726 protein-coding genes, 8 tRNA genes, 5 pseudogenes and 1 riboswitch are annotated in these 714,029 nt (G+C 64.2%); of the genes and pseudogenes, 417 read left to right on the plus strand and 322 right to left on the minus strand.

Annotation, left to right across the window (positions count from 1 at the left end):
• The 9 genes from IVA75_RS00775 to IVA75_RS00815 form a co-directional block, all read left to right on the plus strand.
• Positions 1-112, plus strand: a 112-nt coding sequence (locus tag IVA75_RS00775; RefSeq protein ID WP_247358623.1) for a hypothetical protein, incomplete at its 5' end; no start/stop codon positions are given.
• Between the two features lie 184 nt (positions 113-296).
• Complete coding sequence (locus IVA75_RS00780) at positions 297-1,301, plus strand: Gfo/Idh/MocA family oxidoreductase (RefSeq protein ID WP_247287417.1); 1,005 nt, start codon at positions 297-299, stop codon at positions 1,299-1,301.
• A 10-nt stretch (positions 1,302-1,311) separates the two neighbouring features.
• Positions 1,312-2,499: a DegT/DnrJ/EryC1/StrS family aminotransferase gene (locus IVA75_RS00785; protein ID WP_276577091.1), complete on the plus strand. Its 1,188-nt coding sequence runs from the start codon at positions 1,312-1,314 to the stop codon at positions 2,497-2,499.
• Between the two features lie 43 nt (positions 2,500-2,542).
• Complete coding sequence (gene murJ, locus IVA75_RS00790; RefSeq protein ID WP_247287416.1) at positions 2,543-4,069, plus strand: murein biosynthesis integral membrane protein MurJ; 1,527 nt, start codon at positions 2,543-2,545, stop codon at positions 4,067-4,069.
• A gap of 163 nt (positions 4,070-4,232) precedes the next feature.
• The gene (locus tag IVA75_RS00795) at positions 4,233-4,649 is read left to right on the plus strand and encodes an SRPBCC family protein (RefSeq protein ID WP_247287415.1); all 417 of its coding nucleotides are present in this window, start codon (positions 4,233-4,235) and stop codon (positions 4,647-4,649) included.
• A 307-nt stretch (positions 4,650-4,956) separates the two neighbouring features.
• Positions 4,957-5,214 (plus strand): DUF1127 domain-containing protein, encoded by a 258-nt coding sequence (locus IVA75_RS00800; protein ID WP_247358383.1) that lies wholly within the window; start codon positions 4,957-4,959, stop codon positions 5,212-5,214.
• 277 nt (positions 5,215-5,491) lie between these two features.
• The gene (locus tag IVA75_RS00805) at positions 5,492-7,801 is read left to right on the plus strand and encodes a xanthine dehydrogenase family protein molybdopterin-binding subunit (RefSeq protein WP_247287414.1); all 2,310 of its coding nucleotides are present in this window, start codon (positions 5,492-5,494) and stop codon (positions 7,799-7,801) included.
• Between the two features lie 121 nt (positions 7,802-7,922).
• Complete coding sequence (locus tag IVA75_RS00810; RefSeq protein ID WP_007602016.1) at positions 7,923-8,369, plus strand: cytochrome c; 447 nt, start codon at positions 7,923-7,925, stop codon at positions 8,367-8,369.
• A 286-nt stretch (positions 8,370-8,655) separates the two neighbouring features.
• Positions 8,656-9,951, plus strand: coding sequence for a cystathionine gamma-synthase family protein (locus tag IVA75_RS00815; RefSeq protein ID WP_247287413.1), 1,296 nt, complete (start codon positions 8,656-8,658; stop codon positions 9,949-9,951).
• 77 nt (positions 9,952-10,028) lie between these two features.
• Here the strand turns inward: IVA75_RS00815 and IVA75_RS00820 are convergent, their stop codons facing one another.
• Positions 10,029-10,445 (minus strand): CHRD domain-containing protein, encoded by a 417-nt coding sequence (locus tag IVA75_RS00820; RefSeq protein ID WP_027566840.1) that lies wholly within the window; start codon positions 10,443-10,445, stop codon positions 10,029-10,031.
• Positions 10,446-10,600: 155 nt separating this feature from the next.
• Between IVA75_RS00820 and IVA75_RS00825 the strand changes: the two genes are divergently transcribed.
• Complete coding sequence (locus tag IVA75_RS00825) at positions 10,601-11,530, plus strand: cytochrome c (RefSeq protein WP_247287412.1); 930 nt, start codon at positions 10,601-10,603, stop codon at positions 11,528-11,530.
• Between the two features lie 24 nt (positions 11,531-11,554).
• Here IVA75_RS00825 and IVA75_RS00830 read toward each other — a convergent pair whose 3' ends face one another.
• Positions 11,555-11,800, minus strand: a complete 246-nt coding sequence (locus IVA75_RS00830) for an Lrp/AsnC family transcriptional regulator (protein ID WP_007602021.1) — start codon at positions 11,798-11,800, stop codon at positions 11,555-11,557.
• Between the two features lie 129 nt (positions 11,801-11,929).
• On the opposite strand from IVA75_RS00830, the gene thiD reads away from it, so the two are divergent.
• The 4 genes from thiD (at position 11,930) to IVA75_RS00850 (ending at position 15,831) form a co-directional block, all read left to right on the plus strand.
• Positions 11,930-12,730 carry a bifunctional hydroxymethylpyrimidine kinase/phosphomethylpyrimidine kinase gene (thiD, locus tag IVA75_RS00835; protein WP_247287411.1) on the plus strand — a complete coding sequence of 267 codons (801 nt, stop codon included), beginning with the start codon at positions 11,930-11,932 and terminating at the stop codon, positions 12,728-12,730.
• 184 nt (positions 12,731-12,914) lie between these two features.
• Entirely contained in the window at positions 12,915-13,727 is an 813-nt protein-coding gene (locus IVA75_RS00840) for a UDP-2,3-diacylglucosamine diphosphatase (protein WP_247287409.1), read from the plus strand.
• Between the two features lie 13 nt (positions 13,728-13,740).
• Entirely contained in the window at positions 13,741-14,784 is a 1,044-nt protein-coding gene (locus IVA75_RS00845; protein WP_247287408.1) for a glycosyltransferase family 1 protein, read from the plus strand.
• A gap of 63 nt (positions 14,785-14,847) precedes the next feature.
• Positions 14,848-15,831, plus strand: coding sequence for a threonine/serine dehydratase (locus IVA75_RS00850; protein WP_247287406.1), 984 nt, complete (start codon positions 14,848-14,850; stop codon positions 15,829-15,831).
• A 73-nt stretch (positions 15,832-15,904) separates the two neighbouring features.
• Here the strand turns inward: IVA75_RS00850 and IVA75_RS00855 are convergent, their stop codons facing one another.
• The gene (locus IVA75_RS00855; protein ID WP_247287404.1) at positions 15,905-17,725 is read right to left on the minus strand and encodes a caspase family protein; all 1,821 of its coding nucleotides are present in this window, start codon (positions 17,723-17,725) and stop codon (positions 15,905-15,907) included.
• A gap of 163 nt (positions 17,726-17,888) precedes the next feature.
• Between IVA75_RS00855 and IVA75_RS00860 the strand changes: the two genes are divergently transcribed.
• Positions 17,889-18,332: an RbsD/FucU domain-containing protein gene (locus tag IVA75_RS00860; protein WP_247287402.1), complete on the plus strand. Its 444-nt coding sequence runs from the start codon at positions 17,889-17,891 to the stop codon at positions 18,330-18,332.
• A 30-nt stretch (positions 18,333-18,362) separates the two neighbouring features.
• Here the strand turns inward: IVA75_RS00860 and IVA75_RS00865 are convergent, their stop codons facing one another.
• Positions 18,363-18,680, minus strand: coding sequence for an antibiotic biosynthesis monooxygenase (locus IVA75_RS00865; RefSeq protein WP_247287401.1), 318 nt, complete (start codon positions 18,678-18,680; stop codon positions 18,363-18,365).
• 122 nt (positions 18,681-18,802) lie between these two features.
• Between IVA75_RS00865 and IVA75_RS00870 the strand changes: the two genes are divergently transcribed.
• Positions 18,803-19,162, plus strand: coding sequence for a hypothetical protein (locus tag IVA75_RS00870; RefSeq protein ID WP_007612410.1), 360 nt, complete (start codon positions 18,803-18,805; stop codon positions 19,160-19,162).
• 258 nt (positions 19,163-19,420) lie between these two features.
• On the opposite strand, the gene IVA75_RS00875 is transcribed toward IVA75_RS00870, so the two are convergent.
• Entirely contained in the window at positions 19,421-20,800 is a 1,380-nt protein-coding gene (locus IVA75_RS00875; RefSeq protein ID WP_247287400.1) for a hypothetical protein, read from the minus strand.
• Between the two features lie 75 nt (positions 20,801-20,875).
• Here IVA75_RS00875 and IVA75_RS00880 point away from each other — a divergent pair, with 75 nt between their 5' ends.
• On the plus strand, positions 20,876-22,072 hold the full coding sequence (locus IVA75_RS00880; RefSeq protein ID WP_247287399.1) for an MFS transporter: 1,197 nt from the start codon (positions 20,876-20,878) through the stop codon (positions 22,070-22,072).
• Here IVA75_RS00880 and dgcA read toward each other — a convergent pair.
• Entirely contained in the window at positions 22,042-23,037 is a 996-nt protein-coding gene (gene dgcA, locus IVA75_RS00885; protein WP_247287398.1) for an N-acetyl-D-Glu racemase DgcA, read from the minus strand. The two genes, IVA75_RS00880 and dgcA, sit on opposite strands and share 31 nt — an antisense overlap.
• 143 nt (positions 23,038-23,180) lie before the next feature.
• On the opposite strand from dgcA, the gene IVA75_RS00890 reads away from it, so the two are divergent.
• The 3 genes from IVA75_RS00890 to IVA75_RS00900 are packed head-to-tail and all read left to right on the plus strand — an operon-like array spanning position 23,181 to position 25,982.
• A complete protein-coding gene (locus IVA75_RS00890) occupies positions 23,181-24,314 on the plus strand; it encodes an ABC transporter permease (RefSeq protein ID WP_247287397.1) in 1,134 nt (377 codons plus the stop codon).
• 2 nt (positions 24,315-24,316) lie between these two features.
• Complete coding sequence (locus IVA75_RS00895) at positions 24,317-25,087, plus strand: ABC transporter ATP-binding protein (RefSeq protein ID WP_027518968.1); 771 nt, start codon at positions 24,317-24,319, stop codon at positions 25,085-25,087.
• 16 nt (positions 25,088-25,103) lie between these two features.
• Positions 25,104-25,982, plus strand: coding sequence for an MlaD family protein (locus IVA75_RS00900; protein ID WP_027566853.1), 879 nt, complete (start codon positions 25,104-25,106; stop codon positions 25,980-25,982).
• 202 nt (positions 25,983-26,184) lie between these two features.
• Here IVA75_RS00900 and IVA75_RS00905 read toward each other — a convergent pair whose 3' ends face one another.
• The gene (locus tag IVA75_RS00905) at positions 26,185-31,893 is read right to left on the minus strand and encodes a negative regulator of septation ring formation (RefSeq protein ID WP_247287396.1); all 5,709 of its coding nucleotides are present in this window, start codon (positions 31,891-31,893) and stop codon (positions 26,185-26,187) included.
• 396 nt (positions 31,894-32,289) lie between these two features.
• Between IVA75_RS00905 and IVA75_RS00910 the strand changes: the two genes are divergently transcribed.
• Positions 32,290-32,664, plus strand: a complete 375-nt coding sequence (locus IVA75_RS00910; RefSeq protein WP_247287395.1) for an Hpt domain-containing protein — start codon at positions 32,290-32,292, stop codon at positions 32,662-32,664.
• Positions 32,665-32,830: 166 nt separating this feature from the next.
• The gene (locus tag IVA75_RS00915) at positions 32,831-33,151 is read left to right on the plus strand and encodes a 2Fe-2S iron-sulfur cluster-binding protein (protein WP_007602043.1); all 321 of its coding nucleotides are present in this window, start codon (positions 32,831-32,833) and stop codon (positions 33,149-33,151) included.
• 13 nt (positions 33,152-33,164) lie between these two features.
• Here the strand turns inward: IVA75_RS00915 and IVA75_RS00920 are convergent, their stop codons facing one another.
• Positions 33,165-33,632 (minus strand): thioesterase family protein, encoded by a 468-nt coding sequence (locus tag IVA75_RS00920; RefSeq protein WP_007602045.1) that lies wholly within the window; start codon positions 33,630-33,632, stop codon positions 33,165-33,167.
• A gap of 182 nt (positions 33,633-33,814) precedes the next feature.
• Between IVA75_RS00920 and IVA75_RS00925 the strand changes: the two genes are divergently transcribed.
• The 3 genes from IVA75_RS00925 (at position 33,815) to IVA75_RS00935 (ending at position 36,293) form a co-directional block, all read left to right on the plus strand.
• Entirely contained in the window at positions 33,815-34,843 is a 1,029-nt protein-coding gene (locus IVA75_RS00925; RefSeq protein WP_247287394.1) for an NAD(P)/FAD-dependent oxidoreductase, read from the plus strand.
• A gap of 116 nt (positions 34,844-34,959) precedes the next feature.
• Entirely contained in the window at positions 34,960-35,562 is a 603-nt protein-coding gene (locus IVA75_RS00930; protein WP_247287392.1) for a DUF2147 domain-containing protein, read from the plus strand.
• A 401-nt stretch (positions 35,563-35,963) separates the two neighbouring features.
• Positions 35,964-36,293: a hypothetical protein gene (locus IVA75_RS00935; protein WP_197031123.1), complete on the plus strand. Its 330-nt coding sequence runs from the start codon at positions 35,964-35,966 to the stop codon at positions 36,291-36,293.
• 91 nt (positions 36,294-36,384) lie between these two features.
• On the opposite strand, the gene garD is transcribed toward IVA75_RS00935, so the two are convergent.
• The 10 genes from garD to IVA75_RS00985 all read right to left on the minus strand — a co-directional run bounded on the left by garD (position 36,385) and on the right by IVA75_RS00985 (position 50,892).
• The gene (gene garD, locus IVA75_RS00940) at positions 36,385-37,926 is read right to left on the minus strand and encodes a galactarate dehydratase (protein WP_247287390.1); all 1,542 of its coding nucleotides are present in this window, start codon (positions 37,924-37,926) and stop codon (positions 36,385-36,387) included.
• A 124-nt stretch (positions 37,927-38,050) separates the two neighbouring features.
• Positions 38,051-39,499 (minus strand): aldehyde dehydrogenase family protein, encoded by a 1,449-nt coding sequence (locus IVA75_RS00945; protein ID WP_247287388.1) that lies wholly within the window; start codon positions 39,497-39,499, stop codon positions 38,051-38,053.
• 19 nt (positions 39,500-39,518) lie between these two features.
• Positions 39,519-40,862 (minus strand): glucarate dehydratase, encoded by a 1,344-nt coding sequence (gene gudD, locus IVA75_RS00950; protein ID WP_247287386.1) that lies wholly within the window; start codon positions 40,860-40,862, stop codon positions 39,519-39,521.
• Between the two features lie 26 nt (positions 40,863-40,888).
• Positions 40,889-41,833 carry a 5-dehydro-4-deoxyglucarate dehydratase gene (kdgD, locus tag IVA75_RS00955; RefSeq protein ID WP_027518956.1) on the minus strand — a complete coding sequence of 315 codons (945 nt, stop codon included), beginning with the start codon at positions 41,831-41,833 and terminating at the stop codon, positions 40,889-40,891.
• 124 nt (positions 41,834-41,957) lie between these two features.
• Positions 41,958-42,863, minus strand: coding sequence for a LysR substrate-binding domain-containing protein (locus IVA75_RS00960; RefSeq protein WP_027518955.1), 906 nt, complete (start codon positions 42,861-42,863; stop codon positions 41,958-41,960).
• 122 nt (positions 42,864-42,985) lie between these two features.
• Positions 42,986-44,338 (minus strand): MFS transporter, encoded by a 1,353-nt coding sequence (locus tag IVA75_RS00965; RefSeq protein ID WP_247287384.1) that lies wholly within the window; start codon positions 44,336-44,338, stop codon positions 42,986-42,988.
• A gap of 126 nt (positions 44,339-44,464) precedes the next feature.
• Positions 44,465-45,583 (minus strand): hypothetical protein, encoded by a 1,119-nt coding sequence (locus IVA75_RS00970; protein WP_247287382.1) that lies wholly within the window; start codon positions 45,581-45,583, stop codon positions 44,465-44,467.
• 8 nt (positions 45,584-45,591) lie between these two features.
• Positions 45,592-47,562 (minus strand): S8 family serine peptidase, encoded by a 1,971-nt coding sequence (locus tag IVA75_RS00975; protein ID WP_247287380.1) that lies wholly within the window; start codon positions 47,560-47,562, stop codon positions 45,592-45,594.
• A 143-nt stretch (positions 47,563-47,705) separates the two neighbouring features.
• A complete protein-coding gene (locus tag IVA75_RS00980) occupies positions 47,706-49,655 on the minus strand; it encodes a hypothetical protein (protein WP_247287377.1) in 1,950 nt (649 codons plus the stop codon).
• Between the two features lie 154 nt (positions 49,656-49,809).
• Entirely contained in the window at positions 49,810-50,892 is a 1,083-nt protein-coding gene (locus tag IVA75_RS00985) for a YbhN family protein (RefSeq protein ID WP_106946823.1), read from the minus strand.
• Between the two features lie 426 nt (positions 50,893-51,318).
• Between IVA75_RS00985 and IVA75_RS00990 the strand changes: the two genes are divergently transcribed.
• The 3 genes from IVA75_RS00990 to IVA75_RS01000 all read left to right on the plus strand — a co-directional run bounded on the left by IVA75_RS00990 (position 51,319) and on the right by IVA75_RS01000 (position 55,900).
• Entirely contained in the window at positions 51,319-51,825 is a 507-nt protein-coding gene (locus tag IVA75_RS00990; RefSeq protein ID WP_247287374.1) for a ferritin-like domain-containing protein, read from the plus strand.
• 159 nt (positions 51,826-51,984) lie between these two features.
• Positions 51,985-53,388, plus strand: a complete 1,404-nt coding sequence (locus IVA75_RS00995; RefSeq protein WP_247287373.1) for an MFS transporter — start codon at positions 51,985-51,987, stop codon at positions 53,386-53,388.
• Positions 53,389-53,500: 112 nt separating this feature from the next.
• Complete coding sequence (locus IVA75_RS01000) at positions 53,501-55,900, plus strand: EAL domain-containing protein (RefSeq protein WP_027566870.1); 2,400 nt, start codon at positions 53,501-53,503, stop codon at positions 55,898-55,900.
• A gap of 2 nt (positions 55,901-55,902) precedes the next feature.
• Here the strand turns inward: IVA75_RS01000 and IVA75_RS01005 are convergent, their stop codons facing one another.
• A complete protein-coding gene (locus tag IVA75_RS01005) occupies positions 55,903-56,337 on the minus strand; it encodes a hypothetical protein (RefSeq protein ID WP_027566871.1) in 435 nt (144 codons plus the stop codon).
• Between the two features lie 79 nt (positions 56,338-56,416).
• On the opposite strand from IVA75_RS01005, the gene IVA75_RS01010 reads away from it, so the two are divergent.
• Both IVA75_RS01010 and IVA75_RS01015 read left to right on the plus strand, forming a co-directional pair.
• Entirely contained in the window at positions 56,417-57,004 is a 588-nt protein-coding gene (locus tag IVA75_RS01010) for a hypothetical protein (RefSeq protein ID WP_247287371.1), read from the plus strand.
• An 80-nt stretch (positions 57,005-57,084) separates the two neighbouring features.
• Positions 57,085-57,684, plus strand: coding sequence for a YdcF family protein (locus tag IVA75_RS01015; RefSeq protein ID WP_247287369.1), 600 nt, complete (start codon positions 57,085-57,087; stop codon positions 57,682-57,684).
• An 80-nt stretch (positions 57,685-57,764) separates the two neighbouring features.
• Here the strand turns inward: IVA75_RS01015 and IVA75_RS01020 are convergent, their stop codons facing one another.
• The gene (locus tag IVA75_RS01020; protein ID WP_247287368.1) at positions 57,765-59,108 is read right to left on the minus strand and encodes a PLP-dependent aminotransferase family protein; all 1,344 of its coding nucleotides are present in this window, start codon (positions 59,106-59,108) and stop codon (positions 57,765-57,767) included.
• A gap of 183 nt (positions 59,109-59,291) precedes the next feature.
• On the opposite strand from IVA75_RS01020, the gene IVA75_RS01025 reads away from it, so the two are divergent.
• Complete coding sequence (locus tag IVA75_RS01025) at positions 59,292-59,528, plus strand: DUF1127 domain-containing protein (protein ID WP_027566875.1); 237 nt, start codon at positions 59,292-59,294, stop codon at positions 59,526-59,528.
• Between the two features lie 937 nt (positions 59,529-60,465).
• Here IVA75_RS01025 and IVA75_RS01030 read toward each other — a convergent pair.
• Entirely contained in the window at positions 60,466-60,891 is a 426-nt protein-coding gene (locus IVA75_RS01030; RefSeq protein ID WP_007602088.1) for a universal stress protein, read from the minus strand.
• 70 nt (positions 60,892-60,961) lie between these two features.
• On the minus strand, positions 60,962-61,495 hold the full coding sequence (locus tag IVA75_RS01035) for a histidine phosphatase family protein (protein ID WP_247287367.1): 534 nt from the start codon (positions 61,493-61,495) through the stop codon (positions 60,962-60,964).
• Positions 61,496-61,587: 92 nt separating this feature from the next.
• Between IVA75_RS01035 and IVA75_RS01040 the strand changes: the two genes are divergently transcribed.
• The 9 genes from IVA75_RS01040 (at position 61,588) to IVA75_RS01080 (ending at position 75,655) form a co-directional block, all read left to right on the plus strand.
• The gene (locus IVA75_RS01040; RefSeq protein ID WP_247287366.1) at positions 61,588-63,099 is read left to right on the plus strand and encodes an FAD-binding oxidoreductase; all 1,512 of its coding nucleotides are present in this window, start codon (positions 61,588-61,590) and stop codon (positions 63,097-63,099) included.
• 56 nt (positions 63,100-63,155) lie between these two features.
• Positions 63,156-63,668 carry a peptide-methionine (R)-S-oxide reductase MsrB gene (gene msrB / locus IVA75_RS01045; protein WP_247287365.1) on the plus strand — a complete coding sequence of 171 codons (513 nt, stop codon included), beginning with the start codon at positions 63,156-63,158 and terminating at the stop codon, positions 63,666-63,668.
• Positions 63,669-63,845: 177 nt separating this feature from the next.
• A complete protein-coding gene (locus IVA75_RS01050) occupies positions 63,846-66,098 on the plus strand; it encodes a flagellar hook-basal body complex protein (RefSeq protein ID WP_027566879.1) in 2,253 nt (750 codons plus the stop codon).
• A 35-nt stretch (positions 66,099-66,133) separates the two neighbouring features.
• The gene (gene flgK, locus IVA75_RS01055) at positions 66,134-68,014 is read left to right on the plus strand and encodes a flagellar hook-associated protein FlgK (protein ID WP_247287364.1); all 1,881 of its coding nucleotides are present in this window, start codon (positions 66,134-66,136) and stop codon (positions 68,012-68,014) included.
• A 21-nt stretch (positions 68,015-68,035) separates the two neighbouring features.
• The gene (locus tag IVA75_RS01060; RefSeq protein ID WP_247287363.1) at positions 68,036-70,414 is read left to right on the plus strand and encodes a flagellar hook associated protein; all 2,379 of its coding nucleotides are present in this window, start codon (positions 68,036-68,038) and stop codon (positions 70,412-70,414) included.
• Positions 70,415-70,485: 71 nt separating this feature from the next.
• Positions 70,486-71,268 (plus strand): hypothetical protein, encoded by a 783-nt coding sequence (locus IVA75_RS01065; RefSeq protein WP_027566882.1) that lies wholly within the window; start codon positions 70,486-70,488, stop codon positions 71,266-71,268.
• Positions 71,258-72,907: a hypothetical protein gene (locus tag IVA75_RS01070; RefSeq protein WP_247287361.1), complete on the plus strand. Its 1,650-nt coding sequence runs from the start codon at positions 71,258-71,260 to the stop codon at positions 72,905-72,907. The genes IVA75_RS01065 and IVA75_RS01070 overlap by 11 nt, the downstream gene beginning before the upstream one ends.
• 1 nt (position 72,908) lies before the next feature.
• On the plus strand, positions 72,909-74,162 hold the full coding sequence (locus IVA75_RS01075; protein WP_247287359.1) for a hypothetical protein: 1,254 nt from the start codon (positions 72,909-72,911) through the stop codon (positions 74,160-74,162).
• Positions 74,159-75,655, plus strand: coding sequence for an aspartate aminotransferase family protein (locus IVA75_RS01080; RefSeq protein ID WP_247287357.1), 1,497 nt, complete (start codon positions 74,159-74,161; stop codon positions 75,653-75,655). The genes IVA75_RS01075 and IVA75_RS01080 overlap by 4 nt, the downstream gene beginning before the upstream one ends.
• 101 nt (positions 75,656-75,756) lie before the next feature.
• Here the strand turns inward: IVA75_RS01080 and flbT are convergent, their stop codons facing one another.
• Positions 75,757-76,197, minus strand: a complete 441-nt coding sequence (gene flbT / locus IVA75_RS01085) for a flagellar biosynthesis repressor FlbT (protein ID WP_027566886.1) — start codon at positions 76,195-76,197, stop codon at positions 75,757-75,759.
• Positions 76,198-76,516: 319 nt separating this feature from the next.
• On the opposite strand from flbT, the gene IVA75_RS01090 reads away from it, so the two are divergent.
• The 5 genes from IVA75_RS01090 (at position 76,517) to IVA75_RS01110 (ending at position 84,698) form a co-directional block, all read left to right on the plus strand.
• Entirely contained in the window at positions 76,517-78,790 is a 2,274-nt protein-coding gene (locus tag IVA75_RS01090; protein ID WP_247358398.1) for a DUF1522 domain-containing protein, read from the plus strand.
• A 325-nt stretch (positions 78,791-79,115) separates the two neighbouring features.
• On the plus strand, positions 79,116-81,395 hold the full coding sequence (locus IVA75_RS01095; RefSeq protein WP_247287353.1) for a DUF1522 domain-containing protein: 2,280 nt from the start codon (positions 79,116-79,118) through the stop codon (positions 81,393-81,395).
• 215 nt (positions 81,396-81,610) lie between these two features.
• Positions 81,611-83,899, plus strand: a complete 2,289-nt coding sequence (locus IVA75_RS01100) for a DUF1522 domain-containing protein (RefSeq protein WP_247287351.1) — start codon at positions 81,611-81,613, stop codon at positions 83,897-83,899.
• 290 nt (positions 83,900-84,189) lie between these two features.
• The gene (gene flaF / locus IVA75_RS01105) at positions 84,190-84,558 is read left to right on the plus strand and encodes a flagellar biosynthesis regulator FlaF (RefSeq protein ID WP_007612319.1); all 369 of its coding nucleotides are present in this window, start codon (positions 84,190-84,192) and stop codon (positions 84,556-84,558) included.
• A complete protein-coding gene (locus tag IVA75_RS01110; RefSeq protein ID WP_155809706.1) occupies positions 84,555-84,698 on the plus strand; it encodes a hypothetical protein in 144 nt (47 codons plus the stop codon). Before flaF ends, IVA75_RS01110 begins: the two co-directional genes overlap by 4 nt.
• 3 nt (positions 84,699-84,701) lie before the next feature.
• Here the strand turns inward: IVA75_RS01110 and IVA75_RS01115 are convergent, their stop codons facing one another.
• The 4 genes from IVA75_RS01115 to IVA75_RS01130 form a co-directional block, all read right to left on the minus strand.
• Positions 84,702-85,061 carry a hypothetical protein gene (locus tag IVA75_RS01115; RefSeq protein WP_027567591.1) on the minus strand — a complete coding sequence of 120 codons (360 nt, stop codon included), beginning with the start codon at positions 85,059-85,061 and terminating at the stop codon, positions 84,702-84,704.
• A gap of 159 nt (positions 85,062-85,220) precedes the next feature.
• The gene (locus tag IVA75_RS01120; RefSeq protein ID WP_247287349.1) at positions 85,221-85,718 is read right to left on the minus strand and encodes a hypothetical protein; all 498 of its coding nucleotides are present in this window, start codon (positions 85,716-85,718) and stop codon (positions 85,221-85,223) included.
• Between the two features lie 11 nt (positions 85,719-85,729).
• Complete coding sequence (gene flgJ / locus IVA75_RS01125; protein WP_063995718.1) at positions 85,730-86,095, minus strand: flagellar assembly peptidoglycan hydrolase FlgJ; 366 nt, start codon at positions 86,093-86,095, stop codon at positions 85,730-85,732.
• Entirely contained in the window at positions 86,095-87,219 is a 1,125-nt protein-coding gene (locus IVA75_RS01130) for a flagellar basal body P-ring protein FlgI (protein ID WP_007602120.1), read from the minus strand. The genes flgJ and IVA75_RS01130 overlap by 1 nt, the downstream gene beginning before the upstream one ends.
• Before the next feature lie 270 nt (positions 87,220-87,489).
• On the opposite strand from IVA75_RS01130, the gene IVA75_RS01135 reads away from it, so the two are divergent.
• Positions 87,490-87,903 (plus strand): flagellar assembly protein FliX, encoded by a 414-nt coding sequence (locus IVA75_RS01135; protein ID WP_247287347.1) that lies wholly within the window; start codon positions 87,490-87,492, stop codon positions 87,901-87,903.
• A 4-nt stretch (positions 87,904-87,907) separates the two neighbouring features.
• Here IVA75_RS01135 and IVA75_RS01140 read toward each other — a convergent pair whose 3' ends face one another.
• Complete coding sequence (locus IVA75_RS01140) at positions 87,908-88,279, minus strand: helix-turn-helix domain-containing protein (protein WP_247287345.1); 372 nt, start codon at positions 88,277-88,279, stop codon at positions 87,908-87,910.
• A 148-nt stretch (positions 88,280-88,427) separates the two neighbouring features.
• On the opposite strand from IVA75_RS01140, the gene IVA75_RS01145 reads away from it, so the two are divergent.
• The 3 genes from IVA75_RS01145 (at position 88,428) to IVA75_RS01155 (ending at position 90,921) form a co-directional block, all read left to right on the plus strand.
• Entirely contained in the window at positions 88,428-89,039 is a 612-nt protein-coding gene (locus IVA75_RS01145; protein ID WP_247287343.1) for an NAD(P)-dependent oxidoreductase, read from the plus strand.
• Positions 89,040-89,255: 216 nt separating this feature from the next.
• The gene (gene dksA / locus IVA75_RS01150) at positions 89,256-89,621 is read left to right on the plus strand and encodes an RNA polymerase-binding protein DksA (protein WP_008554760.1); all 366 of its coding nucleotides are present in this window, start codon (positions 89,256-89,258) and stop codon (positions 89,619-89,621) included.
• A gap of 520 nt (positions 89,622-90,141) precedes the next feature.
• Positions 90,142-90,921: a fumarylacetoacetate hydrolase family protein gene (locus IVA75_RS01155; protein WP_247287342.1), complete on the plus strand. Its 780-nt coding sequence runs from the start codon at positions 90,142-90,144 to the stop codon at positions 90,919-90,921.
• Between the two features lie 255 nt (positions 90,922-91,176).
• On the opposite strand, the gene flgH is transcribed toward IVA75_RS01155, so the two are convergent.
• From flgH to flgF, 4 genes are read right to left on the minus strand one after another with little or no spacing between them, the layout of a single operon-like run.
• Positions 91,177-91,944 carry a flagellar basal body L-ring protein FlgH gene (flgH, locus tag IVA75_RS01160; RefSeq protein ID WP_027567596.1) on the minus strand — a complete coding sequence of 256 codons (768 nt, stop codon included), beginning with the start codon at positions 91,942-91,944 and terminating at the stop codon, positions 91,177-91,179.
• A 3-nt stretch (positions 91,945-91,947) separates the two neighbouring features.
• Positions 91,948-93,087: a flagellar basal body P-ring formation chaperone FlgA gene (gene flgA, locus IVA75_RS01165; protein ID WP_247287341.1), complete on the minus strand. Its 1,140-nt coding sequence runs from the start codon at positions 93,085-93,087 to the stop codon at positions 91,948-91,950.
• A 10-nt stretch (positions 93,088-93,097) separates the two neighbouring features.
• Positions 93,098-93,886, minus strand: a complete 789-nt coding sequence (flgG, locus tag IVA75_RS01170) for a flagellar basal-body rod protein FlgG (protein ID WP_007602131.1) — start codon at positions 93,884-93,886, stop codon at positions 93,098-93,100.
• A 16-nt stretch (positions 93,887-93,902) separates the two neighbouring features.
• Positions 93,903-94,664 carry a flagellar basal-body rod protein FlgF gene (gene flgF / locus IVA75_RS01175; protein ID WP_247287340.1) on the minus strand — a complete coding sequence of 254 codons (762 nt, stop codon included), beginning with the start codon at positions 94,662-94,664 and terminating at the stop codon, positions 93,903-93,905.
• 379 nt (positions 94,665-95,043) lie between these two features.
• On the opposite strand from flgF, the gene fliL reads away from it, so the two are divergent.
• The 5 genes from fliL (at position 95,044) to IVA75_RS01200 (ending at position 101,850) form a co-directional block, all read left to right on the plus strand.
• Positions 95,044-95,544, plus strand: coding sequence for a flagellar basal body-associated protein FliL (gene fliL / locus IVA75_RS01180; RefSeq protein ID WP_247287339.1), 501 nt, complete (start codon positions 95,044-95,046; stop codon positions 95,542-95,544).
• Positions 95,545-95,563: 19 nt separating this feature from the next.
• Positions 95,564-96,766 (plus strand): flagellar motor switch protein FliM, encoded by a 1,203-nt coding sequence (gene fliM, locus IVA75_RS01185; RefSeq protein ID WP_027567600.1) that lies wholly within the window; start codon positions 95,564-95,566, stop codon positions 96,764-96,766.
• Positions 96,763-97,209, plus strand: coding sequence for a DUF6468 domain-containing protein (locus IVA75_RS01190; protein ID WP_027567601.1), 447 nt, complete (start codon positions 96,763-96,765; stop codon positions 97,207-97,209). The genes fliM and IVA75_RS01190 overlap by 4 nt, the downstream gene beginning before the upstream one ends.
• A gap of 9 nt (positions 97,210-97,218) precedes the next feature.
• Positions 97,219-97,977, plus strand: coding sequence for a flagellar protein FlbB (locus IVA75_RS01195; RefSeq protein WP_247287338.1), 759 nt, complete (start codon positions 97,219-97,221; stop codon positions 97,975-97,977).
• 102 nt (positions 97,978-98,079) lie between these two features.
• The gene (locus IVA75_RS01200) at positions 98,080-101,850 is read left to right on the plus strand and encodes a tetratricopeptide repeat protein (protein ID WP_247287337.1); all 3,771 of its coding nucleotides are present in this window, start codon (positions 98,080-98,082) and stop codon (positions 101,848-101,850) included.
• 92 nt (positions 101,851-101,942) lie between these two features.
• On the opposite strand, the gene IVA75_RS01205 is transcribed toward IVA75_RS01200, so the two are convergent.
• The 3 genes from IVA75_RS01205 to IVA75_RS01215 all read right to left on the minus strand — a co-directional run bounded on the left by IVA75_RS01205 (position 101,943) and on the right by IVA75_RS01215 (position 105,076).
• A complete protein-coding gene (locus tag IVA75_RS01205; protein ID WP_247287336.1) occupies positions 101,943-103,148 on the minus strand; it encodes a multidrug effflux MFS transporter in 1,206 nt (401 codons plus the stop codon).
• Positions 103,149-103,346: 198 nt separating this feature from the next.
• Positions 103,347-104,108 (minus strand): flagellar type III secretion system pore protein FliP, encoded by a 762-nt coding sequence (gene fliP / locus IVA75_RS01210; RefSeq protein WP_027567605.1) that lies wholly within the window; start codon positions 104,106-104,108, stop codon positions 103,347-103,349.
• Complete coding sequence (locus IVA75_RS01215) at positions 104,105-105,076, minus strand: flagellar biosynthetic protein FliO (RefSeq protein WP_247287334.1); 972 nt, start codon at positions 105,074-105,076, stop codon at positions 104,105-104,107. The genes fliP and IVA75_RS01215 overlap by 4 nt, the downstream gene beginning before the upstream one ends.
• A 351-nt stretch (positions 105,077-105,427) precedes the next feature.
• On the opposite strand from IVA75_RS01215, the gene flgB reads away from it, so the two are divergent.
• From flgB to IVA75_RS01265, 10 genes are all read left to right on the plus strand, one after another.
• Positions 105,428-105,832: a flagellar basal body rod protein FlgB gene (gene flgB / locus IVA75_RS01220; protein ID WP_027518914.1), complete on the plus strand. Its 405-nt coding sequence runs from the start codon at positions 105,428-105,430 to the stop codon at positions 105,830-105,832.
• 18 nt (positions 105,833-105,850) lie between these two features.
• Positions 105,851-106,276 carry a flagellar basal body rod protein FlgC gene (gene flgC / locus IVA75_RS01225; RefSeq protein WP_027567607.1) on the plus strand — a complete coding sequence of 142 codons (426 nt, stop codon included), beginning with the start codon at positions 105,851-105,853 and terminating at the stop codon, positions 106,274-106,276.
• A 16-nt stretch (positions 106,277-106,292) separates the two neighbouring features.
• The gene (gene fliE / locus IVA75_RS01230; RefSeq protein WP_007612285.1) at positions 106,293-106,601 is read left to right on the plus strand and encodes a flagellar hook-basal body complex protein FliE; all 309 of its coding nucleotides are present in this window, start codon (positions 106,293-106,295) and stop codon (positions 106,599-106,601) included.
• Positions 106,602-106,771: 170 nt separating this feature from the next.
• Positions 106,772-107,035, plus strand: a complete 264-nt coding sequence (gene fliQ / locus IVA75_RS01235) for a flagellar biosynthesis protein FliQ (protein ID WP_007612284.1) — start codon at positions 106,772-106,774, stop codon at positions 107,033-107,035.
• Positions 107,036-107,052: 17 nt separating this feature from the next.
• Entirely contained in the window at positions 107,053-107,823 is a 771-nt protein-coding gene (gene fliR, locus IVA75_RS01240; protein ID WP_007602155.1) for a flagellar biosynthetic protein FliR, read from the plus strand.
• 11 nt (positions 107,824-107,834) lie between these two features.
• Entirely contained in the window at positions 107,835-108,914 is a 1,080-nt protein-coding gene (gene flhB / locus IVA75_RS01245; RefSeq protein ID WP_018456412.1) for a flagellar biosynthesis protein FlhB, read from the plus strand.
• 154 nt (positions 108,915-109,068) lie between these two features.
• On the plus strand, positions 109,069-111,651 hold the full coding sequence (locus IVA75_RS01250; RefSeq protein WP_247287332.1) for a PAS domain-containing protein: 2,583 nt from the start codon (positions 109,069-109,071) through the stop codon (positions 111,649-111,651).
• A 292-nt stretch (positions 111,652-111,943) separates the two neighbouring features.
• Entirely contained in the window at positions 111,944-112,936 is a 993-nt protein-coding gene (locus IVA75_RS01255; RefSeq protein WP_027567609.1) for a Tim44 domain-containing protein, read from the plus strand.
• Between the two features lie 144 nt (positions 112,937-113,080).
• Complete coding sequence (locus IVA75_RS01260; protein WP_247287330.1) at positions 113,081-113,761, plus strand: lectin; 681 nt, start codon at positions 113,081-113,083, stop codon at positions 113,759-113,761.
• Between the two features lie 78 nt (positions 113,762-113,839).
• Positions 113,840-114,547, plus strand: a complete 708-nt coding sequence (locus IVA75_RS01265; RefSeq protein WP_247287328.1) for a glutathione S-transferase — start codon at positions 113,840-113,842, stop codon at positions 114,545-114,547.
• Positions 114,548-114,580: 33 nt separating this feature from the next.
• Here IVA75_RS01265 and IVA75_RS01270 read toward each other — a convergent pair whose 3' ends face one another.
• From IVA75_RS01270 to IVA75_RS01280, 3 genes are all read right to left on the minus strand, one after another.
• Positions 114,581-115,255 (minus strand): isoprenylcysteine carboxylmethyltransferase family protein, encoded by a 675-nt coding sequence (locus tag IVA75_RS01270; RefSeq protein ID WP_247287325.1) that lies wholly within the window; start codon positions 115,253-115,255, stop codon positions 114,581-114,583.
• Positions 115,256-115,371: 116 nt separating this feature from the next.
• A complete protein-coding gene (locus IVA75_RS01275) occupies positions 115,372-115,545 on the minus strand; it encodes a hypothetical protein (RefSeq protein WP_007612258.1) in 174 nt (57 codons plus the stop codon).
• A gap of 250 nt (positions 115,546-115,795) precedes the next feature.
• Positions 115,796-116,269, minus strand: a complete 474-nt coding sequence (locus IVA75_RS01280; RefSeq protein ID WP_027567612.1) for a hypothetical protein — start codon at positions 116,267-116,269, stop codon at positions 115,796-115,798.
• Between the two features lie 225 nt (positions 116,270-116,494).
• On the opposite strand from IVA75_RS01280, the gene IVA75_RS01285 reads away from it, so the two are divergent.
• On the plus strand, positions 116,495-118,150 hold the full coding sequence (locus IVA75_RS01285; RefSeq protein ID WP_247287324.1) for a fumarate hydratase: 1,656 nt from the start codon (positions 116,495-116,497) through the stop codon (positions 118,148-118,150).
• Positions 118,151-118,306: 156 nt separating this feature from the next.
• Here IVA75_RS01285 and IVA75_RS01290 read toward each other — a convergent pair whose 3' ends face one another.
• From IVA75_RS01290 to IVA75_RS01315, 6 genes are all read right to left on the minus strand, one after another.
• Positions 118,307-119,227 carry an SH3 domain-containing protein gene (locus IVA75_RS01290; RefSeq protein ID WP_247287322.1) on the minus strand — a complete coding sequence of 307 codons (921 nt, stop codon included), beginning with the start codon at positions 119,225-119,227 and terminating at the stop codon, positions 118,307-118,309.
• Positions 119,228-119,241: 14 nt separating this feature from the next.
• Complete coding sequence (locus IVA75_RS01295) at positions 119,242-119,538, minus strand: hypothetical protein (RefSeq protein WP_007602176.1); 297 nt, start codon at positions 119,536-119,538, stop codon at positions 119,242-119,244.
• Positions 119,539-119,642: 104 nt separating this feature from the next.
• Positions 119,643-120,197: a septation protein IspZ gene (locus tag IVA75_RS01300; protein WP_247287321.1), complete on the minus strand. Its 555-nt coding sequence runs from the start codon at positions 120,195-120,197 to the stop codon at positions 119,643-119,645.
• Between the two features lie 12 nt (positions 120,198-120,209).
• On the minus strand, positions 120,210-120,785 hold the full coding sequence (locus IVA75_RS01305) for a hypothetical protein (protein WP_247287320.1): 576 nt from the start codon (positions 120,783-120,785) through the stop codon (positions 120,210-120,212).
• Between the two features lie 77 nt (positions 120,786-120,862).
• Entirely contained in the window at positions 120,863-121,132 is a 270-nt protein-coding gene (locus IVA75_RS01310; protein WP_247287456.1) for a hypothetical protein, read from the minus strand.
• 41 nt (positions 121,133-121,173) lie between these two features.
• Positions 121,174-122,571 carry a carotenoid oxygenase family protein gene (locus tag IVA75_RS01315; RefSeq protein ID WP_247287319.1) on the minus strand — a complete coding sequence of 466 codons (1,398 nt, stop codon included), beginning with the start codon at positions 122,569-122,571 and terminating at the stop codon, positions 121,174-121,176.
• A gap of 106 nt (positions 122,572-122,677) precedes the next feature.
• Between IVA75_RS01315 and IVA75_RS01320 the strand changes: the two genes are divergently transcribed.
• Both IVA75_RS01320 and IVA75_RS01325 read left to right on the plus strand, forming a co-directional pair.
• The gene (locus tag IVA75_RS01320) at positions 122,678-123,403 is read left to right on the plus strand and encodes a TetR-like C-terminal domain-containing protein (protein WP_247287454.1); all 726 of its coding nucleotides are present in this window, start codon (positions 122,678-122,680) and stop codon (positions 123,401-123,403) included.
• A gap of 49 nt (positions 123,404-123,452) precedes the next feature.
• A complete protein-coding gene (locus IVA75_RS01325) occupies positions 123,453-124,103 on the plus strand; it encodes a DUF6321 domain-containing protein (protein ID WP_247287318.1) in 651 nt (216 codons plus the stop codon).
• Here IVA75_RS01325 and IVA75_RS01330 read toward each other — a convergent pair.
• Positions 124,100-124,720: a hypothetical protein gene (locus IVA75_RS01330; RefSeq protein WP_247287452.1), complete on the minus strand. Its 621-nt coding sequence runs from the start codon at positions 124,718-124,720 to the stop codon at positions 124,100-124,102. The two genes, IVA75_RS01325 and IVA75_RS01330, sit on opposite strands and share 4 nt — an antisense overlap.
• A gap of 165 nt (positions 124,721-124,885) precedes the next feature.
• On the opposite strand from IVA75_RS01330, the gene IVA75_RS01335 reads away from it, so the two are divergent.
• Positions 124,886-125,446 carry an SET domain-containing protein gene (locus tag IVA75_RS01335; protein WP_027567622.1) on the plus strand — a complete coding sequence of 187 codons (561 nt, stop codon included), beginning with the start codon at positions 124,886-124,888 and terminating at the stop codon, positions 125,444-125,446.
• 143 nt (positions 125,447-125,589) lie between these two features.
• On the opposite strand, the gene IVA75_RS01340 is transcribed toward IVA75_RS01335, so the two are convergent.
• Together IVA75_RS01340 and IVA75_RS01345 are read right to left on the minus strand one after the other, a co-directional pair.
• A complete protein-coding gene (locus IVA75_RS01340) occupies positions 125,590-125,988 on the minus strand; it encodes a hypothetical protein (RefSeq protein ID WP_247287317.1) in 399 nt (132 codons plus the stop codon).
• 38 nt (positions 125,989-126,026) lie between these two features.
• A complete protein-coding gene (locus IVA75_RS01345; RefSeq protein WP_247287316.1) occupies positions 126,027-126,257 on the minus strand; it encodes a hypothetical protein in 231 nt (76 codons plus the stop codon).
• A 101-nt stretch (positions 126,258-126,358) separates the two neighbouring features.
• On the opposite strand from IVA75_RS01345, the gene IVA75_RS01350 reads away from it, so the two are divergent.
• Together IVA75_RS01350 and IVA75_RS01355 are read left to right on the plus strand one after the other, a co-directional pair.
• Complete coding sequence (locus IVA75_RS01350) at positions 126,359-127,180, plus strand: helix-turn-helix transcriptional regulator (RefSeq protein ID WP_027567624.1); 822 nt, start codon at positions 126,359-126,361, stop codon at positions 127,178-127,180.
• 67 nt (positions 127,181-127,247) lie between these two features.
• Positions 127,248-127,913, plus strand: coding sequence for a DsbA family oxidoreductase (locus tag IVA75_RS01355; protein ID WP_247287315.1), 666 nt, complete (start codon positions 127,248-127,250; stop codon positions 127,911-127,913).
• Between the two features lie 8 nt (positions 127,914-127,921).
• Here the strand turns inward: IVA75_RS01355 and IVA75_RS01360 are convergent, their stop codons facing one another.
• Positions 127,922-129,085 carry a GNAT family N-acetyltransferase gene (locus tag IVA75_RS01360; RefSeq protein ID WP_247287314.1) on the minus strand — a complete coding sequence of 388 codons (1,164 nt, stop codon included), beginning with the start codon at positions 129,083-129,085 and terminating at the stop codon, positions 127,922-127,924.
• A gap of 170 nt (positions 129,086-129,255) precedes the next feature.
• On the opposite strand from IVA75_RS01360, the gene IVA75_RS01365 reads away from it, so the two are divergent.
• A complete protein-coding gene (locus tag IVA75_RS01365) occupies positions 129,256-129,684 on the plus strand; it encodes a YeeE/YedE family protein (protein ID WP_247287450.1) in 429 nt (142 codons plus the stop codon).
• Between the two features lie 5 nt (positions 129,685-129,689).
• Positions 129,690-130,157, plus strand: coding sequence for a DUF6691 family protein (locus IVA75_RS01370; protein ID WP_247287312.1), 468 nt, complete (start codon positions 129,690-129,692; stop codon positions 130,155-130,157).
• A gap of 57 nt (positions 130,158-130,214) precedes the next feature.
• Here the strand turns inward: IVA75_RS01370 and IVA75_RS01375 are convergent, their stop codons facing one another.
• Positions 130,215-130,544: a hypothetical protein gene (locus tag IVA75_RS01375; RefSeq protein ID WP_035961409.1), complete on the minus strand. Its 330-nt coding sequence runs from the start codon at positions 130,542-130,544 to the stop codon at positions 130,215-130,217.
• Positions 130,545-130,653: 109 nt separating this feature from the next.
• The gene (locus IVA75_RS01380; RefSeq protein WP_027567630.1) at positions 130,654-131,058 is read right to left on the minus strand and encodes a hypothetical protein; all 405 of its coding nucleotides are present in this window, start codon (positions 131,056-131,058) and stop codon (positions 130,654-130,656) included.
• Positions 131,059-131,241: 183 nt separating this feature from the next.
• Here IVA75_RS01380 and IVA75_RS01385 point away from each other — a divergent pair, with 183 nt between their 5' ends.
• On the plus strand, positions 131,242-131,475 hold the full coding sequence (locus tag IVA75_RS01385; protein WP_247287311.1) for a hypothetical protein: 234 nt from the start codon (positions 131,242-131,244) through the stop codon (positions 131,473-131,475).
• A gap of 252 nt (positions 131,476-131,727) precedes the next feature.
• Here IVA75_RS01385 and IVA75_RS01390 read toward each other — a convergent pair whose 3' ends face one another.
• Entirely contained in the window at positions 131,728-131,970 is a 243-nt protein-coding gene (locus IVA75_RS01390) for a PilZ domain-containing protein (RefSeq protein WP_247287310.1), read from the minus strand.
• 180 nt (positions 131,971-132,150) lie between these two features.
• On the opposite strand from IVA75_RS01390, the pseudogene IVA75_RS01395 reads away from it, so the two are divergent.
• Positions 132,151-132,442 (plus strand): annotated as a pseudogene (locus IVA75_RS01395) (HdeA/HdeB family chaperone).
• A gap of 99 nt (positions 132,443-132,541) precedes the next feature.
• Here the strand turns inward: IVA75_RS01395 and IVA75_RS01400 are convergent.
• Entirely contained in the window at positions 132,542-133,006 is a 465-nt protein-coding gene (locus tag IVA75_RS01400) for a PaaI family thioesterase (RefSeq protein WP_007612196.1), read from the minus strand.
• 360 nt (positions 133,007-133,366) lie between these two features.
• Here IVA75_RS01400 and IVA75_RS01405 point away from each other — a divergent pair, with 360 nt between their 5' ends.
• Positions 133,367-133,678 carry a hypothetical protein gene (locus IVA75_RS01405; protein WP_027567635.1) on the plus strand — a complete coding sequence of 104 codons (312 nt, stop codon included), beginning with the start codon at positions 133,367-133,369 and terminating at the stop codon, positions 133,676-133,678.
• 104 nt (positions 133,679-133,782) lie between these two features.
• Positions 133,783-134,037 carry a hypothetical protein gene (locus IVA75_RS01410; protein ID WP_027567636.1) on the plus strand — a complete coding sequence of 85 codons (255 nt, stop codon included), beginning with the start codon at positions 133,783-133,785 and terminating at the stop codon, positions 134,035-134,037.
• Between the two features lie 9 nt (positions 134,038-134,046).
• On the opposite strand, the gene IVA75_RS01415 is transcribed toward IVA75_RS01410, so the two are convergent.
• Both IVA75_RS01415 and IVA75_RS01420 read right to left on the minus strand, forming a co-directional pair.
• On the minus strand, positions 134,047-134,280 hold the full coding sequence (locus IVA75_RS01415; protein ID WP_247287309.1) for a hypothetical protein: 234 nt from the start codon (positions 134,278-134,280) through the stop codon (positions 134,047-134,049).
• 204 nt (positions 134,281-134,484) lie between these two features.
• Positions 134,485-134,673 carry a hypothetical protein gene (locus tag IVA75_RS01420; protein ID WP_027567637.1) on the minus strand — a complete coding sequence of 63 codons (189 nt, stop codon included), beginning with the start codon at positions 134,671-134,673 and terminating at the stop codon, positions 134,485-134,487.
• Between the two features lie 297 nt (positions 134,674-134,970).
• Between IVA75_RS01420 and IVA75_RS01425 the strand changes: the two genes are divergently transcribed.
• Positions 134,971-135,252: a DUF2798 domain-containing protein gene (locus IVA75_RS01425; RefSeq protein ID WP_247287308.1), complete on the plus strand. Its 282-nt coding sequence runs from the start codon at positions 134,971-134,973 to the stop codon at positions 135,250-135,252.
• Positions 135,253-135,951: 699 nt separating this feature from the next.
• Here the strand turns inward: IVA75_RS01425 and IVA75_RS01430 are convergent.
• Positions 135,952-136,119, minus strand: coding sequence for a hypothetical protein (locus IVA75_RS01430; RefSeq protein ID WP_197031139.1), 168 nt, complete (start codon positions 136,117-136,119; stop codon positions 135,952-135,954).
• 252 nt (positions 136,120-136,371) lie between these two features.
• On the opposite strand from IVA75_RS01430, the gene recA reads away from it, so the two are divergent.
• The 3 genes from recA to IVA75_RS01445 all read left to right on the plus strand — a co-directional run bounded on the left by recA (position 136,372) and on the right by IVA75_RS01445 (position 139,548).
• Complete coding sequence (gene recA / locus IVA75_RS01435; protein WP_027567639.1) at positions 136,372-137,460, plus strand: recombinase RecA; 1,089 nt, start codon at positions 136,372-136,374, stop codon at positions 137,458-137,460.
• Between the two features lie 98 nt (positions 137,461-137,558).
• Positions 137,559-138,542 (plus strand): hypothetical protein, encoded by a 984-nt coding sequence (locus IVA75_RS01440; RefSeq protein WP_247287307.1) that lies wholly within the window; start codon positions 137,559-137,561, stop codon positions 138,540-138,542.
• 10 nt (positions 138,543-138,552) lie between these two features.
• Positions 138,553-139,548, plus strand: a complete 996-nt coding sequence (locus IVA75_RS01445; protein WP_247287306.1) for a hypothetical protein — start codon at positions 138,553-138,555, stop codon at positions 139,546-139,548.
• A gap of 175 nt (positions 139,549-139,723) precedes the next feature.
• Here the strand turns inward: IVA75_RS01445 and gcvP are convergent, their stop codons facing one another.
• The 3 genes from gcvP to gcvT form a co-directional block, all read right to left on the minus strand.
• On the minus strand, positions 139,724-142,588 hold the full coding sequence (gene gcvP, locus IVA75_RS01450; protein WP_247287449.1) for an aminomethyl-transferring glycine dehydrogenase: 2,865 nt from the start codon (positions 142,586-142,588) through the stop codon (positions 139,724-139,726).
• Positions 142,589-142,768: 180 nt separating this feature from the next.
• Positions 142,769-143,137 carry a glycine cleavage system protein GcvH gene (gene gcvH / locus IVA75_RS01455; protein ID WP_027567642.1) on the minus strand — a complete coding sequence of 123 codons (369 nt, stop codon included), beginning with the start codon at positions 143,135-143,137 and terminating at the stop codon, positions 142,769-142,771.
• Between the two features lie 11 nt (positions 143,138-143,148).
• The gene (gene gcvT / locus IVA75_RS01460) at positions 143,149-144,297 is read right to left on the minus strand and encodes a glycine cleavage system aminomethyltransferase GcvT (protein ID WP_027567643.1); all 1,149 of its coding nucleotides are present in this window, start codon (positions 144,295-144,297) and stop codon (positions 143,149-143,151) included.
• A 143-nt stretch (positions 144,298-144,440) separates the two neighbouring features.
• Positions 144,441-144,529: riboswitch (glycine riboswitch) on the minus strand.
• Between the two features lie 222 nt (positions 144,530-144,751).
• On the opposite strand from gcvT, the gene alaS reads away from it, so the two are divergent.
• Positions 144,752-147,445 carry an alanine--tRNA ligase gene (alaS, locus tag IVA75_RS01465; protein ID WP_247287305.1) on the plus strand — a complete coding sequence of 898 codons (2,694 nt, stop codon included), beginning with the start codon at positions 144,752-144,754 and terminating at the stop codon, positions 147,443-147,445.
• 4 nt (positions 147,446-147,449) lie between these two features.
• On the plus strand, positions 147,450-148,676 hold the full coding sequence (locus tag IVA75_RS01470; RefSeq protein ID WP_247287304.1) for a cyclic nucleotide-gated ion channel: 1,227 nt from the start codon (positions 147,450-147,452) through the stop codon (positions 148,674-148,676).
• 4 nt (positions 148,677-148,680) lie between these two features.
• On the opposite strand, the gene IVA75_RS01475 is transcribed toward IVA75_RS01470, so the two are convergent.
• Complete coding sequence (locus tag IVA75_RS01475) at positions 148,681-149,175, minus strand: DUF3455 domain-containing protein (RefSeq protein WP_027567646.1); 495 nt, start codon at positions 149,173-149,175, stop codon at positions 148,681-148,683.
• Positions 149,176-149,274: 99 nt separating this feature from the next.
• Positions 149,275-150,489: an NADP-dependent isocitrate dehydrogenase gene (locus IVA75_RS01480; RefSeq protein ID WP_027518867.1), complete on the minus strand. Its 1,215-nt coding sequence runs from the start codon at positions 150,487-150,489 to the stop codon at positions 149,275-149,277.
• A gap of 369 nt (positions 150,490-150,858) precedes the next feature.
• On the opposite strand from IVA75_RS01480, the gene IVA75_RS01485 reads away from it, so the two are divergent.
• The gene (locus IVA75_RS01485; RefSeq protein WP_247287302.1) at positions 150,859-152,058 is read left to right on the plus strand and encodes a TrmJ/YjtD family RNA methyltransferase; all 1,200 of its coding nucleotides are present in this window, start codon (positions 150,859-150,861) and stop codon (positions 152,056-152,058) included.
• A 61-nt stretch (positions 152,059-152,119) separates the two neighbouring features.
• Here the strand turns inward: IVA75_RS01485 and IVA75_RS01490 are convergent, their stop codons facing one another.
• The 5 genes from IVA75_RS01490 to mddA all read right to left on the minus strand — a co-directional run bounded on the left by IVA75_RS01490 (position 152,120) and on the right by mddA (position 157,221).
• Positions 152,120-153,823 carry an amidohydrolase gene (locus IVA75_RS01490; RefSeq protein WP_247287300.1) on the minus strand — a complete coding sequence of 568 codons (1,704 nt, stop codon included), beginning with the start codon at positions 153,821-153,823 and terminating at the stop codon, positions 152,120-152,122.
• Positions 153,824-153,994: 171 nt separating this feature from the next.
• Positions 153,995-154,744: a hypothetical protein gene (locus IVA75_RS01495; protein WP_247287298.1), complete on the minus strand. Its 750-nt coding sequence runs from the start codon at positions 154,742-154,744 to the stop codon at positions 153,995-153,997.
• 28 nt (positions 154,745-154,772) lie between these two features.
• Complete coding sequence (locus IVA75_RS01500) at positions 154,773-155,750, minus strand: NADPH:quinone oxidoreductase family protein (RefSeq protein ID WP_247287296.1); 978 nt, start codon at positions 155,748-155,750, stop codon at positions 154,773-154,775.
• Positions 155,747-156,286 carry a helix-turn-helix transcriptional regulator gene (locus tag IVA75_RS01505; protein WP_247287295.1) on the minus strand — a complete coding sequence of 180 codons (540 nt, stop codon included), beginning with the start codon at positions 156,284-156,286 and terminating at the stop codon, positions 155,747-155,749. Before IVA75_RS01505 ends, IVA75_RS01500 begins: the two co-directional genes overlap by 4 nt.
• A 134-nt stretch (positions 156,287-156,420) precedes the next feature.
• The gene (mddA, locus tag IVA75_RS01510; RefSeq protein ID WP_247287294.1) at positions 156,421-157,221 is read right to left on the minus strand and encodes a methanethiol S-methyltransferase; all 801 of its coding nucleotides are present in this window, start codon (positions 157,219-157,221) and stop codon (positions 156,421-156,423) included.
• A 147-nt stretch (positions 157,222-157,368) separates the two neighbouring features.
• On the opposite strand from mddA, the gene IVA75_RS01515 reads away from it, so the two are divergent.
• Entirely contained in the window at positions 157,369-158,928 is a 1,560-nt protein-coding gene (locus tag IVA75_RS01515; protein ID WP_247287293.1) for an alpha/beta fold hydrolase, read from the plus strand.
• A gap of 78 nt (positions 158,929-159,006) precedes the next feature.
• Here the strand turns inward: IVA75_RS01515 and IVA75_RS01520 are convergent, their stop codons facing one another.
• Positions 159,007-159,672 (minus strand): TetR/AcrR family transcriptional regulator, encoded by a 666-nt coding sequence (locus IVA75_RS01520; RefSeq protein WP_247287292.1) that lies wholly within the window; start codon positions 159,670-159,672, stop codon positions 159,007-159,009.
• A gap of 245 nt (positions 159,673-159,917) precedes the next feature.
• On the opposite strand from IVA75_RS01520, the gene IVA75_RS01525 reads away from it, so the two are divergent.
• The 3 genes from IVA75_RS01525 to IVA75_RS01535 are packed head-to-tail and all read left to right on the plus strand — an operon-like array spanning position 159,918 to position 162,554.
• Positions 159,918-160,460 (plus strand): OsmC family protein, encoded by a 543-nt coding sequence (locus IVA75_RS01525; RefSeq protein ID WP_007612153.1) that lies wholly within the window; start codon positions 159,918-159,920, stop codon positions 160,458-160,460.
• Between the two features lie 35 nt (positions 160,461-160,495).
• Positions 160,496-161,629 carry an acyl-CoA dehydrogenase family protein gene (locus IVA75_RS01530; protein WP_247287291.1) on the plus strand — a complete coding sequence of 378 codons (1,134 nt, stop codon included), beginning with the start codon at positions 160,496-160,498 and terminating at the stop codon, positions 161,627-161,629.
• A gap of 46 nt (positions 161,630-161,675) precedes the next feature.
• Positions 161,676-162,554, plus strand: a complete 879-nt coding sequence (locus tag IVA75_RS01535) for a sulfurtransferase (RefSeq protein WP_247287290.1) — start codon at positions 161,676-161,678, stop codon at positions 162,552-162,554.
• Positions 162,555-162,560: 6 nt separating this feature from the next.
• Here the strand turns inward: IVA75_RS01535 and IVA75_RS01540 are convergent, their stop codons facing one another.
• On the minus strand, positions 162,561-164,489 hold the full coding sequence (locus IVA75_RS01540) for a sigma 54-interacting transcriptional regulator (RefSeq protein WP_247287289.1): 1,929 nt from the start codon (positions 164,487-164,489) through the stop codon (positions 162,561-162,563).
• A gap of 159 nt (positions 164,490-164,648) precedes the next feature.
• Between IVA75_RS01540 and IVA75_RS01545 the strand changes: the two genes are divergently transcribed.
• The 4 genes from IVA75_RS01545 (at position 164,649) to cynS (ending at position 168,534) form a co-directional block, all read left to right on the plus strand.
• The gene (locus tag IVA75_RS01545; protein ID WP_247287288.1) at positions 164,649-166,028 is read left to right on the plus strand and encodes a CmpA/NrtA family ABC transporter substrate-binding protein; all 1,380 of its coding nucleotides are present in this window, start codon (positions 164,649-164,651) and stop codon (positions 166,026-166,028) included.
• A gap of 181 nt (positions 166,029-166,209) precedes the next feature.
• Positions 166,210-167,049, plus strand: coding sequence for a nitrate ABC transporter permease (gene ntrB / locus IVA75_RS01550; RefSeq protein ID WP_247287286.1), 840 nt, complete (start codon positions 166,210-166,212; stop codon positions 167,047-167,049).
• 4 nt (positions 167,050-167,053) lie between these two features.
• Positions 167,054-167,986 carry an ABC transporter ATP-binding protein gene (locus IVA75_RS01555; RefSeq protein ID WP_247287285.1) on the plus strand — a complete coding sequence of 311 codons (933 nt, stop codon included), beginning with the start codon at positions 167,054-167,056 and terminating at the stop codon, positions 167,984-167,986.
• Between the two features lie 65 nt (positions 167,987-168,051).
• Entirely contained in the window at positions 168,052-168,534 is a 483-nt protein-coding gene (cynS, locus tag IVA75_RS01560) for a cyanase (protein ID WP_051462744.1), read from the plus strand.
• A 55-nt stretch (positions 168,535-168,589) separates the two neighbouring features.
• Here the strand turns inward: cynS and IVA75_RS01565 are convergent, their stop codons facing one another.
• Positions 168,590-168,913 (minus strand): DUF1476 domain-containing protein, encoded by a 324-nt coding sequence (locus tag IVA75_RS01565; protein ID WP_247287284.1) that lies wholly within the window; start codon positions 168,911-168,913, stop codon positions 168,590-168,592.
• A 309-nt stretch (positions 168,914-169,222) separates the two neighbouring features.
• Here IVA75_RS01565 and purC point away from each other — a divergent pair, with 309 nt between their 5' ends.
• Positions 169,223-169,990, plus strand: coding sequence for a phosphoribosylaminoimidazolesuccinocarboxamide synthase (gene purC / locus IVA75_RS01570; protein WP_171944915.1), 768 nt, complete (start codon positions 169,223-169,225; stop codon positions 169,988-169,990).
• Between the two features lie 12 nt (positions 169,991-170,002).
• Positions 170,003-170,245, plus strand: coding sequence for a phosphoribosylformylglycinamidine synthase subunit PurS (gene purS / locus IVA75_RS01575; RefSeq protein WP_007602264.1), 243 nt, complete (start codon positions 170,003-170,005; stop codon positions 170,243-170,245).
• 10 nt (positions 170,246-170,255) lie between these two features.
• Here the strand turns inward: purS and IVA75_RS01580 are convergent, their stop codons facing one another.
• Positions 170,256-171,272: a magnesium and cobalt transport protein CorA gene (locus IVA75_RS01580; protein WP_018455523.1), complete on the minus strand. Its 1,017-nt coding sequence runs from the start codon at positions 171,270-171,272 to the stop codon at positions 170,256-170,258.
• Between the two features lie 165 nt (positions 171,273-171,437).
• On the opposite strand from IVA75_RS01580, the gene purQ reads away from it, so the two are divergent.
• Positions 171,438-172,139: a phosphoribosylformylglycinamidine synthase subunit PurQ gene (gene purQ / locus IVA75_RS01585; protein WP_247287283.1), complete on the plus strand. Its 702-nt coding sequence runs from the start codon at positions 171,438-171,440 to the stop codon at positions 172,137-172,139.
• Positions 172,136-173,107 carry a tripartite tricarboxylate transporter substrate binding protein BugD gene (locus IVA75_RS01590; protein ID WP_247287282.1) on the plus strand — a complete coding sequence of 324 codons (972 nt, stop codon included), beginning with the start codon at positions 172,136-172,138 and terminating at the stop codon, positions 173,105-173,107. Before purQ ends, IVA75_RS01590 begins: the two co-directional genes overlap by 4 nt.
• 3 nt (positions 173,108-173,110) lie before the next feature.
• Here IVA75_RS01590 and IVA75_RS01595 read toward each other — a convergent pair whose 3' ends face one another.
• The gene (locus IVA75_RS01595) at positions 173,111-174,067 is read right to left on the minus strand and encodes a DMT family transporter (protein ID WP_247287281.1); all 957 of its coding nucleotides are present in this window, start codon (positions 174,065-174,067) and stop codon (positions 173,111-173,113) included.
• Between the two features lie 75 nt (positions 174,068-174,142).
• Positions 174,143-174,622 carry a PaaI family thioesterase gene (locus IVA75_RS01600; RefSeq protein ID WP_247287280.1) on the minus strand — a complete coding sequence of 160 codons (480 nt, stop codon included), beginning with the start codon at positions 174,620-174,622 and terminating at the stop codon, positions 174,143-174,145.
• Positions 174,623-174,805: 183 nt separating this feature from the next.
• On the opposite strand from IVA75_RS01600, the gene purL reads away from it, so the two are divergent.
• A complete protein-coding gene (purL, locus tag IVA75_RS01605) occupies positions 174,806-177,016 on the plus strand; it encodes a phosphoribosylformylglycinamidine synthase subunit PurL (RefSeq protein ID WP_247287279.1) in 2,211 nt (736 codons plus the stop codon).
• Positions 177,017-177,140: 124 nt separating this feature from the next.
• Here purL and IVA75_RS01610 read toward each other — a convergent pair whose 3' ends face one another.
• A complete protein-coding gene (locus IVA75_RS01610; RefSeq protein ID WP_247287448.1) occupies positions 177,141-178,319 on the minus strand; it encodes an acyltransferase in 1,179 nt (392 codons plus the stop codon).
• Between the two features lie 190 nt (positions 178,320-178,509).
• Here IVA75_RS01610 and IVA75_RS01615 point away from each other — a divergent pair, with 190 nt between their 5' ends.
• Positions 178,510-178,683 (plus strand): DUF1328 domain-containing protein, encoded by a 174-nt coding sequence (locus IVA75_RS01615; RefSeq protein ID WP_007602280.1) that lies wholly within the window; start codon positions 178,510-178,512, stop codon positions 178,681-178,683.
• A 136-nt stretch (positions 178,684-178,819) separates the two neighbouring features.
• Here IVA75_RS01615 and IVA75_RS01620 read toward each other — a convergent pair whose 3' ends face one another.
• Positions 178,820-179,179 carry a DUF427 domain-containing protein gene (locus tag IVA75_RS01620; RefSeq protein WP_247287278.1) on the minus strand — a complete coding sequence of 120 codons (360 nt, stop codon included), beginning with the start codon at positions 179,177-179,179 and terminating at the stop codon, positions 178,820-178,822.
• Positions 179,180-179,390: 211 nt separating this feature from the next.
• Here IVA75_RS01620 and IVA75_RS01625 point away from each other — a divergent pair, with 211 nt between their 5' ends.
• Positions 179,391-179,627 (plus strand): BolA family transcriptional regulator, encoded by a 237-nt coding sequence (locus IVA75_RS01625; protein ID WP_007602284.1) that lies wholly within the window; start codon positions 179,391-179,393, stop codon positions 179,625-179,627.
• Positions 179,628-179,651: 24 nt separating this feature from the next.
• The gene (locus tag IVA75_RS01630; RefSeq protein ID WP_247287447.1) at positions 179,652-180,845 is read left to right on the plus strand and encodes a low temperature requirement protein A; all 1,194 of its coding nucleotides are present in this window, start codon (positions 179,652-179,654) and stop codon (positions 180,843-180,845) included.
• A 25-nt stretch (positions 180,846-180,870) separates the two neighbouring features.
• Here IVA75_RS01630 and egtD read toward each other — a convergent pair whose 3' ends face one another.
• Together egtD and egtB are read right to left on the minus strand one after the other, a co-directional pair.
• Positions 180,871-181,842, minus strand: coding sequence for an L-histidine N(alpha)-methyltransferase (egtD, locus tag IVA75_RS01635; protein ID WP_247287276.1), 972 nt, complete (start codon positions 181,840-181,842; stop codon positions 180,871-180,873).
• Positions 181,843-181,894: 52 nt separating this feature from the next.
• Positions 181,895-183,187 carry an ergothioneine biosynthesis protein EgtB gene (gene egtB, locus IVA75_RS01640; protein ID WP_247287274.1) on the minus strand — a complete coding sequence of 431 codons (1,293 nt, stop codon included), beginning with the start codon at positions 183,185-183,187 and terminating at the stop codon, positions 181,895-181,897.
• A gap of 240 nt (positions 183,188-183,427) precedes the next feature.
• Between egtB and grxD the strand changes: the two genes are divergently transcribed.
• From grxD to IVA75_RS01660, 4 genes are read left to right on the plus strand one after another with little or no spacing between them, the layout of a single operon-like run.
• A complete protein-coding gene (grxD, locus tag IVA75_RS01645; protein ID WP_063995769.1) occupies positions 183,428-183,754 on the plus strand; it encodes a Grx4 family monothiol glutaredoxin in 327 nt (108 codons plus the stop codon).
• A gap of 3 nt (positions 183,755-183,757) precedes the next feature.
• Positions 183,758-184,309 carry an O-acetyl-ADP-ribose deacetylase gene (locus IVA75_RS01650; RefSeq protein ID WP_247287272.1) on the plus strand — a complete coding sequence of 184 codons (552 nt, stop codon included), beginning with the start codon at positions 183,758-183,760 and terminating at the stop codon, positions 184,307-184,309.
• Positions 184,310-184,355: 46 nt separating this feature from the next.
• Positions 184,356-185,642: a serine hydrolase domain-containing protein gene (locus IVA75_RS01655; RefSeq protein ID WP_247287270.1), complete on the plus strand. Its 1,287-nt coding sequence runs from the start codon at positions 184,356-184,358 to the stop codon at positions 185,640-185,642.
• Position 185,643: 1 nt separating this feature from the next.
• The gene (locus IVA75_RS01660) at positions 185,644-186,906 is read left to right on the plus strand and encodes a serine hydrolase domain-containing protein (protein WP_247287268.1); all 1,263 of its coding nucleotides are present in this window, start codon (positions 185,644-185,646) and stop codon (positions 186,904-186,906) included.
• Here the strand turns inward: IVA75_RS01660 and IVA75_RS01665 are convergent, their stop codons facing one another.
• From IVA75_RS01665 to murI, 7 genes are all read right to left on the minus strand, one after another.
• Complete coding sequence (locus IVA75_RS01665; protein ID WP_027567675.1) at positions 186,907-187,974, minus strand: threonine aldolase family protein; 1,068 nt, start codon at positions 187,972-187,974, stop codon at positions 186,907-186,909. It abuts the gene before it with no gap.
• A gap of 63 nt (positions 187,975-188,037) precedes the next feature.
• Positions 188,038-188,253: a hypothetical protein gene (locus tag IVA75_RS01670; RefSeq protein WP_245287780.1), complete on the minus strand. Its 216-nt coding sequence runs from the start codon at positions 188,251-188,253 to the stop codon at positions 188,038-188,040.
• Between the two features lie 62 nt (positions 188,254-188,315).
• Positions 188,316-188,933: a 30S ribosomal protein S4 gene (gene rpsD, locus IVA75_RS01675; protein WP_007602315.1), complete on the minus strand. Its 618-nt coding sequence runs from the start codon at positions 188,931-188,933 to the stop codon at positions 188,316-188,318.
• A gap of 197 nt (positions 188,934-189,130) precedes the next feature.
• Positions 189,131-189,898: an acyltransferase gene (locus IVA75_RS01680; RefSeq protein WP_027567677.1), complete on the minus strand. Its 768-nt coding sequence runs from the start codon at positions 189,896-189,898 to the stop codon at positions 189,131-189,133.
• 104 nt (positions 189,899-190,002) lie between these two features.
• Positions 190,003-190,386: a cupin domain-containing protein gene (locus tag IVA75_RS01685; RefSeq protein ID WP_027518835.1), complete on the minus strand. Its 384-nt coding sequence runs from the start codon at positions 190,384-190,386 to the stop codon at positions 190,003-190,005.
• Between the two features lie 98 nt (positions 190,387-190,484).
• Positions 190,485-191,258 (minus strand): aldolase/citrate lyase family protein, encoded by a 774-nt coding sequence (locus tag IVA75_RS01690; protein WP_247287266.1) that lies wholly within the window; start codon positions 191,256-191,258, stop codon positions 190,485-190,487.
• Positions 191,259-191,319: 61 nt separating this feature from the next.
• Entirely contained in the window at positions 191,320-192,117 is a 798-nt protein-coding gene (gene murI / locus IVA75_RS01695) for a glutamate racemase (RefSeq protein ID WP_247287264.1), read from the minus strand.
• Positions 192,118-192,290: 173 nt separating this feature from the next.
• Between murI and IVA75_RS01700 the strand changes: the two genes are divergently transcribed.
• Together IVA75_RS01700 and IVA75_RS01705 are read left to right on the plus strand one after the other, a co-directional pair.
• Positions 192,291-192,842 carry a cytochrome b gene (locus tag IVA75_RS01700; protein ID WP_247287262.1) on the plus strand — a complete coding sequence of 184 codons (552 nt, stop codon included), beginning with the start codon at positions 192,291-192,293 and terminating at the stop codon, positions 192,840-192,842.
• Positions 192,843-193,013: 171 nt separating this feature from the next.
• A complete protein-coding gene (locus tag IVA75_RS01705; RefSeq protein WP_247287261.1) occupies positions 193,014-193,655 on the plus strand; it encodes a glutathione S-transferase family protein in 642 nt (213 codons plus the stop codon).
• 18 nt (positions 193,656-193,673) lie between these two features.
• Here IVA75_RS01705 and IVA75_RS01710 read toward each other — a convergent pair whose 3' ends face one another.
• Together IVA75_RS01710 and IVA75_RS01715 are read right to left on the minus strand one after the other, a co-directional pair.
• On the minus strand, positions 193,674-194,480 hold the full coding sequence (locus tag IVA75_RS01710; RefSeq protein WP_027567682.1) for a cyclic nucleotide-binding domain-containing protein: 807 nt from the start codon (positions 194,478-194,480) through the stop codon (positions 193,674-193,676).
• Between the two features lie 278 nt (positions 194,481-194,758).
• The gene (locus IVA75_RS01715) at positions 194,759-195,856 is read right to left on the minus strand and encodes a preprotein translocase subunit SecD (RefSeq protein WP_247287260.1); all 1,098 of its coding nucleotides are present in this window, start codon (positions 195,854-195,856) and stop codon (positions 194,759-194,761) included.
• A gap of 261 nt (positions 195,857-196,117) precedes the next feature.
• On the opposite strand from IVA75_RS01715, the gene IVA75_RS01720 reads away from it, so the two are divergent.
• The 4 genes from IVA75_RS01720 to IVA75_RS01735 all read left to right on the plus strand — a co-directional run bounded on the left by IVA75_RS01720 (position 196,118) and on the right by IVA75_RS01735 (position 203,402).
• On the plus strand, positions 196,118-198,025 hold the full coding sequence (locus IVA75_RS01720; RefSeq protein ID WP_247287259.1) for an acyl-CoA synthetase: 1,908 nt from the start codon (positions 196,118-196,120) through the stop codon (positions 198,023-198,025).
• Positions 198,026-198,190: 165 nt separating this feature from the next.
• A complete protein-coding gene (locus IVA75_RS01725; protein ID WP_247287258.1) occupies positions 198,191-200,038 on the plus strand; it encodes a caspase family protein in 1,848 nt (615 codons plus the stop codon).
• Between the two features lie 39 nt (positions 200,039-200,077).
• A complete protein-coding gene (locus tag IVA75_RS01730) occupies positions 200,078-201,895 on the plus strand; it encodes a caspase family protein (protein ID WP_247287257.1) in 1,818 nt (605 codons plus the stop codon).
• A gap of 181 nt (positions 201,896-202,076) precedes the next feature.
• A complete protein-coding gene (locus tag IVA75_RS01735) occupies positions 202,077-203,402 on the plus strand; it encodes a hypothetical protein (protein ID WP_247287256.1) in 1,326 nt (441 codons plus the stop codon).
• A 106-nt stretch (positions 203,403-203,508) separates the two neighbouring features.
• On the opposite strand, the gene IVA75_RS01740 is transcribed toward IVA75_RS01735, so the two are convergent.
• Positions 203,509-204,681: a M20 aminoacylase family protein gene (locus IVA75_RS01740; protein ID WP_007612084.1), complete on the minus strand. Its 1,173-nt coding sequence runs from the start codon at positions 204,679-204,681 to the stop codon at positions 203,509-203,511.
• Between the two features lie 108 nt (positions 204,682-204,789).
• Positions 204,790-206,097, minus strand: a complete 1,308-nt coding sequence (purB, locus tag IVA75_RS01745; protein WP_247287255.1) for an adenylosuccinate lyase — start codon at positions 206,095-206,097, stop codon at positions 204,790-204,792.
• Between the two features lie 581 nt (positions 206,098-206,678).
• Between purB and IVA75_RS01750 the strand changes: the two genes are divergently transcribed.
• Positions 206,679-207,266 (plus strand): TetR family transcriptional regulator, encoded by a 588-nt coding sequence (locus IVA75_RS01750; RefSeq protein ID WP_247287254.1) that lies wholly within the window; start codon positions 206,679-206,681, stop codon positions 207,264-207,266.
• 132 nt (positions 207,267-207,398) lie between these two features.
• Here IVA75_RS01750 and IVA75_RS01755 read toward each other — a convergent pair whose 3' ends face one another.
• The 6 genes and pseudogenes from IVA75_RS01755 to IVA75_RS01780 all read right to left on the minus strand — a co-directional run bounded on the left by IVA75_RS01755 (position 207,399) and on the right by IVA75_RS01780 (position 212,687).
• Positions 207,399-208,595: a hypothetical protein gene (locus IVA75_RS01755; protein ID WP_247287253.1), complete on the minus strand. Its 1,197-nt coding sequence runs from the start codon at positions 208,593-208,595 to the stop codon at positions 207,399-207,401.
• 192 nt (positions 208,596-208,787) lie between these two features.
• Positions 208,788-208,886, minus strand: a pseudogene (locus tag IVA75_RS01760) (DNA-binding response regulator); the annotation flags it as partial.
• Positions 208,887-208,980: 94 nt separating this feature from the next.
• Positions 208,981-209,280, minus strand: coding sequence for a hypothetical protein (locus tag IVA75_RS01765; protein ID WP_007612080.1), 300 nt, complete (start codon positions 209,278-209,280; stop codon positions 208,981-208,983).
• 101 nt (positions 209,281-209,381) lie between these two features.
• The gene (locus IVA75_RS01770; RefSeq protein ID WP_247287446.1) at positions 209,382-210,419 is read right to left on the minus strand and encodes an MBL fold metallo-hydrolase; all 1,038 of its coding nucleotides are present in this window, start codon (positions 210,417-210,419) and stop codon (positions 209,382-209,384) included.
• 239 nt (positions 210,420-210,658) lie between these two features.
• Complete coding sequence (locus IVA75_RS01775) at positions 210,659-211,309, minus strand: response regulator transcription factor (protein WP_247287252.1); 651 nt, start codon at positions 211,307-211,309, stop codon at positions 210,659-210,661.
• A gap of 7 nt (positions 211,310-211,316) precedes the next feature.
• On the minus strand, positions 211,317-212,687 hold the full coding sequence (locus IVA75_RS01780) for a histidine kinase (RefSeq protein ID WP_247287251.1): 1,371 nt from the start codon (positions 212,685-212,687) through the stop codon (positions 211,317-211,319).
• A gap of 179 nt (positions 212,688-212,866) precedes the next feature.
• Here IVA75_RS01780 and IVA75_RS01785 point away from each other — a divergent pair, with 179 nt between their 5' ends.
• The 5 genes from IVA75_RS01785 to IVA75_RS01805 all read left to right on the plus strand — a co-directional run bounded on the left by IVA75_RS01785 (position 212,867) and on the right by IVA75_RS01805 (position 217,235).
• Positions 212,867-213,667, plus strand: coding sequence for a MotA/TolQ/ExbB proton channel family protein (locus tag IVA75_RS01785; protein ID WP_247287250.1), 801 nt, complete (start codon positions 212,867-212,869; stop codon positions 213,665-213,667).
• Positions 213,664-214,350 carry a hypothetical protein gene (locus tag IVA75_RS01790; protein WP_247287249.1) on the plus strand — a complete coding sequence of 229 codons (687 nt, stop codon included), beginning with the start codon at positions 213,664-213,666 and terminating at the stop codon, positions 214,348-214,350. Before IVA75_RS01785 ends, IVA75_RS01790 begins: the two co-directional genes overlap by 4 nt.
• Positions 214,343-214,948 (plus strand): hypothetical protein, encoded by a 606-nt coding sequence (locus IVA75_RS01795; protein WP_247287248.1) that lies wholly within the window; start codon positions 214,343-214,345, stop codon positions 214,946-214,948. Before IVA75_RS01790 ends, IVA75_RS01795 begins: the two co-directional genes overlap by 8 nt.
• 116 nt (positions 214,949-215,064) lie before the next feature.
• Positions 215,065-215,805 (plus strand): metallophosphoesterase family protein, encoded by a 741-nt coding sequence (locus tag IVA75_RS01800; RefSeq protein WP_247287247.1) that lies wholly within the window; start codon positions 215,065-215,067, stop codon positions 215,803-215,805.
• A 5-nt stretch (positions 215,806-215,810) separates the two neighbouring features.
• Positions 215,811-217,235, plus strand: coding sequence for a bifunctional serine/threonine-protein kinase/universal stress protein (locus IVA75_RS01805; RefSeq protein ID WP_247287246.1), 1,425 nt, complete (start codon positions 215,811-215,813; stop codon positions 217,233-217,235).
• Positions 217,236-217,259: 24 nt separating this feature from the next.
• Here the strand turns inward: IVA75_RS01805 and IVA75_RS01810 are convergent, their stop codons facing one another.
• From IVA75_RS01810 to rpe, 4 genes are all read right to left on the minus strand, one after another.
• Positions 217,260-217,451, minus strand: a complete 192-nt coding sequence (locus IVA75_RS01810; RefSeq protein ID WP_007602380.1) for a hypothetical protein — start codon at positions 217,449-217,451, stop codon at positions 217,260-217,262.
• 21 nt (positions 217,452-217,472) lie between these two features.
• Complete coding sequence (locus IVA75_RS01815; protein WP_197031140.1) at positions 217,473-217,649, minus strand: hypothetical protein; 177 nt, start codon at positions 217,647-217,649, stop codon at positions 217,473-217,475.
• A 4-nt stretch (positions 217,650-217,653) separates the two neighbouring features.
• Positions 217,654-217,794 (minus strand): hypothetical protein, encoded by a 141-nt coding sequence (locus IVA75_RS01820; RefSeq protein ID WP_162847284.1) that lies wholly within the window; start codon positions 217,792-217,794, stop codon positions 217,654-217,656.
• 149 nt (positions 217,795-217,943) lie between these two features.
• Positions 217,944-218,645, minus strand: a complete 702-nt coding sequence (gene rpe / locus IVA75_RS01825) for a ribulose-phosphate 3-epimerase (RefSeq protein ID WP_247287245.1) — start codon at positions 218,643-218,645, stop codon at positions 217,944-217,946.
• Between the two features lie 251 nt (positions 218,646-218,896).
• Between rpe and IVA75_RS01830 the strand changes: the two genes are divergently transcribed.
• A complete protein-coding gene (locus tag IVA75_RS01830; RefSeq protein WP_247287243.1) occupies positions 218,897-219,691 on the plus strand; it encodes an EF-hand domain-containing protein in 795 nt (264 codons plus the stop codon).
• 12 nt (positions 219,692-219,703) lie between these two features.
• On the opposite strand, the gene IVA75_RS01835 is transcribed toward IVA75_RS01830, so the two are convergent.
• Genes IVA75_RS01835 through IVA75_RS01845 form a run of 3 tightly spaced genes read right to left on the minus strand, consistent with a single transcriptional unit; the run spans position 219,704 to position 223,832 of the window.
• A complete protein-coding gene (locus IVA75_RS01835) occupies positions 219,704-219,916 on the minus strand; it encodes a KTSC domain-containing protein (protein WP_247287240.1) in 213 nt (70 codons plus the stop codon).
• Positions 219,917-219,966: 50 nt separating this feature from the next.
• Positions 219,967-220,962 carry a P1 family peptidase gene (locus IVA75_RS01840; protein WP_247287238.1) on the minus strand — a complete coding sequence of 332 codons (996 nt, stop codon included), beginning with the start codon at positions 220,960-220,962 and terminating at the stop codon, positions 219,967-219,969.
• A gap of 59 nt (positions 220,963-221,021) precedes the next feature.
• On the minus strand, positions 221,022-223,832 hold the full coding sequence (locus tag IVA75_RS01845; protein WP_247287236.1) for a PAS domain S-box protein: 2,811 nt from the start codon (positions 223,830-223,832) through the stop codon (positions 221,022-221,024).
• Between the two features lie 240 nt (positions 223,833-224,072).
• Here IVA75_RS01845 and IVA75_RS01850 point away from each other — a divergent pair, with 240 nt between their 5' ends.
• A complete protein-coding gene (locus IVA75_RS01850) occupies positions 224,073-224,459 on the plus strand; it encodes a response regulator (protein WP_247287234.1) in 387 nt (128 codons plus the stop codon).
• Positions 224,460-224,542: 83 nt separating this feature from the next.
• On the opposite strand, the gene IVA75_RS01855 is transcribed toward IVA75_RS01850, so the two are convergent.
• From IVA75_RS01855 to IVA75_RS01875, 5 genes are all read right to left on the minus strand, one after another.
• The gene (locus IVA75_RS01855; protein ID WP_007602405.1) at positions 224,543-225,661 is read right to left on the minus strand and encodes a branched-chain amino acid ABC transporter substrate-binding protein; all 1,119 of its coding nucleotides are present in this window, start codon (positions 225,659-225,661) and stop codon (positions 224,543-224,545) included.
• 159 nt (positions 225,662-225,820) lie between these two features.
• A complete protein-coding gene (locus tag IVA75_RS01860; RefSeq protein WP_027518807.1) occupies positions 225,821-226,561 on the minus strand; it encodes an ABC transporter ATP-binding protein in 741 nt (246 codons plus the stop codon).
• Positions 226,558-227,391, minus strand: coding sequence for an ATP-binding cassette domain-containing protein (locus IVA75_RS01865; RefSeq protein WP_247287232.1), 834 nt, complete (start codon positions 227,389-227,391; stop codon positions 226,558-226,560). Before IVA75_RS01865 ends, IVA75_RS01860 begins: the two co-directional genes overlap by 4 nt.
• Positions 227,388-228,707, minus strand: coding sequence for a high-affinity branched-chain amino acid ABC transporter permease LivM (gene livM / locus IVA75_RS01870; protein WP_247287230.1), 1,320 nt, complete (start codon positions 228,705-228,707; stop codon positions 227,388-227,390). The genes IVA75_RS01865 and livM overlap by 4 nt, the downstream gene beginning before the upstream one ends.
• Positions 228,708-228,718: 11 nt before the next feature.
• The gene (locus IVA75_RS01875) at positions 228,719-229,636 is read right to left on the minus strand and encodes a branched-chain amino acid ABC transporter permease (RefSeq protein ID WP_007602412.1); all 918 of its coding nucleotides are present in this window, start codon (positions 229,634-229,636) and stop codon (positions 228,719-228,721) included.
• 342 nt (positions 229,637-229,978) lie between these two features.
• Between IVA75_RS01875 and IVA75_RS01880 the strand changes: the two genes are divergently transcribed.
• Positions 229,979-230,515 (plus strand): hypothetical protein, encoded by a 537-nt coding sequence (locus tag IVA75_RS01880; protein ID WP_247287229.1) that lies wholly within the window; start codon positions 229,979-229,981, stop codon positions 230,513-230,515.
• Here IVA75_RS01880 and IVA75_RS01885 read toward each other — a convergent pair.
• The 3 genes from IVA75_RS01885 to IVA75_RS01895 all read right to left on the minus strand — a co-directional run bounded on the left by IVA75_RS01885 (position 230,477) and on the right by IVA75_RS01895 (position 233,130).
• The gene (locus IVA75_RS01885) at positions 230,477-230,869 is read right to left on the minus strand and encodes a carboxymuconolactone decarboxylase family protein (protein ID WP_247287228.1); all 393 of its coding nucleotides are present in this window, start codon (positions 230,867-230,869) and stop codon (positions 230,477-230,479) included. The two genes, IVA75_RS01880 and IVA75_RS01885, sit on opposite strands and share 39 nt — an antisense overlap.
• A gap of 86 nt (positions 230,870-230,955) precedes the next feature.
• Positions 230,956-231,738, minus strand: a complete 783-nt coding sequence (gene pcaD / locus IVA75_RS01890) for a 3-oxoadipate enol-lactonase (RefSeq protein ID WP_027567708.1) — start codon at positions 231,736-231,738, stop codon at positions 230,956-230,958.
• A 36-nt stretch (positions 231,739-231,774) separates the two neighbouring features.
• Positions 231,775-233,130, minus strand: a complete 1,356-nt coding sequence (locus tag IVA75_RS01895) for a 3-carboxy-cis,cis-muconate cycloisomerase (RefSeq protein ID WP_247287227.1) — start codon at positions 233,128-233,130, stop codon at positions 231,775-231,777.
• Positions 233,131-233,311: 181 nt separating this feature from the next.
• Here IVA75_RS01895 and IVA75_RS01900 point away from each other — a divergent pair, with 181 nt between their 5' ends.
• From IVA75_RS01900 to IVA75_RS01945, 10 genes are all read left to right on the plus strand, one after another.
• A complete protein-coding gene (locus IVA75_RS01900) occupies positions 233,312-233,758 on the plus strand; it encodes a carbon monoxide dehydrogenase subunit G (protein ID WP_018455582.1) in 447 nt (148 codons plus the stop codon).
• A 135-nt stretch (positions 233,759-233,893) separates the two neighbouring features.
• A complete protein-coding gene (locus IVA75_RS01905) occupies positions 233,894-234,379 on the plus strand; it encodes a (2Fe-2S)-binding protein (protein ID WP_007602418.1) in 486 nt (161 codons plus the stop codon).
• 33 nt (positions 234,380-234,412) lie between these two features.
• A complete protein-coding gene (locus tag IVA75_RS01910) occupies positions 234,413-235,219 on the plus strand; it encodes a xanthine dehydrogenase family protein subunit M (protein WP_247287226.1) in 807 nt (268 codons plus the stop codon).
• Between the two features lie 62 nt (positions 235,220-235,281).
• The gene (locus IVA75_RS01915) at positions 235,282-236,217 is read left to right on the plus strand and encodes a MoxR family ATPase (protein ID WP_247287225.1); all 936 of its coding nucleotides are present in this window, start codon (positions 235,282-235,284) and stop codon (positions 236,215-236,217) included.
• A 128-nt stretch (positions 236,218-236,345) separates the two neighbouring features.
• Positions 236,346-237,548: a VWA domain-containing protein gene (locus IVA75_RS01920; protein ID WP_247287222.1), complete on the plus strand. Its 1,203-nt coding sequence runs from the start codon at positions 236,346-236,348 to the stop codon at positions 237,546-237,548.
• Positions 237,549-237,557: 9 nt separating this feature from the next.
• Positions 237,558-237,881, plus strand: coding sequence for an XdhC family protein (locus IVA75_RS01925; protein ID WP_007602422.1), 324 nt, complete (start codon positions 237,558-237,560; stop codon positions 237,879-237,881).
• A gap of 2 nt (positions 237,882-237,883) precedes the next feature.
• Positions 237,884-238,585, plus strand: coding sequence for an XdhC family protein (locus IVA75_RS01930; protein ID WP_247287220.1), 702 nt, complete (start codon positions 237,884-237,886; stop codon positions 238,583-238,585).
• Positions 238,582-240,186 carry a molybdopterin-binding/glycosyltransferase family 2 protein gene (locus IVA75_RS01935; RefSeq protein WP_247287219.1) on the plus strand — a complete coding sequence of 535 codons (1,605 nt, stop codon included), beginning with the start codon at positions 238,582-238,584 and terminating at the stop codon, positions 240,184-240,186. The genes IVA75_RS01930 and IVA75_RS01935 overlap by 4 nt, the downstream gene beginning before the upstream one ends.
• A gap of 163 nt (positions 240,187-240,349) precedes the next feature.
• Positions 240,350-240,739, plus strand: a complete 390-nt coding sequence (locus tag IVA75_RS01940; RefSeq protein WP_007611990.1) for a DUF4189 domain-containing protein — start codon at positions 240,350-240,352, stop codon at positions 240,737-240,739.
• Positions 240,740-240,802: 63 nt separating this feature from the next.
• Positions 240,803-241,213, plus strand: a complete 411-nt coding sequence (locus IVA75_RS01945; RefSeq protein WP_247287218.1) for a DUF2000 family protein — start codon at positions 240,803-240,805, stop codon at positions 241,211-241,213.
• A 40-nt stretch (positions 241,214-241,253) separates the two neighbouring features.
• Here IVA75_RS01945 and IVA75_RS01950 read toward each other — a convergent pair whose 3' ends face one another.
• From IVA75_RS01950 to IVA75_RS01960, 3 genes are read right to left on the minus strand one after another with little or no spacing between them, the layout of a single operon-like run.
• Entirely contained in the window at positions 241,254-241,667 is a 414-nt protein-coding gene (locus IVA75_RS01950; RefSeq protein ID WP_247287217.1) for a GFA family protein, read from the minus strand.
• A gap of 11 nt (positions 241,668-241,678) precedes the next feature.
• The gene (locus IVA75_RS01955; RefSeq protein ID WP_027567718.1) at positions 241,679-242,143 is read right to left on the minus strand and encodes an SRPBCC domain-containing protein; all 465 of its coding nucleotides are present in this window, start codon (positions 242,141-242,143) and stop codon (positions 241,679-241,681) included.
• Complete coding sequence (locus IVA75_RS01960) at positions 242,140-242,475, minus strand: metalloregulator ArsR/SmtB family transcription factor (RefSeq protein WP_007611986.1); 336 nt, start codon at positions 242,473-242,475, stop codon at positions 242,140-242,142. Before IVA75_RS01960 ends, IVA75_RS01955 begins: the two co-directional genes overlap by 4 nt.
• Positions 242,476-242,584: 109 nt before the next feature.
• On the opposite strand from IVA75_RS01960, the gene IVA75_RS01965 reads away from it, so the two are divergent.
• The 6 genes from IVA75_RS01965 to IVA75_RS01990 all read left to right on the plus strand — a co-directional run bounded on the left by IVA75_RS01965 (position 242,585) and on the right by IVA75_RS01990 (position 248,657).
• Positions 242,585-243,280, plus strand: coding sequence for a TetR/AcrR family transcriptional regulator (locus IVA75_RS01965; protein ID WP_247287216.1), 696 nt, complete (start codon positions 242,585-242,587; stop codon positions 243,278-243,280).
• Entirely contained in the window at positions 243,277-244,065 is a 789-nt protein-coding gene (locus IVA75_RS01970) for an efflux RND transporter periplasmic adaptor subunit (protein WP_247287215.1), read from the plus strand. Before IVA75_RS01965 ends, IVA75_RS01970 begins: the two co-directional genes overlap by 4 nt.
• Positions 244,062-244,994 carry an ABC transporter ATP-binding protein gene (locus IVA75_RS01975; protein ID WP_247287214.1) on the plus strand — a complete coding sequence of 311 codons (933 nt, stop codon included), beginning with the start codon at positions 244,062-244,064 and terminating at the stop codon, positions 244,992-244,994. Before IVA75_RS01970 ends, IVA75_RS01975 begins: the two co-directional genes overlap by 4 nt.
• Positions 244,991-246,154: an ABC transporter permease gene (locus IVA75_RS01980; RefSeq protein WP_247287213.1), complete on the plus strand. Its 1,164-nt coding sequence runs from the start codon at positions 244,991-244,993 to the stop codon at positions 246,152-246,154. Before IVA75_RS01975 ends, IVA75_RS01980 begins: the two co-directional genes overlap by 4 nt.
• Positions 246,155-246,184: 30 nt before the next feature.
• On the plus strand, positions 246,185-247,492 hold the full coding sequence (locus IVA75_RS01985) for an adenylate/guanylate cyclase domain-containing protein (RefSeq protein ID WP_247287212.1): 1,308 nt from the start codon (positions 246,185-246,187) through the stop codon (positions 247,490-247,492).
• Positions 247,493-247,742: 250 nt separating this feature from the next.
• The gene (locus tag IVA75_RS01990; protein WP_247287210.1) at positions 247,743-248,657 is read left to right on the plus strand and encodes a PhzF family phenazine biosynthesis protein; all 915 of its coding nucleotides are present in this window, start codon (positions 247,743-247,745) and stop codon (positions 248,655-248,657) included.
• Positions 248,658-248,690: 33 nt separating this feature from the next.
• Here IVA75_RS01990 and IVA75_RS01995 read toward each other — a convergent pair whose 3' ends face one another.
• Both IVA75_RS01995 and IVA75_RS02000 read right to left on the minus strand, forming a co-directional pair.
• Positions 248,691-249,152: a DUF488 domain-containing protein gene (locus tag IVA75_RS01995; RefSeq protein ID WP_247287209.1), complete on the minus strand. Its 462-nt coding sequence runs from the start codon at positions 249,150-249,152 to the stop codon at positions 248,691-248,693.
• A gap of 22 nt (positions 249,153-249,174) precedes the next feature.
• Positions 249,175-249,996, minus strand: coding sequence for a DUF72 domain-containing protein (locus IVA75_RS02000; protein ID WP_247287208.1), 822 nt, complete (start codon positions 249,994-249,996; stop codon positions 249,175-249,177).
• A gap of 117 nt (positions 249,997-250,113) precedes the next feature.
• On the opposite strand from IVA75_RS02000, the gene IVA75_RS02005 reads away from it, so the two are divergent.
• The 4 genes from IVA75_RS02005 (at position 250,114) to IVA75_RS02020 (ending at position 253,719) form a co-directional block, all read left to right on the plus strand.
• Entirely contained in the window at positions 250,114-250,494 is a 381-nt protein-coding gene (locus IVA75_RS02005) for a hypothetical protein (protein WP_106944528.1), read from the plus strand.
• Positions 250,495-250,582: 88 nt separating this feature from the next.
• Positions 250,583-250,786 (plus strand): hypothetical protein, encoded by a 204-nt coding sequence (locus tag IVA75_RS02010; protein ID WP_027518781.1) that lies wholly within the window; start codon positions 250,583-250,585, stop codon positions 250,784-250,786.
• Between the two features lie 290 nt (positions 250,787-251,076).
• Complete coding sequence (locus IVA75_RS02015; protein WP_027567728.1) at positions 251,077-252,210, plus strand: glycosyltransferase family 2 protein; 1,134 nt, start codon at positions 251,077-251,079, stop codon at positions 252,208-252,210.
• Positions 252,211-252,216: 6 nt separating this feature from the next.
• Positions 252,217-253,719, plus strand: coding sequence for a glycosyltransferase family 39 protein (locus IVA75_RS02020; RefSeq protein WP_027567729.1), 1,503 nt, complete (start codon positions 252,217-252,219; stop codon positions 253,717-253,719).
• 26 nt (positions 253,720-253,745) lie between these two features.
• On the opposite strand, the gene IVA75_RS02025 is transcribed toward IVA75_RS02020, so the two are convergent.
• Together IVA75_RS02025 and IVA75_RS02030 are read right to left on the minus strand one after the other, a co-directional pair.
• A complete protein-coding gene (locus IVA75_RS02025) occupies positions 253,746-255,635 on the minus strand; it encodes an adenylate/guanylate cyclase domain-containing protein (RefSeq protein WP_247287207.1) in 1,890 nt (629 codons plus the stop codon).
• Between the two features lie 76 nt (positions 255,636-255,711).
• Positions 255,712-256,236: a FecR domain-containing protein gene (locus IVA75_RS02030; protein WP_247287206.1), complete on the minus strand. Its 525-nt coding sequence runs from the start codon at positions 256,234-256,236 to the stop codon at positions 255,712-255,714.
• A 655-nt stretch (positions 256,237-256,891) separates the two neighbouring features.
• On the opposite strand from IVA75_RS02030, the gene IVA75_RS02035 reads away from it, so the two are divergent.
• Positions 256,892-257,965, plus strand: coding sequence for a DUF2778 domain-containing protein (locus IVA75_RS02035; protein WP_247287205.1), 1,074 nt, complete (start codon positions 256,892-256,894; stop codon positions 257,963-257,965).
• Between the two features lie 73 nt (positions 257,966-258,038).
• Here IVA75_RS02035 and IVA75_RS02040 read toward each other — a convergent pair whose 3' ends face one another.
• Together IVA75_RS02040 and IVA75_RS02045 are read right to left on the minus strand one after the other, a co-directional pair.
• Complete coding sequence (locus IVA75_RS02040) at positions 258,039-258,863, minus strand: SDR family NAD(P)-dependent oxidoreductase (RefSeq protein WP_247287204.1); 825 nt, start codon at positions 258,861-258,863, stop codon at positions 258,039-258,041.
• A 22-nt stretch (positions 258,864-258,885) separates the two neighbouring features.
• Positions 258,886-259,719, minus strand: coding sequence for a MurR/RpiR family transcriptional regulator (locus IVA75_RS02045; RefSeq protein ID WP_247287203.1), 834 nt, complete (start codon positions 259,717-259,719; stop codon positions 258,886-258,888).
• A 185-nt stretch (positions 259,720-259,904) separates the two neighbouring features.
• Between IVA75_RS02045 and IVA75_RS02050 the strand changes: the two genes are divergently transcribed.
• From IVA75_RS02050 to IVA75_RS02080, 7 genes are all read left to right on the plus strand, one after another.
• Entirely contained in the window at positions 259,905-261,149 is a 1,245-nt protein-coding gene (locus tag IVA75_RS02050) for an ABC transporter substrate-binding protein (protein WP_247287202.1), read from the plus strand.
• Positions 261,150-261,255: 106 nt separating this feature from the next.
• Entirely contained in the window at positions 261,256-262,176 is a 921-nt protein-coding gene (locus IVA75_RS02055; RefSeq protein ID WP_247287201.1) for a branched-chain amino acid ABC transporter permease, read from the plus strand.
• A gap of 5 nt (positions 262,177-262,181) precedes the next feature.
• The gene (locus IVA75_RS02060) at positions 262,182-263,225 is read left to right on the plus strand and encodes a branched-chain amino acid ABC transporter permease (protein WP_247287200.1); all 1,044 of its coding nucleotides are present in this window, start codon (positions 262,182-262,184) and stop codon (positions 263,223-263,225) included.
• A complete protein-coding gene (locus tag IVA75_RS02065; protein ID WP_247287199.1) occupies positions 263,222-263,965 on the plus strand; it encodes an ABC transporter ATP-binding protein in 744 nt (247 codons plus the stop codon). Before IVA75_RS02060 ends, IVA75_RS02065 begins: the two co-directional genes overlap by 4 nt.
• On the plus strand, positions 263,962-264,663 hold the full coding sequence (locus IVA75_RS02070) for an ABC transporter ATP-binding protein (protein ID WP_247287198.1): 702 nt from the start codon (positions 263,962-263,964) through the stop codon (positions 264,661-264,663). Before IVA75_RS02065 ends, IVA75_RS02070 begins: the two co-directional genes overlap by 4 nt.
• The gene (locus tag IVA75_RS02075; RefSeq protein ID WP_247287197.1) at positions 264,664-265,323 is read left to right on the plus strand and encodes an ATP-binding cassette domain-containing protein; all 660 of its coding nucleotides are present in this window, start codon (positions 264,664-264,666) and stop codon (positions 265,321-265,323) included. It abuts the gene before it with no gap.
• A gap of 12 nt (positions 265,324-265,335) precedes the next feature.
• Positions 265,336-266,772 (plus strand): NAD-dependent succinate-semialdehyde dehydrogenase, encoded by a 1,437-nt coding sequence (locus IVA75_RS02080; protein WP_247287196.1) that lies wholly within the window; start codon positions 265,336-265,338, stop codon positions 266,770-266,772.
• An 18-nt stretch (positions 266,773-266,790) separates the two neighbouring features.
• On the opposite strand, the gene IVA75_RS02085 is transcribed toward IVA75_RS02080, so the two are convergent.
• The 3 genes from IVA75_RS02085 to IVA75_RS02095 all read right to left on the minus strand — a co-directional run bounded on the left by IVA75_RS02085 (position 266,791) and on the right by IVA75_RS02095 (position 269,500).
• Positions 266,791-268,143 carry a caspase family protein gene (locus tag IVA75_RS02085; RefSeq protein WP_247287195.1) on the minus strand — a complete coding sequence of 451 codons (1,353 nt, stop codon included), beginning with the start codon at positions 268,141-268,143 and terminating at the stop codon, positions 266,791-266,793.
• Positions 268,144-268,254: 111 nt separating this feature from the next.
• A complete protein-coding gene (locus IVA75_RS02090) occupies positions 268,255-268,893 on the minus strand; it encodes a glutathione binding-like protein (protein ID WP_027567743.1) in 639 nt (212 codons plus the stop codon).
• Positions 268,894-268,906: 13 nt separating this feature from the next.
• On the minus strand, positions 268,907-269,500 hold the full coding sequence (locus IVA75_RS02095) for a cysteine hydrolase family protein (protein ID WP_247287194.1): 594 nt from the start codon (positions 269,498-269,500) through the stop codon (positions 268,907-268,909).
• A 131-nt stretch (positions 269,501-269,631) separates the two neighbouring features.
• On the opposite strand from IVA75_RS02095, the gene IVA75_RS02100 reads away from it, so the two are divergent.
• Both IVA75_RS02100 and lepB read left to right on the plus strand, forming a co-directional pair.
• Positions 269,632-270,465: a LysR family transcriptional regulator gene (locus IVA75_RS02100; RefSeq protein ID WP_247287445.1), complete on the plus strand. Its 834-nt coding sequence runs from the start codon at positions 269,632-269,634 to the stop codon at positions 270,463-270,465.
• A 109-nt stretch (positions 270,466-270,574) separates the two neighbouring features.
• Complete coding sequence (lepB, locus tag IVA75_RS02105; protein WP_247287193.1) at positions 270,575-271,321, plus strand: signal peptidase I; 747 nt, start codon at positions 270,575-270,577, stop codon at positions 271,319-271,321.
• 238 nt (positions 271,322-271,559) lie between these two features.
• Here lepB and groL read toward each other — a convergent pair whose 3' ends face one another.
• Positions 271,560-273,200, minus strand: a complete 1,641-nt coding sequence (groL, locus tag IVA75_RS02110) for a chaperonin GroEL (RefSeq protein ID WP_247287192.1) — start codon at positions 273,198-273,200, stop codon at positions 271,560-271,562.
• Positions 273,201-273,244: 44 nt separating this feature from the next.
• Entirely contained in the window at positions 273,245-273,559 is a 315-nt protein-coding gene (locus IVA75_RS02115) for a co-chaperone GroES (RefSeq protein ID WP_027518760.1), read from the minus strand.
• 378 nt (positions 273,560-273,937) lie between these two features.
• Here IVA75_RS02115 and IVA75_RS02120 point away from each other — a divergent pair, with 378 nt between their 5' ends.
• On the plus strand, positions 273,938-274,225 hold the full coding sequence (locus tag IVA75_RS02120) for an usg protein (RefSeq protein ID WP_247287191.1): 288 nt from the start codon (positions 273,938-273,940) through the stop codon (positions 274,223-274,225).
• Between the two features lie 102 nt (positions 274,226-274,327).
• The gene (locus IVA75_RS02125; protein WP_247287190.1) at positions 274,328-274,867 is read left to right on the plus strand and encodes a cupin domain-containing protein; all 540 of its coding nucleotides are present in this window, start codon (positions 274,328-274,330) and stop codon (positions 274,865-274,867) included.
• A gap of 12 nt (positions 274,868-274,879) precedes the next feature.
• Here the strand turns inward: IVA75_RS02125 and IVA75_RS02130 are convergent, their stop codons facing one another.
• On the minus strand, positions 274,880-277,006 hold the full coding sequence (locus IVA75_RS02130; protein ID WP_247287189.1) for a tetratricopeptide repeat protein: 2,127 nt from the start codon (positions 277,004-277,006) through the stop codon (positions 274,880-274,882).
• A gap of 121 nt (positions 277,007-277,127) precedes the next feature.
• Positions 277,128-278,087 (minus strand): LysR substrate-binding domain-containing protein, encoded by a 960-nt coding sequence (locus IVA75_RS02135; RefSeq protein ID WP_247287188.1) that lies wholly within the window; start codon positions 278,085-278,087, stop codon positions 277,128-277,130.
• Positions 278,088-278,202: 115 nt separating this feature from the next.
• Here IVA75_RS02135 and IVA75_RS02140 point away from each other — a divergent pair, with 115 nt between their 5' ends.
• Positions 278,203-279,123, plus strand: coding sequence for an amino acid ABC transporter substrate-binding protein (locus tag IVA75_RS02140; protein ID WP_247287187.1), 921 nt, complete (start codon positions 278,203-278,205; stop codon positions 279,121-279,123).
• 27 nt (positions 279,124-279,150) lie between these two features.
• Complete coding sequence (locus IVA75_RS02145) at positions 279,151-280,221, plus strand: GntG family PLP-dependent aldolase (RefSeq protein ID WP_247287186.1); 1,071 nt, start codon at positions 279,151-279,153, stop codon at positions 280,219-280,221.
• Positions 280,222-280,428: 207 nt separating this feature from the next.
• Here IVA75_RS02145 and IVA75_RS02150 read toward each other — a convergent pair whose 3' ends face one another.
• Positions 280,429-281,679: a nucleoside transporter C-terminal domain-containing protein gene (locus IVA75_RS02150; RefSeq protein ID WP_247287185.1), complete on the minus strand. Its 1,251-nt coding sequence runs from the start codon at positions 281,677-281,679 to the stop codon at positions 280,429-280,431.
• A 158-nt stretch (positions 281,680-281,837) separates the two neighbouring features.
• On the opposite strand from IVA75_RS02150, the gene IVA75_RS02155 reads away from it, so the two are divergent.
• Positions 281,838-283,076 carry an MFS transporter gene (locus IVA75_RS02155; protein WP_035961439.1) on the plus strand — a complete coding sequence of 413 codons (1,239 nt, stop codon included), beginning with the start codon at positions 281,838-281,840 and terminating at the stop codon, positions 283,074-283,076.
• Between the two features lie 221 nt (positions 283,077-283,297).
• Here the strand turns inward: IVA75_RS02155 and IVA75_RS02160 are convergent, their stop codons facing one another.
• From IVA75_RS02160 to IVA75_RS02180, 5 genes are all read right to left on the minus strand, one after another.
• Positions 283,298-284,056, minus strand: coding sequence for an SDR family oxidoreductase (locus tag IVA75_RS02160; RefSeq protein WP_247287184.1), 759 nt, complete (start codon positions 284,054-284,056; stop codon positions 283,298-283,300).
• A 26-nt stretch (positions 284,057-284,082) separates the two neighbouring features.
• Positions 284,083-284,841, minus strand: coding sequence for a proteasome-type protease (locus IVA75_RS02165; protein ID WP_027567755.1), 759 nt, complete (start codon positions 284,839-284,841; stop codon positions 284,083-284,085).
• Between the two features lie 123 nt (positions 284,842-284,964).
• On the minus strand, positions 284,965-285,813 hold the full coding sequence (locus tag IVA75_RS02170; RefSeq protein WP_247287183.1) for a transglutaminase family protein: 849 nt from the start codon (positions 285,811-285,813) through the stop codon (positions 284,965-284,967).
• Between the two features lie 169 nt (positions 285,814-285,982).
• The gene (locus tag IVA75_RS02175) at positions 285,983-286,927 is read right to left on the minus strand and encodes an alpha-E domain-containing protein (RefSeq protein ID WP_027567757.1); all 945 of its coding nucleotides are present in this window, start codon (positions 286,925-286,927) and stop codon (positions 285,983-285,985) included.
• Between the two features lie 4 nt (positions 286,928-286,931).
• Positions 286,932-288,350, minus strand: a complete 1,419-nt coding sequence (locus IVA75_RS02180) for a circularly permuted type 2 ATP-grasp protein (protein WP_027518749.1) — start codon at positions 288,348-288,350, stop codon at positions 286,932-286,934.
• Positions 288,351-288,627: 277 nt separating this feature from the next.
• On the opposite strand from IVA75_RS02180, the gene IVA75_RS02185 reads away from it, so the two are divergent.
• The 3 genes from IVA75_RS02185 to IVA75_RS02195 all read left to right on the plus strand — a co-directional run bounded on the left by IVA75_RS02185 (position 288,628) and on the right by IVA75_RS02195 (position 290,654).
• Positions 288,628-289,365 (plus strand): molybdopterin-binding protein, encoded by a 738-nt coding sequence (locus tag IVA75_RS02185; RefSeq protein WP_027567758.1) that lies wholly within the window; start codon positions 288,628-288,630, stop codon positions 289,363-289,365.
• Between the two features lie 36 nt (positions 289,366-289,401).
• The gene (gpt, locus tag IVA75_RS02190) at positions 289,402-289,929 is read left to right on the plus strand and encodes a xanthine phosphoribosyltransferase (protein ID WP_007602504.1); all 528 of its coding nucleotides are present in this window, start codon (positions 289,402-289,404) and stop codon (positions 289,927-289,929) included.
• Between the two features lie 107 nt (positions 289,930-290,036).
• Positions 290,037-290,654 (plus strand): hypothetical protein, encoded by a 618-nt coding sequence (locus IVA75_RS02195; protein WP_247287181.1) that lies wholly within the window; start codon positions 290,037-290,039, stop codon positions 290,652-290,654.
• A 138-nt stretch (positions 290,655-290,792) separates the two neighbouring features.
• Here the strand turns inward: IVA75_RS02195 and IVA75_RS02200 are convergent, their stop codons facing one another.
• Positions 290,793-291,815 (minus strand): methionine synthase, encoded by a 1,023-nt coding sequence (locus tag IVA75_RS02200; RefSeq protein ID WP_247287179.1) that lies wholly within the window; start codon positions 291,813-291,815, stop codon positions 290,793-290,795.
• 110 nt (positions 291,816-291,925) lie between these two features.
• Here IVA75_RS02200 and IVA75_RS02205 point away from each other — a divergent pair, with 110 nt between their 5' ends.
• Positions 291,926-292,534: a 2-hydroxychromene-2-carboxylate isomerase gene (locus IVA75_RS02205; protein WP_247287178.1), complete on the plus strand. Its 609-nt coding sequence runs from the start codon at positions 291,926-291,928 to the stop codon at positions 292,532-292,534.
• Positions 292,534-293,511, plus strand: coding sequence for an NADPH:quinone oxidoreductase family protein (locus tag IVA75_RS02210; protein ID WP_247287177.1), 978 nt, complete (start codon positions 292,534-292,536; stop codon positions 293,509-293,511). The genes IVA75_RS02205 and IVA75_RS02210 overlap by 1 nt, the downstream gene beginning before the upstream one ends.
• 105 nt (positions 293,512-293,616) lie before the next feature.
• Here the strand turns inward: IVA75_RS02210 and IVA75_RS02215 are convergent, their stop codons facing one another.
• The 8 genes from IVA75_RS02215 to IVA75_RS02250 all read right to left on the minus strand — a co-directional run bounded on the left by IVA75_RS02215 (position 293,617) and on the right by IVA75_RS02250 (position 303,736).
• Entirely contained in the window at positions 293,617-294,507 is an 891-nt protein-coding gene (locus IVA75_RS02215) for a crotonase/enoyl-CoA hydratase family protein (RefSeq protein WP_247287176.1), read from the minus strand.
• 98 nt (positions 294,508-294,605) lie between these two features.
• Positions 294,606-296,027, minus strand: a complete 1,422-nt coding sequence (locus IVA75_RS02220; protein WP_247287175.1) for an amidase — start codon at positions 296,025-296,027, stop codon at positions 294,606-294,608.
• A complete protein-coding gene (locus IVA75_RS02225) occupies positions 296,020-297,192 on the minus strand; it encodes a M20 aminoacylase family protein (protein ID WP_247287174.1) in 1,173 nt (390 codons plus the stop codon). The genes IVA75_RS02220 and IVA75_RS02225 overlap by 8 nt, the downstream gene beginning before the upstream one ends.
• 13 nt (positions 297,193-297,205) lie before the next feature.
• Positions 297,206-298,711, minus strand: coding sequence for a M81 family metallopeptidase (locus tag IVA75_RS02230; protein ID WP_247287173.1), 1,506 nt, complete (start codon positions 298,709-298,711; stop codon positions 297,206-297,208).
• Positions 298,712-298,923: 212 nt separating this feature from the next.
• Entirely contained in the window at positions 298,924-300,573 is a 1,650-nt protein-coding gene (locus IVA75_RS02235) for an ABC transporter ATP-binding protein (protein ID WP_247287444.1), read from the minus strand.
• Between the two features lie 14 nt (positions 300,574-300,587).
• Positions 300,588-301,475 (minus strand): ABC transporter permease, encoded by an 888-nt coding sequence (locus IVA75_RS02240; RefSeq protein ID WP_247287172.1) that lies wholly within the window; start codon positions 301,473-301,475, stop codon positions 300,588-300,590.
• 20 nt (positions 301,476-301,495) lie between these two features.
• A complete protein-coding gene (locus tag IVA75_RS02245) occupies positions 301,496-302,437 on the minus strand; it encodes an ABC transporter permease (protein WP_007602533.1) in 942 nt (313 codons plus the stop codon).
• A 168-nt stretch (positions 302,438-302,605) separates the two neighbouring features.
• Positions 302,606-303,736 carry a M20/M25/M40 family metallo-hydrolase gene (locus tag IVA75_RS02250; RefSeq protein ID WP_247287171.1) on the minus strand — a complete coding sequence of 377 codons (1,131 nt, stop codon included), beginning with the start codon at positions 303,734-303,736 and terminating at the stop codon, positions 302,606-302,608.
• Between the two features lie 280 nt (positions 303,737-304,016).
• On the opposite strand from IVA75_RS02250, the gene IVA75_RS02255 reads away from it, so the two are divergent.
• Together IVA75_RS02255 and IVA75_RS02260 are read left to right on the plus strand one after the other, a co-directional pair.
• Positions 304,017-305,624, plus strand: coding sequence for an ABC transporter substrate-binding protein (locus tag IVA75_RS02255; protein ID WP_027567769.1), 1,608 nt, complete (start codon positions 304,017-304,019; stop codon positions 305,622-305,624).
• A gap of 243 nt (positions 305,625-305,867) precedes the next feature.
• Entirely contained in the window at positions 305,868-307,463 is a 1,596-nt protein-coding gene (locus IVA75_RS02260; RefSeq protein ID WP_346658399.1) for a glycosyltransferase family 39 protein, read from the plus strand.
• A 204-nt stretch (positions 307,464-307,667) separates the two neighbouring features.
• On the opposite strand, the gene IVA75_RS02265 is transcribed toward IVA75_RS02260, so the two are convergent.
• Together IVA75_RS02265 and IVA75_RS02270 are read right to left on the minus strand one after the other, a co-directional pair.
• Entirely contained in the window at positions 307,668-308,918 is a 1,251-nt protein-coding gene (locus IVA75_RS02265) for a multidrug effflux MFS transporter (RefSeq protein ID WP_247287168.1), read from the minus strand.
• 160 nt (positions 308,919-309,078) lie between these two features.
• Positions 309,079-309,167: transfer RNA gene (locus tag IVA75_RS02270), tRNA-Leu, on the minus strand.
• Positions 309,168-309,356: 189 nt separating this feature from the next.
• On the opposite strand from IVA75_RS02270, the gene IVA75_RS02275 reads away from it, so the two are divergent.
• The gene (locus IVA75_RS02275) at positions 309,357-309,791 is read left to right on the plus strand and encodes a twin-arginine translocation pathway signal (protein WP_247287166.1); all 435 of its coding nucleotides are present in this window, start codon (positions 309,357-309,359) and stop codon (positions 309,789-309,791) included.
• Between the two features lie 15 nt (positions 309,792-309,806).
• On the opposite strand, the gene IVA75_RS02280 is transcribed toward IVA75_RS02275, so the two are convergent.
• Together IVA75_RS02280 and IVA75_RS02285 are read right to left on the minus strand one after the other, a co-directional pair.
• Positions 309,807-311,009 (minus strand): FAD-dependent monooxygenase, encoded by a 1,203-nt coding sequence (locus IVA75_RS02280; RefSeq protein WP_247287165.1) that lies wholly within the window; start codon positions 311,007-311,009, stop codon positions 309,807-309,809.
• Between the two features lie 19 nt (positions 311,010-311,028).
• On the minus strand, positions 311,029-311,274 hold the full coding sequence (locus tag IVA75_RS02285) for a zinc-finger domain-containing protein (RefSeq protein WP_007602543.1): 246 nt from the start codon (positions 311,272-311,274) through the stop codon (positions 311,029-311,031).
• Between the two features lie 304 nt (positions 311,275-311,578).
• On the opposite strand from IVA75_RS02285, the gene IVA75_RS02290 reads away from it, so the two are divergent.
• Positions 311,579-312,715 carry a hypothetical protein gene (locus IVA75_RS02290; RefSeq protein WP_247287164.1) on the plus strand — a complete coding sequence of 379 codons (1,137 nt, stop codon included), beginning with the start codon at positions 311,579-311,581 and terminating at the stop codon, positions 312,713-312,715.
• 34 nt (positions 312,716-312,749) lie between these two features.
• Complete coding sequence (locus IVA75_RS02295; protein WP_247287163.1) at positions 312,750-313,505, plus strand: alpha/beta hydrolase; 756 nt, start codon at positions 312,750-312,752, stop codon at positions 313,503-313,505.
• A gap of 131 nt (positions 313,506-313,636) precedes the next feature.
• Here IVA75_RS02295 and IVA75_RS02300 read toward each other — a convergent pair whose 3' ends face one another.
• Entirely contained in the window at positions 313,637-314,125 is a 489-nt protein-coding gene (locus IVA75_RS02300; protein WP_247287162.1) for a hypothetical protein, read from the minus strand.
• Between the two features lie 270 nt (positions 314,126-314,395).
• On the minus strand, positions 314,396-315,754 hold the full coding sequence (locus tag IVA75_RS02305) for a hypothetical protein (protein WP_247287161.1): 1,359 nt from the start codon (positions 315,752-315,754) through the stop codon (positions 314,396-314,398).
• A gap of 275 nt (positions 315,755-316,029) precedes the next feature.
• Here IVA75_RS02305 and cysE point away from each other — a divergent pair, with 275 nt between their 5' ends.
• From cysE to IVA75_RS02320, 3 genes are all read left to right on the plus strand, one after another.
• Positions 316,030-316,854 (plus strand): serine O-acetyltransferase, encoded by an 825-nt coding sequence (cysE, locus tag IVA75_RS02310; protein ID WP_007602549.1) that lies wholly within the window; start codon positions 316,030-316,032, stop codon positions 316,852-316,854.
• 145 nt (positions 316,855-316,999) lie between these two features.
• Positions 317,000-317,218 carry a DUF3126 family protein gene (locus tag IVA75_RS02315; protein ID WP_027567779.1) on the plus strand — a complete coding sequence of 73 codons (219 nt, stop codon included), beginning with the start codon at positions 317,000-317,002 and terminating at the stop codon, positions 317,216-317,218.
• 94 nt (positions 317,219-317,312) lie between these two features.
• The gene (locus IVA75_RS02320; RefSeq protein WP_247287160.1) at positions 317,313-318,506 is read left to right on the plus strand and encodes an FAD-binding domain; all 1,194 of its coding nucleotides are present in this window, start codon (positions 317,313-317,315) and stop codon (positions 318,504-318,506) included.
• A 161-nt stretch (positions 318,507-318,667) separates the two neighbouring features.
• On the opposite strand, the gene IVA75_RS02325 is transcribed toward IVA75_RS02320, so the two are convergent.
• Positions 318,668-319,375 (minus strand): hypothetical protein, encoded by a 708-nt coding sequence (locus IVA75_RS02325; protein WP_247287159.1) that lies wholly within the window; start codon positions 319,373-319,375, stop codon positions 318,668-318,670.
• A gap of 221 nt (positions 319,376-319,596) precedes the next feature.
• Between IVA75_RS02325 and IVA75_RS02330 the strand changes: the two genes are divergently transcribed.
• From IVA75_RS02330 to IVA75_RS02350, 5 genes are all read left to right on the plus strand, one after another.
• Positions 319,597-319,926, plus strand: coding sequence for a hypothetical protein (locus tag IVA75_RS02330; protein WP_007611845.1), 330 nt, complete (start codon positions 319,597-319,599; stop codon positions 319,924-319,926).
• A gap of 90 nt (positions 319,927-320,016) precedes the next feature.
• Positions 320,017-320,547 (plus strand): gamma carbonic anhydrase family protein, encoded by a 531-nt coding sequence (locus IVA75_RS02335; protein WP_027567784.1) that lies wholly within the window; start codon positions 320,017-320,019, stop codon positions 320,545-320,547.
• 71 nt (positions 320,548-320,618) lie between these two features.
• Positions 320,619-320,792, plus strand: coding sequence for a hypothetical protein (locus IVA75_RS02340; protein ID WP_247287460.1), 174 nt, complete (start codon positions 320,619-320,621; stop codon positions 320,790-320,792).
• Between the two features lie 64 nt (positions 320,793-320,856).
• Positions 320,857-321,159 (plus strand): hypothetical protein, encoded by a 303-nt coding sequence (locus tag IVA75_RS02345; RefSeq protein ID WP_247287158.1) that lies wholly within the window; start codon positions 320,857-320,859, stop codon positions 321,157-321,159.
• Positions 321,160-321,262: 103 nt separating this feature from the next.
• Complete coding sequence (locus IVA75_RS02350; RefSeq protein ID WP_247287157.1) at positions 321,263-321,625, plus strand: hypothetical protein; 363 nt, start codon at positions 321,263-321,265, stop codon at positions 321,623-321,625.
• 173 nt (positions 321,626-321,798) lie between these two features.
• Here the strand turns inward: IVA75_RS02350 and IVA75_RS02355 are convergent, their stop codons facing one another.
• The 6 genes from IVA75_RS02355 to IVA75_RS02380 all read right to left on the minus strand — a co-directional run bounded on the left by IVA75_RS02355 (position 321,799) and on the right by IVA75_RS02380 (position 327,369).
• Complete coding sequence (locus tag IVA75_RS02355; protein WP_247287156.1) at positions 321,799-322,293, minus strand: hypothetical protein; 495 nt, start codon at positions 322,291-322,293, stop codon at positions 321,799-321,801.
• Positions 322,294-322,468: 175 nt separating this feature from the next.
• A complete protein-coding gene (locus IVA75_RS02360) occupies positions 322,469-323,200 on the minus strand; it encodes an aspartate/glutamate racemase family protein (protein WP_247287442.1) in 732 nt (243 codons plus the stop codon).
• A 4-nt stretch (positions 323,201-323,204) separates the two neighbouring features.
• Positions 323,205-324,083: an ABC transporter permease gene (locus tag IVA75_RS02365; RefSeq protein WP_247287154.1), complete on the minus strand. Its 879-nt coding sequence runs from the start codon at positions 324,081-324,083 to the stop codon at positions 323,205-323,207.
• Positions 324,084-324,086: 3 nt separating this feature from the next.
• Positions 324,087-325,046, minus strand: a complete 960-nt coding sequence (locus tag IVA75_RS02370) for an ABC transporter permease (RefSeq protein ID WP_247287152.1) — start codon at positions 325,044-325,046, stop codon at positions 324,087-324,089.
• A gap of 4 nt (positions 325,047-325,050) precedes the next feature.
• Complete coding sequence (locus IVA75_RS02375) at positions 325,051-326,340, minus strand: PotD/PotF family extracellular solute-binding protein (protein WP_247287150.1); 1,290 nt, start codon at positions 326,338-326,340, stop codon at positions 325,051-325,053.
• A 42-nt stretch (positions 326,341-326,382) separates the two neighbouring features.
• On the minus strand, positions 326,383-327,369 hold the full coding sequence (locus tag IVA75_RS02380) for an ABC transporter ATP-binding protein (RefSeq protein ID WP_027567792.1): 987 nt from the start codon (positions 327,367-327,369) through the stop codon (positions 326,383-326,385).
• 265 nt (positions 327,370-327,634) lie between these two features.
• Here IVA75_RS02380 and IVA75_RS02385 point away from each other — a divergent pair, with 265 nt between their 5' ends.
• Positions 327,635-328,342 carry a GntR family transcriptional regulator gene (locus IVA75_RS02385; RefSeq protein ID WP_247287148.1) on the plus strand — a complete coding sequence of 236 codons (708 nt, stop codon included), beginning with the start codon at positions 327,635-327,637 and terminating at the stop codon, positions 328,340-328,342.
• A 42-nt stretch (positions 328,343-328,384) separates the two neighbouring features.
• Here IVA75_RS02385 and IVA75_RS02390 read toward each other — a convergent pair whose 3' ends face one another.
• Entirely contained in the window at positions 328,385-329,362 is a 978-nt protein-coding gene (locus tag IVA75_RS02390) for a tripartite tricarboxylate transporter substrate binding protein (RefSeq protein ID WP_247287146.1), read from the minus strand.
• Between the two features lie 118 nt (positions 329,363-329,480).
• Entirely contained in the window at positions 329,481-330,293 is an 813-nt protein-coding gene (locus IVA75_RS02395) for a helix-turn-helix domain-containing protein (protein WP_247287145.1), read from the minus strand.
• A 331-nt stretch (positions 330,294-330,624) separates the two neighbouring features.
• Between IVA75_RS02395 and IVA75_RS02400 the strand changes: the two genes are divergently transcribed.
• Positions 330,625-332,376, plus strand: a complete 1,752-nt coding sequence (locus IVA75_RS02400) for a CYTH and CHAD domain-containing protein (RefSeq protein WP_247287144.1) — start codon at positions 330,625-330,627, stop codon at positions 332,374-332,376.
• Between the two features lie 120 nt (positions 332,377-332,496).
• Here the strand turns inward: IVA75_RS02400 and IVA75_RS02405 are convergent, their stop codons facing one another.
• The 4 genes from IVA75_RS02405 to IVA75_RS02420 all read right to left on the minus strand — a co-directional run bounded on the left by IVA75_RS02405 (position 332,497) and on the right by IVA75_RS02420 (position 336,601).
• On the minus strand, positions 332,497-333,123 hold the full coding sequence (locus tag IVA75_RS02405; protein WP_247287143.1) for a transglutaminase-like cysteine peptidase: 627 nt from the start codon (positions 333,121-333,123) through the stop codon (positions 332,497-332,499).
• A gap of 331 nt (positions 333,124-333,454) precedes the next feature.
• The gene (locus IVA75_RS02410) at positions 333,455-334,066 is read right to left on the minus strand and encodes a PilZ domain-containing protein (RefSeq protein WP_007602573.1); all 612 of its coding nucleotides are present in this window, start codon (positions 334,064-334,066) and stop codon (positions 333,455-333,457) included.
• 68 nt (positions 334,067-334,134) lie between these two features.
• Entirely contained in the window at positions 334,135-335,301 is a 1,167-nt protein-coding gene (locus IVA75_RS02415; protein ID WP_247287142.1) for an MFS transporter, read from the minus strand.
• Between the two features lie 52 nt (positions 335,302-335,353).
• The gene (locus IVA75_RS02420; RefSeq protein ID WP_256465166.1) at positions 335,354-336,601 is read right to left on the minus strand and encodes an MFS transporter; all 1,248 of its coding nucleotides are present in this window, start codon (positions 336,599-336,601) and stop codon (positions 335,354-335,356) included.
• Between the two features lie 337 nt (positions 336,602-336,938).
• On the opposite strand from IVA75_RS02420, the gene IVA75_RS02425 reads away from it, so the two are divergent.
• The 4 genes from IVA75_RS02425 to IVA75_RS02440 all read left to right on the plus strand — a co-directional run bounded on the left by IVA75_RS02425 (position 336,939) and on the right by IVA75_RS02440 (position 339,729).
• Positions 336,939-338,090: a zinc-binding dehydrogenase gene (locus IVA75_RS02425; RefSeq protein WP_247287141.1), complete on the plus strand. Its 1,152-nt coding sequence runs from the start codon at positions 336,939-336,941 to the stop codon at positions 338,088-338,090.
• Positions 338,091-338,093: 3 nt separating this feature from the next.
• Entirely contained in the window at positions 338,094-338,576 is a 483-nt protein-coding gene (locus IVA75_RS02430) for a DUF5680 domain-containing protein (protein WP_247287140.1), read from the plus strand.
• Positions 338,577-338,672: 96 nt separating this feature from the next.
• Positions 338,673-339,101: a VOC family protein gene (locus tag IVA75_RS02435; RefSeq protein WP_247287139.1), complete on the plus strand. Its 429-nt coding sequence runs from the start codon at positions 338,673-338,675 to the stop codon at positions 339,099-339,101.
• Between the two features lie 115 nt (positions 339,102-339,216).
• Entirely contained in the window at positions 339,217-339,729 is a 513-nt protein-coding gene (locus IVA75_RS02440) for a hypothetical protein (RefSeq protein WP_247287138.1), read from the plus strand.
• A 38-nt stretch (positions 339,730-339,767) separates the two neighbouring features.
• Here IVA75_RS02440 and IVA75_RS02445 read toward each other — a convergent pair whose 3' ends face one another.
• Positions 339,768-340,121 carry a cupin domain-containing protein gene (locus tag IVA75_RS02445; RefSeq protein WP_247287137.1) on the minus strand — a complete coding sequence of 118 codons (354 nt, stop codon included), beginning with the start codon at positions 340,119-340,121 and terminating at the stop codon, positions 339,768-339,770.
• 463 nt (positions 340,122-340,584) lie between these two features.
• Between IVA75_RS02445 and IVA75_RS02450 the strand changes: the two genes are divergently transcribed.
• Complete coding sequence (locus IVA75_RS02450) at positions 340,585-342,570, plus strand: DEAD/DEAH box helicase (RefSeq protein WP_247287439.1); 1,986 nt, start codon at positions 340,585-340,587, stop codon at positions 342,568-342,570.
• A 32-nt stretch (positions 342,571-342,602) separates the two neighbouring features.
• Here IVA75_RS02450 and IVA75_RS02455 read toward each other — a convergent pair whose 3' ends face one another.
• Positions 342,603-343,109 (minus strand): GNAT family N-acetyltransferase, encoded by a 507-nt coding sequence (locus IVA75_RS02455; RefSeq protein ID WP_247287135.1) that lies wholly within the window; start codon positions 343,107-343,109, stop codon positions 342,603-342,605.
• 146 nt (positions 343,110-343,255) lie between these two features.
• On the opposite strand from IVA75_RS02455, the gene IVA75_RS02460 reads away from it, so the two are divergent.
• Positions 343,256-343,645: a hypothetical protein gene (locus tag IVA75_RS02460; RefSeq protein ID WP_247287133.1), complete on the plus strand. Its 390-nt coding sequence runs from the start codon at positions 343,256-343,258 to the stop codon at positions 343,643-343,645.
• Positions 343,646-343,658: 13 nt separating this feature from the next.
• Here the strand turns inward: IVA75_RS02460 and IVA75_RS02465 are convergent, their stop codons facing one another.
• Entirely contained in the window at positions 343,659-344,213 is a 555-nt protein-coding gene (locus IVA75_RS02465; RefSeq protein WP_247287131.1) for a PAS domain-containing protein, read from the minus strand.
• Positions 344,214-344,737: 524 nt separating this feature from the next.
• Here IVA75_RS02465 and IVA75_RS02470 point away from each other — a divergent pair.
• Together IVA75_RS02470 and IVA75_RS02475 are read left to right on the plus strand one after the other, a co-directional pair.
• Positions 344,738-345,514: a rhomboid family intramembrane serine protease gene (locus IVA75_RS02470; RefSeq protein ID WP_247287129.1), complete on the plus strand. Its 777-nt coding sequence runs from the start codon at positions 344,738-344,740 to the stop codon at positions 345,512-345,514.
• A gap of 189 nt (positions 345,515-345,703) precedes the next feature.
• Entirely contained in the window at positions 345,704-346,132 is a 429-nt protein-coding gene (locus IVA75_RS02475) for a CBS domain-containing protein (protein WP_007611784.1), read from the plus strand.
• On the opposite strand, the gene IVA75_RS02480 is transcribed toward IVA75_RS02475, so the two are convergent.
• Positions 346,133-347,173: a patatin-like phospholipase family protein gene (locus tag IVA75_RS02480; RefSeq protein WP_247287128.1), complete on the minus strand. Its 1,041-nt coding sequence runs from the start codon at positions 347,171-347,173 to the stop codon at positions 346,133-346,135. It abuts the gene before it with no gap.
• Positions 347,174-347,415: 242 nt separating this feature from the next.
• Between IVA75_RS02480 and IVA75_RS02485 the strand changes: the two genes are divergently transcribed.
• Positions 347,416-348,489: a hypothetical protein gene (locus IVA75_RS02485; RefSeq protein ID WP_247287127.1), complete on the plus strand. Its 1,074-nt coding sequence runs from the start codon at positions 347,416-347,418 to the stop codon at positions 348,487-348,489.
• A 321-nt stretch (positions 348,490-348,810) separates the two neighbouring features.
• A complete protein-coding gene (locus IVA75_RS02490; RefSeq protein WP_247287126.1) occupies positions 348,811-349,074 on the plus strand; it encodes a hypothetical protein in 264 nt (87 codons plus the stop codon).
• Positions 349,075-349,153: 79 nt separating this feature from the next.
• Here the strand turns inward: IVA75_RS02490 and IVA75_RS02495 are convergent, their stop codons facing one another.
• Entirely contained in the window at positions 349,154-350,146 is a 993-nt protein-coding gene (locus tag IVA75_RS02495) for a zinc-dependent alcohol dehydrogenase family protein (protein WP_247287125.1), read from the minus strand.
• Positions 350,147-350,250: 104 nt separating this feature from the next.
• Between IVA75_RS02495 and IVA75_RS02500 the strand changes: the two genes are divergently transcribed.
• Positions 350,251-351,102, plus strand: coding sequence for a LysR family transcriptional regulator (locus tag IVA75_RS02500; protein ID WP_027567813.1), 852 nt, complete (start codon positions 350,251-350,253; stop codon positions 351,100-351,102).
• 885 nt (positions 351,103-351,987) lie between these two features.
• On the opposite strand, the gene IVA75_RS02505 is transcribed toward IVA75_RS02500, so the two are convergent.
• The 3 genes from IVA75_RS02505 to thrS form a co-directional block, all read right to left on the minus strand.
• Entirely contained in the window at positions 351,988-353,256 is a 1,269-nt protein-coding gene (locus IVA75_RS02505; protein ID WP_247287124.1) for a serine hydrolase domain-containing protein, read from the minus strand.
• Between the two features lie 63 nt (positions 353,257-353,319).
• On the minus strand, positions 353,320-353,883 hold the full coding sequence (locus IVA75_RS02510) for a nitroreductase (RefSeq protein WP_027567815.1): 564 nt from the start codon (positions 353,881-353,883) through the stop codon (positions 353,320-353,322).
• A 93-nt stretch (positions 353,884-353,976) separates the two neighbouring features.
• Positions 353,977-356,058, minus strand: a complete 2,082-nt coding sequence (gene thrS, locus IVA75_RS02515; RefSeq protein ID WP_247287123.1) for a threonine--tRNA ligase — start codon at positions 356,056-356,058, stop codon at positions 353,977-353,979.
• Positions 356,059-356,244: 186 nt separating this feature from the next.
• Here thrS and IVA75_RS02520 point away from each other — a divergent pair, with 186 nt between their 5' ends.
• Entirely contained in the window at positions 356,245-357,417 is a 1,173-nt protein-coding gene (locus tag IVA75_RS02520) for an MFS transporter (RefSeq protein ID WP_247287122.1), read from the plus strand.
• A gap of 89 nt (positions 357,418-357,506) precedes the next feature.
• The gene (locus IVA75_RS02525) at positions 357,507-357,896 is read left to right on the plus strand and encodes a hypothetical protein (RefSeq protein ID WP_027567818.1); all 390 of its coding nucleotides are present in this window, start codon (positions 357,507-357,509) and stop codon (positions 357,894-357,896) included.
• Between the two features lie 35 nt (positions 357,897-357,931).
• Here the strand turns inward: IVA75_RS02525 and IVA75_RS02530 are convergent, their stop codons facing one another.
• Both IVA75_RS02530 and IVA75_RS02535 read right to left on the minus strand, forming a co-directional pair.
• Complete coding sequence (locus IVA75_RS02530; protein WP_247287121.1) at positions 357,932-358,258, minus strand: GrlR family regulatory protein; 327 nt, start codon at positions 358,256-358,258, stop codon at positions 357,932-357,934.
• A gap of 172 nt (positions 358,259-358,430) precedes the next feature.
• Positions 358,431-359,774, minus strand: coding sequence for an alpha/beta hydrolase (locus tag IVA75_RS02535; RefSeq protein WP_247287120.1), 1,344 nt, complete (start codon positions 359,772-359,774; stop codon positions 358,431-358,433).
• A gap of 328 nt (positions 359,775-360,102) precedes the next feature.
• On the opposite strand from IVA75_RS02535, the gene IVA75_RS02540 reads away from it, so the two are divergent.
• Positions 360,103-361,470 carry an amino acid permease gene (locus tag IVA75_RS02540; RefSeq protein WP_247287119.1) on the plus strand — a complete coding sequence of 456 codons (1,368 nt, stop codon included), beginning with the start codon at positions 360,103-360,105 and terminating at the stop codon, positions 361,468-361,470.
• 2 nt (positions 361,471-361,472) lie between these two features.
• Entirely contained in the window at positions 361,473-362,687 is a 1,215-nt protein-coding gene (locus tag IVA75_RS02545) for a hypothetical protein (protein WP_247287118.1), read from the plus strand.
• On the opposite strand, the gene IVA75_RS02550 is transcribed toward IVA75_RS02545, so the two are convergent.
• Complete coding sequence (locus IVA75_RS02550; RefSeq protein WP_247287117.1) at positions 362,688-362,900, minus strand: hypothetical protein; 213 nt, start codon at positions 362,898-362,900, stop codon at positions 362,688-362,690.
• 89 nt (positions 362,901-362,989) lie between these two features.
• Entirely contained in the window at positions 362,990-363,328 is a 339-nt protein-coding gene (yidD, locus tag IVA75_RS02555; RefSeq protein WP_247287116.1) for a membrane protein insertion efficiency factor YidD, read from the minus strand.
• A 253-nt stretch (positions 363,329-363,581) separates the two neighbouring features.
• Here yidD and IVA75_RS02560 point away from each other — a divergent pair, with 253 nt between their 5' ends.
• Positions 363,582-364,481, plus strand: a complete 900-nt coding sequence (locus IVA75_RS02560) for a hypothetical protein (RefSeq protein WP_247287115.1) — start codon at positions 363,582-363,584, stop codon at positions 364,479-364,481.
• Positions 364,482-364,539: 58 nt separating this feature from the next.
• Here IVA75_RS02560 and IVA75_RS02565 read toward each other — a convergent pair whose 3' ends face one another.
• A complete protein-coding gene (locus IVA75_RS02565) occupies positions 364,540-364,995 on the minus strand; it encodes an iron-sulfur cluster assembly scaffold protein (RefSeq protein ID WP_027518679.1) in 456 nt (151 codons plus the stop codon).
• Between the two features lie 229 nt (positions 364,996-365,224).
• Here IVA75_RS02565 and folE point away from each other — a divergent pair, with 229 nt between their 5' ends.
• From folE to IVA75_RS02585, 4 genes are all read left to right on the plus strand, one after another.
• Positions 365,225-365,917 carry a GTP cyclohydrolase I FolE gene (folE, locus tag IVA75_RS02570; RefSeq protein ID WP_247287114.1) on the plus strand — a complete coding sequence of 231 codons (693 nt, stop codon included), beginning with the start codon at positions 365,225-365,227 and terminating at the stop codon, positions 365,915-365,917.
• A 27-nt stretch (positions 365,918-365,944) separates the two neighbouring features.
• Positions 365,945-366,367: a phosphoribosyl-AMP cyclohydrolase gene (gene hisI, locus IVA75_RS02575; RefSeq protein ID WP_247287113.1), complete on the plus strand. Its 423-nt coding sequence runs from the start codon at positions 365,945-365,947 to the stop codon at positions 366,365-366,367.
• Between the two features lie 88 nt (positions 366,368-366,455).
• Positions 366,456-367,553, plus strand: coding sequence for a lytic transglycosylase domain-containing protein (locus tag IVA75_RS02580; RefSeq protein WP_247287437.1), 1,098 nt, complete (start codon positions 366,456-366,458; stop codon positions 367,551-367,553).
• A gap of 205 nt (positions 367,554-367,758) precedes the next feature.
• Positions 367,759-368,934, plus strand: coding sequence for a DUF2336 domain-containing protein (locus IVA75_RS02585; RefSeq protein WP_247287111.1), 1,176 nt, complete (start codon positions 367,759-367,761; stop codon positions 368,932-368,934).
• 138 nt (positions 368,935-369,072) lie between these two features.
• On the opposite strand, the gene IVA75_RS02590 is transcribed toward IVA75_RS02585, so the two are convergent.
• The 3 genes from IVA75_RS02590 to IVA75_RS02600 all read right to left on the minus strand — a co-directional run bounded on the left by IVA75_RS02590 (position 369,073) and on the right by IVA75_RS02600 (position 371,096).
• Positions 369,073-369,651 carry an Hpt domain-containing protein gene (locus tag IVA75_RS02590; protein WP_027567830.1) on the minus strand — a complete coding sequence of 193 codons (579 nt, stop codon included), beginning with the start codon at positions 369,649-369,651 and terminating at the stop codon, positions 369,073-369,075.
• Positions 369,652-369,682: 31 nt separating this feature from the next.
• Positions 369,683-370,228, minus strand: coding sequence for a response regulator (locus IVA75_RS02595; protein WP_027567831.1), 546 nt, complete (start codon positions 370,226-370,228; stop codon positions 369,683-369,685).
• 88 nt (positions 370,229-370,316) lie between these two features.
• On the minus strand, positions 370,317-371,096 hold the full coding sequence (locus IVA75_RS02600) for an NAD kinase (protein WP_007602648.1): 780 nt from the start codon (positions 371,094-371,096) through the stop codon (positions 370,317-370,319).
• 254 nt (positions 371,097-371,350) lie between these two features.
• On the opposite strand from IVA75_RS02600, the gene IVA75_RS02605 reads away from it, so the two are divergent.
• Entirely contained in the window at positions 371,351-372,916 is a 1,566-nt protein-coding gene (locus tag IVA75_RS02605) for a peptidase S10 (RefSeq protein ID WP_247287109.1), read from the plus strand.
• On the opposite strand, the gene IVA75_RS02610 is transcribed toward IVA75_RS02605, so the two are convergent.
• Together IVA75_RS02610 and IVA75_RS02615 are read right to left on the minus strand one after the other, a co-directional pair.
• The gene (locus IVA75_RS02610) at positions 372,903-374,291 is read right to left on the minus strand and encodes a serine hydrolase domain-containing protein (protein ID WP_247287107.1); all 1,389 of its coding nucleotides are present in this window, start codon (positions 374,289-374,291) and stop codon (positions 372,903-372,905) included. The genes IVA75_RS02605 and IVA75_RS02610 overlap by 14 nt on opposite strands.
• A 108-nt stretch (positions 374,292-374,399) precedes the next feature.
• Positions 374,400-374,942 carry a tetratricopeptide repeat protein gene (locus tag IVA75_RS02615; RefSeq protein WP_027568442.1) on the minus strand — a complete coding sequence of 181 codons (543 nt, stop codon included), beginning with the start codon at positions 374,940-374,942 and terminating at the stop codon, positions 374,400-374,402.
• A 252-nt stretch (positions 374,943-375,194) separates the two neighbouring features.
• Here IVA75_RS02615 and IVA75_RS02620 point away from each other — a divergent pair, with 252 nt between their 5' ends.
• Positions 375,195-375,593, plus strand: a complete 399-nt coding sequence (locus tag IVA75_RS02620; RefSeq protein WP_247287105.1) for a hypothetical protein — start codon at positions 375,195-375,197, stop codon at positions 375,591-375,593.
• A 72-nt stretch (positions 375,594-375,665) separates the two neighbouring features.
• On the opposite strand, the gene IVA75_RS02625 is transcribed toward IVA75_RS02620, so the two are convergent.
• Positions 375,666-375,881 (minus strand): hypothetical protein, encoded by a 216-nt coding sequence (locus tag IVA75_RS02625; RefSeq protein ID WP_247287103.1) that lies wholly within the window; start codon positions 375,879-375,881, stop codon positions 375,666-375,668.
• A gap of 100 nt (positions 375,882-375,981) precedes the next feature.
• Between IVA75_RS02625 and IVA75_RS02630 the strand changes: the two genes are divergently transcribed.
• The 3 genes from IVA75_RS02630 to IVA75_RS40280 all read left to right on the plus strand — a co-directional run bounded on the left by IVA75_RS02630 (position 375,982) and on the right by IVA75_RS40280 (position 377,865).
• Positions 375,982-376,377, plus strand: coding sequence for a hypothetical protein (locus IVA75_RS02630; protein ID WP_247287435.1), 396 nt, complete (start codon positions 375,982-375,984; stop codon positions 376,375-376,377).
• Between the two features lie 288 nt (positions 376,378-376,665).
• Positions 376,666-377,373, plus strand: a complete 708-nt coding sequence (locus IVA75_RS02635) for an outer membrane protein (protein WP_247287101.1) — start codon at positions 376,666-376,668, stop codon at positions 377,371-377,373.
• 249 nt (positions 377,374-377,622) lie between these two features.
• Entirely contained in the window at positions 377,623-377,865 is a 243-nt protein-coding gene (locus IVA75_RS40280) for a hypothetical protein (protein ID WP_018455389.1), read from the plus strand.
• Positions 377,866-377,904: 39 nt separating this feature from the next.
• Here the strand turns inward: IVA75_RS40280 and IVA75_RS02645 are convergent, their stop codons facing one another.
• Complete coding sequence (locus IVA75_RS02645) at positions 377,905-378,159, minus strand: hypothetical protein (RefSeq protein WP_247287099.1); 255 nt, start codon at positions 378,157-378,159, stop codon at positions 377,905-377,907.
• A 303-nt stretch (positions 378,160-378,462) separates the two neighbouring features.
• Positions 378,463-378,828, minus strand: a complete 366-nt coding sequence (locus IVA75_RS02650) for a hypothetical protein (RefSeq protein WP_247287097.1) — start codon at positions 378,826-378,828, stop codon at positions 378,463-378,465.
• 102 nt (positions 378,829-378,930) lie between these two features.
• Here IVA75_RS02650 and IVA75_RS02655 point away from each other — a divergent pair, with 102 nt between their 5' ends.
• Positions 378,931-379,095: a hypothetical protein gene (locus IVA75_RS02655; protein ID WP_247287095.1), complete on the plus strand. Its 165-nt coding sequence runs from the start codon at positions 378,931-378,933 to the stop codon at positions 379,093-379,095.
• Positions 379,096-379,098: 3 nt separating this feature from the next.
• On the opposite strand, the gene IVA75_RS02660 is transcribed toward IVA75_RS02655, so the two are convergent.
• Entirely contained in the window at positions 379,099-379,278 is a 180-nt protein-coding gene (locus tag IVA75_RS02660) for a hypothetical protein (RefSeq protein WP_027568437.1), read from the minus strand.
• A 246-nt stretch (positions 379,279-379,524) separates the two neighbouring features.
• On the opposite strand from IVA75_RS02660, the gene IVA75_RS02665 reads away from it, so the two are divergent.
• The 5 genes from IVA75_RS02665 to IVA75_RS02685 all read left to right on the plus strand — a co-directional run bounded on the left by IVA75_RS02665 (position 379,525) and on the right by IVA75_RS02685 (position 383,774).
• On the plus strand, positions 379,525-381,222 hold the full coding sequence (locus IVA75_RS02665; protein WP_247287094.1) for a HAMP domain-containing methyl-accepting chemotaxis protein: 1,698 nt from the start codon (positions 379,525-379,527) through the stop codon (positions 381,220-381,222).
• Between the two features lie 255 nt (positions 381,223-381,477).
• The gene (locus tag IVA75_RS02670; RefSeq protein ID WP_027568435.1) at positions 381,478-382,161 is read left to right on the plus strand and encodes a class I SAM-dependent methyltransferase; all 684 of its coding nucleotides are present in this window, start codon (positions 381,478-381,480) and stop codon (positions 382,159-382,161) included.
• Positions 382,162-382,219: 58 nt separating this feature from the next.
• Positions 382,220-382,633, plus strand: coding sequence for a GFA family protein (locus IVA75_RS02675; protein WP_247287092.1), 414 nt, complete (start codon positions 382,220-382,222; stop codon positions 382,631-382,633).
• Between the two features lie 178 nt (positions 382,634-382,811).
• Entirely contained in the window at positions 382,812-383,543 is a 732-nt protein-coding gene (locus tag IVA75_RS02680) for a Crp/Fnr family transcriptional regulator (RefSeq protein WP_247287091.1), read from the plus strand.
• Positions 383,544-383,546: 3 nt separating this feature from the next.
• Positions 383,547-383,774, plus strand: a complete 228-nt coding sequence (locus IVA75_RS02685; protein ID WP_027568432.1) for a hypothetical protein — start codon at positions 383,547-383,549, stop codon at positions 383,772-383,774.
• A 78-nt stretch (positions 383,775-383,852) separates the two neighbouring features.
• Here IVA75_RS02685 and IVA75_RS02690 read toward each other — a convergent pair.
• Together IVA75_RS02690 and IVA75_RS02695 are read right to left on the minus strand one after the other, a co-directional pair.
• A tRNA-Thr gene (locus IVA75_RS02690) sits at positions 383,853-383,927 on the minus strand.
• A 166-nt stretch (positions 383,928-384,093) separates the two neighbouring features.
• Complete coding sequence (locus IVA75_RS02695; protein WP_035961364.1) at positions 384,094-384,603, minus strand: hypothetical protein; 510 nt, start codon at positions 384,601-384,603, stop codon at positions 384,094-384,096.
• 283 nt (positions 384,604-384,886) lie between these two features.
• Here IVA75_RS02695 and IVA75_RS02700 point away from each other — a divergent pair, with 283 nt between their 5' ends.
• The gene (locus tag IVA75_RS02700) at positions 384,887-385,372 is read left to right on the plus strand and encodes a hypothetical protein (protein ID WP_247287090.1); all 486 of its coding nucleotides are present in this window, start codon (positions 384,887-384,889) and stop codon (positions 385,370-385,372) included.
• Between the two features lie 39 nt (positions 385,373-385,411).
• Complete coding sequence (locus tag IVA75_RS02705; protein WP_247287089.1) at positions 385,412-385,939, plus strand: hypothetical protein; 528 nt, start codon at positions 385,412-385,414, stop codon at positions 385,937-385,939.
• A gap of 61 nt (positions 385,940-386,000) precedes the next feature.
• On the opposite strand, the gene rlmB is transcribed toward IVA75_RS02705, so the two are convergent.
• Positions 386,001-386,831 (minus strand): 23S rRNA (guanosine(2251)-2'-O)-methyltransferase RlmB, encoded by an 831-nt coding sequence (gene rlmB / locus IVA75_RS02710; RefSeq protein ID WP_247287088.1) that lies wholly within the window; start codon positions 386,829-386,831, stop codon positions 386,001-386,003.
• A 206-nt stretch (positions 386,832-387,037) separates the two neighbouring features.
• On the opposite strand from rlmB, the gene IVA75_RS02715 reads away from it, so the two are divergent.
• Positions 387,038-387,123, plus strand: a tRNA-Tyr gene (locus IVA75_RS02715).
• A 121-nt stretch (positions 387,124-387,244) separates the two neighbouring features.
• On the opposite strand, the gene IVA75_RS02720 is transcribed toward IVA75_RS02715, so the two are convergent.
• Positions 387,245-388,276: an LLM class flavin-dependent oxidoreductase gene (locus IVA75_RS02720; RefSeq protein WP_247287087.1), complete on the minus strand. Its 1,032-nt coding sequence runs from the start codon at positions 388,274-388,276 to the stop codon at positions 387,245-387,247.
• A gap of 153 nt (positions 388,277-388,429) precedes the next feature.
• Positions 388,430-389,356, minus strand: a complete 927-nt coding sequence (locus IVA75_RS02725; protein WP_247287086.1) for a LysR family transcriptional regulator — start codon at positions 389,354-389,356, stop codon at positions 388,430-388,432.
• A 109-nt stretch (positions 389,357-389,465) separates the two neighbouring features.
• Here IVA75_RS02725 and IVA75_RS02730 point away from each other — a divergent pair, with 109 nt between their 5' ends.
• The 3 genes from IVA75_RS02730 to IVA75_RS02740 are packed head-to-tail and all read left to right on the plus strand — an operon-like array spanning position 389,466 to position 392,583.
• Entirely contained in the window at positions 389,466-390,824 is a 1,359-nt protein-coding gene (locus IVA75_RS02730; protein WP_247287085.1) for an MFS transporter, read from the plus strand.
• Positions 390,821-391,318 carry a GAF domain-containing protein gene (locus tag IVA75_RS02735; RefSeq protein ID WP_247287083.1) on the plus strand — a complete coding sequence of 166 codons (498 nt, stop codon included), beginning with the start codon at positions 390,821-390,823 and terminating at the stop codon, positions 391,316-391,318. The genes IVA75_RS02730 and IVA75_RS02735 overlap by 4 nt, the downstream gene beginning before the upstream one ends.
• A gap of 17 nt (positions 391,319-391,335) precedes the next feature.
• The gene (locus IVA75_RS02740; protein WP_247287081.1) at positions 391,336-392,583 is read left to right on the plus strand and encodes an amidohydrolase family protein; all 1,248 of its coding nucleotides are present in this window, start codon (positions 391,336-391,338) and stop codon (positions 392,581-392,583) included.
• Here IVA75_RS02740 and IVA75_RS02745 read toward each other — a convergent pair.
• On the minus strand, positions 392,580-394,637 hold the full coding sequence (locus IVA75_RS02745; protein ID WP_247287080.1) for an ATP-dependent helicase: 2,058 nt from the start codon (positions 394,635-394,637) through the stop codon (positions 392,580-392,582). The two genes, IVA75_RS02740 and IVA75_RS02745, sit on opposite strands and share 4 nt — an antisense overlap.
• Positions 394,638-394,763: 126 nt before the next feature.
• On the opposite strand from IVA75_RS02745, the gene IVA75_RS02750 reads away from it, so the two are divergent.
• Positions 394,764-395,354, plus strand: coding sequence for a TMEM175 family protein (locus tag IVA75_RS02750; protein WP_247287077.1), 591 nt, complete (start codon positions 394,764-394,766; stop codon positions 395,352-395,354).
• Positions 395,355-395,363: 9 nt separating this feature from the next.
• On the opposite strand, the gene IVA75_RS02755 is transcribed toward IVA75_RS02750, so the two are convergent.
• Positions 395,364-395,750 carry a YciI family protein gene (locus IVA75_RS02755; RefSeq protein WP_247287075.1) on the minus strand — a complete coding sequence of 129 codons (387 nt, stop codon included), beginning with the start codon at positions 395,748-395,750 and terminating at the stop codon, positions 395,364-395,366.
• A gap of 197 nt (positions 395,751-395,947) precedes the next feature.
• Between IVA75_RS02755 and IVA75_RS02760 the strand changes: the two genes are divergently transcribed.
• Both IVA75_RS02760 and IVA75_RS02765 read left to right on the plus strand, forming a co-directional pair.
• Positions 395,948-396,127, plus strand: a complete 180-nt coding sequence (locus tag IVA75_RS02760) for a hypothetical protein (RefSeq protein WP_247287073.1) — start codon at positions 395,948-395,950, stop codon at positions 396,125-396,127.
• A gap of 29 nt (positions 396,128-396,156) precedes the next feature.
• Positions 396,157-396,360, plus strand: coding sequence for a hypothetical protein (locus tag IVA75_RS02765; protein ID WP_247287433.1), 204 nt, complete (start codon positions 396,157-396,159; stop codon positions 396,358-396,360).
• Between the two features lie 7 nt (positions 396,361-396,367).
• Here the strand turns inward: IVA75_RS02765 and IVA75_RS02770 are convergent, their stop codons facing one another.
• Positions 396,368-397,081, minus strand: a complete 714-nt coding sequence (locus tag IVA75_RS02770; RefSeq protein WP_027567539.1) for a transporter substrate-binding domain-containing protein — start codon at positions 397,079-397,081, stop codon at positions 396,368-396,370.
• 361 nt (positions 397,082-397,442) lie between these two features.
• Here IVA75_RS02770 and IVA75_RS02775 point away from each other — a divergent pair, with 361 nt between their 5' ends.
• Complete coding sequence (locus IVA75_RS02775; protein ID WP_247287071.1) at positions 397,443-399,854, plus strand: ATP-binding protein; 2,412 nt, start codon at positions 397,443-397,445, stop codon at positions 399,852-399,854.
• Positions 399,855-400,201: 347 nt separating this feature from the next.
• Positions 400,202-400,275: transfer RNA gene (locus IVA75_RS02780), tRNA-Gly, on the plus strand.
• 896 nt (positions 400,276-401,171) lie between these two features.
• Here IVA75_RS02780 and IVA75_RS02785 read toward each other — a convergent pair.
• From IVA75_RS02785 to IVA75_RS02805, 5 genes are all read right to left on the minus strand, one after another.
• Positions 401,172-401,504 carry a hypothetical protein gene (locus IVA75_RS02785; protein ID WP_247287070.1) on the minus strand — a complete coding sequence of 111 codons (333 nt, stop codon included), beginning with the start codon at positions 401,502-401,504 and terminating at the stop codon, positions 401,172-401,174.
• 64 nt (positions 401,505-401,568) lie between these two features.
• Positions 401,569-401,832: a GlsB/YeaQ/YmgE family stress response membrane protein gene (locus tag IVA75_RS02790; protein WP_018459399.1), complete on the minus strand. Its 264-nt coding sequence runs from the start codon at positions 401,830-401,832 to the stop codon at positions 401,569-401,571.
• Between the two features lie 25 nt (positions 401,833-401,857).
• Entirely contained in the window at positions 401,858-402,316 is a 459-nt protein-coding gene (locus IVA75_RS02795; protein WP_247287069.1) for a YidB family protein, read from the minus strand.
• Between the two features lie 226 nt (positions 402,317-402,542).
• Positions 402,543-402,749 (minus strand): hypothetical protein, encoded by a 207-nt coding sequence (locus IVA75_RS02800; protein WP_027567534.1) that lies wholly within the window; start codon positions 402,747-402,749, stop codon positions 402,543-402,545.
• A 95-nt stretch (positions 402,750-402,844) separates the two neighbouring features.
• The gene (locus tag IVA75_RS02805) at positions 402,845-403,708 is read right to left on the minus strand and encodes a formate/nitrite transporter family protein (protein ID WP_247287068.1); all 864 of its coding nucleotides are present in this window, start codon (positions 403,706-403,708) and stop codon (positions 402,845-402,847) included.
• Between the two features lie 193 nt (positions 403,709-403,901).
• Between IVA75_RS02805 and IVA75_RS02810 the strand changes: the two genes are divergently transcribed.
• The 4 genes from IVA75_RS02810 to IVA75_RS02825 are packed head-to-tail and all read left to right on the plus strand — an operon-like array spanning position 403,902 to position 406,113.
• Complete coding sequence (locus tag IVA75_RS02810; protein WP_247287067.1) at positions 403,902-404,354, plus strand: DUF2231 domain-containing protein; 453 nt, start codon at positions 403,902-403,904, stop codon at positions 404,352-404,354.
• Positions 404,351-405,685 carry a sorbosone dehydrogenase family protein gene (locus tag IVA75_RS02815; RefSeq protein ID WP_247287066.1) on the plus strand — a complete coding sequence of 445 codons (1,335 nt, stop codon included), beginning with the start codon at positions 404,351-404,353 and terminating at the stop codon, positions 405,683-405,685. Before IVA75_RS02810 ends, IVA75_RS02815 begins: the two co-directional genes overlap by 4 nt.
• 18 nt (positions 405,686-405,703) lie before the next feature.
• Entirely contained in the window at positions 405,704-405,907 is a 204-nt protein-coding gene (locus IVA75_RS02820) for a hypothetical protein (protein WP_007611681.1), read from the plus strand.
• 35 nt (positions 405,908-405,942) lie between these two features.
• The gene (locus IVA75_RS02825) at positions 405,943-406,113 is read left to right on the plus strand and encodes a hypothetical protein (RefSeq protein WP_007611679.1); all 171 of its coding nucleotides are present in this window, start codon (positions 405,943-405,945) and stop codon (positions 406,111-406,113) included.
• Positions 406,114-406,169: 56 nt separating this feature from the next.
• Here the strand turns inward: IVA75_RS02825 and IVA75_RS02830 are convergent, their stop codons facing one another.
• Both IVA75_RS02830 and IVA75_RS02835 read right to left on the minus strand, forming a co-directional pair.
• The gene (locus IVA75_RS02830; protein ID WP_085351261.1) at positions 406,170-406,553 is read right to left on the minus strand and encodes a type II toxin-antitoxin system VapC family toxin; all 384 of its coding nucleotides are present in this window, start codon (positions 406,551-406,553) and stop codon (positions 406,170-406,172) included.
• On the minus strand, positions 406,550-406,807 hold the full coding sequence (locus IVA75_RS02835) for a type II toxin-antitoxin system prevent-host-death family antitoxin (RefSeq protein ID WP_247287065.1): 258 nt from the start codon (positions 406,805-406,807) through the stop codon (positions 406,550-406,552). The genes IVA75_RS02830 and IVA75_RS02835 overlap by 4 nt, the downstream gene beginning before the upstream one ends.
• A 344-nt stretch (positions 406,808-407,151) precedes the next feature.
• On the opposite strand from IVA75_RS02835, the gene IVA75_RS02840 reads away from it, so the two are divergent.
• From IVA75_RS02840 to IVA75_RS02870, 7 genes are all read left to right on the plus strand, one after another.
• Complete coding sequence (locus IVA75_RS02840; RefSeq protein ID WP_247287064.1) at positions 407,152-408,543, plus strand: MFS transporter; 1,392 nt, start codon at positions 407,152-407,154, stop codon at positions 408,541-408,543.
• A 122-nt stretch (positions 408,544-408,665) separates the two neighbouring features.
• Positions 408,666-409,514 carry a 3-keto-5-aminohexanoate cleavage protein gene (locus IVA75_RS02845; RefSeq protein WP_247287062.1) on the plus strand — a complete coding sequence of 283 codons (849 nt, stop codon included), beginning with the start codon at positions 408,666-408,668 and terminating at the stop codon, positions 409,512-409,514.
• Positions 409,515-409,628: 114 nt separating this feature from the next.
• Positions 409,629-410,834 (plus strand): MFS transporter, encoded by a 1,206-nt coding sequence (locus tag IVA75_RS02850; RefSeq protein ID WP_247287060.1) that lies wholly within the window; start codon positions 409,629-409,631, stop codon positions 410,832-410,834.
• A 170-nt stretch (positions 410,835-411,004) separates the two neighbouring features.
• A complete protein-coding gene (locus IVA75_RS02855) occupies positions 411,005-412,234 on the plus strand; it encodes a CaiB/BaiF CoA-transferase family protein (RefSeq protein WP_247287059.1) in 1,230 nt (409 codons plus the stop codon).
• Positions 412,235-412,434: 200 nt separating this feature from the next.
• On the plus strand, positions 412,435-413,313 hold the full coding sequence (locus tag IVA75_RS02860; RefSeq protein ID WP_247287058.1) for a 3-keto-5-aminohexanoate cleavage protein: 879 nt from the start codon (positions 412,435-412,437) through the stop codon (positions 413,311-413,313).
• 103 nt (positions 413,314-413,416) lie between these two features.
• Positions 413,417-413,632 carry a hypothetical protein gene (locus IVA75_RS02865; protein WP_007602925.1) on the plus strand — a complete coding sequence of 72 codons (216 nt, stop codon included), beginning with the start codon at positions 413,417-413,419 and terminating at the stop codon, positions 413,630-413,632.
• A gap of 120 nt (positions 413,633-413,752) precedes the next feature.
• Positions 413,753-414,145, plus strand: coding sequence for a RidA family protein (locus tag IVA75_RS02870; protein WP_247287057.1), 393 nt, complete (start codon positions 413,753-413,755; stop codon positions 414,143-414,145).
• A 2-nt stretch (positions 414,146-414,147) separates the two neighbouring features.
• On the opposite strand, the gene IVA75_RS02875 is transcribed toward IVA75_RS02870, so the two are convergent.
• Positions 414,148-414,810, minus strand: coding sequence for a TetR/AcrR family transcriptional regulator (locus IVA75_RS02875; RefSeq protein ID WP_247287056.1), 663 nt, complete (start codon positions 414,808-414,810; stop codon positions 414,148-414,150).
• Between the two features lie 220 nt (positions 414,811-415,030).
• Here IVA75_RS02875 and IVA75_RS02880 point away from each other — a divergent pair, with 220 nt between their 5' ends.
• The 3 genes and pseudogenes from IVA75_RS02880 (at position 415,031) to IVA75_RS02890 (ending at position 418,175) form a co-directional block, all read left to right on the plus strand.
• Positions 415,031-416,266 (plus strand): acyl-CoA dehydrogenase family protein, encoded by a 1,236-nt coding sequence (locus IVA75_RS02880; RefSeq protein ID WP_018460217.1) that lies wholly within the window; start codon positions 415,031-415,033, stop codon positions 416,264-416,266.
• Positions 416,267-416,398: 132 nt separating this feature from the next.
• Positions 416,399-417,457 carry a phosphotransferase family protein gene (locus IVA75_RS02885; protein ID WP_247287055.1) on the plus strand — a complete coding sequence of 353 codons (1,059 nt, stop codon included), beginning with the start codon at positions 416,399-416,401 and terminating at the stop codon, positions 417,455-417,457.
• Between the two features lie 90 nt (positions 417,458-417,547).
• Positions 417,548-418,175 (plus strand): annotated as a pseudogene (locus tag IVA75_RS02890) (LysE family translocator).
• Positions 418,176-418,314: 139 nt separating this feature from the next.
• Here the strand turns inward: IVA75_RS02890 and argE are convergent.
• A complete protein-coding gene (gene argE, locus IVA75_RS02895; RefSeq protein WP_247287054.1) occupies positions 418,315-419,487 on the minus strand; it encodes an acetylornithine deacetylase in 1,173 nt (390 codons plus the stop codon).
• Between the two features lie 396 nt (positions 419,488-419,883).
• Positions 419,884-420,669: an SDR family oxidoreductase gene (locus IVA75_RS02900; RefSeq protein ID WP_247287053.1), complete on the minus strand. Its 786-nt coding sequence runs from the start codon at positions 420,667-420,669 to the stop codon at positions 419,884-419,886.
• Positions 420,670-420,803: 134 nt separating this feature from the next.
• Here IVA75_RS02900 and IVA75_RS02905 point away from each other — a divergent pair, with 134 nt between their 5' ends.
• Together IVA75_RS02905 and IVA75_RS02910 are read left to right on the plus strand one after the other, a co-directional pair.
• On the plus strand, positions 420,804-421,502 hold the full coding sequence (locus IVA75_RS02905; protein WP_247287052.1) for a histidine phosphatase family protein: 699 nt from the start codon (positions 420,804-420,806) through the stop codon (positions 421,500-421,502).
• Between the two features lie 67 nt (positions 421,503-421,569).
• On the plus strand, positions 421,570-422,337 hold the full coding sequence (locus IVA75_RS02910) for an SDR family oxidoreductase (protein ID WP_027567516.1): 768 nt from the start codon (positions 421,570-421,572) through the stop codon (positions 422,335-422,337).
• Positions 422,338-422,503: 166 nt separating this feature from the next.
• Here the strand turns inward: IVA75_RS02910 and IVA75_RS02915 are convergent, their stop codons facing one another.
• The gene (locus IVA75_RS02915; RefSeq protein ID WP_247287051.1) at positions 422,504-423,736 is read right to left on the minus strand and encodes a serine hydrolase domain-containing protein; all 1,233 of its coding nucleotides are present in this window, start codon (positions 423,734-423,736) and stop codon (positions 422,504-422,506) included.
• A 162-nt stretch (positions 423,737-423,898) separates the two neighbouring features.
• Here IVA75_RS02915 and IVA75_RS02920 point away from each other — a divergent pair.
• Positions 423,899-423,974 (plus strand) — tRNA-Trp (locus IVA75_RS02920).
• Between the two features lie 73 nt (positions 423,975-424,047).
• On the opposite strand, the gene IVA75_RS02925 is transcribed toward IVA75_RS02920, so the two are convergent.
• From IVA75_RS02925 to IVA75_RS03000, 16 genes are all read right to left on the minus strand, one after another.
• Positions 424,048-425,082 carry a Gfo/Idh/MocA family oxidoreductase gene (locus tag IVA75_RS02925; protein ID WP_247287050.1) on the minus strand — a complete coding sequence of 345 codons (1,035 nt, stop codon included), beginning with the start codon at positions 425,080-425,082 and terminating at the stop codon, positions 424,048-424,050.
• Between the two features lie 3 nt (positions 425,083-425,085).
• Positions 425,086-426,291, minus strand: a complete 1,206-nt coding sequence (locus tag IVA75_RS02930; RefSeq protein ID WP_247287049.1) for a class I SAM-dependent methyltransferase — start codon at positions 426,289-426,291, stop codon at positions 425,086-425,088.
• Positions 426,284-427,501 carry a class I SAM-dependent methyltransferase gene (locus IVA75_RS02935; RefSeq protein ID WP_247287048.1) on the minus strand — a complete coding sequence of 406 codons (1,218 nt, stop codon included), beginning with the start codon at positions 427,499-427,501 and terminating at the stop codon, positions 426,284-426,286. The genes IVA75_RS02930 and IVA75_RS02935 overlap by 8 nt, the downstream gene beginning before the upstream one ends.
• Entirely contained in the window at positions 427,498-428,115 is a 618-nt protein-coding gene (locus IVA75_RS02940) for a WbuC family cupin fold metalloprotein (protein WP_247287047.1), read from the minus strand. The genes IVA75_RS02935 and IVA75_RS02940 overlap by 4 nt, the downstream gene beginning before the upstream one ends.
• Positions 428,093-428,758 (minus strand): class I SAM-dependent methyltransferase, encoded by a 666-nt coding sequence (locus tag IVA75_RS02945; RefSeq protein WP_247287046.1) that lies wholly within the window; start codon positions 428,756-428,758, stop codon positions 428,093-428,095. The genes IVA75_RS02940 and IVA75_RS02945 overlap by 23 nt, the downstream gene beginning before the upstream one ends.
• 25 nt (positions 428,759-428,783) lie before the next feature.
• Entirely contained in the window at positions 428,784-429,176 is a 393-nt protein-coding gene (locus tag IVA75_RS02950) for an LIC12192 family sporadic carbohydrate cluster protein (protein WP_247287045.1), read from the minus strand.
• Positions 429,169-429,975: a sporadic carbohydrate cluster 2OG-Fe(II) oxygenase gene (locus IVA75_RS02955; protein WP_247287044.1), complete on the minus strand. Its 807-nt coding sequence runs from the start codon at positions 429,973-429,975 to the stop codon at positions 429,169-429,171. Before IVA75_RS02955 ends, IVA75_RS02950 begins: the two co-directional genes overlap by 8 nt.
• Positions 429,972-431,090 (minus strand): DegT/DnrJ/EryC1/StrS family aminotransferase, encoded by a 1,119-nt coding sequence (locus tag IVA75_RS02960; RefSeq protein ID WP_247287043.1) that lies wholly within the window; start codon positions 431,088-431,090, stop codon positions 429,972-429,974. Before IVA75_RS02960 ends, IVA75_RS02955 begins: the two co-directional genes overlap by 4 nt.
• Positions 431,080-432,186, minus strand: coding sequence for a DegT/DnrJ/EryC1/StrS family aminotransferase (locus IVA75_RS02965; protein ID WP_247287042.1), 1,107 nt, complete (start codon positions 432,184-432,186; stop codon positions 431,080-431,082). The genes IVA75_RS02960 and IVA75_RS02965 overlap by 11 nt, the downstream gene beginning before the upstream one ends.
• A gap of 8 nt (positions 432,187-432,194) precedes the next feature.
• Positions 432,195-433,154 carry a transketolase C-terminal domain-containing protein gene (locus tag IVA75_RS02970; protein ID WP_247287041.1) on the minus strand — a complete coding sequence of 320 codons (960 nt, stop codon included), beginning with the start codon at positions 433,152-433,154 and terminating at the stop codon, positions 432,195-432,197.
• A gap of 10 nt (positions 433,155-433,164) precedes the next feature.
• Positions 433,165-434,013, minus strand: coding sequence for a transketolase (locus IVA75_RS02975; RefSeq protein ID WP_247287040.1), 849 nt, complete (start codon positions 434,011-434,013; stop codon positions 433,165-433,167).
• A complete protein-coding gene (locus IVA75_RS02980) occupies positions 434,010-435,038 on the minus strand; it encodes an aminoglycoside phosphotransferase family protein (RefSeq protein ID WP_247287039.1) in 1,029 nt (342 codons plus the stop codon). The genes IVA75_RS02975 and IVA75_RS02980 overlap by 4 nt, the downstream gene beginning before the upstream one ends.
• The gene (locus IVA75_RS02985; RefSeq protein ID WP_245287775.1) at positions 435,035-435,646 is read right to left on the minus strand and encodes a hypothetical protein; all 612 of its coding nucleotides are present in this window, start codon (positions 435,644-435,646) and stop codon (positions 435,035-435,037) included. Before IVA75_RS02985 ends, IVA75_RS02980 begins: the two co-directional genes overlap by 4 nt.
• A 5-nt stretch (positions 435,647-435,651) precedes the next feature.
• The gene (locus tag IVA75_RS02990; RefSeq protein WP_027567501.1) at positions 435,652-436,653 is read right to left on the minus strand and encodes an NAD-dependent epimerase/dehydratase family protein; all 1,002 of its coding nucleotides are present in this window, start codon (positions 436,651-436,653) and stop codon (positions 435,652-435,654) included.
• A 27-nt stretch (positions 436,654-436,680) separates the two neighbouring features.
• On the minus strand, positions 436,681-438,252 hold the full coding sequence (locus IVA75_RS02995) for a PfkB family carbohydrate kinase (RefSeq protein ID WP_027567500.1): 1,572 nt from the start codon (positions 438,250-438,252) through the stop codon (positions 436,681-436,683).
• An 83-nt stretch (positions 438,253-438,335) separates the two neighbouring features.
• Positions 438,336-439,364, minus strand: a complete 1,029-nt coding sequence (locus IVA75_RS03000; protein ID WP_027567499.1) for an SDR family oxidoreductase — start codon at positions 439,362-439,364, stop codon at positions 438,336-438,338.
• 161 nt (positions 439,365-439,525) lie between these two features.
• Here IVA75_RS03000 and IVA75_RS03005 point away from each other — a divergent pair, with 161 nt between their 5' ends.
• The 13 genes from IVA75_RS03005 (at position 439,526) to IVA75_RS03065 (ending at position 459,733) form a co-directional block, all read left to right on the plus strand.
• Positions 439,526-440,113 (plus strand): SIS domain-containing protein, encoded by a 588-nt coding sequence (locus IVA75_RS03005; RefSeq protein WP_245287774.1) that lies wholly within the window; start codon positions 439,526-439,528, stop codon positions 440,111-440,113.
• Between the two features lie 75 nt (positions 440,114-440,188).
• The gene (locus IVA75_RS03010; RefSeq protein ID WP_247287038.1) at positions 440,189-441,457 is read left to right on the plus strand and encodes a class I SAM-dependent methyltransferase; all 1,269 of its coding nucleotides are present in this window, start codon (positions 440,189-440,191) and stop codon (positions 441,455-441,457) included.
• 379 nt (positions 441,458-441,836) lie between these two features.
• Positions 441,837-442,028 carry a preprotein translocase subunit SecE gene (secE, locus tag IVA75_RS03015; RefSeq protein WP_007602984.1) on the plus strand — a complete coding sequence of 64 codons (192 nt, stop codon included), beginning with the start codon at positions 441,837-441,839 and terminating at the stop codon, positions 442,026-442,028.
• Positions 442,028-442,582: a transcription termination/antitermination protein NusG gene (gene nusG, locus IVA75_RS03020; RefSeq protein ID WP_007602985.1), complete on the plus strand. Its 555-nt coding sequence runs from the start codon at positions 442,028-442,030 to the stop codon at positions 442,580-442,582. The genes secE and nusG overlap by 1 nt, the downstream gene beginning before the upstream one ends.
• Positions 442,583-442,712: 130 nt before the next feature.
• Positions 442,713-443,141, plus strand: coding sequence for a 50S ribosomal protein L11 (gene rplK / locus IVA75_RS03025; RefSeq protein ID WP_007602986.1), 429 nt, complete (start codon positions 442,713-442,715; stop codon positions 443,139-443,141).
• A 6-nt stretch (positions 443,142-443,147) separates the two neighbouring features.
• Positions 443,148-443,840 (plus strand): 50S ribosomal protein L1, encoded by a 693-nt coding sequence (gene rplA / locus IVA75_RS03030; RefSeq protein ID WP_007602988.1) that lies wholly within the window; start codon positions 443,148-443,150, stop codon positions 443,838-443,840.
• Positions 443,841-443,930: 90 nt separating this feature from the next.
• Positions 443,931-444,884: a 2-hydroxyacid dehydrogenase gene (locus IVA75_RS03035; RefSeq protein WP_247287037.1), complete on the plus strand. Its 954-nt coding sequence runs from the start codon at positions 443,931-443,933 to the stop codon at positions 444,882-444,884.
• Between the two features lie 571 nt (positions 444,885-445,455).
• Positions 445,456-445,974: a 50S ribosomal protein L10 gene (gene rplJ / locus IVA75_RS03040; protein ID WP_027567495.1), complete on the plus strand. Its 519-nt coding sequence runs from the start codon at positions 445,456-445,458 to the stop codon at positions 445,972-445,974.
• 54 nt (positions 445,975-446,028) lie between these two features.
• Positions 446,029-446,406 carry a 50S ribosomal protein L7/L12 gene (gene rplL, locus IVA75_RS03045; RefSeq protein WP_007602994.1) on the plus strand — a complete coding sequence of 126 codons (378 nt, stop codon included), beginning with the start codon at positions 446,029-446,031 and terminating at the stop codon, positions 446,404-446,406.
• A gap of 482 nt (positions 446,407-446,888) precedes the next feature.
• On the plus strand, positions 446,889-451,004 hold the full coding sequence (gene rpoB / locus IVA75_RS03050; RefSeq protein WP_007602996.1) for a DNA-directed RNA polymerase subunit beta: 4,116 nt from the start codon (positions 446,889-446,891) through the stop codon (positions 451,002-451,004).
• A 128-nt stretch (positions 451,005-451,132) separates the two neighbouring features.
• Positions 451,133-455,329: a DNA-directed RNA polymerase subunit beta' gene (gene rpoC / locus IVA75_RS03055; protein WP_027567494.1), complete on the plus strand. Its 4,197-nt coding sequence runs from the start codon at positions 451,133-451,135 to the stop codon at positions 455,327-455,329.
• Positions 455,330-455,520: 191 nt separating this feature from the next.
• Complete coding sequence (locus tag IVA75_RS03060) at positions 455,521-457,581, plus strand: FAD-dependent oxidoreductase (protein WP_247287035.1); 2,061 nt, start codon at positions 455,521-455,523, stop codon at positions 457,579-457,581.
• A 130-nt stretch (positions 457,582-457,711) separates the two neighbouring features.
• Positions 457,712-459,733, plus strand: coding sequence for an ABC transporter ATP-binding protein (locus tag IVA75_RS03065; protein ID WP_247287033.1), 2,022 nt, complete (start codon positions 457,712-457,714; stop codon positions 459,731-459,733).
• On the opposite strand, the gene IVA75_RS03070 is transcribed toward IVA75_RS03065, so the two are convergent.
• The gene (locus tag IVA75_RS03070; protein WP_247287032.1) at positions 459,661-460,899 is read right to left on the minus strand and encodes an NAD(P)/FAD-dependent oxidoreductase; all 1,239 of its coding nucleotides are present in this window, start codon (positions 460,897-460,899) and stop codon (positions 459,661-459,663) included. The genes IVA75_RS03065 and IVA75_RS03070 overlap by 73 nt on opposite strands.
• A 639-nt stretch (positions 460,900-461,538) precedes the next feature.
• Here IVA75_RS03070 and rpsL point away from each other — a divergent pair.
• The 35 genes from rpsL (at position 461,539) to IVA75_RS03245 (ending at position 484,363) form a co-directional block, all read left to right on the plus strand.
• The gene (gene rpsL, locus IVA75_RS03075) at positions 461,539-461,910 is read left to right on the plus strand and encodes a 30S ribosomal protein S12 (protein WP_007603006.1); all 372 of its coding nucleotides are present in this window, start codon (positions 461,539-461,541) and stop codon (positions 461,908-461,910) included.
• A 15-nt stretch (positions 461,911-461,925) separates the two neighbouring features.
• Positions 461,926-462,396, plus strand: coding sequence for a 30S ribosomal protein S7 (gene rpsG, locus IVA75_RS03080; protein WP_007603009.1), 471 nt, complete (start codon positions 461,926-461,928; stop codon positions 462,394-462,396).
• A gap of 30 nt (positions 462,397-462,426) precedes the next feature.
• On the plus strand, positions 462,427-464,499 hold the full coding sequence (gene fusA, locus IVA75_RS03085; RefSeq protein ID WP_027518591.1) for an elongation factor G: 2,073 nt from the start codon (positions 462,427-462,429) through the stop codon (positions 464,497-464,499).
• A gap of 40 nt (positions 464,500-464,539) precedes the next feature.
• Positions 464,540-465,730 carry an elongation factor Tu gene (tuf, locus tag IVA75_RS03090; RefSeq protein ID WP_018456453.1) on the plus strand — a complete coding sequence of 397 codons (1,191 nt, stop codon included), beginning with the start codon at positions 464,540-464,542 and terminating at the stop codon, positions 465,728-465,730.
• 82 nt (positions 465,731-465,812) lie between these two features.
• On the plus strand, positions 465,813-466,121 hold the full coding sequence (rpsJ, locus tag IVA75_RS03095; RefSeq protein WP_002712302.1) for a 30S ribosomal protein S10: 309 nt from the start codon (positions 465,813-465,815) through the stop codon (positions 466,119-466,121).
• Between the two features lie 53 nt (positions 466,122-466,174).
• Entirely contained in the window at positions 466,175-466,888 is a 714-nt protein-coding gene (gene rplC, locus IVA75_RS03100) for a 50S ribosomal protein L3 (protein WP_007603016.1), read from the plus strand.
• Between the two features lies 1 nt (position 466,889).
• A complete protein-coding gene (gene rplD / locus IVA75_RS03105) occupies positions 466,890-467,510 on the plus strand; it encodes a 50S ribosomal protein L4 (RefSeq protein ID WP_007603018.1) in 621 nt (206 codons plus the stop codon).
• The gene (locus tag IVA75_RS03110; protein ID WP_007603019.1) at positions 467,507-467,809 is read left to right on the plus strand and encodes a 50S ribosomal protein L23; all 303 of its coding nucleotides are present in this window, start codon (positions 467,507-467,509) and stop codon (positions 467,807-467,809) included. The genes rplD and IVA75_RS03110 overlap by 4 nt, the downstream gene beginning before the upstream one ends.
• Positions 467,810-467,821: 12 nt before the next feature.
• A complete protein-coding gene (gene rplB / locus IVA75_RS03115) occupies positions 467,822-468,655 on the plus strand; it encodes a 50S ribosomal protein L2 (protein WP_007603020.1) in 834 nt (277 codons plus the stop codon).
• A 12-nt stretch (positions 468,656-468,667) separates the two neighbouring features.
• Positions 468,668-468,946 (plus strand): 30S ribosomal protein S19, encoded by a 279-nt coding sequence (gene rpsS, locus IVA75_RS03120; RefSeq protein ID WP_007603021.1) that lies wholly within the window; start codon positions 468,668-468,670, stop codon positions 468,944-468,946.
• 10 nt (positions 468,947-468,956) lie between these two features.
• Positions 468,957-469,343 carry a 50S ribosomal protein L22 gene (rplV, locus tag IVA75_RS03125; protein ID WP_007603022.1) on the plus strand — a complete coding sequence of 129 codons (387 nt, stop codon included), beginning with the start codon at positions 468,957-468,959 and terminating at the stop codon, positions 469,341-469,343.
• An 18-nt stretch (positions 469,344-469,361) separates the two neighbouring features.
• Positions 469,362-470,087: a 30S ribosomal protein S3 gene (gene rpsC, locus IVA75_RS03130; protein ID WP_007603023.1), complete on the plus strand. Its 726-nt coding sequence runs from the start codon at positions 469,362-469,364 to the stop codon at positions 470,085-470,087.
• 32 nt (positions 470,088-470,119) lie between these two features.
• Positions 470,120-470,533, plus strand: a complete 414-nt coding sequence (gene rplP / locus IVA75_RS03135) for a 50S ribosomal protein L16 (protein WP_007603024.1) — start codon at positions 470,120-470,122, stop codon at positions 470,531-470,533.
• 5 nt (positions 470,534-470,538) lie between these two features.
• Positions 470,539-470,745, plus strand: a complete 207-nt coding sequence (gene rpmC, locus IVA75_RS03140; protein WP_007603026.1) for a 50S ribosomal protein L29 — start codon at positions 470,539-470,541, stop codon at positions 470,743-470,745.
• 13 nt (positions 470,746-470,758) lie between these two features.
• Complete coding sequence (gene rpsQ, locus IVA75_RS03145; RefSeq protein WP_007603028.1) at positions 470,759-471,007, plus strand: 30S ribosomal protein S17; 249 nt, start codon at positions 470,759-470,761, stop codon at positions 471,005-471,007.
• An 83-nt stretch (positions 471,008-471,090) separates the two neighbouring features.
• Positions 471,091-471,459 carry a 50S ribosomal protein L14 gene (rplN, locus tag IVA75_RS03150; protein WP_007603030.1) on the plus strand — a complete coding sequence of 123 codons (369 nt, stop codon included), beginning with the start codon at positions 471,091-471,093 and terminating at the stop codon, positions 471,457-471,459.
• Complete coding sequence (gene rplX / locus IVA75_RS03155) at positions 471,459-471,773, plus strand: 50S ribosomal protein L24 (RefSeq protein WP_007603031.1); 315 nt, start codon at positions 471,459-471,461, stop codon at positions 471,771-471,773. Before rplN ends, rplX begins: the two co-directional genes overlap by 1 nt.
• Positions 471,766-472,323: a 50S ribosomal protein L5 gene (gene rplE, locus IVA75_RS03160; protein WP_007603032.1), complete on the plus strand. Its 558-nt coding sequence runs from the start codon at positions 471,766-471,768 to the stop codon at positions 472,321-472,323. Before rplX ends, rplE begins: the two co-directional genes overlap by 8 nt.
• Before the next feature lie 46 nt (positions 472,324-472,369).
• The gene (gene rpsN, locus IVA75_RS03165) at positions 472,370-472,675 is read left to right on the plus strand and encodes a 30S ribosomal protein S14 (protein WP_007611604.1); all 306 of its coding nucleotides are present in this window, start codon (positions 472,370-472,372) and stop codon (positions 472,673-472,675) included.
• Positions 472,676-472,689: 14 nt separating this feature from the next.
• Positions 472,690-473,088: a 30S ribosomal protein S8 gene (rpsH, locus tag IVA75_RS03170; RefSeq protein ID WP_007603034.1), complete on the plus strand. Its 399-nt coding sequence runs from the start codon at positions 472,690-472,692 to the stop codon at positions 473,086-473,088.
• A 16-nt stretch (positions 473,089-473,104) separates the two neighbouring features.
• Positions 473,105-473,638 carry a 50S ribosomal protein L6 gene (gene rplF / locus IVA75_RS03175; protein WP_007611603.1) on the plus strand — a complete coding sequence of 178 codons (534 nt, stop codon included), beginning with the start codon at positions 473,105-473,107 and terminating at the stop codon, positions 473,636-473,638.
• Between the two features lie 11 nt (positions 473,639-473,649).
• Positions 473,650-474,012, plus strand: coding sequence for a 50S ribosomal protein L18 (gene rplR, locus IVA75_RS03180; protein WP_007603036.1), 363 nt, complete (start codon positions 473,650-473,652; stop codon positions 474,010-474,012).
• 47 nt (positions 474,013-474,059) lie between these two features.
• Complete coding sequence (rpsE, locus tag IVA75_RS03185; RefSeq protein WP_007603037.1) at positions 474,060-474,647, plus strand: 30S ribosomal protein S5; 588 nt, start codon at positions 474,060-474,062, stop codon at positions 474,645-474,647.
• A gap of 25 nt (positions 474,648-474,672) precedes the next feature.
• The gene (gene rpmD / locus IVA75_RS03190) at positions 474,673-474,879 is read left to right on the plus strand and encodes a 50S ribosomal protein L30 (protein WP_007603038.1); all 207 of its coding nucleotides are present in this window, start codon (positions 474,673-474,675) and stop codon (positions 474,877-474,879) included.
• A gap of 75 nt (positions 474,880-474,954) precedes the next feature.
• Positions 474,955-475,440 carry a 50S ribosomal protein L15 gene (rplO, locus tag IVA75_RS03195; protein ID WP_007611602.1) on the plus strand — a complete coding sequence of 162 codons (486 nt, stop codon included), beginning with the start codon at positions 474,955-474,957 and terminating at the stop codon, positions 475,438-475,440.
• A gap of 152 nt (positions 475,441-475,592) precedes the next feature.
• Entirely contained in the window at positions 475,593-476,924 is a 1,332-nt protein-coding gene (gene secY, locus IVA75_RS03200; protein ID WP_007611601.1) for a preprotein translocase subunit SecY, read from the plus strand.
• 274 nt (positions 476,925-477,198) lie between these two features.
• Positions 477,199-478,092, plus strand: a complete 894-nt coding sequence (locus IVA75_RS03205) for an adenylate kinase (protein WP_247287029.1) — start codon at positions 477,199-477,201, stop codon at positions 478,090-478,092.
• A gap of 187 nt (positions 478,093-478,279) precedes the next feature.
• A complete protein-coding gene (rpsM, locus tag IVA75_RS03210) occupies positions 478,280-478,648 on the plus strand; it encodes a 30S ribosomal protein S13 (protein ID WP_007611599.1) in 369 nt (122 codons plus the stop codon).
• A 123-nt stretch (positions 478,649-478,771) separates the two neighbouring features.
• A complete protein-coding gene (gene rpsK, locus IVA75_RS03215) occupies positions 478,772-479,161 on the plus strand; it encodes a 30S ribosomal protein S11 (protein ID WP_007603045.1) in 390 nt (129 codons plus the stop codon).
• A 112-nt stretch (positions 479,162-479,273) separates the two neighbouring features.
• A complete protein-coding gene (locus IVA75_RS03220) occupies positions 479,274-480,305 on the plus strand; it encodes a DNA-directed RNA polymerase subunit alpha (protein WP_035961343.1) in 1,032 nt (343 codons plus the stop codon).
• 121 nt (positions 480,306-480,426) lie between these two features.
• Complete coding sequence (gene rplQ, locus IVA75_RS03225; RefSeq protein WP_007603047.1) at positions 480,427-480,843, plus strand: 50S ribosomal protein L17; 417 nt, start codon at positions 480,427-480,429, stop codon at positions 480,841-480,843.
• A gap of 120 nt (positions 480,844-480,963) precedes the next feature.
• Positions 480,964-481,803, plus strand: a complete 840-nt coding sequence (locus tag IVA75_RS03230; protein ID WP_247287027.1) for a c-type cytochrome — start codon at positions 480,964-480,966, stop codon at positions 481,801-481,803.
• A gap of 80 nt (positions 481,804-481,883) precedes the next feature.
• The gene (locus IVA75_RS03235) at positions 481,884-482,672 is read left to right on the plus strand and encodes an SDR family oxidoreductase (protein ID WP_247287026.1); all 789 of its coding nucleotides are present in this window, start codon (positions 481,884-481,886) and stop codon (positions 482,670-482,672) included.
• A 9-nt stretch (positions 482,673-482,681) separates the two neighbouring features.
• On the plus strand, positions 482,682-482,978 hold the full coding sequence (locus IVA75_RS03240; RefSeq protein WP_027567486.1) for a DUF1330 domain-containing protein: 297 nt from the start codon (positions 482,682-482,684) through the stop codon (positions 482,976-482,978).
• 56 nt (positions 482,979-483,034) lie between these two features.
• Positions 483,035-484,363, plus strand: a complete 1,329-nt coding sequence (locus IVA75_RS03245; RefSeq protein ID WP_027567485.1) for a chloride channel protein — start codon at positions 483,035-483,037, stop codon at positions 484,361-484,363.
• A 3-nt stretch (positions 484,364-484,366) separates the two neighbouring features.
• Here IVA75_RS03245 and IVA75_RS03250 read toward each other — a convergent pair whose 3' ends face one another.
• Both IVA75_RS03250 and IVA75_RS03255 read right to left on the minus strand, forming a co-directional pair.
• The gene (locus IVA75_RS03250) at positions 484,367-485,380 is read right to left on the minus strand and encodes a zinc-binding alcohol dehydrogenase family protein (protein WP_247287023.1); all 1,014 of its coding nucleotides are present in this window, start codon (positions 485,378-485,380) and stop codon (positions 484,367-484,369) included.
• An 80-nt stretch (positions 485,381-485,460) separates the two neighbouring features.
• Positions 485,461-487,074: an OprO/OprP family phosphate-selective porin gene (locus IVA75_RS03255; RefSeq protein WP_247287021.1), complete on the minus strand. Its 1,614-nt coding sequence runs from the start codon at positions 487,072-487,074 to the stop codon at positions 485,461-485,463.
• 312 nt (positions 487,075-487,386) lie between these two features.
• Between IVA75_RS03255 and IVA75_RS03260 the strand changes: the two genes are divergently transcribed.
• The 10 genes from IVA75_RS03260 to IVA75_RS03305 all read left to right on the plus strand — a co-directional run bounded on the left by IVA75_RS03260 (position 487,387) and on the right by IVA75_RS03305 (position 496,550).
• Positions 487,387-488,793: a DegQ family serine endoprotease gene (locus IVA75_RS03260; protein ID WP_027567482.1), complete on the plus strand. Its 1,407-nt coding sequence runs from the start codon at positions 487,387-487,389 to the stop codon at positions 488,791-488,793.
• Positions 488,790-490,124, plus strand: coding sequence for a replication-associated recombination protein A (locus IVA75_RS03265; RefSeq protein WP_247287019.1), 1,335 nt, complete (start codon positions 488,790-488,792; stop codon positions 490,122-490,124). The genes IVA75_RS03260 and IVA75_RS03265 overlap by 4 nt, the downstream gene beginning before the upstream one ends.
• 63 nt (positions 490,125-490,187) lie before the next feature.
• Entirely contained in the window at positions 490,188-490,535 is a 348-nt protein-coding gene (locus IVA75_RS03270; protein WP_247287017.1) for a type II toxin-antitoxin system RelE/ParE family toxin, read from the plus strand.
• Positions 490,535-490,825 carry a helix-turn-helix domain-containing protein gene (locus tag IVA75_RS03275; RefSeq protein ID WP_247287015.1) on the plus strand — a complete coding sequence of 97 codons (291 nt, stop codon included), beginning with the start codon at positions 490,535-490,537 and terminating at the stop codon, positions 490,823-490,825. Before IVA75_RS03270 ends, IVA75_RS03275 begins: the two co-directional genes overlap by 1 nt.
• Positions 490,826-490,967: 142 nt before the next feature.
• The gene (locus IVA75_RS03280; protein WP_247287013.1) at positions 490,968-492,185 is read left to right on the plus strand and encodes an RluA family pseudouridine synthase; all 1,218 of its coding nucleotides are present in this window, start codon (positions 490,968-490,970) and stop codon (positions 492,183-492,185) included.
• A gap of 52 nt (positions 492,186-492,237) precedes the next feature.
• Complete coding sequence (locus IVA75_RS03285) at positions 492,238-493,032, plus strand: ATP12 family protein (RefSeq protein WP_247287012.1); 795 nt, start codon at positions 492,238-492,240, stop codon at positions 493,030-493,032.
• A gap of 56 nt (positions 493,033-493,088) precedes the next feature.
• Positions 493,089-494,687: a flagellar hook-length control protein FliK gene (locus IVA75_RS03290; RefSeq protein ID WP_247287011.1), complete on the plus strand. Its 1,599-nt coding sequence runs from the start codon at positions 493,089-493,091 to the stop codon at positions 494,685-494,687.
• A complete protein-coding gene (locus IVA75_RS03295; RefSeq protein WP_007603059.1) occupies positions 494,684-494,944 on the plus strand; it encodes an EscU/YscU/HrcU family type III secretion system export apparatus switch protein in 261 nt (86 codons plus the stop codon). The genes IVA75_RS03290 and IVA75_RS03295 overlap by 4 nt, the downstream gene beginning before the upstream one ends.
• 69 nt (positions 494,945-495,013) lie before the next feature.
• Complete coding sequence (locus IVA75_RS03300; protein WP_247287010.1) at positions 495,014-495,832, plus strand: penicillin-binding transpeptidase domain-containing protein; 819 nt, start codon at positions 495,014-495,016, stop codon at positions 495,830-495,832.
• 61 nt (positions 495,833-495,893) lie between these two features.
• Positions 495,894-496,550: a carboxymuconolactone decarboxylase family protein gene (locus IVA75_RS03305; RefSeq protein WP_247287009.1), complete on the plus strand. Its 657-nt coding sequence runs from the start codon at positions 495,894-495,896 to the stop codon at positions 496,548-496,550.
• Positions 496,551-496,690: 140 nt separating this feature from the next.
• Here the strand turns inward: IVA75_RS03305 and IVA75_RS03310 are convergent, their stop codons facing one another.
• From IVA75_RS03310 to IVA75_RS03320, 3 genes are all read right to left on the minus strand, one after another.
• The gene (locus tag IVA75_RS03310) at positions 496,691-497,686 is read right to left on the minus strand and encodes a dienelactone hydrolase family protein (RefSeq protein WP_247287008.1); all 996 of its coding nucleotides are present in this window, start codon (positions 497,684-497,686) and stop codon (positions 496,691-496,693) included.
• Positions 497,687-497,765: 79 nt separating this feature from the next.
• Positions 497,766-498,359, minus strand: a complete 594-nt coding sequence (locus IVA75_RS03315) for a hypothetical protein (protein ID WP_247287432.1) — start codon at positions 498,357-498,359, stop codon at positions 497,766-497,768.
• Between the two features lie 140 nt (positions 498,360-498,499).
• Complete coding sequence (locus tag IVA75_RS03320) at positions 498,500-498,904, minus strand: DUF4260 domain-containing protein (protein WP_247287007.1); 405 nt, start codon at positions 498,902-498,904, stop codon at positions 498,500-498,502.
• A 149-nt stretch (positions 498,905-499,053) separates the two neighbouring features.
• Here IVA75_RS03320 and IVA75_RS03325 point away from each other — a divergent pair, with 149 nt between their 5' ends.
• Positions 499,054-500,586, plus strand: coding sequence for an acyl-CoA carboxylase subunit beta (locus tag IVA75_RS03325; protein ID WP_007603066.1), 1,533 nt, complete (start codon positions 499,054-499,056; stop codon positions 500,584-500,586).
• Positions 500,587-500,708: 122 nt separating this feature from the next.
• The gene (locus tag IVA75_RS03330; protein WP_027567472.1) at positions 500,709-501,056 is read left to right on the plus strand and encodes a hypothetical protein; all 348 of its coding nucleotides are present in this window, start codon (positions 500,709-500,711) and stop codon (positions 501,054-501,056) included.
• 10 nt (positions 501,057-501,066) lie between these two features.
• On the opposite strand, the gene IVA75_RS03335 is transcribed toward IVA75_RS03330, so the two are convergent.
• Together IVA75_RS03335 and IVA75_RS03340 are read right to left on the minus strand one after the other, a co-directional pair.
• Complete coding sequence (locus IVA75_RS03335; RefSeq protein ID WP_018456483.1) at positions 501,067-501,219, minus strand: hypothetical protein; 153 nt, start codon at positions 501,217-501,219, stop codon at positions 501,067-501,069.
• A 96-nt stretch (positions 501,220-501,315) separates the two neighbouring features.
• Positions 501,316-501,963, minus strand: coding sequence for a glutathione S-transferase family protein (locus IVA75_RS03340; protein WP_247287006.1), 648 nt, complete (start codon positions 501,961-501,963; stop codon positions 501,316-501,318).
• 129 nt (positions 501,964-502,092) lie between these two features.
• Between IVA75_RS03340 and IVA75_RS03345 the strand changes: the two genes are divergently transcribed.
• Both IVA75_RS03345 and IVA75_RS03350 read left to right on the plus strand, forming a co-directional pair.
• Positions 502,093-502,407, plus strand: a complete 315-nt coding sequence (locus IVA75_RS03345; RefSeq protein WP_247287005.1) for a hypothetical protein — start codon at positions 502,093-502,095, stop codon at positions 502,405-502,407.
• 137 nt (positions 502,408-502,544) lie between these two features.
• Entirely contained in the window at positions 502,545-502,823 is a 279-nt protein-coding gene (locus IVA75_RS03350) for a twin-arginine translocation signal domain-containing protein (RefSeq protein ID WP_247287003.1), read from the plus strand.
• Positions 502,824-502,969: 146 nt separating this feature from the next.
• Here the strand turns inward: IVA75_RS03350 and IVA75_RS03355 are convergent, their stop codons facing one another.
• The 3 genes from IVA75_RS03355 to IVA75_RS03365 all read right to left on the minus strand — a co-directional run bounded on the left by IVA75_RS03355 (position 502,970) and on the right by IVA75_RS03365 (position 505,268).
• Positions 502,970-503,221 (minus strand): hypothetical protein, encoded by a 252-nt coding sequence (locus IVA75_RS03355; RefSeq protein ID WP_007603074.1) that lies wholly within the window; start codon positions 503,219-503,221, stop codon positions 502,970-502,972.
• Positions 503,222-503,436: 215 nt separating this feature from the next.
• Complete coding sequence (locus tag IVA75_RS03360) at positions 503,437-504,447, minus strand: alpha/beta hydrolase (protein WP_247287001.1); 1,011 nt, start codon at positions 504,445-504,447, stop codon at positions 503,437-503,439.
• Between the two features lie 122 nt (positions 504,448-504,569).
• Entirely contained in the window at positions 504,570-505,268 is a 699-nt protein-coding gene (locus IVA75_RS03365) for a winged helix-turn-helix domain-containing protein (protein ID WP_247287000.1), read from the minus strand.
• Between the two features lie 164 nt (positions 505,269-505,432).
• Between IVA75_RS03365 and IVA75_RS03370 the strand changes: the two genes are divergently transcribed.
• From IVA75_RS03370 to IVA75_RS03380, 3 genes are read left to right on the plus strand one after another with little or no spacing between them, the layout of a single operon-like run.
• The gene (locus IVA75_RS03370; protein ID WP_247286999.1) at positions 505,433-505,741 is read left to right on the plus strand and encodes an NIPSNAP family protein; all 309 of its coding nucleotides are present in this window, start codon (positions 505,433-505,435) and stop codon (positions 505,739-505,741) included.
• 37 nt (positions 505,742-505,778) lie between these two features.
• On the plus strand, positions 505,779-506,129 hold the full coding sequence (locus IVA75_RS03375; RefSeq protein WP_007603077.1) for an antibiotic biosynthesis monooxygenase: 351 nt from the start codon (positions 505,779-505,781) through the stop codon (positions 506,127-506,129).
• A gap of 51 nt (positions 506,130-506,180) precedes the next feature.
• Positions 506,181-506,990 carry an isocitrate lyase/phosphoenolpyruvate mutase family protein gene (locus IVA75_RS03380; protein ID WP_247286998.1) on the plus strand — a complete coding sequence of 270 codons (810 nt, stop codon included), beginning with the start codon at positions 506,181-506,183 and terminating at the stop codon, positions 506,988-506,990.
• A gap of 58 nt (positions 506,991-507,048) precedes the next feature.
• On the opposite strand, the gene IVA75_RS03385 is transcribed toward IVA75_RS03380, so the two are convergent.
• Positions 507,049-507,441: a hypothetical protein gene (locus IVA75_RS03385; protein ID WP_027567464.1), complete on the minus strand. Its 393-nt coding sequence runs from the start codon at positions 507,439-507,441 to the stop codon at positions 507,049-507,051.
• Positions 507,442-507,605: 164 nt separating this feature from the next.
• Here IVA75_RS03385 and IVA75_RS03390 point away from each other — a divergent pair, with 164 nt between their 5' ends.
• Positions 507,606-508,256: a trimeric intracellular cation channel family protein gene (locus tag IVA75_RS03390; protein ID WP_247286997.1), complete on the plus strand. Its 651-nt coding sequence runs from the start codon at positions 507,606-507,608 to the stop codon at positions 508,254-508,256.
• 1 nt (position 508,257) lies between these two features.
• Here IVA75_RS03390 and IVA75_RS03395 read toward each other — a convergent pair whose 3' ends face one another.
• Entirely contained in the window at positions 508,258-509,484 is a 1,227-nt protein-coding gene (locus IVA75_RS03395) for a c-type cytochrome (protein WP_247286996.1), read from the minus strand.
• Positions 509,485-509,764: 280 nt separating this feature from the next.
• On the opposite strand from IVA75_RS03395, the gene IVA75_RS03400 reads away from it, so the two are divergent.
• The 9 genes from IVA75_RS03400 (at position 509,765) to IVA75_RS03440 (ending at position 522,845) form a co-directional block, all read left to right on the plus strand.
• A complete protein-coding gene (locus IVA75_RS03400; protein WP_247286995.1) occupies positions 509,765-513,256 on the plus strand; it encodes an indolepyruvate ferredoxin oxidoreductase family protein in 3,492 nt (1,163 codons plus the stop codon).
• A 392-nt stretch (positions 513,257-513,648) separates the two neighbouring features.
• Positions 513,649-514,806 (plus strand): thiolase domain-containing protein, encoded by a 1,158-nt coding sequence (locus IVA75_RS03405; RefSeq protein ID WP_247286994.1) that lies wholly within the window; start codon positions 513,649-513,651, stop codon positions 514,804-514,806.
• Positions 514,806-515,195 carry an OB-fold domain-containing protein gene (locus IVA75_RS03410; RefSeq protein ID WP_007611535.1) on the plus strand — a complete coding sequence of 130 codons (390 nt, stop codon included), beginning with the start codon at positions 514,806-514,808 and terminating at the stop codon, positions 515,193-515,195. The genes IVA75_RS03405 and IVA75_RS03410 overlap by 1 nt, the downstream gene beginning before the upstream one ends.
• Positions 515,196-515,344: 149 nt before the next feature.
• On the plus strand, positions 515,345-516,205 hold the full coding sequence (locus IVA75_RS03415) for a MaoC family dehydratase (RefSeq protein WP_247286993.1): 861 nt from the start codon (positions 515,345-515,347) through the stop codon (positions 516,203-516,205).
• Positions 516,206-516,356: 151 nt separating this feature from the next.
• Positions 516,357-517,235, plus strand: coding sequence for an SDR family oxidoreductase (locus tag IVA75_RS03420; RefSeq protein ID WP_247286992.1), 879 nt, complete (start codon positions 516,357-516,359; stop codon positions 517,233-517,235).
• Positions 517,236-517,263: 28 nt separating this feature from the next.
• Entirely contained in the window at positions 517,264-518,217 is a 954-nt protein-coding gene (locus IVA75_RS03425) for a dihydrodipicolinate synthase family protein (RefSeq protein WP_027567457.1), read from the plus strand.
• Positions 518,218-518,221: 4 nt separating this feature from the next.
• The gene (locus IVA75_RS03430; RefSeq protein WP_247286991.1) at positions 518,222-519,037 is read left to right on the plus strand and encodes an NUDIX hydrolase; all 816 of its coding nucleotides are present in this window, start codon (positions 518,222-518,224) and stop codon (positions 519,035-519,037) included.
• A gap of 80 nt (positions 519,038-519,117) precedes the next feature.
• Positions 519,118-520,032: a DMT family transporter gene (locus IVA75_RS03435; protein WP_247286990.1), complete on the plus strand. Its 915-nt coding sequence runs from the start codon at positions 519,118-519,120 to the stop codon at positions 520,030-520,032.
• 125 nt (positions 520,033-520,157) lie between these two features.
• Complete coding sequence (locus IVA75_RS03440) at positions 520,158-522,845, plus strand: PAS domain S-box protein (RefSeq protein ID WP_247286989.1); 2,688 nt, start codon at positions 520,158-520,160, stop codon at positions 522,843-522,845.
• Positions 522,846-522,946: 101 nt separating this feature from the next.
• Here IVA75_RS03440 and IVA75_RS03445 read toward each other — a convergent pair whose 3' ends face one another.
• Positions 522,947-523,297, minus strand: coding sequence for a GrlR family regulatory protein (locus IVA75_RS03445; protein ID WP_007603093.1), 351 nt, complete (start codon positions 523,295-523,297; stop codon positions 522,947-522,949).
• A gap of 257 nt (positions 523,298-523,554) precedes the next feature.
• Between IVA75_RS03445 and IVA75_RS03450 the strand changes: the two are divergent.
• Positions 523,555-524,051, plus strand: a pseudogene (locus IVA75_RS03450) (hypothetical protein).
• Positions 524,052-524,102: 51 nt separating this feature from the next.
• Here the strand turns inward: IVA75_RS03450 and IVA75_RS03455 are convergent.
• A complete protein-coding gene (locus tag IVA75_RS03455) occupies positions 524,103-524,486 on the minus strand; it encodes a VOC family protein (RefSeq protein WP_018455287.1) in 384 nt (127 codons plus the stop codon).
• A gap of 179 nt (positions 524,487-524,665) precedes the next feature.
• On the opposite strand from IVA75_RS03455, the gene IVA75_RS03460 reads away from it, so the two are divergent.
• From IVA75_RS03460 to IVA75_RS03470, 3 genes are all read left to right on the plus strand, one after another.
• The gene (locus IVA75_RS03460) at positions 524,666-525,235 is read left to right on the plus strand and encodes a hypothetical protein (RefSeq protein WP_247287431.1); all 570 of its coding nucleotides are present in this window, start codon (positions 524,666-524,668) and stop codon (positions 525,233-525,235) included.
• Between the two features lie 160 nt (positions 525,236-525,395).
• Positions 525,396-525,941: a hypothetical protein gene (locus IVA75_RS03465; protein WP_247286988.1), complete on the plus strand. Its 546-nt coding sequence runs from the start codon at positions 525,396-525,398 to the stop codon at positions 525,939-525,941.
• 151 nt (positions 525,942-526,092) lie between these two features.
• Positions 526,093-526,169, plus strand: a tRNA-Arg gene (locus IVA75_RS03470).
• A 49-nt stretch (positions 526,170-526,218) separates the two neighbouring features.
• Here the strand turns inward: IVA75_RS03470 and IVA75_RS03475 are convergent.
• The 3 genes from IVA75_RS03475 to IVA75_RS03485 form a co-directional block, all read right to left on the minus strand.
• On the minus strand, positions 526,219-526,368 hold the full coding sequence (locus IVA75_RS03475; RefSeq protein ID WP_247286987.1) for a hypothetical protein: 150 nt from the start codon (positions 526,366-526,368) through the stop codon (positions 526,219-526,221).
• A gap of 160 nt (positions 526,369-526,528) precedes the next feature.
• Positions 526,529-527,494, minus strand: a complete 966-nt coding sequence (locus tag IVA75_RS03480) for a helix-turn-helix domain-containing protein (protein WP_247286986.1) — start codon at positions 527,492-527,494, stop codon at positions 526,529-526,531.
• 437 nt (positions 527,495-527,931) lie between these two features.
• A complete protein-coding gene (locus IVA75_RS03485) occupies positions 527,932-528,204 on the minus strand; it encodes a hypothetical protein (protein ID WP_247286985.1) in 273 nt (90 codons plus the stop codon).
• Between the two features lie 314 nt (positions 528,205-528,518).
• Between IVA75_RS03485 and IVA75_RS03490 the strand changes: the two genes are divergently transcribed.
• A complete protein-coding gene (locus IVA75_RS03490; RefSeq protein ID WP_247286984.1) occupies positions 528,519-528,980 on the plus strand; it encodes a host attachment protein in 462 nt (153 codons plus the stop codon).
• Between the two features lie 26 nt (positions 528,981-529,006).
• On the opposite strand, the gene IVA75_RS03495 is transcribed toward IVA75_RS03490, so the two are convergent.
• Positions 529,007-529,270 carry a hypothetical protein gene (locus IVA75_RS03495; RefSeq protein ID WP_247286983.1) on the minus strand — a complete coding sequence of 88 codons (264 nt, stop codon included), beginning with the start codon at positions 529,268-529,270 and terminating at the stop codon, positions 529,007-529,009.
• Positions 529,271-529,571: 301 nt separating this feature from the next.
• Here IVA75_RS03495 and IVA75_RS03500 point away from each other — a divergent pair, with 301 nt between their 5' ends.
• The 3 genes from IVA75_RS03500 (at position 529,572) to IVA75_RS03510 (ending at position 531,833) form a co-directional block, all read left to right on the plus strand.
• Positions 529,572-530,018 carry a hypothetical protein gene (locus IVA75_RS03500; RefSeq protein ID WP_007603109.1) on the plus strand — a complete coding sequence of 149 codons (447 nt, stop codon included), beginning with the start codon at positions 529,572-529,574 and terminating at the stop codon, positions 530,016-530,018.
• Between the two features lie 101 nt (positions 530,019-530,119).
• The gene (locus tag IVA75_RS03505) at positions 530,120-530,992 is read left to right on the plus strand and encodes a DMT family transporter (RefSeq protein WP_247286982.1); all 873 of its coding nucleotides are present in this window, start codon (positions 530,120-530,122) and stop codon (positions 530,990-530,992) included.
• Between the two features lie 97 nt (positions 530,993-531,089).
• Positions 531,090-531,833, plus strand: a complete 744-nt coding sequence (locus IVA75_RS03510) for a hypothetical protein (protein ID WP_247286981.1) — start codon at positions 531,090-531,092, stop codon at positions 531,831-531,833.
• Between the two features lie 56 nt (positions 531,834-531,889).
• On the opposite strand, the gene IVA75_RS03515 is transcribed toward IVA75_RS03510, so the two are convergent.
• Positions 531,890-532,207, minus strand: coding sequence for a hypothetical protein (locus tag IVA75_RS03515; protein WP_027567443.1), 318 nt, complete (start codon positions 532,205-532,207; stop codon positions 531,890-531,892).
• 66 nt (positions 532,208-532,273) lie between these two features.
• Positions 532,274-533,677, minus strand: a complete 1,404-nt coding sequence (locus tag IVA75_RS03520) for a deoxyribodipyrimidine photo-lyase (RefSeq protein WP_247287430.1) — start codon at positions 533,675-533,677, stop codon at positions 532,274-532,276.
• A gap of 193 nt (positions 533,678-533,870) precedes the next feature.
• Here IVA75_RS03520 and IVA75_RS03525 point away from each other — a divergent pair, with 193 nt between their 5' ends.
• Positions 533,871-535,601 carry a Cache 3/Cache 2 fusion domain-containing protein gene (locus IVA75_RS03525; RefSeq protein WP_247286980.1) on the plus strand — a complete coding sequence of 577 codons (1,731 nt, stop codon included), beginning with the start codon at positions 533,871-533,873 and terminating at the stop codon, positions 535,599-535,601.
• A gap of 56 nt (positions 535,602-535,657) precedes the next feature.
• On the opposite strand, the gene IVA75_RS03530 is transcribed toward IVA75_RS03525, so the two are convergent.
• Entirely contained in the window at positions 535,658-536,317 is a 660-nt protein-coding gene (locus tag IVA75_RS03530) for a peroxiredoxin (protein WP_007603114.1), read from the minus strand.
• A gap of 392 nt (positions 536,318-536,709) precedes the next feature.
• Between IVA75_RS03530 and IVA75_RS03535 the strand changes: the two genes are divergently transcribed.
• A complete protein-coding gene (locus IVA75_RS03535; protein WP_247286979.1) occupies positions 536,710-537,282 on the plus strand; it encodes a hypothetical protein in 573 nt (190 codons plus the stop codon).
• Positions 537,283-537,322: 40 nt separating this feature from the next.
• Here the strand turns inward: IVA75_RS03535 and IVA75_RS03540 are convergent, their stop codons facing one another.
• From IVA75_RS03540 to IVA75_RS03560, 5 genes are all read right to left on the minus strand, one after another.
• Positions 537,323-539,188, minus strand: coding sequence for an alkaline phosphatase family protein (locus IVA75_RS03540; protein WP_247286978.1), 1,866 nt, complete (start codon positions 539,186-539,188; stop codon positions 537,323-537,325).
• Between the two features lie 952 nt (positions 539,189-540,140).
• On the minus strand, positions 540,141-540,458 hold the full coding sequence (locus IVA75_RS03545) for a LuxR C-terminal-related transcriptional regulator (protein ID WP_247286977.1): 318 nt from the start codon (positions 540,456-540,458) through the stop codon (positions 540,141-540,143).
• 48 nt (positions 540,459-540,506) lie between these two features.
• Positions 540,507-541,730: an ABC transporter permease gene (locus tag IVA75_RS03550; protein ID WP_027518531.1), complete on the minus strand. Its 1,224-nt coding sequence runs from the start codon at positions 541,728-541,730 to the stop codon at positions 540,507-540,509.
• A complete protein-coding gene (locus IVA75_RS03555) occupies positions 541,727-542,452 on the minus strand; it encodes an ABC transporter ATP-binding protein (RefSeq protein WP_247286976.1) in 726 nt (241 codons plus the stop codon). The genes IVA75_RS03550 and IVA75_RS03555 overlap by 4 nt, the downstream gene beginning before the upstream one ends.
• The gene (locus IVA75_RS03560; RefSeq protein WP_249799282.1) at positions 542,449-543,867 is read right to left on the minus strand and encodes an efflux RND transporter periplasmic adaptor subunit; all 1,419 of its coding nucleotides are present in this window, start codon (positions 543,865-543,867) and stop codon (positions 542,449-542,451) included. The genes IVA75_RS03555 and IVA75_RS03560 overlap by 4 nt, the downstream gene beginning before the upstream one ends.
• Positions 543,868-544,464: 597 nt before the next feature.
• Between IVA75_RS03560 and IVA75_RS03565 the strand changes: the two genes are divergently transcribed.
• From IVA75_RS03565 to IVA75_RS03590, 6 genes are all read left to right on the plus strand, one after another.
• On the plus strand, positions 544,465-545,124 hold the full coding sequence (locus tag IVA75_RS03565) for a response regulator (protein ID WP_247286973.1): 660 nt from the start codon (positions 544,465-544,467) through the stop codon (positions 545,122-545,124).
• A gap of 165 nt (positions 545,125-545,289) precedes the next feature.
• Positions 545,290-545,691 (plus strand): curlin subunit CsgB, encoded by a 402-nt coding sequence (locus tag IVA75_RS03570; RefSeq protein WP_247286972.1) that lies wholly within the window; start codon positions 545,290-545,292, stop codon positions 545,689-545,691.
• A 119-nt stretch (positions 545,692-545,810) separates the two neighbouring features.
• Complete coding sequence (locus IVA75_RS03575) at positions 545,811-546,203, plus strand: curlin (RefSeq protein ID WP_247286971.1); 393 nt, start codon at positions 545,811-545,813, stop codon at positions 546,201-546,203.
• A gap of 32 nt (positions 546,204-546,235) precedes the next feature.
• Complete coding sequence (locus IVA75_RS03580; protein ID WP_247286970.1) at positions 546,236-546,613, plus strand: curlin; 378 nt, start codon at positions 546,236-546,238, stop codon at positions 546,611-546,613.
• A gap of 148 nt (positions 546,614-546,761) precedes the next feature.
• Positions 546,762-547,103 carry a curlin gene (locus tag IVA75_RS03585; protein WP_247286969.1) on the plus strand — a complete coding sequence of 114 codons (342 nt, stop codon included), beginning with the start codon at positions 546,762-546,764 and terminating at the stop codon, positions 547,101-547,103.
• A gap of 20 nt (positions 547,104-547,123) precedes the next feature.
• Positions 547,124-547,414, plus strand: coding sequence for a hypothetical protein (locus tag IVA75_RS03590; RefSeq protein ID WP_247286968.1), 291 nt, complete (start codon positions 547,124-547,126; stop codon positions 547,412-547,414).
• A gap of 53 nt (positions 547,415-547,467) precedes the next feature.
• Here the strand turns inward: IVA75_RS03590 and IVA75_RS03595 are convergent, their stop codons facing one another.
• Positions 547,468-547,752, minus strand: a complete 285-nt coding sequence (locus IVA75_RS03595; protein WP_027567428.1) for a hypothetical protein — start codon at positions 547,750-547,752, stop codon at positions 547,468-547,470.
• Between the two features lie 281 nt (positions 547,753-548,033).
• Here IVA75_RS03595 and IVA75_RS03600 point away from each other — a divergent pair, with 281 nt between their 5' ends.
• Complete coding sequence (locus IVA75_RS03600; RefSeq protein WP_027567427.1) at positions 548,034-548,474, plus strand: hypothetical protein; 441 nt, start codon at positions 548,034-548,036, stop codon at positions 548,472-548,474.
• 1 nt (position 548,475) lies between these two features.
• Here the strand turns inward: IVA75_RS03600 and IVA75_RS03605 are convergent, their stop codons facing one another.
• The gene (locus IVA75_RS03605; RefSeq protein ID WP_247286967.1) at positions 548,476-549,318 is read right to left on the minus strand and encodes a GNAT family N-acetyltransferase; all 843 of its coding nucleotides are present in this window, start codon (positions 549,316-549,318) and stop codon (positions 548,476-548,478) included.
• Positions 549,319-549,440: 122 nt separating this feature from the next.
• On the opposite strand from IVA75_RS03605, the gene IVA75_RS03610 reads away from it, so the two are divergent.
• Complete coding sequence (locus tag IVA75_RS03610; protein ID WP_247287429.1) at positions 549,441-550,145, plus strand: SDR family oxidoreductase; 705 nt, start codon at positions 549,441-549,443, stop codon at positions 550,143-550,145.
• 269 nt (positions 550,146-550,414) lie between these two features.
• Entirely contained in the window at positions 550,415-551,236 is an 822-nt protein-coding gene (locus tag IVA75_RS03615) for an outer membrane protein (protein WP_247286966.1), read from the plus strand.
• Between the two features lie 71 nt (positions 551,237-551,307).
• Here the strand turns inward: IVA75_RS03615 and IVA75_RS03620 are convergent, their stop codons facing one another.
• Positions 551,308-552,363 (minus strand): serine hydrolase, encoded by a 1,056-nt coding sequence (locus IVA75_RS03620; protein WP_247287428.1) that lies wholly within the window; start codon positions 552,361-552,363, stop codon positions 551,308-551,310.
• 381 nt (positions 552,364-552,744) lie between these two features.
• Here IVA75_RS03620 and IVA75_RS03625 point away from each other — a divergent pair, with 381 nt between their 5' ends.
• Both IVA75_RS03625 and IVA75_RS03630 read left to right on the plus strand, forming a co-directional pair.
• Positions 552,745-553,149 carry a metalloregulator ArsR/SmtB family transcription factor gene (locus IVA75_RS03625; protein WP_247286965.1) on the plus strand — a complete coding sequence of 135 codons (405 nt, stop codon included), beginning with the start codon at positions 552,745-552,747 and terminating at the stop codon, positions 553,147-553,149.
• Positions 553,150-553,151: 2 nt separating this feature from the next.
• Positions 553,152-553,643 (plus strand): SRPBCC family protein, encoded by a 492-nt coding sequence (locus IVA75_RS03630; protein WP_247286963.1) that lies wholly within the window; start codon positions 553,152-553,154, stop codon positions 553,641-553,643.
• Between the two features lie 121 nt (positions 553,644-553,764).
• On the opposite strand, the gene IVA75_RS03635 is transcribed toward IVA75_RS03630, so the two are convergent.
• From IVA75_RS03635 to IVA75_RS03645, 3 genes are read right to left on the minus strand one after another with little or no spacing between them, the layout of a single operon-like run.
• Positions 553,765-554,985: an ABC transporter substrate-binding protein gene (locus tag IVA75_RS03635; protein WP_247286962.1), complete on the minus strand. Its 1,221-nt coding sequence runs from the start codon at positions 554,983-554,985 to the stop codon at positions 553,765-553,767.
• Between the two features lie 22 nt (positions 554,986-555,007).
• Entirely contained in the window at positions 555,008-555,982 is a 975-nt protein-coding gene (locus tag IVA75_RS03640) for a tripartite tricarboxylate transporter substrate binding protein (protein WP_247286961.1), read from the minus strand.
• Positions 555,983-556,018: 36 nt separating this feature from the next.
• Positions 556,019-556,897, minus strand: coding sequence for an IclR family transcriptional regulator (locus IVA75_RS03645; protein WP_247286960.1), 879 nt, complete (start codon positions 556,895-556,897; stop codon positions 556,019-556,021).
• A 210-nt stretch (positions 556,898-557,107) separates the two neighbouring features.
• Between IVA75_RS03645 and IVA75_RS03650 the strand changes: the two genes are divergently transcribed.
• Positions 557,108-557,950 (plus strand): hypothetical protein, encoded by an 843-nt coding sequence (locus IVA75_RS03650; protein ID WP_247286959.1) that lies wholly within the window; start codon positions 557,108-557,110, stop codon positions 557,948-557,950.
• Between the two features lie 4 nt (positions 557,951-557,954).
• Here IVA75_RS03650 and IVA75_RS03655 read toward each other — a convergent pair whose 3' ends face one another.
• Both IVA75_RS03655 and IVA75_RS03660 read right to left on the minus strand, forming a co-directional pair.
• Positions 557,955-558,617 (minus strand): response regulator transcription factor, encoded by a 663-nt coding sequence (locus tag IVA75_RS03655; RefSeq protein ID WP_027518509.1) that lies wholly within the window; start codon positions 558,615-558,617, stop codon positions 557,955-557,957.
• Complete coding sequence (locus IVA75_RS03660) at positions 558,614-559,996, minus strand: HAMP domain-containing sensor histidine kinase (RefSeq protein ID WP_247286958.1); 1,383 nt, start codon at positions 559,994-559,996, stop codon at positions 558,614-558,616. The genes IVA75_RS03655 and IVA75_RS03660 overlap by 4 nt, the downstream gene beginning before the upstream one ends.
• Before the next feature lie 191 nt (positions 559,997-560,187).
• Here IVA75_RS03660 and IVA75_RS03665 point away from each other — a divergent pair, with 191 nt between their 5' ends.
• Positions 560,188-561,054: a DUF3280 domain-containing protein gene (locus IVA75_RS03665; protein WP_247286957.1), complete on the plus strand. Its 867-nt coding sequence runs from the start codon at positions 560,188-560,190 to the stop codon at positions 561,052-561,054.
• Between the two features lie 13 nt (positions 561,055-561,067).
• Here IVA75_RS03665 and IVA75_RS03670 read toward each other — a convergent pair whose 3' ends face one another.
• From IVA75_RS03670 to IVA75_RS03680, 3 genes are read right to left on the minus strand one after another with little or no spacing between them, the layout of a single operon-like run.
• Entirely contained in the window at positions 561,068-562,099 is a 1,032-nt protein-coding gene (locus tag IVA75_RS03670; RefSeq protein WP_247286956.1) for an L-idonate 5-dehydrogenase, read from the minus strand.
• A gap of 26 nt (positions 562,100-562,125) precedes the next feature.
• Complete coding sequence (locus IVA75_RS03675; RefSeq protein ID WP_247286955.1) at positions 562,126-562,893, minus strand: SDR family oxidoreductase; 768 nt, start codon at positions 562,891-562,893, stop codon at positions 562,126-562,128.
• A 12-nt stretch (positions 562,894-562,905) separates the two neighbouring features.
• Positions 562,906-564,105: a mandelate racemase/muconate lactonizing enzyme family protein gene (locus tag IVA75_RS03680; RefSeq protein ID WP_247286953.1), complete on the minus strand. Its 1,200-nt coding sequence runs from the start codon at positions 564,103-564,105 to the stop codon at positions 562,906-562,908.
• Positions 564,106-564,285: 180 nt separating this feature from the next.
• On the opposite strand from IVA75_RS03680, the gene IVA75_RS03685 reads away from it, so the two are divergent.
• Positions 564,286-565,050, plus strand: coding sequence for a GntR family transcriptional regulator (locus IVA75_RS03685; RefSeq protein WP_027567412.1), 765 nt, complete (start codon positions 564,286-564,288; stop codon positions 565,048-565,050).
• A gap of 25 nt (positions 565,051-565,075) precedes the next feature.
• Positions 565,076-566,440 (plus strand): MFS transporter, encoded by a 1,365-nt coding sequence (locus IVA75_RS03690; RefSeq protein ID WP_027567411.1) that lies wholly within the window; start codon positions 565,076-565,078, stop codon positions 566,438-566,440.
• A 71-nt stretch (positions 566,441-566,511) separates the two neighbouring features.
• Here the strand turns inward: IVA75_RS03690 and IVA75_RS03695 are convergent, their stop codons facing one another.
• The 4 genes from IVA75_RS03695 to IVA75_RS03710 form a co-directional block, all read right to left on the minus strand.
• Positions 566,512-566,748 (minus strand): hypothetical protein, encoded by a 237-nt coding sequence (locus tag IVA75_RS03695; RefSeq protein ID WP_247286951.1) that lies wholly within the window; start codon positions 566,746-566,748, stop codon positions 566,512-566,514.
• A 98-nt stretch (positions 566,749-566,846) separates the two neighbouring features.
• A complete protein-coding gene (locus IVA75_RS03700; protein ID WP_247286949.1) occupies positions 566,847-568,097 on the minus strand; it encodes an arsenic transporter in 1,251 nt (416 codons plus the stop codon).
• A gap of 24 nt (positions 568,098-568,121) precedes the next feature.
• On the minus strand, positions 568,122-569,417 hold the full coding sequence (locus tag IVA75_RS03705) for an MFS transporter (protein WP_247286947.1): 1,296 nt from the start codon (positions 569,415-569,417) through the stop codon (positions 568,122-568,124).
• Positions 569,418-569,671: 254 nt separating this feature from the next.
• Positions 569,672-572,149 (minus strand): PAS domain S-box protein, encoded by a 2,478-nt coding sequence (locus tag IVA75_RS03710; RefSeq protein WP_247286945.1) that lies wholly within the window; start codon positions 572,147-572,149, stop codon positions 569,672-569,674.
• A gap of 33 nt (positions 572,150-572,182) precedes the next feature.
• On the opposite strand from IVA75_RS03710, the gene IVA75_RS03715 reads away from it, so the two are divergent.
• The 5 genes from IVA75_RS03715 to IVA75_RS03735 all read left to right on the plus strand — a co-directional run bounded on the left by IVA75_RS03715 (position 572,183) and on the right by IVA75_RS03735 (position 576,961).
• Positions 572,183-572,368: a hypothetical protein gene (locus IVA75_RS03715; RefSeq protein ID WP_247286943.1), complete on the plus strand. Its 186-nt coding sequence runs from the start codon at positions 572,183-572,185 to the stop codon at positions 572,366-572,368.
• Positions 572,365-573,435: a putative zinc-binding peptidase gene (locus IVA75_RS03720; RefSeq protein WP_247286941.1), complete on the plus strand. Its 1,071-nt coding sequence runs from the start codon at positions 572,365-572,367 to the stop codon at positions 573,433-573,435. The genes IVA75_RS03715 and IVA75_RS03720 overlap by 4 nt, the downstream gene beginning before the upstream one ends.
• Before the next feature lie 184 nt (positions 573,436-573,619).
• Positions 573,620-575,635 (plus strand): acetyl/propionyl/methylcrotonyl-CoA carboxylase subunit alpha, encoded by a 2,016-nt coding sequence (locus tag IVA75_RS03725; RefSeq protein ID WP_247286939.1) that lies wholly within the window; start codon positions 573,620-573,622, stop codon positions 575,633-575,635.
• Positions 575,636-575,798: 163 nt separating this feature from the next.
• Complete coding sequence (locus IVA75_RS03730) at positions 575,799-576,665, plus strand: isocitrate lyase/PEP mutase family protein (protein ID WP_247286938.1); 867 nt, start codon at positions 575,799-575,801, stop codon at positions 576,663-576,665.
• The gene (locus IVA75_RS03735; protein ID WP_027518495.1) at positions 576,662-576,961 is read left to right on the plus strand and encodes an acylphosphatase; all 300 of its coding nucleotides are present in this window, start codon (positions 576,662-576,664) and stop codon (positions 576,959-576,961) included. The genes IVA75_RS03730 and IVA75_RS03735 overlap by 4 nt, the downstream gene beginning before the upstream one ends.
• A gap of 8 nt (positions 576,962-576,969) precedes the next feature.
• Here the strand turns inward: IVA75_RS03735 and IVA75_RS03740 are convergent, their stop codons facing one another.
• On the minus strand, positions 576,970-578,490 hold the full coding sequence (locus IVA75_RS03740; protein WP_247286937.1) for a PAS domain-containing sensor histidine kinase: 1,521 nt from the start codon (positions 578,488-578,490) through the stop codon (positions 576,970-576,972).
• 151 nt (positions 578,491-578,641) lie between these two features.
• On the opposite strand from IVA75_RS03740, the gene IVA75_RS03745 reads away from it, so the two are divergent.
• Genes IVA75_RS03745 through IVA75_RS03755 form a run of 3 tightly spaced genes read left to right on the plus strand, consistent with a single transcriptional unit; the run spans position 578,642 to position 581,311 of the window.
• Entirely contained in the window at positions 578,642-579,199 is a 558-nt protein-coding gene (locus IVA75_RS03745; protein WP_247286936.1) for a MarR family transcriptional regulator, read from the plus strand.
• A gap of 16 nt (positions 579,200-579,215) precedes the next feature.
• On the plus strand, positions 579,216-579,878 hold the full coding sequence (locus IVA75_RS03750; protein WP_247286935.1) for a DUF4166 domain-containing protein: 663 nt from the start codon (positions 579,216-579,218) through the stop codon (positions 579,876-579,878).
• A complete protein-coding gene (locus IVA75_RS03755; RefSeq protein WP_247286934.1) occupies positions 579,875-581,311 on the plus strand; it encodes a TIGR01777 family oxidoreductase in 1,437 nt (478 codons plus the stop codon). The genes IVA75_RS03750 and IVA75_RS03755 overlap by 4 nt, the downstream gene beginning before the upstream one ends.
• Before the next feature lie 12 nt (positions 581,312-581,323).
• Here IVA75_RS03755 and IVA75_RS03760 read toward each other — a convergent pair whose 3' ends face one another.
• Positions 581,324-582,178 carry a LysR substrate-binding domain-containing protein gene (locus tag IVA75_RS03760; protein ID WP_247286933.1) on the minus strand — a complete coding sequence of 285 codons (855 nt, stop codon included), beginning with the start codon at positions 582,176-582,178 and terminating at the stop codon, positions 581,324-581,326.
• A 112-nt stretch (positions 582,179-582,290) separates the two neighbouring features.
• On the opposite strand from IVA75_RS03760, the gene IVA75_RS03765 reads away from it, so the two are divergent.
• Complete coding sequence (locus tag IVA75_RS03765; RefSeq protein WP_027567400.1) at positions 582,291-582,713, plus strand: 4-oxalocrotonate tautomerase family protein; 423 nt, start codon at positions 582,291-582,293, stop codon at positions 582,711-582,713.
• Between the two features lie 61 nt (positions 582,714-582,774).
• Here IVA75_RS03765 and IVA75_RS03770 read toward each other — a convergent pair whose 3' ends face one another.
• Positions 582,775-583,488, minus strand: a complete 714-nt coding sequence (locus tag IVA75_RS03770) for a DNA helicase (protein ID WP_247286932.1) — start codon at positions 583,486-583,488, stop codon at positions 582,775-582,777.
• Positions 583,489-583,672: 184 nt separating this feature from the next.
• Positions 583,673-584,410 (minus strand): lipoyl(octanoyl) transferase LipB, encoded by a 738-nt coding sequence (gene lipB, locus IVA75_RS03775; protein ID WP_247286930.1) that lies wholly within the window; start codon positions 584,408-584,410, stop codon positions 583,673-583,675.
• A gap of 80 nt (positions 584,411-584,490) precedes the next feature.
• Between lipB and IVA75_RS03780 the strand changes: the two genes are divergently transcribed.
• Both IVA75_RS03780 and IVA75_RS03785 read left to right on the plus strand, forming a co-directional pair.
• A complete protein-coding gene (locus IVA75_RS03780; protein ID WP_007603171.1) occupies positions 584,491-584,733 on the plus strand; it encodes a FliM/FliN family flagellar motor switch protein in 243 nt (80 codons plus the stop codon).
• A 203-nt stretch (positions 584,734-584,936) separates the two neighbouring features.
• Positions 584,937-585,021: transfer RNA gene (locus tag IVA75_RS03785), tRNA-Leu, on the plus strand.
• A 144-nt stretch (positions 585,022-585,165) separates the two neighbouring features.
• Here IVA75_RS03785 and IVA75_RS03790 read toward each other — a convergent pair.
• From IVA75_RS03790 to fdhD, 3 genes are all read right to left on the minus strand, one after another.
• The gene (locus IVA75_RS03790) at positions 585,166-585,987 is read right to left on the minus strand and encodes a DUF2182 domain-containing protein (RefSeq protein WP_247286928.1); all 822 of its coding nucleotides are present in this window, start codon (positions 585,985-585,987) and stop codon (positions 585,166-585,168) included.
• A gap of 65 nt (positions 585,988-586,052) precedes the next feature.
• Positions 586,053-586,682 carry a DUF1326 domain-containing protein gene (locus IVA75_RS03795; RefSeq protein ID WP_247286926.1) on the minus strand — a complete coding sequence of 210 codons (630 nt, stop codon included), beginning with the start codon at positions 586,680-586,682 and terminating at the stop codon, positions 586,053-586,055.
• Positions 586,683-586,844: 162 nt separating this feature from the next.
• A complete protein-coding gene (fdhD, locus tag IVA75_RS03800) occupies positions 586,845-587,717 on the minus strand; it encodes a formate dehydrogenase accessory sulfurtransferase FdhD (RefSeq protein WP_249817518.1) in 873 nt (290 codons plus the stop codon).
• Between the two features lie 117 nt (positions 587,718-587,834).
• Here fdhD and IVA75_RS03805 point away from each other — a divergent pair, with 117 nt between their 5' ends.
• Together IVA75_RS03805 and IVA75_RS03810 are read left to right on the plus strand one after the other, a co-directional pair.
• On the plus strand, positions 587,835-590,156 hold the full coding sequence (locus IVA75_RS03805) for an FdhF/YdeP family oxidoreductase (protein WP_247286923.1): 2,322 nt from the start codon (positions 587,835-587,837) through the stop codon (positions 590,154-590,156).
• Positions 590,157-590,190: 34 nt separating this feature from the next.
• The gene (locus IVA75_RS03810) at positions 590,191-590,799 is read left to right on the plus strand and encodes a cysteine hydrolase (protein ID WP_247286921.1); all 609 of its coding nucleotides are present in this window, start codon (positions 590,191-590,193) and stop codon (positions 590,797-590,799) included.
• A 12-nt stretch (positions 590,800-590,811) separates the two neighbouring features.
• Here the strand turns inward: IVA75_RS03810 and IVA75_RS03815 are convergent, their stop codons facing one another.
• From IVA75_RS03815 to IVA75_RS03835, 5 genes are all read right to left on the minus strand, one after another.
• Positions 590,812-591,972: a DUF305 domain-containing protein gene (locus IVA75_RS03815; protein WP_247286920.1), complete on the minus strand. Its 1,161-nt coding sequence runs from the start codon at positions 591,970-591,972 to the stop codon at positions 590,812-590,814.
• The gene (locus IVA75_RS03820; RefSeq protein ID WP_247286918.1) at positions 591,969-592,148 is read right to left on the minus strand and encodes a CsbD family protein; all 180 of its coding nucleotides are present in this window, start codon (positions 592,146-592,148) and stop codon (positions 591,969-591,971) included. Before IVA75_RS03820 ends, IVA75_RS03815 begins: the two co-directional genes overlap by 4 nt.
• Before the next feature lie 143 nt (positions 592,149-592,291).
• Positions 592,292-593,896 carry an alpha-amylase family glycosyl hydrolase gene (locus IVA75_RS03825; protein ID WP_247286917.1) on the minus strand — a complete coding sequence of 535 codons (1,605 nt, stop codon included), beginning with the start codon at positions 593,894-593,896 and terminating at the stop codon, positions 592,292-592,294.
• 27 nt (positions 593,897-593,923) lie between these two features.
• Positions 593,924-594,466 (minus strand): hypothetical protein, encoded by a 543-nt coding sequence (locus IVA75_RS03830; protein ID WP_247286916.1) that lies wholly within the window; start codon positions 594,464-594,466, stop codon positions 593,924-593,926.
• Between the two features lie 12 nt (positions 594,467-594,478).
• Positions 594,479-595,654, minus strand: a complete 1,176-nt coding sequence (locus IVA75_RS03835) for a zinc-dependent alcohol dehydrogenase (protein WP_247286915.1) — start codon at positions 595,652-595,654, stop codon at positions 594,479-594,481.
• A gap of 173 nt (positions 595,655-595,827) precedes the next feature.
• Here IVA75_RS03835 and IVA75_RS03840 point away from each other — a divergent pair, with 173 nt between their 5' ends.
• Positions 595,828-596,610 (plus strand): SDR family NAD(P)-dependent oxidoreductase, encoded by a 783-nt coding sequence (locus IVA75_RS03840; protein WP_247286914.1) that lies wholly within the window; start codon positions 595,828-595,830, stop codon positions 596,608-596,610.
• Positions 596,611-596,954: 344 nt separating this feature from the next.
• Here IVA75_RS03840 and IVA75_RS03845 read toward each other — a convergent pair whose 3' ends face one another.
• A complete protein-coding gene (locus IVA75_RS03845) occupies positions 596,955-597,359 on the minus strand; it encodes a response regulator (protein ID WP_247287427.1) in 405 nt (134 codons plus the stop codon).
• Between the two features lie 88 nt (positions 597,360-597,447).
• On the opposite strand from IVA75_RS03845, the gene IVA75_RS03850 reads away from it, so the two are divergent.
• From IVA75_RS03850 to IVA75_RS03905, 12 genes are all read left to right on the plus strand, one after another.
• Positions 597,448-598,455, plus strand: a complete 1,008-nt coding sequence (locus IVA75_RS03850; RefSeq protein WP_247286913.1) for a chemotaxis protein CheB — start codon at positions 597,448-597,450, stop codon at positions 598,453-598,455.
• Positions 598,456-598,463: 8 nt separating this feature from the next.
• Complete coding sequence (locus tag IVA75_RS03855) at positions 598,464-598,730, plus strand: hypothetical protein (protein WP_247286912.1); 267 nt, start codon at positions 598,464-598,466, stop codon at positions 598,728-598,730.
• Positions 598,731-599,070: 340 nt separating this feature from the next.
• The gene (locus IVA75_RS03860) at positions 599,071-602,238 is read left to right on the plus strand and encodes a CheR family methyltransferase (protein WP_247286911.1); all 3,168 of its coding nucleotides are present in this window, start codon (positions 599,071-599,073) and stop codon (positions 602,236-602,238) included.
• Positions 602,238-602,984, plus strand: a complete 747-nt coding sequence (locus IVA75_RS03865) for a Crp/Fnr family transcriptional regulator (RefSeq protein WP_247286909.1) — start codon at positions 602,238-602,240, stop codon at positions 602,982-602,984. Before IVA75_RS03860 ends, IVA75_RS03865 begins: the two co-directional genes overlap by 1 nt.
• A 106-nt stretch (positions 602,985-603,090) precedes the next feature.
• A complete protein-coding gene (locus tag IVA75_RS03870; protein WP_247286908.1) occupies positions 603,091-603,384 on the plus strand; it encodes a hypothetical protein in 294 nt (97 codons plus the stop codon).
• Between the two features lie 254 nt (positions 603,385-603,638).
• Positions 603,639-603,842, plus strand: a complete 204-nt coding sequence (locus tag IVA75_RS03875; RefSeq protein ID WP_247286906.1) for a hypothetical protein — start codon at positions 603,639-603,641, stop codon at positions 603,840-603,842.
• Between the two features lie 5 nt (positions 603,843-603,847).
• The gene (locus tag IVA75_RS03880; RefSeq protein ID WP_247286904.1) at positions 603,848-604,048 is read left to right on the plus strand and encodes a hypothetical protein; all 201 of its coding nucleotides are present in this window, start codon (positions 603,848-603,850) and stop codon (positions 604,046-604,048) included.
• Between the two features lie 79 nt (positions 604,049-604,127).
• Positions 604,128-605,204: a flavodoxin family protein gene (locus IVA75_RS03885; protein WP_247286903.1), complete on the plus strand. Its 1,077-nt coding sequence runs from the start codon at positions 604,128-604,130 to the stop codon at positions 605,202-605,204.
• Entirely contained in the window at positions 605,201-606,106 is a 906-nt protein-coding gene (locus IVA75_RS03890; RefSeq protein ID WP_247286902.1) for an NAD(P)/FAD-dependent oxidoreductase, read from the plus strand. Before IVA75_RS03885 ends, IVA75_RS03890 begins: the two co-directional genes overlap by 4 nt.
• An 18-nt stretch (positions 606,107-606,124) precedes the next feature.
• Complete coding sequence (locus IVA75_RS03895) at positions 606,125-607,069, plus strand: cation diffusion facilitator family transporter (RefSeq protein ID WP_247286901.1); 945 nt, start codon at positions 606,125-606,127, stop codon at positions 607,067-607,069.
• A 101-nt stretch (positions 607,070-607,170) separates the two neighbouring features.
• Positions 607,171-607,500: a four-helix bundle copper-binding protein gene (locus tag IVA75_RS03900; RefSeq protein ID WP_027567375.1), complete on the plus strand. Its 330-nt coding sequence runs from the start codon at positions 607,171-607,173 to the stop codon at positions 607,498-607,500.
• A gap of 10 nt (positions 607,501-607,510) precedes the next feature.
• On the plus strand, positions 607,511-607,699 hold the full coding sequence (locus IVA75_RS03905) for a hypothetical protein (RefSeq protein ID WP_247286900.1): 189 nt from the start codon (positions 607,511-607,513) through the stop codon (positions 607,697-607,699).
• A gap of 22 nt (positions 607,700-607,721) precedes the next feature.
• On the opposite strand, the gene IVA75_RS03910 is transcribed toward IVA75_RS03905, so the two are convergent.
• Positions 607,722-607,979, minus strand: a complete 258-nt coding sequence (locus tag IVA75_RS03910) for a hypothetical protein (protein WP_007603214.1) — start codon at positions 607,977-607,979, stop codon at positions 607,722-607,724.
• A gap of 288 nt (positions 607,980-608,267) precedes the next feature.
• Here IVA75_RS03910 and IVA75_RS03915 point away from each other — a divergent pair, with 288 nt between their 5' ends.
• Positions 608,268-608,642 carry a hypothetical protein gene (locus IVA75_RS03915; RefSeq protein WP_027567373.1) on the plus strand — a complete coding sequence of 125 codons (375 nt, stop codon included), beginning with the start codon at positions 608,268-608,270 and terminating at the stop codon, positions 608,640-608,642.
• 3 nt (positions 608,643-608,645) lie between these two features.
• Here IVA75_RS03915 and IVA75_RS03920 read toward each other — a convergent pair whose 3' ends face one another.
• Both IVA75_RS03920 and IVA75_RS03925 read right to left on the minus strand, forming a co-directional pair.
• The gene (locus tag IVA75_RS03920; RefSeq protein ID WP_247286899.1) at positions 608,646-609,950 is read right to left on the minus strand and encodes a polysaccharide deacetylase family protein; all 1,305 of its coding nucleotides are present in this window, start codon (positions 609,948-609,950) and stop codon (positions 608,646-608,648) included.
• 178 nt (positions 609,951-610,128) lie between these two features.
• A complete protein-coding gene (locus tag IVA75_RS03925) occupies positions 610,129-610,902 on the minus strand; it encodes a polysaccharide deacetylase family protein (RefSeq protein WP_247286898.1) in 774 nt (257 codons plus the stop codon).
• A gap of 116 nt (positions 610,903-611,018) precedes the next feature.
• Here IVA75_RS03925 and mgtE point away from each other — a divergent pair, with 116 nt between their 5' ends.
• From mgtE to IVA75_RS03945, 4 genes are all read left to right on the plus strand, one after another.
• The gene (gene mgtE / locus IVA75_RS03930; RefSeq protein ID WP_247286896.1) at positions 611,019-612,440 is read left to right on the plus strand and encodes a magnesium transporter; all 1,422 of its coding nucleotides are present in this window, start codon (positions 611,019-611,021) and stop codon (positions 612,438-612,440) included.
• Between the two features lie 161 nt (positions 612,441-612,601).
• Positions 612,602-612,919 (plus strand): helix-turn-helix domain-containing protein, encoded by a 318-nt coding sequence (locus tag IVA75_RS03935; protein WP_027567369.1) that lies wholly within the window; start codon positions 612,602-612,604, stop codon positions 612,917-612,919.
• A gap of 171 nt (positions 612,920-613,090) precedes the next feature.
• On the plus strand, positions 613,091-613,909 hold the full coding sequence (locus tag IVA75_RS03940) for an aldo/keto reductase (protein WP_247286894.1): 819 nt from the start codon (positions 613,091-613,093) through the stop codon (positions 613,907-613,909).
• A 49-nt stretch (positions 613,910-613,958) separates the two neighbouring features.
• Positions 613,959-614,954, plus strand: coding sequence for a hypothetical protein (locus IVA75_RS03945; protein WP_247286892.1), 996 nt, complete (start codon positions 613,959-613,961; stop codon positions 614,952-614,954).
• Between the two features lie 495 nt (positions 614,955-615,449).
• On the opposite strand, the gene IVA75_RS03950 is transcribed toward IVA75_RS03945, so the two are convergent.
• The 3 genes from IVA75_RS03950 to IVA75_RS03960 all read right to left on the minus strand — a co-directional run bounded on the left by IVA75_RS03950 (position 615,450) and on the right by IVA75_RS03960 (position 619,516).
• Positions 615,450-616,502 (minus strand): HlyD family efflux transporter periplasmic adaptor subunit, encoded by a 1,053-nt coding sequence (locus tag IVA75_RS03950; RefSeq protein ID WP_027567366.1) that lies wholly within the window; start codon positions 616,500-616,502, stop codon positions 615,450-615,452.
• On the minus strand, positions 616,499-617,764 hold the full coding sequence (locus IVA75_RS03955) for a glycosyltransferase (protein ID WP_247286890.1): 1,266 nt from the start codon (positions 617,762-617,764) through the stop codon (positions 616,499-616,501). Before IVA75_RS03955 ends, IVA75_RS03950 begins: the two co-directional genes overlap by 4 nt.
• 1,038 nt (positions 617,765-618,802) lie before the next feature.
• Positions 618,803-619,516, minus strand: a complete 714-nt coding sequence (locus IVA75_RS03960) for a DUF599 domain-containing protein (protein ID WP_247286889.1) — start codon at positions 619,514-619,516, stop codon at positions 618,803-618,805.
• Between the two features lie 124 nt (positions 619,517-619,640).
• Between IVA75_RS03960 and IVA75_RS03965 the strand changes: the two genes are divergently transcribed.
• From IVA75_RS03965 to IVA75_RS03985, 5 genes are all read left to right on the plus strand, one after another.
• Positions 619,641-620,303 (plus strand): glutathione S-transferase family protein, encoded by a 663-nt coding sequence (locus tag IVA75_RS03965; protein WP_247286888.1) that lies wholly within the window; start codon positions 619,641-619,643, stop codon positions 620,301-620,303.
• An 87-nt stretch (positions 620,304-620,390) separates the two neighbouring features.
• A complete protein-coding gene (locus tag IVA75_RS03970; protein WP_247286887.1) occupies positions 620,391-620,756 on the plus strand; it encodes a YidB family protein in 366 nt (121 codons plus the stop codon).
• Between the two features lie 178 nt (positions 620,757-620,934).
• A complete protein-coding gene (locus IVA75_RS03975; RefSeq protein WP_007611353.1) occupies positions 620,935-621,138 on the plus strand; it encodes a hypothetical protein in 204 nt (67 codons plus the stop codon).
• A 158-nt stretch (positions 621,139-621,296) separates the two neighbouring features.
• Complete coding sequence (locus IVA75_RS03980) at positions 621,297-622,271, plus strand: hypothetical protein (protein WP_247286886.1); 975 nt, start codon at positions 621,297-621,299, stop codon at positions 622,269-622,271.
• Between the two features lie 43 nt (positions 622,272-622,314).
• A complete protein-coding gene (locus IVA75_RS03985) occupies positions 622,315-622,755 on the plus strand; it encodes a DUF1489 domain-containing protein (protein WP_247286885.1) in 441 nt (146 codons plus the stop codon).
• On the opposite strand, the gene IVA75_RS03990 is transcribed toward IVA75_RS03985, so the two are convergent.
• Together IVA75_RS03990 and panC are read right to left on the minus strand one after the other, a co-directional pair.
• Positions 622,644-623,507, minus strand: a complete 864-nt coding sequence (locus IVA75_RS03990) for a hypothetical protein (protein ID WP_247286884.1) — start codon at positions 623,505-623,507, stop codon at positions 622,644-622,646. The two genes, IVA75_RS03985 and IVA75_RS03990, sit on opposite strands and share 112 nt — an antisense overlap.
• Before the next feature lie 106 nt (positions 623,508-623,613).
• The gene (panC, locus tag IVA75_RS03995) at positions 623,614-624,465 is read right to left on the minus strand and encodes a pantoate--beta-alanine ligase (RefSeq protein ID WP_247286883.1); all 852 of its coding nucleotides are present in this window, start codon (positions 624,463-624,465) and stop codon (positions 623,614-623,616) included.
• A gap of 283 nt (positions 624,466-624,748) precedes the next feature.
• Here panC and IVA75_RS04000 point away from each other — a divergent pair, with 283 nt between their 5' ends.
• The 4 genes from IVA75_RS04000 (at position 624,749) to IVA75_RS04015 (ending at position 628,538) form a co-directional block, all read left to right on the plus strand.
• On the plus strand, positions 624,749-625,672 hold the full coding sequence (locus tag IVA75_RS04000; RefSeq protein WP_027567358.1) for a division plane positioning ATPase MipZ: 924 nt from the start codon (positions 624,749-624,751) through the stop codon (positions 625,670-625,672).
• Between the two features lie 345 nt (positions 625,673-626,017).
• Positions 626,018-626,878 carry an alpha/beta fold hydrolase gene (locus IVA75_RS04005; protein WP_007603233.1) on the plus strand — a complete coding sequence of 287 codons (861 nt, stop codon included), beginning with the start codon at positions 626,018-626,020 and terminating at the stop codon, positions 626,876-626,878.
• Between the two features lie 118 nt (positions 626,879-626,996).
• A complete protein-coding gene (locus IVA75_RS04010) occupies positions 626,997-627,746 on the plus strand; it encodes a VWA domain-containing protein (protein WP_247286882.1) in 750 nt (249 codons plus the stop codon).
• A 66-nt stretch (positions 627,747-627,812) separates the two neighbouring features.
• Complete coding sequence (locus IVA75_RS04015; protein WP_247286880.1) at positions 627,813-628,538, plus strand: DnaJ domain-containing protein; 726 nt, start codon at positions 627,813-627,815, stop codon at positions 628,536-628,538.
• 225 nt (positions 628,539-628,763) lie between these two features.
• Here the strand turns inward: IVA75_RS04015 and IVA75_RS04020 are convergent, their stop codons facing one another.
• Positions 628,764-630,608 (minus strand): D-alanyl-D-alanine carboxypeptidase, encoded by a 1,845-nt coding sequence (locus IVA75_RS04020; RefSeq protein ID WP_247286878.1) that lies wholly within the window; start codon positions 630,606-630,608, stop codon positions 628,764-628,766.
• Positions 630,609-630,995: 387 nt separating this feature from the next.
• Between IVA75_RS04020 and IVA75_RS04025 the strand changes: the two genes are divergently transcribed.
• Positions 630,996-631,334 carry a phasin family protein gene (locus IVA75_RS04025; RefSeq protein WP_007603238.1) on the plus strand — a complete coding sequence of 113 codons (339 nt, stop codon included), beginning with the start codon at positions 630,996-630,998 and terminating at the stop codon, positions 631,332-631,334.
• A 74-nt stretch (positions 631,335-631,408) separates the two neighbouring features.
• On the opposite strand, the gene IVA75_RS04030 is transcribed toward IVA75_RS04025, so the two are convergent.
• Positions 631,409-632,707 (minus strand): pilus assembly protein, encoded by a 1,299-nt coding sequence (locus IVA75_RS04030; protein WP_247286876.1) that lies wholly within the window; start codon positions 632,705-632,707, stop codon positions 631,409-631,411.
• 487 nt (positions 632,708-633,194) lie between these two features.
• Here IVA75_RS04030 and clpS point away from each other — a divergent pair, with 487 nt between their 5' ends.
• The 3 genes from clpS (at position 633,195) to IVA75_RS04045 (ending at position 636,852) form a co-directional block, all read left to right on the plus strand.
• Positions 633,195-633,527 carry an ATP-dependent Clp protease adapter ClpS gene (clpS, locus tag IVA75_RS04035; RefSeq protein WP_018455182.1) on the plus strand — a complete coding sequence of 111 codons (333 nt, stop codon included), beginning with the start codon at positions 633,195-633,197 and terminating at the stop codon, positions 633,525-633,527.
• A 292-nt stretch (positions 633,528-633,819) separates the two neighbouring features.
• Entirely contained in the window at positions 633,820-636,225 is a 2,406-nt protein-coding gene (gene clpA, locus IVA75_RS04040; protein ID WP_247286874.1) for an ATP-dependent Clp protease ATP-binding subunit ClpA, read from the plus strand.
• A gap of 81 nt (positions 636,226-636,306) precedes the next feature.
• Positions 636,307-636,852, plus strand: a complete 546-nt coding sequence (locus IVA75_RS04045; RefSeq protein ID WP_247286872.1) for a cupin domain-containing protein — start codon at positions 636,307-636,309, stop codon at positions 636,850-636,852.
• A 46-nt stretch (positions 636,853-636,898) separates the two neighbouring features.
• Here IVA75_RS04045 and IVA75_RS04050 read toward each other — a convergent pair whose 3' ends face one another.
• From IVA75_RS04050 to IVA75_RS04070, 5 genes are all read right to left on the minus strand, one after another.
• The gene (locus IVA75_RS04050; protein ID WP_247286870.1) at positions 636,899-638,320 is read right to left on the minus strand and encodes an MFS transporter; all 1,422 of its coding nucleotides are present in this window, start codon (positions 638,318-638,320) and stop codon (positions 636,899-636,901) included.
• A 147-nt stretch (positions 638,321-638,467) separates the two neighbouring features.
• On the minus strand, positions 638,468-638,629 hold the full coding sequence (locus IVA75_RS04055; RefSeq protein WP_197031132.1) for a hypothetical protein: 162 nt from the start codon (positions 638,627-638,629) through the stop codon (positions 638,468-638,470).
• Between the two features lie 88 nt (positions 638,630-638,717).
• Complete coding sequence (locus IVA75_RS04060) at positions 638,718-639,743, minus strand: aldo/keto reductase (protein WP_247286868.1); 1,026 nt, start codon at positions 639,741-639,743, stop codon at positions 638,718-638,720.
• Positions 639,744-639,859: 116 nt separating this feature from the next.
• On the minus strand, positions 639,860-640,096 hold the full coding sequence (locus tag IVA75_RS04065) for a hypothetical protein (RefSeq protein ID WP_247286866.1): 237 nt from the start codon (positions 640,094-640,096) through the stop codon (positions 639,860-639,862).
• Positions 640,097-640,194: 98 nt separating this feature from the next.
• A complete protein-coding gene (locus IVA75_RS04070) occupies positions 640,195-641,151 on the minus strand; it encodes a helix-turn-helix domain-containing protein (protein ID WP_247286864.1) in 957 nt (318 codons plus the stop codon).
• A gap of 196 nt (positions 641,152-641,347) precedes the next feature.
• Between IVA75_RS04070 and IVA75_RS04075 the strand changes: the two genes are divergently transcribed.
• A complete protein-coding gene (locus tag IVA75_RS04075; RefSeq protein WP_247286861.1) occupies positions 641,348-642,364 on the plus strand; it encodes a carbon-nitrogen hydrolase family protein in 1,017 nt (338 codons plus the stop codon).
• 27 nt (positions 642,365-642,391) lie between these two features.
• The gene (locus IVA75_RS04080; RefSeq protein ID WP_247286860.1) at positions 642,392-643,432 is read left to right on the plus strand and encodes a phenylacetaldoxime dehydratase family protein; all 1,041 of its coding nucleotides are present in this window, start codon (positions 642,392-642,394) and stop codon (positions 643,430-643,432) included.
• Between the two features lie 4 nt (positions 643,433-643,436).
• On the opposite strand, the gene IVA75_RS04085 is transcribed toward IVA75_RS04080, so the two are convergent.
• Positions 643,437-644,075: an HAD family hydrolase gene (locus tag IVA75_RS04085; protein ID WP_247286858.1), complete on the minus strand. Its 639-nt coding sequence runs from the start codon at positions 644,073-644,075 to the stop codon at positions 643,437-643,439.
• 231 nt (positions 644,076-644,306) lie between these two features.
• Here IVA75_RS04085 and IVA75_RS04090 point away from each other — a divergent pair, with 231 nt between their 5' ends.
• Together IVA75_RS04090 and IVA75_RS04095 are read left to right on the plus strand one after the other, a co-directional pair.
• Positions 644,307-644,603 (plus strand): type VI secretion protein, encoded by a 297-nt coding sequence (locus tag IVA75_RS04090; protein WP_247286857.1) that lies wholly within the window; start codon positions 644,307-644,309, stop codon positions 644,601-644,603.
• A gap of 77 nt (positions 644,604-644,680) precedes the next feature.
• Positions 644,681-644,881, plus strand: coding sequence for a hypothetical protein (locus IVA75_RS04095; RefSeq protein WP_106944186.1), 201 nt, complete (start codon positions 644,681-644,683; stop codon positions 644,879-644,881).
• Positions 644,882-644,936: 55 nt separating this feature from the next.
• On the opposite strand, the gene IVA75_RS04100 is transcribed toward IVA75_RS04095, so the two are convergent.
• Entirely contained in the window at positions 644,937-645,977 is a 1,041-nt protein-coding gene (locus IVA75_RS04100) for a TRAP transporter substrate-binding protein (protein ID WP_247286855.1), read from the minus strand.
• 108 nt (positions 645,978-646,085) lie between these two features.
• On the opposite strand from IVA75_RS04100, the gene IVA75_RS04105 reads away from it, so the two are divergent.
• The 4 genes from IVA75_RS04105 (at position 646,086) to tsaA (ending at position 648,755) form a co-directional block, all read left to right on the plus strand.
• Positions 646,086-647,039, plus strand: coding sequence for a transglycosylase SLT domain-containing protein (locus tag IVA75_RS04105; protein WP_247287426.1), 954 nt, complete (start codon positions 646,086-646,088; stop codon positions 647,037-647,039).
• 105 nt (positions 647,040-647,144) lie between these two features.
• Positions 647,145-647,885: an AzlC family ABC transporter permease gene (locus IVA75_RS04110; protein WP_027567343.1), complete on the plus strand. Its 741-nt coding sequence runs from the start codon at positions 647,145-647,147 to the stop codon at positions 647,883-647,885.
• Positions 647,882-648,232: an AzlD domain-containing protein gene (locus tag IVA75_RS04115; protein ID WP_007603256.1), complete on the plus strand. Its 351-nt coding sequence runs from the start codon at positions 647,882-647,884 to the stop codon at positions 648,230-648,232. Before IVA75_RS04110 ends, IVA75_RS04115 begins: the two co-directional genes overlap by 4 nt.
• A gap of 31 nt (positions 648,233-648,263) precedes the next feature.
• A complete protein-coding gene (gene tsaA / locus IVA75_RS04120; protein ID WP_247286852.1) occupies positions 648,264-648,755 on the plus strand; it encodes a tRNA (N6-threonylcarbamoyladenosine(37)-N6)-methyltransferase TrmO in 492 nt (163 codons plus the stop codon).
• A 109-nt stretch (positions 648,756-648,864) separates the two neighbouring features.
• Here tsaA and IVA75_RS04125 read toward each other — a convergent pair whose 3' ends face one another.
• The 4 genes from IVA75_RS04125 to IVA75_RS04140 are packed head-to-tail and all read right to left on the minus strand — an operon-like array spanning position 648,865 to position 651,861.
• Positions 648,865-649,293: an HIT family protein gene (locus tag IVA75_RS04125; RefSeq protein WP_247286850.1), complete on the minus strand. Its 429-nt coding sequence runs from the start codon at positions 649,291-649,293 to the stop codon at positions 648,865-648,867.
• A gap of 52 nt (positions 649,294-649,345) precedes the next feature.
• On the minus strand, positions 649,346-650,587 hold the full coding sequence (locus IVA75_RS04130; RefSeq protein WP_247286848.1) for a GNAT family N-acetyltransferase: 1,242 nt from the start codon (positions 650,585-650,587) through the stop codon (positions 649,346-649,348).
• A 54-nt stretch (positions 650,588-650,641) separates the two neighbouring features.
• Positions 650,642-651,388: a glycerophosphodiester phosphodiesterase gene (locus tag IVA75_RS04135; protein ID WP_247286847.1), complete on the minus strand. Its 747-nt coding sequence runs from the start codon at positions 651,386-651,388 to the stop codon at positions 650,642-650,644.
• A gap of 5 nt (positions 651,389-651,393) precedes the next feature.
• Positions 651,394-651,861 (minus strand): RidA family protein, encoded by a 468-nt coding sequence (locus IVA75_RS04140; protein WP_007611287.1) that lies wholly within the window; start codon positions 651,859-651,861, stop codon positions 651,394-651,396.
• 234 nt (positions 651,862-652,095) lie between these two features.
• Between IVA75_RS04140 and IVA75_RS04145 the strand changes: the two genes are divergently transcribed.
• Positions 652,096-652,941 (plus strand): cell envelope integrity EipB family protein, encoded by an 846-nt coding sequence (locus IVA75_RS04145; protein ID WP_007611285.1) that lies wholly within the window; start codon positions 652,096-652,098, stop codon positions 652,939-652,941.
• 65 nt (positions 652,942-653,006) lie between these two features.
• Positions 653,007-653,408: a RidA family protein gene (locus IVA75_RS04150; protein ID WP_247286846.1), complete on the plus strand. Its 402-nt coding sequence runs from the start codon at positions 653,007-653,009 to the stop codon at positions 653,406-653,408.
• A gap of 41 nt (positions 653,409-653,449) precedes the next feature.
• Here IVA75_RS04150 and IVA75_RS04155 read toward each other — a convergent pair whose 3' ends face one another.
• Genes IVA75_RS04155 through IVA75_RS04165 form a run of 3 tightly spaced genes read right to left on the minus strand, consistent with a single transcriptional unit; the run spans position 653,450 to position 655,454 of the window.
• A complete protein-coding gene (locus tag IVA75_RS04155; RefSeq protein WP_247286845.1) occupies positions 653,450-653,857 on the minus strand; it encodes an ACT domain-containing protein in 408 nt (135 codons plus the stop codon).
• Positions 653,854-655,146 carry a DNA polymerase IV gene (locus tag IVA75_RS04160; protein ID WP_247286844.1) on the minus strand — a complete coding sequence of 431 codons (1,293 nt, stop codon included), beginning with the start codon at positions 655,144-655,146 and terminating at the stop codon, positions 653,854-653,856. Before IVA75_RS04160 ends, IVA75_RS04155 begins: the two co-directional genes overlap by 4 nt.
• Positions 655,143-655,454, minus strand: a complete 312-nt coding sequence (locus IVA75_RS04165) for a DUF3572 domain-containing protein (RefSeq protein WP_247286843.1) — start codon at positions 655,452-655,454, stop codon at positions 655,143-655,145. Before IVA75_RS04165 ends, IVA75_RS04160 begins: the two co-directional genes overlap by 4 nt.
• A 254-nt stretch (positions 655,455-655,708) precedes the next feature.
• On the opposite strand from IVA75_RS04165, the gene IVA75_RS04170 reads away from it, so the two are divergent.
• Together IVA75_RS04170 and IVA75_RS04175 are read left to right on the plus strand one after the other, a co-directional pair.
• Positions 655,709-656,074, plus strand: a complete 366-nt coding sequence (locus tag IVA75_RS04170; protein ID WP_007603272.1) for a response regulator — start codon at positions 655,709-655,711, stop codon at positions 656,072-656,074.
• Between the two features lie 14 nt (positions 656,075-656,088).
• A complete protein-coding gene (locus IVA75_RS04175) occupies positions 656,089-657,462 on the plus strand; it encodes a PleD family two-component system response regulator (protein WP_027567334.1) in 1,374 nt (457 codons plus the stop codon).
• A 286-nt stretch (positions 657,463-657,748) separates the two neighbouring features.
• On the opposite strand, the gene IVA75_RS04180 is transcribed toward IVA75_RS04175, so the two are convergent.
• The 3 genes from IVA75_RS04180 to IVA75_RS04190 form a co-directional block, all read right to left on the minus strand.
• The gene (locus IVA75_RS04180) at positions 657,749-657,976 is read right to left on the minus strand and encodes a hypothetical protein (RefSeq protein WP_247286842.1); all 228 of its coding nucleotides are present in this window, start codon (positions 657,974-657,976) and stop codon (positions 657,749-657,751) included.
• Positions 657,977-658,278: 302 nt separating this feature from the next.
• Positions 658,279-658,950 (minus strand): hypothetical protein, encoded by a 672-nt coding sequence (locus IVA75_RS04185; RefSeq protein ID WP_247286840.1) that lies wholly within the window; start codon positions 658,948-658,950, stop codon positions 658,279-658,281.
• Between the two features lie 49 nt (positions 658,951-658,999).
• Positions 659,000-659,272, minus strand: coding sequence for a hypothetical protein (locus IVA75_RS04190; protein ID WP_247286838.1), 273 nt, complete (start codon positions 659,270-659,272; stop codon positions 659,000-659,002).
• Positions 659,273-659,494: 222 nt separating this feature from the next.
• Between IVA75_RS04190 and IVA75_RS04195 the strand changes: the two genes are divergently transcribed.
• Positions 659,495-660,265, plus strand: a complete 771-nt coding sequence (locus tag IVA75_RS04195; RefSeq protein ID WP_247286836.1) for an outer membrane beta-barrel protein — start codon at positions 659,495-659,497, stop codon at positions 660,263-660,265.
• A 358-nt stretch (positions 660,266-660,623) separates the two neighbouring features.
• Here IVA75_RS04195 and IVA75_RS04200 read toward each other — a convergent pair whose 3' ends face one another.
• Entirely contained in the window at positions 660,624-661,232 is a 609-nt protein-coding gene (locus tag IVA75_RS04200) for a TetR/AcrR family transcriptional regulator (protein ID WP_247286835.1), read from the minus strand.
• A gap of 129 nt (positions 661,233-661,361) precedes the next feature.
• On the opposite strand from IVA75_RS04200, the gene IVA75_RS04205 reads away from it, so the two are divergent.
• Positions 661,362-662,600, plus strand: a complete 1,239-nt coding sequence (locus tag IVA75_RS04205; RefSeq protein WP_247286834.1) for an MFS transporter — start codon at positions 661,362-661,364, stop codon at positions 662,598-662,600.
• A gap of 104 nt (positions 662,601-662,704) precedes the next feature.
• Here IVA75_RS04205 and IVA75_RS04210 read toward each other — a convergent pair whose 3' ends face one another.
• The gene (locus tag IVA75_RS04210) at positions 662,705-663,622 is read right to left on the minus strand and encodes an NADP-dependent oxidoreductase (RefSeq protein ID WP_247286833.1); all 918 of its coding nucleotides are present in this window, start codon (positions 663,620-663,622) and stop codon (positions 662,705-662,707) included.
• A 370-nt stretch (positions 663,623-663,992) separates the two neighbouring features.
• Positions 663,993-664,805: an aminoglycoside phosphotransferase family protein gene (locus tag IVA75_RS04215; protein WP_247286832.1), complete on the minus strand. Its 813-nt coding sequence runs from the start codon at positions 664,803-664,805 to the stop codon at positions 663,993-663,995.
• Positions 664,806-665,071: 266 nt separating this feature from the next.
• Here IVA75_RS04215 and plsY (IVA75_RS04220) point away from each other — a divergent pair, with 266 nt between their 5' ends.
• Positions 665,072-665,755 (plus strand): glycerol-3-phosphate 1-O-acyltransferase PlsY, encoded by a 684-nt coding sequence (gene plsY / locus IVA75_RS04220; protein WP_247286831.1) that lies wholly within the window; start codon positions 665,072-665,074, stop codon positions 665,753-665,755.
• A gap of 96 nt (positions 665,756-665,851) precedes the next feature.
• Positions 665,852-666,286 carry a nuclear transport factor 2 family protein gene (locus tag IVA75_RS04225; RefSeq protein WP_247286830.1) on the plus strand — a complete coding sequence of 145 codons (435 nt, stop codon included), beginning with the start codon at positions 665,852-665,854 and terminating at the stop codon, positions 666,284-666,286.
• A 52-nt stretch (positions 666,287-666,338) separates the two neighbouring features.
• On the opposite strand, the gene IVA75_RS04230 is transcribed toward IVA75_RS04225, so the two are convergent.
• The 3 genes from IVA75_RS04230 to IVA75_RS04240 all read right to left on the minus strand — a co-directional run bounded on the left by IVA75_RS04230 (position 666,339) and on the right by IVA75_RS04240 (position 670,233).
• Positions 666,339-667,580: an acyltransferase gene (locus tag IVA75_RS04230; RefSeq protein ID WP_247286829.1), complete on the minus strand. Its 1,242-nt coding sequence runs from the start codon at positions 667,578-667,580 to the stop codon at positions 666,339-666,341.
• Between the two features lie 1,035 nt (positions 667,581-668,615).
• Complete coding sequence (rpmG, locus tag IVA75_RS04235; RefSeq protein ID WP_007603295.1) at positions 668,616-668,783, minus strand: 50S ribosomal protein L33; 168 nt, start codon at positions 668,781-668,783, stop codon at positions 668,616-668,618.
• Between the two features lie 124 nt (positions 668,784-668,907).
• The gene (locus tag IVA75_RS04240; RefSeq protein ID WP_247286828.1) at positions 668,908-670,233 is read right to left on the minus strand and encodes an LLM class flavin-dependent oxidoreductase; all 1,326 of its coding nucleotides are present in this window, start codon (positions 670,231-670,233) and stop codon (positions 668,908-668,910) included.
• 215 nt (positions 670,234-670,448) lie between these two features.
• Here IVA75_RS04240 and IVA75_RS04245 point away from each other — a divergent pair, with 215 nt between their 5' ends.
• On the plus strand, positions 670,449-671,009 hold the full coding sequence (locus IVA75_RS04245; RefSeq protein WP_247286827.1) for a hypothetical protein: 561 nt from the start codon (positions 670,449-670,451) through the stop codon (positions 671,007-671,009).
• Here IVA75_RS04245 and IVA75_RS04250 read toward each other — a convergent pair whose 3' ends face one another.
• From IVA75_RS04250 to topA, 4 genes are read right to left on the minus strand one after another with little or no spacing between them, the layout of a single operon-like run.
• Entirely contained in the window at positions 671,010-671,759 is a 750-nt protein-coding gene (locus IVA75_RS04250; protein ID WP_247286825.1) for an NUDIX domain-containing protein, read from the minus strand.
• Positions 671,760-671,792: 33 nt separating this feature from the next.
• Positions 671,793-672,227 (minus strand): DUF983 domain-containing protein, encoded by a 435-nt coding sequence (locus IVA75_RS04255; protein WP_247286823.1) that lies wholly within the window; start codon positions 672,225-672,227, stop codon positions 671,793-671,795.
• Positions 672,221-674,566, minus strand: coding sequence for a ribonuclease R (gene rnr / locus IVA75_RS04260; protein ID WP_247286821.1), 2,346 nt, complete (start codon positions 674,564-674,566; stop codon positions 672,221-672,223). The genes IVA75_RS04255 and rnr overlap by 7 nt, the downstream gene beginning before the upstream one ends.
• A 7-nt stretch (positions 674,567-674,573) precedes the next feature.
• Complete coding sequence (gene topA, locus IVA75_RS04265; RefSeq protein WP_247286820.1) at positions 674,574-677,327, minus strand: type I DNA topoisomerase; 2,754 nt, start codon at positions 677,325-677,327, stop codon at positions 674,574-674,576.
• A 227-nt stretch (positions 677,328-677,554) separates the two neighbouring features.
• On the opposite strand from topA, the gene IVA75_RS04270 reads away from it, so the two are divergent.
• On the plus strand, positions 677,555-677,794 hold the full coding sequence (locus IVA75_RS04270) for a hypothetical protein (RefSeq protein ID WP_247286819.1): 240 nt from the start codon (positions 677,555-677,557) through the stop codon (positions 677,792-677,794).
• Positions 677,795-678,096: 302 nt separating this feature from the next.
• Here the strand turns inward: IVA75_RS04270 and IVA75_RS40285 are convergent, their stop codons facing one another.
• Together IVA75_RS40285 and IVA75_RS04280 are read right to left on the minus strand one after the other, a co-directional pair.
• Positions 678,097-678,444 carry a hypothetical protein gene (locus tag IVA75_RS40285; RefSeq protein WP_346658400.1) on the minus strand — a complete coding sequence of 116 codons (348 nt, stop codon included), beginning with the start codon at positions 678,442-678,444 and terminating at the stop codon, positions 678,097-678,099.
• 374 nt (positions 678,445-678,818) lie between these two features.
• On the minus strand, positions 678,819-679,286 hold the full coding sequence (locus IVA75_RS04280; protein WP_247286818.1) for a helix-turn-helix domain-containing protein: 468 nt from the start codon (positions 679,284-679,286) through the stop codon (positions 678,819-678,821).
• A gap of 121 nt (positions 679,287-679,407) precedes the next feature.
• Here IVA75_RS04280 and IVA75_RS04285 point away from each other — a divergent pair, with 121 nt between their 5' ends.
• Together IVA75_RS04285 and IVA75_RS04290 are read left to right on the plus strand one after the other, a co-directional pair.
• Positions 679,408-680,181, plus strand: coding sequence for an SDR family oxidoreductase (locus tag IVA75_RS04285; RefSeq protein ID WP_247286817.1), 774 nt, complete (start codon positions 679,408-679,410; stop codon positions 680,179-680,181).
• Positions 680,182-680,358: 177 nt separating this feature from the next.
• Positions 680,359-680,541: a hypothetical protein gene (locus tag IVA75_RS04290; RefSeq protein ID WP_247286816.1), complete on the plus strand. Its 183-nt coding sequence runs from the start codon at positions 680,359-680,361 to the stop codon at positions 680,539-680,541.
• A gap of 72 nt (positions 680,542-680,613) precedes the next feature.
• Here IVA75_RS04290 and IVA75_RS04295 read toward each other — a convergent pair whose 3' ends face one another.
• Positions 680,614-681,222 carry an NAD(P)H-dependent oxidoreductase gene (locus tag IVA75_RS04295; RefSeq protein ID WP_247286815.1) on the minus strand — a complete coding sequence of 203 codons (609 nt, stop codon included), beginning with the start codon at positions 681,220-681,222 and terminating at the stop codon, positions 680,614-680,616.
• 83 nt (positions 681,223-681,305) lie between these two features.
• Between IVA75_RS04295 and IVA75_RS04300 the strand changes: the two genes are divergently transcribed.
• The gene (locus tag IVA75_RS04300; RefSeq protein WP_247286814.1) at positions 681,306-681,716 is read left to right on the plus strand and encodes a helix-turn-helix domain-containing protein; all 411 of its coding nucleotides are present in this window, start codon (positions 681,306-681,308) and stop codon (positions 681,714-681,716) included.
• Here IVA75_RS04300 and dprA read toward each other — a convergent pair.
• Positions 681,713-682,855 carry a DNA-processing protein DprA gene (gene dprA / locus IVA75_RS04305; protein ID WP_247286813.1) on the minus strand — a complete coding sequence of 381 codons (1,143 nt, stop codon included), beginning with the start codon at positions 682,853-682,855 and terminating at the stop codon, positions 681,713-681,715. The two genes, IVA75_RS04300 and dprA, sit on opposite strands and share 4 nt — an antisense overlap.
• Positions 682,856-682,945: 90 nt before the next feature.
• On the opposite strand from dprA, the gene IVA75_RS04310 reads away from it, so the two are divergent.
• Entirely contained in the window at positions 682,946-684,190 is a 1,245-nt protein-coding gene (locus IVA75_RS04310) for an amidase (RefSeq protein ID WP_247358611.1), read from the plus strand.
• Here IVA75_RS04310 and IVA75_RS04315 read toward each other — a convergent pair.
• From IVA75_RS04315 to IVA75_RS04330, 4 genes are all read right to left on the minus strand, one after another.
• The gene (locus IVA75_RS04315; RefSeq protein WP_247286809.1) at positions 684,182-685,387 is read right to left on the minus strand and encodes a patatin-like phospholipase family protein; all 1,206 of its coding nucleotides are present in this window, start codon (positions 685,385-685,387) and stop codon (positions 684,182-684,184) included. The genes IVA75_RS04310 and IVA75_RS04315 overlap by 9 nt on opposite strands.
• A gap of 146 nt (positions 685,388-685,533) precedes the next feature.
• Positions 685,534-686,130: a glycerol-3-phosphate 1-O-acyltransferase PlsY gene (gene plsY, locus IVA75_RS04320; protein ID WP_247286807.1), complete on the minus strand. Its 597-nt coding sequence runs from the start codon at positions 686,128-686,130 to the stop codon at positions 685,534-685,536.
• A 32-nt stretch (positions 686,131-686,162) separates the two neighbouring features.
• On the minus strand, positions 686,163-687,464 hold the full coding sequence (locus tag IVA75_RS04325) for a dihydroorotase (protein WP_247287423.1): 1,302 nt from the start codon (positions 687,462-687,464) through the stop codon (positions 686,163-686,165).
• 5 nt (positions 687,465-687,469) lie between these two features.
• Positions 687,470-688,417, minus strand: coding sequence for an aspartate carbamoyltransferase catalytic subunit (locus tag IVA75_RS04330; RefSeq protein WP_007603315.1), 948 nt, complete (start codon positions 688,415-688,417; stop codon positions 687,470-687,472).
• 212 nt (positions 688,418-688,629) lie between these two features.
• Between IVA75_RS04330 and IVA75_RS04335 the strand changes: the two genes are divergently transcribed.
• Positions 688,630-689,388 carry a M15 family metallopeptidase gene (locus IVA75_RS04335; protein WP_247287421.1) on the plus strand — a complete coding sequence of 253 codons (759 nt, stop codon included), beginning with the start codon at positions 688,630-688,632 and terminating at the stop codon, positions 689,386-689,388.
• Positions 689,389-689,433: 45 nt separating this feature from the next.
• On the plus strand, positions 689,434-690,204 hold the full coding sequence (locus IVA75_RS04340; RefSeq protein ID WP_247286805.1) for a type II CAAX endopeptidase family protein: 771 nt from the start codon (positions 689,434-689,436) through the stop codon (positions 690,202-690,204).
• 139 nt (positions 690,205-690,343) lie between these two features.
• Here IVA75_RS04340 and IVA75_RS04345 read toward each other — a convergent pair whose 3' ends face one another.
• Both IVA75_RS04345 and ruvX read right to left on the minus strand, forming a co-directional pair.
• Positions 690,344-691,267, minus strand: a complete 924-nt coding sequence (locus IVA75_RS04345) for an AEC family transporter (RefSeq protein ID WP_247286803.1) — start codon at positions 691,265-691,267, stop codon at positions 690,344-690,346.
• Positions 691,268-691,270: 3 nt separating this feature from the next.
• Entirely contained in the window at positions 691,271-691,762 is a 492-nt protein-coding gene (gene ruvX, locus IVA75_RS04350) for a Holliday junction resolvase RuvX (protein ID WP_247286801.1), read from the minus strand.
• Positions 691,763-691,809: 47 nt separating this feature from the next.
• Here ruvX and IVA75_RS04355 point away from each other — a divergent pair, with 47 nt between their 5' ends.
• Positions 691,810-692,025 carry a hypothetical protein gene (locus tag IVA75_RS04355; protein ID WP_247286798.1) on the plus strand — a complete coding sequence of 72 codons (216 nt, stop codon included), beginning with the start codon at positions 691,810-691,812 and terminating at the stop codon, positions 692,023-692,025.
• On the opposite strand, the gene IVA75_RS04360 is transcribed toward IVA75_RS04355, so the two are convergent.
• Complete coding sequence (locus tag IVA75_RS04360) at positions 692,012-692,902, minus strand: LysR family transcriptional regulator (protein WP_247286796.1); 891 nt, start codon at positions 692,900-692,902, stop codon at positions 692,012-692,014. The genes IVA75_RS04355 and IVA75_RS04360 overlap by 14 nt on opposite strands.
• Before the next feature lie 95 nt (positions 692,903-692,997).
• On the opposite strand from IVA75_RS04360, the gene IVA75_RS04365 reads away from it, so the two are divergent.
• The 9 genes from IVA75_RS04365 (at position 692,998) to IVA75_RS04405 (ending at position 701,836) form a co-directional block, all read left to right on the plus strand.
• Positions 692,998-693,972 (plus strand): nitronate monooxygenase, encoded by a 975-nt coding sequence (locus IVA75_RS04365; RefSeq protein ID WP_247286793.1) that lies wholly within the window; start codon positions 692,998-693,000, stop codon positions 693,970-693,972.
• 17 nt (positions 693,973-693,989) lie between these two features.
• Positions 693,990-695,066 carry a nitronate monooxygenase family protein gene (locus tag IVA75_RS04370; protein ID WP_247286791.1) on the plus strand — a complete coding sequence of 359 codons (1,077 nt, stop codon included), beginning with the start codon at positions 693,990-693,992 and terminating at the stop codon, positions 695,064-695,066.
• A 76-nt stretch (positions 695,067-695,142) separates the two neighbouring features.
• Positions 695,143-695,430 (plus strand): Asp-tRNA(Asn)/Glu-tRNA(Gln) amidotransferase subunit GatC, encoded by a 288-nt coding sequence (gene gatC, locus IVA75_RS04375; RefSeq protein WP_007603335.1) that lies wholly within the window; start codon positions 695,143-695,145, stop codon positions 695,428-695,430.
• A 79-nt stretch (positions 695,431-695,509) separates the two neighbouring features.
• Complete coding sequence (locus tag IVA75_RS04380) at positions 695,510-695,722, plus strand: hypothetical protein (protein WP_007611210.1); 213 nt, start codon at positions 695,510-695,512, stop codon at positions 695,720-695,722.
• Complete coding sequence (gene gatA / locus IVA75_RS04385) at positions 695,719-697,194, plus strand: Asp-tRNA(Asn)/Glu-tRNA(Gln) amidotransferase subunit GatA (protein ID WP_247286790.1); 1,476 nt, start codon at positions 695,719-695,721, stop codon at positions 697,192-697,194. Before IVA75_RS04380 ends, gatA begins: the two co-directional genes overlap by 4 nt.
• The gene (locus IVA75_RS04390; RefSeq protein WP_247286788.1) at positions 697,185-697,490 is read left to right on the plus strand and encodes a hypothetical protein; all 306 of its coding nucleotides are present in this window, start codon (positions 697,185-697,187) and stop codon (positions 697,488-697,490) included. The genes gatA and IVA75_RS04390 overlap by 10 nt, the downstream gene beginning before the upstream one ends.
• On the plus strand, positions 697,487-698,383 hold the full coding sequence (locus IVA75_RS04395) for an FkbM family methyltransferase (protein ID WP_247286786.1): 897 nt from the start codon (positions 697,487-697,489) through the stop codon (positions 698,381-698,383). Before IVA75_RS04390 ends, IVA75_RS04395 begins: the two co-directional genes overlap by 4 nt.
• A complete protein-coding gene (gene gatB / locus IVA75_RS04400) occupies positions 698,380-699,864 on the plus strand; it encodes an Asp-tRNA(Asn)/Glu-tRNA(Gln) amidotransferase subunit GatB (protein ID WP_247286784.1) in 1,485 nt (494 codons plus the stop codon). Before IVA75_RS04395 ends, gatB begins: the two co-directional genes overlap by 4 nt.
• A 1,705-nt stretch (positions 699,865-701,569) precedes the next feature.
• Complete coding sequence (locus IVA75_RS04405; protein ID WP_007611206.1) at positions 701,570-701,836, plus strand: hypothetical protein; 267 nt, start codon at positions 701,570-701,572, stop codon at positions 701,834-701,836.
• A 149-nt stretch (positions 701,837-701,985) separates the two neighbouring features.
• On the opposite strand, the gene IVA75_RS04410 is transcribed toward IVA75_RS04405, so the two are convergent.
• Positions 701,986-702,078: transfer RNA gene (locus tag IVA75_RS04410), tRNA-Ser, on the minus strand.
• Positions 702,079-702,667: 589 nt separating this feature from the next.
• The gene (locus IVA75_RS04415; RefSeq protein ID WP_247286783.1) at positions 702,668-703,405 is read right to left on the minus strand and encodes a hypothetical protein; all 738 of its coding nucleotides are present in this window, start codon (positions 703,403-703,405) and stop codon (positions 702,668-702,670) included.
• Positions 703,406-703,638: 233 nt separating this feature from the next.
• Here IVA75_RS04415 and IVA75_RS04420 point away from each other — a divergent pair, with 233 nt between their 5' ends.
• The 3 genes from IVA75_RS04420 (at position 703,639) to IVA75_RS04430 (ending at position 707,426) form a co-directional block, all read left to right on the plus strand.
• Complete coding sequence (locus IVA75_RS04420; protein WP_247286782.1) at positions 703,639-704,148, plus strand: tetratricopeptide repeat protein; 510 nt, start codon at positions 703,639-703,641, stop codon at positions 704,146-704,148.
• Between the two features lie 15 nt (positions 704,149-704,163).
• Complete coding sequence (locus IVA75_RS04425) at positions 704,164-705,342, plus strand: UDP-N-acetylglucosamine-peptide N-acetylglucosaminyltransferase (RefSeq protein ID WP_247286781.1); 1,179 nt, start codon at positions 704,164-704,166, stop codon at positions 705,340-705,342.
• A gap of 509 nt (positions 705,343-705,851) precedes the next feature.
• Positions 705,852-707,426, plus strand: a complete 1,575-nt coding sequence (locus tag IVA75_RS04430) for a porin (RefSeq protein WP_247286780.1) — start codon at positions 705,852-705,854, stop codon at positions 707,424-707,426.
• Between the two features lie 538 nt (positions 707,427-707,964).
• Here IVA75_RS04430 and IVA75_RS04435 read toward each other — a convergent pair.
• A complete protein-coding gene (locus IVA75_RS04435) occupies positions 707,965-710,352 on the minus strand; it encodes a lytic transglycosylase domain-containing protein (protein WP_247287419.1) in 2,388 nt (795 codons plus the stop codon).
• A 295-nt stretch (positions 710,353-710,647) separates the two neighbouring features.
• On the opposite strand from IVA75_RS04435, the gene dapA reads away from it, so the two are divergent.
• Genes dapA through IVA75_RS04455 form a run of 4 tightly spaced genes read left to right on the plus strand, consistent with a single transcriptional unit; the run spans position 710,648 to position 713,140 of the window.
• Complete coding sequence (gene dapA, locus IVA75_RS04440) at positions 710,648-711,538, plus strand: 4-hydroxy-tetrahydrodipicolinate synthase (RefSeq protein WP_007603384.1); 891 nt, start codon at positions 710,648-710,650, stop codon at positions 711,536-711,538.
• Between the two features lie 27 nt (positions 711,539-711,565).
• The gene (gene mscL, locus IVA75_RS04445) at positions 711,566-712,009 is read left to right on the plus strand and encodes a large conductance mechanosensitive channel protein MscL (RefSeq protein WP_276577089.1); all 444 of its coding nucleotides are present in this window, start codon (positions 711,566-711,568) and stop codon (positions 712,007-712,009) included.
• 59 nt (positions 712,010-712,068) lie between these two features.
• The gene (gene smpB, locus IVA75_RS04450) at positions 712,069-712,542 is read left to right on the plus strand and encodes an SsrA-binding protein SmpB (RefSeq protein ID WP_027567292.1); all 474 of its coding nucleotides are present in this window, start codon (positions 712,069-712,071) and stop codon (positions 712,540-712,542) included.
• 4 nt (positions 712,543-712,546) lie between these two features.
• A complete protein-coding gene (locus IVA75_RS04455; protein ID WP_247286779.1) occupies positions 712,547-713,140 on the plus strand; it encodes a peroxiredoxin in 594 nt (197 codons plus the stop codon).
• On the opposite strand, the gene IVA75_RS04460 is transcribed toward IVA75_RS04455, so the two are convergent.
• Together IVA75_RS04460 and IVA75_RS04465 are read right to left on the minus strand one after the other, a co-directional pair.
• Positions 713,137-713,811, minus strand: a complete 675-nt coding sequence (locus tag IVA75_RS04460) for a uracil-DNA glycosylase (protein WP_027567290.1) — start codon at positions 713,809-713,811, stop codon at positions 713,137-713,139. The genes IVA75_RS04455 and IVA75_RS04460 overlap by 4 nt on opposite strands.
• Positions 713,792-714,029: pseudogene (locus IVA75_RS04465) on the minus strand (NYN domain-containing protein); the annotation flags it as partial. The gene IVA75_RS04460 and the pseudogene IVA75_RS04465, both read right to left, overlap by 20 nt.

Raw genomic sequence — 714,029 nt, forward strand, 5'->3', positions numbered from 1 at the left:
CCGGATGGAGAACCCCGGTAAAATCATGCTGGAGCTGATCGAGGTCCAGACTGGAAGCTATCTCGGGGAAGACGACATCATCCGGATTGAAGACGACTATCAAAGGTCGTAACCAGCACACTCCGAATCACGCGACCCGGGCCAAAAGAGTGGTCTCTTTCAGGGGCTTAAGGCCCGGGAAACGTGTAACTTTTTGAATCAAATCGTGTCCGGACCGCTAGCTCCCCATTCGCCACAAATGTGGCGTCCGTGCTAGAAGCGCCCCGGGGATTTGCGTTGAATCGGGGTTTGCTCAAATGAGTTCCACAGGATCGGCACCGGCAAAGGCCGGCTTGCGCGTCGGCGTCATTGGCGCCGGCGTGATGGGCAGCAACCACGCGCGCGTGCTCGCGGGTCTTCCCGGCGTCAACCTCGTCGGCGTCGTCGATCCTTCGCCGGCACATCGCACCCGGGCGATGGAGCTTGCCAATTGCGCGAGCTTCGAGACGCTCGACCAGCTGCTGGCGGAAGGCGTCGATGCCGTCACCATCGCGGCGCCGACCCATCTGCATCACGAGGTCTCGCTCGCCTGCATCGCCAAGAACATCCACGTGATGGTCGAGAAGCCGATTGCGTCCACGGTCGCGGAAGGCCGCGAGATCGTCACGGCGGCTCAAAAGGCCGGCGTGACGCTGATGGTCGGCCATGTCGAGCGCTTCAATCCGGCGGTCGCCGCCGTCAAGCAGGCGATCGCGGGCGAGGATATTCTGTCGATCGCGATCACGCGCGTCGGCCCGTTTCCGCCGCGCATGTCCAATGTCGGCGTCGTCATCGATCTCGCCGTGCACGACATCGATCTGATCCGCTGGTTCACCGAGTCCGACATCGTCGAGGTGCAGCCGCAATTGTCGAGTGCGGTCGCCGAGCGCGAGGACATCGCGCTCTTGCAGTTCCGCACCGCCAACGGCGTGCTCGCGCACATCAACACCAACTGGCTGACGCCGTTCAAGGCGCGTAGCGTCACGGTCGCGACCCGCGGCAAATACGTGATGGGCGATCTCTTGACGCGCCAGGTCACCGAATGTTTCGGCTTCAAGCCTGACGGCAGCTATTCGATGCGGCATCTTCCGGTCGGCCATGACGAGCCGCTCCGCGCCGAGCTGATCGCGTTCCTCAAGGCCGTGCGCAACGGCGAGACGCCGGCGGTCACCGGCGACGAAGGTGTCGCCAGCCTCGAGATCGCGACGCAGTGCCTGGAAACGCCGTCGCGGCCCGCGGCCACGTCGTCGGCCCGCAAGGGTCCGCGCCGCGTCGCCGGTTGATTCCTCATCCATGCCGACCACTCAAGAAGGCGCCAAGAACCAGGCCATGAACCAGCATCTGCGTTCCGAACCCATTCCCTTCATCGACGTCGCCTCGCAGCGCCGCCGGCTCGGCGACTCGCTCGATGCTGCCGTGAAGCGGGTTCTCGACCATTGTCAGTTCGTCAACGGCCCTGAAGTCGCCGAGCTCGAGAAGCAGCTTGCGGCATATTGCGGCGCCAAGCATGTGATCGGCTGCGCCAGCGGCACCGATGCGATCCTGATGGTGATGATGGCGAAGAATGTTGGGCCCGGCGACGCCGTGCTGTGTCCGTCCTTCACCTTCATCGCGACGGCTTCGCCGGTGGCGCGGACCGGCGCGACGCCGGTTTATGTCGACGTTGACGAAGCCACCTTCAACATGAGCCCGGAATCGCTAAAGCGCGGCATCGCGACCGCCCGCAAGGCCGGCCTCAAGCCGGTCGCGATCATTCCGGTCGATTTGTTCGGCCAGCCGGCCGATCACGATGCCATCGCCGAGATCGCCAAGGCTGAAGGCCTGTTCGTGCTCGACGACGCAGCGCAGGGTTTTGGCGCGAGCTACAAGGGCCGCAAGCTCGGCACGTTGGCACTCGCCACCGCGACCAGCTTCTTCCCCGCAAAACCGCTCGGCTGCTTCGGCGACGGCGGCGCGATCTTCACCGATGACGACGAGCTCGCGGCGACGCTGCGCAGCATCCGCGTGCACGGGCAGGGCGTGGACAAATACGACAACGTCCGCCTCGGCCTGACCGGCCGGCTCGATACCATGCAGGCCGCGATCCTGATCGAGAAGCTGAAGATCTTCGACGACGAGATCGCCGCCCGCAACAAGGTCGCCGAGCGCTACGCGCGCGGTCTCAGCAATGTGGTCACCGTGCCGCGCGTTGCTCCCGGCAACACCTCGGTCTGGGCGCAGTACACGATCCGCCTCCCTGAGGGCACCGACCGCGACGGCTTTGCCGCCGCGCTGAAGGCCCAGGGCGTGCCGACGGCGATCTATTACGGCAAGTCGATGCATCAGCAGACGGCCTACAAGCAGTACCCGGTGGCCGAGGGCGGCCTGCCGGGCTGCGAGAGCCTGTCGCAGGACGTCATCAGCCTGCCGATGCACGCCTACCTGACCGAAGCCGATCAGGAGCGAATCATCGCGGCCGTGCGCGGCGCGCTTTCAACCTGAATTCGCCGTTTTGCTGCGCGAGCTCTTCCTTTAGAAGGGAACGATGCTCGGACGTATCTTCACGGTTGGTGGTTACACGCTGCTCTCGCGGCTGACGGGATTTGCCCGCGACATCATGCTTGCGGCGATTCTCGGCGCCGGCCCCGTGGCCGACGCCTTTTTCGTGGCGCTGCGGCTGCCCAACCATTTCCGTGCGATCTTTGCCGAGGGCGCCTTCAACGCGGCCTGGGTGCCGGCCTATGCGCACGTCCATGGCGAGCGCGGGGAGGGGGCGGCAAGATTGTTCGCCGACCGCATCTTCACGCTGCTGCTGGCCTCGCAGGTGGTGCTGCTGATCGTCGCCTGGCTGTTCATGCCGCAAGCCATGAGCCTTCTGGCCCCCGGCTTTTCCGAGGACGCCGAGCAGCGCAAGCTCGCGATCGAGCTGACCCGGATCACCTTTCCCTATCTGCTGCTGATCACGCTGGTGACGCTCTATGGCGGCATGCTCAACGTGATGCAGCGCTTCGCGAGCGCCGCAGCCGCGTCGATCTTCCTCAACGTCTCGATGATGATGACGCTGGCGCTTGCCGCCTGGTTTCCCAGCGCGGGCCACGCCGCCGCCTGGGGCGTCCTGATCTCCGGCTTTTTGCAGTATTTCTTGCTCGCCGGCGATCTCGCCCGCCACGGCGGCCTGCCGCGCTTTGCGCCACTCAAGCTCGACGAAGACGTCCGCGCATTCTTTAGGGCACTCGGGCCTGCGACGCTGGGCTCGATGGGCACGCAGCTGGCGCTGTTTGCCGACACCATCATCGCGACCTTCCTGCCTGCGGGCGCGCTGTCGGCGCTGTATTACGCCGACCGCCTCAACCAGCTCCCGATCGGCGTGATCGGCATTGCCATCGGCACGGTGCTGCTGCCGGAGATGTCGCGGCGGATCACGGCCAACGACCATGACGGCGCGATGAAGGCTCAGCGCCGCGCCTTCGATTTCACGCTGTTGTTCTCGGTGCCGTTCGTCGCCGCCTTCCTCACTGTGCCCGACGCGATCATGCGCGCGCTGTTCGCTCGCGGTGCGTTCTCGAAAGCCGATGCCGCCGCCGCCGGCGCCACGCTCGCGGCCTATGCCATCGGCCTGATCCCCTTCGTGTTGATCCGCAGCGCGGTCGCGACCTTCTATGCGCGCAAGGACACGGCAACGCCGGTTCGCGCCTCCCTGACCGGCATCGCGGTCAACGTCGCGCTCAAGGTCGCCCTGATGGGATCGTTGGCCCAGATCGGGCTTGCGCTGGCCACTGCCGTCGGCGTGTGGACCAACCTGCTGCTGGTGCTGTTCTTCGCGGTGCGGCGAGGCTTTCTCGTGCTGGACCGCGCCTGGCTGTTGTCGCTCGCCAAATTCCTGCTGACCGGGATCATCCTGGCGGCAGCCTTCTGGCTCATCGCGCGCTTTGGCGGTCCTTCGTTGGGCGCGATGCCCTTCCGGGACGAATCGACGCTGCTTCTGCTGGCCGTCGGGGGCACGATCGTCTATGCGCTCGCCATCCTCGCCCTGTTCGGCCGCCGCTGGCTGGTCTCGCTGGTGCGGGGCTAGCTTTTTCATATTTTCAACGCATTGACGGCTCGACCTTGTCGGCATGGGCCAGTCTCGATCGTCCTTGGATCGACACATCTCGGAAGTGCGGCGGATGGACCCCGCACAATTGACGTGATGCCGTCACCTTGAGCCGGCAAAAATCGAACCAGGAGCACTGTTTATGAGGATCACCGTCGAAACCAACGTAGCAGCCCCGATCGATCAGGTCTGGCGCGCTTATACGACGCCGGCCGACATCATGAAGTGGAACGCCGCGTCCGACGACTGGCATACGACCAAGGCGACCGTCGACCTGCGAGAAGGCGGTGTCTTCTCATCGCGCATGGAGGCCAAGGACGGCAGCATGGGCTTTGACTTCGCCGGTACCTACACGAAAATCATCGAGCATAAGCGGATCGAATACGCGTTCGGCGAGCGAAAAGCCGAAGTCGAGTTTGTGCCCGGCCCAAAGGGCATTCTCGTCCGCGTGGTCTTCGATGGCGAATCGACGCATTCGGTCGAGCAGCAGCAAGGCGGTTGGCAGGCAATCCTCGACAACTTCGCACGATACGTAGAAGCGAAGCAGACGAAGTCCTGAGGGCGTGTGTAGGGGCAAGAAAGCGCCAGGATAAGGGACTCGCCTCCAGGATGCAGCGAACCTCTACACATCTCTTGATTTTGCGCGATTGCTGTGGTACTCGCAGCGCATGATCAAATCGTCGCGCAAACTCAACCGCAACCACATGACCCGCTTCGGCTGGGCCGTGGAAGGAGTCGTGCGCTAGGAATTCGACGACGACATCTTTTCACCAGGCCCCGCCGGCATCGGACGGGGCCTTTTGTTTGGCCACGCTTCCCTGCCGGCACAACAGCAGGAGCGTGCGATGCCACCTCAACAGACGAACATGACATCCGAGACCGAGAGGCTCCCTCTCGAACTTGCCTCGACGTGGAGCATCCCAGGCTTGCTCGCGCAATACTGGCGTGCGCTCCAGGACTGGCGCTGGCGGCAGGGCCCACAAATCGCCTTGCAGGACCTGAGTGACAGGGAGTTGATGGATATCGGCATAACGCGTGGCGAGGTCGACTACATCTCGCCGGAACGGGCTATCGATAGGCTGAGGGATCACGCCAGAGATCTATGGAGCCGCGGGGGAATGTAACTGATGAGCCATCCGAAGCGGAGATGCGCTTTGTGAACAAGCAGCCGTCGGCACGGCTGCTTGTTCTCAGGCGTGCACTGCGGGCGGGTTCGGCAACTATCATGCCATCAAACGGACCGATCCTCACAGCGAAATGACCGAGCTGCGGCGCTCCCGTTCCATCCTGCTCTGACAGGTGAGGGCGCTGGACGGTTTTCGCATGGCTAAACCCGTTTGCCTTGCCAGTTTTTCCACGGCAATATGCCGGCAAAACAACCATGAGAAACGGGACGAGAAAATGGCGGCTCCCATCAAGTTCGGCGTTGGCCAAAGCGTATTGCGCAAGGAGGATGACGCGCTCATCCGCGGCAAGGGCCGCTATACCGACGATTATGCGCCGCAGGCCGCGCTTCGCTGCCTGATGCTGCGCTCGCCGCATGCGCATGCCAAATACACCATCGATGCGAGCCGAGCCCGCACTCTTCCCGGCGTCGCGCTGATCCTGACCGCCGATGACGTTGGGGATCTCGGCAATCTGCCCTGCCTGTTCAATCTCGAGACCGATCCCTTCACCGGGCCGCCTTACCCGATCCTCGCCAAGGACGAGGTACGCCATGTCGGCGATTCCATCGCCTTCGTGGTCGCCGAGACCATCGACCAGGCCCGCGACGCGATCGAGGCGATCGAGGTCAAATGGAGCCCGCTGCCGGCGGTGACCGGCGTCGTCAACGCCGTGAAGAAGGGCGCAGCCTTGGTCTGGCCGGACAAGCCCGGCAACGTGCTGTTCGACGTCTCGATCGGTGACAAGAAAGCGACCGAAGCGGCCTTTGCCAAAGCGCATGCGGTGGCCGAGATCTCGATCGTCAATCCGCGCGTCGTGGCGAACTTCATGGAGACGCGCGCGGCGGTGTGCGAATACGACGCCAAGCGCGACCATCTGACGCTGACGGTCGGCAGCCAAGGCAGCCATCGCCTGCGCGACATCCTCTGCCAAAACGTGCTCAACATTCCGACCGACAAGATGCGGGTGATCTGCCCCGACGTCGGCGGCGGCTTCGGCACAAAGCTGTTTCCCTATCGGGAATACGCCCTCCTGGCGGTCGCCGCGCGAAAGCTGAAGAAGGCGGTGAAATGGGCGGCCGACCGCACCGAGCACTTTATGGGCGACGCGCAGGGCCGCGACAACGTCACCACCGCGAAGATGGCGCTGGCCGAGGACGGCAAGTTCCTCGCGATGGATTGCGACCTGATGGGCGACATGGGCGCCTATCTGTCGACCTTCGCGCCCTATATCCCGCATGGCGGCGCCGGCATGCTGCCGGGCCTCTACGACATCCAGGCGTTCCACTGCCGGGTGCGCACCATCTTCACCAACAGCGTGCCGGTCGATGCCTATCGCGGTGCCGGGCGGCCCGAAGCGGCTTACGTTATCGAACGTCTCGTGGACGCCTGCGCGCGAAAACTCAACATGACGGTGGATGCCATCCGCCGCAAGAATTTCATTCAGCCGAAAGCGCTGCCCTACAAGACCGCGACCGGCAAGGTTTACGATTCCGGCGACTTCGCCGCGCATCTGAAGCGCGCGATGGAGATCGCCGAGTGGAAAGAGTTTGGCAAGCGCGCCAAGGCGGCCAAGAAGAATGGCCTGATCCGCGGCATCGGACTTGCGAGCTATGTCGAGGTCTGCGGCACCATGGGCGAGGAGACCGCCAATGTGCGGATGGACCCCAATGGCGATATCACGGTCCTGATCGGGACCCAGTCGAGCGGGCAGGGCCACCAGACGGCCTATGCGCAGATCGTTGCCGAGCAGTTCGGCGTGGCGCCCGAGCGCGTGCACGTCCACCAGGGCGACACCGACATGATCGCCACGGGCCTCGGCACCGGCGGCTCGGCTTCGATCCCGTCGGGCGGTGTCAGCGTCGAGCGCGCGACCCGCGAACTCGGGCAGAAGCTGAAGGAAATCGCGGCCCAGGCGCTGGAAGCCAGCGCCGGCGACCTCGAGATCACCGACGGCATCGTGCGCATCGCCGGCACCGACCGTTCGATTTCGTTCGCCGATCTCGCCAAGCGACCCGGCGCGGATCCGTCGAAGCTCAATGCGAGCGCGACCTTTGCCAGCGCCGACGGCACCTATCCGAACGGCACCCATGTCGCGGAGGTCGAGATCGATCCGGCCACCGGCATCATCAAAATCGTCAACTACGTGATCGTCGACGATTTCGGCATGACGCTCAATCCGCTGCTGCTGGCTGGCCAGGTCCATGGCGGCGCCATGCAGGGCATCGGCCAGGCGTTGATGGAGCAGGTCGTCTATGGCGCGGGCGACGGCCAGCTCGTCACCGCGACCTTCATGGACTACGCGTTGCCGCGCGCGGCGGACGGGCCGGACTTCGTGTTCGAGACCGCCAACGTTCCCTGCAAGACCAATCCGCTGGGGGTGAAGGGCGCGGGCGAGGCCGGCGCGATCGGGTCCTGCCCGGCCGTCGTCAACGCCATCGTCGACGGGCTCTGGCGCGAGTACAAGATCGACCACATCGACATGCCGGCGACCCCGGAGCGGGTGTGGATCGCCGTCAACGAGCACCATCGCCGTCACAGCCTGTGACAATCTTCCACGGGAATGAAGTCTGCCGAGCGGTGTTGGCCCCATTGAGGGGTCAGCACGATCGTGCAGCACGGCGATCCTGCATCAAGGCAATCCTGCATCAAGGAAAGGGACTTTGCGAATGAAGCGAGTGTTGGTTGTTGGGGGCGCGCTCCTGCTAGGTATGGGCGCGGTTTGGGCACAACAGGACTCCGTCAAGGAGGTCCAGACCCTGATGAAGGGCAATGGCAAGAACGCCGGCGCAGTGGCAGCGATGGTCAAGGGCGAGAAGCCCTACGACCAGGCCACGGTGGACAGCGCGCTGGCGCAGTTCGAGGATACCGCCAAGAAGCTGCCGAACCTGTTTCCGGCGAGCGCCAAGGGCATGAAGCCCGAGGGCGACTACAGCGCCTCGCCGAAGGTGTGGGAGGACAAGGCCGGCTTCGATGCCAAGGTCGCGAGCTTCGCCAAGGTCGTCGGCGAGGCCAAGGGCAAGATCAAGGATTTGGACTCGCTCAAGGCGAATTTCCCCGCGGTCGGCAAGGAATGCGGCGGCTGCCACGAGACGTTTCGCGTGAAGAACGGTTGACGGAAGAAAAAGATTCGTAGCCCGGATTGCGCTGCGCTCCATCCGGGCTACTGGGAATCGGGAAAAAGCGGTTGCGACAGCAGCCGCTTTTTTCATGTTGGCGCGCAGCACTGGAAATTCTGTCTGCAAGGCCTGACGGATCGCTGCCGGAGCAGCTATCTTGGCTCCAGCCGCCGCGGCATTGGCGTGAGCTTTTGACGCCGACGCATCTCGCTCCTGACCGCGTTGCGACATCAGGAGTTCCAACCCGCGGCGAGCAGCTCAATCAGCAACAGCGAGACAAGCCATGGTCAAACCGTTCCCGTCGAAGACGCACATCGGCAACCATATGCTGCATCCGGAAACGCTGATGCTGACCTATGGCTATGATCCGCAATTGTCGGAAGGCGCCGTCAAGCCTCCGGTGTTCCTGACCTCGACCTTCGTGTTCAAGACGGCCGAGGACGGGCAGGACTTCTTCGATTTCGTCTCCGGCCGGCGCGAGCCGCCGGAAGGGATGGGCGCGGGCCTGGTCTATTCGCGCTTCAATCACCCCAACAGCGAAATCGTCGAGGACAGGCTCGCGATCTACGAGCGCACCGAGAGCTGCGCGCTGTTCTCGTCCGGCATGGCGGCCATCGCAACCACGATCCTGGCGTTCGTCCGCCCCGGCGATGTCATTCTGCACTCCCAGCCGCTTTATGGCGGCACGGAAACGCTGCTGACGAATACGCTTGCGCGTCTGTCGATCGGCGCCGTCGGCTTCGCCGATGGCGTTGACGAAGCCGTGGTCAGCCAGGCCGCGGAGGAGGCCATGCGCAAGGGCCGCGTTTCGATGATCCTGATCGAAACCCCGGCCAACCCGACCAACGGGCTGGTGGACATCGCGATGATGCGCCGTGTCGCCGACACCATCGGAAAGACCCAAGGCCACGTTCCGATCATCGCCTGCGACAATACCCTGCTCGGGCCGGTGTTTCAGCGGCCGATCGAGCACGGCGCCGATATTTCCCTGTACTCGCTCACGAAATATGTCGGCGGTCATTCAGACCTGATCGCGGGCGCCGCGCTCGGCGCGAAGGCGGTCGTGAAAGGCATCAAGGCGCTGCGGGGCGCCATCGGCACTCAGCTCGATCCGCATTCCTGCTGGATGATCAACCGGTCGCTCGAGACGCTGAGCCTGCGCATGGAAAAGGCCGATGCGAATGCGCGCCTCGTGGCGGACTATCTGCGCGATCATCCCAAAGTGGCCAAGGTGCACTATCTCGGTCATCACGAGGCGGCGTCGCCGGACGGACTTGTGTTTGCGCGGCAATGCACAGGGGCGGGATCCACGTTCTCGTTCGACATCGTCGGCGGCAAGGCTGCCGCCATGAAATTCCTCAACGCGCTGCAGATCCTCAAGCTGGCGGTGAGCCTCGGTGGAACGGAGTCGCTTGCGAGCCTGCCTGCCACCATGACCCACTCCGGCGTTCCCGCCGACATCCGCCGCAAGATCGGCGTGCTCGATTCCACGATCCGGCTGTCGATCGGCATCGAACACCCGTCGGACCTGATCGCCGACCTCGCGCAGGCGCTGAACGCGGCCGAACCTGAGGTGTGACGCCCGCGCCGGCGCTACGGGAATCGAAAAGGGCGGCTGCGATGGCAGCCGCCCTTTTTTGCTGGTCTGTGCGAAGTTTACTTCGTCACCTGACCGCGGATCTCGCCGCCCGGATTGGCCGCGGTGTGGATGTTGACGTAGAGCTTGCCGCCGAGCAGATCGGCGGCCTGCGCGTCGGTCAATGTCGCCGAGCCCTCGACCGGGCTGGACGTCGCATTGGGAATCGCGACCGCGACACCGGCGTTCTTGCCGGCCTCGGCGGGTCCGTGGAAATGCGCGGCGGTGGCGGGGCCGGACAGGCCGGAATAGGTGACCTTCCAGGACAGCTTCTTGCTGGCGGCGTCGTAATCCAGATCGGCCGTTCCAGTGCCGCTGCTGGTCGTTGCGGGGACCTCGGACTTGGCGTCGAGCGTTGCTTTCAGCTTTTCGGCGCTGGCCGAACCCGCAAAAGCAACGGCGCCAAGCACTGACATGGCAATGACGATCTTGTTCATGATTTTTCTCCCTGCTGAACCCGTTTGGGCCGCCAAACTTCCAACAGCCGGCATTTCAGTTTATTCCCGTTCCAGGCCGCGGTGGGCTAAATTCTTCGTGGCTGGAGCCGCGAGGGCATCGGTCATAAGCTTCGCCGCGACGACGAAAGGACCGCATGTTGCGACGAACAACCTCCGTGGCGCTGCTCGCCGCACTCGCCGGAGCCGGCGTTTATTGGTGGCTCAGCGCGCCGGTGGTGGCGGCCGCTGGCACCGCGCCCGCCCGCGCCCCTGATCTTGCCAATGGCCAGGTGATATTTAAAGCCGGCGGCTGCGCCTCATGCCATGCCGTCCCCGACCAGCCCGATCGTCTCAGGCTCGGCGGCGGCGTTGCGATCAAGTCGCCGTTCGGAACGTTCTATGCGCCGAACATCTCGTCCGACCCGACCGACGGCATCGGCAAATGGAGCGAGGCCGAATTCGTCAATGCTGTGATGCACGGGGTCTCGCCGGACGGCCGGCATTATTTTCCGGCCTTTCCCTACACGTCCTATCAGCACGCCAGGCGCGAGGACGTGCTCGATCTCTTTGCGTACCTGAAAACGCTGCCGGCCGTTGCAGGCAAGGTGCGCGACCACGACGTGCGCTTTCCGTTCAATATCCGCCGCAACGTCGGCATCTGGAAATTCTTATTTCTGGACGGCAAGCCCTTCGTCGCCGACGGCGCGAAGTCGCCGCAGTGGAATCGCGGCGCCTATCTCGTCAGCAGCTTTGGCCATTGCGCGGAGTGCCACAGCCCACGCAACGCGCTTGGCGGCATCATCGCCGGACAACGCTTCGCGGGAGGCCCCAATCCGGAAGGCGAGGGATGGGTGCCCAACATCACCCAGAAGGGCCTCGGCGAGTGGAGCGCGAAGGATATTGCCTATTTCCTGAAGACCGGCGAATTGCCCGACGGCGACAGCGTCGGGGGCGCGATGACGCGGGTGATCAAGAACACCTCGCAATTGCCGGACGACGATCTCGCGGCGATGGCGGACTATCTCAAATCGCTGCCGCCGGTGGACGGTCCGCGGCGCCCCAAGCGCAAGGAGGGCGGCGCCTGATCAGGGCCGCCGTTTTCTCGACGGTCAACTCGCGCCAAACGCCTTGAAGGTGATGATGGTGAGGGTGTCCTGGATGCCGGGCAGCACCTGCACCTTCTCGTTGACGAAGTGGCCGATATCGGTGTCGTTGTCGACGTAGAACTTCACCAGCAGGTCGTATTGACCGGCCGTGGAATAGATCTCGGAGGCGATCTCGGCTTCGGCAAGCGCATTGGCGACTACATAGGATTGGCCGAGCTTGCATTTGATCTGGACGAAAAAGGGAACCATCGCGGTCTCTCCGAAAGCATATCTGGCGGCTAATAGGCCAAACCCGGCCGGATTTAGCAAGCGAACTTGCTGGGCCGAGGGAGGCGCGCTAGGACGGTCCATGGCTTCGAAAACGCTGAAGATCGCCCCATGACAACGCCCGTCGCGCTGACCATTGCCGGCTCCGATTCGAGCGGCGGCGCCGGCATCCAGGCCGACCTGAAGACCTTTGCCGCGCTGGGGGTTTTTGGCGCGTCCGCCATCACGGCGCTGACCGCGCAGAACACCCGCGGCGTCACCGGCATTCACGCGGTGCCCGCCGAATTCGTCACCGCGCAGATCGATGCGGTGTTTTCCGATCTCGAGGTCGGCGCGGTCAAGATCGGCATGGTGGCGCAAGCCGCCAGCATCGATGCGATCGCGGCCGCGCTGTCGCGCTGGGCGCCCCGGCATATCGTGCTCGATCCCGTGATGGTGGCGACATCGGGTGATCGCCTGCTCGCCTCCGAAGCCGTCGACGCCCTGCGCATCAAGCTGATGCCGCTGGCCTCGGTGATCACACCCAATCTGCCCGAGGCCGCGGCTCTGCTCGGCGAACCGGTCGCGGCCAGCGAGGCCGAAATCGAGAGCCAGGGGCGCCGGCTGCTGGCGCTCGGCTGCAGGGCGGTCCTGATCAAGGGCGGGCACGGCGAGGGCGCCGAGAGCATCGACTATCTAGTCGATGCCAGCACCACGATCGCGCTGGCCGCGCCGCGCGTTGCCACTCGCAACACCCATGGCACCGGCTGCTCGCTGTCCTCGGCGGTCGCCGCCGGGCTCGCCAGGGGCGAGGATCTCGAGCGCGCCGTGCGCAAAGCCAAGGCCTGGATCAGCGCGGCGATCGCGGCCGCCGATCGCTTCAGCGTCGGCCACGGCCACGGCCCGATCCATCATTTCCACAAATTCTACTGACGCCGGTCGCGAGCGCGCCGCAGCTCCGGGTTCTTGCGGAGGCCGCTGCGACGCCATGTCGCCTGATTGTCGCATGCGACTGATATTCGCGGGGTGGGCGAGGCAAGCGCGATTCGGTTCCGAAGGTGCCTCAAAGGTTCAATTGGTCATCCCCCTGTCACGGGACATTGTTACAGGCTGGCGCATGGGAAGTTACGATGTGAGTGACGAGAGCCCGGAGCGGCGCTTTCGCACGTTGTTCATCTCCGACGTTCATCTCGGAGCCCGCGGTTCTCAAGCCGACCTTCTGCTCGATTTCCTGCGTTTCCATGATGCCGACACGATCTATCTCGTCGGCGATATCGTCGACGGCTGGGCGCTGAAATCGAGCTGGCATTGGCCGCAATCGCATAACGATCTCGTCCAGAAGCTTTTGCGCAAGGCGCGCAAGGGCGCCAAGGTGATCTACATCCCCGGCAATCACGACGAGTTCCTGCGCAACTATTACGGCACGCATTTCGGCGGCATCGACGTGGTCGAGAACACCGTCCACACCGGCGCGGACGGCAAGCGCTATCTCGTCATCCACGGCGACATCTTCGACCTCGTGGTGCAGAACGCCCGCTGGCTCGCTCATCTCGGCGACAAGGCCTACGACTTCGCGATCCAGCTCAATCGCTTCGTCAACTTCTTCCGGCGCATGTTCAAGGTGCCCTATTGGTCGCTGTCGCAATGGGCCAAGCAGAAGGTCAAGAACGCCGTCAACTATATCGGCGCATTCGAGCAGGCGCTCGCCGCCGAGGCGCGGCGCCACGACGCCGACGGCGTGATCTGCGGCCACATCCATTACGCGGTGATCCGCGACGAGGGCGGCATCCGCTACATGAATTGCGGCGACTGGGTCGAGAGCTGCACGGCGCTGGTCGAGCACGATGACGGCCGTTTCGAGATCATCACCTGGGCGGACCAGGCCGAGAAGCCGGCGCAGGTCCCGCAGGTTGCAGCCAGAGCTGCATGACAAAGGCAGCCTGATGCGCATCCTGGTCGCGACCGACGCCTGGCACCCGCAAGTCAACGGTGTGGTTCGGACGCTGACCAAACTTGCTGACGGTGCCAAAAGCCTCGACGTCGAATTCTCGTACCTGACACCGCAATCGTTCCGCACCTTTGCGATGCCGAGCTATCGGGACGTGCGGCTGGCCATGCCGCGGCCGGGCAGAATCGCGAAGCTGATCGAAGAGGCGCAGGCGGACAGCATCCACATCGCGACGGAGGGGCCGATCGGCCTCATGGTCCGCCGCTATTGCCGCCAGCGCAAGCTGCCCTTCACGACCAGCTTCCACACCCGCTTTCCCGAATATGTCCGCGCTCGCGTGCCGGTGCCGGGCTCGCTGATCTGGCGGGCGCTGCGCCGATTCCACAGCCCCAGCCGCGCCGTGATGGCGGCAACGCCGGCGCTCGCCAGCGAGCTGACCGAGCGCGGCTTCGACAATGTCGTGCTGTGGCCTCGCGGCGTCGACACCCATTTGTTCCATCCCCGTGCGATTGATCTCTGCCTGCCGGCGCCGGTGTTCCTCTCGGTGGGCCGGGTCGCGGTGGAGAAGAATCTCGAGGCCTTCCTCGACCTCGACCTGCCCGGCACCAAGGTGATCGTCGGCGATGGTCCGGCGCGTGTCGCGCTGGAGGAGGCCCATCCGGACGCGATCTTCCTCGGCGAAAAGCACGGCGAGGAACTGGCGGACATTTACGCTGCCGCCGATGTCTTCGTGTTTCCGAGCAAAACCGACACCTTCGGCCTGGTCCTGCTCGAAGCGCTGGCGAGCGGCCTGCCGGTCGCGGCGCTTCCGGTGAAGGGGCCCCGCGACGTGATCGGCGATGCGCCGGTCGGCGCGCTCGATCACGATCTGCGCAGCGCCTGCTTCGCCGCGCTGGACATCTCCCGGCAGGACTGTGTCGAATTCGCCGCCAACTACACCTGGGAGGCCTCGGCCCGGGCCTTTATCGACAGCATTTTGGCGGTCGGCGCGGTGCTGCCGGGCCGGAACGGGGCGGAGCCGGCGCGATTCGTCGCCTGAGAGCCCAGAATGCTCGCGCGGAGATGCCTTGCCCGCGCCTCCTCCGCCGCGATAACATCAGGCATGACAGAACAGCTCCTCCCGATCGGCCCTGCCGATATCGATGCCGCAGCGCGCGTGATCGCACCCTTCGCCGTCCGTACGCCGCTGTTGTCCTTTCCCGTGCTCAACGAACGCGTCGGCGCAAAGGTCTATCTCAAGCCGGAGATGCTTCAGCGCACCGGCTCGTTCAAGTTCCGCGGCGCCTTCAACAAGGTCGCCTCGATCCCGCAGCACAAGCGCGCCGGCGGCGTGGTGGCGTTCTCCTCCGGCAATCACGCCCAGGGCGTGGCGGCGGCGGCCAAGATCCTCGACATGCAGGCGACCATCGTGATGCCCGCGGATGCGCCGTTGTCGAAGCGCGAGCGCACCAAATCCTACGGTGCCGAGGTCGTGCTGTACGACCGCGACCGCGACGACCGCGAGGCGATCTCGCGCGGCATCGCCGAGAAGCGCGGCGCAACGCTGGTCAGGCCCTATGACGATCCCTTCGTGATCGCCGGCCAAGGCACCGCCGGCCGCGAGATCGCCGAGGACATGGCGGCACTTGGTCTCGCCCCTGACATCGTGGTGGCGCCGGCCTCCGGCGGTGGTCTGATCGCGGGCGTCGCGACGGCCGTGAAGGCGCGCTATCCGCTGGCGCAAATCGTCGTCGCCGAACCCGAGGCTTTCGACGATCACGGCCTGTCGCTGACCGCAGGTCATCGCGAGCCGCACGGGCCGGCAGGCCGCACTATCTGCGATGCGCTGATGGCCCTGATCCCCGGCGAGATGACGTTCGCGATCAACAGCAAGCTGCTCGCGCGCGGCGTGACCGCCTCGGACAAGGAAGTCGGCGCGGCCGTCGCGTTTGCCTATCGCGAGCTGAAGCTCGTGGTGGAGCCGGGCGGAGCGGTCGGCCTGGCCGCGCTGCTTGCGGGGCGACTCGAAGTTGCCGGCAAGAACGTCGTCATCGTGCTCTCCGGCGGCAATGTCGACGCCGATCTGTTTGCCGAGCTGGTGGCCTGATAATCCAATCTTCTGACATGAAGAAGGGCAGAGCGTCACCGCTCTGCCCTTTATCGTGTGTGGCCGACCGCGATCAGTGCATGAAGCCGCGGTGGTTGTTGCCGCCGTTACCGCCCGGGCTCTGGTTCATCGACTGCCGGAAGTTGTTGCTGCCGCTATTATTGACGATCCGGTTGGTCGTGTTGAACTGCGGGCGGGTGTTGTTCTGCACCTGCACCTTGTTCACGGGGTTGTTGTTGATCTTCGCGCCGTTGTCGATGCGGATCGGGTTGTTCTGCGTCTGAACCTTGACGGGCTTCGTATCGATGCTCGTGCCACCCTTGCCGACATTCACCGGCATGCTCACGATCTTGCCAGGAGTGCCATTGGTCGTGCCATTGGTCGTGCCATTGGTCGTGCCGTTAGCAGTACCGTTCGGCGTCTTGTTGGTCGCAGGCAGCGTCACGATCTTGCCGACGCCGCCATTGTTGTTGGTGGTGTTGGTCGGCGCGGGCAGGGTCACGATCTTGCCCGGGGTCTGCGACGGCGTGCCGTTCGGCTGGTTGTTGCCCGCCGGCAGGTTGACGATCTGGCCGCCATTGCCGAGCTTGCCGATGCCGTTGTTGTCGCCCGACTTCTGCACGATCGACAAATTGCCGTTCACTTGCGCGCCGCCATTACCCTGCTGCAGCGGCATGTATTTGGGCTGGCCGAGATTGCCGATCTTGACGGTCGGGGCGATATTCTGCGGCGCCAGGAACTTGGTCGCCTGCATCAAGGGGATCTGTTTCGGCTGCATCTGGAGCTTCAGCGCGACCTGCGCATAGGGCGTATTGCCGTAGCTGTCGTAGAAGTTCTTGTAGGCGACCGGCGAGTTCGCGAGCACCGTCTTGTGCCAGGCCTGCGTGAGCAGCAGGTTGTTGAGCAGCCAGCGGACGTGATCGCACAGCGGGTCGTGCGGATACATCGTGATGAACTCCTGATAGTACTCCGGGCGGGCTTCGGACACCACGTAGTCATAGGCCTGGCGGGTCGAGCGGCTCGGCAGGTTGGAGGCCATCTGCACCACAGGCGCATTCACCGGCGCGCGGTTGGCGGCAACGGCGGTGTCGCCGAAGAAGGTGAAGTCGGACGTCAGCGACGAGCTCTCCCACGGGATCTGCGCGCCGCTGGTGGTCTGGTTCACTTCGAGGCGCACGCGCTTGAACAGCTGCTCGATTGGCACATTGGGCTCGCGCGCGACGTTCAGGAAGGCCTGCGTGTAGGGGCTGTGGCCGCCGGTGCCATCCTGCGCTTCCGCGCCCGGCGCAGTCGAGTAACCGACGATCGAACCGTTCGGGGCATCGACGATGGCCAAACCACGGCCGGCATCATTCACGTTCGGGAACGGGTTGTTGCGGCAGGCATCGAGAATGACGATGCGCATGCGGCTCGGGATCGTCTCCAGCGTCGACATCACGTCGACCAGACGGACGGAGTTGTTGACGAGCTCGGTCTGGCTCGAGACCTTGGCGTCGACGGGAACGAGGTAATTCTCGCCGGCGAGCTGCACGCCGTGACCGGCGTAGTAGACCATCGCCACCGTGTTCGGACCGCGCGCCGACACTTTGGCGGAGAAGTCCTGCACCACGCGAAGCATGTCGTTCTGGGTCAGGTCGGTCGCGGCGACCACTTCGAACCCGGCCGAATTCAGGAATTTCGCCATGGACTCCGCGTCATTGTCGGGGTTGGCGAGCTGCGGCGCGTTCTGGTAGTTCGAATTGCCGATCACCAGCGCCACGCGCTGTTCCGGGCCTTGCAGCGCGGTGGGGGCCGGCTCGACCGGAGCGACTTGCGCGGAAACAGGGCCGCAGGCGAAGCCGAACAGGCTTCCCAGCAGGCTGGCCGTCATCAGGAAAGGTTTTAGGCGGAACATGGCGTGCTCCTTTGGCACTGATCTCGATACGAGATTGGTTGCCCGGGAGCTTGGCCGCGTTCGAGTTTGAGGTCCGTGATCGCCATCACCATGGTAGGCTGCGTGATCTGAATCACGCTTGGAACCCGCCGGGGTGGGTGCACGATGGGAGGACAGTCGTCACATGCTGAAATCGATCGATCCGATCCTCACGCCCGACCTGCTCTGGCTGCTGGCTTCGATGGGCCATGGCGACGACCTCGTTTTCGTCGATGCCAATCACCCGGCGGCACGCATCGCGCAGAGCACGCACTCGCGGCGCCTGATCCAGTTGCCGGGCATGAGCATGGAGACCGCGATCCGCGCCATCATGTCGGTCTATCCGCTCGACGATTTCGATCCCGATCCGGTGCGCGTGATGATGCCGGTCGACGATCCCGATCGCGTCCCCGACGTGCAGCGCGCGGTGCTCGCCGAGATCGAACGCGCCGCCGGCCGGCCGGTCACGCCCGGAAAACTCTCCCGGCCGGATTTTTATCGCGCGGCGGCGGCGAGCTTTGGCGTCGTGCAGGTCGGCGACAGCAGCAGTTACGGATGCTTCCTGATCAGGAAGGGTGTGATCAGCTAGAAGCGCACGATCGAACGATGCGAGACTGCGTCACGCGTGCTCGAACGGTCCGACCTCGCGGATCACCTTGCAGATTTGCAGGAAGCCGCTGGCGTAGAACTCGGCATGTCCCCGCTTCATCGTCTCGACATGTTCGGGGTGGGTGCGCCAGGCTTCGAGCGCTTCCTCCGAGGCAAAACGGAACACGGTGAGCTCCTCGCCGTCGTCGGCTTTGAACGACTTGACCGACAGAAAGCCGGGAAGACGGCTGACGATGTCGTACATGCGCTCGCCGAGTCGGTCGTGTTCGCCGACAGAGGCGCCGTCACGCAATTGCAGATCGCCAATGACAATCACTTCACCAATCATGTTTCCTTGACCCTCGGTGATGGATTTCCGTTCTCGATCTCTTCGGTTTCGGGATGGGCTTTGTTACATCGCCCACCCGAATTTGAATGGCCTGCCGGCATCCGACTGTTTATGGTCGGTCCATGTCGCGCCTTATGTGTCTATCTGTCGCTATTGTCCTGTCGCTGCTGCCGGCTGTCGCGCCGGCTGCTTCGATCCAAAAGCGTCCCAAGCAAGCCTGGCATGGCTATGGCTTCCTGCCCGGCTATCGCCAGCCGCTGAGCAACAGCATTCCGCTCTACAAGCAGAAGGAAGCGATGCGGCGGATGTCGCCTAGCGACCGGCGCCATTGGTACATCGATCCGGTCCCGCAATATTACGGCTGGGATGGTGAGTGGCGCTATTTCGGCCGGCCCGGCTTCGGCGGCGGCCGCTACAATGGCGGCAGTTTTGGGCCATGCTGGACGCGGACGCCGATCGGTGCGGTGTGGAATTGCGGATGATGGGCTGAGCCTCCGTCATTGCGAGCGTAGCGAAGCAATCCAGAGTGCCTCCGCGGACAAATTCTGGATTGCTTCGCTGCGCTCGCAATGACGTCGAGGAGAGAGTGTTTTCCTCACCCGCTCTTGTGCCCTGGACGCAGCGCAGCGTCTCTTCGACGGTGCGCTGCAGAGCCGGGGCACATGTTGCGACGGAGGCTGTGGCTCCTGGGTCCCGGGTCTGCGCTTCGCTCGTCCGGGATACTCGAGCAGGCGTCCCCCTTACGAGAAGAACGCGATCTTCTCGGCCTGGGTCATGCGGCGGATGGGCGCTATGGGGTCGTTGGCGGCGGCGCGGGGCTTTTGCAGGATGCCGCTGGCGAGGATGGTGGCGCCGAGCGAGACTTCCGGAACCGGCGAGGGCATCGGCAGCGTCGTGGCCTGCGCCGCGCCGAATGTCGCAGTGGCTGCCATCACCGGCGCTGGCTGCTCCATCACCTCGGCGGCGGCTTCCGCAATGGCGTTGGTGAGGCGCGCCAGCGACTCCATCGCGATCGGCGCTTCCTCTACAGGCTCCTCCACGATCGCTGCGGCGGCGACTGGCTCGGGTGCGATCGGCTCCGGTATCTCGGCTGCGATGGGCGCTGCGGCCTCCGCAACAACCGGCTCCAGAACCGTCGCTTCCATCTCGACCGGTTCGATGATCTCGTCGAATTCCGGATCTGGCGCGGCCATCTCCAGCGCGATGGCCTCGAGGATGGCTTCGTCCTCGGCTTCGGCGGCGGCCTCGAGCGAAAATTCGTCCGTCACTTCCGCGAAGGCCTCAGTGGCCGGCTCTTCAAAAGCGATGTCTTCAGGCGCGATCCGGCTCTCGGCGAGGGTCGCCTGCTCCAGGGCGGCGTCCGTCGCCTGCTCGGCAATAGAGAAGGTGTCAGCCACGCCAGCCGTCTCCACGGCTGCTTCGGGCTCGATCGCCTCTGCGATGTCCTGCGGCGCCTCCGCAAAAGCCACGGCTGCTTCGCTGGCCATCGCCGCAGGCACGGCCTCCGCAGGCGGAGCTTCCGCAACGGGCGAGGGTGCCTCCTGCACCGGAGCCGGCGAGGGGCGCGCGGGCTGCGGCGTTGCGTCGGCGTCGGTCTGGTCGATCCGCTCCTTGAGCAGATCGAATGCGGCCTTGAGGTCGGCGCGGGGGTCGATGGTCGAAACCTGCGCGCAGGCCGCCTCGATGGAGGCGAGCTGCGAATCAATCAGGTCGCAGATTCGCCCGTCGGCGCCGATCTCGCGCCAGCGCCAGGAGATCTCCTTGATGATGCGCAGGCCGCGCGGGATCGGCGCGAGGCTCGCCTCGATCGCCCCGGGATCGAACGCCGCGATCGCGATCGTCTCGGCTTCGCGGATCGCGTGCCGGATCGCGACCAGCGCCTCGGGCAGCCGATCCTCGACGACGGGTTGGCGCTGTGCCGCAAGGGTTTCTTCGATTTTCGCGACCGCGTCGAGCACCATGCGGGTATCCGCATTGCGGTTGCGCTTGGCATATTCGCCAAGGAACCAGCGGCCGCGCGCGGTCTCCATGAAGGCTTCGCGGATCGCGTCGTAATCCTGCTCGTTCGGCTCGGCCGCACGGGCAGACATAGGCGAGAGGGCGAATGCTTCGTTGGCCATGTCAATCTCGTCGCGCAAATCAGTACGCGTTACTGTAACGATCACCACGATATCGGCCGAATCGCAATTGGTTTGATGGCAGGCGAATCACAAATCCCCATCGCAGCATCTCGGAAGCGGCGATTCGCCGTCAGCCTCGCGCTGTTCTATTCGGCGGTGTTCGCGGTGTCGGGAACGCATCTGCCGTTCTTTCCCGTATGGCTGAAGGCGATCGGTATCGACGCGGCCTGGATCGGCCTCATCAACGCGCTGCCGGCGATGACACGCTTCACCACGCTGCCGCAGATCACCGCCTTTGCCGAAAAGCGACATGCGATTCGCGCCGGCATGATGATCTCCGTGCTGGCGACGGCGATCGGGTTCACGGCGGTCGGCTTGCAGCAGCAGCCGCTGGCGCTGTTCCTGATCTATGCGCTGACCTGCATGATGTGGACGCCGACCATGCCGCTAACCGACGCCTATGCGCTGCGTGGCGTCGCCCGCTACGGGCTCGATTACGGGCCGGTACGGCTGTGGGGTTCGGCAGCCTTCGCGGCCGGCTCGCTCGCCTGCGGCTATCTCGTGGACCATATCGCGGCGCGCGATCTGATCTGGATCATCGTCGCCTGGGCTGTTGTTGCGGTCGCCGCCGGCATGCTGCTGCAGCCGCTCGACGATGTCAGGCGAAGGACGACGGCGGTCCACGCCAGCAAGGCGCTGCTGCGCGATGCCGGCTTCTGGGCCATCATCGTTTCGGCCGCGCTGATCCAGGGCAGTCACGTCGCGTATTATACGTTCTCGGCCATTAACTGGCAGGTCCAGGGCCTCGGCGGGCTGACGATCGCGGGCCTCTGGACGTTGGGGGTGATCGCCGAGATCATCGTGTTCGCGCTGTCGCCGCGCTTCTCGCTGCATCCGTCCGCGCTCATGGCGATCGGAGGCGCGAGCGCGGTCGTGCGCTGGGTCGTCACCGCGCATGATCCGCCGCTTGCGCTGCTGGCGGTCGTGCAACTCGGCCACGGCCTGACCTTCGGGATGACCATTCTCGGCACGATGAGCCTGTTGGTGCAGCGCGTGCCGTCGCATCAGATCGCGCGGGGGCAGGGCTATTACGCCGCGTGCAACGGGCTGCTGGGTGCGACCACCTCGATCGCGTCAGGCGCGATCTACGCCCGCATTGGCGACGGCCTCTATTACGTCATGGCCGCAATGGCCGCTGCCGGCGCGCTTGTGATCTGGTCGGCGCGGCACCGGCTGAAAGCTCATCCCCAGAGCGACGAGTCCGGCGGGTAGACCAGGCTGTCATCGTAACGAAGCCCGTGATCGCGGTCGTGCGCCAGCAGCAACGGGCCGTCGAGATCGACGAAGCGCGCCTGCGGCGTCACCAGCATCGCCGGCGCCATCGACAGCGAGGTCGCGACCATGCAGCCGATCATGATCTCGAAGCCGAGCGCCTGAGCGGCATCGGCCATCGCCAGCGCTTCGGTGAGGCCGCCGGTCTTGTCGAGCTTGATGTTCACGGCGTCGTAGCGCTCGCGCAAGGCTGCGAGCGAGTTGCGGTCGTGCACGCTTTCGTCGGCGCAGACCACGAGCGGCCGCTTGATCCGCGCCAGCGCGTCGTCTTTGCCGGCGGGTAACGGTTGCTCGACCAAGGTGACGCCGACGGCCTCGCAGGCGGCAAGATTGTGCTCCAGATTGGCCTCGGTCCAGGCCTCGTTGGCATCCACGATCAACTCGGATTCGGGTGCCGCCTCGCGCACGGCCGTGATCCGCTCCGGATCGCCGTCGCCGCCGAGCTTGATCTTGAGCAGCGGCCGGTGCGCCGCTTTGGCGGTCGCCGCCGCCATGGCCTCGGGCGTGCCCAGCGAGATCGTGTAGGCCGTGGTGCGCTCCCCCGGCGCCGGGCGGTCGAGCAGGCTCCAGGCCCGCACGCCGGCCGTCTTGGCTTCCAGATCGATCAGGGCACAATCCAGGGCATTGCGGGCCGCTCCAGGCGGCATGGCGGCTTGCAGGGCCTGACGGGTGAGGCCGCGGGCCACGGCCGCCTGCATGGCCTGGATGGCGGCAAGGGTCGCCTCGGGCGTCTCGCCATAGCGGGAATAGGGCACGCATTCGCCGCGGCCGGTCAGGCCGTCCCGGCTGACCTCTGCCACGACCGTCACGGCCTCGGTCTTCGCGCCCCGGCTGATGGTGAAACTGCCCGCGATGGGAAAGAGCTCGATTCGCGCGGCGAGGGCAGGAACTTTGCTGGAAGTCATTTTGAACTCTGGCGAAATCTGAACCTGCTGGTTACCTCTAGCAACTAAGGTTAACCAGTTGGGGATACCTTCTCTGGGTAAGGGCGCGTGCGCAACCATCTGATTTCATCCGTTTCTCGCGCCCCGGCACGGGAGCGGACATCTTGAACGGCGATCCGAAGCTGGAACGGATTGCGAAGGGCAATGCGCTGGCACTCTGCGCCACCGGAACCTGGACCGCGAGCTTCGCGCCGGTCCTGGAGCGGATGGTGGCTGACGCCGAGAAGCTTGCCGGCGGCCCACAAAGCATCTTCATCGACGTTTCCGAGGTCTCCAAGCTCGACACCTTTGGTGCCTGGCTGATCGAGCGGCTGCGCCGCAGCCTGACGCAGGGCGCCGTCGAGGCGCAGATCGCGGGGCTGTCCGCCAATTATTCGAGCCTCGTGGACGAGGTGCGACGGGTCAGGGCGACACCCGTCATCGACGCCAGCACGATCACCATCACCGGCATGCTGGAGCAGATCGGCCGGGCCGTGGCCGGTGTTGCCGGCACGGTCGCAGGCCTGATCGACATGCTCGGCGCGGTGCTCGCGGCGGTCGCGCGCACCCTAATTCATCCGCGCTCGTTCCGCCTGACCTCGACCGTGCATCATCTCGAGCAGGTCTGCTGGCGCGCCGTGCCGATCGTGGTGCTGATCACCTTCCTGATCGGCTGCATCATCGCCCAGCAGGGCATCTTCCATTTCCGCAGGTTCGGCGCCGACCTGTTCGTCGTCGACATGCTCGGCGTGCTAGTGCTGCGCGAGATCGGCGTGCTGCTGGTCGCGATCATGGTCGCGGGCCGCTCGGGCAGCGCCTACACCGCCGAACTCGGCTCGATGAAGATGCGCGAGGAGATCGACGCGCTGCGCACCATGGGTTTCGATCCGATCGAGGTGCTGGTGCTGCCGCGCATGCTCGCGCTCGTTCTCGCGCTGCCGATCCTGGCCTTCCTCGGCGCGATGGCCGCGCTCTATGGCGGCGGCCTGGTCGCCTGGCTCTATGGGGGCGTGCAGCCGGAGGCTTTCCTGCTGCGGCTGCGCGACGCTATCTCGATCGACCATTTCATCGTTGGCATCGTCAAGGCACCTGTCATGGCCGCGGTGATCGGCATCGTCGCCTGCGTCGAGGGGCTCGCGGTGCAGGGCAGCGCGGAATCGCTCGGGCAGCACACGACGTCGTCTGTCGTGAAAGGCATTTTTTTCGTCATTGTCATGGACGGCGTGTTCGCCATCTTCTTCGCCGCGATCGGGATGTGACGATGGCTCCCGAAATTCAGAACCCGATCATTCGCGTCCGCGACATCACCGTGCAATTCGGCGCGACGCGCGTGCTCGACGGGCTGGACCTCGACGTCAGGCGCGGCGAGATTCTTGGCTTCGTCGGCCCTTCCGGCGCGGGCAAGTCCGTGCTCACACGCACGATCATCGGCCTCGTGCCCAAGGTCGCAGGCAGCATCGAGGTGTTCGGCGTCGACCTGGATGCCTCCAATACCTCGCAGCGTCGCAACGTGGAGCGGCGCTGGGGCGTGCTGTTTCAGCAGGGCGCGCTGTTCTCCTCGCTCACGGTGCGGCAGAACATCCAGTTTCCGATGCGCGAATATCTGCGGGTGTCGCAGCGGCTGATGGACGAGATCACCATCGCCAAGCTCACCATGGTGGGTCTCAAGCCTGAGGTCGCCGATCGCTTTCCCTCTGAACTGTCGGGCGGCATGATCAAGCGCGTGGCGCTGGCGCGCGCGCTGTCGCTCGACCCGGATCTCGTCTTCCTGGACGAGCCGACCTCGGGCCTGGACCCGATCGGCGCCGGCGACTTCGACGAGCTGGTCAGGACGTTGCAGCGGACTTTGGGGCTGACCGTTTTCATGGTAACCCACGACCTCGATAGCCTTTACACAGCATGTGACCGCATCGCCGTTTTAGGCAACGGTAAGATCATTGCGGCAGGGTCGATCGCCGACATGCAGGCCTCGCAGCATCCCTGGCTGAGGCAATATTTCCATGGCAAGCGCGCTCGCGCGGTGATGGGCTGAGGTGCCGGAGTAGCTGATGGAAACGCGCGCAAATTACGTGCTGATCGGGTCGTTCACGCTGGCGGTGATCGCCGCCGCGATCGGCTTCGTGCTGTGGTTTCAGTCGTTGCACACGACCAAGCAGCGCAGCCCCCTGCGCGTCGTGTTCGAGGGCCCGGCTGCGGGCCTGCGCAACGGCGGCAGTGTCAATTTCAACGGTATCCGGGTGGGCGAGGTGGTCTCGGTGAAGCTCGACAACCCGCGGCGGGTTGTCGCACTCGCCATGGTCGAGAACAACGCCCCGATCCGCAAGGACACCCTGGTCGGCCTCGAATTCCAGGGCCTGACCGGCGTCGCCGCGATCTCGCTCAAGGGCGGCGAGGAGGCCGCGCCGTCGCCGCCGCTCGACGAGGACGGCATCCCCACGCTGACGGCCGATCCCAACAAGCTCCAGGACGTCACCGAGGCGATCCGCGGCACGCTCCAGAACATCAACAAGATCGTCGCCGACAATCAGGAGTCGGTGAAGAACTCGCTGAAGAATCTCGAGACCTTCACCAACTCGCTCGCCCGCAATTCGGAGAAGATCGACGGCGTGATGGCCAAGGTCGACGGCGTCATGCTCAAGGCCGACAGCCTCATGCTCGGCCTCAACACGCTCGCCGGCGGCAAGGACGGCGGCGAGCTGTTTCTGGCGGTGAAGTCGATCCGCGAACTGGCCGACGATTTCGACAAGCGCTCCGGCGCATTGATGACCGACGGCCGCCGCACGCTCGGCGACATCAGCCGCGCCGTCAACAATTTCGACCGCAACCCGACCCGCGTCCTGTTCGGCGCCAGCAACAACGCGCCGCCAGCCGCGCCGCCACCGCCGCCCGAGCCGCCGAAGCCCGCCGTGCCGGAGCGCAGGCGGTAGTAGGCGCGTTGCACTCGACCCTCTCCTTCGTCATTGCGAGCGAAGCGAAGCAATCCAGACTGCCTCGCAGAAGCAGTCTGGATTGTTTCGTCGCAAGAGCTCCTCGCAATGACGAGTAGAGGCGCAGCGACGTTCCCCAAAACAAAACGGAGCCCGCGAGGGCTCCGTTTTTCATTCGCTGTTCGCTATCGCTGCGAACCGCTTACCCCAGCCGGCCCGCTGCGTGCGCGAGCAGCGTGTACACCAGGCCCGTCTCGGAGGTCAGATGGTTGCGCAGCTCCTGCGGGCCGCGGCCGTCGCGGGCGACTTCGTCGAGCAGGCGTTCGAACTCGGCGACATAGCGGTCGACCGTGGCCTTGAAGTTGCGGTCGGAGCGATACTTGCGGGCGACCTCGTCAAAGGCCTTCTGGCCGGCGGGCGTGTAGAGGCGCTTGGTGAAGGCCTTGTTCTCGCCGCGCTGGTAGCGGTCCCACATCTCGGAGGCGAGGTTGCGGTCCATCAGCCGGCCGATGTCGAGCGACAAGGATTCCAGCGGATTGCCGCCACCTTGCGGAGCCTGCGGCTGCGGAGCCGGTGCAGCCTGGCGGCCGCGCTGCGGCTCACGTCCGGCAGGCGCACCCTGGTTGGCGTCCGTGCGGCTCAAGAGGTCCGACAACCAGCCGTCGCGGCCCTGGTCGTTGCCGGCCGGCGCCACCGGCGGCGCTTCGGTGCGGCGCGAGGAGGCCGGCATGCCGAGGTCCGGCGGCGGCAGCGTCGAGGCGCTGGCGCTCTCGCGCATGCGCGTCTCGGTGCTGCGCGCGCCGACGGCCGCCAGCATCGGCTCTTCCTGCCGCTGCACGCTGGCGCGGCCCGTCGTGGAGACGTCGAGACCACGGCCGTGCTGGGCCACGATGCGGTTGAGCTCGGCGAGGGCCTCGATCTGGTCGACGATCACCTTGCGCATCTGCGCAGTGCTCTCGGCGGCCTCCTGCGGCATCTCGAGCACGCCGCGGCGCAGCTCGTTGCGGGTGGCTTCGAGCTCGTTGTGCATCTCGAACGCCATCTGCTTCATGCTGGAGACGAGGTTGGTGAACTTCTCGGTCGACTGCTTGAACATCGCATCCGCCTCGTCGGTGGTCTGGCGGTAGATGTCGTGCATGGCCTCGACGGTCTGCCGGTGCTCTTCTTCGGAGGCCGACCGCACCGCCTCGAACTGGCGGGTGATCGCGGCGGAACCGGCGCCGGCGGTCTCCGCGACGACGCGGGCGATGTCGCGGGCCCGCTCTTCGGCGGCCGCCAGCGATTCATCGAGCAGGCCGGTGAAGCGCGACAGGCGCTGGTCGAGATCGGCGGTGCGCAGGTCGATCGTGGTGACGAGCGATTCCAACGCCTCCTTGCGTTCGGCGAGCGAGGCGGTGGTGTTCTTGTTGCTCTGCTCGACGACCTGCGCGGCCTCGACCAGTGCCTTGCCGTGCGCGTCGAACTGGGTCGACAGCTCGCCGAGATCCTGAAGTGCCCGCGTGGTCTTGCTGTTGAAGACGTTGAGCTGGTCTTCCAGGTTCTGCGTCGCAGCGCCGTTGCGCGAAGTGACGTCGTTCATCGCCGAGACGAAGTCGGCGACGCGCGTCACCAGCGCCCGCTCGAGCGAGTTGAGGTTGTCGTGCGCACCGGTCAGCACCTCCTGGAGCAGGATGTTGCCTTCGCGCAGGCGCTCGAACAGGGCGACCGTGTCGGTGCGCAGGATCTTGCTGGTCTCCTGCATCTCGGTGACGGCCGCGATCGAGACCTGGCGCGACTGGTCGATTGCCGCGCGGGAGGCCTGCTCGAGGTCCTTGAGCGACTTGTTGACGGCACCCGTCGCCATCTCGCTCGCCGAGTTGATGGTCCGCGCCACCTCGGAGCCGTTGCCCATCATCGTCTGCGAGAACGCATGTCCGCGCGTCTCGATCGACTTCAGCGCGTCGGACGTGACGCGGTCGATGTCGAGCGTGAGCTGGCTGGTCTTCGAGCCGATCGCGTCCACGAGCGAGCCGCGCTTGGCGTCGATCATGTTGGCGAGACGGTCGGACTGCTGCTGCACGTAGGTGACGATCTCGTCGGTCTTGCCGGTCATGGCCTGGCCGAAGCTGCTGCTGGCGGCGAGCACCGAGCGCTCGACATCCGCCGAGCTCGACTTGACGCGCGAGCTCGCCTCGTTGGAGGCGTTGATCAACGCGTTCTGGGCGTTGAGTGCGCTGGTCTGGATGTCGTTGGTCGCGTTCGCGGTGGCCGTGCTCAGCGTACGCTCGATCTCGCTCGAGATCGTGCGGATCTGGCTTGCGGCATCCGCCGAGGTCGAGGTCAGCGAGGTCTGCGCCTCACGCGCGCTGTTGAGGATGGTCGAGGCGGTGTCGGCGCCGACCGAGGTCAGCGTGCGCTCGATGTCGATGGTCAGCGACTTGATCTGGCTTGCAGCGTCTGTCGAGGCGGAGATCAGCGTGCCCTGGGCTTCGCGTACGCCGCTCGTGAGCGCCTCGATGGTGGCGCCGCCGGCGGTCGCCAGCGCGCGCTGCATCTCGGCCGCCAGCGAACGAACCTGGCCGGTCTGTTCGGCGGAGACCGCCAGCAGGGTGCTCTGGGCATCGCGGGCGCTGGTCGTGATCGTCTCGGCGGTCGACTGACCGACCTGCGAGAGCGAGCGATGCACTTCGGCGGCGAGGGACTTGACCTGGCTCGCCGCATCCGAGGACGCGTTGACGAGCGTGCTCTGGGCTTCGCGGGCGCCGGTCATGATGGTCTCTGCCGTCGCGGTGCCAGCCATCGAGAGCGAGCGCTGCACGTCCGAGGACAGCGCCTTGATCTGGTTGGCGGTCTCACTCGAGGCCGCGATCAGCGTGCTCTGCGCATCGCGGGCGCCGGCGGTGATCGATTCCGCCGTGGTGGTCCCGGCCATGGACAGCGAACGCTGCACGTCGGCGGTGAGGGTCTTGACGTGGTTGGCCGCGTCCGAGGACGCCGTGACGAGCGTGGTCTGCACCTCGCGGGCACCGGCCAGGATCGAGGCGGCGGTCGCCGAGCCTGCCGACGACAGCGTGCGTTCGACGTCGGCCGCGAGCCCCTTGATCTGGTTGGAGGCATCGCCCGAGGCCGCGACCAGCGTCGACTGCGCTTCGCGGGCGCTGGTCAGGATCGAGTTCGCGGCACCGGTGCCGACCGCGGTCAGCGCGCGCTCGACCTCGGCGGAGGTCATCTTGAGCTGGGCGTTGACGTCGGAGGAGACCGTCATCAGCGACTGCTGCGCGGTGCGCGCACCGGTCTGGATGGTCTCGCTGGTGTTGACCACGAGATTGGTGAGCGAGCGCTCGGCGTCCTCGACATGCGAGCGGATCGCGGTCGAGATCATCTCGGCGCGGGACATCATGTCCTCGCTGGCCTGGCGTCCGCTGCTCTCGATGCGGCCGGCGACGGCCTCGACGCGCGAGCCGAGCAGGTCCTCGAACTGCGCCACGCGCACGTCGATGTCGCTGGCGACCGAGACGACCTTGGTCTCGATGGCCTGCTGGATGTCCTGGAAGCGCGCAGTGACCGTGTCGGTCAGGTGCATGCTGCGGCCGTCGATGATCTCGGTGACGCCGGTGATGCGGCGGTCGACCGCCTCGACCGCCTGGGCGGTGCCGTCCGTGAGTGTCGAGGTCAGGAGGGTGAGGCGGGTATCGATCGACTGCACGGCCTGCGAGGCGCCGTTCGTCACCGCGGTGGTCAGGTAGGTGAGGCGCGTGTCGATGGATTCGAGCGCCTGCGACGCGCCGCCGGTGAGGGTGGTCGTCAGATGCGTGAGGCGCGTGTCGATCGACTGGATGGTCTGCGATGCGCCATCGGTCAGCGAGATCGTGAGGTGGTTGAGGCGGTTGTCGATGGTCTCGATCGCCTGAGACGCGCCATCGGTCAGCGAGGAAGTGAGGTGGGTGAGGCGGGAGTCGATCGACTGGATCGCCTGCGCGGCACCGTCGGTCAGCGACGAGGCGAGGGTGTTGAGCCGTCCGTCGATGGTCTCGGTGACCGACTTCGCGCGGGTATCGAACGACTGTTCGAGCGCGGCGACGCGGCCGACGAGCTGCTCGTCGAAGGTCTTGATGTGACCGTCGATCGTAGAATCGAGGCTGGAGATCTTGCCGTTCAGCGAGGCGTCGAGGTTGGTGACACGTTCGCCGATCGTGGTCTCGAACTGCACCAGGCGCTGGTCGAGCACAGCCGTGATCGCGCCGCCGTTGGAGGTGAAGCGGGTGTCGAAATTGTCGACATAGGTCTTCAGCGACTCATGGATGTCCTGCGTGCGCTGGCCCATCCGATCGACGATCTCGCCGCCGAAGGTCTTCACGGTGCGGTCGAACTCGGAGATGTGGCGGGTGATCAGCGCGCCCAGCGTGCCGGAGTCGCGGGCGAACTTCTCGACCAGCTCGGTGCCCTGGTTCTTCACCAGCTCATCGAAGGCGCTCATCTGGAGCGAGAGCGAGTCGTGCGCGGTCTCGGTCTGGCTGACGACCTTGGCGACCAGCGTGTTGACAGTGGCGTCGAGCGCTTCGCTGGCCTTGTCGCCGGAGGTCATGATGTGGCCGGCGAGGCGGTTGCCGGCGTCGTCGATCTTGGCGGAGAGGTCGTTGGAGCGCAGCTCGAGCTCGAGCAGCAGCGAGTCCGACGAATTCTTCAGGCTGTCGTGCACCTGCTCGGTGCGCTCGGAGATGCCGTCGACGATCGCGGCGGAGCGCTGCTCGAACTCGCCGGTGATGCGGTCGATGCGCTCGTTCAGCATTTCGTGGACGCGGTCGGCGAGATCGACGAACTCGTCGTGAACGTGGCCGGTCTTGAAATTGAGGCTGGTAGTCAGCCGCTCGCTGGCGTCGAGCACGGCGCGCGTGGTCTCGTTGCTGGCCTCCTCGAGGCGGTCGAGCAGGTCGCCGCCGCGCTCGCCGAGCGCGAGGATCATGTTGTCGCCGGCGTTGCTGAGCGCACCGGTGATGTGGGCGCCGCGCTCTTCGAGCGCGCCGGTGATGGACTTGGCGACCTCGTCGACGCGCGAGGCGATCGCGTCCGAGATCAGCGCGATGTCATGGCGCAAATCGATCTGCACGCCGGAGATGGCGCTGCGGACCTGCTCGGCCTGGCCGACCAGATTGTCGCGCTGATGCGCGATGTCCTGGAGCAGGGCGCGGATGCGCACTTCGTTGTCGGAATAGGCGCGTTCGAGCGCCGCGACCTCGTTGGCGACCAGCGTCTCGAGCTCGCCGGCGCGCGCGATGGCGCGCTCGATGCCGTCGCCCATCGCCGCAACCTCGCGGCGGATGGCCTGGCCGACGGTCACCATGGAATCCGAAGCCGAGCCTTCCGGCTCGGAGAAGCGGATCGCAACCTGGGCCATAGCCTGCGCGACCGAGCTCATTTGCTGGCCGCGCCAGACGAGGCTCGCCAGGAAGAAGAACAGCATGATCGGCGCGAAGAACATCGTGACGAGGCCGGCAATGGCCAACACGCCGCCGCTCTGGCCCATCGCCGCCTGGATCGAAGGCAGGAAGCCGACCGTCAGCGCGGCGCAGGCCGCCAGCCAGATGACGGTGAAGATTGTCGCGCCGGTGTAGATGTTGCGGGTCGGGCGTCCCGTCTGCAACGTCTGCAAGAGCTGGCCGATGGTCGCACGGTCGTCATTGGCGGCGCGGCGCGAGGAGCGCGGCTCCTCGATCTGGTCGAACATCGCGCGTTCGTTCGCGGCGGGGCGCGCGTCGAAGCTCGGTTCGTCGAACATCGGGGGCGCCGGTGGCGCGACGGGGGGCGACGTTTCGCTGCGCATCGAGGCGTTGCGGCTGGTGTCCGCGGCCGTGTCGCTGATGTTCAGGGCTTCCTGGATTGCAGAAAGCGCATCTTCTGTGGGGTCTTTGACCTTTTTCGGAGTGTTTGCCATGTTCAGTCCGAGCCCTCGTTACTTGTACGCGTCCCCCCGCGAGCTCTGCGCGCTACGCAAGCCCACAGTCCGGATCATGCCGCTTGCGCGGATCTCCGAGCCATCCCCACCCGGACGGCTTGTCCGCCAATTTCTCCAACATCCTATTGGCAGAGCGTCGCGAATGAAATGCCCGCGATTAAGACATTCTTAATCATCGTTAACAGGAACGTGCCGTAAGGCCTTAGCAATAAATGCAATTCTCCACCGAACTCGGCGGATTGCGGCAACTTTTCGTCAATAAGCAGGCAGATTTGCGTAAAACGGCCGGAACATTTCGTTAACCATTTCCGTGCTTGGGTGGAGGGAACTTGACCGCCAGACCGGCGGACATCGCGCGATGCCGGGGCCTGCGCCATGACGCCTGAACTGCAACGGATGGACTGGATGCCCTCGCCCCCGCTTGCACCCATCGACAGCCCGCTCGACCTCGATCATCTCTCCCGCATGACGCTCGGCGATTCCGAGCTGGAACAGGAAGTGCTGACGATGTTTGCCGAGCAGGCGGTGCGCCTGATCGCGGCAATGGCAGCGCTGCCGGCCGAGGCTGGCGCACTCGCCCACAAGCTCAAGGGCTCGGCGCGCGGGATCGGCGCCTTTGCGGTGGCGGATGCCGCAGCCGGCCTGGAGACTGCGATTCAGACCGGCCAGGGCCGGCCTCACGCCTTCGCCGCGCTGAAAGAGGCGGTGACCGAGGCGCGCGTCGCCATCGAGGCAATCCTCAACCCTTAGGGCGACAGGGCCAGACCCCTGCTCTAGTCTTTTGTTTTGACGGGTTTTCTTCCCGCGAAGCGGTATTCTCGACTTCAACAAAACGCTATGGCGCCGGGCTGACCGACCCGTTATAGGACAGCCCGGACCCTCCTTCATTCCCTAGATCGCGGCAGCACGAGCACACATGGCCAAAATTCACTTTGTCGATCACAAGGGCGAAACCCGTACGGTGGACGTCGAGAACGGCGCGACTGTGATGGAAGCCGCCATCCGCAACAGCATTCCCGGCATCGAGGCCGAATGCGGCGGCGCCTGCGCCTGCGCCACCTGCCATGTCTATGTCGACGAAGCGTGGCGCGAGAAGGTCGGCAGCCCGACGCCGATGGAAGAGGACATGCTCGACTTCGGCTTCGACGTGCGCCCGAACTCGCGCCTGTCCTGCCAGATCAAGGTCTCCGACGATCTCGACGGCCTCGTGGTGGCGACGCCGGAACGCCAGGCCTAACTCTCTTAGCTATTCATGTGCTCGGCGGCGCGACCTCGATGCCGCGCTTGTGCCAGGGCCTGAGCTTCTCGAGCACTTCCGCGATCAGTGGCGTTGGCCGGCGCGACGCCTCGTCGATCATCACGGCGACCGATGTCGCCGATGCAATGCACTTCCCTTCCGAAAACACCACCTGCTCGAACGTCACCGACGTTCGTCCCAGCTTCGCGACGCCGAGGCCGAGCTCGATCGTGTTCGGCCAGTGCAGCTCCGCGCGAAAATGGATGTCGAGCCGCACCATAATCCAGGCAAGTCCGGGCGGCGTCAGGCCGTATTCCGGGAGCTTCATCAGCGTGACGCGGCCGGTTTCGAAATAGGTGGCGTAGACCGCGTTGTTGACGTGCTGATTGGGGTCGAGATCGCCGAAGCGGACGTTGTCGCTGAGGCGAAAAGGATAGTCCTCCAGGCGCGGCGTCGTATCGAGGCGGCTTGGTGCGTTCACCGATTGATCTCCGTCATATCGTTGCTGGTTACAGCCCAGTTATCCTGACCCGGCAAGTGGGGCCGGCTGCGGGGCGCTCCCGCTTTTATGCCTTCCCTGATCCATCCCCGTTGGCTAGACAGGCAGGGTCACCTCGGCCCACAGGGCGCCGTCCCACCGATATCGACCGACAAAGAGACGACATGAGCGACGCGATCAAAACCGATGTGTTGATTATTGGCGCCGGCCCCTGCGGTCTGTTCGCCGCTTTCGAGCTGGGCCTTCTGGACATGAAGACGCATTTCGTCGACATCCTCGACAAGGTCGGCGGCCAGTGCGCAGAACTCTATCCGGAAAAGCCGATTTACGACATTCCCGGCATTCCGCAGGTTTCGGGGCAGGGCCTCACCGACGCGCTGATGGAGCAGATCAAGCCGTTCCATCCGACTTTCCATCTCGGCGAGATGATCGAGACCGTGGAGAAGATCGGCGATCCCCTGTTCCGCTGCACCACGGACGCCGGCAAGGTGTTCGAATGCAAGGTGCTGGTGATCGCGGCCGGCGGCGGCTCGTTTCAGCCCAAGCGTCCACCGGTGCCGGGGATCGAAGCCTATGAAGGAAGCTCGGTGCACTACGCCGTGCGCAAGATGGAGACGTTCCGCGACAAGAACGTGCTGATCGTGGGCGGCGGCGATTCCGCGCTCGACTGGACACTTAATCTGCATCCGATTGCCAAGCGCATCACGCTCTTGCACCGTCGCGACGATTTTCGCGCCGCGCCCCACAGCGTCGAGCAGATGCGCGCGCTGGTCGCGGCCGGCAAGATGGATCTGCGCCTCGGCCAGGTCACCGCGCTGTCGGGCAGCGAGGGCAAGCTGAGCGGCGCCACCGTCAAGGGCAACGACAACAGCGTGACCGAAATCACCTGCGACACCATGCTGCCGTTCTTCGGCTTGACCATGAAGCTCGGTCCGGTGGCGAACTGGGGCATCGCGCTGGAGAACAATCTGGTGCCGGTCGAGACGTCCGCGTTCGAGACCAACGTGCCAGGCATCTTCGCGATCGGCGACATCAACACCTATCCCGGCAAGATCAAGCTGATCCTGTGCGGCTTCCACGAGGGCGCGCTGATGTCGCAAAAAGCCCATCGCTACGTCTATCCGGAGAAGCGGCTCGTGTTCCAGTACACGACCTCGTCCTCCAGCCTGCAAAAGAAGCTCGGCGTCAACTGACGGCGGCGGGCGATGCCCCATGTTTCTGGTGCTGGAACAGTTCGCGAAATCGCCGTAGTCTGCGGCCATTGCGGTAGGCGGCTTGGCAAGGCGATTGGCTCAGCAAGGTGATCATAATGCGGACTTTCTTTTCCAGCTTTCGGCTGTTCTCGCTCCTCGCGCTCGCGATGTCGCTCGGTGCGGTGAGCCCCGTTGCGGCGCAAGTGCAGCAGCCGACCGCCGCGGGTCTCTGGCAGAAGGTCGAAGACGGCAAGACGGTGGGATGGTTCCTCTTCATCGACCACAACGGCATCTTCGAAGGTGTCATCGCAAAAACCTTCCCGCGTCCCGGCGACGACCCGAACGAGATCTGCGCGAAATGCACGGACGATCGCAAGAACGCGCCGGTGCTCGGGCTCTCCTTTATCCGCGACATGAAGCGCGACGGCTTGAAGTATGACGGCGGCAACGTGGTCAATCCGCGCGACGGCAACATCTGGAAGGCCAAGATGACGGTCAGCCCGGATGGGCAGACCCTGACGATGCGGGGCTTTCTCGGCATTTCCCTGTTCGGCAAGGACGAAACCTGGACGCGTCTTCCCGACACCAACATCGCGCAGGTCGATCCCGCCATCGTCGCGAAATATCTCCCGGCGCAAGCGACCGCCGCGACCAAGCCGATGCCTGCGGCGCCGGCGAAGAAGGGCGGCGCGATGATGGCGCCGGCGCCGAAGCAGTAGCGTCTACGTCGCGCACTGTGCCGTCTGAACTTCCGTAGCTCCACACACCACCGCTCGCGAAGGCGGGGGACTCCAGCACGCCGCAGCCTCTCCGTGTTCTTGCGCGGTGTCCGTGGCCCCCGTGCGCAATCGCGGTTGCGGCCGGCTGAGACAGCGGAGACCTTGGCGCGCGAGCAGCGGTCATACCCGTCGAAAGACCAATGCGTGCCGGACGCGCGCCAGTAGTTCCCCGGAATGCGCGGTGGCGCCGGATTTGCATAGCTATCCGCAAAGCTGTTGGGGGAATGAGTCGCCATCCTTGACGCCTTCGCCGAGTCGCGGAGGCGGACGGCAACTATCGCCCCGCGGCGATGACCTCGATCCGCGGAGACGACATGAGACGTGCAATACCGCGTGCCGCCATGCTGCTGGTTCTGACGGTGCTGCTGACCGCCCCGACGATGGCGCGTGATGACGGCCGCTACGCCAACTCGCCGTTAAAGCCCTGGTTCGAGAGCCTGCACAGCGAATACGGCCAATGCTGCTCGGATGCCGACGGCTATGTGGTCGCGGATGTCGACTGGGAATCCGACAGGGGCCGCTATCGCGTGCATCTCGAGGGCGAATGGGTCGTCGTGCCCGAAGGCGCCGTCATCACCGAGCCGAACAAGATCGGCCGCACCATGGTGTGGAAGCACTATATCGACGGCCATCCACGCGTGCGCTGCTTCATGCCGGGCAGCATGACGTAAACGGAAGCGTCATCCCAGGCGATGCGTAGCGCCGAAACGAGGCTCTCGCACCAACGCATCCGCGCGGCGAGACAGCGTCCGCGCCCAGCGCTCAGGTCACCGGCGCCGGATTGAACAGCGTCAAATCGTTGTGGATGCCCCAGCGATCCGACCAGGGTTGCGTGCGGCCGCTGGCGACGTCGAGGATCAGGCGGAACAGGTCCCAGCCGGTCTCCTCGATGGTCTTGTCGCCGGTGGCGATGCCGCCGGCATCGAAATCGATCAGGTCCTTCCAGCGTCGGGCCAGCTCGGTGCGGGTCGCGACCTTGATGACGGGCGCAGCCGCAAGGCCATAGGGCGTACCGCGGCCTGTGGTGAACACCTGCAGCGTCATGCCGGAGGCGAGCTGGAGCGTGCCGCAGATGAAGTCGGACGCCGGCGTTGCCGCAAACAGCATGCCCTTCTGCGTCGCCTTCTCGCCGGGCGAGAGTACGCCGGTGATTGCGGACGATCCGGACTTGACGATTGAGCCCAATGACTTCTCGACGATATTCGCCAAGCCGCCCTTCTTGTTGCCCGGCGTGGTGTTGGCGCTGCGGTCCGCGCCGCCCCGGGCCAGATAGGAATCGTACCAGGCCATCTCGCGGACCAGCGCGCGGCCGACGTCCTCGTTGATGGCGCGGCGGGTGAGCAACTGGATCGCGTCGCGCACTTCGGTGACTTCCGAGAACATCACGGTGGCGCCGGCGCGCACCAGCAGGTCGGCGGCGAAGCCGACGGCAGGATTGGCGGTGACGCCGGAGAAGGCGTCGCTGCCACCGCATTGCAGGCCGATGACGAGATCGGCGGCCGGGCAGGTCTCGCGGGTGCGCTTGTTGAGGATCTTCAGGCGGGCTTCGGCCTGGGTCATGATCGCCTCGACGATGGCGCCAAAACCGTCGAAGGCTTCGTCCTGCATGCGCACGATGGCGTTGCTGACGCCTTCCGGCACCAGACGCTCGGGCGCGAGCTTCTCGCAACCGAGGCTGATGACCAGGATCTCGCCGCCGAAGTTCGGGTTCTGCGCGATGTTTTGCAGCGTGCGGATCGGAATCACGGCGTCGGGCGCGTTGATGGCGACGCCACAGCCATAGGCATGCGTCAGCGGCACGACGTCGTCGACGTTCGGGTATTGCGGCAGCAGCTCGGCGCGGATGCGCTTCACCGCATATTCCATCGTGCCCTTGACGCATTGCACGGATGAGGAGATGCCGAGGATGTTTTTCGTTCCAACGGAGCCGTCGGAATTGCGAAAGCCCTCGAACGTAAAACCTTCCAGCGGCGGCAGCGGCGCGGGCACAGCGGTCGAGATTTCCAGCTTGTCGAGGGCAGGGGCGTCCGGCATGCGGATGCGCGCTTCGTCCACCCATTCGCCGGCCAGGATCGGCGCGAGCGCATGGCCGATCACCTCGCCATAGCGGATGATCGGGGCGGCCTGCGGGATGTCGACCAGTGCCGTCTTGTGGCCTTGCGGCACGAAGGCGCGCAGCGTCAACCCGCTGGCGAAGCGGGAGCCGGCGGGAAGCCCGAAATCATTGACCACGATCGCGACGTTGTCGCGCTCGTTGAGCTTGATGTAGCGAGGCTGTTCTTTCGCTGCGACTGACTGGTCCATCTGCGCTTGCCTCCGAAGCCGTAGGGTGGGCAAAGGCGCAACGCGCCGTGCCCACCATCTTCACACCGAACGTAAGGCGGTGGGCACACTTCGCTTTGCCCACCCTACGATATCTTGCCCGTGGTTAGCCGGGAAAGGTATAGGCGGTCTTCACCGTCGTGTAGAACTCGCGGGCATAGGAGCCCTGTTCGCGGGCGCCGTAGCTCGAACCCTTCCGGCCGCCGAACGGCACGTGATAGTCGACGCCGGCGGTCGGCAGATTGACCATCACCATGCCGGACTCGCTGTTGCGCTTGTAGTGTGAGGCGTATTTCAGGCTGGTGGTGCAGATGCCGGAGGCAAGGCCGAACTCGGTGTCGTTGGAGATCGCCAGCGCCTCCTCGTAGTTCTTGGCGCGAATGACGGCGGCGACCGGGCCGAAGACCTCCTCGCGCGAAATGCGCATGTTGTTGTTGGCCTCGGTGAACAGCGCCGGCTGCAGGTAGTGGCCGGGCGTTTCGCGCTTGAGCAACTCGCCACCCCAGGCGAGCTTGGCACCCTCGTCCTGGCCGATCTTGATGTAGCGCAGGTCCTGGTCGAGCTGGCTCTGGTCGACCACCGGGCCGATATGCACGCCGGCCTTGAGCGCGTCGTCCACCGTGAGGCCTTTCAGGCGCTCGGTCACCGCCGCAACAAAACGGTCGTGGATGCCTTCGGTGACGATCAGGCGTGAGGACGCCGTGCAGCGCTGGCCGGTGGAGAAATAGGCGCCGTTAACGGCGACTTCGACGGCGGTCTTGAGGTCGGCGTCGTCGAGCACCACCAGTGGGTTCTTGCCGCCCATCTCGAGCTGGAATTTCTTCATGTTGCTCGAGGTCACGCAGGCCTGCGCGATCTTGCGGCCGGTCTGCACCGAGCCGGTGAAGGTGATCGCGGCGACGTCGGGATGCTCGATCAGGGTCTGGCCGACCACGGAGCCCGAGCCGACAACGAGGTTGAACACGCCGGACGGGATGCCGGAGCGGGTGATGATCTCGGACAGCGCATGCGCCGAGCCCGGCACTAGCTCGGCAGGCTTGAACACCACGGTGTTGCCGTAGCAGAGCGCCGGGGCGATCTTCCAGGCGGGGATCGCGATCGGGAAATTCCAGGGCGTGATCATGCCGACGACGCCCATCGGCTCACGGGTGAGCTCGACGTCGATGCCGGGACGCACCGAGGCACCCTTCTCGCCGATCATGCGCAGCGCCTCGCCGGCGAAGAATGCGAAGATCTGGCCGGCGCGGGCGACCTCGCCGATACCTTCCGGCAGCGTCTTGCCTTCCTCGCGGGCGAGCAGGCGGCCGAGCTCTTCCTTGCGGGCGATGATCTCGAGCGAAATCTTGTTCAGCGCGTCGTAGCGCGCCTGCGGCGTCGACTGCGCCCAGGCGGGGAAGGCGGCCTTGGCGGCTGCGATGGCCTTCTCGGTCTGTGCCTTGTCGGCCTTGGCGTATTCGCCGACGACGTCGTTCGTGTTGGAGGGGTTGATGTTCTTGGTGACGGCGGAGCCATCGACCCATTCGCCGCCGATGAAGTTCTTCAGGATCGCAGTCATATCTCTTCCTCCGAATTTTCTAACGCACGAGGCAGGGACGCTTGTCGTCGAAGGTCCAGCCGGGGATCAGGTCCTGCATGGCAATAGCGTCATCGCGGGCGCCGAGTCCATGCTGCTTGTAGAGGTCATGCGCGGCGTCGATGGCGGCCCTGTCGATTTCGATACCCAGGCCCGGCCTCTCAGGCACGACGATCTTGCCGCCCTTGATCTGGAGTGGCTCCTTGGTCAGGGCCTGGCCGTCCTGCCAGATCCAGTGCGTGTCGATCGCGGTGACCTTGCCGGGGGCGGCGGCGCCGACATGGGTGAACATGGCGAGCGAGATGTCGAAATGGTTGTTGGAGTGCGAACCCCAGGTCAAGCCGTTGTCGCGGCAGGTCTGGGCCACGCGCACCGAGCCTTGCATGGTCCAGAAATGGGGATCGGCCAGCGGAATGTCCACCGCGCCGAGGCGCAGCGCATGGGACAATTGCCGCCAGTCGGTCGCGATCATGTTGGTCGCGGTCGGCAGGCCGGTCGCACGGCGGAACTCGGCCATGATCTCACGACCGGAGAAGCCACCTTCGGCGCCGCAGGGGTCCTCGGCATAGGCAAGGATGCCGTGCATGTCCTTGCAGAGGCTGACAGCCTCGTCGAGCGACCATGCGCCGTTCGGATCCAGGGTCACGCGCGCATTCGGAAAGCGCTTGGCGATCGCGGTGACGGCCTCGATCTCCTGCTCGCCGCGCAGCACGCCACCCTTGAGCTTGAAATCGGCGAAGCCGTAATGGTCGTGGGTGGCTTCCGCGAGCCGCACCACGGTTTCCGGCGTCATCGCCTCCTGATGGCGGAGGTTGAACCATTCGGCCTTGCCGGTCTCGCCGCTGACATAGTCGAGCTTGGTTTTACTGATGTCGCCGACGAAGAAGAGATAGCCGAGAGTCTCGACGCTGTTGCGCTGCTGGCCCTCGCCGAGCAGGGCTGCGACGGGCAGGTTGAGATGCTGACCGAGCAGATCGAGCAGCGCCGACTCCACGGCCGTGACGGCGTGGATCATGACGCGGAGATCGAAAGTCTGCTTGCCGCGGCCGCCGGCATCGCGATCGGCGAATGCGGTCCTGATATCGGCGAGGATGTTGTTCATCGCGCCGACGGTCTTGCCGATCACGAGATCACGGGCGTCCTGCAGCGTCTGCCAGATCCTCTGGCCGCCAGGCACCTCGCCGACGCCGGTGTGACCGGCATTGTCGGTGAGGATGACGATGTTGCGGGTGAAGAACGGCGCATGCGCGCCGCTCAGATTGAGGAGCATGCTGTCACGGCCTGCGACCGGGATCACCTGCATCGCGGTGACGACCGGTGCGCCAGTGATCTCGGTCTTGGCCATCGCAGGCTTCTCCCTGTTGTCGTCTGTTATTCTGCAGCCTGTTGTGACGATCGGATGGCGGGGAGATTTTTCACCAGCGCCGTGACTTCCGCGATCTCCTGCTCGGTGAGGTCGGTCAGCGGCGGTCGGACCGGGCCGGAATCACGGCCGATCACCTTCATGCCGGCCTTGATGATCGAGACCGCATAGCCCTTCTTACGGTTGCGGATCGCGATCAGCGGCAGGATGAAGTCCTTCAAGCCGGCGTGGATCGTCGCGTGGTCGCGCTTGCGCACGGCGGCATAGAAGTTGGTGGCGAATTCCGGAACGAAGTTGAACACCGCCGAGGAGTAGGTGGTCACGCCCATGTCGAGATAGGGCAGCGCGAAGGTCTCCGCGGTCGGCAGGCCGCCGATATAGGTCAGGCGGTCGCCGAGCTTGGTGTAGACCCGGGTCATCAGCTCGATGTCGCCGATGCCGTCCTTGTAGCCGACGAGGTTCGGGCAGCGTTCGGCGAGGCGGGCGAGCGTATCGGGCTGGAGGATGGCGTTGTCGCGGTTGTAGACGATGACGCCGATCTTCACGGAGGCGCATATCGCTTCCACGTGGGCAGCAAGGCCATCCTGCTCCGCATGGGTGAGATAGGGCGGCAGCAGCAACAAGCCGTCGGCGCCGGCCTTCTCCGCGCCGATCGCGATCTCGCGCGCGGTGGCGGTGCCGTAGCCGGTGCCGGCGAGGACGGGCACGCGGCCCTTGGTCTCGTCCACGGCGATCTTGACCACCTGCGGAACCTCGGCGGCCGTCAGCGAGAAGAACTCGCCGGTGCCGCCGGCGGCGAACAGGCCTGCGACGTCATAGCCGCAGAGCCAGTCCATGTTGGCGCGGTAGGTCGTCTCGTCGAAGGAGTAGTCCGCCTTGAACGGCGTGACGGGGAAAGACAGCAGGCCGGATCCGATCTTCTGGGCCATTTCCTGCGGGGTCATCTTGCTCATGGGCGCTGCTCCCTGGTCTCATGTTGTGGAGGACGCAAAGGCTGCGCGTCCATGCGCCGTGGTTTAGGAGACCGTTCGATGCGGGTCCAAGCCAAAGCCTATATCGACCGATGCGAATTCAGCATCAATCTTCCATCACCTCCGCCGAGGACAATTCGCTCGCGATTTTGACGAGCGCCGACAGCAGCGGATTCTCGTCGTCGCGGCGCCAGACCATGAACAGCTCGACCGGGACGCGGGTGCGCAGCTTCAGCGGCCGCAGGCGGACGTCCGCGATCTTCAGGCTCGCCGCCGCCGCCGGCACGATGGCAAGGCCGAGGCCGGCGCGCACCATGGCGAGGATCGAGTGGATCTGGCTCAGGTGCTGGACATAGCGCGGCAGGATGTCGGCGCGGGTGAACAGCGCCACCAGTACGTCGTGGAAGTAGCGGCTCTCATAGGGCGAATACATCACGAAGGGCTGGTTGTCGAAATCCTTGATCGTGATGGTCTCGGCATTCGCCAGCGGATGCTTTTTCGGGATCGCGGCGAGCAGGGGCTCGGCGACGACGCGGCGGCTGGCGATTTCGGGGCGCGCGATCGGGGGCCTGAGCAGGCCGGCATCGATCTGGCCCGAGGTCAGCGCCTCGAACTGGTCGCCCGAGACCATCTCCTTCAGCGAGAAGTCCACCTCGGGCAGCTTGGCGCGGCAGGCGGCGACGAGCTCGGGGAGGAAGCCGTAGGCAGCGGCCGCGGTGAAGCCGATCTTCAGCGAGCCGGACTTGCCGAGCGCGATACGGCGGGCGACCTGCGAGGCGCTTTCCGCAAGCTTCAGGATGCGCCGCGCTTCCGGCAGGAAGCTGCGCCCGGCCGGCGTCAGACGCACCGAGCGGCTGGTACGCTCCAGCAGCGGCGCATCGATGATGTGCTCGAGCACCTGGATCTGCCGGGACAGCGGCGGCTGGGTCATGTTCAGCCGCGCGGCGGCGCGGCCGAAATGCAACTCCTCCGCCACCGTGACGAAACAGCGGAGCTGGTTGAGGTCGAACATCGATACATGCCTTAGATGGATAAGGCGTTTCCCCGGCGCTTCTAGCATCGATTACTCCCAAAACAAAGACGGCGGCCGTGAAGCCGCCGTTAAGTTGCCTGGTCAAGCTCCCATGGGGGCCCTCAGGAGGAACGTTTGAGCACCACGCGCTCGATCTTGCCGACGACCACGAGATAGGCGAATGCGGCCACCAGCGCATTGGCGCCGACGAATATCAGCGCTCCGTTGAAGGAGCCGGTCGCGGCCAGGATGTAGCCGATCACGATCGGAGTGCTGATCGAGGAGAGATTGCCGAAGGTGTTGAACAGGCCGCCCGAGACGCCGCCGGCTTCCTTCGGCGAGGTGTCGGAGACGACAGCCCAGCCGAGCGCGCCGATGCCCTTGCCGAAGAAGGCGAGCGCCATGAAGCCGACCACCAGCGCCTGGCCGTCGACATAGTTGCAGGCGATGATCGACATCGACAGCAGCATGCCGCCGACGATCGGGATCTTGCGCGCCATCGTCAACGAGCCGGTCTTGCGCAGGATCGCGTCGGAGATGACGCCGCCGAGCACGCCGCCGATGAAGCCGCACAGCGCCGGCAGCGTCGCGACGAAGCCGGCTTGCAGGATCGAGAGGCCGCGCTCCTTGACGAGATAGACCGGGAACCAGGTCAGGAAGAAATAGGTCAGCGTGTTGATGCAGTACTGGCCGAGATAGACGCCGAGCATCATGCGGTTGGAGAGCAGCTGGCGGATATGGTCCCATCCCGGACCGGAAGCGGCCGCGCGTTCATGCTTCAGGTCGTCCTTGGGAGCGTCGAGGTCGACCAGCGCACCACCTGCCTTGATGTAGTCGAATTCGGCCTCGTTGACGCCGGGGTGCTCTTTCGGCCCGTAGACGGTCTTGATCCAGACCATGCCCATGATGATTCCGAGCGCACCCATCACGAAGAACACGTAGCGCCAGCCGTAGCCGTGTGCGATCCAGCCCATCAGCGGCGCGAAGATCACGGTGGCGAAATACTGCCCGGAATTGAAGAACGCCGACGCGGTCCCGCGCTCGTTGCTCGGAAACCAGGCCGCGACAATGCGAGCATTGGCGGGGAACGAGGGCGCTTCGGCGATACCGACAAGGAAGCGCAAGCCGAACAGCACGACGATCGCGGTGCCGGCGCTGAAGAATCCGACCCAGCCCTGCAGCGTCGTGAACAGCGACCAGACGATGATGCTGAACGCATAGACGAGGCGGGAGCCGTAGCGGTCGAGCAGCCAGCCGCCCGGCACCTGTGCGATCACATAGGACCATCCGAACGCCGAGAAGATGTAGCCCATCGCGACGGGGTCGAGATGCAGCTCCTTGGAGAGCGCGGGGCCCGCGATCGACAGCGTGGCGCGGTCGGCATAATTGACGGTCGTGACCAGGAACAACATGGTCACGATGAACAGCCTGACGCGAGACCTTCTCACGTCCGCTGCGGACATCACTGCGCTCATTGCGCGCCTCCTTAGAACTCGAAACGTTTCCCCACTGCGACTCCTAGAGGTGCGCGCGGCAAAGTGTCCAAGTTCAAGGCAGTATCGATCGATGCCGATTTTGGATTGATGGAACGGGAGTCGACGTCATCCGAGTTCTATAGCGAGGGATGGAGCGCTCTTTGCGCGGATTTCGAACTCGAATGACCGCGTTTTCTGCAACTTCGTCAGTTGCGTCTTGAGGCCCTTCACATCATTTGTGAAGTGCAGCGTATAGTCGCCGTCGCCTCGGACACTCACGATGTTCTCTATCGTATCGCTATCCGGGTTCCCGTACTTGCCGTCAGCCGAGATCACGTAGTGCTTTGCGGGAAACGACCTGAGGAACTTCTCGGTGATGTTGCGGTCGCTACCATGGTGCGGCATCTTCAAGATGTCGAGCTTCGAAGGCAGATCTAGACCTGCGTCCTTGAAGCCATCGACGATGTCGTCCCCGCGCGCGTCGCCGGTCAGCAAGATCTTACGTTTGGCGATTTCGACCAGCATCACGAGGCTCGACAGGTTTGTTGGGGACTCGTCAAGATCGTCGCGGAACAACGCAGCGAGCGCTGCGGCGTTGCCGGATTCGCTCTTCCATTTTTGTCGAAATGCGTCCAGCCGCGATTTAATCGGTCCGACGAGCGTGACCTTGGCGCCATCCACGACCTTGCTCCCGCTCTTCGAGGATAAGGTGCCACCGAACGGCTCGTTTCCGCTGAGCTGAAGTTTAGTCAGATAGTCCCGCAGCTCACGGCCCTGGCCGATGCTGGCAAGAACGGCAACCGCGCGCTGGTCGAGCGAGCCGTCGCCTATGTTGAGTTGGGGATCGGCACTGGCCATCGCCACTTGAGCCTTCGCTTGCGTGCCGGCGAGAGACGTCATGCCTGCCTGCAAGCTGGCGGAACTGCCGACGATGTCACGGAAGCTGTTATGCCAAAATCGCTTGATTTCGAGAAAGTCCGCGGCGCCGTCCTCCTGTTCGGCGAGCCCTTTGGTCATCTGCAAGATTCCCGTGACGTGGTCTTCGTCGACATGGCTCAGCATGGCAAGATCGACCGCCAGTTCGGAATCGTCGCCTCGCAACTCTTCCAATCGCGGTTTCAATGTCTGTTTCCAAACCCCCTTCGGCCCGCCGTCGATGATCCAGAGACGCTTCCTGTTCTTCCAGGGGTATTGAATAAGCAGGGCATCGCCGTGCTTTGCATTCAAGGCCTCAAATCGGATCATGACGGCTCCTAGACGGATTGCAGCGCGCGTAGCACGTCGAGCATGCCTGCCCCCTGGAAGCTAGCTTCGCGGCCGAGATCAGTGGCCGTCTTGCAGAGGATTTGCTTGATCATGGTTGGCCTGCCGATCAGCTCGCGGTGGCGCGCCATCAGCAATGCCGCTGCGCCGCTCACATGCGGCGCTGCCATGCTTGTCCCATCCATGCGCTTTGAACCGAGATTCGGTATGGGAGCCGTGATCTTCTCTCCAGGAGCGACCAGATCCGGCTTGCGCCGTCCGTCTCCGGTCGGCCCTCTACTCGAGAAGTAGCTCACGCCGTATGTGTGGGGCTCGCTGCGATGAGTTGAACCTACCGTAATCACGGCGTCTGCATTCCCCGGATCCGTGATGCTCGCGACGCGGTAGCTTCCAAAGTCGCCGCCGCCTGTTTCGGGATGCTGGTTGAATCCCTGATTCCCGGCGGCCGCGACCACCACCACCCCGTCGCCGACAAGTCTGGAGCATTCGTCGCAGATCGGAGTACGTCCACAGGCGTAACTCATGACCTCGTGCCGTATCGAGAGGCTTAGGTTGACGCCATGGATGACCGGATTTGCGCGAAAGCGATTGAGATGCGCAACGACCTGCAGGGCCGCCATGATCACGAACTCTTCCGCCTCACCGTTCTGGTCAAAGACACGAAAATCGTAAAGGGTAAGGTCGGGGCAGATTCCGAAGAGAGGACCGTTATCGTCATTGTCCTGCTCGGGCCAGTTTCCCGCCAGAATGCCGGCAACGTGTGTGCCGTGCTCTTGCGAGGGTGGCTCGTACCTGTCGTAAGGGACCGTAATCAGTGGCAGCAACATGTCCCAATCAATTTCCCGGCCAAGGTTGACCCGGCGCGTAAGATCCACAAGCTCCTGCTGTTGCTGTTGGGTGACGACGACTTGTCGCCCGCCCGAGGTCTTGAAGCGGCCACTTTGAAGCGCGAGCAACGTTCGCAAGTATGTGAAGTCATATGTTTTCTTGATCCTCGAGTGCTCGGGCAGAATGCCCTGTCCGGGCTCTGAGTACTTGCTCTTAGCGCGGTCAAGAAAAGCAACATGGGTGGCGTCGATGCCGCAGTCGATGACGGCCCAGGCGATCCCCTTCGTATTGATCTTGAACAAGTTGTGTGCCGCGTCCGCCTTCACGGCTTGCCGGGACTGAAACAGCGACACAGTCGTGCGGCGATTGAGTGATATGCTCCAAATCAGCTTTCCGTCCTCGTCGCCGGGAATTTGCTTGAACCGGCGGAATTGGCTCAGAAATCCTTCCGTGATGCTCCTGATATCCCGAAAATTATTGGCGTCGGTTTGCAGAACTTCGGCCAGGTCTTCGGGATCGGGACGCTCGCGCCAACTGTCGATGAACCCAGCCAAGACAATGAAGCGGAAGTAATCCCATTGTTGGCTGGTATTGACGACGGTCTTGAACTTCGTTCGCTGCGTTTCCAGTTGCGACAGCCGCTCTTCGACCTCCTGGAAAGATCGCAATTGCATGGGAAGGTCACGCCACCAGTTCGTCATGGGAATGACGACGCGCATCAGCTCTGCAAATGTCAGCTTGGCTACGACCGAGGACCTGCTGTACGCGATCATCGTCTCGCTTTTGAGCGTGCTGGTCGTTCTGCCGGAGTTCCTGTGATAGCGCAGCAATCGCTGCTCAAGCGACTGCGCAATGGCACCGGGCGCGTGTCCCGTCTTGGGAGTTAGGATGATGTCGACGCGCACCCCCTTGTCGGCCTTGGCGTAGGCCAGCCACACGTCCGGCAGGATGGGGCTATCTTGCGTGAAGCGCTGGTGACCAAATGTCCTGAAAATGAGGCTTCGCCAAGTGTCCTCGGACAGACGCGGTGATTCCTGATCCCGGCCTCGCGAAGCTTGGGTCGCCGATCTGCTACGCTGCGTGGGACCTCGCGGTCGCTTCTTGGCCGGACCTCTCGCTGATCGCTTCGCCAAGGCAGCCTCCTCCGTGTGACGTAGGCGGGCGTGCGAGCATTTGGTCTGACCCAAGCCCCTGCGCCCAACTTTAGCGTGCATTGGCGAAGTCGTGCATTCAATTTAGGCCGGAGAGGTCGCCTGCGCCATTTTGGCGCAGATGCCTACTGCTGCGCCGCCGGCAGCGGCGCGAGCAGCCCGCGTGTCACGCCCGGCGGTGCCGCATCCAGCCCCAGCACGGCGCTTGCGGCCGGCAGTGCCGCGTCCGCCATCGCGGCGTGGCCTTCGGCGCTCGGATGCACGGCGCCGCCATAGACGGCGGAGAGCACGCCCCAAGTCGCGTCGTGGATGTCGGTCGGCTGGCTTGCTGCCGGCAAGCCTTGCGGATAGGTCATCGCGGCGAAATAGCTGTCATTGGCGTCGCGGATCCAGCGCGCGCGCGGCAGATAGGCGCGGAATTCGGAGGCGCCGCGGCCGCACAGCATCGGCTGGCTCGCCGCGCTCACGATGTCAGGATTGAAGCTCTGGCCGTTCTCGGCAAAGCAGGTGCGGTCGAATTCGGGATCGTTGCCCGAATGCGCGCAGAAGCCGTGATCGGCGAACGCCGCCTGATGCGAATCCACGAAGGTCATGCGGTCGGCCTCGGGATCGCGGCACAGCGCGCCGCGGGTGCAGGTAGCGAGCCCCTTCAGTTGCGGCAGGAATTCGGTGTCGACGAAGGTCGACACGCGGGCGAGGCGCTGCGGATCGGCGTTGAAGGACGGATGGATGTCGAAGCCGGCGCGGCCGCCGCGGCAAGGCACGCCGCCATCGGCGAGCGCCGGGTTGGCGTAGGAGACGTAGACCACATGCGAGAGGTCGCCACCGACCAGCGGCTTCAGCGCCTCGCGTAGCTTGACGAAATTCTGCGGCAGTTCGCGCGCCAGCGCATCTCGGGAATCATCGACGCTCGCCATCACGCCGGAGCGCCGGAATATCGCGCGCTCGGTTGCGGTCTCGACGATCACGTCGGCGACGAGGCCGGAGAAATAGACGTCGTTGGCGCCGACCGAGAGCAGCACGAGGTCGAGCGTGCGCTCTGGCTGCCGTTTCCTGGCAGCGGTGAGCGCCTCGCGCAGCTCGGCGACCTGTGCGTTCACGCTGATGTTGCAGACGCCGGTCTTGCCGGGCGGGCATTCACGGGCTCGCTGCGAGCCGAGCAGCCCGTCGCTGATGCTGGCGCCAGTGCAGGCGAGCGGCAGAAACGTCACCGCGACGTGGGTGTAGCGTACCGCGAGCGCCAGCGCGGTGCGGGCCTGGTAGCTGTAGAGCGATCGATGGCAGGGCGAGTTGAACCAGAGCGCGCTGTAGCGCTGCCAGTTGGCAAGCGTATCCGGCGCTTCGCAGGCGCGGCCGCCCTTGAAGCCAGCGCGGCTTGGCCGGTAATACTGCGCGCCGGCGGTGCCGAGATAGGAGCGGAAGCAAAAACCTTCGTCCGACAGCGCCAGCGGCCGGTCTGGATTGCCTTCGCCCGAGGCGATGCTGTCTCCGAGGCCAGCGACGAAGATGTCGCGGACCTGGATCTCGGTCTGGACCCGCTGGGTCGGATCGGAGCCGGAGGAGACGTCGACGGTCGCGACCGTCTGCTTGCCGTAGCGGACCCGCAGATTGATCGGCTCGGCGCAGTCGAAGGTGGATTGTTGCGGCCCGTCGCCGTCGTCGAACGACCAGGCGCAGGTGGCGCCGACCGGCACCGCGCCGGCGAGACGCACGGTGACGGGATGGTCGAGGGGGGTGAGGTAGTTTTCCTTCGTGTTGTCGCGGGTGCAGGGCTGGTTGACCCGGCCCTGGAGGTCGATGCAGAGCCGGTTTACCATGTTCCGGGCCCAGCCGCGGCCCTCGCTCTGGAGCTCCAGCGATTGCTCGGCGGCGAGGATGCTGCGGTTACGTGCGTTCTCGACATGGAGCAGGAAGTCGCGCTCTTCGCGGAACAGCCTGAAGCGGTTGCGCACCTCCCAGCTGATCTGCATGGCGCCCGCGTCCTGCGCGGCCGCCCGCTCCAGCGGCAGGGCGGTGAGGAGCCCGGCGAGCAGCAGGGCACCAGCGAGGAAACGGCGAAGGGATACAGGGATCATGGCCCGCATTTTCAACGGCAAAGTTGAGGCGGAAATAAGAGAGCTGCTCTCCGCCTGCAACATCGGTCTGACGGTTTTGCTGGCCGGCGTCTAGCGGACTATCGTTGGAGCATGATCTTTCCGGAAAACCGCTTCGCACTTTTTCGGATCATGCTCAGCGCTTGCTGGCCTGCCGCAGCGACCGCTCGCGCTCCATCGCTGCCACCTGCTTGGGCAGGTTGGCCTGCGCGCAGGCCTCCGCCAGCCGTCGGCGCTCCTGCCAGGGCTCCACCACATTCATCCAGAGCTCGCGTGTGCCCATGATGGAGATGGCCAGTCCGAACGGGATCACGAAATAGAGAATGCGGAAGACAAGGAGCGTGGCCAGAAGCTGCTCGCGGCCGAACTCCGGCAGCGCCACCAGCATGGCGGCGTCGAACACGCCGAGCGAACCGGGGGCGTGGCTGGCAAAGCCGAGCAACGTCGCCAAAATGAACACCACGGAGAGCGACAGGAAGTCGATCTGCGGCGTGGCCGGCACCAGAAGGTACATCGCCAGCGCGCAGAATCCGAGATCGACGACGCCGATCAGGATCTGCACCAGCGTCAGCGGCGCTGACGGCAGCACCACCTTCCAGCCCTTCTGGCCCAGCTCGCGGCGCTTCTCGCCCATGCACAGCCAGACCAGATACGCGCCGATCGAGGCGAGGCCGCCGAGCGCAATCAGCCGATTGATCGACGACGGCAGCTGATCCATGTAGGAGGCGGCATCCGGATGGATGGCCATGCCGATCGAGAGCACGAAGATGTTACCGAGCCAGAAGGTCAGGCCCGACAGGAAGCAGATTTTTGCGACATCGATCGCATTCAGCCCGTAATCCGAATAGATCCGGAAGCGGATCGCGCCACCAGTAAAGACGGTTGCGCCGATATTGTGGCCGATCGAATACGACGTGAAGCTGGAGAGCGCTGCGATGCGATAGGGCACGTGCTTCTTGCCGATCGTTCGCAGTGCAAAAAAATCGTAGAAGGTCAGCGTACAGAACGCGAAGCATACGCAGATCGCCGCCAGCCCGATGTTACCGCGGGGGATCTCGGTCAACGCGGTCAGGATGACCCCGGTGTCGATGCCCTTGAGCGTCCGTACCAGCGTGGTGATCGCGAACGCAATGATGAAGACGCTCGCCGCAACGCCGAGACGCCGCCAGCCGATCCATCTCTTGAAGCCGCGCTTCAGCGCGGTCAGCAGTCCGTGCATTCATCCTCCCGGCGGGGGGCAAGACCGACCAGGCCAGACATTGGCCGGTCGGATGCGATCAGTGCCCGATGTGGGCTTGGATCGCTAGGCATGATGTAGCTCATTTAAGGCAAAAACAGTGACTTGTGCAGCCCTTGACAAGGATAGGTTCTGCCTTGGACCAGCTTGGACCAGCCACTTTGTCATACGCGGTTCACATCGGACGCGCGTTAAGCATATGAGTCGTGGGATCGGTCACGTCCGTCCGTGACATGGTCTCAGATCCTGCACGGCCAGCATTGTTCCAGCGCAAGGGATGCGGGCTTTTTTGGAACGACGATGCCCTGCGCTGGTTAGTGCCGCATCAGCAATCGAACATGGCGGAATAACCGGCTTCTCCTGCAAGCCGGCGCCTCCGTGTTCCCACAACCCGAGAGGATCGGACCGATGGGATTGTTCACAAAAGACATCAAAACCATGAACGACCTGTTCGTGCATCAGCTCCAGGACATCTATTACGCCGAGCAGCAGCTCACCAAGGCTCTGCCGAAAATGGCGGATAAGGCGACCGATCCGCAGCTGAAGCAGGGCTTTTTGACGCACCTCGAAGAAACCAAGGAGCACGTGAAGCGCCTCGAGGAAGTGTTCAAGATGCACGGTGCGCAGGTGAAGGCGGTCGATTGCCCGGCGATCGACGGCATCATCGAGGAAGCCGACGAGACCGCCGGCGAAGTGGCCGACAAGGCGGTGCTCGACGCCGCGCTGATCAACGCGGCACAGGCGGCGGAGCATTACGAGATCGTCCGCTACGGCAGTCTGATCGCCTGGGCGAAGCAACTCGGCCGCAACGACTGCGCCAGCGTGCTCGCCACGACGCTGGAAGAAGAGAAAGCGACCGACAAGAAGCTGACCACGCTCGCCGAGAGCAAGGTGAACCTGCGCGCGGCGAGCTAGGGCCAGGCGCAGCCAGGGTCAGGACAGAGCGTCGCGCGGCCGTCCGCGCGACGCTCGCGCATCACATATCCATCATGCATTCATCATTCGATCGTTGTCGTAACATGACGGCGGGTTGGAAGCGTATCGTTCGCATGGGGCTGCAACCGAGATGGCAGCATGCGAGTAAGCACCGTCAAATACGAAGCCTTCGGAGCCGGCGCGCCGCATGCCGGCTCGCGCCTTGCGACATCCCTCACCCTTGCCGCGATGAGCCTTGGTTATGGCGTGGTGCAGCTTGACGTCACCATCGTCAACACCGCGCTCGATGCGATGGGCAGGACGCTCGGAGGCGGCGTCGCCGAGCTGCAATGGGTGGTCAGCGCCTACACCATTGCGTTTGCCGCGTTCATCCTGACGGCCGGCGCGCTCGGCGACCGCATCGGCGCCAAGCGCGTCTTCATGGCGGGATTCGCCATCTTCACTGCGGCCTCGCTCGCCTGCGCGTTGTCGCCCAATGCGACCGTGCTGATTGGGGCGCGGCTGGTCCAGGGCCTGGCGGCGGCGATCCTGGTGCCGAACTCTCTTGCCCTGCTCAATCATGCCTATCCGGACGACCGCGAGCGCGGCCGCGCCGTTGCAATCTGGGCCGCCGGTGCGAGCCTCGCGCTCACTGCCGGCCCCTTCGTCGGCGGCGCGCTGATCACGCTGGTCGGCTGGCGTGCGATCTTCCTGGTCAATCTGCCGGTCGGGCTTGTTGGCCTGTGGCTGAGCTGGCGTTACGCCAGCGAAACCACGCGGGCGCGCTCGCGCGAGATCGATCTGCCGGGCCAGCTCGCGGCGATTGGTGCGCTGGGGGCGCTCGCCGGCGCGATCATCGAAGGTGGCGCGCTTGGCTGGGACCATCCAGCTGTGATCGCAGCCTTCGTCGCAGCAGCAATTCTCGCCGCGCTCTTCGTCTGGCGCGAGAGCCGTGCGGCACAGCCGATGTTGCCGCTGTCGCTGTTCAGCCACCGGCTGTTCGCGCTGACCTCGCTCGTCGGCCTGCTCGTCAACATCGCGATCTACGGCCTGATCTTCGTGCTCAGCCTGTATTTCCAGAGGATCAACGGGCTGTCGGCATGGTGGACCGGTCTCGCCTTCGTGCCGATGATGGGCGTGGTGCTGCCGGTCAATCTGCTGGCGCCGCGCCTCGCCGAGCGTATCGGCCCGTGCCCGACCATCGTCGTCGGCGCCTGCGTCTCGGCGCTCGGTTGCGTCGGCCTGCTCTGGATCGAAGCCGGCACGAGCTATTGGGCGATCTTTGCGCAGATGATCGCGATCAGCAGCGGACTTGGGCTGCTGGTGCCGCCGCTGACCTCGACCTTGTTGGGCAGCGTCGAGAAGGCACGCTCCGGTATCGCTGCGGGCGTGCTGAACGCGACGCGACAAACCGGGAGCGTGCTCGGCGTCGCGCTGTTCGGCTCGCTGGTGGCCTCGGAGGGCGCGTTCATGACGGGCCTGCACCTGTCGCTGGTCGTGTCGGCGGCCGTGCTGCTGCTCGCCGCCGCCGTGATCGGCCTCGGCGCGCCGGCGCGCGGATGAACAATCCGAGCGAATGCACACAGCTTCCGTTCACCATCCCCGAAACGGGCGTGTAGCCGGTTACCGACTGTCCATCTCTGTCGGTTCAAGTGCGGGTCGATAGGGGCCCGCAATGTATCAAGTTCTCTACTGTCTCACCGAGGAGCACGACTGGCGGCTCGTCGCGCTTGGCGGCGCGGTGTGCCTGCTCGCAAGCGCGGCGGCGATCAGCCTGTTTCACCGGGCGCGCGCGACACACGGCTCCGGGCGCCTGGTCTGGATCGCCCTGGATGCCGCCGTCAGCGGATGCGGCATCTGGGCGACGCATTTCATTGCGATGCTCGCCTACGGGCCGGGCGGCGCCGGCGCCTACAACATCCCGGTGACGATCCTTTCGCTGATCTTCGCGATCTCCTTAACCTTCGTGGGGCTGAGTCTGGCGGCATCCTCCGCGCGCGCGCCGTGGATCGTGCTCGGCGGCGCCATCGTCGGCACCGCGGTCGCGACGATGCATTATACCGGCATGGCGGCGCTGGAGATGCCGGCACGCGTCGACTGGATCGGGAGCACGGTTGCCGCCTCGGTGCTGTTCGGAATTGTCTTTGCGGCGCTCGCGCTGTTTGTCGCTGCGCGGCGCGACGACCTGTTCCATGCGCTAACCGCGAGCACCCTGCTGACGGTCGCCATCGTCGCACATCATTTCACCGCAATGGGCGCCGTCGTTCTGACGCCGGATCCGACGCTCGCGACCAGCGGGTTATCGATCCCGGCGGCCTCATTGTCCTTCTTCACAGCGGGTGCCGCGGTCGCGATCATCGCGATTGCGCTCGTGGCCGCGCTGCTCGACCGCCGCGCCAAGGGCGAATTGGGCCGCCAGCGGATCGTGCTGGACACGGCGCTCGAGAACATGTCGCAGGGACTGTGCATGTTCGATGCGGACGGCAAGATCATCCTGTTCAACGAGCGCTATGCCGCGATGCTCGGCCGCACCGACATCCTGCTCACCGGCCGGCTGCTCGTCGACGTGCTGCGAGAGGAGCAGGCGAAGGGTCAGTGGCAGGGCGATGCCGGCGAATTCTTCGCCCGCCTCGTCGCCGACGCGCGCGAGAGCCGCACCACGACGGACGTCGTGACCAGGTTCGGCCGCTCCATCCGGGTCGTGAACCAGCCGATGCAGGGCGGCGGATGGGTCGCGACCTTCGAGGACATCACCGAATGGCTGGAGGCCCAGGCCAAGATCTCGCACATGGCCCGCCATGACGCGCTGACCAGCCTGCCGAACCGTGTGCTGTTCCACGAGCAGCTCGTGCAGGGACTGCGCCGGACCAGATCGGGCGACCAGCTCGCGGTGCTTTGTCTCGATCTCGATCACTTCAAGGACATCAACGACTCGCTCGGCCATCCCATCGGCGACGCGCTGCTCAAGGAGGTCGGGCGCAGGCTGAAGGCCACCGTCGGCGAGAGCGACACGGTGGCGCGGCTCGGGGGCGACGAGTTTGCCGTGGTCCAGATCGGACGTTCGGAGGAAACCGCGGCAAGATCCCTTGCCGGCCGCCTGGTCGAGGTGATCTCGGCGCCCTATGAGATCGACGACCATCAGATCATCATCGGCGTCTCGATCGGCATCTCGCTGTCGCCGCAGGACGGCAGCAATCCCGACGAGCTGTTGAAGAACGCCGACCTCGCGCTGTATCGCGCCAAGGCTGACGGCCGCGGCACCTATCGGTTCTTCGAGACCGGCATGGATGCGCGCGCGCAGGCGCGGCGTCTGCTGGAGATGGACCTGCGCGCCGCCCTGCAACGCGACGAGTTCGAGGCTTACTATCAGCCGATCCGCGACGTCGTCAGCGGTCGAGTCGTCGCGTTCGAGGCGCTGCTGCGCTGGAACCATCCAGAGCGCGGCCTGATCGCGCCGATGAACTTCATTCCGCTGGCCGAAGAGACCGGACTGATCATCCAGCTCGGCGAATTCGTGCTGCGCTCCGCCTGCACCGACGCGGCCACCTGGCCCGACGATGTCGACGTCGCCGTCAACCTGTCGCCGGTGCAGTTCAAGAATCCGAACCTGATCGCATCCGTGACCGAGGCGCTGGTCGCGTCCGGACTCGACGCGCGCCGTCTCGAGCTCGAGATCACCGAATCCGTGCTGCTCCAGAACAGCGAGGCGACGCTGGCCACGCTGCACGACCTCCGCGCCATGGGCGTACGCATCTCGCTCGACGATTTCGGCACCGGCTATTCATCGCTGAGTTATCTGCGCAGCTTCCCCTTCGACAAGATCAAGATCGACCGCTCCTTCGTGTCGGAACTCGCGACGCGTGAGGATTCCATGGCGATCATCCGCGCCGTGACCGGGCTGGGCCGGAGCCTCGGCATCGTCACCACGGCTGAGGGGGTGGAGAACGACGCGCAGCTCGAGCTGCTCCGGCGCGAAGGCTGCACGCAGGCACAGGGCTATCTGTTCAGCAAGCCGCGGCCCGCTGCCGATGTCGCGATCATGCTGGACCGACCGCCGTTGCGCGCGACCGCCTGAGGTTAGCCGCGGCGCAGTGCGAAATGCGCGCCGCAGAACGCCATCACGGCACCGAGGCCTAGCGCGGCAATCCCCGCCAGCACGCCCGAGACCGTCGGCACCGGGCTCGGCGCCGAGGCCACCTGGCCTGCGCCCGCAAGCAGCAGCACGCCGACCGCGATCAGGAATTGCCGCATCCGTTGCGGGATCTGGCCCGAGACGGCGCTCTGCATCAATGTCGCCGTGAAATAGCCGCCGGAGAAGCCGACGGAGGCGATCAGCCACCAGGCGATCGCCGCGCCCGCCGGTATGAACTCGTGCGTATCCGAGTGCCAGAGGCCGCCGAGGTCGAGCCCGTAGCGCGCGCCCAGCATGTGCACGGCGAGCGCGAGCAGCACGCCCGAGATCACGGCGGCGCCGAGAATCAGGCGGCGCGGAAAAAAAATCGTCTCAGCCATGTCCCGCTTGTAGGATGGGGCAGGGCGCTCACGCAAGCGGATCGCAGATGGGATCGCCCGGATTGGATCGATTGTGAAGATGCAGGATTCGGGAGCTGAGGCGGCTGCGGGCGCGAGCTACGCCTACAAGGCGTCGCTGATCGGCTCGGCGCATCGCTTCGAACTGACGGAGGAGGGGCTGTCCTGGCACATCGGCGGCCGTTCGGCCCTGTGGCGTTATGACGAGATCAGTGCAATCCGGCTGTCGTTCCGCCCGGTGTCGATGCAGCAGCACCGCTTTCGCGCCGATGTCAGCCACACCGGTGGCGGCCGTATCGCGATCCTCTCGACGAGCTGGCAAACCGCGGCCCTGATGGCGCCGCAGGACAATGGTTTTCGCGACTTCATCGTCGCGTTGCACGCGCGCATGGCGCAGGCCGGCAGCCACGCCGAGTTGACCGCGGGCCTCGGCCGAAGGACTTACGCGACAATGCTGGCTTTTCTTGCGGTGCTTGCAGTGGCGATGACGGGACTCCTGATCCGCGCGCTCGCGATCGGCGAATTCGCCGGGGCGCTGTTCATCATCGGCTTTGCCGCGCTGTTCGCCTGGCAGATCGGCGGGTTCGTCCGGCGCAACCAGCCGCGGAGCTACAGCTTCGATCGCGTGCCGCGCGCCTTGCTGCCCTAAATGGCCTTGCTGCCTTGGGTGCAATGGGCCGCAACCAAACGTGACTTCGCGCCGTTGCCCCGGTGTCGCATCGTGCTGCCATGTCAACCATGGACCGCGGCACGCGTAGGCCTTCGGCGGATGAGATCTCCGAGATCAACCGCGCACATCTGATCGATACGCCGCTGCAGCCGGCGGACCTCCTGTTCATGTTCGGCACCCGAGAGGACGTCACGCTGCGGGCCGATACGGCGGCGCGACTATGGCGCCAGGGCTATTTCCGCTGGTCGATTGTCAGCGGCGGCGTGACGGCGGGCTCGGAGCAATCCGAGTGCACGATCATCAAGGCGGCGATGGTCGCGGCGGGCATTCCGGCTCACCGAATTCTCGAGGAACATCGTGCCCAAAACACCGGCGAGAACGTGATCCTCTCGCTGCCGATCATTGACGCTGCGCTCGGGCTGCACAATGTCCGCAGCGTGATCTGCCTCGGCAACACCTGGACCGCGGGGCGCTATCCGATGACGCTGCACCGGCACTGGCCGGAGGTCGAGAAAATGCTGCTCACTGTCGACAGCTTTGCGACGCCGCGCGCGCTCTGGCACACCGATCCCGAATTTTGCCGCCGCATGCTGCACGAATGGGACAAGATCGAGCCTTACAAGGCGAAGGGCTTCATCGCGGAATGGCCGGAGGCCTGAGCGGGGGAACGGCATCAGATTATTGCTTGACGCGTCTTCTTGACGCGAACCGGTACCCACTTCGCTCGAGAACGCTTTAGCTACTCCGTCGAGTCGAAATCCTCTTCCTTGGTGCCGAGCAGCGATGCGATCGTGCGCAGGCCGGAATCGAGCTGCTCGAACGAGGGCGGGGCGAGCGCGAGCCGCACCGCGTTCGGTGCGTGGCCATGGGCGATCGCGAAGGTCGAGGACGGTGTCAGCGCGATGCCGCGCCGGGCTGCTGCGGCGACGAAGGTCTGCGAGCGCCAGTGTGCCGGCAGCGTGAGCCAGAGGTGATAGGAGCGCGGATCGGCGGCGAGCTGGTAGCCGGCGAGCAGCCTTGCCGCAGCCTGCTGGCGGCGCGCGGCGTCGACGCGTTTCAGCCGCGTCAGCTCGGCGACGGTGCCGTCTGCCATCAGCCGCTGCCCGGACGCCAGCGCATGGCCGGACGCGATCCAGCCGCCGGTGCGGACCGCGCTCATCACGCTCTCACGCAATCGTGGCGGCGCGACCAGGATGCCGAGCGCGAGGCCCGGCGCGACCTTCTTGGACAGGCTGTCAATCACGATGCAGCGGTCGGGTCCGAGCGCGGCCAGCGGCGTGTCGTCGGCCAGGAAGCCGTAGACGGCGTCCTCGATGATGGTGAGATCGAGTTTCTCGGCGACGCGCATGATGTCCGCGCGCCGTGTCGCGTTCATGGTGACGCCGAGCGGGTTCTGGATGATGGGCTGGAGATACAGCGCCGACAGATGCGCCTCGCGATGCGCCTTCTGGATGGCGTCGGGGCGCGCGCCAAATTCGTCGATCGGTATCGGGACCAGCGTCACGCCGAGCCGCGCGGCGATGCTCTTGACGTAAGGATAGGTCAGCGCCTCGACGCCGCAGCGGCCGCCGGTGGGAACGAGGGCTGCGAGCGCGGCCGCGAGCGACTGCTTGCCGTTGGCGGTGAAGACGATCTGCTCGGCCTGCGGGGCGAAATCCTTGCGCGCGAGATAGGCGGCGGCTGCATTGCGCGCGCTCTTGGTCCCGGTGCTGGTGGAGACGCGCAGCGCGGATTCGAGCGCGTCGACGCGCTCGAGGCCCGCAAGGCTCTTGGCGATCATCGCCCATTGCTGCGGCAGCAGCGGGTAATTGACCTCGAAATCGATCCGCGCGTCGCGCGGCTCGCTCAGCGCCTCGACCTCGCGCCTGATGGCGCCGGAGATGAAGGTGCCGCGGCCGACTTCGCCGACGACGAGGCCGCGGCGGAGCAACTCCGTATAAACCCGGCTCGCGGTCGAGACCGCGATGCCACGGTCATAGGCAAAATTGCGCTGCGGCGGCAGCCGATCGCCCGGTCTTAACGTGCCGTTAGAGATATCGAGAGCAATGGCATCGGCAAGCTTCACGTATTCGAACTTGGACATTATTGCACCGAGAGCAATGTTTCACTTGCTCCGAGTAGTGTAGTGGAGCATTTAAGTTCCATCAAGCTTCACGATTGAGCCGAGGAGAGCGAGAGCAATCCGAGGCAAATGAGGTGCAGGCGCTCGGGCGCGTGCGCCAACGGCATCCGCTTCGCCGCGTGGACAACAGGCCGGAGAAGGACAATGACCACGATCTCGCAGACCGCCGGGCGGAGTTTACGCTCATCCTCGTCGGACGGATTTTTCCGCAAGCTGGCCAACGGCGCCTATGCGCTGTTCGACCGCCTGGAGCAACGCTCCGCCGTCAAGACGCTGAACGACCTCGATGACCGCGCCTTGCGCGACATCGGGATCACGCGCAGCCAGATCGAGGACGCGGTCTACGGCCAGGCCAAAGCAGAGCTGACGCGGTATCTGTAAGCGCTTCGCTCGTGTCCCGGACGCGCTGCAGCGTTCTGACGCTGCTGCGCGGAGCCGACGAGACTGAGTTTTCGGGCACACCTGTTTCAACATCGTCATTGCGAGCGCAGCGACGCAATCCAGAATCCCACCTCGGAAAGACTCTGGATTGCTTCCGCTGCGCTCGCAATGACGGCGTTTGGGGGTAGCACTGTCGCTCCTTAGCTCGCGCCTTCATCGCAGACACACCTTCGCCCTCTCGCGGCTTGTTTCGCCCGAGCTTTGCTTCATCGCCTTGCCCTCAGTTGAAAGAGGGCGCAGGGAAGACCGGGCGCCGGCTGGCACCCGCGGTCCACTGTGCGAAGTTGCAGTAGGAAATTTGCACAGCGGCATACAGGTGAAGCCAAAACGTCCGGCCTTCCCTGCGCAGCGGTTTTACGGCTTATGCCGTGCTCTCCCCGGGGAGCGATGCACTATTGCCCCCGTCGCCTTGCGGATGGCTGATGCTGCGAACCCGGTCGGGCCGCCACATCACCACAAGACTTGACGCACAGACCCCGGGCGTCAGGACGACACGGTTTTGCCGTACGCTGATCACACCGGTCGTGTGCGCGACGCTTTCGCTCACGGTTGCCCGCCCTGCGAAGCCATTCGCGCCGGTGTGGACCAGCGTCCGCCGCTGTCCGGCCCGCGTTCGTGACGATCGCGATACGCCCCTCTTCCTTGGGCCGGGTTGCCGCGACACATACGTTATTTCCGAATTTCGGTAAAGTGGAATATCTTTCGTGGCAGGTCTTGACCCGCTGCTTGGGTGTTTTGCCTGTCAGGCAATGCAAGGGCTTGTAGCCCGGATGAGCGAAGCGACATCCGGGAATCGTGACACGAGCTAGCCCGGGTATTGCTTCGCTCACCCGGGCTACGACCTGGCAGCTTGCACTGCTGAGTTTCGCCGCAACCCTCAGTGCCTCACCACCAGCACCGAGCATTTTGCGTAGCGCACGACATGCCCGGCATTGGAGCCGAGGAAATAGGTGCGCATCGCCGGCCGGTGCGAGGTCATCACGATCAGCTCGGCCTTCATGTGCACGGCTTCCTCCAGGATCTCGTGATAGATGCCGCCCTGGCGCACCACGCTGGAGATGCGGGAAGGCTCGATGCCGGACTCGCGTGCGACGATGGCGAGGGCTTCTTCCGAGGTCTGGCGCTGCTGTTCGTCGAAATCGGCCGGCACGTATTCGGCCAGCATCACCGGCGTCATTGGCAGCACGTTGAGCAGGCGCACCACGCCGCTCCACGTCTGTGACAGCGTTGCCGCGGTCGCGATCGCCGGCTTGGCCAGGTCGGTGTCGGCGAGGTCGATGGGCACGAGGATGGACTTGAACATCTGCGCCTCCAAATCTTCCAGTCAGGACGTCTTGCCAGCACGTCGCGCGATCAACCCGATCGAAGCAGCCTTAACTTCGAAGCAACCTCGGACTGACGAACAGCACCAGCTTGCCGCGGCGGTAAGCCACGTCACCCCAATCCTTGACGTCAAAGTCGAAGATCGCAAGCCCCGACGTGGGCAGGTTGTCGGCGAGCGCCTTGGCGGCGGCGGGATCGCCGCCGCCCGTCAGCATCAGGGCGATTTCGTGCATGCCCGGATTGTGGCCGACCACCAGCAACTGCTTCGGGTCGGCCGGGACGGTTGCAGTGCGAATGGATTCCAGGATCTGGGCGGGATCGGCGGCGTAGAGTTCCGGCAGGATCTCGACCTGCGGCGCGGCGACGCGGTCCTTCATGGTCTCCCAGGCGATGTCCCAGGTCTGCCGGGCCCGGACCGCATGCGATACCAGCACGGCCTCGGGAAAGGGGGGATGGGAGGCCATCCAGTCGCCGATCTCGGCGGCATCCTTGTGGCCGCGGTCGTCGAGCCGGCGGTCCTGGTCACGGCCGCTCGGCGCGTCGGTCTCGGTCTTGGCGTGACGCAGCAGCAGCAAACGGCGCATGGCATTCTCGAATCGTTACACGACCAGGATAATCTACAGGCGCTGGTCGAGGACAAGGTGACAAGCGGCCGCTCAGTCCTTTAAGAAACGACATGAGCGAGACTTTCACAAGCGTGTCCCAGGAAGAAGCCGGCTTTCGCGACCGGGCGCGGCTGTCGTTCGACCTCGATGCGGACATTTGCGTCATAGGGGCCGGGCTTGCAGGGCTCTCCATCGCGCTCGAGGCGGCCCGGCTGGGGGCCAGCGTCGCGGTGCTCGAGGGCCGCCACATCGGCTGGAACGCTTCCGGCAATCAACTCGGCACCGTGATGCCGGGCTTCGCGCTGCCGCTAGCCGAGCTGATCGAGCGGATCGGATTCGAGGACGCGCGGGAATTGTGGACGCTGTCGAAAGCGGGCGCCGAGTTCGTCCGGGCCAACGCCACGGAAGAGAACATGCCGGGGATCGGCCCGACCGCCGGCGTGCTCGAGGTCTCCAACGTCGATGCCGGCGACCGGCTGATCAGCCGCTTGCAAATGCTGAACGAGGATTTCGACACCGAGGCCGAGGGCTGGCAGGTCGATCGCGTCCGCGAGGTGCTCAAGACCGATCACTACTTCCATGGCGTGTATTATCCGAAGGCGTTCCAGGTCGACGGGCGCAAATATGTGCACGGCCTCGCGGCGCTGGCGCGGCGGGCGGGGGCGCGCATCTTCGAGGATACGCCGGTCGTCAGCATCGATCATTCCGGCATCCGCAAGCGCATCGTCACGCCCTCGGCGCGGCTGCGCGCCACCCATATCGTGCTCGCCGGCAACATCCATCTCGGTGCGCCGTTGCGGCGCCTGTCGGAGACGCTGCTGCCGGTCTGGCGCTATGCCGGCATCACCGCGCCGCTCGGCGAGCGCGTGCACGAGATCATCGCCTTCAAGGGATCGGTGATGGATTCCGACGGCGTCGATCATTTCCGGATCGTCGATGGCGACCGCCTGATGTGGGAGAGCCCGGAGACCACCTGGGCGGCGCGACCACAACGCTTTGCGGGCGCCGTCAAGCGGCGGATCCGGTCCATCTTCCCCCAACTCGGCAATGTCGAAATCACCGAGACCTTCGGCGGCGCCACCGGCCAGACCGTGCATGGCATGCCGCAGATCGGCCAGTTGCGCAAAGGCCTGTGGGTGGCCAGCGGGTTCGGCCGCCAGGGCATGAACACCTCGGCCATGGCCGGGCAGATGATCGCGCGCAGCATCCTGTGGGGCGACGAGCGCTGGAAGCTGTTCTCACCGTTCGAGCTGGTCTGGGCGGGGGGAACGACGGGGCGGGTTGCCGGCCAACTGGTCGGAATCTGGGGCAGGGCGAGTTCCGCTGCCGCAGGCTCGCTTGCCCGCTATCGTGAACGTGCCAAGGTCAAGGACAGAGAACGCGAGACACGCCTCGCCGAAGCCAACCGGGCCGCCGGCACCGGTCCGCGCCGGCCTCCGTCAGGCGTCAGGCCGCGGCTTACCCAGCCGCCGAAAACTGCGGCAGAAGCCATTGAACCAGCCTCGGAACCAGCCCCGGAACCGGTCTCGCGCGACGACAGCGGTCCGCAAGAGACCCGAGAAAAATCCCGCCCGGAAGTGTAACGTCTGCCGTGAGAGCCCGTATCTCAGGGCGTAGACGCTCCCGCATGGAGAATGAGATGTTTGACCGCCGCATCCTGTTGACGACCGTCGCTGGCCTGTTCGGCCTTGCGGCCTTCCGCTGGCTCAGAGCATCGCCCGCGGAGGCTGGAGAGAAAGCCGCGCAAAAATTCGAGGTCGAGAAAACGGACGCCGAATGGCGTGCCCAGCTCACCCCGCAGCAATATGAGATCCTGCGCAAGGAGGGCACCGAGCGGCCGGGCTCCAGCCCGCTGCTCAAGGAGCACCGCAAGGGCATCTTCGCCTGCGCCGGCTGCGACCTGCCGCTGTTCGCCTCCGACACCAAATTCGAGAGCGGCACGGGCTGGCCGAGCTTCTACCAGCCGATCGAGGGCAATGTCGGCAAGACCGAGGACCGGACCTACGGCATGCTCCGCACCGAGGTGCATTGCCGGCGCTGCGGCGGCCATCTTGGCCACGTCTTCGACGATGGTCCGAAGCCGACCGGATTGCGCTACTGCATCGACGGTTTCGGGCTGGTCTTCCATCCCGCGTCGGCGTCCGCAACCTAGGTTTCGTCCGGCAATTGTTGCCGGTCCCGGCAATTGTGCCCCGGTCGTCCGACCGGGGCTTTTTCATTAAGTCATTGATTTCGTGAAAGTACCCGCACTGGCATAGCCCTTGCGACAGTCTCCTCCGACTGCGGCCATGGTCGACCGGCCGCCGAGATCGGATCTGGAGACAAAGTTATGGGTATCTTCGATGCAATGAACACCTCGGTGGGTGGCCTGCAGGCGCAGTCCTACGCGCTGCAGAACATTTCCGGCAACATCGCGAACTCATCCACCACCGCTTACAAGGGCATCGGCACCAGCTTCGTCGATCTCATTCCCGACTCATCGGTCCCGAGCAAGCAGGTCGCGGGCGGCGTGACGGCCAACGCCAAGGCCACCATCACCACGCAGGGTACGATCTCGGGCTCCAGCGTCGCCACCAACATGGCGATCACCGGTGACGGCTTCTTCTCGATTCAGAAGGCGACGGGCGTCGTCGACAACGCGCCGGTGTTCAGCGGCGTCACCTATTACACGCGGCGTGGCGACTTCCAGCTCAATGCCAACGGCAATCTGGTCAACGGCGCCGGCTACTATTTGATGGGTGTCACGGTCGACCCGAAGACCGGCAACCCGCAAGGCAACGTCGCGACAGTCCTGAAATTCCAGAACAACTTCATCCCGGCGCAGGCGACCACATCGATCCAGTACGCGGCCAACCTGCCGACCCAGCCGAACACCGTGGCGAGCACGACGGCGGCGACCAAGACGCTGCTGGCGGCCGGCGGACTGAACCCATCGGACTTCGCGGCCAACCCGCTGCCGGTCGGCACGCCGCCTCCGCCGTATGCAAACGCCACAACGTCCGGCGCTGCCGCGACCGGCAATATTCGCTCACCATACTCGTCGACCACGGCGACCGGCACAGCGGCGCTCCAGAACAACTCTGCGGCGGTCGCATCGACCACAACTTCGCTCGACAACGCCCTGGGTACGCATCTCGCCTCCACCACCCTCACCGCGCTCAGCGGCCAGGTGCTGACCGTCAACGGCAACACGATCACGTTCAACGGCGGCACCACTGTCGTGACGGCCGGCAGCAATACCACGATCGGTCTCGGCGCAGGCACGACGGCCACGGTGGCCAGCATCATCTCCGCCATCCAGTTGGCCGGCGGCGCCGGCGTTACCGCATCGCTCAACCCCAGCGGCAACATCGTGATCTCCAGCGGCACCAGCACCGACGTACCGGTTGGTAGCGGCCAGGCAGCCACGGCGCTCGGCATCAGCAGCGTAACGCGCGGCGGCAACGTGCTGTCCTCCCCAGCAATCTCGGGCGCCACGGTGCTGAGCGGCGCGGCGGCGGCCGGCGGCGCCGAGGTGATCACATCGGGCTTCTCCGCCGGCGACGTCATCACGGTCAATGGTCAGCCGCTGACCTTCATGGCGGCCGGCGCGTCAGGCCCGAACCAAATCAACGTCACCGACAACATCACGATGCTGCTCGGCAAGATCGACGCGCTCTCCGGTGCAACGGGGTCGTCGGTCAGCAGTGGCGGCGTGATCACGCTGAACACCGGCACAGCTTCCAACCTGTCGGTGGCGAGCTCCAACAGCGCAGCCTTCGCCGCGCTCGGCTTCACCTCGACCATCACCAAGAATCGTGACGGTGGTGGCGTTGCCGGTACCGGCGGCGTGATCGGCAATGACATCGCCACCTTCACCAAGGAATCGATCAGCGGTGGCGCGGTGACCGCCTACAACGCGGCCGGCACGCCGGTGAACCTGCAATTGCGCTGGGCCAAGACCGACAGCGCCTCGCTGGGCGCGGGCCATGCCGATAGCTGGAACATGTTCTACCAGACCGACCCGAATGCGACCGGCACGACCGTCGGCTGGGTCAATACCGGCCAGGCCTTCACCTTTGCCGCCGACGGCTCGCTGACCTCGCCGAGCGGCTCGGGGATCACCATCAACAACGTCAGCGTCAGCGGCCAATCGCTGGGCTCGGTCTCTTTCAACATCTCCTCGGGCGGACTGACGCAATATGCCAGCACCAGCGGCGCGGTCACCATCAACACCATCACCCAGAACGGCTATGCCGCCGGTCAGCTTCGCTCGGTTGCCGTCAACAACAACGGCCTCGTGGTCGGGACTTTCTCCAACGGCCAGAACCTCGACCTCGCACAGGTCTCGTTGTCGCACTTCAACGGCACCAACTACCTGAAGGCGCAGGACGGCGGCGCATACTCAGCGACCGAACAGTCGGGCGCAGCGATCGATGGCGCTTCCGGTTCGATCAGCGGCTCGTCGCTGGAAGGCTCGAACACCGACATCGCCGACGAATTCACCAAGCTGATCGTGACCCAGCAGGCCTATTCGGCCAACACCAAGGTGATCACGACGGCGAATACGATGGTGCAGGACCTCTTGAACGTGTTGCGCTGATTGAGGCGTGACGTAACCAAAGGCGGCAAGTCAACATGGGTTTGAGTTCAGCCCTCGCCAGTGCGATGAGCGGTCTGCGTGCCAATCAGGCTGCGCTCTCGATCGTTTCCTCGAACGTCGCCAACTCGCAGACGCCGGGTTACGTCGTCCAGACGCCGAACCAGATCGAGGTCACCACCGGCGACTTCGGCTCGACGGTGACGACGACCGGCGTCAGCCGCGAGCTCGACACCTATGTGCAGAAGCAGCTGCGCACCGAGACCGGCGGCGGCGGCTACGCCGACCAGATGGCCAACATTCTGAAGCAGCTTCAGAATGTCTATGGCACGCCCGGCAACAGCGGTACGCTCGAAACCGCGCTGAACAGTTTCACCACGGCGCTGCAGGCGTTGTCGACCAACGCGGGCTCGTCGTCGGCGCAAACGGTTGCGCTCGGCGCCGCGCAGACGCTGGCGCAGCAGCTCAACCTCACCACCAAGGGCATCCAGTCGCTGCGCTCCAACGTCGAGCAGGATCTCAGCACCTCGGCGCAGCAGGCCAACGCGGCGATGCAGCAAGTCGCCGACATCAACTCCAGACTCCAGGGCCTGTCGGAACACGACCCCTCGGCTGCGACGCTGATGGACCAGCGCGACCAGGCCATCAACACGCTGTCGAAATATGTCGACGTCCACGTCACCGTCGACGGGTCCAATCAGGCCAACATCTACACCACCACCGGCATCCAGCTGGTCGGCGCCGGGCTGGCCTCGCAATTCACCTTTGCGTCCGCCGGCGCGCTGTCGGCGACCTCGCTCTACAACATCGATCCGGCCAAATCCGGCGTTGGCGCGTTCAACATCAAGCTCCCGAACGGATCGTCGGTCGACGTCATCGCCAACAACGTGGTGTCTTCGGGCCAGATCGCGGCCGATCTGAAGCTGCGCGACCAGACGCTGGTGCAGGCGCAGAACCAGATCGACCAGTTCGCCGCAACGATGTCGAGCGCGTTGTCGGACAAGACCACGGCCGGCAGCACGGTCACCGGCCCGCCGGCCGGCTTCGATCTCGACCTTGCCGGGGCGGCGCCGGGCAACAGCGTCAACTTCAGCTACACCGACACCACCAACACGAAGCGACAGGTCACGCTGGTCAACGTGACTGATCCGGCGGCGCTGCCGCTGCAGAACCCCACCAACGCCAATCCGATGCAGATCGGGGTGAACTTCTCCGGCGGCATGAGCGCGATCGCCTCGGCGCTCAACACCGCACTTTCCGGCTCGCATCTGTCGTTCGCCGCCGCCCCGTCGCCGGCGACGGCCACCACATTGCGGGTGACCGACGACAACAGCGGCCTCGCCAAGGTCAATTCGGCCTCGATCACCAAGACGATCTCGTCGCTGACCTCGGGCAATCCGCAACTGCCGCTGTTCACCGATGGCGGCCAGGCGCTCTACACCGGCGCGATCACGGCATCGGGTTCGCAGATGACCGGCCTTGCCGGGCGCATCGCCGTGAACACGCAGCTCGCGACCGACCCGACCAGGCTGTCGATCTACAACACCTCGCCGGTGACGCCCACCGGCGACACCGCGCGCTCGGACTATCTCTATTCGCAGCTCACCTCGGCGGTGTTCTCCTATTCGCCGCAATCCGGTCTGGGCTCGGCGAGCCAGCCCTTCACCGGCAGCGTCTCGAACTACCTCCAGCAATTCCTGAGCGTTCAGGGCAATGCCGCGACCCAGGCGACCCAGCTCCAGCAGGGCCAGAGCGTCGTGGTCTCGACGCTGCAGGCCAAGTTCAACTCGACCGCGAGCGTCAACCTGGACTCGGAGATGTCGAACCTGATCCAGCTCCAGAATGCCTATGCCGCCAACGCTCATGTCATGTCGGTGGTGCAGAGCATGATGAACACGCTGCTCCAGGCTCAAGTGTAACAAGTAACAGGGCTCTGAAACATGTCGATCAGCAGCATCAACTACTCCTCGTCGGTTCTCGGCTCGCAGATCCGCAACATCAACCAGCAGCTCACCGACCTGTCGACGCAGCTCTCGACCGGCAAGCTGTCGCAGAACTATTCCGGCATGGGCACCAACGAGGGCTTTGCGATCGCCGGGCGCGCGCAACTCTCCAACATCGCCGCCTATACCGACACGATGACCAACGTCAACGTCAGCATCAATCTCGCCAATACCGCGTTGCAGTCGCTGACCACGATCCGCAACACGGTGCAGACGGGTTCGGCCAACACCGCGCAGGATCTCAACGTCAACGGCCAGACGGTTGCGCAGAACACCGCAGCTGCGCAATTCGGCTCGATGGTCGGCGTTCTCAATACGCAATCCGGCAACCGCTATCTGTTCTCCGGCACCGCCTTCAACACGCCGTCGGTCGCGAATGCCGGCGACATCATCAACGGCACCACGACGCAGGCGGGCTTCAAGACCGTCATGGCGGAGCGCCAGGCCGCCGACCTCGGCGCCAATGGCATGGGCCGGCTGGTGCTGGCGACGCCACAGCCGACGCCGAGCTCTGTGATGGTGTCGGAGGACGCGGCCGTATCGCCATTCGGCCTGAAGATCGCTGCAGTCTCCTCGACGCTGACCGGCGCGACGGTCACCGGCCCGAGCGGCTCGCCGGTGTCGTTCTCGGTCGACCTCAACGGCGTCAATCCGAAAAATGGCGACAAGCTCAGCGTGCAGTTCACGCTGCCCGATGGCTCGACCGAGCAGATTGACCTGACGGCGTCCACCGCGACGCCGACGCCTGTCGGCAGCTTTGCCATCGATGCAAGCGTCCCGGTCAACCCGAACAACACGGCGACGAACCTCAACACCGCGCTGAACACCGCGATCAAGAAGCTCGCCGGCACCTCGCTGGTGGCGGCCTCCGCCGTCACCGCCGGCGACAATTTCTTCAATACGGCGGGATCAGCCACCGCGAATGTGGCGGCCACCGGCAATCTGCGCTCCTATACCTCGACGACCGGGACGGGCTCGGTCGCGTTGCAGGACAGCGCATTGGCGATTGCGTCTACGACCACGTCGCTCGATTCTTCGGCGACACCCCATCTCAACGGGACCATTCTCAACGCGCTCGCCAACGCTCCGACCGGTACCACCCTGACCATCACCGGCGCGAGCGGCGCCCATACCATTACCTTCGACCCTAACGTCACCACTGTCACGACGGCTAGCGGCAATACCACGATCGGATTGGCTTCGGGCAGCGCCGCGAAGGTGTCTGATATCTTGAATGCAATCGCGACTGCCGCCGGCATCCCCGCCGCCAACGTGACTCTGAGCGCCGGCGGCAATATCCAGATCGCGACCGGCACCGGCACGGACGTGGCGGTCACCGGCGGCGCGGCGGCCACGGCGCTCGGTCTCAGCAGCGTGACGCGCGGCAGCGTGGCGTCGACGCCTCAGATCACCGGTTCAACTGTGCTGAGCGGCACTGCGACCACGGGCGGCCCGGAAGTCCTCTCAGCGGCGTTCCAGGCGGGGTCGGCGGGTCCGCCTGCCGTTAATCCCGATACGATCACGGTGAACGGTCAGACGCTGACTTTTGTCGCCTCGGGCGCCAGCGGCCCAAACCAGATCAACATCACCGACAACATCACAACTCTGCTTGGCAAGATCGATCAGATCACCGGCACCACGAAGCCGTCGACCATCCATGGCGGCGTGATCACGATCAACACGGACGATCCCGGGAGCCTCAACATCACGAGCTCGAACAGCACGGCGTTCGCGGCGCTCGGCTTCACGACCTCCCCGGTCACGGCGGCAAAGGCTCCGCTGCGCGTCGGCTCGTCGCCCCTCGGCTCGGCGACGACGCTGGTGAACGGCTCGGCCACCACCGTGCAATGGTACCTGGGCAATGACGGCCCCGGCTCGCCGCGCTCCACCGCGATGGCCCGGGTCGACGATTCCGTCACGGTGCAGTATGGCGCGCAGGCGAACGAGGACGCGATCCGCAAGGAGCTGCAGGCAGTCGCCGTGTTCGGGACGTTCTCGACCTCGCCGACCGGGCAGTATTCGGGCGGGCAGGTCGCCGCACTGAGCCTGCGGGTGACGCAGGCCCTGACCAAGCAGCCCGGCCAGCAGCGCATCGAGGACATCCAGACCGACATCGCGATGGCCCAGAACACGATGAAGGACGCAGGCACGCGCCAGACCCAGGCCAAGGCGCAGCTCCAGACTATCATCGACCAGGCGGAATCGGCGCCGCCGGACCAAGTTGCGAGCGAGATCCTGTCGCTCCAGAATGCACTCCAGGCGTCCTACCAGGTGACCTCGAACCTCGCGCAGCTCTCGCTCGTCAAGTTCCTGTAAGCGGGCGTTAAGGCGCCGTTAACCATGCCTCTTTACCTCTTGGTGAGGATTGCAGCGGGGCGGAGCTGACGATGTCGGAGAAGATGAAACTGGTGGTGGCCACGCCATGTTTCGGCGGGCAGGTGACGAGCATCTATGCGAGCTCGATCTTCGCGCTCCAGCGCGCCGTGCACGGCATGGCCAATCTCGAGCTCAAGGTGCTGCTGCGCGACGGCGATGCGCTGATCACGCGCGCGCGGGCCAATCTGGCCGCGATGTTCCTGGACGATCCCGAAGCGACGCATTTCCTGTTCATCGATGCCGACATCGGCTTCAAGCCGGAGCAGGTGTTCCGGCTGATCGAGTGCGGCGCGGACGTCGTCGCCGGCTGCTATCCGATCAAGCGGATCAACTGGGACAAGGCCGCGCGGGCGATCCAGTCCGGCCGCGCCGACGTGCCGGCCGCATCGCTCGACTACGTGCTCGAGATCGAGGACCCCGACCGCATCGTGGTGGTGAACGGATTCACCCGTGTGCGCTACGCCGGCACCGGCTTCCTGATGATCCGGCGCTCCGTGCTCGAGGCGATGTGCCGCCATCCGGACTACGCGGCATTGCAATTCTTCCGCGAGCATTCGCACGATACGCTGGCGGCGAGCCAGAACCGGTTTGCCTTGTTCGAGTGCATGATCGATGCGGCGACCGGCACTTATCTGTCCGAGGACTTCGCCTTCTGCAAGCGCTGGACCGACATCGGCGGCGAGATCTGGGCCGACATCCAGAGCTCGCTCGATCACGTCGGACCGTCGGTGTTCCACGGCGACATCACCTCGCAATTCGCACCGGCGCCCGCGGCGGCGGCCGATGCGGCGTGAGCCTTTCGGGATGAGCGCCGGCGCATCCCGTCTGTCAGCCAGCGAGCGCGCGTCCGACGGCGGCTCGCGCTATCGCCTGCGCGATCTCTTCACACCGCTGGATACGCTGCTCGCCTCCGGCGGAGACCCGCGGCTGGCGCTCGATCCGAACGACCGTGTCAACGCCTATGGCTGCGCGGCTTCGCCGGAGCCGGAGCTCTGGAATTTCGCCTCCGCAACCGCGTCGACGATCTCGCAGATGGCCTATGACCGTGCCGCGTTGGCGCGCGAAGAGCTGATGCACAAGTGCCTGTTCGACGAGGTCGAAATCGCCTTTGACGCCCGCTGCGAAGATATGCGCGAGGAGCTGCGCGGCCACCTTGCGCTCTCGTCGCGCATCGACGTCGTGTTCTCGCCGTCCGGCACGGACTCCCAGCTTCACGCCCTGTTCGTGGCGCGCGCAGTGCTCGGCGCGGCGCCGGTGACGATCGTGGTCGGCGCTGACCAGACCGGAAGCGGAACGCCGCATACTGCACGCGGCCACCATTTCAGCACGATGACCGCAGGCGGCATGGCCGTGCGCAAGGACGGCGCGGTGACGGGGCTCGCCGGCGACAGCATTGCTGTGCCGCTGATCGACATGGCGGCCGGCATTGCGATGCGCACCGATGCCGATGCCGCCGTGCTGCGCGCGGTCGAGACCAGCCTCGCGCAAGGCCGCCGCGTTTTGTTGCAGATCATGGATTCGTCAAAACTCGGTTGGCGCGCTCCAAGCGAGGCCTGTCTCGATGAGATCGCGCGGCGCTGGCCGCGCAAGGTTCAATTCGTCGTCGATGCTTGTCAGGCGCGGCTCGGCCGCCGGCGGCTGCGCGCCTATCTCGACCGCGGTTACATGGTGCTGATCACCGGTTCGAAATTCTTCGGCGGACCCGCCTTCAGCGGTGCGCTGCTGCTGCCGAAAGGCCTGTCGCGGTCGATCGACCGGATGAGCGCGATCGCGCCTGGCATCTTCGATTATGCCGGCCACTGCGACTGGCCGGTGGCGTGGACGACGCTACGCTCGCGCTTCGAGCGCCGGCCGAACTTCGGTCAATGGCTGCGCTGGGAGGCGGCGCTGGCCGAGATCGGCAGCTACTACGCCGTGCCCGGGGCTTTCCGCGCCAGGATGCTGGCCGAGCTTGCAGCCGGCATCGACAGCATGATCGCGTTGTCGCCGTCGCTTCGCGCCGTTCCCACCGCGATCGAGAAGTCAGGCGCGGACGACGAGGAATTCGCACAAGCCACGATCTTTCCGTTCACGCTGCTGCGCGGCGGCAAGCCGGTCTCGATCGCCGAGACCAGCGCCGTGCATCGGGCGCTGGCGTGCGACATGGCCGAGGAGATCAGCGGCAGCGCGGCGGACCGGCAAGTGGCCGCCCAGCGCTGTCTCGTCGGCCAGCCGGTCCGACTGGAGCGGCAGGACAGCGCGCCGCAGGCCGTGTTGCGCCTCTGCGTCGGCGCACGATTGGTGACCGAGGCGTGGTCGCCGGATGCAATGCAGACGCAACGCAATGTGCAGCAGGTTCTCGATCGCATCGCACATGTGCTGGTGAAGATCGAGCTGCTGCTTGATCGTGGCGCGGTCGCGGCCGTGCCGATAAAGCCCGCGTTCGAGGTGTGAGATGCAACATCCAGTTTCCGCGCCGAGCGGCGTGACCGCGCCGAACCATGCCGACCGCATCGGCTTTGCGCAACTGACGCGCCGCGCCTTCGAGGGGGGCGACCTGCATCCGTTGCGCGACCGGCTGCTGTCGCGGATCGAGGAGGGGACGGCCGAGGCGGGCGAAGGCCTCGACCTCTCGCTGATTGCGCAGCTTCTCGGCGAGAAGGAGGCCGGGCTGGTGATCCAGACCGAGGTGCTCTCCTTCCACCAATTGTTTCGTACGCCTTGCGCTGCTCCAAAACCCCGGCTGCGCGTGCTCGCGCTCGCCGCCGATATCGACATGGGTGGCAACACGCCGATCGACTTCCTGCTTGAAGACTCCGACATCGAGCTGTTGACGCTTTACGTGGTCAAGGGCATCGGCCTGCCGGAGACTTTGCCCGAGCACGACGTCGCTATCGTGATCGCATCCGATTCCGAGGAGTGCCGGGAGGCGCTCGCGCTGATCGAGAAGGCCGCGCCGCGTTGGCCGAGGCCGCTGCTCAATCGTCCGGATCTCATCGGCAATCTCGATCGCGACAAGCTCTATCGTCTGCTGGCGGGCGTGCCCGGCCTGGACATTCCCGCGACCATCCACGCGACGCGCGCGCAATTGTCGGATCTCTCCACGGGGAATATCGCCTGCGAGGACATTGCGGGCGAACTGCACTTTCCGATGATCGCGCGGCCGCGCGGCTCGCATGCCGGCGTCGGGCTTGCCAAGCTCGATGACGCGGCGGCGCTCGCGACCTATCTCGCCGATCGGCAAGAGCAGGATTTTTTCGTTGCTCGCTTCGTCGACTATGCGAGTCCGGACGGGCTCTATCGCAAATATCGTCTCGCCATGGTCGACGGCAAACCCTATGCCTGCCACATGGCGATCGCCGATCGCTGGGACATCTGGTATCTCAACGCCTTCATGGCGTTCAGCGAGGAGAAGCGGGCCGAGGAAGCCGTCTTCATGCTCGACTTCGATCATGCGTTCGCGGCGCGCCACAAAATCGCGCTCGACGAGATGAGCAGGCGCGTCGGCCTCGACTACTTCATCGTCGATTGCGCCGAGAACCAGAACGGCGAACTCCTGGTCTTCGAAGCCGACAACACCGCCGTCGTGCACAACATGGATCCGCCGGCCGTGTTTCCGTACAAACCGCCGCAGATGCGCAAGATCTTTGCGGCATTCACGGCGATGCTGTCGCGGCATGCAAGAGCGGGCGAGGAGAGTGCAGCATGAACGAGATCATCCGCAACACGCAAAGCTCCGTCACGCACACCTCGCTCGATCCGCAGGACTGGAGCGAGTTTCGCGCGCTCGCCCATCGCATGCTTGACGAAACGATCGACGGCATCGCCAACGTTCGCGCGCGCCCGGTGTGGCAGCCAATCCCCGACGGCGTCCGCGCGGCATTCAAGGCCGACGTGCCGCGCGAGGCGAGCGATCTCGCCGACGTCTATCGCGACTTCTCCGAACATGTCGCGCCCTATGCGACCGGGAACGTTCATCCCGGTTTCATGGGCTGGGTGCATGGCGGCGGCACAGCGGTCGGCATGGTCGCGGAAATGCTCGCGGCGGGTCTCAACGCCAATCTCGGCGGCCGCGACCACATGCCGATCGAGGTCGAGCGCCAGATCGTCCACTGGATGCGCAGCCTGTTCGCCTTCCCGGAAAGCGCGAGCGGCATCTTCGTCACGGGCACGTCGATGGCCAATCTGATGGCGGTGCTGGTGGCACGTACGAGCGCGCTCGGCACGCTGGCGCGGCAGTACGGCATCGGCAATGACGGTGCGCTTCTCACCGCCTATACATCGCAGGCCGCGCATGGCTGCGTCTCGAGGGCGATGGACATCGCCGGGCTTGGCACCGATGCGCTGCGCAAGATCGGCGTCGATGCCGATCATCGCATCGACGTTGCCGCGCTCCGTGCGCAGATTGCGATCGATCGCGAGGTTGGCTTCAAGCCGTTCCTCGTCGTCGCATCCGCCGGTACGGTCGACATCGGCGCGGTCGACGATCTCAAGGCGATCGCGGAGCTGTGCCGCGAGGAGGGGATCTGGTTTCACGTCGACGGCGCCTTCGGTGCGCTCGCGATCCTGTCGCCCGAGCTTGCGCCGCTGCTCGGTGGCATCGAGCTTGCGGATTCCATTGCGCTCGACTTCCACAAATGGGGACAGGTGCCTTATGACGCCGGCTTCCTGCTGGTGCGCGACGGCGAGCAGCATCGGCAGGCCTTTGCGCAGCCCGCGGCCTATCTGCGCCGCGAGGCGAGGGGACTTGCGGCCGGCGCGATCTGGCCCTGCGATCTCGGTCCCGATCTGTCGCGCGGCTTCCGTGCGCTGAAGACGTGGTTCACGCTGAAGACGTTCGGCACCGATCGGCTTGGTGCGGTGATTGCGCGAAGCTGTGCGCTGGCGAAATATCTGGAGACGCGCATTCTCGCTGAGCCGCGGCTGGAATTGCTGGCGCCGGTCAATCTCAACATCGTCTGCTTCCGTTACCGCGCTGCCGACGAGGTCAATCGCGAGACCGTCGCCGACATCCAGGAGTCCGGTATCGCGGCGCCCTCGAGCACGACGCTGGACGGTAGGCTTGCGATCCGCGCCGCGATCGTCAATCACCGTACCGACGAGTCCGACATCGACGCGCTTGTCGCGGCCGTGCTGGAATTCGGCGGACGCCGGAGCGGGGGAGTGATCGAAGTCGAGGCGCCGCCGCTCGCGGCACAGTAGCTCGATGCATATCTGAAACGAGAACGGCCCCGGAGGCGATCCGGGGCCGTTATCGTTTCAGGTCGGTCGTTCGCGCGGCGTGGGCCCGCGAACGCGTGGGATCAGGCGGCGGTGCTGACGTCGTCCTTGTCCGCTTCGGCCTTGGGATGGGTGGCCTCGAACTGGCCGCGCAGCTTCTCCTCATAGGCGATCAGCTTGCGGGCATCCTTCAGTGCGCGATAGAGGTCGCCGTTGAGGATGTTGTTGTTGATGCCCTCGATGATCGGCCAGGAACTCGGCACCGCGGTGACGATGTCGCGCACCAGGTTGAAATAGGTGCCGTGCTGGGTCTGTGGATCCGGCGAGATGTACATGAGCTGGACCGCCAGATAGACGAGCTTGGCGGGCGAGTCGGCGGTCTCCGGCGTGAGGATGTCGCGCTCGCGCAGGATCGGCACGTTGTCGCCGTCGATCAGAAGGCGGGCGCGCTGGTCGGTGTTGGTTATTACGCAGTTACCGACGATGATGCGTTCGTGCGGTCTGAGCTCGACCTTGAGGGCCATGCCTGTTCTCCATCAACGCTTTCGTAACCGAGCGTGTGTTGCGGCGGATCAGGGCGCAATACTCCATCAAGACTAGTTAACGAGTTGTAAATCCCGGCCGATGCCGCGGAAAAACTCAATCATATCAAGGCCAAAAACGCCCGGCTGCGTGGCGTCGCGAGTGTGCGAATGGGCCGAATCGCGCGCCGACTCAGCAAAAGCGCCGATTTCATTTCATGTTTCGTTAGAGGACTCCGCCCCACGGTCCGCCGGTCGCTGGGTCACTCGATCCATGCAGACGCGTAACAGTAAGCGTCGTTTACCAGAAAGGTAACACCCAATGTCCGGTATCGTTCTCTCCTCCTCGGTTCGTCAGAACCTCCTCTCCCTCCAGTCCACCGCTGATCTTCTCGCCACCACGCAGAACCGTCTGTCGACCGGCAAGAGCGTCAATTCGGCTCTGGACAATCCCACCAACTTCTTCACGGCACAGTCGCTCGACAACCGCGCCAGCGACATCAACAATCTGCTCGACGGCATCGCCAACGGCGTGCAGGTGCTGCAGGCCGCCAACACCGGCATCACCTCGCTGCAGAAGCTGATCGACTCTGCGAAGTCGATCGCCAACCAGGCGCTGCAGACCACCGTCGGCTACTCCACCAAGTCCAACGTCTCCACCACCATCGCCGGTGCGACATCGGCCGACCTGCGCGGCACGACCAGCTTCGCCAGCGCGACCGCGAGCAGCAACGTCGTGTATAACGGCACGGCCGGCGGTACCACGGCGGCGACCGGCACCACGACGCTCGGCGCCACCATCGGCTCCTTTGCAAGCACGGGCGCGACGGCCGGTGACGGCACCACGGCCCTGACCGGCGCCATCACCCTGATCGCCACCAACGGCACGACCGCGACCGGCCTGTCCGGCAACGCCCAGCCTGCCGATGGCGACACGGTGACCGTGAACGGCAAGACCATCACGTTCCGCAGCGGCGCGGCTCCGGCGTCGACCGCCGTTCCGAGCGGTTCGGGCGTCAGCGGCAACCTCGTCACCGACGGCAGCGGCAACACCACCGTCTATCTCGCCACCGCGACCGTCAACGATCTCTTGTCCGCGATCGATCTGGCAAGCGGCGTCAAGACCGTATCCATCACCGCGGGTGCTGCGACGATCGCGGTGAGCAACAGCCAGCCAGGTGCTGCCGTCTCGACCGCCGCAGGTGGTGCCGTCACGCTGAAGAGTTCGACAGGTGCGGATCTGAGCGTCACCGGCAAGGCTGACCTGCTCAAGGCTCTCGGCCTGACGACGGCTGTGGGTGGCGGCAACGCCACCGTCAACGTCAACCGGACCACGAGCTCGGGCTCGCTGGGGGCGACGATCGCCGACGGTTCGACGCTGAATGTCGACGGTCACGTCATTACCTTCAAGAACGCGCCGATCCCGGGCTCGACCGGTGCTCCGAGCGTTCCGAGCGGTTATGGTACGAGCGGTAACGTCCTCACCGACGGCGCCGGCAACTCGACGGTCTATCTGCAGGCCGGCACGATCAACGACGTGCTCAAGGCGATCGACCTTGCCAGTGGCGTGCAGACCGCGACGGTCAATGCCAACGGCACCGCGACGGTTGCGACTGCGGCCGGCCAGACCAACTCGTCGATCAATGCCTCGGGTCAGCTCAAGATCTCGACCGGCGTCAATGCCGACCTGTCGATCACCGGCACCGGCAACGCGCTGAACGCGCTTGGCTTTGCCGGCAACACCGGGACCTCGAGCGCCTTCACCGCCGCGCGCACCTCCGGCGTCGGCGGCCTCACCGGCAAGACCTTGACCTTCTCCTCCTTCAACGGCGGCACGGCGGTCAACGTCACCTTCGGCGACGGTACCAACGGCACGGTCAAGACGCTCGATCAGCTCAACACGAAGCTTCAGGCCAACAACCTGACGGCGACGATCGACGCCAACGGCCTGCTGACGGTCTCGACCACCAACGACTACGCGTCCTCGACCATCGGTTCGAGCGCCGCGGGTGGTGCGATCGGCGGCACGCTGACCTCGTCCCTGACGTTCTCGACGGCTTCCAGCCCCGTCCAGGACACGGTTGCCCAGACCTCGCGTTCGAACCTGGTCGGCCAGTACAACAACATCCTTGCGCAGATCGACTCGACCTCGCAGGACTCCTCGTTCAACGGCGTCAACCTCTTGAACGGCGACCAGCTCAAGCTGGTGTTTGACGAGACCGGCAAGTCGAACCTGAGCATCACCGGCGTGACCTACAACTCCAAGGGTCTCGGCCTCGCCTCGCTGACCAGCGGTGTCGACTTCATCGACAACGCTGCCACCAACAAGGTGCTGACCAACCTGAACTCGGCGTCGAGCACGCTGCGTTCGGAAGCGTCGAGCCTTGGTTCGAACCTCACGATCGTGCAGGTGCGTCAGGACTTCAACAAGAACCTGATCAACGTGCTGCAGACCGGTTCGTCCAACCTGACCCTGGCCGACACCAACGTCGAGGCGGCCAACAGCCAGGCGCTGTCGACCCGCCAGTCGATCGCGGTCTCCGCGCTGTCGCTGGCCAACCAGTCGCAGCAGAGCGTGCTGCAGCTGCTCCGCTAACTAGCGGACGACATCGCAAGCAAGATCTGGCGGCGGGGCTTCGGCCCCGCCGCTTTTTTTGCGCGTCAGCTGTCATTCGAGTAGCCTTGCGACGCTCTGAAAAGTAACCAGCGGTTATGGTTAATGGAGAGTAAGCGTGGATAAATGCCAATGATTTCAACCTTATTGCCGGCCGGGACCACGCCTTCCGCGCGCTTATGGTGAACCCGCGCTTAATGCGGACGCGCGTCGTTTCACCCTTTGTTAGCCATGTCGGGGCACGCTGTCCCCGTCACTCGATCTGAAGCGATCGAACGAAGACGCGTAAACCAGAAGGGTAAGAGTCATGTCCGGTATTGTTCTCTCTGCGTCGGTTCGTCAGAACCTGCTGTCTCTCCAGTCCACCGCTGATCTTCTCGCCACCACACAGAACCGTCTGTCGACCGGCAAGAGCGTCAACTCGGCCCTGGACAATCCCACCAACTTCTTCACGGCACAGTCGCTCGACAACCGCGCCAGCGACATCAACAATCTGCTCGACGGCATCGCCAACGGCGTGCAGGTGCTGCAGGCTGCCAACACCGGCCTGACCTCGTTGCAGAAGCTGATCGACTCTGCGAAGTCGATCGCCAACCAGGCGCTGCAGACCACCGTCGGCTACTCCACCAAGTCCAACGTCTCCACCACGATCGCGGGTGCGACGGCGGCGGACCTGCGCGGCACGACCTCCTTTGCCAGCGCGACCGCGAGCAGCAACGTGCTCTATAACGGCACGGCCGGCGGCACCACGGCGGCGAGCGGCACCACGACGCTCGGCGCCACCATCGGCTCCTTTGCAAGCACGGGCGCGACAGCCGGTGACGGCACCACGGCCCTGACCGGCGCCATCACGCTGATCGCCACCAACGGCACGACCGCAACCGGTCTGTCCGGCAACGCCCAGCCGGCCGATGGCGACACGCTGACCGTGAACGGCAAGACCATCACCTTCCGCTCGGGCTCCGCTCCGGCCTCGACCGCGGTTGCGTCCGGCTCGGGCGTCAGCGGCAATCTCGTCACCGACGGCAGCGGCAACACCACTGTCTATCTCGGCACCGCGGGCACCCCGGCTGCGAACGTCAACGATCTGTTGGCTGCAATCGATCTGGCCAGCGGCGTGAAGACGGTGTCCATCACCGCGGGTGCAGCGACGATCGCCACCAGCGTCGGCCAGACCGCCTCAAGCGCTGCCGGCGGTGCCGTCACGCTGAAGAGTTCGACAGGTGCGGATCTGAGCGTCACCGGCAAGGCCGACCTGCTCAAGGCTCTCGCCCTGACGACATCTTCCGGTGCAGGCAATGCGAGCCTGTCCGTCAACCGAACAACGAGCGCCGCCTCGCTGGGTGCAACCCTTACGGACGGTTCGTCGCTGAACGTCGATGGTCATACCATCACCTTCAAGAACGCGCCGATCCCGGGCTCGACCGGTGCTCCGAGCGTTCCGAGCGGCTTCGGTGCCAGCGGTAACATCCTCACCGACGGCAACGGCAACTCGACCGTCTATCTGCAGGCCGGCACGGTTGCCGACGTGCTCAAGGCGATCGACCTTGCCACCGGCGTGCAGACCGCGACGATCAACGCCAACGGCACCGCGACGCTTGCGACCGCCACAGGCCAGTCGAACTCGACGATCAATACGTCCGGTCAGCTGAAGCTCTCGACCGGCATCAATGCCGATCTGACGATCACGGGCAGCGGCAATGCACTGAATGTATTCGGGCTGGCCGGCAACACCGGCAGTGCGTCGGCATTTACCGCGGCGCGCACCTCCGGGGTCGGCGGCATTGCCGGCAAGTCCTTGACCTTCTCCGCGTTCAACGGCGGCACGGCGGTCAATGTCACCTTCGGCGACGGCACCAACGGCACGGTCAAGACGCTCGATCAGCTCAACACGGCGCTTCTGGCCAACAATCTGGCTGCCACGATCGACGCCAACGGCCGGCTGACCATCACGGCGTCCAACGACTACGCGTCCTCGACGATCGGTTCGACCGTCGCAGGCGGTGGCATCGGCGGCACGCTGACTTCGGCGCTGACCTTCTCGACGGCTTCCAGCCCCGTCCAGGATGCGGTTGCACAGACGGCCCGTGCGAACCTGGTGTCTCAGTACAACAACATCCTGAACCAGATCGACACGACCTCGCAGGACTCCTCGTTCAACGGCGTCAATTTGCTGAACGGCGATCAACTCAAGCTGGTGTTCGACGAGACCGGCAAGTCGAGCCTCAACATCACCGGCGTGACCTATAACTCCAAGGGTCTCGGCCTCGCTGCCCTGACCGTCGGTGTCGACTTCATCGACAACGCCGCGTCCAACCGCGTGCTGACCAACCTGAACGCCGCGTCGAGCACGCTGCGCTCGGAAGCCTCAGCGCTCGGTTCGAACCTCTCGGTGGTGCAGGTGCGTCAGGACTTCAACAAGAACCTGATCAACGTGCTGCAGACCGGTTCTTCGAACCTCACGCTGTCCGATACCAACGTCGAGGCGGCCAACAGCCAGGCGCTGTCGACCCGCCAGTCCATCGCGGTCTCCGCGCTGTCGCTGGCCAACACTTCGCAGCAGAGTGTGCTCCAGTTGCTCCGCTAAGTAGCTGGTATCATTAAATAAAATAAGAGCGGCGGGGTCATTTGCCCCGCCGCTTTTTTGCGTCCGGAGGGGGGCAGGGACGTTCACCGCCCATTAACCCTATCCCTTAAACCGGCGTTAACCATACTTTAAAGGACAGCCTCTAAGACTGGACAAAAGCCCGCTTCCAAAACCGCGCGGCCGATTCGTACCTGGTTCAAGAGGAAGACTCGCCAATGTCCAACATCGTTCTCTCGGCGTCCGTTCGCCAGAACCTGTTGTCGCTGCAGTCGACGGCCGACTTGCTGGCCACGACGCAGGAGCGGCTGTCGACCGGTAAGAAGGTCAACACGGCGCTCGACAATCCCACCAACTTCTTCACGGCCCAGGGGTTGGACAACCGGGCGAGCGACATCGGCAACCTGCTGGATGGCATCAACAACGGTGTGCAGGTGCTCCAGGCCGCCAACACCGGCATCACCTCGCTGCAGAAGCTGATCGACAGCGCCAAGTCGATCGCCAACCAGGCGCTCCAGACCACGGTCGGCTACTCGACCAAGTCCAACGTCTCCACCACGATTCCCGGTGCGACGCCCGCCGACCTGCGCGGTACGACCTCCTACGCGAGCGCGACCGCCAAGAGCAATGTGCTCTATACCGGCGCAGCCGGTGGCGTAACCCCGGTCACGGGAACCGCCGCGCTCGGCGCCTCGCTGGGCTCGAACGCCGGCACGAATGCCGGGTTTGCCGCGACCGCGGCCGACGGCACGACTGCACTATCCGGTACCACCACACTGGTCGGCACCACGACATCCACCACCTTCGGCGCGCCGCCCGCGGACGGCGACACCATCACGGTCAACGGCAAGACCATCACCTTCCGCACCGGTATCGCGCCGACGACGCAGCCGACCGGCTGGGGCCTCAACCCCAGTGGGCACATCGCCACCGACGGTAACGGCAATTCGATCGTCTACGAGGGAACGCCGGCTGCGCCCGGCGCGACCGTCAACGACGTCCTCAGCGCGATCGACCTCGCCAGCGGCGTCAAGACCGCGGCAATCAGTGCAGGCGCGGCAACCATTACGATCAGCGGCTCGAGCGGTCCGATCGGCACGCTGCAGGTGGCGTCGTCCGTCACGGGCGGCCAGGTCACGCTGAAGAGTTCGACCGGCGCCGATCTGAGCCTGACGGGCAAGGCCGACTTCCTCAACAAGCTCGGTCTGACCGCGGCGACCGGCGCAGGCAATGCGAGCGTGACTGCGGACCGATCGACCACCGCGGGCTCGCTCGGCTCTCTCGTTCAGGACGGCTCGACGCTGAACATCGACGGCCACACCATCACTTTCAAAAACGCCCAGTCGCCCCAGTCGGCGTTGAGCGTCACCTCCGGCGGCGTCAACAACAATATCGTCACCGACGGCAACGGTAATTCGACCGTCTACCTCCAGAGCGCGACGCTCACCGATCTGCTCAACTCGATCGACCTCGCCACCGGCGTCAAGACCGCCAGCATCTTCAACGGCGCGGCGACGCTGTCGACCACCGCGGGCCAGATCCCCTCATCGGTCAACAGCAGCGGTCAGCTTGCGCTCTCTACCGGCATCAACGCCGACCTGTCGATCACCGGCACCGGCAACGCGCTCAACGCGTTCGGTCTCAGCGGCAATACGGGAACGGCGACCGCTTTCGCCGCGGCGCGCAACTCCGGTGTTGGTGGCGTCGCCGGCAAGACGCTGACCTTCACCTCCTTCAACGGCGGCACGCCGGTCAACGTCACCTTCGGCGACGGCACCAACGGCACCGTCAAGACGCTCGACCAACTCAATGTGCAGCTTCAGGCCAACCACCTGACGGCGACGATCGACGCCAACGGCGTGCTGACGGTCACCACCGTCAACGAGTACGCATCCTCGACCCTCGGCTCGACTGCCGCCGGCGGTACGGTCGGCGGTACGCTCACCGGCGTGCTGGCCTTTACCACCGCGCAGCCACCGATTCAGGATCCCGTCGCGCAGACCGCGCGCTCCGGCCTGGTCAGTCAGTTCAACAACATCCTGGCGCAGATCGACACGACCTCGCAGGACTCGTCCTTCAACGGCGTCAACCTGCTCAACGGCGACACGCTGAAGCTGGTCTTCAACGAGAACGGCAGCTCGACGCTCGGCATCAACGGCGTGGTGTTCAACGCGGCCGGCCTGGGTCTCAGCAATCTCGTTCCCGGCACGGACTTCATCGACAACGGTGCCACCAACAAGGTGCTGGCCAGCCTGAATGCCGCCTCGAGCACGTTGCGCTCCGAGGGTTCTTCGCTCGGTTCGAATCTGTCGATCGTGCAGGTGCGTCAGGACTTCTCCAAGAACCTGATCAACGTTCTGCAGACCGGCTCGGCCAACCTGACGCTGGCCGACACCAACGAGGAAGCGGCGAACAGCCAGGCGCTGTCGACCCGCCAGTCGATCGCGGTGTCCGCGCTGTCGCTGGCCAACCAGTCGCAACAGAGCGTGCTGCAGCTGCTCCGCTAATTTCGCGGCGCAGGTCGCTCATCGATTTCGCGGCGGGGCTAACGCTCCGCCGTTCATTTTACTGAGATCGCTAAGGCAGGATTAGCTGAGATCGACGCGCACCACGCGCGACGTGTTTACAGCGTGCACATGCGCGTCTAGCTTCACGATGACGAAGAACTCCGAGACCCGTAATAATCCGGAGTGCTTCCAAGCACACATGTAAGCAAATCTTAAGCGGTGCTGCCTAGGGTCAGGAAAGAAATCCTTAAGCGCGTTCAACGCGCTAGGTAACCTCCAGGGTGTGATTGATGTCGAATTCCGCTGCCTCGGCCTACGCGCGTGTTGCAACGACCACCGCATCTCCTCGCGACATCGAAGCGCAGACCCTGCTCAAGGCCGCGAACAAGCTTCAGGATGCGATCAACAGCGCCGAGCCGTTCAGCGAGCAGACCACGCAGGCCCTGATGTTCAATCGCAAGCTCTGGACGATTTTCCTGAGCGAGGCCATGCGCGAGAACAATCCGCAGCCGATCGACGTCCGGCAGAAGATCGCCAACATCAGCGTGTTCGTGCTGAGCCAGACCGCCGCGCTGCAGATGAGCCCGCAGTTCGATCACTTCCGTCCGCTGATCGAGATCAACCGCAATATCGCCGCTGGTCTCTCCGGCCGTCCGTGATCGAGCACGGCTCGTTCCGCTTCGGCAACACCAAATCCACGCTGACGGATACCGGCAAGACGCAGATCAGGAACGTCGTCACCGGTCCCGCGACCGGTTCGAGCGATCTCGATGTTGCCGTTGCGAGGCTCGACGCCTGATGGTCAGGCGCTGCGGTCCGTGCTGGCCGGACGCGAGGGCTCGGATTTCAAATCCTGCGCATGGAAATAGGCCCGCCGGCGCAGCATTGCTTCGTCGGGGAACTGGTTGACCACCGCGTCGGTCCTGTCGTTGACGACCTGGAAGACGAACGACGCCGCCGCCTGGTCGAACACGACCTGGCGTGAGACGTTCTCGCTGCTTCGCAAATCATTACGTGCAGGCGCGCTCGCCTCGCCAGCGGCCACTGTCTGGCTCACGGGCAGATCGGTTTGCACGGCCTCGTTCGCCGCCGCATTGGACGTCGTTACGATCTGCACGGCGACCGGTATCCCCACCGGCCTGATGCTGAAATCTGTACTCATGGCAGCCTCCTGGTTGCCTCACGTGAGTCAAATCCCAACCCCTCTCAATACGCAACCATGGAACACCAGGATTGAACACCCGGTAAGGAAACGTGCCTAACCGCGCGACGATGTTGCCGCGCGGTTTTTCGTAAAATTGTCGCTTGTTGTTGCGCGCGCTCAGAGCGAGCGGCTGACCGCGAGCGGCGTGATGTGGCGTGGGCCCGCCGTGGCGCGGCGTCCCGCGGCCGTGTAGGTGTTCGGCACGTTGCGCTTCTGGATCTCGGCGTTGACGCCGCGCACGACGCTCTCCGAAACGGCGTGAGCGGTTGCGAGCACGGTGAGATTGACCTGGAGCATCGCGCGGAATGCATCGTGGTGCCGATGCAGCGTCGAGAGCAGCTCGGGCGCGGATTTGGCGAGCTGGGCCTGGTTCGCCTTCAATTGGGTGACGGCGCCGATATAGTTTCGCGACAGCTCCTGCTTCTTGCTCTCGAGGGTCATCGCTTCGCGGACCTGGCCGGCACGCACCAGTTCGGTCTCGCGCTCGATCAGGCCGAGCAGCGCACTCATCGCATCCATCAGCTGCTCGGCGATCTTGCGCGCCTCGGCGCTACCGGGTGCGGTGTTCGGGCGCTGCGCTTGCACCGGCTGACGCGAGGCGTTGAAGTGGTTCATCTCGTTTGACCTTATGCCGTGCGGATCGTTTTTGCCTGCTGCATGATCAGGGTGCGATAGACGTCGGTGGCGATGCCGACGCCGCCGGCGTTGGCGAAATTCTTGGAATATTGTTCGGTCAGCATCGAGCGCCATACGCCGGTGCCAGGGGTGTCGCCGAACGGGCCTTCGCCCTTCAAACCCGAGGTCATCTGCGAGAACATGCTGTTGAGGAACATCGCCTCGAAGTCGGTGGCGATCTTCTGCGCCTTGGCCTGCTGCTTCGGCGAGACCTTTTGCAGTGCCGCGGCGAGATCGAAGTCCGGGCGGCCATTGCGGCTCTCCACCGAGAAGGCGGAGCTGGCGACCCGTGCGGTGTTGACCATGCCGGTCTGCATCACATCACCTCGATGTCGGCTTCGATCGCACCGGCGGCCTTGATCGCCTGCAGGATGCTGATGAGATCGCGCGGGCCGATGCCGAGACCGTTGAGGCCGTCGACGAGCTGCTGAAGCGAGACGCCGTCCTTGACCACGGCGAACTTTTTGCCGTCCTCGGTGACGCTGACGCTGCTGCGTGGTGCGACCACGGTCCGCCCCCGCGACAGCGGGTTGGGCTGGCTGACCTGCGGGCTCTCGGAGATCGTGACGGTGAGGTTGCCCTGTGCGACCGCAACGGTGGCGACGCGGACGTCGCGGCCCATCACGATGATGCCGCTGCGTTCGTCGATGATGATCTTGGCGGCGAGATCCGGATCGACCTGGAGCTGCTCGATCTCGGTGAGAAACGCGACGACGTTGCCCTTGAACTCCGGCGGGATCGCAAGCTGCACGGTCGATGGGTCGATCGGCTCGGCGGTCTTGACGCCGAGATAGTCGTTGATCGCGGCGGCTATCCGCTTGGCCGTGGTGAAGTCGGCATTGCGCAGCGCAAGCCGAACGTTCGGCAGGCGATTGAGCGCGAACTCGATCTCGCGCTCGATGATGGCACCGTTGACAATGCGTCCGACCGTCGGCACGCCACGCACGATTTTCGCCGCCTCGCCCTCGGCCTGGAAGCCGGAGATCGCGAGTGAGCCCTGTGCGACCGAATAGACGTTGCCGTCGGCGCCGAGGAGTGGGGTGACGAGCAGGGTGCCGCCCTGGAGATTCTTGGCGTCGCCGAGCGCGGAGACGGTGACGTCCATGCGCGTGCCCTGGGTGGCGAAGGCCGGCAGATTGCCTGTCACCATCACGGCGGCGACGTTGCCGGTACGGATGGTGGCGCCCCGGATGTTGACGCCCATGCGCTCGAGCATCGCTTGCAGAGACTGCTTGGTGAAGGGGATGTTGTTGAGGGTGTCGCCGGTGCCGTTGAGGCCGACGACGAGTCCGTAGCCGATGAGCTGGTTCTGCCGCACGCCTTCGATGTTGGCGAGATCCTTGATGCGCGATGTCGCGCTTGCAGAATTGACCGAGAGCACCAGCGCTGACAGCGCGGCGCAGGCCACCCCCACAAGTCTCACCCAACGAACGCTTGGCATCCTCTGCTCCCCGAGCCTCCTCAAATCAAAGGACCATCACGACACTCCCATGACGAGCTGGTCCGACGCTGTCCTTGCGAGCGCTGTGCCAACTCGGGGCAGCGGGGGTAGGTCGCTGAATAGGTTGAATAAATCTGTTTCGAGCGACCTCAGCCGGTGTTGTCCCTGAGGAGCGAAACTGCCGCCCGTCGGCAGATTTTGCCGGGCTGTTTACGGGCCGTTAACCATAAAACGGCGAATGTGGCGCATCGATCACCCGGATTGCTTCCGATGCGCATCTACGGACCGAACGGCACCATGCTTGGAACGCCGGCCAGCCAGGCCAGGCGGACGAGCTCCGGCGGCTTCGTGCTACCCGACACCTCGTCGGCGCCGGAGACGCGAGGCGCCGCCGCACCGAAGGCGGCCGCCAACATCGACGGGCTGCTGGCGCTGCAAGGCATCGAAGAGGATCCGATCGAGCGTCGCAAGCGCTCGGTCGTGCGCGGAAAGACCGCGCTCGACGTGCTCGACGATCTCAAGATGGGACTTCTCTCCGGCAAGCTCGACGCCTCGACCGTGATGCGGCTGCGTGACGCTGCGGCGAACCTGAAATCGTCCTCCGGCGACTCCGGCCTGGATTCGGTGCTGTCGGAGATCGAGCTGCGAGTCGAGGTCGAGCTCGCCAAGGCCGGGCAGGCATAGCGTCCTACGCCGCTTCATCCTTCAGGTGCGCGTCGTAGCGGCGCTGGGCGGCGAGCACGTCTTTCAGATTCTGTTCGGCCCAATCGCGCAGCGGATCGACGGCTGCGGCGAGCGTCACGCCGAGCTGCGTGATCGAGTATTCCACGGTCACCGGCACGGTTGCGATGGCGTGACGCTTGATCAATCCGTCGCGCTCGAGCGACTTGAGAACCTGGCTCAGCATCTTCTGCGAAATGCCTTCGATCGTGCGGCGCAACTGATTGAAGCGCATCGGCTCCTCGCGCAGCAGCAGCAGGATCAGCACCGCCCATTTGTCACCGACGCGGTCGAGGATCTGTCGCGTGGGGCAGTTCGCTGCATAGACGTCTGGCTTCATCGTCGGGTCCTCACGATCCATTCCGCTCATTGCCGGCCGCCGCCGGTTACTCCTGCGTAATCAGGTAAGCACAAAGTGCTCTCTTAACACCAGCGCTCTTTGCGATATCTAGTCACCATTGGTTACTACAGAAGCAAAGGAGCCTTCCATGAAAATCGCAGTTGCCGGCGCCTCGGGCCGGGCCGGGTCGGAGATCACGAAAGAACTGTCCCGCCGCGGCCACACGGTTACGGCCATCGCCCGCAACCCCGAGAAGATCGCGACCCTGCCGAACGTCACGCCCACCAAGGGGGACGTGCTCGACCAGTCAGACCTTGCCAAGTTGTGGGCCGGGCACGACGCCGCCGTGAGTTCCGTACACTTCCTGGCCAGCGACGCGCTCAAGCTGATCGGCGCGGCCAAGGACTCGAAGGTTGGTCGTTACCTCGTCGTCGGCGGAGCCGGTAGCCTAGAGGTCGCTCCGGGCGTCAAATTGGTGACAACTCCCGGTTTTCCGGCTCAGTACAAGGCTGAGGCGGAGGCGGGTTCGGCCTTTCTCGACCTGCTGCGGCAGGAAAAGGCGCTGAACTGGACTTTTATCTCGCCGTCGGCCCTGTTCATCGAGGGGGAGCGCACCGGCAAGTTCCGGCTTGGCACCGATCAGCTTCTCGCAGATGCGAACGGCAAAAGCTGGATCACCTTCGCGGATTACGCCATCGCGCTCGCCGACGAGATCGAGCGGCCGGCCCATGAGAGGCAACGGTTCACGGTCGGCTACTAGGCCTACGGCCGCTCCCGGGCCCTTCAGGATAAACCTTTCCTGTGCAAGGGCTTGGGGGCGCCGGTCGGGCTATCAGGGAAACATTGTCTGTCACAGGAGGCCGCTATATAACGCCCCGCTCAGCGGACCCCGTTCCGCGTACGAGTCGTTGCTTAGACAGATAGGCCGCCCTTGGAAAAGTTGAAAAACTACCGACCGACCGAAAAAGAGCCTTTCATGAACGACAGGCAGAAGGAGTACTTCCGCTTGAAGCTCCTCGCCTGGAAGGATGAGATCCTCAAAGAGTCCAAGCTCACCCTGCAAGCCCTGCAGGAGGAGAACGTGAACCACCCCGATCTCGCCGATCGGGCATCGTCCGAAACCGACCGCGCCATCGAACTCCGTGCCCGCGACCGCCAGCGCAAGTTGATCGCCAAGATCGACGCCGCGCTCCAGCGTATCGAGGACAACACCTACGGCTATTGCGAGGACACCGGCGAGCCGATCTCGTTGAAGCGGCTCGAGGCCCGTCCCATCGCGACGCTCTCGGTGGAGGCGCAGGAGCGCCACGAGAAACGCGAGAAGGTCTATCGCGACGAATAGAGTCCGAGCCGCAGCGATGCGGCTCTTTGTTTTTTGAACGCAAGGTGCGCCTTTTCGCGCCGTGATCAGCATTTTGCCTGTCGCTTGCAACCGCGCGTTCGACGCGCGAGCGCAATCACGGAAAGTGAATCGCGATCAATGGGCTAGACTCAACTCCTCCGAGCTCACGTGAGTTCGGATGAGAAACAGCCTTCACTTCAGGTGCGGGAGGTTTTGCGAGTCGCATCAAGGACATCGACTCGAATGCTGAGGCACTGATCCAGCAGCTTCACGCGTTGCTGCAATCAGGCCTGGTGCGACGCTGCAGGGTGCGCATCCTCATAAAGCCCGGACCAGCTCAATATTTCCTTAAACGCCGGCGCCGCCCGTGAGGCTTGCCGTGATGTGGCCGGCCAGCGTCCGCATCTCATCCAGCTTGGGCCGGCAATGACGTGCTGCCGCGCGGCCCCCTGCGCTTGTCACGCCCCGGCGGGGATGCTGAAGTGCCGCCCTCGATTGTGGTGTGTAGGAGCGGGCGCCGATGGACAGAATTCTCGCAGCCGCAAAGGCGATCGCGCTGGCGCGCCGCAACCATGCGCCGCTCGCGGCGCTCGAAGTTCCTCCCGCCGATGAAGCCGAGGGCTATCAGGTCCAGCGCGCGCTGCACGATCTGCTGCTGCCGCATGCCGGCCCGCTCGTCGGCTACAAGATCGGCTGCACCAGCCAGGTGATGCAGGATTACATCGGCATTCCACACCCCTGCGGCGGCGGCGTGTTCCAGAAGGGCGTGCACGACAGCGGCGTGCGGCTCGCGGCTGCCGATTTTGTCCGCGTCGGCGTTGAATGCGAGATCGCGGTGCGGCTGAAGCGCAATCTCGCCGCCGGCGAGGCGCCATTCACGGCCGAATGGGTCGGCGAAGCCGTCGAGGCCTATCATCCCGCGATCGAGATCGTCGACGACCGCTATGTGAAGTGGGAAACAATGGGCGCGCCGACGCTGATCGCCGACGATTTCTTCGCCGCCGGCTGCGTGCTGGGCGAGGTCGTGCCGCGCTCGTCGGTGCCGGACCTGAAGGCGGTCAAAGGCCGCGCCATCGTCAACGGCGAAGAGGTGAGCCACGGCACCGGCGCCGACGTGCTCGGCCATCCGCACAACGCACTCGCCTGGCTCGCCAACCATCTCGCCGCCGAGGGCAAGGGTCTGCACGCGGGCCAACTCGTTCTCACAGGGAGCCTGGTGAAGACGCTGTGGCTGAAAGCCGGCGACAAGGTGCGGATGGAACTGGACGGACTGGGGACGGTGGAGGCGGAGTTTACGTGATCTCTCCGCGTCCTTGCGAGCGAAGCGAAGCAATCCAGAGTCCCTCCGCGGCGGCAGCCTGGATTGCTTCGCTGCGCTCGCAATGACGGAGGTTGGGGCAGCGGTGCCGCTACGATCGCGCATCTGGCCGGCTGTACGCAGCGGCACCATCGCCAAAATACATGCGGCCCTCGCCAGGGGAGCTAGCGAGGGCCGCGTCGTACATCGTCGTCCGCGCCTAGGTTCGCGAACACGATGTGGGAGCTCGGGAGAAGCTTAGAAGGGCAGCAGCACGTCCATGACTTGCTGGCCGTAGCGCGGTTGCTGCACGTCCATGATCTGGCCGCGGCCGCCGTAGGCGATGCGGGCCTGCGCGATCTTGGTGGAATCGATGGTGTTGTCGCTCTGGATGTCTTCGGGACGGACGATGCCGGCGACGATGAGCTCGCGAATTTCGTAGTTGACGCGGATTTCCTGCTTGCCTTCGACCACGAGGTTGCCGTTGGGCAGGACCTGGGTGACGACGGCAGCGACGTTGGTCTGCAACGCTTCCTTGCGGTCCACGCTTCCTTTGCCCTCGCTGGACGCGGTCGAGTCGGCGGTTAGGATACGGCCGGGCAACACCTTCTGCGCTTGGGCGCCCAATGTCTTGGCGCCGATGAAGTCGGTGATTCCGGAATCTTCCTTGTTGGTGCGGCTGCGCTGGGTGTCGTTTTCGATATTGGCCTTGTCGGTGATGTTCACGGCCACCGTCAGGAGATCGCCGACCTGATGGGCGCGCTGGTCCTTGAAGAAGGCACGGCTGCCGTTCCGCCACAGCGAGTTCGGATTGTAGGAGGCGACTTCCGGCTTCGGCATCGGCATCTGCACCGGCTTGTAACCGGGCTGCGTCGTCGGATTGTCGATCGCCGACAATTTCGGCTGCTCGCCGATCTGCGACAAACGGTCGATCGATGAGCAGCCGCTCGCCAGCGCGCAAGTCGCCAGCAGCAGGGCAGAGATCGCGATGCGACGGGGACGAAAAGCCGAACTGAACCTGGACATGACTTACTCTGACTTGGCTGGAGCTTGCGAGACGCGAACTTGCGGGATCTGGGCTTGCGCGATCTGGGCCGGGGATGCCGGGGTCTGGACCAGGTTCCGGACGAGGGCTGCGGTATCGACCGGGGCGGGCGCCTCGTCACGCTTGAGCGACGAGGTCTGTTCGACCGCAGCCGGCATCGGCGCGGCTTGGCTGGCGCCCTGGACCGTCACCTGGCCGCGGCCGGTGACGACGCCGCTCAGCGTGCGCTTGGTCTGCAGGTTGAGCACGCTGATGGTGTCACCCTCGGCGCCGCTCTCGATCGCCTTGCCGCGCGTGGTGAGATAGATCCCGGGGACCTGATAGATGACGGTGACGTTCTGGTCGCGCTGCACGAAGTCGGGCTTGACGATGTCGGCGACGCGGATCGGCGTCCCCGCCCGCATCGGCCGGCGGAGCTGCATGCCGAGCGTGCGATCTCGCGAGGCGGCCTCACCCGTGACCTCGGCCTTCGGCCGGCGTTCCATGGCGACGTCGGAGGCCTTCAGGAGATCGACGCGATCGATGTCGCGCGTCAGCACGGCTACTTCCACCGTCTCGATCGCGTTGCCGGTGAAACGCAGCTTGGTCGGCGCCGAAGTGTTGTCGTTATTGATCTCGAAGGCGATGTCGAAACGGCCGCTGCGGGCGTCGTAGCGGGTTGCGACCGGCTGCAGCACGCCGGTGTTGGAGGCATCCAACCGCATGTCGGCGATGCCGCGGTCGAACGTGACGGTGATGTTGGCGGCATCGCCAAGTCCAAAGCGGCGCTCGAGCGCCGTGGCGACCGCGGTTTCGAGGTCCTTGTTCACGAGCGTGCGGGCGAGACGGGTGACCTGGACTTCCTTGATGTCGCCGGTCATTACGCCGATCACCTGCTTTGCGCGCAACACCGCCAGCACTTGCGCGACCGGCAGCGCACCGGTGGTGCCGAGATCGGGCGAGCGGTAGAGCGGGATCAGCGCGGCCGAGCCGGCATTGTCGATGAGATCGCCGACCCGCACCACGTCCGAGGTCACGGTGATGCTCGCGCGCAGCGTCGGCGTCGCGATGAAATCGTCGGCGGCCCGTGCGGGCAGCGTCAGCACAAGGAGAGCGGAGATGGTGGCGAGGGTGGTCCGGATCATCGTCATCACCTCAGCGGAACAACGCCGTGGTCGACTGCATCATCTGGTCGGCGGCGCTGATCACCTTGGCGTTCATCTCGTAGGCGCGCTGGGCGGCGATCAGGTCGCTCATTTCCGAGACGACGTCGACATTGGCCTGCTCGAGGCTGCTCTGGGTGATATTGCCGAAACCTTCGGAGCTCGCGGTACCGTCCTGCGGCGGGCCGGAGGAGGGCGTCTCGGTGAACTGATTGTTTCCGACCGGCTGGAGGCCCGCCTTGTTGATGAATCGGGTCAGGCCGATCTGGCCCTGGACGGCCGAGGTCGACGAACCCGGCAGCGTCACCGAGACCTGGCCCTGCACGTTGATGGTGAGGCCCGAGGCGTTGTTCGGGATTGTGATCGTCGGTTGCACCGGGTTACCCTGCGCGGTGACGATGCGCCCCTGATTGTCCATCTGGAAGGTGCCGTCGCGGGTGTACTGGTAGCTGCCGTCGGGCATCAGGATCTTGAAGAAGCCTTCGCCCGTGATGGCCATGTCGAGGTCGTTGCCGGTCTGCGACAGCGTGCCCTGGGTCATGCTGCGTGGCGTGCCGACGGTCTTGACGCCGCCGCCGATGTCGACGCCGACCGGCAGAATCGTGCCCTGGTCGGATGACTGGGCGCCGACCCGGCGGACGTGCTCGTAGATCAGGTCCTGGAACGCCGCGGTCTGCTTCTTGAAGCCGGTGGTGCGCAGGTTCGCGATGTTGTTGGAGATCACCTGAACGTTGAGTTCCTGTGCCGCCATTCCGGTTGCTGCGGTGTGAAGCGCCTGCATGTCAGTTCTCCCTCAATCAGGCCGGAACGTCGGCGAGCTTCTCGATCGCCGATTTGTGCATGTCACTCTGCTGCTGGAGCAGGTTGGCGATGGCGGTGTAGCTGCGCATGACTTCGACCATGCGGCTCATCTCACCGACCGAGTTCACGTTCGACTTCTCGACATAGCCCTGCTGCACGGTCGACTTGCTGTCGGCCTGCGGGACCGCGGAGCCGATGTTGTAAAGGTTGGCGCCGAGCTTGGTCAGCTTGGCCGGATCGTCGAACGAGGCCATGCGGATCTTGCCGCGGATCGAGTCGTTCTTGGCCGTGCCCTCGAGCACCGTGACGGTGCCGTCCGGCGCGACGTTGATGTCATGATCGGTCGGCTGGAAGGTGATCGGGCCGCCGGTGCCCAGCACGAGGTTGCCGTCGGAGGTGACGAGCTGGCCGGTGCTGTTGAGCGAGAATTTGCCGTCGCGGGTGTAGCGCTCGGCGCCATTGGCCTGCACGGCGAAATAGGCATTGCCGCTGATCGCCATGTCGAGCGGATTCTTGGTCGGCTCCATCGGCCCCTGGCCGACGTCGCGGAAGGTGCCGCGGTCCTGCACATAGGAGACCCGGCGGTCGGAGCCGACGAAATTGTCCTCACGCGCGTTCGAGTTGAGGTACTCCTCGAACAACGAATGGTCGGCCTTGAAGCCGTTGGTGTTGGCGTTGGCGACGTTGTTGGCGATGACATCCATCTGCCGTTCCAACGTCATCTGTCGTGACAAGCCGATCAGAAGCGCGTTCTGCATCGGAAATCTCCCCTGAGTGACATCCGCCAGCTCGCTCTCCCAAGCGCATTGGCCGATCCCGTGAACGAGACCTCGGGTTCTCCCAAACCCTGGGTCTCGATCCTTTCTCAGCGAAACTCGTGCCAAACCGAAAAAGATTGTAATTTCAGCGACATGTCTATTTTTCGAGGGCGCGGGGAGGCGGCAGAAACGGTCTGTTAGCCATGTTTGCCCGGCAGATTTTTCCTAGCGAAGGCCCAATCGAAAGGTTCCGTTAACCATTATTACCGTAGCGTTTGGGCGTAAGAGGAGCACTGCGCTGGGGCATTTGTATCGCGTCACTGTCTGCCAGGAGCTTCGCTCTTTCGACCCCTTTGAGAGATGAGCGAGCGCGGCGATCATGGCAGAGAATGAAGCGGAAGGCGGCGCAGCCGCTGAGGGCGCGCAAGCTGCTCCGCCCAAGAACAAGTTCAAGCTGATGATCATGGCGGTAGGCCTGCTCGCCGTTCTCGGCGGCGGCGCCGCGACCTGGTTCTTCTTTTTCCGTCACGGCGACGACGAGCATCACGCCGAGGCGGCGCCTCCGCCCAAACCGCCGTCTTTCGTCGAGGTTCCCGACATCATGGTCAACCTCGCCGGCGCGCCGGGCGAGCGCGTGCAATATCTGAAGCTCAAGATCGTGCTGGAGCTGAAGGAAGAGAAGCAGGTCGAGGCGATCAAGCCGACGATGCCGCGCATCACCGACATCTTCCAGACCTATGCGCGCGAGCTGCGCTCCTCCGACCTCAACGGTTCCGCCGGCATCTTCCGCCTCAAGGAAGAGCTGACGAAGCGCGTCAACGCGGCGGTCGCTCCGGTCCAGGTCAGCGCGGTGCTGTTCAAGGAAGTCGTGATCCAGTGAGCATGACGGGCTAGGGATCATGGCAGGCACCGACCAACCAGACCAGGATGCAATTGCCGCCCAATGGGAGGCCTCGCTCGATTCCGAGGATCCCGCCGAGGCCGCGAAGGCTGCTGCCGAAAACGAACTATCGGAGACCATGGCCCTGCAATGGGCGGCCATGGTCGAGGATGGCAGCCGCGATCTTGGCGCCGGCAAGAATTCCGGCGAACGGGTTCTGTCGCAGGAGGAGATCGACAACCTCCTCGGCTTCGCGGTCGGCGACGTCACGCTCGACGATCATTCCGGCATTCGCGCCATCATCGATTCGGCGATGGTCTCCTACGAGCGTCTGCCGATGCTCGAAATCGTCTTCGACCGCCTGGTGCGGTTGCTGACGACCTCCTTGCGCAATTTCACCTCCGACAACGTCGAAGTCTCGCTCGACCGCATCACCTCGGTGCGCTTCGGCGACTACATGAACTCGATCCCGCTGCCAGCCGTCCTCACTGTCTTCAAGGCCGAAGAGTGGGACAATTTCGGCATGGCCGTGGTCGATTCCAGCCTGATCTACTCGATGATCGACGTGCTGCTCGGCGGCCGCCGCGGCTCGAGCCAGCTGCGCATCGAGGGCCGGCCCTACACCACGATCGAGACTGAGTTGGTCAAGCGGCTGGTCGAAGTCGTCATGGCCGATGCCGAACAGGCGTTCAGGCCGCTGTCGCCGGTGACCTTCACCATCGACCGGCTCGAGACGAACCCGCGTTTCGCCGCGATCAGCCGTCCTGCCAACGCCGCGATCCTGGTGCGCCTGCGCATCGACATGGAAGATCGCGGCGGCAACATCGAGCTCCTGCTGCCTTACGCGACCATCGAGCCGATCCGGGGCGTCCTGCTCCAGATGTTCATGGGCGAAAAGTTCGGCCGCGACCAGATCTGGGAAGGTCATTTCGCCACCGAGATCGTCCAGGCCGAGATCTCCGTCGACGCCGTGCTCTACGAAGCCGACATCCCACTCAAGCAGCTGATGCGGCTCAAGGTCGGCGACACGCTGCCGCTGGACATGCGCGCGGATGCCAACGTCACCGTTCGCTGCGGCGACGTCACCATCACCGAAGGACGCATGGGCCGGGTCGGCGACCGCGTCGCGATCCGGGTGACGAAACCCTTGCGCAAGCCAAGTACGACACTTGCGATGTTCGAAAAGGTCGACGAGCAGAACAAGATGATGGAGGCCCCATGAACCACTCCCTAGGAATGGCGATCGAGACGCTGGTGGCTATCCTGCTGATGCTGACCATCGTCTACTGCGTCACGCTCAACAAGCGACTGACGCGGCTGAAGGCGGACGAGCATTCGCTGAAGGCGGTCATCGGTGAGCTGATCACCGCAACCGAGATCGCCGAGCGCGCGATCGGCGGACTGAAGCTCGCCGTGCGCGACGTCAACGAGAACCTCGGCAGCCAGCTTGCGTCGGCGACCCAGATGTCCGAGCAGCTCTACAAGCAACTCGGCGAAGCCGACAACGTGGTGCGGCGGCTGTCCAAGATCGCAATCGCCGCGCGCCCCGTGACGAACCCGGAAATGCTCGCCGCGCCCGCAGCCAAGCCCTCGTCGGCGAAGGCGGTGGCGGCTGCGGCCGAAGCCTTCTCCGAACGCCGACGATCCAACGGTCTTGCCGCATAAAGTCAGGGTATGAAGTCTTTTCGCAACATCCGCGTCATTCCGATCGTGCTGGTTGCCGTCGCTGGCCTCGCCACGCTGAAGGTCACGGGTCTTGTGATCAATGGCGGCTATGTCTTCGACTACAAGCAGAGCCCGACCAAGAAGTCCTGGGCGCAAGAGAATTTGAACTTCCCGGCCAGCCGCGAAGATCCCGATATCACCGGCTCGACCCATGGCGCGCCGAAGGAGGCGCCGAAGCCGGCCGCACCGGACACCAAGTCCGAAGGCGCGGCGGTCAAGGAGGAAGCCCAGCCGCAGATCTCCGCGTCGGAGCGCGCGATCCTGGAACGCCTGCAGTCGCGTCGCCAGGAGATCGAGGCCCGCCAGCGCGAGATCGACATCCGCGAGAGCCTGTTGAAATCCGCCGAAAAGCGCATCGAAAACAAGGTCGAGGAGATGAAGGCGGTAGAAACCCGTATCTCCGCGACGCAGGCCGAGCAGAAGGCCGCCGAAGCCCAGCGCATGAAGGGCCTCGTGACCATGTATGAGGGCATGAAACCCAAGGACGCCGCGCGAGTCTTTGACCGGCTCGAGATGGGCGTGCTGATCGAGATCGCCTCGCAGATCGCACCACGAAAAATGTCAGACATCATGGGATTGATGTCCCCGGAGGCCGCCGAGCGGCTGACGGTCGAGATGGCCCGCCGGGCCAATGGCGGCGGCGATCAGTCCGCTTTGGCCGGCGAGCTGCCCAAGATCGACGGCAAGCCGACGCAAAAGCCGAATTGAGGGCTCATACTTAAGAAGTCCTTAATTGCCAAAATCTACAGTCTGGGGCAGGGGCCGGCAGCAATGCCGGCGTGGACCGTCGAACCGGAAGAAATGCCGCCAATGGCGCGAGAGGCTGCCGCTGGATTTGTGTCGCGAGCCCGCGCCCTGGCGCGGCGGCTGTCGTGTCATGTCCGCGCGGCGCCGCTGCTGGCAGCGAGCCTGCTGATCGGCTTCACGACGCCTGTCCGGGCGGCCGATGCGATCCGGGGCGAGGCGACTTTCTCGGCCGGCGGCGGCTTTGCCCGTCTCGTGATCAAGCTCGGGGAGGACGTCCCCTCCGAGGTGACGACGGCCGGCTCCATTCTCGTCATCCGCTTCGACCGGGCGGTCGACGTGCCCGTCGACCGCGTCCCGGAAGGCGCGCCCGACTACGTCAACTCCGCCCGCCGCGATCCCGACGGCGGCGCCATCCGGCTGTCGCTGGCGCGGCGCGTCACCGTCAACACCATGAATGCCGGCGAGCGAACCTTCATCGACCTCTTGCCGGAGGGTTGGAAGGGGCCGCCGCCGAGCCTGCCGATGGACGTCGTCAAGGAACTCGCCGAGCGCGCGCGCGTCGCCGAACGCGCGTTACGCGCCCAGCGCGCCGCGGCGGAGAGCAAGAAGCGTCCGCAGATCCGCGTGCGCGCCTCGGTGCAGCCGACCTTCGTCCGCTTCGTGTTCGAGATGCCCGACGGCGTCGGTGTCTCCTCCGTGCTCAACGAGCAAAAGCTCACGCTCGCCTTCAACGCCAACCTCAATTTCGATCTGGCGGACGCGGTCGTCGCCGCGCCGCCGAACGTCGCGTCGATCAAGCAAAAGGCCGACATCGACCAGACCAGTGTCGAGATCGCGCTGATCGGCGATTCCGACGTGCATTCCTTCCGCGACGAGAAGAACTACGTCGTCGACATCTCCTTCCAGCCGGACAAGGGCAAGATGGCCAATTCGGCCGAGGCGGCGATCGCGCAGGCCAAGCCCGCCGCCCATGGACCGGCTGCTGCGCCTGAAAAGCCGGCGGTCGAGAAGCCGAAGGACGCACATCGCGAGATCGCGCCGCCGACATCCGAGACGATCGCGCGCGAGGCCAGGATCGACGTCAAACCCGAGGTGAAGCCGGAAGCACCCTCCGCCATGCCGCCCGCTGAAGCGCCGAAATCCCTGCCAGCTCCTGCGGTCGAAGCTGCGCACGCTGCGCAAGCGCCCAAGGAAGCGGTCAAGGAAGCGGTCAAGGAAGTTTCAAAGACGGTCGCGCCAGTTGCAGAAACTGCGGTCGCGCCCGCCAAGCCGGTCATGGCCGAAGCGCCTCAAGAGGTCGTGAAGGAAGCTGCCAAGGAACCCGTCAAGGAGCCGGCCACGGAGGCCCTCAAGGCTGCTCCAGCAGAGGCGCCCGCAGCTCCGCAGCCGAGTGGTGCCAGCGTCGATGTCCGCCGCGACAGCGACGGCCTGCGCGTGACCTTTCCGCTTCAGGTCGCAACGCCTGCGGCGGCGTTCCGCCGTGGCGATACCGTCTGGCTGGTGTTCGATACGGCGAAGCCGATCGACGTCGAGGCGATCCGCACCAGGGGCGGTGCGATGATCGGGGAAGTCGGCCGCGTCCCGCTCGAGAAGGGACAGGCGGTGCGCATCCGTCTCACCCGGCCGTTGGTCTATTCGCTGACGAGCGAGGAGGTCGGCAAGCAGACCAACTGGCTCTTGACCCTCGCCGACAAGATCCAGGCGACGCCGCTGCCGCTGATGATCTCGCGCAACATCACCGACCCGGCGCTTGCCAACATTGCGATCCCCTTCGCCAATCCGGGGCTGCTGCACAAGCTCACCGATCCCGATGCCGGCGACACGCTCTATGTCATCACCGCACAGCGGCCGGTGCGCGGCTTCATCAAGCGGCAGGATCTCGTTGATCTCGCGCTGCTGGAATCCGCGCATGGCATCGCGATCCGGCCAAATTCCGACGAGGTCGGCGTCGAGGTCGGGGCCGACAAGGTCATCCTCGGCAAGAAGGGCGGGCTGACGCTGTCGCCGGTCGACATCTCGGCCGAGCGCGCGCCGACCGCGGTGCGGCCGGTCTTCAGCCCCGAAGGCTGGCGCAAGGGCCAGTCGGAAAATTTCATAGCGCGCCAGAACGAGCTGATCACGGCGATCTCCAACGTCGAACCGGCGATGCGTTCGCTGCCGCGGCTCGACCTTGCGCAATTCTACATGTCGCGCGCGATGTATCACGAGGCCAAGGCAGTCACCGAATTGATGCTGGCCGATCCTCTCAACAAGGAGGAAAGCGGCGCGCTGATCATGCATGCGATCGCGAGCATCCTGATCGGCCGGCCGGCGCAGGGCCTGAAGGACCTCGCCAACCCCGTGATCGGCAACAGCCACGATTCCCAGCTCTGGAAGGCGCTCGCCTATGCGCGCCAGGGCAAATGGGCGGACGCCCGCGAGAAGTTCAAGAACGTCGAATTCGCCATTGCCTCGCTGCCGCTCGACATCCAGCGCATCGTGACGATGGAGGCGATGCGCGCTTCGCTCGAGGTGAAGGACTATGCCGGCGCCTCCAAGCGCCGCAGCGAGCTCGAGGTGGTCGGCGTCTCGCCCGAGGCCGCGCCCGGCTTTGCCGTGCTGCGCGGCCGGCTCGCCGAGGCGCTCGGCCACGACAAGGACGCGCTCGACGACTACAAGTTCGCGGTCGGCTCGTCGGACCGGCCGGCTGCGGCCGAGGCCAAGCAGCTTGAGGTCGCGCTGCGGCAGAAGCGCGACGAGATCGGCAAGGAAGACGCGCTGCGCGAGCTCGAAACGCTCTCGATGACCTGGCGCGGCGACTCGATCGAGGTCAAGACGCTCCAGATGCTGTCGCAGATGTTTGCCGAGAACGGGCGCTACCGGGACGCGCTCACCGCGGCGCGTACTGCGACAAAGCTGCAGCCGAACGCGGAAGCCTCGCGCCAGGCGCAGGACCTCGCCTCCGACCTGTTCACGCAGATCTTCCTGGGGCCCAAGGGCGACGAGCTGCCGCCGATCGAAGCGCTGGGGATGTTCTACGAGTTCCGCGAGCTGACGCCGATCGGCCGTCGCGGCGACGAACTGATCCGACGCCTCTCCGACCGTCTCGCCTCGATCGACCTGCTCGATCAGGCCGCCGAGCTCCTGCAATACCAGGTCGACCACCGCCTCGAAGGCGCGGCGCGTGCACAAGTCGCCGCACGCCTGTCCATGATCTATCTCGCCAACCGCAGACCCGACATGGCGATCACGGCGTTGCGCGCGAGCCGTATCAGCGACCTCTCAGGCGAGCTCAGGCAGCAACGCCTGCTGCTGGAGGCGCGTGCCCAGAGCGACGTCGGCCGCCACGATCTCGCGCTCGACATCGTCTCCAACGTGACGGGACGCGAGGTGCTGCGGCTGCGCTCGGACATCTTCTGGGCGGCGCGGCGCTGGCGTGAATCCGCCGAGCAGATCGAGCTTTATTACGGCGAGCGCTTCCGCGACTTCAAGCCGCTCAACGCGGTGGAGAAAAGCGACATCATCCGCGCCGCCGTCGGTTATGCGCTCGCCGACGACTCGATTGGCATGTCGCGCTTTCGCGAGAAATATGCGCCGCTGATGAGCGAGAGCGCCGATCGGCTCGCGTTCGACATCGCGAGCAAACCGACCGGCGCCTCCAGCGCCGAATTTGCCGATATCGCCAAGCTGGCTGCCAGCGTCGACACGCTCGACGGCTTCCTGCGCGAGATGAAGCAGCGCTTCCCCGACGCCACCGCGCGCGCGCCGGCCTCTCCCCAGGCCAAGGACGAATCCGACCATACCGGCTCGCTGCCCACGATCCCGGTGGTGCGGCAGATCAAGATGACGCGGTAGGATCGCTGCTCCTTCCGGGCCTCGCGACAGGTCTCGTGAGCAAGCTCTCGAAGTGACGGGCAGCGCCGAATCCTATCGCCCGGGGCGCGGGCTTAATTGAGCTTTACCCGGACCTGATAAATTGCCGAGGCCAAGGTCGAGGCAAGCACTAGCACGAGACCAAGCCCGATCATGGGATTCCTTGCGATCACCGCCGCAAGCGATACCCCCAGCGCCGCGGCCAACATCTGCCAGAAACCCAACAGGGCCGAGGCAGCACCGGCGCGATCGCCGAATGGCGAAAGAGCTTGCGCACTGCAGAGCGGATTGACCATGCCCATGCCTAGCAGGAATACGCATGCGCCGACAAGAAATGGCAAAAAGCGCCCGTCGAGAAGCGCGAATAGCAACACCATACCGCCACCGACACAGGCCAGCGCGAGGCCGATGCAAATCGATCGGTCGAGACCAAGGTGCGGAACGATTTTTGTAGCGGTAATGCCAGCGCTAAAGACGATCATGACAGTGCCTGCGAAGAACAGGCCGAGTTGCATGGGTGTGAAGTCGAGGCCTTCTATCAAGACACGCGGTAACGCCGAAAACATTGCAAACAGCGCACCTAAGATGAGGCTAACGGTTGCGGCAGGAACCAAGAAACGGCGGTCAGTCGATAGCGACCAGTAATTCTTGGCGATTGTCGAGAAATCGAACTCGGCGCGTGGCGCGTGGTGCGTTTCTCCGAAAGCCGCAAGAAATGCTGAGGCGGCGACGACGGCGAAGAGTCCGACGAACACAAATGCTGAACGCCAGCCAAAAAAATGATCCAGCGCGCCACCGACCAGGGGCGAGAATCCGGGCGCCGCTGCCATCGCAACCATAACAAACGTGAGCACGCGCGCTAGCTTTTCGCCCTGAAAAAGATCTCTTGCGATAGCTCGCGAAAGGACAGACGTGGCACATGCGCCACCGGCCTGCACAATGCGACCAATCAATAGTGCCGCCAAATCATTGGCTAACGCGCACCATATGCTACCTGCGAAAAATACAGCAAATCCGATCATCACGGGTACGCGCCGGCCGAAACGATCCGACAACGGACCGACAACAAGTTGTCCGACCGCGAACATCGCGAGGAATATCGTGATAGCTGACGTTACCTGAGCGCTGGAGACGCCTACCGCGACGGCGATGCTCGGTAGCGAAGGCAACAGAATGTTGGTGGCCAACGTGCCACTCGCAGACAACGCAGCAAGAACGGCGACCTGAAGACCAAGCGGCACGGCTCGAGCGAGCGGACGGTCTTCGACGTTGCTGGTCATAAGCCGCTTCGGATCAATGGATGATAATCATCATATCAACCACCCATTGAATGCGCAACCTGAGCATAGTCCGGTATGTCACGAACCGCCGAACGCGCTCACGGTGGCAGGCTTCCCCCTTTGCGCTGGTAAGCTGAAGTGTACGCCTACAAGCCTTGGGTCAGAGAGGATGGGGGCGGTGACCGCTCCCCGGGCCCGCTACCCCCCGTAACTCTGCACCAGGCTCCCTGCCACCAGCGACCAGCCGTCGACGAGCACGAAGAAGATCAGCTTGAACGGCAGCGAGATGGTTGCCGGCGGCAGCATCATCATGCCCATCGACATCAGCACGGAGGCGACGACGAGATCGATGATCAGGAACGGAAGGAACAGCAGAAAACCGATCTCGAAGGCGCGCTTCAGCTCCGAGATCATGAAGGCGGGGACGAGGATGCGTAATCCGAGGTCGTCGGGAGTGGCGGGCGGCGGCTCGCCGGAGAGATCCAGGAACAGCTTGAGGTCCTTCTCGCGCACGTTCTTCTGCATGAAGCCGCGCAGGGGGACGGAGGCGCGCTGAAGCGCGTCCTCGACGCCGAGCTGATTGGCGACCAGCGGACGGATGCCTTCGTCGTAGGATTTCTGCAGGACGGGTCCCATCACGAAGAAGGTGAGAAACATCGCCAGCGCGATGATCACCGAGTTCGGCGGGGCGGTCGCGGTGCCCATCGCGGTGCGCAGCAGCGACAGCACGACCACGATGCGCGTGAACGAGGTCATCATGATCAGGATCGACGGGGCGATCGACAGCACGGTGAGCAGCGCGATCAGCTGGATCGCGCGCTCGGTGACGCCGCCACCGCCAGCGCCTCCGCCGCCGAGATTGATGCTGATGTCCTGCGCATGCGCCGGCATCGCGAGCGAAGCCGCGCCGATCAGGACAGAAAGAAAAAAAACTCTACGCGGGAGGGCCGGCAGCCTCACGAAGACGGCTTCGGACGGCCGAGCAACGAGGCCATCTCGTCTTCGAGATTTTCAAAGCTGGTCTTTTCCGGGGCCGGCTTTGCGGGAGGGGCCGGCGGTGCCGGCGGCTCGCTGCGGGCCACACGCGGGGGAGCGGTCGGGGGCTCCGGCGCGACCGGAGGGGCAAGCGCCTCGCCGGCGGGGCGGCGCAGCGCAGCTTCGAGCCGCTGCGCCATCTCGGCGAGATTCTGCTCGGCGCTCGATGGCGCCGCGGGAGCGGGCGCCGGCGGCGGAACGGGCGGAGCCTGCGGTACAGGCGGAGGAGGCGCGGCGACGCGCTCGGCGCGCACCGGAGGCGCCTTCACCGGCTCGCTCTGGCGCGGCGGACGCGGCATCAGAGGGGGTTCGTTGCGCGCAACGCGCGGCGGAACAGGTTCGGGACGCAGCTCGCGCTCAGGGCGCGGCGCGATCGGCTCGGAGGTGAAGCCGCCCAATGGCGGCTCGTTGCGGCGTTCGGCCATCGCGGGAGCCGGCCGGCGCACTTCGTCGGCGAAGGAGGGGCGCGTGGGTCGCGGTGGCGGCTCGGGCATGTGCGGCTCGGGATGATCGAGCAGTTCGGGCCGCGGTGCTTCGTCGGCCCAGCTGCTGCTATCATGCATCGGCGCAAGACGCGGCGGCTCGGCCGCGTTGGGGCGCTGCGGGAGCTGGTCGCGGCCGGGCGCCGCGCGCACGATGTTGGGTTCGACGACGATGTCGGTGGGGCCGCCGATCATCAGAAGATGCTCGACATTGTCACGCCGGACCAGCACCAGGCGGCGGCGGCCGTCGACCGCGGCGGCATCGATCACGGCGAGCCGGGGCATCCGGCCGCGCTGGGTGTTGGCGCCGAGCCGGCTGGTGGCGAATCGGCGAACCAGCCATGCAGCGACGCCGATCAACGCCAGAACGACGATGAACGCGACGATGAAGGTGATAGGGCTGCCTTGCATACTTGTCCCCGACAAATGGCGCCTGTCTCGGGCCCGTGGTCAGATGCGCCAACCACCGGCTTACGTTGCCCCAAACTGCGATTTCTTAACGTCCCACGGCAAGTTTTGCCGTCCCCAACTCTTAATAACCCATGAATCGCTCGATCCAAAACGACTTCTTGGCCTGTGCACGCGCCGCCAAGCGGTTGGGTTAATGCCGCTTTCGGAGGCGTAGAATCACGGGGCATGCGCATTCGTGTCCCGGCGGGGGACAACTGCCTGCGACCTCCTTAACCAGCTGTTAACCATACAGGCGGCAAATTCTGCCTAGCTTCGGACCACGGGTCCTGCGAGGCGGAAGGAGCCGCAACGATGTCCATCAACGATCTTCCGGTGCTATCGGCGCTTCGCACCAAGATGCAATGGCACCAGGAGCGCCAGCGCGTCCTGTCCGAGAACGTCTCCAATTCAGACACGCCCAAATTCCGGCCGCGCGACTTGGTCGAGCCGAAGCTGGACAAGGCTGGCGCCGTCACGGGTTCGATGGGCCCCTTGGCGCTTACCCGCACCAGCGGTTCCCACATGGCGCCGTCAGGCGCGGCCTCCGGATTCGACCAGAACAAGAATGCCGGTTTTGAGACCCGCCCCGCGGGCAACGCCGTCAATCTCGAAGAGGAGATGATGAAGGCCGCCAGCAACCAGATGGATTATGCGGCGGCAACCTCGCTCTATTCGAAGAGCCTGCACCTGCTCAAGACCGCGATCGGCAAAGGCTAGAGCTAGAGGAAGCGCATCATGGCGAATGACAGCAGCGACTTTGCCCGCTCGATGGCGATCGCGACCTCCGGTCTGCGGGCGCAGGCCGGGCGCATGCGGGTGATCTCGGAGAACATCGCAAATGCGGATTCGACCTCGCAGAGCGCCGGCGGCGATCCTTACCGGCGCAAGGTGCCGACCTTCTCCTCCGCGCTCGACCGTACACTCGACGCGCAGGTCGTCACCCTCGGCAGGATCAAACCCGACCAGTCCAATTTCCGCACCAAATACGAGCCGAACAATCCGGCGGCGGATGCAACCGGCAACGTCAAATATCCCAACGTGAACTCGGTGGTCGAGATGACCGACATGCGCGACGCGCAGCGGTCCTACGAGGCCAATCTCAACATCATCAGCGCGACGCGCCGGATGATCCAGCGCACCCTCGACATCCTCAAGAGCTGAACAGGACATTTGAACCATGGCAACACCGACAATTGCCGCCAACGCCTATGCAAACCTTGCCCGCGTGCTGGAGAACAGCGGTGCCGGCAAGGGCAGCGAGCCGAGCGGGCAGTCCTTCGCCTCTCTTCTGAAAGACACTGTCGGCAGCGTCCTGGAGTCCGGCCGCAAATCCGATGCGCAGACGGTGGCGATGGCCGCCGGCAAGGCCAACGTGATGGACGTGGTGACGGCGGTCGCAGACACCGACGTCGCCGTGTCCACGCTGGTCTCGGTCCGCGACCGCGTGATCGCGGCCTATGAAGACATCATGAAGATGCCGATCTGATTTTGGCGCTCGCGCCCGCCCCAATCGTCATTGCGAGCGCAGCGAAGCAATCCAGAGTTTTCCGAAGCGGCAGTCTGGATTGCTTCGCTACGCTCGCAATGACGGGGATAGGTCTTCGCATCGCTCACAAGAGCGGTGGGAGGCGAGGAATAAGGCAAAGGAACTGCGAAATGACCGGACCGGAAACCCTCGACGTCGCGCGCGATGCGATCTGGACCATCGTGATCGTGTCGTCGCCCCTGATGGTGGTCGGCCTCGTGGTCGGCGTCGTCGTGTCGCTGTTCCAGGCGCTGACGCAGATCCAGGAGCAGACGCTGATCTACGTGCCGAAGATCCTGGCCATCTTTGCCACAATGCTGTTGGCCTTGCCGTTCATGGCCGACGCGCTGCATTCCCACATGCTGCGGATATCGTCGCGAATCATCGGCGGCTGAGGCACTATGCGCCCGTCATGCGCATCGACGTCTCGCTGCTGCCGGCGCTTGCCGCCTCCTTCATGCTCGCCTTTGCCCGGGTCGGCGCGATGGTGATGCTGTTGCCGGGCCTCGGCGAGACCAATATCCCGACACGGATCAAACTGTCGATCGCGCTGCTGCTCACGCTGATTATCCTGCCGCTGCATCGCAACGCCTATCAGGTCGACATGGGCTCGATCGCGCCGCTGCTGGTCCTGATGCTGCATGAGATCGTTATCGGCATCGTGCTGGGGGCGACCGCGCGGGTGACGTTGTCGGCGCTGCAGGTTGCCGGCGCCGTGATCGCACAGCAGATGGGGCTCGGCTTCGTCACTTCGGTCGATCCGACGCAGGGACAGCAGGGCGTGCTGGTCGGCAACTTCCTGACGATACTGGGGGTCACGCTGCTGTTCGCCACGGACAGCCATCATCTGGTGATCGCGGCGCTAAACGACAGCTACACGATCTTCGCGCCGGGCGAGACGGTGTCGAGCGGCGATGTCGCCGCGCTGGCGACGCGCGCCTTCGCCGCCGCGTTCCGCCTGGGCTTGCAACTCTCCGGCCCGTTCCTGGTGTTCGGCCTCGTCTTCAATATCGGGCTCGGCGTGCTGGCGCGGCTGATGCCGCAGATGCAGGTCTATTTCGTCGGCGTGCCGCTCTCGATCTTCGCCGGCTTCCTGGTGCTCGCCGTCGTGCTCACGGCGATGATGGGCACCTATCTCGACTATTTCATCGGTGTCATGCACCAGATGATGCCACTCAAGTGATCGGGTGATCGATGGCGGAAGACAACGATCCAGAGAGTCAAACAGAAGACCCGACGCAAAAACGTCTCGAAGAGGCGCTCGAACGCGGTGACGTCGCCAAGAGCCAGGAGATCAACACCTGGTTCATGATCGCGGGCGCCACGCTCGTGGTCTCGAGCTTCTCGGGATCGGTCGGCAGCGGGCTGTTGGCGCCGATGCGCAACCTGCTCGCCAATTCCTGGATGATCAAGACCGACGGCAGGGCTCTGCTCGCCCTGATGCAGCAGATCGAAGTCGCGGTGCTCGCGGCGGTGGGCGTGCCGCTGCTGATGCTGGTACTCGCGGCAATTGCCGGCAACGTGCTGCAGCACCGCCTGGTCTGGTCGGCCGAATCCCTCAAGCCCAAGTTCAGCAAGCTGTCGCCTGCCGAAGGCCTCAAGCGCATCTTCGGCAAGCAAGCGGCGGCGAACTTCCTCAAGGGTCTCGGCAAGCTGATCGTGCTCGGCGCGGTCATGACCGTGATCCTGTGGCCGGAGCGGCATCGCATGGAGGCGATGGTCAGGCTCGATCCGGCCGCCCTGCTCGGTGCCTCCACCAGCCTGACCATTCACCTGCTCGGCGCGGTGGTCGCGGCGCTCGCCATCATCGCCATCGGCGACTATTTCTTCCAGTATCGCAGCTGGTTCCAGCGGCAGAAGATGTCGCTCCAGGAGATCAAGGAAGAGTACAAGCAGTCCGAAGGCGACCCACACATCAAGGGCAAGCTGAGGCAGCTGCGCCAGCAGCGCTCCAAGAAGCGCATGATGGCGGCGGTTCCCAAGGCCTCCGTGATCATCACCAACCCGACCCACTATTCGATCGCGCTGTCCTACGAGCGCGGCATGTCGGCGCCGATCTGCGTCGCCAAGGGCGTCGACAACCTCGCTTTCAAGATCCGGGAGATCGCGCGCGAGCACGACATCCCGATCGTCGAGAACGTGCCGCTCGCCCGCGCGCTCTACGCCACCGTCGAGATCGACGAGGAAATCCCGACCGAGCACTACCATGCGGTCGCCGAAGTCATCGGCTACGTCATGCGTCTGAAGAGCGGATTCGGTGCCAGCCGGCAATAAAACCCCTGAAAAGTACTGGAAATGGCCGTAATCTGGGAATCAGCGTACCTTTCGCCCCTGCTGCCCTTGCGCCTGCGGGTCCGATTCAGGCAGGGAGGACCCTGCGCGCCCTGTAGCGCGTTGATTCTCTGCCGACAGGCTGTGCCAGCTTGAGATGACTGCCGAGACCGACCACGACCTCACACGCGAGCCCGTTGCGGCGCACGAGCCGTCGCCGCGCTCGGGCAGCATTGCCCTGGTGCTGCTGGTGGCCGCCGGGCTCGTCGCCGTTGCCGTCGGGCTGATGACGCTCGGGCGCGCGCAGGCCCAACCCTATATCCTCGGCATCCTCGCCGTGCTGGCGATGGTCGGCCTGTTCAACCTGTTCGCCTTCGCCGCCGGCATCATCCGCTTCGTCGATCGCAATCTCGACGATCCCGTGATGGGCCGCATTGCCGATCACGCCTTCGATGGCCTCGCCGTGACCGACCCTCGCGGCCATGTGGTCTATTCCAATGCGGCCTATCTGACGCTGACCGGCGCCGCCGGCCCACAGGACGTGCGTCCCGTGGAGCGCGTCTTCATCGGCAACCCCGACGTCTCCGAAGCGGTGTTCCGCCTGTTGAAAGCCGCGCGCGAAGGCAAGCGGCAGCAGGAAGAGGTGCGCATCTCCGGCCATGACGGCAGCCAGGGCCGCTGGCTGCGTATGCGGGTGCGGCCCCTCGGCACCGGCAAGCGCGAGACGAGATACGCGGTGTGGTCGATCGCCGACATCACCCGCGACCGCGAGCGCCAGGAGGACGTGTTCCAGGAACTCCAGCACGCGATCGAATATCTCGATCACGCGCCTTGCGGTTTCTTCTCGGTCAATCCGGCCGGCGAGCTCGCTTATGTCAACGCGACGCTGGCGAACTGGCTCGACTACGACCTTGCCGAGATCGGCTCGGGCGGGCTGAAGCTCACCGACATCGTCTCCGGCGACGGCGCTTCGCTTCTGACTGCGATCGTGGCGGTCCCGGGCGAGGTCAAGACGGAAGTCTTCGACATCGACCTGCGCATGCGTACCGGCAAGACCATGCCGGTACGGCTCTATCACAAGCTCGCCTTCGGCGCCGACGGTGCGCCAGGCCCGTCGCGCACGCTGGTGATCAGCCGCGCCCGCGACGAGCGCAGCGATCCGGACCGCGCCGCCGAAGTGCGCTTCATGCGCTTCTTCGACCATACGCCGATGGCGATCGCCACCGTCGACCGCGGCGGCAACGTCGTGCGCGCCAATGCGCGCTACGCCAAGCTCGGGCAGGCGCTGGGGCTCGACAGCGCCAGCAAGTCGATCTTCCGCGCGGTCAATTCGCGCGACCGTCATTTGCTGATCGCGGCCATCAACCAGGCCGCCGAGAATCAGGCCGACATCGCGCCGGTCGAGGTCGCGCTGGAAGGCTCCAAGGAGCGCTGGGGCCAGTTCTTCGTCACGCCGGTCGACGGGGGTGAGAACGACGCGGAAGCCGCCATCGTGCACATGCTCGAGACCACCGAGCGGCGCGCGCTGGAGAACCAGATCAACCAGTCGCAGAAGATGGAGACTGTCGGCCAGCTCGCCGGCGGCATCGCCCACGACTTCAACAACGTGCTCTCCGCCATCATGATGGCGAACGACTTCCTGCTGAACGCGCACAAGCCGACCGATCCGTCGTTCCAGGACATCATGCAAATCAAGCAGAACGCGACGCGGGCCGCCACGCTGGTGCGGCAGTTGCTGGCGTTCTCGCGGCGGCAGACGCTGCGGCCGCAGGTGCTCGACCTCGGCGATGCGCTCTCCGACCTCGCCATGCTGCTGCGCCGCCTGATCGGCGAGAAGGTCAAGCACGAGACCATCCACGGCCGCGATCTCTGGCCGGTCAAGGTCGACGTCTCCCAGTTCGAGCAGGTCATCGTCAATCTCGCGGTCAACGCGCGCGACGCGATGCCCGACGGCGGCAAGCTGATCATCCGCACCGCCAACGTCACCGCCGAGGAGGCGGCCAGGTTGGCCTACAAGGGCATGCCGGCCGCGGACTACGTGCGGATCGAGGTCGCCGACACCGGTACCGGCATCCCCGCCGATATCCGCGACAAAATCTTCGAGCCGTTCTTCTCGACCAAGGAAGTCGGCAAGGGCACCGGCCTCGGGCTCTCGACCGTCTACGGCATCGTCAAGCAGACCGGTGGCTTCATTTACGTGGACTCGGAGCCGGGGCAGGGCACCTCATTCCAGATCTTCCTGCCGCGCCATCATGCCGAGCCGGAGGTGCAGGTCGAGCAGCCGGCGCCGGCCGTTGGCGCCAGCAATGGTGCCGCGAAGGAAGCTGGGTCCACGGCGGACGCCAAGCCCCGCACCGATCTCACCGGACAGGGCACCATCCTCCTGGTCGAGGACGAAGAGGGCCTGCGCGCGCTCAACGCACGCGGTCTGCGCTCGCGCGGCTACACCGTCGTCGAGGCCGAGAACGGCGTCGAGGCGCTGGAGGTGCTGGAAGAGCAGAGCGGCGGAATCGATCTCGTCGTGTCCGACGTCGTGATGCCGGAGATGGACGGCCCGACGCTGCTCAAGGCGATGCGCGAGAAGAACCCCGACATCAAGTTCATCTTCGTCTCCGGCTACGCGGAAGACGCATTCGAGAAGAGCCTGCCCGAAGGCCAGCAGTTCGACTTCCTGCCCAAGCCGTTCACGCTGAGCCAGCTCGTGGCGGCCGTGAAGGAGACGATGGCGAAGGCGGGGTGAGGGCGCGGGCTCTGCGTTCTCCGTCATTGCGAGGAGCGAAGCGACGAAGCAATCCAGTTGCCTCCACGGAAACAGTCTGGATTGCTTCGCTTCGCTCGCAATGACGAGAAAAAAGCTGAACTGCCGGCACCAAAGCCACCGGTAACCCGCGACCGCGGCCCCTTCGCACACGCAGCCAAGCTGCCGCCAAAGATGGGCTTTTGCCACATCCCCGCGACTGAGGGCCGCAGCCATAAGTTCCGATAGTGGCTTCCTTTTTACGGAAGGCTGCCCATCTTAGGGGCACGTCCCCATGCCGGGGATCTGGGAAACCAACATGAATTTCTCGCAACGCTCCCGCAGTCTCTTCAAGACGATTGCCGTCGTGCTGGCGCTTGCGCTGCCGACTGCGCTGGCGATCTCGTCCGCCGACGCGCGCGTCGGTGGCGGCATGTCGTCGGGCTCGCGCGGTTCGCGCACCTATTCGGCCCCGCCATCGACCACGACCGCGCCGGGTTCGACCTCGCAGTTCAATCGGACCTACACCCAGCCGGGCGCAGGCATGAATTCGGCTGCCGCCGCACCCGCGCGCGGCGGCCTGTTCGGCCGGGCCGGCGGCTTCATGGGCGGCCTTGCGGCCGGCTTCCTCGGCGCAGGCCTGCTCGGCATGCTGTTCGGCGGTGGCCTGTTCGGCGGGCTCGGCGGCCTATCGTCGATCATCGGTCTGATCATCCAGATCGTGCTCGTGGTGCTCGTGGTTCGGCTGGCGATGTCCTGGTGGCAGCGCCGCCACACCCCCCAGGCGGCCTATGCCAACGCTGACGCCGGTGCCGGTCCGGGGCCGCAGGCGAACAACCGTAGTGGCCTTGGTGGCGGCTTCGGCTTCGGCGCCAACAACGCGCCGCTCGAGATCAAGCCGGACGACTATGAGGCGTTCGAGCGTCTGCTCGGCGACGTCCAGTCCGCCTGGTCGAACGAGGATGTGGCCAAGCTGCACACGCTCGCGACGCCGGAAATGGTCTCCTATTTCGAGCAGGACCTCGGCCAGAACCGCGCGCGCAATGTCGTCAACAAGGTCAGCGATGTGAAGCTGTTGCAGGGCGACCTCGCGGAATCCTGGCGCGAAGGCGAGACCGATTACGCGACCGTGGCGCTGCGCTTCGCGCTCACCGACAAGACGCTCGACCGCAATACCGGCGCAATTGTCGCCGGCAGCGAGCAGCCGGGCGAGGCCACCGAAGTCTGGACCTTTGCCCGACGTCCGGGCGGCGCGTGGGAATTGTCGGCGATCCAGCAGACCAACTGATCGCAGGCGACGTGAATAACAAAGGCGTCGTGCTTCTTGCACGGCGCCTTTTTCTTTTGGGCCTCTCGCATCGCGGCACCGGAATAAGCGGGCCTGCGTCGGGTTGAAATCTGGCGGCCAACGACAACACAAAGGGAGGACAGGATGATCCGCATTGAGAGATCCGTGACGATTTCAGGCCTCGCGCTCGCCGCGGCCTTGTTCGCAGCACCATCTGCGCAGGCGCAGTCGGCCGACATGACGTTCTTCGTGACTTCCAATGGTCCTGGCAAGGGCGCCGATCTCGGCGGCCTGGAGGGGGCCGATGCGCAGTGCCAGAAGCTGGCCCAGGCCGGCGGCGCCGGCAGCAAAACCTGGCGCGCTTATCTCTCGACCCAGGCAGCCGACGGCAAGCCGGCCGTCAACGCGCGCGACCGCATCGGCAAGGGACCGTGGCAGAACGCCAAGGGCGCTGTGATCGCCAAGGACGTTGCCGACCTGCACGGGGCGGCCAACAACCTCACCAAGCAGACCGCGCTCAGCGAGAAGGGCGAGGTCATCAACGGCCGCGGCGACACGCCGAACCGGCACGACATCCTCACGGGTTCGCAAGGCGACGGCAGCGCATTTCCCGCGGGTGACGACAAGACCTGCAAGAACTGGACGTCGAGCACGCAAGGCGCGGCGGTCCTCGGCCATGCCGATCGTCAAGGCCTGCGCGATGACGAGCCGTCGAAATCATGGAACAGCTCGCATCCCTCGCGCGGTCCCGACGGCGGCTGCTCGCAGGCCGATCTGAAGAGCACCGGCGGCGACGGCCTGCTGTATTGCTTCGCGTCGAATTGAGACGCGGAACTCTCGCCACCGGCATGGAGTTCGTGGTTGCGTGCTAGACTTGCCGCAACGCAATCACGGACAGTTTCCATGAAATACGAACTCTATTATTGGCCCGAGATCCAGGGCCGCGGTGAATATGTGCGGCTGGCGCTGGAGGAGGCCGGCGCGGCTTACGTCGACGTGGCGCGCGGCCCACGCGGCACAGCTGCGATGATGAAGATGATGGACGCGCACAAGGGCACGCCGCCCTTTGCGCCGCCGTTCCTCAAAGCCGGCAAGCTCGTCATCGGCCAGACCGCGAACATCCTGCTCTATCTCGGCGCCCGCCACGCCCTCGCCCCGAAATCGGAGGCGGGCCAACTCTGGGTGCATCAGCTCCAGCTCACGATCACCGATTTCGTGGTCGAGATTCACGATACCCATCATCCGCTCGGGCCCTCGCTCTACTACGAAGATCAGAAGCCGCCGGCGAAGAAGCGCACGGCCGACTTCTGGGGCGAGCGCGTGCCGAAATATCTGGGCTATTTCGAGCAGCTCCTTGAGGACAATGGTGGCGCCTATGTCACCGGCCGCAGGCTGACCTATGTCGATCTCTCGCTATTCCAGCTCGTCGCGGGGCTGCGCTATGCGTTTCCGAAGCGAATGAAGGCGTTCGAGGCCGATATCCTGGGCCTCGTCGGCCTGCACGACCGCGTCGCGGCGCGGCCGAACATCAAGACCTATCTCGAAAGCCGCCGCCGCATTGCCTTAAACGAGCAGGGCATCTTCCGCCGCTACCGCGAATTGGATGGTTAGCCGGTCCGGAGGTGCCGAGGGGGTGTTGCGCGCTCACCATACGCCAGGAAACAGGCGATAGCGCACGCGCGTCACATAGTCGGCATAGCCCGGCAGGCCCTCGCGCAGCGTGCGCTCCTCGATGCGAGTGCGGATGGCAAACAACAGGAGGAACAGCGGCACCATCATAAGTCCCCACCATGAGCCCAGAAGCAGCGGCACGCCGGCGAAGAACAGGATCATGCCGCTATACATGGGATGGCGCACATGGGCATAGGGCCCCGTCGAGATCACGCGCTGCGCGCGCTGGGCTTGCAATTTCACCACGGGCGCCGCGAACGAGTTCTCGCGGAAGACCCAGAGGATGAACAGTGTCGAGAGCAGGAACTGGGCGAGGCCGAGTATCTGCGCCGCCATCGGCATATCGGAGGCTAGCGTACGCCGGTCGAGCCCCATCGCCGCCAGCCAGACCAGCATCGCGACGACGAAGACGGCCATGAACGCCTTGTCGGCAGCGGGCTGGTCCTTTTGCAGGACCGGCCGCAGGCGTTCGGCGAGCAGTGCGGGGTCGACCCGGTAAAGCCACCAGCCGCAGAGCGGGCCGAGCAGGGCGGAGATCGCGAGGAACACCCAAGCCGACGGCCAGTCCAGGGTTCCGGCGCACGCGAACAGCAGCGCGCCCATGGCGGCGGTGGTGATCGTGCTCTGCAACAGGAGTCTTGCGATCATGCGCAGGTCTCAGGGTAGCCGCGCACGATATGGGTCCCGCTATCCGGCGAAGATACGGCCGGACACGCGAAAAGCCGGATCGACCGGATCGGGCATTTCATCTTCGACGCGGCTGATCAGGCGAGCTGATCAATCCGCGTACCCTGACCCGGCGGCAGCGGCGCAGGCGGCGGCGGCTTATAGGTCGGGTCGTTGTCCTTGGTCTTGATCTGGTCGTCCTGCTGCTTGGTCGTGTCGTAGCTCGGCACCACGATCGCGATCGGCGGCGGCGAAACGGTAGAAACGCTCATCCACAAATCCTCACATATGGAAACAATTGATCCTGCGCCGCGAGACCCGAAATTTCCTTCAAGCCAATCGTTAAAATGCGAGGGATCTGGTGCGGTGGGATGTGCTCTCGGACCTCTCCTCGTCATTGCGAGCGCAGCGAAGCAATCCAGTCTGTCTCCGCGGAGGGATTCTGGATTGCTTCGCTTCGCTCGGAATACGGAGTCTGTAGTGGGCGGTGTGCTGTCGGACGCACACCGCGCGGGGGACCGCCTATTCGTCCTTGCCGCGCGTGATCGCGATGGACGCATCCGTCTTGGTGCGGGTGCATTCCATGTTGAGACGCCGGTAACGCATGCTGATCTTGTCGCCGCGCAAGAGCCCCATCCGTTTCAGGCAGCGTGTCGCGCCCGTCGTCGTATCGTCCTTGGTCACGGTGAAGACGATCGCCGCCATCGACCCTACCAGCGTAAAGAACTCCGGTTTCGGCTTGCGATCGCCCTTGGCATAGAGCTCGATCGAATATTTGTCGCCACGGCAAGCCACGGACAATTCCTTGGCCGCGGGATGAGTCAGATAGACGACATTCGCGGCGCGGAAATTCACCTTGAGGCGATCGACTTGGTTCGCCAGCTCCTTGGCGCTGTCATCGCAGCGGTCCGCGCGAGCGGGCGAGACGAGGGTCACAAGGCCGGTGATGGCGGCGGCAACCAGGATCGCGCCGCGGACGTGCAAGTTCAATGTCATGATGAAAAGCCCCTTAGCGGGCGCATTCAATCGTCGTCCCGCGCGTAGCGCAAGGGGTGCACCCAGGGTCTTCACTGGCATCATGAGGGCCTGGTGTCCGCGGCCAGCCGCCGAATCCGGATGCCCCGACCGCACCAGAGCGCCTTCCCTTTGCGGCAAAAAAGCTTAGAACGCTTCTATGAAAGGGGCCCATGCGAGGGCTCCAAAACCCCGAGATTCCAGCCCATGAACGCTCCCACCGCCTTCCCCGACCCCGCAAAGCCCGTTCCGCCCTACAAGCACACGCCGCTGTTTCCGCTGGGCAAGGACGAGACGCCCTACAAGAAGATCACGGCCGAGGGCGTGCGGGTCGAGAAGGTCCTGGGGAAAGACATGCTGGTGGTGTCGCGCGAGGCGCTGCGGGACCTGTCGGAAGCCGCCTTTGGCGACATCAACCACTATCTGCGGCCCGGTCATCTGAAGCAGCTCCGCGCGATCCTGGAGGACGGCGAGGCGAGCCCGAACGACAAGTTCGTCGCGCTGGACTTTCTCAAGAACGCCAACATCGCCGCCGGCGGCGTGCTGCCGATGTGCCAGGACACCGGCACCGCGATCATCATGGGCAAGAAGGGCTGCAACGTCATCACCGACGGTGACGACGAGGCGGCGCTGTCGGAAGGCGCGCGCGATGCTTACCTGCGCCGCAATCTGCGCTACTCGCAGGTCGCGCCCTTGTCGATGTACGAGGAGAAGAACACGGCCAACAACATGCCGGCGCAGTGCGAGATCTACGCCGAAGGTGATGACGCCTACAAGTTCATGTTCATGGCAAAAGGCGGCGGCTCCGCCAACAAGAGCTTCCTGTTCCAGGCGACGCCTTCGGTGCTGACCAAGGACCGGCTGCTCGCCTTCCTCAAGGAGAAAGTGTTGACGCTGGGCACTGCGGCGTGCCCGCCTTATCACCTCGCGATCGTGATCGGCGGCACCTCCGCCGAGCTCTGCATGAAGACGGTAAAGCTGGCGTCGGCTCGCTATCTGGATGCGCTGCCGACCCACGGCTCGCCCGATGGCAACGCGTTTCGCGATCTCGTGATGGAGCAGGAAATCCTGAACATGACGCAGTCGCTCGGCGTCGGCGCGCAGTTCGGCGGAAAATATTTCTGCCACGACGTGCGCGTGATCCGCATGCCGCGTCACGGTGCCTCGCTGCCGATCGGGCTGGGCGTGTCCTGCTCGGCCGATCGCCAGGTGCTCGGCAAGATCACCAAGGACGGCGTCTATCTCGAAGAGCTCGAGCACAACCCGGCGCAGTATCTGCCTGAGGTCGAGCAGTCGCTCGGCGGCGAGGTCGTCAAGATCGACCTTAATCAGCCGATGAAGGATATCCTTGCCACGTTCTCGAAGTACCCGACCAAGACGCGGGTCTCGATGACCGGCACCATGATCGTCGCGCGCGATTCCGCGCATGCCAAGCTGCGCGAGCGGCTCGACCAGGGCGAGCCGCTGCCGGACTATTTCAAGAACCATCCGGTCTATTACGCGGGCCCGGCCAAGACGCCCGAGGGCTACGCCTCCGGTGCGTTCGGCCCCACCACTGCGGGCCGTATGGATTCCTTCGTCGATCAGTTCCAGGCCGCCGGCGGCTCGATGGTGATGGTGGCTAAGGGCAACCGGGCGGCGGCCGTGCGTGAGGCTTGCAAGAAATATGGCGGCTTCTATCTCGGCTCGATCGGCGGTGCCGCGGCGAACCTTGCCGAGCACTGCATCAAGAAGGTCGAGGTGCTCGAATATCCCGAGCTCGGCATGGAAGCGATCTGGCGCATCGAGGTCGTCGACTTCCCGGCGTTCATCATCATCGACGACAAGGGCAACGACTTCTTCAAGGAGCTGAATCTGGGTTAGCTGCCTCACTCGCACCTGCGTGCGAGTGATTGTGCATGCACCCCACCACGATCGTCATGCCCGGGCTTGTCCCGGGAATCCACGTTCTTGGTGCGGCGAGGAAGACGTGGATGGCCGGGACAGGCGCGGCCATGACGATGCGGATGCCTCAGCGTGCTAGCTGCAATTCGTGACTTGGTTGGAGCACAGCCCGCGCCACCAGCCGCGGACGCCGTCCTGGCTCTCGACAAGGCCCCAGAGACCGCTGCAAGCAAAGATGTGCTTCGGTCCGCCGTCGGTGTCGATCGGGCCGCCGAGCTCGCGCTGGGCCGGCATCCATTTCGCATCGACGAAGGGCGCCTGGAACAGACCGCCCATGCGTGTCGCGCCATTGGCGTAGGACGCGCCGACCTTGTTGGAGGCGACCCAGCCGCGTCCGGCATAGGGCTTTGGCGCGCTGCGCGGATATTTCTTGTCGTCCTCGTAGTCCTTGCCCGGCGGCTTGGCGCCTTCGATCAGAAACCAGCCGTTCTTGAAGCCGATGATGCGGAATTCAGTGAGCCAGCCGCCATCGGGCGTGTTCTCGCTGCCGCCGAGCTTGAGCCGGTAAGGCGGCGGAAGCGTGCCGAGCACACGCGCCTTGATCGATGGCTCGGCGCGCACGTTGAAGCCGTCAGGATCCTTGTCCACGGACCATGCGCCGAAATCACAGGGCTCGGTGCCGTCGGGAAGCGTTGAGCGCTTGGCGGCGAGATCGGCGTGCAGCTTTCCGAACTCAGTGTCGTCGTTGTCAGGATCCGGCCCGCTACGCGGCTTCAATTCGGCCGAGACTGCGCGCGTCGCATCCGGCGTCAGCGCGACCACGAGAGCCTGGCGCGCGACGAACACGCTTGCAGGTGACTTCGGATCGTTCGATGGGGCCGGATAGACGGCGAGGTAGCCCGTCGAACCTTCGGTTCGATAGGCGGTGCCGGCGACATAACCTGCCGGTAGCATGGCGAGCGCGCTAGCCCGCCACGCCGGTTCGGCATCGTCCGCGCGCGCCGCTTGGGTCGCGACACACAGGATCGTCGCCGCGATGAAACCGAGCGCGCGCACGGTTGCCGCGCGGCTTACGCGCGCGTGCCGGTGAACGGGAAGCTGCCCATCGGGCCGATGCCCATCTCACCGCTCATGCTGTCGCCGGAGACGGTTCCGATGAATTCGAGCGTCAACGGCATCGGATTGGTGATCGAGACCTTCCAGTTGACGGCATCGCCGCTGACGGTGCCGTCGAAAATCTCGGCTGTATCGCCTTCCGCACCCTGCGTCCCCGTGAGCGTGCCGCCGGCAGCCGTCAGGCTCAGCGTCGCCTTACGCTCGCCCATGGGTGTCGTCAGGGTCAGAGTCCAGTTGCCGTCGACGGCCATTCGCGTCTCCCAAGATCCCGGCGGACCGCGACGATCCGCGGACCAGTCCCGGCCGAGCGTATAGCGCAACTCGCCGCCCGCGCCTAACGCTCCGTTGGTGGCATTTAGGCGCGGGCGGCGGCGCGCCGTCGGCTGGTGACGATGAGACGGAGCACGACATATTGCACGGCGAAGGCGATGATCTTGGCGCCGCCCGCGACCACGGTGATGTAGAACGCCCACAGCTTCAGATCGCCTGTGGAGGCGACGGCGATCATGCCGGCACCGATCACGAACATCAGCGCGGCCCAGGCATAACCCGCTGCCGTCACGTACTCCGGAACGGTCTCGACGACGATCGATGGCATGTAGCGCAGCATCCAGCCGCGCTTGAGCATGATGGCACCGATCGCGAAATGTGCGATCGAGGGCTTTGCGAGCATGAAGCGGGGGTCGTTGGTCAGCAGCGTGACCGTGCCCAGCACGACGACGAGCGCGACGCTCGCATAGGTCATGTAATTGAGCTGCTGCCCCTTGACGCGCGCGTAGATCACCTGCGCGATCGCTCCGGCAATCGCGACCGACGTTGCCAGGACGACGTTGTCGGTCACGAGGTAGATGACCAGGAAGACGATGGCGGAGAAGAGGTCGGAGGAGAGGCGGGCGAATACGTCCTTCATCGTCGATCCTGTTCAGCGAGTGTGGGGCAGGGCGCTGGCCGGCGCACCGTACTTGATCTGCCGATATTCGGGATACCATTTTGTGAAATAGATTGCGCTGTTGCGGGCGGCGAAGGCGACCGCAAGGCTCGACCAGAGCGGCAGGCCGGGGACATAGAGCAGCACGAGATTGGCGGCCGCCATCAGCAGTGCAGCCGCGGTCCATGCGCCGGTGATGACGTAGTTGGCATAGTGGAAGCCGGGCATTGCCGCGATCTCGGCCGGCACGGATTCGAGCGCGTATTGCAGCGTGAAGGGACGGCGGACCAGCATCGAGCCGAGCGAGATGACGAAGATGCCAATGTCGACCGACAGCGTGACACCGAGTGTGCCGAGCGCCGGGTTGAACAGCACGAGGTGGAGGCCGATTGCGGCGAACAGCAGCGCCGAGCCCATAGCCAGGATCTTCACCGAGCGGCCGCGCATGACATCGATCGCGACGGTCGCGAGACAGATTGCCGAGGCTACGAAGACGCTGATCGTAGCCGAGGTCACCAGCATCAGGAAAGTAAAGGCGCCGTAGGGCGCGAGGATCAGGAAGATCGCCATGGTTCGCCTCGGTCAGTCCTTATCTTTACGATGTAAAGATCAATAGGTCAGGAGCGAGTCGGGGTCAAGCAAAATCTTTACAATGTCAAAATGACGTAAGCGACTTCCAAAAATTGAATTGCTGCAACGGCTTGGTCGGCCATTTCGTCGACGAAGCCGGCCCAGGGCAGGTGCGACAGCAGAGGTAACGCACAGGCGGTTGAGAGGACGAAGGCGAGCAGGATGCCGCCGTCGAAGACGATTTGGCCGCTCCGCCGCGGTCGGATCATCTGGAGCGTGATCCCGGCGCAGATCAGGAACAGGATCAGGACAGCGAGGCGGTCCGCGGCGATCGAGGGCATGTGCATGAAGAGGCCTTTTGGTGACATCAGCGATGTCGAGAGGAGAACTAGGTCGCGCCGACCCAATTGCCGTGAAAACCGTCGGGCACGCGATGGCCGAGCTGCACCAGCGCGACGGGGCCGGCCTCGACATCTCCGGCGTTGAACACGGCGAGGTCGCTGCGGTTCTCCCGCGCGCGCCAGACCACCGCCAGCAGCCAGCCATCGCCTTCCGCAGCATCTTTCGACCGCTCCACGAACACCGGTTCGGAAATGGTGTCGCTGGCCGGCAGCAGATAATGGCCGAGGCGCGTTCCATTGCCGTCGACATGGACGACGCCGGATAGCGCGCCGAACATCGGCAGCTTCGGATTGGCGCAGGCGTACCAGCCGTGACGGCTCTTCAATCCGGCGCGGCGGTCGTCGATGCGCGGGAACTCGCCGGTGAGATCGTCGAGATAGGTCTGCTGGAAGCGGTCGGTGTCGCCTGAGAGATCGAACGTCCAGCGGCAATGCCGCGCGCGCGACTTCTCCGGGTCGGTCGGCCGACCATCGGGATGCGGAAACAGCGGCGCTTCCTCGAATTGCATGACGTCGGCGATGATGCGGTCACCGTCCTCCCACGCATTCATGACGTGGAAGACGTAGCAGGCTTCAGCGCGGAACCAGACGATGTCCTTCGCGCTGCCCTTGCGCTTGATCACGCCAACATAGGCGCCCTTGTCCGGCTCCCAGGCGTAGGGAGGCCGTCCGCTCATCGCGCGCTCCATGCTGCCGGTGAGGGGCAGGATCGGAAACAGCACGTGGTTCTCGGTGACGATGAAGTCGTGCACCATGCTGGCATAGGGCGCCTCGAAGCGTTCGAAGCGCGTCGCCTTGCCGGACGCATCGATCGAGCCGTAGGAGAGGGTGGGCGTCAGCGGTCCCGCGGCGTTGTAGCCGAAGAACACCAGCTCGCCCGTGACGGGATCGATCTTGGGATGCGCCGTGAAGCTGCCGGCAACGCGGGCGTGATAATTGTGATAGCCACGCGTTGCGAGCGTGCCCGGCTCGATCTCGGTGGGCAGATGCGCTTCTTCCAGCGCAAGCAGCTTGCCGGCATGGAAGATGATGTTGGTGTTGGCGACACCGCCGTCAGTGAGGTTTTGCGGCGCATCCGGCAGCTTGCGGCCGAAGCCGCCGAACAGCGCGCGGCCGGCATCGTGCTCGGCCAGCCATTTCGGCGTGCGGATCCAGCGGTTGCGATAACTGGCGCGGCCATTGTCGAGATGAAATGCGTGCAGCATGCCGTCGCCGACGAACCAGTGCGCGCCGGGCGAGTCGAACTGCGGATTGGGGCCGTTGCGATAGAGCGTGCCGTTCAGGTCGCGCGGCAATTCACCGATGATTTTCAGGAAGGGCGCGTCGGCCTCGAACGGGATCGGACCGAGATTGTGGCGGCGTTCGGCAACGGCGTCCTGCTGCACGGCGTATCCCTCCTAATCTTTACATCGTAAAGATGAAATAGTCGTGTGAGGGGGCTTGGTCAAGCGAAATCTTTACACTGTCAATATGGCGTCCTATAGCTGGCCGATGGGCAAGAGCGAAATCAGGACAGAAACTGCGCGCGGTGCGCGCACCTCAAAAAAGGCGAGCGCGCCGGCGCGTCCCGCGCGACAACCGGCGAGCGTCAAGTCCGTGGCGCCCTATCATCACGGCGCGCTGCGCGAGGCGCTGCTCCAGGCCGCCGAACGGGTGCTGGAGCGGGACGGGCTCGCCGGCTTGACATTGCGCGCGGTGGCGCGCGAAGCGGGGGTCTCGCATGCGGCGCCCACCCATCATTTCGGCGACCTCACCGGGCTTCTCAGTGAGCTCGCGGCAGTCGGCTTCCGCCAGTTCAATGCGGCGATGGCCTCGTCCTCTGATAGCGCCACCACCCCGCTCGAGCGCGCGCTGGCGCGGCCGAAAGCCTATGTCGCCTATGCCCAGGCTCATCCTGGCATGTACGGCATCATGTTCCGCACCGAGCGCCTCGACTATTCCAGGCCGTCGCTGCACGAGGCCGCCGAGGCGTCCTTCGCGGGGCTTGCCAATGCCGTCGGCATGATGCGGCAGGAACAGATCCGCGGCGACGCGCTGACGCTCAATCAGGGCGCCGCGATCGCGCGCGCCTGGTCGATGGTGCACGGTTTTACCATGCTGCTGCTCGATGGGCGGCTTGAGGATATTCTGGGGCGCCTGCCCGAGGGCACGACGCCCGAACGCCTGCTCGAGGCGATGCTGATGTCGCCGGTGACGGGGAAGTTGCCGGGTCCCTGATTCGGTCGGGACGAGCGCAACCGCAGCCGTGATGAGGCGTTGACGCCGCATGGCAAAATCATCCCGTGCCCCCTGGAAACGATCAAACCCGCGCAAGCGCGCCGGCAAGGCGTCCAAGCATCTCACGCCTGCGCAGAAATCGGCGGCCAAGGCGCGTGCTCGCCGCGCCGGGCGCAGCTATCCCAACCTCGTAGACAACATGCGCATGGCAGCGAAGAAACCGTCCAAGGCGAAAGCTTCGAAGAAAAAATCCGCCAAGAAGAAGACGCCCAAGCGCAAGGTTACAAAGAAGGCCGCAAGGAAAAAGTCTGCAAAGAAGAAAGCTGCAACGACGTCGCGCAAGCGCCGCGCATCCGCACCCGAAAAGGATCCGCGGGGCGGCTTGACCGCCGCGGGCCGCAAGGCTTTCGCGCGCAAGCAAGGCGCACATCTGCGGCCGGGCGTCACCAAGACGGCATCCGAGATGACACCGCAGGAGATGCGGCGCAAGGGAAGCTGGGCCGTCCGTTTCTATGGTCGCGCCAAGTTGCCGCCCCTCGTCGATGCCAACGGCCGGCCGACCCGGCACGCCTTGTCGGCGCATGCCTGGGGCGAGCCGGTTCCGAGAACGGTGGCAGCGGCGCGGCGCATCGCCGCAAAAGGTGAGCGCCTGCTGGCGCGCTACCGCCGCGCCAAGACGCGGGCGAAGACGAAAGCCTAGCGCATCGTCGCGAGTTCGACCGCGCGGCCGCGCGCGCCGATGATCTTCACCTCGTCCTTGCCGCAGATGAAGCTGCGGGCGAATTCGTCCGCCGCCTTGCGCGCGAGCTCATTGGCGTTCCGGTTGGCGATCGCGTCGACATAGGCGACGTGGCAGACGGGGCCGGGTGGCAGCCGGGTCACGATGAGCATGGCCTTGGTGTTCGGCCGCCCCTGCTTGTCGGGATCGGTGCCATCGGCGATGTGCCAGCGCTGGATCATCGCAAACGGCTTGGTCCCCGCGGTGCGCCATTCGACGGTGGTCTCGGACGAGTTGAACGGAGCGAACCAGACTTTTGCCGCCGGTTCCTCGGCCGCGGCCTTGCGATTGCGGCCGACGGAGACCACCTCACGAAGATCATCCTCGGCGATCAGGACCACGAGGCCATCCTTGCCCTTGCAGACCCGCGTGGTGCTGCCGTCGAGCTCGCTGGGCTTGCCGATCTGGCGGCAATCCTTCGGGGCCGTCGAGGTATATTGGCTGCCCACGGATTGGGCGTCGGCGCGGCCGAGACCGCTGCACATCAGCAACATGGCCAGGAGCAATATGGCCAGAGCTGCGCTGGTGATGCGGAACATGACGATGCCTTTGGTCGAGCGGGAACTCCGTACCATCAGACGTCTTGATTGTGGGCAAGGTTCAAACAGGGTCGACAGACACCTGACAGCGGCGCGGAATCGTTCTAGAAGAGCGGCTTCGCTTGGGCTCTTTCAGCCTCGTTCGCGTCCTCGTTTTTCGTGATCATGCCAGCCACCTCGTCCAACAAACCTTATCGCGTCGGCCGCTCGAAAACCGGGCTCGGCCTCTTCGCAACCAAGCCGATCAAGAAGGGCACCCGGATCATCCGTTATTACGGACCGATCCTGGACTCCCGGATTCCCGAGCACGACGACATCGAGAACAAATACCTGTTCGAGCTCAACGGCCGCTGGACCATCGACGGCTCGGTGCGCAAGAACCTCGCGCGCTACATCAACCATTCGTGCCGGCCCAACGCCGAATCCGACGTTCGGCCGCGCGAGCGCAAGGTCTTCATCCGCGCCATCAAGAACATCGAGCCGGGCGACGAGATCAATTACGACTACGGCACCGATTATTTCAAAGCCTACCTGAAGCCGATCGGCTGCAAGTGCGAATCTTGCGAGAAGAAGCGCAAGAAGCTGCGCGCCGAGGCGCGGGCCGAGCGCGCCAAGGTGAAGGCGCGCACGGAGCGCAAAGCGCAGAAGGCGGGTGCGAAGGCCGCCAAAAAGAAGAAGCTCAACGGCGTCGCTGTTGGCAAGGCGAACGGCCGCGCGCGGGCGTAGCCTGAGTTCGAGCTTCTCGCACAACAGTCCTGCCCCGCGAAAGCGAGGCATCCAGTACGCCGCGGCCTTTCAGTATGCGACGACTGCCTCTGGAATACTGGGTCGCCCGGTCAAGCCGGGCGACGACAGCGAGTGATGTGGCCTCAGGCAGCCAGCACACTCCCGCTCCTGCGCAATCCCACATATTGCAGTTCGGCAAACACGCCGGTCGCGATCGCCTGTGCCACGACCATGAGCTCGCCGGCAAGGTTCGGCGACACCGCGCCCGAGAGCAGCAGCGCAATGCTGCCGACCGTCCAGGCCGCGTTGCCGACGACGACCAGCAGCACGAGCGGCTTTGCCACGGAGGCGCGTGAGGCGAGCCAGCCGACGAGTGCCGTGTAGGCGATCAGGAACAGGCCGGTCTCGCGCAGCAGCGCTTCAGGCAGGTTGAACAGCGACGCGAACGCGCTGGCGCCGAACGTGAAGCTGAGAGCGGCGACGCCGCTGAAGATCGCGTCGGCAAGGAGCGCGCGGCGAAGGAAGGTGGATGCGTCGATCATCGTGGGTCTCCATGGTTGGGGTGGGCTCGAGGTGAAACTCAGTGCAATCCGCGCCACCAGGCCCGAAGCAGGCGGGCGAGGCGGAACGGGCAGAGGCTCCTGCCGACGCTGTGCTCGAAGGCCGTGACCTGCGCGACGACGTAGTCGCCAGTCGAATGCACCAGCGGCTCGGGCACGTTGAGGCTGCGCGCCAGCATCCGGGTTGCGAGCGCCATGGCCCAGGGAACTAGCTGGTCTGTGACGGTCCGGTAGAGCAGCAGTGCGATCATGGTCGTCTCCTGTTGCGACCCAAGATGCGCCGGCCCGCGGACCAATTCGATTACCTCCGACGTAATGGAAGGGCCGAAATCTGCGTGCTAGGTTTTCGACCATGAACGCACATGCATCCACGGCGCAGGCCGAACGCAGCCAACCAATCCATATCGGCGACCATTTGCGCGAATGGCGGCAGCGCCGCCGCATGAGCCAGCTCGATCTCGCCGGCGAGGCCGAAATCTCGGCGCGGCATTTGAGCTTCGTCGAGACCGGCCGCGCCGCACCCTCGCGCGACATGGTGCTCAGACTCGCCGAACGTCTCGACGTGCCATTGCGCGAACGCAACGTGCTGCTGGTCGCCGCCGGCTACGCCCCGGCCTTTCCGCAGCGCCCGCTGGAGGATCCCGCCTTGAAATCAGCCCGCCAGGCGATCGACCTCGTCCTCAGGGCGCACGAGCCCAATCCGGCGCTGGCTTATGACCGGCACTGGAATCTGGTCTCCGCCAACCGCATGCTGGCGCCGCTGCTCGCCGGCATTCCGCAGCGACTGCTCGGCCAGCCGTTCAACGTGCTGCGGCTCGCCTTCCATCCGGAGGCGCTGGCGCCGCGCACGGTCAATCTCGCGGAATGGTGCGGGCATCTCCTGGAGCGGTTGCACCGGCAATGCGAGGCGACGGCCGATCCCGAGCTGATCAAGCTGTACAACGACCTGAAGAGTTATCGGATCCCGGCGCGCGCGGCGCCGCTGTCGAGCGACAATGTCGCGATCCCCTTCAAGCTGCGCCACGACGGGGAGATACTAAGCTTCTTCTCCACCACCATGGTGTTCGGTACGCCCGTCGACATCACGCTGTCGGAGCTGGCTTTGGAAACCTTCTTCCCGGCCGACGAGCGCACCGCCGAGCGGCTCCGACAAATGGCAGCAGCCATGAGCTAGCGGCCTTGCCTCGGAACGGGTTCGGCTTATCTTTGGGCACAACCCGCAACGCCCGAAGGAGGCGCTCATGAGCACCCTAAAGCCGCTCCAGATCGACGTCGTTTCCGACGTGGTGTGCCCCTGGTGCTATATCGGCAAGCACCGGATCGAGAGCGCGTTGGCGCTGGTGCCCGACGTTCCGGTCAAGCTCAATTTCCGTCCCTTCTTCCTCAATCCCTGGGTGCCGTCCGAGGGCATCAGCCGGGACGAGTATCTCACCAAGAAGTTCGGCTCGGTCGAGGCCTATAAGGGCATTGCGGGACGCGTCGTTGCGGCAGCGGGCGAAGAGGGGCTCGTCTACCGGCCGGAGCTTGTCGCGCGTCAGCCCAACACCACCGACTGCCACCGCCTGATCCTCTGGGCCGAGGCGATCGGCAAGGCGCCCGAGATGAAGCAGCGCCTGATGGAGCTCTACTTCCGCGACGGCGGCGACCTCACCGATTTGAACGTGCTGGTGCAGGCGGCTGCCGAGGTCGGCCTCGATGCCGACGACGTGCGCAAGCGCCTTGTGACCGACGAGGACGTCGCGCGCGTATCGGCGGACGCGCAGGAAGCCGCCGAGAAGGGCATCTCCGGCGTGCCGACCTACGTGTTCGCGCAAAAATACGCCGTCTCCGGCGCGCAGGATCCCAACATGCTCGCGCGCGCCATCCGCGAGGTCTCGGCGGAGATCAACGCCCAGGCGGCGGAGTAGCAGTTATCCTATTTACGAAGCAGGCGAACTGCGCGGCGCGCCACCGCGTAGGCGATGCCGTGCGCCGCGAGCGCTCCGTGAACGAGCGCCACGATCGGATCGTTCCGCCGCAACGGTATCAGCACGTTGCCGACGGCGAAGCGCCCGCGCCAGATCGGGTTGATCATGGGGTGATCGGCGCTCGCCGTGGAATCCGCGCTGGCGATGGCCGGATCGGCGCAAAGGCGGCGGGTGAGCTCGAGCGTGAGCTGCACGCCCGGCGAATATCTGGCAAAGCGCTCGTCGATACCGAGCTTGAAGAAGAAGGCGCGATCCTGATGGCGCAGCACGATGCCGGCGGCCACCGGCGTGGCGCCGGCGCGAAGGGTGATGATCTCGCATTGCGCGGTTTCTGCCAGCGCGGGAACGGCGCGGCGAATGAAGGTTGCATCGCCGGCATGCTGGACCAGCGCGGTTCCGCGCTTGCCCTTCCAGCCGCTGGCTTCGAGCTGCAGGAATGTTTCGAGCGCCGGTCCGATCTCGTCGGGGCTGTGCGCGACATCGAACACGACGGCGCCGTGGTCTTCGAGACGATGCCGCTGGCGGCGCAGCTCCTTGAGCTTTTTGGTGCCGAGCGCGTCTCGTAGCAGCGTCTCACCGTCCAGCGTTGCGTCCAGGCTGGCGCGGATGTAGGAGCTCAGGAGGCGCGGCTTCAGGCCGTCGCGATTCAGAACCTGATTGAGGGCGGTCATTGCCGCCCCATCGAGCGCGACATCGTTCAGCACGAGCGCATGCGCTCCGGTCGCGCGGGCCTGCTGCAACAGGCGCGTCGCTGCCTCGGTCGGGGCATCGCGGTCGATCAGCGGGCTGCACAGCGTGCCGTAGGGATGGGCGCTCACCAGCGCGGGCAGGGGGATCTTCCATGCCCGCCAGAGCGAGATCACCGGCATAAGCCCGATCAACCGCGATCCATCGTATGCGGGAAGCGCCGAGGCATCGGTGCGGCCGCGCGCGGTTGCACTGACAGCGAGCTCCCAGCCCGGCAGGTAATATCCGTTCGGCTCGATCGCGCGCTGCGCGAGTGCGCGCCATTGGCCGGCTTCGATCGCCGTAAGCGGGACGCGCGCGCGCGCCGTCGCGGCAGGCTTTGCCGATGCTGGATTGATCGCAGCCTGGTGCGCGATGTCGACCACGTCCCGTCGTCCCCGTTCAGGAGGCCATGCTTAGCGCAAAGATTGGAAAATACCGTTGGGACGCCGCTTCAATTCGAGTGGTAATATTAACGTCTCGTTGAGCATCCGGCCGCGAGCCGCCGGATCTCCCGATGGATACGACAGAATTGCTCTCGACCCGGAGGATCATCATGGTCGTCACACCTTTTACGCCGATTGCGTCGCTCTTTTGCGGCGCGTTGATCGGCCTGTCCGCCGTGCTGCTGATGTGGACGACGGGGCGAATCGCGGGAGTCAGCGGAATCGCGGCGCGGCTGTTTCCGCCTTACGAGGATCGGCAATTCGCCGGCCGGCTCGCCTTCGTCGCGGGCCTCGTCATCGCGCCCGTCCTGGTGCGCCTTGTCACCGGAAGCCTGCCGGCGCAAACGATCGCCGCCGGAACGCCGCTTCTGATTGTCGCGGGACTGCTCACCGGTTTTGGCGCGGTGTGGGGTAGCGGTTGCACCTCCGGCCACGGCGTCTGTGGCTTGTCGCGGTTGTCGGTGCGATCGCTGGTCGCGACCATGACCTTCATGGCGGCCGGCATGGCGACCGTCTTCGTGATGCGGCACTGGAGCTGACCGCGATGACAATCCTCATTCAATTCGGAATCGGTGTGGTCTTTGGCCTTGGCCTCATCGTCTCAGGTATGTCGAACCCGGCGAAGGTCCTGAATTTCCTGGACGTTGGCGGCATCCCGGCGGGAACGTGGGATGCAAGCCTCGCTTTCGTGATGGCCGGCGCGGTCGCGGTGACCTTCATCGGTTTCAGTCGCGTCTTGAAACTGGCGCGGCCTGTCTTCGCCGATCGCTTCCATGTCCCAACGCGAAAAGATATCGATCGGAGAATTATCGCCGGTCCCGCCATCTTCGGTATCGGCTGGGGCCTTGTAGGCTTTTGTCCAGGCCCGGCGTTGACCGCGCTCGGATTTGGCTCGGCGTCCCCATTCATTTTCGTCGCCGCGATGTGTGCTGGCATGGTGCTCGCCCGCTTCATCGCGCAGCTTCCGTCGGCAACGCGTGTCGTCACGCCGGCAGATCCGCTCGAAACCTGACATGGGCAGGACCGGGCGAGTTGTCTCGTCCGGTCCTGCCTGTCATGGCTTCATCGACTACCAGCGATCGCCGACACCGACGCCAACGCTGACGCCGGGCGCGCGGATGCCGACGCCGCCGCGCGGACCATCGTCCCAGTCACGATAGGTGCGGCGCTCGTAGTAACGGTCGCGCGGCATGGTCGCGTAGGAGTCGCGCACGATCACGCGCGAGCCGCCGCGGGTGCGATAGCAATTGCCGGAATCGTCGCAGACCAGCCGCACTTCCTGGACGAGATCGGGGCTGGTGTATTCGCTGGTCGTGTAGACGTCGGCGGCCTTCGCGCCGCTCACCGCTGCCAAGGCTCCGACGCCAGCCAGCAATGCAATCGTGAATGTCCTCATCATGTCCTCCTCGAAACTGCCCTCGGCGGTAACAAGAAGGGGAGGCAGCGATCGTTCCGGCAGAACTACAGGTTTTTCCCGGAACCGGATCGCTTGTCGGCGTGATTTGTTCCTAGATCGGTTCGTAGCTTTCCGATCCGCAGATGTCGTCCGCTTCGGCGCGGCGGCGATCGATTACCTTTCCGCCCGATATGGTCACGATGTAGGTCTGTGGGCCGAGCGGCGAGCCGGTCGCCGAGGTGAGCTGGGCGCGGACGCAAGCTGTCCAGCCTGGTCCCCGCACCTCACGATGGGGCGTGGCGACATGCACCTCACGCGGATAGGACGTGCTGAGGAAGACGAATTCGATCTGCTCGCGCACGACGCGTTTGACGTCAGGGGGCGCTTCGGGCGGAGGCTGCTCGGCCTCCTTCATGCGCATGAACTCGGGCACCGGTGCGCGGCTGTCCGCAAAGCCGCAGGCCCCGAGCGCGAGCGCGCTGGCCAGCAGCGCGGCATGAATAATGATCCGCAACATCCGTGAAGGTCCCCTGCGGGCCAAAATAGGCACGAATGCGATCCGACGAAGACATGGCCGATCAAGATTTGCTGAAGCCAGCATTTCCCGAAGCCAAGATTTCCTCAGGCCCTTGGAGCCCGCAGCATTGGCTATTCCATAATTGCCGGCTAGTTTGTGCGCCAGACGAGGGGGATTGCGTCCATGAGGATTTTGGTCATAGCGGCCGCGGTGCTGGCGCTGGCGGTTGCCTCCGCGCAGGCGCAGATGGGCGGCGGCAGGCGTCAGCCTAACGAGGGCGGCCAGAAGGCGGACAACAAGCCCAAGGTCGACGAGAAGGCCTACAAGGCCGCACTCGAGCGCATTCCCGAGTCCAAGGAGAAGTACGATCCGTGGAGCGGGGCGCGTCCGCCTGAATCTGCCAAGAAGCCGAAATAGGTGAGGCGGGCGCTGGCGACCCGCTCCTGCTATTTGGCCGCTCTCATCACGCTCCTCGCATCGTCACCGCAGCCAAGCATCGGGCGGCAAACGGCTGGCCCATAGCGAGCCTGCTGGCCAGGCGAGGTTTCGTCGTCGTGCTCGCCCGCGACACCGGCAACCCATGTGAATCTGCGCGAGCCGTCGCCGTCGCATCAAGCAATGATCATCGTGTTGTGGATGTGATGCGAATGATCATTCACACGGTATGCACTACTGTACGAAAGCGAGGCCGATGCGCCTCTCGCTGCGCCAGACGGCTCGGCATTTGCGCACGAAATTGTCGCGCGCGATCGCGAGCGTGAACGATTGCGGCACTGCGACGAGGGCATCGAGGTCGATTGCGGCGCCGTCCGCCGACATGTTTCGCACCGTGCACGTGATGCCGCAATTTTCAAAGGTGATCGTTCCACCCTTGAAAACACGGTAACGCTGCGCTGCACGCTTCTCGATCATCCGCGTTAATCCATAATGATATTTGTGAAGTAGTGCATAGAAATTACGTTGAACTAAACTCAATACTGGCGCTACTTGCACAGCGCTTCAGATTTCGTTTACGACGTCGAAGCGGAAGTCACTCCGCGGATTTTCCCCCAAGCCGTTCCTTTGTGGCGCTACGCGCCGATGGAGATATTGATGAAGACCACGCTTTCGCTTCTGTTCGCCGCAGCGCTCTCGCTGTCGTCCATGCCCGCCCACGCCACCAAGCTCGATCTCGCGACCATGAGCTGCAAACAGTTCCTGGAGAGCGGCGACGACACCATCAAGATGGTGCTGACCTGGATGGACGGCTGGTACAAGGGCGATGAAGAGAACGCGATCATCGACACCGACGTGTTCGTCGAGAACCAAGCAGTTCGGCAGCTATTGCGGAAAGAATCCGAACGTCAGCATCGTCACGGCGGCTGACGAAGTGCTCGGCAAGTGACTTCTCCCGCGTGACGGCGCGACGCGCGATCGCATTTCCTGCCTCGACATGACGCTATCGAGAGCCGCGGTGCGCTCACGCGGCTTTCTTCTTTGATGCTCACCCCGGCAGCATCGCGAACGCGCTCGACACCATCGCCACCGGCTTGTTGTCGGTGGCCGAGAGCAGCGTGACCCGGCCAAAGCTCATGGTGCGGCCGAGTCGCACCACGCGGGCGTCGGCCAGCACGTCCGACGAGGAGACTGCGCGCATGAAATGCGTGGTCTGGTCAACCGTCGTCATTGGACGATAACCGCGGTTGGCGGCGAGGTTCGCAATCACCATGGCGGTATCGGCGAGTGCCATCAGCGCCTGGCCGCAGACCACGCCGCCGTTGCGGCACAGGCGCTCCGAGAAAGGCATGCGCAGGAGCGCTGCCGGCTGCCAGTCCGGCACGTCCGGCGGCGGCAGGTGCTCGATGCGCTCGACCGACAGGTTGAGATCCTGGACCCAGGGCGCAAAGACCTCGCCGAGGATGCGTCTGGCTTCAGTGATGCCGAACTCGGCTTCTGGCTGCGATGGCATTGCTGTCGTTTCCTCCGTGTTGCCGGATGTTCGGCATTCCGAGCGGACCGGCGCGGCAAAGTCACCCGGACTGCCACGGGTCCCGTCGGCTTGAAAATGCCTGACTTCGCCCGGTATGATGCCACGGAGTGGGTATGGGTGGGTGATGTTGCGTCGGTATGTCCTCGTGTTTTGTCTGGCCGGGCTCGGACTGTTGCTGAACGGGTGCACCAAGTGCGGCCCGATCTGGGACGACTGGCTCCACGCGCCGAAATCGTGCAAATCGGACCGGCTCTAGCGGGCCGAGCAGCCCCTGCGGTTGTGCCAGGGGTGACAAGGCGGGGGCGACCCGCGCCGCCATGGATGATCAAGGAGTCGATGATGAAGCTTTTCCGTATGGCCGCGGTGCTGGCTGTTCTGGCGGGACCGACCGTGCTGGCGGGACCGGCCTCTGCGCAAATGCCCAATCTCAATTTGCTGCAGGACGGTCCGGGCAAGACCCCTGAGGAGAAGGCCGCGGAAGCCGAGCGTGACAAGGCCTACAAGGAAACGCTGAAGAAGATTCCGGATTCCAAGGCCTCCAACGATCCCTGGGGCGGCATGCGCTCCGACCCGCCGAAGCAGGCGGCGGCGCCAAAGGCGTCGGCCGCGACCGGTGCGCCGAAGAAGAAGTCCGGCACGACTGCCAATTGAGCTTCTGTCCGATCGGAGGCGGCTGATGCCTCCGGCCGGGACTCCATTTCGGCCGGCCCGCTTCCTACATTGCGCGAGAGCGTATTGCGTAAAGGAGGCGGGATATGGCCGATCGTCCGCGAGATCTCGCCGAGCGGATGGCGCGCCGGCGCAAGATGGGCGGCAAGCCCGGCGCGAGGGCCGGCGACGGCTATCTGCGCGAAACCTTCACGCTGCCACGCGCGGCGGCACGGGAGAGGGCGCAGGCTTTCTTCACCCGCTACCCCAAGGCCGGCTATATGAGCGCGGTCGAGACTTGGCGCGAGCTGCCCGGCGGCGACATCGAATTCACGATGCGGCGGCTGCCCAGCGCGGATTAGGCTTGGCCCCTATTTGAAGGTTTCCGATGTGATGCGGATCCGGAACACGGGCTCCTTGGCCTCGTCCAGCAGCTCCATATTCCATTCGGAATTTTCCTGGAGCTTGCGGGCGATGCCGGCAGCCATGTCGGCGCAGACGCTGGTCATCTCCTTCCAGGCCAGATCGCGATCGGCAAATTCCGACGCCTGGTCGGCACAGCCGGAATAGCTGCCGTTCCGGATTCGAAAGAAGTAGAGCGGCATGGTTCGCACCGATCGCGCCTGATGGCTCCGTCCCCACGGCCATAATCGCGAGCAGTCCAATCCCAAACCGTCGGCAGATCAATTCCGGTCGGCTACGGAATAGCCCCATGGGCGCCGCTGTGTCCTATAGGCCATGACGGCTGCGGCGCGCCGGGGCGCGCCAGCCCCGCCGCCGATCTCGGTCCTGCCGTTTAGGCCTGCCGCTCAGGCGGTTTTGCGCCCGATCGCCTTCAGCTCCCGATCAATGCGCAGCTGCACCCGCCGGATCGCCAACAGATCGATCTTGGTCTCGGTTCGGCCGGTCTTGATCTGCTCGCCGATCCGGAACTGCCACTGCCAGATGCCGGGAAGTGCCGTCTTGGCGACGGTGAACTCGACGCCCCTGTGATTCATGGCCTTCTCCCACGATTCACTTCCATCACTGAGAACATGCTGGGCGGCATAATATTCCAGGGAAAGCCAAATCTGTCGGTAAGCCCCGGATAGCTCACGGCTATCTCGCACGCGCAGGCGCTCCGAAACATTCGAAATCGGATGTCGAAAGACGCCGGCCACGCGCGGCGGCGCGAGACCTCATGCCCGTGGTTCTCCGACCAAGAACAGAGTTCCTGGGATGGGTAAGGGCACCTTCCGGAACGCGGCGGCATATGCCTTGCTCGGCCCGATGACGGTCAACAACATGGGCGCGTCATGCCGGGCATTCCCCGCCGCTATTCTCATTTCGTGTTCGGAATCATCCAGTCCGGACTGACCTCGCTGATCGCCGCAGCCATCGCCAGCTTTCCGGCAGGGAACGCACTGGACTTCCTCGCGCACTGGATGGTGTCGTGGCTGATCGCATGGGCGGCGATGCTGCCGATCGTGCTGCTCGCGGCGCCGGCGATCCGCGCCTTCTCGCTGCGGCTGACGCAGGAGGAGGGCGGTTCGCAAACCGGCCGGCCGGCATGGAAATCGGCATCAAAATCGGAATGAAATCGGAATGAAAAACCCCGCTTGGAAGAACCAAGCGGGGAAAGGTTATTGGAGGCTGAGGTGCTGGGCTGCAACACCATAGCCAGGCGACCCTAGCCGGCTCAGCTTACGACAGCCTGACAAGGCCTGATGGTGGCAGCAAAAGCCGGACCTCGGCGGGCCGCAGACTGGCCCCGCACCGGTCCCAATTTCGACATCCGTTCGCACAACTCAGGACACAACCGCAGGCGAGATTTCGCAGCGACGGTGCTGCCATGGGGGAAACGTGGCGCACCGGCAACGGGGTGGCATCATGGACAACGTAGAGCGGTCATTCGCCGCCGCGACGGCGGCTGGCTTCGTCGTGCTGGTGATCGGCATCGGGTTGCTGGTTCTGCTATAGGCGGCGTTGGGTGCCGGGATATGGCTCCGCGACTGGAAAGGCCCATGCGCGCCTTTCAAAAACACGAAAACAACCCCATGCACAGTAGCCCGCCGGAAAATTCTTCTCGTTCAATCAATGGTTTACTGGTAGTAATTAGATACCATATCGACTCGGACTCGCCTCCACGGCCATCCGAATCCCGATTCCCGTGCCGATCTTTTTGAGATCAATGGCGCCGCTCCGGCCTCGTCGCTGGCGCGTTGCCGCTGGCGAACACCGCCGCCGCCTGCCCAGCCAGCCGGCCTGTCAGCTCCCAAGCCCTCGTCCCCGCGGCCTTAGTGAACCTTGATCGCGTCCAGCGGCAGATGGAGTTCGGCGGCACGCTCTTCGCGATCCTTCTTGCGGAACTCGTTTTCCTTGCGCTCGAACTTGCTCAGCTCCTCTCGCGCCGCCTCCAGCAGTGGAGTGCGCCGGCTCGTATCGTGATGCGTATTTTCGGTCATGATTGGAAGTCCCAGAGTTGCAGTCTCATCCAAGAGAAGGCCGCAGACCGCGAAAGGTTCGGTGCCGCAGGATTACCGAATTCTGGCGGCGTGCGGGTCATCCGTCTTTGATGCGCGTCAGCCAGAGCGTGCAAATTCCCAAAAGAACATATTGCGAACATAGAACAAATAGGGTACATTGCTTTTATCGCCGCGCCGCCTCGCCAATCGTTTGTCCCTCACGCGAATCCTCGTCATAAGGAGCACGACCCGATGTCCACCACTGCCCTGCGTATCGTCGAAGGATCCTCCATGGACAAGAGTAAAGCTCTCGCCGCCGCGCTCTCCCAGATCGAGCGGCAGTTCGGCAAGGGCTCGGTGATGAAGCTGGGCAAGAACGACCGTTCGATGGATGTCGAGGCGATCTCGTCGGGCTCGTTGGGGCTCGATATCGCGCTCGGGATCGGCGGCCTGCCGAAGGGGCGCGTCGTGGAGATCTACGGGCCGGAATCCTCGGGCAAGACCACGCTGGCGCTGCACACGGTTGCGGAAGGGCAGAAGAAGGGCGGCATCTGCGCCTTCATCGACGCCGAGCACGCGCTCGACCCGGTCTATGCGCGCAAGCTGGGCGTCAACATCGACGAGCTCCTGATCTCCCAGCCGGACACCGGCGAGCAGGCGCTGGAAATCTGCGACACGCTGGTGCGCTCCGGCGCGGTCGACGTGCTGGTGATCGATTCGGTCGCGGCCCTGGTGCCGAAAGCCGAGCTCGAGGGCGAGATGGGCGACGCGCTGCCGGGCCTGCAGGCCCGTCTGATGAGCCAGGCGCTGCGCAAGCTGACGGCGTCCATCAACAAGTCCAATACCATGGTGATCTTCATCAACCAGATCCGCATGAAGATCGGTGTGATGTACGGCTCGCCGGAGACCACCACCGGCGGCAACGCGCTGAAATTCTACGCCTCCATCCGTCTCGACATCCGCCGCATCGGCGCGATCAAGGAGCGCGACGAGGTTGTCGGCAACACCACCCGCGTCAAGGTCGTGAAGAACAAGCTGGCGCCGCCCTTCAAGCAGGTCGAGTTCGACATCATGTACGGCGAGGGCGTCTCCAAGATGGGCGAGATCCTCGATCTCGGCGTCAAGGCCGGCATCGTCGAAAAGTCCGGCGCCTGGTTCTCCTATGACAGCCAGCGTCTTGGCCAGGGCCGCGAGAATTCGAAAGCATTCCTGAAGGCCAACCCCGACATCACCGCCAAGATCGAAACCTCGATCCGCCAGAACTCCGGCCTGATCGCCGAGCAGATTCTCGCCGGGAGCCCCGAGCGTGACGCCGACGGCGAGGAGCCGGCGGACGAGTAAGCTTCAACAGTAAAGTTTTTCGCGAGGAGCGGGCGCTGAGGACGTTGAGTTGCCGACGTCGTCAGTGCCCGTTTCGTTTTGCCTGGAGTATTTAGGCGATGAAGCGTGCGTTTCTGACGAGTTCGTCCGGCTTCGACCTCATGCGCTCGGGCCTTGCCGAAATCGTCATCCCCTTCACGTTCCGCTTTGTCGATGGGCCTCCGCCTCTTGACGAACTTGCAGTCTATGTCGCCGCTCGCTCGGGGGGAGCGGGTCCGGGGACGCACTGGTCGGACTTCGTTGGACGCCGGCCGTCGGCTGCCGAAGACCGCAGACATCTCTCGCTGGTCGAGTTCTGCCAATCCTACGACGTCGTCGAATTGTGGTTCGATCGGACCCCAAATGATCAGCTCCAGCTGATCTGGCTGCTCGAATATCTCCGCTCCCACCCAGAGACCGTGGCCAAGTCAAAGCTCCGACTGATTGCCTTCGATCTCATCTCACAGGAGGCGGCGAACATTAGTAAGTCGCTGTCCTACATTCCGGCTGTCGACATCACCTCGGATGAACTCGCAACGGCAAGGAAGGCTTGGCTGGCCTACGCCGCGCCGACGCCCGAGGCCTGTGTCGGCCTCGTTGACAACGATCTGAGTGCCCTGCCGATGCTGAAGCCGGCCTTGATCGACTTGCTGGCGGAGCTTCCGTCAATTTCGACGGGGCTCGGCGCGACGGAAATGCGATTCCTCGAACTCATTGCACGGGGTTACGAACGGACGAATGCATTGTTCCATCTGCGTAGTCTTCGCCGTACGCGTGGTTTTAGCGAGTTTGAGCTGGGGTGGTTGCCGCACGGACTTGCGCTAGGTCCGAGACCCGCGATTGCCGGACTCGACGATGAACTGCGGAATATCCGCCGAGAGAATCTGAGGGACCGTGATGACGCTTATCTGCGGAGCAGATTGTCGATAACGGAGTTTGGGAGGTCGGTGCTGGCGGGCAGGGAAGATTTCAGCCGCCACAATCCAATCGATCGCTGGTGGGGCGGCACGCGGCTGACCAACGATCGGCTGTGGCGCTACGGCCCTTCTTTGACGAAGCCTTGAGGCCACCGGCATGATGCGGCTCATTGTGACAACGGACTCGTCCACCGCCGGCGCGATCCAACGCGCCGGCCTTGCTGATCTCGTGATTGCGATCGAGCGCCGGCTGGTCTGGGGACCGTTGCCGTCCGATGTCGAGCTCGATGCGTTTTTTGCGCCACGCACCAAGCAGCCACATGGCCTTCATTGGCTGGATGATATGCCGCGCTGGCGTCTCGAAGGATCGGGTGCGAAGGATCGCGGATTGATCGAATTGTTCGCTGAATGCGACTCGGTCGAATTGTGGATGGAGTCAGAGCCGAATGCGCAATTGATTCTGCTCCGGTTGCTCGACTACTGCTGGCGCGAGAAATCGGCGGTTCCCAAGCTCGTCATGCGTCAGCTGGACATCTCCGTTGGCGGCGCCGATGCCGAGCGACTTGCAGCGCTCAACCCGCCGACCGTCAAGCCCACGAAAGATCACCTTGATCTGACCGGCCGTGCGTGGCGCGCCTATCGCGCGCCGACGCCGCAGGACTGGTTTGATCTCCTCAAGGCGGATTTAGGCCTGCTGCCGCAACTCGGTCAGTGTGTGGCGGACCTCCTCGACGAGCTTCCGAGTGTCGCCATCGGTCTTGGAGCGACTGAAACGCGAATGCTGGAGTTGATCGCACCGGGCGACGTGCATCCCTTTGACGTTTTCCCGGGTGAGCAGAAACGCAATGAGCGGCGCGTTTTCGACTACTGGGAAGTCGGAGCGCTGCTCGATGGCCTCGTGCGATGTCCGGAGCCGGCGATATCGGGGCTCGACGAGGGGCCGTTTACGCTCGACATGCACAACGATCCTCTCCGTCACGCGCGATACAAGCAGTCCCGTTTGTCGCTCACCGATTTTGGGAAGGCGGTGCTGGCAGGAGAAGACGATTTCCTCCGTCATAACCCGATCCACCGATGGTGGGCTGGGACTGAGCTGACCAATGAACGGCTGTGGCGGTGGGATCGCGAAAGCCGATCGTTGGTTGCGCCCTAGATGCGCGTTCAGTGCCGTAGGGGGTGGGTTAGCCCTGCGACTGCGCGCAGCGCAGTTCGCACGGCGTAACCCACCACTGTTCGTCGCCGCGGAAGCTAAAGCGGTGGGTTACGCCGGCGGTCTGCGCCTTCGCGCCGCCGCCAGCTAACCCACCCTACGAAACCTCCGTCGCGTCTTACTCCGCCGCCTCCGCGTAATCGCTCACCGGCGGGCACGAGCACACCAGATTGCGGTCGCCATAGACGTTGTCGACGCGCCCCACCGGGCTCCAGTATTTGTCGGTGCGCGAGGTGCCTGCGGGGAAGCAGCCCTCGGCGCGGGTGTAGGCGCGCTTCCAATCGTCGTCCGCGATGTCATGCACGGTGTGTGGGGCATGACGCAGCGGCGACGCCTCGATCTTGAAGCGGCCGGCTTCGACCTCGGCGATTTCCTTCCGGATCGCGATCATGGCATCGCAGAAGCGATCCAGCTCCGCCTTGGATTCCGACTCGGTCGGCTCGATCATCAGCGTGCCCGGCACCGGAAAGCTCATGGTCGGCGCATGGAAGCCGTAGTCGATCAGGCGCTTGGCGATGTCGTCGACGGTGACGCCTGAGGTCGTCTTCAGCGCGCGGGGATCGACGATACACTCGTGCGCGACGCGGCCCTTTTCGTTCTTGTAGAGAACCGGGAAGTGCGCATCGAGCCTTGCTGCGACGTAGTTGGCGTTGAGGATCGCGATCTCGGTGGCGCGCTTGAGGCCTTCGCCGCCCATCATCAGGATGTAGATGTAGGAGATGGTGAGGATCGAAGCCGAGCCGAACGGCGCGGCCGAGACCGGCCCCACGGGCGCTTTCCCATCCGTCGCGGGATGACCGGGCAGGAACGGCTTAAGGTGCGCCTTGACGCCGATCGGGCCCATGCCCGGGCCGCCGCCGCCATGCGGAATGCAGAAGGTCTTGTGCAGATTGAGATGGCTGACATCGGCGCCGTAGTCGCCGGGCCGGGACAAGCCGACCTGCGCGTTGAGGTTGGCGCCGTCGAGATAAACCTGGCCGCCATGGCCATGCACGATGTCGCAGATCTCGCGAATGTGCTCCTCGAACACGCCATGGGTCGAGGGATAGGTGATCATGACAGCGGCGAGGTCGTTTGAATGCTTTTCCGCCTTGGCGCGGAGATCGTTGACGTCGACATCGCCGTTCTTTTCGCAGGCGACCACCACCACGTCCATGCCAACCATCGCGGCCGAAGCCGGGTTGGTGCCGTGGGCGGAGGAGGGGATCAGGCAGATCTTGCGATGCGTCTCGCCACGCGCCGCGTGATAGCCGCGGATGGCCAGAAGCCCGGCATATTCGCCTTGCGCGCCCGAGTTCGGCTGCAGCGAGATCGCGTCATAGCCGGTGATGTCGCACAGCCACTTCTCCAGGCGCGCGAACAGCGCGTGATAGCCGCGTGCCTGCTCGCGCGGGGCGAACGGATGCAGCGAGCCGAACTCGGGCCAGGTCAGCGGCATCATCTCGGTGGTCGCGTTCAGCTTCATGGTGCACGAGCCGAGCGGGATCATCGCGCGGTCGAGCGCGAGGTCGCGATCGCTGAGCTTGCGCATGTAGCGCAGCATCTCGGTTTCCGAGCGATGCGCGTGGAAGACGGGGTGGGTGAGGAAAGAGGTCGCGCGCTTGAGCGTCTCCGGCAGCGCCTCGCGCGTGGTGGCGTCAATCTCGGCATAGGCAAGCTGGCCGCCGAAGGCGCGCCAGACCGCTTCGACCGTCGCGGGCGTGGTGGTCTCGTCGAGCGCGATCCGCAATGCGGTTTCGCCGACGCCAAGGTTGATCTTGTCGGCAGCGGCGCGCGCGACGATCTCGGCGCGTTTGCCACCTGCATCCACGCTGAGCGTGTCGAAGAAATTGTCGGACTGAAGCGTAAAGCCGAGCTTGCGCAGGCCGGCCGCCAGCACGGCGGCGCGGCGATGCACGTTGCGCGCGATCTGCGAAAGGCCTTCGGGGCCGTGATAGACCGCATACATCGAGGCGATCACGGCGAGCAGCACCTGCGCGGTGCAGATGTTGGAGGTCGCCTTCTCGCGACGGATGTGCTGCTCGCGGGTCTGCAGCGCGAGGCGATAGGCCGGCATTCCGCGCGAATCCACGGAGAGGCCGACGATGCGGCCGGGCAGCGAGCGCTTGAGCGCATCGCGCACCGCCATATAGGCCGCGTGCGGTCCGCCATAGCCCATCGGCACGCCAAAACGTTGCGCCGAGCCGATGGCGATGTCCGCGCCGAGCTCGCCGGGCGAGGCGAGCAGTGTCAGCGCCAGCAGATCGGCGGCGATGATCGCGAGCGCGCCCTTGGCCTTCAGGCTGGCGATCGCGGGCCTGAGGTCGCGCACAGCGCCTGAACTGCCCGGATATTGCAGCAGCGCGCCAAGCACGTCCGTCTTGTCGAGATCGGTGAGGGGATCGCCGACGACCAGGGTCCAGCCCAGGGGCTCCGCGCGGGTGCGCATCACCGCGAGCGTCTGCGGATGCACGTCCTTGTCGACGAAGAAGGCCTTTGCTTCGACCCGTGAGTGCCGCTCCGCGAGCGCCATCGCTTCGGCGGCAGCGGTGGCCTCGTCGAGCAGCGAGGCGTTGGCGACGTCGAGCCCGGTGAGGTCGCAGATCATGGTCTGGAAGTTGAGCAGCGCCTCGAGCCGGCCCTGGCTGATTTCGGGCTGGTAGGGCGTGTACGCCGTGTACCAGGCCGGGTTCTCCAAAATGTTGCGCTGGATCACCGCGGGCAGGATCGTGCCGGAATAGCCTTGGCCGATCAGCGAGGTGAAGACCTGGTTCTGGGCGGCGAGTTCGGCCATATGCGCGATCGCTTCGGTCTCGCTCAAGGGCTTGCCGAGATCGAGTGGGGCGGTCTGCCGGATCGAGGCCGGCAGCGTCTGCGCCATCAGCGTGTCGACGCTGTTCGCGCCGACGGCCTCGAGCATCGCGGTGACGTCGCGCGCGGAGGGGCCGATGTGGCGGCGAACGAAGCTGGTGGTATCGCCATTGGATTTGCGGTGCGCGGTCATCATGGGTCCTCGCTTCAGATGTTCTTGTCGCCGTCATGCCCCGCGAAGGCGGGGCATCCAGTAAACGCAGCCGCTTCGGCTGGGGCCGATGGGCCGCGGCGTACTGGATCGTCCGCCCCAGTGCGCAGTGCGCACAAGGCGGACGATGACACCGAATATGAGGTCGGAGTTCGCATCATCTCACGCCGTGTGGGCCTTGTACGCCGCTTCGTCCATCAGACCGCCGAGCTCGCTCTTGTCGGCAATCTTGATCTTGAAGAACCAGGCCGCGCCTTGCGCATCCGAGTTCACCAGTGCGGGCTCGGCGGCGAGCGCAGCGTTGGTCTCGAGCACTTCGCCGGTCACAGGCGCGTAGACGTCCGATGCGGCCTTCACGGATTCCACGACGGCGGCGGGTTCGGCCTTCTTCAGCGTGCGGCCGAGCTTGGGCAATTCGACGAACACGACGTCGCCGAGCTGCGATTGCGCGTAGTCGGTGATGCCGACGGTGGCGACATCGCCGTCGATCGCGAGCCATTCGTGGTCGGACGTGTAGAGCGTCGTGGTCATTTTCTCGGTCCTCAGCGTTTGTAGGTGTTTTTCACGAAGGGCATGGCGGCGATTTGCACGGCCAGGCGTTGGCCGCGCACTTCGGCGAAGAGTTTTGTGTCGATCGCGCTCGATGCCGTGGGCACATAGCCCATCGCGACCGGCGCATTCAGGCTCGGGCCGAAACCGCCCGAGGTGACCTTTCCGATCGGCTCGGCGGAGGTCGCGTCCGCAAACAGCAGCGCGCCCTCGCGCACCGGCGCGCGGCCCTCGGTGCGCAGGCCGACGCGGCGGCGGGACGCGCCATGGTCGAAATGGGCGAGAATCTTTGCCGCGCCGGGGAAGCCGCCGGCACGCGCGCCGCCGGTGCGGCGGCTCTTCTGCACCGACCATTCCAGTGCGGCCTCGACCGGCGTGGTCGCGGTGTCGATGTCGTGGCCGTAAAGACAAAGCCCGCCTTCGAGCCGCAGGCTGTCACGGGCGCCGAGCCCGATCGGCATGACGTCCGGATTGTCCAGCAGGGCCTTGGCGAGCCGTTCGGCATCGCCGGCAGGAACCGAAATCTCGAAGCCGTCCTCGCCGGTATAGCCGGAGCGCGAGACGAAGCAGTCGAGGCCGGCGACCTTGTGCGGGCCGGAATCCATGAATTTCATGTCGGGCGCCTCTGCACATAATTTCGCCAGCGCCGATTCCGCCTTCGGCCCCTGCAGCGCAATCAGCGCGCGGTCGGCCAGCTGCTCGATGACGCAGTCGTCCGAGAGATTCGCGCGCAGATGCGCCTCGTCCTCGGCCTTGCAGGCGGCATTGACGACCAGGAAGAGGTGATCGCCGAAATTGGCGACCATCAGATCATCCAGAATCCCGCCCTCGGCATTGGTGAACTGGGCGTAGCGCTGCCGGCCAGGCGCGATCGCCATGATATCCTGCGGCACCAGCCGTTCCAGCGCGCGGGCGGCGTCCTCGACCTTGCCCGATTTCGGCCGGAGCGCGATCTGGCCCATGTGGGAGACGTCGAACAGGCCGGCTGCGTTGCGGGTATGAAGGTGCTCCTTCAGGACTCCGGCCGGATATTGCACCGGCATGTCATAGCCCGCGAACGGCACCATCTTGCCGCCGAGCGAGACATGAAGATCGTAAAGGGGGGTACGTTTCAGGGAGTCTTTGTCGTCACGCGCAAGCATCGGGGGGCCCTCGGCGGTTCCCCGGGAACGATTTCCCGTGGACACCAGTCGAAGCCCCATCTGTCGCTGTGCCTGAGAGTATTATCCCGTCGGCGGACGCTGTCCGGACCTAAACCCGTCGGCGCCTCTTTCCAGATGCTGTCAAAGCCACGCGGTCCTTTTGCCTGAGAGTTTCCGGGGCGGTTGCTCCTTCGGCGCCGGCACCAGTGCCGGTCTCTCCCGACGTGGCCGTACGATACAGACGGGTAAAGACCACAGGCCGGCCAAGCCTGTCAACGCGGCATCGGCGGCTTTCCAACGGATTACGCGACTGCGGCAACGCCTTGATCTGGCTGCACAGTTTCTGGACAGCGAAGCTGGCCTTGTCTAAAAGCGCTTTGACCCGCAGATATCAGCCCAAACTCGCGGTTTGGATGGCTGGAAGGCGGGTGCAAGCACACCCGATTGGATGAACATGAGCGGCGTCAACGAGATCAGGTCGACCTTTCTGAACTTCTTTGCCGAGAACGGCCACGAGATCGTGTCGTCCTCGCCATTGGTGCCGCGCAACGATCCGACGTTGATGTTCACCAATGCCGGCATGGTGCAGTTCAAGAACGTTTTCACCGGCGTCGAGAAGCGGCCCTACCAGCGCGCCACCACCTCGCAGAAATGCGTGCGCGCCGGCGGCAAGCACAATGACCTCGACAATGTCGGCTACACCGCGCGCCATCTCACCTTCTTCGAGATGCTCGGCAACTTCTCGTTCGGCGACTATTTCAAGGAGCGCGCGATCGAGCTGGCGTGGAAGCTGATCACGAAGGAATACGGGCTCAAGAAGGACAAGCTGCTCGTCACGGTCTATCACACCGACGACGAGGCGGCCGGACTGTGGAAGAAGATCGCTGGCTTCTCCGAGGACCGCATCATCCGCATCCCGACCTCGGACAATTTCTGGGCGATGGGCGACACCGGCCCGTGCGGCCCGTGCTCGGAAATCTTCATCGATCGCGGCGAGCACATCTGGGGCGGGCCTCCGGGCTCCCCGGAGGAGGACGGCGATCGCTTCCTCGAATTCTGGAACCTGGTGTTCATGCAGTACGAGCAGGTGACGAAGGAGGAGCGCGTGGCGCTGCCGCGTCCCTCGATCGACACCGGCATGGGGCTGGAGCGCATGGCCTGCATCATGCAGGGCGTTGACAGCGTGTTCGAGACCGACCTGTTCCGTCATTTGATCGACGCGACGGCGTCTGCCTTGGGAAGCGGGCCGGACGAGAAGACCGTGGCCTCGTTCCGCGTCATCGCCGACCATCTGCGTTCGTCGGCCTTCCTCGTCGCCGACGGCGTGCTGCCCTCGAACGAGGGCCGCGGCTACGTGCTGCGCCGGATCATGCGCCGCGCGATGCGCCATGCGCAGCTGCTCGGTGCGCAAGAGCCGCTGATGCATCGGCTGGTCTGGGCGCTGGTGCGCGAGATGGGCCAGGCCTATCCGGATCTGATGCGCGCGGAAAACCTGATCGAGGAAACGCTGCGGCTGGAAGAGACCCGCTTCCGCAAGACGCTGACGCGCGGCCTCGCCATCCTCGACGAGAAGAGCGCGTCCTTGAAGAAGGGCGACATGTTCGACGGCGACGTCGCCTTCACGCTGTACGACACCTATGGCTTCCCGCTCGACCTGACGCAGGACGCGCTGAAGTCGCGCGGCATCAGCGTCGACCAGGCGTCCTTCACCGATGCGATGGAGCGTCAGAAGGCCAAGGCGCGCGAATCCTGGAAGGGGTCTGGCGAAGCTGCTTCCGAGGCGATCTGGTTCCCGCTGCGTGAGAAGCTGGGCGCAACCGAATTCCTGGGTTACGAGACCGAGAGCGCTGAAGGCGTGGTGACCGCGCTGGTCAAGTACGGCAAGGAAGCCACGAGCCTCAAGGCCGGCGACACCGGCGCGATCGTGCTGAACCAGACGCCGTTCTACGCGGAGTCCGGCGGCCAGGTCGGCGACACCGGCGTATTGACCGGCGAGGGCGGCCTCAAATTCCGCGTCACCGACACCCAAAAGAAGCTCGGCGATTTCTTCGTTCACGTCGGCATTGTGGAGAGCGGCGAGCTGAAGGTCGGCACCGCGCTGCAGCTCGAAGTGGATCACGGCAGGCGCTTTTCGATCCGCGCGCATCACTCGGCCACGCATCTCATCCACGAGGCGCTGCGCCAGGTGCTCGGCGACCACATCGCCCAGCGCGGCTCGATGGTCGCGCCGGATCGGCTGCGTTTCGACTTCGTGCATCCGAAGCCGATCACGGCGGAAGAGCTCGCGCGGGTCGAGGACATCGCCAACGACGTGGTGCTGGAGAATGACGAAGTCTCGACCCGCGTCATGGGCGTGGACGAGGCCCGCGAGGCCGGCGCACGCGCCCTGTTCGGCGAGAAATATGGCGACGAGGTTCGCGTCGTCTCGATGGGCCGGACCGCGCGCGAGCGCGGCGCCAACGCACTCGGCTGGTCGGTCGAACTGTGCGGCGGCACGCATGTGAAGCGCACCGGCGACATCGGGCTGATCACGCTAACGGGCGAGAGCGCGGTCGCCTCCGGCGTGCGCCGCATCGAGGCGCTGACCGGCAACTACGCGCGAAAACACGCCAACGACACCATGGCGCTGGCGAAGACCGCGGCCCACGAGCTGCGCACCTCGATCGACGACGTCCCGGCGCGCATTGCCGCGCTGATGGAGGAGCGCAAGAAACTCGAGCGCGAACTCTCCGACGCCCGCAAGAAGCTGGCGATGGGCGGCGGTGCAGCTTCGAGCAACGGCGCGGCCTCCGGCGTGCGCGAAGTCGGCGACGTCAAGCTGATGGCGCGCGCGGTCGAGGGCATCGAGATGAAGGATCTGAAGAGCCTTGCCGACGACGGCAAGAAGCAGATCGGCTCCGGCGTCGTCGCCATCGTCGGCGTCACCGAGGACGGCAAGGCCGGCGTCGTCGTCGGCGTCACCGCGGACCTCACCTCGCGCTTCAATGCGGTCAATCTGGTGAAGGTCGCCTCCGAGGCGCTTGGCGGCAAGGGCGGTGGCGGCCGGCCCGACATGGCGCAGGCCGGCGGCCCTGATGGCGCGAATGCGGCCGCGGCGCTCACGGCGATCGAAAAAGCCATGATCGAACAAAAATCGGCCGGCGCGTAGGCAGGTGCGCCCCGTTCCGCGAGGACGTGGCTCAGCCGATCCCGATCTGAGGGATCGCCTCTACGAATTGCTGGAGCACGATCCGCTGGCCTATTCGGTCGGGTCGCGCTTCATCCAGCTGATCATCGGCGTCATCGTGCTCGACGTGGTCGCGATGATCCTTGCCTCGGTGCCGGAGCTGGACGCGGAATTCGGCGCGCTGTTCGCGGGCATCTCCATCCTCGCCGTGATCGTGTTCGCGCTGGAATATGCCGCGCGGCTGTGGACGGTGGCGGGCCATACCCAGCGCCCGGCGTCCGCGTTGTCGGATCGGCTCAGTTATGTCTTCTCCGCACTCGGCATCATCGATCTCCTCGCGTTCCTGCCCGCCGCGGTCGTGCTCGCCACCGGCCGGCATGCGACGCTGGCAGCGCTCGGCGTGCTGCCGTTCTTCAAGCTGGTGCGCTACTCGCCGGCGATGCGTTCGCTGCTCGCGGCCGTGCACGCCGAGCGGCGGGCGCTGATCGGCTGCATCGTCATCCTGATCGGCGCGGTGCTGACGTTTGCCTCGCTACTCTACGCCATCGAGCGCGACGTGCAGCCGGACAAGCTCGGCACCATTCCGCAGGCGATGTGGTGGGCGATCGTGACGCTCGGCACCGTCGGTTACGGCGACGTCGTGCCGGTGACGGCGCTCGGAAAGTTCATCTCCGTCTTCACCATCATCAGCGGATTTGCCATGATCGCGCTGCCGGTCGCGATCATCTCGACGGCCTTTGCGGAAGAGGTGAAGCGGCGCGACTTCGTGGTCACCTGGGGCATGCTGGCGCGGGTGCCGCTGTTCTCGCATCTCAGCGCATCCGAGATCGCCGACATCATGCGGCTGCTGCGGGCGCGCACGATCGAGCAGGGCGAGATATTGGTGCGGCGAGGCGATGCGGCTTCGTCGATGTATTTCATCACCGCCGGCGAGGTCGAGATCGCGCTGCCGAACCAGCAGGTGCGGCTCGCGGATGGCACCTTCTTCGGGGAGATCGCGCTGCTGCACAAAACCAAGCGCAGCGGCACGGTGACGGCGACGCGCAAGACCCGACTGCTCGTGCTCGACGCCCAGGACTTTCACGCCCTGATCGAACGCATGCCGACGCTCGCCGCGCATGTCCACAAGACGGCAAAGGCGCGGCTGGAGGGGAGCGGCGACCTTGCGGTGGCGGAGCTGGCGCAGGCGGAGCGCGAAGGCACCGACCGCTGAGCGCTCAGCCTTTCTTCAGGAAGACGTAGTCGGCCGAATAGGGCGCGCTCTTGAAATCGCCGGCCTTGTCGCAAGAACCCTCGAGCTTGCCGCCATGGGTGTTGATGCGCTGAACCGTCGTAACCGGCGTGAGGACGCCACTGCCCCGGTGGGTCGTCACTTCCAGCTTCAGCCAGGGAATGTCGGCCGCGGTGGTACCCGGGGCATTGCCGGCGGCCTTGGCGGCCACGGCGCTGCCGTCGGCATGCTCCCAGTTCGGTCCGGCATAGTGACGGCCGATCGTCTTGCCCTCAGACAGCAGGGTGGCGATCGGTTCGCGAAAACCCCAGGCGAGCTTGCCGTCGGTGCCGGCCTTGCACTCATAGACCTGCGCGCCCTCGGCGTGGACGCTGAGCACGACGCTCTCGCCGGGCGCCGCGATGGCGTCGGGGAGTGGGTCGGCGGCCAGAGCCGGTCCAGCGAGCAGCAACAGGCAGGGGACGGCAAGCTTGATCGACATGGTCGCATCTTCACGCAAAGGTCCAAATAAGCGAACGGGCCGCGCTTGCGACGCGGCCCGTGATGATGTCCGGCCCAGTCGGGCGAAATTGCGGACGGCTTACGCCGCCAGCGCCTTCCCGAGGTTCTCGGCGACCTTGTCGAGGAAGCCGGTGGTCGAGAGCCAGCGCTGGTCGGCGCCGACCAGAAGCGCGAGGTCCTTGGTCATGTAGCCTTCCTCGACGGTGTCGACGCAGACCTTCTCCAGGGTGTTGGCGAACTTGGCGAGCTCGGCATTGTTGTCGAGCTTGGCGCGGTGCGACAGGCCGCGGGTCCAGGCGAAGATCGACGCGATCGAGTTGGTCGAGGTCTCCTTGCCCTTCTGGTGCTCGCGATAGTGGCGGGTCACCGTGCCGTGGGCGGCTTCGGCTTCCACTGTCTTGCCGTCGGGGGTGAGGAGAACCGAGGTCATCAGGCCGAGCGAGCCGTAGCCCTGCGCCACGGTGTCGGACTGCACGTCGCCGTCGTAATTCTTGCAGGCCCAGACATAACCGCCGGACCATTTCAGCGCGGAGGCGACCATGTCGTCGATCAGGCGGTGCTCGTAGGTCAGGCCCTTGGCGTCGAATTCCTTCTTGAACTCGCGCTCGTAGATGTCCTGGAAGATGTCCTTGAACCGACCGTCATAGATCTTCATGATCGTATTCTTGGTCGAGAGATAGACCGGGTAGTTGCGCAGCAGGCCGTAATTCAACGACGCGCGGGCGAAGTCGATGATGGAGTCGTCGAGATTGTACATCTGCATGGCGACGCCGGCGCCCGGGGTCTTGAACACTTCCTTCTCGATCACCGTGCCGTCCTCGCCGACGAACTTCATCGTCAGCGTACCCTTGCCCGGGAACTTGATGTCGGTGGCGCGATACTGGTCGCCATAGGCGTGGCGGCCGATGATGATCGGCTTGGTCCAGCCGGGAACCAGGCGCGGCACGTTCTTGCAGATGATCGGCTCGCGGAAGATCACGCCGCCGAGGATGTTGCGGATGGTGCCGTTCGGCGACTTCCACATCTGCTTGAGGTTGAACTCCTTCACCCGCGCCTCGTCCGGAGTGATGGTGGCGCACTTGACGCCGACGCCGACCTTCTTGATGGCCTCGGCGGCGTCGATCGTCACCTGATCGTTGGTCTCGTCACGGTACTCCATGCCCAGGTCGAAATAGAGCAGCTCGACATCGAGGAACGGGTTGATCAGCTTGTCCTTGATGTACTGCCAGATGATCCGGGTCATCTCGTCGCCATCGAGTTCGACGACGGGGTTGGACACCTTGATTTTTGCCATGATCGGGGAAGCCTCTTCGGAACGGCGCTTGTGGCGCGCCACGGGAATATCCGCCGCCTCTTAGCACCTGATAGCAGCGGGCGAAAGCCAAGGGATTATGCACTTTTAGCTCATCCAGCCTCCGCAGATGGGGGGCGGGAGCAGCCCTGCCGCGGGGACCGGGCTGAGGTTTCAGGCGAGATTCAAAAGTCGAATCCAACCCATTATTTCCCTTGAGAATTTCGTCAGGACAGGCAAACGACAGGCGGACGGGCAGCCGGCCCAAGACTGGGTCAAATCCGGGTCGAGACCAGGTCAGGACCGGCCTTGAATCAATTCATGAAGAGCGCCTCTCCAAGGCCTTGAGAACCAGTGTGAAAGCGAAGCGAGATGTCGGGGACTGACAAGAGCAAGGCGGGCCTTTCCCTCGACGGTCCCATTGTCATCCTGGTCGAGCCGCAGCTTGGCGAAAACATCGGCATGGCCGCGCGCGCCATGGGCAACTTCGCGCTGAGCCGATTGCGCATCGTCAATCCTCGCGACGGCTGGCCCAACATCGCCGCCCAGCGCGCCGCGGCCGGGGCCGACTATATTCTGGACAATGTCGAATTGTTCGACACGGTCGGTGAGGCCGTCGCCGATCTCGACCTGCTGTTCGCCACCACCGCGCGCCCCCACGACCAGGCCAAGCCGGTGGTGGGGCCGGAAGCCGCAGCTAGCGAGATTTCCGGGCACGTCGCGGCGGGCGGCAAGGCCGGTATCCTGTTCGGCCGGGAGCGCTGGGGGCTGACTAACGAGGAGGTCGGGCTCGCCAACCGCATCATCACCTTCCCGGTCAATCCGGGCTTTGCCTCGCTCAACCTTGCCCAGGCCGTGCTGCTGGTCGGCTACGAATGGTTCAAGCGGGCGACCTCCGGCGAGCTGCCGCACGCGATGCCGGAGCGCTCCGAACGCGCCTCGCAACACCAGATGCAGGCCTTCTTCGACAATTTGATCCGCGAACTCGACCGGGTCGAATTTCTGCGCCCGGCCGAGAAGCGCGACACCATGCTGGTGAACCTGCGCAACATCTTCACCCGGATGGAGCCGACCAAGCAGGACATGCACACCCTGCACGGGGTGGTGATGGCGATCGCCGAAGGACGCAAGGGCCCGGCCAAGGGCGGTGTGCTCGACGGCGAGCAGGCAACGCGGCTGCGTGCGCTTTTGGCCGAGCACGGTCAGGGCGGCGGCGTTCCCGACAGCGGCTCCACCGTGCGCGGCCTCGCCCGCCTGCTCCGCCGCAACCCGACCGATGCCGAACGCCTGCTCTGGCAGGCCCTCACCCGCGACCGCCGCTTCGCAGGCGGGTTCAAGCGCCAGACCCCTGTGGGGCGGCACATCCCGGACTTCGTCTCGTTCCCGCATCGGATCGCGATCGAGCTGGTGAACACGGGTGAGAACGAGACGATCGTCGCGGATCGCGCGTCGCGGCGGGCGTGGCTCGAGGCAAGGGACTATCGGGTGATCGAGATGCGGGCGGCGGATGTCGAGCGGGATATCGAGGCGGAGCTGGTGCGGTTGCAGGGGATGATCGAGAAGGGCGTGTAGATTTTCGTCGGGAAGCAGAGCGAATTGTCGCTCTCGCTCACCTTGGCCGATCAGCGCCGGTTCAGCGCTGAAAGACAACCTTGCCGCCGACCAGGGTCAGGTCCGCCTTGATGTCCTTGATCTGCTCCTCGGGCACGGCCGCGTAGTCAGCGGAGAGCACCACGATGTCCGCCAGCTTTCCGGGCTCAATGGTCCCTTTGCGGGCTTCATCGAAGTTGTAGCGCGAAGCCGCGCTGCTGTAGAGCCGTAGGGCCTGCTCGCGCGTAATAGCTTCTGCCGAGCCGTAGATGTTTCCGTTGGGATCCTTCCTGGTCACCATGATGTACATGTTGAGGAAGGGGTTGATCGGGTTGACCGGAAAATCCGTCCCGGCGCCGAGGCTGTTGAGTCCCATTTTTTCGATCAACGTCCTGGTCGGCACGGCGCGGTCAGCGGTCGCTTTCCCGAGAAATCGTTCGACGGTCGCTCCCTTATCCCACATGAAAACATTCTGAAAATCGATGCGGACTCCTAGTCTTTGCGCACGCTCCATCTGTTCTGGCCGGATCAGGCTGGCGTGGATGAGGACGAAGCGACGGTCGCGGATCGATTTTTCTTTATCCGCTGCCTCGAAGGCATCGAGCACCTGGTCAACACCCAGGTCGCCCACGACGTGGACTCCGACACGCCAGTCATAACGGTTGCAGACGGAGATGAGTTGCTTCAGCCGCTCAGGTGTCTGCTGCGTGATGCCGTGATAGTTGTCGTGTGAATCGGGGTACACGTCACGCATGAGCGCCGTCTTCAGCGTCATGCCGCCGTCGTAAAAGATCTTGATGCCGGCGAACTTGAGCCAATCGTCACCGAACCCTGATGAGGCGCCATTGCCTGACATGATCGCTTCCCATGCGGTCAGATCGGCGGGGGGCTCCGGTCGAAACATCACGCCGGTGCGCAAAGTGGCTTTCCCCGCTGCGACAAGCTTCTGCAGCGTTCGGACATCACGTGGCTCTGTTGCGCCTTCGATCACACTGGTGATGCCGAAGCTGTTCAGCACACCTTCGGCAATGGTGAATTGCCGCATTTCGTCGTCTTCTGTCCAAGGTGGTACGGCCTTCTCGACTCGATCGATCGCCGTCTCCACGAGCACGCCGGTCAATTCACCGGCTGCGTCGCGTTCAAACTTTCCACCACTCGGGTCCGCGGTGGTCTTGTCGACACCGACCACTTGTAGAGCCATGGTGTTCGCCATCGAGAAATGCCCGACGGTGCGAAGATAGACCGGGTTGTTCGGAGCAACACTATCGATCTCCTGCCTCGTGAGATAGCGCTTCTCGGCCAATTGTGAGGGCGGATGCCACGCGCCACCTACAACCCACTCACCCGGCTTCTTCTTGGTGGCGAATGATTTGATGGCCTCGAGCGCGTCCGCGACGGTCTTGGCTCGGCCCAGGCTTACGACATAGTCGCCCAGACCAGCGGCCTTGAAGTGAGCGTGTGTATCGATCAATCCGGGGATGACGGTCTTGCCGGACACGTCGAGCACGCGGGTCCGGGCGCCTGCAAGCGCCTTGATCGAAGCACTGGTTCCGGTCGCGATGATCTTTCCATCCGCGACGGCGACTGCCTCCGTGACGGTCGATCGGTCGTCTAAGGTCAGAACCTTGCCATTAACGAGGACGAGGTCAGGCGCATTAAGCTCCGGCTGCTGTGCCTCGGCATTTGCGACGCCAGCGACGAACATGCCCGTAGCAAGTATTGCAAATGCCTTTAACTTGCGGACCATCGCGTACCCTCTTGGATCTTTTTTGCTTGGCGACAGCTGCAAGAGTATCTTTGATTAAACGTGGGTTCAACGCTTCTCGACGGTTGGCAGCGTCGCACGGATGGCAAAGTGGAGTGCTCCCGTGGTTAGCTGGAAAGCTGGCCGTCCCGGTACCGGGCGCCCATGTCCCCTCTACGAACGACGCCCGAGCTGCACCTCGCGCTCCACCGCAATCCATGTCGTGCGCGCCACCGCCAGCAACTTCCCGGCTCCACCATGCACCGCAGCCTCGGCCGTGCGCTTGCGGCCATCGCGGCCCGTCGGCCAGGCCGTGATGATGCAGGGCTCGCCGGGGTGCGGGCGGGCCTCGATCCGCGCCGACATCCGCCCCAGCAGCAACGGTGCCTTGTCGAAGCTGCCGGTCTGCTGATCGCAATTGCAGGCAAAGCCGGTGGGGCAGTCGAGCGCCGACCAGAGGAATTCCGGCGCGACGAGGCCGTCGTCGGCGGCGAGATTCTTATCCGGTGTCCAGCTCGCTGCCAGAACGGCGTTGTGACCACGGAGCGAGCCGGCAAAAATGCGCAGGCCGTCTCCCTTGGCCCTTGCGGGGCCGCACACGAAACATGTCGGCAGCGGATGCTCGTGCGGCTTCACCGGCGTCAACAATTCGGCCGCGCAGGCCTCCTCGAAGCTGGCTGTTTCCACGCGCGCAAGCTCGACGCTTGCCGGCCGCCCGGTCGCGACGATCTTGTCGCCATCGCGAAGCTGCCATGCGGCGTCGTCCGTTGCGACCGCATCGAGCGGCGTGTCCAGCGGCGGCGGTGCGCGCAGCGTGATCTCCGCGGCGCCGGGAATGTGGCGGGCCAGCCGGCCGCAGACATAGCCGCCGTTGCCGGAGTTCGGAGGACCGCAAAAGCGTTTGTCGATGATGATCTGTGTCATCGGTTTTGTTCTCTCTTCCCCGTGCACTTTACCTGATCTTGAGGACAATTCGCCCCTGAACCGTTCGGTTGGCCACGGCACGCATGGCTTCGCCGGCCTCCTCCAAAGGGAGGACGCGATCGATGTGCGGGCGGATTTTTCCGCCGGCCAGCAATTGCATCAGCGTGGCGTTCATGCGCGCCGCATCGAGGGAGAATTTCTCCGCCCAGGCGCCGACGAAGACCCCGAGGATGGAATAGTTCGTCAGCAGCGGAAGGTTCATCGGGAGCTGGGGAATCTCGCCGCTGGTGAAGCCGATCGGCATCAGCCTTCCGCCCCACTTCATCGACCGGGCCATCTGCTGGAATATCGCGCCGCCGACATTGTCGAAGCCGATATCGATCCCTTCGCCGCCTGTGATCGCCTTGATCCGGTCGCGCAGATCCTCGCTACGATAATTGACGATGTCGCTGGCTCCATAATTGCGAACCAGGGCGGCCTTGTCATCGGAGCCGATCCCGGCGACGACGCGCAAGCCCAAATGGCGGCCGAGATCGACGGCGGCAAGGCCAACTCCGCCGGCAGCGCCGGTGACGAACAGCGTTTCGCCGCGCTGCGCCCTGGCCCGCTCGACCAGCGCATAATAGGCCGTGCCGTAATTGTGCAGGACCGTCGCCGCTGCCTCGAACGCGACGCCTTCCGGCAGAAGCACGCACTTTGAGTCCTTCGCTATCATCCGTTCGGCGTAGCCGCCGGTCCAGGCGCTGCATGCCACGCGGTCGCCGGGAGCGAATGCCGTGACCTCGCCGCCGACCGCGATGACGACACCGGATGCTTCCGTGCCGGGCACGAAGGGCGTCGGCGGCCGCATCTGGTAGAGTCCCGAGACCATCAACTGGTCCATGAAACTGACGGAGGCCGCATGGACGTCGATCAGGATCTCGTCGCCGGAGGGCTTCGGCTCGTCGATTTCACTGAGGCGCAAATCGGCGGGGCCAGTGAATGAGCTGCATAGAATTGCTCTCATCGTGTCGCTCCAACGGATTGTCTGCATTCGGCAGGTTTGCGTAATGGCGTCGCATATCCCGCGACAAGCTTGACGAAATCTGCCTGTCGCGCTGCACCGGTCTTTTCGAACAGGCGCCGGACATGCGTCTTGATCGTCGTATTGGCGACGCCGAGCGCCGCCGCCACTTCGGGAACGCCGCCGAGTTCGACGATCGCGAGCATCACACGCAACTCGGTCGGCGTCAGTTTGAATGCCTTGCCGATCACTTCGGAACGAGGCGGTATCGTGAGCGCCGCCCTGCGGACGAACAACGCTGCGACGGCGCTGTAGGCGACGCCCCCACGTCGGCGCGCGCCGGAAGTCAACGGCAGAGCATGGGCGACGTGGCGCTTCCCGTCCCGCCCGATCATCGGCACCGCGAGCCCGTCGGCGCCGAGGAACGCGTTTTCCTGCCCGGCGGCTGCGAAAAAATGCTGCAGGGTCCGGTTGACCGTCGGATCGCAAGCCGCGAGGTGCCCGCGGATTTCGTGCAGGATGTCGCGCGCTTCGATCATGTCCTGCCCGGCAGTATTGGCGTGAATGAGACGCGCCTCCGCGTCAACGAGACAAAGACCGACGTCGAGCCCATCCAGCGTATCGGCAAACGTGGCGGCCTCCGCCGACATCCGGGGAATAGCTGATATTGCATTCATTGCGACGCTCCAGCAGGCCGAGGCGGCTGGCGATCTTCCGTCCGACGACCGAAAAGACGCGGCAGCAGCATGGGAACGCGCCGGCGATAATCCTGGTAGGCCGCGCCGAACTCGGCGATCAGGTCGCGCTCCTCGAACTGAAGCGCGGCCAGGATGTAGGCGGTGTTTGCGAGCGCAAACAGAAGGTGGCCGACGGTCATCTCGGGCGTGGCCCAGAACGCGAGCAGAAAGCCGAGCATGATGGGATGGCGCACGATCTTGTAGAGCAGCGGTGTTCTGAACGATTGATTTGGTATCTCGCTCCCGCGGAACGCGACGAAGGCCTGGCGCAGGCCGAACAGATCGAAATGATCGATCATGTGGGTCGAGGCGAACGCGACAAGCCAGCCAAGCCAATGCACGCCGATCAGCAACCAGGCCGCTATTCCGCTCGCTTGCCAGACCGGCGTCGGAATCGGGCGCCACTGCCAGAACAGCAACAGCAGGATCAGGCTGGAGAGCAGCACATAGGTGCTGCGCTGGCAGCCGGGGGGAAGGAATTTGGCCGACCATCGCTTGAAGACCGGGCGCGCCATGACGCTGTGCTGGATCGCAAACAGGCCCATCAGCAGCAGGTTGACGACGATAGCCACGCTCAGGTCCATCGGGTTGCCGACGTCGATCGACCTATCGATCGACATGTCGATCGACTTGGGCACGACATAATTGCCGACGAAACCGAGCGCATAGAGAAATGAGACCGTGAAGATCACGTAGCTCACGATGGCGTAGAGCAGGATCAGGAGGCGCGAGATCATGTTTTTTCCTATTGTGCCTGATGGAGCCGTGCCGCATGGAGGAGCCTGAATTGCTCGCCCGCGAGCAGGCTCGATCTGCCCCGACTGCTATTGCTGGACCGTCCCCTGTGCGTCCCCCGGGGCGCCGCAAGGGGAGGGAGGACTTTCATGACGGTTTTCTCGCTGGGGACGTTCGGGTTCCCTGAGGTCCACGCCGACGGCCGCCCGATCAAATTGGCCTTGCGCAAGGGCCTCGCGCTGCTGGTCTATCTCGCGGAGGCCAAGGGCGCCGTGGCCCGCGAAATCGTGGCGACGCTGCTGTGGCCTGAAACTGACCGCGAGACCGGGCTTGCGCGATTGCGGCGGCTGCTTCACCGCATCGAGCTGACGCTCGGTCAGCAGGTGTTCGAGACCGACCGCACCAGCCTGCGATGGTCTCCGGCAGTCGCGCTGCAGGTCGATGCGCATCTGTTCGAGGGCGCTTGCGATCGCGCTGACTTTGACGAGGCCTGCCAGATTTATCGGGGAGATTTCCTCGCAGGGTTCTCCCCGGAGGACTGTCCGGAATTCGACGACTGGGCGTTCTTCCGCCGCGAGGCGCTGCGGGGACGGCTGATGCACGCGCTGGAGCGCCTGGTGCAGGACAAGACCGCCGCCGGCGACTACTTTTCCGCGGCCACGCATGCGACCCGTCTGGTCGAGCTCGATCCTTTGAGCGAGGTCTACGGCCGGCATCTGATCCGCAGTCTGCTGCTGGCGGGTGACCGCAGTGCGGCAGAGCGGCACCACGCGGCACTGAGGCAGCGGCTGCGTGACGAGCTTGGTGTTACGCCCGAAGCCGAGACCGAGGCGTTGATGGGTCCTGCGGCGGCAGCCGACGTTCCAGCGACGCGCTACGTCAAGGGCGCTGGTGTGCATCTGGCGTATCAGACCTACGGCAGCGGCCCGCTCGACATCCTGGTCATGCCCGGCTTCGTGTCGCATGTGGAGCGCGCTTGGGAGCACCCCGCGAGCCGGGCGTTTCTGGCCTCGCTGATGAAGCTTGGGCGCCTGATCGTGTTCGATCGTCGCGGCATCGGGTTGTCCGACCGGGTTGGATCGGCCCCCGGTATCGACGTCACCGCGGAGGATATCGGCACGGTGCTCCGCGCGACCGGCTCGCGCCGCGTCGTGCTGTTCGGCGCATCCGAGTGTGGACCAGCCTGCATCAAATTTGCGGTCGATGAACCGCGTCTCGTGGCCGGACTCATCCTGTTCGGTGCATTGGCCAAGGGCTGCTGGTCGCAGGATTATCCGCACGCGCTGCGCGCCAGCCAGTACGACGCCTGGAGCAAGCACCTCATCGCGCAATGGGGAGGTCCGGTGGAGATTGAGACGTTCGCGCCCAGCCTTGCGAGCGATCCCCAGGCACGCGCCTGGTGGGCGGGGCTATTGCGCGCGGCCTCCAGTCCCGGCGGCATCTCGGCGGTGCTCGAGGCGTTTCGCGACGCCGACGTGCGGCAGCTTTTGCCGCAGATTGCCATGCCGACACTGGTGCTGCATCGTCGTGACGACAAGGCCGTACGGATCGCGGCCGGCCGCGATGTGGCGAGCCGGATCAAAGGTGCGCAATTCGTCGAGCTCGACGGCAACGATCACTGGTTCTTTGCGGGTGATCAGGGACCGGTACTCGGTGCGATCGGGCGGTTCATCGCTGCGTTACCGAGGGAGCGGCTGCGAGTGCCGTAGCCCGGATGAGCGAAGCGACATCCGGGGACGGTCGTCCCGCATGTCGCTGCGCTCATGCGGGCTACGGGATGGGAGCGATCACACTGCCTCGAGCTGATCCACCGCGCGCTTCTTCTTTGCCTTGGACTGGCTGAGCAGGGGGCCCGCCGTCAGCGCCGCCGTATCGGCCACGCCCGGATCGCGCGACACCATCGCCGCGACGATGGCGCCGTCGATCAACAGCCCGAGCTGATGTGCGAGCACGAGGGGCTCGTTCGAACCGAGCTCGCCAGCGAGCTTCTCGATGTGGCCGAGCACGATCTTCTTGTGCTTCATCGCGATGTTGCGGAACTGCTTGGCGTCCTTGTCGTGCTCGCCGACCGCATTGATGAAGGGGCAGCCGTAGAAGCGCTCCTCCGCGAACCAGCTCTTCAGGGCCGGGAAGATGCGCGTGAGCTTGGCCTGCGCGTCGCCGCCGCCTTCTTCCATGGCGCCGATGAACCATTCGCGCCACTGCTTGCCTTCGCTCTCCAGCACCGCGTTGACGAGATTGGTCTTGGAGCCGAATAATTTATAGAGCGTGGTCTTCGCGGTGCCGGCTTCCGCGATGATCGCGTCGATGCCGGTGGCGTTGATGCCGTTCTTGCAGAACAGATGCGTCGCGGCGCTGAGCAGGCGTCCGCGCGCGGACTCGTCGTCACTGGCGCCGCCGTGCGGCGAATGAGACTTCTTCTTTGACGTCTTGTTCAGTGAGGGCTTGGCCATGAGTCCAAACTTACCCGCAGCCGCGCCGCATCAGCAAGCCGCATCTGTCCGCGCTGAAAAGATTCGCACGGGAAAGCCCGTCTGCATCGCCTTTGAGCAAACGGCGGCTGATCAATTCGCAGGCAGCGTTCGCTAAGCGGCTCCAATACTTCGCCTTTTGATTTTGGTCGGCTCTGGCACGCTCCATGCAAGGAAACAGACCGTTCGGTATCCTACCGATTTCCACTTCTGCCAGGGAGAAGATGATGACTGCCGTCGTTCAAAAGACAGTGCTGACGGGTTGCCTCGCGCCCATCGACAAGAATGGCCTCGAGCAACTGATCGCCAACGGCAAGGCCAATCCGAAGGTCATCAAGACCTTGAAGTGCAAGACGGTCGCGGAAGGAAAATTCCGCCACGCCAACTACATCCGCAATTTGCAGCCCTACATCGTCGACGAGCCGCCCGGTCTGCTCGGCGACGACACTGCGCCCAATCCGTCCGAAGCTTCGCTCGCCGCGCTGGGCTCCTGCCTCGCCGTCGGCCTGCACGCCAACGCCGTGCATCGCGGCTGGATCGTCAACAAGCTCGAGCTCGAGCTCGAGGGCGATCTCAACATTACCGCCGTCTGGGGCACCGGCGATGTCTCCGACAAGCCCGTTGGATTTACGGACGTGCGCGTCAAGGTCGACATGGAATGTGAGGGGATCTCGCCGGACGAAATCAATGCGCTGGTCGCCCATGTGAAGCAATGGTCGCCAGTCGCCAACACCTTCACCCGCCCGGTCAATCTCGAGGTCGGCATCTGAGCTGACGGCAACAGGACAAGGTGCGGGAGACGATCATGGGTTCACTGGCTTTATCACGGGCCGAAGTTTTGGATCAGCCCGCACCGTCCATTGCAGGCGAGGTGGCGCGGATCGCGCGGGAGCAGCTCGCGCCGCTCGCCGCCGGCATCGATGCCGGCACCATTTATCCGGCCGATGTGCTGCACAAGCTCGGCGAGGTCGGTGCCTGGGGCAGTCACGTGCCGCACGAAGGGCCTGCCGATCTGCGCTGTGCCATTCAGGCGATGGCTGAGATCGGTGAGGTCTGCGGCAGCACTGCTTTCATGGCGTGGTGCCAGAACACACTGGTCTGGTACGCGGCCAACTCGACCAACATGAAGCTGGCAAAGCGCTTCGGCGATGCGTTCTCGACCGGTCGCGTGCTCGGCGGCACCGGACTCTCCAATCCGATGAAGAGCTTTTTCGGCATCGAAAAGCTCAAGCTGAAGGGGCGCAAGGTCGAAGGCGGCTACATCGTGCGCGGCGCGCTGCCCTGGGTGTCCAATCTCGGACCGGATCATTATTTCGGCACCATCTTCGAACGCGAGGACGAGCCGGGCATCGCAAGTGGCGAGCCCGGCCAAGTGATGTTTTTGGCGGACTGCTCCGATCCCGCGATCACACTGACGCCATGCAAGCCGTTCCTCGCCATGGACGGCACCGGCACCTATGGCGTGCAGTTCCGGGACGCCTTCGTGCCTGACGAGCTGATCCTGGCCGATCCCGCCGCACCTTTCGTGAAGAAGATCCGCGCCGGCTTCATCCTGCTGCAGGCCGGCATGGCGCTCGGGCTCATCAAGGACTGCATCAACATCATGGACGAGGTCGACAATCCCCTCGGCCACATCAACCGCTATCTGCCGCAACAGCCGGTGCACTTCCGCGATCTCGTCGCCGAGCTCGAGGCCGAGACCATGGCGCTGGCGCGTGATCCCTACAACGAGGAGGAGACCTACTGGCGCAAGGTGATCGCGCTCAGGCTGCGCGCCGGTGAAGCCAGCGTCGCGGCGGCGCACGCGGCGATGCTGCATTGTGGTGCGCGCGGCTACCTCAAGAGCCACCGCGCGCAGCGCCGCCTGCGCGAGGCCTATTTCGTCGCGATCGTCACGCCTGCCACCAAGCAGCTGCGCAAGATGCTTGCCGATTCCTGAGTTTTACGAGCCCACCCACCATCTAACCTCAACGGAGAGGCTGCAAATGACGGACGTTCTGATCTCTGCCAGCGAACTTGCCGATCTCTTGAAAACCGAGCCCTGTGTCGTGATCGACACCCGCAACCCCGACGCCTATGGCGCCGGGCACCTTCCCAGCGCCGTGAACGTGCATGAGATATTCACGTTTCTTGCGACTTCGACGCCGGAAGGCATGAGCGAGCTGAAGACCAAGTTCGCCGATGCCTTCGGCGGCGCGGGTCTGTCCGGCAAGGAGACGGCCGTGATTTACGAGCAGTCGATGAACTCCGGCTTCGGCCAGTCCTGCCGCGGCTACTACCTGCTCACCATGCTCGGCTATCCCAAGATCAAAGTGCTGCATGGCGGCTTCGATGCCTGGGCTGCCGCAGGTCTTCCGGTGACGAAAGATGTGCCGGCGCCGATGAAGGCGTCGTTCGGAATCGTGCCTGAAGCGGGCGAGATTCTGATCGACGCCAAGACCATGCTGGCGGCCGTCGGCAAGCCGGGCGTCGCCATTCTCGACGTACGCGACGTCGACGAATGGATCGGCGACAGTTCTTCTCCGTATGGCAAGGATTTCTGCCCGCGCAAGGGCCGCATTCCCGGCGCGGTGTGGCTGGAATGGTATCGCATGATGAAACCGACCGCCGAGGGACCGCGCTTCAAATCCAAGGACGAGATCCTGGCGGAATGCGCCACGGTCGGCATCTCGCCCTCCACGCCGGTCTATCTCTACTGCTTCAAGGGGGCGCGCGCCTCGAACACGTTCCTGGCGCTCAAGAACGCCGGCGTGAAGGACGTGCGGATGTATTTCGGCTCCTGGAACGAATGGTCGCGCGATCCGTCGCTGCCGATCGAGCAGGGATTGCCGATCGCATCGGAGGTGACGACCAAGGCGGCGTGATCGCCACTAACCGAGGGCTCGCGGACGGGGCGTAATCCCCAGCGCCTTGATCCGCGAGGCCAGTGTGGTCGGCTTGATATCCAGCATCTCGGCCGCCCCACCGGGGCCGAACACTTTTCCGGCGCAGCCCTCGAGCGCGGCCAGGATGTTGGCGCGCTCGTGGTCGCGCATTTCGGATGACGTCATCACAGCGGGCCGTGCGTCAGCCTTCTGCCGCGCGGCGCCGGCTGGGGCCTGCGTGCCGGAGGGGTCGGGCAGATCGATCCGCAAACGGCCGTTCTGCGACAGGATCGCGGCGCGCTCGATCACGTTCTGGAGTTCGCGGACATTGCCCGGCCAGTCATAGCGCGTCAGCCGACGCGCATCGCCTTCCGACAAGCGCAGATTCGATTTCAGCGCCTTGCTCTCGCGGGTCAGAAAATGCTGGGCGAGCAGCGGAATATCCTCGCGCCGTTCGCGCAGGGGCACCGTCTCGATCGGAAACACGTTGAGCCGGAAATAGAGGTCCTCGCGAAAACGCCCGCGCTGAACCTCCTGCTTGAGGTCGCGATTGGTCGCGGCGATGACGCGGACGTCGACCGCGCGCGTGCGCTCCTGGCCGACGCGCTCGAAATTGCCCTCCTGCAAGACGCGCAGCAGCTTGCCTTGCAATTCGAGCGGGATCTCGCCGACCTCGTCGAGGAACAGCGTGCCGCCATCGGCGAGTTCGAACCGGCCGATGCGGTCGCGCGTCGCGCCGGTGAAGGCGCCGCGGACATGGCCGAAGAATTCGCTCTCGAACAATTCGCGCGGGATCGCGGCGCAGTTGACGCGGATCAGCGGCCGGTCGCTGCGGGTGGAATCCTCGTGGATGGCGCGCGCGATCAGCTCCTTGCCGGTGCCAGATTCCCCGGTGATCATTACCGCCGCGCTGGTCGGCGCCACCAGCTTGACCTGGCGCAGCGTCGTCTGGATCGCCTCGCTTCCACCGATGATGCCGCGCGGATTGGTCTCGATGCGGATTTCTTCCTGGAGGTAGGCGTTTTCGAGCTCGAGACGTTCGCGGAGGCGATCGACCTCGGCGAGTGCGGCGTGCAGCTTCTCGTCGGCCTCGCGGCGCTGGCTGACGTCGCGAAACACCACGACGGCACCGACCACCACGCCGCGGTCGCGGATCGGCGTGGAGGTGTATTCGACCCAGGCCGGCGAGCCGTCCTTGCGCCAGAACACTTCGCCGTCGACCTGGTGCACCGCGCCGTCGCGGAACGCCGCGTAGATCGGGCAGTCATGGTTGTGATAGTGCCGCCCGTCATGGTGGGTGTGGTGCATGATGGGATGGATTTCCTTGCCGACCAGCTCCTCGGCCGTCCAGCCCAGCATCCGCTCGGCGGCGGGGTTCACGAAGGTGGTCTTTCCTTCCGCGTTGACGCCGTAAATGCCTTCGCCGGCGGCGCGCAGGATCAGCTGGTTCTCGCGCTCGATGTCCTGGAACACGCGCTCGACCCGCTGCCAGGTCGAGATGCCGCTGCGCATATGGTCTTCAGCGGCGGCATCGACATTGCGGCGGCGGCGCGCGGCGAGATCGGTCAGGGTGAGCTGGACCAGCGTGCGCCCGTCATGGGGCAGGACGCAGCCGCCATATTCGAGCCGGAGATTTTGCCCGGTGGCATGGCGTGGGTTGAGCGCCGTAGTCCAGTAGGCGCCCTTGTGCAGCACGGCTTGGGTGAACACGGTCAGCGCCGGAAGCTCGCCGGCATGCAGCGTGCTCGCCCTGGTCTGGCGCAGCAGCGCGCGGTCGTAGCCGAGCAGGGTGCAAGCAGCGGGATTGGCATCGACGATCTGGTCGCCGAAGGGATCGACCAGCAGCGTCGCTTCGACCGAGGATTCGAAGGCCGCGACGCGCGGATCGATGGTCGGGGCCACATCGTCGTGGGCAAGCAGTGGCGTCGTTGCCATTACGAAATCTCGTTATTAAGCTACGAAATATCGTTTATCACGAGTTTTCGTAATGACCAAGTGCAAGCGAAAGTGCCGCGTCATCAAGGCACTGGCCAGCCTGAAGGTGATGGCATGCTCCTTGCGTAATTCTCCTCGCAACGACGCGCAGGAGGTCCGATGTCCACTTTCGACAATCCGTTTGATCCCGATCGCAACCTGCGAGCCGGCTGTGCCTGTGGTCAGCATCAATCCGCGGCGGAGCATGAGCAGGCCACCGCGTTGCGCTGTGATCCCGTCGAGAGCGAAGAGAAGCGCTACGAGGGCGTCGTCGCCTCTGCCGTGATGCGCGCGATGTTTCCGCAGGATGTGGCGCGGCGCGCGTTTTTGAAATCGGTCGGTGCGTCCACCGCGCTGGCCGCGCTGTCGCAGTTCTTCCCGCTTCAGACCGCCACCGAAGTCTTTGCGCAGGCCGGCGCGCCGGAAAAGAAGGACCTCAAGGTCGGCTTCATCCCGATCACCTGCGCCACGCCGATCATCATGGCGGCGCCGCTGGGCTTCTATGCCAAGCACGGCCTCAACGTCGACGTAGTCAAGACCGCCGGCTGGGCCGTGATCCGCGACAAGACCATCAACAAGGAATACGACGCCGCGCACATGCTGGCGCCGATGCCGCTCGCGATTTCGCTTGGCTTAGGTGCCAACGCCATTCCGTTCGCCGTGCCCGCGATCGAGAACATCAACGGGCAGGGCATCGTGCTGGCGAGCAAGCACAAGGACAAGCGCGACCCGAAGGACTGGAAGGGCATGAAATTCGCCATCCCCTTCGACTATTCCATGCACAATTATCTGCTGCGCTACTATCTCGCCGAACACGGGATCGACCCCGACACCGACGTGCAGCTGCGTTCGGTACCGCCGCCGGAAATGGTGGCAAACCTGCGCGCCGACAACATCGACGGTTTCCTCGCGCCCGACAACATCTGCCAGCGCGCGATCTATGACGGCGTCGGCTTCATGCATCTTTTGTCCAAGGAAATCTGGGACGGCCATCCCTGCTGCAGCTTCGCCGCCAGCCGCGAGTTCATCACCACGGCGCCGAACAGCTTTGCCGCGCTGACGCGCGCGATCGTCGATGCCACGGCCTATGCGTCGAAGGCGGAGAATCGCAAGCAGATCGCCGAGGCGATCGCGCCGGCGAACTACATCAACGCGCCGGTCACGGTACTGGAACAGGTCTTGACCGGCACCTATGCCGACGGCCTCGGCGGCGTGAAGACGGATAAAAAGCGCGTCGATTTCGACCCGTTCCCCTGGCAGTCCTTTGCGGTGTGGATGCTGACGCAGATGAAGCGCTGGGGCCAGATCAAGGGCGATGTCGACTACAAGGCGGTCGCCGAGCAGGTGTATCTCGCCACCGACACCAGGAAGCTGATGACGGAGATGGGCCTGGCGCCGCCAGCCAGCAGCTACAAATCGTTCGCCGTGATGGGAAAGACTTTCGATCCGGCCAAGCCCGAGGATTATCTGGCGGGCTTCAAGATCAGGAAGGCGTCGTGATGGGCCGCGATGTGCCTCCGGTGTCGTCCCGGCCTAGTGCGCGCTGCGCACGGGGGCCGGGACCCATAACCCCAGGGTGGAGTTTGGCGAAGACACGTTGTTCGGTAGCACGACCTTTCGACTCCGCTAGATCACGCGGTATGGGTCCCGGCCTTCGCCGGGACGACGGGGGGAGAGGGAGATGACATCCTCTCTCCGTCTCCGCGCCGGCCTCGTCTCGATCGTGCTGCTCGTCGCGTTCCTCGGCGTCTGGCATCTCGCCGTCCGCTCGACGGCACCGGTGGCCACGATGAGCCCGGAATACGCCAAGCTGATGGGCCTGACCGCGACGCAGGGCAAATCAGCCATGCCCGGGCCGTTCGATGTCGGCGCAAAACTCTGGGAGCATGTGAGGAGGCCGTTCTACGACAACGGGCCGAACGACAAGGGGCTCGGCATCCAGCTCGGCTACTCGATCGCGCGCGTCGGCACCGGCTATCTGCTCGCCGTGCTGGTCGCCATCCCGCTCGGCTTCCTGATCGGCATGTCGCCGCTGCTCAGCCAGGCGCTCGATCCCTTCATCCAGCTGCTGAAGCCGATCTCGCCGCTGGCGTGGATGCCGCTCGCGCTCTACACCATCAAGGATTCCTCGATCTCCGCGATCTTCGTCATCTTCATCTGCTCGATCTGGCCGATGCTGCTCAATACCGTGTTCGGGGTCGCGAGCGTACGCAAGGAATGGATCAACGTCGCGCGAACGCTCGAGGTCGGAACGATCAGGCGCGCCTTCACCGTGATCCTGCCGGCGGCGGCTCCGACGATCCTGACCGGCATGCGCATTTCGATCGGCATCGCCTGGCTCGTGATCGTCGCGGCAGAAATGCTCGTCGGAGGCACCGGCATCGGCTATTTCGTCTGGAACGAGTGGAACAACCTCTCGATCACCAACGTGATCATCGCGATCCTGCTGATCGGGATCGTCGGCATGCTGCTCGACCAGATCCTCGCGCGCTTCACGCGCATGGTCACGTTTCCGGAGTAGGACCGTGACCGAAAAATTCATCTCGATCGAAGCCATCGCAAAGCGCTATCCGGGCGCAGGCGGCGCGACAACGGCGGTCTTCGAGAATCTCTGGCTGTCGATGGCGCGCGGCGAGTTCTGCTGCGTGATCGGCCATTCCGGCTGCGGCAAGACCACGGTGCTCAACATCCTCGCCGGCCTCGATGCGCCGAGCGAGGGCGCGGTGATCGTCGACGCGCAGGCCATTTCAGGGACGAGCCTCGATCGCGCCGTGATCTTCCAGAGCCATGCGCTGCTGCCCTGGCGCACCGTGCTCGGTAACGTTGCCTACGCCGTCAGCTCGAAATGGCGGAGCTGGGATCGCGCCAGGGTGAAGGCGCATGCGCAGAAATTTATCGATCTCGTCGGCCTGACGGGGTCGGAACACAAGCGACCTTCCGAGCTTTCCGGCGGCATGAAGCAGCGCGTGGGCATCGCGCGTGCGCTGTCGATCACGCCAAAGATGATGCTGATGGACGAGCCGTTCTCGGCACTCGATGCGCTGACGCGCGGCACGCTGCAGGACGAGGTGCGGCGCATCTGTCTGGAGACCGGGCAGACCGCGTTCATGATCACCCATGACGTCGACGAGGCGATCTATCTCGCCGACAAGATCTTCCTGATGACCAACGGTCCCGGCGCGGTGCTGGCCGAGGTCGTCGAGAACCCGCTGCCGCGGGATCGCGGCCGCACCGATTTGCACCGCCATCCGCAGTACTACGCGCTGCGCAACCACATCGTTGATTTCCTGGTAACGCGCAGCAAGACTTTCACGGCCGAGACGCCCGGTCACGATCCGCGGAATGTGCCGGTGGTGCATATCGGCAAGCCCGGACTGACGATCGCGTCTGACGCCAAGTCGGAACCACTCAACGAGACGTCATGGCCGGGCTTGGCCCGGCCATCCACGTCTTCCTGATACAGCCAAGAACGTGGATGCCCGGGACAAGGCCCGGGCATGACGACAACCAAGGAGACCTTGACATGAAACGCGAAGACCTCACCGAGAAGCTCCTCGACATCAAGCGCGAGAAGGGCTGGAGCTGGAAACACATCTGCGAAAAGATCGGCGGCTATTCCGAGGTGCTGATAACAGGCGCGATCCTCGGCCAAATGAAACTGACCAAGCCGCAGGCCGCAAACGCCGCTGAACTTTTCGGCCTGACGAAGGCCGAGACCGCGATGCTGAACGAGACGCCGATGCGCGGCATGCCGATGCCGCCGACCGATCCCTTGATCTATCGTTTCTACGAGCTGGTCATGGTCAACGGTCCGGCGTGGAAGGCGCTGATCGAGGAGGAGTACGGCGACGGCATCATGTCGGCGATCGATTTCGACATGGTGATGGAGCGCCTGCCCAACCCGAAGGGCGACCGCGTCAAGATCACCATGAGCGGCAAATTCCTGCCGTACAAATATTACGGCGCCAGCGGCAACGTGCCGGAATACGGGTTCAAGGAGGGATAGCTGGTTGGCATTCCGGGGGCGCGTCGCGGACGTGGCCCCGGAATGATGCTTCGCCTTAATTCCCGGCTTTCACCTCGGCCGCCGCCACCGCGATCAGCTCGTTCATCTTGGCGCGAATCACCTGTTCGGTGACGGCGACGTTCTTGGCGGCGAAATCGGCCATGACCTTGCGCAGGACGTCGGCGTCACCGGCTTCCTCGAAATCGGCCGCGACCACCTCCTTGGCATAGGCCGTGGCGGCATCGCCGGTGATGCCGAGCTTTTCGGCCGCCCACAGACCGAGCAGCCGGTTGCGGCGGGCTTCCGCCTTGAATTTCTGCTCCTCGTCGAGGGCGAACTTCTTCTCGAAGCCTTCCTCGCGCTTGTCCAACGTGCTCATGCCTTTTCCAATTCCCTGCTGACTGGACCCGGCTGGCCCTCGTTGCGAGAGCCCCGGTGCATGCCTAGATAGGGGGCACGAATCGGCAAAACAACGGGCCGTTAAGCCGCAGGCAAGACGGTATAAGTTTGATGCCGGACGGCCGGATCGATTGTGCTGGGACGGCCAATCGGATAGGTTGCCTAAGGCTGGGTTCCCGTTCTGTTTCCAGGGGTTCCGGGCCGTTCACGGCAGCTCCGCTGTGGGTCGTAGTCTCGTCAACCGGAGCACACCAGATACATGGATTTCAACAAAACACGGTACATCCCCATGAGCCGTCGGCGTCGCATTTATGAAGGCAAGGCAAAGGTTCTTTACGAAGGCCCGGAGCCCGGTACCCTGATCCAGCACTTCAAGGATGACGCCACCGCGTTCAATGCGAAAAAGCATCAGGTGATCGAGGGCAAGGGTGTCCTCAACAACCGGATCTCGGAGTACCTGTTTCAGCACCTCAATGACATCGGGGTGCCGACCCATTTCATCCGCCGCCTCAACATGCGCGAGCAGTTGATTCGCGAAGTCGAGATCGTGCCGCTGGAAGTGGTGGTGCGGAACGTTGCCGCCGGTTCCCTGTCGCAGCGCCTCGGCATCGAGGAGGGCACGCAGCTGCCCCGCTCGATCATCGAGTTCTACTATAAGAACGACCAGCTCAACGACCCCATGGTGTCGGAAGAGCACATCACCGCTTTCGGGTGGGCGACACCGCAGGAGATCGACGACATCATGGCGCTTGCCATCCGTGTCAACGACTTCCTCACCGGTCTCTTCCTCGGCATCGGCATCCGCCTCGTCGACTTCAAGATGGAGTGCGGCCGGCTGTTCGAAAACGACATGATGCGGATCATCGTCGCCGACGAGATCTCGCCGGATAGCTGCCGTCTGTGGGACATCAAGTCGAACGAGAAGCTCGACAAGGACCGTTTCCGCAGGGATCTCGGTGGGCTGCTCGAGGCCTATACCGAAGTCGCCAAGCGTCTCGGCATTCTCATGGAGAACGAGCGTCCGGCCGGTTCCGGCCCGGTGCTGGTGAAGAGCTAAGAGGGATCTGACGTGAAGGCACGTGTCACCGTTACGTTGAAAACGGGCATCCTCGATCCGCAGGGTAAGGCGATCGAGGGTGCGTTGAAGTCGCTCGGCGTCGACGGCGTCGCCAGCGTTCGCCAAGGCAAGGTGTTCGACATCGAGCTCGCCGGCGCGGACAAGGCCAAGGCAGAGGCGGCGTTGAAGGACGCCGCCGACAAGCTGCTGGCGAACACCGTGATCGAGAATTATCGGGTCGAGCTGATCGGGTGAACGGGATGGCTCACAGCCATCCGACCCGACGAAAACGCCAGTACAGCGCGCCGCAGGCCGTCAGCATCACGCCGAGCAGCGTGTAATAGCCGTACTCCCAGTCCAGCTCCGGCATGTGCTTGAAGTTCATGCCGTAGATGCCTGCAAGCGCGGTCGGGATCGCGATGATCGCGAGCCAGGAGGCAAGTTTCTTGGAGACCGCCGTCTCCTGGGCCTGGCCGACCAGCAGGCTTGCTTCGAAGGCGAAGGCCAGCACCTCGCGCATTGAATCGATCCGCTCCTGGATGTTCCTGACGTGGTCGGTGACGTCGCGGAACAGCGGCTGCATCGTAGCGCGCACCATCGCCAGTTCGTCATGCTCGAGCCGGCGGCAGACCTCCACCAGCGGTCCGATGGCAGTCCTGAGCCGCAAGAGGTCGCGGCGCAGCATGTACAGCCGCTCGATCTGCGCCTTGCTGATCGCCTTGGAGAGCACGTCGTCCTCGATGCTCTCGACCTCTTCGTGAATGCTCTCGAGCACGGGCGAGTAGTTGTCGACGATGAAATCGAGGATGGCGTAGAGGATGTAGTCCTCGCCGCGCGCGAGCGCGCGCGGGCAGCTTTCGCAGCGTTCGCGCACCGGCGTGTAGGACGTCGACGCGCCGTGGCGCACCGAGACCAGATAGCCTTCGCCGACGAAGATGTGCGTCTCGCCGAAGGCGATCCGGCCCTCGATCAGTTGCGCCGTGCGCGCCACGATGAACAGGGCCTCGCCATATTGCTCGATCTTCGGTCGCTGATGGGCGTGGTTGGCGTCCTCGATGGCGAGCTCGTGCAGGTCGAACTGCTTCTGCACCGCGCTGAGCAGCGCCATGTCGGGCTCGTGCAGCCCGATCCAGACCACGTGGCCGGGTTTCGCCCGCCAGCTCGAAGCCTCGCTGATGGCGATATTGGCGACGCGCCGGCCGTCGACATAGGCACCGGCGGCGATGACGCCCTCGGTGGACACCGGCTCGGAGAGGGATGCGGGCAGCGAGGGGACATTCATGGCTTTAATCCCGGGCGAATCGATCGGCCGAATGGCGGGCTATGGCCTGTGCACAACGCTCGCGGGCAAGGCTAGCACTGGTAAAATCCCCGTCAAATGGTTATGTCTGCTGCCGATTTGGCAGACGTGCCAGCCCCATTTTAATCCTCGTTCGGAACCTCCGCCATGAAAGCCGCCATCCTCGTCTTTCCCGGAATCAACCGCGAGCGCGACATGGCGCGTGCCTTGAGGCTGATCTCGGGCAGCGAGCCCGCGATGGTCTGGCATGCCGAGACGTCGCTACCTGATGGCACCGACCTCGTGGTCGTGCCCGGCGGGTTCTCCTACGGCGATTATCTGCGCTGCGGCGCGATTGCGGCGCGGGCGCCGGTGATGGACGCGGTGCGCGACTATGCGGCCAGGGGCGGCCTCGTGCTCGGCGTCTGCAACGGCTTTCAGATCCTCTGCGAATCCGGCCTCTTGCCCGGCGTCCTGATGCGCAATGCGCGGCTGAAATTCATCTGCCACGACGTGCATCTCCGCGTCGAGCGCTCCGACACGCCGTTTACCCGCGGCTACAATGCAGGCCAGGTGATCCGTGTGCCCATCGCGCATGGCGAGGGCAATTATGCGGCGGACGCGGAGACCATCAAGCGGCTCGAAGGCGAGGGTCGCGTGCTTTACCGCTATTGCTCGGCCGACGGCGCGATCGACGATATCAGCAACATCAATGGCGCCGCGCAATCCATTGCCGGCATCGTCAACGACAAGGGCAACGTGCTCGGCATGATGCCGCATCCGGAAAACCACGTCGAAGACATCATGGGCTGCACCGACGGCCGCGGCCTGTTCGCCGGCCTCACCGCGCATCTGGAAAAGGCCGCGTGATTGCGTTCGTGCTGAAGCGGCTGCCGGCCGCTGTCGCTGTCGCTGCATTCGCGACGGCCGCGTTCGCGCAGGACTTCCCCAAGCGTCCCGTCACCATGATCGTGCCGTTCGCGGCCGGCGGCACGTCCGACGTGATCGCGCGCACCGTTGCCGAGCAGATGGGCATCGCGCTCGGCCAGACCATCGTGATCGAGAACGTCGCCGGCGCCGGCGGCTCGACCGCACTGGCGCGCGCCTCCCGCGCCGAGCCCGACGGCTACACCATTGCGATCGGCAATGCCGGCACCAACGCCGCGACGTATACCATCTATCCCAAACTGCCGTTCACGCCGGACTCCTTCGTACCGATCGCCATGGTGGCGAAGACGTTCGGCATCATCGCCGTGCGCAAGGATTTTCCGGCGAAAGACCTGAAAGAGTTCATCGCCTACGCCAAGGCCAATCCGGGCAAGATCAATCTCGGCCATGCCGGCGTCGGCTCTTCGAACTACCTGATCTGCAAGAGCTTCGTCACGGCCGCCGGCATCGATGCGACGCTGGTCGGCTATCGCGGCGCCGCGCCCGCGCTCACCGATGCGATCGGCGGCCAGATCGACGGCGTCTGCGATGCGGCAGCCTCCGTGTCGCAGTCGATCAACGAGAAGCTGGCGCGCGGGCTCGTGGTCGGCTCGACCGTGCGGCTCGCGACATTGCCGGACCTGCCGACGTCGGCCGAAGCCGGCCTGCCCGAATTCGAGGCGCAGGGCTGGAACGGCTTGTTCGCGCCCAAGGGGACCCCGCCGGCGGTCATCGCCAGGCTGAATACAGCTGCACGCACGGCGGTCGAAACCGACGCGGTGAAGAAGCGGTTCGCCGACCTCTCGACCGTGGCACCCGATGCCGACGAGCACACGCCCGAGGTGCTGCAAAAGCTTGTGACTCGCGACGTCGAGAAGTACCGCAAGATGCTGGCTGACGACGCCAAGTAATAGCTAGCGTCGTTTCAGCCGCTCCGTCGGCACCGTCATCGCGGCAACGCCCGCCATGACCAGCACAAGGCCCAGCACCAGGTTCGACGGCACGCTCTCGCCGAGCAGCAGCACGGAGAGGCCGACGCCGATCGGGATGCGCAAATAGCCTTGCGCGTTCGTCGTCAGCGTGCCGAGCCGTCCCAGGCACATGTAGAACAGCATCAGCCCCAAGGCGCTGGAGACGATCCCCATGATGATGGTGGCTATGATCGCCGTCGGCGTCGGGTGCAGCGTCCAGGGCTGGTCGATGATCAGCGAAGGCGGCAGCAGCACCAGCCCGCCGAACAGCAGCGAACCGGCCGCCACCACCATCGGGTCGTATTCGGACAGCCGCAGGCCGAAGATCGTGGCACAGGCAAAGGAGATGGTGGCGAGCAGGATGGCGATCTCCGCCACGATCTCGCTACCGAAGCCGCGCAGCGCATCGAGGCCGACGATGACGATGGTGCCGGCAAGGCCGAGGAGCGCGCCCAAGAGCTTCAGCAGCGTTGCCGGCTCGTGGCGCGTGATCAACGAGGTGATCAGGAAGGCGAAGATCGGCGTGGTCGAGGCCAGCACCACCGTGTTCGAGGCCGGCACATAGAGCTGCGACCACGTGATGATCAGGAACGGGAAGGTCGAGTTGATCAATTGCTGGACCGCGAACAGCTTCCAGGCCTTCGCATCGGTCGGGATCCTGACGCCGCGCATCCACAGGATCGCGAACAGGAAGGCGGCCGCGATCAGCGAGCGCGCCGAGATGAAGGTCACGGGCGGAATCGTGTCCAGCGCGAGCTTGGCCAGCGGATAGGTTGAGCTCCAGCAGCAGGCGAGCGCGACCAGCAGCGCATAGTCGCGCCAGTTGCGCGCGCCTGTGGCGGGCATGGACGCCAATTGCGAGGCCGTGGCGCGAGCCGTCGGCGGTGTGCTCTGCGGCACCTTGATATTGCTCCCCGGCGCGACAGCGCTGGACACAAGTCTGGGCGAGGGGACGCCAAAAGGGAAGGCGGCGAGCTATGCGTTTGGCTGCGGTGCCGGCTTCCGCTTCACCCGCTTGATCGTGCCGGAGAAGGTGAACAGCGGCCGCCCGCCCGATGTCAGCTTGCCGCGCAGGAAGATCAGCGAGCCGCCGGCGCGGGAGACCTCGCCGACGCATTCGATCAGCTCGCCTTCGCGCGCCGCGTCGAGGAAGTCGCAGGCGAAATTGGTGGTCACCGCCGGCCCATCCAGTTCGTGGGTGGCGATCGCGAACAGGCAGTAGTCGGCAAACGCCATGAAGCAGCCGCCATGGACGTTTCCGGAGCCGTTGAGGTGCTTTTTCTCGACCCGGAACGCCGAGCGGACGCTGCCGTCGTCCTCGATCTTGTGCCAGAACGGGCCGATATGGCTCTCAAAACTGTCGCGAATCCAGGTTCGCCAGCCCTGGAATTCCCCGTCGGTGGCGACGTGGAGGTCGGGGCGGCGAGGCGGGGGCGGTTTGGTCAATTCGTGCAAGGGAATGGGCCTTCAATTGCGGGTCGTTTGCCCTTAAATCCGATCTGTCCGCGCTGTGCAATTCCTGTTCCCGCAGCCCCCGGCCGCAAAACGTGGGACAGCGGGAAAATGCGCCATAAAGGGCTTTTCCAAGCCGTCCGATGTTCCTAAGAACGGCCCACCGCCGTCGAAAGCCTCGAATCCATGAAGAATGAACCCAAGATCACCCCCGAGCTGATTGCCGCCCACGGGCTCAAGCCCGACGAGTATGAGCGCATTCTGAAGCTGATCGGGCGGGAGCCGACCTTCACCGAGCTCGGCATCTTCTCGGCGATGTGGAACGAGCACTGCTCGTACAAATCCTCGCGCCTCCATCTGAAGGGTCTGCCGACCAAGGCGCCCTGGGTGATCCAGGGTCCTGGCGAGAACGCCGGCGTGATCGACATTGGCGACGGCCAGGCCGTGGTCTTCAAGATGGAGAGCCACAACCACCCGAGCTACATCGAGCCGTACCAGGGCGCCACCACCGGCGTCGGCGGCATCTTGCGCGACGTCTTCACCATGGGCGCGCGTCCGATCGCCTGCCTCAACGCGCTGAGTTTTGGCGCGCCCGAACATGCCAGAACCAGGCATCTCGTCTCCGGCGTCGTCGCCGGGGTCGGCGGCTACGGCAACTCCTTCGGCGTTCCGACGGTCGGTGGCCAGGTCCGTTTCCACACCCGCTATGACGGCAACATTCTCGTCAATGCGATGGCGGTCGGCCTCGCCGATACCGACAAGATCTTCTATGCGGCCGCCTCCGGCGTGAATATGCCGATCGTCTATTTGGGCTCCAAGACCGGCCGCGACGGCATCCACGGCGCCTCGATGGCTTCGGCCGAGTTCGACGACAAGTCCGAAGAGAAGCGTCCGACCGTGCAGGTCGGCGATCCCTTCGCCGAAAAGCTGCTGTTAGAGGCTTGTCTCGAGATCATGGAGAAGGGCTGCGTCATCGCGATCCAGGACATGGGCGCGGCTGGCCTGACCTGCTCGGCGGTCGAGATGGGCGCCAAGGGCGACCTCGGCGTCGACCTCGATCTCGACTCTGTGCCGACGCGCGAGATCGGCATGAGCGCCTACGAAATGATGCTCTCGGAGAGCCAGGAGCGCATGCTCATGGTGCTCAAGCCCGAGAAGGAGAAAGAGGCCGAGGCGATCTTCAAGAAGTGGGGCCTTGATTTCGCCGTGGTCGGCTACACCACGCCGAGCAAGCGCTTTGTGGTCAAGCATGGCGGCGACGTCATGGCCGATTTGCCGATCAAGGAGCTCGGCGACGAGGCGCCGCTCTATGACCGCCCGCATGTCCCTTCCGCCGCTTTGCCGGTCGTGCATGCGCGCGAAGTGGCGGCCCCGATGGGGCTCGGTGCCGCGCTCGAAAAGCTGATCGGCACGCCCGACATGTGCAGCAAGCGCTGGGTCTGGGAGCAGTACGACCACGTCATTCTCGGCAACACCATGCAGCGTCCCGGCGGCGATGCCGCCGTGGTCCGCGTGCAGGACGGCCCGAAGGGCTTGGCGCTGACCGTCGACGTGACGCCGCGTTATTGCGAGGCCGATCCCTATCAGGGCGGCATGCAGGCCGTGGCGGAAGCCTGGCGCAACATCACTGCGGTCGGCGGCAAGCCGCTCGCGATCACCGACAATCTCAATTTCGGCAACCCCGAGCGGCCCGAGATCATGGGCCAGTTCGTCGGCTGCCTGAAGGGCATCTCGGAAGCCTGCCGCATGCTCGACTTCCCGGTCGTGTCCGGCAACGTCTCGCTCTACAACGAGACCAACGGCCGCGCGATCCTGCCGACGCCCTCGATCGGCGGCGTCGGTTTGCTCGACGACTTCACCAAGTCAGCCTCGCTCGCGTTCAAGGCCGAAGGCGAGGCGATCCTCCTGGTCGGCGACACCCACGGCTGGCTCGGCCAGTCGGTTTACCTGCGCGACATCTGCGGTCGCGAGGAGGGCGCGCCGCCGCCGGTCGATCTCGCCGCCGAGAAGCGCAACGGCGACTGCGTGCGCGGTATGATCCATGCGGGCACCGCGACCGCCGTGCACGATCTCTCCGACGGCGGCCTGCTGATCGCTCTTGCCGAGATGGCGATGGCGAGCGGCATCGGCGCCAAACTGCTCGCGGCGCCAACCTCGTTGGTGCCTCAGGCCTATTGGTTCGGCGAGGACCAGGCGCGCTATCTCGTCATCGTGCCTGAAACCGAGGCCGGCCGCGTGCTCGCCAAGATGCGCGGCTGCGAGGTGCCCTGCGTGCGGATCGGCACCACCGGCGGCGACGCGATCGCGATCGCGGGCGAGGCGCCTGTGACGATAGAGGCGCTGCGGACCTCGTTCGAGCGCTGGCTGCCGGAGTATATGGGCGGCAAGGCGGCGTAGGACGCGCTTCCGCAAACTCCGTCATTGCGAGCGCAGCGAAGCAATCCAGAGCCTCACCGCCGAGGCACTCTGGATTGCTTCGTCGCAAGAGCTCCTCGCAATGACGAATGGAAAGAGCTCGGCCTCACAACACGTGCGAGGCCCCCGGAATTTTCCGTAAGCCCGCCGTCAGTCCCCAGCTCAGGATCACCGTGAGCACGAAGCCGATCGCGGCTTTCACGATCGCAGGCCAGCTGTAATCGAACAGCGCGTACTGAATCCACAGCGCGATCGGGTAGTGCACCAGGAAGATGCCGTAGGCATCCGCCTGCATGCGGTCGAGCAGGTTCGGTCCCGGCGACTTCTGGTGCAGGAAGAAGGCGAGGATCGCGAGCAGGATCGAGCCTGAGAACAGCACGAAGAACGTGCCGTAGATCGCCTGGTACCAGTGCGGCTGTGGGTCGGGATTACCGAGAACTTCGCGCTTGATGTAGATCATGACCCACATCAGGCAGTAGGGGATCAGCGTGGCGATCACCCACAGCCAGCGCTGTTTCGGCAACTGGCCGCCGGCGCTGAGGATGCCGCGCTCGAAATTCGCGGCTCCAACGCTGACGCCGATGAAGAAATACGCGAAGTAGAGCAGGATGCGGCTGGCCTGCACCGAGAACGGCCCAAGCTCGAACCATTTGCTGCCGCCGAAATAGAGCAGCGCCGGCACGTAGGCGATTGTCGTGACGACGACGAGCAGCAGCCAGAATACGGCCGGCTGGTCGAATCCGCGCAGCGACACGCGGTTGCCCGGATCGACCAGATGCGCGGAGACCCGGTAGAGCAGGCTTGCGGTCAGGTCGAATGCCAGCAGCACCCACACGAACCAGATCGGGCCGCTCGGCCACGGGCCAACCGTGATCGTCTTCCACCAGAATGCGGTGAAGCTCAGCCCGGGATCGTGCCGCAGCGCGATCGCGTAATAGGCGAGCGGGATGACGGTGAACGCCGCGATCGCGAACGGCAGTCCGAGCCGCAACAGGCGGTCGCGGAGAAAGACCGACGGCGCCTTGCGCGCGATGCCGGGCCAGGTGAACAGTCCCGACAGAAAGAAGAACATCGCCATGAAGAAGCTGTCGGTGGCCAGCACGACCACGTCGAAACCGGCCCAGGACGCCGGATCGGTGTGCCCGAAATAGGTGTAGGGAATGACGGCGTGGTGCAGCAGCACCACCAGCGTGAGGAAGGTGCGGGCGCGATCGAGCGACAGATTGCGCGCCTTGGCCTTCGGCGCCGCATGCGCCTCTGCTCCGATCGTCGCTGAATGTGACATCGTCATCGTGGCCGCCCCGGTCGCGCTTTCCGTCCCAGCGGGACTTTGCCGCCGGGAACCGGATTCAGCAAGGGTCGTTTGGGACGCCCGCAGGGCCCGCTGCCGCTAGGAACCAGTTCCCTGCGACGCAGTTAGCGTTCGCCAAAAGGGCTTGAGGGCCGCGACAGGCGGTACAATTTCGGAGCTGGCGATGACGATCCTGAAATGGGCGCTGATCTTCTTACTTGTCTCGATCGTGGCCGGCGTGCTCGGCTTCACCGGCATCTCGGCCGCCTCCGCCGACATCGCCCGCTTCCTGTTCTATGTGTTCGTCGCGATTTTCCTGGTGCTGCTGATCCTGGGGCTCACGATCTTCAGGGCGTAGCGGGGCTCGCGTCGGCATTCCCAGTCGTCGTGCCCGGGCTTGCCCCGGGCATGCATCCACGTTTTTTGTATCCGCGGCAGCCAAGGGCGTGGGTGGCCGGGACGAGCCCGGCCATGACGGCAGGCCCTATGTGGGCTTACCCCACTTCCTCGATCTTCACCTTGTCCGGGTAGAAGGCGAGATGACCGGAAATCTCGGTCATCGCGGGGAAGGGCGCCTCATAGGTCCAGATCGCGTTGTCCAGCGTCTTGCCGTCGGCCTTGACGCTGTAGTAGCTCGCATCTCCCTTGTAGGGGCAGTGGGTGACGCGGTCGGTGCGCTCCAGCAGCGCCATGTTGGCGTCCTGTCGCGGCACATATTGCACCGCCGGATATTTCGCCTCTTTCAGCGTCAGCGCCTTGATGGTCTCGGCGATCACGATATCGCCAGCCGTGACCCGGACGCGCCGGGGATTTGGGGTGATGGTGATGGGGTGGTCGGGCCCTGGAAGCTTCATGATTTCACGCCTTTTTGGATCACTCTGCCGCGCGCGGCACTTTGTCGTGGCTTTATCCAGATCGGATCACCGATATAGTGCCGGAAGGCGTGACGTAGAAGGCCGTTCACGCTAAGTTTGGCCCCGCCGGCAAGTTTGGCTTTGCAGATCCGGACCCCGGCAGCGATTCGACGACAAGGCTGATTGCAGCCGACACAGGAGCACGACCCGAATGCCTATGGACGCCCACGATATCGAGGCGATGATCAAGGCGGCGATCCCCGATGCCGAGGTGACCATCCGTGACCTCGCCGGGGACGGCGATCACTATGCCGCGACCGTGATCTCGGAGACCTTCCGCGGCAAGTCCCGCGTCCAGCAGCACCAGATCGTCTATCAGTCCCTGCGCGGCCAGATGGGCGGCGTGCTGCATGCGCTGGCGCTGCAAACCGGGGTGCCGGGCGCCTGATCCGATCGTGACGGGGGCATGACGATGGCTGCGGACAATCCTCGCGGCGCGATGTTTCGCGTCATCCTGCCGAACCAGCACAGCCGCGTCACCAATGCCGAGCTGTTCTTCGACCTGGTCTTCGTTTTCGCGATCACGCAGGTCTCGCACACACTGCTGCACCATTTCACGCCACTCGGTGCGATGCACGTCGCGGTGCTGTTTCTCGCGGTATGGTGGGTGTGGGTCTACACCGCCTGGGTCACCAACTGGCTCGATCCTGAACTGACGCCGGTCCGCATCCTGATCTTCCTGATGATGCTGGGTGGCCTCGTGCTGTCCACGACGATTCCGACCGCGTTCGAGGGGCGGGGCCTGTGGTTTGCGATCGCCTACGCAACGATGCAGGTCGGGCGCACCGCCTTCTGGATGTTTGCGACTCCGCGCCACCGAACGGCGGTCCGGCACAATGCGATCCGCATCCTGACATGGCTCTCGGTTTCCGCGATCTTCTGGATCCTCGGCGGCCTCGCCCATGACGAGGTGCGGCTATGGTTCTGGATCGTGGCGCTGACGATCGAATACATCTCGCCGGCAGTGCGCTTCTGGGTGCCGAAGCTGGGCTTCTCGTCGGTCGAGGCCTGGGCCGTCGAAGGCGGCCACATGGCCGAGCGCTGCTCGCTCTTCGTCATCATCGCGCTTGGCGAGGCCGTCGTCGTCAACGGCGCCACCTTTGCCGAGCTGGACTGGACCGCGGACAACATTTTGGCCTTCGTCTCCGCGCTGGTCGGCAGCATTGCGATGTGGTGGGTCTATTTCCACAAGGGCGCCGAGGCCGGCGCCGAGCGCATCTCGAAATCCGCCGAATCCGGCCGGTTGGCGCGGCTCGCCTACACCTATCTGCACATGCCGATCGTCGCCGGCATCATCCTGACCGCGGTCTCCGACGAGCTGGTGCTGAAGCATCCGGTCAGCCATTCCGATATCAGGATCATCGTGAGCACGATCGGCGGTCCCTTGCTGTTCCTGGTCGGCACCATCCTGTTCAAGCATGCGATCCGCGGCTTCCTCCAGCTCTCGCACGGTATCGGCATCATTCTGCTTCTGGCGCTGTCGTGGTTCGCCGCCGAACTGTCCCCGCTATGGCTGTCGGTCGCCGCGACGGTGATCATGATCGTCGTTGCGGTGTGGGAGTCGGTCTCGCTGGGATCGACGCCGGAACAAGCCGAGGAGCATTGAGCCGGCGCCATTGGCGCCGGAGCGCTTACTCTGCCGCCTCCAGCGCATGCACCGAGAACATCTTCGCGGCATCCGTCCAGCTCTCGCGCACCCGCCAGCCTGCGCCCTGCGCCAGCGCGCCGAAGCGCTCGATGCTGTATTTGTAGCTGTTCTCGGTGTGGATGCTCTCGCCCGCGCGGAACGAAAAGCTGGTGCCGAGCAGGCGCACGGTCTGGCTCTTCTTGCTGATCAGGTGCATCTCGATGCGGTGCCGCTCGCGATTGTAGATCGCGCGATGGGTGAAGGCGGAGAGATCGAAATTTCCGCCGAGTTCGCGATTGATCCGCACCAGCACATTGAGGTTGAAGCGCGCGGTGACACCGGCGGCATCGTTATAGGCGTCGTGGAGCAGGCGCTCCTCCTTCTCGAGGTCGGCGCCGATGATCATCTGCGCGCCGCGGCCCAGAATAGCGCGTGCGCTCTTCAGGAAGGCCTGCGCTTCATGCGGCTCGAAATTGCCGATGGTCGAGCCCGGGAAGAACCCGACCTTGGGCATGGTCGCCACTGCCTCGGGCAGCTCGAACGGCGTGGTGAAGTCGGCCGCCACCGGGTAGATGCCGAGTGACGGAAAATCCCGCTTCAGGCCGTTCGCCTGCGCCGTCAGGAAGTCGCCGGAGATGTCGACGGGCACATAGGCCGCGAACTTGCAGTGGTTGAGCAGCAGGCGAACCTTTGTGGTCGCGCCCGCGCCGAATTCGACGAGCGCCGCGTGCTCCGGAATGATCTTTGCGATCTCGCTGCCACGCTCCTTCAGGATCGCCAGCTCCGTGCGCGTCGGGTAATATTCCGGCAGCCGTGTGATCGCTTCGAACAATTCCGATCCGGCCGCATCGTAGAAATATTTCGGCGACAGCTTTTTGGGCTGCTGCGAGAGGTCCTCGATGGCCTCGCGCGCAAAAGCGGTGGTTTGTTCGTCGGGAAGATGGGCTTCGGCCAAAGCGCTGGCGTGCACATTCATGATACTCTCCTGAACGCGCTGTCCGGCGCGCATTTGTCGTCGGATGAGAATTTTACTCGTAGTCGGCCAGCCGCAGTCCCGTGAATTGCCACCGGTGGTGCGGATAAAAGAAGTTACGATAGGTGATACGGCTGTGCCCCTCCGGGGTTGCAAGCGAGGAGCCGCGCAGCACCAGCTGGTTGACCATGAACTTGCCGTTGTATTCGCCGAGCGCGCCTTCGATGGCGCGGTAGCCGGGGTACGGCGAGTAGGACGATCGCGTCCACTGCCAGACGATGCCGAACGCATCGTTGAGCTGGCCCGCGCGGGCCGCGACCTCCCATTCCATCTCGGTGGGCAGATGTTTTCCGGCCCAGCGCGCAAAGGCGTCAGCCTCATAATAGCTGACGTGGCAAACGGGCGCGTCGGGATCGACCGGCTTGAGGCCGGCCAGCGTCATGACATGCCACTGGCCGTCGATCTCGCGCCAATGGCCGGGGGCGTCCCAGCCCTCGTTGTTCACGGTCGCAAAACCGTCCATCAGCCACAGCGTTGCGGTCCGGTAGCCACCGTCGCGCATGAAAGCGAGCCATTCGCCATTGGTGACGAGATTGCGTGCGAGCTTGACCGGGCCGACGAGGGCGCGATGCGCCGGCTTCTCGTTGTCGAAATGAAAACTCTCGTCGACATGACCGACGGTGTGGATGCCTTCGTTCAGCGTCAGCCAATCCTCGCTGGCCGGCGTTGCGGCCGGGAAGCGCCAGTCCGGATCATAGGCCGGCGGGATCGGGTTCTGCGCGAAGGCGTGCAGGATGTCGGTGAACATCAATTCCTGATGCTGCTGCTCGTGGTTGAGGCCGACCTCGACCAGCGGCGCGATCTCGCGAAGCTTGTCCTCGCCGGCGTCGCGGAAGAATGTCACGACGGCAGCGTCGACATGTTTTCGATAGGCGCCGACCTGATCGGCGCTCGGACGGGTGATATCGCCGCGGTGATTGCGGGAATGGCGTGGGCCGGCGCTGACGTAATAGGAATTGAACAGGAAGGCGAAGTCAGGGTGAAAGGGCAGGTAGCCCGCACAGTGCTCGCCGAGCACGAATTGCTCCCAGAACCAGGTGGTGTGCGCCCGGTGCCATTTCGTCGGGCTCGCGTCCGGCATGGACTGGATCTGCTGATCCTCCGGCGACAGCGGTGCGGCCCGGCGCTCGGTCTCGTCGCGGACGTTGAGAAACGCGTCTTCCAGTCTCTGGGCAAGGCCGCCCAAATCGGCCGACGGTGACAGAGCGGGGGCCGTAGCGGAGGCTTGTTTCGTCACGTTTTTCTCCAGACAGGACAAGAGAACGTTGTTGGCGTTGTCGGGTTCCAAAACGCCGGGTTCGTCCTAGATAGGGGCTCCGCGACGGTATGAAAGTCCTCCCCGGCTATGATATTCGTGCCATCATGCAATGGGCCGCTGCTGCCGAGAGCGGTCCGCCCAGGGGCCGCTCGCCGCCATTTTACTTTGGATGCACAACGGTTTGGGCTACATATATAGGCAGGGATCGGGTTAAATCGGCTGAGCCAGCCCGAAGCGATTGGAGTGGCTCCGCCCCAGAAGGACACGGATATGAGCATCGAGGAATTCATCGCCAACGAAGTGAAGTCGAACGACGTGGTTCTGTTCATGAAGGGCACACCGCAATTTCCGCAGTGCGGCTTCTCCGGCCAGGTCGTCCAGATTCTCGACCACATCGGCGTCGGCTATAAGGGCCTCAACGTTCTCGAATCCGCCGAACTGCGCAACGGCATCAAGGACTTTTCGAACTGGCCGACCATCCCGCAGCTCTATGTGAAGGGCGAGTTCGTCGGCGGCTGCGACATTGTCCGCGAGATGTTCCAGGCCGGTGAATTGCAGCAGCTCTTCTCCGAAAAGGGCGTCGCTGTCGCGGCCTGATAGGTGACCCAGCTAACGCGCCGGATCGGCGGCGCGGAGCTCAAGGTCATCGTCGCTGACATCACCACGCTGAGCGTTGACGCCATCGTCAACGCGGCCAACACGTCGCTGCTGGGTGGCGGCGGCGTCGATGGGGCGATCCATCGGGCGGCCGGGCCCGAGCTTCTGGCCGAGTGTCGGAAGCTCGGAGGATGCCCGACCGGCGATGCCAAGATCACGAAGGGTTACCTTCTCCCTGCACCCCATGTGATCCATGCGGTCGGCCCGGTCTGGCACGGCGGCACTCGCGGTGAGGCGCAGGTGCTGGGCTCATGCTATCGCCGTGCGCTTGAGCTCTGCGGGGCCAATCGGCTGACCTCCGTGGCGTTCTCCGCGATTTCGACCGGGGTTTACGGCTTTCCGGCCGACCAGGCGGCGAAGATTGCGGTCCATGCGACCATTGAAGCCCTTCCCGCCGCGCCGCTGGTCGTCGACGTCATATTTTGTTGTTTCTCGGAAAAGAGCGCGACTCTGCACGCGGACGTTTTGGCGCGGTACGGCGGCCCTTGTGCCTGATGACCCGGTCGGTACACTCCGACGGGCCATGTTCCGGGGAGGGGATATGATTTTACAGTCTGGACTGCGCGCGCTGGTCTGCGCCGCGCTTGTGTCGTTGGGTACGATGTCGCTTGCGCGGGCGGAGGGCACCTACGAGATTCCGGCCGGCGCGCATTTCAATCCGGACAAGCTCGCAAGGATCACCGAGTTCTTCAAGAACGAGGTCGCGACCGGCAAGATCGCAGGGGCAAACGTCCTCATCAAGCAACATGGCAAGCCGGTCTACCACGAAGTCTTCGGCGTGCAGGACGCGCTCAGTAAGGCGCCGATCACGGACAAGACGATCTTCCGCCTGTTCTCGATGAGCAAGGCGATCACCTCCGTCGTCGCAGTGAAGTTGATCGAGGAAGGTACGATCAAGCTCGACGATCCCGTCTCGAAATACATTCCGTCCTTCGCCAATGTGAAAGTCGGCGTCGAGAAGAAGGCCGAGGACGGCACCAAGTCGCTTGAGCTCGTGCCGCCGAGCCGGCCGATGACGGTGCACGATTTGATGACGCACACTTCGGGCGTCACCTACGGCTTCTATGGCGACAGCCTGGTCCGCAAGGCCTATCGCGATGCCAACATCTATGCCGGCGATTTCGACCTCGCGGAGTTCGCCGAGCGCATCGCAAAACTTCCGCTGCACAACCAGCCGGGCGCGCTGTGGCAATACGGCCATTCCACCGACATCCTGGCGCGGGTCATGGAAGTGGCGGCCGGCAAGCCGCTCATCGAGATCGAGCGGGAGAAGCTGCTCGACCCGGTCGGCATGGTCGATACCGGCTTCTTCGTCACCGATCCCGAGAAGCAGAAGCTGCTGGCGCAGCCGGTGCCGAACGACAGCGATTTCCGGGTCGGGCGGATCAACGATCCGACGGTGATCAAGAAGATCCAGTTCGCCAGCGGCGGTATGGTGACGACCATGGCCGATTATGAACGCTTTACGCAGATGCTGCTCAAGGGCGGCAGTCTCAACGGCAAGACGATTCTCAAGCCCGAGACGTTCAAGCTGATGGTGACCGACCAGATCGGCCCCAAGTCGGGCGTCGATCGCGATTATTTCTATTTCCCCGGCGATGGTTTCGGCTTCGGTCTTGGACTTGCGGTGCGTACCGACCCCGGCAACGCAAAACCGCCGCCGCCCGGCGATCTCGGCGAATTAAAATGGGACGGCGCCTCCGGCTGTTATTTCGTGATCGATCCCAAGCAGGACATGTTCTTCGTGCTGCTGGAGCAGACCCCGACCGAGCGCCAGCGCGTGCAGCGAACATTGAAGCAGCTGGTTTATGAAGCGATGGAGAACTGACATGTTCGGGCGCCGCGCATTGATCGCGGCGCTCGTCCTTCTCGCCGGCGGCATCGTTACGAAGGCAGGCTCGGAGAGACCTGCGGCCCGCACGCTCTCGCCTGCGGGGCTGGCGAAGGTTTCCGATTACATCCGCAACGAGGTCGCCACCGGCAAGATTCCCGGCGCCATCCTGCTGCTTCAGCAGCACGGCAAGCCGGTGTATTACCAGGATTTCGGCGTCCGCGACGTCGCGACCGAGTTATCAATGAGCGCGGACACGATCTTCCGCCTCTACTCGATGTCGAAGCCGGTCACCTCAGTCATGGCGATGATGCTGGTCGAGGAGGGCAAGCTGTCGCTCGACGATCCCGTCTCGCAATACATTCCGGCCTTCGCCGGCATGAAGGTCGGCATCGAGAAGAAGGCCGAGGACGGCAAAGTCGCGCTGTCGCTGGAGCCGCTGGAGCGACCCATCACGATCAAGGATCTGCTGCGCCACACCTCGGGGCTGCCTTACGGCTATTACGGCGGCGGTATGGTGCGCGAGCTCTACGCGGACGCCAATCTCTTCAACAGCAATCTGACCAACGCCGAATTCGCCGCCAAGATCGCCACGCTGCCGCTGGTCGAGCAGCCCGGCACGGTGTGGGACTATGGCTATTCCACCGACGTGCTCGGCCGCGTCATCGAAATCATCGCGGGAAAGACGCTGCTGCAGTTCGAGAAGGAGCGGCTGCTTGATCCGCTCGGCATGACCGAGACGGCCTTCTTCGTCGCCGATCCCGCCAAATTCCCGCGCATCGCCGAGCCGATGCCGGGGGATCGCAAAATCAATCCGACGACGCAGGTCCGCGACATCAGGCGGCCCGCGACATGGGAATCGGGCGGCGGCGGTATGGTCGGCACGGTCGGCGACTACGCCCGTTTCGCCCAGATGCTGCTCAACGGCGGCACTTATGACGGCCGGCGCTATCTCAAACCGGAGACCATCGCGCTGATGGCCTCGGATCATATCGGGCCGGAGACGAAGATCGCGCGCGACCAGAACTATTATCCGGGCGGGTCTTCCGGCTTCGGTCTCGGCTTCGCCGTGCGCACCTCGGTGCCCCCTGGAACAACGTGGCCGCTCGGCGAATATCGCTGGGACGGCGTCGGCGGCACGTTCTTCTTCATCGATCCCGAGGACGATCTGTTCGGGATCTTCATGGTGCAGACTCCGACGCAGCGCGGCCGGATTCAGCTGGCGCTGAAGACGTTGATCTACCAGGCGATTGGGCGGTGATTACGCTCCGCGCACGATCTCGCGGATATATCCGATCGTCTCCTCGACCTGGCTCGCATTGACGTCGAGATGCGTGCAGGCGCGGATGCGGCCGTCCATCATCGCAAGCGTCACGCCGCGCTGGCGCAGCGCCGCAACCATCTTGTCGCCGGGAATGCCGGCGCCATCGGGCTTGAAGAACACCAGATTGGTCTCGGGCTCCTGCACCTCGACGCCTGCGATCTGCGACAGTCCGCGGGCGAGCGCGCGCGCATTGGCGTGATCGTCGGCGAGCCGCTCGACATGATGGTCGAGCGCGTAGATGCAAGCCGCCGCGCAGATTCCGGCCTGTCGCATCGAGCCGCCGAGCCGCTGCTTCCACTGCCAGACCGCATCGATGAAGGCGCGCGAGCCCGCCAGCACGCCGCCGATCGGCGCGCCCAAGCCCTTCGAGAAGTCGATCCAGGCCGAATCCCAGCCCGCGGTCATGTCGCGCGGGGAGATGCCGCTCGCGACAGTGGCGTTGAGCAGGCGCGCGCCGTCCATGTGGGTGACGAGGCCATGTTGTTTCGCGATCGCGACGATCTCGTCGAGCGCGGCCTTCTTCCAGACCGTACCGCCGCCGATATTGGCGGTCTGCTCGACGCTGACCACCGTCTGTGGCGGTTGGTAGCGCGTGCGCGGATGCAGCGCTCTGCGAAAGGTCTCCGGCGTGAACTGGCCGTCGGGTCCCTTCAGCTGCGTGACCTGGAAGCCGCCGATCGCGGCATGCGCGCCGCCTTCGCGCGCGATGATATGGGCGCTCTCATGGGCGAGGATCTCGTCGCCGGGGTGGCAATGCACCAGCGTTGCGGTGACGTTGCACATCGTGCCTGACGGCATGTACACGGCGGCTTCCTTGCCGAGCAGCTCGGCGACGCGCTCGCACAGCGCATTCACGGTCGGATCGTCGCCGACCTGCTCGTCGCCGACCTCCGCCCGCGCCATCGCCTCGCGCATTGCGGGTGTCGGCTTTGTCTGCGTGTCAGAGAGCAGATTGATGCGCACTGGCGGCGCTTTGGGATCGATCGGGGGAGGGGTGTAGAGCATGGCTGGTCTCATTCTCTAGTCGAACAATGGCAACGTGTTGCGTGCGTGTCCCAATGACCTGAACTAGCCACGAGAACGTTGAGCGACGCGCTGGCGCGCGGCGAGCAGGATGTCGTCTGGCGTGTCGGCAGCGAAGATATTGCAATCGGGCTGAGCGAACAGCCCCTGATATCGGCAGATCTGCTCGTCGCGGGAGAGGGCCTCCCACGCTCCGAGCGCCGCTTCAGTCGGCGTTGCCGAAGGATGAGTGTTGGCGAGCTGGTCGGCCGTGCGAGACATCAATGCATGCTAACAAACAAAAAGGCCCCGGAAAACCGGGGCCTTTGTCGATGCTGCAATTATCAGCGCGAATAGAATTCGACGACCAGATGCGGCTCCATCTGCACCGGGAACGGCACGTCGGAGAGGTGCGGGATGCGAATGTATTTCGCGGTCATCTTGCCGTGGTCGACTTCGAGATAGTCGGGGGTGTCACGCTCGGAGAGCTGGCTGGCTTCGAGGACGTGAGCGAGCTGCTTGGAGGATTCCTTGACCTCGATCACATCGCCGAGCTTGACCAGATAGCTCGAGATGTTGACCTTGCGGCCGTTCACCTTGACGTGGCCGTGGTTGATGAACTGGCGCGCGGCGAAGATCGTCGAGACGAACTTGGCGCGGTACACGACGGCGTCGAGACGGCGCTCGAGCAGGCCGATCAGGTTCTCGCCGGTATCACCCTTGAGACGGCTGGCCTCGACATAGATGCTGTGGAACTGACGCTCGGAGATGTTGGCGTAATAGCCCTTCAGCTTCTGCTTGGCGCGCAGCTGCACGCCGAAGTCGGAGAGCTTGCCCTTGCGGCGCTGGCCGTGCTGGCCGGGGCCGTATTCGCGGCGGTTCACGGGGCTCTTCGGGCGGCCCCAGATGTTCTGGCCCATACGGCGATCGAGTTTGTACTTCGCCTCACTGCGCTTAGTCATCGCGTCCTCTTCAGGTACTTGGTTTGAGGAAACGCGCCCTCCTGTGTGACGGGCTAGCCCGGCACTGACAGGTCCGATCCCCAAAGCTTAAGGGACAGGACCACGGGTCGCGAAACGCTTCGCGGGCCGAAATCGGCCCGCGAGCAAGCGGCTTTTAGGGGGATTTGGGGCTCGCTGTCAATGCGAATGGCCCGGACTCACGTCCCGACCGCGCGGATCGGCTTCGACCCGGCCGCCCGCAATTCGGCAGCGATTTCAGTGTTCAGGACCTGTTCCAGCCGGGTCAGGACCCGGGCGATCGGGGCGGCGTCGGTGACCCGGTGATCCCAGCGGATCACGACATGGATGGTCTGCGCAGGCCCGACCATCCCATAGCTGACGATGAAGGGGCCGGGCGTGATCGGGTGAAGCTCGCCGCCACCATAGGCGGCCACCGAGCTCACCGCGAAGCTGCCGAACCAGTTGCCGCGCTGCCGGCCGAAATTCAGTCCTATCGCCCAGGACAGCCGCCGCAGCGGCAGCGGCAGACGGGTCACCCGCATGATCTTGCGGAACATGGGAATTTCGTCGATCGGGGCGGTCTTGGCGCGCCGGATCTCGGCGTCGACCTCAGCCAGGGTCATGGCCTCGGGAGCCACGATTCGCTGCGGGATCACGCATTCCTCGCCGCCTTCGACCCGGGCAATGGCCACCGACGCCACGCTCTTCGGCAACTCGTAGAGCGACGGCCAGGGCCATTTGGCATAGACGGTACGCAGGACCGGCTCGTCCCTGGCGACCAGGGCAAAAGCCTTGACGAACATGGCCGCCCAGCCGGCTGGCGCCATCGCGCCCGCGCGGGCCTCCAGCAAGGGGCCGATATCGAGCGAACGGGACAGGGACACGAAGGGCACGCCCATCGAGGCTTGCATGAGGTCGATAATCAGGCGACGCGGCAGCGAAATGGTCTTGGGCGTCCCGCGCATCGCTCTTTGGTTTCCCCTGATTAAAGTTTGTGCAGCGAGCGGGTTCCCGCTCGCCGCCTGCTCTAGCACGAACCAACCCGCATGGGGCCGGTCGGTTCGCCGCATCAGGGCGCCGGCGAGGCCAGCGGCTTGGTCTTGTCGACGACGTAAACCCCAAGCACTTTCATAGCCTTGTCGCCGTGGGCTTTGGCGTCATGCACGACGCCTGCCGGGATCTGGTAGGAATCGCCGGCTTTCAGCGTCTTTTCCGGCTGCCCGTCGATGAGGAGATTGAGTTCGCCTTCGAGCACGTAGCCGGTCTCGATGCCCGGATGGGTATGGCGTCCCGCCGCGCCGCCCGCCGGGACCTCCGCGATGGCCGTGATGGTGTTGTAGCCATCGGGAAATTCGACCTTCTGGAGCGGGGTGCGCTTGATGCCGGGCTGCTGGGCGAAGGCCGCAACAGCGAGGCCGGTGAACGCGAGAGCGAGCAAAGTCTTTTTGAGCATGGTTTTTCCTCCCTGGAACGACCGACCCTAGCAGCGCGGTGGTTCCCGGCAAGACTCTCGGCAAAACTCTCGGCAAAACTCCCGGCAAAGGCTCAAGGCTAGCGCTTGATCCCCTCGAACGCTGCCATGATGCCGCGCTGGAACAGGGACCAGTCAAAGCCGAGCGCGATCGCGCGGTAGCCGCGATCGACCAGGGCATTGGCCTGGTCCGCGGTACGCGCCACGCCGCCGATCGGTACGCCGCTCCTGAGGATGCCGGCCTCGGCCCGGGCCACCAGCTCCAGCAATTCCGGATCGTCCATCTGGCCGCGCTTGTTGATGGAGGTGGCGAGATCGCCGGGGCCGATCACAGCGACGTCGATGCCGGGCGTGGCCATGATCTCGTCGATTCGGTTGACGGCCTCGACGTGCTCGATGGTGATCATGCAGATCATCTCGTCGTCGGAGCTGGCCATGTAGTCCGGCATCGACTGGCCCCAGCGAAATGGCGCATGGAACGGACCCCAGAGCCGATCGCCGCGTGGTGGATAGCGCACGCTGCGCACCGCTTTCTCGGCCTCCGCGCGATTGGTGATCATCGGGAAATTGATGCCGAAGGCGCCGATGTCCATCGGTGCCTTCGCAAGCCACGGTTCGTTCGCCGCGATCCGCACCAGCGGCGTGCACGGTGTGCCGGTCGTGGCCGCGATCATCGCATGTGCTTCGGTCAGTCCAATCGGCCCATGCTCGAGATCGACGATGATCCAGTCGAGTGAGCGCGCCATGATCTGCACGGTCTGCACGCTCGGGATCGTCGCGATCGCGCCGAAGGCGGGACGACCCTCGCGCCAGAGCTGGCGGAGACGGTTGAGCGGCGTGGTCGGGACGGACATGGGAAGAACCTGCAGGAAACGACGAGGGCGGAGCCTAGCAGCGCGCCGTCGAGGCGCAAGGTCAGGCTGGAATGCGGCCGCCGAAGAACGGCGTCAGCTTGGCCGAAAGGCCATGGACGCGGTTCGAGGTGAAGATCATCTCGGCGCCGGACTGCGCGATGCCACTGGTCTGCGCGCCGAGCAGATCCGAGACGCGGCGGGCGATCGCGGGCGCCGGATCGATCCAGTCGACCGGCCAGGGCGCGAGCTTTTTCAGCCGGTCGAGCAGCAGTGGATAATGCGTGCAGGCGAGCACCACGGTGTCGGTGCGTGCGCCTGCGTCCTCGGCATCGCCGACGAAACACGGGGCGAACTCGGCGAGGATGGCGTCGTCGCTGACGGTAGAGCCGCTGAGCTCTGCTTCAGCCAGCGCAGCCAGCTCGGGCGAACCGACCAGTGTCACCTCGCAGCCTTGCGCGAAATCCCGGATCAGCGCCTTGGTGTATTCGCGCTTCACCGTGCCCTTGGTGCCGAGCACCGACACCCGGCGGCTCCTCGATTGCGCGCAGGCCGGCTTGATCGCCGGCACAGTGCCGACGAAGGGCAGGGAATAAGCGGCGCGCAGATGCGATAGGACCAAGGTGGACGCCGTGTTGCAGGCGATGACGACGAGGTCAGGATCATGCGTGCCGACCAATTCCCCCATCAGCGGCACCACGCGGGCTATGATCTCGTCCTCGCTGTGGTGGCCGTAGGGAAAGAAGGCGTCGTCCGCGACGTAGACGTAATGCGCGTCGGAGCGCGCGGCCACGACCTCACGCAGGACCGTGAGCCCGCCAAGGCCGGAATCGAACACCAGAATCGTCGGGGAATTGGTCACGTGATCACTCTAGCCGGACATGGTTACCATTCGGTTTTTGGGGCGGTTTTGCGGCAGGGGCGCTTAGGGCTAATTTGGAGCGATTCGATTTCGCGATTGCCGCATGGACCCAATATCAGCTGCCGGACTGCGGTGCGGATAGGGACAGGCCCGCAAAACTCCGGAGAGCCGACATGATCAGAAATACCAGTCACGGCTGGGGAAGCATTTCCCGATGGTTGCACTGGGTTCTGGCGCTGACCATCATCGGCATGATCGGCTTCGGGTGGTGGATGAACCACATCCCGGCGCGTCCCGACCGCTTCTTCTACCGCTCGATCCACGCCGATATCGGCTATGTGATCCTGCTGCTCACGGTGCTGCGCCTGGTCTGGCGCCTCGTTAACCCGACGCCCGCCATGCCGGCCGAGACCTCGCGGTGGCAGAAGGTCGCCGCCCATGTCAGCCACGGTGCGCTCTACCTCGCAGTCATCGTCGTCACCATGCTCGGCTGGGCGCATTCCGGTGCGCACGCACCTGATTATTCGGACTTCTTCGGCCTGTTTCACGTGCCGCAATTCACCGCCCCCGACCGCGCGGCGGCGGGCGCCTATGAAGACCGCCACATCCTCTTTGCCTATGTGCTGCTCGCCTTGATCGCGGTTCACGTGATCGCCGCGGTCTGGCACCATTTCATCCGCCGCGACCGCGTCGTGGCGCGGATGGTGACGGACGAGGCGGGGTAGGGCGGACATGGGAGGAAGCATCGCGCCCGCTGTCTCCGCATCGTCATTGCGAGCGCAGCGAAGCAATCCAGAATCTTTCCTTTGTGGCAGTCTGGATTGCTTCGCTGCGCTCGCAATGACGGAGTAAGGTGTCGGGTCACGAACTATCCAATTGCGATCGCAGGAGGCCTCATGCTCACCGTCCATCATCTCGGCAAGTCGCAGTCCGAGCGTATAGTCTGGGTGTGCGAGGAGCTGGCGATTCCCTACGAGCTGAAGCGCTATGCGCGCGATCCCGTCACCATGCTGGCTCCGGCCGAGTACAAGGCGCTGCATCCGATCGGGGCGGCGCCGGTGATCACCGACGGCGAACTCGTGCTCGCGGAATCCGGCGCGGTCGTCGACTACATCGTTGCAAAATATGGCAACGGCCGGCTCGTGCTCGGTCCCACTGATCCCGCCTTCGCGCAATTTCTGTATTGGCTTCATTTCGCCAATGGCACCCTGCAACCCGGCATGGGGCGGATGATGATCCTGAGCCGGCTCGATCTCGCCAAGGACAATCCGACCCTGCTCGCGATGAAGGGGCGTCTCGATCGGGCCTTCGATCTTCTCGACGCAAGGCTTCGCGAGGCCGAATACCTTGCGGGCAGCGCCTTCACGACCGCCGACATCATGACGGTATTCTCGCTCACCACCATGCGCTACTTCCAGCCCTATGACGTGTCGCGCTGCCCCAACGTGGTCAAATATCTCGGCCGCATCAGCGCGCGGGCGGGCTATCGGCGTGCGATGGAGAAGGGCGACCCGGGCATGGTGCTGCTCTTGGATTAGACGGCGGCGTGCAGGCTATCACGCGATCCTGTTCGTGGTGGCCGCGCGCTCCGACGCCAGCTGCTTCTGGAGGCGCTCGATGTTCTGCAGCAGGCGCTGGCTGGTCAGCACCAGGAAGTAGTAGCCGAACTGCGGATCCTGGAAGTAGATCTCGAGCAACCGGTCATAGGTAATCGTCAACACCTGCCCGTCTTCGATGCATTCAATCGTTCCGGTGCGCCGGTTGCCCGGCGTGAGGAAGCCGAGCTCGCCCATCAGCGCGCCCGGCATGATCTCGATATTGATCTCCTTGACCAGGAACTTGCCGGTGACCGTGAGGAGCATCTCCTTGGCTGGGTCGCCCAGTTTGAACAGCGTGTCGCCGCGGCGATATTTGCGTTCGGTCATGAACGGCTTGAGCCATTCGATCGACATGTCGCCTTCGGCCGCATGGCGCGCCTTCTTGACGAGCTTGAGCATCTGCCGCAGGCGCAAGGCGTTGATCGGGAGCAGCAGGAGATAGAGCAGGAAGGTCGAGACGTTGGCAGAGAGCGCACCGAAGACGGCGAAGAACGCGCAGCCGACCATGTTGGCAACGCGCAGCGGAACCATCGTCCGCATCAGGAGGGTGGCGACGAAGAAGCCGGCGCCGACCGCGGCAAACATATTGGCCAGCGTGATGTTCTGGACGAAGATCTCCAGCATCCGATTAAAGATCGAGTCATAGGTGACGTTGTTCGGATCGAGGCCCATCTGGACCAGGATCTTCGCGATCCTGAGGTTATCCGTCGCCGCCTCGAGAATGCGGTCGAGGATCGACGAAATGTCTGCGCTGCCGGACGGCATGGTACTATCCCCGCGTAAGGCCTTCAGTCACGGTCGGTCTTCTCGACACCTATAGCCGAAATCGAACGACGACCGCTTGAATGAAGCTTTCGGCCGCCGTGCCGCAAGAGGCAAATTTTAGCCTGATCGGGCGTTTCGGCAATTGCCTGTTTGGCGGTGCGTATGGCCGTGGCGCGCCCGCGATTCGGGGCCCACCGGGTCCGAGCCTCGGCGTGGTGGACCTCGGCGCCGGATAGGGCGGGGCGGGACCAGGCGTGGGCGTGGGGCGATCCCCGCTCTTAGGGTTTGGCGGCGGGCTGCACGACCTGCTGCTCGACCAGGCTGAGGTGCCCGGGCAGCGAACCGGCGCGCAGCAGCATGGCGACGCTGTTTGCTTCCTCCAGGGTGAAATTGCCGGAGATCTGGCCCGAGCCGCCGGTGATGGGCTCACGGATCACGGGGGCGGAGATCACCTTGCCGTCGAGCACGATGGCGAAGGGCTTTGCAATATTCTCTTCGGTGATGTGGGCAAAGCGCCGCGTGCCGCGGCCGTTGAAGCGGAACGAGGCAATCGGCTCTTTCGTGGCGCTTGCAAACCCCGGGCCCGCATAGCTGATGTCGTCGCCGTCGAGCACGCTGTCCTTGGCGACCAGATAAAGGCTCTTGTCCTTAAAGCCGGGCAGGACTTCCGTGCCGGCCGGCGGCGTGCCGGATTGCGCTTGGGCCGGCGGCATCGAGAGGTCGATCAGGCGGAAGCCGACCTTGACCCTTCGGGCGAACACCGCGGTGACGCGCTCGGGCTCCATCACACCGGGCAGGAAGATACGGATGCGCTCGGTCCCATCGGGCTGGACGCTGGCGAGCTGGACGCCGGCCTCCTTCAGACGCTGCTCGATCATGGCGATGGCATCTTCGACGAGTTCGTGCAGCCGCGCGGCGGATGCCGCATTGGTCGGGGCAAGCCTGACCATTCCGTCGCCGCCGTCGGTCACGGCGAGTGCATGCGACGGCAATCCCTCCGCGGCTGACGCGAGCTTGCGCGCAAGCTGCTCGCGGCCCTTGGCGTCCGCGATCTTCAACTCGACGCCGCCGTCGCGGATCGCAAGGCCGGAGAAGGCGATCTTGCCGTCGCGCAGGTTCTTGTAGACGTCGTCGCGCAAATCCGTGACGACGCTCTCGCGCAGGCCATCGGTGTCCACCTTGTAGATGATGCGGGACCCGCCGAGCTTCTCCATCTTGTCGCTGATGAAGACCGATATCTTGGCGCGCATCTTGTCGATCTGGCCGTCCTCGGCGTGTGCGGCGCGGGGCAGGGCGAGCACCGATGTCATGATCCCTGCTGTCACGGCGAGCGCGATGAACAGTCGGGTAGCGCAATCCCGCGGGAGCGTAGTCATGATCACCTCAAGTCTTGCGCCAGGGCGCTGGCAAGGACACCGGCATGTGAGTCCAATGCCAGTTCTTGGTCCCCGGATCTGGCGCGCAGGTTCAAAAGCCTCTCACCAGAGTCCCGATTACGGCGGCCGTTAGGTCATGGACGAACGCCAAATCATCCATCATTCTGCCCGTGCTCGACCGGCCATCGGTCGAGGTCTCGCCAACCCAAAAAGTCAAAAGACAGGGCGCGGGGACATGCATCTGAGGGAGGACGGAATTCCATGGCGGGCATCCACGCGCTCGATCGCTTCATCGGCAACGACTATCCGGACCTGGCAACGGACGCAGAGGTTCGAGCCTTCGAGCAGGTCCCTTACGCCGATCGCGTCGCGGCCGAGAGCACTTACGATGCCATAAGGCTGGGTGCGGCCCGTAACCCCGACGGACCGGCGCTGCAGTTCCTGCAAAATGCCGATGCCGCCGACACGCCGGTCGTGGTGACGTACCGCGACTTCATCGCGCGCGTCACGCAGGCCGCCAACATGTTTCACGCGCTTGGCGTGGAGAAGGGCGACGTCGTCAGCTTCATGCTGCCGCTGGTGCCGGACGCCTTCGTAACGCTGTTCGGAGCGGAGGCCGCCGGCATCGCCAATCCCGTCAATCCCCTGCTGGAGCCGCACCAGATCGCGGAAATTCTGGAGGCCGCGAACACGAAAGTCCTGGTGGCGCTCGGGCCGATGCCGGGCACCGACATCTGGCAGAAAGTCGAGCAGATCAGGCCGCAACTCAAGCACCTCAAGGCGATCGTGCAGGTGTTCGGTGCTGGCGATCCAGCGAGGGGAATCCTTGCGTTCAACGACCTGATCAGGCAGCAGCCTTCGGACCGCCTTATCAGCGGGCGCGAGATTCTGGGCAGCGACATCGCCGCCTATTTCCACACCGGCGGCACCACCGGCACGCCAAAGCTGGTGCGGCACACGCATGCCAACCAAGTGTATCAAGCCTGGGCGCTCAATCTGCTGCTGAAGTCGAAGCCGGGCGCCAACATGCTGTTCGGCATGCCGCTGTTTCACGTCGGGGGCTCGTTGACGCAGGTGCTGACGACACTGTCGGCCGGCGGTTCGCTGGTCGTGCTGTCGCCGAGCGGATGGCGCAATCCGAATGCGGTGAAGAACATCTGGCAACTGGTCGAGCGCTTCAAGCCCGAAGCGCTGTCGAGCGTGCCGACGGTGCTCGCCGCAACGCTCGCGGTGCCGCCTGGCAATGCCGACATCTCCAGCCTGAAATATGCAGCCGGTGGCGGCTCCGCGATCCCGGTCGCGGTGGGGTCTGCGATCCAGGACAAGCTCAAGCTGCCTGTCGTCGAGGTCTACGGTATGACCGAGACCTCGAGCGTTCACACGCTGGCCTATCCGTCGCGCCCGATCCGACTCGGTTCGGTCGGCCTTCCCATGCCTTACGCGCGGGTCCGCATTGTCCAGCTCGATGCTGACGGCAAGCTGATCCGCGACTGCGCGCCGGACGAGATCGGCGTCGTCATCATGGCCGGGCCCGGCGTGTTCGGCGGCTATCTCAACGACGAGCACAACAAGGGTGCTTTCGTCGACGAGGTCTGGGTCAATTCCGGCGATCTTGGCCGGCTCGATGCTGACGGTTATCTCTGGATCACCGGCCGCGCCAAGGATCTCGTGATCCGCGGCGGCCACAACATCGATCCGGCACCGATCGAGGAGATCATGTTCCGTCATCCCGCCGTCGGCTTTGCCGCGGTGGTCGGCCAACCCGACGCCTATGCCGGCGAACTGCCGGTGGGATATGTGCAGCTGAAGCAGGGCGCGACCGTCGAGCCGGGGGAGCTGGAGACGTGGGTGCGCGAGCGTACTCCGGAGCGCGCGGCTGTCCCGGTGCAGGTCATCCCGATCGATCCGATGCCGGTGACCGGCGTCGGCAAAGTGTTCAAGCCGCAGCTGCGCTGGGACGCAGCCCAGCGCGTGTTCACGAAGGTGCTGACACCCCTCACTGAGCGCGGCATCGACTGCAAGGTCAGGGTCGGCGCTCACGGCAGCCACGGCTCGATCGCCACCGTGACGCTGGCGGGCCTGCCGGCGGATCAGCGCGAAGCGGTTGCGCGCGAGGTGCACGCACTGCTTGCACCGTTCGTGATGCGCCACGAGGTGGTGCAGATGTAACGGACCCAACGGACGGCTTCGGTGTCAGCTCGAAAGCAGGGCGACGCTTCGCCGCATTAGCTATACCCCCGATAGAGCCCCTATGTGACAAGTATCACATAGGAAGAATTGGCAATCGGCGATGCTACCGAATAGTCTCATGGAATTGCATCCGGGGGGACGCAAGTGATTCCGTTTCGGATATTTGCTTTGTTGATTTTGGCCATTGGCCTCGCCTGCGGACCGGCCCATGCGGACCGGCGGGTTGCGCTTGTCATTGGCAATTCCGCCTACAAGAGTGCGCCCAAGCTCGGCAATCCCGTCAACGATGCCACTCTGGTCGGCGGCATGTTCAAGAAGGCCGGCTTTGATTCCGTCGACGTCAGGTTGGATCTCAGCGCGAGCGAGATGCGGCGCATGTTGCGTGAGTTCGCCGGCAGGACCCGCGATGCCGACATGGCGGTGATCTATTACGCCGGCCACGGCATCGAGCTGGAAGGCACAAACTATCTCATTCCGATCGACGCGACGCTGGAGACGGATGGCGACGTGCTCGACGAAACCATCCCGGTCGAGCGCGCGCTGTTCGCAGTCGAGCCGGCCAAGCAGCTGCGCCTGATCATCCTGGATGCCTGCCGCGACAATCCGTTTTCCAAGACCATGAAGCGGACGCTGGCCTCGCGCGCGATCGGACGCGGGCTTGCCAAGGTCGAGCCGACCAGCCCAAACACCATGATCGCTTTCGCCGCGAAGGCCGGCTCGACCGCGTCCGACGGTGACTCCAGGAACAGCCCGTTCGCCGTCGCTTTGGTCGAGCACTTGCCCAAGCCGGGCCTCGATTTGCGCAAGGCCTTCGGCTTCGTGCGCGACGACGTGCTCAAGAGCACTGGCTACAAGCAGGAGCCCTATGTCTATGGCTCGCTCGGCGGCGACGATGTGCCGCTGGTCGCGACCAAGCCGGCAGCGACCGGGCCGCAGGCCAACCCGCAGGATTCTATTCGCAGGGATTACGAGCTCGCGCTGCAGCTGGCCACGCGCGATGGTTGGGAAGCCTTCCTGGCGCAATATCCCGAAGGTTTCTATGCCAATCTGGCCAAGGGCCAGATGAACAAGATCGCCGCTGAAGAGACGCGCGCCTCGGCCGAGCAAAAAGCGAACGCGGCCGAGCAGCAGAAGGCAAGGCTTATTGCCGAACGCGCCCAGAAGGCCGAGCAGGACAAGGCGGCCGCGGCGGCCAAAGCCGCCGAAGAGGCCCGTGTCGCAGCGGAGAAGCAGAAGCAGATCGAGCAGGCGAGGACGGATGCGGCCGAGCAGCAGCGCAAGCTGGCCGAAGCTGCCGCGGCGAAAGCACAGGCCGAGAAGCAGGCGGCGGAGAAGGCCAAGGCCGAGCTTGCCGCCAAGCAGACCGCCGAGAAGGCGGAGCAGGTGGCAAAGCCGACGGTCGATCGGCAGATGCCTGAGGTCGAGCAAAAAGTTGCGGCCCTTTCACCGGCGCCGGCATCCACATTGTCGGCGGCTGATCTGACAAAATCCGTGCAGAGTGAATTGCGCCGCGTCGGCTGCCTGTCCGCCACCGCCGACGGCGATTGGAGCGCAGCATCGCAGCGTTCGCTGGCCCTGTTCAACAAATATGCCGGCACCCAATTCGACGCCAAGCTCGCAAGCGTCGACGTACTCGATGCCCTGAAAGCGAAGCCCGGACGGGTCTGCCCGCTCATTTGCAATTTCGGCTCCAAGGCGGACGGCGATCAATGCGTGAAGATCACCTGCCGCGCCGGCTATCGCGTCGGTGACGACAACGACTGCGAGAAGGTCCCAGAGAAGAAGCCGGTGGCGACGCGCGAGGATTCGAAGAAGCGTGACCAGGATCGCAAGGACACAGAGTCGACGCCATCGAAGCCGCAAGCATCTGGCCAGATATTTTGCAATTCCGCTGGCTGCCGTCCTGTCGGCAAGGGATGCAGAATAGAACGGGCCAGTACTTCTGATGCGAGCTCAGTGATGTCTGGCCGAACGAAAGAAGTCTGCAATTAGGGTATCATCGGAATGGCCGCATAGGCCTGGGCGTTTTTCATGATTGTTCGAAGCCTATTGATTTTGATATTCGGCCTTTGGTTCGGGTGCGGCGCTGCCCTCGCTGACAAGCGCGTTGCGCTCGTGATCGGCAATTCCGCCTACAAGAACGCGCCGCGGCTCGCGAACCCGGTGAACGACGCCGGGCTGGTCGGCAGCATGTTCAGGAATGCGGGCTTCGATACGGTCGAGATCAGGCTGGACCTCAACGCCAGCGAAATGCGGCGATCCCTACGCGAGTTCGCGGCCAGGACGCGCGATGCCGACATAGCCGTGATCTACTATGCGGGCCACGGTATCGAGCTGGACGGCAGCAACTATCTCGTTCCGACCGACGCCATGCTGGAAACCGACGGCGATGTCCTCGATGAGACGATCGCACTCGATCGGGCGCTGTATGCGGTCGAACCGGCCAAACAACTTCGTCTTGTCATCCTCGATGCGTGCCGCGACAACCCATTCGCCAAGACGATGAAGCGCACCCTGGCCTCGCGCGCGATTGGTGGCGGGCTTGCCAAGGTCGAGCCGACCAGTCCGAACACGATGATCGCCTTTGCGGCCAAGGCGGGATCGACGGCGTCGGATGGCGACTCGCGGAACAGCCCGTTCGCGGTCGCGTTGACCGATCATCTGCCGAAGCCCGGGCTCGACCTGCGCAAGGCGTTCGGGTTTGTCCGTGACGACGTCTTGAAGAAGACCGGCAACAAGCAGGAGCCGTATGTCTATGGCTCCCTGGGCGGTAGCGACGTGCCGCTGGTGCCGGCAAGGCCCGCCGCAGCCGGTCCGCAGGCAAATCCGCAGGACAGTGTGCGCAAGGACTACGAGCTTGCCCTCCAGGCCGGCCTGCGCGAGGCCTGGGAAGCATTCCTCCAGACCTATCCGGACGGCTTTTACGCCAATCTCGCCCGCGTGCAGTTGAAGAAGATTGCCGCCGAGGAGGATCGCACGGTGGCGACGGAGAAGGCACGTCTGGCCGAACAGGAAAAGGCGAGGCTCGCAAGCGAACGAGCCCAGAAGGCCGAGCAGGAGAAAGCGGCCGCCGCGGCGAAAGCGGCGGAAGAGGCGAGGATCGCGGCCGAGAAGGCCAAGCAGATCGAGCAGGCCAAGGCGGAGGCGGCCGAACGAGATCGCAAGGCGGCGGAAGCTGCCGCGGCCAAGTCGCTCGCGGAGAAGCGGGCGCTCGAGAAGGCGGCGACCGATGCCGCAGCGAAGCAGGCGGCGGACAAGCAGGCGGCTGATGCCGAAAGCAGGAAGGTCGCCGCGCTGTCGCCGCCGCCAAGCTCCCCGCCGTCCGGCGATCTCACGAAATCTGTTCAGAGCGAGCTACGCCGCGTCGGCTGCCTTTCGGCCGCCGCTGACGGTGACTGGAACGCCGCAACGCAGCGCTCACTGTCACTGTTCAACAAATATGCCGGCACTCAATTCGACGCGAAGCTTGCCAGCATCGACGCGCTCGATGCGCTGAAGGCGAAGCCGGGACGGGTCTGCCCGCTGGTGTGTAATTTCGGCTTCAAGGCCGACGGCGATCAATGCGTGAAGATCACCTGCCGGGCCGGCTATCGTGTCGGCGACGACAATGAATGCGAGAAGGTGCCGGAGCAGAGGCCGGTGGCGACGCGCGAGGATTCGAGGAGGCGGGATACGGATCGGAAGGCGACCGAATCTTCTCCGTCCAAGCCCGAGGCAAGCGGACAGATATTCTGCAGTTCGGCGGGCTGTCGCCCGGTGCCGAAAGGCTGTCGGCTCGTCAACGGGCTTATCCCCGGGAGGGCCGCCTCAAACGCGGCCGCCGGTGGGTCCTACGAGGTGTGCAATTGAGAGCCGCGCGAAGTTGATGCGGTGGAGTGCGCAATCCGGCGTCAACGAACGCGATCCTACGCCGCCGGCATCCGTTCGCGATGCTGCATGAGGTGGTGCGCTGTAGGTGAGGGCGGACGACACGAGACTTGCATGCCTCGCCGCTAGCGAGCATCATCCTCCAAAAAACAGGGGGAAACAGATGCCACAACTCTCGCGCCGCAGTCACCTTCAGCAATTGTCGGCCGTGCTCGGATCCGCCGCGCTGCCTGGGTGGTCGAGGTCCGCAGGGGCTTTGGAGGCAGACATTCCGCCGGAAGGCATCGGCAAGGGCATCAAGCACATCTCCTATAGCGACATCGGCGGACGGCCCGACAGCGTGCAGGTGATGTTTAACCGCCAGCACGTTTATGTCGGACACATGTTCAGCGACGGCGTGACGATCCTGGACGCATCCGATCCGCGTGCGCTAAAGCCGGTCAATTTCTTCACCGCAGGACAATACACCCGCACCCATCATTTACAGGTGGCGGAAGACCTGCTGCTGCTTGCCAACGGCGCCAATATCGTCGCGATGCAGTCCTACGACAACATGCGCGGCTATTTCGAGAACACGCTGGTCGACAGCATCACCAAGGCCAAGAAATTCCGCTGCGGTCTCTCGATCCACGACATATCGAAACCGAACGAGATGCGCGAGATCGCGTTCCTCGAAATGCCCGGCTTCGGCATCAACCGGCTGTGGTGGCCGGGCGGACGCTATGCCTACGTGTCAGCGCATCTCGACGGGTTCACCGACCACATCCTTTGCGTGGTTGATCTCAAGACCATCACAAAGCCGGAGATCGTCGCGAAATGGTGGCTGCCGGGCATGAACCGCGCGGCCGGCGAGCCGGCGACGCCAAAGGGCAAGCGCTTTGCGCTCCATCACATGATCACGGCGGGTGATCGCGGCTACGCTGCCTGGCGCGATGGCGGCTTCACCATTCACGACATCAGCGATGCCGTGAATCCAAAGCTGCTGTCCCACATCAATTGGTCGCCGCCCTTCGCCGGCGGCACGCATACGCCGCTGCCGCTGCCCAAGCGACAGCTTGCGATCGTCGCGGACGAAGCCAATGCGGATCAGTGCGCCAAAGGCCTGTTCCATACATTCGTCCTCGACGTGCGCGCGCCTGGAAACCCGGTGCCGATCGCGACCCTGCCGACCCCGCGCGACCGCGACTTCTGCACGAACGGCACCTTCGGGCCGCATAATCTGCACGAGAACCGCCCGGGCTCGTTCCAGAGCGAGGAGACAATCTTCGCGACCTACAACAATGCCGGCGTCAGGGTGTTCGACATCAGGGACGCCTTCGTACCGAAGGAGATCGCGTATTGGGTGCCGCCGACACCGAAAAAGCTCATCGACCCCCGCCCGAACGTCGCGCTCGCGGCCAAGACCTGCGACGCCTATGTCCGGCCGGACGGGCTGATGTTCGTCTCCGACTGGAACGCCGGCATGCACGTGCTGCAGTATCAGGGATGAGCGGTGTTGTAGGGTAGGCAAAGGCGCGAAGCGCCGTGCCCCCCATTCGCAGCGGAGAAGGCTGTGGTGGGCACGCTTTCGCTTTGCCCACCCTACGAGACCTGCGCTAACCCGCCGGCATCCGCGTTTCGACGAGTCGCGCCCAATAGGACGCGCCGTGGCCCAAGATGTTGTCGTTGAAGACGTAGGCCGGGTGGTGGCACTCGTTGCCGTCGCCCATGCCGACCAAGATCATCGCGCCGGGGCGCGCTTCAAGCATGAAGGAAAAATCTTCGGCGCCCATCATCGGAATGAACTTGTCGTTGACGCGCTCGGCGCCGACGATGTCGCGGGCGACGTCGGCGGCAAGGCCAGCCTCGCGCGCATGGTTCATCGTCACCGGATACATGCGCGTGTATTTGGTTTCCGCCGAACCGCCATAGGCGCGCGCGACGCTGTCGGCGACTTCGCCGATGCGGCGCTCGACGAGATCGCGTACTTCAGGGTCGAGCGTGCGCACGGTGCCGCCGAGCTCGGCGATCTCTGGGATGATGTTGAAGGCCGTACCGGAGTGGAACTGCGTGATCGAGATGACGGCGGACTTCAGCGGATCGACGTTGCGCGCGACGATCGATTGCAGCGCGTTGACGATCTGCGCGCCGATCAGCACGCTATCGATCGACTTGTGCGGACCCGCGCCGGCATGGCCGCCCTTGCCGTGGACGGTGATCTGGATGTTGTCTGAGGAGGCGAGCATCGCACCCGGCGTGGTCGCGAAATGTCCTTCGGGCAGGCCCGGCATGTTGTGCATGCCATAGACCTCCTGGATGTTCCAGCGCGTCATCAGCCCGTCCTCGACCATCGCCTTGCCGCCGCCGCCGCCTTCTTCCGCGGGCTGGAAGATCACGACCGCGGTGCCATCGAAGTTGCGGGTCTCGGCGAGATATTTGGCAGCGCCGAGCAACATGGCGGTGTGACCGTCATGGCCGCAGGCGTGCATCTTGCCGGGGACCTTGGAGGCGTAGGCGACGCCCGACGTCTCCATGATCGGCAGCGCGTCCATGTCGGCGCGCAGGCCAATGGTCTTGCCGGAGGCGGATTTGCGGCCGCGGATTACACCGACGACGCCGGTGCGGCCGATCCCCGTCACCACCTCGTCGCAGCCGAACTCGCGCAAGCGGTCGGCGACGATGCCGGCGGTGCGGTGGACGTCATATTGCAGCTCCGGGTTCTCGTGGAAGTCATGGCGCCAGGCGGCCATTTCGTCGGAGAGGGCGGCAACGCGGTTGACGATGGGCATGAGGAAGGTCCGCCTTGATTTGTAGCCCCGGATGAGCGAAGCGACATCCGGGATCTTTGTGAGGGAAGTCCCGGGTATCGCTGCGCTCACCCGGGCTACGAAGGACGTTCAGCTCTCGCCGAACACGCGCTTAAAGATCGTGTCGACGTGCTTGAAGTGATAGCCGAGGTCGAACTGCTCCTCGATCTCGGCGTCGGTGAGATACTTCTTCACGTCAGCGTCCTTCTTCAGAAGCTGGAGGAAGTCGCCTTCGCCGCGCCAGACCGGCATGGCGTTGCGCTGCACGAGCTTGTAGGCGTCCTCGCGGCTTGCGCCCTTCTGGGTCAGCGCCAGCAGAACGCGCTGCGAATGCACGAGGCCGCCGAGGCGGTCGAGGTTCTTCTGCATGTTGGCGGGGTACACCAGCAGCTTGTCGATCAGGCCGGCGAGGCGCACCAGCGCGAAGTCAAGCGTCACGGTCGCGTCGGGCCCCATCATGCGCTCGGCCGAGGAGTGCGAAATGTCGCGCTCGTGCCAGAGCACGACGTTCTCCAGCGCCGGCGTCACATAGGCGCGCACCATGCGCGACAGGCCCGTGAGGTTTTCCGAGAGCACCGGGTTGCGCTTGTGCGGCATCGCCGACGAACCCTTCTGCCCTTCGGAGAAGAACTCTTCGGCCTCCAGCACTTCGGTGCGCTGCATGTGGCGGATCTCCACCGCGAAACGCTCGACCGAGGACGCGATCACGCCGAGCGTCGAGAAATACATCGCGTGGCGGTCGCGGGGGATGATCTGCGTCGAGATCGGCTCGGGGACGAGGCCCATGGCCTTGGCAACATGCTGTTCGACGCGCGGATCGATCTGGGCAAAAGTGCCGACCGCACCGGAGATGGCGCAGGTCGCGACTTCCTTGCGTGCCGCGATCAGGCGCTCCCTGGCGCGCGAGAATTCCGCATAGGCATAGGCGAGCTTGAGGCCGAAGGTCACGGGTTCGGCGTGGATGCCGTGGCTGCGGCCGATGGTCGGCGTCATCTTGTGCTCGAGGGCGCGCTTCTTCAGCGCCGCCAGCACCTTGTCGAGGTCGGCGAGCAGCAGGTCGGCGGCGCGGGTGAGCTGGACGTTGAGGCAAGTGTCGAGCACGTCGGAGGAGGTCATGCCCTGATGGACGAAGCGCGCCTCGGGGCCGACGATCTCGGCGAGGTGGGTGAGAAAGGCGATGACGTCGTGCTTGGTCTCGCGCTCGATCTCGTCGATGCGGGCGACGTCGAAACTGGCGTCCTTGGCCTTGGCCCAGACCGTTTTGGCGGCCTCCTTGGGGATCGTGCCGAGCTCGGCAAGGGCGTCCGCCGCATGCGCCTCGATCTCGAACCAGATCTTGAACCGGGTCTGCGGCTCCCAGATCGAGGCCATTTCCGGGCGGGTATAGCGGGGGATCATTGGACTGCTCCAGGAAGGTGGGCGGGCGACCCGGAAGGGGGCGACCTGCCAAAATGCTTTTTACGCCGTGATCTAGCAGAGCGGGGAGGGCGAAACAAACGGCGCCGGCAACGTAGCGGGGATGATTGGGCTGGACAGGATCATCGGCCCGGCGGCGGCGGGGCGATGGGCAGCCGGCCTCAGGGGGGAAGCTCGCAGATATTAACTGTCAATCACGGAACATTGACTGACAGATATTGAAATCTGTCAGCGAGACGTGTATATCCATTCTTGGACGCTCCGATTGGGCGTCTGGCGGCATCCCGGGAGCCCGACGTCCCAAGCAAATGGGGGATTTAGGGTCGCAATTGAACAACGGGGACCGCCAATTGATTGGAGACTTACGACAATGACGACCGAAATCATCAATTTGACCGGGACGATTGGGCACTGGCTCAATTTACTGGTGGCGCGCCAGATCGCGGCGCAGGCTGCAAAACTGCCTCATTAAGGCGAGAGCTTTCCGAAACGACCGGCACGGGCGCTTCGGAAGCAGCTCCATCGCCGGGTAACTGAGCCCTCAACGGGAACATGGTGCTGGCATGAACGAAGCCGTTATCTTGACGCCGGAGCGGATCCTCGAAGTCACCGAGGACGTGCTGCGGCGTTACGGACTCGCCAAGGCCACCGTAGTCGACGTCGCCCGTGCGCTCGATGTGAGCCACGGCAGCGTCTACCGCCATTTCCCGAGCAAGGCCTCGTTGCGCGAGGCCGTCGCAAAACGCTGGCTGGACCGCATCGACGCGCCCTTACGCCAGCTCGCCGAAGAGCAGGGCCCGGCCCCGGCGCGGCTCGACCGCTGGCTGCGCACCCTGTTCGCCGCAAAGCGTTCGCGCGTGCTCGACGACCCCGAGATGTTCGACACCTATCTGACCCTGGCGCGCGAGGCCTGTGCAGCCGTCAAATGTCACAAGGACACGATGATCGACCAGATCGCGGCGATCCTGTCCGATGGCGTGACGCAGGGCGTGTTCGCCGTGGACGATGTCAAGACCACCGCGCGTGCGATCTTCGATGCCACCGTCCGCTTCCACCATCCGGCTCATGCCGACGAATGGAAGGACGCCGATCTCTCGGCGCGTGTCGATGCGACGCTGGCGCTGGTATTGCGCGGGCTGAAGGCGGCGTGAGGTTGCGGAGCCTGCGTACATCGCAGCTTGGGGCTTGATCCGCTCCTGCTCGTGCCTTTGGCAGGATGACGGGCTTGGCCTCGACGATTGTCTCGTGACCACCATCCCATCATCCTGCGTGGCTGTGAGCCGTCAGATGACGAAGTCCGTTGGATGCAGGGCCGCCGTGTGCACGCCGTCCAACGTGATGGTATCGTTGGCGGTGAGGTGGATCACGGCATCGCCGGCGCTATTGTCGCCAATGAGGCTGGAGAGGGCTGCCCAGTCTGCGAAGCCGTAGTCATGCAGATTGATCAGGTCATGTTCGCTGGTGGTGCTGCCGACAGCCTGGTTGCCTTGATTGAAATCGTTGATGATGTCCTGGCCGGAGCCCGTGTTGAACACGAACGTGTCGTTGTTCGGCCCGCCCCACAAGAGATCATTGCCGCCACCACCGTTGAGGGTATCCGTGCCTCCGGTGATCGAGCCGGGTGAGGAAGGAGCGTAGCTCATCGCATCGCCCGCCAGGCGATCGGGGCTCGATCCGCCGGTGAGGATGTCGTTCCCGCCGTGAGCATTGCCCGACATCGTGGGAGCGTCGCCGTACAACGTTGTGCTGAAAGCAGCTCGCTCGCCATCGACGACGGCAGTGAGGATATCGTTCCCGCCCTGGGTATTGTCGGACATGGACGTTCCGGAATCGCCCGACAGGCTTCCTCCTCCCAGCTGGGCGTCACTGCTCGCCGCAAAGGTCAGGATGTCGTTTCCGCCGACCGCGTTGTCGGTCATGGCACCCGTGGCATCGCCGCTGAGTGCGTCGCCGCCGCCATTTATCCCGTAATCCCTGGCGCTCAGCGTATCGTTCCCGCCGTGCGCATTGCCGCTCATGGCACCCCCAGCGTCTCCGCTGAGCGACCCGAACGATCTCCATCCGGTCGACGCCGTCAGCGTGTCATTTCCGCCTCCCGCGTTGCCCGACATGTCGCCCTGGACGTCGCCATAGAGATAAACATCGGTGTAGAGCGAGTTGTGGGCATCGACATTGAGGGTGTCGTTCCCGCCCTGGGTATTGTCCGCCATGGATTGGGCATCACCAACGGTGACGGCACTATCCCAGCCGCCATCCACGCTCACCACGAGACTGTCGTTTCCTCCGTTAGAATTGCCATGCATGGCCACCAGGTCTTCCCCAACGAGCGTCACGTTCGAGTTGAGACTCGATATGGCTGCCGTCAACGCATCGTTTCCGCCCCAGTCATCGGTTGCCAACCCGGGATCTCCGAGCACGGTCATGGATTGACCGAAGTCCGGCAGGGTGACTGCGATAGTGTCGTTTGGCAGTTGGTGCATGTCGCTTCACTCCGATTTCATTTCAGTCGCGGGGCCTGAAAGCAGCGGAGCTCTTTGCGAGACGCGCTGTGGCCGCGCTTAACGTTGAATTTGCTCGGAGTTGATGGCGGAGATTTGCTTTGGGTTGGATTTCATTGCGGCCGGAGGAACTTCGGCGCGCGGGGTAACGGAACTCGAGCGACGCCAGAAATTCGTCAGCCCGCAAGCCGCTGCGAGCCGCGCGAGCTGCGCATCCGTGCGCGCCCCGGTCTTCGTCTTGATCAGATAATGATAGTTCTGCAGCGTCTTGACTCTCGCGCTGGTATTGCGCGGGCTGAAGGCGTCGGCCGGACTTCCTTCGCGCGGTCCGAAGCCGCGACACCTGACGGGACCTGTCGGTTTCTATTCAGACCTTATGGGCAACGCTGCCATTGCCGAGCGAGCGCGGATGATGGGTCTTTTTTCGCGCACGTAAGGCGGCGTTGGCCGATGGCACGACCGACGGGCTTTCCGGATAGGTATTGACTTCGATTTCGACCACATCCTTTGACCGCTTTCGAAGGCGGTAGAACGCAAGTTCCTGTTCGAGAATGGGGCAGTGGAATTGGATCGTCGCTGTGTCTGGCAGACGGCAGAGTTCATCGATGAGCTCGCCGACAGTGATGATCGGGGGATGATGGATGGCTTCGCGAATAGCCTTACTCATGGCGCAACTCCCTCACTCCGCTACTAACCACGGCGCGACGGTGTCAGTTCCAATCCTACCGGTCACAGCATGATTTAAAGTGCGAGCCCCGGGCCAGCGCCCTAAAGCGCGGGCGCCAAATGCGAGCTGCGCAAGCGCAATATGCCGAACGGGTCTTCGCGCCCAGCGAGTTTGCGATAGGTCGCAAGGTCGTCGAGCGTCGGACCTTCCCCGCGCCTGACATTCACGCCCGCAACCGTTGCAACCGGAATCGACGTGCCGAGGCCTGCGTAGAGATAGTTGTCGCCGAACGCCTTCTTGAGCGCGGCAAAAGTCGGCTCGCCGGTGCAATGTCCCGGGGCTACGCTGTCGACCTTGAACCTGTCCTTGAGGGCGGTAACGACTTTCGCGATAGCTTCGTCAGGTGCGACGACCAGATGAAATCCTCCCGCGATGAGATGAATCCTGGGATTGATACCCGTCGCCGCTTCGACGATGCGCTCGATCCCTGGGTGCGAGCAACCGACCAGAAGGACCATGCCGTCGGCCGTGTTGACGGCCAAGGACAGCTCCTTGAGTTCTCTCGTGCCCGGTGCGTCGGAAATCAGCGGGATAAGTGTGATACCGGGAGCGATCTCGGTGGTCTGATCGATCAGTTCGAAGTTCGCGTGGGCCCATGCCGTGCCGAACTTCATCACCGCGGGCGGCTTGCCTGCATAGTACCGCATCTCCGGCGGCAAAGCCTCGTCCTTGCGGTAGAAGCCGGACGGCAGAGACGAGCCGTAGATGCCAAATCCTTCCTTTGGCGCGTAGATCTTGACCGTCGGATTGATGCTCAGGAGGTAGGACAAGCCGGCCATATGATCGGAGTGGCGGTGCGAAAGAACGACAAAGTCCAGGTCCGAGAGATCAACTCCCTTGGCCTTCACGTTCGCCGCGAAGATTTCGGGATCGTTACCCGTATCGAACAGGATGCGTTTTCCCGCGATTTCGACAAGGGCAGAGAAACCCCAGTCCTTCGTCATCGCCTCATCTGTGCCGAAGGCGTCATAGAGAATCGTGATCTGGTTTTTCGCCTCCGTTGCCGCGCTTTCCGTAAGCCCGGTCGCAAGAACGCCGAAGGCGATCAGTGCTGTAAGAAGACTGTTCCTGATGTTCATAGAAGCGTCTCCTGTTGTCGCGCAAGACATACAACGGGAACGAGGGCGGCTTCGAGGGCCGTCCAAACTGGCTCTCGACGAAAGATCGGAGCCGGACGCACATCCGCTGGCGGCTTGGTGCTGGATGCCGTGCCTGTGGTGAAACCTAGCACAATCTAAGAGAGATTTGGAGACCTTCGTTGGAATGGCCAGTTGGGAACCAGTTATTCTGGTCGCAGTAAACGGCTCGCCGTCACGCTCTAGATCTTCGTCAGCCCACAACTGGCTGCCAGCCGCACCAGCTGCGCATCCGTGCGCGCTCCGGTCTTGCTCTTGATCAGATAGTGATAGTTCTGCACCGTCTTCACGCTGAGATTGAGTTGCGCGGCGATCTGTTCGGTCGTGGCGCCGCCGGCGAACTGGCGCAGGATCTCGATCTCGCGTTCGCCCAGTTGATCCAACGCAGATCCCGTCGACAGGCTGTCCTCGGCCAGGATATGCGCGATGTCGTCGCTCATGGCGCGTTCGCCGCGCGCAACGCTGCGGATCGCGGACACGACCGCGGACGGCTCGCTGCTCTTGGTGACGAAGCCGCTGGCGCCGGCACTGAAGGCTGCCTTCACCAGCACGGCTTCGTTGTGCATGGTGAAAACGAGGATCCGGGCCCGTGGGCTGCGCGCGCGGATGTTGCGGATGGCTTCCAGCCCACTCGCGCCGGGCATCGAGATATCCAGCAAGACCACGTCGGGATCGCGCGCCTTGAAGGCGCTGTAGGCATCCGCGGCGTTGTCGGCTTCCGCCACGACATGCAGATCGCCCTGGCTCTCCAGCACGCGCCGATAGCCTTGCCGCACGATCGGATGGTCGTCGACCAGCAGCACGGAGATGCCTGTTGCCGTAATCTCGTTCATGCCGGCCTCACGCGGCGAGCGGGATGGTGGCGGCGACGCTGAGTCCGCCTCGGGCGGGCAGGATCGAGAATGAGCCGCCGGCCGCTGCGACGCGCTCGCGGATGCCCGTGAGGCCAAAGCCGGCCGACTGCTTTACGCGTGCTGCGTCGCCGCCGCCATCGTCCTCGACACGGATCAGCAATGCATCGTCGTCGCCCGCGCGCCGTTCCACGCTGAGCGAAATCTCGCGTGCCGCGCCGTGGCGCAGCGCGTTGGTCAGGCATTCCTGCGCGACGCGATAGGCGGTGGTGGCAGCCAGGCCGCTAATGTCGGTGAGGTCGCCCTTGAGATCGAGCTGGATCGTGGGCCGCGCCGCGCTCTGCGAGCGCCAGCTATCCACCAAATTCACGAGGCTCGCCTCCAGCCCAAGCTCGGCGGGCAGGGGATTGCGCAGGCGCTTCAGCGCGTCGCGTAGCGAGGCCATCAGATGATGCGTGGCCTGCGAGATCATCCGCGCGTCCTGCACGATATCGTTGTGCTTGTCTGCCTTCGTGCTCGCCGTCTCGATGGTGTTGGCGAAGGCGAGGATGGCCGAGAGATTTTGTCCGAACTCGTCGTGCAGCTCGCGTGCGAGCGCGCGGCGTTCGTCGTCACGGATCTCGATCAGGCGCCGCGTCAGCGCCGCGCGTTGCTCGGTCGCTTCCTCCAACCGGCCGCCGAGCTCGCCGACGGCGCTGCCGATCATCGCCAGCTCCATCGAGCGGAAGCGCGGCAGTTTCGTGCGATACTGACCGCGGGCCATGCGCTGCAAGGCGATCACGATCGTGCGCGCCGGCGCCAGCGCATGCGCGATCGCGAGCGAAGCCAGGAGCGCGATCGCCGCCGCCATCAAGAGCGCGACGTCGATCACGTTGAGGATGTATTCCCAGGCGAGCGAGATGGCGGCCGTTTCATCCGGCGTCGCGACCACCGTTCCGGCGGTCGCCGCGCGGGGGCTGACGGGCCGTATCGCTTCGGCATGGCTGCCGAGGAAGGTCGGCACAATCGATGCAAACCACCGCGGCGGCGCCTTGCCGAGCCCCTCGCTCTGGCCGCAGAGCGGCTTTTCGAATGCGATGGCCGGTTGGAATTCGACGCAGACGCCGGGTGAGATCAGCTTCATCGTCTCCAGCGTGCGCCACTCCGGAACCGGCAGAAGCTGCTCGCGTGTTCTGCTGCTACGCAACAAGAATTCGCGCCAGTACAGGGCTTGCAGCGCCTGGGCGACCCGCTGCGCCGAGGCCGCAGTCGCCCGGTCGACGCTGCGATAGGCGTCGAACGTGGCCCAGATGGTCGCCGCCCCGAGGCAAAGCGCGACGATGAGAAGCAGACGGGCGACAAGCTGAAGCACAAGGCGCATGCGATCACCCCATAATTTGGTAAGGTCAGCCTAACAACGCCGCCGCGCCTTGCCAATTGCGAGGCACGGCAAGATGGCAGCTCGGGCAAATTTCCCAAGCCGGATTGGGCATGGCTCTTTGGACCGGGCGCGGCGGCTTTGATCTAATGGGCGGAATTCACGGCCAGGAGCAGTGCAGCATGAGTTCGATGACGATTGGGCCGATCGCGGGGCCTGCTGCCGACCCATCCGAGCGCAGCGCGCTCCTGTTCTGGATGATCTTCACCGGGCTTTCGATCTTCGCCGTCGTGCTGCTGTGGCGGTTCGGCCTGATCCGTCTGATGCTGACCTCGGACCGGACCTACATTTCCAGCGTGATCGCACTGCTCTATGTGCTCACCTGCGGTCACTGCTTCCTGCGCACGCGGGCCATCGCCCGTGAGGGCGCGGCGGCCCGGCGCTGCCGCGCGGTGCTCGCGGCGCCCGAGGGCGGGAGGACGCTCGACGCCGGCGCGGCTGCGCTGCCGCGCGGGCTGGTGCGTGATCACATCGAGAGCCTCGTGACCAAGGCCGCGGCGCAGGACTACCGCCCGGTCGACCAGACCCTATTGCTGCGGACGCTTGCCGACCGGCTGCGCGGCTCCAACGGCTTCGGGGCCTTCGTCTCGGATACGCTGATGAAGCTCGGCCTGCTCGGCACCATCGTCGGTTTCATCATCATGCTGGCGCCAATCGCGGGGCTGGATGCCGCCGACAAGGTCGCGATGCGGTCCTCGATGGGGCTGATGAGCGACGGCATGGCGGTCGCGATGTACACGACGCTGGCGGGCCTGGTCGGTTCGATCCTGGTCCGCATCCAGTACTACATGCTGGATGCCGCGACCCAGCGGGTGTTCTCGGATGCCGTGGTGCTGACCGAGACTTATGTGACGCCGGTGCTGGAGCGCAAGGGTTTCGGAATCACGCGTTCTGGAATCAAGGGCGCTGGAATCGCGACATGATGGATGATTTCGGTCTCTATCCGCGCGAGGAGCCGTTCGATCCCTTGGGCGTGATGCTGTTCAAGGCACTCCAGGTGATCGCTTTCCTGTTCTTCCTCGCGCTGCTCGCGGTCTCACCGGACGCCAAGGACGGCAAGATCGATTCAAAGGCCGAGTTCATGATCACGCTGGACTGGCCCGACAGCCATCCCGACGATCTCGACCTGTTCGTGCAGGATCCCGTGGGCAACATCGCCTGGTATCGCCACCGCGAGGCCGGCTTCCTCACGCTCGACCGCGACGACCGCGGCGGAGCCAACGACTTCATCGTGGTCAACGGCAAGAAGATTGCCTCGCCGATCCGCGAGGAGATCGTCACGGTGCGGGGCATCGTTCCCGGCGAATACACCGTCAATGTCTCACATTTCGTGGCCACGACCGGCGAACCCGTCATAGCCAATGTGAAGGTGCAGAAGCTCAATCCCACAGCGCAAGTGGTCTTCGACAACAAGTTCACGGTCGATCACACCGGCGACGAGAAGACCGCGGTGCGGTTCCGGCTCGATGCCGAGGGCAAGGTCGTCAATGTGGATCAGCGGCCGAAATCGCTGCTGGAGACGTTTCGCAGCGGCTGGCGCAACGGCGCCGATCTCGACCCGAGCACTGGCGTGAGCAAGAACGCTGTGAGGGTGCGCCGTGACTAGCCTGCAGACGGTCATCCTCACGCTATCGATAGCTTACGCCGTCATCGGCGCGCTGCTGCTGGTCGTGTTGGTCTATGCGCGGCTGCACTGGTCGATCAAGGCCGTTGCGGTGGTCGTGACCAGCGCCTTCTATGTCGTCAGCTTCACGGAAATGCGCGGGCTGCTCGGCTGGGCCAGCGCCGACCGGCTGCCGGCCTCCTTCAAGCTGCTGAAGGCCCGCATCGTCGAGCCGCATTCGCTGGAAGGCGATCCCGGCTCGATCTATCTCTGGGTCGAGCAGCTCGACGAGGACAATCGCCCAAGCGGCATACCGCGCGCCTTTCGTGTGCCCTACAATGATAGGCTGGCCGACAAGGCCCATGCGGCGGAGAACGAGATCGCGCTGGGACATCCGCAAGGCGGCCGGGCCGCCGATTTCGGCGGCGGCGATGGCAGCCTCATCGACATGGTCAGGGAATATGTGACGCCCAAGACGATCCTGGAGACGAGCGGAGGCGATTCCTCGACCGGCGAATTCCTGGCGCCACCGGCCGGCGCGCAGGGCGCCGTGTTCACCCCGATTCCGCCGCCCCGGATGCCGCCGAAGGACGAGCAATAAGCTCTTCACCATCGCGACAGGGCAGCGCTGGCAAACCGCGCGCCGCTGGCGCATGTTCTTGACCTCCCTCAATTTGGCCTTATCGGCTCCCAATAAGGTTCGAGGGTGGAGGGTGCGTGCTTCTCGCTGTCTTCTCGGACATCCACGGCAACCGGCAGGCGTTCGAGGCCTGCCTGAAAGTCGCGCGGGCGCGTGGCGCCGAGCGGTTCATCCTGCTTGGCGACTTCGTGGGCTATGGCGCCGATCCGGAATGGGTAGTGGATACCGCGATGGAGCTGGTCGCCCAGGGCGCCGTCGCTGTGCGCGGCAACCATGACCAGGCGGTGAATTCCTCGGCCGAGACCATGAATGCCGAGGCGCAAATCGCGATCGAATGGACCCGCGGCCGGCTCGACACCGCGCAGCGGCGGTTCCTGGCGGAATTGCCGATGCTGGTGGAGGAGAGGGATCGTCTGTTCGTGCATTCGGAAGCCTCCAGCCCCCTGAGCTGGCACTATGTCCGATCGACGGCGGACGCCGCCAAAAGCCTGATCGCGACGCCCGCTCATGTCACGTTCTGCGGCCACATCCACCGCCCGGCGATCTATTCGATGTCGGTGACGGCGAAGATGTCGGGACTCGTGCCCAAGACCGACGTCTCCGTACCGCTGCTGCGCGGGCGGCAATGGCTAGCGGTGCTCGGCTCGGTCGGCCAGCCCCGCGATGGCGATCCATCCGCGGCTTTCGTGCTGTTCGATACGGTCACCTGCCTGATCACCTATTGCCGCGCGCCCTACGATGTCGAGACGGCCGCGAACCGGATCCGTGAGAACGGCCTGCCGCACTGGCTCGCCGACCGATTGTCGCAGGGGCGCTAGAGGCGATGCCGAAACCCCTCGTCAAATCAGGCGCAGAGATCGACGGCTACACCATTGGCGAATGCGTCCATGCCGGCGGCATGGCGACGCTGTGGACGGTCACCCATCCCGGCATCGAGGTGCCGCTGCTGATGAAGATTCCGCGGGTGTCGGAGGGCGAGGACCCCGCGGCGATCGTCTCCTTCGAAATGGAAATGATGATCCTACCGCGGCTGGCCGGGCCGCACGTGCCCTCAAGCTTCGGCACCGGCGATTTTGCCCACCAAGCCTATGTCGTGATCGAGCGCATCTCCGGGACCACGCTCTACAAGCGGCTGCCCGACCTGCCGCTGCCGTATGACGAGGCGCGGCAACTCGTCGCCAGGATCGCGACGGGGCTCGCGGATTTGCACCGGCAGAACGTGATCCATCACGACCTCAAGCCGAGCAGCATCATGTTCCGCGAGAGCGGCGAGGCGGTGCTGATCGACTATGGCCTGTCGCATCACAACCACCTGCCGGACCTGTTGCAGGAGGAATTCCGCCTGCCTTACGGCACCGCGCCCTACATGGCGCCTGAACGGCTGTCAGGGGTGCGCGACGATCCGCGCAGCGATTTGTTCTCGCTTGGCGTGCTGCTCTATTTCTTCACGACCGGCGAGCGGCCGTTCGGCGAGGGCGAGACGCTGCGTGCGATGCGGCGCCGGTTGTGGCGCGATCCGCACCCGCCGCGCGGCTTGCGCGCCGACTATCCGCCCTGGCTCCAGGAGGTGGTGCTGCGGTGCCTCGAGATCGAGCCGGTGCGGCGCTATCCGACGGCGTCGCAGCTCGCCTTCGATCTGACCCATCCGGACCAGATCAGGCTCACGATGCGCTCGGAGCGAATGAAGCGCGATCCGCTCAGCGTCGCCTGGCGCCGCCGGTTCAACCAGGGTGTCATGGCGCCCCGCGCGAAATCGGATGTCGCAGCCCAAATCGCATCGAGCCCGATCCTCGCGGTCGCGCTCGATACGGCGGAAGGCGAGCCGGAGTTGAACGAGGCCCTGCGCATGACGACGGAACGCATTCTCGCCACGCTGCCGTCGGCGCGGCTCGCCTGTCTCAACGTGCTGAAGCTCAACCGCATCGCGATTGACAGGACGCTGGATGAGCAGGGCTCCAACAAGCATATCGACCGGTTGGTGGCGCTCAGGCACTGGGCCACTCCGCTCAAGCTCGATGAGAGCCGGCTGTCGGCTCACGTGCTGGAAGCCGTCGATCCCGCGGCGGCCATCCTGGAGTTTTGCGAGGTGAACCACGTCGACCACGTCATCATCGGCGCGCGGCAGGGCTCGTTCAGGCGCACGCTGCTCGGCAGCGTCTCGGCCAAGGTGGCCTCGGAAGCGGCCTGCACCGTTACCGTGGTACGGCCGCCGCGAATGGCTGCGGATGTGGGCGAAGAGGCCGGATAGGGCGGCGCTCTGGATCCTGGAGATTCAGGCCGCGTGAGCGGTGTGGACGGAGCGCTTGCGGCGGATCGGCCAGGAGAATTGCGGGCCGGGCTCGCCGTGATCCGCGCTACCGCCGAAGAACTGGATGATCTCGCGGCAGGGCTCGCAGTTGAACAGGTTACGCGACGCGGACGCCTTGGTCATTTCTTTCAGGCAGTTCGGGCAATGCGGCTTCATGAGCTTGGTCCAGAAAAGAATTCAATGCCGGCGCGGTGACCGGAGCGGATGATCCAGGTCCATGTCGGGCCCGGTGTCGTCGCGCATCTCGCCTTCGGTGCGTTCGAGCCGACCGAAGAAAAAATCGAGGTCAGGATGCGGGCGCCGCGGGATGCGGCACCGGCGCTTCGGCTGACGCTTTACGAGCGCGATCTGCATGGGGTCAGGCCCGATACCAGTCGCGACGGGCGATGCGGGCCGAGCGTACCGAGACCTTCACCGGTCCGGCTGATGGACCAAACACAACAAACGCACAAAAACCAAGCCACAACGCCACGCCAGTCCAAACCAGGGTCGTCGTCATGATGTGCTCCCGCGAAACAGGCAAGAATCACTAGCGGTGATTTGCGCGAATCAGGGAAGCCCGGAGGAGTACGGATCAAGGTTGCAAATTTAGGCATTGCGCGCCGCAACACCCGTAGAAGCCGCACGTCTGCGGAGCCGAGCGGGCCCTCAGATCGCCTCGCCACGCGCGCCCGCGGCGGCGTTGCGGATCGCCGCGATGTTGGTCTTGTAGGCGTCCTGCGTGCCGCCCCTGAACACGGACGTGCCGGCGACGAAGGCGTTGGCCCCGGCTGCGGCCAGGGGACCTGCGACTTCGGGGCCGACACCGCCGTCGACTTCGATGTCGATCGGACGGCCCGCCGTCATCGCGCGGATGTCGCGGATCTTGCCGATCGCGGAGGGGACGAAGGCTTGGCCGCCGAAGCCGGGATTGACCGACATCACCAGCACGAGGTCGACTAGGTCCAGAACGTATTCGAGCGCGCTGATCGGCGTGCCCGGATTGAGCGAAACGCCGGCCTTCTTGCCGAGCGCGCGGATCGCCTGAAGCGAGCGGTGCAGATGGGGACCGGCCTCGGCATGCACGGTGATGTGGTCGCAGCCGGCTTTCGCAAAGGCCTCCAGGTAGGGGTCGCAGGGCGAGATCATCAGATGCGCGTCGAAGATCTTCTTGGTGTGCGGGCGCATCGCCTTGATGACGTCGGGGCCATACGAGATGTTGGGAACGAAGTGCCCGTCCATGACGTCGAGATGGATCCAGTCGGCTCCGGCGGCGTCCACGGCGCGCACCTCCTCGCCGAGCCTGGAGAAATCCGAGGCCAGGATCGAGGGCGCGATTGCCAGGGGGCGGGGAGCGAAGGCTTGGGTCATGGCGGTTTCCCGTGGCGGCCGTGAAAGATGGACTCGCCTAACATGGGCCTCTCAGCCGGGCAATGCAGGGGCGGCGTGCTTCCTGTGGGCGGAAATTTCTGCCGCGACCGGCATGAATTGCCGGTGTTCCCTGGCCGTACAATGCGCGGTGAAAGCGGATTTCATTGAGCTTTTTGCGCTGGCACGGCGCTTGCTGACTTCACCTGAACAGAACATTGGCCGCGGCATGCCGCATCGGTTGGAGTTGTGCAATGTTGTTCGCTCTTGGGGCCGTATCGAGCGCGCTCGACGCGATCCAGTCGCTGACGAATTCGAAATCGCCCTCGTCGACGCAGAAGACGGGGTCCTCGCAAAAGCCTGCGACCAATCCGTTCGCGATCGACAGTGGCAGCAACAGCACGACCGGCGCGACCTCGTCGGTCAATGCGGGCAAAACCCCGCAGATCTCGCCGGAGACGATGAACGCGCTGTTCGCCGCACAGAGCCAATCCTCGGACACTACGAGCAGCGCAGCGAGCTCGACCTCGTCCAGTTCAACATCCTCGTCCTCGACGCGCCGCGACGCCGCCCTGAAGGACCTGTTCTCGCAGATCGATGGCGACGGCGACGGCAAGATCACCAAGTCGGAATTCGAGAATGCGCTCGGCGCCGGCGGCACCAACCTCGCGCAGGCCGACGACGTTTTCTCGAAGCTGGATTCGAATGCCGACGGCAGCGTCAGCCTCGATGAGATGTCGAAGGCACTGAAGAGCGGCCATCGCGGCCACCATCATGCGCAAGGTGCGGGCGATGCGTCCGGTAGCGGTTCGAATTCCTCCTCGCCCTCCAGCGGCGGCTCGACCTCGACCTCGACGACCGGGGCCGACGGCTCGACCACCACCACGGTCACCTACGCCGACGGCTTCAAGATGTCGACGACGGTCCCGGGCGCCTCCAGCCCCCGTAATTCGGCGTACGATCTGTTCGCGCAGTTGATGCAGCGGCAGGGCGGGCAGGGACAAGGTGCCTCAGCGGCTGTCGGTTCATCGATGTCGATGAGCGTGTAACCTTGCTCACGGCTAGCCTGCATATTCGTGAGTGATGTCACGGTAGAGATAACGGTCGCGGATTTCGCGGTTGAAGAATGTACCCTTTGAGCGCGCATTCCTGAACGCCGCGGCGACCTCGGGCGGAACGTCCTCGTAGACATAGAGACGTCCGCTGACGAAAGTCACTTTCAGCTCGCGAGTCTCGGGCGCATAACGGAAAAACCGGATCACGGAGGACGGCATGGCGGTGCACCTTGGCCCGTCAGGGTAACGCTGTGTCAGCCGTTTCGTTTCTAGCCGAACCGATCCTTCCACGCCGGCAGCGCGCCGGCAAACGGCAGGGCCGTCGCATTGTAGACGCCGCGAGCGATCGCGCGTGCGACCACGTTGGCGGCGACAGTTCCCAGTTCGGTGAGGCCGACCAGCGGCTCGATCGGCTTCTCGCCCGTTGCGGCGGCGAACAGCACGTCGCCATCGGTTGGGGCATGCACCGGATAAATCGCACGGGCGAACCCGGTATGCGCGATCATCGCAAGCCGCTTGGCCTGGGCCTTGGTCAGCGTGGCATCGGTGACGACGAGGCCGATCGTGGTGTTCTCACGCGCGTTCGCGGCGGGCCCGCCCTTGATACGCATCGCCAGCATGTCCGGCGTGAACGCGGACGGCAGGCCGCGCCCGCCGAACTCGCCGTTCTCCTCGAACGGCGCAGCCCAGAACCAAGGCCCCTCGCCAATGGTTGTGCTGCCGACCGCGTTGACGACGATGATCGCAGCGACCTTGATGCCATTGGCCAGGACCGCGGAGGCCGACCCCAGTCCGCCCTTGAAGGTTGCGGTGGTGGCACCGAGGCCGGCGCCGACGCTGCCCAGTGCGAAATCGTCGCTGGCGGCCAACGCTGCGGCGTAGCCGAGATCGCGATAGGGCGCGAAGCGTCCCCAGGCCTTGTCGCCACCGTTGAGCAGGTCGAAAACGATCGCGCCGGGGACGATCGGAATCACCGCCTCGCGAATCCGCAAGCCGCGGCCTTGTTCGGCGAGCCAGGCCTGGATGCCGCCGCCGGCGTCGATTCCAAAGGCTGAGCCGCCGGACAGCGCAATGGCGTCAACGCGATCGACGGTGCTGGCGAGGTCGAGCAACGCGTCTTCGCGCGTGCCGGGTCCGCCGCCGCGAACATCGATGGCCGTAACTGCGGGGGCGTCGAAGATGATCGCGGTCGTGCCAGTGGCAATTTTCGCATCCTCGGCATGGCCGACGCGGACGCCGGCGATATCGGTGAGAAGGTTTTTCAAGGCGGCTCCGCAGGGCTGAAGGGCGTCCGCTTCAGCGATATCGCAGGGGCGCCGCAGGCTCAACCCGCGAGCGCGGTCCTCAGCATCTTGGCGAGCTCGGACTTGCGGTAGGGCTTCGCCAGCAGCAGCACGCCGGAATCGAGTCGCCCGTGATGGACGATGGCGTTCTCGGTGTAGCCCGAGGTGAACAGCGTCTTCAGGTCGGGGCGGCGGCGAGCCGCCTCGTCGGCGAGCTGGCGGCCGTTCATGTTGCCGGGCATGATGACGTCCGTGAACAGCAGGTCGATGTCCTTGTCGGCGTCGATAATGACGAGGGCCTCGGCCGCATTGCCGGCTTCGAGGGCGACATAGCCGAGGCTCTTGATCTGGGTCACGACATATTGGCGCACCAGCGCGTCGTCCTCGACGATCAGGATCTTTTCGTGGCCGCCGGTGACGGGCGCGTTCTGGAGCGCCTCGAACTCGGTCTCCTGAACGCCGCTCGAGCGCGGCAGGTAGATCTTCACGCTCGTGCCGTGGCCTTCCTCGCTGTAGATCTTGATGTGTCCCCCGGACTGCTTGACGAAGCCGAACACCATGCTGAGCCCGAGGCCGGTGCCCTTGCCGACCTCCTTGGTGGTGAAGAAGGGATCGAACACCCGGTCCATCAATTCCGGCGGGATTCCGGAGCCGGTGTCGCTGACGGCGATCATGACGTAATTGCCAGCCACCACGTCCGGATTCATGCTGGCATAGCCGTCGTCAAGAAAGATGTTGCGGGTCTCCAGCACCAGCGTGCCCCCGTTGGGCATGGCATCTCGCGCGTTCAGCGCGAGATTGAGGATCGCGGTGGAAAGCTGGCCCGGATCGATCAGTGCCGGCCACGCATCCTCGGTGAGTTGCGGCATGATGGTGATCTGCTCGCCGAGCGTGGGATGCAGGAGCTTTGCGGCCTCGAGCGTCAATGCGTTGACGTCGATTTCGCGCGGTTGGAGCGGCTGCTTGCGGGCGAAGGCGAGCAGATGCTTGGTCAGTTGCGCGCCGCGTTCGGCGGCGTCGTCGATCAGCTTGGTGATGGCAGCGAGCTCGGGACGGTCAGCGACCGCGTCCGCCAGGATGCCGATCGTGCCGGTGATGACGGTCAGCACATTGTTGAAGTCGTGCGCGACACCGCCGGTCAATTGACCGATGGAGTCCATCTTCTGGACGTGCCTGAACTGCGCCTCGGCGGCCTGCTTCTCGGTGAGGTCGCGACCGATGAAGAAATGGCGCTTGACCGGATCGGACCAGGTGCCCATCCAGTTCAGCGTGACCTCGTGACCATCGTAGTGGTAGTAGCGCGCCTCGAAGCTGCGCTTGACCGCGCCACGCCGCGCCGCGCGCATCTCGTCGCGCGTCTTCTGGAGGTCATCGGGATGAATAAACTCGGTGGCGCTGTGCCCGATCATGTCCTCCGGACTCAAGCCCAGAATGGTCTTCACGCTGGGGCTGACCTGGATGAAATTGCCAAAACCGTCGGTGACCAGGATCAGGTCCTGCGAGGTCTCGAAGATCCGCTGCCGCTCCTCGACCTCGCGGCGCAGTTTTTCTCTTGCCTGCTTCTCTTCCGTGATGTCGTGGGCGATCTTGGAAGCGCCGATGATCTGTCCGTTGGCTGATTTGAGCGGAGAAACATTGAGAACGACGTCGAGCGGCCGACCGTCCTTTCGGATCCGGACCGTTTCATGCTGGGCGATCGTTTCATTGCCGCCGACCCTGTTCAGGATACCCCTGACCTCGGCCTTGCGGTCCTCCGGCACGATGATGTCGATCGGTTGGCCGATGGCCTCCGCGGCGGCATAGCCGAACAGATGTTCGGCGGCCTTGTTCCAGCCCGTGATGACACCGTCGAGGGTCTTCGTAATGATGGCATCATTGGCGGATTCGACGACGGCCCCGTACAGCGCAAGGCGCTTGCCATAGTAGTCGCGATCCAATGCTGACTGCTGGCGCAACCTGCCGACGAGCCCCAGCGTGTGCGCCTGGAGGCGGACATTTTCGATCAAAAGCACTGCGAGCACGAAGGTCGCCGCGCAGAGGCCGTAGACGCGGCCGGCGTAGAAGCCGAGATCGAAGCGCGCGACGTTGACGATCGCCGACAGCGCGATGTCGAACAGCCACGCGCACATCACCACCATGAGCCAGACGTCGATGACCGAATGCGGACGGCGGAACCACAGCGAGACCAGCGCGGCAAAGCTCAAGGACCAGACAAAGGCCACCACGCCGATCATGATCTGCGTGTAACGGCCGTCGCGCAGCAGGACCGGAAGCAGGTCGTGCTGGGCAGTGACGATCCAGGTCAAGACGACCATGACCGCGGCGACGCCGACCACGCTGGCGTAGATCGCCTTGCTTGCCGAGCCCGCGATCCGGGCGCCGCCGTCGGCCTCCTTCAGCCAGGCATAGGCCAGCACGCAGAGCGGGAAGCCACCGTGCCAGATCATGTAGAGCCAGACCGTGGTCTGCTGGTTGGCTCCCAGCAGCCCGGTCGGCGAAAAAAGTCCGGGGAAGGTAAGAGCATGGACCACGGCCGCGGCAGCGGTGAACAGATAGCCCGTCGCCAGCACGAGCAGCGCGCGGGTCCTGAGCACCGCAAACTGCGACAACAGCAGGACCGCGGTGACGATGTCCGCGACCACAAGGGCGGATTGATAGCTCGCGACGAAGGCTGGCACGGGCAGCAGCGGGATACCTGCGAAGGGCACGGCCACTGCGAACAAGATCGATGAGATGCCCACGATCGCCAATGCTGCGGTGCGATCTTTCGGGGTGGCCGGCAGCGTCGAAAGGAATGTGCTCCGATCGGTCGGCGCGGACACGTGCAGCTCTCGCAGATCGGTCTTGAGCATCTTTGCCAATCTCATTTGGCCCAACGAATTTCCGTCCATGGTAGCGGGTTCTGGGCACGCATCATGACAAAACCCACCGCGACTCAACCGAAGGTTACAGCTTACTTAATTTTATGGGGAACGCGCACGGGGGATCGGGTAAGACGCGCTTTACTGGACGGTGCCATAATGCTCTCCCGCTGCTACGGGTTCCAGGTTTGAATCAGGCATTTTGAATTCAGGATCCGGGAGTTGTTCCCTATGCCCCGCGTTCTCATCATCGACGACCAGAAGGACGTCCGTGCGATGGTCGCGATCGTGCTGCGCGTCAACCGTTACGACGTCGTTGAGGCCGATAGCGGCGCAGCCGGGGTGAAAGCCTTCACCGAGACCTGCTTCGACGCGGCAATCGTGGACATTTTCCTTGGCGATACCAGCGGCGTCGAGGTCATCACGACGCTGCGCGAGCTTGCACCGAGTCTCCCGGTCGTTGCGGTGTCGGGGATGACGGCACTGGACTTCATGGAACAATCGCCCCACCTCGCCAACGTGGTCTGCCTGCAAAAGCCGTTTCGGCCGAACGATCTTCTTCAAGCACTAAGGAACGCCCAAGCCGCAGCGGACGGCGCGCTGCCTGCTGCCGTCTGACCCTGACGCAGGAAGAAACGCCCCGGGGCAAGCCGGGGCGTGACGATGATTGGATGAGGCCTTCAGGCCCCTGGCAACCGTGCTTAGGTGCCGTTGCCGCTGATCGCGGCGTAGCCGCCCTTGGCGTCCCATTTGTAGACGACGTAGTCGAGCTGCTTGATGTCGCCCTTGGCGTCATACTCGATCGGCCCGATCACGGTGTCCCACTTGCCGGCCTTGATGGCGGCCATGACCTTCTTGGCATCGGTGGTGCCGGCCTTCTTGGCCGCCTGCGACCAGACCTGCATCGCCGCGTAGGTGTAGAGCGTGTAGCCCTCGGGGTCGATGTTCTTGGCCTTGAAGGCCTCGACGATCTTCTTCGCGGTCGGCTTATTGCGCGGATCGGGGCCGAAGGTGAACAGCGTGCCTTCGCCGGCAGGGCCGGTGATGGAGGCATATTCCTTGTCGGCGAGCGCGTCGCCGGCCATCAGCACGGTCTTGAGGCCCTGGTCGCGCATCTGGCGCAGGATCAGGCCGCTCTCCTGATGGTAGCCCCCGACATAGACGAGATCGATGTTGTCGCGCTTCAGCCGCGAGACGATCGCGTTGAAGTCCTTGTCGCCCTTGTTGTAGGACTCGTACATCTTCTCGGTGACGCCGGCCTTGTTGAGCGCCTTCTTGGTCTCGTCCGCAAGACCCTTGCCGTAGGTGGTCTTGTCGTTGAGGATGGCGATATTCTTGCCCTTGTAGTTCTTGGCGATGTACTGGGCGGCGACCAGGCCCTGCTGGTCGTCGCGGCCGCAGACGCGCGCCACGTTCCACAGTCCGCTATCGGTGAACTTCGGATTGGTGGAGGCGGGAGTAATCTGGAGCACGTTGCCGTCGGCATAGGCTTCCGACGCGGGGATCGACGACGACGAGCAATAATGCCCGGCCACGAAGGGGATCTTCGCGCCGGCGATCTTCTCGGCGATCGAGCGCGCCTGCTTCGGGTCGCAGGCGTCGTCCTCGACGGACAGCGCCAGCTTCTTGCCGTTGAGGCCGCCGGCGGCGTTGATGTCGGCTACGGCCATCTCGGCGCCGTTCTTCATCTGGCGGCCGAAAGCGGACTCGCCGCCGGTCATAGGACCTGCGACTGCGACGGTGACATCCTGCGCGAATGCCGCGCTCGACAGCGCGATCGACGCGCCGAATGCCAGACCGATGAGCTTCAGTGATTTCATGAGATACCTCGAGGGTGGTCGCCTGTGGGAGTTACCGGGCATGCCCGGTTCAAACCGGCGCTATTCTTGAATGAATTCGAGGAGAAGTCACCGGCAAAATACGGGCATGGGCAGAGATATCTCGCCACATTCGGCAGCGCGGGTTCGCCCTGGGCGGCCTCAACCGTGCCGGCCGCCTTCCAGGTAGGCGGCGCGAATCTCGGGGCGCTGCAACAACTCGGCGCCGGTCCCGGCCAGCGTGATCAGGCCATTGACCATGACATAGCCGCGATGGGCGAGCTTGAGCGCATGGTTGGCGTTTTGCTCGACGATCAGCACGGTGAGGCCGTCTTGCCGGTTCAGAGTGCGGATCGCATCGAAAATCTGGCGCGCGATCAGCGGCGCCAGACCGAGCGAGGGCTCGTCGAGCAGGAGCAGGCGAGGACGGCTCATCAGGGCGCGACCGATGGCCAGCATCTGCTGCTCGCCGCCGGACAGGGTTCCGCCACGCTGGGCGTAGCGTTCCTTCAGCCGCGGGAACAGCGTGAACACGCGTTGTAGCGTCGCCTCGCGTTCGGCGTCAGTGCACTCGGTGGCGTCCGCCCCCATCTGGAGATTTTCCGCCACGCTCATGCGCGGGAAGATGCGGCGGCCTTCCGGCGATTGCGCGATGCGCAAATGCGCGATCTCGTGGGTGGGCACTTCGGTGATGTCACGGCCTTCGTACAGGATCTGGCCGGCGCGGGCGCGCGGCTTGCCGAAGATCGTCATCATCAGCGTCGACTTGCCGGCACCGTTGGCGCCGATCAGCGCCACGATCTCGCCGGCAGTGATTTCGAGGTCGACGCCCTTCAGCGCCTCGATCTTGCCGTAGGCGGCGCGAAGGCCGCGGATCGCGAGCAAGGCAGTGGGCGACGTCACGACCCGCTCTCCATCACGGCCGCCGCCTCTTCCTCATCGGTGCCGAGATAGGCGGCGATCACCTTTGGATCGTCGCGAACCTCGCGCGGGGAGCCTTCAGAGATCTTCACGCCGTGGTCCATCACAACGATGTGGTCGGAGATCTCCATCACCACAGACATGTCGTGCTCGATCAGCAGGATCGAGGTGCCGAGCTCGTTGCGGATCGACAGCAGCAGCTCGCTCAGGGCGGCACTCTCGCGCGCGTTGAGGCCGGCTGCGGGTTCGTCCAGGCACAAGAGCGCGGGCTCGGTGCACATCGCACGTGCGATCTCGAGCCGTCGCTGGTCGCCATAGGCAAAATTACCGGCGGCATCGTCGGCGCGATCGAGCAAATTGACCCGCTTGAGCCAGTCGGTGGCGAGATCGATCGCGCGCTTCTCGGCCTCGCGGTAGACAGGCGCGCCAATGAGCCCGAGCAAGGTGAAGCCGGAGGCGCGCATCAGCGCGTTGTGCTGCGCCACCATCAGGTTTTCCAGCGCGGTCATGCCGGGAAACAGGCGGATGTTCTGGAAGGTGCGGGCGACCTTGGCCTGCTTGGCGATGCGGAAATCGTTCAGCCGCTCCAGCGCGATCACCTTGCCGTCGTCATGGCTGAGGCGGATGGCGCCGCCGCTCGGCTTGTAGAACCCGGTGATGCAGTTGAACACCGTCGTCTTACCGGCGCCGTTGGGTCCGATCAGCGCGGTGATCTTGTTCCGCTCGGCAGCAAACGACAAGTCCTGCACCGCGACGATGCCGCCGAAGCGCATGGTGAGCCGGTCGACCTCGAGAATCTGGTCGCGACTCATCCGTGTCCCTCCTTGACGAGGTCGGATGAGATCGCGTGGGCCTTGGTCAGATACACGGTCGGCGCGCGATGGCCGATCAGGCCGCGCGGCCGCCAGATCATGATCAGCACCATGGCCATGCCGAACACCAGCATGCGATAGCTCTCGAGGCTGCGGAACAGCTCGAAACCGCCGATCATGGCGAGCGCGGAGAGCGCAACCCCAAGCTGCGAGCCCATGCCGCCGAGCACGACGATGGCGAGCACCAGCGCCGATTCCTGGAAGGTGAAGGATTCCGGGCTGATGAAGCCTTGGCGGGTCGCGAAGAACGCGCCGGCAAAGCCGCCGAACATCGCACCGGTCGCGAATGCCGTGAGCTTGGTCGTCGTGGTGTTGATGCCGAGCGCGCGGCAGGCGACTTCATCCTCGCGCAAAGCTTCCCAGGCGCGGCCGATCGGCAGGCGGCGCAGCCGGATCGTCACCCAGTTGGTGAGCAGCGCGAGCGCCAGGATCAGGTAGAACAGGAAGACGATGCGGTGGGTCGGCGAATATTCGATGCCGAGCCTGGCGGCGAGCCCGTTGTCGCTGTTGTCGAGCGGGATGCCGAAGAAGGAGGGGCGGGGAATGCTGGAGACGCCGTTGGGGCCGCCGGTCAGATCCTGCCAATTGATGATGACGAGGCGGATGATCTCGCCGAAGGCGAGCGTCACGATGGCGAGGTAGTCGCCGCGCAGGCGCAGCACGGGAAAGCCGAGCAGCACGCCCCAGAATGCGGCGAGGACGCCGGCGAGCGGCAGGCAGATCCAGAATGACCAGCCGAAATTGGTCGCAAGCAGCGCGTAGGAATAGGCGCCCACCGCATAGAAGGCGACGTAGCCGAGATCGAGCAGGCCGGCGAGGCCAACCACGACGTTCAATCCCCAGCCCAGCATGACATAGGTGAGCACGAGGATTGCGAGGTCGAGGATGTACCGCTGGTCATAGAAGATCACGGGCACCAGCACCGTGAAGATCAGGAGCGCCGGTGCGAGATAGCGGCCGAGGAACGACATTCCGCTCTGCACTGCTGGCGGCACCAGCTTCTCGGCGCCGGTCGGACCGATCCATTGCTTGAGCAGCTCGAGCACGATCGAGCCGCCGAATACCGCGGCGACGAGGGAGGCGACCTCGCCGAAGCGCGTCCAATAGGTGAGCTGGCCGTCGGAACCGGCTTCGGTGCGGACGCCGACCATCAGCGAGAACAGCACCAGCGCGATCAGTGCGTTGACGCAGGCGGTCTTCAGGAGAGCGGGGATGCCCGATGCAGCTTTGGCCGTATTGCTCGAGGGAGTTTTCACGCGCGCGACCGTCAGACTTTTTCGACTTCGGGGCGGCCGAGCAGGCCGGTCGGCATGAAGATCAGCACGACGATCAGGATCGAGAACGCGGCGACGTCCTTGTACTCGACCGAGAAATAGGCCGACCAGAACGTCTCGATCAGCCCGATCGCGAGCCCCCCGAGCATGGCGCCGGGCAGCGAGCCGATGCCGCCGAGCACGGCCGCCGTGAACGCCTTGATGCCGGCGACGAAGCCCATGAAGAAATCGACCAGGCCGTAATAGAGCAGGTACATCAGGCCGGCCACCGCGGCGAGCGCAGCGCCGATCACGAAGGTCATGGAGATGGTGCGGTCGACGTTGACGCCGAGCAGCGCCGCCATGGTCTGGTCCTGCTCGCAGGCGCGCATGTCGCGCCCGAGCCGTGTGCGCGACACCAGCCAGGTGAAGATCGCCAGCAGCACGATGGTGGTGATGACCACCACGATCTGGATGTTGGAGAGCTGGATGACGAAGCCATCGGCGCTCTCGTGCAGCGTATATCCGCCGGTGATCACTGGCGGCACTGGCTTCACCCGTGCGCCTTGCGCCACCTGCGAATAATTGGTCAGCACGAACGACATGCCGATCGCCGACAGCATCGGCGCCAGGCGGAAGGAGTGGCGCAGCGGACGGTAGGCGATGCGCTCGATGGTCCAGCCATACAGGGCGGTGACCGCCATCGAGACCAGGATCACGATCAAAAGGATCACCGGGACCGCAGTCAGGCCGGTCGAGACCAGGAGAAGGAAGGTGATCAGCGCGATGAAGCCGCCGATCATGAAGACATCGCCATGGGCGAAGTTGATCATGCCGACGATGCCGTAGACCATCGTGTAGCCGATCGCAATCAGCCCGTAGATCGAGCCGAGCACGAGGCCGTTGATGAGCTGCTGGGCGAAATAATCCATAGGCTGCCGTACCCAAATCTGACGCGGCTCAAAGGGAGCTCTTCGAGAGAGAGTGCTGGTTTCTTCTCGGGCCCCGGCAGCCCTTAAGCATTCTCGTTTTGTAACAGGAGGGAACTGGCGGCTGCAACCGGCCCTGCCTCCGCATCAAGGCTTTTACAGAGATCATTTGGGCGCTCCGGTTCCCCGCAATGGCTGGAACCGGCGCCGCCGGCGCCTAATTGGATGCCTGGGGGAGGCAGTTAAGGTAAACAAAGGGTTTAAATTGCCGCCACAGTCTGATGCGAGTTAGCTCCCGGCAAAGCCTTCCATCGAAGGCGCGGGCCAAACGAAGCGGGAAGCGGCATGTTCGGAAACTGGCGGATCGGTTCGGTCAACGGCGCACTTCTGGCGGCCTATTTCATCCCGGCCTGGACCCTCGTTGCCTTCAACATCATGGTGGCGCCGGTGCACGGCCTCTATGAGCGGCCGAGCGTCGCAGTGGCGCTTTTCCTCAGCGACCATCTCCAGATGGCGGGGATGGACACGGTGCGCGCCGCCTGGCTGCTGGCACTGGGGCGACTGACGGTGGTGGCGTTCTTTGCGATCTACCTTGCGCTGCTCTGCATCCCCCGCATCCGCAAGAACAGCGGCAGCGACGAAGCGCTCGGCATTGCGCTTGCGATCGGCAGCCTGATCTCGTTTGCGAGCATGATCATGGCCTCGAAGGTCGGCGAGATGGCCGCGCTGCGGCTGCATGCCACCGAGCTCCTACTCCTCCTCGGTGCCGCCATCGTGGTGGTGATCGAACGGCCCGCGGCGGCGCCCAAGATCGTTCAGAGGACCGTGGAGGCCACCCCGCCGCTAGGTCTTGAGCAGGCCGAGCTCCTGCACAATCGCTGAGGCTTCCTTGACGGCGTGGTTCGCCGCCGGCACGCCGCAGTAAATCGCCTGCTGCAGCAGGATTTCCTTGATGTCGTCGGGCGTGAAGCCGCCCTCGGCGAGGGCCGCGCGCACATGCAGGCGGAATTCGTCCCATTGGCCGAGCGCAACCATGGTGCCGATCACCAGCACCCGCCGCGTGCGCTCGTCGAAATGCGGCCGCGTCCAGATATCGCCCCAGGCGTAGCGCGTGATCATGTCCTGGAAATCGGTGTTGAATGCATTGCGACCCGCGATCGACTTGTCGACCCAGGCATTGCCCAGCACTTTTCGGCGCACGTTCATGCCGGCATCGCGGCGTTTCTGATCGTCCATGCTGTTCTCCTCCTTCGTCATTGCCAGTCTGTCGCCGCGGAGGCATTTTCTGGATTGCTTCGCGGCGCTCGCAATGACGGTTGCGACTAACGCTGCGTCAAGAAGCCCACCACTGCGTCGGTGAACGCGTGCGGCTGCTCGACATTGGAAATATGGGCGGCGTCGATGATGGTCATGCTTGCGCCGGGAATGTTTGAGCGGATCAATTCACCCGCCGAAATCGGCGTCGCCATGTCGTGGCGGCCGGCGATCACCAGCGTCGGGCTTTTGATCTTCGGCAGCAGCGCGCGCTGGTCGAGCGTCGACAGCGCTTCGCAGCAGGCGAGATAGCCTTCGACCGGCGAGGCCAGCAGCATCGTCTTCATCCTGGCGCTGATGTCGGGTGCGCGCTCGCGGAAATCCTGGGTGAGCCAGCCGGCAATAACGGCATCGGCGACGGCGGCGATGCCGCCCTTCTTCACGGCATCGATGCGCTCGAGCCATTTGGTCGGCTCGGCATAGTAGCAGGAGGTGTTGGCGAGGATGAGCTTGCCGAAGCGCTCCGGCGCGTTCGCGCCCAGCCATTGCCCGACCATGCCGCCCATCGACAGGCCGCACCAGTGCACTTTCTCGATATTGAGGTCGTCGAGGATCGCGAGCACGTCGCGGCCGAATCGCTCCATCGTATAGGGGCCGGGCGGAACGTTGGACTTGCCGTGGCCGCGGCGGTCGTAGCGGATGACGCGGAATATCTGCGTCAGCGCCTTCATCTGCGGCTCCCACATCTGCAGCGTGCAGCCGAGCGAGTTCGACAGCATCAGCGTCGGCCCGCCGTCGCGGCCCTCGACGGAGACGTTGATCAGGCAACCGTCGGCATCGATCATGGGCATGCTGGCGTCTCCGTTTTATGTCCACTCAAGGCTGCTCTATTCGCGTTCGAGGCTGTCGAGCAGGCGGTCGATCAGGGCTTGGGAAGCGCCTTGATAGGCCATCGGCTCGAACAACGCCGCAATTTTTTCCTGCGAAAGATACGCAGTGACCTGCGAATCGGCTGCGAGCACTTCGCGCAGATGCTTCTTCTCGGCGACCGCGCGCTTGCTCGCGGCCTCGATCAGATGATGCGCATCGCTCTTGCCGATCTTGTCGGCCAGCGCAAAGGTGACCGCTTCCGCCATGATCAGCCCGTGCGTCGCATCGAGATTGCTGCGCATGCGCGCGGCATCGACATCGAGACCCTCGGCGATGTCGACGATGGCGGCAAGCGCGCCGGAGGTGACCAGCATTAATTGCGGCAGCGTCGGCCATTCCGCGTGCCAGGGACCGGCGCTGCGTTCGTGGTCCTGCACCTGTGCGGCAAAAATCGTCGCTGCGAGCTGAGGCGCCATGGTCGCGCAGCCCAGCGCACTTGCGGCCGCGACCGGGTTGCGCTTGTGCGGCATGGTCGAGGAGCCGCCGCGGCCTTCGCCGGCAGGCTCGAACGCTTCGCCGACATCGGTCTGCATCAGCAGCGAGACGTCGCGCGCGATCTTGCCGCAGCTGCCGGCGAGAATCGCAAAGCTCGATGCGGCTTCCGCGATGCGGTCGCGATGGGTGTGCCAGGGAGCTTCGGGCAGCAGCAGGTTCAGCTCCCGCGCCAGCCGTTCGGAGACCACGAGCCCCTTGTCGCCGAGTGCTGCAAGCGTGCCGGCCGCGCCGCCGAATTGCAGTGCGAGGCCCTCGCGGGAGAGCCGCCTCAAGCGGCAGCGGGCGCGGGCGAGGCTTGCGGCGTATTCGGCAGCCTTCAGGCCGAACGGCATCGGCAGCGCGTGCTGGAGCCAGGTCCGCGCCGCCATCGCCGTGTTGCGATGATTGCGCGCCAGTGCGGCAAAGCCCTTGATGGCGCGGCTGAGATCGGCGTCCAACGCATCGATGCCGGCGCGAAGCGTGAGCATGGTCGCGGTGTCGATGACGTCCTGGCTGGTCGCGCCCCAATGCACGTAGCGGGCGGCCTCTGCGTCGGCCCTGCCGACATTGGCGGTCAGCGTCTTGACCAGGGGGATCGCGAGATTGCCGGATCGCGTCGCGGCCTCGGCCAGCGCAGCCATGTCAAAGGTATCGGCCTTGCATGCGGCTTCGATCGGGCCCACCGCGGACGCGGGAATCACACCGGTGGCGGCCTCGGCTCGGGCCAGGGCTGCCTCGAAATCGAGCATGTTCTGGAGGGTCGACCGGTCGTCGCAGACCGCGCGCATGGCCACGCTCGACAGCATCGGCGCGAGCAGGGGGGAGAGGGATGTGCTCATATTGTGCGGGACCTAACCACCATGGCCCGCCTGTGCCAATCCCAAACCGGCGGCGCAAGCTTTTTGCAGCTGCGAATATGCATTGCCCGTGACCGGAGGCCACCCTTTCTTTTGCCGCCTCCGTGCGGTACTTGAGCAGTAAAGTTGCACGATCCAAGTTCGGTATCCCGGGAGGCACCCAATGGCCATGACGATGAACGGCGAAGTCCAGCTTGCGGCGCCGCGCGAGGCCGTCTGGGCCAAGCTCAACGATGCCGAGGTGCTGAAGGCCTGCATCCCCGGCTGCGAGGAGCTGGAGAAGACCGACGATGGCGGCTTTCGTGCGACGGCGAAAATGAAGGTCGGTCCGGTGTCGGCGCGCTTCAAGGGCAAGGTCACGCTGTCCGATCTCGACCCGCCGAACGGCTACAAGATCTCCGGCGAAGGCGAGGGCGGGGTGGCCGGCTTCGCCAAGGGTGGCGCCGTGGTCAAGCTTGCGGAGAAGGACGGCGGCACGCTTTTGTCCTACGAGGTCGAGGCACAGATCGGCGGCAAGTTGGCGCAGCTCGGCCAGCGCCTGATCAACGGCGCCGCCAAGAAACTGGCCGACGAATTTTTCGCGAACTTCGCCAAGGCGGTACAGGGCTGAACGCTATCGCCTTTCGGCATGGCGCCTTGCATTCCCGGTGATGTTGCCCCGGGGCATAATGGCCCATATGATGGGTTGGAATAATTATAAGAACCGCTTCGACGGGACCCGTCGGGGCGCTGATAGAGAGTGCTTATGGCAAAAATCTCCCTCATCGTGAACGGCAATCCTGTTACGGCCAATGTCGATCCCCGCACCCTGCTGGTGCAGTTCCTGCGCGAGAATCTGCGGCTCACCGGCACCCATGTCGGCTGCGACACCTCGCAGTGCGGCGCCTGCGTCGTGCATTTGGACGGCAAGGCCGTGAAGTCCTGTACCACGCTCGCCGTCATGGCCGATGGCCACGAGGTCAAGACGATCGAGGGGCTGGCCGCCGACGGCGCGCCGCTGCATCCGATGCAGGAGGCCTTCCGCGAACACCATGGCCTGCAGTGCGGCTTCTGCACGCCCGGCATGATCATGACCGCGATCGACATCGTCCATCGCAAGGGCAACGAGCTCGACGACCACACCATCCGCGAGGAGCTGGAAGGCAATCTCTGCCGGTGCACCGGCTACCAGAACATCGTCACCTCGATCTCCGCCGGCGCCAAGGCGATGGCGAAATCCGATCTCGCGTAAACCTCGCGCGCACTCTGCGATCAGGACATTCAGATGTACGACTTCAAATATCATCGCCCCGGGACCGTTCGGCAGGCCGCCAACATCCTGGTCAAGAACGAAGACGCCAAGGTGATCGCCGGCGGCCATACGCTGATTCCCGTCATGAAGCAGCGCCTCGCCAGCCCGCCGCATCTGGTCGACCTCTCCCATATCGATGGGCTCAACACGATCGAGATGAAGGGCCGCGCGCTTGTGATCGGTGCCACCGCCAGGCATGCCGAGGTCGCAAGCTCGGCCATCGTCGGCGAGGCGATCCCGGCGCTCGCGACCCTTGCCAGCCAGATCGGCGATCCCGCCGTGCGCCACAAGGGCACGATCGGCGGCTCACTCGCCAACAACGACCCGACGGCGGACTATCCGGCTGCAGTGCTCGCGCTCGGCGCCACCATCGTCACGAACAAGCGCCGCCTCAAGGCGGAAGAGTTTTTCCAGGGCCTGTTCACGACGGCGCTCGAAGCCGACGAGATCATCACCAAGGTGATGTTCCCGCTGCCGAAGAAGGCGGCCTATATCAAATTCCGCAACCAGGCCTCGCGTTACGCGCTGGTCGGCGTGTTCGTGGCGCGGCGTCCCTCCGACGTGCGGGTCGCGGTCACCGGCGCCGGCTCCGAAGGCGTATTCCGTGTCACCGCGTTCGAGGAAGCCCTGAAGAAGCGCTTCGCCGCGAAAGCGCTTGACGGCATCGAGGTGCCGGCGGACGGCCTCAACAGCGACATCCATGGCAGCGCCGAATACCGCGCGCACCTCATCGGCGTGCTGACGCGGCGTGCCCTCGACGCCGCCAACGCCAAGGAGTGAGTGATCCTCACGCCTCGGCCCAAACTTGTCCCCGGTGAGGGCGTAGCGAGACTGGCTTTTTCATGACCTCAGCGGCCAATACGTCCGGTGCCAATACTTCAGTTGTATTGCCGGCATCGGTCGATTCGATGCTCGAACTCCTGACGTCGCGCGGCTATCTCGCCGAGCGATCGCTGGCCACGGTGACCTATCTGTCGCTGCGCATGGGCCGGCCGCTGTTTCTGGAAGGCGAGGCCGGCGTCGGCAAGACCGAGATCGCAAAAGTGCTGTCGGCGGCCCTGGGGCGGAAGCTGATCCGCCTGCAGTGTTACGAAGGCCTCGACGTCTCCTCGGCGGTCTACGAGTGGAATAGCGCCGCGCAGATGATCGCGATCCGGATGGCCGAGGCCGCCGGAGATACCGATCGCGATCAATTGTCGTCCGACATTTTCGCCGATCGCTACATGATCAAGCGACCGCTGCTCCAGGCGCTCGAGCCTGACGTCGCCGGGCCGCCGGTGCTGCTGATCGACGAGCTCGACCGCGCCGACGAGGCGTTCGAGGCCTATCTGCTCGAAATCCTCAGCGACTTCCAGGTGACGATCCCCGAATTCGGCACCGTGAAGGCGCCGAGCCCGCCGATCGTCATCATCACCTCCAACCGCACCCGCGAGATCCACGACGCGCTGAAGCGGCGTTGTCTCTATCACTGGGTCGATTATCCCGACGCCGATCGCGAGCTCGCGATTGTCAAGTCGCGCGTGCCCGGCATCTCCGCAAAATTGTCGCAGCAGGTTGTGCGCTTCGTCCAGGCACTGCGCAATCAGGATTTCTACAAGTCGCCGGGCGTCGCCGAGACCATCGATTGGGCCACCGCGCTGTCGGAGCTCGACGCCCGCTCGCTGACCCCGCAAGTGGTCGGCGACACGCTGGGCGCGCTGCTCAAATACCAGGACGACATCACGCGGATGCAGGGCGACACCTTGCAGAAGGTACTGAAGGACGCGACGAGCGACTAGCTTGTCATTCCGGGGCGCGCGAAGCGCGAACCCGAAATCCATTGGGCCGCAGAGTGAGTAGATTGAATGGATTCCCGGCTCGCGCCCATGAGGGCGCGCCCCGGAATGACGGCTGAGAGTGATGAACCATGGCCATCAACCACCTTGCGCCTGAGCAGACCGAGCAGTTCGCCGACAATATCGTGGGCTTCGCCCGCGCGCTGCGGTCGGCCGGCATGCCGGTCGGGCCGGGTGCGGTCATCGATGCCATGAGCGCGCTCCAGGTGATCGACATCGGCAACCGCGCCGACGTCTTCACCACGTTGGAGGCGATCTTCGTCAAGCGCCACGAGCATGCGCTGATCTTCAAACAGGCTTTCAACCTGTTCTTCCGCGCGTCGGAAGAGTGGAAGCACATGCTGGATTCGGTGCCGTTGCCGGAGCAGGCCAAGAAGAAGCCGCAGGCCGGCTCGCGCCGTGTGCAGGAGGCGATGTCGCAGCCGCGCATGACGGAGACGCCGCAGCACCAGGAGCAGGATTTGCGTCTGTCGGTCTCGGACAAGGAAATCCTTCAGAAAAAGGATTTTGCGCAGATGAGCGCGGCCGAGATCACCGAAGCGCTCCGCGCCGTCGAGCGGATGCGGTTGCCGCAGGCCGAGCTTCTGACGCGCCGGCACCGGCCCGATCCCCGGGGCCTGCGCCTCGATCTCCGCCGAACGCTGCGCGCCTCGTTACGCACGGGCGGCGACATCATCGACATCCATCGCCTCGGGCGGATCGAGAAACCGGCGCCGATCGTCGCGCTGCTCGACATCTCGGGTTCGATGAGCGAGTACACCCGCCTGTTCCTGCATTTCCTGCATGCCATAGGGGACGCGCGAAAACGTGTCTCGGTCTTCCTGTTCGGCACCCGCCTCACCAACGTGACCCGGGCGCTGCGCCAGCGCGATCCCGACGAGGCGCTGGCGAGCTGCTCGGCCTCGGTGGAGGACTGGGCCGGCGGCACGCGGATCTCGGCCTCCCTGCACAATTTCAACAAATTGTGGGCGCGGCGCGTGCTGAGCCAGGGCGCCATCGTGCTGCTGATCTCCGACGGGCTGGAGCGGGAGGCCGATTCCAAGCTCGCCTTCGAGATGGACCGGCTGCACCGTTCCTGCCGGCGGCTGATCTGGCTCAACCCGCTGCTGCGGTTTGGCGGCTTCGAGGCCAAGGCCCAGGGCATCAAAATGATGCTGCCGCACGTTGACGAATTCCGTCCGGTACATAATTTGAGCTCGATCCAGGAGCTGATCACCACGCTCTCCCGGCCGCTGCCGCCGCATCACCGCAGCTTGATCCGCTCCGCAGCCTGAGAGGTAGCCATGCTCGATCGCGACGAGGATATTCTGAAGGCGGCGGAGGACTGGCAGAAGGCCGGCCGTGGCGTCGCGCTCGCCACCGTGGTGGAGACCTGGGGCTCGGCACCGCGCCCGGCGGGCTCGAGCCTCGTCATCAACGACGAGGGCACGTTCTTGGGGTCCGTCTCCGGCGGTTGCGTTGAGGGCGCCGTGGTCACCGAGGCCATGGATGTGATCCAGAGCGGCAAGCCCAGGATGCTGGAGTTTGGCGTTGCCGACGAGACTGCCTGGAATGTCGGGCTGTCCTGCGGCGGCACCATCCGCGTCTTCGTCGAGAAGGTCGGCTAGCTGTGAAGCTCGCAATCCTGCACGAACTCAATGCCGAGCGCGCCGCGCGCCGCCCGGTGATCCTGGTGACGGACACCGAGAGTGGTGAGCAGCGCCTGGTGAAGGCCGAGGACTTCAGTAAGGATCCTTTGCGCGCCGAGCTGGACAAGCAGCTCCGCATGGGCAAGAGCGCCAGTGTGGAGGCCGGCGGCAAGAAGCTCTTCCTCAACGTCTATGCGCCGACCGCAAAGCTCGTCATCGTCGGCGCCGTCCATATCAGTCAGGCGCTGGCGCCGCTGGCGCGCTCGCTCGGCTACGACGTCACCGTGGTCGATCCGCGCACGGCCTTTGCGAGCCCCGAGCGCTTCCCAGACGTTCCCTTGGTCGCGGAATGGCCCGACACGGCGCTGCCGCCACTCAACGTCGATGCCTACACCGCTTTCGTCGCGGTGACGCACGATCCAAAGATCGACGATCCCGCGCTGCTGCACGCTTTCGAGCGCAACTGCTTCTATATCGGCGCGCTCGGCTCGCGGAAGACGCATGCCAAACGCGGCGACCGGCTGCGGGCGCAGGGCGCCAAGGACAACGACATCGCGCGCATCCATGCGCCCATCGGGCTTGCGATCGGCGCGGTCTCGCCGTCCGAGATCGCGGTGTCGATCATGGCCGAGATCACGGCGGTGCTTCGCCTGCCGCCCAAAGAAAAAGAAGAAGCCGCATGAAGTTCGGCCCGGCGAGTCCCAGGGATGCGATCGGCGGGGTGACCGTCCACACCCTGCGCCAGGGACCGCTGGTGCTGAAGAAGGGCACGACGATCGGCCCTGCCGAGGTCGAGGCGCTGGAGCGCGCCGGCATCAAGGACATTGTGGTGGTGCGGATGGAGGCGGGCGATGTCTCCGAGGATATCGCTGCCGCCAGCATCGCGCTTGCCGTCGGTGGCGATGGCATTCATGTCGAGCGTGCCTTTACCGGTCGCGCCAATCTGTTCGCCGCGCGCCCGGGCGTGCTGGTGATCGATCGCGCCGCAGTGGACCGCATCAACAATATCGACGAGGCCATTACCTTTGCCACGCTCTCCGCCTTCAAGCCGGTGGTCGAGGGCGAGATGGTCGGCACCGTCAAGATCATCCCGTTCGGCGTCGAAGGAAACTTGCGCGATGCCGCGGTGAAGGCCGCGGGTCGCGACGTTCTGAAGATCGCGCCTTACGTCATCAAGCGTGTCGGCGTGGTCTCGACGCTGTTGCCCGGCCTGTCCTCCAAGGTGATCGACAAGACGTTGCGCGTCACCGCCGAGCGGCTTGCGCCAGCCGGCGCTGGCATCATCGCCGAGCGGCGGGTCCCCCATGAGGAGCAGGCGCTGTCGGCTGCGATCAACGAACTGCTGGGACTTGGCGCCGAGCTCGTGATCGTGTTCGGGGCATCCGCGATCGCCGATCGCCGCGACGTGATCCCTGCGGCCGTGACCGGAATCGGCGGCGAGATCGAGCATTTCGGCATGCCGGTCGATCCCGGCAATCTTTTGCTGATTGCCCGGGCCGGCGCCGTTCCTGTGCTGGGTGCGCCCGGCTGCGCGCGCTCGCCGGTCGAGAACGGCTTTGACTGGGTGCTGATGCGGCTGCTGGCCGGCATCAAGGTGACGCGGTCCGAGCTGATGGGCATGGGCGTCGGCGGCCTCCTGATGGAGATCGTCACGCGTCCGCAGCCGCGCGCAAAACCGGAGATCGAGGGCAACAACCAGGTCGCGGTTATCGTGCTCGCGGCGGGCCGTTCGACCCGGATGGGTGGGCCGAACAAGCTACTGGCCGAGCTCGACGGCAAGAAGCTGGTGCGGATTGCGACCGAGCAGGTGCTGGCCTCGAAAGCATCGGAGGTCATCGTCGTCACCGGCCATCAGACCGAGCTGATCGAGCAAGCCTTGCAAGGCCTGAAGGTGCGTTTCGTCAAAAATCCGGATTTTGCCGGCGGCATCGCAAGCTCGGTCAAGGCCGGCATCGCGGCCGTTCCAGAAGCTTGCGACGGCGCTGTGGTCTGCCTCGGCGACATGCCGCTGATCAATGCCGGCCTGATCGACCGTCTCATCGACGCGTTCGCACCGGACCGCGGCAATCTCATCGTCGTGCCCGTCAGCGAAGGCCGGCGCGGCAACCCTGTGCTGTGGTCGCGCCGCTTCTTCACGGAGTTGATGACGCTCGACGGCGATGTCGGCGCGCGCCATCTGATCGCCAAGCACACCGAGGCGGTCGCCGAAGTGCCGGTCGACGGCGAGAGCGCCTTCCTCGATATCGACACGCCGCAGGCGTTGGAAGCGGCACGGCGGGGTTGACGCTGCGCTGAGTGGGCAAAGGCGCGTAGCGCCATGCCCAACATTTCCCCTTACTGCGATCCGAAATTGGTGGGGACGCCTCAATTTCAACGCCCCGTTCACCATCTGGAAACGACCGGCGCTTACAGTCCACTTCACCTGCCTTGGGGGGAGGGGTTTTTCCATGGCTTCGAACGTCGTCGCGCGCCGTTGCGCGATGTTTTTCTTTGCGCTGTCCGTCTGCGTCGCGGGCGCTCGCCATATCACGGATGCGCACGCCGCCGGTGCATTTGCGGTCGGCAAGTGCGGCGCCTATGGCCAAGCGTTTGATTATGGCGCCGAGCACGAAGCGCGTGCGGCGGCGCAGAAGCAGTGCAAGGGCGATTGCACGACCGTGACGATGAAGCGCGCCTGCGCGGCGATGTCGGTCGATCTGTCCAATCCCTGCGGCGCCTATGGCTATGCCGTCAAGCCGAAGATCTCGGCCACGCTCAATGCCGCGACGCGCGAATGCTACAAATATGGCGGCAAGGAATGCGTGATCCGCGCCTGGGCCTGCGACGCAAAGGGTTGATTCCTGTTGCCGTCATTCCGATGTTGCGTAGCATCGAGTCCGGAATGACAGTTGGGGAATTCAATGCAATTCGACACTAAAATCGCCGTTGTGATCCGCACTGATCTTCAGCCCTGGCAGAAGCTCAACGTTGCCTCGTTCCTGACCAGCGGCATCGCGACTGCTTTTCCCGACTGCATCGGCGAGCCCTATGAGGATGCGTCAGGCACGAGATATCACGCGCTGATCGGTCAGCCGATTCTGATCTATGGCGCCGACGGTCCCGCATTGACGCGCGCGCTCGATCGGGCCCTGACGCGCAGCGTCAAGCCGGCGGTCTACACCGAGGACATGTTCAAGACCACGCATGATGCCGCCAATCGCGAGGCGGTGAGGGCAGTGGCGCGCCCTGACCTCAACCTCGTCGGTCTTGCCGCGCGCGCCGAGCGCAAGGTGATCGACAAGATCGTTGATGGGCTGAAGTTTCATAGTTGACGTGAACGCGCGCGGTCTTGCGCGCTTCCACTTGCGATGCCTACCCCGGCGGCATGCCAGCGAATTTCGGCAGGTCCTGGTCAAGACGATCCCAGTCATGTCCGCGCGCGGCGAAAGTGACCGCCTGCGGCTTGTAGCGGGCGGGCTCGTCGAGACTTGTGGCGCGGATCGTAAAGACGTCGGGCTGTGCCGCGAAGGTCATGTAAACAGGCACGCCGCACTGCGTGCAGAAACCGCGCGTCTTCACGTTGCCGCTGTTGGCGACCATGTCCCAATGCTTCGCCTCGCCGGTAAGCGTGACGCCGGCGCGCGCGAAGGTTATGTAGGAGCCGTGCCCGCTGCCGCTTTCGCGCTGGCAGTCCCGGCATTGGCAGTGATTGGCGAACAGGGGCTCACTGGCGATCGAATAGCGGATCGCGCCGCAGGCGCAGCCGCCGGTAAAGGGCTTGGTCATGCGATAACTCCTTACTTGTCTTCGCCGCTGATCTCGTCGAGCTGGCGGACGACCTTCTTCCAGCCGCCGCTCATGCCCGTGTAGGCCGACTGGTTCCTGGGTATGACGAAGCCCGCATGAACCAGACGGATCCGCGTGCCGGCCTCGACCGGGGTGAGGGACCACGTCACGACAGTGTCGAGCGGCGCGCCGTAGCCGGTGTTGCGCTCATCGCCGCCCTTCCAGGCGTAGACGAGGCGCCGGTTCGGCATGACTTCAAGGACGCGACAATGGATGACGCCATCCCAGGCGCCGCCCGGCGTGGTCTGGTAGGTGAAAGTGTTGCCTTCGACGGCCTCGAAACCGGTCGGCGGCATCAGCCAGCGCGCGATGAGCTGGGCGCTGGTCAGCGCCTTCCAGATCGTCTCCGGCGCGTGAGGGAGCACCTCGTCGAGGACGATGTCTTTTGTCTCGGCTTTCAATTCAAGAGCACTCACGGATCGATCTCCTTCAAGAGGTCACGCAGGTTCTGGAAGCGCTCGCGCCAGAACACGCCGTAATGGTCCATCCAGGAGACCAACGGTTCGAGGCCTTGCGGCGCGGCACGGTAATAGACGTTGCGGCCCTCGGCACGCTCGGCGACGAGGCCGGCCTGCTTGAGGGACTTCAAGTGTTGCGAGATCGCGCCTTGCGTCACGCCGCTTCCGCGCGTGAGCTCGGCGACGCTGATCTCCTTGCTCTCGAAGACGCGCTCGAACACCGCGCGCCGGGTCGGATCGGCGAGGGCGCGCATCACGGTGGTGACGGGATTTGGGGCGGCTTCGATCATGGGAATTAGATTAGTATACACTAATGAATTAGTAAAGGCTAATTTATTGGCCTGGTTGGGTCCGTAATCCTGTCTTGACGCTGACTGACCGGTCAGTCATGTCATCAGAATGACAAAGAAGCCGACCAAACCCGCCGCTCCCTCCAAGGATCGCGCCAGCGCAAAGGCCTCTGCAAGCGCTGGCAACGACGCGGCGCCCGCGCCGAGCCGCGCCACGCGCGCGGCGGAGCGGCGCGCGGCGATCGTGGATGCCGCGATGGAGGAATTCATCGCGCGCGGCTTTGCCGCGACGCGGCTCGACGACATCGCGAAGCGCGCGGGTGTCGCCAAGGGCACCATCTACCTGCACTTCAAGGACAAGGAATCCATGTTCGAGGAGCTGGTGCGGACCGTGATCGTCCCTGTGGTGACGCGGTTGACGGCATTGCCGCCGCCGGCGGGCTCGGTGCGTGATCTCGTCGAGACGTTTGCCAGCAACTTCCTCAAGGAGGTGATCGGTACCAGACGCGGTGATCTCGTGCGCCTGATCGTGGCCGAGGGACCGCGCTTTCCGTCCGTGGCCGATTTCTACTACCGCGAGGTCGTCTCGCGCGGGATGGCCGCCATGCGCGCCCTGATCGAGCTCGGCATTGCCCGCGGCGAGATCCGCCAGAAGAACCTGGCGCATTACCCGCAGATCCTGGTCGCACCCGCGATGATCGCGGTGATCTGGCAGAGCCTGTTCGCGCGGCACGCGCCGCTCGACGCGCAGGACATGCTGCGGGTCCATCTCGATTTGATTTTTGGCGAACGGAGCTCGACATGAGGTCGTTGCGAGCAATTTTTATATTCGCATTAGTCGCGGTCCTCGCAACCGGGCTTGCTGGCTGCAAGGACAAGCGTGAGCCCGGCTTCCAGGGCTGGGTCGAGGCCGACATGATCTTCGTCAGCCCGGACGAGGCGGGCCGCGTGACGAAGCTGAACATCCGCGAGGGCGACGAGGTCAAGGTCGGAGATCACCTCTATTCCGTCGACGACGATCTCCAGCTTGCCGATCTCAACCAGAACAAGGCGACGCTTGCCAACGCGCAGCAGACCTATGACCGCGCGGCCTCGCTGAGCAAGACCGGCTCGGGCACGCAGGCCAATCTCGACTCGGCCGTCTCTGCCTTGCGCGTCGCCGAGGCGCGGGTGGCGACCTCGGAGACGCGGATGGCGCGGCGCAAGGGCTTTGCGCCCGTGGCCGGTACCATCCAGCAGATCTATTTTCGCGAGGGTGAGATGGTGGCAGCGCAGCGGCCCGTGCTCTCGATCATGCCTCCCGGCAACATGAAGCTGCGTTTCTTCGTGCCGGAGACCGAGCTGCCGAAGCTTGCGATCGGCGACACCGTGCGGATCGCGTGCGACAATTGCGCCGCCGATCTCACGGCAAAGATCTACTTCATCGCGACTTCGGCCGAATACACCCCGCCTGTCATCTACAGCCTCGAGGAGCGCAACAAGCTCGTCTACCTGATCCAGGCGCGGCCGTCGCGCCCCGATGCGCTGCGTGTCGGGCAACCCATCGACGTCCATCTCAATCCAAAGACTCCGGTGGCGGACAAGCGATGAACGGCGGCAATGGCATTGCGATCGACGTCAAGGGCCTGAGCAAGTCGTTCGGCGGCCGCGAGGTCGTGCACGATTTGTCGATGCAGGTGAAGCGGGGTTCGATCTACGGCTTCCTCGGCCCGAACGGCTCGGGCAAGACGACGACGATCCGCATCCTCTGCGGCCTGCTCACGCCCGACAGCGGCGAGGGCACCTGCCTCGGCTACGACATCAGGCGCGATGCCGAAAAGATCAAGCGCCAGGTCGGTTACATGACCCAGCGCTTCAGCCTCTATCAGGATCTGTCAGTCCGCGAAAACCTCGAATTCGTCGCGCGCCTATACGGCCTTCGCGATGCACGCGGCGCCGCGCGCGACATGATCAAGCGGCTGGGGCTCTCGGGCCGCGAGGAGCAGCTCGCGGGCGAGCTCTCCGGCGGCTGGAAGCAGCGGCTGGCGTTGGGCGCCTGCACATTGCCCAGTCCTAAACTGCTGCTGCTGGACGAGCCGACCGCCGGCGTCGACCCGAAGGCGCGGCGCGATTTCTGGAACGAGATTCATGCACTGGCGGCCGACGGTCTCACCGTGCTGGTCTCGACACACTACATGGACGAGGCCGAGCGCTGTCACGAGATCGCTTATATCGCCTATGGCCATCTGCTCGTGCACGGCACCGTGGACGAGGTGATCGCGAAATCCGCGTTGACGACCTACACCGTGACGGGCGAGGACCTGAACGGGCTCACCGCTGCGCTCACCGGCAAGCCTGGAATCGACATGGTGGCGCCGTTCGGCACGTCGTTGCACGTCTCCGGCCGCGACGTCGCCGCGCTCGAGGCCAGCATCGCGCCGTGGCGCGAGAAAAGCGGGCTGCATTGGCACAAATCCTCGCCGTCACTGGAAGACGTGTTCATCGAATTGATGAGTCGTTCCAAGGACAATTTCCAATGAGCGCGGTCGATCGTTCCGAACCCCAGCACGCGATCAGGGAGCGCTTCGGCTTCTGGAGGCGCTCCTATGCGATGCTGATCAAGGAGTTCATCCAGCTCAGGCGCGACCGGGTGTCGTTTGCAATGATCGTGATGCTGCCGGTGATGCAGCTGCTCCTGTTCGGCTATGCCATCAACACCACGCCGCACAATCTGCCGAGCGCGGTGTTGCTCCAGGAGGACTCCGATCTCGCCCGCTCGATCCTGAAGGCGCTGGAGAACACCGCCTATTTCCACTTTCTCTACGAAGTGCACGACGTCGACGACTTCGACAATCTCCTGAAATCAGGCAAGGTTCTGTTCGGCGTCGAGATCCCGCGCGGCTTCGAGCGGGCGGTACGGCGCGGCGACAGACCGGCGCTGCTGGTCGCGGCCGACGCGACCGATCCCGTTGCAGCGAGTGCAGCGATCGGCTCGCTCGGCATGGTCGTGCAGACCGCACTCAAGCACGATCTCTACATCGGAGATCCCCCGGAGATGCCGTTCGAGATCCGCGCGCATGCCCGCTACAACCCGGCCGCCGCGTCGAGCCTCAACATCGTGCCGGGCCTCGTCGGCACCATCCTCACCATGACCATGCTGATCTTCACCGCGCTCTCGGTCACGCGCGAGGTCGAGCGCGGCACGATGGAGAGCCTGCTGTCGATGCCGATCAGGCCGGTCGAGGTGATGTTCGGCAAGATCATCCCTTACGTGCTGGTCGGGTTCGTGCAGGCGTTCCTCATCATCGGCATCGGGGTCGGCCTGTTCGGCGTGCCGGTGCTCGGCAATCTGTTCCTGCTGGCGCTGCTCTCGACGCTGTTCATCACGACCAACCTGGCGATCGGGTATACGATCTCGACGCTGGTGCAGAACCAGCTCCAGGCGATGCAGATGTCGATGATGTTCTTCCTGCCGAGCATCTTGCTGTCCGGCTTCATGTTCCCGTTTGCCGGGATGCCGGCCTGGGCGCAATATGTCGGCGAGTGCTTGCCGCTGACGCATTATTTGCGCATCGTCCGCGCCATCATGCTGAAGGGCGCGAGCATGCAAAATTTGCATTTCGACGCGCTGGCGCTGGCGGTCCTGATGCTGCTCGCCATGACCATCGCCGTGACGCGCTTCCGCCGCACGCTGGATTGAGGCAAGATGCCCCGGAATCAAGGGGGCGGAATGGTCAGTTTTGCGAGCAGGAAGGCCCGGCAGCATGCCGTGGTCTCCGAAGACTTCGAGCGCGAGCTGACGCGCGAAGTGCTGCGCACCGAGCTCGTGCGGGTGAGGGCGCTGATCACGACGGGCTGCGTCATCGTCGTGTTTCTCACTGCGATCTATCTTGTCGATTCCTCCGTGGTGCAGCGGGTCTGGCGGGGCACCGAGGGGCTTGCCGAGGTCTATGGTCTCCTGACCGGCTTCATCCTGTTCGAGGTCTGGGTCCACAGCCAGATCAGGCGAAACCTCAAGCTCGACCGCGATCTGCCGGTGATCCGGCGCTATATCGGTGCGCTGATCGAGACCTCGCTGCCGACCGTCATCCTGATCCTGCAGATTCGCAGCATGGGCGCGAGCCAGGCGCTCGGCTTCGTCGTGCCGCTGATCTATTTCATTTTCGTCATCCTTTCGACCCTGCGGCTGGACTTCTGGCTGTCCACCTTCACCGGCTTCGTCGCTGCGGGTGAGTTGCTCACGGTGGCGCTGATCTTCGATCCCGCCAGCGGGAGCGGCGAGCCGCAGATCTATTTCCACGCGGTACGAAGCACCATCATCCTGATCTGCGGCGTGCTTGCAGGCGCGGTCGGTGCGCAGCTCCGCCGCCAGTTCGCCGCGAGCATTGCCGCAGCGACCGCGCGCGACCGGGTGACCAACCTGTTCGGCCAGCACGTTTCGCCGCAGGTGGTGGAGCGGCTGATGGCGGCGGGGACGAGCGCCGCCGGCGACCTCCGCCGCGTTGCCGTGATGTTCGTCGATTTTCGCGGCTTCACCGCGGGCGCGCAGTCGCGAACCCCGCAGGAGGTGGTCGACCGGCTCGACGGCGCCTTCGCCGTTCTGGTCGACATTCTCGACCGCGAGGGTGGCATCGTGAACAAGTTTTTGGGCGACGGCTTTCTCGCCCTGTTCGGTGCGCCGCTGGAGACTTCCGACGCCGCGCACCGCGCGGTCGCCGCGGGCCGCGAGATGCTAACCGCGATGGAGCGCATCAACGCGCAGACGAGCTGGCCGCTCAAGATCGGCATCGGTATCCATTTCGGCGAGGTCGTCGCCGGCAATATCGGCTCGCCCCGGCGCAAGGAATACACCGTCATCGGAGACACCGTGAACTTCGCCTCACGGCTGGAGGCGCTGAACAAGGAGTTCGGCTCGCAGCTCTTGATCTCGGCGGCCGTTCGCGAGGCGCTTGGCAAGGACTGCGACGATGCGGTCTCGCTTGGGGAGGTCGAGGTGCGCGGTTACGAACAGAAGGTGGCGGTGTTTCAACTGGGGTGAGGGCCGCTTCCTGCGCTTTCAAATGTGAGTCGCGCTTCGCTGAAGCGGGTCGGGTTCGTTGAAGGCGCGTGGTGAAATATCTCTGCTAGCTTTTGGGTCTTGCATTGTGGAAGCCGCTTCTCGGCCTCCAACGCGTCACCGCGATTGCTCCGATTGCACTCAATTTTGGGGAATGACGGACGATGTCGCCGGCTTGTAGAGTGCCGGCGACGCGGCCGATTGCGGCTGCGATTGCGTAAGGGAAATGAAGATGCAGCGCCGCTACATCACCGTCGACGTGTTCACCGACCGCGCCTTCGGCGGCAACCAGCTCGCCGTGGTGCTCGATGCCGGCGGGTTGTCGACCACGCAAATGCAGGCGATCGCGACCGAGTTCAACTATTCCGAGACGACCTTCGTGTTGCCGCCGCGTGACAAGGCGAATGATGCCGAGGTGCGCATCTTCACGCCTGTCAGGGAGCTTCCTTTCGCTGGCCATCCCAATGTCGGCACCGCCTTCGTGCTTGCGACGATCGCGAAGGAGTCGAAGCCGCGCCTGCGGTTCGAGGAGAAGGCGGGGCTGGTGCCGGTCGATATTGTGCGGGAGCAGGGCCGCGTGATCAGCACCGAGCTCACCGCGCCCCAGCCTTTGGCGCGCCTGTCGCAATTGTCGGTCGCCGATGCCGCGAGCTGCATCTCGCTCAGTGCAGACGACATTAGGGTCGACCGTCACGCTCCACAGGTCGTCAGCGTTGGAACGCCGTTTCTGGTGATTGAGGTGCACTCGCGCGATGCGCTCAAACGGGCGGGGTCCGACGCGGCGGCCTTCGGCAAGGTATTTCCGTGCGACGGCGCGTTCGCGGCGTGGTTCTATACGCGCGATGTGCCCGCGGCGGAGGCGCCTTGCGAGCGGCAGGCGCGGATGTTCATGCGCGGCGCCGGCGGCCTCGCCGAGGACCCCGCCACCGGCAGCGCAACGGTCGCGGCCGCCGCGCTGTTCGCCGATCTCGATCCTGTCCGCGAGGGCGAGTTGAAGCTCACGGTCGGCCAGGGTTTTGACATGGGGCGGCCGAGCCTCTTGCTGACGCGCGTGCGCAAGCAGGACGGCAAGATCGTCTCCGCTCATGTCGGCGGGCAATGCGTGCAGATGATGGAAGGGACGTTTAGGCTGGCGGGAGAAGGGTAACTCTCTGTTCCCGGCCATGACGGAGAGAGTCGTTCAGGCTTGCCGTCCCGCCAAATTCTTCACCGTTACCCCATCGCGCTCTTCGATGATCTCAGCGATCATCTGGCGGTGGCAGTGGGTGTGATCGCGCTCGTAGCAAAGCAGACAGACCGGACCTGCTTTCTTCACCAGCGCCGAGAGCTCGTCCATCTGCTCCCGAGCCTCCGGCGTCTTCAGGTGCTTTGAGAAAACCTTCTCCAGCACATGGTATTGCCCGCTGCGGGCGGCGAGGCGACCTTCCTTGGGCGTGCCGAGCGCGGCGAGGTGGACATAGGCGATGCCGCGTTCGTCGAGCCCTGCGGCGAGCTGCTTCTTAGAAAAGCCGGGCCGGCGCGATGACGTCACCGCGCGCACGTCGACGACGAGCTTGACGCCGGATTGCTCCAGCTCGTCGAGCACTGCCTTGGGCGGCGTCTGCTCATAGCCGATGGTGAAGAGCTTTTTTGCCTTTGCCATGAGACACCTTTAGCGAAACACGTCAGCTCACCCGCGCGATCAGCTCCATGGCGCCGGCCGGCGCGCGCACCTTGCCCTCGTGGATGACATAGGCGAACACGTCGCGCGGCTCCTTCTTCGGCTTGGCCTTGTCGACCTTCGGCAGGTCGTCGGGTTCACTTCCCTCGGCCCAGTGCTGAAAGCGCTTGGCCCAGGCATCGAGCTGCTTCGGCGGATAGCATGTCTTGATCTCGTCATTGCCCTTCTGCAGCCGGGCATAGACGAAATCGCCGGCGACGTCGGCGATCGCGGGATATTTGCCGTGCTCGGCGAAGACGACGGGCGTCTCGAATTCGCGGATCAGCGCGACGAAGTCCGGCGCGCAGAAACTGTCGTGACGGACCTCGACGACGTGGCGCAGGGCGCGTCCGTCGAGCTTGCGCGGCAACAGCTCGAGGAATTTGCCGAAATCGGCGCCGTCGAATTTTTTGGTCGGCGCGAACTGCCACAGCACCGGCCCAAGATGATCGCCGAGTTCCAGCACGCCGGAATCATAGAAACGCTTGATGGAATCCCCAGCCTCGGCCAGCACGCGCCGGTTGGTGGCGAAGCGCGGCCCCTTGACCGAGAACACGAAACCATCAGGCACCTCGCTCGCCCATTTGCGAAAGCTCTCCGGTTTCTGCGAGCCGTAATAGGTGCCGTTGATCTCGATCGAGGTCAGTTTCGAGGCGGCGTAGGACAGCTCCTTGGCTTGCGTCAGCTTCTCCGGATAGAACACGCCGCGCCAAGGCTCGAAGGTCCAGCCGCCGATGCCGATAAAGATGTTGCCTGATTTTTTAGACGCGGTTTTTGCTTTGGCCACGGGAGGATCTCGGATGACGGGAGGAGGGGCCTCCATCCTAATCAAACGAGTTGTGATTGGCCAGTTGCGACGTCCCGTCTAAGCTCGCGACGGGATCTGCGAAAAAAGGAGAACAAGATGCGGATGCTGATGGTGGGAGCGGCGCTCGTTATGATGACATCTGCTGCCATGATATCTTCAGTTATGGCCGACGATGACGATGCCAAGGGTGCGCAGAAGCTCGCCATGCAGGGCCGCGACGATTATTGGCATTGCCTGGCGCGGGAATATTCGCGCGACGGCAATCAGGGCCTGTCGGAACAGGATTTTGGCCGCTCCGTCGCCGGAGCCTGTCCGTCGGAGCGACAATACTACCGGGTGGCACTGCTCGATTATCTCACCACGCAATATCCCGATATTGATGCCGGCGCGCATCTCGCGACCGCGAACAGGGCGGTGGAGGCGGCGCAAAAGGACATCGTGACGGCCTTCGTCAAGCACAAGCCGCCGCAGAAATAGCCCATGGACCGGTGCCTCCGGCAAGCCCTTCCGGCGGCGCTCTCATCCATGGTATTATTGAGCGCATCTGGAACAGGGATGAGTTTCCATGTCGTCTGAGTCGGTGGGGGGCATTTTGGGCGCGATCGTCGCGGCGATCGTGCTTGCGGTGGCCGTCGTCTTCGGGCCGATCGGCCAATACGGCAAGCCGCCCAGGCCCGCGAAAGTCGACCCGGCCGCCGTTACGGCGCCGGCGGCCCCTGCCGCGCCCGTGCCGCGAGGGCCGGTGATCAAGGAAGTCCCGAACCAATAAGGGCGTGAAAAGGGCCTCTTTCGCCCCTTGTAAAGCGGCGTTGCCGTTCCCATTTAACTTATAACGGCGACGTTGAGCGAAAAACTCCGGCGCTGGAACGACCTTGGAATAGCACAGGCTGCGCCGGATGTACGCGCGGCCCGCCGTTCCGGGGTCGTTGGCATTTTTGGGCCCCTTTTGGGCCGCTCCCCAGAGAAACCCCGGCTTGCGAGCGCAAGTTCTTGGCAGCACAAGTTCTTGGCAGCACAAGTTCTTGGCAGCACGGGACGCGGCGGATATACGCTGCCGTCATGAATGAAGCGATCAGACCGGGCTCCGACACCCAAAAGGCGGCTTCGCCGGCGCCGGAATTGTCGGTCGTCGTCCCGACCTTCAACGAACGCGACAATGTCGCGGTGCTTTACCGGCGGCTGGAGGCCGCGCTGGCCGGCATCGCCTGGGAAGTCGTGTTCGTCGACGACAATTCGCCTGATGGCACTTGGGACGTCGTGCGCGCGCTGGCCCAGCGCGACAGCCGCGTGCGCTGTGTCCGCCGCATCGGCCGCCGCGGCCTGTCGGGGGCCTGCATCGAGGGCATCCTGGCCTGCAGCGCGCCCTATGCGGCCGTGATCGACGCCGATCTTCAGCACGACGAGACGCAACTGCCGAAGATGCTGTCGCTGCTCGCGAGCGGGCAGGCCGAGCTCGTGGTCGGCAGCCGCTACATCGAGGGCTACAAGAGCGAAGGCTTCAACAAGCAGCGCGCCGGCGCCAGCGCGCTGGCAACGGAACTCGCCAGGAAAGCGCTGCGGGTCGAGATCGCCGATCCCATGAGCGGCTTCTTCATGGTTCGCCGCGACCGTTTCGAGCAGCTGGCGCCGAAACTTTCCGTGCACGGCTTCAAGATCCTGCTCGACCTCGTCGCGAGCGCGAACGGCAGCTTGCGCGCCATCGAAATTCCCTACACGTTCGGTGAGCGCCAGCACGGCGAAAGCAAGCTCGATTCTATGGTCGCGCTGGATTTTCTCGGCCTGGTGCTGGCAAAGTTCACCAACGACGCTGTCTCGTTGCGCTTCCTGCTGTTCGCGATGGTCGGCGGGATCGGCCTCGTGGTGCATCTCACGACCCTGTTCATATCGCTCGAACTATTCAAGGAGCCGTTCGCGGAAGCGCAGGCCTCCGGCGCCATCGTCGCGATGACCAGCAATTTCGTCCTCAACAATTTCCTTACCTATCGCGACCAGCGGTTGAAGGGCTTTGCGCTGCTGCGCGGCCTGATCGCGTTCTACATCGTGTGCAGCGTCGGCCTGCTCGCCAATGTCGGCGTCGCCTTCTCGGTCTACGACCAGGAGCCGATCTGGTGGCTTGCGGGTGCGGCCGGGGCGCTGATGGGCGTGGTGTGGAACTACGCGATGTCCGGACTGTTCGTCTGGCGCAAGAAATAGCTCACGATGGGCGGGGCTGACGCGCGGATCGTCCGCAATACGGCGCTGGTGATCCTTGCGCTGGTCGGCATGCGGCTCGTCGCAGCCGCGTTCACGCCGATCACCTTCGACGAAGCCTACTACTGGATGTGGTCGAAGAACCTCGCCGGGGGGTACTACGACCACCCGCCGATGGTTGCCTACGTCATCCGCGCCGGCACCCTGATCGCCGGCGACACCGAACTCGGCGTCCGCCTGGTCTCGATCCTGCTCGCGCTGCCGATGAGCTACGCGATCTATCGCTCCGCCGCGATCCTGTTCGGCGGCGCGCGGGTGGCGGCGACCAGCGCCATCCTGCTCAACGTGACGCTGCTGGCCTCGGTCGGCACGCTGATCGTCACGCCCGATGCGCCACTTCTGGTTGCCTCCAGCTTCGTGCTGTTCTTTCTCGCCAAAGTGCTGGAGAGCGGCCGCGGCGTCTGGTGGCTCGCGGTCGGCGCAGCCGTCGGCGCGGCGCTCCTGTCGAAATACACCGCGATGTTCTTTGGGCTGGCGATCCTGATCTGGATCGCGGCCGTGCCGAAACTGCGGCACTGGTTTCTCTCGCCCTGGCCGTATCTCGGCGGTTTCGTTGCGCTCGCGCTGTTCTCGCCGGTGATCCTCTGGAATGCCGATCATCAATGGGTCTCGTTCGCAAAGCAGCTCGGGCGCGCCAGGATCGAGGATTTTCGTCCGGTCTTCATTGCCGAGCTGATCCCGACCCAGATCGCGTTCGCAACCCCGCTGGTGTTCATCCTCGGCGCGATGGGGCTGCACGCGCTGACCTGGCGCCGGGCCGGCGCGCTGGCCTCGCGCGTGCTGATCGAGACGATGTTCTGGACCATCGTCGCCTATTTCGTCTGGCATTCGCTGCATGCCCGCGTCGAGGCCAACTGGTTCGCGCCGGTCTATCCGCCTTTCGTCATCGCGGCGGCGGCCGCCGCCAATCTCGTGCAGTGGAAGCCGCGCCAGCGCCGCTTGGTGGATTTTTGCCTGCGCTGGGCCGCACCCACCGGCATCGTGATGTTTGCCGCGTTGATCGTGCAGGCCAATACCGGCTGGCTGTCCGGCTATCGCCGCGATGCGACCGTGCGCAGCGTCGGCGTCGGCTGGCGCGAGCTCGCTGCCGAAATCGAAGCGGTGCGCGCCCGCAATGGTGCGACCTGCGTACTTGCCCCGGACTACGGCACGACGGGCTGGCTCGCCTTCTATCTGCCGCGCGGCAGCTGCGTGGCGCAGCAGAACCAGCGCATCCGCTGGGCCAACATGCCCGAGCCGGATCCAAAGCTGCTTGCGGGCAAGCTGATCTATGTCGACGAGCTGCGAGCTGACGGCCACCCGGCGGTCCACGACCTCTTTGCCAAGGTGACGCAGGTCGCGCAATTGCAGCGCAAGCGCGGCCCGCTCGTTATCGAGACTTACAGCATCGATCTGCTCGAAGGCGCCAAGGGCGACGTGCTGGATCGCTCGCCGCCGCCGGAAGCGCGGTAGCTCTTCGTCGGGACGATGGCGAAGGTTCAGTCGATCATCTCGGCCTTGGTCGCGGCCTGGTTCGGCCTGTCCTGGTCGCGCCAGAACCAGACGGTCACGACGCCGGAGCGGCCGCGGACCTGCGTGAGCAGGGGGCCCGACAATACGCCGTCGGGAGCGCCCTGGAAGTCGGCCGCATCCAGCAGCGTATCGCTGAGCGCGAGCCGCGCGCCGTTCTGGGCGGCAACCTCCATCAACCGGCTCGCGACGTTGACGGTGTCGCCCGTCGCCGTGATGTGCTGATGGCTCTCGCCGAGGCGCGAGGCGACGATCGGGCCGAAATGCGCGCCGATCTTGAAGCCGAGCTGGTGCCCGATCGCAGACGGCAGTGACGCGATCCAGCGTTCGACGCCGCGATGCAAGTCGATCGCGCATTTCAGTGCGCGTGCGGCGTCGTCGGGCATTGCGCCGGGCAGGCCGAACAGGATCATGGCGCCGTCGCCGAGAAAGCCGCTGATCATGCCACCGCAATCGACGGCGGTCTTCTCGATCAGCGCGTGAAACGCCTTCAGAATGTCCTGGAGTTCGCCCGGATCGATCCGCTCGCTCAGCGCCGTGAAGCCGGAGAGATCGATGAAGACCATTGCTGCGTCCTGCCGGACGGGTGTCGACAGGAAATTCGGATCGCGCGCCAGCCACTCCTGCACGGCCGGCGCCTGGAATTGCGCGAGCGACCGGCTCTTGGCGGCGAAATATTGCGTGCGGCGGCCTCCCGCCCACAATTGCACGCCGGCAAAGATCGCAACCGGCGGCACTGCTGCGGCGAGCGCGGTCGCGGCGTTCAGCCAGACGCCATGTGTGAACGCGAACAAATTGAAGCTGGCCCAGGCGATCATCACCGCGGCCGCGGCAACGATGCCAAGCGCGCTGCGCCGCCAGGCGAGCAGACCTACCAGCAGCATCGGCAACAGGATCGCGATGAGCGCGTCGGCGATGTGGACCTTGCGGTCGCGCACGATGCTGTCGCCGGCGACGAGATGGGTGATCGCGGTGGAGACCACTTCGACGCCGGGCATCAGGGAATCGAACGGTGTTGGGTAAAAATCACCGCCGCCGGCGACCGAGGCCCCGATCACGACGATCCGGTTCTCGATCGCCGCGCGACTTAACGTGCCGTCGAAGATGCTCTGTGCGCTGACGGTGCGGATGGTCCGGCGCGGGCCGTAATACGTGATCGGCAGCGCGAAGTCGGTATCGGTCGGCACCGCGCGGTCGCCGAGCATCAGATGGTCCGGCGCGATCGTCAGCGACTTGTCGAGCGCGCGCGCCGCGACCCGCAACGGAAAGGACAACTCGACCTTGTCGCTGGTCCGGAACAGCATCGGGACCGAGAGCGGTGAGCCAGACTGGCCGGTCGCAACATTGACGACGCCGACCTCGGCATGATCGGCGAACGCCGGCAAGGGCAGCAGGAAGCGCTCGGCCTGCGGCAGGGCGGCGAGGGGGCCTTGGCCGCTGGTCTCCACGGTCTCGCTGGCGGACGGGAAGATCGCCGCGGCGGCAAGAACGATGGGACCCGTAGCCAGCGTATTTGCCAGCGTGGCGTCGCCGATCGCAGCGCTGCGGTCGACCAGCAGCAGGTCGATCGCGACGACCTTCGGCTTGAACTGCACGATGGTGTCGACGACGCGGGCGAGATCGGCGCGCGGCAGCGGGTAGCTGCCGCCGCGCTTCACGACGGTGTCGTCGATCGCGACGATGGTGATGAGATCGGGCGGAACCCGCACGCCACGGACCTGCGTCCGCCAGTCGGTCAGCGTCGCCTCGAGGCGATCGAGAAAGCGCAGATGACCGTTGGCGTGCCCGGCATAGATGCCCGCGCCCCACAGTGCGGTGAGGACAAGTGCCACCAGGATCTGAACGCGTCGGCTACTCATGTGGTCGTGTTGCAATTTCTCTATCGTCCAAATGCTGTTTGCCGAGCCCAGCTGACTCGAACTTATTGGCCTGGCCCTATTGACCAAGTCTTGCCATCAATGCGTCGACGCGCGGCTGGCCCCATGTCTTGACCGTCAACGGGCCTGTCGCTTCCACGTCGGCGCCTTGGCCGCGGCCCAATACCACGCCGCGCCCGCCGCTCCTGCGGCTCACGCCGACACGGCCGTCAGCCACGAAGACGGACGTCTTGGCCTCCGCGACATCGACCGCCCATTTCGTGCCGCGCACCGCGGCGATCGCCTGCGGCGTCAGGACCTTGAAGGGATTGCCGCCGGGCTTCTTGGGCACCTCGACCAGCAGCGCTTTGCTGCTCAACTCCACGGAGTCTATATGTCCGTCGCGGTTAGCGTCCTTAAGTTCAAATCTGGCACCGCTTTCGGCAACGATCGTGATGCCGTTGTCGCAGCGCCAGGTCTGCGTACCGGCAGCAGACGGCGCCGCCGTGCAGCCTACATTGGCGGCAGGCTGGGCAATCGCATGTCCGATCAACAGAAACGACCCCGCCAGAGCGAAAAACCCTGCGCGCACGAACTCTCTCATGCCAGCCTCCGTTTGCGTGCTCGGCACAGTTCAAGGCGATCTTGATACGGTACCGTATCACACGCAGAGGCTGCTGAAAAGTGCCGGTTGCCGTAGCTATTTTGTCGCCGCGGCCTTTTCCAGTGCGGTGCGATCAACTTTCGGTCAGGGCACCGGCTCGCGCGCGCGGTCTGTGAGGTGGCTGCTGATAACCGCGCTGCGGCTACGGACGAGAGGGGGCTGTGCGCACCAGCCTCGCGCAACGTTTCCCCGTTATCTTCCGGGTATTGAAGACCACGAAAACGACTTGGTTGGATGGCGTTAGAGATGCGGCCGGAGACGGTTGCCGGCAGCGCTAAATCCCGCCGAGAATCATAGTTAACAGACGCGCTTAAGTCCGTAATTCTGCGGCCTTTTTTCTCGAAATGGGACACCCGAACGGGTTGCCCCACATCCGCCCGAACTTAATCCGCATTTAACTAAAAGTGGCCTTAATGACGCTCCGACCCTCTGCGAGATGCTGTTCCCGGATCGTGACCAGCGGCGCTTCGAAGGGGGACTGAGTGACACCGTTCTGGACGCAAGGCGAATGAGTACGAGTATCGCTGCGCAAGGCATCGCGGCACGAAAGTCCAAAGGATTCTCGAGCACTTCTTATCGGAAGCCTTCCCGGAAAATGACCACGCAAAACGTGCTAGGCGCCGCCGTGATCGGCTGCGTCGTGCTTGGCGCCGGCTGGACCATCTACAGCAACATCTTTGCCGCCAGCGTCTATCCGACCGTCGGCAGCAGCGGCTACGACGAGCCCGTGATCAAGCGGGCGCCCAGGGTCGCGCTGCGCGAGGCCGGGGAGGCCGTCAAGGACGCCTTTGCGCTCTTGCCCGACCGCTTGCAGGTGGCAGCGCCGATCTCGCGCGAAATGTTCAACGATCGCTTTGCCGCGGCTGCGACCCAAGGCGTGACATCGAATGCGGCCAGCGCCGCGCCCGCAACCAAGGTCGCCGAAGCCAAGGACGCGCCGAAGCCGAGCGTGATCGCGAGGGTCGCGGAAGTCCTGAAGCCGGGTCCGGCCAAGATCGCTGACCCTGCGAAGTCCAAGCGCGGCACTGACGCGCCGGTGCAGCTTGCCTCGGCAGATCCGGCCGAGATCGTGCCGGCGCCTGAGGCGAAGCCAAAATCGATTGCCGATCGCGCCAAGGCTGCGGTGATGTCGATTACCGGACCGCGCCAGTCGATGGTGGAAAAGCTCTGGGGCAAGCGCGAGCCGTCCGGTGGGCTGCTCGCCTATGCCTCGGCCGACGCCAGCGTGACCGCGTCGATCGCGCCGAGGGAGCAGAACCCCATGCTCGGCGGTTCGGCGCCCTATGAGCGTGACACCGCGGTCTACGACATCTCCGCTAAAACGGTTTACTTGCCCGACGGCACCAAGCTCGAGGCGCATTCCGGCCTCGGCTCCAACCTTGACGACCCGCGCTCCTCGCGCGTCCGCATGCGCGGCGTGACGCCGCCGCACATCTACACGCTGAAGCCGCGCGAGGCACTGTTTCACGGCGTGCCTGCGCTGCGCCTGACCCCGATTGGCGGTGAGAGTGCGATCTACGGCCGCGACGGCCTGCTCGCGCACACCTTCATGCTCGGGCCCAACGGCGATTCCAACGGCTGCGTGTCGTTCAAGGATTATTACGCGTTCCTCGACGCCTACCGCAACAAGGGCATCCGCAAGCTCGCGGTGCTGGCGCGCGTGGACTAGGCTCAGTCAATTCGAGATCACGCAAAAGGGCCGCTTGCAGCGGCCCTTTTCTGTTTCGCTTCGCGAGGGCGTTTTAGCCCGGCCAGCACTGCCCGCCGCCGTCGATCCGCAGCACCTGACCGGAAACGAAGGCGCCCATGGGCCCTGCGAAGAATTCGACAACGCGCGCGACCTCGTCGACGGTAGCGATCCGGTCGAGCGTGCCGGTCTCGACCATTCTGTCGGGGTCGACTGCGCGCGTTCCGAGGAAGCGGCCGGTGCGGGTATCGCCGGGCGCGATGCAGTTGACGGCGATGTCGTAGGGGCGGAGCTGGTCGGCCAGGCATCGCGTGTAGTGGGTCACGCCGGCCTTCGAGACCGCATAGATCGAGCCCTGGGTACGTCCCTTGAAAGCGGCGACGGAGCCAAGCGTGACGATGCGGCCGCGCCGGCGCTCCATCATGCCGCGCGCGACCGCCTGGCATGTCAGGATGGTGGAGAGCAGATTGCGCTCCAGCACCGCGCGCACATCGGCCTCCTTGATATTCACCGCATCGTTCGGATCGGGCTTGCCGCCGCCGGCCGCGATATCGCCGCCGGCATTGTGCACGAGAATGTCGATCGGGCCGAGTGCCGTTTCGGTCTCCGCGATGACGCGTGCGATGTCCTCGCCCTTGGTGAGATCGCCGAGCACGCGCTGGCTGCGGACGCCGAATTCGCGGCCGATCTCGACGGCGACCGCGGTGAGGGTGGTGCCCTCGCCATACTCGGCCGGCCCGTTCTCACGCATGCCGTGGATGGCGACGTCAGCGCCAAGCGCGGCAAGCTTCTCTGCAAAAGCGCGGCCGAGCCCGCGTCCCGCGCCGGTCACCAGCGCAACTTTGCCTGCCAGAAGCTTGTTGGTGTCATGCGATGTCATGATCTTGTTCCTGTTGTGAATGTCAGTCTGCTGCGAGGTCGAGGCCGATCGCCAACGCCTGCACGAGGCACATCGGTGCGACAAGCGTACGCAGCGCAGGCTCAGGCATATCCTGGATCTCGAACACGACGCTTGCGCCCTCAACGATCGGGCTCAAAAGGCTGTCGGTGATGGAAATCGTGGGCACGCCCCGCGCGACGAGTTCAGGAAACAACCGCGCCGTATCCGGATAGTAATTTCGGAAGCTGATCGCGACCAGCGCGTCGTCTGATGTCGCCGCGTGCGACTGCTCGTGGATGCTGCCGCCAAGACCGTCGAGCAGGACGACGCGCCGTCCGAGCTTGCGCAGCACGTAGGCGAGGTGGATCGCAACCGGGAACGAGCCGCCCAGGCCGAGCAGATAGATGTCACGTGCCTTGGCAAGGATCGCGGTTGCGGCGTCGAGTTCGCGCGCATGGACGGATTGGCTGAGCGCGACCAGCGATGATTGCGCTTCGGACACGAAGCGCGACAATACCGCGGCCGGCTGGCGGCCGAGCACTGACTTCTCCTGGCTCTTCATGCGGGCGAGGCGCGCCTTGTAGCTTGGCGCGACGCCGGCAACGAGGCGTGAGCGGAACACCTGCTGCATCTCGGTGAAGCCGCCGAACCCGAGCGCATGCGCGAAGCGAACGATCGCCGACGGCGGCACCCCTGAGCGCTGCGCCACCTCCGCCACGGTGCCGAGCGCGACATCGGTCGGGTGATCGAGCACGAACTCCGCGATCTGCTGCAGCCGGCCGGACAGCGCCCGGTGCCGCTGCGCAATCGCGCCGCGCAGTTCGTCATAACTCATGGCGCCAGCCGCCTTGTTCATCGAGTCGGATCTCCGGATCGGTCGCCTGTTTAACGGCATTTCATCGTTTGGATCAAATATTCCACTTTACATAGCAGATGGAATGAATATTCTAATCTCACAAAAAAGCAAAAGACTTCGAAAACGGGAGGACAACGATGAGAGGGCGTCAGATCTCACGGCGAAGCGTTCTGAAGGGCAGCTTGATGGCGAGTGTCATCGGCGGCACCGGCAGCTTCTTTGGGCCGTGGCGGGAGAACCATGCCTGGGCGCAAGGCGCGAAACCGATCAAGCTTGGCCTGACCTGCGATGCCAGCGGTCAATACGGCAACAGCGGCCAGGATGATTTCCGCGGCATCAAGATGGCGATCGACGAGATCAACGCCAAAGGTGGCGTACTCGGGCGCCAGGTCACGTTCATCACCGCGGACACCGAGACGACGCCAGCCACCGGCAGCCGCGTCGCCGAACGCTTCATCACCCGCGAGGACTGCACCATCCTGATCGGCGCGCTGCATTCGGGTGTCGCCAACGCCATCACGCAGGTCGCCAGCAAATACGGTGTGATCTATATGAACACCAATTCCTCGGCGCCGAGCGAAGCCGGGGAGAATTGCTCACGCGTGAAATTCGTCTGGGACGGCAACGGCACCAATTTTTCCAAGGCGTCGGTCAAGAACGCGGTGGACTCCATCGGCAAGAACTGGATGCTGCTGACCAACGACTATGTCTGGGGTCACACGACGTCTGCCGCGACAAGAACGCAGGTCGAGAGCGCTGGTGGCAAGATCCTCGACAATCTGCTGGTGCCGCAGAACACGCGCGACTTCACCGCCTATCTGCTGAAGATCCAGCAGGCAAAACCCGATGTTGTGGCGACCGCGGTTGGTGGCGACGACATCAAGGCATTGCGCGAGCAGGTGGCGCAGCTAAAGCTCGACGGCAAGCCGGCCTGGATCAACAACCAGCAGGACTGGCCCGACGTGTGGGGTGCGCCCGACAGCCTGTTCGGCGTGTTCGGCACGACCTGGTATCACAAGCTGCCGCTGCCCGGCGTCGCCGAATTCGTCAAGAAGTGGCAGGCCGCCAACAAGGACGGCCCGATCCCGGTGCCGGGCAATGTCTCCTACAACGGCTACATGTCCACGCGCGAACTGCTCCGTGCGATCGAGCGGGCAGGGTCGACCAACAACGTCAAGATCATCAAGGAGCTTGAGAACCTGAAGGTCTCGGCGACCGACCGCATGCAGCATTTCGACGCCTACATGGATCCGATGACGCACCAGATGCAGCAGACGATCTACCTGGCGCGACGCAACGCCAAGCCGGCCGACAATACCGATCTGTTCGAGATCATCAGCTGGACAGAGCCGAAATCCGCCGCCGACGACGCGGCGGCCGGCAAGTGCAAGCTCACGCCCTACGAGCAGGTGCCGACCGTCGACTCCTAGAGACGGCGCGTCACGTCGCAGAACGAGCGGCGCGCATCTCGCGCGCCGCTCGCCCGGGACCGTCAGCGTTCCGGATGACACATGCCAGTTGCGAGAGCCAAAAACCTTGTTCGACCTTCTTCCGCATCTCCTCAACGGCCTGACGCTGGGCCTGTTGTTCGCGCTGATCGCACTCGGCTTCATGCTCATCGTTGGGCTGATGGAGCAGATCAACCTCGCGCACGGCTCCCTGTTCGCGCTCGGGGCTTATGTCGCGATGCAGCTCACGGGGCCGCGCCCGCCATTGCCGACGGAGCTTGCGAAAGCGTGGCTCGCGCTGCCGCTCGGCTGGCGCTATGCCGCCACGTTGATCATCGCGCCCGTGATCGTGAGTCTGGTCGGCATGCTGATCGAGCTCTGCATGCGGCGCACTTACGGCAAGGATCCGCTGTACGGGCTCCTCTTGACCTTCGGCGCCGCGATGGTGATCGAGGAGATGATCCGCCTGGTCTGGGGCACGCGCGACTACGTGCTGCAGGTGCCGTCCGCCATCAATGGCGGCTTCCTGTTCGGCGACCTGATCTGGTCGACCTATCGCTTCTACGCAGCGGGCATCTCCGCCGGGGTCATCGGCCTGGTTTGGCTGTTGATCGAAAAGACCTCCTTCGGCGCGACGGTCAAGGCCGGCGCGCATGACAGTGAGATCGTGCGCGCCCTCGGTATCAACCTGTCACGATTGCGGCTGCTGGTGTTCGTGTTTGGCACGATGCTGGCCGCGATCGCGGGCATCATCGTCGCGCCGATCTGGGGCATTCGCCCGCATATGGGCGTCGATGCCGTCATTCCTGCATTCCTGGTGATCGTGCTCGGGGGCGTCGGTAGTTTTTGGGGTGCGGTCGTGGCGGGTCTTTTGGTCGGACTGTGTGTCGGCCTCGCCGGTGCCTACGCGTCCGAATGGTCGCTGTTGTCGATGTACATCTTGCTCGTTGCCGTCGTGACGTTCCGCGCGCGTGGCCTCTGGGGCAAGAAGAGCGTGCTCGAAGCCTAAAGGGAATGATTGTGGAATCAAAATCTTCACCGGACGCCGCGCGCCTCGTGACGCCGACGATGCTGGTGCTCTGGCTCGTGCTTGCAACAGTGCCGCTCTGGATCACGCGGATAGGGCTCTATCCCTATCTCGGCATCGAAATCCTGATCTGGTCGCTCTACGCGCTCGCGTTCAACCTGGTGCTGGGCACCGCCGGACTTCCGTCGTTCGGTCATGGCGCCTATTTCGGCATCGGCGCTTATGCGTTCGGTCTCTGCCAGCTCGAAATCGTTGCAAATCTCTGGATATGTCTGATGGCCGCGGCCGCGGTTGCGGGCCTCGCCGGCGTGCTGGTGGCGCTGTTCATCTCGCACAGGCGCGGCATCTATTATGCCTTCATGACGATTGCCTTCGGCCAGATCTTCTGGACACTGGCGATCAAATCGCACCGGGTCACCGGCGGCGAAGACGGCCTACTCAAGATCAAACGGTTGCCGGCCGATTTCGGGCTGGTGTCTTTCGATCTCACCGACAATGTCGCGTTCTACTATTTCGTGCTCGCCGTCTTTGCGGTCGGCACCGCTGCATTGTGGCGGCTGGTGCACTCTCCCTATGGCCGCGTGGTCGCTGCGATCAGGCAGAGCGAAGTTCGTGCAAGCCATCTCGGCTATAATGTCTGGCTCTACAAGGTCGCGGTCTTTGCGCTGTCGGCCGCCGTATCGGGCTTTGCCGGCGGATTGTTCGCCATGGCTCAGCTCGCCGCATTCCCTGACGTCATGAGCCTGCATCAATCCGGCTACGTCGTGATGATGACGCTCGTCGGCGGTGGGCTTGTCAGCTTCTGGGGCCCGGTGATCGGCGTGTTTCTCTTCCTCACCGCCCGCGACGTGATCGGCGCGCTGACCAATGCCTGGATGCTCTATTTTGGTCTGCTTTTCATCGCGATCGTGCTGTTCCGCCCCGAAGGCATTGCCGGCGCGATCTCCGCTGCCGTGCAGCAGCACTCTCTCGGCGCCTTACGGCAGCGCGGTACCTCGGCGATGCGGCTGCTGTTCGGGAGCGGGCGATGAACATGATCGAAGCCGCGGCCGTTCATGTCCGCTTCGGCGATCGCGTCGTGCTGGAGAGCGTCGATCTCGCGGTCGCGGAGGGCGAGTTTCACGGTGTGATGGGTCCGAACGGCGCCGGCAAGACCACATTCTTCAATGTCCTCACCGGCCGAGTGAAGCCGAACCGGGGCCGAGTCCTGCTCGGCGGCGAGGATGTCACGGGCCTCAGCCCGCACCGCATCGCCGCCAAGGGCATCGCCCGCTCGTTTCAGATCATGACGCTGTTCGACGAGTTCTCCGCGCGTGACAACGTCATGATGGGATTGCCCGAGTTTCGCGCCCGTGGCCACGATGTCGCGCGCGCAGCGGCAGGCGACAGCCGGTTTGCGGCGAAGTCTACCGAAACGCTCGCAGCGGTCGGGCTTGCCGACAAGGGCGGCATCCGAGCGAAGGACCTGTCCTATGGCGACCGGCGCGCGCTGGAGATCGCGGTCGCCCTGGCGCAGGCGCCCCGCGTGCTGTGCCTGGACGAGCCGACCTCCGGCCTCGGCTCCGATGGGGTGCAGCGGCTCGCAACCCTGATTGCTCGCCTGAAGGGGCGGCTGACCATCGTCGCCATCGAGCACGATATGGAGTTCCTGTTCTCGTTGGCTGACCGCATCTCGGTCATCCATTGGGGCCAGGTGGTGGCGCGCGGAACGCCACACGAACTGCAGCAGAACGAATGGGTGCGGCGCTCCAATCTCGGGAAGTTCGCATGATCCTCGAAGTGGACGCGGTCGATACCTTCTACGGCGAGACCCAGGCGCTATTCGGCGCCTCGCTCGCGATCGAGCACGCCAAGGTGTTTGCGCTGCTCGGCCCCAACGGCGCCGGCAAGACGACAATGCTCCGCTCGATTCTCGGGCTGACGCGCCCACGCCGTGGCTCCGTTTGTTTCGACGGTCACGATGTCACGCGCGATCCGACCCACGAGATTGCGCGCGCCGGCATCGGCTGGGTGCCCGACGACCGCCGGCTGTGCCCGACATTGACGGTCGCACGCAACCTGTCGATCGCGCAAAAGCGCACACGCTTTCGCCACTGGAGCCTCAAGGAGGCCGCTGCGATCTTCTCACCGCTCGAATATCTCATGGAGCGCGACTGCGAAAACCTGTCGGGCGGCGAAATGCAGATGGTGGCGATCGCCCGCGCGCTGGTCGGCTCGCCGGGACTGGTGCTGTTCGACGAGCCGAGCCAGGGATTGGCGCCGAAAATCGTCGGCGACGTGCTTGCGACGATCCTGCGCATGAAGGACGAGGGTATTGCCTCGCTGGTCGTGGAGCAGAACGCCGAGATCGCGCTCTCGGTCGCGGACCATGCCGCGGTGATCGATCGCGGCCGGATCGTCTGGACCGGGGAGGCCGCGGCCTTGCGCGATGATCGCGGGCTTCGTCAGCGCCTGCTGGGAGTACAATAAGTGGCCGCACCGCTGCTCGTTCTCGACGACGTTCGGAAGGTCTATACGCGGGGCCGCGTGATCCGCCGACCGTCATTCGCGCTGCAGGCGAACCTGTCGCTGGACGAACCTGACATCGTCGGTGTCGTCGGCCCGAATGGGGCCGGCAAGACGACCTTGTTCGAGATGATGACGGGCTCGAACGCACCGACCTCGGGGCGCGTGCTGGTCGCGGGCACCGATATCCATGGCGTCAAATATCGTGAGCGCGATCGGCTCGCGATCCACTATCACCAATCGTATCAGGTCAGGCGCTTTCGCAAACGCATTCCGTCCGCCTTCCTGGCGCCGTCGCCGACCCCGACACCGCTGGTGCACCTGTTCGACGAACCGCAGTTCAACCTGCAGGACGGTTATATCGGCTTTATGCTCGATTTCTTCCGCAAGCTGCGCGACGAGGGCCGGCTGGTCGTGCTCTGCATGCACCCGACGGCCGCCTGGCACCTCGAGATCCTCGCCGAGATCGCCGGACGATTCCTGTTCGTGGCCGGCGGCGGCGTAACACCCATGGCGAATTTCGGCGCGCTCGTCGCAGATCCGCGCTGTCGCGCTTATCTCGGGCCGGAAATGACAAGGGCGGCGGACGCGATTTGTCGCGGTGCCATTCACAGCTCGACCTAAAAGGAGAATCCATTGGCCTATTCGAACACCCAGCTTTTCATTGGCGGCAAATGGCGACCGGCCCATTCGGGCAAGGTGATCGAGGTGCGCAATCCCGCGACCGAAGAGGTGATCGGCACCGTCGCCCATGCCGGACGGTCCGACCTCGACGAGGCACTCGCCGCAGCCAGCGCCGGCTTCAAGATCTGGCGAAACGTTGCTCCCTTCGAGCGCTGCCGGATCATGCGCAAGGCCGCCGCGATCATGCGCGAGCGCAATGACGAGATCGGACCGTTGCTTACGATGGAGCAGGGCAAGACTCTCGGCGAAGCCAAAATGGAGGCGATGGCCGCCGCCGACGTGATCGAGTGGTTTGCGGAAGAAGCCAAACGCGCCTATGGCCGGCTGATCCCCGCGCGGGGGCCGGGCATCTACCAGCTCGCGATCAAGGAGCCGGTCGGCCCGGTCGCGGCGTTCACGCCTTGGAATTTTCCGATCAATCAGGTCGTGCGCAAGCTCTCCGCCGCACTCGGCGCCGGCTGCTCGATCATCGTCAAGGCCCCGGAGGAGACGCCGGCCTCGCCCGCACAACTGATCCGTGCATTTGCGGATGCCGGCGTGCCCGATGGCGTCATCAACCTGGTCTACGGCGTTCCTGCCGAGATCTCCGAATATCTCATTCCGCATCCGGTGATCCGCAAGATCTCGTTCACGGGCTCGACCCATGTCGGCAAGCAGCTCAATGCGCTCGCCGGCTTGCACATGAAGCGCGCCACCATGGAGCTCGGCGGTCATGCGCCGGCGATCGTTTTCAAGGACGCCGACGTCGCATCGGCGGCCAAGATTCTGGCGGCAGCAAAATATCGCAATGCCGGTCAGGTTTGCATCTCGCCGACGCGGATGCTGGTGCAGGATGACGTGTTCCGTGAATTCGTCGACACCTTTGTCGACAGCGCCAAGACATTCAAGGTCGGCAACGGCCTCGATCCAGACTCCAAAATGGGTTCGCTCGCCAACCCCCGCCGCGTCACCGCCATCGAAGGTATGGTGCAGGATGCCGTCGGCAAAGGCGCAAAGCTCGAGACCGGCGGCAAACGCGTCGGCAACAAGGGGCATTTCTTCGAGCCGACCGTGGTGAGCGACGTGCCGAAAGATGCGCGCGCCATGAACGAGGAGCCGTTCGGCCCGCTCGCGCTGATTTCGCGCTTCTCATCCTTCGACGAGGTGGTCGAGGAGGCCAACCGGCTGCCTTTTGGGCTGGCGTCCTACGCCTTCACCAGCTCGGCCAAGACGGCGGCCGCGATCGGTTCGGCGATCGAAGCCGGCATGATGTCGATCAACAGTTTTGGTCTCGCGCTGCCCGAAGTGCCGTTCGGCGGCATCAAGGATTCCGGCTACGGCTCGGAAGGCGGCACCGAGGCGATGGAGGGCTATTTCAACACCAAGTTCATCAGTCAGACCGGCGTGTGAACGCTGGACGATGCACGATCAGCGTTTGACGAAGACCAGGCCGCAGGCGCGTGCCTCGTTGCGCTTGCCGGTGCCGCGGGTGCGATCGAACTGCGCATCCACCGTAAAGGCGTAGGGCGAGCCGGGCGCGAGGTTGTTGAGAGTGTAGGTGCTCGCCCCCGTCGTGCCGCGCGCGCTCAAAGTCGTCTTGCCGTCCGCGGGGATCTGGCCATCGATCTCCAGGCGGTTGACGGCGCCCTGGCTCTGGGCGTCGGCATGAAAGACGCCGTTCGCAACCGTGGCAGACAGGGCCCGGGTGAAGCCCTGCGCCTTGCCGGTAGGCGGGCAGTTCAACGTCACGTCCCAATTGCCGTCGAAGTCCTTCGCGGAACGGGCGTTGCCGCTTGCCGGCGCGAGCGCCACCTTCTGCTTCAGACCTTCAATTCGGGCCTTGGCAAGCGTGGCGAAGATGCAATTCGGGAATCTCGTGAGATGGTCCTCGTAGGCGCCAAGCGTGCCGATGCCGTCCGCGGCCTTCCAGTGCGCTTCTGCTGCCGCGCAGGGATCAGCCCGGGGTGCGGCTTGCGGCGCCGCCGGCGCTATCGTGACCGACACCGGCCCGTTCAGGTAGAACTTGCCGATGATCGACAGCGACAGCTCCGGGAGCTGGGTCTTGCCGCTGGAATCGTAGACGTCGCTGCTGATGTCGCGAAAGACCTCGCCGATCTCCTGGGGCTCCTCGATGTGCTTCAGGAACGCCGTCGTATAGGGGCTGTTGCGGCCGCTGCCGTCGGCCGCGGTCTGCCCGGACTGGGTTGAGAACGATACGATCGTGCCGCGTGGTGCTTCGACTTTCGACAAGCCCCGCCCGATCGAGGCAGCGCGCGTCATGCCGGCGGAGCGTTTCAAGGTTTCGGCCAGCGGATTGTCGCGGCAGGAATCGAGGATGAGGATGCGCAGGTTCTTGGCCTGCTGCAGATCGTTCACGATATCGTCGACCCGCACGAAGCGCTTCAGATCCGCTTCGTCGCTCAGCACGGCGTCGACAGGCATCAGATAGTTCACGCCGTTGTACTGCATCGCATGGCCGCTGTAGTAGAACATGGCGACGTCGGCTTTGCTCGCGGCGCGCGCGAAGCGGATGGTCAGGTCCTGCATGTCGGCCTGGCGCAGGTCGATGCCCTGGAGCACTTCGAAGCCGCTGCGCTTGAGCGAGGCGGCGACGTCTTCGGCATCGTGAGACGGATTGGGAAGCTTCGCCGTACTGGCATAGGCGCCGTTGCCGATCACCAGCGCGACCCGCGTTTCCGCCGATGCCTGCGCGACGGAAAGCCAGCAGGCGAGGAGGGCGAGGCAAAGTCCGGCCGGGCAAAACCTGGAAAGAGCACGCATGAATGCCTTCCAATGAAATGTCGAAAAATATCCCTCCAGATTAGCGCATGCCGCACCGACATCAATGCCCTGCCAGAGAAAACGCGCGGATTTCCCGGCCGTGACATCCTGTCACGCCGGGCTCGCCGCCATCGTCTTGCGCACGGCCATTTCGGTCGCAATCGCGTCCCGCACGGCCGGTCGGGCCTGCATGCGCGCGAGATAGGCCGACAACGATGGCCATTGCGCGATGTCGACGCCTGCCGGACGCAGCAGCAGCAAAGCCCAGGTGAGGTGGGCATCCGCGACGGTGAAGCTGTTGCCGACGAGGAATTCGCGGCCCGCCAGATGCGTGGCAGGCATCGACAATGTCTGCGCGATCCTTGCACGCGGCTTGGCGAGCGAGGCGTCGTCCTTGTACCAGAAGGTTGGAAACAGGAATGCCTTGTGGATCTCCGCCCCGACGAAGCTGAGCCATTCCTGGAGCCGATAGCGGTCGGGATCTCCGAACGCGGGTGCAAGGCCTGTCTCGGGCTTCAAATCGGCGATGTATTGCAGCACCGCCGCGCTTTCGGTCAGCCGTTCGCCATTCTCCAGCACCAGGACCGGCACCGCGCCCTTCGGCGAAACGCCGAAGAAATCGCTGCCGTCGTCCACCACCTGCTTGGTCTGGAGATGGACCGGATGATAGCGGGCCTCGAGGCCCGCTTCCATCAGCGCGATGCGGCTCGCAAGCGAGCAGGCCATCGGGGAGAAATAGAGTTGCAGCATCGCCCACGCTCCTTCAGGTCAGCGCCTCGGTTTGCGCGATGATCGCAAACCGATCCGACAATTCGGCCAGGGCGACCTCGTGGATGGTCCTTGCGGAGAGCGCTCCGCCGTGGCCGTCGGGAAGATCGCGTGTTGCACAGGCATCGGCTGCGATCGTCGTGCGCAGGCCGAGGTCGAGCGCGGCGCGGGCGGTCGAACTGATGCACATATGGGTCATGAAACCGGCCAGCACGATATTCGTGCGTCCGGTTGCGGCGAGTCTGACCTGCAGGTCGGTGCCGGCAAAAGCGTTCGGCAGCGCCTTTTCGATCCCGGCTTCGCTGGCGAGCGGCGCCACGTTCCTGACGATCGCGCCGCGCGCGGCCTCGCGGTCGAACAGGCTGCCGGCACGTCCCTTGTGCGCGATATGGAAGATCGCAGCGCCGCTCGTCCTCGCGCGGGCCAGCAGGCGCGCGGCGGCGGCGATCGCGGGCCCCGCATCCGGCAAGGCAAGCGGGCCGGCGCAATATTCATTCTGGATGTCGATCAGCACGAGGCAGGAATCGGCGAGCCTGGGCGGATTGAGATCTGCGCCGGACAATTCAAGCAGGGTTTTTGGGGCGGTCATGAGGGTCGAGCTTTCCTGGCGGTATCGGATGGCGCGACAGTAGCGCGGCGGCGGCCTGCCAATGTGCAGGACTATTGCAGCATATGGCTGCAAATTTGCAGGAGCCGGTCGTGCCTGATAGGTTCATCGCCATGAATTGGGACGATCTGCGCATCATCGCCGCGGTCAGGGACGAGGGCACCTATGCTGGCGCCAGCGCACGGCTGCGCATCGACGAGACCACCGTCGGCCGCAGGCTTGCACGCATCCAGCGAGATCTCGGCGTGCCGCTGTTCGATGCGGTGGACGGCCAGCGTCGACCGACGCGGAGTTGCGAGGCGGTGTTGGCGCATGTCGAGGTGATGGCCGCACATGCCGCCGAGATCGGTCGCGTCGGCGAGAGTCTGGCAGGCCCGGTGGGACGCCTGCGTATCGCCTCCACCAACACGGTTGCCGAGGAGGTTCTGTCGCCCCGCGCGAGCGACTTCCTGCGCGCCAATCCCGGCCTGACGCTGCAATTCCTCACCTCGAGCGAGAACGTCAAGTTCTCGCGCTGGGAAGCCGATCTCGCTATCCGTCTGCGCAAGCCCGACAAGGGCGACTTCGCGATCTCCAGGCTCGGTGACGTCAAGCTCTATTATTTCGAGCCTGTTGCGACCGAGGGCGAGCCGGTGCTGTGCGCCTATCCGGACGAACTCGGTGCCATTCCCGAGATGCAATTCCTCCGCATGAAACAAGCCCATGCGCGCTGCGTCACCGACAACGTTCGCGTCATCCGTAACCTGATCCGCGCGCATCAGGCCGCCGGCGTGTTGCCGGAGCATGTCTGCGCGGACTTGCTCGGCGATCGCCGCCTGCGCGCCACATTGCTGCCTGGGCGCCGCGACGTCTGGCTGCTCGTGCAGAACCATCTCAAGCGCGATCCGGCGACGCGGCTCACCATCGAATGGATCCGCCGCTGCTTCAGCGATCTCGCGCGCGGCTGATTGCGACCCGTGAACGCGAACCGCGCGCGGCGCGACCAAGCAATGGGATTGCGCGCGCGCGAAGGTTGCGTAATCTCGCGACGATCACGGGCTTGATCAGGGCAGGCGCATGACCACTCTTCAGGAAACCATCCACCCGCAGGCCAAGGTGCGGGAATGCAAGGCGATCGTCATCCTGATCCTCCTGATCCCGGTGCTGTGGTCGCCGCCGTTCCTGTTTCGCATCTTCCTGTTCCAGCCGTTCAACATCCCGTCCGGCTCGATGACGCCGACGCTGGTCGTCGGCGACTACGTATTTGCCGCAAAATATGCCTATGGCTATGACCGCTATTCGTTTCCGTTCGCGCCGTCATGGGTCTCTGGGCGTTTTCGGGCCGCCGAGCCCGAGCATGGCGACGTCGTCGTGTTCCGGACGCCAAAGGACACCTCGGTCGACTATGTCAAGCGCGTGGTCGGGCTACCCGGTGATCGCATCCAGATGCGGCAGGGCCAGCTCATCCTCAACGATCGCGCGGTGACACGCGTTGCCCTGAAGGCGGTGGTTGCCGGCTCCACTTGCGGCGCGGATGACGCTGCGAAGGCCAAGCGCTGGCGCGAGACGCTGCCGAACGGCGCCTCCTACATCACGCAGGACTGCGTCGACAATGGCTACTACGACAACACCGACGCCTACACCGTGCCGCCGGGCCATTTCTTCGTGCTCGGTGATAACAGAGACAACTCGAGCGACAGCCGCGTGATGTCGTCGATCGGATTCGTGCCGATGGACAATCTGGTCGGCAAGGTGACGCGGATATTCTGGTCGCTCGACCAGCACGGCGAGCCGCACATGGAGCGGTTGGGAAAGGTGTGGTGAGGCCCACTGTCATTCCGGAGGCAGTGCGCGGCGCCTGCATGACGCGAGTTCGTAGCCTGTATGGAGCGGTAGCTTAATCCAGGAGAACTGCTCGCGCCGGATACGGTGCCCCGGATTTCGCTTCCGCTCCATCCCGGGCTACGGGCGGTGATCGTTGGGGGCGCGAAGCGATCCAAAAACAAAAACCCCGGCATCGCTGCCGGGGTTTCGCATTTTGTCGTTTGCCGGAATGGCTGGATCAGAAATCCATGCCGCCCATGCCGCCGCCCGGAGGCATCGCCGGACCGGCGCCGCCCTTCTTGGGCAGCTCGGCGACCATGGCTTCCGTGGTGATCAGGAGAGCCGCAACCGAGGCCGCGTTCTGGATCGCCGCGCGAACCACCTTGGTCGGGTCGATGATGCCCTTCTTGACGAGATCGCCGTATTCGCCGGTCTGCGAGTCGAAGCCGTAAGCGTATGACTTGTTCTCGAGGATCTTGCCGACGATCACGGAGCCGTCTTCACCGGCGTTGATCGCGATCTGCCGAGCCGGCGCGGAGAGCGCCTTGCGCACGATCTCGACGCCGGTCTTCTGGTCGTCGTTCTTGGTGCGCAGGCCCTTGAGCTGCTCGGAGGCACGGAGCAGGGCGACGCCGCCGCCCGGGACGATGCCTTCCTCGACCGCGGCGCGGGTCGCATGCATCGCGTCATCGACGCGATCCTTGCGCTCCTTCACCTCGACCTCGGTCGCGCCGCCGACGCGGATCACCGCGACGCCGCCCGCGAGCTTGGCAAGACGCTCCTGGAGCTTCTCACGGTCGTAGTCCGAGGTGGTTTCCTCGATCTGCGCCTTGATCTGGGACACGCGCGCCTCGATGTCGGCCTTCTTGCCGGCGCCATTGACGATCGTGGTGTTCTCCTTGTCGATCATCACCTTCTTGGCGCGACCGAGCATGGCGAGCGTGACGTTCTCCATCTTGATGCCGAGATCTTCAGAGATCGCCTGACCACCGGTCAGAACCGCGATGTCCTGCAGCATGGCCTTGCGGCGATCGCCGAAGCCCGGAGCCTTGACGGCCGCGACCTTCAGACCACCGCGCAGACGGTTCACGACAAGCGTGGCCAAAGCCTCGCCTTCGACGTCTTCGGCGACGATGACCAGCGGCTTGCCGGTCTGCACCACGGCTTCGAGCAGCGGCAGCAGTTCGTTCAGGTTGGAGAGCTTCTTCTCGTTGATCAGGATGTAGGCGTCGTCGAATTCAACGCGCATCTTGTCGGCGTTGGTGACGAAGTAGGGCGAGATGTAGCCACGGTCGAACTGCATGCCTTCGACGACGTCGAGTTCGGTCTCGAGCGACTTGGCTTCCTCGACCGTGATGACGCCCTCGTTGCCGACCTTCTTCATGGCGTCGGAGAGGAACTTGCCGATTTCGGCGTCGCCGTTGGCGGAGATGGTGCCGACCTGGGCGATTTCCTCGTTCGAGGTGACCTTCTTGGAGTTCTTGACGAGGTCGGCGACCACGGCTTCCACCGCCATGTCGATACCGCGCTTGAGGTCCATCGGGTTCATGCCGGCGGCAACCGACTTGGCGCCTTCGCGCACGATCGCCTGGGCCAGCACGGTGGCGGTGGTGGTGCCGTCGCCGGCCGCGTCAGCGGACTTGGAGGCGACTTCGCGCACCATTTGCGCGCCCATGTTCTCGAACTTGTCGTCGAGCTCGATCTCCTTGGCGACGGTGACGCCGTCCTTGGTGATGCGGGGAGCGCCGAACGACTTGTCGAGCACGACGTTGCGGCCCTTGGGGCCGAGAGTGACCTTCACCGCGTTGGCGAGGATGTCGACGCCGCGAAGCATCTTGTCGCGTGCATCGACGCCGAATTTGACTTCTTTAGCTGCCATCTGAATTTTTCCTTGAGAGGTTTAGCTGGGGGAGAGAGGGGCTCTTAGGCCGCCTTCTTCTTGGAAGCGGGGACGTCGAGGACGCCCATGATGTCGCTTTCCTTCATGATCAGCAGATCGACGTTGTCGATCTTGACCTCAGTGCCAGACCACTTGCCGAACAGCACGCGGTCGCCGACCTTCAGGTCGATCGGGATCAGCTTGCCTGCTTCGTCGCGGCCACCCGGGCCCACGGCGACGATCTCGCCCTGCGAGGGCTTTTCCTTGGCCGTGTCGGGAATGATGATGCCGCCAGCGGTCTTCTCTTCTGCGTCGATGCGCTTGACCACGACGCGGTCGTGAAGCGGACGGAATTTCATGCAGTTCTCCTAAGCTTTTGCACAAGTTGGGAATTTTGGGTTGTTAGCAGTCTGCGCCCGCGAGTGCTAGCACAGGCACAGCTGAGATAGGGCAGGATTTTGGCGGGAGCAAGGGCTTGTAGCAGAAAAATAGCACTCGGAAGCGCCGCCTGCCAAAATCTCTTTCCATCGTTAATCGCGCTCCGCGCCCGTATTAGCACGGAGCCGCATCTGCTGCTAACGCATTGAATTTCAACAGCTTGTTAAACTTTTGGGCTTGAGATGGATTGTCAGTTTGCGTCACATTTCACTCATGTGAGCGCATCTCCACCGGGTGGCTCGTAGGGCGCGTACCGGAAAGCCATCCCTTGAATATGCGCTCCTGCAAAGGAGGTTGGCATGGTCTCGCGAGTTGGGGTTGTTTCCGACGACTTCCGGAAACAGGTGCTGGGTTACGGGCTGACGACGGCAGAAATTCTCTACCGGATGCCGGATCATCGCTCGCTGCTCCAGACCTATGTCTGGCAGAACTACGACATGTTTCCGAAATTTCCGGCGCTGACGGATTTCCTGGCGTTCTGGCAGAAGAAGCTCGACGGTCCGCTGTTCTCGGTCACGGTCGCGCATTCCAAGCTGATCAAGCCGGCCGAGCTGCGCGCGGTCGACGGCATATTCCGGCTGCATTGAAGGCGAGCGTGGTGCTGTAGGGTGGGTTACGCTGACGCTAACCCATCCTACGATTTCGCATTCCGTGCTAACCTCTCCCCTATAACAACAGGGGAGACCGCCATGGCCAAGAAAGCAAAATCGCGTAGCGCGTCGCAGGCGGCGGTGAAGAAGCGAAGCGGGGCCAAACCCGCCGCACGATCGACGGCCCGCAAGGCGGTGAAGGCGAAAGCCCCCACGACAACGGCAAAGCCATCCATCAAGAAACCGGCGCGGCCCAAGCAGCGCATCGCGATCAGCCATCACCGTGAGGAGGACTTCAAGGCCGACGGTCTGCGCACCTACGCGAAGTATCGCGATCTCGGCATCGCCGCTGCGAGTCACGGGCTGGCGCAAGCGCACGTGATCCGGCTGCACGGCCCCTGCAACCCGGACGAGGTGTCGAAGCTGCACTTCCACGACGTCGAATTCCAGATGGTCTACGTGCTCAAGGGCTGGGTAAAGACCTATATGGACGGAGAGGGCGAGACGCTGATGAAAGAAGGCAGCGCCTGGACCCAGCCGCCGAAGATCAAGCACATGATCCTGGACTATTCGGACGACGTCGAACTGCTGGAGGTGATCCTGCCGGCCGAGTTCAGGACGGTGGAGTTGAAGGCGTAGGTGAAGCGGAGATCAGCCGCCGTCGTTGCAATAGCGTTTCCACATCGCGCGATAGGCATCGTCAACCGCTTGCGCGTATGAGACGGGATTGCCGGCGGCCGCAGCCCTGATCTGTCCGGGCAGTTCGCGGCGCAACTTATCGAGGTCGCCGATCTGCGCCCCACGGCTCGCTGCGATCTCGACATAGGCCTCATCGCTTTCCGCGACCCAGTCCGGCAGGCCCAGCGCGGCGAGGATGGAGCCGGCAGCACGGCTCGGCAGACTGTGACCGAGCTTCGCCACTACCGGCACGCCCATCTGCAAGGCTTCCCACGTGCTGACGCCGCCATTCTGCGGGAATGGGTCGAGGCCAATATCGACGCGATTGAACGCTGCCAGATGTTCGTCTCGCGACGTGGCTCCGAGCAGGTCGACGCGTTCGGACGGCAACCGGCAAGCTGCAAACCGCGCCAGCAGATTGTCGCGGACCAGCTGAGCGTCCAGCGCAGTATCCTTGATCAGCAGTCGCGAACCCGGCACCCGCTCAAGAATCCTGGACCAGACGTCCACCGCCTCGTTCGAAATCTTGCTGATGCGGTTGAAGACACCGAATGTGATGAAGCCGTTCGCGATCGCCGGCGTCGGCGCCCGCGCAATCCCGGCCGGCAGCGGCGCCAGCGTCACAAAGCACGGCAGGTCAACGACGGTCTCCGCAAACAGATGCCGAACCGCGGCAGGAATCGCGACCGGGTCCGAGAATAGATAATCGATCGTTGGCAGCCCGGTGCCGGTGCCGTGGCCCCAGCCATGCACTTGAACTGGTGCCGGCTTGCGCGCAAACACACCGAGGCGGTTTCCGCTGGTATGGCCGGACAGATCGATCAGGATATCGACACCATCGGCGCGGATCTGGGCGGCGAGGCGATCGTCGGACCATTGCGAGGCGTCGCGCCAGCGATCGGCGATCCCCTGAAATTCGCGGGTCGTCGCATCCGTTTTCGGTGAACAAGCGTAGCACACGATCTCGAACTGTGCCCGATCATGGTGCTGCAGGACCGGCTTGAAAATGAACGCCGCCGAATGTGCGTGAAAATCCGACGAGACATAACCCAGCACCAGACGGCGATCCGGATCGCGGCTGTTGTCATGTGGTCCCGCCGCTGCTGAGGCGATCTTCGCACCGATCTGCTCCCACCATACACGTCGCGCTTGCTGATGCTGCGCAACGCTGGCGTCGGCCATAAAATCGAGGGTGAATATCTTGCTGGAGATCGTGCTCTGATCGGGCTCGATGTCGAGAGCTCTGTCGAAACTGGCGAGGGCTTCGTCGACCCGGCCAAGTGCCGCGAGACATTGGCCGAGCAGGCTGTGGGCCTGAGAGAAGCCGGGATCGGCCGCGAGAGCCTTCTCGCAATCGGACAATGCTTCGGCAACTTGCCGGGTCAGGAGCAAGATGCTGGCCCGCCAGAGCCATCCATTCGCGTCGTCAGGTGCCAGGGCGATTGCGCGATTGCAATCCGCCATGGCTTCGCCGAATCGCTGAAGCTCCCGCAAGGCAACGGCGCGGCTCGACAGCGCCGAGGCATAGTCAGGCTTGATCGATAACGCGCGGTTTAAGCTTGCGACAGCCTCGTCATAGGCGCGCAGACGGCAGAGCGCCCAACCCCGGCCGTTATGGGCTTCGGAAAGTTTTCCGTCGATTGCGAGCGCCTTGTCGTAGCTCTCGAGCGCTTCCTGGTAAAGTTCAAGGGCCGCGCTCGCGTTACCGAGATTGGACAGGGCCAAGGCGTAGTTGGGCCGGAGGGCGAGGGCTTTTCGATAGCTCTCGCGGGCCTCATTGTGACGTTTTAGCCCGTTGAGCGCGACACCCAGGCTCATATGAGCTTCGGCAGATCGCGGATCCACGGCCACCGCTCGGCTCAGCAGAACTTGCGCTTGCTGATAGTTTTTGGCTTCAGCCTCCAAAGCGCCCAGCAAATGCAGCGCGATGAATTGGTTGGGTGCGAGCTCCAGGAGTTCGCGATAGGCCGTCTTTGCCTCGCGCAGAAGTCCCGCTTTGTGCAGCTGGAGGGCGCGCGCGAGCAACGGCCCTACGTCGGCTTTTTGTCGTTTCTGAAGCCGGGAATTTTGAAATGCACGCTGGCCGACGCTGTCGCTCATGAATCAATTCCACCCGAATCTCCTGAGGAGATTAACATGGAAGGATTGTCGCGATTGCGCTGCGCTCCATCGGAGCTACGAGGGCGCCAGCCTCGCACAAGCCTCGCCGCGGATCGACCCGCTACCGCTCGAGATAGCCCAATTCCGTGCTCATGACCTTGCGAGCATATTCGCTGAAGGCATCGATCAACCGGGCGCGAGCGGCATAAGGTGGATAGAGCAGTGCGATCGTAACGGGGACCGCCGGGTTGAAGGGGCGCGTGGTCAGAGCCGCGCCAGAGCTTTCGTCATGCGCGGCAATCGGGTTGATAATGCTGATGCCAAGGCCCGCCGCGACCAGGGCGCAGACCGATGCGCCCAGATCGGTCTCCGCAACAATGCGGCGCGTGACGCCCGCCTGCGCGAAGATCGTATCGATGCGATCGTAGAGTGGACTCCCCGTGGCGAAGGAAATGAAGGCCTCGTCGGCGAAATCGGCAGGGCGCAGCGTCTTCTTCTGTGCAAGACGATGCGTCTTCGGCATGATCGCGACGCAACGCGTCTTGAGCACCGGCTCGACATGCACCCCCGCAACCTCGCCGTAGAGCATTGCCAATCCGGTGTCGCAAAGCCCGGAACTGACCCAGTCGTGCACGGCGCTCGCCGTGCCGGATCGGATCGAGATCATCACATGCGGATAGTCCACCTTGAAGCGTGCCGCGATGCGTGTCAGCAGGCCGCCGGCCAGGCGCGGCATCGCCGCAACACTTAACCGACCCATACCGAACGAGCGGATGCTGGCTGCGCTGGCCTCCAGTCCCGCCAGGCCGATGAAAGTCTTCTCGACCTCCTGGAAAAAGCGCGATCCGTCCACGGTGGGACGGAGGCGGCCGCCGCTGCGGTCGAACAGCGGGAACTGCGTGATCGCCTCCAGCTGTCCGATCAGGCGGCTGATCTGGGGTTGCGAGGTATGCATGCGCTGAGCCGCCTGCGTCATCGATCCCGTCGCGAAGACCGCCCGAAAAGCCTCCACATGCTTCAGGCCCATCCGTCTGCTGGCCATATCAAATCCGTATAGGAGAGTATGAAACTGGAATTTCATCAGATCGGGCTTTTGGACGATAGTCCAGAGCACGGAGCTGTTTGCACGGAGCTGTCCTGGGTTTGCTCACCCACCGTGGACGGCGTCACCGGCATTCGCAACAAGAGAGGGACATATGAAAGCGACGATGATCAAGGCACTGGCCGCGGCGACCGTCGCTGGTGTTCTTCTTTCCAGCGAGGCCATGGCCCAGGGTGCGGGCAGGCTGGACAAGATCCGTGAGAGCGGCTCGATCACATTGGGGTACCCCGAGACCTCGGTGCCCTTCGCCTATCTCGACGGCAACCAGAAGCCGATCGGTTACACCGTGGAAATCTGTGAACAGGTGGTGCAGGCGATCAAGACGGCCCTCAAGCTTCCCAAGCTCGAGGTTCGCTACAACCCCATAACCTCGGCGACACGTATTCAGCTGCTCGCCAACGGCACGATCGATCTCGAATGCGGCAACACGACCAATAATGTCGAGCGGCATAAACTCGTTGCCTTTGCTCCCACCACCTTCGTTGCGCAGGTCGTCCTCGTCGCGCGCAAGGATGGCGGGGTCGATGTCAACGACCCGGCTTCGTTTCGCGGCAAGGCCATCGCCGCCCAAGCCGGCGGCCAGACTTTCAAGGTGATTACGCTGATCAACGCCAAGAACAATCTCAGCATCACGGTGGTGCCGGCCAAGGACACCGCCGAGACCTTCTTGTTGGTATCGACGGGCCGGGTGGCCGGCACCGCCAACGATGACGGTCTCGCCTATGCCACGGTCGCCTCGTCCAGAACGCCGGATGACTTCCTGATCGGTAGCAAGAGCCTTGAGACGGCGCCCTATGGTATCGTCCAACCCAAGGATGATCCTGCTTTCAAGAAGATGGTCGACGATGCCGTGATCGACCTGATGAAGAGCGGGCAGATTGCGGCGCTCTACGACAAATATTTCAATTCACCGATTCCACCGCATGGCCTCAACCTGAAATTCCCGATGAGCGCCGCCCTCAAGCGGGCGCTGGCCAACCCGACCGATTCCGGCGACCCGGCAGTCTACGAATGACGCGACAAGCGCTCTAGAGGTCTCGCAATGGCACATCAACACGACACGAGTCCGGCGGGCGCCGGGTTGCCACCCATCGACCTGCGCAGCGATACCGTCACCAAGCCGACCGAGGCGATGTATGCCCGCATGGCCTCTGCGCCGCTCGGCGATGACGGGCTGGACGGTGACCCCACGGTGCAGGAGCTGGAGGCCGTCGCGGCTGCGGCGTTGGGCAAGGATGCCGGCCTGTTTGTGCCGAGCTGCACAATGGCCAATCTGCTGGCGACGCTGGCGCAGTCGCAGCGCAGCGAACAGATCGTGCTGGAATCGAATGCCCATATGTACACCTCGGAACGAGGGGCGGCGACGTTTACGGGGCAGTTCTACCTCGCCATTGCCGGCACCGCCGGCGCAATGGATCTGAATTTGCTGGAGGACGCCCTGCAGGGCGAGGGGCTCAAGCTCGGGACCGCTCTTGTCGCAATGGAAACCTCGCACAACAACGCGAGCGGCGCCGTATTGCCGCTGGATCATATGCAGGCCGTGCACGCTATGGCCTCGGCCCGCGGTGTCCCGGTGCATCTCGACGGTGCGCGGCTGTTCAACGCCGCCGTCGCCCTTGAAACGGCGCCGGCCGAAATTGCGAGACATTGCGACACGGTTTCTCTGTGTTTGTCGAAGGGCCTGAGCGCACCCGCCGGTGCCGTGCTCGCCGGGCCACGCGCAGTGATCGACAGCAGCCGCAGGTTTCGCCGCATGCTGGGAGGCACGCAGCGTCAGATCGGCGTCCTGGCCGCGGCCGGCCTGGAGGCGGTTCAGGTCATGGGGACGCGTCTGGCGGACGATCACCGGCGTGCGCGGGTCCTGAGTGATGCGTTGAACGGGATGCATCCAAAGATCAGCGCGACAATCCCGCAGACGAATATCGTGCAGATTGATGTCTCTCTCTCCGGGCGCGACAGCGCCGTGTGGTCGGGGGCTCTGGAGAGGGAGGGCCTGAGGGCGAGGCCCTGGGGCAGGCGTCGATTGCGCTGCGTGACCCATCGCCATATCGATGATGCGGATATTGATCGCGCGGTCATGGCATTTCGCACCGTGGCCGCAGCTTTGGCTTAGAGCATCCGTCAGCGTGAACGAACCGAACGCGGTTTCTCAACCGTGCGAAGCCAGGCTCATGTTTCGTGTTTATAGATTCCAAGGCTTAGGCGCTCGACTCTCTCCGCCGTCATTGCGAGGAGCCCTTGCGACGAAGCAATCCAGACTGTTTCCAAAGATTCATTTCTGGATTGCTTCGCTGCGCTCGCAATGACGAGCGGAGAGAGCCTAGGCCAGCACACCCACCACCGCTCCCATCAGACACGTTGTCAGCGTCCCCGACACGATCGACTTCAGCCCGAGCGCGTTGATTTCCTCGCGCCGTTCCGGCGCCATCACGCCGAGCCCGCCGATCATGATGCCGAGGCTGGCGAAATTGGCGAAGCCGCACATCGCATAGAGCATGATCAGGCGCGAGCGCGGATCGAGCGTGCCGGGCGGCAGCTTCGAGAAGTCGACATAGGCGATCAGCTCGTTCAGGACGGTTTTCGTGCCCATCAGGCTGCCGGCGGTGATCGCCTGGTCCCACGGCAATCCCATCAGCCAGCATACCGGCGCCATCACGAGGCCGAGCAGGCGCTGCAACGAGATCGCGGCGCCGCCGATATCCGGCAGCAGGCCGAGGATCGCATTGACGAGATAGACCAGCGCCACCAGCACCAGCAGCATGGCGACGATGTTGATCAGCAGCTCGATCCCGGCGCCGGTCCCTTTCACGATCGCATCCATCGTGCCTGAGACCTCCATCTCGGGAGCCTCCAGCGCGCCGCCGGTGTGCTTGTCCGATGTCTCGGGCACCATGATGAGGCTAACCAGGATCGCGGCCGGCGCGCCCAGCACCGACGCGATGACGAAATGCGCGGCTGCGTCGGGAATGAGGGGAGCAAGCAGCGTCGCATACAGCACCAGCACCGTGCCGGCGATGCCGGCCATGCCGCCGGTCATCACCAGGAACAACTCGCTGCGGGTCATCTGCGCGAGATAAGGCCGCACGAACAGCGGCGCCTCGACCATGCCGAGAAAGATGTTGGCGGCGGTCGAGAGCCCGACCGCGCCGCCGACGCCGAGCGTCCGCTCCAGCAGCCAGGCCATGCCGCGCACGACCGGCGGCAGCATGCGCCAATAGAACAAGAGCGTCGTCAGCACGCTCATGACCAGCACGATCGGCAGCGCCTGGAATGCTAGGACGAAATCGGCACCCGGTGCTTTCAGATCGAAGGGCAGGGGACCGCCGCCGACATAGCCGAACACGAAAGAGGAGCCGGCGCGCGAGGCCGCCGAGATCGCGCCCACGGCGTCGTTGATAGCACCGAAGGCGCGCGCGACGACAGGCACCTTCAGGAGAACGATCGCGGTGACGAAGGTGGCGACGAGGCCGATCGCCGCCTGGCGCAGCGAGGCCGCGCGGCGGTTCTCGCTCAGGACCAAGGCGATCAACAGCAATGCGAAAACGCCGAGTGCCGATTGCAGCCGCAGCATGATGTCCCCAAACCCCGATGATTATGGCCACCCCTGCGTTGCAAACGCAATGCCGGGAGATTGTCGGAGCGTCCCGCTGTTGACAAGCAGGTCCGCGTCAGCCACGCGGAGCACGTCGACATCAGGAGCCGGATAGTCCGAGGGTGACCGAACAGGCGATGCCAGACCAGCCAATATCGGGAAACCCGCCGGTCAGTGCCCGCGCGCTCCTCTCCCATCGCGCCTTCCTGTTCTTTCTGCTCTCGCGCAGCCTGTCGCGTTTCTCCAGCCAGATTGCGGCGGTCGCGATCGGCTGGCAGATCTACGATCTCACCGGCTCGGCCTTCGACCTCGGCATGGTCGGCCTCGTGCAATTCCTGCCCACGGCGCTGTTGGTGTTCGTCGCCGGCCATGCCGCCGACCGCTACGAGCGCAAGCGCGTGGTCCAGCTCTGCCAGCTCGTGGAAGCCGCGACCGCGCTCTATCTCGGCGTCATCACCTATCTCGGCCTGGTCAGCGAAGTTCAGATTTTCGTGGCGACCTTCGTGCTGGGCATTGCCGGGGCCTTCGAAAGTCCGACCACTGCTGCGCTGCTGCCGGCGATCGCGCCGCAGGGCTCGCTCCAGCGCGCCACCGCCGTCTCCAGCGGAGCGGCGCAGGTCGCGACTATTACGGGGCCGGCGCTCGGCGGTTTTGCCTACGCGGTTGCGCCGCATCTCGCCTACGCGGTGATGGTTCTGTTCTGGATCTTCGGGATGATCCTGACCGGCTTCATCCGGCCGCGCCCGCAGGCGATCGCCAAGGATATCGCGGGCGCCGACAATATCTTCGCCGGCGTCCGCTTCATCCGCAGCAATCCGGCGATCCTCGGCACCATCTCGCTCGATCTGTTCGCGGTGCTGTTCGGCGGCGTCACCGCGCTTCTGCCGATCTATGCCCGCGACATCCTCCAGACCGGTCCGATGGGGCTCGGGATCCTGCGCGCCGCGCCTGCGGTCGGCGCGTTGCTGATGACCATGGTGCTGGCCCGTCACGCCATTTCGCGGCACGTGGGCCTGCGCATGTTTCAGGCCGTGATCGTGTTCGGCGTCGCAACAATCGTGTTCGCTTTGTCGTCCTGGATGTGGCTGTCGGTGCTCGCGCTCGCCGTTCTCGGCGCGGCCGATACGATCAGCGTCGTGATCCGCTTCTCGCTGGTGCAGCTCGCGACCCCCGACGAGATGCGCGGTCGGGTCGGTGCGGTGAACTTCCTCTTCATCAACGCCTCGAACCAGCTTGGCCAGTTCGAGAGCGGGGTCGCCGCCGCATTGTTTGGCGCCATGCCGGCAGCCGTGCTGGGCGGCGTCTGCACGGTCGCGGTGGCGCTGTTGTGGATGAAGCTGTTTCCGAGCCTGCGGCAGGTGGAAAGCTTGGAGTAGGAGCTCGCTCGTTCTCTCCCCGTCATTGCGAAGCAATTTTGCGCTGGTGCGACGAAGCAATCCAGAATCTTGCCACAGTGGTAGTCTGGATTGCTTCGCTGCGCTCGCAATGACGATTGTTGAAGCAGTGCGGAGATTTAGCCGACTTCACGTCCGCTTGCGGAGCGAGGCCGCAACCCCATGCCGCCTACTGTGCATGGGGTTGTTTTCGCGTTTTTTATTCAGCCCCGTCCCACGAACGGCATCTTGGTTGCCATGACGGTCATGGTCAGCACGTTGGCATCGAGCGGCAGGCCGGCCATGTAGGCGACGGCGTCGCCGACCGCTTTCGCATCCATGCGCGGCTCCTGCTTCGACGTGCCATCGGGCTGCAGCACGCCCGGGCCGTTGACCATGCGGTCGGTCATGGGCGTTGCGGCGTTGCCGATGTCGACCTGCCCGACCGCGATGTCGTACATGCGGCCATCGAGGTTGGAGGCCTTGGTCAGGCCGGTGATGGCGTGCTTGGTCGAGGTGTAGGCGGCCGAGAACGGCCGCGGCGCATGCGCCGAGATCGAGCCGTTGTTGATGATGCGGCCGCCGCGCGGGCTCTGGTCCTTCATGATGCGGAAGGCGTGCTGGGTGCACAGGAACGGGCCGGTGAGGTTGGTGTTCACCACCGCCTGCCACTGCTCGAGGCTGAGATCCTCGAAGTTCACCGGCGGCGCGCCCATGCCGGCATTGTTGAAGAGCACGTCGAGCCGGCCGAAGGTGGCCTTCACCTTGTCGAACAGCGCGGCAATCGAGTCCGGCTTGGTCATGTCGGCGGTGACGCAGAGGCTTTTTCCCGCGGGGCCGAGCTTGGCCGTCTCCTCGAGCATGTCGGGCCGGCGCCCGACCAGCACCACGGTGAAGCCTGTGTTCATCAGGGCCAATGACGCAGCGCGCCCGACTCCGGTGCCGGCGCCCGTCACCACTGCGATCTTTTTCGCTTCACTCATCGTTTCCTGCCTTTTCTCTTGAGCTGTCAGGTTTTGGATTCTTTTTCGTTCTTGTAGGGCGGCCGTGGAATGTTCTGATGCGCGGCGCGCAAGGCCGCCGACCAGCGCGAGCGCAAATCGTGGAAATAGGGTTCGCCCGCCTCGATGCGGTGATTGAGATCGGCCTCGCAGGCGTCGGCGCGCACCACCAGCACGTCGATCGGCAGGCCGACGCCGAGATTCGAGCGCATGGTCGAATCCATCGAGATCAGCCCGGTCTTCAGCGCCTCGTAGAGTTCGACGTCGTAATGCATGGCGCGGTCGAGCACCGGCTTGCCGTATTTGTGCTCGCCGATCTGCAGATAGGGTGTGTCGGTGGTGCATTCGATGAAATTGCCGGCGGTGTAGACCATGAACAGGCGCATGCGCGCGCCGTTGATCTGGCCGCCGAACAGGAAGGACACGTCGAACGACACGTCCTCTGATTTGAGCGCCGGCCCTTCGGTCGCGTGCACGGCCCGGATCGCCCGGCCGATGCGCTGGGCGGCCTGGAACATGGTCGGCGCGTTCATCAGCGTCTCGATCTCACCCGTGTTGGGGTCTTCGAGGCCCTCGGTCAGCGTCGAGAGCACCGATTGGCTGATCGCGAGGTTGCCGGCGCTGGCGATCGCCATGATGCGGTCGCCGGGCTTGGAGAAGATGTGAAGCTTGCGGAAGGTCGACACGTTGTCGAGGCCGGCATTGGTGCGGGTGTCGGCGATCATCACCAGACCGTCCCGAACCAGAATTCCGCAACAATAGGTCATTTCCAGTCCCCGAACGCGTTTGCGCGGAATTACTAGCCAATTTCAACGGCCGCTCCAACCCCCGATTGCCGCGGGGCGGCAGGGTGGAAACCGACCGTGGGTGAGGGGCGCGCGCGGCGCGGTTCAGCTCTGCCGCTGGGACTGCGATTGCGACTGGCCGCCGCGGCCGGCCTGCTCGACCTTGACCGCGACCGACAGCGTCTCCGCGCCGCCGCCATAGCGGGTGCCGCGCACGGGGGCTGCGCCGAGATAATCGAGCCCGATCGCGACGCGGACATGGGCGTCGGTGGCGCAGATGCTGTTGGCAGGATCGAAGCCGACCCAGCCGAGACCGTCGACATAGGCCTCCGCCCAGGCATGGCCCGCGTCCTGGTGCACCGTGCCGTCGGAGCGCAAGAAGTGGCCGGAGACGAAGCGCGCCGGCACGCCGCCGCTGCGGGCGCAGGCGATGAAGATGTGCGCGTAGTCCTGGCAGACGCCGCGCTTGAGCGTGAACGCTTCCGCCGCCGACGTGCCGCTGTTGGTCGGGTCCTCGTCGAACGTCATGTGATCGCTGATTTGCGTCATCAGCGTGTGCAGGAAGCCGAGCGTGTCGCTCTCGGCCTCGCTGCGCAGCTGGCGCGCGACCGCATGCATCGCCGGATTGACTGTGGTGAGGTCGGTGGCGCGCAAGAACATGCCGGCCGGAAAGCGCTCATCGGCGCCGCGGAGAACGCCGCCGGTGTCGTGGGTCTCGATCAGGCCCTCGGCGGTGATCTTGATGTCGCCGACCGGTCCGCAGGACAGGACATGGGTGACGTTGCCGAACGCGTCCTCGTGGGTGTCGAGCTTGGTGTCGGTCGACACGTCGATCTGCCACTCCGCCACGTATTGCCCGTCATGGCTGCCGGGCGTCATGCGCAGGATCTGGATCACGCTCGTGGCCTGCGGCTCGTAGCGATAGGTGGTGGTGTGCAGGATTCGCAGGCGCATGGTGGACCGTGAAGTTAGTGGTTAGACCCGACTGCCTACTGCGAAGAAGCTCGTCATGCCCGGGCTTGTCCCGGGCATCCACGATCTTCTTCGCATGCGAAAGCAAGAACGTGGATGGCCGGGACAAGCCCGGCCATGACGATATCCCGTTTTCATCAGTCGGGGGACATCAGATCAAATACTGCTTCGTGATGATTTCGCCCAGTCTGGAATTGTCCGAGATGAATTCCTGAATGAATTCATGCACGCCATGCTGGAAAATGTCGTTCATATTGCTGTGTTCCAGCCGGTTGCGGATGCCGCGGGCATGGCGTTGGGCCGGGCCCTGGCGGCCATAGGCGACCCCGATCTGATCGAGATTGCGCACCAGATTGCCGTAGCAGCTTGCGAGCGAACGCGGCAGCGAATCGTTGAGGATGAGCAAATCCGCGATCAGCCAGGGTTTCAGTGTTTCGCGATAGACCCAGTGATAGGCCGTCAGTGCCGAAACCGAGCGCAGGATCGAGGTCCACTGGTAGAAATCGAGCGGGCCGCCGACATGCTCCTCCTCGGGCAGCAGCACATGGTATTTCACGTCGAGAATGCGCGCGGTGTTGTCGGCGCGTTCGAGATGCAGGCCCATCCGCGAGAACCAGTACGCGTCGTTGCGCAACATGGTCCGGTAGGCCGAGCCGTCGAAGCGCAGCGAGGTTTCCTGCACGAAGCGCAGGAACTTTGCGAGATCCTCGCGCGTGGAGGTCCCTCTGCTCCAGACCTCCTGCAATTCGATCCAGGCCGAGTTGATGGTGTCCCACATCTCGCTCGTCAGCGCTGTGCGCACCGAGCGCGAATTCAGCCGCGCCGCCTCGATGCAGTTCCTGATCGACGACGGATTGTCCGCCGAGAACGAGAGATAATCGACGACGTTGTGCTCGTTGGCTTCTTCGTACTGCTGATAGAAGCTTGCGGCGACGCCGGCAGTCAAAAGCGCCGAGTCCCATTCGTTGGTCTTGCCGATATAGGCGGCGGGAAGCGCGGTCACGCGCAGCGTCGCATCGATGGTGCGCGCGAGATACTCGGCCCGTTCGACGTAACGGGCGAGCCAATAGAGGTTTTCGGCGGTGCGCGACAGCATCTCTCTACTCGTCCAGGATCCAGGTATCTTTGGTACCGCCGCCCTGGCTCGAATTCACCACCAGGGAGCCTTCCTTCAAGGCAACGCGTGTCAACCCGCCGGGCACGATCGTGGTGCTCTTGCTGCCGGTGAGCACGAACGGCCGCAGGTCGACGTGGCGCGGCGCAAGGCCGGATGCCGTGCAGGTCGGGCAGGTCGAGAGCGCTAGCGTCGGCTGCGCAATGAAGCCTTCGGGCTCGCGCTTGAGCTTTTCGCGGAAGGCTTCGATCGTCGCCTTGGTCGCGGCAGGACCAATCAGCATGCCGTAGCCGCCCGAGCCGTGCACCTCCTTCACGACGAGTTCGCTCAGATGGTCCAGCACATAGGCGAGGTCCTTCGGCTCGCGGCAGCGCCAGGTCTGCACGTTCTTCAGGATCGGCTCCTCGCCGAGGTAGAATTTTACGATGTCCGGCATGTAGGAGTAGATCGCCTTGTCGTCGGCGATGCCGGTGCCGACGGCGTTGGCGAGCGTGATGTTGCCGGCCGCATAGGCCGACATCAGCCCGGGCACCCCGAGCGCGGAGTCGGGCCGGAAGGTGAGGGGATCGAGGTAGTCGTCGTCGACGCGGCGGTAGATCACGTCGACCCGTTTCACGCCCTCGGTCGTCCGCATGAACACTTCGTTGTTCTTGACGATAAGGTCGCGGCCCTCGACCAGCTCGATACCGAGCTTGTCGGCGAGGAAGGAGTGCTCGTAATAGGCCGAGTTGTAGACGCCCGGCGTGAGCAGCGCGACGGTCGGCTCGCCGGAGGCGCTTTGCGGCGCCACCGAGCGCAGGGCGGATAGCAGCTCGTCCGGATAGCGTTCGACCGGCGCCACCCTGTGACGGGCGAACAGGTCCGGAAACAGCCGCATCATGATCTCGCGGTTTTCCAGCATGTAGGACACGCCCGAGGGTGTGCGCGCATTGTCCTCCAGCACGATGAAGTCCTCGGCATCGACCCGGACGATGTCGATGCCGGCGATGTGCACGTAGACGTCGTGCGGCACCTGCTGACCGTTCATTTCGGGACGGAAGACCGGGTTCTGAAAGATGAGGTCGTCGGGCACGATCTCGGCGCGGAGGATGTCGCGGCCGTGATAGATGTCGCGCAGGAACATGTTGAGCGCGCGCACGCGCTGCTTCAGGCCCTTCTCCAGCAGCGACCATTCCTTGCCGGACATGATCCGCGGGATCACGTCGAAGGGGATCAGGCGCTCCGTCGACTCGGAGTCCCCATAGACCGCGAAGGTAATGCCGATGCGGCGGAAGAGGAGCTCGGCCTCCTGGCGGCGATATTCGAGCGCCTCGGGAGGCGTCTCCTTGAGCCAGCGCGCCAGCTCCTGATAGGCAGGGCGAAGGTCCCCACCGGGAATGTTCATTTCATCAAACGCGACTGCCATAGATCCCGACTTGTCTCCGCAAGGCGTTGCGCCATTCGACAGGCCGCGAGGCCTTGGTGAAGACCGCAACGTCCTGGCCATACGGCAAGAGTGCATGACTTTCATGCGGTAGCAAGGGCCGGGCCAGCGCGATAAGCATGGGGAGAGGACATTTGCCGGGGATGGCCGGCGGCTTGCCTGAAAAAATGGCTGAGGACTGCTTATTTCGGCAGCAAAAGCGCGTGACTTCAACGCGTTACCTCGGCAAAGTCGGGCCGACGGGTGAGGGATTTGAGGTATGAGCGAGATCGTCACGGCGGGTATTCTGGTCATTGGGGACGAAATCCTGTCCGGCCGGACCAAGGACAAGAACATCGGCTTCATCGCCGAATACCTGACCAATATCGGCATCGACCTGAAGGAGGTCCGGGTCGTCTCCGACGACGAGCCCGACATCATTGCCGCGTTGGATGCACTGCGGCATCGCTACACCTATGTCTTCACCACCGGTGGCATCGGGCCGACCCATGACGACATCACCGCTGATAGCGTCGCCAAGGCGTTCGGCGTCGGCATCGACCATCACCCGGAGGTGGTCGCCCGTTTCCGCGAGCGCTGGAGCGAGCAGGACCTCAACGAGGCCCGCCTGCGCATGGCCCGCATCCCTGATGGTGCCGAGCTGATCCAGAGCGCGACCATCCTCGCCCCCGGGTTCAAGATCGGCAATGTCATCGTGATGGCAGGCGTGCCCTCGATCATGCAGGCGATGATGGATATCGTCTCGCCCAAGCTGAAATCGGGCGTGCGCATGCTCTCCGAATCGGTGCGCGCCAATGCGCGGGAAGGCGACATCGGCAGCCCGCTGCGGGCGATTGCCGCCCAACATCCCGACACCATCATCGGCAGCTATCCCTTCATGGATGAAGAGCAGAAGCCGAACACCAATCTGGTGGTGCGCTCGCGCGATGCGGACAAGCTCGCAGCCGCAATGGCGGCGGTGAAGGAAATGCTGGCGGGATTGAACATCACCCGCTAGCAACCTAGCTGCCGGCAGACGAAGCAGGAGACGACGATGGCTGGTGAAGCACCGGAATTAAGTGCGGAGGAACGGGCGGGCCGCCCCTTTCCGGTCTCGTGGGACCAGTTCCACCGAGATTGCCGGGCACTGACCTGGCGGCTCAATGAGGTTGGTCCGTTTCATGCGGTGATCGCGATCACCCGCGGCGGCCTTGTGCCCGCCGCTATCGTGGCGCGCGAGCTTGGCGTGCGCGTGATCGATACGGTCTGCATCGCCAGCTACGACCACGACAAGCAGGGCGACCTCAAAGTGCTGAAAGGCATTTCCGAAGACGTGATGAAACTCGGCGGCGGCACCGGCAAGGGGCTTTTGATCGTCGACGACCTCGTGGATACCGGCAAGACCGGCAAGCTGGTGCGCGCGATGCTCCCCGACGCGCATTTCGCCACCGTCTACGCCAAGCCGAAGGGACGTCCGCTGGTCGATACCTTCATCACGGAAGTCTCGCAGGACACCTGGATCTTCTTCCCCTGGGACACCGCGCTGTCCTATCACCCGCCGCTTCGCGACGGGGCGGCGTGAGTATCGCCGTCATTGCGAGCGCAGCGAAGCAATCCAGAAATGTGTCCGCGGAAATAGTCTGGATTGCTTCGTCACTTCGCTCCTCGCAATGACGGGCGGAGGCGACCATGCCCCTGCAAAACCGCGTCACGCCGACTGGCGAGATCATCGCGACATCACATCGCGGGATGTTCACCGGCAACCGCGGCATCATCCATGATCCCGCGACGAAGACGCTGCTGAAGAAGCGCTGGTCGTCGCCGGCCTGGATCGTTTGCCTGTGTGAATTCCGCGACTGGCGGCGGCCGGTGATGGCGCGGCGGAGCTGGACCGAGCTGTTCTTTCTTGACGAGGCCACCGCTTTCGGCGCAGGTCACCGGCCCTGCTTCTTCTGCCGCCGCGATGATGCCAAGCGCTTTCGCCTTGCATGGGAGATGGGCAACAGTGCAAGCGGCATCAGCGCCAAGGCGATGGATGCCGTACTGCATCGGGAACGGCTCGATCGCGGCAAGAAACGGCTGCATGCGCTGCCGAGGCCGCTCGCGGAATTGCCGGACGGCGCGATGGTGCAACAGGGCGATGATTGCTTCCTCGTCGCGCAGGGCAGGACGCTGCTGTGGTCACCCGCAGGCTACGCCCCGCATAGCAGCGCCCTCGATCACCCGCTGTTGCTGACGCCGCCTTCCACGTTGCGCGCGATCATCGCTGGATATCAACCTGTGCTGCATCCGACCGCACGCCCCTAGCGCAGCGGCTTACCGTTTTCATCCACTGTCGTGCTCCACCATCGCCTCGCAATTGAGAAGCACGGAACGATCCTCACCGCACGCCGGCAGCGCGATCGCCGCAAGCGTCGCAATAACGAAAGCGGATCGGTCACAGCCTTAACCCAGCTTCTCGCGTGCCAGCGCGGCACCGGCCCCGAGCGCCATCAGCTTGGCTTCGGCGATCTCGCGCCGCATCGGCGCCATGCCGCAGTTGGTGGTGGCGATGATGTTGCTCTTGGGCACGAATTTCGACACTGCGTCGATCACCTGCACGACATCCTCGGCGGTCTCGACCGTGTCGCTGGCGACGTCGATCACGCCGGCCTGCACGATCTTGGACTTGAGCAGCGCGAGCAGGTCGAGCGGTACCTTCGAGTTGCGGCACTCGATCGCGACCTGCTGGATCGGGCTGGCGTCGATCGCGGGAAAGATCTGCTCGTACTGCCGCCATTGCGCGCCGAGCGTTTCCTTCCAGTCGGTGTTGGCCTTGATGCCGTAGCCGTAGCAGATGTGCACGGCGGTGGCGCAGGTCAGGCCCTGCGCGGCGCGCCCCAGCGCCTTGATGCCCCAGTCGTTGACCTCGTCCATGTAGACGTTGAACGCGGGCTCGTCGAATTGCACGAGATCGACGCCATCGGCCTGCAGCGCCTTAGCTTCCTCGTTCAGGAGTTCGGCGAACGCAAAGGCCATCTTGACGCGGTCGCCATAGTAGCGATCGGCAATGGTGTCAATGATGGTCATCGGGCCGGGCAGGGTGAACTTGAGCTTCTTCCTCGTGTGCGCGCGGGCGACGCGCGCCTCGTCGGCGTGGACGCGGCTCTTCAGCCGGAGCGGGGCGACGACCTGCGGCACCATCGCCTTGTAGCGATCCTTGCGGATGCCCATCTCGACCTTGTGGGCGAAGTCGATGCCCTCGATCTTCTCCAGGAAACCGTGGACGAAATGCTGCCGGGCCTGCTCGCCCTCGGTGACGATGTCGATGCCGGCATCCTCCTGGACTTTGACGGCAAGCATCGTCGCATCGCGCTTGGCGCGGACAAGCTCCTCGCCCTGCGACTTCCAGGGCGCCCAGAGCATGTTGGGCTCGGCGAGCCATTCCGGCTTCGGCAAGGAGCCGGCGATCGTGGTTGGAAACAGCATGGCGGCCCTCACGGCGGGTTATGATTGCGCCCCTTCCTGCCATGTCTTAACGTCGAGGTACAGAACAACAAAAGTCGCCTTGAAACCGGCGGCGCCGGACCGGAAACGCCATGATCGAATTCTTCTTCGACTGTTCCAGCCCCTGGACCTATCTCGCCTTCCACAACATCCAACCGCTGGCCAGGGAGGTTGGCGCGGAGATCGTCTGGCGGCCGATCCTGGTGGGCGGCATCTTCAATACGGTCAACCCAAGTGTCTATGCGCAGCGTGAGACACCGGTGCCGTTGAAGGCGCGCTACATGAAAAAGGACCTTGCGGACTGGTCGCGCTCGGCCGGTCTCGCGATCAAGATGCCGCCGACGGTATTTCCGGTGAACAGCGTGAAAGCGATGCGCGGCTGCATGTGGCTCGGACAGGACTCGGTGCCTTTCGCCACGGCGGTGTTCGAGACCTATTGGGGCGAGGACAAGGACATCTCGCAGGACGCGGTGCTCGCCGAAATCTGCAGGAAGGTGGGCGTCGACGAGCAGAAATTCTTCGCGGGCATTTCGGGGCAGGGTATCAAGGATCAGCTCAAGGCCAACACCGAAGAAGTCGTCGCTCGCGGCGGCTTTGGCTCGCCGACGATCTTCGTCGGCAAGACCGACATGTATTTCGGCAATGACCGCCTGCCGTTGATCCGCGAGGCGCTGCTGCGCGGCAAGGCGAGCGCGGCCTGATGGTGCGGGCTGTCGTCTGCCGCGCGCTCGGCGCGCCCGAAAAATTGCAGCTTGAAGAGTTTCCGTCGCGCGACCTGAAGCCGGACGAAGTGCGCGTCGCGATCCGTGCTGCCGGCCTGAATTTTCCCGACGTGCTGATGGCGGCCGGCGAATACCAGCTCAAGCCGGAGCTGCCGTTCACGCCGGGCGTGGAGGCAGCCGGCGACGTCACCGAGGTTGGCGCAGAGGCGAGCGGCGTCGCCGTCGGCGACAAAGTCATCGTCAAGATGCGGCACGGCGCTTTCACGGATGAAGCCGTGGTGACACCGTCGCAGCTCACACCGATGCCATCGACGTTCGACTATGCGGAAGCCGCGACCTATCTCGCCGGGCACGGCACCGCCTATCACGCGCTGATCGACCGCGGCCGGCTCGAGCCGGGCGAGGTGCTGCTGGTGCATGGCGCCGGCGGGGGCGTGGGCCTTGCGGCCGTGGAAATTGGCAAGATGCTGGGCGCGACCGTGATCGCGACGGCGTCCAGCGACGAAAAGCTCGCGATCGCCAAGGCGCGGGGCGCCGATCATCTCGTGCGCTACGACCGCGAGCCGTTTCGTGATGCCGTCAAACGGATCACCGACGGTCGCGGTGCCGACGTCGTGTTCGATCCCGTTGGCGGCGAAGTGTTCGAGAATTCGATGCGTTGCATCGCCTGGGGCGCACGGCTGCTGGTGATCGGCTTCACCGGCGGCATCGGCTCGGCGAAAACCAATCTCCTGCTGATCAAGGGTGCCAGCGTGCTCGGCGTGCGAGCGGGCGAAGCGGTACGGAAAAATCCCGCGCTCGGCGAGATCAGGCTGAAGGCGTTGCTCCAATGGGCCGAAGAGGGCAAGCTCCGGCCTAACGTCTCGCACCGCCTGCCGCTGCAGGAGGTTGCGAAGGCGATGCGGCTGTTGCTCGACCGCAAGGCGATCGGGCGCGTGGCGTTGTTGATGGAGTGACGGTGTCGTAGGGTGGGCAAAGGCGCGTGAGCGCCGTGCCCACCATTTATCGGCAGCCGTGACAAGAATGGTAGGCACGCTTCGCTTTGCGCACCCTACGATGCCTTACTTGTACTCTCGCTCCGTCCACCACGGGAAATAATCCGGCATGTCGCTCGACACCTTGTTCTTGAACTGAGCCGGGCGCTTCTCCAGGAACGACACCACGCCTTCCTTCACATCGTCCGAGCGGCCGCGGGCGTAGATGCCACGGCTGTCGACCTTGTGGGCCTCCATCGGATCGTCGGCGCCCATCATGCGCCACATCATCTGGCGGATCAGTGCCACCGACACCGGTGCCGTCTTCGTCGCGAATTCCTTGGCGAGCGCGCGGGCGGTCGGCAGCAGATCATCGGGGGCTACGACCTTGCTGACGAGGCGTCCGGCGAGGGCTTCCTGCGCCGGGAAGACGCGGCCCGAATAGCACCATTCCAGCGCCTGCGAGATGCCGACGATGCGCGGCAGGAACCAGCTCGAGGCGGCCTCCGGCACGATGCCGCGCTGGGAGAACACGAAGCCGAAGCGCGCGGCGTCGGAGGCGATGCGGATGTCCATCGCGAGCTGCATGGTGACGCCGATGCCGACCGCGGGACCGTTCACCGCAGCAATCACAGGCTTGAGGCATTTGAAGATGCGCAATGTCACCTGGCCACCGCCGTCGCGCACCTGGGAATCGCTGTAGTCGACCTTGCCGTCGGCGAAGCGTTTGACGGGCCCACGCCGGGCGTCGCGATCGAACGTATCCGCGCCCGACGAAAGATCCGCGCCCGCGCAAAAGCCGCGGCCGGCGCCTGTGACGATGATGGCGCGGACGTCGTCGTCCTTGTCGGCTGCGTCGAACGCGTCGATCAGCTCTCCTTGCATCTGCGCGTTGAAGGCGTTGAGCTTGTCGGGCCGGTTCAGCGTGATGGTGAGGATCTGCTCGGCGATTTCGTATTTGATCGTCTCATACGCCATGGTGGTTCCCTTCCCTGTCCTGAATTCTGTCTCTAAGAGACGTCATGCATGAACGCCAGCTTCCGTCTTGTGCGGACTGGGCGTTTGGTGGCCAGGCTCTACTTCGCCGGCGGGCTAGGCCAGGGCTTCTGTGGCCCGCGCAGGCTCTCAAAAGCCTTGGCCATGCCGAGCACGCCGATATCGTCGAAGCGGCGGCCGACGATCTGCACCCCGATGGGAAAACCCTTGGCGTCGAAGCCGCCGTTGATGGAGATCGCCGGGTTCTCCGACATATTCCACGGGACGGTATAGGCGATGTGCTCGAACGGCTTCATGGGATCGTTGGTCGGCGAGGCCCACTCCGCCGGATAGTTCACGTTCGGCGCGGTCGGCGAGATCACATAGTCGAGCTCGCAGAACAGCTTTGATGCCGCCGCGCGGATTGCCATGGTCTGGTTGAAACCACGGATGACGTCGACGCCCGAGAGCTTTGCGCCGGACTCGCCCCACTTGAAAATGTAGGGCAGCACCTTTGCCTGTTCGGCGGGCGTCAGCTTCGACAGATCATCCCACATCCGTGCGCGCCAAAAGTTGTCGAGGCCGTCGAGCATCTCGCGCGTGAGGATGCCGTCGACTTCGGTGACGACGGCCCCTGCGGATTCGAACGCTTTCGCCGCCTTCACAGCGACCTCGCGCACCGGTTTCTCCAGCGCCATGCCAACGCCGGGATCGAGCATCAATCCGATGCGGAGTTTGCGCGGGGATTTCTCCAGCCCCTTCCAGTTGAGGGGCTCCGCGGGCAGGCTCGTGCCGTCGCGCCGGTCGGGTTTCGCGATCGCGCTCATCATCAGCGCGCAATCGTCGACGGTGCGGGTCATGGGACCGGCAACGCGGCCGACATAGGCGGGATCGATCGGCACACGGCCAAAGCTCGGCTTCAGTCCGACGAGGCCGCACCAGCCGGCGGGCAGACGGACCGAGCCGCCGATATCAGTCCCGAGATGCAGCGGGCCATAGCCGGCCGCGGCCGCGGCGCCCGCGCCGGCGCTGGAGCCGCCTGGATTTTTGGAGAGGTCCCAGGGATTACGCGCCAGCGCGTGGAAAGAGGACAGCCCCGAGGACAGCATGCCGTAGTCGGGCATGGTGGTCTTGGCGAAGATGATCGCACCGGCTTCGCGCAGGCGCGCCGCGGGTGGTGCGTCCTTCTCCGCCGGCACGAGCTTGACGCTGGCCGCGCCCAGCGGCACCGGCACGCCTTTGGTTGCGATGTTGTCCTTCACAGTCACCGGCACGCCGTCGAGCGCTCCGGACGGCTCGCCCCCGGACCAGCGTGCGGTCGAGGCCTTCGCGGCCTCGCGCGCTCCGTCGGGATCGCATGCATAGAGCGCCTTGAGGTGCGGCTCCCACGCGGCGACGTGCGCGAGCACGTCTTCCAGCACCTCGCTCGGCGAGAACTGCTTGGCGCGATAGCCCGCGATCAGATCGACCGCGGAGAGATCGTGCAGCGAGGTGACTTCCTCTTCGACACCCTTTTTATGCATGGGCACCCACCGGCATCCGGGTCTCGATGATCCGGGCGAACATGCTGGCACCGATCGGCAGGATCTTGTCGTCGAGCACGAAGCCGGGATTGTGCACGGGCACCGAGCCGTCGTGGCCGACCCAGAAATAGGCGCCCGGAATGGTTTGCAGCATGTCGGCGAAATCCTCGCTGCCCATCTTCGGCTGGGCACGGGTGATCACGTTGGCGGGGTCGACGATGGTGCGCGCGACGTCTTCGACCACCTTGGACTGCTCGAGCTGGTTGACCAGCACATCGAACGTGTCGCGGATGTCGACGTCGATCACGCACTGATAGGCGCTCGCGATGCCAGCGCAGATCGTGCGAATGCGTTCGCTGATCAGGGTGCGGACTTCTTTCGAGAAAGTGCGGATGGTGCCACAAAGATGCGCCTCGCCGGGGATGACGTTGTACGCGGAACCGGCGTGAATCTGCGTGATCGAAACGACTGCGGCCTGCAGCGGCTCGACGTTGCGGCTGACGATGGTCTGGATCGCCTGCGCCAGCGTGGTCGCGATGATCACAGCGTCCTTGGAGCGTTCGGGCATCGCGCCATGCGCGCCATAGCCAGTGATGCGGAGATCGAAGAAGTCGGCGCTGGCCATCGCGGGGCCGGGCAGGATCGCGATCTCGCCATGGTTCAGGTCGGGCGCGTTGTGCAGGCCGTAGAGCTCGTCGCAGGGAAACTTCTCGAACAGCCCGTCCTTGATCATCGCGCGGGCGCCGCCGAGGCCTTCCTCTGCCGGCTGGAAGATCAGGTGCACTGTGCCGTCGAAGTTCTTGGTTTCGGCGAGGTAGCGCGCGGTGCCGAGCAGCATGGTGGTGTGGCCGTCATGGCCACAGCCGTGGAAGCGGCCCGGGATTTTCGAACTCCATTTCAGATTGGTGTTCTCCTCCATCGGCAGCGCGTCCATGTCGGCGCGAAGCCCGATCCGCTTGCCGCTCGAACCCTTGCCCTTGATGACGCCGATCACGCCGGTGCCGCCGAGACCGCGATGCACCTCGATGCCCCAGCTCTTCAGCTTGTCGGCAACGATGCCGGAGGTGCGCACTTCCTCGAAGCCGATTTCCGGATGGGCGTGGAGGTCGCGCCTGATGGCTGTGAGTTCGTCGGCATAGCCGTCGATGCGGTCGATCGTGGGCATGTGTTCTGTCCAGTTAGCGTGAGGAGGGAGTGAAAACCGGGCCGTTCGGCTTGATGCGGATGCCCGGCCGCAGGCGCGTCCACGGCAGCGTAGCCGTGTCAGCGGGCATCGCGCCGGGGGCAGCGCAGATCATCAGCTTTTCCGCGATCGGCTCGAAGTCGGCGCGGAAGTGCACCGAGCTCTTGTTGACCAAAATCTTCTGTTCGGTCGGCTCGATGCCGACATAGCGGTACATGGCCTGGTCGGCGAGCTGCGCCTTGTGTGAGCTCACGACGATTCGGACGTCGCCGATGCGAAGGCAGGCGGACGGGCCCATCTCCATCTCGCGGCCGCCATAGTAGGGCCCGGGCGCGATGAAGCGGCCGTCGGAAAGTTTTTCGACGACGAAGGTCTCACGATAGGGCTCGTCGCCGGGAATGCCCGACTTGCCGCCGAGCGACAGCGTCACGGTGGCGCCGACGCCGGCTTCATGCGCGGCTTTCGCCGATGCCGGATCGTAGATCGCGCCCGTCGCAGCACTCGCCTTGTTGCGTACCAGCGCGCGTAGCATGCCGGTGGTGTCGGAATCGCCGCCGGCGCCGGGATTGTCCTGGGTGTCGGCGATGATGATCGGCTTGCTCGCGCTCTTGGAAAGCTCCATGGCGTGGCGGACGCCGTCATCGGGCGACCAGATCTTGCCGTCGAAATCGTCCTCGTGGCTTTCGATCAGCTTGACGATCGCATCGGCCGCGCGGTCGGCATCGGCTTGGGTCTTGCCATAGGCAAACACGCTCGGCCCGCAATCGCGGAAATCGGCGGCGGGGAAGCCGGGCGCGAAGGACAGCGTCGGAACCGCGTCGCTCTCCAGCGCGGCAAGCTTTTCGTAGATGCCCTTGGTCGGCTGGTCGTTGGTGCACTGCCAGCTGATCGGAATCAGGAACGGCAATTGCCGGAAGGCCTTTGCGAAACGCTGCCTGGTGTTCAGGAGGAGCGCGAGATGTTTGGCCGAGGCGCGTCCGGTCTCGGCCATGTCGACATGGGGATAGGTGCGGTAGGCGATCAGCGCGTCCGCATGCTCCATCATCTCGGGCGTGACGTTGGCGTGCAGGTCGAGGCTCGCGACCAGCGGAATGTCCTTGCCGATGACGCGGCGCACGCGGGCCAGAATCTCGCCTTCGCCATCGTCGAGATGTTCCGTGACCATCGCGCCGTGCAGATCGAGATAGACGGCGTCGATCGGGCCGGCGGCTGCGATGCCGTCGACCATCGTCTTGACGATACGCTCGAAGGCGTCCCTGGTGACATGCGCCGAGGGGCTGGCGCCGCAAGCGATGGTCGGGATGAGTTCCCAGCCGAGGGCCTCGGCGCTGTCGACGAAACCGGCGAGGCCGACATTGATGCGGCGCATCACCTTCAGCACGTCAGGTCCTTGCGTCATCGCCGGCCAGCCGCCGCCGTGCTGGAAGTCCGCGAACGTCGCCTTCGTCGGAGCGAAGGTGTTGGTCTCGTGCAGGAAGCCGCCGACGGCGATACGTGTCATCAACTCAAGTCCAGCAATTGAAAGTGCGCGACGTTAGCCCTGTGCTTGCGGCGAGAGCAAGCCGGGAAGCAATCGCGCCATGCATGGCGTCAAGCCGTTTTGGGAATGCTTGTCGCAACCGCCGTCATTGCGAACGCGGCGAAGCAATCCAGGTTGTCCCCGCGGAGGGATTCTGGATTGCTTCGCTGCGCTCGCAATGACGAGGAGAGAGACTAGGCGCTGGCCGCCACACCCTCCGACACCGGCCGGAAGTTCGCAAAATCCCAGCCGCGGCCCGGCGCTGCCTCGAGCAGGGCTCTGGTGTACGCCTCCTTCGGATGCGTCAGCACTTCAGCGGCCGGGCCCTGCTCGACGACGCGGCCGTGCTGCATCACCACGACCTCGTCGCAGATCTGCGCTGCGACGCGCAGATCGTGAGTGATGAACAGGATGGCGATGCCGAGCCGCTGCTGGATCTCGTCGAACAGTTCTAGCACCTGCGCCTGCACGGAGACGTCGAGGGCGGAGACCGCCTCGTCCGCGACCAGCACGTCGGGATCGAGCGCGAGCGCGCGGGCGATCGCAATGCGCTGACGCTGGCCGCCGGAGAACTGGTGCGGATAGCGCGCGACCGCATCGGCGGGCAGGCCGACCAGCTCGAGCAATTCGCGGGCGCGCTTCATTGCGTCGGTATGCGACGCGCCGTAATTGATCGGGCCTTCCGCGATGCTTTCGCCGACGGTGACGCGCGGGTTGAGCGAGCGGTAAGGGTCCTGGAATACGATCTGGATCTTCTTGCGATGCGGCTGCAACAGCCGCCGCGAGATGTCCGAGATCTCGCGGCCGGAGAGGCGCACGCCGCCGGAGGTCGGGTCGATCAGGCGAACGATGCAGCGCGCTACGGTCGATTTGCCTGAGCCGCTCTCGCCGACGATGCCGAGCGTGCGGCCCTTGCGCAGCGTCAGCGTGACCTTGTCGGCGGCGACGACTTCGCGGCCTTTACCGAAGAACGCGCGCTCGCGATAGACCTTGCCGAGCTCGTTGGCCTCCAGCACCACCGGTTCCTTGGTCTCGGGCCGTGCCGCGCGCGGCACCAGGCTCGGGACCGCCGAGAGCAGGTTGCGGGTGTACTCCATGGTCGGATTGCGCAGGATGGAATCCAGCGTTCCGGTCTCGACCAGTCGGCCCTGCCGCATCACCGCGACGCGGTCGGCGATTTCGGCGACCACGCCCATGTCGTGGGTAATGAAGAGCACGGCGGTGCCGTGATCGCGCTGGAGGTCGCGGATCAGTGTCAAAATCTGCTTCTGCGTCGTGACGTCGAGCGCGGTGGTCGGCTCGTCGGCGATGAGAAGCTTCGGTTCGAGCACGAGCGCCATCGCGATCATGATGCGCTGGCGTTGACCGCCGGAGAGTCGGTGAGGGTAGGAGGCAAAGATGCGCTCGACCTGGGGCAGGCGCACCTGCTCCATCATGTCGAGGATGCGCTTCTTGCGCGCCTTCGCATCGAGTTTGGTGTGCGCGCGGAGAACCTCGTCGATCTGGCGACCGACCGGCATCACCGGATTGAGTGCCGTCATCGGCTCCTGGAAGATCATCGCCATCCGCGTCGCGCGGAGCTGCCGCAGGTGGCGGTCGGTCGCGGTGAGAATCTCCTCGCCGACCAGCTTGACGCTGCCGCCGGTCGGAATCAGCGTGCCCTTCGGCAGCAGACCCATCGTGGTCAGCGAGGTCACGGACTTGCCCGAGCCGCTTTCGCCGACGAGGCACAGCGTCTCGCGCTCATGCACCTGGATCGAGATGCCCTCGATGATGTTTGCAGCATTCGGCTTCTTGCCGACGGAGACGACGAGGTTGTTGATGTCGAGGATCGGGCTGGTCATCACTTGATCGGTCATCATTTGCCTTCCCGCTGCTTCATGCGCGGATCGAGTGCGTCGCGGGCGGCGTCGCCGATCAAATTGATGCTGAGGATGGCGATCGAGAGCAGCAGGCCCGGCCAGAAGATCAGCGTCGGCTTGAGCTGGAAGTACTGACGGCCCTCGGCCATGATGTTGCCCCAGGTCGGCGTTTCCGGCGAGATGCCGGCGCCGAGGAAGGAGAGGATGGCCTCGGTGAGGATCGCGGAGGCGCAGACGTAACTGCCCTGCACGATCAGCGGTGCGATCGTGTTCGGCATCAAATGCCGCCACATGATCTTTGGCAGGGATGTGCCGACCGAGATCGCCGCTTCAACATAGGGTTCTTCGCGCGCCGATAGCACGACCGAGCGCACCAGGCGTGCCACGCGCGGAACTTCGGGAATCGTGATCGCGATCAGCACGGTCCAGAGGCTGGCGCCGGACAGCGACACCACGGCGATTGCCAGCAGGATGCTCGGCATTGCCATCAGGCCGTCCATGATCCGCATCATGACGGAATCGACCAGCTTGAAGAAGCCGGAGACGAGGCCGATCGCCAACCCAATGACGATCGACATGATCGCCGAGCCGATGCCGATCAGAAGCGAAATGCGTCCGCCATACATGACGCGCGACAGCAGGTCGCGGCCATAGGCGTCGGTGCCGAGCAGGAATTGCGCCGAAGAGGGCTTCAGCCGCTGCGAGGGCGCAAGCTGGATCGGATCATACGGCGCGATCAACGGTGCCAGGATCGAGATCAGCACGACCAACGTCAGGCAGATGGTCGCCGCCGCGATGATCGGCGTCGAGGTCAGGAATCCGAAGCGCGGCCGCAGCGGCGACGTGATCGGGATGGAGGACTGGGGAAGGGTATCGACAGACATTATTGTTGTTATCCTTAGCCCTAGTACCGGATCCGGGGATCGAGCAGCGTGTAGGCGACGTCGATCAGGAGATTGACGACGACATAGATCAACGACGTCAGCAGGATCATCGCCTGGATCACCGGATAGTCGCGCGCCAGCACCGCATCCACCGTGAGGCGGCCGATGCCGGGGATGTTAAACACGCTTTCGGTGACGACGACCCCGGAGATCAAAAGCGCAAAGCCGGTCCCGATCACGGTGATCACGGGCACGGCGGCGTTGCGCAGCGCATGGCGCATCATCACGGCGACTTCGTTGATGCCTTTTGCGCGCGCGGTGCGGACGTAGTCCTCGCCGAGCACGTCGAGCATCGCCGCGCGCGTCATGCGCGCGATCAACGCGATGTAGATGAAGGACAGTGCGCAGGTGGGCAGGATGATGCGCTCGAAGAACGGCCCAAAACCGTTCGAGATGCTGCGGAAGCCCTGCACCGGCACCCAGCGCAGGTCGATCGCGAAGACCTCGATCAGGATGTAGCCGACCACGAACACCGGCACCGAGAAGCCGAGCACGGACAGGCCCATCACGAAGCGGTCGATCCAGGTGCCGTGCTTCCAGGCCGCGATCACGCCCAGGGGAACAGCGACGATGACGGCAAGGATGATGGTCGACAGCGCAATCGAGATCGACGGCTCGACCCGCTGGCCGATCATCTTCATCACCGGAAGGTTGGAGATGAGTGAAGTTCCGAGATCGCCATGCAGCAGCTTGTTCAGCCAGGTGATAAACTGCACGATCAGCGGCTCGTTGAGGCCGAGCGAGGTGCGGATCCGCTCGAGCCGCTCCGGCGTGGCGTTGTCGCCGGCAAGAATCGCGGCGGGATCGCCCGGGGTGAGGCGGAGCAGGAGGAAGACGAACAGCGCCACCACGCCCATCACGGGCACGGCGGCGAGAATTCGGCGAAGGAGATATCCGAGCAAGTTGGATCCCGTCAGATTAGAGTCAAATCAGAGACAGCGGCTGGAGCCTGGGGTTCTGCCACCAGCCTAACATTTCAGCAATTCCCATGCCATCCGGCCCACCGTTTTTGCAGTGCGGTCAACTTGTTTCGGTGATCTGGCCCGGTTTTGGCGATGTGGCTCGCGCCGTTACTCCAGAGTCGCGAGCAGCCCCGCCATCAGCCGGCCGCGTTCGACCAGACTTTCAACCTCGATATACTCTTCGAGCGTGTGGCCGTTGCCGCCACGCACGCCCAGGCCGTCGAGAGTCGGGATGCCCAATGCGCCAGTGAAATTGCCGTCGGAGCCGCCGCCGGCGCTCGCATGCGGCAGTTCTGCGCCGAGCGACTTGGCGATCCCGCGCGCCTTTTCATACAGGGTCATGGTGCCGGCATCGGGCTCCCAGACCGGACGTGTCACGCCGCGCGTCACCTTGAAGGTGACGTCATTGGTTGTACCGGAGAGCGCCAGCATCCTCTCGACGCCGCGATCGAGGTCGGCCTGGCGCTTGGCCATCGAGAGCGCTTCGCCGGTGGCGGTCGTGGCAACGCAATTGACCCATTGACCCCCGTGCACGACTCCGACGGAGAACGTGCAGTCTTCGCCCGTCATCGCGTCGATGGCGAGGATTTGCCGCGCCATCTCGCGGATAGCCGAGCGGCCCGCCGACAAGGTCGCGCCCGCGTGGCTCGGTCGCCCGGTCGCCTCGAGATTGAACCGCGCGATCGCGTAACGTCCGGTGGTGACGCCGTTGTCGGCGCGGCCGGGCTCGGGCACCAGCACATATTTGTTGCGCGCGGCTTCCGCCTCGATGATATCGCGCGTCGAGGGTGTGCCGACTTCCTCGTCGGGAGTGAACAGCACGGTGATCGGCAGCGGCGTCGTGAACGAGGCGCGGGCCAGTTGGCGGATCGCTTCCAGCGAAAGATAATTGCCGCCCTTCATGTCGTAGATGCCGGGTCCGTAGCACTTGCTGCCCTCGCGCCGCCATTTCAGCTTCTCGATGGTGCCGGTGGGGTGGACGGTATCCACGTGTCCGGCAATCAAGATGCCGGGCTCGCCTTGCTTCGGATGCGGAAAGCGGGCGCGGATCACGCCGCCAAAGCCCTGGCGACCGGCGATGCGCTCGATCGTCGCACCCATGATCGCCATCTCCCGCGCTGCGATATCGAGCATGCGGTTCACGGCGCTCGCGTCCCAGGTCGGGCTTTCGCATTCCACCCAGCCGCGCAGGCCCTGGAGCATCGCTTCGGAATCGAAGGGAAGATTGGCTGGATTCATCTCAATGTCTCTCGAAAGTCTCTTGGGCTTCGGAACATGGAACGCGCATTGCATCGGCGCGGGGCAGGACAGGCGGAGAGCGTTGTAGAGCCAAACCGATCGTTGTGGAGCCCGTGCGCGCGCCGCTTGGGCTTGCAGCGAAACCGGATTGACGCGCTCGGCACTGTCTGCAACTCTCGAAAAGATAAAGGCATTGCATGAGGTTAGTTCGCCTAAAGAACGAACCGGATGCTCAATCAATAACCTGCCTTTGAACAGTTTCACGTCAGGAGAACTTTTTATGTTTAAGTTGATGCGCCGGGGGCCTCGCGCGTTCGCCTCCAAACTTGCGCTGTCGGTCGTCGCGCTTTCGACCGCACTGGCCTCGCCGGTGCTTGCGGCCGGCAAGACCATCACCGCGGTGATGCATTCGGATCTGCGCATCATCGATCCGATCTTCACCACCGCCTACATCACGCGCGATCATGGCTACATGATCTACGACACGCTCTTGGCGCCCGATTCGAACTTCAAGATCCAGCCGCAGATGGCGGACTGGAAGATCTCCGACGACAAGCTCACCTACACGTTCACGCTGCGCGACGGCCTGAAGTGGCATGACGGTGCGCCGGTGACGGCGGAGGACTGCGTTGCCTCGCTCAAGCGCTGGGCCGCGGTCGACGGCATGGGCCAGAAACTGCTCGACTTCACCGCGAGCATCGAGGCGACCGATGCCAAGACCATCACGCTGAAGCTGAAGGAGCCCTATGGCCTCGTGCTCGACTCGATCGGCAAGCCGTCCTCCCGCGTTGCCTTCATGATGCCGAAGCGCCTGGCCGAGACGCCGCCGGACAAGCAGATCCCCGAGCAGATCGGCTCGGGTCCTTTTAAGTTCGTGCAATCGGAATTCCAGCCAGGCGTGAAGGCGGTCTACGTCAAGAACACCGATTACGTGCCGCGCAAGGAGCCTTCGAGCTGGACCTCCGGCGGCAAGGTGGTGAAGGTCGACCGAGTCGAGTGGATCACCATGCCGGACTCGCAGACCGCGGTGAACGCGTTGCAGTCGGGCGACATCGACTTCGTGGAAAATCTGCCTTACGACATGCTGCCGCTGCTGGAAGCGAACAAGGAGATCACGATCGAGGTCTCGAACACGTTCGGCTTCCAGACGCTCGGCCGGATGAACTTCCTTTATCCGCCGTTCGATAATGTCAAAGTGCGCCGTGCGGCCTTTCTGGCGATAAACCAGAAGGACGTTCTCGACGCGCTGGTCGGCAACGCCAAATATCAGAAGATCTGCGGCGCCTTCTTCGTGTGCGATACGCCATTCGCGACCGAGGTCGGTGGCGAGACCCTGGTGAAGGGCAACGGCATGGCAGAAGCCAAAAAGGCGCTCGCCGAGTCCGGCTATGACGGCACCCCGATCGTGATCATGGCCCCCGGCGATGTCACGACGCTGAAGGCGCAGCCGATCGTTGCGGCTCAGTTGCTGCGCGAGGCCGGCTTCAAGGTCGACCTGCAAGCGACCGATTGGCAGACGGTGGTGAGCCGCCGCGCCAGCCAGAAGCCTCCGAAGGAGGGCGGCTGGAACATGTTCTTCACCAACTGGGTCGCGGCCGACGTTTCCAACCCGATCGCCAATCTCTCGATCGGCGGCCAAGGCAAGAAGGGCTGGTTCGGCTGGGCCGAGAACGCCAAGATCGAAAAGCTCAAGGACGACTTCGTTCGCGCCGCCTCGCTCGACGATCAGAAGAAGATCGCCGCTGACATCCAGAAGGAAGCCTATGAGCAGGTGATTTACATCCCGCTGGGGCAGTATCTCCTGCCGAGCGGCTGGCGTAAATCGCTGACCGGCGTGCTCGACGGTCCCGCGACCCCGCTGTTCTGGAACGTCGACAAGTCGGAGTAGGGCGAAGACTCTTCCTTTCGTCCGGATCATCATGCGGCGCCGCTGTCACCAGCGGCGCCGTTGTCGTTTGTCGATCTTAGTCGTTTGTCGACCTTGCGCCGGCTGAGAAGGCGGACGTTTTCAATCTTTTCCAGTTTCCAATCATTGCTATTTGTTTCCGTCCTGAACTAGATGTGCCGTCTTTGCGCATCACCTTCCTTCCTCCATTTGATTCCAGTGCCGATCGATTTTGCATTCCAAGCGATGGCCGAACGGTCCGATCGCGCGCCGGCGCGATGGCGCCGCCCATTCCTGCGTTGGCTCGATGGCGTCGAGACGGGCTGGGCCGTGCCGCTTCTCATCGCCTGCTTCGTCGCGATCTGGACACTCTATCTGGCGGTCGCCTATGCCGGCGGCGGTCTGCACCCCGATACGCTGGAGGCCTGGACGCTGGGGCGGCATTTCGCGTGGGGCTACCCCAAGCATCCGCCATTGACCGGCTGGGTTGCCGCGAGCTGGAGCGCCATCTTTCCGCTCAGCGAGTGGTCGCTGCAATTGATGGCGATGACCAATGCCGGGCTTGCGCTGGTCTTTGTCGACCGGATCGCGCGGCAATTCGTGACGGGGCACAAGCGCGTCCTGGTGCTGTTGCTCCTGATACTGACGCCGGCCTATCAATTCCATGCCCAGCGCTTCAATGCCAATGCGGTGCTGCTAGCCGTCTGGCCGCTGGCGACGTGGTGCTTCCTGCGCGCATTCGAGACCCGCTCGGCGTCGTGGGCGATCGCCGTGGGCGTCACGACGGCGCTGGCCATGGCCGGCAAATATTATTCGATCTTCCTTGCCGCGAGCTTCACGTTTGCCGCGCTGGCGCATCCGGCGCGACGCGCCTATTTCACGTCCGCCTCGCCCTGGATCTCGGTCGTCGTCGGGCTTGCGTCGCTGTCACCGCATGTTCATTGGCTCGCCACGACGGGGGCACCGACCTTCACCTACGCGCTGAACCATGCCAACGGCACTGCGGTGAGCTCGCTCGGTGAGGCCAGGAACTTCCTTCTGGGGCTGTTGGCGGCCATCAGTGTGTCAGCCGTCAGCTGGATGCTGATCGCTGGCACGCGGCTGAAGCAGTTTCCGGACGATTTCGCGGCGATGAATCCGGGCCTGCGGCTCCTCTTTTACGTTGCCGTCGGCACGATCGCGCTGCCGGTCCTGGTCTCGCTCGCGATAGGCACCGATCTGCCGTCGCTCTGGGCTTTGCAGGGATTGTTTCTGTTCGCCATTCTCGTGGTCTGCGGCACAAATTATCCGATCGAGCGCTTTTACACCGTCAACCTCACCTTGATCGTGGCCGGCGTTGCGCTCACGGCCGTCCTCGTCGCCGCGCCGATCCATGCCGTCTACCGCAACGATCACGGTTACGAGGAGGGGCGCAATTTCTATGCGGAGGCGGCCAGCGAATTGACACGCGAGTGGCGCGAACTGACAGGCGAGCCGCTCGCCGCCGTCAGCGGCGACGATGCGCTGGCCTTCGCGTTGGCCTTCTACAGCCCGGACCACCCGCACTACGTGCAGCCGTTCGAGGATCAATATCCCGGGGGCTTGCCGGGCAAGACGACGCTGGACCGCGGTTGGGCCGCGCTCTGCTTCCGCGATCAGGATGATTGCAGCCGGTGGATGGACGGGGTGGCCGGGCGTGCCGGGCACTTCGTCAAAAAAGAATTTATGGTCCAGGCGCAGCTATGGGGCCGGCCCGGTCTCACGCGGGAAGTGGTTGTGCTGATGGTGCCGCCCCGTGGAAGCGGCGCGGCACCCGAGGGCGTCGCGGACGATTTCAGCGCCAGCAGGCGCGCAACGGAATAGACTTCTTGCTCAACAGTGGCTGTCGCGGACCCGCTCGAGCCCTTCACTCGCGAATGGCACGGTGAAGGCGGTCGTTTCGGCGTTCGACGGCGTGCGTTCCGTTTTCGCCCGCTCCGCGGCGTCGTGGTCTTTACGGTGTTTCGGTTCCATTGAAGCGCCTTTTCAAATTGTTGCAGTACAACATCGTGAGCGCCGCGAAGTTCCTCACCCGATGGCGCGCTGATGGTGCTTGAACAGCCGTCCCCTCTCCACCACCAGCACGATCGCGAGCGCGGCGAGTGACGACACGAAGAAGCCGACCGAGAACGGCAGCAGCGTGCCGTCGAAGCTTTGTCCGATCGCCATGCCGACGGCGATGCCGATCAGCGTGGTGATCGAGCCGTAGAGCGAGGACGCCGTGCCGGCGATGTGGCCCTGCGGCTCCATGGCAAGTGCGGTGAAATTGGCGACCATCATGCCGAACGAGAACATCATCAGCGCCGAGAGCACCATGAACAGGGGAAGCGGCAACGCGCCGAGGCTTTCCGTCAGCAGCATCACACCCGCCACGGCGGTGTAGAGCGTCAGCGCGCCGTGCGAGATCACGCGCATGCCGAGAGTTCCGACGAATCTTGCGTTGAGGAAGCCGGCAATGGCGGTGCCGGCCGCGATCGCGGCGAAGGCGAGCGGAAAATAATGGCCGAGGTGATAGATGCCGACAAACACCTGCTGGGCCGAAAATACGTAAGCGAACAGCGCACCCATGACGCTGCCGGCGGCGAGCGCGTAGCCGAGAGTTTGGCGATGGGTCACGGTCTGCCAGTAGGCCGTGAGCACGTCGACCGGCGCGAGCGACCTGCGTTCGCTCTCAGGCAGGGTCTCCGGAAGCCGCAGCACCGACCATGCGAGCGCGAGCAGGCCATAGAGCATCAGCACGACGAAGATGCCGCGCCATTGCGTCACCAGCAGCACCGCCTGTCCAAACGAGGGGGCGATTACGGGGACGGCGATGAAGATCATCATCGCAAGCGACATCACGCTCGCCATGCGGCGGCCGACGTAACAGTCGCGCACGATCGAGGTCGCGATCACGCGCGTCGCCGAGGTGCCGAAGCCCTGCAGTGCGCGCGCCAGCAGCAGTGTCTCGAACGACGGCGCGGCAATCGCCAGCACGCTCGCCACTGCATAGACCGCCATCCCGCCGAGCAGCACCGGGCGGCGGCCGAAGCGATCCGACAGCGGTCCCATGACGAACTGGCCCGCGCCAAAGCCGATCAGGAAGGTCGACAGCACCAGCTGAAGATGATTGGCGACGGGGATGTTGAAGGCCGCCCCGATATTGGGCAGCGCCGGGAGCATCATGTCCATGGCAAGCGGATTCAGCGCCATGATCGACGCGATCACGATGACGAATTCGGGAAAACCCATGGGGCGGTGTCCCGAGGACACCCAATCGTCGGCATTGACGTCGGACAAGTAGCTCACCTCTGATTTGAGGCCCTTGTCTAACCCCGATGCTGCGATGCACAAGCGATGATTCGGGATGGCTGGCAGGCGGTGCAGGAGCAGACAGGAATTGATGAGGTATCAGCGCTCGCGGCAGCGGCGCTCGGTGGGATCATCCGCGCAGCTCTCGTGGTGCGGGCAGCCGGGGTCGAACCGGCACAGCGCTTGCGCGCCGAGGGATTTTAAGTCCCTTGCGTCTACCAATTCCGCCATGCCCGCTTGATCCAACGAGATCAATCACTTAAGTCCCTTGCCGGCGGTCTGGAATTGGCGTTTGCAGGCCGGAGGGGCGGTTCTTCCTTAGGCGAGCCGGCGGCACAAGGCAAAGCCTCAATCCGGACATGTGTTGTTGCTTTAGGCATTCTCAATCGACGGGGACTATTCATCCGACATGTCAGCTTTGATTCGATGTCTGCTTTGACCCAATATCGCCTGCGCACGTGCCGCGTGGCCGCCGCGCTGCTCGCGGCCGGCTTCGCGCAGTCCGGCTGCGCCGGCATGAGCGAGACGGTCGCTCCGGCGTTTGCCGATCCCGGCAAGTACGAATTGTACGATTGCAAGCAGCTCGAAGGCGAGCGCAAGTCGCTCGCTAGCCGCACCATGGAGTTGCAGAGGCTGATGGACAAGGCACAGACCGGCGCGGGCGGCGCCGTCGTGTCGGAGCTTGCCTATCGCAACGACTACGTCGCGGTCCGCGGGCGGGCGCAGATGGCCGAGGACGCTTGGCGCCGCAACAAGTGCCGGGAAACGCCGCCCGAAGAGAAGCCGGCCGCTGCGCCGGCGCCCGCAGCCAATCCTGGTCCGATCAAGCCTGGCCCGAAATCGACAAGAGCAGTGCGCTGAAACCAGCGCCTCGCATCAGGGGCGCCAGCCGTAAATCCAGTCCTGCCGTGCCAGCATAAGTTCCGGGCCGAGGGCGCGGACCGCAAGATCGCGCGCGTATGCGAGCGGCCCACCGAAATGGTAGATGCGGCCTTGCTGCCGCGCGGTCCGCTGCACCCGCCGCACGCGCGTCTGGCGCGTACGCCCGTATTGTCTCAGCGCAGCTGTGATGCCCGCGGTGCTCTCGGCGATCTCAAGGCTCAAATGCTGCGCGAGCACCGCGGCGTCCTCGATCGCCATGCCGGCGCCCTGCGCCGCAAACGGCAGCATCGCATGCACGGCGTCGCCGAGCAGCGCGACCGGGCCTTTGCTCCAGGGGCAGTCGTCGGGCACGTCGAACAGCGCCCATTTCCGCCAGCTATCGACCGTGGCGAGCATCATGCGCGCCGCGGGCGGCCAGCGTGGCGCGGCGAAGGCGTCCATCACCTCGAGGGGATCGCCGGGCGTGCTCCAGCCCGGTCTGTTCCAGGTGCCCGGCAGCACCGCGACCACGTTGATCTGGCGTCCGCCCGCGATCGGGTAGGCGACGAGATGGGCATTCGGGCCCATCCAGAGCTGGACCCGGCGCGCGGTGTAGTCCTTCGGCAGCTGCGTGGCATCGAGCGTGCCGCGCCAGGCAATCAGCCCGGAGAAGCGCGGCTGCACCTCGGGAAAGAGATGCTGGCGCACCGTCGACCAGATGCCGTCCGCGCCGATCAGCGCACTGGCCAGATCGCTGCGCCGGATCGTGCCGCTGCGATGGACGACCGTCAGCCCCTTGGCGTGAGGCGCGACGTCTTCGAAGGTCGCGCCGAGTTTCAGATCGATATCGGGATGGTCGGAGACTGCGCCGGCGAGTGCGGATTGCAGGTCGGCGCGGTGCACCACCCAATAGGGGGCGCCGGCGCGCGCGGCGGCGGCTTCTCCCAGCGGCATGCGCAAGAGTTCGCCGCCGGCCCGCGCACTCATGATCGAGACCGCCTCCGGGATCACGGCACGCAGCCTGAGGCGCTCGGTGAGGCCGAGCTCGACCAGCACGCGGCTGGCATTGGGAGAGAGTTGCAGACCGGCGCCGACTTCCTCGAGCCGCTCGGCCTTTTCCAGTACGACGATGCGGAAGCCGCGGGCCGCGAGCGCAAGCGCAGCCGTCAGTCCACCTATGCCGGCACCGGCGATGACAATTGTTCGGGAGAGCGCCACCCCTGACCGATGGAAGCGATCAGGCGACCTTGTCCTTCAGGACGCATTCCGGCGGACGGGCTTCGCCCGCCTTCAGGTCGGCGGCGAAACGGTACAGCGTCGAGCAGTAGGGGCAGATGATCTCGTTGTCGTTGCCGAGGTCGAGGAAGACGTGCGGATGATCGAACGGAGGGTTGGCGCCCACGCACATGAACTCTTGCGAGCCGATTTCGATGACGGGGACACCGGCATCGTTGTGGAAGTGCGGGACGACATGGTCGGACATCGTACTCATCCTGGAGTGGCAATGGCGGCAGACACAATCACGACTGACGCGGCATTATTAAGGCGCCGCGGACCATACTGGTGGGTGTGGATGATTGCTAGCCCAGCGGAACCGAAAGCCCCGCAATGCCCCATGCTCATTTGCTCATGCAAATTCGACACAATCTTGCGGCCTGAGAGAAGCCCTTCTTTCGTCGGGGACGTTGTGTCGCAATTTTGGCATACTATGTCTGTGGACGAGCGTAATTGCGACGAAAGACGAACCGTCAGGCGTCAACGATCTCAGGACCGTCCAGGCTCTCCGCATGAAGTGGTTGCGAATCAGCACAGCGTTGACCGGTATCGTGGCGTGCGGCTTCATGCTCGCGCAGGTAGCACCCCATGCCCGCGAGGCCGGCGCGATTCTGGCCGCCCAGGACGATCCCGCCGCGCTCTCCGAGATCAAGCTCGACGCGCTGCTGCGGCACAACGACCGCCTGATTCAGGACAACATCGAGATCGCGCTCGCATCGGGCGATGCCGATCTTGCCGACAGTTTTGTCGCGTTGGCGCGCGACCGCAACATCGCGCTGCCTGACGACCTCCTGAGCCGTGTCGGCGATGCGGTCAAAGCCGAAAATTCCACCTCGCATTTCGCAAAACGGTTTGCCACCGGTCTCGTCACCGGCAACGCGGACGATGTTGCGAGCCTGTCGGGGACCGTGGCCGGCGATCTCTTTGTCATCGGCGACATCCGGGACGTCGTCCGGGAGGGCAAGCACCTCGCGATGGGCGAGGAGACCGATCGCCTGGTGCTGGGCCTCGCGGCCGCGGGTCTCGCGGTTACGGCCGTGACCTACGTCTCCGTCGGCGGTGCCGCGCCGGTTCGCGCGGGGCTGACGCTGGTGAAGGACGCGCGCAAGGTGGGCCGGCTCGGCGAGGGACTGGCGGCATGGGCCGGCCGGTCCGCGCGCGAGGTCGTCGATACGCCGATGCTCCAGAACGCGGTTGCCTCCGGCTCGGTGCTGCGGCCGGGCCAGACCTTGAGCGCGATCAAGGCCGCGTTCCGCGCGGAAAAGGCCGGCGCGCTGGTTCGGCTCGGCAAGGATGTCACGCGCGTCGTCGAGAAGACCGGCACGCGCGGCGCGATGGATAGCTTGCGCATCGCCGAAGGCCCCAAGGACGTCGCACGCGCGGCGCGGCTCGCGGAAGCGCAGGGCGGCAAGACGCGCGCGATCCTGAAGCTGCTCGGCCGCGGCGCGCTGCTGCTGATCGGCGGGGCGTTCAATCTCGCACTCTGGCTGTTCGGTGCGGCCTTGACGCTGTTCGGCCTGTTGTCCTCGATCAAGGCGACGACGGAGCGCCTGACCCAGGCCTGGTGCGATCGCAGACGGGCGCGGCGACTTCGCCAGGCCCGGATCGCCGCCGAAGCCGTTCTGGCAAGCGCTGCCGTCACGGCCTAAGATACCTTTTCCCCTCAAGATTGCGGAACTGATGATGCCGAGCTTTCACAACGGCGCCGTTGAAATTGCCTATCTCGACGAAGGCGAGGGCGATCCGATCATCCTGGTGCACGGCTTTGCCTCCAGCAAGAACGTGAACTGGGTCTATCCGACCTGGGTCTCGGAGCTGCGCAAGAACGGCCGCCGCGTCATTGCGCTGGACAATCGCGGCCATGGCGAAAGCGCCAAGCTCTACGAGCCCGCGCAATACTCGATCCCGACCATGGCCGGCGACGTGCTGGCACTGATGGATCATCTCGCCATCCCGCAGGCTGATCTGATGGGCTATTCGATGGGCGGCCGGATGACGGCCTGGCTCTCCCTCAATGAGCCGCAGCGCCTGCGTTCGGCAATCCTCGGCGGCATCGGCATAGGAGGCCTGATCGAGGGCACCGGCCCCGGCGAGAACGTCGCGAAGGCGCTGGAAGCGCCCTCGCTCGACGACGTCTCCGATCCCGTCGGCCGCACGTTTCGTGCTTTTGCAGACCAGACCCGTTCCGACCGCAAGGCGCTGGCCGCCTGCCTGCGCGGCACGCGCGATCTCATGACGAAGGACGAAGCCGCGCGCATCGACGTGCCCGTGCTGATTGCGGTCGGCTCGACCGACGACGTCGCGGGTTCGGCCAGCGCACTCGGCGCCATCATCCCGGGTTCGGAAGTGCTCGACATTCCCGGCCGCGATCACATGCGCGCGGTCGGCGACAAGGTCTACAAGACTGGCGTGCTCGATTTCCTCTCACGCCGCGGCTGAGGCAATGTTGAGGCGAGGGGGTGTTGCGAAATTACCCCAAATTCACAGCATAAAGAGGCTGTGCTCCCTTCAGGGTTCCGGCGGCTAAAGCCGGCGGTCCACCAAAGGCCAATAGATGACCCGCCGCCGCATCACATATTTTTCAGTAAGCGCTGGTGGAGCGTTGCGGCATTGGGCTGCCTGGCGGCCCACTCCAGGTTACGTTCGCCATTGATCTTCACCCAGAACGTACGGGTAGGCGCATCGCTCCCATCTAGCGAGTTGAAGGTACATGAGGCCCTTTCTCGAATGATGGCGCCGATGGAGTCCTGAGCCTGGTAATTGATGAGTGCCACATACTGAACCGGCGGGTGGCGCGCAGCTTGCATCATGAAGCTTCTGGTTGACTCGGGTACGGCCCTCTCCGGCTCGGCGAAAAATTCGTCCCACGGGATCGTTCTTCTGGAGTGGTCCAGGTCAATTCGTTGATAGGTGGAGGGAACTGCTAACCGCTCTTGGATGGCCGTTTCGCAGGTCTGCACAAATTGAGAGGTGAAAGGCGGATAGCCATGGACGTAGGCATAACCAAGCACAGCGACACCGAGAACTGGGAATGTTGCGATGGCAAGTTTGATCTTCATCTATGACTCTTACACGTCTTCCAACTTGGCTTTGAGCGCTGGGCAACACGGTGCACTCTCAATCACGTATTTGCTGCCGCCGGCAACGGATGGACGGACCGTAACTCGAATGAGGCTAAGCGTGCATTAATCGGTCAGCACAACCGGCCAAATCAAATGTGCCACTTTGTCGCTGGCTGGGGCGGTGTCCATTCGGCTTTGGCTCCGGGCCGACCACACCAGGCCCGCCCAATGCAACCCCCACCGATGCAACGGACGAAGCGGCCAATCTCATCGCGCTTTCGTGTCATCGCCGAACGCCCGCGCCAGCGCCATCAGCACCACGAAGGTGACAACCCAGACCATCCGCGCGCCATAGCGGTCGTGGGGTCCGGAAATCACGCCGCAGATGAAGGCGTTGCCGAGCAGCGCCAGCACGACGGTTGCCGCCAGCAGCGTCAGATCGTCGAGCCGGCGATTTCTGAGCGACAGCGCGAGGAACACGACCAGCGCCAGCATCGAGGTCAGCGCGACGGGGACGTGAAGCCAGTTGACGCCGTCGAAATTGACAGCCCAGTGCTGCTGGCGCGCTGCGCGCATCGGCGTGACCTGCGCCGGGATGTAGCGCTCGATGATGCCGCGGGTGTGCGGGATCCAGCCATTGGTGCCTTCGCCGGTCGCGACATGCAGCAATTGCTGGCCCATCGCCCGCAACGCCGCGCCGGCCTGCCAGGCCGGATAGTCGGCGAGCGAACCCACGACGATGGTGCCCATCTCGTCGTTCATGCCTTCGAAGCGGCCGAGCGTGTTGAACATGCTCTTGCCCCACAGGAATTCGTCGGCGGTCGCCGGCAATTGGTCGCGATAGGGGCAGAGTTTGAGTTTTTCGCGAGGGCAATGGTCATTGAGATAACGCGCGACGATGCCGTCCTGCATCATGCGGCCGAAGGCGACGCCGGTGCCGCCGGGCGTCCATGTCCATTTGCCCGACAGCGCGTGGTTCGCCGACACCAGCATCAGGCCGCCGGCGACGATGGTGAGGCTCGCCTGAGCCAATCCCGCGATCGGAAGCCGCGGCCCCAGCAACGGCCGCGCCATCCAGCCCGCGACGCAGAGCCCGAGTAGCACGCCGAGCGTCGCGCTATGGGTCGCGGCGGCAAAGGCGGTGAAGACGAACAGCGAGATTTTTTCGAGCGCCGAGGTCCGCGGCCCACCGATGACCAGCAGGAATAGCGACAGCACCGACAGGCCTGCAAAAATATCGGTGAGCAACATGCTCGCAAGCCAGGGCAGCGCGGTCGACAGGATCAGGAGCAGGCTGATCGCGGCGAAGCGGAACGTTTGCATCATCGAGAGCACGCGCAAGGTGAGTTGCAACAGCCACAGCGTCGCCAGCGACTGGATCGCGAGGTTGATCCAGAAACCAGAACTCTCGCCATAGTGCAGATAGATGCCGAACACGGTGGAGCGGCTCGGGACGAGATAGCCCTCGTACCAGCGCGCCAGATAGCCTCCGGTATCCCATTGCAACAGCGGATAGCCGTTCCAGAACGCCGGCGCGATCATCAGCAGCGGCAGGGCGATCGCAGCCAGCCGCAGCCAGAGTGAGCCCGCGGCGCCCGCGCGCGCATGATCGGTGGTGATGGTCAAATCCGCTCCGTCCTCACTCGGACCATGCCCGCAATCACGGTTGAGGCGGAATTCACCAATAGTTTGACGCCGCCCGGCTTGAATTTGGCGAAACCCTGACCATTTTGAGCCGACCTTGCCGCCGGGGGCGTCGGAAGAAACTGTTGTGATTCAACGCGTTGGCATGGCCTCGCTGGGCAACGCACTGTTCACTCTCAGGCAAGCCCGTCAGGACTTTGTCGCCTAGACTGTGTTATAGAACCAGTGAAACGAGCCAATTCGAAAGAGCAGATCTCATGGCAGTGCATCAGGTCAATCCGGGAGGAAAGCTCGCAACGCTCGATCCGATCTGGGATCGGATCCGTGGCGAAGCGGAGGACATCGTCCATCGCGAGCCGGAGCTTGCGACCTTCATCTATTCGACGGTGCTGCATCACAGTCGCCTGGAAGATGCGGTGATCCATCGCGTCGCCGATCGGCTCGATCACTCCGCGCTGTCGGGCGATCTCGTGCGCCAGACCTATGACGAGGCGCTGCGCGACGATCCCGATCTCGGCAACGCGTTCCGCGCCGATCTCGTCGCCGTCTACGACCGTGACCCCGCGACCTCGCGCTTCATCGACCCGTTGCTCTATTTCAAGGGCTTCCACGCCATTCAGACCCACCGCCTCGCGCATTGGCTCTATCTGAAGGGCCGCAAGGATTTTGCGTATTATCTGCAGAGCCGGGCGTCTGCGGTATTCCAGACCGACATCAACCCCGCCGCGCGCATCGGCCGCGGCATCTTCCTCGATCACGCCACCGGTTTCGTCTGCGGTGAGACGGCACTTATCGAGGACGACGTCTCGATCCTGCATGGCGTCACGCTCGGCGGCACCGGCAAGGAGAACGAGGACCGCCATCCGAAGATCCGCCACGGCGTCCTGATCGGGGCCGGCGCGAAGATCCTCGGCAATATCGAGATCGGCCATTGCGCGCGCATCGCGGCGGGCTCGGTCGTGGTCAAACCCGTGCCGCACAACGTCACGGTCGCAGGCGTGCCCGCCAAGGTCGTCGGCGAAGCCGGCTGCGCCGAGCCGTCGCGCACCATGGATCAGATGATCAACGCCATGGGACTTTGAGATGGGACTTTGAGAGGGGACGTCGAGCTTGTCGGAAGGGGGCGGATTTTTCCGCCCCCTTCGCCCCAAAATTCTTTCATGCTGGCGGTTGGTCGCGTCTCGTCCTAAAACCCGCGCCAACCCAGATTTCGATTGGAGACTTGCCGTGGACGTGAAGGAAGTTAGGAAGCTCGACGCGTACCTGAAGCGCGTATTCGGCAATTCCAAGATCCGCGTCGTGCCGCGGCCGAAGAAGGATGATTCCGCCGAGGTCTATATCGGCGAGGAATTCATCGGTGTGCTCTTCGTCGATGATGAGGACGACGATCGCTCGTTCCAGTTCCAGATGGCGATCCTCGAGGACGATCTCGTCGATCAGGAGTGATGCGACGCGATTGGTGAGACGGAACTTCTCGCCCTCACCATTTAGTGTCTGACGCGGCGGTGCGATCAGCCGACGCTTTTCCCACATTCCGTCCATGCGAACAGTGCTGATCTCCGGGGCGGGGATTGCCGGGCCTACGCTCGCGTATTGGCTGCGTGCCGGAGGCTACGAGCCGACGCTGGTTGAACGCGCGCCCGCGCTTCGTCATGGCGGCTACGTGATCGATTTCTGGGGACTGGGCTACGACATCGCCGAACGGATGGGGCTGTTGCCGGCGATCGAAAGCGCCGGCTACCGCGTCAGGGAAATGCGGATCGTCGACGGTCGCGGCCGGCGAGTCGCCGGATTTGGTACGAACGTCCTCGACGATCTCACAGGCGGGCGTTACGTCACTCTGGCACGAAGCGATCTGTCGCGCCTGCTGTACGGTACGGTCCGCGATGGTGTTGAAACGATCTTCGATGAGGAGATCGTTGGCCTGGAGCAGCAGCCTGAGGGGGTCGACGTCCAGTTGCGGCGGGGCGGGAGCCGACGTTTCGATCTCGTCGTCGGGGCTGACGGCCTGCATTCGCAGGTGCGCGCCCTTGCGTTCGGCTCGATCGGGACGTTCGAAAGAAATCTCGGCTATGGCGTCGCGGCATTCGAGACCCGCGGCTATCGCCATCGCGACGAGAATGTGTACCTGATGCACAACCGGCCGGGCCGTATGGTTGGCCGTTTCGCGCTGCGCGATGATCGCACCTTGTTCCTCTTCGTGTTTCGCGGTGATGCAGGCGAGCCTGCCGCACAGAAGGCACAGCTGCGGGATCTCTATCGCGACGCCCGCTGGGAATGCCCAGACATTCTGAACGAACTCGAGCGCACCGATGATTTGTATTGCGACCGGGTCAGCCAGATCAGGATGGACGGCTGGTCGCGGGGCCGCGTCGTGCTGATTGGAGACGCTGCGTTCTGCGTCTCGCTCGTCGCCGGGCAGGGCTCGGCTCTGGCCATGATCTCTGCCTATGTGCTTGCGGGAGAGCTCCCACGCGCCGGCGGGCGCCACGAGGAAGCATTCAGCGCCTATGAGACCCGCCTTCGCAGCTATATCGGCGCCAAGCAGCGCGGAGCGGAGCGCTTCGCCGCGGCATTTGCGCCGCGGACGTCATGGGGATTGTGGTTTCGCAATCAGGTCGTGAAGGCGTTCTCGTTGCCGGGCGCGGCGAAATTCGCCATCGGCCGAGACCTTGCCGACAAGCTGGATCTGCCGACTTATCGCTGGAGCGATCGCAAGGTGATCGGCGTTTGAATGGCCCGGGGCTTTGAATTTTTCGAAAAAGACGAATTGTCGGCGGGGGCGAATTTTCACAGGCTGGCTTCGAAAATACGAAGTCATGCCAGGCACTTGGCTACTGTGCATGGGGTTGTTTTCGCAGTTTTTGTTTTGGAGGCTTGGGGCCGCGCGGCCGCTTACCCCTTCGGTCCCCGCAACTGCGTCGTCAGCTTCTCCATCGCTTCCGCCGCATCGCGCCACTGCGATAGCCAGCTGCGCGGAAAGCGGAAGGTGAGGTCGGCGCCGCCGACGCGGCGTTCGGCGAGGCACATGCCGGGCGTCGCTCCATCGCGGGTGCAGCGCGCGGTCAGCGCCGGACTTGCGGCAGAATAGAGATCCTCGCTGCCGTACGGCGTATCGGCGCGGAACATCCGCATCGTCAGTCCGTCCTGGGGCATTGCCGCGGCCTGGTCGAGATAGCGCGGATAGATCGTGGCGGTGCGCTGCTCGGGCGAGAGCGCATCGCGATGCGCGGCGATCGACAGGAAGATGCGGTCGATCGGCTGCATCGCCGCATCCACGCTGTCGGCGGTGACGTGCTTCGGCGCGCCCGGCGGCTCCAGCGAAGGGTACAGGAAGTCGAGATCGATCCGCTCCTGCGGCCCGGAGTGGCGCTGGATCTTCATGCGGATCGCGTTGGTCGGCAGGTTGAACAGCGTGCCGCCGACGCTCACTGGCAGCTTGTCCGGGGCGCTCGCGCCGCTCGAGCCCCAGGTCGGCCACAACAAATAGGCGACGAGCGCGACGGCGCACACCGCGGCAATGCCGCCGAGCACGATCGGGATCACGTGGCCCCGGGTGCGCGCCCGGGGAGACTGAGGGGAGGTTGCCGAAAACACCGTCATGAGCCGCGCGAATGAGCCGGAAGTCGGCGGATGGCCGACGAATCAGCGGCGAATATGCCACGTGGTGGCGATTTCGCGGAGCGTTCACCGGCTGCAGGGAAGGGAGAGAGGCCTGCGTGGGACGGCTGGCGGCGTTAACCTTCCCTTAAGGATAATGTAGCGTTAACCGGCACTCTTTGTCACAGGAAGGCTCTGGCGTTGCGTAAGGGCGGACCGTTCCGATGACACCTGAAGCTCTCAATACATTCTTCTCGATCGGCATCGGATTCGCGCTCGCAGGCGCGCTCGTGAGCGGATACCAGACGGTCGCACAGCGGCCCGCCGGCTTCGGTCTGTTGCAGGACGGCGTGGCGCCGAAGACCTTCGCGGCGGTTCCGTTTCTGGTGTTCGCGGCGCCTTTCATCATCATGCGCAACACCCTGCGCGGCAGGCAGCTGGAGAGCCGTCGCGTCGAATTCGTGATGATGGCCACCGTCATCGCCGGCTTCTGGAGCATGATGAGCGGCACCTTCTTCCTGATGACGCTCCGCGCGGCCGGCGTTCTGGTCTGATGCGCGCGCTGTAGGGCTGCCTGCGCGGCAGCCCTTTGCGTCAAGGCTGCCGTTTCGCTATGGCTGGGGTTGACCCGACAGGAGACCCTCATGGCGATCTACGAGCTCGACGGGCAGGCGCCCGACCTTCCCGCCGACGGCAACTACTTCATCGCCGAGACCGCCACCGTGATCGGCCGCGTGCGCCTGAAGCCGGGCGCGAGTGTCTGGTTCGGCGCGGTGCTGCGCGGCGACAATGAGTGGATCGAGATTGGCGAGGGCGCCAACGTGCAGGACGGATCGACCTGCCACACCGATCTCGGTTTTCCGCTTCACATCGGCAGGAACTGTACGGTCGGCCATAACGTCATCCTGCACGGCTGCACCATCGAGGAGGGCGCACTCGTCGGCATGGGCTCCATCGTGATGAACGGCGCCAGGATCGGCCGCAACAGCATCGTTGGCGCCGGCTCCGTCATCACCGAGGGCAAGGAATTCCCCGAACGGTCCCTGATCATCGGCTCGCCGGCGCGGGTCATCCGCACGCTCGACGACGCCCAGGTGCAGAAGATGGGCAGCGCGGCGAAGTTCTACGTCGCGAACGGCCCGCGCTTCACGAAGGGCCTCAAGCGGATCGGGTGAGCTCAGCTTCCTTCGGACTCGCGCGCTTCTAGTGCGCTTGCGACCTTCTCGTGCCCCGCGGACCATAGAGCATGCTCGTCGCTGCCGTCCTGGTACGGATTGGCTTCCGCCGGAATGTTTTGACGCGCCGCGCGTTCGCCTTCTGCAAAAGCATCGCGATCGTTCATCGTGACTGCGCCTTTCTGTTTCTGGAGCAGAAGATCAGCTTGAGCGTGATCGTGCCCGCCTTCCCGGTTTCAAGCTGATGCGACGGCATTTGTTCCGGAACCGGTGTTGGCTGCGGCGGTTGACGGGCGAAGGAGAATTTCGATGGCCAGCTTGCCTACAGCCCGTTCAATCAAGACCGTGATCGTGATCTTCGCCCTCGCCGCGATGCCGGCCGTATCGTTTGCGCAAGCCGCCGGCGGCTCCGCAGGATCGGCCGGAGGTGTCGCCAATTCTCCGGCTCCCGCGCCTGGCACCAACAGTCTAGGTACGGCGCAGTCATCGGGAACGAATGCCTCCTCCGGAACCACCACCGGGACCGGTGCGGGCGGATCCACCGACGCCGCCGTCAACGCGGAGAACCGGCTGCTCGACAGGAAGCTCAAGAGCATCTGCCGCGGCTGCTGATGCTCGCGCGGAAGTGAGACAGTGAAGCTGTCAGGAACGCCGCAAGCCGATTAGCTTGGTCCTGCTTTGAAGCGTGGAGCGTCTCCACGCGGAGGATCGAGTGATGTTACGCAAGATGATGATGGCGGCGCTCGCCGTCGCGGCAGTCGCGCTGTCGGCCCCACAGGCGGCCCAGGCGCGGGGCGGTTTCGGCCACGGTGGCGGCGGTTGGGGCCATGGCGGAGGCTGGGGCCACGGAGGCGGCTGGCGCGGCGGCGGCTTCTGGCCGGGAATCGCCATCGGGGCGGGTATCGCCGGCGCGGGTTATTACGGCAGCTATTACGGCTATGGCCAGCCGTATTACGGCAATCCCTATTACTATGGTACCGGCTACGACGATGGTGGCTATGGCAGCTGCTACGTCGTGCGCAAGCGCGTCATGACGCCGTCGGGCTGGCGCATCCGCCCCGTAGATGTCTGCGAATAGGCGGCGGTACCCGTTAAAAAACAAGGTCGCTGACGCAATATACCGTCAACGACCTTGCCAGCCCCGGACATTGAAATCGGCTCACGCCATCCGGTAATGGCGAGCATCGCTTGGAATCACACGGGCGAATGTGATCCAGTTCACAAGTCCAAAAATTTAGGCGGGCCGGCTGCTCAGCCGCGCGAGCGCTTGCGTGCATTGGCATGGACACGATGCCGTGCAGGTTTCCTGAGGGTATCCGAGGGAGGCTCCGCCTCGCTCGCCCGGGCGCTGGCAAAGGATTGCCGCAGGCCGTCGATGGACTCGTTGAGTGTCGTGACCTGCTCGGACAAACGCTTGGTGTCGGCCTGCTGGAATGCGAGCAAGCGCTTCACACTCTGAAGCTGGTCCTGCACGACTTGAAGCTGGTCAATCGATTCCTGCTGGGTTGCTTCCAGCCCCTTGGTCTTCTCGACCAACTGCTCGGAGGCTTGGGCGGTGCGAGCCTGAAGCTGCCGCGATGCCACCGCCCGGTCGGTCTCGGGAGCTGAGCCGGTATAGGCGCGCCAGATCGCGATCGAGGTCACACCGGCGATCAGCAGGAGGAGGGCGGCGGCGGTCAGCGCGATGGGCTGGGCGCCGAGGCGAAGAAGCGGGTTGGACGGTGCGTCCTCTGCGAGATCGATCATCGCTGACAAAACCCAAATTGAAACTTGGTGAGTGGCGAAGACCGGCAACCCTGAGACCGCCGGGTGTCCCGAAAGCGTTACGTTTCGGCAAGGAATGGGACCAAAAAGAGGCTAAGAGCAAAAAAACCAACAATCATGAGGCCTTGAGGCCTCGGAACGCCCGTCAGGGCAGAGATCAGGGCTGAAACGGCGAAAACGGACCTGAATAGGTCTTCGAGCGCGGCGCCGCATAGGGCCCGAGCCGGGAGGTCTTCAGTCCGAGTCGCACCAGTGATTCCGCCAAGGTCACCGCGGCGGCGACGCCGTCGATCACGGGCAGGCCGTGCGTGGCGGCGAGTTCATTGGCGAGATCGGCCATGCCGGCGCAACCGAGCACGATGGCCTCTGCGCGGTCGTCGCGGATCGCGGCCGTGATTTCCGTGGAGATTTTTGCGAGCGCGTCGGTGTTGCGCTCCTCCAATGCGAGCACCGGCACCTCGGCGGCGCGGACGCGGGCGCAGCGCTCAGCCAGGCCGTATTTTCGCAAATTATGCTCGATCGGCACGACGGAGACACCGAGTGTCGTCACCACGGCGAAGCGCGCGGCGATCAGGCTCGCCATGTGGAAGCCGGCCTCGCCAATGCCGATCACGGGTGCCTTTGCCGCGGCGCGCGCGGCGTCGAGGCCGGTGTCGTCGAAGCATGCGATGATATGCGCGTCCGCGCCGTCGCGATCGGCCTCGCGGATGCAGCCGAGCATGCCGGGGACGGCGAAGGCCTCGTCGTAAAATCCCTCGATCGAGACCGGGCCCATCGTAGGCTGGCGCGCGTCGATCAATGTGTCGGGCAGGGCGATGCTGCGCGCCGCGGAGGCAATCTTCGCGGTCATCGACGCCGTGGTGTTGGGGTTGACGACGTGGAGTCGCATCAGATCAGACAAGCCCTTTGCCGGCGTCCGAGCCTTTGGCCGCCTGTCGCTTGTTGAGCATGTGGATGGTGCCAAGCGCAAGCGTGATCACCGTGAACGAGACCGCCGAGATCACGGTGCCGAGCGCATAGATGTCGGGGTTGGTCACGGTGGTGGTGAGGCCCTGGAGATCGAGAGGCAGCGTGTTCACCGCACCGATCGCCTGGCTGGAGCGTGCGAGCTCGTCCCAGGAGAGGGTGAAGCCGAACAGGCCGATACCGATCACCGAAGGCAGGATGATCGGCAGCACGACATGACGGAAGGCCTGCCACGGCGTCGCACCGAGATCGCGCGCGGCTTCCTCGAGCCTGGGATCGAAGCGGTTGAAGATCGCGAACATGATGAGCAGGCCGAACGGCAGCGTCCAGGTCAAATGTGCACCGAGGCCCGAGGTGAGCAGGCCCATCGAGGTCTCGAAATTCTCGTTCCAGTGCGCTTTGATCAAATCGTCGATGATGCGGAATTCGAGCGAGATGCCGAGCGAGGTGATGATCGAGGGCACGATCAGGCTCGCGATCGCCGAATAAAACAAAATGCTCTGCGCCTTGAACTTGCGGCGAAACGCCATGCCCGCCGCGACCGACAGCACGACGGTGACGATCATCACGATAATGCCGAGCAGCAGCGAACGGCGAAAGGCCGCGCCGAGATCGACGATGCCGGTGCCCTGGAACAGTTTTGCGATCCAGAAAGTCGACACACCGTTCATCGGGAAGGTGAGGCCACCCTGCGGCCCCTGGAACGACAGCACGTAGATCGCGATCATCGGGCCGTAGAGAAACAGCGTGTAGGCTGCGAAGAAGATCGCAAGCACGTAGAAAGAGCGCGGGCGTCCTTCCTTCATGCTCTAGAGCTCCTTCTTGATGTCGACGATGCGCGACATCATGGTGATGATCAGGAACGTGATGACGAGCAGGATCACGGCGTTCGCGGCGGCGGCCGGGAATTGCAGCGCGTTCACCCGGGTCTCGATGATCTTGCCGGCGGCCGCGATCTGCTGCCCGCCCATCACGCCGATGGTGATGAAATCGCCCATCACGATGGTGATGACGAAGATCGAGCCGATCACGATGCCGGGCTTGGCGAGCGGGATGATGACGTTGACGAGCGTCTGGAAGCCGGTGGCGCCGGCGTCATAGGCGGCCTCAATCAGCGATTTATCGATGCGCACCATCGAGTTGAAGATCGGCACCACCATGAAGAAGGTGAAGAGGTGAACCAGCGCCAGCACCACGGAGAACTCGGAGAACAGCAGCCATTCAACGGGATGGTTGATCAGCCCCGTCTTGACCAAGCCTGAGTTGACAAGGCCATTGCGCCCGAGCAGCGGAATCCAGGCGATCATGCGGATCACGTTGGAGGTCCAGAACGGGATCGTGCACAGCAGCGACAGTCCCATCTGCCAGGTTTTCGACTTGACGTGGAAGGCGAGGAAGTAGGCGACCCAGAAGCCGATGAAGAGGGTAATGACCCACACGAGGAAGCAGAGCTTCAGCGTCTTCAGATAAGTCTTGGCGATCGTGCAGAGATCGGGGAGCTGCGCGATGCAGCCCTCGAACGTGTCGGTGTAGCCGCGGCCCGAGAAAGCCGGCAGCAACTGATATTCGTTGTAGTCCCAGAACGAGACGATGACGACGAAGACGAGCGGGATCAGGAAGAAGGCGAGGAACACCAGCATCATCGGCCCGGCCTGAAGCCAGGAGATGAAGGAGGGCGACAGCCGCACCGCTTTGCTGCGGCGCGCCGTCTCCGATCCCCGGACCAGGTCCGGGGATGCCTGTTGCAAAATGTCCTCCGACGTGTCCATCAGATTACGCCGCGATGAACTCGTTCCACTTGCGGACCATGTAGTCGTTCTCGTCCATCACAGCGTTCCAGCAGGCGACGCCACCCATGCGGTCCTCGTAGGAGCCGCCGTCGCGCACGGCGCCGGCCTTTTCGAGCAGCAAGCCGTCGGGCGCCTTGATGTCCTTTTCGGCCGCCTTGCCTTCCATCCAATAGGCCCACTCGTAGGGCTCCATATGAGCCTTCGCGGTGGAGAGCACGGCGGAGTAGTAGCCTTGGCGGTTGAGATAGGCGCCAGCGTAGCCGGACAGGAACCAGTTGACGAACTCATAGGCCCATTCGAGCTTCGCACCCGAGACGCCCTTGGAAACGCAGAAGCCCGAGGCCCAGGAGCGATAGCCTTCCTTGAGCGGCTGGAAGGTGCAGGCAATCCCCATCGAGCGGACCTTCGTCACCGCCGGCGACCACATCGACTGGATGACGGTCTCGCCCGAGGCCATCAGGTTGACGCTCTCGTTGAAGTCTTTCCAGAAGGCGCGGAACTGACCGGCCTTCTTGGCCTCGGTCATCACCTTCATGGTGAGATCGATCTCTTCCTTGGTCATGTTGCCCTTGTCGGCATATTTGTACTTGCCGGTGGCTTCCACGACCATCGCGGCATCCATGATGCCGATCGAAGGGATGTTGAGGATCGAGGCCTTGCCCTTGAATTCGGGATTGAGCAGCTCGGCCCACGAGCTGATCGGACGCTTGATGATATCAGGACGGATGCCGAGCGTGTCGGCGTTGTAGACGGTCGGGATCAGGGTGACGAATTCGGTCGCGGACGTCGCGAACTTCTTGGAGTCCTTGCCTTCGAGATAGAGCACCTTCCAGGGTGCGGTACCCTGGCCGCCGATCTTCTTGCCGCCGGGCGTCTGGCCCTTGGTGAAGACGGGCGTGATGTTGTCGAATTCCTTGATCTTCCTGGCGTCGAGGGCAAGGATGTTGCCCGAGGGCACGATCTTCTTCAGTGCGAAATATTCGGTGTCCAGCACGTCGAAGGAATTCGGCTGGGTCATCACGCGCTTGGTGACGTCGTCGGTGGTCGCGGTGATGTATTCGATCTTGATGCCGGTGTCCTTCAGGCACTGCTTGGAGATCTCGTCGCCCTCGTTCACGGCGGTGCCGAGATAGCGCAGCACCTTCGGCTCGGCCGACATCACGTAGGGGAAGCCGGTGATGGCGCCGGAGCCGGCGGCAAGGCCGGCGAGACCCGCGGTGCTCTTCAGTAGCGTGCGGCGGCTAAGGCCCTTGTTCCTGGTCGTTTCGGTCATATAACTCACTCCTCTGTTGCGCATTCCGGTGATTGATGGGCGCTATTGCAGACGTTGCGCCTTGGCGGGATCCCAGGTGGCCAGCACGCGATCGCCCGGCCGGAACTGGTGGACGTCGAAGGCAGCCTCGGGAAGATGGGAGAACAGGGCGGTCCCGTCTTCGAGCGTGAGCGAGACGGCGATGTAGGAGCCCTGGTATTCAGTCTGGGTCAGCAGCGCCGGCGCGCCGACCGCGCCGTCGGCGATCGGCACGATGCCGAGCTGATCGGCGCGCACGGCGATGAGTTTGCCTGCGTCGCTGAGGACGTTGTGACCGCCGATGAAGCGCGCCACGAATTCGGTGCGGGGGTGATGGAAGATGTCACGGGCACTTCCCTGCTGTTCGATCCTGCCCTGGTTCATCACCACGATGTGGTCGGCGAGCGCCATCGCCTCTTCCTGGCCGTGCGTGACCTGAACGAAGCTGATGCCGAGCTCGCGCTGCAGCCGCTTCAGTTCGCCCCGCATCTTCACCCGCAGGAACGGATCGAGCGCAGAGAGCGGCTCGTCGAGCAACAGGATCTGCGGCTCGGTGATCAGCGCGCGGGCGAGCGCGACGCGCTGCTGCTGGCCGCCAGACAGCTGTGCGGGGAGGCGGGCCGCGTAGGGCGTCATCGCGACCAGCTCGAGCAACTCACCGGCGCGCTTGTGCCGCGTCGCCCGGTCGATGCCGCGCATTTTCAGGGCAAACGCCACGTTGTCGATCACGGTGAGGTGCGGAAACAGCGCGTAGGACTGGAACATCATCGCCGTGCCGCGCTTGGCGGGTTCGAGATCGGTGACGTTCTGCGGACCCAGGATGATGTCGCCTTCACTGACCGCCTCGTGACCCGCGATCATGCGCAAGGTCGAGGTTTTGCCGCAGCCGGAGGGGCCGAGCAGGCAGCAATAGGTGCCGGCCGGGATCTTCAAATTGACGGTGTCGACCGCCAGCGTCGTGTCGTAGCGCTTGGTGACGGCGACCAGTTCGAGGGCGGCAGGAGTGGCCATGGCGTGTCCGGGGCGAGGGCGATGCTGCGCCTCTCTCCGCAAGGTCCATGCCAATCGCCCTTGAATCGTTCTCGGCCGGCCGAATTCCAAAACAGTGCAGCGGAGTCAGATCGTTAGATCGAATCCCACGGGCGTGGGCGGCTCGCCGCTTTCGCAGTTGCGTGCACACAAAACAGGCGCAGATTGTATAAAGTTTCGCCTGTGATTGGATACAGCTGGTCGATTAGGATTCGACGCCATCTTCGACGATCGAGTCCTCACCCCCATGGCCGCCAAGTCCCGACCGAAATCCGACGCGCCAGATGCGAGCGATCGCGTCAGCCGCATCCGGGAAGGCGTGACGGCGGCGATCCTCGAGCATCGCCTGCTGCCCGGCACGAAACTCGGCGAGGACGAGATCGGCGAGATCTACGGCGCAAGCCGAACGTTGGTTCGCACCGCGCTTCAACAGCTCGCGCATGAGGGCATCGTCAACATCGAGAAGAACCGCGGCGCCTTCGTCGCGCGGCCGACGCCTGCGGACGCGCGCGAAGTGTTCGAGGCGCGCCGCCTGATCGAGCCGACGATCGTCGATCACGCCGTTGACGCGGTGTCGCCGGCCTGGATCGGGCGTCTCCAGCGGCATCTTGCCGAAGAACGCGAGGCGGAGCTGCGTGGCGATGCTCGTGCTTCGGTCCGCCTCTCCGGTGACTTCCATCGACTCGTCGCCGAGATGAGTGGCCACAGCATCTATCTCGGTTTTCTCAAGGAGCTGATTGCGCGCTCCTCGCTGATCATCCTGCTCTACCGCCGGCACGACACGCCGGCCTGCGGCACCGATCATCACGCCGGGATCGTCGCCGCGATCCGCAAATGCGACAGGGAGGCCGCGCGCGCGCAGATGTTGTCGCATCTGAACGAGATCGAGGCCGAGCTGTTCCTGAAGGATCCCGCCGCCGACGAGTTGCGGCTCGCGGACGTGCTCGGGCTCTGAGCTCAACGAGGCGCGTCCGCACCCGGGTGGGCACGGCGACGGCTATTGCGGCTCCAATCCGAGAGTCTTGATCGACTCGAGCCAGACCGGCCCTTCCTTTTCGTAGAGCGCAATCGAGGATGCGCGATCCATGGCCGGCGAATCGACGCCGAAGGCATCGAGCAGCTTCTGCACGCGCTCGGTCTTGCCGCCTTCGACCATCAGCTTGGCGAGCATGTCGATCCGGTCTTCCGGCATCGCAGCGGGCGCTACCAGCGCGGTAAAGCTGATGAGCTGGAAGACATTGCCGGTGACCCCTTGCTCGGCAAATGTCTTGGTCTCGGGCAGCTTCTTCATGCGCACCGGTGTCGGCACGGCAATCGGGCGGCCGATGCCGGTATCGAGCACCGGAAGCGCAGCCTGATAGCTGCCGACCGCCGCCTGGATCACGCCGGCTGCAAGATCCTGCCACATCGGCGCTTCGCCGCGGTAATGCACGATGGAAATGTCGAGACCGAATTGGCGGTTGAGCTCGGCGATCGCAATATGCGCGAACGAGCCGATCCCGTACGAGCCGGCCGTGACCTTGTTGCCACGTGCGTACGCGACGAACTCTTCGATCGTCTTTGCATTGGTGGCGGAATGGACCACCAGCGGTAGATGCCCCGAAGGCGTCACCGCGACGATCGTGAAATCCTTGTCCGGATCATAGGCCAGCGATTTCAGCAGCAGCCGGTTACCGAGCAGGGTGGACGAGATCGTGTACATCAGCGTGTAGCCGTCGGCCGGGGAATCCTTCACCGACTGTGCCGCCAGCGCGCCGCTGGCTCCGGTCTTGTTTTCGACAATGACCGGCTGGCCAAGCTTCTGCGAGATATAGTCGCCATACGCGCGGGCGAAGGCATCGGTGATGCCGCCTGCCGGCGTGGAGACGACGATCTTGATTGCCCGGGTCGGCCACGCTTCGGCCCAAGCCGTTTCAGAAGCGGCTATCGTCAGGCATGCAATCGCGGCAGCCCAAATTTTCGCGGATGTCCGCACTTCGGCCTCCCCCTTTTCCCAGTGTGTCATTGGGCAGCCGGCAGCCACCGCAACGAGGTGTCACACGGGCAATGAGGAGGGTCAAGAAATCAAAATATCGTTTCACTGTGTGAAATGATCATTGCCGACCTGCAGGAGAACCCGGCGCGGCAAGCTTGGCGCCGAGCGCCTCCGCAAGTGCGGAAGCGACTTTCTTCATCGAAGGTACGAAGCGCCGCACGCCGTCCTCCAGACCGACCGCCTCGCGAAGCATCATCACGTTCATGCTGCCGAACAGCCGATTCCGCAAAACGACGGGTACGCCAATCGCCCACACTGCGCCGCCGAACACGCGGCGGCTGTAGGTCTCGTCCATCACCGCGAAACCGGCTTTGCGGATCGTGCGCAGCGCCTTCGTGAGCTTGTCGGGATTGCGCGCCAGATCGTTCCAGGGCTCGGGACCGAGGGCAAGCCGCGCGGCAATGCGCTCCTGCTCGGCGGGCTCGCAGAAGGCGAGATAGGCGCGTCCCATCGAGGTGCCGAGGACGGGAAAGCGAAAACCCGGCGGGCGGCTGAACAGCAGCGAGCCATCCACGCGCGTCGTGTGGGCGATGACCATGGACTCCTGATCGAGCACCGCGATGTCTGACGGCCAGTGGATCTGCTTGCGGAATTTGTTGAGGATGGGTTCGGCGATGCCGCCAATCCAGGTCGGCTCGTCATAGCCTGCGCTGAGCAGCAGCGCGCGTCCCGTCGGCGCGTAGCTGGTGGGCTCGGTACGGCGCACCACATAGCCTTCGTGCTCCAGCGTCTCGAGCATGCGGACGATGGTCGCCTTGTTGAGCCCCGTTGCCTTGTGCAGCGAGCCGACGGTCGACTGCCGTTCCTGATTGATCACCCGCAGGACTTCGAGGCCCCTGGACAACGCGATGACGGGACGGAACGACGTCATGGCAGCTCCTTGTGATTGCCTGTGCCGCTAGCCGATGAAGCAACGGCCGGGGGGACAGGGCAGCGCGCTCGATGCCATCGTCACCGATTGCGGGAAGGCCATGATGAGTCAAGTCCGCTGACGCGTTCATTTCGGTTTCGAGTAGAGCGGAATTCGCAGTCAATTCGATCGCTTGCTCCGCCCGGCGGCAATTTAGTTCCTGTGGTCAAGCTGGATTGTGCGCTCGCAACGCGTGTGGACGGTCGGGCGCTGCGACGTCACGTGACTAGTCCTGGCGAGGCGCACCGGCTATAGGATGACGCTCTGTCATCGAACTGTCATGTACCTGTAAATGCTGAAGTCAGATGCAACGCCGGTTCGCAAGCATCCGAGCGCGCGGGATGGGAATCCTGTTGCGAAGGACAACAAGAGAACGCAAGTTGTCGCCGGCTTCTTCAGGCAGCGTGAACCCGCCGAAGTAGTCGCTGAACCCGTGATCGATCAGACGCCTTCGCAAGACGTGGAACTGGCAACGGAACCACTCCGGTCGAGCGCTGCCGCGCATGGGGCCGGTGAGATCGAGCTCAAGCTTCTCGTCGATGCCGATCGCATGGCGCATTTCAACGCTGCGCCCGTCATCGCGGCGAACGCGCGCAACAAGGGCACGCGCAAACATCTCAAGTCCGTCTATTACGACACGCCGGAGCGGACGTTGCGTCGCAACGGCTTGAGCTTGCGCGTTCGTCAGAGCGGCGCGCGCTTCGTCCAAACCGTGAAGACTGATGCGGCGGACGATCCGCTCCGCCGTAGTGAGTGGGAGGCGAGCGTACCATCGCTTGCGCCCGATCTGGCTCTCGCGATGCCCTTCATTCCGGAGAAGCTTCGTGGCCAAGTGGAAGCGCAGCCGCTCGAAGCGGTCGTCACCGCCGATGTCCGTCGTCATGCGCGGATGATCGATCTGCCGTCGGGCACGGTCGAGATCGCCTTCGACCGGGGCGAGTTGACGGCCGGCAATCGTTCACTGCCCGTGAGCGAGATCGAGCTGGAGCTCAAGAGCGGCAGCGCGAGCGCGATCTACGAGATCGCGCTGCGGCTCGCGGAGCACGGCGACGTAATGCCGTCGATCCGCTCCAAATCGGCGCGCGGGTTCGATCTTGCCGCCGACAAGCCGCCCTCGGCGCGGCGTCCGCGAAAACTTCGTCTCGATCCGCCGGTGACATTGGACGAGGCGTTCGCGACAATCCTGCGCTCCTGCTTCCTCCATTTGCTTCAGTCGCTGCCGGCGGCCGAGGACGGCCGTAATCCGGAAGGCGTCCATCAGCTGCGCGTCTCGCTGCGCCGGCTTCGATCTGCGCTGGGTCTGATGCGGTCGGTCGGCGCGCTCAGCAATCTCGATGCGCTGCGGTCGGAAGCCAGATGGCTGGCGCAAGACCTCTCCGCCGCGCGCGACTGGGACGTGTTCCGGCTCGAGACCTTGCCGACGACCGCAAAGGCCTGTCCGTCGGTCGCGGGCTTCGATGCGCTGGGCCGGGCTGCGGCCGGGCGTCAGTCCGACGCCTATCGCAAGGCGCATGGCGCGCTCGAAGATCGCCGCTGCGCCGTGTTCCTGCTCGGACTCGGCAGCTGGATCGAGACGCGGGGCTGGCGCAACGACGTCGCCGCGCAGGATCTCGGCCAGTTTGCCGAGCCCGCCGTCAACTTCGCGCAGCGCATTCTGTCGGAGCAATATGCGAAGGTGCTCAGGCGCGGCCGCCGCTTCAAGTCGCTTTCCGCCGAAGGTCTGCACCGCCTGCGGCTCGCGACCAAGCGGCTGCGCTATCTCAGCGAGTTTCTGCTGCCGCTGTTCGCAGATCGCAAATCCGCGCGAAAATTCTCGCGCAGGCTGGCCGGCCTGCAGGAGCAGCTTGGCGCCTTCAACGATATGGCGGTCACGGCATCATTGCTCGACGGGCTTGATGCCGAGCCCGACTGCGCCATCGCCGCGGCGGCGATCGCCGGCTGGCAGGCGCGCGCGTCGGTCGGGGTGCAGCCCGCCCTGCAAAGCACATGGCGCGATTTCACCGCCGCGCGCGTGCCCTGGTCGCGGCAGACGCCGCAGGACTAAGCGAAGTACGCCCCCAAAAAGTTGCGCCCAGCCATTGGGGGATGGCTGGGCGCGCGCGAACCGGTCTGGGACGGGGAGGGGTGGGGATGTGACCGGGTCGCGTATCTCTTTCGTTTGTCTCTACTGATCTCTCGCGCTGGCGGTGGAGACCGCCGGCTTGGTGTCGCCGAGCGAGACCCAGACGTTTGGATCGCTCTGCGACTGGCGCTTGACGAAGCGGTAGCCGGTCTCCGTCCAGGCAACGACGTTCTCGTTCTGATTGTCGAGAACGAACTCGCCCTTGTCGGTTTTCACCGTCAGCACCGCATGTCCTTCGCCCTTCTTGTCGCGCACGACGGTGATGAGCAGGGCCTCGCGGGGCCATCCGGCATCGATCAGCATCTTGCGCTTCAACAGCACGTAGTCTTCACAGTCGCCGTAACCGTCCGACGGCAGCGACCATTTTTCGATCACGCCCCAGTGCTCCTGGTCGGTCAAAGGCTTGACGGTCTCGTTGACCCAGCGATTGACCTTGACGAGGTCGCGCCATGCAGCCTGCGACATCACGATGTCGCGCGGTTGCGTCGGTGCGCCCTGGCACTGGGCGGCATTATCCGCACAGAACTCGACCCAGCCGATCGGCGCACGCGTGGTGTCGCCGAGGCTTGCGTAGAGCAGACGGCCTTCGCCGGCCTGCGCTGCCGCGCTCATTCCGAAGAGCATGGCGGCCAGCGCCATTCCCTTCCCCTGTCCCCTGAAATCAAACATTGCGGCCCCCGTTTCTTGTTGGGACCACATTGCGCAGGCAGCTTTTGAGTTGCCGCTAAGTCAGTCAAGTCAAGTCGAGACGAATGCAAGTAAAACACGCGGCGAATTCGATCTATACTTGAGTCAAACTTGAATAAAATTCGATATGACTGCAATTGATTCAAATTTTATCGATTAACGCGGAAACGCTGGCGGAACCGTTGTTTGCACGCATCGGCGGCGCCCGCGTTAACTCGCGCGAGGCAGGTCACGACCCATGAAAAAGGCGGCGTCCGCGTCGCGGAGGCCGCCTTCAGTACTGGAAATGCAGTGGTTTTGGTGCCTTGGCGCTTTACCGCGCGGTAACGCTCTCTTCGAGAGTTTCTATCGGCTGCGAATGCATGAACTCGAGCGCGAAGCCGTCTTCGAGATTTCGGACCACGCGGCCCTGCACCCGGCCGAGCAGAACCGTCGATTTCAGCGGGGGACGGTTCTCGGCGGCGATGGCGGCGCCCGAGAGCGAGAGGTCGATGATGCGGCAGGTCATCTTGGTGCCATCCTCGAGCGTCAGCACCGCGATCGGATTGCGCGGTACGATACGATCGTGGCGGCGGTCTTCCGGCAAATTGAGGATGTCGCGGTTGGCGAGCCAGGTCAGCTGTGCCGCGAGCTTGTCGCGCTTTCGCGGTGTCGCACCGACCGTCATGGCGAAGCCATTGTCGATGATGCGGGTGATCTTGCCCTCGACGCGGCCGATATGGTCGAGATAGGCGACCACGCGGTCGCCGACATTGCCGATGCCGGGGGCCAGCAGTGCCAGCCCGCCCGGCGACATGTTGATCACCTGGCAAGGGAATTCACGGCGGTCCGGCAGCATGTAGCGGCCGAGCAGGTGAACCTTCACCCGCTGGAAACGCCGACGTTCCTCGGCGGCCGGAAGAAATTTTTTGTGCGCCAACGCCATTTTCACAACCCGACCCCCCGCCTGGCGGAGTCCGGGACGACCCTAAGGTGCACAGGGTTAATGCCGCGTTAGGATCGGGCGTGGCGATGACGAACAGACACAATGCGTTCGAAAAGCCACATCAGGGGCGGGCAGGCCAGCACCGTCAGCGCGCCGAGGTCGAGCGCGACCGCGGCCGTGCCGGCCGATTTGGCGAGCCGGCCGGCAATGGCCGGTCCCAGCATCATCGCGGCATAGAATAGAGTGTAGAACACGCCCATCCCGATCGCCCTGGTTTCAAGGGCAAGCACGCGGGCGGTGAGGCTCATGATCGGGCCGGCCGGAAGGCCCCCGAACAGGCCGATCAGGACGAGGATCGTGATCACGGCGTCGGACCGGCTCAGCCAGGCCAGCAGGGCGGCGACCACCAGGCTGGCCGCGATCGCCAGCACGAACGGCCGCTTGAAGCGATCGGCGAGATAGCCGCCTGCCGGCACTGAGATCACCGACAGCCACATCACGAGGCTGATCGCCGATCCCGCCGCGGCAATGCTCCAGCCGCGCTCGGCGAGCAGCGAGGGGCCGAACGAGAAGATCATGGCGAAGCCGACATTATAGAGGCCCCAGATCGCACCCGCGACGATCACCGCCAGAAGCGCGAGCGGATCAAGCCGCCCGGAGCCGGTCGCGCTGGCGGTTGCTCCCGGCGGCGATTGGTAGAACGTGATCAGCACAATGCCGATCGCGGTCAGCGCGCCGGCTACGAGAAACACGGCGCCTGCGCCGTAGGCCGTGCCGATCGCTGGCAGCACCAGCAGCGAGATCGCAACGCCCGCCGGCCAGGAGTTGACGAAGATGGCCATCGCGGTGGCGATCTCCTTGCCCGCAAACCAGTCGGTGCCCATCTTGGTGAGCTGCACGGTCAGCAACACGCCACCGGCGCCCGAGGCGAGCCGGCCCGCCATCTGCCAGCCCCAGACGTCGGTGGTGGCCATGACGAGACTGCCCGCCGTCATCAGCAGCAGCGCCACGATCGTGGTGGGCTTGTCGCCGAGGGTGCGGCCAATCGCGCCGCCCGGCAGCGCCAGCACGATGCCCGGTGTGAAATAGAGTCCGATCAGGATGCCGATATCGGCGAGTCCGACGCCGAAGCTCTGCTGCAGCAGCGGCGCGACCGCGGCCACGCTCTGGAACTGGAATGCGATGGTGAGGCGAACGACGAACAGGATCGCAAGTATGCCCCAGCGATTGCGCAACGCCTCATCTCCCCAAACCCTACATCGAGCGTGCGGTGGGGAGACGCCGGAGTCAACCGGCCGTCTTCCTCGCCGCGCGCCCATAGAGGAGACATAGCAGCGCAAGCAGCACCGCGGCCGAGAGCCCGAGCGACCAGTGAATGCCGATCGCCGCGCCGAACAGTCCGACCGTGATGCCGCTGAAGGCCCGCATGCCGAGCCCGGCCATATTGTAGAGGCCGACGACGCGGCCGCGAATGTCGGACGGCGCGTTCAACTGCACCAGCGCCTGCGCCATGGTGTTGAACGACAGCTCGAAGAAGCCCGCAAAGAACAACAGCACGATCGCGACCGGATAGATCCGCACCGAGGCGAAGCCGAGCAGCGCCACGCTCCACAGCATCGCGAGCATGATCGCGGTGCGCGGCGTACCCTTGAGCCGCCCCCAGGATTCCAGCGCAATGCCGGCGAGCAGTGCGCCGGCAGCATCGGCCGCGAGCAGCACGCTGTAGGAGATTCCGGGATCGCCATGGCCGAGATCGCCGGCAAAGCCCGGCATCTGGGCGTGATAGGCGTTGCCGATCATGAAGGAGGTGAGGCCGGCAAGCCAAGTCATCGCCGTCAGCACCGGCTGGGTGCCGATGGCGCGGATGGTCAGCATGATGTCGGCAAGGCCGCGCACGGCGAAGCGCCGCACGGCCACGCTGTTGTCGCGCACCGGCGCCCAGAACAGCCATAGCAGCATCGGCAGATAGAACAGCGTGTTGAAGATGATGCCATGCGAGGTGCCGAGCGTGAGCATGATGATTCCGCCGACGGCGGGCCCGACCAGAATGCCGAGATAGCGCGCCATCGCGTTCAGCCGCACCGCGCTCGGAAGATCGGCGGGGCCGACGAGATCATAGAGCAGCAATTGGTTCGGCGTCTGCCAGAGCACACCGGCGCAGCCGTGGATCACCAGCAGCAGCATCGCGTGCCACATCTCGATGGTGTCGGTGATGAAGAAGAAACCCCATCCAGCCGAGGCAGCAATAAATAGCAGCATGCCGCACTGAATGATGCGGCGCGGATCGACCCGGTCGGCGAGCCCGCCAACCGCGACCGAGAACAGCAGGAACGGCAGCCAATGCGACAGCACTGCAAAGCCCCCCAGCGTCGGCGAATGGAATTTCTGGAATACCACCCAGTAGCTGATCACATGCTCGATATTGTCCGCCATCATCGCCAGCACGTAAGCGATGAACTGGAGGCGGTAGGGCACCGACTTCATCGCCGCGAACGAGCCGGACGCGACCACGGGATTTTGGGGGAGGGGGTTCAAGGGGGCACCTGGGTGGGACGTGAGCCGTCCCTACACGGTCGCCGATGAGCGCTCAAGACACTTGGGAGTGCTTGGGCACCAGCCATGCACGGCTGCCACAAGCTCAACCGTCATCCTTCGAGGCGCGCAAGAGCGCGCACCTCAGGATGACGGCGGTGGTTGCGGCGGCGCCGTAGCCCGGATGAGCGAAGCGACATCCGGGGCCGCTGCTTCCCGCATATCGCTTCGCTCATGCGGGCTACGAACAACCACGACTTGGCACGACCGCGCATCTCACATACGCTTCGCCTCAAGCCTGCACCACCAATCATAACAAGCGGGCATCGAGGAAACAGCCATGGACCAAATCCGCGTCTGCACCCACGCGGGACCGGGCAGCGAGCCCGTCATCCGCACCGTGCCGTGGCCGAAGGTCGGCAAGAGGGGCGCGCTGATCAAGGTCGGTGCCTGTGGTGTCTGCGGCACGGACCTGCACATCCTGAAAGGACATTGGCCGAGGCCGCTGCCATGGCCGTTCACGCTCGGCCATGAGCTCGGCGGAATCATCGTCGAATGCGGCGACGAATTCACCGAGGACTTCATGAGCAAGCCGCTCAAGGTCGGATCAAAAGTGATGATCCCGCCGCTGATGCCCTGCGGCCGCTGTTATTACTGCATCCATTATCCCCTGACCGCCAACAAGTGCCTGACGCCGGTCTATTACGGCCGCTATCTCGGCTTCGACAAGGCGCCTCACATGTGGGGCGGCTGGGCCGAATATGTCTATGTCGATCTCGACATGCTGCCGGGCACCAAGATCTACAAATTGCCGGACGACATGTCGCTGCGTCTGGGTGCGCTGTCGGAGCCGCTGACCTCCTGCATCCGCGCCTTCAATCGCGCCAGCCGCGCCGGTGGTTTCACCTGGGGCGACACCGTGGTGATCCAGGGCTCGGGCCCGATCGGCATTCTCGCGGTCGCTGCTGCCCAGGAGATGGGGGCAGGGCGCGTGATCTGTGTCGGCGCACCGGAGGAGCCCCGGCTCAAGCTCGCGCGCGAGTTCGGCGCCGAGGCGACGGTGAACATCGACGAACTGAAGTCACCACAAGATCGCATTGGGCGGGTGCGTGAGATCGTAGGCCACTTCGGCGCCGATCTGGTGATGGATTGCTCGGGCCACCCCTCAGCCGGCCCCGAAGGCATCGAGATGCTGCGTGACGGCGGCACCTATGTCGAGATGGGCCAGTTCACCGACGCCGGCTCGATCGAGACCTCGTGGCACCGCATCTGCACCAAGGATCTCAATGTGCTGGGCTCCTGGGGCTTTATCGGCAATGATCTGCCGCTCGGCGTCGACATGCTCTACCGCACCCGTGACAAATATCCCTGGCTGAAGATGCAGACGATCTACCCGTTCACCGAAGCGGGCGTCGCGCAGGCGGTGCGGGATGCGATGGCGATGAAGACGGTGAAGTCGACCATTGTGCCGTGGCCGGAGCTGGTGGAATAGTCGATGTCGACCATCCCCCACGATCTTGCAGCGTTCCTGGTCGAAGCCAAGCGGCGGACCTATGCGGGGCTGGACGACGACGCCACCGTGGCCGCTCCGCTGCTCAGAGGCTCCAAGCAGCTCGAGCATCGCGCGGCACCCTATGCCTATCGCGATATCTATTTCGGGATGGGGTTTTTCGTTGGCCAAGAGACCGTGTCTCGGGATGAGCGCGTCATCTGGTCGATGAGCTACAGTGGTGGCGTCCGCGCGGAGATCACCGATCGAGACACCTTCCTTGGTATCTACAAATTCCTGCGCCAGGCGCTGCTGGCCGTATCCGTCGAGGAGCCGTACCGGGGGCCGCGCGTCTTCGAGCAGGCGGACATGGTCTACCGCAATGAGGTCGAAGGCTCGCTCGATCGCTTCCACAGCATCGAGACGATCTCGCGGCATGATGGAGCGCTGCTTTACGAGTTGCGCTATGGTGGTGGTTTGCTGCGATAATTTTGAGCTCGTATCCCGGATGCAGCGTAGCGTAATCCGGGGCCGCCGGTCCCGTATTCCACTGCGCTCCATACGGGCTACGAGTCGGAGTTTGGAATGAAGGACGAGATGAAAACCGAACCAATCCAACGCACCCGCTCACCCTTCAGCGCCATTCGTGCGATCGACTACACCGTCATCTTCGTGCGCGACATGGCGGCGATGCGCCGCTTCTACGAGGAGGTTCTGGCGTTTCCGTTGCTGCGTGAGTTGTCGCCGAACTGGATCGAGTACGGCTTGGGCAGCAATACGCTCGCGCTGGCGAAGCCCAGCCGAACCGCAGGCGACGCGCCGGTGCCGCACGGGAGCGCCGCGCTGCAACTGGCCTTCAAGGTGTCCGCGGCCGAAGTCGATGCGTGTGCCGACGAACTCGTACGGCACGGCGTTGCGTTGCTGTCGCCGCCGACGAACCAGTCGTTTGGACATCGGACGCTGTTCTTTCGCGACCCCGACGGCAATCTCTTGGAGGTTTATGCGGAGATCTGAAACGCGGGAGCGGCGGCCCTGCGCGGGAAAAGTTCCATCGAAAATCCGCGGGTTATTCACGCCGGGGTGAAACTAAGGCCCGGGTTCCGGCTTTCAGTTCACGGGAGAGTTCATCGTGAAGCGAATCCTGAAGCCCCTGACCTACATCGCGGCGGCCATCTACTTCCTGGTGGATGCGGTCTTCATGGCTGTGGCGAGACCAATCTCGCGCTGGATCGAGCAGCATTTCGAATTCTGGCGATTGCGCGCCTGGATCAGGTCGCTGTCGCCTTATTGCTCGCTCGCCTTGTTTTCCGTGCCCGTCATTATCCTGGAGCCGGTCAAGCCCGTCGCGGCCTATCTCGCGGCAACCGGCCAGGTCGTAAGCGGGGCCGTAACTTTCATCGTCGGCGAGTTGCTCAAGCTCGTGCTGGTCGAGCGCCTATTCCAGCTCACGCGTGACAAGCTGATGCGGATTCCGGCTTTTGCCTGGGTCTACGGCAAGTTCACAGACGTCAAGGCATGGCTGCAGGCAACCGAAGCCTGGCGCGCGGTCCGCGCCCTCGGCCGCGCGGCGAGGGACACCGTTGCGCGGGCCAGAGCCAGGCTGGCTGGCGGCTTCAGTAGCCCGGTGACCTCCAGGGATTAAGGCTGCAGGATGAGGGCTGCGCCCGCGCGATTTGCCCGCTATGCGAGCTTGCGGGCCGCGGCGGTGGCCTTGTCGCCCGTGTTCGGCGTGCCGGTCGGCTCGATGAGCAGGAGATGAACTTCCTCGCGCGCGACCGAGCGATGCTCAACACCCGTGGGCACGACATAGAGTTCGCCCGGACCAAGCGTCACCGTGCGATCCCGCAATTCGATGTCCAGGCTGCCTTTCAGGACGAGAAAGAAATCGTCGGTGTCGTCGTGCTTGTGCCAGGTGAACTCTCCCTTCACCTTCACCACCATCACGTCGCAGTCGTTGAAGGTTGTGATCGTGCGCGGAGACCAGAAATCCCCAAAAGTCGCGAGTTTGTCGGCAAGCGATATGCCGTCGGCCATGTGTCACCCTTCTTTGCTTCCTCGTGAGGCACGATTTGGGGGCGACGCGCTGGGGCGACAAGACTTGCGTCTCGACGGCTGTGGTCTCGTCGCAAGGCGTGCAGTCGCCACACAAGCCGTTCGACCGAGAGAGGTCATGTGCACATCTCGGCACGCCCAATGGTGTGAAATTGAGCCGGGTGGCCGCGAAACCCTCTGCTTCGGCGCAAAGTCCCGCTATATGCAGCAAAACGGCCCGGAAACGCTGGATGTAGTGGGTCGAGCTGGCCAGTAAGCTTATTCTCGGCATCACCAAAGCCATGCGTCATAGGCATGGTGATTTGCCCGCACTTGGCGTAAAGAGCGTCAAAATCAAATCACCACGCGTGCGGCTGGACCATTTGCCGCCTACGCAGCTTCAGGTCGCGCGGCTCGACGTTCCGCGCCTGGACCAACCAAGGTTTATCCCGTGTCTTTTCCGACCATGAGTGCGCCGCTCGCCCGAGCTTTGGCCGAGCGCAACTACGACCGTCCGACCCCCGTTCAGCTCGCCGTGCTCACGGACGAGGCCGCAGACCGCGACCTCTTGGTTTCGGCCCAGACCGGCTCCGGCAAGACCCTGGCCTATGGGCTGGCGATGGCCAAGGACCTGTTGGGCGACGCCGAGCGGTTCGAGCGGGCGGGTGCACCGCTCGCCCTGATCGTGGCGCCGACCCGCGAGCTTGCCCTGCAGGTCCATCGCGAGCTGGCGTGGCTGTACGAGCATGCGAGTGGGCGCGTCGTCTCCTGCGTCGGCGGCATGGATCCCAGGCGCGAACAGCGCGAGCTTGCGGCCGGCGCTCATATCGTCGTCGGCACGCCCGGCCGGTTGTGCGATCATTTGCGCCGCGGCCGTCTCGACATCTCGGAATTGAAGGTGGTCGTGCTCGACGAGGCCGACGAGATGCTCAATCTCGGCTTTCGCGAGGACATGGAGTTCATCCTCAAGACCACGCCAGACACGCGCCGCACCCTGATGTTCTCGGCGACGTTCCCGCGCGGCATCGTCGCGCTGGCCAAGCAGTATCAGCAGCGGGCGTTCCGGATCGAGGTCGCCGGCGACGAAGGCGGTCACGCCGATATCGAGTACCGCGCGATCCGGATCGCGCCCGGCGACGCCGAGCACGCGGTCGTCAACGTGTTGCGCTTCTACGAGGCGCCGAGCGCGCTGGTGTTCTGCAGCACGCGCGATGGCGTCCGGCATTTGCAGGCGGCGCTGCTGGAGCGCGGCTTCTCCGTGGTCGCTCTGTCAGGTGAATTGACGCAGAACGAGCGGACCACGGCGCTGCAGTCGCTGCGGGACGGACGCTCGCGCGTCTGCGTGGCGACCGACGTTGCCGCCCGCGGCATCGATCTGCCCAGCCTCGATCTCGTCATTCATGCGGACCTGCCCAACGATGCCGAGGTCATGCAGCATCGCTCCGGCCGCACCGGCCGCGCGGGCCGCAAGGGGACGAGCATCCTGCTGGTGCCGCCCGTGCGGCGGCGGCGAGCGGAAATGCTGCTGAATGTTTCGGGAATCGACGCGGTCTGGGGGACGGCGCCGCAGCCGGATGAGATCCGCAAACTCGATCACGAGCGCATGAAGGACGTGCTGTTCACGGAAGAGACCACCGCCGACGATCTGGCGCTGGCGCAGGCCCTATTGGCCGAGCGGTCCGCTGAGGAGATCGCCGCGTCACTCGCACGGCTTTATCGCGCGCGGCTGCCGTCGCCCGAAGACATTATGGATCCCGGCGAGCGGAGCAGCCGGCCGCGCGAGGATCGCGGCCGCAATGATACGCGCGCACCGCGCGACGATGTCCGCGCTTCGCGTGGCGACGATCGGCCCGAAAGGGCTCGTCCCAAACCGGGCAAATCGTCGTCGAAACATGGCATGGCGGATGGCAGCGTCTGGTTCCGGGCCAACATCGGACGAAAAAAGAATGCGGAAGCGCGCTGGCTGTTGCCGATGATCTGCCGTCGTGGCGGCATCGACAAGAACGATATCGGCGCGATCAAGATCATGGACACCACGACCGAGTTCGAAATTTCCGAGCGGGTCGCGGAATCCTTCGCCGTGAAGATCAAGCGTCCGGACAAGGAAGACAATATCCGCCTCGAGCCGATGGCGGATGCGCCGCAGCGGCAAACGGCTTCGGAAGAGCGGTCCCACGCGCCGCGGCGCGACAGCGGCGACAGCGATCATCGCGACCGCGCGCGCGAGCCGAGCGGGTTCAAGCCGCAAGGCAAACCTCAAGGCAAGCCACATGGCAAGCCGCACGAAAAGCCGTACGGCGAGCGCACACCGAAATTCGACGATGCTCCTTCCTTCGCAAAGAAGAAAAAGCACAAGAACAAGCCGGGCCACGCCGAGCCCTCGGTCACGTCGTGGTCTGAGAAGGGCGCCGCCGGAAAGAAGCCGAAGACGAAAAAGAAGCATCGCACCTGACGGCCGCCTTCCGGCGTCGACGGGGAGGGGCGTTACGTCGCAGCGAGGTCGCGCAGCATGTAGGTTGCGCTGTCGCCGTAGGTCGCAAGCTTTGCCCGCAGCTCCGCATCAGCCGTGACGGGCCGAAAGCCGAGACGCTCCCACAGCGGCCGCGTGGCGTAGACCGACACCAATGCGAGCGTCGCGATCCCTGACGCGCGCGCGAGCTGTTCGATCGCCAACACATAATCGCGCGCAACGCCGCCGCGAAAGTCGGGCAGCACCGCGACGTCGTGCAAATAGAGGCAGTCCGCATCGCCGGGCAATTGCTCGAGCAAGCCGTCGAGCGGCGGAATCCGGTGCTGCATCCAGGGATGCGCGAGACCGTAGCCGACGATCCCGTCGTCCGTGGCAAGCACGCGGCAGCCATCGGGATAGAGCCGCATCTTTTCCGCGAACACTTCGGGACGTTCAGGCAGATCAGGATGGATCCGCGCTGCGATCGTGCTGACCGCCGGCAGATCGGAGGCGTGCGCGGGACGCCAATGCGGCTTGCTCATGTCGACCCGTCGTTCCGTCTCCATCATCCCAGTTTATTCCGATGTGACGATGCGTGCAGCGAAAAAAATCCTTGCCGCCATCTCAGGAATACGGCGGCTCGCGCGGCGTCCTACCCATGCAAGCCCATTGCATGACAGGAGAGACCATGACGACATCCTCGATCCGCCTCGCGCTCACGCTCGCAATATCGCTGGCGATGATTCCCGCCGCTTTCGCGGCACCGCCGACCAAGACCGGCAAGACCGGCAAAGGCAACGTGCTCACCGACGTCAAGGGCATGTCGCTCTATACTTTCGACAAGGATGCTGACGGCAAGTCGGCCTGCAATGGTCCGTGCGCGACCAATTGGCCGGTGCTGAAGGCCGAGGCGAGCGATGCCGCCGCCGACGGCTACACCGTCATCACGCGCGACGACGGCTCGAAGCAGTGGGCCTATAAGGGCAAGCCGCTCTACACCTTCGCCAAGGATACCAAGCCCGGCGACGTCACCGGCGACGGCTTTCTGAACGGCGCCTGGCATCTGGCGATGCCGTGAGCAGGGTGCACTGCTAGCGCAGCCCCTCATACACCATCAGCCCGCGTGCGATCTGCAGCTTGCGGATCGCGCGCGGCAACAGTTTTTCCGGCTGGTGCAGATAGCGCCAGGAGGTGAGGGCGAACGGGCCAAGCGCGCCGCATTCGTCGTCGAACGGCGCGAGCACGCCTGTCACGCTCACTGGTGTATGCGGGCGGGCGTTGAACGGCAGCAGCAGCAGCTCGAGATAGGCCTTGCTGCCGTCCTCGCGTGTGGCGGTGACGCCGGCGATTGCGCCGAGGCTCTCGTCGGCGACGATGGTCGTGATCTCTTCGATCTCGCGGCGGCTGGCTTCGTCGAACAGCGCCGCAAAGCTCGAATCCTTGAGGTCGCACCCGGCGAGCGCGCAGACGCGCGTGCCCGCGACGCGGAACGGGAAGCCGAGATTGGGCTCGCAGGACAGCACGAAGATGTCACCGAGCAGGCCGCGCACGGCCGCCGGATCGATATCAGCCCGGTCTGGCGCCCGCGCAGTGCCGCGCTTCTCGTTCCAATATGCGAAGAACTCGCGGCTCGACGGATGTTTCATGACTGAACGCTTACCCCGGGGCGCAACCTTGCGGGACAAACCTGTCCCGCTTCAGTGCAGCCGCGATCCCTGTGTTGTTGTGCAGGAGGGGCTTTGCAGCGTCCATGCCGCAGCGGCGTTTTCGGCGTCCCTGGCGCTGCCTTTGCGTCGTTAACGTTAAATTAACTATGCCCTTTCCGTGCGCCGCCCCGCTGCTATGGTGATCGCGGTCGCAAGCTTCGCCGCTTTCTCCAGGTTCTCGGCGAGGCCTGTACACAGGCGTCAAACAGTTTGGTCACCGGCCGCGGGGAGGGGTGGGGATACTCCCGTCTCTCTGGGTACCGGAAGTCCGACACGGATAGGCAGGGCTTTCCCAGGGCCCTGCCTTTTCCTTTTGTGCACTTGCGCAGGGCGGGCAAAGGCGACTATCTCCAAGGCCTGTCGTTACGCCTGTCGCTCCGATCGCGCCTGAAAGCGAAGCCGCCTTGGATTCCCCGCCAAATTCTCCGCCGCAAGATCCTCCGTCGCAAGATGCTTCGCTGGAGGTGCCGGCCGTCGTTGAGGAGGCTCCGCGCGAGCCGATCCTGACGCTGCCGTTCGCGCTGACGGCCTATATCCTCTTGCTCGCGGTGATCCATCTGCGGGTGCTGCTGCCGCCGGAACTCGAGAACTGGACCATCGACGTCTTCGGCTTCATCCCCAAGCGCTACGATTCCTCGCTGCTCAATCTGGAGATTCCCGGTGGGGCCGGCGCCAAGGTCTGGACCTTCGTCACTTATTCGCTGCTGCACGCCAATCTCACCCATCTCGGCTTCAACGTGCTGTGGCTGTTGCCGTTCGGCAGCGCGCTGGCGCGGCGCTTTGGCGCCATCAGGTTCTTCCTGTTCCTGGCGGTGACGGCGGCGACCGGCGCGCTCGCCCATCTCGTCACCCATGAGCACGCGGTGGCGCCGATGATCGGCGCCTCGGCCTCGGTGTCCGGCGCGATGGCGGCGGCGATCCGTTTCGCCTTCGTTCGCGGCAGCTTCCTGTCTTTCAGCCGATCGGATGCCGATACCGCCGCAAGAGTTCCGGCGCTGCCGCTGTCGCGCGCGCTGCGCGACGGGCGGGTGCTCGGTTTCCTCGCGGTGTGGTTCGGCGTCAACATCGTTTTCGGCGTCGGCGCGATCGGCGTCGACAGCGAGACCACGAGCGTTGCCTGGCAGGCGCATATCGGCGGCTTCCTTGCCGGCCTCTTGCTGTTCACGCTGTTCGATCCCGTGCCGCGCGCGCGAAGCGATGCTGCGGATGCGTCATCACAGGACATTTCAGAACGTATTTGAAGCGGCGCTTGCGGCGCCGCCCGAATTCATCCATCATTCCCGAGAAGAATGTTCCGAAGCGACAGGCCGCTAGCGGCGATGCTTCGCAAAGCGCCTGAGCGTGAAACCGGCGCTGAAACTGTTAGTTGAAGACTCGAAGAACAAGTCCGGACCGCGAACAGCGGACGGTTTCGATTCAGGGAGGCGACAATGACGGTACGTTCGATTCTCAACACCAAGGGCCACCAGATCATGAGCGTCGAACCGGACGCCAAGCTGGCGGTCGCGGTCAAATTGCTCGGTGAGAAGAAGATCGGCGCGGTGCTGGTGATGAACCAGAGCCGGCTGGAAGGCATCCTGTCGGAGCGCGACATCGTGCGGGTGATCGGCGAACGCGGCGCCGGCGCACTGGAGGAGCCGGTCTCGCAGGTCATGACCCGCAAGGTCGTCACCTGCAAGGAGACCGACACGGTCGCCGAGCTCATGGAGATGATGACCACCGGCAAGTTCCGCCATCTGCCCGTGGTCGACAACGGCAAGGTGGTCGGCCTGATCTCGATCGGCGACATCGTCAAGCGTCGGGTGCAGGAATACGAGTCCGAGCAGGAAGCCCTGCGCGACTACATCAAGACCGCCTGATCAGGCCTGCTGGTCGGCTTTGGGCGCGGCGCCCTCCGGCGCGGGCGCCAGCTCGTGGATTGCCTCCTGGATGGACTCCAGCGCACGCTCGGCCGCGCGCGTGCCCAGGGCGATGAGGTCCTCGGAGCGGTGGAAATCGAACCAGCCGAATTGACCGATCCGCGGCGTGATCAGCATATCGGGCGGATCGCCGGCGAGGCGGGCACGGGTGATGCGGTCCTGCATGATGTTGAAGGCGTCGACCATCACCGAAGAGAGGCCGGGCCGGGCGCTGCCGCCGCCGAAGAACTCGCGCTTCACCGTCTTCTCAGGCGAGAAGAATCTCGGGAAGCGCCGCTTTGACGTCTGCTCTTCCGCCACGGGGATCACCGGTTCAGGCATCGCGCCGTGCGAATAGACCGTCGTCGAATAGGTGAAGATGTCGCTGGAAAGATTTGCGGCGATGACGATTTCCGCGCCGAGCGCGCGCGCGGCCGAGACCGGCACCGGGTTCACCAATGCGCCGTCGACCAGCCAGCGATCGCCGATTAGGACCGGAGAGAAGATGCCGGGCAGCGCATAGGAGGCGCGCATCGCGTCGACCACGCGGCCGCGCGTCAGCCAAATCTCGTGGCCGGTGCGGACCTCGGTCGCGACGGCGGCGAACTTGACCGGGAGGTCCTCGATCTGGCTCTGGCCGCAGGCAGCCTCGAGCCGGGTCGCCAGCTTCTCGCCGCCGATCAGGCCGGAGCCGTTGAGGCGGATGTCGAGGTAGCCGAGAATGTTGCGCATCCCTTGCAGGCTGCGGCCCCATTCTTCCAGCGTATCGAGCCGGCCGGCCGCATAGAGGCCGCCGACCACCGCGCCGATCGAGGTGCCGACCACGACGTCAGGCACGATTCCGTTGGCGAGCAGGGTCCGGATAATGCCGATATGGGCGAAGCCGCGCGCCGCGCCGCCGCCAAGCGCAAGGCCGATGACCGGCCGGCGGATGCTGCCCAGGCCGACTTTCTCGGCGATCTTGTCGCTGTTCGAACCCCGACCCTTCAATATGTCCAGCACCGAAACTCTCCTACGCCGGGACCCGCCATCAGACTAGGCACCGCAGTCGCGCTCCGCCAGAACCGGGCCGAAGCATGGTTTATGCCGGTTTGGGAAGGGCACGGGGCAGGAGTATGGCGAGGCGCGGTTGCCCCTGGGGTAATCACGCAGGCGTCAACCGGGTTCCAAAAGCCGTGTCGGGCCGTATTTCTCGGGGTTTCGGAGGCTTGAATTTGCCGCGTTTTCGGTGAAAAGCAGGTGGCATGACTCTCGGGGGTGACGGCATCATCGGATGGCGGCGCAGCGCATCGCTGCTGCCGGCGCTGATCCTTGCTGCCTGCCTCTATGCCCTTGGCCAAAATGCTGCGCAGGCGCAGCTTTTCTCCGATCGTCCACCGCCGGTGCCGCCCGCTTCGGTGCCCGATCCCGGCGGCGCGGTCAGTCTGGCGCCGCCCTCCGGCCCGGGTGCCGGACCGCCGAGCCTGCCGCCGACCCTGTTGCAGCCGACCACGCCCAGCATGCCGCCGCCCGCGGTCACGACCGTGCCGTCCGCCGCGCCGCTCAACGCGGCCGTGCCCGGGCAGGGCGTGCTGTCACTGACGGCGAAATACGGCAAGGACACCCCGCCGATTACCAGCGGCCTGGTCTGGCGCGTGTTTGCCGATCGTCCCGACGAGAACGGCACCTTCAAGCTGATCCGCGAGGACCGCAACGCCACGCCGAACATCGTGCTGCCGCCCGGCAATTACGTCGTGCATGTCGCCTTTGGCCTCGTCAGCGCGGTGCGCACCGTCAGCCTGAAGGCCGAGACCGACCGCGAGTCCTTCGTGCTGCCCGCCGGCGGCTTGCGCATCGAGGGCCGCGTCGGCACCAGCCGCATTCCGCAGAACCAGATCTCGTTCGCGATCTACAAGGGCAGCCAGTTCGAATCCGGCGAGCGCGCCTCCTTGGTGCCGAACGTCGCCGCCGGTGACGTCGTGCTGCTGCCGGAAGGCACCTACTACATCATCTCGAACTACGGCGATGCCAATTCGGTGGTGCGCTCGGACATCCGCGTTCAGGCCAGCAAGCTCACCGACGTCACCATCACCCACCGCGCCGCCGTCATCACGCTCAAGCTGGTCAGCGACAGGGGCGGCGAGGCGCTCGCCAACACCGCCTGGTCGGTGCTGACCCCGGGCGGCGACGTCATCAAGGAATCGATCGGCGCCTTCCCGCGCGTCGTGCTCTCGGAAGGCGAATACCGCGCCATCGCCAAGAACGAGGGCAAGGTCTACGAGCGCGGCTTCAACGTCGTCAACGGCGTCGACGGCGAAGTGGAAGTAGTCGCGCGGTAGTGCTTGAGCGGTGATGCCGCATGCGGCCCGACGCTGGTCTTCGTGTCTGGTGAATACTTCTCATTCAGCGCATGGATCTCCCATATCTTATTACCGCCAGTCTCGTCACATGTGCGAAAGCGGATGCTCTCCGCTACTCCGTTTCGTGTTGCGATTTGAATAGCTTTGTCAGCGCTACCAAGCAGGACCGATCAACACCGGCATGGCCGGCTTATTCCAGCGGCGCTGCGACTTCCTCACAGCCAGTGCAAGATACCTATTTCCGATAATCAATTTTATTCGCTTTCCATCCTGCTGCGTTATATGTCGGGCATCCCTCCAATGGAGGAGGCCGGAGCAGGCTCGTGCGTCTGCGAGACCGGCAAGGAGCAGGGGACCAAGCTCGTCGGCATGTTCGAAGTGATCCTCACCAGGCGTAAGCGGTTCGGCTGGCGGTGGCAGGTGTGCGACCAATCCGGCAAGAAATTCGCCGATGGCTTCGAGCGCACCCGGCCGTCCGCGAAATATCATGGCGAGCGCGCATTGTTCTTTCTGTTGTCGCAAGCCCATCTGCGCAACCGCTTGGCGACGTCCAGCGAGGACTAGTCGCCTCAGCGCGTGCGGGTCTCCGCAGCCCGGCTTGCGCTTCGCTTCATCCGGCGACGAGACTTCTCTGCGAGCACCGTCAGATGTTTACAACGAGCTTGCCCTGCGTCGCGTGATCGCGGATTAGCGCATAGGCGTCCTCGACGTTCTCCAGTGTGAAGTGCCGGGCATCGAGCATCGGCAAGAGCTTGCCGGCCTCAACCAGGCGCGTGGCCTCCGCCATGATCTCTCCGTGGTGCGCGCGGCCTTCCCCTGAGAGCAGCGGCAGCAGCGTGAACACGCCGGAATAGGTGGCTGCGCGGAACGAGAGCGGCGCAAGCGCGTGCGAACCCCATCCGAGCGCGCTCACGACATGGCCGAAGCGGCGCACGGCTTCGAAGGAAGCGTCGAGTACCTGGCCGCCCACGGTGTCGTAGACGACGTCGAAGCCGCGGCCGCCCGTATGCTCTGCAACATAAGTCGCGATGGCGGTATCGCGATCGATGAAGGTCGCGCCAAAGCCTTCGATGGTGGCGCGCTGCGATGCCGAGCCGGTCGCGAACATTTCTGCTCCGAACGCGCGCGCGATCTGGATCGCCATGTGCCCAACGCCGCCTGCGCCGCCATGGATCAACACCTTTTGTCCGGCCTTCAGCGCCGCGCGGTCGATCAGTCCTTCCCAGGCCGTGATGAAGATGAGGGGCAGGGCGGCTGCCTCCCGCATGCTGAGATTGGCAGGCTTCAACGCCAGCAGGTCGGCGTCGACAGCGGCGAATTCGGCGAGCGATCCCTGCACACCGCCGACGCCTCCCGTCATGCCATAGACCTCGTCGCCCCGCTTGAACCGCGAGACGTCACGCCCGGTCTGTTCGATCACACCGGCGAGATCCAGCCCGAGAACCGCAGACAGCGGATGGCGCGCATGCGCCGCCGCGCCCGCATGGATCTTGGTGTCGAGCGGATTGATCCCGCTCGCGCGGATTCGCACCAGCACCTCGCGCGGACCGATCTCGGGCGTGGGGACGGTTGAGGGGCGCAGCGGCGCGTTGTGGGTCTCCAGGACGGCCGCGCGCATCGTCGATTGTCTCGTCATGATCGTCTTGCTCCGTTGTCGGCCTCCAATATGCCCATGATTTTTTGCATGGGAAGGAATGAGAATGTACGATTGTCGTGCGTTTTTGTATGAGGAGGCTTCCGGTGGACTGGAGCGATCTGCGCATCTTCCTGGCGGTTGCGCGCGAAGGCACTCTCGGCGCGGCCGCACGGAAGATCGGCCAGACCCAGCCGACGATGGGACGGAGACTTCGCGCGCTCGAAAAGTCGCTCGGACAAACGCTGTTCCAGCGCACGGCGGATGGCTTCGTGCTGACCGACGAGGGCACAGCTGTGCTGCGCCATGCCGAGCGGATTGAAGAGGAGGCGCTCGCCTTGGAGCGGCGTGCATCCGGCGCGGAGACGCAGCTCGATGGCTTGCTGCGTCTGTCGTCGTCGGACTGGTTCGGGACGGTGATACTCTCGCCGCTGATTGCCGCGTTCGGCAAGCGCCATCCCAAGGTGACCGTCGAGCTTCTGACCGATGCGCGCCTCTACAGTCTGCCGCGCCGCGAGGCTGATCTCGTCTTCCGCATCAAACCGTTCGACGAGCCTGAAGTGATCTCCCGAAAGCTGCTCCACATTCCCTACGCTCTCTACGGCAAGAAAGGCAGCAAGCCGCCACGCGCCGGCGACGGAAGCGGTATCCGTGTTGTGACCATGAACGCCGAATTCGCCGACATGCCCGATGCCCTCTGGTTGAAGCGCACGCTGCCGAATATGCAAATCGCCTCGCGCAGCAATAATAGGCAGGCGCAGGCGGAGCTTTGCGCGAGCGGCGGCGGGCTGGCAGTGCTGCCGCGTCCCCTCGGCGACCGCGACCGCCGGCTGGTCGCGCTCGACATCGGCGCGACGCCACCCGGCCGCGACACCTATGTCGGCTACCACCGCGATCTCAGGCGCCTCGCTCGCCTGCGCGCGCTGCTCGATCTCGTGATCGATCGATTGGCAGGGTGATGGCTCTTGACACGCTGCCGTGGCCAGGGTGTGCGCAGCGATACCCGGGACAGGTGCGGCGCGAGCCGGATTGCGCTGGGCTCATCCGGGTTACAAGACCTTGCGGTGCCCGTCAGGCAAAACACCCAAGCTGTCGGTCAATTCCTGCCCTCAAAAATATCCCGCTTTACCGAAATTCGGAAACGACGTATGCATCGCCTCACTCCGGCCCAAGGAAGAGGGGCGTATCGCGATCGTCACGAACGCGGGCCGGACGGCGGTGGACGTTGGTCACATCGGCGCGAACGGCTTCGCAGGGGCGGGCAACCGTGGGCGAAGGCCTCGCGCACACGACCGGTGTGATCGGCGTACGGCGAAATCGTGTGGTCCTGACGCCCGGGGTCTGTGCGTCAAGCGTTGCGGTGATGTGGGCTGCCCAACCGGGCGCACGCGTCAGCCATCCGCAAGGCGACGGGGGCAATAGTGCATCGCTCCCCGGGGAGAGCGCGACATAAGCTGTAAAGCCACTGCGCAGGGAAGGCCGGATGTTTTGGCTTCACCTGTATGCCGCTGTGCAATCTTGTTCACGACAATCTCACACAGTGGACCGCGGGTGCCAGCCGGCACCCGGTCTTCCCTGCGCCCTCTTTCATTTGAGGGGGAGGCGATGAAGCAAAGCTCGGGCGAACACGCCGCGAGGATGCGAAGGTGTGTCTGCGCTCCGGAATGCGAATGGACGCGCGACCCTGCCACCCAAAGACTCCGTCATTGCGAGCGGAGCGAAGCAATCCAGTCTGCCGCCGCGGAAAGATTCTGGATTGCTGCGCTGCGCTCGCAATGACGAGGATGATGGAAGTGCCCGGCGCCGAGATTGCAAAGCTGCTCGCCGCTTTCAGCCAGCGCGCTTCACGGGCGGCGTAACTCGGACGGATAACAGTCATAGACCAGCGCCTTGAAGGCGGGCGTGATGCGGCTGCGCTCGTTCTGGGTCTGCTGCATCAGCAGGTAGACCATATCGAGCTTGGGATCGACGCCGAAATAGGTGCCGCTGCCACTGTCCCATTTCAACTCGCCGAGCGAGCCCGGCGGCGGCGGTTTGGCGTTGCCGGGATCGGTCCGCACCGCAAGGCCATAGCCATAGCCGAAACCGTCGCCCGGAAAATAGAAATAGTCGCGTCCGACGCCCGAGCCCGGCCCGACGTGATCGGTCGTCATGGCCTTGAACGCCGCAGGACTGAGATAGCGCTTGCCGTCGAACTCGCCGCCATTGAGCAGCATCTGCGAGAAGCGCTGATAGTCGGTGATGGTCGAGAGCAGGCCGCCGCCGCCGGACTGCCATTCGGGATGGTCGAGGCGCTCGCGCTCGGCGGCGAGCAGGATGTTGTCGTTCGGCAGGGGCCGCGCCATCCGCGCGAGCTCGTCCTCGGTCGCCAGCGCGAATTTTGTGCTGCTCATGCCGAGCGGATCGAAGATGCGCTGCTTGAGGAATGCGTACAGCGTCTGGCCCGAGATGATCTCGATGACGCTGCCGAGCACGTCGGTGGAATGACCGTAGCGCCACAGCGTTCCCGGTTGCCGTGCCAGCGGCAGCCTCGCGATTCGTTGGGCGAACTCCCTGTTGTCGAATTGACCTTCGAAGATGTTGGCGGCCTTGTAGGCCTGCTCAACCCATTTGCCGCCGATATAGTCGTAGCTGATGCCCGAAGTGTGCCGCAGCAGATCCTCAATGTTGACGGGACGGACCGGGGCCACGAGATCCACCTTCAGCGTGCCGTCGGGATTGGTGACCTCGAGGCCCACCTTAGTGTCGGCAAAGAGGGGAATGTATTTCGACACGGAGTCGGTGAGCGCAAGCTTGCCCTGGTCGATCAGCATCATCGCGCCGAGGCACGTGACCGGCTTGGTCATCGAGTGGATGGCGAAGATCGTATCGGACGTCATCGCGAGGCCCGTCCTGGTGTCGCGCACGCCAAAAGTCTTCAGATAGACCGGCTTGCCGTGCTGCTGGACCAGCACCACTACGCCCGGCAGCCGGCCGCTCGTCACCTCGTTGTCAAAATACGCGGTGATACGGTCGAGCCCGTCGGACGACGGCGCGGGGACGTCGGCGGCGCGGCTTCGCGCCATCGTGCCGGCCAGCAGCGCGGCTCCGACCAGAAATTCACGACGCTTCATCCGGGCTTCCTCCCTTGCCGGGATCAAAGCCGCAAGACGTCGAAGGCGTCAACACGCCTTCGGTTAAAACCGCGTCACGATTTCAGAAAGGACCGGTCGCGGACGGTCCTCGCTCGGCCTGGTCGGCTTGCCGATATGGACGAAGCCGGCAAGTTTCTCGTCCGGCTTGAGGCCGAGGCCGTCCAGCACGTCGCGATCGAACGAGAACCAGCCGGTCAGCCAGCAGGCGCCGTAGCCGAGCGCGGTCGCGGCCGTGACAATGTTCATGACGCTGGCGCCGGCCGACAATTCCTGCTCGAAGGCCGGCACTTTCGGATGCGGCTTGGTGAAGCTGACGATGCCGATCACCAGCGGCGCATCCGTGAGGCGTTTGCGCTCGGTCTCGACATCGGCCGCTGCCGCGCCGGGATTCTTCCGGGCGAACACCTTCGCGATCACCTCGCCGGCGCGCTCGCGCGCATCGCCCTCGAAGATGATGAAGCGCCAGGGCGCGAGCTTGCCATGGTCGGGCACGCGCGCGCCGATGGTGAGGATGGTCTCGAGCTCGGCCGGGGAGGGGCCGGGCCCGGACATCTCGCGCGGCTTGACCGAGCGGCGGGTCTTCAGGAGTTCGATGGCGTCGGGCACTGCGGTTTCCTCTTCGGCTGGTCGTCGGGCGTGCAATCCCCACATAGGAATGCACGCCCGCAACCGAAAGCGAGTTTAGACCGATTTCAGATGTCAGGCCGCGCCGCGCGCCCGCTTCACATCCGGCGGGGTCGCCTCGTCGACGAGGGCGGCGATGGCCTCCACCCTCGTCGTCACTTGCTGACCGTCGCTGCCGAGCCGGCGGATCGAGACCGACTGCGTCTCGGCCTCTTTCTTGCCGACCACGAGCAGTGCCGGAATCTTGGCCAGCGAATGCTCGCGGACCTTGTAGTTGATCTTTTCGTTGCGCAGGTCGATCTCGGCCCGAAGTCCCGCACGCCGGACCTGCTCCAGCACCTGCTTGGCATACTCGTCGGCTTCCGACGTGATGGTGGTGACCACCACCTGCACCGGCGACAGCCAGAGCGGGAAGTTGCCGGCATAGTGCTCGATCAGGATGCCGATGAAGCGTTCCATCGAACCGCAAATCGCGCGGTGCACCATGACCGGCGGCTTCTTGCCGCTGTCGTGGTCGATGTAGAACGCACCGAACCGTTCCGGCAGGTTGAAGTCGACCTGCGTGGTGCCGCACTGCCAGTCGCGGCCGATGGCGTCGCGCAGCACATATTCGAACTTCGGCCCGTAGAAGGCGCCTTCGCCCGGATTGATCTCGGTCTTGATGTGATTGTTCTGCGACTGGATCTCACGCAACACCGTCGCCATCACGCGCTCGGCGTGATCCCACATCGCGTCGGTGCCGACGCGTTTTTCCGGCCGGGTCGACAGTTTGACGGTGAGATCGCCGGTGAACCCGAAATCGGCGTAGGTCGACAGGATCAGCTCGTTGATCTTCAGGCACTCGTCGGCGAGCTGATCCTCCATGCAGAAGATGTGCGCGTCGTCCTGGGTGAAGCCGCGCACGCGCATCAATCCATGCATCGCGCCGGACGGCTCGTAGCGGTGCACCACGCCGAACTCGGCGAGCCGCAGCGGCAGGTCGCGGTAGCTCTTCAGGCCATGCTTGAAGATCTGCACGTGGCCCGGGCAGTTCATCGGCTTCAGCGCGAACCAGCGCTTGTCCTCGGCCTCCTCGCCGGCCGACTGCGCCGCGAACATGTTCTCGCGGTACCAGCCCCAATGGCCCGACGTCTCCCACAGCGACTTGTCGAGGATCTGCGGGGCGTTGACCTCGCTATAGTCGCCGGCCAAGCGCCGGCGCATATAGGCGATCAGCTGCTGGAAGATGGTCCAGCCCTTGGCGTGCCAGAACACGACGCCCGGGCCTTCCTCCTGGAAATGGAAGAGGTCGAGCTCGCGCCCGAGCTTGCGATGGTCGCGCTTTTCCGCTTCCTCGATCTGCTTCAGATAAGCGTCGAGGTCCTCCTGCTTGGCGAACGCCGTGCCGTAGATGCGGGTCAGCATCGGGTTGTTGCTGTCGCCGCGCCAATAGGCGCCGGCCACTTTCATCAGCTTGAAGGCGTTGCCGACCTTGCCCGTCGAGGTCATGTGCGGGCCGCGGCAGAGATCGAACCAGTCGCCCTGGTAATAGATCTTGATCGGCTCGTTGCCGGGAATGGCGTCGACCAGCTCGACCTTGAACGCTTCGCCCTTGTCGCGGAACACCTGTTTCGTCTTTTCGCGATCCCAAACCTCCTTGGTAAAAGGCTTGTCGCGCGCGATGAGCTCGCGCATCTTTTTCTCGATCGCGGCAAAGTCCTCCGGCGTGAACGGCTCGTTGCGGAAGAAATCGTAATAGAAGCCGTTCTCGATCACGGGACCGATGGTGACCTGGGTGCCCGGCCACAGCGTCTGCACGGCTTCGGCAAGTACGTGGGCGCAGTCATGGCGGATCAGCTCGAGCGCGCGCGGATCGTCGCGGTTGATCAGCTCGATCCTGGCGTCGGCTTCGATGGGATCGTCGAGGTCGGAGACCACGCCGTCGAGCGCCATCGCGACCGTGCGCTTGGCCAGCGACGGCGAAATGCCTTTGGCGAGTTCGAGGCCGGTGATGCTCTTGGCGTATTCGCGCCGGGCGCCGTCGGGGAAGGTAAGGGTGATTTTTTCCGGCGGGGTCACGGGCCTCAAATTGCTGAGGCTGTACTGGAAGCCGGATTCGGACTTGGGCTGCTCGGACTTGGATTGGTCCTTGGATTGGTCGTTGGGCTGGTCGGTCATGGCGTGTCTCCTGAGGCTCACTCCTGCGAACGAGCGCAGGTAAGCGGGAACGAGCGATATATCAGGCGATTCGGCCTGCGCAATCCGGCATTTCCAAGAAACCGGCGCGCAAAAGCGGGGGCGCTGCACGAACTATTCCGGGCAACGCCCTTTAACTGGTCGCAAGCCCGCTCTACATGCGTTTGCATGGAAAATGCATGCGCGGGCCGTTTCGCGCCAACCGCCCTGATGCTCGGCAATCTCGTCACCGGCTGCTCGGTCTTGGCACCGGCGGGCATGCTGCCGGAATTGGCGACGGGGCTCGACGTCAGCATCCATGCGGCCGCGCTCCTGATCACCTTCGGGGCTGTCATCCTGTGCATCGGCTCGCCGCTGACGGCCTGGCTCACCAGCCGGATCGAACGCCGGACGCTGCTCACCACGACGCTCGCGGTGCTCGCCTTTGGCAATCTCGCCTCTGCCTTTGCGCCCGATTATGCAAGCCTCCTCGTCATCCGCCTGGTGATGCTCGCGGTCGGCGCGCTCTACACGCCGCAGGCCGCCGGTACGGCGGCGTTGATCGTGCCGGTGGAGCGTCGCGGCAGTACGATTGCCTACATCTTTCTCGGCTGGTCGCTCGCTGCCGCCGTCGGCCTGCCGCTGATCACGTTTATCGCCAGCCGCTATGGCTGGCGCGCGGCCTATGGCGGGATCGGCGCGCTCGGCTGCATCAGCTTCCTGCTGTTGCTGATGCGACTGCCGGCGGGCTTGAAGGGCGCGCCCGTGGATCTGAAGACCTGGAGCGCGGTCAGTCGCAACAGAACGATTCTGCTTCTGCTTGCGATCACGATGTTGCAGATGTCCGGGCAGTTCGTGGTGTTCACCTTCATGGGGCCGCTGCTCAACAAGCTGACCGGCGCAGGACCTGATGCGATCGGCATGGTGTTCGCCCTCTATGGCGTCTGCGGCTTCCTCGGCGTTGTCATCGCGACCCGCATCGTCGATACCTCCGGACCCTATCGCACCTCGCTGCTGTTCACCTGGCTGCTGCTTGCGGGAATCACCGGCTGGGCGCTCGGCGCCGGCACGCTCGCGTTGATGGCGGGTGCGGTCGCGATCTGGGGCCTCGGCTTTGCCTCGACCAATTCGATGCAGCAGGTGCGGCTGGTCTCGGCGGCACCGTCGCTGGCATCGGCGACCGTCGCACTCAACACCTCCGTCCTCTATATCGGCCAGGCGGTCGGCTCTGCCGTCGGCGGACTGCTGTTCGCCCGCGAACTCCTGCATACGCTCGGCTTCGTCGCGGTCGGCTTCGTCGTGCTGGCGCTGATCCTGGTGGTCCTGACCCGGCCCCGGCCGGCAACTGCCGCCCCGGCCTGAGCGGAAGCGTGTCCGTGTGCGCAAGGTGCTTGGCAAACCGCGCGCCGGAAGGCTAGAAGGCCGGTCATGGGGACCAAAGAGGGACTGAGATGAGGATGATTCTGGCGGTTGCCGCGGTGCTCTATTCAGCTTCCGCTTTCGCGCAAGCCGACAAGCCACCAATGATCGGGGACAAGCCGTTGGTGCAGGTCAAGCCCAAGGGCACCAAGGCCGGGACCAAGGAGGCTGCGGCCAAGCCGGCTGCGGCCCCGAAGGGCAAGCCGCAATCGATCGCGGCGCGGCTCCAGGCCTGCCTCGACCTCGATGATGGCACCAAAGACCGGCTCAATTGCTACGACGCCGTGATCGCGCCGACGCCGAAGCCCAAGCCGGCGAAGGCTAAGGGCTACGCCGATTGCCGTTTCTTCAAGGAAGAGGACGAGCGGCTGGCCTGCTTCAACGGCTTTGCCGAGAGCATTCCGAAGCTGCCAAAAACCTGAGGCAGTTAAGACCCGAAGGATCAGGAGCCGGACGGTTAGTCGCTGATCCGGCTCAGCACGGCCCTAAAGGCAACGCCCGGCAGTTGCAGTGCGGTACCTTCGAATTCCGCACTATCGCCATCCTCCCGGCCGGCGAGCGTCAGCGTGATCCGGTCAAGACCGAACAAGGCCTTGAAGCAAGGGTCGTCATTGTGGCGCTCGGTCGAGATCTTGACTCTGATGCTGTCGCCTTCGCCCGTGCAGGTGCCGATGAACGCGAAAACGGAATTGCCGCCGCGCATCTTGCCCTCGGTCACATAGACGACGCCGCAACCCGTGCCGTGAACCGTGTGGAAGTCGACCTTGTAGAGTCCCTGACGCACAGCATGTCCCCGCAGAATCCCAAATACGACTTGGTCGGCAAAGTATGATTGTTGCCAGTGGAAGCAATCCGGTCGGCCCCGGGACCGTCGGCCATCAACATCACATTTTGATCAAGGCTCGAGAGAGTTGCGGGCCGTGCAGCCAAATGCCGACAGGCGCAATATCGGAAGCTTACCGGCTCGATGCGGATGAATTGGTGGAGGCCACGCGCGTGAGCGCGAGTGATGGCGTCGCCGACATCTTCACCAGGACGTCCTTGAGCGGGTCCCTCGTCCACGCTCGCGTCACATAGTCGCGATGGGTAATGCCGTCCCCGGTTTCGACGAACACCACGCTGCCCGGACGCAAGGGGCCGTCCATGTCTTCGGAGACGGTGATGCCCTTCTGCCGCAGCGTGCTCATCAGTTCGCGGTCGCGCCGCGCGGTGTAGTGGGTGTAGGAGCTGACGAAGAAGCCCGAGCGGTGGCTCTCGATCCATGAGGCGAACTTGTCCATCTCGCCATAGACGGCGTCGAGCAACACGACGCCGCGGACACGGTCGCTGATGCCACCAACCTCGAGGCTCCAGGCCGTCGGCAGGAAGCCGCCGCTGTAGCCGACGATCACGATCGGCATATTGGCGAAGGCGCGGGCGCTGTTGGGATCGCCGGTGAGGCGAGCGAGATGGTTCGCCGACTCGTCGATGAAACGCTTGAGGCCGCCGGCCTGCCAGAATTTTCCTGCGCTGGAATCGGCAGCATCGACCGCCATCTGCGGTGCGAGCAGGATGGCATTGGCGCCGGAATCGGTGACCTGCTGCGGCACCAGCTGTCGGTCGCGCACATCGCGCTCGAGTGTCGCGCCATTACCGTGGAAGAACACCACGATCACGCCTGGCTTCCGCACGTCGAAATGTTCGGGCACGTGCATCAGGACGCGATTATCGTTGTAAGTCTCGTCCTGCCAGAATACGCGCCCGGAATAGCTGCGGTGGCCGCGGCGATCGCCCTTGGAGATATTGAGGAACGGCGCGTCGGAAGCAGGGTTGTTGCCGAAATATGGGAAGGCTGACGACTTCATGCTGACGAGCGTCGTCAGGTCCTCGCGCGGCGGACGCTGGTATGGGGCCTGCGGCGCGAGCGAAGCGACCTTGTAGGGCGCCTGCTCCGGCTGCTGCTGCACGGCGCGCTTGGGTGAGAAGTCCGACATCTGCCGTTGCAGAAAACCCTCGCTCGCGGAGGGGAAGCGCTCCCTGAACTGGGGGGCCGGGAAGCGATCCTCGAACGAGTCGCTGCTTGCGACTTGCTGGTTTGTCTTCGCAACGACCTGCACGTTGGCGGGGACGTTGCCTTGGACGTTGGCTTGCGAGTTCGCCGCGAGCGCCGCTGGATTGGGCGCCTTGCCGCATTGAACCAGGGTCAGCGACAACGGCACCAAGGCTGAGATCAGGGCAAGCCGGAGCGCACGACCGCGCGCGCCGGACCTGGCCTGGTCGGCGCAGATGTCAGTTCTCGGTTTCGGAACGGCCCCGACCATTCACCCATGACCCCAAGTCACGACCACAAGTCCATCGGCAATCATTAAGGCAATTGAGCCGATGGGCGTTTAGGCGACGTTAAGTGTCCGGAGAAACTTCCCCACATCCGGAACGCTCAAAGGGACCACGCAATCGTGTCGTGATTGTGGGGGGGGAGGCGGGATGTCCCGGTGTTTACGAAGCTTTATTGCCCGGATCGTGGATTAATGGTGCTAGAGTACCGAAGTGGCCCCGCCTCATTTAACCCTTGTTAACCCTGCTTGAATTGACTGGACCGAGCTGCACGATGCTTCCCACGAGGCGTGACGCCTGAGGTTGAGGACGGCGATGACGGCATCAGATGCGGGTACTGCACCCTGGACCGGCCGGCTGACCGGAAGCGGGTCGGGGGTCTCCGTTCTGGTCGCGACCGCCATCGTCGTGGCCGACATGATCGGGGTCGGCGTCTTCACCAGCCTCGGCTTCCAGGTCAAGGACATCCCCTCGGGCTTCTCGATCCTCCTGCTGTGGACCGTCGGCGGCATCGTCGCGCTGTGCGGGGTATTCTCCTACAGCGAGCTCGGCGCGATGTTTCCGCGCTCGAGCGGCGAATACAATTTTCTCGGCCGTGCCTATCATCCCGCCTTCGGCTTTCTCGCCGGCTGGGTGTCGGCAACGGTTGGTTTTGCAGCACCCGTCGCGCTCGCCGCGATGGCGTTTGGCGAATACGCCAAATCGGTCGTCCCCGGTGTGCCGCCGATCCCGCTTGCCATCGCCGTCGTATGGCTGGTCTCGCTCGTGCAATTGACCGGCGTCAGGCACTCCTCGACCTTCCAATTGATCTCGACCGCCCTGAAGGTAGTGCTGATCGTTGCCTTCCTGGTTGCCGGCTTCATCGTCGGCGTGCCGCAGCCGATCGCCTTCACGCCGCAGGCCGGCGATCTCGCGCACATCGTCAGCGCGCCTTTCGCGATCGGGCTCGTGTTCGTGATGTATTCGTTCTCGGGCTGGAATGCCGCGACCTACATCATCGGCGAGATGAACATGCCGCAGCGCGACCTGCCGCGCGCGCTGCTCGCGGGCACGCTGATCGTGCTCGTGCTGTACGTCGCGCTGAATGCGGTGTTTCTCCATTCGACCCCGGTCGGCGCGCTCGCGGGTCAGCTCGACGTCGCCAGCGTCGCCGGCAGCGCGATCTTCGGTAATCTCGGCGGCCGAATCGTCGGCGCGATGATCTGCTTCGGCCTGATCTCATCGATCAGCGCGATGATGTGGATCGGCCCGCGCGTGATGATGACGATGGGGGAGGACATTCCGGCGCTGCGCGTGTTCTCGCAGAGATCGGTCCGCGGCGCGCCGGCCTATGCCATCCTGTTTCAGCTCGCCGTCGCCAATCTGCTGCTGTTCACCCGCAGTTTCGAGGCCGTGCTCGACTTCATCCAGTTCGCGCTCTTGTTCTGCTCGTTCTTCACGGTCGCCGGCGTCATCAAGCTGCGTATCACCGATCCCGATTTGCCGCGGCCCTATCGCGCCTGGGGATACCCGTTCACGCCGCTCGTTTTCCTGCTCGTGACCGCGTTCATGATGTACTATTTGTTGACCGAGCGGCCCGTGCAATCGCTGTTGGGGATGCTCGTCATGCTCTCGGGCCTGTTGATTTATGCTGTTTTCCGCAGACGGCCGGTCGCCGCTGGCACTTCATCACATTGCGAATAGACATGTTTCGACCCATGAGAATTGCGGCCGTCGCTCTCGCCTTGCTGGCTGCGACCGTCTCGTCCGCACGTGCCGCCGAGGCGACCTTCGACGACACCGCGCGCTTCCTCGCGGGCATGCAGCCTTCGGCCGATTCGCCGCTGGTGCCGCTCACAAAGGACCCGGGTTGGCAGCGCCACGCAAAGTTCTTCGACGGCGCCTTCGCCCAGCTCGAGCAGCGCCAGCTCTCGAAGATCCGCAACTGGGCCGACGTCAATCTGGCGGCGCCCAGGCCGACCATGTTTTATTTGTTCAGCGGTCCCGACTTCCTCTATGCCAACGCCTTCTATCCCAAGGCCAGCACTTACGTGCTTGGCGCGCTGGAGCCGGTCGGTGCGGTGGCTGACCTGACGCGATTGCCGCGCGGCTCGGTCGGCGCCGCGCTCTACAATGTCGAGCGCTCACTCGGCTCGATCCTGAGTTTTTCCTTCTTCATCACCAAGCAAATGAAGGTCGACCTGCACACCAACCAGGTCAACGGCACCTTGCCGATCCTCTATGTTTTCCTCGTCCGCTCCGGCAAGACCATCCGCAATGTCGAGATGGTCGCACTCGACGACAAGGGCGGCGTGCATGTCGGCAACGACAATCCAGGGCCGAACGCGACGCGCGGCGCCCGCATCACCTTTGCAGGCCCCGACGGCGAGGCGCGCACGCTGTACTATTTCTCGACCGATCTCTCCAATTCGGGTGCACGCGCCGCCGGCTTCCTGAAGTTCTGCGAGACGCTCGGCCCCGGCAACAGCCTGATCAAGAGTGCGTCCTATCTGCTGCATTCCGGCAACTTTACCGTCGCGCGCGATTGGTTGCTGGCCAACAGCGCGACCATCGTCCAGGACGATTCCGGCATTCCGCTTTCGAGCTACAATTCGCGGCAATGGCGGTTCTTCCCGTTCGGCCGCTATCTCGGACCCATCGGCGAATTTCCCGGCCGCTATCAGGAGCGCTACGCCGCATTGTTCACGCGCGCCCAGCCGATCGACTTCGGCGTCGGTTACCGCTGGCGGATGCGCGAGTCGAACTTGCTGCTGTCGGTGAAGGTGCCGGGAAGCGAGACGGCGCCGGGCGCGGAGACCACCTCGTCCGCCGAGCCGCCGCCGAAACCGCCGCGTCCGAAGCGGCCACGTCCGCCCGAGCCAGTCCCGCCGCCACCCGGACGCTTTTTCTGGTCCCGCTGACTACCAGTGCACGCTCTGGCTCGGCACGATGAACGCCGTCGTACTGGGCGGCGTGGCAGTGCTCGTCGCCAGATACCAGCCCGAGCCGACGACGAGCACAAGCAGGCCGATGATAGCGAGCATGTCGAGGGTTCTGGGATCGTGGCCTCGCGAACCACCCCGCGAATCCCGTCCAGACCTGAAGTGAAAATGAGGGCTGATTTTCCAGCGCATTGTTGTTTCCTCCCGCAGGAGCATCACATCAATGCGAGGAAAGGATTTCGGTTCCACTCAAGGTAGCGACGGGAGGCGCCGCATCATGCTCAGGGTGCGTTGACGCCGCGCCAGCGGCCGTAGCGCCAAGGCAGATACCAGCGCGAAGCTTGCGGTGTGGTGAGGGGCACGTTGTCGATTCCCGAGGTGCCGAACGGGTTGCAACGGAGCAGGCGGGCGAGCGTCATCCAGCCGCCGGCCCACAGCCCGAATCTTTCGATGGCCTCGTCGCCATAGACCGAGCAGGTCGGCAGGTGCCGGCAATTGTAGCCAACCAGCGGCGAGAGCGTGTGGCGGTAGAGCCAGATCAGCGCGCGGCCGAATCTGCGTGGAAGCCGGCGCGCGCCCGCGACGGGATTGAAACAGTGCTCGCAAGTTGATTGCTTCATGGGCGCTTTGCTGAGATTGTGGGCGAGGTTCTGCGCGGTTCCGACGCAGGGAACTGTAACCTGTTGTTTGTGCGTCATATTTTGCATGCTTTTTGGGAGCAGTGCAGCAAGTGCCTATGGACGAGCTGTATTCCCCCGGATACCATTTTTGTGACGTTCATGTGAGACTCATTGGAACGTCAGAACGGGGCTTGGCTGAGTCGGCTCGCCGTAAGGCTTGCGCTAAAGCTTGGGACTTGGGGAAGGGACCAGTTTGAAACTTCTGAAGGCGCTCAAACTTCGCGGCTGGTTGCTGGTGGGAACCGCTGCTTGTGGAGTCGTGCTGGCTGGCGCCGTCGCGACGCTCGGGTCGTCGGCCCGGGCCGGTGTTGCCCTCGAAGAGCGCAAGCTGCCAATGAAGTTCGGCTGGGTCGCCTGCGAGCCGAATTGCCGCGGGTGGGTCAGCGCGGTCGGCATCATCACCGCCGATACGCCGAGGGACTTCGAAGAGTTTTCCCGCGGACGCCAGCTCGGCGGCGCCACCGTGGTGCTCGATTCCAGCGGTGGTTCCGTCAACGACGCGATCACGCTCGGCCGGCGCTTCCGCAATCTCGGACTTCTGACCACGGTCGGCATCAGCCTTCAGAACCGCGGCGGGCAGTCGGTCCGTCCGGCGGTCTCGCCTGAGGCCTATTGCGAATCCATGTGCGTGTTCCTGTTGCTGGCCGGCAAGAAGCGCTACGTGCCGGAAGCGGCCCATGTCCGGGTCCACCAGATCTGGATGGGCGATCGCGCCGACGATGCCAAGGCAGCGAGCTACAGCGCGCAGGATTTGATGATCGTGGAGCGCGACATCGGCCGGCTCGCCAAATACACGTTCGACATGGGCGGTGCCGGCGACCTGCTGTCGCTCGCGCTCAGCGTCCCGCCCTGGGAAGACTTGCACGAACTCGATGCAGGCGAGCTCAAACTCACAAATCTCGTGACGACGGATCTCGTGGCCGACGTGCTGCCGCATGTCGACATCTCCGCGCCGGCAATGGCGGAGCTTGCACCGAAGACCCAGGCAAGGTTCGGTGCGGAACCGGAGCAGCCCGCCAAGTCGACCAAGACGGCGGAAGCCCTGGTGCCGACGGGCGGCGTAGCCACGCCGGTCGCGGCATCGCAGAAGTAGTCTCGAATTTCTGATCTCGTTTCCGGGCCTAGCCACGCGCCGGAATCAGCCTCCGGACTCAGCCTTGCGCCGCAGCCGGCTGCTTCGCTTTCGCCTCGATCTGGCCGATGGCATCGACCACGGCATCGAAGGTCAGGAGCGTCGAGGCGTGGCGCGCCTTGTAGTCGCGGACCGGCTCGAGGAACTTGATCTCTGCCCATTTGCCTTCAGGAGGCGCGCCGTTCTCCTTCAGCATCTTGCGAACAGTTTCGCGTAACTCACGGAGTTCGCTCGCAGTCGATCCGACGATCTGACTTGCCATGATGGATGAAGAAGCTTGTCCCAGCGCGCAGGCCTTCACGTCGTGGGCGAAGTCGGTGACCTTGTCGCCCTCCATCTTGAGGTCGATCTTGACGGTCGAGCCGCACAGCTTGGAGTGGGCGGTGGCGGTGGCATCGGGATTCGACAACCGTCCGAGCCGCGGAATATTCCCGGCCAGTTCGATGATCCGCTTGTTATAAATGTCGTTCAGCATGTGATGGAGTCCAGCAGGATCGGCCTTGGCGTGCGCCGTCCACGGCCCTATATAGGGTCGGAACTGGCGGAAAAACAGTCCAGCGCTGCAGCACTGGTGTGATCCAGAACCGTGCTGCCGGCGTTAATTCGAAGACCTTTTCGCCGAAACTGTTCTCTCAGGCGTCCGGCGGCTCGCCGCCCCGTCTGCCGGTGACACTCCGGCCGCAAGGCCGTCGAACGGAGTAGACATGGACGCTACCATCAAATCCATCCGCCCCAACAAGCCCTCCGACCGGCAGCCCGATGGCCGTCCGGCGGAGCTTGATCCTTCCGAATTCCTCGCCGCCGCCGTCCGCGCCGACCAGCCGCGCCCGGCGCGCGCCGAGGCCGAGCAGGCAGTGAAGACGCTGCTCGCCTATATCGGCGAGAACACCAACCGCGAGGGCTTGCTCGACACGCCGCGCCGCGTGGTCGAGGCTTTCGACGAACTCTATCAGGGCTACCACCAGTGCCCGGCCGAGGTACTCGATCGCACCTTCGGCGAGACCGCCGGCTATGATGATTTCGTCCTTGTGCGCGACATCGAGTTCACCTCGCAATGCGAGCATCACATGATGCCGTTCTACGGCAAGGCGCACATCGCCTACACGCCGGTGGAACGCGTGGTCGGCCTCTCGAAGCTTGCGCGCCTCACCGACATCTTCGCCCGCCGGCTCCAGACCCAGGAGCACATGACCGCGCAGATCGCGGCGGCGATCGACGAGATCCTCAAGCCGCGCGGCGTTGCCGTGCTGATCGAGGCCGAGCATACCTGCATGTCGGTGCGCGGCGTCGCCAAGCATGGCGCTTCCACCTTCACCAGCCGCTTCACCGGCATGTTCCGCGACAATCCGGCGGAGCAAGCTCGTTTTCTGTCCCTGGTGCGGGGCCTGCAGCGCTGACCTCGCGAATAGACCGGCGAGGGCATTGTGTCCGCTCACTCCCATGAAACCGAGGAAGGTCTCGCCTTCCTTCCCAGGTTCGACGCGGCCGGGCTCGTGACCGTCGTCGCGACCGACGTCGCCACCGGCGACGTGCTGATGGTCGCGCACATGAACGACGAGGCGGTGCGCAGGACCATTGCGACCGGCGAGGCCTGGTACTTTAGCCGCTCGCGCAATGCCTTGTGGCGAAAAGGTGAGACCTCGGGTCAGACCCAGCGCGTGGCCGAGATCCGCACCGATTGCGATCAGGATGCAATCTGGCTCCGCGTCGAGCAGATCGGCGCGGCGTGTCACACCGGCCGCCGGTCCTGCTTCTACCGCAAGGTCGAGGCCCAAGACGGCGGCGCTATGCTCGTCTTCGTCGATGCGGACAGGCTGTTCGATCCGGACGCGGTGTACAAGAAGTAGTCCTGCCGTCACTCGCAGGGCGGAGCTGGCGATCCGATTAACCCCGCATTAACCATACCTGTCCCACGGTGAGACGACAGGGCGCTGAATTGCCGGCGCACTCAACGCCGTGCGGTGCGGGCACTTCATCATGTCGGTCGACAATTCCAGTGCCTCTCAGACGGCGGTTCTCGATCCGTCGCGGGCACGCGTCGCCGGTGCGATCAAGCAGGCCTCGAACGTCGCTGGCGTCAGCTTCCAATACATGCTGACCACCGCCAAGATGGAATCTGATTTCGATCCCACGGCCGGGGCGACGACGTCATCGGCGCACGGGCTCTACCAGTTCATCGACCAGACCTGGCTCGGCACGGTGAAGGAAGCGGGCACCCAGCTCGGCTATGGCAACTATTCCGACGCCATCACCAGGACGTCGTCGGGGACCTACACCGTCGATGATCCCGCGATGAAGCGATCGATCATGAAGCTGCGAGACGATCCGGAGGCTGCCTCCAGCATGGCGGCTGCGCTGACGCAGTCGAACAGCTTCAAGCTCACCGGCCTGCTCGGCCGCAGGCCGTCCGACAGCGAACTCTACATGGCGCATTTCATGGGCGTCGGCGGCGCCGCGAAGCTGATCGCCAACGCCGAGGACAATCCGCAAGCGGTCGGTGCGCGGTTGTTTCCTAACGCTGCGTCCGCCAATCGCTCGATCTTCTATGCCAAGGACGGCCGCGCGCGCAGCGTCTCCGAGGTCTATTCGGTGCTGGATGCGCGCTACGCCGGCGCGGCAAATTCGAAAACCACCCGCAGCGCGATGGTGATGTATGGCGGCACGCCATCGACCACGCAGGTCGCGAGCGCGAACGGCGTACAGCCTGCCGCGCCGCTGATCGACAATGCTGCGTATCTCCAGACCTTTCCGAACACACGCGCGGTGACGCCGGTCAGCGCGACAGCGCCAATGACGGTCGCGGACAATGCACCGGGCACGCCGGTGTTTCGCTCGATCTATCAGCCTGGCGACACCACCCAGCCGGTCTCGACGACCGTGCAGAAATTGTGGGGCAACAATGCCTCGCTCACCTCGGTCGCACCCGCGACCTCGGTCGCACCAGCGACCTCGGTCGCATCGGCAACGCCCGACGTCCGGCCGCCGCAGCCGCTTGATCTCTTCAGCGATCGCAGCGGAACGTTCTCAAGCTAATACGCACGCCCTTGTCTCGGACACGTCGCAGCGTGAACGCTGCTGCGCAGGTCCCCGCGCGTGAACGGCCGCCTTTGTTCCCTTAACAAAACGTCAATAAAACCAGCCAGTTATGGTGAACGCTTTGTTAAGCGTCGTGGTTTATTTTGTGTTGCAGGTGACAAGCCGTCACCGCTTCGTCTTCGTTGCGTAAGCCGGAAGCACCATGATTGTTCGGCAGTTCATCAATTGGATCAGGACGGCGCCCGCTGGCGAGCGGGCCGAGGCGACGCGGGCGCTGGCCCGGGCCTGGCTGATCTCAGACCTTTCCCATGACGACCGTATTGCCGCTGAAGGCGCGCTTCTGATGCTGCTCGACGATCCCTCGCCGCTAGTGCGGCAGGCGATGGCCGAGGCGTTTGCGCGCAGCACCGAGGCGCCGGCGTCGATCGTGCGGGCGCTGTCGGCGGACCAGCCGACCGTCGCGTTGCCCGTGCTTGAACATTCTCCGCTGCTGATCGACGCCGATCTCGTCGACATCGTCGCGACCGGCAACGACGAGGTGCAGTGCGCGGTCGCGCGCCGCATCGCGCTGCCGGTATCGGTCTGCGCCGCCATTGCCGAAGTCGGCTGCGCGGCGGCAGCGCTCGAGCTGATCGAAAATCCTCATGCCGAGCTTGCGCCATTCTCCTGGGATCGCATCGTCGAGCGTCACGGCCATCTCGCCGCGATCCGCGAGGCGATGCTGGTGCTGGAGGATCTGCCGTCCGCCACGCGCGCTGCGCTGGTGGCAAAACTCTCGGAGACGCTGGCTCAATTCGTCGTGGCCCGGAACTGGCTGAGTGCCGACCGCGCCGAGCGGATCGCGACCGAGGCGCGCGACCGCTCCACCATGAATATCGCGGCGCGCTCACGCGGCGAAGACATGGAAGGTCTTGTTCGGCACCTGCGCATCACCGGCCAGCTCACAGCGGGTCTCATTCTGCGCGCGCTGCTGTCGAGCAATCTGGACCTGTTCGATGCGGCGCTGGCTGAGCTCGCCGAGCTGCCGCTGGCGCGCGTGTCCGCGCTGCTGCACGATCGCGGCGGCAATAGCCTGCAGGCGCTGCTCCGGCGCGCCGGGCTTCCCGAGGCGACGTTTGCGGCCTTCCAGGTCGCGCTCGATGCCTGCCACGAGCAAGGCTTCGTCGACAGCGACGACAATGCGGTGCGGCTGCGCCGCCGCATGGTCGAGCGCGTGCTCACCCATTGCGAGACCGACCGCGGCGCGACCGAGCCGCTGATGGTCCTGCTGCGCCGCTTCGCCACCGAGTCCGCGCGCGAAGAGGCAAGGCTGTTCTGCGACGAGCTCGTCGCGGAGGAGATGGTTGATCCTGTCTATGACGATCTGATCGCGGCCTAATTCGATATCCGAGATAGGGCAGGTCTAAACCGCAAACTCCGTCATTGCGAGCGCAGCGAAGCAATCCAGAATCCCACCGCGGGGACAGTCTGGATTGCTTCGCCGCGCTCGCAATGACGAGAGGAGAGAGGCGAGCCCTTACCCCGCCGGCGCGATGCTCGGCGCCAGGATCACCTCGAGATGCTCGGGGCGATCGCGGTTGGCGTCGGCGAGATAGTCGTCGGCGACCTTGCGCAGGCGCCGGCTGAGCTCGGCGGAGACGCTGATGCTGTCGAGCTTGGTGTTCTCGTGCACGATGGCGAGGATGGCGTTGATGTGGTGCGTGAACAGCTCGGCCGGCACCTTTTCCAGATCGGGCGCGTGCTCGATGACACGGCACAGGCTCTCGGCTACGCCGGCCGCCGCCGGATAGCCGAAGGTCGCGGCATCGCCCTTGATGTCGTGCGCGGCGCGAAACAACTCGTCGCGCCTGTCCTTGGTGAAGCCGTCGTGCCGGATGGCGACGTAGGCGGCCGACAGCCGGTTGATCTCGGTCGCCATCCAGTCCTTGAACTCGCCGGCGAGGCCCGCGAGCGCCTGCTCGGCCCGGCCGACCGGATCGTCCATGTCCTTCTCTTCGACACGGCGCAGGACCGACCGCAGCGGGTTGGGCTGCGTGATGATTTGATGCGTGGCGAAGGCCGTGATCTCGATGTCTCTTGCGCTGTTCTTCGCCATGATATCGGCCTTGATCGTGAGAGACGTTGCGCTAGATGGAGGAGCGGGCCTTGTCGAGCAGCGAGGGCTGCTGCAGCACCTCGTGCTTTTCGCCGACGCGGCGCTCGGGACCCATATAGGCGGAGGTGATGTTGCGGCGCCGGTCCGGGCCGAAATAGGTCTTGGTCTTGATGAAGGGTCGGGGACTGGCGACCACGTTGAGGATGCGCTGGTAGAGCCCCTTGGCCGAGATCGGCTTGGCCAGGAATTCGGTCACGCCGGCATCGCGCGCCACCGTGACGCGGCGCTTCTCGGAATGGCCGGTCAGCATGATGATCGGCGCGTAAGGATTGCCCTTGGATTCCGGCTGCCGGATCATCTGCGCCAGCTCGAGCCCGTCGAAGATCGGCATCGCCCAGTCGGTGATGACGATGTCGGGCACGTAATGGCTGTACATTTCCAGCGCCGTGGCGCCGTCCTCGGCCTCGTAGACTTCACGCGCGCCAAAGGAATGCAGCAGCGTCCGCAGGATGCGGCGCATGTGCGGATTGTCGTCGCAGACGAGGAAACGCAGCTTGTTGAAATCGATGCGGAACATGGAGCCCGGGCCGGAGCGGTCAACTTTCGTTAACCATATCTCGCCGGGGGTTAATGAAGGGTTGCGATCGGCAGTCCGGCGAGGCGGCTCAGGAGCCGAACTGTTCGCGCAGAATGCGCTCTTCCAGGCTGTGACCGGGGTCGAACAGCATGCGCATTGAGATGGTCCTGTCGGACAGCACCTCGACGCGGCGGACGTCGCGCACCTCGTCGTGGTCGGCGACCGCCGCCACGGGGCGCTTGTCGCCCTCCAGCACCTCGATCACGACATAAGCCGTGTTCGGTAGCAGCGCGCCGCGCCAGCGTCGCGGGCGGAAGGCGCTGATCGGTGTCAGCGCCAGCAGCGCAGCGTTGATTGGCAGGATCGGTCCCTGGGCGGACAGATTGTAGGCGGTCGAGCCGGCCGGCGTTGCCACCATGATGCCGTCGGCGATCAGCTCGGACATGCGCTCGCGCTCGTCGATCAGGATCCGCAGGCGCGCGGCCTGGTAGGTCTGCCGGAACAGGGCGACCTCGTTGATGGCGTGATGCAGGTGAACGCGGTCGTTGGCGTCGGTCGCGCGCATCAGGAGCGGGTGGATCTCGGATTCCTGCGCGGCCTCGAGACGGGCCCGAAGATCGACGGTCGAGTACTCGTTCATCAGGAAGCCGACGGTGCCGCGGTGCATGCCGTAGATCGGCTTGCCCGTATGCATGTGCTGATGCAGCGTCTGGAGCATGAGCCCGTCGCCGCCGAGCGCGACCACGATGTCGGCGTCCTTCGGATCGCAATTGCCGAAGTCTCTGGTGAGCTGGCCGAAGGCGGCTTGCGCCTCGCTGCTCGGGCTGGCGACGAAGGCGATCCGGTCGTATCGCGCTGGCTTGGTCATGGCTTCGGGCAGGGCCGCTGGCTGGAGAAAGTTCCGCCGGGCTCGTCTAACGATCTCGACCCCGATTGTCGAGGATGACCGCCCTTCACACCAGACCGGCAACTGCCCATTCCGATTTGAGGACGAAACCGGCTCGATTTGTGCCCAACCGGGCTCTTCAGGCGCCGCTGGAGCCATGATCCCCCAAACCGTCGCAATTCCGCGCTAGCCTTGCGGTCCGCACCGGCGGTCGACGCCGGGCAGGGAGAACGATCATGGCCACGAATATGCCGGCGCTCCGCCGCGCGACCCTGGTGCTGGTGGTGTCGGCATTCGCGCTCGCAGGATTTGCGCGCGCCGACGATCCGCCGCAGCCGCGCGCCGAGGCGGCGGCAGCGGCCGGACAGAAGGGCGGTCGCGGCGGCGCACAAAGCGCGTCGCAGAATGCATCGTCATCCGCCGAGCCGCACCGTCTTCCATCGGATTCGACCACGAAGCAGACGCTCGATCTTCCCGGCCGCACGCTTAATTTCGCAGCGACCGCCGGATCGATCCGCGTGTTCGACGGCAAGGGCGAGCCGGTGGCGGACATCGCCTATACATCCTATGAGCTCGACGGCGCCGACCGGGCGACGCGCCCCGTGACGTTTCTGTTCAATGGCGGACCCGGTGCGTCGTCGGCATGGCTCCAGTTCGGCGCAGCGGGGCCGTGGCGGCTGCCGCTCGATGGCGAAGCCCTGTCGCCGTCCGCCTCGCCCGAGGTGAAGCCGAACGCGGAGACCTGGCTCGATTTCACCGATCTCGTCTTTATCGATCCCGTCAGCACTGGCTATAGCCGGTTCGTCGCGACCGGCGATGACGCGCGCAAATCGTTCTACTCCGTTGACGGTGACGTCAATTCGATCGCGCTCGTGATCCGCCGCTGGCTCGAGAAGCACGACCGGCTGACCTCGCCGAAATACGTCGCCGGCGAAAGCTATGGCGGCATTCGCGGGCCGAAGGTAGTGCGCCAGTTGCAGCTCCAGCACGGCGTCGGCGTCAGGGGATTGATCCTGGTGTCGCCGCTCCTGGACTTCCGCGAGTTCACCGGCACCAGCCTCCTGCAATATGTCGCGACGCTGCCGAGCTATGTCGCGGTGACGCGCGAGGCGAAAGGCCCGGTCAAGCGCGCCGATCTCGCCGACGTCGAGGCTTACGCGCGCGGCGAATTCCTGGCCGACCTCGTCAAGGGCGAGGCGGACAAGGAGGCGACCAATCGTCTTGCCGACAAGGTCGCCGAGCTCACCGGCATCGACCAGGCGGTGAGCCGCCGGCTTGCCGGCCGCTTCGACGTCGGCGAATTCCGCCGAGAATTCGACCGCAAGAACGGCAAGATCACGGGACGCTACGATGGCTCGGTCCGCGGCTTCGATCCCTATCCGGATTCGAGCAGCTCGCGGTTCGGTGATCCCTCCGGCGATGCGCTGCAGGCGCCGCTGACGAGTGCCGCGGTTGACCTGTTGACACACAAGCTCAATTGGCGGCCCGATGGCTCCTACGAGGTGTTGAACGGCGCCGTCGAGGGTCACTGGGATTTCGGCCGCGGCATCAACCCGCCGCAGTCGGTCTCCGAGCTGCGCCAGATCCTCGCCACGGATGCGAAGCTGAACGTGCTGGTCGCGCACGGCCTGTTCGATCTCGCCACGCCCTATTTCGGATCGAAGCGGGTGCTCGACCAGTTGCCGGCCTTCGCAACACAGCGTGTCAAGTTCGTGGTCTATCCCGGCGGCCACATGTTCTATTCGCGCGACGGCTCGCGACAGGCGCTTCGGAGCGAGGTCGAGACGCTCATTCGGGAGTAGGCCGTCGCTTGCGCGGCTTGTATCTCCGCGCGATCTCGCGGGCTACGACGGCCGCAGGCTTGATGTTGGCGCCCGCGATCCAGACGTCGCTGACCTTGCCACGCTTGTTGCGGACGCGGCGCACCGGCTCGCCATGGCTGGAGTAGCCGGCGGCCCAGGCGAGCTTGCCGGTGTCGCGGCCGGTGACCTCGATCTCGGCGGCGTCCATGAACGGGTTGTTGAACTGGGGATTGGCGACCAGCACGCGGTTGCCGAGCGGCACGAGGTCGTTCGCGCCCCAGATCGTCCACCAGCGACCGGTCCAGTCGCGCACGCGCCGGTCGGGTGCGCCACGGGTCTGGAAGACGCGCAGGATCTGCATCGCGCCGTCCATCCAGAACGGCGCCGCGCCGTCGATGGAGTTGCTGAGGATGCTGATCGCGAGCTCGCAAGCGGGGATGCAGCAGGTCCGCGAGATGTAACCTTGAAAGCCGCCGCCATGGCCGAACCAATCCCAGCCGTCGGTTTTGCCGGCGTTGACGCCGAGGCCGTAATAGGCCTCGAAGCTTTGCGGCACGCGCCAATGGTTTCGCGTCATCTCGCGGCGGCTCGCGACCGATAGCATGCTCTTTTTCGCATTGGGCGCGAGCTGTGCGTAGAAGCGGGCGGTATCGGCGGCGGTCGCGATGAAGCCGGCGGCGGAGGCCATCGCGTGCGCGGGATTGTCGCCGGGGATCACGCATCGCTCCCCATACGGCAGCTTGCGGGTGTGGCCGCGCGCGAACGATGCGCCCTTGGGAAGCGGCGCGTCCGGCTCGGTCTCGCGCAGGTCCGCAGGTTCGATGATCTCGCGCTTGATCCAGGTGCGGTAAGGCTCCTTGGTCACGGCTTCGATGACGAGACCGATCAGCCCAAAGCCGTGATTGGAATATTTGAAGCGTGTGCCCGGCTCGATCGCGGTCGGCAGCTTCAATTCCGCGAGCAGCTCGCTCGCGTCGAGATAGGGACGGCTGTCGATGAACTGGCCGGAATCGGCGCCGTCGCGCGTCAGTCCCGCGCTGTGCGAGAGTACTTGCGCAATCGTCGTTTCGGCGACGCGCGGATGCAGGCCGGCGACATATTGGCCGATGGGATCGTCGAGCCTGAGCTTGCGCCGCTCGCGCAGCTTCATGATGCCGGCCGAGGTAAAGCTCTTCGAGTGCGAGGCGATGCGGAAGCGGTGGCGCGGGGTGAGCCTCTCGCCGGTGTCGAGATTGGCGAGGCCGAACGCGTGCTCGGCCACGACCTCGCCGCGATGGGCGAATGCGATGATGACGCCGGGCTGCTGGATTGTGGTGTGCTGGAATTCGATCCAGGAGCCGATGTACTCGATTGCGGATCGCAGCCAATTGTCCATTGCGCACCGATTTGCGAGGGGAAGATTGGTGGGAAAGCTAGCCGAGAACGCAGAACGGGCACAACCCTGAGGTTGTGCCCGTTCGTCCCATTCGGAGATGCGATGTTCTTAATAGACGAGAGTCGCTCCGGTCGGCTTGTCGAGCGCGGTGGCGAGCGAACGATATTCGGAGCTGTCGGTGCCGGCGAGCGAGGCGAGCTTGTTCAGGTGATACTGCGCCTGCTCGCGGTTGCCCTGCTCGAGCTGCCAGAGGCCGTAATACTGCCAGGTGCGGACGTGGTTCGGATCGTCCTTCAGCGCCAGCTCGTAATAGACCTTCGACGACTGGTAGTCGCCGAGCTTGCGATAGGAGTAGCCGATCAGATTGGCGACGTCGGCGACGTCGTCGCGCTTGAGCGACTTCAGCTGGCCGATCGCGCCGGTGTAGTCGTGATTGTCGTAGATCGTGGTGTAGGCGGTGCGATAGGCAGCAAGGAATTTCGGATCGTTGACGGAGGAGCTCTTCTTCTTGCCCTTTTTGGTCGAGGTGTCCGAGGCCGGCGGCGACGAGGGGGTGTCGCCACCTGCGGCATAGGCGCTGGTCAGAGCCGGCCCGGCCGCCAATGTCATGGCGACAAGTCCCGGCACAAGAAGCGTTGAGAGTTTTCGCATCTAAGTTCTCCCGTATGGAACGTGGCGATCCTACACGATTGCCCAAAGACCGGAACACCCATCAGGCAAAAACATTCCCGGCATCCTGGTCTATTCGCCCTGCGGGCAGATGACAAACTTGTCATCCAGATGAACGGGAGCCTGCTGCGGGCTTCAGATTGGGTTCAGTGCGTGCCTCCTAGGGTCCAACCTACGATCAAAGGGTTGGCGAGAGGGCGCCCGCCTCAAGATCCTTCCAAGAGGAGACCAACCATGTTGAAGACCATTTCCGCAGCCTTGCTTGCAGCTTCCGTGATCGCAGCCCCGGCCTTCGCAGCCGAGACCGGCAAGACCACCACGACCACGCCGGTGATCAAGGCAGACCAGGCCCAGACCAAAGTGTCCACCACCGCCGCGAAACCCGACGCCGGCCTCAAGGCCGATGCCAAGACTTCGGATGTCAAGACTTCGGATGTCAAGGCTTCGGACGTCAAGGCCGACGCCAAGGTGGATGCCAAGTCGAAGGCGATGAACGCCAACGCCGCGGTCACGCCGGACGCGCACAAGACCGTGCGCACGCATCGCCACCACCACAAGCATCTCTCAGCGAAGAAGTCGCTGACAACGCAGCCGGACGTGACCAAGCCGGCGACGATGGAGAAGCGCAGCTAACGACTGATCCTGCGCGGTGGCGTTCTAGCATTGCCCAGCCGCCGCGTGAGGAATTCAGGCCCGGCCCGTTCGTCACGCCTTGCGCGAAAGCTCGAGGTGCTGGCGGCGGGCCGGTACGGCCATGCTGAAGCCCGCGAGCAACGTCCCACGTTTGGCGGCCGCAAACAAAACCTCGAAAACAACCCCATGCACAGTAGCCGGTGGTAGATAAATCAATGGTTTGATCGGTGGCTCATCTGCGGATTTTACGAAGCCGTTTGACTCGTCGGGCAAAACACCTGTAGACATGCATCATTGCAACCTTGGGGCTGGAACGTCTCCGAGACTGATCGAGCGGAGAGCGTAAGCGGTGCGGCGACTAGCGGAACGCGCAGTGAGCTTGGCGTTGATGCTGGCACTGCCGCTGGCGCTCACGGGATGCTTCGGCAGCGACGGTGACCGTCCGACCCTGATGGACGGGACCCAGGCCGGAGGTCCACAACCGTTCCCGGATAATTTCCGCGGCGACACGCTGGCCTTGATGCGCAGCTATCTGAACAACCCCGTCGGCGTGCGTGACGCCAGCATGGCCGAGCCGGTGCAGCGCGAGGTCGGCGGTCGGCAGTTCTACGTCAGCTGCCTGCACTTCACCCCACGCGAGACCGACGGCACCTACAAGGCCATGAGGGAACGCGCCGTGATTTTCGTCAACGGCCGGGCGGACCGCGTCGTCGATCGCGCCGGCGAGCTGTGCGCGGGCGCGGTTTACGTACCCTTTCCGGAACTTGAAAAGATGACGCGGTAGCGCAAAGCCCACCTTCATCGCTTGGTGATAGGACAGAGCCAACCGGAGCTGCCGGATCACATTTCGGGGAGCCTTGAACGGAGTGGTTTGCGTTGCGACTAATCGTTACGGCAGGTTCTGTTTCCAGCGGAAAAAAACCGTCGGTATGAGCCTGCGGGACGGAACAAAATCGCGCTGTTGCCGCTCCGTCACAGTAACGAACGATCAACGTTCCGGCATCGCCGCGAAGCAACCCAATTCACGCCACGTTGTTTCCTGAGTGTCGAATTTGAAAGAACGGGGATGATCATGAAAAGGATTTTGCTGGGTGCGGTTGCCCTGCTTGCGCTGGCCGCGCCGGCTGCCGCAGCCGACATGCAGGCCCGCACCTACACCAAGGCTCCGGCCTACACGCCGCCGCAGGTGATCTACAACTGGACCGGCTTCTACATCGGCGGCCATGTCGGCGGCGCCTTTGCCGGCGACAGCAGCTTCCAGTCGAGCGACGCGCGCTTCCTCGGCGGTGTCCAGGGCGGCTTCGACTACCAGTTCGCGCCCAATTGGGTCATGGGTATCGAGGCGCAGTATTCCTGGCTGCCGACCAACAACGGCGGTGCCACGTTCCCGCTGGGCACGCAGGTGACCTCCAATACCGACCAGCTCGGCTCGGTGACCGGTCGCATCGGCTACACCTGGGGACCGGCGCTGCTTTACGCCAAGGGCGGTTATGCCTGGCGCAATGGCGGTCTTGGCGTGAATGTCGCCGGCGTGCCGCAGCCCTTCACCGCGACCGGGAACAGCAAGGACGGCTACACTGTCGGCGCTGGCCTCGAATATATGTTCGCGCCGAACTGGTCGGCCAAGGCCGAGTACCAGTACTACAACTTCGGCAGCACGACGATCACCTCCGGTCCGGCTGACGTCGTGGGCGTCCGCGGCCGGGAGGACGAGCATACCGTCAAGGTCGGCGTGAACTATCGCTTCGGCTGGGGCGGTCCGGCAGCCTCGCGCTACTGACGCCACCAACGATCACGATCTGACAAAGGCCGGCTCCCGCCGGCCTTTCGTTTGCCGGGCCCTGGTTGCCAGCCTTCTGTTTGCATTGCGTCAACCATCTGGCGCGTCATTTGCAGGCAAACGTTTTGTCGCGCGCCTTCTCACGCGCGTCATGGAGCTCGGGTAAAGCAAAAATAATTTTTGCAGCTTAGGGAACTCGCGCGCCGGAACGCGTTATATGAGAATTACCGGGCTGGTGGGACGACGGACATGCGTATCTTGGTGTCGGCTGTGGTGCTCTCGTGCTTCGTCAGTTTGCCGTGCGCTGCCCAAACAATCCTCAAATCCGAGCCTCTGATGCTGGCACCCTACGAGGTGGCCTTCGTCAAGGACGCCTCGTGCTCCTCCGGCAAGGTGCTGAAGGTCACAGGCGCGATCCGTGGGCTGCATCGCCGGAAGGCCTGCGTGGCTCTGGCGGGCGAGCAGGCCTCGCTCGCGACCGCGACGCCCTGAGCTTTTCCTGAGCTCCGGCTTCCCATCCTTGATCCGTCTTCAGGAATTCAGCTCAAGCTCCATCCTCGCCTGGCGATCGGCCTCGGCCTTGTTCCGGGCCGGGTCCTCGCCCTGTGCGGCCCGGCACGGCTTGATCTCGTAATCGTTGTCGAGCACCCGGCGTGGCCCGGGGCGGTTGTCATCCGCGATTACGTCCACGACGAGGCCACTTCGCTGCGCGAGCCTCCAGACGTCGGACTCATCAGGATAGGCCTTGCTGATCTGGGCGTCGTTGCAGAACAGGGCGTAGGGCATTCTTCCCGCTCCCGGAAAGCGCGTTAACGACTTTGCGGGGGAGGGGTTCCGATTGCCGGTCGATCACGCGGCCGTGATCGGGGTCGCCGGGGCCTGAGTCCTTAACGAGTCCTGAATCCCGAAAAAAAGAATCCTCGGGACTCATTTGGCGGAATCAGGGGATGTTTTCGGTCATGACGACCGACCTGAAAACCTCTTGCGGGCACATGCTGCTGCCCCTCACGCTGGCCCTGTTCGGGGCCTGCGCGGCCAATCTCTGGCTGGTGTGGTCCTGGCTGTAGCCCGCGACGGGAGGCCCCGGCTCTACTTTTCAGCCGGTGGCCGGGGGGAGGCGTCCCGAATGGCGGCGCGCAGTTTGGTCAGGGTGGCCGCGCAATACTCCTCGCGCTCGCGCTCGAACCGCTCCTGATGCTTGCGGAAATTGGCGATGCGGGCCTGCATCTCGGTGCGGACGTCGTGGCTCGCCGCGCGCTGCGATGGGAGAGGCAAGGGTTGGGGCGGAAGTGGCTTGCTCTCGACGGCGGTGTTGACGGGGACGATCTGCACTGACGCGGCCACTGTCGCCATCGGGATCTCCGGTGGATGCAAGTCATCCTTTTTGCCGGTTACCGATTGGACGAAGGCCATTGTCTGCGCGATCAGCGCGTCGCGTTCCGTGATCCACTTCATGGTGCACCCCTGTCGGGGGCATTCCAGCAAAGCTGGCCGGCCGAATCAAGAAGGTGTTGGGTGGGGGATTGCATATTTTTCCCGGCCGCCCGACAGTGGGGAATGGATGTCAAAGCAGACCATTCAGCCGAAGCTGAGGGCTTGAGGCTCGTCCGCGCGTTCCTGTCGCTGCCGCCCAACAAACGGGCGGAGGTGATCGCGTTCATTGAGGAGTTGGCCCGCGCCAAACGCCGTCCCGAGGAGGGCGCCGACGTCTCGCCGGGGTGAGGGCTAACGCTCCCGCGGATTGAGGTTGGGCTCGAACGGAGCCCCGACCACCCGAACCGGCGTCGGAGCGGTCACATCGATCATTGCCCGTTGGGCCTGCTGCTTTGCCGGAGCCGGTTCGAACAGCGCAATTGCTCCAGCCAAGGCGCTACAGCACAGCGTCACCGTCGCCAGCAGAAACATGTTTCGGTTTTCTTCCCTGATCCGCATGGGCAGACAACGGACGACGCCACCGACCGGTTCCGGTTTTCCAAGCCCGGCTCACACCCCGGAATAGGCTGAAGCTTACACCAAGCTTACGGCGGAAGCCCAAATAGTTAGTTTTCCGTAAGACTACCCGGAACATTTGGCATCAAATCTTAACGTCAGCTGGTTCCAATGCACGGTGCTGGGAATATGCATCGGCAGAAAATCACTGGGGCGGCTGCAATGAGCGTTTTGAACAATTTGAAAATCGTGTGGAAGGTCGCGCTGATCGTCGCCGTGATGGGCTTTGCCATGGTCGCCGTCGCGGGCTTCGGCACGCGCGAGCTCTCGGCAACGGTCGACGGCTTCGCCGAGCTTTCCGCAGCACAATCCTCAGCGCTCAACCTGACGCGGGCCCAGCGCCGCGCAGAGACCTATCATGCCGCGCTCTATGCGGTCTTCACCGAGGCGACGGAGGCGGGCAACGCCAACCGTCTTAAGACCGCGACCCAGAACCGCGATGAAATCCGCCAATACCTCGAGGCAGCCGAGCAGGACGATCCCGCGCGCGCGAGCCAGATCAAGAGCATCGGCGACCAGTTGAAAGCCGTGTTCGCCGGCTGCGATCCGGTGCTGAAGGCAGGCTCACTCGCAAGCAGCCCGGAAGAGAACGCCAAGGCATCCGAACGCGCGCACAAGGAGTGCGACCCGGTGATGGATGCGGCCCTGGGGCGCATTGCCCAGTTCGTGGGTGAGACCGCACAGGCGGTCGCCAAGCGCAAGGACGCCATCAACCGCGATGCCAGATCCGCGACCTGGACCGTGATCGGCGTCAGCGCCGGCGGCCTGATCCTGGGGATCGCGATCGCGCTGTTCATCGGCCTTAATGCGATGTCACGGCCGATTGCCCGCCTCAAGCTCGCCATGGAGGGCCTTGCCCGCAACGATCTCAAGACCGAGGTGCCTGAGACGGACCGCCGCGACGAGATCGGCGACATGGCCAGGACGGTCGAAATCTTCAAAACCAACGGGATCGAGGTCGAGCGCCTCAAGGCTTCGCAGGTCGAACTGGAGAAGCAGGCCTCCGATCAGCGCAAGCGCGATATGGTCAACCTTGCCGACGGCTTTGAGCGCGCGGTCGGCGAGATCATCGAGACAGTAGGCTCGGCGTCCACCGAGCTCGAAGCGTCGTCCTCGACGTTGGCCACCACCGCGCAGCGTGCGCAGGAGCTCACCTCGGTCGTCGCGGTCGCCTCGGGTGAAGCCACCAGCAACGTGCAGTCGGTTGCGACCGCCACGGAGGAGCTGTCCTCCTCGGTCAACGAGATCAGCCGCCAGGTGCAGGAATCCGCACGGATGGCTGGCGAGGCCGTCACCCAGGCCCGCACCACGACGGTGCGCGTCAGCGAGCTCTCGGTTGCGGCGACGCGCATCGGCGACGTCGTCGAGCTCATCAACACCATTGCCGGCCAGACCAACCTCCTGGCGCTCAACGCCACGATCGAGGCGGCACGTGCCGGCGAGGCCGGCCGCGGCTTCGCCGTGGTCGCGGCCGAGGTGAAGACGCTGGCCGAGCAGACGGCCAAGGCGACCGGCGAGATCAGCCAGCAGATTTCCGGCATCCAGACCGCGACCCAGGAATCCGTCAACGCGATCCGCGACATCTCCACGACGATCGAGCGGCTCTCGGAGGTGTCGTCGACCATTGCCGCGGCCGTCGAGGAGCAGGGCGCCGCGACCCAGGAGATCTCGCGCAACGTGCAGCAGGCCGCCCACGGCACCCAGCAGGTCTCCACCAACATCGCCGACGTGCAGCGCGGTGCGGCCGAGACCGGCTCGGCCTCCTCGCAGGTGCTTTCCACCGCCAAGATGCTGGCGACCGACAGCAACCGGCTGAAGGACGAAGTCGGAAAATTCCTCCGCACGGTGCGCACCGCCTGAGTCAGCGCGGCGGCTTTCGTCGATCGCGCTGCGCACTCATCGCGCCAGCAGAAATCCCATTGCGATCGCAAACAACACGGCCGTCATGACGACGGCCGCCGCCGCGCCGGCGGCGATCCTGGCCTTCTCTTTGGCTGTGGTGGGGCGCATGGGGGCGAGACACGACCGATGACGTAAGCAGGTTCGCTTGCGGACCGTTTCGGACCGCTCGCTTTGCCTGTATACTGTGGCTGCGTCGGAATTCACATCCCGTCCATGATCTCCAAGCGTCCACCCGTGCTCGCCCATGAGCGGTTCGTCGCCGACCGCGATAATTTCGCGGGCCTCGATCTGGCCGCGCGGTTCGAGCGCATCGAAAAGACGAACCTGTGGGGTGCGGCGACCTCGGTGTCCGGCCTCGGCTCGGAGGATCACGCGACCGCCGCGATCCGTGAGGTGCTTCCTCCGCTGTTGCAACGGCTCGGCGCGCGCTCGCTGCTCGACGCGCCCTGCGGGGACGCGGGCTGGATCGGCCGCATGAAGCTGGATCTCGACTACACCGGCATCGACATCGTGCCGTCATTGATCGAAGCCAATCGCCAGCGCGTCGCGGCCGGCGAGTTGTCAGGCCGGTTTCTCGTTGCCGACATCACGCGCGATGCACTGCCGCGCGCGGATATCGTTCTGTGCCGGGACTGCCTGGTGCATTTGAGCTTCGACAACATCGTTCGCGCCATCGCGAACTTTCGCGCCAGCGGCGCGCATTTCCTGCTGGTCACGACGTTCCCCGAATGGGACGGCAATCGCGATTGCGAGGACGGCGACTGGCGGGCGCTGAACATGGAGAAGGCACCGTTCGATTGGCCGGCACCACGCGCGCTGATCAACGAGCGTTGCGAAGAGGGCGGTGGTGGCTGGCGCGACAAGAGCCTCGGGCTGTGGCGGCTCGATCAATTGTAGCGGGATCGCGCTGCGCTCCATCCGAACAGCAGGACCAACGAGGGAGGAGTGAATCCCGATGATCGATGCCCAATGCAGGTGCGGCGCTCTCGCGCTGTCGCTTCCAGGACCTTCCAGCCTCGTCGTCGCCTGTCATTGCGTCGACTGCCAGCGTCGAACGGGCGCGCCGTTCGGCGTCGGTGCGTTCTATCCGGCGGAGGGCGTCACGATCTCGGGAACGTCGAAGGAGTACGTCCGGACAGCCGCAAGCGGCGGTAAGGTCCGCAGCCATTTTTGCCCCGAGTGCGGTTCGACGGTCTATTGGAAGGCGGACAATCTGCCTGCGATGATCGGCGTTGCCGTTGGCGCGATCGGGCTTCCGAACTACCCGGCGCCCATCCGCTCGGTTTTCGAACAGTCGAAACATGACTGGGTGGAAATACCGGGCGCTGAGCACTTCCAGCAAAGCAGCGCACCGAAGCATTCGAAGTGAGAGTTGCGCGTCAAACTTCGCGCCAAGGCTTCGCGGCGAGATGAATTGACGCCGTTCCCGTCTGGTTCCGCCGAGGGTTGGAATTTGCGGCAGTCCCTCTGCTTCGCGTGAGACAATAGCTGGCGATCCCGGGTTGGAACGAACGTGACAAAAACTCGTTTGCCGATCGGAGTAAACGATGAATAACGCTGAAATTTTCGAACCTTTCTTGGCGCGGTTGCGGGTTAGCACCGAAATTGACGAAGAGGACGAGGTCGCTATCCGTCATCTGCCAATCACGGTGAAGCGGATGGCTGGCGGTCAACCGGTCGTTTCTCTCGGAGATCGACCTTCCGCATGCTGCCTTGTCGTTGATGGCTTTATCCTGAGATCAAAGATCGTCGGCAATGGCCACCGCCAAATCATGGCCTTTCACCAACCCGGCGACATTCCCGATCTGCAGGGGCTCTTTCTGCATGTGATGGACCATGACGTCAGCACGCTTGGCGATAGCGTTCTCGGCTTCATTCCGCATGCAGCGGTGCGCTCACTTATAAGAAAGCGGCCCAACGTGGCCGAAGCGCTTTGGCGCGATACACTGACCGACGCCGCGATCTTCCGGGAGTGGATTTGCAACGTTGGTCAACGCGAAGCCACGAGCCGCGTGGCACATCTCGTGCTTGAGCTTTACACCAGATTGAAGGCGATCGGCCGAGCGGACGGCTTGTCCTTCGATTTTCCGGCCTCTCAGGCACTCCTCGCCGACGCCGTCGGCACCAGTGTGGTTCACATGAATCGCGTCGTTCAGCAGTTGCGTGCTCAGCGCGTGTTGGACCTGGAGCGGGGAAGAATATCGATCCTTGATGAAGCCAGGTTGCGCGAAATGGCAGACTTCGACGTGCTTTACCTGCATCTCAATCCGTCGCTCTGAGCCATGAAGTTCTACTTCGACATCAAGGACGACTTTTTCGCTGCGGTCGACGAGGATGGGGTGGATTTGCCCGGCCCGGAAGCCGCCGAAAAAGAGGCGATCGCAATGGCGACCTCGATTGCCAGAGACGTCGCGTCGGCAAAGGGGGCGCAGGTCCTCATTACAGTCAGGAACGAGAAGCACCCGCTGCTCGAGTTGAGTGTAACGGTCGCTCGGAAAACTCTGACGTGATTGCCTTGGAAATCGATTCTAGCCGTCGTCAGACAGAGGAGTGCCCCGATCTATAAGGCCGCGGTGTCGGCTAATCGGTGGTGCCGGCTGAGGGGATTGAACCCCCGACCTTCGGTTTACAAAACCGCTGCTCTACCGCTGAGCTAAGCCGGCGACGCCTGGAGAAGCGGGCAGGGACCAGCATACGCCGGAGCCCTCCGCCCGTGCGCGCCGCAATACCAGACTTGACCGGAAAGTGCCAGAACTCGCGATCCCAGATGCAGACATGGATCAGGCGGCCCGAAGGCCGCCTGATCTGTCGTATTCGGTTCAAACCGCCTTACTGGCAGATGTGGCGACGGCCGTCTTGGCCCTTGAACCAGGTGCCGGGCGTGCAGACGAAGCCGTTGCGCTGGGCGTAGGTGCGGGTGTCCCAGCCGCGGTTGTCCCAAGAATTATTCCACGAATTATCCCAGCCATTGTCGTAGGCGTAGGCGTCGTTGGTGGCACGGAACGGGGCGGTTGCGATCGCGCCCGCAGTCCCGATGGCTGCGCCAGCCACGCCAGCGGCTGCTCCGACCGCGCCGGCGGCGACGTCGGTCGGCCAGAAGCCGGTGCGGCTCCTGTTCCAGTCGTTATTCCAATCGCCGTTGTTGGTCTGGCGATAGGACACGCGACGATGCCGATAGCCGCTATCTGTGTACGGATTTCCCGGTCCGACGTTCTGGCAGTTGGCGTTGGGAAATTGCGCCGCGCAGCGGCCGGGATTGGTGATCACGGCCTGCGCCATGGCAGAGCCCGTCACCAGGGTCGCCGCAATCGCCGTGGCTCCGAGAAGTTTGATATTCATGATTGTTGGCTCCCATTTTGTTGACGGGGGCTAAACGCCGAGGACGCCGGACGTTCCGCTGAAACCGGCGGATTTTTGTCAGCAACAGTCAAACGGAAGTGAGCACGCGCCTTGGTTCCAGACTGCTGGATCCGGCGGCGTTAATGCTTCGCTAGCTCGCTTTGGCGCATTTGAGCGGCGCGCAATCCTTACACATTAGGCTTACCGGCAATTGGTGAGAGGGCCTTAACCCTCTCTGCGTCGCCATCGGGTAGGTTTGTCGCCGGATAAATGGGATTTCTTCATGCGCGTTGTAGCGCTCGCTGCCTTTCTGATCGGACTGCCCGCGACGGCGTTTGCCGGCGGCGGCTTCGATATCGTCGTTCCCGGTCGGCCGGGCGTGCCCATCATCATCAACAACATCGACGCGTCCTATGCCGTGGTCGAGGGGACCTGGGGCTTGGGGAAGAACGTCCAGGTGCAGCCCACCATCTATGGCAGACGCTATGTCGCCGAGCGCCAGCCCACGGACGTCGGCCACTACTACCCGACGCTGGGCCTGCGGCCCGGCTACGGCCGGCTCGAGGTCGAGCCGCCCGCGAACCGCAAATTGCCCAAGCCGCCCGAGAGCTATCACCAGAGCTGGGGCGCCCAATCGGCGCCGCTGCCGCCGCAGATGGACGTGCCCGTCAATCCGCCGCCGGTGATCCTCGCGCCTGAGATCAACGACTATCCGCGGCGTCCTCGGCCGCGGCCGCGTGCAGAGATACCCGGCAGGCCGCCGGGTTAAGAAACGAAAACAACAAACGAAAATCAACAGGAGAGAGTAATGCGTCAGATGATTTCGGGACTGGTCGCGGCGGCTGCCGTGATGTTCGCTGCCACCGCGCCCGCCGCGGCCTGCGGCTTCAATCCGTGCCAGCCGGTCGCGCCGGTCTATTCCGGCTGCAACACCGGTTGCGGCGGTTACGGGGCCGGCTACGGTTACGGCGCCTATGAGCGTCTCGCCGAGCCCACCACGCAATATTATCACGTCAACCAGGGCCCGACCTACACCGGCCCGGGCGCCTTCGCGCCGTATCCGACCTACCGTGAGGACGCGGTGGTTGCGCCCGCCAATTACGGCTACGGCCGTGGCTATGGATATGGGCACGGCTATGGCTATCGCGCCGCCGCGGTCGAAGCGCCCGCCGCCTATCCCTACCGCCGCCCGTATTACCGTCCGTATCGCTACGGCTACGGCCCGCGCGCCGGCTATCTGCCGCGCACGCACTATGGCTACGGTCCGCGCTACGGCTACGCTCCGCGCCATGCGCCGTACTATGGCGGCCACCGCGTGCTGCGCCGCTATTACTGATCGCTTGATCGGTTGAACCAACGAGACGCCCGTCCGCGATGCGGACGGGCGTTTTGTTTTGTTACCGCTTCATCAGCCCGAGCCGGCTGGCGCCGACATAGAGCGAGAGCACGGCGGCATTCGAGACGTTGAGGCTCTTGATCTCGCCGGGCATGTCGAGCCGCGCCACGACGCTGCAGGTCTCGCGCGTCAATTGCCGCAGGCCCTTGCCTTCCGCGCCCAGCACCAGCGCGAGCGGCTCGCGCAGGGTGACCTCGGAAAGATCGGCGCTGCCTTCACTGTCCAGCCCGACGGTCTGGAAGCCGAGCTCGTTCAGCGTGGTCAGTGCGCGGGCGAGGTTTTGCACCGTCACCATCGGGACCAGCTCCAGCGCGCCGGAGGCGGCCTTGGCCAGCACGCCGGTCGCTTCCGGACTGTGGCGCGCGGTGGTGACGATCGCCTTCACCGCAAAGGCCGCCGCCGAGCGCAGGATCGCGCCGACATTGTGCGGGTCGGTGATCTGGTCGAGCACCAGCACGATGCCGTCCTGCTCCAAATCCTCGATGTCGGGCGAGGGCAGGGGGTCGGCCTCGGCGAGCAGGCCCTGGTGCACCGCGTCGGGCGACAGCAGCCGGTCGATTTCCTGGGGCCGGACGATCTCGGGCGTGACCGGGATCGCGATGTTCTCGTCCGCCAGACGCCTTGCGGCGTTCTCGGTCAGCGTCAGCTTGCGGATCTGCCGCAGGGGGTTGGCGAGCGCCATGGTGACGGTGTGCCAGCCATAGAGGATGACGGGACCGTCGGTGTCCGAATCGCGATCGCGCCGGGCCGGGCGCCCGGCGGATTTTCCGGGCCTGTTGAAGGGCTTAGACCCGCCACGGGGGCCCCTCGGGTTGAATTTTCGATCCTTCATGGGCTCGCTTGTGTCACGGGTCCCGGAATATGGCAATTTGGGTGGCTTCGGGGGCGATTTTAGCTGTTCGCCTCGGTTGACTTTACCCCATCGCTTCGCCGATAACCGCGCCCGGTCGCGCCCCCATCCGGGCTGTCGCGGCCTTCACGTTCCATGGCCGTCTTCGGTCGCCGGCAAGGTCCGGCCCGATTGTGCTGCCATCGAGCGGGGGAGTGTCCCGAGTGGCAAAGGGAGCTGACTGTAAATCAGCCGCCTTATGGCTTCGCAGGTTCGAGTCCTGCCTCCCCCACCAGCCTTCGCTCGCTTCGCGAGCTACGGCTCGGCAAGCCGGCACCGATGGTCATGGCGCGAAGTGAGCGAAGGCTGTCGCGCCGTAGCCCGGAGGGCGCAGGCGGACTGGCTCAGAGCGCAAGTCACCCCATCATCTCCCGCACCATCGGCACCACCTTCCGCCCGTAGAGCTCGATGCTCTTCATCAGTTTGCCATGCGGCAGCGGGCCGGCCGAATACTTCAGCTGAAACCGCGAAATGCCGAGTGTCTTTGCCGTCTTGGCGATCTTGCGCGCGACCGTCTCCGGCGAGCCGACATAGAGCGAGCCGTGCTCGGCCTCGTTCACGAACTCGTCGCGGCCCATCGGTGGCCAGCCGCGTTCCTTGCCGATGCGGTCGCGCATCGCCTTGTGGTCGGGCCACAGCTCCTCGCGCGCCTGTTCGTCGGTCTCGGCGACATAGCCTGGCGAGTGCACGCCGATCGGCTGTGCCGGGCGGCCGAACTCCCTGAACGCGCGATGATAGAGATCGACGAAGGGCGCGAAGCGCGCGGGATCGCCGCCGATGATCGCGAGCATCAAGGGCAGGTCGTAATGCGCCGCGCGCACCACCGATTGCGGGCTGCCGCCGACCCCGATCCAGGTCTTGAGCGTGCCGTTCTCGACCGGGGGATAGACCAGTTGATCCTTCAGCGGCGGACGCAGCTTGCCTTCCCAGGTCACCGGCTTCTGCGACAGCAGTGCGGCGAACAGATCGAGCTTCTCCTCGAACAGCTCTTCGTACTTGCGCAAATCAAAGCCGAACAGCGGGAAGGATTCGGTGAACGAGCCGCGGCCGAGGATCACCTCGGCGCGCCCGTTCGAGAGTGCATCGAGCGTGGCAAAGCGCTGGAAGACGCGGATCGGATCGTCCGAGCTCAGCACCGTCACGGCCGAGCCGAGATGGATGCGGCTGGTCCGCGACGCGATGGCGGCCAGCACGGTCTCAGGGGAGGAGATCGCGAAGTCGGCGCGGTGATGTTCGCCGAGGCCGATGAAGTCGAGGCCGAGCTCGTCGGCGAGCACCGCCTCGTCGACGACGTTGCGGATCGCTTGCGCGTGCGAAACCATCGCGCCGGAGGCGTCCCTGGTGACGTCGCCAAAGGTGTCCAGTCCGAATTCGAGCGGTGCGGTCATTGATGCGGTCTCTGCGGGCGCGGCTTGCGCGCCTGTCACTGGGGGAGGGGATTGCTTTGGTTGGAGCTAAGCAGCGGGGACTGGTGCACAATGCTGCTTCGAGAAACCCATTGTTTCTCTTTTTCATGGTGTCGGGGGCCCACCGCCCGCGGCTCAGTCGGACCTGGCGAACATCTCGACCAGGGTGTCGCGCAGCCAGCGCTGCGCCGGTACGGTGTCGTTGCGCTGGTGCCAGAACAGGCTGACGATGCGTGGCGGCGCCCTGAGCGGAAGCGGCATGGCGTGCAGGAACGGCGCGTGCCGGGATTGCGAGCGCAAATCGCTCGGCAGCACGGCGATCAGGTCGGACTGGCGCACGATTTCGTAGGCGGCGCTGTAGTGATTGACGGTCGCGACCAGGTTGCGCGACAGCCCGCGCGAGGCGAGGAAGAGGTCGTAGGACGGCAAGGTCTTGCCGGCGAGGCTCACATCGACATGCCCCGCGTTGAGGAAGCTGCGCGTGCTCAGCCGCTTCATCGCCCCGAGCGGATGGCCGCGCCGCATGAAGCAGGCGTAGTCGACGGTCCACAGCGAACGCGAGCGGATGGCGGCCGGCTGCTGCGCCTCGTTGACATAGACGCTGAGCACGCAATCAACGCGATTGTCTTCGAGCTGGTCGGCGATCTCCAGGACGGTGTTGGGGACGGTATGGATCCGCGCCTTCGGCGCGACATTGCCGAAATGGTTCAGCAGGTTCGGCATCACCAGCGAGGCGACGTAATCCGACATCGACAGGCTGAACTCGGTCTGCGCACGGCGCGGATCGAACACCTGCTCGTCGAGCGCGCCGCGGACGGTTTCGAGCGCTTCGCCGATCGGCTCCCACAACACCACGGCGCGCTGGGTCGGACGGATGCCGGTGCCGGACCTGACGAACAGGGGATCGCCGAGCGCGTCCCGCAGGCGTGCGAGCGCGTTGCTGACCGCCGGCTGCGTCATCACAAGCGCGTTGGCAGCGCGCGTGACGCTGCCCTCGGTCATCAGGGCCTCGAACACTTTCAGCAGGTTGAGGTCGAGCGTTCGAAAGGACAGAACATTCACCACAGTGATGTACTAGATCATGATTATAAATTATGACGATAATATCTCCTTGTCTATGGTTCCCCAGGGAATGAGCGGAGTGCCGGGCCGCCAGACAGAGGGGACTTTCATGTCGATGATCTCGGCGCGCATCGAGCGCCTTCCGTTTGCGCGCTTCCACGGGCATCTGCTGCTGATGGGCGGGCTCGGCTACATGTTCGACGCGATGGACGCAGCCGTGCTGGCGTTCATCCTGCCGGTGCTGCGCACGACCTGGAATCTGTCGAGCGTGCAGATCGGCGTGCTCGGCAGCAGCACCTATATCGGCTTCCTGTTCGGCGCGCTGCTGGCGGGCACGCTGGGTGACCTGATCGGCCGTCGCGCGGTGATGATGTCGGCGCTGGCGCTCTATTGCGTCGCATCCATCGTCAGCGCGGCGGTGAACGACTGGTCGTCCTTCTTCGCCGCCCGCGTGGTCGCGGGCATGGGCACCGGCGCGGAGAGCGCAATCATTGCGCCCTATCTGGCGGAATTCGTCGCACGGCGTTACCGCGGCAGTTTTACCGGCGCGCTCGCCGGCTTCTTCTCCTTCGGTTTCGTCGCGGCGGCCTTGCTCGGCTATTTCATCGTGCCCGCCTATGAGAACGGCTGGCGCATCGTTCTGGTGATCACCGCCGTGCCGGTCGTCATGCTGTTGTGGTGGCGCAGGGCGTTGCCGGAATCGCCGCGCTGGCTGGAAAGCCAGGGCCGGGAGAAGGAAGCCGCAGCCGTGCTGGACAGGATCGAGGCCGGATTTGTGAGCCAAGGCCACATCCTGCCGCAACTGGTCGTCGAAATCACGGCGCCTGCCGTGACGGGTGGGACGCTGCTTGCCAATTTCGCCGCGCTCCTCGCCGGCCGCCAGGCGCGCATCACCATCATGACCTGGATCATGTGGCTTACGATCACGTTCAGCTATTATTCCTTCTTCGTCTGGATCCCCGGCCTTCTGGTCCAGAACGGCATGAGCATCACCAAGAGCTTCGCCTATTCGATCGCGATCTATTGCGCGCAGATCCCCGGCTATTTCAGCGCCGCGTACTTCAACGAGCGCATCGGCCGGCAGGCGACGATTGCGTCCTACATGGTGCTCGGCGGCGCCAGCGCGCTCGGACTTGCATTCGCGCAGAGCGACCAGCACATCATGGTCGCCGGAATTCTACTGTCCTTCTTCATGAACGGCACCTATGCCGGCGTCTATGCCTATACCGCCGAGGTCTTTCCGACGGCGGTCAGAACCACCGGCGCCGGGCTCGCCTCCGCGATCGGCCGCATCGGTGCGATCGTCTCGCCGATCCTGGTCGGCTACCTCTATCCCAACTTCGGCTTTGCCGGCGTGTTCGGCCTCACCACGAGCGTGCTGCTGTTAGGCGCGCTCACCGTGGTGCTGATGGGGGTGCCGACGCGCGGCCGTTCGCTGGAAGAGATCGCGGCGGGTGAAGTCGCATGAGGGAGACGAAACACCGGTCCGATCCGCTGCTCTGCGCCGTGGCGGCCGCGCAGACAAGGGCGGATCAGCCGGATGCCCTGTACTCGGCGCTGGACGACGCCTTGAAATCGGCGATCGGGCACCAGCTGTTCACGATCCTGACCTATGACGCCGACACGAGGGAAGCAGCGCGGGTGTATTCCAATCTTCCCGGACCTTACCCGGCGGGCGGACGCAAACGCCTGGCGCCGGGGCCGTGGACCGAGGCCGTGCTCGACCGCGGCGAGGCCTATATCGGCCGGACCCGGGACGATCTGCGCGAGGTGTTCTCCGATCACGAGCTGATCGCTTCGCTCGGCTGCGAAAGCGTGCTCAACATGCCCGTGCGCTGGCGCGGGCGCACGCTCGGCTCGCTCAATCTGCTCCATGAGGCAGGCTGGTACGTCGAGGACGATAGCGCCGCGTGTCTTCCATTCGCCCAGCTCGCCTTGCCCGCGCTGCTCATCCAGTCCTGATAAGACAGGAAGTCGTCATGTCCCGTGTGCTCTTCAAGAATGCCGCTCTGCTCGATCCGCTTCAGCCGGACCTCCTGGAGGGACATCACGTGCTGGTCGAGGACAATCTGATCAAGGAGGTCTCCGATCGGCCGCTCCAGGTGGAAGCAGACCGCACCGTCGATCTGAAGGGCAAGACGCTGATGCCCGGCCTGATCGACCTGCATGTCCATGCGATCGCCGTCGAGCTCAATTTGGCGCAGCAGGTGCATATGCCGAACGTGCTGGTGACGCTGCGCTCAACGCTGCTGCTGCGCGGCATGCTGCGGCGGGGCTTCACCACCGTGCGCGACGCCGGAGGCGCCGGCCACGCACTGAAGCAGGCGATCGAGACCGGTCTCACCGACGGTCCGCGGCTGTTCGTCTCGGGGCGTGCGCTCAGCCAGACCGGCGGGCACGGCGACATGCGTGCCCGCTCGGACTACCTCGCCAGCGACGCACCGTGCCCCTGCTGCGTGCGTGTCGGCGCGCTGGCGCGCGTTGCCGATGGTGTCGACGGCGTGCGCAGGGCGGCGCGCGAAGAGCTCCAGATGGGCGCCGACCAGATCAAGATCATGGCCTCCGGCGGCGTCGCCTCACCGACCGACCCGGTTGGTGCCTTCGGCTACTCCGAGGACGAGATCCGCGCCATCGTCGAGGAGGCACGCGGGCGTCAGACCTATGTGCTCGCCCACGCCTACACCGCTGCCGCGATCGAACGCGCGGTGCGCTGCGGCGTGCGTACCATCGAGCACGGCAATCTGGTCGATGTTCCGACCGCGCAGCTGATGGCCGAGAAGGGCGCCTATGTGGTGCCGACGCTGGTCACCTACGAGGCGCTGGCTAACGAGGGCGCTCAGTATGGCCTGCCGCCGGAGAGCGTGGCCAAGATCGCCGATGTCCGCGACGCCGGGCTGCGTTCGCTCACGATCTATCGCGATGCCGGCGTGAAGATGGGGTTCGGCAGCGACCTGCTTGGGCCGTCGCAGCGTCTGCAGAGCGACGAATTCCGTATCCGCGCCGAAATTCTCGGGCCGCGCGCCGTCATTGCCAGCGCGACATTGGTCGGCGCCGAGGTGCTCGGCATGGAGGGTAAGCTCGGCCGCATCATGCCCGAAGCCATCGCGGACCTGCTGGTGGTCGACGGCAACCCGCTGCGCGACGTGGTCTGCCTGCTCGGCCAAGGCGAGCACATTCCGCTGGTGATGAAGGCAGGCAAGGTCCAGTTCGATCGGCTGGGCGCCTAGCGCCACATCCCGCGCATCCGCGCGCCGATGTCGACCTTTGGCCCTTGCGCGGCAGTGCGCGCTGAGCCTGCGCCGGCCTTCGGCCAGGCGGTCCGCTCGAACAGATAGACGAGCTGCTCCGGAATGAAGCGGGTGCGCGAGGCATAGACGTGGCGGTCGCCCTTGGCGGCCTGGCCGTGGGTGAAGAAGCGCTGCGGCACCACGAGGTGCAGATCGTCCTTGGCGCGCGTCATCGCGACATAGAGCAGGCGGCGTTCCTCCTCGAGTTCGGCGCTGGTGCCGGCGCCGAGATCCGACGGCATGCAGCCGTCGACGACGTTGAGCACGAACACCGATTTCCACTCCTGGCCCTTGGCGGAGTGGATGGTGGAGAGGATCAGATAGTCCTCGTCGCGCAATGGTGGCCCGGATTTGTCGCTGGTCGCATCCGGCGGGTCGAGCGTGAGCTCGGTCAGGAATTTCTCCCGCGAGGCATAGCCGCTCGCGATCTGTTCGAGCTGCATCAGATCGGCGCGGCGCGTCTCCGAATCCTCGTGGAGGCGATCGAGATGCGGTTCGTACCACAGCCGCACGCGTTCGAGATCGGCCGGCCATTCCGAATAGCGCAGATTTTCGATCGTGCGGACGAAGTCGGTCCAGTCCGCGCCGGTGCGCGCCGGCACCGGGAGCTGGCCGAGCGCGGCGAGCGGATCGGTGCTCTCGGCCATCTGGTCGAGCACACGCTGCGCCGTCGCGGGTCCAATGCCCGGCAACAGATGCAGGATGCGGAAGCCAGCGACGCGGTCGCGCGGATTTTCGGTGAAGCGCAGCAGCGCCAGCACGTCCTTGACATGCGCGGCGTCGAGAAACTTGAGCCCGCCGAACTTGACGAAGGGAATGTTGCGGCGGGTGAGCTCGATCTCCAGCGGGCCCGAATGCGAGGACGTCCGGAACAGCACCGCCTGGTGCTTCAAGAGCGCGCCTTGCTCGCGGTTGGCTAGCACTTCCTCGACGATGTAACGGGCCTGGTCGGCCTCGTCATGCACGGTGACGAGCTGTGGTTTTCGCGCGGAACTGCGGTCGGTCCAGAGGTTCTTGGTGAAGCGCTCGCGCGCCAGGCCGATGACGCCGTTGGCAGCCGCCAGCACGGGTTGCGTCGAGCGGTAATTGCGGTCGAGCGTGATCATCTCGGCGCGCGGCGAGAAGCTCTGCGGAAAATCCAGGATGTTGCGGACAGTGGCCGCGCGGAACGAATAGATCGACTGCGCGTCGTCGCCGACGACGGTGAGGCCGCGTCCGTCCGGCTTCAGCGCGAGCAGGATCGAGGATTGCAGGCGGTTGGTGTCCTGATATTCGTCGACCAGCACGTGATCGAAACGGCCGCCGATTTCTTCCGCGATCAGGGCATCGCTCATCATCTGCGACCAGTAGAGCAGGAGATCGTCGTAATCGAGCACGTGCTGGGTCTGCTTGGCCTCGACATAGGCCGCGAACAAGCCCTTCAGCTCGGCCGCCCAGCCTGCGCACCAGGGATAGTGCGCTCCCAAAACCTTCTCGATCTCCATCTCGGCATTGACGCAGCGCGAGTAGATCGACAGGCAGGTGCCTTTTGCGGGAAAGCGGCTCTCGGTCTTCGACAATCCGCGCTCGTGGCGGACCAGGTTCATCAGGTCGGCGGAATCCTCGCGGTCGTGAATGGTGAAGGCAGGATCGACGCCGATCCGCTCGGCATATTCGCGCAGCAACCGTGCGCCGATGCCGTGGAAGGTGCCGGCCCAGGTGAGCGCGTCGCGCATGATCGCGGCATTGTTTTCGCCGAGCACTTTCCGGGCGATGCGCTCGACCCGGCCGGCCATCTCGGCCGCGGCGCGGCGCGAGAACGTCATCAAGAGGATGCGGCGCGGATCGCTGCCCGCGACGATCAAATGCGCGACGCGGTGGGCCAGCGTATTGGTCTTGCCGGAGCCCGCACCGGCGATGACGAGCAGGGGCGCGCCCACGGTCGCACCATCGGCCACGCCATGCTCCACGGCGCGGCGTTGCTCCGCATTGAGCGTGTCCAGATATGTCGCCACGAATCGCCCCGGTGAAACAGCCAGAGTCGGCGATCCCGCTGCGAATCGCAATGCGTCTGGACGAGACCGATGTTAAGACCTAGGGACAATACGGCCCAAGGTTCCATTCCGAAAAGCGTCTCCCGCATGACCGAGCTCAAATCCGACCAGTTCGAGATGCGACGGCTGGAATCGCTCAGCAACACCATCTTTGGCGTCGCCATGACGCTGCTCGCCTACGACCTGCCCAAGGCCGCGGTGTTCACCAGCGCGCCCGACTGGAACGATCTCGCCCGGGTCTATTCCGGCAAGCTCGCGGGTCTAGCGCTCAGCTTCATCATCGCCGGCGTGTTCTGGATCAGCCATCACCGGCGGCTGGCGCGCCAGCCCGTCGGCAGCCGCGGCGCGGTGATCCTCAATCTGTTCTTCCTGCTGTCGATCGTGCTGCTGCCGGTGACCAACGGCCTCTACACCAACTACCCCACGAGCAGTGCGGTCGCCGTGCTCTACGGCCTGCACCTGACCGCGATCGCTGGCCTCAATGCCTGGCTGTGGTGGAGGATCCTGGGCGGCTGGCGCCAGGAGATCATGGCTTCGCTGTTTCCGCTGCTGGTGTTTATCCCGGGCACGGTCGTTGCGGCGTTCGCGCCGCAAGTCGCGCCGTTCGTGTGGTTCATCGCCTTCGGCGGCCTGCTGATCCAGCGCTTCTATGTCGGGCCGACCGGGACGGACAAATAGGCCTGCCGCTCATTCGCCGGAGGGCGTCGTGCCGAACCCGTCGGCCGGCACGTAAAGCTTGACCGGGCGGATTTCGTAGACCGCTGACGGATTGACCTGGCGCAGCGTCCGCGCGGCCGCGATCGCCTCCTCGTCCGTGTCGTATTCGACGAGGTGGAAGCCCAGAAGCTGCTCCTTGGTCTCGGCAAACGGGCCGTCCAGCACGACGCCCGCGCCGGGGCCGCGCAAGGTGCGGGCCTTTCGGGTCTCATCCAGGCGGGCGGCCGGGCCAAAATGCCCGCTGGCCCGGAGGGGCGCCTGAACCTCGATCACTTTGGCCACGACCGCGGCGTCCTTCTCGGGCGTCCAGGACAAGATCTCGTCTTCCACGTGATAGGCCAGGATAGCGTAAAGCATCGTCACCTCGTTGATTTTCGCTGCGCGCGTCCGAAGGACGTATCACCACCATCGCAGCCGACAATGGGGCTGCGGAAAATATTGCGTCGCGCGGTGCGGCGACGAAACCTTCCCGAAACCCGATTGCGGCCGAAAAATGTGAACGCCGCTCGAATGCGGCGCGACTGATTGCCACCAAGAACACTTCGGAGGCGGCCATGTCGACCATCAAGATCATCTGCGACGCGCGTCGGGCGGGAAAGTCGGACGCTGCGGATCTGCACGACCAGAGCGGCCACCACCGCTATTACGGCAGCTCGGCCGAGAGCGGCGGCGAGCGCATCGTCGAAAGCCGGCGCGGCAAGCGCCCGCCCGCAATGAGCGTTTGCGGCTTCTAAGCCCAACGACTGCGAAACAGCCTGTGACCATGAACGTCGTGCAGATATCGATCGCCGCGATGCCGTTCCTGCTCTCGCTCGCGAGCAGGTCCGGCAAGGCGATCGCGCCATGCCTGCTTGCGGGCATCTTCACCGTGCTGCTCGGCAGCGAGCCGCCGCGGGCGGCCATGGCCTGGTGCGTCGGGCTGCTGATCGCCGCGGTTGCGGTGCGGGAGCGGGCTCGCACGAACTGACTGCGTGTCACATCCCGCTCAGCACCTGCTTGACCAGGGTTTCCCGCAACTGGGCGAGGTCGCCGCTCGCCTCCATCTGCGCGATCATCCTTCCGACCTTCGGCACGAGATCGCGGTGCCGTTCATGCAGATGGTGGTAGATGCTGATGCGCTCGAGTGGTGGTGAGAGCGGACGGATCCTGGCCTGGAGATTGAGTTTCTTCACCGCAGCCAACCCGCTGAAGAGGTCGGTGACCATCACGTCGAAGCGGTCGGCATCGAGCATCTTGACCATGTTGTCGAGGCTTGTGGTCGCCGTGACCCGGGTCATGCCGCGCGTGCCGGCTTCCGACGAGCCGACGCCGCGTACGATGCCGATGCTGTAGTCCCTGATTGAATTCCAGCCGGCGACGTCGAACTGCAGTTTCGTGGTGAAGACAGTGGGCTCGATGTAATTGATCGCAGGTGTCACCTGGATCAGCGTCGGATAGTCGCGAGAGAGCGTTCCGATCCGCTGGACCTCGCCGTCGACCTCGCCGGTACTCGACAGCGTGAGCGCGCGCTTGCCGGGGACATCCTCGAATTCGAGCTTGATGTTCAGCCGGGCATAGACCGCGCGGAGCATCTCGCCGCCGACATATTGATCGGGGATATCGGCGATGCGTGCCAGCCGGATGACCTCTTGCCCCTGCGACGGGCCTGCCGCGAGCAGCAACAGGCAGACCACGACTATCCGCCTCATGACGCATCTCCCTGGCCATGCCTTTGGGCGTGCTCTGCTACCATCGGATTCCGGTGCCGCGCGATCTATCTCAGATGGCAGCTGTGCCGGTCCGCAACGTTGACAGCGCGTTCTCGTTGTGCGGCGGCTCCGGACTTTCACCGATGTTATTCTAGCACGCGAGGTGGTAGTTTGCCTGGAATCCTGTTGCTGGGCGCAAGATATGACCCCGTCGAGCTCAAGGCGCCCAAGGGCCGACAGGATCAAAGGCCGACAGGATCGCCACGTGTACGCGTGCTGAGGCAGGGCCTCAACCGTTCACCTTGCTCGCGGCTGCGATCGGCAAGCTGAGCAGGTGCCGCCATTTTCGAGGACATGGTGCATGGGCAACGCAGGTGACGATGAGACCAAGCGTGGCCACGCCATTGCGCCGGCGGCTGCGAAGCAGGATTTGACCGGCATCGGCGCCGCGCTCGCGCCTGCGATGTTCGCGGCGCTCCTGTCGCGGATCTTCAACTGGTCGCGCAGCGGCGTCGGGCCCCGTCTGCTGGCCGCCGTGCTGCTGTTCTCATCGGTCGTGACGCTGACCCTGACCGCGCTCCAGCTCTATCTGGATTACAATCGTGAGGTCGGACTGATCGAGACGCGGCTGGACGAGATCGGCCGCAGCACCACGGGCAGCCTCGGAGAGAGCTTGTGGAATCTCGACCAGAACCAGCTCAAGCTCCAGCTCGATGGCATTCTGCGGCTGCCTGACATCCGTGCGGCGGAGGTCCGCGAGATCGCCGATCGGCCTAATCCGATCCGTGTCGAAGTCGGCGAGCGAAACACCCGTTCGATCATGACCCGGGAATTCCCGCTGAGCACCAAGGTGCAGGGGACCTCGCGCGCCATCGGCACGCTCCGGGTCGAGGCGACGCTGACCGACGTCTATCAGCAATTGCTGAACAGGGCCCTCGTCATTCTGGCAAGCCAGGCGGCAAAGACGTTCCTGGTCTCGTTGTTCATCATCTACATGTTTCATCTGCTGGTGACGCGGCATCTCGTCGCCATCGCCGAGTACGTCGGCAAGTACAGCCTCGGACGGCCGCCGCCGCCGCTGCGCCTGGAGCGCCGGCCGCCTTACGAGGCCGACGAGCTGGACAAGGTGGTCGTTGCTTTCAACGCCATGTGCGCCAACCTCGAACATGCCTATGGCGAGCTGCGCGAGGCCAATGGCAATCTCGAGCGTGACCTGAAGATCCGGCGGCATGCCGAGGAGAACGCCCGCGCGAGCGAGCAGCGCTTCCGTGACTATGCCGAGACCGCATCCGACTGGTTCTGGGAGACCGGTCCGGATCACGTGTTCACCTACATTTCAGATCGGGCCGATGCTTTCGGCATGGACCACACGGCGCTGATCGGGAGGCGCCGTTCAGATGCCGCCTTCGACCGCGATGCCGAGCCGCAGAAATGGCGCGGTCACCTGGCGACGCTGGATCGCCACGAGCCGTTCCGGAAGTTCGAGTATCGCGGCCGCGATGCGGCTGGGCGCGCGCGCCATTTCAGCGTCAACGGCCAGCCGGTGTTCGGCGCCGACGGGCGCTTCATGGGGTATCGTGGGTCGGCCACCGATCTGACCGAGCAGCACGAGACGGAGGAGCGGCTTCGCCAGTCGCAGAAGATGGATGCGATCGGTCAGCTCACCGGCGGCGTCGCGCATGACTTCAACAACGTGCTCACAGTCATCATCGGCACCATCGAGATCATCCGGGAGGCGCTGGCGGACAAGCCCGACCTCGCCGCGATCGCCCAGCTCATCGACGATGCGGCGGCGCGAGGCGCGGAGATCACCTCGCAGCTCTTGACCTTTGCGCGTCGGCAGCCGCTGGAGCCGCGCGAGATCGACGTCAACGGCCTCGTGCTCGAGACGGCGAAGCTGTTGAAGCCGATCCTGGGCGGAAGCATCGAGATCGTGACCCGCCTCGCGGACGACGCCTGGCCGGCGATGGCCGATCCGTCGCAGCTGTCGTCGGCGATCATCAATCTCGCGGTCAATGCGCGCGATGCGATGCCTGGCGGCGGCACGCTGACGCTCGAGACCGCGAACCGCGAATTCGATGGCGCGGATGGCGCTGGCGACGGTGACGCCGGGCGCGGCGCCTTCATCATGGTCGCGGTGGCCGACACCGGCCATGGCATCCCCGCCGACCTCCGCGACCGCGTGTTCGAGCCGTTCTTTACCACCAAAGGGGTCGGTCGCGGCACCGGGCTCGGCCTCAGCATGGTCTACGGCTTCGCCAAGCAGAGCGGCGGCAGCGTTGCGATCGAGAGTGAGGAAGGCCGCGGCACCGTGATTCGGCTGTTTCTGCCGCGCTCTGCGGACGGAGCGCAGGCGAGGACCGGGCCACTGCAGGCGCCCGCGGCGGCACGCGGGCACGAGACGATTCTCGTCGTCGAGGACGATCCGCTGGTGCAGGGCTATGTCATCGCCCAGCTCGGCAGCCTCGGCTATCGCACCCTCGCAGCCGGCGACGGCGCAACCGCGCTTGCGCTGGTGCAGCAGGGCGCCCAATTCGATCTGCTGTTCACCGACATCATCATGCCCGGCGGCATGAACGGGCAGGAACTGGCGGAGGCCGTGCGCCGCCTCCGCCCGAGTATGAGGGTGCTCTATACGTCCGGCTATACCGACAACGCCCTCGACCACGAGGGGCATCTCGGTCCCGGCGTTGCGTTGCTGAGGAAGCCGTACCGGAAGGCGGACCTGTCATTGAGGATCCGCGAGGTGCTCGCCGGCAAGCCGCCCGCCTGAACAGCAGGCGCGTGACCTACGAAAAAGGCGCGGCGGGGAGACCCCCGTCGCGCCCGATTTCTTGCTCGCTGGTCCAGGGCTGAGAGCGCCCCGATGCCAAGCCTTTGTTCAAAGCTTAGCGGGCGATCCCAGCGAGGTGACAGCGCTTGGTAAGAGACACTGGATCACCTCCTTTCGTTGGTTGCGGAAGACATCAATATAGGCGGCAATTCCGGTGTTGTTAAGGGGAGGCGGGTCGGGAGGAACCAGCAGCTGTTCGCAAGACCGGGAAGGCGCTGGAAAGCAGTCGATTGGGCAGTTGATGGGCAGTTGAGACCGCCGCCCGGCCGTGTTAGGGAGCCCCTGTCGCGGGTGTAGCTCAATGGTAGAGCAGCAGCCTTCCAAGCTGAATACGAGGGTTCGATTCCCTTCACCCGCTCCAAGGCTTTCAATGCCAGCCCGAAGACAGGGGTCACGGTACGTACCTAAGACGTGGGTGACAGCCTCGTGCCGAATGGGTTGTCGAGAGGTTGCAGTGTTTTCTGCTCCAGGTCGAAGTATCTCAGATCAGAATGCATGAAGCTGACGAGCCAAATGCCCTCGCTCAGCGCGAGGGTTCTTGCAGCTGCACTCGGAGGCGTGACTCGTGTGTCGAATACCGGGAGCGGTAAGTTGAAGGCCAAGGCGAGCGCTCCCCGGAAAAAGCGGCGAGCTGCCCAGCCCAACGCCTCTTGGCCGTAGTGTCCGGCGCCGAGCGAAGGCAACCACGCGCTCAATTGGTTCGGTCGCCGGACCTGGCCTTCTTGGGTGAAGCAACACCTCGCTCCCGGCGGGACTTCGCAGGAGCTTCAGGTTCGATCCCATTCTGCTGGTCGAACTTCCTGATCCACGATTGAATGTAGCCCGGATCGTCCGGACAAAGCTGTTCAAGCAAACGAAGGTTCTGCGCTCTGAATTCCACTAGGGTTTTCGGCAATTGTGCCTCCTCAAAACCCTGCCCATATCTAGGCTGCTGCATCGGGAAAAAGTGGTCAAGCCAAAAAGGGCGCTTGAAAAAATCGGTGCGTTGATGCAGCGCCGACAGCGAAAACCCCGCTGGGGGAAGCGGGGCTTTCTGGTAGGAGTGAAGCTTAGGGACGCTTCGACTGTATGACGCGCGACAGCGAAAAGGTTCAAAGCCTAAAAGGCGAACCACGCCAACACCGCAATGATCGGAATGATTGCCACGCCGAAAAGCACCAAGGGTGCAGGTTCATTGCCGGTCCTGTCGCTCAATGCTGATCTCCTAAAAATGTCTCGGGTTAGCGGCGTGCCAAGGGGCTTTTAGGGGCTCAAACGTCACGTTTTCGGACTTGGCTGCGGCGCAGGTGTGGCTTGCGGAGAAGGTGCCGGATTGCTCAGTTGCTGAGGCGCTGCAGCCTCGCCGCCTGCGTGAGGAACGCAGGTACCGATGTTGCTGAGCAGCCGTTTGGCCTGGAGGTCGCGCACCTTTGAGTATTCGCGTCGTCGCTCGATATTGGCCGCGGCCCATCGGTCCCAAGCCTCGAAAGCGTCCGTATAGTGCTTTCGCATCTGCTCCTCGGCGGCAAGGCAATCGGCAAACTTGTCGAAAACCAGGTCGGTGTTGACCGGGGTCATGCCTCCTACCAAGACAACGAGCATCCATTTCATCTTGCCGATCGCCTTTCGCGCCGGGCGAATTCTCCGCTAACGCGCGGAATTCCGTCCACTGTGGTTAGATGGCCCGACGGCTGCGACCAGCTACAAAACCGTAGACGAAAAGCACGATGATGGCGCCTACCACTGCCCCCACTAGTCCTGCGCCTTCTCCTGGCCGGTACCAGCCGAGGGATTGGCCAAGATAGGTCGCAACGAATGCGCCCACTATTCCCAGGATCGTGGTCAGGATGAAACCCGAGGGCTCGTTGTCGCCGGGCATGATGAACTTCGCGATGACGCCTGCGATGAAACCGATGATGATCGTCCAAATGATGCTCATATCTTTTCTCGAGTCTTGAGGAGTGTTATCCCGCGGATTGCGCCGGAAGACGTCCGTCCGGCGTGTATTTGTCCACCGCTGCCGGGAGTTCGCGCGACAATCGGTCGAGGATCTCCTGCTGAGACAGGCCGGTCTGCTGCTCCAGTTTTTGAAGAACGTCCGGACCGATCGCCTGGTGGAGTTCGGGCGGGGTGACTTCGCGGTTTGGCCCCTGATTGATCCAGGATTGAGCCGCATCGCCTTGCCCGTTCTGCCTGAAGTGTTCGAGCAACTCGCCGATCCCGCCGTTCAGCAGCGAACCGACACCGCCGCCTCCCACAAGGCCGCCAAGATTGCCGAGCATGCCGCCCAGGGAATCCTTGGTACCCGACGGCTGACCGGAGGTAGCATTGCGAAACATGTCGGCGAGCTTGTCCCGATTTTGATAACCGGCGATTGCGAGCATACCCAAGAGGGCGGTCATCGATGGCATTCCGCGGCTCATTTCGGGCTCCTGAGTTCGATGATGGGCAATCGTGTGCAAGAAATGGCGCCCGCCTTGTACTGGCCGCCGCATCACTTATCGCCCACAACATATGCGGGGCTGGGAAGTTCCACGTTTTCCCAGAACCACGTTTCCTCGGAACGATGGGCTGTCAGTCATTGCCAGTCCCGAACAAATTGATGCGTCTCGCTTGACCGACTTGGCGTTTCGGGTCGTCAGAGCGACTCTATTCCTGTTCGCTATCCTTCTCCTCGCGCTGCTTGCGGGCACGATCGACTGCGCCGCCCTGCGGCTGCCCGCTGACCTTCACGCCGGGGAGATGATCGATCTTGTTGTTGGCCGCATCTTCGGAACGCTGCAACTCACGATCGATGATGTCGCGTGATCCTTCGGCCGGTTCCTTGTCGAATGGGCTCTTGATGTTGGTGCTCATGATTGATCCTGCTCGTCGCCGTATGTTGATTTGTTGAGGCAAGCTCGGCTCGCGCCCATCGTTCCTGTCGAGGCGGCAGCTTTTGTGCAGGCTCTTTATTCTCTGTGGTCGTCGATTTCTGGGGCGACCTGTCCGTAGTTCAGCAGGGCGACGAGGGTCGTCCCGCCCAGAATATTGCCGAGGAGTGTCGGCACGAAAAAGTCCGAGGCATATTGTGAGAGCGACGCGCGGCCGCTCTGTACGAGAAAGGCGCACTCGACCGAGCCCGCGATGATATGCGCGAACTGGCCGAGCGCGACCACATAGGTCATCACGACGATGATGTGTGCGCGCGATCCTTTGGTCGCTGGAAGAAGCCACGCCATCAAGGCGATCAACCAGCCGGCAAAGATCGCTCGGACAAGGGTCGTCGCGAACGTGCCCTCGATGGTGTGGCGGCTGAGATCGACGAAGGCGTCCACGATGCGTGGTTCGAAGATGCTGGTGTGCGCGAGCACGGATCCGACCGCCCACGTTCCCGCGATGTTGGAGGCGAGGACCAGGCCCCACAGCTTGATCACGCTTGCCAGCGTGCCGAGATCCCTGTTGTGCAACAGCGGCAGGATCGGCGTCAGCGTGTTCTCGGTGAAGAGCTGCTGCCGTCCCAGCACCACAACCAGGAAGCCGACCGTGTAGCCGAGCGGAGCCACCAGGCGCCGGGTGGCCTCGTCGGAGATCAGCGCGTGAAACTCGCCTTGGACGATCAGGGACAATCCCATCGAAAGGCCGGCGGCGAGGCCGGACAGCACGATGGCCCACCATCGCCGTTCCAGTTCCTGCTCACCCTCGGCGCGGATCGTCTCATGGATCAGCGCTGCGCTGGGCCGGCTCTGGGATTCGATCTGTTTCGTCTGCCGCCGCGAGACGCCGTCGAGCTTCGAGGCTGGATTGAAGGAGGCGCCGTCGCCAGGCTGGTCCACTCCGCGGTCTCCTGAAGGGCAGGTTCATCTCTATGCCGGGATCAAGGCCCGGAGCGGCACGGGGTTCCTGGTAAGTGCTCGCACGCCGCAACGCTGTCGAGGCGCAGCGGCGCCGCGGTGCACCATCAGGAACCTTCGTGGAAAGCGGGTGTTTTCCACCGGGGAGAGGCAGCGATCTGACAAGAGGCCAACCGTGCAACAAGACGTGCGCGTGCGCGCGACCGCACAAATCGCGGGCCATCCGATTCATCCGATGCTGGTGCCGATACCGATCGCTTGCTTCATCGGAGCGCTGCTGACCGACATCGCCTATGTCGTCAGTGCCGAGATCATGTGGGCGGATTTTTCCGCCTGGCTTTTGGTCGTGGGCGTCATCTTTGGCGTACTGGCGGCGATCGCCGGCCTGACCGATTTTCTCGGCAATCGTCTGGTGCGGGCGCAGCCGCCGGCCTGGCCGCATCTGATCGGCAACGCGCTGGCGCTGGTCCTGGCGACTATCAATGCGTTGATCCACACCCGCGATGCCTGGACCTCGGTGTGGCCGACCGGGCTCCTTCTTTCAGCCATCACCGTATTGATCCTGCCGGTCACCGGCTGGCTCGGCTGGGCCATGGTGTACCGCCACGGCGTAGGAGTTGCGCGATGAACTCCGCAATCGCTCGGGTGCTGTTGTGTGCCTCGCTGCTGTGTCTGGCCGGCTGCAATGACGGCAGTGGCGATCCGAAGGCGCAAACCGGCGCCAACCCGACGCTTCCCGACATCCAGCAATATCTGCTGCCGCCGATGCACATCGCGCGCATCGTCGGCTGGAAAAAGGACGAGACGCCGGTCGTTGCGCAGGGCTTGCAGGCCAAGGCCTTCGCGACCGGCTTGCAGCATCCCCGATTCCTCTACGTGCTGCCCAACGGCGACGTGCTGGTGGTGGAATCCAAGGCGCCGAAGGGCGCTCCGATCAAGCGGCCCAAGGAAATCGTGATGGGATACATCGAGTCCTGGGCGACATCCGGCGGCGACACCGGCGAGAGCAACCGCATCACGCTGCTGCGCGACAGCAACGGCGACGGCGTCCCGGACACGCAAAGCGTCTTCCTCGACCATCTCAACTCGCCGTTCGGCGTCGCGCTGGTCGGCAACGATCTCTACGTCGCCAACACCGATGCGATCGTCAAATATCCCTACACCGAAGGCGATACCAAGATCACCGCGCCGGGCACGGTGCTGACGCCGCTGCCGGGCGGACCGATCGACCATCACTGGACCAAGAGCCTGGTCGCGAGCCCAGACGGCTCGAAACTCTATGCCGGCGTCGGCTCCAACAGCAACATCACCGAGAACGGCATGGAGGCCGAGCACAATCGCGCCGCCATCCTCGAGATCGACCGTGCCAGCGGCCGCTGGCGCATCTTCGCAAGCGGCTTGCGCAATCCCAACGGCCTCAGCTTCGAGCCGCAGACCGGCGCGCTGTGGACGGTTGTGAACGAGCGCGACGAACTCGGCCCCGATCTCGTGCCGGACTACATGACGTCGGTGAAGGACGGCGGCTTCTATGGCTGGCCCTACAGCTATTACGGCCAGCACGTCGATCCGCGCGTCAAGCCGGAGCGTCCCGACCTCGTCGCCAAGGCGATCGTGCCTGACTACGCGCTGAGCTCGCATGTCGCGCCGCTTGGAATGGCTTTCAACACCAGCGCGAGTTTGCCGGCGGCCTATCGCGGCGGCGCCTTCGTCGGCGAGCACGGCAGTTGGAACAGGCAGGTCTTGAACGGCTACAAGGTGGTGTTCGTGCCGTTCACGGACGGCAGGCCCAGCGGCCCGCCGCAGGACGTCGTCACCGGCTTCCTCAACAGCGACAATCACGCGCGCGGGCGGCCCGTCGGCGTCGCCATCGACAAGACCGGCGCGCTGCTGGTCGCCGATGACAGCGGCAACACGGTGTGGCGCGTGACCGCCGCGCACCCGCAGCTCACGCAGCGATAGATCTCGAGGAGTTAAATGATGGGCCTTGCTCAATACACGATCGTCCCCGTGCAGGACGAATGGGGCGTGCTGCACGACGGCGACGTCAAGAACAGATACTCCACCAAGGAAGCGGCCTTCGAGTCGGCGGTTGCCGCAGCATCGTTGGCGCTTCGCGAGGGGCACGAAGTTCATGTCAGCGTGCCCGGCCGCGAAGCCGGCGAAAACGCGCTGGGAATTTGATGGACACTCCGAGCGACAAACTTCAGGAGCCTGCGATGACCAAGCCCCGTGAGCCGAACGGCATTGAGCCCTCCCGCTCCGAAGACGACATCCAGCGCGACCAGCTCGGGCCGCGCGGCGTGCCGAATGCGCCGGATCCGGCCAAGATGACACCTCAACGAGACAAGAAAACGCCGAAGCAGGTCGATCCCGGCCATACAGCCTGACGGCTGCCGGCGGCTTTTCTGTTCGGCCGGTAAGTCGCCGCACCGGCGGTCGTCGACTACGCCGCCGCAACGATATCCGTCTTGGCAAAGTCGTCGCCGACATAAAGAAGTGCGCAGCCATGCTCCTTGGCGACATCGTAGGCGAAGCAGTCACCAAAGTTGAGACCGGCAGGACGAATGCCTTTGCCCCAACGCGAGTAGATTTGCGCCACGCGTTCGGCCGAAGCTTGGGTCACCGAGATCACGTTCAAACCGAGATCGTTGATCAGCTTGTTCATCTCTTCGTCGACGCCCCGCCGTGCCGCGACGATCAGGCTTTCTGCAACGGAGGCCGCCGAGATCAGGATTTCGTCGGCGGTGTCCAGCGCGGTGATGCAAGCATCGGCTTGCGGTTCGTCAAGCACAATCGCCATCAGTGCGGAGGTATCGACCGCGATCATTCCGGCAGTCCGTCATCGCTGAAAAGAAAGTCCTGACTGCGTGCGGCGCTCGGTCCGGGAATAGCCTTGGCCCCGCCGGTCCTTCGTGCCGCCTCGAGCAGGGTCCGGCGGGCGGCGCGGTCCGGCGGAAGCTTGACCGGGACGAGCCGCACCGCCGGATGTCCATGCCGCGTCAGGATCACCTCGTCGCCGGCCTCTGCGCGGCGGACAAGATCGGTCAATTGTCCTTTTGCGTCGGTAACGGAGACCCGCATCTCATTGTCCTTCCTCAATTTCCATAAAATGGACCATGCAATGGTCCAATGTCAACCACCTCCCACCAGCCATCGTCGGACGCGATCTCGCGGCCGTCTCGGCATGAGCCTGCCGGCGGTGTTCGCCGGGACGTGGGCTCTCGCACAAATAACATCATGTTAGGTTTGTCGAATAACTGGGTAATTGTGTTAGCCCGGCGATAGCCTATCGTCGCCACCAAGCAGACACCTATCGGCAGTGACAAGCGCTCGCGAAACTCCGCAGAGCGGCCGGGGAGGGGTGCCCAATTTTGAGCGAAGCCCGTCAACGGGACGTCAGCAAAACCCAAGGGAGGAATCTTGAGATGACCGCGATCCATCAGATGAGTCAGTCCAGGAAAGCCGCTGCCAGCGGCTGGATCGGGTCGGCTCTCGAATATTATGACTTCTTCATCTACGCGACCGCCGCGTCACTGATCTTCCCGCAAATCTTCTTCCCGTCGGAGAATCCCACCGTCGCGATCGTGGCCTCGCTGGCGACTTATGGCGTCGGGTATGTGGCCCGGCCGATTGGCGCGTTCGTGCTCGGACACTGGGGCGACACCCATGGCCGCAAGACGGTTCTCATCGTCTGCATGTTTCTGATGGGCATCTCGACGATGGCCGTGGGTATCCTGCCGACCTACCAGCAGGTTGGCATCCTGGCGCCAATTTTGCTCGTTTTTCTGCGCCTCGTGCAGGGATTTGCCGTTGCCGGCGAAATCTCAGGCGCAAGCTCGATGATCTTGGAGCACGCGCCGTTCGGTCGGCGAGGCTTCTATGCCAGCTTCGCGCTTCAGGGGGTGCAGGCCGGACAGATCCTCGCCGCAGCAATCTTCCTGCCCTTGGCGGCCTATATGCCGACCGAGGCCTTCAACAGCTGGGGCTGGCGGATTCCCTTCCTGCTCAGCTTCTTCGTCATCGTCGCGGGCTACATCATCCGTCGCGAAGTCGACGAGACCCCTGCCTTTGCCCGCGAGGGCGAACGGGGAGAAACGCCGCGCGCGCCCATCGTCCAGGCCATCAAGCTGAGCTGGCGCGACATGCTCAGGGTCATCTGCATGGCGCTGATGAATGTCATTCCTGTCGTTGCGACCATCTTCGGCGCGGCCTATGCGGTGCAGCCGGCCTACGGGATCGGTTTTGCCAAGGACGTCTATCTCTGGATCCCCGTGCTCGGAAACATGCTGGCGGTGTTCGTCATTCCCTTCGTCGGCAATCTCTCCGACAAGGTCGGCCGCAAGCCTCCGATCATCGTAGGCGCGCTTCTCTCCGGCTTGCTCGCCTTTTGCTATCTCTATGCCATCAGCATCAGGAATGTGCCGCTGGCAATCTTGGTGTCGCTGCTGATGTGGGGCGTAGTTTATCAGGGCTACAACGCGATCTTCCCGAGCTTTTACCCGGAGCTGTTTCCGACCCGCACCCGCGTCTCGGCGATGGCGATATCGCAGAACATCGGAACCACCATCACCGCATTGCTTCCCGCCCTGTTTGCGACCGTCGCGCCTCCCGGCTCGACAAACATCCCGTTAACGGTGGGGGCGATTGCCTTCGCTATCACGGTCATCGCCGCGCTGGCGGCCCTGACCGCGCGGGAAACCTATCGGATCAGGATCGACGATCTCGGCAATCCCAATGCCGTTCCGATGCCGCGGGCAGATTATGACCGCCAGCGGGCCGGCGATGCAGTGAGCGGGGCTGCCACGGTTCGGACCTGACGGTATGGTAGAGGCAACTGCCGCCGCGATCGATGATGTTCGCGGCGGCAGGGCCTCACTGCATAGTCAGGCTGCCGATTCGAATTTGGTGCGCGTGAGCGCAATCAATATGAGGTTGCAAGATGAACCCCGTCGTCGTCGCTGTCGCCATCACCGGCTCCGTTCCGCGCAAGAAGGACAATCCGGCGGTCCCGATCCTGCCGTCCGAACAGATCGAGTCGACGCACCAGGCCTTCGAAGCCGGTGCCACGCTCGCCCACATCCATGTCCGCAACGACGACGAGACGCCGTCCTCCGATCCCGAGCGTTTCGCCGTGGTGCAGGAGGGGATCAGGAAGCACTGTCCTGACATGATCGTTCAGTTCTCGACCGGCGGGCGGGGCCGCGATCCCTCGGCGCGCGGATCGTCGCTCTACCTGAAGCCGGACATGGCCTCGCTGTCCACGGGATCGGTGAACTTTCCGACCATCGTCTACGAGAACAGCGCCGCGCTGGTGGAGACTCTCGCCACCGGCATGAAGGCGAATGGCATCCGGCCGGAAATTGAGATCTTCGATCTGTCGCATCTGCACGGGGCCCGCCGCTTGATCGAGGCCGGGCTGATCGACGCGCGTCCGCACGTGCAGTTCGTCATGGGCGTCAAGAACGCCATGCCCGCGGACGAGCATGTCCTCGACATTCTGCTGGGAGAGCTCAGGCGGCTGATCCCGAAGGCGACGTGGACGGCAGCCGGGATCGGACGCCACCAGGCCGAGGTCATGGGCTGGGCGCTGGCGCGGGGCTCCGATGCGGTCCGCACCGGACTCGAGGACAATATCAGGATCGACAAGGCGCGCCTCGCCGCCAGCAACGCCGAGCTCGTGACCATCGCTGGTGAGGCTGTCGCGCGCCACGGCCGGCGCGTGGCGACTGCGGCCGAGGCGCGATCCCTGCTCGGGATCGCGGGGCAGGGAGCTCCTGCCGCCTCCTGACATGCTCCCGGCCGCCTGCTGCCATTCGGCGGCCGGCGTTTCCCTGCACTGAGTCCGGGCGTAAGACTGGCGTCACCGGCGTGATCTGCGCCTGGCGGGCAGGCGACGGTTGAAATGCGGTTTCTGAAATCTGACAGCAGGCTCATCGGGGTCCTGCTGGTGCTCGCGGTCTCCCAGCTTGTTGGGTGGGGTACGATAGGTCTTCCCGCCATCGTCGGACGCGATCTCGCGGCCGATCTCGGCATGAGCTTGCCGGCGGTGTTCGCCGGGACGTCCGTGCTCTATGTGTCGATGGGACTGTGCGCGCCCTGGCTCGCCAAGTCGTTTGCACGGCACGGTGCACGAAAGGTGATGATCTCAGGCACGGTCCTGACCGTGCCGGGCTTCATACTGCTGTCCCTCGCGCGCGAGCCGATGCTGTATTTCGCCGCCTGGATCGTCCTCGGCATCGCCGGCAGCGCCACGCTGTCGACCGGCGCCTATATCATGCTGAACGAGGTCGCCGGGCGGCAGGCCAAGAACGCGATCGGCGCGCTGATGCTGGTGACTGGCTTGTCGAGCAGCATCTTCTGGCCGACGACGTCGTTCCTCAGCGGTCTGCTCGGCTGGCGCGGGACGTGCCTGGTCTATGCGGCCATGATGGTCGTCATCAACCTTCCGCTCTACGCGTTCCTCGCCCCGCGCCGGAAAATCGCCGCGGGTCGTGGTGGTGAGTCGGTGAAGTCTTTGCCGCCACCTGCGATTCCCAAGAGCACCTTCAGCCTCGTCGTTGCCGCGATCACGCTCAATGCCTTCGTCAATTTCGGCATCGGCGCCATCATGATCGAGTTGCTCCGGGCGGAGGGGCTTCCCCCGGCGCAGGCGCTTGCGTTCGGCTCGATGCTGGGCGTGATCCAGGTCAGCGCGCGCGGGCTCGATTTTCTCGGCGGAGGGCGGTGGGATGGAATCACGACCGGGCTCGTCGCCGGCACGGCGCTGCCGATCGCCATGCTGCTGCTGATGACGAGCGAGGGCGCGACCTGGGCGGTTGCGGCCTTCATCCTGCTCTACGGCGCCGGCAGCGGCGCGATGGCGGTGGCGCGGGCAACGATCCCGCTCGTGTTCTACGATCAGGCCGAGTTCGCCAAGGCGATGTCGATGATTGCGCTGCCGCTCAATCTCGCCTCCGCGGTCTCGCCGCCGCTCCTTGTCGGCCTGCTCACCCAGTTCGGTAGCCGCGGCGCGCTCGGTCTCACCTTCATCTGCTCCTGCGCCACGGTGCTGATCCTGGTCCTGCTCGGCCGCCGGCGGCCGCAGGTCGCTGCAGCGGCCGTGACCTGAGAATATTCGCGCTGCGGAAATTCATCGCGCGGGTGACCTGCGCCGGGCGGGTGGGAGGATAGCCGTATGCCCACAGTGCAGTGCTCGGACCGCCAAAATAGTGTATCCGCAGGGAGCGCGGCCCGCGATCTCGCCGCCGCGCCAATATCCAGTTCCCGGAGGAATTCGACATGTCGGCCCTGCCGCTCTCAGGCATCAAGATCCTTGACCTCACCCGCGTGCTTGCCGGGCCTCTGTCGGCCCAGATGCTGGGCGATTTGGGCGCGGAGGTGATCAAGATCGAGCGGCCGGGCACCGGTGACGACGCGCGCGCCTTCGGCCCGCCCTATCTGACCGACCCCGAGGGCAAGGCCAACAACAACAACTCGTTTTACCTCTGTGCCAACCGCAACAAGAAGTCGGTCACGGTCAACATCGCCAAGCCCGAGGGGCAGGCGATCATCCGCGAGCTCGCCAAGGACGTCGACGTTTTCATGGAGAACTACAAGGTCGGCGATCTCAAGCGCTACGGCCTCGACTACGAGACCATCAAGGCGATCAATCCCGGCATTATCTACTGCTCGGTGACCGGCTTCGGCCAGACCGGCCCTTATGCGCCGCGCGCCGGCTATGACGCCATCCTGCAGGCAATGGGCGGCCTGATGAGCGTCACCGGCCATATCGACGGCGAGCCCGGCGAGGGGCCGATGAAGGTCGGCCCCTCGATCGTCGACTACATGACCGGCATGAACACCTCGATCGGGATTCTCTCGGCGCTCTATCATCGCGACGTCAATGATGGCGTGGGACAGCACATCGACGTCTGCCTGTTCGACACCGTCATCGCGTCGTTGTCGCACTGGCTGCAGATCTATCTCGTCAACGGCAAGACGCCGCCGCGCCGCGGCACCTGGGGCAATGGCGGCATGCCGGCCGGCGTGTTCCGCTGCACCGACGGCGAATTGATGCTGGTGGTCGGAAATGACGGCCAGTTCCAACGCACCTGCGCCGTGCTCGGCGCGCCCGAGCTCGCGACCGACAAGCGCTTCGTCAAGAACAACGACCGCGTCGTGCACGGCAAGGAGATCATGGCGATCTTCGCCGGCCTGTTCCTGAAGCAGCCGGTGGCCTATTGGCTGGACAAGCTGGAGGAGGCCGGCGTGCCGTCAGGTCCGATCAACAATTTCGAGCAGGTGTTTTCCGATCCGCATGTCCAGTCGCGCGGCATGCGGGTGAAGGTCGATCATCCCTTCCAGCCCGATCTCTCGCTGATCCGCAACGCGCTGACGCTCTCGGAAACCCCGATCAAGGACTACCGCGCCCCGCCGCTGCTCGGTGAGCACACCCAGGAGGTGCTCGCCGGCAAGCTCGGCTATGATGCCGGCAAGATCGAGACGCTGAAGCAGCAGGGCATCATCTAGCGATTTCTTACCCTCGCCCCTTGTGGGAGAGGGTGGCTCGCCGCATAGCGGCGAGACGGGTGAGGTTCTGTCCGCGCGCGCCGTTGTGAGTTGAGTTCGTGGAGAGAACCCCTAATCCGGCTTCGCGCCAACTTCTCCCGCAAGGGGAGAAGGAAGAGGTCCGGGGCTCGTCGCGCGTTTTACGAAAAGGGACAGCACGCATGACCGCCACCAAAACCATCATCACCTGCGCGATCACGGGCAATCTGACAAAGCCCGAGCAGTCACCGCATCTGCCGATCACGCCCGAGCAGATCGCGACATCGGCGCTGGAAGCGGCCGAAGCCGGCGCCGCGATTGCCCATATCCATGTCCGCGATCCCGCAACGGGGCGGCCTTCGATGGAGATCGATCTCTATCGCGATGTGGTGGATCGCATTCGCGCCCGCAACACGTCTCTCGTCATCAACCTCACGACCGGTCCCGGCGGGCGCTTCGTGCCTTCGGTCGAAGACCCTCGCGTCGCCGCTGCAGGCACCACGCTGCTCCAGCCCGAAAAGCGCGTCGAGCATATCGAGCTGCTCAAGCCCGACATCTGCACGCTCGATCTCAACACCATGAATTCCGGTGGCGAGGTCGTGATCAACACCCCGCGCAGCGTCCGCATCATGGCCGAGCGGATGAAGGCGGCCGGCGTGCTGCCGGAAATCGAGCTGTTCGATTCCGGCGACTGCCATCTGGCCCGCGATCTCCTTGCCGACGGCACGCTGAAAGGACCGGGCCTGTTTTCGCTCGTGCTCGGCGTCAAATACGGCTTCTCCGCAACGCCCGAGACGATGTTCTATGCCCGCAGCCTGTTGCCGCCGGGCGCGATCTGGTCCGGCTTCGGTATCGGCCGCGCTGAATTCCCGATGGTGGCGCAAGCCTATTTGCTCGGCGGCCACGTCCGCGTCGGCATGGAGGACAATCTCTATATGTCCAAGGGCGTGCTGGCGAAGACTAATGCCGAGCTGGTCGGGCGTGCCGCCGGCATCGTCAAGAGCCTGGGTGCGAGCGTCGCGACCGCCAACGAGGCGCGCGCGATGCTCGGGCTTGCCTGAGGCTTGCGGGCCATCCCCAGATAATCCCGGTCCGTACTCACACAGGCTTCCGCTCCGCGCGCGACTCAGATTCGATCCTTCCACTCAGTCCGGGAGGGAACGCATGTCCTACACGATCGGGTTTCAGGCCAAGAACCAGAAGGCAATTCTGGCGACCGAGGCGGCAACGGCCAACCAGGCCGTCGCGATCGTTGCCGCGTTGCGGCAAAGCGCCGACGAAATAAAGTTCATCCGCTCGCCGCAGGAAGGCGACATGGGCATCGAGATGCTGCTGCTGCTCGCCAAGGAAGAGGCCGAGGAGATGCCGCAGCACGCCTAGGCGGGCTCGGCGACACACTTCGGTCGAAAGCGAAGCATGACGGCTGCGCTATGATGTAGCAAGCCGTCATCTCGCTTGAACCGAAGGTGGCCGCCCATGAATCTCGAAGTGAAACCCGCAATGAAACGCGAAGCGCTCCGCGTCGAACCGATCTCGACATTCCTTGACCGCCGGAACGCCCCGGTCTCGCCGGTCACGCGCGCCGGCCACATGATCTTCGTCGCCGGCCTGCCGCCGTTCGACCCTGACACGGGCGAGATCGCGGACGTGCCGATCGAACGGCAGAGCGAACTGATCATGGAGCAGATGAAGCTGTGCCTTCAGACGGCAGGCGCAAGCCTCGACAACGTCATGAAGTGCAACGTCTATTGCACCTCGACACAACACTTCGCCGCGTTCAACGCCGTCTATGCGCGCTATTTCCCGCACGATCCGCCGGCGCGGATCTTCGTCTGCACGCCGGAATGGTTCGGCCCCTTCGACGTCGAGATCGACTGCATCGCGATGATGTGAGGTTAGCGCGCCGCCACCTTTGGCGGCGCCTTCGCCTCTGTCCGTCCCGCCGTCAGCGCCATCGTCGCCACGCAGACGACGCGCGCGACCACGTCCTCGACGTCGTCGAGATCGCATTTGCCTTCCGATAATTTCGTCAGCCGCTCGCTCTCGCGGATGGTGTGGTGCGCCATGGCGAGCGCGAAATTCAGGCCCCAGTAGATATCGACGTCGCTGCGATCGGGCAGGGACCTTCGCATCGCGCCGGCGAATTTCCGCAAATGGTCGATCTCGCGGTTCTTGATGCGGCGGATCGGCGGCACGGATTCGATCGAGGCGCGGATCATGAAGCGCGCCGCGCTCGAGCGTTGGTTCTCGGGACCGAGGCAGCCGCGCAGCGTCGGACCGACCAGCGCATGCAGGATCACCTCGATCGGCGCGCGGCCGTCGCCTTGTTCTTCCGCCGCCTTCAATTCGCGCAAGCGCTCGCGGTTGGTGGCGATCGAGCGTGTCACGAACAGCTCCGCGATCAACTCGTCCTTCGAGCCGAAATGATAGTTCACCGCCGCGAGGTTGACATTGGCCTCCGCGACGATGTCGCGCAGCGTTACGTCGCCGAACCCCCGATCGGCGTAGAGCCGTTCGGCGGCGGCGAGAATGGCAGTCCGGGTATGATCGCTGGCCATGGGAGCCCCTCGGGGAGGGAGTTGCAATTCAAACAGTTGTATGAAACTATCGTTTGAAGGCCGGGAAAGTCAATCCGCAATCAGGAGTCGTTCGCAAACGCGCGAATTGGTTCCGGAGCCGCAAGCTGCGCATTCGCACTTGCGGGTCGCACTATGCGGGTGGACAGTCCGGCGCAAAACAAATTCGCCAAAACGAGTTGGCAAAGACGAGGAGCGTCCCATGGATTTCGATCTGTCGCCGAAGCAGAAGGAATGGCTCGACCGCGTGCAGTCCTTCATGGCCAAGCACGTGCGCCCGGCCGTGCCGGTCTATGATGAGCAGGATCGCAGCGGCGAGCGCTGGAAGGTGATCCCGGTGCTCGAGGATCTCAAGAAGAAGGCGAAGGCCGAAGGCCTCTGGAACATGTTCATGCCGCCCAACGAGCATGAGGATGACGAATTCCGCGGCGCGGGACTGACCAATCTCGAATACGCGCTGCTTTCCGAGCAGATGGGCCACATTTCCTGGGCTTCGGAAGTCTTCAACTGTTCCGCGCCCGACACCGGCAACATGGAAGTGTTCATGCGCTACGGCTCCAAGGAGCAGAAGCGCAAATGGTTGCGTCCGCTGATGGACGGCGAGATCCGCTCCGCCTTCCTGATGACGGAGCCGGCGGTGGCCTCGTCCGATGCCACCAACATCGAGACCAGCATCGTGAAGGACGGCGATCACTACGTCATCAACGGCCGCAAATGGTGGTCGTCCGGCGTCGGCGATCCCCGCTGCAAGATCGCGATCCTGATGGGCAAGACCGATTTCAAGGCGGCCAAGCACCAGCAGCAGTCGCAGATCCTGGTTCCGCTCGACACCCCCGGCATCAAGGTCGAGAAGATGCTGCCGGTGTTCGGCTTCGACGACGCGCCGCATGGCCACGCCCAGGTGCTGCTCGAGAATGTGCGGGTGCCGAAGGAAAACATCCTGCTCGGCGAAGGCCGCGGCTTCGAGATCGCGCAGGGCCGTCTCGGTCCCGGCCGTATCCATCACTGCATGCGCACCATCGGCAAGGCCGAGGAGGCGCTGGAGAAAATGGTGAAGCGGCTCACCTCGCGCACCGCCTTCGGCAAGCGGATCGTCGAGCATTCGGTGTGGGAGCAGCGCATCGGCGAGGCCCGCACCAACATCGAGATGACGCGGCTGTTGTGCCTCAAGGCAGCCGACATGATGGACAAGGTCGGCAACAAGACCGCGCAGGCCGAGATCGCCATGATCAAGGTCGCAGCCCCCAACATGGCGCTGAAGATCATCGACGAGGCGATCCAGGCCTTCGGCGGTGCAGGCGTCTCGGACGAAGCCGGCCTTGCCAAGGACTACGCCCACATCCGCACGCTCCGTCTCGCCGACGGCCCGGACGAGGTGCACAATCGCGCCATTGCCAGGCTCGAGGTTCGGAAGTATGCAAACTCTTCCAGTCATTAAGCGGGAGAGCATGCTGGCGCTCCCGATTTGAAGAAACGACAGGGCATGATCCGTGATCGGATGACCGCTTGACGCAAGTGCGCTGGGGGTTACCGATTAGGATCATGTCCGGACTGAAGAGGGAGCGTCATCGTGGCTGACGGCGTCAGGAAAGACGAGGAATTCTCGGGCACCAAACCAGTCGAGGAGCGTCATCGTATCGACGAGATGCGGCTCGAAGCCTGGATGCGCGACAACGTCGAAGGCTATCAGGGGCCGCTGGTCGTGCTCCAGTTCAAGGGTGGCCAGTCCAACCCGACCTACCGGCTCGACACGCCGAACCGCTCCTATGTGATGCGCAGAAAACCGTTCGGCAAATTGCTGCCGTCGGCGCATGCGGTCGATCGCGAATATCGGGTGATCGCGGCGCTGGGAAAGCAGGGCTTTCCGGTCGCGAAGGCCTACGCGCTGTGCCAGGACGACAGCATCATCGGTTCGGCGTTTTACATCATGTCGATGGAAGACGGCCGGGTGTTCTGGGATCCGACGCTGCCGAGCCAGACGCCGGAAGACCGTCGAAAGATCTTCACCAGCAAGATCGAGACCCTGGCCAAGCTCCATATGTTCGATCCCGTCGCGATCGGTCTTGGCGACTTCGGCAAGCCAGGCAATTATTTCGCGCGCCAGATCGACCGCTGGACCAAGCAGTACCGCGCGTCCGAGACCCAGACCATTCCGGAGTTCGAGAAGGTCGTCGAATGGCTGCCGAAGACCGTGCCGGAGCAGGCGCGCGTCTCCATCGTCCACGGCGACTATCGCCTCGACAACATGATTTTCCATGCGACGGAACCGCGCGTGCAGGCCGTGCTCGATTGGGAATTGTCGACGCTCGGCGATCCCATGGCCGACTTCACCTATCTGCTGATGCAGTGGGTGATGCCCGGCCTGGACGGCGCCGACCTCAAGGCGCTCAACATCCCGAGCGTGGAGGAAGCCGCGCAGATCTATTGCAACGTCACCAAGATGACGGTGCCTGACCTCAACTGGTATTTTGCTTACAACCTGTTCCGCCTCGCCGGCATCACGCAAGGCATCGCCGGCCGCGTCCGCGATGGCACCGCGGCGAATGCCAAGGCGCTGGAGTCAGCCAAGCGCACCGTACCGCTGTCGAAAGCGTCTTGGGAGTATGCGCAGAAGGCCGGCGCGGTTTAAGGACTCCGAAGGCGCTGCCGGCGGCCGCGCCTTTGCTTGCGTTCCTCTCGTGTCCGGGACACGGGACAGAACGACGAGAGAGCTGCTCGCATGATCGACCACACCACGCTCATCACCTACATCCTCATCGTCCTCGGCTTCGTCTTCCATTCCCGGACCGGCGACACTCCTCACCATGGCGCGCGCCGCGAGCTCAGGAACCAGGGTCGGCATCGCGACGGGAGCGGGAATTGCGGCTGGTGACGTGGTCCACACCACCATGGCAATCGTCGGCCTCTCTGCGATCATTGCAACGTCGGCGCTGCTGTTCAGCGTCGTCAAATACGCGGGCGCGGGCTTCCTGATCTATCTCGGCATTCGCGCCATGCTCGACAAGACGCCGATCGAGGTGAATGGCGGTGCGGCCGCGATCAGCGCAGCGCGGGCATTCCGGCAGGCCGTGCTGACCGAAGTGCTCAATCCGAAGACCGCGCTGTTCTTCCTCGCGTTCCTGCCGCAGTTCGTCCGTCCCGAGCATGGCTCGACGACGCGGCAGCTTGCGCTGCTCGGCGCTGTGTTCGTGTTGCTCGGCCTCCTCAGCACGGTGGTGTTCGCCGTCGGCGCCGGCCGCCTCGGCAATTTACTACGCCGCCATCCGGCCGTCGTGAAATGGCAGGGCAAGGTGGTCGGGACGATCTACTGCGCCGTCGGTGTGCGGCTGGCCTTGCAGGAGCGATGAGGCGCACCGCTCACGTGGGATACGCGCTGCCCCACATACTCCCGTCATTGCGAGGAGCTCTTGCGACGAAGCAATCCAGACTGCCCCCGCGGAACCATTCTGGATTGCTTCGCTTCGCTCGCAATGACGAGGAGAAGCCTTACCCCTTCACGCAATGCGCGATCAGCTTCTCCACGAAGCCGGCGCATTTCTCCAGCTCCGCCATTTCCACGAACTCGTCCGGCGTGTGCGCCTGCGCGATCGAGCCGGGGCCAATCACGACGGACGGGATATCGGCCATGCTGGCGAACAGGCTTGCCTCGGTGCCGAACGCGACCTTGGCGTGGTCGTTGCGCCCCGCGAGGCTCTTGGCCAGCGTGACGATTGTCGCATCGGCCGCGGTGTCGAGCGCGGGATAGTCGAGAATCTCCTCGAAATCGATGCCGCAGTCCGGATGCTGCTTCTTCATCGCTGGCTCGATCTTCGCCTTGGCCCAGGCGACGATCGCATCCGTCACCTCGCGCGACTCCGTAATGCCGATGCCGCGGCATTCGAAATCCACCGTACAAGCATCAGGGACGATGTTCAGCGCGGCGCCGCCATGGACGATGCTGGTGAGCAGCGTCGAGTGCGGAACGTCGTAGAGGCTGTCGGCCGCTCGCACGGCTGCGAGCGCCACGGCGCGACGGCGGATTTCGACGATCAGCTCGGCGGCGTATTCGATGGCGTTGACGCCCTCGGGCGCGATCGAGGAGTGGCGGGCGAGCCCCTTGAAGGTCGCGCGCACGCCGTGCTTGCCCTTGTGGCCGATGATGACCTTCATCTCGGTCGGCTCGCCGATGAAGGCGCCGAGTGGCTTGATCCGTTTCTTCGCGACCTCGCGCAGCATCGGCCGCACGCCGACGCAGCCGATCTCCTCGTCATAGGAGATCGCCAGATGGATCGGTGTCGCGAGCTTCGCTTCCAGCATCTCTGGCACCATGGCGAGGCACACCGCGACGAATCCCTTCATGTCGGTGGTGCCGCGGCCATAGAGCCTGCCGTCGCGCTCGATCAGCTTGAACGGATCGTGGCTCCAGTCCTGGCCGACCACGGGCACCACGTCGGTATGCCCCGACAGCACCAGGCCCGGGCAGTCCTCGGGTCCAATGGTGACCCATAGCGAGGCTTTCTGTCCGGTCTCGTCGACGATGCGCTCACCCTTGACGTCGAGCGTGGCGAGATAGCTCTCGATATGCGCGATCAGGGGCAGGTTGGAGCGATCGCTGATCGTGTCGAAGCCGACGAGGTCGGCGAGCAGCTTGCGAATACGGTCGGGTCTTGAGCTTGGCATTTTCACGTTCTTGTCAGGGGGATGGAAGCTGAAGTGCTTGCACGAACCATACCAATGTTGCGGGTGGTAGGGCAAACCAGCACAAATCCGGGCCTGCAACGCCTTGCGTTGCCGTCGAGCAAAACACGCGAGCCGTGGCCCAACGCGCGGCGGCGAAACTTTGCCGAAATTCGGAAGCGGCGTATGCCGTCTGGGTGAAACGACCAAAGCAAAGCTCGGGCGAACGAGCCGCGAGGATGCGAAGGTGCATCTGCGATCGAGAATGTGAATGGCAGCGTGACGCTGCCATCCAAAGATTCCGTCATTGCGAGCGCAGCGAAGCAATCCAGTCTGCCGCCGCGGAAAGATTCTGGATTGCTTCGCTGCGCTCGCAATGACGGTGCTGAAGCAGTTGCGCTAAACCGGCTTGCCCGTATACGGCATCGACGCCGTCAGTCCGCCGTCCACCGGGAACGCCTGGCCGTTGACATACGACGCCTCGTCGCTGGCCAGAAACAGTCCCATCGCGGCGAGCTCGTGCGGCTGGCCGGGACGCTTGAGTGGATTGAGCTGGCCGATCTTGTCGGCGGTGCCGCGCTCCTTGGCGCGGTCGAAGATCGGTTTGGTCATGCCGGTCTCGATCAGGCCCGGGCACACTGCGTTGATGCGCACACCGGTGCCGGTGAGCGAATACGCCGTGGTCTGCACCAGGGAGATGACGCCGGCCTTGCTCGCGGCATAGGGGTGACCGCTGGCGCCGGCCTTGAGGCCCGCGACGGATGCGGTCAGCACGATCGCACCGGACTGCTGCTTCACCATGTGCGGCATCGCATGCTTCACCGCGAGAAACGGCCCGATCAGATTGATGCGCAAAACCTCCTGCCATTGCTCGACGGTCTGCTCGCCGAGCGGGACGAGTCCGCCGGAGACGCCGGCATTGGCCCAGATCACGTCGAGGCGGCCGTGCGTCTTCACCGCGTTGTCGATCACGGCGATGACGTCCTTTTCGGAGCCGGCATCCGCCACCAACGCTTCCGCGACACCGCCGGCCTTCTTTACCTCGTCGACCGTCTCCTTCACCGCCTCGCTGCGATCGACCGCGATCAGGTTGGCGCCTTCTCTGGTGAACAGCAGCGCGGCCGCGCGGCCGATGCCGCTGCCGGCACCGGTGATGATGACGGATTTGCCTTGCAGACGGCCCATGCGGTTTCTCCCTTTGGTTGGCACGCGACGCTTGCCGCGCGACGGAATTTCAAACAAGATTTCAAACGGTAAAGTGTCTTGAGGCACGTTCACTACTGACGTACAGCGACATCAAACGGGATGGAAGGGTTTCGATGGCAGGTGCAGACAAGCCCAAAGTGGTCACGACACGCTGGTGGTGGGTCCGTCACGCGCCCGTGCGCAATGACGGCGGCAACATCTACGGTCAGTCCGATCTCGCTTGCGACACCAGCGATACCTACGTCTTCAATGCTGTTGCCAAGGTGCTGCCACGCAAGGCGGTCTGGTATTCGAGCAATCTGATGCGCACGCATCAGACTGCCGAAGCGATCTGGGCAGCGGGCTTCCCGAGGCCTGCATCGATGAAATGGGAAGCGGACCTCGCCGAACAAAATCTCGGCCGCTGGCAGGGCATGAACCGCGCCGAGTTCATCGCCAGCCGTCCCGTCGGCTCGAGCTGGTTTGCCGATATCAACGAGCCTGCGCCCGGCGGCGAAAGCTTCATGGATCTCTACAACCGTGCCCGCCGCACCATCGAGCGGATCAACAATGAGGCCGCCGGGCAGGACGTGATCGCGGTTGCACATGGTGGCACCATCAAGGCGGCGCTGGGCTTGGCGCTCGACAATCAGCCGGAGCGGGGGCTCGCGTTCGATATCGACAATTGCTCGGTGACGCGGCTCGACTATTTCGCAAGCCCCGAACGCGATGTCTGGCGGCTGCCGATGGTGAACCAGCAGCCGTGGATCGCGGACGACGCGCATGCGGCGATGCATCAACCCGCGGGACCGGAAGTCAAGAAGCTCGCCTGAGCAATTGCCCGGTCGCGCGGACGCGGCGTAAGCTTCAAGCAATCAAAACCTACTCTGGGAGAGACACATGACCTTGTTCGACATGAAGGGGAAAGTCGCCGTCATCACGGGCTCGACGCGCGGCATCGGGCTTGCGATCGCCGAGCGCATGGCCGAGCACGGCGCCAAGGTGGTGATCTCCTCGCGCAAGGCCGACGTTTGCGACCAGGTCGCCAAGGGCATCAACGACAAGTTCGGCAAGGGCACGGCGGTTGCGATCGCCGCCAACATCTCCTCGAAGGAAAACCTGCAAAACCTCATCGACGAGAGCAACCGCGCCTTCGGCAAGATCGACGTGCTGGTCTGCAACGCTGCGTCGAACCCGTATTACGGCCCGCTCGCCGGCATCTCCGACGATCAGTTCAGGAAGATCCTGGACAACAACATCGTCGCCAACAACTGGCTGATCTCGATGGTGGTGCCGCAGATGATCGAGCGCAAGGACGGCTCGATCATCATCGTCTCCTCGATCGGCGGCCTGAAAGGCTCGACCATCCTCGGCGCCTACGCGATCTCGAAAGCCGCAGACATGCAGCTCGCGCGCAATTTGGCCTGCGAATATGGCCCGCACAACATCCGCGTGAACTGCATCGCGCCGGGCCTGATCAAGACCGATTTCGCGAAAGCGTTGTGGGACAATCCGGAGAATTTGAAAGCCTCGACCGCGCGCTCGCCGCTGCTGCGCATCGGCGTCCCCGACGAGATCGCGGGCGCCGCGGTGTTCCTGGGCTCGCGGGCCGGCGACTTCATGACCGGCCAGACCATGGTGATCGACGGCGGCGCGACGATCAGCTGAGGCCCCAGTAGCTGTCATCGCCCGCAAAGGCGGGCGATCCAGTACTCCGCGGCCTTCGTTGCAGAACTCGCTCCCATGAGATCCGCCGCGGCGTACTGGATGCCCCGGTCAAGCCGGGGCATGACAGCGAAAATGTGGATGCAGCGCCGCGCGTAGCGGCGCCGTCTCAATCCACCGCCGCGTACACCAGATCCCGCACCAGCGTTCGCGTAAAATCGCGCTGTCCCGGGCCCTGGCTCATGAACACGACGAACAGATCCTCCTTCGGATCGATCCAGAAGAACGTCCCCGCAATGCCGCTCCAGAAAAACTGGCCGACGCTGCCGGGGAAGGGCGCGATGCCGGCATCGCGGCGCACCGCGAAGCCGAGGCCGAAACCATGGCCGGGTGACAGCAGAGTGCCGTTGGTCACGACGTGAGGTCCGAGATGATCGGAGGCCATCAGCTCCAGCGTCTTGCGGCCGATGATCCTGTTGCCGTCGAGCGTGCCGCCATTGCGCAGCATCAGCGCGAAACGGGCATAGTCCATGGTGGTCGAGACGAGGCCGCCGCCGCCGGACTCCATGATTGGCTGCTCGAGCATGTTGAACAGCGCGACCTTGTCGCCGGTCCAGGGATCGGCTGCGAACGGCTCGGCGAGCCGGCCGGCATTGGCCTCCGCTGTCGCAAAGCCGGTCTCGGCCATCTGCAAGGGCGTAAGAATGCGCTCAGCGAGGTACGCGCCGAGCGACTTGCCGCTGACCACCTCGATGATGCGGCCGAGGATGTCGGTGGAGCGGCTGTAGTTGAACTCGTCGCCGGGATGGCAGACCAGGGGGAAGCTCGCCACCAAGGCGGCGTGCTCGGCATTGGTGATCTTGCGGCTGCGCACCCGCGAGTCCTGGTAGATTTTGTGCACGGGGCCGTCGCCCTGGTGCTCGTAAGTTAGCCCGGAGGTGTGGCGGAGCAGGTCCTGCACCGTCATCGGGCGCTTTGGCGGAACCAGTTCCAGCTTGCCGCCGCTGACCACGCCGACCTTTTGGTTGGCGAACTCCGGGATGAATTTCGCGACGGGGTCGGCAAGGAGCAGGTGGCCGTCCTCGACCAGCGTCATGATGCCGACCGACACGATCGGCTTGGTCATCGAGAAGATGCGGAAGATCGAATCATGCGCCATCGGCGCTGCACCTGTCGGGCTCTGTCTGCCGAGCGCCTCGAACCAGCCGACCTGACCGTGCCGTGCCACCAGCACGGTGACGCCGGGCACGGTTCCCTTGTCGATCTCGCGCTTGAAGGCGTCCGACATGGCTTGGAGGCGAGGGCGCGACAGCCCGAGCGTCTCGGGGCGGGATTCCGGCAGCGGAGGGGTCTTCGGCGCAGTCGAGGGGCGAGGGGCTGTCGCGGACGCTTGGGCAGTCATGGGCACTCCCGGTGCTTATTATTGTTCGGAGCGGACTGTGGCCCAGAAGGCGCGGCACAAACAAGCGAAGCCAGCGCGCTTCACCCTTGCAATCCGGCCTTGCAATCCGGCCGCCCCCTGTGCTTCAAAGCGGCCTGATCCGGGCGACAACGCAGGGTCCGTAGGAGTGTAGCTCAATTGGTAGAGCACCGGTCTCCAAAACCGGGGGTCGCAGGTTCGAGCCCTGCCACTCCTGCCAGCGAAATCAAACACTTAGCTGGAACGTGGGCGATCAGCCATCGCCCGGATATTGCCGCCGGACGGCGTGAAACCTAGCGACCGACCCGCGCTTTCCAGATCGCCTCCGCAAGGGCGATGTCGGCCACGGAATCCTCGCCGGACGCCAACGGCGTCCTCTGTTCCACGATATCAGCGACGAATGCATCGGCCTGACGCCGAAACGCCCAGCTCGTGTCGCGCGGCAATTGCGTGCGTTGTCCTTGCTGATCGAGGATGACCTCCGCCTCCTGCTCGGCAAAAGGCGGGGGCAATTCGATGGTCAGCGTGCCCCGCTCGAATTCGATGCTCAGCCCCTCGCGCCAGACGCCTTCGGGTTCATTCGCGAGTTGCAGCGCGCAGGCGACGCCGTCGAAGTCGAGTGTCACGGTCGCCGCGCCCGAGGTCTCGACGGTGCTTTCCGCAACTGTCGGTGACGATCCGAGCACGTAGCGCGCGAGATTGATGATATGGCTGAACACGTTCAGAAAATTGTCGTAGCCGGGTCGCATCGCGCCCGGCATCCAGTCGGGGCCGTCCTGCCAGAGCTCGAGCCCGTCCGGCCGCACTTCGCCGGTCATGACGAAATTGTCCTGCGACCGGCCCGTGCTGCCACCGAAGCACCAGCCTCGCGCGCCAACAATGCGTCCAAGCGACCGATCCGCTCGCAGGCGCGCCAACTCGGCCATCGCGCGCGCCACCCCGGCATCATGACGCTTCATGTAGCCGATGCTGTAGACGAGGTTGTACCGCCGCGCCGCCTCGGTCAGTGAAACGGCCTGAGCCGTGGTGTAGGCCATCGGCTTTTCCGAGAGCACATGGCGACCGCTGTTCAATGCATCCAGCACGATCGGGCCGGTGGCGCGACGCTTCGTCACGACGACGACGGCCAACACCTCGCTATCCGCCAGCAATTCCCGGTGCGTACCGTAAACCCGGGCGATGTCGAATTTCTGCGCCGCTGCGGCGGCGAGATCAGGCCGCAGATCCGCAATCGCGACAACGCGGCAGGTGGGGTTGGCGGCGAAATTGGCGAGGTGGCACATCTGACCGACCATGCCCGTTCCGATGATGCCAATGCCTGGCCTCACTTGCTAGGACCCCTCGAAGCGTTTCCGGAGAACGAGGAAATGCGCCGGCTGTCCCCAGGTGTTGATGAACGCCTGGTCGGATTGGGTGAGGGCTATGACTGTGGACGCATCCCGTCGCCCGATCGCGCCAAAGATACGGTGGAAACTGTCGAGGGTCGCAATGATGGCGTCGATGTCGGACGCATCGTCGGCGAGAACATCTGTCGCCGGAATCGTCTCGCGCAGTGACGCGAGGCTCGCGATCGCACGGGGCAGGCTGTCGCCGAAGGGATCGTCGATCATCGCATCGACATCGGCAACCAGTGTCTCGATCGAAGCCGAGATCGCGTCGACCGCTTCGGTCTTGCCGGCCAGATAGAGCTTCCGTCCGCCGAGAAAGCTCAGACGACTGCGGCCGAGGTGGCGCGTCGCGCGCCGCAGCTTCTCATCGTCGGACAGGATCTTCTTGTGCCAGTAGACGTCCAGGCCGTCGCGATAGGCGGGCCACGCCGAATGGATATCGAATCCCTGTTCGTGCGCCGCCGTGCACAAGGCGCCCGCGTCGAGGAAGTAGCGGTGCCGGACGAACGGATTTTCGAGCACGTCCATCAGCCAGGATTCGAAGCTGCGCGTGTGCGGAATGCTGTTCCATTTCGCGTCGAACAGCAGCTTCGCCGTTTCGAGTCCGGGACGGCCCGTCAGCACCTTGCCGGCCGCATGAATCGCCTTGAGCGCGAGCTCGAAGAAGCCGCCGTAGCGCTCGTAGTAGGAAACGACGGCGTAACCGTCCGGATTGAGCAGCCGGTGAAAGATGCCGAGCCAATTTTCAGTCGGCTGCACCGTGTAGATGAATCCCTCGGCATCGATGATGTCGAAACGGCGATCGCTGTGAAATCCTTCGACGTCGAACGATAGGAGTTCGCGGAGACGTTGGGCCTGGTTGAAATGCGCGAAGTAAGCCTGGATTTTCGCGTGCGCATGCCGGTTCGGCTCGGCGAGCGTCATGTTTGCGCCCCAGCCGGCGAACACCAGCGCGTTCTCGCCGGAATCGGGGCCGAATTCGAGCACGTCTGCGTCGCGGAACAGCCGCGGCGGCAGCACCAGCTTGTCGGAAAACAACTCACGCCGCAGGCCGGCATAGGCTTCGAGTTCGGCGGCGGATTTGAAATTGCCGAACGTCGGCAGGACGTCCTGACGTTCGTAATAGTTGAAGAGCTTGTCCTCAGCCATGCCGCGACCCTGCGGCGGCCTCAAGGCGATCGAGCTCGCTCCAGATGTCCGATGGCGCGAAGATCGAAACGATGTGGAGCGGACGCTTCACGTTTTCGCGCAGCCGGCTGCCGACCTTGTCTTCGTTCTCCTGGTTCACGGCCAGAAGACAAACGAGCGGCTCCGACTTCCCGGCGAGGTCCTCCGGCGGGCGGATCGGAATGCCGGTGCCGGGCAGGAACAAGCCTTGGCGCTCCTTCTGGTCGTCGACCGAGAGGTCGATGAGATCCGCGAGCTCATGGGCATTGGTGAAGGTGCAGGCGCGGCAGCCGGCGCCGTAGATGGCGATCTCGGCGCCGTTGGCGCGGGCCTTGGCGAGGATCGGGCGAAGACGCGCGCCGTACTCCCTGGCGCGCCGACCGAATTTCTCGCCGACGCCGGACGGCGCGGGTGGGGCCGTAACGTCGCGCGTCGTACGTCGCGCTGCGATCGCGAGGCTGCCGCCGCTGAAATTGTACTTCTTCACCGAGACCGCTTCGAAGCCCTGGCGCGCCAGCAGCGCGAGCAGCGTCGGCTCGGTGAAGTAGCTGACGTGCTCCTCCCACAGGACCGAGAGGTCGCCCGCGGTCGAGCCGGGCGCGAAATCAGGCACGTCGATGAACAGCAGACCGTCGTCGCGCAGCGCGATTTTCACGCAGTCAAAAAAATTATTGAAATCGACGATGTGTTCGAGCACCTGTCGTGAGACGACGAGGTCGAACTTGCCGGCCTCCGCGACCGCGTCGTGACACAGCGCCGGGCTGATCATGTCGGCATAGACCTTGATGCCGCGCTCGCGGGCGATCTTGCCCGACACCGGGTTGGGCTCGACGCCCACCAAAATCTTCGCACCGCGTTCGCGAAGCCTGTCCATGAACAGGCCGTCATTGCATCCGATCTCGAACACGGATTGGTGGGCCGAGAATTTGGCGATGGTATCGAGTTCGTCGACCTGGTGCGGCTCCGGCTTCCAGCTGCTGAAATTGTAGTTGAACTGCCGGTACAGAATGTCGGGATCGATTGGCTTGACGATCTGGGGCAGGCCGCATTCGCCGCAGGCGAACACCTCGAACGGATACCGTTCCTCCTGTTCGTCGCGGCTGTGCCGAAGCCGATGCGCAATCGGCATCTGTCCGAGGTCGATGACCGGGCGCAAATTGGTCGAGTGGCAGAGGCGGCAATGATCAGTCATCGAATAGGAACCTCTGCTGGATTGGCTCGTGAAGCATGGCGATGGGCCAGATGCTCCGCGGCGAGCGCACCGGTCCTAGTGACATAGACCTGCACTTCCGCGGCATCGCCGCCATCCGGTGCCCAGTCGGGAAATGCCGTGCGGGAGGGATCGAACGGACCGGCGGTGGTTTCGTGAAACACCAGCCACTCCGAGGTGATCAGGATCGAGTGAAAAACCTGCTCGGGCATCCGGTAATAGCAAAGCGCGCCCCGGCCGTACGGCGCCATCTCGAGCACGTCGCGAATGCGGCCGTCGTCCTCGAAGATCACGACCTGCGCAGTGCCTTCGATCAGGTGAAACGATTCAGGTTTGCCAAAATGCTTGTGAGGCCGCACATAGGCCTCGCGGTGATGCACGATCAGCATCTCGTGCAGGCCGGACGAAGGATCGGGATGCGTGCACAGCCGGCTGCGCAGACGCGGATTGCCTGCGGCGATGCGCTTCAGCTCCGCGATCGTGGCGTCGTCCGCCGTGACGATGGCGTCGTCCGAATAATACACTTCGGGATTTTGCGCCCGCAACGAGGCCGGCCGGCGCAGGCCCGTTGCTTCATTCGAAGAAGATGAACCCATGGTCGCCCCGGTAGCCGCATTTGTCGTAGATCCAGGCCCACGTCTCCGGACCATGGAAACTCAGGCAGGTGAGCTGCCAGTAGAGCAGGTTCGCCTTCTCGCGCTCGTTGCGGAACGATTCCACCATCAGATATTTCGAGGCGCCGCGCCCCACGCGCTCGATCTCCGACACTGCTCGGAAGACGTCCTCGAGCGGAAGATTGTGGAGCACGCCGAGCGACACCACGAGATCGAAGCTGTGGTCGGGGTAGGGGAGCTCGACGGCGCTGCCGACCTTTAATTGCGGCCGCACCTCCTCCTTGGCGTTGGCGATGCCATAGTCGGAGATGTCGATGCCGGCGATGGTGAGGTCGGGGACGAGCTGAGTGAATTCGTAGAGCAAATAGCCCTTGCCGCAGCCGACATCGAGCACGCTCATCCCGGGTTTGATGCCATAGTGGTCGATCAGGGTCTGGGCGAGCGGGCGCCAGCGTCCGTCGTAGCGGTAGCCGCCGTAGCCATAACGGCGGTCGCCGTCCCAGTAGTCGTGTCCCCATTGCCGAGCGACAGTGGCGGATTCCGCCTTGTCGTGCTCGACGACCCGCTGAACGTAGTTCCGCTTGGTCGATGCGTGCATCGGCTGGAGCAGGTTGATCTCGGCCATTGTCCTCAACCGGTCCGCAGCATCGTCACAGGATGGTCGCGAATTTGTTGACGAGCAGGATGTCCTCGACGGCCTGGATGTTGTCGCGCGAGGACAGCGTGATCTCCTCGACGGCGGCGTGCAGGTCGCAGCCTTCGCTCAGTACGCGGTCGTAGATCTCCCGCCGTCGCGCCTCGTCGGGCGGCAGCATGAAGATGCTGTAGAGAATCAGGCCGCGCAACCGCGGCAGCTCGTCCAGGATGTCCTCGAGCACCATGTAGCTGCCGGGCATGGCGTGCTCGGCGGCGCTGAGCAGATAATGCAGGTTCTTCCGCCGCGCGTAGTCGCGGATCACGATGTTCTGGACGTGCTGCGGGGTACGGCTGCCGTTCAGCGGCCGGGCCCCGATATAGCCGCGATGGCCGGCTCGCTCAGCCATGGAAGCCTCCCGGCAGCTTGTATTGCATGCCGACGCGTGTCGCCGGACGCAGCAGGATCGGTTCGAAGAATTCGCCGAATCGCTTGTCCGCGTAGGGCGACATGATGCTCTTGAAGCGGCAGTTCATGCTCCAGCGCGAGCCGGCTTCCTCGTTGATGCGATTGCCGTGCATCAGGGTCTGATTGAACAGCATCACGTGACCGTAGGGAATCTCGATGAACGTCGCGTGCGGCTTGATGGTCTGGTAGAGTTCCTCGGCGCTGCGGAGGCTGGCCATCCGGTCCTGCATGTCGCCGTTCAGGGATGGCGGCAGCAGATACATCGATTTGGTACGGTGGACGTCCACCAGCGGGACCCACACCACGACCTCGAACGGCGAGTCGCCCGACCAGACGTCGGAATGGGTGGCGAGCAGCGACGAATCATCGCCCGGCAGCTGGATGCTCAGATTGACGCGGCGCTGCATGCAGAGCTCGTTGCCGACGATGGTCTCGATCGTCGAGCGCGCCAGACGGAAATAGGCCGGCCGGAACCAGGGCTCGGCGTTGAGGCCGTTGAAGACGTGCAGCCGCAGGCCGTTGAGATCATCTACGCTCACCCGCGTGTGGATGGTGTCGAGCATCGCGTAGGGGTCGTTGCCGTCTGGCAGCTTCAGATAATCGGCCGCGAGCTCGGCGGCGCGCCGTTGGATCCGATCGAGCCCGGCGCGATCGTCGGCCGGCGTGGTGACGAAGCCGTCGTCGATGAAGCGTTGCGCCAATGCCTGCTCATCGGCCTCGAGGAAAGCCGTGTCCGTCATGCAAAATACTCCCGGGCCGTCGCGCAAATATAGCTGATGTCCGAGGTCGAGAGGAACTGGTTGATGGGAAGCGTGAGGATCTGATCCGCCTGCCGCTCGGTGACCGGGAACGCGCCGCGACCGTGGCCAAGATGCGCCGCCGCTTCCTGGAGGTGGATCGGTACCGGATAGTGGATCGCGGTCTCGATACCCTTGTCGGCAAGATATTTCTGGAGGTCGTCGCGACGGTCCGTCTGCACGACGAAGGTGTGGAAGGTGTTGAACTCGATGTTGCGGCAAACCGGAATGAACAGGGGAAGGCCGGCGAGCTCGGCGCGGTATTGCGCGGCGTTGCGGCGCCGGCGTTCGATGACAGAGGGCAGGTGACGCAAGCGAATCCGGAGCACCTCGGCCTGGACCGTGTCGAGGCGTGACACGATGCCCCATTCCTGAACGTCACTGCGATTGATCAGACCGTGATTGCGCAGGCGGCGAATTCTCGCGGCAAGCTCGGCGTCGGCGGTGACGACGAAGCCGGCGTCGCCCGCGGCATTGAGGTTCTTCAGCGGGTGGGCGGAGAAGCAGCCGAACGTTCCGATGGTCCCGCTCATCCGCCCGTCATAAGTCGAGCCGACGGCCTGTGCGCTGTCCTCGATCACGGCGAGAGCGTGCTTGGCCGCAATCGCCATCAGAGGGTTCATGTCGGCCATACGCCCGGTCAGGTGCACCGGCATGATTGCCTTGGTCCGCGGAGTGACGGCGGCCTCGACCGCGGCCGGATCGATATTCTGGTCCGGCAGCACGTCCGCAAATACTGGCGTGGCGCCGACTGCGATGATGGCGGCGGTCGACGCCACGAACGAATTCGGCGGGGTGATCACCTCGTCCCCGGGACCGATGTTGAGCGCCCGCAACGACAGGATCAGCGCATCGGTGCCGGAATTCAGCGCCACCACATGCGGCGAGCCGAGATAGGTGGCGAGCTCCTCTTCGAGCTTCGCAACGGCCGCGCCGCCGATGAAATCGCCGCGCCGGAACACGCCCTCGACCGCCTGCATGATGTCGACGCGCTCTTCCTCGAATTGCGCGGGAAGATTGACGTAACCAATGCGCCGGCGGCCGGTGTCAGCGTCCATGGCAGAACTTCCGAACGATCTCGATGACGCGGTCCTGCTGGGCGCGCGTCAGATGCTGGTCGACGGGGAAGCTGATGACTTCCTGGGCATGGCGGTCGGTGACCGGGAAGGTGCCCGGCGCGTAGCCGAGGTGCTTGAGGCCTTCCTGCTGATACAGCGGGATGGGATAGTGGATCTTCGCTTCGATGCCGTTGTCCAGGCAGTATTTGTAGAGCTCGTCGCGACGCTCGGCGAACACCATGTAGAGATGGTAGACGTGCTTCACGTTGGGCCGGCGCGGCGGAATGCGCAGGCCGGGCAGGCCGGCAAGGCCCGAATCGTAATAGGCCGCGTTCTCGATCCGACGGCGCGTGATCTCGCTGGTCTGGCCGATCAGCCAGTTGCCGACCACCGCCTGGAGGGAGTCGAGCCGCGAATTGCAGCCGAGGATCGCGATCTCGTCGCGATTCTTCATGCCGTGGTTGCGAATCAGACGAAGCCGCTCGTTCATCCCGTCGTCATTGGTGACGACGACACCGGCATCGCCCCAGACGTTGAGGTTCTTGAGCGGATGCAGGGAGAAGCCGGCCGCGATGCCGTGGGTGCCGGACCGTTTTCCCGCGAACGCAGACAGGATGCCCTGGCAGGAATCCTCGACGACGGGGATGTTGTGACGCTGGGCGATCGCCATCAGCTTGCCCATGTCAGTGACCTCGCCGGTCAACTGAACCGGCATGATCGCCTTGGTCTTCTCCGTGATCGCGGCTTCGACGTAGTCGACGTTCATGCAGAAGGAGTCGTCGCAGTCGACCAGCACCGGCGTCGCGCCGGTCTCGGCGATGGCACCGACCGTGGCAATGAAGGTGTTGGCAGCCGTGATGACCTCGTCGCCATGGCCGATGCCAAGCGCCTTGAGCGGCAACTTGAGCGCATCAGTGCCCGATCCGACGCCGATGGCGTGACGCACGCCGATCAGCTCGGAAAAGCGCCGTTCGAATTCAGCGACCGGCTTGCCCAGGGTGAAGTCACCGGTCGCCACCAGTCGGCCGATCTCGGCCAGGATCGGTGCCGGGTCGGCGAATTGCTCGAGCAGATAGGAATATCGAACGTCGTGCATGGGGCCCGTCAGGTGGAATGAAGTTGAGGAGAGGAGGTGTGCGAAGCGGGGAGCGCGCGCGCGACCGAGGTCGCAATGGCGTCGGCGGAAAGTCCGTGCTTCTTCAGCAGCGAGTCCTGCGATCCGTAATTGTGCATGAACCGGTCCGGCAGCGACAACCGCAGCATCGCGGGCAGGCCAGAGCCGAGCTTGTCGATCAGCGCCTCCGCGACCGCGCTGCCAAGGCCGCCCGAGGGCACGTGCTCCTCCAGCGTCGCTACCAGCCTGGTGCCTCGGATCGCTTGCAGCAGCGCCTCGGTGTCGAGCGGCTTGACGGTGTGCACGTGCAGGATGCCGGCGCGAATGCCTTGCGCTGCCAGCAGGTCGGCCGCAGCGAGTGCGCGCTGGAGCATGATGCCTGTCGTGACCATGACGACGTCGCCGGGCGGGCGCATCAGGATGGCCTTGCCGATCTCAAAGCCGTGCTCGGCCTTCGAGACCACGGCGTCGCCACCTTTGCCGAGCCGGATGTAGATCGGCCCGGTCCAGTCGAGCGTTTGCTCCATCAGCCGCGCCGCCTCGTCGGCATCGCACGGGCAGACCACCGTCATGTTCGGCAGCGCCCGCATGATGGCGATGTCCTCGATCGCCTGGTGGGTGGGGCCGAGCGGCGCGTAAACCAGCCCGCCGCCATTGGCGATCAGCCGCACTGGCAGATTGTGCAGGCACAGATCGACCGCGACTTGCTCGTAGCAGCGGCGGGTGAGGAATGTGGCGATGGTGTTGACATAGGGCACGAAGCCTTCCATCGCGAGGCCGGCGGACATGCCGATGATGTGTGCTTCCGAAATGCCTTCGATCAGGTGGCGCTTGGGAAACTCCTTGCTCATCGCGCGCAAGGTACCTGCGCCGGGATCGGAGCCGATGTAGAGCACACGCTCGTCGCGTGCGGCGAGCTTGTGGACCATGTTCATCGCGGTGTTGCGCATGAGGACCCGATCAAAAATCCCCGACGGCGACGCGGATGGCGTCGAGCTCGCTGTCGGTGAGCTTGTTCTTGTGATGCCAATCGGCGTTGGATTCCGCGGCCGGCAGACCCTTGCCCTTGACGGTATGGCAAATGATCGCGGTGGGTTTTCCCGGAACGGCTGGGACCTGCTTCAGGACTGTGCGCAGGGCGCCGACGTCGTGGCCGTTGAGCTCCTGGACGGCAAAGCCGAAGCTGCGCCACTTGTCCGCGAGCGGCTCCAGCGGCAGGACGTAATCGGTGGGCCCGTAACTCTGCAGCTTGTTGTAGTCGATCAGCGCGATCAGATTGTCGAGCCCGTGCTTGGCCGCGCCCATGGCGGCTTCCCACACTGATCCCTCGTTGATCTCGCCGTCTCCGAGCAGGACGAAGGTGCGGTAGGTGCGCTCGCGCATGCGCGCGGCGAGCGCGAGGCCGACACCGATCGACAGGCCGTGTCCGAGCGCGCCCGTCGAGGCCTCGACCCCCGGCACCATTCCGTATTCGGGATGTCCGCCCAAAATGCTGTCGGGGCCGCAGAAACCGTCCAGCTCCGACAAAGGAAAGAAGCCGCGATCGGCCAGCAGCGCATAGAGCGCCAGACACCCGTGTCCCTTGCTGAGGATCGCGCGGTCGCGGGCCGGATCGCGCGGGTTGTTCGGATCGATCCGCAGCACGTCGTCGTAGAGTACGCGGACCATCTCGATCAGCGACAATGCCGGACCGACATGTCCGCGTCCCGCGGAGCGGACAGAACTGAGCACCAGTCGGCGCAGATAAAGGCTACGCTCGTCCAGCGTGCAGGTGAGGGCGGCTTCAGCGTGGGGCGAGATCTGGGTCACTTCGGTAAATCGGTTGGGCGAATCGTCTGGTGAAGCCGGCGGGCTTTGTCGAGCTGACCGGCGAGGCGGATCCTAACATCGCCACCTTGCGCAGCGATTGCGCGCCGGGAGCGGCTGTCCGGCAAATAGGCGTTCAGGACAATCAGGCACCAGATTCCCTTGAACACAGGATACAGTACGTCACGTCGGACCGCAAACGCGTCATCGTTCGCCTCGAAGGCGCGCGACAGCCGTTCAATCAAGCGATTCGCGCTCGCTTCCGGCAGGTCACTGCCGGGGTGAATGGCGGTGTCGGACACGAGCTTGACCGGATCGTCCCAGCCGAAATATTCGAAGTCGATGAATCGCAAGCGCCCGTCTTCGGCGCGCAGTGCGTTGTGCAGTCCGAAATCGGACGGACTCAGCGCGCGATGGGTGGGCGCAAGGTCCGCTGCGGGATCCCGACCCAGTTCCGCGTAGCGCCGGCGGAGCTGCCGAATCGCGACGTCAATGCTGGGAACCAGGCTGCCTTCGAGGAACGCACGCAGGTCGGAATGACTATCCGAGGCTCGCCTCAATGCGTCCAGGCGCTGTTCGTACTGGGCGATGGCCGCCTCCGGCGAAAAGATGCTGGCTGAGGCGTTGCGCAAAATCTGCGCGCCTTCGGCTTTGCGCAGCTTCTGCAGCTCTATGAGGAAATCGGCGAGTTGGTCGGCGTCGTCGCCCTGGGGACGCAGCGCCGCGGCCTCGCCGTCGAACCATTGGTACAGCGCGCAGAATGCATCTGCGTCCTTCGCGACTGGCCGCGGTGTCGACGTGATGCCGTGGCGCGCCAGGAACGAGAGTGCATCATACTCCTGTCCCAGGCGATCGCGTCCGTCGGACGGATAATGCTTGAGGGCGAGGGGCGGTCCATCCGCCATCTCCAGCCGAAACACCCTGTTGTTGCCGCCGGATCGTGCCGGCTGGGCGGACGCAACACGTGCACCGGCCAGGCGGCTGCCGATCGCGATCGCATCCGGCGCGGTGATGTCGGTCTCGCTCATGCCGCAAACACCTCGCGGCGGATATCGGCCCATGTCGCGATTGGCTTGCAGTGTTCGGGGTGGGGCGGCTGCGACTGCGTGAACAGGATCGATCGCGTGGCCTTCGGAAAATGCGGTTGCTCGAAGACGTCGACGAGGTCATCGATGAAGACGTCGAGCTTCAGGATCACGAGCCTCTCGACCTTGGCGGGCAGTGTGTCCTCGAAATAGATATCGCCGATAGCCAGCGCCGCATCCGCAGCGTCGACCAGGCCCGCCCCCCGCAGCCAGCTGCGCGCGGCGTCACGCAGGTCAGTGCGGTCGGGGTCCTGATGACCGAATCGGGTCTTGTGGCTGACGATGCAGACCTTCGAGCCGGCCTGCTTGCACGCCGCCAGGAATTCCCGCACTCCCGGATAGATTTCGGCGCCGCCAATTCTCTTGCCGTAGACGAAGCCTTGCAGTCCTTGCCAGGCGAGCTCGCCGCCGGGGCGGGACCGGAGATGATCCCGCAGGTCGGTCTTAAGCCCCTCCCACCCTTCCGGCACCAGCCCACGCTCACGTGCGACGGCGGCAAAGACCTTGTCGTAGCAGATGATCGTGTTGTCGAAATCGATGCCGATCCGCACGCCGCTCACTTCAGGCTGATGTTCTGCATCATCTTGATGTTGAAGTACCGGGGGTCGTTGAGCGAGTTCGGCAGGCGGCCGCCCTTGAAGGCGTTCACGAGGCCGGACACGGCCTGCTCGATCGTGTGGGTCGGCGCAAAGCCGAGCTCGCGGCGGATCTTCTCCGACGAGACGTGGTAGGAGCGGAGATCGTCGGTCGGCTCGACGACGACGTCGACATTACTGCCGACCACCGACTTGACGATGTCGGCGATCTTCATCAGCGAATGGTTCTCGTAACCGATATTGTAAGTCTTGCCGTCGATCTTTGCGTCATCCTGCTGGAGCAGGAACAGATAGGCCGCTGACATGTCCTCGATGTGCAAATTGGGCCGGCGCTGCGTTCCGCCGAACACGCGGATGCGGCCGGTGTTGACCGCGAGATTTGTCAGGATGTTGACGACGACGTCGAGCCGCTGCCGCGGTGCGTAGCCGCAGACGGTGGCGGGACGAACCGTGCAGGTGACGAAACCGGACGCGGCCTCGTCGGCAAGGTCGGTCTCGCACATCGCCTTGAACTTCGAGTAGTCCGTGAGCGGCTCGCAGGACAGGTCCTCCGTCACCTCGGCTTCGTCCTTGATGCCGTAGACGCTGGACGAGGAGGCGTAGATGAAGCGCTTGATGCCCGCCTTCTTGGCGGCGCGCACCATCGGCCGGAAGCAGTCGTAATTGATGGACTTGCCGAGCCCCGGGTCCAGCTCGAACGACGGGTCGTTGGAGATGCAGGCGAGGTGAATCACGGCGTTGTTGCCGCGCAGGGCCTCGTTGATCGCGGCTTCGTCACGGATGTCGCCCTTGATCAGGCGCAAATCGGGATTGCTGCGGACGGCATCGAACACGTCCTCGCCATACATGAACAGGTCGAGCACGGTGACCTTGTGGCCCGCAGCGAGCAACTGGGGAACCAGCACGCTACCGACATAGCCGGCACCACCGGTGACCATCACATTCCATTTTTGACCAATCACTGTCGTTCTCCAGTATCTGCCGTCGCGCTACTTCAGCAACGCGGTGACGAACTTGACCAGCGGCACCTTTTCGACCGAGCTGCGGTGGCCAACGATCCCGACCTTGATTGCGCCGGCCGCGTTGCCGATGAAGGCGACGTCCTCGATATTGCCGCCGGCGGCGACCAGCGGCGCGGTGATCGTCAGGAAGGCGTCCCCCGCGCCGACGGTGTCGACGACGGTCTTGGTGAAGGCGGGGACGCGCGTGACGCCGGTTTTCGACGAGAAAGGGTAACAGCCGAAGGAGCCGTGCGTGATGATCATGTTGTCGCAGTCGATCTTGCCGTGCAGGCCGGCCTCGATCACGGACGCGATGTCGCTGAACTTGTCGGTTGCAGCCAGACGCGCCTCCGGCGCGTCGATGCAGATGTAGTCGGCCCGCGGATACCTCGTGATCAGGTTGTAGCCGTGATTGCCGCTGTTGCTCTGGGCATTGACCGCCAGGAACTTGGAGTTGGCGATCAGGGTGTCGATCGTGCTCGACGCGATCATGCCGTGACCGAAATCAGTGGCGATCACCACATCCGCGCTACGCACACGCTCCGTCGTGATACGGTCGATTTCCGTCCGATCGGCCTCGTCGAGCGGCGTGTCGTCCATGGTGTAGACTTCGAAGAGCTTGTGCAGATATCCCAGCTCGACGTACCGCGATTTGCGGGTCGTCGGACGGCCCTGAAGGCGGATCGGCGTCAACGTGACGTTTGGGCGGACATGCGCCCGAATGAACTCCTCAGGGTAGTCGTTGCCACCCAGCGTCGTGACGACCTCCACCGACTTGCAGAAGCTCGCGACATGGTTCGCCGCGGCAATGACGCCGCCGGCAAATTGCTCGCCACTCTTGAACAGCGTGGCGACGATGTTTTCCTTCGATGCCTTTCCAAGCGCCGTGACGTACTGGTATTCGTCGATGATGGTGTCGCCGACCAGCACGACGTGCATGTCCTGCACCTTGTCGATCAGTTTCAGCAGGCGATCGGCGCCGCCACCTTCACGGACCTTTTGCAGGTAGTCGCGGAGCGGCGGATCGTAGATGTCGAAATACCGGTTCACCAGCGACGAGGAGCTGAATGTCACGTCCCGGGTGAACACGATGCGTCCGCCGTGACGCTCGACGACGTCGCGCTCGCTCCGGATCTTGCCGGTCACGTCGTCTTCGGGATTCTCGTAGTCGGATCCCTTCACGTAGATGTCCGGCCGCACCGTATCCAGGATCGGCTCGGCGCTGGAGGTGTGATTGATGCCGACCCAATCGACGGTCGCGAGCGAGGCCAGCATCTCGGCCCGCATGTTTTCGGGGAAAATCGGCCGACCCGGTCCCTTGTTGACATAACGGTCGGCGGTGATCGTCACCATGACGACGTCGCCCTCGTTGCGCGCCGCCTGGATGTGTCTGATATGGCCGAGATGCACGAGGTCGAAGACGCCGTGGCAGAGCGCAACCTTCCGGCCTCGCGCTTGCGCGGACCGCGCGATCTCGCCCAGTTCCTCGATCGTCTTGATCTTTTCGTGCGCCGCCAGTTGGTCGTTCAACGCGGGATTGCCGGTCGGAATATTGCCCATGTGAATAACCTAAAGCGCCAGCCGGCCTCAGCCGGGCGGCCCGGAATTGATCGATTCGCGGCAACGATACCCGGCGAACCTGTTCACTGGCTTGCCTTCTGCGGCACGCCGGGCGCCGCGTCGTTGTTGTCCCCGAGATATTTGAACCAGTCCTTCGTGGCGTCCGCGATCTTGTCCACCGTCCACAGGGGGGCGTCCTTGTACTGATCCATCGCCTTCAGCATCGTCGCGACCCCGTCCTCAAATTTTACCTTCGGCGCCCATGTCAAGATACGCTTGATCTTGGTGATGTCGGCATAGGTGCAATCGGGCTCGCCGGGACGCTTGGGAATGTGGACCTTGTCGCCGCCGAGAAGCTCGACCAGCCGGTTGACACTGTAGGTGTTGTCGGAGCCGACGTTGAAACTCTCGTTCGAGACATCGGAGCGCGCGGCGGTCACGAAAGCGTCGGCGACGTCGCTGACGAAGGTGAAGTCGCGGGTCTGCTCGCCGTCGCCGACCACCGTGAAGGGCTTGCCGGCGAGCTTCTGCGCCATGAACACGCCGAACACCGCACCGTAGGTTCCCGTGGTGCGATGGCGCGGCCCGTACACGTTGAACAGGCGCAGCGCGACCGCGGGCAGCTTGTAGACCTGGCACCAGTGCATGACGCACTGCTCGCCGAGATTCTTGGTGAGGGCATAGGGATACATCGGCCGGATCTCGGCGCTCTCCGGCGTCGGATAGACGTCGGGAATTCCGTAGCAGGACGACGACGCGGCATAAACGAAGCGACTGACGCCCGCCTGCCGTGCAGCCTCGAGAACGTTGACGGTGCCGTCGACGTTGGCGCGGTGATACGGGATCGGGGACTCGATCGAGGGAACGATGTCTGCCAGCGCTGCGAGATGGAATACCCAGTCGATGCCGTCGAAATGCGGCTTGATCGATTCGAGCTCGGTGACGTCGGCCCGCACGATCTTCAGTCGATCAGAATCGACGCGCGAGGCCAGATTTTCGGGACGTCCGATCACAAAATTGTCGAGCGCGACGACCTCGTGGCCGTCGTCGAGGAGGCGGTCGACGAGGTGACTGCCGATGAAGCCGGCGCCACCGGTAACGATGCATTTCATAGGAACATCCGTGATGCGAATGCCCAGCGAAACAGGCCCGCCAATGTTGAGTGAAGGTGGAAACCGAATCGGCTGCTGGTCAACTTCGAAGGTAATATACCTTTGCAATCACTGGTGATAGCCGGTATCAGGGCGTCATGTCGCCGTCGAGCTGCGAGCCCATGCCTGCCGAGTCCGTCGATCCCGATCACAAGGCTTTCCTTGACGACTACGTAGGACGCCTCCATCGCGCGACGGCGATTGACGACGGTGTTTTCGCCAGGATTTCCGCCACCCGCACGGCCTGGTTGTGCGCGCGCGAGCAGGGCGGCCGCGTCATCTTCATCGGCAATGGAGGCTCGGCCGGCATCGCCTCCCATCTCGCGATCGATCTGGCGAAGAACGCATCGGTGCCGGCACTCTGCTTCAGCGATGCCAGCATGATGTCGTGCCTCGCCAATGACTATGGTTTCGAGGACTGGCTTGCGCATGCCGTGAGGTTGAGCGCCCGCGCCGGCGACTGCCTCGTCGCGATCAGCTCGTCGGGACGCTCGAAGAACATTCTCAATGCGGTCGCGCAGGCGCGGACGATGAAGCTCGATGTGATCACGCTGTCGGGCATGACCGCGGAGAATCCGCTGCGCAATCTCGGCGACGTCAATTATTACGTCGACAGTCGCAGCTACAATATTGTCGAGACCACGCATCAGTTCTGGATGATGGCCGCGATCGACCTCATCATCGGTCGCGCGGAATATCCGGCCTCCTGAGGCGGCGCCCTCTATCTGATCACCACGGGTGAGATTGCCTCGCCTGTTCGCATGTCTCCGTCTTACGGTCCTACGATGAAAAACCTGTTCTACGTCCGCCATACCTGCCGCCTCTGTCATTCGGACAAGCAAGAGCTCGTCGTGCCGATGGCAGGCATGCCCATCGGCACGCCGAACTTTCAGGTGCCGGACGCAAGCGTCGACGATCCCGTCTTTCGGGCCGCGGTGCCGATGGCGCTGCACCTGTGCGCGGACTGCGGCCATCTGCAGATTCTCCACGTCGGCAATCCAGAGATCCAATACCGAAACTACGTCTATACCACCTCGCTCTCGCTTGGCCTGCGGGAGCACTTCGCGGGCTATGCCAACGACGTCGTCAGCCGATTCGCCATCGCGCCGGGCTCGCTGGTCGTCGAGCTCGGCAGCAACGACGGATCGCTGCTCGGTTCCTTCAGGGAGCGCGGCATGCGGGTGCTGGGTGTCGATCCCGCCGTCGACATCGCGCGGCGTGCGACGGAAGCGGGGATCGAGACCATCGGCGATTTCTTCACCGATACTATCGGTCGCCGCATCCTGCAAAGCCACGGCGCGGCCAGTGTCGTGATCGCCAACAACATGATCGCCAATGTCGACAATCTCGACCCGCTGGTGATCGGGGTTCGCGACGTGCTTGCGCCGGACGGGCTGTTCGTTTTCGAAACGCAGTATGGCGTCGACGTCACCGAGAAGAACCTTCTCGACACCGTCTATCACGAGCATCTGTCGTATTTTAACATCAAGCCGCTGACGCGCTTCTTCGCGCGGCTCGGCATGGAATTGATCGACGTCCAGCACATCGAGACCAAGGGCGGCTCGATCCGGGTGACGGTGCAGCGTGCCGGCGGCGCGAAGAAGCCGTCCGCGGAGGTCGCGCGCTTCATCGCCGAGGAAGACCGGCTCGGCGTCGACCGGCCGGCCTACTATGTGCCCTATGCGAAGAGAATCGCCGCCATCCGCGACGAGCTGGTCGCGATGGCCGATGCCGCCCATGCGCGCGGCCAGCTCGTGGCCGGCTACGGCGTCTCGGTCGGGACCACGACCCTGCTGCCGCAGTTCGGCCTGGAGAACAAGATCGACTTCCTGGTGGACGACGACCCCAAGAAGGGGAGCGTGATGGCCGGCCCGGGGTATGACATCCCGATCCTGCCGCCCGCCGCCCTTTACGAGCGCAAGCCGGCGTTCGTCGTCGTCTTCGCCTGGCGCTATGTGGATCCGATCCGGGCCAAGCATGCCGGCTATTTCGCCGAGGGCGGAAAGTTCGTCGTGCCGTTGCCGGGCATTTCGACGATCGATCGGGCCGACTGACCTTGAGGGGTCGCCAAAGAGGCCGCAGGTGAGGGGGACGGGCCCGGTGGTCTCGTTCTGCGAGGAACCGGCTGAGGCCCTGGGAAGGCGCTTTGCAGGCGGCAGATAAGCCCTTGATCGGCCTGATCTCTGGTCGGTCGCCCGCGGAAGTTGGTTTACTCGCGCGGGCCCTCTCTATCTTGACCTTTGGTCCCATCCGCAGTAGATACCGCGCACTCGCAGCCGGCCCGTTAGACGCGGATTTCCGGCGCGGCTTTGAAATCCCCGAATAATCGAGCCCGACTTCCGGCTCATCCTTCGACAGAGGGCTGGGCCAACGGCGGCTGTTCGGATCCCTGAAATTCATTCGCGTCTGTCGACGGACGTTGGACATCAAACGATGGCAGTCAGCCCGTTCAAGTTCTTGCAGGAAGTGCGCTCGGAGACCGCCAAGGTCACCTGGCCGACCCGCCGCGAGACCACGATCACCACCATCATGGTGTTCGTGATGGTCGCCGTGGCCTCGATCTTCTTCTTCGCCGCCGACCAGATCATCCGCGTCCTCATCACCTTCCTTCTGGGCATTCACTGATGGCAACAGCAACGGCTCAATTGTCTGACAAGCGCTGGTACATCGTCCACGCCTATTCGAACTTCGAGAAGAAGGTCGCCGAATCGATCCGCGAGCAGGCCAAGCAGCGCGGGCTCGAGGAGCTGTTCGAGCTGGTGCTGGTTCCGACCGAGAAGGTCACGGAAGTGCGCCGCGGCCGCAAGATCGACGCCGAGCGCAAGTTCTTCCCGGGCTACGTGCTGGTGAAGATGAAGCTGACCGACGAGGCGTTCCATCTGATCAAGAATACGCCGAAGGTGACCGGCTTCCTCGGCGCGGAAAACAAGCCGATGCCGATCTCGGAAGCCGAGGCCATGCGGATTCTGCACCAGGTGCAGGAGGGCGTGGAACGGCCGAAGGCGTCGGTGTCGTTCGAGATCGGCGAGAACGTGCGCGTGGCCGACGGCCCGTTTGCCTCGTTCTCGGGTGTGGTCGAGGAAATCGACGAGGCGCGCTCGCGCGTGAAGGTCGCGGTGTCGATCTTCGGCCGCGCCACGCCGGTCGAACTGGAATTCGGTCAGGTCGAGAAGGTCTGATCGGGTAGGCGTGAGGCTTCGGTCTCGCGCAGCAAGAGGCCGTGGGAGGGAGAGGGCGGTTGCCAGCCGCATCCGACCCAGACCACGAACCTGAAACCGCCGGCCCAGGCCGGCCCAACAGGAGTGATACATGGCAAAGAAAGTGACCGGATACCTGAAGCTTCAGGTCCCGGCCGGTGCGGCGAATCCTTCGCCCCCGATCGGTCCCGCGCTCGGTCAGCGCGGTCTCAACATCATGGAGTTCTGCAAGGCGTTCAACGCCCAGACCCAGAAGGAAGAGAAGAATACCCCCATTCCCGTCGTGATCACGATCTACGCCGATCGTTCGTTCACGTTCGAGATGAAGACGCCGCCGATGTCCTTCTTCCTCAAGCAGGCTGCCAAGATTCAGTCCGGCTCCAAGGCGCCGGGCCGTGACAAGGCGGGTGCGGTGACCAAAGCGCAGGTGCGCGAGATCGCCGAGAAGAAGATGAAGGATCTCAATTGCGACTCGATCGAGTCGGCCATGAAGATGGTCGAGGGCTCTGCCCGTTCGATGGGTCTGGAAGTGGCGGGGTAAGGGCTCATGGCAATCGGAAAGCGTTTGAACAAAGCCCGCGAAGGTATTGATCGCGAAAAGCTTTACCCGCTCGCGGACGCCATCAAGATGGTCAAGGAACGCGCGAAAGCGAAGTTCGACGAGACCATCGAGGTCGCGATCAATCTCGGCGTTGATCCGCGTCACGCCGACCAGATGGTCCGCGGTGTCGTGACCCTGCCGAACGGCACCGGCCGTACGCTCCGCGTCGGCGTGTTCGCCCGCGGCGCCAAGGCCGACGAGGCCAAGGCTGCGGGTGCCGATGTCGTCGGCGCCGAGGACCTGGTCGAGAAGGTTCAGAACGGCACGATCGATTTCGACCGCTGTATCGCAACCCCCGACATGATGCCGCTGGTCGGCCGCCTCGGTAAGGTGCTCGGCCCGCGCGGCCTGATGCCGAACCCGAAGATCGGCACTGTGACCATGGACGTCACCGGCGCTGTGAAGGGCGCCAAGGGCGGCTCGGTCGAGTTCCGCGTCGAGAAGGCCGGCATCCTGCAGGCCGGCGTCGGCAAGGCCTCGTTCACCGAGGAAAAACTGGTCGAGAACATCAAGGCTCTCGCTGACGCCGTCTCCAAGGCCAAGCCGGCCGGTTCCAAGGGCACCTACATCCAGCGCGTTGCGGTGTCCTCGTCGATGGGTCCCGGCGTGAAGGTCGAGCCGGGCACCATTCTCGGCTAAGGTTTGGAAACGACATGAGGCGAGGGGCGGAATTGGGCAACCGATTCCGCCCCTCGTCGTTTGTCACGGCGTTCACCGGAAACAAGAACAATGACTGACAAGGTCCTGATCTACTCGCGCTTTCCCAAGACGATGATGGCGCGCTTCGCCGAGCGGTTCGAGCTGCTCGACACCGGAGGCAAGCCGGCGCGGGAGATGTTTTCGGCCGACGCGCTCGGCGATATCCGCGCAGTGCTCACCGCCGGCGGCACGCCGCTGGGCGCGGAGGCGATGGACCTGTTTCCGAAGCTCGGTGCCATCGTCTGCTACGGCACTGGCTATGACGGTGTTGACCTGAAGGCCGCTGCTGCCCGCAACATCGCGGTCGGACATAGCCCGGGCGCCAATGCGGCCTCGGTCGCCGACATCGCGATGACGCTGATGCTCGCGACGACGCGGCGAATCCTGGTTGCCGACCAGTACGTCCGAAGCGGCGATTGGGCCGCGTCAAAGCCCTCGCCGATGATGCGCCCGCAGGCCGGGATGCCGGGCCGCCGCATCGGCGTCTACGGCATGGGCGAAATCGGCCGCAAGATCGCAGCGCGCTGCGCCGCCTTCGAGAGCGAAATCGGCTATTTTAGCCGCAGCAAATACGATCTGCCCTATCAATATTTCCCGACGCTGGAGGCGCTCGCCGACTGGTGCAGCGTGCTGATGATCGCGGTCCGGGCAGGGGCCGAGACCCAGCATGCCGTCGGCGCCGATATCCTCAAGCGCCTCGGGGCGGACGGCTATGTCGTCAACATCTCCCGCGGCTCCGTGATCGATGAGAAAGCCCTGATGGTGGCGCTCACCGAAAAGACCATCGCCGGAGCCGGTCTCGACGTCTACGACAAGGAACCGCACGCCCCGGATGCGCTGACGGCGCTGCCCAACGTCGTGTTCGCCCCCCATGTCGGCGGCCACACCCTCGAATCGCACGTCGCCATGCAGAACTGCGTGCTGGCGAACCTGACAGCATTTTTCGAGGGCCAGCCGCTGCCTTACGCGGTCAAAGGAGCCTGAATCGGCCCTTGTCGGCCCGGGTCAAGCGCCAGCGGCAACGGATTGGAACTGGTGTGAATTTTGCTCTTGGCAAGCCGGCCCCGAGCGGTTAAAGAACCGCTTCCGGACGTGCCGGCCTCGGCTGGCGCGTTCGTGCACGCATTCCGAAAACAAGCGATGGAGATCATTCCTTTTCAGGGCGTCCGTGAGGATTTGCCGGAAAAGGAGGGAAACTCGTCGGGTGTGGGATGCGGGCAGAGGTCGGGCGGTTCGCCGGCTGACCTTGTCCTGTCCAAGACTGCAGGCGCCCGCGGGGAATTTCGATTTCTCAACGGCTTAATCGCATGGCCTGCATAGACGGGTGAAGACCGGATTTCACGTCGTGACCGCCTTAGGGTCGGTTGCGGAATGAGTTTGGTTCGGACCTCGACACGCCGTGGGCTCCAACGAGCTCCCGGAGGGCAGGCTTTGAATTGTCGTCTTGCCCGGCGTGTCCGATGGGTTTGGCCCTGAGGTTCAGGTTTGGGCGGGACGATGGGTGCAACCCGGCGGTCCCGCTTTCGCGATGACCGCCAACCGGAAAGAGCTTGCTGTGGAACGAGCGGCAAAAAAGGAAGCGGTCGAACAGCTCAATGGGGTCTTCAAGACCACGAGCGTCGCGGTCGTTGCCCAATATTCCGGCCTGACCGTTGCCCAGATGCAGAAGCTGCGCTCGCAGATGAAGCAGGCTGGCGCCTCGGTGAAGGTCTCGAAGAACCGTCTCGCCAAAATTGCTCTTGAAGGCACTGACGTCGTTGCCATCGGCCCCATGCTGAAGGGACCGACCGTGATCGCCACTTCGGACGATCCGGTAGCGGCGCCAAAGGTCGCCGTCGAATTCGCCAAGGCGAACGAAAAGTTCGTCATCATTGGTGGCTCGATGGGAACGACCGTCCTGAATGTCGACGGCGTGAAGGCTCTTGCCTCGCTGCCGTCGCTTGACGAACTGCGCGCCAAGATCGTCGGCCTGCTTGTGGCCCCGGCGACTAAGATCGCTCAGCTCGCCAACGCGCCCGCGGGCAAGCTCGCGCGCGTCATCCAGGCTTATGCCTCAAAGGGCGAAGCGGCCTGACGCCCTTCGCAAAACTCAAACCCGAACCAGACTTACATTCAAGGAAACTGAACAATGGCTGACCTGCAGAAGATCGTTGACGACCTCTCGAGCCTCACCGTGCTCGAAGCTGCCGAGCTCGCGAAGCTCCTCGAAGAGAAGTGGGGCGTTTCGGCTGCCGCGGCTGTCGCCGTGGCTGGCCCGGCTGGTGGTGGCGCCGCCGCCGCTCCGGCCGAAGAGAAGACCGAGTTCACCGTTGTTCTTGCCGCCGCCGGCGACAAGAAGATCGAGGTCATCAAGGAAGTCCGCGCCATCACCGGCCTGGGCCTCAAGGAAGCAAAGGACCTCGTCGAGGGCGCGCCGAAGCCTGTCAAGGAAGGCGTGAACAAGGACGAAGCCGAGAAGCTCAAGGCCCAGCTCGAGAAGGCTGGCGCGAAGGTCGAGCTCAAGTAAGCAGCGCTTACTGGCACGAGATCCCGGTCAGCATCATCGCAACCGGGATCTCGGTCCACTCCCTGAAAGGGTGGGCCAGATGCAAAAGGCGTGCGACGGAACGACCCGACGCAGGCCGAACACGAAAAAGTGTGGGGATTTGAGGGTTTACCCCTCGAATCTGCACTAATGTCGCCCCATATCGGGTCGGCAGCACGAAAGCGCGGTGGGCAGGGATGCCGGATTCCCTGTAAGCCGTTGGGAGAGCAAGCTATTTCGGGCTTTTGCAGTCCGTGAAGAGGTTGGTTGTGACGGGCGGGCGCGCTCCTGCGCCCCGCGCGTCGTTTTGCGTTTTGAAGGTCTGAAGAACAGATTCAGGACATTCCTGCCTGAAACTGAGTCTCCGGCCCCCAAGACGGGTTCGAAAAATTCAACCCGGGGAGCGGCGGTCGCCGCGTTCCGGAGGGCGCGCCCAAATCGGGCGACGAAAATGAGAGGCCACGATGGCGCAGCAGACATTCACCGGTCGCAAACGCGTTCGCAAGTTCTTCGGACACATCAAGGAAGTGGCCGAGATGCCGAACCTCATCGAGGTTCAAAAGGCGTCCTATGACCAGTTCCTGATGGTCGACGAGCCCCAGGGCGGGCGGTCGGACGAGGGCTTGCAGGCGGTGTTCCGCTCGGTGTTCCCGATCTCGGACTTCTCGGGCACCTCGATGCTGGAATTCGTCCGGTACGAGTTCGAGCCGCCGAAATACGACGTCGACGAGTGCCGCCAGCGCGGCATGACCTTCGCGGCCCCCCTCAAGGTGACGCTGCGCCTCATCGTGTTCGATATCGACGAGGAAACCGGCGCGAAGTCGGTCAAGGACATCAAGGAGCAGGACGTCTACATGGGCGACATCCCGCTCATGACGATGAACGGCACCTTCATCGTCAACGGCACCGAGCGCGTCATCGTCTCGCAGATGCACCGTTCGCCGGGCGTGTTCTTCGATCACGACAAGGGCAAGACCCATTCGTCGGGCAAGCTGCTGTTCGCGGCCCGCGTGATCCCGTATCGCGGTTCCTGGCTCGACATCGAGTTCGACGCCAAGGACATCGTCTATGCGCGTATCGACCGTCGCCGCAAGCTTCCGGTGACGTCGCTGATGTTCGCGCTCGGCCTCGACGGCGAGGCGATCCTCAGCACCTTCTACAAGAAGATCCAGTACAAGCGGATCAAGGAGGGCTGGCGTGTTCCGTTCGACGCCAATCGTTTCCGCGGCTACTCGACCATCAACGACCTGATCGACGCCGATACCGGCAAAGTCGTGCTCGAAGCCGGCAAGAAGCTCACCGTGCGCGGTGCGCGTCAGATGCAGGAGAAGGGGCTGAAGGCGCTGCGCCTCTCGGATGCGGAGCTTGTCGGCAACTACATCGCCGAGGACCTTGTCAATCCCAAGACCGGCGAGATCCACGCGGAAGCTGGTGAAGAGATCACCGATAAGTCGATGAAGGCTCTCAACGAGCAGGGCTACAAGGAGCTGCCGCTGCTCGACATCGACCACGTCAATGTCGGCGCCTACATCCGCAACACGCTCTCGGCCGACAAGAACATGACGCGTGAGGACGCGCTGTTCGACATCTACCGCGTGATGCGTCCGGGCGAGCCGCCGACGCTGGATTCGGCGCAGGCGATGTTCCAGTCGCTGTTCTTCGACGCCGAGCGCTACGACCTCTCTGCGGTCGGCCGCGTCAAGATGAACATGCGCCTCGACCTCGATGCGCCCGACACCCAGCGCACGCTGCGCAAGGAAGACATCCTCTCCGTCATCAAGACGCTGGTGGATTTGCGCGACGGCAAGGGCGAGATCGACGACATCGACCATCTCGGCAACCGCCGTGTGCGTTCGGTCGGCGAGCTCATGGAGAACCAGTACCGCATCGGCTTGCTCCGCATGGAGCGCGCGATCAAGGAGCGCATGTCTTCGGTCGACATCGACACGGTCATGCCGCAGGACCTGATCAACGCCAAGCCGGCGGCCGCCGCGGTGCGCGAGTTCTTCGGCTCCTCGCAGCTCTCGCAGTTCATGGACCAGACCAACCCGCTGTCGGAGATCACCCACAAGCGCCGCCTGTCGGCACTTGGACCGGGCGGTCTGACCCGCGAGCGCGCCGGCTTCGAGGTGCGCGACGTGCATCCGACGCATTACGGCCGCATCTGCCCGATCGAGACGCCGGAAGGTCCGAACATCGGCCTGATCAACTCGCTCGCGACCTTCGCGCGCGTGAACAAGTACGGCTTCGTCGAGACCCCTTACCGCAAGGTCAAGGACGGCCGCGTCACCGACGAGGTCGTGTACCTCTCGGCGATGGAAGAGGGCCGCTACACAGTCGCGCAGGCCAACGTGCCGCTCGACCCGAAGGGCCGCTTCACCGAAGATCTCGTGGTCTGCCGTCACGCCGGCGAAGTCTTGCCGGTGACCCCGGACAAGGTCGACTACATGGACGTGTCGCCGAAGCAGCTCGTTTCGGTCGCGGCCGCGCTGATCCCGTTCCTCGAGAACGACGACGCCAACCGCGCGCTGATGGGCTCGAACATGCAGCGCCAGGCGGTGCCGCTGGTTCGCGCCGAAGCGCCGTTCGTCGGCACCGGCATGGAAGGCGTGGTTGCGCGTGACTCGGGTGCTGCGATCGCGGCGCGCCGTTCGGGCGTGATCGACCAGATCGACGCCACCCGCGTCGTCATCCGCGCCACGGAAGATCTCGATCCGACCAAGTCGGGCGTCGATATCTACCGGCTGATGAAGTACCAGCGCTCCAACCAGTCGACCTGCATCAACCAGCGTCCGCTGGTGAAGGTCGGCGACATCGTCAAGAAGGGCGACATCATCGCCGACGGTCCCTCGACCGATCTCGGCGAGCTCGCGCTCGGCCGGAACGTGCTCGTCGCGTTCATGCCGTGGAACGGCTACAACTTCGAAGACTCGATCCTGCTCTCCGAGCGGATCGTGAAGGAAGACGTGTTTACCTCAATTCATATCGAAGAATTCGAGGTGATGGCCCGCGACACCAAGCTCGGACCCGAGGAAATCACCCGCGACATTCCGAACGTCTCGGAAGAAGCGCTGAAGAACCTCGACGAAGCCGGCATCGTGTACATCGGCGCGGAAGTGCGCGCCGGCGACATCCTCGTCGGCAAGATCACGCCGAAGGGCGAAAGCCCGATGACGCCGGAAGAAAAGCTCCTGCGCGCCATCTTCGGCGAGAAGGCTTCCGACGTCCGCGATACCTCGCTGCGCGTTCCTCCGGGCGTGCAGGGCACCATCGTCGAAGTGCGCGTGTTCAACCGGCACGGCGTCGACAAGGACGAGCGTGCGCTGGCAATCGAGCGGGAAGAGATCGAGCGTCTGGCCAAGGACCGCGACGACGAGCAGGCGATCCTGGACCGCAACGTCTACAACCGTCTTGCCGAGCTGCTCGAGGGACGGCAGGGCATCGCCGGTCCGAAGGGCTTCAAGAAGGACACCAAGATCACCCGTGCGGTGCTCGAGGAGTACCCGAAATCGCAGTGGTGGCTGTTCGCTTCGCCGAACGACAAGCTGATGGCCGAGATCGAGGCCATGCGGAAGCAGTACGACGAGTCGAAGAAGGGGCTGGAACAGCGCTTCCTCGACAAGGTCGAAAAGCTTCAGCGCGGTGACGAATTGCCGCCCGGCGTGATGAAGATGGTCAAGGTCTTCGTCGCGGTGAAGCGCAAGATCCAGCCCGGCGACAAGATGGCCGGCCGCCACGGCAACAAGGGCGTGGTGTCGAAGATCGTGCCGATCGAGGACATGCCGTTCCTCGAAGACGGTACGCATGCCGACATCGTGCTCAATCCGCTCGGCGTGCCCTCGCGCATGAACGTCGGACAGATCCTCGAGACCCATCTCGGCTGGGCCTGTGCCGGCCTCGGCAAGCGTATCGGCCAGACGGTCGATGCCTATTTGTCGAAGCAGGACATCAGGCCGCTGAAGGAAACCTTGAAGAAGGTCTACGGCGAGGACGAGACGATCAAGTCGCTCAACGACAACGAGTTGATCGAGCTCGGCCACAATCTGAGCCGCGGCGTTCCGATCGCGACGCCGGTGTTCGACGGCGCCAAGGAAGCCGACATCGAGGAGATGCTGAAGCTTGCCGGTCTGGACGCTTCGGGCCAGTCGACCGTCTATGACGGCCGCACCGGCGACGCCTTCGACCGCAAGGTGACGGTGGGCTACATCTACATGCTCAAGCTGCACCATCTCGTCGACGACAAGATCCACGCGCGTTCGATCGGTCCGTACTCGCTCGTTACCCAGCAGCCGCTGGGCGGCAAGGCGCAGTTCGGCGGCCAGCGCTTCGGTGAAATGGAAGTGTGGGCGCTCGAGGCTTACGGCGCGGCGTACACGCTCCAGGAGATGCTGACCGTGAAGTCGGACGACGTCGCCGGCCGTACCAAGGTGTACGAGGCGATCGTGCGTGGCGACGACACCTTCGAGGCCGGTATTCCGGAATCGTTCAACGTGCTGGTCAAGGAAATGCGCTCGCTCGGCCTCAACGTCGACTTGCACAATTCCAAGGTCGGACCGGGGACGGCGGAAGCGGCCGAGTAATACGACCCTCATGCCCGGCCTGAATGGCCGGGCATCGGCGCCCAGTCCTCGAATCGCGAGGGCAGGGCGCCCCGCATAGTGATTTTCGAATTTGCTGCCGGAGGCGACCGGCACGCGAGGAGAAGACGATGAACCAAGAAATTATGAATCTCTTCAATCCGACGACGCCGGCTCAGGTCTTCGACCAGATCCGGATCTCGATCGCGAGCCCCGAGAAGATTCTGTCCTGGTCGTACGGCGAGATCAAGAAGCCGGAAACCATCAACTACCGTACCTTCAAGCCCGAGCGCGATGGCCTGTTCTGCGCCCGCATCTTCGGGCCGATCAAGGATTACGAGTGCTTGTGCGGCAAGTACAAGCGCATGAAGTACAAGGGCATCATCTGCGAGAAGTGCTCGGTCGAGGTCACGCTGTCGCGCGTTCGGCGCGAGCGCATGGGCCATATCGAGCTCGCGGCCCCCGTCGCCCACATCTGGTTCCTGAAGTCGCTGCCCTCGCGCATCGGCCTCCTGCTCGACATGACGCTGAAGGATCTCGAGCGGATCCTCTACTTCGAATATTACGTCGTGCTCGAGCCGGGCCTCACCGCGCTGAAGGACCGTCAGCTCTTGTCGGAAGACGAGTATCTGAAGGCGCAGGACGAATACGGCCAGGATTCCTTCACCGCCATGATCGGCGCGGAAGCGATCCGCGAGCTGCTCAAGGGCATGGATCTCGAGAAGCTCGAGCTGACCTTGCGCGCGGAGATGCAGGAGACCGACTCCGACATCAAGCACAAGAAGCTCGCCAAGCGCCTGAAGATCGTGGAAGCGTTCCGCCACTCCGGCAACAAGCCGGAATGGATGATCATGACCGTGGTCCCGGTGATTCCGCCGGACCTGCGTCCGCTGGTGCCGCTGGACGGCGGCCGCTTCGCGACCTCGGACCTCAACGACCTCTACCGCCGCGTCATCAACCGCAACAACCGCTTGAAGCGGCTGATGGAGCTGCGCGCGCCGGACATCATCATCCGCAACGAGAAGCGCATGCTTCAGGAGGCGGTCGACGCGCTGTTCGACAACGGCCGCCGTGGCCGCGTCATCACCGGTGCCAACAAGCGTCCGCTGAAGTCGCTCGCCGACATGCTCAAGGGCAAGCAGGGCCGGTTCCGTCAGAACCTGCTCGGCAAGCGCGTCGACTATTCGGGCCGTTCGGTGATCGTGGTCGGTCCCGAGCTGCGCCTGCATCAGTGCGGCCTGCCGAAGAAGATGGCGCTCGAGCTGTTCAAGCCGTTCATCTACTCGCGGCTTGACGCCAAGGGCCTGTCCACCACCGTGAAGCAGGCGAAGAAGCTGGTCGAGAAGGAGCGGCCCGAGGTCTGGGACATCCTGGACGAGGTCATCCGCGAGCATCCCGTGCTGCTCAACCGCGCACCGACGCTGCATCGCCTCGGCATCCAGGCGTTCGAGCCCGTGCTGATCGAGGGCAAGGCGATCCAGCTCCACCCGCTGGTCTGCGCCGCGTTCAACGCCGACTTCGACGGCGACCAGATGGCCGTGCACGTCCCGCTGTCGCTGGAAGCGCAGCTGGAAGCGCGCGTCCTGATGATGTCGACCAACAACATCCTGCATCCGGCGAACGGCCAGCCGATCATCGTGCCGTCGCAGGACATCGTGCTCGGTCTCTACTACGTCTCCATCATGCGCGAAGGCCTGCCCGGCGAGGGCAAGATCTTCGGCGAGATGGCGGAGCTCGAGCACGCGCTGCACGCGAAGGTCATCCACCTCCACACCAAGATCAAGTACCGGTGGGAAGGCATCGACGATACCGGCAAGATCTCCAAGCGCTGGATCGAGACCACCGCTGGCCGCGTCATGCTGGGCAATTTGCTGCCGAAGAACCCGCGTGTTCCCTACGAGATCATCAACAAGCTGATGACCAAGCGCGAGATCTCCGGCGTCATCGACCAGGTCTACCGCCACTGCGGTCAGAAGGAGACGGTGATCTTCTGCGACCGCATCATGGCGCTCGGCTTCTACAACGCGTTCAAGGCCGGCATCTCGTTCGGCAAGGACGACATGGTCGTGCCGCACTCCAAGTGGAAGATCGTCGACGCCACCCGTACGCTGGCGAAGGATTTCGAGCAGCAGTACAACGACGGTCTGATCACCCATGGCGAGAAGTACAACAAGGTTGTCGACGCCTGGTCGAAGGCCACGGAAGAAATCGCCAAGGCGATGATGAAGGAGATCTCCTCGACCAAGAAGACGGCGAGCGGGGCGGATGCCGACATCAACTCGATCTACATGATGGCTCACTCCGGTGCCCGCGGTTCGCCGGCCCAGATGCGCCAGCTCGCCGGCATGCGCGGCCTGATGGCCAAGCCGTCTGGCGAGATCATCGAGACGCCGATCATCTCGAACTTCAAGGAAGGCCTCTCTGTGCTCGAGTACTTCAACTCGACCCACGGCGCCCGCAAGGGCCTCGCGGACACCGCGTTGAAGACCGCGAACTCCGGCTACCTGACCCGTCGTCTCGTCGACGTCGCGCAGGATTGCATCATCACGCAGGACGATTGCGGCACCAAGCTCGGCATCAAGATGCGCGCCATCGTCGATGCCGGCACCGTGGTCGCTTCGCTCGGCTCGCGCATCCTCGGACGCACGGCCTGCGAAGACGTGCGTGACAGCACGGGCAAGGTGATCTTCAAGCGCGGTACGCTGATGGAAGAGAGCCATCTGGATGCCATCCATCAGGGCGGCGTCCAGGAGGTGAAGATCCGCTCAGCGCTGACCTGCGAGCTCGTCAACGGCATCTGCGGCAAGTGCTACGGCCGCGATCTCGCTCGCGGCACGCCGGTCAACCACGGCGAAGCGGTCGGCGTCATCGCGGCGCAGTCGATCGGCGAGCCTGGCACCCAGCTCACCATGCGCACCTTCCACATCGGCGGTGCGGCGCAGCTGAACGAGCAATCTTTCGTCGAATCCAACTTCGACGGCAAGATCGTGATCCGGAACAAGGCCATCGCTCGCAACAGCGACGGCCACCTGGTCGCGATGGTTCGCAACATGGTGATCGCGATCGTCGATGCCGACGGCACCGAGCGTGCGACGCACCGTATTCAGTACGGTTCGCGCCTGCACGTCGACGAAGGCGATACGGTCAAGCGCGGCCAGCGCATCGTAGAGTGGGATCCCTACTCCCGTCCGCTTCTCACCGAGGTCGAAGGCACCATCGGCTTCGAGGATCTGGTCGAGGGACAGTCGATCTCGGAAACACTGGACGAGGCCACCGGTATTGCCAAGCGCGTGGTCATCGACTGGCGCTCGATGCGCGGCGGCGGGGACCTGCGTCCCGCCATCGTGATCAAGGGCAAGGACGGCAAGGTGCTCAAGCTCGCCCGTGGCGGCGATGCCCGCTACATGCTGTCGGTCGATGCCATTCTGTCGGTCGATGTCGGCGCCAAGGTCCAGGCGGGCGACATTCTCGCCCGTGTCTCGACCGAAAGCGCCAAGACGCGCGACATCACCGGCGGTCTGCCGCGGGTCGCGGAACTGTTCGAGGCTCGGCGTCCGAAGGATGCGGCGATCATCGCCGAAATCGCGGGCACCATCCGGTTTGGGCGCGACTACAAGAACAAGCGTCGCATCTCGATCGAGCCGATGGACAAGACCGACGAGCCGCGTGAGTACCTGATCCCGAAGGGCAAGCACATCCACCTTCAGGACGGCGACATCGTCGAAAAGGGCGACTTCATCGTAGAAGGCAACCCGGCGCCGCACGACATTCTGGCGGTCAAGGGCATCGAGGAACTCGCAGCCTATCTGGTCAACGAGATCCAGGAGGTCTACCGGCTCCAGGGCGTGCTCATCAACGACAAGCATATCGAGGTGATCGTTCGTCAGATGCTCCAGAAGGTGGAAGTCACCGACCAGGGCGACACGGACATGATCTCGGGCGAGCAGATCGACAAGATCGAGTTCGACCAGATCAACGCGAAGGCCAAGGAAGAGGGCAAGAAAATCGCCACGGGGACGCCGGTTCTGCTCGGCATCACCAAGGCGAGCCTTCAGACCCGCTCCTTCTTCTCGGCGGCCTCGTTCCAGGAGACCACCCGCGTCCTTACGGAAGCGGCGGTCAACGGCAAGGTCGATCCGCTCGAAGGCCTCAAGGAGAACGTCATCGTCGGCCGGCTGATTCCGGCAGGCACCGGCGCCTCCATGGCGAAGATCCGCGAAGTCGCCGTGAAGCGCGACAAGATGATCCTCGACGAGCGCGAGAAGCAGGCGGCGGTCGTGCCGCCGGCGCCGGAAGTGGAGCCGATGGCGCTGCCACCTGCGGAATGATCGTTCATCCGTAGGAATACCGAGGACACTGAAAAGGCCGGCGAAAGCCGGCCTTTTTGCTGCTTTGTTTCCCTGTTGCGGTGCAGGATCAACCTTTGTTCATCTTTCCTTCAGGCGCAAAAGCGCTTCTGCTAGGAGAGCTTAGACCGGTGGTCCCGTGAAGGGGGCGGGCCGGAGACCACGGAATTCTCATGCTTGATCTCGCAATCGTAGGCGGCGGCCCCGGCGGGCTGATGAGCGCTTGGTATTTGAAGCGCAAGCTCGGCGATCTCTGCCGCGTCACCATCTACGAGGCATCCGACCGGCTCGGCGGCAAGATCGTCACGCGCAAATTCGATTCCGCGCCCGCGATGTACGAGGCCGGCGTTGCCGAGATCTACGACTACTCGATGACCGGGCCGGATCCGTTGCGCGAGTTGATCCAGCATTTCGGCCTGCAGACCATTCCGATGGATGCCGAGCAGGTGCAGTTCGGCGGCGAGCTCCTCAACGACGTCGCTGGCATGCGCCGTAAATACGGCGCCAAGACCGCGGCCGCGATCGAGGCGTTCCGTAAGCGCTGCGCCGAGGCGATGACGCCGATCGAGTATTACGAGGGTGTCGGCGCTCACGACAACGAGAATCCCTGGGCCTACAAGACCGCCGAACAGGTGCTCGACGAGGAGGTCGAGGACGAGACCGCAAAGCGATTCTTCAAGGTGATGGCGCGCTCGGACCTCGCGACCGAGAGCCACAACACCAACGGGCTCAACGCGCTCAAGAACTACCTGATGGATGTCGACGGCTATATCGGCCTCTATTCCATCCAGAACGGCAACGAGCAGCTCATCGAGTGCCTCCAGTCCGAGGTCAATGCTGACATCCAGCTCAATCACCGCGTCCTCACCGTCGGCAAGGCGCCGACCGGCCGCTATCAGCTCAAGATGATGAACGGTAAGGGGCCGGAGACGCGCGACTTCGACCTTGTGCTGGTCTGCTTGCCGCATTCCTGGCTCGGGACCGTCGGCTGGGAGGGCGAACAGCTCCGCAAGTCGATGGTCAAGCACGTCTCGTACTTCGACCGTCCCGCGCACTATTTGCGCGTCTCGATCCTGTTCGACACGCCGTTCTGGGGCGACAAGATCGCCGGCGCCTGGTTCATGTCGGAAGCCTTTGGCGGTTGCTGCGTCTACAACGAGGGCGCGCGCCATGATGTGGGCAAGCACGGCGTACTGAACTGGCTGATTCCGGGCTCCGACGCGCTGGCCTTTGCGAATCTCTCCGACCAGGAGCTGATCGATGCCGCGCTGAAATCGCTGCCGGCATCGCTCGGCGATGCGCGCGCCCATTTCATGGAAGGCAAGATCCACCGCTGGCTGTCGTCGGTGAACGCGATTCCGGGCGGCTTGCCCGTGCGCGATGTCATGACCAATCACCGGCCGGAGCCGAAGGAACATCCCGGAATCGTGGTGGTCGGCGACTATCTGTTCGACTCGACGCTGAACGGCCTGCTCGATTCCTCGGACGCAGCGACCGACATCATCTTGACCGAGATGATGCGGCTGCGCCGCGAGCGTTCGCAGGACGACAAGCCGCTCTCGGACAAGATCGATCGCGATTATTTCAACAATTATCGCGGCCAGGGTCCTTACAGCGAAGCCTGGCAACACTTCACCGATCCCGACTATCTCACAAAACTGATCGGCATTGTCTGGGGCAAGGCCAAAGGCACTAAGCTCTTGATCGCGGGCTCGGCCAGCGGCGAGCTTGTCGGCGCGCTGCGCGATCGCGGCATCGATGCCTGGGGCATCGAGAACAACCGCACCATTCACGCCAGAACGCCGAAGGCGCTGAAGAAGTACAACAAGCTCGGTTCGATCACCGACATGCCATTCAAGGACGGTGCGTTCGACTTCGTGTTCGAGACCAGCCTCTGCCACGTTTCCCCAAGACAGGTGGTCCGTGCGATCAGGGAGCTGAACCGTGTGGTCAAGACGGGGCTCGTGTTCGGCTCGGTCACCTCGGACATGGCGCCGGCACTGATCGACCGCTACGACCTCCTGCGTGGGGTCAAGAAGCTCGGCACCTGGTGGGAATGGTCCGAACTGTTCTTCGGCAACGGCTTCGAGCTGTCGATGCACCGCAAGGACTGCACGGACGCGCTCTGGGAGACGACGCTCGCCGCCAACAAGGGGCCGGGCCGGTGGTACGCCGACGCCGATTCCCTGCGCTATTCCTTTTTCGACAAGGTCGAGGACGAGGAAGACGACTAGCCGCCTGAAACGGGCGCCTTCGCCAATTGTTTTGCCGAATTCATCCTGATCGCATAGAATCGATGCAAGAGCGGTTTCCGCTATTTCCTGCTTTCCGCGGTCATGCCGGCCGTCAGCATCGGTTGGTTTCATGGCGTCCAAGCCCCTCCCGCCCGACAAACAGAAGCTCGCCGCGGAAGAGGCGGCCGAGCTCGACGAGAAGCTCGTCCCTACCGCCAAGCCGGACCTCGAAGACGACGAGGACGATGAAGACGAGGAGGATGACGGACTGGAGCTCGATGACGATGATGAGGACGAGGACCTCGTCGTCTTTACCGCGCGCGAGGCCGCCGGCGCGCTCGCGACCATCCTGGGCTTCGTCAAGCCGTTCCTGGTCAACTACAAGCAGATGCTGTCGTTCGTGGCGTTCGGCGTCTTCGTCGAGACGCTCTTCAACGTCATCATGCCGCTCAGCCTGAAGTACCTGATCGACGACGCGCTCGGCGAGGAGGATTTCCAGGCGCTGTACAAGATCCTCGGCGTGCTCGCGGTCGCGGGCATCTTCACCTCGATCGTCGCGGTCTGGTACGAGCGCTGGGATGCGAGGCTCGCGGCGTGCATCATCTCCGACGTCCGCAAACGGCTGTTCGAGCACGTCCAGGACCTGCCGGCGGCCTATTTCGGTCGCACCAAGCGCGGCGAGATCCTGTCGCGCTTCTCGGTCGACCTCGCGGCCTTCGAGGGCTCGGTCAAGACCTTCGCCAACAGTGCGGCGTTGCCGTTCCTGGAGTTGATCGCGGGCATCATCCTGATGGTGTTCCTGAACTGGCAGCTCGCGGCGGTTGCGCTGCTGGTGTTCCCGATCACGCTGATCGGTCCCCGCATGCTCACACCGAAGGCTGTTCAGGCGAATTACGAGCAGAAGCTCAATGAGTCCGCGCTGCTCGGCATGGTGCAGGAGAACGTGGCGGCGCAGGCCGTGATCAAGGCGTTCAGCCTGCAACGCCGGATGTTCGGGTTCTTCAAATTCCGCAACGACGAGACGCGAAACAAGATGGCCTCGGCGGCGTTCCTGTCGACCATGGTGGAGCGGACGGTCACCATTTCGGTGCTGCTCCTGCATCTCGTCGTGCTCGCGATAGGCGCATATCTGGCGACCAAAGGGCAGATCACCATCGGCACCTTCGTCACCTTCGAAAGCGCGTTCTGGGAGGTGTCCTACAACATCGCCCATGTGATGCATTTCATCCCCGTGTCGATCTCCTCGGCAGCCGCGATTCGTCACATGCAGGAGCTGCTCGACGAGCCCACGCGCAGCGCCGATCGTGCCGGCGCGCCCGATCTGCCGCGCATCACCAACGACATCACATTCGACCACGTGACCTTCCAGTACGAAGGCAGCCAGACGCCGGTGCTGGACAATCTCAGTCTCAAGCTCAGTGTCGGCAAGCGCATTGCCATTGTCGGTCCCTCGGGCTCCGGCAAGAGCACGCTGCTGAATCTGATCCTGCGGCTCTATGTGCCTGACGAGGGGCGCGTCACCATCGACGGCGTCGACGTCCGCAAGGTGACGCTGGATTCGCTGCGCCGGAGCATGGCGGTGGTGTTCCAGGAGAACATGCTGTTCAACATGTCGATCCGAGAGAACATCCGGCTCGGCAAGGAGGGCGCGACCGACGAGGAAGTGGAGGAGGCGGCCAAGAAGGCCGAGATCCACCGCTACATCATGAGCCTGCCGCAGCGATACGATACGCCGGTGGGCGAGCGCGGCGATACCTTGTCGGGCGGCCAGCGCCAGCGCATCGCGATCGCGCGCGCGGTCATCCGTAATCCTTCCGTGCTGCTGCTGGACGAAGCCACGTCGGCGCTCGACCAGACCACGGAAGCTGCGATCAACCGCACGCTGCTGAAGGTTGCCAAGGGCCGCACCATGATCTGGTCGACCCACCGCCTGACCTCGGTGGTCGAGATGGACGAGATCATCGTGATTTCAGGAGGCAGGGCGATCGAGCGCGGCTCTCATGCGGAACTGCTCGCCAAGAACGGCACCTATCGCAAGCTGTGGAACGACCAGATCCACCAACCTCATGGCGCGCCGGCTCACGTCGACGAGGACAGCGACGATGACGACGAGGATGAAGACGATCTCGACGAGGACGATGAGGAGGAGTGACCGAGGAAGTTCGGCTCCAGATCGAAGGCTCCTCCAAGCGGCCGCAATAGCCCCTGAACCGACCAGGCAATGAAGCGTGCCCAGCGCTGCGCCGTCCAATAGGGGCTCGTCGCAATGGAGACTGAGCGGAAGTCGAACGCCTTCGCCGCCGACCAATCGTCGCAGGCCCGCTTGACCGGATCTGCGTAGAAGGTGGCGATCTTGCTTGTATCCATCCCGTCGGAGGCCAGCCATCGCGGGATGTAGAGGTTGCAGAGCCGCTCGACGTCGGTGAAGACCTTGTCGCAGCCGGTGCCGGCGGCAGGGCAGGAGGTCGAGAAGGCATCGCCCACCAGCACGAGGCCGGGTAGACCGCTGGCATCGTTCACATAGAGATCGACCGGGCGGATTTTCAGCTCACCGGGAATGTCGAACGGTCCAGTGATGCGCTTGAGCCGTGGCAGCGCGGCGTTCAACGTCTCGGCGGGCGCGCGGCGCAGCTCAAGCAGCCAGGGATCGTCGAAGCTGCGGTAGACGAACAGATTGGCGCGCATCCGCGTCCCGATCGGAAAAAGCGTGAGGTAGGGGATGCGGTCGCTCGGCCGTTCCGAGAAATAGGTCAACGCCGGGAAGTCGAAGGAGTCCCGTCCCGCGGGCACCACGTCGAACCCGATCGAAATCGAATGGCAGGCACTGACGATCTTTCGGGCGATTCCCAGCTGGTGGCGCAGCCCGACATTGAGGCCGTTGGCGAGCACGACCAACCGGGCGGAGATCATCTCGTCGTTGGAGAGAGTGACCCTCTGCCGCTCCGCGCTTGTCTCGACCAAGATGGCCTTGGCGCAGATGCGCTCGACGCCGGCAGGAATTTCGTCGCGGACCGCGTTGACGAGGGCATCGTAGAGGATGTTGAACTGGCGGCTTGGCGCCTTGTCGAGAAGGCGGCCGAAGCGGGCGATCCAGTTCTCACCCACATAGGTCGCGCGGCGCAGCACCGATTCGGCGATTCCCGTCTGCAGGAATCGCCCGACCTGCACGTGACCGCTCAGTTTTTCGACCCGAAAGTCCGCCGAATAGCTCTCATGCGGATCGATCAGAATGGTCGAAATGCCGCTACGGCCGAGCATCGCGGCGGCGGTTGAGCCGGACAATCCCCCGCCGATAATGGCAATGTCGGTGTACCGCATGGTGCTAATCTCTGCCAAGGCGGCACATTGGCGCTCCAACCGGAAAGAAAGCCTTAGCCAAAGGTTACAAAAGTATATTTAGCCCGGGTATAAATTGGTTTGGAGGTGGCGGAACGCGCTCTTCGTTTCCATCTCGCGAAGGTGCAGCGAGCGGCCCGTGAAGCGATTTCAGCAGGCGCGGGAAGCGCTTCTGATTGACGTTTCGCCTTGACTTGACCGACTCCCACTTATAGAACCCCCTCACTTAACGACAGGCGGTGAGCATCGCCAACGTCGGAACGGGCCACCTGTTTGATCCCCTGGGATCGCCAAGACAGGCACCAACCTCGACGAATGCCGCTCAAACGCTGTCGATCATAGCTAGGCAATGCCAGTGCGATTTTAGTTCTCTTGAGCATGTTCTCTCGAGATCGAATTCGGATGCATGACCTCGGTGCGCGGGCCGCAGCTTCAAGCTGACCGGTTCAACTACTGCGGTCCTCTGTGGCGTCGAAGCGCTTTCCGCCCGTTGATGGGTGGTTGGCGCGATTTCGCTTTGTGCGGATTGTTCCGCGCAAGACGGCCTCGTCGGGCGGGTAGCTCGAAAGAATTTGCGGACCCGGTGACGGGCCGCGGCAGAACACAAAGGGTAATGCCAGGATGCCGACGATCAACCAGCTGATCGCTCAACCGCGGGAAGTGCAGAAGTCGCGCAAGAAGGTGCCGGCACTGCAGCAGTCGCCGCAGAAGCGCGGTGTTTGCACGCGCGTTTACACCACGACCCCGAAGAAGCCGAACTCGGCGCTTCGTAAGGTTGCCAAGGTGCGCCTGACCAACGGCTTCGAGGTGATCGGCTACATCCCCGGTGAGGGCCATAACCTCCAGGAGCACTCGGTGGTCATGATCCGCGGCGGTCGCGTCAAGGACTTGCCCGGCGTGCGCTACCACATCCTCCGCGGCGTTCTGGATACCCAGGGCGTCAAGAACCGTAAGCAGCGCCGTTCGAAGTACGGCGCCAAGCGTCCGAAGTAAGCGGGAACCAGGTCCATGTCTCGTCGCCATTCTGCCGAAAAGCGCGAAGTCCTTCCCGATCCGAAGTTCGGGAACATCATCGTCACGAAGTTCATGAATTCGGTGATGTACGCCGGAAAGAAGTCTGTCGCCGAAGGCATCGTCTACGGCGCGTTCGGCCTCATCGAAAGCAAGACCAAGCAGAACCCGCTCGGCGTGTTCGAGCAGGCACTCGAGAACGTCATGCCGACGATCGAAGTGCGCTCCCGCCGCGTCGGTGGCGCGACCTATCAGGTTCCGGTCGAAGTTCGCTCGGTGCGCCGTCAGGCGCTGGGCATTCGCTGGCTGATCTCGGCTGCGCGCGATCGCAACGAGAAGACGATGACCGAGCGGCTCTCTGCGGAGCTCCTGGACGCGTCGAACAACCGGGGTAACGCCGTCAAGAAGCGCGAAGACGTGCACCGGATGGCGGAAGCCAACCGCGCCTTCTCGCACTATCGCTGGTAACGGCGACACACGGAATCTAAGGAACACTCCATGCCCCGCGTTCATGCCATAGAGAACTACCGTAACTTCGGTATCATGGCGCATATCGATGCCGGCAAGACCACGACCACCGAGCGCATCCTCTATTACACCGGCAAGAGCCACAAGATCGGCGAAGTGCACGAAGGTGCCGCGACGATGGACTGGATGGAGCAGGAGCAGGAGCGCGGCATTACGATTACGTCGGCCGCGACCACCGCGTTCTGGGAAGGCAAGCGTCTCAACATCATCGACACTCCCGGCCACGTCGACTTCACCATCGAAGTCGAGCGCAGCTTGCGCGTGCTCGACGGCGCCGTGTGCGTGCTCGACTCGAACCAGGGCGTCGAGCCCCAGACCGAGACGGTCTGGCGCCAGGGCGACAAGTACAAAGTTCCGCGCATCGTCTTCGCCAACAAGATGGATAAGACCGGCGCCGACTTCTACAAGTGCATGCAGGATATCGTCGATCGTCTCGGCGCGAAGCCGATCGCGATCCAGCTTCCGATCGGCTCCGAGAACAACTTCAAGGGTCTGGTCGATCTCGTTCGTATGAAGGGCGTGGTCTGGGAAGAAGAGAAGCTCGACGCCAAGTTCGTCGACATCGATATTCCCGAGGACATGGTCGAGAAAGCCAAGGAATATCGCGAGAAGCTGTTGGAAGCCGCCGTCGAGCTCGACGACGAAGTTCTCGCCGCTTACCTCGACGGCAAGGAGCCCGACGAGGCGACGTTGAAGCGCTTGATCCGCAAGGCCGTGCTGACTGGCGCGTTCTTCCCGGTATTGTGCGGCTCGGCGTTCAAGAACAAGGGCGTGCAGCCTTTGCTCGACGCGGTCGTGGATTATCTGCCGTCGCCGGTTGACGTGCCCGCCATCAAGGGCGTCGACGAAGACGGTAATGAGGTCGTTCGCCTGCCGGACGACAAGGAGCCGCTGGCTCTGTTGGCCTTCAAGATCATGGACGACCCATTCGTCGGCACCATCACCTTCTGCCGCATCTATTCCGGCACGCTGCTGTCGGGCACCGGCGTCATCAATTCGACGCGCGACCGCAAGGAGCGCATCGGCCGCATGTTGCTGATGCATGCGAACAACCGCGAAGACATCAAGGAAGCCTATGCCGGCGACATCGTCGCATTGGCTGGCCTGAAGGAAGCGCGCACCGGTGACACGTTGTGCGATCCCGACAAGGCGGTGATCCTCGAAAAGATGGAATTCCCCGAGCCGGTCATCGAGATCGCGATCGAACCCAAGTCCAAGGCCGACCAGGAAAAGCTCGGCGTGGCGCTGGCGAAGCTCGCTGCGGAGGATCCGTCCTTCCGCGTGTCGACCGACCAAGAGTCCGGCCAGACCATCCTCAAGGGAATGGGCGAACTCCATCTCGACATCAAGGTCGATATTCTCCGCCGCACCTACAAGGTCGATGCCAACATCGGCGCGCCGCAGGTGGCGTTCCGTGAGCGCGTCACCAAGAGGGCCGAAGTCAAGTACACCCACAAGAAGCAGACCGGCGGTACCGGTCAGTTCGCGGAAGTGTCGATCGTGGTCGAGCCGAACGAGCCCGGCAAGGGCTACGAGTTCGAGTCCAAGATCGTCGGCGGTGCGGTTCCCAAGGAATACATCCCCGGCGTCGAAAAGGGCCTCAACAGCGTGATGGGCTCTGGTGTCGTCGCGGGCTTCCCCGTGGTCGACGTCAAGGTTCAGCTCGTCGACGGCAAGTATCACGACGTCGACTCGTCGGCGCTCGCCTTCGAAATCGCATCGCGTGCTGCATTCCGCGAAGCCTTGCAGAAGGGCAAGTCCGTCCTGCTCGAGCCGATCATGAAGGTCGAAGTGGTGACCCCGGAAGATTACACCGGCTCCGTCATCGGCGACCTGAATTCCCGGCGCGGTCAGATCCAGGGTCAGGACATGCGCGGCAACGCCAACGTCATCAACGCGATGGTGCCGCTCATGAACATGTTCGGTTACGTGAATAACCTGCGCTCGATGAGCCAGGGTCGCGCGACCTTTACCATGCAGTTCGACCACTACGCAGAAGCGCCGGCCAACGTGTCGGCAGAAGTCCAGAAGAAGTTTGCCTGATTGTCGTCGGTCTCGAACTGACGATTGAACGGAGAGTCAAATGGCCAAAGCAAAGTTTGAACGTAACAAGCCGCACTGCAACATCGGCACCATCGGTCACGTCGACCATGGCAAGACGTCGCTGACCGCGGCGATCACCAAGGTCCTCGCCGAAGCCGGCGGCGCGACGTTCACGGCGTACGACCAGATCGACAAGGCGCCGGAAGAGAAGGCGCGCGGTATCACGATCTCGACGGCGCACGTCGAATACGAGACCAAGAACCGCCACTACGCGCACGTCGACTGCCCCGGCCACGCCGACTACGTGAAGAACATGATCACCGGCGCCGCCCAGATGGACGGTGCGATCCTGGTCGTGTCGGCCGCTGACGGTCCGATGCCGCAGACCCGCGAGCACATCCTGCTCGCCCGCCAGGTCGGCGTTCCCGCGCTCGTCGTGTTCCTCAACAAGTGCGACATGGTCGACGATCCGGAACTGCTCGAGCTCGTCGAGCTCGAGGTTCGCGAGTTGCTCTCGAAGTACGAATTCCCGGGCGACACCATCCCGATCATCAAGGGCTCGGCGCTCGCCGCTCTCGAAGATTCCGACAAGACGCTCGGCCATGACGCGATCCTCGAGCTGATGAAGCAGGTCGACGCCTACATTCCGCAGCCGGAGCGTCCGGTCGACCTTCCGTTCCTGATGCCGGTTGAAGACGTGTTCTCGATCTCGGGCCGCGGCACCGTCGTGACCGGCCGTGTCGAGCGCGGTATTGTCAAGGTCGGCGAGGAAATCGAGATCGTCGGTCTGCGCGCCACGCAGAAGACCACGGTCACTGGCGTCGAAATGTTCCGCAAGCTGCTCGATCAGGGCCAGGCCGGCGATAACATCGGTGCGCTGCTTCGTGGTACCAAGCGCGAGGACGTCGAGCGCGGCCAGGTGCTGTGCAAGCCGGGTTCGGTCAAGCCGCACACCAAGTTCAAGGCTGAGGCTTACATCCTCACCAAGGAAGAGGGCGGCCGCCACACCCCGTTCTTCACCAACTACCGTCCGCAGTTCTACTTCCGCACCACCGACGTGACCGGTGTCGTGCATCTGCCGGAAGGCACCGAGATGGTGATGCCGGGCGACAACATCGCGATGGAAGTGCACCTGATCGTGCCGATCGCGATGGAAGAGAAGCTCCGCTTCGCGATCCGCGAAGGTGGCCGTACCGTCGGCGCCGGCGTCGTCGCCTCGATCATCGAGTAATTACGAGAATAGGGATCGGCGAATAGCGAATGTGACATTCGCTATTCGCTATTCGCCACCCCACTGAAGAAAGACCACGGCAATGAACGGCCAAAACATTCGTATCCGTCTCAAGGCGTTCGACCATCGTATCCTCGATACGTCGACCCGCGAGATCGTGAACACGGCGAAGCGCACCGGCGCGCAGGTCCGCGGACCCATTCCGCTGCCCACCCGCATCGAGAAGTTCACCGTCAACCGTTCGCCGCACGTCGACAAGAAGAGCCGCGAGCAGTTCGAGATGCGCACTCACAAGCGCCTGCTCGACATCGTCGATCCGACCCCGCAGACCGTCGATGCTTTGATGAAGCTCGACTTGGCCGCCGGTGTCGACGTCGAGATCAAGCTCTAAGATTTTTGGATCACGTTCGCCACTAGCGGACAGAAAGAACAGGAAGCACGCCGATGCGCTCCGGAGTGATCGCACAAAAGGTCGGGATGACGCGGGTCTTTACAGAGGCCGGCGAACATATCCCCGTGACCGTGCTGAAGCTCGGCAATTGCCAGGTCGTAGGCCACCGCACCGAAGAGAAAAACGGTTATGTCGCGCTCCAGCTTGGTTCTGGCAGCCGCAAGACCGTGTACATGCCCAAGGCGGAGCGCGGCCAGTTCGCGGTCGCCAAGGTCGAGCCGAAGCGGCAGGTCGAGGAATTCCGCGTCTCCGCGGATCAGATGATCCCCGTCGGTGCCGAGATCCTGGCCGACCACTTTGTCGTCGGTCAGTTCGTCGACGTCACCGGTACTTCGGTCGGTAAGGGTTTTGCCGGCGGTATGAAGCGCTGGAACTTCGGCGGTCTGCGCGCCACCCACGGCGTCTCGGTCTCGCACCGTTCGATCGGTTCGACCGGTGGCCGTCAGGACCCGGGCAAGACCTGGAAGAACAAGAAGATGCCCGGTCACATGGGCGTCGATCGCATCACCACGCTCAACCTTCGGGTCGTTCAGCTCGATGTCGAGCGCGGCCTGATCCTCGTCGAAGGCGCCGTTCCCGGTTCCAAGGGCGGCTGGATCCGCGTGCGCGACGCCGTCAAGAAGCCGCTGCCTAAGGAAGCTCCGAAGCCCGGCAAGTTCAAGGTTGCTGGCGAAGCGGACGCTGCTCCGGCTGCGCAGGAGGCGTGAGATGGAATTGAAGGTCACCACCCTCGAAGGTAAGGAAGCCGGCTCGGTCCAGCTTTCCGACACCATTTTCGGCCTCGAGCCGCGCCAGGACATCATTGCACGTTGCGTGCAGTGGCAGCTCAACAAGCGCCAGGCCGGCACGCACAAGGCCAAGGGCCGCGCCGAGATCTGGCGCACCGGCAAGAAGATGTACAAGCAGAAGGGCACCGGTGGTGCTCGTCACGGCTCGGCTCGCGTGCCGCAGTTCCGCGGCGGTGGCCGTGCCTTCGGTCCGGTGGTGCGTTCGCACGCCACCGACCTGCCGAAGAAGGTCCGTGCGCTCGCGCTCAAGCATGCGCTCTCGGCCAAGGCCAAGGACGGCGATCTCATCGTGATCGACAAAGCCGCGCTGGAAGCCGCCAAGACCAAGGCGCTGCTCGGTCATTTCTCCGGTCTGGGTTTGACCAACGCGCTGATCATCGACGGCGCCGAGCTCAACAACGGCTTCGCCGCTGCAGCCCGCAACATCCCGAACATGGACGTGCTGCCGATCCAGGGCATCAACGTCTATGACATCCTGCGCCGTCGGAAACTCGTTCTGACCAAGGCCGCCATCGATGCGCTGGAGGCGCGCTTCAAATGACGAAGAACATCGAGCCTCGCCACTACGACGTGATCCTGTCGCCGGTCGTGACCGAAAAGGCCACGATCGCCTCGGAGCACAACAAGGTGCTGTTCAAGGTGGCCGCGAAGGCGACCAAGCCGCAGATCAAGGAAGCGATCGAGAAGCTGTTCGACGTCAAGGTCAAGAGTGTCAACACGCTGGTCCGCAAGGGCAAGACCAAGATCTTCCGCGGCAACCTCGGCTCGCAGTCGAACTCCAAGCGCGCGATCGTGACTCTCGAAGAGGGTCACCGGATCGACGTGACCACCGGTCTGTAAGGTCGTACGACGATGGCACTGAAGACATTCAATCCCACGACGCCGGGCCAGCGCCAGCTGGTCATGGTCGATCGTTCGGCCCTCTACAAGGGCAAGCCGGTCAAGGCGCTCACCGAAGGCAAGCACTCCTCTGGCGGCCGCAACAACACCGGTCGCATCACGGTGCGCTTCCGCGGCGGCGGTCATAAGCGGACGTTGCGTACCGTCGATTTCAAGCGCGACAAGGTCGATGCGCCCGCGACGGTCGAGCGGCTGGAATATGATCCGAACCGCACCGCGTTCATCGCGCTGGTCAAGTACGAAGACGGCACCCAGGCCTATATCCTGGCGCCGCAGCGCCTGGCCGTCGGTGATTCCGTCGTCGCCGGCAACTACGTCGACGTGAAGCCGGGCAATGTCATGCCGCTGGGCAACATGCCGGTCGGCACGATCATCCACAACATCGAGGTCAAGATCGGGAAGGGCGGCCAGCTCGCCCGTTCCGCGGGCACCTACGCCCAGCTCGTCGGTCGCGACCAGGACTACGTGATCGTCCGCCTGAACTCGGGTGAACAGCGCCTGGTGCACGGCCGTTGCCGCGCCACGATTGGCGCGGTGTCGAACCCGGATCACATGAACACGTCGATCGGCAAGGCCGGCCGCAACCGTTGGCTGGGCCGCAAGCCGCATAACCGCGGCGTCTCGATGAACCCGATCGACCATCCGCACGGCGGTGGTGAAGGTCGTACCTCGGGCGGCCGCCACCCGGTTACTCCGTGGGGCAAGCCGACCAAGGGCAAGAAGACCCGCTCTAACAAGTCGACCAACAAATTCATTCTCCTAAGCCGCCACAAGCGGAAGAAGTAAGGAACGCCGGACATGGTTCGTTCAGTCTGGAAAGGCCCGTTCGTCGAGGGTTCTCTGCTCAAGAAGGCAGATGCCGCGCGCTCGTCCGGCCGTCACGACGTCATCAAGATCTGGAGCCGTCGCTCGACGATCCTGCCGCAATTCGTCGGTCTGACCTTCGGCGTCTACAACGGTCAGAAGCACGTGCCGGTGGCCGTCAACGAGGAAATGGTCGGTCACAAGTTCGGCGAGTTCTCGCCGACCCGGACCTTCCATGGCCACTCCGGGGACAAGAAAGCCAAGAAGGCTTGAGGATTAAACGATGAGCAAACCTAAGCGCGAACGGAGCCTCGCCGAGAACGAGGCCAAGGCGGTCGCCCGGATGCTGCGGGTGAGCCCGCAGAAGCTCAACCTGGTCGCCCAGCTCATTCGCGGCCGGAAGGCGGCTGCTGCGCTCGCCGACCTGCAGTTTTCGCGCAAGCGGATCGCGGTTGACGTGAAGAAGTGCCTGGAATCGGCTATTGCCAACGCCGAGAACAACCACGACCTCGACGTCGACGATCTCGTCGTGGCGCAGGCCTTCGTCGGCAACGGCCTCGTGATGAAGCGCTTTGCCGCCCGCGGCCGTGGCCGTTCGGGCCGTGTCTACAAACCATTTTCACAGCTGACGATCATCGTTCGTCAGGTCGAAGCCGCAGCAGCGGCTTAAGGGACGCAGGAGAACACGATGGGTCAAAAGATCAATCCGATCGGTCTGCGTCTCGGCATCAACCGGACCTGGGATTCCCGCTGGTACGCGGGCAAGCAGGAATACGGCAAGCTGCTGCACGAGGACGTCAAGATCCGCGAGATCCTGCACAAGGAGCTCAAGCAGGCGGCCGTCGCCCGCATCGTGATCGAGCGTCCGCACAAGAAGTGCCGCGTCACCATCCACTCGGCTCGTCCGGGCGTGGTGATCGGCAAAAAGGGTGCCGACATCGACAAGCTGCGCAAGAAGGTCGCGGACATCACCGCGTCCGACGTCGTCATCAACATCGTCGAAATCCGCAAGCCGGAGCTCGATGCGACGCTGGTGGCCGAGTCGATCGCGCAGCAGCTGGAGCGCCGCGTGGCGTTCCGCCGCGCCATGAAGCGCGCCGTGCAGTCGGCGATGCGTCTCGGCGCGGAAGGCATCCGCATCAACTGCTCGGGACGTCTGGGCGGCGCGGAAATCGCGCGCATGGAGTGGTACCGCGAAGGTCGCGTGCCGCTGCACACGCTGCGCGCAGACATCGACTACGGCGTTGCGACCGCGTTCACGACCTTCGGCACCTGCGGTGTCAAGGTCTGGATCTTCAAGGGCGAGATCCTCGAGCACGATCCGATGGCCCAGGACAAGAGAATGGCCGAAGGTGAGACTGGTGGCGGCGGCGATCGCGGCGGCCGGCAGCGCCGGGACAACGCTGCAGCCTGACGCCAGCACAGAGAATTTGAGGGCTTGAAGCCATGATGCAACCTAAGAAAACGAAGTTCCGGAAGGCGCATAAGGGCCGTATCCACGGCGTTGCGTCTTCGGGCGCGACGTTGGCCTTCGGCCAGTTCGGTCTGAAGGCGACCGAGCCTGAGCGCGTCACTGCGCGCCAGATCGAAGCCGCTCGCCGCGCGCTGACCCGCCACATGAAGCGCGCCGGCCGCGTCTGGATCCGCATATTCCCCGACGTTCCCGTGTCGAAGAAGCCTGCCGAAGTCCGCATGGGCTCCGGCAAGGGCGCGCCGGAATTGTGGGTCGCGCGCGTCAAGCCGGGCCGGGTGCTGTTCGAGATCGACGGCGTCAACACCCAGACGGCGCGTGAAGCGCTGACCCTGGCGGCAGCCAAGCTGCCGATCAAGACGCGCTTCGTCGAGCGCATTGCGGAGTAATGGCCATGGCCCAGATGAAAATCGAAGACATCCGCGCGTTGAGCCCCGATCAGCAGGATGACGCCATCCTGAATCTGAAGAAGGAGCGCTTCAACCTGCGCTTCCAGCGCGCCACCGGGCAGCTCGAGAACACCTCGCGTCTGCGCGAGGCCCGCCGTGACATCGCCCGGATCAAGACCGTCGCCGCGCAGACGCGCGCGAAGAAGAAGTAAGAGGCTTACGAAGATGCCGAAACGTACTTTGCAGGGCGTGGTCGTCAGCGACAAGCAAGCCAAGACCATCGTGGTGCGCGTCGATCGCCGCTTCACGCACCCGATCTACAAGAAGACGATCCGCCGTTCGAAGAACTACCACGCGCACGACGAGAGCAACGAGTTCAAGCCGGGCGACATGGTGTGGATCGAGGAATCGAAGCCGATTTCGAAGTTGAAGCGCTGGGTCGTGATCCGGGGCGAACACAAGAAAAGCGCCTGATCTGTTGGCTTTAGCCAACTGACTTCAGGTAAATGTTGAGCGCCGGCTGGGCTGGCGCAAATAGAAGAGGACGAGGTGCATCAATGATTCAGATGCAGACCAACCTCGACGTGGCCGATAATTCTGGCGCACGCCGTGTCATGTGTATCAAGGTGCTCGGGGGCTCCAAGCGCCGCTACGCCACGATCGGCGACATCATCGTTGTCTCGATCAAGGAAGCGATTCCGCGTGGCAAGGTGAAGAAGGGCGACGTGATGAAGGCCGTCGTGGTGCGCGTCCGCAAGGACATCCGCCGCGCCGACGGTTCGGTCATCCGCTTCGACCGCAACGCCGCCGTTCTGATCAACAATCAGTCCGAGCCGGTCGGTACCCGTATCTTCGGGCCCGTGCCGCGCGAGCTGCGCGCCAAGAACCACATGAAGATCATCTCGCTCGCGCCGGAGGTGCTGTGATGGCTGCGAAGATCCGCAAGGGCGACAAGGTCGTCGTGCTGACCGGCCGCGACAAGGGCCGCACCGGCGAGGTGTTCGAAGTGCGTCCGGACGCCGGTACGGCGCTGGTGCGCGGCATCAACATGGTCAAGCGTCACCAGAAGCAGACGCAGGCCCAGGAGGGCGGCATCATCTCGAAAGAGTCGCCGATCCAACTGTCCAACATCGCGTATGTCGGCAAGGACGGGAAGCCGACCCGCGTGGGATTCAAGATTCTGGCGGACGGCAAGAAGGTCCGCATCGCCAAGAGCTCGGGAGCTGAGATCGATGGCTGAGGCCGCTTACACGCCGCGCCTGCGCGCGGAATACGACGCGAAGATCCGGACGGAAATGACCGAGAAGTTCGGTTATGAGAACGTCATGCAGGTTCCGCGCCTGGACAAGGTCGTGCTGAACATGGGCGTTGGCGATTCCGTCAACGACCGCAAGAAGGCCGAGAACGCCGCTGCGGAATTGACCCAGATCGCCGGCCAGAAGGCGATCGTGACCTATTCGCGGATCGCGATCGCGACCTTCAAGTTGCGTGAGAACCAGCCGATCGGCTGCAAGGTCACGCTGCGCAAGGCCCGCATGTACGAGTTCATCGATCGCCTGGTGACGGTCGCGCTGCCGCGCGTCCGCGACTTCCGCGGCTTGAACCCGAAGAGCTTCGATGGCCGCGGCAACTACTCGCTCGGCCTCAAGGAACACATCATTTTCCCCGAGATCGACTTCGACAAGGTCACGGAATCCCGCGGTATGGACATCACCGTCTGCACCACGGCCAAGACCGACGACGAGGCGAGGGCCTTGTTGACCGCTTTCAATTTCCCGTTCCGGCAGTGAGACGCTGACCTAAAGCCTCTCAAACGCGGATACCCAGGAGCCAAACATGGCAAAGAAGAGTTCAATCGAGAAGAACAACCGGCGCAAGCGGATGACGAAGAACGCCGCTCCGAAGCGCGAGCGGTTGAAGGCGATCATCGCCGACAAGACGTTGCCGATGGAGGAGCGGTTCGCCGCGACCCTGAAGCTGGCGGAAATGCCGCGCAACTCGTCGGCGACCCGCATCCGTCTGCGTTGCGAGCTGTCGGGCCGTTCGCGCTCGAACTATCGCTTGACCAAACTGTCCCGCATCGCAATGCGGGACCTTGGCTCCAAGGGCATGGTCCCGGGCCTCGTGAAGTCCAGCTGGTAAGGAGGGTCGTTTAGATGTCTACGCACGATCCAATCAGCGATCTGATCACCCGCATCCGCAACGCGCAGATGCGCTCCAAGAACAAGGTCTCCACGCCTGGCTCGAAGATGCGCGAGAACGTGCTCGAGGTGCTGAAGAGCGAAGGCTACATCCGCGGTTACGCCACGCTCGAGCACTCCTCGGGCCGCAGCGAGATCGAGATCGAGCTGAAGTATTTCGACGGCGAGCCCGTTATCCGCGAGATCGAGCGTGTCTCCAAGCCTGGGCGTCGCGTTTACGCCTCGGTGAAGAACCTGCCGCGGGTCAATAACGGACTCGGCATTTCGGTGTTGTCGACACCGAAGGGAATCATGGCTGACCACAGTGCGCGTGAAGCGAACGTGGGCGGCGAAGTTCTCTTCACGGTGTTCTGAGAAGGATTTTTGATCCATGTCACGTGTTGGCAAAAGGCCGGTAGCGGTGCCGTCGGGTGTGACCGCGACCGTCGACGGGCAGACCGTCAAGATGAAGGGGCCGAAGGGCCAGCTTCAGTTCGTCGTCCATAGCGACGTCGAGGTGAAGCTCGACAACGGCCAGGTCAAGGTGAACCCGCGGGTCGAGACCAACCGCGCGCGGGCCCTTTACGGGACCGCTCGCGCCCAGGTCGCGAATCTGGTCGAAGGCGTCACCAAGGGTTTCGAGAAGAAGCTCGAAATCACCGGCGTCGGTTACCGCGCCGCGCTGCAGGGCAAGAACCTGCAGCTCGCGCTCGGCTACAGCCACGATGTGGTCTACGCGATCCCGGAAGGGATCACGATCACCGTGCCGAAGCCGACCGAGATCACGGTGACCGGCAGCGACATTCAGCGCGTCGGCCAGGTCGCCGCCGAGATTCGCTCCTATCGTCCGCCGGAGCCCTACAAGGGCAAGGGCGTGAAGTATGTTGGCGAATTCATCTTCCGCAAGGAAGGCAAGAAGAAGTAACGGAGCCGGTCATGTCGAAAGCCAAGGTTACGAATGCCCGGCGCAAGCGCAGTGTACGTCTGAAGCTGCGCCGCTCGGGTGGCGGCCGTCCGCGCCTGTCGGTGTTCCGCTCGTCCAAGCACATCTACGCCCAGGTCATCGACGACCTGAAGGGCGAGACGCTGGCCTCTGCCTCGTCGCTCGAGAAGTCGATGCGCGATGGCGGCAAGACCGGCGCCGACATCGATGCGGCGAAGGCGGTCGGCAAGCTGCTGGCCGAGCGCGCCGCCGAGAAGGGTGTCAAGGAAGTCGTGTTCGATCGCGGCAGCTATCTCTATCACGGGCGCGTCAAGGCTCTTGCCGACGCGGCGCGTGAGAGCGGGCTGAGCTTCTAACAGAATTTGAGGATTGAGGCGTAAGCCTCTGAAGGACTGGAAAAACCATGGCAGAACGCGAACAACGTGGTGGACGCGATCAACGCGGCGGCGGACGTGAACGCAGGGAAGAGCGCGACAGCGAGTTCGTCGACAAGCTCGTCCACATCAATCGCGTCGCCAAAGTCGTCAAGGGTGGCAAGCGCTTCGGTTTCGCAGCGCTGGTCGTGATCGGCGACCAGAAGGGCCGCGCCGGCTTCGGTCACGGCAAGGCGCGCGAAGTGCCTGAGGCGATCCGCAAGGCAACCGAATCCGCCAAGCGCAACCTGACCCGCGTGTCGTTGCGCGAGGGCCGCACGCTGCATCACGATATCGCCGGCCGTCATGGCGCGGGCCGTGTTTACCTGCGCGCAGCTCCGGCCGGTACCGGGATCATCGCCGGCGGTCCGATGCGCGCCGTGTTCGAGACGCTCGGCGTCCAGGACGTGGTTGCGAAGTCGATCGGTTCGTCGAACCCGTACAACATGGTTCGCGCGACCTTCGATGCGCTGAAGCATCAGGATTCGCCGCGCTCGGTCGCTGCCCGCCGCAACATCAAGGTGTCCACCCTCCAGTCCCGCCGTATCGGTGGCGACGCCGAGGCGGTTGCCGAATAACGGAAGCTTTTCGGAGTAGACGCCCATGGCAAAGAGTGCCGTTACGACCGCAAAGACGATCAAGATCGAGCAGACCGGCAGCGCGATCCGCCGCCATCACTCGCAGCGCTCGACGCTGATCGGGCTCAAGCTCAACAAGATCGGCCGCACCAGCGAACTGCCGGACACCCCGGCGGTGCGCGGCATGATCTTGAAGGTTCACCATCTCGTTCGCATCGTCGACGAGAAGTAAGCAAAGGCGCACGATCCCGAAAAGCGGGGACCCGTTTTCGGTGAAGGTCATGCGCAAGAAACAAGGAGCAGGGCGATGAAGCTCAGCGATATCGCCGACAATGCCGGCTCACGCAAGAAGCGTATGCGCGTCGGCCGCGGCATTGGTTCGGGCAAGGGCAAGCAGGCCGGCCGCGGTGGCAAGGGCCAGACCGCGCGTTCGGGCGTGCGCATCAAGGGTTTCGAAGGCGGTCAGATGCCCTTGCATCGCCGTCTGCCCAAGCGCGGCTTCAACAACATCTTCCGCATCGAGTTCGCCGAGATCAATCTCGACCGGCTCCAGGACGCGGTCGATGCCAAGAAGATCGATGCCGGCAGCGTCGTGAACGTCGAATCCCTGGTCAAGGCCGGCGTGCTGCGCCGCGCCAAGGGCGGCCTGCGGCTGCTCGGCCGCGGCGAGTTCAAGGCCAAGCTCAACATCGAAGTGCACGGCGCCTCGAAGACCGCGATCGCGGCAGTCGAGAAGGCCGGCGGCTCGGTGAAGATCCTCGCGCCTGCCAAGGAAGAAGGCGAGGCGGCGTAACAACTGCGTCATCGGCCCGCGGCTCGCGGGCCTTTACGCATGCGGGACGATGGACTTATCGAAGCCGTAGCCCCAGATAATGTCCGGTGTCCGGTATAATGTAGCCCGGCCGCGGGCATAACGGCGCAAAAAGCGGCGGGAGAAAGTCCAAGATGGCCTCTGCAGCGGAACAACTGGCAGCCAATCTTAATTTCGGTGCGTTTGCCAAGGCCGACGAACTGAAGAAGCGCATCTGGTTCACCCTGGGCGCGCTGCTCGTTTATCGGCTCGGGACCTACATCCCGCTGCCCGGCATCGATCCCAACATCTGGGAGCAGGTATTCCGCTCCCAGGCGGGCGGCATCCTCGGCATGTTCAACATGTTCGCCGGCGGCGGCATTCACCGCATGGCGATCTTTGCGCTGAACATCATGCCGTATATCTCGGCCTCCATCATCATCCAGCTTCTGACCACCGTCTCGCCGCAGCTCGAGGCACTGAAGAAGGAAGGCGAGTCCGGCCGCAAGCTGCTGAACCAGTACACCCGCTATCTCACGGTGATCCTGGCCGCGTTCCAGTCCTACGGCATCGCGGTGGGCCTCGAAGGCGCCGGCAACGTCGTCAGCGACCCCGGCATGTTCTTCCGTCTGTCCACCGCGATCACGCTGACCGGCGGCACCATGTTCCTGATGTGGCTGGGCGAGCAGATCACCTCGCGCGGCATCGGCAACGGCATTTCCCTGATCATTCTCTCCGGCATCGTCGCCGAGCTGCCCGCGGCGCTCGCCAACATGCTCGAGCTCGGCCGTCAGGGTGCGATGTCGACCGGCCTGATTCTGGTCGTCATCATCATGGCGGTGGCCGTGATCGCCTTCATCGTGTTCGTGGAGCGCGCCCAGCGCCGGCTCTTGATCCAGTATCCGAAGCGCCAGGTCGGCAACAAGATGTTCGAGGGGCAGTCCTCGCATCTGCCGCTCAAGCTCAACACTTCGGGCGTGATCCCGCCGATCTTCGCGTCCTCGTTGCTGCTGCTGCCGACCACGGTTGCGAACTTCAACGCGGGGAGCGGGCCGGAATGGTTCCAGTGGATCAACACCCAGCTCGGCCACGGCCGTCCGCTGTTCCTGATCATGTATCTGGCGCTGATCGTGTTCTTCGCCTTCTTCTACACCGCGATCGTGTTCAATCCGACCGAGACCGCAGACAATCTGAAGAAGCACGGCGGCTTCATTCCGGGTATCCGTCCGGGCGAGCGTACCGCGGAATATATCGACTACGTGCTGTCGCGCATCACCGTGCTCGGCGCGGTCTACCTGGCGATCGTCTGCTTGATTCCGGAAATCCTGATCTCCTACGCCTCGGTGCCGTTCTACTTTGGCGGCACTTCGCTGCTGATCGTCGTCAGCGTCACCATGGACACGGTGGCGCAGGTGCAGGGCTATCTCCTGGCGCATCAGTACGAAGGTCTGATCCGGAAATCGAAGCTGCGCGGCCGGCGCCGTTAAGCGCGGAGTCCTCTCAGGCGGCGCAATTGCGCCGCCGATTCGCCGCGCGAGTAACGCGCGGCGCCTGCGGGAGCGGCCAGCCAGCCATTCGGTGGCATCGGCAGAGCCACTCGCACTGAAGCGCAATCACTGATCTCAAAGGCTTCTTGGCGTCCGGCCATTTGCTCCCCTATGATATGGGTAGCGGTGCGGCGCTGATTATGATTTGCACTGTAACTGGACTTCAAAACACAGGTGCGCGACGTATCGCGCACCAATCGGGGGGCGTACGCCGATGAGAATTATACTTCTGGGGCCGCCGGGATCGGGCAAGGGCACCCAGGCGCAGCTGCTGGTGCAGCGCTATGGCATCGTCCAACTCTCGACCGGCGAGATGTTGCGTGCCGCGGTGGCGGCCGGAACGCCGGTCGGTCTCAAGGCCAAGGAGATCATGGCCAGCGGCGGCCTCGTGCCCGACGATGTCGTGGTCGGAATCATCTCCGATCGAATCGATCAGCCGGATGCCAAAAACGGTTTTATCCTCGACGGTTTCCCGCGCACTGTGCCGCAGGCGGAGGCGCTGGATGAGCTGCTCAAGCACAAGCACCTTAAGCTCGACGCCGTGATCGAGCTCCGCGTCAACGAGAGTGCACTCCTGAACCGTGTCGAGACCCGCGTCGCCCAGATGCGCGAGCGCGGGGAGGAGGTCCGACTCGACGACACCCCGGAGGTCCTGACCAAGCGGTTAGCCAGCTACCGCAACCAGACGGAACCGCTGATTCACTACTATTCCGAGCGGCGGAAGCTCTCGACCATCGACGGCATGATGGCGATCGACGAGGTCACCCGCGCCATCCATCGCCTGCTCCTGGCGCTAGGGGCGGTCGAGCCCAAGACGCATGGCAAGACGCACGGCAAGGCCTCCGCCCGGCGCGCGGCCAAGGCGGCCCCGGCCAAAAAGGCCAAGGCGGCGAAGAAATCGGCCAAAAAGCCGGCGAAGGCGGCCAAAAAGGCCGCCAAATCCAGGAAAGCGGCCAAAAAGGCCGCGAAGGGTCCTAAGAAGGCGGCCAAAAAGACCGTCAAGAAAACCGTGAAGAAAAAGGCAGCCAAAAAGACCGCCAGGAAGGCTGTCAAGAAAGGTGCCAAAAAGGCCGCAAAAAAGGTCACGAAAAGGCGAGCTAAGCGCTAGCAGCGGTTGACGAAAGCCCCCTGAATCCCCTAATAAGCCCCGCATCCAAGTCGGATAGTTTCAAACGATGCCGGGCCCCAGGAAGACTAGGGGTGGGCGTCGTGTTCGCGTTTGTGAACACCTGCCCGAGAAACCAAGCACTTAAAGCCCGATTCCTGACGAGGGATCGGCGACAGGAGAGAAGGCCGTGGCCCGTATTGCCGGCGTGAACATCCCGACCAACAAGCGCGTGCTGATCGCGCTCCAGTACATCCATGGCATCGGCCAGAAGATCGCCGGTGAGATCATGGAGAAGGTCAAAATCCCGGACGATCGTCGGGTCAATCAGCTCAGCGACGCCGAAGTGCTCCAGATCCGCGAAGTGATCGACCGCGACTATCTCGTCGAGGGCGATTTGCGTCGTGAGGTCGGCATCAACATCAAGCGTCTGATGGATCTCGGCTGCTACCGCGGCCTGCGCCATCGTCGCGGCCTGCCGGTGCGTGGCCAGCGTACGCACACCAATGCGCGCACGCGCAAGGGTCCGGCCAAGGCCATCGCCGGCAAGAAGAAGTAAGTTTTCGCATCCAATTACGGCGTGTGGCGACCCGGGGATGACCCGTTCGCCACACGCCTTTCGTTCTACAGGTGTAGCCGCTGGCATTACGGCGGCGTTTGAGATCTTCAGGAAAGGTAGTCTATGGGCAAGGAAGCCACCCGCGTTCGTCGTCGTGAGCGCAAGAACATCGCCTCCGGCGTCGCGCACGTGAACTCGTCGTTCAACAACACGACCATCACCATCACCGACGCGCAGGGCAACACGATTGCCTGGTCCTCCGCCGGCACGATGGGCTTCAAGGGCTCGCGCAAGTCGACCCCGTATGCCGCACAGGTTGCCGCCGAGGACGTCTCCAAGAAGGCGCAGGAGCACGGCATGCGCACGCTGGAAGTCGAAGTCGCCGGTCCCGGTTCGGGCCGCGAATCGGCGCTCCGGGCGCTCCAGGCCGCGGGCTTCACCGTCACCTCGATCCGCGACGTGACCACGATCCCGCACAACGGTTGCCGTCCCCGCAAGCGTCGGCGCGTTTGATACGAAGTTGCGGGCGCATCGTCGCCCGTGATGACTTTTTTAAGAAGCCGCAGGTGCGACCTGTGGCCTTTCTCCAACGCCAGTATCTGCAACGGCAGTTTGACTGGCCTGTATGGGTGAAACAGTGACGATCCAGAAAAATTGGCAAGAACTGATTCGACCGAACAAGCTCCAGGTGCAGCCCGGCAGCGATTCGAACCGTTTCGCGACCATCGTCGCCGAGCCGCTCGAGCGCGGCTTCGGCCAGACGCTCGGCAACGCGCTGCGCCGCATCCTGCTGTCGTCGCTCCAGGGCGCGGCTGTGCAGTCGGTGCACATCGACGGCGTGCTGCACGAGTTCTCCTCGATCGCGGGCGTCCGTGAGGACGTCACCGACATCGTGCTCAACATCAAGGACATCTCGATCAAGATGCAGGGCGAAGGCCCCAAGCGCATGGTCGTGAAGAAGTCCGGCCCGGGCGTCGTCACCGCCGGCGACATCCAGACCGTCGGCGACGTCGTCGTGCTCAATCCGGACCTGCAGATCTGCACGCTCGACGAGGGCGCGGAGATTCGCATGGAGTTCACGGTCGCCACCGGCAAGGGCTACGTGCCCGCCGAGCGCAATCGTCCCGAGGACGCGCCGATCGGCCTGATCCCGGTCGACAGCCTGTACTCGCCGGTCCGCAAGGTCTCCTACAAGGTCGAGAACACCCGCGAGGGCCAGATCCTCGACTACGATAAGCTGACCATGACGATCGAGACCAACGGCGCGCTGACGCCGGATGATTCCGTGGCCTACGCTGCGCGCATCCTGCAGGATCAGCTCAACGTGTTCGTCAACTTCGAAGAGCCGCGCAAGGAAGTCGCCCAGGAGATCATCCCGGACCTCGCCTTCAACCCGGCCTTCCTCAAGAAGGTGGACGAGCTCGAGCTGTCGGTGCGTTCGGCCAACTGCTTGAAGAACGACAATATCGTCTACATCGGCGACCTCGTGCAGAAGTCGGAAGCCGAAATGCTCCGCACTCCGAACTTCGGCCGCAAGTCGCTGAACGAGATCAAGGAAGTGCTGGCCCAGATGGGTCTGCATCTCGGCATGGAAGTGCCGGGCTGGCCGCCGGAGAACATCGACGAGCTCGCCAAGCGCTTCGAGGATCATTACTGATCCGAACGACGACAGGCTGAGGCGCGAATTCATCGCGCCTTAGCGGGCGAACGCAGGCAGCCCACCTGAGCAACTGGTCCGACGAACCGTCGCGACGAATGAAATTCAAGGAATAGATAAAATGCGTCACGGCAAGGTTCATCGCAAGCTCAACCGCACCGCCGAGCATCGCCGCGCGATGTTCGCCAACATGTGCGCCGCGCTGATCAAGCACGAGCAGATCGTCACCACGCTGCCGAAGGCGAAGGAATTGCGTCCGATCGTCGAGAAGCTTATCACCCTCGGCAAGAAGGGCGGGCTGGCCATGCGCCGCCAGGCCATCTCCGAGATGCGCGACAAGGATCAGGTCAGGAAGCTGTTCGACACGCTCGCGCCCCGCTACAAGGATCGCCAGGGTGGCTACACCCGCATCATCAAGGCCGGCTTCCGCTACGGCGACAACGCCCCGATGGCCGTGATCGAGTTCGTCGACCGCGACGTCGATGCCAAGGGCCAGGACTCCGGTCCGGTGCAGGAAAAGGAAGCCGAGGCGGCGTAAGCCGACCGGTAGAGAGTTTTCAGAAAGCGGCGCCTTCGGGCGCCGCTTTTTTGTATGGCGCGGCTGCATCTCATACCGCGCATCGTTTCGTTGAACGCGATTCCGGCCGGGGGGCTCTCGATGAGGATTGTGTCAGGGATTGCGCTGGCGCTGCTGATGTCGCCGGCCTCTGGCGAGACGCTTGTCGAGCGCGGCGCCTATCTCGTCAACAGCGTGATGGTTTGCCACAACTGCCACACGCCGCGAGGGCCGCAAGGGCTCGATCTCTCTCGGGCGCTCTCCGGGGGCAACCAGGTTTTTGACGAGCCCGCCTTCAAGGTCTCTGGCTCCAACATCACACCGGACAAGGACACCGGAATCGGCAACTGGACCGACGCCGAGCTGAAGCGGTTTCTCGTCAGCGGCGTCAGGCCGAACGGAACCAGGGTCGCGCCGATCATGCCGACCGCGTTCTACACCGTGCTCACGGCCCGCGATCTCGACGCGCTCGCAGCTTATTTGCGCTCGGTGCCGGCCGTACGCCACGAGACGCCGCCGCCGGAATACAGAAGCGCGCCGAAGCCGGAGACGCCGATCTACGCCGGCAAGCAGGCGAACGAGGCTGAGCTTTCCGACAGGCTTGCGCGCGGCCGCTATCTCCTGACCATCGCCCATTGCCTGGAATGCCACACGCCGGACGGCCCTTCCGTCGTGCACGATTTCGCCGGAGCGAGCGGCAAGGGCGGCCGGACATTCAAGGGGCCGTGGGGCGAATCCGTCTCCGCCAACATCACCGCGGATATAGCCGCGGGCATCGGCGGGTGGAGCGACGACGAAATCAAACGTGCGATTGCGCAAGGCATCGCACGCGACGGCCACAAACTGAAGCCGCCGATGGCCTATGCTGCCTATGCCAGCATGACGGCCCAGGATCTCGATGCCATCGTCGCGTTTCTCCGGGCGCTTCCGCCTCGCAACTAAATCCTCACGCGTCGGTGAGGGGCGATTGCACCCGCCCGCGCAGCGCACGATATCTCCGTCAGTTTCAATGGAGACATCGCATGAAGATCGACCTTTTCGGAAAGACCGCCCTCGTCACCGGCTCGACCGCCGGCATCGGCCACGCCATCGCCAAGGGCCTTGCCGGCTCCGGTGCGAGCGTCGTGATCAACGGACGCGGCCAGGTCAAGGTCGATGCGGCCGTGCGCAAGCTGGAAGGGGCGGGCGGAAAGGTCCGCGGCATCGCCGCCGACGTCTCGACCGCGGCGGGCTGCAAGGCGTTGGCGGCGGCGCTGCCAGACGTCGACATCCTTATCAACAATGCCGGCATCTTCGAGCCGAAAGACTTCTTCGACATTCCGGACGAAGACTGGAGTCGCTTTTTCGAGGTCAACGTGATGAGCGGCGTGCGTCTGTCACGCGCGTATATGAAGGGCATGCTCAAGCGCAACTGGGGCCGAATCGTCTTCATCTCCTCGGAATCAGGGCTCAACATTCCCGTCGAGATGATCCACTACGGCATGAGCAAGACGGCGCAGCTCTCGGTCGCGCGCGGCCTGGCGCAGCTCACACGCGGGACCGGCGTCACCGTCAATTCCGTGCTGCCGGGCCCGACCATGTCGGAAGGCGTCGAGACCTTCGTGAAGGATCTCGCCAAGCAGAACGGGCAGTCGGTCGATGAGGCCGCGGCCAATTTCGTCAAACAGCATCGCCCAAGCTCGCTGCTCCAACGCTTCGCCAGCGTCGACGAGATCGCCAACATGGTGGTGTATGCGGCTTCGAAGGAAGCCTCCGCGACCAACGGTGCGGCGCTGCGCGCGGAAGGCGGCATCGTCAACACGATTGCCTGAGGCCGTCTCATGCCGGCCTATGTGATCTCGGAGGTCGAGGCGCGTGATCAGGCCGCGATGGAGGCCTATCGTACGCTGGCTGCTGCTACCATCGCGCAATATGGCGGCCGCTATCTCGTCCGCGGCGGCGCCGCCGAATTGGTGGAGGGCGGCCCGCCGCCCAAGACCATCATCATCGTGGAGTTTACCTCGATGGAACGCGCGCGCGAATGGTACGCGTCGCCGGAATATGCGGAGGCGCTAAAGCTTCGGCAGACCGCGCTGGAGCGGCGGTTGATGTTCGTCGAGGGCATGGTTCCGGTCTAGCTGGTCTGCTCGCTTGCCTCTTCAATTCGCGGCGGGACCGGCTAAACCTCGGTTTTATGCTCTGGCCCCTCTCGACCCGCCATAAACGCCTGTTCAGGCTGACATCCGCGCGATGGCAGCGGCGGGCGATCTTCGTGCTCGGTGGAATCGGGGTTGGCGCCGCGGCGGTGGCGCTGGCGCAGCTTGCCGATCTCGCCCAGCACGCCTTTGCGCTGCTGCTAGCCAAATCGCGCTACGCCGTGCTCGCGGTGACACCTCTCGGCTTCATGCTCTCGGCCTATCTGACCACCCGGTTGTTCCCGAACGCACAGGGCAGCGGCATTCCTCAGGCGATCGCCGCACGGCATCTGACCGACCAGACGGCGCGCGAGAGCCTGGTCTCGATCCGAATCGCGATCGGAAAGGTGATCCTCACCTTGTTCGGTCTGCTGTGCGGTGGCTCCGTCGGCCGGGAAGGACCGAGCGTTCAAGTCGGCGCTTCCATCATGTTCGCGCTCGGCCGCGTCTCGCCACGCCGCCAGCCCGGATTGATCCTGGCCGGCGCGGCTGCTGGCGTCGCGGCCGCCTTCAACACGCCGCTGGCGGGGATCGTCTTCGGCATCGAGGAGATGAGCCGTGCTTTCGAGACGCGTACCAGCAGCCTGATCATCGCGGCGGTGATCGCGGCCGGCCTGACCTCGCTCGCGCTGATGGGCAACTACGCCTATTTCGGCAGCAGTGCGATGTCGCTGGCCCCCGGCGCCGACTGGCTCGCGGTTCCGGTGTGCGGCGTGGTTGGCGGCGTGGCCGGCGGCGTCTTCAGCCGCATCGTCATCACCATGGCGCGGGGCTCGGCCCATCCGTTCGGGCGTGCGGTCAAGGGCCACCCTTTGTGGTTCGCGCTCGCGTGCGGATTGGCGGTCGCGATCTGCGGCATCGTCTCCGGCGATACGGTCTATGGCACAGGCTACCAGCAGGTAAAGACGGCCCTGGAGCAGGGCGCACCGCTGCCGCAGGACTTCGGCATCCTCAAGCTTCTCGCCACCACCTTCGCGGCGATCAGTGGCATACCCGGCGGAATTTTTTCGCCGTCACTCGCCGTTGGAGCCGGCCTCGGCAGCAATATCGCGTCCTTCTTCCACGACGCTCCGCTCGGTGCGATCATGTTGCTCGGCATGGTGTCGTATTTTGCAGGGGTGGTGCAGGCGCCGATCACCGCTTTCGTCATCGTGACCGAGATGACCGACAACCACGCCATGGTGGTGCCGTTAATGGCCGCTGCCCTGATCGCACACGCCACCTCACGGCTGATCTGCGAGGAAGGGATCTACCACGCGCTCGCCAAGGGCTTTATCGAGCGGGCGACGCGTCCGCCGGAGACGAAAGCGGCGCCCGCTTCGAGCTAAGACCTACCACCCCTCCAGCACGATCTTGCCGCGCGACTTGCCGCTCTCCAAAAGCGCGTGCGCGCGCTTGAGATTGGCCGCGTTGATCGTGCCGAAGGTCTGGTCGAGCGTGGTACGCAAGACGCCCTTGTCGATGAGGTCGGCGACGTCGTTCAGCAGATGATGTTGCGCGATCATATCGGCGGTCTGGAACGAGGAGCGCGTGAACATCGATTCCCAATGCACCGAGATTGCCTTGCCCTTGAACGCACTCATGGTGAATTCCGGCGGATCGTCGATCAGGCCGAACTTGCCCTGCGGCGCCATCGAATCGGCGATGCTCTTGTAGTGCTGGTCGGTGAAGGTGAGGCTCGCCACCAGCGCGACTGGCGGCAGCTTGAGCTTCTCGATCTGCTCCTTCATCGGTTGGCCGTGGTCGATTACTGCATGCGCGCCGAGATCGAGGCACCATTTTTGCGATTCCGGCCGCGTTGCGGTTGCAACCACGGTCAGCCCGGTGAGGCGGCGAGCGAGCTGGATCAGGATCGAGCCGACGCCGCCGGCGCCGCCCGTGATCAGTAGCGTACGTGGATCGACACTCTTGCCGGGCACCGCACCCAGCCGGTCGAACAACAGCTCCCAGGCGGTGATGGAGGTGAGGGGAAGGGCGGCTGCCTGCGCGAACGACAGGCTCTTCGGTTTATTGCCGACGATGCGCTCGTCAACGAGATGGAATTCGGAATTGGTGCCCTGGCGCAGGATCGAGCCGGCGTAAAATACTTCGTCGCCCGGCTTGAACAAGGTGACGTCGGGACCGACGGCGTCGACCACGCCGGCCGCGTCATAGCCCAGAATCTTCGTCTCGCCCTCGGGCGGAGCGGCGCGCTTGCGCACCTTGTAATCGACCGGATTGGCCGAGATCGCCTTCACGGCGACGCGGATGTCGCGGCCGCCGGGCTCGGGCTTTGCGGTCTCGAAATCGATCAGCGCGTCCTGATCCTCGATCGGAAGCGATTTCTTGTAGCCGACGGCCTTCATGGCTTGTCTCCTTCAGATAGCGTTGCAGATGCTGGGTCCCGGGTTCGCGTTTTCGCGTACCCCGGGACGACAGGCGATACCTAGAACGCGAACTGCGTCCGCATGGCGACCGCATCGAACTTCGAGCCGACATCGGCGGTCGAGACCGGCGAGGCCTGCCTCGACACCGTGCCATGCAGATAGTCCAGCATGAAACGGACGTTGCCGTTGACATACCAGTTCAGCGCCGCCGTGTAGACGGTCTGCCGGCCGCCTGCGATGCCGGTGGCGGTCCCGAGCTGATCGTTGAGGTCGATCGTGGAGAAGCGTCCCGCGACTTCCCACGCGCCCCAGCCGCCGCCCTCGAGCGAGAACGGGTGCGCCGGCTTGACGCCGCCATAGGCCGCATTCGCCGCATTATAGCTGCGACCCTCGCCAGTCAGCACGTAGCCGGCCTGCGCGTAGCCGCCCTGGAATTTGAGGCTCGGCGCACCCAGCGGCGGCAGGCCGGTATTGGCGCTGCGATCGATGTTGTACCAGAAATACTCGCCTTGCAGGATCAGCGGTCCATAGGTGGCGGCGGCTTCGACGCTGTAGACCTGCGCGCCGGAGGCATTGGCGATCGCGCCGGTCGTAGCCAGCGCCGTGGGATCGATGCGCAGTTCCGGACGATCGGTCAGCGTCACCGTCTGTGCACCCGTCACCAGATTGCGCGTCGGCTGGATCAGCCATTCGGCATTGCTCCCGAGATGGACCGAGTAGTCTTTGCCGCTGACGACTTGGCCGGCGACACGCGCGACCGCGCCGTATTGTTCCGTGGCGCCGTTCGGCGCAACGCTCGACGCTGAGTGGATCGCACCGGTGGCGGGGCCGGTGACATAGGCGCCGACCCAGAACTCGTCGTTGTACCAGCGCGTGCCGACCGCCGAACGGAAGTCGCCCGCGGCGATGCTCGTGGCGACGATCCCAGCCGAGGCGCGCTCCATGAACATGATGTCGTTGGAGCTCGTGGCCTCATCGAGCGTGTAGGGCAGGTCCATGATGCCGCCTTCGATGGCCATCTTGCCGCCGAACGGTTTCAGGCCGGTATAGCTGAGATAGGCGTTCTCGACGCCAGAGACGCCGCCGCCGGGCAGCGAACCCGGAGCTGCGCCGCCAAACCCGTCGGAAGAGCCCCCGAAGTCGTAGACCAGCGCGAAATTCCAGTCGTGGAAGAACTTGCCGGCGACACCGATGCGCGCGCGGCGGACGTTCTCGCCGCTGTCGAGCTTTTGCGGCACGGTTGCCGCCGTGTTGGGCCGATAGTCATAGCCGCCGACATCCCAATGCACGCGGCTTGTGATCCCGACGCAGTTAGCCCCATCGGCAGTGCAGATGGTCGGTCGGTTGTTCGGCATTGTCACGACGACGCCGGATGCGGGCGCCGGTCCCTTGAGCGGGATCGCCGCTTTGGCGTTGGCGACGGCGGCCTTCGCTTCGGAACGCGCTTCGGCTTTTGCCTCCGCCTTCGCCTCAAGCCTGGCCTTCGCTGTGGCCGCAGTATTCGCGGCGGTCTGGCTCTGGAGCTTGTCGAGCTTCTGCTCCAGCATCTTCAGCTGCTGCTTCAGGAGCGCGATCTCCTGGTCGCTGCTGCTCGCCGATTGGGCCCGGGCCTGCGAGGCTGCCAGTGCGGCGGCGAGACCCATCGCCGTGGCTGCAATTCTTGTCCTGCTCACGTCATGACTCCATCGTTTGACGAACTTCCCCAAGTCGCTGGCGGAGAGCCTAGGTGTGATCGATGACTACCCCGCGACGCTGCGGCCGGTTGCGCGGTTCCCACTGGTGTAAATTCGCCGCAACCGAATCCGCCTTGCGCCACCATGCAAGATGACGCACATCGTGCCAATCGGCAGCCCCGGCAAATTGCGATTTCGCACGCGGAGCTTGCAGGCCGGCCACACCGAAAAGGCCCCTGAATATGCCGCCGGGCGCCCTTCTAATGGGGGGCGAACGCGCCTATATTCCGGCGTCTTTTCCAAGAGGTAGGAATGTTTCGATCGACCTGGACCGCCGTCGTCACGGCACTGTGCATAGCCTTTTCGGCCAACTTCAATCCGGCCGCCGCGCAGGACCGCCGTGTGCCGTCCTCGCCCGCCGAACTGCGGCTGTCCTATGCGCCGATCGTGCAGCGGGTGCAGCCGGCGGTTGTCAACGTCTATGCCGCCAAGGTGGTGCAGAACCGCAACCCGCTGCTCGACGACCCCATATTCCGCCGCTTCTTCGGCGTGCCCGGCCAGCAGCAGGAGCAGGTGCAGCGCTCGCTCGGTTCGGGCGTGATCGTCGATGCGTCGGGGCTCGTTGTCACCAACGTCCACGTCATCGAAGGCGCCGACCAGGTCAAGGTGTCGCTGTCGGACAAGCGTGAGTTCGAGGCCGAGATCGTGCTGAAGGACTCTCGCAGCGATCTGGCCGTGCTGCGTTTGAAGGACACCAAGGAGAAGTTTCCGGCTCTCGAATTCACCAATTCGGACGAACTGCTGGTAGGCGACGTCGTGATGGCGATCGGCAATCCCTTCGGCGTCGGCCAGACCGTGACTCACGGCATCATCTCGGCCTTGGCGCGCACGCAGGTCGGTATCACCGACTACCAGTTCTTCATTCAGACCGACGCGGCGATCAATCCTGGCAATTCCGGCGGCGCGTTGGTCGACATGAACGGCAGGCTCGCGGGCATCAACACCGCGATCTATTCGCGCTCCGGCGGCTCGCAGGGCATCGGCTTCGCGATCCCCGCCAACATGGTGCGCGTCGTCGTCGCCTCCGCCAAGGGTGGCGGCAAGGCGGTCAAGCGGCCCTGGTTAGGGGCGAAATTGCAGGCGGTGACTCCGGAGATCGCCGAGAGTCTCGGCCTGCGTTCGCCGACCGGTGCGCTGGTCGCAAGCGTCGTCCCGAACGGGCCGGCGGCCAAGGCCGGGCTGAAATCCTCCGACCTGATCGTCTCGATCGACGGCCAGACCGTGGATGATCCCAACGCTTTCGACTATCGCTTTGCCACACGGCCGCTCGGCGGCACGGCGCAGATCGACGTGCAGCGCGGCGGCAAGCCGGTCAAGCTGACGGTGGCGCTGGACGCCGCGCCCGATGCCGGCCGCAACGAGCTCGTCATCACCGCGCGCTCGCCTCTCCAGGGCGCGAAGGTCTCGACCATCACCCCGGCGCTTGCCGACGAGCTGCATCTGGACGCCGATACCGAAGGCGTCGTGGTCACCGATCTCGGCGGCGACAGCGCGGCCGCGAATGTCGGCTTCCAGAAGGGCGACGTCATCCTGGCGGTCAACAACCAGAAGATCAGCAAGACCAGCGATCTCGAAAAGGCGGCGGCCGAGCGCCAGCGCATCTGGCGCATCACGCTGGTGCGTGGCGGCCAGCAGATCAACGTCACGCTGGGCGGATGAGTCCGAAGCGACCACAGGAGACGGCAACCCTCTTCGCCGCGGCGGGGCTCGATCACGAGGCTCCGCATCCGCTGCCGGATCGGCTGCGGCCGCGCGCGCTCTCGGAGGTCGTCGGCCAGGATCACATCCTGGGTCCAGACGGCGCGCTGACGCGCATGCTGGGGACGCGCACGCTGGGCTCGCTGGTGTTCTGGGGCCCGCCCGGCACCGGCAAGACCACGGTGGCGCGGCTGCTCGCGGACGCCACCGATCTGCATTTCGAGCAGATCTCCGCGGTGTTCTCCGGCGTCGCAGATTTGAAGAAGGCCTTTGAGGCGGCGCGTGCACGCCGCGAGATAGGCAAGGGCACGCTGCTGTTCGTCGACGAGGTGCATCGCTTCAACCGGGCCCAGCAGGATTCGTTTCTGCCCGTCATGGAAGACGGCACGGTGGTGATGGTCGGCGCCACCACCGAAAATCCGTCCTTCGAACTCAACGCGGCGCTTCTGTCCCGGGCGCGCGTGCTGGTGTTTCGCTCGCTCGACGCGGCCGCGATCGAAAAACTGTTTGCGCATGCCGAGGAGGTCGAGGGCCGCAAGCTGCCGCTCGACGAGGAAGCGCGCGCCGTGCTGGTGCGCATGGCCGATGGCGACGGCCGCGCGTCGCTGACGCTCGTCGAGGAAGTCTGGCGCGCCGCGCGCAAGGACGAGATTTTCGACGCCGCGCAGTTGCAGGAAATATTGCAGCGTCGCGCGCCCATCTACGACAAGTCGGCCGACGGCCATTACAATTTGATCTCGGCGCTGCATAAGTCGGTGCGAGGCTCCGATCCCGATGCCGCGCTGTATTATCTCGCGCGCATGCTCGATGCCGGCGAGGACCCGCTGTTTCTGGCCCGTCGTGTCGTGCGCATGGCGGTCGAGGATATCGGGCTTGCCGATCCGCAGGCGCTGGTCATCGCCAACGCAGCCAAGGACACCTTCGACTTCCTCGGTCATCCCGAGGGCGAGCTCGCGATCGCGCAAGCCGTGGTCTATCTCGCCACCGCGCCGAAATCGAATGCCGTCTACACCGCCTTCGGCAAGGCGATGCAGGTCGCAAAGCAGGCCGGCTCGCTGTTGCCGCCGAAACATATCCTCAACTCGCCGACCAAGCTGATGAAATCGGAAGGCTACGGCGCATCTTACGAATACGACCATGACGCCCCCGACGCCTTCTCCGGACAGGATTATTTCCCGGAAGCGCTGGGTCGCCAGACCTTCTACGACCCGCCCGACCGCGGGTTCGAGCGGGAGATCAGGAAGCGGCTGGATTATTGGGCGAAGTTGCGGAAGGAGCGGGGTGGGAAGTAGGTTCTGCAGCACCCAGAAGGCGCTTGCATTTACGTGCCAAAAATGACACACAAGCGCAGCCGAATGATCGATCGCACGAAGAAGCTTCCAGCGAGATTCTACGTTAGCTCGACAGGTCGGAATCCTGTTCGCGAGTGGATATTGGATTTGCCTTCTGAAGATCGACGAACTGTCGGGAAGGATATTCAGAAAGTCGAATTCGGTTGGCCGATCGGACGCCCGCATTGCGCCCCGCTAGGGGAGGGATTGTGGGAAGTTCGAAGCGATCTCGGCAGCAACCGGATTGCGCGAGTGATCTTCTGTCTGGAAGACGGTCAGATGATCCTGCTTCACGGCTTTATCAAGAAAACGCAGAAGGCGCCAAAGCAGGATATTGACCTTGCGCTAAAGCGCAGGCGAGAGGTGACGTGATGACGAAAAGCAAAGCGCACGTGAGCAAAGAAACGTTCGACGAGTTTCTTACCGAGCAAGGTATACTTGGGACTTGTGAGGAGCGTGCTCTCAAGGAGCTCATCGCTGAGCAATTGACGGAGGCGATGAAGACGCAGGGAATCACGAAGACGGCGATGGCCGAACGCATGAAGACCAGTCGTCGTCAGCTCGATCGGCTCCTTGATCCCGCGACCCCCTCGGTGACGCTGGATACACTGCAGCGCGCCGCAAGTGCGGTTGGCCGTACACTACGAGTCGAGTTGGTATGACTTCGCTCGTGCCAGGCGCCGTCTTGATGAACCTGCAACAGCGAGATGACCTGCGGCTGGCGGAGAAGCAGATTGGCGCGGAAGTCGCGTCACTGCACCGGCGCGCCGATACACAGTCGACACGAACGTTTGGAAAAACCACATGAGCCGCCGCATCAAGAGAATGAACCCAAAACCTCGCGAGCGCGATGAGCGCAAGGAGGCGCGCCCGTTCAAGGCGCGCAGCGCGAAGGCGGCTGGGCCTCGGCCGGGCGGAAAGCCGGGCTCGAAGCCGCCGCGCTTCGCGAGCGAGCGCGTCGAGCGGCGCGCGCCCAAAGCCGAACCGGAAAAGGCTGCGCCGGCAAAGCCTCCCGTCGAGGCATTGCTGCCGACCAAGGTGCAGACCGTCAAGGTGACGGCCGACGAGAACAACATGCGCGTCGATCGCTTCCTTGAAGCGCACTTTCCCGGCCTGTCGTTCTCCCACATCCAGCGCGTCGTTCGTAAAGGCGAGCTGCGCGTCGACGGCAAGCGCGTCGACAGCAAGGACCGCCTGGAGGAGGGCCAGAGCGTCCGGATTCCGCCGCTGAAGCTCGACACGCCGAAGGCACCCAACCCGCAGTCAGAGGCGGCGCAAAAGACGCTTGCCGCGCTGAAGGAGATGACGATCTACGAGGATGACGACGTTCTCGTGCTGAACAAGCCGGCCGGACTGGCCGTGCAGGGCGGCTCGGGCATGACGCGACACATCGACCAGATGCTGGAGGTGATGCGCGATTCCAAGGGCCAGAAGCCGCGCCTCGTGCACCGCATCGACAGGGAGACGTCGGGCTGTCTCCTGGTCGCCAAGACCCGCTTTGCCGCCTCGCATCTCACCGGCGCATTCCGTTCGCGGTCGGCGCGAAAAACCTATTGGGCGCTGGTGCCGGGCCTGCCGAAGCCGAAGCAGGGCCGCATCTCGACATTTCTCGCCAAGGAGGAGAGCGAGGACGACACCATCATGCGCATCGCCCAGCATGGCGACGAGGGCGCAAGCCATGCGGTGACCTACTATGCGGTGGTCGAGACTGCCGGCAACAAGCTGACCTGGGTGTCGCTGAAGCCTGTGACGGGGCGCACCCACCAGCTGCGCGCCCACATGGAACATATCGGCCACCCCATCGTCGGCGATCCCAAATATTTCAACATCGAGAACTGGCAATTGCCGGGCGGCCTGCAAAACCGGCTGCATCTGCTCGCGCGCCGTATCGTCATCCCGCATCCGCGCGGCGGCTTCATCGATGCCACCGCGCCGCTGCCGCAGCACATGCAGCAGTCGTGGAACCTGCTCGGGCTCGATGCAACGAGATTTGATCCGATCGAGAACGCGCCTGAAGAGTAATTGAACGGGCCGGCGGCGGAAGGGTTGGTGACTGAACAGGGACCGGAACCAGATGCGCGAATTGTTTGATGAAGCTGCGGGGCGATCCCCGCTTGATCCGCAGGAGTTGGTCCGCCAGGCCGCGCGCGTGCCGTTGCGCAAGCGCTTCTACAAGGAGGTGGGGGTCTCTGAGGCTGAGGGCGGCTTTGCCATCACCCTCGATGGCAAGCCGATCCGCACGCCGTCCGGCCGCCAGGTGATCATCCCTTCGCGCGCGCTGGCCGACGCAGTGGCTGCGGAGTGGGCGGATCAGGACGAGACGATCAAGCCCATGACCATGCCGCTGACGCGGATCGCCAACAGCGTCGTCGAGGGCGTCGTCGACCGCGTCGATCTCGTCACGGACGACCTTGCAAAATACCTCCAGTCCGATCTGCTGTTCTATCGCGCCGGCCATCCCGAGGGGCTTGTCGCCCGCGAAGCCGCGCATTGGGATCCCGTGCTGTTCTGGGCCGCGGAGACGCTGGGGGCGCACTTCATCCTGTCCGAAGGCGTCATGCATGTGACGCAGCCGGATGAGGCGCTCCAGGCCGCGCGTGGGGCCTTGCCAGGGGACGCCTGGTCGGTCGCCGCCCTCCACGTGATCACCACCCTGACCGGCTCGGCGCTGCTGGCGCTGGCGCTTGCCCATGGCGTGCGCGACGCCGACCAGGTTTGGGCGGCAGCCTATGTTGATGAGGACTGGAACGCCGAGAAATGGGGCGTGGACGAAGAAGCGGCCGGCCGCCGCGCCGCCCGACTGCGGGATTTCGAGGCTGCCGTGGCGGTTTTGGCCGCTGTGAAGCCGCCTGCGGCCAAAGGTCCTTAACGAGAGGTTTACGAGGGCGGCCTTAGGGTGGGGGCCAGCGTTCCCTGGGCCCCACGATGCCGACGCCGATAAGCTCGATTCTTCCCGTCAGTGCCGCCAGCCCCGTTGCTGACGCGGCGACGCCAGATCTTGTGCTGCAGGCCGGCAGCGTGGTCGACGCCCGAGTGGTCAGCGTGCTCGGCGATAATCTGGTGCGGATCGCGATCGCCAACCTCTCGATGGATGTGATGTCAGAGGTGGCGCTGACACCAGGCCAAAATCTCCAGCTTGCGGTGTCGCAGAACGGCGGCACCATCCGGCTCGCCGTCATGGGCGGCGCAGGCGAGGCGGCCGCCGATCAGGTCACGTTGACGCCGGCTGCGGCCTCACTGGTGGACAGCCCGCCGCTAGTGCCGTCAGTGGGCGCCGCCCGCAATGCCCTCACACCGACCGAGCAGGTCGCCGTCACAGAAGCCTCGGCCGAGGCCGTGACGAAGCAGGGCAGCCAGGCGCCGCTGTTCGCCAATCTGGCCGCGGTCGTCACCAGCAGCGATCTTCCGGCGGGGCTGAAGCAGGCGATGCTGGGCGTGCTGGCGCAGCAGACGCCGCTCAACACCGGACTGGAAGGCGGCGACATCGAGTCCGCTTTCCAGAAGTCCGGGCTGCTCCTCGAAGCCTCGCTCGCCGCAGGCGCGACTCCGTCCTCCGGCACGATGCCGGATTTGAAAGCTGCGCTGCTGGTGCTGCGGCAGACGCTGACGACGCTCGAGGCCACCGCGCCACAGGCGCAAGGTGCCGCCCTTCCAGCTGGCACCGTGGCGACACCGCAGGTCGCTGCCGCGCAGACGCAGGCTGCACAGGCCGCAACGCCGTCAACCGAACCCGGGATCGCCCAACCGCCGCGTAGCGCCAATCTCGCAGCCTCTGTGTTGGCGGACGCCGCTGGCGGCGCGCCGCAGGCCGCGATGCCGCGGACCATGACCGCAGGCCTTGCCGCGAGCCTCCTGCAAGAGATCACGCAAGATCTGCCGCGCATGACGGGCAATTTGCCGGGCTCGAACAAGGCTGTGCCCGACGGACATGTTTTCGAAGCCGCGGCGCGCGCGACGCCACCGCCGGTTCGCGGCGCGCTGCCATCGCCGCAGTCCATCGCCTCGTCGTCAGTCGCACCGGATACGCCACTCGCTGCGACGGTGCACCGCCTGCTCGACGATACCGATGCCGCGCTCGCGCGCCAGACCTTGCTCCAGGTCGCTTCGCTCCCCGATCGCACCGACGCCAGCGGTCACAGGATCGATCCGACCGTGCCGCAGTGGAATTTCGAGATTCCGTTCGCAACGCCGCAGGGCACTGCAATGGCGCAGTTCGAGATCTCGCGCGACGGCGGCAATGAATCCGCCGATCCCGCCAGGCGCGCCTGGCGTGCGCGCTTTACACTCAATGTCGAGCCAGCCGGCCCCGTGCACGCTTTGATTACGCTGAACGGTGACAAGACCTTCGTGCGGATGTGGGCGGAGCGGCCGACGACCGCACAGCAGCTTCGCGCCGGAATCGGCGAGCTCAACCAGGCCCTGACCAGGGCCGAGCTCAAGCCCGGCGACATCCTGGTTCGCGATGGCACCCCGCCGCAGCCCGCACCGGCCCGCGCCGGCCACTTCCTGGATCGCGCCACATGAGCGATCCGTCGAAGCTTGCGATTGCGCTCCATTACGAGAAGGGCAGCAACGCGCCGGTCGTCGTCGCCAAGGGCAAGGGCACCATCGGCGAAAAAATCGTCGAGATCGCCAAGGCCAACGACATCCCGATCGAGGAGAACGAGATCCTGGCCGGCGCGCTGTCCAAGGTCGAACTCGGCGAGGAGATCCCACCCGACCTCTACAAGGCCGTCGCCGAAGTGCTGGTGTTCGTGCTGCGGCTGTCGGGCAGGCGGTAGCCGTCATCGTTTCACCACGATAGCGGCTGCATGGTCGCGGCCATCGTCATCGCGTAACGGACACCGCCAGTGCTCACCCGCCGTTCCACCCTCGGCCTTCTCACCGCAGCTGCCGCTTTGCCAGCGCGTGCATTCGCCCATGTCGCGCCGCCGCGCAACGAGATCCGTGACAGCCTCGCAAAGCGCTTCACCGACCTCGGCACGGCCGGGACGTTCGTCGGCTACAAGGTCGAGGACTATCTGGTTGTTGCGAGCGACAAGGAACGTTCGGGCGAGGCCAAGCCGCCGGCTTCGACCTTCAAGATTCCGAACTCGCTGATCGCGCTCGAAACCGGCGTCGTCACTGACCCCGACAAGGACGTATTTCCCTGGGATGGCGTGAAGCGTCCGATCGAGGCCTGGAACAAGGACCACACGCTGCGCAGCGCGATTCTCGTCAGCGCGGTGCCGGTCTATCAGGAGATCGCACGCCGGATCGGACAAGAGCGCATGCAGAAGTATGTCGATCTGTTCGACTACGGCAATCGCGACATCGGCGGCGGCATCGACCAGTTCTGGCTCACCGGCGCCTTGCGCATCGATCCGGTCGAGCAGGTCGATTTCGTCGACAGGCTGCGCCGCCGCGCGCTGCCGATTTCGAAGCGCAGTCAGGATCTTGTCGCTGACATCCTGCCGGTGACCAAGGTCGGCGATAGCGTCATTCGCGCCAAGTCCGGGCTGCTTGGCGCCGAGCGCGGCGAGCCGTCGCTGGGCTGGATGGTGGGCTGGGCCGAGAAGGGCGAAGCGCAAACCGTGTTCGCGCTCAATATGGACTGCAAGGAGCCGCGTCTGGTCGGCGAGCGCATGCCCCTGACGCAAGCCTGCCTTGCCGAGATCGGCGCGATCTAGCGCTATCACGCTGGTGTTGCTCGACTAGCATCCCCCGGTCAAGAAAAACCGGGAGGACAACATGAACTCAACGCCACTCTGGCTGTCGTCGCTCACACTCGCCGCGGCGGGCGGCTGGCTCGCCGCCACGATGTTTGCAGCGCCCGCCACCAGCAAGGAGCCGCGCTTTCCGCAGCTCACCATGGACCAGCTCGACGCCAAGCAGAAGCCGCTCGGCGAGCAGATCATGAAGGTCTCGAGCGTCGGCATCGGCGGTCCCTACAATCCGATGATCCGCAGCCCGGTGCTCGGCCAGCGCCTGTTCGACCTGTTCCACTATCTGCGCTGGGAGACCTCGGTCCCGACAAAACTCAACGAGTTCGCGATTCTGATCATCGGGCGGCAATGGCGTTCCCAGGTGGAGTGGTACGCCCATGCGCCGCTCGCGGCGAAGGCGGGTCTGTCGCCCGAGATCATCGCGGAGCTCAAGGCGAATAAGCGGCCTGCGAACATGGCCGAGGACGAGGCCGTCGTGTACGATTTCGTCACCGAGCTCACCACGACGAAGAAGATCGGCGACGAAACCTATGCGCGCGCGAAGAAGGTCTTCAACGACCAGCAGATTGTCGACCTCACCGCAGTCGCCGGCAATTACGTGACGGTCGCGATGCTGCTGGCAATGGCGGAGGAGACCGTGCCGCCGGACAAGCAGGAGCCGTTCAAGCCGGGCGAGCCGTAGCCTCCGTCATTGCGAGGAGCCCTTGCGACGACGCAATCCAGATTGCCTCCGCGGCGAGATTCTGGATTGCTTCGCTTCGCTCGCAATGACGGAGTATGTGGCGCCGACGCCGGCTCCCAAGGCCGAGCTGCTTCCCGGCGCTACCCCAGCTTGAACAGCGCCTGCAAAAACTCCTCCACGGCCTTGCGCGACTCGGCGGCAGTGGCTGGATTGCCGCCGACATGCGGATTGAGCTCGACGCAAGCGTCCTGGTAGGTGAACGGCGCTTTCGTATCGCCGTTCATCAAGACTCCGCCGTCGCCTTCGCGGATCTGGCAGTTGCGCACGGTCTGCGCACCTGTTGATACGGCAACCGTATTGACGCCGAGCAGCCCGCTGTCGAAGCCGTGCGCGCTGTCGGGGTATTCGGTCAGCACCACGTCGCGGCCAGCCGTCTTGAGTCGCTCGACGAAAGCCTTGCAGCTCTTCACGGGATTGTAGTCGTCGGGCGTGCCGTGGAAGATGCGGATCGGGCGCGCGGCGATGTCCGTGTCGTTCTGATAGGTCGTCGAGCAGTCGGGATAGAACGGAATGTAGGCGGCGAACTGGATGCCGGACTTGTTCCAGAGCTTGTGGAAGCGGTTGAGGCTCGCATAGAGCGTCGCCTGTCCGCCGCGTGAGAAGCCCATCAGCACGATGCGATCAGGATCGACGCGGGGATGTTTTGCGAGGATCTCCAGCGAGCGGTAGATGTCGATGACGAGGTTGAGCCGGCCGAGCAGGGCCTGGTTCGGCCCCACCACCGTCAGCCCGCGGCCGGTAAAGCCGTCGATCACGAAAGTCGAGATGCCCATGGCGTTGAACGCGTGCACCCAGGCCTCGGTGGTGGCGCCGACGCCGCTCGAGCCGTGCATCAGCACCACGACGGGGAGTTTTCCGCTGCCTTGCGCCACGCGGAATTCGCCGGCGACCGTCACCGGCTTTCCGGCCGCGGCATCACCGCTGAGGAATTGCTGGTCGGAGAGGGTGAGCGAGGGGATCGGGTAGATCTCGGCGCGGGTGGCGACTTCCCTGGGAAGCGATTGCGCGTTGGCGCCGATGCCGACGAACAGCGTTGAAATGCAGAGCGCCATGGCGACGCGGAATGCCGTCGGCATCGGATACTCCCCCGTGATTTTCAGTGAGTAGAACAACAGGCCTGCGCGCTGTCAAATTGACGCAAGCCGGCGGTTCGCCTCAGGCGGGATCGGCCTTCTTCACCGTCAGCGCCTGGTCGATCGCAAAACCGCCAATCTCGCTCATCGCCTGCGAGATGACGTCGCCCTTGCGGGCAAAGCCGGCGGAGAGGAAATCGAACTGGGTGCGCGCCAGCCGCAGCACCTCGATCGGCACGGAGATTGCGGTCTCGTTGAAGCTGTCGACCGAGGCGTGCAGCGTCTCCAGCTCGCTTGTGAGCTGGCCGATATGGCTCTCGGCCTGCTGCATCAGGCCGAGCAGGTTGCCGCGCTCGGCATCGAATGCTGCGCGCTCGGCCGCCGCGGCCGCGGTGACCTCGGCAAGCTGGCTGCGCAGCCCGTCGATTTGCTTGACCATGGCGTCGGACGCCATTTCACCGGCCTCGCGCAGCTCGCTGTTGCGCGTGTTCTCTTCGTGCTCCCGGTGATAGAGGCGTTCCGCCGACATCGCCCGTTGCGTCAGCGACTCGATCAGCGCGGCCGCGCGCAACAGCATCTCGCCGTTCCGCCCCGACACCATGCTGGCCATGCGCCGCAGGAAGTCGGTGGTTTCGGACGATGGGTTCGGCGGCAGTGGAACGACCGTCGCGGACATGAGGTGATGCTTGCAGCCGGAAATGATGACCGCCGCCGTACCGACTGAGCTCACGCAACATTCGGCGCCTGATCGCAAGCCTGGAGCAAGCCTGAATCGCCGCGCCCGGTCAACCGGGCAGGGCCAGATTTGCAACTGCGTCAGGTATCCTTCTGCCGGCCGATCCGGCCGAGATGGGTGAAGCCGAACCCGGCCGAATATTTCAGGCCATAGCCCAGCGCCCAGTCGATGCCGATATGGGCGAGCCAGATCAAGGCGATCGACAGGGTGAGCGGCGAGGCGAGGCCGAAGCCGAGCGTCAGCAGCGCGACCGGCGCCATGTAGCTGTGGGCGGCGTTGTAGACCATCGCGCCGAGTTTGGCGTCCGACAGGTATGCCAGGAAGCTGAGATCGGGGACGAAGAACAGCAGTGCGAACACCAGCCATGAGCCGTCCCAGGCCCAGTAGAGCATCACCATCCCCACAAACAGGGTCAGGCCCTCCAGCCGCAGCAGGATGTTGACGCCGCCCGTCGCCGCGCCGGTCTCGGCCGCTCCTTCGGTCATGCTCGTCTCCCAGGCAAAACTTTGAAATTCCTTGCGCTTTCCCGCTGCGGCAAGGCAGCCCTGCGGGACCGAAAGCCGCTTCCCGGCCCGCAAAATGCCGTGTTAGAACCCCCGGCAATCGCATTTAGGCTAAGAACTGGCGGGAGCAAATGAAGAATATCCTGGACGCCCTTGAAGACCGTCGCGCCGGCGCAAAGCTCGGCGGCGGCGAGAAGCGCATCGAGGCGCAGCACGCCCGCGGCAAGCTGACCGCGCGCGAGCGCATCGAGCTCTTGCTCGACAAGGGATCGTTCGAGGAATTCGACATGTTCGTCGAGCACCGCTCCACCGAGTTCGGCATGGAGAAGAACAAGGTGCCCGGCGACGGCGTCGTCACCGGCTGGGGCACCGTCAACGGCCGCAAGACGTTTGTCTTCGCCAAGGACTTCACGGTGTTCGGCGGGTCGCTGTCGGAAACGCACGCGCTGAAGATTACAAAGCTCCAGGACATGGCGATGAAGGCGCGTGCGCCCATCATCGGCCTCTATGACGCGGGCGGCGCCCGGATCCAGGAAGGCGTCGCGGCGCTCGCCGGCTATTCCTACGTGTTCCGTCGCAACGTGCTTGCCTCCGGCGTGATCCCGCAGATCTCCGTCATCATGGGCCCCTGCGCCGGCGGCGACGTCTATTCGCCGGCGATGACCGACTTCATCTTCATGGTGAAGAACACCAGCTACATGTTTGTCACCGGCCCGGACGTGGTGAAGACCGTCACCAATGAGGTCGTCACGGCGGAAGAGCTCGGCGGCGCCTCGGTGCATGCCACGCGCTCCTCGATCGCCGACGGCGCCTTCGAGAACGACGTCGAGACGCTGTTGCAGATGCGGCGCCTGATCGACTTCCTGCCATCCAACAACACGGACGGCGTGCCGGAATGGCCGAGTTTCGACGACATCGGCCGGGTCGACATGTCGCTCGACACGCTGATCCCCGACAATCCGAACAAGCCCTACGACATGAAGGAGCTGATCCTGAAGGTCGTGGACGAGGGCGACTTCTTCGAGATCGCGGACGCCTTTGCCAAGAACATCGTCACCGGCTTCGGCCGCATCGCCGGCCGCACCGTCGGCTTCGTCGCCAACCAGCCGATGGTGCTCGCCGGCGTGCTCGACAGCGACGCTTCTCGGAAGGCGGCGCGCTTCGTCCGCTTCTGCGATGCCTTCAACATCCCGATCGTCACCTTCGTCGACGTGCCGGGCTTCCTGCCGGGCACCGCGCAGGAATATGGCGGCCTGATCAAGCATGGCGCCAAGCTCTTGTTCGCGTACTCGCAGTGCACAGTGCCGCTGGTCACCATCATCACCCGCAAGGCCTATGGCGGCGCCTTCGACGTCATGGCCTCCAAGGAGATCGGTGCCGACATGAACTATGCCTGGCCGACCGCCCAGATCGCGGTGATGGGCGCCAAGGGCGCGGTCGAAATCATCTTCCGCGCCGACATCGGCGACCCCGACAAGATCGCCGCGCGCACCAAGGAATACGAAGACCGCTTCCTCTCCCCCTTCATCGCCGCCGAGCGCGGCTACATCGACGACGTCATCATGCCGCACTCGACCCGCAAGCGCATCGCGCGGGCGCTGTCGATGCTGAAAGACAAGAAGGTGGAAACGCCGGCGAAGAAGCACGACAATTTGCCGTTGTGAGCGCGAGGCGTAGCCCGGATGAGCGTAGCGACATCCGGGTTTTCTATCCAAGTCCCGCATGTCGCTTCGCTCATGCGGGCTACCGATTCTGTTTCTGAGTTGGCATCCTCGATCCAAATCCAATGACCGACAGCGATCCGACCGACGAGATATCCGACATCGAAGCGCGTATCGAGGCTTTGGCCGAGATCGCCGAGCGATGCCGGAAGTACATCCTGGCATCAAAGCTCGCCATCGGCGGCGGCGCTGCGCTGTTGCTGATCACGATCCTCGGCTTGCTCGGGATGGGCCAGACCGCCGCGCTCGGCTCGATCGCTCTGGTGCTCGGCGGAATTGTCTCGCTTGGCTCGAACGTCAGCACGTTGCGGCAGACGGAGAGCGCGATCGGTGATGCGGAGGCGCTTCGGTCTCAACTGATCAGCCGCATCGACCTTCGCGTGGTCGCCGATACGCCGATGAAGCTCGTGTAACCGAGCAGCCTTACGCCGCAGCCCTGCGCGACAGCACCTGCAGCTCCTCGCGGCATTCGGCTGCGAACGCCTGAAGCTGCTCCGCGGTTTGCCGGTCGAGGATCGCCTTTGCCAGCCGTTCGGCGCGGGCAAGCTGGTCTCTGAGATATGCGATGCGGGCCATGTGTCACCTTCCGCAGGGTTGATTTGATGGCCGTGACCCTCCGGCCATCGCCGGATTCATTATGTGAGGCACGTCACACCTCACGCGGGTGCGGCGTCAGCGGGTCGCGTCCGCCGCAGCGAAATGCGCCATCTGGTCTGCGTGGGCCTTGGCGAAGGCCGGGCGGGCGGTGGCGCGCGCGACGTAGGCGCGGCAGGCGGGACTGTCCGCGAGCCCATCGAACTGATCGACGACGCGCAGCACGTCCGACATCAGGATGTCGGCGACGGAGAACGTGCCTGCCAGCCATTCGCGGTTGGCCAGCACCGCCTCCATGTGCTTGAGGCGGAGTTTTAGGAAGTCGTCGACGAATTTCCACGCGGCCGTATCGCTCGGATGGCCCATGAACTTTGACATCGTCCAGGGCAGGCTCGCCATCTCCACCGAGTTGAGCGCGGCGAACAGCCATTCCGTGACCTCGTTGCGGCCGCGCGGATCTGATGGCATCAGCTTCGCGCTGAGGCCGCCGAGATGCAGCAGGATCGCGCCGCTCTCGAAGATCGAGAGATCGCCGTCGGTCAGCCACGGCACCTGCCCGAACGGCTGGTGCGCAAGATGCTCGGCGCCGCGCCCGTCGAACGGCGCGCTCGCGACGCGATAGGGCAATGCGGCCTCTTCGAGCGCCCAGCGCACCCGAAGGTCGCGCACGAAACCGCGCGGGGGCGGGGGAACCCAGTCGAAGGTGGTGAGCGTGAGGTTGGGCATGTGGTGTCTCCGTCTGCTGTTCGGGCATAGGACGGGCGAGCGATGCGCGTTCCGACACCGGTGCCGTCCTTTTTTTGTCGTCGTCGACGTCATCGGCTAGTCTCATTCCAAACAACAGGAGGAAATCCGATGCCGTCAGCCTTCTTCGTCGTCCGCGCCACCGTCACCGATGCCGGCACGCGGGCCGCCTTCGACAGATGGTACGAGACGGAACATCTGCCCGACGCGATGAAGGCCTTCGGTGTGAGCAAGGCCTGGCGGTTCTGGAGCCTCGACGATCCCTCCCTGCATCAGGCGATGTATCAGTTCGAGAGCGAGGCTGCGCTGCAGGCCATGCTGAAGGGCGATGCGCTGACGCAACTGGTGGCTGATTTCAACCGCGATTGGCCCGACGTGACGCGCACGCGCGAGTTGCTGGTGCTGGCGCAGGAGTTCGGGAAATAGAGCACCCGGCTACTGCGCTGCGAGTTCTCCTGTCACCTGCGCAACGAAGCTGAACGCGCGATTCAGCTTCGGTTCATGTCATCACCGCGACACTCGCCTCCGCATCACTGGCACGACCATCCAAGAGGAAAGAAGTCATGGAGCGCCGGAACTTTTTGAAATTTGCAATCGGTGTCGCGGCCGGAGCTGCGGCGTTCACGACCGCCGCACAGGCCGCGCCGCTGGCGCCGCAGCCGCTCGGTGATCCCAGCAAGCCGCAAGGCAATCCCGACGCTCATCCCGCAGTCACGAGCAGCGATGAAGCCGCGCAGTTGAAGCCGGAGCAGGTGCACTGGCACGGCCACCACCGTCATTGGGGTTGGCGCCGCCGTCACTGGGGCTGGCATCGCCGACGCTGGCACCGCCGCCATTGGTAAGCGTCGCGCTAAGCGAGGCTTGAACGGGGACCGCGATCGCGGTCCCCGTTCTGATTCGAAACACCCCGGTGCGACGTCAGCGCTCAAAACGAAAATGGCCGCGCAGGCTTTCGCCGCGCGGCCATTTCGCAATGCGAAAAACGAGATCAGAACGGACGGCAGCGGCCGGCGTACCAGCGGAAGCCGTAGGGGCACACGCGCGCGCGCGGCACGACCACGACAGGGGCTGGCGCAACCACGATCGGACCCGGGCGGACAACGACCGGACCGCGCATCGGGCGGCAGCCGCCATAGGCGCCGCGATACCAGCCGGGGCCGCAACCGCCGGCGGCGCTGGCCGCCTCGCTGAAACCAACGACCGCGCTGGCAAGCATCACGGCGGCAAACAGGTATTTCATTTGATCTTCCTTCTCGTCCTTGGGGTAGGTTTTGGGGGCAGGATTGGGGCAGGTTCTAGGAGGGCTTGGCGCTTTCGGCGCACCATGAATCAAAAGACACGATTCGACACGTTAAAATCGCAACATGCCGAAACGACGCCAGCCAAATCTGCCAATCATGACCTGAATGCGGCATGAACATTCCCCGCACGCGGCTCCGGACGACAGCAATGACGCTACCGGCCGAGAAAACCCAGCACCAGATCCTTGTACTTCTCAGGCGCCTCCAGGAAGACGAGATGGCCGGTGTCCGGGATCACCTCGGCTCGCGCATTCGGCATCTTCGCGGCGAGTGCCTTCGCCAGCTCGGCGTTCTCTCCCATTTTCGCGCGCAGCGCCTCGGGCGCGTTCGGTCGGCCCGGTGCGTTGTGGTCGTCGGCGCCCATAATGAACAGCGTCGGCTCGGTGATCAGTGCGATCTCGTGCGCCACCGGCTCGCGATAGATCATCTGGCCGGAATTGACGAAGGCGCGCAGCCAGCGCGAATAATCAGGGCTGCCCTTGATGTTGAAGCGGGCGTCGATGAACGGCGTGATCGCGTCCGGCGGCAGCTTGATGGCATAATTGGTCTGGAGCTGCTTGCGATAGCCATCAGCCGTGAGCTTGTCCTCGGTCTCGATGATCTTCTCGGTCGGCGTCGGCGGTACATAGAGGCGGTAGTCTTCCAGCCCGATCGGGGCCGTCAGAACAAGGTGGGCGACGCGGTCGGGATAGGCGCGGGCGATGCGGACGCCCAGCATGCCGCCGAGCGAATGGGCGACGATCTCGGCCTTGCCGATCTTGAGGTGATCGAGCAGTGCGATGGTGTTGCGCGCCAGATTGTCGAAATGCAATTCGCCCGCCGGCTTGGAGGATTTGCCGAAGCCGATCTGGTCCGGCACCACGACGCGGAAGCCGGCCTCGCTCAGCATCTTGATAACAGGCGCCCAGTAGCTCGACGGGAAATTGCGCCCGTGCAGCAGCACCACGGTGCGGCCGTTCGGCTGCGCCGCCGGCACATCCATATAGGCCATGCTGAGCTGCTCGCCGTCATTGACAACAGGCAGCAGGTGCACGGGGTAAGGATAGGCAAAGCCTTCGAGCGCGATGCCGTAAGGTTCGCGCGGGACGGTGTCGGCGGCGTGGGTGGAGGTGAGCGGAGAGGCGATGAGGACGGCGACGAGCGCGGCCGAAGCGAAGCGGATCATGGGGGATCTCTGAGAGTTACGGAACGATCGTTCGCATAAAGACCTAGTGGGCCGGGTCAAGCCTGGCTCCGATGACGGCACCCGTTCACACGCGATTGTGCTATCGCACGCGTTTCGCGTGATCAGTCCCGCCCGTCACCGAACAACGCGGCGAACTGCTTCTCGCCGGTGCGCGTAAAATTCACCACACGGCTGCCGGGCGTGGCGTCGCGGGCGGCCCATTTCAGCTCGGCGAAACGCTGCATCATGGCGGCGCCCAGCGTGCCGGCGAGATGGTGGCGCCGCTCGCTCCAGTCGAGGCAGGCCTTGCACACGGGGCGGCGCGGATGGGCGAGCATGTCGGGCGAGATCTGCAAATGCTTCGCCAGGAAGCGCTCGCCCTCGGTGGTCAGCTCGATCTCCTGCTTCTTCTGCCTGACAAGGTTTTGCGCGCGCAGGGTGTCGAGCATCTGCACGCCGAGATCGCCGGCGAGATGGTCGTAGCAGATCCGCGCGCGCCGCAGCGCCGGATCCTTCGGCCCGGTGCGCACGCGCATATGGCCGGTCCGTGCGGCGAGGCCCGCAAGGCCCTCCAGCACACCGGCGACGTCGTCGTCGGTGAGACGGTAGTAGCGGTGGCGGCCCTGCTTCTCCGGCTCGATCAGGCCACCGGCCTCGAGCTTGGAAAGATGCGAGCTCGCGGTCTGCGGCGTGATGCCGGCCTCCTGCGCCAGCTCGCTCGCGGTGAGCGCGCGGCCGTTCATCAGCGCCGTGAGCATGTTGGCGCGTGCGGGATCGCCGACGAGCGCGGCGATCATGGCGATGTCAGGACCTGATTTCATGCTTCGATGGTAGCCGAAGCATTGCGGTGGGGCAAGCGCGTAGCGTGGGGTTGCTCGTCATTGGGAGGAGCCCGTGACGAAACAATCCAGGCTGCCTCTGCAGAGGGATTCCTGGATCGCTTCGCTGCGCTCGCAATGACGGTTTGGAACCAGAGGAGCCCATCATGTCCATCACCGTCTTCATCCGCTACCAGCTCGATCCGTTCAAGCGCGCGCAGTTCGAGGAGTACTCGAAGCGCTGGCTCACCATCATCCCGAAATGCGGCGGCGATCTGATCGGCTATTTCATGCCGCACGAGGGGACCAACAATATCGCGTTTGCGCTGATCACCTTCGAGAGTCTGGCTGCGTATGAGGCCTATCGCGCCCGGCTGCGTCAGGATACGGAAGGCATGGCGAACTTCCACTTCGCCGACGAGCACAAATTCATCCTCGCGGAAGAGCGCACGTTTCTGCGCCAAGTGGTTTTGTAAGTGGTATCGTAGGCCATCAACGACAGGAGAGATGCCCATGATCGCCGTGATCTTCGAGGTCTGGCCGAAGCCGGAACACCGCCAGGATTATTTCGACCTCGCGGCCGACCTCAAGCCGATCCTGCAAACCATCGACGGCTTCATCTCGGTCGAGCGTTTCGAGAGCCTGACCGACAAGGGCAAGATCTTGTCGGTGTCGTTCTGGCGGGACGAGGCGGCCGTGCAGGCCTGGCGCAACACGATGGAGCACCGCCGCACCCAGGCCAAGGGCCGCGCAAAAATCTTCGCCGATTATCACTTGCGTATCGCCAGCGTCATCCGCGACTACAGCATGAATGATCGCGAGCAGGCGCCAAAGGACAGCCGCGCGGTGCACGACGCGCACTAGCGCGCGCGGCGGCACGTCCCCATCTCTGCGCGGCCAACAAGGGAGAGAAACATGCACGTGACAACTGCTGACAAGCGCGCAACCTTCAGGAAGCTGCACGAGAGCGGCTGCTTCATCCTGCCCAATCCGGTCGACGTCGGCAGCGCGAAAGCGTTGCAGCATCTTGGTTTCAAGGCGCTGGCGTCGTCGAGTGCGGGCTTTGCCTGGACCATCGGCAAAGCCGACAACCATGTCAGCGTCGAGGACGTCTGTCAGCATCTGGCGGCATTGAGCACGTCTGTCGATATCCCGGTGAACGCGGATTTCGAGGGCGGCTTTGCGGTCGAGCCGGACAAGGTCGCGGACAATGTCGAGCGCTGTGTGCGCACCGGCGTTGCCGGCCTGTCGATCGAGGATTCCACCGGCGACAAGGACAAGCCGATCTACGAGCGCGCGCTCGCAGTCGAGCGAATCAAGGCGTCGCGCAAGGCGATCGGCGATAGCGGCGTGCTCCTGGTCGGCCGCTGCGAGGCCTATCTGTGGGGCGTGACCGACCTCAAGCTCGTCATCGACCGGCTCACCGCTTACGCCGATGCCGGCGCCGATTGCCTTTACGCGCCGGGCCTCAAGAGCCGCGAGGACATCGCCGCGGTGGTGAAGGCTCTCGCACCCAAACCGTTCAACCTGTTGATCGGCGGCTCCGGGCTGTCATTGCAGGAAGCTGCCGATCTTGGCGTGCGCCGGATCAGCGTCGGCGGTTCACTCGCTCGCGCCTCCTGGGGCGGCTTCATGCGGGCCGCGAAGGAAATGGCGGAGAAGGGGACCTTTACCGAGCTCGGCAGCGGCTATCCCGGCGGCGAGCTCAACAAGATGTTCGGCTAAAGACAAACGAAAGCGGCGGGATCTGAATCCCGCCGCTGTCGCATATTGTTGCAATTCGTTACTTCGCGCCGTCAGCCGGTGCCGGCGTATCCGGGGCCGGCTTGCTCGGTGCGGCGCCCGTGGTCACGCCCGGCCCGGTGTTGGTGCGCGGCGTCACGTCGCGCATGCCGGGAGGTGCGGCCGGATTGGTGGCCGGTGCCTGCTGAGCGGTCTGCGTCGCCGGCGTGGTGCTGGCCTGGTTGCTGGTGCCGGTGTTGTTCAGGCCGTAGAATACGGCACCCAGCACCAAGGCGATTGCCACTGCGAACAGGGCTACTTTGCCGCTGGAGGCGGGGCCTTCGCCAAGCTCCGGGTCGACCTGAAGCTGGGCATCCCGTCGCGCCGCATTGCGATACTCATCATCGGCGAGATTCGGGCGGTACGGATCGTTGATAAAACGGTCGTCAGCCATCGATTGGTTCTCCTCGATTATTGCGGCGGGACAACCCGTGGATGCGAGATTCTGTTCCGCCCCTCTTAATGCTTTCGTCGCATGTTGCGCCCGCGGCGGGAATCGGGAACCTGTTCGCTGGGGAACCTGAAGCGTAAGCTCCGCTGACGGAAGGGAACAAAGCGATGTGGAGCTTGCCGCCGAGCGATAGCGTGCTGCATCTGTTGTCGCTGGTTGCGGTCGCGGCGCAAGGCATGACCGCTGCGCTCGCAGCCGGCCGCCGCAGCATGGATTGGCTCGGCGTCTGCTTTCTCGGCTGCATCACGGCGCTCGGCGGCGGCACTTTGCGCGATCTCTTCCTGGGGCATTATCCGCTGGCCTGGGTGCAGAACCCCATCTACCTCGCACTGGCCGGAGGCGCTGCCTTCCTCACCATCCTGATGGCGCGGCTGGTGCACCGGCTGAAACTGGCCTTCATCGTGCTCGATGCCATCGGCCTCGTCGTCTTCACCATGACCGGCTGCGACATCGCCTGGCAGATGGACGCCACGCTGCCGATCGTCATCGTCTCCGGCATGGTGACCGGTTGCGCCGGCGGCGTGTTGCGCGACGTGCTCTGCAACGACGTGCCGCTGCTGTTCCGCTCCGAACTCTATGCCAGCGTCTCGGTGGTGACGGGATTGTTCTATGCCACCGCGTTCGGTCTCAAGCTGAACGCCGAGCTCTGGACCATTTTGACGTTCGTCCTCGGCATCAGCTTCCGCCTGCTGGCGGTGCGCTACAAATGGGAGATGCCGAAATTCGTGTTCACGGAGGAGGAGGAGCGGGAGCCTTGAGCTACGGCTCCTGCTTCCGCGCCCTCGCCACCTGCGCCGGCGTCACCAGCGGCGCGGCATTGCCCCAGGAATTGCGGATGTAGTTCGTCACTGCTGCGACCTCTTCGTCGGAGAGCCGGTTGGAATAGGCCGGCATCTCCCCGGTGTTAGGCGCGCGCGGGGTCGTCACGGTGTGGGCGCCGTCGAGGATGATGCGCAAGGTCGAGGACGGATTGACCGATTGCAGCAGCGCGTTGGCGGGCAGCGGCGGATAGATGCGCGGTGCGCCTGTGCCGTCGGCCTCATGGCAGGCGATGCAGAGCTTGGCGTAGACGGCCTGGCCGGCCTTCATCTCGGCATCGTCAGGCGGCGTCACGATCGTCTCACGCCGCGCTGGCGGCAGGTTCTTCAGGTAAACCGCGATTGCGCGCACGTCGGCATCGCTCATCTTCGAGGTCGAGTTGACGACCACCTCCGCCATCAGCCCGCTGGCATGGCTCCTGGCGTTGCGCCCGCTCTGAAGATATTCGGTGACGTCCTCGACGCTCCACGATTTCAGCCCCGTGCGGGCGGCGCCATCGAGCCGTGGCGCGTACCAGCCGCCGACCTCGTTGCCCGCGAGGGCCTGCGCCTGCTTGTCCGCGCCGAAATAGTTCTTCGGCGTATGGCAGGCGCCGCAATGACCGAGCCCGGTGACAAGGTAACCGCCCCGATTCCACGCCGCGCTCTGGCTCTGGTCCGGCTCGAACAGGCCCGGCTTAAAATACATCACGTTCCAGATCCGCATCAGGCCACGATAGCCAAACGGCCAGCGCAGTTCCGGCGGCTTGTTGCGGCTCGGGACGGCCGCGAGCGTTCCGAGATAGGCCCGGATCGCCAGCGTGTCGTCCTTCGTCATCCGCGTGAAATAGGGGTAGGGAAACGCCGGGTAATAGTTGGAGCCGTCGGGCGCGACGCCGGTGCGCACGGCGCGGGTGAAGTCGGCGTCGGTCCAGGCGCCGATGCCGGTGTCGCGGTCCGGCGTCAGGTTCGGCGCGTAGATCGCGCCGAACGGCGTGTCGATGCGCTTTCCGCCCGCGAACGGTTTGGCGGGATCGGCGGTGTGGCAGCCGGCACAGTCGCCGGCTTCCACCAGCGCCTTGCCAGTGGCGATCAGCTCCGGTGACGGCTCGGCAGCGACGGCCGCGTTCGCAACCGCACTGCACAACGCCAGAGCCACGAGAGCCAAGCCAGCCAGAATCGTCCGCATCGAAAGCCTCTCCTGCGACCCATCGACGCCGTCCCGGATGACCAGGCGTCAATTCGTTGCGCGACGGCGGGGGTATGGTGACACAAAATGAAAATCGCGGATGCCAATGCAGCCACGAAATTGCGATTTTTACCCGGCGCTGCCTTTGGTCCAGAATTGTGATGCGGAGCGTGAAATATCCGACATAGAGTGGCGGAAATGGTCGGCGCGCCCTAGCTAAAAACAACGGGCAGGCAACGGCTTAAGCAGCCAAGCGCTCAAAAGGGCGGAAGAGGACATAATGGGCATCAACCAGGGTCCGATCAGTCTCGATCAGAAATACACCCAGGACACCGGACATATTTTCACGACAGGCATTCAGGCCCTGGTCCGGCTGCCGATGGCCCAAATCCGGCGCGATCGTGCGGCGGGGTTGAACACCGCCGGCTTCATCTCCGGCTATCGCGGCTCACCGCTCGGCGGCTATGACCAGCAGCTGTTCGCCGCGCGAAAACATCTCGAGCAGTACAACATCAAGTTCCAGCCCGGCGTGAATGAGGATTTGGCCGCGACCGCGGTCTGGGGCTCGCAGCAGCTCAACCTCTCGCCCGGCGCCAAGTATGACGGCGTGGTCGGCATCTGGTACGGCAAGGGGCCCGGCGTCGATCGCTGCGGCGACGTCTTCCGCCACGGCAATGCCGCGGGCTCCGCTAAAAACGGCGGCGTCTTGTGTCTCGCCGGCGACGACCACGGCGCAAAATCCTCGACGGTCCCGCATCAGTCCGACCACGCGTTCATGTCGGCGCTGATGCCCTATCTCTACCCCTCGAGCGTCCACGAGATGATCGAGATGGGTCTTCTCGGTATCGCGATGTCGCGCTACTCGGGCTGCTGGGTCGGCATGAAGGTGATCACGGAGACCGTGGAGACCACCGCCGAGATCGATCTCACCGACGAGATGACGCCGTTCGTGATCCCGACCGATTTCGAGATGCCCGAAGGCGGCCTCAATCTGCGCTGGCCCGACGACCGCTTCGCCCAGGACCGCCGCTTGCAGGACTACAAGGGCTTTGCCGCGATCGCTTTTGCGCGCGCCAACAAGGTCAATCGCATCACCATGGACTCGCCGAATGCCCGCTATGGCATCATGGCGTCCGGCAAGAGTTACGAGGATATCCGGCAGGCGCTGCGCGAGCTCGGTATCACACCCGAGGTCGCCGCCAAGATCGGACTTCGATTGTACAAGATCGGCATGCCGTGGCCTCTGGAGCCGGAAGGCGTCCGGCAATTCGCCGTGGGCCTCGAGGAAATCTTCATCATCGAAGAGCGCCGCGAGATCGTCGAAAATCAAGTGAAGCAGGAGCTGTTCAACTGGCGCGACGATGTCCGTCCGCGGATCATCGGCAAGATGGACGACCACGACAAGCGCTTCCTCCCCTTTGCCGAAGAACTCAGCGTCGCCTCGCTGGCCAGCTCGCTCACCGAGCGGCTGCTTCGACTTGATCTCAATCCCGAAATTGCAACGATGCTGCGCGCCAAGGCCGATTGGTTCAACGGCCGCCAGGCATCGCAAATGCAGGCGACCGCGCCTGTCGCCCGCACCCCCTATTTCTGCTCGGGCTGCCCGCACAACACATCGACCAAGGTGCCCGAAGGCAGTCGCGCCTTTGCCGGCATCGGTTGCCACTTCATGGCGCTGTGGATGGACCGCTCCACCGAGACCTTCACACACATGGGCGGCGAGGGTGTGCCGTGGGTCGGCGTTGCTCCCTTCACCAAGGAAGAGCACGTGTTCGCCAATCTCGGCGATGGCACGTATTTCCACTCCGGCAGCCTCGCGATCCGCCAGGCGATCGCCTCAGGCGCCAACATCACCTACAAGATCCTCTATAACGACGCGACCGCGATGACCGGCGGCCAGCATGTCGACGGCGAATTGTCGCCGCAGCAGATCACCTTCCAGCTCCACAGCGAAGGCATCCGCGAGATCTATCTGGTCTCCGAAAATCCCGACGCCTATCCGGCGAACGAGATCGCGCCCGGCGTCAAGACAGCGCATCGTGACGAGCTCGACGCGGTCCAGAAAACGCTGCGCAAGGTCAAGGGTGCGTCCGCGATCGTCTTCGTGCAGACTTGCGCCGCCGAGAAGCGCCGCCGCCGCAAGCGTGGCACGATGGAAGATCCGGCGCGCCGTGTGCTCATCAATCCTTCGGTGTGTGAAGGCTGCGGCGATTGCTCGGTGCAGTCGAACTGCATTTCGGTCGAGCCGCTGGAGACCGAGTTCGGCCGCAAGCGCGCCATCAACCAGTCGACCTGCAACAAGGATTATTCCTGCGTCAAAGGCTTTTGCCCGTCCTTCGTCACCGTCGACGGCGGCAAGATGCGCAAGCGTGCGCCGGCGGGCGTCGGCGATATCGGCGCGCTGCCTGAGCCGGCATCGCGCCCGAACCTGGACAAGCCCTACAATATCGCGGTCGGCGGCGTCGGCGGGACCGGCGTGCTGACCATCGGCGCGCTGCTGGGCATGGCCGCCCATATCGAGGGCAAGGCCTCGATGATCCTCGACATGTCGGGCCTGGCGCAAAAGGGTGGGGCGGTGCTGAGCCACGTCCGCCTGTCCGACCATCCAGCCGAGGTGACCTGCTCGCGCATCGTCACCGGCACGGCCGATGTGGTGCTCGCAGCCGATGAGGTGGTCGCGGTTGCCAAGGACACCATCTCGCTCTGCGACAGCAGCCGCACCCGCGGCATCATCAACAGCCACGTCATTCCCACCGCCGACTTCGTTCTCAACCGCGATTTCAACTTCCAGACCCGCAAGCTGAACGGGTTGCTGGAAACCGCGCTGCACAAGGATTCGGTGTTCTTCGACTTCACCAAGCCGGCCGAGCAGCTGCTCGGCGACAGCATCGCAACCAACATGATGATGATGGGCTACGCCTATCAGAAGGGCCTCTTGCCGTTGTCGGCGGAAGCGATCGAGCAGGCGATCGAGGTCAACGGCGTCTCGATCAAGATGAACAAGGAAGCCTTCCGCCTCGGCCGGCTCGCGGTCGCCGACCCCCAGCGCCTGGTAGACATGCTGAAGGGGACTGACGACGTCGTCGCACCGAAGACGCTGGAGGCGATGACGCTCGACGAACTCATCGAGCACCGCGCCAAGCATCTTACGGCCTATCAGAACGGCCGGCTGGCCAAGCGCTACCGGAAGCTGGTGGACCAGGTCAGCGACGCCGCCAGGCAGGGCGGCTATGACGAGGCGCTGACACGCACCGTTGCGGTCAACTACGCAAAACTGCTGGCCTACAAGGACGAATACGAAGTCGCACGCCTTTACACCGACGGCGCGTTCGAAAAACAGCTCCGCGACCAGTTCGAGGGCGACTTCAAGTTCAACTTCAACCTGGCCCCGCCTATTCTCAGCAGGGGCGTCGATGCGCTCGGCCGCCCGAAGAAGCGCGCGTTCGGCCCGTGGATGCTTCCGGTGTTTCGCGTGCTGGCGAAGTTCAAGGTCCTGCGCGGCACGCCGCTCGACATCTTCGGTCGCAGCGCCGACCGCAAGCTCGAACGCGATCTGATCGCCGGCTACGAGAAGGACGTCGCCACCGTGCTCGGCCTGCTGTCGCCGCTCACGATCGACACCGCGGTGGAGCTGCTGTCGTTGCCCGACCGCATCCGCGGCTATGGCCCGGTGAAGGAGAAGGCCGTCGCGGACGCCAAGGCCCGCTACGCCCAGCTCGCCGCCGACCTCGCGAACCCGCCGCCGGCTCCGCGGCAGATCGCGGCGGAGTAGAATTTGTGGGGTGGGGGCGCTGATCCACCCACCAAATTCCTGTTTGAAATCAACCACAGGTCTACTGTGCATGGGGTTGTTTTCGCAGAAAAGGGTGTTCCGATAAAACGAAACCGCTTGTGCCGTCGGGCAAAACACCTTTAGGGTTCTGCCCGTCGCCCCCATCATTGCGAGCGCAGCGAAGCAATCCAGAAATGCGTCCGCGGAGAGATTCCTGGATTGCTTCGCTGCGCTCGCAATGACGTTTCCGGAAGCAGAGGCGTTCCGACCGCACCTCGGCGATTTGCGCGAACCCGCTGCCCTCTCGCCCGGCGGAATATTTCCGCGCTTGCCAACAGGGCGGCAGCGGTTCAGAAAAAAACGGAAGCGAGAAACGCCAGCGGAGACCTTATTTGACCATCAAGGGCAAGGCCTACATTGCGGGGATCTACGAACACCCGACCCGGCACGCGCCGGACAAATCCACCGCGCAGCTCCATGCCGAGGTCGCCAAGGGCGCGATCGAGGATGCCGGGCTCAGCAAGGACGATGTCGACGGCTATTTCTGCGCGGGCGATGCCCCGGGCGGCGCCTGGCCGATGGTCGATTATCTCGGCCTCAACACCAAGAAACTCCGCCATGTCGATTCAACCGAGACCGGCGGCTGCTCCTACATCATCCATCTCGGCCATGCCGCTGAAGCCATCGCCGCGGGCAAGTGCTCGATCGCGCTGATCACGCTGGCCGGCAAGCCGCGCACCGGGGCGATGCCGCCGCGTGCGGCCGGCGCCGAGGCCGATTTCGAGACGGCTTACGGCGCGACCACGCACAATGCCTACGGCATGTGTGCCATGCGCCACATGCACGACTATGGCACCACCAGCGAGCAGCTCGCCTGGATCAAGGTCGCGGCCTCGCACCACGCGCAATACAATCCGCATGCGATGCTCAAGGATGTCGTCACCGTCGAGGACGTCCTGAACTCGCCGATGATCTCCGATCCCTTGCATCGCATGGATTGCTGCGTCGTCTCCGACGGTGGCGGCGCGCTGATCGTGACGACACCCGAGATCGCAAAAAGCCTGAAGAAGCCGCTGGTCAAGCTGATCGGCCACGGCGAGGCCATGAAAGGCCCGCGCGGCGGCAAGGATCTCGACCTCACATACTCCGCCGGCATCTGGTCCGGCCCGCGTGCGTTCGAGGAAGCCGGCATCACGCCGAAGGACATCAAATACGCCTCGATCTACGACAGCTTCACCATCACCGTCTTGATGCAGCTCGAAGACCTCGGCTTCTGCAAGAAAGGCGACGGCGGCAAGTTCGTCGCTGATGGCAATCTGATCTCGGGCGTCGGCAAGCTGCCGTTCAACACCGATGGCGGTGGCCTCTGCAGCAACCATCCCGTCAACCGCGGCGGCATGACCAAGATCCTCGAGGCCGTGCGGCAGCTGCGCGGCGAGGCGCATCCGAAGGTGCAGGTTAAGAATTGCGATCTCGCCATCGCCCACGGCACCGGCGGGCTTTTGGGTGTTCGCCACGCCGCCTCGACTGCGATTCTGGAGCGCGTGTGATGAGCGAAGCCAAGAAATATCCGGCCCCGGTGACCAACCCCGAGACAGCCGCGTTCTGGGACGCGGCCAAGCAGGGCAAGTTCATGATCAAGCGCTGCACCGCCTGCGGCGAAGCGCATTACTTCCCGCGCGCGATCTGCCCGTTCTGCTACTCCGACAAGACGGTGTGGGAGGAGTCTTCGGGCGAAGGCACGATCTACACTTACAGCTTGATGCGGAAGTCGCCGACCGGCCCTTACGCGATCGGCTACGTCACGCTGAAGGAGGGGCCGTCGCTCCAGACCAATTTCGTCGATTGCGATTTGACGACGTTGAAGATCGGCCAGAAGGTGAAGGTGGTGTTCAAGCCGACCGATGGCGCACCGCTGCCGTTCTTCACGCCGGCTTAGGGCGGTCCTTATCCTGAGGAGCTTGCGAAGCAAGCGTCTCGAAGGATGGCCACAATAAAGAAAGCGTTTCGGGCATCCTCATGGTTCGAGACGGCGCAAGAGCGCCTCCTCACCATGAGGATGAACACCACGGGGAGGAAACAACAAAAATGTCAGCCAGATACGACGAACTCAAAGGCCTCAAAAACCTCGGCCAGAAATATTCCTACACCGACCGCGAAGCGATGCTCTATGCCTACGGTATCGGCCTCGGCGCCGATCCGATGGACGAGAACGAGCTTGCCTTTGTCAACGAGGGCACGTTGACGCCGCGGCCGCTCAAGGTGGTGCCGACCTTCGCGTCCGTTGCGGCGTGGGGCGCGGGTCCGGGCGAGATGAATCTCAACCGCGTGATGGTGGTCGACGGCGAGCGCGACATCACCTTCCACCAGCTGCTGCCGGTCGCCGCGCACATCACCGCCGATTCCTCCGTCGTTGAAGTCTACGACAAGGGCAAGGACAAGGGCGTCGTCATCAGCCACCAGACCGTGCTCAAGAACGAGAAGGGCGAGAAGCTGGCAACTCTGGTCGCCTCACGCTTCGCCCGCGGCGACGGCGGCTTTGGCGGGCCGAACCTGACCCAGCCGGATCCGCACAAGATCCCGTCCCGCGCCCCCGACACGACCATCGACATCGTCACGCGCCCCGACCAGGCGCTGGTCTATCGCCTCTGCGGCGACCGCAACCCGCTGCACTCCGACCCTGAGTTCGCGAAGAAGGCCGGGTTTCCGCGTCCGATCCTGCACGGCATGTGCACCTACGGCATAACCTGCCGTGGCGTGCTGCAGACCTATGCCGACTACGACGCCTCCGCCTTCCGCCAGCACGTCGCGCGGTTCTCCTCGCCGGTCTATCCCGGCGAGACCGTGACCATGGACCTCTGGAAGGACGGCAGCGTGATCTCGTTCGAAGCCAAGGTGAAGTCGCGCGGCGTCACCGTGATCAAGAACGGCAAGACGGTGCTGGGGTGATGATGCCGCTCGACGCGCTCTGAGTTATCTCGTCATGCCCGGGCTTGCCCCGGGCATCCACGTTCTTCGTGCGGTTGGCGATCAAGTTCGTGGATGGCCGGGGCAAGCCCGGCCATGACGGAGCAAAAGAACAAAACAGGGAGACGCCACCATGGGACTACTCGATGGCAAGGTTGCGCTGATCACCGGCGCGGGCGGCGGGCTTGGTGAGGCCTACGCAAAGCTGTTCGCGCGGGAAGGGGCCTCCGTCGTCGTCAACGACCTCGGTGGCCCCCGCGACGGCTCCGGCGCCGACACATCGATGGCGCAGCTCGTGGTGGATGCGATCAAGGCCGAGGGCGGCAAGGCGGTCGCCAACGGCGCCGACATCTCCACCATGGAAGGCGGCCAGTCGGTGTTCGACGACGCCATCAAGCACTTCGGCCGCGCCGACATCCTCGTCAACAATGCCGGCATTCTGCGCGACCAGACCTTCGCCAAGGCTAGCGAGTCCGACTGGGACAAGGTCATCAAGGTGCATCTGAAGGGCACCTTTTGTTGCACCATGCCGGTGTTTCGCTGGATGCGGGAAAATGGCGGTGGCGTCATCGTCAACACCTCCTCGACCTCGGGCCTGATCGGCAACTTTGGCCAGAGCAATTACGGCGCGGCCAAGGGCGGCATCTGGGGCCTGTCCAACGTGCTGGCGATCGAGGGCCGCAAATACAACATCCGGATCTGGACGCTTGCGCCGGGCGCGCTGACCCGCATGACCGCAGACCTGCCCCGCTATAAGGAGAACCCCGGTGCGGCGCTGGGGCCGGACGGCATCGCGCCGGCCGTGCTATACATGGTCAGCGACTTGTCCGGCGGCCAGACCGGCAAGGTGCTGGGCGTGTCCGGGCCCCGCGGCGTGCGCGAAATGCGGATGATGGAAATGGACGGCTGGAAGCCGCCGCACATGGGCTGGAAGGCCCAGGACATCGCCGATCATGCCAAGGAGATCTTCTTCTCCGAAGAGCAGATCAAGATGGGGGCGCGGCGGTTTTAGCCATCGACAGAGAGAAACAAGGACAACGATGAAACTTACCGCCGACGCCAAGGGCACCTTCGCAATCGCGCCGACGCCGTTCCACGATGACGGCCGGATCGACGAGCGCTCGATCGACCGCCTGACCGATTTCTACGAGGAGGTCGGCTGCGACGGCGTCACGGTGCTGGGCATTCTTGGCGAGGCGCCGAAGCTCGATGCCGCCGAGGCCGAGCAGGTGGCGGTACGCTTCGTCAAGCGCGCCAAGACAATGCAGGTGATCGTCGGCGTCTCCGCGCCGGGCTTTGCCACCATGCGCTCGCTGGCGAAGGCATCCATGGAGGCAGGCGCGGCCGGTGTGATGATCGCACCGCCGCCGTCGTTGCGGACCGACGACCAGATCATCGGCTATTACAAGCAGGCGGCCGAGGCTATCGGCCCCGACGTGCCCTGGGTGCTCCAGGACTATCCGCTGACCTTGTCGGTGGTGTTCACTCCCGCCGTGATCCGCAAGATCGTCACCGACAATCCCAATTGCGTGATGCTCAAGCACGAGGACTGGCCGGGGCTGGAAAAGATCTCGACGCTGCGCAATTTCCAGAAGGACGGCTCGCTGCGGCCGCTGTCGATCCTCTGCGGCAATGGCGGACTCTTTCTGGACTTCGAGATGGAGCGCGGCGCCGACGGCGCCATGACCGGCTATGCCTTCCCCGAACTCCTGATCGACGTCGTGCGGCTTTCGAAGGAAGGCAAGCGCGACGCCGCCCATGATCTGTTCGACGCGCATCTGCCGCTGATCCGCTACGAGCAGCAGCCCGGCGCTGGCCTTGCCGTGCGCAAATACGTGCTGCAGAAGCGCGGCATCATCGCCTCCAGCGCCCAGCGTAAGCCCGGCGCCACCATCACCCCGACGGCGAAGGCAGAGGTCGATTACCTGCTGTCGCGCGTCGCCCGCGTCGACAAGCGCGCCAATCTCGGCCCGCAATCCAGCGCGGCAGGTTAGTCGAATGGCCGAGGCATCAGCATCGCGCCCTGCGTCGACCATCCTTCTGCTGCGCGACCGCACGAAGGTCGACGGCAAAAGCCGCGATGAAATTGAAGTCTTCATGATGGTCCGCCATCATCAGATCGAGTTCAATTCGGGCGCGCTGGTGTTTCCCGGCGGCAGCGTCGATGCCGGCGATCAGGAGATCGTCAAGCGCTCCGACCTGTATTCGGGCGGCGAGGGCTTGAGCGAAGCGGACCGCGGTTTTCGGATCGCCGCGATCCGCGAGACCTTTGAGGAAAGCGGCATCCTGCTGGCGCGGTCGAAAGGATCGGGCACGCCGGTCGATGCCAGGCGCGCCGGCGAGATCGCCGATGCGCATCGCGTCGCGCTCAACGAGCACAAGGTCAGCTTCCTGAGCATTCTGGCCGACAACGGCCTCCAGCTCGCGCTCGATACGCTGGTGCCTTACGCGCACTGGATCACGCCCGAGGGGATGCCAAAACGTTTCGACACCTGGTTCTTCCTTGCGGCAGCACCTCCCGACCAACTCGGCGCACATGACGGACGGGAGTCCACCGACTCGATCTGGGTCTCGCCGCGCGAGGCGGTGGAGGGCGGCAAGAGCGGCCGCTTCAAGCTGCCGTTCCCGACCACGCGCAATCTGATCCGGCTCGCCAAGCAGGGCAGCGTCAGCGCCGCGCTCGAGCACGCCCGCGGCATGTCTGTCGTCACGGTGATGCCTGTCATGACCAAGACCGAAACCGGCCGTCAGCTCCGCATTCCCCGCGAGGCCGGCTATGACGGCGAGGTGTTCGAGGTCGGGGCGCTCGGCTAGGATACTTCGACACACAACGAAGTATCCGCGAGGGCAGACGCGCTACGTTCCGTTCCTGACAACAGGACGAGGCGCGCGACATGGACAACCGGCAGGACAACAACATTGTCGTCGAGCTGGCGCTGCTGCTCGCGCTCGCGACGCTCTGGGGCGGCTCCTACACCTTCATCAAGCTCGGCGTCGCCACCATTCCGCCGATCACGCTGATCGCAGCGCGCACCACGATTGCGGGCCTGCTGCTGCTCGCGATCATGTGGGCGCGGGGCATCAGGATGCCGAATGATGCCGCGACCTGGCGACGCTTCGCCTTCCAGGCCGTGCTCAACAGCGTGATCCCCTGGACATTGATCGCCTGGGGCGAGCGCCACGTCGATGCCGCGCTTGCGACCATCCTCAACTCGGCCGGCCCGATCTTCACCTTCCTGCTCACGGCGGTCGTGACGCGTCACGAAGCGACGACACCGCGAAAGCTGGTCGGCGTGGTTGCCGGCATGGCCGGCATCCTGCTGATCGTCGGCGTCGATGCCTTCCATAATGTCGGAAGCGGCCTTATCGCGGAGGCCGCTATCGTTGCCGCCACCATCTGCTACGCCTGCGCCGCGATCTTCGGTCGCGGCTTCAAGGGCCTCGATCCCATGGCGCCCGCGGCCGGCTCGTTGCTGGCGGGGGCGGCGGCGCTGATCCCGGCCTCGCTCATCGTCGAGCAGCCCTGGACGCTGTCGCCCTCGCTGAGTTCCGTGCTGGCGCTGCTCGCGCTGGCGACCTTCTCGACGGCCGCGGCCTTCGTGATCTATTTCCGCCTGATCCAGACCCTAGGCTCGGTCGGCACCACCGCGCAGGCCTATCTCCGCGTGCCGATCGGGGTTGCCATCAGCGTCGCCCTCCTCGGCGAGAGCCTGAGCCGGACCGCCTGGATCGGCCTTGCCTGCGTCGTCCTCGGCGTCGCCGCCATGACTATCCCGGCCAGGCGGCCGGCCGGCATCAAAACGTCATAAAGCCGGGGCGGAGGGGGTCCGGCACGGCTGCAATATTAAGGATATTCGGTGGCCAGACGCATGTTCCCCCGGGACCGCAATACGTCGTATATTGGAGCTCCAATAGCCGGGTCCTCACATCACCAATGTCCGCCGAATTGACGCCGACCCCTGAGAAAAAGCGAACATTCTCGCTCTCCATCGGCCAGCTCACCTTCGGCAGCTTCCTTCTGGTGCTGGCGGTGATCATCGTCACCTCGACCGCGAGCGTGATCGCGATCCGGCATATCGACACGACTTTTGCCGAGCTGCAGCGGCTCCAGAGCGTCGGCGACCTCGCCGAGGACATCGACCGCCGCATGAACGAGCTGCGACTCGCCGCGCGCGACTTCGTCACCGATCCCGGCGCCGGCATCCAGTTCAAGCAGGTGGGCGAGGCGGCCTCGACGCTCAGCGACATCCTGAAGAAGACCCGCATCGAGCTCGTGCCCGAGCAGCAGGACATGATCGACGGGGTCAGCGAGAGGCTTGCGACCTATCGCAGCGGGCTGGAGCGGATTTCGACCTTGATCGACCGCCGCGCCCAGCTGCTCGCCGGCCTGCCGCCGCTCCGCGACCAGTTCGACGCGGCTGTCTCCGGCACCGGGGACCGAGAGCTGGCGTCCCGCCTGTCGGAAGCGCAGAGTCGGATCGCGCTCGGTTTGCTTGCGCGCAACCCGTCTGCGGCCGAGCAGGCGGCGCAGAGCATGCGGGCGATGGGAGTCGCTGATCCCAAGCTCAGATCGGCCGTCAACGACTACGCCGAGGCGATCATCGCCGTCGCTGTCCGTGAACGGCAGATCGCCGACATCGATCGCGAGGTGCTGGGAACCGAGGGCCGGCTGATCGGCCGCGTCACCGAATTGCTGCGCGAGGTCAGCGCCCGGCGCGGTCACGTGCTGTCGCGCGACTTCGCCCGCACGCTGACGGAGGCGCGCTGGCAGAGCATCGTGCTCGGTACCATCGGCGTGCTGATCGGCATTCTCGCGGCCGGCTTCGTGGTGCGGCGGACAGTCCGTCCGCTCGCCCAGATCGCGCGGTCGATCCGCGCGCTCGCAGCCGGCGAGAAGAACACCTCGATCCCGTCCGCGGACCTCGACAACGAGATCGGCGATATCGCACGCGCGGCCGAAGTGTTCCGCCGCGCGCTGGAGGAGGCGGACACGGCGCGCGAGGCGGCGGTGCGCGCACTGACCGAGCAGCGCCTCGCCGAAGAGAGCTACCGGAAACTGTTCGAGGGTTCGGTCGATGGCATCTATGTCACGACGCCTGCCGGCGACCTCCTCAACGCCAATCCGGCGTTGGCGCGGATGATGGGTTATGACAGTCCGCAGCAGCTGATCGACAGCATTAACGACATCGCCCACACCATCTATCTCAATCCCGAGGCGCGCGTCGAATATCAGCGGCTGATGGCCCGCGACGGCATGGTGCGCGAGTTCGAATACCAGGTGCGCCAGCGCGGCGGCGACATCCTGTGGCTGTCCGACAGTGCCACCGGCGTCCGCGACGAGGCGGGCAATATCGTTCGCTACGAGGGCACGCTGCGCGACATCACCGACCAGAAGCGCGCGGAAGACGCCATCGCCGAAGGACGGCGCCTGCTCCAGCAGGTCATCGACACCGTGCCCGCGGTCATCAACGTCAAGGACCGCGACCTGCGCTACGTGCTGATGAACCGTTACATGGCCGGCATCTTCGGAATCGAGCCGGGCGATGCGCTCGGCCGCACCACGGCCGACCTGATGTCGCGCTACGGCGCGGCCAAGTCCGACGAGAGCGACAAGCGCGTGCTGACGCTGCGAAAAGGTCTCGGCTTCTACGAAGAGGAGTACATTGATTCGTCCGGCCACATGCGGCAATGGCTCGTCAACAAGCTGCCGCTGCTCGATGCCGAAGGCGAGATCGAGCGGATCGTGACCGTGGCGCTCGACATCGGCGAGCGCAAGCGCGGCGAGCAGGAGATGCGGAAAGCCAAGGAATCCGCCGAGACCGCGCTGCGCAATCTGCGCGAGACCCAGGCCTCGCTGATCGAGGCGGAGAAGCTGGCGGCGCTCGGACGCCTCGTCGCCGGCGTCGCGCACGAAGTCAACAATCCCGTCGGCATCAGCCTCACGGTCGCCTCCGCGCTGGAGCGCAAGACCGCGATGTTCACCGCCGAGGTCGAGCGCGGCGAGCTGCGCCGCTCTGCGCTAAACGACTTTCTCCACACCAGCCGCGATGCGTCCTCGCAGCTCGTCTCCAATCTCAATCGCGCCGCCGAGCTGATCCAGTCGTTCAAGCAGGTCGCCGCCGACCGCAACTATTCGGACCAGCGCAGCTTCGATCTCGGTGACCTCACCGAGCAGGTGGTGATGAGTCTGCGGCCGGGCCTTCGCAAGCACAATCTGACGCTCAATGTCGAGTGCCAGCCCGATCTGACCATGAACAGCTATCCCGGACCGTACGGCCAGGTGCTGACCAATCTGTTTCTCAACGCGGTGGCGCACGCCTTCCCGGACGGCCGGCCGGGGACCATCGACATCCAGGTGCGCGAGTCCGGCAAGGACAATGTCGAGATCATCTTCTCCGACAATGGCTGCGGCATGTCGCTCGATGTCCGCCGCCGTGCCTTCGATCCGTTCTTCACGACGCGGCGCGACCAGGGCGGCACCGGTCTCGGGCTGCACATCGTCTACAGCATCGTCACGAACAGGCTCGGCGGACGGCTCGATCTGGATTCCGAACCGGGCAACGGCACACGTATCCAGATCATCCTGCCGCGCGTGGCGCCGCTCGAGCAGGCCGCGGAATAGCTCACGCGTTTTCGAGCGAAGTGGATGCCGGCTTCGCGTGAAGAAAACGCGTCGAAACAACAATTGAGAGCTTCAGTTCTGATTCAATCAGAACCGAAGCTCTAGTCGGCCTCTGCAAGCTTGTGCAACGTCGCGCCGAAAATCTGGCTGGCCTTTCCGACCAACGCGGTGCCCGTCATGTCCCCGCGCGTCTCCGTGAACGTGCCGCTGACGCCGATGCCAACCGCGGCAGGTCCGCCGAACAGCGGATTGTCGTCACCCCGCGGCGAGGTGTGACGCTGGACCAGCACCTCACCCTTGAAGGTGTTGTCCTTCACCGTGTAGCTGCCGGTGTAATAGAGGTAGGCATCGCCGCCAAGAATCTTGCCGTCGCGAAACAGAATCACGCCGCTGCCCTTGCCGACCCGACCATCGAGCAGGTTCACGTGAATCGAATAGAGGCCGTTCTTCATAACGTCCCAAGGCCGGCCGCCATCGCCCAATGGCGTAACCGGTAGTGCATTTATGCCAAAGGGCATGCAGCCACGCAACGCGGCAGTTTGGCTGCCGACCTTGCGAGCTTGCCCGTGAGCCGTAATTGTCCCGGCTTGTCTATGACACTGCCATGACGGTCTGATCATGAAGCGAGGCCAGTCGTTGCGAATCAAGTTGGCCCGCGAAATGCATAACCATTGTTGCACTGGCCGCGGGGTGCTGGAGCAAGACAAACGTGAGCAACTGGATCGATTCCGGCGGCGAGAAGCCGCGTCTGTACGGTGTGCGTCCGACGATTTGCGAAACACGACAACGGCGGATCGGCGGCGCGGCACGCTGGCGAACCGTGGCGAGCCTAGCATGCGTCCTGGCCCTGATCGCACTCGCGGCCCCCTTCGGGCACGCGCGCGACCGCGGCCAGTTCGTCAACACCAATGCCGAATTGAAGGCCTGGTTCGACGGACTGCGAAGCGGCAAGGGGCCTTGTTGCTCCGATGCCGACGGCTCGGCGCTCTCGGACACCGACTGGGACAGCAAGGACGGGCACTATCGGGTCCGCGTCCCGCGTTATGGCTACGTGATCGACGGCCGACCGCAGGAGCTCGTCTGGGTCGAGGTGCCCGAGGAGGCCGTGATCTCGGAGCGAACCGGGTGGGGCGCACCATGGTCTGGCCGATCTACGGCTACATGGGCGTCGCCGTTCGCTGCTTCATGCCCGGCAGCATGACTTGAGGCACGCCGGGCGGCAACGTCGCCCGGTGAGCCGATGCGGCGCGCGCCGTGTCAGGTATATTTCTTGTCGCGCTCGAGCAGCTCGATGGAGATGCCTTCGGGGCCGCGGATGAAGCAGATGCGCACGCCGGGGCGGATCGTGGTCGGTTCGCGCGTGAAAGTGACGCCCTTGGCCTTGAGCTCGGCGGCGACGGCGTCGATGTCCTTCACCGTGAGACCGAAATGGTCGAGGCCTTGATGCGGGTGCGGCGGCGGCGGGTTGACCGCATTGTCGCCCTCGAGCGGCGCAATGAAGATCCTTGCGCCGCCGAGATTCACGTCGATCCGTCCGGGCGCTTGCACGATCTCGCCACCGAGGATGTCCCGCAGCCAGGCCGCCGTGGCCTCCGGATCGGGGCTGCGCAGATGGACGTGATCCCAAGTGACGACTGGCATTTCGTGTTCTCCCGACGGATATTGATGTTGCAGCGCATGTTAGCGGCCTCGGCCCGTGACCGCCACCGCTCTTGCCGACTCGGCAGCTGCGCGGGAACCTTAGTTCGCCTTCCCGATTAAGGTAAGCAGTGGCCGAATCCGTTGTCGAACGTGCTTCCGCCGCGATCGGTGAGGCGACCATGAACGCTGGGTTAGACCGCATCGGGTTGGGGCGTTTCGCCGGGACCGGCGAACGACTGGCGCGGGCGGTGACGATCGCGAGCGTTTCATTTGGGCGAGGCTTGCTGTGGCTGTTGGCGGCAATCATCGTCGGTTGCGGCATCTGGATGCTGCTCCCCCTCTCCAGAGGCAACAGTGCAGAGCCGGTGACGTCTGAGATGGCAGCGGTCGCGACGGAGCCTTCGGGCGATGCGGCCACCGCGTCGCCGCCTTCCGAAGCTCCGATTCCGACAATGGCAGAACTCGGCCGGATCAGGATTTCATCTCAGACCTGGCGCCGCGGTGGCCTTGGCTCGAAGGCGCTGGTGACGCTCACGCTGCGCAACGACAACGACTATGCCGTAAAGGATGTCGAGATCGTCTGCGCTTTTGCGCGGCGCGATGGCAGTCATCTCACCGACCGCACCCGCGTTCTGGCGGATCCGGTCAGCATGAAGGGCCGCAAGACTTTTGCGCGCATTCCTGTCGGCTTCGTCAACGTGAATGCCGATCAGGCGAAGTGTTCGCTTGTGGCAGCACGCCGGACATAAGGCCGGCAGTGCCGGGTAGCGGAAAAGTTACTGTCCCGGGGGCTTGGCCGAAAAACTTGGCGTCGCCATTTGAACCGAACGGCTGGGCCAGGAACCAATTAAATGATCGCCTGTTAAGGCGGAGAGCCCACGCGGGGATGCGGCGGGCGGAGCGCGGCCAATGCCCATCTTTCGGTATTTCTTCTTTGTCGGTGGAGCCTTGCTCGCACTGCTGTTCGCGGCGAACTACGTTCTGCCGACTTCGCCTGTGACGCAGGCTATCGCAACTGCAAGCAACGAACAGCCGTTGATTCGGATCCGGTCCGATCGCCACCTGCCAGAGCGTGTCGTACTCGACACCAGTCAGCCGACGCTTGCCGCCCCTGCGGTGAAGATCGCCGCCGTCGCGGCTCCCCAGCCGCCCGTGGAGAGCATGTCACCCGCTTTGGCAGAGATATCAGCCAAGGCGCGGGTCCGCGAGACGTTCGCCCAATTCACGCCGGCCGCGAAGGCCGATACCGCTGCGGCCAAGAAGACCGAAGCCAGGACGCAAATTCAGCCGCAAGTTCAGGCGCAGGCCCAGCCCCCTCAGACCCAATCCTCTCAGCTCTCGGCGCAGCAGCCCAAGCGCAAGGTCGCCAGAACGCATCCGGTGCCGCAGCAAGGGCGGCCGATGATGGTGATGGCGCAGCAGCCGCATTTCGGCTTCTTCAACAGCACCTGGTAAGGGCGGGTCTGACCCGTCTCGAATCGGGCGGGAAGGGCTTTTTATTGGCCGGCCTCTCTGCTAATTCGAACCCATCCGAACGTCGTCCGACCTGCTGGCCCGCCAGCAGCGATCTGGGGCGTCTCGGTTGCGGCCCATTGCCTGGGCCAAGGCGCTCGTAGCTCAGCTGGATAGAGCATCGGATTTCGATTCCGAGGGTCGGGAGTTCGAATCTCTCCGAGCGCGCCAATTGTCAGGCCACAGTATTCGGATAGGGGCGCAAGGCCGTGAGCCGCCTCTATTTGCCTTGGATCTTCAGCCCGTTGGGACCGACATTGATTTGCAGGCCATCGGGCTGCTTCGTCTGGTAGAGATTGTAGCCGAGCACGGCCGCCGTGACGACCAGAGCACCGATGATCAGAAACAATACGTTGCGGCTAATAGACATTTTCTTCCTGAACCACTTGGTTGACGGCGAGAAAAACCCCGCACGTAGGGCGCGCGGGGTGCTTCAGTGCGCTGCCGGCGCACCGCTCGGATAATGCAGTTCGAGGGAACTGGTTCCCTTTAGGCGCGCGCCGCACTGGAAAGACTGGAGCCGGGTCTGGTCAACCAGCCGTCGGACCGGCTTGCCGGCCCCGGGCCAGCGTGTCGGACGGCGCTTCATGGAAGGTCGCACGGTAAGCTGCGGCAAACTCCCCCAAATGGTGAAAGCCTTGGGCGCGCGCGCATGTGGCGACGGTGGCGCCGCTGCCCTTGAGAAGGCGAGACCGCGTCGCCCACAATTTTTTCAGGCGAATGTATTGATGCAGGCTCATGCCACGCACCTTGCTGACGGCGCCGCCGAGCGTCCGGATCGAGACGCCAAACTCGCCGGCGAGATCGGCGGTATAGATCGGAGCAGTTGGATGTGCTGCGACGTAATCGTCGATCCGTTGCACAAGTTTGATCGATCGCTCGCCCTGGACGGACGCACTCCGGTCCGAGAGCGGATCGATGCGAAACAGATCGTCGAGTGCGAGCAGCAGGCCTTCCTGGAGATGGGCGGCGACCTCGGTCGTTTCGAACAGGGCCGGCTGCACCGACGCGGTTCGCAGAATGTCGAGCAGGAGCTGCCGTATGTGGAGCAAAGCGGGGCGGTTCGCGCCATAGGCCCGCAAATCGTGCGCCTGATCGAACCAGCCCCGGTCGCTCATGCCGGGTGAGAAGATGATCATCGCATGATGATTGGTCCGGCGCTCGACGAAATGGCATTCATCGCTGCCGCGGAGCGCGATGAAGAAACGCGCGTCCAGATCCATGCCCTTGGAATTGACCTGAAGGTCGTCCGTCATGGGCAGGATCACCATCCCCCCGGGCATCCGATAGGCGGCGTCGAGGATGCGCGCGAACGAGCGCATCATGACGATGCGGCAGCCGGGCAGGGAGACGACAGCGCGAGCCGCCGCGAAATTCCGGACGTCGAGCGGAATGCTTCTCGCATCCTCCATCGACTCGATCGGCCGAAACGCATCGACGTCGGCAAAGCCGATCAATTGAAGCGCCGAGGATGGGGCGAGGGCGTCGAACAACATGCGTGCGGCCGGCTGCTGCAATATGACAATCAAATGAACGTCGGAACATCGCCATCAATGGCGAAACATCGCGCTTCAGTAAACCGGATTCCGGGCCGTAGTATTGCGGACATCATGGCATGAAGCCGGCGGATCGATGTCGTCGTCAGCGGTCTCGAGTCATCGGCTGGCCGGAGGCGAGGTCGATGAAATGCAGCCGCGTGCAGGCGGGACAGGCGAAGGAGGCAAAGCTCTGCGCCTCCTGTCTCTGTTGCTTCTCAAGATGTGTCTGCACGTTCATGCCCGTCTGGGGACATCGAAAAACGATCAAATCGACCATCGTCGGAGAATGACGGCGTAGCGGATTTCGTCTTTGATCTAGATCAGTTTTGGAATGACTCCAGACCAACATCCTTGATCTCGCAAAAGCGAAGGGGCCCCGGAGGGCCCCTTTAGAATTACCAGCGGCGATAGCGTGGTCCGTAATAGCGAGGCCCACCGTAAAGGCGCGGTGCATATCGGGGACCGTAGTAGGGCCGCGGCGCGTAGTATCCATAGTAGTTCGGGCGCCAGAAACAGCGTCCCCAGGCGTCACAGACCATGCGGACCTGCTCGACGTCGGAAACCTGCGGCGTCGCAGGAGCAGGCGCGATGGGCATGGCGGACGCCGCCGATGATGCGACCAACGCACCCAGCAGGGTCGCGGCGACGAGGCCAATTCTAAGCTTCATGATGTCTTTCTCCGCTTACGCAATACAGGGATATCGAAGTTTGTTCTGATCAAATTGTGGCGGGGGCGAAATGTAATGCTGATGAACAGGTCTTCTCAGCCAGCCCGCCGCAGGCCTGACCTTTAGCTCCGCCAGACTATCCCAGGTTCGCGCTCTTGACCAATGCTGCGCTTGCGTTTGCGCTCCGCAGGACATCGCCACCATCCTTGATCCCGCGCAATTCACTGGTGCGGCTTCGTCCGTAAGCTGGCCTCGTGGCCAACCTTTCGAGCAATTCGAAGAGCAGGCTCGCGAGGTCGCTTTGGAGCTGTGCAATGGACAAAATGAGAATCGACAAGGGTGACTGGCTGGTCGTGTGCGACGGGCGCAAGGCGCTCATTCTGGAAAACCTCGGCGACGAGATGTTTCCGAACCTCCACACCAGGGAGGTGCACGAGCAGCCCAATTCCTCGACCAGCGCGCAAGGGACCGACGCGCCGGGCAGGCTCCATGGCGCGGCCGGCACCGCGCGCAGCTCGGTGGAGCAGACTGATTGGCACGACGAGGCCGAGCGCGCCTTCCTGCGCAGCCTGGCCGGACGGCTCGATGCCGCCGTCAGCTCAGGCGAGACCTCGGCCTTGACCATGGTGGCCTCGCCGCGCGCGCTTGGGATGATCCGCGCCGACTATTCGGATGTGGTGCGCAAGGCACTCCAGGGCGAGGTCGGCAAGGACCTCGTCAAACTGCCGGTCTACGAAATCGAGAAGCAATTGCTGCTGTCGGGCGCCGCCAAATAGCGGCCCCCGCGGCGCGCCTGCGCCCCTCAGTAGCAGGGGTGCCGGCGGCGGTCCTGGCCGACATAGGCGGCTGCGCTCTGGTAGCAATGGTTGGTCGACGGGCCGTCGTAAAAGGCGAACGTCCCGGGCGTGATGCCGGGCCCGTAATTGTGGAGATAGCTGATCGGGTAGGGCAGCGGGTTCGTGGTATAGCGGTGGTACCGGTGATGTCCCCGTGCCTCTGCGAGGCCAGGGGCAAGAATCGCGGCCGACAGGGCAGCAATCGCGGCTACAAGCTTCAACTTGCTCATCTCGAATCTCCGGAACCCGCACGAATAGGTCAGCCGTTTATAGCCAGTTCGGGCGGCCGGAACACCCGTCTGCAGCCCGGAAATCGGGGCCAATCCCGCAGATTCCCGGGTGGGTGTGACAGAATTGCCGGTTCTGTGGTCCGGACTTGCCCATTTTTGGCCTTTTCGAGATGCTTAACGAATTCCCCACACAAGTATGACCAAAGAGAATTCGGTTAAATATCCTGTTGCCGGCCCGGGGATCATCTTGAGGGTCCTTCGAGGCCGGTCCATTCCTGAAGGCTTTCGCCGTCACCTCGCCATGCGCATCACGCTTCTGAGCCTGCTGTTGCTCTCGGTCGTCGCCGCCACGCCGGCGCGGGCCGAGCTGCACATTACCCGCGACCACGGCGGCTATGTCGAGGAGTACAAGGCCAAGTACAAACGCGTCCGCGAAAAGGGCGAGCGCGTCATTATCGACGGCATCTGCAATTCGGCCTGCACCTTGGTGCTCGGCATCGTGCCGATGAACAAGATCTGCGTGACGCCGCGCGCCAGCCTCGGCTTCCACCAAGCCTACTACGACAAGGCCTTCACGTTCGGCATCAAGGTCACCAGCGCGGAGGGGACGTCCGACCTGATGGCCTATTACCCCGACACGGTGAAGGACTGGATCCGCCGCAATGGCGGGCTCACCACCGACATGAAAAAGATCAAGAACGGCGTCGAGCTCTGGAAGATCATCGATCCCTGTCCGGACGAATGGTGAGCGGCTGAGCCGTCTGGTCCGTCGCAGCGCAGCATCGTCCGGACGAAATTGGCCGAAATTCGCATTGCCGCATTGGCCCCGGGTGGGGCAATGAGGCGGCAATGAATCATAATCAAGAAGCCCTGACCGCCCGCGCCGCGCCGATCCTGTTCGTCCTGCTCTGGAGCACGGGCTTCATCGGCACCAAATACGTCGTCAACAATGCCGATCCCCTGACCTATCTCGCCATCCGCATGGCGTTCGTGGTCGGTCTGATGGGAATCATCGTCGCGATTGCGCGGCCGAAATGGCCGGACCGTATCGGTATCGCGCACAGCGCCGTCGCGGGCATTCTCGTCCATGGCTTCTATCTCGGCGGCACCGCAATCGCGATCGCGCATTCGATTCCGGCAGGGCTCTCCGCGCTCATTCCGGGCCTTCAGCCGATCCTGACCTCGACCATCGCCAACCGCTGGCTCGGGGAGAAGGTGACGCCGGTGCAATGGGCGGGGCTCGTCCTTGGCCTCGGCGGCGTCGTGCTGATCCTGCACGGCCGTCCCATGACCGGCGAAGCCGGGCTCGGCTGGCTTGCCTCCGTCGTCTCGCTGATCAGCATCACGCTCGGCACGCTCTATCAGCGCCGCTATTGCAACCACATCGACTGGCGCGCCGGCAATCTCGTGCAGTACGTCTCCGTCACGATCTTCTTCGCGATCGGCGCCTTCCTGTTCGAGGACCGCGTGGTGCACTGGACGCGCGAGTTCATGCTGGCGCTGGCCTGGCTCGCCGTGGCCCTCTCGATCGGGTCGATCGGGCTGCTGTACTGGCTGATCCGCCATGCCGCCGCCACTTCTGTTGCAAGCCTGTTCTATCTGGTGCCCGCCGTGACGGCGCTGATGGCTTATCTGCTGTTTGGAGAAAAGCTCGATGCGCTGGCGATCGCCGGCATGGTGATGTGCGCGGCTGCGGTGTTTGTGGTCAACCGACGCTTCTAGGACCGGCGGGCCGGGCCGCCGGAATACATCCCTGACGTGCGCGGCAAGATCGTGCTAGGGTCGGCGCATTTCAGTGGCCCTTTTACAGGTGATTTCCATGAAGAAGGCGAGACGCGCGTTGCTTGGCAGGTCCCTGAAGCCGGTCCGGATTGCCTGCATCAACTACGCGGAGCCGACGATCAGCGGCCGCAAGATGGCCAGGCTCACAGCGGCGCTCCAGAAATGCTACGACAAGCACTTCCTGCCGGTGTGGGGCTATCCGGTCGACCTCTATGTCAGCGAAAAGCCGAAGCCGGGCGAGTGGCAGCTGGTCTATTTTGACGAGGCCTCCCACAAGAACATGCTCGGCCGCCATGAGCTGACGCATCGCCGCCAGCCGATCTCAAAGATCTTCGTCAGGGCGCTGGGCGATGAGCCGGTCAGCGTGGCGGCCTCGCACGAGCTGTTCGAGATGGTGCTCGATCCCATGGCCAATCTCTGGGCCGACAAAAACCCGAACACCCAATATGCCTATGAGGTCTGTGACGCCGTGGAAGAGGACACCTTCTTCGTCGCCGGCTTCGAGATGTCGAACTTCGTCCATCCGTCCTGGTTCGAACCGTTCAAGCATCCCCGGGGCACCAAGTTCGACCACAAGGGAACGCTGAAAGAGCCGTTCTCGATGACCGAGGGTGGCTACGTCATCAAGAAGGTCAACGGCAGGAAGGTGATCAAGGCGTTCGGCTCGCCCGAGAAGCGTCGGCGCTTCAACGCCGAGGACCGGCGCGGTCATCGCAGCGAATTCCGCGATCCGCAGGGCGAGCATCACCCGGGCCGGCGTGCAGCCAAGCGGCGAGGGTAGGGCATCGCTGGAGCCGTCTCCGGGCGCGTCCGCCCCCGGAGACCTCGGCGGTGAGATCAGCGCTTGGCCTTCTTGGCCTTCTTTTTCGACTTGGTCGCCTTCTTGGCAGTCTTCTTTGCCGTTTTCTTGGCGGCCTTCTTCGACGACTTCTTTGCAGCTTTCTTCGAAGCCTTCTTGGTGGCCTTCTTCGAAGTTTTCTTCGCAGCCTTCTTGGCTTTCTTCTTGGAAGCCTTCTTCGGCGCTACTTTCTTCGCAGCCTTCTTGGCGGCCTTCCTGACCTTCTTCACCGCAGTGACAGCTGCGTCCTTGGTCGCTTCCACGGCGGCGGTGATCGTGTCCATCGCCTGTTCGGTGATCGGCTTGTCGTCGTCCATAGTGTCCCCCACGGTTTGCATGGAGCGATGACGATAGCGCGTTTCATAATTGTGTCAAAGCAACGCTCAACCTTTGCGGATCTTGGCGTAGGCGGCGAGCGCGCGCTCTCGTCCCTTGGCATGATCGACGATCGGCTGCGGATAGGTCTTGCCGAGCGTGACGCCGGCGCTCGCAAGCTCGATCGGCGTGGCCTCCCAGGGCTTGTGGATCAACTTGGCCGGCACGTCCTTTAGCTCGGGCACCCAGCGCCGGACATAGGCTCCATCCGGGTCGAATTTCTCGCCCTGGAGCACCGGATTGAACACGCGGAAATAGGGCGCCGCGTCGGCGCCGCAGCCGGCGACCCACTGCCAGTTGGCGGGATTACTGCCGGCATCCGCATCGACCAGCGTGTCCCAGAACCAGCTTTCGCCGTCGCGCCAGTCGATCAGGAGGTGCTTGACCAGAAATGAGGCGACCACCATTCGCACCCGGTTGTGCATCACGCCCGTGTGCCAGAGCTCGCGGAGGCCGGCGTCAACGATGGGATAGCCGGTGCGTCCGCGCTGCCAGGCGGCGAGCGCCTTGGCGTCGGGCTTCCATGGGAAGCCGTCGAAATTCGCTTGCAGGTTTTTGGTGGCAAGGTTGGGGTGGTCGTGGAGCAGGTGCCGGCAGAACTCACGCCAGCCAAGCTCGCTCAGGAACTTGTCGACACCGGGTCCGATCGCAGGGTTCTCCGCCGCGGCGAACCGCGCGGCGTGCCAGACCTGGCGCGGGCTGAGCTCGCCGAACCTCAAATGCGGTGACAGATGTGAGGTGCCCTCGCGGTCCGGGCGGTCGCGATCGCCGACATAGCCTTGTGCAGTGTGCTTGAGGAAATTGCGCAGGCGGGCGCGGGCGGAGGCTTCGCCGGGGGTCCATGTCTCGTGCAGGCCGCCGGCCCAATCGGGCTTGCGCGGCTCGAGCTTCCAGGTCTCCAGCGCCTCGCTGGCGACTGTAGGCGCAGGACGCAGCTCCTTCGGTGCCGGCAATGGCTTCGGCGGATCGCCGAGCGCCAGCACGCGCCGCCAGAATGGCGTGAACACGCGCAGGCCGCGGCCTTCCTTGTTGCGGATCGCCGCGGGCGGAACGAGCAAGTCGCCCGGGAAACTTTGCGAGTCCACGCCGATCTTTGCCAGCGCTGCTTCGAGCTGCCGCTCGATCGCCTGATGCGACGCCTGTGCGATCTCATTCCAGTAGACAGTGCGGGCTCCGCTCTCGCGGACCACCTCCGCGATCACCCTGGCCGCCGGCCCCTTGCGCAGGATCAGCGATCCGCCGCGCGTGGCAATGTCGGCGCCGAGCGCCCTCAGCGACTGCGCCAGCCACCAGCGCGCCGCGGCGCCCGGCGCTCGCCCGGCCGCGTCGTCCAGCACATAGAGGCAGATCACCGGCGCCCTGGTCGTCGCAGCGGCCTTGGCGGCAGCGTGGAGGGCCGGGTGGTCGGACAGGCGGAGGTCGTCGCGAAACCAGACGATGATGGGCGGAGCACTTGGCGTGGTCCTTGGCGTAGTTCTGGGCGTGGTCAGGGTGGCCTCGTTAACGATTTGGAAAGCATGTCGCGCGGCGGCGATTGGAACCGCCGTTAATGTGACCGTAAGCCGATTGCACGAATATGCAGGAATTACGGAGGTAATTTCATTCATGTACGGACGAGCAACGGCGAAGTTTCTGCCGCAATTCAAGCTTGGCACCAAGGCGCTGCTGTGCGCCGTGCTGCTGATCGCTATGAATACGGCGCTCGTGGTCGGCGCCGGCTATTGGTCGCTCAGCTCCGCTTTCAACGATCGCGCGCTCCGCGACATCGAGGTGAGTTTGCGCACGCTGGCGCTGGCCTTTGCCGAAATCGTTCCCGATGCGAAGATCACGATGCGGGATGGCGCGGTCGCGCGCGCCGAGATTCCCAAGATGCCGGACTTCAAGGATCACGCCATCGTCGATCGCGCGGTGTCCTATGTCGGCGGCAACGCGACCCTGTTCGTGTTCGACGATGCGAGCGGGCAGTTCGTGCGGCGCTCGACCAACGTGAAGAAGGAAAATGGCGACCGTGCCGTCGGGACCCAGCTTGCCGCCGATCACCCGGCGCAGGCGCTGCTGCGTCGTGGCGAGGCCTACAAGGGCCCGGCCACCCTGTTCGGCAAGTCCTTTATGACCGCCTATTTCCCGGTCGCCGACGCCAGCGGCAAGGTCGCCGGCATCCTCTATGTCGGCATCCCGATGGCCCAGTTCGAGAGCATGCTGGCCCAGACGATCGAGAGCATGGCGGCTGCCGCCGGCCTCGCCGCGTTGCTGGTGCTGGTCCTGACCTTGCTGGTCGTCCGCCGTGTCACCAAGCCGCTCACCTCGGTCACGCGCTCGCTGACCGCGCTCGCCGAAGGCCAGAGCGACGTCGAGATCGATTGCGAAAATCGCGCCGACGAGATCGGCGAAATCGCCCGCACGGTCGCGGTGTTCAGGAGCAATTCGCAGGAGCGGGCGCGGATGCGCAGCGAGCAGGCGGCGGCTTCGGCCGCAGCCGCCGAGCAGCGCAAATCCGAGCTGCGCAATTTCGTCGAGGAGTTCCGTGGCGGTGTCGGCGGCATTCTCGACAAGGTGCTGACATCGTCAGGGGAATTCGAGCGGACGGCGCGGCAGCTTACCGACACCGCGCGCTCCACCGCCGATCTGTCGGCGCGCTCGGCCGGAGCTTCCGAAAATGCCTCCGAGCACGTGCGTTCGGCGGCGTCGGCCTCGGACGAGCTGTCTCAATCGATCTCCGAAATCACCCGGCGGGTGCAGGAATCGAACGTCATTTCCGCCGAGGCCGTGCGGCAGGCCGAGGCGACCGATCAGCGCATCGCGCAGCTCTCCGAGGCAGGCGCGCGCATCGGCGATGTCGTCAAACTGATCACCTCGATCGCCGAGCAGACCAATCTGCTGGCGCTGAACGCGACCATCGAGGCCGCGCGCGCGGGCGATGCCGGCCGCGGTTTTGCGGTGGTAGCCCAGGAGGTCAAGACGCTCGCCGGCCAGACCGCGAAGGCGACCGACGAGATCTCGAACCAGATCGCCAGCATGCAGCTTGCGACCGAGGAATCGGTTGTCGCCATTAAGGCGATCAGCCAGACCATCGAGCGTATCAGCGGCATCGCGGGCTCGATCTCGGCGGCGGTCGAGCAGCAGAAGAGCGCGACCCAGAACATCGTCGCCAGCGTTCGCGCGGCGGTATCGGGCACGGCCGATGTCGCCGTCAACGTCCGTCAGGCCGCCCAGGGTGCGAACGAGACGGGTGAGACGTCCAGCCGGATGTTTGCCTCCGCGCAGGCGTTGTCGGGCGAGAGCCTGCATCTGAAAGCTGAGGTCGAGGGCTTCCTCGAACGCGTGCGCGCGGCGTAAGAGCTAACATCGTCATCCCGGGCGATGCTGACGCATCGCCCGGAATGACAGTTGGGTTATTTCGGCTGCGGCACGATCCGGATGTAGGGCTTCGGCTCCTTCCAGCCCTGCGGGTAGATCGTCTTGGCCTCGTCATTGGAGACCGAGCCCGCGATGATGACGTCGTCGCCCTGCGACCAGTCGGCCGGGGTCGCGACGCGGTGCTTGGCGGTGAGCTGGAGCGAGTCGATGACGCGGAGGATCTCCTGGAAGTTCCGGCCCGTCGTCATCGGATAGACCAGCACCAGCTTGATCTTCTTGTCCGGCCCGATGATGAAGACGTTGCGGACGGTCTGGTTGTCAGCGGCGGTGCGGGTGAGGGGATCGCCCGAGATCGCGGCCGGCAGCATGCCGTACAGCTTGGAGACGTTGTAATCGGTGTCGCCGATCATCGGATAGTTCGGGGCCGCGCCTTGCGTCTCCTTGATGTCCTCCGACCATTTGGCGTGGCGATCGACCGGATCGACCGAGAGGCCCATCAGCTTGACGCCGCGCTTGTCGAATTCCGGCTTGAGCTTGGCGAGCGCGCCGAGCTCGGTCGTGCAAACCGGCGTGAAGTCCTTCGGGTGCGAGAACAGCAGCGCCCAGCTATTGCCGATCCAGTCGTGGAACTTGATCTTCCCTTCGGTGGTCTCGGCTTCGAAATCGGGGGCGGTGGCGCCGATCGGAAGTGTCATGGTTCTACCTCATGCTATTGAATTTACTTGAGAATTCATCTTTGACCGTCATGACCATTATAAGGTCTTCGCGATCCCAAGTGAACGCTAACTGAACCGCTTCAAGTAAAATGTGAATTCCTTCTTTGAAGGCCTGATTTCCTAGCACCTTTTTGTTACAGCGGCGCCTGCGGCGAAACATCTCCACCGGGGCTATACGGGCGTAATTGCCCCGAGAAAGCCTTTTATGACTTCCATCACGCTCGCCCCGTCGCTTCCAGAACCAAAATGGTCCTGACAGCGACCAATTGGCAACTATCTCGAAAAGTCGCGATCCCCGTACCGAATCATTAACCACCCCTTTACGCCGGCATGAAAATGCTGGCCGATCAGAAGAAATCTGGAAGTGAACTATGTCTGCCGCTGCGCATAAGTCTGTTGAGTCGCCGTCCCTCGAACCGTCCTGCCGCGATACCTCGGCCCATGCACTGACCATCGTGCGCGACGGCGTGATCACGGGCGAAGGCCCGACCACCAAGGGAAGGGTGCACTTCTCCCGCTCGCTCGATGCCGATGACACCGCCTGGTGCGTCCGCATTCTCACCGCCTCGGCCGTCAACGACCAGCCGGTCAGCCGTGCTGAAGCCGAAGCGCTGTTCGAGATCAACGAAGCCGCAACCGAGCGCACCGATGGTGGCCGGTTCGACGATTTGCTGGCCAAGGCGGTCGCCCATTATGCGGCGAGCGCCTCGGGCTTGAACGTGCCGCCGCGCAGCGTCGCGCTGTCGGCCGAGTCCGATATCGAGGGGTGGGCGCCGTCCTATGCCTCCAAGGTCAACAGCGAAATGCTGGAGTGGATCGCCGGCCAGATGCGCGGCAAGCGCCAGAACAACCGTCGCCTGATGGCGATGGTGGCGACCTTCCTGGGCGCCACCGCGCTGCCTCTGGCGGGCCAATTGCCGAACGTGTTCGACATCGGCATGTGAAATTCCGTGCCTCTCACGAGGACGCATTTGAACGGCGGGGTTATTTCCCCGCCGTTTTTTGTTTGCCGGTGTCCAACTCGAGGCCGAGCGTGCGGCCCGGGAAACCGGCAGTGTCGAAATAGCGCTGGCTGCCGACGCGCTGGAAGTTAAGCACGGTCTGAAGGCCGTTCTCTGACTTCTTCGACTTCTCGACCCCCTTGTACGCCTTCGGAACGAGGCCGTTGGGCAACGCCTCGGACATCACACGGCCGACGAGGCCGCCGTTCTGCGATGGGCGCAGGCCGAGGAGCTGGGCGGCCGTCATGCCGACGTCGGCATTGCTGACCGGGATCTCGCTGACATAGCCGGTTTTGAAGTCCGGACCGATCGCGGCCATGAAGTTCATGGTGTCGCCGCGGCTGAAGCTGCCATGCATGCCCTGGCCCTGGCGCAGCACGGTGTCGGCGACGTGCACCGAGCAGTTGGTCGGCGCCTCGCCGCAATCGCTGGCATAGGAGCGGAAGTTGACGACGATCGCCGGCGTCGGCGTCGCCGCCTTGCCGCGCAGGTTGACGCTCGACAGCGGCAGCGTGCCGGGGAAGCGGCCGAGCGAGTCGTCGACGAACAGGCCGGAGACGTAATCCTGCTCGAGCAGGACCTTGACGGTCTTGGCCGCCAGCTTCTTGTCCTTGTTCGGCAAATAGATCAGGTCGGAGCCGCCATTGGTGGCGACGATGAGATCGGGCTTTTCCGGATCCTTGCCGAGCACGCCGTTGCCGGCCTTGGGGTGCTTGTTGCCCTCGACCTTGGCGTTCTTGTCGTTGGGATCGAACAGCGGCAGGTCGAGCGCCTTGGCAAGGTCGAGCGCCAGAAAGCCCATCGGCAAAAAGTCCTTCGGCGTGTCGTCATAGCTGACCTTGGCCGAGGGGCTGGTCTTGCTTTCCTTGGAGATGGTCGAGAAGCCGTGGTCGGCTTGGACCATGATGTTGGTGTTTGCGGCAAGGCCGAGCTCGTCCAGCGCCTTGCGGAGCTGGGCGAGATTGTTGTCGGCATTCTTGATGCCGGCCATCGAGGTCGGCCCGTTGATGCCGGGCATGATCTGGTTGAGGCTGTCGCCGGTGTTGTGCTGACTGCCGTCGGGGTCGCGCGACCAGAACACCAGCACGAACGGCTTGTTGCGCGCCTTGAACATCGGCAGCACGACCTTGGCCGCGACGTCGGCGAAATAGGCCTGCTGCGCAACGTTGGCCGCCGTGGTGCCGGGCGTCTTGGCATCGCCCGCCTTGGAGTTGTCGCCGCGCGGCGGCGTGGCGAGGGGCAGGCCTGCCTTGGTGAGAGCGGCCTTGATCTCGTCCGACAGCGCCACGCCGTTCTTGCCGCCTGTGGCGTCGTCGAACACGACCGAATGCAGGCCGGCCTTTTCGGGCTTGTCGGTGTGGTCGAACTGATAGGTCGGACCATGCTTGCCGAGCGCGGCGGTGCTGTAGCCCTTGTCGCGGGCCAGCTTCAGGATCGTGTCCTCGTTGAGGTAGTCGCCCTTGAAATGCTCGTCGATGTCGCCGAGCACGGCGTCGTTCTCGATGAAGGGGACGACGGTGTCGCCTGCGGGCACCGAGGTATAGTTGGTCCAGATCGTGTTGGAGAACACGCCGGTGTCGCCGAGATAATGGCCGGTCGACATCGCCGAGCCGTTGGCCATGGTGAAGGTCGGGAATAGCGAGTGCGAATTCTTGAAATTGACGCCCTTGTCGCGGATTTCGGCCATTGCCGGGGCGGTCTCGGGTGTTACCTTCAGCGCCCGCAGACCGTCGGGAATGAACAGGATCAGGTTGCGGGGCGTGTTGTTCTCTGCGGAGGCAGGTCCGGTCGAAAGTCCGGCGGACAACACTGTCAGTCCGGCTGACAGCAACACCAGTGAACGGCGCATCAAAATCTCTCCCTGCGAGGCGGCTTGGCCGCCAACCGCGGCCCCCGGCTTCGTTTAGTTTCGCTGCATGACGGTTTTGTTACAAGAGCGGAGCGGCATGTAAAGAAGGGCAGGGACGGTCCGCGTGTCCCGGACGCGCTGCAGCGCACGGCCAAGAGGCGTTGCGCAGCGTCCGGGGTACGAGACAGGAATTTTGGCGGGCAGCTGCTTCAGCATCATCATTGCGAGCGCAGCGATGCAATCCAGAGTCTTTCCGCGGCGGCAGACTGGATTGCTTCGCTGCGCTCGCAATGACGGAGTGAGTGGCTGGCAGCGTCGCGCTTCGATTCGCATTCCGAGTGGCAGACACACCTTCGCCCTCTCGCGGATTGTTTTGCCCGAGCTTTGCTTCGTCGCCTCACCCTCAATTGAAAGAGGGCGCAGGGAAGACCGGGTGCCGGCTGGCACCCGCGGTCCACTGTGCGAGATTGTCGTGAACAAGATTGCACAGCGGCATACAGGTGTCGCCCAACATCCGGCCTTCCCTGCGCAGTGGCTTTACGGCTTATGTCGCGCTCTCCCCGGGGAGCGATGCACTATTGCCCCCGTCGCCTTGCGGATGGCTGATGCGTGTGCCCGGTTGAGCCACCACATCACCGCAACGCTTGGCGCACAGACCTCGGGCGCCAGGACCACACGATTTTGCCGTACGCCGATCACACCGGTCGTGTGCGCGAGGCCTTCACTCACGGTTACCCGCCCTGCAAAGCCGTTCGCGCCGATGTGACTAACGTCCACCGCCGTCCGGCCCGCGTTCGTGACGATCGCGATACGCCCCTCTTCCTTGGGCCGGAGTGAGAAATGTCTAACAAAAATCCGAATTCTAATAAAGAGGAATATTTTACCGCCGGTCCGTTGACCCCGGACTTGGGTGTTTCGTCTGAAATGACGCAAGGAATTGTGCCCGGAGCGTTCAATCCGGCGCCGTCGGCACCGGCGTATTCTGCGCGACCGCCTTGGCCGGCGTTGCCGTCGCCGAATTGCGGCCGCCATTGGCCAGGTTGCGGCGAAGCGATGGCGGCGCCGCCTGCAGGGCGAAGATGATCGCGATCTGGGTCCGGTTCTGGAGGCGGTATTTGCGCATGATGTTGCCGATATGCGCGCGCACCGTGTTCTCCGAGATCTTGAGCTCGTACGCGATGTTCTTGTTCTGCAAGCCGCGTGCGATCAGCATCATCAGGTCCCGCTCGCGTGGCGTTGGTGTGATCGAATGTTTCGGATCCGGACTCATGACTGCTCCTCCGTGGCCTTTGGTCGATGCGAACACCCCAGCATATTCTCACTCCGTCTTGAGTGCCTCGATCGGGCTGAGCTTGGATGCCTTGTGGGCGGGATAAAAACCGAAGATCAGGCCGGTCGCGATCGAGAAGGCGAGGGCAAGGCCGATCGCCTGGCCGTCGATCGAGGTGATCCATCCTGCCATGCGAGCGACCGTCATCGAGAGCGTGACGCCGGCACCGACGCCGATCGCGCCGCCGAGCAGGCAGAGCACGAGGGCCTCGCAGAGAAACTGAAGACGGATGTCCCGCATCCGCCCGCCAAGCGCGCGGCGGATTCCGATCTCACGCGTGCGCTCGGTGACCGACACGATCATGACGTTCATGATGCTGATGCCGCCAACGAGCAGCGAGACCGAGGCGATGGCGACGAGCAGGAGCGCAACGGTGCGGATCGCTCCCTGCTGCGCTTCCATGGCGGCGGCCGGATCCTGGACCTTGAAGTCGTCCTCCTGGCCAGCGGGAATACGGTGGCGCTGCCGCAGCAGGTTTTCGATCTCCGTTCGCGCCCCCGCCATCTGTCCGTCCGCGGCGACCTTGGCGATGATGTAGGCGACCGAATCCCGGTTGATGTTGCTTGCGCTGCCGAGGAAGCGCAACTTGGCCGTGGTGAGCGGCACGAAGGCGACGTCGTCCTGCGCCGGTCCCTTGCGGTCGAGAACACCGACCACTTCGAGCGGCACCTTCATGATCCTGATCTGTGCGCCGATCGGGTCCTCGCCGGGCGCGAACAGCTCATGCGCCACCGTGCTGCCGAGGATCACGACCTTGCCGGCTCCTGCCTCCTCGCTTCCCGAAAAATAGCGCCCGGTCGCAAGCTGCCAGTCGCGCACCATGAAGTGCCCGGTCGTCGTCCCGTTGATGGTCGTGTTCCAGTTCTTGCTCTCGTGAATGATTTGGGCCGTTCCTGCAATCGAGCCGGCCGCAGCCTGGATCTCGGGGATCTGCTCGAGGATCGCCTGCACGTCACTCTCGGTCATGGTGAGCTTGCTGCCATCCTTGAGACGTACGCCGCCCTGGTAGACCGCGCCGGGGTTGATCATCAGCACGTTGGCGCCGATCGAGCGGATCTGCTCCTGCAGCCGAAGCTGCGCGCCGGACCCGATCGCAAACACGGTCACGATGGAGGCAACGCCGATCACGATGCCGAGCATGGTGAGGATGCTGCGCAACGGATTGAGGCGCAAGGCGTGCAACGCGATCTGGAAGCCCTGGAGCATCGTCATGGCGCAGCGCTCCGTTTCGGCAGGATCGGGACCAGCGTTTCGTCACCGACGAGCTCGCCGTCATGCAGGCGGATCGTGCGCCCGCACTGGGTCGCGATCCCTGGATCATGCGTGATCATCACGATGGTCTGGCCGGTCCGGTTGAGCGCGGCGAACAGGGCCAGTATCTCGGCGCCGGTACGGCTGTCGAGCGCGCCGGTCGGCTCGTCGGCGAGCACGATCAGCGGAGAGGCGATCAGGGCGCGCGCGATCGCGACGCGCTGCTGCTCGCCGCCCGAGAGCTGCCGCGGGAAGTGGTGGGCCCGGTGCACCATGCCGACGGCCTCCAGGCTCTGCTCGGCGCGGGCCAGACGTTCCTTGCGGCCGATGCCGCAATAGACCAGCGGCAGGGCCACGTTCTCGATCGCATTGTGGCGCGCGAGCAGATTGTAGGACTGGAATACGAAGCCGATGCTGCGGGCGCGCAGGGACGACCGGTGGTCTTCCGAGAGATCGGCAACGTCGGTTCCCTCGAGATAGAGCGCGCCCTCGCTCGGCAGGTCGAGCAGCCCTAGCATGTTCATCAGCGTCGATTTTCCCGAGCCGGACGGTCCCATCACCGCGACGATCTCGCCTCGTTCGATGTCGAAGCTGACATTGCGCACCGCAGCCACCGCCACACCGTCGGCGCGATAGGTCCTGGAGACCGACTGCAGGCTGATGAGGGGCGGGTGGGCCGTCATGATCCGAACCTGATGCCGAGAAACTCCATGCCGGCCGGCCGGATGGCCTGGCCCACAGCGACCTGACTGCCCTCGACGAGGTCTCCGCTCCTGAGCGCGACCTGTTCGGTGCCGGTCGCGCCGACGGTGACGGGAATGCGCCGGAGTGAGCCGCTTGCGGTGCGTGCCCACACCCCGCTGCGCGCCGCGGCATCCGGCTGCGTGCCGGAGGGCTGGAAGCGCAACGCGGCAAGCGGCACTTTCAGCACGTCGTCCTGCCGCTCGATCACGATCTTCACGAGGGCCGTCATGCCGGGCAGCAACGCGCCGTCGAGGTTGGAGGTCGCCAGGACGACGGTGTAGGTCACGACGTGCTGCTGGTTCTGCGGTGCCTTGCGCACCTGCCGCACCACCGCCTCGAAGCGGCGGTCCGGGTAGGCGTCCACAGTGAAATGGGCGCGCTGTTCGGGCGCGATGCGCCCGATATCGGCTTCGTCGACCTGCGCGTGGATTTCCATGTCCTCCAGCCGGTGCGCGACCACGAACGTGGTCCGCGATTCCAGTCCGACCGCGAGCGTCTGGCCCTCGTTGACGAACCTGCCGACGACGACGCCATCGATCGGCGAGCGAATCACGGTGCGGTCGAGATCGGCCTGGGCCGCAGCGAGAACGGCCGCCTTCTCCGGCACGGCCATTCGTGCCTGCTGCAATTCCGCCTCGATCCGGCGGATATCGGCCTGCGCGCCGTCGACTGAGTAGGCGTTCAGGGACATGAGGACTTCGGCTTCGCGCTCTTGGGCAAGCCTCGCGGTGAACTCCGTCTGGGCGTCATCCACCGCCGTTATCGCCACGACGTTTTGTGACTGTAGAGCCAGCTTGCGTTGCAAGGTCTTCTGCGCCGACGCCTTGACCGCCTGCGCGCTGTCGAGCTTGGCCACGAGTACGTCTCTGCTGCCCCTGGCGTTTTGCAGATCGATCCTGGCGCGGTCGAGCTTGGCCCGCTCGATGTCGACAAAGGAGTTCGCCACCGCCACGGCCGCCCTGGCTTCATCGACTTTGGCCGCAAAGCTGCGCGGATCGATCAGGGCGAGCGGCTGATCCTTGCTGACAGTGTCGTTGAAATCGACATAGACCCGGGCGAGCTGCCCGGATAACTGGGAACCCACCTCGATCGTCTTGACCGGCTGCAGGGCTCCGGTGACGGTGATGGTCTGCTCGATGCTGCCGCGCTGGATTGAGGCATAGCGGAACACGGGGGCGTCCGATCCGAAACTTCGTGCTTCGGGCCCGACAGGTTTGAGCAGCCGTTGGGTCGATTCGTAGGCGCGGGCCGCCGCGGCCCCGGCCGCGTCGCCGATGACGGCCGGCCCCGCGGCGTAGACCGTGGCGAGGCCACATGCAGTTCCGAGCAAGGCAATAACTGGCACAAATCGCATATCAAAAACCCGCCTCTTGAAATGGCATCGTTGGCGGCACGGAGAAAGATCGCGCTATGGTTGTAAATCTCAGAAAACGCAGTCGATCGTCAGTGTGTCGCCGCTGCCGGGGCGACGGTCGGGCGCGCTTGATGATCCAGAAGTAAAGTCTGCGGGGTGCTATCTTTCGTGACTTGCCGGAAATGCATACGGAGCGTATCGATATCATGCGCGCGGTATCGAACTCGACAAGCTGACTGAACGTCCCGTCTGCTCTGGCCGAAGCGGCCAGCGCCCGGCGTTCAAGTCGGCACGTGGGTGGCGACGCCATGACGCAGTCGGCGATACCGAAGTTCCGACGCCAGATCGTCGTATTGTCGATATCGCGCATCGCCATGATGCCGCAGGTCGCCAGGGCGAATCCCCCCAATCACGAAACCCGATATGTGAACGCCTTCACTCGTCTTGAACGGGTGTTGGCCCTAAGACGTCGAAGCGGCGGACCGGAGCGACTCGCTCGATCCCCGCGAATTCATCCAAGCACCTTGATCTCGCTTGCAAGAAGAATGGATGGCTCGTTGCTTGTTCATCGAGCCCCAAGCCGGGGAGCCCGTTGCCATGAGTTCAGGTCAAGCTACAGTTTATGTCATTGACGACGAGATCCAGATTCGAACCGCGATCGGAAGTCTCTGCGAGGAGACCGGGCATCAGGTAAAATTGTTTGCATCGACCGACGAGTTTCTCGGGGAGACTATTTCCGGCGGGCCTTCATGCCTCGTGCTCGACGTCCGCTTTCCCGGCACCGCGCCGACCGGCCTCGAGCTTCAGCGCCGGCTCGCCGAGACGGGCGTGCTGATCCCGATCGTCTTCATCAGTGGCCATTCCGATGTCCGCGTCTCGGTCGAGGCGATGAAGCGCGGCGCAGTCGAGTTTCTTCCAAAACCCTTCCGCGAGCAGGAGATCCTCGACGCTATCAGGCACGGCATCGAGCGCGACCGCAGGCGGCTCGAACGCGAAGATAGCGTGCGCGAAGCGCGCCAGCGCGTCGAGACGCTCACGGCGAGGGAGCGCGAGATCATGCTGTTGATGGCCGAAGGTCTCGTCGCCAAGCAGATCGCGGCGAGGCTCGGGGTGAGCGAAGTGACGGCCAAGGTCCATCGCACCAGGATGATGCGGAAGCTGGAGCTTCGCTCGCCGATCGAGGTGGTGCGGTTGGTCGACAGCATGGGACGCGAAGACGAGACAACACGAACCGGCACGGGACAACCGTACAGCTAGTGCGCGGACACCTAAGGCGCCGCGCAACGTCTAGTCCGTACCGATTAGCATGAACTGCAGTCTGTCGCACGCAGCACGATCGGTTCAAAGTCTGTCCTGCGATGTCGGCCTCCTCCAAGACGGCATCCGAACCCAGTCAGAGATCTTAGCCAGAAAGGATATTCCATGCGCAAATTGTTTTTTGCTTCCGTTGCCGTGCTCGCCCTGTCCTCCGCCGCGCAGGCCGCCAACACCTCGACCACCGTGCAAGTGGGCGTCGTGAACGGTTCCAGCGTCTCGCAGCAGGGCCTCACCAACGACAGTTCGTCGACCAGCCAGCTCGGCATCATCAATAGCGCGACCACGATGCAGGGCACCAGCGCGGCCTCGCTCAACAACGGCAGCACGGTCAACCAGGTCGGCGTGCAGAACTCGGCGACGACCGGCCAGGTGGCGTTCGGCAACAACGGCAGCGCGATCACCCAGAACTCGTTCGGGCCTGCCGCGCTCCAGAACAACGCCGCTGCCGTCGGACAGCTCAGCGTGTTCGGCGTCAACGGCAGCACCGTCTCGCAGACGGCGCACTAAGCCAGCCCCGTTTGGCCGGACGCGTCAACTGCGGCGCGTCCGCGCCATCCTTGAAAGCACCGCCTCGGGCCGGACGACTCGGTGAGAGCTTGTCCGCCGACTTTCGCGGAGGAAATGTCATGCATCAAAAATATCTAGTTGCCACGATCGTCGCGTTCAGCTTGCTGACCGCCGTCAATGCCCAGGCCGGCAACTCGGCCAGCGTGCTGCAATTCGGCGCCACCAACAACTCCTTCATCTCGCAGAGTGGCGGCACCAACAACAGCGCCATCACGATGCAATTCGGCGCCACCAATACTGCGACCACGTTGCAGACGGGTTCGCTCCTTACCGTCAACACTTCGGTGATCGGGCAGGGCGGCACGACCGCGACGGCATCCAACACCGCGTTACTCGGCCAGGCCGGTGGCTTTAATTCGAGCCTGATCGGCCAGATCGGCGCGAACAACGCGGCGGCCGTCGGACAGCTCGGAATCCTGAACGGCTCGACAATTTTGCAGCAGACTCCTTGATCGCAAATCAATTTTCAGTCGCGAGGCATGTCATGAGGCATTTTTCAGGCGCCGCCTGTGGCGCATTTCTCACCTTGTGTTGCGTGGGCGCCGGATCGGCCGGTGCGCAGACCGCCGACATCAAGACCATCGTTTCGCTCGGCGGCCCGCCGGTCGTGCTGAACCAGAACAGCCAGCTCAACATGGCCGGCGTGTTCATGATCGGCGGCAGCACCAGCGCGACCGTCACTCAAAACGGCACGAACAACGCGACCGGAATCCTGCAATTCGGCGGGACGACATCGGCATCGGTCGGGCAGGCGGGCGTGAACAATGTCGCGTTTGTCGGCCAGGCAGGCCAGTCCACCAGCAGTTTCCTGTCCCAGTTCGGTGCGTTCAACTCGGCGACTGTTGTCCAGAATAGCCATTGAGCCGGTCGCGACCTCAGCGTCAGAAATCTAATGGGGGCAAGCGATGAAATGCGCTAGGCTACTCCTGGCATTGGCGGCATTGTTCGCCGTCAGCGTCGCGTCCGAGGCATCCGCCGGATCCGTCCAGCGCGGCGTAACGAACCGGAACGTGAGCGTCGAAACGGTCGTGCAGTTCGGCAACAATGTCCAGCCGGTCACGATCGAAGAGAACAGCCGCATCAATATCGCGCGTGTCATCCAGATCGGTGGCACGGGAACGGTCGATGCGACGATCATCCAGAACGGCACGCGAAATTATGTCGACGTGATCCAGGTGGGTGGCACGACCAATTTGGCGATCGGCCAGTCGGGCGTGAGCAACATTGCCGATATCACCCAGGTCGGCAATTCCACCAACGCCCTTCTGCTCCAGATCGGAGACATGAACACGGGAACGGTGCGACAATTCGGGCGCTTCAACTGGCTGTCGATATTTCAGTTCAGCCGGTGATCGTGAAGGCGAGGTGCAATATGAGGTTCATCGCACTTGCAGCAGGAATGAGCATCATGATGGCAATAGCAGCAGGGCCGGCCGGAGCCGGCGAGTCAGGTGACGGCCACACGACCGTAGTTCAGGACGAGAACGGCACGTCCGTCATCACCCAGAGCGGCGATCCGGCGCAGGCTGAGGTCAAGATCGAGAAGGAGCCCGGGCGCACCACGGTCTATCGCCGCAGCGGTAGCAACACCGCCATCGTGACGCAGGGCACCGGAAATGCGCAGGATATGCTGGACTGGCTGCGCAAGCAGCAGGGCCGCTGACGCACGAAGGCCCACCGTCCGCGATGGACGATGGGCCAGATCGTGAGCGGGCGTTACCAGCTGCGATAGACGCCGGTCAGTGTACCGTTGTTATTGCCCTCCGGGCCGACATCGCCCTGCGTCGAGCTCGGCGCCGGATGATTGGTGCCGTTGAGCGCACCGTATGGTCCAGCGACATCCGGATAGTACGCGCGGGGCTGAACCGGCTGGTAGGCCGGGGCGGTGCGGTCCCATCCCGCGCGCGATCCGTTCCAATCATAGCCCTGGGCCGAGGCGGCCGACGTGCCCGCGACGAGTGAAGCCGTGATCAGGCAGAGGAGTTTCGACTTATTCTGCATTGGAGATGCTCCTTGCTTGTGTAGGGAGCCAACGACCGCAGTGCGGGAGCGTTCCGGGTGTCGTCGATCGAACCGATCAACTCCGATCAACTGGTTATGAAGTCCGTTTTCCGGAACACGTTCGACATCAGCCGGAATCCCGGGCGTCTTGCCGCAGTCTGTTCCCCGTTAATTCCGTGCCTTAACCAATAATTAATTATACGTTTGCGGGTGGGCGACAGCCCGGCCTAGCGTGTCGTGGGGAGCCGCTATCCGCGAAGCCAAACGAGTTGGTGCGTATCATGATGTCCAGATCATTTGGGGCGTTGCTCGCCTCGCTCAGCGCAGCCGCGCTGCTCCTTGCCCCCAGCGACAGCTTTGCCCGACCCGGCGGCACCGTCGGACATGCCGCCACGCCTTCCGGTCCGGCGGCGCGTCCGCCGATTGCGCCGGGCGCCAGGTTCCGTGGCCGCAACACGCCTTGGGTCTACTGGCCAGGCGGCGGCGGGTTCTACTATGACAATGCAGGTTACGGTCAGCCTTTTGCCGAGACCGCCCAACCCGTTTCCAGCGACGTGCGCTATACCTATACGTACGACGTTCCCTGGGATTGGACACATCGCTTCCCGCCGAACGTGGTGCCGTCCGACCGGCCCTACGTGCCGAGCTGTCCGACGGAGCAGGTGACTGTGCCCGGCCGCGGCGGCGGCGAGCACACCGTGAATATCATGCGCTGCTACTGAGCTAGCCCAGCTCGAAACTGGTCACGCCGAAGACGCGGTCGATCCGCAGCGGCGCGATAGGTCCCGTGTACATCCGCGCCGTCTCGAACACCGGCTTCAACCCGAGCGATTCCGCGAGCGCAATCGCCTCGCGATTGACGGCGGGGACGTCGAGGAATATCTCGCCGCCGTTCGCGCTCGCCAGCAAGGCCTGCACGATCGCCTCCGCCGCCGCGCGGTCGTCGGCGACGAGCGGGCCGATCTTGCGGCCGGTCCGGCACGGCCGGATCACACCCCATGCCGCGAGCTTGCCATCGCGCAGCAATGCGCGACCGACATGTCCTGACGTGCCGATCCAGGCCCGCAGGAAGGCACTGCGCGGAGCCGGAAACACCGTTGCATCGTTGGCTTCAACGAGCGCGAACGGGATCGTGTCGAGCGCAACGACATCGGCGGGCGGCCTCGATGGTGCGGCGGCGATGCCGCCATAACGAATATTGGCGTACGCAAGCTGGAAGCCGGACTTTCGGTAATTGTCCTGCTGCGCCACGACGCCGTCGAGACCGATCACGCGAGCGCCCGCATGCGCAATCGCAGCGTTCCAGATGCGCAGGCCGTGGCCTCTGTCGCGATGATCCGATCGCACGATGTAGAAGCCGAGAAATGCGAAGTGATCGTCGTAGTTGACGCAGGAGATGGTCGCGACCGGCTCGCCGTCGATCTCGCCGACAAAGAAGCCATGCGCGTCCGGGATCGCGAAACAGGCGGCGTCGGAGAAGCCCGGATTCCAGCCTTCCGCCGCGGCCCAGTCGACCGCGATGGCGATCTCCTCGGGGCGCAAATTGCGGATCTGCAAATCGCTCATCTTTCAAGTCGCTTTCGACGGTGGACCTTTCGGCTGGTCCGGCGGTAGAAGGCCTCATGATTGGCCGGGCCTGCGGCTCGCCTCCACGATATCACAGAGGATGATCGGTCATGGCAGCAGAGATGGCAGCAGAGAAGGTCGCACTCGTGACCGCCGGCGGCAGCGGGATGGGGGCAGGGGCCGCGCGCCGGCTCGCAGCCGACGGCTTTCGCGTCGCGGTCCTGTCCTCCTCCGGCAAGGGCGAGGCGCTGGCAGCCGAACTCGGCGGATTGGGGGTCACCGGTTCCAACAAGTCGAACGACGATCTGAAGCGGCTTGTCGACGGCGCGATGGCCAAATGGGGACGCATCGACGTGCTCGTCAACAGCGCGGGCCACGGGCCCCGGGCGCCGATCACGGAGATCACCGACGAGCAATGGCACACCGGCCTTGACACCTATCTGCTCAACGTGATCCGTCCGACCCGGCTGGTGATGCCAATCATGCAAACGCAAAAGGGCGGCGCCATCATCAACATCTCGACCGCCTGGGCATTCGAGCCGAGCGCGATGTTTCCGACCTCTGCGGTGTTCCGCGCTGGCCTTGCCGCCTTCACCAAGATCTTCACCGACACCCACGCCGCCGACAACATCCGCATGAACAATGTGCTGCCGGGCTGGATCGACAGCCTGCCAGAGCTAGATGCACGCCGCGACAGCGTGCCGATGCGGCGCTACGGCAAGGTCGAGGAGATCGCCGCGACGATCTCGTTCCTGGCGTCCGACGGCGCGGCCTACATCACGGGACAGAACATCCGCGTTGACGGCGGACTGACGCGTTCGGTCTGAGAGGCGGGGATTCGAATCGCGTCGCGCGGGGTGTCGCGATGCGACAGTGGTGTGCGTGGCCCGCCGCTGCCGCAGGGTGATGCGTGGCTCTCGAGTCACACCCGTCACGCGTTCGCGCGCCGCACGGCTCACACTACGTCACAGTCTCTATGAACTTCGCCGCAGCCCAAGACGAGGGACCGGCAGCCTATGCCCGATCAGCGCCGGACAACTTCCGCCCGCGCGCGTTCCGAAACGCGAGATCAATCGCGTGGGGTAAGGAGACCGGAATGAAGAAGTTTTTGCTGGCGGTTGCCGCGGTTGTCTTGGGCTCCGCATCCGTGCAGGCGGCCGACCTCGCGGCGCGCTACACCAAGGCGCCGATGATGGCGACGGCCTACAACTGGACCGGCTTTTACGTCGGCGGCAATGTCGGCGGGCAGTGGGGCAGCGCCGATCCGGCCACCTCGACCGTGTTCGCTCCCGCCGGCTATTTCGCGGACACCAGTGTTACTGCGATTGCGGCAGTCGGCGCCCAGCGGGTCAACAGCTCCAGCGTCACCGGCGGTTTTACCGCCGGCCACAACTGGCAGGTCAACAACGCCGTGTTGGGTCTCGAAGGTGACATCAACTATTTCGGCTTCAAGGGCAGTGCGACGGGTTCGGCGTTCTATCCCTGCTGCGCGCCGACCGGCTTCACCGTGTCGTCGTCAGTCTCGGCCGATTGGCTTGCCACCATCCGCGGCCGCATCGGCTTCCTCGTGGCTCCGACCTGGCTGCTCTACGCCACCGGCGGCGCGGCCATCGCCCAGGTGAAGGGCAATTTCAACTTCACCGACACGTTCGCCGCCGCGACCGAGTCGGCCGCGATCCGCGACACGCGGGTCGGCTGGACCGCAGGTGTGGGCACCGAATATGCCGTCGGCGGCGGCTGGTCGCTCAAGGCAGAATATCTCTACGTCGATCTCGGACGCAGCACCGTGACCAGCACCAATCTGCTTGGCGGCGCGTTTCCGGCCAACGTCTTCACCCATTCGGTCGATCTCAAATCGAACATCGCGCGCGTCGGCGTGAACTACAAGTTTGGCGGACCCGTCGTCGCCAGGTACTGAGCTTCATCCCGTTCCTGATCTGGCGTGGAAAGCCCCGGCTCAGCCGGGGCTTTCTGTTTTAAGGGATGTGTTCAGTGCGGGCCCATGAGCTTCGCCAGCGCGGGCAGGATCTTGTAGCGGGCGATCTCGTGCGGGTATTCGCCGCGATTGGCCAGCAACACGATGCCGATCCGCTGTGCGGGCACGAGGCCGATATAGCCGGAGGCGTTGTTGAGCCCACCCGGTTTGTCGACGACGGTGACGCCTGGAAGATGCACCGTCTCCCAGGCCATTCCCTGTCCGAACTTCTCGTCGACGCGGAAAATCTCGTGCTGTGTCATCCGCAATGCCTCGCGCAAATGCGGATCGATCGATCGGCCGTCGACGCAGGCGGCAACGAAGATCGAGAGATCCCGCGGCGAGGAAAACATCTGGCCCGTGCCGGGGAAATCAAAATAGCTCTGCTGGTTGCCGATGGGGCCGATCGCCATACCCTGATCCGAATAGCCCTGGACCGCGCGCTGCATCCAGGCCTCGTCCATGACGGCACGGCTGTCTTCGCCGCGTTCGGGCACGGAGGTCGCATTCATGCCGATCGGCCTGAGGATGCGTTGTTCGAGCAGGGTCGAGATCGGAGCGCCGCAACAGCGCTCGAGCACGAGCTGAAGCAGGACGTAGCCGGCGTGGCTGTAGATGCGCTGCTTGCCGGGCGCTTCGCCGGCTTGCGGTCTCCAGCTGTTGAACATCTCGATGAGCTGCGCGCGGGAAAAAGTGTCGCTCGGCCAGGGCGGATGGTCGGTCGGCAGCAGCATGCCTGAGGTGTGCGTGACGAGCTCGCCGACGGTGACGCGGCGGATATAGTCGCCGGTGAGCTCCGGGAGATATTTCACCAGACGATCGTCGAGCCGCAGCTCGCCGCGGAGGGTGCCGAGCGCGACCAGTGTCGCCTCAAACGGCTTGCGCAGGGAACCGAGGTTGAACAGCGTGTCCGGCGTGACCGGCCTTCGCGTGGCGTCGTCGGCAAAGCCGTAGTTGAAGAACTCGACATGGTTGCCGGCATAAAGCGCGGCGGCCAGACCGCCCGGCTGGTCCGGCGTTGCGGTCGGCGCCAGCTCGTTCGCGACGATGTCGCGCATCTGCGCGATCATGTCGGAATCCGCGGCGGCGCCGCGCGGCCAGGCAAGCGCGAGCGGAACGAGCGCAGCCCGGGCCAGCGCCCGTCGGGTGAGGTACGATGAGGTGACAACAGACGGCACGGCTCTGGCGCAGGATTCGATGCGCCCCCGGTCTCTTGTAGCGGGAAGGACCGCGCCCCCCTATTCACGATCGCGCGTGGTGGGTTCCGTCTGCGGAGCCTTGCGACAGTCCGTAGCCTGGATGGAGCGAAGCGCAATCCGGGAAAGTGCCGCAGCCGAGCGAGCGGTCCCCGATTACGCTTCGCTTCATCTAGGCTACCAGTCGGCAAAATTAACTTAGCTAATTGGCTAACAATGTTGACGCCGGATGGCGACAGTCCTATAGTTAGCCTCATGGCTAACCAATTATCCCAACTCGATCAGGTTTTCGCGGCCCTTGCCGATCCCACCCGGCGGGCGATCGTGATGCGGCTCTGCGCAGGTGAGGCGTCGGTCGGCGAGCTTGCCGGTCCCTTCGAGATGGCGCTGCCGAGCTTCATGAAACACATCCACGTGCTGGAGATGAGCGGTCTCATCCTGTCGGAGAAATCGGGGCGCGTGCGCTCCTGCCGCCTCAGTCCTGACGCGCTCCTCACTGCGGAGGACTGGTTCCAGCATCAGCGCGCGATCTGGGAGGCGCGGCTTGATCGCTTCGAAGCCTATGTGATGAAGCTGAAGAAAGACAGGGCCGCTGCCAAGCGGCCGTCCAAGACAAGTAACAAGACGACCGGCAAGACAACCAAACGGAAAGGTTCCTGACGATGACGAATTCTGCCAATCCCGCCCTGTCGCAATGGTCGCTCGACCGCGAGATCGTGATGTCGCGCGTGATCGACGCGCCGCGCGATCTGGTGTTCGAAGCGTGGTCCGACCCAAAGCACCTGCCACAATGGTTCGGGCCGAAGGGTTTCAAGCTCGATACCTTCGAGATCGACGTGCGGGTCGGCGGCGTCTGGCGCTTCAACATGATCGGCCCCGACGGCACGGTCTACCCGAACCGCATGCGCTTCCGCCGCATCGAGCGACCGTCGCTGTTGGAGATGGATCACGGCGACGACCAGGACGAGGATCCCGGAATGTTCCGTTTCACCGTCACCTTCGCCGAACAGAGCAACGGCAAGACGGTTCTGATGATGCGGCAGCTGGCGTCGAGCACGGCGCAGCGCGACGGCATGATCAGCTTCGGTGCCGTCGAATACGGCTACCAGACGCTCGACAAGCTCGCGGCCTATGTGGGCGGGATGAAGAGATAGGGCGAGCAGCCACCTTCCTCCTTCATGCCGAGGAGGCCGCGGAGCGGCCGCCTCGAAGCACGAGGACCATCGGTGAGGCCTTCATTCTTCAAGGCGCGCGCCCCTCAGGATGAGGGGCGCTTCATTCCTTCGCCTCGTCCGTGACGATGTCGCCGAGTTTCTGCCAGCGCTGGCCGTCGAACTGCACCATCTGGAACTGTTTGTTGACGCGGTAGTCGGTCGGCGTCGTCGTCACCGAGATGCCCGGCAGCGTCAGGTCGAGTGTGATGTTGTTCAGACTGGCGGCCTGGCGCATCACGTTCTCGCGCGTGAGATCGTCGCCGCATTGCTTCAGCACCTGCACCAGCAGCTGCGCGGTGATATAGCCGTATACGTTCAGGTTCGAATCCCTGTCGCCCTCCGGGTAGTATTTGGCCATGAAGGCGAGATATCGCTTCATGCCGGGATCGTCCTTCCATTCGGGGTCGGCCGAATCCTTGACATAACCGACGCTGACGACGCCCTTGGCGTTGTCGAGTCCGGCGGGTTTCAGCACCGCGCTGACCGAGGAGGCGTTGATGTCGATGATGTGCAGCGGCTTCCAGCCGATCTCGGCAACCTTCTTGATCGCCTGCGCGGCCTGTTTCGGCGTCGTGGCGCTGAACAGCACGTCGGCACCTGCATCCTTCAACCGCAGGATCTGCGAATCGATGGTCGGCTCGGTGATCTCGTAGGACGTCTCGGCGACGATCATCTTCGACTTGTCACCGAGACCTGCTTTGAAGCCGGCGAGGTAGTCCTTGCCGAGATCGTCGTTCTGATAGAGCACGCCGACCTTGGCGTTCGGATGGTTCTTCAGAATATATTGCGCGTAGATCCGGCCTTCGACGAGGTAGGAGGGGTTGAAGCCCATGGTCCAGGGGAAGTTCTTCGGATCGGTGAAACGCGCCGCGCCCGTTGCCGCGAAGAGCTGCGGGACCTTCTTGGCGTTAAGATATTTTTGCACGGCGACATTAGGCGCCGTGCCGATGATCTGGAAGGTCAGCAGCACCTCGTCGCTTTCGACCAGCTTGCGGGTCTGCTCAACCGTCTTCGGAGGCGAATAGGCATCGTCATACTGGATCAGATTGACCTTGCGGCCGTTGACGCCGCCCTGGTCGTTGATCATCTTCATGTAGGCGGCCTGGGTCTTGCCGATGACGGCATAGGCCGAGGCCGGCCCGCTGAGCGGGACGGTCTGGCCGACCTCGATCTCGGTGTCGGAAGCGCCGGGATCGTATTTCTTCTGCGCCTGTGCTCCCGGGATCGATAGCGCGAGAGCGATCGCGGCTGCCGCGACATGTTTGAGAAGTAGTTTTTTCATTCCCATTCCCCGTTCGTGACTGTCACTCGCCCTTGAGGCCGGCCTCGCGGATCAGTCCGGTCCACTTTTTTGTTTCGTTGTCGATGAACTGGCCGAATTCGGCCGCGGTGCCGGCGCGCACTTCGAGGCCCTGGGCGGTCAGCTTGTCCTTGATCGCCGGCTCGGCCAGCGCGCGCAGCACTTCGGCCTGCAGCTTGTCGATGATGGCGCGCGGCGTCGTCGAAGGCGCCATGAAGCCGTACCAGCCGGCCGCAGCCACGTTGGGAAAACCCTGCTCGCGCAAGGTCGGCGCCTGCGGATAGAGCGCGCTGCGTTCGGCCGATGCAACGCCGAGCACAATGAACTTGCCGCTCTGGATGTAAGGCAGTGCGGTCGGCAGCGCCGTCAGCGTGGCATCGACGCGGCCGGCGAGCAGCTCGGTGTAGGACGCGGCATCGCCACGGAAGGGGATGTTGAGCCCCTTGACACCGGCATCCCTGAACAGGAGTTCGCCGGCAAGATGTGGCTGCGAGCCGGCACCGGGCGAGGCGAAGGTCAGGCCATCCGGCTTCGATTTGCCGTAGGCGATCAATTCGGGAAGCGTCTTGAACGGCGCGTCCGCGCTGATGATCAGGAACAGCGGCGCGATCACCGCCATCGCGACCGGCTGCAGGTCCTTGCGCTCATAGGTCAGCTTGCCGAACAGCGCTTCGGCGGTGGCGTAGGGGGCCGCGACATAGAGGAGTGTGTAGCCATCGCCCGGCGCATGCGCGACCGTGTCGTTGGCGATGCGCGTGCCGGCGCCCGGCTTGTTTTCGACGATAAACTGCTGGTGCAGGTTGCGGCCGAACTCTTCGGCCAGCAACCGAAGCGAGATGTCGTTGGAGCCGCCGGGCCCGTAAGGCGAGATCAGCCGCACCATACGCGACGGCCAGGCGTCCTCAGCGTTTGCAGAGAATGGAAGTCCGGATAGCGAAAGGGCGAGGGTGCCCAAAAATGTTCGCCGTGTGACGGTCATGGTGGCCTCCCGGTGGCGGAGCGCCGATTGTCTTGTTCATCGCTTGGCGCTCTTTTTGTTTTGCTTTTGTGTTTCGGTGGCCGGCGCCGCCCCAATCATGGTGCGGATGCTGTCGGCAAGAGCGGCAATGCGCGGGCCGATCTCGCCCTCCAGCTGGCCGGGCTGGAGCCGGAATGCGGGAATGCCGCAATTGATCGAAAAGGCCTGCTTCGCCTCACGCGCATGAAACAGCGGCGCCGCGACCGCATGGATCGAGGCGATGTACTCGCCGAAGCAGGTGCAGAAGCCGCGGCTGGCGCATTGTGCGAGGCCGGCGCGGTATGTCTCGCGGAAGGCCGACCACAGCTCGGTATCCTCGCTTGCAATGCGCTCTTCGAGCAACGCGGCATCGGCCTGCGGCAAGGTCGCCGCCGCGGCACGGCCCATTGCCGTCATCACCACGGAAATGGGCATGCCGATGTCGGGGACGTGCGGGCCGACGTCGCCAGAGCGCGCGGTCTCGACATAGATCATGGAGGTCGCATCGAGCAGGCCGATCGAGACCGTGCCGCGCACGCTTTGTGCCAGCTCCTGCATCATCGGACGCGCGACCTGGCGGAACTGCATGTCGGCGAGCAGCGGATGCGCCATGCGAAGTGCACGCGCGCCGACGCGATATTTGGCGCGTTCGGCATCGTAGCGGAGGTAGCCGAGCTCGGCGAGCGTATGAGTCAGTCGCGCCACCGTCGGGCGCGGAATCCCGGTCAGCGTCGACAGCTCCATGTTGCCGAGCTGCGTCGCCCCCGCCTTGAACGCTTCGAGCACCACGAGACCTTTTGCCAGCGTCGTCGCGAACGCAGCGTCATCGACGCTGTCCGCCAGCACGGCGGCGGCGGACGAGGAGGCGCGGATCGGTTTGGACGCGGTTCTGGCCATGCGGGCTTAATGAACCCGGTCTCGCCCGTTGTCCAATAGATTCAGAAAATGTGCCGTTATGTCCACTATCCGGACACGGAGCGGCTTTGCCGGCGAGGATAAAATGTGCGCGAAGGGCTCCGCCGCGCACAGATTTTCGTCGCGATTCCGTGGCTTGTTGTGACAGGTTTATTACGACTGAATGTCATATCGATTACATCGGAGCGATTCATGTTGCAGTGGCAGGCGCGGACGAATCCCCTCGCGTGGTGGTGGGGGTCCCTGACGCTGGCCAGTGCTGCCAACATTCTCGTCTGGTTCATGCTGTACCGCGCGTTCTCGCCGACGCCCTCCGGCAGCCTCAGTAGTGGCTCCGACATCGGGCTGATGTTCCTGCTCTGCGCCGGCTATGTCTTCGGCTGCGCCTTCCGTTCCTTCCTGCCGCGCGCCGACGTGCAGCGCATCTGCCTGTTCGACACCTGGCTCTCCAGCGTCTTCGTCGGCCGCACGGTCGCGACCGTGGCCGAACTGTGCTTCGCCGCGCAATGGGCGGTCATCCTGCATCAACTCGGGACCATGACGGGCGCCGAGACGGTCGTGAACATCGCGTGGGTGATCGTGCCAATCATCATCATCGCGGAGTGCTTCTCCTGGTATGCGGTGGTGACGACCAACTTCCTCTTCAACGCAATCGAGAACTCGCTTTGGGCCGTGACATTCTTCCTCGCGGGCATCGCGCTGTGCCGGCTGATGCCGGAATTCCAGGGGCCGGTGCGGTGGGCGCTGATTGCCGGCATCGTCGGCATCGCCTGCTTCCTGGCCTTCCTCGTCACCGTCGACGTGCCGATGTATCTCAGCCGCTGGCGGGCAGGGCATGAAGAGGGCAACAGGTTGCTCGGCTTCCTCGAAGGCTTGCATGACGTTTCGACCCGCTGGGTCGTGACCCACGACATCGCGCACTGGAAGGGCGAGCTGACCTGGATGTTCCTGTATTTCACCGCCGCCGTGTGGTCGAGCCTCGCGCTCTGTGCGCTCTACGCGATGGAAGGCTATCTCACGCGCTATCTGGCCTGAGCGATCAGGCCTCGCCGAGATCGACCTCCGTCAAGATGCCTTGGCGCAGCGCCAGCCGGACCAGCTCGATGTCGGAGCCGACACCGAGCTTGTCCTTGATCAGAGAATGCAGGTTCGCCACCGTCTTGGGGCTGACATGGAGTGTCTCCGCGATCTCCTCTGTCGTGTTCTCGGCGAGCAGCAGCCGCAGCACCTCGAACTCACGCGGCGTGAGGACGTCGGCGGCAGAACTTTCCCCGGCCAGCCGGCTCAGCGCGAGCTCATGGTCGATGTCGGGGCTGATCGCGATCTTGCCGGCGAGCACGTCCATCACGGCGCGCACCAGCGTCTCTGGTGGACTGGTCTTGGTGACGTAGCCTCTGGCGCCGGCGCGGATCGCCTGCACGGCAAAGCCGGCGTTTTCATGCATGGTGAAGACGAGGATTCTCGCGCCCTTGTCCCACTGCCTGATCCGCCGGACCGCCTCGATGCCGCCGATGCCGGGCATGCTCAGATCCATGATGACGAGGTCGGGCGCCTCCGATTTGTAGAGACGGTAGGCCTCCGCGCCGTCGGCGGCTTCGGCGATGACGCGTAGTCCCGGCTGCTTCTGGAGCACGGAGCGGTAGCCCTCGCGGACGACGGAATGGTCGTCGACCAGCAGAATGGTGGCGTCGGCCGCGCTCATGCGGCGTGCTCCAGCGGCGGCCGATCGGCGGCGAGCGGAATGACCACGCGCAGTGCGGAGCCGCCGTTCGGCGAGGCCTCGAAGCTCAATTGGCCGCGCAAAGCTGCGACGCGCTCGCGCATGCCGAGCAGGCCCATTCCCGATTTCGCGACGGAATCGGTCGCGCGTCCGTCATCGTCGATCGCAAGCGCGATCTCGCTCGCCCCCATCGTCAATTCCAGGCTGACCCGCGTGGCGACGGCATGCTTGGCGGCATTGGTGAGCGCCTCCTGCACGATCCGGTAGAGGCTGGCGCTGATCGTGGCCGGCAGGGTCTCGAATGCGCCGTCGAACCGGATCGAGAAGCGCGTCTCGCCGCGGCTGCGCCCGTTCCAGCCCGCGACGAGGCCTTCGAGGCTGGCAACGAGCCCGAGCTCCTCGACATCGGGTGGCCGCAGCCGGAACAGTGTGCCGCGCAACGTCTCCATCATGCCGGTTGCGGTCCGCGCGATGCCGTCGCATTCGCCAAGCAGGGAGGGACACTCTTGTGCGGCGGTCTGGCGGGCGGAGGAGGCGAGCGCGCGGATGGCGGCGAGCGACTGGCCGAACTCGTCATGCAGCTCGCGCGCGAGATGGCGGCGCTCCTCGTCCTGGAGCGCAATCAGCTTCCGCGTCAGCTCGCTGCGTTCGGCAAGCGCGGTCTCGAGGCTTTCGGCGAGATGGTTGAAGCCGTCGCGGATCGCGGAGAGCTCGGCGAGGTCGAACGGCGGCAGCCGCGTGGTGAGGTCGTTGGCGGCAATCCGCTCGAGGCCGGTGCGGATCATGCGGGTGGGGCGCAGCGCGCGTGCCAGCGCGGCGTAGACCAGCGCGCAGAGCAGCGGCAGCGCGATCGCGAGCGCGAGCATCAGGCGGCCGGCCTCGTGCCAAGCCTCCGCGGTCTGCACGGCCGGCTCGACCGAGACCACGGCCTCGCCGAGCTTCGTCCCGCGCACGATCACAGGCCGTGCCGCTTCTCGGCCGGGATCGAACAAGCCGCGATAGAAGGCCGCGAAGGCTTGCGGCGGCGGGTTCGCCGGAACGGGCGCGCCGCTGCAGAAGCGCTGGAGGACGTCGCCACTGGTGCCGCGGAACGCCAGGCACAGGCCGGGCGTCATCACATAAGCCGAAACGGGGTCGAGGTTGGGAAAGTCCGAGCGCGGGCTCGCGACCCACTGGATCTTGCCCTGCTGCAGCTCCAGCGTCTTGGCCACGATGGCGGCGATATCGTCGAGGCGCGCATGCGCCGCGCGGTCGGCCGTAATCAGGAAATAGGCGGAGATGGCGGCGAAGCAGGCGGCCGATATCGCGGCCACGCGCAACGTCAGACGGACTTTGAGATCGAACCTCGGGCGGTTCCACATCGGCAGGCACCTGGTGCGAACGGGTTTGTCGCGTCCGCATTAAACGGCAGAACGCATCCGGCGCAAAGCCGCCAGGCGCCAGTGCGGTGCACCGTCGTGAAATTTTCCCGGCCATCGCCGGGACCAGCGCCGCTGCATGGCCTGATTGCGCCGTCCAGATTGGCGCGCCGCTCCGTCATACGAGGCACATTATGCACCTGCGCCGGTTGATCCTCTCAGTCTGTCTCCTCGTCGTCCTTCCGGTGTCTTATGCGCTGGCGGGCGCCGAGACCGCCATCGGCATCGCCATGGACGATTTCAGTTATACCGATACGTCAGCAGAGCCCGCCAACCAGACCGCCGCCCACGAGCGACGGCTGGCGGCCTTCATGGCCGCGCTCCGGCAAGATATCGGCGGAGATCGGCGCTACCGGCTCGTGCCGTCGGCCCAGGACGGCGCGGCGTTCAAGGTGATCGGCGGCATCCAGAAGACGAGCACGCTGGTGCAATGGGCCAAGATCGCCGTGATCGACGTCGGCGGCAGGAAGGTCGTGATGGACAAGCTCTACACCTTCCGGGGCGACAATGATGAATCATGGGAGCGCGCCGAGATCTTCGTGTCCCGCGAGATCATGGCCGCACTCGCCACGCCTGCGCCGATTGCCATGGCCGTCTTCGATTTCGAGCTAGAGGATACGACCGCCGCTTCGGCTGGCGCGCCGGCCACATCGGATGCGTCATATCTGGCCGAGGTCACCGGCAGCGTGCGCGAGGCGCTGGGTCAATCCGGCCGTTACCGCATCGTCGATGTCGGCGGCGAGGCGCTGAAGGCGCGTGCGTTGCGCGACTGCGACGGCTGCGAGGCGGCGATTGCGCAGAAGCTCGGCGCGGACCAGTCGCTGATCGGCGTGGTGCGGCGGGTCAGCCGCACCGAATACACGCTGGGCTTCCAGGTGCGCGACGCCAGGACCGGCGCGGTGCTCGCACGCGGCGACAGCGGCCTGCGCCTGGGCGCGGACTATTCGTGGAAACGGGGCGCGGTGCGGCTGGTCAGCGACCGGTTGATCGAGATCCAATAGCAGCGGTCCTCGCTCAGAACGTCAGCTGCACCTTCATCGACTGCGAGCGATCGCTGGCGAGCTCGAACGCTGCGACCGCGTTCTCGAACGGCATGGTCGCCGTGATCAGCGGCTTCACGTCGATCAGTCCGTCACCCATCAGCCGCACCGCCAGCTCGAACTCGGGATCGAAGCGGAATGTGCCGCGGAGCCGCAATTCCTTGGCGACGATGGAGTTGATCGGCAGCGTCATCTCGCCGCCGAGGCCGAGCTGCACCAGTATGGCACCGGGCCTCAGCACATCGAGTGCGGTGCGCAGTGCGGCCTGGTTGCCCGAGGCTTCGAACAGAGTATCGAACACACCTTTACCGGTCCGCCAGGGATCGAGCGCCGTGGCATCGGCCGCGACATTGATGGCGTGAGTGGCGCCAAGCTTCCTGGCGACCGCAAGCGGCGCGTCGGCAACATCTGTCACGACGATCTCGGCGGCGCCGCCGAAGCGCGAGACCAAAATCATCAGCGCGCCGATCGGGCCGCAGCCGGTGATCAGCACGCGCTTGCCGAGCAGGGGCCCGGCCTGCTTGCCGGCATGCAGGCACACCGCGAGCGGTTCGGCGACCGCGGCTTCCGCCAGCGACAGCTTGTCGGCGATCGGAACGGCCTGCGCCGCATCGACCGTGATGAATTCGCGAAAGCCGCCCTGCACATGGGGAAAGCGCATCGCGCTGCCGAGGAAGCGCATGTCGAGGCACTGGTTGCGCATACCCTCCTGGCAATGCAGGCACTGGCCGCACGGCTTGCTCGGATTGACCGCGACGCGGGTGCCCGGCTTCACGTTCGCGACGCCGTCACCGATGGCTGCGACCACGCCGGCGATCTCGTGCCCGAGGGCCATCGGCTGCTGGATGCGCACGACACCGAAGCCGCCGTGATGATAGTAGTGCAGATCGGACCCGCAGATGCCGCCGTTCGCGATCTTGACGCGGACTTCACCCGGACCGGGCGCTGCATCCGGATAGCTATCGATCCGCAGATCTTTCGGTGCGTGAATGACGACGGCGCGCATGGTTGGCTCCCTCAGCGTTTCGCGGCTCACATCGCAGCGATCATACCGCCATCGACATAGATGATCTGGCCGTTGACATAGGTCGAGGCATCCGACGCCAGGAAGATCGCTGCGCCCACCAGCTCGTCCGGTCGGCCCCAGCGCTTGGAGGGGACGCGGCCCATCAGCCAATTGTTGAAATCGGTGTTGTTGACCAGCGCCTCGTTCATGTCGGTCAACATGTAGCCGGGGCCGATCGCATTGGCCTGGATGCCGTGCTGGGCCCATTCCACCGCCATCGAGCGGGTCAGGTTCTTGATGCCGCCCTTGGCAGCGGTGTAGGGCGCAATCGTGGGACGCGCGAGCTCGCTGCCGAGCGAGCCGATATTGATGATCTTGCCGTGCTTGCGCGGGATCATGCGCTTGGCCGCCTCGCGGCCGATCACGAAGGCGCTGGTGAGGTTGGTCTCGATCACCTTGCGCCACTCGTCGGTGGTGAACTCCACCAGCGGCTTGCGGTGCTGGATGCCGGCATTGTTGACGAGGATGTCGACGGCGATGCCCTTGTTGTCGAAGTCGTTGAAGGCGGCGACGATCGCGGGCTCGTCAGTGACGTTGAAAGCGGCGCCTTCGGCCTGGTGGCCGGCGGCGCGAAACTCGGCGACGGCCTGCTCGACGCGCTTGGGATCGACGCCGTTGATGATCAGCCTGGCGCCGGCCTTGGCCATGCCTTCGGCGATGGCGCGGCCGAGGCCGCGGGAGGAGCCGGTCACGAGCGCGGTGCGGCCGGAAAGGTCGAAGAGGGCGGTGCTCATCTCAAAAGATCCTCAGATGTTGGAACGGCGCACGGTCAAATCGGAGCGGTCGAATACGGCGGGCAGAAGGTCGACGCCCAGCCCGGGGCCTTCCATCGGATAGACAAAACCGTCCTTGATCGTGGGCATGGTGGTCACGAGCTCATTGTACCAGCCCTTGTAGAAGGCGCGCACCGATTCCTGGATCAGCGTGTTGGGCTGGCTGAACGACATGTGGATGGCGGCGATGAAGCCGATCGGGCCGATGCAGTCGTGCGGCGCGAAGGGCCGGTGATAGGTCTCGGCCATCGCCGCGATCTTGCGGCCTTCCGTGAGGCCGCCGGTCCAGCACAGATCCGCCATCACCACGTGCATGGCGTCGCGGTCGAGCATGTCCTTGTAGGGAAAGCGCGAGCCGAGCGTCTCGCTGGCGCAGACCCAGACGTCGGTGCAGCGGGCGTATTCGGCCAGCGCCTGCGGCGAGTTCATCCGGATCGGGTCTTCGTACCAGGTTGGCTTGTAGGGCTCGAGCGCGCGCGCGATCTGTTTGGCGGTCGGCAGGTTCCAGAGCGAGTGAAGCTCGACCATGATCTCCATCTTGTCGCCGACCGCTTTTCGGATCTTCTCGAACGGCTCGATCGCCTGCTTCATCTGCGCGGCGGAGATGTAGAGACCCTTGTTCTCCTGCGCCGCAAGATCGAACGGCCAGATCTTCATGGCGGAGATGCCGCTCTCCAGCAGGTTTTCGGCGAGCGCATCGGCGTTGTTCATGAAGCCATCGAGGTCTTCGTAGGGCCCCTTGGAGCCACCGAGATTCCAATTCGCGACCGGGCTGATATTGTTGGAGCGGACATATCGGGTGCCGGCGCAGGTGTTGTAGATGCGCTGCTTGTCGCGGCAGAGGCCGCCGAGCATCTGGTGTACCGGCTGATTGCAGACCTTGCCGAACAGGTCCCAAAGCGCGATGTCGATTGCCGAAGCCGCGCGATATTCGACGCCGGTGGACGACTGCGCCATCGGCAGATTCAGCATGTCGCGATGGATCGCCTCGATATGAAGCGGATTGCGGCCGAGCAGGCGGTCGGCAAAGGTGTCGTGGATCTGCGCCTCGACTGCGCCGGCGCCGTAGAAGGTTTCGCCGAGACCGATCATGCCCGTGTCGGTGTGGACGCGCACCCAGATGACGTTGGAGAATTCTTCGGTGCGCAGCGTCTCGATCGACGTGATCTTCACGGCAATACTCCTCCCATCGCAGGCGCGCACAGCGCCGTCTTGTTGTCATTCTGCACCGCAGCATGGTGCGGGCACGCGCGGAGTCTTACGCTCGCTTGTAATATATCACAACATGTTTTAGGGATATCACGAACTAGGCGCCGCTCTGCAACGATGGCGCGGGCTGAGGGGGGAGACGACATGGCAACGCGCAAGCGCGCGCTCGAGGTGGTGAGGAACGACGACGGCGAGGGCAAGCCCTCCCGGCGCAACCGTCTCAACTTCTTCGAGCTCGCTTATCAGAGGATCGAAGAGCTGCTCGTCCATTGCGAGCTCAAGCCCGGCCAGTTCATGACGATGCTGGAATTGCAGCACATCACCGGGTTCGGCCGTACGCCGGTGCATCACGCCGTCAATCGTCTCTCCGCCGATACATTGATCATCATCCGTCCGCGCCACGGTCTGCGCATTGCGCCGATCGATCTGGCACGCGAACGCATGCTGCTGGCCTTGCGCCGCGACATGGAGCGCTTCGTGATCCGGCTTGCGGCCGATCGCGCCAGCCTCTCGCACCGCAATCAGGCGCTGCACATCGAGCGACTTTTGCGCGAGCGCCGCGCCAGTCTGACCCTCGACGAGTTCAATCATATCGACCGCCGCATCGACGCGCTGGTGCTGGAGGCGGCAGGCGAACCGTTTCTGGTGCACACGCTGCGCCCGTTGCACACGCTGTACCGGCGCATCGGCTACATCCACCACCGGTTCATGCCGGGACAGGCCGAGCTGTCAGGAACAATCGATCATCATCTGGCTATTCTTAATGCGGTTGCCAATCGTCGTGTCGAGGACGCGGTGAAGGCGAGCGATGCACTGATCGACTACATGGGCGAGATGTTCACCGGCATGGAGGTCGGGATCGACCCGCGCCTGCTCGATTGCAGCATCGAGCCGCTGCTTGGCACGTAAGAGAGTTTTGAAGAGAGGACCAAAGATGTCGACGATGGCGATGCCACAACCGACCGCGAGCGAAGCCGCGGTCCGCTATCTCATCACGAACTACAGTCCCAAGGGCAACAAGGTCGGCTGGCTGATGATGGCCTCGATCCTGGTCGAAGCCTGGGACCTCTATTCGATCGCCTTCGTGCTGATCTTCATCAAGGAGCAGTTCAATCCCGATCCGCTGATGCTGGGCCTGGCCGCGGCCGGTACGCAAGGCGGCGCCATGATCGGCGCACTGCTCGGCGGCTGGCTCTCCGACAAGATCGGCCGCCGCGTCATGTTCCTGGTGACGATGGTATTGTTCATCGTGCTGGCGCTGGCGCAGGCCTTCGTGCCCAGCGTCGGCTGGCTCGTCGTGATCCGCTTCCTGCTCGGCATTCCGCTCGGTTCGGACATCTCGACCGGCTACACCTACATCATGGAATCCATGGCCAAGGGTGAGCGCGAAGTCATGGGCAACCGCTGGCAGTTCATGTTCGCGGTCGGCGAGGTCCTGACGATCGGCGTCATCGTGATCTTCCTGCTGCTCGACATTCACCACGAGACGCTGTGGCGGGTGACGCTCGGCCTCGGCGCGCTGCCGGCGCTGATCATCCTGATCATGCGGCACGACGTGCCCGAGACGGCGGTGTGGCTGGTGCAGAAGGGACGCTACCGCGAGGCCAAGCAGGTGGCGCGCGAGATGTTCAACGACGATCTCGCCATGCTGCCGGACCATGACGTGGAGGTGCCCAAGGTCTCCACCCGCGCATTCCTCGCCGACCTCAAGAAGGATCCGATCCGCTGGCGCGCCACGATCTACGGCTGGATCGCCTGCTTCGCGCAAGCCAGCGAGTTCTCGACCTTCGCGTTCTACCTGCCGGTGCTCTTTGTCATGGTCGGCGTGTCCAGCGTGCTCGGCATCAATCTGGTGACGATGGCGCTGTTCTCCTTCGCCGCCGTGTCGGGCTGGGTCGGTCCGCTGCTGACGCCGAAGATCGGCCATCGCGGTATCTCGATCGCGGGCTTCTCGATCGTGCTGGTCTCGCTGCTGGTCGCAGCCTTCGCGCTCTACACCGACAACAAGATCCTGCTGCCGTTCGCGGCTGCCGCGATGCTGTGGGGCCATTATTGGGATGCGTCGAACTGCATGACGATCCCGACTATGGTCGCCAAGCCGAAATATCGCGGCACCGCCAGCGGCTTCGCCTACATGTTCGTGAAGCTGCCGTCGTTCCTGGCGATCTTCCTGTTCCCGACGGTGTTCGCTGCGATCGGGCAGGCGAACGCCACGCTGATGGTCGCGATCTTCCCGCTGATCGGATTGCTCGCCGCGATCTTCATCCTGCCGGAAGTCTACGGCTACGAGAACGACTGACGATGCGTTCCCGGTCGCTGCCCGCGATGGCCGCGATCGGGCTTTTCCCTTGGACGCGCCCGCGCGAACGGCTACGGGCTCAGGAAGATGGAATCGATCCCGGCGCCATGGCTGAGCAGGCCGATTGCCTGAAGCTGTGCGCTGTGCAGGTCGATCTCCACGATCGCGAACAGGGTCAGCAGCACCACGACCGAAAAGACCAATAGCGGGTGGGATGTTTGGCCCCGGCGCTGGTCCGTTGTGGTGAAGCCTTGAAACGTACGGCGCAGGGAGAAGCTCTGCGGCAATGCCTTCGACTGGATCTGCATGATGAACCTTCCTTGCCGCGCGGTATCAGGCCGCGCGACAAGGTGCAGTCTAGGGCCGGCGTCAGCGGCGACATTGATGCGCCGCAAACTGCGCGCGATTACCGGATCGCGGCCGTAAGCGCCGCGATCAGGGCGGGCGGCGTCACCAGCAGTCCGAGCTTCAGGAACGGCCAGGCGCCGACTTCGATCTTCTCCCGCCGCAGCGCCACCAGCCACAGGATGGTGGCGAGCGAACCGGTCACCGACAGATTGGGCCCGAGGTCGACGCCGATCAGGATGGCGCTCAGGACAGGTGCGGGCAAATGATCGCCGGCGGCGACTGAGCCTGCAACGAGGCCGACGGGAAGATTGTTGGCGATGTTGTCGGCGATCGCGGTGGCGATGCCGACGCTCCAGGCCGCCTTCGTCACGGATTGACCGACGGCTTCGTGCAGCAGCGCGCTGAGCTGCCCGATCACGCCGGTCTTGATCAGCGCTTCCACCATCACGAACAGCCCGCCGACCAGCGGTAGCACGCTCCAGGAGACGCCGCGCAGCACGGGTAGCGGCGATTGCCGGCTGAGCAGCAGCACGATGGCGGCCGTCGCCACGCCGCAGACGAAGGTCGGCAGGCCCAATTGCTTGTCCAGCGCGGAGGCGGTGACCAGCACGATGCCGATCGCCACGATGCCGATGGCCGTCAGCTTGCCGCCGCGGCCGAGCTTTGGATGCGGCACGCTGCGCGCGATCGTCTCTTCCTTCAGGGCGCGGTGCTGGGTCAGCCGCAGCACGACATAGGTCAGCAGGATCGAGGCCGCCGAGGGCAGGGCGAACAGGCGCAGCCATTCGGTGAGCTCGGGCATATGCGCCCCGAACACGACGAGATTGGCCGGGTTGGAGATCGGCAGCACGAAGCTTGCGGCGTTGGCGATGAAGGCGCAGACGAACAGATAAGGCAGCGGCTTGGCGCCGGCCGCGCGCGTCGCGGCATAGACGGCGGGCGTCAGCACGATCGCGGTGGCGTCGTTCGAGAGCAGCACGGTGACGAGCGTGCCGACGATGTAGATCAGCAGGAACAGCCGCTGCGGCGAGCCGCCTGCATATTCCACGGCGAGCGCTGCGAGATAGTCGAACAGGCCTTCGAGCCGCGCCAGCTCGGCGATCAGCATCATGCCGATCAAGAAAAGATAGACATCGACGCCTTTCTCGATGCCCGTGAGCGCATCCCGCCACGGCAGCAAGCCGAGCAGCACCAGTGCGCCGGCGCCAATGACGGCCCAGATCGCCTCCGGCAGGCGAAAGGGCCGTATGATGACGCCTGCGGTCGCGGCGACGATGATGCTCCAGGCCAGGATGGCGTCAGACGGCACGGTCGATCCTTGAGATGTGTCGGTTCATTCGGCAGCGATAGCGGAAGCCGCCGTCGCTGTCTTCCCCCGGGGGAGCGGATCGCCGTCTGCGATTTGCCGCGTCTCGGGCAGCGCGACAAAACAGACGGCGGCGCCGATTGCGGCCACCGCGCCGAGCGTGATGAAGGCCGCGCTGTAACCCGCGCCAACGACGACGAAGCCGGCGAGCGTCGTCGACAGCGCCGCGCCAATGCTCTGGGCGGTGATGACGGCGCCTTGCGCGACGTTGAACCGGCCGGTGTTGCGCATGAGGTCGGCGACGATGACGGGAAAGATCGCGCCAAAAATGCCGGCGCCGAAGCCGTCGAGAAGCTGCACGCCGACCAGCCAGAACGGATTGTCCGAAAGCGTGTAGAGCGCTCCCCGGAGCGGCAGGATCAGGAGCGCGGCGAGGAAGAAGCGCTTGTGGCCCCAGCGGTCGGCCTTCGCGCCGACCAGCGTCGCGAACGGCACCATCACCAATTGCGCCGCGACGATGCAGGCGGACATCAGGCTGGTACCCATGTTCTTGTCTTGCAAGGCGAGCTTTTGGCCGACCAGCGGCAGCATCGCGGCGTTGGCGAGATGAAAGAGCAGGACGCAGATCGCAAACACCAGCAGAGGACGGCAGGTCAGGAGTACGCTGAGAGCGGAGGCACGTTCAGGCTGCTCGTCCGCATCGGCGTCGTCGAGCCCGCGGGCAAGATCGTCATCGATGGCGCGGGCGGGGATTGCGAGGATGCTGACGAGGCTCGCGATCGCCATGGCGCCGAGAAGGAAGAACACGACAGTCGGTCCGAACCAATAGGCGGAGAGACCTGCGAGCCCGGCCGCGACAGCATTGCCGGCGTGATTGAACGTCTCGTTGCGGCCGATCCGCCGGGTGAAGGCGGCTTGGCCGAAGATGCCGAGCGAGACCGCGGCGATCGCCGGCGGAAACACCACGGCGGCGGCCTGCGCGATGCCTTGGGAGATCGCGACCGGCATGAAGCCGGGAAACAACGGCAGCGACAGCGAGGCGATCGTGACCATAATCGCGGCGATCACCATCACCAGCCGCTTGGACCGCGTCGCATCGACCAGCGCGCCGGCCGGCGTCTGCGCCACGATGCCCGCGATCGTCGCAATCGACATGACGAGGCCGATGCGCGCCTCGTCCCACCGCTGCTCGGTGAGGAGATAGACGGCGAGATAAGGCCCGAGCCCGTCGCGGACGTCGGCGAGGAAAAAATTCGCTGCATCCAACGCGCGGCCGGCACGCCTCGCCTGATCGGGGCCTTGATCGCGATTCCGGCTCGACATCGGTCCCTCGATCAAGGCTCAAATTCACCCCGGCAGCAACCGTTGTGATGCCGCCCTGGTTCCGCGCATCGGAGGGCTCCTCAAAAGTCGATTGCCGGCAGCACCGCGCCGGCGCCAGCGTGGTGGGGCCGAGTTTCAGCCGATGAATATCCGATGGGATGCCATTCAGCGGTCGTTATGCGGGCAACCGCACCCCAACATCCCGCCGTCGTCCCGGCCTGCGCCGGGATGACGTAGCGTTCTTGGATTTACACTCACCGCGTCACCGACGGCTTTGCCGTGATCGCCTTGCGCAGGATGCGCGACAGCAATTCCACCGAATACGGCTTCTGGATCAGCTCGAATCCGCGATCGGCGTTCTCGGCGAGAACGTTGCTGTAACCAGAGGTGAGCACGACGGGCAGGCCCGGATAGCGTTCGCGGATGATGCCGGCGAGCTCGACGCCGTTCATGCCGGGCATGATGACGTCCGAGAAGACGAGGTCGACGGCGAACTCGTTCTCGCCGAGGATGGCGAGCGCCGCATTGGCGTTGGCGGCGCGGCGGACGACATAGCCGAGGTCTTCCAGCAGCTCCGTGGAGAAGCGGCCGACCTCGTCGTCGTCTTCCACCACGAGCACGCGATAGCCGCGCCCGGTGGCCGCGGCCTCATAGGTCAGCGCCGCGGCTTCCTGAGCTGTCGCGGGGCTTTGCGCCCGCGGCAGATAGATGGTGAAGGTAGCGCCTTCACCATGCGTGCTCGTCACGGCGATGTCGCCCTCGGACTGCTTTGCGAAACCGAAGGCCTGGCTCAGGCCGAGGCCGGTGCCCTTGCCGACCTCCTTGGTGGTGAAGAACGGCTCGAAGATCGCCTCGATGTTTTCGGGCGCGATACCGCTGCCGGTGTCGGCGACCGAGATCGCGACATAGTCGCCGCCGCGCGCCGATTGCGCGCGCAGGTTAGGGATGCCCTGGACTTTCCGGACCGCAATGGTGAGACGGCCTTCGCCGTCCATCGCGTCGCGGGCGTTGATGGCGAGGTTGATCAGCGCGGTCTCGAATTGCGCGATATCGGCGACCGTGAAGCAGTCGCCATCGTGAACCTCCACCGCGATTTCAATGCGGCCACCGACCAGCGGCCGGACCAGTTGCGCGACGCCTTCAACCTGGCTGCCGACGTTGAAGATCTGCGGTTTCAGCGGCTGCCGGCGCGCAAACGCCAGCAGCTGAGCGGTCAGCTTGGAGGCACGTTCGACGGTGTCGGAGATGGCATCGACATAGCGGCGGCGGCGCTCCTCCGGCAGCTCGCGGCGGCGCAGGAAATCGGTGGCCGAGCGGATGATGGTGAGCAGATTGTTGAAGTCGTGCGCGACGCCGCCGGTGAGCTGGCCGATCGCCTCCATCTTCTGCGATTGCCGCAGCGCTTCCTCGCCGCGGCGGCGCTCGGTGATGTCGACTGCCTCGGGCACTGCGCCGGTGATGTTGCCGTGGCGGTCGAGCACCGGGCGCATGCCGAACTCGAAATCGCGCTCGCCGATGGGAAGGCGCAGGCGCATCTCCAGCCGCACGGCTTCGCCCTTGAGCACGGTGTCGAAGGCCTCGCGCACCCGCGCGCTCATGCCCTCCGTCGTGCTGAACCAGGGCGTCTGCCACAACGGCTTTCCAATCACGTCCGCAGGGCTCGCCTTGATGGCGTCGAGCACGGTCGTGTTGGCGTAAAGCAGCTCGCCCCTAAGATTGACGAGGCCCTGGTATTGGTTGCTGGTCTCCAGGATCGCGCGCAGCCGCGCCTCGTTGGATTCGAGCTCGGCGGTGCGCTCGACGATGCGTTCTTCCAGCGTCTCGTTGAGCTGCCGGAGCTCGATCTCGGCCTGCTTGGCCACCGTGATGTCATGAGCCACGCCGATGAAGCCGATATGCCTGCCGGTCGGGTCCCAGCGCGGCTGCGATTCCGAACGCAGCCAGCGCCATTCGCCGTCGGCGTTCTTGTAGCGGGCTTCCAGCACGAACGGCTTGAGCGATGCTTCACCCTGGACGGACTGCTGCAGCACATGCGGCAGGTCGTCCGGATGCAGCACCTTGCGCCAGTCGAAGGAGATGGCCTGGTCATAGGGCAGGCCGACGAAATCGACATAGGCCTGGTTGGCGAAGGACCGCGTGCGGTCGAGCTTGGTGACCCAGATCGGCACCGGCGCGCTGTCGGCGATCAGCCGGAAGCGCTCCTCGCTCTCGCGCAGGGTCTCGCGCACCAGCATCTGGTCGGTGACGTCGATATGGGCGCCCACGAGGCGGAGGGCGTGGCCGTCACGATCGCGCTCGATCTTGGCGACGACGCGGATCCAGCGGGTCTCGCTGTCGCTGGGACGGATGATGCGGTATTCGGCGGTGTAGTCCTCGCTGCTGCCGGACAGCGCATCGATGAAGTGCTTCACCGTAGCGTCCCGGTCGTCCGGATGAATGCGATTGATCCAGTCCTCGTGCGACTCGTCGGCGGCTTCCGGCGGCAGGCCGTGGAGCATCAGATATTCCGGCGAACGGCGGTTCTTGAAGCCTTCGCGGAAGTCGACTTCGAGACCGCCGACCTTGCCGATGCGCTGGATGCGCGCAAGCTCAGCTTCGCGTTCCTGGAGCGCGCGATAGGCGTTGTCGCGCTCGCGCGCGACGTCTTCCAGGTGCTGGCGCAGCCTTTCGGCGGCGATGGTCTCGGGCAAAGGATCGTTCAAGGCGTTGGCCGGGGTGATGCGAGAGCGCACGTGGCGGACGGATATTCACACAGACGAAGCGTGATGGCCATTGCCCAAAGGGTATATGGAAAGAAAGACGTCGCCGAATGCAGTGTGGTGGGCATGAAAGAACGCCGGGTCTGGCTATTTGTTCCGAACCTTGGAACGATGAGCCCTCCGCGCGCGTATCCGCGAGGCGCCGCAACTTTCATTCATAAAAACTTGCTTTCCGAAGAGGCTAAATCTTGAAGCTTTTTGTCTGCCAGGCCTGCGGCAACGTCATCTATTTCGAGAACCGCGCCTGCGAGCGCTGCGGCCACCGCGTCGCGTTCCTGCCGGAGAAGGAGACGATGTCGGCGATCGAGCCCGACGGAGAGGCCTGGAAGACGCTGGCGACCAAGGGCGAAAGCCGCATGCTGTGCAGCAATGCCGAGCATGATGCCTGCAACTGGCTGACTGATGCGGGTGATACCACCGGCTACTGCCGCGCCTGCCGCCATAACGGCGTCGTGCCGGACTTGTCGGATCCGGCGCAACTCGCCGGCTGGCGCGAGTTGGAGATGGCGAAGCACCGGCTGTTCTATTCCCTGATCCGCTGGAAGCTGCCGCTCCAGACCCGGCAGGACAATCCCGAACATGGCCTGATCTTCAATTTCCTAGCCGACGATCCGCAGAGCGGGCAGAAGGTCCTGACCGGTCACGACAACGGCCTGATCACGATCGCGCTGACCGAGGCCGACGACATCGAGCGCGAGCGGCGCAGGCTGGAGATGGGCGAGCCCTACCGGACGCTGCTCGGGCATTTCCGCCACGAGGTCGGGCACTATTTCTGGGACGTGCTGGTGCGCGACGGCGGCAAGCTGGACGAATGCCGTGCCGTGTTCGGCGACGATTCCACCGATTACGGCCAGGCCTTGCAGCGCCACTATGCCGAAGGCGCCCCGCCGGACTGGCAGCAGAACTACGTTTCTGCCTACGCGACGACGCATCCGTGGGAGGATTTCGCCGAGACCTGGGCCCACTATCTTCACATCGTCGACACACTGGAGATGGCCAGCGAGTTCGGCATGGAGGTGCGCCCCAAGGTCGATCGCGACGGGGAGTTGACGACGCGCATCCGCTTCAACCCTTACGAAGCGAGGGACGTCGAGGCGATCGTCAACGCATGGCTGCCCTTCACCTTCGCCATGAACAGCGTCAACCGCGCCATGGGCATGCGCGACCTCTATCCGTTCATCCTCTCGCCGGTCGTCGTCGAGAAGCTCGGCTTCATTCACGGCCTGGTCCGGAATGTGGGCAAGGCCGGGAAGCCGTAGGCCGCCCAGGGGCCCGCCAGAGCCGTTTCGGTCTAGCTTTGGTCTTGCGCTGGTACGCCAAAGGACCCGGATTTTGACCGTTGCCTCCGGCCTATTTTGATGTACCACGGGAGCCACACGGCCCGTCCCATAGGCTCCAACGGCCAGGGAAGGGTCCCGCCCAAGGTCGAGACTCAAGAAAAGCATGTTCAAACGCATTCTGATCGCCAATCGCGGCGAAATCGCCTGCCGGGTCATCAAGACCGCTCGCCGCATGGGAGTTCAGACGGTCGCGGTCTATTCCGAGGCCGACCGTGACGCCCTCCATGTCGAGATGGCCGACGAGGCCGTGCTGATCGGCCCGCCGGCTGCGGCCGAGAGCTATCTGGTGATCGAGAAGATCGTGGAGGCCTGCCGCAAGACCGGCGCCGAGGCCGTGCATCCCGGTTACGGCTTCCTGTCCGAGCGTGAGGCGTTTCCGCGCGCGCTGGAGGCGGCCGGCATCGTCTTCATCGGCCCCAACCCGGGCGCGATCGCGGCGATGGGCGACAAGATCGAATCCAAGAAAGCCGCCGCGAAGGCGAAAGTCTCGACCGTGCCCGGCTATCTCGGCGTCATCGAGGACGCCACGCACGCGGTCAAGATCGCCGACGAGATCGGTTATCCCGTGATGATCAAGGCCTCCGCCGGCGGTGGCGGCAAGGGCATGCGCATCGCGCATTCGACCTCCGAGGTCGCAGAGGGTTTCAACCTCGCCAAGGCCGAGGCCAAGGCCTCGTTCGGCGACGACCGGGTCTTCATTGAAAAGTTCATCGTCGACCCCCGCCATATCGAGATCCAGCTGCTGGGCGACAAGCACGGCAACGTGATCTATCTCGGCGAGCGCGAATGCTCGATCCAGCGCCGCAACCAAAAGGTCATCGAGGAAGCGCCGTCGCCGCTGCTCGACGAAGCCACCCGCCGCAAGATGGGCGAGCAGGCGGTCGCACTCGCCAAGGCGGTGAATTACGACTCCGCCGGCACCGTCGAATTCGTCGCGGGGCAGGACAAGAGCTTCTACTTCCTGGAGATGAACACGCGCCTCCAGGTCGAGCATCCCGTCACCGAGCTCGTCACCGGCGTCGACCTCGTCGAGCAGATGCTCCGCGTCGCCGCCGGCGAGAAGCTCGCGATCACGCAGAAGGACGTCACGCTGACGGGCTGGGCAGTGGAGTCGCGCCTCTACGCCGAAGACCCGTTCCGCAACTTCCTGCCCTCGATCGGGCGCCTGGTGAAATACCGACCGCCGGCGGAAGCGAGCCAGGACGGCATCACCGTGCGCAACGACACCGGCGTGCAGGAGGGCGGCGAAATCTCGATCCATTACGATCCGATGATCGCCAAGCTCGTCACCCACGCGCCGTCGCGCGCTGCCGCGATCGAGGCGCAGGCCACCGCGCTGGACTCGTTCTATGTGGACGGTATCCGCCACAACATCCCGTTCCTGTCGGCACTGATGCATCATCCGCGCTGGCGCGAAGGCCGGCTTTCGACCGGCTTCATCGCCGAGGAATTCCCCAAGGGCTTTGCCGTGCGCGCGCCGGAGGGCGAGGTCGCACGGCGGCTTGCCGCGGTTGGCGCCGCCATCGATCACGTGCTGGGCGAGCGCAAGCGGCAGATCTCGGGTCAGATGGGCGGCCGCATCGTGCAACGCGAGCGTCGCCGTGCGGTCTGGCTCGACCGCCAGGAGATCCTGCTGGAGGTCGCGCGCGAGGGCGAGGCGGTCGCGGTGCGTTTCGTCGATGCCGACGGCAAGGCCGGCAATCCGCATCTGTTGCAGTCGGCGTGGAAGCCGGGCGATCCGGTCTGGCAGGGCACCATCGACGGACACGTCGTGGCGGTGCAGGTGCGCCCGATCGCGAACGGCATTCGCCTCGCGCATCAGGGCGTCGAGGTGCCGGTCTATGTCTGGACCGAAGCGGAAGCAGCCTCGGCGCGGCTGATGCCGGTGACCACGGCTGCCGACACCGGCAAGAAGCTGCTTTGTCCGATGCCCGGTCTCGTGGTCTCGATCGCGGTGATCGAAGGGCAGGAGGTCAAGGCCGGAGAGACGCTCGCTGTGGTCGAAGCCATGAAGATGCAAAACGTGCTGCGCGCCGAGCAGGACGGCACCGTGAAGAAGATCCACGCCAGCGCCGGCGCGACGCTTGCGGTGGACGCGCTGATTTTGGAGTTTGCGTAACGTCATCGCGAGGAGCCACCGGGTCCGCGCGAAGCGCGGCCCGATGACAGGCTCTGCGACGAAGCAATCCAGTCTGTCTCTGCGGATACATTTCTGGATTGCTTCGCTTCGCTCGCAATGACGGAGTATGCTGCGGCCTCCGTGACCTAACAGAGACATCACCATGGCCTTTCGTTCCCGCCGCGAAAAACTGCGCTCGATCCTGTCGGGCGGGATTTGCGTCCATCCCGGCTCGGTCTACGATGCCATCTCGATCCGCATCGCCGAGGATCTCGGTTTTCCGCTCGGCATGTTCGGCGGCTCGGTGGCTTCGCTCGCGGTGCTCGGCGATCCCGACATCACGCTGATCACGCTCACCGAGCTTGCCGAGCAGATGCGGCGGATGTCGCGTGCGGCGGCACTTCCGGTGCTGGTCGATGCCGATCACGGCTATGGCAACGCGCTCAACGTGCGCCGCACGGTGCAGGAGCTGGAGACGGCGGGTGCCGCCGGCCTCACCATCGAGGACACGCTGCTGCCGGCTGGCTTCGGCGAAGCGAAGACGCAGCTGATCTCGCTGGAGGAGGGCGTCGGCAAGATGAAGGCGGCACTCGACGGCCGCGGCGACCCCTCGCTCGTCATCATGGGCCGCACCGGTGCGGCCTCGATCACCTCGATCGAGGATGCGATCCGCCGCGCCAGGGCCTATGAAGCTGCCGGCGTCGACGCTCTGTTCTTCACCGGCATCAAGTCGCGCGCCGAGCTCGAGGCCATCGCATCCGCCACGCGCCTGCCGATCGTGCTCGGCGGCGCGCCGGAGGAGTTGAACGTGCTCGAATACCTCGCTGGCCAGCGCGTGCGCATCGCACTTCAGGGCCATGCGCCGATCGCGGCCGCAACGCAGGCGGTCTACGAGACGCAGAAGGCGCTGCGCGACGGTACTGCGCCCAAGAATCTCAAAGGCCTGCCGTCGTCGGACTTGATCAGCCGCCTCACGCGCGAGGCCGACGTCAAGGCGCGCAGCGCCGATGTCCTCGGACTGACAAAATGAGCCGGGCGATCCTCCAGGTCATGATCCGCGGCCGCGTGCAGGGCGTCGGCTATCGTGCCTGGCTCGAGCATCAGGCGACGACCTGCGGTCTCGAGGGCTGGGTCCGCAACCGCCGCGACGGCAGCGTCGAAGCGCTGTTCGCAGGGCCGCCGAAGCACGTCGCCGACATGGTGGCGCTGTGCCGCCACGGCCCGCCGTCCTCGCGCGTCGACAGCGTCACCAGCGAGACGGCCGACGTCGATGAGCTGAACTTGCGCCGGGCAGGCGAGGCGTTCTCGGTGTTGCCGACGGTGTAGCTGAAGAATTACCGCGGCAGCTTGGCGATCGCTTCGCTCAATTCGTGGATCTCGTAGGGCTTGCGCAGGATCGGGAAATCGCCGCGCACGCCTGCGGCGACTTCGCTGTAGCCGGTGGCGAGCAGGATCGGCAGGCCGGGACGGATCTGGCGGAGGTGATGGGCGAGGCTGAGCCCGTCCATCTTGCCGGGCATGACGATATCCGAGAACACGAAGTCGACGCCGTTCTTCTCGATCTCGCTCAAGGCGGCTTCGGCGTCCGCGACGCGACGCACCTGATAGCCAAGCTGCTCCAGAAGACCGATGCTGACGGCGGCGACGTCCGGATTGTCCTCGACCAGCAGCACCGTGCCGCTGCCCTGGAACGCCGGTTCTCCCGCCGCCTCGCGCGATGGCTCGTCTTCTCCACGCGGCAGGAGGATGGTGAAGGTCGTGCCCTTGCCGAGCGCGCTCGCGACCCGGATCGTGCCGCCGGCCTGATGGGCGAAGCCGTGCACCTGGGAGAGACCGAGGCCGGTGCCCTTTCCGATCGGCTTCGTCGTGAAGAACGGCTCGAAGATCTTGTCGAGAACGTCGGAGGGAATGCCGAGGCCGGTATCGCTGACGTCGATCGCGATGAATTCGCCCACGAGGGGGTCCTCGTCGAGCACGAGATTGCGCGCTGCGATCGTGACCGTGCCGCCGTCGGGCATCGCATCGCGGGCATTGATGACGAGGTTGAGCAGCGCGGTCTCGAGCTCGGAAACGTCGGTCCTGATCGGCCAGACGTCGCCGCTGACGTCAAAAGCCAGGCGCACGGAGCTGCCGACCCCGGCATCGAGCACCTCGCGGATCGCCGCGATGCGATCGGCGAAGTCGATCGCCTGCGGATTGACGCTCTGCCGCCGCGCGAAGGTGAGGAGCTGGTTGGTCAGCGCGGCGCCACGCCTGGTGGCGGTCTCGATGGCCGAGATCGCGCGCTGAAGCTTGGCTTCGTCGTCGGCCCCTCGCTTCAGCATGTGGAGGCTGCCGCTGATGATCATCAGGAGATTGTTGAAGTCGTGGGCGACCCCGCCGGTGAGTTGGCCGAGCGCATCGAATTTCTGGGATTCGGCGAGCTGCTTCTGCATCGTCTCGAGCTTGATCTGGGTATTGCGGCGCTCGGTGATGTCGCGTGTGATTTTGGCGAAGCCGACGAGCTTGCCGTCCTCGTAGATGGGATCGATCACGACGCTCGCCCAGAAGAAGGTGCCGTCCTTGCGGACGCGCCAGCCTTCCTCCTCGTAGCGGCCCTTGTCCCGGGCGATCCCGAGCGCACGGGCGGGCTTGCCGTTGGCGCGGTCGGTCTCGGTGTAAAAACGGGAAAAGTGCTGGCCGAGGATCTCCCCGGGCGAATAGCCCTTGATGCGCTCGCCGCCGATGTTCCAACTGGTGATGATCCCGGTGGGATCCAGCATGTACAGGGCGTAGTCCGCGACCCCTTCAACCAACAGGCGGAAACTGCGTTCACTCTCGAACAAGTCTCTCTGCTGACTGAACTTCTCGACCATTCCCGGACCCTGCCTTAACGGGAGCAAACGCCGCAGATGGCGGATTGTTCCCCGAGTTTGGAACCTTTTTAAGCAATATTGCGAGCCGTATGCAGCACGCAAGCTATCGGATGCTCTTGACAGCCGATCCTATCCGTCAGATATTTCTGTTATGACAGAAACAACCGGAAGAAAGAAACTCCCAGCCGCCGTCGAGCGCTTCATCCTGCATTGGGGTGATATGGGAGACGAGTGGGGCGTCAATCGCTCGGTCAGCCAGATCCACGGGCTGCTCTATCTGGCCGAGGCGCCGATGACGGCCGAGGACATCGCCGACACCCTCGGCATGGCCCGCTCCAACGTCTCCAACTCGCTCAAGGAGCTGCTTGCCTGGAACCTGATCCGGCGCGTCCCGATTCTCGGCGATCGCCGCGACCATTACGAGGCCGAGACCGACATCTGGGAGGTCGCGGCCAGGATCGCGGCGCGGCGCAAGGAGCGGGAGCTTGATCCGGCGATCACAGCGCTCAGAGCCTGCGTGTCCGATGCCGCCGACGATCCGACCATCAATCCGGTCGCGAGCAAACGGCTGAAGGAGATGCTCGCCTTCACCGAGCTCGCCGACCACTGGTTCATGCAGATGCTGAAGGTGCCGCGGCCGCGGCTGGCCGCCCTGATGCGGCTTGGTGAGAAGATCGCCAATCTGCTGCCGCTGGGCAAGGCCAAATAGGTTTGAGGAGGGTGCGATGACGTCGGCGAGATTATCAGGCTCCAACGCGTCGACCTTCGCTCACACGAAACTGCTCGACGATCGCCGTTTCCGCGCGCTGCTGTCGGATGAGGATTGGGGCCGGCTGCCGCTGGCGACCTGGCGACGTTTTTCGAAACGCGTCGCCGACGGCGACAGCGTCGTCTATGTCGGTGTAGTCGACGAGATCTGCTTCAGCGACATCGGCTGGTGGTTCGCGCAAGCCGCGCGCCTGATCGGCGGTCCGCTGCCGACCGGCCGCGACACCGGCGTCCCTATCATCGTCACGGTGACCGAAGACGCCGGGGGCGGCCAGACCTGGACCCGCATCTGCGCGCGCAAGCGCGGCTTTCCGCAAGTGATCCATTCCGCCAAACGTTTTGCCGGCCCGACCGGGCTGGAAGAATATGTCGGCTTCGGCGTCTCGATGGCGCTCCGCATCGCGGTCGAGGACCAGGCGCTGACGTTTCGCAGCGCCGGCTACGGGCTCCAGTTTGGACGCCTGTGGATTCCCCTGCCGCGATGGCTGACGCCGGGCGATCTCACGGTGACACACAGCGATCTCGGCGAGGGCGCCTTCCGCTTTACCCTCGACGTCATTCATCCGCGTTACGGCGCGCTGATCCACCAGTCCGCAATGTTCAGGGAGGCCGTGTCATGACACAGCTCATGTGGACACTCATCGCCATCCAGATCGTGATGGGCGTGTTCGACACCTTCTATCACCACGAATTCACCGAGCGCCTGGCCTGGCGTCCGTCGCAGCGTTTCGAATTGAAGCTGCACGGCATTCGCAACATGCTTTATGCGCTGCTGTTCCTCGTGCTCGGCTGGCTCGAAGTCCATGGCGCGCTGGCGCTGCTGATCGTCGCGGTGCTGGTCGCCGAGATCGTCATCACGCTGATGGATTTCGTCGAGGAGGATCTCAGCCGAAATCTGCCGCCGAGCGAGCGGGTCAATCACACGCTGCTCGCGATTAATTACGGCGCCATCCTGGTGTTGCTGTTGCCGGTGCTGATCGATTGGGCCACGCAGCCCCTCGGCGTGATGGTCGTGTATCAGGGCCTGCTCAGCATTGCCGCGACGGCCTGTGCGGTCGGCGCGGCGCTGTGCGGTGTCAGGGATTTTGCGGCGATGCGCCGGCTCAGCCGCATGAGAAGCGCTCCCGCGCACGGGCTCGTCGAAAAGCTGTCCGGCCGCAAGACGGTGCTGATATCAGGCGCCACCGGCTTCATCGGCAGCCGCCTCGCCGCGAGCCTCAGCGGAGCAGGGCATCACGTCATTGCGCTGATCCGCAATCCCGCCAAGGCCGAGATGCTGCCGCCGCCGGTCACTTTGATCACGAGCCTCGATCAGATCGCCTCGGACGCGCCTGTCGACGCTGTCGTCAATCTCGCCGGCGAGCCGATCGGCAACGGCCTGTGGACCGAGGCGAAGCGCGCGAAGATTCTCGGCTCGCGCATCGACATGACCGGCGAGGTCGTCAAGCTGATCGCGCGGCTCGAACGCAAGCCCGAGGTGCTCGTCAGCGGCTCTGCGATCGGCTGGTATGGCCTGTGGGCCGACCAGGTGCTGACGGAATCGGCGAAGTCGCACGCCTGCTTCAGCCACGAGCTGTGTGCGGCCTGGGAGGCGGCGGCGCGGCCGGCGGAGGATCTCGGCGTCCGCGTGGTCAATTTGCGCATCGGCCTCGTGCTCGGCACCGAAGGCGGCTTCGTCACGCGCTTGCTGACGCCGTTCGAGTTCGGGCTCGGCGGTCCCATCGGCAACGGGCGGCAGTGGATGTCCTGGATCGAGCGCGACGATCTGATCCGGCTGATCGCCTATGTGATGGCGACGCCCGATCTCGCCGGCCCCGTCAACGCCACCGCGCCGATCCCCGTCACCAACGCAAAGTTCAGCGAGGAGCTAGGCCGCCGTCTGCATCGGCCCGCGGTGTTCCGGATTCCCGGCGGCCTGCTGCGCCGGATCGGCGGCGGTTTCGCCGACGAGCTCCTGCTCGGCGGTCAGCGCGTGCTGCCCAACAAGGCGCTGAGCCGCGGTTTTGTGTTCCGGCACGAGACGCTGCGCAGTGCGTTCGAAGCAATCTTGTAAAGCCTCGCGGCGTCAGATCGCCGCCACGCTCCGGAACGTTGCCGCGACTGCGCGCAGCGCCGCCAGCTTGGCGGGATCGCTGACCTTGGAATGTAGCATCACCTTCGAGCTGCCGAGTTTCGGCAGCTTGTGGGTTGGCCCGATGTCGACCAGCCCGGGGGGCGCGATCCGTCGCGCCAGCGGCGCGATTGCAAGTCCGGCGAGCGCGGCTGCAACCACGGCGGTGACGCCGCCGCCGACGAAGCGCTCACGCCATTTCAGGCCAGCCTTATCGAGCGCGCGCACGGCGATGGCGCGGACCCCACAGGGCGGGGCGAGCGTCGCGAGCGGCAAGGGCTGCCCCTTTGGCACTGTGAAGCGTCGTGACGCGAACCAGCCGAACTCGTCCTCGGCCAGCTTCTCGCCGCCGCGCCGGCTGCCTTCCTGGCGCACGATCACCGCATCCAGTTGGCCCGAATCATAGGCCTCCTGCATCTCGCGGGAGAAGCCGATGGTGACGGCGAGCGTGAGGTTCGAGGACATCGCATGCAGGCGTTCGAGCAGCGGTACCAACTCCGGGCCCGCGGCATGGTCGGAGATGCCGAGCGAGAGCGACTGCGCGACTGACCCCTCGCCCGACAGCGCGCAATCATGCGCCGCGATGAGCGCGCGGGCGCGCTCGAGGAACGCTGCGCCATCCGCGGTAAGACGGACCGCGCGCGGCGAGCGCTCGACGAGACGTTTTCCCAGCAGCGTCTCCAGCCGTTGCAGCTTGAGGCTGACGGCCGCCTGGGTCGTGCCAAGCGCTTCGGCGGTCCGCGTAAAGCTCTGGAGGTCGGCAACCAGCAGGAAGGCCTGGACGGTGGCGATGTCGAGCGTTGCTGTCATTATTATCTCTTATCACTGGTATCAACAGAGATAAGATACCAAAATGTCGAGGGCGGGTCTAGCTTCTCACCAACGCCGCGCAACACCTGCGCGACCTCCGAGGAGAACGACCATGCCGCTGATCACCGTGTCCTACACCACCTCCCGCCAGTCGCCCTCGCTGAAGGCCGACATCGCGAGCGCCGTGTCCGAGCTCACCGCAAAAATCCTGCACAAGGATCCTGAGGTCACGGCCATCATCGTGAAGTCGGTGGAGGCGGCCGACTGGTTCGCCGGTGGCAAGTCGCTCGCAGAGCAAAAGCTCGCGAGCTACTGGATCGACATCCACGTCAGCGAAGGCACCAACACCAAGGACGAGAAGGCCGCCTATCTCGCCGCGATGTTCCAGCGCATGGCCGGGATCCTGGGCCCGCTGCATCACGAGACCTATCTGCATGTCGACGAGGTCAAGGGCGATGCCTACGGCTTTGGCGGCCTGACCCAGGAGCGGCGCTACGTCGCCGGCAAGCTCGAGGTTTCGCCGGAGAAGGCGTGAAACCGCGGACCGCGGGTGAACGATCTCACCCGCGGCCTGAACCGGTTGAGCCTCCTGATCGTCAGCTCGCTATGCGAAACTGAACTTCGTCCTTGTTCAGGAAACAGGTCTTGTCGAACAGCTTCAGGTCGAGCGGGTTCGGCAGCCTGACATCGTCCAGGTCAGGGCAGGGCTTGAGCGAGGGATCATAGGAACGGTCGATCTGCGAGATGAAGACGACAATCAATCCCTTGTCGCGCGCGAATGATTTCAACGCGCGCACCTGAACGGAAAGGTCGGGATTTTCCCGCCGCTGGTCGAGCAGTTGCAGATAGTCGATCACCACGACGGTGCCGCGCGGTGCTGCGGCCATCTGCTTGACGACGTGGTCGGCACTGATGGCGTCGGAGCAATCGACCTCGAAGAGTTTTTCGAATTGCGCCAGGTCCACGCCGATCGCCCGAAAGCGATCGAAGACGTCTTTCTCGGTGTATTCCAGCGAGAAGAACGCGGCGCGATGGCCTGACCGCATCGCTTCCACGGCAAGCTCCAGGCTCATCAGGGTCTTGCCCTGGCCGGGACGCGCGCCAACCAGCACCAGGTCCCCCGGTTGGAATTGCGGGAAAAGCCGGTTGGCCGGCCTCGCTGCGGCAGCTTTCGCCGCGAGCATGCTCCATGCGGAAAAGCCTTCCGTCGCGGCGATGCGGTCGAGCGCATCGTGCAGCGGAATGCCTTCCTCGCGGGACAGGCGCTTCGCTCTTCGCTTCAGATGATAAATGGGTGCAGACAGTCTCATCGCAAAAACCTCCCATTGCGAGCTGAAACGCATCCCCTCCTTATGCCTGGCGCTCGAACAGTCGGTCCGATGATCAATTCGCCCGGTATGAAATGTACTTTCCCGGCGGAGGGGGGAGGCGTGGGCGACACCGAGATCAAGCGTAGCTGATTCCGGGTTTGCGGAGAATGAGGAAGACCGGAAGTTAGGCCGCCGCTTCCGGCATCAGCGCCTGGGTCGGCCCGAACAGCTCCTCGAAGGCTTGCCGAAGCGCCACGTCGACATCGCTCATCGTCACGAGCTGGCCGAGGTCGACCAGCGAGGTGACGCCGTAGCGGGGATCGGCGACGCCGCAGGGCACGATGCCGTCGAAATGCGACAGCTCCGGCTCGACATTGATGGCGATGCCATGGAACGAGACCCAGCGCTTCAGCCGGACGCCGATCGCCGCGATCTTGTCCTCGTGCTCGGGTCCCTTGTCGGGCCGCTTGACCCAGACGCCGACCCGGTCCTCGCGCCGCTCGCCATGGATATTGAACGCGGCGAGCGTCCGCAGAATCAACTCTTCCAGGCTCGCGACATAGGCCCGGACATCCGGCCGGCGGCGCTTCAGGTCGAGCATGACATAGGCCACGCGCTGGCCGGGCCCGTGATAGGTGAGCTGGCCGCCCCGCCCGGTGGCAAAGGTCGGGAATCGGGCATCGAGCAGGTCTGATTCCTTGCCCGAGGTGCCGGACGTGTAGAGCGGGGGGTGCTCCAGCAGCCAGACCAGCTCCGGAGCTTCACCCGCCGCAATCGCCGCGACGCGCGCTTCCATTTCGGCCACGGCCTCCGGATAGGGCACGGGCGCGTCCGAAATCCGCCACTCCACGGGCTCGCCGGAGGAGGCGGAAAACGCCGTCAAATCGAGCTCTTCGCGGGGGTTTTGGGGTGAATTAACCATTGGCTAACCATAACCGGGTGATGATCCCAGGCGCAAATACCAAGTCCCTAGTCCTAGTCCCAGGTTGCGGTGGTGCTGAAGTGCCTACTCTCGACAAAGTCACCGTGGATCTCATGGTCGTCCTCGGGACGACAACCATGCCGATCCATCAAGTATTACGTCTTTCCCGCGGCGCCATCATCGAGCTGGACGCAACCGAGGCCGACGAGGTCAAGGTTTTGGCCAATAATTTGCCCGTCGCCTCCGGCGTCGTGCTGGTCGACCGCAACCGGATCGCGGTCGAGGTCAAGCAGATGCTGCCCCGTATCCCGGGCACGCGGTAGCGGCCTGGGCACGCGGTAGCGGCCCGGGCACGCGCAGCCGCCTGGGCAGGCGGAAAAGGCCGATCCCGGCGCGAAGAGCCGGAACTTTCCTGCCAGGCTTGTGGAATTCAGGGCCTTTGGAGGCTTGTACCCCTCTGATGGATTTGTTAGATCGGCGCCGTTGATCCGGTTGGCCTTCAAGCCTCAAGCCGGCATCCCCAAAAGCGCTCGTGGCGGAATTGGTAGACGCGCTGCCTTGAGGTGGCAGTGAGTAAAATCGTGGGGGTTCGAGTCCCTCCGAGCGCACCAAGCAAACAGACACGCGAAAGATTGTTTCGCGATTTGCGGTGCCCGCCGTGTTCGCGCTGCGAATCCTGGAACGGGGCCTCCCCCAGTCTTCGATGTTCGATCTCGCGGCCGAGAGTCGGCGCGATCGTCGTCCGCGCCTCGCAATCACTTCGGCAAGGTCAGCAGGAGCCACGCGCCCGCGGCCACACAGGCAATGCCGGCAGCGCGCGCGATCCAGCGTCCCACCGGCGTGACTTTCTCCAAAAGTACAAGCAACGACAAAAGCGCAATCCAGAGCACGTTCATCACGCCGCCCACGAACAACAGCGCCATCAATACCCAGCAGCAGCCGACACAATAACCTCCATGCCGAAAGCCCAGCAGCACGCAACCCCGCAGGTCGCTGCGAAAGCCGCCGTGGCGCATCAGGAACAGAAACGGCGACTGGCATTGGGCGAGGCAGATGTCTTTGAGCCGTGTCCATTGATAGGCGCCCGCCGCGATCAGCACGATGCCGCCGAGCAGGTTGCTCGCGATCGCCATCCGGGAATCCAGCAGGGCAGCCCGCTCGATCGCCCATTGGAGCAGGGTGGCTGCCAGCGAAAAGCCGCACCAGGCCAGGAGATAGCCGGCGGCAAACCAGCCGGTCGCTGCGAATAGTTTGCCTTGCGCTTTGCCCTGTCGACCTACACGGGCGTACATCAGGATCATGGGCGCGGCCGACGGGGCCATCATTCCGACCATCATCACCGCCCACATCAGGAACACATAGGCGAACTCGATTGTTCGCCACGGCTCTTCGGCTGGCAGCATGGTTCCGATCCCAGCCGGGATCATGCGGAACTCGGTCATGTCCATGCCGCCCATGTCCATGGCGTTGGCGAGCCAGAGCACATAGCTCCACGCCAGCGCGACCATGAGGACGATCGCGCCGCCGACGATCCAGCGATCGCGCCGCAGCACGGCTTCCAAGGGGCTGTCCGTCATTTGCGATCGATGTTGTGCGATCGACGTTGCCGGCCGCCGATGCAGGGCGGTATATGGAGTTTACATCATGCTTGGTTCGACCAGCGGATCGGCGCATAGAGGCCGTTCCTGCCGGAATTATCCCAGCGCATGCCATGATCGCTGAAGGTATTGCCGGCAGCACCGACCGCCATCACCATGGCGTCGGGGCTGACCGGATGGCCGATGTTCACCCACATCTCGCCGCTCGGATGCATGGTCGGTAGCGGATCGACGGACATGTGCAGGATGCCGGGGATTTCCGCGGACCGCGTCTTGCCGTCGATCCGGAACGTGATCGGGACCTTGCGTACCCCCAGGTTCTTGCTGATCAGAGGCGCGAACGCGGCCATGGGACCGCCGGCACCGCCGGTGAAGATTGCAGCCAGGGCCTCGGTCTGGTCATCGTTGGCGCGCTGATCGACATAGGCGGCCACCGACCAGTCTCCGTCTGCCATGACCCCAGGTGCGTGGAGGATGACGAGCACATTCAGCTCATCGAGCGCGATCTCGCCATAGCGGCCGGTCTCGATGTGGAAGATCAGCGGTACGTTGCAGAAGCCCTCGGTCGGTCGCGCGGTCAACGGCGGCGCCTCCGACACCAGGCAGGGGCACACGATGCTGCAATTGCAATTCTCGAAATAGTCACCGGAAAGGTGCCATGGGACATCCGCCATTGCTGTCTCCCGCTTGGCCGAACCCGATAGATGCTTTCGAATGAGCTACGTAGAGTTGAAAATTACGCTTCGTGAGGAAGCACCGCAAGCCGATTCCACCATCGACATATGTCGAGCAAGGTGAGCGCGACGAAGTTCGCTATCCCTCATGCCCGGGTTCCCTTAGTTTGCCTGCGGTCGAAACTCCGGCTCGATCTGCGTGGCCGCGGGCATGAACACCCGCGCCGGATGGCTGAAGATCTCGAATTCGTCGCCCCGTGCGATACCGACAAGCGTGATGCCATTGGCCTCCGCCGTTCGGACCGCAAGCGCAGTCGGTGCAGACATGGCGACGACGATGCCGGCGCCCATCGCGGCGGTTTTTTGCACCATCTCGACCGATATCCGGCTGGTGAGGATGACAGCGCCGGCGCCGCCGGATGCACCTTCGATGGCGAGAGCGCCGGCAAGCTTGTCGAGGGCGTTGTGGCGCCCCACGTCCTCGCGCACCATCATGGTCTTGCTGCCTGGCCGGAAAAAACCCGCGGCATGAGCGGCGCGTGTCTTGTGGTTGAGGATCTGTGACTCGGTGAGGACTGCAATGGCCGTGCTGATCTGCTCCGGCGTGAGGCTCGCCGGTTGCTCGACGCACTGAGCGATACGGCCGGCTTCGCGCAGGCTGTCGATGCCGCACAGGCCGCAACCCGTCGGCCCGACCAGATGTCGCCGTCGCTCCTTCAGCCGTCGCCCGGCATTCGGTCGCAGCCATAGCCGCAGTTCGATCCCGTCGGGACCGGGAACGACCGTGAGCTCCTGGATCTCGCCGATGTCGCCGATGATCCCTTCGGTCAGACTGAATCCCACAGCAAGGTCGGTCAGATCGGCGGGAGTTGCCATCACAACGGCGACGGTCGTTCCGTCGTAGACGAGTGCCACGGGACATTCCTCGGCCAGCATCCGCTCATCGTGCGTCCCGCGCGACGTGAGCCGGGGCATTCTCACGGATGGCGTGGGCATGGATGCGCGATCGTGTGCGCCGGATCGAGAGCCGTGCATGGGTGTTCGTCCTACGTCGATTCATCGACGCACGAACCGGAGCAAGGTTCCGAACGGTTGGAACTTGCCATCCCATCTCGGGTTCTGCGTGCAGGGCTTGCAATTGAAGGAAACGCCATGCGGCAAAAGGCAAAGGTCGAGAACAATGATGCGCCGGCAGGCGGCTGGGGCTCACTTAAAGCCGTTGCAAGCATCCTGACGCAGGAAGAGGTCGCCATTCTCGGCAGCGAGATCCTGCTCAAGCAGAACAAGCCCGACGGATTCATGTGCGTGAGCTGCTCCTGGGCCAAGCCGGCCAAGCCACGTCCATTCGAGTTCTGCGAGAACGGTGCCAAGGCGACCGCCTGGGAGATTACTAGCAAGACCGCGACACCGGAGTTCTTTGCGCAACATACGCTGACTAAACTACGAACCTGGTCCGATCATCAACTGGAGGAGCAGGGGCGCCTGACGACGCCGATGCGTTACGACCTGGCAAGCGACAAATATCTAGCGGTCGACTGGGACGAGGCCTTTGCGGATATCGGCGCCGAGCTGAACCGGCTCGATCCCCGTTCCGTCGTGATGTACACGTCCGGACGTGCCTCGCTCGAAACCAGCTACATGTACCAATTGTTCGGCCGCATGTACGGCACCAACAATTTCCCCGACAGCTCGAACATGTGCCACGAGACGACGTCGGTGGCGCTGCCGGAGGTGATCGGAGTTCCGGTCGGCACGGTGCTGCTGGAGGATTTCGAGATCACCGATTGCATCTTCTTCTTCGGCCATAACACCACCACCAATGCGCCGCGCATGCTGCATCCGCTCCAGGAGGCGGCGCAGCGCGGCGTGCCGATCATAACGTTCAACCCGCTGCGCGAGCGCGGCCTGGAGCGTTTCGTCAATCCGCAAAATCCCGTCCAGATGATCGCAGGCGGCACGCGCATCAGCTCGCAATATTATCAGGTGCGTGTCGGCGGCGACGCGGCGGCGATCGTCGGGATTTGCAAATGGGTGATCGAGGCGGACGACCTCGCTCGGGAAAATGAAACTGCGCGCGTGGTGGATGTCGAATTCATCCGGCAGCACACGGCCGGCTTCGAGGAGTTCGCCGAATTCTGCCGTGCACAGGATTGGGAGGAGATCGAACGGGCCTCCGGGCTTTCGCGCGGTGCCCTGCGCGAGGCCGCGAACACTTATATGGAGGCCAAGGCCGTGATCGCCAATTACGGCATGGGCATCACCCAGCACAAGCACGGCGTCGAGACGAACAAGATGATCGTCAACCTGCTGCTGCTCCGCGGCAATATCGGCAAGCCCGGCGCGGGCATTTCGCCGATCCGGGGCCACTCCAACGTGCAGGGCCAGCGCACGGTCGGGATCTCCGAGAAGACCAAGCTGGTGCCGCTCGACAAGCTTGCGGAGCTCTACGGTTTCGAGCCGCCGCGGTGGGAGGGACTGTCCACCGTCGACGCCTGCCAGGGCATTCTGAAAGGCGACGTTCGCGGCTTCGTCAGCCTCGGCGGCAATTTCCTGCGCGCCGTTCCCGAGCGGTCCCTGATGGAGCCCGCATGGTCCGGCCTGCGCCTATCGGTGCAGATCGCGACCAAGCTCAACCGGACCCACCTCGTGCCGGGCGAGGTCACTTATCTGCTGCCGTGCCTCGGCCGGATCGAGATCGACCGGCAGGCCAGCGGCGCACAAGCGGTGTCGATGGAGGATTCCACCACCTGCATTCACGGATCGCGCGGCCAGCGCAAGCCGGTGGCCGACCATCTCCTGTCGGAGCCGGCGATCGTCGCCGCCCTGGCAAAGGCAACGTTGAAGCCCAACCCCAAGATCGATTGGGACGCCTGGGTCGCCGACTATTCGCGGGTTCGGGACGCCATCGAGCGCACCTATCCCGACCAGTTCAAGGACTTCAACGCGCGCATGTTCGAACCCGGCGGTTTTGCGCGGCCGCTCGCGGCGCGCGATCGGAAGTGGAAGACCCCGAACGGCAAGGCGAACTTCACCGTTCCAAAGTCGGCCTTCGCGCCGCCCCGGGAGACCGACGGCGTCTATGAGCTGATGACACTGCGCGCGGACGGGCAGTTCAATACGACGATCTACGCCGAAGGCGATCGCTTTCGCGGCATCGAGGGCGGCCGCTACGTCGTGTTCATGAATCCCGCTGACATGGAGGAAGACGGGCTAAAATCGGGAGATACCGTCACGCTGGTGACGGAGGCGGGCGATGGCGTCACGCGCAGCTTGAGCGAGCTCCAAATCGTCCCCTATGGCATCCCACGCAGGAGCATTGCGGCCTATTATCCCGAATGCAACGTGCTCATTCCGCTCTGGCATCAGGCGGAGGGCAGCAAGGTCCCTGCTGCGAAATCCATTCCGGTGCGTTTGTTCAAGGACGTCCTTCCGGAGATCGTCGAGGGCGGAGAGGCTCCGATCTCGGCGTCGTGAATGCCGTCGATCGCGCCCACAGGAGTGAAGGACGATGAGAGACAGCGCGTCGGAAGTGACCGGCATCAGCGACGCCGTTCACTTGTGCATCGACATGCAGAACATCTTCGCTCCGGGTGGCCTTTGGGAGACGCCATGGATGGCGCGGGTGTTGCCGACGATCGCCTCGATCGTTTCGCGCCATCAGGCCAGAACGATCTTCACGCGGTTCATCACGCCGGAAGATCCGGAGGATCGGCCCGGACAGTGGCAGAGCTATTTTCGTCACTGGCGCGAGGCGACCCGCAAGCATCTTCCGCCATCTGGTCTCGAACTCGTGCCGGCCCTGAGCCGCTTCGTTCCTCCGGCGGCCGTCATCGACAAACCGGCCTATTCGGCGTTCAGCAATCCCGGCCTCGCCGGCCTGCTGATCGACAAGAACGTCGGCACGGTCGTGATCACGGGCGCAGAGACCGACGTCTGCGTGCTCTCGACGGTCCTGAGCGCCGTCGATCTCGGCTTCAGGGTCGTCATCGTCGAGGATGCGCTGTGCAGCTCGTCCGATGTCGGCCACGATGCGCTCATGACGATGTACCGCACCCGCTTTCATGGACAGGTCGATCTGATGACCGCCGAGGAATTGGCGGAGTTCTGGCGCGAGTAGGGTGCAATCTACTCAATTGACGTTGTCGCCGAGCATGTTGCGGAACGCGGTGGCGACGGCAGCAACGCCGCTCGCGCGGTGCATGAGCGCGATCTCGCCCTGCTGCTCGTGGCGGATGGCGTGGGCCATAACACGCAGGCGCAGATCGCCGCCGCTATGCCACATCTGGTCGGCCATCCTGACCGCGCCGGCGTGATGCTTGCTCATCGTCTCGACGAACACCGTGTCGAATTGGTACGCCGGCGCGGTCTTGACCTGTCGCATCTCGGCCTGTGTCAGGAAGCCCGGCATCGCGGCACGTTCGTCCGTGCTGCAATCGGGCATCTCGGTGTCGAACCAGCTCAGCCACCAGGTCTCGAAAATCTGGTTCTCGCCGGTCTGGCTCGCGACCATCAGCATCGCCAGCTTTCGCAGGTGCGGGTCCTGCGCGCGCTCCGCGGCGATCCGCGCCAGCGCGATGCCCTGGGCGTGATGCGCGGTCATGTGACGGATGTAAGTCTGGTCCGCGTCTCTGTCGTGGCCCATCCACGGCGGCTCGTAACCATGGCTGCCGAACAACGCGGTCGCGCCGAGCAGCGCGATCAAGGCCAGCGCGCCGGTGATCCAGGCATTGGTGAAGCGAACATCGCGCGCGGGTGCAGCTCCCCCCGTCCAGCGCAGCCTGGCGAACAGGGGGTACATCACGGCCGAGGAGCTGTGGACGAGCAGGCCGATCCAGTACGGCTGCTGCAGCGTGAACAGCGGCTGCCAGAACGGAAACAGCGGCACCAGCACGAACCATTCCATGCTTGACGAGAACACGGCCCATGGCAGGGCGAGCAGCATGATCGTGAGCGGCCGCAGGTCGGCGGTCAAGCGTCCGAGCACACCGAAGAACACCAGCGCCCACGAGAAGTCCGCCCATTGGTGGAAGGCGATCCCGGCAAGGATCGCGCTCCACGACGGCTCTGCGCTGATCGCCCAATCGCGCGCGGGAATGGCGGCGACCGTCATCCAGTCGACGGCGGCATCGCGTCCGATGCGCGCGGCGAAGAGCTGGCTGACGATGGTCGAGAAGGTGCTGCTGATCAGGCCGAGTTGGGCAGCGGCGATCCAGCGGGAGCGCCGCCGTGAGGCGGCTTCATCACCGGGGCGAATTGAACTGGAAATGGCGGACGGCGCGGCGGCGTTCACGTCAGCTGATTGAGTTTCTTCAACGGATTGAGCTCGCTCGGCTTGCTCTGTTCGTCCCGGCCGCGCCCCGCTTGCTCCTTGCCTTCCTCATGGAGATCCTGATCGCCGACGATCTCGCCGACGGCCTGTTTCGCCTTGCCAGCGATCCGCTGACCGAGGCCCTTGGTCTTGCTCATGGTCTGCCTCCAGGCTCACGCCGTGACCCCGGCGCTTGAAGGGGGATGAGCGCCGGGGCCGCGGTTTCGTCTATTCAGCCTCCGGCAGGGGGGACGTCGGAAGCGTTGATGAGACTCCCTGCCGCGCGGATGGTTCCTCGGCCTCACCGTGGCTCGATCGCGATGATCACGCCTTCATTGCCGCGGAGCAGGATGGTGGCACCCGGCAGCGGCTCGGACGGCAGGTCCAGATGCGTCGACATCAGCAAGCGGCCGCGACCTTGCCAATGCCATTTCCGCGGCTCGGCGGCGATGTTGAGCGCGACCAGAATGTCGCTGCCGTCACCCGTCCGCCTGTAGGCAAGCACGTCGTTCTGCGCGCGTAGCGGCTCGTAACCGCCGTGGTGCAGGCACGCGTGCTCGCGGCGCAACATCATCAGCGCGCGAAACAGCGCCAGGATCGAACGCGGGTCGCGCCGCTGCCCGGCCACGTTGGCGGCGCCGTCAGGCGGCTCCAGCGGCAGCCACGGATTGCCGGTGGTGAAGCCGCCGTTGGTGCTGTCGTCCCAACGCATCGGCGCGCGTTCCGGATCGCGGCAAAGGCCGTAGCCCCGCACGAGCTTCTCGAAGGGGTCGCGGACGCGGTCTGACGGAATGGGAACGCGCTTGCGGCCGATCTCGTCGCCCATGAAGAAGAACGGCGTTCCCCGCAGCGTCATCAGCAGCATCGCCAGCACCCGCATCTGCGCGTCGCCGATTTTGCTCGCAATCCGCTGCTTGTCGTGACCACCGACAACCCAAACCGGCCATGCATGATCCGGGATGGCGTTGAAATACGCGTCGATCGTCGCTTGCAGCGACAGTGCGTCCCATTGCGAGTCCAGCAGTGCGAAATTGAGCGGCAGATGCAGGCGCGGCCGGTCGTTGCCGTAGAAGTGTCCGATGCGGTCGGTCTTGCCCTGGACTTCGCCGCACAACATCCGCCCCGGATAGCCGTCGATCACCTCGCGGATGAATTCGATGCAGTCCATCGTCTCCGGCCGATCGTCGGTAAAGACCGGCGTCTGGCGCTGCGGCGGCGGCTTGCCTTTCGCTCGGGGGTTCGGCGGATTGTCGCGCAGGAGCGCGTCCTTGATCAGGACGGCGCTGGCATCGACGCGAAAGCCGTCGACGCCGCGATCGAGCCAGAAGCGCATGACATCGGCGATCGCGGCGCGCAGCTGCGGGTTGCGCCAGTTCAGATCGGGCTGCTCGACCAGGAAGGAATGGTAGTAATATTGCCGCCGCGCCTCGCACCATTCCCAGCCGCTGCCGCCGAAGCGGCTCAGCCAATTGTTGGGCGGACCGCCATTCTCGGCTGCGTCGGCCCAGATGTACCAATCGGCCTTCGCGCTATTCCGTGAGCTGCTGCTCTCGACGAACCATGCGTGATCGTTCGCAGTATGGTTGGGCACGAGATCGAGGATCACGCGGATCCCCGCCGCGTGCAGGGCCTTGAGCAGGCGGTCGAACGCGTCGAAGTTGCCGAACGCAGGGTCGATCGAGCAGTAGTCGGAGATGTCGTAGCCGAGGTCGCGGAACGGACTCTTGTAGATCGGCGTCAGCCACACCGCGTCGACGCCGAGCCATTTCAGATAGTCGATGCGCGATGTCAGACCGGCGAGGTCGCCCTTGCCGTCACGGTCCGAGTCCTGGAACGAGATCAGTGCGATTTCGTAGATGACGGCGGATTTCCACCAGGCACCTTCATCACGGGACTCGTCGCTCATTGCCTTGCATCACCTCGTCGTGCGTCATCAGGTCCGTCCCGCCGTGGCGTGCGCCGCGATCTGTTTTGCCGCGGTCCGGGCGCTCTCGATGCCCTTGGGAAAGCCGCTGCGGTTCGGATACAGCTTGCGCCGGGCGTCGCGCGGCGGCCGCCGCGGCTTGGTGTCCTGCGCGGCGCGGTAGTCGAGCATCGCGATTCCGCCGACCATCAGCAGCGCCAGCGCGATATTGCCCTTTTTGGGATTATCCGCGGTCAACCCGGAAAGCAGCGCGGCGGCATCGAGGCCGTCGCCGCCGACGCGGGCCCACAGGCCGGCGTTCTTCTCGACCGAGAGCGTCGTGATCCCGGCCAGGATCTCGCGCACGCCGAAGGCGCGGACCAGCGTCTCATGGCCTTCCATTCCCAGCGTTTCCGTGACCCGCCGTGGCGCGAAGAATTCGACGACGCCGAGGCCGATGCTAAACCAGCCCAGCGCGCGGGCGAGCTGGTCTTCGGGCCGCTTCAGGCTCGGGCCGCCTTCGACGATCTTCGGATCGCCCTTGGTGCGAACGATGTTGGAGAAATGAAACATGGATCTTGCTCCTCAGGGCTTCAGCACGACCTTGACGCAGGAGTCGCGCTTGTCGCGAAACACCTGATACATATCGGGGCCTTGGCTGAGCGGGACGGTGTGGGTGATGACGAAGGACGGATCGATCTGGCCTTCCTCGATGCGATGGAGCAGGTCGTCGGTCCAGCGGTTGACGTGGGTCTGGCCGGTGCGCATCGTCAGGCCCTTGTTCATGAAGGCGCCCATCGGAAGCATGTCGGAGAATCCGCTGTACACGCCCGCCACCGAAAGGATGCCGCCGGGACGGCAGACATAGATCATCTCGCGCAGCACATGCGGCCGGTCGCTCTCCACCATCATCATCTGCTTGGCGCGGTCGAGCAGCGTGTCGGGCAGGGAGGCCATCACATGCGACTCCATCCCGACGCAATCGATGCATTTCTCGGGGCCTCTGCCGTCGGTGAGCTCCTCGAGCCGCTTCAGGACGCTTTCGTTCTCGAAATTGATGGTGGTCGCGCCGCCGGCTTCGGCCATGCTGAGCCGTTCAGGCAGGCAGTCGATCGCGATAACCTGGTTGGCGCCGAGCAGGATGGCGCTGCGGATCGCCATCTGCCCCACCGGACCGCAGCCCCAGATCGCGACCGTATCGGTCGGCTCGATGTCGCATTGCACGGCGGCCTGCCAGCCGGTCGGGAAGATGTCGCTGAGGAACAGCAATTGCTCGTCGGGAATTCCGGCGGGCACCTTGATGTGGGTGGCGTCGGCAAAGGGCACGCGCAGATATTCGGCTTGGCCGCCGGGATAGCCGCCGGTCAGATGCGTATAGCCGAACAGGCCGGCGCCGGAATGACCGAACACCTTTTCAGCGAGATGGCGCTTGCGGTTGGTGGTCTCGCAGACGGAGAAATTGCCGCGCTTGCACTGGTCGCATTCGCCGCAAATGATCGTGAAGGGCACGACGATGCGGTCGCCCTTCTTCAGCTTGCCATCAACCCCCGAGCCGACCTCGACCACTTCGCCCATGGTCTCGTGGCCCATGATGTCGCCGGGCAGCATGCCCGGTATGTAGTTGTGAAAGAGGTGCAGGTCCGAACCGCAGATGGCACAGCTCGTGACTTTAATGATCGCGTCGCGCGGATCCTGAATCTCGGGATCGGTGACGGTGTCGCAGCGAATGTCTTCCTTGCCGTGCCAAACCAGCGCCTTCATCTCTGTCCTCCCGCGAGCTACGAGGCATCCAAGTCGAACAGCGAACGATGGTTGCTATCGCACGGTGCAGAATCTTTGCGCCGCACCAGAGTGCGTCCCCGATAGGAACGAGCGGCCACCGCGGTGATTGGAGCGTCATCAATCCCACTCAAGGACTAGCGAAGGATACGCTCATGGCCGCGAACCAACTTGCAGTCGTTACCGGCGCCTCCACCGGCATCGGCCTGGAACTCGCCAGATGTTGTGCCCAAGGAGGCTTCAACCTTGTCATCGCTGCCGATGAGCCCGAGATCGAGAGGGTGGCCGTGGATCTCCGCAGGCTCGGTACCAGCGTCGAGGCGGTCGAGGCCGATCTCGCCACCACCGAAGGCGTCGACAAGCTCTGCGCCGCGGTCGGCGACCGGCCGATCGACGCGCTGCTGGCCAATGCCGGCGTCGGCCTCGGTAAGGCCTTCCTTGACCAGGATTTTGCCAGGATCAAGCACCTTGTCGACACCAACATCACCGGCACGCTGTATCTGATCCATCGCGCCGGCAACGAGATGCTTCGCCGCAATTCGGGCCGTATCCTGATCACGGGCTCGATCGCTGGATTCACGCCGGGCAGCTTCCAGGCGGTCTACAACGCCAGCAAGGCATTCCTCGATTCATTCTCGTTCGCGCTCCGCGAGGAGCTGCGCGACAGCGGCGTCACCGTCACCTGCCTGATGCCGGGCGCCACGGAAACCGAGTTCTTTCGCCGCGCCGACATGATGGACACGAAGGTCGGCACCGAGCCGAAGGATAGCGCCTACGACGTCGCGAAGGCCGGCTTCGACGCCATGTTGCGCGGCGAGTCCGACATCGTGACCGGAATGAAAAACAAGATCCAGACCACAATCGCCAACGTCACGCCGAACGAGATGTTGGCCAAGCAACATCGCAAGATGGCGGAGCCGGGAACGGCCAAGTCGTAGAACGACGCCGCCGCGATCTACGCTAAGCGGCGCGGCCGATCCCCCGGATCGACAAAGGAGGGCCCCGATTCACATAGCCTAATGCACAAGGCTTCCTGAGCCGTCAGATTGGTCGGGCTGGAGCAATGGGCCTGTCATGCAGATGGATCGCGTCGAACAGGCCTTTCTCGCAACGGCCATCACGGGTTTCGTCGTGATGATGGTGGCGATCGTTTGGATGATGATGGACTAATGGCGGGAGGCCTGCCGATATGCGGATTGCGCTGCCTTATGCTGCGGTGCTGCTGTGCATGGGGGTGACCGCGTGGATCGCTTTCGCGCATCTGTTCTGATCGCCGTTCGGCTCACCCCTGCGGGTCGGCGATCAGTGCGGCCAGCCTGTGGGCCATCGCCGGCAGATCGATCGGTTTCTCCAAGATCAACACGTCGTGGAATTCCGGACTGATCGTGACCTTGTCGTATCCGGTCGTGAAGAGGAACGGTATGTTCCGTGCCTTCAGTTCGCGCGCGACAGGAAAGATCATCTCGCTGCGGATGTTCACGTCGAGCACGGCGGCATCCAGGATGCTGCCGTCGTGCAGGATCCTGAGTGCGTCCGCGAGATCGCCGACGGGGCCCGCCACGTCTGCGCCGAGCGCGCGACATGCCTTGCCAATGTCATCGGCGAGAAAATATTCGTCCTCGACAACGAAGATCCGCCGCCCGCTGAGCGGCGGCAGCGGATCTGACGACGTGGGCGATATCACCATGACGCCTCCCATGCCTTCCTTTCCGGTCCGTAGGAACATAGGGCGGTGACCCGCCTTGGTACAAACGTTACAACCGAAAGTGGGTTCCATGAGCAACCGCGACATCATCGTCATAGGTGGCTCGGCCGGCGCGACCGCACCGCTGAAGCAGATCCTGGGCCGCCTGCCGCCGGATCTGCCCGCGGCGGTGTTCATCGTGCTGCACATCCCGGCGCAAGGCATCGGCATTCTCTCGACGGTCGCCAGCAGCGCCGGCCCGCTCCCGGTCCGGCAGGCCGAAAACGGCATGAAGATCGAGCCGGGCCAGGTTTATCTGGCCGCACCCGACCATCATCTGCTGCTGTCAGAGGATCGCGTGTTCCTCGGGCGGGGTCCGCGCGAGAACATGGTGCGGCCGGCCATCGACGCCTTGTTTCGCTCGGCCGCCATCAATTACGGCCCGCGCGTGATCGGCGTGCTGCTCAGCGGCCTGTTGTCCGACGGTGCGGCCGGTCTCAACGCGATCAAGCGTTGCGGCGGGATATCCGTGGTTCAGGACCCCTCGGACGCCATCGCCGATGAGATGCCAAGGAGCGCCCTGGAGGCCTCCATCATCGATCTTTGCGTCCCAGGCGCCGGAATGGGTGATGTCCTGTCCGATCTCACCAGGGAAGTTGCCGGCGCCGCGCTGCCGATCCCGCCGGAGATCCGGCTCGAGGTCGAGATCGCGGCCGGCGAGCGGATCGGCAGTGACAAGCTCATCTCGGTGGCTGATCCGGTTGCGCTGACCTGTCCGGCCTGCGGGGGGGTGCTGTCCGAGATTAAGGAAGCGCACCCGATGCGCTTCCGTTGCCAGGTCGGTCACGCCTACACCGCCGACATCCTCGCCAAGGAGCAGGAAGGGCAAGTGGATGAAGCCCTGCGGGTCGCGCTGCGTATCATCGAGGAGCGGGCGGAGCTAGTGCAGCGCATGGCCGCCGACGGCCGGCGCAGTGGCCGGCCCGCGGTTGCCGAGATGTACCAGGCGCGGGCTGCCGAATATCGCGAATATGCCGACATGATCCGGCGGGTTGTGCTAAAGTCGCTCGATCCTCCGGTTCGCAACCGGGAGGCTTGAGGGGCTCCATGAACATTTCCCTCGCCGAATGGACCGAGCAGCTCGATACCGAGCGCCGCCATCTGATCAAGGCCGATCGTGATATCGATGAGGGTTGGCAGCGCATCCGAGACCAGGAGGATCGGATTCGTGCACTCAGTGCCGGCAGCCATGAGGCGGCCCTGGCAGAGCGGTTGGCGGAGGCCCTGAAGCAGACCCTGACCGAATGGCTGCGCCATCGTGTCCTGATCGAGCAGCGGATTGCCTACCTTCGGCAGCAAGTCGGTCCGGAGTGATCCGGGCGGCAGGCCGCCCGAGATCTGCGCCGAGTTCATACATGAAGTCGAGTTGCCGCTCGACGTTGCGGCGCAAACGGTCGTTCTCGCGGAGCAGCCGGCGGGCGGTCGCGGTGGCATCCTCGGCCCGCCTGATCAGGGCCGCGAGTTCGTCGGACGTTTGCATCCTAGGGCTCCTGCCGCACGCAACTATGGGCCCGTGGTCGGGAATTGACAACGACGCTCGCTGTATGGAACGCAGCGTGGCATTTCCGCCTTTCACCTGTTGAGATAACGTCAATTCTGCTATTGCGGCGAGCGGGCATCCGGTCCCGGCACTGAATGAGAGCCACCGAAGACCATGCATGAAGTCGGCGACCAGTCGGTCGAAAGAGAGCGCCAGATCAACTCCCCGCTGATCATCGGGGTGGGTGCCCCGCCGACCGCTCTGGGCAGCATCGAACGCTTCTTTGGCAAGTTGACCCTTGGGGCCGACCAGGCCGTCGTGCTGGCGCTTCAACATCATGAGGCGCTCGATGAACCCCGGCTGCGCCGGATCGTGCAGAATTCCAGCGGCGGCAAGGTCGCCGACATCAGCGACGGCCAGACCATCGAGGGCGGCACGATCTACCTATGCCCGCCGGCGATGATCACCACCATCCGTGGCGGGCGCTTCGCAGTCCGAGAGGCCGAGCAGGCGCCGGGCGAGCGGGCCACCATCGACAGCTTCCTGGTGTCGCTGGCTGAAGAACGCGCCGAGCAATCGATCGGTGTGATCCTGTCAGGCATCGGCGGCGATGGCACGCTGGGTACTGCGACGCTGAAGGATCACGGTGGTCTCGCGATCGCCGAAAAAGGCGCGAGCGACGAGGCGGATCATCTGAAGGACGCCGATACGCCGGCCGCGATCGCCGACTACGTGCTGACCGCCGAAGACATCGCCGAGCACATCCAGGTCTATGCCCGTCATCTGCGGCGGCTGGAAGAGAAGCAGGGGTTCGACGAGGTCTTGGCCGCTGCGGCGACCTCGCTGTCGCGCATTGCCGACGTCCTGCGCAGCAAGACCGGCAATGATTTCCACGGCTACAAGCAGAATACCTTTCTGCGCCGCGTGCAGCGACGCATGCAGGTGGTTCAGATCGCCGATATTTCCGCCTATGTCGATTTCCTGCGCAACGACCAGGACGAGGTGCAGCACCTCTTCAACGATCTCTTGATCGGCGTCACCGAATTCTTCCGCGACAAGCGCGAATTCGAGGTGCTGGAGAGCCAGATCGTCCCGAAGATCTTCGAAGGCAAGACCGCGGGCCAGCAGGTTCGCGTCTGGGTGCTCGGCTGCGCCACTGGAGAGGAGGCCTATTCGATCGGTATCCTCCTGCGCGAGCACATGGCAAAAATGGACTCCGCGCCGCAGGTTCAGATCTTCGCTACCGATATCGACGGGCGGGCGCTGGCGACCGCGCGCGTCGGCCGCTACCGCACCAAGATCGAGGCGGACATGACCAGCGAGCGGCTGGCGCGCTGGTTCGTGCGCGAGGGTGACACCTATTGCGTGGTCAAGGAGCTGCGCGAAATGTGCATCTTCTCGCAGCATAACGTGATCAAGGACGCACCGTTCTCCAAGCTCGATCTCGTCTCCTGCCGCAACCTGCTGATCTATCTCAATGCCGAACTGCAGAACCGGGTGATCCCGCTATTCCATTTCGCACTTCTGCCGGATCGCTACCTGTTCCTCGGCAATTCCGAGAACGTGACGCGGCATCCAAAATTGTTCGTGCCGATCGACCGCCGCGCCCGCATCTTCAAGAAGCTCGAGACCGGAACGCGGCTGCCGCCGGAATTTCCAATCACGACCGCTGCGGGGAGGGCAACCCTCGAGGTGGTGCCGGCGCGCTCGTTCCGCCCCGACGTCGGGCTGGAGCGCCGCGCGCAGCGGGTCGCGGAACGCTACTCGCCGGCCTATGTCATCACCGACGGCAACTTTCAGGTCCTGCATTTTTCCGGGCGCACCGGCCGCTTCATCGAACCGACGGCAGGGGTCGCTACGCTAGACCTGCTCCAACTCGTCCACCGCGATCTCCGCCTGGAACTGCGCGCGGTGCTCATTCGCGCGACGGAGACCAACGAGGCCGCCCATGTCGTGCAGGTGCAACTCGGCGCCAACGGCCATCGCGTTCTCGTCGACATCACGGTGGAGCCGATTCAGGATGGCGGCAGCGGCCACCGCAATTTCGTCGTCCTGTTCAAGGAAGGCCCGGTCCGCGCCATTGATCCCGAAGAGGGCCAGCCCAATGCGCTGGTGCAGACCGAGCATGTGGAGCGTATCGAAGGCGAGCTGCGGGCGACGCGGGAGCGCCTTCAGGCGACCATCGAAGAACTCGAAAGCACCAACGAGGAGCTGAAGTCCTCGAACGAGGAATACCAGTCGCTCAACGAAGAGCTTCAGTCCGCAAACGAAGAGCTCGAAACCTCGCGCGAGGAACTGCAGTCGGTCAACGAGGAGCTGACCACCGTGAACGGCGAGCTGGCCCACCGCGTCCAGGAATTGACGCGCGCCACCAGCGACCTCGAGAATTTCCTGGAGAGCACCCAGATTGCGACCGTGTTCCTCGACAACGATTTGCGGGTGATGAACTTCACGCCGGCGATCACGCAAATTCTGCATCTCGTCGAAACCGACACGGGCCGTCCCATCGCGCATATCAAGGCGCGCATCCCGATCGAGGAGCTCTATGACGACATTCGGGGCGTGCTGCGCACGCTCGCCATCGCCGAGCGCGAGCTGAGGGACCCCGACGGCGGCACGCGCTACATCGTGCGCATCCTGCCCTATCGCAGTATCGACAATTTCATCGCCGGGGTCGTCATCACTTTCGTCGACATCACCGCCATTACCCGCGCCGAGGAGCGGCAGCGCCTGCTGCTGGCCGAGCTCCAGCACCGCGTCCGCAACACGCTCGGCGTGGTGCGCTCGATCGCGCGTCGCACGGCCGATACGAGCTCGACGGTCGAGGAGTTTGCTTCCCACCTCGACGGCCGGCTGAACGCATTCGCCCGTACCCAGGCGCTGGTGACCCGCGACCCCGAGGGCGGCGTTGATCTCGAATACCTCGCGGTCGAGGAGCTGCTGGCCTATAATGCGAGAGAAGGCGAGCAGGTGCGTGTCAGCGGGCCCACGGTGCGTTTTCACTCCAAGGCCGCGGAAACCTTCGCGCTTGCCATTCACGAGCTCGCGACCAACGCGCTGAAATATGGCGCCCTGAGCCGGCCGACGGGTCGCATCGAGATTTCCTGGCGCATTGAGCAGGGCACCGAGCCGGCGGAGCTGGTATTCGAGTGGCGGGAGCGCGGTGGGCCGCCGGTTGCGCCGCCGCCGCACAAGGGATTTGGGACCGAGCTCCTGGAGCGCACACTCGCGTTCGAGTTCAAGGGGCAGACCACGATGGCATTCAATCCGAGGGGACTGGAATGCACGATCACCATTCCCCTCAGCAAGCGCGCGTTTCATACACCGGCGGTAGCCAACTGATGCCCTTGTCGACGCTAGATCGCAGCCTGCTGGATCCGGTCATTCGCCGGCTGAACGTGCTGAGATCGTTGTCGGCCGAGGCCCGCACCTCGCTCGAATACGCAATGCTCGAGGGAATCCAGCGCGCAGGGGCGGGCGAGGATCTGATCTCGGAGGGCGATCCGGTCGACAGCGTGCGCCTGGTGCTGTCGGGCTGGCTCTGCCGCTACAAGACGCTCGAGGATGGCAGGCGCCAGATCGTGAATTTTCTCTTTCCCGGCGAGAGTTGCGACGCGCACGCGTTCCTGCTCTCGGTGATGGATCATTCCATCGCGGCGATGACGCCGGTCGTCTACACCGAAATCAAGCGCGCGCGGTTCGAGGGTCTGGTGGCGGGCGACCGTGGGCTCGCGGAAGCGTTCTGGTGCGAGACGCTCGTCAACAACGCCATCCAGCGCGAATGGGCCATCAACCTCGGCCGCCGGGTGGCCTTTGAACGCGTGGCCCATCTGTTCTGCGAAATCATCGAGCGGCTGCGTCCTGTCGGCATGGTCGAGGGCAATTCCTGCGTGATGCCGGTGACGCAAATGGATCTTGCCGACGCCACCGGCCTGTCGGTGGTCCATCTCAACCGCACGGTTCAGGAGTTGCGTGCCTCCGGCTTGATCGTGCTGCGCGATCGCACGCTGACCATCACCGATCTCGATGCGCTCAAGGACGCGGCGCTGTTCTCGCCGAGCTATCTGCAACTCTATCGACGGGCCTAAGCGCTTTCTCGCCTGGGAACGGTCGTTGGTCCCGTATCCGATCGGGTGTTCCGAGGTACTTGATCCAGGTTAGTGTTCGCGGCTGTTTTTGAGCGGACGGCTGTTTTTGAGCGGACGGCTGGTTTTGAGCAACTTACGTAACTTACGTAAAGGCGCCTTCGTCGCGAAGCTTTTATACTCTCGCTCCATGAACGACGTCCTCCTTTCCCGCGCTGAGCGCGCGATCGAAGCAAGCCGCGTCCTTCGGGCGCAGCACAGAGCGGTCGCGGATCAGCTTGAAAATGCGAAGCGCGAGGTGCGCCGCGTGGTGATGGAAAGTGCGATGTTGCGTGCCGAGCTCAAGGCTCTTCGCGACGATCGCGAAGAGCAGCCCGCCCAACACCTTGTGCCGCCGGAATAGGAGCCGACGAAGTGAACGTGCAGCACGCGCCCGGATGGCGCCCCGCTGCGCGCGTCCGGCGCTGCTCGGCCGCTGTCCTTCGCACCGCAAAATCACGCACCGTTAACTTACTGAAATGCAGGAACCTGCGGTTGCGGCCGAAGCTCCGAACACTGCCGGTCTGGGCCGCCCCAACCGGCACGAAACTCCGGCCCCGGCGCCGACCTCCCGCCGGGGCCAATTTTCTTCCATCCAAAGGGGTTTGTGAAAGTACAATGACCGCCAAACGCAACCGCAGGAAACAAACCCAATCGCTCCAGGAGCGATTAGCGGCATTCGCCGAAACCGCCCGCGAGCGCGCGCGCAGCCTGCCGCCCGGCAAGGAGCGCGACATGCTGCTTCGGCGCGCCATGCAGAACGAAGTGACCTCGAACCTGACGGACTGGTTGAGCGAACCCGTCTACCCGAGACGAGGATGATGATGATGCGGAGCATCAAGCACTACCGCGCTTTCCAGATCGATCCGGACGGGCATGTGTTTGGATGCATCAACCTGGTCTGCGACAATGATGAGCAGGCCAAGCGCGAGGCCGCCTCGCTCGTGCTGGTGCACCGCATCGAACTGTGGCGGCTGGACCAGCGCATCGCGCAATTCGATGTGCCGCTGGAAGTTGTTCGCCAGTAGAGCGACGAGAGGAGAGCGACGAGGAACCGCGCGCTGCGCCCCGGGTTGGTCGACTGTACCGACCTCGCGAGGAGCCAGCATGACGGAAGCCGACATTCGCAAGGGGATGCCGCCCGTCAAGCTCTCGCGCGAGGCGTTCGAGCGCCGCTACCGGAGCCGGTTCGTCGATCCCGCCTTTGCACCGCTCCAGCGCGAGCTCGACGCGATCGTCGGCGCGGCCTGGGATGCCTACAGCGGTTCACGCAAGGCCCCGCTGACGCGAAAGGCGGGCGCGGGATTCGCCGATCCCGGTTACGACATCGCCGTCGACTGGCTTGATGCGCGCGCGAAGATCCTGGCGGCGCAGCGACGCCATGACGATGCGGACGAGACGCCGCGCATCCTGATCATCAACGGCTCGGCCCGCAGCGAGCACACCTGTCCCGGCGAGATGTCCAAGACCTGGCGTCTGGTCGAGCTCGCCGAGCCGGTCTTTGCCGAGCTTGGCTTTGCCGTCGACATCCTCGATCTGTCGCGCCTGGCTTCGGAGTTCGGCAAGACGATCCATCCCTGTAAATCCTGCGTCGGAACCGCGATGCCGCTCTGCCACTGGCCGTGCAGCTGCTATCCGAACTATTCGCTGGGGCAGACCGACGACTGGATGAACGATATCTATCCGCTCTGGGTCGCGGCCCACGGCATCCTGATCGTGACGCCGGTGAACTGGTATCATGTCCCCGCCGGACTGAAGGCGATGATGGATCGCATGGTCTGCGCCGACGGCGGCAATCCCGATCCAACCTCGACTCACGGCAAGAAGGCGGACGAAGCCAAGGCGCTGGAGCTGAAGGGCTGGTCCTATCCGCGCCATCTCGCCGGCCGTCATTTCGGCCTCGTCGTTCACGGCGATGCGGTCGGTGCCGAGGGTGTGCGCCGGGCCTTGTCGGATTGGCTGACCGACATGCAGCTGATCTCGGCGGGCCGCTTCGCCGAGCTCGACGGCTATGTCGGCTACATGGAGCCATACGCCACCTCGCATTGCGACCTCGACGACGACAGGGCATTCCAGACAGAGGTGCAGAACGTCGCGCGCGCACTCGGCAATGCGGTCCGCCTGGCGCGGAGTGGACAGCTTCGCGAGCCCGGTGCGGGCCTGTCCGATCCAAACCCAAAATGACGGCGAATGATCAGCCGTATGATTGCCTGATCGTCGGCGGCGGCCCCGCCGGGCTGATGGCTGCGATCTACCTCGCGCGATTTCGGCGCCGCGTCTGTGTTGTGGACGCAGGCGCGAGCCGGGCGGCGCTGATCCCGCGCAGTCACAATGTGCCGGGCTTCGTCCACGGCCTGTCCGGCACTGACCTGCTCGCGCGCATGTCCGCGCAACTGGGCGAGCTCGCGGTCACGCGCGTTGATGCCGAGGTCACCGGCTTGCGACGACACGATCACGGTTTTCAGGCGATCTGGAACGGCGGCGCGCATGCTGCCAGCACCGTCATCCTTGCCAGCGGCATCGTCGACGCCCATCCGCCGTTCGACGAATGGCGAGCGGGGGTCGCAGACGGGCTGTTGCGCTACTGTCCCGTTTGCGACGCCTTCGAGGCGATCGGCCGTCGTATCGGCATCGTCGGTCCGCTTGACCGCGCCGCCGGCAAGGCGCTCTTCATGCGCGGCTACTCGCGCGACGTGACGCTGCTGGCAACGGGCGAGGATGACGGGAAGACCGCGGCACCGGAGCTGAATGACGCGGGTGTCGAGATCGTCGTCGCCCCCGGCCTGCGCCTGAGGCGGAGAGACCACGGAGTCGAAGCCGTCTTCGCCGACGGCCGGACGGCGCAATTCGAGATGGTCTACCCGGTGATGGGTGCGGAGGTGCGCTCGCATCTTGCGATGAATCTGGGGGCCGAACATACCGGGGAGGGTTACCTGAAAGTCGACGACCATCAGCGCAGCTCGGTCGACGGGCTCTACGGGATCGGCGACGTCGTCACCGACCTGCACCAGATCTCGGTCGCGTTCGGCCACGCCGCGGTCGCCGCCTGCACCATCCATCACAGCTTGCCGCGGCGGCTGGCATGAGGAATGGGGTATCGGACATTGGCAACAGAATCATCCTCGAAGACCGCGGTCTGTGCGGCGCTCTTCGGCAATGTCCTGGTCGCGGTCACCAAAATCGGCGCCGCCGCCTGGACAGGAAGTTCGGCCATGACGAGCGAAGCGGTGCATTCGCTCGTCGACACGACCAACGAGATCCTGCTGCTCTACGGCTACCGGCGCGCGAGCCGTTCGCCCGACGAATCCCATCCGCTCGGCTATGGGCGCGAGCTGTATTTCTGGAGCTTCATCGTTGCGCTGCTGATCTTCGCCCTGGGCGCCGGTGTCTCGCTGTATCAGGGCATTCTGCATGTCGCCGCACCCGAGCCGATCGAAAGTCCGATCGTCAGCTTCGTGGTGCTCGGGCTGTCGTTCCTGTTTGAAGGCGGCTCTTGGTTGGTTGCCCTGCGGCGCTTCGGCCCGGACGGCCGGCGGTTCGGTTATTACCAGGCTTTCGTTCGCAGCAAGGATCCTCCGGCATTCATGGTGCTGCTCGAGGACAGCGCGGCGCTGGTCGGCATCGCCATTGCCGCGGCGGCCACTGCGGCGGCCGTATGGCTGCGCCAGCCGGTCTGGGACGGGATCGGTTCGATCCTGATCGGGATCTTGCTGGCGATCGTGTCGATCGGTCTCGCGCGCGAGAGCAAGAGCCTGCTGATCGGCGAGCCTGCCGATCCGGAACTTGCGCGATCGGTCCTCGACATCGCAAGACGTTCGCCCGGCGTGCTCAGGGCCAACGGTCTTCTGACGGTGCAGCTGTCGCCGGTCGAGATCGTTGCGGCCCTCAGCATCGAATTTGCGGATGACAAGCGCGCCGACGACATCGAGCGATGCGTCGTTTCGATCGAGGCCGAGATACGCAAACGCCATCCAAGCGTGGCGGCGCTGTTCATCAAGCCGCAGACCGATGCTCGCTACCGGGCGGTGCGCGCGAGGCGTTACGGCTAGCTTCGCGAAGTTCCCCCGTGTCACAATCGGCAGGACGGCAGGAACGATCGCAACATCCCACTGGTTGACCCATGCAGGGGGCGAGCATTGGAGAAAACCGGATGGCTCAATCCGAAGACATGACGCGCTGCATCGCGCTCTGCATGAGCTGCTACCAGACCTGCCTCGGCACCGCGATGAACCATTGCCTCGAGACCGGCGGCAAGCACGTCGAGCCCAAGCATTTCCGCCTGATGATGGCGTGCGCCGAAATGTGCCGGACGGCGGCGCATTTCATGCTGATCAATACGCCGCATCACCGGCACACATGCGGCGAATGCGCAGAAATCTGCAGCGAATGCGCCGAGGATTGCGAGCGGGTCGGCGGCATGGAGGAGTGCGTCGCCATGTGCCGCTCCTGCGCACAATCCTGCCGTGCGATGGCGGCCTGAGGACAAGCCCATGCTGGAAGAGAAACTCACGGAAGCCATCGTCGAGGAGCTGAAGCGGCAGGCGGCCAACCGGCCGCAATCGCTGAAGGTCGAACGCGCGGACGACGCGAAAGCCTCGGAGGAGCTGATCGTCAACGGCAAGATCGACTTGGCCGCGTTGGTCATGGTGATCGCCGGATCTGTCGCCGGCGGACCTTAGGTCCGGCCGGTCAACGGCGCTCTCAGCCATACTCTTCGCCGATGCCGTATTCCCGGTAGATCTCCAGCGGATCGAGGTCGGGAAACAGCCGGCATTTGGCCTGTGCGAGATGCAGGCTCACCGCCGCCGGCTCCTTGCCGTTCGAGAGCATCTTGCGGATGTCGTCCATATGCGCGCTCGGCTGGTGCTTGGTGTCGAGCTGTTCCAGCGCGACTAAGGCAGTCGCCAGCGCCTCGGTCAGAACCCAGTCGTCGTGGCCGGTGATTCCCTTCTTCGGCATCGGCAGACCCCACATGTGGCGGCCCCAGTCTATCGGGACTTCCGCCAAATCTCCAAGGAGCCGTTGCAGCCAACAGGCGCGCGGAAGGCACCGGCGGCCTTGCTCCGGCTTGCATTATGGCCGCCCGTGGCTAAAAGGCGGCATTGCAGGGGCAATAGTATCTTTGTTGAAACAAAGTTGACGTAGACGGGCCTGCATGGCATTCAGGCCGGCTGTTCCGGTCTGGGCTCCTGATCCCCGCATTTGCAACACGGTCCGGTTGCGCCACCCTCCAAGGCTTGAGCCCGCATGGTCTTTTTAAGCTTCGTCTATCGCTTCGTGACCAACTTCGCATTCATGGCGATGGTCTATTTCAGCCTGAATTTCATGGAGAAGTACCAGAACCGGGCGATCATCGCGATCCTGGTGCTGGTCTATACCGGCATGCGCGCAGCTTCGACGCTGCGGGCGTTCTACTTCTACCAGAAGATCGAGCGGCTGGAGGCTGAGACCAAGCGGCTGCAAGGGCCGATCAATGACGGCGCGGGCGGAACGAACGCGCGCAGGCAGGTCGTGGTTGACGTCGCCCGGCTGCGGCGCGACGGCGAGGTCAAGTCCTATATGGACCTGTTCTTCCTGGCGCTGATCGTCTTGCTCTGCGTCGCCAACATCATGCGACAGTAAGCTCTACTGCGCGCGCTTCTTCAGGCTCGCCACACGGGTCGGGCGCGGCGCGGCGCTCTTGGGCGCAGTGCTCTTGGGGGCAGCGCCCTCGGCCTCTGCGGCATGCTTCGGTGTGCCATGAACAGCGTGCGCGGTGCGGGGAGCGCGCGACTTGCCCGCTTTGCTCTTGGCCGCGCGGGGCGTCTCGGCTGCCATCGCCAGGCGCGTCGCGGCGCGCCGCGACAAGGTCGTCGACAGCAGCACCTCGACCGAGCCTTCCGGGATCGCAAAGAGATCGCGGCCAGGCACGGGCAGGGTGGCCGCGACATTGGCGAGCGCCATGGTCTTGTGCGGCAGCAGCGGTTGGTGCGCGGCCTGTGCGTTGAGGTCGGCCAGCGAGGGCGCCGGAAGCATCTTGGTCTGCGCGAACACGAAGTTCGGCACGGCCGGCCAGCGCGCGATCGGTGTGGTCTCGGTCGGCGGATGCAGCAGCCATTCGACCGGCGTTGTCGGCGTCGCCGGCTGCTCGGGGGTCGCGGGCACCACATGCACGATGCGATAGCCGCGCGCCTTGAGGTCGCGGATGATCTTCGGCAGCGCCGCCACTGTGCGGGCCTGGATGTCGTGCAGCAGCAGGATCCCCTTGCCCTTGGCCTCAAGCCGCTGGATTGCGAGCTGATAGACGCGATCGGACGACACATGGCGCCAGTCGTCGGCCGGGAAATCGGCGCTCCAGACCTGGATCCCGCGCGAGATCAGAACGTTCTCGACGCCGTCGGCGCGCATCAGGCCGGGAATGCGGAAGAACGGCGCGAGCTTGGACGGATCGGTCATTGCGGCCGATGTCCACTCGATGCCGCCATTGATCTGCGCCTCGGCCTTGTCGAGCGGCATCCGGTCCATTGTGAGCGGATGGTTCATGCTGTGCGTGCCGACGGTATGGCCCGCTGCGACCAGCTTGCGCACGCCTTCCGGGTTCGCCTTGGCCTGTTCGCCAATGATGAAAAAGGTCGCCTTGATGCACTCGTCGGCGAGGATCTGCAGCACCTGGTTGGAATATTTCGGCAACGGACCGTCGTCGAAGGTCAGGACGACTTCATGGTCCTTCAGCGGCAGCGTCTCGCGGTACTGCATGGTGCCGATGCGGGGATGCTCGTGCGGATCGACCACGAGCGTGCGGGAGGTCCCGAGTGCGTCCGGACGGCCGGGGCAGTCGGCCGCAAGGGCCGGCGAGCCGATGGTCAGGACACCCAAAAATCCGCCGAGGAATCCACCAAGGCGAAGGACGATCCACGATCGCGTCCGAGCAACAACGCTACTTCCGATCATGAACCCCGTCTGCCCTCTTAAGCGATTGCCGCCATAGTAGGTCGGAGACATCAGCAAACGGTTCAGGCGCAAGAGCCTTTGCCGTTGCAAGTCCCCTCAATACTTGCATGGCGTAGCATGAACAGACTGTTAATAGGGCCCAAATCACCCCATTTTGCGCCGGCGTGACATTCCGGCATCAATGCGCGTCGGCACTCTTCTGCGATGTGCCCGCCGGCACGACGTGAACCACCCGATAGCCGTTCTCCCTCAGATACCGCAGGAAGGCCGGCATGATCGCGGCCGTGCGCGCTTTGGGATCGTGGAACAGGATGATCCCCTTGCCGGCGGCGGCGAGCCGCTCGGTGACGAGCTTCAATTCCTGCTCCGGCGTCATCTCGTTCCAGTCGCTGGCCCACAGGTCAGCCCCAAACACGACGATGCCGCGGGACTGCAGCAGGTCGAGCTCGGCTTGGGTGGCCTCGAAATAGGGAAACCGGAAGAACGGCGTCGAGGGTGTCGTCGTCGGGGTGCCGTGCAGCGCCATCTCATCGGCGGCAATGCCGCGGTCGATCTCGCTCTTCGCCTTGTCGAGCGGGATCCGCGCCATGAACGGATGCGAGAAGGTGTGATGGCCGATGCTGTGGCCTTCGCGGGCGATGCGCTTGACCATCTCAGGGTGTTCGGAGGCGTGCAGGCCGATCAGGAAGAAGGTCGCGCGCACGCATTCCTGCGCCAGCGCCGCCAATACCTTCGACGTCGTCGGCGGATGCGGCCCGTCGTCGAAGGTCAGCACGACCTCGTGATCGGCGAGTGGCAACGTTTGCGGAAAGCTCTTCAGGCCCACGCGCGGCGTGGTCTTGGCGTCGACGCTCAGAATGCGGGAGGTGCCGAGCGCGTCCTTGCGCGGGCACTCGGCGGCTTCAGTCGAGGCGATGCCGGTGAGGGCGGCGAGGGCTGCGCCTGCCGACATCAAGGTCCACCTCAGTCGGAGCATCTTTGTCATTGCGCTCAGAGTTGCCTTGTGGGTATTGCCTGAACCAACAGCTCAGACCACCTGATCCAACCTTTCAAACGGCGAGGCGCGCCATGGATGAACATCTGGACGGGGCCGCGTCTGCCACTGACTCGGTACTCGACCACGTGCCGATGCGCAATGAAGACGGCGAAATTCGTCACGAATTCGTCGCGGAAATTGCCCATGCGATCGAGGCCGGCGACAGCGCCGCGCTGCGGGCCTGCGTTGCCGAGCTGCACGAGGCCGATCTCGGCGATCTCATCGGGGCTCTCGAGCCCGACGATCGGGTCCGCCTGGTCGAGCTGACGGGACGCGATTTCGACTTCTCCGCGCTGAACGAGCTCGACGAGGGCGTGCGCGAGGAGATCCTCGAGGAACTGCCGCCGCAGACGGTCGCGGAAGGTGTGCGCGAGCTCGAATCCGACGACGCGGTCGAGCTGCTGGAAACGCTCGATCAGGCCGATCAGGAGGAGATCCTCGAGAAGCTGCCGCTCAAGGAGCGCGTCGTGCTCGAGCGCAGCCTGCTTTATCCGGAAAATTCCGCCGGTCGCCGGATGCAGACCGAGTTCATCGCGGTGCCGCAGGATTTCACGGTGGGACAGGCGATCGACTACATGCGCGAGACGCCGGATCTGCCCGACCGCTTCTACGAGATCTATGTGGTCGACAAGGAGCAGCACTGGCAGGGCGCGGTCTCGCTCGACGTGCTGCTGCGTGCCCGCCGCCCGGTGGCGCTTGCCGAGCTGACTGACGAGGATCGCCGCCGCGTCTCCGTCCTGGAGGACCAGGAGGAGGTGGCCCGCATGTTCGGCAAGTACAACCTCGTCGCGGCCCCCGTGCTCGACACCCAGGACCGCCTCGTCGGCGTCATCACCGTCGACGACGTTGTCGACGTCATCGAGGAAGAGGCGGACGAGGACCTCAAGGCGCTCGGCGGCGTCAACAGCGACGAAGAGCTGTCCGACACGGTGTTCACCATTGCACGCGCGCGGTTCAACTGGCTGCTGGTCAATCTCGCCACCGCCTTTCTGGCGTCCTCCGTGCTCGGCCTGTTCGAGGGCCAGCTCGAGAAGATGGTGGCGCTCGCCGTGCTGGCGCCGATCGTCGCAAGCCAGGGCGGCAATGCCGCGACCCAGACCATGACGGTCGCGGTGCGGGCGCTGGCGACGCGCGAGCTCGGCTCCTCCAATGCATGGCGCGTCGTGGTGCGCGAGGGCCTGGTCGGCCTCGTCAACGGTCTCGCCTTTGCCGTGATCACGGGCGTCGCTGCGGTGGCCTGGTTCAGGATCCCGGGCCTTGGCATCGTCATCGGACTCGCGATCATCGTGAACCTCTTCGCCGGCGCGCTCGGCGGCATCCTGATCCCGATGGCACTCGAACGTGTGCGAGCCGATCCGGCGGTGGCGTCAGGCACGTTCGTGACAACGGTCACCGACGTCGTCGGCTTCTTCTCCTTCCTGGGAATTGCGACCTTGTGGTTCGGGCTCAGGTAGGAGCTGTTGAAATCCGTAGCCTGGATGGAGAGAAGCGTAATCCGGGCCGCTGCATCGGCTCCAGAGACGCCCCGGATTGCGCTGCGCTCCATCCGGGCTACTGGCCATCATCTTTAATCCGAACTTAAGCGGCCTGCCGCATCATCGCCTTGCTTGGGGGAATGAGCATGCGTGTGCGGCTGAAGGCGGACGGACGGATTGTCGAGTTGCGGGACGGGCAGGAGTTTCCGGTCCAGCCATTTCCAATCCAGCCGGTACCCAACGCAGCGCCGGCCGAAGCCAGCTCGCTCGCCGTGCGCGATTTACGCCGCCGCGCCTGCCTGACGCAGATGGAGTTCGCGGCCAAGCTCGGCGTTCCCGTCGAGACCATTCGCAACTGGGAGCAGGGCAAGCGGGCCCCGCGGGGACCCGCCCGCGCGCTGCTCGCCGTGATCGCGCATGCGCCCGACACCGTGTTCCAGGCGCTCGCCAAAGCCTGAGCTCAAAGCCTGACGTCATGGCTTGAGTCAGGGCTTGGCGCGAACCTCCCGTTAGCATTGCGCCGAAGATCCGGCTCGGCCGCCGCCGTCGCCCGTTGGCAGTGTCGCCAGCCGGGTTCATAATGACGCCTGGATGATGATTTGGGGCGACCGCGACAGAGAGGATTCCTCATGCTGTTCGTCGAGACCAATGGCGCAAGGATACCGGCGATCGGGTTGGGAACCTGGGAGCTGAGCGGGCGCATGTGCGCGCGTGTGGTCGAGCAGGCACTGCGGCTCGGCTATCGCCACATCGATACCGCACAGGTCTACGACAATGAGCGCGAGGTCGGCGACGGCCTGCGCGCCTCCGGCGTGCGCCGCGACGACATCTTCCTGACGACGAAGGTCTGGACCAATCATTTCGCGCCCCACGATCTCGAACGCTCGGTCAAGGAGAGTCTGGTGCGCATGCGGCTTCCCTCCGTCGATCTCTTGCTGCTGCACTGGCCCAATTCGCACGTGCCGCTGGAGGAGACGTTGGGCGCACTGTCGCATGCCAAGCGCATGGGCCTGGCCCGCCACATCGGCGTCTCCAATTTCACCGTCGCGCTGATCGAACAGGCGGTGGCGTTGTCGCCGGAGCCGCTGGCCTGCAACCAGGTCGAATACCACCCCTATCTCGACCAGGCGAAGGTGAGGGCGGCCTGCGATCAGCACGGGCTCGCGCTGGTCGCCTACAGCCCGATCGCCAGGGGGCGGATCAAGAGCGACCAGACGCTCGCCGAGATCGGGCGTCTGCATCACAAGACGCCGGCGCAGATCTGCCTGCGCTGGCTGCTGCAACAGAATGTCGCTGCGATCCCGCGCACCTCGCGCGTCGAACGCCTGTCGGAAAACATCGAGATCTTCGATTTCGAGCTTTCGGACGACGAGATGGCCCAAATCGCCGCGCTGGCCAGTCCCAAGGGCCGCCTGACCGATTTCGGCTTCGCGCCAAAATGGGATTGAGAGGGGGCTGCCGTATGCTAGGACCAGCTTGGCAACCTGAAGTCAGGCGATGGAACTGCGGAAGATCATACGGACGGACATTGCAGCGTCGGCAATCGCCCATCTGACGCTGGTCGCGCTGATCATCGTGATCAGCGAAGTCCATCCGTTTCACGCCAGCCCGCCCGAATCGGTTTCCGTCAGCATCGTGACGCCGGAGCAGGTGAAGCAGGAGGAGGCCAAGGCCGAGGAGAAGGCCGAGGAAAAACTCAAGGCGAAGCCGCCGGAGCCGACCCCTGACCTGAAACTGCCGAAGCTGGATTTCACCGACAAGGACAAGGCGGCCGCCGCGCCGAAGCCCGAGGCGAAGCAGCAGGCCGCAGCACCGTCCTCGAAGCAGCAGGCCTCGCCCGAACAGCCGCAGCAAAAACAGCCGCAGCCACAGCCTTTACAGACGCCTCAGCAGCAGCGCGAGGCAAACACGCAGACGCAACCGCAGCCTCAACAGCCACAGCCTCAGCCATCGCAGTCGCCGCCGCCTCAGGCGACGCCCCCGACGCCGCAGCCCCCGGCGCCGCAACTCCTGCCACAAGCGATGCAGCAGCCACAGGCCGCGCCGCCCCCGGCCTATCAGGCGCCGGAGCCCGATGTCACCGTCAAGTACGGCGTCATGCTGGGCCTGCCGCCGGAATTGCCGACGGAGCTGCCGAAGGACGCCCCCAAGGACGATGGCGGCGATGCCAAGGATTCAATCGCGGCCAAGCTGCCGGCCGAAATCATCGCCGAGCTGCGCCGTCACTTGCGAAGCTGCGCCAAGCTTCCGGCGGGGGTCGCGCCGACCGACAACGTCAACATCAAGCTGCGCACGGTGCTCGCCACCGACGGCACGCTGGCGCGCGAGCCGATCCTGATCGAAGCCCCGCCGTCCGCGAAGGGCGTGGCGCTTGTGAAGTCCGCCATGAGCGCGCTTCAGGCCTGCCAGCCCTACAAGATGCTGCCGGCCGACAAATACGGGGAATGGAAGGTGATGGACCTGCCGTTCAGCCCACGGGATTTCGGCGGATAGCAGGTCATCATGTAGCCCGGATGGCTTGTCCGCCGTAGCTCTAAGAGCGAAGGCGGAAGCGAAGCGTAATCCGGGGCCGCTCGCCCGGCATTCGGCACCTTCCCGGATTACGCCGCTGCGCTCCATCCGGACTTGCTGCTCAGCGCATAGAATGACCGTACGTCCAACTTTGCGTCTGGCGACGGACAAGCCCGAGATCGCCGCTAGTCCTTACAAGCCAGCCGGAGCACACGCTGGGGACACCACCATCTCAACCCAACACCTTGTGCACCGCGCGCTAGTGCCCAGGATCTCGCATGCTGGGTCAGCCGACACAATGTCGCGGCAGCACTTCGGGCACGTATATCCCGCGATGCTTGGTGCGAAGTCATACTCCGGACCAACGTAGGCGCAGATCATGTGGTGGAATACCGGAAACGAGATCAGAGCGGATGAGCCGCAAGCCGGGCAATTCGTTTGAGTCCCTTCGATCTGCATGCTGCACCTCGCTCCCTCTCACAGCTCGTCGAGCCCGAATAGTCCCACCAGCACGGAAGCGATCCGCGCGCTGAGTTGCGTATAGTGCATGTGGACGTCGACGGCCGAGTTCAGCGCCGGGAGATGCGCGCCTGGGCTGAACCTAATTCGCGCGATTTGCGAGGCGGTACGCTCGCGCGCCACTGACGAGCCCGGTCCCGGGTACACATCTGACACCGGCAGGATTTCAATGATCTCGCCCAGAATTCGCCGGTTGCCGAACAGGACAAACACTTCGTTGCCGACTTTTGGATCGGACAGGCGTTCGTTAGGAACGTACCAGTCGACGAAGACATCAGTGGGGTCGAGAATTTCTGCAATCGGAGTGCCCGCCACCAGCGATTGGCCGGCGCGCGCAGGATTGTTCGCGACTATGCCAGCTATGGGCGCGAAGACTCTCCCATCTGCAAAGCTGCTTTCAACCTTTTCGAGGCGATCACCGAGTTGCCGGCTGAATTCGTCGAGAGCGGCCAATTGAGTGCTGGCTTCGGCGGCTTCCGCCTCCTGCGAGACCACGGCTTTGTTCGCCAAGGCGCGCTCCCGGGACATGTCTATACGGTAATTCAGGCTCGCGGCTGATGAGTTTGCGATAAGTTCGACGGCTTCCTCAGCAAGCCGCAGATGTGAGCGCGCCGCGTCGAGAGATTCGCGCGCAACCCGGGCCTTGACACGCAGTTCCGCTCTGCGGCCGGCGATGTCCGCGAGCGAGCGCATATAGGTGGCGACAATTTCATCGTGCTGCGGAGACCGAACCCTTCCGATTTCTTCGCCGGCCTTGACCGATGCACCTCTCAGCACGGTGATGCTGTTGATCTGCACGATGTAAGGCAGTGAAATCAAATATCTTGGTGAGGACACGCTGCCCGGCCCGCCGAGATAGAGAATTGGCCTCCCAAAATAGACGACAAAGAATGCGAGTATGCCGAATACGATTGTCGCATAGGCGGCGCGGACAGCCCGTCCCGCCGCGCGCCGACGGCTCTCGATGGGGTCGGGGATATGGGGATCGAGTCGTGTTAGCGTGATGGTCATTTGGCCACTTCCTTCGTCCGATCGCCGAATAGTGCACGGCGAACGCGCGGCGGCACGAAATCATCGTTCCGCGACGAGGCAAAGATGATTTCCGAAGAGTAGGAAAAGAACCGCGCGCACTTCAGATAGACGCCTTGGTAAAGCGGAAAGATCAGCGCCATCTTCCAGCCGAAGGTTCCGACGGATCGATGGAATAGGGCGAACACAAGTGCCATATTGAAGACCGAGATCCAGAGCAGCAGCACGTATATCGCCGAAAGAAACAACACGGCATCCGAGCCGAACAACAGCACAATGTAGGCCAAGTAGAATGGCAGGCTGAGCGTCGGAACGAGATCGAAGACGATGAAGTCCAGCCGTTGGATTGTGTCCGGTAAACGCTCTAGCGGGTGGCGAAAACTCAGCTCGCCATACATCATGAAACGGATGCGCAGAGCATCGCGATCCCAGCGCGCGCGCTGGCGCAGCAGACTTATGCCGCTTGCGGGGGCGGCTGTTTCCGCCCAGGCGTCGGACACGAAGCGAATGACATAGCCGAGCCTGCGGAGCCGCAAGGTGTATTCCATATCCTCTCCCGGGCCGACGTCGAGCCCGCCCTGCTGCGCGAAAATATCCCGGCGATACATGGAACAGGCGCCGGACAGACACGCGATCGCATCCACCACGTCTAGGATCGACCGCCCCGCGGTGATCGACATCAGGTATTCGACGCTTTGAAGTCCTGTCCATATCGAGTCGCGCTCGTTGCTGATCGCGATGCTGCAACTTGCGCCGGCGACGAGCGGATCGCTGAACGCAGCCGCGAGGCGCTCAACCGCGTTCGGTTCGAAGACAGTGTCGGCATCTACGGTCAAGAGAAGATCGCCGCGGGCAAACCGTGCTGCAGCGTTGATGGCGGCGCTGCGGCCGCAGCGCGTCCCATGGCAGATGACCATGTCAACCTGCCCCTGCGCTCTCGCCCGCTCCGCGACCGCACGTGTTTCGTCGGTGGAGCCGTCGTCGACGACGATGATTTCGACAGGTCGGAGGGTTTGCCGGCGCAGCGAACTGATCGAAGGAGCAAGCCCGGAGCCGCCGTTGAACGTCGGGATAATCACGCTTACCCTCGCTTGGCAAACCGTCCCACTGGCGCTTCGCCGCTTCGAGCTGAACAGAGCAAGAGACACCAACGATAAGGTGTAGCGGGGGATGTCGAATATCAGCAGCGAGAAGGCGAGTAGAAATAAGCTCGTTCCGGCGAGCACTTCGACCATTTCGGACATGCCGCCACCTCCACTACGACAGGACCACTCCGAGCATCCGACCAAACAAGGTGCGCAAGGCAATTATCAGACCAGAAAATGAAGACCATCGCGTTGATGGTCGAGTGGTAAATTGCGTAAACATTTGCTTTTTGTGTTTGCGCTATTCACCTGCAGCGTCGGCTTCGTCAGTTGACGATGACCGGCTCTCGAAGGCTGATTGTTGGCGTGCCGGCATCAGCGTTGCAGTTGGAGTTGTTCCCCGCGTCGATAAATCCCACAAGGTGACCAGGTCCGTCCAACCTTTCAGGCGCAAGACGGCCTCAGTCTGGAAAGACTGAGGCCGGTGGGGGCGTCGATGTACCGTTGGGGTCGGTACTCCAGAACTCTAATCGCGACGCACCAATCTGCGTATTGTCCTTGAGGACAACCAATCAGCACGTCGTCCCTCTCACACATCTGCGAACCGCCCGACGGGTATGCCGGACGGTGGTCCGTGCCACGCACACCCGTTGATACGTGTCCTACCGACGCCGCAGGCAGCAGCGACTTCCGTAATCAGGCTTTCGGGCTGTGAAATCGGGGCAGGTGTCATCGCCTGAGCCGATACTGCGAAGAAGAAGGCGGACGTGGCAATTCCGAGCGACTTGATCATATCGAGCTCCCTGGAAGCGCCCAACCGCCCGGCCGGCGCGGCGAAGCGACGGACGCGACTCCCTCAAGCTGATGCCCGCTCAAGTCAGAGAATTGAGACAGATCAAAGCGACTTCAGGAGTTCCCATGAGGCAATCGCTGCACAGGCCGAGACGCCGGCTTAGGATTATGATCGCAGGCTTCCCTGTGCCCTTGGATAAGAGGGGGAGGTGACCAGGCAAAGATACGGGCGAAATGCGCCGCGAGAGTGCGAAGCTATGTCTGCAATTCAAAATGCGAGCTGGAAAAGTGGCGCTGCCGCCTCATACTGCGTCAATGCGAGCGCAGCGACTTGTCCGCCACACTCCGCCCTCGTACCCCGGACGCAGCGCAAGAGCGCTGCAGCGCGTCCGGGACACAAGCGCGTCAACGACCGCGCCTCGTCTCCTCGCCATCCACCACCTCCGGCGCCATGGCCTCCCACGCGCTCGAGGCGAATTGCCGCCGCCAGGTCACGATCACCACGGCGGCCGTGGTCACGAACAACAGCCAGGGGCTGACGAACCAGCCGAGATAGCCGAGTGCGAAGAAGAAGGCGCGCTGGCCGCGGTTGAAGTGGCGGCCGGCGGATTCGAACAGGCGCGAGGTGCGGATCACATGGGCTTCGGCCTCCGGCGTGTCACGCTGCGAGGCCGCCGGCATGCCGCCGAACAGGATCGCGACATAGTTGAACAGGCGGTACGACCAGGCGAATTTGAAGAAGGCGTAGACGCAGATCAGGACAAGGCCAACGCATTTCAGCTCCCACATCGCCGGCGAGGTGCTGAGATCGATCGGCAGCTTGCTCAAGATCGTGATCGCGTCGTTGGTCGCGTGCAGCAGCGCCAACGCGCCGCCGAGCGCGATAAGGCTGGTGGAGGCGAAGAAGGCGGTGCCGTTCTGCAGCGAGGCCATGATCTGCATGTCGACCATGCGCGCGTCGCGGTCGAGCAGCCGGCGCACCCACACTTCGCGGTAGCGGTTCATGCGCGCCGACAGGCTGTCGCGGCCATAGGCCGAATGCTCCAGCGTCAGCGCGTAGACCAGCCACTCGATGATGAAGAAGCCGACGGCGGTGATGTCGACCCAATGCCTGCTCATGTCTGTCTCCTGGCGAGGATCGCAACGCTTGCCACGCATGGCGAGGTGCAGCAACGATTGATTGGCGGCAGGCGATGGCGTTAAAAGCGGCTCGCTAAAGGGCGTATCGAGAAGGACTGATGACATGGCTGCGCTGAAACTCGCAATCGGCAACAAGAATTACTCGTCATGGTCGATGCGGCCCTGGCTCGCGCTCCGCGCCAACGACATCCCGTTCGTTGAGACCCTCATCCCGCTCTACACCGACAATCCCGCGGACAAGGAGCAGATCATCTCGTTCAGCCGCGCCGGCAAGGTGCCGGTGCTGGTCGACGGCGACATCACGGTGTGGGATTCGCTCAGCATCATCGAATACCTTGCCGAGCGCCACCCGGAAGTGAAGCTGTGGCCGGACGCCGCCGCCGCCCGCGCCCATGCCCGTTCGGTGTGCGCCGAGATGCATTCCGGATTCATGGCCCTTCGCAACGAATGCGGCATGAACCTGCACCGCCCGGTGCACCCCGTGACGCTGTCGGCGGACGCCGAGGCCAATATCGCGCGCGTGCAGGAGATCTGGCGCGAATGCCGGACCCGGTATGGCGCCAATGGACCGTTCCTGTTCGGGCGCTTCGGCGCGGCAGATGCGATGTATGCCCCGGTCGTGCACCGCTTCCGCACCTACGCAATCGAGGTCACGCCGGAGACTCGGGCCTACATGGACACGATGCTGGCGCTGCCGGCGTTCCAGGAATGGACCCGGGACGCGCTCGCCGAAACTCTCATCATCGAAAAGTTCGAGAACGTGTAGTCGCGAATGTGATTGAGCGCGGCTTGACGGCGCAGTGCGTGGCGGCGCTCAATCGCGGCGGAGCTACGGGCAAGGAGAGGGGACATCATGGGAATCCTGGACTCGCTGGAGAATAATCCGGCGCTGCGTAGCGCGCTCGGCCAGCTCGGCGCGGCCGTGTTGCCCGACGTGCTGAGCGAGGTGCTCGGCAGCAACAATCAAGGCGGTCTCGGCGCGATCGTCGCAAAGCTCCAGGCGGGGTTCGGTGACCAGGTCAAATCCTGGCTCGGCAACGGCCAGAACCTGCCGATCTCGGCCGACCAGCTCCGCGGCGTTCTCGGCAGCGATATCGTCCGCCAATTGGCTGCGCGGTACAACATCCCGGTCGACCAGCTAGGTCAGATTCTGGCCCAGGAACTGCCCAAGGCGGTGGATCACGCCAGCCCCGACGGCCGTTTGCCCCATAGCGCCTGAAGAACCGGTTCCAGCGGTATCATCGGCTGGCGGCATCACTCTGAAATAACTGCAAAATTCGCACGTTTGCCATGTTGCATACTGCTGGCCAAAAACGCCCGCCGCATGCTATACCACGGCCGGGTTTCCGGCCGGCCGACGCAGTGGGACCATGGGCGTGGCAGGCGTTGTTTGAGTGATGGAGAGGGTGTTGAAGCACAAATTCCCTATTGGCGCGCGCGTATTGTTCACCGCCAGCAATGTCGCACGCCCCGCTGCCAGCGGCTCGTATGAGGTCATCCGCCTCTTGCCGACCGATGGTGACGACTGTCAGTACCGGATCAAGAGCTCGACCGAAGCCTTCGAACGCGTCGCCAAGGAAAGCCAGCTCGCGCTGTCCTGAAGGCCGCCGCTATCCGCGCATTGGCGCGTCCCGGGGAATTGTATTCTGCCGCCGTCAAAAGGCCCGCTTCACCTTCAAAAGGTGGGCCGGGGGCAGCAGCCGACTCTCGGTGCTCGCTTTGACCATTCGCTCTCTGCTCGCGTGAGGGGACGTCGCGCATGAACTGGGCATGGGCCTCGTCGCTCGACCAAATCTGGCGCTCGCCGGCGTTTCCAATGTGGATGATGCTGGCGGCTGCCGGCTTCTTCGGACTGATCCTCCTGGTCACGCTGCTGCGCGCCGAGCGATCGGTCGCCAACGGTGCGCTGACCGTTGTTGCACTACTCGCCATTGCCATCGCCTTGGCTGCCGTGGTGCGCGTCGATGGACCGGCGGGGCAGACCACGCCGACCGAGGCGCGCGCGCAGGCCGCGATGACTGCAAGCCTGCCGGCGCTGTCCTGTCTCGACGATCTCGCCGGCGAAGCCGTGGCCATTGGCTGCGAGAAGGCGCTGTTCGGCGCGCCTGACGCGGCGGCTGCGGCCGTCTCCACGACCGCGGCCAGGATCGACCGGCTGACGGCGCTCGGCGATGCCGCGACCGCGGAGAGGAGCCTGACGCCCGACATCAAGCTGCTGCGCAAATCGCTGGAGCGTGATCGCTACGGCCTGGTCGCGCAGGTGCTGGTCGCGCGCGACGGCTGCACGCAGTTCGACTGCGGCGCGTTCCGCTCGCTGACCGACCAGCAGCAGGTCGCCGCCAACATGGATTCCCGTCTCTTCGACACGCTGGTCGCGCGCTACGCGCCGACCTGGAATGCGCCTGCAGCAGCGCAATCGTTGCCGGCCACTGCCGCGCTTGCGGGACTGCCGCCGTCGATGCCGACGGGCAAGCCGACCAATGCGGAGTTCCCGAGTGCTTCGTCGACGCCGCCGGTTAGCATCATGAACCCGGAGCCGCCGACGCGCCAGGCGTCCCCCACCGCGAACGCAGCGGCCGCGCCGGCTCCGCGCGCCCCGGCAGCGGCCTCGGCACAGACCGCAGCTCCCGCCGCGAAGAAGCCGCCTGCGCCGAAGGCTGCGCGGGCGCCGGCGGCAGCACCGGTTCCGCTCACGCCGCCGGCGGCAGCTCCCCCGGCTGCGGATAACGAGTAGATCGGCATTCCAAATGCGTGGCTGCCCGGCTAATGCTGGGGGCATGCCACTACATCTGATCAAGCTCGCCGTCGGCTGCGAATCCATCAAGGAATTGAAGGAGTGGACCGCCGAACGGATGCAGACCGCCAAGAAGAAGGGTCTGCCGCAACATCACATCCACATCACCCGCATGGTGCCCAAGCGCGACGCCGAGATCCTGTCGGGCGGCTCGCTCTATTGGGTGATCAAGGGTGAGGTCGCCGCGCGCGAAAAGATCATCGGCATCGAGCCGTTCCGCGACAAGGACGGCATCGGGCGCTGCCGGATCGTGATGCAGCCGAAGGTGATCGCGGTGTCGCCGCGGCCGATGCGCCCGTTCCAGGGCTGGCGCTATCTCGCCGACGATTCGGTGCCGCCCGATCTCGGTAAGTCCGCGGCCGGCTCGATCGCGGCGATGCCGGAGCCGATGCGGCGCGAGCTGCGCGATCTCGGGTTGTTGTAGTCCGCTACTCCCAAGGCGTCACTGCGAGGCGTCACTGCGACGGCGTCACGATGTGCAGCCGCGCCCAGTCGGACGGCGGTATGACGACGGGGCGCCCGCCTTCGCCGATGCCATCCACAATGTCGAGCGAGATCGGGCGCAATGCCCATCTCGTTCAGATATTTCCGGTGTTGCTCGCCAAAATACTCCGTGAGGCTCTCGCGCTGCTCAGCCGGGATGTTGGGCGCGAGCCGGTTACGGACGGAGCGGCTGCCCAGCACAACCTTCGTGCCCGGCGGCAGGCTGCGATGCACGCCGCCCGCCAGCGCGAGCACGCAGGCAAAATCGCAAATCAGATTCGACGCCGACAAGCTTGCATCGAGCGGTCCGCCCGGACGCTTCAGCGTAAAGCATTCGGCGTCCGGCTTCCCGGCGCAGGCTGTGACCTCGGTCGTCCCGGCGGTGGCGTCGAGGCCGCGGTCGCGCAGGATGCGGCCGAGGCTGCTTGCGACCTTGAGATTGGATACGCCCCAGCTATGGATCACGACAGGTAGCTTGCGCCCGGCCTGACGGTCGAGGATCGCGATCAGCCGCTTGTAGCTATCCCACTGCACAGCCCCTTCCGCGGCAATCCAGTCGGAACACCCGGGCCCGCAGGCATCGGCCGGGCCATGGGCGACGTAGAAGATCATGGCGTCGGGCGGCGAGCCGAAGGCGCCGATCGGCGGACGCTGCTGGGCCTGTACGGCGCCTGCTGCAACGAGCGCCAGCACGCAGCTCACGATCCTCACGCTGAGATGACATGCCCCGCCAGTCGGCTCGCTTCCTCGTGCCGATCATCCCTCCGGGCGAGCAAAGGTGCAAGATCAACCTTGGCGGTTACACCGCGATATTGTCGATCAGCCGGGTCGTGCCGAGCTTGGCCGCGACCAGGATGCGCAAGGGGCCGTCCTTGCGCGAGATGACAGGCGCCAGGGTCGCTGCATGGCGCACCTCGAAATAGTCGAGCTCAAAGCCGGCCGCCGTGATCATCGTGGCACCGCGTGCCATTGCGGCTGCGACCGCTTCGCCGGCGCGGATGCGCCCGGCGCTGTCCTTCATGGCGCGGTACAGCGTGGTCGCGGTCTGCCGCTCCTGTGGTGACAGGTAGACGTTGCGCGAGGACATCGCGAGCCCGTCGCGCTCGCGCACGGTGCGGGAACCGATCACATTGACGCCGAGGTCGAGGTCGCGGGCCATCTGCGCCACCACCCGCAACTGCTGAAAATCCTTCTCGCCGAAGATCGCGACATCCGGCCGGCACTGCGTGAACAGCTTGCCGACGACGGTGGCGACGCCGCCGAAGAAATGCGGGCGGAAGCGGTCCTCGAGGCCGGCCAGCGCCGGTCCCTCCGGTACGATGCGGGTGGCAAAGCCCTCCGGATACATGGCCTCGGCGCCGGGATGCCAGACGATATCGACGTCCTCGGCGGCGAGCTTGGCGAGATCGGCCTTCCAGGTTCGCGGATAGGCGCCAAAATCCTCGGTCGGAGCGAACTGGGTCGGGTTGACGAAGATCGACACCACGACGCGGCTCGCGCGCCGCCTGGCCAGGCGCACCAGCGACACATGGCCGTCATGGAGTGCTCCCATGGTCGGGACCAGCGCGACCGTGGCCTTTCGCTTGCGAAGATTGTCGACGGCGCGTCGCAAGGTGGGGACCGTGCGGGCGATCAAGGGGCTGCGTGACATCAGAACTCGACGGGGTTGGGGAATCGGCGGGCGCGTCCCGGCGCCCGGCGGGCTAACCTTAACAAGCGGCGACCATGGACGCCACGCATCCGGATGCGGCACAGCATCCCGCGCAAAGCCGCGTAAGAGGTCGCGACATTGTGGGTTGGATCACAGACGCGAAGCGGCGCGGCGATTCATGATGAAGGTCGGCGCGCCGCGATTTGTATTGCCTGTCACGCATTTCACTTGACCGCAGACGCGGCCAACTCGAAGATATTCGTCAGGGGTGTTGAGGATCGCGATGCTTGTGCAAGCTAGCCAAGGCCAGTCCGGCTCGGCGCATGTGGTCGTGCTCGGCAATGAGAAGGGCGGCTCCGGCAAGTCGACGACCGCCCTGCACATCGCAGTCGCGCTTCTGAAAGCCGGCCAGCGCGTCGCCACCATCGACCTCGACTGCCGTCAGCAGAGCTTTACTCACTACATCAACAACCGTTCCGCCTGGGCGCGCCGCACCAAGCTCGACCTCGAACTGCCGCTGCATCGCTGCATCAAGCTCGGCGAGACCATGCAGGTCGCCGAGAACGAGAATTCGGAGTTCCTTCAGTTCATGGAGGCGGTCTCGGCGGTCGAGAGCAGCTTCGACTTCATCGTCATCGATACGCCCGGCACCGACAGCTACCTGATGCGGCTTGCGCACTCGATGGCCGACACGCTGGTGACCCCGATCAACGACAGCTTCCTCGATTTCGATGTGCTCGGCACCGTCGACCCCGCCAATTACGCGGTGACGGGCGAGAGCCACTACGCCGAGATGGTGCGGGATGTCAGGCGCAAGCGCCGCCAACTCGACGGCGCGACCACCGACTGGATCGTCGTGCGCAACCGCCTGTCGATGCTCGGCTCCCGCAACAAGCAGCTGGTTGCCGAGGGGTTGAAGGATTTGTCGATGCGGCTGGGCTTCCGCTACGTCGACGGATTCGCCGAACGCGTCGTCTATCGCGAGTTCTTCCCGCGCGGCCTAACCGCGCTGGACGAGATCGACGAGGCCACCCTCGGCATGCGGCCCAATCTCGGCCATCTCACCGCGCGGGAGGAGGTGACGAGCCTGCTCCGCCAGCTCAAGCTTCCGCTCGATGAGCGCGGACGCCGCCGCGCCGCCAACCGTGCCGAGTGGTTCAACCAGGTCGACAAGCCGCTCGAGGTCCACGACATCCTCGGCGCCTGAGGCGGCGGTATATGGCTACTTCCGGTCGATCAAAGCGGCCGGTCTCCCGTGGGAACCCAGCCCGCGCTCAACAGTTTTCACCCCGCGTTTACTGCAAAATTGAACCCGATCGAGACAGGTTGCGTCGGAAGGTGACGTGCACCCTGACGTAGCCGTATGAGAGCGAGGTGCCCAACAAACGTGTGCGCCGCACAATGAAAGGGCTGCCAGTTCACAATATTTAGCCTTCCTGTCACGCGGCTGTGACATATATTAGGGAATAGGCGACCAGGGGCCAAAGCGCTCCGGAAGAACACGATTTTCAACAGGGATTCAGGCCGCAAGAGCCTGAGGCTGAGGACGAAAATGAAGCGTGGAATTGCCGTTCTGGTTTCGGTCAGTGCCCTCTGCGGCGTCGCCTATTTCACGGCGAGCAAGTGGGCAATCAGGCACGAAACCATCACCTTCTACGATGCCTCGCGCGACAACCGTGCAGTGCCCGTCGATATCGCGATCCGTCGTGACAAGGAAATGCAGGCCAACGCCGGCATGATCACGATGCCGGTCGCCGTGATCAACCACGGCAACACTGTCAAGAACACCGAGTACGGCTTCCTCGCCAATATTTTCGCCGCGCGCGGCTATCTCGTCGTCAGCCCGCAGCATGATTTGCCGACCGATCCTCCGATGGTGACCAAGCCCGGTGAGATCTATGTCGGCCGGCTGCCGCAGATCCTGCGCGGCGTCGCCAACATCCATCTCGCCATGCAGGAGATGAAGAAGGTTCAGCCCAACGCGGACTACGAAAAGGTGACGATGGTCGGCCACTCCATGGGCGGCGACATCACGATGTATTTCGCCAAGCAGTATCCGGATGAGGTCAAGAAGGTCGTCACGCTCGACAATCTTCGCGTGCCCTTCGTCACTGCCGGCAAGTTCAAGATTCTGTCGTTCCGCTCCACCGATCCGCAGTTCAAGGCCGATGCGGGCGTGATCCCGACCGACGAGGAATGCGAGAAGGCCGGCATCCAGGTCGTGAAGACCGAATTCCAGCACAACGACATGCGCGACACCGGTCCGGACGCGGCCAAGAACTCGATCCAGGGCATGCTCGACAAGTTCCTGAGCGCGACCGACAGTGAAGTGGCGCCGGTCGACACCCAATCGTCCCCGCCCAAGATTCTCGAGCCCGGGCCGGTCGCTTTGATGGCGCCTGCCAAGAGCTGACGCCTTCCTCGTCGTCGATACCGATTTTCAAAGCCTCCGCCGGCTTCCTGCGGGGGCTTTGCACATTGACCGGGCGGCATGCGCTGACCACATTAGCCGTTCACGCCAAGGTCAAGGAATGTCCGGCGAACCCATCAAACCGCGCGGCCGCGATGCCGTCTCGACGCAACCAGGCGGCGCTGTGCCGCAGGCGGGGACCTCGACCTCGGAGGACATCGCCGCCTTCGTCGCAAACGCGCGCGCGCTGTCGCCACATGCGCCCGGTGCGAAAGGGCGGCTGATCTTCGCGCTGGATGCGACGATGAGCCGGCAGCCGACCTGGGACATGGCCTGTGCGCTTCAGGCTGACATGTTCCGTGAGACCGCCGCGCTCGGCAGTCTCGACATCCGGCTCGTCTACTATCGCGGCTTCAACGAGTGCCGCGCCACGGGATGGATCTCCGACAGCGCCAGGCTGGCGACGCTGATGGGCAAGATCGATTGCCGTGGCGGCGACACCCAGATCGCCAAGGTGCTGAGCGAGGCGCGGCGCGAGGCGGTCGCATCCGGCGTGCGCGCCGTCGTCTTCGTCGGCGACGCCGTGGAGGAGAACGTCGACGAGCTCTGCGCCAAGGCCGGCGAGCTCGGCATGCTCAAGGTGCCTGTGTTCGTATTTCAGGAAGGCCATGACGCGGTGGCCGAGCAGGCCTTTCGCGAGATCGCGCGCCTGACCGGCGGCGCCTGGTGCCGGTTCGATCCGGGTGCGGCGGCGCAGTTGCGCGAGCTGTTGCGCGCAGCCGCCGCCTACGCGGCCGGCGGACGCGAGGCGCTGTTGCAATTGGCGAAGACCGCCAGTGGCGCGGCCAGGCTGATCGGCCAGATGAAGTAGCGCTGCAGCGGTCTGCGGGGCCAAGGACTCGATGCTTTTTGGCGATAGGCCGACTATATTCAGGCCATGACCCTGATTGCCGGTGCTATCGCTGTTATCACCCTTTATCTGCTGCTCCAGATGTTCCGTTCGGCCAATCCGGCCGTGCTGGCACGCGCGATCAGGTTCGGTGGCGGCGTGGTCGCGCTGGCTGTCGCAGCGTTCACGGGATTGAAGGGCGAACTGGTGGTGGCGATCCCGCTCGGGATATTCGGCGCCGGGCTCCTGGGCTGGACACCGATGGCAAACGCCGGCTTCGGCAATATCGGCGGGCTGTTCGGCGCCGGCGCGACGCGCCCGGCCGGTCAGGCGTCGCGCGTGCGCTCGCAATTTCTGGATATGCGGCTCGATCACGATTCCGGCCAGCTCGGAGGCCGGATCGTCGCCGGGCCTCACGCCGGGCGCGATCTCGATGAGTTCGATCTCGCGGCCCTGCTGGCAATGGTCCCGGCGTTCGACGCCGAGAGCGTGGCCCTACTTGAAAGCTATCTGGACCGCCGGTTTCCCGCTTGGCGTCAGAACGCGCAGGGCGACGCGGCAGGGGGGCAGCGCCGCACGGTGGCGACCGGCAAAATGACGACGGAGGAGGCCTATCAGATCCTTGGCCTGCAGCCGGGGGCGGGCCGTGACGAAATCAGCCGGGCTCACAAGTCCCTGATGAAGAAATTGCATCCCGACCAGGGGGGCTCGACGTATCTCGCTGCCCGGGTAAACGAGGCCAAGGATACTCTGCTTCGCACGCATAACGGCTAACTCCGGCACCACGCTACAAACGCTCGTCCCGTGTGAGCCCCGCTTGCTCTGTTTGCCGTCGCCCCGATGCCCGCCATTGTCGGCGTGGTCGATCCCTTGCGTAAAGTTTTAACCGTAAATCCTTGACGAGAGGTTGTCGTGGAACAGCCTCGTCGGCCACCGCATCCCGAAAATGAAAATGCCCGCGCAAGGCGCGGGCATTTTGATTGGAACGGCGCGAAAAGATCAGTTGCGGACGGTCATGCAGGAGATATCGGCACGCTTCAGGGTGCGGCAGACGGCTTCCGCCTGGTCGCGGTCGAGCCCGGCGAAGCGGGCGCGGTAGAGCTTGCGATTGTCTTTCGCGACGACTGGCTCGGTGAACGGATCGGCCTTGCTGAGCAGGCCGCGAGCCGAGCTGCGCGCCGCGTCGATTCGCTGCTGGGCTTCGTTCTCGCTCTCGAGCGCGCCGACCTGGACGATCCAGCCGCTGTGGGTGACCACCGGCTTCGCGGTGGTGCTCATCTGGACCGGCTGCAGCGCCGGGTCGGCTGACGCAAGCTTCGTAGCAGCCGGGGCGGGTGCGGCGGCGGCGGCGGCCGGCAATACGCCGAGGATGCCATTGCCGGTGCCGAAGCCCGCCGGCTGACGCGGCAGCTCGGTACGGGCGATCTCGGCCTTCGGCGCCTCCGGTTGGCTGGCAACCTCGGGCTTGTTGATGAGGTCTGCCCGGGCCACGACGGCGCCGGAGGTTTCGGCGACGTCGGAGCGGGACGCGATCGTGCTCGTGACCTGCGGTGCGATCTGAGCCGGGGCGGCGGAGGCGACCTTCACGGTGCCGGCCTTGACCTGCACGGTCTTGACCCGGACCGGCTTCATCGGCTCGGACGAGCCGGGGATGATCGAGAGGTGCTGGCTCGAGATCACGCCATTGGTGAGCGGCGCAGGCTCGATCTTGGATTCAGTCGACCGAACTTCAGGCTTGTTGGCTTCAGATCTGGGCTGAGCCGGCGGCACCGCGGCAGTCGCAGCCGCAAGCGTCGACAGGCGCGCGGCGAGACGCGACGGGGCTGCTTCGGGAGCAGGGGCAGCCTGAACCTGCGGAGCGGAGCGTGCCGGGGTATCCGACGCATCAGCGACTTCGGCAGCGGCGTCGGAGCCGTTGCGCTCGGTGACCGCGACGACGGTATGGGTGGTCGCGGCCTTATCGAGGTTCTCCGCGAGCAGGTTGCGCATGATGGCGTCGCGCGAGCCGCCGCTGCGGCCGCCCAGCACGACGCCGATCAGGTGGCGGTTGCCCCGGCGCATCGAGGTCACGAGATTGAAGCCGGAGGCGCGGGTGTAGCCGGTCTTGATGCCGTCCACGCCCTCGACATTCCCGAGCAGATGATTGTGGTTCCGGATCGACTGTCCGCGCCAGTTGAACGTCGAGGTCGCGAAATAGCGATAATAGCGCGGGAAGCGCTCCTGGATGGCGCGGCCGAGCGTGGCCTGGTCGCGCGCGGTCGTGACCTGCTCGTCGTTGGGAAGACCGTTGGCGTTGCGGTAAACCGTCCTGGACATACCGAGCGAACGCGCCTTGCGCGTCATCATCTGGGCGAAGTCGTCCTCGTCGCCGCCAATCGCTTCAGCGATCACAACGGCTGCGTCATTGGCGGAGCGGGTGACGAGACCCTTGATTGCGTCCTCTACGCGAATGGTCTGGCCGGCACGCAGGTTCAACTTGGTCGGATCCTGATCGGCGGCGTGCTGCGACACCGGCATCTCGGTGTCGAGCTTCAACTTCCCGGACTCGAGGCGCTCGAACAGCAGATAGAGCGTCATGATCTTGGTCAGCGAAGCCGGGTGGCGGATCCCGTCGGGACTCGTTGCCTGAAGCACGGACCCGGAATTGCCGTCGACGATGATCGACGCGAATTTCGGGCTGGAACTCTCGGACACATCGCGCTGCACGCGGGGATGCGCGTAGTGACGACGGTGGCGCCGCGCCTCGGCAGCATCTGTGGTGAAGATGACCGCACTGGTGACCGCAAGAAGCCCAAAAACGCCAACCCGCGCCAAGCGCGAGGAAGACAAGTTTTTACGAAGCATGAAACCCCGTCCCCGTTTCTGACTTGATCACCGGCTCGTGAGGCGAAATTGTGCCCATGGGACCCGGGATCATTACCTGCTCAGGCTGTCCTTCCGCAGGTGTCGCTGCGGCGGACGTTGGGCCTGAGCCGCTATTCTGGCTAAGGCGATGTTCTCCAACGGCTTTTGGCCGCTTGTGGAAGCTGAACACGTCCAGGGAATCAAAGTAGGGCGCTGCGGTTTCCAAAAGCTTAAAGAACCCTTGCGGGAAAACCCGGGAATTGGTGCGAACTTGTCCTTATTTTTGTGCGTCGCACAAAATTCTTGACTTTTTTGTGCGTTGCACTAATTGTGAGCAGGGTCAGGGAGCCGGGGCTTCCCGACGAGAGCTAGGGAAAAGGATTCCGAATGTTCAAGGTTGAAGACTTTCAAGGCTACGGGAAAGAGCACTTCGAGCAGTACGTCGCCTCCGCGACCTCGATGCAGCACGGCCTTCAGGCGATCGCCAGCGCCTATGGCGACTACACCAAGAAGTCGTTCGAAGACACCAAGTCCTTCGTCGAGAAGCTTTCCGGCGTGAAGTCGCTGGACAAGGCCGTCGAAGCGCAGACCGAATTCGCCCGTTCCGCCTACGAGTCCTTCGTCGCGGAATCGCAGAAGATCGCCGGCCTTTACAGCGACCTCGCCAAGCAGGCCTTCAAGCCGGTCGAGACCATCGTGTCGAAGTTCACTCCGGCCGCCAGCTAACGTTTCCTGACGTCCTGGAATCAAAAGCCCGGCTGAAGCAGCCGGGCTTTTTTGTTTGTCGTGGCGTGTCGATCTCAGCGCGCGACGCGCAGCTTGGACAACGACGTGCCGATGTCCTTGAACACCGAGACGGTCTGATCTGCCTTCGTCACCAGGTAGAACTTGTCGGTGCCGCTCGCGCAATATTGCAGCACGCTGGACGTCGGATCGCTGCCGGTGTTCACCTGCACCGTATAGATCGTGATGTTCGCCGCCTTGGCGTTGTCGCACAGCTTCTTCTGCCGCGCGTCGATTTGCCAGGCGTTGCTGTACCAGCGGTTCTGCGTATTGAGACCGTCGGAGAGCAGCACGATCGCATCCTTGTAGGTGAAGTTGGGGTCCTTGGCCGGCGCGTTCATGGGACCGCCAGCCGACAGCGTCATCCAGCCCCAGGCGAGGCCAATGCCCTGGTTGGTGTTGCCGGTGGGCTTCATGGCGTCGATCCGACGCTTGAGTAAGCTCCAGTCGTAGCTCAGCGGCATGATTGGCTGCAGATAGGACGAACTGCCGGGGTCGCAGTAGGAGTACTGTTCGGCCGGGAACTGCGTTCCCGCGTTACCGCTCGTGGGCGTCGTGTTCTTCGTGTCGTAGTCCTGGTCGCGGTCGACCACGCATCCCGTCCATGTGTTGTGGTTGGCGAACCTGGTGCCGCGGGCCGCGTCCCAATCGCTGAAATCGACCCAGTACTTGCTGTAGTTGCTGGCGCCGACGTTGACGTCCTTGGCAAACGGAACAATCGAGATGTAGACGTCGCCATCGGTCTTGGCGAGCGGGCTGAGCTGGTCGACCAGGCTCTTCGCGGCGGTCTGCATCGCCGCCATCTTGCCGTCGTCGGCCATCGACCCCGTGTTGTCGAGCACCAAGGCCACGCGCATGCGCACCAGGCCCCAGGCGCTGGTGGAATTGGCGCCGACGTCGAGTGTCGGGAAGCCTGCGACCTTCATGAAGGTGGTCGTGTAGGTGCCGGTGCCGGTGACCTGGATGGTGGAGCCCATGCTGGTGCTTGCGGTGTAAGTGGCCGCGATGCTGACCGACGGCAGGGCGTTGGTGGCGGTGAACAGGGCGTTGAAATAAGCCTGCGCCTTGATGCTGATCTGCGACGTCGTAATGGTGCCGGACGACAGATCCTTGGAGACCATCAGCGAGGTCGAATCGAGGGCCGCCTGCATTGCGGAACGAGCCTGGGCCGCGCGGCTGTAATCGATTGCAGCTCCGACGAAGCCTAAAACCGGGAGCAGCGCGATGGCGAAGATCACGGCGATGTTGCCTTGTTCGGCCGCTGCAAACCGGGCGAGGTGTCGATCAATACGGCTGACGAATGGCAGGCGAGACATGACGATTCCCGGAAATCTGTGACTTTGCCCGTTTTCGCGCCACGCCGTTGAACGCAGGGTAAATCGGTCCGTAGAAAACCGGAGATAGCCCGCGCGAAACCGCCGCAGCCACGTTGCCGGCCGGGTTCCTGGTCAACATCTTCTAAACGGGCGGGGCGGAAGCTTTTGTCAAATCAGTCCGGATTGATTAACCTTGGCAAGGATCGCCCGGACCGGGAATCGGGACGGCCATGGCCGCATCGGCCGAGCTGTCGCACGCTTGCGGCGAGCCGGGGGCAGGCCCATATTCGGTGAGGCCGATCCGGCTTGGACCGGACCGGCTGGAAGCGGCGATCCAACAAGGCGGTGCGCCTGTGCGAAGCTCCAAAAGCCGGGGCTGCGCGGCAAACCGTCATACGCGTCCGTGGGGAATTTGAACGCCTGAGCCATGCCGCAACTGTCTTCCAGACCAGATCCGTCCGCGGCCGCCGCCGCCCACGCTGCCCTGATGAGCAACGACGAGAACCGTTCCGGCGGTCCCTCCGCGCCAAACACGTCCGTCATCACCAAGGTCAAGCCGAAGACCAAACGGCCGAACCTGTACCGTGTGCTGATCCTGAACGACGATTACACGCCGATGGAATTCGTCGTTCATGTGCTGGAGAAATTCTTCCAGAAGGACGCCGAGGCTGCAACCAAGATCATGCTGCACGTTCATCATCACGGGATCGGGGAATGCGGCGTGTTCACCTACGAGATCGCCGAGACCAAGGTGACGCAGGTGATGGATTTCGCTCGCAAGCACCAGCATCCGCTGCAATGCGTGATGGAAAAGAAGTAAGACACGACACGTTACGGCGCGTTCGAAGCCGGCTTGTGCATGCTGCAATGTGATTGCCGCGTGATGTCTGCGAGCGATGTTCGTTGCAGACGGCAAAACTACGGAATTTCGGACCGGTGCCGATCGTACCCAAACCGGAACGGGTTTTGCATCGAAAATACCTCAGCTGTGCAGCCGCCTGAGTCGCGGAACCGGTCTTTCGCCGCGATCTTGTATAACTATATGTGACAAAGGTTGTTGTTGCCTGACCGGGCGATGGCGATCATGATGGTGGGGGCCATAGAGGACGCGAATGCCGACTTTTTCCCAAAGCCTTGAACAATCCCTGCATCGTGCACTGGCGATCGCAAACGAGCGTCATCACCAATACGCGACGCTCGAGCATCTTTTGCTCTCCCTGATCGACGACTCCGATGCAGCCGCCGTCATGCGCGCCTGTAGCGTCGACCTCGACAAGCTCCGTACGAGCCTCGTCAATTATCTCGAGACCGAATTCGAGAACCTGGTGACGGACGGCGCCGACGACGCCAAGCCGACCGCAGGCTTCCAGCGCGTGATCCAGCGCGCGGTGATCCACGTGCAGTCGTCCGGTCGCGAAGAGGTGACCGGCGCCAACGTGCTGATCGCGATCTTTGCCGAGCGCGAGAGTCATGCCGCGTATTTCCTGCAGGAGCAGGACATGACGCGCTACGACGCCGTCAACTACATCAGCCACGGCATCGCCAAGCGGCCGGGCGTCTCCGAGGCGCGGCCGGTGCGCGGCGTCGACGAGGAGACGGAGACCAAGGGCAGCGAGGACGCCAAGAAGAAGGGCGAGGCGCTCGAGACCTATTGCGTCAACCTCAACAAGAAGGCGCGGGATGGCAAGATCGATCCGGTGATCGGACGCAATTCCGAGATCAACCGCGCGATCCAGGTGCTGTGCCGCCGACAGAAGAACAATCCGCTGTTCGTGGGCGAGGCCGGCGTCGGCAAGACCGCGATCGCGGAGGGCCTGGCCAAGCGCATCGTCGACAGCGAGGTGCCGGAGGTGCTGGCGGCTGCGACCGTGTTCTCGCTCGATATGGGCACGCTGCTCGCTGGTACGCGCTATCGCGGAGACTTCGAGGAACGCCTGAAGCAGGTGCTGAAAGAGCTCGAGGCGCATCCCAACGCGATCCTGTTCATCGACGAGATCCACACCGTGATCGGTGCGGGCGCGACGTCGGGCGGGGCGATGGATGCCTCGAACCTGCTCAAGCCCGCACTTGCTTCCGGCACCATCCGCTGCATGGGCTCGACCACCTACAAGGAATACCGCCAGCACTTTGAGAAGGACCGCGCGCTGGTGCGGCGCTTCCAGAAGATCGACGTCAACGAGCCGACGGTCGAGGACGCGATCGCGATCCTCAAGGGCCTCAAGCCGTACTTCGAAGACTACCACCGGCTGAAATACACCAATGAGGCGATCGAGGCTGCGGTGCAGCTCTCTTCGCGCTACATCCACGACCGCAAGCTGCCGGATAAGGCGATCGACGTGATCGACGAATCCGGCGCGGCGCAGATGCTGGTCGCCGAGAACAAGCGCAAGAAGACCATCGGCATCAAGGAAATCGAGACCACGATTGCCTCGATGGCGCGGATCCCGCCGAAGAGCGTGTCGAAGGACGATGCCGAGGTGCTCAAGCATCTCGAGCAGACCCTGAAGCGCACCGTGTTCGGTCAGGACAAGGCGATCGAGTCGCTCGCCGCTTCGATCAAGCTGGCGCGTGCCGGCCTGCGCGAGCCGGAGAAGCCGATCGGCTGCTATCTGTTCTCTGGTCCGACCGGCGTCGGCAAGACCGAGGTCGCGAAACAGCTCGCGGCGTCGCTCGGCGTCGAGCTGTTGCGCTTCGACATGTCCGAATACATGGAGCGGCACACGGTGTCGCGCCTGATCGGCGCGCCTCCCGGCTATGTCGGCTTCGATCAGGGCGGCTTGCTCACTGACGGCGTCGACCAGCATCCGCATTGCGTGGTGCTGCTGGACGAGATCGAGAAGGCGCATCCCGATCTCTACAACGTGCTGCTCCAGATCATGGATCACGGCCGGCTCACCGACCACAACGGCAAGCAGGTCAACTTCCGCAACGTGATCCTGATCATGACCACGAATGCGGGCGCGTCCGATCTCGCCAAGCAGGCGTTCGGCTTCACGCGCTCGAAGCGGGAAGGCGATGACCACGAGGCGATCAACCGGCAGTTCGCGCCGGAATTCCGCAACCGTCTCGATGCCGTCGTGTCGTTCGGCCATCTCAGTGTCGAGGTGATCGGTACGGTGGTCGAGAAGTTCGTGCTTCAGCTCGAAGCGCAACTCGGCGATCGCGATGTCACCATCGAACTGTCCGACCCCGCCAAGACCTGGCTGGTGAAGCATGGTTACGACGAGCAGATGGGCGCACGTCCGATGGCTCGCGTGATCCAGGAGCACATCAAGAAGCCGTTGGCCGACGAGGTGCTGTTCGGCAAACTCAAGGGTGGCGGCCATGTCCGCGTCGTCCTGGTCAAGGACGAGGCCGACGAGACCAAGGACAAGATCGGCTTCGAGTTCGTCGAGGGGCCGGTCACGCCGAAGCAGGAGAAGCTCCCGGGTGCCCGCAAGCGCCCGTCGGGCAAGTCCAAGCCCGGTGGCCCCGGCGGCTCGAAGGGGCCGACCAAGAGCCCGCTGGTCAAGGCTTGATCCGCACGCGATGAATTGAAAAGGCCGGCTGAAAAGCCGGCCTTTCTTATTGGCAGTCAAATATAAGCAAGAAGATCCGACATGACCGACACGCCTTCTGCAAACTCGCCGTCAGCTTCCTCGATCCCCGCCGACGATCCCGCGCGCGCCCTGACGGTCGCCAATCCCGACGGCGCTGACGTGCCGCATATCTCCGTGGCCGGCGGCACCTACACGGTCCTGGTGTCAGGCGCGCAGACCGCAGGACGCTATTGCCTGGTCGACATGCTGGTGCCCGCCGGCGGCGGGCCCCCGCCGCACCGCCACGATTTCGAGGAAATGTTCACGCTGCTCGAAGGCGAACTTGAATTCACCTTTCGCGGTAAGTCCCACACCGTAAGTGCGGGGTCGACCGTCAACGTTCCGGCCAATGCGCCGCACGCGTTCAAGAACGTGTCCGGCAAGATGGCCCGTATGCTCTGCATGTGCACGCCAGCGGGACAGGACGAATTCTTCCTGGCGGTTGGCTTTCCCGTCGAAGGCCGCACGTCGCCACCGCCGAAGCCGACTCCGGAAGAGATGGCCGAGAAAGGCAAGCTGATCGCAGCACTGCTGCCGAAATATCGCACCGAGATGGTGAAGATGTGAGGAGGGGCGGACCCAGCCGAAATCGGCCTTCCCAAATGGTCACGCGCTATTCGCCGCGCAGGCGCTGGTCGTCCTGCACCCGAACATGCTCGGCGCCGCGCGCGCCCGCGGGCGACAGCCGCAACATGCTCAGCGCCGCGCCGCAGAGCGCAAAGCCGACGCCTGTCAGCAACGCGATCCTGGTTCCCTCGATCGGATAGCGGCCGAGGAACAGCGCGACCAGCGCTGCGCCGGTGGTCTGCCCAAGCAGCCGCGCCGTGCCCAGCATGCCGCTGGCGCCGCCGGCACGCTCGCGCGGGGCGGCTGCGATCATGGTGCGGTTGTTGGGGGTCTGGAACAGGCCGAAGCCGGCGCCGGCCAGCGCCATTCGCCAGATCACGTCGAGCGGCGTGGGCGCCGCCGGCAGCAAAGCGAGCGCAGCGAGGCCGCAGGCGAACAGCGTGAGGCCGATGCCGCCGAGCAGGCCGGCCGGATAATGCTCGACCAGGCGGCCGGCGAGGGGGGCTGCGAACGCCACCGCGATCGGCCATGGCGTGATCAAGAGGCCCATATGGACCGCCGAATAGCCGAAGCGGCTCTGGAGGTAGAAGGGGATCGCAACGAAGGCCAGCATCTGCCCGCAGAACGAGGCGATCGAGGTCGCGATCGACAGGGCGAACACCGGGATACGCAATAGGTCGATCGGCAGCAGCGGCGAGGCCATGTGGGTCTCGCGGTAGATCAGCAATGCGCCGGCGACGAGCGCTACGGCGAACTGCACGAGGCAGGTGATCGCCGCTTCGCCATGACCGACGCTATCGACGGCCGCGATGCCGACGCCGAAAGTGATCGCGGACAGCCCCGCGCTCTGCCAGTCGAAGGAATGGCTCGCAGGCCTGGTGTGCGGCAGGCTGCGCAGGCCCAGCACCAATGTCACCACGCCGAGCGGGACGTTGATGGCGAACAGCCAGGGCCAGCTGCCGAACGCCAGGATACCGGCTGCGAGCGTCGGGCCGACCGCGGCCGAGAAGGCGACGACGAGAGCGTTGAGCCCGATGCCGCGGCCGAGCTGGCTGCGGGGGTAAGTGAAACGCACCAGCGCTGCGTTGACGCTCATGATTCCGGCCGCGCCGAAGCCCTGCACGATGCGTGCAATCGTGAGCAGCGGCAGCGTGTGCGCCAGCGCGCAGAATGCGGAGGCAAGCGTGAACAGCACCAGCCCGACCAGATAGACGCGGCGATAACCGACGATCTCGCCGAGCGAAGCCAGTGGCAGCAGCGAGATCGTGATCGCGAGCTGGTAGCCGTTGACGATCCAGATCGAGAACGCCGGGCTCGCGTCGAGGTTGGCCGCGATCGTCGGCAGCGCGACGTTGGCGATGGCGCTGTCGACCACTGCCATGATGATGCCGAGCGCAATGGTCAGGACCGCCTGGCCCCGCTGCGGCTGCGGCAGGCCGTCGGCGTGCTCCATGGGGGCTGGCGACATGAGGGCGGCGTGCTTGATTCGAGCCGTGGTTCGTCTCCGGATAGGAAATTGCGAGATGCATCGCAACCCGGCAGGATACGGGCGGTTCCTGCGTCGGGAGCGGGTCTCCCGGCACCGCGGGCATGGGTCGGAACGGCCTTCGCGGACTCACCAGCGCGAGGTCGACTTCCCGAACACATAGAGCGCGACGAGCCCAACCGTCACCGCGGTCGAGACGATCCGGATGGTGCGGTCCCAATCGATTCCGCTCCGCTCGGCGCGGTTGAGATTGAGAGCGGTGAACAGGGCCTTCATGGCAAATCGGCGCATCGGGCTGCCTCACGGGTGCGCACGATGCCACTGTCGGCGCGGACCGGCTTGATGCAGCTCAAGCCGGACTGCGCCGGCGCCCCGGCCGCTACACCGCCGGTGGATTGCGGTCGGTGAAAGTCGTGCGCTGGTGCCAGTAGGGATAGGGCAGCGTCACCTTGCTCGCCGCATCGAGCTTTGCGATCTGGTCCTTGGTCAATGACCAGCCGACCGCGCCGAGATTTTCGCGCAGCTGCGTCTCGTTGCGCGCGCCGATGATCAGCGTCGAAACGGTCGGACGCTGCAGCAGCCAGTTCAGCGCGATCTGCGAGACGCTCTTGCCGGTTTCCTTGGCGACCTCGTCGATTGCCTCGACGACGCGATAGACGTGCTCGTCCGGCACGGGCGGGCCGAACTCAGCCGTCTTGGGCAAGCGGCTTACGTCAGGCTTTGGCTGGCCGCGGCGGATCTTTCCGGTGAGGCGCCCCCATCCGAGCGGCGACCAGACCACTGCGCCGAGGCCCTGGTCGAGGCCGAGCGGCATCAGCTCCCATTCGTAGTCGCGTCCGATCAGTGAATAATAGGTCTGGTTGGCGACGTAGCGCGGCAAGCCATGTTTGTCGGCAACGCCAAGCGATTTCATCAGGTGCCAGCCCGAAAAATTCGACACGCCGACGTAGCGGATCTTGCCGGCACGCACGAGCACATCGAGAGTGGCGAGCACCTCTTCAGGCGGGGTGAAGGCGTCGAAGCCGTGGAGCTGGAACAGGTCGATGTAATCGGTACCGAGCCGGCTCAGCGAAGCATCGATGGCCGCGAGCAGATGCTGGCGCGACGACCCGATGTCGTTGGGGCCGTCGCCAAAACGGAACGTCGCCTTGGTCGAGACCAAAACCTTGTCGCGGCGGCCCTTGATGGCCTCGCCAAGAACGCGCTCGGACTCGCCGAGCGAATAGACGTTCGCGGTGTCGAACATCGACACGCCGGCATCGAGGCAGATATCCAGAAGGCGCCGCGCTTCGGTCGCGTCAGTCGCGCCCCACGCAGCGAGGCGGCCAACGCCGCCGAAGGTGCCGGTCCCAAGACTCAAGGCGGGCACCATGAGGCCCGAGCGGCCCAAGCGTCGGTATTCCATCGATTTGCTCCTCGGCTGGCCGCTGATTGATCCCCGCGACCTCTGTGCCGGATGGTAGTGCAAGCACGTGCCGTGTCCTACGCCGCGCTCACATACCGGCCTTGCTTGGGGGAGGCCTAGTCGTGCAGACGCATGTCATCGAATGCTGCGTCAATCACGCGCGGACCGACCGTCGTCGCGGGAAGCCGAGCCGCGCTCCTCGCTAGTGGCGATCGAAGGCAGGCGACCTCGCTCTCGCGCGCCTGCTGCGGCAGGAGCGTCAGGCTCCAGCCCACCACGACCAGGAACGCGAGCCGGATCGCGATCACGCCGAGCAAGACTTCCGATCCGCTTATCGTCGCGTTGTTTCTCATGTGCAGAGCCTGATCCCGGCAGCTGCACCTGACAATCTGGAATTCACGAGCACCGCCTTCGCCTGAAGCGAAGGCTCGGGCCAGTGGCTAACCGGACCTCAATGCCGCGACTGGCTCTGCCGGAAGACACGCGGTGACATCCCGAAATGCTCGCGGAAGACGCGGCCGAAATGCGAGAGGTCGTTGAAGCCCCAGGCGAAGGCGATCTCGCTGATGTGGCGGTGAGCGAGCACGGGAGAGGCGAGGTCGCGCCTGCATTGGGCGAGGCGCTCACCGAGGACGTAGCGCTGGAACGAGGTATCCTCGTCGGCGAGGAGATCGTTGACGTAGCGGGACGAGATGCCGAGCGCCGTTGCGGTCTCGGAGAGCGAGAGATCGGGATCGGCAAGATGAGCCCGGATATGCGCCTTCAGCCGGTAGAGCAGGGCGGAGCGATGGGTCGAGGACGGCAGCGGCGTCTTGCCCAGCCGCTCGCCAAGTGCCATCGCCAGGACATCGACGGCCTGTTCCGACAGAGCGGCGGCGTGGTGCGGATCGATCTGATCCGCACTCTGGCAGAGCCGGTAGATGAAATCGTAGGCGATCCGCTGCAGCGGCGAGTCTGGTCCGAAAGCGCTGGCAGTAAGGGTTTCGGTCGCGCCGAGCCGGCGCTGCAGCATCTCGCGCGGCACCTTGAAGATGGTCTGCGTGAAGATGCCGTCGAATTTCAGCTCGTAGGGACGGGTGGTGTCATAGAGCGCAAATTCTCCCGGATGCACCACGGCCTCGCGGCCGTCCTGCACCACAGCGCCGGCGCCGCGATTGCCGAGCGCGATCAGGATGAAATCCTGATCTGAGCGCGCGATGCGCGAGGGCGTGCGCAACACGTGCTGACGGTCGGAGCAGACCTCGGAGCATTCCGCCTTGCCCAGTGGCGCCCGGGTGACCGAGCCGCGAAAGGCGCTGCCAAGATCGGACTTGCAGTCGAGTCCGACGAAAACGTCGCAGACGATATCCTGCCAGAGCGCAAGGCGGCGGTGGCCTGGGCTGTCGTCCGTGGTGAACTGGATTGGCATCTGCAGAGCCTCCCTTTCACATCCCGCAAAATTGCGTGTCGGCGCAGGTCCCCACTGACGGAGGCAAATCCCGTACCGGGCCGACGATTCCGTCCGGTCGAGTTTTTGTTCCGCCGTGGTCGAGCGCCCGCCGCCCGGCTTGGTCAAATAGACTGCATCGGACCTGGCTTCCGATCAACCGGCAAGGGAGGTGGGAATGGGCATCGAACATCCGAAATACAAGGTCGCGGTGGTGCAGGCGGCGCCCGCCTGGCTCGATCTCGATGCCTCGATCGACAAGTCGATCGCCCTGATCAGGGACGCCGCCGAGAAGGGCGCCAAGCTGATCGCCTTTCCGGAAGCCTTCATCCCCGGCTACCCCTGGCACATCTGGATGGATTCGCCGGCCTGGGCGATCGGCCGCGGCTTCGTGCAGCGCTATTTCGACAATTCGCTGTCCTACGACAGTCCGCAGGCCGAGCGGCTGCGTGATGCCGTGCGCAAGGCCAAGCTCACTGCCGTGCTCGGTCTGTCCGAGCGCGACGGCGGCAGTCTCTATCTGGCGCAATGGCTGATCGGGCCGGACGGCGAGACCATCGCAAAGCGCCGCAAGCTGCGGCCGACCCATGCCGAGCGCACTGTCTATGGCGAGGGCGACGGCAGCGATCTCGCCGTGCACGCGCGGTCCGACATCGGCCGCATCGGCGCACTGTGCTGCTGGGAGCATCTGCAGCCGCTGTCGAAATACGCGATGTATGCCCAGAACGAGCAGGTCCATGTCGCGGCCTGGCCGAGCTTTTCGCTCTACGATCCCTTCGCGCCGGCGCTCGGCGCCGAGGTGAATAACGCCGCCTCGCGCGTCTATGCCGTGGAGGGCTCCTGCTTCGTGCTCGCCCCTTGCGCGACGGTCTCGCAAGCGATGATCGACGAGCTCTGTGATCGGCCGGACAAGCACGCGCTGCTGCATGCCGGCGGTGGCTTCGCTGCGATCTACGGCCCCGATGGCAGCCAGATCGGCGACAAGCTCGCGCCGGACCAGGAGGGCCTCTTGATTGCCGAGATCGATCTTGGCGCCATCGGTGTCGCCAAGAACGCCGCTGATCCAGCCGGGCACTATTCGCGCCCTGATGTGACGCGGCTCCTGCTCAATAAGAAGCGATACCAGCGCGTCGAGCAGTTTGCGCTGCCGGTCGACACCGTCGAGCCCACGGACATTGCCGCGGCGGCGAGCTGATCGCCGGAATCAAGGGGAGGCACGATCATGGAATCCGCAATTCCTCTGCATCTCGAGACCCCACGCACGCGCCACAAGCGCGTGCCGGACGATTACCAGCCGCCATACCCGTCCTTCGTGGCGCGCTATAAGCCTGGAGTGAACCGGGTCGTGATGGCCTATTTCGGCCTTCAGTATCGCGGCACGGCGTCGGCGGCTGCAACGGACGCGCTCGCCGACATCGCGGCGCGGTTTGCCGCGGAAGGCGGTCCTTCGCATTGGGACCGCGCGCAATATGTTGATCAGGCCGGCTACGAGAACGTCGTCTCGGTGGCCTATTGGGACGACATTGCGCGGTTCGACAAATGGTTTGCACCGGCGCGCGAGGCCTGGACCGGAGCGCAGCCTGAGGGCATCGGCGCTTTCATCGAGGTGCTGCGCCCCATTGTGGAGCGGCACGAGACGCTATTTTCCTCGCTCGGCCAGCCGGAGGGCGTCGCCGCTATTGCTGGCGGCATGAGCGGCGAGGTGCAGGAGCACGCCTATTGGGGCGGCATGCGTGACCGCATCCCGCTGTCGCAGACCGATCCAATGTCGCCGGGCGGCAATCCCGAATTGATCCGCGACGGCGCGCGGCTGCGCGTGCAGGCGCACGACAATCTCTGTCTGATCCGATCAGGCCAGGATTGGAGCGATACCGAGACCTCGGAGCGAAAGCTCTATCTCGACGACGTCGAACCGGTGTTGCGCGAGGGCATGGATTTCCTGCGCGATGACGGCCTCGGCATCGGCTGCTACGCCAACCGTTACATGCGCGTGCTTGCAGCCGGTGGGGACGCGAGTGAAAAGTCCTATGGTCAAAGCTGGTGGAAAAGCCTGGCGGCGCTAGAGCGGTGGGCGGAATCGCATCCGACCCACGTCAGGATATTCGGCGCCGCGATGAAGTACCTGTCGACGCTCGGCCCCTCGGCAAAACTGCGGCTCTACCACGAGGTCACCGTGGCTGCTGCCGACGAGCAGTTCTTCGAGTACCTGAACTGTCACGCCAGGACCGGCATGCTGGCGGCGGTGGAGACCGTCAGCGCTTGATCGGCTAGATCACGCAGTGACCGAGCAGCTCGGGATGCGCGGCGCAGATGTGATGCGCGCCGGCGTCCCGCAGCTCGGCCTCGCTGCCGTAGCCATAGAGCACGCCGATCGCAGTCATGCCGTTGGTGCGGGCGCCGACCACGTCATGGCTGCGGTCGCCGATCATGATCGCGCTGGCGGGATCGACCTTGGCTTCGTCGAGCGCGTAGCGCAGCAGGTCACGTTTGTCGACGCGCGTGCCGTCGAGCTCGGAGCCGAACACGCGCTCGAAATACGGTTTCAGGCCAAAATGCTCGACGATACGGGTGGCGTAGACCGCGGGCTTGCTGGTCGCCACGAACATGCGCGGTGTCGTCGCGGCAAGCGTTGTCAGCGTGTCCACGATGCCGGCATAGGCTTCGTTCTCGAACAGGCCGACATCGCTGAAGCGCTCGCGATAGAGCAGCAGCGCCCGGTCCGCGAGTTCCGCGCTTCCCGTGAGCTTTTGCAGGCTGGCATGCAGCGGCGGGCCGATGCACCAGGTCAGCTCGTCCTCGCTCGGCACCGCGACGTTCAGTCGCTCCAGGGCGAATTGGATCGAGCGCGTGATCCCGGGCTTCGGGTCGGTCAGCGTGCCGTCGAGATCGAAATAGATTGTCACCATGTTGCCGCGCCTGTGTTGATACCGCCGTCTATGCCAGACCTAAACGAGGCCGCGGACCAAGGCAAACGCCCAACCATTGTCACGCCGAAATTCGCCTTCCCGATACCGCGTATCCCTTAAAGCTCGCTATTCACGGGAGGGAAGCGTAGAGTCGCGCCATCACCGCCTTCCATTGGCATCGACCGGTGACTGAGGGTCACCAGCGCTCCCGCCGACTAAGCAGGAGCGTGCATGAGTCGTTTTCGTCTGGTTTACCGGATCCGCCGGAGAGCGCTTCTTGTCGCGTCGATGCTTGGCACATTGATACTTGCGACACTGCCGCAAGGCGCTGTCGCGGCAGGACCGGACTGCCGCGCGATCGAAAGCACGAGCGGACGTCTCGCCTGCTACGATGCTGCGTTTCCTCCGAAGGAAAAAAAGCCCGCTGCTGCGGAGAACGATGGATCGCGTGCTGCCTACAAGGACCCGTTCGTGGCGGAAGAAGCCAGAACCGCAGCGAAGCTGAAGAACATCTGTCGCGGCTGTTGAGAGGTGCTCGTTCGCCGCGTTCTCGTTGATCGGCGAACCCGGACGAGAGATCGAGACAATTTTCCAGGAGAGGCCGGATGAGCGAGCGACTTGAAACCCTGAAGAAGGCCCGTGATCGCATGATCGAGGACAGGGACGCGCATGCGAAAGTGCTGGCCGCTCCCTTTGTGCGCGACACGGCCGAGCGCGCGCGCAACAAGTTCATCGAGATCCAGGCGCTGATCGATGCCCTCGACCGCGCCATCCGGGGCGAAATCCCGGTTCCGGTCAAAAACTAAGGCAGTAGGCAGCGACGCCAGCGGAGCGTTCATTGCTGATGCCGCTAACGCTCCCTCATTGCTGTCTCGCCCATTCGACGATGGCGGTCGCCTCCGCGCCTGCCCGGGTTTCCCAGGCGGCGATGGCGTTCGTTGCTGCCTTCCGAAGCTCCGTGACAAGGAACGGAGGCGCCGGCTCGGCGATATGGACGCCATTGTCGCGCATCCGCGCATAGTTCTCGATGGTGCGGTGGGTCAGTAGCGCGAGCTGGCTCTGTTCTGTCTCGGCCGCCGCGGCCAGCACCTCGCGCTGCATCGGCTCGGAGAGTTCGGCAAAGGCGTCGCTGCGGACGAAGGCAATCGAGATTGGCATCGCGTAGTTGATGGCCGTGAAATGCGGCAGGAAATCCCACAATTTGCGCCCCGCGCCGCCGTCGCCGGAGGTGAGGAAGGCATTCAGCCGGTGTTCCCTCAGTCCGGCGAGCGCCGCGTCCATCGGCAGGAATTGCGCGTTCGCGCCGGCCGCGCGCATGACCTCGGTGGAGTTGGCATCGTAGGTTCGCAAGTTCAGTTTCGGCAAATCGTCGGCGCCTTCGAGCGGCCGCTCCGACCAGAGGCCCGTGGCCGGCCAAATCGTCACATACAGCAGCTTGAGGCCGCGCGCCGCGAGCGCCTTCTCATAGAGCGGGCGCGCCCGCAGATTGGTGGCGCGGGCGAGATCCACCGATTGCACCAGGAAGGGCAGGGTGGACAATCCGAGCACGGGATCGATGCCCGAGAGCGCGCCCGCGAAGGCATCGCCGCCCGCGATCCGGCCGTCCAGCGCCGCGCGCGGCATCTCGCCCGAGTTGATCTTGAGCTGGTTGTCGAAGGCGTTGGTCACGGTCACGAAACCGTGGGTACGGTCGGAGACGCGGCTGGCGAAAGTCGAGAGTCCAATCCCGGAGATGTTATTCTCAGGGTATTCCGTGGTCATCCGCCAATTGACTTGAGACGCGTCCTGAGACGCCACCTGCGCGGCGGCTGGCGCGACGCTCAAGATGAGCGCGGCGAGGACAAGGATCGCGCGGATCCGTTTGGCGGGGTAACGCATTGGGAGAAGCAGGGTAGGCAGCATATATTGGCAACTCGTCGAACCATGGCACGATGCCACAACATGGCAGATCACATTGTCGCATGCCGCGCCGAGGCGCGCCACCGCCATGCCTGCACAGGATGGGTGCAGATGGCGATGTGCATCATCCCCGCGCTGCTCGTCTCGGCGACCCAGGCCGCGGCATGGGACAGTTCGCCCGCCAAGACCGATGTCGCCGTCCCCAGCGTCGAAGAGCTCGCGACGCCGCCGGCGAAGCCCGCGGATGCGCGCGAGAGCGACACGCGCGAATCGATCTGCCTGATCGTCGAGGCCGCAGCGCGCGATGCCAATCTGCCGCTGGAGTTCTTCGCCCGCGTGATCTGGCAGGAGAGCCGCTTCCAGGCCGATGCGGTGGGGCCCATGACGCGCAGCGGCGAACACGCGCAGGGGATCGCGCAGTTCATGCCGGGCACCGCGAGCGAGCGCGGGCTGCTCAATCCCTTCAATCCGGTGCAGGCGCTGCCGAAGTCGGCCGAATTCCTGAACGAGCTGCGCAACCAGTTCGGCAATCTCGGCCTGGCGGCGGCCGCCTACAATGCCGGGCCGCGCCGGGTGCAGGAATGGCTCGCCGGCACCGGCGGCATGCCGGAGCAGACCCGCAATTACGTTCTTGCCATCACTGGCACGAGCGTCGATGCCTGGGCCAAGGCAGGCGCGACCGGCAAGGGGCCGCCGAGCGCGCCGCCGACAAGCTGCCGCGATCTGATGGCGCTGTTGAAGCGCGCGCCGAATGCCTTCGTCGCCGAGCTCGAGCAGCATGTGGAGCTTGCGGCTGCAAAGATCTGGGGCGTGCAGCTCGCCGCGGGCTTTGACCGCAACCGGGCGTTGGCGATGTATTCCCGCGCGGTCACGCGGCTGGGCGCCGTGATCGGCGAACGTGATCCGAGCCTGCTGAGCTCAGTGATGCGCAGCCGTGGCACGCGCGCCTTCTACCAGGTGCGCATCGGCGCCGATACGCGGAGCGAGGCGGATGAACTCTGCGGCCGCATCCGCAAGGCTGGCGGGGCATGCTTCGTTCTGAAGAATCGCGGTGTGAGCGGATAGGGCATCTGTCCCAGCGTGCATGCCAGCCCCGCCGCGCGCTTCCTTGACGCGAGGCGCCGCATTGCCCGTTATGCAGGCACGATTCCTCACCCGGCCAAGACTCCCGTGGCGCTTCCTCCGCTCGATTCACCTCAATGGCAAAGTCCCTGGCGCGCCTTTGCGTGGGGACTGCGCTCGATCACGCAGACGATCCTCACCCTCGTCCTGTTCGCGACCTATCTCGGCATTGGCGCGCTCGCCCACGACACCCATTTTAGCCTGCTATGGGCGCTCTGCTCGACACTGTTCGTCTGGGCGGGGCCGGCGCAGATCATCCTGATCACCACGCTCGGCTCAGGCGCGACGATCATCCAGTCGGCGATCGCAGTCACGGTCAGCGCCGTCCGCCTGTTTCCGATGGTGGTCTCGGTGCTGCCGCTGATGCGCACGCCGACGACGAAGCGGCGCGAGCTGTTTTTCGCGGCGCACCTCACCGCGGTGACACTGTGGGTCGAATGCCATCGCTTCCTGCCGCAGGTGCCGCGTGAACGCCGGATCGCATTCGTCAACGGACTTGGCTTCGGACTTGTCTCGGTGTGTCTCACCGCCAACACGGTCGGCTATTTCCTTGCCGCGAATCTGACCCAGACGCTTGGGGCGGCGATCCTTTTGCTGACGCCGCTGTCCTTCCTGTTCTCGACCGCGCGCAACAGCCGCGAGGTCGCCGACGTCGTCGCGCTCGCGATGGGGGTTCTGCTCTATCCATTGGCCGCGAAGATGAATTCCGGCCTCGACATCCTCGTCAGCGGCCTCGTGGCGGGCACCATCGCCTATGGCGTGCATTGGTGGCGGGAGGTGCGCGCATGAGCTTTGCGCAGCTCATTGGCGACTGGCACGCGCTGGCGGTGCTGTTCGTGGCCGGCGTCGTTCCCAACCAGATATGGCGCATGCTGGGCCTGTGGTTCGGCGGCGGCATCGACGAGGGCTCCGAGCTTCTGGTCTGGGTACGGGCGGTCGCCACCGCGATCCTGGCCGGCGTCATCGCCCAGATCGTGGTCGAGCCGCCCGGGGCGCTTGCGAGCGTGCCGGATGCCTTGCGCTACGGTGCGGTCGGCGCCGGCCTCGTCGTCTTCCTATTGACCCGCCGCTCGATCTTCGCGGGCGTGGTCGCGGGCGAAGTCTTCATGCTGGCCGGCAAGTGGTGGTTGGGCTAAAACCACCGGCGAACAGCAGGGAATTGGAAATATGGTTCGCGAAAACGAGCTCCGCGAGGGTGAAGTCTCCATCGAGCTGCCGCCGACGCAGGATGCCGGCCTCGTCTTCATCGGCCGCATCCGCACGCCCTGGAACTCGCGGCTGGAGACCCCGCGACAGGGCCGGCATGACGGCCCGATATGCCGCCTCGAGATCTTCGAGCCGTTCGTGCCGGCGATCAAGGGCGTCGATTTCTACGGCAATCTCGAAGTGCTCTACTGGCTCGACAAGTCGCGCCGCGACATTGTCCTGCAAAGCCCGAAGAACAACGAGAAGACGCGCGGCACGTTTTCGCTGCGCTCGCCGGTGCGCCCCAATCCGATCGGCACGTCGATAGTGACGCTCGTCGGTATCGAGGGCAACGCGATTCTGGTGCGCGGGCTCGATTGCCTCGACAACACGCCACTGATCGACATCAAGCCGGATCGTTGCGAGTTCACGCCGCTGGCCGCGCCGCAGCCGGGGGATTTCCAGACGGAGTGAAGTCTCTCCTCCGTCATTGCGAGGAGCTCTTGCGACGAAGCAATCCAGACCGCCACCACGGACACAGTCTGGATTGCTTCGCTGCGCTCGCAATGACGCGTGGAGAGCGTCAGCCCGCTTTCAACGCCGCGATCAACTTGGTCGCGTTCTCTTCCAGGACCTTGACGTCTTCCTTGCGGCTGGCGGGCGGAAGCATCGCCACGCCGTCGTGGCGCGGCATCACGTGCATGTGGAGATGAAACACCACCTGTCCGCCGGCCGCCTCGTTGAACTGCTGCACGGTGATGCCGTCGGCCTTGAATGCCGTCATCGCCGCGGCTGCGATCTTGTGCGCGCCGCGGGCGACATGCGCGTAGTCGTCCGGCTTGATGTCGAGGATGTTGCGGGCAGGGGCTTTTGGAATCACCAGGGTGTGGCCAGGTACCCGCGGCATGATATCGAGGAAGGCGAGCACGTGCTCATCCTCGTAAACCTTGTGGCAGGAGAATTCACCGCGCAGGATCTTTGCGAAGATATTGTCGGGGTCGTAGGCGGTCATGGCGGCGGCTCCCTAGAATTTTGCGATTACTGTCACCAGCCGCAGCGAACCGTCAAGGCACCTCGTCGGCGCCTTTGCGGAACGGGCCGAGCTCGGCCAGCTCACGTCCGGCTTCCGCGACATAGGCGCGCTCGCGCTTGAGGTAATCGTCGATGGCGCGGCGCAAGCCCGGATCGGCGATGAAGTGAGCGGAGTGGGTGGTCCGTGGCAGGTAGCCGCGTGCGATCTTGTGCTCGCCCTGTGCGCCCGCCTCGACATACGCCAAGCTGCGTTTGATGGCGAAGTCGATCGCCTGATAGTAGCAGACCTCGAAATGCAGGAAGGGATGATGCTCTACCGCACCCCAGTTGCGGCCGAACAGCGTGTCCGATCCGATGAAGTTGATCGCGCCCGCGATCCAGCGATCGTTGCGGCGCGCCATCACCAGCAGCACGTCATCGCTCATGGTCTCGCCGATCAGCGAAAAGAATTCCCGCGTCAGATAAGGCCGGCCCCATTTGCGTGAGCCGGTCTCCATGTAGAATTGAAAGAAGGCGTCCCAGGCATCTTCGGTGATGTCCTTGCCCGTGAGGCAGTGGATGGTGATCCCGGCAGCCAGTGCATCGCGCCGCTCGCGCTTGATTGATTTGCGGTGACGGGAGTTCAGCGTCGCCAGGAAATCGTCGAAACTCGCAAAACCCTCGTTGTGCCAATGGAACTGCTGGTCGGTGCGCTGGAGGAAGCCGTGCTCAGCCAGCAGCTTCCACTCCGCCTCGCGGGCGAAGGTGACGTGGACCGAGGAAGCCTTGCTGACGCCGCACAGCGCCACCAGCCCGCTCGCCAGTGCCTCCGTGATACGCGCGTGGTCGACGCCGTCGCGGACCAGCAGCCGCGGTCCCGTGGCCGGCGTGAAGGGAACCGAAACCTGCAGCTTCGGGTAGTAGCGCCCGCCGGCGCGCTCATAGGCATCGGCCCAGCCGCGGTCGAAGACATATTCGCCTTGCGAGTGCGATTTCAGGTAGCAAGGCACGACACCGGCGACGCGGCCGTCGATCTTAGCCACGAGATGCCGCGGTCCCCAGCCGGTGCGGATCGAGGCCGAACCCGATTTCTCAACGGCCGATAAAAACGCGTGGGAGACGAAGGGGTTATAGGCAGGCTTTGAGAGGCCGAGAGAATCGCCTGGAAGCCCGGATGAGGTTCCCTTGTCATGCCCGTTGCAAGACTTGCCGGGATTGGCGCAGGCATCCCAGTCGTCCGGCGATAATTCGCCAATGGAAGGTACGGCCTCAAGGGTGATTTCGGATGGTGCCATCGTGCCCAAGATCGTGCATTGCAGCAGCGACTGCAAGAGTGGGAAACATCAAGCCTACGGCACGAAGCCCTCGAAGATCATCTGGTCCGCATGTTGCGCGACCCGCGTCCGCTGCTCGGTCGTACGCACGGTCCACCCGAGCAGAGCGCAGCCGAACAAATTGCGGGCCATCCAGGGGGCCGGGGCGGGCAGGTCGTCGACCCTGAAGGCGACGAAGTGCGGCTGGGTCTGGAAGCCGTGGCGCAGGTACAGCATGCTATCGCGCTGCTCCTGGGTCCGGTAGGCCCAGTATTCGTCCTGATAGCTCCGCTGCGCGACGATGCCGCGGGGACGGGAGGGCAGCAGCTCGCGCAGCGCCAGCACCTGGTCCGGGTCGAAGGACATTCCGACGGCGGGGCCGTCATAGGACGCCAGCACCTCGGCCATCCGCTTCACCAGCTTGCGGTCACGATCAAAATGGCTCTTGACCTCGATCACTAGCGGCACGCGGCCGGCGACCAAGCCGCAGAGGTCGCTGAGCGACATCATCCGCTCGGCTGTGTCCTTGAACGTGAGCGCCTTCAGTTCAGTGGCGGTTTTCTCGACCAGCGGGCCGGTGGCCTCGGTAAGGCGGCCGAGCGCATGGTCGTGATGCACCATGGCCTCGCCGTCGGCGGAGAGCTGGATGTCGACCTCGATCGAGAAATTGCCCGCAATCGCAGCCTGCACCGCGCCCGGCATGTTCTCGACGATGCCGCGGGAAATGTCGTGCAGGCCGCGATGGGCGACCGGGCGGGCTGTCAGCCAATCAGGAGCGCGCATTCGCCTCAGGCGACCTCGAACACGCCTTCGACCTCGACCGCCGCATCCGCGGGCAGGGAGGCGACGCCGACGGTGGTGCGGGCATGACGGCCCTTGTCACCGAAGGCGGCGACCATCAGGTCGGAGGCGCCATTGAGGACCTTCGGCCCGTCCAGAAAGTCCGGCGCCGAGTTGATGAAGCCGCCGAGGCGCACCACGCGCACGACCTTGTCGAGGTCGCCGAGCGCCGCCTTGACCTGGGCCAGCAGGTTGACGGCGCAGCCGCGGGCGGCGGCGGCGCCGTCTTCGATGGTCACGCCGGCGCCGAGCTTGCCCTTGGCGATCAGCTTGCCGGCGGGATCGAAGCAGACCTGGCCCGAGACGAACAGCAGATTACCGGTGCGCACGAACGGCACGTAATTGGCCACGGGGGTGGGGGCCTCGTGCAGCTTGATGCCTTGTTCCGCCAGCTTCTGCTCGACCGTTCCCGCCATGTCCGACCTCGTTGTCCAAAATCCATCAGCCCCGGCGCATCCGATGCAGCCCGGGGCGGGCCCTGTTTCGCTCATCGTGCCGCCACATGCAAGCAACCCTCGGGGTGGGATTTTGTTGAGGCAGGGCAGGAGGTTCAACGCGGGGGCCGCAACTTTACGTGAAACGGCCTCAGTTGCGACGCAATGGAACGTTCATTAAAATGTCGAATCTGCGCTTTCCCCAAGGGACCAGACATGCTGCACCTTTTCCGGACTTCGCTCGGTGTGACGGCGCTCGCGGCGGCCGCTCTCGGCCCCGGAGGCGGGGCGCTGGCCGCGAACGGTCCGTTCCTCGCGCATCAGGCGCTCTATGATTTGAGCCTGGTGAAATCGCGCTCCAACTCGATCAACAGCGCGCGCGGCCGCATCCTCTACAATTTCACGGGAAGTTCGTGCGAGGGCTACACCTCCGAATTCCGCCAGGTCTCCGAACTCGACAGCGGCGAGGGCAAGGTCACGCTCAGCGACCTCCGCTCCAATTCCTGGGAAGACGCCGGCGGTAAAAGCTACCGCTTCAAGATCGAGACGCGGATGAACGAGGCTGACGCCGGCCGGGTCGACGGTTCGGCGGAGCGCGACGGCGACCACATCAATGTCAAGCTGAAGCTGCCGGCACCGAAGAGCTTTACGCTCGACGGCAAGATCGTGTTTCCGACCGAACAGATCCAGCGCATCATTGCCGCCGCGAAGGACGGCAAGTCGCTGCTCGAACTCTCCGTCTATGACGGCTCCGACGATGGCCAGAAGGTCTACAACACGCTGACCGTGATCGGCCAGCCGATCCCGGCCGAGCGCGAAGGTTCGCCCGATCCCTCAACATCCGATGAGCACATGAAGTCGCTCAAGCGCTGGCCGGTCACCGTCAGCTATTTCGACCGCGAGGCCCAGCAGAAGGAAGGCGAGCAGACGCCGGTCTACGCGATGGCGTTCGAGCTCTACGAGAACGGCGTCTCGCGCCAGCTTGTGCTCGATTACAACGATTTTGTGATTTCGGGCGCGATGGGCAAGTTCGACGCGAAGGACAGCAAGCCCTGCAATTGAGGGCTGGCCTGCAACGCGGTCTCTGGCTACGCTCCTCCCAACCACAAACATCCGGGAGGCTCACCATGCCCAAGCTCGATCATCTCCGCCCCAGCGGCCTGCATCACAATCCTGCCTATTCGCATGTCGTCACCGCCACGGGGGCGCGGACGATCTACATCTCCGGCCAGGTGTCGGTGGACGAGGAGGGGCGGATCGTCGGCGAGGGCGACATCGCCGCGCAGACCACGCAGGTGATGCAAAATCTCGGGCATGCGCTGAAAGCAGCCGGCGCGGGCTACGCCAACATCGTGAAGATCACGACCTTCGTCGTGAACTACAAGCCGGAGTTGCGCCCGATCATCGGCAAGGCCCGCACGGCCTTTTTCGAAGGCATGGCGCCGCCGGCCAGCACCCTCGTCGGCGTCTCGGCGCTCGCCGCGCCGGAATGGATGATCGAGATCGAGGCGGTGGCGGTCGCGGATTGAGATCTTTCCCGTAGCCCGGATTGCGCTGCGCTCTATCCGGGCTACGAGTGCGTAGCCTTGGACATCTCTTGCAGTAGAACCATCGCGTCGTCCGCCCTGTCAGCCGGCACAAACAGGTGATCGTGGTGGAACGCCGAAACGGCGTTCACGCTGATGCCGGCTGTGGCGAGGCGTGCCGTGATTGCGGCCAGAAAGCCCACCGCATCGAGTGCGGAGTGAACCGTCAGGGTGATCAGGCACGATGCAAACGCGTAGCGTAGTCCCGCCGCTTCGGCCTGTTCGCGAGTGATTACGAGCGTCGTTCCTTCCTGCTCGCGGAACGTCAGCAAAGGGCTGAGCGCCGCGGGGATCGACTGGTCTGTCGGGATGGTGCAGAACACGAAAATGCCCGGCCGCCGATCCGGCTTCATGTCTCTCAGCAGCGCGTCGAGATCGCGTTCGCCTGTCATGACTCCTGCGCCTTTTCCGGCCCTTCGTAGGCGATGCCGCGGATCACTGCGGCGCTGCCGAATTTCTTGCGCAAGCTGTCCACCGCGCGCTCGGCGTGGGCGGCACGGCGGTCGAGCATGTCGGTGTCGTCGGCAACCGAGCCCTCGCGCAGGGCGCTGACGCCGGCGCCCATCAGGCGAAAGGCGGTGCCGTCGATCTCTTTCGCCAGCATCTCGCGGCAGATCGAGAAGATCTTTGCGGCAAGCTGCGTCGGGGCCGTGATCGACTGCGAGCGGGTGCGCTGGCGGAAATCGGCGGTCTTCAGCTTCAGCGTGACGGTCAAGCCGGCGAGCTCGCTGCTCTTGAGGCGAGACGACGTCTTCTCGCACAGCCGCCACAGGATCTTCTCCAGCGTCGCGAAATCCCGGATGTCGGTCTCGAACGTCGTCTCGCTCGAAATCGTCTTGGCGCCCCGATCAGGCTCGACGCGGCGGTCGTCGATGCCGCGCGCGAGCCGCCACAGCCTGCGGCCGTCACTTGGAAATCGCCGCATCATCTCGATCTCGTCGGCCTTCTGCAGGTCGGCGATGATGCGGAAGCCGCGCTGCACCAGACGCTCCTGCGTTGCGGGTCCAACGCCGAAAATGAAACCGACCGGCTTGTCGGCCAGCATCTCGCGCGCTTCCTCCTGGTCGAGCGCGGCAAACCCGCGCGGCTTGTCGAGGTCGGAGGCGATCTTCGCCAGGAACTTGTTGCAGGAGAGGCCGACCGAGACGCTGATGCCGATGTCGCGCTCGATGCTGCGTGCGAACCGCGCCAGCACCTTGGCCGGGATCATGCCGTGTACACGCTCGGTGCCGGAGAGGTCGAGGAAAGCCTCGTCGATCGAGAGCGGCTCGACCAGCGGCGTCAGCGCCTGCATGGCCTGGCGCACCTCGCGCCCAACCCGGACATATTTCGCCATGTCCGGCGGGATCACGGCGGCATGCGGGCAGGCTTCCAGCGCCTTGTACATCGGCATGGCCGAGCGCACGCCATAGGTGCGCGCGATGTAGCAGGCGGCCGACACCACGCCGCGCTTGCCCCCGCCGATGATGACGGGCTTGTCGGCGATGTCGGGATTGTCGCGCTTCTCGACGGTCGCGTAGAAGGCGTCGCAGTCGATATGGGCGATGGTCAGGCTTGCGAGCGCACGGTGGCGGGCGAGGCGGGGGGAACCGCACGCGGAACAGCGCCGCACCCCCATATCCAGATCGGCCGAACGATCCCGGCAGAAGCAGCGGGGTCCGGCCGTCTCCAGGGAGGTCACGGCACGTCGCGCTCCCAATTGAAGTCGCCGAGCGCATCGCCGAGAACCTGCCGCGCTGCGGCAACGTTGGTCGGATGCAGTTCCGCAGTGCTGGCAAAGGCCTTCACGGTGGCGTCGTCGCGCATCACGAAATCGAGCACGCTGAGCAGGAAATTGGGGTCCGAGGCCGCATTGCGCAGCATCTCCGGGCCGACCCCTGTCTCGGCCAGGAACAGGCCCAGCCGCTCCGGCTCGCCCGCGACGAAAGACAGCGCCTGAAGCGCAACGATTTCAGCGACTTCGCGCGGGTTGTGAACAGGCTTTTTCACGTGGCCGGTTTGCCTTTCCGTTAACTTTCGGTGTCTACTTTGGGGTCACCATGCCCGAGTCTCGTTCCCAAGTCTCTTGCCCAAGTCTTGCGACCCCCGACAAGCAACTGGAAACCACATCGCAGAAAGTCGGCCCTCGGGTTTAACGAAACTCAAGCGAATTCGAGGCTAGTTTGAATCCAGTTTTCGAAGCGCCGGCGACCGGCGCCTGAGGCGTCACATGCATCGGTCTGCGGACCAATCAGGAGGGCGGGATGGCTAAGACCGTCCTGATCGTGGAAGACAACGAGCTCAACATGAAGCTCTTCCGCGACCTGTTGGAGGCGCACGGCTACCAGACCACCGGCACCAGCAACGGCTACGAGGCGCTCGACCTCGTTCGCAAGATGCGGCCCGACCTCGTGCTGATGGATATCCAATTGCCGCAGGTCTCGGGCCTGGAGGTGACGCGCTGGATCAAGGACGATCCGGAGCTGCGCAGCATTCCCGTCGTCGCCGTCACGGCGTTCGCGATGAAGGGCGACGAAGAGCGCATCCGCGAGGGCGGCTGCGAGGCCTATTTGTCCAAGCCGATCTCGGTCGGCAAATTCATTGAGACGGTCCGACGTTTCATCGGATAGGAAGTGAGTTCACAGTGTCCGCGCGTATTCTCGTCGTCGACGACGTCCCTGCCAACGTCAAGCTGCTCGAAGCCCGCCTGTCCGCCGAATATTTCGACGTGATGACCGCCGCCAACGGCACCGAGGCGCTGGCGATCTGCGCCCGCGCCGAATGCGACATCATCCTGCTCGACGTCATGATGCCGGACATCGACGGTTTCGAGGTCTGCCGCCGCCTCAAGACCGATCCGGCCACGCATCACATTCCCGTCGTGATGGTCACCGCGCTCGACAGCCCGGCCGACCGCAACCGCGGGCTGGAGGCCGGCGCCGACGATTTCCTGACCAAACCCGTCTCCGATGTCGTGCTGATCGCGCGCGTGCGCTCGCTGACGCGGCTGAAGATGATGACGGACGAGCTGCGCATGCGCGCCATCACCTCGCTCGAGATCGGCATGCAGGCACCCGAGCGCAGTGCAATCTCCGACACCGGCAAGGGCGGCCGCATTCTGCTGGTCGACGACCGCCAGTCTTCCTATGAGCGGCTGGCGACGATCCTCGCCGCCGAGCACACCATCGATGTCGAGCCGAACCCGACGGAGGCGCTGTTCCACGCCGCCGAGGGCAATTACGATCTGCTGATCGTCTCGCTCGACCTCAACAATTTCGACGGCCTTCGGCTGTGCAGCCAGGCGCGCTCGCTGGAGCGCACGCGGCATGTGCCGATCCTGGCGATCGCCGACCCCGAGAACTCGACGCGGCTGCTGCGTGGGCTCGAGATCGGCGTCAACGACTACCTGCTGCGTCCCATCGACAAGATCGAGCTGCTGGCGCGGGCCCGCACCCAGATCCGGCGGCGCCGCTACACCGACCATTTGCGCGACAACGTACAGAACTCGATCGAGATGGCGATCACGGACGCGCTCACCGGGCTGCACAATCGCCGCTACATGGAGAGCCATCTCGCGACGCTGGCCGAGCAGGCCGCAACGCGCGGCAAGCCGCTGGCGCTGATGATCCTGGACATCGACTACTTCAAGTCGATCAACGACAATTACGGCCACGACGCCGGCGACGACGTGCTGCGCGAATTCGCCGTGCGGGTCCGCAAGTCGATCCGCGGCATTGACCTTGCCTGCCGCTACGGCGGCGAGGAATTCGTCATCGTGATGCCGGAGACCGATCTCCATGTCGCCGGCATGGTCGCCGAGCGGCTGCGCCGCTCGATCGCCGGCGAGCCCTTTGCGATCCACAAGGGCACCAAGCGCATCGAGGTCACGATCTCGATCGGCCTGACCACGCTGGAGCAGAAGGGCGAGGCGGTTGGCGACGTGCTCAAGCGCGCCGACACCGCGCTCTACCGCGCCAAGCACGACGGCCGCAATCGCGTGGTGTCGCACGCGGCGTGAGGCCGCTCGCACCGGCCGGCGCAAAAAAAACGCGAAAACAACCCCATGCACAGTAGCCGACGCTAGTCGGATCAATGGCTTACGCGGGTGGCAAAATGGCTGATGCAGCCGCCAACGCCGTTTGACTCGTCGGGCAAAACAGGAGCATCCTGCTAGCATCCCGAACGCCCCACGAACTCAGCCGTCATTCCCCGCCACCGGGTCTCGCCTTCGGCGAGCTCGATGACAGACTCCGGCGGGGAATTCGGCACGCCGCGTCCGGACAAGCGGGCGTCCACCCTTCAAGTCAGGGAGGATACGGCTCCGACCATTCTGCCTTGGCCAGGGCCGCGCCCGTGTTGGACTTTGCGATGATCTCGTAAGTGTACAGGCCGGAATTGCAGGGGCCCCAGGTTCGTAAGCTCTCCGGCTTCACGATGTTATCTGAGGGAAATGGGATCTCCTGGCCGCCCATCTCGTAGTTCTTCTCTCTGCGAAACCTGACGACGATCGTGCGCGTGCCGGGGGGGAACACTTTTCATCTTGATTTCGGGATTTGGAAAGACGGTGGTGCAGGGCCGGAGAGGTGCAAACGCGAATTGGATATTCATCTCGTCAGCCGCGGCCGGACTACAGATGATCAGAAGTGAAAATGGCAGCAACGACGAAAATCTAATCATGGGCGCGCCCCAATAAGAAACCAGTGTATCGGCAGGGGTGCTTGATGCCAAGTTTACGCCATGTCTCGCCCTCGCAGCCCTAGGCCTTCCACTCCCTTCAGGACGTCACAGAAAAGGCCCGCCGTAGCGGGCCCTGTGGAGATGGAGAAACTCCGGGTTACTTCTGATCGACGTTGCTGGTCCCCGACCCGGGCGTGCCGATCGGCAAGCCGTTCGCCGCATGACCGACACCAACGCCCGGCGCACTGACGGCTCCTGGAGTTTGATCCTGTGGAAGCGTCTTGATCCCCGTCCTTGCTTGCTCCGCGGGGCTGATCTGAGCCTTGTTGTCGCTATTGGCACCGTTGGTTGCCGTGATGCCGGACCTGTCGGTCCCGTTTGGCGTGCCCGTCTGTGTCGACCCGGACGCGGTGCCGCCCGTGCCCGAGCTGGCCGGTGCGGCCGGTGTGCTCGCGGTATTCCCGTTCGGCGTCGGGGGCTGAACGTTCGGATTGGTTGGAGAGTTGTTGGTGTGAGCCCCGGTTGAGGTTCCGTTTGTGCCCATGCCGGATGGCGCCGAGGGGCCTCCACTGACGGCGCCAGACGTGCCAGTGCCTGCGCTTGAGCTGGCAGATGATCCGGACGCGCCGCCGCTCGCGGCCGCGCCACCCGCGCCTCCGCCGGCACCACCACCACCACCTCCGCCGCCGCCGCCTTGGGCGAAGACGGGAGCGGCAACAGCGAAGGACAGCGCGGCTGTAAGAAGAAGCGATTTTCGGTTCATGACCTTCTCCGGTGTAAAGAAGGTCAACGACGCCGAAATGACGATGGTTCCTTTCAGTTCGGTCATGCAGGTGACCGCTCCCGGTTTGCCGAGAGCGGCTGTTTCGTATGGCTTGTCAGGCAGCCTTTTCCTTGAGTTCGAAGTCCATGGTCCAGGTCGATTTTCCCGGCTGCGTGCGGAATATCCATATCGTCACGCTCGAACCGGGCGGGATGACGATGCTGTCCCCTTCATGCATCGTGAACTGCCGGATGTTGCTTTCGGTCGCCCAAATTGAATGAGAATAAACGTCCTTGTCGCTGGTCTTTGTGCAGGCCAGAACTCCTCCGTTCATAACGGCGCGGATGGCGGTCTGGCTGACGGAGGAGTCCATGTGGATGGTCGTCATCGTGGCAATCTCCGTTTCGGATGCACTAGACCAGCCGGTATGCACCCAAGCGGAGTTTTGGTTCCGCGCGATTGCTGACCAAGTGGGAGGTTTCTGGCCCTTTTTTGGAAGCCGGTGTTGCAAGCCGACTACAGCAACCGAGGAGCGAATGCCGTAGCTTGCAATCGGCAGGTGGGCGAACGCACCGATTCATTGAACTCATTTTCCTGGGGAGACACTCGTATGAAAAGGCTTCTAGCGGCGGCGGCCGGGATACTCGTTCTGGGTCTGTCAGCTCCGGCGAGCGCGGCCGATCTGGCGGCCCGTCCGTACACCAAGGCGCCTCCGATGGCGGTTGCGATGTATGACTGGAGCGGCTTTTACATTGGCGCTAACGGCGGTTGGGGTACGAGCCGCAAGTGCTGGGATATGACCCAGTTCGGTGCATTTGCGGTTGTTCCTGCCGGGGCGGAAGGCTGCCACGATGCATCTGGCGGCACGGTCGGCGGTCAAATCGGCTACCGTTGGCAGACTGGACCTTACGTTTTCGGCCTTGAAGCACAGGGAAACTGGGCAGACTTCAACGGATCGAACTCCAGCACCTTCATCATCGCCCGGAACCAATCCAAGATCGACGCTTTCGGCCTCTTCACCGGACAAGTCGGTTATTCCTGGAACAATGCGCTACTTTACGTGAAGGGCGGCGCGGCCGTCACCCGCGACAAGTACACAGGTCGAACCATTCCCGGCGACCTGGCCTTCGATTCAGCTACGGAGACCCGCTGGGGCGGCACCGTCGGCGTTGGTTTGGAGTACGGCTTCGCATCGAACTGGTCAGTCGGCGTGGAGTACAATCACATGTTCATGGGTGACCGCGATGTAACGATGTCGTCGACAGGTCTGCTGGTTCCGGCGGGGACCCTCGTCCGGGTTGATCGCATCAGCCAAGACGTCGACGTGGTCACGGCGCGCCTCAACTACCGCTTCGGTGGCCCGGCCGCCGCGAGGTATTGAGCTTCGCTTTCTTTCAGCACTAGAATACGCAGAAGCCGGCCTTGCGCCGGCTTCTTTGCGTGTTCTGTTGTTCACTAACACCGCTTTACCCCGACGCAAGAGTGAAGACCCTCAAACTCAACACACCCGCGTTGGTCGAGAGACACCCCGGAGAGGTTTTCTGGCGGAGGTCCCCCTGGCGGTTTCTGGACCTACGAGAGAAGGGCTGAGCGAAGTCAGCTTCTGGTTCAAAAGCGGACTAAGAGTTCGCTCTCTTCAAGGGATCGAAGGTGAAGCACGGCAAACGGACGTTGGGGTACGTGCTTGCCTGATCAGACTTCTTGCGGCGAGCGAACCGGGTTATGATCTTGCAGCTGCTTCAGGGATGCCGAGCCGGCCGCCTGCCTGGCTTCACCGCAGCCTCATCTCCCACATCCACCCCGGCATTCCGCAGCAACACTGTCGCCGCTTCCTTCGCGGCACGCGCCATTGCGGGGTCGTCGCGGACGAGGTCCTGCGCGATTGAGCCGTCGACCAGCAGCACGAGCTGCGTTGCGAGTGTTTCCGCGTTCGCAACGCCGAGCTCGTTGAGGCGGTCGCGAAACCAGACGCGGCGGCTTTCCTTGAAGGCGATGGCGATCTTCTTCACGGCGCGGTCCGCTGGGCCAAGTTCGGCGACCGCATTCACGAACGGGCAGCCGCGAAAGTCTTTTGCGGCGAAGCGGCGCTCCAGCGAATCGAAGGTGGCGAGGATCTGCTCGGCCGCGGGCTTGTCCGAGGGGCGGGGCTGCACGAAGCGGCGGTCCAGATAAGCCGCGATCAGCGCGTCCTTGGAGGGGAAGTGGTTGTAGAGCGTGCGTTTGGAGATGCCGATCTCGGCCGCGATGGTGTCGACCCCGATGGCGCGAATGCCCTGCAGATAGAACAACTTGTCGGCGGTCTCGAGGATCCGCTCTTTCATCGTCTGTGGGGCGGGCGGGGGAGCCATGCGGCGGTGAATGTCCTGTTCGCTTGACAGCGCACGCTAACCATAGCCTAAGTACACAGGTCTGTGTAATCAAAATCAACCGATATTGCAGACGACGGCGCTCGCGCCGCGCCGTTGAGGGAGACGAAAATGCCCCTGTTGCAGGTCCTGCGCCCGACATTGCCCATCCTGATCGGCGCCTCGATCATGCTGACGCTGAGCATGGGGCTGCGGCAGAGCCTCGGCATCTTCATGCAGCCGCTGACCCACGACATCCATCTTTCGATCTCCGACTTCACGCTGGCGCTGGCCGTGCAAAACCTCGCCTGGGGCTTTCTCCAGCCGCTCGCCGGCGCGATGACCACGCGCTACGGCTTCCGTCCCATCATGATTGCAGGCTCATTCATGTACATCGCGGGCCTGGTGCTGATGGCAACCGCGAACGGTCTCGTCGCCATCATGATCGGCGCCGGCGTGCTGATCGGCACTTCGCTCGCCTGCACCGCGGCGGCGATCGCGATGTCGGTGGCGGCGCGCGCGGTACCCGCGACGGTGCGTTCCACCGTGCTTGGCATCGTCTCCGGCGCGGGCTCGCTCGGCGCGTTGTTATCGGCGCCGCTCGGGCAGATGCTCAACGAGGGCTTTGGCTGGCGCGTCGGGCTCGCCGGCTTCGTCGTGATGTCGGTGCTGATGATCCCGGCGGCCTGGTATGCAGGGCGCGTTGACGCGGTCCCGCTGCCGAAGCCCGCGACTGACGAGATCGTCGATGCCACGGCCATGACCGCGGCGAAGACCGCCTTCGGCAATGCGTCGTTCGTGGTGATGACCTGCGCCTATCTCGTCTGCGGCATGCAGCTTGTGTTCCTCACCACGCACCTGCCGTCCTATCTCGCGATCTGCGGCCTCGATCCGATGCTGAGCGCGCAGACGCTCGGCATGATCGGCGGCTTCAACGTGCTCGGCTCGCTGTTCTTCGGCTGGGCTGGCCAGCGCTGGAACAAGCTCGCGCTGCTCGGCGGCATCTACGTCCTGCGCTCGCTGGCGCTGGCCTGGTATTTCATGCTGCCGGCAACGCCTGCCTCGACGCTGCTGTTCGGCGCGATCATGGGCTTCTTGTGGATGGGCGTGGGCCCGCTGGTCGCGGGCGCCGTCGCCGAGATGTTCGGCCTGCGCTGGCAGGCGATGATCCAGGGCCTCGCCTTCATGAGCCACCAGATCGGCAGCTTTCTCGGCGCGTACGGAGGAGGGCTGCTCTACGACGCGCTCGGCTCGTACACGATGGCCTGGCGCATCGGCGTCGCGCTGGGGCTGGCTGGCGGCATCATCCAGGTCGCCTTCGCGCTGATCCGGCCGTCGCAGCCGTCGGCGCCGGTGTTGCGGACGGCGTAGGCTGGGCGTGTCCTCATGGGTGTCCGCTTTGAAGTTTACAGCGGACGCCGCGCTGCTTGGCCGTGACCGCCGGGCAGCTGCGTGCATCAATGGGCGTGCGTCTCTCAGGGACGAATGTGGATAATCGTATTCCCCTTGCGTCGCTTGGTCGGATTTAATGCGGCGACGGCATCGTCGAGGGTCGAGACGTTGCCGATATTCGTCCGCAGGCGTCCGTCCCGCACCCGCTGGACGATCTCACTCAGTTGGGCACGATCGGACTCGACGACGAAGTCGACCGCCAGGCCATCGGAGGGCCGCGTCTCGGCCGGCCCCACGATCGTCACCAGTGTTCCTCCGGCTCGGATCAGTGCTGCGGATCGCTTCTGGATGTCACCGCCGATGACATCGAACACCAGATCGACTTTGCCCACGTCCTTCAGGGTGTCGTTGTCGAGATCGACGAACTCCTTCGCGCCGAAGTCGAGCACTGTCTGACGGTCGGCGGCGCGTCCAGAGCCGATGACGTAGGCGCCGGCCTCTCGTGCGAGTTGCGTCACCATCGACCCGACTGCGCCGGCCGCGCCGTGTGCGAGGACGCTTTGCCCCGCCTGAAGACGGCCGTGTTGGAACAGCCCTTGCCAGGCCGTCAGGCCCGAGATCGGCAGACTCGCACCCACGGTAAAGTCGACGTCGCCCGGCAGCGGTGCAAGGTTGCGTGCCTCGATCGCCACATACTCGGCCAGTGTGCCGTCTCGATACCAGTCCGCGAGGCCGAACACCCGCTGTCCGACTGACAGCCCCGTCGTGCCATATCCGAGGGCGGAGACCACTCCGGCCAGCTCGTGCCCAAGGATCGACGGTGTTCGGTCACGTTCGAGGCGATCGGTCCAGGTCGACGGCCACGCCAGCTCAGTCGGTACGAATCCCGACGCATGAACCTGAACGACGACGTCGTTTATCGCTGCCTGCGGCTCGGGTCTGTCCATGAGCTTCATCCCGGCCGTTCCTGCGGCCTGGTCCGTTACGACGATCGCCTTCATGGGAATTATCTCCTCTGTCATTTGTCTCTTGGTCGAATAATGCAGCGAGCGTGGACGCACCGGCTATCCACAGAATGCCAGGCCGTGTGGAACTCCTGTCTCCGTGTCCGCAATCTCCGCTGTCCGCATTGACCGGGGCTCCCACTCATCCTGATGGATCGGGATCGCTCCGATCGCTGGTGTCAGCGAATAGATGCGTTGCGCCCGGCTATAAAACAGTACCAAGAATGTCGATTTTGGCTGTACCAAGCGCGACGGCCGCCTCCCGATGCAACTCGATTGTGCCAAACGGGCTCCATTGGCTGCCGAGATTTGCTCGGTAATCGAGAGCGCCTTGAGAGGGCGAGCAGGAATCCAGGTTGCGGACGGTTCAGTCTTTCGCGCGCAGCCCCGCTTCGATGCGCTGGATCAGTTGCTCCCGCAGCGCAGGCACCACGTTTCCGAGGACGACGAAGGTGCGGACGATAGGCAAATACGGCTCCATTGCCGCCGTCAGCTCCGCCAGAGACATGCCGGCCAGCCGCGCATATTCGGATTGCGCCGCCGCATTGGTCGCGCGCGGCCGCTCCGGATTATCGGCTAGTTCCGGTGCGAGCTCGGACAGGATGACATGCAAGAACCCAAGATCGAGGGCGGCGGGCCCGCGCATCGCGAAAGTCCAGTCGACAAGCTTTGGGCCTTCCGCCGTCATGATCACGTTGCCGGGGCTAAGGTCGCAATGGCAAAGCCCGTCGCCGGTCGGCAGGCGATCGATCAGGGCGAGGATATCGGCGGCGATGTGCTTCGGGACCTTGCCGTCGTCGTGCCGCAACTCGCTCTCCATATACGCGCGCACGGAGAGGAGCTCCGGCGGCGCGGACGTCTTGTGAAGAGTCATGGCCAGAGCCGCGACGATCGCGCCCGCCTGTTCGAAAGTCACCGCGCCGGTCCGCGAGAGATGCCACAGGGTTGGTCCGTCGAGGCGCTCCAGCACGATGCCGAAGCGCCCGTCCAGCGTCACCTCGCCGAACACCGCCGGCACCGGGACGCCGGCGGCCCGCACGGCGCGGATCATGCGTACCTCATGCCGGCCGAGCAGATGAGAGACGCCGGCCTTGAATAGCTTCACGACCTGACCGGGCGCCCAGGCGTAGGCTTCGGAGAAGGCGCCTTCACCGATCTTTTCCCCCAGCGATCCCTGCATGCCCGTTCTCCACCGTGCAGATGAAACACCGGCGGCGAGAAAAAAGGAACCATCCTGTCGCGCGGGCAGCCGGACATTATGATCGCGTTTCGACCTGTAGATACCGTCGATCGCGTTCGCGCTGATCCGGCCGTTGCAGCCGCCGGCGCCAATGTTGCGGACGGCGTAGGGAAGCGGGTGCTCACGAGCGTCCGCGGCGCTTCAGACCCATAGCGGTCAGACGAAGTCGGGGATAAAACAGCGTTCAGGAAACGGGACATAAACCCATGGCGTTTTGGACAGCGGGCGCGGTTGGGTTGTTGATCGCCTATCTGCTCGGCTCGATCCCCACGGGGTATCTGGCGGGGAAACTGCTCAGGGGTATCGACATCCGAAGGCATGGCTCCAAGTCCACCGGGGCAACGAATGTCTTGCGCACTCTCGGCAAATGGCCTGCCTTGTTCGTGCTCGTCGGCGATGTGCTGAAGGGCGTGGGTGCCATCATTGTTGCGCGCTCGTTCTGTCCCTGGCTCTATGCAGAATTATCCTCGTCGCCGACAGCTTCTGATCTGCAGCTGTGGGTGCCATGGGCTGTTTGTCTGGCTGGAATTGCCGTGCTGTTGGGACATAGCCGATCGATCTGGCTGAACTTCACGGGCGGCAAGTCGGCTGCCGCCGGAGTCGGTGTGTTGCTGGCGATGTCCTGGCCCGTTGGATTGGGGGCTGCAGCCGCCTTTGGCTTCGTGCTGGCTATCACCCGGATCGTTTCCTTGAGCTCGATGCTCGCGGCGTTGACGGCAATCGTTCTTGTCTGCGCGGTCGAGCACCCATTGCCGTACCGGTTGCTGGTGATCGGAGGCGGCCTCTACGTGATCATCCGCCATCGTGCGAACATCCAAAGACTTTTGGCGGGAACGGAGCCGCGCCTGATTCGAAATGGCCAGAGTGCGAAAGCGGAGGCGCAAGTTTAGCACGGGACTGGGCCACCTATTGAGGTGCCGCAACACTCGGTTGTCGAACAGACCTGAGCGATTTCAATTCACAATAGTGAACCCAACGGAGGGAACATGGCCTTCAGATCAGCGAGTTTTATGCTCTGCCTGCTGTTCGCCATTCCGCGCATGACGATTGCGGGAGAGACGCTTGACGCTGCCGCCATGGACGAGATGCACAAGCATTTTTCAGAAGCGTATAATCGCGGTGACCTCAACAGTATGGCCGCAACATTTACGGAGAACGCTGTGCGGGTGACACCCAGCGGTATCTTTCAGGGCAGGGATGCCATTCGCCGGAGTTTCAGCGACGCCCTCAAGCTCGGACTGCATGACTATTCGGTTCAACGAACCGTCTCTCGCCCCGAGGGCGCCTTCGTCTTCAACGCCGGGACATGGGAGGCCAAGATGGGAGACCGTCCGTTTCACGGTTATTACTCATCCATACTCACCAGCGAAAATGGACAACTGAGGATCATCGAAGAAACGGTGGCGGTCGCAGCGCCCTGATCGTGGGTCGTGCTGTGTTGCTGTCTGCGTCCAAACTCTGCGCAGCAGCGTTTCACGCTGCAGCGCGTCCGTGATACGAGAGGGAACGTGCGGGACGCAGGCGCAGCCCTCGAGCGAATGCCGGGCGCCTCGACGTCGGCTGTCTTTCCGGCAGCTTTCCGAAATGGGAAAGGGTTTGCATCAGCGCGGATCTGACGGCGGGCTCGATCTTCGCGCAAATGAGCCAGCAGACCAGAACAAGCAGGCCCAGCGCGATCCAGACGGCCGAGGTGGCATCCCAGCCGGCATCGACCAGGGCACGAATGATCGCGGTGCCGATGACGTTATGCGTGAGATAGAGCGGATAGGTGATCAGTCCGAGCGTTCTCAAATAGGCTGGTGTTTCAGGAGAAGCTTTGCCCGCAGAGCGCCTGCTCCGCTTCGCGGCGATGGCAATGAGGAGCACTGCCGCAGCCCAGACCATGATCGGCACGAGAGCCGATTGATCCGAGATGGCGGGGATGGACGTCAAGAAGAACGAGGCGAAGAAGTAGATTTCCGCCGCGCCCGAAAGACACGTGATGGCAATTGCGACCTGTTCGAGCGCCGTCAATTGTCTGTTCGCGGAGATGAACAGCCAGATCCCCAGCGCAAAGAAGCAGCCATGCGTCAGCAGGAATGCCGCGCACGGCACCCGAAACATCAGAATGACGAGATAAGGCAAGTCGGATGGCGTCGTGCATGACAGCACGAGTAGCGCGACGGCATTGAAGATTGCGCTGTAGATGGTGAGACCCCAGGCGAGGTGCCGCAGGGTGACCTTCTTGGTGAGCATCGCGCAGAACACGAGACCATAAAATGCCGTCTCGGCTGCCAGGGTCCAGTAGACCTCGTCAAGCCACTGACCTGTGACTCCCTTGGGGACCATCAGCATGGCGTGGATGTAGGGCAGAATGAGTTCGGATGCCGGTCCGCTCCCGAAGAGGAGCAGAATGAGGAAGGTCGCGGTGGCGCAAACCCAGACCGCGGGATAAATCCTGAGGGCGCGACCAAGAAGAAATCCGCCCGGCGACGACGTGCTCGCGGAATTCGCGATGACAAAGCCGGAAATGACAAAGAAGATTTCGACCCCGACCCAGCCGAACCACGTGTAGGGCGCGGCGGACGGGTAGAGAACATCGGCGGCGACAGTGCGCTCGAAACCGGGGACGCCGATCGAGGTCCAGGCCCAGGACCAGAACATCTGGTGAAACATGGCGACGCCGAGGGCGGCGGCGAAGCGCAGCGGATCTAGCAACGGCAAATGGCTCTTCACGGGAATGGACCAGGTTCATGCAACGATCCCGCTGGAGATATCGGAGGTGGTGAAGGCGCTCTGCGAGGTGCGTCACACTTGGTCCGTCGTGGTCGAAATGCGCAGGATCTTTGGGTTAGTCACGTAACCCTGCTCTCATGCCCGGACGCAACGCCACGCGCTGCGTCCGGGTCTGGACACGAGTGAGCTGAAGCTCGATCGCAACAGAAGGACTGCGGAGAGGATGGACTAACGCGTGCGTGCTGATCGCTTGAGATCGGCGACCTTAAACCTGTTGCCGGCGGCCAGGCTGCTGCACAACCAGTGGGCCTTGTTTCGGTTGTCGCCCAGGAACGTCCTGGTGTCGACGCAATCCAGGTAGGATTTGTGGGTGATGGTGTCGCGGCAGGTTGGCGAGAAAGGACCGTAGTCTATGTTGCCGCCTGACTCGCTGCATCCAACCCACGGATCCTTGCCGCTTGGGAAGCTTGATGCACAGCCTCCGTTGCAACTGCTGGCGACTTTCTCCAGGCCGGCAATCCTCCCCATCACAGAACCCGGCGCATACGCAGGTGTGAGCGCGGCTGACGTTTGAGCTGTTGAGGTAGTCCGACGAGGGGAAATTGTGTTTGCTCCTCGCTCCGACACGTGTGGCCTTGCCACCTGTTTCGGCGCGTCGACCGTGACGGGGGGAATCGTGGCGGCGGAGCCGGTTGGGATTTGCGACGCTGCCGGCGCGCACAGCAAGATTGTTGACAAGGCAGCGATGGTTGAAGGCACGACAAGGCTTGATGAGAATCTCATGACCATGTCCTTCCAAAGCCGGGACGGACATTCCCGCCCGACAAGTGCACGCTAACATACATTCGCGAGCGAGCAACCGAGGGTTGAACAAAATCTGGCGATGACTCGCTGTGCCGAGCTCAGCCCTCGTGCCCCGGACGCAGCGCAGCGTCACGTCCACGGGGCGCTGCTGCGCATCCGGGACACGCGAGAGGGGTCAAAATAAAACGGGGCCCGCAAGGGCCCCGCAAAAGTCTTCAGCGTCCCGCGATCTTACTTGATCTTGGCTTCGCGGAATTCGACGTGTTTGCGCGCCACGGGATCGTACTTCTTCTTGACCAGCTTGTCGGTCATGGTGCGCGAATTCTTCTTGGCGACGTAGTAGAAGCCGGTGTCGGCCGAGGACACGAGCTTGACCTTGATGGTGACCGCTTTGGCCATGTTCAGAACCTCAGGAATGAAGGGAATCTGGAGCCGGCCAAATGGCCCGCGTTGGCCGGCAACCTAGCCAGAAACAGCCTGATGTCAAGATTTTAGGGGTCGAAAACCGCCCAAATCGGCCCGATTACGCCTCGAAGAACCGGTTTTTGGGCCGCGGCAGGCCCAGATTCTCTCTCAAAGTGGGCCCTTCATACTCTTTCCGGAAAATCCCGCGGCGCTGCAGCTCCGGCACCACCTTGTCGACGAAATCGTCTAGGCCGGCGGGCAAGAACGGGAACATGATGTTAAAGCCGTCGGAGCCGCGCCCGACCAGCCATTCCTCCATCTGATCGGCAATGGTTTTGGCCGTGCCGACGAAGGATAGCCCGCCATAGCCGCCGACGCGTTGGGCGAGCTGGCGCACCGTGAGCTTGTCGCGCGCGGCGAGATCGACCATGCGCTGACGGCCGCTCTTGCTGGCATTGGTCTCGGGGATTTCGGGGAGAGGGCCATCCGGGTCGAAGCCTGAGGCATCCGTGCCTAGGATGACCGAGAGCGAGGCGATGGCGCTGTCGTAATGCACGCGGCTGTCGAGCAGGGCGCGCTTCTCCCTGGCCTCGTCGACGCTGTCGCCGACCACGACGAAGGCGCCGGGCAGGATCTTGAGATGTTCGGGATCGCGGCCAACCTTCTCCATGCGGCCCTTGATGTCGGCATAGAGTTTCTGGCTGTCGGCAAGACTGCCGCCGCCGGTGAAGACGGCTTCGGCGGTCTCTGCCGCAAGCTGCCTGCCGTCGTCGGAGGCGCCGGCCTGTACGATCACCGGCCAGCCCTGGACCGGGCGGGCGATGTTGAGGGGACCGCGCACCTTCAGATATTTGCCCTGATGGTCGAGCACATGCATCTTGGCGGGATCGACGAACACGCCGCTTTCGACATCGCGCACGAAGGCGTCATCGGCAAAGGAGTCCCACAGGCCCGTGACGACGTCGTAGAACTCGCGGGCGCGCTTGTAGCGCTCGGCGTGCTCCATGTGGTCGTCGAGGCCGAAATTCAGCGCTGCATCCGGGTTCGAGGTCGTGACGATGTTCCAGCCCGCACGGCCGCCGCTGAGATGGTCGAGCGAGGCGAAGCGCCGCGCGACGTGATAGGGCTCGTCGAACGTGGTCGAGCCCGTCGCGATCAGGCCGATCCGCTCGGTGACGGCCGAGAGCGCCGACAACAGCGTGAATGGCTCGAACGAGGTGACCGTGTGGCTGCGCTTGAGCGCATTGACCGGCATGTTCAGCACGGCGAGGTGATCGGCCATGAAGAAGGCGTCGAACTTGCCGGCCTCGAGCTTCTGGATCAGCGTCTTGATGTGGCCGAAGTTGAAATTGGCGTCGGGCCAGGCCCCGGGATAGCGCCAGGCGCCGGTGTGGATGCTGATCGGGCGCATGAACGCGCCAAGCTTGAGTTGCCGTTGTGCCATCGCCCGGTATCCATTTTTGGTGTCGTTCCGGAAGACATAGGCACGCCGCGGAACTCCGCCATCGGGGGAGGCGGGAAGATTATTTTGTTTTTCGATGTCAGCTCAGCACATTCGCGTCATCCCGGGCCACGCCCGGAACGACGGAGGAGTCCCATCGAACCGATCCACGGCTCACTCCGACCAAGCCATGACTTTCGCTCCCGAGGAGACTTTCGATGGCAGGTGCAATGACCGTGGACGGGCGCATCGTCCGCATCGACCGGCCCATGCCCTGGGTCGGGCGACTGCTGTCATTGCCGCTGCTGGCGGCGAGCTTGTATCTGCTGTGGAATGTCGCGCTCGGCCTGCGGCAGGATTTCTCCGGTTTTGGCCGGCTCGCCGATGATCTCATGCCGGTGCTGGTGTTCACGGGACTCGGGTTGCTCGTCGGCATCCCCGGAATCATCCTGCTCACCTTCCGCACCTTCGTCGTGCTGAACGAGACGCTGCGCCAGATCGTCATCACCAGGCAGTTCGGCCCGCTGAATTTTCGCAACCATCGCGATCTCGCCGATTATCATTTCATCAGCATTACCGACGAGGACGATCCGGCGCTGACGACATACGATGTCAATCTCTGCGGCAACAAAGGGACCGAGCTGATCACGCTGATGAGCTTCACCAAGCGCGAGGAAGCCAGTCGGTTCGCCAGCGAGCTCGGGCGAGTGCTGAACGTTCCCGCGCGCGACTATGTCGGCACCGAGCCTGATGCGGACGATGCGGACGTCACAAACTGATCAGCTCAAAATGTCCTTCTGCATCTTGCCGCCGTAGAAATGGAAGAACGGCACCGGTGCATCATGGCGGAGCGGGCCGGTGGCGAGGCGCGCGTCGAGCTCGTTGAGCACGTTGCGCGTCATCGGATGCAGATCGGCGAGCGGCTTCGAGCCGAGCTCGACCCAGACCAGCTCGACCAACTCGGCATCGGCATGGATCACGCCGTCGACGCGATGGGTGATCGCGGAGGCGTCCGCCGTGAAGAAGCGCGTGTCGAACCGCTTGACTCGGCCGGGCGGGGTAATCGCGCGCGCGATCAGGAACAGGCTGGAGGGGTCGGGCAACAGGCCCGCATCGGCGAACGGTTTCCAGGCGCCTTCGAGTTTGGCCTTGCCTTCGGCCTTGCGCCCGAGGCAGAGACCCGTTTCCTCGCAGGCCTCGCGGATCGCGGCAATCGCCAGCGACTTCGCGCGAGAGGCCGGCGTCTTCGGACTGCCTTTGGCGAGATTGGCTTCCAGCTCGGCGGTTACAGGCGCCGCGCACGGCACGCGATAATCGTCCTTGTCGACGCGGCCGCCGGGGAAGACGAACTTTCCGGGCATGAACACCACGTTGTCGTGGCGCTTGCCGACCAGGACTTTTGGAATGGCGCCCCTGCGATCGACCAGGATCAGTGTCGCCGCATCCCGCGGGCGGAAATAGGGATGATGGTCGGCTTCCTTGCCCTCGTGGATCTTGGCCTTGTCGGCTGCCTGCAACGTATCCGTCATGTCCTCACCCAAACTGCTTCTTGTTTATTTTGCCTACACCGGCGGAATACCATCCGTCGGGTTCTCGTCAAACCCGTGCATACGCAGAGCCCATTGCAATCCGACCACGGCTCCCTTCACCGGCTGCAGCAGTGCGAGCGAGGCGACGAAGGTGAAGGGCAGATAGGCCGCGAAGCTGATCCAGACCGGCGTGGTGTAGTTGGTCTCGATCCAGAGGATGCTGGGCACCACGATATGGCCGACGATGACGATGACGAGATAGGCGGGCAGATCGTCGGCCCGATGCGGGGTGAAATCGAGGCCGCAGACCGAGCAATTGTCCGCGGTCTTCAGGAAGGCGCGGAACAGTCTTCCGTCGCCGCAGCGGGGGCAGCAGCCGCGAAAGCCGCGCTTCATGGCAGCAAAGACGTCGCGCTTCTCGACGAGGCCGGTCTCGCGGGTCCAGATCTTCGGGGCTGTGCTCACCATGCCTTACCCTTCTGACCCTTGCCCTTGCTTTTTCCCTTGGCCTTTTTGCCCTTACCCGGCTTCTTCGGCTTGCGCTTCTTGTCGGGACTGCGGCCGGGATGCGCCTTGAACGAGGGGCGGCGTTGCGGACCGGATCCCCTGCGGCCGCGCGGCGCGGTCTCCCCGGTCGAGGACAGCAGCTCGAATCGTAGCGCGCCCGCGATCGGAGCTGCCTCGATCAGGCGGACGTCGACGACATCCCCGAGCTGATGCATGGTGCCGCTGCGCGTGCCGACCAGGGCGTGCCGGCCCTCGTCATAGTTGAAATATTCCGTGCCGAGGGATCGGATCGGGATCAAGCCGTCGGCGCCGGTCTCAGCGAGCTTGACGAACAGGCCGGCGCGCGTGACGCCGGAGACGCGGCCCTGGAAGCTCGAACCGATGCGATCGGCGAGGTGATGGGCGATCAGGCGGTCGACGGTCTCGCGCTCCGCCTTCATCGCGCGCCGCTCGGTGACCGAGATGTGGGCTGCGACCTCGCTCAACGTTTCCGGCGTCTCGGTGTCGGGCAGCGCGCCTTCGCCAAGCCCGAGCGCGCGAACCAGCGCGCGGTGCACGACGAGGTCGGCATAGCGGCGGATCGGCGAGGTGAAATGCGCGTAGCGGCGCAGGTTCAGGCCGAAATGACCGTAATTCTCCGAGGAATATTCGGCCTGCGCCTGGGCGCGCAGCACGACCTCGCTCACCAGCGGAAAGTGGTCGTGGCCTTCGAGCTGCGCCAGCACGCGGTTGAACAGAGCGGGGCGCAGCGCGCCGCCTTTCGCGAACGGAACGTCCAGCGTCGCCAGGAATTCCGCGAGCGCGTGGACCTTTTCCAGGGTCGGCTCGTCATGCACGCGGTAGATCAGCGGCAGCGACTTCTTCTCGAGCATTTCGGCTGCCGCGACATTGGCGAGGATCATGAACTCCTCGATCAGCTTGTGCGCGTCGAGCCTGTCGGGCACGACGACGCGGTCGACCGTGCCGTCGCTCTTCAACAGGATCTTGCGCTCGGGCAGATCGAGATTGAGCGGATCGCGCTCGTCTCGCGCGCGCTTGACGCAGGCATAGGCCGCATAGAGCGGCCGCAGGATCGGATCGAGCAGGGGGCCGGTGGTGTCGTCCGGCCTTCCGTCGATCGCGGCCTGCGCCTGGGCGTAGTTCAGCTTGGCTGCGGAGCGCATCAGGATGCGATGGCAGCTGTGCGAGCGTTTGCGCCCATCGGGGGCGATGATCATCCGCACCGCGAGCGCGCCGCGCGGCTCGCCCGGCACCAGCGAGCACAGATCGTTGGAGATGCGCTCGGGCAGCATCGGCACGACGCGGTCGGGGAAATAGACCGAGTTGCCGCGGTCGAGCGCGTCGCGGTCGAGCGCGGTGCCAGGCCGCACGTAGAAGCTCACGTCGGCGATGGCGACATCGACGATGAAGCCGCCTCTGTTGTTGGGATCAGGATCCGGCTGCGCGTGCACCGCGTCGTCGTGATCCTTGGCATCCGGGGGATCGATGGTGACCAGCGGCACGTCGCGCCAGTCCTCGCGCCCCTTCAGATTGGCCGGCTCCGCCGCTTCGGCCTCGCGCTCCGCCGCGGGGCGGAATTGCAGCGGGATGTCGTGCGCGTAGATCGCGATCAGGCTGATCGCCTTCTCCGACTTGACCGAGCCGAGCTTCTCCTTGACGCGGCCTGACGCCAGCCCAAAGCCGCGCGAGCGGATGATGTCGACGCTGACGAGATCGCCGTCCTGCGCGCCGTGTGTCTCGGTCGGCGCGATGTTCAGCTCGCGGTCGGCGGACTTCTTGTCGACGGGGATGATCCGTCCGCCGCCCTCGGGCAGGCTGCGGAAGACGCCGAGGATGCGGCTCTTGGTCTTGTCGAAGACCTTGATGATGTGTCCGCGATAGGCCGTGCCTTCGGTCTCGTCGGAGCGCTCGACGCGCAGCAGCGCGCGATCGCCGACGCCGGCCGCTGTGCCGGGTTTTGGCCGGCGCGGCATCGTGATCAGGATCTTTGGCGGTTCGCCGCTTTCGACCTCGTCCCATTCGGTGGGGGAGGCGACCAGCTCGCCGTCGGCGTCGCGGCCGGTGATGTCGGCGACCAGCGTCGGCGGCAGGCTGTCCGGCTCTGAAATCGTATGGCGCTTTTTCTTGACGAGCCCGTCGTCGGCGAGCTCGCGCAGCATGCGCTTGAGCTCGATGCGGTCGGCGTTCTTCAGGCCGAACTCGCGCGCAATTTCGCGGGTTCCGACCTTTCCGGGATTTGCCTTGATGAAGGCGACGATGGCTGCCCTGTCGGGAAAGCCACGGTCATTCTTGCGTTTCACTTAGCCTCTATTTGGTGCCGGCACTTTTCTTGGCCGGAGCTTTGGCGCCAGCTGCCTTGGTCGGCGACGTCTTGATGGCCGAAGTCTTGGCCGTCGACGACACGGCGGCGCGCGCCTTGCTGGTGGATTCGGATTTGGGTTTGGCCGCCTTCTTCGCGGCCGGCTTTTTGGTTTTTGGCGCGGCGTCGTCGCCGGCCTTGGCAGCAGCCTTCTTGGCCTTGGCCGGCTTCGCCGCCTTCTTCGGTTTCTTGCCGCCGCCCTTGGCCGCGCGCTCGTCGATCAGCGCGATCGCCTGCGGCAGCGTGATGGCGTCTTTCTCGATGTCGCTCGGGATCGTCGCGTTGACGCCACCCGCCGTGACATAGGCGCCGTAGCGGCCGCCCTTCACCGTGACGGTGCCGAGTGTGGGATGATCACCGATCGCCTTGCCGGGATCGGCGCCGAAGCGGCGGCTCGGGCCCTTGGCGATCTTCTCCGCGATCAGCGTCACTGCCCGGTTGATGCCGATGTCGAACACTTCGTCGCCGGCCTCGAGGCTGGCATAGGTCTTCTCGTGCTTTACGAACGGCCCGAAGCGGCCGAGACCCGCGGTGATCGGCTCGCCGGTTTCCGGGTGCTTGCCGATCTCGCGCGGCAGTGACAGCAGCTTGAGCGCAAGCTCGAGCTCGACATCTCCAGGAGAAGTCCCCTTCGGAATGCCCGCGCGCTTCGGCTTCTCGCCCTCCGCATAATCCTTCTGCTCGCCGAGCTGGATGTAGGGGCCGAACCGGCCGGCCTTGACCCAGACATCGCGACCCGTATCAGGGTCCTGGCCGAGCGAACGATCGGCCGTGGCCTCGCCGTCGGCGGCAAGCTGACGGGTGTAGCGGCATTCCGGATAGTTCGAGCAGCCGACGAAGGCGCCGAACTTGCCGGCCTTCAGATTGAGCCGTCCGTTGCCGCAGCTCGGGCACTGCCTGATGTCGCCGCCATCGGTGCGGGGCGGATAGATGTGCTGGCCCAGCATGTCGTCGAGCACGTCGAGCACCTGGGCTACGCGCAGATCCTTGATCTCGTCCACCGCGCCGATGAAGCCGGTCCAGAAATCCTTCAGCACCTGCTGCCAGGAGATCTCGTTGTTGGAGATGCGGTCGAGCTGCTCTTCCAGATTGGCGGTGAAGTCGTATTCGACGTATCGGGCAAAGAAGCTTTCGAGGAACGCGACCACGACGCGGCCCTTGTCCTCGCCGTGCAGGCGCTTCTTTTCGAGCTTGACGTAGCCGCGGTCTTTGAGGACCTGGAGGATCGAGGCATAGGTCGAGGGCCGGCCGATGCCGAGCTCTTCCATGCGCTTGACCAGCGAGGCTTCGGAGAAGCGCGGCGGCGGCTCGGTGAAATGCTGGGTGACGGCGAGTGACTGCCGCTTCAGCGCGTCATTCGGGCTCATCGCAGGCAGGCGGCGGGAGTCCTCGTCCTCCTCGTCGTCGCGGCCTTCCTGATAAAGTGCGAGGAAGCCGTCGAACTTGACGACCTGGCCGGTGGCGCGCAGGTCGAGCGTGCGGCCGCCGACCTTCGCCGTGATGTCGACCGTGGTGCGTTCCAGCTCGGCCGATTCCATCTGGCTCGCGATGGTGCGCTTCCAGATCAGTTCATAGAGTCTCGCCTGGTCCGACTCGAGCTTGCGGCTCATGCTGTCGGGACGGCGCGACATGTCGGTCGGCCGGATCGCTTCGTGGGCTTCCTGGGCGTTCTTGGCCTTGGCCTGGTACTGGCGCGGCGCGTCCGGAACGTAAGCGTTGCCGTAATCCTCGCCGATCACCTTGCGTGCCTGGGTGATCGCGGACGGGTCGATCTGCACGCCGTCGGTACGCATATAAGTAATGAGTCCGGTGGTCTCGCCGCCGATGTCGATGCCTTCATAGAGCCGCTGCGCGATGCGCATGGTGTGCGCCGGCGCAAAGCCGTATTTGCGACTGGCTTCCTGCTGCAGCGTCGAGGTGGTGAAGGGCGCCTGCGGATTGCGCCGGGCCGGCTTGGCATCGACCGTGGTCACCGCGTAGGCGGCTGCTTCCAGCGCCTTCTTGAAGTCTTCGGCTTCCGCGCCGGTGCCGATGTCGAGGCGCTGGATCTTCTTGCCGTCGGCGCCGACGAGACGTGCCTCGAAGACGTCGCCGCGCGGCGTCAGCAGGGTCGCGATCAGCGACCAGTATTCGCGCGCAACGAACTTTTCGATCTCGAGCTCGCGGTCGCAGACCAGCCGCAGCGCCACCGACTGCACGCGGCCCGCCGAGCGGGCGCCCGGCAGCTTGCGCCACAGCACGGGGGAGAGGGTGAAGCCGACCAGATAGTCCAGCGCGCGGCGCGCCATATAGGCGTCGACCAGCGCACCGTCGATCTGGCGCGGATGCTTCATGGCGTCCGTGACCGCCTGCTTGGTGATGGCGTTGAACACCACGCGCTCGATCTTGTGGTCCTTGAGCGCACGCTTCTCTTTAAGAACCTCCAGCACGTGCCAGGAGATGGCCTCGCCCTCGCGATCAGGGTCGGTGGCGAGAATCAGGCGGTCAGCGTTCTTGAGGGACTTGGCAATGTCGTTGAGCCGGCCGGCCGCCTTGGGGTCGATCTCCCAGATCATCTTGAAATTGGCGTCGGGATCGACGGAGCCGTTCTTCGCCGGCAAGTCGCGGACATGGCCAAACGAGGCCAGAACCTCGTAGGACGAGCCCAAATACTTGTTGATCGTCTTGGCTTTCGCCGGCGACTCCACAATGACGATATTCATGTAGTTCCAGTAACTTATGGGGAAATTTGGGGCCGAATTCGATGAGATTCGGGTCGGCCCTTTCGTCCCGAACATGGGTGGTGAGGCCGTCGCTGTCAAATCGAGGGGTGTTGAAAGCTATCCCGATGGGAAAAGTTTCATATCGAGAAAGTTGCAAAATACCACCTTTGAGTTGCGGCCGATGTCGGCGTAATGTTTCCGCGGGGCATGGATTCGGGTGGGGGCTGGTGACTAAGCCAGGAAAGAAACGGGCGGGCGCCGCATCGCGCGCGGCGGGAGGCTCGCGTCACGAGGAACCGGGGGAGGGCGGCGTCGAGGAGGCGGTCGCTTTCATCGCCGAGCAGGTCGGGGCACTGCGCAAGCTCGCCGAGCGGCACAAGCTCGACGTGCTGCATTATCTCCTGGGAATGACCAAGCTGGAGGCCGACGAGCACCTGCGGCTGCGGAGCAAGCGCAGGCTGTCGTGAGGGCACCCGGCGAGTATCAGACCCGTCATCCCCGCGCGAGCGCGTAGCGCTCGTCGCTGGAGGCGCGAGTGGCGCGATGCAAAGCATCGCGCAGGGAGCCTCGAAGGATGAGCGGCCGGGATGCAGCCGGGCTGTCGTCCTTCGAGGCTCGCCCTGCTTTGCAGGACGAGCACCTCAGGATGACGGCGAGAGATTGGAGCACGCTGCACCAAAGTCGTCATTGCGAGCGCAGCGAAGCAATCCAGAATCCCACCGCTGAAAGACTCTGGATTGCTTCGCTTCGCTCGCAATGACGGGTGAGGTTAGCCGTTGCGGCTTGCCATTCTGGACAATCGCTGGCCGAGATATTCGGCCGTGCCGAGGTCGCTCTGAGGCAACGAGCCGTCAATCAAGTGTGTTGCCAAGCCAAGCTGGCTGCCTAAACGATTCCGACCGCTCGGGTCCTCGCCACCCGGAATATCCAGTCCGCACCAGAGCATGCCGTGTTGCGCGGCCAGAATGGAAAAGTAGGACAGTGTGTGGAGTTGGTCGCCGCCAGCGCAGGCGCCCGTCGTGAATCCTGCTGCGATCTTGTTGGCCCAGGCTTGCTTGCTCCATCTGTCGCTCGAAGCGTCTGCAAAAGCTTTGAATTGGGCGGCGGGTCCGCCCATGTAGGTGGGGCTGCCAAACGCAACGGCGCTAGCGCCGTCAATCGTCTCCAGTAAGCTCTCATTCTTAAACCGGCCTGATACGTGTCGCCGCCGGTGATGCGACAGAGCGTGACATCCGCCATGCCATCCGCACCGCGCGCGACCGCGTGCGCCAGCTTCTCGGTGGTGCCTGAGATGGAAAAATAGACGATGGCGAGGAGGGGCATCGTGGTGCCACTTGCTGTGTCTAGCCATCTTTGACGCCGTCGATGTTTTGTACAAGTCCCCCACGCAGTCATTGCGAGCGCGGCGAAGCAATCCAGAGTCTTTCCACGGTGGCAGTCTGGATTGCTTCGCTGCGCTCGCAATGACGGGGTGGTGGCAGTTCGACGTTACTAGGCCGACCGCCGTCGCGGCGCTGGCCGCGGCTTCAGCATGGTATCGGCTTGCGTCAGCAGCCGCCCGTCTTCGGCGCGTAGCTCGAGCTTCTTCACCGGGCGGCCTTTCTCGCGATCGACCAGGATGGTCGAGATCTCCGACGGCCGATCGTCGAATTCCTCGCTCCATTGCCGCAGGGCTACCAGGATCGGGAAAGTGCCGCGGCCCTTTTCCGTCAACACATATTCCTGGTAGGCGCTGCCGTCGGAGGCGGGGGCCGTGGTCAGGATGCCGTGGTCGACCAGCGCGCGCAGCCGGGCCGACAAGATGTTCTTGGCCATGCCGAGCTTGTTCTGAAACTCGCCGAAGCGGCGCAGGCCGAACAGCGCCTCACGGATGATCAGCAGCGACCACCAGTCGCCGATCGCTTCCAGCGAGCGCGCGATCGGACAGGCATCGCCCTCGAAGCTCGTTCGTTTCACCATGGTCCAGTCCTTTCGCGATCGCACGGTCCAGTCGCCGTTCACGCGCTCGTGTGGTTGCACCTTAAAACCAGATAGCCTAGATGGCAATCATAGTTTTATGATGCAACCACTGGAGACGAACGTGAGACTGAAGAACAAGACGGCCCTGATCACCGGCGGCAATAGCGGCATTGGGCTGGCAACGGCAAAGCTGTTCGTGGCCGAGGGCGCCAAGGTGGTGATCACCGGGCGCAACAAGGAGACGCTCGAGGCGGCCGCGAAGGAGCTCGGGCCGAACGCGCTCGCGCTCGCCGCGGACGCCACCGACATTGCGGCGACCGAAGCTGCGATCAAGAAGGGCGCCGAAAAGTTCGGCAAGTTCGACATCGTGTTCGCCAATGCCGGCATCGCCGGCGGCACGCCGCTGGGATCGGCCACGCTGGAGGTCTTCGCGAAGGTCATCAGCACCAATCTGACCGGCGTGTTCTTCACCGTGCAGTCCGCGCTGCCTTATCTCAACGACAACGCTTCGATCATCCTCAGCGGCTCGGTGATCTCCGTGCTCGGCATTCCCGGCTATTCGGCGTATGGCGCCGCCAAGGCCGGCGTGCGCGCGATGGCGCGGATCATGGCATCAGAACTGTCGCCGCGCGGCATTCGCGTCAACGTGGTCGCGCCCGGTGCGATCCGCACGCCGATCTGGGGACCTGCGACCGCGACGCCCGAAGCCGAGAAGGCGTTCGAGAAGCGGATCGCGCTGACGACGCCGCTGGGGCGCATTGGTGAAACAGATCACGTCGCGAAGACGGTGCTGTTCCTCGCCTCCGACGATTCCGCGCATGTGCAGGGCCAGGAAATCTTCGTCGACGGCGGCGCAGTCGCCTCGCCGAGCGGCGCGCCGATCTATCGCGGCTGATCAATTGAAGTGAAAATTGAATCGGTCGGCGCACGCAAACCGGTTGCGCCGACCGGTTCCCACGTCTCGCGAGCTGTATTTTCTGAACCTTGCGTGAGGCGTTGAACCTTCGCTTGCGCTGCCAAGACCCTTTTACGGGCAGGGGGTCACGAAGACTCATTTTCAAGGGAGCCCGATATGCCAAAGGCAGCTCGTATTATTTCCCCGATTTCAGCACCGCGTATTTACACCGAAAACTCCACCATTCCCGCCAAGCGTTCCGACACCTCCGAATTCATCGGGGTCGCTCTTTTCTCCGGCATCGGCCTGTTCGTTTCGCTCGTCGCCGTCATCCTCGGCATTCAGGGCGCCTGGTTTTAGCTTCGCCGATCGCGCACCGGTCGATCAGCCGCCGCAAGCGATGTTGCGGCGGCTGACGATGTGCGCGTTGCGTCAGGCCGCGCGGAGGCTGGTTGCCGCCTCAAGCGCGCTTGCGAGCGACTTCTCGCGATGCTCCGGCCCGACCTGGATGCCATCGGCGCTGATGAATTCGGGATGATGGATGCCCATGAAGCCGAACACGCCACGCAGATAGCTTTCGAGGTGCTCCAGCGACGCGGCGGGCGTGCCCGCGCCGTAATAGCCCCCGCGCGAGATCGCGAAGATCACGCGCTTGCCGCCGGCAAGGCCCTGCGGTCCGTCCGCGCCGTAGCTGAACGTCTTCCCCGCCACAAGGATGCGGTCGATCCAGGCCTTGAGCTGGCTCGGAATGGTGAAATTGTACATGGGCGCGCCGATCACGACGATGTCGGCGGTAAGGAACTCGTCCAGCGCGGCCTTGCTGGCGGCGAGGTCGGGGCCGAGTTCCGCCGGCGCAGGCGCGCCTTGCGCGGCCGCGAGATGCGAACCGGAGAGATGGGCGAGCGGGCTCTGCGTCAGGTCGCGATAGACGATGTCGAGCGACGGTGTCGCCTGCCTGAGACGGTCGACGATGGCGGCGGAGACCTGCCGGGAAACGGAGTGGGGGCCGAGCACGCTGGAGTCGATGTGGAGGAGTTTCATTCGGGATCACCCTGGTATATGTTTGTAACCAGAGCTACATGAGTGACTATCGAAATCCCCGCAAGAACGCACCTTTTTGAGCCATGGGCACATCCTTGAAACCTGCGCACATCGATTTGACTGCCCCGCCGATGCCGGATCGCGACCACGCGGACTGCCGCGGCGTCGCCTCGATCCTCGCGCGCGTCGGCGACAAATGGAGCGTGTTCGTGATCATGATGCTGAGCGACGGGCCCAAGCGCTTCAACGAGCTCAAGCGCATGATCAACGGCATCTCGCAGCGGATGTTGACCCTGACGTTGCGCGGGCTCGAGCGCGACGGGCTGGTCACACGCACGATCTTCCCGACCATTCCGCCGCGCGTGGATTACGAGCTGACCGATCTCGGCCGCGGACTGCAGCAGCCGGTGAGGGCACTCGGCGAATGGGCGATCGCGCATCAAGAGCAGATCGCCTCGGCGCGCACGCGCTTCGACGAGCGGAACACTCCTTAAAGCAGCGAGACCAAGCCACCGCCGTGGCGTTCGAGCCGGCCGGCGAGCTCGAGCTCCAAGAGCACGGTGCGCACGATGGCCGGCGAGGCGCCGGACATCCGCACGAGATCGTCGATCGTGACAGGGGCGGGGCCGAGCAGGCCGGTGATCTGATCGCGGTCGTGTCCTTGCGGATCGCTTTCGAACGGCTCGCTGTCGGGCTCGTTCGCGGTGCGCATCAGCGGCCGCTCCATGATCGGTGCGACCGCGTTGACGACGTCGGCGGCTTCGGTGACGAGTGTCGCACCCTGCTTGATCAGATCATTGGTGCCGGCCGCGCGCGGGTCGAGCGGCGAGCCGGGCACCGCGAACACCTCGCGCCCCTGTTCGGCCGCCATGCGTGCGGTGATCAGCGAGCCCGAACGGTGCGCCGCCTCCACCACGACGACGCCGAGCGCGGCGCCCGAGATCAGCCGGTTGCGGCGGGGGAAGTCGCGGGCGCGCGGCTCGTGGCCGAGCGGCATCTCGGAGATCGCGGCACCCTTGCGGTCGAGGATCGAGGCCAGCAAATCGCCGTGCTCCGGCGGATAGATGCAGTCATGGCCGCCGGCAAGCACGGCGATGGTGCCGCTCTCCACGCTGGCGCGGTGCGCGGCCTGGTCGACGCCGCGGGCGAGCCCCGAGATGACGACAAAGCCGGCCTCGCCAAGCTCGCGGGCGAGCTGACCGGCGAATTTCAAGCCTGCACCGGAGGCGTTGCGCGAGCCGACGATCGCGATCATCGGCCGCATCAGCGTTGCAGTGTCGCCGCGCACGGCGAGCAGCGGCGGCGCATCGTCGAGCGTTGCCAGCCGCGCCGGATAACCGTCCTCGCCGGGCGCGAGCCAGGCAATTCCGAACTTGCGGCTCGCGGCAAGCTCGGCTTTCGCCTCGTCAGCGCTGCAGATGCGCGCCGATCGGTGCGCACCGCCGCGACGTGCCAGATCCGGCAGCCGCTCCAGCGCCGCGCGCGCCGTGCCGAAATGATCGACCAGCGACCGGAACGTGCGTGGCCCGACATTGTCCGACCGGATCAGCCGCAGGCGGTCGATCCGGTCGGCCTCGGTCAGCTCTACACTTGGATTGATGGCGTCCACGGCGGCTCCTTGCAGGCACAGCATGGAACAACCTGAGGGCGTGGGCAACAGCGGCGTGCGCTTGCGCGGCTTCGTCGCGATGCTAAAAGCGATCCCAATAAGAAGGGTATTGCCATGATCTCACTCGCCGACCTCCAGCGCCGCATCGAAGCGGGCGAGCTTTCGCCCGAGTCCGCCATAGCGCAATCGCATGCGGCGATCGAGGCGCGGGAGAAGGAGGTCCACGCCTTCGTCCGTCACGACAGCTCCGCGAAGGCGCAAGGCGCCGGGCCGCTGCGCGGTATCGCGGTCGGGATCAAGGACATCATCGACACCGCCGATTTCCCGACCGAGATGGGATCGTCGATCTATCGCGGCTGGCAACCGCGCGCCGACGCGCCGGTGGTGATGATGCTGAAGCGTGCGGGCGCCACCATCATCGGCAAGACCACGACCACAGCGTTCGCCTCGCGCGATCCAACCCCGACGCTCAATCCGCATAACCTCGGCCATACGCCGGGCGGCTCGTCCTCGGGCTCGGCTTCGGCCGTCGGCGCCGGCATGATCCCGCTGGCGCTGGGCACCCAGACCGGCGGCTCAGTGATCCGCCCCGCTGCCTATTGCGGCACCGCCGCGATCAAGCCGTCGTTCCGGATGCTGCCGACGGTCGGCGTAAAATGCTATTCGTGGGCGCTCGACACGGTCGGCCTGTTCGGCGCGCGCGCGGAGGACCTCGCGCGCGGATTGCTGGCGATGACCGGCCGCACCGAATTTGCCGGCATCGTGCCGGCGAAGGCGCCGCGCATCGGCGTGGTCAGGCAGGAGTTTGCCGGTGCCGTGGAGCCGGCCGCCGAAGAGGGGCTGCAAGCCGCGATCAAGGCCGCCGAGAAGGCTGGCGCCAGCGTGAAGACTATCGATCTGCCGGAGGCGGTGCAGGAGGCCTGGCGCATCCATCCTGTGATCCAGGACTTCGAGGCGCATCGCGCGCTCGCCTGGGAATTTTCCGAACGCCACGACGAGATCGCGCCGATGCTGCGCGCCAGTCTCGATGCGACGGTCGGTCTCACACCCAAGGACTATGACGACGCGCGGCGGATCAGCCGCCGCGGACGCCGCGAGATCGGCGAATTGTTCGAGCGGTTCGACGTGCTGCTGACCTATTCGGCGCCGGGCACGCCGCCGGCCAAGGAGCTCGCGAGCACCGGCGACCCCCGCTACAACAGGCTCTGGACGCTGATGGGCAACCCTTGCGTCAACGTGCCCGTGCTCAAGGTCAATGGCCTGCCGATCGGCGTGCAGGTGATCGCACGCTTCGGCAACGACGCGCATGCGCTGGCGACGGCGTGGTTCCTGGAGCAGGCGCTGGCGAAATCAGGCTAGCGCAGGCTCGCGGGGAACGATGCGCTGGCCGGATGCGGCCGGCGCTGCGCTGTGATCGGTGCCTTGCTTGAGCCAGCGCCCGGCGGCCTCGCGGCCGCTGCGGTGAAGCGCGCGAATGAAGCCGCGGCCGAGGTCGGTGGACGAGCGCTGCGCCAGGCCGTCGACGAAATCTTCCGCGGCGATCCTGGAGAGCCGCAGCGACGATGCGGCCTGCGATTGCGCCCATTCCATCGCTGCGATCTCGGCATTGAGGGCGGCGTTGGCCGCGATCTGATCCAGCCTGCGGTCGATCGCGGCGAGCGTGATCGGCACGTAGCTGTCGCGCGCCGGCGTGACCTGGACCAGCAGGATTTCGGTGCTCGTCGTCTCCTGCACGAGCCGCAGCAGGGGCGGATTGCCGCCGAGGCCGCCGTCCCAATAAGCCTCGCCGTCGATCTCCACCGCGCAATGAACCAGCGGCGGACAGGTCGAGGCCAGCGCGACGTCGGCGCTGATCACGTCGTTGCGGAATATCTGCTGCTGCCCGTCGCGGATCCGGGTCGCCGCGATCAGCAGCTTCGGGCAGCGCGGGTCGCGCAAGGCGGAAAAGTTGATGTCGCGCGACAGGGCCTGCCGCAGCGGATCGAGATCGAACGGATCGAACTGGCCGGAGCGCAGCGTCGGACCGAACGCGACCGAGCTTCCCGCCGGCGAGAAGCCGCCGATCAGCATCAGCGATCGGAACGAGGCCTCGTGCATCAGCCGGATCCAGAACCGGTTCAGCCGCGCGCGCGCGCCTTCGCGGCCGCCCTCGGCGAAACCGGAGGCGAGCAGCAGCGCGTTGATGGCGCCGGCACTGGCGCCGCTGATGGTGTCGATCGCGATGGATGGCTCTTCCAGCAGCCGCTCCAGCACGCCCCAGGTGAACGCGGCGAAGGTGCCGCCGCCCTGAAGCGCCAGCGACAGCTTTTGCGGCGGCCATTGGTTGGCTAGGGGTTGCGCGGGTGCAACTGGTCCCGCGGCGATCACGGCCTCAACTGTCACAGGAGCTTGCGCGATGCGAGCAGGCTGCGGCGCTGGTGGCGAAACGGGCACAGACTTGGGAGCAGGAAGCGGCGAGGGCGCACCGGACCAGATATCCGTGGTCGAGAGCATCCGGCTTGCCGCAGTGCCCTGCAAGCCACCTTCAACGTGCGCGCTGACAATTTTCTCGCTCATTCTGAGCAACCGCGTAGAGCCATGCCCACGATCAGGGCCAAGGCCTGGAACCCGTTCGTCCATACAGCCGTGATTCGGCTGCAAGTTGCGAACACCATTTGCGATATAATGCAGAAGGGGTGCCGCGGTATCCGTGGATTCCCGGCTTATGCCTTCTCGCCGATCCGGCTTTCCTTGCCCGATTGCAGTCGCTTGATGTTCTCGCGATGGGCGTAGAACAGCAGCAGCGTCAGCACCGCCGCCAGTGCAGCGAGTGCGGGTTGGCCGAACCACAACAGGAACAGCGGGGTGACGAACGAGGCGACCAGGGCCGAGAGCGAGGAATAGCGGGCGGTGAAGGCGGTCGCCAACCAGAGCAGGCAGAACACCACCGCAGCCGGCCAGAACAGCCCGAGCATGATGCCGATATAGACGGCGACACCCTTGCCGCCTTTGAATTTAAGCCAGACCGGGAAGAGATGGCCGAGGAAGGCGCCAAGTCCGGCCAGCATCGCGGCATTGGGACCGGCGATGTAGCCCGCGATCACCACCGCCACGGTGCCCTTGAGCGCGTCGAACAGCAGGGTTGCGGCGGCAAGGCCCTTGCGCCCCGTGCGCAGCACATTGGTGGCGCCGATGCTGCCGGAGCCGATCGAGCGGATGTCCTGCGTGCCGCCGAGTTTCGTCAGGATCAGTCCGAACGGAATCGAGCCGAGCAGGTAGCCGATGACAAAAGCCACCGGCAGGAACAATTCAAGCGCCATGTCTGCAAATTCCCTGGCTGCAGCTCCGCACGTCAGACATGCTCGTACACCGTCCGTCCGCCGACAATGGTGCGCACCACGCGCCCTGTAAAGCGCGCTTCATCGAACGGCGTGTTCTTGCAGGGCGATTTGAGGTCGGCCGGATCGACCACCCAGGGGACATCGGGGTCGATCACGATGACGTCGGCCGGGGCGCCCGTGCGCAGGGTTCCGCCAGGCAATCCCAAAATCTCGGCCGGCCGGGTCGACATCGCCCGGATCAGCGTCTTGAGGTCCAGCTCGTCATTGTGCACGAGGCGAAGGCCCGCCGGGAGCATGGTCTCCAGCCCGATGGCGCCGGGGGCAGCTTCCGCGAAAGGCAGGCGCTTGACCTCGACGTCCTGCGGATTGTGGTCGGACATGATGACGTCGACGAGGCCGGAGGCCACAGCTGCGACCAGCGCGCGGCGGTCGTCCTCGGTGCGCAGCGGCGGCGACAGCTTCAGGAACGAACGGTAAGGGCCGATGTCGTTCTCGTTCAGCGCAAGGTGGTTGATCGAGGCCGAGGCGGTCACGGCGAGGCCGGCGTCGCGGGCGCGCCGGAGGATTTCGAGCGACTCGATGCAGGTCAGCGACGCCGCGTGATAGCGGCCGCCGGTGAGCGCGACCAGGCGCATGTCGCGCTCCAGCATCACGGCCTCCGCCGCGTTCGGGATGCCCATCAGTCCGAGTCGCGAGGCGAATTCGCCCTCGTTCATCACGCCTTCGCCGACGAGATCGCGATCCTCGGTGTAGTGCACGATCAGCGCGTCGAAATCGCGCGCGTAGGTCAAGGCGCGGCGCATCACCTGCGCATTGATCACGCTCTTGTCGCAATCGCTGAAGGCGATCGCGCCGGCCGCCTTGAGGAGGCCGAACTCGGTCATCTCCTCGCCGTGCATGCCCTTGGTCAGCGCCGCCATCGGCTGGATGTTGACGATCGCGGTGTCGCGGGCGCGACGCATCACGAAGTCGACGGTCGCCGAGTTGTCGATCACCGGCAAGGTATCGGGCTGGCAGATGATGGTGGTGATGCCGCCGGTCGCAGCCGCCTGGCTCGCAGAGGCAAAGGTCTCGCGATGGCTGAAGCCGGGCTCGCCGACGAAGGCGCGCATGTCGATCAGGCCGGGTGCGACGATCTTGCCGGCGCAGTTGACGACGTCGGTGCCCTCGGGGACGCCGGCAGCGCCAATGCCGCGGCGGGTCTCCCGGATGATGCCGTCGGCAATCAGGACGTCGCCGGGGCCATCAAAATCCCGGGAGGGGTCGACGACGCGGGCGTTGGCAAGCAGGATGGGTCGGCGGTCGGTCAACATGAGCATCACGCGTTCGGCAGGTTGCGGGCGAGCGCTTCCAGCACCGCCATGCGCACGGCCACGCCCATTTCCACCTGTTCGCGGATCAGGGACTGCGCGCCGTCAGCAACCGCAGTGTCGATCTCGACGCCGCGGTTCATGGGGCCGGGATGCATGACAAGGGCGTCTGGCTTGGCGTAGGCGAGCTTCTTCTGATCCAGCCCGAAATAATGGAAATACTCGGAGGTCGACGGCACGAAGGAGCCGTTCATGCGCTCGCGCTGGAGCCGCAGCATCATGACGATGTCGGCGCCGTTGAGCCCCTCGCGCATGTCTCGCGCGACCTCGACGCCCATCCGCTCGATGCCGGGCGGCAGCAGCGTGGAGGGGCCCACGACGCGGACGCGGGCGCCCATCGCGTTGAGCAGGATGATGTTGGAGCGGGCGACGCGCGAATGCAGCACGTCGCCGCAGATCGCGACCACGAGGCCCTCGAGCCGACCCTTGTTGCGGCGGATGGTCAGCGCGTCGAGCAGGGCTTGTGTCGGATGCTCATGCGCGCCGTCGCCGGCATTGATCACGGAACCGTCGACCTTGCGGGCCAGCAGTTCCACCGCGCCGGAGGCGTGATGGCGCACCACCAGGATATCCGGGTGCATGGCGTTGAGCGTCATGGCGGTGTCGACCAGCGTCTCGCCCTTTTTGATGGACGAGGAGGACACCGACATGTTCATGACGTCGGCGCCCAGCCGTTTGCCGGCGAGCTCGAACGAGGATTGGGTCCGGGTGGAAGCCTCGAAGAAGAGGTTTACCTGCGTCCGTCCACGCAGGACGGTGCGCTTCTTGTCAACCTGGCGGTTGAGCTCGACATATTCTTCGGACAGGTCGAGGAGGCCGGTGATGTCGGCCGCGGAAAGGCCCTCGATGCCCAGCAAATGCCGGTGGCCGAGGACGAAGGTCGATTTCGATGTCATTAAAGCGAGAGCTATAGGCGGGGATGGCCGGGGGGGCAAGGGCCAAAGCCCGGGCGGGGAGTTATCCCCCGATCTGTCGGTCTTATCGCTGTGGCGTGAGCTGTCTCCGTCTTCTTCGTCATGCCCGGGCTTGTCCCGGGCATCCACTTTCTTAAGGTGCTGTCGCAGAAAAGGCGTGGATGGCCGGGACAAGCCCGGCCATGACGACTGGGATGCATTTCGTGAAATCAATTCTGGCAGCGCTCCTGGCGCTCATGACGATCAGCACCGCCCGCGCCCAATCGCTTCCCCGCGGTTTCGTCTATTTGCGCGACATCGACCCCAGCATCATCCAGGACATCCGCTACGCCACCTCGAACAATTTCGTCGGCCGTCCGCTCGCCGGCTACGGCGTCGGCGAATGCGTGGTGAAGCGGGAGATTGGGCTGCGGTTGAAGGCGGTGCAGCAGGAACTGGTGGCGCAAAATCTCTCGCTGAAAATGTTCGACTGCTACCGGCCGGCGCGGGCCTCGCTCGACATGGTCAGGTGGTCGCAGAACGGCCAGGAGACGGTTGCCGAGCGGCGCTACAATCCCAAAATTCCCAAGACCGAGCTGTTCCGCCTCGGCTACATCGCAAGCCGCTCGCAGCATTCGACGGGCGCCGCGCTCGATCTCACGCTGGTCGATCTCAAGGCGGACAATTCAGGCAAATACGACCCGTCAAAGGCCTACGCCGACTGTACCGCGCCGGTCGAGGCGCGACCGCCCGAGGGCAGTGTCGACATGGGCACGGGTTACGACTGCACGGACGCGAAAGGGCATACCGCCGCACCGTCGATCAGTCCGGACCAGCGCGCCTGGCGCAAGCGGCTCGTGGCTGCGATGGCGAGGCAAGGCTTTGTGAACTATGCGAAGGAGTGGTGGCACTTTTCACTGCCGGGGGCGGGCGGGGCGGCCTATGATTTCCCGATTCCGCCGCGGATGAAGTAGATCGCAACCGACCCGCCCGGAATGCCTCCCAATGAAAGCGCTTTGATGGATTCGCTCAATCCCGATCATCCGCCGCCGACCGTGACGCCTGCGCACGAGGCGCCGCGCGTCTGGAAATTCTGGGGCACGGCGCTGTGGGGGATCGTTATCTTCGCTGCAATGTTCGTCGGGCAGATCGGCGCCATCGTTCTGCTGGCGGTGCAGCGTGGCCTGCCGATGGACCTCGCCTCGCTTCAGCTCGTCGGCGGCGAGCCGCAGGCGCTCGCGCTGTCGGTGATACTGGGCTTGCCGGCGACACTGGCTGCGGTGTGGCTTGCCATCCGCATCAAGAAGGCCTCCTTCGTCGACTATCTCGCGCTACGCTGGCCGTCCTGGAAGCAACTCCTGTTTGGCGCTGTTGGCCTCATCCTGATCGTCGTGGCCTGGGAGACGATGTCGCGGAGCCTCGGCCGCGAGGCCACGCCGGGCTTCATGACCGATCTGTTGAAATCTGGTCGCGACAAGGGCGCAGCCTTCTTCCTGCTGTTCGCCTTCAGCGTGGCAGCGCCGATGTCGGAAGAGGTTTTGGCGCGCGGCTTCCTCTACCGCGGCTGGTCGGCGAGCTTCCTGCGCGTGCCCGGCGCGATCATCCTGTCGTCGCTGCTGTGGACGGTCGTGCATCTGCAATACGACCTGTACTTCCTCGCCGAGGTCTTCTCCATCGGCCTCTGGTTCGGCTATATGCGCTACCGCAGCAGCTCGCTCTGGCTCACGATCGTGCTGCACGCGCTGAACAATCTGACGGCGGTGGTGCTGACGATGTGGCTGGGGAGCTAGCCCGACGGGCGCGCACGTTCCGTCATTGCGAGCGAAGCGAAGCAATCCAGAATCTGTCCGCGGAGAGACTCTGGATTGCTTCGTCGCAAGGGCTCCTCGCAATGACGAGAAGGAGAGCTGCGCTCGCAAATGACGAGTTCTAGGCCACCAGCGCGATCGCGATCGGCATCGTGATCGCCGCCAGGATCGTCTGCAGCGTGATGATCTGCGCCAGTAGCGGGGCATCGCCGCCCATCTGTCGGGCCAGCACATAGGCGCTGGTGGAAGTCGGCACCGCGGCGCAGATCGCGACGATGGCGAGGCTGTCGCCGGACAGTCCGAACCAGACGGCGAGCACCAGGGCGACCACGGGCATCAGCACCAGCTTGAACACCACGCCGATAGCGGCGCCTGCGCTGGGGCGGAGCAGGCCTTCAAGATGCAGGCCGGCGCCGGTGACGAGCAGGCCGATGGCGAGGGAGGAGCGGCCGAGTGCGTCTGCCACCTCATGCCAGATCCTGGGCAGCGGCAGGTGGATGACATTGATGACGAGACCGATCACGCAGGCCCAGATCAGGGGATTGCGGACAACCGTCATGACGATCGCGCGCGCGGATTGCTTCTCCGGAGCGGCGTAGTGCGCGAGCACCGCCACGCTGAGGACGTTGACCAGCGGAATGATCGCCACCATCGCGACGGAGGCGAGCGCCAGCCCGACCTCGCCGAACATATTGGCGGAGACGGACAGCGCCACATAGGTCTGCCAGCGGATCGCGCCCTGGAAGATCGAGGTGAAGGCGGGGCCGTCGATATCGAGACGCGACAGGGCCGGGCGGAGCGCGAGGCAGAGCAGCGACATCGCGAGCGCGGAGAGCAGCAGCGCGCCGCCGACGCCGGCGACCGGCACCCTGGACAGGTCGGCCTTCACCAGCGTCTGGATCAGCAGCATCGGAAACAGCACGAAATAGGTCAGCCGCTCCAGCCCGTTCCATTGCGTGTCGAGCCGCATCAGGGTGCGCTTCAGCACCACGCCGAGCACGATGAGGATAAAGACGGGAAGGAGCGCCGCGATCACGACGGCCATGGATCAGCCGGGCCCCGGGGCTGCGCGCAGATTGGCGAGGCGGTCGAGCGCGCCTTGCAGGATGAAGATCGCGGCGTGCTCGTCGATCACTTCGGCGCGCTTGGCGCGGCTGACGTCCATGCCGATCAGCTCGCGCTCGACCGCGGCGGTCGACAGACGCTCGTCCCAGAGGCCGATGGGCAGCGCGGTCAGGCCGGCGAGGTTGCGGGCAAACGCCCGGGTCGATTGCGCGCGCGGGCCTTCGCTGCCGTCCATGTTGATGGGCAGGCCGAGCACGAAGCCGACGGCCTTACGTTCACTGGCAATCGCGAGCAGCCGGGCGGCATCCTGCTTGAACGCCTTGCGCTGGATCGTCTCGACGCCGGTCGCTAACCGACGGTCCGGATTGGAGACGGCAACGCCGATGGTCTTGGTACCGAGATCAAGGCCGACCAACCCGCCGCGTTCGGGCCAGTGGGTTGCAGCATCGATGAGAGGCAGGATAAGAGCCGGCATGGGATCAGCGCATATCACGCGTCAGGCTGCGGAGTGAACCTGTAACTATGGATGCGCTGACATTATTCGGCTTGGTCGCCGTGACAGCGATGCTGGTCACTTACGCCCTGGAAGACCGCAGCCACTGGTTCGTGCTGCTGTTCGCGATGTCCTGCGTGCTCGGTTCGGCTTACGGCTTCCTGCAGGGGGCTTGGCCCTTCGGCGTGGTCGAAGCGATCTGGGCCGTTGTGGCGCTGCGGCGCTGGCATCTCAGGCCGCGATGACATCGTCGTCTTGCTTCAGGCAGGCGGCAAATCCGTTCAGCGCACTGGTTTGATGTCCGGCACGACGCTGGATGAAGAGCGTCTCGACCTGCGCGTGAGAATGGCTCAGCGCGTGGATCGATACGCTGCCGCTGATCGCGCTGCGTTCGACCACGGCGCGCGGCAGCAGCGTCACGCCCATGTCGGCGGCGACACAGCCGATCATGCCGTCAAGCGTGCCGAGGTCGAAGCGTGCGGCCGACGGCCAGCCGAACTCGACAAAGATCTGCTCCAGCCGCTGCCGGTAGGTGCAGCCGGTGCGGAACGTCAGCGCGGTCGGGCCGGATTCCGGCGTCCCGGCGCGCAGCTCGGCGAGCGTGGCCCAGCGCCGCGCGCTGACCAGCACCAGCTCTTCGCGGAACGCGCTCGTCGTGGTGAGATCTGCATGCGCGATCGGACCTGCAACGAAGGCGCCGTCGAGCGTGCCTTCGAGCACGCAAGCGACGAGGTCGGCCGTGGGCGCGGTGCGCAGGCTCAGCCGCACGGCGGGAAAGCGGCGATGAAAATCAGCCAGCAGCGGCGGCAGCCGCACGGCCGCGGTCGTTTCCATCGAGCCGATCGCGAGCGGTCCCTTGGGCTCGCCGTCGTCGCAGGCAGCGAGCACGGCCTCGCGCGCTAATGCGGACATCCGTTGCGCGTAGGGCAAAAGGCGCTTGCCCGCGCCGGTCAGGGTCATGCCGCGGCTATGCCGTTCGAACAGCGGCGTACCGATCTCCGCCTCCAGCGCCTTCACGCGTTGGGTGACGTTCGACTGCACCGTGTTGAGCTCTTCGGCCGCGCGGGTGATGCCCCCGGTGCGGGCGACGGCGGCGAAGGTCTGGATGTCGCTGAGTTCCATGGCATCGTTTCGCTTTTGAGATGGTAGCGTTCGTTAGAATTCAATTTTAGAGAATGGTATTCTGGACTAATGTTCGTGTCGAGAGCGGAGGAGCCATGCCGATCACCACGCCGCTGACCCAGCTCCTGGGGATCAAGCATCCGATCCTGCTGGCTCCGATGGACACGATCGCCGGCAGCCGGCTGACGCGGGCTGTCAGCGAGGCCGGCGGCTTCGGGATCCTGGGTGGTGGCTACGGCGATCAGGAGCGGCTCGAGGCCGAGACCGGGCAGCTGAGCGGCTTTGCGTCGTTCGGTATCGGCTTCATCACCTGGAGCCTGGCAAAACAACCAAGACTTCTCGACATCGCACTCGACGCCCATCCGCAAGCGATCATGCTGTCATTCGGCGATCCCGCACCATTTGCAGCGCGCATCAAGGCGTCCGGGGCGCGCTTGATCTGCCAGGTGCAGAGCGAGGACATGGCGAAGCAGGCGCTCGACGCCGGTGCGGACATCCTGATCGCGCAGGGGACCGAAGCCGGGGGCCATGGCGCATCGCGCACCACCGTCGACATCGTACCTTCTATCGTTGATCTCGCCGTCGGGCGCGTGCCGGTGGTTGCCGCCGGCGGAATTGCCGATGGTCGCGGGCTCGCGGCGATGATGATGCTGGGCGCCTCCGGCGTGCTGATCGGCACGCGCTTCTATGCGAGCGTGGAGGCCAATGGTGCGGAGGAGGCCAAGCAGCGCATTCGCGACGCTGATCCCAATGACACGGCGCGCGGCGTCATCGTCGACTGGTCGCGCAGCCTGTTCTGGCCGGCGCCGTTCACCGCGCGAACGCTGGTCAACGATCATATCAGGCGCTGGACCGGCCGCGAGGTCGAGCTGCTGCAGCGCGCCGCCGAGGTGACCGTCGACTATGCCGCGGCAAGGGCAGCGGGCAATTTTGAGGTCGCCGCGGTCTTTGCCGGTGAGGCTGTCGGCCTGATCCATGATATTCCGTCCGCCGCCGAAATCGTCGAACGGATCGCGACCGAGGCCGAGCAACTGCTAGCCGGCCGGCGAAATTCCAGCGTGTCCGCCTAAACTGCGAGAGAACAACCATGTGGCCGAACCGTCGACTGATCGATCTCTTCAAGACCGAATTCCCGATCGTGCTGGCGCCGATGGCTGGCGTGATGGACGCGGAGCTGGTGATCGCCGTTGCGCAAGGCGGGGGGCTCGGCTCGCTGCCGAGCGCGATGCTGTCGCCGGACAAGGCGCGCGAGCAGGTCAACATCATCCGGCAGCGGGTCTCCGCGCCAGTGAACATGAATTTCTTCTGCCACACACCGGTCGAGCTCTCGGCCGAGGCGGAGGCGCGCTGGAAGCAGCGCCTCGCGGGCTACTACAATGAGCATGGCCTCGATCCCGCCGCACCCATCAATGCCGCAAACCGCGCGCCGTTCGACGCCGGCTTCTGCGAGGTGGTGGAGGAGCTGAAGCCCGAGATCGTCAGCTTCCATTTCGGCCTGCCGGAGGCCGCGCTGCTCAAGCGGGTCAAAGCGGCAGGATGTCTCGTCATCTCCTCGGCGACCACGGTGAGGGAAGCGATCTGGCTCGAGCAGCACGGCGCTGACGCGGTGATCGCACAAGGCGCGGAGGCCGGCGGCCATCGCGGCATGTTCCTGACCGACAAGATCTCGGAACAGCCCGGCACCTTTGCGCTGGTGCCGCAGGTGGTCGACGCGGTGAAGGTCCCGGTGATTGCGGCTGGCGGCGTTGCGGATGGCCGCGGCATCGCGGCGGCGTTCGCGCTCGGCGCGGCAGGCGTGCAGATCGGAAGTGCCTATCTGCGCTGTCCGGAATCCAAGGTCAGTGCGGCGGCCCGCGCGGCGCTCGCCGACGGGCGGGATGATTCCACCGTCATCACCAATGTCATGACGGGGCGCCCGGCGCGCGGCGTCCAGAACCGCCTGATGCGCGAGGCCGGCCCGATTTCGCCGGACGCACCGCCATTTCCTCATGCCGCAACGGCGCTGGGACCGCTGAAGGCGGCTGCCGAAAAGCAGGGCAGGGTGGATTTCACCAATCTCTGGGCCGGGCAGGCCATCGCCCTGGGCCGCGAGGTCCCGGCGGCTGAACTGACCCGCGATCTCGCCAAATCGGCCCTGGCCCGCCTGAAAGCTCTCGCCGGATAGATCCCGCCGCCGGTTGCGGCGCAAAAGCGGCCTCTGCTATACGGCACATAGGTTTTGCCGTGAGAGGCCTTATATAATGTCCGTCGACGCCGCTACCGTCCGCCGCATCGCGCATCTGGCGCGCATTGCGGTTTCCGAGGGCGAGGTTCCGCATCTGCAGGGCGAGCTCAACGCCATGCTCGCCTTTGTCGAGCAGCTCTCGGAGGTCAATGTCGAGGGTGTGGAGCCCATGACCTCGGTCACCCCGATGCAGATGAAGAAGCGGCAGGATTTGGTCAATGACGGCGAGATCGCCGACGATATCGTTGCCAACGCGCCCGCGACCGAAGGTCACTTCTTCCTGGTGCCGAAGGTTGTTGAGTAATTTACGTAGCGTTTTCGAGCGAAGTGGAAGCCGATTCGCGTAAAGAAAACGCGTCAAAAGAGTCTCAGGACGAAGTCCGATGTGCATGCTTTGCGACGACGAGAAGGCCTATCAGGCCTACATGAACTATCTCGACAAAATGGAGCGGCAGGGCAAGGCTGCCGACCCCAACGTCGCCGTGAATGCCGTGCTCGACGAGATCGAAGCGGCTGCGAAAGCGGCCGCCAAGAAAGACGACCCGGCCAACGACAAGTCCCTGTCTCCGTTCTTCTGCAGCCCGATCAATAAATGACCGATTTGACATCGCTGACGCTCGCCGAGGCCCGCAAGGGCCTCGCGGCCAAGACTTTCACGTCCCTCGAGCTGACCGACGCGCATCTGAACGCGATCGAAGCCGCGCGCGTGCTCAATGCTTTCGTCATGGAGACCCCGGACCAGGCGCGGTCCATGGCGCGCGAAGCGGACGCCAGGATCGGGAAGGGCGATGCGGGGCCGCTCGCCGGCATTCCGCTCGGCATCAAGGACCTGTTCGCGACCAAGGGCGTGCGCACCACGGCGTGCTCGAAAATCCTCGGCAATTTCGTGCCGACTTACGAGTCCACCATCACCTCGCAGCTCTGGCGCGACGGCGCGGTGATGCTGGGCAAGCTCAACAATGACGAGTTCGCGATGGGCTCGTCGAACGAGACCTCGTGCTTCGGCCCGGTGGGAAATCCCTGGCGGCGTGATGGGAGCAACACGACGCTGGTGCCGGGCGGCTCGTCCGGCGGCTCGGCCTCCGCCGTGGCGGCGCTGCTGTGCATGGGTGCGACCGCGACCGACACCGGCGGCTCGATCCGCCAGCCGGCGGCGTTCACCGCAACCGTCGGCATCAAGCCGACCTATGGCCGCTGCTCGCGTTGGGGCATCGTCGCCTTTGCCTCCTCACTCGACCAGGCTGGTCCGATCGCGCGCAGCACGCGCGATGCCGCGATGCTGCTGCGCTCGATGGCCGGCCACGATCCGAAGGACACGACCTCGGTCGACATGGCCGTGCCGGACTACGAGGCCGCGATCGGCAAGTCCGTGAAGGGCATGAAGATCGGCATTCCCAGGGAATACCGTCTCGACGGCATGCCGGCCGAGATCGAAAAGCTTTGGGAAGCGGGTGCGGCCTGGCTGAAAGCGGCCGGCGCCGAACTCGTTGAAGTGTCACTGCCGCACACCAAATACGCCTTGCCGGCCTATTACATCGTTGCGCCGGCGGAGGCGTCCTCCAACCTCGCGCGCTACGACGGCGTGCGCTACGGCCTGCGCGAGCAGGGCCGGAACATCAACGAACTCTACGAGAACACCCGCGCCGAAGGGTTTGGCGCGGAGGTGAAGCGCCGCGTCATGATCGGCACCTACGTGCTCTCGGCCGGCTATTACGACGCCTATTATTTGCGCGCCCAGAAGGTGCGTACGCTGATCAAGAAGGACTTTGAGGACTGCTTCGCCAAGGGCGTGGACGCGATCCTGACGCCGGCGACGCCGTCGGCGGCCTTCGGCATCGGTGAGAAGGGTGGGGCGGACCCCGTCGAGATGTACCTCAACGACATCTTCACGGTGACCGTGAACATGGCGGGCCTGCCGGGCATTGCCGTGCCCGCCGGCAAGGATGCGCAGGGCCTGCCGCTCGGCCTGCAGCTGATCGGCCGGCCCTTCGACGAGGAGACGCTGTTCTCGCTCGGCGAGGTGATCGAGCAGGCCGCCGGCCGCTTCACGCCGGCGAAATGGTGGTGAACATGGCGGCGTATATCGGCAGCCTCGACGGCGCCGCGCCGCCCCCGGATCTCAGCGCGCCGCTCGCTGGCTTGTGGTGGGCCGCCAAGGGCGACTGGGACCAGGCGCACAGAATCGTCCAGGACGAGAGCAGCCGCGAGGCCGCCTGGGTGCACGCCTATCTGCACCGGGTCGAGGGCGACCTCGGCAATGCCGGCTATTGGTACCGCCAGGCTGGCCAGCCCGTGGCAACGGATTCGCTAGAAGCAGAATGGCAGCGCATCGTCGATGCGCTGGGTGGGAGTGCATCCGGATGAGCGAGCCTGGTTTCACGGGGCCGAAGGCGAAGCCGGAGGATTTATTCGGCCGCTTTCGCGAGATCGTTTCCGATCCGCTCAACCTCCTGATCAAACGCGTCCCGATGGCAGGCCTCGTCGAAGGCGACCAGGTCTATCTGCATAACGGCTTGAAGGTTCCGGGCATCGGGCCCGGAGCGTATTACGGCCCGTTCAGCAGTGTGCTCATCATCAATCGCGGCGTCCACGAGCCGCTGGAAGAATATGTCTTCCAGGAATTGCTGAAGCGGCTCGGCGAGGTGCCGTCCATGATCGAGCTCGGCGCCTATTGGGGCCACTATTCGATGTGGCTCAAGAAGGCGCGGCCCAAGGCGGAGGTCATTCTGGTCGAGCCGGATCCCGCATGTCTCAAGACCGGTCAGGATAATTTCGCGCGCAATGGTTTGCGAGCCGAGTTCGTCAAGGCCTTCGTCGGCAAGGGCAAATTCGAGGTCGATGCCTTCTTCAGGGACAGGAAGATCAAGCATCTCGACATCTTGCATGCCGATATCCAGGCCTTCGAGGTCGAGATGCTGCAGGGCGCGGAGAGCGTGCTCGCCAAGCGCCGCGTCGATTATCTCTTCATCGCAACCCATTCGCAGGCCCTCCATTACGAAGTCGTCGATCGTCTCAAGGCGCACGGCTACCGCGTCGAGATCTCCAGCGATTTCGAGGAGCAGAGCACGTCGTTCGACGGCTTCGTGTTCGCCTCCTCGCCGGAAGTCGACGCGCTGTTCGGAGCGATCGAGGTGATGGGCCGCCGCGAGATCGCGCTGCGCCAACCGGCCGAGGTGCTTCGGTCGCTCAACGGACTTCTCGAAGCCGGTGAAGCGCGCGCGGCCAAGGGACCAATGAAGGAACCAGTGAAGCCATGAACGCACCTGCCGCACCCCACAAGCTTCTCAAGGGCTCAACCGGTGACTGGGAGATGGTCATCGGCCTGGAGGTCCACGCTCAGGTGACGTCGAACGCGAAGCTGTTCTCCGGCGCCTCCACCGCGTTCGGCGGCGAACCGAATACGCATGTGTCGCTGGTGGACGCGGCGATGCCGGGCATGCTGCCCGTCATCAACGAGGAATGCGTCAGACAGGCTGTCCGGACCGGGCTCGGGCTGAACGCGCAGATCAATCTGCGCTCGGTGTTCGACCGCAAGAACTATTTCTATCCGGACTCGCCGCAGGGCTACCAGATCAGCCAGTACAAGTCGCCGATCGTCGGCGAAGGCGAGGTCGTGGTCGAACTGGACGGCGGCAAGACCGCCACCATCGGCATCGAGCGGCTGCATCTGGAACAGGATGCCGGCAAGTTGCTGCACGATCAGTCGCCGACCATGTCCTATGTCGACCTCAACCGATGCGGCGTGGCGCTGATGGAGATCGTCTCCAAACCCGACATCCGCGATGCCGAGCAGGCCAAGGCCTATGTGACCAAGCTGCGCTCGATCCTGCGCTATCTCGGCACCTGCGACGGCGACATGGAGAAGGGATCCCTGCGCGCCGACGTCAACGTCTCCGTGCGCAAGCCGGGCGCGCCGCTCGGCACCCGCTGCGAGATCAAGAACATGAACTCGATCAATTTCATCGGCCAGGCGATCGAGTACGAGGCCAGGCGCCAGATCGAAATCCTCGAGGACGGCGGCGCGATCGACCAGGAGACCCGGCTCTATGACCCCAACAAGGGCGAGACGCGGTCGATGCGGTCCAAGGAGGAGGCGCACGACTACCGCTACTTCCCCGATCCCGACCTGCTGCCGCTGGAGTTCTCGCAAAGCTTCGTCGACGAACTGAAGGCTGAGCTGCCCGAGTTGCCGGACCAGAAGAAGATGCGCTTCGTCGCGGACCTCGGCCTGTCGTCCTACGACGCCAGCGTGCTGGTCGCCGAGCGCGAGAGCGCGGTGTTCTACGAGACCGTGCTGGAAAAGCTCGCCAACCGCGCGCGCGACGGCAAGGTCGCCGCCAACTGGGTGATCAACGAGCTGTTCGGTCGTCTCAACAAGGAAGGCCGGGATATTACGGACTCTCCGGTCGATGCCGCACAGCTCTCAGGGATCATCGACCTGATCGGCGAGGGTACGATCTCCGGCAAGATCGCCAAGGATCTGTTCGAGATCGTCTGGCAGGAGGGCGGCGATCCCCGCGCGCTGGTCGAAAGCCGCGGCATGAAGCAGGTCACGGATCTTTCGGCGATCGAAAAGGTTGTCGACGACATCATCGCGGCCAATCCCGACAAGGCGGCGCAGGTCAAGGACAAGCCGCAGTCGCTCGGCTGGTTCGTCGGCCAGGTGATGAAGGCATCCGGCGGCAAGGCCAACCCGCAGAGCGTCAACGAGCTGCTCAAGTCCAAGCTCGGCATCTGACCTCGCACGTTCGAACGAGGTGACGGACAGGCGTCGTCACCTCGCTTTCGGTTCGCGATGCGACGCTCGCGCGCATCCTCGGCGACGAACTTCATCCCGATCGAACGCGATACGCCGACCGAATCGCCGCCACGCGATTCGCGCAAAACGGCGACTTGCACACGCTCCGACGAGCGCTCGCGCCGTTAATCATGAAAATATTTTCGTTGCCAAAAGTCGCGACTCAGAGTCCGCGAAGCGCCCTCGCGAGGCGCTCGCGCGATTGACGCGACAGGTCATTACATCGATCGTGCGCGATGCGCGCGTGCAGAAAAATACTTGCTGCATAGTGTTTTTCTGCAGTCGCATCTTTTGCGAACGTCGATGCCGCGGGGACTCTCTGCGCTCGCATGCACACATCGTGCAGTCCGTTTGCATCGTGTTCGCCAGCGCAGGCGCGTTTCGCCGTCAACACTTCTTTAAGCGAGACGCTGTTTTTTTCGTTGTGTTGGTGTATTCGGGATGAGTGTGCACTCGATCCCCGACTGCATGCAGCGATTAAGCCATCTCACACATCGGAGGGCAACATGGCCAAGAAAGCTAAGAAGGCGAAGAAGGCGAAGAAGGCGAAGAGCGCAGTGAAGAAGACTGCGAAGAAGACCCGCAAGGTCGCCAAGAAGAAGTAACTTCGCTTTTTGAAGTTGCCGGCTCCTAGAGAGCCGGCACGTCATCAGCGCCTTCTCGAAGGTTCTGGTCGACGATAGAGGGTGTCGGCGAGACATCAGGTCAACGGTCGGATCGTTCTCTTTCGCGGGTTCGCTCGCCAAAGGCCGGTCCGGCAGAAGAAACAAGTTTTCTTCGTTCGTGCGGTTCTCCGTAAGGGGCTCCGCAATTTCACAAGTGGCCTTCGGGCCAACGTGGAAGCTGGTCCTGACGTGTTCGCCGACGCCCTCGTTCTCATGAGGCCGGGGTATTGCCGGCATTCCCATATCCCCACATTGTTGATCTGATCGCGGCGTGGCTGTGCTGCCCTTGAGCAGGCAGGGCTATCGCATATGACGTCTCAGCGATGCCTGAGCGAGCGCCTCGTCCTTCGAGACGACTGCTTCGCGGCCTCCTCGGGATGAGCCTCAGCTGCATCCATCTGCGTTGATGTTGCCGCATACTCGTCCCTCATCCTGAGGGCCGCCGCAGGCGGGCGTCTCGAAAGATGGCCGCAGTCGAGCTTCCCGCCATATGTTTCTTCATAGGCGCGCCCTGCTTGAACAGGGAGGCTGCGGCGCAATTGCACGCTGTTCGCGCGCCGCTTCTCATTCGCGGTGTCATCGCCCGGCTCCGACCGGGATCCAGTACGCCGCAGCTTCTCGTGGGACCATTGCTGTCTCTGGAATACCGGTGACGAGAGCGGAGGGGACATCACTGCACGCCCGTCACCGTGCGCGATGGTTATCGTTCTCCCAAAATCCCAAGGTAAACCGAATCTGACGAATTGCAGAAGTGCCTGCAAAACCGGGACTTCTTGCATTTGTCGTGCGCGCCTGGGGCGGGCGCGTTTACGTCTGCTTCATCGCGATACTTAAACTGCCATTCAAATTTGCCCGCCATCATTACCTCCAACAAGCCGGCAAACGGCACGGGCAACAAGCCTCGGGGATGAGTTGAACAGTTGATCGGACGGGAGCCGCGCTCGGGGGACGAGGCGGCATAAGAAAAAAGGGGATGCGTTATGTTTCAGGGTACTTTCGATCTGGAGACCGCGACGCCGATCGACGCAGGCGCGCTGTCGGACGTGCTGTTCGAGCGCGGCCTGTATTGGGCGAGCGGACGCTCCGGTCTCGTCGATCTCGTCGCCGCGCACAAATGGTTCAACCTCGCCGCGCTCAAGGGCCGCAAGGACGCCGTGACGCTGCGCCAGGAAGTCGCCGGGCAGATGTCGGACGCGGACATCTCGGCCGCGCAGCGCGAGGCGAGGGCGTGGGTCTCCGCCCACTGAGCGGAGAATCTCGTTCTTGGTTTCACAGGTGAAGCTGATTTGTGCTGAATCAGGTTCCCTCGTGGTCCGCCAACCGGATTCGGAGAGGCATGTGGCCACCGTCGCGTGTCAGGTGAAGGAACGCACAGATCTCGGATTCCGCGGCGGGGTGGCGGAGAGGGAGGGATTCGAACCCTCGATACAGCTTGAGACCGTATGACGCTTTAGCAAAGCGTTGCCTTCAGCCACTCGGCCACCTCTCCGGTGCGAGCCTTATGCATCTAATTACTCGGGCTGGTCAATTTGGAAGCGTGTGTTTTTGCTCGAATATTCCCAGCGAATTCCGAAACCAAGCGGTTTGCTCTCCGCGCGAGAACGCAACGCCGCGATAACGGACACAAAGCCGGAGGTTCTGGCGCCCGTATTTAGAGCGGTTCTGGCGCGGACAAAGGCTCCCTTCATCCGCATAAACGATTGATTTTGCTTTCAAATTTGATCGGATGGCCCGCGCGTGGGACGATTGCCTTCGTCGCCGACCGCCTCTATCAAGTGTTTCATTTGCAAGTGATTGATTTGATTGTCTCTCTCCGCCATTCGCCACAAGCTATGGAGCGGTGATTGCCCTCAGATCGGCCGACGGGGTCCCGTGTCAGGCTGCGGGAAGGGCGCTCTTACTATTAGTCGGGATAACTCGCTCGCCGGCTGAGGGGCTACCCCGTCGCGCCGGAGGTCGCCGCAATCAAGGAGAGCCTGTCCTGGCGCGATTGCTCTTTCGGTTGGAACCGCGCCCTCGAGACCAAAGCGGGGAAGGGCTGCCGGGCTACGCCGCTACGTTCTCATGCCGCTACGGTCTCATCTTGCAATGTCGGGACCGATGGTATGATTGACCGACGTCCCGAGGGAGGAATGGACTTGGCGGGTGAACTGCAGACCAAATTTCGACGTGCTGTCGAAGCCTTTCACGCCCATGATTTGGTCAAAGCGGAAAGAATACTGCAGCAGATCGCAAAATCCGCCAGGAACATCTTCGAAGTCGAACATCTCCTGGGCGTGGTGAAGCTCGTACAAGGTCGATTTGCGGAGGCCGAGATGCATCTCAGGGCGGCCGTGGCCCTGAACGGAAGCAGCGACGAGGCCCTCAGCAATTATGGATATGCGCTCAAAGCGCTGAATCGGCCTCAGGAAGCCCTGGCCTATTTCACGCGCGCATTGGCGGTGAATCCGCGCAATCCCCTTTCGTATCACAACAGAGGTACGATCCTGGCCGAGTTCGCGAGAAGCTATGGCGAAGCGATTGAGCAATTCGACAAGGCGACATTCTACAATCCGAACTTTGCCGATGCCTACGCAAGCAAGGGCGGCTGCCTTGAAAAGCTCAGACGTTTCGAGGATGCCCTCGTCGCCTACGACAAGGCGTTGTCGATCAGGCCTGACCTGGAGACTGCATGGCTTGGTCGAGGCAACGCACTCCGGAATCTCAGGCGGTACGACGACGCATTTGCCACGTACGACCAGGCGCTGTTGGCCAGGCCGGATGTCCCGAGTGCATGGGTTGGCCGAGGTGAAGTTCTCACCGATCTCAAGCGCCACGACGAGGCGCTGGCTGCGTACGACAAGGCGATCTCGATCAAGCCCGACCTCGAGAGCGCGTGGGTTGCCCGGGGGCATGTTTTCTGGAGCCTGAAGCGCTACGACGAAGCCTCGACAGCCTATGACAGGGCGCTCTCGATCAAGTCCGACCTGGAGAACGCGTGGCTTGGTCGGGGCAACGTGTCCTTCGATCTCAAGCGCCTTGACGAGGCGTTGGCTGCCTATGACAGGCGTTGTCGATCCGCCCTGATCTGGCGGAAGCCTGGCTTGGCAGCGGCAATGTTCTCACCGAGCTCAAGCGCCGTGACGATGCACTCGCTGCGTACGACCGGGCGCTGTCGATCAAGCCTGATCTCGCCGAGGCGTGGCTTGGTCGCGGCAATGTTGCGTGGGGGCTCAAGCGCTACGAGGAGGCTCTTGCCGCGTATGACAAGGCGCTCGCGATCAAGGCCGACATCGAGGGGGCCTGGATTGGCCGTGGCAACGTCTTTACCGAGCTCGGGCGCCATGACGAAGCCTTCATCGCCTTCGACAAGGCGGTGTCGATCAGGCCCGACCTGGAGGGCATCGAGGGTTTGCGTCTCCTTGCGAAGATGAACCTGTGCAATTGGGACAATCTGGACGAAGAGATCGGCCGGTTGACGGCAGCAATACGGCTCGGGAAGGCCAATAGCTCTCCCTTTGCTTTGCTGTCCCTGACGGATTCTCCCGATGATCAGCTCAGCTGCGCCAGGAGTTGGTGAGGGCAAAGCTCCCGCATGCCTCCAAAACGAGATCGGGGGGGTGAAATCCGTCGCCACGACAAGATCCGGGTCGGATATGTTTCGCCTGATTTTCGCAAGCATCCGGTCGGGTACCTCACCGCCGAGATATTCGAGAGTCACGATCCCGACCGCTTCGAGACGTATGCGTTTTCAATCGGTCCTGACGACAACAGCGATCTGCGCAAGCGGCTCGAAAAGTCATTTCATCGCTTTGTCGATTGCGAGCACAAGCTCGACGGTGAAGTCCTGAAAGCGATCGACGATGCGCAGATCGATATTCTTGTCGATCTTGCTGGCCATACGCACAATGCCAGGCTGTCGTTGTTCGCGGCCAGTCCGGCTCCGATCGTCGTCAACTATCTTGGGTTCGCGGGGACGTTGGGGAGCGGGGAGCTAGCCGACTACATCATTGCCGATCCGATCGTGCTGCCAGATCAAAACAGCGAATTCTTCGACGAGAAGGTCGTTCGTTTGCCCGGCAGCTTCATGCCGCGTGATAATCGCGTCGGGACAATCGACGATGCTGCGCCCGATCGGGCCGACCACGATTTGCGGCAGGAATGGACTGTGTTTTGCTGCTTCAACAACGCCTACAAGATCAATCCGGCTGTCTTTGGCTCCTGGATGAATATCTTGAAGAGCGTGGACCAGTCGGTCTTGTGGCTGTCCGACGTCGGCGAGATCGCAAAATCGAATCTGCGGAAGGAAGCCAAGGGCAGGGGCGTCGACCCGGATCGCCTGGTGTTTGCAAGGCGCGTTGCGTCTTCATCCGAACATTTGGGGCGCCATCGCCTCGCCGACCTCTTCCTGGATACGCTGCCCTACAACGCACATACGACGGCCAGCGACGCGCTGTGGGCTGGTCTGCCGGTGGTGGCCCACATCGGGAACAGTTTCGCCGGCCGCGTGGCGGCAAGCTTGCTGAGCGCTGTCGGCCTGCCTGAGCTGATCACGCGAACGCGTGCGGATTATGAAGCACTCGCGATCGAGCTGGCGCTTGATAAACAGAAGCTGGCGGATATTCGCGGACGGCTGCAAGGGAACCACCTGACCCCATCACTGTTTGATGCGGCGCTCTACGCAAGGCGGCTGGAGACAGCTTACGAGGCTATGTATCAACGACATCAGGCAGGCTTGCCGCCGGATCATATCGATGTTCAAGCGCGGGGATGATGAGGACGGCGGTCGCAGCCACTTGATGGTTAGGCGAGCCAATTCCTAAGGAGTGGCGCGCTCCGAGTCCCTGGTTGATTCCACGATTCGGACGCCTCAGACCGACAGCAGAGCGTCTCCCCGGGTGTGAGGGGCCGGTGCCGGAACTTTTGACGGCAAATGAAACCCGTCGAAAAAATCCTACAATTTCAAAGCGTTACAAAGTCGTTCTGATCACATCTGCGTGTTATTTGTGCAACACCCGCCGGAAAACACGCTCCACCGGCTCGTTCTGAAGCGTTCTGTTGTTGTGTGTGCAAGGGCGTTCGGTAATTGTGACTGAGCGACGGAGGGGGGCATCCCGAGGTCGTCCCGTCTTAGGTGGTTCGCTTAAGTCCCTCGCGTTCAGCGGGTGTGTCCGAAGGCGCGAAGCGACTAAGCGGTGAATTTAAGGGACAAGGGAACCAACCTTAGGGTGTCTTCACCCAGCGGATCCGGAACCTTCCCTATGGCAAACTTGGAGGTTTAACATGAAGTTGGTTAAGAGCCTTTTGCTCGGTTCCGCAGCGGGTCTGATCGCTGTCGGCGGAGCGCAGGCAGCCGATCTCCCCGTGAAGGCCAAAGCGGTCGAATACGTGAAGATCTGCTCCCTGTACGGTGCGGGTTTCTACTACATCCCCGGCACGGACACCTGCATCAAGCTGGGTGGTTATCTGCGCGCTGAAGTCGCGCTGAACACCAACTCGGACTACAGCGGTCAGTTCACCGGCAATAACGGTTCCCGCAACCGTCTGACGAACTACTACACCATGCGCGCTCGTGAAGATCTCAACATCGACACGCGCACCGCGACCGAGTACGGCGTTGTCCGTACCTTCTTCGACGGCGTGTTCTCCTGGACGACCGGCAACTACAACGGCACCGGCAGCGCGACCGGCACGACCGCCTACAGCAGCACGCTGGCCCTCAACACCTCGGGTGCGGCCCCGGCTCTCGTCGGTTCCTCGATCAACGGAAACGACGGCGGCACCTCGGGCGGCTCGCTCGGCGTGTACTACGCCTTCATCCAGTTCGCTGGCTTCACGATGGGTAAGGCCGTGTCGCAGTTCGACGCGCCCTGGACCAACTACCCGGGCAACAACTACGACGGTCTCGTCGGCGGCAGCGGCACGGTCACTGGTGTCAACCAGTTCTCCTACACCGCTGACTTCGGTCAGGGCGTGACGGCAGCGTTCTCGGCTGAAGATAGGGCGGCCTACTATGACGCCGGCAACCTGAACATGACCGGCGCGTCTGCGGCTGGCATTCTTGGTGGCTCGTATGGCTCCAACGCCATCGGCGGCACGCGTTCGCCGAACCTCGTTGGTATGGTCCGCGTCGACCAGGCTTGGGGTCTCTTCCAGGCGTCGGTGGCTGCACATGACAACCACGTTGCCTACTACGGCGCGACCGAACCCACCGGTCATCCCGATGACAAGTGGGGTTGGGCGGTTCAGCTCGCTCTGTCGATCAAGAACATCCCGACCGGTGCGGGTGACGTGATCAACATCCAGGGCGTCTACACCGACGGTGCGACCCGCTACAACTTCCAGAACCTCGCGGGCAGCAGCTACTCGATGTTTGGCAGCTCCGGCGTTGCCTACCAGAGCGTCGGCTTCGCCAATGCTCCGGACACCGTGTTCGTCACGGGCAGCCAGCAGGAAACGGTCAAGACCTGGGGCTTCCGCGGTGCGTACACCCACAACTGGGACCCCTACTGGAACACCGCGATCTACGGTGCTTACGCCCAGGCCCAGTTCGGTTCCTTGGCCAAGACCACGATCTGCGGCGCCGGTGGTGCTGGTGGCGTGTTCGGCGGCATTGCCGGTGTGACGGGTTGTAACCCGGACTTCGCCGTCGGCTCGGTGGGTCTCATCACCCGCTGGACCCCGGTCAAGAACTTGACGTTCTCGGCTGACGTTGCCTGGACCCGTATCGACCAGAAGTATTCTGGTGTCATTGGCACCGTTACTCCGTCCGGTACGACGGGCAAGCCGCTTGCAGCCTACGAGCTGAAGGATCAGGACACCGTTACCCTGCTCCTCCGCGCTCAGCGCAACTGGTAAGTTCGGTCTAACCACCTGATAGAAAGCCCCGGCGGGAAACCGCCGGGGCTTTTTCTTTTGCCGGTGATGCTTGTTTTTGCCTCCGCCCCATGGCGACCGCGTTGGAGCGTCGCTGTCCATTGCTCGATCGTTCGTCGTGACCTGATCGAAGCTGCGTCGGGGAGAGGGGATCTCTGCGCTGCACGCCAGCCCCGACCGAGGCGCGCGGTTCTGGCCGTCGTTGAACCATCGCGGACTTGCGAACCCCCGCTTATCAGGTGTTCAGCCGGAAGGGATCGATGCCTTCTTGGAGCCGCAGGGCAACGGAGAGCTCACCGATCTGACCGCGACCCTGCAGGCCGAAGAGCTTGGCAGCTCCACAAGGTTCTGACAGTTCCAAGGGCTCTGGCAATCTCGAAGATACTGGCACTCACGAGGCGCGTGTCGAGAAAGCCCGGCTGACGATTGCACGCCAGTTCTTCTTCGGTGGCTCAAGTCCCGGCGACGTTGGCGGTCGCCACCAAAAGGCTTCCCGGCAGCGAGTCGAGGGAAGATGCCTCTATTCCACGCTGCCGGCGCCGCGGCGCAAATCGGCCTCGATCTGCAACCGCGTGCCGCCGCCGAAGCGGGCGCGGTAGACCTGAAGGTTCTCCATGATCCGCTGCACGTAATTGCGCGTCTCGGAGAACGGGATCAGCTCGACCCAGTCGACCGCGTCGACCTTGGGGTCGCGCGGATCGCCGTAGCGATCGATCCACTTCTTCACACTGCCGCGGCCGGCATTGTAGGCGGCAAAGCTCATGATGTAGGAGCCGCGATAGTCCTCGAGCAGCCCACCGAGCTCGGCCGAGCCGAGCGTGGCGTTGTAGGCCGAATCGTTCTTCAGACGCCCCAGATCGTAGGTCCCGCCGTGCCGCTTGCAGACGTAGCGCGCGGCGTCCGGCGTCACCTGCATCAGCCCATAGGCCTGGGCCGGCGAGACGACCGAGGGATTGAAGGCGCTCTCCTGCCGCGCGATGGCGTAGATGATGCTGCGCTCGACCTCGGGGCCGATCGGCGTGAACTGCGGAATGCCGTTGACGGGATAGGCATAGAAATCGAACGGCAGCCCGCGATTGAGCGCGGCCTTGCCGAGCAGCAGCATGCCGCGCGCGTCGCTGTGGCGCTGGGTGAGCTCGCCAAGGCCGGCTAGCGCTTCGGGATCGCCGTTCTCGCCCATGTCGGCGAGAACGGGTATCGCCATCTCGCGCTCGTCGAGCTCGTAGAGCAGCTGCGCGGCGCGCACGATCTCCAGCCGTTCGGCACCGCGGCTGCGCGGCTGAGCGTTGAGCTCGATCTGCGGCAGGCCGAGCCTGGCGCGTGCGAGCTGGCCGTAATAGCTGGTCGATTGCTCGGCGGCCCGCGTGTAGGCGTTGCGCGCCTCCTGCTGGCGGCCTGCAGCTTCCGCAGCGCGGCCCTGCCAATAGCCGGCGCGCGCCAGCGTGGTCGGATTGACGCTGCCGATCCCGATTCGGGCAAAATGCTGGGTGGCAGCCGCGGGATCGTTGAGGAAGCGTAATGCGATCCAGCCGGCTGTGAACTCCTGCTCGGTCTTGTAGATGTCGCGCGAGGGCAGGGCGGCATCGCGCGCGATCAGATAGGCGCTGCGGAATTCCTCGGTGTCGATCATCTTGCGCGCCAGGAGGCGCCGCTCGATCCACCATTCGTCGAGATTGTAGAGCCGGCCCGGATCCTTCGGTGCAGACAGCATGAGCTGGGCGGCTTCCGCAAATTTCTCCTCGCGGCGCAGCAGCTGGATCTTGCTGAAGATGAAGCCGGGATCGCCGTGCAGCTCGCGCGGCACGGCTTCGAGCAGCGCACGCGCGTTCGGCGCCTTCTTGAGGGAGGCGATGCGGGCCTTGGCGAGCGCGACATAGCCGGCCCCGAGGCGCTTTGCAGCACGCAGTGCGGCCTCGTTCTCGCTGCCGTAGAGCAGCGTGTCCATCCGCGCCTTCTGATCGCCGGGCGTCAACAGCGCGCCGAACTGATCGAGTGCGTTGTTCTCGGTCTCTTCTGACATCGGGTCGCTGCGCCAGGCATCGCGCACCAGACGTTCGGCATTGGCGCGGTCGCCGCGCGCCAGCATCGCCTTGGCGAGCGTGAAGCGGCCCTTGGCGGACACGGGGGACTCGTTCTCGAACCACGACCACGCGACCTGGTCGTCGCGCCGGTCGTCCCACATCGCGGCCTCCAGGCGCCGGCGCAGGAAGGTCTGTGACGGCCAGCTCGGATTGGCGGAGAGGAAGGCGCGGTAGCGCTCCACAGTCGCGCCATTGTCCTCGCTGCGCAGGATGATCCATTCCGCAAGCTTTCGCGCGACGGGATCCGAGATCGCGGCCGCGGCATTGGTCGCGTCGCCCGACTTGCGCTTGCGCACGAGCTCGATCACGGTTTCCAGCGTGTCCTTGTCGGCTTGCGAGGTCGAGGAGGTCGCGGCAACCGCAGCCGGTGTGACCGGCTTGCGCGGGGCGGCATGTTGGCGGGTCGCAGGAGCCAGGACCGGAGCGGCGACGGGTTTGGCGGGGGCCGGGGCGGTCGGTCTGACGGTGGCTGTCGCAGCCGGCGCAGGTGCGGTCTTCGGGACCGAGCCGCCAGCGGTCGGCTGAGATTTCGGCGCGGGAGCCGCTGTGGCAGGCTTGGGCTTGTCCTTCGCGAGTTCCTTACCGGCTTCCCGAGCAGGCTTCTTCGCGGCATCCTTGGCGGGGGCACTGGTCGCGCCCTTGCTTGCGCCCTTGGCAGCGTCCTTCGAAGATTCCTTGCCGGTTCCCTTGGACGCCCCCTTGGCAGCGTCCCTGGCGGCTGGCTTGGCGGCGGGTTTCGCGGTTTCCTTGGCGGTTTCCTTGGCGGTCTCCGCGGTTGTCTCATTGGATTTGGCCCAGGCGGCGCAGCCGGCCGACAGCCCTGCCATCAGGCACACGATCAGGCCGGTGGATCGCCATGCGGCGCGCGGAAATGAGGTCACGGCGTTTCGTCGCCCCGAATCAGTCAATTGGCTCAAGACCTAGCTGTACAAGATCTGGCTATATTTGATTGAATATGCGGACAAATTACCAACAGCCGCTTACCTTCGCCCGGTTTGCACCACCACCGCGGCAAAATCGCGGCCTAAACGGTGCGTCACGGGGAGGCGGGTCTTTTACCGACGGGATAGACCCGATATGAATGCGGCTTGCGCTCAAGATTGCCGCGTACGGAGGAAGTCCATGGCAGCCAAGACAAAATTCCGGGGATCGTTCACCGCCTTGGTCACGCCCTTCAAGAACGGCTCGCTGGACGAGGCGGCATTTCGCTCCCTGGTCAACTGGCAGATTTCAGAGGGCACCAACGGCCTGGTTCCCGTCGGCACCACCGGAGAGAGCCCGACGCTGAGCCATGACGAGCACAAGAAGGTCGTCGAATGGTGCATCGAGGAAGCGAAAGGCCGCGTGCCTGTCGTCGCCGGCGCCGGCTCCAACTCGACCAAGGAGGCGATCGAGCTCGCCCAGCACGCCGAGAAGGCGGGCGCGAACGCGGTTCTGGTCGTGACGCCCTACTACAACAAGCCGACCCAGGAAGGCATGTACCAGCACTTCAAGGCGATCAACGACGCGATCGGGATTCCGATCATCATCTACAACATTCCGCCGCGCTCGGTGATCGACATGTCGGTCGACACCATGGCGCGGCTCTGGGAGCTGAAGAACATCGCCGGCGTCAAGGACGCCACGGCCAGCATGGTCCGCGTCTCGCAGCAGCGCGCGGCAATGGGCGAGGACTTCAACCAGCTCTCGGGCGAGGATGCGACCATCCTCGGTTACATGGCGCATGGCGGCCATGGTTGTATCTCGGTGACCTCGAACGTCGCGCCGCGGCTGTGCTCCGAGTTCCAGGCCGCCTGGGCGAAGGGCGACCATGCCACCGCGTTGAAGCTGCATGACAAGCTGATGCCGCTCCACAACAACCTCTTCATCGAGAGCAATCCGGCGCCGATCAAGTACGCGCTGTCGCTGCTCGGCAAGCTGGACGAAACGCTGCGGCTGCCGATGGTGCCGGTCACCGAACCGACCCGCGTTGCCGTGCGCAGCGCGATGGTTCATGCTGGCCTCATCAACTGACGCGCCAGCCGAACGGGGAAATTTTTCATGGCGATCGAGGAAAGAGGCACGCGGATGCTCACGGAGTTCCGCGAGTTCGCCATGAAGGGCAACGTCGTCGACCTCGCGGTCGGCGTCATCATCGGCGCGGCCTTCGGCGCCATCGTGACGTCGCTGGTCGGCGACGTGATCATGCCGATCATCGGAGCGGCCACCGGCGGCCTCGACTTCTCGAACTACTTCACGCCGCTTTCGGGCAAGGTCACCGCGGCAAATCTCGCGGACGCGAAAAAGCAGGGCGCCGTCTTGGCTTGGGGCAGCTTCCTCACGCTGACGATCAACTTCATCATCATTGCCTTCGTGCTGTTCCTGGTGATTCGTGCCATGAACAAGCTGAAGCGCAAGGACGAGGCAGAGCCTGCCGCTCCGCCGAAGCCGTCGGCCGAGGTCGAGCTGCTGACCGAGATCCGCGATCTCCTCAAGAAGTCTTGACGCGCGCGCTTCATCCAAACTGTTAGCGTCCTCGCGCATCTCGATCAGGTTTGTCTTCCATGGCCGACAAGAACGAACGTCCGATCAAGGTCATGGCGGAGAATCGCAAGGCCCGCTTCAACTATGCGATCGAGGATACGATCGAGGTCGGCATTGCGTTGACCGGCACCGAGGTCAAGTCGATCCGCAGCGGCAAGAGCACGATCGCGGAATCCTACGCCGATTCCAAAGACGGCGAGATCTGGCTGATCAACGCCACCATTCCGGAATATCTCCAGGGCAACCGCTTCAATCACGAGCCCAAGCGGCCGCGAAAACTGCTGCTGCATCGCAAGCAGATCAACAAGCTGATGGGCGCGGTCGACCGCGAAGGCATGACGCTGATCCCGCTCAAGCTTTACTTCAACGAGCGTGGCCGCGCGAAATTGCAGCTAGCGGTTGCAAAAGGCAAGAAGCTGCACGACAAGCGCGAGTCCGAGAAGAAGCGCGACTGGAGCCGGGAGAAGGGCCGCCTGATGCGGGCGAGGGGATAGCGGGATGACTCAGAGAAACCTGCTCGAGGTCGATTGGGCCCGGATTCCCGCACCCGCGGACGACGGTGGTGCCGCGCACCTGAAAGGCATGACATTGCCGCCGGTCAGCCTGCTCGCGACTGACGACACGTCGGTCGCGCTGTCGGCGCTGCGTGGCCGAACCGTGGTGTTCGCCTATCCGCGCACCGGCGAGCCCGGCAAGATCGCGCTGGTCGACGATTGGGACATGATCCCGGGCGCGCGCGGTTGCACGCCGCAGACCTGCGCATTTCGCGATCTGTTCGCCGAGCTGAAGGCCGCCGGTGCCGCGCAGGTGTTCGGCCTCTCGACCCAGAGCAACGCGTACCAGACCGAGATGGCCTCGCGGCTGCATCTGCCGTTCCCGGTGCTCTCGGACGACAAGCTGGCGCTTACGCGCGCCCTGAACTTGCCGACCATGGAGGTCGCGGGCCTCACACTGATCAAGCGCCTCGCGCTGATCGTTGACGACGCCAGGATCACGCATGTGTTCTATCCGGTGTTTCCGCCCGACCGAAACGCCGGCGATGTCCTGGACTGGCTGAAGGGCAATGCCGCCACGGGCTCGTCTAAGGACTAGTCGAGGTCGGCCTTCACCTTCGCGAACACGGAGCGGAACATGTCCGGCGTCAGCACGCGGGTGTTCGTGTTGTAGCGGGAGCAGTGATAGCTGTCGTAGAGCCTGAATGCGCCGGCCTGATGCACGGCGCCGTGGCCGAAGGGGGCCTGTGATCCCTTCAGGTTCAGCGGCTTGAGCACAGTGTCGTGCGCAATACGCCCGAGGGCGACGATCGCGCGCAGGTTCGGCATCGTTGCGAGATTCGCCGCGAGGAACTGCCGGCAGGTGTTGATCTCGACCGGCAGCGGCTTGTTCTGCGGCGGCACGCAATGCACCGCATTGGCGATCCGACAGTCGACCAGCTTCAGGCCGTCGTCGGGACGCGCCTGATATTTGCCCTTGGCGAAGCCGTATTCGAGCAGCGTCGCGTAGAGCAGGTCGCCGGCATAATCGCCGGTGAAGGGACGGCCGGTACGGTTGGCGCCCTGCATCCCCGGCGCGAGGCCGACGATCAGCAGGCGCGCCTTGATGTCGCCGAAAGGCGCAACCGGTGCATTGTGCCACAATGGCTCGCGCGCGCGGTTCGCCTCGCGAAAGGCGACCAGGCGCGGACAGAGCGGACAGTCACGGTCGGGGACGAGGCTGAGAGGCTGGCGGCTTGACCGGGCCGCCTCACTCCTCGAAGTCGTCATCGCCCCTCGCCGGCGCCATCGTGGTCGCGCGCTGGAGGAACTGCGGAGCGTGGTGGCGCGCCTCGCGGTCGCCGCGGTCACGCGGGGCGGGGCGTTCGGACGGGTCGCGACCGAGCTTGGACTGCAGCTCGACGAGGTCGGTGAAGACGTCGGCCTGCCGGCGCAGCTCGTCGGCGATCATCGGCGGCTGGCTCGCGATCGTGGAAATCACGGTGACC

Source organism: Bradyrhizobium sp. 134, assembly GCF_023074155.1.
In the GTDB taxonomy this organism is placed as follows: domain Bacteria; phylum Pseudomonadota; class Alphaproteobacteria; order Rhizobiales; family Xanthobacteraceae; genus Bradyrhizobium.

Coding starts and splice junctions, on each gene's coding strand:
- IVA75_RS00780 (WP_247287417.1), top strand. CDS start 297: ATGAGTTCCACAGGATCGGCACCGGCAAAGGCCGGCTTGCGCGTCGGC.
- IVA75_RS00785 (WP_276577091.1), top strand. CDS start 1,312: ATGCCGACCACTCAAGAAGGCGCCAAGAACCAGGCCATGAACCAGCAT.
- murJ (WP_247287416.1), top strand. CDS start 2,543: ATGCTCGGACGTATCTTCACGGTTGGTGGTTACACGCTGCTCTCGCGG.
- IVA75_RS00795 (WP_247287415.1), top strand. CDS start 4,233: ATGAGGATCACCGTCGAAACCAACGTAGCAGCCCCGATCGATCAGGTC.
- IVA75_RS00800 (WP_247358383.1), top strand. CDS start 4,957: ATGACATCCGAGACCGAGAGGCTCCCTCTCGAACTTGCCTCGACGTGG.
- IVA75_RS00805 (WP_247287414.1), top strand. CDS start 5,492: ATGGCGGCTCCCATCAAGTTCGGCGTTGGCCAAAGCGTATTGCGCAAG.
- IVA75_RS00810 (WP_007602016.1), top strand. CDS start 7,923: ATGAAGCGAGTGTTGGTTGTTGGGGGCGCGCTCCTGCTAGGTATGGGC.
- IVA75_RS00815 (WP_247287413.1), top strand. CDS start 8,656: ATGGTCAAACCGTTCCCGTCGAAGACGCACATCGGCAACCATATGCTG.
- IVA75_RS00820 (WP_027566840.1), bottom strand. CDS start 10,445: ATGAACAAGATCGTCATTGCCATGTCAGTGCTTGGCGCCGTTGCTTTT.
- IVA75_RS00825 (WP_247287412.1), top strand. CDS start 10,601: ATGTTGCGACGAACAACCTCCGTGGCGCTGCTCGCCGCACTCGCCGGA.
- IVA75_RS00830 (WP_007602021.1), bottom strand. CDS start 11,800: ATGGTTCCCTTTTTCGTCCAGATCAAATGCAAGCTCGGCCAATCCTAT.
- thiD (WP_247287411.1), top strand. CDS start 11,930: ATGACAACGCCCGTCGCGCTGACCATTGCCGGCTCCGATTCGAGCGGC.
- IVA75_RS00840 (WP_247287409.1), top strand. CDS start 12,915: ATGGGAAGTTACGATGTGAGTGACGAGAGCCCGGAGCGGCGCTTTCGC.
- IVA75_RS00845 (WP_247287408.1), top strand. CDS start 13,741: ATGCGCATCCTGGTCGCGACCGACGCCTGGCACCCGCAAGTCAACGGT.
- IVA75_RS00850 (WP_247287406.1), top strand. CDS start 14,848: ATGACAGAACAGCTCCTCCCGATCGGCCCTGCCGATATCGATGCCGCA.
- IVA75_RS00855 (WP_247287404.1), bottom strand. CDS start 17,725: ATGTTCCGCCTAAAACCTTTCCTGATGACGGCCAGCCTGCTGGGAAGC.
- IVA75_RS00860 (WP_247287402.1), top strand. CDS start 17,889: ATGCTGAAATCGATCGATCCGATCCTCACGCCCGACCTGCTCTGGCTG.
- IVA75_RS00865 (WP_247287401.1), bottom strand. CDS start 18,680: ATGATTGGTGAAGTGATTGTCATTGGCGATCTGCAATTGCGTGACGGC.
- IVA75_RS00870 (WP_007612410.1), top strand. CDS start 18,803: ATGTCGCGCCTTATGTGTCTATCTGTCGCTATTGTCCTGTCGCTGCTG.
- IVA75_RS00875 (WP_247287400.1), bottom strand. CDS start 20,800: ATGGCCAACGAAGCATTCGCCCTCTCGCCTATGTCTGCCCGTGCGGCC.
- IVA75_RS00880 (WP_247287399.1), top strand. CDS start 20,876: ATGGCAGGCGAATCACAAATCCCCATCGCAGCATCTCGGAAGCGGCGA.
- dgcA (WP_247287398.1), bottom strand. CDS start 23,037: ATGACTTCCAGCAAAGTTCCTGCCCTCGCCGCGCGAATCGAGCTCTTT.
- IVA75_RS00895 (WP_027518968.1), top strand. CDS start 24,317: ATGGCTCCCGAAATTCAGAACCCGATCATTCGCGTCCGCGACATCACC.
- IVA75_RS00900 (WP_027566853.1), top strand. CDS start 25,104: ATGGAAACGCGCGCAAATTACGTGCTGATCGGGTCGTTCACGCTGGCG.
- IVA75_RS00905 (WP_247287396.1), bottom strand. CDS start 31,893: ATGGCAAACACTCCGAAAAAGGTCAAAGACCCCACAGAAGATGCGCTT.
- IVA75_RS00910 (WP_247287395.1), top strand. CDS start 32,290: ATGACGCCTGAACTGCAACGGATGGACTGGATGCCCTCGCCCCCGCTT.
- IVA75_RS00915 (WP_007602043.1), top strand. CDS start 32,831: ATGGCCAAAATTCACTTTGTCGATCACAAGGGCGAAACCCGTACGGTG.
- IVA75_RS00925 (WP_247287394.1), top strand. CDS start 33,815: ATGAGCGACGCGATCAAAACCGATGTGTTGATTATTGGCGCCGGCCCC.
- IVA75_RS00930 (WP_247287392.1), top strand. CDS start 34,960: ATGCGGACTTTCTTTTCCAGCTTTCGGCTGTTCTCGCTCCTCGCGCTC.
- IVA75_RS00935 (WP_197031123.1), top strand. CDS start 35,964: ATGCTGCTGGTTCTGACGGTGCTGCTGACCGCCCCGACGATGGCGCGT.
- garD (WP_247287390.1), bottom strand. CDS start 37,926: ATGGACCAGTCAGTCGCAGCGAAAGAACAGCCTCGCTACATCAAGCTC.
- IVA75_RS00945 (WP_247287388.1), bottom strand. CDS start 39,499: ATGACTGCGATCCTGAAGAACTTCATCGGCGGCGAATGGGTCGATGGC.
- gudD (WP_247287386.1), bottom strand. CDS start 40,862: ATGGCCAAGACCGAGATCACTGGCGCACCGGTCGTCACCGCGATGCAG.
- kdgD (WP_027518956.1), bottom strand. CDS start 41,833: ATGAGCAAGATGACCCCGCAGGAAATGGCCCAGAAGATCGGATCCGGC.
- IVA75_RS00960 (WP_027518955.1), bottom strand. CDS start 42,863: ATGTTCGACCTCAACCAGCTCCGCTGTTTCGTCACGGTGGCGGAGGAG.
- IVA75_RS00965 (WP_247287384.1), bottom strand. CDS start 44,338: ATGAGCGCAGTGATGTCCGCAGCGGACGTGAGAAGGTCTCGCGTCAGG.
- IVA75_RS00970 (WP_247287382.1), bottom strand. CDS start 45,583: ATGATCCGATTTGAGGCCTTGAATGCAAAGCACGGCGATGCCCTGCTT.
- IVA75_RS00980 (WP_247287377.1), bottom strand. CDS start 49,655: ATGATCCCTGTATCCCTTCGCCGTTTCCTCGCTGGTGCCCTGCTGCTC.
- IVA75_RS00985 (WP_106946823.1), bottom strand. CDS start 50,892: ATGCACGGACTGCTGACCGCGCTGAAGCGCGGCTTCAAGAGATGGATC.
- IVA75_RS00990 (WP_247287374.1), top strand. CDS start 51,319: ATGGGATTGTTCACAAAAGACATCAAAACCATGAACGACCTGTTCGTG.
- IVA75_RS00995 (WP_247287373.1), top strand. CDS start 51,985: ATGCGAGTAAGCACCGTCAAATACGAAGCCTTCGGAGCCGGCGCGCCG.
- IVA75_RS01000 (WP_027566870.1), top strand. CDS start 53,501: ATGTATCAAGTTCTCTACTGTCTCACCGAGGAGCACGACTGGCGGCTC.
- IVA75_RS01005 (WP_027566871.1), bottom strand. CDS start 56,337: ATGGCTGAGACGATTTTTTTTCCGCGCCGCCTGATTCTCGGCGCCGCC.
- IVA75_RS01010 (WP_247287371.1), top strand. CDS start 56,417: ATGCAGGATTCGGGAGCTGAGGCGGCTGCGGGCGCGAGCTACGCCTAC.
- IVA75_RS01015 (WP_247287369.1), top strand. CDS start 57,085: ATGTCAACCATGGACCGCGGCACGCGTAGGCCTTCGGCGGATGAGATC.
- IVA75_RS01020 (WP_247287368.1), bottom strand. CDS start 59,108: ATGTCCAAGTTCGAATACGTGAAGCTTGCCGATGCCATTGCTCTCGAT.
- IVA75_RS01025 (WP_027566875.1), top strand. CDS start 59,292: ATGACCACGATCTCGCAGACCGCCGGGCGGAGTTTACGCTCATCCTCG.
- IVA75_RS01030 (WP_007602088.1), bottom strand. CDS start 60,891: ATGTTCAAGTCCATCCTCGTGCCCATCGACCTCGCCGACACCGACCTG.
- IVA75_RS01035 (WP_247287367.1), bottom strand. CDS start 61,495: ATGCGCCGTTTGCTGCTGCTGCGTCACGCCAAGACCGAGACCGACGCG.
- IVA75_RS01040 (WP_247287366.1), top strand. CDS start 61,588: ATGAGCGAGACTTTCACAAGCGTGTCCCAGGAAGAAGCCGGCTTTCGC.
- msrB (WP_247287365.1), top strand. CDS start 63,156: ATGTTTGACCGCCGCATCCTGTTGACGACCGTCGCTGGCCTGTTCGGC.
- IVA75_RS01050 (WP_027566879.1), top strand. CDS start 63,846: ATGGGTATCTTCGATGCAATGAACACCTCGGTGGGTGGCCTGCAGGCG.
- flgK (WP_247287364.1), top strand. CDS start 66,134: ATGGGTTTGAGTTCAGCCCTCGCCAGTGCGATGAGCGGTCTGCGTGCC.
- IVA75_RS01060 (WP_247287363.1), top strand. CDS start 68,036: ATGTCGATCAGCAGCATCAACTACTCCTCGTCGGTTCTCGGCTCGCAG.
- IVA75_RS01065 (WP_027566882.1), top strand. CDS start 70,486: ATGTCGGAGAAGATGAAACTGGTGGTGGCCACGCCATGTTTCGGCGGG.
- IVA75_RS01070 (WP_247287361.1), top strand. CDS start 71,258: ATGCGGCGTGAGCCTTTCGGGATGAGCGCCGGCGCATCCCGTCTGTCA.
- IVA75_RS01075 (WP_247287359.1), top strand. CDS start 72,909: ATGCAACATCCAGTTTCCGCGCCGAGCGGCGTGACCGCGCCGAACCAT.
- IVA75_RS01080 (WP_247287357.1), top strand. CDS start 74,159: ATGAACGAGATCATCCGCAACACGCAAAGCTCCGTCACGCACACCTCG.
- flbT (WP_027566886.1), bottom strand. CDS start 76,197: ATGGCCCTCAAGGTCGAGCTCAGACCGCACGAACGCATCATCGTCGGT.
- IVA75_RS01090 (WP_247358398.1), top strand. CDS start 76,517: ATGTCCGGTATCGTTCTCTCCTCCTCGGTTCGTCAGAACCTCCTCTCC.
- IVA75_RS01095 (WP_247287353.1), top strand. CDS start 79,116: ATGTCCGGTATTGTTCTCTCTGCGTCGGTTCGTCAGAACCTGCTGTCT.
- IVA75_RS01100 (WP_247287351.1), top strand. CDS start 81,611: ATGTCCAACATCGTTCTCTCGGCGTCCGTTCGCCAGAACCTGTTGTCG.
- flaF (WP_007612319.1), top strand. CDS start 84,190: ATGTCGAATTCCGCTGCCTCGGCCTACGCGCGTGTTGCAACGACCACC.
- IVA75_RS01115 (WP_027567591.1), bottom strand. CDS start 85,061: ATGAGTACAGATTTCAGCATCAGGCCGGTGGGGATACCGGTCGCCGTG.
- IVA75_RS01120 (WP_247287349.1), bottom strand. CDS start 85,718: ATGAACCACTTCAACGCCTCGCGTCAGCCGGTGCAAGCGCAGCGCCCG.
- flgJ (WP_063995718.1), bottom strand. CDS start 86,095: ATGCAGACCGGCATGGTCAACACCGCACGGGTCGCCAGCTCCGCCTTC.
- IVA75_RS01130 (WP_007602120.1), bottom strand. CDS start 87,219: ATGCCAAGCGTTCGTTGGGTGAGACTTGTGGGGGTGGCCTGCGCCGCG.
- IVA75_RS01135 (WP_247287347.1), top strand. CDS start 87,490: ATGCGCATCTACGGACCGAACGGCACCATGCTTGGAACGCCGGCCAGC.
- IVA75_RS01140 (WP_247287345.1), bottom strand. CDS start 88,279: ATGAAGCCAGACGTCTATGCAGCGAACTGCCCCACGCGACAGATCCTC.
- IVA75_RS01145 (WP_247287343.1), top strand. CDS start 88,428: ATGAAAATCGCAGTTGCCGGCGCCTCGGGCCGGGCCGGGTCGGAGATC.
- dksA (WP_008554760.1), top strand. CDS start 89,256: ATGAACGACAGGCAGAAGGAGTACTTCCGCTTGAAGCTCCTCGCCTGG.
- IVA75_RS01155 (WP_247287342.1), top strand. CDS start 90,142: ATGGACAGAATTCTCGCAGCCGCAAAGGCGATCGCGCTGGCGCGCCGC.
- flgH (WP_027567596.1), bottom strand. CDS start 91,944: ATGTCCAGGTTCAGTTCGGCTTTTCGTCCCCGTCGCATCGCGATCTCT.
- flgA (WP_247287341.1), bottom strand. CDS start 93,087: ATGATCCGGACCACCCTCGCCACCATCTCCGCTCTCCTTGTGCTGACG.
- flgG (WP_007602131.1), bottom strand. CDS start 93,886: ATGCAGGCGCTTCACACCGCAGCAACCGGAATGGCGGCACAGGAACTC.
- flgF (WP_247287340.1), bottom strand. CDS start 94,664: ATGCAGAACGCGCTTCTGATCGGCTTGTCACGACAGATGACGTTGGAA.
- fliL (WP_247287339.1), top strand. CDS start 95,044: ATGGCAGAGAATGAAGCGGAAGGCGGCGCAGCCGCTGAGGGCGCGCAA.
- fliM (WP_027567600.1), top strand. CDS start 95,564: ATGGCAGGCACCGACCAACCAGACCAGGATGCAATTGCCGCCCAATGG.
- IVA75_RS01190 (WP_027567601.1), top strand. CDS start 96,763: ATGAACCACTCCCTAGGAATGGCGATCGAGACGCTGGTGGCTATCCTG.
- IVA75_RS01195 (WP_247287338.1), top strand. CDS start 97,219: ATGAAGTCTTTTCGCAACATCCGCGTCATTCCGATCGTGCTGGTTGCC.
- IVA75_RS01200 (WP_247287337.1), top strand. CDS start 98,080: ATGGCGCGAGAGGCTGCCGCTGGATTTGTGTCGCGAGCCCGCGCCCTG.
- IVA75_RS01205 (WP_247287336.1), bottom strand. CDS start 103,148: ATGACCAGCAACGTCGAAGACCGTCCGCTCGCTCGAGCCGTGCCGCTT.
- IVA75_RS01215 (WP_247287334.1), bottom strand. CDS start 105,076: ATGCAAGGCAGCCCTATCACCTTCATCGTCGCGTTCATCGTCGTTCTG.
- flgB (WP_027518914.1), top strand. CDS start 105,428: ATGTCCATCAACGATCTTCCGGTGCTATCGGCGCTTCGCACCAAGATG.
- flgC (WP_027567607.1), top strand. CDS start 105,851: ATGGCGAATGACAGCAGCGACTTTGCCCGCTCGATGGCGATCGCGACC.
- fliE (WP_007612285.1), top strand. CDS start 106,293: ATGGCAACACCGACAATTGCCGCCAACGCCTATGCAAACCTTGCCCGC.
- fliQ (WP_007612284.1), top strand. CDS start 106,772: ATGACCGGACCGGAAACCCTCGACGTCGCGCGCGATGCGATCTGGACC.
- fliR (WP_007602155.1), top strand. CDS start 107,053: ATGCGCATCGACGTCTCGCTGCTGCCGGCGCTTGCCGCCTCCTTCATG.
- flhB (WP_018456412.1), top strand. CDS start 107,835: ATGGCGGAAGACAACGATCCAGAGAGTCAAACAGAAGACCCGACGCAA.
- IVA75_RS01250 (WP_247287332.1), top strand. CDS start 109,069: ATGACTGCCGAGACCGACCACGACCTCACACGCGAGCCCGTTGCGGCG.
- IVA75_RS01255 (WP_027567609.1), top strand. CDS start 111,944: ATGCCGGGGATCTGGGAAACCAACATGAATTTCTCGCAACGCTCCCGC.
- IVA75_RS01260 (WP_247287330.1), top strand. CDS start 113,081: ATGATCCGCATTGAGAGATCCGTGACGATTTCAGGCCTCGCGCTCGCC.
- IVA75_RS01265 (WP_247287328.1), top strand. CDS start 113,840: ATGAAATACGAACTCTATTATTGGCCCGAGATCCAGGGCCGCGGTGAA.
- IVA75_RS01270 (WP_247287325.1), bottom strand. CDS start 115,255: ATGATCGCAAGACTCCTGTTGCAGAGCACGATCACCACCGCCGCCATG.
- IVA75_RS01275 (WP_007612258.1), bottom strand. CDS start 115,545: ATGAGCGTTTCTACCGTTTCGCCGCCGCCGATCGCGATCGTGGTGCCG.
- IVA75_RS01280 (WP_027567612.1), bottom strand. CDS start 116,269: ATGACATTGAACTTGCACGTCCGCGGCGCGATCCTGGTTGCCGCCGCC.
- IVA75_RS01285 (WP_247287324.1), top strand. CDS start 116,495: ATGAACGCTCCCACCGCCTTCCCCGACCCCGCAAAGCCCGTTCCGCCC.
- IVA75_RS01295 (WP_007602176.1), bottom strand. CDS start 119,538: ATGGCCGTCGACGGCAACTGGACTCTGACCCTGACGACACCCATGGGC.
- IVA75_RS01300 (WP_247287321.1), bottom strand. CDS start 120,197: ATGAAGGACGTATTCGCCCGCCTCTCCTCCGACCTCTTCTCCGCCATC.
- IVA75_RS01305 (WP_247287320.1), bottom strand. CDS start 120,785: ATGGCGATCTTCCTGATCCTCGCGCCCTACGGCGCCTTTACTTTCCTG.
- IVA75_RS01310 (WP_247287456.1), bottom strand. CDS start 121,132: ATGCACATGCCCTCGATCGCCGCGGACCGCCTCGCTGTCCTGATCCTG.
- IVA75_RS01320 (WP_247287454.1), top strand. CDS start 122,678: ATGGGCAAGAGCGAAATCAGGACAGAAACTGCGCGCGGTGCGCGCACC.
- IVA75_RS01325 (WP_247287318.1), top strand. CDS start 123,453: ATGGCAAAATCATCCCGTGCCCCCTGGAAACGATCAAACCCGCGCAAG.
- IVA75_RS01330 (WP_247287452.1), bottom strand. CDS start 124,720: ATGTTCCGCATCACCAGCGCAGCTCTGGCCATATTGCTCCTGGCCATG.
- IVA75_RS01335 (WP_027567622.1), top strand. CDS start 124,886: ATGCCAGCCACCTCGTCCAACAAACCTTATCGCGTCGGCCGCTCGAAA.
- IVA75_RS01340 (WP_247287317.1), bottom strand. CDS start 125,988: ATGATCGACGCATCCACCTTCCTTCGCCGCGCGCTCCTTGCCGACGCG.
- IVA75_RS01345 (WP_247287316.1), bottom strand. CDS start 126,257: ATGATCGCACTGCTGCTCTACCGGACCGTCACAGACCAGCTAGTTCCC.
- IVA75_RS01350 (WP_027567624.1), top strand. CDS start 126,359: ATGAACGCACATGCATCCACGGCGCAGGCCGAACGCAGCCAACCAATC.
- IVA75_RS01355 (WP_247287315.1), top strand. CDS start 127,248: ATGAGCACCCTAAAGCCGCTCCAGATCGACGTCGTTTCCGACGTGGTG.
- IVA75_RS01365 (WP_247287450.1), top strand. CDS start 129,256: ATGGTCGTCACACCTTTTACGCCGATTGCGTCGCTCTTTTGCGGCGCG.
- IVA75_RS01370 (WP_247287312.1), top strand. CDS start 129,690: ATGACAATCCTCATTCAATTCGGAATCGGTGTGGTCTTTGGCCTTGGC.
- IVA75_RS01375 (WP_035961409.1), bottom strand. CDS start 130,544: ATGATGAGGACATTCACGATTGCATTGCTGGCTGGCGTCGGAGCCTTG.
- IVA75_RS01380 (WP_027567630.1), bottom strand. CDS start 131,058: ATGTTGCGGATCATTATTCATGCCGCGCTGCTGGCCAGCGCGCTCGCG.
- IVA75_RS01385 (WP_247287311.1), top strand. CDS start 131,242: ATGAGGATTTTGGTCATAGCGGCCGCGGTGCTGGCGCTGGCGGTTGCC.
- IVA75_RS01390 (WP_247287310.1), bottom strand. CDS start 131,970: ATGATCGAGAAGCGTGCAGCGCAGCGTTACCGTGTTTTCAAGGGTGGA.
- IVA75_RS01400 (WP_007612196.1), bottom strand. CDS start 133,006: ATGCCATCGCAGCCAGAAGCCGAGTTCGGCATCACTGAAGCCAGACGC.
- IVA75_RS01405 (WP_027567635.1), top strand. CDS start 133,367: ATGAAGCTTTTCCGTATGGCCGCGGTGCTGGCTGTTCTGGCGGGACCG.
- IVA75_RS01410 (WP_027567636.1), top strand. CDS start 133,783: ATGGCCGATCGTCCGCGAGATCTCGCCGAGCGGATGGCGCGCCGGCGC.
- IVA75_RS01415 (WP_247287309.1), bottom strand. CDS start 134,280: ATGCCGCTCTACTTCTTTCGAATCCGGAACGGCAGCTATTCCGGCTGT.
- IVA75_RS01420 (WP_027567637.1), bottom strand. CDS start 134,673: ATGAATCACAGGGGCGTCGAGTTCACCGTCGCCAAGACGGCACTTCCC.
- IVA75_RS01425 (WP_247287308.1), top strand. CDS start 134,971: ATGCCGGGCATTCCCCGCCGCTATTCTCATTTCGTGTTCGGAATCATC.
- IVA75_RS01430 (WP_197031139.1), bottom strand. CDS start 136,119: ATGACCGAAAATACGCATCACGATACGAGCCGGCGCACTCCACTGCTG.
- recA (WP_027567639.1), top strand. CDS start 136,372: ATGTCCACCACTGCCCTGCGTATCGTCGAAGGATCCTCCATGGACAAG.
- IVA75_RS01440 (WP_247287307.1), top strand. CDS start 137,559: ATGAAGCGTGCGTTTCTGACGAGTTCGTCCGGCTTCGACCTCATGCGC.
- IVA75_RS01445 (WP_247287306.1), top strand. CDS start 138,553: ATGATGCGGCTCATTGTGACAACGGACTCGTCCACCGCCGGCGCGATC.
- gcvP (WP_247287449.1), bottom strand. CDS start 142,588: ATGACCGCGCACCGCAAATCCAATGGCGATACCACCAGCTTCGTTCGC.
- gcvH (WP_027567642.1), bottom strand. CDS start 143,137: ATGACCACGACGCTCTACACGTCCGACCACGAATGGCTCGCGATCGAC.
- gcvT (WP_027567643.1), bottom strand. CDS start 144,297: ATGCTTGCGCGTGACGACAAAGACTCCCTGAAACGTACCCCCCTTTAC.
- alaS (WP_247287305.1), top strand. CDS start 144,752: ATGAGCGGCGTCAACGAGATCAGGTCGACCTTTCTGAACTTCTTTGCC.
- IVA75_RS01475 (WP_027567646.1), bottom strand. CDS start 149,175: ATGTCGATCAAGCTTGCCGTCCCCTGCCTGTTGCTGCTCGCTGGACCG.
- IVA75_RS01480 (WP_027518867.1), bottom strand. CDS start 150,489: ATGGCAAAAATCAAGGTGTCCAACCCCGTCGTCGAACTCGATGGCGAC.
- IVA75_RS01485 (WP_247287302.1), top strand. CDS start 150,859: ATGTCGGGGACTGACAAGAGCAAGGCGGGCCTTTCCCTCGACGGTCCC.
- IVA75_RS01490 (WP_247287300.1), bottom strand. CDS start 153,823: ATGGTCCGCAAGTTAAAGGCATTTGCAATACTTGCTACGGGCATGTTC.
- IVA75_RS01495 (WP_247287298.1), bottom strand. CDS start 154,744: ATGACACAGATCATCATCGACAAACGCTTTTGCGGTCCTCCGAACTCC.
- IVA75_RS01500 (WP_247287296.1), bottom strand. CDS start 155,750: ATGAGAGCAATTCTATGCAGCTCATTCACTGGCCCCGCCGATTTGCGC.
- IVA75_RS01505 (WP_247287295.1), bottom strand. CDS start 156,286: ATGATCGAAGCGCGCGACATCCTGCACGAAATCCGCGGGCACCTCGCG.
- mddA (WP_247287294.1), bottom strand. CDS start 157,221: ATGATCTCGCGCCTCCTGATCCTGCTCTACGCCATCGTGAGCTACGTG.
- IVA75_RS01515 (WP_247287293.1), top strand. CDS start 157,369: ATGACGGTTTTCTCGCTGGGGACGTTCGGGTTCCCTGAGGTCCACGCC.
- IVA75_RS01520 (WP_247287292.1), bottom strand. CDS start 159,672: ATGGCCAAGCCCTCACTGAACAAGACGTCAAAGAAGAAGTCTCATTCG.
- IVA75_RS01525 (WP_007612153.1), top strand. CDS start 159,918: ATGACTGCCGTCGTTCAAAAGACAGTGCTGACGGGTTGCCTCGCGCCC.
- IVA75_RS01530 (WP_247287291.1), top strand. CDS start 160,496: ATGGGTTCACTGGCTTTATCACGGGCCGAAGTTTTGGATCAGCCCGCA.
- IVA75_RS01535 (WP_247287290.1), top strand. CDS start 161,676: ATGACGGACGTTCTGATCTCTGCCAGCGAACTTGCCGATCTCTTGAAA.
- IVA75_RS01540 (WP_247287289.1), bottom strand. CDS start 164,489: ATGGCAACGACGCCACTGCTTGCCCACGACGATGTGGCCCCGACCATC.
- IVA75_RS01545 (WP_247287288.1), top strand. CDS start 164,649: ATGTCCACTTTCGACAATCCGTTTGATCCCGATCGCAACCTGCGAGCC.
- ntrB (WP_247287286.1), top strand. CDS start 166,210: ATGACATCCTCTCTCCGTCTCCGCGCCGGCCTCGTCTCGATCGTGCTG.
- cynS (WP_051462744.1), top strand. CDS start 168,052: ATGAAACGCGAAGACCTCACCGAGAAGCTCCTCGACATCAAGCGCGAG.
- IVA75_RS01565 (WP_247287284.1), bottom strand. CDS start 168,913: ATGAGCACGTTGGACAAGCGCGAGGAAGGCTTCGAGAAGAAGTTCGCC.
- purC (WP_171944915.1), top strand. CDS start 169,223: ATGAGCCGTCGGCGTCGCATTTATGAAGGCAAGGCAAAGGTTCTTTAC.
- IVA75_RS01580 (WP_018455523.1), bottom strand. CDS start 171,272: ATGAATGTCCCCTCGCTGCCCGCATCCCTCTCCGAGCCGGTGTCCACC.
- purQ (WP_247287283.1), top strand. CDS start 171,438: ATGAAAGCCGCCATCCTCGTCTTTCCCGGAATCAACCGCGAGCGCGAC.
- purL (WP_247287279.1), top strand. CDS start 174,806: ATGAAGAATGAACCCAAGATCACCCCCGAGCTGATTGCCGCCCACGGG.
- IVA75_RS01610 (WP_247287448.1), bottom strand. CDS start 178,319: ATGTCACATTCAGCGACGATCGGAGCAGAGGCGCATGCGGCGCCGAAG.
- IVA75_RS01615 (WP_007602280.1), top strand. CDS start 178,510: ATGACGATCCTGAAATGGGCGCTGATCTTCTTACTTGTCTCGATCGTG.
- IVA75_RS01620 (WP_247287278.1), bottom strand. CDS start 179,179: ATGAAGCTTCCAGGGCCCGACCACCCCATCACCATCACCCCAAATCCC.
- IVA75_RS01625 (WP_007602284.1), top strand. CDS start 179,391: ATGCCTATGGACGCCCACGATATCGAGGCGATGATCAAGGCGGCGATC.
- IVA75_RS01630 (WP_247287447.1), top strand. CDS start 179,652: ATGGCTGCGGACAATCCTCGCGGCGCGATGTTTCGCGTCATCCTGCCG.
- egtD (WP_247287276.1), bottom strand. CDS start 181,842: ATGAATGTGCACGCCAGCGCTTTGGCCGAAGCCCATCTTCCCGACGAA.
- grxD (WP_063995769.1), top strand. CDS start 183,428: ATGAGCATCGAGGAATTCATCGCCAACGAAGTGAAGTCGAACGACGTG.
- IVA75_RS01655 (WP_247287270.1), top strand. CDS start 184,356: ATGATTTTACAGTCTGGACTGCGCGCGCTGGTCTGCGCCGCGCTTGTG.
- IVA75_RS01660 (WP_247287268.1), top strand. CDS start 185,644: ATGTTCGGGCGCCGCGCATTGATCGCGGCGCTCGTCCTTCTCGCCGGC.
- IVA75_RS01665 (WP_027567675.1), bottom strand. CDS start 187,974: ATGCTCTACACCCCTCCCCCGATCGATCCCAAAGCGCCGCCAGTGCGC.
- IVA75_RS01670 (WP_245287780.1), bottom strand. CDS start 188,253: ATGTCTCGCACGGCCGACCAGCTCGCCAACACTCATCCTTCGGCAACG.
- rpsD (WP_007602315.1), bottom strand. CDS start 188,933: ATGACTAAGCGCAGTGAGGCGAAGTACAAACTCGATCGCCGTATGGGC.
- IVA75_RS01680 (WP_027567677.1), bottom strand. CDS start 189,898: ATGCGCGGGACGCCCAAGACCATTTCGCTGCCGCGTCGCCTGATTATC.
- IVA75_RS01685 (WP_027518835.1), bottom strand. CDS start 190,386: ATGCTCAAAAAGACTTTGCTCGCTCTCGCGTTCACCGGCCTCGCTGTT.
- IVA75_RS01690 (WP_247287266.1), bottom strand. CDS start 191,258: ATGTCCGTCCCGACCACGCCGCTCAACCGTCTCCGCCAGCTCTGGCGC.
- IVA75_RS01700 (WP_247287262.1), top strand. CDS start 192,291: ATGATCAGAAATACCAGTCACGGCTGGGGAAGCATTTCCCGATGGTTG.
- IVA75_RS01705 (WP_247287261.1), top strand. CDS start 193,014: ATGCTCACCGTCCATCATCTCGGCAAGTCGCAGTCCGAGCGTATAGTC.
- IVA75_RS01710 (WP_027567682.1), bottom strand. CDS start 194,480: ATGCCGTCCGGCAGCGCAGACATTTCGTCGATCCTCGACCGCATTCTC.
- IVA75_RS01715 (WP_247287260.1), bottom strand. CDS start 195,856: ATGACTACGCTCCCGCGGGATTGCGCTACCCGACTGTTCATCGCGCTC.
- IVA75_RS01720 (WP_247287259.1), top strand. CDS start 196,118: ATGGCGGGCATCCACGCGCTCGATCGCTTCATCGGCAACGACTATCCG.
- IVA75_RS01730 (WP_247287257.1), top strand. CDS start 200,078: ATGATTGTTCGAAGCCTATTGATTTTGATATTCGGCCTTTGGTTCGGG.
- IVA75_RS01735 (WP_247287256.1), top strand. CDS start 202,077: ATGCCACAACTCTCGCGCCGCAGTCACCTTCAGCAATTGTCGGCCGTG.
- IVA75_RS01740 (WP_007612084.1), bottom strand. CDS start 204,681: ATGCCCATCGTCAACCGCGTTGCCGCCCTCTCCGACGAAATGGCCGCC.
- purB (WP_247287255.1), bottom strand. CDS start 206,097: ATGATCCCCCGCTATACCCGCCCGGAAATGGCCTCGATCTGGGAGCCG.
- IVA75_RS01750 (WP_247287254.1), top strand. CDS start 206,679: ATGAACGAAGCCGTTATCTTGACGCCGGAGCGGATCCTCGAAGTCACC.
- IVA75_RS01755 (WP_247287253.1), bottom strand. CDS start 208,595: ATGCACCAACTGCCAAACGACACTATCGCAGTCACCCTGCCGGACTTC.
- IVA75_RS01765 (WP_007612080.1), bottom strand. CDS start 209,280: ATGAGTAAGGCTATTCGCGAAGCCATCCATCATCCCCCGATCATCACT.
- IVA75_RS01770 (WP_247287446.1), bottom strand. CDS start 210,419: ATGAACATCAGGAACAGTCTTCTTACAGCACTGATCGCCTTCGGCGTT.
- IVA75_RS01775 (WP_247287252.1), bottom strand. CDS start 211,309: ATGAACGAGATTACGGCAACAGGCATCTCCGTGCTGCTGGTCGACGAC.
- IVA75_RS01780 (WP_247287251.1), bottom strand. CDS start 212,687: ATGCGCCTTGTGCTTCAGCTTGTCGCCCGTCTGCTTCTCATCGTCGCG.
- IVA75_RS01785 (WP_247287250.1), top strand. CDS start 212,867: ATGAGTTCGATGACGATTGGGCCGATCGCGGGGCCTGCTGCCGACCCA.
- IVA75_RS01790 (WP_247287249.1), top strand. CDS start 213,664: ATGATGGATGATTTCGGTCTCTATCCGCGCGAGGAGCCGTTCGATCCC.
- IVA75_RS01805 (WP_247287246.1), top strand. CDS start 215,811: ATGCCGAAACCCCTCGTCAAATCAGGCGCAGAGATCGACGGCTACACC.
- IVA75_RS01810 (WP_007602380.1), bottom strand. CDS start 217,451: ATGAAGCCGCATTGCCCGAACTGCCTGAAAGAAATGACCAAGGCGTCC.
- IVA75_RS01815 (WP_197031140.1), bottom strand. CDS start 217,649: ATGCAGATCGCGCTCGTAAAGCGTCAGCCGAAGCGCCGGTGCCGCATC.
- IVA75_RS01820 (WP_162847284.1), bottom strand. CDS start 217,794: ATGACGACGACCCTGGTTTGGACTGGCGTGGCGTTGTGGCTTGGTTTT.
- rpe (WP_247287245.1), bottom strand. CDS start 218,645: ATGACCCAAGCCTTCGCTCCCCGCCCCCTGGCAATCGCGCCCTCGATC.
- IVA75_RS01830 (WP_247287243.1), top strand. CDS start 218,897: ATGTTGTTCGCTCTTGGGGCCGTATCGAGCGCGCTCGACGCGATCCAG.
- IVA75_RS01835 (WP_247287240.1), bottom strand. CDS start 219,916: ATGCCGTCCTCCGTGATCCGGTTTTTCCGTTATGCGCCCGAGACTCGC.
- IVA75_RS01845 (WP_247287236.1), bottom strand. CDS start 223,832: ATGCTCAAGACCGATCTGCGAGAGCTGCACGTGTCCGCGCCGACCGAT.
- IVA75_RS01850 (WP_247287234.1), top strand. CDS start 224,073: ATGCCCCGCGTTCTCATCATCGACGACCAGAAGGACGTCCGTGCGATG.
- IVA75_RS01855 (WP_007602405.1), bottom strand. CDS start 225,661: ATGAAATCACTGAAGCTCATCGGTCTGGCATTCGGCGCGTCGATCGCG.
- IVA75_RS01865 (WP_247287232.1), bottom strand. CDS start 227,391: ATGAGTCGCGACCAGATTCTCGAGGTCGACCGGCTCACCATGCGCTTC.
- IVA75_RS01875 (WP_007602412.1), bottom strand. CDS start 229,636: ATGGATTATTTCGCCCAGCAGCTCATCAACGGCCTCGTGCTCGGCTCG.
- IVA75_RS01880 (WP_247287229.1), top strand. CDS start 229,979: ATGTTCGGAAACTGGCGGATCGGTTCGGTCAACGGCGCACTTCTGGCG.
- IVA75_RS01885 (WP_247287228.1), bottom strand. CDS start 230,869: ATGGACGATCAGAAACGCCGCGATGCCGGCATGAACGTGCGCCGAAAA.
- pcaD (WP_027567708.1), bottom strand. CDS start 231,738: ATGCCCATGATCGATGCCGACGGTTGCCTGATCAACGTCTCCGTCGAG.
- IVA75_RS01895 (WP_247287227.1), bottom strand. CDS start 233,130: ATGAGCACATCCCTCTCCCCCCTGCTCGCGCCGATGCTGTCGAGCGTG.
- IVA75_RS01900 (WP_018455582.1), top strand. CDS start 233,312: ATGGCCATGACGATGAACGGCGAAGTCCAGCTTGCGGCGCCGCGCGAG.
- IVA75_RS01905 (WP_007602418.1), top strand. CDS start 233,894: ATGGCAAAAATCTCCCTCATCGTGAACGGCAATCCTGTTACGGCCAAT.
- IVA75_RS01910 (WP_247287226.1), top strand. CDS start 234,413: ATGTACGACTTCAAATATCATCGCCCCGGGACCGTTCGGCAGGCCGCC.
- IVA75_RS01915 (WP_247287225.1), top strand. CDS start 235,282: ATGACCTCAGCGGCCAATACGTCCGGTGCCAATACTTCAGTTGTATTG.
- IVA75_RS01920 (WP_247287222.1), top strand. CDS start 236,346: ATGGCCATCAACCACCTTGCGCCTGAGCAGACCGAGCAGTTCGCCGAC.
- IVA75_RS01925 (WP_007602422.1), top strand. CDS start 237,558: ATGCTCGATCGCGACGAGGATATTCTGAAGGCGGCGGAGGACTGGCAG.
- IVA75_RS01935 (WP_247287219.1), top strand. CDS start 238,582: ATGAAGTTCGGCCCGGCGAGTCCCAGGGATGCGATCGGCGGGGTGACC.
- IVA75_RS01940 (WP_007611990.1), top strand. CDS start 240,350: ATGGCTTCGAACGTCGTCGCGCGCCGTTGCGCGATGTTTTTCTTTGCG.
- IVA75_RS01945 (WP_247287218.1), top strand. CDS start 240,803: ATGCAATTCGACACTAAAATCGCCGTTGTGATCCGCACTGATCTTCAG.
- IVA75_RS01950 (WP_247287217.1), bottom strand. CDS start 241,667: ATGACCAAGCCCTTTACCGGCGGCTGCGCCTGCGGCGCGATCCGCTAT.
- IVA75_RS01960 (WP_007611986.1), bottom strand. CDS start 242,475: ATGATCGAAGCCGCCCCAAATCCCGTCACCACCGTGATGCGCGCCCTC.
- IVA75_RS01965 (WP_247287216.1), top strand. CDS start 242,585: ATGACAAAGAAGCCGACCAAACCCGCCGCTCCCTCCAAGGATCGCGCC.
- IVA75_RS01970 (WP_247287215.1), top strand. CDS start 243,277: ATGAGGTCGTTGCGAGCAATTTTTATATTCGCATTAGTCGCGGTCCTC.
- IVA75_RS01975 (WP_247287214.1), top strand. CDS start 244,062: ATGAACGGCGGCAATGGCATTGCGATCGACGTCAAGGGCCTGAGCAAG.
- IVA75_RS01980 (WP_247287213.1), top strand. CDS start 244,991: ATGAGCGCGGTCGATCGTTCCGAACCCCAGCACGCGATCAGGGAGCGC.
- IVA75_RS01985 (WP_247287212.1), top strand. CDS start 246,185: ATGGTCAGTTTTGCGAGCAGGAAGGCCCGGCAGCATGCCGTGGTCTCC.
- IVA75_RS01990 (WP_247287210.1), top strand. CDS start 247,743: ATGCAGCGCCGCTACATCACCGTCGACGTGTTCACCGACCGCGCCTTC.
- IVA75_RS01995 (WP_247287209.1), bottom strand. CDS start 249,152: ATGGCAAAGGCAAAAAAGCTCTTCACCATCGGCTATGAGCAGACGCCG.
- IVA75_RS02005 (WP_106944528.1), top strand. CDS start 250,114: ATGCGGATGCTGATGGTGGGAGCGGCGCTCGTTATGATGACATCTGCT.
- IVA75_RS02010 (WP_027518781.1), top strand. CDS start 250,583: ATGTCGTCTGAGTCGGTGGGGGGCATTTTGGGCGCGATCGTCGCGGCG.
- IVA75_RS02015 (WP_027567728.1), top strand. CDS start 251,077: ATGAATGAAGCGATCAGACCGGGCTCCGACACCCAAAAGGCGGCTTCG.
- IVA75_RS02020 (WP_027567729.1), top strand. CDS start 252,217: ATGGGCGGGGCTGACGCGCGGATCGTCCGCAATACGGCGCTGGTGATC.
- IVA75_RS02025 (WP_247287207.1), bottom strand. CDS start 255,635: ATGAGTAGCCGACGCGTTCAGATCCTGGTGGCACTTGTCCTCACCGCA.
- IVA75_RS02030 (WP_247287206.1), bottom strand. CDS start 256,236: ATGAGAGAGTTCGTGCGCGCAGGGTTTTTCGCTCTGGCGGGGTCGTTT.
- IVA75_RS02035 (WP_247287205.1), top strand. CDS start 256,892: ATGACCACGCAAAACGTGCTAGGCGCCGCCGTGATCGGCTGCGTCGTG.
- IVA75_RS02040 (WP_247287204.1), bottom strand. CDS start 258,863: ATGACATCGCATGACACCAACAAGCTTCTGGCAGGCAAAGTTGCGCTG.
- IVA75_RS02045 (WP_247287203.1), bottom strand. CDS start 259,719: ATGAACAAGGCGGCTGGCGCCATGAGTTATGACGAACTGCGCGGCGCG.
- IVA75_RS02050 (WP_247287202.1), top strand. CDS start 259,905: ATGGCGAGTGTCATCGGCGGCACCGGCAGCTTCTTTGGGCCGTGGCGG.
- IVA75_RS02060 (WP_247287200.1), top strand. CDS start 262,182: ATGATTGTGGAATCAAAATCTTCACCGGACGCCGCGCGCCTCGTGACG.
- IVA75_RS02065 (WP_247287199.1), top strand. CDS start 263,222: ATGAACATGATCGAAGCCGCGGCCGTTCATGTCCGCTTCGGCGATCGC.
- IVA75_RS02070 (WP_247287198.1), top strand. CDS start 263,962: ATGATCCTCGAAGTGGACGCGGTCGATACCTTCTACGGCGAGACCCAG.
- IVA75_RS02085 (WP_247287195.1), bottom strand. CDS start 268,143: ATGCGTGCTCTTTCCAGGTTTTGCCCGGCCGGACTTTGCCTCGCCCTC.
- IVA75_RS02090 (WP_027567743.1), bottom strand. CDS start 268,893: ATGCTGCAACTCTATTTCTCCCCGATGGCCTGCTCGCTTGCGAGCCGC.
- IVA75_RS02095 (WP_247287194.1), bottom strand. CDS start 269,500: ATGACCGCCCCAAAAACCCTGCTTGAATTGTCCGGCGCAGATCTCAAT.
- IVA75_RS02100 (WP_247287445.1), top strand. CDS start 269,632: ATGAATTGGGACGATCTGCGCATCATCGCCGCGGTCAGGGACGAGGGC.
- lepB (WP_247287193.1), top strand. CDS start 270,575: ATGACCACTCTTCAGGAAACCATCCACCCGCAGGCCAAGGTGCGGGAA.
- groL (WP_247287192.1), bottom strand. CDS start 273,200: ATGGCAGCTAAAGAAGTCAAATTCGGCGTCGATGCACGCGACAAGATG.
- IVA75_RS02115 (WP_027518760.1), bottom strand. CDS start 273,559: ATGAAATTCCGTCCGCTTCACGACCGCGTCGTGGTCAAGCGCATCGAC.
- IVA75_RS02120 (WP_247287191.1), top strand. CDS start 273,938: ATGGTCTCGCGAGTTGGGGTTGTTTCCGACGACTTCCGGAAACAGGTG.
- IVA75_RS02125 (WP_247287190.1), top strand. CDS start 274,328: ATGGCCAAGAAAGCAAAATCGCGTAGCGCGTCGCAGGCGGCGGTGAAG.
- IVA75_RS02130 (WP_247287189.1), bottom strand. CDS start 277,006: ATGAGCGACAGCGTCGGCCAGCGTGCATTTCAAAATTCCCGGCTTCAG.
- IVA75_RS02135 (WP_247287188.1), bottom strand. CDS start 278,087: ATGAAATTCCAGTTTCATACTCTCCTATACGGATTTGATATGGCCAGC.
- IVA75_RS02140 (WP_247287187.1), top strand. CDS start 278,203: ATGAAAGCGACGATGATCAAGGCACTGGCCGCGGCGACCGTCGCTGGT.
- IVA75_RS02145 (WP_247287186.1), top strand. CDS start 279,151: ATGGCACATCAACACGACACGAGTCCGGCGGGCGCCGGGTTGCCACCC.
- IVA75_RS02150 (WP_247287185.1), bottom strand. CDS start 281,679: ATGCTGCGGCTGCAATCGGCACTCGGCGTTTTCGCATTGCTGTTGATC.
- IVA75_RS02155 (WP_035961439.1), top strand. CDS start 281,838: ATGCCAGACCAGCCAATATCGGGAAACCCGCCGGTCAGTGCCCGCGCG.
- IVA75_RS02160 (WP_247287184.1), bottom strand. CDS start 284,056: ATGAGTGAAGCGAAAAAGATCGCAGTGGTGACGGGCGCCGGCACCGGA.
- IVA75_RS02165 (WP_027567755.1), bottom strand. CDS start 284,841: ATGACCTATTGTTGCGGAATTCTGGTTCGGGACGGTCTGGTGATGATC.
- IVA75_RS02170 (WP_247287183.1), bottom strand. CDS start 285,813: ATGCGCCTGCGAATCCTGCACACCACCACCTATCGCTACGAGCCGCAG.
- IVA75_RS02175 (WP_027567757.1), bottom strand. CDS start 286,927: ATGCTGTCGCGCACCGCCGAAAACCTCTATTGGCTCGCCCGTTACGTC.
- IVA75_RS02180 (WP_027518749.1), bottom strand. CDS start 288,350: ATGGCAGTCGCGTTTGATGAAATGAACATTCCCGGTGGGGACCTTCGC.
- IVA75_RS02185 (WP_027567758.1), top strand. CDS start 288,628: ATGAGCGAGATCGTCACGGCGGGTATTCTGGTCATTGGGGACGAAATC.
- gpt (WP_007602504.1), top strand. CDS start 289,402: ATGGCTGGTGAAGCACCGGAATTAAGTGCGGAGGAACGGGCGGGCCGC.
- IVA75_RS02195 (WP_247287181.1), top strand. CDS start 290,037: ATGCCCCTGCAAAACCGCGTCACGCCGACTGGCGAGATCATCGCGACA.
- IVA75_RS02200 (WP_247287179.1), bottom strand. CDS start 291,815: ATGCTGTTTCCAACCACGATCGCCGGCTCCTTGCCGAAGCCGGAATGG.
- IVA75_RS02205 (WP_247287178.1), top strand. CDS start 291,926: ATGATCGAATTCTTCTTCGACTGTTCCAGCCCCTGGACCTATCTCGCC.
- IVA75_RS02210 (WP_247287177.1), top strand. CDS start 292,534: ATGGTGCGGGCTGTCGTCTGCCGCGCGCTCGGCGCGCCCGAAAAATTG.
- IVA75_RS02215 (WP_247287176.1), bottom strand. CDS start 294,507: ATGGCGTATGAGACGATCAAATACGAAATCGCCGAGCAGATCCTCACC.
- IVA75_RS02220 (WP_247287175.1), bottom strand. CDS start 296,027: ATGCATAAAAAGGGTGTCGAAGAGGAAGTCACCTCGCTGCACGATCTC.
- IVA75_RS02225 (WP_247287174.1), bottom strand. CDS start 297,192: ATGCCCACGATCGACCGCATCGACGGCTATGCCGACGAACTCACAGCC.
- IVA75_RS02230 (WP_247287173.1), bottom strand. CDS start 298,711: ATGACACGTATCGCCGTCGGCGGCTTCCTGCACGAGACCAACACCTTC.
- IVA75_RS02235 (WP_247287444.1), bottom strand. CDS start 300,573: ATGACCAGCCCGATCCTCGACATCAACAACCTCGTCGTCTCCGTCGGC.
- IVA75_RS02240 (WP_247287172.1), bottom strand. CDS start 301,475: ATGTCTGTCGATACCCTTCCCCAGTCCTCCATCCCGATCACGTCGCCG.
- IVA75_RS02250 (WP_247287171.1), bottom strand. CDS start 303,736: ATGAATCCAGCCAATCTTCCCTTCGATTCCGAAGCGATGCTCCAGGGC.
- IVA75_RS02255 (WP_027567769.1), top strand. CDS start 304,017: ATGTTTAAGTTGATGCGCCGGGGGCCTCGCGCGTTCGCCTCCAAACTT.
- IVA75_RS02260 (WP_346658399.1), top strand. CDS start 305,868: ATGGCCGAACGGTCCGATCGCGCGCCGGCGCGATGGCGCCGCCCATTC.
- IVA75_RS02275 (WP_247287166.1), top strand. CDS start 309,357: ATGTCTGCTTTGACCCAATATCGCCTGCGCACGTGCCGCGTGGCCGCC.
- IVA75_RS02285 (WP_007602543.1), bottom strand. CDS start 311,274: ATGTCCGACCATGTCGTCCCGCACTTCCACAACGATGCCGGTGTCCCC.
- IVA75_RS02290 (WP_247287164.1), top strand. CDS start 311,579: ATGAAGTGGTTGCGAATCAGCACAGCGTTGACCGGTATCGTGGCGTGC.
- IVA75_RS02295 (WP_247287163.1), top strand. CDS start 312,750: ATGCCGAGCTTTCACAACGGCGCCGTTGAAATTGCCTATCTCGACGAA.
- IVA75_RS02300 (WP_247287162.1), bottom strand. CDS start 314,125: ATGAAGATCAAACTTGCCATCGCAACATTCCCAGTTCTCGGTGTCGCT.
- cysE (WP_007602549.1), top strand. CDS start 316,030: ATGGCAGTGCATCAGGTCAATCCGGGAGGAAAGCTCGCAACGCTCGAT.
- IVA75_RS02320 (WP_247287160.1), top strand. CDS start 317,313: ATGCGAACAGTGCTGATCTCCGGGGCGGGGATTGCCGGGCCTACGCTC.
- IVA75_RS02325 (WP_247287159.1), bottom strand. CDS start 319,375: ATGACGGTGTTTTCGGCAACCTCCCCTCAGTCTCCCCGGGCGCGCACC.
- IVA75_RS02330 (WP_007611845.1), top strand. CDS start 319,597: ATGACACCTGAAGCTCTCAATACATTCTTCTCGATCGGCATCGGATTC.
- IVA75_RS02335 (WP_027567784.1), top strand. CDS start 320,017: ATGGCGATCTACGAGCTCGACGGGCAGGCGCCCGACCTTCCCGCCGAC.
- IVA75_RS02340 (WP_247287460.1), top strand. CDS start 320,619: ATGCTCGTCGCTGCCGTCCTGGTACGGATTGGCTTCCGCCGGAATGTT.
- IVA75_RS02345 (WP_247287158.1), top strand. CDS start 320,857: ATGGCCAGCTTGCCTACAGCCCGTTCAATCAAGACCGTGATCGTGATC.
- IVA75_RS02350 (WP_247287157.1), top strand. CDS start 321,263: ATGTTACGCAAGATGATGATGGCGGCGCTCGCCGTCGCGGCAGTCGCG.
- IVA75_RS02355 (WP_247287156.1), bottom strand. CDS start 322,293: ATGATCGATCTCGCAGAGGACGCACCGTCCAACCCGCTTCTTCGCCTC.
- IVA75_RS02360 (WP_247287442.1), bottom strand. CDS start 323,200: ATGCGACTCCACGTCGTCAACCCCAACACCACGGCGTCGATGACCGCG.
- IVA75_RS02365 (WP_247287154.1), bottom strand. CDS start 324,083: ATGAAGGAAGGACGCCCGCGCTCTTTCTACGTGCTTGCGATCTTCTTC.
- IVA75_RS02370 (WP_247287152.1), bottom strand. CDS start 325,046: ATGGACACGTCGGAGGACATTTTGCAACAGGCATCCCCGGACCTGGTC.
- IVA75_RS02375 (WP_247287150.1), bottom strand. CDS start 326,340: ATGACCGAAACGACCAGGAACAAGGGCCTTAGCCGCCGCACGCTACTG.
- IVA75_RS02380 (WP_027567792.1), bottom strand. CDS start 327,369: ATGGCCACTCCTGCCGCCCTCGAACTGGTCGCCGTCACCAAGCGCTAC.
- IVA75_RS02385 (WP_247287148.1), top strand. CDS start 327,635: ATGGCCGCCAAGTCCCGACCGAAATCCGACGCGCCAGATGCGAGCGAT.
- IVA75_RS02395 (WP_247287145.1), bottom strand. CDS start 330,293: ATGACGTCGTTCCGTCCCGTCATCGCGTTGTCCAGGGGCCTCGAAGTC.
- IVA75_RS02400 (WP_247287144.1), top strand. CDS start 330,625: ATGCTGAAGTCAGATGCAACGCCGGTTCGCAAGCATCCGAGCGCGCGG.
- IVA75_RS02405 (WP_247287143.1), bottom strand. CDS start 333,123: ATGTTTGATTTCAGGGGACAGGGGAAGGGAATGGCGCTGGCCGCCATG.
- IVA75_RS02410 (WP_007602573.1), bottom strand. CDS start 334,066: ATGGCGTTGGCGCACAAAAAATTTCTTCCGGCCGCCGAGGAACGTCGG.
- IVA75_RS02425 (WP_247287141.1), top strand. CDS start 336,939: ATGGACCAAATCCGCGTCTGCACCCACGCGGGACCGGGCAGCGAGCCC.
- IVA75_RS02430 (WP_247287140.1), top strand. CDS start 338,094: ATGTCGACCATCCCCCACGATCTTGCAGCGTTCCTGGTCGAAGCCAAG.
- IVA75_RS02435 (WP_247287139.1), top strand. CDS start 338,673: ATGAAGGACGAGATGAAAACCGAACCAATCCAACGCACCCGCTCACCC.
- IVA75_RS02445 (WP_247287137.1), bottom strand. CDS start 340,121: ATGGCCGACGGCATATCGCTTGCCGACAAACTCGCGACTTTTGGGGAT.
- IVA75_RS02450 (WP_247287439.1), top strand. CDS start 340,585: ATGAGTGCGCCGCTCGCCCGAGCTTTGGCCGAGCGCAACTACGACCGT.
- IVA75_RS02455 (WP_247287135.1), bottom strand. CDS start 343,109: ATGAGCAAGCCGCATTGGCGTCCCGCGCACGCCTCCGATCTGCCGGCG.
- IVA75_RS02460 (WP_247287133.1), top strand. CDS start 343,256: ATGACGACATCCTCGATCCGCCTCGCGCTCACGCTCGCAATATCGCTG.
- IVA75_RS02465 (WP_247287131.1), bottom strand. CDS start 344,213: ATGAAACATCCGTCGAGCCGCGAGTTCTTCGCATATTGGAACGAGAAG.
- IVA75_RS02475 (WP_007611784.1), top strand. CDS start 345,704: ATGACGGTACGTTCGATTCTCAACACCAAGGGCCACCAGATCATGAGC.
- IVA75_RS02485 (WP_247287127.1), top strand. CDS start 347,416: ATGACTCTCGGGGGTGACGGCATCATCGGATGGCGGCGCAGCGCATCG.
- IVA75_RS02490 (WP_247287126.1), top strand. CDS start 348,811: ATGGAGGAGGCCGGAGCAGGCTCGTGCGTCTGCGAGACCGGCAAGGAG.
- IVA75_RS02495 (WP_247287125.1), bottom strand. CDS start 350,146: ATGACGAGACAATCGACGATGCGCGCGGCCGTCCTGGAGACCCACAAC.
- IVA75_RS02505 (WP_247287124.1), bottom strand. CDS start 353,256: ATGAAGCGTCGTGAATTTCTGGTCGGAGCCGCGCTGCTGGCCGGCACG.
- thrS (WP_247287123.1), bottom strand. CDS start 356,058: ATGACCGACCAGCCCAACGACCAATCCAAGGACCAATCCAAGTCCGAG.
- IVA75_RS02520 (WP_247287122.1), top strand. CDS start 356,245: ATGGAAAATGCATGCGCGGGCCGTTTCGCGCCAACCGCCCTGATGCTC.
- IVA75_RS02525 (WP_027567818.1), top strand. CDS start 357,507: ATGAGGATGATTCTGGCGGTTGCCGCGGTGCTCTATTCAGCTTCCGCT.
- IVA75_RS02535 (WP_247287120.1), bottom strand. CDS start 359,774: ATGGTCGGGGCCGTTCCGAAACCGAGAACTGACATCTGCGCCGACCAG.
- IVA75_RS02540 (WP_247287119.1), top strand. CDS start 360,103: ATGACGGCATCAGATGCGGGTACTGCACCCTGGACCGGCCGGCTGACC.
- IVA75_RS02545 (WP_247287118.1), top strand. CDS start 361,473: ATGTTTCGACCCATGAGAATTGCGGCCGTCGCTCTCGCCTTGCTGGCT.
- IVA75_RS02550 (WP_247287117.1), bottom strand. CDS start 362,900: ATGCGCTGGAAAATCAGCCCTCATTTTCACTTCAGGTCTGGACGGGAT.
- yidD (WP_247287116.1), bottom strand. CDS start 363,328: ATGAAGCAATCAACTTGCGAGCACTGTTTCAATCCCGTCGCGGGCGCG.
- IVA75_RS02565 (WP_027518679.1), bottom strand. CDS start 364,995: ATGCTGAACGACATTTATAACAAGCGGATCATCGAACTGGCCGGGAAT.
- folE (WP_247287114.1), top strand. CDS start 365,225: ATGGACGCTACCATCAAATCCATCCGCCCCAACAAGCCCTCCGACCGG.
- IVA75_RS02585 (WP_247287111.1), top strand. CDS start 367,759: ATGATTGTTCGGCAGTTCATCAATTGGATCAGGACGGCGCCCGCTGGC.
- IVA75_RS02590 (WP_027567830.1), bottom strand. CDS start 369,651: ATGGCGAAGAACAGCGCAAGAGACATCGAGATCACGGCCTTCGCCACG.
- IVA75_RS02595 (WP_027567831.1), bottom strand. CDS start 370,228: ATGTTCCGCATCGATTTCAACAAGCTGCGTTTCCTCGTCTGCGACGAC.
- IVA75_RS02600 (WP_007602648.1), bottom strand. CDS start 371,096: ATGACCAAGCCAGCGCGATACGACCGGATCGCCTTCGTCGCCAGCCCG.
- IVA75_RS02605 (WP_247287109.1), top strand. CDS start 371,351: ATGGCCACGAATATGCCGGCGCTCCGCCGCGCGACCCTGGTGCTGGTG.
- IVA75_RS02610 (WP_247287107.1), bottom strand. CDS start 374,291: ATGGACAATTGGCTGCGATCCGCAATCGAGTACATCGGCTCCTGGATC.
- IVA75_RS02615 (WP_027568442.1), bottom strand. CDS start 374,942: ATGCGAAAACTCTCAACGCTTCTTGTGCCGGGACTTGTCGCCATGACA.
- IVA75_RS02620 (WP_247287105.1), top strand. CDS start 375,195: ATGTTGAAGACCATTTCCGCAGCCTTGCTTGCAGCTTCCGTGATCGCA.
- IVA75_RS02625 (WP_247287103.1), bottom strand. CDS start 375,881: ATGTCTACAGGTGTTTTGCCCGACGAGTCAAACGGCTTCGTAAAATCC.
- IVA75_RS02630 (WP_247287435.1), top strand. CDS start 375,982: ATGCTGGCACTGCCGCTGGCGCTCACGGGATGCTTCGGCAGCGACGGT.
- IVA75_RS02635 (WP_247287101.1), top strand. CDS start 376,666: ATGAAAAGGATTTTGCTGGGTGCGGTTGCCCTGCTTGCGCTGGCCGCG.
- IVA75_RS40280 (WP_018455389.1), top strand. CDS start 377,623: ATGCGTATCTTGGTGTCGGCTGTGGTGCTCTCGTGCTTCGTCAGTTTG.
- IVA75_RS02645 (WP_247287099.1), bottom strand. CDS start 378,159: ATGCCCTACGCCCTGTTCTGCAACGACGCCCAGATCAGCAAGGCCTAT.
- IVA75_RS02650 (WP_247287097.1), bottom strand. CDS start 378,828: ATGAAGTGGATCACGGAACGCGACGCGCTGATCGCGCAGACAATGGCC.
- IVA75_RS02655 (WP_247287095.1), top strand. CDS start 378,931: ATGGATGTCAAAGCAGACCATTCAGCCGAAGCTGAGGGCTTGAGGCTC.
- IVA75_RS02660 (WP_027568437.1), bottom strand. CDS start 379,278: ATGTTTCTGCTGGCGACGGTGACGCTGTGCTGTAGCGCCTTGGCTGGA.
- IVA75_RS02665 (WP_247287094.1), top strand. CDS start 379,525: ATGAGCGTTTTGAACAATTTGAAAATCGTGTGGAAGGTCGCGCTGATC.
- IVA75_RS02670 (WP_027568435.1), top strand. CDS start 381,478: ATGATCTCCAAGCGTCCACCCGTGCTCGCCCATGAGCGGTTCGTCGCC.
- IVA75_RS02675 (WP_247287092.1), top strand. CDS start 382,220: ATGATCGATGCCCAATGCAGGTGCGGCGCTCTCGCGCTGTCGCTTCCA.
- IVA75_RS02680 (WP_247287091.1), top strand. CDS start 382,812: ATGAATAACGCTGAAATTTTCGAACCTTTCTTGGCGCGGTTGCGGGTT.
- IVA75_RS02685 (WP_027568432.1), top strand. CDS start 383,547: ATGAAGTTCTACTTCGACATCAAGGACGACTTTTTCGCTGCGGTCGAC.
- IVA75_RS02695 (WP_035961364.1), bottom strand. CDS start 384,603: ATGAATATCAAACTTCTCGGAGCCACGGCGATTGCGGCGACCCTGGTG.
- IVA75_RS02700 (WP_247287090.1), top strand. CDS start 384,887: ATGCGCGTTGTAGCGCTCGCTGCCTTTCTGATCGGACTGCCCGCGACG.
- IVA75_RS02705 (WP_247287089.1), top strand. CDS start 385,412: ATGCGTCAGATGATTTCGGGACTGGTCGCGGCGGCTGCCGTGATGTTC.
- rlmB (WP_247287088.1), bottom strand. CDS start 386,831: ATGAAGGATCGAAAATTCAACCCGAGGGGCCCCCGTGGCGGGTCTAAG.
- IVA75_RS02720 (WP_247287087.1), bottom strand. CDS start 388,276: ATGACCGCACCGCTCGAATTCGGACTGGACACCTTTGGCGACGTCACC.
- IVA75_RS02730 (WP_247287085.1), top strand. CDS start 389,466: ATGTCGATGATCTCGGCGCGCATCGAGCGCCTTCCGTTTGCGCGCTTC.
- IVA75_RS02735 (WP_247287083.1), top strand. CDS start 390,821: ATGAGGGAGACGAAACACCGGTCCGATCCGCTGCTCTGCGCCGTGGCG.
- IVA75_RS02740 (WP_247287081.1), top strand. CDS start 391,336: ATGTCCCGTGTGCTCTTCAAGAATGCCGCTCTGCTCGATCCGCTTCAG.
- IVA75_RS02750 (WP_247287077.1), top strand. CDS start 394,764: ATGACCGAGCTCAAATCCGACCAGTTCGAGATGCGACGGCTGGAATCG.
- IVA75_RS02755 (WP_247287075.1), bottom strand. CDS start 395,750: ATGCTTTACGCTATCCTGGCCTATCACGTGGAAGACGAGATCTTGTCC.
- IVA75_RS02760 (WP_247287073.1), top strand. CDS start 395,948: ATGTCGACCATCAAGATCATCTGCGACGCGCGTCGGGCGGGAAAGTCG.
- IVA75_RS02765 (WP_247287433.1), top strand. CDS start 396,157: ATGAACGTCGTGCAGATATCGATCGCCGCGATGCCGTTCCTGCTCTCG.
- IVA75_RS02770 (WP_027567539.1), bottom strand. CDS start 397,081: ATGAGGCGGATAGTCGTGGTCTGCCTGTTGCTGCTCGCGGCAGGCCCG.
- IVA75_RS02775 (WP_247287071.1), top strand. CDS start 397,443: ATGGGCAACGCAGGTGACGATGAGACCAAGCGTGGCCACGCCATTGCG.
- IVA75_RS02785 (WP_247287070.1), bottom strand. CDS start 401,504: ATGAAATGGATGCTCGTTGTCTTGGTAGGAGGCATGACCCCGGTCAAC.
- IVA75_RS02790 (WP_018459399.1), bottom strand. CDS start 401,832: ATGAGCATCATTTGGACGATCATCATCGGTTTCATCGCAGGCGTCATC.
- IVA75_RS02795 (WP_247287069.1), bottom strand. CDS start 402,316: ATGAGCCGCGGAATGCCATCGATGACCGCCCTCTTGGGTATGCTCGCA.
- IVA75_RS02800 (WP_027567534.1), bottom strand. CDS start 402,749: ATGAGCACCAACATCAAGAGCCCATTCGACAAGGAACCGGCCGAAGGA.
- IVA75_RS02815 (WP_247287066.1), top strand. CDS start 404,351: ATGAACTCCGCAATCGCTCGGGTGCTGTTGTGTGCCTCGCTGCTGTGT.
- IVA75_RS02820 (WP_007611681.1), top strand. CDS start 405,704: ATGGGCCTTGCTCAATACACGATCGTCCCCGTGCAGGACGAATGGGGC.
- IVA75_RS02825 (WP_007611679.1), top strand. CDS start 405,943: ATGACCAAGCCCCGTGAGCCGAACGGCATTGAGCCCTCCCGCTCCGAA.
- IVA75_RS02830 (WP_085351261.1), bottom strand. CDS start 406,553: ATGATCGCGGTCGATACCTCCGCACTGATGGCGATTGTGCTTGACGAA.
- IVA75_RS02835 (WP_247287065.1), bottom strand. CDS start 406,807: ATGCGGGTCTCCGTTACCGACGCAAAAGGACAATTGACCGATCTTGTC.
- IVA75_RS02840 (WP_247287064.1), top strand. CDS start 407,152: ATGACCGCGATCCATCAGATGAGTCAGTCCAGGAAAGCCGCTGCCAGC.
- IVA75_RS02845 (WP_247287062.1), top strand. CDS start 408,666: ATGAACCCCGTCGTCGTCGCTGTCGCCATCACCGGCTCCGTTCCGCGC.
- IVA75_RS02850 (WP_247287060.1), top strand. CDS start 409,629: ATGCGGTTTCTGAAATCTGACAGCAGGCTCATCGGGGTCCTGCTGGTG.
- IVA75_RS02855 (WP_247287059.1), top strand. CDS start 411,005: ATGTCGGCCCTGCCGCTCTCAGGCATCAAGATCCTTGACCTCACCCGC.
- IVA75_RS02860 (WP_247287058.1), top strand. CDS start 412,435: ATGACCGCCACCAAAACCATCATCACCTGCGCGATCACGGGCAATCTG.
- IVA75_RS02865 (WP_007602925.1), top strand. CDS start 413,417: ATGTCCTACACGATCGGGTTTCAGGCCAAGAACCAGAAGGCAATTCTG.
- IVA75_RS02870 (WP_247287057.1), top strand. CDS start 413,753: ATGAAACGCGAAGCGCTCCGCGTCGAACCGATCTCGACATTCCTTGAC.
- IVA75_RS02875 (WP_247287056.1), bottom strand. CDS start 414,810: ATGGCCAGCGATCATACCCGGACTGCCATTCTCGCCGCCGCCGAACGG.
- IVA75_RS02880 (WP_018460217.1), top strand. CDS start 415,031: ATGGATTTCGATCTGTCGCCGAAGCAGAAGGAATGGCTCGACCGCGTG.
- argE (WP_247287054.1), bottom strand. CDS start 419,487: ATGCCAAGCTCAAGACCCGACCGTATTCGCAAGCTGCTCGCCGACCTC.
- IVA75_RS02900 (WP_247287053.1), bottom strand. CDS start 420,669: ATGGGCCGTCTGCAAGGCAAATCCGTCATCATCACCGGTGCCGGCAGC.
- IVA75_RS02905 (WP_247287052.1), top strand. CDS start 420,804: ATGGCAGGTGCAGACAAGCCCAAAGTGGTCACGACACGCTGGTGGTGG.
- IVA75_RS02910 (WP_027567516.1), top strand. CDS start 421,570: ATGACCTTGTTCGACATGAAGGGGAAAGTCGCCGTCATCACGGGCTCG.
- IVA75_RS02915 (WP_247287051.1), bottom strand. CDS start 423,736: ATGACTGCCCAAGCGTCCGCGACAGCCCCTCGCCCCTCGACTGCGCCG.
- IVA75_RS02930 (WP_247287049.1), bottom strand. CDS start 426,291: ATGGCTGAGGACAAGCTCTTCAACTATTACGAACGTCAGGACGTCCTG.
- IVA75_RS02935 (WP_247287048.1), bottom strand. CDS start 427,501: ATGACTGATCATTGCCGCCTCTGCCACTCGACCAATTTGCGCCCGGTC.
- IVA75_RS02940 (WP_247287047.1), bottom strand. CDS start 428,115: ATGGGTTCATCTTCTTCGAATGAAGCAACGGGCCTGCGCCGGCCGGCC.
- IVA75_RS02945 (WP_247287046.1), bottom strand. CDS start 428,758: ATGGCCGAGATCAACCTGCTCCAGCCGATGCACGCATCGACCAAGCGG.
- IVA75_RS02950 (WP_247287045.1), bottom strand. CDS start 429,176: ATGGCTGAGCGAGCCGGCCATCGCGGCTATATCGGGGCCCGGCCGCTG.
- IVA75_RS02955 (WP_247287044.1), bottom strand. CDS start 429,975: ATGACGGACACGGCTTTCCTCGAGGCCGATGAGCAGGCATTGGCGCAA.
- IVA75_RS02960 (WP_247287043.1), bottom strand. CDS start 431,090: ATGGACGCTGACACCGGCCGCCGGCGCATTGGTTACGTCAATCTTCCC.
- IVA75_RS02965 (WP_247287042.1), bottom strand. CDS start 432,186: ATGCACGACGTTCGATATTCCTATCTGCTCGAGCAATTCGCCGACCCG.
- IVA75_RS02970 (WP_247287041.1), bottom strand. CDS start 433,154: ATGCGCAACACCGCGATGAACATGGTCCACAAGCTCGCCGCACGCGAC.
- IVA75_RS02980 (WP_247287039.1), bottom strand. CDS start 435,038: ATGAGCGAGACCGACATCACCGCGCCGGATGCGATCGCGATCGGCAGC.
- IVA75_RS02995 (WP_027567500.1), bottom strand. CDS start 438,252: ATGGGCAATATTCCGACCGGCAATCCCGCGTTGAACGACCAACTGGCG.
- IVA75_RS03000 (WP_027567499.1), bottom strand. CDS start 439,364: ATGAAATGCATCGTTACCGGTGGCGCCGGCTTCATCGGCAGTCACCTC.
- IVA75_RS03005 (WP_245287774.1), top strand. CDS start 439,526: ATGCCTGCCGAGTCCGTCGATCCCGATCACAAGGCTTTCCTTGACGAC.
- IVA75_RS03010 (WP_247287038.1), top strand. CDS start 440,189: ATGAAAAACCTGTTCTACGTCCGCCATACCTGCCGCCTCTGTCATTCG.
- secE (WP_007602984.1), top strand. CDS start 441,837: ATGGCAGTCAGCCCGTTCAAGTTCTTGCAGGAAGTGCGCTCGGAGACC.
- nusG (WP_007602985.1), top strand. CDS start 442,028: ATGGCAACAGCAACGGCTCAATTGTCTGACAAGCGCTGGTACATCGTC.
- rplK (WP_007602986.1), top strand. CDS start 442,713: ATGGCAAAGAAAGTGACCGGATACCTGAAGCTTCAGGTCCCGGCCGGT.
- rplA (WP_007602988.1), top strand. CDS start 443,148: ATGGCAATCGGAAAGCGTTTGAACAAAGCCCGCGAAGGTATTGATCGC.
- IVA75_RS03035 (WP_247287037.1), top strand. CDS start 443,931: ATGACTGACAAGGTCCTGATCTACTCGCGCTTTCCCAAGACGATGATG.
- rplL (WP_007602994.1), top strand. CDS start 446,029: ATGGCTGACCTGCAGAAGATCGTTGACGACCTCTCGAGCCTCACCGTG.
- rpoB (WP_007602996.1), top strand. CDS start 446,889: ATGGCGCAGCAGACATTCACCGGTCGCAAACGCGTTCGCAAGTTCTTC.
- rpoC (WP_027567494.1), top strand. CDS start 451,133: ATGAACCAAGAAATTATGAATCTCTTCAATCCGACGACGCCGGCTCAG.
- IVA75_RS03060 (WP_247287035.1), top strand. CDS start 455,521: ATGCTTGATCTCGCAATCGTAGGCGGCGGCCCCGGCGGGCTGATGAGC.
- IVA75_RS03065 (WP_247287033.1), top strand. CDS start 457,712: ATGGCGTCCAAGCCCCTCCCGCCCGACAAACAGAAGCTCGCCGCGGAA.
- IVA75_RS03070 (WP_247287032.1), bottom strand. CDS start 460,899: ATGCGGTACACCGACATTGCCATTATCGGCGGGGGATTGTCCGGCTCA.
- rpsL (WP_007603006.1), top strand. CDS start 461,539: ATGCCGACGATCAACCAGCTGATCGCTCAACCGCGGGAAGTGCAGAAG.
- rpsG (WP_007603009.1), top strand. CDS start 461,926: ATGTCTCGTCGCCATTCTGCCGAAAAGCGCGAAGTCCTTCCCGATCCG.
- fusA (WP_027518591.1), top strand. CDS start 462,427: ATGCCCCGCGTTCATGCCATAGAGAACTACCGTAACTTCGGTATCATG.
- tuf (WP_018456453.1), top strand. CDS start 464,540: ATGGCCAAAGCAAAGTTTGAACGTAACAAGCCGCACTGCAACATCGGC.
- rpsJ (WP_002712302.1), top strand. CDS start 465,813: ATGAACGGCCAAAACATTCGTATCCGTCTCAAGGCGTTCGACCATCGT.
- rplC (WP_007603016.1), top strand. CDS start 466,175: ATGCGCTCCGGAGTGATCGCACAAAAGGTCGGGATGACGCGGGTCTTT.
- rplD (WP_007603018.1), top strand. CDS start 466,890: ATGGAATTGAAGGTCACCACCCTCGAAGGTAAGGAAGCCGGCTCGGTC.
- IVA75_RS03110 (WP_007603019.1), top strand. CDS start 467,507: ATGACGAAGAACATCGAGCCTCGCCACTACGACGTGATCCTGTCGCCG.
- rplB (WP_007603020.1), top strand. CDS start 467,822: ATGGCACTGAAGACATTCAATCCCACGACGCCGGGCCAGCGCCAGCTG.
- rpsS (WP_007603021.1), top strand. CDS start 468,668: ATGGTTCGTTCAGTCTGGAAAGGCCCGTTCGTCGAGGGTTCTCTGCTC.
- rplV (WP_007603022.1), top strand. CDS start 468,957: ATGAGCAAACCTAAGCGCGAACGGAGCCTCGCCGAGAACGAGGCCAAG.
- rpsC (WP_007603023.1), top strand. CDS start 469,362: ATGGGTCAAAAGATCAATCCGATCGGTCTGCGTCTCGGCATCAACCGG.
- rplP (WP_007603024.1), top strand. CDS start 470,120: ATGATGCAACCTAAGAAAACGAAGTTCCGGAAGGCGCATAAGGGCCGT.
- rpmC (WP_007603026.1), top strand. CDS start 470,539: ATGGCCCAGATGAAAATCGAAGACATCCGCGCGTTGAGCCCCGATCAG.
- rpsQ (WP_007603028.1), top strand. CDS start 470,759: ATGCCGAAACGTACTTTGCAGGGCGTGGTCGTCAGCGACAAGCAAGCC.
- rplN (WP_007603030.1), top strand. CDS start 471,091: ATGATTCAGATGCAGACCAACCTCGACGTGGCCGATAATTCTGGCGCA.
- rplX (WP_007603031.1), top strand. CDS start 471,459: ATGGCTGCGAAGATCCGCAAGGGCGACAAGGTCGTCGTGCTGACCGGC.
- rplE (WP_007603032.1), top strand. CDS start 471,766: ATGGCTGAGGCCGCTTACACGCCGCGCCTGCGCGCGGAATACGACGCG.
- rpsN (WP_007611604.1), top strand. CDS start 472,370: ATGGCAAAGAAGAGTTCAATCGAGAAGAACAACCGGCGCAAGCGGATG.
- rpsH (WP_007603034.1), top strand. CDS start 472,690: ATGTCTACGCACGATCCAATCAGCGATCTGATCACCCGCATCCGCAAC.
- rplF (WP_007611603.1), top strand. CDS start 473,105: ATGTCACGTGTTGGCAAAAGGCCGGTAGCGGTGCCGTCGGGTGTGACC.
- rplR (WP_007603036.1), top strand. CDS start 473,650: ATGTCGAAAGCCAAGGTTACGAATGCCCGGCGCAAGCGCAGTGTACGT.
- rpsE (WP_007603037.1), top strand. CDS start 474,060: ATGGCAGAACGCGAACAACGTGGTGGACGCGATCAACGCGGCGGCGGA.
- rpmD (WP_007603038.1), top strand. CDS start 474,673: ATGGCAAAGAGTGCCGTTACGACCGCAAAGACGATCAAGATCGAGCAG.
- rplO (WP_007611602.1), top strand. CDS start 474,955: ATGAAGCTCAGCGATATCGCCGACAATGCCGGCTCACGCAAGAAGCGT.
- secY (WP_007611601.1), top strand. CDS start 475,593: ATGGCCTCTGCAGCGGAACAACTGGCAGCCAATCTTAATTTCGGTGCG.
- IVA75_RS03205 (WP_247287029.1), top strand. CDS start 477,199: ATGAGAATTATACTTCTGGGGCCGCCGGGATCGGGCAAGGGCACCCAG.
- rpsK (WP_007603045.1), top strand. CDS start 478,772: ATGGGCAAGGAAGCCACCCGCGTTCGTCGTCGTGAGCGCAAGAACATC.
- IVA75_RS03220 (WP_035961343.1), top strand. CDS start 479,274: ATGGGTGAAACAGTGACGATCCAGAAAAATTGGCAAGAACTGATTCGA.
- rplQ (WP_007603047.1), top strand. CDS start 480,427: ATGCGTCACGGCAAGGTTCATCGCAAGCTCAACCGCACCGCCGAGCAT.
- IVA75_RS03230 (WP_247287027.1), top strand. CDS start 480,964: ATGAGGATTGTGTCAGGGATTGCGCTGGCGCTGCTGATGTCGCCGGCC.
- IVA75_RS03235 (WP_247287026.1), top strand. CDS start 481,884: ATGAAGATCGACCTTTTCGGAAAGACCGCCCTCGTCACCGGCTCGACC.
- IVA75_RS03240 (WP_027567486.1), top strand. CDS start 482,682: ATGCCGGCCTATGTGATCTCGGAGGTCGAGGCGCGTGATCAGGCCGCG.
- IVA75_RS03245 (WP_027567485.1), top strand. CDS start 483,035: ATGCTCTGGCCCCTCTCGACCCGCCATAAACGCCTGTTCAGGCTGACA.
- IVA75_RS03250 (WP_247287023.1), bottom strand. CDS start 485,380: ATGAAGGCCGTCGGCTACAAGAAATCGCTTCCGATCGAGGATCAGGAC.
- IVA75_RS03260 (WP_027567482.1), top strand. CDS start 487,387: ATGTTTCGATCGACCTGGACCGCCGTCGTCACGGCACTGTGCATAGCC.
- IVA75_RS03265 (WP_247287019.1), top strand. CDS start 488,790: ATGAGTCCGAAGCGACCACAGGAGACGGCAACCCTCTTCGCCGCGGCG.
- IVA75_RS03270 (WP_247287017.1), top strand. CDS start 490,188: ATGATCGATCGCACGAAGAAGCTTCCAGCGAGATTCTACGTTAGCTCG.
- IVA75_RS03275 (WP_247287015.1), top strand. CDS start 490,535: ATGACGAAAAGCAAAGCGCACGTGAGCAAAGAAACGTTCGACGAGTTT.
- IVA75_RS03280 (WP_247287013.1), top strand. CDS start 490,968: ATGAGCCGCCGCATCAAGAGAATGAACCCAAAACCTCGCGAGCGCGAT.
- IVA75_RS03285 (WP_247287012.1), top strand. CDS start 492,238: ATGCGCGAATTGTTTGATGAAGCTGCGGGGCGATCCCCGCTTGATCCG.
- IVA75_RS03290 (WP_247287011.1), top strand. CDS start 493,089: ATGCCGACGCCGATAAGCTCGATTCTTCCCGTCAGTGCCGCCAGCCCC.
- IVA75_RS03295 (WP_007603059.1), top strand. CDS start 494,684: ATGAGCGATCCGTCGAAGCTTGCGATTGCGCTCCATTACGAGAAGGGC.
- IVA75_RS03305 (WP_247287009.1), top strand. CDS start 495,894: ATGAACTCAACGCCACTCTGGCTGTCGTCGCTCACACTCGCCGCGGCG.
- IVA75_RS03310 (WP_247287008.1), bottom strand. CDS start 497,686: ATGCCGACGGCATTCCGCGTCGCCATGGCGCTCTGCATTTCAACGCTG.
- IVA75_RS03315 (WP_247287432.1), bottom strand. CDS start 498,359: ATGTCCGCGACGGTCGTTCCACTGCCGCCGAACCCATCGTCCGAAACC.
- IVA75_RS03320 (WP_247287007.1), bottom strand. CDS start 498,904: ATGACCGAAGGAGCGGCCGAGACCGGCGCGGCGACGGGCGGCGTCAAC.
- IVA75_RS03325 (WP_007603066.1), top strand. CDS start 499,054: ATGAAGAATATCCTGGACGCCCTTGAAGACCGTCGCGCCGGCGCAAAG.
- IVA75_RS03330 (WP_027567472.1), top strand. CDS start 500,709: ATGACCGACAGCGATCCGACCGACGAGATATCCGACATCGAAGCGCGT.
- IVA75_RS03335 (WP_018456483.1), bottom strand. CDS start 501,219: ATGGCCCGCATCGCATATCTCAGAGACCAGCTTGCCCGCGCCGAACGG.
- IVA75_RS03340 (WP_247287006.1), bottom strand. CDS start 501,963: ATGCCCAACCTCACGCTCACCACCTTCGACTGGGTTCCCCCGCCCCCG.
- IVA75_RS03345 (WP_247287005.1), top strand. CDS start 502,093: ATGCCGTCAGCCTTCTTCGTCGTCCGCGCCACCGTCACCGATGCCGGC.
- IVA75_RS03350 (WP_247287003.1), top strand. CDS start 502,545: ATGGAGCGCCGGAACTTTTTGAAATTTGCAATCGGTGTCGCGGCCGGA.
- IVA75_RS03355 (WP_007603074.1), bottom strand. CDS start 503,221: ATGAAATACCTGTTTGCCGCCGTGATGCTTGCCAGCGCGGTCGTTGGT.
- IVA75_RS03360 (WP_247287001.1), bottom strand. CDS start 504,447: ATGATCCGCTTCGCTTCGGCCGCGCTCGTCGCCGTCCTCATCGCCTCT.
- IVA75_RS03365 (WP_247287000.1), bottom strand. CDS start 505,268: ATGAAATCAGGTCCTGACATCGCCATGATCGCCGCGCTCGTCGGCGAT.
- IVA75_RS03370 (WP_247286999.1), top strand. CDS start 505,433: ATGTCCATCACCGTCTTCATCCGCTACCAGCTCGATCCGTTCAAGCGC.
- IVA75_RS03375 (WP_007603077.1), top strand. CDS start 505,779: ATGATCGCCGTGATCTTCGAGGTCTGGCCGAAGCCGGAACACCGCCAG.
- IVA75_RS03380 (WP_247286998.1), top strand. CDS start 506,181: ATGCACGTGACAACTGCTGACAAGCGCGCAACCTTCAGGAAGCTGCAC.
- IVA75_RS03385 (WP_027567464.1), bottom strand. CDS start 507,441: ATGGCTGACGACCGTTTTATCAACGATCCGTACCGCCCGAATCTCGCC.
- IVA75_RS03390 (WP_247286997.1), top strand. CDS start 507,606: ATGTGGAGCTTGCCGCCGAGCGATAGCGTGCTGCATCTGTTGTCGCTG.
- IVA75_RS03395 (WP_247286996.1), bottom strand. CDS start 509,484: ATGCGGACGATTCTGGCTGGCTTGGCTCTCGTGGCTCTGGCGTTGTGC.
- IVA75_RS03400 (WP_247286995.1), top strand. CDS start 509,765: ATGGGCATCAACCAGGGTCCGATCAGTCTCGATCAGAAATACACCCAG.
- IVA75_RS03410 (WP_007611535.1), top strand. CDS start 514,806: ATGAGCGAAGCCAAGAAATATCCGGCCCCGGTGACCAACCCCGAGACA.
- IVA75_RS03415 (WP_247286993.1), top strand. CDS start 515,345: ATGTCAGCCAGATACGACGAACTCAAAGGCCTCAAAAACCTCGGCCAG.
- IVA75_RS03420 (WP_247286992.1), top strand. CDS start 516,357: ATGGGACTACTCGATGGCAAGGTTGCGCTGATCACCGGCGCGGGCGGC.
- IVA75_RS03425 (WP_027567457.1), top strand. CDS start 517,264: ATGAAACTTACCGCCGACGCCAAGGGCACCTTCGCAATCGCGCCGACG.
- IVA75_RS03430 (WP_247286991.1), top strand. CDS start 518,222: ATGGCCGAGGCATCAGCATCGCGCCCTGCGTCGACCATCCTTCTGCTG.
- IVA75_RS03435 (WP_247286990.1), top strand. CDS start 519,118: ATGGACAACCGGCAGGACAACAACATTGTCGTCGAGCTGGCGCTGCTG.
- IVA75_RS03440 (WP_247286989.1), top strand. CDS start 520,158: ATGTCCGCCGAATTGACGCCGACCCCTGAGAAAAAGCGAACATTCTCG.
- IVA75_RS03445 (WP_007603093.1), bottom strand. CDS start 523,297: ATGAAGAACGGCCTCTATTCGATTCACGTGAACCTGCTCGATGGTCGG.
- IVA75_RS03455 (WP_018455287.1), bottom strand. CDS start 524,486: ATGCCAGTCGTCACTTGGGATCACGTCCATCTGCGCAGCCCCGATCCG.
- IVA75_RS03460 (WP_247287431.1), top strand. CDS start 524,666: ATGAACGCTGGGTTAGACCGCATCGGGTTGGGGCGTTTCGCCGGGACC.
- IVA75_RS03465 (WP_247286988.1), top strand. CDS start 525,396: ATGCCCATCTTTCGGTATTTCTTCTTTGTCGGTGGAGCCTTGCTCGCA.
- IVA75_RS03475 (WP_247286987.1), bottom strand. CDS start 526,368: ATGTCTATTAGCCGCAACGTATTGTTTCTGATCATCGGTGCTCTGGTC.
- IVA75_RS03480 (WP_247286986.1), bottom strand. CDS start 527,494: ATGTTGTTCGACGCCCTCGCCCCATCCTCGGCGCTTCAATTGATCGGC.
- IVA75_RS03485 (WP_247286985.1), bottom strand. CDS start 528,204: ATGAAGCTTAGAATTGGCCTCGTCGCCGCGACCCTGCTGGGTGCGTTG.
- IVA75_RS03490 (WP_247286984.1), top strand. CDS start 528,519: ATGGACAAAATGAGAATCGACAAGGGTGACTGGCTGGTCGTGTGCGAC.
- IVA75_RS03495 (WP_247286983.1), bottom strand. CDS start 529,270: ATGAGCAAGTTGAAGCTTGTAGCCGCGATTGCTGCCCTGTCGGCCGCG.
- IVA75_RS03500 (WP_007603109.1), top strand. CDS start 529,572: ATGCGCATCACGCTTCTGAGCCTGCTGTTGCTCTCGGTCGTCGCCGCC.
- IVA75_RS03505 (WP_247286982.1), top strand. CDS start 530,120: ATGAATCATAATCAAGAAGCCCTGACCGCCCGCGCCGCGCCGATCCTG.
- IVA75_RS03510 (WP_247286981.1), top strand. CDS start 531,090: ATGAAGAAGGCGAGACGCGCGTTGCTTGGCAGGTCCCTGAAGCCGGTC.
- IVA75_RS03515 (WP_027567443.1), bottom strand. CDS start 532,207: ATGGACGACGACAAGCCGATCACCGAACAGGCGATGGACACGATCACC.
- IVA75_RS03525 (WP_247286980.1), top strand. CDS start 533,871: ATGTACGGACGAGCAACGGCGAAGTTTCTGCCGCAATTCAAGCTTGGC.
- IVA75_RS03530 (WP_007603114.1), bottom strand. CDS start 536,317: ATGACACTTCCGATCGGCGCCACCGCCCCCGATTTCGAAGCCGAGACC.
- IVA75_RS03535 (WP_247286979.1), top strand. CDS start 536,710: ATGTCTGCCGCTGCGCATAAGTCTGTTGAGTCGCCGTCCCTCGAACCG.
- IVA75_RS03540 (WP_247286978.1), bottom strand. CDS start 539,188: ATGCGCCGTTCACTGGTGTTGCTGTCAGCCGGACTGACAGTGTTGTCC.
- IVA75_RS03545 (WP_247286977.1), bottom strand. CDS start 540,458: ATGAGTCCGGATCCGAAACATTCGATCACACCAACGCCACGCGAGCGG.
- IVA75_RS03550 (WP_027518531.1), bottom strand. CDS start 541,730: ATGACGATGCTCCAGGGCTTCCAGATCGCGTTGCACGCCTTGCGCCTC.
- IVA75_RS03555 (WP_247286976.1), bottom strand. CDS start 542,452: ATGACGGCCCACCCGCCCCTCATCAGCCTGCAGTCGGTCTCCAGGACC.
- IVA75_RS03560 (WP_249799282.1), bottom strand. CDS start 543,867: ATGCGATTTGTGCCAGTTATTGCCTTGCTCGGAACTGCATGTGGCCTC.
- IVA75_RS03565 (WP_247286973.1), top strand. CDS start 544,465: ATGAGTTCAGGTCAAGCTACAGTTTATGTCATTGACGACGAGATCCAG.
- IVA75_RS03570 (WP_247286972.1), top strand. CDS start 545,290: ATGCGCAAATTGTTTTTTGCTTCCGTTGCCGTGCTCGCCCTGTCCTCC.
- IVA75_RS03575 (WP_247286971.1), top strand. CDS start 545,811: ATGCATCAAAAATATCTAGTTGCCACGATCGTCGCGTTCAGCTTGCTG.
- IVA75_RS03580 (WP_247286970.1), top strand. CDS start 546,236: ATGAGGCATTTTTCAGGCGCCGCCTGTGGCGCATTTCTCACCTTGTGT.
- IVA75_RS03590 (WP_247286968.1), top strand. CDS start 547,124: ATGAGGTTCATCGCACTTGCAGCAGGAATGAGCATCATGATGGCAATA.
- IVA75_RS03595 (WP_027567428.1), bottom strand. CDS start 547,752: ATGCAGAATAAGTCGAAACTCCTCTGCCTGATCACGGCTTCACTCGTC.
- IVA75_RS03600 (WP_027567427.1), top strand. CDS start 548,034: ATGATGTCCAGATCATTTGGGGCGTTGCTCGCCTCGCTCAGCGCAGCC.
- IVA75_RS03605 (WP_247286967.1), bottom strand. CDS start 549,318: ATGAGCGATTTGCAGATCCGCAATTTGCGCCCCGAGGAGATCGCCATC.
- IVA75_RS03610 (WP_247287429.1), top strand. CDS start 549,441: ATGGCAGCAGAGAAGGTCGCACTCGTGACCGCCGGCGGCAGCGGGATG.
- IVA75_RS03615 (WP_247286966.1), top strand. CDS start 550,415: ATGAAGAAGTTTTTGCTGGCGGTTGCCGCGGTTGTCTTGGGCTCCGCA.
- IVA75_RS03620 (WP_247287428.1), bottom strand. CDS start 552,363: ATGATCGCGCAGATGCGCGACATCGTCGCGAACGAGCTGGCGCCGACC.
- IVA75_RS03625 (WP_247286965.1), top strand. CDS start 552,745: ATGGCTAACCAATTATCCCAACTCGATCAGGTTTTCGCGGCCCTTGCC.
- IVA75_RS03630 (WP_247286963.1), top strand. CDS start 553,152: ATGACGAATTCTGCCAATCCCGCCCTGTCGCAATGGTCGCTCGACCGC.
- IVA75_RS03635 (WP_247286962.1), bottom strand. CDS start 554,985: ATGAAAAAACTACTTCTCAAACATGTCGCGGCAGCCGCGATCGCTCTC.
- IVA75_RS03640 (WP_247286961.1), bottom strand. CDS start 555,982: ATGACCGTCACACGGCGAACATTTTTGGGCACCCTCGCCCTTTCGCTA.
- IVA75_RS03645 (WP_247286960.1), bottom strand. CDS start 556,897: ATGGCCAGAACCGCGTCCAAACCGATCCGCGCCTCCTCGTCCGCCGCC.
- IVA75_RS03650 (WP_247286959.1), top strand. CDS start 557,108: ATGTTGCAGTGGCAGGCGCGGACGAATCCCCTCGCGTGGTGGTGGGGG.
- IVA75_RS03655 (WP_027518509.1), bottom strand. CDS start 558,617: ATGAGCGCGGCCGACGCCACCATTCTGCTGGTCGACGACCATTCCGTC.
- IVA75_RS03660 (WP_247286958.1), bottom strand. CDS start 559,996: ATGTGGAACCGCCCGAGGTTCGATCTCAAAGTCCGTCTGACGTTGCGC.
- IVA75_RS03665 (WP_247286957.1), top strand. CDS start 560,188: ATGCACCTGCGCCGGTTGATCCTCTCAGTCTGTCTCCTCGTCGTCCTT.
- IVA75_RS03670 (WP_247286956.1), bottom strand. CDS start 562,099: ATGCGCGCCGTCGTCATTCACGCACCGAAAGATCTGCGGATCGATAGC.
- IVA75_RS03675 (WP_247286955.1), bottom strand. CDS start 562,893: ATGAGCACCGCCCTCTTCGACCTTTCCGGCCGCACCGCGCTCGTGACC.
- IVA75_RS03685 (WP_027567412.1), top strand. CDS start 564,286: ATGGCAACGCGCAAGCGCGCGCTCGAGGTGGTGAGGAACGACGACGGC.
- IVA75_RS03690 (WP_027567411.1), top strand. CDS start 565,076: ATGTCGACGATGGCGATGCCACAACCGACCGCGAGCGAAGCCGCGGTC.
- IVA75_RS03695 (WP_247286951.1), bottom strand. CDS start 566,748: ATGCAGATCCAGTCGAAGGCATTGCCGCAGAGCTTCTCCCTGCGCCGT.
- IVA75_RS03705 (WP_247286947.1), bottom strand. CDS start 569,417: ATGTCGAGCCGGAATCGCGATCAAGGCCCCGATCAGGCGAGGCGTGCC.
- IVA75_RS03715 (WP_247286943.1), top strand. CDS start 572,183: ATGGCCATTGCCCAAAGGGTATATGGAAAGAAAGACGTCGCCGAATGC.
- IVA75_RS03725 (WP_247286939.1), top strand. CDS start 573,620: ATGTTCAAACGCATTCTGATCGCCAATCGCGGCGAAATCGCCTGCCGG.
- IVA75_RS03730 (WP_247286938.1), top strand. CDS start 575,799: ATGGCCTTTCGTTCCCGCCGCGAAAAACTGCGCTCGATCCTGTCGGGC.
- IVA75_RS03735 (WP_027518495.1), top strand. CDS start 576,662: ATGAGCCGGGCGATCCTCCAGGTCATGATCCGCGGCCGCGTGCAGGGC.
- IVA75_RS03740 (WP_247286937.1), bottom strand. CDS start 578,490: ATGGTCGAGAAGTTCAGTCAGCAGAGAGACTTGTTCGAGAGTGAACGC.
- IVA75_RS03745 (WP_247286936.1), top strand. CDS start 578,642: ATGACAGAAACAACCGGAAGAAAGAAACTCCCAGCCGCCGTCGAGCGC.
- IVA75_RS03750 (WP_247286935.1), top strand. CDS start 579,216: ATGACGTCGGCGAGATTATCAGGCTCCAACGCGTCGACCTTCGCTCAC.
- IVA75_RS03755 (WP_247286934.1), top strand. CDS start 579,875: ATGACACAGCTCATGTGGACACTCATCGCCATCCAGATCGTGATGGGC.
- IVA75_RS03760 (WP_247286933.1), bottom strand. CDS start 582,178: ATGACAGCAACGCTCGACATCGCCACCGTCCAGGCCTTCCTGCTGGTT.
- IVA75_RS03765 (WP_027567400.1), top strand. CDS start 582,291: ATGCCGCTGATCACCGTGTCCTACACCACCTCCCGCCAGTCGCCCTCG.
- IVA75_RS03770 (WP_247286932.1), bottom strand. CDS start 583,488: ATGAGACTGTCTGCACCCATTTATCATCTGAAGCGAAGAGCGAAGCGC.
- lipB (WP_247286930.1), bottom strand. CDS start 584,410: ATGGTTAATTCACCCCAAAACCCCCGCGAAGAGCTCGATTTGACGGCG.
- IVA75_RS03790 (WP_247286928.1), bottom strand. CDS start 585,987: ATGACGGACAGCCCCTTGGAAGCCGTGCTGCGGCGCGATCGCTGGATC.
- IVA75_RS03795 (WP_247286926.1), bottom strand. CDS start 586,682: ATGGCGGATGTCCCATGGCACCTTTCCGGTGACTATTTCGAGAATTGC.
- fdhD (WP_249817518.1), bottom strand. CDS start 587,717: ATGCACGGCTCTCGATCCGGCGCACACGATCGCGCATCCATGCCCACG.
- IVA75_RS03805 (WP_247286923.1), top strand. CDS start 587,835: ATGCGGCAAAAGGCAAAGGTCGAGAACAATGATGCGCCGGCAGGCGGC.
- IVA75_RS03810 (WP_247286921.1), top strand. CDS start 590,191: ATGAGAGACAGCGCGTCGGAAGTGACCGGCATCAGCGACGCCGTTCAC.
- IVA75_RS03820 (WP_247286918.1), bottom strand. CDS start 592,148: ATGAGCAAGACCAAGGGCCTCGGTCAGCGGATCGCTGGCAAGGCGAAA.
- IVA75_RS03825 (WP_247286917.1), bottom strand. CDS start 593,896: ATGAGCGACGAGTCCCGTGATGAAGGTGCCTGGTGGAAATCCGCCGTC.
- IVA75_RS03830 (WP_247286916.1), bottom strand. CDS start 594,466: ATGTTTCATTTCTCCAACATCGTTCGCACCAAGGGCGATCCGAAGATC.
- IVA75_RS03835 (WP_247286915.1), bottom strand. CDS start 595,654: ATGAAGGCGCTGGTTTGGCACGGCAAGGAAGACATTCGCTGCGACACC.
- IVA75_RS03840 (WP_247286914.1), top strand. CDS start 595,828: ATGGCCGCGAACCAACTTGCAGTCGTTACCGGCGCCTCCACCGGCATC.
- IVA75_RS03845 (WP_247287427.1), bottom strand. CDS start 597,359: ATGGTGATATCGCCCACGTCGTCAGATCCGCTGCCGCCGCTCAGCGGG.
- IVA75_RS03850 (WP_247286913.1), top strand. CDS start 597,448: ATGAGCAACCGCGACATCATCGTCATAGGTGGCTCGGCCGGCGCGACC.
- IVA75_RS03855 (WP_247286912.1), top strand. CDS start 598,464: ATGAACATTTCCCTCGCCGAATGGACCGAGCAGCTCGATACCGAGCGC.
- IVA75_RS03860 (WP_247286911.1), top strand. CDS start 599,071: ATGCATGAAGTCGGCGACCAGTCGGTCGAAAGAGAGCGCCAGATCAAC.
- IVA75_RS03865 (WP_247286909.1), top strand. CDS start 602,238: ATGCCCTTGTCGACGCTAGATCGCAGCCTGCTGGATCCGGTCATTCGC.
- IVA75_RS03875 (WP_247286906.1), top strand. CDS start 603,639: ATGACCGCCAAACGCAACCGCAGGAAACAAACCCAATCGCTCCAGGAG.
- IVA75_RS03880 (WP_247286904.1), top strand. CDS start 603,848: ATGCGGAGCATCAAGCACTACCGCGCTTTCCAGATCGATCCGGACGGG.
- IVA75_RS03885 (WP_247286903.1), top strand. CDS start 604,128: ATGACGGAAGCCGACATTCGCAAGGGGATGCCGCCCGTCAAGCTCTCG.
- IVA75_RS03890 (WP_247286902.1), top strand. CDS start 605,201: ATGACGGCGAATGATCAGCCGTATGATTGCCTGATCGTCGGCGGCGGC.
- IVA75_RS03900 (WP_027567375.1), top strand. CDS start 607,171: ATGGCTCAATCCGAAGACATGACGCGCTGCATCGCGCTCTGCATGAGC.
- IVA75_RS03905 (WP_247286900.1), top strand. CDS start 607,511: ATGCTGGAAGAGAAACTCACGGAAGCCATCGTCGAGGAGCTGAAGCGG.
- IVA75_RS03910 (WP_007603214.1), bottom strand. CDS start 607,979: ATGCCGAAGAAGGGAATCACCGGCCACGACGACTGGGTTCTGACCGAG.
- IVA75_RS03915 (WP_027567373.1), top strand. CDS start 608,268: ATGGTCTTTTTAAGCTTCGTCTATCGCTTCGTGACCAACTTCGCATTC.
- IVA75_RS03920 (WP_247286899.1), bottom strand. CDS start 609,950: ATGATCGGAAGTAGCGTTGTTGCTCGGACGCGATCGTGGATCGTCCTT.
- IVA75_RS03925 (WP_247286898.1), bottom strand. CDS start 610,902: ATGTCGGCAGGCGCAGCCCTCGCCGCCCTCACCGGCATCGCCTCGACT.
- mgtE (WP_247286896.1), top strand. CDS start 611,019: ATGGATGAACATCTGGACGGGGCCGCGTCTGCCACTGACTCGGTACTC.
- IVA75_RS03935 (WP_027567369.1), top strand. CDS start 612,602: ATGAGCATGCGTGTGCGGCTGAAGGCGGACGGACGGATTGTCGAGTTG.
- IVA75_RS03940 (WP_247286894.1), top strand. CDS start 613,091: ATGCTGTTCGTCGAGACCAATGGCGCAAGGATACCGGCGATCGGGTTG.
- IVA75_RS03945 (WP_247286892.1), top strand. CDS start 613,959: ATGGAACTGCGGAAGATCATACGGACGGACATTGCAGCGTCGGCAATC.
- IVA75_RS03950 (WP_027567366.1), bottom strand. CDS start 616,502: ATGACCATCACGCTAACACGACTCGATCCCCATATCCCCGACCCCATC.
- IVA75_RS03955 (WP_247286890.1), bottom strand. CDS start 617,764: ATGTCCGAAATGGTCGAAGTGCTCGCCGGAACGAGCTTATTTCTACTC.
- IVA75_RS03960 (WP_247286889.1), bottom strand. CDS start 619,516: ATGAGCAGGCATTGGGTCGACATCACCGCCGTCGGCTTCTTCATCATC.
- IVA75_RS03965 (WP_247286888.1), top strand. CDS start 619,641: ATGGCTGCGCTGAAACTCGCAATCGGCAACAAGAATTACTCGTCATGG.
- IVA75_RS03970 (WP_247286887.1), top strand. CDS start 620,391: ATGGGAATCCTGGACTCGCTGGAGAATAATCCGGCGCTGCGTAGCGCG.
- IVA75_RS03975 (WP_007611353.1), top strand. CDS start 620,935: ATGGAGAGGGTGTTGAAGCACAAATTCCCTATTGGCGCGCGCGTATTG.
- IVA75_RS03980 (WP_247286886.1), top strand. CDS start 621,297: ATGAACTGGGCATGGGCCTCGTCGCTCGACCAAATCTGGCGCTCGCCG.
- IVA75_RS03985 (WP_247286885.1), top strand. CDS start 622,315: ATGCCACTACATCTGATCAAGCTCGCCGTCGGCTGCGAATCCATCAAG.
- panC (WP_247286883.1), bottom strand. CDS start 624,465: ATGTCACGCAGCCCCTTGATCGCCCGCACGGTCCCCACCTTGCGACGC.
- IVA75_RS04000 (WP_027567358.1), top strand. CDS start 624,749: ATGCTTGTGCAAGCTAGCCAAGGCCAGTCCGGCTCGGCGCATGTGGTC.
- IVA75_RS04005 (WP_007603233.1), top strand. CDS start 626,018: ATGAAGCGTGGAATTGCCGTTCTGGTTTCGGTCAGTGCCCTCTGCGGC.
- IVA75_RS04010 (WP_247286882.1), top strand. CDS start 626,997: ATGTCCGGCGAACCCATCAAACCGCGCGGCCGCGATGCCGTCTCGACG.
- IVA75_RS04015 (WP_247286880.1), top strand. CDS start 627,813: ATGACCCTGATTGCCGGTGCTATCGCTGTTATCACCCTTTATCTGCTG.
- IVA75_RS04020 (WP_247286878.1), bottom strand. CDS start 630,608: ATGCTTCGTAAAAACTTGTCTTCCTCGCGCTTGGCGCGGGTTGGCGTT.
- IVA75_RS04025 (WP_007603238.1), top strand. CDS start 630,996: ATGTTCAAGGTTGAAGACTTTCAAGGCTACGGGAAAGAGCACTTCGAG.
- IVA75_RS04030 (WP_247286876.1), bottom strand. CDS start 632,707: ATGTCTCGCCTGCCATTCGTCAGCCGTATTGATCGACACCTCGCCCGG.
- clpS (WP_018455182.1), top strand. CDS start 633,195: ATGAGCAACGACGAGAACCGTTCCGGCGGTCCCTCCGCGCCAAACACG.
- clpA (WP_247286874.1), top strand. CDS start 633,820: ATGCCGACTTTTTCCCAAAGCCTTGAACAATCCCTGCATCGTGCACTG.
- IVA75_RS04045 (WP_247286872.1), top strand. CDS start 636,307: ATGACCGACACGCCTTCTGCAAACTCGCCGTCAGCTTCCTCGATCCCC.
- IVA75_RS04050 (WP_247286870.1), bottom strand. CDS start 638,320: ATGTCGCCAGCCCCCATGGAGCACGCCGACGGCCTGCCGCAGCCGCAG.
- IVA75_RS04055 (WP_197031132.1), bottom strand. CDS start 638,629: ATGCGCCGATTTGCCATGAAGGCCCTGTTCACCGCTCTCAATCTCAAC.
- IVA75_RS04060 (WP_247286868.1), bottom strand. CDS start 639,743: ATGGAATACCGACGCTTGGGCCGCTCGGGCCTCATGGTGCCCGCCTTG.
- IVA75_RS04065 (WP_247286866.1), bottom strand. CDS start 640,096: ATGAGAAACAACGCGACGATAAGCGGATCGGAAGTCTTGCTCGGCGTG.
- IVA75_RS04070 (WP_247286864.1), bottom strand. CDS start 641,151: ATGCCAATCCAGTTCACCACGGACGACAGCCCAGGCCACCGCCGCCTT.
- IVA75_RS04075 (WP_247286861.1), top strand. CDS start 641,348: ATGGGCATCGAACATCCGAAATACAAGGTCGCGGTGGTGCAGGCGGCG.
- IVA75_RS04080 (WP_247286860.1), top strand. CDS start 642,392: ATGGAATCCGCAATTCCTCTGCATCTCGAGACCCCACGCACGCGCCAC.
- IVA75_RS04085 (WP_247286858.1), bottom strand. CDS start 644,075: ATGGTGACAATCTATTTCGATCTCGACGGCACGCTGACCGACCCGAAG.
- IVA75_RS04090 (WP_247286857.1), top strand. CDS start 644,307: ATGAGTCGTTTTCGTCTGGTTTACCGGATCCGCCGGAGAGCGCTTCTT.
- IVA75_RS04095 (WP_106944186.1), top strand. CDS start 644,681: ATGAGCGAGCGACTTGAAACCCTGAAGAAGGCCCGTGATCGCATGATC.
- IVA75_RS04100 (WP_247286855.1), bottom strand. CDS start 645,977: ATGCTGCCTACCCTGCTTCTCCCAATGCGTTACCCCGCCAAACGGATC.
- IVA75_RS04105 (WP_247287426.1), top strand. CDS start 646,086: ATGGCGATGTGCATCATCCCCGCGCTGCTCGTCTCGGCGACCCAGGCC.
- IVA75_RS04115 (WP_007603256.1), top strand. CDS start 647,882: ATGAGCTTTGCGCAGCTCATTGGCGACTGGCACGCGCTGGCGGTGCTG.
- tsaA (WP_247286852.1), top strand. CDS start 648,264: ATGGTTCGCGAAAACGAGCTCCGCGAGGGTGAAGTCTCCATCGAGCTG.
- IVA75_RS04125 (WP_247286850.1), bottom strand. CDS start 649,293: ATGACCGCCTACGACCCCGACAATATCTTCGCAAAGATCCTGCGCGGT.
- IVA75_RS04130 (WP_247286848.1), bottom strand. CDS start 650,587: ATGGCACCATCCGAAATCACCCTTGAGGCCGTACCTTCCATTGGCGAA.
- IVA75_RS04135 (WP_247286847.1), bottom strand. CDS start 651,388: ATGCGCGCTCCTGATTGGCTGACAGCCCGCCCGGTCGCCCATCGCGGC.
- IVA75_RS04140 (WP_007611287.1), bottom strand. CDS start 651,861: ATGGCGGGAACGGTCGAGCAGAAGCTGGCGGAACAAGGCATCAAGCTG.
- IVA75_RS04145 (WP_007611285.1), top strand. CDS start 652,096: ATGCTGCACCTTTTCCGGACTTCGCTCGGTGTGACGGCGCTCGCGGCG.
- IVA75_RS04150 (WP_247286846.1), top strand. CDS start 653,007: ATGCCCAAGCTCGATCATCTCCGCCCCAGCGGCCTGCATCACAATCCT.
- IVA75_RS04155 (WP_247286845.1), bottom strand. CDS start 653,857: ATGACAGGCGAACGCGATCTCGACGCGCTGCTGAGAGACATGAAGCCG.
- IVA75_RS04170 (WP_007603272.1), top strand. CDS start 655,709: ATGGCTAAGACCGTCCTGATCGTGGAAGACAACGAGCTCAACATGAAG.
- IVA75_RS04185 (WP_247286840.1), bottom strand. CDS start 658,950: ATGACCGAACTGAAAGGAACCATCGTCATTTCGGCGTCGTTGACCTTC.
- IVA75_RS04190 (WP_247286838.1), bottom strand. CDS start 659,272: ATGACGACCATCCACATGGACTCCTCCGTCAGCCAGACCGCCATCCGC.
- IVA75_RS04195 (WP_247286836.1), top strand. CDS start 659,495: ATGAAAAGGCTTCTAGCGGCGGCGGCCGGGATACTCGTTCTGGGTCTG.
- IVA75_RS04200 (WP_247286835.1), bottom strand. CDS start 661,232: ATGGCTCCCCCGCCCGCCCCACAGACGATGAAAGAGCGGATCCTCGAG.
- IVA75_RS04205 (WP_247286834.1), top strand. CDS start 661,362: ATGCCCCTGTTGCAGGTCCTGCGCCCGACATTGCCCATCCTGATCGGC.
- IVA75_RS04210 (WP_247286833.1), bottom strand. CDS start 663,622: ATGAAGGCGATCGTCGTAACGGACCAGGCCGCAGGAACGGCCGGGATG.
- IVA75_RS04215 (WP_247286832.1), bottom strand. CDS start 664,805: ATGCAGGGATCGCTGGGGGAAAAGATCGGTGAAGGCGCCTTCTCCGAA.
- plsY (WP_247286831.1), top strand. CDS start 665,072: ATGGCGTTTTGGACAGCGGGCGCGGTTGGGTTGTTGATCGCCTATCTG.
- IVA75_RS04225 (WP_247286830.1), top strand. CDS start 665,852: ATGGCCTTCAGATCAGCGAGTTTTATGCTCTGCCTGCTGTTCGCCATT.
- rpmG (WP_007603295.1), bottom strand. CDS start 668,783: ATGGCCAAAGCGGTCACCATCAAGGTCAAGCTCGTGTCCTCGGCCGAC.
- IVA75_RS04240 (WP_247286828.1), bottom strand. CDS start 670,233: ATGGCACAACGGCAACTCAAGCTTGGCGCGTTCATGCGCCCGATCAGC.
- IVA75_RS04245 (WP_247286827.1), top strand. CDS start 670,449: ATGGCAGGTGCAATGACCGTGGACGGGCGCATCGTCCGCATCGACCGG.
- IVA75_RS04250 (WP_247286825.1), bottom strand. CDS start 671,759: ATGACGGATACGTTGCAGGCAGCCGACAAGGCCAAGATCCACGAGGGC.
- IVA75_RS04255 (WP_247286823.1), bottom strand. CDS start 672,227: ATGGTGAGCACAGCCCCGAAGATCTGGACCCGCGAGACCGGCCTCGTC.
- topA (WP_247286820.1), bottom strand. CDS start 677,327: ATGAATATCGTCATTGTGGAGTCGCCGGCGAAAGCCAAGACGATCAAC.
- IVA75_RS40285 (WP_346658400.1), bottom strand. CDS start 678,444: ATGGGCGGACCCGCCGCCCAATTCAAAGCTTTTGCAGACGCTTCGAGC.
- IVA75_RS04280 (WP_247286818.1), bottom strand. CDS start 679,286: ATGGTGAAACGAACGAGCTTCGAGGGCGATGCCTGTCCGATCGCGCGC.
- IVA75_RS04290 (WP_247286816.1), top strand. CDS start 680,359: ATGCCAAAGGCAGCTCGTATTATTTCCCCGATTTCAGCACCGCGTATT.
- IVA75_RS04295 (WP_247286815.1), bottom strand. CDS start 681,222: ATGAAACTCCTCCACATCGACTCCAGCGTGCTCGGCCCCCACTCCGTT.
- IVA75_RS04300 (WP_247286814.1), top strand. CDS start 681,306: ATGGGCACATCCTTGAAACCTGCGCACATCGATTTGACTGCCCCGCCG.
- dprA (WP_247286813.1), bottom strand. CDS start 682,855: ATGCTGTGCCTGCAAGGAGCCGCCGTGGACGCCATCAATCCAAGTGTA.
- IVA75_RS04310 (WP_247358611.1), top strand. CDS start 682,946: ATGATCTCACTCGCCGACCTCCAGCGCCGCATCGAAGCGGGCGAGCTT.
- IVA75_RS04315 (WP_247286809.1), bottom strand. CDS start 685,387: ATGAGCGAGAAAATTGTCAGCGCGCACGTTGAAGGTGGCTTGCAGGGC.
- plsY (WP_247286807.1), bottom strand. CDS start 686,130: ATGGCGCTTGAATTGTTCCTGCCGGTGGCTTTTGTCATCGGCTACCTG.
- IVA75_RS04325 (WP_247287423.1), bottom strand. CDS start 687,464: ATGTTGACCGACCGCCGACCCATCCTGCTTGCCAACGCCCGCGTCGTC.
- IVA75_RS04330 (WP_007603315.1), bottom strand. CDS start 688,417: ATGACATCGAAATCGACCTTCGTCCTCGGCCACCGGCATTTGCTGGGC.
- IVA75_RS04335 (WP_247287421.1), top strand. CDS start 688,630: ATGCATTTCGTGAAATCAATTCTGGCAGCGCTCCTGGCGCTCATGACG.
- IVA75_RS04340 (WP_247286805.1), top strand. CDS start 689,434: ATGGATTCGCTCAATCCCGATCATCCGCCGCCGACCGTGACGCCTGCG.
- IVA75_RS04345 (WP_247286803.1), bottom strand. CDS start 691,267: ATGGCCGTCGTGATCGCGGCGCTCCTTCCCGTCTTTATCCTCATCGTG.
- ruvX (WP_247286801.1), bottom strand. CDS start 691,762: ATGCCGGCTCTTATCCTGCCTCTCATCGATGCTGCAACCCACTGGCCC.
- IVA75_RS04355 (WP_247286798.1), top strand. CDS start 691,810: ATGGATGCGCTGACATTATTCGGCTTGGTCGCCGTGACAGCGATGCTG.
- IVA75_RS04360 (WP_247286796.1), bottom strand. CDS start 692,902: ATGGAACTCAGCGACATCCAGACCTTCGCCGCCGTCGCCCGCACCGGG.
- IVA75_RS04365 (WP_247286793.1), top strand. CDS start 692,998: ATGCCGATCACCACGCCGCTGACCCAGCTCCTGGGGATCAAGCATCCG.
- IVA75_RS04370 (WP_247286791.1), top strand. CDS start 693,990: ATGTGGCCGAACCGTCGACTGATCGATCTCTTCAAGACCGAATTCCCG.
- gatC (WP_007603335.1), top strand. CDS start 695,143: ATGTCCGTCGACGCCGCTACCGTCCGCCGCATCGCGCATCTGGCGCGC.
- IVA75_RS04380 (WP_007611210.1), top strand. CDS start 695,510: ATGTGCATGCTTTGCGACGACGAGAAGGCCTATCAGGCCTACATGAAC.
- gatA (WP_247286790.1), top strand. CDS start 695,719: ATGACCGATTTGACATCGCTGACGCTCGCCGAGGCCCGCAAGGGCCTC.
- IVA75_RS04390 (WP_247286788.1), top strand. CDS start 697,185: ATGGTGGTGAACATGGCGGCGTATATCGGCAGCCTCGACGGCGCCGCG.
- IVA75_RS04395 (WP_247286786.1), top strand. CDS start 697,487: ATGAGCGAGCCTGGTTTCACGGGGCCGAAGGCGAAGCCGGAGGATTTA.
- gatB (WP_247286784.1), top strand. CDS start 698,380: ATGAACGCACCTGCCGCACCCCACAAGCTTCTCAAGGGCTCAACCGGT.
- IVA75_RS04405 (WP_007611206.1), top strand. CDS start 701,570: ATGTTTCAGGGTACTTTCGATCTGGAGACCGCGACGCCGATCGACGCA.
- IVA75_RS04425 (WP_247286781.1), top strand. CDS start 704,164: ATGCCTCCAAAACGAGATCGGGGGGGTGAAATCCGTCGCCACGACAAG.
- IVA75_RS04430 (WP_247286780.1), top strand. CDS start 705,852: ATGAAGTTGGTTAAGAGCCTTTTGCTCGGTTCCGCAGCGGGTCTGATC.
- IVA75_RS04435 (WP_247287419.1), bottom strand. CDS start 710,352: ATGGCAGGGCTGTCGGCCGGCTGCGCCGCCTGGGCCAAATCCAATGAG.
- dapA (WP_007603384.1), top strand. CDS start 710,648: ATGGCAGCCAAGACAAAATTCCGGGGATCGTTCACCGCCTTGGTCACG.
- mscL (WP_276577089.1), top strand. CDS start 711,566: ATGGCGATCGAGGAAAGAGGCACGCGGATGCTCACGGAGTTCCGCGAG.
- smpB (WP_027567292.1), top strand. CDS start 712,069: ATGGCCGACAAGAACGAACGTCCGATCAAGGTCATGGCGGAGAATCGC.
- IVA75_RS04455 (WP_247286779.1), top strand. CDS start 712,547: ATGACTCAGAGAAACCTGCTCGAGGTCGATTGGGCCCGGATTCCCGCA.
- IVA75_RS04460 (WP_027567290.1), bottom strand. CDS start 713,811: ATGACGACTTCGAGGAGTGAGGCGGCCCGGTCAAGCCGCCAGCCTCTC.